This window comes from Pseudomonas sp. ATCC 43928, from assembly GCF_005938665.2.
Taxonomy (GTDB): Bacteria; Pseudomonadota; Gammaproteobacteria; order Pseudomonadales; family Pseudomonadaceae; genus Aquipseudomonas.
In genome coordinates this window covers 4,038,903-4,955,486 of sequence record NZ_CP041753.1, presented here as the reverse complement: position 1 = coordinate 4,955,486, position 916,584 = coordinate 4,038,903, and the positions used below count along the sequence as shown (strand labels likewise).

At 59.4% G+C, this 916,584-nt stretch carries 810 protein-coding genes, 10 tRNA genes, 1 other RNA gene, 14 pseudogenes and 1 riboswitch (2 of these 836 running past the window's edge); of the genes and pseudogenes, 438 read left to right on the top strand and 397 right to left on the bottom strand.

Annotated features, from left to right (window positions below; all coding sequences use genetic code 11):
- From FFH90_RS22605 to flhB, 11 genes are all read left to right on the top strand, one after another.
- Nucleotides 1-98, top strand: the end of a protein-coding gene (locus FFH90_RS22605) for a fused response regulator/phosphatase (protein WP_111454394.1). The gene continues 1,606 nt to the left of window position 1, outside the view; the window shows 98 of its 1,704 coding nt (coding positions 1,607-1,704); its start codon lies beyond the left edge, outside the window; it ends in the stop codon at nt 96-98.
- 32 nt (nt 99-130) lie between these two features.
- The gene (locus FFH90_RS22600) at nt 131-478 is read left to right on the top strand and encodes an Hpt domain-containing protein (protein WP_018925049.1); all 348 of its coding nucleotides are present in this window, start codon (nt 131-133) and stop codon (nt 476-478) included.
- A gap of 105 nt (nt 479-583) precedes the next feature.
- A complete protein-coding gene (locus FFH90_RS22595; RefSeq protein ID WP_111454393.1) occupies nt 584-1,951 on the top strand; it encodes a flagellar hook-length control protein FliK in 1,368 nt (455 codons plus the stop codon).
- Between the two features lie 215 nt (nt 1,952-2,166).
- Complete coding sequence (fliL, locus tag FFH90_RS22590) at nt 2,167-2,667, top strand: flagellar basal body-associated protein FliL (RefSeq protein WP_064619464.1); 501 nt, start codon at nt 2,167-2,169, stop codon at nt 2,665-2,667.
- Between the two features lie 9 nt (nt 2,668-2,676).
- A complete protein-coding gene (fliM, locus tag FFH90_RS22585; RefSeq protein ID WP_007938639.1) occupies nt 2,677-3,645 on the top strand; it encodes a flagellar motor switch protein FliM in 969 nt (322 codons plus the stop codon).
- Nucleotides 3,646-3,703: 58 nt separating this feature from the next.
- Entirely contained in the window at nt 3,704-4,162 is a 459-nt protein-coding gene (gene fliN, locus FFH90_RS22580) for a flagellar motor switch protein FliN (RefSeq protein ID WP_007938642.1), read from the top strand.
- A complete protein-coding gene (gene fliO / locus FFH90_RS22575; protein WP_138866118.1) occupies nt 4,163-4,612 on the top strand; it encodes a flagellar biosynthetic protein FliO in 450 nt (149 codons plus the stop codon).
- Nucleotides 4,612-5,370 carry a flagellar type III secretion system pore protein FliP gene (gene fliP, locus FFH90_RS22570; protein ID WP_007938646.1) on the top strand — a complete coding sequence of 253 codons (759 nt, stop codon included), beginning with the start codon at nt 4,612-4,614 and terminating at the stop codon, nt 5,368-5,370. The genes fliO and fliP overlap by 1 nt, the downstream gene beginning before the upstream one ends.
- Nucleotides 5,367-5,636, top strand: coding sequence for a flagellar biosynthesis protein FliQ (gene fliQ, locus FFH90_RS22565; RefSeq protein WP_007938648.1), 270 nt, complete (start codon nt 5,367-5,369; stop codon nt 5,634-5,636). Before fliP ends, fliQ begins: the two co-directional genes overlap by 4 nt.
- Nucleotides 5,637-5,639: 3 nt before the next feature.
- Nucleotides 5,640-6,422 carry a flagellar biosynthetic protein FliR gene (fliR, locus tag FFH90_RS22560; protein ID WP_018925054.1) on the top strand — a complete coding sequence of 261 codons (783 nt, stop codon included), beginning with the start codon at nt 5,640-5,642 and terminating at the stop codon, nt 6,420-6,422.
- A 3-nt stretch (nt 6,423-6,425) separates the two neighbouring features.
- On the top strand, nt 6,426-7,565 hold the full coding sequence (gene flhB / locus FFH90_RS22555; protein ID WP_018925055.1) for a flagellar biosynthesis protein FlhB: 1,140 nt from the start codon (nt 6,426-6,428) through the stop codon (nt 7,563-7,565).
- A gap of 48 nt (nt 7,566-7,613) precedes the next feature.
- Here the strand turns inward: flhB and FFH90_RS30050 are convergent, their stop codons facing one another.
- Nucleotides 7,614-7,763: a hypothetical protein gene (locus tag FFH90_RS30050; RefSeq protein WP_018925056.1), complete on the bottom strand. Its 150-nt coding sequence runs from the start codon at nt 7,761-7,763 to the stop codon at nt 7,614-7,616.
- Between the two features lie 393 nt (nt 7,764-8,156).
- Here FFH90_RS30050 and flhA point away from each other — a divergent pair, with 393 nt between their 5' ends.
- The 14 genes from flhA to FFH90_RS22480 all read left to right on the top strand — a co-directional run bounded on the left by flhA (nt 8,157) and on the right by FFH90_RS22480 (nt 22,472).
- Nucleotides 8,157-10,286, top strand: coding sequence for a flagellar biosynthesis protein FlhA (flhA, locus tag FFH90_RS22545; RefSeq protein WP_007938653.1), 2,130 nt, complete (start codon nt 8,157-8,159; stop codon nt 10,284-10,286).
- Nucleotides 10,287-10,297: 11 nt separating this feature from the next.
- Nucleotides 10,298-11,623, top strand: a complete 1,326-nt coding sequence (flhF, locus tag FFH90_RS22540) for a flagellar biosynthesis protein FlhF (RefSeq protein ID WP_018925058.1) — start codon at nt 10,298-10,300, stop codon at nt 11,621-11,623.
- 116 nt (nt 11,624-11,739) lie between these two features.
- Nucleotides 11,740-12,570: a flagellar synthesis regulator FleN gene (gene fleN / locus FFH90_RS22535; RefSeq protein WP_003222917.1), complete on the top strand. Its 831-nt coding sequence runs from the start codon at nt 11,740-11,742 to the stop codon at nt 12,568-12,570.
- Nucleotides 12,567-13,307: an RNA polymerase sigma factor FliA gene (fliA, locus tag FFH90_RS22530; RefSeq protein ID WP_018925059.1), complete on the top strand. Its 741-nt coding sequence runs from the start codon at nt 12,567-12,569 to the stop codon at nt 13,305-13,307. Before fleN ends, fliA begins: the two co-directional genes overlap by 4 nt.
- Before the next feature lie 167 nt (nt 13,308-13,474).
- A complete protein-coding gene (locus FFH90_RS22525) occupies nt 13,475-13,846 on the top strand; it encodes a chemotaxis response regulator CheY (RefSeq protein WP_167331167.1) in 372 nt (123 codons plus the stop codon).
- A 21-nt stretch (nt 13,847-13,867) separates the two neighbouring features.
- On the top strand, nt 13,868-14,656 hold the full coding sequence (locus tag FFH90_RS22520) for a protein phosphatase CheZ (protein ID WP_018925061.1): 789 nt from the start codon (nt 13,868-13,870) through the stop codon (nt 14,654-14,656).
- A 37-nt stretch (nt 14,657-14,693) separates the two neighbouring features.
- A complete protein-coding gene (locus tag FFH90_RS22515) occupies nt 14,694-16,961 on the top strand; it encodes a chemotaxis protein CheA (RefSeq protein WP_111454392.1) in 2,268 nt (755 codons plus the stop codon).
- Nucleotides 16,962-17,010: 49 nt separating this feature from the next.
- The gene (locus FFH90_RS22510) at nt 17,011-18,141 is read left to right on the top strand and encodes a chemotaxis response regulator protein-glutamate methylesterase (RefSeq protein WP_018925063.1); all 1,131 of its coding nucleotides are present in this window, start codon (nt 17,011-17,013) and stop codon (nt 18,139-18,141) included.
- Entirely contained in the window at nt 18,141-18,881 is a 741-nt protein-coding gene (locus FFH90_RS22505) for a flagellar motor protein (protein WP_018925064.1), read from the top strand. Before FFH90_RS22510 ends, FFH90_RS22505 begins: the two co-directional genes overlap by 1 nt.
- A gap of 15 nt (nt 18,882-18,896) precedes the next feature.
- Nucleotides 18,897-19,790, top strand: coding sequence for a flagellar motor protein MotD (gene motD, locus FFH90_RS22500; RefSeq protein WP_018925065.1), 894 nt, complete (start codon nt 18,897-18,899; stop codon nt 19,788-19,790).
- Between the two features lie 43 nt (nt 19,791-19,833).
- Nucleotides 19,834-20,622 carry a ParA family protein gene (locus FFH90_RS22495; RefSeq protein ID WP_018925066.1) on the top strand — a complete coding sequence of 263 codons (789 nt, stop codon included), beginning with the start codon at nt 19,834-19,836 and terminating at the stop codon, nt 20,620-20,622.
- 30 nt (nt 20,623-20,652) lie between these two features.
- Complete coding sequence (locus FFH90_RS22490; RefSeq protein WP_064619453.1) at nt 20,653-21,519, top strand: CheW domain-containing protein; 867 nt, start codon at nt 20,653-20,655, stop codon at nt 21,517-21,519.
- 74 nt (nt 21,520-21,593) lie between these two features.
- Entirely contained in the window at nt 21,594-22,079 is a 486-nt protein-coding gene (locus FFH90_RS22485) for a chemotaxis protein CheW (protein WP_007938663.1), read from the top strand.
- Nucleotides 22,080-22,472: a DUF2802 domain-containing protein gene (locus FFH90_RS22480; RefSeq protein ID WP_018925068.1), complete on the top strand. Its 393-nt coding sequence runs from the start codon at nt 22,080-22,082 to the stop codon at nt 22,470-22,472.
- A 117-nt stretch (nt 22,473-22,589) separates the two neighbouring features.
- Here FFH90_RS22480 and FFH90_RS22475 read toward each other — a convergent pair whose 3' ends face one another.
- Complete coding sequence (locus FFH90_RS22475) at nt 22,590-22,919, bottom strand: EscU/YscU/HrcU family type III secretion system export apparatus switch protein (RefSeq protein WP_018925069.1); 330 nt, start codon at nt 22,917-22,919, stop codon at nt 22,590-22,592.
- On the bottom strand, nt 22,916-24,490 hold the full coding sequence (locus FFH90_RS22470) for a flagellar hook-length control protein FliK (RefSeq protein WP_138866117.1): 1,575 nt from the start codon (nt 24,488-24,490) through the stop codon (nt 22,916-22,918). The genes FFH90_RS22475 and FFH90_RS22470 overlap by 4 nt, the downstream gene beginning before the upstream one ends.
- 197 nt (nt 24,491-24,687) lie before the next feature.
- Between FFH90_RS22470 and ccmA the strand changes: the two genes are divergently transcribed.
- The 10 genes from ccmA (at nt 24,688) to FFH90_RS22420 (ending at nt 32,073) form a co-directional block, all read left to right on the top strand.
- Nucleotides 24,688-25,323, top strand: coding sequence for a cytochrome c biogenesis heme-transporting ATPase CcmA (ccmA, locus tag FFH90_RS22465; protein WP_064619447.1), 636 nt, complete (start codon nt 24,688-24,690; stop codon nt 25,321-25,323).
- Nucleotides 25,320-25,988 (top strand): heme exporter protein CcmB, encoded by a 669-nt coding sequence (gene ccmB, locus FFH90_RS22460; RefSeq protein WP_007939195.1) that lies wholly within the window; start codon nt 25,320-25,322, stop codon nt 25,986-25,988. Before ccmA ends, ccmB begins: the two co-directional genes overlap by 4 nt.
- Before the next feature lie 80 nt (nt 25,989-26,068).
- Nucleotides 26,069-26,824, top strand: a complete 756-nt coding sequence (locus tag FFH90_RS22455) for a heme ABC transporter permease (protein ID WP_007939194.1) — start codon at nt 26,069-26,071, stop codon at nt 26,822-26,824.
- Complete coding sequence (gene ccmD, locus FFH90_RS22450) at nt 26,821-26,997, top strand: heme exporter protein CcmD (RefSeq protein WP_007939192.1); 177 nt, start codon at nt 26,821-26,823, stop codon at nt 26,995-26,997. The genes FFH90_RS22455 and ccmD overlap by 4 nt, the downstream gene beginning before the upstream one ends.
- Nucleotides 26,994-27,449 (top strand): cytochrome c maturation protein CcmE, encoded by a 456-nt coding sequence (gene ccmE, locus FFH90_RS22445; protein ID WP_007939191.1) that lies wholly within the window; start codon nt 26,994-26,996, stop codon nt 27,447-27,449. The genes ccmD and ccmE overlap by 4 nt, the downstream gene beginning before the upstream one ends.
- A 3-nt stretch (nt 27,450-27,452) precedes the next feature.
- Nucleotides 27,453-29,456, top strand: coding sequence for a heme lyase CcmF/NrfE family subunit (locus tag FFH90_RS22440; protein WP_018925072.1), 2,004 nt, complete (start codon nt 27,453-27,455; stop codon nt 29,454-29,456).
- The gene (locus FFH90_RS22435) at nt 29,453-29,989 is read left to right on the top strand and encodes a DsbE family thiol:disulfide interchange protein (protein ID WP_019648124.1); all 537 of its coding nucleotides are present in this window, start codon (nt 29,453-29,455) and stop codon (nt 29,987-29,989) included. The genes FFH90_RS22440 and FFH90_RS22435 overlap by 4 nt, the downstream gene beginning before the upstream one ends.
- Nucleotides 29,986-30,459: a cytochrome c-type biogenesis protein gene (locus FFH90_RS22430; RefSeq protein WP_018925074.1), complete on the top strand. Its 474-nt coding sequence runs from the start codon at nt 29,986-29,988 to the stop codon at nt 30,457-30,459. The genes FFH90_RS22435 and FFH90_RS22430 overlap by 4 nt, the downstream gene beginning before the upstream one ends.
- Complete coding sequence (gene ccmI, locus FFH90_RS22425) at nt 30,452-31,660, top strand: c-type cytochrome biogenesis protein CcmI (protein WP_018925075.1); 1,209 nt, start codon at nt 30,452-30,454, stop codon at nt 31,658-31,660. The genes FFH90_RS22430 and ccmI overlap by 8 nt, the downstream gene beginning before the upstream one ends.
- 14 nt (nt 31,661-31,674) lie before the next feature.
- Nucleotides 31,675-32,073 carry a hypothetical protein gene (locus FFH90_RS22420; protein ID WP_111454389.1) on the top strand — a complete coding sequence of 133 codons (399 nt, stop codon included), beginning with the start codon at nt 31,675-31,677 and terminating at the stop codon, nt 32,071-32,073.
- A gap of 56 nt (nt 32,074-32,129) precedes the next feature.
- On the opposite strand, the gene FFH90_RS22415 is transcribed toward FFH90_RS22420, so the two are convergent.
- The 3 genes from FFH90_RS22415 to FFH90_RS22405 all read right to left on the bottom strand — a co-directional run bounded on the left by FFH90_RS22415 (nt 32,130) and on the right by FFH90_RS22405 (nt 34,557).
- On the bottom strand, nt 32,130-32,705 hold the full coding sequence (locus FFH90_RS22415; protein WP_138866116.1) for a PIN domain-containing protein: 576 nt from the start codon (nt 32,703-32,705) through the stop codon (nt 32,130-32,132).
- On the bottom strand, nt 32,702-33,169 hold the full coding sequence (locus tag FFH90_RS22410) for a helix-turn-helix domain-containing protein (RefSeq protein WP_018925078.1): 468 nt from the start codon (nt 33,167-33,169) through the stop codon (nt 32,702-32,704). Before FFH90_RS22410 ends, FFH90_RS22415 begins: the two co-directional genes overlap by 4 nt.
- Before the next feature lie 182 nt (nt 33,170-33,351).
- Entirely contained in the window at nt 33,352-34,557 is a 1,206-nt protein-coding gene (locus FFH90_RS22405) for an MFS transporter (protein WP_138866115.1), read from the bottom strand.
- 235 nt (nt 34,558-34,792) lie between these two features.
- On the opposite strand from FFH90_RS22405, the gene FFH90_RS22400 reads away from it, so the two are divergent.
- On the top strand, nt 34,793-35,425 hold the full coding sequence (locus FFH90_RS22400) for a hypothetical protein (RefSeq protein ID WP_138866114.1): 633 nt from the start codon (nt 34,793-34,795) through the stop codon (nt 35,423-35,425).
- 57 nt (nt 35,426-35,482) lie between these two features.
- On the opposite strand, the gene FFH90_RS22395 is transcribed toward FFH90_RS22400, so the two are convergent.
- The 8 genes from FFH90_RS22395 to gcl form a co-directional block, all read right to left on the bottom strand.
- Complete coding sequence (locus FFH90_RS22395; protein WP_019579599.1) at nt 35,483-36,481, bottom strand: sulfate ABC transporter substrate-binding protein; 999 nt, start codon at nt 36,479-36,481, stop codon at nt 35,483-35,485.
- Nucleotides 36,482-36,587: 106 nt separating this feature from the next.
- Nucleotides 36,588-37,412: an ion transporter gene (locus tag FFH90_RS22390; RefSeq protein WP_138866113.1), complete on the bottom strand. Its 825-nt coding sequence runs from the start codon at nt 37,410-37,412 to the stop codon at nt 36,588-36,590.
- A gap of 21 nt (nt 37,413-37,433) precedes the next feature.
- Entirely contained in the window at nt 37,434-38,348 is a 915-nt protein-coding gene (locus FFH90_RS22385) for an urea transporter (RefSeq protein WP_138866112.1), read from the bottom strand.
- A gap of 218 nt (nt 38,349-38,566) precedes the next feature.
- Nucleotides 38,567-39,982 carry a pyruvate kinase gene (gene pyk / locus FFH90_RS22380; protein WP_138866111.1) on the bottom strand — a complete coding sequence of 472 codons (1,416 nt, stop codon included), beginning with the start codon at nt 39,980-39,982 and terminating at the stop codon, nt 38,567-38,569.
- Nucleotides 39,972-41,252: a glycerate kinase gene (locus FFH90_RS22375; RefSeq protein WP_138866110.1), complete on the bottom strand. Its 1,281-nt coding sequence runs from the start codon at nt 41,250-41,252 to the stop codon at nt 39,972-39,974. The genes pyk and FFH90_RS22375 overlap by 11 nt, the downstream gene beginning before the upstream one ends.
- Before the next feature lie 216 nt (nt 41,253-41,468).
- Nucleotides 41,469-42,359, bottom strand: a complete 891-nt coding sequence (locus tag FFH90_RS22370) for a 2-hydroxy-3-oxopropionate reductase (RefSeq protein ID WP_138866109.1) — start codon at nt 42,357-42,359, stop codon at nt 41,469-41,471.
- Nucleotides 42,360-42,433: 74 nt separating this feature from the next.
- Entirely contained in the window at nt 42,434-43,216 is a 783-nt protein-coding gene (hyi, locus tag FFH90_RS22365; RefSeq protein ID WP_018925087.1) for a hydroxypyruvate isomerase, read from the bottom strand.
- A 135-nt stretch (nt 43,217-43,351) separates the two neighbouring features.
- Nucleotides 43,352-45,127 carry a glyoxylate carboligase gene (gcl, locus tag FFH90_RS22360; RefSeq protein WP_018925088.1) on the bottom strand — a complete coding sequence of 592 codons (1,776 nt, stop codon included), beginning with the start codon at nt 45,125-45,127 and terminating at the stop codon, nt 43,352-43,354.
- Nucleotides 45,128-45,393: 266 nt separating this feature from the next.
- Between gcl and FFH90_RS22355 the strand changes: the two genes are divergently transcribed.
- The 5 genes from FFH90_RS22355 to FFH90_RS22335 all read left to right on the top strand — a co-directional run bounded on the left by FFH90_RS22355 (nt 45,394) and on the right by FFH90_RS22335 (nt 50,112).
- Nucleotides 45,394-45,834, top strand: a complete 441-nt coding sequence (locus FFH90_RS22355) for a heme-binding protein (RefSeq protein ID WP_007939170.1) — start codon at nt 45,394-45,396, stop codon at nt 45,832-45,834.
- A 223-nt stretch (nt 45,835-46,057) separates the two neighbouring features.
- A complete protein-coding gene (kynB, locus tag FFH90_RS22350; protein WP_028940010.1) occupies nt 46,058-46,723 on the top strand; it encodes an arylformamidase in 666 nt (221 codons plus the stop codon).
- Nucleotides 46,720-47,574, top strand: coding sequence for a tryptophan 2,3-dioxygenase (kynA, locus tag FFH90_RS22345; RefSeq protein ID WP_138866108.1), 855 nt, complete (start codon nt 46,720-46,722; stop codon nt 47,572-47,574). The genes kynB and kynA overlap by 4 nt, the downstream gene beginning before the upstream one ends.
- A gap of 98 nt (nt 47,575-47,672) precedes the next feature.
- Entirely contained in the window at nt 47,673-49,076 is a 1,404-nt protein-coding gene (locus tag FFH90_RS22340) for an amino acid permease (protein ID WP_019579611.1), read from the top strand.
- Nucleotides 49,077-49,098: 22 nt separating this feature from the next.
- A complete protein-coding gene (locus FFH90_RS22335; protein ID WP_096479729.1) occupies nt 49,099-50,112 on the top strand; it encodes a helix-turn-helix domain-containing protein in 1,014 nt (337 codons plus the stop codon).
- 13 nt (nt 50,113-50,125) lie between these two features.
- Here the strand turns inward: FFH90_RS22335 and FFH90_RS22330 are convergent, their stop codons facing one another.
- Nucleotides 50,126-50,599, bottom strand: coding sequence for an Lrp/AsnC family transcriptional regulator (locus tag FFH90_RS22330; RefSeq protein WP_007939165.1), 474 nt, complete (start codon nt 50,597-50,599; stop codon nt 50,126-50,128).
- A gap of 209 nt (nt 50,600-50,808) precedes the next feature.
- Between FFH90_RS22330 and kynU the strand changes: the two genes are divergently transcribed.
- From kynU to FFH90_RS22315, 3 genes are all read left to right on the top strand, one after another.
- Nucleotides 50,809-52,059: a kynureninase gene (gene kynU, locus FFH90_RS22325; protein WP_138866107.1), complete on the top strand. Its 1,251-nt coding sequence runs from the start codon at nt 50,809-50,811 to the stop codon at nt 52,057-52,059.
- A 106-nt stretch (nt 52,060-52,165) separates the two neighbouring features.
- Nucleotides 52,166-53,479, top strand: a complete 1,314-nt coding sequence (locus FFH90_RS22320; RefSeq protein WP_138866106.1) for an OprD family porin — start codon at nt 52,166-52,168, stop codon at nt 53,477-53,479.
- A gap of 74 nt (nt 53,480-53,553) precedes the next feature.
- Nucleotides 53,554-54,963: an amino acid permease gene (locus FFH90_RS22315; RefSeq protein ID WP_064619401.1), complete on the top strand. Its 1,410-nt coding sequence runs from the start codon at nt 53,554-53,556 to the stop codon at nt 54,961-54,963.
- Between the two features lie 71 nt (nt 54,964-55,034).
- Here FFH90_RS22315 and FFH90_RS22310 read toward each other — a convergent pair whose 3' ends face one another.
- Nucleotides 55,035-55,640 carry a TetR/AcrR family transcriptional regulator gene (locus FFH90_RS22310; RefSeq protein ID WP_007939160.1) on the bottom strand — a complete coding sequence of 202 codons (606 nt, stop codon included), beginning with the start codon at nt 55,638-55,640 and terminating at the stop codon, nt 55,035-55,037.
- A 134-nt stretch (nt 55,641-55,774) separates the two neighbouring features.
- On the opposite strand from FFH90_RS22310, the gene FFH90_RS22305 reads away from it, so the two are divergent.
- A complete protein-coding gene (locus FFH90_RS22305) occupies nt 55,775-56,689 on the top strand; it encodes a DUF808 domain-containing protein (protein ID WP_138866105.1) in 915 nt (304 codons plus the stop codon).
- Nucleotides 56,690-56,775: 86 nt separating this feature from the next.
- Here the strand turns inward: FFH90_RS22305 and FFH90_RS22300 are convergent, their stop codons facing one another.
- Together FFH90_RS22300 and FFH90_RS22295 are read right to left on the bottom strand one after the other, a co-directional pair.
- A complete protein-coding gene (locus FFH90_RS22300) occupies nt 56,776-57,564 on the bottom strand; it encodes a VacJ family lipoprotein (RefSeq protein ID WP_086945842.1) in 789 nt (262 codons plus the stop codon).
- Nucleotides 57,557-58,855 (bottom strand): serine protein kinase PrkA, encoded by a 1,299-nt coding sequence (locus tag FFH90_RS22295; protein ID WP_018925099.1) that lies wholly within the window; start codon nt 58,853-58,855, stop codon nt 57,557-57,559. The genes FFH90_RS22300 and FFH90_RS22295 overlap by 8 nt, the downstream gene beginning before the upstream one ends.
- 221 nt (nt 58,856-59,076) lie before the next feature.
- Between FFH90_RS22295 and FFH90_RS22290 the strand changes: the two genes are divergently transcribed.
- Complete coding sequence (locus FFH90_RS22290; protein WP_019648145.1) at nt 59,077-59,433, top strand: hypothetical protein; 357 nt, start codon at nt 59,077-59,079, stop codon at nt 59,431-59,433.
- A gap of 91 nt (nt 59,434-59,524) precedes the next feature.
- Here FFH90_RS22290 and FFH90_RS22285 read toward each other — a convergent pair whose 3' ends face one another.
- Complete coding sequence (locus FFH90_RS22285; protein WP_138866104.1) at nt 59,525-61,120, bottom strand: beta (1-6) glucans synthase; 1,596 nt, start codon at nt 61,118-61,120, stop codon at nt 59,525-59,527.
- Between the two features lie 285 nt (nt 61,121-61,405).
- Between FFH90_RS22285 and FFH90_RS22275 the strand changes: the two genes are divergently transcribed.
- The 3 genes from FFH90_RS22275 (at nt 61,406) to FFH90_RS22265 (ending at nt 64,420) form a co-directional block, all read left to right on the top strand.
- Nucleotides 61,406-62,257 (top strand): glycine betaine ABC transporter substrate-binding protein, encoded by an 852-nt coding sequence (locus FFH90_RS22275; RefSeq protein ID WP_111454377.1) that lies wholly within the window; start codon nt 61,406-61,408, stop codon nt 62,255-62,257.
- A 196-nt stretch (nt 62,258-62,453) separates the two neighbouring features.
- Entirely contained in the window at nt 62,454-62,765 is a 312-nt protein-coding gene (locus tag FFH90_RS22270; RefSeq protein WP_007939152.1) for a DUF485 domain-containing protein, read from the top strand.
- On the top strand, nt 62,762-64,420 hold the full coding sequence (locus FFH90_RS22265) for a cation acetate symporter (RefSeq protein ID WP_018925104.1): 1,659 nt from the start codon (nt 62,762-62,764) through the stop codon (nt 64,418-64,420). The genes FFH90_RS22270 and FFH90_RS22265 overlap by 4 nt, the downstream gene beginning before the upstream one ends.
- 385 nt (nt 64,421-64,805) lie before the next feature.
- On the opposite strand, the gene gltA is transcribed toward FFH90_RS22265, so the two are convergent.
- Nucleotides 64,806-66,095: a citrate synthase gene (gltA, locus tag FFH90_RS22260; RefSeq protein WP_018925105.1), complete on the bottom strand. Its 1,290-nt coding sequence runs from the start codon at nt 66,093-66,095 to the stop codon at nt 64,806-64,808.
- Nucleotides 66,096-66,458: 363 nt separating this feature from the next.
- Here gltA and sdhC point away from each other — a divergent pair, with 363 nt between their 5' ends.
- The 12 genes from sdhC to FFH90_RS22195 all read left to right on the top strand — a co-directional run bounded on the left by sdhC (nt 66,459) and on the right by FFH90_RS22195 (nt 80,927).
- Entirely contained in the window at nt 66,459-66,833 is a 375-nt protein-coding gene (gene sdhC, locus FFH90_RS22255; protein WP_015096190.1) for a succinate dehydrogenase, cytochrome b556 subunit, read from the top strand.
- Nucleotides 66,827-67,195, top strand: a complete 369-nt coding sequence (gene sdhD / locus FFH90_RS22250) for a succinate dehydrogenase, hydrophobic membrane anchor protein (RefSeq protein WP_003210573.1) — start codon at nt 66,827-66,829, stop codon at nt 67,193-67,195. The genes sdhC and sdhD overlap by 7 nt, the downstream gene beginning before the upstream one ends.
- A 3-nt stretch (nt 67,196-67,198) precedes the next feature.
- Nucleotides 67,199-68,971 carry a succinate dehydrogenase flavoprotein subunit gene (gene sdhA / locus FFH90_RS22245; protein WP_018925106.1) on the top strand — a complete coding sequence of 591 codons (1,773 nt, stop codon included), beginning with the start codon at nt 67,199-67,201 and terminating at the stop codon, nt 68,969-68,971.
- An 11-nt stretch (nt 68,972-68,982) separates the two neighbouring features.
- A complete protein-coding gene (locus FFH90_RS22240; protein ID WP_018925107.1) occupies nt 68,983-69,687 on the top strand; it encodes a succinate dehydrogenase iron-sulfur subunit in 705 nt (234 codons plus the stop codon).
- 262 nt (nt 69,688-69,949) lie between these two features.
- Complete coding sequence (locus tag FFH90_RS22235; RefSeq protein ID WP_018925108.1) at nt 69,950-72,781, top strand: 2-oxoglutarate dehydrogenase E1 component; 2,832 nt, start codon at nt 69,950-69,952, stop codon at nt 72,779-72,781.
- A gap of 42 nt (nt 72,782-72,823) precedes the next feature.
- Nucleotides 72,824-74,038, top strand: a complete 1,215-nt coding sequence (gene odhB / locus FFH90_RS22230) for a 2-oxoglutarate dehydrogenase complex dihydrolipoyllysine-residue succinyltransferase (RefSeq protein WP_018925109.1) — start codon at nt 72,824-72,826, stop codon at nt 74,036-74,038.
- Between the two features lie 110 nt (nt 74,039-74,148).
- Nucleotides 74,149-75,585 (top strand): dihydrolipoyl dehydrogenase, encoded by a 1,437-nt coding sequence (lpdA, locus tag FFH90_RS22225; RefSeq protein WP_018925110.1) that lies wholly within the window; start codon nt 74,149-74,151, stop codon nt 75,583-75,585.
- 199 nt (nt 75,586-75,784) lie between these two features.
- Nucleotides 75,785-76,951, top strand: coding sequence for an ADP-forming succinate--CoA ligase subunit beta (gene sucC / locus FFH90_RS22220; protein WP_007919879.1), 1,167 nt, complete (start codon nt 75,785-75,787; stop codon nt 76,949-76,951).
- Nucleotides 76,951-77,832 (top strand): succinate--CoA ligase subunit alpha, encoded by an 882-nt coding sequence (gene sucD, locus FFH90_RS22215; protein WP_007919877.1) that lies wholly within the window; start codon nt 76,951-76,953, stop codon nt 77,830-77,832. Before sucC ends, sucD begins: the two co-directional genes overlap by 1 nt.
- Before the next feature lie 475 nt (nt 77,833-78,307).
- Nucleotides 78,308-79,621: a branched-chain amino acid transport system II carrier protein gene (gene brnQ / locus FFH90_RS22205; protein WP_111454375.1), complete on the top strand. Its 1,314-nt coding sequence runs from the start codon at nt 78,308-78,310 to the stop codon at nt 79,619-79,621.
- A gap of 167 nt (nt 79,622-79,788) precedes the next feature.
- A complete protein-coding gene (locus FFH90_RS22200; protein ID WP_018925112.1) occupies nt 79,789-80,526 on the top strand; it encodes a DUF599 domain-containing protein in 738 nt (245 codons plus the stop codon).
- Complete coding sequence (locus FFH90_RS22195) at nt 80,526-80,927, top strand: MAPEG family protein (protein ID WP_138866102.1); 402 nt, start codon at nt 80,526-80,528, stop codon at nt 80,925-80,927. Before FFH90_RS22200 ends, FFH90_RS22195 begins: the two co-directional genes overlap by 1 nt.
- 78 nt (nt 80,928-81,005) lie before the next feature.
- Here the strand turns inward: FFH90_RS22195 and FFH90_RS22190 are convergent, their stop codons facing one another.
- Complete coding sequence (locus tag FFH90_RS22190) at nt 81,006-81,251, bottom strand: hypothetical protein (RefSeq protein WP_138866808.1); 246 nt, start codon at nt 81,249-81,251, stop codon at nt 81,006-81,008.
- Between the two features lie 157 nt (nt 81,252-81,408).
- Between FFH90_RS22190 and FFH90_RS22185 the strand changes: the two genes are divergently transcribed.
- The 4 genes from FFH90_RS22185 to FFH90_RS22170 all read left to right on the top strand — a co-directional run bounded on the left by FFH90_RS22185 (nt 81,409) and on the right by FFH90_RS22170 (nt 85,116).
- Nucleotides 81,409-81,885, top strand: a complete 477-nt coding sequence (locus FFH90_RS22185) for a PaaI family thioesterase (protein ID WP_138866101.1) — start codon at nt 81,409-81,411, stop codon at nt 81,883-81,885.
- Nucleotides 81,882-82,334, top strand: coding sequence for a PaaI family thioesterase (locus FFH90_RS22180; RefSeq protein WP_019579626.1), 453 nt, complete (start codon nt 81,882-81,884; stop codon nt 82,332-82,334). The genes FFH90_RS22185 and FFH90_RS22180 overlap by 4 nt, the downstream gene beginning before the upstream one ends.
- A gap of 81 nt (nt 82,335-82,415) precedes the next feature.
- A complete protein-coding gene (htpG, locus tag FFH90_RS22175; RefSeq protein WP_026331729.1) occupies nt 82,416-84,320 on the top strand; it encodes a molecular chaperone HtpG in 1,905 nt (634 codons plus the stop codon).
- Between the two features lie 67 nt (nt 84,321-84,387).
- Complete coding sequence (locus tag FFH90_RS22170; protein ID WP_138866100.1) at nt 84,388-85,116, top strand: dienelactone hydrolase family protein; 729 nt, start codon at nt 84,388-84,390, stop codon at nt 85,114-85,116.
- Between the two features lie 93 nt (nt 85,117-85,209).
- Here the strand turns inward: FFH90_RS22170 and FFH90_RS22165 are convergent, their stop codons facing one another.
- The 5 genes from FFH90_RS22165 to purM all read right to left on the bottom strand — a co-directional run bounded on the left by FFH90_RS22165 (nt 85,210) and on the right by purM (nt 89,205).
- On the bottom strand, nt 85,210-86,097 hold the full coding sequence (locus FFH90_RS22165; protein WP_138866099.1) for a pirin family protein: 888 nt from the start codon (nt 86,095-86,097) through the stop codon (nt 85,210-85,212).
- Between the two features lie 61 nt (nt 86,098-86,158).
- Nucleotides 86,159-86,575, bottom strand: coding sequence for an OsmC family protein (locus FFH90_RS22160; RefSeq protein WP_007936063.1), 417 nt, complete (start codon nt 86,573-86,575; stop codon nt 86,159-86,161).
- A gap of 199 nt (nt 86,576-86,774) precedes the next feature.
- On the bottom strand, nt 86,775-87,488 hold the full coding sequence (locus FFH90_RS22155) for a DUF3108 domain-containing protein (protein ID WP_064619375.1): 714 nt from the start codon (nt 87,486-87,488) through the stop codon (nt 86,775-86,777).
- 8 nt (nt 87,489-87,496) lie between these two features.
- A complete protein-coding gene (gene purN / locus FFH90_RS22150) occupies nt 87,497-88,147 on the bottom strand; it encodes a phosphoribosylglycinamide formyltransferase (protein ID WP_018925121.1) in 651 nt (216 codons plus the stop codon).
- Complete coding sequence (purM, locus tag FFH90_RS22145; RefSeq protein ID WP_138866098.1) at nt 88,147-89,205, bottom strand: phosphoribosylformylglycinamidine cyclo-ligase; 1,059 nt, start codon at nt 89,203-89,205, stop codon at nt 88,147-88,149. Before purM ends, purN begins: the two co-directional genes overlap by 1 nt.
- 384 nt (nt 89,206-89,589) lie before the next feature.
- Between purM and FFH90_RS22140 the strand changes: the two genes are divergently transcribed.
- The 5 genes from FFH90_RS22140 (at nt 89,590) to FFH90_RS22120 (ending at nt 94,233) form a co-directional block, all read left to right on the top strand.
- Complete coding sequence (locus FFH90_RS22140; protein ID WP_138866097.1) at nt 89,590-90,639, top strand: DUF2066 domain-containing protein; 1,050 nt, start codon at nt 89,590-89,592, stop codon at nt 90,637-90,639.
- Nucleotides 90,640-90,671: 32 nt separating this feature from the next.
- Complete coding sequence (locus tag FFH90_RS22135) at nt 90,672-91,745, top strand: AI-2E family transporter (protein WP_018925123.1); 1,074 nt, start codon at nt 90,672-90,674, stop codon at nt 91,743-91,745.
- Nucleotides 91,746-91,975: 230 nt separating this feature from the next.
- A complete protein-coding gene (gene hda, locus FFH90_RS22130; protein ID WP_007936072.1) occupies nt 91,976-92,680 on the top strand; it encodes a DnaA regulatory inactivator Hda in 705 nt (234 codons plus the stop codon).
- A 214-nt stretch (nt 92,681-92,894) separates the two neighbouring features.
- Nucleotides 92,895-93,530, top strand: a complete 636-nt coding sequence (locus FFH90_RS22125) for a C40 family peptidase (protein WP_064619369.1) — start codon at nt 92,895-92,897, stop codon at nt 93,528-93,530.
- A gap of 166 nt (nt 93,531-93,696) precedes the next feature.
- Nucleotides 93,697-94,233, top strand: coding sequence for a C40 family peptidase (locus FFH90_RS22120; RefSeq protein ID WP_064619367.1), 537 nt, complete (start codon nt 93,697-93,699; stop codon nt 94,231-94,233).
- 128 nt (nt 94,234-94,361) lie between these two features.
- Here the strand turns inward: FFH90_RS22120 and FFH90_RS22115 are convergent, their stop codons facing one another.
- Together FFH90_RS22115 and FFH90_RS22110 are read right to left on the bottom strand one after the other, a co-directional pair.
- Nucleotides 94,362-95,675: a sorbosone dehydrogenase family protein gene (locus tag FFH90_RS22115; RefSeq protein WP_138866096.1), complete on the bottom strand. Its 1,314-nt coding sequence runs from the start codon at nt 95,673-95,675 to the stop codon at nt 94,362-94,364.
- A 68-nt stretch (nt 95,676-95,743) separates the two neighbouring features.
- Nucleotides 95,744-96,328: pseudogene (locus tag FFH90_RS22110) on the bottom strand (hypothetical protein).
- A gap of 154 nt (nt 96,329-96,482) precedes the next feature.
- Nucleotides 96,483-96,717, top strand: a riboswitch (cobalamin riboswitch).
- Between the two features lie 80 nt (nt 96,718-96,797).
- Here FFH90_RS22110 and cobO point away from each other — a divergent pair.
- The 14 genes from cobO (at nt 96,798) to FFH90_RS22045 (ending at nt 108,152) form a co-directional block, all read left to right on the top strand.
- Nucleotides 96,798-97,409: a cob(I)yrinic acid a,c-diamide adenosyltransferase gene (gene cobO, locus FFH90_RS22105; RefSeq protein ID WP_007936078.1), complete on the top strand. Its 612-nt coding sequence runs from the start codon at nt 96,798-96,800 to the stop codon at nt 97,407-97,409.
- Nucleotides 97,406-98,731, top strand: coding sequence for a cobyrinate a,c-diamide synthase (locus FFH90_RS22100; RefSeq protein WP_138866095.1), 1,326 nt, complete (start codon nt 97,406-97,408; stop codon nt 98,729-98,731). Before cobO ends, FFH90_RS22100 begins: the two co-directional genes overlap by 4 nt.
- Complete coding sequence (gene bluB, locus FFH90_RS22095) at nt 98,728-99,378, top strand: 5,6-dimethylbenzimidazole synthase (RefSeq protein WP_138866094.1); 651 nt, start codon at nt 98,728-98,730, stop codon at nt 99,376-99,378. Before FFH90_RS22100 ends, bluB begins: the two co-directional genes overlap by 4 nt.
- Nucleotides 99,375-100,283, top strand: coding sequence for an adenosylcobinamide-phosphate synthase CbiB (gene cbiB, locus FFH90_RS22090; protein WP_018925130.1), 909 nt, complete (start codon nt 99,375-99,377; stop codon nt 100,281-100,283). Before bluB ends, cbiB begins: the two co-directional genes overlap by 4 nt.
- Nucleotides 100,276-101,268, top strand: a complete 993-nt coding sequence (cobD, locus tag FFH90_RS22085) for a threonine-phosphate decarboxylase CobD (RefSeq protein ID WP_019648164.1) — start codon at nt 100,276-100,278, stop codon at nt 101,266-101,268. The genes cbiB and cobD overlap by 8 nt, the downstream gene beginning before the upstream one ends.
- On the top strand, nt 101,265-102,716 hold the full coding sequence (locus FFH90_RS22080; RefSeq protein WP_138866093.1) for a cobyric acid synthase: 1,452 nt from the start codon (nt 101,265-101,267) through the stop codon (nt 102,714-102,716). Before cobD ends, FFH90_RS22080 begins: the two co-directional genes overlap by 4 nt.
- A gap of 42 nt (nt 102,717-102,758) precedes the next feature.
- Nucleotides 102,759-103,280 carry a bifunctional adenosylcobinamide kinase/adenosylcobinamide-phosphate guanylyltransferase gene (gene cobU / locus FFH90_RS22075; RefSeq protein WP_111454366.1) on the top strand — a complete coding sequence of 174 codons (522 nt, stop codon included), beginning with the start codon at nt 102,759-102,761 and terminating at the stop codon, nt 103,278-103,280.
- Complete coding sequence (cobT, locus tag FFH90_RS22070) at nt 103,277-104,332, top strand: nicotinate-nucleotide--dimethylbenzimidazole phosphoribosyltransferase (protein ID WP_018925134.1); 1,056 nt, start codon at nt 103,277-103,279, stop codon at nt 104,330-104,332. The genes cobU and cobT overlap by 4 nt, the downstream gene beginning before the upstream one ends.
- Nucleotides 104,329-104,904 (top strand): alpha-ribazole phosphatase family protein, encoded by a 576-nt coding sequence (gene cobC, locus FFH90_RS22065; RefSeq protein WP_111454365.1) that lies wholly within the window; start codon nt 104,329-104,331, stop codon nt 104,902-104,904. The genes cobT and cobC overlap by 4 nt, the downstream gene beginning before the upstream one ends.
- Nucleotides 104,905-104,906: 2 nt before the next feature.
- A complete protein-coding gene (locus FFH90_RS22060) occupies nt 104,907-105,638 on the top strand; it encodes an adenosylcobinamide-GDP ribazoletransferase (protein WP_138866092.1) in 732 nt (243 codons plus the stop codon).
- Nucleotides 105,639-105,744: 106 nt separating this feature from the next.
- Nucleotides 105,745-106,149: a MarR family winged helix-turn-helix transcriptional regulator gene (locus FFH90_RS22055; RefSeq protein WP_138866091.1), complete on the top strand. Its 405-nt coding sequence runs from the start codon at nt 105,745-105,747 to the stop codon at nt 106,147-106,149.
- A gap of 52 nt (nt 106,150-106,201) precedes the next feature.
- Nucleotides 106,202-107,410, top strand: coding sequence for an MFS transporter (locus FFH90_RS22050; RefSeq protein WP_138866090.1), 1,209 nt, complete (start codon nt 106,202-106,204; stop codon nt 107,408-107,410).
- Nucleotides 107,407-107,529: a hypothetical protein gene (locus FFH90_RS30445; RefSeq protein WP_007936107.1), complete on the top strand. Its 123-nt coding sequence runs from the start codon at nt 107,407-107,409 to the stop codon at nt 107,527-107,529. Before FFH90_RS22050 ends, FFH90_RS30445 begins: the two co-directional genes overlap by 4 nt.
- Before the next feature lie 71 nt (nt 107,530-107,600).
- Complete coding sequence (locus FFH90_RS22045; protein ID WP_018925139.1) at nt 107,601-108,152, top strand: glutathione peroxidase; 552 nt, start codon at nt 107,601-107,603, stop codon at nt 108,150-108,152.
- 89 nt (nt 108,153-108,241) lie between these two features.
- On the opposite strand, the gene FFH90_RS22040 is transcribed toward FFH90_RS22045, so the two are convergent.
- The 3 genes and pseudogenes from FFH90_RS22040 to FFH90_RS22030 form a co-directional block, all read right to left on the bottom strand.
- Nucleotides 108,242-109,510 carry an OmpP1/FadL family transporter gene (locus tag FFH90_RS22040; RefSeq protein ID WP_064619339.1) on the bottom strand — a complete coding sequence of 423 codons (1,269 nt, stop codon included), beginning with the start codon at nt 109,508-109,510 and terminating at the stop codon, nt 108,242-108,244.
- A gap of 146 nt (nt 109,511-109,656) precedes the next feature.
- On the bottom strand, nt 109,657-110,139 hold the full coding sequence (locus FFH90_RS22035; protein ID WP_007936111.1) for a hypothetical protein: 483 nt from the start codon (nt 110,137-110,139) through the stop codon (nt 109,657-109,659).
- A 408-nt stretch (nt 110,140-110,547) separates the two neighbouring features.
- Nucleotides 110,548-110,669: pseudogene (locus FFH90_RS22030) on the bottom strand (phosphatidylcholine/phosphatidylserine synthase); the annotation flags it as partial.
- Nucleotides 110,670-111,153: 484 nt separating this feature from the next.
- Between FFH90_RS22030 and FFH90_RS22025 the strand changes: the two are divergent.
- From FFH90_RS22025 to FFH90_RS21985, 9 genes and pseudogenes are all read left to right on the top strand, one after another.
- The gene (locus tag FFH90_RS22025; RefSeq protein ID WP_138866089.1) at nt 111,154-112,203 is read left to right on the top strand and encodes a hypothetical protein; all 1,050 of its coding nucleotides are present in this window, start codon (nt 111,154-111,156) and stop codon (nt 112,201-112,203) included.
- A 177-nt stretch (nt 112,204-112,380) separates the two neighbouring features.
- Nucleotides 112,381-114,426 carry an iron-containing redox enzyme family protein gene (locus FFH90_RS22020; RefSeq protein WP_064619333.1) on the top strand — a complete coding sequence of 682 codons (2,046 nt, stop codon included), beginning with the start codon at nt 112,381-112,383 and terminating at the stop codon, nt 114,424-114,426.
- Entirely contained in the window at nt 114,423-116,264 is a 1,842-nt protein-coding gene (locus tag FFH90_RS22015; protein ID WP_138866088.1) for a carbamoyltransferase, read from the top strand. The genes FFH90_RS22020 and FFH90_RS22015 overlap by 4 nt, the downstream gene beginning before the upstream one ends.
- A 141-nt stretch (nt 116,265-116,405) precedes the next feature.
- Nucleotides 116,406-117,362 carry a TauD/TfdA family dioxygenase gene (locus tag FFH90_RS22010; RefSeq protein ID WP_064619327.1) on the top strand — a complete coding sequence of 319 codons (957 nt, stop codon included), beginning with the start codon at nt 116,406-116,408 and terminating at the stop codon, nt 117,360-117,362.
- A gap of 57 nt (nt 117,363-117,419) precedes the next feature.
- Nucleotides 117,420-118,676, top strand: coding sequence for an ATP-grasp domain-containing protein (locus FFH90_RS22005; protein ID WP_111454359.1), 1,257 nt, complete (start codon nt 117,420-117,422; stop codon nt 118,674-118,676).
- Nucleotides 118,673-119,869 (top strand): acetyl-CoA carboxylase biotin carboxylase subunit family protein, encoded by a 1,197-nt coding sequence (locus FFH90_RS22000; RefSeq protein WP_111454358.1) that lies wholly within the window; start codon nt 118,673-118,675, stop codon nt 119,867-119,869. The genes FFH90_RS22005 and FFH90_RS22000 overlap by 4 nt, the downstream gene beginning before the upstream one ends.
- A complete protein-coding gene (locus FFH90_RS21995; RefSeq protein ID WP_018925149.1) occupies nt 119,866-120,651 on the top strand; it encodes an SDR family oxidoreductase in 786 nt (261 codons plus the stop codon). Before FFH90_RS22000 ends, FFH90_RS21995 begins: the two co-directional genes overlap by 4 nt.
- Nucleotides 120,648-121,283, top strand: a complete 636-nt coding sequence (locus tag FFH90_RS21990) for a LysE family translocator (RefSeq protein WP_018925150.1) — start codon at nt 120,648-120,650, stop codon at nt 121,281-121,283. The genes FFH90_RS21995 and FFH90_RS21990 overlap by 4 nt, the downstream gene beginning before the upstream one ends.
- 154 nt (nt 121,284-121,437) lie before the next feature.
- Nucleotides 121,438-121,635, top strand: a pseudogene (locus FFH90_RS21985) (IS4 family transposase); the annotation flags it as partial.
- Nucleotides 121,636-121,688: 53 nt separating this feature from the next.
- On the opposite strand, the gene FFH90_RS21980 reads toward FFH90_RS21985, so the two are convergent.
- On the bottom strand, nt 121,689-121,913 hold the full coding sequence (locus FFH90_RS21980) for a hypothetical protein (protein WP_007898912.1): 225 nt from the start codon (nt 121,911-121,913) through the stop codon (nt 121,689-121,691).
- Nucleotides 121,914-122,905: 992 nt separating this feature from the next.
- Here FFH90_RS21980 and FFH90_RS21970 point away from each other — a divergent pair.
- Both FFH90_RS21970 and rmuC read left to right on the top strand, forming a co-directional pair.
- On the top strand, nt 122,906-123,229 hold the full coding sequence (locus tag FFH90_RS21970; RefSeq protein ID WP_082920890.1) for a sel1 repeat family protein: 324 nt from the start codon (nt 122,906-122,908) through the stop codon (nt 123,227-123,229).
- A 175-nt stretch (nt 123,230-123,404) separates the two neighbouring features.
- A complete protein-coding gene (gene rmuC / locus FFH90_RS21965; protein WP_167331171.1) occupies nt 123,405-124,769 on the top strand; it encodes a DNA recombination protein RmuC in 1,365 nt (454 codons plus the stop codon).
- Between the two features lie 203 nt (nt 124,770-124,972).
- Here rmuC and FFH90_RS21960 read toward each other — a convergent pair whose 3' ends face one another.
- Nucleotides 124,973-128,443, bottom strand: coding sequence for a PAS domain-containing hybrid sensor histidine kinase/response regulator (locus FFH90_RS21960; protein ID WP_138866086.1), 3,471 nt, complete (start codon nt 128,441-128,443; stop codon nt 124,973-124,975).
- A 172-nt stretch (nt 128,444-128,615) separates the two neighbouring features.
- Nucleotides 128,616-129,155, bottom strand: a complete 540-nt coding sequence (locus FFH90_RS21955; protein WP_086945823.1) for a TetR/AcrR family transcriptional regulator — start codon at nt 129,153-129,155, stop codon at nt 128,616-128,618.
- Nucleotides 129,156-129,246: 91 nt separating this feature from the next.
- Here FFH90_RS21955 and FFH90_RS21950 point away from each other — a divergent pair, with 91 nt between their 5' ends.
- The 4 genes from FFH90_RS21950 to FFH90_RS21935 all read left to right on the top strand — a co-directional run bounded on the left by FFH90_RS21950 (nt 129,247) and on the right by FFH90_RS21935 (nt 134,029).
- Nucleotides 129,247-130,440 (top strand): MFS transporter, encoded by a 1,194-nt coding sequence (locus FFH90_RS21950; RefSeq protein WP_138866085.1) that lies wholly within the window; start codon nt 129,247-129,249, stop codon nt 130,438-130,440.
- Between the two features lie 42 nt (nt 130,441-130,482).
- Nucleotides 130,483-130,794 (top strand): cupin, encoded by a 312-nt coding sequence (locus FFH90_RS21945; protein ID WP_007936125.1) that lies wholly within the window; start codon nt 130,483-130,485, stop codon nt 130,792-130,794.
- Nucleotides 130,795-130,900: 106 nt separating this feature from the next.
- Entirely contained in the window at nt 130,901-132,052 is a 1,152-nt protein-coding gene (locus FFH90_RS21940) for a TDT family transporter (protein WP_138866084.1), read from the top strand.
- Nucleotides 132,053-132,154: 102 nt separating this feature from the next.
- On the top strand, nt 132,155-134,029 hold the full coding sequence (locus FFH90_RS21935) for an MFS transporter (RefSeq protein WP_018925157.1): 1,875 nt from the start codon (nt 132,155-132,157) through the stop codon (nt 134,027-134,029).
- A gap of 52 nt (nt 134,030-134,081) precedes the next feature.
- Here FFH90_RS21935 and sugE read toward each other — a convergent pair whose 3' ends face one another.
- The 3 genes from sugE to rdgC all read right to left on the bottom strand — a co-directional run bounded on the left by sugE (nt 134,082) and on the right by rdgC (nt 136,579).
- Nucleotides 134,082-134,396, bottom strand: a complete 315-nt coding sequence (gene sugE / locus FFH90_RS21930; protein WP_018925158.1) for a quaternary ammonium compound efflux SMR transporter SugE — start codon at nt 134,394-134,396, stop codon at nt 134,082-134,084.
- Between the two features lie 119 nt (nt 134,397-134,515).
- Entirely contained in the window at nt 134,516-135,481 is a 966-nt protein-coding gene (locus FFH90_RS21925) for a bile acid:sodium symporter family protein (protein ID WP_018925159.1), read from the bottom strand.
- A gap of 177 nt (nt 135,482-135,658) precedes the next feature.
- Nucleotides 135,659-136,579 (bottom strand): recombination-associated protein RdgC, encoded by a 921-nt coding sequence (gene rdgC, locus FFH90_RS21920; RefSeq protein ID WP_007936132.1) that lies wholly within the window; start codon nt 136,577-136,579, stop codon nt 135,659-135,661.
- A 159-nt stretch (nt 136,580-136,738) separates the two neighbouring features.
- Here rdgC and FFH90_RS21915 point away from each other — a divergent pair.
- The 4 genes from FFH90_RS21915 (at nt 136,739) to FFH90_RS21900 (ending at nt 137,280) form a co-directional block, all read left to right on the top strand.
- Nucleotides 136,739-136,814: transfer RNA gene (locus tag FFH90_RS21915), tRNA-Val, on the top strand.
- A 19-nt stretch (nt 136,815-136,833) separates the two neighbouring features.
- A tRNA-Asp gene (locus FFH90_RS21910) sits at nt 136,834-136,910 on the top strand.
- A gap of 198 nt (nt 136,911-137,108) precedes the next feature.
- Nucleotides 137,109-137,184 (top strand) — tRNA-Val (locus FFH90_RS21905).
- A gap of 19 nt (nt 137,185-137,203) precedes the next feature.
- A tRNA-Asp gene (locus tag FFH90_RS21900) sits at nt 137,204-137,280 on the top strand.
- A gap of 143 nt (nt 137,281-137,423) precedes the next feature.
- On the opposite strand, the gene FFH90_RS21895 is transcribed toward FFH90_RS21900, so the two are convergent.
- The gene (locus FFH90_RS21895) at nt 137,424-138,560 is read right to left on the bottom strand and encodes a catalase family protein (protein ID WP_138866083.1); all 1,137 of its coding nucleotides are present in this window, start codon (nt 138,558-138,560) and stop codon (nt 137,424-137,426) included.
- Nucleotides 138,561-138,563: 3 nt separating this feature from the next.
- Complete coding sequence (locus FFH90_RS21890; RefSeq protein WP_018925161.1) at nt 138,564-140,396, bottom strand: di-heme-cytochrome C peroxidase; 1,833 nt, start codon at nt 140,394-140,396, stop codon at nt 138,564-138,566.
- A 269-nt stretch (nt 140,397-140,665) separates the two neighbouring features.
- Here FFH90_RS21890 and FFH90_RS21885 point away from each other — a divergent pair, with 269 nt between their 5' ends.
- The 7 genes from FFH90_RS21885 to FFH90_RS21855 all read left to right on the top strand — a co-directional run bounded on the left by FFH90_RS21885 (nt 140,666) and on the right by FFH90_RS21855 (nt 144,854).
- Nucleotides 140,666-141,379 carry an FKBP-type peptidyl-prolyl cis-trans isomerase gene (locus FFH90_RS21885; RefSeq protein ID WP_018925162.1) on the top strand — a complete coding sequence of 238 codons (714 nt, stop codon included), beginning with the start codon at nt 140,666-140,668 and terminating at the stop codon, nt 141,377-141,379.
- Between the two features lie 295 nt (nt 141,380-141,674).
- On the top strand, nt 141,675-142,130 hold the full coding sequence (locus FFH90_RS21880) for a YkvA family protein (RefSeq protein WP_028940036.1): 456 nt from the start codon (nt 141,675-141,677) through the stop codon (nt 142,128-142,130).
- A 112-nt stretch (nt 142,131-142,242) separates the two neighbouring features.
- Entirely contained in the window at nt 142,243-142,584 is a 342-nt protein-coding gene (locus FFH90_RS21875) for a helix-turn-helix domain-containing protein (protein ID WP_111454691.1), read from the top strand.
- Entirely contained in the window at nt 142,581-142,952 is a 372-nt protein-coding gene (locus FFH90_RS21870; RefSeq protein ID WP_007898892.1) for a hypothetical protein, read from the top strand. Before FFH90_RS21875 ends, FFH90_RS21870 begins: the two co-directional genes overlap by 4 nt.
- A complete protein-coding gene (locus tag FFH90_RS21865; protein ID WP_138866082.1) occupies nt 142,953-143,360 on the top strand; it encodes a sel1 repeat family protein in 408 nt (135 codons plus the stop codon).
- 79 nt (nt 143,361-143,439) lie between these two features.
- Nucleotides 143,440-143,652, top strand: coding sequence for a hypothetical protein (locus FFH90_RS21860; protein WP_064619300.1), 213 nt, complete (start codon nt 143,440-143,442; stop codon nt 143,650-143,652).
- A 284-nt stretch (nt 143,653-143,936) separates the two neighbouring features.
- A complete protein-coding gene (locus FFH90_RS21855) occupies nt 143,937-144,854 on the top strand; it encodes a bifunctional oligoribonuclease/PAP phosphatase NrnA (protein ID WP_138866081.1) in 918 nt (305 codons plus the stop codon).
- Nucleotides 144,855-145,063: 209 nt separating this feature from the next.
- Here the strand turns inward: FFH90_RS21855 and FFH90_RS21850 are convergent, their stop codons facing one another.
- Complete coding sequence (locus FFH90_RS21850; RefSeq protein WP_138866080.1) at nt 145,064-145,483, bottom strand: hypothetical protein; 420 nt, start codon at nt 145,481-145,483, stop codon at nt 145,064-145,066.
- 324 nt (nt 145,484-145,807) lie between these two features.
- Here FFH90_RS21850 and FFH90_RS21845 point away from each other — a divergent pair, with 324 nt between their 5' ends.
- Both FFH90_RS21845 and FFH90_RS21835 read left to right on the top strand, forming a co-directional pair.
- Nucleotides 145,808-146,434: a DUF2971 domain-containing protein gene (locus tag FFH90_RS21845; protein WP_138866079.1), complete on the top strand. Its 627-nt coding sequence runs from the start codon at nt 145,808-145,810 to the stop codon at nt 146,432-146,434.
- A 409-nt stretch (nt 146,435-146,843) separates the two neighbouring features.
- Nucleotides 146,844-147,098, top strand: a pseudogene (locus FFH90_RS21835) (DHH family protein); the annotation flags it as partial.
- Nucleotides 147,099-147,421: 323 nt separating this feature from the next.
- On the opposite strand, the gene FFH90_RS21825 reads toward FFH90_RS21835, so the two are convergent.
- Nucleotides 147,422-147,859 (bottom strand): hypothetical protein, encoded by a 438-nt coding sequence (locus FFH90_RS21825; RefSeq protein WP_138866077.1) that lies wholly within the window; start codon nt 147,857-147,859, stop codon nt 147,422-147,424.
- Between the two features lie 202 nt (nt 147,860-148,061).
- On the opposite strand from FFH90_RS21825, the gene FFH90_RS21820 reads away from it, so the two are divergent.
- Nucleotides 148,062-148,280, top strand: coding sequence for a hypothetical protein (locus tag FFH90_RS21820; protein WP_218573878.1), 219 nt, complete (start codon nt 148,062-148,064; stop codon nt 148,278-148,280).
- A gap of 150 nt (nt 148,281-148,430) precedes the next feature.
- Here FFH90_RS21820 and FFH90_RS21815 read toward each other — a convergent pair whose 3' ends face one another.
- On the bottom strand, nt 148,431-149,897 hold the full coding sequence (locus FFH90_RS21815; protein ID WP_225602977.1) for a DUF4435 domain-containing protein: 1,467 nt from the start codon (nt 149,895-149,897) through the stop codon (nt 148,431-148,433).
- An 847-nt stretch (nt 149,898-150,744) separates the two neighbouring features.
- Here FFH90_RS21815 and FFH90_RS21810 point away from each other — a divergent pair.
- Complete coding sequence (locus FFH90_RS21810; protein WP_138866076.1) at nt 150,745-151,068, top strand: hypothetical protein; 324 nt, start codon at nt 150,745-150,747, stop codon at nt 151,066-151,068.
- Between the two features lie 293 nt (nt 151,069-151,361).
- On the opposite strand, the gene FFH90_RS21805 is transcribed toward FFH90_RS21810, so the two are convergent.
- Both FFH90_RS21805 and FFH90_RS21800 read right to left on the bottom strand, forming a co-directional pair.
- On the bottom strand, nt 151,362-153,152 hold the full coding sequence (locus tag FFH90_RS21805) for a bifunctional diguanylate cyclase/phosphodiesterase (protein ID WP_138866075.1): 1,791 nt from the start codon (nt 153,150-153,152) through the stop codon (nt 151,362-151,364).
- A 134-nt stretch (nt 153,153-153,286) separates the two neighbouring features.
- Nucleotides 153,287-155,368 (bottom strand): carboxy terminal-processing peptidase, encoded by a 2,082-nt coding sequence (locus tag FFH90_RS21800; protein ID WP_168206181.1) that lies wholly within the window; start codon nt 155,366-155,368, stop codon nt 153,287-153,289.
- A gap of 140 nt (nt 155,369-155,508) precedes the next feature.
- Here FFH90_RS21800 and FFH90_RS21795 point away from each other — a divergent pair, with 140 nt between their 5' ends.
- Nucleotides 155,509-156,471, top strand: a complete 963-nt coding sequence (locus tag FFH90_RS21795; protein ID WP_111454640.1) for a zinc-binding dehydrogenase — start codon at nt 155,509-155,511, stop codon at nt 156,469-156,471.
- A gap of 139 nt (nt 156,472-156,610) precedes the next feature.
- Here the strand turns inward: FFH90_RS21795 and FFH90_RS21790 are convergent, their stop codons facing one another.
- The 6 genes from FFH90_RS21790 to FFH90_RS21765 form a co-directional block, all read right to left on the bottom strand.
- Nucleotides 156,611-157,264 (bottom strand): HAD family phosphatase, encoded by a 654-nt coding sequence (locus FFH90_RS21790; RefSeq protein ID WP_138866073.1) that lies wholly within the window; start codon nt 157,262-157,264, stop codon nt 156,611-156,613.
- A gap of 34 nt (nt 157,265-157,298) precedes the next feature.
- Nucleotides 157,299-158,288, bottom strand: a complete 990-nt coding sequence (locus FFH90_RS21785; RefSeq protein ID WP_138866072.1) for an ABC transporter ATP-binding protein — start codon at nt 158,286-158,288, stop codon at nt 157,299-157,301.
- Complete coding sequence (locus FFH90_RS21780; protein ID WP_018925174.1) at nt 158,285-159,085, bottom strand: ABC transporter permease; 801 nt, start codon at nt 159,083-159,085, stop codon at nt 158,285-158,287. The genes FFH90_RS21785 and FFH90_RS21780 overlap by 4 nt, the downstream gene beginning before the upstream one ends.
- Nucleotides 159,072-159,908: an ABC transporter permease subunit gene (locus FFH90_RS21775; protein WP_167331172.1), complete on the bottom strand. Its 837-nt coding sequence runs from the start codon at nt 159,906-159,908 to the stop codon at nt 159,072-159,074. The genes FFH90_RS21780 and FFH90_RS21775 overlap by 14 nt, the downstream gene beginning before the upstream one ends.
- A gap of 5 nt (nt 159,909-159,913) precedes the next feature.
- Nucleotides 159,914-160,720: an alkaline phosphatase family protein gene (locus tag FFH90_RS21770; RefSeq protein WP_018925176.1), complete on the bottom strand. Its 807-nt coding sequence runs from the start codon at nt 160,718-160,720 to the stop codon at nt 159,914-159,916.
- 230 nt (nt 160,721-160,950) lie between these two features.
- On the bottom strand, nt 160,951-162,018 hold the full coding sequence (locus tag FFH90_RS21765; protein ID WP_018925177.1) for an ABC transporter substrate-binding protein: 1,068 nt from the start codon (nt 162,016-162,018) through the stop codon (nt 160,951-160,953).
- A gap of 351 nt (nt 162,019-162,369) precedes the next feature.
- Between FFH90_RS21765 and FFH90_RS21760 the strand changes: the two genes are divergently transcribed.
- Nucleotides 162,370-163,083, top strand: a complete 714-nt coding sequence (locus tag FFH90_RS21760; RefSeq protein WP_007940851.1) for a UTRA domain-containing protein — start codon at nt 162,370-162,372, stop codon at nt 163,081-163,083.
- A 35-nt stretch (nt 163,084-163,118) separates the two neighbouring features.
- On the opposite strand, the gene FFH90_RS21755 is transcribed toward FFH90_RS21760, so the two are convergent.
- From FFH90_RS21755 to minC, 7 genes are all read right to left on the bottom strand, one after another.
- Nucleotides 163,119-165,272 carry a mechanosensitive ion channel family protein gene (locus FFH90_RS21755; RefSeq protein WP_064619274.1) on the bottom strand — a complete coding sequence of 718 codons (2,154 nt, stop codon included), beginning with the start codon at nt 165,270-165,272 and terminating at the stop codon, nt 163,119-163,121.
- A gap of 77 nt (nt 165,273-165,349) precedes the next feature.
- A complete protein-coding gene (locus tag FFH90_RS30045; RefSeq protein ID WP_008005668.1) occupies nt 165,350-165,526 on the bottom strand; it encodes a hypothetical protein in 177 nt (58 codons plus the stop codon).
- 145 nt (nt 165,527-165,671) lie between these two features.
- Entirely contained in the window at nt 165,672-166,961 is a 1,290-nt protein-coding gene (locus FFH90_RS21750; protein WP_018925179.1) for a M18 family aminopeptidase, read from the bottom strand.
- 273 nt (nt 166,962-167,234) lie between these two features.
- Nucleotides 167,235-167,870 (bottom strand): RluA family pseudouridine synthase, encoded by a 636-nt coding sequence (locus FFH90_RS21745; RefSeq protein WP_018925180.1) that lies wholly within the window; start codon nt 167,868-167,870, stop codon nt 167,235-167,237.
- Nucleotides 167,871-167,961: 91 nt separating this feature from the next.
- A complete protein-coding gene (minE, locus tag FFH90_RS21740; RefSeq protein ID WP_007940845.1) occupies nt 167,962-168,216 on the bottom strand; it encodes a cell division topological specificity factor MinE in 255 nt (84 codons plus the stop codon).
- Nucleotides 168,216-169,028, bottom strand: a complete 813-nt coding sequence (gene minD / locus FFH90_RS21735; RefSeq protein WP_007940844.1) for a septum site-determining protein MinD — start codon at nt 169,026-169,028, stop codon at nt 168,216-168,218. The genes minE and minD overlap by 1 nt, the downstream gene beginning before the upstream one ends.
- Before the next feature lie 201 nt (nt 169,029-169,229).
- Entirely contained in the window at nt 169,230-169,967 is a 738-nt protein-coding gene (minC, locus tag FFH90_RS21730) for a septum site-determining protein MinC (RefSeq protein WP_026331736.1), read from the bottom strand.
- A 118-nt stretch (nt 169,968-170,085) separates the two neighbouring features.
- Between minC and FFH90_RS21725 the strand changes: the two genes are divergently transcribed.
- Together FFH90_RS21725 and FFH90_RS21720 are read left to right on the top strand one after the other, a co-directional pair.
- Nucleotides 170,086-171,018 carry a lipid A biosynthesis lauroyl acyltransferase gene (locus FFH90_RS21725; RefSeq protein ID WP_064619271.1) on the top strand — a complete coding sequence of 311 codons (933 nt, stop codon included), beginning with the start codon at nt 170,086-170,088 and terminating at the stop codon, nt 171,016-171,018.
- A gap of 35 nt (nt 171,019-171,053) precedes the next feature.
- Nucleotides 171,054-172,226 (top strand): patatin-like phospholipase family protein, encoded by a 1,173-nt coding sequence (locus tag FFH90_RS21720; protein ID WP_111454643.1) that lies wholly within the window; start codon nt 171,054-171,056, stop codon nt 172,224-172,226.
- Nucleotides 172,227-172,277: 51 nt separating this feature from the next.
- Here the strand turns inward: FFH90_RS21720 and FFH90_RS21715 are convergent, their stop codons facing one another.
- The 7 genes from FFH90_RS21715 to puuE form a co-directional block, all read right to left on the bottom strand.
- Nucleotides 172,278-173,063 carry an outer membrane protein OmpK gene (locus FFH90_RS21715; protein ID WP_018925184.1) on the bottom strand — a complete coding sequence of 262 codons (786 nt, stop codon included), beginning with the start codon at nt 173,061-173,063 and terminating at the stop codon, nt 172,278-172,280.
- 482 nt (nt 173,064-173,545) lie between these two features.
- Nucleotides 173,546-174,904 (bottom strand): nucleobase:cation symporter-2 family protein, encoded by a 1,359-nt coding sequence (locus tag FFH90_RS21710; RefSeq protein WP_018925185.1) that lies wholly within the window; start codon nt 174,902-174,904, stop codon nt 173,546-173,548.
- 107 nt (nt 174,905-175,011) lie between these two features.
- The gene (locus FFH90_RS21705; protein WP_019648213.1) at nt 175,012-176,313 is read right to left on the bottom strand and encodes a urate hydroxylase PuuD; all 1,302 of its coding nucleotides are present in this window, start codon (nt 176,311-176,313) and stop codon (nt 175,012-175,014) included.
- A gap of 51 nt (nt 176,314-176,364) precedes the next feature.
- Nucleotides 176,365-176,868, bottom strand: a complete 504-nt coding sequence (locus tag FFH90_RS21700) for an ureidoglycolate lyase (RefSeq protein WP_018925187.1) — start codon at nt 176,866-176,868, stop codon at nt 176,365-176,367.
- Nucleotides 176,869-176,983: 115 nt separating this feature from the next.
- On the bottom strand, nt 176,984-177,979 hold the full coding sequence (gene alc, locus FFH90_RS21695; RefSeq protein WP_007940834.1) for an allantoicase: 996 nt from the start codon (nt 177,977-177,979) through the stop codon (nt 176,984-176,986).
- Nucleotides 177,980-178,067: 88 nt separating this feature from the next.
- A complete protein-coding gene (gene uraD / locus FFH90_RS21690) occupies nt 178,068-178,583 on the bottom strand; it encodes a 2-oxo-4-hydroxy-4-carboxy-5-ureidoimidazoline decarboxylase (protein ID WP_018925188.1) in 516 nt (171 codons plus the stop codon).
- Nucleotides 178,580-179,506 carry an allantoinase PuuE gene (gene puuE, locus FFH90_RS21685; RefSeq protein WP_007940832.1) on the bottom strand — a complete coding sequence of 309 codons (927 nt, stop codon included), beginning with the start codon at nt 179,504-179,506 and terminating at the stop codon, nt 178,580-178,582. The genes uraD and puuE overlap by 4 nt, the downstream gene beginning before the upstream one ends.
- A 435-nt stretch (nt 179,507-179,941) precedes the next feature.
- Here puuE and uraH point away from each other — a divergent pair, with 435 nt between their 5' ends.
- A complete protein-coding gene (gene uraH / locus FFH90_RS21680; protein ID WP_138866071.1) occupies nt 179,942-180,295 on the top strand; it encodes a hydroxyisourate hydrolase in 354 nt (117 codons plus the stop codon).
- Between the two features lie 190 nt (nt 180,296-180,485).
- Here uraH and FFH90_RS21675 read toward each other — a convergent pair whose 3' ends face one another.
- The 3 genes from FFH90_RS21675 to FFH90_RS21665 all read right to left on the bottom strand — a co-directional run bounded on the left by FFH90_RS21675 (nt 180,486) and on the right by FFH90_RS21665 (nt 183,351).
- Nucleotides 180,486-181,112 carry a LysE family translocator gene (locus FFH90_RS21675; RefSeq protein ID WP_018925190.1) on the bottom strand — a complete coding sequence of 209 codons (627 nt, stop codon included), beginning with the start codon at nt 181,110-181,112 and terminating at the stop codon, nt 180,486-180,488.
- 72 nt (nt 181,113-181,184) lie between these two features.
- Nucleotides 181,185-182,534, bottom strand: coding sequence for an NCS2 family permease (locus FFH90_RS21670; RefSeq protein ID WP_064619262.1), 1,350 nt, complete (start codon nt 182,532-182,534; stop codon nt 181,185-181,187).
- A gap of 361 nt (nt 182,535-182,895) precedes the next feature.
- Nucleotides 182,896-183,351, bottom strand: coding sequence for a MarR family winged helix-turn-helix transcriptional regulator (locus FFH90_RS21665; protein ID WP_138866070.1), 456 nt, complete (start codon nt 183,349-183,351; stop codon nt 182,896-182,898).
- A gap of 82 nt (nt 183,352-183,433) precedes the next feature.
- Between FFH90_RS21665 and FFH90_RS21660 the strand changes: the two genes are divergently transcribed.
- Nucleotides 183,434-184,600: a PLP-dependent aminotransferase family protein gene (locus FFH90_RS21660; RefSeq protein ID WP_138866069.1), complete on the top strand. Its 1,167-nt coding sequence runs from the start codon at nt 183,434-183,436 to the stop codon at nt 184,598-184,600.
- A gap of 100 nt (nt 184,601-184,700) precedes the next feature.
- On the opposite strand, the gene FFH90_RS21655 is transcribed toward FFH90_RS21660, so the two are convergent.
- From FFH90_RS21655 to FFH90_RS21635, 5 genes are all read right to left on the bottom strand, one after another.
- Nucleotides 184,701-185,072: a glutathione S-transferase N-terminal domain-containing protein gene (locus tag FFH90_RS21655; protein WP_105339707.1), complete on the bottom strand. Its 372-nt coding sequence runs from the start codon at nt 185,070-185,072 to the stop codon at nt 184,701-184,703.
- A 101-nt stretch (nt 185,073-185,173) separates the two neighbouring features.
- On the bottom strand, nt 185,174-185,719 hold the full coding sequence (gene folE, locus FFH90_RS21650) for a GTP cyclohydrolase I FolE (protein WP_007988130.1): 546 nt from the start codon (nt 185,717-185,719) through the stop codon (nt 185,174-185,176).
- 77 nt (nt 185,720-185,796) lie between these two features.
- Entirely contained in the window at nt 185,797-186,354 is a 558-nt protein-coding gene (locus FFH90_RS21645; RefSeq protein ID WP_008005647.1) for a Smr/MutS family protein, read from the bottom strand.
- 87 nt (nt 186,355-186,441) lie between these two features.
- The gene (locus FFH90_RS21640) at nt 186,442-186,762 is read right to left on the bottom strand and encodes a hypothetical protein (protein WP_018925195.1); all 321 of its coding nucleotides are present in this window, start codon (nt 186,760-186,762) and stop codon (nt 186,442-186,444) included.
- Between the two features lie 131 nt (nt 186,763-186,893).
- The gene (locus FFH90_RS21635) at nt 186,894-187,484 is read right to left on the bottom strand and encodes a cysteine hydrolase family protein (RefSeq protein WP_018925196.1); all 591 of its coding nucleotides are present in this window, start codon (nt 187,482-187,484) and stop codon (nt 186,894-186,896) included.
- 238 nt (nt 187,485-187,722) lie between these two features.
- Between FFH90_RS21635 and prmB the strand changes: the two genes are divergently transcribed.
- A complete protein-coding gene (gene prmB, locus FFH90_RS21630; RefSeq protein ID WP_138866068.1) occupies nt 187,723-188,631 on the top strand; it encodes a 50S ribosomal protein L3 N(5)-glutamine methyltransferase in 909 nt (302 codons plus the stop codon).
- 57 nt (nt 188,632-188,688) lie between these two features.
- On the opposite strand, the gene FFH90_RS21625 is transcribed toward prmB, so the two are convergent.
- Both FFH90_RS21625 and FFH90_RS21620 read right to left on the bottom strand, forming a co-directional pair.
- Complete coding sequence (locus FFH90_RS21625; protein WP_019648220.1) at nt 188,689-189,480, bottom strand: hypothetical protein; 792 nt, start codon at nt 189,478-189,480, stop codon at nt 188,689-188,691.
- An 87-nt stretch (nt 189,481-189,567) separates the two neighbouring features.
- Entirely contained in the window at nt 189,568-190,566 is a 999-nt protein-coding gene (locus tag FFH90_RS21620) for an alpha/beta hydrolase (protein WP_019579707.1), read from the bottom strand.
- Nucleotides 190,567-190,651: 85 nt separating this feature from the next.
- On the opposite strand from FFH90_RS21620, the gene aroC reads away from it, so the two are divergent.
- Genes aroC through mtnC form a run of 5 tightly spaced genes read left to right on the top strand, consistent with a single transcriptional unit; the run spans nt 190,652 to nt 194,800 of the window.
- Nucleotides 190,652-191,743 (top strand): chorismate synthase, encoded by a 1,092-nt coding sequence (gene aroC / locus FFH90_RS21615; RefSeq protein WP_018925200.1) that lies wholly within the window; start codon nt 190,652-190,654, stop codon nt 191,741-191,743.
- Nucleotides 191,744-191,771: 28 nt separating this feature from the next.
- The gene (locus FFH90_RS21610) at nt 191,772-192,923 is read left to right on the top strand and encodes an MFS transporter (RefSeq protein ID WP_168206180.1); all 1,152 of its coding nucleotides are present in this window, start codon (nt 191,772-191,774) and stop codon (nt 192,921-192,923) included.
- Nucleotides 192,920-193,546: a methylthioribulose 1-phosphate dehydratase gene (locus FFH90_RS21605; protein WP_138866066.1), complete on the top strand. Its 627-nt coding sequence runs from the start codon at nt 192,920-192,922 to the stop codon at nt 193,544-193,546. The genes FFH90_RS21610 and FFH90_RS21605 overlap by 4 nt, the downstream gene beginning before the upstream one ends.
- Nucleotides 193,547-193,566: 20 nt before the next feature.
- On the top strand, nt 193,567-194,112 hold the full coding sequence (locus FFH90_RS21600; RefSeq protein ID WP_018925203.1) for an acireductone dioxygenase: 546 nt from the start codon (nt 193,567-193,569) through the stop codon (nt 194,110-194,112).
- 4 nt (nt 194,113-194,116) lie between these two features.
- Nucleotides 194,117-194,800 carry an acireductone synthase gene (mtnC, locus tag FFH90_RS21595; RefSeq protein ID WP_111454650.1) on the top strand — a complete coding sequence of 228 codons (684 nt, stop codon included), beginning with the start codon at nt 194,117-194,119 and terminating at the stop codon, nt 194,798-194,800.
- A gap of 75 nt (nt 194,801-194,875) precedes the next feature.
- Here mtnC and FFH90_RS21590 read toward each other — a convergent pair whose 3' ends face one another.
- Entirely contained in the window at nt 194,876-195,154 is a 279-nt protein-coding gene (locus FFH90_RS21590) for a DUF3509 domain-containing protein (protein ID WP_018925205.1), read from the bottom strand.
- Between the two features lie 343 nt (nt 195,155-195,497).
- Here FFH90_RS21590 and FFH90_RS21585 point away from each other — a divergent pair, with 343 nt between their 5' ends.
- The 10 genes from FFH90_RS21585 to FFH90_RS21540 all read left to right on the top strand — a co-directional run bounded on the left by FFH90_RS21585 (nt 195,498) and on the right by FFH90_RS21540 (nt 204,620).
- Nucleotides 195,498-197,336 (top strand): long-chain-acyl-CoA synthetase, encoded by a 1,839-nt coding sequence (locus FFH90_RS21585; RefSeq protein ID WP_111454651.1) that lies wholly within the window; start codon nt 195,498-195,500, stop codon nt 197,334-197,336.
- 111 nt (nt 197,337-197,447) lie between these two features.
- Nucleotides 197,448-197,966: an ankyrin repeat domain-containing protein gene (locus FFH90_RS21580; RefSeq protein WP_019648228.1), complete on the top strand. Its 519-nt coding sequence runs from the start codon at nt 197,448-197,450 to the stop codon at nt 197,964-197,966.
- 225 nt (nt 197,967-198,191) lie between these two features.
- The gene (locus FFH90_RS21575) at nt 198,192-198,722 is read left to right on the top strand and encodes a hypothetical protein (protein WP_007940803.1); all 531 of its coding nucleotides are present in this window, start codon (nt 198,192-198,194) and stop codon (nt 198,720-198,722) included.
- Nucleotides 198,723-198,805: 83 nt separating this feature from the next.
- The gene (locus FFH90_RS21570; protein ID WP_007940802.1) at nt 198,806-198,997 is read left to right on the top strand and encodes a PLDc N-terminal domain-containing protein; all 192 of its coding nucleotides are present in this window, start codon (nt 198,806-198,808) and stop codon (nt 198,995-198,997) included.
- 261 nt (nt 198,998-199,258) lie between these two features.
- Nucleotides 199,259-200,134 carry a polyamine aminopropyltransferase gene (gene speE / locus FFH90_RS21565; protein WP_019579716.1) on the top strand — a complete coding sequence of 292 codons (876 nt, stop codon included), beginning with the start codon at nt 199,259-199,261 and terminating at the stop codon, nt 200,132-200,134.
- A gap of 154 nt (nt 200,135-200,288) precedes the next feature.
- On the top strand, nt 200,289-200,522 hold the full coding sequence (locus FFH90_RS21560) for a hypothetical protein (RefSeq protein ID WP_018925209.1): 234 nt from the start codon (nt 200,289-200,291) through the stop codon (nt 200,520-200,522).
- Between the two features lie 198 nt (nt 200,523-200,720).
- Nucleotides 200,721-201,062 carry a ribonuclease E inhibitor RraB gene (locus FFH90_RS21555; RefSeq protein WP_018925210.1) on the top strand — a complete coding sequence of 114 codons (342 nt, stop codon included), beginning with the start codon at nt 200,721-200,723 and terminating at the stop codon, nt 201,060-201,062.
- 379 nt (nt 201,063-201,441) lie between these two features.
- Nucleotides 201,442-202,851, top strand: a complete 1,410-nt coding sequence (locus FFH90_RS21550) for a circularly permuted type 2 ATP-grasp protein (protein ID WP_018925211.1) — start codon at nt 201,442-201,444, stop codon at nt 202,849-202,851.
- A 12-nt stretch (nt 202,852-202,863) separates the two neighbouring features.
- Complete coding sequence (locus tag FFH90_RS21545) at nt 202,864-203,814, top strand: alpha-E domain-containing protein (RefSeq protein WP_138866065.1); 951 nt, start codon at nt 202,864-202,866, stop codon at nt 203,812-203,814.
- Complete coding sequence (locus tag FFH90_RS21540) at nt 203,811-204,620, top strand: transglutaminase family protein (protein ID WP_138866064.1); 810 nt, start codon at nt 203,811-203,813, stop codon at nt 204,618-204,620. Before FFH90_RS21545 ends, FFH90_RS21540 begins: the two co-directional genes overlap by 4 nt.
- Nucleotides 204,621-204,773: 153 nt before the next feature.
- Here the strand turns inward: FFH90_RS21540 and FFH90_RS21535 are convergent, their stop codons facing one another.
- Nucleotides 204,774-205,601, bottom strand: coding sequence for a cytochrome c (locus tag FFH90_RS21535; protein WP_138866805.1), 828 nt, complete (start codon nt 205,599-205,601; stop codon nt 204,774-204,776).
- A gap of 580 nt (nt 205,602-206,181) precedes the next feature.
- Between FFH90_RS21535 and FFH90_RS21530 the strand changes: the two genes are divergently transcribed.
- The 3 genes from FFH90_RS21530 (at nt 206,182) to FFH90_RS21520 (ending at nt 210,413) form a co-directional block, all read left to right on the top strand.
- Entirely contained in the window at nt 206,182-207,387 is a 1,206-nt protein-coding gene (locus tag FFH90_RS21530) for an acetyl-CoA C-acetyltransferase (RefSeq protein ID WP_019648234.1), read from the top strand.
- A gap of 38 nt (nt 207,388-207,425) precedes the next feature.
- Nucleotides 207,426-209,570: a 3-hydroxyacyl-CoA dehydrogenase NAD-binding domain-containing protein gene (locus FFH90_RS21525; protein WP_138866063.1), complete on the top strand. Its 2,145-nt coding sequence runs from the start codon at nt 207,426-207,428 to the stop codon at nt 209,568-209,570.
- Between the two features lie 108 nt (nt 209,571-209,678).
- A complete protein-coding gene (locus FFH90_RS21520) occupies nt 209,679-210,413 on the top strand; it encodes an amidotransferase (RefSeq protein ID WP_111454656.1) in 735 nt (244 codons plus the stop codon).
- 81 nt (nt 210,414-210,494) lie between these two features.
- Here FFH90_RS21520 and FFH90_RS21515 read toward each other — a convergent pair whose 3' ends face one another.
- From FFH90_RS21515 to FFH90_RS21505, 3 genes are all read right to left on the bottom strand, one after another.
- Entirely contained in the window at nt 210,495-211,466 is a 972-nt protein-coding gene (locus FFH90_RS21515) for a magnesium and cobalt transport protein CorA (RefSeq protein WP_019579723.1), read from the bottom strand.
- Between the two features lie 148 nt (nt 211,467-211,614).
- Complete coding sequence (locus FFH90_RS21510; protein ID WP_064619228.1) at nt 211,615-212,337, bottom strand: 1-acyl-sn-glycerol-3-phosphate acyltransferase; 723 nt, start codon at nt 212,335-212,337, stop codon at nt 211,615-211,617.
- A gap of 213 nt (nt 212,338-212,550) precedes the next feature.
- Nucleotides 212,551-213,240, bottom strand: coding sequence for a crotonase/enoyl-CoA hydratase family protein (locus FFH90_RS21505; RefSeq protein WP_064619225.1), 690 nt, complete (start codon nt 213,238-213,240; stop codon nt 212,551-212,553).
- A gap of 308 nt (nt 213,241-213,548) precedes the next feature.
- Here FFH90_RS21505 and FFH90_RS21500 point away from each other — a divergent pair.
- From FFH90_RS21500 to FFH90_RS21475, 7 genes are all read left to right on the top strand, one after another.
- A tRNA-Ser gene (locus tag FFH90_RS21500) sits at nt 213,549-213,638 on the top strand.
- 167 nt (nt 213,639-213,805) lie between these two features.
- Entirely contained in the window at nt 213,806-214,126 is a 321-nt protein-coding gene (locus FFH90_RS21495; protein WP_018925235.1) for a YbjQ family protein, read from the top strand.
- A 149-nt stretch (nt 214,127-214,275) separates the two neighbouring features.
- The gene (locus FFH90_RS30440) at nt 214,276-214,470 is read left to right on the top strand and encodes a hypothetical protein (protein WP_007940781.1); all 195 of its coding nucleotides are present in this window, start codon (nt 214,276-214,278) and stop codon (nt 214,468-214,470) included.
- A gap of 347 nt (nt 214,471-214,817) precedes the next feature.
- Nucleotides 214,818-215,183 carry a glycine zipper domain-containing protein gene (locus tag FFH90_RS21485; RefSeq protein WP_019648242.1) on the top strand — a complete coding sequence of 122 codons (366 nt, stop codon included), beginning with the start codon at nt 214,818-214,820 and terminating at the stop codon, nt 215,181-215,183.
- 193 nt (nt 215,184-215,376) lie between these two features.
- Nucleotides 215,377-215,802, top strand: a complete 426-nt coding sequence (locus tag FFH90_RS21480) for a glycine zipper domain-containing protein (protein WP_026286342.1) — start codon at nt 215,377-215,379, stop codon at nt 215,800-215,802.
- 122 nt (nt 215,803-215,924) lie between these two features.
- Nucleotides 215,925-216,101, top strand: coding sequence for a hypothetical protein (locus tag FFH90_RS30040; protein WP_168206145.1), 177 nt, complete (start codon nt 215,925-215,927; stop codon nt 216,099-216,101).
- Nucleotides 216,102-216,205: 104 nt separating this feature from the next.
- Nucleotides 216,206-216,421 carry a hypothetical protein gene (locus FFH90_RS21475; RefSeq protein WP_018925239.1) on the top strand — a complete coding sequence of 72 codons (216 nt, stop codon included), beginning with the start codon at nt 216,206-216,208 and terminating at the stop codon, nt 216,419-216,421.
- A 496-nt stretch (nt 216,422-216,917) separates the two neighbouring features.
- Here the strand turns inward: FFH90_RS21475 and FFH90_RS30430 are convergent, their stop codons facing one another.
- Nucleotides 216,918-217,313 (bottom strand): hypothetical protein, encoded by a 396-nt coding sequence (locus FFH90_RS30430; protein WP_138866062.1) that lies wholly within the window; start codon nt 217,311-217,313, stop codon nt 216,918-216,920.
- The gene (locus FFH90_RS21465) at nt 217,310-222,187 is read right to left on the bottom strand and encodes an RHS repeat-associated core domain-containing protein (RefSeq protein ID WP_138866061.1); all 4,878 of its coding nucleotides are present in this window, start codon (nt 222,185-222,187) and stop codon (nt 217,310-217,312) included. The genes FFH90_RS30430 and FFH90_RS21465 overlap by 4 nt, the downstream gene beginning before the upstream one ends.
- Before the next feature lie 262 nt (nt 222,188-222,449).
- Here FFH90_RS21465 and FFH90_RS21460 point away from each other — a divergent pair, with 262 nt between their 5' ends.
- Nucleotides 222,450-223,145, top strand: a complete 696-nt coding sequence (locus FFH90_RS21460) for an HAD-IA family hydrolase (RefSeq protein ID WP_064619198.1) — start codon at nt 222,450-222,452, stop codon at nt 223,143-223,145.
- A gap of 74 nt (nt 223,146-223,219) precedes the next feature.
- Here the strand turns inward: FFH90_RS21460 and FFH90_RS21455 are convergent, their stop codons facing one another.
- Nucleotides 223,220-223,966, bottom strand: a complete 747-nt coding sequence (locus tag FFH90_RS21455) for a 3-oxoacyl-ACP reductase family protein (protein ID WP_028941072.1) — start codon at nt 223,964-223,966, stop codon at nt 223,220-223,222.
- Nucleotides 223,967-224,090: 124 nt separating this feature from the next.
- Here FFH90_RS21455 and FFH90_RS21450 point away from each other — a divergent pair, with 124 nt between their 5' ends.
- Entirely contained in the window at nt 224,091-225,014 is a 924-nt protein-coding gene (locus tag FFH90_RS21450; protein WP_018925244.1) for a LysR family transcriptional regulator, read from the top strand.
- Between the two features lie 107 nt (nt 225,015-225,121).
- On the opposite strand, the gene FFH90_RS21445 is transcribed toward FFH90_RS21450, so the two are convergent.
- From FFH90_RS21445 to FFH90_RS21435, 3 genes are all read right to left on the bottom strand, one after another.
- Nucleotides 225,122-225,850, bottom strand: coding sequence for an aspartate/glutamate racemase family protein (locus FFH90_RS21445; protein ID WP_007942162.1), 729 nt, complete (start codon nt 225,848-225,850; stop codon nt 225,122-225,124).
- A gap of 56 nt (nt 225,851-225,906) precedes the next feature.
- A complete protein-coding gene (locus tag FFH90_RS21440; protein WP_138866060.1) occupies nt 225,907-227,448 on the bottom strand; it encodes an NCS1 family nucleobase:cation symporter-1 in 1,542 nt (513 codons plus the stop codon).
- A gap of 504 nt (nt 227,449-227,952) precedes the next feature.
- The gene (locus FFH90_RS21435) at nt 227,953-228,693 is read right to left on the bottom strand and encodes a phosphoadenylyl-sulfate reductase (protein WP_007942164.1); all 741 of its coding nucleotides are present in this window, start codon (nt 228,691-228,693) and stop codon (nt 227,953-227,955) included.
- Between the two features lie 171 nt (nt 228,694-228,864).
- Between FFH90_RS21435 and thrH the strand changes: the two genes are divergently transcribed.
- Nucleotides 228,865-229,482: a bifunctional phosphoserine phosphatase/homoserine phosphotransferase ThrH gene (thrH, locus tag FFH90_RS21430; RefSeq protein ID WP_038979889.1), complete on the top strand. Its 618-nt coding sequence runs from the start codon at nt 228,865-228,867 to the stop codon at nt 229,480-229,482.
- 100 nt (nt 229,483-229,582) lie between these two features.
- Here thrH and pabB read toward each other — a convergent pair whose 3' ends face one another.
- The 4 genes from pabB to FFH90_RS21410 all read right to left on the bottom strand — a co-directional run bounded on the left by pabB (nt 229,583) and on the right by FFH90_RS21410 (nt 234,241).
- On the bottom strand, nt 229,583-230,920 hold the full coding sequence (gene pabB, locus FFH90_RS21425; protein WP_138866059.1) for an aminodeoxychorismate synthase component I: 1,338 nt from the start codon (nt 230,918-230,920) through the stop codon (nt 229,583-229,585).
- A gap of 257 nt (nt 230,921-231,177) precedes the next feature.
- Nucleotides 231,178-232,164 (bottom strand): alpha-L-glutamate ligase-like protein, encoded by a 987-nt coding sequence (locus FFH90_RS21420; RefSeq protein WP_138866058.1) that lies wholly within the window; start codon nt 232,162-232,164, stop codon nt 231,178-231,180.
- The gene (locus FFH90_RS21415) at nt 232,164-233,699 is read right to left on the bottom strand and encodes an inactive transglutaminase family protein (RefSeq protein ID WP_018925249.1); all 1,536 of its coding nucleotides are present in this window, start codon (nt 233,697-233,699) and stop codon (nt 232,164-232,166) included. Before FFH90_RS21415 ends, FFH90_RS21420 begins: the two co-directional genes overlap by 1 nt.
- 5 nt (nt 233,700-233,704) lie before the next feature.
- Entirely contained in the window at nt 233,705-234,241 is a 537-nt protein-coding gene (locus FFH90_RS21410) for an ATP-dependent zinc protease (RefSeq protein ID WP_019579744.1), read from the bottom strand.
- A 297-nt stretch (nt 234,242-234,538) separates the two neighbouring features.
- Here FFH90_RS21410 and FFH90_RS21405 point away from each other — a divergent pair, with 297 nt between their 5' ends.
- The 6 genes from FFH90_RS21405 to prpD all read left to right on the top strand — a co-directional run bounded on the left by FFH90_RS21405 (nt 234,539) and on the right by prpD (nt 242,905).
- Nucleotides 234,539-235,261 (top strand): GntR family transcriptional regulator, encoded by a 723-nt coding sequence (locus FFH90_RS21405; protein ID WP_007902102.1) that lies wholly within the window; start codon nt 234,539-234,541, stop codon nt 235,259-235,261.
- Nucleotides 235,258-236,148, top strand: a complete 891-nt coding sequence (gene prpB, locus FFH90_RS21400) for a methylisocitrate lyase (RefSeq protein WP_018925250.1) — start codon at nt 235,258-235,260, stop codon at nt 236,146-236,148. Before FFH90_RS21405 ends, prpB begins: the two co-directional genes overlap by 4 nt.
- 56 nt (nt 236,149-236,204) lie before the next feature.
- A complete protein-coding gene (gene prpC, locus FFH90_RS21395; protein ID WP_018925251.1) occupies nt 236,205-237,332 on the top strand; it encodes a 2-methylcitrate synthase in 1,128 nt (375 codons plus the stop codon).
- Between the two features lie 111 nt (nt 237,333-237,443).
- A complete protein-coding gene (gene acnD / locus FFH90_RS21390; protein WP_111454666.1) occupies nt 237,444-240,038 on the top strand; it encodes a Fe/S-dependent 2-methylisocitrate dehydratase AcnD in 2,595 nt (864 codons plus the stop codon).
- Between the two features lie 52 nt (nt 240,039-240,090).
- Nucleotides 240,091-241,281 (top strand): 2-methylaconitate cis-trans isomerase PrpF, encoded by a 1,191-nt coding sequence (prpF, locus tag FFH90_RS21385; RefSeq protein WP_138866057.1) that lies wholly within the window; start codon nt 240,091-240,093, stop codon nt 241,279-241,281.
- 139 nt (nt 241,282-241,420) lie between these two features.
- Nucleotides 241,421-242,905 carry a 2-methylcitrate dehydratase gene (gene prpD / locus FFH90_RS21380; RefSeq protein ID WP_138866056.1) on the top strand — a complete coding sequence of 495 codons (1,485 nt, stop codon included), beginning with the start codon at nt 241,421-241,423 and terminating at the stop codon, nt 242,903-242,905.
- A gap of 35 nt (nt 242,906-242,940) precedes the next feature.
- Here the strand turns inward: prpD and FFH90_RS21375 are convergent, their stop codons facing one another.
- A complete protein-coding gene (locus FFH90_RS21375) occupies nt 242,941-243,759 on the bottom strand; it encodes a pyruvate, water dikinase regulatory protein (protein ID WP_018925255.1) in 819 nt (272 codons plus the stop codon).
- A gap of 174 nt (nt 243,760-243,933) precedes the next feature.
- Between FFH90_RS21375 and ppsA the strand changes: the two genes are divergently transcribed.
- The 8 genes from ppsA to FFH90_RS21335 all read left to right on the top strand — a co-directional run bounded on the left by ppsA (nt 243,934) and on the right by FFH90_RS21335 (nt 252,066).
- The gene (ppsA, locus tag FFH90_RS21370; protein WP_138866055.1) at nt 243,934-246,309 is read left to right on the top strand and encodes a phosphoenolpyruvate synthase; all 2,376 of its coding nucleotides are present in this window, start codon (nt 243,934-243,936) and stop codon (nt 246,307-246,309) included.
- A gap of 95 nt (nt 246,310-246,404) precedes the next feature.
- Complete coding sequence (locus FFH90_RS21365) at nt 246,405-247,394, top strand: alpha/beta fold hydrolase (RefSeq protein WP_018925258.1); 990 nt, start codon at nt 246,405-246,407, stop codon at nt 247,392-247,394.
- A gap of 192 nt (nt 247,395-247,586) precedes the next feature.
- Nucleotides 247,587-248,078, top strand: coding sequence for a ribonuclease E activity regulator RraA (rraA, locus tag FFH90_RS21360; RefSeq protein WP_019579751.1), 492 nt, complete (start codon nt 247,587-247,589; stop codon nt 248,076-248,078).
- A gap of 37 nt (nt 248,079-248,115) precedes the next feature.
- Nucleotides 248,116-249,111, top strand: a complete 996-nt coding sequence (locus FFH90_RS21355) for a zinc transporter ZntB (protein ID WP_018925260.1) — start codon at nt 248,116-248,118, stop codon at nt 249,109-249,111.
- A gap of 63 nt (nt 249,112-249,174) precedes the next feature.
- Entirely contained in the window at nt 249,175-249,423 is a 249-nt protein-coding gene (locus FFH90_RS21350; RefSeq protein WP_007940635.1) for a hypothetical protein, read from the top strand.
- Between the two features lie 2 nt (nt 249,424-249,425).
- Nucleotides 249,426-250,250 (top strand): mechanosensitive ion channel domain-containing protein, encoded by an 825-nt coding sequence (locus FFH90_RS21345; RefSeq protein WP_007940637.1) that lies wholly within the window; start codon nt 249,426-249,428, stop codon nt 250,248-250,250.
- Nucleotides 250,251-250,336: 86 nt separating this feature from the next.
- Nucleotides 250,337-250,927 (top strand): RNA polymerase sigma factor SigX, encoded by a 591-nt coding sequence (sigX, locus tag FFH90_RS21340; RefSeq protein ID WP_017337463.1) that lies wholly within the window; start codon nt 250,337-250,339, stop codon nt 250,925-250,927.
- Nucleotides 250,928-251,034: 107 nt separating this feature from the next.
- Complete coding sequence (locus FFH90_RS21335) at nt 251,035-252,066, top strand: OmpA family protein (protein ID WP_018925262.1); 1,032 nt, start codon at nt 251,035-251,037, stop codon at nt 252,064-252,066.
- Nucleotides 252,067-252,150: 84 nt separating this feature from the next.
- On the opposite strand, the gene cobA is transcribed toward FFH90_RS21335, so the two are convergent.
- From cobA to FFH90_RS21295, 8 genes are all read right to left on the bottom strand, one after another.
- On the bottom strand, nt 252,151-252,915 hold the full coding sequence (gene cobA / locus FFH90_RS21330) for a uroporphyrinogen-III C-methyltransferase (RefSeq protein WP_086945139.1): 765 nt from the start codon (nt 252,913-252,915) through the stop codon (nt 252,151-252,153).
- A gap of 10 nt (nt 252,916-252,925) precedes the next feature.
- Nucleotides 252,926-255,643, bottom strand: coding sequence for a nitrate reductase (locus FFH90_RS21325; protein WP_138866054.1), 2,718 nt, complete (start codon nt 255,641-255,643; stop codon nt 252,926-252,928).
- Entirely contained in the window at nt 255,643-255,960 is a 318-nt protein-coding gene (nirD, locus tag FFH90_RS21320) for a nitrite reductase small subunit NirD (RefSeq protein WP_018925265.1), read from the bottom strand. Before nirD ends, FFH90_RS21325 begins: the two co-directional genes overlap by 1 nt.
- Nucleotides 255,957-258,410, bottom strand: a complete 2,454-nt coding sequence (gene nirB, locus FFH90_RS21315; RefSeq protein WP_138866053.1) for a nitrite reductase large subunit NirB — start codon at nt 258,408-258,410, stop codon at nt 255,957-255,959. Before nirB ends, nirD begins: the two co-directional genes overlap by 4 nt.
- 334 nt (nt 258,411-258,744) lie before the next feature.
- Complete coding sequence (locus FFH90_RS21310; protein WP_064619175.1) at nt 258,745-260,415, bottom strand: bifunctional protein-serine/threonine kinase/phosphatase; 1,671 nt, start codon at nt 260,413-260,415, stop codon at nt 258,745-258,747.
- 7 nt (nt 260,416-260,422) lie between these two features.
- Nucleotides 260,423-261,634 (bottom strand): NarK/NasA family nitrate transporter, encoded by a 1,212-nt coding sequence (locus FFH90_RS21305; protein WP_018925267.1) that lies wholly within the window; start codon nt 261,632-261,634, stop codon nt 260,423-260,425.
- Nucleotides 261,635-261,889: 255 nt separating this feature from the next.
- Nucleotides 261,890-262,465 carry an ANTAR domain-containing response regulator gene (locus FFH90_RS21300; protein ID WP_018925269.1) on the bottom strand — a complete coding sequence of 192 codons (576 nt, stop codon included), beginning with the start codon at nt 262,463-262,465 and terminating at the stop codon, nt 261,890-261,892.
- Between the two features lie 15 nt (nt 262,466-262,480).
- Nucleotides 262,481-263,692 carry a CmpA/NrtA family ABC transporter substrate-binding protein gene (locus tag FFH90_RS21295; protein ID WP_111454670.1) on the bottom strand — a complete coding sequence of 404 codons (1,212 nt, stop codon included), beginning with the start codon at nt 263,690-263,692 and terminating at the stop codon, nt 262,481-262,483.
- Between the two features lie 226 nt (nt 263,693-263,918).
- Between FFH90_RS21295 and FFH90_RS21290 the strand changes: the two genes are divergently transcribed.
- Nucleotides 263,919-264,938, top strand: coding sequence for a quinone-dependent dihydroorotate dehydrogenase (locus FFH90_RS21290; protein ID WP_026286344.1), 1,020 nt, complete (start codon nt 263,919-263,921; stop codon nt 264,936-264,938).
- 307 nt (nt 264,939-265,245) lie between these two features.
- On the opposite strand, the gene rmf is transcribed toward FFH90_RS21290, so the two are convergent.
- Nucleotides 265,246-265,461 carry a ribosome modulation factor gene (gene rmf / locus FFH90_RS21280; protein ID WP_003223300.1) on the bottom strand — a complete coding sequence of 72 codons (216 nt, stop codon included), beginning with the start codon at nt 265,459-265,461 and terminating at the stop codon, nt 265,246-265,248.
- Between the two features lie 531 nt (nt 265,462-265,992).
- On the opposite strand from rmf, the gene rlmKL reads away from it, so the two are divergent.
- Entirely contained in the window at nt 265,993-268,263 is a 2,271-nt protein-coding gene (gene rlmKL, locus FFH90_RS21275; protein WP_018925272.1) for a bifunctional 23S rRNA (guanine(2069)-N(7))-methyltransferase RlmK/23S rRNA (guanine(2445)-N(2))-methyltransferase RlmL, read from the top strand.
- A gap of 143 nt (nt 268,264-268,406) precedes the next feature.
- Nucleotides 268,407-270,797 carry a diguanylate cyclase gene (locus tag FFH90_RS21270; protein WP_138866052.1) on the top strand — a complete coding sequence of 797 codons (2,391 nt, stop codon included), beginning with the start codon at nt 268,407-268,409 and terminating at the stop codon, nt 270,795-270,797.
- Nucleotides 270,798-270,892: 95 nt separating this feature from the next.
- Here the strand turns inward: FFH90_RS21270 and dacB are convergent, their stop codons facing one another.
- Nucleotides 270,893-272,353, bottom strand: a complete 1,461-nt coding sequence (gene dacB / locus FFH90_RS21265) for a D-alanyl-D-alanine carboxypeptidase/D-alanyl-D-alanine-endopeptidase (protein WP_018925274.1) — start codon at nt 272,351-272,353, stop codon at nt 270,893-270,895.
- Nucleotides 272,354-272,587: 234 nt separating this feature from the next.
- Between dacB and FFH90_RS21260 the strand changes: the two genes are divergently transcribed.
- Nucleotides 272,588-272,932 carry a YggL family protein gene (locus FFH90_RS21260; RefSeq protein WP_018925275.1) on the top strand — a complete coding sequence of 115 codons (345 nt, stop codon included), beginning with the start codon at nt 272,588-272,590 and terminating at the stop codon, nt 272,930-272,932.
- 39 nt (nt 272,933-272,971) lie between these two features.
- Here FFH90_RS21260 and FFH90_RS21255 read toward each other — a convergent pair whose 3' ends face one another.
- Nucleotides 272,972-274,162, bottom strand: a complete 1,191-nt coding sequence (locus tag FFH90_RS21255) for a benzoate/H(+) symporter BenE family transporter (RefSeq protein ID WP_138866051.1) — start codon at nt 274,160-274,162, stop codon at nt 272,972-272,974.
- A gap of 409 nt (nt 274,163-274,571) precedes the next feature.
- Between FFH90_RS21255 and FFH90_RS21250 the strand changes: the two genes are divergently transcribed.
- Nucleotides 274,572-275,336, top strand: coding sequence for a GntR family transcriptional regulator (locus FFH90_RS21250; RefSeq protein WP_007941070.1), 765 nt, complete (start codon nt 274,572-274,574; stop codon nt 275,334-275,336).
- A 91-nt stretch (nt 275,337-275,427) separates the two neighbouring features.
- On the opposite strand, the gene guaD is transcribed toward FFH90_RS21250, so the two are convergent.
- The 4 genes from guaD to xdhA all read right to left on the bottom strand — a co-directional run bounded on the left by guaD (nt 275,428) and on the right by xdhA (nt 281,601).
- A complete protein-coding gene (gene guaD, locus FFH90_RS21245; RefSeq protein ID WP_064619162.1) occupies nt 275,428-276,726 on the bottom strand; it encodes a guanine deaminase in 1,299 nt (432 codons plus the stop codon).
- A 61-nt stretch (nt 276,727-276,787) separates the two neighbouring features.
- Complete coding sequence (gene xdhC, locus FFH90_RS21240) at nt 276,788-277,633, bottom strand: xanthine dehydrogenase accessory protein XdhC (RefSeq protein ID WP_138866050.1); 846 nt, start codon at nt 277,631-277,633, stop codon at nt 276,788-276,790.
- 124 nt (nt 277,634-277,757) lie between these two features.
- Nucleotides 277,758-280,154: a xanthine dehydrogenase molybdopterin binding subunit gene (xdhB, locus tag FFH90_RS21235; protein WP_138866049.1), complete on the bottom strand. Its 2,397-nt coding sequence runs from the start codon at nt 280,152-280,154 to the stop codon at nt 277,758-277,760.
- The gene (gene xdhA, locus FFH90_RS21230; RefSeq protein WP_138866048.1) at nt 280,147-281,601 is read right to left on the bottom strand and encodes a xanthine dehydrogenase small subunit; all 1,455 of its coding nucleotides are present in this window, start codon (nt 281,599-281,601) and stop codon (nt 280,147-280,149) included. The genes xdhB and xdhA overlap by 8 nt, the downstream gene beginning before the upstream one ends.
- A gap of 266 nt (nt 281,602-281,867) precedes the next feature.
- On the opposite strand from xdhA, the gene FFH90_RS21225 reads away from it, so the two are divergent.
- The 6 genes from FFH90_RS21225 to ffs all read left to right on the top strand — a co-directional run bounded on the left by FFH90_RS21225 (nt 281,868) and on the right by ffs (nt 291,212).
- A complete protein-coding gene (locus FFH90_RS21225; protein ID WP_064619154.1) occupies nt 281,868-282,527 on the top strand; it encodes a GntR family transcriptional regulator in 660 nt (219 codons plus the stop codon).
- A 2-nt stretch (nt 282,528-282,529) separates the two neighbouring features.
- Nucleotides 282,530-286,018, top strand: coding sequence for a chromosome segregation protein SMC (gene smc / locus FFH90_RS21220; protein WP_018925282.1), 3,489 nt, complete (start codon nt 282,530-282,532; stop codon nt 286,016-286,018).
- Nucleotides 286,019-286,276: 258 nt separating this feature from the next.
- Nucleotides 286,277-287,128 (top strand): cell division protein ZipA, encoded by an 852-nt coding sequence (gene zipA, locus FFH90_RS21215; RefSeq protein ID WP_018925283.1) that lies wholly within the window; start codon nt 286,277-286,279, stop codon nt 287,126-287,128.
- A gap of 156 nt (nt 287,129-287,284) precedes the next feature.
- The gene (gene ligA / locus FFH90_RS21210) at nt 287,285-289,642 is read left to right on the top strand and encodes an NAD-dependent DNA ligase LigA (RefSeq protein ID WP_138866047.1); all 2,358 of its coding nucleotides are present in this window, start codon (nt 287,285-287,287) and stop codon (nt 289,640-289,642) included.
- A gap of 154 nt (nt 289,643-289,796) precedes the next feature.
- A complete protein-coding gene (locus FFH90_RS21205; protein ID WP_018925285.1) occupies nt 289,797-290,960 on the top strand; it encodes a putative zinc-binding metallopeptidase in 1,164 nt (387 codons plus the stop codon).
- Nucleotides 290,961-291,115: 155 nt separating this feature from the next.
- An RNA gene (ffs, locus tag FFH90_RS21200) (signal recognition particle sRNA small type) lies at nt 291,116-291,212 on the top strand.
- Nucleotides 291,213-291,397: 185 nt separating this feature from the next.
- Here ffs and FFH90_RS21195 read toward each other — a convergent pair.
- On the bottom strand, nt 291,398-291,712 hold the full coding sequence (locus tag FFH90_RS21195) for a helix-turn-helix domain-containing protein (RefSeq protein WP_018925286.1): 315 nt from the start codon (nt 291,710-291,712) through the stop codon (nt 291,398-291,400).
- Between the two features lie 408 nt (nt 291,713-292,120).
- Between FFH90_RS21195 and FFH90_RS21190 the strand changes: the two genes are divergently transcribed.
- Nucleotides 292,121-293,821, top strand: coding sequence for a bifunctional diguanylate cyclase/phosphodiesterase (locus tag FFH90_RS21190; RefSeq protein ID WP_138866046.1), 1,701 nt, complete (start codon nt 292,121-292,123; stop codon nt 293,819-293,821).
- A 30-nt stretch (nt 293,822-293,851) separates the two neighbouring features.
- Here FFH90_RS21190 and FFH90_RS21185 read toward each other — a convergent pair whose 3' ends face one another.
- Entirely contained in the window at nt 293,852-294,595 is a 744-nt protein-coding gene (locus FFH90_RS21185; RefSeq protein ID WP_064619133.1) for an ABC transporter substrate-binding protein, read from the bottom strand.
- A gap of 145 nt (nt 294,596-294,740) precedes the next feature.
- Here FFH90_RS21185 and dnaX point away from each other — a divergent pair, with 145 nt between their 5' ends.
- The 5 genes and pseudogenes from dnaX (at nt 294,741) to recR (ending at nt 299,225) form a co-directional block, all read left to right on the top strand.
- Entirely contained in the window at nt 294,741-296,828 is a 2,088-nt protein-coding gene (gene dnaX / locus FFH90_RS21180; protein ID WP_018925289.1) for a DNA polymerase III subunit gamma/tau, read from the top strand.
- Nucleotides 296,829-296,895: 67 nt separating this feature from the next.
- On the top strand, nt 296,896-297,234 hold the full coding sequence (locus FFH90_RS21175) for a YbaB/EbfC family nucleoid-associated protein (RefSeq protein ID WP_018925290.1): 339 nt from the start codon (nt 296,896-296,898) through the stop codon (nt 297,232-297,234).
- 250 nt (nt 297,235-297,484) lie between these two features.
- Nucleotides 297,485-297,574: pseudogene (locus FFH90_RS30780) on the top strand (hypothetical protein); the annotation flags it as partial.
- Nucleotides 297,549-298,547, top strand: coding sequence for an NADP-dependent oxidoreductase (locus FFH90_RS21165; RefSeq protein ID WP_363319508.1), 999 nt, complete (start codon nt 297,549-297,551; stop codon nt 298,545-298,547). The pseudogene FFH90_RS30780 and the gene FFH90_RS21165, both read left to right, overlap by 26 nt.
- A 75-nt stretch (nt 298,548-298,622) precedes the next feature.
- A complete protein-coding gene (gene recR, locus FFH90_RS21160; RefSeq protein WP_064619124.1) occupies nt 298,623-299,225 on the top strand; it encodes a recombination mediator RecR in 603 nt (200 codons plus the stop codon).
- Between the two features lie 77 nt (nt 299,226-299,302).
- Here the strand turns inward: recR and FFH90_RS21155 are convergent, their stop codons facing one another.
- The 8 genes and pseudogenes from FFH90_RS21155 to ccoG form a co-directional block, all read right to left on the bottom strand.
- Entirely contained in the window at nt 299,303-299,851 is a 549-nt protein-coding gene (locus tag FFH90_RS21155; RefSeq protein ID WP_086945126.1) for an adenine phosphoribosyltransferase, read from the bottom strand.
- A gap of 79 nt (nt 299,852-299,930) precedes the next feature.
- The gene (gene fnr, locus FFH90_RS21150) at nt 299,931-300,665 is read right to left on the bottom strand and encodes a fumarate/nitrate reduction transcriptional regulator Fnr (protein ID WP_018925294.1); all 735 of its coding nucleotides are present in this window, start codon (nt 300,663-300,665) and stop codon (nt 299,931-299,933) included.
- A gap of 95 nt (nt 300,666-300,760) precedes the next feature.
- Nucleotides 300,761-302,143, bottom strand: a pseudogene (hemN, locus tag FFH90_RS21145) (oxygen-independent coproporphyrinogen III oxidase).
- 117 nt (nt 302,144-302,260) lie between these two features.
- A complete protein-coding gene (locus FFH90_RS21140; protein WP_018925296.1) occupies nt 302,261-302,944 on the bottom strand; it encodes a sulfite exporter TauE/SafE family protein in 684 nt (227 codons plus the stop codon).
- Complete coding sequence (gene ccoS, locus FFH90_RS21135; protein WP_007933363.1) at nt 302,937-303,155, bottom strand: cbb3-type cytochrome oxidase assembly protein CcoS; 219 nt, start codon at nt 303,153-303,155, stop codon at nt 302,937-302,939. Before ccoS ends, FFH90_RS21140 begins: the two co-directional genes overlap by 8 nt.
- Nucleotides 303,156-303,177: 22 nt before the next feature.
- The gene (locus tag FFH90_RS21130; RefSeq protein ID WP_138866045.1) at nt 303,178-305,628 is read right to left on the bottom strand and encodes a heavy metal translocating P-type ATPase; all 2,451 of its coding nucleotides are present in this window, start codon (nt 305,626-305,628) and stop codon (nt 303,178-303,180) included.
- A 187-nt stretch (nt 305,629-305,815) separates the two neighbouring features.
- Nucleotides 305,816-306,355 (bottom strand): FixH family protein, encoded by a 540-nt coding sequence (locus tag FFH90_RS21125; RefSeq protein WP_111454683.1) that lies wholly within the window; start codon nt 306,353-306,355, stop codon nt 305,816-305,818.
- A gap of 11 nt (nt 306,356-306,366) precedes the next feature.
- Nucleotides 306,367-307,782, bottom strand: a complete 1,416-nt coding sequence (ccoG, locus tag FFH90_RS21120; protein WP_007933370.1) for a cytochrome c oxidase accessory protein CcoG — start codon at nt 307,780-307,782, stop codon at nt 306,367-306,369.
- A 486-nt stretch (nt 307,783-308,268) separates the two neighbouring features.
- On the opposite strand from ccoG, the gene FFH90_RS21115 reads away from it, so the two are divergent.
- Nucleotides 308,269-309,285: a metallophosphoesterase gene (locus FFH90_RS21115; RefSeq protein WP_138866044.1), complete on the top strand. Its 1,017-nt coding sequence runs from the start codon at nt 308,269-308,271 to the stop codon at nt 309,283-309,285.
- A gap of 19 nt (nt 309,286-309,304) precedes the next feature.
- Here FFH90_RS21115 and FFH90_RS21110 read toward each other — a convergent pair.
- The 9 genes from FFH90_RS21110 to ccoN (FFH90_RS21070) all read right to left on the bottom strand — a co-directional run bounded on the left by FFH90_RS21110 (nt 309,305) and on the right by ccoN (FFH90_RS21070) (nt 317,546).
- A protein-coding gene (locus tag FFH90_RS21110) for an IS3 family transposase (RefSeq protein ID WP_168206155.1) occupies nt 309,305-310,527 on the bottom strand; the annotation gives its coding sequence in 2 pieces (ribosomal slippage) (nt 309,305-310,176 and nt 310,176-310,527; 1,224 coding nt in all).
- 117 nt (nt 310,528-310,644) lie between these two features.
- Entirely contained in the window at nt 310,645-311,628 is a 984-nt protein-coding gene (gene ccoP / locus FFH90_RS21105) for a cytochrome-c oxidase, cbb3-type subunit III (RefSeq protein WP_064619113.1), read from the bottom strand.
- Complete coding sequence (locus tag FFH90_RS21100; RefSeq protein WP_003175465.1) at nt 311,625-311,810, bottom strand: CcoQ/FixQ family Cbb3-type cytochrome c oxidase assembly chaperone; 186 nt, start codon at nt 311,808-311,810, stop codon at nt 311,625-311,627. The genes ccoP (FFH90_RS21105) and FFH90_RS21100 overlap by 4 nt, the downstream gene beginning before the upstream one ends.
- 5 nt (nt 311,811-311,815) lie before the next feature.
- Nucleotides 311,816-312,424, bottom strand: a complete 609-nt coding sequence (ccoO, locus tag FFH90_RS21095) for a cytochrome-c oxidase, cbb3-type subunit II (RefSeq protein WP_018925301.1) — start codon at nt 312,422-312,424, stop codon at nt 311,816-311,818.
- On the bottom strand, nt 312,424-313,866 hold the full coding sequence (gene ccoN / locus FFH90_RS21090; RefSeq protein WP_007942208.1) for a cytochrome-c oxidase, cbb3-type subunit I: 1,443 nt from the start codon (nt 313,864-313,866) through the stop codon (nt 312,424-312,426). The genes ccoO (FFH90_RS21095) and ccoN (FFH90_RS21090) overlap by 1 nt, the downstream gene beginning before the upstream one ends.
- 482 nt (nt 313,867-314,348) lie before the next feature.
- Nucleotides 314,349-315,302 (bottom strand): cytochrome-c oxidase, cbb3-type subunit III, encoded by a 954-nt coding sequence (gene ccoP / locus FFH90_RS21085; RefSeq protein ID WP_138866043.1) that lies wholly within the window; start codon nt 315,300-315,302, stop codon nt 314,349-314,351.
- Nucleotides 315,299-315,499 (bottom strand): cbb3-type cytochrome c oxidase subunit 3, encoded by a 201-nt coding sequence (locus FFH90_RS21080; protein ID WP_018925303.1) that lies wholly within the window; start codon nt 315,497-315,499, stop codon nt 315,299-315,301. The genes ccoP (FFH90_RS21085) and FFH90_RS21080 overlap by 4 nt, the downstream gene beginning before the upstream one ends.
- Nucleotides 315,500-315,502: 3 nt before the next feature.
- Nucleotides 315,503-316,111 carry a cytochrome-c oxidase, cbb3-type subunit II gene (gene ccoO / locus FFH90_RS21075; RefSeq protein ID WP_007942211.1) on the bottom strand — a complete coding sequence of 203 codons (609 nt, stop codon included), beginning with the start codon at nt 316,109-316,111 and terminating at the stop codon, nt 315,503-315,505.
- Between the two features lie 10 nt (nt 316,112-316,121).
- Complete coding sequence (gene ccoN, locus FFH90_RS21070; protein WP_007942213.1) at nt 316,122-317,546, bottom strand: cytochrome-c oxidase, cbb3-type subunit I; 1,425 nt, start codon at nt 317,544-317,546, stop codon at nt 316,122-316,124.
- A 111-nt stretch (nt 317,547-317,657) separates the two neighbouring features.
- On the opposite strand from ccoN (FFH90_RS21070), the gene FFH90_RS21065 reads away from it, so the two are divergent.
- Nucleotides 317,658-318,332 (top strand): alpha/beta family hydrolase, encoded by a 675-nt coding sequence (locus tag FFH90_RS21065; RefSeq protein WP_138866042.1) that lies wholly within the window; start codon nt 317,658-317,660, stop codon nt 318,330-318,332.
- A 113-nt stretch (nt 318,333-318,445) separates the two neighbouring features.
- Here FFH90_RS21065 and FFH90_RS30775 read toward each other — a convergent pair.
- The 6 genes and pseudogenes from FFH90_RS30775 to acnA form a co-directional block, all read right to left on the bottom strand.
- Nucleotides 318,446-318,550, bottom strand: a pseudogene (locus FFH90_RS30775) (aerotaxis receptor Aer); the annotation flags it as partial.
- Nucleotides 318,551-318,558: 8 nt separating this feature from the next.
- A complete protein-coding gene (locus tag FFH90_RS21060; protein WP_111454687.1) occupies nt 318,559-318,978 on the bottom strand; it encodes a type II toxin-antitoxin system YafO family toxin in 420 nt (139 codons plus the stop codon).
- Between the two features lie 6 nt (nt 318,979-318,984).
- The gene (locus FFH90_RS30035) at nt 318,985-319,131 is read right to left on the bottom strand and encodes a hypothetical protein (protein WP_007942217.1); all 147 of its coding nucleotides are present in this window, start codon (nt 319,129-319,131) and stop codon (nt 318,985-318,987) included.
- Nucleotides 319,132-319,366: 235 nt separating this feature from the next.
- Nucleotides 319,367-320,932, bottom strand: coding sequence for a PAS domain-containing methyl-accepting chemotaxis protein (locus FFH90_RS21055; RefSeq protein WP_018925305.1), 1,566 nt, complete (start codon nt 320,930-320,932; stop codon nt 319,367-319,369).
- 107 nt (nt 320,933-321,039) lie between these two features.
- Nucleotides 321,040-321,831, bottom strand: a complete 792-nt coding sequence (locus tag FFH90_RS21050; protein ID WP_018925306.1) for a CPBP family intramembrane glutamic endopeptidase — start codon at nt 321,829-321,831, stop codon at nt 321,040-321,042.
- A 305-nt stretch (nt 321,832-322,136) separates the two neighbouring features.
- Nucleotides 322,137-324,878 (bottom strand): aconitate hydratase AcnA, encoded by a 2,742-nt coding sequence (acnA, locus tag FFH90_RS21040; protein WP_138866041.1) that lies wholly within the window; start codon nt 324,876-324,878, stop codon nt 322,137-322,139.
- A gap of 222 nt (nt 324,879-325,100) precedes the next feature.
- On the opposite strand from acnA, the gene rlmM reads away from it, so the two are divergent.
- Both rlmM and tusA read left to right on the top strand, forming a co-directional pair.
- The gene (gene rlmM / locus FFH90_RS21035) at nt 325,101-326,174 is read left to right on the top strand and encodes a 23S rRNA (cytidine(2498)-2'-O)-methyltransferase RlmM (protein ID WP_018925308.1); all 1,074 of its coding nucleotides are present in this window, start codon (nt 325,101-325,103) and stop codon (nt 326,172-326,174) included.
- A gap of 77 nt (nt 326,175-326,251) precedes the next feature.
- The gene (gene tusA / locus FFH90_RS21030; RefSeq protein WP_007907805.1) at nt 326,252-326,503 is read left to right on the top strand and encodes a sulfurtransferase TusA; all 252 of its coding nucleotides are present in this window, start codon (nt 326,252-326,254) and stop codon (nt 326,501-326,503) included.
- A gap of 39 nt (nt 326,504-326,542) precedes the next feature.
- On the opposite strand, the gene FFH90_RS21025 is transcribed toward tusA, so the two are convergent.
- Together FFH90_RS21025 and FFH90_RS21020 are read right to left on the bottom strand one after the other, a co-directional pair.
- Nucleotides 326,543-327,765, bottom strand: a protein-coding gene (locus FFH90_RS21025; RefSeq protein WP_168206155.1) for an IS3 family transposase whose coding sequence is annotated in 2 segments (ribosomal slippage) — nt 326,543-327,414 and nt 327,414-327,765 — 1,224 coding nt in all. Because the reading frame shifts where the segments join, the coding sequence is not laid out codon by codon here.
- Between the two features lie 101 nt (nt 327,766-327,866).
- Nucleotides 327,867-329,276 carry an MATE family efflux transporter gene (locus tag FFH90_RS21020; RefSeq protein ID WP_138866040.1) on the bottom strand — a complete coding sequence of 470 codons (1,410 nt, stop codon included), beginning with the start codon at nt 329,274-329,276 and terminating at the stop codon, nt 327,867-327,869.
- A gap of 214 nt (nt 329,277-329,490) precedes the next feature.
- On the opposite strand from FFH90_RS21020, the gene pdxB reads away from it, so the two are divergent.
- Nucleotides 329,491-330,633, top strand: coding sequence for a 4-phosphoerythronate dehydrogenase PdxB (gene pdxB / locus FFH90_RS21015; RefSeq protein WP_138866039.1), 1,143 nt, complete (start codon nt 329,491-329,493; stop codon nt 330,631-330,633).
- A gap of 91 nt (nt 330,634-330,724) precedes the next feature.
- Here the strand turns inward: pdxB and FFH90_RS21010 are convergent, their stop codons facing one another.
- Nucleotides 330,725-330,904, bottom strand: coding sequence for a PA1571 family protein (locus FFH90_RS21010; protein WP_018925311.1), 180 nt, complete (start codon nt 330,902-330,904; stop codon nt 330,725-330,727).
- Between the two features lie 267 nt (nt 330,905-331,171).
- Between FFH90_RS21010 and FFH90_RS21005 the strand changes: the two genes are divergently transcribed.
- Nucleotides 331,172-332,956: an ABC transporter transmembrane domain-containing protein gene (locus tag FFH90_RS21005; RefSeq protein ID WP_138866038.1), complete on the top strand. Its 1,785-nt coding sequence runs from the start codon at nt 331,172-331,174 to the stop codon at nt 332,954-332,956.
- A gap of 79 nt (nt 332,957-333,035) precedes the next feature.
- Here FFH90_RS21005 and FFH90_RS21000 read toward each other — a convergent pair whose 3' ends face one another.
- Nucleotides 333,036-334,964 carry a transglycosylase SLT domain-containing protein gene (locus FFH90_RS21000; RefSeq protein ID WP_018925313.1) on the bottom strand — a complete coding sequence of 643 codons (1,929 nt, stop codon included), beginning with the start codon at nt 334,962-334,964 and terminating at the stop codon, nt 333,036-333,038.
- 213 nt (nt 334,965-335,177) lie between these two features.
- Between FFH90_RS21000 and FFH90_RS20990 the strand changes: the two genes are divergently transcribed.
- A complete protein-coding gene (locus FFH90_RS20990; RefSeq protein ID WP_018925314.1) occupies nt 335,178-337,100 on the top strand; it encodes an ATP-binding cassette domain-containing protein in 1,923 nt (640 codons plus the stop codon).
- A 78-nt stretch (nt 337,101-337,178) separates the two neighbouring features.
- Here FFH90_RS20990 and FFH90_RS20985 read toward each other — a convergent pair whose 3' ends face one another.
- Complete coding sequence (locus FFH90_RS20985; protein ID WP_007933196.1) at nt 337,179-337,616, bottom strand: universal stress protein; 438 nt, start codon at nt 337,614-337,616, stop codon at nt 337,179-337,181.
- A gap of 104 nt (nt 337,617-337,720) precedes the next feature.
- Between FFH90_RS20985 and FFH90_RS20980 the strand changes: the two genes are divergently transcribed.
- The 7 genes from FFH90_RS20980 to FFH90_RS20945 all read left to right on the top strand — a co-directional run bounded on the left by FFH90_RS20980 (nt 337,721) and on the right by FFH90_RS20945 (nt 346,145).
- Nucleotides 337,721-338,158 carry a hypothetical protein gene (locus FFH90_RS20980; protein WP_007933194.1) on the top strand — a complete coding sequence of 146 codons (438 nt, stop codon included), beginning with the start codon at nt 337,721-337,723 and terminating at the stop codon, nt 338,156-338,158.
- 513 nt (nt 338,159-338,671) lie between these two features.
- Nucleotides 338,672-340,819 (top strand): fatty acid oxidation complex subunit alpha FadB, encoded by a 2,148-nt coding sequence (fadB, locus tag FFH90_RS20970; RefSeq protein ID WP_018925315.1) that lies wholly within the window; start codon nt 338,672-338,674, stop codon nt 340,817-340,819.
- Nucleotides 340,820-340,849: 30 nt separating this feature from the next.
- Complete coding sequence (fadA, locus tag FFH90_RS20965) at nt 340,850-342,025, top strand: acetyl-CoA C-acyltransferase FadA (protein ID WP_007933190.1); 1,176 nt, start codon at nt 340,850-340,852, stop codon at nt 342,023-342,025.
- Nucleotides 342,026-342,124: 99 nt separating this feature from the next.
- Nucleotides 342,125-342,361: a DUF1653 domain-containing protein gene (locus tag FFH90_RS20960; RefSeq protein ID WP_007933188.1), complete on the top strand. Its 237-nt coding sequence runs from the start codon at nt 342,125-342,127 to the stop codon at nt 342,359-342,361.
- A gap of 114 nt (nt 342,362-342,475) precedes the next feature.
- Nucleotides 342,476-345,103, top strand: a complete 2,628-nt coding sequence (gene topA / locus FFH90_RS20955) for a type I DNA topoisomerase (RefSeq protein WP_138866037.1) — start codon at nt 342,476-342,478, stop codon at nt 345,101-345,103.
- Nucleotides 345,104-345,245: 142 nt separating this feature from the next.
- Entirely contained in the window at nt 345,246-345,770 is a 525-nt protein-coding gene (locus tag FFH90_RS20950) for a DUF6586 family protein (protein WP_105339558.1), read from the top strand.
- 141 nt (nt 345,771-345,911) lie between these two features.
- A complete protein-coding gene (locus tag FFH90_RS20945) occupies nt 345,912-346,145 on the top strand; it encodes a hypothetical protein (protein ID WP_007933173.1) in 234 nt (77 codons plus the stop codon).
- Between the two features lie 94 nt (nt 346,146-346,239).
- On the opposite strand, the gene sulA is transcribed toward FFH90_RS20945, so the two are convergent.
- Both sulA and lexA read right to left on the bottom strand, forming a co-directional pair.
- Complete coding sequence (sulA, locus tag FFH90_RS20940; RefSeq protein ID WP_064619094.1) at nt 346,240-346,713, bottom strand: SOS-induced cell division inhibitor SulA; 474 nt, start codon at nt 346,711-346,713, stop codon at nt 346,240-346,242.
- A gap of 10 nt (nt 346,714-346,723) precedes the next feature.
- Nucleotides 346,724-347,332, bottom strand: coding sequence for a transcriptional repressor LexA (gene lexA / locus FFH90_RS20935; RefSeq protein ID WP_026286346.1), 609 nt, complete (start codon nt 347,330-347,332; stop codon nt 346,724-346,726).
- Between the two features lie 230 nt (nt 347,333-347,562).
- On the opposite strand from lexA, the gene FFH90_RS20930 reads away from it, so the two are divergent.
- From FFH90_RS20930 to FFH90_RS20910, 5 genes and pseudogenes are all read left to right on the top strand, one after another.
- The gene (locus FFH90_RS20930) at nt 347,563-348,270 is read left to right on the top strand and encodes a TetR/AcrR family transcriptional regulator (protein ID WP_018925321.1); all 708 of its coding nucleotides are present in this window, start codon (nt 347,563-347,565) and stop codon (nt 348,268-348,270) included.
- Nucleotides 348,271-348,425: 155 nt separating this feature from the next.
- On the top strand, nt 348,426-349,436 hold the full coding sequence (nagZ, locus tag FFH90_RS20925) for a beta-N-acetylhexosaminidase (RefSeq protein ID WP_019579917.1): 1,011 nt from the start codon (nt 348,426-348,428) through the stop codon (nt 349,434-349,436).
- A 12-nt stretch (nt 349,437-349,448) separates the two neighbouring features.
- Nucleotides 349,449-350,186: an S-methyl-5'-thioinosine phosphorylase gene (locus FFH90_RS20920; protein ID WP_019579918.1), complete on the top strand. Its 738-nt coding sequence runs from the start codon at nt 349,449-349,451 to the stop codon at nt 350,184-350,186.
- An 11-nt stretch (nt 350,187-350,197) separates the two neighbouring features.
- A pseudogene (locus tag FFH90_RS20915) lies at nt 350,198-350,422 on the top strand (sigma-54-dependent Fis family transcriptional regulator); the annotation flags it as partial.
- 370 nt (nt 350,423-350,792) lie between these two features.
- A complete protein-coding gene (locus FFH90_RS20910; RefSeq protein WP_018925324.1) occupies nt 350,793-351,047 on the top strand; it encodes a DUF1652 domain-containing protein in 255 nt (84 codons plus the stop codon).
- Nucleotides 351,048-351,095: 48 nt separating this feature from the next.
- On the opposite strand, the gene FFH90_RS20905 is transcribed toward FFH90_RS20910, so the two are convergent.
- From FFH90_RS20905 to FFH90_RS20895, 3 genes are all read right to left on the bottom strand, one after another.
- On the bottom strand, nt 351,096-351,452 hold the full coding sequence (locus tag FFH90_RS20905) for a hypothetical protein (RefSeq protein WP_019579919.1): 357 nt from the start codon (nt 351,450-351,452) through the stop codon (nt 351,096-351,098).
- A gap of 249 nt (nt 351,453-351,701) precedes the next feature.
- Nucleotides 351,702-352,103, bottom strand: coding sequence for a lysozyme inhibitor LprI family protein (locus tag FFH90_RS20900; protein WP_018925326.1), 402 nt, complete (start codon nt 352,101-352,103; stop codon nt 351,702-351,704).
- A 59-nt stretch (nt 352,104-352,162) separates the two neighbouring features.
- Nucleotides 352,163-353,083: an ADP-ribosylglycohydrolase family protein gene (locus tag FFH90_RS20895; protein WP_018925327.1), complete on the bottom strand. Its 921-nt coding sequence runs from the start codon at nt 353,081-353,083 to the stop codon at nt 352,163-352,165.
- 198 nt (nt 353,084-353,281) lie between these two features.
- Between FFH90_RS20895 and FFH90_RS20890 the strand changes: the two genes are divergently transcribed.
- Complete coding sequence (locus tag FFH90_RS20890; RefSeq protein WP_018925328.1) at nt 353,282-353,770, top strand: SRPBCC family protein; 489 nt, start codon at nt 353,282-353,284, stop codon at nt 353,768-353,770.
- Nucleotides 353,771-354,343: 573 nt separating this feature from the next.
- Here FFH90_RS20890 and FFH90_RS20885 read toward each other — a convergent pair.
- A complete protein-coding gene (locus tag FFH90_RS20885; RefSeq protein ID WP_138866035.1) occupies nt 354,344-355,669 on the bottom strand; it encodes a PLP-dependent aminotransferase family protein in 1,326 nt (441 codons plus the stop codon).
- 89 nt (nt 355,670-355,758) lie between these two features.
- Between FFH90_RS20885 and FFH90_RS20880 the strand changes: the two genes are divergently transcribed.
- Nucleotides 355,759-356,388 carry a LysE family translocator gene (locus FFH90_RS20880; RefSeq protein ID WP_018925330.1) on the top strand — a complete coding sequence of 210 codons (630 nt, stop codon included), beginning with the start codon at nt 355,759-355,761 and terminating at the stop codon, nt 356,386-356,388.
- A gap of 26 nt (nt 356,389-356,414) precedes the next feature.
- Entirely contained in the window at nt 356,415-356,744 is a 330-nt protein-coding gene (locus FFH90_RS20875) for an antibiotic biosynthesis monooxygenase (RefSeq protein ID WP_018925331.1), read from the top strand.
- Nucleotides 356,745-356,781: 37 nt separating this feature from the next.
- Here the strand turns inward: FFH90_RS20875 and inhA are convergent, their stop codons facing one another.
- Nucleotides 356,782-357,468, bottom strand: a complete 687-nt coding sequence (gene inhA / locus FFH90_RS20870) for an isonitrile hydratase (protein ID WP_064619088.1) — start codon at nt 357,466-357,468, stop codon at nt 356,782-356,784.
- 90 nt (nt 357,469-357,558) lie between these two features.
- Between inhA and FFH90_RS20865 the strand changes: the two genes are divergently transcribed.
- Nucleotides 357,559-358,551, top strand: coding sequence for a GlxA family transcriptional regulator (locus tag FFH90_RS20865; protein WP_111454159.1), 993 nt, complete (start codon nt 357,559-357,561; stop codon nt 358,549-358,551).
- On the opposite strand, the gene FFH90_RS20860 is transcribed toward FFH90_RS20865, so the two are convergent.
- The 3 genes from FFH90_RS20860 to FFH90_RS20850 all read right to left on the bottom strand — a co-directional run bounded on the left by FFH90_RS20860 (nt 358,520) and on the right by FFH90_RS20850 (nt 362,163).
- Nucleotides 358,520-359,410 (bottom strand): alpha/beta fold hydrolase, encoded by an 891-nt coding sequence (locus tag FFH90_RS20860; protein WP_138866034.1) that lies wholly within the window; start codon nt 359,408-359,410, stop codon nt 358,520-358,522. The genes FFH90_RS20865 and FFH90_RS20860 overlap by 32 nt on opposite strands.
- 57 nt (nt 359,411-359,467) lie before the next feature.
- Nucleotides 359,468-359,833 (bottom strand): hypothetical protein, encoded by a 366-nt coding sequence (locus tag FFH90_RS20855; protein WP_138866033.1) that lies wholly within the window; start codon nt 359,831-359,833, stop codon nt 359,468-359,470.
- A gap of 506 nt (nt 359,834-360,339) precedes the next feature.
- The gene (locus FFH90_RS20850; RefSeq protein ID WP_138866032.1) at nt 360,340-362,163 is read right to left on the bottom strand and encodes a glycoside hydrolase family 15 protein; all 1,824 of its coding nucleotides are present in this window, start codon (nt 362,161-362,163) and stop codon (nt 360,340-360,342) included.
- Nucleotides 362,164-362,356: 193 nt separating this feature from the next.
- Between FFH90_RS20850 and FFH90_RS20845 the strand changes: the two genes are divergently transcribed.
- The 6 genes from FFH90_RS20845 (at nt 362,357) to FFH90_RS20815 (ending at nt 396,671) form a co-directional block, all read left to right on the top strand.
- Entirely contained in the window at nt 362,357-363,094 is a 738-nt protein-coding gene (locus FFH90_RS20845; protein ID WP_064619070.1) for a thioesterase II family protein, read from the top strand.
- Between the two features lie 319 nt (nt 363,095-363,413).
- The gene (locus FFH90_RS20835; protein WP_138866031.1) at nt 363,414-375,785 is read left to right on the top strand and encodes a non-ribosomal peptide synthetase; all 12,372 of its coding nucleotides are present in this window, start codon (nt 363,414-363,416) and stop codon (nt 375,783-375,785) included.
- Complete coding sequence (locus FFH90_RS20830; RefSeq protein ID WP_138866030.1) at nt 375,785-389,302, top strand: non-ribosomal peptide synthase/polyketide synthase; 13,518 nt, start codon at nt 375,785-375,787, stop codon at nt 389,300-389,302. The genes FFH90_RS20835 and FFH90_RS20830 overlap by 1 nt, the downstream gene beginning before the upstream one ends.
- Nucleotides 389,299-392,532 carry an amino acid adenylation domain-containing protein gene (locus FFH90_RS20825; protein ID WP_138866029.1) on the top strand — a complete coding sequence of 1,078 codons (3,234 nt, stop codon included), beginning with the start codon at nt 389,299-389,301 and terminating at the stop codon, nt 392,530-392,532. Before FFH90_RS20830 ends, FFH90_RS20825 begins: the two co-directional genes overlap by 4 nt.
- A 104-nt stretch (nt 392,533-392,636) precedes the next feature.
- Nucleotides 392,637-393,859 (top strand): IS3 family transposase gene (locus FFH90_RS20820; RefSeq protein WP_168206155.1). Its coding sequence is split into 2 segments (ribosomal slippage): nt 392,637-392,988 and nt 392,988-393,859, totalling 1,224 coding nucleotides; the frame shifts between segments, so codons are not numbered across the junction.
- 331 nt (nt 393,860-394,190) lie between these two features.
- The gene (locus FFH90_RS20815; RefSeq protein ID WP_138866028.1) at nt 394,191-396,671 is read left to right on the top strand and encodes a TonB-dependent siderophore receptor; all 2,481 of its coding nucleotides are present in this window, start codon (nt 394,191-394,193) and stop codon (nt 396,669-396,671) included.
- A gap of 157 nt (nt 396,672-396,828) precedes the next feature.
- Here the strand turns inward: FFH90_RS20815 and FFH90_RS20810 are convergent, their stop codons facing one another.
- The 5 genes from FFH90_RS20810 to pvdM all read right to left on the bottom strand — a co-directional run bounded on the left by FFH90_RS20810 (nt 396,829) and on the right by pvdM (nt 406,602).
- Entirely contained in the window at nt 396,829-401,004 is a 4,176-nt protein-coding gene (locus FFH90_RS20810; RefSeq protein WP_138866027.1) for a non-ribosomal peptide synthetase, read from the bottom strand.
- A gap of 29 nt (nt 401,005-401,033) precedes the next feature.
- Complete coding sequence (locus FFH90_RS20805) at nt 401,034-402,692, bottom strand: cyclic peptide export ABC transporter (RefSeq protein WP_138866026.1); 1,659 nt, start codon at nt 402,690-402,692, stop codon at nt 401,034-401,036.
- A gap of 131 nt (nt 402,693-402,823) precedes the next feature.
- Complete coding sequence (locus FFH90_RS20800; protein ID WP_138866025.1) at nt 402,824-403,711, bottom strand: formylglycine-generating enzyme family protein; 888 nt, start codon at nt 403,709-403,711, stop codon at nt 402,824-402,826.
- A 243-nt stretch (nt 403,712-403,954) separates the two neighbouring features.
- A complete protein-coding gene (locus tag FFH90_RS20795; protein ID WP_138867978.1) occupies nt 403,955-405,235 on the bottom strand; it encodes an aminotransferase class V-fold PLP-dependent enzyme in 1,281 nt (426 codons plus the stop codon).
- Nucleotides 405,232-406,602, bottom strand: a complete 1,371-nt coding sequence (gene pvdM, locus FFH90_RS20790; protein WP_138867977.1) for a pyoverdine-tailoring dipeptidase-like protein PvdM — start codon at nt 406,600-406,602, stop codon at nt 405,232-405,234. The genes FFH90_RS20795 and pvdM overlap by 4 nt, the downstream gene beginning before the upstream one ends.
- Nucleotides 406,603-406,825: 223 nt before the next feature.
- Between pvdM and FFH90_RS20785 the strand changes: the two genes are divergently transcribed.
- Entirely contained in the window at nt 406,826-408,454 is a 1,629-nt protein-coding gene (locus FFH90_RS20785) for a PvdJ/PvdD/PvdP-like protein (RefSeq protein ID WP_138867976.1), read from the top strand.
- A 66-nt stretch (nt 408,455-408,520) separates the two neighbouring features.
- Here FFH90_RS20785 and FFH90_RS20780 read toward each other — a convergent pair whose 3' ends face one another.
- From FFH90_RS20780 to FFH90_RS20770, 3 genes are read right to left on the bottom strand one after another with little or no spacing between them, the layout of a single operon-like run.
- Nucleotides 408,521-409,915, bottom strand: coding sequence for an efflux transporter outer membrane subunit (locus tag FFH90_RS20780; RefSeq protein ID WP_138867975.1), 1,395 nt, complete (start codon nt 409,913-409,915; stop codon nt 408,521-408,523).
- Between the two features lie 7 nt (nt 409,916-409,922).
- Nucleotides 409,923-411,896, bottom strand: a complete 1,974-nt coding sequence (locus FFH90_RS20775; protein WP_018925351.1) for a MacB family efflux pump subunit — start codon at nt 411,894-411,896, stop codon at nt 409,923-409,925.
- On the bottom strand, nt 411,897-413,069 hold the full coding sequence (locus FFH90_RS20770; protein WP_138867974.1) for an efflux RND transporter periplasmic adaptor subunit: 1,173 nt from the start codon (nt 413,067-413,069) through the stop codon (nt 411,897-411,899). It lies immediately after the preceding gene.
- 333 nt (nt 413,070-413,402) lie between these two features.
- Between FFH90_RS20770 and FFH90_RS20765 the strand changes: the two genes are divergently transcribed.
- The 7 genes from FFH90_RS20765 (at nt 413,403) to FFH90_RS20740 (ending at nt 423,076) form a co-directional block, all read left to right on the top strand.
- Entirely contained in the window at nt 413,403-413,885 is a 483-nt protein-coding gene (locus tag FFH90_RS20765; RefSeq protein ID WP_018925353.1) for a sigma-70 family RNA polymerase sigma factor, read from the top strand.
- Nucleotides 413,886-414,016: 131 nt separating this feature from the next.
- On the top strand, nt 414,017-415,348 hold the full coding sequence (locus FFH90_RS20760) for a lysine N(6)-hydroxylase/L-ornithine N(5)-oxygenase family protein (RefSeq protein WP_064619031.1): 1,332 nt from the start codon (nt 414,017-414,019) through the stop codon (nt 415,346-415,348).
- 204 nt (nt 415,349-415,552) lie between these two features.
- Entirely contained in the window at nt 415,553-415,771 is a 219-nt protein-coding gene (locus FFH90_RS30030) for a hypothetical protein (RefSeq protein ID WP_156523298.1), read from the top strand.
- Between the two features lie 17 nt (nt 415,772-415,788).
- A complete protein-coding gene (gene mgtA / locus FFH90_RS20755) occupies nt 415,789-418,506 on the top strand; it encodes a magnesium-translocating P-type ATPase (protein ID WP_138867973.1) in 2,718 nt (905 codons plus the stop codon).
- Nucleotides 418,507-418,680: 174 nt separating this feature from the next.
- Nucleotides 418,681-419,058, top strand: coding sequence for a response regulator (locus FFH90_RS20750; protein ID WP_111454137.1), 378 nt, complete (start codon nt 418,681-418,683; stop codon nt 419,056-419,058).
- Between the two features lie 154 nt (nt 419,059-419,212).
- Nucleotides 419,213-419,833 carry a response regulator transcription factor gene (locus FFH90_RS20745; protein WP_111454136.1) on the top strand — a complete coding sequence of 207 codons (621 nt, stop codon included), beginning with the start codon at nt 419,213-419,215 and terminating at the stop codon, nt 419,831-419,833.
- 12 nt (nt 419,834-419,845) lie between these two features.
- Nucleotides 419,846-423,076, top strand: a complete 3,231-nt coding sequence (locus tag FFH90_RS20740; RefSeq protein WP_138867972.1) for a transporter substrate-binding domain-containing protein — start codon at nt 419,846-419,848, stop codon at nt 423,074-423,076.
- 3 nt (nt 423,077-423,079) lie between these two features.
- Here FFH90_RS20740 and dkgB read toward each other — a convergent pair whose 3' ends face one another.
- The gene (gene dkgB / locus FFH90_RS20735) at nt 423,080-423,883 is read right to left on the bottom strand and encodes a 2,5-didehydrogluconate reductase DkgB (protein ID WP_138867971.1); all 804 of its coding nucleotides are present in this window, start codon (nt 423,881-423,883) and stop codon (nt 423,080-423,082) included.
- 243 nt (nt 423,884-424,126) lie between these two features.
- On the opposite strand from dkgB, the gene FFH90_RS20730 reads away from it, so the two are divergent.
- The 3 genes from FFH90_RS20730 to FFH90_RS20720 all read left to right on the top strand — a co-directional run bounded on the left by FFH90_RS20730 (nt 424,127) and on the right by FFH90_RS20720 (nt 427,184).
- Complete coding sequence (locus FFH90_RS20730) at nt 424,127-424,993, top strand: pirin family protein (protein WP_138867970.1); 867 nt, start codon at nt 424,127-424,129, stop codon at nt 424,991-424,993.
- 136 nt (nt 424,994-425,129) lie between these two features.
- Nucleotides 425,130-426,578, top strand: a complete 1,449-nt coding sequence (locus FFH90_RS20725; protein WP_064619013.1) for a mechanosensitive ion channel family protein — start codon at nt 425,130-425,132, stop codon at nt 426,576-426,578.
- A gap of 165 nt (nt 426,579-426,743) precedes the next feature.
- Nucleotides 426,744-427,184, top strand: coding sequence for a carboxymuconolactone decarboxylase family protein (locus FFH90_RS20720; protein ID WP_018925362.1), 441 nt, complete (start codon nt 426,744-426,746; stop codon nt 427,182-427,184).
- Between the two features lie 9 nt (nt 427,185-427,193).
- Here FFH90_RS20720 and FFH90_RS20715 read toward each other — a convergent pair whose 3' ends face one another.
- Together FFH90_RS20715 and FFH90_RS20710 are read right to left on the bottom strand one after the other, a co-directional pair.
- The gene (locus FFH90_RS20715; RefSeq protein ID WP_138867969.1) at nt 427,194-428,786 is read right to left on the bottom strand and encodes a DHA2 family efflux MFS transporter permease subunit; all 1,593 of its coding nucleotides are present in this window, start codon (nt 428,784-428,786) and stop codon (nt 427,194-427,196) included.
- Nucleotides 428,783-429,910, bottom strand: coding sequence for an HlyD family secretion protein (locus FFH90_RS20710; RefSeq protein WP_138867968.1), 1,128 nt, complete (start codon nt 429,908-429,910; stop codon nt 428,783-428,785). Before FFH90_RS20710 ends, FFH90_RS20715 begins: the two co-directional genes overlap by 4 nt.
- 171 nt (nt 429,911-430,081) lie before the next feature.
- Here FFH90_RS20710 and FFH90_RS20705 point away from each other — a divergent pair, with 171 nt between their 5' ends.
- From FFH90_RS20705 to FFH90_RS20695, 3 genes are all read left to right on the top strand, one after another.
- Nucleotides 430,082-430,582, top strand: coding sequence for a sigma-70 family RNA polymerase sigma factor (locus tag FFH90_RS20705; protein ID WP_064619006.1), 501 nt, complete (start codon nt 430,082-430,084; stop codon nt 430,580-430,582).
- A gap of 58 nt (nt 430,583-430,640) precedes the next feature.
- Nucleotides 430,641-431,615 carry a FecR family protein gene (locus tag FFH90_RS20700; RefSeq protein ID WP_138867967.1) on the top strand — a complete coding sequence of 325 codons (975 nt, stop codon included), beginning with the start codon at nt 430,641-430,643 and terminating at the stop codon, nt 431,613-431,615.
- A gap of 97 nt (nt 431,616-431,712) precedes the next feature.
- Nucleotides 431,713-434,136 (top strand): TonB-dependent receptor, encoded by a 2,424-nt coding sequence (locus tag FFH90_RS20695; RefSeq protein ID WP_138867966.1) that lies wholly within the window; start codon nt 431,713-431,715, stop codon nt 434,134-434,136.
- A 60-nt stretch (nt 434,137-434,196) separates the two neighbouring features.
- Here the strand turns inward: FFH90_RS20695 and FFH90_RS20690 are convergent, their stop codons facing one another.
- Both FFH90_RS20690 and FFH90_RS20685 read right to left on the bottom strand, forming a co-directional pair.
- Entirely contained in the window at nt 434,197-435,723 is a 1,527-nt protein-coding gene (locus FFH90_RS20690) for a serine protease (RefSeq protein ID WP_138867965.1), read from the bottom strand.
- A 125-nt stretch (nt 435,724-435,848) separates the two neighbouring features.
- Nucleotides 435,849-437,000 (bottom strand): MFS transporter, encoded by a 1,152-nt coding sequence (locus FFH90_RS20685; protein ID WP_111454126.1) that lies wholly within the window; start codon nt 436,998-437,000, stop codon nt 435,849-435,851.
- A gap of 168 nt (nt 437,001-437,168) precedes the next feature.
- On the opposite strand from FFH90_RS20685, the gene FFH90_RS20680 reads away from it, so the two are divergent.
- The gene (locus tag FFH90_RS20680) at nt 437,169-438,161 is read left to right on the top strand and encodes a diaminopimelate epimerase (protein WP_138867964.1); all 993 of its coding nucleotides are present in this window, start codon (nt 437,169-437,171) and stop codon (nt 438,159-438,161) included.
- Nucleotides 438,162-438,218: 57 nt separating this feature from the next.
- Here the strand turns inward: FFH90_RS20680 and codA are convergent, their stop codons facing one another.
- From codA to FFH90_RS20655, 5 genes are all read right to left on the bottom strand, one after another.
- Nucleotides 438,219-439,463, bottom strand: a complete 1,245-nt coding sequence (codA, locus tag FFH90_RS20675; protein ID WP_138867963.1) for a cytosine deaminase — start codon at nt 439,461-439,463, stop codon at nt 438,219-438,221.
- A gap of 13 nt (nt 439,464-439,476) precedes the next feature.
- The gene (codB, locus tag FFH90_RS20670) at nt 439,477-440,748 is read right to left on the bottom strand and encodes a cytosine permease (protein ID WP_064618988.1); all 1,272 of its coding nucleotides are present in this window, start codon (nt 440,746-440,748) and stop codon (nt 439,477-439,479) included.
- Between the two features lie 192 nt (nt 440,749-440,940).
- Nucleotides 440,941-441,771, bottom strand: coding sequence for an alpha/beta fold hydrolase (locus FFH90_RS20665; protein WP_111454122.1), 831 nt, complete (start codon nt 441,769-441,771; stop codon nt 440,941-440,943).
- A gap of 112 nt (nt 441,772-441,883) precedes the next feature.
- On the bottom strand, nt 441,884-442,240 hold the full coding sequence (gene queD, locus FFH90_RS20660; RefSeq protein WP_007933061.1) for a 6-carboxytetrahydropterin synthase QueD: 357 nt from the start codon (nt 442,238-442,240) through the stop codon (nt 441,884-441,886).
- Nucleotides 442,241-442,325: 85 nt separating this feature from the next.
- Nucleotides 442,326-443,405 carry a patatin-like phospholipase family protein gene (locus tag FFH90_RS20655; protein ID WP_138867962.1) on the bottom strand — a complete coding sequence of 360 codons (1,080 nt, stop codon included), beginning with the start codon at nt 443,403-443,405 and terminating at the stop codon, nt 442,326-442,328.
- Nucleotides 443,406-443,673: 268 nt separating this feature from the next.
- Between FFH90_RS20655 and FFH90_RS20650 the strand changes: the two genes are divergently transcribed.
- The 8 genes and pseudogenes from FFH90_RS20650 (at nt 443,674) to FFH90_RS20620 (ending at nt 449,920) form a co-directional block, all read left to right on the top strand.
- Nucleotides 443,674-443,982 (top strand): PepSY domain-containing protein, encoded by a 309-nt coding sequence (locus tag FFH90_RS20650; protein ID WP_138867961.1) that lies wholly within the window; start codon nt 443,674-443,676, stop codon nt 443,980-443,982.
- Nucleotides 443,982-444,287 (top strand): PepSY domain-containing protein, encoded by a 306-nt coding sequence (locus tag FFH90_RS20645; protein ID WP_018925373.1) that lies wholly within the window; start codon nt 443,982-443,984, stop codon nt 444,285-444,287. The genes FFH90_RS20650 and FFH90_RS20645 overlap by 1 nt, the downstream gene beginning before the upstream one ends.
- Before the next feature lie 3 nt (nt 444,288-444,290).
- Nucleotides 444,291-444,959, top strand: a complete 669-nt coding sequence (locus tag FFH90_RS20640; protein ID WP_018925374.1) for a response regulator transcription factor — start codon at nt 444,291-444,293, stop codon at nt 444,957-444,959.
- A complete protein-coding gene (locus tag FFH90_RS20635; protein WP_018925375.1) occupies nt 444,956-446,269 on the top strand; it encodes a sensor histidine kinase in 1,314 nt (437 codons plus the stop codon). Before FFH90_RS20640 ends, FFH90_RS20635 begins: the two co-directional genes overlap by 4 nt.
- A gap of 193 nt (nt 446,270-446,462) precedes the next feature.
- On the top strand, nt 446,463-447,779 hold the full coding sequence (locus tag FFH90_RS20630; protein ID WP_168206204.1) for a Na+/H+ antiporter family protein: 1,317 nt from the start codon (nt 446,463-446,465) through the stop codon (nt 447,777-447,779).
- 91 nt (nt 447,780-447,870) lie between these two features.
- A pseudogene (locus FFH90_RS30770) lies at nt 447,871-448,695 on the top strand (cache domain-containing protein); the annotation flags it as partial.
- Between the two features lie 36 nt (nt 448,696-448,731).
- Complete coding sequence (locus FFH90_RS30765; protein ID WP_370695268.1) at nt 448,732-449,553, top strand: methyl-accepting chemotaxis protein; 822 nt, start codon at nt 448,732-448,734, stop codon at nt 449,551-449,553.
- 208 nt (nt 449,554-449,761) lie between these two features.
- Nucleotides 449,762-449,920 (top strand): metallothionein, encoded by a 159-nt coding sequence (locus tag FFH90_RS20620; protein ID WP_018925378.1) that lies wholly within the window; start codon nt 449,762-449,764, stop codon nt 449,918-449,920.
- Between the two features lie 72 nt (nt 449,921-449,992).
- On the opposite strand, the gene FFH90_RS20615 is transcribed toward FFH90_RS20620, so the two are convergent.
- Nucleotides 449,993-450,220 (bottom strand): DUF6555 family protein, encoded by a 228-nt coding sequence (locus tag FFH90_RS20615; RefSeq protein WP_086945082.1) that lies wholly within the window; start codon nt 450,218-450,220, stop codon nt 449,993-449,995.
- 145 nt (nt 450,221-450,365) lie between these two features.
- Between FFH90_RS20615 and FFH90_RS20610 the strand changes: the two genes are divergently transcribed.
- The 3 genes from FFH90_RS20610 to FFH90_RS20600 all read left to right on the top strand — a co-directional run bounded on the left by FFH90_RS20610 (nt 450,366) and on the right by FFH90_RS20600 (nt 452,410).
- A complete protein-coding gene (locus FFH90_RS20610) occupies nt 450,366-451,154 on the top strand; it encodes a helix-turn-helix domain-containing protein (RefSeq protein WP_018925380.1) in 789 nt (262 codons plus the stop codon).
- A gap of 96 nt (nt 451,155-451,250) precedes the next feature.
- On the top strand, nt 451,251-451,424 hold the full coding sequence (locus tag FFH90_RS20605; protein ID WP_007933035.1) for a DUF1427 family protein: 174 nt from the start codon (nt 451,251-451,253) through the stop codon (nt 451,422-451,424).
- A gap of 29 nt (nt 451,425-451,453) precedes the next feature.
- Nucleotides 451,454-452,410, top strand: a complete 957-nt coding sequence (locus FFH90_RS20600) for a zinc-binding alcohol dehydrogenase family protein (protein WP_138867959.1) — start codon at nt 451,454-451,456, stop codon at nt 452,408-452,410.
- 93 nt (nt 452,411-452,503) lie between these two features.
- On the opposite strand, the gene FFH90_RS20595 is transcribed toward FFH90_RS20600, so the two are convergent.
- A complete protein-coding gene (locus tag FFH90_RS20595) occupies nt 452,504-453,538 on the bottom strand; it encodes a purine nucleoside permease (RefSeq protein ID WP_138867958.1) in 1,035 nt (344 codons plus the stop codon).
- Nucleotides 453,539-453,562: 24 nt separating this feature from the next.
- Nucleotides 453,563-454,519: a nucleoside-specific channel-forming protein Tsx gene (locus tag FFH90_RS20590; protein ID WP_138867957.1), complete on the bottom strand. Its 957-nt coding sequence runs from the start codon at nt 454,517-454,519 to the stop codon at nt 453,563-453,565.
- A gap of 307 nt (nt 454,520-454,826) precedes the next feature.
- On the opposite strand from FFH90_RS20590, the gene selD reads away from it, so the two are divergent.
- Nucleotides 454,827-455,861: a selenide, water dikinase SelD gene (gene selD, locus FFH90_RS20585; protein WP_138867956.1), complete on the top strand. Its 1,035-nt coding sequence runs from the start codon at nt 454,827-454,829 to the stop codon at nt 455,859-455,861.
- A complete protein-coding gene (gene mnmH, locus FFH90_RS20580) occupies nt 455,861-456,964 on the top strand; it encodes a tRNA 2-selenouridine(34) synthase MnmH (protein WP_138867955.1) in 1,104 nt (367 codons plus the stop codon). Before selD ends, mnmH begins: the two co-directional genes overlap by 1 nt.
- 63 nt (nt 456,965-457,027) lie before the next feature.
- Here mnmH and FFH90_RS20575 read toward each other — a convergent pair whose 3' ends face one another.
- Entirely contained in the window at nt 457,028-457,702 is a 675-nt protein-coding gene (locus FFH90_RS20575) for a histidine phosphatase family protein (protein WP_138867954.1), read from the bottom strand.
- A 307-nt stretch (nt 457,703-458,009) separates the two neighbouring features.
- On the opposite strand from FFH90_RS20575, the gene FFH90_RS20570 reads away from it, so the two are divergent.
- From FFH90_RS20570 to hemB, 3 genes are all read left to right on the top strand, one after another.
- On the top strand, nt 458,010-458,717 hold the full coding sequence (locus tag FFH90_RS20570; protein ID WP_064618955.1) for a glutathione binding-like protein: 708 nt from the start codon (nt 458,010-458,012) through the stop codon (nt 458,715-458,717).
- A 23-nt stretch (nt 458,718-458,740) separates the two neighbouring features.
- Complete coding sequence (locus FFH90_RS20565) at nt 458,741-459,583, top strand: PhzF family phenazine biosynthesis protein (protein ID WP_138867953.1); 843 nt, start codon at nt 458,741-458,743, stop codon at nt 459,581-459,583.
- Between the two features lie 139 nt (nt 459,584-459,722).
- A complete protein-coding gene (gene hemB / locus FFH90_RS20560) occupies nt 459,723-460,697 on the top strand; it encodes a porphobilinogen synthase (RefSeq protein WP_111454113.1) in 975 nt (324 codons plus the stop codon).
- A 15-nt stretch (nt 460,698-460,712) separates the two neighbouring features.
- On the opposite strand, the gene FFH90_RS20555 is transcribed toward hemB, so the two are convergent.
- A complete protein-coding gene (locus tag FFH90_RS20555) occupies nt 460,713-462,242 on the bottom strand; it encodes an FAD-dependent monooxygenase (RefSeq protein ID WP_138867952.1) in 1,530 nt (509 codons plus the stop codon).
- A gap of 160 nt (nt 462,243-462,402) precedes the next feature.
- On the opposite strand from FFH90_RS20555, the gene FFH90_RS20550 reads away from it, so the two are divergent.
- Both FFH90_RS20550 and FFH90_RS20545 read left to right on the top strand, forming a co-directional pair.
- Complete coding sequence (locus FFH90_RS20550; RefSeq protein WP_111454112.1) at nt 462,403-463,497, top strand: DUF1615 domain-containing protein; 1,095 nt, start codon at nt 462,403-462,405, stop codon at nt 463,495-463,497.
- 81 nt (nt 463,498-463,578) lie between these two features.
- Entirely contained in the window at nt 463,579-464,199 is a 621-nt protein-coding gene (locus FFH90_RS20545; protein ID WP_018925392.1) for a glutathione S-transferase N-terminal domain-containing protein, read from the top strand.
- A gap of 112 nt (nt 464,200-464,311) precedes the next feature.
- Here the strand turns inward: FFH90_RS20545 and FFH90_RS20540 are convergent, their stop codons facing one another.
- Nucleotides 464,312-464,752 (bottom strand): CBS domain-containing protein, encoded by a 441-nt coding sequence (locus FFH90_RS20540; RefSeq protein ID WP_007939416.1) that lies wholly within the window; start codon nt 464,750-464,752, stop codon nt 464,312-464,314.
- 487 nt (nt 464,753-465,239) lie between these two features.
- On the opposite strand from FFH90_RS20540, the gene FFH90_RS20535 reads away from it, so the two are divergent.
- On the top strand, nt 465,240-470,024 hold the full coding sequence (locus FFH90_RS20535) for an NEL-type E3 ubiquitin ligase domain-containing protein (protein ID WP_168206178.1): 4,785 nt from the start codon (nt 465,240-465,242) through the stop codon (nt 470,022-470,024).
- A 100-nt stretch (nt 470,025-470,124) separates the two neighbouring features.
- Here the strand turns inward: FFH90_RS20535 and FFH90_RS20530 are convergent, their stop codons facing one another.
- Complete coding sequence (locus FFH90_RS20530) at nt 470,125-472,857, bottom strand: RHS repeat-associated core domain-containing protein (protein WP_168206177.1); 2,733 nt, start codon at nt 472,855-472,857, stop codon at nt 470,125-470,127.
- Between the two features lie 195 nt (nt 472,858-473,052).
- On the opposite strand from FFH90_RS20530, the gene FFH90_RS20525 reads away from it, so the two are divergent.
- Nucleotides 473,053-475,413: a DNA polymerase II gene (locus tag FFH90_RS20525; RefSeq protein ID WP_168206203.1), complete on the top strand. Its 2,361-nt coding sequence runs from the start codon at nt 473,053-473,055 to the stop codon at nt 475,411-475,413.
- Here the strand turns inward: FFH90_RS20525 and FFH90_RS20520 are convergent.
- The 3 genes from FFH90_RS20520 to FFH90_RS20510 all read right to left on the bottom strand — a co-directional run bounded on the left by FFH90_RS20520 (nt 475,378) and on the right by FFH90_RS20510 (nt 478,025).
- Nucleotides 475,378-475,848, bottom strand: coding sequence for a DUF1810 domain-containing protein (locus FFH90_RS20520; RefSeq protein WP_111454111.1), 471 nt, complete (start codon nt 475,846-475,848; stop codon nt 475,378-475,380). The genes FFH90_RS20525 and FFH90_RS20520 overlap by 36 nt on opposite strands.
- A gap of 30 nt (nt 475,849-475,878) precedes the next feature.
- The gene (locus tag FFH90_RS20515; RefSeq protein WP_111454110.1) at nt 475,879-476,700 is read right to left on the bottom strand and encodes an aldo/keto reductase; all 822 of its coding nucleotides are present in this window, start codon (nt 476,698-476,700) and stop codon (nt 475,879-475,881) included.
- Nucleotides 476,701-476,876: 176 nt separating this feature from the next.
- On the bottom strand, nt 476,877-478,025 hold the full coding sequence (locus FFH90_RS20510; protein ID WP_111454109.1) for an aldose epimerase family protein: 1,149 nt from the start codon (nt 478,023-478,025) through the stop codon (nt 476,877-476,879).
- A 248-nt stretch (nt 478,026-478,273) separates the two neighbouring features.
- On the opposite strand from FFH90_RS20510, the gene FFH90_RS20505 reads away from it, so the two are divergent.
- Together FFH90_RS20505 and FFH90_RS20500 are read left to right on the top strand one after the other, a co-directional pair.
- On the top strand, nt 478,274-479,023 hold the full coding sequence (locus FFH90_RS20505; protein ID WP_018925397.1) for a hypothetical protein: 750 nt from the start codon (nt 478,274-478,276) through the stop codon (nt 479,021-479,023).
- A gap of 164 nt (nt 479,024-479,187) precedes the next feature.
- Nucleotides 479,188-479,973 (top strand): sulfite exporter TauE/SafE family protein, encoded by a 786-nt coding sequence (locus FFH90_RS20500; protein WP_019648385.1) that lies wholly within the window; start codon nt 479,188-479,190, stop codon nt 479,971-479,973.
- Here the strand turns inward: FFH90_RS20500 and FFH90_RS20495 are convergent.
- Nucleotides 479,955-480,350 carry a VOC family protein gene (locus tag FFH90_RS20495; RefSeq protein WP_007939410.1) on the bottom strand — a complete coding sequence of 132 codons (396 nt, stop codon included), beginning with the start codon at nt 480,348-480,350 and terminating at the stop codon, nt 479,955-479,957. The genes FFH90_RS20500 and FFH90_RS20495 overlap by 19 nt on opposite strands.
- A 164-nt stretch (nt 480,351-480,514) precedes the next feature.
- Between FFH90_RS20495 and FFH90_RS20490 the strand changes: the two genes are divergently transcribed.
- Nucleotides 480,515-481,060 (top strand): DUF4174 domain-containing protein, encoded by a 546-nt coding sequence (locus FFH90_RS20490; RefSeq protein ID WP_019579989.1) that lies wholly within the window; start codon nt 480,515-480,517, stop codon nt 481,058-481,060.
- Between the two features lie 138 nt (nt 481,061-481,198).
- Here FFH90_RS20490 and ampC read toward each other — a convergent pair whose 3' ends face one another.
- Nucleotides 481,199-482,353 (bottom strand): class C beta-lactamase, encoded by a 1,155-nt coding sequence (gene ampC / locus FFH90_RS20485; protein ID WP_290371219.1) that lies wholly within the window; start codon nt 482,351-482,353, stop codon nt 481,199-481,201.
- A 160-nt stretch (nt 482,354-482,513) separates the two neighbouring features.
- On the opposite strand from ampC, the gene FFH90_RS20480 reads away from it, so the two are divergent.
- Nucleotides 482,514-483,392 (top strand): LysR family transcriptional regulator, encoded by an 879-nt coding sequence (locus FFH90_RS20480; RefSeq protein WP_018925401.1) that lies wholly within the window; start codon nt 482,514-482,516, stop codon nt 483,390-483,392.
- 40 nt (nt 483,393-483,432) lie between these two features.
- Here the strand turns inward: FFH90_RS20480 and gudD are convergent, their stop codons facing one another.
- Together gudD and FFH90_RS20470 are read right to left on the bottom strand one after the other, a co-directional pair.
- Nucleotides 483,433-484,776 carry a glucarate dehydratase gene (gudD, locus tag FFH90_RS20475; RefSeq protein WP_138867949.1) on the bottom strand — a complete coding sequence of 448 codons (1,344 nt, stop codon included), beginning with the start codon at nt 484,774-484,776 and terminating at the stop codon, nt 483,433-483,435.
- Nucleotides 484,777-484,799: 23 nt separating this feature from the next.
- Complete coding sequence (locus tag FFH90_RS20470; protein WP_026286354.1) at nt 484,800-486,146, bottom strand: MFS transporter; 1,347 nt, start codon at nt 486,144-486,146, stop codon at nt 484,800-484,802.
- Between the two features lie 283 nt (nt 486,147-486,429).
- On the opposite strand from FFH90_RS20470, the gene FFH90_RS20465 reads away from it, so the two are divergent.
- Entirely contained in the window at nt 486,430-487,146 is a 717-nt protein-coding gene (locus tag FFH90_RS20465; RefSeq protein ID WP_138867948.1) for a FadR/GntR family transcriptional regulator, read from the top strand.
- 110 nt (nt 487,147-487,256) lie between these two features.
- Here FFH90_RS20465 and yegQ read toward each other — a convergent pair whose 3' ends face one another.
- A complete protein-coding gene (gene yegQ, locus FFH90_RS20460) occupies nt 487,257-488,582 on the bottom strand; it encodes a tRNA 5-hydroxyuridine modification protein YegQ (protein ID WP_138867947.1) in 1,326 nt (441 codons plus the stop codon).
- A gap of 175 nt (nt 488,583-488,757) precedes the next feature.
- Here yegQ and FFH90_RS20455 point away from each other — a divergent pair, with 175 nt between their 5' ends.
- Entirely contained in the window at nt 488,758-489,819 is a 1,062-nt protein-coding gene (locus FFH90_RS20455) for an AI-2E family transporter (RefSeq protein WP_018925405.1), read from the top strand.
- Here FFH90_RS20455 and FFH90_RS20450 read toward each other — a convergent pair.
- The 3 genes from FFH90_RS20450 to FFH90_RS20440 all read right to left on the bottom strand — a co-directional run bounded on the left by FFH90_RS20450 (nt 489,816) and on the right by FFH90_RS20440 (nt 490,855).
- Nucleotides 489,816-489,998 carry a hypothetical protein gene (locus tag FFH90_RS20450; protein ID WP_018925406.1) on the bottom strand — a complete coding sequence of 61 codons (183 nt, stop codon included), beginning with the start codon at nt 489,996-489,998 and terminating at the stop codon, nt 489,816-489,818. The two genes, FFH90_RS20455 and FFH90_RS20450, sit on opposite strands and share 4 nt — an antisense overlap.
- Nucleotides 489,999-490,099: 101 nt before the next feature.
- Nucleotides 490,100-490,294: a hypothetical protein gene (locus tag FFH90_RS20445; protein ID WP_018925407.1), complete on the bottom strand. Its 195-nt coding sequence runs from the start codon at nt 490,292-490,294 to the stop codon at nt 490,100-490,102.
- Nucleotides 490,295-490,486: 192 nt separating this feature from the next.
- Entirely contained in the window at nt 490,487-490,855 is a 369-nt protein-coding gene (locus FFH90_RS20440) for a hypothetical protein (RefSeq protein WP_018925408.1), read from the bottom strand.
- Between the two features lie 238 nt (nt 490,856-491,093).
- Here FFH90_RS20440 and FFH90_RS20435 point away from each other — a divergent pair, with 238 nt between their 5' ends.
- Nucleotides 491,094-491,912, top strand: a complete 819-nt coding sequence (locus tag FFH90_RS20435; RefSeq protein WP_138867946.1) for a shikimate 5-dehydrogenase — start codon at nt 491,094-491,096, stop codon at nt 491,910-491,912.
- A 163-nt stretch (nt 491,913-492,075) separates the two neighbouring features.
- Here the strand turns inward: FFH90_RS20435 and FFH90_RS20430 are convergent, their stop codons facing one another.
- Entirely contained in the window at nt 492,076-492,723 is a 648-nt protein-coding gene (locus FFH90_RS20430) for a YceH family protein (RefSeq protein ID WP_018925410.1), read from the bottom strand.
- Nucleotides 492,724-492,850: 127 nt separating this feature from the next.
- Between FFH90_RS20430 and FFH90_RS20425 the strand changes: the two genes are divergently transcribed.
- The gene (locus FFH90_RS20425; RefSeq protein ID WP_019579999.1) at nt 492,851-493,360 is read left to right on the top strand and encodes a DUF1993 family protein; all 510 of its coding nucleotides are present in this window, start codon (nt 492,851-492,853) and stop codon (nt 493,358-493,360) included.
- Nucleotides 493,361-493,430: 70 nt separating this feature from the next.
- Here the strand turns inward: FFH90_RS20425 and sstT are convergent, their stop codons facing one another.
- Complete coding sequence (gene sstT / locus FFH90_RS20420; RefSeq protein WP_138867945.1) at nt 493,431-494,663, bottom strand: serine/threonine transporter SstT; 1,233 nt, start codon at nt 494,661-494,663, stop codon at nt 493,431-493,433.
- 334 nt (nt 494,664-494,997) lie between these two features.
- Between sstT and FFH90_RS20415 the strand changes: the two genes are divergently transcribed.
- Complete coding sequence (locus tag FFH90_RS20415; RefSeq protein WP_138867944.1) at nt 494,998-496,152, top strand: MFS transporter; 1,155 nt, start codon at nt 494,998-495,000, stop codon at nt 496,150-496,152.
- A 4-nt stretch (nt 496,153-496,156) separates the two neighbouring features.
- Here the strand turns inward: FFH90_RS20415 and nhaR are convergent, their stop codons facing one another.
- Nucleotides 496,157-497,056, bottom strand: a complete 900-nt coding sequence (gene nhaR, locus FFH90_RS20410; protein WP_138867943.1) for a transcriptional activator NhaR — start codon at nt 497,054-497,056, stop codon at nt 496,157-496,159.
- 156 nt (nt 497,057-497,212) lie between these two features.
- On the opposite strand from nhaR, the gene FFH90_RS20405 reads away from it, so the two are divergent.
- Nucleotides 497,213-497,455, top strand: a complete 243-nt coding sequence (locus tag FFH90_RS20405) for a hypothetical protein (RefSeq protein WP_007940414.1) — start codon at nt 497,213-497,215, stop codon at nt 497,453-497,455.
- Nucleotides 497,456-497,483: 28 nt separating this feature from the next.
- Nucleotides 497,484-498,233: a TerC family protein gene (locus FFH90_RS20400; protein WP_018925415.1), complete on the top strand. Its 750-nt coding sequence runs from the start codon at nt 497,484-497,486 to the stop codon at nt 498,231-498,233.
- A gap of 80 nt (nt 498,234-498,313) precedes the next feature.
- Here FFH90_RS20400 and FFH90_RS30025 read toward each other — a convergent pair whose 3' ends face one another.
- Entirely contained in the window at nt 498,314-498,484 is a 171-nt protein-coding gene (locus FFH90_RS30025) for a hypothetical protein (RefSeq protein WP_168206176.1), read from the bottom strand.
- A gap of 171 nt (nt 498,485-498,655) precedes the next feature.
- On the opposite strand from FFH90_RS30025, the gene FFH90_RS20395 reads away from it, so the two are divergent.
- From FFH90_RS20395 to FFH90_RS20385, 3 genes are all read left to right on the top strand, one after another.
- A complete protein-coding gene (locus tag FFH90_RS20395) occupies nt 498,656-499,384 on the top strand; it encodes a hypothetical protein (RefSeq protein ID WP_018925417.1) in 729 nt (242 codons plus the stop codon).
- Nucleotides 499,385-499,478: 94 nt separating this feature from the next.
- Nucleotides 499,479-499,694: a DUF6021 family protein gene (locus FFH90_RS20390; protein ID WP_086945071.1), complete on the top strand. Its 216-nt coding sequence runs from the start codon at nt 499,479-499,481 to the stop codon at nt 499,692-499,694.
- A 12-nt stretch (nt 499,695-499,706) separates the two neighbouring features.
- Nucleotides 499,707-499,931, top strand: a complete 225-nt coding sequence (locus tag FFH90_RS20385; RefSeq protein ID WP_018925419.1) for a hypothetical protein — start codon at nt 499,707-499,709, stop codon at nt 499,929-499,931.
- 58 nt (nt 499,932-499,989) lie between these two features.
- Here FFH90_RS20385 and pbpG read toward each other — a convergent pair whose 3' ends face one another.
- Together pbpG and folD are read right to left on the bottom strand one after the other, a co-directional pair.
- The gene (pbpG, locus tag FFH90_RS20380; protein ID WP_018925420.1) at nt 499,990-500,928 is read right to left on the bottom strand and encodes a D-alanyl-D-alanine endopeptidase; all 939 of its coding nucleotides are present in this window, start codon (nt 500,926-500,928) and stop codon (nt 499,990-499,992) included.
- Nucleotides 500,929-501,189: 261 nt separating this feature from the next.
- Nucleotides 501,190-502,044, bottom strand: a complete 855-nt coding sequence (folD, locus tag FFH90_RS20375; RefSeq protein ID WP_018925421.1) for a bifunctional methylenetetrahydrofolate dehydrogenase/methenyltetrahydrofolate cyclohydrolase FolD — start codon at nt 502,042-502,044, stop codon at nt 501,190-501,192.
- Between the two features lie 275 nt (nt 502,045-502,319).
- On the opposite strand from folD, the gene FFH90_RS20370 reads away from it, so the two are divergent.
- The 12 genes from FFH90_RS20370 to FFH90_RS20315 all read left to right on the top strand — a co-directional run bounded on the left by FFH90_RS20370 (nt 502,320) and on the right by FFH90_RS20315 (nt 512,935).
- A tRNA-Arg gene (locus tag FFH90_RS20370) sits at nt 502,320-502,396 on the top strand.
- 32 nt (nt 502,397-502,428) lie between these two features.
- Nucleotides 502,429-502,504: transfer RNA gene (locus tag FFH90_RS20365), tRNA-His, on the top strand.
- A 57-nt stretch (nt 502,505-502,561) separates the two neighbouring features.
- A tRNA-Leu gene (locus FFH90_RS20360) sits at nt 502,562-502,646 on the top strand.
- 78 nt (nt 502,647-502,724) lie between these two features.
- Nucleotides 502,725-502,800 (top strand) — tRNA-His (locus FFH90_RS20355).
- Between the two features lie 400 nt (nt 502,801-503,200).
- Entirely contained in the window at nt 503,201-504,511 is a 1,311-nt protein-coding gene (gene tig / locus FFH90_RS20350) for a trigger factor (protein WP_019580008.1), read from the top strand.
- Nucleotides 504,512-504,604: 93 nt separating this feature from the next.
- Complete coding sequence (gene clpP / locus FFH90_RS20345; protein WP_018925423.1) at nt 504,605-505,243, top strand: ATP-dependent Clp endopeptidase proteolytic subunit ClpP; 639 nt, start codon at nt 504,605-504,607, stop codon at nt 505,241-505,243.
- A gap of 106 nt (nt 505,244-505,349) precedes the next feature.
- The gene (gene clpX / locus FFH90_RS20340) at nt 505,350-506,633 is read left to right on the top strand and encodes an ATP-dependent Clp protease ATP-binding subunit ClpX (protein ID WP_018925424.1); all 1,284 of its coding nucleotides are present in this window, start codon (nt 505,350-505,352) and stop codon (nt 506,631-506,633) included.
- Between the two features lie 232 nt (nt 506,634-506,865).
- Nucleotides 506,866-509,262, top strand: a complete 2,397-nt coding sequence (lon, locus tag FFH90_RS20335) for an endopeptidase La (protein WP_007940400.1) — start codon at nt 506,866-506,868, stop codon at nt 509,260-509,262.
- Nucleotides 509,263-509,413: 151 nt separating this feature from the next.
- On the top strand, nt 509,414-509,686 hold the full coding sequence (locus FFH90_RS20330; RefSeq protein WP_002552737.1) for an HU family DNA-binding protein: 273 nt from the start codon (nt 509,414-509,416) through the stop codon (nt 509,684-509,686).
- A 53-nt stretch (nt 509,687-509,739) separates the two neighbouring features.
- Nucleotides 509,740-509,816: transfer RNA gene (locus FFH90_RS20325), tRNA-Asp, on the top strand.
- A gap of 102 nt (nt 509,817-509,918) precedes the next feature.
- Nucleotides 509,919-511,790, top strand: a complete 1,872-nt coding sequence (locus FFH90_RS20320; RefSeq protein ID WP_138867942.1) for a SurA N-terminal domain-containing protein — start codon at nt 509,919-509,921, stop codon at nt 511,788-511,790.
- Between the two features lie 281 nt (nt 511,791-512,071).
- Complete coding sequence (locus tag FFH90_RS20315; RefSeq protein ID WP_111454102.1) at nt 512,072-512,935, top strand: DUF2242 domain-containing protein; 864 nt, start codon at nt 512,072-512,074, stop codon at nt 512,933-512,935.
- Between the two features lie 291 nt (nt 512,936-513,226).
- On the opposite strand, the gene FFH90_RS20310 is transcribed toward FFH90_RS20315, so the two are convergent.
- Nucleotides 513,227-514,312, bottom strand: coding sequence for an AraC family transcriptional regulator (locus tag FFH90_RS20310; RefSeq protein ID WP_138867941.1), 1,086 nt, complete (start codon nt 514,310-514,312; stop codon nt 513,227-513,229).
- 3 nt (nt 514,313-514,315) lie between these two features.
- Nucleotides 514,316-515,446, bottom strand: a complete 1,131-nt coding sequence (locus FFH90_RS20305) for a carbon-nitrogen hydrolase family protein (RefSeq protein WP_018925428.1) — start codon at nt 515,444-515,446, stop codon at nt 514,316-514,318.
- Between the two features lie 208 nt (nt 515,447-515,654).
- Here FFH90_RS20305 and FFH90_RS20300 point away from each other — a divergent pair, with 208 nt between their 5' ends.
- Nucleotides 515,655-517,694, top strand: a complete 2,040-nt coding sequence (locus tag FFH90_RS20300) for an FAD-dependent oxidoreductase (protein WP_138867940.1) — start codon at nt 515,655-515,657, stop codon at nt 517,692-517,694.
- A 202-nt stretch (nt 517,695-517,896) separates the two neighbouring features.
- Complete coding sequence (locus tag FFH90_RS20295; protein ID WP_138867939.1) at nt 517,897-518,829, top strand: 1-aminocyclopropane-1-carboxylate deaminase/D-cysteine desulfhydrase; 933 nt, start codon at nt 517,897-517,899, stop codon at nt 518,827-518,829.
- On the opposite strand, the gene FFH90_RS20290 is transcribed toward FFH90_RS20295, so the two are convergent.
- From FFH90_RS20290 to FFH90_RS20280, 3 genes are all read right to left on the bottom strand, one after another.
- On the bottom strand, nt 518,826-519,374 hold the full coding sequence (locus FFH90_RS20290; protein WP_018925431.1) for a cytochrome b: 549 nt from the start codon (nt 519,372-519,374) through the stop codon (nt 518,826-518,828). The two genes, FFH90_RS20295 and FFH90_RS20290, sit on opposite strands and share 4 nt — an antisense overlap.
- A 193-nt stretch (nt 519,375-519,567) precedes the next feature.
- A complete protein-coding gene (gene phnX, locus FFH90_RS20285) occupies nt 519,568-520,395 on the bottom strand; it encodes a phosphonoacetaldehyde hydrolase (RefSeq protein ID WP_138867938.1) in 828 nt (275 codons plus the stop codon).
- A 118-nt stretch (nt 520,396-520,513) separates the two neighbouring features.
- Nucleotides 520,514-521,623 (bottom strand): 2-aminoethylphosphonate--pyruvate transaminase, encoded by a 1,110-nt coding sequence (locus tag FFH90_RS20280; RefSeq protein WP_138867937.1) that lies wholly within the window; start codon nt 521,621-521,623, stop codon nt 520,514-520,516.
- A gap of 113 nt (nt 521,624-521,736) precedes the next feature.
- On the opposite strand from FFH90_RS20280, the gene FFH90_RS20275 reads away from it, so the two are divergent.
- A complete protein-coding gene (locus tag FFH90_RS20275; RefSeq protein WP_138867936.1) occupies nt 521,737-522,600 on the top strand; it encodes a LysR substrate-binding domain-containing protein in 864 nt (287 codons plus the stop codon).
- A 102-nt stretch (nt 522,601-522,702) separates the two neighbouring features.
- Here the strand turns inward: FFH90_RS20275 and FFH90_RS20270 are convergent, their stop codons facing one another.
- Nucleotides 522,703-524,133: a type VI secretion system Vgr family protein gene (locus tag FFH90_RS20270; protein WP_138867992.1), complete on the bottom strand. Its 1,431-nt coding sequence runs from the start codon at nt 524,131-524,133 to the stop codon at nt 522,703-522,705.
- A gap of 232 nt (nt 524,134-524,365) precedes the next feature.
- On the opposite strand from FFH90_RS20270, the gene FFH90_RS20265 reads away from it, so the two are divergent.
- Nucleotides 524,366-525,070 (top strand): YebC/PmpR family DNA-binding transcriptional regulator, encoded by a 705-nt coding sequence (locus FFH90_RS20265; protein WP_007940960.1) that lies wholly within the window; start codon nt 524,366-524,368, stop codon nt 525,068-525,070.
- Nucleotides 525,071-525,138: 68 nt separating this feature from the next.
- Here the strand turns inward: FFH90_RS20265 and FFH90_RS20260 are convergent, their stop codons facing one another.
- From FFH90_RS20260 to FFH90_RS20215, 9 genes are all read right to left on the bottom strand, one after another.
- On the bottom strand, nt 525,139-526,443 hold the full coding sequence (locus FFH90_RS20260) for a leucine-rich repeat-containing protein kinase family protein (protein ID WP_138867935.1): 1,305 nt from the start codon (nt 526,441-526,443) through the stop codon (nt 525,139-525,141).
- 81 nt (nt 526,444-526,524) lie between these two features.
- Complete coding sequence (zapE, locus tag FFH90_RS20255) at nt 526,525-527,652, bottom strand: cell division protein ZapE (protein ID WP_064618881.1); 1,128 nt, start codon at nt 527,650-527,652, stop codon at nt 526,525-526,527.
- 256 nt (nt 527,653-527,908) lie between these two features.
- The gene (locus FFH90_RS20245; protein ID WP_018925438.1) at nt 527,909-528,955 is read right to left on the bottom strand and encodes an ABC transporter substrate-binding protein; all 1,047 of its coding nucleotides are present in this window, start codon (nt 528,953-528,955) and stop codon (nt 527,909-527,911) included.
- 18 nt (nt 528,956-528,973) lie between these two features.
- Nucleotides 528,974-530,089, bottom strand: coding sequence for an FAD-binding oxidoreductase (locus FFH90_RS20240; RefSeq protein ID WP_138867934.1), 1,116 nt, complete (start codon nt 530,087-530,089; stop codon nt 528,974-528,976).
- Entirely contained in the window at nt 530,086-531,441 is a 1,356-nt protein-coding gene (locus FFH90_RS20235; protein ID WP_138867933.1) for an NAD(P)/FAD-dependent oxidoreductase, read from the bottom strand. Before FFH90_RS20235 ends, FFH90_RS20240 begins: the two co-directional genes overlap by 4 nt.
- Nucleotides 531,438-531,728, bottom strand: a complete 291-nt coding sequence (locus tag FFH90_RS20230; protein ID WP_018925441.1) for a (2Fe-2S)-binding protein — start codon at nt 531,726-531,728, stop codon at nt 531,438-531,440. The genes FFH90_RS20235 and FFH90_RS20230 overlap by 4 nt, the downstream gene beginning before the upstream one ends.
- A 7-nt stretch (nt 531,729-531,735) precedes the next feature.
- A complete protein-coding gene (locus FFH90_RS20225; protein ID WP_019580025.1) occupies nt 531,736-532,530 on the bottom strand; it encodes an ABC transporter permease in 795 nt (264 codons plus the stop codon).
- A gap of 6 nt (nt 532,531-532,536) precedes the next feature.
- Nucleotides 532,537-533,406 carry an ABC transporter permease gene (locus FFH90_RS20220; RefSeq protein ID WP_019648426.1) on the bottom strand — a complete coding sequence of 290 codons (870 nt, stop codon included), beginning with the start codon at nt 533,404-533,406 and terminating at the stop codon, nt 532,537-532,539.
- A complete protein-coding gene (locus tag FFH90_RS20215; RefSeq protein ID WP_138867932.1) occupies nt 533,403-534,428 on the bottom strand; it encodes an ABC transporter ATP-binding protein in 1,026 nt (341 codons plus the stop codon). The genes FFH90_RS20220 and FFH90_RS20215 overlap by 4 nt, the downstream gene beginning before the upstream one ends.
- A gap of 243 nt (nt 534,429-534,671) precedes the next feature.
- On the opposite strand from FFH90_RS20215, the gene FFH90_RS20210 reads away from it, so the two are divergent.
- Complete coding sequence (locus FFH90_RS20210; RefSeq protein ID WP_018925445.1) at nt 534,672-535,508, top strand: IclR family transcriptional regulator; 837 nt, start codon at nt 534,672-534,674, stop codon at nt 535,506-535,508.
- 12 nt (nt 535,509-535,520) lie between these two features.
- On the opposite strand, the gene FFH90_RS20205 is transcribed toward FFH90_RS20210, so the two are convergent.
- Nucleotides 535,521-536,273: an anti-sigma factor gene (locus tag FFH90_RS20205; RefSeq protein ID WP_018925446.1), complete on the bottom strand. Its 753-nt coding sequence runs from the start codon at nt 536,271-536,273 to the stop codon at nt 535,521-535,523.
- On the bottom strand, nt 536,270-536,776 hold the full coding sequence (locus tag FFH90_RS20200; RefSeq protein ID WP_064618864.1) for an RNA polymerase sigma factor: 507 nt from the start codon (nt 536,774-536,776) through the stop codon (nt 536,270-536,272). Before FFH90_RS20200 ends, FFH90_RS20205 begins: the two co-directional genes overlap by 4 nt.
- A 294-nt stretch (nt 536,777-537,070) precedes the next feature.
- Here FFH90_RS20200 and FFH90_RS20195 point away from each other — a divergent pair, with 294 nt between their 5' ends.
- The 5 genes from FFH90_RS20195 (at nt 537,071) to FFH90_RS20175 (ending at nt 542,541) form a co-directional block, all read left to right on the top strand.
- Entirely contained in the window at nt 537,071-538,633 is a 1,563-nt protein-coding gene (locus tag FFH90_RS20195) for an amino acid adenylation domain-containing protein (protein ID WP_138867931.1), read from the top strand.
- A complete protein-coding gene (locus tag FFH90_RS20190; protein WP_138867930.1) occupies nt 538,630-539,964 on the top strand; it encodes a hypothetical protein in 1,335 nt (444 codons plus the stop codon). The genes FFH90_RS20195 and FFH90_RS20190 overlap by 4 nt, the downstream gene beginning before the upstream one ends.
- 56 nt (nt 539,965-540,020) lie before the next feature.
- The gene (locus tag FFH90_RS20185) at nt 540,021-540,785 is read left to right on the top strand and encodes an enoyl-CoA hydratase-related protein (RefSeq protein ID WP_138867929.1); all 765 of its coding nucleotides are present in this window, start codon (nt 540,021-540,023) and stop codon (nt 540,783-540,785) included.
- Between the two features lie 122 nt (nt 540,786-540,907).
- Nucleotides 540,908-541,999 (top strand): catalase family peroxidase, encoded by a 1,092-nt coding sequence (locus FFH90_RS20180; RefSeq protein WP_064618855.1) that lies wholly within the window; start codon nt 540,908-540,910, stop codon nt 541,997-541,999.
- On the top strand, nt 541,996-542,541 hold the full coding sequence (locus FFH90_RS20175) for a cytochrome b (RefSeq protein ID WP_018925452.1): 546 nt from the start codon (nt 541,996-541,998) through the stop codon (nt 542,539-542,541). Before FFH90_RS20180 ends, FFH90_RS20175 begins: the two co-directional genes overlap by 4 nt.
- Before the next feature lie 101 nt (nt 542,542-542,642).
- On the opposite strand, the gene FFH90_RS20170 is transcribed toward FFH90_RS20175, so the two are convergent.
- A complete protein-coding gene (locus tag FFH90_RS20170; protein WP_138867928.1) occupies nt 542,643-543,869 on the bottom strand; it encodes an MFS transporter in 1,227 nt (408 codons plus the stop codon).
- Between the two features lie 96 nt (nt 543,870-543,965).
- Here FFH90_RS20170 and FFH90_RS20165 point away from each other — a divergent pair, with 96 nt between their 5' ends.
- A complete protein-coding gene (locus FFH90_RS20165) occupies nt 543,966-544,412 on the top strand; it encodes a helix-turn-helix domain-containing protein (RefSeq protein WP_026286359.1) in 447 nt (148 codons plus the stop codon).
- A 62-nt stretch (nt 544,413-544,474) separates the two neighbouring features.
- On the opposite strand, the gene FFH90_RS20160 is transcribed toward FFH90_RS20165, so the two are convergent.
- Together FFH90_RS20160 and FFH90_RS20155 are read right to left on the bottom strand one after the other, a co-directional pair.
- Entirely contained in the window at nt 544,475-545,626 is a 1,152-nt protein-coding gene (locus tag FFH90_RS20160; RefSeq protein WP_028941233.1) for a M14-type cytosolic carboxypeptidase, read from the bottom strand.
- Between the two features lie 487 nt (nt 545,627-546,113).
- Nucleotides 546,114-546,455, bottom strand: coding sequence for a DUF6124 family protein (locus FFH90_RS20155; protein WP_018925456.1), 342 nt, complete (start codon nt 546,453-546,455; stop codon nt 546,114-546,116).
- Nucleotides 546,456-546,584: 129 nt separating this feature from the next.
- Here FFH90_RS20155 and FFH90_RS20150 point away from each other — a divergent pair, with 129 nt between their 5' ends.
- Nucleotides 546,585-547,250 (top strand): LexA family transcriptional regulator, encoded by a 666-nt coding sequence (locus FFH90_RS20150; protein ID WP_018925457.1) that lies wholly within the window; start codon nt 546,585-546,587, stop codon nt 547,248-547,250.
- Between the two features lie 39 nt (nt 547,251-547,289).
- On the opposite strand, the gene FFH90_RS20145 is transcribed toward FFH90_RS20150, so the two are convergent.
- Genes FFH90_RS20145 through FFH90_RS20130 form a run of 4 tightly spaced genes read right to left on the bottom strand, consistent with a single transcriptional unit; the run spans nt 547,290 to nt 552,857 of the window.
- Nucleotides 547,290-549,245, bottom strand: coding sequence for an acetyl/propionyl/methylcrotonyl-CoA carboxylase subunit alpha (locus FFH90_RS20145; RefSeq protein WP_138867927.1), 1,956 nt, complete (start codon nt 549,243-549,245; stop codon nt 547,290-547,292).
- Complete coding sequence (locus FFH90_RS20140; RefSeq protein WP_007940935.1) at nt 549,245-550,060, bottom strand: gamma-carboxygeranoyl-CoA hydratase; 816 nt, start codon at nt 550,058-550,060, stop codon at nt 549,245-549,247. The genes FFH90_RS20145 and FFH90_RS20140 overlap by 1 nt, the downstream gene beginning before the upstream one ends.
- 13 nt (nt 550,061-550,073) lie before the next feature.
- Nucleotides 550,074-551,681: a carboxyl transferase domain-containing protein gene (locus tag FFH90_RS20135; RefSeq protein WP_111454084.1), complete on the bottom strand. Its 1,608-nt coding sequence runs from the start codon at nt 551,679-551,681 to the stop codon at nt 550,074-550,076.
- Between the two features lie 12 nt (nt 551,682-551,693).
- A complete protein-coding gene (locus tag FFH90_RS20130) occupies nt 551,694-552,857 on the bottom strand; it encodes an isovaleryl-CoA dehydrogenase (RefSeq protein ID WP_007940933.1) in 1,164 nt (387 codons plus the stop codon).
- Between the two features lie 211 nt (nt 552,858-553,068).
- Between FFH90_RS20130 and FFH90_RS20125 the strand changes: the two genes are divergently transcribed.
- Both FFH90_RS20125 and FFH90_RS30020 read left to right on the top strand, forming a co-directional pair.
- The gene (locus FFH90_RS20125; protein WP_138867926.1) at nt 553,069-554,763 is read left to right on the top strand and encodes an AMP-binding protein; all 1,695 of its coding nucleotides are present in this window, start codon (nt 553,069-553,071) and stop codon (nt 554,761-554,763) included.
- A gap of 226 nt (nt 554,764-554,989) precedes the next feature.
- A complete protein-coding gene (locus tag FFH90_RS30020) occupies nt 554,990-555,313 on the top strand; it encodes a hypothetical protein (RefSeq protein WP_168206175.1) in 324 nt (107 codons plus the stop codon).
- A gap of 70 nt (nt 555,314-555,383) precedes the next feature.
- Here the strand turns inward: FFH90_RS30020 and FFH90_RS20115 are convergent, their stop codons facing one another.
- On the bottom strand, nt 555,384-555,665 hold the full coding sequence (locus FFH90_RS20115; protein ID WP_028941239.1) for a hypothetical protein: 282 nt from the start codon (nt 555,663-555,665) through the stop codon (nt 555,384-555,386).
- 80 nt (nt 555,666-555,745) lie between these two features.
- Here FFH90_RS20115 and FFH90_RS20110 point away from each other — a divergent pair.
- Nucleotides 555,746-555,892, top strand: a pseudogene (locus FFH90_RS20110) (transposase domain-containing protein); the annotation flags it as partial.
- 63 nt (nt 555,893-555,955) lie between these two features.
- Here FFH90_RS20110 and FFH90_RS20105 read toward each other — a convergent pair.
- Nucleotides 555,956-556,408, bottom strand: a complete 453-nt coding sequence (locus FFH90_RS20105) for an Lrp/AsnC family transcriptional regulator (protein WP_138867925.1) — start codon at nt 556,406-556,408, stop codon at nt 555,956-555,958.
- A gap of 98 nt (nt 556,409-556,506) precedes the next feature.
- Here FFH90_RS20105 and FFH90_RS20100 point away from each other — a divergent pair, with 98 nt between their 5' ends.
- Nucleotides 556,507-557,118, top strand: a complete 612-nt coding sequence (locus FFH90_RS20100) for a LysE family translocator (protein WP_138867924.1) — start codon at nt 556,507-556,509, stop codon at nt 557,116-557,118.
- 62 nt (nt 557,119-557,180) lie between these two features.
- On the opposite strand, the pseudogene FFH90_RS20095 reads toward FFH90_RS20100, so the two are convergent.
- Nucleotides 557,181-557,720 (bottom strand): annotated as a pseudogene (locus FFH90_RS20095) (IS66 family transposase); the annotation flags it as partial.
- A gap of 192 nt (nt 557,721-557,912) precedes the next feature.
- Nucleotides 557,913-558,041 carry a transposase gene (locus FFH90_RS20090; protein ID WP_138867923.1) on the bottom strand — a complete coding sequence of 43 codons (129 nt, stop codon included), beginning with the start codon at nt 558,039-558,041 and terminating at the stop codon, nt 557,913-557,915.
- A gap of 62 nt (nt 558,042-558,103) precedes the next feature.
- Here FFH90_RS20090 and FFH90_RS20085 point away from each other — a divergent pair, with 62 nt between their 5' ends.
- Nucleotides 558,104-558,643: an IS3 family transposase gene (locus FFH90_RS20085; protein ID WP_138867922.1), complete on the top strand. Its 540-nt coding sequence runs from the start codon at nt 558,104-558,106 to the stop codon at nt 558,641-558,643.
- 622 nt (nt 558,644-559,265) lie between these two features.
- Here the strand turns inward: FFH90_RS20085 and FFH90_RS20080 are convergent.
- From FFH90_RS20080 to FFH90_RS20070, 3 genes are all read right to left on the bottom strand, one after another.
- Nucleotides 559,266-560,165: a hydroxymethylglutaryl-CoA lyase gene (locus tag FFH90_RS20080; protein WP_138867921.1), complete on the bottom strand. Its 900-nt coding sequence runs from the start codon at nt 560,163-560,165 to the stop codon at nt 559,266-559,268.
- A 65-nt stretch (nt 560,166-560,230) separates the two neighbouring features.
- The gene (locus FFH90_RS20075) at nt 560,231-560,632 is read right to left on the bottom strand and encodes a MerR family DNA-binding transcriptional regulator (protein ID WP_038982455.1); all 402 of its coding nucleotides are present in this window, start codon (nt 560,630-560,632) and stop codon (nt 560,231-560,233) included.
- A 137-nt stretch (nt 560,633-560,769) separates the two neighbouring features.
- Complete coding sequence (locus FFH90_RS20070; protein ID WP_008068246.1) at nt 560,770-561,699, bottom strand: LysR family transcriptional regulator; 930 nt, start codon at nt 561,697-561,699, stop codon at nt 560,770-560,772.
- Between the two features lie 188 nt (nt 561,700-561,887).
- Here FFH90_RS20070 and FFH90_RS20065 point away from each other — a divergent pair, with 188 nt between their 5' ends.
- Nucleotides 561,888-563,117, top strand: coding sequence for an acyl-CoA dehydrogenase (locus FFH90_RS20065; protein WP_138867920.1), 1,230 nt, complete (start codon nt 561,888-561,890; stop codon nt 563,115-563,117).
- A 170-nt stretch (nt 563,118-563,287) separates the two neighbouring features.
- Here the strand turns inward: FFH90_RS20065 and FFH90_RS20060 are convergent, their stop codons facing one another.
- Both FFH90_RS20060 and xthA read right to left on the bottom strand, forming a co-directional pair.
- Nucleotides 563,288-564,625, bottom strand: coding sequence for a substrate-binding domain-containing protein (locus tag FFH90_RS20060; RefSeq protein ID WP_018925464.1), 1,338 nt, complete (start codon nt 564,623-564,625; stop codon nt 563,288-563,290).
- 112 nt (nt 564,626-564,737) lie between these two features.
- Entirely contained in the window at nt 564,738-565,550 is an 813-nt protein-coding gene (xthA, locus tag FFH90_RS20055) for an exodeoxyribonuclease III (protein ID WP_018925465.1), read from the bottom strand.
- 244 nt (nt 565,551-565,794) lie between these two features.
- On the opposite strand from xthA, the gene FFH90_RS20050 reads away from it, so the two are divergent.
- The 3 genes from FFH90_RS20050 (at nt 565,795) to FFH90_RS20040 (ending at nt 571,909) form a co-directional block, all read left to right on the top strand.
- Nucleotides 565,795-566,445 (top strand): N-acetyltransferase, encoded by a 651-nt coding sequence (locus tag FFH90_RS20050; protein WP_018925466.1) that lies wholly within the window; start codon nt 565,795-565,797, stop codon nt 566,443-566,445.
- A gap of 65 nt (nt 566,446-566,510) precedes the next feature.
- The gene (locus FFH90_RS20045; RefSeq protein ID WP_026286360.1) at nt 566,511-568,238 is read left to right on the top strand and encodes an autotransporter assembly complex family protein; all 1,728 of its coding nucleotides are present in this window, start codon (nt 566,511-566,513) and stop codon (nt 568,236-568,238) included.
- Entirely contained in the window at nt 568,235-571,909 is a 3,675-nt protein-coding gene (locus FFH90_RS20040; protein WP_138867919.1) for a translocation/assembly module TamB domain-containing protein, read from the top strand. The genes FFH90_RS20045 and FFH90_RS20040 overlap by 4 nt, the downstream gene beginning before the upstream one ends.
- Nucleotides 571,910-572,006: 97 nt before the next feature.
- Here the strand turns inward: FFH90_RS20040 and FFH90_RS30760 are convergent, their stop codons facing one another.
- Nucleotides 572,007-572,870 (bottom strand): methyl-accepting chemotaxis protein, encoded by an 864-nt coding sequence (locus tag FFH90_RS30760; RefSeq protein WP_371924316.1) that lies wholly within the window; start codon nt 572,868-572,870, stop codon nt 572,007-572,009.
- Nucleotides 572,865-573,647, bottom strand: a pseudogene (locus FFH90_RS30755) (MCP four helix bundle domain-containing protein); the annotation flags it as partial. The pseudogene FFH90_RS30755 and the gene FFH90_RS30760, both read right to left, overlap by 6 nt.
- A gap of 340 nt (nt 573,648-573,987) precedes the next feature.
- Between FFH90_RS30755 and FFH90_RS20030 the strand changes: the two are divergent.
- From FFH90_RS20030 to FFH90_RS19980, 11 genes are all read left to right on the top strand, one after another.
- Complete coding sequence (locus FFH90_RS20030) at nt 573,988-575,007, top strand: substrate-binding domain-containing protein (protein WP_138867917.1); 1,020 nt, start codon at nt 573,988-573,990, stop codon at nt 575,005-575,007.
- Nucleotides 574,991-575,995, top strand: a complete 1,005-nt coding sequence (locus FFH90_RS20025; RefSeq protein WP_138867916.1) for an ABC transporter substrate-binding protein — start codon at nt 574,991-574,993, stop codon at nt 575,993-575,995. Before FFH90_RS20030 ends, FFH90_RS20025 begins: the two co-directional genes overlap by 17 nt.
- The gene (locus FFH90_RS20020) at nt 575,996-576,865 is read left to right on the top strand and encodes an iron ABC transporter permease (protein WP_138867915.1); all 870 of its coding nucleotides are present in this window, start codon (nt 575,996-575,998) and stop codon (nt 576,863-576,865) included. It abuts the gene before it with no gap.
- Nucleotides 576,862-577,656, top strand: a complete 795-nt coding sequence (locus tag FFH90_RS20015) for an ABC transporter permease (RefSeq protein WP_018925473.1) — start codon at nt 576,862-576,864, stop codon at nt 577,654-577,656. The genes FFH90_RS20020 and FFH90_RS20015 overlap by 4 nt, the downstream gene beginning before the upstream one ends.
- Nucleotides 577,653-578,684: an ABC transporter ATP-binding protein gene (locus tag FFH90_RS20010; RefSeq protein WP_138867914.1), complete on the top strand. Its 1,032-nt coding sequence runs from the start codon at nt 577,653-577,655 to the stop codon at nt 578,682-578,684. Before FFH90_RS20015 ends, FFH90_RS20010 begins: the two co-directional genes overlap by 4 nt.
- 26 nt (nt 578,685-578,710) lie before the next feature.
- On the top strand, nt 578,711-579,544 hold the full coding sequence (locus tag FFH90_RS20005; protein WP_138867913.1) for a phosphodiesterase: 834 nt from the start codon (nt 578,711-578,713) through the stop codon (nt 579,542-579,544).
- Between the two features lie 191 nt (nt 579,545-579,735).
- Nucleotides 579,736-581,055: an OprD family porin gene (locus FFH90_RS20000; RefSeq protein WP_026286361.1), complete on the top strand. Its 1,320-nt coding sequence runs from the start codon at nt 579,736-579,738 to the stop codon at nt 581,053-581,055.
- Nucleotides 581,056-581,250: 195 nt separating this feature from the next.
- Nucleotides 581,251-581,730: a MarR family winged helix-turn-helix transcriptional regulator gene (locus tag FFH90_RS19995; protein ID WP_018925477.1), complete on the top strand. Its 480-nt coding sequence runs from the start codon at nt 581,251-581,253 to the stop codon at nt 581,728-581,730.
- Complete coding sequence (locus FFH90_RS19990; RefSeq protein ID WP_018925478.1) at nt 581,720-583,189, top strand: efflux transporter outer membrane subunit; 1,470 nt, start codon at nt 581,720-581,722, stop codon at nt 583,187-583,189. Before FFH90_RS19995 ends, FFH90_RS19990 begins: the two co-directional genes overlap by 11 nt.
- 15 nt (nt 583,190-583,204) lie before the next feature.
- Nucleotides 583,205-584,413 carry an HlyD family efflux transporter periplasmic adaptor subunit gene (locus FFH90_RS19985; protein ID WP_138867912.1) on the top strand — a complete coding sequence of 403 codons (1,209 nt, stop codon included), beginning with the start codon at nt 583,205-583,207 and terminating at the stop codon, nt 584,411-584,413.
- Between the two features lie 126 nt (nt 584,414-584,539).
- Nucleotides 584,540-586,069, top strand: coding sequence for a DHA2 family efflux MFS transporter permease subunit (locus tag FFH90_RS19980; protein WP_018925480.1), 1,530 nt, complete (start codon nt 584,540-584,542; stop codon nt 586,067-586,069).
- 37 nt (nt 586,070-586,106) lie between these two features.
- Here FFH90_RS19980 and lpxH read toward each other — a convergent pair whose 3' ends face one another.
- Both lpxH and FFH90_RS19970 read right to left on the bottom strand, forming a co-directional pair.
- Complete coding sequence (gene lpxH / locus FFH90_RS19975) at nt 586,107-586,859, bottom strand: UDP-2,3-diacylglucosamine diphosphatase (protein ID WP_018925481.1); 753 nt, start codon at nt 586,857-586,859, stop codon at nt 586,107-586,109.
- A complete protein-coding gene (locus tag FFH90_RS19970) occupies nt 586,856-587,359 on the bottom strand; it encodes a peptidylprolyl isomerase (protein WP_086944998.1) in 504 nt (167 codons plus the stop codon). The genes lpxH and FFH90_RS19970 overlap by 4 nt, the downstream gene beginning before the upstream one ends.
- A gap of 262 nt (nt 587,360-587,621) precedes the next feature.
- On the opposite strand from FFH90_RS19970, the gene FFH90_RS19965 reads away from it, so the two are divergent.
- Both FFH90_RS19965 and cysS read left to right on the top strand, forming a co-directional pair.
- Complete coding sequence (locus FFH90_RS19965) at nt 587,622-589,322, top strand: glutamine--tRNA ligase/YqeY domain fusion protein (protein ID WP_028941250.1); 1,701 nt, start codon at nt 587,622-587,624, stop codon at nt 589,320-589,322.
- A 20-nt stretch (nt 589,323-589,342) separates the two neighbouring features.
- Nucleotides 589,343-590,725: a cysteine--tRNA ligase gene (gene cysS, locus FFH90_RS19960; RefSeq protein WP_019580054.1), complete on the top strand. Its 1,383-nt coding sequence runs from the start codon at nt 589,343-589,345 to the stop codon at nt 590,723-590,725.
- 78 nt (nt 590,726-590,803) lie between these two features.
- Here the strand turns inward: cysS and FFH90_RS19955 are convergent, their stop codons facing one another.
- Entirely contained in the window at nt 590,804-592,684 is a 1,881-nt protein-coding gene (locus FFH90_RS19955; RefSeq protein ID WP_138867911.1) for a sigma-54-dependent Fis family transcriptional regulator, read from the bottom strand.
- Between the two features lie 280 nt (nt 592,685-592,964).
- Between FFH90_RS19955 and FFH90_RS19950 the strand changes: the two genes are divergently transcribed.
- From FFH90_RS19950 to FFH90_RS19925, 6 genes are read left to right on the top strand one after another with little or no spacing between them, the layout of a single operon-like run.
- A complete protein-coding gene (locus tag FFH90_RS19950; protein WP_018925486.1) occupies nt 592,965-594,059 on the top strand; it encodes an ABC transporter ATP-binding protein in 1,095 nt (364 codons plus the stop codon).
- Entirely contained in the window at nt 594,059-595,156 is a 1,098-nt protein-coding gene (locus FFH90_RS19945; RefSeq protein WP_111454073.1) for an ABC transporter ATP-binding protein, read from the top strand. Before FFH90_RS19950 ends, FFH90_RS19945 begins: the two co-directional genes overlap by 1 nt.
- Nucleotides 595,153-596,019: a carbohydrate ABC transporter permease gene (locus tag FFH90_RS19940; RefSeq protein WP_064618816.1), complete on the top strand. Its 867-nt coding sequence runs from the start codon at nt 595,153-595,155 to the stop codon at nt 596,017-596,019. Before FFH90_RS19945 ends, FFH90_RS19940 begins: the two co-directional genes overlap by 4 nt.
- A gap of 8 nt (nt 596,020-596,027) precedes the next feature.
- Complete coding sequence (locus FFH90_RS19935; RefSeq protein ID WP_018925489.1) at nt 596,028-596,828, top strand: carbohydrate ABC transporter permease; 801 nt, start codon at nt 596,028-596,030, stop codon at nt 596,826-596,828.
- 10 nt (nt 596,829-596,838) lie between these two features.
- Nucleotides 596,839-597,111 carry a DUF2160 domain-containing protein gene (locus FFH90_RS19930; protein WP_026345728.1) on the top strand — a complete coding sequence of 91 codons (273 nt, stop codon included), beginning with the start codon at nt 596,839-596,841 and terminating at the stop codon, nt 597,109-597,111.
- Between the two features lie 47 nt (nt 597,112-597,158).
- Entirely contained in the window at nt 597,159-598,901 is a 1,743-nt protein-coding gene (locus FFH90_RS19925) for an ABC transporter substrate-binding protein (protein WP_064618814.1), read from the top strand.
- A gap of 43 nt (nt 598,902-598,944) precedes the next feature.
- Here the strand turns inward: FFH90_RS19925 and FFH90_RS19920 are convergent, their stop codons facing one another.
- The 6 genes from FFH90_RS19920 to FFH90_RS19900 all read right to left on the bottom strand — a co-directional run bounded on the left by FFH90_RS19920 (nt 598,945) and on the right by FFH90_RS19900 (nt 604,631).
- A complete protein-coding gene (locus FFH90_RS19920) occupies nt 598,945-599,823 on the bottom strand; it encodes an alpha/beta fold hydrolase (protein ID WP_138867910.1) in 879 nt (292 codons plus the stop codon).
- Nucleotides 599,823-600,782, bottom strand: coding sequence for a trans-aconitate 2-methyltransferase (locus FFH90_RS19915; RefSeq protein ID WP_064618810.1), 960 nt, complete (start codon nt 600,780-600,782; stop codon nt 599,823-599,825). The genes FFH90_RS19920 and FFH90_RS19915 overlap by 1 nt, the downstream gene beginning before the upstream one ends.
- A complete protein-coding gene (locus FFH90_RS19910) occupies nt 600,779-602,011 on the bottom strand; it encodes a YcaO-like family protein (protein WP_138867909.1) in 1,233 nt (410 codons plus the stop codon). The genes FFH90_RS19915 and FFH90_RS19910 overlap by 4 nt, the downstream gene beginning before the upstream one ends.
- A 43-nt stretch (nt 602,012-602,054) precedes the next feature.
- On the bottom strand, nt 602,055-602,183 hold the full coding sequence (locus FFH90_RS30425; protein ID WP_256597110.1) for a hypothetical protein: 129 nt from the start codon (nt 602,181-602,183) through the stop codon (nt 602,055-602,057).
- Nucleotides 602,184-602,559: 376 nt separating this feature from the next.
- Nucleotides 602,560-603,960: a heavy metal sensor histidine kinase gene (locus FFH90_RS19905; RefSeq protein WP_086944992.1), complete on the bottom strand. Its 1,401-nt coding sequence runs from the start codon at nt 603,958-603,960 to the stop codon at nt 602,560-602,562.
- On the bottom strand, nt 603,957-604,631 hold the full coding sequence (locus tag FFH90_RS19900; RefSeq protein WP_007940896.1) for a heavy metal response regulator transcription factor: 675 nt from the start codon (nt 604,629-604,631) through the stop codon (nt 603,957-603,959). The genes FFH90_RS19905 and FFH90_RS19900 overlap by 4 nt, the downstream gene beginning before the upstream one ends.
- A gap of 467 nt (nt 604,632-605,098) precedes the next feature.
- Here FFH90_RS19900 and FFH90_RS19895 point away from each other — a divergent pair, with 467 nt between their 5' ends.
- From FFH90_RS19895 to FFH90_RS19875, 5 genes are all read left to right on the top strand, one after another.
- On the top strand, nt 605,099-606,358 hold the full coding sequence (locus tag FFH90_RS19895) for a TolC family protein (protein ID WP_138867908.1): 1,260 nt from the start codon (nt 605,099-605,101) through the stop codon (nt 606,356-606,358).
- 49 nt (nt 606,359-606,407) lie between these two features.
- Nucleotides 606,408-607,601 carry an efflux RND transporter periplasmic adaptor subunit gene (locus FFH90_RS19890; protein WP_138867907.1) on the top strand — a complete coding sequence of 398 codons (1,194 nt, stop codon included), beginning with the start codon at nt 606,408-606,410 and terminating at the stop codon, nt 607,599-607,601.
- Nucleotides 607,602-607,641: 40 nt separating this feature from the next.
- On the top strand, nt 607,642-610,794 hold the full coding sequence (locus FFH90_RS19885; RefSeq protein ID WP_138867906.1) for an efflux RND transporter permease subunit: 3,153 nt from the start codon (nt 607,642-607,644) through the stop codon (nt 610,792-610,794).
- A 236-nt stretch (nt 610,795-611,030) separates the two neighbouring features.
- Complete coding sequence (locus tag FFH90_RS19880; protein ID WP_018925500.1) at nt 611,031-611,231, top strand: co-regulatory protein PtrA N-terminal domain-containing protein; 201 nt, start codon at nt 611,031-611,033, stop codon at nt 611,229-611,231.
- A 79-nt stretch (nt 611,232-611,310) separates the two neighbouring features.
- A complete protein-coding gene (locus FFH90_RS19875) occupies nt 611,311-611,643 on the top strand; it encodes a DUF2790 domain-containing protein (RefSeq protein WP_086945151.1) in 333 nt (110 codons plus the stop codon).
- Between the two features lie 545 nt (nt 611,644-612,188).
- On the opposite strand, the gene FFH90_RS19870 is transcribed toward FFH90_RS19875, so the two are convergent.
- The 24 genes from FFH90_RS19870 to FFH90_RS19750 all read right to left on the bottom strand — a co-directional run bounded on the left by FFH90_RS19870 (nt 612,189) and on the right by FFH90_RS19750 (nt 640,224).
- Nucleotides 612,189-613,514 carry an OprD family porin gene (locus tag FFH90_RS19870; protein ID WP_138867905.1) on the bottom strand — a complete coding sequence of 442 codons (1,326 nt, stop codon included), beginning with the start codon at nt 613,512-613,514 and terminating at the stop codon, nt 612,189-612,191.
- Nucleotides 613,515-613,649: 135 nt separating this feature from the next.
- Nucleotides 613,650-613,844 carry a hypothetical protein gene (locus tag FFH90_RS19865; RefSeq protein ID WP_372240828.1) on the bottom strand — a complete coding sequence of 65 codons (195 nt, stop codon included), beginning with the start codon at nt 613,842-613,844 and terminating at the stop codon, nt 613,650-613,652.
- Nucleotides 613,845-614,120: 276 nt separating this feature from the next.
- Entirely contained in the window at nt 614,121-615,584 is a 1,464-nt protein-coding gene (gene nuoN, locus FFH90_RS19860) for an NADH-quinone oxidoreductase subunit NuoN (RefSeq protein WP_018925505.1), read from the bottom strand.
- A 7-nt stretch (nt 615,585-615,591) separates the two neighbouring features.
- A complete protein-coding gene (gene nuoM / locus FFH90_RS19855) occupies nt 615,592-617,124 on the bottom strand; it encodes an NADH-quinone oxidoreductase subunit M (RefSeq protein WP_018925506.1) in 1,533 nt (510 codons plus the stop codon).
- Nucleotides 617,125-617,164: 40 nt separating this feature from the next.
- Nucleotides 617,165-619,018 (bottom strand): NADH-quinone oxidoreductase subunit L, encoded by a 1,854-nt coding sequence (gene nuoL, locus FFH90_RS19850; protein ID WP_138867904.1) that lies wholly within the window; start codon nt 619,016-619,018, stop codon nt 617,165-617,167.
- Complete coding sequence (nuoK, locus tag FFH90_RS19845) at nt 619,015-619,323, bottom strand: NADH-quinone oxidoreductase subunit NuoK (RefSeq protein WP_007940879.1); 309 nt, start codon at nt 619,321-619,323, stop codon at nt 619,015-619,017. The genes nuoL and nuoK overlap by 4 nt, the downstream gene beginning before the upstream one ends.
- 2 nt (nt 619,324-619,325) lie before the next feature.
- On the bottom strand, nt 619,326-619,829 hold the full coding sequence (gene nuoJ, locus FFH90_RS19840; protein WP_018925508.1) for an NADH-quinone oxidoreductase subunit J: 504 nt from the start codon (nt 619,827-619,829) through the stop codon (nt 619,326-619,328).
- 9 nt (nt 619,830-619,838) lie between these two features.
- Nucleotides 619,839-620,384 (bottom strand): NADH-quinone oxidoreductase subunit NuoI, encoded by a 546-nt coding sequence (gene nuoI / locus FFH90_RS19835; protein WP_007940875.1) that lies wholly within the window; start codon nt 620,382-620,384, stop codon nt 619,839-619,841.
- Between the two features lie 12 nt (nt 620,385-620,396).
- Nucleotides 620,397-621,404: an NADH-quinone oxidoreductase subunit NuoH gene (gene nuoH / locus FFH90_RS19830; protein WP_018925509.1), complete on the bottom strand. Its 1,008-nt coding sequence runs from the start codon at nt 621,402-621,404 to the stop codon at nt 620,397-620,399.
- Nucleotides 621,401-624,115, bottom strand: a complete 2,715-nt coding sequence (gene nuoG / locus FFH90_RS19825) for an NADH-quinone oxidoreductase subunit NuoG (protein ID WP_018925510.1) — start codon at nt 624,113-624,115, stop codon at nt 621,401-621,403. Before nuoG ends, nuoH begins: the two co-directional genes overlap by 4 nt.
- A gap of 137 nt (nt 624,116-624,252) precedes the next feature.
- Nucleotides 624,253-625,608 (bottom strand): NADH-quinone oxidoreductase subunit NuoF, encoded by a 1,356-nt coding sequence (nuoF, locus tag FFH90_RS19820; protein WP_138867903.1) that lies wholly within the window; start codon nt 625,606-625,608, stop codon nt 624,253-624,255.
- Nucleotides 625,605-626,102, bottom strand: a complete 498-nt coding sequence (gene nuoE, locus FFH90_RS19815; RefSeq protein ID WP_007905058.1) for an NADH-quinone oxidoreductase subunit NuoE — start codon at nt 626,100-626,102, stop codon at nt 625,605-625,607. Before nuoE ends, nuoF begins: the two co-directional genes overlap by 4 nt.
- Nucleotides 626,103-626,104: 2 nt before the next feature.
- Nucleotides 626,105-627,889, bottom strand: coding sequence for an NADH-quinone oxidoreductase subunit C/D (nuoC, locus tag FFH90_RS19810; protein WP_018925512.1), 1,785 nt, complete (start codon nt 627,887-627,889; stop codon nt 626,105-626,107).
- A gap of 72 nt (nt 627,890-627,961) precedes the next feature.
- Nucleotides 627,962-628,636, bottom strand: a complete 675-nt coding sequence (locus tag FFH90_RS19805; RefSeq protein ID WP_007940869.1) for an NADH-quinone oxidoreductase subunit B family protein — start codon at nt 628,634-628,636, stop codon at nt 627,962-627,964.
- Between the two features lie 10 nt (nt 628,637-628,646).
- Entirely contained in the window at nt 628,647-629,060 is a 414-nt protein-coding gene (locus FFH90_RS19800; RefSeq protein ID WP_007940868.1) for an NADH-quinone oxidoreductase subunit A, read from the bottom strand.
- 545 nt (nt 629,061-629,605) lie between these two features.
- The gene (gene aceA / locus FFH90_RS19795; RefSeq protein ID WP_138867902.1) at nt 629,606-630,931 is read right to left on the bottom strand and encodes an isocitrate lyase; all 1,326 of its coding nucleotides are present in this window, start codon (nt 630,929-630,931) and stop codon (nt 629,606-629,608) included.
- A 514-nt stretch (nt 630,932-631,445) separates the two neighbouring features.
- Entirely contained in the window at nt 631,446-632,207 is a 762-nt protein-coding gene (locus FFH90_RS19790; protein ID WP_111454061.1) for a secretin N-terminal domain-containing protein, read from the bottom strand.
- Nucleotides 632,208-632,441: 234 nt separating this feature from the next.
- The gene (locus FFH90_RS19780) at nt 632,442-632,867 is read right to left on the bottom strand and encodes a GNAT family N-acetyltransferase (RefSeq protein WP_138867901.1); all 426 of its coding nucleotides are present in this window, start codon (nt 632,865-632,867) and stop codon (nt 632,442-632,444) included.
- On the bottom strand, nt 632,860-634,029 hold the full coding sequence (locus tag FFH90_RS19775) for a cupin domain-containing protein (RefSeq protein ID WP_138867900.1): 1,170 nt from the start codon (nt 634,027-634,029) through the stop codon (nt 632,860-632,862). The genes FFH90_RS19780 and FFH90_RS19775 overlap by 8 nt, the downstream gene beginning before the upstream one ends.
- An 86-nt stretch (nt 634,030-634,115) precedes the next feature.
- Nucleotides 634,116-635,486, bottom strand: a complete 1,371-nt coding sequence (gene purB, locus FFH90_RS19770; protein ID WP_111454060.1) for an adenylosuccinate lyase — start codon at nt 635,484-635,486, stop codon at nt 634,116-634,118.
- A gap of 128 nt (nt 635,487-635,614) precedes the next feature.
- The gene (gene hflD, locus FFH90_RS19765) at nt 635,615-636,238 is read right to left on the bottom strand and encodes a high frequency lysogenization protein HflD (RefSeq protein WP_007940860.1); all 624 of its coding nucleotides are present in this window, start codon (nt 636,236-636,238) and stop codon (nt 635,615-635,617) included.
- The gene (mnmA, locus tag FFH90_RS19760; RefSeq protein ID WP_026286365.1) at nt 636,235-637,365 is read right to left on the bottom strand and encodes a tRNA 2-thiouridine(34) synthase MnmA; all 1,131 of its coding nucleotides are present in this window, start codon (nt 637,363-637,365) and stop codon (nt 636,235-636,237) included. The genes hflD and mnmA overlap by 4 nt, the downstream gene beginning before the upstream one ends.
- 59 nt (nt 637,366-637,424) lie before the next feature.
- The gene (locus FFH90_RS19755) at nt 637,425-637,871 is read right to left on the bottom strand and encodes an NUDIX hydrolase (protein WP_018925520.1); all 447 of its coding nucleotides are present in this window, start codon (nt 637,869-637,871) and stop codon (nt 637,425-637,427) included.
- Nucleotides 637,872-637,998: 127 nt separating this feature from the next.
- Entirely contained in the window at nt 637,999-640,224 is a 2,226-nt protein-coding gene (locus FFH90_RS19750) for an NADP-dependent isocitrate dehydrogenase (RefSeq protein ID WP_138867899.1), read from the bottom strand.
- 506 nt (nt 640,225-640,730) lie between these two features.
- Here FFH90_RS19750 and icd point away from each other — a divergent pair.
- Nucleotides 640,731-641,987 (top strand): NADP-dependent isocitrate dehydrogenase, encoded by a 1,257-nt coding sequence (gene icd, locus FFH90_RS19740; RefSeq protein WP_018925522.1) that lies wholly within the window; start codon nt 640,731-640,733, stop codon nt 641,985-641,987.
- Nucleotides 641,988-642,060: 73 nt separating this feature from the next.
- Here icd and FFH90_RS19735 read toward each other — a convergent pair whose 3' ends face one another.
- Entirely contained in the window at nt 642,061-642,342 is a 282-nt protein-coding gene (locus FFH90_RS19735) for a cold shock domain-containing protein (protein ID WP_111454171.1), read from the bottom strand.
- Between the two features lie 224 nt (nt 642,343-642,566).
- Here FFH90_RS19735 and clpS point away from each other — a divergent pair, with 224 nt between their 5' ends.
- Together clpS and clpA are read left to right on the top strand one after the other, a co-directional pair.
- Nucleotides 642,567-642,929 carry an ATP-dependent Clp protease adapter ClpS gene (clpS, locus tag FFH90_RS19730; RefSeq protein WP_015094394.1) on the top strand — a complete coding sequence of 121 codons (363 nt, stop codon included), beginning with the start codon at nt 642,567-642,569 and terminating at the stop codon, nt 642,927-642,929.
- Nucleotides 642,930-642,959: 30 nt separating this feature from the next.
- Nucleotides 642,960-645,230: an ATP-dependent Clp protease ATP-binding subunit ClpA gene (gene clpA / locus FFH90_RS19725; protein ID WP_018925524.1), complete on the top strand. Its 2,271-nt coding sequence runs from the start codon at nt 642,960-642,962 to the stop codon at nt 645,228-645,230.
- A 211-nt stretch (nt 645,231-645,441) separates the two neighbouring features.
- Here the strand turns inward: clpA and infA are convergent, their stop codons facing one another.
- The 4 genes from infA to trxB form a co-directional block, all read right to left on the bottom strand.
- Complete coding sequence (gene infA, locus FFH90_RS19720; RefSeq protein WP_002553999.1) at nt 645,442-645,660, bottom strand: translation initiation factor IF-1; 219 nt, start codon at nt 645,658-645,660, stop codon at nt 645,442-645,444.
- Nucleotides 645,661-645,760: 100 nt separating this feature from the next.
- Nucleotides 645,761-646,468: an arginyltransferase gene (locus FFH90_RS19715; protein WP_018925525.1), complete on the bottom strand. Its 708-nt coding sequence runs from the start codon at nt 646,466-646,468 to the stop codon at nt 645,761-645,763.
- Nucleotides 646,469-646,555: 87 nt separating this feature from the next.
- Nucleotides 646,556-647,236, bottom strand: a complete 681-nt coding sequence (aat, locus tag FFH90_RS19710; RefSeq protein WP_018925526.1) for a leucyl/phenylalanyl-tRNA--protein transferase — start codon at nt 647,234-647,236, stop codon at nt 646,556-646,558.
- Nucleotides 647,237-647,304: 68 nt separating this feature from the next.
- The gene (gene trxB / locus FFH90_RS19705; RefSeq protein ID WP_018925527.1) at nt 647,305-648,264 is read right to left on the bottom strand and encodes a thioredoxin-disulfide reductase; all 960 of its coding nucleotides are present in this window, start codon (nt 648,262-648,264) and stop codon (nt 647,305-647,307) included.
- Between the two features lie 306 nt (nt 648,265-648,570).
- Between trxB and FFH90_RS19700 the strand changes: the two genes are divergently transcribed.
- From FFH90_RS19700 to cysG, 6 genes are all read left to right on the top strand, one after another.
- The gene (locus FFH90_RS19700; protein WP_019580089.1) at nt 648,571-650,976 is read left to right on the top strand and encodes a DNA translocase FtsK; all 2,406 of its coding nucleotides are present in this window, start codon (nt 648,571-648,573) and stop codon (nt 650,974-650,976) included.
- A 68-nt stretch (nt 650,977-651,044) separates the two neighbouring features.
- Nucleotides 651,045-651,668 (top strand): outer membrane lipoprotein chaperone LolA, encoded by a 624-nt coding sequence (gene lolA, locus FFH90_RS19695; RefSeq protein WP_018925528.1) that lies wholly within the window; start codon nt 651,045-651,047, stop codon nt 651,666-651,668.
- Nucleotides 651,669-651,762: 94 nt separating this feature from the next.
- The gene (locus FFH90_RS19690) at nt 651,763-653,085 is read left to right on the top strand and encodes a replication-associated recombination protein A (protein ID WP_138867898.1); all 1,323 of its coding nucleotides are present in this window, start codon (nt 651,763-651,765) and stop codon (nt 653,083-653,085) included.
- Complete coding sequence (gene crcB / locus FFH90_RS19685) at nt 653,085-653,459, top strand: fluoride efflux transporter CrcB (protein WP_007941127.1); 375 nt, start codon at nt 653,085-653,087, stop codon at nt 653,457-653,459. Before FFH90_RS19690 ends, crcB begins: the two co-directional genes overlap by 1 nt.
- Nucleotides 653,460-653,474: 15 nt before the next feature.
- On the top strand, nt 653,475-654,755 hold the full coding sequence (gene serS / locus FFH90_RS19680) for a serine--tRNA ligase (RefSeq protein WP_018925530.1): 1,281 nt from the start codon (nt 653,475-653,477) through the stop codon (nt 654,753-654,755).
- The gene (cysG, locus tag FFH90_RS19675; RefSeq protein WP_019580092.1) at nt 654,756-656,150 is read left to right on the top strand and encodes a siroheme synthase CysG; all 1,395 of its coding nucleotides are present in this window, start codon (nt 654,756-654,758) and stop codon (nt 656,148-656,150) included.
- A 64-nt stretch (nt 656,151-656,214) separates the two neighbouring features.
- Here the strand turns inward: cysG and FFH90_RS19670 are convergent, their stop codons facing one another.
- The 8 genes from FFH90_RS19670 to FFH90_RS19635 all read right to left on the bottom strand — a co-directional run bounded on the left by FFH90_RS19670 (nt 656,215) and on the right by FFH90_RS19635 (nt 660,381).
- Nucleotides 656,215-657,216 (bottom strand): glutathione S-transferase family protein, encoded by a 1,002-nt coding sequence (locus tag FFH90_RS19670; RefSeq protein WP_111454056.1) that lies wholly within the window; start codon nt 657,214-657,216, stop codon nt 656,215-656,217.
- Nucleotides 657,217-657,306: 90 nt separating this feature from the next.
- Entirely contained in the window at nt 657,307-658,308 is a 1,002-nt protein-coding gene (locus tag FFH90_RS19665; protein ID WP_138867897.1) for a glycosyl transferase family protein, read from the bottom strand.
- Complete coding sequence (locus tag FFH90_RS19660; protein ID WP_018925534.1) at nt 658,305-658,640, bottom strand: TusE/DsrC/DsvC family sulfur relay protein; 336 nt, start codon at nt 658,638-658,640, stop codon at nt 658,305-658,307. Before FFH90_RS19660 ends, FFH90_RS19665 begins: the two co-directional genes overlap by 4 nt.
- The gene (gene tusB / locus FFH90_RS19655; RefSeq protein WP_064618777.1) at nt 658,637-658,930 is read right to left on the bottom strand and encodes a sulfurtransferase complex subunit TusB; all 294 of its coding nucleotides are present in this window, start codon (nt 658,928-658,930) and stop codon (nt 658,637-658,639) included. The genes FFH90_RS19660 and tusB overlap by 4 nt, the downstream gene beginning before the upstream one ends.
- Nucleotides 658,930-659,292, bottom strand: a complete 363-nt coding sequence (gene tusC, locus FFH90_RS19650) for a sulfurtransferase complex subunit TusC (RefSeq protein ID WP_138867896.1) — start codon at nt 659,290-659,292, stop codon at nt 658,930-658,932. The genes tusB and tusC overlap by 1 nt, the downstream gene beginning before the upstream one ends.
- Nucleotide 659,293: 1 nt before the next feature.
- Nucleotides 659,294-659,686 (bottom strand): sulfurtransferase complex subunit TusD, encoded by a 393-nt coding sequence (gene tusD, locus FFH90_RS19645; RefSeq protein ID WP_026345734.1) that lies wholly within the window; start codon nt 659,684-659,686, stop codon nt 659,294-659,296.
- Between the two features lie 98 nt (nt 659,687-659,784).
- Nucleotides 659,785-660,114 (bottom strand): DUF6388 family protein, encoded by a 330-nt coding sequence (locus tag FFH90_RS19640; protein WP_019648485.1) that lies wholly within the window; start codon nt 660,112-660,114, stop codon nt 659,785-659,787.
- 18 nt (nt 660,115-660,132) lie between these two features.
- On the bottom strand, nt 660,133-660,381 hold the full coding sequence (locus FFH90_RS19635) for a hypothetical protein (protein WP_007941139.1): 249 nt from the start codon (nt 660,379-660,381) through the stop codon (nt 660,133-660,135).
- Between the two features lie 147 nt (nt 660,382-660,528).
- On the opposite strand from FFH90_RS19635, the gene FFH90_RS19625 reads away from it, so the two are divergent.
- The gene (locus tag FFH90_RS19625) at nt 660,529-660,879 is read left to right on the top strand and encodes a hypothetical protein (RefSeq protein WP_007941140.1); all 351 of its coding nucleotides are present in this window, start codon (nt 660,529-660,531) and stop codon (nt 660,877-660,879) included.
- 61 nt (nt 660,880-660,940) lie between these two features.
- On the opposite strand, the gene FFH90_RS19620 is transcribed toward FFH90_RS19625, so the two are convergent.
- Complete coding sequence (locus FFH90_RS19620) at nt 660,941-661,366, bottom strand: GNAT family N-acetyltransferase (RefSeq protein ID WP_064618773.1); 426 nt, start codon at nt 661,364-661,366, stop codon at nt 660,941-660,943.
- Nucleotides 661,367-661,487: 121 nt separating this feature from the next.
- On the opposite strand from FFH90_RS19620, the gene FFH90_RS19615 reads away from it, so the two are divergent.
- The 4 genes from FFH90_RS19615 to FFH90_RS19600 all read left to right on the top strand — a co-directional run bounded on the left by FFH90_RS19615 (nt 661,488) and on the right by FFH90_RS19600 (nt 664,188).
- The gene (locus FFH90_RS19615) at nt 661,488-661,925 is read left to right on the top strand and encodes a hemerythrin domain-containing protein (protein WP_018925540.1); all 438 of its coding nucleotides are present in this window, start codon (nt 661,488-661,490) and stop codon (nt 661,923-661,925) included.
- Nucleotides 661,926-662,108: 183 nt separating this feature from the next.
- Nucleotides 662,109-662,702: an NUDIX domain-containing protein gene (locus tag FFH90_RS19610; RefSeq protein ID WP_018925541.1), complete on the top strand. Its 594-nt coding sequence runs from the start codon at nt 662,109-662,111 to the stop codon at nt 662,700-662,702.
- Between the two features lie 122 nt (nt 662,703-662,824).
- The gene (locus FFH90_RS19605) at nt 662,825-663,364 is read left to right on the top strand and encodes a kinase inhibitor (protein WP_026331779.1); all 540 of its coding nucleotides are present in this window, start codon (nt 662,825-662,827) and stop codon (nt 663,362-663,364) included.
- A gap of 5 nt (nt 663,365-663,369) precedes the next feature.
- Nucleotides 663,370-664,188 (top strand): helix-turn-helix transcriptional regulator, encoded by an 819-nt coding sequence (locus FFH90_RS19600; protein ID WP_086944977.1) that lies wholly within the window; start codon nt 663,370-663,372, stop codon nt 664,186-664,188.
- Nucleotides 664,189-664,306: 118 nt separating this feature from the next.
- Here the strand turns inward: FFH90_RS19600 and FFH90_RS19595 are convergent, their stop codons facing one another.
- Nucleotides 664,307-665,029 (bottom strand): pirin family protein, encoded by a 723-nt coding sequence (locus FFH90_RS19595; RefSeq protein WP_111454054.1) that lies wholly within the window; start codon nt 665,027-665,029, stop codon nt 664,307-664,309.
- A gap of 226 nt (nt 665,030-665,255) precedes the next feature.
- Here FFH90_RS19595 and FFH90_RS19590 point away from each other — a divergent pair, with 226 nt between their 5' ends.
- Both FFH90_RS19590 and FFH90_RS19585 read left to right on the top strand, forming a co-directional pair.
- Nucleotides 665,256-666,206 carry a GlxA family transcriptional regulator gene (locus FFH90_RS19590; RefSeq protein WP_064618769.1) on the top strand — a complete coding sequence of 317 codons (951 nt, stop codon included), beginning with the start codon at nt 665,256-665,258 and terminating at the stop codon, nt 666,204-666,206.
- Between the two features lie 184 nt (nt 666,207-666,390).
- Nucleotides 666,391-667,869: a winged helix-turn-helix domain-containing protein gene (locus tag FFH90_RS19585; RefSeq protein ID WP_138867895.1), complete on the top strand. Its 1,479-nt coding sequence runs from the start codon at nt 666,391-666,393 to the stop codon at nt 667,867-667,869.
- Here the strand turns inward: FFH90_RS19585 and FFH90_RS19580 are convergent.
- Nucleotides 667,834-670,638 carry a winged helix-turn-helix domain-containing protein gene (locus FFH90_RS19580; RefSeq protein ID WP_138867894.1) on the bottom strand — a complete coding sequence of 935 codons (2,805 nt, stop codon included), beginning with the start codon at nt 670,636-670,638 and terminating at the stop codon, nt 667,834-667,836. The genes FFH90_RS19585 and FFH90_RS19580 overlap by 36 nt on opposite strands.
- 343 nt (nt 670,639-670,981) lie before the next feature.
- Between FFH90_RS19580 and FFH90_RS19575 the strand changes: the two genes are divergently transcribed.
- Together FFH90_RS19575 and FFH90_RS19570 are read left to right on the top strand one after the other, a co-directional pair.
- Nucleotides 670,982-671,557, top strand: a complete 576-nt coding sequence (locus tag FFH90_RS19575; protein WP_018925548.1) for a flavodoxin family protein — start codon at nt 670,982-670,984, stop codon at nt 671,555-671,557.
- Between the two features lie 32 nt (nt 671,558-671,589).
- Nucleotides 671,590-672,414, top strand: coding sequence for an alpha/beta fold hydrolase (locus FFH90_RS19570; RefSeq protein WP_138867893.1), 825 nt, complete (start codon nt 671,590-671,592; stop codon nt 672,412-672,414).
- Nucleotides 672,415-672,436: 22 nt separating this feature from the next.
- On the opposite strand, the gene FFH90_RS19565 is transcribed toward FFH90_RS19570, so the two are convergent.
- A complete protein-coding gene (locus FFH90_RS19565; RefSeq protein ID WP_086944974.1) occupies nt 672,437-672,901 on the bottom strand; it encodes a helix-turn-helix domain-containing protein in 465 nt (154 codons plus the stop codon).
- 279 nt (nt 672,902-673,180) lie between these two features.
- On the opposite strand from FFH90_RS19565, the gene FFH90_RS19560 reads away from it, so the two are divergent.
- From FFH90_RS19560 to ycaC, 8 genes are all read left to right on the top strand, one after another.
- The gene (locus FFH90_RS19560; RefSeq protein WP_018925551.1) at nt 673,181-674,176 is read left to right on the top strand and encodes an MBL fold metallo-hydrolase; all 996 of its coding nucleotides are present in this window, start codon (nt 673,181-673,183) and stop codon (nt 674,174-674,176) included.
- A 47-nt stretch (nt 674,177-674,223) separates the two neighbouring features.
- A complete protein-coding gene (locus FFH90_RS19555; protein WP_111454050.1) occupies nt 674,224-675,147 on the top strand; it encodes a LysR family transcriptional regulator in 924 nt (307 codons plus the stop codon).
- A 138-nt stretch (nt 675,148-675,285) separates the two neighbouring features.
- The gene (locus FFH90_RS30160) at nt 675,286-677,055 is read left to right on the top strand and encodes a hypothetical protein (protein WP_178114254.1); all 1,770 of its coding nucleotides are present in this window, start codon (nt 675,286-675,288) and stop codon (nt 677,053-677,055) included.
- 364 nt (nt 677,056-677,419) lie between these two features.
- Nucleotides 677,420-677,788: a DUF6124 family protein gene (locus tag FFH90_RS19545; protein WP_064618761.1), complete on the top strand. Its 369-nt coding sequence runs from the start codon at nt 677,420-677,422 to the stop codon at nt 677,786-677,788.
- A 246-nt stretch (nt 677,789-678,034) separates the two neighbouring features.
- Nucleotides 678,035-678,451 (top strand): DoxX family protein, encoded by a 417-nt coding sequence (locus FFH90_RS19540; RefSeq protein ID WP_064618759.1) that lies wholly within the window; start codon nt 678,035-678,037, stop codon nt 678,449-678,451.
- Nucleotides 678,444-679,070: an antibiotic biosynthesis monooxygenase gene (locus FFH90_RS19535; RefSeq protein ID WP_018925556.1), complete on the top strand. Its 627-nt coding sequence runs from the start codon at nt 678,444-678,446 to the stop codon at nt 679,068-679,070. The genes FFH90_RS19540 and FFH90_RS19535 overlap by 8 nt, the downstream gene beginning before the upstream one ends.
- Before the next feature lie 44 nt (nt 679,071-679,114).
- Nucleotides 679,115-680,953 (top strand): amidohydrolase, encoded by a 1,839-nt coding sequence (locus FFH90_RS19530; RefSeq protein WP_018925557.1) that lies wholly within the window; start codon nt 679,115-679,117, stop codon nt 680,951-680,953.
- A 67-nt stretch (nt 680,954-681,020) separates the two neighbouring features.
- Nucleotides 681,021-681,647 (top strand): isochorismate family cysteine hydrolase YcaC, encoded by a 627-nt coding sequence (gene ycaC / locus FFH90_RS19525; RefSeq protein WP_028941293.1) that lies wholly within the window; start codon nt 681,021-681,023, stop codon nt 681,645-681,647.
- Between the two features lie 64 nt (nt 681,648-681,711).
- On the opposite strand, the gene FFH90_RS19520 is transcribed toward ycaC, so the two are convergent.
- Together FFH90_RS19520 and FFH90_RS19515 are read right to left on the bottom strand one after the other, a co-directional pair.
- The gene (locus FFH90_RS19520) at nt 681,712-683,139 is read right to left on the bottom strand and encodes a mechanosensitive ion channel family protein (RefSeq protein ID WP_138867892.1); all 1,428 of its coding nucleotides are present in this window, start codon (nt 683,137-683,139) and stop codon (nt 681,712-681,714) included.
- Between the two features lie 63 nt (nt 683,140-683,202).
- Complete coding sequence (locus tag FFH90_RS19515) at nt 683,203-684,219, bottom strand: alpha/beta hydrolase (protein ID WP_138867891.1); 1,017 nt, start codon at nt 684,217-684,219, stop codon at nt 683,203-683,205.
- A gap of 160 nt (nt 684,220-684,379) precedes the next feature.
- Here FFH90_RS19515 and FFH90_RS19510 point away from each other — a divergent pair, with 160 nt between their 5' ends.
- Entirely contained in the window at nt 684,380-685,261 is an 882-nt protein-coding gene (locus FFH90_RS19510) for a LysR family transcriptional regulator (RefSeq protein ID WP_064618753.1), read from the top strand.
- A gap of 114 nt (nt 685,262-685,375) precedes the next feature.
- Entirely contained in the window at nt 685,376-686,188 is an 813-nt protein-coding gene (locus FFH90_RS19505) for a bifunctional 2-polyprenyl-6-hydroxyphenol methylase/3-demethylubiquinol 3-O-methyltransferase UbiG (protein ID WP_138867890.1), read from the top strand.
- 14 nt (nt 686,189-686,202) lie between these two features.
- Here the strand turns inward: FFH90_RS19505 and FFH90_RS19500 are convergent, their stop codons facing one another.
- The 17 genes from FFH90_RS19500 to FFH90_RS19420 all read right to left on the bottom strand — a co-directional run bounded on the left by FFH90_RS19500 (nt 686,203) and on the right by FFH90_RS19420 (nt 703,624).
- Nucleotides 686,203-686,511, bottom strand: a complete 309-nt coding sequence (locus FFH90_RS19500) for an addiction module antidote protein (protein ID WP_018925563.1) — start codon at nt 686,509-686,511, stop codon at nt 686,203-686,205.
- Nucleotides 686,512-686,513: 2 nt separating this feature from the next.
- Nucleotides 686,514-686,807 carry a type II toxin-antitoxin system RelE/ParE family toxin gene (locus FFH90_RS19495; protein WP_018925564.1) on the bottom strand — a complete coding sequence of 98 codons (294 nt, stop codon included), beginning with the start codon at nt 686,805-686,807 and terminating at the stop codon, nt 686,514-686,516.
- A 143-nt stretch (nt 686,808-686,950) separates the two neighbouring features.
- The gene (locus tag FFH90_RS19490; RefSeq protein ID WP_086944968.1) at nt 686,951-687,640 is read right to left on the bottom strand and encodes an N-acetyltransferase; all 690 of its coding nucleotides are present in this window, start codon (nt 687,638-687,640) and stop codon (nt 686,951-686,953) included.
- Nucleotides 687,641-687,696: 56 nt separating this feature from the next.
- Nucleotides 687,697-688,509 (bottom strand): ChbG/HpnK family deacetylase, encoded by an 813-nt coding sequence (locus FFH90_RS19485; RefSeq protein WP_138867889.1) that lies wholly within the window; start codon nt 688,507-688,509, stop codon nt 687,697-687,699.
- Complete coding sequence (locus FFH90_RS19480; protein WP_138867888.1) at nt 688,481-689,704, bottom strand: GNAT family N-acetyltransferase; 1,224 nt, start codon at nt 689,702-689,704, stop codon at nt 688,481-688,483. The genes FFH90_RS19485 and FFH90_RS19480 overlap by 29 nt, the downstream gene beginning before the upstream one ends.
- 31 nt (nt 689,705-689,735) lie before the next feature.
- Nucleotides 689,736-691,655 carry a hypothetical protein gene (locus FFH90_RS19475; protein WP_138867887.1) on the bottom strand — a complete coding sequence of 640 codons (1,920 nt, stop codon included), beginning with the start codon at nt 691,653-691,655 and terminating at the stop codon, nt 689,736-689,738.
- On the bottom strand, nt 691,652-692,956 hold the full coding sequence (locus tag FFH90_RS19470; protein WP_138867886.1) for an oligosaccharide flippase family protein: 1,305 nt from the start codon (nt 692,954-692,956) through the stop codon (nt 691,652-691,654). The genes FFH90_RS19475 and FFH90_RS19470 overlap by 4 nt, the downstream gene beginning before the upstream one ends.
- On the bottom strand, nt 692,953-693,954 hold the full coding sequence (locus tag FFH90_RS19465) for a polysaccharide deacetylase family protein (RefSeq protein WP_064618741.1): 1,002 nt from the start codon (nt 693,952-693,954) through the stop codon (nt 692,953-692,955). Before FFH90_RS19465 ends, FFH90_RS19470 begins: the two co-directional genes overlap by 4 nt.
- Nucleotides 693,955-693,966: 12 nt before the next feature.
- A complete protein-coding gene (locus tag FFH90_RS19460; RefSeq protein ID WP_064618739.1) occupies nt 693,967-695,103 on the bottom strand; it encodes a glycosyltransferase in 1,137 nt (378 codons plus the stop codon).
- Nucleotides 695,096-696,064, bottom strand: a complete 969-nt coding sequence (locus FFH90_RS19455; RefSeq protein ID WP_018925572.1) for a glycosyltransferase family 2 protein — start codon at nt 696,062-696,064, stop codon at nt 695,096-695,098. The genes FFH90_RS19460 and FFH90_RS19455 overlap by 8 nt, the downstream gene beginning before the upstream one ends.
- On the bottom strand, nt 696,061-697,428 hold the full coding sequence (locus tag FFH90_RS19450) for an O-antigen ligase (protein WP_138867885.1): 1,368 nt from the start codon (nt 697,426-697,428) through the stop codon (nt 696,061-696,063). Before FFH90_RS19450 ends, FFH90_RS19455 begins: the two co-directional genes overlap by 4 nt.
- Nucleotides 697,425-698,480: a glycosyltransferase family 4 protein gene (locus FFH90_RS19445; RefSeq protein WP_138867991.1), complete on the bottom strand. Its 1,056-nt coding sequence runs from the start codon at nt 698,478-698,480 to the stop codon at nt 697,425-697,427. Before FFH90_RS19445 ends, FFH90_RS19450 begins: the two co-directional genes overlap by 4 nt.
- Before the next feature lie 32 nt (nt 698,481-698,512).
- A complete protein-coding gene (locus FFH90_RS19440; protein WP_064618735.1) occupies nt 698,513-700,108 on the bottom strand; it encodes a Wzz/FepE/Etk N-terminal domain-containing protein in 1,596 nt (531 codons plus the stop codon).
- A 17-nt stretch (nt 700,109-700,125) separates the two neighbouring features.
- Nucleotides 700,126-701,154, bottom strand: a complete 1,029-nt coding sequence (locus FFH90_RS19435) for a polysaccharide biosynthesis/export family protein (RefSeq protein WP_064618733.1) — start codon at nt 701,152-701,154, stop codon at nt 700,126-700,128.
- Nucleotides 701,155-701,177: 23 nt separating this feature from the next.
- Nucleotides 701,178-701,822 (bottom strand): CpsD/CapB family tyrosine-protein kinase, encoded by a 645-nt coding sequence (locus tag FFH90_RS19430; protein WP_064618731.1) that lies wholly within the window; start codon nt 701,820-701,822, stop codon nt 701,178-701,180.
- Nucleotides 701,823-702,569, bottom strand: coding sequence for a sugar transferase (locus FFH90_RS19425; RefSeq protein ID WP_018925578.1), 747 nt, complete (start codon nt 702,567-702,569; stop codon nt 701,823-701,825).
- 11 nt (nt 702,570-702,580) lie between these two features.
- A complete protein-coding gene (locus tag FFH90_RS19420; RefSeq protein ID WP_018925579.1) occupies nt 702,581-703,624 on the bottom strand; it encodes an NAD-dependent epimerase in 1,044 nt (347 codons plus the stop codon).
- Nucleotides 703,625-704,092: 468 nt separating this feature from the next.
- Between FFH90_RS19420 and FFH90_RS19415 the strand changes: the two genes are divergently transcribed.
- The 6 genes from FFH90_RS19415 (at nt 704,093) to FFH90_RS19390 (ending at nt 712,354) form a co-directional block, all read left to right on the top strand.
- Nucleotides 704,093-705,790, top strand: a complete 1,698-nt coding sequence (locus FFH90_RS19415) for a sulfatase-like hydrolase/transferase (RefSeq protein ID WP_138867884.1) — start codon at nt 704,093-704,095, stop codon at nt 705,788-705,790.
- 111 nt (nt 705,791-705,901) lie between these two features.
- A complete protein-coding gene (locus tag FFH90_RS19410) occupies nt 705,902-706,570 on the top strand; it encodes an ABC transporter ATP-binding protein (RefSeq protein WP_138867883.1) in 669 nt (222 codons plus the stop codon).
- Nucleotide 706,571: 1 nt separating this feature from the next.
- Nucleotides 706,572-709,043, top strand: a complete 2,472-nt coding sequence (locus tag FFH90_RS19405; protein WP_138867990.1) for an FtsX-like permease family protein — start codon at nt 706,572-706,574, stop codon at nt 709,041-709,043.
- A complete protein-coding gene (locus FFH90_RS19400; RefSeq protein ID WP_138867882.1) occupies nt 709,033-710,103 on the top strand; it encodes a lipocalin-like domain-containing protein in 1,071 nt (356 codons plus the stop codon). Before FFH90_RS19405 ends, FFH90_RS19400 begins: the two co-directional genes overlap by 11 nt.
- Before the next feature lie 603 nt (nt 710,104-710,706).
- Nucleotides 710,707-711,381, top strand: a complete 675-nt coding sequence (locus FFH90_RS19395) for a hypothetical protein (protein ID WP_138867881.1) — start codon at nt 710,707-710,709, stop codon at nt 711,379-711,381.
- 154 nt (nt 711,382-711,535) lie between these two features.
- Nucleotides 711,536-712,354, top strand: a complete 819-nt coding sequence (locus FFH90_RS19390) for a cyclase family protein (RefSeq protein ID WP_138867880.1) — start codon at nt 711,536-711,538, stop codon at nt 712,352-712,354.
- Nucleotides 712,355-712,361: 7 nt separating this feature from the next.
- Here FFH90_RS19390 and FFH90_RS19385 read toward each other — a convergent pair whose 3' ends face one another.
- The 11 genes and pseudogenes from FFH90_RS19385 to FFH90_RS19325 form a co-directional block, all read right to left on the bottom strand.
- Nucleotides 712,362-714,248 carry an ATP-binding protein gene (locus FFH90_RS19385; protein ID WP_138867879.1) on the bottom strand — a complete coding sequence of 629 codons (1,887 nt, stop codon included), beginning with the start codon at nt 714,246-714,248 and terminating at the stop codon, nt 712,362-712,364.
- A gap of 493 nt (nt 714,249-714,741) precedes the next feature.
- Complete coding sequence (locus FFH90_RS19375) at nt 714,742-715,089, bottom strand: DUF6124 family protein (RefSeq protein ID WP_111454035.1); 348 nt, start codon at nt 715,087-715,089, stop codon at nt 714,742-714,744.
- A 377-nt stretch (nt 715,090-715,466) separates the two neighbouring features.
- Entirely contained in the window at nt 715,467-715,850 is a 384-nt protein-coding gene (locus FFH90_RS19370) for an SMI1/KNR4 family protein (protein WP_111454034.1), read from the bottom strand.
- Between the two features lie 145 nt (nt 715,851-715,995).
- A complete protein-coding gene (locus FFH90_RS19365) occupies nt 715,996-716,361 on the bottom strand; it encodes a hypothetical protein (RefSeq protein ID WP_111454033.1) in 366 nt (121 codons plus the stop codon).
- 11 nt (nt 716,362-716,372) lie between these two features.
- A pseudogene (locus tag FFH90_RS19360) lies at nt 716,373-717,041 on the bottom strand (RHS repeat-associated core domain-containing protein); the annotation flags it as partial.
- Between the two features lie 153 nt (nt 717,042-717,194).
- Nucleotides 717,195-717,500: a hypothetical protein gene (locus FFH90_RS19355; protein WP_111454032.1), complete on the bottom strand. Its 306-nt coding sequence runs from the start codon at nt 717,498-717,500 to the stop codon at nt 717,195-717,197.
- Nucleotides 717,501-722,159 (bottom strand): RHS repeat-associated core domain-containing protein, encoded by a 4,659-nt coding sequence (locus FFH90_RS19350; RefSeq protein WP_111454031.1) that lies wholly within the window; start codon nt 722,157-722,159, stop codon nt 717,501-717,503. It lies immediately after the preceding gene.
- On the bottom strand, nt 722,159-722,896 hold the full coding sequence (locus tag FFH90_RS19345) for a DUF4123 domain-containing protein (RefSeq protein WP_111454030.1): 738 nt from the start codon (nt 722,894-722,896) through the stop codon (nt 722,159-722,161). The genes FFH90_RS19350 and FFH90_RS19345 overlap by 1 nt, the downstream gene beginning before the upstream one ends.
- A gap of 24 nt (nt 722,897-722,920) precedes the next feature.
- A complete protein-coding gene (locus FFH90_RS19340; protein WP_230139371.1) occupies nt 722,921-723,283 on the bottom strand; it encodes a hypothetical protein in 363 nt (120 codons plus the stop codon).
- Between the two features lie 557 nt (nt 723,284-723,840).
- On the bottom strand, nt 723,841-726,126 hold the full coding sequence (tssI, locus tag FFH90_RS19330; RefSeq protein WP_138867878.1) for a type VI secretion system tip protein TssI/VgrG: 2,286 nt from the start codon (nt 726,124-726,126) through the stop codon (nt 723,841-723,843).
- 132 nt (nt 726,127-726,258) lie between these two features.
- Nucleotides 726,259-726,774 (bottom strand): Hcp family type VI secretion system effector, encoded by a 516-nt coding sequence (locus tag FFH90_RS19325; RefSeq protein WP_007900657.1) that lies wholly within the window; start codon nt 726,772-726,774, stop codon nt 726,259-726,261.
- Between the two features lie 433 nt (nt 726,775-727,207).
- Between FFH90_RS19325 and ligD the strand changes: the two genes are divergently transcribed.
- Nucleotides 727,208-729,745 carry a DNA ligase D gene (gene ligD, locus FFH90_RS19320; protein ID WP_138867877.1) on the top strand — a complete coding sequence of 846 codons (2,538 nt, stop codon included), beginning with the start codon at nt 727,208-727,210 and terminating at the stop codon, nt 729,743-729,745.
- Nucleotides 729,746-729,852: 107 nt separating this feature from the next.
- Here the strand turns inward: ligD and FFH90_RS19315 are convergent, their stop codons facing one another.
- The 3 genes from FFH90_RS19315 to FFH90_RS19305 form a co-directional block, all read right to left on the bottom strand.
- A complete protein-coding gene (locus FFH90_RS19315; protein WP_018925598.1) occupies nt 729,853-730,134 on the bottom strand; it encodes a DUF3303 domain-containing protein in 282 nt (93 codons plus the stop codon).
- Nucleotides 730,135-730,353: 219 nt separating this feature from the next.
- Nucleotides 730,354-730,755 (bottom strand): hypothetical protein, encoded by a 402-nt coding sequence (locus tag FFH90_RS19310; RefSeq protein ID WP_007937009.1) that lies wholly within the window; start codon nt 730,753-730,755, stop codon nt 730,354-730,356.
- A 132-nt stretch (nt 730,756-730,887) separates the two neighbouring features.
- Nucleotides 730,888-731,178, bottom strand: a complete 291-nt coding sequence (locus FFH90_RS19305) for a hypothetical protein (RefSeq protein WP_018925600.1) — start codon at nt 731,176-731,178, stop codon at nt 730,888-730,890.
- Nucleotides 731,179-731,433: 255 nt separating this feature from the next.
- Between FFH90_RS19305 and FFH90_RS19300 the strand changes: the two genes are divergently transcribed.
- Nucleotides 731,434-731,778 (top strand): cupin domain-containing protein, encoded by a 345-nt coding sequence (locus FFH90_RS19300; RefSeq protein WP_064618713.1) that lies wholly within the window; start codon nt 731,434-731,436, stop codon nt 731,776-731,778.
- A 49-nt stretch (nt 731,779-731,827) separates the two neighbouring features.
- Here FFH90_RS19300 and FFH90_RS19295 read toward each other — a convergent pair whose 3' ends face one another.
- The 6 genes from FFH90_RS19295 to FFH90_RS19270 form a co-directional block, all read right to left on the bottom strand.
- Nucleotides 731,828-732,868, bottom strand: coding sequence for a YncE family protein (locus FFH90_RS19295; protein WP_138867876.1), 1,041 nt, complete (start codon nt 732,866-732,868; stop codon nt 731,828-731,830).
- Between the two features lie 131 nt (nt 732,869-732,999).
- A complete protein-coding gene (locus tag FFH90_RS19290) occupies nt 733,000-733,452 on the bottom strand; it encodes a chromate resistance protein ChrB domain-containing protein (RefSeq protein ID WP_138867875.1) in 453 nt (150 codons plus the stop codon).
- Nucleotides 733,453-733,534: 82 nt separating this feature from the next.
- Complete coding sequence (chrA, locus tag FFH90_RS19285; RefSeq protein ID WP_018925604.1) at nt 733,535-734,893, bottom strand: chromate efflux transporter; 1,359 nt, start codon at nt 734,891-734,893, stop codon at nt 733,535-733,537.
- A complete protein-coding gene (locus FFH90_RS19280; RefSeq protein WP_026286370.1) occupies nt 734,886-735,830 on the bottom strand; it encodes a chromate resistance protein ChrB domain-containing protein in 945 nt (314 codons plus the stop codon). The genes chrA and FFH90_RS19280 overlap by 8 nt, the downstream gene beginning before the upstream one ends.
- A gap of 102 nt (nt 735,831-735,932) precedes the next feature.
- Nucleotides 735,933-737,972 carry a bifunctional DedA family/phosphatase PAP2 family protein gene (locus FFH90_RS19275; protein ID WP_138867874.1) on the bottom strand — a complete coding sequence of 680 codons (2,040 nt, stop codon included), beginning with the start codon at nt 737,970-737,972 and terminating at the stop codon, nt 735,933-735,935.
- A 208-nt stretch (nt 737,973-738,180) separates the two neighbouring features.
- Nucleotides 738,181-738,804, bottom strand: a complete 624-nt coding sequence (locus tag FFH90_RS19270) for a DUF4157 domain-containing protein (RefSeq protein WP_225602771.1) — start codon at nt 738,802-738,804, stop codon at nt 738,181-738,183.
- Between the two features lie 425 nt (nt 738,805-739,229).
- Between FFH90_RS19270 and FFH90_RS19265 the strand changes: the two genes are divergently transcribed.
- A complete protein-coding gene (locus tag FFH90_RS19265; RefSeq protein ID WP_064618699.1) occupies nt 739,230-739,703 on the top strand; it encodes a hypothetical protein in 474 nt (157 codons plus the stop codon).
- Nucleotides 739,704-739,814: 111 nt separating this feature from the next.
- Here FFH90_RS19265 and FFH90_RS19260 read toward each other — a convergent pair whose 3' ends face one another.
- The 7 genes from FFH90_RS19260 to FFH90_RS19230 form a co-directional block, all read right to left on the bottom strand.
- Entirely contained in the window at nt 739,815-740,597 is a 783-nt protein-coding gene (locus FFH90_RS19260; protein WP_225602777.1) for a hypothetical protein, read from the bottom strand.
- Between the two features lie 172 nt (nt 740,598-740,769).
- Nucleotides 740,770-743,316, bottom strand: coding sequence for a tetratricopeptide repeat protein (locus tag FFH90_RS19255; protein ID WP_138867872.1), 2,547 nt, complete (start codon nt 743,314-743,316; stop codon nt 740,770-740,772).
- Nucleotides 743,313-745,427: a glycosyl transferase family protein gene (locus tag FFH90_RS19250; RefSeq protein ID WP_138867871.1), complete on the bottom strand. Its 2,115-nt coding sequence runs from the start codon at nt 745,425-745,427 to the stop codon at nt 743,313-743,315. Before FFH90_RS19250 ends, FFH90_RS19255 begins: the two co-directional genes overlap by 4 nt.
- 12 nt (nt 745,428-745,439) lie before the next feature.
- Nucleotides 745,440-747,653, bottom strand: coding sequence for a hypothetical protein (locus FFH90_RS19245; RefSeq protein ID WP_138867870.1), 2,214 nt, complete (start codon nt 747,651-747,653; stop codon nt 745,440-745,442).
- A 41-nt stretch (nt 747,654-747,694) separates the two neighbouring features.
- The gene (wecB, locus tag FFH90_RS19240; RefSeq protein WP_256663706.1) at nt 747,695-748,933 is read right to left on the bottom strand and encodes a non-hydrolyzing UDP-N-acetylglucosamine 2-epimerase; all 1,239 of its coding nucleotides are present in this window, start codon (nt 748,931-748,933) and stop codon (nt 747,695-747,697) included.
- A 711-nt stretch (nt 748,934-749,644) separates the two neighbouring features.
- On the bottom strand, nt 749,645-749,965 hold the full coding sequence (locus FFH90_RS19235; RefSeq protein ID WP_064618687.1) for an isochorismate lyase: 321 nt from the start codon (nt 749,963-749,965) through the stop codon (nt 749,645-749,647).
- A 57-nt stretch (nt 749,966-750,022) separates the two neighbouring features.
- Nucleotides 750,023-750,922, bottom strand: a complete 900-nt coding sequence (locus FFH90_RS19230; protein WP_138867869.1) for a LysR family transcriptional regulator — start codon at nt 750,920-750,922, stop codon at nt 750,023-750,025.
- A 92-nt stretch (nt 750,923-751,014) separates the two neighbouring features.
- Between FFH90_RS19230 and FFH90_RS19225 the strand changes: the two genes are divergently transcribed.
- Nucleotides 751,015-752,022, top strand: a complete 1,008-nt coding sequence (locus FFH90_RS19225; RefSeq protein ID WP_086944943.1) for an aldo/keto reductase — start codon at nt 751,015-751,017, stop codon at nt 752,020-752,022.
- A gap of 24 nt (nt 752,023-752,046) precedes the next feature.
- On the opposite strand, the gene FFH90_RS19220 is transcribed toward FFH90_RS19225, so the two are convergent.
- From FFH90_RS19220 to FFH90_RS19210, 3 genes are all read right to left on the bottom strand, one after another.
- On the bottom strand, nt 752,047-752,250 hold the full coding sequence (locus FFH90_RS19220) for a hypothetical protein (RefSeq protein WP_111454017.1): 204 nt from the start codon (nt 752,248-752,250) through the stop codon (nt 752,047-752,049).
- A gap of 15 nt (nt 752,251-752,265) precedes the next feature.
- The gene (locus tag FFH90_RS30420; RefSeq protein WP_081626497.1) at nt 752,266-752,577 is read right to left on the bottom strand and encodes a hypothetical protein; all 312 of its coding nucleotides are present in this window, start codon (nt 752,575-752,577) and stop codon (nt 752,266-752,268) included.
- Between the two features lie 159 nt (nt 752,578-752,736).
- Entirely contained in the window at nt 752,737-753,801 is a 1,065-nt protein-coding gene (locus tag FFH90_RS19210; protein WP_138867868.1) for an alpha/beta fold hydrolase, read from the bottom strand.
- A 204-nt stretch (nt 753,802-754,005) separates the two neighbouring features.
- Here FFH90_RS19210 and FFH90_RS19205 point away from each other — a divergent pair, with 204 nt between their 5' ends.
- Nucleotides 754,006-754,470 carry a VOC family protein gene (locus FFH90_RS19205; RefSeq protein WP_111454166.1) on the top strand — a complete coding sequence of 155 codons (465 nt, stop codon included), beginning with the start codon at nt 754,006-754,008 and terminating at the stop codon, nt 754,468-754,470.
- 196 nt (nt 754,471-754,666) lie between these two features.
- On the opposite strand, the gene FFH90_RS19200 is transcribed toward FFH90_RS19205, so the two are convergent.
- The 4 genes from FFH90_RS19200 to FFH90_RS19185 all read right to left on the bottom strand — a co-directional run bounded on the left by FFH90_RS19200 (nt 754,667) and on the right by FFH90_RS19185 (nt 758,246).
- Nucleotides 754,667-754,921 carry a hypothetical protein gene (locus FFH90_RS19200; protein WP_138867867.1) on the bottom strand — a complete coding sequence of 85 codons (255 nt, stop codon included), beginning with the start codon at nt 754,919-754,921 and terminating at the stop codon, nt 754,667-754,669.
- A gap of 992 nt (nt 754,922-755,913) precedes the next feature.
- Entirely contained in the window at nt 755,914-756,153 is a 240-nt protein-coding gene (locus tag FFH90_RS19195; RefSeq protein WP_086944936.1) for a hypothetical protein, read from the bottom strand.
- 122 nt (nt 756,154-756,275) lie between these two features.
- A complete protein-coding gene (locus tag FFH90_RS19190) occupies nt 756,276-756,638 on the bottom strand; it encodes a hypothetical protein (protein ID WP_138867866.1) in 363 nt (120 codons plus the stop codon).
- A gap of 738 nt (nt 756,639-757,376) precedes the next feature.
- Nucleotides 757,377-758,246, bottom strand: coding sequence for a GyrI-like domain-containing protein (locus tag FFH90_RS19185; RefSeq protein ID WP_138867865.1), 870 nt, complete (start codon nt 758,244-758,246; stop codon nt 757,377-757,379).
- 294 nt (nt 758,247-758,540) lie between these two features.
- Here FFH90_RS19185 and FFH90_RS19180 point away from each other — a divergent pair, with 294 nt between their 5' ends.
- The 3 genes from FFH90_RS19180 (at nt 758,541) to FFH90_RS19170 (ending at nt 760,828) form a co-directional block, all read left to right on the top strand.
- Entirely contained in the window at nt 758,541-759,125 is a 585-nt protein-coding gene (locus tag FFH90_RS19180; protein ID WP_018925624.1) for a DUF4157 domain-containing protein, read from the top strand.
- 82 nt (nt 759,126-759,207) lie between these two features.
- Nucleotides 759,208-760,335 (top strand): saccharopine dehydrogenase family protein, encoded by a 1,128-nt coding sequence (locus FFH90_RS19175; RefSeq protein WP_138867864.1) that lies wholly within the window; start codon nt 759,208-759,210, stop codon nt 760,333-760,335.
- A gap of 1 nt (nt 760,336) precedes the next feature.
- Nucleotides 760,337-760,828: a DUF2269 domain-containing protein gene (locus FFH90_RS19170; RefSeq protein ID WP_138867863.1), complete on the top strand. Its 492-nt coding sequence runs from the start codon at nt 760,337-760,339 to the stop codon at nt 760,826-760,828.
- A 14-nt stretch (nt 760,829-760,842) separates the two neighbouring features.
- Here the strand turns inward: FFH90_RS19170 and FFH90_RS19165 are convergent, their stop codons facing one another.
- Together FFH90_RS19165 and FFH90_RS19160 are read right to left on the bottom strand one after the other, a co-directional pair.
- Complete coding sequence (locus FFH90_RS19165; RefSeq protein ID WP_138867862.1) at nt 760,843-761,211, bottom strand: DoxX-like family protein; 369 nt, start codon at nt 761,209-761,211, stop codon at nt 760,843-760,845.
- Complete coding sequence (locus FFH90_RS19160) at nt 761,208-761,660, bottom strand: thiol-disulfide oxidoreductase DCC family protein (RefSeq protein ID WP_064618657.1); 453 nt, start codon at nt 761,658-761,660, stop codon at nt 761,208-761,210. The genes FFH90_RS19165 and FFH90_RS19160 overlap by 4 nt, the downstream gene beginning before the upstream one ends.
- Before the next feature lie 141 nt (nt 761,661-761,801).
- Between FFH90_RS19160 and FFH90_RS19155 the strand changes: the two genes are divergently transcribed.
- Together FFH90_RS19155 and FFH90_RS19150 are read left to right on the top strand one after the other, a co-directional pair.
- The gene (locus tag FFH90_RS19155; RefSeq protein WP_111455136.1) at nt 761,802-762,158 is read left to right on the top strand and encodes a VOC family protein; all 357 of its coding nucleotides are present in this window, start codon (nt 761,802-761,804) and stop codon (nt 762,156-762,158) included.
- 181 nt (nt 762,159-762,339) lie between these two features.
- Complete coding sequence (locus FFH90_RS19150) at nt 762,340-763,035, top strand: class I SAM-dependent methyltransferase (RefSeq protein WP_290371236.1); 696 nt, start codon at nt 762,340-762,342, stop codon at nt 763,033-763,035.
- A gap of 67 nt (nt 763,036-763,102) precedes the next feature.
- On the opposite strand, the gene tssI (FFH90_RS19145) is transcribed toward FFH90_RS19150, so the two are convergent.
- On the bottom strand, nt 763,103-764,398 hold the full coding sequence (gene tssI / locus FFH90_RS19145) for a type VI secretion system tip protein TssI/VgrG (protein WP_138867860.1): 1,296 nt from the start codon (nt 764,396-764,398) through the stop codon (nt 763,103-763,105).
- Between the two features lie 242 nt (nt 764,399-764,640).
- Entirely contained in the window at nt 764,641-765,744 is a 1,104-nt protein-coding gene (locus tag FFH90_RS19140) for a polyamine ABC transporter substrate-binding protein (RefSeq protein ID WP_018925631.1), read from the bottom strand.
- Between the two features lie 138 nt (nt 765,745-765,882).
- On the opposite strand from FFH90_RS19140, the gene FFH90_RS19135 reads away from it, so the two are divergent.
- Nucleotides 765,883-766,674, top strand: coding sequence for a LuxR C-terminal-related transcriptional regulator (locus FFH90_RS19135; protein ID WP_018925632.1), 792 nt, complete (start codon nt 765,883-765,885; stop codon nt 766,672-766,674).
- A gap of 124 nt (nt 766,675-766,798) precedes the next feature.
- Here FFH90_RS19135 and argC read toward each other — a convergent pair whose 3' ends face one another.
- The gene (gene argC / locus FFH90_RS19130; protein WP_138867859.1) at nt 766,799-767,728 is read right to left on the bottom strand and encodes an N-acetyl-gamma-glutamyl-phosphate reductase; all 930 of its coding nucleotides are present in this window, start codon (nt 767,726-767,728) and stop codon (nt 766,799-766,801) included.
- 114 nt (nt 767,729-767,842) lie between these two features.
- Between argC and FFH90_RS19125 the strand changes: the two genes are divergently transcribed.
- Entirely contained in the window at nt 767,843-768,727 is an 885-nt protein-coding gene (locus FFH90_RS19125; protein ID WP_064618643.1) for a LysR family transcriptional regulator, read from the top strand.
- Nucleotides 768,728-768,820: 93 nt separating this feature from the next.
- Here FFH90_RS19125 and FFH90_RS19120 read toward each other — a convergent pair whose 3' ends face one another.
- The 10 genes from FFH90_RS19120 to FFH90_RS19075 form a co-directional block, all read right to left on the bottom strand.
- Entirely contained in the window at nt 768,821-769,561 is a 741-nt protein-coding gene (locus FFH90_RS19120) for a Mut7-C RNAse domain-containing protein (RefSeq protein WP_018925635.1), read from the bottom strand.
- 116 nt (nt 769,562-769,677) lie between these two features.
- Nucleotides 769,678-770,442 (bottom strand): ABC transporter ATP-binding protein, encoded by a 765-nt coding sequence (locus FFH90_RS19115; protein ID WP_018925636.1) that lies wholly within the window; start codon nt 770,440-770,442, stop codon nt 769,678-769,680.
- A gap of 16 nt (nt 770,443-770,458) precedes the next feature.
- Complete coding sequence (locus FFH90_RS19110) at nt 770,459-771,169, bottom strand: ABC transporter permease (protein WP_138867858.1); 711 nt, start codon at nt 771,167-771,169, stop codon at nt 770,459-770,461.
- Nucleotides 771,166-771,894 (bottom strand): ABC transporter permease, encoded by a 729-nt coding sequence (locus FFH90_RS19105; RefSeq protein WP_018925638.1) that lies wholly within the window; start codon nt 771,892-771,894, stop codon nt 771,166-771,168. The genes FFH90_RS19110 and FFH90_RS19105 overlap by 4 nt, the downstream gene beginning before the upstream one ends.
- A gap of 55 nt (nt 771,895-771,949) precedes the next feature.
- Nucleotides 771,950-772,732 (bottom strand): transporter substrate-binding domain-containing protein, encoded by a 783-nt coding sequence (locus FFH90_RS19100; protein ID WP_138867857.1) that lies wholly within the window; start codon nt 772,730-772,732, stop codon nt 771,950-771,952.
- A 291-nt stretch (nt 772,733-773,023) separates the two neighbouring features.
- Complete coding sequence (gene phnE, locus FFH90_RS19095; RefSeq protein WP_138867856.1) at nt 773,024-773,791, bottom strand: phosphonate ABC transporter, permease protein PhnE; 768 nt, start codon at nt 773,789-773,791, stop codon at nt 773,024-773,026.
- Entirely contained in the window at nt 773,788-774,615 is an 828-nt protein-coding gene (locus FFH90_RS19090) for an ABC transporter permease (protein ID WP_138867855.1), read from the bottom strand. Before FFH90_RS19090 ends, phnE begins: the two co-directional genes overlap by 4 nt.
- Nucleotides 774,609-775,406 (bottom strand): phosphonate ABC transporter ATP-binding protein, encoded by a 798-nt coding sequence (locus FFH90_RS19085; protein ID WP_138867854.1) that lies wholly within the window; start codon nt 775,404-775,406, stop codon nt 774,609-774,611. Before FFH90_RS19085 ends, FFH90_RS19090 begins: the two co-directional genes overlap by 7 nt.
- Nucleotides 775,403-776,254: a putative selenate ABC transporter substrate-binding protein gene (locus FFH90_RS19080; RefSeq protein ID WP_018925643.1), complete on the bottom strand. Its 852-nt coding sequence runs from the start codon at nt 776,252-776,254 to the stop codon at nt 775,403-775,405. The genes FFH90_RS19085 and FFH90_RS19080 overlap by 4 nt, the downstream gene beginning before the upstream one ends.
- 265 nt (nt 776,255-776,519) lie before the next feature.
- Complete coding sequence (locus FFH90_RS19075) at nt 776,520-777,461, bottom strand: LysR family transcriptional regulator (protein ID WP_138867987.1); 942 nt, start codon at nt 777,459-777,461, stop codon at nt 776,520-776,522.
- 131 nt (nt 777,462-777,592) lie between these two features.
- On the opposite strand from FFH90_RS19075, the gene FFH90_RS19070 reads away from it, so the two are divergent.
- Nucleotides 777,593-777,868 (top strand): DUF2798 domain-containing protein, encoded by a 276-nt coding sequence (locus FFH90_RS19070; RefSeq protein ID WP_018925645.1) that lies wholly within the window; start codon nt 777,593-777,595, stop codon nt 777,866-777,868.
- 151 nt (nt 777,869-778,019) lie between these two features.
- Here the strand turns inward: FFH90_RS19070 and FFH90_RS19065 are convergent, their stop codons facing one another.
- A complete protein-coding gene (locus FFH90_RS19065; RefSeq protein WP_111455147.1) occupies nt 778,020-778,682 on the bottom strand; it encodes an NADPH-dependent F420 reductase in 663 nt (220 codons plus the stop codon).
- A gap of 101 nt (nt 778,683-778,783) precedes the next feature.
- On the opposite strand from FFH90_RS19065, the gene FFH90_RS19060 reads away from it, so the two are divergent.
- Together FFH90_RS19060 and FFH90_RS19050 are read left to right on the top strand one after the other, a co-directional pair.
- Nucleotides 778,784-779,680: a LysR family transcriptional regulator gene (locus FFH90_RS19060; RefSeq protein WP_172901176.1), complete on the top strand. Its 897-nt coding sequence runs from the start codon at nt 778,784-778,786 to the stop codon at nt 779,678-779,680.
- A gap of 771 nt (nt 779,681-780,451) precedes the next feature.
- Entirely contained in the window at nt 780,452-780,787 is a 336-nt protein-coding gene (locus tag FFH90_RS19050) for a cytochrome c (protein ID WP_086944916.1), read from the top strand.
- A gap of 469 nt (nt 780,788-781,256) precedes the next feature.
- Here FFH90_RS19050 and FFH90_RS19045 read toward each other — a convergent pair whose 3' ends face one another.
- Nucleotides 781,257-782,027: a DeoR/GlpR family DNA-binding transcription regulator gene (locus FFH90_RS19045; RefSeq protein ID WP_085717995.1), complete on the bottom strand. Its 771-nt coding sequence runs from the start codon at nt 782,025-782,027 to the stop codon at nt 781,257-781,259.
- 264 nt (nt 782,028-782,291) lie between these two features.
- On the opposite strand from FFH90_RS19045, the gene FFH90_RS19040 reads away from it, so the two are divergent.
- Complete coding sequence (locus FFH90_RS19040; protein WP_018925648.1) at nt 782,292-783,572, top strand: HAD family hydrolase; 1,281 nt, start codon at nt 782,292-782,294, stop codon at nt 783,570-783,572.
- A gap of 332 nt (nt 783,573-783,904) precedes the next feature.
- Here the strand turns inward: FFH90_RS19040 and FFH90_RS19035 are convergent, their stop codons facing one another.
- Nucleotides 783,905-784,324: a hypothetical protein gene (locus FFH90_RS19035; RefSeq protein ID WP_138867853.1), complete on the bottom strand. Its 420-nt coding sequence runs from the start codon at nt 784,322-784,324 to the stop codon at nt 783,905-783,907.
- A 273-nt stretch (nt 784,325-784,597) separates the two neighbouring features.
- Here FFH90_RS19035 and FFH90_RS30415 point away from each other — a divergent pair, with 273 nt between their 5' ends.
- Both FFH90_RS30415 and FFH90_RS19030 read left to right on the top strand, forming a co-directional pair.
- On the top strand, nt 784,598-784,726 hold the full coding sequence (locus FFH90_RS30415) for a hypothetical protein (RefSeq protein WP_256663592.1): 129 nt from the start codon (nt 784,598-784,600) through the stop codon (nt 784,724-784,726).
- A gap of 469 nt (nt 784,727-785,195) precedes the next feature.
- On the top strand, nt 785,196-785,825 hold the full coding sequence (locus tag FFH90_RS19030) for a hypothetical protein (RefSeq protein WP_138867852.1): 630 nt from the start codon (nt 785,196-785,198) through the stop codon (nt 785,823-785,825).
- A 39-nt stretch (nt 785,826-785,864) separates the two neighbouring features.
- Here FFH90_RS19030 and FFH90_RS19025 read toward each other — a convergent pair whose 3' ends face one another.
- A complete protein-coding gene (locus tag FFH90_RS19025) occupies nt 785,865-786,305 on the bottom strand; it encodes a hypothetical protein (protein WP_064618583.1) in 441 nt (146 codons plus the stop codon).
- 144 nt (nt 786,306-786,449) lie between these two features.
- Here FFH90_RS19025 and FFH90_RS19020 point away from each other — a divergent pair, with 144 nt between their 5' ends.
- The gene (locus tag FFH90_RS19020; RefSeq protein ID WP_138867851.1) at nt 786,450-787,028 is read left to right on the top strand and encodes a hypothetical protein; all 579 of its coding nucleotides are present in this window, start codon (nt 786,450-786,452) and stop codon (nt 787,026-787,028) included.
- Here the strand turns inward: FFH90_RS19020 and FFH90_RS19015 are convergent.
- The 7 genes from FFH90_RS19015 to FFH90_RS18985 form a co-directional block, all read right to left on the bottom strand.
- The gene (locus tag FFH90_RS19015) at nt 787,017-787,328 is read right to left on the bottom strand and encodes a hypothetical protein (protein ID WP_138867850.1); all 312 of its coding nucleotides are present in this window, start codon (nt 787,326-787,328) and stop codon (nt 787,017-787,019) included. The two genes, FFH90_RS19020 and FFH90_RS19015, sit on opposite strands and share 12 nt — an antisense overlap.
- A 52-nt stretch (nt 787,329-787,380) precedes the next feature.
- Nucleotides 787,381-788,412: an HlyD family secretion protein gene (locus FFH90_RS19010; protein WP_018930039.1), complete on the bottom strand. Its 1,032-nt coding sequence runs from the start codon at nt 788,410-788,412 to the stop codon at nt 787,381-787,383.
- 6 nt (nt 788,413-788,418) lie between these two features.
- On the bottom strand, nt 788,419-789,915 hold the full coding sequence (locus tag FFH90_RS19005) for an MFS transporter (protein ID WP_138867849.1): 1,497 nt from the start codon (nt 789,913-789,915) through the stop codon (nt 788,419-788,421).
- Between the two features lie 71 nt (nt 789,916-789,986).
- Nucleotides 789,987-791,513, bottom strand: a complete 1,527-nt coding sequence (locus FFH90_RS19000) for an efflux transporter outer membrane subunit (RefSeq protein ID WP_138867848.1) — start codon at nt 791,511-791,513, stop codon at nt 789,987-789,989.
- Between the two features lie 113 nt (nt 791,514-791,626).
- Complete coding sequence (locus tag FFH90_RS18995; protein WP_018930042.1) at nt 791,627-792,028, bottom strand: cupin domain-containing protein; 402 nt, start codon at nt 792,026-792,028, stop codon at nt 791,627-791,629.
- 73 nt (nt 792,029-792,101) lie between these two features.
- On the bottom strand, nt 792,102-792,581 hold the full coding sequence (locus FFH90_RS18990; protein ID WP_019648590.1) for a carboxymuconolactone decarboxylase family protein: 480 nt from the start codon (nt 792,579-792,581) through the stop codon (nt 792,102-792,104).
- Between the two features lie 72 nt (nt 792,582-792,653).
- Nucleotides 792,654-793,403: an SDR family oxidoreductase gene (locus FFH90_RS18985; protein ID WP_026286720.1), complete on the bottom strand. Its 750-nt coding sequence runs from the start codon at nt 793,401-793,403 to the stop codon at nt 792,654-792,656.
- A 226-nt stretch (nt 793,404-793,629) separates the two neighbouring features.
- On the opposite strand from FFH90_RS18985, the gene FFH90_RS18980 reads away from it, so the two are divergent.
- Nucleotides 793,630-795,204: a winged helix-turn-helix domain-containing protein gene (locus FFH90_RS18980; protein ID WP_138867847.1), complete on the top strand. Its 1,575-nt coding sequence runs from the start codon at nt 793,630-793,632 to the stop codon at nt 795,202-795,204.
- 87 nt (nt 795,205-795,291) lie between these two features.
- On the opposite strand, the pseudogene FFH90_RS30410 reads toward FFH90_RS18980, so the two are convergent.
- From FFH90_RS30410 to FFH90_RS18970, 3 genes and pseudogenes are all read right to left on the bottom strand, one after another.
- Nucleotides 795,292-795,384: pseudogene (locus tag FFH90_RS30410) on the bottom strand (VOC family protein); the annotation flags it as partial.
- On the bottom strand, nt 795,345-795,488 hold the full coding sequence (locus FFH90_RS30015) for a hypothetical protein (RefSeq protein ID WP_156523295.1): 144 nt from the start codon (nt 795,486-795,488) through the stop codon (nt 795,345-795,347). The gene FFH90_RS30015 and the pseudogene FFH90_RS30410, both read right to left, overlap by 40 nt.
- Nucleotides 795,488-795,835 (bottom strand): darcynin family protein, encoded by a 348-nt coding sequence (locus FFH90_RS18970; protein WP_026286721.1) that lies wholly within the window; start codon nt 795,833-795,835, stop codon nt 795,488-795,490. The genes FFH90_RS30015 and FFH90_RS18970 overlap by 1 nt, the downstream gene beginning before the upstream one ends.
- Before the next feature lie 85 nt (nt 795,836-795,920).
- On the opposite strand from FFH90_RS18970, the gene FFH90_RS18965 reads away from it, so the two are divergent.
- The gene (locus tag FFH90_RS18965; protein ID WP_138867846.1) at nt 795,921-796,532 is read left to right on the top strand and encodes a TetR/AcrR family transcriptional regulator; all 612 of its coding nucleotides are present in this window, start codon (nt 795,921-795,923) and stop codon (nt 796,530-796,532) included.
- 283 nt (nt 796,533-796,815) lie between these two features.
- Here FFH90_RS18965 and FFH90_RS18960 read toward each other — a convergent pair whose 3' ends face one another.
- Nucleotides 796,816-797,205 carry a MerR family transcriptional regulator gene (locus tag FFH90_RS18960; RefSeq protein WP_018930049.1) on the bottom strand — a complete coding sequence of 130 codons (390 nt, stop codon included), beginning with the start codon at nt 797,203-797,205 and terminating at the stop codon, nt 796,816-796,818.
- A gap of 74 nt (nt 797,206-797,279) precedes the next feature.
- Here FFH90_RS18960 and FFH90_RS18955 point away from each other — a divergent pair, with 74 nt between their 5' ends.
- Entirely contained in the window at nt 797,280-798,359 is a 1,080-nt protein-coding gene (locus FFH90_RS18955; protein WP_138867845.1) for an SDR family oxidoreductase, read from the top strand.
- Between the two features lie 147 nt (nt 798,360-798,506).
- Nucleotides 798,507-799,406, top strand: coding sequence for a DMT family transporter (locus FFH90_RS18950; RefSeq protein WP_018930051.1), 900 nt, complete (start codon nt 798,507-798,509; stop codon nt 799,404-799,406).
- Between the two features lie 87 nt (nt 799,407-799,493).
- Here the strand turns inward: FFH90_RS18950 and FFH90_RS18945 are convergent, their stop codons facing one another.
- The 4 genes from FFH90_RS18945 to xylA form a co-directional block, all read right to left on the bottom strand.
- The gene (locus FFH90_RS18945) at nt 799,494-800,630 is read right to left on the bottom strand and encodes a sugar ABC transporter permease (protein WP_018930052.1); all 1,137 of its coding nucleotides are present in this window, start codon (nt 800,628-800,630) and stop codon (nt 799,494-799,496) included.
- On the bottom strand, nt 800,631-802,187 hold the full coding sequence (xylG, locus tag FFH90_RS18940; protein ID WP_019580219.1) for a D-xylose ABC transporter ATP-binding protein: 1,557 nt from the start codon (nt 802,185-802,187) through the stop codon (nt 800,631-800,633).
- Nucleotides 802,188-802,266: 79 nt separating this feature from the next.
- Complete coding sequence (gene xylF / locus FFH90_RS18935; protein ID WP_019580220.1) at nt 802,267-803,268, bottom strand: D-xylose ABC transporter substrate-binding protein; 1,002 nt, start codon at nt 803,266-803,268, stop codon at nt 802,267-802,269.
- A gap of 148 nt (nt 803,269-803,416) precedes the next feature.
- Complete coding sequence (gene xylA, locus FFH90_RS18930) at nt 803,417-804,733, bottom strand: xylose isomerase (RefSeq protein ID WP_138867844.1); 1,317 nt, start codon at nt 804,731-804,733, stop codon at nt 803,417-803,419.
- Between the two features lie 175 nt (nt 804,734-804,908).
- Between xylA and FFH90_RS18925 the strand changes: the two genes are divergently transcribed.
- Complete coding sequence (locus FFH90_RS18925) at nt 804,909-806,084, top strand: XylR family transcriptional regulator (protein ID WP_086944903.1); 1,176 nt, start codon at nt 804,909-804,911, stop codon at nt 806,082-806,084.
- Nucleotides 806,085-806,189: 105 nt separating this feature from the next.
- Here FFH90_RS18925 and FFH90_RS18920 read toward each other — a convergent pair whose 3' ends face one another.
- Entirely contained in the window at nt 806,190-806,966 is a 777-nt protein-coding gene (locus FFH90_RS18920; protein ID WP_138867843.1) for a nucleotidyltransferase domain-containing protein, read from the bottom strand.
- A 353-nt stretch (nt 806,967-807,319) separates the two neighbouring features.
- Between FFH90_RS18920 and FFH90_RS18915 the strand changes: the two genes are divergently transcribed.
- Nucleotides 807,320-808,303: a GlxA family transcriptional regulator gene (locus FFH90_RS18915; RefSeq protein WP_026331794.1), complete on the top strand. Its 984-nt coding sequence runs from the start codon at nt 807,320-807,322 to the stop codon at nt 808,301-808,303.
- Between the two features lie 84 nt (nt 808,304-808,387).
- Here FFH90_RS18915 and FFH90_RS18910 read toward each other — a convergent pair whose 3' ends face one another.
- The 3 genes from FFH90_RS18910 to FFH90_RS18900 all read right to left on the bottom strand — a co-directional run bounded on the left by FFH90_RS18910 (nt 808,388) and on the right by FFH90_RS18900 (nt 811,221).
- Nucleotides 808,388-809,314 carry a sugar ABC transporter substrate-binding protein gene (locus tag FFH90_RS18910; RefSeq protein ID WP_019648615.1) on the bottom strand — a complete coding sequence of 309 codons (927 nt, stop codon included), beginning with the start codon at nt 809,312-809,314 and terminating at the stop codon, nt 808,388-808,390.
- A gap of 99 nt (nt 809,315-809,413) precedes the next feature.
- Entirely contained in the window at nt 809,414-810,202 is a 789-nt protein-coding gene (locus FFH90_RS18905) for a TIM barrel protein (protein ID WP_064618542.1), read from the bottom strand.
- Entirely contained in the window at nt 810,199-811,221 is a 1,023-nt protein-coding gene (locus FFH90_RS18900; protein WP_111455109.1) for a Gfo/Idh/MocA family oxidoreductase, read from the bottom strand. The genes FFH90_RS18905 and FFH90_RS18900 overlap by 4 nt, the downstream gene beginning before the upstream one ends.
- 194 nt (nt 811,222-811,415) lie before the next feature.
- On the opposite strand from FFH90_RS18900, the gene FFH90_RS18895 reads away from it, so the two are divergent.
- Nucleotides 811,416-813,431 (top strand): sigma-54-dependent Fis family transcriptional regulator, encoded by a 2,016-nt coding sequence (locus FFH90_RS18895; RefSeq protein WP_168206174.1) that lies wholly within the window; start codon nt 811,416-811,418, stop codon nt 813,429-813,431.
- Nucleotides 813,432-813,616: 185 nt separating this feature from the next.
- On the opposite strand, the gene FFH90_RS18890 is transcribed toward FFH90_RS18895, so the two are convergent.
- Nucleotides 813,617-814,678: a substrate-binding domain-containing protein gene (locus FFH90_RS18890; RefSeq protein WP_138867842.1), complete on the bottom strand. Its 1,062-nt coding sequence runs from the start codon at nt 814,676-814,678 to the stop codon at nt 813,617-813,619.
- Nucleotides 814,679-814,860: 182 nt separating this feature from the next.
- Here FFH90_RS18890 and FFH90_RS18885 point away from each other — a divergent pair, with 182 nt between their 5' ends.
- Genes FFH90_RS18885 through FFH90_RS18870 form a run of 4 tightly spaced genes read left to right on the top strand, consistent with a single transcriptional unit; the run spans nt 814,861 to nt 818,431 of the window.
- Complete coding sequence (locus tag FFH90_RS18885) at nt 814,861-815,973, top strand: fatty acid desaturase family protein (RefSeq protein WP_138867841.1); 1,113 nt, start codon at nt 814,861-814,863, stop codon at nt 815,971-815,973.
- A 36-nt stretch (nt 815,974-816,009) separates the two neighbouring features.
- A complete protein-coding gene (locus tag FFH90_RS18880; RefSeq protein ID WP_019648621.1) occupies nt 816,010-816,330 on the top strand; it encodes a MocE family 2Fe-2S type ferredoxin in 321 nt (106 codons plus the stop codon).
- Nucleotides 816,331-816,348: 18 nt separating this feature from the next.
- Nucleotides 816,349-817,590, top strand: coding sequence for an NAD(P)/FAD-dependent oxidoreductase (locus FFH90_RS18875; RefSeq protein ID WP_138867840.1), 1,242 nt, complete (start codon nt 816,349-816,351; stop codon nt 817,588-817,590).
- 1 nt (nt 817,591) lies between these two features.
- A complete protein-coding gene (locus FFH90_RS18870) occupies nt 817,592-818,431 on the top strand; it encodes a sugar phosphate isomerase/epimerase (RefSeq protein ID WP_138867839.1) in 840 nt (279 codons plus the stop codon).
- 45 nt (nt 818,432-818,476) lie between these two features.
- Here FFH90_RS18870 and FFH90_RS18865 read toward each other — a convergent pair whose 3' ends face one another.
- Both FFH90_RS18865 and FFH90_RS18860 read right to left on the bottom strand, forming a co-directional pair.
- Entirely contained in the window at nt 818,477-820,018 is a 1,542-nt protein-coding gene (locus FFH90_RS18865; RefSeq protein ID WP_168206173.1) for a sensor domain-containing diguanylate cyclase, read from the bottom strand.
- A 125-nt stretch (nt 820,019-820,143) separates the two neighbouring features.
- Nucleotides 820,144-821,382: an SGNH/GDSL hydrolase family protein gene (locus FFH90_RS18860; protein WP_138867838.1), complete on the bottom strand. Its 1,239-nt coding sequence runs from the start codon at nt 821,380-821,382 to the stop codon at nt 820,144-820,146.
- Between the two features lie 108 nt (nt 821,383-821,490).
- Here FFH90_RS18860 and FFH90_RS18855 point away from each other — a divergent pair, with 108 nt between their 5' ends.
- On the top strand, nt 821,491-822,396 hold the full coding sequence (locus FFH90_RS18855) for a LysR family transcriptional regulator (protein WP_138867837.1): 906 nt from the start codon (nt 821,491-821,493) through the stop codon (nt 822,394-822,396).
- Between the two features lie 47 nt (nt 822,397-822,443).
- On the top strand, nt 822,444-823,475 hold the full coding sequence (locus FFH90_RS18850; RefSeq protein ID WP_086944893.1) for a helix-turn-helix domain-containing GNAT family N-acetyltransferase: 1,032 nt from the start codon (nt 822,444-822,446) through the stop codon (nt 823,473-823,475).
- Here the strand turns inward: FFH90_RS18850 and mug are convergent.
- Together mug and FFH90_RS18840 are read right to left on the bottom strand one after the other, a co-directional pair.
- Nucleotides 823,387-823,926 carry a G/U mismatch-specific DNA glycosylase gene (gene mug / locus FFH90_RS18845; RefSeq protein WP_138867836.1) on the bottom strand — a complete coding sequence of 180 codons (540 nt, stop codon included), beginning with the start codon at nt 823,924-823,926 and terminating at the stop codon, nt 823,387-823,389. The genes FFH90_RS18850 and mug overlap by 89 nt on opposite strands.
- An 8-nt stretch (nt 823,927-823,934) precedes the next feature.
- Entirely contained in the window at nt 823,935-824,561 is a 627-nt protein-coding gene (locus FFH90_RS18840; protein WP_019580237.1) for a TetR/AcrR family transcriptional regulator, read from the bottom strand.
- Between the two features lie 260 nt (nt 824,562-824,821).
- Between FFH90_RS18840 and FFH90_RS18835 the strand changes: the two genes are divergently transcribed.
- From FFH90_RS18835 to FFH90_RS18815, 5 genes are all read left to right on the top strand, one after another.
- A complete protein-coding gene (locus FFH90_RS18835; RefSeq protein ID WP_018930073.1) occupies nt 824,822-825,949 on the top strand; it encodes an HlyD family secretion protein in 1,128 nt (375 codons plus the stop codon).
- Nucleotides 825,949-827,433 (top strand): DHA2 family efflux MFS transporter permease subunit, encoded by a 1,485-nt coding sequence (locus tag FFH90_RS18830; RefSeq protein ID WP_138867835.1) that lies wholly within the window; start codon nt 825,949-825,951, stop codon nt 827,431-827,433. Before FFH90_RS18835 ends, FFH90_RS18830 begins: the two co-directional genes overlap by 1 nt.
- A gap of 19 nt (nt 827,434-827,452) precedes the next feature.
- Nucleotides 827,453-828,943, top strand: coding sequence for an efflux transporter outer membrane subunit (locus tag FFH90_RS18825; protein WP_138867834.1), 1,491 nt, complete (start codon nt 827,453-827,455; stop codon nt 828,941-828,943).
- Between the two features lie 31 nt (nt 828,944-828,974).
- Nucleotides 828,975-829,925: an aldo/keto reductase gene (locus FFH90_RS18820; RefSeq protein WP_138867833.1), complete on the top strand. Its 951-nt coding sequence runs from the start codon at nt 828,975-828,977 to the stop codon at nt 829,923-829,925.
- 66 nt (nt 829,926-829,991) lie between these two features.
- Nucleotides 829,992-830,936 (top strand): LysR family transcriptional regulator, encoded by a 945-nt coding sequence (locus tag FFH90_RS18815; protein ID WP_138867832.1) that lies wholly within the window; start codon nt 829,992-829,994, stop codon nt 830,934-830,936.
- 52 nt (nt 830,937-830,988) lie between these two features.
- Here the strand turns inward: FFH90_RS18815 and FFH90_RS18810 are convergent, their stop codons facing one another.
- From FFH90_RS18810 to FFH90_RS18755, 12 genes are all read right to left on the bottom strand, one after another.
- Entirely contained in the window at nt 830,989-831,261 is a 273-nt protein-coding gene (locus tag FFH90_RS18810; protein ID WP_086944886.1) for a DUF2790 domain-containing protein, read from the bottom strand.
- A 270-nt stretch (nt 831,262-831,531) separates the two neighbouring features.
- Complete coding sequence (locus FFH90_RS18805) at nt 831,532-833,247, bottom strand: amidase (protein ID WP_138867831.1); 1,716 nt, start codon at nt 833,245-833,247, stop codon at nt 831,532-831,534.
- Between the two features lie 212 nt (nt 833,248-833,459).
- Nucleotides 833,460-833,675, bottom strand: a complete 216-nt coding sequence (locus FFH90_RS18800) for a hypothetical protein (protein WP_138867830.1) — start codon at nt 833,673-833,675, stop codon at nt 833,460-833,462.
- A gap of 158 nt (nt 833,676-833,833) precedes the next feature.
- The gene (locus FFH90_RS18795) at nt 833,834-834,994 is read right to left on the bottom strand and encodes an iron-containing alcohol dehydrogenase (RefSeq protein WP_111455096.1); all 1,161 of its coding nucleotides are present in this window, start codon (nt 834,992-834,994) and stop codon (nt 833,834-833,836) included.
- 3 nt (nt 834,995-834,997) lie between these two features.
- On the bottom strand, nt 834,998-836,389 hold the full coding sequence (locus FFH90_RS18790; RefSeq protein WP_138867829.1) for an aldehyde dehydrogenase family protein: 1,392 nt from the start codon (nt 836,387-836,389) through the stop codon (nt 834,998-835,000).
- Between the two features lie 7 nt (nt 836,390-836,396).
- Nucleotides 836,397-837,770, bottom strand: coding sequence for a glutamine synthetase family protein (locus tag FFH90_RS18785; RefSeq protein ID WP_018930083.1), 1,374 nt, complete (start codon nt 837,768-837,770; stop codon nt 836,397-836,399).
- 243 nt (nt 837,771-838,013) lie between these two features.
- A complete protein-coding gene (locus tag FFH90_RS18780; protein WP_111455094.1) occupies nt 838,014-838,376 on the bottom strand; it encodes a DUF6124 family protein in 363 nt (120 codons plus the stop codon).
- Nucleotides 838,377-838,755: 379 nt separating this feature from the next.
- Entirely contained in the window at nt 838,756-840,432 is a 1,677-nt protein-coding gene (locus tag FFH90_RS18775; RefSeq protein ID WP_111455093.1) for an MFS transporter, read from the bottom strand.
- A 225-nt stretch (nt 840,433-840,657) separates the two neighbouring features.
- Entirely contained in the window at nt 840,658-841,038 is a 381-nt protein-coding gene (locus FFH90_RS18770) for a RidA family protein (RefSeq protein WP_019580252.1), read from the bottom strand.
- A gap of 171 nt (nt 841,039-841,209) precedes the next feature.
- Nucleotides 841,210-841,536 carry a hypothetical protein gene (locus FFH90_RS18765; protein WP_064618512.1) on the bottom strand — a complete coding sequence of 109 codons (327 nt, stop codon included), beginning with the start codon at nt 841,534-841,536 and terminating at the stop codon, nt 841,210-841,212.
- A 64-nt stretch (nt 841,537-841,600) separates the two neighbouring features.
- On the bottom strand, nt 841,601-841,900 hold the full coding sequence (locus tag FFH90_RS18760) for a hypothetical protein (RefSeq protein WP_138867828.1): 300 nt from the start codon (nt 841,898-841,900) through the stop codon (nt 841,601-841,603).
- Nucleotides 841,901-841,956: 56 nt separating this feature from the next.
- The gene (locus FFH90_RS18755) at nt 841,957-843,030 is read right to left on the bottom strand and encodes a LacI family DNA-binding transcriptional regulator (RefSeq protein WP_138867985.1); all 1,074 of its coding nucleotides are present in this window, start codon (nt 843,028-843,030) and stop codon (nt 841,957-841,959) included.
- 153 nt (nt 843,031-843,183) lie between these two features.
- Here FFH90_RS18755 and FFH90_RS18750 point away from each other — a divergent pair, with 153 nt between their 5' ends.
- From FFH90_RS18750 to FFH90_RS18735, 4 genes are all read left to right on the top strand, one after another.
- Nucleotides 843,184-844,107, top strand: coding sequence for a TIM barrel protein (locus FFH90_RS18750; RefSeq protein ID WP_064618506.1), 924 nt, complete (start codon nt 843,184-843,186; stop codon nt 844,105-844,107).
- Between the two features lie 25 nt (nt 844,108-844,132).
- The gene (locus FFH90_RS18745; RefSeq protein ID WP_138867827.1) at nt 844,133-845,302 is read left to right on the top strand and encodes a Gfo/Idh/MocA family protein; all 1,170 of its coding nucleotides are present in this window, start codon (nt 844,133-844,135) and stop codon (nt 845,300-845,302) included.
- 100 nt (nt 845,303-845,402) lie between these two features.
- Complete coding sequence (locus FFH90_RS18740; RefSeq protein WP_138867826.1) at nt 845,403-846,623, top strand: helix-turn-helix domain-containing protein; 1,221 nt, start codon at nt 845,403-845,405, stop codon at nt 846,621-846,623.
- Nucleotides 846,624-846,673: 50 nt separating this feature from the next.
- Nucleotides 846,674-847,306 carry a PQQ-binding-like beta-propeller repeat protein gene (locus tag FFH90_RS18735; RefSeq protein WP_064618500.1) on the top strand — a complete coding sequence of 211 codons (633 nt, stop codon included), beginning with the start codon at nt 846,674-846,676 and terminating at the stop codon, nt 847,304-847,306.
- A gap of 18 nt (nt 847,307-847,324) precedes the next feature.
- Here FFH90_RS18735 and FFH90_RS18730 read toward each other — a convergent pair whose 3' ends face one another.
- Nucleotides 847,325-847,594 (bottom strand): hypothetical protein, encoded by a 270-nt coding sequence (locus FFH90_RS18730; RefSeq protein WP_064618498.1) that lies wholly within the window; start codon nt 847,592-847,594, stop codon nt 847,325-847,327.
- A 370-nt stretch (nt 847,595-847,964) separates the two neighbouring features.
- Between FFH90_RS18730 and FFH90_RS18725 the strand changes: the two genes are divergently transcribed.
- Together FFH90_RS18725 and FFH90_RS18720 are read left to right on the top strand one after the other, a co-directional pair.
- Complete coding sequence (locus tag FFH90_RS18725) at nt 847,965-849,065, top strand: hypothetical protein (protein WP_018930097.1); 1,101 nt, start codon at nt 847,965-847,967, stop codon at nt 849,063-849,065.
- A gap of 16 nt (nt 849,066-849,081) precedes the next feature.
- Nucleotides 849,082-849,435: a DUF1428 domain-containing protein gene (locus FFH90_RS18720; RefSeq protein WP_018930098.1), complete on the top strand. Its 354-nt coding sequence runs from the start codon at nt 849,082-849,084 to the stop codon at nt 849,433-849,435.
- A 13-nt stretch (nt 849,436-849,448) separates the two neighbouring features.
- On the opposite strand, the gene FFH90_RS18715 is transcribed toward FFH90_RS18720, so the two are convergent.
- Nucleotides 849,449-849,643, bottom strand: a complete 195-nt coding sequence (locus tag FFH90_RS18715) for a hypothetical protein (protein ID WP_018930099.1) — start codon at nt 849,641-849,643, stop codon at nt 849,449-849,451.
- Nucleotides 849,644-849,768: 125 nt separating this feature from the next.
- On the opposite strand from FFH90_RS18715, the gene thpR reads away from it, so the two are divergent.
- Nucleotides 849,769-850,308 (top strand): RNA 2',3'-cyclic phosphodiesterase, encoded by a 540-nt coding sequence (thpR, locus tag FFH90_RS18710; RefSeq protein ID WP_064618495.1) that lies wholly within the window; start codon nt 849,769-849,771, stop codon nt 850,306-850,308.
- A gap of 175 nt (nt 850,309-850,483) precedes the next feature.
- Here the strand turns inward: thpR and FFH90_RS18705 are convergent, their stop codons facing one another.
- The 5 genes from FFH90_RS18705 to FFH90_RS18685 form a co-directional block, all read right to left on the bottom strand.
- Complete coding sequence (locus FFH90_RS18705) at nt 850,484-851,581, bottom strand: polyamine ABC transporter substrate-binding protein (RefSeq protein ID WP_138867825.1); 1,098 nt, start codon at nt 851,579-851,581, stop codon at nt 850,484-850,486.
- Nucleotides 851,582-851,799: 218 nt separating this feature from the next.
- Nucleotides 851,800-852,684, bottom strand: a complete 885-nt coding sequence (locus FFH90_RS18700) for an ABC transporter permease subunit (protein ID WP_018930102.1) — start codon at nt 852,682-852,684, stop codon at nt 851,800-851,802.
- Nucleotides 852,681-853,562 carry an ABC transporter permease subunit gene (locus FFH90_RS18695; RefSeq protein WP_167331203.1) on the bottom strand — a complete coding sequence of 294 codons (882 nt, stop codon included), beginning with the start codon at nt 853,560-853,562 and terminating at the stop codon, nt 852,681-852,683. The genes FFH90_RS18700 and FFH90_RS18695 overlap by 4 nt, the downstream gene beginning before the upstream one ends.
- Before the next feature lie 29 nt (nt 853,563-853,591).
- Entirely contained in the window at nt 853,592-854,734 is a 1,143-nt protein-coding gene (gene potA, locus FFH90_RS18690) for a polyamine ABC transporter ATP-binding protein (RefSeq protein ID WP_018930104.1), read from the bottom strand.
- Between the two features lie 244 nt (nt 854,735-854,978).
- The gene (locus FFH90_RS18685; RefSeq protein ID WP_138867824.1) at nt 854,979-855,740 is read right to left on the bottom strand and encodes a gamma-glutamyl-gamma-aminobutyrate hydrolase family protein; all 762 of its coding nucleotides are present in this window, start codon (nt 855,738-855,740) and stop codon (nt 854,979-854,981) included.
- A gap of 279 nt (nt 855,741-856,019) precedes the next feature.
- Here FFH90_RS18685 and FFH90_RS18675 point away from each other — a divergent pair, with 279 nt between their 5' ends.
- The 4 genes from FFH90_RS18675 (at nt 856,020) to FFH90_RS18660 (ending at nt 861,249) form a co-directional block, all read left to right on the top strand.
- Complete coding sequence (locus tag FFH90_RS18675) at nt 856,020-857,396, top strand: glutamine synthetase family protein (RefSeq protein WP_018930106.1); 1,377 nt, start codon at nt 856,020-856,022, stop codon at nt 857,394-857,396.
- Nucleotides 857,397-857,583: 187 nt separating this feature from the next.
- Nucleotides 857,584-859,074, top strand: a complete 1,491-nt coding sequence (locus tag FFH90_RS18670) for an aldehyde dehydrogenase (RefSeq protein ID WP_138867823.1) — start codon at nt 857,584-857,586, stop codon at nt 859,072-859,074.
- Nucleotides 859,075-859,126: 52 nt separating this feature from the next.
- On the top strand, nt 859,127-860,422 hold the full coding sequence (locus FFH90_RS18665) for an FAD-binding oxidoreductase (protein ID WP_138867822.1): 1,296 nt from the start codon (nt 859,127-859,129) through the stop codon (nt 860,420-860,422).
- A gap of 278 nt (nt 860,423-860,700) precedes the next feature.
- Nucleotides 860,701-861,249 carry a cupin domain-containing protein gene (locus tag FFH90_RS18660; protein WP_138867821.1) on the top strand — a complete coding sequence of 183 codons (549 nt, stop codon included), beginning with the start codon at nt 860,701-860,703 and terminating at the stop codon, nt 861,247-861,249.
- Between the two features lie 115 nt (nt 861,250-861,364).
- On the opposite strand, the gene FFH90_RS18655 is transcribed toward FFH90_RS18660, so the two are convergent.
- Entirely contained in the window at nt 861,365-863,185 is a 1,821-nt protein-coding gene (locus FFH90_RS18655; RefSeq protein WP_138867820.1) for a di-heme-cytochrome C peroxidase, read from the bottom strand.
- A gap of 387 nt (nt 863,186-863,572) precedes the next feature.
- Between FFH90_RS18655 and FFH90_RS18650 the strand changes: the two genes are divergently transcribed.
- The 19 genes from FFH90_RS18650 (at nt 863,573) to FFH90_RS18555 (ending at nt 887,538) form a co-directional block, all read left to right on the top strand.
- Nucleotides 863,573-865,279 (top strand): ShlB/FhaC/HecB family hemolysin secretion/activation protein, encoded by a 1,707-nt coding sequence (locus FFH90_RS18650; protein ID WP_138867819.1) that lies wholly within the window; start codon nt 863,573-863,575, stop codon nt 865,277-865,279.
- Between the two features lie 24 nt (nt 865,280-865,303).
- Nucleotides 865,304-874,342, top strand: a complete 9,039-nt coding sequence (locus FFH90_RS18645; RefSeq protein WP_256663591.1) for a DUF637 domain-containing protein — start codon at nt 865,304-865,306, stop codon at nt 874,340-874,342.
- A gap of 53 nt (nt 874,343-874,395) precedes the next feature.
- Nucleotides 874,396-874,854, top strand: coding sequence for a hypothetical protein (locus FFH90_RS18640; RefSeq protein WP_225603015.1), 459 nt, complete (start codon nt 874,396-874,398; stop codon nt 874,852-874,854).
- 211 nt (nt 874,855-875,065) lie between these two features.
- Nucleotides 875,066-875,713: a transposase gene (locus tag FFH90_RS18635; protein WP_225603014.1), complete on the top strand. Its 648-nt coding sequence runs from the start codon at nt 875,066-875,068 to the stop codon at nt 875,711-875,713.
- Between the two features lie 312 nt (nt 875,714-876,025).
- Complete coding sequence (locus FFH90_RS18630; protein WP_138867816.1) at nt 876,026-876,451, top strand: hypothetical protein; 426 nt, start codon at nt 876,026-876,028, stop codon at nt 876,449-876,451.
- Nucleotides 876,452-876,678: 227 nt separating this feature from the next.
- Nucleotides 876,679-876,927 carry a hypothetical protein gene (locus FFH90_RS18625; RefSeq protein ID WP_168206144.1) on the top strand — a complete coding sequence of 83 codons (249 nt, stop codon included), beginning with the start codon at nt 876,679-876,681 and terminating at the stop codon, nt 876,925-876,927.
- A gap of 448 nt (nt 876,928-877,375) precedes the next feature.
- Nucleotides 877,376-877,933 (top strand): hypothetical protein, encoded by a 558-nt coding sequence (locus FFH90_RS18620; protein WP_306108678.1) that lies wholly within the window; start codon nt 877,376-877,378, stop codon nt 877,931-877,933.
- A 292-nt stretch (nt 877,934-878,225) separates the two neighbouring features.
- Entirely contained in the window at nt 878,226-878,582 is a 357-nt protein-coding gene (locus FFH90_RS18615) for a hypothetical protein (RefSeq protein ID WP_111455431.1), read from the top strand.
- Nucleotides 878,583-879,082: 500 nt separating this feature from the next.
- Nucleotides 879,083-879,502 (top strand): hypothetical protein, encoded by a 420-nt coding sequence (locus FFH90_RS18610; RefSeq protein WP_138867814.1) that lies wholly within the window; start codon nt 879,083-879,085, stop codon nt 879,500-879,502.
- A 168-nt stretch (nt 879,503-879,670) separates the two neighbouring features.
- On the top strand, nt 879,671-879,901 hold the full coding sequence (locus FFH90_RS18605; RefSeq protein ID WP_225603013.1) for a hypothetical protein: 231 nt from the start codon (nt 879,671-879,673) through the stop codon (nt 879,899-879,901).
- A 135-nt stretch (nt 879,902-880,036) separates the two neighbouring features.
- Nucleotides 880,037-880,417 (top strand): hypothetical protein, encoded by a 381-nt coding sequence (locus FFH90_RS18600; protein ID WP_138867813.1) that lies wholly within the window; start codon nt 880,037-880,039, stop codon nt 880,415-880,417.
- A gap of 315 nt (nt 880,418-880,732) precedes the next feature.
- Nucleotides 880,733-881,317 (top strand): hypothetical protein, encoded by a 585-nt coding sequence (locus FFH90_RS18595; RefSeq protein ID WP_138867812.1) that lies wholly within the window; start codon nt 880,733-880,735, stop codon nt 881,315-881,317.
- Nucleotides 881,318-881,607: 290 nt separating this feature from the next.
- Nucleotides 881,608-881,772 (top strand): deaminase domain-containing protein, encoded by a 165-nt coding sequence (locus FFH90_RS30750; RefSeq protein ID WP_138867983.1) that lies wholly within the window; start codon nt 881,608-881,610, stop codon nt 881,770-881,772.
- 2 nt (nt 881,773-881,774) lie between these two features.
- Nucleotides 881,775-882,143 carry a hypothetical protein gene (locus FFH90_RS18585; protein WP_105345757.1) on the top strand — a complete coding sequence of 123 codons (369 nt, stop codon included), beginning with the start codon at nt 881,775-881,777 and terminating at the stop codon, nt 882,141-882,143.
- A 136-nt stretch (nt 882,144-882,279) separates the two neighbouring features.
- On the top strand, nt 882,280-882,966 hold the full coding sequence (locus tag FFH90_RS18580) for a transposase (protein WP_082920874.1): 687 nt from the start codon (nt 882,280-882,282) through the stop codon (nt 882,964-882,966).
- The gene (locus FFH90_RS18575; protein ID WP_172901179.1) at nt 882,939-883,361 is read left to right on the top strand and encodes a hypothetical protein; all 423 of its coding nucleotides are present in this window, start codon (nt 882,939-882,941) and stop codon (nt 883,359-883,361) included. Before FFH90_RS18580 ends, FFH90_RS18575 begins: the two co-directional genes overlap by 28 nt.
- Nucleotides 883,362-884,038: 677 nt before the next feature.
- Nucleotides 884,039-885,034 (top strand): isocyanide synthase family protein, encoded by a 996-nt coding sequence (locus FFH90_RS18565; RefSeq protein WP_064618466.1) that lies wholly within the window; start codon nt 884,039-884,041, stop codon nt 885,032-885,034.
- Nucleotides 885,034-885,750: an HAD family hydrolase gene (locus tag FFH90_RS18560; RefSeq protein ID WP_138867811.1), complete on the top strand. Its 717-nt coding sequence runs from the start codon at nt 885,034-885,036 to the stop codon at nt 885,748-885,750. The genes FFH90_RS18565 and FFH90_RS18560 overlap by 1 nt, the downstream gene beginning before the upstream one ends.
- A 27-nt stretch (nt 885,751-885,777) precedes the next feature.
- Nucleotides 885,778-887,538: an L-tyrosine/L-tryptophan isonitrile synthase family protein gene (locus FFH90_RS18555; protein ID WP_138867810.1), complete on the top strand. Its 1,761-nt coding sequence runs from the start codon at nt 885,778-885,780 to the stop codon at nt 887,536-887,538.
- 72 nt (nt 887,539-887,610) lie between these two features.
- On the opposite strand, the gene FFH90_RS18550 is transcribed toward FFH90_RS18555, so the two are convergent.
- A complete protein-coding gene (locus tag FFH90_RS18550) occupies nt 887,611-887,904 on the bottom strand; it encodes a fructose-bisphosphate aldolase (RefSeq protein ID WP_138867809.1) in 294 nt (97 codons plus the stop codon).
- 506 nt (nt 887,905-888,410) lie between these two features.
- Between FFH90_RS18550 and FFH90_RS18545 the strand changes: the two genes are divergently transcribed.
- From FFH90_RS18545 to FFH90_RS18530, 4 genes are all read left to right on the top strand, one after another.
- Complete coding sequence (locus tag FFH90_RS18545) at nt 888,411-888,833, top strand: HD domain-containing protein (protein WP_138867808.1); 423 nt, start codon at nt 888,411-888,413, stop codon at nt 888,831-888,833.
- A 365-nt stretch (nt 888,834-889,198) separates the two neighbouring features.
- Nucleotides 889,199-890,890, top strand: coding sequence for an Hsp70 family protein (locus FFH90_RS18540; RefSeq protein WP_086946171.1), 1,692 nt, complete (start codon nt 889,199-889,201; stop codon nt 890,888-890,890).
- Between the two features lie 6 nt (nt 890,891-890,896).
- Nucleotides 890,897-892,279 carry a J domain-containing protein gene (locus FFH90_RS18535; protein WP_138867807.1) on the top strand — a complete coding sequence of 461 codons (1,383 nt, stop codon included), beginning with the start codon at nt 890,897-890,899 and terminating at the stop codon, nt 892,277-892,279.
- 279 nt (nt 892,280-892,558) lie between these two features.
- Entirely contained in the window at nt 892,559-892,762 is a 204-nt protein-coding gene (locus FFH90_RS18530; protein ID WP_064618454.1) for a hypothetical protein, read from the top strand.
- 209 nt (nt 892,763-892,971) lie between these two features.
- Here FFH90_RS18530 and FFH90_RS18525 read toward each other — a convergent pair whose 3' ends face one another.
- On the bottom strand, nt 892,972-893,169 hold the full coding sequence (locus tag FFH90_RS18525; protein ID WP_064618452.1) for a PLDc N-terminal domain-containing protein: 198 nt from the start codon (nt 893,167-893,169) through the stop codon (nt 892,972-892,974).
- A 386-nt stretch (nt 893,170-893,555) separates the two neighbouring features.
- Here FFH90_RS18525 and FFH90_RS18520 point away from each other — a divergent pair, with 386 nt between their 5' ends.
- Nucleotides 893,556-894,467 (top strand): LysR family transcriptional regulator, encoded by a 912-nt coding sequence (locus tag FFH90_RS18520; RefSeq protein ID WP_018930232.1) that lies wholly within the window; start codon nt 893,556-893,558, stop codon nt 894,465-894,467.
- A gap of 15 nt (nt 894,468-894,482) precedes the next feature.
- On the opposite strand, the gene argE is transcribed toward FFH90_RS18520, so the two are convergent.
- The 4 genes from argE to FFH90_RS18500 all read right to left on the bottom strand — a co-directional run bounded on the left by argE (nt 894,483) and on the right by FFH90_RS18500 (nt 898,216).
- Nucleotides 894,483-895,634: an acetylornithine deacetylase gene (gene argE / locus FFH90_RS18515; RefSeq protein ID WP_138867806.1), complete on the bottom strand. Its 1,152-nt coding sequence runs from the start codon at nt 895,632-895,634 to the stop codon at nt 894,483-894,485.
- Nucleotides 895,631-896,308, bottom strand: a complete 678-nt coding sequence (locus FFH90_RS18510) for a DUF1028 domain-containing protein (RefSeq protein WP_138867805.1) — start codon at nt 896,306-896,308, stop codon at nt 895,631-895,633. The genes argE and FFH90_RS18510 overlap by 4 nt, the downstream gene beginning before the upstream one ends.
- 156 nt (nt 896,309-896,464) lie before the next feature.
- The gene (locus FFH90_RS18505) at nt 896,465-896,881 is read right to left on the bottom strand and encodes a RidA family protein (RefSeq protein WP_018930235.1); all 417 of its coding nucleotides are present in this window, start codon (nt 896,879-896,881) and stop codon (nt 896,465-896,467) included.
- A 24-nt stretch (nt 896,882-896,905) separates the two neighbouring features.
- Nucleotides 896,906-898,216 (bottom strand): NAD(P)/FAD-dependent oxidoreductase, encoded by a 1,311-nt coding sequence (locus FFH90_RS18500; protein WP_138867804.1) that lies wholly within the window; start codon nt 898,214-898,216, stop codon nt 896,906-896,908.
- 282 nt (nt 898,217-898,498) lie between these two features.
- Here FFH90_RS18500 and FFH90_RS18495 point away from each other — a divergent pair, with 282 nt between their 5' ends.
- From FFH90_RS18495 to FFH90_RS18450, 10 genes are all read left to right on the top strand, one after another.
- Entirely contained in the window at nt 898,499-899,410 is a 912-nt protein-coding gene (locus FFH90_RS18495) for a LysR family transcriptional regulator (RefSeq protein ID WP_111453420.1), read from the top strand.
- A 186-nt stretch (nt 899,411-899,596) separates the two neighbouring features.
- Entirely contained in the window at nt 899,597-900,442 is an 846-nt protein-coding gene (locus FFH90_RS18490) for a transporter substrate-binding domain-containing protein (RefSeq protein WP_111453421.1), read from the top strand.
- Nucleotides 900,443-900,495: 53 nt separating this feature from the next.
- On the top strand, nt 900,496-901,317 hold the full coding sequence (locus FFH90_RS18485) for an amino acid ABC transporter ATP-binding protein (protein WP_111453422.1): 822 nt from the start codon (nt 900,496-900,498) through the stop codon (nt 901,315-901,317).
- Nucleotides 901,318-901,328: 11 nt separating this feature from the next.
- On the top strand, nt 901,329-902,000 hold the full coding sequence (locus tag FFH90_RS18480) for an amino acid ABC transporter permease (protein WP_111453423.1): 672 nt from the start codon (nt 901,329-901,331) through the stop codon (nt 901,998-902,000).
- A gap of 10 nt (nt 902,001-902,010) precedes the next feature.
- The gene (locus FFH90_RS18475; protein WP_111453424.1) at nt 902,011-902,676 is read left to right on the top strand and encodes an amino acid ABC transporter permease; all 666 of its coding nucleotides are present in this window, start codon (nt 902,011-902,013) and stop codon (nt 902,674-902,676) included.
- 23 nt (nt 902,677-902,699) lie between these two features.
- On the top strand, nt 902,700-903,581 hold the full coding sequence (gene dapA, locus FFH90_RS18470) for a 4-hydroxy-tetrahydrodipicolinate synthase (protein ID WP_111453425.1): 882 nt from the start codon (nt 902,700-902,702) through the stop codon (nt 903,579-903,581).
- A 76-nt stretch (nt 903,582-903,657) separates the two neighbouring features.
- A complete protein-coding gene (locus tag FFH90_RS18465; protein WP_218281479.1) occupies nt 903,658-904,935 on the top strand; it encodes an FAD-binding oxidoreductase in 1,278 nt (425 codons plus the stop codon).
- A gap of 8 nt (nt 904,936-904,943) precedes the next feature.
- Complete coding sequence (locus FFH90_RS18460; protein ID WP_111453427.1) at nt 904,944-906,425, top strand: aldehyde dehydrogenase family protein; 1,482 nt, start codon at nt 904,944-904,946, stop codon at nt 906,423-906,425.
- Nucleotides 906,426-906,436: 11 nt separating this feature from the next.
- Nucleotides 906,437-907,459, top strand: coding sequence for a proline racemase family protein (locus FFH90_RS18455; protein WP_138867803.1), 1,023 nt, complete (start codon nt 906,437-906,439; stop codon nt 907,457-907,459).
- A 69-nt stretch (nt 907,460-907,528) separates the two neighbouring features.
- Nucleotides 907,529-908,239: a GntR family transcriptional regulator gene (locus FFH90_RS18450; protein WP_111453429.1), complete on the top strand. Its 711-nt coding sequence runs from the start codon at nt 907,529-907,531 to the stop codon at nt 908,237-908,239.
- Between the two features lie 441 nt (nt 908,240-908,680).
- Here the strand turns inward: FFH90_RS18450 and FFH90_RS18445 are convergent, their stop codons facing one another.
- Nucleotides 908,681-909,475 carry an NAD(P)H-dependent oxidoreductase gene (locus FFH90_RS18445; protein WP_111453430.1) on the bottom strand — a complete coding sequence of 265 codons (795 nt, stop codon included), beginning with the start codon at nt 909,473-909,475 and terminating at the stop codon, nt 908,681-908,683.
- A gap of 86 nt (nt 909,476-909,561) precedes the next feature.
- On the opposite strand from FFH90_RS18445, the gene FFH90_RS18440 reads away from it, so the two are divergent.
- The 5 genes from FFH90_RS18440 to FFH90_RS18420 all read left to right on the top strand — a co-directional run bounded on the left by FFH90_RS18440 (nt 909,562) and on the right by FFH90_RS18420 (nt 912,442).
- Nucleotides 909,562-910,455 carry a LysR family transcriptional regulator gene (locus FFH90_RS18440; protein WP_138867802.1) on the top strand — a complete coding sequence of 298 codons (894 nt, stop codon included), beginning with the start codon at nt 909,562-909,564 and terminating at the stop codon, nt 910,453-910,455.
- A 95-nt stretch (nt 910,456-910,550) separates the two neighbouring features.
- Nucleotides 910,551-911,339 (top strand): DeoR/GlpR family DNA-binding transcription regulator, encoded by a 789-nt coding sequence (locus FFH90_RS18435; protein ID WP_138867801.1) that lies wholly within the window; start codon nt 910,551-910,553, stop codon nt 911,337-911,339.
- A gap of 61 nt (nt 911,340-911,400) precedes the next feature.
- Nucleotides 911,401-911,637 (top strand): hypothetical protein, encoded by a 237-nt coding sequence (locus FFH90_RS18430; protein WP_007942075.1) that lies wholly within the window; start codon nt 911,401-911,403, stop codon nt 911,635-911,637.
- 123 nt (nt 911,638-911,760) lie between these two features.
- A complete protein-coding gene (locus FFH90_RS30745; RefSeq protein WP_081626573.1) occupies nt 911,761-911,985 on the top strand; it encodes a hypothetical protein in 225 nt (74 codons plus the stop codon).
- A gap of 58 nt (nt 911,986-912,043) precedes the next feature.
- A complete protein-coding gene (locus FFH90_RS18420) occupies nt 912,044-912,442 on the top strand; it encodes a DUF5329 domain-containing protein (RefSeq protein ID WP_064618435.1) in 399 nt (132 codons plus the stop codon).
- A gap of 43 nt (nt 912,443-912,485) precedes the next feature.
- On the opposite strand, the gene FFH90_RS18415 is transcribed toward FFH90_RS18420, so the two are convergent.
- Entirely contained in the window at nt 912,486-913,337 is an 852-nt protein-coding gene (locus tag FFH90_RS18415) for a CAP domain-containing protein (RefSeq protein ID WP_138867800.1), read from the bottom strand.
- 182 nt (nt 913,338-913,519) lie between these two features.
- On the opposite strand from FFH90_RS18415, the gene FFH90_RS18410 reads away from it, so the two are divergent.
- Nucleotides 913,520-914,140, top strand: coding sequence for a cell wall hydrolase (locus FFH90_RS18410; RefSeq protein ID WP_138867799.1), 621 nt, complete (start codon nt 913,520-913,522; stop codon nt 914,138-914,140).
- A gap of 35 nt (nt 914,141-914,175) precedes the next feature.
- On the opposite strand, the gene FFH90_RS18405 is transcribed toward FFH90_RS18410, so the two are convergent.
- Complete coding sequence (locus FFH90_RS18405; protein WP_178114253.1) at nt 914,176-915,522, bottom strand: PAS domain S-box protein; 1,347 nt, start codon at nt 915,520-915,522, stop codon at nt 914,176-914,178.
- A gap of 517 nt (nt 915,523-916,039) precedes the next feature.
- Between FFH90_RS18405 and FFH90_RS18400 the strand changes: the two genes are divergently transcribed.
- Nucleotides 916,040-916,584: the 5' end (the start) of a potassium transporter Kup gene (locus FFH90_RS18400; RefSeq protein WP_050563969.1), read on the top strand. Its footprint extends 1,357 nt past the window's final position; 545 of the gene's 1,902 nt are visible here — the first part of the coding sequence; its start codon is at nt 916,040-916,042; the stop codon falls past the right edge of the window.

Genomic DNA, 916,584 nt, shown 5'->3' with positions numbered 1-916,584 from the left:
GTGGAGTCAGTTTGATCCGACAGTTGAGTCATCATGCGAGCTGGTCCGATAATGGGCGCAGTGCTCGCGTGGAGTTTTTCTGGGAGGCTCAGGCATAATCCCAGGCATTCTTGATCAAAGGAGTGAACAAGTGGACAACACACATCTGGATCGTGACGTGCTGAGCGCGTTGCAGGAAGTTATGGAGGATGGGTATCCAGAATTGCTCGATACCTTTCTCAGCGATTCCGAAGAGCGATTGAGCTTGCTGCGCAAGGCTGACGATGCCGATCGGTTAGGTGCCACGGCGCACAGTTTCAAGGGCAGCAGCAGCAACATGGGCGCGACTCGGTTGGCTGAGCTGTGCCATGAGCTGGAGCAGCGAGCCAAAGAGAAAAAACTCGAAGGCATAGAAGCGCTGGTTGGAGAGATCGACGGCGAATTCGCGATTGTTCGACCGCTTTTTGAGGCAGAGCGCCAACGTTCCCTGGCTGAATAAGACAACCATCCAGCGCTTTTGGCGGCCAGCGAACAAAGCTGGCTCGACCCTTGCAGTCAACTCACTCAACTGTACCTACGATCCCAGTGCAGCGGAGACCGTTCCATGCCCGTTACCCCCAACATTCTTATTCAGGCCGCTGCTGCGGCCAAGACTCAAGCCGCGTCCGCCAATACACCGGCGTCGACGGTTGAGCCCGGGGACAAGGCGTCCAGCTTCGCTGAGGTCTACGCCAATCAAGCCCAGAACAAGCCTTCGGCTACGGCGGACGGATCGGCTAAACCTGTACGTGACAAAGCCTCGGACAACACTGGCAAAAAGGACGTGGGCAACGACTCGTCTGCCGCCCAGGAACCGACGGTTGCCGATAGCGGCAAATCCTTGCCCGCCGATAAACCGGCGCAGGCCGATGACAAGACCGCCAGCGATGACGCGCCGGATACCGCTGAGCCGACGACGCCGGTAGTCGATACCGCGCCTGTCGATCCAGCCCTCGATCCGGCGTTGATGCAAGTGGTGCAGCCGGTGCTGCCAGCCCCTGTGCCGGAAACCCCACCGGTTGTCGCCGCTGTGCAGTCAACCGTACAAGCACCCGTCGCGGCCGCCGTTACCGCAACAGCGACGCCGGCCGCTGCGACCACCGATCCTGATTTCGATCCCGAAGCCGATCCTCTTGATGCACTGCCGGCCGTGCGTATGGCGTTGGAGCAGAGCGGGCACGTTTCGGCCGCCAGCCAGGCTCAGCCAAAAGCGGCGCCGACTCAGGCTCACGTCGACGGCGAGCTGACCTCGGCACAGAACTTTGCTGCAGGCATGGCGAGCATGCTCGACGTGCAGGCCGATCAGGACAGCACCAGCCAGGGCGGCGAGAAGGCGTTCAGTGGCCTGATCGATGACGGCCTCAAGGATCTCAAGTCCGCCAGCAGCGACACCCGTGTCGATGACTTCGCCAATCGTCTGGCGGCTCTGACCCAAGCGGCAACACCCAAGACTGCCAATGCATTGCCGGTGAACCAACCGATCGCCATGCATCAGAGCGGTTGGACCGAAGAGGTGGTCAACCGGGTCATGTACCTGTCCAGCGCCAATCTCAAGGCGGCGGATATCCAGTTGCAACCGGCCGAACTGGGACGCCTCGATATTCGGGTGAACATGGTTCCGGATCAGCAGACCCAAGTGACCTTCATGAGCGCTCACCCAAGCGTTCGCGAAGCACTCGACGGGCAAATGCATCGCCTGCGAGACATGTTCGCGCAGCAGGGCATGGGCCAGGTCGACGTCAACGTTTCCGATCAGTCCCGTGGCTGGCAGGGCCAAGGGCAGGAACAGGCTCAACAGGGGCAGGGCGGGCGCACCAATGCCAGTGGCGGTCGCCTCGATTCCATCGATGAGGAGCTTCCTGCGACGGTCGCTGACGTGGCCGCTAACACCACCAGCGTGATCGGCACCAGCGCGGTCGATTATTACGCCTGATAAATCAGGACGCCCCCTCAAAAGATCGCAGCCTTCGGCAGCTCCTTGTATCTACGGGTGTACACCATCCAAATGCAGGAGCCGCCGAAGGCTGCGATCTTTTGATTTCCGTTGCCTGCCTGCCGCCTCCACATAGCCCCAGACACTTCTGGCATAACACTTGCTCTTGCCTTGCCGTGCGACTGTGAAAACCCGAATAGTGACGGATTATTGGCATGGCGAAGAGTGAAGCAGTAGTAAAAGACCCCGCAACCAAAGGCAAAATCAAGCTGATCATTGTGATCGTCGTGGCCCTGCTGCTGGCGATCGGCTTGTCCGTGGGGGCGACCTGGTTCTTCATGCACGGCGCCCAGAGCAAGCCTGCCGCCGCGACTGAAACCGCTGTGGTCGGCAAGCAGCCGGCGATCTTCGAGCCAATGGCTCCAGCCTTCGTAGCCAACTACACCCAGAACGGCCGTCAGCGCTACATGCAGGTGAGCATCACCATGCAGGGGCGTAATCAGGCTGATCTGGAGGCGCTCAAAGTCCACATGCCAGTGATCCGCAACAACCTGGTCATGCTGTTTTCCGGTCAGGATTTCGCCACGCTGGCGACCCCGGTCGGCCAGGAGATGTTGCGTCAGAAAGCCACGGCCAGCGTTCAGGAAGTGGCGCAGAAAGAGCTGGGCAAAGTGGTGATCGAACAGTTGCTTTTCACTAATTTCGTACTGCAGTAGGAACACGACATGGCCGTGCAGGACCTGCTGTCCCAGGATGAGATCGATGCGCTGTTGCATGGCGTCGACGATGGTCTGGTACAGACCGATAACGCTGCCGAACCCGGCAGTGTCAAAAGCTACGACCTGACCAGCCAGGATCGCATCGTCCGTGGACGCATGCCGACGCTGGAAATGATCAACGAGCGTTTCGCCCGCTACACCCGCATCAGCATGTTCAACATGCTGCGCCGCTCGGCGGACGTTGCCGTCGGTGGCGTGCAGGTGATGAAGTTCGGTGAATACGTGCACTCGCTGTACGTGCCGACCAGCCTCAACCTGGTCAAGATCAAGCCGCTGCGCGGCACCGCGCTGTTCATCCTCGACGCCAAACTGGTGTTCAAGCTGGTGGACAACTTCTTCGGCGGCGACGGCCGTCACGCGAAGATCGAAGGGCGTGAATTCACCCCCACCGAACTGCGTGTGGTGCGCATGGTGCTGGAACAGGCTTTCGTCGATTTGAAGGAAGCCTGGCAGGCGATCATGGAAGTGAACTTCGAGTACATCAACTCGGAAGTGAACCCGGCCATGGCCAACATCGTCGGGCCGAGCGAAGCCATTGTGGTGTCGACGTTCCACATCGAACTCGATGGCGGTGGCGGCGACCTGCACGTGACCATGCCGTACTCGATGATCGAGCCGGTGCGCGAGATGCTCGATGCCGGCTTCCAGTCGGACCTCGACGATCAGGACGAGCGCTGGATCAACGCCTTGCGCCAGGACGTGCTGGACGTCGACGTACCGATCGGTGCCACCGTTGCCCGCCGCCAGCTGCGCCTTCGCGACATCCTGCACATGCAGCCCGGCGACGTGATCCCGGTCGAGATGCCGGAAGAAATGATCATGCGCGCCAACGGCGTGCCGGCCTTCAAGGTCAAGATGGGCTCGCACAAAGGCAACCTCGCGTTGCAAGTGATCGAGCCGATCGAGCGCCGCTGACCGGCGCTCGTACTCCCCCTACGCATTTAACTGAATTGTTGCCCGCCGAGGACAAATGATGAACGACGATATGAACGCCCAGGACGACCAGGCACTGGCCGACGAATGGGCTGCGGCCCTGGAAGAGACCGGTGACGCCGGGCAGGCTGACATTGATGCGCTGCTGGCGGCCGATGCCGGTACGTCGGGCTCCAACCGTCTGCCGATGGAAGAGTTCGGCAGCGTGCCGAAGAACAACGATCCAGTGACGCTGGACGGTCCGAACCTGGACGTGATCCTTGATATCCCGGTGTCGATTTCCATGGAAGTCGGCAGCACCGACATCAACATCCGCAACCTGCTGCAACTCAACCAGGGTTCGGTGATCGAGCTCGATCGCCTGGCCGGCGAGCCGCTGGACGTGCTGGTCAACGGCACGCTCATCGCCCACGGCGAAGTGGTAGTGGTCAACGAAAAGTTCGGCATCCGCCTGACCGACGTGATCAGCCCAAGCGAACGCATCAAGAAGCTGCGCTGAGTGAACAAGGTTCTTGCGGTTCTGTTGGCCTTGCCATCCAGCGTGCTGGCGGCCGAGTCGATGACGACTGCTGCGACAGCGGCCGCCGCGCCAGCTGTCAGCAGTGGTGTGGCCGGGCAATTGACGCAATTGGTGTTCGGCTTGCTGCTGGTGCTGGGGTTGATCTTCTTCCTCGCCTGGCTGCTGCGCCGGGTTCAGCAGGCCGGCCCGGCGGGCAAGGGGCAAGTGATCGAGTTGATCGGTTCCCGAGCCCTCGGCCCCCGTGACCGCTTGATGCTGGTACAGGTCGGCAACGAACAGATTCTGCTCGGCCTGAGCCCCGGCACCATCACCGCGTTGCATGTGCTCAAGGAGCCGGTACAAGTGCCGGGCGCAACCGAGAAAGCGACTCCGGAGTTTGCCCAGCGTCTGTTGGAGATGCTTGGCAAGGATCAGAAGGATAAGAAGTAATGGGTGCGTTACGCATCGTCTTGACGCTGGCCCTGATGCTGGCTGCGCCACTGGCGTTCGCCGCCGATCCGTTGTCGATCCCGGCGATCACCCTGGGCACCAATGCCAATGGCGCCCAGGAATACTCGGTCAGCCTGCAAATCCTGCTGATCATGACGGCGCTGAGTTTCATCCCGGCGTTCGTCATGCTGATGACCAGTTTTACCCGGATCATCATCGTGTTCTCGATCCTGCGTCAGGCTCTGGGCTTGCAGCAGACACCGTCGAACCAGATCCTCACCGGCATGGCGCTGTTCCTCACCATGTTTATCATGGCGCCGGTGTTCGATCGGGTGAATCAGGATGCCTTGCAGCCGTATCTGGCGGAGAAACTCACCGCTCAGGATGCTGTCGCCAAGGCTCAGGTGCCGATCAAGGACTTCATGCTGGCCCAGACTCGCAGCAGCGATCTGGAGCTGTTCATGCGCCTGTCCAAGCGCACTGATATTGCTACGCCGGATCAGGCGCCGCTGACGATTCTGGTGCCGGCGTTCGTGACCTCGGAACTGAAAACCGCGTTCCAGATTGGCTTCATGATCTTCATTCCGTTCCTGATCATCGACTTGGTGGTGGCCAGTGTGCTGATGGCGATGGGTATGATGATGCTCTCGCCACTGATCATTTCTCTGCCGTTCAAAATCATGCTGTTCGTGCTGGTGGATGGCTGGGCGTTGATCATCGGCACGTTGGCCAGCAGCTTCGGCGGTGTTTCACCATGACGCCCGAAGTTGCCGTAGACATCTTTCGCGAAGCGCTGTGGCTGACCACCATGATGGTCGCCGTGCTGGTGATCCCGAGCTTGCTGGTGGGGCTGTTGGTGGCGATGTTCCAGGCGGCCACGCAGATCAACGAACAGACCCTGAGCTTCCTGCCGCGCCTGCTGGTGATGCTGGTGACGCTGATCGTTGCCGGCCCGTGGCTGGTGCAGACCTTCATGGAATACATTCTGCAGCTGTACCACAGCATTCCTCAGGTCATCGGTTAAGCCATGTCGCTGCTGCAGCTGACCGATACCCAGATCAGCACCTGGGTGGCGACGTTCATGTTGCCGCTGTTTCGCATCGGCTCGTTGCTGATGGTCATGCCGATTTTCGGCACGACGCTGGTGCCCAAGCGCGTGCGTTTGTACTTCGCGCTGGCGATCACTGTGGTCATCGCACCGGGTCTGCCGCCCATGCCCGCGGTCAACGCGCTGGACCTGAGCGCGATGCTGCTGATCGCCGAGCAAATCATCATCGGCGCGGTGTTGGGCTTTTCCTTGCAGCTGTTTTTCCAGGCATTCGTGGTCGCCGGGCAAATTGTCGCGATCCAGATGGGCATGGGCTTCGCTTCGATGGTCGACCCTACGAACGGCGTGTCAGTGGCGGTGATCGGGCAGTTTTTCACCATGCTGGTGACGCTGTTGTTCCTGTCGATGAACGGCCACTTGGTGGTGTTCGAAGTCCTCACTGAAAGCTTCACCACGCTGCCGGTCGGTGGCGGGTTGATGGTCAATCATTTCTGGGAACTGGCCGGCAAGCTCGGCTGGGTGCTTGGTGCGGCGCTGTTGCTGGTGCTGCCGGCGATCACCGCGTTGCTGGTGGTCAATATTGCATTTGGCGTGATGACCCGGGCGGCGCCGCAGCTGAACATCTTCTCGATCGGTTTCCCGCTGACCCTGGTACTTGGACTGTTCATCGTCTGGGTCGGCCTGGCGGACATTCTCAATCAGTATCAACCGCTGGCCGCCGAGGCCTTGCAGTTGTTACGCGAACTGGCACAGGCGCGCTGAGTCATGGCTGAGAGCGAAAGCGGTCAGGACAAAACAGAAGACCCCACGGAGAAACGCAAAAAGGACTCCCGTGAGAAGGGTGAGATTGCGCGCTCCAAGGAGCTCAACACTCTGGCGGTCATGCTCGCCGGCGCTGGTGGGCTGCTGATTTTTGGTGGCGCCCTGGCCCAGGATTTGATGGAGCTGATGCGCATGAACTTCTCGCTCTCGCGAGAGGTGATTCTGGATCAGCGCTCCATGGCGACTTATCTGCTGCATTCGGGACAGATCGCCTTGTTCGCGATTCAGCCGGTGATGATCACCTTGCTGCTGGCCGCGCTGATCGGCCCGATTTCCCTGGGGGGGTGGCTGTTTGCGGCTGGCTCCATGGCGCCCAAGTTCAGTCGCATGAATCCCGCCGCAGGGCTGAAACGAATGTTCTCGGCCAAGGCGCTGGTGGAGCTGCTCAAGGCTCTGGCGAAGTTTTTCATCGTGTTGTTCGTGGCGTTGGCGGTCTTGTCGTCGGACATCGACGATCTGCTGCGCATCGCTCATGAGCCGTTGGACATGGCGATCATTCACAGCCTGCAAGTGGTCGGCTGGAGCACCTTGTGGATGGCTTGCGGGCTGATCATCATTGCGGCGGTCGACGTGCCGGTGCAGCTCTGGGAAAGCCACAATAAGCTGCTGATGACCAAGCAGGAAGTGCGTGACGAGCACAAGGATCAGGAGGGGCGGCCGGAGGTCAAACAGCGCATTCGCCAGTTGCAGCGCGAGATGTCGCAGCGGCGAATGATGGCCGCGATCCCCGACGCCGACGTGGTCATCACCAACCCGACCCACTACGCCGTGGCGCTCAAGTACGATCCGGAGAAGGGTGGTGCGCCGATGCTGATCGCCAAGGGTAGCGACTTCCTGGCCTTGAAGATCCGCGAAATCGCCGTGGCCAACCAAGTGCAGTTACTCGAATCGCCCGCCCTGGCGCGTTCGATTTACTACTCCACGGAACTGGATCAGGAAATTCCAGGTGGGCTGTATCTGGCGGTGGCTCAGGTATTGGCGTACGTCTACCAGATCCGCCAGTACCGCGCGGGCAAGGGCAAACGTCCGGATCCGCTGAAAGATGATTTGCCGATTCCGCCGGATCTGCGACGCGATTCCTGATCGGGTCTACGGTTCTGAAATCAAAAAGATCGCCGCCTTCGACAGCGCCTACGGGCGCTGATGCCGCCTCTTGGCTTTTTCATTGCCGGGCTCTTTCGCGATACTGTTTTCCTGTTTCTTCCTGTCGTCCTGTTGCTTGGGCGCAACCAGATCGAAGCCTTTGGCATCGTTGAATGACTTGACCGCTTTCTTGGGCATGATCGCTGCTCCGGCGCTTGGTATTACCAACGCTGATGATCACCATCCAATACCCATAAGGCCGTTTTGGCTACTATCAAAACTTACGGCTGTGCAGGTCTTTGGACGAATGGTGGGGCAGTGAACTTGAGCGATGTCATGTCCCGCCTCTGATCCACCTTGTTCGTAGCAGCTGCCGAGCTTGCGAGGCTGCGTTCGAGGACGCAGTCCTCGCACAGGATTTGCGACTGCTGCGCAGTCGAACGCAGCCTCGCGCAGCTCGGCAGCTGCTACCCCGGGCTCAACAAATCTATCTATTTCCCTCCTTGGCAAAAGTTGGAAGGCTTCTTGCAATAGCCGCCCTGCGCCTGCTTCAGGCGTCAAAAGTTTGCTTTAAAGGAACGGGGAAAACCGGTGGATCGCTCTCAGTTAATCAACAGTGCCCGCACAAACGTCGCCGACCTCAGTCGGGGCAATCTGGGCGTGCCGCTGTTGCTGCTGGTCATGCTGGCCATGATGATGTTGCCGGTGCCGCCGTTCCTGCTGGACGTGTTTTTCACCTTCAACATTGCCTTGTCCATCGTCGTGTTGCTGGTTTGCGTGTACGCCTTGCGGCCGCTGGATTTTGCGGTGTTCCCGACCATTCTGCTGGTGGCGACATTGCTGCGACTGGCGCTGAACGTGGCCTCCACGCGGGTGGTGATGCTCCACGGTCAGGACGGCCATGCCGCCGCCGGTAAGGTGATCCAGGCCTTCGGTGAAGTGGTGATCGGCGGTAACTACGTGGTCGGTATCGTGGTCTTCGCGATTTTGATGATCATCAACTTCGTCGTGGTAACCAAGGGCGCCGGGCGGATTTCCGAGGTGAGCGCGCGTTTCACCCTCGACGCGATGCCCGGTAAACAGATGGCGATCGACGCCGACTTGAACGCCGGCCTGATCGATCAGAACCAGGCGAAACTGCGCCGGATGGAAGTCGCCCAGGAGGCCGAGTTCTACGGTTCCATGGACGGTGCCAGCAAATTCGTGCGCGGTGATGCCATCGCCGGTCTGCTGATTCTATTCATCAACCTGATCGGCGGCATGGCGGTGGGTATCTTCCAGCACGGCATGAGCTTTGGTGATGCCGGCAAGGTTTATGCGCTGTTGACCATCGGTGACGGTTTGGTGGCGCAATTGCCATCACTGCTGTTGTCGACCGCTGCCGCGATCATGGTGACCCGTGCTTCCGGCTCGGAAGACATGGGTAAACAAATCAATCGTCAGATGTTCGCCTCGCCGAAAGCCTTGGCGGTGGCCGCAGGCTTGATGGCGGTGATGGGCCTGGTGCCCGGCATGCCACACGTCTCCTTTCTGTCCATGGCAGCCCTGGCGGCCGGTGGCGCTTACCTGTTCTGGAAGAAGCAGAACGCGGTCAAGGTTCAGGCCCTGCAAGAGGTCAAGCGTCAGCAGGAGTTGCTGCCGTCACCGGCCCGGGCTCAGGAAACCAAGGAGCTTGGCTGGGATGACGTGACGCCGATCGACATGATTGGCCTGGAAGTGGGCTACCGCCTGATTCCGCTGGTGGATCGCAACCAGGGTGGGCAGTTGCTGGCGCGGATCAAGGGGGTGCGTAAAAAGCTCTCCCAGGACCTGGGCTTCCTGATGCCGACTGTGCATATCCGTGACAACCTCGACCTGGCGCCTAGCGCCTATCGCCTGACCCTGATGGGCGTGATCCTGGCTGAAGCGGAGATTTACCCGGAGCGCGAACTGGCGATCAACCCGGGTCAGGTCTACGGCACGCTCAATGGCATCACCGCCAAAGATCCGGCTTTTGGCCTGGAAGCGGTGTGGATCGAAATCAGCCAGCGTGCCCAGGCGCAATCCCTCGGTTACACCGTGGTCGATGCCAGTACGGTGGTGGCGACCCACTTGAACCAGATTCTGTACAAGCACTCCAGCGAGCTGATTGGCCACGAAGAAGTCCAGCAACTCATGCAATTGCTGGCCAAAAGCTCACCGAAACTGGCCGAAGAGTTGGTGCCGGGGGTGGTTTCGCTGTCGCAACTGCTCAAAGTCTTGCAGGCGTTGCTGGCCGAACAGGTGCCGGTGCGGGACATCCGCAGCATCGCCGAAGCCATCGCGAACAACGCCGCCAAGAGTCAAGATACCGCCGCTTTGGTGGCCGCAGTGCGCGTCGGCGTATCCCGTGCAATCGTGCAAAGCATTGTAGGCACTGAGTCGGAGCTGCCTGTGATCACCTTGGAACCAAGGTTGGAACAAATATTGCTCAATAGTCTTCAGAAGGCAGGACAAGGCTCGGAAGAGGGTGTTCTGCTGGAGCCAAGCATGGCGGAAAAACTGCAACGCTCGTTGATCGATGCGGCGCAGCGTCAGGAAATGCAAGGTCAGCCGGTGATTCTGCTGGTGGCCGGTCCGGTTCGCGCGATGCTCTCGCGATTCGGTCGGCTGGCAGTGCCGGGTTTGCACGTGTTGGCTTACCAGGAAATTCCTGACAACAAGCAAGTGACCATCGTTGCGACAGTAGGGCCCAACGGCTGAGGTAGTGGTTTATGCAAGTTAAGCGTTTTTTCGCCGCCGATATGCGTCAGGCCATGAAACTGGTTCGTGATGAGCTGGGCGCTGATGCCGCCATCATTGGCAATCGCCGGATCGCCGGCGGTGTCGAGCTGACGGCTGCCCTGGATTACAAATTGTCGGCGCTGGCCCCGCGTGTTCCGAACATGGAACTCGAGGATGAGCTGCGCAAGACCCAGTCGCGGATCGTCACCGCCCAGGCCGAACTGAGCCTGCGCGGCGATGGCGAGAGCGACAAGACCACCAATCGCCAGTTGTTCGCCGGCCTGCCGTTGACCGCTGCCGAACCGCTGATCGAGCCGGCGCTCGCCGAACCTCGGCGTCCGGCCCCCGCGCCTGCTGCGGCGACCGGTGTCGATCCGCGCGCATTCGATTCGATGCGTTTCGAGCTCAACAGCCTGCGTGAACTGATGGAAGTGCAGCTTGGCTCGCTGGCCTGGAATCAGCTGCAAGGCAGCCGTCCGGCCCAGGCCAACCTCTGGCGTCGCCTGCAACGCATCGGCCTGTCCGGCCCGTTGTCGCGCGATCTGCTGGCACTGATTACCGACATTGAAGAGCCTCGTCAGGCCTGGCGCATGTTGCTCGCGCACCTGGCGCGGATGATCGCCACCCCGGAAGTCGAGCCACTGGAAGAGGGCGGTGTGATTGCCATGGTCGGTCCGGCCGGCATGGGCAAGACCACCACGCTGGCCAAGCTCGCGGCCCGTTACGTGCTCAAGTACGGCGCGCAGAACATCGCGCTGGTGAGCATGGACAGCTATCGCATTGGTGCCCAGGAACAGCTCAAGACGCTGGGCCGGATCCTTAACGTGTCGGTGACCCACGTCGATCCGGGTCAATCCCTGGTGCAGGCGCTGGAGCCCTTGCTGCGCAAACGCGTGGTGCTGATCGATACCGCCGGCCTTCAGGCCAGCGATCCGGCACTGCGGATGCAGCTCGAAAGCCTGGCCGGGCGCGGCATCAAATCAAAAAATTATCTGGTCCTGGCAACCACCAGCCAGAAACAGGTTCTAACTGCCGCTTATCACAGTTACAAACGCTGCGGCCTCGCCGGCTGCATCCTGACTAAACTGGATGAAACGGCAAGTCTGGGCGAGGTGTTGAGCCTGGCGATCAGTCATGAGTTGCCGGTGGCTTACCTGACCGATGGTCCACGGATTCCGGATGATTTGCATCTGCCACGTCGTCATCAGTTGGTCAGCCGCGCCGTTAGCGTACAAATGCAGGAAGAACCCAGCGAAGAAGCCATGGCTGACATGTTCGCTGATATTTACCACAGCCCGACCAAGCAGGTTGGCTGAGGTGTTAATGAACATTTTTTGTACCTACATCGATGGTCTGCCATGCATTGTTCCGATGGTGAACGCGCAGCCAGTAATGTGGCCTCCGTCTAAGTAAGACAAGGTAAAGAAATAACATGGGCAGCATGCATCCCGTACAGGTGATCGCGGTGACCGGCGGCAAAGGTGGCGTCGGGAAGACTAACGTGTCAGTGAACTTGTCCCTGGCTCTAGCTGAGCTCGGCCGGCGCGTCATGCTGCTGGATGCCGATCTGGGGCTGGCGAACGTCGACGTTCTGTTGGGACTGACACCCAAACGCACGCTGGCCGACGTGATCGAAGGCCGCTGTGAGCTGCGCGACGTGCTGTTGCAAGGGCCTGGCGGTATCCGCATCGTCCCGGCCGCCTCCGGCACCCAGAGCATGGTTCATCTGAGCCCGGCCCAGCATGCCGGCCTGATCCAGGCGTTCAGTGATATCGGCGACAACCTCGACGTATTGGTGATCGACACCGCTGCGGGCATTGGTGACTCGGTAGTCAGCTTCGTGCGCGCCGCGCAGGAAGTCTTGCTGGTGGTGTGCGACGAACCGACCTCGATCACCGACGCCTACGCGCTGATCAAACTGCTTAACCGCGACTACGGCATGAACCGCTTCCGCGTCCTGGCCAACATGGCGCAGAGCCCGCAGGAAGGCCGCAACCTGTTCGCCAAGTTGACCAAGGTCACGGATCGCTTCCTCGACGTCGCCTTACAATACGTCGGCGCAGTGCCTTACGACGAAAGCGTACGCAAGGCCGTGCAGAAGCAACGCGCGGTGTATGAAGCCTTTCCGCGTTCCAAGTGCGCCCTGGCGTTCAAGGCCATTGCGCAGAAAGTCGATACCTGGCCACTGCCGGCCAACCCTCGTGGACATCTGGAGTTTTTCGTCGAGCGCCTCGTGCAACAAACGGCAGGACCCGTGCTATGACAGCCAGCGGTTACAACCTCTACAAGCAGTCGGCACGTGACGCGCAGTACGAGCTGATCGAGCGTTACGCGCCACTGGTCAAACGCATTGCCTACCACTTGCTGGCGCGTCTGCCGGCCAGTGTCCAGGTCGAAGACCTGATCCAGGCCGGGATGATCGGCCTGCTTGAAGTATCAACCAAATACGACGCCAGCAAAGGCGCGAGTTTCGAGACGTACGCGGGCATTCGAATCCGCGGCGCGATGCTCGATGAAGTGCGCAAGGGGGACTGGGCGCCACGTTCGGTCCACCGCAATACCCGCATGGTCAGCGACGCGATTCGCTCGATTGAAGCTAAAACCGGCCGTGACGCTAAAGATCACGAAGTTGCGGCCGAACTCCAATTGAGTCTCGACGATTATTACGGGATTTTGAACGACACCCTGGGCAGCCGGTTATTCAGTTTCGACGATCTGTTGCAGGACGGCGAACACGAAGGGCTGCATGAGGATGGCGCGAGTGCTCATCTCGAGCCGTCACGCGATCTGGAAGATGAACGCTTCCAGGCGGCGCTGGCGGACGCGATTGCCAATTTGCCGGAGCGTGAGCGACTGGTGTTGGCGCTGTACTACGACGAAGAGTTGAATCTCAAGGAAATCGGTGAGGTCCTGGGGGTCAGCGAGTCGCGGGTCAGCCAGTTACACAGCCAGTGCGCGGCCCGTTTGCGGGGGCGTTTGGGGGAGTGGCGAGCGCGCTGAAGGCAGTGTGGGGACACTGCGAATGGAGCTGGTGTGGTGTTGAACCGTACCGGTCTCGATCTGTTGTGCTCCAGACAGTCATTGAGTGCTTTGCCGGATTGATTGAAATGGCGCGTCCAGGTGCTGGGCGCGTTTAAGACTGCTTGGAGGTCGAATTGGACAAGAACATGAAAATCCTCATCGTTGATGACTTCTCAACGATGCGGCGGATCATAAAAAACCTGTTGCGTGACCTTGGGTTCACCAACACCGCCGAAGCCGATGACGGGCTGACCGGGTTGCCGATGCTGCAAAGCGGTAACTTCGATTTTCTGGTTACCGACTGGAACATGCCCGGTATGACCGGCATCGACCTGCTTCGTGCGGTGCGCGCCGATGAAAGGCTCAAGCACCTGCCGGTGCTGATGGTGACCGCCGAAGCCAAGCGCGAGCAAATCATCGAAGCGGCCCAGGCCGGTGTTAACGGCTATGTGGTCAAACCCTTCACAGCCCAGGCGTTGAAAGAAAAAATCGAGAAGATTTTCGAACGCATCGGCTGATGTACTGCGCACGGGGGAGCTATGGAGCATAACGAATCTTCACAGGGCGATTTTGAGTCGACCCTGAAAAAACACGCGGTCGAACTGGTCGACAGCCTTGAAAAAGGCAAGTTTGGCGACGCTGTGCAACTGATCCATGAGCTCAACCAGACCCGTGACCGCGGCCTGTATCAGGAAGTGGGCAAGCTCACCCGCGAGCTGCATAGCGCGATCGTCAATTTCCAGATTGACCCGCACATGCCGCAAGCCGAGGAAGTGTCTCAGATCACGGATGCCACCGAGCGCCTGTCCTATGTGGTCAAGCTGACCGAGGCCGCGGCCAACCGCACCATGGACCTGGTGGAAAACGCCACGCCGCTGATCAACAGCCTGAGCGATGAAGCCCAGGCGCTGAGCACGGATTGGGGACGGTTCATGCGTCGCGAAGTCGGGGCTGAAGAGTTCCGCGAACTGGCCCGGCGGGTCGATGGTTTCCTGACACGCAGCAGTGAAGACAACCGCGTCGTGTCGAGCAACCTCAACGACATTCTGCTGGCCCAGGATTACCAGGACCTCACCGGTCAGGTGATCAAGCGTGTGACCCAATTGGTCACCGAAGTTGAAAGCAATCTGCTCAAGCTCGTGCTCATGGCCAGTCACGTAGACCGCTTTGCGGGTATCGAACACGACCGTGAGGCGATGCTTGCTGAAAAAGATCCACAAAAACATCTCTCTCAGGGTGAAGGTCCGCAGATTCATGCCGATAAAAGAGAAGACGTTGTGTCCGGTCAGGACGATGTGGACGATTTGTTATCCAGTCTTGGATTTTAGTTTTCTGGGTTTTTAGACCTGTAGGAGCACCCCCTTAATGAGCTTCGGCGCCGATGAAGAGATCCTTCAGGATTTCCTGGTTGAGGCCGGCGAGATTCTAGAGCAACTGTCCGAGCAGCTGGTCGAGCTGGAAAGCCGACCTGATGATGCGGACTTGCTCAATGCAATTTTTCGCGGTTTTCACACTGTAAAAGGGGGCGCCGGCTTCCTCCAGCTCAACGAGCTGGTGGAGTGCTGTCACATCGCCGAGAACGTGTTCGACATCCTGCGCAAGGGTGAGCGTCGCGTCGACTCGGAACTGATGGACGTGGTTCTCGAAGCGCTGGACGCGGTGAACAGCATGTTCAGCGAAGTCCGCGAACGCAGCCCGATCACGGCTGCCACGCCTGAATTACTCGCGGCGCTGGCCCGTCTGGCCGAGCCGCAAATGGAAGCTGCACCGGCGCCGGTCGCTGAAGTGGTTGAAGCACCGGTCGCCGAAAGCGAATCGGGCGACATTACCGATAACGAATTCGAACAACTGCTGGACTCGCTGAACGCCGCCAAGGCCCAGGCCGAGGCGCCCGTAGCGGCTGCGCAGCCTGTTTCGCAGCCTGCCGCCGATGCAGCCGCCAGTGACGAAATCACCGATGCCGAGTTCGAGTCGTTGCTCGATCAATTGCACGGCAAAGGCCAGTTCGCCGCCGATGCAGTAGCCGCTGCGCCTGCTGCTCCGGCTGCTCCGAAAGCCGCCGGCGACAGCTCCGACATCACCGACGACGAGTTCGAAGCTCTGCTCGACCAGTTGCACGGCAAAGGCAACTTTGCGGTCGATGCGCTGGAATCGGCAATCGCTTCGGCGCCAGCCCCGGCTGCGCCAACCGCCGCTGCGGCCGGTAGCGATCTGATCTCCGATCATGAATTCGAATCGCTGCTCGACGAATTGCATGGCAAGGGCAAGTTCACTGAAGTGGGCACTGCGTCTGCTGTTGCTTCGGTAGCGACTCCGGTTGCCAAGGCACCAGCACCTGTGGCCAAGGCACCCGAGCCAAAAGCCCCCGAGCCCAAAGCAGAAGCACCGAAGCCTGCTGCCGCCGCAGCGCCGGCTCCTGCTCGTGCCCCGGCCGCGCCGCCCGCGGAAAAGCCAACCAGCGAAGCCGAGACCACCGTGCGGGTCGACACCGCGCGTCTCGACGAAATCATGAACATGGTCGGCGAGCTGGTACTGGTTCGTAACCGCCTGGTTCGTCTGGGCCTCAACAGCGGCGACGAAGCCATGTCCAAGGCCGTGTCGAACCTCGATGTGGTCACGGCTGACCTGCAAACCGCGGTCATGAAGACCCGGATGCAACCGATCAAGAAGGTCTTCGGGCGCTTCCCGCGTCTGGTTCGCGACCTGGCTCGCCAGCTCAAGAAAGAGATCAACCTGGAACTGGTCGGCGAAGAAACCGACCTCGACAAGAACCTCGTCGAGGCCCTGGCCGACCCGTTGGTCCACTTGGTGCGCAACTCGGTCGACCACGGTATCGAAGAGCCGGCTGATCGCGAAGCGATGGGCAAGCCTCGCAGCGGCAAAGTGATTCTGTCCGCTGAACAGGAAGGCGACCACATCCTGCTGTCCATCTCCGATGACGGCAAGGGCATGGACGCTGACGTTTTGCGCGGTATCGCCGTGAAAAAAGGTTTGATGGACAAGGATGCGGCGGACCGTCTCAGCGAGTCCGATTGCTTCAACCTGATCTTCGCGCCGGGCTTCTCGACCAAGACCGAGATCTCCGACGTGTCCGGTCGTGGCGTGGGCATGGACGTGGTGAAAACCAAGATCGCCCAACTTAACGGCACCATCAATATCTACTCGACCAAGGGCAAAGGCTCGAAGATCGTCATCAAGGTCCCGTTGACCCTGGCGATCATGCCGACGCTGATGGTCATGCTCGGCAACCAGGCGTTCGCGTTCCCGCTGGTGAACGTCAACGAGATCTTCCACCTCGACCTGTCGCGCACCAACGTGGTGGACGGGCAGGAAGTGGTGATCGTGCGGGACAAGGCGCTGCCCTTGTTCTACCTCAAGCGCTGGCTGGTCAGCTCCGCCGCTCACGAAGAGCAGCGCGAGGGCCATGTGGTGATCCTTTCGGTGGGCACTCAACGGATCGGCTTCGTCGTCGATCAGTTGGTGGGCCAGGAAGAAGTGGTCATCAAGCCATTGGGCAAAATGCTCCAGGGAACCCCGGGCATGTCCGGTGCCACCATCACCGGTGACGGCCGCATTGCTCTGATTCTCGATGTTCCGAGCATGCTCAAGCGTTACGCCGCACGGCGTATTTGATTCTGGGGGAGCGGGGCGCCAGAGCCTCGCCCCGTCTAACGGAGTGTTTATGGTAGTCAAAGTCCTGGTGGTGGACGATTCGGGGTTTTTCCGCCGCCGCGTCTCGGAAATTCTTGCAGCGGATTCAAACATCCAGGTCGTCGGTACGGCGACCAACGGAAAAGAGGCGATCGATCAGGCCCTGGCCCTCAAGCCAGACGTGATCACCATGGACTACGAGATGCCAATGATGGATGGCATCACGGCGGTGCGGCACATCATGCAGCGCTGCCCGACCCCGGTGTTGATGTTCTCCTCGCTGACCCACGAAGGCGCCCGGGTCACCCTCGATGCGCTGGACGCCGGCGCGGTGGACTTCCTGCCGAAGAATTTCGAAGACATCTCCCGTAACCCGGAGAAGGTCAAGCAACTGCTGTGCGAGAAGATTCTCAGCATCTCGCGCAGTAACCGTCGTGTCAGCGCCTACACCCCTCCGGCACCGGTCGCTGCGCCAGCCCCGACGCCTGCGCCTTCGAGCGTCGGCAGCTACGGCAGCAGCGCGCCTGCGCGTCCGGCACCGGCACCGATTGCGGCGCGCCCCCATGCAGCGGCTCCGTCATCTCCCGCGCCGAAACGCAAAGCTTACAAATTGGTCGCCATCGGTACCTCCACCGGTGGCCCGGTTGCGCTGCAACGGGTTCTGACACAGTTGCCGGCCAACTTCCCGGCACCCATCGTGTTGATCCAGCACATGCCGGCAGCCTTCACCAAGGCCTTCGCCGAGCGCCTGGACAAGCTGTGCCGCATCAGTGTCAAGGAAGCCGAGGATGGCGACATCCTGCGTCCGGGCCTGGCGCTGCTCGCACCCGGTGGCAAGCAGATGATGATCGACGGCCGTGGCGCGGTGAAAATCCTGCCGGGCGACGAGCGTCTGAACTACAAGCCGTGCGTGGACATTACCTTCGGTTCCGCGGCCAAGTCCTACGGCGACAAAGTTCTGGCGGTGGTACTGACCGGCATGGGCGCCGACGGTCGCGAAGGCGCGCGTCTGCTCAAGCAGGGTGGTAGTGCGATCTGGGCCCAGGATGAAGCCAGTTGTGTGATCTACGGCATGCCAATGGCCATCGTCAAAGCCGAACTCGCGGACGCGGTGTACAGCCTCGACGACATCGGTCGGCACCTGGTTGAGGCTTGCATCTGATGGATGTGCTCAGCCTTATCGGGATCATCATGGCGTTCGTCGCCATCATCGGCGGCAACTACCTTGAAGGCGGTCACCTCGGCGCACTGGCCAACGGCCCGGCGGCGTTGATCGTACTCGGTGGCACCATCGGTGCCGCGCTGCTGCAATCGCCGATGAGTGCCTTCAAGCGTGCCATCCAGATTCTCGCCTGGATTCTGTTTCCGCCTCGCGTGGACCTGGCCGGCGGCATTGATCGCGTGGTGAACTGGAGCCTGACCGCTCGCAAGGAAGGTTTGCTCGGGCTGGAAGGGGTGGCCGACGCCGAACCTGACAGCTACTCGCGTAAAGGCCTGCAATTGCTGGTCGACGGTGCCGAGCCGGAAGCGATCCGCAGCATTCTGGAAGTGGATTTCTACACCCAGGAAAGCCGCGACATCGAAGCCGCCAAAGTCTTTGAAAGCATGGGCGGCTACGCGCCGACCATCGGTATCATCGGTGCGGTGATGGGCCTGATCCACGTCATGGGCAACCTGGGCGACCCATCGCAACTGGGCAGTGGCATCGCCGTCGCCTTCGTCGCTACCATCTACGGCGTGGCCAGTGCCAACCTGGTGCTGTTGCCGATTGCCGCCAAGCTCAAGTCCATCGCGTTACGGCAGTCGCGCTATCGCGAAATGTTGCTGGAAGGGATCCTGTCGATCGCCGAAGGTGAAAACCCTCGCTCTATTGAGTTGAAGCTTCAGGGCTTCATGGATTGATGGGGGTAATGGATCATGGCTCGTCGCAGGCAACATGAAGAACATGTGAACCATGAACGTTGGCTGGTTTCCTACGCCGACTTCATCACCTTGCTGTTCGCGTTCTTCGTGGTGATGTACTCGATCTCGTCGATCAACGAAGGCAAGTACAAGATCATTTCCGAGGCGTTGATCGGGGTGTTTACCGACTCTGACCGCGCCCTCAAGCCGATTCCCATCGGCGAAGAGAGACCGAAGACCGTGACCCCGGCCAAACCGCTGGTCAAGGACAGCGAGCAGATCGACGCCGGCATCGCCCAGGCCGCCAACGATCCACTCAAAAGCATCGCCGATGACATCAGCGCGGCGTTCGGCGACTTGATCAGTTCCAACCAGATGACCGTGCGCGGCAACGAGTTGTGGGTCGAGATCGAACTCAACTCCAGCCTGTTGTTCGGCAGCGGCGACGCCATGCCCAGCGACATTGCGTTCAACATCATCGACAAGGTCGCTGCGATCCTCCGGCCGTTCGACAACCCGATCCACGTCGAAGGTTTCACCGACGATCAACCGATCCGCACCGCGCAATACCCAACCAACTGGGAACTGTCCTCGGCCCGTTCGGCGAGCATCGTGCGGATGCTGGCGATGCAGGGCGTGAACCCTGGTCGCCTGGCATCGGTGGGTTATGGCGAATTCCAGCCAGTGGCCAACAACGCCACCGCCGAAGGCCGTGCGCGCAACCGTCGGGTGGTGCTGGTGGTGTCACGCAATCTTGATGTACGGCGTAGCCTCACCGGTACCGGAACGGCTCATGCACAACCGGATGCCGCATTGAAGCGGGCTGGCACACAAACTGCACCGACCCCGGTCAAGTCGCCGGGACGCGAGAGTGCCGTCAATTCTCCGTCACCCGCATTAATACGTTGAGCTATTTCTCGGTCGACGTTTTCGACCGGGAGGAACAATCCGAATGAGAGTCTGGGCAGTTGCCAATCAAAAGGGTGGTGTCGGTAAAACCACTTCCTCCATTGCTTTAGCCGGTTTACTGGCGGAGGCGGGCAAGCGCGTGGTTGTGGTCGATCTCGACCCCCACGGCTCCATGACCAGCTACTTCGGTTACGACCCCGACAGCCTGGAGCACAGCAGCTACGACCTGTTTCTGCACAAGGGCAACGTGCCGCAAGGCTTGCCCGGTCAGTTGTTGATGCCCACCAGCGACGAACGCATTTCCCTGTTGCCATCGAGCACCGCGCTGGCCACCCTTGAGCGCCAGTCGCCGGGCCAGAGCGGTTTGGGCCTGGTGATCGCCAAGAGTCTGGCGCAGTTGTGGCAAGACTTCGATTACGCCGTGATCGACAGCCCGCCGTTGCTCGGCGTGCTGATGGTCAATGCCTTGGCGGCCAGCCAGCAGTTGGTGATTCCGGTGCAGACCGAGCACCTGGCGGTCAAAGGCCTGGAACGCATGGTCAACACGCTGGCGATGATCAACCGCTCGCGCAAACTGGCGTTGCCGTTCAACATCGTGCCGACCCTGTTCGACCGCCGCACCCAGGCTTCGCTTGGCACTCTGCGCGTGCTGCGCGACAAGTACCCGGAAGAAATCTGGCAAGGCTACATCCCGATCGACACCCGCTTGCGTGACGCGAGCCGGGCAGGGCTGACGCCGTCGCAATTCGATGGCAAGAGTCGCGGCGTTCTCGCCTACCGCGCACTGCTCAAGCATCTGTTGGCCCAGCAACTTGTTCCGCAGGTGGCTTGAGATGAGCCTGATTCCTACGATGGTATTCGCATGACCCGGCCGGTGAAGATCACCTCGCGCCCGCAATTGGCCCTTCAGTCTTATCTGGATGGCTTGCTGCAGGACGCGACCGAAGAGCTGTTGCCTGAAGTCGAGGCGCTGCCTGAGGTTGTCGAGGCTGAAGCTGCCCTGGACGAGTTCCAGGCGGCGGTGCTCGAAGAGCAGGCGCGCGATGCGCAGAAGCCGGCAGTGGTCGCGGCCCCCGTTGTTGCGCCAGTGGCGAAGGCACCGGTGGCCGTGATCGAAGCGCCGGCACCGATTCTGGCGTCCGTGTCGACGATTGCGCCGTTGCTGCAAGCGTTGGTGCCGCCGGTGGTGGAAGTTCATCTGCCGCCGAGCAACACGCCGCCTCCGGTGGAAAATGACGATCGTCCGGCCTGGGCGGCCGAGCCGTTCGAATGCCTGTTGTTCGATGTCGCCGGGTTGACCCTCGCGGTGCCGCTGGTGTGCCTGGGTTCGATTTATTCCCTGGCCGGCCACGAGCTGACGCCGTTGTTCGGTCAGCCGGAATGGTTCCTCGGGATCCTGCCAAGCCAGGCCGGCAACCTGAAGGTGCTGGATACCGCACGCTGGGTCATGCCGGACCGCTACCGCGACGATTTCCGCCAGGGCCTGCAATACGTTATTTCAGTTCAGGGCTATGAGTGGGGGCTAGCGGTGCATCAGGTCAGCCGCTCGTTGCGCCTGGACCCGAATGAAATCAAATGGAGAAGTCACCGGGGGCAGCGGCCATGGCTCGCCGGCACGGTGATTGAACACATGTGCGCTTTGCTCGATGTCGCCGCACTGGCCGAATTGATCGCCAGCGGCGGGGCGAAGCACATGGGCGGCAGTAAGCCGAACCACAAACCGACATAAAAAACACGCATCGGCATTCAAGTGCCGGTGCACTGAATACACACCGCTAGGGCGGTTTTTCGAGGGGTCAGGGTATGAATGACAAGGCGACGGCGGCAAAAGGTTCCGAAGATCCGATCCTGCAATGGGTCACCTTCAAGCTGGACAATGAAACCTACGGCATCAACGTGATGCGCGTTCAGGAAGTCCTGCGCTACACCGAAATCGCTCCGGTACCGGGTGCCCCGAGCTACGTGCTGGGTATCATCAACCTGCGCGGCAACGTGGTCACCGTGATCGACACCCGTCAGCGTTTCGGCCTGGGCACGGTCGACGTTAGCGACAACACCCGCATCGTCATCATCGAAGCCGACAAGCAAGTGGTCGGGATCATGGTCGACAGCGTGGCTGAAGTGGTTTATCTGCGTCAGTCGGAAATCGAGACCGCACCGAACGTCGGTAACGAAGAGTCCGCCAAGTTCATTCAAGGCGTGTGCAACAAGAACAATGAACTGCTGATCCTGGTCGAGCTGGACAAGATGATGAGCGAAGAAGAATGGTCGGAACTGGAGAGTATCTGATTGATTCTTGAGGTGGCTGTGATTGTCCTGTTCCTCTTGTGGGCAGGCACGCTGGCGATGTTCCTGGCGTACATCCGCGCTCAAAGGCAGGTCGCCGCACAACAGGCTCAGGGCGATGCGCTGCGCGATCAGCGCATCAAGGACCTGGCCAAGCGCGTCGACGACTACCAGAACGGCAACGTGCGCATGGGTGAAGACCTGCACGAACTGCGCGCGGTGGTCGGGCCGTTGCCGGACAAGCTGGCGCAGTTGGAGCAGCGTGATCCGTCGAGCCTTTCATTCGCCCAGGCCGCGCGCCTGGTGGGGATGGGGGCCAGCGTCGATGAGCTGACTCAGTCTTGCGGCTTGACCCAGGCTGAGGCGGAGTTGATGAGCAAGTTGCACAGAAACTGAGAAGAGCAAAAGATCGCAGCCTCGTTTCACTCGACAGCTCCTGCATTGGGATGGTGTAAGCCCTGTAGGAGCTGTCGAGTGAAACGGCGCTGCGATCTTTTTACATTCAACAAAGATTCAATAATCATCCCCGCGTTCGGTGACGTCCTTCTCCACCGTCACCGCATGCGGATCATGCCCCGCCGGAAACTTGCCTTTCAGATTCCAGGCAAACGCAATGATCTCGGCAATCGTGCGGTACAACTCCTCGGGAATACTCTCGCCCAATTCCATCCGCGCCAGCAGTTTCACCAGTTCGGCGTTCTCGTAAATCGGCACTTCGTAGTCACGGGCAATCCGTAGAATTTCTTCAGCCAGTTCTTCGTCACCTTTGGCCGTAAGGGTAGGGGCGTGGCTGCCGTCGTATTTGAGGGCGATGGCCTGGCGCGGTGCGGTGGATTCGTTCATGCGGTTTCGTCGACCCAGCGTTGTTCGAGACGGGTTTGAGGGCCTTGTGGCGGTGTGCCGAGGTGGCAATCCAGATCGCCGACGTTCAGCCCGGAATCCAGCAGGCGCTGGCGCAGCGCGGCCAGATTGCTTTCGATCAGGCTCGCGGTGTACGGCCGTTCGGCCCACAGCTGACTGGAGAGGCTGCCTTTGATCAGTTGGGCCTGAATCTGCAACGGCCCCAACGGTTCCATGTCGAATGCCAGCTCGACGCGCCATAGCGGTTGCTTGGGTTCGCGTTCGTCGCGGCGTTCGCGCGGTTGTTCTTTTTCGGGGGCTTCTTCGCGCTGGAATTTGACCTGCAACGGCACGATGTCCTGCAGGTTGCGCATGGGGATTTCCAGTTGCCAGGTGCTCATCAACCGCCCGTCACTGGTGACGCCAGTCTGCTCAAGGCTCGACAGCTGATGACTTTGCAAACGTGAAACCGCCGCCGCAGCCAGGCGCAGCAGGTGCTCGAGATCATCTTCGCCTTCCGCGCTTTGCAACAGGCGCTCGGGCAGTGGGAAGCTGGTTGGCGACGGTTTGGCACTGACTTGCCCGAGCATGCCGAGGGCATTGCGCACAAAACTCGGCATGGCCTGGGCCAGGGTGTTGGCGGCGATGATTGCGTTGAGATTGGTGTTGGCCGGCAGGCCCGGCGTCAGTTGGGCGATCAGCTTGAGCAGGTCGCCTTTCATGTCTGGCACCAGCGTCGGGTTTTGTCCGGTCAGCAATTTGGCTTCGAGGAACAGGCCACTGTTGGCCAGCGCCTGGGCCAGGCCTTTGGGCGTACTCAATTGTTGGACGTCCGGCAGGCCGGCGAGCAATTTGTCCACGGCAGCGCGCAGGTCGCTGGAGGTTTGATCCGACGGCGGCAGGTTTTGCAGGACCTTGATCAAGCCATCCAGAGAACCCTGGCGACTTTGCTGGCTGACCAATTGTTGCGTCACCGCCAACTGTTCCTGACGGCTGCTCAGCGGCACGAATTTGAGTGTCTGGGTGTCCTGCACCAAGGCGCTCAGCAAGCTGCCGATGCGCAGCGGCGTCGGGCTGTCGATGCTCAGCGTGCTGCCGCTCAGCGCGGTGTTGAGCAGGCTCACCATCGAGCGAAACACCGTCGGCTGGCCCGGCACCTGCGGCATCACCTGAGAGGTCAGCACTTTGCCTTGCAGCAGGGTGCCGACCGGCAGTTGCGCCGTGTCGATACGGGTAAGGGTGGCGACGCTGGAGGCGATGGCCTGTTGCACCGTGACTGCCAGATTGCCCGCCGACGGCTGGGTGATCGACAGGCTGGTACCCTGGGGCAATGGCTGAGTGCTGGTGGCCTGGACAGTGGTCTGGCGACCGCTGTCGAGGGTGACCTTGAGCAACAGTTGAAAGGTCTGATCCGCCTGCTTGAGCGACAGCACTTCAGCCTTGGCGGTCTGACCGGCCGTGATCAGGCCCTCCATCGGCGTCAGCAGCTTGAGCAACTCGCTGCTGATCACCAATGGACGCGCAGTCGCCGGGGTGGTTGGCGGGAGCGGGAGGATGTTCATTTCGCCTGTCATACGCGGACACAACCTGAGGAAATTGCACTCTTGAGAGTAGGGAACGCCATGTATAATGCCGCCCGTCTTTCGCTGAGTGGCGAAAACTTTGCAATTGATTGACGCAGCTCTCTAGAACAAGCCGTCATAGCATCTATGCTGCATCTCTTTAACGGCCGCGCCAGAGCCGACTTGAACCGCATAAGGCCCGTGAACCCTTGACCAGTCCTGTCCTGCAAACCGTTGCCCTTGCCTGTGAGCGAGACCTTCGGCTGCTTTTCGAAAATCTCGAATTGCGACTGGCCAGTGGCGAAATGTTACAGATCAGCGGCCCCAACGGCAGTGGCAAGACCAGCCTGCTACGTCTGCTTTGCGGTTTGATGCATCCGACCGCCGGTCAAGTGTTGCTCAACGGCCAGCCACTGAACGAACAACGCAGTGAACTGGCGCGCAACCTGCTGTGGATCGGCCATGCCGCCGGCATCAAGGACCTGCTGACCCCCGAAGAAAACCTCAGCTGGCTCTGCGCCTTGCATCAACCGGCCTCCCATGAGGCGATCTGGCAAGCACTGGCGTCGGTGGGGCTGCGCGGTTTCGAGGATGTTCCCTGTCACACCCTGTCTGCCGGCCAGCAACGTCGTGTGGCGTTGGCGCGGTTGTACCTGGACAGCCCGCCGCTGTGGATCCTCGACGAGCCATTCACCGCGCTCGACAAACAAGGCGTGGCGCAACTCGAAGAACACCTGGCCGCGCACTGCGAGCGCGGCGGCATGGTGGTGCTGACCACTCACCACACGCTGAGCCGGATGCCGGCCGGTTATCGCGACATTGATTTGGGGAATTGGGCCGTATGAGTGTTTTCGGCCTGTTGGTCGCCCGTGAGGCTCGTTTGCTGTTCCGCCGTCCCGCCGAATTGGCGAACCCGTTGGTATTTTTCGCCATCGTCGTCTCCTTGTTCCCGCTGGCGGTTGGTCCCGAGACTCAATTGTTGCAAACCTTGTCTCCGGGGCTGGTCTGGGTGGCGGCGCTTTTATCGGTTTTACTCTCGCTGGACGGGCTCTTCCGCAGTGATTTCGAAGATGGATCCCTTGAACAGTGGGTCCTTTCGTCGCACCCCCTGCCTCTTCTGGTGCTGGCCAAGGTGCTGGCACACTGGGCCTTTTCCGGCCTGGCACTGGTTTTGCTCGCGCCATTGCTGGCGCTGATGCTCGGTTTGCCTGCCGCTTGTCTGCCGGTGTTGCTGCTTTCTTTATTGCTCGGTACACCGGTGTTGAGCCTGCTCGGTGCGGTGGGCGCGGCGCTGACGGTAGGATTGAAGCGTGGTGGCCTGTTGCTGGCGCTGCTGATTCTGCCGCTGTATATCCCGGTGTTGATTCTCGGCAGTGGCGCCTTGCAGGCGGCATTGCAGGGCATGCCGGCGACCGGTTATCTCTTGTGGCTTGGTAGCCTGACCGCCCTGGCGATAACCCTGGCACCTTTTGCAATAGCTGCTGGCCTGAAGATCAGTGTCGGCGAATAATGAGGTCTGGTTAAAATTTAACCAGTAAAGACCCTTTGGCTGTTTCGTGATAACGAACAGCAACCGTGATGGAAACAGCAATGAACTGGACCTGGTTTCATAAGCTCGGCTCGCCCAAATGGTTTTACGGCATCAGTGGCAAATTGCTGCCCTGGCTGAGCGTCGCGGCGTTGCTGCTGATTAGCGTCGGCGTGGTCTGGGGCCTGGCCTTCGCACCGCCGGACTACCAGCAAGGCAACAGCTTTCGAATCATCTATATCCACGTTCCCGCCGCCATGCTGGCGCAGTCGATCTACGTGATGCTGGCCGTGTGCGGCGTTGTCGGGCTGGTGTGGAAAATGAAACTGGCCGACGTCGCCCTGCAATGCGCCGCCCCGATCGGTGCCTGGATGACCGCCGTGGCGCTGGTTACCGGAGCGATCTGGGGCAAACCGACCTGGGGTTCGTGGTGGGTCTGGGATGCGCGACTTACGTCCATGTTGATTCTGCTGTTTCTGTACTTCGGTCTTATTGCGCTGGGCAACGCCATCAGCAATCGTGACAGCGCGGCCAAGGCCTGCGCGGTGCTGGCGATTGTCGGCGTGATCAACATCCCGATCATCAAATACTCGGTGGAGTGGTGGAACACCCTGCACCAGGGCGCGACGTTCACCCTCACCGAAAAACCGGCGATGCCTGCCGAGATGTGGCTGCCACTGCTGCTGACGGTGCTGGGGTTCTACTGTTTCTTCGGCGCGGTGCTGTTGCTGCGCATGCGCCTTGAAGTGCTCAAGCGCGAAGCCCGGGCGAGCTGGGTGAAATCCGAAGTGCAGAACAGTCTGGAGGCCGCTCGATGAGTTTCGCTTCATTCGGCGACTTTCTCGCCATGGGCCATCACGGCCTGTATGTCTGGTCAGCCTATGGCATTTGCCTGGCGGTGCTGGCCCTCAACGTGGCGGCGCCGATCCTGGCCCGCAAGCGGTATCTGCAACAAGAGGCGCGTCGTTTGCGCCGGGAGAACGGCCAGTGAATCCGCTGCGTAAAAAGCGTCTTGTCATCATTCTCGCGATCCTGGTCGGTGTCGGCGCTGCCGTCGGCCTGGCCCTGAGCGCCCTGCAGCAGAACATCAATCTGTTTTACACCCCGACCCAGATCGCCAATGGCGAAGCGCCGCAAGACACGCGCATCCGTGCGGGCGGCATGGTCGAAAAAGGCTCGCTGCAACGTTCCGGCGATTCCCTGGACGTGAAATTCATCGTCACCGACTTCAACAAATCCGTGACCATCAGCTATCGCGGCATCCTCCCGGACCTGTTCCGCGAAGGGCAGGGCATCGTTGCCCTCGGCAAGCTCAACGCTGATGGCGTGGTGGTGGCCGACGAAGTGCTGGCCAAGCACGACGAGAAGTACATGCCGCCGGAAGTGACCAAGGCGTTGAAAGACAGTGGTCAATCGGCACCTACGCCAGCCAAGGAGGGCTAACGGATGACTTCCGCACTTTACAGCTCGGGGCTGTTCATCCCCGAACTCGGCCATCTGGCCATGATCCTGGCGTTGTGTTTTGCGTTGGTGCAGGCCGTGGTGCCGTTGCTCGGTGCCTGGCGCGGCGACCGTTTGTGGATGAGCCTGGCCCAGCCGGCCGCGTGGGGGCAGTTCGCGTTTTTGCTGTTCGCCTTCGGTTGCCTGACCTATGCGTTCATGACGGACGACTTCTCCGTCGCCTACGTGGCCAGCAACTCCAACAGCGCGCTGCCGTGGTACTACAAGTTCAGCGCCGTGTGGGGCGCTCACGAAGGGTCGTTGCTGCTGTGGGCGTTGATTCTCGGCGGCTGGACCTTCGCGGTGTCGGTGTTCTCCCGACAGTTGCCGCAAGTGATGCTGGCCCGGGTGCTGGCGGTGATGGGCATGATCAGCACGGGTTTCCTGCTGTTCCTGATCCTGACGTCCAACCCGTTCGCCCGGATCTTGCCGCAGATGCCGGCGGACGGGCGCGATCTTAATCCTCTGCTGCAAGACATCGGCCTGATTGTTCATCCGCCGATGCTGTACATGGGGTATGTCGGTTTCTCCGTGGCCTTCGCCTTCGCCATCGCCGCGCTGTTGGGCGGTCGTCTCGATGCGGCGTGGGCGCGCTGGTCCCGTCCGTGGACCATCGTCGCCTGGGCCTTCCTTGGCATCGGTATCACGTTGGGTTCCTGGTGGGCCTACTACGAACTCGGCTGGGGCGGCTGGTGGTTCTGGGACCCGGTGGAAAACGCGTCCTTCATGCCTTGGCTGGTGGGCACGGCGCTGATTCACTCGTTGGCGGTCACGGAAAAACGTGGTGTGTTCAAGAGCTGGACCGTGCTGTTGGCCATTGCCGCATTCTCGTTGAGTCTGCTCGGGACCTTCCTGGTGCGTTCCGGCGTGCTGACCTCGGTTCACGCCTTTGCCTCCGACCCTGAGCGTGGCGTGTTCATTCTGGTCTTCCTGCTGTTTGTGGTCGGTGGTTCATTGACGCTGTTCGCCCTGCGCGCGCCGGTGGTCAAGAGCCATGTCGGCTTCAACCTCTGGTCCCGGGAAACCCTGCTTCTGGGCAACAACCTGGTGCTGGTGGTGGCTGCTTCGATGATTCTGCTGGGCACCCTGTATCCGCTGATCCTTGACGCGATGACCGGTGCCAAGCTGTCGGTCGGCCCGCCGTACTTCAACGCGCTGTTCATTCCGTTGATGGCGATCCTGATGATAGTGATGGCGGTCGGCGTGGTGGTGCGCTGGAAAGACACCCCGGTCAAATGGCTGGTGAGCATGCTGACCCCGGTATTACTCGGCAGCGCCGCGCTGGCCGTCGTGGCGGGTGTTGCTTACGGCGATTTCAACTGGGCGGTGCTGGCAACCTTCATGTTGGCTGCGTGGGTGTTGCTGGCCGGTGTGCGGGACATTTTCGACAAGACTCGCCACAAAGGCTTGATCAAAGGACTGCCGACCCTGACCCGCAGTTATTGGGGCATGCAACTCGCGCATTTGGGTATCGCCGTGTGCGCGCTGGGTGTCGTGTTGTCGAGCCAGAACAGCGCCGAGCGTGATCTGCGCCTGGCACCGGGTGAGTCCATGAGCCTGGCCGGTTACCAGTTTGTGTTCGAAGGCGCCAAGCACTTCGAAGGCCCGAACTTCACGTCCGACAAGGGCACCGTACGGGTGATCCGCGACGGTAAGGAAGTCAGCGTGCTGCACCCGGAAAAACGCCTGTACACGGTGCAGAACTCGATGATGACCGAGGCCGGGATCGACGCCGGTTTCACCCGTGACCTGTACGTCGCACTGGGCGAGCCGTTGGGCGAGGGCGCCTGGGCGGTTCGCGTGCACGTCAAACCGTTCGTGCGCTGGATCTGGTTCGGTGGGCTGCTCACAGGTGTAGGCGGGTTGCTGGCGGCGCTGGATCGCCGTTATCGAGTCAAGGTAAAAAGCCGCGTGCGTGAAGCGCTCGGCATGACGGGAGCCACCGCATGAGACGTTGGTTGATGCTGTTGCCGCTGGCGATTTTTCTGGTGGTTGCTGTTTTTCTGTATCGGGGGCTGTACCTGAACCCGGCCGAGTTGCCCTCGGCGATGATCGGCAAGCCGTTCCCGGAGTTTTCCCTGCTCTCGGTGCAGGGCGACAAAACCCTGACCAAAGCGGACATTCTGGGTAAACCGGCGCTGGTTAACGTCTGGGGCACTTGGTGCATTTCCTGCCGGGTCGAGCACCCGGTGTTGAACAAACTGGCCGAGAAGGGCGTGGCGATCTACGGCATCAACTACAAGGACACCAATGCAGACGCCTTGAAGTGGCTGGCCGAGTTCCACAACCCGTATCAACTGGACGTCCGTGACGATGAAGGCACCCTGGGCCTGAACCTCGGTGTGTATGGCGCACCGGAAACCTTCTTCATCGACGCCAAGGGCATCATCCGCGACAAATTCGTCGGGGTGATCGACGAACAGGTCTGGCGCGAAAAACTGGCGGCCAAGTATCAGGCGCTGGTCGACGAGGCCAAGCCATGAAACGCTGGATTGCCGCCGCCGTTCTGGGGTTGAGCATGGCCGGCGTGGCCCATGCCGCCATCGATACCTATGAGTTCGCCAAAGAAGGCGATCGCGAGCGTTTTCGCGAGCTGACCAAAGAGCTGCGTTGCCCCAAGTGCCAGAATCAGGACATTGCCGATTCCAACGCACCGATCGCCGCCGACCTGCGCAAAGAGATTTTCCGCATGCTCGGCGAGGGCAAGGACAATCAGCAGATCATCGACTTCATGGTCGACCGCTATGGTGATTTCGTCCGTTATAAACCTGCTCTGAATGCCAAGACCGCATTGCTCTGGTTCGGCCCGGCCGGCCTGCTGCTGGGCGGTTTTGTGATCATCGCCGTGATCGTCCGCCGTCGTCGCGTGCAACGCGCTGACAGCCCGGACACGCTTTCTTTTGATGAGCGCGAGCGCCTCGACCACCTGTTGGATAAAACCAAGCATGATTGATTTCTGGCTCGCTGCAGGCCTGCTGCTTCTGGTAGCCCTGAGTTTTTTGCTGATCCCCGTTCTGCGCGGTCGTCGCGCCCAGCTTGAAGAGGATCGTACGGCGCTTAACGTCGCGCTGTATCAGGAGCGCGTGGCTGAGTTGCAGACTCAGCAAGAAGAAGGCGTACTCAACGCCGAACAAATGAATGCCGGCCGCGCCGAAGCCGCCCGTGAACTGCTTGCCGACACCGAAGGCGTCGAGGCACCGCGAGTGTCGCGCCTGGGCAAGCCATTGCCGTTGCTGGCGGCAATTCTGGTGCCTGTGCTGGGCCTTGGGCTGTACCTGCATTTCGGTGCCAGCGACAAAGTCGAGCTGACCCGCGAGTTCGCCCAGGCGCCGCAGTCGATGGAAGACATGACCCGTCGCCTGGAGCGTGCGGTTGCGGCCCAACCGGATTCGGCCGAAGGCCTGTACTTCCTCGGCCGCACTTACATGGCTCAGGACCGCCCTGGCGATGCGGCGAAGATCTTCGAGCGTACCGTGAACCTGGCCGGTCGCCAGCCGGAACTGCTCGGGCAGTGGGCTCAGGCCCAATACTTCGCCGATGGCAAGAAGTGGTCGGACAAGGTCCAGGCCCTGACTGACGAAGCACTGAAAGCCGATCCGAAGGAGGTCACCAGCCTAGGTCTGCTGGGCATCGCGGCCTTCGAAGGCGAGCGTTACCAGGAAGCCATCGACTATTGGAATAGGCTGTTGGTGCAACTGCCGCCGGATGATCAGTCCCGTGTCGCGCTGCAAGGCGGCATCGCCAAGGCCGCCGAGAAGCTTGAAGCCAGCGGTGGCAAGGTGGCTCAGGTTCAGGCTCCGGCAGTGAAGGTTGCAGCACTGCTCAAGGTGCGTGTCGATCTTGCACCGGACTTGAAAGCCAAGGTCCAGCCCGGCGACAGCGTGTTCATCTTCGCCCGCGCCACCGCAGGCCCGCCCGCACCATTGGCGGCCAAGCGTCTGACCGTTGCCGACCTGCCAGCGACCGTCGAGCTGGGCGATGCGGATGCAATGATGCCCCAGTTGAAACTGTCGAACTTCCCCGAAGTCCAACTGGTTGCGCGCATCTCCCGCGCCGGCCAACCGACTGCCGGCGAATGGATCGGTCGTAGCCAACCTTTGGCCACCAGCACCACCGCGCCACAAAAACTGACCATCGACAGCCCGGATAAATAACAGGAAACGCCACCATGACCGCCTTCGCTCGTATCACTCTCCTCAGCATGATGGTTTTGGGGCTAAGCGCTTGTGCGGTCCAGGAGCAGGAGCCCGAACGGCTGCCGCCGATTCCGCCCTCGCAGCCGAGCACCAAACCGACCACACCGAGCAAACCGGTCACGCCGAGCAAACCATCGAAGCCGGTGCCACGCACCTCCGCCAGCTTCGCCCCGCCACCGGGGGGCAACAGCCATTGGGATGCGAAACTCGGTGTTTACGTCCTCGACAATCAAACCAACACCTTCTACCGCCAGCGCACCTACTACCGCTGGGACAACGGCTGGAGCCGCTCGATCAGCCCTAACGGGCCGTGGGAAGAGACGGATATCCACGGTGTACCGGGTGGGCTGGGCAGACAATTCGGGCAGTGAATGGAAACGGCGATCTGAGGATCGCCGTTTTGCTTTTTGGCATTTATGAAAGGCGATTAAAGAATGGCCTGATAGTGGGTCAACGCCTTGCTCGACCGAGTCAGGCCTTGGCGCAACAGCAGTTCGAGATAAGTGCTGACATCCATCGGCGGCATCTTTAGCTGTTTGCGTTGCCGTTGTGCTGCCGCAACAACTGCTGCCGGGTCCAGATCGAAGAGGTTATCGACGAACTCGTCAGGATGCTGGGCCTCGATGCCAAAAGGTCCCAGTGTTTCGTCAGGAAAATCTTTCTGATTAAAGGTCACAATGACACTGGCATTGCAGCGTATAGCGGCAGCCAGAACATGTCGGTCATCGACATCAGGTAGGGTTAGCCCTTCGATCAGCCTTTCGTAACCGTAGACGCAAGCATCAGGTATGGCCTGATCCATCAAGTCGGACGTGCGATCCAACTGCTCTGTTGTCAGGTCCGGGCGGTTCTTCAGTAGATTGCGCTTCCATTCGTTATGTATCTCCAGTGACCATCGCGCCCTGAAACGCCCGGAGAGCGCGAGCCACATCAGAAAATCTCTCAAGGGCGCGGGGTACAAAACACATGCGTCATATACAGCGGTAAAAGGGGAGTGCCTCACTCGTATCCTGTCCTTAACGCTTGTGCCTGCTCGGCGAGAAGCGTCATTGCTTGCTCGCTGGCTATGTCGCGCTGGGTTTTATAGTCCATCAAATCGGTAAAGCGCACACGTCGGTGCTTGCCGGTTTTGTGGTAGGACAACTCACCGGACTCCAGCAGTTTGATCAGGTGCGGGCGTGAGACATTGAGCAAGTCCGCCGCTTCCTGGGTGGTCAGTTCAGCGTGTACCGGGACCACTTTGACGGCGTTGCCTGCAGCGAGCTCTGCCAGGATGTCGACAAGCAACCGAAGCGCTGAGGTGGGAAGTTCGACGCTGTGTGCTTCATTCTGCTCATCGAAAATCTGGATATGCTGAGTTTCGAATTGGGTGGCGAGGTAGGCAGCCAAGGCGCGCTGACCTTCGATAGCGGCCTGGACCTCACGCTCCATGGGCAGGTTAAGGGGGGGATGGATAACTGGTGACATGATGCTTTCCAATATTCTGAATAATCGATATTGGAAGGCTATTCGAATCAAACGAAAATCGCAATAAACGAAACGACCGGCTTTTCAGCTCCTTATGCAGTCGCGTTAGTGCTTCCTGACGCTTTCGCGGACAAGCCCGCTCACACAGGGACTTACGTTTGTTCACGATGTTTCTAACGTTGTTACGCCGTCGCCAGTGCCGGCTTCTCCGAAGCACTCAAAAACCGCAACAACGCCAGCAGCGGAAACACGCTGCCGACAAACACGATCCACAACCAGCCACCGTGTTCGTACACCGCACTGGCCACCGATGAGCCGAACGCGCCGCCGATGAAGATGCTGGTCATGTACAGCGCATTCAGACGGCCGCGGCTCTTGGCGTCGAGGGTGTAGACCGCACGCTGGCCGAGGACCATGTTCATTTGCACGCAGAAATCCAGTACCACGCCGGTCACGGCCAGGCCGATGACGCTGTAGGCCGGGTGGATGAAGGCCGGCAGGAAGCTCAGGCTGGCGAACAGCATCGCCAGCAGCGAGGCGAGGCGGGTGTGGCCGGCATCGGCCAGTCGACCAGCGATGGGTGCGGCAATCGCGCCGATGGCTCCGACCAGGGCGAAGATCGCGATCTGGGTTTGCGACAGACCGTGATTGCGCGCCAGTTCCAGCGGCACGGCGGTCCAGAACAGGCTGAACGTAGCGAACATGCAACCCTGATAAAACGCCCGTTGACGCAACACCGGTTGCTGGCGCAGCAGCGTCCAGAGCGAGCCCAGTAACTGGCCATAAGAGGCGCTGTGATCAGGCTGGCGCTTGGGCACCGTCAGGGCCAGGACGATGCTGATTGCAGCCATCAAAACTGCGGCAATGACGAACATAGCGCGCCAGCCGAAGTGGTCGGCCACTACGCTGGACACCGGCCGGGCCAGCAGAATCCCCAGCAGCAGACCGCCCATGATCCCGCCAACCACGCGGCCGCGCGACGCTTCCGGCGTCAGGTGGGCGGCCAGCGGAATCAGGATCTGTACCGACACCGAGCTGAAACCCACCAGCAACGAAATCAGCAGAAACACGTTCGGCTGATCGGTGAACGCCGCACCCAGCAAACTGGCAATCGCCACCACGGTGGTGATGATCATCAAGCGACGGTTCTCCAGCAGATCACCCAGCGGTACCAGGAAGAACAGGCCCAGCGCATAACCAATCTGCGTCAGCGAAACGATCAGGCTGGCCATGGTGTCGGTCAGGCCGATGTCCGGCGCGATCAGGCCGATGATCGGCTGGGCGTAGTAGATGTTGGCGACGATCGCGCCGCAGCAGAAGGCGAAAAGCAGCACCATGCCCCGGGTCATTGTCGCGGCACCGTGGGGCGCCTGAGTCGCTGGATTCATAACATGGCTCGCTGAACAAGAAGGAATGCGCAGAGGCTAATCGGCTGGCTAGAGCGGCGGAAGAGGGTTTGGATTGATAGTAATCATTCTTTTGCGGAATGAGTGACGCCGGTATGCGCTGTCTGCCGATGAACCATGCGTCCAAACAGTGGGATCCGATGATACATTCACTGACATCCTCTTCGATAGCGTGCTTATGTTGTCCTGCGCTCCATAAACCGGAAGGTACTTCGATATGAATGCGATGTTCCGTCACCTGATCCGTGGCGCCTGCGTTGTTACCTTGATCAGCTTGTTCACGACAGGTTTTGCCCAGGCTGCCGATGTGGCGCCGGGAATGCGCATTGGCGTGCGCGGTGAGATCACCGGCGTCAGCGCCGACGTCATGACGGTCCATGTCAACAGCGGCGAAAACGTGGTGATCAACCTGACCAAGGACACCAAAATCCGCGCTGTCACCCTGGCCAATATCGAAGACATCAAGCCCGGCAGCTACATCGGCTCGGCTGCCGTGCCGCAGGAGGATGGCACGCTCAAGGCGCTGGAAGTCCACGTCTTCCCGCCGGAACTGGCCGGCAGCGGCGACGGCCATCGGCCTTTTGATCTGGTCAAGGGCAGCAGCATGACCAATGGCAGCGTAGGCGATCTGGTGGTCAGCAACGGCCGGGTTCTGACCGTCAATTACAAGGGCGGCCAACAGACGATTCTGGTGCCGGAGGATGTGCCGATCGTCAATCTGGTGTCGGGGGATCGCAGCTTGCTGAAGGTGGGCGTGAAGATCGTGACGTTTGTGACCCAGAGTGCCGACGGGACGCTGACCGCTCAATCCATCTCGGCCGGCAAGGACGGTGTGACACCGCCGATGTAACGGTATCCCACAAAAAAGGCGACCTTCACAGGTCGCCTATTTCATTGAGCTCAGTGATTACTGGCCGTTGTAAATCTGGTCGAAAACCCCACCATCGTTGAAGTGAGTCTTCTGCACGGTGCGCCAGTCACCAAAGGTCTTCTCCACCGACAGGAAATCCACTTTCGGGAAGCGATCGGTGTATTTCGCCAACACCGCCGGGTCACGCGGACGCAGGTAGTTGGCAGCCGCAATTTCCTGACCTTCCGGCGACCACAGGTACTTCAGATATTCCTCGGCAACCGCGCGAGTGCCTTTCTTGTCGACGGTTTTGTCGACCACCGACACCGGCGGCTCGGCTTCGGCGGAAACACTCGGGTAAATCACTTCGAACTGATCACGACCAAACTCGCGAGCAATCATTTCCGCTTCGTTTTCGAAGGTCACCAGCACGTCGCCGATCTGGTTGGTCATGAACGTAGTCGTGGCCGCGCGGCCACCGGTATCCAGCACCGGCGCTTGTTTGAACAGTTTTCCGACAAAGGCTTTTGCCTTGTTTTCGTCACCGCCATTTTTCAGCACATAGCCCCAGGCCGAGAGGTAGGTGTAGCGGCCGTTGCCCGAGGTTTTCGGGTTGGGGACGATCACCTGCACGCCGTCCTTGAGCAGGTCCGGCCAGTCTTTCAGGGCTTTCGGGTTACCTTTGCGCACGATGAATACGGTGGCCGAAGTGAACGGCGCGCTGTTGTTCGGCAGGCGTGTGACCCAGTTGTCCGGGACCAGTTTGCCGTTGTCCGCCAGGGCGTTGATGTCGGTGGCCATGTTCATGGTGATGACGTCAGCCGGCAGGCCATCGATCACCGAGCGCGCCTGTTTGCTGGAGCCGCCGAAGGACATCTGCAGCGTGATGTTTTCGTTGTGCTCGGCTTGCCAGTGTTTCTGGAAGGCAGCGTTGTAGTCCTTGTAGAAATCTCGCATCACGTCGTAGGAAACGTTAAGCAGGGTCGGTGCGGCCTGAGCCATGCTGCTCAAGGCCAGGCCAGCGGCCAGAAGTGAGGCGCCAAAGAGTTTTTTCACTGCGCATTCCTTGTTTTATCAAACGTGTTCGATGGAGATTATTGGCAATTTGCCAGCGACTATAGCCGGACTCGCATAGTCGCTTAAAGATTAAAAAACACTTTGCTTATTCCATTTTCTTGAACAACGCATTGCCACAACGAGAGCAGAACGCCGCGCTATGCTCGTGGCTGTTTTTCTTGCAGACCGGGCAATCGTGCTGCAGTTGATCACCGCGCATGGCGTTGGCCAGTTCCGCGGTAAAGATCCCCGTCGGCACAGCGATGATCGAGTAACCGGTGATCATCACCAGGGATGAAATCACCTGGCCCAGCGGCGTCTTGGGCACGATGTCGCCAAAACCCACGGTGGTCAGCGTCACGATAGCCCAATAGATCCCTTTGGGGATGCTGGTGAAGCCGTGCTCCGGGCCTTCGATCACGTACATCAAGGTGCCGAACACCGTCACCAGGGTGCTGACGCTGAGCAGAAATACGACGATTTTCTGTTTGCTGCCGCGCAACGCCGACATCAAATAGTTGGCTTGTTTCAGATACGGGCTGAGCTTGAGCACGCGGAAAATCCGCAGCATTCGTATGATCCGGATGATCAGCAGGTACTGCGCATCGCTGTAATACAGCGCGAGAATGCCGGGCACGATCGCGAGCAAATCCACCAGTCCATAGAAGCTAAACGCGTAGCGCAGCGGCTTGGGCGAGCAATACAGGCGCAGGCCGTATTCGATGACGAAAATGACGGTGAAGCCCCATTCGATGTACGCCAGCACGTCGGCGTAGTTCTGGTGAACGCTGTCGATACTGTCCAGAACCACGATCACCAGGCTGGCGAGGATGATCAACAGCAAGATGCTGTCGAAGCGCCGACCGGCCTGGGTGTCGGTCTGGAAGATCATGACGTAAAGCTCTTCACGCCAGTTTTTGCTGCTGTCCATGGATAACGCCTGAATCGAGAATCAGCGCAGCCTAGGGTGATTCTCCCCGCTAGCGCAAGGTGCGCTGTCCATGGCGGACTGACGCAACACCCGAATGCCTGCGCGAATCAGCCAGCAGGCAAGAATGAACGGCGCGGTCAGCGTTGCCAGGCCCAGTGCGGCGAACCCCGGCGTGAGCAATACCGCGAGCAGAATGCCGAGCAGCGGCAGCCAGGGTTGGCGGCGTTGCGGGCTGAAGGCGAGGGCGGCGAGTACCGCGTTGTAACCGCTCAAACCCTGCAAGGCATTTGAAGTTTCGCCATGTAGAAGGGCAAATCCGAGGCCGGCGGCGGAGCCCAGCAGCGCCCACACAAAGGCGCGGCGATCGGCAATCAGTAATCCGGCGGCAATCAGCGCGCCGGCCAGGGGATGGCCGAGAAACATGACTTGCCCCAGGCCTTTCAATTCGGCGGCGAGCAGGTTGAGGGTGTTCAGTTCGATCAGCGGCGCGGGTTGCTGTGGTGCGGCAAAGCCGAGCAATAACCAGCTCAACCCAACGAAGGGTGCGGTGTACGCCGGTAGACATTGATGATCGCGAGCACCTTTGAGCCATTGCTGAGTGAGCATCGCACTCAGGCCGCCGCAGGCGATGATCAGCGGTGGCAACAGTGCTGACCATGGGAAATACAGGCTCAGCAGCAGGCCGAGCAAAATACCGTTGTAACTGAATAGTCCGGCCTGACGATCTGCCTTGGCATACCCGCGACGTTGCGCGGTAAGCAACCCGGCGACACCGCCCAGCAGCGCACCGCCGAGCAGAGCGGGCGCGGTGAAAAGAATCGCTAACAGACACAACAGCCCGCTCAGCGGATGGCGCTGGAGAAAGATCTGGCTGAAGCCGTTAAGCAGGGCGGTCGCCCAGTCGGGGCAGTGGGTGTTGAAGTGGTTGGCAGGCATGGGTGGGGTCTAGGGCAGAGGAAAATCCAGGGTCTTGCACAAACCTGTGGCGAGGGAGCTTGCTCCCGCTGGGCTGCGGAGCAGCCCTGAAATCAGCAATGCGGTCTTTCTGTTGAAACCGTCATGCCAAAGCGACGACTGCTTCGCAGCCGAGCGGGAGCGAGCTCCCTCGCCACAGGGGTAGTTCTTACCGGGGTAGCTCTTACAGGGGGAGTTCTTTAGAGCAATGTCTCGATGCGCAACGAATTGGTTGACCCCGGCTGCCCAAAGGGCACGCCCGCGGTAATCAGCAACGTATCCCCGCGCTGAGCCATCCCCTGTGCCTGAGCGATTTCCAGCGCCGTCGAGCACACTTCATCCACCTGTCGCAGCCGATCGTTGACCACCGAGTGCACGCCCCACGCCACCGTCAATCGCCGGGCGGTTTGCAGGTTTGGCGTCAGGTTGAGGATCGGCACCGTCGGCCGTTCCCGCGCCGCCCGCAGGCTCGAGGTGCCGGACTCGCTGTAGTTCACCAGCACCGCCACCGGCAGCACGTTGCTGATGCGGCGGATCGCGCAGCTGATCGCGTCCGACACCGTGGCCTCGGCTTTTGGCCGGCTCACGTCCAGTTGGGTTTGATAGTCCGGGCCGTTTTCCACCTGACGGATGATCTTGCTCATCATCTGCACGGCTTCCAGCGGGTACTCGCCAGACGCGGTTTCCGCCGACAGCATCACCGCATCCGCGCCTTCGGCCACCGCGTTGGCGACGTCGGTGACTTCGGCGCGGGTCGGGGCCGGGGAGAAGCGCATCGACTCCAGCATCTGCGTCGCCACCACCACCGGTTTGCCGAGTTGGCGGCAGGTGCCGATGATGTTTTTCTGAATCTGCGGCACGCTTTCGGCCGGCACTTCCACGCCCAGATCACCGCGAGCGACCATGATCGCATCGCTCAATTCAGCGATTTCCCGCAGCTGAGTCACGGCCGATGGCTTCTCGATCTTGGCCATCAAGAACGCTTTGTCGCCGATCAGCGCGCGGGCTTCGCGGATGTCTTCCGGGCGTTGCACGAACGACAGCGCGACCCAGTCGACCCCCAGCTCCAGACCGAAGCTCAAATCACGGCGGTCCTTGGCGGTCAGCGGGCTCAGGTCGAGCACCGCTTGCGGCACGTTGACGCCTTTGCGATCCGACAGTTCGCCACCATTGAGCACCGTGGTGTCGATGGCGTCGGCGTACTTGGTCACCACTCGCAGACGCAACTTACCGTCATCCAGCAGCAGGTCCATGCCGGGCTCCAGCGCGGCGATGATTTCCGGGTGGGGCAGGTTGACCCGGCGCTCGTCCCCCGGCGTTGCATCCAGATCCAGGCGCAGCGTCTGGCCGCGATACAGCTGCACTTTGCCCTGGGCGAATTTGCCGACCCGCAGTTTCGGGCCTTGCAGGTCCATCAGAATCCCCAGCGGATAATTCAGCTGGCGCTCGACTTCACGAATCCACTGATAGCGCTGCGCGTGGTCGGCGTGATCGCCGTGGCTGAAGTTCAGGCGAAAGATATTGACCCCGGCGCGCACCAGTTCACGGATATCGTCGATCCCGTCGGTGGCCGGGCCGAGGGTGGCGAGGATTTTGACCTTCTTGTCAGGCGTCATGATTAGGGCTCTCGAGAATCAGAATGGCGCGGAAGTCGTTGACGTTGGTACGGGTCGGCTCGGTGACGATCAGTGCATCGAGCGCCGCGAAGTAGCCATAGCCATTGTTATTGTCCAGCTCATCGCAGGCAGTGAGGCCGAGGGCGGCGGCACGGGCATAGCTGTCCGGAGTCATGATGGCGCCGGCGTTGTCTTCGGAGCCGTCGATGCCGTCGGTGTCACCGGCCAGGGCGTAGACGCCGGGCAGGCCTTTGAGGCTGTCGGTCAGGCTCAGCAGGAATTCGGCGTTACGCCCGCCACGGCCATTGCCGCGCACGGTGACGGTGGTTTCGCCGCCGGACAGAATCACGCACGGCGCCGCCAGCGGCTGGTCGTGCTGGACGATCTGCCGCGCAATGCCGGCGTGGACCTTCGCCACTTCCCGGGATTCACCTTCCAGGTCGCCGAGAATCAACGGGCTGAAACCCGCCTGACGGGCTTTCACCGCCGCCGCTTCCAGTGACTGCTGTGGGCGGGCGATCAATTGGAAATGACTGCGTGCCAGGCTCGGATCGCCAGGTTTAACCGTCTCCGACTCGGGACTTTGCAGCCAGGTGCGCACCGAGGCCGGGACTTCGATGGCATAACGCTTGAGGATCGCCAACGCTTCAGCCGAGGTGCTCGGGTCGGCCACGGTGGGGCCGGAGGCGATGACGGTGGCGAGATCGCCTGGCACATCGGAAATCGCATAGGTGTAAACCGTGGCGGGCCAGCAGGCTTTGCCCAGACGCCCACCCTTGATCGCCGAGAGGTGCTTGCGCACGCAGTTCATCTCGCCGATGGTCGCGCCGGATTTGAGCAGCGCTTTGTTGATCGATTGCTTGTCGGCGAGGGTGATGCCGGCGGCGGGCAAGGCGAGCAGGGCAGAGCCACCGCCCGAGAGCAGGAAGATCACACGGTCGTCTTCGCTCAGGTTGCTGACCAGTTCCAGAACCCGTTTCGCGACGGCCAGACCGGCAGCGTCCGGCACCGGGTGCGCGGCTTCGACCACTTCGATTTTTTCGCACGGGGCGCCGTGGCCGTAGCGGGTCACCACCAGGCCAGACACTTCACCCTGCCAGCAGCGTTCGACCACCTGGGCCATGGCTGCGGCGGCTTTACCGGCGCCGATGACGATCACCCGACCGCTGCGGTCGGTTGGCAAATGGGCTTCAAGGACATGCTGCGGATGGGCCGCGTCGATGGCTGTGGCAAACAGCTCGCGCAGCAATTGTTGCGGATTGACCGACATGGCGGGCTCCCGGAATTCTTGTTATTGGAGGGCGACTCGGTTCCCTGTGGGAGCGGCCTGTGGTGAGGGGGCTTGCCCCCGTTTGAGTGCGTAGCGCTCACAAGATCTTTGGTATATCAGAGATTTTGGGGCTGCTTCGCAACCCAACGGGGCGGTGCGGCGTTCCGACAAGCCCCCTCGCCACAGTTCCGCGCCCACAGGTTTTTGCGCAGGGCGTTATTTATCGCGAATCGAGAAATTCGCCATGTGTTCCAGGCCCTTGATCAGTGCCGAGTGATCCCAGTTACTGCCACCGATGGCCGCGCAGGTGCTGAACACTTGCTGGGCGTTGGCGGTGTTCGGCAGGTTGATGTTCAGCTCGCGCGCACCGGCCAGGGCCAGGTTCAGGTCCTTCTGGTGCAGGCTGATGCGGAAGCCCGGGTCGAAGGTGCCCTTGATCATGCGTTCGCCGTGAACTTCAAGGATCTTCGACGACGCGAAGCCACCCATCAGCGCTTCACGCACCTTCGCTGGGTCGGCACCGTTTTTCGAGGCGAACAGTAGCGCTTCGGCCACGGCCTGGATGTTCAGCGCGACGATGATCTGGTTTGCCACTTTCGCGGTTTGCCCATCACCGTTGCCACCGACCAGGGTGATGTTCTTGCCCATGGCCTGGAACAGCGGCAGGGCGCGTTCGAAGGCATCGGCTTCGCCACCGACCATGATGCTCAAAGTCGCGGCCTTGGCGCCGACTTCACCGCCGGAAACCGGGGCGTCGAGGTATTGCGCGCCTTTTTCGTTGATTTTGGCGGCGAAGGTTTTGGTGGCCGTCGGCGAGATCGAGCTCATGTCGATCACGACTTTGCCCTTGCTGACACCCGCCGCCACACCGTCGGCGCGGAACAGCACGTCATCGACCTGCGGGGTATCGGGAACCATGACGATGATGAATTCGGCTTCCTGGGCGACTTCTTTCGGGTTGGCCAGCGCAACGGCGCCAGCAGCCAGCAGATCGGCAGGGGCGGCGTCGTGGTGCGCCGACAGGAACAGGCTGTGACCGGCTTTCTGCAGGTTCAACGCCATTGGGTGGCCCATGATGCCGGTGCCGATAAATCCGATTTTAGCCATGAAAAAATCCTCTTGTTTTTGTGTGGCTCCCTGTAGGAGCCTTCGGCAGCTCCTACAGTGATGACCGTGTTCGGTCAGATCGCGTTATGAGTTTTCAACCAGCCCAGACCCGCTTCAGTCGTAGTCAGTGGTTTGTATTCACAGCCGACCCAACCCTGATAACCGATGCGGTCCAGATGTTCGAACAGGAAGCGGTAGTTGATTTCACCTGTGCCCGGTTCGTTGCGCCCTGGGTTGTCTGCCAATTGCACGTGGTTGATCTCGTCCAGGTGCGCGGCCATGGTGCGGGCCAGGTCGCCCTCCATGATTTGCATGTGATAGATGTCGTATTGCAGGAACAGGTTGGCGCTGCCGACCTGTTCGCGAATCGACAGGGCTTGCGCCGTGTTGTTCAGGTAGAAGCCCGGAATGTCGCGGGTGTTGATCGCTTCCATCACCAGTTTGATGCCCGCCGCTTGCAGCTTGTCGGCCGCGTACTTGAGGTTGGCGACGAAGGTTTTTTCCACGGTGGCCTCGTCGACGCCTTGTGGACGAATACCGGCCAGGCAGTTGACCTGGGTGTTGCCCAGCACTTGGGCGTAGGCAATGGCCAGATCGACACCGGCGCGGAACTCTTCGACCCGATCCGGCAGGCACGCGATACCGCGTTCGCCCTTGGCCCAGTCACCGGCCGGCAGGTTGAACAGCACCTGGGTCAGACCGTTGGCATCGAGCCTGGCCTTGATTTCGGCAGAGCTGAAGTCATAGGGGAACAGGTATTCGACACCACTGAAGCCGGCCTTGGCGGCAGCGTCGAAACGGGCAAGAAAATCCTGCTCGGTGAACAGCATGGACAGGTTGGCTGCGAAACGCGGCATGGTGGTCTCCCGTATATGTGTGAGGCCTCCTGTGGGAGCCGGCTTGCTGGCGATGGCGGTGTATCAATCGACATTGATGTGATTGACACATCGCCATCGCCAGCAAGCCGGCTCCCACAGGGGAACGATCAGCAGTTAATCGAGCAGCGAAATCGCCGTTGGCGCATCGTTGCCGACCAGCGCCAGGTCTTCGAATTCGTTGACGGCGTTGATCTCGGTGCCCATGGAAATGTTGGTCACGCGCTCCAGAATGATCTCGACGATTACCGGCACCTTGAACTCTTCGATCATCTCCTGAGCCTTGCGCAGGGCAGGCTGGATTTGACCCGGTTCGAATACCCGCAGCGCCTTGCAACCCAGGCCTTCGGCGACCGCGACGTGGTCGACACCGTAGCCGTTGAGTTCCGGAGCGTTGAGGTTGTCGAAGGACAGCTGCACGCAGTAGTCCATGTCGAAACCGCGCTGCGCCTGACGGATCAGCCCCAGGTACGAGTTGTTCACCACGACGTGGATGTACGGCAGCTTGAACTGCGCGCCCACCGCCAGTTCTTCGATCATGAACTGGAAGTCGTAGTCGCCCGAGAGCGCCACCACCTTGCGGGTCGGATCCGCCTTGACCACGCCGAGCGCGGCCGGAATGGTCCAGCCCAACGGGCCGGCCTGGCCGCAGTTGATCCAGTGACGCGGTTTGTAGACGTGCAGGAACTGCGCGCCGGCAATCTGCGACAGACCGATGGTGCTGACGTAGCAGGTGTCCTTGCCGAACACCTGGTTCATCTCTTCGTAAACGCGCTGCGGCTTGACCGGCACGTTGTCGAAGTGAGTCTTGCGCTGCAGGCTGGCTTTGCGCTGCTGACAGTCTTGCAGCCAGGCGCTGCGGTTTTTCAGCTTGCCAGCGGCTTGCCACTCGCGAGCGACTTCGATGAACACGGTCAACGCGGCAGCGGCGTCGGACACGATGCCCAGGTCCGGGGTGAACACGCGGCCGATCTGGGTCGGTTCGATGTCGACGTGGATGAATTTGCGGCCTTCGGTGTAAACGTCGACCGAACCGGTGTGACGGTTGGCCCAGCGGTTACCGACGCCCAGTACCACATCGGACTTCAGCATCGTGGCGTTGCCATAACGGTGCGAGGTTTGCAGGCCGACCATGCCGACCATCAGCGGGTGATCGTCCGGGATGGTGCCCCAGCCCATCAGGGTCGGGATGACCGGAATACCGGTCAGCTCGGCGAACTCCACCAGCAACTCGCTGGCGTCGGCATTGATGATGCCGCCACCGGCCACCAGCAATGGGCGTTCAGCCTGGTCGAGCATGGCCAGGGCTTTTTCCACCTGCACGCGGGTCGCGCTCGGCTTGGCCAATGGCAGCGGCTGGTAGGCGTCGATGTCGAATTCGATTTCGGCCATCTGCACGTCGAACGGCAGGTCGATCAGCACCGGGCCGGGGCGGCCGGAGCGCATCTCATAGAAGGCTTTCTGGAAGGCGTAAGGCACCTGGCCCGGCTCCAGAACCGTGGTCGCCCACTTGGTGACCGGCTTGACTATGCTGGTGATGTCGACGGCCTGGAAGTCTTCCTTGTGCATACGGGCCCGCGGTGCTTGCCCGGTGATGCACAGGATCGGGATCGAGTCGGCCGAGGCGCTGTAGAGCCCGGTGACCATGTCAGTACCGGCAGGTCCCGATGTGCCGATGCACACGCCAATGTTGCCGGCCTTGGTGCGGGTGTAACCCTCGGCCATGTGCGAGGCGCCTTCAACGTGGCGAGCGAGGACGTGATCGATACCACCGACCTTCTGCAAGGCGGAGTACAGCGGGTTGATCGCGGCGCCCGGGATGCCAAAAGCGGTATCGACCCCTTCGCGGCGCATCACCAGAACGGCGGCTTCGATTGCTCTCATTTTGCTCATGGTTTTGTGCCTCTTACGTTTTGTAATTGTATACAAGTGGCTTTGCGCAGAGTGTATTCACGGCGGACGGCGCAGGTCAATCCATTTTCTCAAGTGGCTGTTTCATTCGTCGGAAGCCCGAACAACTGTGGCTTTTCGTCGCATGTCGCGCTTTTCGAAAATTATTGTATACAAAAAAATAATTCATTGTGTTCTATTTGTTGCATCGGATTGCGCAACACAAAGCAATCCAACGGCTTTCCCTATAACAAAATGAGGACGGCACCATGAGCGCTTTAACCTTGAAAGTCGCAGTCAACCTGGCCGATCAGGCCATCACCGCGGGGCGGGCGATCTCTGCCGCGCCATTGACCGTTGCAGTACTGGATGCCGGCGGGCACCTGATAACGCTGCAACGTGAAGACGGCGCCAGCCTGCTGCGTCCGCAGATCGCCATCGGCAAGGCTTGGGGCGCGATTGCCCTGGGCAAGGGCTCACGCCTGCTGGCACAGGACGCCCAACAACGCCCGGCCTTCTTCGCCGCGCTGAATAGTCTGGGGCAGGGCAGCGTCGTCCCGGTACCCGGCGGCGTGTTGGTTCGGGATCAGGACGGGACTGTGTTGGGAGCGGTGGGCATCAGCGGTGATCTGTCAGATGTCGATGAGCAATGTGCGATCCGCGCGATCGAGGGGCAGGGGTTGAAGGCGGATGCGGGGGTGGCTGGTTGATCTTCGGCGCCTGATTTACCGCTTTCGCGAGCTTGCTCGCGAAAGTGCCTTGCGGACGAAAACAGCTTTTTAGCTGCCTGCTTTCTCCGTTGAAATTTCCATCCGGTAAATTCCGGATTTTTAGAATTTTGTGCGAAACATTTGGCTGTTGCCGAATATTTTCGCAAGAAAATTCATAGGTATCACTCGTATCATTCTCTCGGAACAGGCCGAGAGCTTTACAATGAAAACAACACTGTCGTGGTGGGATATCAGCCCGCCTCTGAGCACCGCTACACCTACCTGGCCGGGTGACACACCTTTCCAGGAAGAGCGCGTTTGGACGTTCGGACCCGAGTGTCCGGTAAATGTCGGGCGTATCACCCTGTCGCCTCACACGGGGGCCCATGTCGACGCGCCGCTGCATTACAGCGCTGATGGCGCGGCCATTGGCGATGTGTCACTCGATGTCTATATGGGGCCTTGCCGTGTGCTGCATTGCCTGAATAGCGGCCGGCTGGTACACCCCGAGCAGCTTGAAGGTCGCTTGCAAGACCTGCCTGAACGGGTGCTGCTGCGCACCTGGCAACAAGCGCCATTGAGCGCCTGGGATCCGGATTTCACCGCCGTCGCCAAAGAAACCGTCGACCTGCTGGCGAACCTCGGTGTGCGCTTGATCGGTATCGATACGCCTTCGCTGGACCCTCAGCAATCCAAAACCATGGATTCGCACAATGCCGTAGCCCGACATGGCATGGCCATCCTCGAGGGCATCGTGCTCGATGACGTCCCGGAAGGGGACTATGAATTGATCGCGCTGCCGCTGCGTTTTGCCCATCTGGACGCCAGTCCGGTCAGGGCAATTTTGCGTCCACTGAATAAACCGCAACTTGAGGAGCCGACTCAATGAGCCAATGCCCCTATTCAACTGCAAACCAGACGGAAGAATGGCATAACGCCGAGCTGAATTTTTCCGACTCCATGAGCTACGGCGACTACCTGGATCTGGGGCGCATTCTCAGCGCACAGCACCCGTTATCTCCGGACCATAACGAGATGCTGTTCATCATCCAGCATCAGACGTCAGAGCTGTGGATGAAGCTGATGCTGCACGAGCTCAAAGCCGCTCGTGAACACATTCGACAGGGAGAGTTGCCGCCCGCGTTCAAGATGCTGGCGCGGGTCTCGCGGATTTTTGATCAACTGGTGCATGCCTGGACGGTGCTGGCCACCATGACACCCACCGAGTACCACGCGATACGGCCGTTTCTGGGGCAGTCATCGGGCTTTCAGTCGTTCCAGTACCGCGAGATCGAATTCATTCTGGGCAACAAAAGCGCGACCCTGTTGCGCCCCCATGCGCATCGGCCGGAACTGTTGCAGGCGCTTGAAAAGGCGATCGCCACACCGTCGCTGTATGACGAGGCGATTCGCTTGATGGCCAGCGCAGGCTTGACCATCGACCCACAGCGTTTCGAGCGCGATCCGAGCAGTCCGACGACGCATGACGCGTCGGTCGAAGCCGCCTGGCGCGAGGTCTACACTGACCCTTCGCGTTATTGGGATCTCTATCAGCTGGCGGAGAAACTCATCGACCTTGAGGACTCGTTCCGTCAATGGCGCTTCCGGCATGTGACCACGGTCGAGCGGATCATCGGCTTTCAACCAGGGACCGGTGGCACAGAAGGTGTCGGTTATCTGCGCAAGATGCTCGATACCGTGTTGTTCCCGGAGTTGTGGCGAGTGCGCTCAACGCTTTAATTTACCGAGAATGATGTTTGAACGCTTAAACCGAGCGGCAATTGAGTAAATTGACGCATTCAAACCATGCCTGACCATAACAATTAAAAGGTAACCAGATGGCGGATGAAATCTTGAGGCAAGGCGAGCTCAAGCGAGGGCTGAAAAATCGTCATATTCAGCTGATCGCATTGGGCGGAGCGATAGGTACCGGGTTGTTTCTCGGCTCTGCCGGAGTACTCAAATCGGCCGGGCCGTCGATGATCCTCGGCTATGCGATTGCCGGCTTCATCGCCTTTCTGATCATGCGCCAGCTGGGCGAGATGATTGTCGAGGAACCGGTGGCCGGCTCCTTCAGTCATTTTGCCCACAAGTACTGGGGCGGCTATGCCGGCTTTCTGTCCGGCTGGAACTACTGGGTGCTGTATGTGCTGGTGGGCATGGCCGAGTTGACGGCTGTCGGCAAGTACGTGCAGTTCTGGTGGCCGGAAGTCCCCTCCTGGGTCAGCGCGGCGGTGTTCTTCGTCCTGGTTAATTTGATCAATATGATGAACGTCAAAGTCTTCGGCGAAATGGAGTTCTGGTTCGCAATCATCAAGGTCGTCGCGATCATTGGCATGATCGTCCTGGGCTGCTACATGTTGTTCAGCGGAACGGGCGGCCCGCAGGCCTCGGTCAGCAATCTGTGGAGTCACGGCGGCTTCTTTCCCAACGGCACCACTGGGTTGCTGATGTCCATGGCGTTCATCATGTTCTCCTTCGGCGGCCTGGAACTGGTCGGTATCACCGCCGCTGAAGCCAGCGAGCCGGGTAAGGTGATTCCCAAGGCGATCAACCAGGTGGTTTATCGCGTGCTGATCTTCTACGTCGGCGCACTCACCGTGTTGTTGTCGCTGTATCCGTGGGATCAACTGCTACAGACACTGGGCGCTTCGGGCGATGCCTATAGCGGCAGCCCGTTCGTGCAGATCTTCTCCTTGATCGGCAGCGACACCGCAGCGCACATCCTCAATTTCGTGGTGCTCACCGCAGCGCTCTCTGTCTATAACAGTGGCGTCTACTGCAACAGCCGCATGCTCTATGGCCTGGCCGAACAGGGCGACGCACCCAAGGCGCTGATGAAACTGAACAAGCAGGGTGTGCCTCTACTGGCGCTGGGCGTATCTGCGTTGATCACCATGCTGTCCGTGCTGGTTAACTACCTCGCCCCGCATGAAGCGCTTGAGTTGCTCTTTGCACTGGTGGTCGCATCGCTGATGATCAACTGGGCGATGATCAGCCTGACGCACCTGAAATTTCGCAAAATCATGGGCCAGCGAGGTATCGTGCCGGGCTTCAAGGCGTTCTGGTTCCCTTACAGCAATTACCTGTGCCTGGCCTTCATGGCCATGATCGTCTGCGTCATGTTGATGATTCCAGGGATACGCGCTTCAGTCTTCGCCATACCGGTGTGGGTGTTGATCATCTTTGGTTTTTACCGGATGCGTATGGCCAAGGATCGGGCCTTGCCGATAGTTCAATAGCCTTTGCCGTGGGTGCGCCGTGATGAGTAGCAACGCTGATCCGCAGTTTCGCGACATTCGTATCGATCACTATGACCTCGAGGGTGCGAGGAACTGGATGTCTGGTATCTGCGGACCGCACCGCCTCCAGACTTCGACGCCCGAGCGGATCCGCTTTCATCACAGCGCCAATGTGTTCAAGTCGATGGCCACGACCCTGGGCACGCTCTCGTACGGCACCGATGTCACCATCGATATCGAAGACGCCGAGCACTTCAGCAGTTACAGCCTGAGTTTGCCTTTGGTGGGCGAGCAGGAGCTGAGCAAGAACGGCAGCGTGTCGAAATCCAACCGCGATCAAGGGGTGATTATTTCCCCAAATGAGAACCAGATGCTGGCGATCTCCGGCGACTGCCGCAAAGTTCAGGTGGTGATCACCCGCGTCGCCATGAGCGAGTCGCTGGAGGGCATGCTGCAGCGACCGCTGGATACGCCGCTGCGTTTCGAGCCGGTGATGGATGCGGTGGACGGCGCGTCGGCCTCGTGGTGGCGCATGGCGCGTTATTTCATCGCGGAGCTGGAACGCAGCAATGAACTGTACGAACAGGTGGTCTTCACTCGGGACATCGAAAGCTCATTGATCAAAGGCTTGATCCTCGCCCAGCCGAACAACTACTCCGAAGAATTGCGCAACGTGCTCGGCGTGAAACTGCCGCACTACCTGATCAGGGCCAAGCAATACATTCACGACAATGCTCGCGAAGCCTTGCACCTGGAGGATATCGAGGTCGCGGCCGGGGTCTCGCGTTTCAAGCTGTGCGAGGCGTTCAAGAAGTACTTCGCCCTGTCGCCGATGGTCTACCTGAAAAAATACCGGTTGAACGCTGTGCGCCAGGAAATCCTCGAACACGGCTCGGCGCGCAATATTTCCGCGATCGCCATGGGCTGGGGCTTTACGCATCTGGGACGTTTTTCCGCCGAATACCGCAAGTTGTTCGACGAGTCCCCCAGCATGACCTTGCAGCGTAACGAAGCCCGGCGCATGCGCGGGGTCTGAATATCCCGGCGGCTCACTTACGCACCACCAAATCAAGCAACGTCTCCCGCTCCTTGATTTTCTGCAACACGATTTCCGAGCGGATATCAGTCACCCCCGCCGTGCGGTTCAGTTGGTTGACGATGAAGTCGGAGAAGTGTTTGACGTTGCGCGCCTGGACCCGCAGCACATAGTTGCTCGCCCCGGTAATCACGTAGGCGGTGACCACTTCCGGCCACAACTGGACCTTCTTGATGAAGGTCTCGTGCCAGTCCTCGACGTCCTGTCGCAATGACACATGGACGATGGCTTCCAGTTCGACTCCCAGCTTCTCTGCGTTCAGCATCGCGCGATAGCCAGTGATGATTCCTTCACTTTCCAGCAAGCGTAAACGGCGCAAACAGGCCGACGGCGACAGTGCGACTTTCTCTGCCATTTCGTGGTTGCTGATACGGCCGTCACGTTGCAAGAGATGCAGGATCCGCAGGTCTGTCGGGTCGAGAGTCATGGCTAGAATAAATCCTCGATATTTGGCGTTGGATTCGAATTTTCTACGAGATAGATACTAGATGGCTGCTTACTTTGCACGAAAATTCTCTAAAGCTTCGTTCATTATTTCCTCACCGTGAAGGCGCAAATAACGCCTGAAACACGACACTCACACCCGACTATTGCGATCTGCCCGGACGGCACTTCTTTCAAAAAGCAGGACACCCAATGACTACAAGAAACGATTGTCTGACGTTTGATGCGCAGGACGCTCTGGCCCCTCTGCGTCAGCAGTTTGCGCTCCCCGAAGGGGTGATCTATCTCGACGGCAACTCCCTCGGCGCGCGCCCGGTCGCAGCGCTGGCGCGTGCTCAGGCCGTGATCGCCGATGAATGGGGCAATGGCCTGATCCGCAGTTGGAACAGCGCCGGCTGGCGCGACCTGCCTGAACGTCTGGGCAATCGACTGGCGGGGCTGATTGGCGCCGGTGACGGCGAAGTGGTGGTGACCGACACCACCTCGATCAACCTGTTCAAGGTGCTCAGCGCCGCCCTGCGCGTGCAGGCCATGCGGGCGCCGACGCGGCGGGTGATCGTCAGCGAGACCAGCAACTTTCCGACTGACCTGTATATCGCCGAAGGTCTGGCGGACATGCTGCAGCAGGGCTACAGCCTGCGTCTGGTCGACAGCCCGCAAGAGCTGCCGCAAGCGATTGACCAGGACACCGCGGTGGTCATGCTCACCCACGTCAACTACAAGACCGGCTACATGCACGACATGCAGGCCCTGACCGCGCTGACCCATGAATGCGGCGCGCTGGCCATCTGGGACCTGGCGCATTCCGCCGGGGCGGTGCCGGTCGATCTGCATCAGGCGCGCGCCGACTACGCCATCGGTTGCACCTACAAGTACCTCAATGGCGGTCCGGGCTCGCAAGCTTTCGTCTGGGTTTCCCCTGAGTTGTGCGATCTGGTGGCGCAACCGCTGTCCGGCTGGTTCGGTCATTCGCGGCAGTTCGCCATGGAGTCGCATTACCAGCCGAGCAGCGGAATCGCCCGCTATTTGTGCGGCACCCAGCCCATCACTTCATTGGCGATGATCGAGTGCGGTCTGGATGTCTTCGCCCAGACCGACATGGCCAGCCTGCGCAGCAAGTCCCTGGCGCTGACGGACCTGTTCATCCAGTTGGTCGAGCAGCGCTGCGCCGCTCACGAGCTGACCCTGGTCACTCCACGCGAACACGCCAAGCGTGGCAGCCATGTCAGCTTCGAACATCCCCAGGGTTATGCGGTGATCCAGGCCTTGATCGCCCGTGGCGTGATCGGCGATTACCGCGAGCCGCGGATCATGCGGTTCGGCTTCACCCCGCTGTACACCAGCTTCACCGAGGTCTGGGATGCGGTGCAGATCCTCGGCGAAATACTTGATCAGAAAACCTGGTCGCAAGAGCAATTCCAGATCCGCCACAGCGTCACCTGATACCCCCCGACGCCTTTGTCTTGCTGCCGCGAATTTCCCGGCAGCAGGGCTTCGGTCGCCTCCGATAAGCACTTCTGTGAAAACACAATAATAAGGAACACGCAGAATGAAACTGTCCCTTTGGCCCGCCTTGCCGCTCGCCATTACCAGCTGTCTCGGCCAAGTGGCCCATGCCGCACCCGACAATGGATTCGTTGAAGACAGCAGCCTGACCCTGACCCATCGCAATTTCTATTTCTACCGCAACAACCTCAACAACCCGGGCGGCCAGAACTATCGGGAGGAGTGGGCGCACGGACTTATGCTCGATTACCGTTCAGGCTATACCCAGGGCACTGTGGGTTTCGGAGTCGACGCCTACGCGCAGTTGGGGCTCAAGCTCGACAGCGGCAGGGGGCGTACCGGCACCGGTTTGTTGCCGGTCGATTCCGATGGACGCGCCGAGGATGAGTATTCCGAAGCGGGTGGCGCGCTCAAGGCGCGGATCTCGAAGACCGAACTCAAATACGGCAATCTGACACCGCTCAACCCGGTGTTCGGCACCGGCTCGGCGCGCCTGTTCACCACCTACGCCAATGGTTTCCAGCTGACCAGCAACGAGTTGAAAGGACTGAAACTCGATGCCGGGCACTTCACCTCGGGCAATGACAGTGCGTCGACCAACGACGATGGCGCCCTCAAGGCACTGTATGCCGGGGTGGAAACCCGCAGCGTCGATTATCTGGGCGGCAGTTATGCCCTGAGCGATCAATTGAGCGTCAGCCTGTACGGTTCGCAGTTCGCTGATATCTGGCGGCAGTACTACGCCAACGCCAACTACAGCTATGCCCTGAGCGGAAACCAGTCGTTGAACCTGGATTTCAACCTCTATCGCACCAACGACTATGGCCAACGCCTGGCCGGCAAGATCGACAACACTACCTGGTCGCTGGCCGCCGCGTACAAGGTTGGCGCGCACCGCTTGACCCTGGCCTACCAACGGGTCGATGGCGATGAACCGTTCGATTATCTCGGCTTCGATCAGCAGCCGGGCACCTCGGTATTCCTTGCCAACTCGGTACAGATCCTCGACTTCAACGCGCCCAATGAGCGTTCCTGGCAGCTGCGTTATGACCTGGACATGGCGCCCTTTGGCGTGCCGGGCCTGAGCTTCATGTCGCGCTATGTGAGCGGTGACCATATCGACGACAGCCACTACGACGGCGGCCCCAATGGTGCCTATGGACGTTACGGCAGTGACGGCAAGCGCTGGGAACGCGACCTTGAAGCGCGCTACGTGGTGCAGGAGGGCAAGGCCAAGGACCTGTCGATACGTGTGCGTCAGGCCAGTGTGCGTTCCACCGCCCAGGTGGCCCGGGCGGACACCACCGACAACAACGAAGTCCGGGTGATCGTCGAGTATCCGCTGAATATTTTCTGATCCGTGGCTGATCCCCACCGGCAACCCAAACGATTTGCTCTCTTCAAGAAAGACAATATTCAGAGGAAAGAAAAATGACCGATAACGCCGGTTTTGAAAACATCTCCAAGCGTGAGCAGGGCCTCAGGCGCCAGCTCACCTCGGGTCAGATGAGCATGATCGCCATTGGCGGTGCGATTGGCACCGGGCTGTTCATGGGCAGTGCTTACGCCATTGGTTATGCCGGGCCGAGCGTGCTGCTCAGCTATGCGATTGGCGCGATCATCACCCTGCTGTTGATGGGCTGTCTGGCGGAAATGACGGTGGCCCATTCGACCTCCGGCTCGTTCGGCGCCTATGCCGAATTCTATGTCAGCCCATTGGCCGGGTTCCTGGTGCGCTATGCCTATTGGGCGGCGATTGTGCTGGCAGTGGGCACGGAAGTGACGGCGGTGGCGATGTACATGAAGTACTGGTTCGCCAACGTACCGGAATGGATCTGGATTGTTTCGTTCTCGAGCATGCTGATCGTGCTCAACGCCATCAGCGTGAAAACCTTCGGCACCTTCGAGTACTGGTTCTCGACCATCAAGATCGGTGCGATTGTCGGCTTCATCATCCTCGCGGTGTATGTGGTGTTCGGTTCCGGCAACGCGGATTACGGCGTGCACAATTACACCGCCCACGGCGGCTTCTTTCCCAATGGTCTGCAAGGCATGTGGATTGCGGTGATCGTCTCGATCTTCAGCTATCTGAGCGTGGAAATGATCGCAGTGGCCGCCGGCGAGGCGCAGGACCCGGAGCGGGCGGTGAAGAAGGCTTTTCGTGCGACCATCGTGCGGCTGGTGGTGTTCTACCTGCTGACCCTGGCCCTGATGCTGGCGATTGTGCCGTGGGTCCAGGCCGGTCAAGCGCAGAGCCCGTTCGTCACCGTCATGCAGACCATCGGCATTCCCGGCGCAACCGGCGTGATGAATTTCGTGATCCTGATTGCGGCGTTGTCGGCGATGAACAGTCAGCTCTACATCACCACCCGCATGATGTTCAGCCTGTCCCGCGGCGGTTATGCACCCAAGTCCATGGGGGTGTTGAGCAAGACCGGAATCCCGCTGAATGCCTTGTTGCTGTCGAGCTCCGGCATTGCCCTGGCAACGTTGCTCAATGTGCTGTACCCGGAAAGCTCCTTCACCTTGATGATGGCGATCTCGATGTTCGGCGCGATCTTCACCTGGTTCATGATCTTCCTGACCCACTACTGTTTCCGTCGCTACCACGAGCGCAACGGTGAACGGAAACTGTCCTTTCGCATGCGCCTGTTCCCGTACACCACGCTGTTGGGGCTGCTGCTGATGGGCGCGGTGATGATCACCACCTACTTCACCGATGCCTTCAAAATGACCTTGGTATTCGGTGTGCCTTTCCTGCTGATCCTCACGATCGTCTACTGGATCTTCTTCAGAAAGCCCAAGGCAGCCGTGGTGTTGAATCCGCTGCCGAAGGTTTAGAGGGCGCAAACACGCAATCCCGACCGGCAGTTTTCATGGACTGCCGAGTCGGCATTGATCCTGGGCCGCTATCAGTCCGGCTCACATCCCTTGAGCACCAACCGGATAATTGTCTGCGCCGCCGCTTCATAGTCGGCCTCATCCAGCTTGGCCTTGCCGGTCACTGCAGAAATCTGCCAGTCGAAATCGGCGTAGGTCTGGGTCGCGGCCCAAATGCTGAACATCAGGTGGTTGGGGTCGATCGGGGCGATCTGGCCGCGGTCGATCCAGGTCTGGATGCAGTCGATGTTGTGCCTGGCCTGGCCGTTGAGCTGCTCGACCAGGTCGGGGCTCAAATGCGGGGCGCCGTGCATGATTTCGCTGGCAAACACCTTGGAGGCGAAGGGCAGGTCGCGGGATATGCGGATTTTCGAGCGGATGTAGCCACTGAGCACTTCGCTGGGCACGCCGTCGGCGTTGAACGGCGTCGAGGCTTGCAGGATGGGCTCGATGATGCTTTCCAGGACCTCGCGGTAGAGGTTTTCCTTGGATTTGAAGTAGTAGTAGACGTTAGGCTTGGGCAGCCCGGCCTTGGCCGCGATGTCACTGGTTTTGGTCGCAGCGAAGCCCTTGTCGGCAAATTCTTCACTGGCGGCACGCAGGATCAGTTCTTTGTTGCGCTCGCGGATAGTGCTCATAAACCAAGGGGTTCCTTGCCTGTTCTGGCGGTTGCGCATGGTAGCACCGGCCTCGCGCGACGCTCAAGAATGCCCCGTGTGGCCTCGGGTCGCGTTATGCTGCGCACCATTCATTCAAGAAGGAAACCCGATTCATGGCAGGAAGCAGTTTGCTGGTGCTGATCGACGACATCGCCACCGTACTGGACGATGTAGCGTTGATGACCAAAATGGCCGCGAAGAAGACCGCCGGTGTCCTGGGCGACGATCTGGCGCTCAACGCCCAGCAGGTTTCCGGCGTGCGTGCCGAACGGGAAATCCCGGTGGTATGGGCGGTCGCCAAGGGCTCGTTTCTCAACAAGCTGATCCTGGTACCGTCGGCGTTGGCCATCAGTGCGTTCATTCCGTGGCTGGTCACACCGTTGCTGATGGTCGGTGGCGCTTACCTGTGCTTCGAAGGCTTCGAAAAACTCGCCCACAAATTCCTGCACAGCAAAGCCGAAGATCAGGCTGAACACGCAGAGCTGGTCGAGGCCGTGGCCAACCCGGCAGTCGATCTGGTGGCGTTCGAGAAGGACAAGATCAAAGGGGCGATTCGTACCGATTTCATTTTGTCGGCAGAAATCATCGCCATCACGTTAGGCACGGTGGCTGACGCTTCACTGACCCAGCAAGTGATCGTGCTCTCGGGCATCGCCATCGTCATGACTATCGGCGTCTATGGCCTGGTGGCCGGCATTGTCAAGCTCGACGACCTTGGCCTGTGGCTGACCCAGAAGCAGGGCCAGATGGCTAAAAGCATCGGCGACGGGATTCTGCGCGCGGCGCCGTACATGATGAAAAGTCTGTCGGTAATCGGCACGGCGGCGATGTTTCTGGTCGGCGGCGGGATTCTGACCCATGGTGTGCCGGTGGTTCATCACTGGATCGAGAGTGTCACCGCAGCGTCTGGTGGGGCCGGGTTTATCGTGCCGACGTTGCTCAATGCAGTGGCCGGGATTGTCGCGGGCGCGGCAGTGTTGGTGGGGGTGATGGCGGTAGGCAAGCTCTGGAAAACGGTGAAAGCCTGAAGCTCTGGGAGCTGGTGTTTGATACGCCGCGCATGAAAAAGGCCATTCGACGCAAATCGAATGGCCTTTTTTTGTTGCCGACGAAGTTACTCGGCGATCTGCAGCTTGCGCGCCTCGGTATACACGTAACGCACTTTTTCATACTCGAACGGTGTGTTCATCTGCCCGTAGCGGAAGCCGTTCTGATAGCGCTTGTCGATGCCGCGCAGTACCCAGATTTCCGGGTGGTTGGAACTGACTTCGGACACGTTCAGGAAATTGATCGCCGATTCGCCGGTGTAGTCGACCGCCAGGCCCGCGGTGTCGCGCAGGTTCGACGGGCCGAGGATTGGCAGCACCAGGTAGGCGCCGCCCGGTACGCCGTAGAAGCCCAGGGTCTGGCCGAAGTCTTCATTGCGGCGCGGCAGGCCCATGGCGGTGGCCGGATCCCACAGGCCGGCGACACCGATGGTGGTGTTGAGCAGCAGACGAGCGGTGGTGTCCAGCGAGCGTTGCCCCTTGAATTGCAGCAGGCTGTTCAAAAGGTTCGGCACATCACCGAGGTTGTTGAAGAAGTTGCTGACGCCGGTGCGCAGGAAACTTGGGGTGACGTAGCGATAGCCGTTGACCACGGGCAGGAACACCCATTCGTCGAACCGGTAGTTGAAGTGGTAGACGCGGCGGTTCCACTCTTCCAGCGGGTCATAGACGTTCAGTGCGTTGAGCGATGAGCGTTCGAATTCGCGCTGGTCCAGCCCCGGGTTGAATTTGAGTTTGCTCAGCGGTTCCTTGAAGCCATCTTTATCGATTACCACTGGGGCGTTGGCTTTGCTGTTGTCGGCATTGGCGACGCCTGCACAGAGTAACGCTGCGATCAGCAGGAAGTATTTAGCCACGGAAAAACTCCAGCATGGCGTCGCTGTTGACGCGATAGTTGAGGTTGCCGCAATGGCCGCCCAATGGATAAACAGTCAAACGGTCGCCAAAGGTGCGGCGCAGAAAGCCCAGGTCGCCAGGGCCGAGGATCACGTCGTCGGCGTTGTGCATGACGGCGATTTTCGGGCTGTCGTGCAGGTAGTCCTTCAGTGCATACAGGCTGACCTGATCGATCAGTTGCAGCAGGCTGCCACCATCGGTGCGGGCGCGCCACATCGGGATGACCTGCTCGGTGATGTAGCAGTCGAAGTCGCACTGCAGCGCGCGCTTAAGGAACGGCGTGAGGGTTGTGCCTTCGGTGATCGGGAATTTCGGTGGCGTGATCAGGCCGCGACGGTTGATCAGGTCCGAGGTAAAGGCGATGTCCGCCGCCGAGAAACGGAACGAAGTGCCGATCAGCATCGCCATCTGCTCGTTGCTCAGGTGTTGCTTGGACTGCTGGAAGTCGTAGAGCAGGGCGTCGTTGAGGTCGATGTAGCCCTTTTGCTGGAAGTAGCGGGTCAGTTTCCCCAGCACCAGCTCATAGAAAGTGGTGGTGTTGTTGATGCCCTTGACCTCCGTCTGTACCAGCTTGTCCAGGTTGGTGACCGAGGTGTAAAGGTTGACCGGCGGGTTGAGCAGCAAGACTTTTTTGAAGTTGAAGCTGCGACGGGTTTCATCCAGGTGTGCAACAAAAGCCGCATCCAGGGCGCCGAGGCTATAACCGGTCAGGAAATAATCGGTGACCGGCAGCTTCGGGTTTTGCGCCCGCACGGCCTGCATCACCCGATACATGTCTTCGGCATCTTCCTTGGTTACGCCCGGGGTGGCGAAGCGCGAGGCGGCGCTCATGAAGTCGAAGCTGGTGGGCGACGACAGCTGCACCACGTGATAGCCGGCCTTGTAATAGAGCTTTTTCAGGTATTCGTTGAGGGTGCTGTCATAGCGTGCACCGGTGCCGGAGATCAGGAAGATCAACGGTGCGGCATGATCCTGCGTGGCGATGCGATAGGTGAGTTTTTTCACCGGCCAGAAGTTGTCCGGCAGATTGAACTCACGCTCCGGGCGCATCGTGACACTGCGGTCCGACTGATTGATGTCTTCATCCAGCGGCAATTCCGGGCGCAAGTCGGGCGGTGTCGTGGCGATGGTCGCCTCGAACGGGTTGGTCAGGGGGTAGCCATAACTGGCGGCGTCAATATCGGCCGCCAGTACGGACGCACTTAAAAGCAAGCCGCCAAACAGGGCGACGAAGCGCAAGGAACGGAGCATGACTAGATCCCTTAGAGGAAGGTGCCAGATGAAGTTCGCAGGCTATGACCATCGGATTTGGGCCAAAGTGCCATGCATCGGCCGCAAACAGGCCTGATTTCGGAGCAACGGTAGCGGGACGATACACTTTGCAGTTATTTCATGAACAGTTAATTGATGTTATTTGCTTACCAAGGGCGGGGGATTAAGCTGGCGGCCGATTTCGTTTATTGGAGTGCTTCATGTCCCGCCGTCTGCCCGTGATTCTGCTGCTCGTTCTTCTGCCATTGTGGCTGGCCGCCAGTTATGGCGCGCGTTATGGCTTCATGGAGGATGCTCAATGGGTCGGCATCTGCGTTGACGAGGCCAGCCGCTGGGAGTGCCAGGTGCGCTCGAACCTGGGCTTGATGATTCACTTCAAGGTGCTGGGCTGGGCGGCAGTGGCGGCAGCCGTGACCGGTTTTGTGCTGTCGGGGCGGGCAGGGTGGTGGTTGGCGGTATTGGCGCTGGTGTTCGGGTTTCCGGCGCTGGCGTTGTACACCACCACGTTGGCGGTGTTTGCGGTGGTGATTGCTGCTTTGCGTCTGGTTCGGGCATAAAAAAGATCGCAGCCTGCGGCAGCTCCTACACGGGGATATGCGTTTCCCTGTAGCTGCCGCAGGCTGCGATCTTTTGATCGTGCTGTGTTGATTACCCTTTGCGAACCCGCAAGCTGCGCCACAACGCCGCGACCATCAACACACTCACCAGCGCCCAGCCCCAAGCCTGCTGATTCTGCAGACCTTCACGAAACAGCTGCGGCGCAATGCCGGCGCCGATGATGAAGGCCAGCACGGCGATTTCCCGACGAGGCACGCTCACCGGCCGGCACAGGTACACCAGCGCCGGCAGGATGAAGGCGACACTCGGGAAGCTGCGATAACGCGGGTCGAACACCAGTTCCAGCATCATCACCGCCGCGGCAAAACCTGTCGCTGCCAGCCACCAGCCGGCTCGACGTTCCAGTGCATTGAAGGCGCGCCCACGCCAACCGGTGTGGGTGCTCAAGGTCAGCGCGGCATGGGCCAGCACCAACAGGTTCAACCCCGTCAGCAACGCTACCCACAACCATTCACTGGCAAAACGGGTGGTGACGCGGGCCAGGTCGCCCCAGGCGCCAATCGAGCAGGCCGCCAGGGCACCGAGCAGTGGCAGCACCAACGCTGCGCGGGTGCTGCGAACCCGACCGCCGAGGATCAGCGTGCCGATGAAGATCAGGCCACCCACCGCCAGCCATTGCGACCAGTACGGCACGTTCGAGACCGGCCCGGCGAGCACGCCCTTGTCCTGGCGATCGGCATCGAACAGTCCCCAATAACCGCCCACCGCACCTTCGCTGGCGCGTTTCCAGGGCTGGTCGAACGCCTCGATCAGGTTGTAATGCCAGCCTTGCTGCTCGGCCATGATCACAAAGCTGCGGATGAACTTGGCTTCATTGACCCGGCTCGGCAGCGCCGTTTCGCGCTGACGACCTTCGCTCGGCCAGCCGGTTTCGCCAATCATCACGTCCTTGGGCGCGAACTTGTTGCCGAACACCTGGCGCACTTCTGCCACATGTTGCAGCGCAGCATCGATGTTCGACGGATCGTCTTCCCAGTACGGCAATAAATGGATGGTCAGGAAATCCACTGCCGGGGCGACTTCCGGGTGTTTGAGCCAGAACTCCCAGACGTCGGCGTAGGTCACTGGTTGCTTGATCCGGCTTTTGACTTTATTGATCAGCGTTGCCAGTTGCGCGCCGGTGACTTCCTTGCGCAGCAGGGCTTCGTTGCCGACGATGACCGAGGTCACCACATCCGGGTTGGCATTGGCCGAGGCGATCAGCAGGTCGACTTCCTTGGCGGTGTCCACCGGGTTGCTGTTGACCCAGGCGCCGATCATCAGCTTCAAGCCGTGCTTGCGCGCCAGGTCGGGCAGATCCTGGAGGCCGGTCATGGAATAGGTGCGGATGCATTCGAAACGGGTCGCCAGCAGCGCGAGGTCGGCGTCCATGCGCTCGGGGCGCAGTTTGAACGGCACGTCGAATGGCGATTGGTCCTTGTCGAACGGGGTGTAGGAGGCGCATTGCAGCTTGTGCGTTGCGCTGACCACGTCCGGCAGGATCACCGGTTTGCCGAGGCCGTACCAGAAGCCGCCGAGGGCAAACAGCCCCAGCAGGCAAGCGAAAAGATAAGCCAAAAAAGGAAAGCGTGATGTCGCGGGCATGTTCAGGCCGTCTGGGAGCAAAGCCGGGCATGTTACCTGCATTTGGCCTACGCTTGGTGGGCTGCTTGGTTTTGACATGCAAAGTTCAGGCGGGATGGCCTATGCATTTTTAGCGGTCGCGATTAATGGCCTTCTGATGTCGTTTCTCGATGCCTTGAGGTCGCTGGCAGAGCAGGTCACTGTTGGCGTCAGGTTGATGATCGACACGTCAGTACTCCACTGATAATCGAGCGAGTTTGCGGTCGGCGTGATGGGGGCGCTGTGCACCATAAAAATACGTTGAGCGACTCGGCATCCGTCGAGTGCAGCACTTTCGGGGAAGTAACGATGAAGATGCGACGACTCTTGGGCGCAGGTGCCGCTTTGGTGCTGGCAATCAGTTCTACCGTAGCCAGCGCTGAAGGCAAGGCAGTAACGATCGGTTATGTGGACGGCTGGTCGGACAGCGTCGCCACGACCAACGTGGCTGCTGAAGTGATCAAACAGAAACTCGGTTATGACGTGAAACTGCAAGCGGTTGCCACCGGGATCATGTGGCAAGGTGTGGCCACCGGCAAACTCGACGCCATGCTGTCGGCGTGGCTGCCTGTGACTCACGGCGAATACTGGGCGAAGAACAAGGATCAGGTCGTCGACTACGGCCCGAACTTCAAGGATGCGAAAATCGGTCTGATCGTGCCGGAGTACGTCAAGGCCAAGTCGATTGCGGACCTGAAAACCGACGACAGCTTCAAGGGCCGTATCGTCGGCATCGACGCCGGTTCAGGCGTGATGCTCAAGACCGATCAGGCCATCAAGGATTACGGTCTGGACAATTACACCCTCAAGGCCAGTTCCGGCGCCGGCATGATTGCCGAGCTGACCCGTGCCGAGAAGAAAAACGAATCCATTGCCGTCACCGGTTGGGTGCCGCACTGGATGTTCGCCAAGTGGAAACTGCGCTTCCTGGAAGACCCGAAAGGCGTTTACGGCGCAGCTGAAACCGTGAACAGCATCGGCAGCAAAGAACTGGCAACCAAAGCGCCTGAAGTCGCGAAGTTCCTGAAGAACTTCCAGTGGGCGTCGAAGGACGAAATCGGCCAGGTCATGTTGGCGATTCAGGACGGTGCCAAGCCTGAAGCGGCAGCGAAAGACTGGGTGGCTAAACACCCGGATCGCGTTGCCGAATGGACCAAATGATTTGAGCTGAAGCGTCTGGTCAGCACCTCTCAAAGCCCCTTGGCTTAAATGCCAAGGGGCTTTTTGCTTTCTGTGGGAATTCGGCGGGGGAGAAGCCGTCATGTCGTTCTAATACTAAGGTCGTCTGGAACCTCCCCGGCAGCCGCATAGAGTGGATAACGTTCCAACTTAAATCTGTGCTGCGAGGATAAAAACAATGAACGACAGCATTTACCTCTCGATTCAAAACAGCCCGCGCTTCAAGGAGCTGGTTAGCAAGAGAGAACGATTCGCCTGGATTCTTTCAGCGATCATGCTTGGGCTGTACTCAGGATTCATCCTTTTGATTGCTTACGGGCCGCATATTCTGGGCGCAAAAATCAGCCCCGAGTCTTCGATTACCTGGGGCATTCCGATCGGTGTCGGGCTGATTGTTTCGGCCTTTGTCCTGACTGGCATCTACGTACGACGCGCCAACGGCGAATTCGACGACTTGAACAATGCGATTCTCAAGGAGGCTCAGCAATGATCCGGCGTCTAATCGCTCTCTTGAGCATCGCAGCCTTTGCACCGGGCGCCTGGGCGGCTGAGGCCCTGACAGGTGCAGTGCAGAAACAACCGCTCAACGTATCCGCGATCATGATGTTCGTGGTATTCGTCGGGGCAACCTTGTGCATCACCTATTGGGCGTCCAAGCGCAACAAATCGGCCGCCGACTACTATGCGGCGGGTGGCAAGATCACCGGTTTCCAGAACGGTCTGGCGATTGCCGGTGACTACATGTCCGCGGCGTCCTTCCTGGGTATCTCCGCCCTGGTGTTCACCTCTGGCTACGACGGCCTGATCTACTCGATCGGCTTCCTGGTGGGCTGGCCGATCATTCTGTTCCTGATCGCCGAACGCCTGCGTAACCTGGGCAAGTACACCTTTGCCGACGTGGCGTCCTATCGCCTGGGGCAAACCCAGATTCGCTCGCTGTCGGCGTGCGGTTCGCTGGTGGTGGTGGCGTTCTACCTGATCGCGCAAATGGTCGGTGCCGGCAAGCTGATTCAGCTGCTGTTCGGCCTGGACTACCACGTTGCGGTGATCCTGGTCGGTATCCTGATGTGCCTGTACGTGCTGTTCGGCGGCATGCTGGCGACCACTTGGGTGCAGATCATCAAGGCAGTGCTGTTGCTGTCCGGTGCCTCGTTCATGGCGCTGATGGTGATGAAACACGTCAACTTCGACTTCAACACGCTGTTCTCCGAGGCGATCAAGGTTCACGCCAAAGGTGAAGCAATCATGAGCCCGGGCGGCCTGGTGAAAGACCCGATCTCGGCGTTCTCCCTCGGCCTGGCACTGATGTTCGGTACCGCTGGCCTGCCGCACATCCTGATGCGCTTCTTCACCGTGAGTGACGCGAAAGAAGCGCGTAAAAGCGTGCTGTATGCGACCGGCTTCATTGGTTACTTCTACATCCTGACCTTTATCATCGGCTTCGGCGCGATCCTGCTGGTCAGCACCAACCCGGCCTTTAAAGATGCGGCAGGCGCGCTGTTGGGCGGCAACAACATGGCGGCGGTGCATTTGGCCAACGCGGTGGGTGGCAGTGTGTTCCTGGGCTTCATCTCGGCGGTGGCGTTCGCGACCATTCTGGCGGTGGTGGCCGGCCTGACCCTGGCCGGTGCCTCGGCAGTGTCCCATGACCTGTATGCCAGCGTGATCAAGAAGGGCAAGGCCAACGAGAAGGACGAAATCCGCGTCTCGAAAATCACCACCATCGCCCTGGCGGTGCTGGCGATCGGCCTGGGCATTCTGTTCGAGAAGCAGAACATCGCGTTCATGGTGGGCCTGGCGTTCTCCATCGCGGCGAGCTGTAACTTCCCGGTGCTGCTGCTTTCCATGTACTGGAAGAAACTGACGACTCGCGGTGCGATGATCGGCGGTTGGTTGGGGCTGGTCAGTGCTGTTGGCTTGATGGTGCTGGGGCCAACCATCTGGGTGCAGATCATGGGTCACGAGAAGGCGATCTTCCCGTATGAATACCCTGCGCTGTTCTCGATGATCATTGCCTTTATCGGGATCTGGTTCTTCTCGATCACTGACAAATCTGCTGCGGCTGACAATGAGCGGGCGCTGTTCTTCCCGCAGTTTGTCCGTTCGCAGACGGGGTTGGGGGCGAGTGGGGCGGTTTCGCACTAAGGCTTCTTATATATAAGCTGCGCTGACACGAATGCCCCGGTCGAGAGATCGGGGCATTTTTATTGGGCTTTTATGGGCGGTTATCGCCCTTTGTAGGGGTGAGGCTTGCCCGCGAAGGCTATATGCAAAAGCCAAAGCGAGGCGGCCGACCGGCCGGCCTGATCGGACGTGGGGATATATTCCTCCCGTAGGAACTGCCGAAAGCTGCGATCTTTTGATCTTGCCGTTGCTTTGGCTTTTGATCTGTCTGCTCTTTTCCCGGAGTCCGAGCCGCCGTTACCGAAGAAACGGATATATACACAACCAAAGAGCACAAACAAAAACGGCCTCTATCTACATAGAGGCCGTTCTCGGTGCAACTTAAGACGTTATCGCAAGACAGGTCTTATTTGCGGTCTTCAAGCGGGGTGATGTCACGCGACTCGTAGCCGGTGTACAGCTGGCGCGGACGGCCGATCTTGTACGGGCTGGAGAGCATTTCTTTCCAGTGGGAGATCCAGCCGACAGTCCGCGCCAGGGCGAAGATCACGGTGAACATACTGGTTGGAATGCCGATCGCCTTGAGGATGATCCCCGAGTAGAAGTCGACGTTCGGGTACAGCGAGCGTTCGATGAAGTACGGGTCGGTCAGGGCGATCTCTTCCAGGCGCATGGCCAGTTCGAGTTGCGGATCGTTGGTGATGCCCAGTTCCTTCAATACTTCGTCGCAGGTCTGCTTCATGACGGTAGCGCGTGGGTCGCGGTTTTTGTAAACCCGGTGACCGAAGCCCATCAGTTTGAACGGATCGTTCTTGTCTTTGGCCTTGGCGATGTACTTGTCGATGTTCGAGACATCGCCAATTTCATCGAGCATGGTCAACACGGCTTCGTTCGCACCGCCGTGGGCAGGGCCCCACAGTGCAGCGATACCGGCGGCGATACAGGCGAACGGGTTGGCACCCGAGGAACCTGCCAGACGTACGGTGGAGGTCGATGCGTTCTGTTCGTGGTCGGCATGGAGGATGAAGATCCGGTCCATGGCCTTGGCGAGTACCGGGCTGATCGGTTTGATCTCGCACGGGGTGTTGAACATCATGTGCAGGAAGTTTTCCGCGTACGACAGGTCGTTGCGCGGGTACATCATGGGTTGGCCCATGGAGTACTTGTAAACCATTGCAGCCAGGGTCGGCATCTTGGCAACCAGGCGGATCGCGGAAATTTCGCGATGCTGCGGGTTATTGATGTCGAGGGAGTCGTGGTAGAACGCCGAGAGGGCGCCAACTACACCGCACATGACGGCCATCGGGTGGGCGTCGCGACGGAAGCCGTTGAAGAAGGTCTTCAACTGCTCGTGGACCATGGTGTGGTTCTTCACGGTGCCGACGAACTGGGCCTTCTGTTCTGCAGTCGGCAGCTCGCCGTTGAGCAGCAGGTAGCAGGTTTCCAGGTAGTCCGACTTTTCAGCCAGCTGTTCGATCGGGTAGCCGCGGTGCAGCAGAATACCGTTGTCGCCGTCGATGTAGGTGATCTTCGACTCGCAAGAGGCGGTCGACATGAAACCAGGGTCAAAGGTGAAACGGCCCGTGGCCGTCAGGCCCCGAACGTCGATAACATCGGGACCAACGGTGCCGGTTAAAATGGGCAGCTCGACGGGGGCTGCGCCCTCGATGATCAACTGCGCTTTTTTGTCAGCCATGTGGCCTCCTATTTATGCTTGAAATCATCAGACAGACCCCCCACGCAGGGCCCGCACCACTATAGTGAGATAAATTCGAATGTCAATTTGCCTAAAGTCTTGCTCCAGAAGGCTTTAACCGCACTTTTTTCTCGAAATTGTCTGCCGTTTACGCCTTTTATGTCACTTGTGCAATCCGCTATTAGGGGAAGGTGAACGCGTTGTCATTAGTAGCCTAACTGTCTATACTCGGCCACCGACCGCCAGGGGCTTTTGGGCCTGCTTTATTGGGGGTCGCATCCCTGGGTGGTGGTTACCTGACCAGTGCACTCCCCAACAACTTTGCCCTGATTGTTAGGGGCTCTTCAGTGTGAAAAAAAAGCCGTGAAAAGCCAACGACCTGTAAACCTAGACCTAAGGACCATCAAACTCCCCATCACCGGCGTTACGTCGTTTCTTCACCGTGTTTCCGGCATCATCCTCTTCCTGGGCCTTGGCTTCATGCTTTATGCATTGGGCAAGTCTCTGGGTTCCGAGGAAGGTTTTGCCGAGGTGAAGGCATGCTTGACCAGCCCGCTGGCCAAGTTCGTAGCATGGGGCCTCCTGTCCGCTCTTCTGTATCACCTGGTAGCCGGTGTGCGCCACTTGATCATGGACATGGGCATCGGTGAGACGCTGGAAGGCGGCCGCCTGGGCTCGAAAATTATCATCGCCGTTTCCGTGGTGTTGATCGTTCTGGCAGGAGTTTGGATATGGTAACCAGCGTTACGAACCTTTCGCGTTCGGGCCTCTATGACTGGATGGCGCAACGTGTGTCTGCGGTTGTTCTCGCGGCTTATTTCATTTTCCTGATCGGATACCTCGCTGCGAATCCTGGCATTGGCTACGCCCAATGGCATGGCCTGTTCGCCCACAACGGGATGCGTATCTTCAGTCTGCTGGCCCTTGTGGCCCTGGGCGCTCACGCCTGGGTCGGCATGTGGACCATCGCGACCGACTACCTGACGCCGATGGCGCTGGGCAAGTCCGCGACTGCAGTACGTTTCCTTTTCCAGGCGGTATGCGGCGTTGCGATGTTCGCTTACTTCGTCTGGGGTGTGCAGATTCTCTGGGGTATCTGATCCATGGCTAACATTCCAACGATTTCTTTCGACGCCATCATTATTGGTGGCGGCGGTGCTGGCATGCGCGCAGCGCTGCAACTGGCACAAGGCGGTCACAAGACTGCCGTGATCACCAAGGTTTTCCCGACTCGTTCGCACACCGTATCGGCCCAGGGCGGCATCACTTGCGCCATTGCGTCTGCGGATCCGAACGATGACTGGCGCTGGCACATGTACGATACCGTCAAGGGTTCCGACTACATCGGTGACCAGGACGCTATCGAATACATGTGTCAGGAAGGTCCGGCAGCAGTTTTCGAACTGGACCACATGGGCCTGCCGTTCTCCCGTACCGAAACCGGTCGCATCTACCAGCGTCCGTTCGGCGGTCAGTCCAAGGACTACGGCAAGGGCGGCCAGGCTGCGCGTACCTGCGCGGCGTCCGACCGTACCGGTCACGCGCTGCTGCACACCCTTTATCAGGGCAACCTGAAAGCCGGCACCACGTTCCTGAACGAATACTACGCTGTCGATCTGGTAAAGAACGGTCAAGGCGAGTTCGTCGGTGTGATCGCGATCTGCATCGAAACCGGTGAAACCACCTACATCCGTGCCAAGGCCACCGTACTGGCCACCGGCGGTGCAGGTCGTATCTACGCTTCGACCACCAACGCCCTGATCAACACCGGTGACGGCGTTGGCATGGCGCTGCGTGCCGGCGTACCGGTACAAGACATCGAAATGTGGCAGTTCCACCCGACCGGCATCGCCGGCGCCGGTGTACTGGTAACCGAAGGTTGCCGTGGTGAAGGTGGTTACCTGATCAACAAGCACGGCGAGCGTTTCATGGAGCGTTATGCTCCGAACGCTAAAGACCTTGCCGGTCGTGACGTGGTTGCCCGTTCGATGGTTAAGGAAATCATCGCCGGCAACGGTTGCGGTCCGAATGGCGACCACGTAATGCTCAAGCTCGACCACCTGGGCGAGGAAGTGCTGCACAGCCGTCTGCCAGGCATCTGCGAACTGTCCAAGACTTTCGCGCACGTTGATCCGGTCGTCGCTCCGGTTCCGGTTGTTCCGACTTGCCACTATATGATGGGCGGCGTTGCCACCAACATTCATGGCCAGGCGATCACTCAGGACGCCGAAGGCAAGGACACCATTATTCCTGGCCTGTTCGCGGTTGGTGAAGTGGCTTGCGTATCGGTTCACGGTGCCAACCGTCTGGGCGGCAACTCGTTGCTCGACCTGGTGGTTTTCGGTCGTGCGGCCGGTCTGCACCTGGAAAAAGCGCTGACCGACGGTATCGAATACGACGACGCCACCGACGCCGACATCAATGCGGCCCTGTCGCGTCTGTCCGCTCTGAACGAGCGTACCGATGGTGAAGACGTGGCAACCCTGCGTCGCGAGCTGCAAAGCTGCATGCAGAACTACTTCGGTGTATTCCGTACTGGCGAATACATGCAGAAGGGTATTGCTCAACTGGCTGATCTGCGTGGCCGTATCGCCAACGTCAAGATCAACGACAAGAGCCAGGCGTTCAACACCGCGCGTATCGAAGCGCTGGAGCTGCAGAACCTGCTGGAAGTGGCCGAAGCTACCGCCATCGCTGCAGAAGTACGTAAAGAGTCCCGCGGTGCTCACGCCCGTGAAGACTTTGAAGACCGTGACGACGAAAACTGGCTGTGCCACACCCTGTACTTCCCGGGTGAGAAGCGCGTTGCCAAGCGTGCAGTGAACTTCTCGCCGAAGACTGTTCCGACTTTTGAACCTAAGATTCGGACTTATTAAGGGTGGCCGCCATGTTGCAAGTCAGTGTTTATCGTTACAACCCTGATCAGGACGCTGCGCCGTTCATGCAGGAATTCCAGGTTGATACCGGTGGTAAAGACCTGATGGTGCTGGACGTGCTGGCCCTGATCAAAGAGCAGGACGAGGGTTTCTCCTATCGTCGCTCTTGCCGTGAAGGTGTTTGCGGTTCCGACGGCATGAACATCAACGGCAAAAACGGTCTGGCGTGCATCACGCCGCTGTCTGCCGTCGTAAAAGGTAACAAGCTGATCGTTCGTCCTCTGCCAGGTTTGCCGGTTATCCGTGACTTGGTCGTCGATATGAGCATCTTCTACAAGCAATACGAAAAGGTTAAGCCATACCTGCAGAACGACACGCCGGCTCCGGCCATCGAGCGTCTGCAGTCCCCTGAAGAGCGTGAAAAACTCGACGGTCTGTACGAGTGCATCCTGTGCGCTTGCTGCTCGACTTCGTGCCCGTCCTTCTGGTGGAACCCGGACAAGTTCCTGGGCCCGGCTGCCCTGCTGCAAGCGTACCGCTTCCTGGCAGACAGCCGCGACACCAAGACGTCCGAGCGTCTGGCTTCGCTGGATGACCCGTTCAGCGTATTCCGCTGCCGGGGCATCATGAACTGCGTCAACGTTTGTCCGAAAGGCCTGAACCCGACTAAGGCCATTGGTCACATCCGTAACATGCTGCTGCAAAGCGGCGTGTGATTCAGCTGCTGTACCCGTAGAACCGCTGTACCCGTAGATGCTACGGCGCAGGCTTCAACCGGCGCCGTAGTTTTAACCTGAGCAGCAGCCCATAAGGCTGCGGCTCTTATTTTGAAGAAATGAGACAAGCAGGGGCATCCGGGCTGGTACCCGGACTATCAGCGTGATCCTAAGTGGCTTGTTTTAGTCGCTGCATTCGGACTTCTGCAAGTTTGCTCGGTGTCGACGCCGGTGGTGTTCCCCTAACCGAGGGTGACCAAGCATGCAAGAAAGCGTGATGCAGCGCATGTGGAACAGCGCCTACCTTTCCGGTAGTAACGCTGCCTATGTGGAAGAGCTCTACGAGCTCTACCTGCACGACCCTAACGCTGTGCCAGAAGAGTGGCGCACCTACTTCCAGAAGTTGCCTGCTGATGGCAACACTGCCACCGATGTTTCGCACTCCACAATTCGCGATCATTTCGTCTTGCTGGCAAAGAACCAGCGCCGCGCCCAACCGGTTTCCGCCGGCAGCGTGAGCAGTGAGCACGAGAAGAAGCAAGTTGAAGTGCTGCGATTGATCCAGGCCTACCGTATGCGTGGCCACCAGGCAGCCCAGCTTGACCCGCTGGGGCTGTGGCAGCGTCCTGCACCTGCAGACCTGTCAATCAATCATTACGGCTTGACCAATGCCGATCTTGATACGACCTTCCGTGCCGGCGACCTGTTCATCGGCAAAGAGGAGGCGAGCCTACGCGAAATTCACGAAGCGTTGCAGCAGACATATTGCCGCACCATCGGCGCTGAATTTACGCACATCACCGATTCCGAGCAGCGCCAGTGGTTCCAGCAGCGTCTGGAAAGCGTGCGCGGCCGTCCGACGTACTCCGCCGACATCAAGAGTCACCTGCTCGAGCGCGTCACTGCCGGCGAAGGTCTTGAAAAATACCTTGGGACCAAGTATCCGGGTACCAAGCGTTTCGGTCTGGAAGGCGGCGAGAGCCTGATTCCGATGCTCGATGAACTGATCCAGCGTTCCGGCTCCTACGGCACCAAGGAAATCGTCATCGGCATGGCCCACCGTGGTCGTCTGAACGTGCTGGTCAACACCTTTGGCAAGAACCCGCGCGAGTTGTTCGACGAGTTCGAAGGCAAGAAGAAGGTCGAGCTGGGTTCCGGTGACGTTAAATATCACCAGGGCTTCTCGTCCAACGTCATGACCACCGGCGGTGAAGTTCACCTGGCCATGGCTTTCAACCCGTCTCACCTGGAAATCGTTTCTCCAGTGGTCGAGGGTTCGGTCCGTGCCCGTCAGGATCGTCGTAACGATCCTACCGGTGAAAAGGTTCTGCCGATCTCCATCCACGGTGACGCGGCATTCGCCGGTCAAGGCGTGGTCATGGAAACCTTCCAGATGTCGCAGACCCGCGGTTTCAAGACCGGCGGCACCGTGCACATCGTGATCAACAACCAGGTCGGCTTCACCATCAGCAACCCGCTGGACTCGCGCTCCACCGAGTACGCGACCGACGTTGCGAAGATGATCCAGGCGCCGATCCTCCATGTGAATGGTGATGATCCGGAAGCCGTGTTGTTCGTGACCCAGTTGGCCATCGACTACCGCATGCAGTTCAAGCGTGACGTGGTGATCGATCTGGTCTGCTACCGTCGTCGCGGCCACAACGAGGCTGACGAGCCAAGCGGTACCCAGCCTCTGATGTATCAGCAGATCACCAAGCAGCGCACCACCCGTGAGCTGTATGCCGATCGTCTGACCCAGAGTGGGGTGCTGGACGCTGAGCGTGTTCAGGCGAAAGTCGACGAATACCGCAACGCGCTGGACAACGGTCTGCACGTAGTAAAAAGCCTGGTCAAAGAGCCGAACAAAGAGTTGTTCGTGGACTGGCGTCCGTATCTGGGCCACGCCTGGACCGCGCGTCACGATACTCGCTTCGATCTGAAAACCTTGCAGGAACTGTCCGCCAAGCTGCTGGAGATTCCGGAAGGCTTCGTGGTTCAGCGCCAGGTCTCGAAAATCTACGAAGACCGTCAGAAGATGCAAGCCGGCGGCCTGCCGATCAACTGGGGTTACGCCGAAACCATGGCGTACGCGACCCTGGCGTTCGAAGGTCACCCGATTCGCATGACGGGTCAGGACATCGGTCGCGGTACGTTCTCGCACCGTCACGCTGTCTTGCACAACCAGAAAGACGCGGGTACCTATATCCCGCTGCAAAACCTGTACAAGGGTCAGCCACGTTTCGACCTGTACGATTCGTTCCTGTCCGAAGAAGCGGTTCTGGCGTTCGAATACGGTTATTCGACCACCGAGCCAAACGCTCTGGTTATCTGGGAAGCCCAGTTCGGCGACTTCGCCAACGGTGCCCAGGTGGTTATCGACCAGTTCATCACCAGTGGCGAACACAAGTGGGGCCGTCTCTGCGGTCTGACCATGCTGTTGCCGCACGGTTATGAAGGTCAGGGTCCGGAGCACTCTTCGGCTCGTCTGGAGCGTTACCTGCAGCTGTGCGCCGAGCACAACATTCAGGTAGCCGTGCCGACTACGCCGGCCCAGATCTACCACTTGCTGCGTCGTCAGGTGATTCGCCCGCTGCGCAAACCATTGGTAGTCCTGACTCCGAAGTCGTTGCTGCGTCACAAGCTGGCCATCTCGACCCTGGAAGATCTGGCCGAAGGTTCGTTCCAGACCGTGATCCCGGAAATCGATGCGCTTGACCCGAAAAAGGTCACTCGCATGATCCTGTGCAGCGGCAAGGTCTACTATGACCTGCTGGAAAAACGCCGTGCCGAAGGTCGTGAAGACATCGCCATCGTGCGTATCGAGCAGCTGTATCCGTTCCCTGAGGACGACCTGATGGAGGCGCTCGCCCCTTACACCAACCTCGAAAACGTGGTTTGGTGCCAGGAAGAGCCGATGAACCAGGGCGCCTGGTACAGCAGCCAGCATCACATGCGTCGCAGCCTGACCAACCATAAACAAGGCCTGGTCCTGGAATACGCTGGTCGTGAGGCGTCTGCCGCACCTGCTTGCGGTTACGCTTCGATGCACGCCGAGCAGCAGGAACAACTGCTGCAAGATGCTTTCACTGTTTAACGCCTTCGCGCACCTGAAACCGAATTTAAGGACCCACAGATAATGGCTATCGAAATCAAAGCCCCCACTTTCCCGGAATCGGTTGCCGATGGCACCGTTGCCACCTGGCACAAAAAACCGGGCGACGCCGTCAAGCGTGACGAACTGATCGTCGACATCGAAACCGACAAAGTCGTACTGGAAGTTCTGGCCACTGCTGATGGCGTGCTGGGCGCGATCGTCAAGAACGAAGGCGACACCGTTCTGTCCGACGAAGTTCTGGGCTCCATTGGTGAGGGCGGTGCTGCCGCCGCTCCAGCCGCTGCTGCACCTGCCGCTGCTGCCGCTGCTCCTGCCGAAGCGGGCGAAGACGATCCTGTTGCTGCACCGGCTGCTCGCAAGCTGGCTGAAGAAAACGGCATCAACATCGCTTCCGTTGCCGGTACTGGCAAAGGCGGTCGTGTGACCAAGGAAGACGTGGTAGCAGCTGTTGCCGCCAAGAAAGCCGCTCCGGCTGCTGCACCTGCCAAGGCTGCTGCACCGGCTGCTTCGGCTCCGGTATTCGCTGCTGGCGACCGCGTAGAAAAACGCGTTCCGATGACCCGTCTGCGTGCCAAGGTTGCCGAGCGTCTGGTTGAAGCTCAATCGAACATGGCCATGCTGACCACTTTCAACGAAGTCGACATGACCGAAGTCATGGCCCTGCGTTCGAAGTACAAGGACCTGTTCGAGAAGTCCCACAACGGCGTACGCCTGGGCTTCATGTCGTTCTTCGTGAAAGCGGCTACCGAAGCGCTGAAACGCTTCCCGGCTGTCAACGCGTCGATCGACGGTGCCGACATCGTTTACCACGGCTACGCCGACGTTGGTGTGGCTGTTTCCAGCGACCGCGGTCTGGTTGTACCGGTTCTGCGTAACGCCGAACTGATGAGCCTGGCTGAAATCGAAGGCGGCATCGCTACCTTCGGCAAGAAAGCCCGTGACGGCAAACTGTCGATGGAAGAAATGACCGGCGGCACGTTCACCATCACCAACGGCGGTACTTTCGGTTCGATGATGTCGACTCCGATCGTCAACCCGCCGCAGGCTGCGATTCTGGGTATGCACAACATCATCCAGCGTCCTATGGCGATCAACGGTCAGGTAGTTATCCGTCCGATGATGTACCTGGCGCTGTCCTACGATCACCGTCTGATCGATGGCAAAGAAGCTGTGACCTTCCTGGTGACCATCAAGAACCTGCTGGAAGACCCGGCTCGTTTGCTGCTGGATATCTGATTTCGTTGCACGGGCCGTTCAATGATGGACGGCCCTTCTGTAATGACCAGCTTCGTCCCACGACGGTCCTCAAAAGGGGCCGTCCGGTTTGATTCGAGAAGGAATGACACATGACTCAGAAATTCGACGTGGTAGTGATTGGCGCGGGTCCTGGCGGCTACGTGGCTGCCATTAAAGCAGCGCAACTGGGCCTCACCACTGCCTGCATCGAGAAATACACCGACAAGGAAGGCAAACTGGCCCTCGGCGGTACTTGCCTGAACGTCGGCTGCATTCCATCCAAGGCGCTGCTGGACAGCTCCTGGAAGTTTCACGAAGCGCAAGACGGCTTCGCGATCCACGGTATCAACCACGCTGGCGTGACCATGGACGTGCCAGCAATGGTCGGCCGTAAAGCCAACATCGTCAAAGGCCTGACCTCCGGCGTTGCAACGCTGTTCAAGGCTAACGGCGTCACTTCGATCCAGGGCCACGGCAAACTGCTGGCTGGCAAGAAAGTCGAAGTCACCAAGCCTGACGGTTCGGTTGAAGTCATCGAAGCCGAAAACGTCATCCTGGCTCCGGGCTCGCGTCCGATCGACATTCCACCGGCTCCGGTCGACCAGAATGTGATCGTCGATTCGACTGGCGCTCTGGAATTCCAATCCGTACCAAAACGCCTGGGTGTAATCGGCGCTGGTGTTATCGGTCTGGAACTGGGTTCGGTATGGTCCCGTCTGGGCGCTGAAGTCACCGTTCTCGAAGCACTGGATACCTTCCTGATGGCAGCGGACACCGCTGTTTCCAAGGAAGCGCTGAAAACCCTGACCAAACAGGGTCTGGACATCAAGCTGGGCGCTCGCGTGACCGGTTCCAAAGTGAACGGCGACGAAGTCGTTGTGAACTACACCGATGCCAACGGCGAACAGAACATCACTTTCGACAAGCTGATCGTAGCCGTTGGTCGCCGTCCGGTGACCACTGATCTGCTGGCTGCCGATTGCGGCGTGACCCTGGACGAGCGCGGTTTCGTGCACGTTGACGATCACTGCGCCACCACCGTACCGGGCGTTTACGCCATCGGTGACGTGGTTCGCGGCATGATGCTGGCTCACAAAGCCTCGGAAGAGGGCATCATGGTTGTCGAGCGCATCAAGGGCCATAAAGCCCAGATGAACTATGACCTGATCCCTTCGGTTATTTATACTCACCCGGAAATCGCGTGGGTCGGTAAAACCGAGCAGGCCTTGAAAGCTGAAGGCGTAGAAGTTAACGTCGGCACCTTCCCGTTCGCAGCCTCTGGCCGTGCCATGGCCGCCAACGATACCGGTGGTTTCGTCAAGGTCATCGCTGATGCCAAGACTGACCGCGTATTGGGCGTCCACGTGATTGGCCCGAGCGCCGCAGAACTGGTTCAGCAGGGCGCGATCGGCATGGAATTCGGCACCAGCGCTGAAGACCTGGGCATGATGGTTTTCTCCCATCCGACCCTGTCTGAAGCCTTGCACGAAGCAGCGTTGGCAGTGAATGGCGGCGCCATCCACATCGCCAACCGCAAGAAACGCTAAGCGGATAATAAGAAACCACGGCGGTACGGCCCGTCGTGAGCCTTGCGAGCAAGACTCACCGCGGAATGTCCGCTGGACGCAGTCTTGCGTAGCTGCACCGGGTACCCGGCAAGGTTACGCAAGCAGCAGTCACAGGTGGTGCGGCACTTGAATGAGTGCAGCACCGAATGCGCAGTACCTAACGAAGACGGTAATAAGCATGAATCTTCACGAGTATCAGGGTAAGCAGCTGTTCGCTGAGTACGGCCTGCCAGTATCCACCGGTTACGCGGTAGACACCCCGGAAGCAGCAGCAGAAGCTTGCGACAAAATCGGCGGCAGCGAATGGGTTGTCAAAGCCCAGGTTCACGCCGGTGGTCGCGGTAAAGCGGGCGGCGTAAAGCTGGTTCGCAGCAAAGAAGACGCTAAAGCATTCGCACAGCAGTGGCTGGGCAAGCGTCTGGTGACTTACCAGACTGACGCCAATGGTCAGCCAGTCACCAAAATCCTGGTTGAATCGTGCACTGATATCGCTAAAGAGCTGTACCTGGGCGCTGTCGTTGACCGTTCGAGCCGTCGCATCGTGTTCATGGCTTCCACCGAAGGTGGCGTGGACATCGAGAAAATTGCTCACGACACTCCAGAAAAAATTCTGAAAGCCACTATCGATCCACTGGTTGGCGCTCAGCCATTCCAGGGTCGCGAGCTGGCATTCCAGCTGGGTCTGGAAGGCAAGCAAGTTGCTCAGTTCGCCAAGATCTTCGTAGGTCTGGCCAAGCTGTTCAAGGATCACGACCTGGCTCTGCTGGAAGTGAACCCGCTGGTGATCAAGGCTGACGGCGATCTGCACTGCCTCGATGCCAAGATCAACATCGACGCCAACGCCATGTACCGTCAGCCTAAGCTGAAGACTTTCCACGATCCGTCGCAAGACGATCCGCGCGAAGCGCACGCTGCCAAGTTCGAACTGAACTACGTAGCACTGGAAGGCAACATCGGTTGCATGGTCAACGGTGCTGGCCTGGCCATGGGTACCATGGACATCGTTAACCTGCATGGCGGCAAACCAGCCAACTTCCTCGACGTGGGCGGCGGTGCTACCAAAGAACGCGTAACCGAAGCGTTCAAGATCATCCTGTCCGACACTAACGTCGCTGCAGTACTGGTCAACATCTTCGGCGGCATCGTTCGTTGCGACATGATTGCCGAAGGCATCATCGGCGCTGTGAAAGAAGTCGGCGTGAAAATCCCGGTTGTTGTTCGCCTTGAAGGCAACAACGCTGAGCTGGGCGCTAAAGTACTGGCAGAAAGCGGTTTGAACATCATCGCTGCTACCAGCCTGACCGACGCTGCTCAACAAGTTGTCAAAGCTGCGGAGGGCAAATAATGAGCGTCCTGATCAATAAAGACACCAAAGTTATCTGCCAGGGTATTACCGGTTCGCAAGGTAGTTTCCACACCCAGCAAGCCATCGAGTACGGCACCAAGATGGTTGGCGGCGTAACTCCAGGCAAAGGCGGCACCGAGCACCTGGGCCTGCCAGTGTTCAACACCGTGAAAGACGCTGTAGCTGCCACTGGCGCCACCGCCAGCGTGATCTACGTTCCAGCTCCTTTCTGCAAGGACTCCATCCTGGAAGCAGCCTTCGGCGGCATCAAGCTGATCGTTTGCATCACTGAAGGCATTCCTACCCTGGACATGCTGGATGCCAAGGTCAAGTGCGACGAGCTGGGCGTAGTCCTGATCGGTCCTAACTGCCCAGGCGTGATCACTCCAGGCGAATGCAAGATCGGCATCATGCCAGGTCACATTCACTTGCCAGGCAAGGTCGGTATCGTTTCCCGTTCCGGCACCCTGACCTACGAAGCTGTGAAGCAGACTACTGACGCCGGTTTCGGTCAGTCGACTTGCGTCGGCATCGGTGGTGACCCGATCCCGGGTTCGAACTTCATCGACATCCTGAAGCTGTTCCAGGAAGACCCGAAGACCGAAGCGATCGTGATGATCGGCGAGATCGGCGGTTCGGCTGAAGAAGAAGCGGCTGCCTACATCAAGGCACACGTGACCAAGCCGGTTGTTTCCTACATCGCTGGTGTGACTGCTCCTCCGGGCAAGCGCATGGGCCATGCTGGTGCAATCATCTCTGGCGGCAAAGGCACTGCAGACGAGAAATTCGCTGCTCTGCAAGACGCAGGCGTTAAAACCGTGCGTTCGCTGGCAGACATCGGCAAGGCCCTGGCCGAGCTGACCGGTTGGGCCGTCAAGTAAGCCTCGCGCTTAACTGACGCTCCACCAAACAAAGGCCACCTTCGGGTGGCCTTTGTCATTTCCGGGGTTTGAGATATTCGCAGCGCTTTTTGTGGCGAGGGAGCTTGCTCCCGCTGGGTTGCGAAGCGACCCCAAAACCTGCACTCGCGTTACATCAGGCAGTTTGTGTTTGTCTGTTTGCGTCTGCTGCGCAGCCGAGCGGGACGGTGCGGCGATCCGACAAGCTCCCTCGCCACAGGGCGGTTGTGAAAATTAGATATGTAAACACGACACTGAAATGTCGCGTATCGGATAGTTCGCCCTGTAATAGTGCGTTTGGTGGGCAAATTCGGTAGGCTAGCCGCCATTTTGCGTTTGCGGCCCACAAGGCTGCGGCGCGCTAAACGGGTCAGTCCTATACGGATCGACAGCATTTCCCTCACCCATAAGGGAAATCCCTCTCTAAATTCCGATTCAGTAGTGTGGTATTTCCTTAATGAAAGTGTTGAAAGGCCAGGACATCCTGGCACTGGGCTTCATGACATTTGCCCTGTTCGTCGGGGCTGGCAACATCATCTTCCCGCCTATCGTCGGTTTGCAGTCCGGGCCTAATGTCTGGATGGCGGCGCTGGGTTTTCTGATCACCGCAGTCGGTCTGCCGGTGATCACCGTGGTCGCCCTGGCCAAGGTCGGTGGTGCAATGGATGCCTTGAGCAGCCCGATCGGTAAAATCGCCGGGGGCCTGCTGGCAGCCGCGTGCTACCTCGCTGTCGGCCCGTTGTTCGCGACACCACGCACCGCGACCGTGTCGTTCGAAGTGGGTCTGGCGCCGCTGACCGGCGAGAGCCCGCTGGCGCTGTTTCTCTATAGCTCGGTGTACTTCCTGCTGGTGTTCTTCATCTCGCTCTATCCGGGCCGTCTGCTGGACACCGTAGGACGGTTCCTCGCACCGCTGAAGATCATCGCCCTGGCCGTTCTCGGCATCGCAGCGTTCGCGTTGCCGGCCGGTAACATTGGCGTGGCTACCCCTGAATATGTGGCGGCACCGTTCTCCCAGGGCTTCATCAATGGTTACCTGACCATGGATACCCTGGGTGCGCTGGTATTCGGCATTGTCATCGTCAATGCGATCCGCTCCCGTGGCGTGGAATCGCCGGTGTTGATCACCCGTTACGCGATCATTGCCGGGCTGATTGCCGGTGTAGGTCTGGCGCTGGTTTACGTCAGCCTGTTCCGTCTCGGCTCGGGCAGCCATGAAGTGGCCGCCGGTGCCACCAACGGCGCGGCGGTATTGCACGCCTACGTGCAGCACACCTTCGGTTCGCTGGGCAGTGGTTTCCTCGCGGTGCTGATCTCCCTGGCCTGCCTGGTGACTGCGGTCGGTTTGACCTGCGCCTGTGCCGAATACTTCAGCCGTGTGCTGCCACTGTCCTACAAGACGCTGGTGATCATCCTGGCCGCGTTCTCCCTGCTGGTGTCCAACCTGGGCCTCACCAAGCTGATTGCGTTCTCGATTCCGGTACTGACCGCCATCTACCCGCCGTGCATCGCCCTGGTGGCTCTGAGCTTCTGCAAGGACTTCTGGCATGAGCAGGGTCGCATCGTCGGTCCGGTGATGCTGGTGTCGTTCATTTTCGGCATGATCGACGCCCTCAAGGGCGCCGGTCTCGCCGACTGGATGCCGACTCAACTGGCTCACCTGCCTCTGAGCGAGCAGGGCCTGGCGTGGCTGGTGCCGTCGTTCATGACCCTGGTGGTTGCCGTGGTTTGCGACCGTCTGCTGGGCAAGCGCGAAGAAGCGCTGGCTTAAGCCGCTTCATGACCCGCCACAAGCGGGCTTGAGCTACAAATGGAAATGCCCCGTATCAATCGATACGGGGCATTTTTTATGCGCGTGATGCAGTGTCTTTTTCCTTGGGTTAACGTCGAAGCACTATCCGCAGGTTTCATCATCGTCTACACATCACAAGGAACTGCATGTCGTTCATCCACGCCAATCTGATCCACATCCTCGCCGCGCTCTGGTTTGTCGTCTGCTGGGGTGGCTACACCCGTTACGCGACATGGAAGGGCCGTGACACCGCATGCCTGGCCAGTGTGCTGCACCTGTACCGCGAAGACTGGATGCGCCGCATGCTGTTGCGCGACAACCGCATCGCCGATGCCAGCGTGATCGGTAACCTGGAGCGCAACGCCTCGTTCTTCGCTTCCAGCACGTTGATTATCCTGGCCGGTATCCTCACGGTGTTGGGTGCATCCGAAAGAGCCGTGTCGTTGCTTGCGGATATCCCGATGGTGCAACAGGCTTCCCAAGGCATGTCGGAGATCAAGTTGTTGTGCCTGGCGCTGGTGTTTGTCTATGCGTTCTTTACGTTCAGCTGGTGCATGCGTCAGTACAACTTTGCGGCCATTCTCGTGGGTTCGGCACCGATGATCGGTGAGCGACATGTGTCCGAGCAAGAGCGTAACGCCTTTGCTTCCCGAGCCGCCCGTGTCATCTCCATGGCGGCCAACCAGTTCAACTTCGGTCTGCGTTCCTATTACTTCGGCATGAGCATGCTGGCGTGGTTTGTCAGCCCCTGGTTGTTCATGTTGATGAGCGCCGGTGTCGTGTTGGTATTGTATCGCCGCGAGTTTCACTCCGACGTTCTTGACGTGATGGTCTATACACCTACAGAGGCGCCATTGCCTGAGCTGAACAAAGAGGCGGCTTGATGAGTATTCCGTTCTGGTGTGTGTTTATCAGTGCCTTGTTGATTTTCGTGGCGCGCATGCCGGTGGCCAAGGCGATGAAAGAGCAGGGCGGTTACAACAATCACCTACCGCGTCAACAACAGGCGCAACTCACAGGTTTCGGCGCCCGGGCATTGGCGGCCCACCAGAACAGTTTCGAGGCGTTCATTTTGTTTGCGGTCGGGGTGTTGATGGCGCACACCACGCAAACGGCGGGATGGCTGATCGATGCGCTGGCGATCATCTTCGTGATCGCGCGCGTTATCTACTTACTGTGTTATTGGGCTGATCTGGCCTGGCAGCGAAGTCTGGTGTGGTTCGTCGGATTAGTGTGTTCGTTGTTGCTGATGATTAGTCCGACTTTTAGGATAATTTTGCTCTAAGACTGCGTTGCGAACAAAAGCTGCAGATAAAAGAAAACCCGCACTTGGCGGGTTTTCTTTTATCACAAAAAAACGCTTTTAGTTTTTAGGTGCTTCCGGCGCGGCTTCTTTTGCCGCTGCTGCGTTCGATTCGGCCTGAGCTTTGGCAGCATCGGCGTTTTCTTTCGCTGCCTCGTTCACTTTATCCTGAGCTTCGCTCATTTTTTCCTGAGCTTGCTCACTGTGTTTGGCGGCATCTTGAGCTTTGTCCTCGGATTTTTTATCGCAGGCAGCGAGACCGAGGGAAGCGGTCAACATCAAGGCAATAGCTAAAGTCTTACGCATGGGGTGTTTCTCCTGATGGAAAATATCTACTGGCCTTTCGAGCACGGCAATCACGGTTAAGTTCCTCAAATCACTCAGATATATAAGTTTGTTTTGCCATGGAACTTTTACCCTTTAGCCTGCTACTTTGCCCGGACACTAAGGAGCGTTTTATCAGATGGCCGAAAACCCCGTTTTTGAGCGTGCGACGCGATTCCTGTCGGCGTTGCGCCATTGTCAGGTACTCGGCATGCGCGTTCACAGCGCCAGCGGCGAAGGGCTGACGGTAATTCTCCCGTACAGCCGGCAGATCGTCGGTAATCCGCAAACCGGGGTGATTCATGGCGGTGCGTTGACCTCGCTGATGGATACCGCCTGTGGCATGGCCACCCTCTGCGTGCTGCCTGAGTTCGAAGTCTGCCCGACGCTCGACCTGCGCATCGACTACATGCATGCCGCCGAGCCACACAAGGACGTTTACGGCTTCGCCCAATGCTACCGAGTGACTACCGATGTGATTTTTGCGCGTGGTTTTGCCTATCAGGACGACCCCGAACAGCCCATCGCTCATGTAGTGGGTACTTTCATGCGCATGGGCAAGGGCATCAAAGGTACTAAAAACTTTGGCGGCGCCATTGCCGGAGGTACGAAATGACCGACACGTTTAAGGAACAGCTTCAACAGGCTCATGCGCAGGGGGACTACGCCGCGCTGCTGCAGCTGATTCCTTACGCCGAGCTGATCGGCGTCGAATGTTCGCGGGTAGGAGATGAGCTGCTGTTTCGTCTGCCGGCCAACAAAGACAACATTGGTAACCCTTTACTGCCGGCGATTCATGGCGGGGTGATTGCCGGGTTCATGGAGCTCTCGGCGGCGTTGCACCTGTTGATTTTCACCGGCTCACCCGGTGTGCCGAAGATTATCGACTTCTCCCTCGACTACCTGCGCGCGGGGCAGTTTCGCGATACCTGGGCCCGATGCCAGGTTTGTCGCCAGGGGCGGCGGGTGGCGAACGTGGCGATTACCGCCTGGCAAAGCACTGAAGCCGAGCCCATTGCCACGGCCCGGGCCCACTTCAAAATCGAAGAGCCCTTGAAATCCTGATCTCAGCCCCCAACTCTGAGGACAACCCGCCGCCGACCCTCAAGGTCGCGGCCACTGCCATCTGATTGGAGTTTGATGACCATGAGTGTGGAAACTCAAAAGGAAACCCTGGGCTTCCAGACCGAGGTGAAGCAGCTGCTGCACCTCATGATCCATTCGCTGTATTCCAACAAGGAAATCTTCCTTCGCGAATTGATCTCGAACGCCTCTGACGCTGTCGATAAATTACGTTTTGAAGCGCTGGCCAAGCCTGAATTGCTGGAAGGCGGCGCTGAGCTGAAAATCCGTGTGAGCTTCGACAAGGACGCTAAAACCGTCACCCTCGAAGACAACGGCATCGGCATGAGCCGTGAAGATGCGGTCACTCACTTGGGCACCATCGCCAAGTCCGGTACCGCCGATTTCATGAAGCACCTGTCTGGTGATCAGAAAAAAGACTCGCACCTGATCGGTCAGTTCGGTGTTGGTTTCTACTCGGCGTTCATCGTCGCCGATAAAGTTGACGTATTCAGCCGCCGTGCCGGCCTCGCTGCCAGCGAAGGTGTGCACTGGTCGTCCAAGGGCGAAGGCGAATTTGAAATCGCCACCGTCGAAAAAGCTGATCGCGGCACCCGTATCGTTCTGCACCTGAAATCCGGCGAAGACGAGTTCGCCGATGGCTGGCGCCTGCGCAACATCATCAAGAAGTATTCCGACCACATCGCCTTGCCGATCGAGTTGCCGAAAGAAGTGGCAGCCGCCGAAGGCGAAGAGAAGCCTGCCGTTGAGTGGGAAACCGTCAACCGCGCCAGCGCCCTGTGGACTCGCCCTCGCACTGAAGTGAAGGACGAGGAATACCAGGAGTTCTACAAGCACGTCGCTCACGATTTCGAAAACCCGCTGAGCTGGAGCCACAACAAAGTCGAGGGCAAGCTCGAGTACACCTCGCTGCTTTATGTGCCGACCCGTGCTCCGTTCGATCTGTACCAGCGTGAAGCGCCGAAAGGCCTGAAACTGTACGTGCAGCGCGTGTTCGTCATGGATCAGGCTGAGTCGTTCCTGCCGCTGTACCTGCGCTTCATCAAAGGCGTGGTCGACTCCAACGACCTGTCGCTGAACGTGTCGCGGGAAATCCTGCAGAAAGACCCGATCATCGACTCCATGAAATCGGCGCTGACCAAGCGCGTTCTGGACATGCTGGAAAAACTGGCGAAGAACGAGCCTGAGCAATACAAAGGCTTCTGGAAGAACTTCGGTCAGGTCATGAAAGAAGGCCCGGCAGAAGACTTCGCCAACAAAGAAAAAATTGCCGGTCTGCTGCGTTTCGCGTCCACTCAGGGCGATGACGGCGAGCAGGTTGTAGGTCTGGCCGACTACCTGGCCCGTGCCAAGGAAGGTCAGGACAAGATCTACTACCTGACCGGTGAAACCTACGCGCAAGTCAAAAACAGCCCGCACCTGGAAGTTTTCCGCAAGAAAGGCATCGAAGTGCTGCTGCTGACCGACCGTATCGACGAGTGGCTGATGAGCTACCTCAGCGACTTCGACGGCAAGAGCTTTGTCGACGTGGCACGCGGTGACCTGGACCTCGGCAACCTGGATTCGGAAGAAGACAAGAAAGCCGCGGAAGAAGTCGCCAAGTCCAAAGAAGGCCTGGTTGAGCGTCTCAAGACCGCTTTGGGTGAGTCCGTTGCTGAAGTGCGGGTTTCCCATCGCCTGACCGATTCCCCGGCGATTCTGGCCATCGGCGAGCAGGACCTGGGCCTGCAAATGCGTCAGATCCTGGAAGCCAGCGGTCAGAAGGTTCCGGATTCGAAGCCGATCTTCGAATTCAACCCGGCTCACCCGCTGATCGAGAAGCTCGACAACGAGCAGAGCGACGAGCGCTTCGGCGACCTGTCGCACATTCTGTTCGATCAGGCGGCCCTGGCGGCCGGCGACAGCTTGAAAGACCCGGCCGCTTATGTGCGTCGTCTGAACAAGCTGCTGGTTGAACTGTCGGTTTAACCACGTTGTATAAAAACCCGCTTCGGCGGGTTTTTTCATTCTGGTGCTTTTTTACTGGGAGTCAGTCATGAGCCAAATCACTGTTCGATCCGTCGCCTATCAGATCGACGGCCAATCGTATGAAAGCCGTCTGGCCTTCGATGCCGACCATAAAGGCCCGCGTCCGGGTCTGTTGATGGCGCCGAACTGGATGGGCGTCAGCGTCGGCGCCGAGGAGATTGCCAAATCGGTGGCATCCAAGGGTTATGTGGTGCTGATCGCGGATCTGTACGGGCAATCGGTTCGTCCGCAGAACGGCGACGAGGCAGGCGCGGCGATGATGCCGCTGAAGAATGATCGCGCCTTACTGCGCAAACGCATGCAGGCAGCCTTCGAACAACTGCAAGGGCAGGGCGAGGCGGCGGTCGATACCTCGAAACTGGCGACTTTTGGTTTCTGCTTCGGTGGTTGCTGCGCGCTGGAGCTGGCGCGTAGCGGTGCGCCGGTGAAGGCTGCGGTGTCGTTCCATGGCACGCTCGATACGCCGAACGTGAACGATGCGAAAAACATCAAGGGTTCAGTGCTGGTGCTGCATGGCGCCGCCGATCCATTGGTGCCGAAAGACCAGCTGCCAGCGTTTGAAGCTGAGATGAATGCCGCCGGTGTGGATTGGCAATTGCTGAGCTATGGCGGCGCGGTGCATTCGTTCACCGACCCGCATGCCAACGTGCCGGGCATGATGATGTATGACGCGAAAACCGCGGCTCGCGCGTTCACGTCGATGCATAACTTGCTGGATGAAGTGTTCAAGGGTTGATTGCTGCTCTCGGTCCGGACGATGATCGTTCCCACGCTCTGCGTGGGAATGCCTCTAGGGATGCTCGCGGCGTGGGAACGATCAGCCGATCAGTTACAGGGGCGTTGGCGGGCTTCGGTGTTTCGGCAACTCAATCCGCTCACTTTCCCCCGGCACCGTCGGCCAATCCCCGGCCGCCCAGCGCCGACGTGCTTCATCAATCAACGCCGGATCACTGGCCACGAAGTTCCAGTTGATCCGTCGTGGCCCGTCCAGTGGCGCTCCGCCAAACAGTACGGCATGGCAGTCACTCTCGGCGAACAGCGTCATCTCTTCCCCGGCCGGCAGCACTACTAGCGTGTAGGGCTCCAGCAGCTCGCCATCAAGCTGCGCCTCGCCGCTCAACACATACAGCGCCCGTTCTTCATGCTCGGTGGGAATCAGCAGCGTGGTCGCCGTTTGCAGGTTCAATTCGGCATACAGCGTAGGCGAAAGCACCGGGACCGGTGATTCAAGGCAAAAGCCCTTCCCGGCGATCATTCGTATCTTCACGCCAAGGTTTTCGCTGACGGGCAGCGTGGCTGCTGGATGGTGGCTGTAGTGTCCTGGGCCGTGCTCACGGTCCTTGGGCGAAGCCAGCCAGATCTGTAAGCCGTGCATCGTACCGCCACTGTTCTTCAAGGCTTCGGGCGTGCGTTCGACGTGGGCAATCGCACTGCCGGCGGTCATCCAGCTGACATCGCCGGCATTCACCACCTGATCGGAACCGAGGCTGTCCTTGTGCTGGATTTGCCCTTCGAACAGGTAGGTGAGGGTGGACAGCCCGATGTGCGGATGCTGACGGATGTCCATGCCTTTGCCCGGTGGATAACGGGTTTCGAGCATGTGGTCGAAAAACACGAAGGGCCCGACGTTGCGGCACTTGGCTGATGGCAAAGGGCGAAGGATCGGCTGGCCTTCGACATCTTCGGCGCGGGGGCGGATCACGAGCGGAGTGTTCATGGTGCGTTCCAGGCTGAGCGGGTGACGCAGGGAGCATAACCCGCTTGCGCAGCCGTTGCCGCTATTGGCTGAAGGCGCCTTCGGACAGATGAGTCTCGATGCTGACTTCAGAGGTGGTCATCAGCTTATGTACCGGGCAGCGGTCGGCCACGCGGTGCAGCTCGTCGCGCTGGGCGTCGGTGAGTACGCCCTTGAGCGTGAGTTTGACGTGCAGGGCATATTTGCCTTTCTGCTCTTCACTGTTGTCGCGCTTGACCTCGACCCCGACGCCGGTCAGTGGGATGCCCTTCTTCTTCGCATACAGTTTCAGGGTCAGGGCCTTGCAGGCGCCGAGGGCCGCGTCGAAATAGTCATGGGGCTCTGGCGCGGTGCCTTCGCCACCGGACGACTTGGGAACATCGGCAAACAGTTCATGGTCATCGATCTGGACGCTGTGACGAAAACCTTCGGCGGAGACAGTATTGACGGTAACGGTCATGGGAAACCTCGCAGGGATCAGGAAAAGTCATTCGATCAAAAAAGACCCTGAATTTATAGAGTATTCCTTCACGTTCGCGTTCCTATTTCTTGCCGGACGATTTGGCCACAGCTCAAAGTTGTCATTGTCCTGTCCCCCCCCCGCTTAACGCCAGACGAAAAAAAGCCCCGCGTTTGCGGGGCTTTCATGTCGGTCCGGATCAGCTGCCTTTGACCGTCTTGCCGTTGACCGTACCGTCGAGGAGCATGATGTTGTACTCCTTGCCGTCGGTTTCGACCTGTTGCAGACGGACCAGCAGGTAATCCCAATCCTTGGCGAACCACAGCACGGTGATGCGCTTGCTTTGTGTCGGATCGCGCACGCGCTCGACCTTGACCGCATCGATCTGGCCTGCCTTGGTGTCGACTTTCTCCGAGCCCAGCACGCGGAAGTCATAGGTATCGACTTCGCCGGCATCGACGACCTGATAGCTCATGCTTTTCTTGCCGGAGGCCACGTCATGCTGCAGCGCCAGTTGATAGGTGGACTTGTCGACCATGCCGCGGTTGAGCGGGAGCTTGACGGCGTCACCGCGGTCGGTGCCGGTGACCATCTTGTTGGTCCAGTCGAAATCCAGATCAGCCTTCTTGGCTTTGCCCAGGCCACCGCGTTCGAAGTGGTAGGACTGCGGCAGCAGCGTGTCCTTGTCCAGGGTCAGGGTGCTTTCTTCGGTCAGGCTGGCGATCATCATCGATGCCTTGAAGCTGAGTTTCCAGACGCCGTTGGCTTCCTTGGTCAGGCTTCGTTCGGCGGTGCCGCTCATGGGCAGTTGCTTCCAGTCGGCGGTGTAGCTGGCGGAGAAGGGATGAAGGTCCGCGGCCTGCGCAAACGGCAGGGCGAGCAGGGCGCAAGCGAAGAGCAGGGCACGACGCATAAAATCTCCTAGGTTCGAATCAAGTGGCCGCTGGCCGCGAGTAACTGTCCGTCCAGTAAAGCACCTTGTTCGCCGAGTGATAAACGGCCTTCGGCAAACCAGCGTACGGCCATCGGGTAGATCAGGTGTTCCTGGGTGTGGACTCGCTGCGCCAGACTCTGCGGCGAATCGTGCAACTCTACCGGTATTACTGCCTGTACGACCAGTGGTCCGCCATCGAGTTCCTCGGTGACGAAGTGCACGGAGCAGCCGTGTTCCGTATCGCCGGCCTCCAGCGCGCGCTGATGAGTGTGTAACCCTTTGTATTTGGGCAGCAGCGAGGGATGGATATTGAGCAGGCGACCCTGGTAATGGCGCACGAAGTCAGCGCTGAGAATGCGCATGAAACCGGCCAGTACCACGAGTTTGGGGTTGAAGGCGTCGATCAGTTCGATCAGCGCGGCATCGAAGGCCTCGCGGCCCTCGAAAGCCTTGTGATCCAGGGTGCGGGTGTCGATACCCGCGTCCCTGGCGCGTTGCAGGCCGTAGGCGTCGGCGCGGTTGGAAATCACCGCAGCAATGCGGGCCGGGCTGTCGCCGGTCCGCGTGCTGTCGATCAAGGCCTGCAAGTTACTGCCGGTGCCGGACAGCAGCACCACCACATCACAGGTCTGGGACATTAATGAGCCTTGAGGTTCTTCAGTTCGACCTGAGCCGCGCCTTCGGCAGCGGTGGCGATCTGACCGATGACCCATGGCTGCTCGCCAGCTTCACGCAGGACGTTCAGCGCGGTTTCAACGTGCTCTTGAGCCACGCAGATGACCATGCCGACGCCGCAGTTCAGCACGCGGTGCATTTCGGTTTCGTCGACGTTGCCTTTCTCTTGCAGCCAGTCGAACACCGCAGGGCGGGTCCAGCTCGCGACGTCAACCACCGCTTGAGCGCCTTTTGGCAGTACGCGCGGGATGTTGTCCAGCAGGCCGCCACCGGTGATGTGGGCCATGGCTTTGACGGCGCCGGTGTCCTTGATCAGCTTGAGCAGCGGCTTCACGTAGATACGGGTCGGAGCCATCAGCAGGTCGGTCAGCGGTTTGCCGTCGAGCTGGATATTCTCGATGTCGGAACCCGATACTTCGATGATTTTGCGGATCAGCGAGTAGCCGTTGGAGTGCGGGCCGGAAGACGGCAGGGCGAGCAGGGCATCGCCGGCAGCGACTTTCGAACCGTCGATGATTTCGGATTTTTCCACGACGCCGACGCAGAAGCCGGCCAGGTCGTAGTCTTCACCTTCATACATGCCAGGCATTTCAGCGGTTTCGCCGCCGACCAGGGAGCAGCCGGACAGTTCACAGCCGGTGCCGATGCCGGTTACAACCTGAGCAGCGGTGTCGACGTTCAGTTTGCCGGTAGCGTAGTAGTCGAGGAAGAACAGCGGCTCAGCGCCGCAGACCACCAGGTCGTTCACGCACATGGCCACCAGGTCGATGCCGATGCTGTCGTGCTTGTTCAGGTTCAGCGCCAGGCGCAGCTTGGTGCCGACGCCGTCAGTGCCCGATACCAGCACCGGTTGTTTGTAACCGGCCGGGATTTCGCAGAGGGCGCCGAAACCGCCCAGGCCGCCCATGACTTCCGGGCGCGCAGTGCGCTTGGCGACGCTCTTGATGCGTTCGACCAATGCTTCACCGGCGTCGATGTCTACACCGGCGTCCTTGTAGCTCAGGGAGGGTTGCTTGCTCATGATCCAGGCCTTTAGGGGGGATTCAGGGGTAACGACCGAGTTCAGCGGGCCTGTCGAAATTGATGAGGCAATTGCCTCACGCGCTATTTCGACACCACCCGGCTGTAGCCGGTCTGCGAAGGCGCGCGATTTTATCAGGCTTGAGGGGCAGCGGCCATCCTCGTGCCGACGGGCAGGGGCATATCGCGTTAAAAAAACTGATATTGCCCGTGTTGGCGACGTCCCACATGGCTGTATAAGGTACGACGTTAACCGTCTATCGTTATGACAGTGCGAAAACTTACCGCGATCGTGTGAATGTTTTGCTTGGGCCTGCGGTCACAGCCCTGGCTCAATCGTCTTCATGCGGTCTGTTCCAGCCGCTCTTGTCGTCAGGAATCTTCCATGCGTTTTCTTAAATTCTTGTTCGTGGGCTGTTTATCCGTGGTCAGCCTGGCCAGCCATGCCGAAACCGTCAAAGGCCTCTATCAAGTGCGCCAACCGGTCAGCGGCCAGACACCGGAGGAGCGCGACCAGGCGACTCAGCAGGCGCTGGAAACGCTGGTGTTGCGCTTGACCGGCGATCCCAAGGCGGCGCAAAGCCCTGGCCTTGCGGCCGTGCGCAAAGACCCTCAGCAGATCATCAGTCAGTTCGGCTACGACGCCGGGCCACCGCAAGTGCTGAAAGTCGATTTCGACCCGGCCACCACCGAGCAGGCCTTGCGTCGTGCCGGGCTGGCCGTGTGGGGGGCCAATCGGCCGTCGATCCTCGGCTGGTGGTTGAACGATTCCACCGAAGGTTCGAGCCTGGTCGGCGATGGTCAGGCCAGTGCTGCGCCCTTGCGTCGGGCGGCTCAGCACCGAGGCCTGCCGCTGCGTTTGCCGCTGGCTGACCTGAATGAACAGATCGTCGCCACGGCACCGAATCTGGAAGGTGCCGACCCTGCGCCACTGCGCAGTGCCTCCGATCGTTACAATGCCGATGCCTTGCTGGCGGTGCATGCCCGTGAAGAAGGGGGGCAATGGCAAGCCAAGTGGCGACTGTGGCTGGGCGATCAGAAAGAGGCCGGCAGCGTGCAGGGCGCCGATACCGCCGCCGTGGCCGATGCGGTGATGCTGGCGGTCAGCGAGCGTCTGGCGTCGCGTTTCGTTGCCAAGCCAGGTGCGTCGGGTGAGCAATTGTTGGAAGTGCAGGGCATGAATCTGGAGCGTTATGCGACGCTTGGGCGTTTGTTGGAGCCTTTTGGCGCGCGTCTGCAAAGTGTCGATGGCGACCGCGTGCTTTATCGCGTCAACGGCAGCGCCGATCAGCTGCGAGCTCAGTTGTCCCTGGCGCAATTGCAGGAAGTTCCGGCCAGTCAGGCGCCGGCACCTGTTCAGCCGGTGACTGTGGGTTCTGCGCCGGCCGCAGCGCCAGCGCCTGCCCCGACGCCGCAGTTGCATTTCCGTTGGTGAGTTTTTTCTTTATATAGAAGCAGGAGTGGTACATGGCCGATACGCGGCGTTGGTTCTGGCTCGGTGGGGTGGCCCTGCTTTGCGCGTTTGTTTACCTGTTGCATCCGATCCTGACGCCGTTCCTGGTGGCGCTGTTGCTGGCCTATCTGTTCGACCCGCTGGTGGATCGGCTGGAGAAGCTCGGCTTGTCCCGGACATGGGGCGTGGTGGCGGTGTTCGCGTTGTTCACGATGGTCCTCACCACGCTGTTGTTGGTGTTGGTGCCGATGCTCGCCAAGCAGCTGTTTCGCTTGTATGAACTGGCGCCGCAGATGCTCGACTGGTTGCAGCACACCGCGTTGCCGTGGGCGCAATCGAAGTTGGGTTTGTCGGAGGGCTTCTGGAAGTTCGACAAGCTCAAGGCAGCGATCAGCGAGCATATGGGCCAGACCACCGACATTGTCGGCGTGGTGCTGAGTCAGGCGACGGCTTCAGGCCTTGCGCTGATCGGCTGGCTGGCCAATCTGGTGCTGATCCCGGTGGTGAGTTTTTATCTGCTGCGCGACTGGGACCTGATGATGGCCAAGATCCGCAGCTTGCTGCCGCGTGATCGTGAAGAGCGTGTCATGACCCTGGCTGGGGAATGCCATGAAGTGCTTGGGGCGTTCGTGCGCGGACAGTTGCTGGTGATGCTGGCGCTGGGTGTGATCTACGCCGCTGGCTTGATGATCGTCGGGCTGGAACTGGGGTTGTTGATCGGTCTGATTGCCGGCCTGGCGGCGATCGTGCCGTACATGGGGTTTGTCATCGGGATTGGCGCGGCGTTGATTGCCGGCCTGTTCCAGTTCGGTGGCGATCTGTATCCCATGATCGGTATCGTCGCGGTGTTCATGGTCGGCCAGGCGCTGGAAGGCATGGTTCTGACGCCGTTGTTGGTGGGTGACCGGATCGGCCTGCACCCGGTGGCGGTGATCTTTGCGATTCTGGCCGGCGGCGAGCTGTTTGGTTTTACCGGGGTGCTGCTGGCATTGCCGGTGGCGGCGGTGATCATGGTTCTGGTGCGCCATGTGCATGATTTGTATAAAGATTCGGATATCTACGGCGGTGTCGACGAGTCTGAGAAGTAAGGCTTCGAGATCGCTCGTCGCGGGCAGCCTGGTTTCACGCCGGGTTTGCCCGTATCCCTCCCGCGGCTGTCACATGCACCGCCAAAGAAACTGTCATAAAACCAGCACGTTAACGCAAACCTTTGATTTTGCTTGTGGTCTGTCGCATTGTGCCGTCAGCTTCACGGGTATAAACTTCGCAAACTTTACACAGAGGCCACTAACGGTTCCTTTGGAACTGTTCAGTCAGCATGAAACCGATTCAGCTGCCCCTAGGTGTGCGTCTGCGTGATGACGCCACCTTTATCAATTACTACCCAGGCGCCAATGCCGCTGCACTCGGCTATGTCGAGCGGCTGTGCGAAGCCGACGCCGGCTGGACGGAAAGCCTGATTTACCTCTGGGGCAAGCACGGGGTAGGGCGCACGCATTTGTTGCAGGCGGCTTGCCTGCGTTTCGAGCAGATGGGTGAACCGGCGGTGTATCTGCCGCTGGCCGAGTTGATGGACCGCGGCATCGAAATCCTCGACAACCTCGAACAATACGAACTGGTTTGCCTGGACGATTTGCAGGCGGTCGCCGGCAAGGCGGATTGGGAAGAGGCGTTGTTCCATCTGTTCAATCGTCTGCGTGACAGCGGTCGGCGTCTGCTGATCGCCGCCTCGACATCCCCGCGCGAACTACCGGTGAAGCTGGCGGACCTCAAGTCTCGGCTGACACTGGCGCTCATCTTCCAGATGCGTCCGCTCTCTGACGAAGACAAGTTGCGTGCCTTGCAGTTGCGCGCCTCCCGTCGTGGCCTGCACCTGACTGACGAAGTCGGTCATTTTATTTTGACTCGCGGTACTCGCAGCATGAGTGCGCTTTTCGAGCTGCTTGAGCGCCTCGATCAGGCCTCCCTTCAAGCTCAGCGCAAGCTGACAATCCCGTTCCTGAAAGAGACGTTGGGCTGGTAAAAGCCAGGTTTTTCGCGGGCTCCGGCATATTCCAGGCGTCAACAAATCCGCTTTCCTGCAGGGGAGCAGGCTGCGCAAAGGTTCAAAATGGGCTTAAGCGCTTAGATGGAAACGAGAAACCGATAAGTCACATAAAGATCGATTGAATTTGCAAATGAGATCGATAGCGGGCATAGTCTCGGCTTCTTTACAACTATCAGCCACGGTCGTGCCCATGCTAAATCGCTTCGCACCCCTCGTGCCTCTCGCACTCGTCACCCTGTTGTTCGGTTGCGCTGCTCACTCTCCAGTGTCCCAGCAAGAGCCACAGCATCAGGTTTCAAATTCAGTTACCGCACAGTCTTCTTCCGTTCTTTTCCAGGAAGAGCTAGCAACCAATAAAGAACTGGCAGACTTCGCCGGGGGCAAGTCGTACCAGCTTCCAGTTCTGGCTGACAGCATCCTCGAACGTGGCATGTCCCTGATCGGTACCCGTTACCGTTTCGGCGGCACCTCCGAGGCAGGCTTCGACTGCAGCGGCTTCATCGGTTATCTGTTTCGTGAAGAGGCTGGCATGAACCTGCCGCGCTCCACTCGCGAAATGATCAACGTTGACGCTCCGCTGGTGGCTCGCAGCGCCCTCAAGCCGGGTGACCTGCTGTTCTTCGCCACCAATGGCCGTCGCGGTCGTGTCAGTCACGCCGGGATCTACGTGGGTGACAACCAGTTCATCCACTCCAGCAGCCGTAAAAGCGGTGGTGTCCGGGTCGATAGCCTGGGCGACAGCTACTGGAGCAAGACCTTCATCGAAGCCAAGCGTGCGCTCGCAATGGCACCGGCTGCAGCGCCTATCGTCACTGCGCGCCAATAAGCGGACAGTTTACAAGGCGAACTTAAAGTCTTACTTGAAGTTTGCCGCGTAGCCGCTAGAATCCTGATCTATTATTGATGGCAAACCGCCTGCGTTCTGCGCAGGCGGTTTTCTTTTCTGTCTTTGTGGCAGAAAAAAGCCGCAGCCAGATCAGGATGTTCTGTTTATGACGATGTCGGCCCGCCTCGCACTCATGTTCTTCGCTGCGCTGCTCAGCGCCTGCGCCAGCCGCACACCGCCACCTGCGCCGGTGGTTCGCGCACCGATTGTTTTCGGTTCTCCCCAAGCCTTTTCCCCTGCGGCAGAAGACGTGCTGTTTCGCGCGCTCGGTCTGGTGGGGACGCCTTATCGTTGGGGCGGCAACACGCCGGATTCCGGGTTCGATTGCAGCGGTTTGATCGGTTACGTCTATCGCGATGTCGCAGGCATTTCCTTGCCGCGGTCCACACGCGAGATGATCGGCATGCAGGCTCCCGACGTCGGCAAGGAAGGCCTGCAAACCGGCGACCTGATTTTCTTTGCCACCAATGGTGGCTCCCAGGTCAGCCATGCCGGGATCTATGTCGGCGAAGGGCGCTTCGTCCATGCACCAGCCACGGGCGGCACGGTCAAGCTGGACAGCTTGTCCAAGGCTTACTGGCAGAAAGCCTACCTGAGCGCCAAGCGCGTCCTGCAGCCCGAGCACTTGGCACATAATCCCTAGGGGGTTGTCATGATCGCTCTGGCGGAGTTGTAGGAGCGAGGCTTGCCCGCGAAGGCGGCAGCACAGTCAACATTGATATCGACTGACACACCGCTTTCGCGGGCAAGCCTCGCTCCTACGGACAGACTTTACTTGGCCGCGGAAACGCGCCACACCTTGTTCCCCACATCATCCGCCACCAACAAGCCGCCCTGCTGATCGATCACCACGCCCACCGGCCGCCCCATGGCTTTTCCCTCGTCGTTGAGGAAGCCGGTAAGCACATCCAGCGGCTGTCCGCTCGGTTTGCCGGCGCTGAACGGCACGAAAATTACTTTGTAGCCGCTGTGCGGTTTACGGTTCCACGAGCCATGCTGGCCGATGAAGGCGCCTTGGGTGAACGGCGCGGGCAACTTGCTGCCTTCGGCGAACGTCAGGCCCAGCGACGCGGTATGGGGCCCCACCGCGTAGTCCGGTGCAATGGCCTTGGCGACCAGATCAGGGTTTTGTGGCTCGACGCGAACATCGACATGTTGCCCGTAATAGCTGTAAGGCCAGCCATAGAACCCGCCGTCCTTCACTGAAGTGATGTAGTCCGGCACCAGGTCGCTGCCGATTTCGTCACGCTCGTTGACTGCGGTCCACAGTGCGCCGCTTTGTGGCTCCCAGGCCAGGCCGTTCGGGTTGCGAATCCCCGAGGCGAAGATTCGATGGTTGCCGGTGGCGCGATCGACTTCCCAGATCGCCGCGCGACCTTCCTCCTGATCCATGCCGTTTTCACCAACGTTGCTGTTCGAGCCCACGGTGACGTACAGCTTGCTGCCGTCCTTGCTGGCGATGACGTTTTTGGTCCAGTGGTGATTTCGCGTGCCGCCCGGCAAATCGACCACTTTGATTGGCTGTGACTTGATCGCTGTCTCGCCGTTTTCATAGTGAAAACGCAGCAAGCGGTCGGTGTCGGCGACATACAGGTCTTTGCCAACCAGGGTCATGCCGAAAGGCGAGTTGAGGTTTTCCAGGAACACCGTGCGGGTTTCGGCGACGCCGTCGTGGTCCTTGTCCCGCAGCAGAGTGATGCGGTTCGGGCTGGGGACGCCAGCCCCGGCGCGGCCCATGACTTTGCCCATGATCCAGCCGCGAATGCCATTGCTGTCATCGGATTTGGACGGCGCGTTGGTTTCGGCCACCAGTACGTCGCCGTTGGGCAGCACGTAGAGCCAGCGCGGGTGTTCGAGGTTTTCGGCAAACGCTGCTACTTGAGTGCCTGCGGCGGCGACGGGTTTTTTACCCTGAGGCCAGCCGATCGCCGGGGCGATGTTCACCGTCGGGATCAGGGTTTTGTTCGGTTCCGGCAGCTTGGGCGACGGTCCGGTGCCGTCCGAGACTTGCAGGCTGGAGGTTTCACCACAGGCGGCGAGCCCTCCGGCGAGCGCGATGATGAGAATGAGCTGGGGTTTGCGCATTACTGATCTTCCCTATGAATGCATTGACGTAATCATAGAGAAGCGTAAACACCCGATGGTTCAACCGGTCAGCCGCGGGCCTCCTTGAACAGCACGGCGATCCCCGGATGGTAGTTGCCGGCTTCATTGCGCAACTTGCGGTAGGCGTAGGGGAAATACCAGGCCACGGCGCAGGTGTGCTCCTTTTGCAGGTCGTCGAGCATGTCCTGGAGTTCTTCCGGGGTGGCGCTGTGCTGGGCTTTTTGTGGGGCGACAAACAGGCAGCCGAGTTTCAGGTCGCTGGCGTAGCTGATGCGCTTCGCGTCGCTGGTGATGTCCGCCAGTGCCTGGGTCAGGTTCAGGTTGTTGACCCGCGGCCAGCGCTGGGTGGCCTACAGGTACGCGCGTTCTTCGCTGGTGGCGATAAACAGATCGGCGCGGGCGTTGCGTTCGCCTTCTTCGGTCTGTTTGCGCGACGGTGTTTGCTGCAGCGTGACCATTTCCGCCATCCAGGCTGCGGCAGAGAGCAGGCCGAGGTTGGCGTTTTCGTCGTACCAGTAAGGCGTATCGTTATCGCCGCGCACGGCGTTGTAGCGGTCGATACAGTCAAACCAGCGTTCCAGCACCGGGCGCAGGAATTCCAGCTTCGGATTGCTGATGATCATGCCTTGCATGTGGCTCACCCTTGTTATTGTGTTATGAGGTTGTGGCTCTTTGATATCACTGCTGGCAGTGTGGCACAAGATTGGCGTCAGATAATTGATCAGCGGCAGTTATTCGCCGGAAGGCGTCCCGTCTTTAATTGACGCTCCACCCCCAACCCTCTAACCTTCGCGGCTTGTTTCAGGTGCTCTGTGGCCTTGGTCGACAGAGTGAAACAGGGAAGCCGGTGAGTGGATTTCTTCCAGCGAAGAATGATCACGATCCCGGCGCTGCCCCCGCAACGGTAAATGAGTGAAGACTGCGCCTGATGCCACTGTGTCGATGAACGATGCGGGAAGGCGCGCAGTTGGCCCCGAGCCGCTCATGAGCCCGGAGACCGGCCTGATCCATTCAGCGGCATCACGGTGGGCGATGCCAGGCTTCTTGCCGTCTATTCTTGTGCCTGCCCGCCGTTATCCAGCCTCAACGGAGAGCTCCCCCATGACTGATACCCCCGATCGTGACGAACGCCATCTGGCGCGCATGCTGCGCAAAAAAGCCGTGATCGACGAACGCATCGCCAATTCGCCGAATGAATGCGGCCTGCTGCTGGTGCTGAGCGGCAACGGTAAAGGCAAAAGCAGTTCGGCGTTCGGCATGCTTGCGCGCTCCATGGGCCACGGCATGCAATGCGGCGTGGTGCAGTTCATCAAGGGGCGCAGCAGCACCGGCGAGGAGCTGTTCTTCCGGCGTTTCCCGGAGCAGGTGCGTTTTCATGTGATGGGCGAGGGCTTCACCTGGGAAACCCAGGATCGCCAGCGTGACATCGCCGCCGCCGAAGCTGCGTGGGCGGTGTCCCGCGAACTGCTGAGCGATCCGTCGATTGGCCTGGTGGTACTCGATGAATTGAACATCGCCCTCAAGCACGGTTACCTCGATCTCGATCAGGTGCTCAGCGACTTGCAGGCCCGTCCGCCGATGCAGCATGTGGTGGTCACTGGCCGTGGCGCCAAACCGGAGATGATCGAACTGGCTGACACCGTCACCGAAATGGGCATGATCAAGCACGCCTTCCAGGCCGGGATCAAGGCGCAAAAAGGCGTCGAGTTGTGAATCAACCACGTCAATGCCCGGCGGTACTGATTGCCGCGCCGGCCTCCGGTCAGGGCAAGACCACCGTCACCGCCGCGCTCGCCCGCTTGCACCGCAATCAGGGGCGCAAGGTGCGTGTGTTCAAATGCGGCCCGGACTTTCTCGACCCGATGATTCTCGAGCGCGCCAGCGGTGCGCCGGTCTATCAGCTGGACATGTGGATGGTCGGCGAGCAGGAAAGTCGTCGCCTGTTGTGGGAAGCCGCTGGCGAAGCTGACCTGATTCTCATCGAAGGCGTCATGGGGTTGTTCGACGGTACGCCGTCCAGTGCCGACCTGGCGCGGCATTTCGGTGTGCCGGTGCTCGGCGTGATTGACGGCACCGCGATGGCGCAGACGTTTGGTGCACTGGCCCTGGGGCTTGCGCGCTTTCAGCCGGATTTGCCGTTTGCCGGTGTGTTGGCCAACCGGGTTGGCACCCTGCGTCATGCGCAATTGCTCGAAGGCAGTCTGACAGAAGGCTTGCGTTGGTACGGCGCGTTATCCCGGGAGACCGGCATCGAATTGCCGAGTCGGCACCTCGGCCTGGTACAGGCCAGCGAATTGAATGATCTCGATCTGCGCCTCGATGCAGCAGCCGCCTCGCTGGCCAGCAGTTGCGACGTGGCTTTACCGCCTGCCGTGGAGTTCGCCGTGCCTGAAGTGATCGCCGCCGAACCATTGCTGGCCGGCGTGCGGATTGCCGTGGCCCGGGACGAAGCCTTTGCGTTTACCTACGGCGCGAGCCTGGATCTGCTGCGGGCGATGGGCGCCGAGTTGTCTTTCTTCTCGCCGATCCGCGACCGCGAGTTGCCGGCGGCAGACAGCCTTTATCTGCCGGGCGGTTACCCTGAATTGCACCATGTGGCGTTGTCACAAAACACGCCAATGCTGACCGCCATCCGCGCGCATCACTCGGCGGGCAAACCGTTGCTGGCCGAGTGTGGCGGCATGTTGTACCTGCTGGACTCGTTGACCGATGTCGAGGGTACTCGCGCTGAACTGGTTGGCTTGCTGACCGGTGATGCGGTGATGCAGAAGCGTTTGGCGGCGTTGGCCTTGCAGGCGGTGGAACTGCCCGAAGGTTTGCTGCGTGGGCACACCTATCACCACTCGCTGACCAGCACCGAGCTTGAGCCGATTGCGCGTGGCCTGAGCCCCAATGGCGGGCGAGGGGCGGAGGCGGTTTATCGTGAGGGGCGGATGACGGCCTCTTATGTGCACTTTTATTTTCCGTCCAATCCGGCGGCGATTGCTGCGTTGTTGGCGCCCGATCGTGAAGCCGTCATCGCGAGCAGGCCATGACAGAAAACGCCTTTTCCGAAGTCGAACGCGATGCGGTCTACCGGGCCATCGGCGAACGCCGTGACATGCGCCACTTCAGCGGCGGCACGGTCGAGCCCGAGTTACTGAGGCGCCTGCTCGAAGCCGCGCACCAGGCGCCGAGCGTCGGCCTGATGCAGCCCTGGCGGTTCATCCGCATCAGCGACCGGGCGCTGCGCGGCAAGATCCAGCAACTGGTGGAGGAGGAACGCGTCCGCACCGCCGAAGCCCTCGGCGAGCGCTCCGACGAATTCATGAAGCTCAAGGTCGAAGGCATCCAAGACTGCGCCGAAGTGCTGGTCGCTGCGCTGATGGACGATCGCGAACGGCATATTTTCGGCCGTCGTACGTTGCCGGAAATGGACATGGCCTCGCTGTCCTGTGCCATCCAGAACCTTTGGCTGGCATCCCGCGCCGAAGGCCTGGGCATGGGCTGGGTGTCGCTGTTCGAACCGCAAGCCTTGGCGAACCTGTTGGGTTTACCGGTCGGGGCCAAGCCTTTGGCCGTTCTTTGCCTGGGGCCGGTCAAGGAATTCTATCCAGCGCCGATGCTGGTACTCGAAGGCTGGGCGCAAGCGCGTCCGCTCAACGAGTTGCTGTATGAAAATTATTGGGGAGTGAGTCAATGAGTGTGGCGTTGTTGAGTGTCGCCGCGGTCGCGCTGGATGCGCTGCTGGGTGAACCTAAACGCTGGCATCCGCTGGTGGCGTTCGGTCGTTTTGCCGATCGCATCGAACAACGTTTCAACTCCGCTGGCCGCGGCTGGCGCAGTCACGGGGTGACGGCCTGGGTGATGGCGGTCGTGCCGCTGACCTTGCTGGTCACCGCGCTGTCCTGGGCACCTTATGTTGGCTGGATCGTCGAGATTCTCGCGCTCTATTGCGCGCTTGGCATGCGCAGCCTCGGCGAGCATGTCGAGCCGGTGGCCAAGGCCCTGCGCAGCGATGATCTGGTTGAGGCGCGTACACGTGTCGGTTATCTGGTCAGCCGCCAGACCAGCGAACTGGACAAAACCGAAGTCGCCCGCGCCGCCACCGAATCGGTGTTGGAGAACGGCAGCGATGCAGTGTTCGCCGCGCTGTTCTGGTTTGCCGTGGCGGGTGCGCCTGGTGTGGTGCTCTATCGTCTGAGCAACACCCTGGATGCGATGTGGGGTTATCGCAACGAACGCTTCGAGCGTTTCGGCTGGGCTGCCGCAAAGATCGACGATGTCCTCAACTACATTCCTGCACGCCTGGTGGCGTTGACCTACGCACTGTTGGGCAAAACCCGACTGGCGCTGAAATGCTGGCGCACCCAGGGGCCGACCTGGGACAGCCCGAATGCCGGGCCGGTGATGGCGGCTGGTGCCGGTGCGTTGGGTGTCGAGTTGGGCGGGGCGGCGATTTATCACGGCGAACTGCATCAGCGTCCGCAGTTGGGCGAAGGCGTGCCGGCGGATGCCGATTCCATCGACCGTGGCTGGCAATTGGTCCAGCGCGGGGTATGGTTATGGCTGCTGATTCTCTGCGTGGGGGCTGAATTCTATGCTTGAACACGGTGGCCGGTTGCGCAAGGCAGCACTTGAATACGGTATCGCCGAAGCCGATTGGCTCGACCTGTCCAGTGGTCTTGCGCCCTGGCCATTCCCGGTTCCGGATATCCCGCTGCGGGCCTGGGCACGTCTGCCGGAAACCGATGACGGTCTGGAGCAAGCCGCCTGCGACTATTACGGTGCGGCCCAGGTGTTGCCCGTGGCCGGTTCGCAAATGGCGATTCAGTTGCTGCCGCGTTTGCGCAGGGCCGGCAAGGTCGGCGTGCTGTCGCCGTGTTACGCCGAGCACGCCGAAGCCTGGCGTCGCAACGGTTATGTCGTGCGTGAAGTCCTGGAGTCGGAAGTCGATTTCTTTCTCGACAACCTGGACGTGCTGGTGGTGGTCAATCCGAACAATCCCACGGGTCTGAGCCTGACCCCGGCCCGCCTGCTGGATTGGCATGCGCGGCTGGCCCAGCGCGGTGGCTGGCTGGTGGTGGACGAGGCGTTCATGGACAACACACCGCATTTGAGTCTGGCGCCGTTCACCAACCAGATCGGCTTGATCGTGCTGCGTTCCTTCGGCAAGTTTTTCGGCTTGGCCGGTGTGCGGCTAGGGTTTGTGCTGGCCGAGCGCAAGTTGCTCAAACTGTTGGCCGAGCAGGTCGGGCCTTGGGCGGTCAGTGGGCCGACCCGCGTCCTGGGCCAGGCGTGCCTGACGGATACGGACGGGCACACCCGACAGCGCATTCGCACTGACGAAGCTGGCGAGCGTCTGGCGTTGCTGCTTGAGCAGTATGGTTTCAAACCTCAGGGCGGTTGCGCGTTGTTCCAGTGGCTGATCACCGAGCGCGCCCAAGCGCTGCATGAATTCATGGCCCGGCGTGGCATTCTGCTGCGGTTGTTCACCCACAACAGCAGCCTGCGTTTTGGTTTACCTGCGGATGAAGCGGACTGGTCGCGCCTCGAACAAGCCCTGCAAATCCATGCCAAGGAAAACCCATGACAACGTTGATGGTGCAAGGCACCACATCCGATGCCGGTAAAAGCACACTGGTGACGGCACTGTGTCGTTGGGTCACGCGCCAAGGCGTGAGCGTGGTGCCGTTCAAGCCGCAGAACATGGCCCTCAACAGTGCGGTGACCGCCGACGGTGGCGAGATAGGTCGCGCTCAGGCGGTGCAGGCCCAGGCTTCAAACCTTGAACCGCACACCGACATGAACCCGGTGCTGCTTAAACCCAACAGTGATACCGGCGCCCAAGTGATCATCCATGGCCGCGCCGTCACCACCATGAATGCGGTCGCCTATCACGACTACAAGGCCATCGCCATGCAGGCGGTGCTGGCCTCCCATGAACGGCTGAGCGCGGCGTATCCGCTGGTGATGGTTGAAGGGGCGGGCTCGCCGGCCGAGATCAACCTGCGCGCCGGCGACATCGCCAACATGGGGTTTGCCGAGGCGGTGGACTGCCCGGTGGTGCTGATTGCCGACATCAATCGCGGCGGGGTTTTCGCGCATTTGGTCGGTACGCTGGAGCTGCTGTCGCCCAGCGAACAGGCGCGGGTCAAAGGCTTCATCATCAACCGCTTTCGCGGCGACATCGCCTTGCTGCAACCGGGGCTGGACTGGCTGGAAGCGCGCACCGGCAAACCGGTGATCGGCGTGTTGCCTTATGTGATGGACCTGCATCTTGAGGCCGAGGACGGCCTCGATCAGCGTCAGGCCGACAAGGCCGATCAAGTGCTCAACGTGGTGGTGCCGGTACTGCCGCGCATCAGCAACCACACCGATTTCGATCCACTGCGCCTGCATCCGCAAGTGGACCTGCAATTCATCGGCCCTGGCCAGGCGATTCCACCGGCCGACCTGATGATTCTCCCGGGTTCGAAAAGCGTACGCAGCGACCTCGCGTACCTGCGGAGCAACGGCTGGGACTCTGCGATCACGCGGCACTTGCGCTACGGCGGCAAAGTGCTGGGAATCTGCGGCGGCCTGCAAATGCTCGGCGAGCAGGTGCATGACCCGCTGGGCCTCGAAGGCGCGCCGGGTTCCAGTGCCGGTTTGGGTTTGCTGGCGTTCGAAACGCAGCTCGAAGAAGAGAAGCAGTTGCGCAACGTACGTGGGCGTCTGGCGCTGGAAGATGCGCAGGTCAGCGGCTATGAAATTCATGCCGGCGTGACCACCGGGCCGGCGCTGGAAAACGCCGCCGTGCAGCTGGACGATGGTCGCAGCGATGGTGCGCAAAGTGCCGATGGGCAGATTTTCGGTACGTACCTGCATGGCCTGTTCGAATCACCGGCGGCGTGCAGTGCACTGTTGCGTTGGGCTGGTTTGCAGGAGGTGCAGGAGGTGGATTACCACGGGTTGCGCGAGCGCGATATCGAGCGGTTGGCGGATCTGGTGGAGAAGCATCTGGATACCTCGCTGTTGCGTGAACTCTGCGGTTTTTGAGGTGGCTGCACTGGCCTCATCGAAGATTTTAAGGAATGAACCATGCTGCAACTGATCCTCGGCGGCGCCCGCTCCGGCAAAAGTCGTCTGGCTGAAAAGCTGGCGACTGACAGTCAGCTCCACGTCACTTACATCGCCACCAGCCAACCCCTGGACGGTGAAATGAACGAGCGGGTGGCCCATCACCGTGCCCGTCGTCCGGCCGAATGGGCGTTGATCGAGGAACCGCTGGAGCTGGCCCGCGTACTGCGCGAAAGCGCCGGCGTCGACCGTTGCCTGCTGGTGGATTGCCTGACGCTGTGGCTGACCAATCTGCTGATGCTCGACGACGCCGAGCGCCTGTCGGCCGAGCGCGAGGCCCTGCTGGACTGCCTGGCATCGTTGCCGGGTGAAATCATTTTTGTCAGCAACGAGACCGGAATGGGTGTCGTGCCGCTGGGCGAATTGACTCGCCGCTATGTCGATGAAGCCGGTTGGCTGCATCAAGCCTTGGCCGAGCGCTGCCAACGTGTCGTCCTGACCGTCGCCGGCCTGCCCCTGACTTTGAAAGGAACTGCATTATGACTCACACCTGGTGGCTGAACCCGTGCAAGCCAATCGATGCACAAGTGGTCGAACAGGCGCAGGCGCGTCAACAGCAACTGACCAAGCCTGCCGGTTCCCTCGGCCAGCTCGAAGCGGTGGCGGTGCAACTGGCCGGGTTGCAGGGGCAGGTCAAGCCGACCCTCGATCAGCTGTGGATCGCGATTTTTGCCGGTGACCATGGCGTGGTCGCCGAAGGGGTGTCGGCGTTTCCGCAGGAAGTCACCGGACAGATGCTGCACAACTTCGTCAGCGGCGGCGCGGCGATCAGCGTGTTGGCGCGGCAGTTGGGCGCGTCCCTTGAAGTAGTCGACCTCGGCACCGTTACGCCGTCATTGAATCTGCCGGGTGTGCGTCACTTGAACGTCGGCCCGGGCACGGCGAATTTCGTCCAGGGCCCGGCGATGACTCAGGCCCAGGGCGAACTCGCCTTGCAGGCTGGTCGCGACAGTGTGCAGCGCGCCATTGCAGCAGGCGCGCAGTTGTTCATCGGCGGCGAAATGGGCATCGGCAACACCACGGCGGCCAGCGCCTTGGCTTGTGCTTTGCTCGATTGCCCGGTGGTGCACCTGGCCGGGCCGGGCACCGGCCTGAACGCTGCAGGTGTCAGCCATAAAGCCCAGGTCATCGAACGCGCCTTGGCGTTGCATGGTGCTCAGCGTGGCGATGCGCTGCAAACCTTGTTCAACCTCGGCGGTTTCGAAATCGCTGCGCTGGTTGGCGCGTACCTGGCTTGTGCTCAGGAAGGCGTCGCGGTGTTGGTCGACGGGTTTATTTGCAGCGTCGCCGCGCTGGTGGCGGTGCGTCTGAATCCGGCCTGTCGTGAGTGGTTGCTGTTCGGTCATCGTGGTGCCGAGCCAGGTCATCGCCATGTGCTGGAAACCCTGAACGCCGAACCGTTGCTGGACCTCGGCCTGCGGTTGGGCGAGGGCAGTGGTGCGGCGTTGGCCGTGCCATTGCTGCGCCTGGCCTGCGACCTGCACGGGCAGATGGCAACATTCGCCGAAGCCGCAGTGGCGGATCGCCCGGCATGACCTTGCGCCTGGACCTGTTGCGTCATGGCGAAACCGAACTCGGTGGCGGCCTGCGCGGCAGCCTCGATGACGCGCTGACCGGCAAGGGCTGGGAGCAGATGCGCGCTGCGGTGGTTGAGCAGGGCCCTTGGGATCGCTTGGTCAGCTCGCCGTTGCAGCGTTGCGCACGCTTTGCTGAAGAGCTTGGGGCGCAATTGGGGCTGCCAGTGCAGCTGGAAAAGGATCTGCAAGAGCTGCACTTCGGCGTCTGGGAAGGACAGAGCGCCGCGGCGCTGATGGAAACCAGTGCCGAGGCATTGGGCTTGTTCTGGGCCGATCCCTATTCGTTTACGCCGCCTGATGGTGAGCCGGTTGCCGACTTTTCGACGCGGGTGTTGGCGGCCATTGAGCGGTTGCACGCGGCCTATGCGGGTGAGCGGGTCCTGCTGATCAGCCATGGCGGCGTCATGCGATTGTTACTGGCGCAAGCGCGCGGATTGCCGCGTGAGCAGCTGCTCAACGTTGAGGTTGGCCATGGCGCGTTGTTCTCGTTGACGGTTGAATCCGGCGCTTTGTTAAGGGAAGCGATCTGATCATGTTGCCGTTCTGGATCGCCCTGCAATTTCTCAGCAGCCTGCCGATTCGCCTGCCGGGCATGCCAACGCCCGAGGAATTGGGCCGGTCGCTGCTGTTTTATCCGCTGGTCGGCGTGCTGTTCGGTGCCATTCTGTGGGCGCTGAATGGGCTGTTGCAGGGCGCGCCGTTGTTGCTTCATGCCGCACTGTTATTGACTGTGTGGGTGTTGCTCAGCGGAGCGTTGCACCTGGATGGCCTGGCCGATAGCGCCGATGCGTGGCTCGGTGGTTATGGCGACCGTGAGCGCACTCTCACGATCATGAAAGACCCGCGTAGCGGGCCGATCGCGGTGGTAACGCTGGTGCTGGTGTTGCTACTCAAGTTCGCCGCATTGCTGGCGTTGATCGAGCAGCAGCACAGCGTAGTGCTGATCATCGTTCCACTGATTGCTCGCAGCGCGCTGTTGGGATTATTCCTGACCACACCTTACGTGCGTCCCGGTGGATTGGGGCAGGCGCTGGCCGATCATCTGCCACGTTTGGCCGGGAAACAGGTGTTGGTGATCAGTGCGGTGGCCTGTGTGTTGATCGCGGGCCTCAGCGGTGTGTGGGCGCTTGCGCTGGCAGCTGTGGTGTTTGTCTGGTTGCGGCAAGTCATGATGCGGCGATTGGGCGGGACGACCGGCGACACTGCCGGGGCGTTGCTGGAGTTGCTGGAAGTGGCGGTGCTGGTGGGGTTGGCGCTGCTCTGAATTCCTGTGGGGGAGCGGGCAAGTCGGATCGCTGCACTGCTCGTTCTTACAGGTAAAATGTGTCGAAATATTTGCTTTCATTTAACCGCGGGTATATACACGCACCATGCTTCCTTCTCAATGTTTGTGCACTAACCTGCGTCGCGCCGCTCGTGGCGTCAGCAGGCATTACGACGGCGCGCTCGACGGCTTCGGGATCAACGTTGCCCAGTATTCTCTGCTGTGCAACCTGCAGCGTCTGGATCAGCCGAGCATCTCGACACTGGCCGAGGCCATGGGCCTGGATCGCAGCACCTTGGGGCGCAATCTACGGGTGCTGGAGGGTGAAGGTCTGGTGACGCTGATCGAGGGCGAAGACATGCGCAATCGCATCGTCCTGCTCACCGAGACGGGGCGCGAACGTCTGGCAGCGGCCTTGCCGGCCTGGGAAGCGGCGCAGCAGCGGTTGATCGACCGTCTGGGTGCCGAGAAGCGTGAAACCTTGCTGAAACTGCTGGACGAACTGGCTTGAGGCCAGTTTTTTCGATCTTAAGCGGGTATATACCCGCTACCGGAGAACAATAATGACATCGATGTGGCGTACGTGCGGTTGGGTGCTGTTGGGCAGTGCGCTGATTCTGGCGTTGTCCCTGGGGGTGCGACACGGCTTCGGGCTGTTTCTGGCGCCGATGAGTACCGAATTCGGCTGGGGCCGCGAAGTGTTTGCCTTCGCCATTGCCCTGCAGAACCTGATCTGGGGCCTGGCGCAGCCATTCACCGGCGCATTGGCCGACCGCTTTGGCGCCGCAAAGGTGGTGTTGATCGGTGGTGTTCTGTACGCCCTGGGCCTGATGTTCATGGGGTTGTCCGATTCGGCGGTGACCTTGTCCTTGAGCGCCGGGTTGTTGATCGGTATCGGCCTGTCCGGCACCTCGTTCTCGGTGATCCTCGGCGTGGTCGGCCGTGCCGTACCACCGGAAAAACGCAGCATGGGCATGGGGATCGCCAGTGCTGCCGGTTCCTTCGGTCAATTCGCCATGTTGCCCGGCACGCTGGGGCTGATCGGCTGGCTGGGCTGGTCTGCGGCATTGCTGGTGCTGGGCCTGCTGGTGGCGCTGATCGTGCCGCTGGTGAGCATGCTTAAAGACAAGCCGTTGCCGGTGCTCGGGCATGAGCAAACCCTCTCTGAAGCGCTACACGAAGCCTGCTCCCATTCAGGGTTTTGGTTGTTGGCGTTCGGCTTTTTTGTCTGCGGTTTTCAAGTGGTGTTCATCGGTGTGCACTTGCCGGCGTATCTGGTGGATCAACACCTGCCAGCCTCCGTCGGCACCACGGTGCTGGCGCTGATCGGGCTGTTCAATATCTTCGGTACCTATACCGCAGGCTGGCTCGGCGGACGGATGTCCAAACCACGCTTGCTCACCGGTCTGTATCTGTTGCGGGCGGTGGTGATTGCACTGTTCCTCTGGGCACCCGTCACTCAGATCACGGCCTATTTGTTTGGCATGGCCATGGGTTTCCTCTGGCTGTCGACGGTGCCCTTGACCAACGGCACGGTGGCAACCTTGTTTGGTGTCCGAAATCTGTCCATGCTCGGCGGGATTGTTTTCCTGTTCCACCAGCTGGGCTCGTTCCTCGGCGGCTGGTTGGGCGGGGTGGTGTATGACCGAACCGGGAGCTACGACTTGATCTGGCAGGTGGCGATTCTCTTGAGTCTGATGGCCGCAGCCCTGAACTGGCCAGTGCGCGAGCAGCCGGTGGCGCGCCTGCAAATCCAAGTGAGTGCCGCATGAACAGTCTTTGGCCGCGGATGGCAGCCATCGCCGTCGGCGTATTGCTGCTGGCCCTGGTTTGGTGGGGCTGGCATCAGGGTGGGCTGGCATTGATGCAGCTGGGCATGGGTGCTTGCTAGCGAGCTGCTTGCTAGCGAGCGGCGAAGGCGAGTAGTTTCGCGTTCTGACGATTGCTCAAGGATGCACCGACATGCCGATGCGCTGGCTTGCAGTTCCTGCGTTGCTGATGTTTTTTTCCGGGCTGGCTCAGGCAGCAGAATGCCCGGAGCTGTTGCAAGGCTCATTGCCGAAGCTGCGCGCCAAGGAATCCATCGATTTGTGCCAGCGCTTCGCCGGCAAACCGTTGGTGGTGGTCAATACCGCAAGCTTCTGTGGCTTCGCCCCGCAGTTCAAAGGTCTTGAGGCGCTGTATCAGCGCTACAAGGATCAAGGGCTTGAGGTGGTCGGTGTTCCATCCAATGACTTCAGGCAAGAGTCCAAGGATGGTGCAGAGACTGCCAAGGTCTGTTATGTGAATTACGGCGTGACCTTCACCATGACCGAACCGCAGAAAGTCCGCGGCGATGACGCCACGCATTTGTTCAAGGTCCTTGCCGAGCAAAGCAGTTCGCCGAAGTGGAATTTCTACAAATACGTGGTCGATCGCCAAGGCAACGTGATCGCCAATTTCTCCAGCCTGACCAAGCCCGACAATCCCGAGTTCATCGAGGCGGTGGAGAAAGCCCTGGCCTCGAAGCCCTGATCGACGCGCACTAAAAAGCCCCGCCTCTGTACAAGAGTGCGGGGCTTTTTCAATTCAGGCGGCGAGGTGTTCAGGTTCGCCGTGAATGATCAGAAACGGTAGGTCGCGCCTACACCGAAACCGTTTGCCCAGTTTTCATACTTGGCGTTGTAGCTCTGGCGGCCGTTGCTGTTGTTGACCTTGACCGACTCTTCGCGCAGGTACGAGTACGCTACGTCGATGGTCAGGTCGTCGGTCGGACTCCAGCCCGCGCCCAGGCTGAAAATCTTGCGATCGCCAGTCGGAATGCGCGGGGAGCGGTTTTCGTTGTTGGTTGGTGCCTGGTCGACGGACAGACCGGTACGCAGAACCCATTGTTTGTTCAACTGGTACGAAGCACCGATGGCGTGAGCCCAGGTGTCATGCCAGTTCTGTTCTTCGGTGATGGTACCAAACCGGCTGTTCAGGGCTGCAGGGACGCCGCTGTTTTCGACGCTGATTTCTTTCAGGCGGCTCCAGCGAGTCCAGGTGCTGCCCGCGTAGAGGGTCCACTTGTCATCCAGTTGATGAGTGAGCGAGATATCAACCGATTCAGGAGTCGTTATGTCCAGGGATGCATCGTACTTCTGGTTAGGGTTCTGACCCAGAGCCCCGAGGAGGCTGTAGTTGACCTTGGTGTCACCTTCGAGCTTGTACTTCACTTTCGAGTGGTAGGTCAGGCCAACGCGAGTGCTGTCGGTCGCTTGTACCAAGATGCCGATGTTGTACCCCAGCGCGGTGTCGTCACCTTTGATCTTGACGTTACCGTCCGCTGCGCGCGGGTTTAGTGACAGGTTCGATTCCAGGGTGCCGTCAATGCGGTTGATGGTCGGACCGAAACCGATCGACACCTTGTCGTTGAAGGCATAGCTGATGGTTGGCTGGAGAGTCACGATTTTGACTTCGCTTTTACTGCCGAAGTAACGGCCGGCGAAGCCGTTCTCGTAGTCGGTCACCAGACCGAATGGAGCATAGACGCCGAAACCGACTGCCCACTGGTCATCGAGTGGCTTTACGTAGTAGCCCATGGGCACGCCCATGAAAGGGACCATGTCACCTTTGTTGGTACCACCATTCGGGCTGGAGCTGGCATCACTGATGTCAGCGTGCGCGTCGATAAATGCAACACCGCCGGTCACTTGTTCGCGCTTGAGGCGAGACATGCCGGCAGGGTTACCAAAAACAGTGGATGCGTCGTCGGCAGAAGAAGATCGCCCGGCAAAACCTGTCCCCATCCCGCTGATGCTTTGTTCGTTGAGGGCAAAGCCACTGGCGAAGATCTGGGTGGATGCCAAGGCAACGGCGAGGCTAAGGGTGGTTTTGAGCATTACTTTTTTCATTATTAGAACTCCTGGTGATCACCGGAGCGAAAATTACCAACATTTTCGTCCGGGCGCCATAGCCTGTATTGCTTGATTTAGAGCGGTTTTGTAGGACAATCCGACCAAAATCGCGACCTGTTGGGCGATCTTCTGAAATGGGTGAATCAGCAGGCGACCTGATTCAACGATGAAACACAGGTTTGCCAGGCGTAGGTGAAGTCTCGCAAACGACCTTGGGGCTGGAAGGTCTGGCGCCAGATTCGGGCCATTCCCAGCAAGTCATCGGAGGCGGGGAGGGGAGTGTTCTGTTCTTCTACCAGCAGCCAGGCGATGGCTGTGGCGTAACGCAGGTTGACGGTCAATTCCAGGTGCGGCCCGCTGAGAAAAGCATGCTGGCTGGCCAGGCCGCGAACCAGGCTCGCCCGCTCCGGGTCCAGGGCCAGGTAGTGATCCCAGAGGGCCTGGTGGCGGGGCTCGGCGATCCGGTACAAGCCGTGTCCACGGCGGTCATGCAGGGCTGAACCAAGGGCTGACTGACTGGCGGCGATGCCCAGCAGCAGGGATTCGGCAGTCGCGCTATGGCGCCCGAGGTAGATCAATGTCGGACGGATCACATAACGGCACAGTTCGCTGGCAGCGATACCCATAAAGCCCTCGAAACATCAAGTGGTCGGCGATACCTGAAGAGGCCTTGGCAGCTGTGGATCGAATCAGGCTCGCCGTAAGCGGATCAAGCCGCTTGAGTTGAAGTGTAGTGTCATTATTTTGCTGTAAAGGACTGTTTTTAAAATATTTCCGGCTTCGAGTTATAACCGTTATATCGGTTGGTGCTTAGGCAATGGCGGCTAAAAGAAAAATATCGGGCGATAAAAACCCCGCTTTTCAGGGTGATGCTGTTCACCTAAGCGGAGCCGCCTTACCGTCCTTGGCCTGGAAGGCCTTGGACGGTGCAGACGCGACTCACTCTATGGGGGGGGTTGGAGGAAGGTGCTCAGGAGCCGCGTACGCGACGGCGACGGGTCGATGATGTAAAGGCACAGGGCAACCACGTTCTACGTGGCGGCGAAGCCCTGGAAGGAGTTGTCCTTGCTCTTCATGTTGACATTGCAAAAGCAAACAGCGACGACACCAGAATCAGCGACACGGTGAGCAGCAGGGTGTCGTCAGGCAACTTGAGCGGGCATTCATAGGGTTTGTTGATTTACGCGCCTTTTCATGAATATTTTTTTTCTTGGATAAAATGCAGGTGCTTCATTTGACATTTGGGATCCAATGTCTAGAATCGATCGCATGAGCCCCTCGGATGGGCCAAAAAGAATAAAAGTAAAAAGGAAGATACAATGCATGGAAGCTATCCGTATCAGCGTATTGCAGTCTGCAATACCTTCAAATTGCACCTCGCAAAAATCATCACTGAATTTCCCGCCTCGTCGCATTGTGCTGTGAATTATTTTGCTCGCGCACGGTTTTAATTAATTTCGACCTTCATGCATCTAACAGTTTGGATTGTTGATATCTCAAACTTATGGTGCCTGGCTTGCTGTGGGCCGTTATTGGCAGGTTCGAACTTTCGATATTGAATAATCGAAATAGACGTTCGTCCCAAAAAAAGTTGGCTGATCAAATGGAATTCCGATTCTCGCTAAAGGAGTGGCTTGGCCATGTTTAAAAGACGCAAGCGCATTGCGCTGGATGATCCCAGTCTGGAACGTGTGAAGTTAACACCCCAGATGCTCACCTACGATCAATTCGCCAGTCGCAGTCGTTCCCAGTACTTGCCTTATGTGATGGGTTTCAATGCCGCCGATTACCGTTCGGAAGCGATCAATACCGATCGGCTCGGATTTCGCCTGGCCTATGATGCGCAAGGTCGGCCGGTCAGTGTCGGCACCCTCGAGGCCAGCACGCTAGCAGAGGTGAATTTACTGGTCGGGGCCTCGTCAGCCTTGGGTTACGGGGCTTCCAGTGATGCCGCCTCGGTAGCGAGCCGCCTGTCCACGCATGATCCCGACGCTACGCCATGGCTGAATTTCGCGGGGCATACCTTTAATGCGACCCAGGAATTGATGCTGTTCGTGCTGCATGCTCATCGACTGCCCAAAGTGCGACGCATCGTGATCATGGGCGGCTTCAATACTTTGGTCATGGCGCGTCTTCCTGAGTTCATTCGAGGTGATCTGCCACCGTTCTACTTCTGCGGTGACTATTACGAAAAGTTTGATGAAATTGCTGAGGAAAATGGTGCAGAACTGCCGCCTGGAAAACTTCCAAAATGGCCGGCCGAAACGACTGAGGTTCCGCCTGTTTCGCAAACTCTGGTACGCGCTCTGCAAGACACCATGAATTGTCTGACTACCTGGAAACGCCTCGCGGATTCTTTGGGTGCAGAACTTACGTTTGTTCTCCAGCCCTTGGCGACTTGGGTAAGAACGCCGTGTGCCGAAGAACAGAAGCTGTTCAATGAGCTTGATCAGATTTCCCGGTTTGGTACCTGGCAGCATTTATATGGCGATATATCCGCCCCCACGGTCGCGGAATATTACGCCGATAGTCTGGCCAACAGTTGTCATGACTTGGGTGTTCGATTTGCCAGTTTGATCGATGATTTTAGAGAGCGTCCGGATGATGAATGGTTATACGTTGATCGCGCGCACTTTACCGACCTTGGCAGTGATGTCGTAGCACGCGCCATTCATCGATACCTGCAATGAAAATTTAGGGGGCTCTATGTTAAAGCGAATTCGCAAGGCACTTGGTTCTTTGTTCAAGAAAAAGAAAAAAGCCAAGAAGAAAAACAATTCCTCCATATATCCAATGCACTGATGAAGACTAATAGGCAAATCTTTTCCAGCTTCCTCGGGGCAGAGACCGGGGGAGAGGCCAGGCGCATGTTCACGCCGGTCAGCCTGCGCACTTGCCTGGGTGAGGTGCATGGGACGGACTTGGTAGACGTCGACTTCACCAGCCCGGCGGCTTTGGCGGGGCTGGCGAGTGTTGCATGCGAGCGGCTTGGGCCGTTGCGCGACGGATTCCGAAGGTTGGCACAGACAATCGAGGGGAACGAAGCGGATGCCCAGGCGTTGCGTGCCAAGGCGGCGTTGGAGTCGGCTCCCTTTCTGATCGGCAGTCAGCACCTGATTCATGGGGTGTGCGGCAGCTGGAATAATGAAGCACGCCATGCCATGGCAGCGCTGAGTATCCATGCGGCGGATGTGGGTGCCGGTCAGCCAGGGGCCAGTCGTATCCAGCGCTACCTGGAATTGCTGCGTCAGCACGCGCTGGCAGATGCTGGCGAAGATCTCTTGCGAGCAGTGGCCGACCCAAGGATCTCGGACGGAGCCTTCAACTTTGCCTCGACCCTGCTCGTATTGGGGCATTTTCCGGAGTCGCTGACGGCCCAGATCCTGGGGATCAACCTTTACCTGCGTCATTGCGGGCTGTTGCCCTCGTTTGAGTTCATCGCCCATAACGAGCCGTCCGCCCGCCAGTTTCTCGATCTGCGTCGCGACCCCGCTGGTAGTGCCGACGATCTTGCCGTGCTCGCCGAAACGGCAGTCCGGGAATTTCTCGTGCAAATGGGCGCTGCCGGAAACGATGGGGTACGCCAAGGCTACCTGTGGGCGCGCCGGCAGGCCGAGGAGATGAACGAAGCGCTGCTCGATGTGCTTGAGCGCTGGCTCGATCCGAGAGAGGCGGCGCGCCACCTGATCAGCCGACGTCGGCTGGATGCTTGTCAATACCATGACAAGACTCAGTTGAATAAGGTGCCGATGAAGCCCTTGCTCGCAGTCGACGACTCCTTGAAGTTTCTCGACCATCTTGCCGCCAGCGCTTACGTGCGGGCGGGCAGGCCGGAATCGAGTCCACTGCTCACCAGCCTGATTTCGCCGCGGGGCAAGATGTTCCGAATCTTCAGTCGCGACGATATTGCCATTCTTCACCGCTGGATCTGCGGCTTGCCTTACTCCGATGCGCCCAGGCAGACCCCGGCTTTCCAGGTATGGAAAGACGACGGCAAACTCGCCGGGGCTCTTCGCGAGGTCGCTGAAACCCAAGCGTTGGTCGCCAGATTCAGCCCGCGACAGGCCTACCCGCGCCTGTTGCGAATAGAGCTCACGCCGTCGGAGGAATCCTATGCCGGTCACTACGTGAAGAGCTGGCTGGCCAGGGCCGCCCGTGGCGTCACCAAGGGGTATTGCTCGTTGCCGGAGCGTTGGGCTCCCGGTGTCTTGCAGCAGTGGTTGCAGGGCCAGCATGAAGCTTCCAACCAGGCACTGGAGCAGGACGAAGAGCTGCCGTCTCGCGATGAGGTGGTCGCCGATATCCTGTCCCTGGCGCCGCTGACAATGATCGACGGGGCCTGGCTGGCCGGGTTCGCCCACCCGGCGGTAGCCTCCACGGCGTACGGCAGCAGACTGTTCGAAACGCTTTTCGATGAGTTGGGCAACGGAATCGAGGCGCAGAACCATCCCGTCATCTACCGCCATCTGCTCAAGGCAGTACATGGCGAGTTGCCGGCCACCGCCGACCCTGGATACGCCAACGCCGCTTGCTTCAACGACGAGAACTTCGAGCTGCCCGTGTTCTGGTTGTCTATCGGGCGATATCCCCAAACCTACTGCCCGGAGATTCTCGGGCTGAACCTGGCGATGGAGCTGTCCGGAGTAGGGGGCGGTTATCGGCGTACCCACAAGGCGTTGGTTGCCTACGGCTATCCGACGATGTTCGTCGATCTGCACAACTCCATCGACAACATCTCCACCGGGCATACGGCATGGGCTGCCGCGAGTCTGGATACCTACCTTTGTGCTTTTTCTCGTAGTGACCGTGATGAACTCTGGGCGCGCGTCCGTAATGGATTCGTCGCGCTCAATCCACCCAGGGAGCAAACAATGCTGGATAAGTTTCGCGAAAAAGTGAGGTCGCTGCTATGACGATTACGCTTGGCATCTCTGCCTTTTATCACGACAGCGCGGCCACTCTGGTAGTGGACGGCAAGATCGTTGCCGCGGCCCAGGAAGAGCGTTTCAGCCGGATACGGCATGACCCGGGTTTCCCACGCAAGGCCATCGAGTACGTCCTGAGGAACGCAGGTATAAACCTGGCCGATGTCGACCATGTCGCCTATTACGAAGACCCGGCACTGAAGTTCCGTCGGGTGCTCTCGACGGCCGCCGTGGCCGGGTTTTCGGCAGCGCGCACCTACGCACCGGTGCTTGGCGAATGGCTATCAACCAAGCGCCGGATGGACCGTGAGGTCGTGCGTCATCTCAGAGCGATGGGAGACCGGGACGGTCGCCGAATCGAAGTGCATGGTCACCACGAGTCCCACGCTGCATCGGCATTTTTCCCCAGTCCTTTCGAGAGCGCCGCGATCCTGTGTATCGACAGTGTCGGCGAGTGGGCGACGACCACCATCTGGCACGGCAGGCCAGAAGGTATCAAGCTGGTTGCCGAGTTGTCCTTTCCCCATTCGCTGGGCCTGCTCTATTCGGCCTTCACCTATTTCTGCGGCTTCAAGGTGGACTCCGGCGAATACAAACTCATGGGACTTGCGCCATATGGCAAGCCTCATTACGTCGACACGATCCTCTCGCATCTGATCGATGTGAAGCCCGATGGCAGCTTCAGGCTCGACTGGACCAAGTTTGAGTTCATCAAAGGCCAGGTCATGACGGGCGATGCCTTTGAGCAGCTGTTCGGTGGCCCCCGGCGCTTGCCCGAGGCCCCCCTTACCGATCGCGAGTTCGATTTGGCCGCATCGGTGCAGAAAGTCACGGAGATCGTCGTTTCGCGCCTGGCCAAGACCGCCCGTGAGCTCACTGGCGAGACCGCACTGTGCATGGCCGGGGGCGTTGCCCTTAACTGCGTAGCCAACGGCGTGATCTCGCGTGAGCGGATATTCGACCGTCTGTGGGTGCAACCGGCGGCTGGCGATGCGGGTGGCTCGCTGGGCGCCGCGCTGCTGACTGACCGCAAGTATCGCAGGGTAGCGAGCCGCGAACTGCCTGCTGGCGTGCGTGATGGCATGAGCGGAGCATTGCTTGGGCCGGAGTACAGCGAAGAGCAGATCAGGGACGAACTGGAAGCCTGCGGCGCTGTTTTTCACAGGCTTTCGCCGGAAGAGCTCGACCAGCGGGTGAGCACCAGCATCGAGGACGGCGGGGTCATCGGCTGGTTCCAGGGGCGAATGGAGTTCGGTCCGCGATCGCTTGGCAGCCGTTCGATCCTGGGTGATCCGCGCCGCTCGGACACCCAGTCAAACATGAACCTGCGCATCAAGTTCCGCGAGTCCTTCCGCCCCTTCGCTCCCGTGGTGCTTGAGGAAAAAGCGGCAGACTACTTCGACATCGTCGAGGAAAGCCCCTACATGCTGGTGGTCTCGCCAATTGCAATGGGCATTCGCAAGGCGATCCCGCAGGAGAGTGCGCGGCTTACCGGGATCGACTTGCTCAAGTTGGTGCGTAGCGATCTGCCGGCAATCACCCACGTGGACTTCTCGGCAAGGGTGCAGACCGTTGACCGGGAGCGCAACCCGCGGTTCCGGGCGCTGCTTGAACACTTCTATCAGCGTTCAGGGTGTCCTGTATTGGTCAACACCTCGTTCAACGTGCGTGGTGAGCCGATTGTGAACACGCCGTTCGAAGCTTATCGCTGCTTTATGCGTACCAACATGGATGTGCTGGCGATTGGCGACTTCTACCTCGATAAATCGGAGCAGCCTCAGTTCGAGGAGGCGGTCGACTGGCGCGAGACAGTACCGCTGGATTAACTCTTTCATACACTAGGGAAGGTGCACTATGGATTATGTTCTGCTCTACCTGATCCTGCCGTTGGGGATGTTTATCCGACGAACCAAGGCGTTCGCCCATCAGCCGGACCCCAAGGTCACCTCATACCTGAACCGCAAATCATGAGCGTCATGGCCATGGATGTTCAGGAGGCTTCATTGGTACAGGTGGTGGTCGTCAATGATCCCGACCTGACCGGGCTGGAGGGCTGTCGCGTGAGGCTGGCCGAAACGCCGCACTGCGCTGAGAGTGTGGGAGCAGTCGGCGGGGACTGGCTCGGCACAGTGTTGGGCCGGGACATCGTCGAGGCAATTCGCGCATTTCCTGACAGCCCGCACAAAGCGCTGCTCATCAGAGGCATTTCGCTCTCTACGGACGTCGCGACGCCGCGCAATGGTTTCCTGCCCAACGCCGAGTGTGTTCTTGACTTCGATCTGCTGCACTTTGGCATGTTGCGGCTGCTGGGTGTCAGGCCGCATGCAGTCGAGTATGAGAACTTCGGCAAGCTGGTCAGAAACGTCGTTCCGGTTCCGGAGGCCGCGGGCACCACCAGCTCTTGGGGCGCGGATGTGGAGTTTTTCTGGCACACCGACAATCCCAACTGGCCCTTCGCCGATCAAAGCCGAAATGTCGCGACCGCCGTGCCGAACTTCTTGGCCTTTACCGCCGTGCGCAACTTTGAAGGCGCCTCCACCGACATTGTTTGTGTGGATCATGTCCTTTCAAAGCTGCCCGGCTGGGCGATCGCCCAGTTGCAGAAGTCTGCCTACACCTTTGGTGCCCCTGCCTCCAACGAGGGCTTCGATGGCCAGCCGAGGGTGCTGCCGGTGCTGGAGCACGACGAGGGCGGTTATCGCCTGCGCTTTGACGATGGCATCGTGGCCGCCCTCGACCTGGACAGCGAAAAGGCACTTGGGCTCCTGCGCCAGTGCCTGCGCGATGCCCAGGGTATAGAGGTGGTGTTGCAACCAGGCGACTTCTTCATTTTCAAAAATGCCCGCGTGCTGCACCGGCGCAAGGCGTTCCAGCCTCTGCTCAACGGCAAGGCGCGCTGGCTGCGCCGGGTGTACGGCAGTTGAGCCTTTGCTTCAAGAACCATCACACAACAAACATCACAGTAGACAGGGAGTTCATGCATGAATAAGCGTATCGCAGTAGTCGGTGGTCGTCCCTCGCCCATTCACGGTGCCAAGGAGCTGGGCATCGACGTAGTGCTGGTGCATCAGGAGGGTGACTACGAGCAGGAAATCCTCGCCCATTGCGAACAGGTGGTGCATGCCAGGATTGACGACGCCGAGGCCATCATCAAGGTCCTCGAGCCCCTGCACCGCGACCGTCCGTTCGATCGCATCATGACCACTACCGAAGTGGCAGGCGAGTCAACGGGCAAAGTGGTCGATCACTTCGGCCTCACCGGGGTTTCCTATAAGACTGCGCGCCTGCTCAAGGACAAAGTGGCCATGCGCGAGTTGCTGGTCGAGCACAACCTGAGCCCGGTTGCCTATCGCCATGTCACCAGTGCGCAGGATGCTGTCGCGTTCGTCAAAGAGCATGGCAAGTCGGTTCTCAAACCCGCCGAAGGCGTGGCCAGCCTGCATATCCATCCCTGCGATGACGCAGCCTCTGCTTCCAAGGCCTGGCAGGCGCTTCAGGATGCCGACGTCAAGCACATTATCATCGAGGAGTACCTGGAGGGGCCGGTCGTCAGCGTCGACTCCTTCTCGTTCCAGGGGCGCCACCTTCCCATTGGTTACTCCCAGTACCGCATGAACGACAAATACGTTGAGTGGGAAGTCAGCACGCCGAGCACCGAGGCCAGGAAATGGCTGAGCGAGCTGAAGGAAATGACCTGCCGCCTGCTCGACGCCGTAGAACTGGAAGAGGGGCCCTCCCATAGCGAGTTCGTGCTGACCCCCAAGGGGCCTCGTGTACTCGAATCCCATGCTCGCCTGGCGGGCTCGGGTGCCCCTGAACTGGTGCGGCGTGCGTTCGGCCTGGACCTGAACCGCATGTTCCTGACTGTGCCGCTGGGTATCGACACTCTGCCGCAAGTGTCGCCCGAGCCGAAAGCGGGTGCCGCGATCCAGTTCTTCGTACCGACACCTGGCAAGGTCAGAAAGGTCGAGCTCGATCTCAAGCCTGACGTCGATGTGCGCCATACCAAGTCAGGCGAGACTCCACGGGTGTTCTTGCCGTTCCTGTTCGAACTGGGCGCAGCCGAGCGTGCCGTAGTCATCCAGAAGCATGAGGGCGATACGATTCCACCGCTCGACACCGTTGCCGACTGCGTTTCAGGGTATGTCCTGGCAACAGGCACCTCGCGCGAGGATGCCGTGCGTATCGGTGATGAACTGGTAGCGGCGGTCAACTTCATCGTGGATCCCACGGCATGAAATATGTCCTCTGCTTGCACCGTTGGGTCGGTAGCCAAGCGCTATACGACCGATACGAACTGCCGGCAGGAATGCAGATTCGGGCGATCTGTACGCCCGAATCCTGCGCGTCCCTGCCGAGCGAGCGCCTGGCGTCAAGCTCGGTGCTCGTCTCACTGGACGATGCTGAGGCGGTCATGGCTGAGGCCGAGCGTCTGGTCGAGCAACATGGGGTTCCAGCGCTGGTGGTTGCCCTCAATGAGGGCGACCTGCTCAATGCGGCTTCTATCCGTGAGCGATGGCAGGTACCGGGAGATCTTGTCGCGTGGACCGAGCGGTTCCGCGACAAGCTCACCATGCTGGAGGTCGCAGGCCGGCAATCGTCGATCGGCGTGTTGCCTGCTTCGCCTGCCGATTCCCGCGAAGCGGTAGAGCGACTGGCCGCTGAACACGGCTATCCGCTGGTGCTCAAGCCGCGCTACGGCACGGCGAGTCGCGGCGTAAAGTTTCTTCGCGGCCCAAGGGATCTTGATCAGATCGGGCAGGCCACGGAGCCGATGATGGTCCAGGCTTGCTGCGCGGCCCCCATCCTGCACGTTGACGGCTGGTGGGATGGGCAACGGATTGTGGTAGTCACGGCGTCGCGTTATGTGAACAGCTGTGCCGATTTCGGTCCGGATAGCCCGCTGGGCAGTATCGAACTCGAGGAGGGCGACGACGAACGGCGGATTGCGGGGCGCGTCGAACAACTGCTGGCGGTCTTCGCGCCTGAGCGAGAAATCGTCTTCCACCTCGAACTGTTCGACCTGGATGACAAATTGCTGTTCCTGGAAATCGGTGCCCGGGTCGGTGGCGCCGAAATCCCGTTCCTCTGGCGAGAGGTGAGGGATATCGACCTGCTGGGGATCGCTTGGGAAATCCAGACCGGGGCGTCTACCCGCTACAGGGACCTTGCGCGCAGCCTTAGCAAGGAGGGCAGGCCATTGCACCGCGAGCGGGGGGCATGGGTGATCGCCCGCCGCAACAGCTCGCCGCGTGAAGGCTTGGGTACCCTGTACTGGGCTCAACCGCAGAACCTGGATCGCTTCGCCAGCGGTGTTTATGAGGGCGCTGGCACGCGCCTTCGGCTGCGCAGCTTCGATCGTCCCGCGCTGGTACGTGACGTGGGGAAGATCTTCGAACAGTTATCCGAAGCATGGGGAGCTCAATCTTGAAAACAGCAGTTGTTACCGGTGCAAGCAGTGGCATTGGCGAGGCATGCGCTCGTACCTTGGCCAGTCGTGGTTGGCGGGTATTCCTTGTGGCGCGCAGGGGGGATCGGCTCGAGCAGATTGCCGGCGAAACCGGCGGACGCGCCATTGTGCTGGATGTGACACAGGCGCGAGAGGAGGACTTGGTGCAGGTTTTCGAGTGCGATCTTCTGGTGAACTGTGCGGGCGGGGCTATCGGCCTAGATGGGGTAGACGCGGCCAGTGCCGAGGACTGGACGAACATGTTCAACAGTAACGTCCTTGGGACTTTGCGGATGACCCAACTGCTATTGCCTCGGCTCATCGCGTCCCAAGGGTGCATCATCAATATCACCTCAACGGCTGCGCTAGCCGGATATGAGGGGGGAGGCGGCTATTGCGCGGCCAAGAGTGCCCAGCGCGCACTGACCCATTCCTTGCGACTGGAGATGAAGGGTATACCGGTGCGCATCACCGAAGTGCTCCCCGGCATGGTGCATACGCCAGAGTTTTCCTTGAATCGTTTTCGCGGCGACGCCGAACGGGTCAGTGCCCTCTACAAGGATGTCGACCGGCCTTTGAGCGCGGACGATGTCGCCCAGGTTGTGGCTTGGGTTGCCGATCAGCCTGCACATGTCAATGTCGATGAAATCGTGGTTCGGCCAGTGGCACAGCGTGCTCAGCATGCGCTGTTCCGCGGCAGCCTCGGCTGGTTCGAGCCGCAGCGGGCCGATACATCCCCTTTGAACGATGGAGCACGCCAATGATGGCGCTGGAAAGCCTGGCCGGTGTGGCCATCATCTCCTTGGGTATGGTGCTGACACCGGGTCCCAACATGGTCTACCTGACCTCGCGGGCGATTTCCCAGGGGCGGCTGGCCGGGATGATTTCGCTGGCGGGTGTGGCGCTAGGCTTCGTGTGCTACTTGTTGGCGGCGGGACTGGGACTGGCCGCTTTGTTCAAGGCAGTGCCAGTCGCCTACGATGTCGTCAGGATCGCAGGCGCATTTTATCTGGGCTATCTGGCCTGGAACATGCTGAAGCCCAGGGGGAGTTCCCCCTTCGAGGCGCGGGAGCTGCCACCTCACTCGCGGAGACGGCTGTTCACCATGGGGCTTGTGACGAACCTGCTGAATCCGAAGATTGCGCTGATGTATTCCGCGCTGATCCCGCAGTTCATCGACCCTTCCGCAGGATCTACCTTCCAGCAATTCATCCAGATGGGGCTGGTACAGATCACCATTGCCGTCACCGTGAACGGCATGATCGTTCTCGCCGCCTCCCGGGTCAGTGGATTCCTGGCCAAGCGACCTTCTGCCATGCGCACCCAACGCTGGGTGTCCGGGACTGTCCTGGGCGTCTTCGCGGTCGATATCCTGCTGCGCAAACCGCTCACCTGATAGGGAGCGAGTGTTTCGCCTGACCGTAATGCTGTTCACTTGAGTATTTGAGCCTCAGCCGGACTTCCTCGAAAATCCGATGCCAGACCTCTGGCATCGGATTTTTATGGTGCGCCCGGCATGGGCGTAATCTTGTGCGTAGATCCGGCGGTTGTGCGGGGACATTGCCGTGCAACTGATCGTGATGGCCGCGGACAACCCGATTTCAGGTACAGGCGGATGATTGGCAGGGTTAAGAACCGGTATCGGAGGGGTGTTTCTGAATCACCGTCCAAGGCCTTCAAGGCCAGGGACGGTGAAAATATCAAAGCCCCGGTTTCCAGGGGACCGTAAGGCTGCTCCGCTTAAGTGAGCAGCATTACGCTTTTCAGCAGGGCTTTTGAGGTTTTCAGCCTTTCTGGCGTCTCAGGCAACCAGTGCCTGGCGAGTACGCTCGATCACAGCCTGCAGCGGCTCGGCGCTGGAGTATTGATCGGGGTACAGGCGTTCGCTGTGACGAGCGATGCCGTGTTCGTTGACCAGAGTGAAGCTGAAGCAGCCTTTGCGAGCGGCCATGATCAGGCAGTTCATTGGAGCAAAAGCGTTGGTTAGGGTGCGAATGGCATCCTGAGTGTGGATTTGAGTAGACATAATCGGGTGTTCCTACAAGCGACACGGATAAGAACCGTGCAAAATTAAAACGTTCCAGTGACGACGACCACCATTGGTCGAACGAAGAACCCGACTGGAACAAAGCAGCCAGTTTGAAGCGCTGATAAGTTGGCGCGCTTGGGCTGGCAGGTAGGTACTTAGGAGGGCAGGCAACACATCAGGGGCAAAGGTTCTGGGCCCGGGGTGAAGATCCTGATCAATTTGCAGGTTGGTTCGGTCAGAGTAAGTGAACTTCGCAACACCCTTTGCTTTCGATTCAAAGGCTGTGTTGACGCAAGATTTACCTGGAAACCATCGAGGTGGTCGATCCCGCTTTGTCGGTGAAGGCTTCTCTCAGGGAAGGCTGACCGGGGGGATTTGTTCGACCAGAATTGACTTTCAGCTTGGTACTAACGCCGCGGATACTAACGGATTGAATGGCCGAAGGGAAGCCTGCTCGCAAAAAAACACTGAAGTGCCGGCCGACCACATCCGCAAGTGCTGTCGGAAAATGTCATCGGCCGACACGTGCCCCGCAATTGCCCAAAAAACGGCCGTTGATCCGAGAGGGCGATCGAGCCAGGATCAATCTGCGGCGCGGGTTGCCGGGTTTATCCCCAGGCGTCACCGTAAAAACGCGCCGAAAAAGCGCACCGATATAACCGCCTCGCAGGTACTTGTGCACATTAGTTGCGCGGACTGTCATCCCACTGTCATCCTCGCTTCACCGAGGGTGGGTGCCTGTAACGAAAATTTAAGTCAATGAAAAACATCGCTTTTTTTTACTGGTGAAAAAATCGTCAGTTTGACTGCGAGCCCCATTCCACACGGCTTTGCGCGACTTCAAGGGCGGTTGTCCACTGAGTTATCCACAGCTTCTGTGGATTGTCCCGAGCGCTTGCTCTAGGACGGGCGTGCAGGCTTTTCTCGACTTTACCTGTGCGAAAAAAAGAGTAGAGTGGCGCGCCTTCCGATCTGCCCCACAGTGCTTTATGAAGTTTCGCTCAGTACCAGTCTCTCCTGCCTCAGCACCCTCCAGCATTAACCCACCCAAGCGCTTTTCGATGCGTGTGGCCGAGTGGCTACTGGACAGCCCGCGCCTGGGCGAAAACCCCAACGTCAAACACTTCGCCGGACGTTTACTCAAGCAACCTGCCCGTGAAGGCGTAGTGGCCGCGCAAAGCCGCCTCGGCCAATTGATGTGCCGCGAATGCGGGAATGCCCGGGATCGCCGTATTGGCCAGGACCTGTTGCGCCAGGCTGCGCGCGCAGGGGACCGACGCGCCCAGCAGGAACTCGGCCTGATCGAAGACTGAGCTGTCCAAGACCTGACGCCTTGGTTAACCTTCACGCTTTATCTAATCGGCAGGAGTGGCTATGGCGATGGACTTGACCAGCGCATTGCTGGGGCTGGCGGGCGCTGCACTGCCGTTGCTGGTACTGGCCTGGCAACTTCAGCGTCGGGCGAGTACGGGGCTGGCCGAACTAGCATTGCTGGAAGAGCGCCTGGCCATGGCCCAGCTGACGCAGGATGGCTTGAACGCCCAGCTCGACACCTGCCGTGATGAGGTCGCTGACCTGAGCCAGGCCAACGCCGCCAAACAAGCCGATCTGGCCGCCCTGCGCCGTGAAGTCGAATTGCTGCAGATCGAACGCGACGATGCCCGCGACGCAGCCCACGCCTGGAACATCGAACGTGCCGGCAAAGAAGCTGAGTTGCGTCGCCTGGACGCTCATGCTGCTTCCCTCAACGCCGAGTTGCGTGAGCAGCAGGAAAGCCATCAGCAGCGCCTCAACGACCTGCAAGGCTCGCGAGACGAGCTGCGAGCGCAATTCGCCGAGCTGGCGGGCAAGATCTTCGACGAGCGCGAACAGCGTTTTGCCGAAACCAGTCAGCAGCGTCTGGGGCAATTGCTCGATCCGTTGAAGGAGCGCATCCAGTCGTTCGAAAAGCGCGTCGAGGAAAGTTATCAGGCCGAAGCCCGCGAGCGCTTTTCCCTGGCCAAGGAACTGGAGCGTCTGCAACAACTGAACCTGCGCCTGAGCGACGAAGCCACCAACCTCACCCGCGCCTTGAAAGGGCAGAAAACCCAAGGCAATTGGGGTGAACTGATTCTTGAACGGGTGCTTGAACACGCGGGGCTGGAGAAGGGGCGCGAGTACCAGACCCAGGTCAATCTGAAGGGGCCGGACGGTGAGCGATTCCAGCCGGACGTGATTATTTACCTGCCTGGCGACAAGCAGGTCGTGGTCGATTCCAAGGTCAGCCTCACGGCTTATCAGCAATATGTGGCCGCCGAAGACGACGGCATCGGCCAGATCGCCATCAAGCAGCACGTGCTGTCCCTGCGCAATCATGTCAAAGGCCTGGCCGGCAAGGACTACAAGCGGCTCGACGGGTTGCACAGCCTGGATTTCGTCCTGCTTTTCGTCCCGATCGAAGCGGCGTTTTCCGCGGCGTTACAGGCAGAGCCGACGTTGTTTCAGGAGGCCTTCGACCGCAACATCGTGATCGTCAGCCCGACCACGTTGCTGGCCACTTTGCGGGTCATCGACAGCCTGTGGAAGCAGGAGCGCCAGAGCCAGAACGCTCGGGAAATCGCCGAGCGCGCCGGGTGGCTGTACGACAAGTTCGTGTTGTTCATTCAGGATCTGGATGAGGTCGGCAATCGCTTGCAGCAGCTGGACAAGGCCTACAGCTCTGCCCGCAATAAGCTGACAGAAGGCCGTGGCAACCTGGTCAGTCGCAGCGAACAGCTCAAATTGCTTGGCGCGCGGGCCAGCAAGAGCTTGCCGGCGGACCTGCTGGAGCGGGCCATGACGGATGTCGATGGCTTGGCCGAGTTGCCCGAATAAGCCATCTTTTACGATGGCATCTGTGGCGAGGGGGCTTGCTGTGGCGAGGGAGCTTGCTGTGGCGAGGGAGCTTGCTCCCGTTGGGCTGCGCAGCAGCCCCCGTTTCCCGTAAAGCAATCCGCGTTGCGTGTTTTGCGACTGCTGCGCAGTCTAGCGGGAGCAAGCTCCCTCGCCACAGGTTCTGGGCTAGCCAGACGCATTTATTACAACGGCAAATGCCGACTCAACAACGCCCGCAACGCCGCCGGCTTCACCGGTTTGGCCAGGTAATCCAGGCCCGCTGCATGCACCTGGGCCACGGTCTCCGGCCGTCCATCGGCGCTGATCACCACCCCCGGCACCGGCTCGCCCAATTGCGTGCGCAACCACGCCATCAAGTCGGTTCCGGTCTCGCCATCGTCCAGGTGGTAATCCACCAGCGCCAACTGCGGGCGCATCCCGTCGTTGAGCAGCGTCGCGCATTCATCACGGTTGCGCGCGGTCCAGACCTGGCAACCCCAGCGCGTGAGCAGGCTGTTCATGCCGATCAGGATGCTGTCCTCGTTATCAATGCACAGCACCTGTGCGCCGCCGAGCAAATGGCCATTGAGTTCGGCAACCTTGGCCGGCACCGCGGCTTGTGCCCGAGCCAACGGCACGCTGACACTGAATACACTGCCGCGCCCCGGCCAGGAGCGTACGCGCAAAGTGTGACCGAGCACGCGGCACAGTCCATCGGCAATCGCCAGCCCCAGGCCCAGGCCTTTCTCGGCCCGGGTCTGGTGGCTGTCGAGGCGTTTGAACTCTTCGAAAATCACCTGTTGTTTGTCTTTCGGAATACCCGGTCCACGGTCCCAGACCTCCAGGCACAGCTCGCCGTTGCGCCGCCGAACGCCGAGCAGCACGGGGCCTCTGGCGTAGCGGAAGGCATTGGTCAGGAAGTTCTGCAAGATCCGTCGCAGCAGTTTGATGTCACTGTCGACCCGTAGCGTGCTGCCCCGGACGCGGAATTTCAGCCCCTGTTCCTGAGCCAGTGCCTTGAACTCGGCTCCCAGCGTGTCAAACAACTCATTGAGCACGAAGGGCCTGCGATCAGGGTTGATCTTGCCGCTTTCCAGACGGGAAATATCCAGCAGATCACTGATCAGGTCTTCGGCCGAACGCAGTGAGCTGTCCAGGTGATGAACCAGCTTCTGCGCTTCGCTGGACAAACCCTCTTCCTGATGGGAGAGGGCGGCGGAGAACAGCCGCGCGGCGTTCAGCGGTTGCATCAAGTCATGGCTGACGGCGGCCAGGAAACGCGTTTTCGACTGGTTGGCCGATTCGGCGGTGCCCTTGGCTTCGGTCAGGGCAAGGTTGAGTTGCGACAGTTCGTGGGTCCGTTCGGCGACCCGCCGCTCAAGGCCTTCATTGGCTTCGGTCAGCGCCTGCTCGGCTTCGCGGAACGCGGTAATGTCGGTGAAACTCATGACGAAACCGCCGCCGGGCATCGGGTTGCCGATCAGTTCGATCACTCGGCCGTTGGGGAACAGTCGCTCGGAGGTATGGGCGCGGCCCTGACGCATCCAGTGCAAGCGACGGGCGACATGCACTTCCGCTTCGCCGGGGCCACACAGGCCGCGTTCGGCGTTGTAGCGAATGATGTCGGCAATCGGTCGGCCGACGCTGATCAAACCGTCGGGGTAGTTGAACAGCTCCAGGTAGCGCCGGTTCCAGGCCACCAGTTTCAGCGACTGGTCGATCACGCTGATGCCCTGGGTGATGTTCTCGATGGCGCCTTGCAGCAGGGCGCGGTTGAATTGCAGCACTTCCGAGGTTTCGTCGGCGATCCGTACGACGTCCTCCAGTTGCATTTCCCGACCTTCGATGGCGGCTTTTACCACCGCCCGAGTCGAAGAGGCGCCGAGTACACCGGCCAGCAAGCGTTCGGTATGGGCGATCCATTCGCCGTCGGCGTTCTGGTTCGGGTTGAAGCCTTTGCCCTGGCGGTAGGCGAAACGGATGAAGCTCTGACGGGCCCGTTCTTCGCCGACAAACCGGGCAGCCAGTTGCAGCAAATCGTCGATCTGTACCGCCAGCATCGAGCGGGCGCTGGGGCGGGGGCTGATTTCCTGGCCGATGAAACGACCGGCCTGCCAGTGCTCCGAAACCCGTGTGCGTGACAGCACCGAGACCCAGGCGAACAAGGTGAAGTTACCCGCCAGGGACAACACCACGCCCTGAGTCAGCGGCGTGATCGGCAGGTTCAGCGGATTGCTTTGCAGCCAGGCCAGGCCCGGAAAACTGCTCAAGGGCAAGCCGAGGCTGTTGGCGGCAACCGGCAACACCAGGGTGTAGAACCAGAGGAATGTCCCGGTGGCCAGACCGGCAAACACGCCACGGCGGTTAGCCTGTTTCCAGTACAGCGCGCCGAGCATGGCCGGGGCCAGTTGGGTCACGGCGGCGAAGGCAATCTGGCCGATGGTCGCCAGGCTCGCGGTCGAGCCCAGCAGGCGATAGCTGACGTAGGCCAGCAGCAGAATGACCACAATGCTCACCCGGCGCACCGAAAGCATCCACTGGCGGAACACTTCGAATGGCCGTTCGGCGTTGTTGCGCCGCAGCAACCATGGCAGCAGCATGTCGTTGGAGAGCATGGTCGACAGCGCCACGCTGGCGACAATCACCATGCCGGTCGCCGCCGAAGCGCCGCCGATAAACGCCAGCATTGCCAGGGCAGGGTGAGATTGGGCCAGAGGCAGGCTGATAACAAATGAGTCCGGCAGCACCGAACTGGGTAGCAACATCTGACCGGCCAGTGCAATCGGCACCACAAACAGCGCGGCCAGCGCCAGATACGTCGGGAACACCCACTTGGCCAGGCGTAAATCCTGGGGGTCGATGTTTTCCACCACGGTCACGTGGAACTGCCGGGGCAGGCAGATGATCGCCATCATCGCCACACCGGTCTGCACCACCATGGACGGCCAGTTGATGGTTTCCTTCCAGTACTCTTCCAGGCGCGGGGCGAGCATGGCCTGGTCGAACAGGTCGTCGAAACCGTCGTACAGGCCGTAGGTCACGAACGCGCCGACCGCGAGAAAAGCGAACAGCTTGACCAGCGATTCAAAGGCAATCGCCAGCACCATGCCGCGGTGGTGTTCCGTGGCGTCGAGGTTGCGGGTACCGAAAACGATGGTGAACAGCGCCAGTACCAGGGAGACGATCAGCGCCGTGTCCTGCGCGCGCGTGCCCATGGCGTCGGCGCCGGCGCCGATCAACAGGTTTACACCCAGCACGATGCCCTTGAGTTGCAAGGCAATGTAGGGCAGCACGCCGACCAGGCAGATCAGCGCGACGACTACCGCCAGGGACTGGGATTTACCGTAACGGGCGGCGATGAAGTCGGCGATGGAGGTGATGTTCTCCTGCTTGCTGATCATCACCATTTTTTGCAGGACCCACGGCGCGCACACCAGCAGCAGGATCGGCCCGAGGTAGATCGGCAGGAAGGACCAGAGTTGTTCGGCTGCCTGGCCCACGGCGCCAAAGAACGTCCAGCTGGTGCAATAAACTGCCAGCGACAGGCTGTACACCCAGGCACGCACCCGTGGCGGCAGCGGCGTGCTGCGACGGTCGCCGTAAAAGGCGATGGCGAACAGGATGGCCATATAGGCCAGGGCGACAATGGCGATCAGCCCGGTGGACAGCGACATGGGAACTCCAGACAAAAGACATCCGGGACTGCGCCCGATCCAGACAGTCTCGCATGACCGCCTGAGTTAGTCAGTGTCGACCAAGGTCGTGGCGTGGCGGGGTGTCGCAGGTTGTGTATCCGTCAGATCCTGGTCGTCATTGCGGGAGCGAGGCTTGCCTGCGAAGGCGGCGTTACTGACTCAACGCAATATCGATCAGCCGATGCAACTCTTCAACCTCCAGCGCCTGCGCCGCAAACAGGATGCGAAACACCGTCGGTGCCACCACCATATTGATCAGCCGGTCGACACTTGGCCGCGATTGATCGGGATAGCGATCCAGAATCGTCTGCAACTGCCCGCCAATGATCGTCACGCAATAGCCCGGCGTGGCGCTGGATTGCACGTCGCGCATCATGTTGCGCCCGGGTTCGGAACTCATTTCATCCAGATACTGCTCGGCCCAAGCCCGCACGTCCCCGCGTAAGCTGCCGGTATTGGCCGGCTCACTGTCGGGGCGCATGCGGGCGAGGGCGACATCAGCGAGCAGTGCTGACAAATCCCCCCAGCGCCGATAAATGGTCGACGGCGTCACCCCGGCCCGGGCAGCAATCTGCGGCACAGTCACGCAGGCGCGGTCCTGCTCTTCGAGGAGCGCGCGGACAGCCGAATGAATCGACTCTTGAACCCTGGCACTTCTGCCACCAGGGCGTAAACCTTCTTTAATAGCCATGCGGCGGACCTTAACACAAAGAATTTGCTTTAAGCGCTGACCAGTAGCAGACTCCGCAAAAGCAAAAAATTAGCTTTTGCGGAGTGTGCTCATGTCTCTTCCAGCGACAAATCGTTCCAGCCTGTGGTTTCTGGCGATCACCTTACTCAGTTTTCTCGCCGCTTCCACCGCGCCGACCCCGTTGTATCACCTCTATCAGGAGCACCTGCAGTTCTCAGCCGCGACCCTGACCCTTATTTTCGGTGTCTACGCCCTCAGCTTGCTGGCGGCGCTGCTCACGGTCGGTTCGCTGTCGGATTATCTGGGGCGCAAACCGGTGATTTTTACCGCCGTGTTGCTGAATATGCTGGCGATGTTGCTGTTCATCAACGCCGACAGCGTCGCCTGGTTGATCGGTGCGCGAGTACTTCAGGGGTTTGCGACGGGAATGGCCACCGCCGTCTTGAGTGCGGCGTTGCTGGACACCGATCGCCAGCAAGGGCCGATGGTCAACAGTGTCGCGCCGTTGCTGGGCATGGCGCTGGGGGCCATGGGCTGCGGATTATTGGCCGAGTTTGCGCCCCTGCCGCTGCAATTGACCTATTGGGTGTTGTTCGCGCTGTTTGCGATGCAAGCGCTGTACGTCTGGCGTCTGCCGGAAAGCGTCAGTCGACAACCGGGTGCCTGGGCCTCGCTGCGCCCGACCCTGCATGTGCCGATTCAGGCGCGGCGAATGTTGTGGCGGGTGCTGCCGATTGACCTCGCGGTGTGGGCGCTTGGCGGCTTTTTCGCCTCCCTGGCGCCGTCTCTGGTGCGGACAGCCACCGGGTCGACGTCGAATCTGATTGGCGGTGCGACGGTGGCCGTGTTGACGGTGACCGGTGCCTCGATGATCTACACCTTGCGCAATCGGCCGGCCGACAAGGTCTTGCTGCTGGGCGCGAGCTTGCTGCCCGCAGGCGTTGCGCTGATTCTGCTGGCGGTCCACAGCGCCAGCCTGCCATTGTTTTTCTTCGGCACGCTGGTGGCGGGCAGCGGATTTGGCACGGGTTTCCTTGGCGCCTTGCGCAGCATCGTGCCGCTGGCCTTGCCTCATGAACGGGCCGGATTGATGTCGGCGTTTTATGTGCTCAGTTATCTGGCGTTCTGCTTGCCGTCGTTGCTGGCCGGTAATCTGACCCGCAGCTTTGGGCTGGTGGCGACCACTGACGGTTACGGCGCGGTACTGATCATCCTGTCGCTCGGTGCGCTGATCGGGTTGCTTCGTGAGCGGCCCGTCAAAGTCTGTGGCGTCGATGTCAGATGACCGTTAGCCTTGGCACCGCCATTCATTTCGACGGACCGACCCATGAAGATCATCCGCAGCAAATCCTTTACTGGTGACCGCGCCTGGGCGGCGCTGGACATCGCCAACATGAACGGTATCACCACCCGTTTGCACTGGACCGATCAGCCGTATAAATGGCACGTCAACGATGGCCAGGAAGTGTTCGTGGTGCTCGACGGTCAGGTGCAGATGCGTTATCGCGAAGCAGGCCTCGAAAAGGAAACCCTGCTGGAGGTCGGCGATATTTTCTATGCCTCGGTGGGCACCGAACATGTGGCTCATCCGCAGGGTGTGGCGAGGATATTGGTGATCGAGACTGAAGGCAGCGTCTGATGCTATATCTGCAAAACAGATAACAGTTAGAGATATTACCCGTTATATCGATATTCTATTCGGATCTATCATGAGCGCCTACCTCATTAGAGGACAGGAGTTCGCCATGACCTGCACCCGTAGCATTAAACCCGGTATCAAGCCGTTCAGTCATCTGCAGCACCCAAGAGAAGCCATCCGCCAATTCACCCCGAACTGGTTCGCGGCGACCATGGGCACTGGTGTATTGGCGCTTGCGCTTGCGCAACTGCCGGTGTCGACTCCCGGTCTGCATGCGTTGGCCGAAGGCTTGTGGCTATTAAATATTGGCCTGTTTGTGTTGTTCACGGCTATGTATGCCGCGCGTTGGGTCATGTTCTTCGACGAAGCGCGGCGGATTTTCGGCCACTCCACGGTTTCGATGTTTTTTGGCACCATTCCCATGGGCCTTGCGACCATCATCAATGGCGTTCTGTTGTTCGGCTTGCCGCGCTGGGGCGACGGTGTGATTCATGTCGCCGAAGTGCTGTGGTGGCTGGACGTGGCGATGTCGCTGGCCTGCGGCGTACTGATTCCCTACATGATGTTCACCCGTCAGGAGCACAGCATCGACCAGATGACCGCTGTCTGGCTGTTGCCGGTGGTGGCGGCGGAAGTGGCGGCTGCCAGTGGTGGCTTGCTGGCGCCGCACCTCGCCGATGCTCATTCGCAGTTAGTGGTGCTGGTGACCAGCTACGTGCTTTGGGCTTTTTCCCTGCCGGTGGCGTTCAGCATTCTGACCATCCTGTTGCTGCGCATGGCGTTGCATAAATTGCCCCACGAAAACATGGCCGCCTCGAGCTGGCTGGCGCTTGGGCCGATTGGCACGGGTGCGCTGGGCATGTTGCTGCTGGGCACCGACGCGGCGGCGATCTTTGCCGCCAACGGTCTGCCGGGGATCGGTGAAATAGCTGAGGGCCTTGGGCTGGTGGCCGGGATCACGCTGTGGGGCTTCGGGCTTTGGTGGATGCTGATGGCGCTGCTGATCACCGTGCGTTACTTGCGCGCCGGTATCCCGTTCAATCTCGGCTGGTGGGGTTTCACGTTCCCGCTGGGTGTCTATTCCCTGACTACGCTGAAACTGGCCAGCACCTTGAACCTGACGTTTTTCAGTGTCTTTGGTTGCGTGTTGGTGGCCATGCTGGCGGTGATGTGGCTGATTGTCGCCAAACGCACGGTGCAGGGCGCGTGGAAGGGCGAACTGTTTGTCTCACCGTGCATCGCAGGATTAAAGAAATAACCGGCAAAGATTAGGTAATGTGTGTGGCCTGGATCGACGTTCGACATTCCAATAACAGTATCCACGCCACCCTCTACCAAAAAAATCAGGGACACATGGAAGATGAGTCACCCCTCGCAGTTCACCTTGCTTCGCACTCGGCGCTTCCTGCCTTTTTTTGTCACGCAGTCCCTTGGGGCCTTTAACGACAACATCTTCAAGCAGTCGCTGATCCTCGCCATTCTTTACAAGCTGACCATCGAGGGTGACCGTTCGATCTGGGTCAACCTGTGTGCGCTGCTGTTTATCCTGCCGTTCTTCCTGTTCTCGGCGCTGGCCGGGCAGTTCGGGGAGAAGTTCGCCAAGGACGCGCTGATCCGTCTGATCAAACTCGGGGAAATCGTCATCATGACGGTGGGCGCGGTCGGTTTCATGTTCGATCACCTGTCGCTGATGCTGTTGGCGTTGTTTGCCATGGGCACCCACTCGGCGCTGTTCGGGCCGGTGAAGTACTCGATCCTGCCGCAGGCCTTGCGCGAAGAAGAGCTGGTGGGTGGCAACGGGTTGGTGGAAATGGGCACCTTCCTGGCAATTCTCGCCGGGACGATTGGCGCCGGCATCATGATGTCCGCCAGCAACTACGCGCCGGTGGTGTCCACGGCAATCATCGGCATTGCGGTGCTCGGTTATCTGGCCAGCCGCAACATTCCCCGAGCTGCGGCGGCATCGCCGCAAATGCGCCTGAACTGGAATATCTTCAGCCAGTCCTGGGCCACGTTGAAGCTGGGCCTGGGGCAAACCCCTGCGGTCTCGCGTTCGATCGTCGGCAACTCATGGTTCTGGTTTGTCGGGGCGATTTATCTGACGCAAATCCCGGCGTATGCCAAGGAATGGATGCACGGCGACGAGACCGTGGTGACGCTGATTCTTACCGTGTTCTCGGTCGGTATTGCACTGGGTTCGATGCTTTGCGAGAAACTCTCCGGGCGCAAAGTCGAGATCGGTCTGGTGCCGTTCGGCTCATTCGGCCTGACCGTATTTGGCCTGTTGCTGTGGTGGCATTCCGGTGGAATTCCGGACAGCGTTACCGGCCATGGCTGGATCGAAATCCTTGGCTTCGGTCACACCTGGCTGGTGTTGATCGACATCCTCGGGCTGGGAGTCTTCGGCGGTTTCTACATCGTGCCGCTGTATGCGCTGATCCAGTCCCGCACCGTCGAGAACGAACGGGCCCGAGTGATTGCCGCCAACAACATTCTCAACGCCCTGTTCATGGTGGTGTCGGCGATTGTGTCGATCGTCTTGCTGAGCATCGCCAAGCTGTCGATCCCGCAGCTGTTCCTGGTGGTGTCGCTGCTGAACATCGGCGTCAACGCCTACATCTTCAAAATCGTCCCGGAATTCAGCATGCGTTTCATGATCTGGCTGCTCGGCCATTCCATGTACCGCGTCGAGCATCGCAACCTCGAGCTGATTCCCGATGAGGGCCCTGCGCTGCTGGTTTGCAACCATGTGTCGTTCGTCGATGCGTTGCTGATTGGTGGAGCCGTGCGTCGGCCGATTCGCTTTGTGATGTATTACAAAATCTACAACCTGCCGGTGCTGAACTTCATCTTCCGCACGGCCGGGGCAATTCCGATTGCCGGGCGCCAGGAAGACATTCAAATCTACGAAAAAGCCTTCACCCGCATTGCCCAGTATCTGAAGGATGGCGAGCTGGTGTGTATTTTCCCTGAAGGCAAGTTGACCGCTGATGGCGAGATCAACGAGTTCAAGGGCGGGCTGACGCGGATTCTCGAAGAAACGCCGGTGCCGGTGATTCCGCTGGCGTTGCAAGGGTTGTGGGGGAGTTTCTTCAGCCGCGATCCGAACAAGGGCTTGTTCCGTCGGTTGTGGTCGCGGGTGACGTTGGTGGCGGGGCCGGCGGTGGCCGTTGAAGTGGCTGAGCCAGCGAAGTTGCAGGCGATGGTGGGGGATTTGCGTGGGGCCGTTAGATAGTTGGTGACTTTGCGGGCGTCATCGCGGGCTTGCCCGCGATGACGCCAGTGGCCTAAGCGCTGACCTTGAGCCCAACCAACCCGGTAATGATCAGTGCCACACTGGCCAGCCGAAACAGTGCCATGGATTCACCAAACAGAATGATCCCGGCGATCACCGTGCCCACCGCACCCACGCCGGTCCAGATCGCATAGGCCGTGCCCAGCGGCAATTCCTTCATGGCAAGGCCCAGCAGGCCAAGGCTGATGGCCATGGCGGCAACGGTCAATGCGGTGGGAAGAGGGCGGCTGAAGCCGTCGGTGTATTTCAGGCCAACGGCCCAGCCGACTTCGAACAGACCGGCGAAAAACAGAATGATCCAGGACATGGAAGACCTCCATCGATGGATGGGGTCGTCCCCGGATTAAGCACTCGATCGAGCCGCGAGGTCGTCCTCGCGTTGCGCAACAGAGTGCCCATCATTAACTCGAGGATCAAGTTTTCGGATCAGTCGGCCACCTGCTGAGCAGCGATTTTCCGATCCTCTTTCTCGCTCATGCGACGGAAATAGGTGGAGAGCAGCGCCCCCGAAATGTTGTGCCAGACGCTGAACAACGCGCTCGGCACCGCCGCCAGTGGCGAGAAGTGCGCACTGGCCAGTGCCGCACCCAGGCCGGAGTTCTGCATGCCGACTTCCAGTGCCAGGGATTTGCGTTGGGCCAGCGGCAGGTTGAACAGGCGCCCGGTGAAGTAACCCAGCAAGTAGCCGAAACTGTTGTGCAGCATCACCACGGCCATGATCAGCAGACCGGATTCGGCAATCTTCGCCTGGCTGGCAGCCACCACGGCCGTGACGATGATCACGATGCTCACCACCGACACCAGCGGCAACACTTCTACCGCGTGACGAACCCGATCACCGAGTACGCGTTGGGCAACCACGCCAAGTACGATCGGCAACAGCACGACTTGCAGGATCGACCAGAACAGCTCCATGAACGACACCGGCAACCAGGCCGAGGCCAGCAGCCAGATCAGCGCCGGTGTCAGCAATGGCGCGAGGAGGGTGGTGACGGCGGCGATGGCCACCGACAACGCCAGGTCGCCGCGAGCCAGCCAGGTCATCACGTTCGACGAGGTGCCGCTCGGGCAACAGCCGACCAGAATCACCCCGACGGCGATCTCTGGCGGCAGGTGGAATACCTGGCAGAGCAACCACGCCATACCGGGCATGATCACGAAATGGGCAACCACGCCCAGGGCCACGCGCCACGGATGGCGAGCGACTTCGGCGAAGTCTTCGAGCTTGAGGGTCAGGCCCATGCCGAACATCACCAGCCCCAGCAGCGGCACGATTGCGCCTTTCAAGCCGATGAACCAGGCCGGCTGCAGAAACGCCACGATGGCGAAAATCAGTACCCAGTAAGCGAAGGTGTTGCCGACAAAACGACTCAATGCAGCGAGTGCGCGCATGGCCTGATCCTTGTTATGTGTTTAAAAGCGGGTAGGGCTTGGAACTTGGGTTGCCTGCAAAAAGATCGCAGCCTTCGGCAGCTCCTACATTTGAAATGCGATCCTCTGTAGGAGCTGCTGAAGGCTGCGATCTTTTCTTACCAGGCGCCGCCGATCAAGGCCGGCGCCCTAAGGCAATCAGATACCCTGTGGGGTCTCTTCACCACCCAACGCTTCAACCAGTGCTGGCAGGAAGTCGCCGAAGGTCAGCATCATCAGGGTGAAGCTGGCGTCCAGTTGACCCAGTGCTTCGTCGCCACCGTCCTGCTCCGCCTGATCTTGCAGCAGGTCTTCGAACTTCAGGCGCTTGACCACCATTTTGTCGTCAAGCACGAACGACAGTTTGTCCTGCCAGGCCAGCGACAGTTGAGTGACCACTTTACCGGTGCTCAGGTGCAGCTGGATTTCTTCGCTGGTCAGGTCCTGACGCTTGCAGCGCACGATGCCGCCGTCTTCGTGGGTGTCGCGCAGTTCGCACTCATCCAGAACGAAGAAGTCATCCGCAGCTTTCTGAGTGGTAACCCACTCGGTCATGGTCGCGGTCGGGGACATCTTCACCGTCAGCGGACGTACCGGCAGCGAGCCGATCACTTCACGCAGGGTGGACAGCAGGTCTTCGGCGCGTTTCGGGCTGGCCGAGTTCACCAGGATCAGGCCTTGTTTCGGCGCGATGGCGGCGAAGGTCGACGAGCGACGGATAAAGGCGCGGGGCAGGAAGGCCTGGATGATTTCATCCTTGATCTGATCGCGTTCCTTTTTATAGACCTTGCGCATTTGTTCGGCTTCGATCTCTTCGACCTTTTCCTTCACTGCGTCACGCACGACGCTGCCCGGCAGAATGCGTTCTTCTTTACGGGCGGCGATCAGCAGGAAGTCTCCGCTGACGTGTACCAGCGGTGCATCTTCGCCTTTGCCGAAGGGCGCGACGAAACCGTAGGTGGTCAACTCCTGGCTTGCACATGGACGCGCCAGTTTGGTGGCCAGTGCAGTTTCCAACGCCTCGGCATCAAAAGGCAGATCTTGGGTCAGGCGATAGATAAGCAGGTTTTTGAACCACATGGGGTGAGTCTCTCCTTTATACAAAGGGGGGCATTATTGTCTTCGCCGGGTCATAGGCCAACCCTTCTCTAAGCCTTTGGAAGGCCTGAGAAAATTATTTAAAAAAGTGCTTGCCAGAGGTTGGGTCGCTCCGTAGAATGCGCGCCACACCGAAGCGAAGGGTGATTAGCTCAGCTGGGAGAGCGTCTGCCTTACAAGCAGAATGTCGGCGGTTCGATCCCGTCATCACCCACCATTCGTTTCAAGTGTTTAGCGCAGCGGTAGTTCAGTCGGTTAGAATACCGGCCTGTCACGCCGGGGGTCGCGGGTTCGAGTCCCGTCCGCTGCGCCATATTCGGTAACCTGGACCACTGAACGCCAGGTCACCACGGAAAAACCCGCTGAGGCGGGTTTTTTTCTGTCTCAAGTTTGTACCTTGTTCCATCGGGTTGTGTCGTTTCACCGGTTTTCGGATTTTTTTGAAAAAAACTTCAATTAAATCAACACTTTACGAAAACTTGTGGCATAATGCGTCCCGTAACGAAGCGAAGGGTGATTAGCTCAGCTGGGAGAGCGTCTGCCTTACAAGCAGAATGTCGGCGGTTCGATCCCGTCATCACCCACCATTCGTTTCAAGCGTTTCGCGCAGCGGTAGTTCAGTCGGTTAGAATACCGGCCTGTCACGCCGGGGGTCGCGGGTTCGAGTCCCGTCCGCTGCGCCATATTCGGTATCTGGAACACTGAACGCCAGATCACCACAGAAAGCCCGCTTAATGCGGGCTTTTTGCTGTCTGGGATTTGGCTTTTTGCCGGATTCACTGAAGAAAGCGACCTGTTCAGGTCGCTTTTTTCGTTTCTGCCTTACTTATTGTTCGCCGTTGCGGCTGTGTCGATAGTCGCTGATGGCCTCGTACACCGCTTTGCGCAACCGGTTGATCCCACCAATCGGCCGATGGGCTTCAAGGCCGAACCATGGATTGAACGACAGGTTGTCGCATTGCAGGTTCAGCGCCGGGGTGTCGAAATCCTGGGCAGGCAGCTTGATCCTGGCCACGGTTTCGAAGGGCGCGTCTCGTTCACGCCACTCGATGCTGGTGTCTTCGATCGGCATGTATTGGCCCGGATCCTGACGCTGGATCTGCAAAACGAAACAGGCCGGCACCCGATCAGTCGACAGCTGCTGGTTCAGCGCACTGCGCAGGAAGTTCGGCAGGTTTTGATTTTGCGTGGGCAGCGTGTAGGTCGGGCAGCTCTCCGGATCCGGGATTACCCGGAATTTGACGTTGGCCTCACCAAACTTGTACGGCGAAACCGAAAAGTAGGTGGTCTGGGTCGGGCTTGCCGGGGCAGGGGAGAGTGTCGCCAGCGCAATAAACAGATGACGAACCTGCCAGGTGCGCGGATCCCAAGCCGGGAAGAACGCCATTATCTTTTTGCCGTCAGCCTGAGCGGCCACATTCTGACGATACTCGGCGACATCACTGACAAAGAAGTTCGGATGGTTGAACATCACGAAATCCTGTTCGCTGCGCCCTTGTCGATCATTCAGCAACTGTTTACCCGGCACATCGAACAACTTGATCGCCATGCCCCGGGCATCGCGGATGCTGTCGAACTGCGGATAGGCATTGCCGTTGGACAGCCGCATCGTCGCTTGCCAGGTTTTGCCGGGTTCGCTGAACACGCCTTGGCGCAACGCCGTCGCCAGATCCGGCAGCACCTGAACCTCGGCCTTCACGCAACCATGGGCCTTGGCGTGAGCATCGCGCAGATAGCGAGTACTTTCGCGGTGTTGATCGACGATCCGCACCGCTGTCTGGATGATGTCCCGGGTCATCGCCGCTTCGCCGTCCGGAATCAGTTCTTCAGCCGATACCGGGCCGCGATGTTGCCAGGCGAGCCATGCCATGGTCAGCGCCCAGCCGAGGACCCCCAAACCCAACATCCACAGCAGGGTTTTACCAAGGAAGGCACCCAGACGTAGCCAGAGCGTGATCAGCATGGGTCAATCCTTTTGACTGATGAGGTGGTCTGGCAATTGCGACTCCAGCGGGCCGCCCAACACTTTCAGGTATTCCAGCAGCGCCCAGCGCTCCTGCGGTTGCAGCAGGCGACCGATCACGCCATTACCGCGCTCGCCGTCGCGGAATTCGTGGCCGCTGTTGTGATTGCCGGTAATACGCGTGTCGAACACAAAACCGTTGGTGAAGGCTTCGGTGCGATAGCCCAGGTGTTTGGGATCGTATTCGAAGGTGCCCTTATAGAACGTTGTTGCGCGTTCATCCTGGGGCGAGAGCAGTTGATAAATGCTCGGCACCGAACCGTTGTGCAAAAACGGCGGCGTGGCCCATACGCCCGCCAGCGGCCGGGCCTTATAGCTGCGTAATTCCTGGACGCCGATAGGCAAGCCGAAACCGTCCAGGTTTGGCCGCTCCGCCGGTGTCACATTGGCAGCGCGATAGGCCTGGTTCCCCACAAAAGCAGTGACGTAGGCCAGCCCCTTGGCCACTGACAACTGGCTCAAATCCAAGGGCTCCGTGGGTTTTGGATGCAATTGCACGTCCAGTTGCGCAAGCTCTGCCGGATCCCACTGCAGGGCTGTCAGATCGAAGCGATGGTCGGCAATATTGTTGGCGGCGCCGGGGTCTGTGCCAATCACCTCCACGGGCAGTAAGTTCAGGTGGTGCACCGGTCTGCCGTCGCTTTGGGTGACGCGGGGGACGTGGCACCCGGCGCAGTTTTCAGCGAATAGTGCGCGGCCTTTTGCGGCCAACGGTTTGTCGATGGAGCCCAGCAAGGCTTCCGGCCAGACGGGCGGCTTGAGTCGTTGCAGGGTTTGTTCGATCCGGTGCAGATCGCGCACCCGGACGCTGGACGGGTAGCGATCGTCGCCCTTGAGGGGCTGCCCGCTGGCGTCGAAAAAATTCAGCGTGGCGCCGACACCCAGGGCCTCGCCGATGTTACGGGCCATCGGTTGCTGCGCCGAACCGTTCCACTGCACCCAGTCGAAGGTCCACATGTCCCACAGTTGCGGGTAGTCCACCGGCGCGTTGGCCACGCGGTAGTTGGCCGGCGAAATGGCGTCGCCGAAGCTGGCGTTGGCAATGCGCCCGAAGGCGTCGGTACGGCCGGGGCCTTCTTCGGTGGGGTAGAGCCCGCGATGGGTATCGTTCCAGGCCACTTTCAAGAAGGTATCGAGTGAGCTTTTGAAGTCCTGGCGTAGCTGTTGATGCCGGGCGTCATAGTCCTGGCCCAGGACATTGCGCGCGAAACGTTCGAATTTCCACGGGTTGTAGTAAGTCGAGGCGAGGCTGGCCACCAGTGCCTGGCCGAAACTGCCGCCGCGCAGGGTCGGGACGCTGGATGGCAACACATGCTGGGCCGAGCCACCGTCGATGCGCACGGCCTGGCCGTTGAAACGCAATTCGCCGGTGTGGCAGGCGGAACAGGTGATGTCCAGAAACTCTTCCTGGCTGCCCGGATTCTGATGACGGGCGAAACCGACGGGCAGGTTGCCAGGGTTGTCTGGCGTGGCTTTCTGGCTCGGATCGATCAGAAAACCAAAGCGTGCGAGGTATTCGGGAGCGGCGAATCGTTTTTGCGAGAAGGGCAGTTCGAGGGCGTTGAACCAGTCATAGCGCAAGCCTTTGACTTGGGTGCCTTGAGGCGTGAAGTAGTAGGCTTGGCGGTCTGCGGCGCTCCATTGCTCCAGGTAATGCACCTGTTGCGCCGGTGACCAGGCCGGTAATTTCGGGTTGGCGACGTAGTACAGCACCACGGCGAGGCCCAGCCCCAGTAGTACTGCGATCAGAATCAGCAAGCGGATTATGAGGCGCACGATAAACATCCTTGTCAATTTGTAGCTCTCTTATGCCTCAGCTGATGAAGTGCGGCAAGAGGCCATTACGCCAAGGGCTGTGGGAACCGGCATCGGGGGCTGTGAGAGCCAGATGACAGAAGCTTCATCGTTCTAATCCCGAAATGCGTTTAAACACCTGAACTTATCGGAAGTTTCCTGCTCTCATGCCGGTAGCCATTGGTCGTGGCCGCCTGATAAGCTCGCGGCTTTACTCGATTGCCCTTTAGGCGCATGAACAAGGAAATAGCATGAAACAGCATCGGTTGGCGGCGGCGGTGGCCCTGGTTGGCCTGGTACTTGCGGGTTGTGATTCGCAGACCAGCGTAGAGCTGAAAACCCCGGCGCAAAAAGCTTCCTACGGCATTGGCCTGAACATGGGCAAAAGTCTGGCTCAGGAAGGCATGGATGATCTGGACTCCAAAGCCGTAGCCCAAGGCATCGAAGATGCCGTCGGCAAGAAAGAACAGAAACTGAAGGATGAGGAACTGGTTGAAGCCTTCGCGGCGCTGCAGAAGCGTGCCGAAGAGCGTTTGGCCAAGATGAGCGAAGAGTCGGCAGCCGCCGGCAAGAAATTCCTCGAAGAGAATGGCAAGAAAGCCGGTGTCGTCACCACGGCTTCCGGCCTGCAATACGAAGTGGTCAAGAAGGCCGATGGCGCACAGCCTAAGCCGACCGACGTAGTGACTGTTCACTACACCGGTAAACTGACCAACGGCACCGTTTTCGACAGCTCCGTCGAGCGCGGCAGCCCGATCGATCTGCCGGTCAGCGGTGTGATTCCGGGTTGGGTCGAAGGCCTGCAACTGATGCACGTTGGCGAGAAGTACAAACTGTACATCCCTAGCGACCTGGCTTACGGCGCCCAAAGCCCTAGCCCGGCGATTCCAGCCAACTCGGTGCTGGTATTCGACCTGGAGCTGCTGGGCATCAAGGATCCAGCCAAACAAGACGACGCCAAGTAATCCGCGTCTGCTCGAAAAAACAACGCCTCGCTTATGCGGGGCGTTGTTGCATCTGGGGTTTGGTGAAGGTAAACAAAGCGAACGGATGCGGTACGCTGCAGTCATAGCCAGTGAGAGTGCCCGAGCTAGACGTACCGGTGCGCCAAGTCAATGAAATCTTGGGTTTTTTTATGTGAGTAAAAAACGCCCGATCTGAGCAAGACCCTTGTGAAACGGGGCCTCCAGCGGTGAAATGCAGCTCTGTTCACAAGGTTATCCACAATTTGTGTGGATAACATTTCAGTGGGAGGAAAAGATGAAAATGCCCTGGAATTTCGCCCGCTTCCTGCCAATGGCCGGGCGCCTGCTCGCCCGTGGTCGTTTGCCAACCCTGCTGTTCGCGGTTGCCAGCAAAGGTGCGAGCCAAGGTAATCGTCTGGGCAAACTTAAGGACGATCTGCGCTTGTTGCAGGCACTCTGCCTGGCCTACTGGCGTGGCGAGTACCGGGCCATCAGCCCGAAAGCGATGGTTTCGGTAGTGGCCGGCCTGATGTATTTCCTGAGCCCGGTGGATGCGATCCCGGATTTCATCCCAGTGTTCGGCATGCTCGACGACATTGCCGTCCTGGCCTGGCTGATGAAAGTCCTCGATGACGAACTCAACGCCTTCCGCGCTTGGCGCAAGCGTCAGGCGCCGGAAAAACTCGCAGTGGTTGAACGCCTGCCCGATACCCCGGAACAGCTGCAACTTCAGGGCCCGAAAAAAAACTGAACCGATTCAGGATCATCCATATTCATACCCCCCGCGACCTTGGCCGCTGTTAGGATTACACTTCTAAGGAAAAGTGCCGACTCGCTACGTGTCGTTGTCCTACGGGGTAGTCATGGATATTCAGATAATTACACGCGAAGGCGAACCAGAATATGCGGTTCTGCCATGGGCTCAGTATCAGGCTCTACTGAAAGCAGCAGGCATCAACGAACAACCACCGCGCGAAGCCACAGTGCGTCCCGCGGCCACATCAGACCAGACTCTTCCGGGTCTGGATCAACTACGCAGTTTGCGCGAAGGGAAGGGCATCGCCATTGAGGCGCTTGCCCGCACGGTAGGCATCAGCCCGTCATATCTCACCTTGATCGAAAGCGGTGAGCGTCAACCTGACGCTGCTATTCGCCGCAGCCTCGCCTGGGAATTGACGGTGCCGGGATGGAGGGATGAATCGTGAGCGTACGCATCAGTCGTCAACATTGGGATGGATTGCTGGGGGAACTGGATCAGGCGCGCCGTCAGCGCCATCTTCTGACTTATCGGGCATTGCTGGAGCGATTGCAGCTACCCACGCCCGCCATGCAAACCCTGACCGCCGCCCTTGAGCACCTGGCCGCGCTGGACGCCAGGGCCGAGCAGCCACTGCGCAGCTCGCTGGTGATCAGCCAGGGCGCCAGTCGTTTGCCGCGCACCGGCTTCTTCGAATGTGTCGAGCGCCTCGGGCGCTTCTCCGGACCGTCCGATGGCGTGGCTGCCGCGTCCTGGCATGCCTCGGAAGTGGTGCGGGTGTTCGAATACGAGTACCCCGAGTCGGCAGAAGCCTGAGTGTTCCTACGACTCAAGGCGCGGGTCGGTTACTGGCTGGCCCGCCGGTTGTTCCACTGGTCGTGGTTTGTGCGCCAACCGCGCGGCTGGCGCTGGCTCGAGGGCCAGTTCGCGCGCATGGCGAACCTGGGCGATGTCGGCGCCCAGAGCTTCTACGGCCACATCCTGACCTTTCGCGGTGTCGGTCTTGGGGCTCGCGAGGAAGGCGTACGACTACTGCGCCTGGCCGCGTTGGCGGGGGATGGCAAGGCGGCGTATCAGGTGGGCATGATCTGCCTCGCGGGGACGCCGAGCAAGGCGCCGGATCCGGTGGAAGCGGCGCGGTTTTGGCGTATTGCCTTGAAGGCCGGGCATCCGTTGGCTGAGATTAAGTTGAAAGAGGTAGAGGGCGGCGATGCTGAGCAGTGATTCGATGTTCTTCGATTGCACAAGGGCTGCTTTCGGCTAGAACGCTCAAGAAAACCGACAAGGAGCCACGGGATCAGAAATGGATTTCATCTTTGATATCTTAATCAACCTGTTGGCTCATAGGATTGGCGTTTACGTGCTTGGCTTGCTGAGTGGCGGCCGTTTCAAGGGAGAAAGCGGTTTTGCCTGGGGCTGGGCAGTCGCCGTCGGCGGCTTGGTGCTGTTCGCTCCTTTCGTGGCTTTCATAGCGTTGCTCATCCATACCAGTGGTTCATACACCATTGCGCGCTGACATCCGCATGACTTCAAAATACCTCCATTCCGTCATGTTTTCGCAATGAAAGCATACGAGTCTTGTCGGCAGAAAATAGGGCATAAACAGAATGTTTCGGCACGCTAATGCGCTGTTTTAATTATGGAAAATGGATTTTAAGGACAGCCGATGTCGATGTTTTGTCAGAGCAGCCAGCAATGCTGTAAGCGATATCTTTGCTTCAGGCGGGAGTCCGCTTATTGCTCGATCATGGCGTTCGACCCGGAACTGGTTTCGGCAGCTCACGCTGTGGCCCACGTGTCATGAGGGTGGTGACCTCAGGCTCGGCGTATCTGGACATCGACGCGTATGCCTGTTGCATTGCGTACGCCGAGCTGTTGAATCACCAAGGCATTGATGCTCGGGCCGTCAGTAGCGCCCCGCTCAATGCCAGCATCTCCAGGACCGTGCTTGGATGGCAATCATCTCTGGACGATTATCTGCCGAGAGCGGGTGATGAGTTCGTGTTGGTGGATGTCTCCGACTACCACCATTTCGACCCGATAGTGGTTCTTGAACAGGTGGTGGAAGTCATTGACCATCACCCAGGCTTTGAAAACTATTGGGCGCAGAAGCTCGGACCTGCGGCAGACATCCTGCCGATCGGCGCAGCGGCAACGCTGATTTTTCAGCGTTGGGAAGCGGCAGGGCTGTTGCCGCTGATCAGCGAAAAAAGTGCTGCGTTGCTGGCCACGGCAATTCTGGACAATACCCTGAATTTCACAGGGCAGTTGACCACCCAATCGGATATCCGGGCTTATGAAGTCCTCGCACGGCGGGCGAAACTGGAAGCGGACTGGCCCGAGCGGTATTTCTCCGAGTGCCAAGCCACTATCGAGTCAGACCTGATTGGCGCGTTGGCGGTTGATATGAAGCGGCTGAAAGCCGATAGCAACCTGCCGCAGGTTTTCGCGCAGATGGCGGTGTGGGATGCCAGTGCGCTGATCCGAACGCATCGTTCAACGATCGGTCACTGGCTGGCGGCGCAGGGTGGAGACTGGCTGTTGAACGTCATCAGCATCCGCGAGTGCAAAAGCTACTTTCTGGCTGAGCCCTTGGTCAGCCAACAAAAGTTGAGCCATTTGCTGTCGATCGAATGGCAGGCCGGAATGGCTGTGCTTGAGCGCTCGCTGCTACGTAAGGAGTTGTTGAAGTTGGGGTTGGCCGCATCTCCGTTGTAAGTAAACCGGCTCTGGTTTTGTAGCCGCATCGAAGGGCTGCTTCTCGCCGGCCTATCGATAAATGGCTTATGGGCAATCGCCAGGCTTGCTTTGCATGATTTGTATTAGGTGAGGCATTGGTTTGGGATGGGGCAAGCTGTGCGGCAAACACTTACGTGCGGTGCCAATTATGCATTCGTAGGGTTATTTGAGTGCCCCTCACAATTTGCCTACACAGATACATCAACGCCCACACGAGCCAGCAGCCACTCCTGATAGACCGCAGCGCTGTTAATAGATAAGTCGCCATTGTTAGCGTCGATGGTTTTCTCCTCAAGGCCTCCGATCTCTATCAGATGCTGGAGGTCTTCCAGCCCATGCGAAGTGTCGCTTTTGCTGAGGGACTGCACATTGGGCGGTTCGATAGAGTTGCTTTTCGTGTCGCCCGTCGCCCGGTTTTGATCAGATTTATAGCGGGCTGTCAGCTGTTCCAGATTGCGTTCTGTGTCGCGAAAACTTTCATCGATCTGTGCCTGGATTTCCGCTGTCGCATTTGCGATCTGGATCTTGCCGGCGGTCACTTTGCCACTATCCAAAGACCTTCTGAGCCCATCAACATACTGCAGGGGAGGTAAGTTGCTTCCGATCATTTTGACACTCCTTGGTTGGTAGCCGAGTAGCAGAGCAAAAGTCAGGCCATTTGCTTAGTACCTTGTCCTTTAGGGCGTTGGCGGGTCACTGAGGTGAGTCGGTGGCACACTCTTGCCGAGAGCGGCGAAGCGTTGCCATAGCGTCGGGAAAAGGGGCCAAGTGGCATCGACCTGCTACGCTGAATCATTACTGCAGCTAAGCTTACCGCCATCCAGGCCACTCCCTTCATGCGAGGGCCAGCCTTGCAGCGTAACGGGGAAGCTTATACTACAATAATATATCGCTTGACATGTTTATGCACTAATAAGGAGTTTAGGTCCGTAATGGAGTCATCTCTTCGTCGATATACAGAGCTCCCCTACCTAATTGATTATTTACAATCAAAGGAGCTTGTCCTTCTGAGCCCGAAATCATGGGATGATAGAAATGACTCTTACTATATTGAGCGATTTGCCCTAGCTAGCGGCCTTTTAAGCACTTACGCTCTTTGCTTAGCTGAGGCTCCGGAAACCTATCATCATTGGAGGGTGTTTTCTCATGGTGGCGGTGGTGTCTGCATCGAATTTGATAAGGCTGAGATAGTTCGTGCAGCAAGCTTAATTCCCGGTATGCGAGCAGAGAACGTTACATACAAAACGATAAGTGAGCTCGGAAGATCTAAACCTTCAACGTTGGATTTACCATTCTTGAAGCGTCATGCATTCGCTGATGAGAAAGAGTTTAGGTTGTTTCATAGCTCAGTAGAAGAGGGGCCTCCAGTATTTCGCCTTTCGGTTCCGCTAAGAGCGGTCAAGCGCATTACATTGAGCCCGTGGCTGCCTAGCTCCGTTGTTATTCATATTGTAAACACTCTAAGATCAATTGAAGGCTGCACAGCGCTGAAAATATTCCAATCAACACTTGTGGAAAATGAAGACTGGAAAATACTTGCCTCGTTCAGTGCAAATTAATACATTTATCTTCGCTCGTTTTTTCCAATCCAGCTTCCTTAAGCACCATGTATCTCTTGGAGTGCTGCGCTGTGGGTTGTGTGGGAGTGCCCAGAGCCTCACGGACGCCGGTGATATTAATCATGCGCTCGGCTGTAAAGCGTGGAGCCTGAAAGCCCAGCACTCCAGTCGGGAACTACCTTCCATCCTGCATCAGAATATACAATCGTTGTGGTTATGATACGCGTCGGGATTCAAGAGCGGCGTGATCCGAAGGTATATTCCACGTTTTGAGTGTCTGCTATTGGCTGTGGATTCAACCGGTCGCTACCGACAGCTATAGGTCGAAATCGGCTAACCCACAAGGGGAAAAGGGGGCTGATTTATTTGATTTATTTTGAAGGAAATAAATCAGTCCCCTTTTTGCATTTTCTCCGAGTGCCAAGCCACTATCGAGTCAGACCTGATCGGCGCGTTGGCGGTTGATATGAAGCGGCTGAAAGCCGATAGCAACCTGCCGCAGGTTTTCGCGCAGATGGCGGTGTGGGATGCCAGTGCGCTGATCCGAACGCATCGTTCAACGATCGGTCACTGGCTGGCGGCGCAGGCTGGAATGGCTGTGCTTGAGCGCTCGCTGCTACGTAAGGAACTGTTGAAGTTGGGGTTGGACTGCACTCCGTTGTGAGTAAATAGCCTCTGGTTTTGTAGCCATATCGAAGGGGGGCTTTTGGCCGATTTTGTTGAAAAAGTCGGTTTGCCCAAAACGCTCGAATATTGATGGGTGAAAACACCTCTTTTGCACGCTGCTACGTGAAATCCGAGTCCTGAACCTTCTGCCAAAAAGACAGATTTCAATCTCAGGCGCGTACTTTTCTGCGTGGAATCCGAAGCCGACTTTTTCAACAGAATCGGCCGATTGTTGTCTGTTGCTAAGGGCTGCGATCGGCCAGAAGCAGTCCTTTTTTATCCTGTTTTTATGTCGCGTGGCTGATTGCAAGAAAACGCGGCTTAAAACGGTGCGGCCAGAACGTTTTTGAAGATATTGCAAAGCACAGTGTATCGATGTGCTAAGTCCTGCTCACCGTGTAGAAGTGATCCGTCCTGCTCGTAAAATGCTCCTCCAGTACCAATCAGGAAACGCGCGGCTTCAACAGCGGGCTCCCCGAAGACGCTATCGGCTTTCACAACAATTTGCCCAAACAAGTTCTCATTACGAAGACAAGGGGCGAAGTGAACCGAGAATCCTCTACCTGCTGCGTTTCCCTTCATATCAGTACAACCTGTTGTCTGGCATGGCGCAATCGAGTAGTTGGGCAGCAGTTTTTCCGCCATTGTCTCCCAATGTACGGCGACATCATCCAGCTCACGGCTGATTCGCTTCCAGTCCCTACCGTATGCTCCTAGTTGCTTGCCAAGGGCGTCTTGATCTTTGTTGTACTTTTCCATTTTTGCTCCTGGTGACTTGGGGGCGATTGCTCAATGGGATGCCCATAGAGCTTTTGGATTATGCGTTTGCTTTGCGGCAAAGCATTCCAATAGCCTGTCATTTCTAGGCATCAGTCAAGAAGTTCCTGCCGCCTAGAGTCTATGCCCTAAATACCGGTAAAATTGTTTTAAGATCCAAAAAATCTCAAGCGGAGCGGCAGGTATGCCAACGATCGACTTCACCAATATTCGCAGCGTGCCCAAAAGTAAAAATGACAGCTTTGAAGCGTTAGCCGTACAGCTTTTCCGCTTCAGTTGCGATGCTCCCGAGGGGTCAAGCTTCTACAGCTTGCGGGGTGATGACGGGGACGGTGGTGTCGAGGCCTATTTTCGGGCTCCAAATGGGGCCGTTTTGGGAAATCAAGCATTAAAAGGGGACTGATTTATTTTCAGAAAATAAATCAGTGGCGCCTTTTTTCTTAAGCCACCTCCGAGCAGATGCGGACACTCCTGAGCTTTTCAGCAATAAGCGCCTCGTATAAATACGAAACGGCTGACAGCTTAGCTGGCCCCCTGTGGCAATCTCTCATAGTCAGGCCACGAGGGTTGCAAAGGTACCGAGGTATGGCTTGATAGCGGCAACGACCGCGCTTCGCTCGTCAGTTCGCGCAAGGCGAACCACAAGTTCGACGAGTTCTCCCGCCTTCAGTCCTAGTGCATTTCCGATCTGGTTCGGAAGAGACTTGCGGTTGTAGAGGCGAAGCAAACCTCGGTAGTCTGTCGCATCGATCACAGCCTGAAACTCCCCATTGAACTGAACGTACAGGGAGGGAATGTCAATTCCCTGGGTCAGTTGTTGCAAAGCAGTCGAGAGCCCGGGCACTCCACGGGCCGACGCATCTAAGCAATTGAGCTTGAACTTCACCTCTGCGATGACTCGCAATGAGACTTGGGTGTCGAGCTCTGCTTTCAACTGCTTAAAGACTTGTGTGACGGACTGATTGAAATCGGTTCTTATATCGCGAGCTAAGCGGTTGCTGACAAGTGCTAAAACCTCCTGTGTGCAGAAAAGGTTCTCGACCTCCGCGACGTCCAGCGTGAAGATGTTGTCGGTCAGCAGCGCTGCGATTTCCGGCGACGTGCGCCGGTCACGATCGATAAGGCCGTAGACCTGCAGGTGGTGGAGTTGGGTGTTTGAACGCAAAGCGCGAACAACCTGGATGACCTGTTCACAACTACCGCGAGGAATTACCAAGAATCCTGTGAGTATCTCGCGGTAGAGCGAAACATCGTGACTGCCGTTCACGCCTTCGACAAAGACAACAGGCTTTCGACTGCCCAGAACTTCAATCAAAAGGTCATCCGGAAGGTCATCTTTGTCCTCGATGAGTTCCCAATCCCAAGATGTTCCATCAAAAGACTTGAGCCAGATTCGCTGCGCGCCCTCTTGGGCCACGGCGAAGTCTACATCGTGAGTCAGATAGACGAATAGGCAATCGGGACGCAATCTCTCAACCTCGGCCCAGAGAGGGGTTTGCACCGACTTATGCAGGTGCAACTCAGGCTCGTCGATGACGACGATGCCGTCCTTAGGCGCGGCAATACACTGCCCGATTAGGTAAAAAATAACGCGTTCGCCATCGCTCATCTCGGAAGAGTTATAGATTTTGCTCGCGTCACCCCGAACCTGGGTCTGAATGCGTAAACCACCGATCACGAGTTCGCGATGCGGAAGGATCCGCTCCCACGTCTGCTTCAGCTTGTCCATCCTAGTCAGCGGAGGCTCAACCCTCGTAGATGATTGCCGCTGAGCGACCTTGTATTTGGCGTTCTCCTCCGTCTCGTCCGAGAACAGAAAGATCATAAGTTTTTCGTAATCGTTCAGGGAAGCCGTGGCAGGCTTGTTTTGCCATCGGTAGTATTTGTTTGCCTCGGTTGGATGACCAAAAAAAAGGTTCCGCTCCGCTAACTCTATAGACATTGGCGTCGTCGTATCGGGCATAGACAGCGACTTCTGCGCGGAGATCCTGAACACGCGGGCATGATCAGGCGACTCCATTTCAAGCCAAGCTCCTAGGCGAGTTTTACCTGAACCGTTGGCGCCAACGAAAAGTAGACTCCGGCCTGTCGTAATCGTCTGATGAGCGCCGCCGTGGCGCGGTAGCGTGATGGATCGCGTAACTGGCATGGTTGACATCGAATGTGCTGTGCTCGGATTAATTGTCTGGGGCCGTCCTGCAAGCATCTAGACTGCAGAGCAGTTTGTAGGTCGCAGCGCGATGCGGTTCACAAGCGTAGCTCGCTCAAAGATCGAGTGGCCTCTGGCCGTTAGAGGATTGACCCCGGCCGCTAGGATAAAGCGACCAGCGGATACTTTCGGGCAGCATACTTCCTCCCGTGAATTGACACGAGCATTCAGCCTGAAGCGGTCACACGGCTCAAGTACCTGAAGGATCGATCCAGGCCAACTTCTGCCTGCCGCTACCGGCAGCTATAGGTCGAAACCGGCTAACCCACGGTGGAGAAATCAACCCAGGCTTCAGTGAAGCCTTCCGCCACGTTTGCTTTTTTGAGCGAAATTTCTGGGCGAGGTCTTCGGAAGTTTCCTTCAAGTTGTGGCGGTTTTCGTGAACTGGTGCGAAAGGAATTCAACCGATAGCCTTTGGTGGTCACTGCACATTCAGTGGCAGGGTGTAGGAACCCTCCAGACCATGAGAAACGCTTTGGCGTCGACACCTGATTTGCGGCTGTTACCATGCGCCCGTAATATCAGTAGCGGCGGCTGTGCGCGGGCACGCTTCGGTGTGGTCGAGTTCTCTGGTCTCGATATTCCTACCCCGCGTATAGCTGCCACCCAAGCCTGTAGGACGGCCGATGGTAGCTCCACTTCTACCAGAGGTTTAAAAATGAAAAATCTTCATCCTGATCCACCCTACGAAAAACCAATTCCCCACCCCAAAAAACGCTTCATGGCGTTGACCAGCAACTGCACCGACATGCCCACCCTATTCGTCGACACCCACGCGCCGCTGGACATTCTGACCGAAGCCGCCAGCTATCGAATCCGCGCCGTCACCCAAGTGCTTGAGAACCTGTCCATGCGCGGTTCAGTCGAGTGCGATTCGATGATTCTCAGTGATTTTGCGTTGCTCTGTGCCATTCCGCTGCGCGATGGCTGTGATGTGCTGGATGTGATTGGGCGGCGGTTGCGGGCTCGGTCTTCGGACTAGAGCCGAGTGGTTTTTGTGGCGAGGGGGCTTGCCCCCCGTTCGACTGCGAAGCGGTCGCCAAACCAAGCCCCGCGGTGTACCTGACAAATCCGGAATGCAGGTTTTGGGGCCGCTCCGCAGCCCAACGGGGGCAAGCCCCTCGCCACAGGGTGGGAGTTGTGGTGGTTGGGGCTGCTGCGCAGCCCAGCGGGAGCAAGCTCCCTCGCCACACAAGAGCAAGATCAAAAGATCGCAACCTTTGGCAGCTCCTGCGCGCCTGTGGGCGCTGCCGAAGGCTGCGATTTTTTTGGTGATCACCGCCGGCCTGAGATCAGTGTCTCTTCGGCGATTGGCACCACCAAACTATCAATCACATGCACGCTATACCCCGGCACATTCTTCGCGTGGTGTTTGGCCTGCGAGGCCATTTCCGCTAGCTGGCTCGCGTCGAGCTGTCCGCAGGCCTGTGGATGCAGGTGCACCACGCCGATGGACAGGGACAGCAGCGGAAACTCCTGTCTTACGCCCTGGCGGTTGGGGGCGATGAAGCAGCCGGCTTCCAGGTGTTCGCTGCGGTAGAAGCGCCGGCATTGGCTGTGGAAGTCGTCCAGCAGTTGGTTCAGGCGTTTGCGCCAGTCTTCGGGGCCGAGCACCAGCAGGAAGTCGTCGCCGCCGATATGGCCGACGAAGTCGCGGGATGGGTCGACGCGGTCGTTCAGGCATTGCGCCAGGCACAGTAGGACTTCATCCCCGCGACCGTAGCCGTAGATGTCGTTGAAGGGTTTGAAGCTGTCGATGTCCACGTAGCAGATCACCGATTCCCGTTCCTGTTGCAGCAGGCGTGTCAGGCATTGCTGGATGGGCACGTTACCTGGCAGCAGGGTCAGCGGGTTGGCGTAGCGGGCTTGCTGGATTTTCAGTTCGGTGATCAGTTTGAGTACGTCGATCACTCGGCCCAGGCCCAGGTAGCCGCCGTTGAGGGTGATGATGAAGTCTTCTTCGATGCGTTGGCGGGCGCGGCTGGTGATCAGGCGGCTGACCTGTTGCAGCGACTGGCTCAGTTCCACGGCGAGGAAGTCGTCGCTCATCAAGCGGCTGATGGGTTTGCGGGCGAACAGGTCGGTGGCAAACGGCTTGAGCAGGGCGTCCGAGAGTGAGTGACGGTGAACGATGCCGCACGGCCGGCCTTGCTTGTCGAGTACCGCCAGGGAGTTCAGGTTGGCCTGGCGGCGGAAGGCTTCCAGTACGGTGGCGGTCGGGGTGTCGCTGGCCATCGCCGGTTGGTCGTTGAGCAGGGCGCTGAGGTCACTGGCGTCCTCGTTCAGCATCGCTGCTGCGCTGGTTGGTTTGGGCATCAAGGTTCGGGCATCGCGGGGCGGATGCTCCTGGGGCCGGCAGAGCAGATAGCCTTGCACAAGATCGACGCCCATTTCGGTCAGCACGGCGAGTTCTTCTGGCAATTCGATGCCTTCGGCGATCACTTTTGCCCGGGACGCCTTGGCGATCTGCAGGATCGAGCCGACGAATTCACGCTTGAGCGCGTCCTGATGAATGCCGTCGATAAAGTGTCGATCGATCTTGACGTAATCCGGGCGCAATTCAGACCACAGCCGCAAGCTTGAATAACCCGCACCCAGATCATCCAGGGCAATGGAAAAGCCCATTGCCCGATAGTGATGCAGGGCGGTTTGCAGCAACTGGAAATCGTCGGTCGGGGTCTGTTCGGTGAGTTCGATCACCACCTGGCTCGGCGGTATGCCGAAATCCTGCAGCAGTTGCAGGGTGCGTCCGGGTTGGTGGGCGGCTTCGAGCAGGGATTCCGGGGATACATTGAGGAACAGTTTGCCGGGCAGTTGCTGTTCATTGAAGCGTCGGCAAGCGCTTTGGCGGCAAGCGATTTCCAGTTCGCTGAGGCGACCGGCCTGGCGGGCTACCGCGAACAAGGCAATGGGGGAGTGCAGCGGGCTGTTGGAGGGGCCACGGCTGAGGGCTTCGTAGCCGATGATACGTCGTTCAGAGAGGGAAATGATTGGCTGGAACAGGCTGTGCAAACCGCTTTGAGTCAGTATTGAGCTCAAGGCACTCAGCTGTTCGGTTGTGGTCATGGCGATCTCTGGCGATAAAAAAAGGACCGGGAGCGCAAAGCTCCCAGTCCTTTATTTCACGACAGAATGATGTCTATTTGATGACACTCCGGGGAGCGTCAGCACTAAATTGCCATCATCCTGATTGTAAGCACTTAGTGCTTGGCGACCGCAGTGTTGAGTTTCAAGTAATCCAGCAGAATCCGCCCGGTCTCGCTCAGGTAGGCGTCGTCTTCTGGCTTGGTCTTGTCTGGCTCGGCCGCGATGGCATCTTCGTCTTCTTTCTTCAGCTCTTTGAGCGGCTCTTCACCCTTGGCCTTGCGACGGATGTTTTCCATGGCCAGTTGCTTGGCTTCGATATCGGCGTGTTGTGCACGACGGTCGGCTTCATTGAGGCTGACGGTTTTTTCGGCCATCAGCTTCTGGGCCAGGGCCAGTTTGTCGCGGATGAACACGAACTCCGCGTCTTTGGCCGAGCGCACGTCATGCTCGGACTTGAGCTGCGTGATGTACGGTTTGAACGGGTCGACCGCCGGCTTGATGGCCGCACGGATGGTGTCCCACGGCATGGCTTCCGGCAGGGCGCTTTCGCCGATTTCCTTGGTGTCGATGATCGACGGGTAATCGATGTCCGGCAGTACGCCCTGATGCTGGGTGCTCTGACCGGAAACCCGGTAGAACTTGGCCAGGGTCAGTTTCAGTTCGCCATGGTTCAGCGGCTGAATGGTTTGCACGGTGCCTTTGCCGAAGGTCTGGCCGCCGATGATCAGTGCACGGTGGTAGTCCTGCATCGCACCGGCGAAGATCTCCGACGCCGAGGCGGACAAACGGTTGACCAGCAACGCCATCGGGCCTTTGTAGAACGCGCCCGGGTTTTCATCTTCCAGTACATCGACCCGGCCGTCGGCGTTACGCACCAGCACGGTCGGACCTTTGTCGATGAACAGGCTGGTCAGTTCGGTGGCTTCCTGCAGGGAACCGCCGCCGTTGTTGCGCAGGTCGATGACCACGCCGTCGACCTTGTCTTTCTGCAGTTCGGTCAGCAGCTTCTTGACGTCGCGGGTGGTGCTCTTGTAGTCCGGATCGCCGGCACGGAAGGCCTTGAAGTCCAGGTAGAAGGCCGGGATCTCGATGACGCCGAGCTTGTAGTCCTTGCCATCCTGCTTGAGGCTGAGGATCGACTTCTTCACCGCCTGATCTTCAAGCTTCACCGCTTCGCGGGTGATCGGCACGATCTTGCTGGTCTGGTCATTCGGCGCATTGCTGGCCGGAATCACTTCCAGGCGCACCACGGTGCCTTTCGGACCACGAATCAGTTTGACCACTTCGTCCAGGCGCCAGCCGACCACGTCGACCATCTCTTTGTTGCCCTGGGCCACGCCGATGATCTTGTCGGCCGGAGCGACCTGCTTGGTCTTGTCGGCCGGGCCGGCAGGCACCAGGCGCACGACTTTGACTTGATCGTTATCGCTCTGCAACACGGCGCCAATGCCCTCCAGGGACAGGCTCATGTTGATGTCGAAGTTCTCCGCGTTATCCGGCGACAGATAGTTGGTATGTGGGTCGTACGACATGGCGAAGGTGTTGATGTACGCCTGGAAGATATCTTCCGCGCGGGTCTGGTCCAGACGCACCAACTGATTCTTGTAACGCTTGGTCAGGGTTTCCTGAATCTGCTTTGGCTCTTTGCCGGAGATCTTCATCCGCAGCACTTCGTCCTTGACGCGTTTGCGCCACAGGTCGTCGAGCTCGGCGGTGGTCTTGAGCCAAGGGGCATCCTTGCGGTCGACCAGCAAGGTTTCCTTGGTGGTGAAGTCGATCTTGTCGACGCCCTTGTTCAGCTCGGCAAGGGCAAAGTCCAGACGCGCCTTGACGCGATCCAGATAGCGCTTGTAGATGGTGAACCCGGCGTTCAGGTCGCCGCTCTTGAGGAAGTCGTCGAACTGGGTTTTCCATTTGTCGAATTCGGCAATGTCACTGGCCATGAAGTAGCTGCGCGATGGATCCAGCAGCTTGAGGTAGCTGTCGTAGATGATCACCGAGCGCGCATCGTCGAGCGGCGGCTTGCTGTAATGGTGACGCTTGAGCAATTCGACGACGTTCAGACTGGCGATGACTTCGTCGCGATCGGGCTGAAGCTTGTCCCAGCTGTTGGCTGCGAACGAATTGCTCGACATCGGCAAGAGACCGAGACCAATGACAAGAGCGAGGGCGGTGCTGGGGAAAAAATGCTTCATGCTGATTCGACGCGGGGACAATTGATCACGCATATTAGGCCGTCTTTGAAGTCGCCGGTTCCCACAAGGGCCGGTCGCATAATGCAAGAAAGCCCGGCGCTATAGCTTCGGGCTCAGTCCAGACTCACTATGGAGGCACTGTGAAAGCATTGCAAGGCGTTGAGGGGCGAGTGGAGTGGGTTGAGGAGCCGAGTCCTACGTGCGATGTAGGACAAGTTCGTATCCGAGTGGCGGCAGCGGGACTCAATCGAGCCGATTTGTTGCAGAAAGCGGGCCTGTATCCGCCGCCGCCGGGAGCCAGTCAAGCACTGGGTCTTGAGTGTTCGGGGGTGATCAGCGAGGTCGGCCCGGGCTCGTCCTGGCAGGTCGGAGATCGGGTTTGCGCCTTGCTGGCCGGGGGTGGGATGGCCGAAGAGGTAGTTGTCGACGGACGGCATGTGTTGCCGGTTCCCGAAGGATTGTCCCTGGCCGAGGCCGCGGCGTTGCCGGAAGTGTATGCGACCGTTTGGCTGAATTTGTTTCAATTGGCTTCGCTCAAACCGGGTGAGAAAGTTCTTCTGCATGCCGGAGCAAGTGGAATCGGTTCAGCTGCCATTCAGCTGTGCAAGGCGTTTGGTAACCCGTGCTGGGTCAGCGTCGGCTCCGAGGATCGTCTGGCCTACTGTGAAGCGCTGGGTGCCCAGGGTGGCGTGGTGCGCAATAAGGATCTGGACCGCCTGAACGATCTGGGGCCGTTCGATGTGATCCTGGATCCGGTGGGCGGTAACTATGCGGCGCTGAACCTCAAGTTGCTGGCTCGCGATGGCCGTTGGGTGTTGATCGGTTTGATGGGCGGTCGTGAAGCGCAGCTGGATCTGGCGCAGGTGCTGGCCAAGCGCGTGCAACTGCTGGGTTCGACCTTGCGTAATCGCGATGAGCAGTTCAAGGCCGATTTGTTCAGCGATCTCAGCCAGCACGTCTGGCCGCTGTTTGCCGAAGGGCGTTTGAGCCCGCAACTGGCCAGGACGTTTGCGATCGAGGACGCCGAAGCGGCGTTTGCGGAGCTGGCGACCAATCAGGTGTCGGGCAAGCTGGTGTTGGTGATTGACGACAGCCTGACCTGAAACGTGCGGGCTTAATGATCGTTCCCACGCTCTGCGTGGGAATGCCTCAATGGACGCTCTGCGTCCGCTTCTGGGACGCGGAGCGTCCCGGGCTGCATTCCCACGCGGAGCGTGGGAACGATCAACACAAGGGATCTGGTTACTTCCAGATATGGATCGGCCAGCCGGCTTTTTCGGCGTGTTCGAGCAACACTGGATCCGGATTCACCACATGCGGGAAATCCACCTTCAGCAGCAGCGGCAAATCGTTGCGTGAGTCCGAGTAGAAACTCGCGCCTTCAAGGTTTTCCTCTTCGGCGTCCAGCCATTCCAGCAAGCGGGTGATCTTGCCTTCGCGGTAGGTCAGGGTGCCCACCGTGTTGCCGCTGTACACCCCGTGCGCCACTTCCAGTTCGATGCCAAGAATCTCGTCGATGCCCAAACGGTCGGCAATCGGCTTGACCAAATGCGTGCCCGAGGCCGAGATCACCAGAATCCGGTCGCCGGCCTTGCGGTGGGCGGCGATGGCTTTGGTGGCGTCGCTGAAGATGATCGGCTCGATAAAGTCTTCCACCCAGGGCGCTACCAAGTGCTCGATCTCTTCCGGCGTGCGACCGATCAACGGCTCCAGGCTGAAGGCCATGTAGTCTTCCATCGCCAAGTGGCCCCTGCCGTAGGCATCCATCAATTCCTTGTCACGACGCAGGAAGGATTCGCCATCGACCCAGCCGAGGCGGGCCATCTGTTCGCTCCATAGCGAGGCGCAGTCGCCGTGGATCAGGGTTTCGTCCAGATCAAAAATTGCCAGGGCCATTAGTACGGTTCTCTCTTCAACATCAGCAAGGTCATCAGGCTACCTCACACAGGGCTGTCGGATCGATGGAAAGTGCCAGGCGCTGACCATCGGGATGCAGATCGGACGCCGAGCGGTTCAGCACATCCACCACCAATTCCACCCCCCGAGCTTCGACCCGATAGCGAATCACGTTGCCCAACAGGCTGTGGCTGCGCACCTGCGCGTCGAGTTCGCCGTTCAGGCTCAGCTCGATGGCCTCCGGGCGGATCGCGATGCGGTGGGTGATCGGCCGTTGCAGCAGTTTGCTGGCGCTGTCGGCGTCCAGCAGGTTGTAGTTGCCGATGAAGCCTGCGGCGAACACGTCGACGGGCGCGGTGTAGAGGGTTTCGGCATCGCCACTCTGTACGATCTTTCCCTGATTCATCAGGAAGATACGGTCAGACATGGTCAGGGCTTCTTCCTGATCGTGCGTGACGAAGATCGTGGTCAGGCCGAGTTCGCGCTGGATCTGACGGATCTGTTCACGCAAGTGCTTGCGAATCCGCGCATCGAGCGCCGACAGCGGCTCATCCAGCAACAACAGCCGAGGTCGGGTCACCAACGAACGAGCGAGAGCGACACGCTGGCACTGGCCACCGGACAGCTGATGCGGGTAGCGGGCGGCGAAGTCATTGAGTTCTACCAGTCTCAGCACTTCGGCGACGCGTTTTTGGCTGTCGTCGGCGTTGACCTTCTGCATGCGTAAACCGAAGGCGACGTTCTGCTCCACGGTCATGTTCGGGAACAGCGCATAACTTTGGAACACCATGCCGATTCCGCGTTTCTGCGGGCTCAGTGGGACGAGGTCGTGACCTTCCAGCAGAATCTGGCCACCGTCCACCGAGGTCAGGCCGGCGATGCAACGCAGCAGCGTGGACTTGCCGCAACCGGACGGGCCGAGCAGGGTGACGAATTCGCCTTTCTTGATTTCGCAGTTGATGTCACTGAATACGGTGGTGCCTGAGTAATCTTTCTGAAGATGTTGGACGCTTACATAGCTCATTCGCTTTTGTCCTTGTTCAAGATATTGGCCACCCAGGTCAGAACCAGCACAAAGAAGAAGTAGGAAATCACCAGCGCGCTGGTGAAGTGGCCGCTGCTGTTGCGCATGTTGTTGAGGTAGACCTGCAGGGTTTCGTAGCGGGTGCCGACGAGGATGTTGGCGAACACGAACTCACCGAACAGGAACGAGAAGGACAGCAGTAACGCTACCATCAGCCCCTTGCGCAGGTTCGGCAACACCACCAGGAAGGCAGCTTGCCAAGTGCTGGCGCCGAGCAATTGCGCGGCGTCCATCAGGTCGCGCAGGTTGATCGCTTGCAGGTTGTTGGTGATCGCCCGGTACATGAACGGCAGCGCCACGGTGAAGTAGCAACCGATCAGAATCCACGGCGTACCCACCATCGCGAACGGCCCCGAACCGTAGAGCTGCAACAGCCCCACCGACGACACCACCGGCGGCACCGCGAAGGGCAGCAGGATCAGAATGTTCATCAGCGCGTCGAGCTTCGGGAAGTGGTAATGCACCACGAACAGCAGCGGCAGAATCAGCACCACCGACAGAATCAGCGAGCCGATACAAACCAGCAACGACTGACCGAATGCGTCGAGAAAGCGTGGATCGCTCCACAGCTGGATGTACCACTTGAAGGTAAAGCCGCTGGGCATAATCGTCGCCGACCAACTGCTGGCGATCGAGTAGATCAAGGTTCCGAGCAGCGGCAATAACAGAATGGCAAACAGCAAATACACGATGACCCGGTGGTAGACACCGACGGGCCCCAGTTCAGCGCGAGACATGGTAGCTCCTCTTCAACAGCAGCTGATGCACGATGGTCACCAGGGTCATCAACGCCACCAGCACCACGGCCAAGGCGCTGGCGAGGTTCGGGTCGAGGGAAATGTCGCCGGACACCATCGCCGCGATACGGATCGGCAACACGTTGAAGTTGCCGGTGGTCAGCGCGTAGACCGTGGCGTAGGCGCCGAGGGCGTTGGCCAGCAGAATCACGAATGTGCCCAGCAGTGCCGGGGTCAGCACCGGCAGACCGATGTGTCGCCAGAATTGCCAGCCGTTGGCCCCGAGCAAGGCGGCGGACTCACGCCAGTCTTCGCGCAGGGCATCGAAGGCCGGGTAGAGCAACAGCACGCCCAGGGGAATCTGGAAGTAGGTGTAGAGAATGATCAGCCCGGTTTTCGAGTACAGGTTGAAATCCTGAATGATTCCGGCCTGTTTCAGCATGATGGTGAAGGTGCCGTTGAACCCCAGCAAGATGATGAACGCGAAGGCCAGGGGCACACCGGCGAAGTTGCTGGTCATGTTGGCGAAGGCATTCACGAAGTTGCGCAGTTTCGAGTCGACCCGGCGCAGGGAGTAGGCGCCGAGCACGGCAATGACGATGCCGAATACGCTGGACCAGAAACTGATCTCGAGGCTGTACTGGATCGCCTGCAAATAGAACTTCGAGTTGAAGATTTTGCTGAAGTTGGCCAGGCCCCAACCGAACTCTTCCGATTGCAGGCTGTTGATCATCACCCAGAGCAGCGGGGCGATCTCGAACACGAAGAAGAAAATCGCGAAGGGCACCAGGCACAGAGCGGCCAGCCATTTACCGCGGGTCATGGCATTCACTTGAGCAGCTCCCGGCACACAGGTTTGTCGTGGGGCACGCCCAGCAGTTCGCAGACGGTGCCGCACAGTTCGGTTTGTTTCGGTGCAGCGCCTTGGTTGAAGCTGAAGGCGTCGCCGAGGACGAACAGCGGCACTTCGCGTTCTTCAGGCAGCAGGCCGTTGTGCGAGCGGTCGTTGTTCATGCCGTGGTCGGCAGTCACCAGCACTTGGTATCCGGCGTCGAGCCAGCCTTGCAGGTAGTCGGCGAGGATGACGTCCGCCGAGCGGGCGCTGTTGCGGTATTGCGGGGTGTCGAGGCCGTGCTTGTGCCCGGCGTCGTCGATGTTCATGGGGTGGACCAACAGAAAGTTCGGCGCATGGCGCAGGCGCAGGTTTTCCGCGTCGGCGAACAGGTGCGAATCCGGGTAGTGGTCGTTCCAGTAGAAGTGACCGTGCTGGATCGGCAGTTTCGGGTCGTCGGTGTGACGGTCCCGGGCAGCCACGAACGGCGAACGGTTATACAACTCGCTGACCCAGTGATAGGCCGCGGCGGCGGTTTTCAGGCCGGCGTCGGTGGCGTAATGGTAGATGCTGCGCTGGTTGGACAGGCGCGAGACGTTGTTGTGAACGATGCCGCTGTCGATCGGCGCAACGCCGGTCAGGATGCATTCGTAAAGCGGTCGGGACAGAGCCGGCAGTGCACATTCCAGTTTGTAGAGCGCCGCGCGTCCTGCGCCAACGTAAGCCTGCAGATGCCCCATGGCGTGGCGCGCGACTTCGTAATTGAGGCCGTCGAGCACGACAAGGATGACGTTGTGCTTCATGGGGGGTGGGACTCCGCAAAAAACAGATGATCAAATACGCAACCAATCCCCTGTGGGAGCGGGCTTGTGGCGAGGGGGCTTGTCGGACCGCCGCATCGCCCCGTTGGGCCGCGCAGCGGACCCAATATCTGCGAGCGCTGCGCACTCGAACGGGGGCAAGCCCCCTCGCCACACAAGCCCGCTCCCCCATTTGGATCTCCATCGGAGTTCCAAATGGGGGATCTACAGGTTTACGGCATATTGATGATGACTTCTTCCTGCCACTTCTGCGGCAGCGACTTGGAGGTCTTTTCCCACGCGTCGGCGTCTTTGATCGGCGTGACCTTTTTGTACTGTTCGTTAGGCAGCAGCTTGGCCTTGACCTCTTCCGGCAGAGTCAAATGCTCGGCGCGAATTGGACGGGCGTTGCCTTTTGCCAGGTTGATCTGGCCAGCGTCGCTGAAGATGTATTCGCGGGCCAGTTTGGCGGCGTTCGGGTGCTTGGCGTATTTGTTGATGATGGTGGTGTAGCCGGAAATCACCGAGCCATCGGATGGAATCAGCACGGTGTAGTCATCCGGATTCGCCATCTTGGCCTTGTAGCTCAGGCCGTTGAAGTCCCAGACCACGCCGACTTCGATTTCACCCTTTTCCATGGTGGCGATCGTCGGGTTGGCCATGGACAGGCGGCCTTGCTTGGCGATGTCTGCGAACAGCAACAGGGCTGGCTGAATGTTTTTCTCGTCACCGCCATTGGCGAGGGCGGCGGCCAGTACGCCGTTGGCGGCCTGGGCTGCGGTGCTTACGTCACCGATGGAGACTTTGTACTTGCCGCTCTTGAGGTCGGCCCATTTGGTCGGTGCTTCGGAACCGTGCAGCAGCTTTTTATTGATGATGAACGCGATGGAGCCGGTGTAAGCCAGCGCCCAGTTACCGTCCTTGTCCTTGGCCCAATCCGGAACCTGTGCCCAAGTACTCGGCTTGTAAGGTTGCACCACGCCCTGCTTGACCGCGATCGGGCCGAAGGCGGCACCGACGTCGCCGATGTCGGCTGTGGCGTTGTCTTTTTCGGCGGCGAACTTGGCGATTTCCTGGGCCGAGCTCATGTCGGTGTCGATGTGTTTCAGGCCGTATTTCTTGGCCAGGTCTTCCCAAGTGCCTTTCCAGTTGGCCCAGTCATCGGGCATGCCGACGCTGTTGACGGCGCCTTCCGCTTTCGCAGCGGCTTCGAGTGTTTTCAGATCGGTATCCGCCGCCATGGCGGCAGTGCACAGGGCAATGGTCGAGCCTAACAGTGATGCCAGGAAAAACTGTTTCATCCGAAGCTCCTTTGGGCGTTTTCAACGCTGCGATTGCGGTTGTGTTGGTCTAGGTCAGCAATACCTGAGCCAATTTAGGCGTCCTGGATGACATTTTGATGTCGACGACCGGTCGGCCTGAATTTCCTGCGCTCGGATACGCGGGGTGCGAGATAAGCGTAGACCATGGCTAAAGGGCTGATATGAAAGGGACTTGGCCATGAAATTGCAGGTGTCTGAAGCAACCGTTCGGCGGCTTTGTCATCTGTCAGTCATCTGCAGTGCCTAGGCTTGCAGGCAATTGATGGAGCCCGGTTTCAATCGCGGTTCTGCCCTGAATCAGTGCTGGTCTAGTCCAGATAGGTAACGTTGATGCGCATCGAGACAACCAAAGCGGTGACAGCGATCGGGCAGGTTCTGCAAGAACAGCTCGACCACGGGCTGTTGGCGCCCGGGAGCAAGTTGCCGGCCGAGCGCAAGCTCAGTGAGTTGTTCGGTACCACGCGGATCACCGTGCGTGAGGCGTTGTTGCAGTTGGAGGCCCAGGGCCAGATTTATCGCGAGGAGCGTCGCGGCTGGTTCGTGTCGCCACCGCGACTGGCTTATAACCTGATGCAGCGCAGCCACTTTCACGCGATGGTCAGCGCCCAGGGGCGGGTGCCGTCCACCGAGGTGATTTCCGCGCGTTTGCAACCGGCGTCAGCGGCGGTGTGTGCCTGGCTGCAGTTGCCGGCGCTGTCGAGCGTGATCCAGATCTGCCGTTCGCGACGGATTGACGGGCGATTGGTGCTGTATGTGGAGCACTACCTGAACCCGCAGTATTTTCCGGGGATCCTGGATTTCGATCTGAATCAGTCGATGACCGAACTGTATGCGCGGCATTACGACTTGCACTACGGGCGGGTGCGCTTCGAGATCGTACCGACCGCGCTGTCGGTGGACGCCGCGGCGGCTTTACGGGTGTCGGTGGGCAGCCCGGGGTTGCGGATTGCCCGGGTCAACTACGATCAGCATCAGCGGCTGATCGATTGTGACCTGGAGTTTTGGCGCCATGATGCGATTCATGTCGGGGTGGATGTGGTCTGAACCCCCGCTGCACCTGCCCACACGACATTTCCCGTCTACGCAGATTGTTCGCCACCGGGGGTGATCACCTGAATGCTCATGCGCGGTGTCGCCAGATCCAATCCGGCCTCATCCAGATGCCGCTTGAGCGACAGGTTGAACGCCCGGGACACTTCCCACTGCTTGATCGGCGCGGTCTTGAAGCGCGCGCGAAGAATCGCATTGCCTGACTCGAAACTTTCGACCCCCTGGATCTCCAGCGGCGACCAGATGTTGCGCCGTTGCAGCGGGTCGGTGCGCATTTTCTGGCCGACGTCGCGCATCAGCTTGATCGCCTCGTCGATGTCCATGTTCGAGGGCACCGCCACCCGGAAGATCGCGTAGCCGAACTCCCGGGAGTAGTTCTTGATGCTTTTGATTTCGCTGAACGGAATGGTGTGGACGATGCCGTCGATGTCCCGCAGGCGCACGGTGCGGATGGTCAGGCCTTCGACCGTGCCCAGGTGGCCGCCGACGTCCACGTAGTCGTCGATGGCCAGGGAGTCTTCGATGATGATGAACAGCCCGGTGATCAAGTCGGCCACCAGCGATTGCGCGCCGAAACCGATGGCCAGGCCGATGACGCCGGCACCGGCCAGCAGCGGCGTGACGTTCATGCCCATGTTCGCCAGGGCGACGATCAGCGCAATGATGAAAATCGCCACGAACAGCACGTTGCGGATCAGCGGCATCATCGTCTGCGCGCGGGCATTGGCTAGGCCTTTGCGCGAGCGGGTTAGGGCGTGGTGCACGGCGGTGTCGCTGAGAATCCAGATCAGCCAGGCAAAAATCAGCGTGCCGCCGAGGCTGAACAGTTTGACGCTGACTTCATGGCCTTCGCCTTCGGTGAAGCGAATCAGCGACATGCCCCAGACCCGCAGGCCGAGTTCGATGAACGCCAGCCATACCAGCAGATGGGCGAGGGTGTAGAAGAAGCTTTTCAGGCGATCCGAATACAGCGCATGGCGCTTGGGGCCGCGTTGTGGCTTGAGTGCATGACGGCGCACCAGCCCGTTGATGACCATGCACAACACCAGCAGCACGGTGCAGATCAGCGACTGACGCAGCGCGGTGCTGGTGTCGCCGGCAGAGACGAAGGTGGCGAACAGTGAGATGCCCACCAGCACCAGCGCCGGCAGATACCAGAACGTCCCGAGGATTTCGATCGTGTCGCTCAAGGCGCGGCGGGTCAGGCGCCGAGACAGCGGCTGGTTGCGGATCAGGTGCGCAATGGGCCGGCGGAAACGCAGAATGAAAAAACCTGTGAAGATCGCCGCCAGTACATTGGCGAACGTCGCCGCCGTATGGGCCAGATGTTCACCGAGGCTGGCGATCAGGCGCGGGTCGTTCAGGGCTTCACCGAAGGCGGCGAAACTGCCGATCAGCCACAACGGGCGGAAGGCCTGATGCCGCAGGATGTACAGGGCGCGATGACGATGCGGGCCATCGAGCAGGGAAAACGCGATGACGCAGATCGCCGAGAAACAGGTACCGACCACCAGCGCATAAGCCAGCACCATGGCCAGGCTTTTGCCCAGTGACGAGGGCAGGGCGTAGGTCATGTATACCGTCATGACCAGGGCGATCATCCACGGCCCGAGTTTGCGCAAGGCAAAGCGCAGCATGTCCAGGGCCTTGGGGTGTTGCGGCAGTTCTTCGGTGAGGCCGAAGCGCATGCGCACCCGGTGGCCGAGCCAGATCAGGGCGGCGGCCAGCAGGCTCCAGACCATCAGGATCATGGCGAAGGCAAAGATGATGGGCAGCCATTCATTGGCCGGCAGCATGAGTGCCACCAGTTCATCCTTGGCCAGGTTGACTTCTTCGGACCAGCGAGTGAGGGGGCTGTCGGCGCCGGAAAATTGCTTTTCGAAACTGGCCAGGGTGCCGCCGATCAGGCCCAGCACGCCTTCTTCTGTGGTGGGTTGGGCTTTTTTGCTGACGTCGCGCAGCTTTTTCAGGTCCGCCAGGAGTTTGGTCCGTTGCTGATCGTTTTCCAGCGACTTGATGACTTCGTCCAGCGACTGTCCCAGTGGAGCTTGCGCTTCGGGCTGGGTTTTTGCCGAGCCGCTGAGCAGCCCCGGCAAGCCGGCCGCCTGGGCAGGCGTCAGCGGCAGCAGCGTCATCAGGCAGACAAGGAACAAACAGGGCAGGGCAAAAAGACGAGCGAACACTAGGCGGTCAACCTCGGATGAGCGAATCGGCCGAGTGTACGAGCCCGTCAAAATCAATGCGAGCCGGGCGCGAGGATTTATTCGTTGAGTTTGGCGAGGATCTTGTAGATCACGGTGGCGAGGATCATCAGCATGCCGACCCACATCGCGAACACACCGGCGTTCTTGTCGCGAAAGTTGAAACCGATGGCCAACATGATCATCCCGGAAAGAATCGGGATCAGCATGGCGTGAAACGAAGACATCGAGATCATGGTGACAGCCTTGTCGGAGGGGTTACTGCAAGTCTAGGCGGCTTTCGGGCGGGCGTTGGTGATGTGTGGCAGGAATGGATCGCAAGATCATTGTGGCGAGGGAGCTTGCTCCCTCGCCACAAAAGTTGCCTTTTAATCACAAGGGTTATGGCAATTCGCGGCAGGCGTAAAACGCGCTCAGCACTTTGACCAGGTGTGCCAGGTCATGGCTGCCGCACAGCTCGCGGATCGAGTGCATGGCGAACGTCGGCAGGCCGATGTCCACGGTGCGCACGCCCAGGTGGCTGGCGGTGATCGGGCCGATGGTCGAGCCGCAGCCCATGTCGCTGCGCACCACGAAGCTTTGCACCGGTACTTCTTCGGCCATGCACAAATGACGGAAGAACCCGGCGGTTTCGCTGTTGGTGGCGTAGCGCTGGTTGCTGTTGACCTTGATTACCGGGCCGGCGTTGAGTTTCGGGCCGTGGTTGGCGTCGTGCTTGTCGGCGTAGTTCGGGTGCACGCCGTGGGCGTTGTCGGCCGAGACCAGCAGGGATTTCTGAATGGTCCGTACGAATTCATCCCCTTCGGGCAACAGGCGACGCAGGGTTTGCTCAAGCATCGGACCGTCGGCGCCACAGGCCGAGCAGGAACCGACTTCTTCGTGATCGTTGCAGACCAGCACGCAGGTTTCGTCTGTTTCGGTCGTCAGCAATGCTTGCAGGCCGGCGTAGCACGACAACAGGTTGTCCAGGCGAGCGCCCGCGATGAAATCGCCATGCAGGCCGATGACGGCAGCACTTTGGGTGTCGTAGAAGCTCAGCTCGTAATCGAGCACCACGTCGGCGTTCAGGCCATGTTCGCGGGCCAGCTGATCGGTGAGCACGGCGCGGAAGTCCACGCGTTCGTCACCGGCGAATTGCGCGAGAATCGGCGGCAGTTCGGTCTGGGCATTGATCGCCCAGCCCATGTTGGCTTCACGGTTGAGGTGAATGGCCAGGTTCGGAATGATTGCAACGGGAGCCTTGAAGTCGATCAACTGGCTCTCGACCTTGCCATCGCGACGGAAGGTCACGCGGCCGGCCAACGACAGATCGCGGTCGAACCACGGCGCCAGCAGCGCACCGCCATAGACTTCGACGCCCAATTGCCAGAAGCCCTGGCGTTGCAGTTCCGGCTGGGGTTTGACCCGCAGGCACGGGCTGTCGGTGTGCGCCCCAACCAGGCGAATGCCGCCATGCAGGGGCGAATGACGGCCCATTTTGAACGCGACGATCGAAGAGTCGTTACGGGTGACGTAGTAACGGCCATTGGCTTCGGTGGTCCATGGCTCGCGCTCGTCGAGGCGCACAAAACCGGCCGCTTCCAGGCGCTGGACAAGGCTGGCGGTGGCATGGAACGGGGTAGGGGAGGCCTTGAGGAAGTCGATCAGGCCTTGGTTCAACTCTTCGCGCATAAGAAGCTCCAGACAGCAGTGGCGCCAGTTTAACGTATTGAAAGCGCAAAGTGCGGCGGGCCTGATGTTGGCGGCGCGTGAGATTTAATGTGGCGAGGGAGCTTGCTCCCGCTCGGCGGCGCAGCGACCGCAAATCCTGCTTGCGCGGTGTGCCCGACAGAATACGGTCGCTGGTTTTGGGAGTGCTCCGCACTCCAGCGGGAGCAAGCTCCCTCGCCACAACAGCCTCCTCGCCACAACAGCTCCCTCGACACCGAAGCCTGGGCACCGCCGTTAGAACGGTGCCGGGCACTCGAAGCGCAGGCGTTCGCCGCTTTGCGGATGAGTGAAGCTCAGCATGCTCGCGTGCAGGCACAGGCGTGGCCAGGCAGCCAGGGCTTGCGGATGGGCATAGAGCCCGTCACCCAGCAGCGGGTGGCCGATGGAGAGCATGTGCACGCGCAACTGGTGAGAACGGCCGGTGATCGGCGTCAGCTCGACGCGGCACCAGTCGCCACAACGCTCCAGTACACGCCAGAAGGTCAGGGCGTGCTTGCCGAATTCGTGGTCCACCACATGCCGTGGCTTGGTCGGCGGATCGTAGCGCAGGGGCAAGTCGATGCTGCCACTGTCCAGTTCCGGTTGTCCCCAGCACAGGGCGGTGTAGGCCTTTTCGGTTTCGCGGTCGTGAAATTGCCGAGACAGTTCGCGATGAGTGTCCGGGTCACGGGCCAGCAGAATGATGCCGGAGGTTTCCCAGTCCAGCCGATGGACAATTCGCGCTTCCGGGTAGCCGTTTTCTTGCAGGCGCGTAATCAGGCAGTCCTTGTTGTCATCAGCCCGTCCGGGGACGGAGAGCAACAGGGTCGGTTTATCCACCACCAGTACGGCGGCGTCCTGATAGATGATGCGGATGTTGGACAACGGCATTAAAACAGCCTCGTAACAAACGCCAACGGCGACTCAGGCCCCCTCCAGTCATGGAAGGGCCCTGAGCCGCCGTGGCTCCCGCCGGATCGACTCAGCGATCGGGCAGGGTGATATTGAGTTCCAGAATCGAGCAGCTGCCCTGGTTTTCCAGAGCGACGTGCACGTCATCGGACCCGATATTGACGTACTTGCGGATCACTTCCACCAGTTCCTTCTGCAAGGCTGGCAAGTAGTCCGGCGTACTGCGTTGGCCGCGTTCATGCGCCACGATGATCTGTAGACGCTCTTTCGCTACCGAGGCGGTACTGGGCTTTTTGTTGGCACGAAAGAAGTCAAAAAGGTTCATTACCTACCTCCAAAAAGTCGCTCGAAGAATCCCTTCTTCTCGACATCGAGGAAACGATGGTCCACGGTCTTGCCCAACAGACGATCGACAGCATCGCTGTACGCCTGGCCGGCGTCGCTCTGGTCGTCGAGAATCACCGGCACGCCCTGGTTGGAGGCTTTGAGGACGGCTTGCGATTCCGGAATCACGCCCAGCAGGGTCACCGCGAGGATTTCCTTGACGTCTTCGACGCCGAGCATTTCGCCGTTGACGACGCGCGTAGGGTTGTAGCGGGTCAGCAACAGGTGTTCCTTGATCGGGTCTTCGCCGTTTTCGGCGCGACGGGACTTGCTGGCCAACAGGCCCAGCATGCGGTCCGAGTCACGTACGGAGGAGACTTCCGGGTTGGTCACGACGATCGCTTCGTCAGCGAAGTACATGGCCAGGTGGGCACCTTTCTCGATACCGGCCGGGGAGTCGCAGACCACGAATTCGAAGTCTTCTTTCAACTGCATCAGGACTTTTTCTACGCCTTCCTGGGTCAGCGCGTCTTTGTCGCGGGTCTGACTGGCGGCCAGCACGTAGAGGTTTTCCAGGCGCTTGTCTTTGATCAGGGCCTGTTGCAGGTTGGCTTCGCCGTTCACCACGTTGACGAAGTCATACACCACGCGGCGCTCGCAACCCATGATCAGGTCGAGGTTACGCAAGCCGACGTCGAAGTCGACGATAACTGTTTTGTGACCACGCAGAGCGAGGCCGGTACCGATAGCGGCGCTGGTGGTGGTCTTACCCACACCACCCTTGCCGGATGTAACCACGAGAATCTTGGCCAAGGTGTTTTACCCCTAAGGAAAAAGGACGTTTAGCCCCTGAAAAACATCTCTTGAAAAACTACTGCAGTCGGACAGCCTTGGCTGGAATCCGGTTTTGAGCGGTATCTACCCCCGGTAAACACTGCTTTTAGCCTTTTTCCTACTTCGTTTGAGCCGTTTTCGCTACGTTTTAGAGATGCTTGGAAAATGCGGCAGTATCCGTTAAAGCCGAATGATGTTCAACACGTCACCCGACAGGCTGACTTGTACTCCGGCGCCCCACAATGGATCGCGGCGCAGGTCCTCGGAAACCTTGTAGTGACCGGCGATGGAGACCAGTTCAGCGGTCATTTGCTGACAGAAAATCCTGGCTTTCGTATCACCTTTGACGCCGGCCAGCACACGACCGCGCATCGCGCCGTATACATGGATGTTGCCGTCGGCGAGAAGTTCCGCCCCCGGGCTGACCGACGAAATCACCACCAGATCGCTGCCCTGGGCATAAATCTGCTGGCCACCACGTACTGGCGACGTGATGATTTTTGTCGGTTTGATGGTCGGCTCCGGTGGTTTTTCCGGTTTTTTCGCTACGACGCCTTCGAGCGGGTCGAGCGGGCGTTCCCGCGCGCCGGACGGCGGCAGCACTGGCAGATCCACCGCAATGGCGGCGGCGATGTCTTCAATGCGGCTGGCACGGATCGCCAGGGTGCGCAGGCCATGCTGGCGGCAGATGCGCATCAATCCCGGCAGGTCGACCGAGCCTTCGCTGGCCGGGAGTTTGTCCAGGGCCAGTACCAGCGGCGCGTTACTGAAGAAGTTGGGCGCCTGGGCGACCTTGGCGGCCAGTTGCCGATCAAGGTTCTCGAGGTCGTTACGGGCCAGTTCCAGCACCGTAATGGCCAGCATGCTGCCCTTCAACTGGAACACGGGATCTTGGTCTAGCGGTTCGGTTTGGCTCATGGTCGGCATACAACGGCTTGTCACTAAAAGTGCCGAGACTTATAACGAGAACGCCCGCAGGCCGCAAGCCGGGTCGAACGATGTAGAATGCGCGGCCATTAACTTTCCGGAACCTTTAATGGAACGCCCGCGATTTCGAACAGCATTTCTTTCTCCGCGTTTCTGGCCGCTGTGGTGTGGCCTGGGGCTGTTGTGGCTGATTGTTCAGTTGCCGTATCCGGCGTTACTGGCGATCGGTCGCGCCCTGGGTGCATTGATGTACCGAGTGGCCGGCGACCGACGGCGCATTGCCAAGCGCAATCTTGAGCTGTGTTTCCCTGAAAAATCCGCTGCCGAGCGCAAACGCCTGCTCAAGGAAAACTTCGCGTCCACCGGCATCGCCTTCTTCGAGATGGCCATGAGCTGGTGGTGGTCGCGCAAGCGTCTGGCGAAACTGGCCCATGTCGAAGGCCTGGAGTATTTGAAACAGGCTCAGGCGCAAGGCAAGGGCGTGATTCTGATGGCTGTGCACTTCACCACGCTGGAGATCGGCGCAGCGTTGCTCGGTCAGCAACACACCATCGATGGCATGTACCGCGAACACAAGAATCCGCTGTTCGACTTCATCCAGCGCCGAGGCCGCGAGCGGCACAACCTTGACTCGCTGGCGGTGGAACGCGATGACGTGCGGGGCATGCTCAAACTGCTGCGCGCAGGGAGAGCGATCTGGTACGCACCGGATCAGGACTACGGCGCCAAGCAAAGTATCTTCGTGCCGCTGTTCGGGATTCAGGCGGCGACTGTCACCGCCACCAGCAAATTCGCACGCTTGGGCAAGGCGCTGGTGGTGCCGTTCACCCAGGAGCGCCTGGCTGACGGCAGCGGTTATCGACTGGTGATTCATGCCCCGCTCGAAGGCTTTCCCGGCGAGACGGAAGAGGCCGATTGCATTCGGATCAACCAATGGGTGGAAGGTGCGTTGCGCGAATGTCCGGAGCAATATCTCTGGGCGCATCGCCGCTTCAAGAGCCGCCCACCGGGCGAGCCGAAACTGTACGCCAAACGCGGTTGAGTCACCGATCCCTTTAAGCACCATGGAGTGTTGCAATGAGTCCTGCTGAACCGGTTACAGGGTTGATTCTTTCCGGCGGTGGGGCTCGTGCGGCCTATCAAGTAGGCGTGCTGGCAGCGATTGCCGAGCTGCTGCCGATGGGGGCGACGAATCCGTTTCCGGTGATCGTCGGCACCTCGGCCGGTGCGATCAATGCGGTCAGCCTGGCCAGTGGGGCGATGGATTTTCGGAGTGCGATCGAGCGTCTGACGGCCTTCTGGCAAGGTTTTCGCAGCCATCTGGTATTACGCAGCGATTGGCCGGGGGTGATTCATCAGGCCGCCCGTTTTGTCAGTCACAACCTGATGGGCATTGGCTCGCCGGTGCCGGTGGCCCTGCTTAACAGTTCGCCGCTGCGCCGCTTGCTTAATCACAAACTGCACATGCCCGGGATTGCCGAAGCGATTGCGCAAAAGCAATTGCGGGCCGTAGCGGTTACAGCGTTCGGCTACGAGTCCGGCCAGGCCGTCACGTTTTATCAGGGCGGCGGCACCATCGAATCCTGGTTGCGCCATCGGCGAGTCGGCGTGCCGACCCAACTGACTGTCGACCATCTGCTCGCCAGTTCCGCGATTCCGTTGCTGTTCGCACCGGTAAAAATCGGCGAAGAATATTTCGGCGATGGCGCGGTGCGTCAATCGGCACCGATCAGCCCGGCCCTGCACCTGGGCGCCAGTCGCGTGCTGGTGGTGGGCGTCAGCGGCAACCCGCGCGGGATCGATCCGCAACAGCCGCTGCAACGTGCCTACACCGGTCAGCAGCCGACCCTGGCGCAAGTCGGTGGGCACCTGCTCAACAGTACGTTCATTGACAGCCTGGAAAGTGACATCGAGTTGTTGCAGCGTCTGAACCAGTTCAGCCATCTGCTGCCCGATGGCATCTCGAGTCGTGCATTGGGAGCGGCGCCAGTGGATGTGTTGGTGATTTCACCGAGTCAGCCGATCGATGAAATTGCCGCGCGGCATCGCCAGGAACTGCCGGCAGCCTTGCGCCTGTTTTTACGCGGGCCGGGGGCGACCAAGACCAGCGGGGCAGGGGTGCTGAGTTATCTGCTGTTCGAGGCGGGGTATTGCAGCGAATTGATTGATCTGGGGCGGCGCGATGCGTTGGCCAAGCGCGATGAGCTGTGCCGGTTTCTGGGGTTGGTGGAGCCTGCGGTTCCGGCTTGAGGTTTGTGGTGTGGCAATCGCGGGCAAGCCTTGCCCGCGAAGCTTTTACGATCAGAAGTGGAACTTCACCAGCAAGCTCGTGTTGCTCTGATCGGTCTTGAAGTACTGACTGTCCCTGATCCCGTACTTGTCCGACCAATAGTCGTACTCGACACCCACATACAACTGCTTCTCGCCAATGTTCAGCGCTTTGCCCAAGTCGTATTTGATCTGCGGGTTGAAGTGCAGGTTGGCGTGGTAGGTGCCTTTGCTGTTCTTGTCGTTGTCGACCACCCAGTCCATGAAGCCATCGATCAGGATGTTCGAATCGCCCACCGGAATGGTGTAGGACCAGACCGGGGTGATCTGCCAGACGTTGTCACCAGGGCGGCTGCCTTCGGTGTGACGCTGGTAGAAGTTCAGCTGGAAGTAGTCGAAACCAGGAATCGCCAGGTCGAAACCCGGACCGATCAGGTAAGACTCGGTATCGCCTTCACCGAACTCGTACGTCATGGCCAGCAGCACGTCCTTGACCGGGCCGAACTCCAGTTTCTGGTCGAAGATTTTGCCAAACGACAAGCGCGGGCTGATTTCGCCGTAGTAGGTGTTCGAACCGACGCCGGGGTCGTCCTTGCCGTTGTAGAAAATCTTGTCGACGAACATGAAGTTGTCGCCGTATTTCCATGCATCGGCGTGCTCGAAAGTGACGGTTTGCTGAATGCGCGGGTTGACCTGGAAGTCCTTGCCATAGAGGTAGGTCAGGCTGTTGTTCTGCCATTGCAGCAAGTCGCCGGCCATGGCCTGGCCCCCGGCCAGCAAGGATCCCGCGAGCATCAGACTGGTGCACGTACGTTTCATTCGGTTGCTCCCAAAAAGTAGGTGGTTCCACGTTATTTTTCTAAGGTCGGCGCTCTGGTGTGGCGCCTTTTCTTGCTGCTGTAAAAAATCATCCATGCGGTCAGCTTTGGTGCTGTTAGCAAGAGCTGAGCCAAGGCTTTCAAAAAGCCAAAGAACGCCCGTTCGGCTGTTCGAAAACAGTCGATCGAGCGTTATTTTTGAATGCCTTGATACTGCCCAGAGCCGGGGTAAGTTGGCTTTCCGGTCAGGAATTAAATCCGGGCTTTTTTTTAGACCGGATTCGGGCGGCCGCGGAGAATACTGACTCCTTGGCCAGGTCTCAAGTGCCCCGCAACAGAGCACTGGCGACAGGTGTGGGGCATTGCTGAACGACAGACTTGTCTGGGTACGAATCATCTGTTGCTCCCTCTTGTTTTTATTGTTTGAGGTGCAGGCAGCCACCCCTGTGGGAACTCGCCACAGGGTGTGTGCTTTGTACTGTGTCAGTGCGTGTGGGCGTGGCAGTCGTTGACGGCTGCGCGTTCGTGACCGCCGAGGATGTTGAACAACAGGTTCAATGCCAGGGCGCTAAGCGTGGCCATGGCTATGCCGCTGTGGGTGATCGGGCTCATCCACATGGGCAGGTGGGCGAAGAATTCCGGGCGCACCACCGGGATCAGCCCCATGCCGATACTCACCGCCACCAGCAACTGGTTGCGCCGGTCACCGATGTCGGCCTCCTGGAGAATCTTGATCCCGGTGGCGGCGACCATGCCGAACATCGCAATCGCCGCGCCGCCGAGTACCGCCGGAGGTATCGATGCCACCAGGAACGCGGCTTTCGGCAGCAGGCTCAGCACGATCAGTAAGCCACCGGCGACGATGGTCACCGAGCGGCAACGTACGCCGGTCATTTGTACCAGGCCGATGTTCTGAGCGAATGAGGAGTGGGTGAAGGTGTTGAAGAAGCCGGCGAAAAACGAAGCACCGGCATCGCACAGCAAGCCGCGACGCAGCATCCGCGGCGTGACGTCCTGGCCGGTGATTTTGCCCAGCGCGAGGAACATCCCGGTGGACTCGACGAAGATGATTACCACCACCAGGCACATGGACAGAATCGGTGCGAGCTCGAATTTCGGCATGCCGAAATGCAGCGGGGTGACGATTTGCAGCCACGGCGCCTGGTCCATGCCGCTGAGGTCGACCATGCCGATCACGCCGCAAATCGCGTAACCCAGGCACATGCCGATCAGCACCGAGATGTTGACCCAGAATCCGCGCATGAAGCGGTGGACCAGCAGAATGGTGGCCAACACCAGTGCAGCAATGGCCAGGTAGACAGGTGAACCGAATTGAGCCGCGCCAGCGCCGCCACCGGCCCAGTTCACGGCTACAGGGAACAGCGATAAACCGATCGAGGTGATGACAGTGCCGGTCACCAGTGGCGGGAAGAAGCGCACGACCTTGGACATGAACGGTGCGATGAGCATGCCGAAGAAACCGGCGGCAATGGTCGCGCCGAAGATCCCTTGCAGGCCGATGCCGGGCATCCCGGCCATGGCCACCATGCTGCCGACCGCGGCGAAACTGGCGCCCATCATCACCGGCATGCGGATGCCCATCGGGCCGATGCCCAGCGACTGGACGATGGTGGCAATGCCAGCCACCAGCAGGTCGGCGTTGATCAGGAAGGCGATTTCTTCACGGTTCAGGCCGGCGGCCTGCCCGATGATCAGCGGCACTGCAATGGCGCCGCCGTACATCAGCAGAACGTGTTGCAGACCGACCAGAATCAGTTGCACAAGGGGTAAACGTTGAATGGCGGGTGCGTCGGGGATGCGCGCTTCGGATAGCTCGGACATGCAACACCTCGGATCTTTTTTATTCTTGTGATTTTTGTATCAGGCAGACCTATGGCGAGGGAGCTTGCTCCCTCGCCACACAAGCCCTGTCTCCATCAAGTTTTTACTTACTTGGTCGGAGCTCCCTGAACAATCCACGCGCCGATCAGGTCACGTTCCTGCTGGGTCATCTGGGTGATGTTGCCCAGTGGCATGATCTGGCTGGTGACCGCTTGAGCCTGGATGCGGGCAGCGTTTTGGCGGATCTGTTCTGGCGTATCGAACATCACGCCGGCCGGTGCGGCACTGAACAGCGGGCTGGTGGGTTTGGCCGAGTGACAGACCGCGCAACGTTCCTGAATCACGCTGTGAACCTTGTCGAACGTCGGGCCCTGATTCGAGGCTTGGGCCGGTGCAGCGGCAGGCGCATCAGGTTTCGCCGCTTCAGGTTTGGCACCACCGCCCAGGGCGGTTTCCGGCAGCGGCTGGTACTCGATGGTCCCAGGTGCCTTGGCCACTTCAGGTGCGCTGGACATCGGCGCCGGGCCGGTCACGTAGGCCAGGCAAATCATGCCGACCGCCGCAACGGGCAGGGTCCAGGCGAATTTGTGGCTGTCGTGACGGGTGTTGAAGTAGTGACGCACCAACACCGCCAGCACCGCGATCCCGGCCAGGATCAGCCAGTTGTACTGGCTGCCGTACGTGCTCGGGAAGTGGTTGCTGATCATGATGAACAGCACCGGCAAGGTGAAGTAGTTGTTGTGCCGCGAACGCAGCAAACCTTTGGCCGGCAGCGCCGGATCGGGCGTGCGGTTTTCGGCGATCGCCGCCACCAGTGCGCGCTGGGCTGGCATGATGATGCGGAACACGTTGCCAACCATGATGGTGCCGATGATCGCGCCGACGTGCAGGTACGCGCCACGACCGCTGAACACTTTGCTGAAGCCGTAGGCGGCGCCGATGATCAGCACGAACAGGATTGCGCCTAGCAGGGCAGGGCGTTTGCCCAGGGCCGAGTCGCAGAGGAAGGAGTAGATGAACCAGCTGATGAACAACGAGCCGAGGCCGATAGCCACGCCTTCAGGGCCGCTCAGGGTGCTGCCCGGAGCCAGCAGGTACAGCGTCGGGTTGGAGTAGAACACCACGCACAGCAGCGCGATCCCCGACAGCCAGGTGAAATAGGCTTCCCATTTGAACCAGTGCAGGTTGTCCGGCATGGTCGGTGGAGCCAGTTTGTATTTTTCCAGGTGGTAGATACCGCCGCCATGGATTGCCCACAAATCGCCCGCCAGCCCGTTTTTCGGGTTGACCCGATTGAGGTTGTTTTCCAGCCAGACGAAATAGAACGACGCGCCGATCCAGGCCACGCCAGTGATCATGTGAACCCAGCGCACGCTCAGGTTCAGCCATTCCAACAGATGTGCTTCCACAGTCTTTACCTCTCGCCTGTCACCCTTGTTGTCGAGTGATCAGACCTTCTCTTATTGGTGGGGGGCGAGGATCAAACACTCATCCTCTTGGAAAAAATGCTCATCGCAGTTGTTGCCTGTGCCACTGCGATCAACCACCAGGAAGTCATCCCGCTTTTCGATCGTCAGCACCGGGTGGTGCCAGACGCCGCGATGGTAATTAATGCCCTGCCTGCCGTTGGTGACGAAGGCGCGGACCAAGCCTGATACAGGTGCATCGCCAAGTGGCGCGACCACGATCAGAAAGGGGTTGCCGAGCAGCGGAATGAACGCCTGACTGCCCAGCGGATGGCGCTCCAGCATGCGCACGGTCAGCGGCATGTCCTGCGCGTCGGCGCGGAAGATGCTGATGATCGCCTTGTCCTCTGGCGTGGCGGTTTCCACCGTCGCCAGTTTGTGGAAGCGCATGGTCGAACCGTTGTTGATCATGAAGTGATCGCTGCCGTCGGTTTCGATCACGTCACCGAAAGGGGCGAAGGCTTCTTTGGTCAGCGGTTCAATCGTCAATGTGCGCATGCTGGTCTTCTTAATCTCGAATGTGTTGGGGTACTGCTTTTGTAGGAGCCGGCTTGCTGGCGATGGCGTCAGTGAGGGCGCTATCGCCAGCAAGCCGGCTCCTACAGGCTCGGCATTACTTCGCGACCTTGCCGAGAACGCGCAGGCGGCTCACACCACCATCCGGGAACACGTTCAGGCGGATGTGGGTGATCGGGCCCAGCGCCTTGATCTGTTCGGCGAAGGTGTGTTCGGCGTGCATTTCCAGCTTCTGGCTTGGCAGCAGTTCGCGCCAGAACAGCGATTGGGTTTCGATCTGGCTGTCGGTGCCGCCCTTCACGAAGGCGCCCTGGATCGAGCAACTGTCCGGGTAGTTGCCCTTGAAGTGCAGGGTGTCGACGATGACTTTCTCGACTTCACCCGCATGGCCCAGCGCGACGATCACCCAGTCATTGCCCGGGGTACGACGACGTGCGGTTTCCCAGCCATCGCCCATGTTGATGCCACGGCCCGGGTTGAGGATGTTGCTCATGCGGCCGAAGTGTTCATCGGAGCAGGCGAGGGCGCGACCGCCGTTCAGGGCTGCAGCCAGGTCGACTTGTTCGTTGTCGCCAACGGCCGACCAGTCGCGGAACGGAATGCCGTACACGCGCAGACGGGCCACGCCACCATCCGGATAGATGTTGAAGCGCAGGTGGCTGAACGCCTGGTCGTTATTGATTTCGTGGTAGTGATGGCTGTTGCCCTGCAGCTCGACGGCCGACAGCACTTCAGTCCACTGGGTGTTTTCGTCCGGCTCGCCCGAGGCCAGGAAGCAGGCTTCCAGGGAGGCCGATGGCGGGTAGTTGCCGGTGAAGAATGAAGTGTCGATGTCCACGCCTTTGATCGAACCCGGTACGCCCAGGCGGATCACCGCGCTGTCGTAGCCTTCGAAGCGCTTGCGGCGCGACTCCCAGCCGTCCATCCACTTGCCGTTGTCATCGAACACGCCCTCCTTCCACACGGCCGGGGTCGGCTGGAACAGACGGTTGGCGTCTGCGAACCAGTCATCGGTGACCGAGATGATTTTGGTGCCCAGACGGGCGTCGGCCAGGTTGACGAACTTCTCGAAAGGTACGGCGTAAGCTTTCATTCTTCTTGTCTGCCTTTAATAAGTTGGCTTGGGATGCTTGCAGTGCCCTGGGTGCTGTTTGCGTTTGAGAACACTCGGGCAAAGCTCGCTATAGGGTCAGTAATCGGAACAACGCGATCTTGTTGATCTGCGCCAGCGCGCATTTGAATTCGGTGTCGACCGAATTGTGAATGCGCGTTTCGAACGCCGCGAGGATCTGATGCCGGTCGCTGCCTTTTACCGCCATGATGAAGGGAAACTTGAACTTGGCCTTGTAGGCGTCGTTCAGCTCGGTGAAGCGCTCAAACTCTTCGGCCGTGCATTGGTGAATACCGGCGCCAGCCTGTTCATGGGTGCTGGCTTCGGTCAGTTGGCCCTGGACGGCAGCTTTGCCGGCCAGGTCCGGATGCGCGTTGATCAGGGCCAGTTGGCTGGCGTGATCGGCGCTCATCAGGATGTCGCTCATGCGCTGGTGCAGTGTTTCGATCTCGTCGATCGAGGTGTCCTGGCCCAGATCGAAGGCTTTTTCGGCCACCCATGGCGAGTGTTCGTAGATGTCGGCGAAGGCGGCGACAAACGCGTCGCGGCTCAGGGTCGAGGGTTTCAGTGTCTGGAAGTGGCTCATTTGGCAGCCCCTTGGTACGGATGGGTTTGCTGCCAGTGGCGAGCGATGTCGACGCGGCGGCTGAACCACACCTGTTCATGACTTTTAGCGTATTCGATAAAGCGCTTGAGTGAGGCCAGGCGCGCCGGGCGGCCGATCAGCCGGCAGTGCAGGCCGATCGACAACATTTTCGGTGCCTCGGCGCCTTCGGCATACAGCACGTCGAAGGCGTCTTTCAGGTATTCGAAGAAGTCGTCGCCCTTGTTGAAACCCTGGACCTGGGTGAAGCGCATGTCGTTGGTGTCCAGGGTGTACGGAATCACCAGGTGTGGCTTGCCGGTCGGGTTGTTCGGTTCCCAGTAGGGCAGGTCGTCGTCGTAGGTGTCGCAGTCGTAGAGGAAACCGCCTTCCTCCATCACCAGCCGACGAGTATTCGGACCGGTGCGGCCGGTGTACCAGCCCAGTGGGCGCTCGCCGGTGATTTCGGTGAGGATGCGGATCGCTTCGAGCATGTGCTCGCGTTCCTGCGCTTCGTCCATGTACTGGTAGTCGATCCAGCGATAGCCGTGGCTGCAGATCTCGTGGCCGGCCTCGACCATCGCGCGGATCACGTCCGGGTGACGCTGGGCGGCCATGGCCACGGCGAAGATGGTCAGCGGGATGTCGAATTCCTTGAACAGTTTCAGAATCCTCCAGACGCCGGCACGGCTGCCATACTCGTAAAGGGATTCCATGCTCATGTTGCGCTCGCCTTGCAGCGGCTGCGCCGAGACCATTTCCGAGAGGAAGGCTTCGGACTCTTTATCGCCGTGAAGGATATTGCGCTCGCCACCTTCCTCGTAGTTGAGCACGAAGGACAGGGCGATGCGGGCATTGCCCGGCCAGTGTGGGTGAGGAGGGTTACTGCCGTAACCGATCAGGTCGCGTGGGTAGTCAGCGCTCACTGCAGTCTTCCTTCTTGTTCGTGTCGACTTGTTCGAAGTCAGGGTGTGTGTGGCGGCCTGGCGATGAGAGGGCAGGCTGGCGTCACAGCGATGGAGTGATTGTATACAACTTTATATTCACTTTGTAAGCCTGATTTTTTGCATTTTTCACTGACTGCTCTCATTGGAGGGTACTGCAAGAAACCTGCCTGACTGGTCAGCTAATGGATAGAAGGTCCACTGATCTTATGGTTTGGCGCAAGATTCGCCCGCAAACCATGAATGCCGTTGGTGGTCGTAAAAATGTCGTTTTTATTGTGTACAATTTTTTTGAAAAATGTCTTAATCAGTCGCTCACCGCAACTTTTCGTGCTCCGGAACGGTGCGGTGTCCTTTTCAACTGACTTCGGGAGGTGCGAGGTCTGACTGCTCCACGCAGGCAGGCGCGCAGAACCAATGGGACGTTTGACTACACACGTTTTGGACGCTGCACACGGTTGCCCGGGCAGTTCGATCAAGGTCGAGCTGTACCGCGTCGAAGGCTCGCAGCTGGAGCTGGTCGCCACGGCGCTCACCAACAGCGACGGCCGGGTCGATGCGCCGTTGCTGCAAGGTGATGACTACCGTACCGGGGTCTATCAGCTGCAATTTCATGCGGGCGATTACTACCGCGCCCATGGCGTTCAGTTGCCTGAGCCTGCGTTCCTCGACGTGGTGGTGCTGCGGTTCGGCATTTCTGCCGAACAGGATCACTACCATGTGCCTTTGCTGATTTCGCCATACAGCTATTCCACGTATCGCGGCAGCTGATCCCCCAAGCAGCTGCCTCAACCTGGAAGCGACTGCGCATATAGCTTCTTTGGTCTTTTGCCCGCTCACACTGCGGGCTTTTTTTCGCCTGGTGGAAAGTCAAAAGATCGCAGCCTTCGGCAGCTCCTACATGGAAACGCATTCCCCCTGTAGGAGCTGTCGAGTGCAACGAGGCTGCGATCTTTTGCCCTTAGCGGCTCAACAATGAGGCCGCGCCCGCACCGCTGAACAACCCGGCACTGACCCGGTTAAACCAGCTTTGCCCCTTGCCGCTACGCAGATACCGCGCCGCGCCATGAGCCCCCAGCCCATAAGCCAGCTTGCACAGCAGATCCAGCACGGTCCAGGTGGCAATCATCACCAGCAACTGCGGCAGGAACGGTTGTTCGGCACTCAAAAACTGCGGCAGGAACGCGGCAAAGAACAAAATGTCTTTCGGGTTGCTGGCGCCGAGCATGAACGCGCGCCCGAACAGTGCACGAAAGCGTGGCACCGGCGCAGCCTGGGGCACTTCGGCGCCCAGGGAGGGTTGGCGCGATTGCTGCCAGCTCTGCCAGGCGAGGTAGAACAGGTACAGCGCGCCGACGATTTTCAGAGCGCTGAACAGCTGTTCCGACGCCAGCAGCAATGCGCCCAAGCCGAACGCCGAAGCGCTGAGCAGGCAGATCGAGGCAAACACGCCTCCGAGAAACGCCGGGTAAGAACGACGCAAACCGTAATTCAGACTGTTGCTGATCATCAGCAAAGACAGTGGCCCCGGTATCAGGATCACCACCAGCGCAGCGCCGCTGAACAGCAGCCAGGTTTCCAGACTCATCACTATCCTCCCTATGCACAAAAGCCCCACCCGACGGGGTGAGGCTGGTTTGAAACGCGTACCGCGTGACGCTTACAAGAAGATGAACTTGGCGATGAAGATCGCGCAGAGCACCCACAGGCTGACGGATATTTCCTTGTACTTACCGGTGCCGGCCTTCAGCACCACGTAAGTGATGAAGCCCAGCGCGATGCCGTCGGCGACCGAGAAGGTCAGCGGCATCATGATCGCGGTGACGATCGCCGGAATGCTGTCGGTCGCTTCTTCCCATTCGATGTGCGCCATGCCGCCCATCATCAGCATCGCTACATAAATCAGCGCACCGGCGGTTGCATAAGCGGGGATCATGCCAGCCAGCGGTGCGAAAAACATTGCGGCAATAAATAGCACACCTACGGTCACGGCGGTAAGACCAGTCCGACCACCCGCCGCTACGCCAGCGGCACTTTCCACGTAACTGGTGACCGGCGGAACACCCACCACCGCCCCGAAAACGCTGGAGGCGCTGTCGGCTTTCATGGCACGAGACAGGTTTTCGATCCGGCCGTCAGCGTTCACCAGGTTGGCGCGCTGGGCGACGCCCATCAAGGTGCCGGCGGTGTCGAACATGTGCACAAAGAGGAAGGCCAGCACCACACTGATCATGCTGACGTTGAACACGCCGGCGATGTTCATGGCCATCCAGGTCGGTGCCAGGCTCGGCGGGGCCGACATGATGCCCTCGTAGTGCACCAGGCCCAGGCCCCAGCCGGCGAGGGTCACGGTGATGATGCTGATGAGGATCGCGCCGAACACTTTGTGGTAGCTGAGCACGGCGATCATCAGGAAGCAGATGGCAGCCAGCAGCGGGCCGGGCTCGCGCAGGGAGCCGAGCTTGATCAGGGTGGCCGGGCTATCGACGACGATGCCCGAGGTTTTCAGGCCGATCAGCCCCAGAAACAGGCCCACACCCGCACCCATGGCGAAGCGCAGGCTCACCGGAATGCTATTGAGCAGCCATTCACGAATCCGGGAAAAGGTCAGGAACATGAACAACACGCCGGACACGAACACCGCGCCGAGAGCGGTTTCCCAGTTGTAGCCCATAGTGCCGACCACGGTGTAGGTGAAGAATGCGTTCAGGCCCATGCCCGGCGCCAGGCCCACCGGCCAGTTGGCGTACAGACCCATCAACAGGCAGCCCAGCGCGGCGGCGATGCAGGTGGCCACGAACGCGGCACCGTGATCGATCCCGGCGTCGGCCATGATGTTGGGGTTGACGAAGATGATGTAGGCCATGGTGATGAAGGTTGTCAGACCGGCGATCAGCTCGGTCTTCACCGTGGTGCCGTGCAAGCTGAGTTTGAAGATGCGCTCCAGCCAGCCATTGCGTAACGGCGGCGAGAGTTCCAGCGTCGAGGCTTCGGATTTGCGGCTTTCCACAGCGAGTACTCCTCAAGAGTTTTATTGTTATTTCCAGGGCCGGACCCATGAGGGTGGCAGCGACCCTTTGAGGTGCTTGCGAATTTGTTGACCCAATGGTCAGGAACTCGCACGAAGCGAATTATGCTTTTGTATACAAATAAAGCAAATAATGTTTTTGATTTTGTAGACGAAAAAAATGGCAGGCGGGGTATATAGATATGAAATGTGATGTGTAGCGAGCTGTTTGTGGCGAGGGAGCTTGCTCCCGCTGGGGCGCGCAGCGGCCCGACTCAGGCGGTGGCAATTTTTCAGGCATACCGGCGTTATCGTTCTTTGCGACTGCTGCGCAGCCGAACGGGAGCAAGCTCCCTCGCCACAGTCAGGTGTCGTCCCGATCAACTCTGGTTACTTCCCCCAATGCCTGATTCACCGCCAACCACCCATTCACCGCCGTTTCCCCAGCCTCGGCAAACACTCGCTCGAGCAATTTCACCTGCTCGCGCCGCAACGACTGCTCGAACCGCGCGCCTTCCACAGTCAGTTCCAGCAGCCGCTTACGCTTGTCGGTCAGGGACGCGACGCTGTTCACCAAATGCATTTCCACCAACTGCCGCAGCGGAATGTTCAGCGCCTGCTTGGTCACGCCGAGCAGCGCCAGTAACTCCTTGACGCTCAGGTTCGGATAACGCGCGATGAAAAACACGATGCGCTGATGCACCCGGCTCAAGCCGCGACGCTCGAGCATTTCATCAGCCTTGGCGGTGAAGGCCTGATAGCCGAAGAAGAACGCTTCCATGGCTTGTTGCTGGGTGGTGGGGTTTTTAAGGTCAAGCATGTTGACGTATCCGCTCGTTCTGTCGTAATTTCGGTCAATCAGTTTGACTCATTTTCCTCAGGCCCCGCTACCGGTGACCCCCATGGCTTTTTCCGAACGTGTCTCGCGCCTTAAAAGTTCTTTGATCCGTGAAATCCTCGCCGCCGCCCAGCGCCCGGAAGTGATGTCGTTCGCCGGCGGTTTGCCGGCCGAAGCCATGCTGCCGAAAGTCGAATGGGCGCAGATGCCGCTGTCCATGGGCCAATACGGGATGAGCGAAGGCGAGCCGGCACTGCGTGAAGCGTTGGCGGCCGAAGCCCGGGCGTTGGGCGTGCCGTGTGAGGCGAGTCAGGTGCTGGTGGTCAGCGGTTCGCAACAAACCCTCGATCTGGCGGCCAAGCTCCACATCGACAAAGGCACCCAAATCCTGCTTGAAGCGCCGACCTACCTGGCAGCGTTGCAGATTTTTCAGCTGTTTGGCGCCGACTGCATCACCGTCCCGCTGGAGGCTGATGGCCCGAACCTGGCGCAACTGCGCAGCCGTCTGGAACATCACAAGCCAGCGTTCATCTACTTGATCCCGACGTTTCAGAATCCGTCGGCGGTGCGCTACAGCGAAGCCAAGCGCGATGCGGTGGCAGCGTTGCTCGACGAGTTCGGCGTGACCCTGATCGAAGACGAACCCTATCGCGAACTGACCTTCGATGGCGGCAGCGCCACACCGATCGTCAGCCGCTTGACCAAGGCCAGTTGGATCTACACCGGCACCGTGTCGAAAACCCTGCTGCCGGGCCTGCGGGTTGGTTATTTGATTGCCAGTCCGGACCTGTTCCCGCATTTGCTGCGGCTCAAGCAATCGGCCGATCTGCACACCAACCGCATCGGGCAATGGCAAGCGCTGCAATGGATCGGTACTGCGAAATACCAGCAGCATTTAGGCGAGTTGCGGGACTTCTACCGGGTTCGTCGGGATGCGTTCCAGTTGGCACTGGAGAGGCATTTTTCCGATCTGGCGGATTGGAACGTGCCGCAGGGTGGGCTGTTTTTCTGGCTGACGCTCAAGCAGCCGCTGGATACCCGCTCGCTGCTCAAAGCGGCGCTGGCAGCAGATGTGGCGTTCATGCCGGGCGAACCGTTTTTCCCTGAGCCGGATAACAACCCCGGCCATCTGCGGCTGAATTTCAGCCACATTGACCCGGCACGGCTGGACGAAGGGCTCAAGCGATTGGCAGCGGTGGTGCGTCAGGCCCAGGCGGCGCAAGCAGCCTGAGGCTGTTGGTGGGGGAGGGTGTAGAAACGAATAAACCGGCCAATTGGCCGGTTTATTTTTGTTCGGGTTTTGCGGTGTTTATACCGGCGCCACAGAAGCGTCAGACCGCAGCAAACCGCTTATCCAGATAATCAATGATCACCTTGGACTCATACATCCAGGTGGTCTGGCCATTCTCTTCGATGCGCAGGCACGGCACCTTGATCTTGCCGCCTTGCTCCAGCAAGGCCTGGCGATCCTGTTCGCTGTTCTTGGCATCGCGCAAGGCCACCGGAACGTTCAGGCGACGCAGGGTGCGACGGGTTTTCACGCAGAACGGGCAGGCATGGAACTGATACAGGGTCAGGTCCTTGGCGGCCGCTTCGACCTGGGCCTGAGCGGCGGCGGGGCGCTGCTTCTTACCTGGACGGGTGATGAAATCGATGAAGATGATCAGTTGGCCGAGGCCGACACGAAGCGCTTTTACGAACACGGTATAAGTCTCTCAGGGCAAACAGAAGGCGCGCAGCTTACCTGATTTTTCGCAGGCGAAAAAAAACCGGCGATCAGTGCCGGTTTTCTTCGTGCTGCGAATTACTTGATCAGGCTGAGAAACTCGCTGCGGGTGGCGGCGTTTTCGCGGAACTCACCGAGCATCACCGAGGTGATCATCGTCGAATTCTGTTTCTCCACACCGCGCATCATCATGCACATGTGCTTGGCCTCGATCACCACCGCCACGCCCAGGGCGCCGGTGACTTGCTGGACCGCATCGGCGATCTGGCGGCTGAGGTTTTCCTGGATCTGCAGGCGGCGGGCGTACATATCGACGATCCGCGCGACTTTCGACAGTCCCAGTACCTTGCCGCTCGGAATATAGGCAACGTGCGCCTTGCCGATGAACGGCAGCAGGTGATGCTCGCACAACGAGTAGAGCTCGATGTCCTTGACCAGCACCATCTCGCTGTTGTCGGAGCTGAACAAGGCACCGTTGGTGACCTCTTCCAGCGTCTGTTCATAACCGCGGCAGAGGTACTGCATGGCTTTGGCGGCACGTTTTGGCGTGTCGAGCAGGCCCTCGCGGGACACGTCCTCGCCCAATTGGCCGAGAATCGCGGTGTAATTCTGTTCCAGGGACATGAAACTACCTGTGGGATTTTACGCAAAGGGCAAGGGTACGGTGGCAAACACGGCGCTGCAAGCGTGAAGCGACAGCTTTACTCGTCGCGACCTTCCATCATGGTTCGTTTGAGCATCACGTAAACCGCTCCGGCGCCGCCGTGTTTCGGCTGGCACGAGGTGAAGCCGAGCACCTGTGGATGCTGACGTAGCCAAGTGTTGACGTGACTCTTGATCATCGGCCGCTTGCCGTCCAGACGCACGGCTTTGCCGTGGGTGACGCGCACGCAGCGGATTTCGAATTTAGTTGCTTCGGCCAGAAACGCCCAGAGGGTTTCACGGGCCTTTTCCACGTTCATGCCATGCAGGTCAAGGCTGCCTTCGAACGGAATCTGTCCGATCTTGAGCTTGCGCATCTGGCTTTCCTGAACACCGTCACGCGCCCACATCAGCTCGTCTTCCGGGCCGACATCAATCACAAACTGATCGGACAGCCCGTCAACGGTGGTCGCATCGGTGCGCACAGTGGCGGCCTGGCGCAGCTTGGCGATTTGCGCGCGGTCGGCCTTGGGTTTGCCGGTTTCAGCGCGATCGTGCTTGATCGGCTTGACGCCTTGGATCGCGCTTTTGAACAGGGAAAAATCGTCGTCTTGCATGTCAGCCTCCGCGAAGGGGGGGCAGTTTACCCAAGTCGGAGCGCTATCCATAACAATTGAGGCCCGTCAAAACGCCAGGCCTTTGATTCAGTCGTGTTTTTTCATCAGGTGCGGGGCTATGTTCAGCTCTCGCGACTGGCGCGAACGGCGACGGCAGCGGCGCCATAGCGACACGCCGAGGTACAGCACGAACACGCCCACCGCCAGAATGATCGACGAGCCCAGCGGGCTGGCATTCAACTCGCCCAACGCCGGTGGCCGCCCGAGCAGGCTGGCCGCGCCGGCCATCGCCAGCAATACACCGCACATCGCCAGCAGGGCAGCGAACGCTGCGCCGAAACGAAATCGCCAGTTGCGTTGGCCCTTGGGCCGCAAGCGGCGTGCATCAAAACCATCGGATAACTTCATTCCGACCTTCCTCAATGGGTATCGGCCCTTCGACCGGGAGTTGACCGGGATGTTCCTGAGGCTAGGGCAATTACGGCAAATGAGAGGCTTTTGCGGATGAGCGGCGGTTTGGGCCGCTCATCGACGGTCGATCAGATCAGATCGCGGGTCAGGGCGAGGGTGGCGAAGTTGTCCGCCATGATCGCCATTTCGGTCTGCTGAACGTGTTCGGCGCTGAGGATCCCGCCCTTGCAAGGCAAATCCCGCGTCGCGCAGGCGTCTTCCACCAGAGTGCAGCGAAAGCCCAGGTTCTTCGCCGCACGCACGGTGGTGCTGACGCTGGAGTGACTCATGAAACCGCAAACGATCAGGTCGAGCGAGCCCAGTTGTTGCAGGCGATCGTACAGTTCGGTGCCGTGAAACGCGCTTGGCAGCAATTTGCCGATGACGGTTTCGTCGCCCTGTGGCTCCAGGCCCGGGATGAACTCACCGCGTTCGCCCTGGGGATCGAACAGCCCACCGACGGTGCCGAGGTGACGCACATGCACGATTGGCCGACCGGCTGCACGGGCAGCGGTCAGCAGGTGTTTGATGTTCGCGACGGCAGCATCCATGCCGCTCAGGGCCAGCGGACCACTGAGGTATTCTTTCTGGGCATCGATGATGACTAGGGTCGCATGACCCAGATTGGCCGCTGCGTAACCACGGCCGCTGAGTTGAAACATCGTTTTTGGAACGGACATTCTGGGGCTCCTTCGGGTGGGGCTTTTGCGGCATTGTCCTCTGGCTGAGCGCTTCTGTGAATCGCTTCCATCGCAGGCACCGCCGTTGCTGGCTCGCAGCCTTGTCAAGATACTCGTTCTGTTCAATAGCTCGCTGAAAAAATAGAAGAGTCCTACATCTGATCCGGTGTTTTTCCTGCGTCGTCGCGGCGCCTTTTGGCTGTTAGAATCGTCAGTCGTTTTTTCTGGAGTCTACCCCGTGATCACTTCCCGCCTTCGTACCCTGCGTGACCATATCCGTTGGGCCGTCAGCCGCTTCCATGGGGAGGATCTGTTTTTCGGCCATGGGACCGACAACGCCTGGGACGAAGCCCGTCAACTGGTATTGGGTGCGCTGCACTTGCCGTGGGAAATCGCCGACGGCTATCTGGACTGCCGTCTGGAGGACGATGAGCTGGTCAATCTGCAACGCTTGCTCAAGCGCCGCATCGAAGAACGCATTCCGACCGCTTACCTGCTGGGCGAAGCCTGGTTCTGCGGTTTGTCGTTCATTGTTGACGAACGCGTGCTGATCCCGCGTTCGCCGATTGGCGAGCTGATCGAAAAACGTTTCGAGCCGTGGCTGGGTGCCGAACCTGCGCGCATTCTCGACTTGTGCACCGGCTCCGGTTGCATCGGTATCGCCTGTGCCTATGAGTTCCAGAACGCCGAAGTGGTTTTGGCCGACCTGTCGTTCGAAGCACTGGAAGTGGCTAACCAGAACATCGAGCGCCACGGTGTCGACGAGCGCGTGTTCACCGTTCAGGGCGATGGTTTCGATGGTTTGCCAGGGCAACGTTTCGACCTGATCGTGTCGAACCCGCCTTACGTCGATGCGGAAGATTTCGCCGACATGCCGGACGAATATCAACACGAACCCGAGCTGGGCCTGGCCTGTGGCGACGACGGTTTGAACCTGGTGCGCCGCATGCTCGCCGAAGCGGCGGATCATCTGACCGAGAAAGGTTTATTGATCGTCGAGGTGGGTAACAGCCAGGTTCACGTCGAGGCGTTGTACCCGGAAGTCGATTTCGCCTGGCTGGAGTTCGAGCGCGGTGGGCATGGGGTGTTCATGCTGACCGCCGAGCAGTGCCGCGATCATCAGGCGCTGTTCGCTTCTCGCGTCTGACCCCGAATATTGTGGTGAGGGAGCAAGCTCCCTCACCACAATTGGGTTTGATGTCGGTTACCGATGCGTGGCAATCCAGATCAACAACCCCGCCTGAAACACCGCAAACGCCACCAGACAGGTAATGGTAAAGCGCAATCCAGCGTCTTCACGCTTGTACTTGCTGACCTTTTCTTCGTGTTTCTTCAGTTTGACTTCCTGTTCCGCCAGGTTCTGCTCGGCTTGCTGGAGCATCTGCGCGGCTTCGAGGATTTCCACCTGTTGCAGCTTTTCGCTGTTCCAGTCGCCCAGCAAATCACCGATCTGCACCTCTTTGACGCTGCCCTTCAAATGCTGGGCATCGGCGTAGGCCACGTCAAAACCGTGCACCCGCAGAAAGTGGTCGCGGCGCAGGCGCGTGTCTTCGTTCAACGCGTCCTTGTTGTTCAGGTCGGTGCCGTCGACGGTGTAGGCGGGCCATCGTTTCTTCGCCCAAGTGATGCCTTGAGCCGCCATATAGCGCCCGATGCCACGGTTCATCGGCTCTATCTGCAAGCCGCTATCCGGAGCGAAATGCACGCGTTTGGCGGCGTGATCGACCCACACATCCAGATGATTCTGTTCTTTGCGTACCCGTTGGCCTGGCAGCTTGATGGCCATGCGCAGCAGGCTGTGCTCCTTGCTGTTGCGTTCGGCGTAACCGAATTCGACAAAGCGCAGCGGTCGGCCGCCGGTGTTACGGTCGGTTTGCAACGGCGCCAGGCGGAGCATTTTGTGGTGCTCGACGTGGACGTCCGCCCACGGCAGCTCGACCGCTGGCGGTGTGTCTTTTTCAGCGGTGGAGTCGGGTGAAGTCTGGGTATCAGTCATAACGGCGAGATCCTGTCCAAGCCCTGTTGCCGCCAGTCATAGCGCTGGCGACAAAGGCTTATCGGCCGTTTTTTTCAGGACTGGAGCTTAACTGGGGCGAAGTCCGTCAATAAATCCGAGGATTCGTGCGCCGAGTTCCGCCGCCAGGGGCAATTGCGGATCTTTATAGGAGGCCAATTGCCGCTTCACGTCGTTGGGCACGATGCGCATGACGTGGTTCATGCCTTCGATCAGTGCCAGTTCGGCGTCCGGTTTGGCGGCTTTGAGCGCCCTGGCGTCACCCACGCCGACCTGGATGTCGTTGCTGCCCTGAATGATCAGTGCCGGCATCTTCAGTTTGGCGAAGGCGGCTGCCGGGTCCTGGCGGAACAGTGAAATCAGGTATGGCTGCACGCTGGGGCGGAAAATCACCTGCAACTGCGGCGGCACGTTGTCGTCAGTGTGGCCGGCCTTGAGGCTGTCGAGCAGTTCATTGCTGCGCAGCATCAAGGCCGGCGGCAAGCGATTGCTTAACTGCTGGCGCAGCACTTGATCGATCGGCCGCGCGCTGCCGGACAGGGAAATCACCGCCGCGGCGTCGACACTTGGCGCCGCCAGGCTGGCAATCAACGCACCTTCGCTGTGGCCCAGCAAAATCAGTTTGCCCAGACGCGGGTCGGCCTTGAGCTTCTGCCCCCAGGCCACGGCATCGGCCACATAGGCTTCCACCGACAGATTGCGTTCATCGGGCGTTGCCGCAAGGCTCGCCGCCACGCCGCGTTTGTCGTAACGCACACTGGCAATGTTGTGTTTGGCCAACACCCACGCCAGCCGTTTGAGGCTGTCATTGCGCCCGCCGTCGGGGTTGTTTCCGTCACGATCCGTAGGGCCGGAGCCGGAAATGATCAGGACAACCGGTACCGGCGTGTCGGACTTGGGCAGCAACAGCGAGCCGAAAAGCTCGCCACTGCCGGTGTCCAGGGTGATCGGGCGTTGCAGGACTGAGGCCTGTACAAAACCGGTAAACAGGGTAAGGCTCAAGGCTAGAACTCGCAGCATCATCACGCCATCATCAACAAGGTGCCGGTTGGACTCGCAGGCACCCATAAGGTTCGAGGATGAACTACTTGGGTAGCCTGCGTATACTGGCGCGCATTACGTATTTTAGGTTCGATTTCACGGAGCGTCCTGCATGTCCGGCAATACCTACGGCAAGCTGTTCACTGTCACCACCGCGGGCGAAAGCCATGGTCCGGCGTTGGTCGCCATTGTCGATGGCTGCCCGCCGGGCCTGGAGATCTCCCTTGAGGACCTGCAGCGCGACCTGGACCGCCGCAAGCCCGGCACCAGCCGCCACACCACCCAGCGCCAGGAAGCCGACGAAGTCGAAATCCTTTCCGGCGTGTTCGAAGGCCGCACCACCGGTTGCGCCATCGGCCTGTTGATCCGCAACACCGACCAGAAGTCCAAGGACTACTCGGCGATCAAGGATCTGTTCCGTCCGGCCCACGCCGACTACACCTACCATCACAAATACGGTGAGCGCGATTACCGCGGCGGCGGTCGCAGTTCGGCCCGTGAAACCGCCATGCGCGTAGCCGCCGGCGCGATTGCCAAGAAATACCTGGCCACCCAGGGCATCGTCATTCGTGGCTACATGAGCCAGCTCGGCCCGATCGAAATCCCGTTCAAGACCTGGGATTCGGTGGAAGATAACGCCTTCTTCAGCCCCGACCCGGACAAAGTGCCGGAGCTGGAAGCCTATATGGACCAGTTGCGTCGCGACCAGGATTCGGTCGGCGCGAAGATCACCGTGGTCGCCGAAGGCGTGATGCCGGGCCTCGGCGAGCCGATCTTCGACCGCCTCGACGCCGAACTGGCCCATGCGCTGATGAGCATCAACGCGGTCAAGGGCGTGGAAATCGGCGCCGGTTTTGCCAGCATCGCCCAGCGTGGCACTGAACACCGCGATGAAATGACCCCGGAAGGTTTCCTCAGCAACAACGCCGGCGGCATTCTCGGCGGCATTTCGTCGGGTCAGCCGATCGTTGCGCACCTGGCGCTCAAGCCTACATCGAGCATTACCACGCCGGGCCGTTCCATCGATATCCATGGCAACCCGGTGGAGGTCGTCACCAAGGGGCGTCACGACCCGTGCGTCGGCATCCGCGCCACGCCAATCGCCGAAGCGATGATGGCCATCGTGCTGATGGACCACTTGCTGCGTCACCGCGGGCAGAACGCCGATGTGCGCGTGAGCACTCCGGTGTTGGGGCAGCTTTAATGGCTGATCTGAAAGCCGCTACAGTCTGATGACGGTGGCGGCGCTCCCGTACTGGCGGCTTTCCAGCTTCTACTTGTTCTATTTCGCCTTGCTCGGTTCGACAGCGCCGTTTCTGGCGCTGTACTTCGATCATCTGGGCTTCAGCGCCGCACGCATTGGCGAACTGGTGGCGATCCCGATGCTGATGCGCTGTGTGGCGCCGAATATCTGGGGCTGGCTCGGTGACTACACCGGGCGACGCCTGGCGATCGTGCGTTTCGGCGCCGCCTGCACCTTGCTGACCTTCTCGCTGATTTTCGTCAGCAAAAGCTACGCCTGGCTGGCGATGGTCATGGCCTTGCACGCGTTTTTCTGGCATGCGGTGTTGCCGCAGTTCGAGGTCATCACCCTGGCTCATTTGCGGGGACAGACCTCGCGTTACAGTCAGATTCGCCTGTGGGGCTCCATCGGTTTCATCATCACTGTCGTGGCGCTGGGCCGATTGTTCGAATGGCTCAGCCTCGACATTTACCCGGTGGCACTGGTGCTGATCATGGCCGGGATCGTCGTCAGCAGTCTCTGGGTGCCCAACGCGCAACCGGTCCAGGGTGAACGGTTGACGGGGGAGGGATTCCTCCAGCAATTGCGCAACCCCGGAGTATTGGCGTTTTACGCGTGCGTGGCGCTGATGCAGATGAGTCACGGGCCGTATTACACCTTTCTGACCTTGCACCTTGAGCGACTCGGTTACAGTCGCGGGCTGATCGGCATGCTCTGGGCGGTCGGCGTGGTCGCCGAAGTCTTGATGTTTCTGTTCATGAGCAAGATTCTCGCGCGCTTCTCGGTACGCCGGGTGCTGCTGGCGAGTTTCCTGCTGGCGGCTTTGCGTTGGTTGTTGCTCGGCTCGTTTGCCGAGTTCCTTTGGGTGCTGTTGTTCGCCCAGGTGCTGCACGCCGCCACCTTCGGCAGCTTTCACGCCGCTGCCATCCAGTTCGTGCAACGTAGCTTCGGCGCGCGCCAGCAAGGCCAGGGCCAGGCGTTGTATGCCGCGCTGGCCGGCACCGGCGGTGCACTGGGCGCGTTGTATTCCGGCTACAGCTGGAATGCCCTCGGCGCCACATTGACCTTTAGTATTGCCAGCCTCGCAGCCTTTGCCGCTGCCGTTATCATTGCCACACGTATGCAAGAGGACAGGCCATGAGCCTTACCCGTGAACACCTCGCCCAGGAAATCATCGACGCCGGGCGCTTTCTGTATGGTCGCGGCTGGTCGCCGGCCACCAGCAGCAATTACTCGACCCGCCTGTCGCCGACCGAAGCCTTGCTGACGGTGTCCGGCAAGCACAAAGGTCAGCTGGGGCTTGATGATGTGTTGGCCACCGACCTGTCGGGCAACAGCCTGGAGCCTGGCAAGAAACCGTCCGCCGAAACCCTGTTGCACACCCAACTCTATAGCTGGCGTCCGGAGATCGGCGCGGTGCTGCACACCCATTCGGTGAACGCCACGGTGCTGTCGCGCCTGACGCCGGAAGATTTCATCGAGTTCGAAGACTACGAACTGCAAAAGGCCTTCAGCGGCGTGTCGACCCACGAGTCCCGGGTGCGCGTGCCGATTTTCGACAACGACCAGGACATTGCGCGGCTGGCCGCCAAGGTGCAGCCTTGGCTCGACACCCACCCTGATTGCGTCGGCTACCTGATTCGCGGTCATGGCCTCTACACGTGGGGCGCGCGCATGAGCGACGCACTGCGGCAGATCGAGGCTTTTGAATTTTTGTTCGAGTGCGAGTTGAAGACGCGCTCGCTCTTTAACCGTAATGCATGAACTGTTAAGGAGTTGCCCTGATGAGCAGCCTGTCCGTTTACCACGTCTCAAGCCCTGACATTCCGAACAAGGTGCTGACCCACTTTGAAGACATCGCCTCGACCCTGGCCGAGCAGGGCGTGCGTTTCGACCGTTGGCAAGCCGCAGCGAAAATCCAGCCCGGCGCCAGTCAGGAAGAAGTGATCGCCGCGTACCAGGAGCAAATCGACAAGCTGATGACCGAGCGCGGTTATATCACCGTCGATGTGGTCAGCTTGAACAGCGATCACCCGCAAAAAGCCGAGTTGCGTGCCAAGTTCCTCGATGAACACCGTCATGGCGAAGACGAAGTGCGATTTTTCGTCGCTGGCCGTGGCTTGTTCACCCTGCACATCGACGATTACGTGTACGCCGTGCTCTGCGAGAAGAACGACCTGATCTCGGTGCCAGCCGGCACAAAGCACTGGTTCGACATGGGTGAAAACCCGCATTTCGTCGCAATCCGCCTGTTCAACAACCCCGAAGGCTGGGTGGCCAACTTCACCGGCGATGACATCGCCAGCCACTTCCCGTGTCTTGAGGACTGAACCGATGCCGATCAAAGCGATTCTCACCGATATCGAAGGCACCACCAGCGCGGTGAGTTTTGTGTTCGACGTGTTGTTCCCGTACGCGGCCAAACACCTGCCGGACTTCGTTCGCGAAAATGCCGAACGTGTTGACGTCGCCGAACAGCTCGCCGCTGTTCGGCGTGACAGCGGTGAACCGCAAGCCGACGTCGAGCGGGTTATCGAAATCCTCTTGGGCTGGATCGCCGAAGACCGCAAGGCCACGCCGCTCAAGGCGTTGCAAGGCATGGTCTGGGAGCAGGGGTATCTGGCCGGGCAGTTGAAAGGCCACGTTTACCCGGACGCCGTTGAAGCGCTGAAACGCTGGCATCAGGAAGGCTATCAACTGTTTGTGTATTCCTCGGGATCGATTCAGGCGCAAAAACTGATTTTCGGTTGTTCGGAGGCGGGGGATCTGTCGCCACTGTTCAGTGGCTATTTCGACACCACTTCAGGGCCCAAGCGCGAAGCGCAGTCCTATGAGCGCATCACCCAGGCGATTGGTGTCGAGGCTTCGCAGATTCTGTTTTTGTCCGACATCGTTCAGGAACTCGACGCGGCGCGCACGGCCGGTATGGCCACCTGTGGCCTGGCCCGTGAAGGCGGGGAATTGGCAGGGCATGTGACGGTGGACAGTTTTGCGCGGATCAGTCCGTCTGCCTTTTAAACATCAGCCGTAGAAACAACTCAGGCCGTGAAGCGAAAGCTCTCACGGCCTGATCGTTTATAGCGCTGTGACGGTTTATGCCGAGTGATAGGTCGGCAGCGCGAACCGTTGCTGGCTTTGCAGCATGGAAATCTGCGGCAGTTCGCTGGCCTGTTCGGCGACGTCACGGCGAATCGCGCTGATGACCCATGACAGCTGATCGCCGGCATGCAATTGCTGGTAGGAAATCGAACGTTTGAAGACTTTACCGTCGTGGCTGCGCAGGGTCAGCAGAATGCCGCCATCCGGCCGGGGCTGGGTGGTCACTTCGAAGTTGGAGAACAGCGACGAAAATTTTTCCTGGATCAGGCTCATGTCTATCAGCTCCATTTTGTGCTTGAAGGGCAACATGGAGGGGTAGTTGCAGTGATTGTGCCAGCACCTATATTTTTAAAATTTCATATAAATCAGTAAGTTATATTTTTACGATTTTTTGGCTTTCGTGCAATTTGCATGAATGGCCATCGTGCATCCTGCATTTTGCGAGATCGTCGACAACTGGATGGAACCAATCGCAACGGCGGAGTTCCGCTTTGCGAAGGCATCGGTCGCGGATACAAAACATTGCAAAAACCGCGTGTACAGCTCAAGAAGCCCTGACGTATTTTCGGCCTCAATCAACGCCACCCGACAATAAAAAGATCGAACGGGAGCAACCATGAGCCGCACGCTGCACGACACGATTACCTGGGGCATGATGCTCCGCAAGCTGCCTTCCATTGCCAAAGCCATCCCCCGCGTGGTGAAGGGCATGAAAGTCGCCAACGTCAAGGACCCGACCCAACCGTGTGGTCTCGGCTGGAGCTTCGAGCAGGCGACGTTGCGCAATCCCGATGGCCCGGCATTGCTGCAGGGCGACGTGATGCTCACTTATGCACAGGCCAATCAGTGGGCCAACCGCATCGCCCATCACCTGATTGCCCAAGGCATCGGCAAGGGCGATGTGGTCGCGGTGTTTATCGAGAACCGTGTGGAACTGCTGGTGACGATATTGGCGGTGGCCAAGGTCGGTGCGATCAGCGCCTTGCTGAATACCTCCCAGACCCGCGATACCCTGGTTCATAGCCTGAATCTGGTGGCGCCTGTAGGGATTGTGGTCGGAGAAGAGCTGGTTCCGGCCTTCAATGCGGTCCGCGAGCGGGTGGCCATCGATGTGGCGCGCACCTGGTTTGTCGCCGATCAAGATACTGACCGTGATCCGGGCAAAACGCCCGATGGCTTCATTAACCTGATGGCGGCCAGCTGCGACGCGCCCAGTGACAATCCCGTCAGCAGCCGGCAGGTTTTTTTCGATGACCCTTGTTTCTATATCTACACCTCGGGCACTACCGGGTTGCCCAAGGCCGGGGTGTTCAAACACGGCCGCTGGATGCGCAGCTCCGCCAGCTTCGGGCTGATCGCCCTGGACATGCAGCCGCAGGACGTCGTCTATTGCACCTTGCCGCTGTACCACGCCACCGGGCTTTGCGTGTGCTGGGGCTCGGCGATCAGCGGGGCGTCGGGGTTTGCCATCCGCCGCAAGTTCAGCGCCAGCCAGTTCTGGAGCGACGTGCGCAAATACCGGGCGACCACCCTCGGGTACGTTGGCGAATTGTGTCGCTACCTGGTGGATCAACCGCGCAGCGTCGACGACAGTCGGCACAGCGTGAGGAAGATGATCGGCAATGGTCTGCGCCCCGGCGCGTGGAACGAGTTCAAGACGCGATTTGCCGTCGACCACATCTGCGAGCTGTACGCCGCCAGCGACGGCAATATTGGTTTCACCAACATCCTCAACTTCGACAACACCATTGGCTTTTCCCTGATGTCCTGGGAGCTGGTGGCGTACGACCACGACAGCGGTGCCCCCACGCGGGATGCCAAGGGCTTCATGCGCAAAGTGGCCAAGGGCGAGCAGGGGCTGTTGTTGGCGAGGATCGACGACAAGGCACCTCTGGACGGCTACACCGATCCGCAGAAGACCGCAAAAGTGGTGCTCCACGATGTGTTCGTGAAGGGCGACCGCTACTTCAATACCGGTGACCTGCTGCGCAACATCGGTTTCGGTCATGCGCAATTTGTCGATCGCCTGGGCGACACCTACCGCTGGAAGGGCGAAAACGTCTCCACTACCGAGGTCGAGAACATCCTGTTGCAACACCCGCACATCGCCGAAGCCGTGGCCTATGGCGTGGAAATCCACAACACCAACGGGCGGGCGGGGATGGCGGCCATCACCCCGGCCGAATCCCTGGCGACCCTGGATTTCAGTGAGTTGCTGGCGTTCGCCAGGCAACAAATGCCGGCCTATGCGGTGCCACTGTTCCTGCGGGTGAAAGTGAAAATGGAAACCACCGGGACCTTCAAGTACCAGAAGACCCGGCTCAAGGACGAAGCCTTCGATCCGAGCAAAACCGGCGATGACCCGATTTATGCCTGGCTGCCGGGCACCGAAACCTACGTGCGAGTCACCGAGCAGGTGCTGGCGGATATTTACGGAGGCAGGCATCGCTATTGAAAGGGTCGCTATTGAATATCGCTATGACTGTCCATGAGAAAAAACAAGTGACAGGTTCCGGGCTGCTCGGGAAACTATCGGCTTTCCGATTGACCGAATGTGGAGTCCCCAATGTCAGACAAAAGCCGCCAGATGACCCCCGAAGAGGCTGCTGAATTTGCCGAACAGGTGTTCAACAAAGCGCGCGAGGGCGATGCGGCCATGATGGCTGCGCTGCTGACCAAGGGCCTGCCGCCGAACCTGCGCAACCACAAGGGCGACACTTTACTGATGCTCGCCGCGTACCACGGCCATGTCGACACCGTAAAAGTTTTGCTCGAACACAAGGCCGATCCCGAGATTCGCAACGACAACGGCCAGAGCCCGATTGCCGGCGCGGCATTCAAGGGTGATCTGGCAGTGGTCAAGGCGTTGGTCGAGGGTGGCGCTGAAGTGGAAGGTTCGTCCTTCGACGGACGCACTGCGTTGATGATGGCGGCGATGTTCAACCGCGTCGAAATCATCGACTACCTGATCAGCAAAGGCGCCGATCCGAAAGCCAAGGACGCCAATGGCGTGTCTGCGCTGGACGCGGCCAAGACCATGGGCGCGGCGGATACCACGGCTCAGCTGCAAAAACTCCTGGCCTGATTCGGGCTTTTGTGGCGAGGGAGCTTGCTCCCGCTGGGCTGCGAAGCAGCCCCAAAATCAGCGATCGCGGTCATTCAGATAGACCACATTCACCGGATTTACGACTGCTTCGCAGCCGAACGGGGGCAAGCCCCCTCGCCACAGGTTCCTGCCAGGTCCCGCAATCCGTTTCCGAATGCGTTATCCTTCGCGCCCTCAAAATTCCCTCGCTACAGGATCCACCTCATGAAAGCCGCACTCGTCGAACTCATCAGCAAAATCAGCTCCGGGTGCATGGGCGAGGACGAAATCCTGAAAATCGCTGACGAAGCGGCTCAGGCCTACGCCGATCCCGAGGCTTTTCTGGCGGCCAATCCAGATATCAACTACGACGACACCTTTCCGATCCCGTTGGGCGAGTGGGTTGTCGTCGGCAGTCTGCCGGAAACCGTGTTGTTCCAGGCCGACACCTACATGGACCTGTTCGCGCAGATCGTCGCCTCGTTCGGCCCCGGCGTTGAGTTCAACATCAAGCCCAAGCAACTGGCCAAAACCGAAGCCCTGACGGCACTCAATCGCATTCAGGTGCAGATGAGCAGCCTGAACAAGGAAAACGGTGGCTACACCTTGATGAATTTCAGCCAGTTGCTCGACGACGAACTGCAAGTGGTGCTGGTCTATGGCAACGACGTGCCACGGGTGCTGGAGTTGTGCGCCGAAGTCGGCATCGCCGCCGCGCCCTCCCTGGAAGCCCTGAAAGTGGCCATCCACGTCTGAAGCCGTCTACAACGGTAATAAAACGGAACCCTCGCCAGGCCCGACTATCCTAAGAGTGCCTACCATTTTTTTGGAGCGACACCATGGGTTCCACGTTCAACACCCTGATCGGCCTGATTATTTTTGCCCTGGATATCTGGGCCATCATCAACGTGCTTAAAAGTGGCGCCGAAACCGGGATGAAAGTCCTTTGGGTGCTGTTGATCCTGCTGCTGCCGGTGCTGGGCCTGATCATCTGGGCCATCGCCGGGCCAAGAGGCGATGTGCGGATCTGACCGGTTTTGCACAAGCAACACCGGACTTGTGGGAGCGTGGCTTGCCCACGACACAGGCGCTAAGGTCTGTCAGCTACACCGCGGTGATCCTGTCGCGGGCAGCCTGCTCTCACAGGGATTGGGTCGAGTCATCACGTGAGGTTCGACCTGTCATGTTCCGCGACGTAGAATGCGCGCCTTTCCCGGTCAATCGAGGCGATCGATTGGCCATCATGGGCGGGTAACCGTCCGTTGCCACCCGCATTCATCGGAGCACTTCCCATGAGCAATACCCCAACCAGCGAGTACCTGGAAACCCTCTACGAAGGCTATGGCCAGCGTTTTCGCATGGAAAAACTGCTGCACGAAGTGCGCACCGAACACCAGCACCTGGTGATCTTCGAAAACCCGCGCATGGGCCGGGTGATGGCGCTGGATGGCGTAATCCAGACCACCGAAGCCGACGAATTCATCTACCACGAAATGCTCACCCACGTGCCGATCCTCGCCCATGGCACCGCCAAGCGCGTGCTGATCATCGGTGGTGGCGACGGCGGCATGCTGCGTGAAGTGGCCAAGCACCGCAGCGTCGAACACATCACCATGGTCGAAATCGACGGCACCGTGGTCGACATGTGCAAGGAATTCCTGCCGAACCACTCCAAGGGTGCGTTCGATGATCCACGCCTGAACCTGGTGATCGACGACGGCATGCGTTTCGTCGCCACCACCACCGAAAAGTTCGACGTGATCATTTCCGACTCCACCGACCCGATCGGTCCGGGCGAAGTGCTGTTCTCCGAAAACTTCTACCAGGCTTGCCACCGCTGCCTGAACGAAGGCGGCATTCTGGTGACCCAGAACGGCACCCCGTTCATGCAAATCGAAGAAGTCAAAACCACCGCCGGTCGCCTGCGCAGCCTGTTCCCGGACTGGCACTTCTATCAGGCGGCTGTGCCGACCTACATCGGCGGCGCAATGACCTTCGCCTGGGGCGCGACCGATACCGCTTATCGCAAATTGTCCCGCGAAATCCTGCAACAGCGCTTCGCCGGCAGCGGCATCATCACCCGCTACTACAACCCGGAAATCCATATTGGTGCCTTCGCGTTGCCGCAGTACGTGCTGCAAGCGGTGAACAAACCTAGCAACGACTGATGCTTCGTCGATAAGAAAGGCCGTCGCCGGTGTGTGAACACGCGGGTGACGGCCTTTTTTCATGTCTCGCTTTTGGGATCCCTTGGAACGATCGGCCAATGCACGAGTCGAGATAGATGTAAGCCCATCCATGGGTTTTACCGAGGAGGCACCGATGCAAAAGTGGAAAATCACTTTCGTGGATGAACACGGTGAATCAGTCGACGAACTCTTCGAGTGCGAGGAGTGCCCGAGCAACGAGCAAGCCGCCCAACTCATTCGCGACCGGCGACTGCCGGTGGCTGCGAAACTGGACCTCAATGATCTGGAGGGTCGTACCGATGATCCGACCGTCAAAAGTCTGAAATCCCAGCACAGCATTGAAATCCTCAGTATTACTCCTATTTGATACACCTCCTGTCACATTCACCACCAGGTCTTGGCAGCGGCTCTATCTTGAGGCTACTCTGCAACCGAGATCAGCGAGTGACTCGCTAAGGTCTGGTCTTGTCAGCTACATGCTTGTTTCCCGGCGGCAACCTCTGTTGCCGCATCGAAAGTGCAGGGAATACGGAAAGTCTATCCATCAGTCTGAGGGGGACGTTTCATGAGCACAGCCTATCAAGAAGACATCAGCAGCAGCGTGCTGCGCCGCATGAAAGAAGGCGGTTTCGATTTTTCACGATTCCATCCCATCGAGTTCTACGCCATTTTCCCGGACGAGGAGCGGGCACGCAGGGCGGCAGGTCATTTTTGTGGTGAATCCTTGAATGCCCAGATCAGCGCGCGTGACGACGGCGCGTGGTCGCTGGAACTGAGCAAAGTGATGTACGCCACCTACGACGGGATCGGCGACTTCGAGCAGGACTTCGAGGCGGTGGTCGAGCCTCTGGGTGGCATCATCGAGGGATGGGGCGTCAAACAGGAGATACGAGGGCTACTCGCATAAGCTTATGAACAGTGACACTTAGTAACGGCTGACCTTTGGGTTGGCCGTTTTTGTTTCGATCTTTTTATTTCGCCACATTTCAAACGGACAAAAAAAAGCCACCTGAACAGGCGGCTAAAGGGAAGAGCGATCAGTTTTCCAGCGAATGTACGGATTATCCGCATCTCCCTCCCGAGCAGTGAAATCAACTCTGACTATGCTGCTGATAGGCGACAGCATTGCTTCGCCATGAAGCGGGGGCGATCAGGGTGGGGCATTTACCGCACAGGATTGGTGCGGTGCGCGCAGCGACATTATCCAACTGATTGATATCAAAGCGTTTCTGCCTATGGCACGGGCCTTGCGAAGGCCTGGATGTCCGTGTGACAAGGAGTACGGCATGATCCGCACCTTTTTTGATGAAATGTACGATGCCGGCGGCCAGGTCCGTCCGCATTATCGGGAGTTTGCCCGTTGGCTGGCCGAAACGCCTGACGAGCTTTTGGCACAACGGCGACGCGAGGCCGATCTGTTATTTCATCGTGCCGGGATTACCTTCACGCTCTATGGTGATGAGCAGGGGACAGAGCGCCTGATTCCCTTCGACACCATTCCCCGCAGCATCCCCGCCAGTGAATGGCGGGTCGTCGAACGCGGCTGCATTCAGCGGGTCAAGGCATTGAACATGTTCCTTGCCGACCTCTATCACGAGCAGCGCATCATCAAGGCCGGCATCATCCCGGCCGAACAAGTGCTGGCCAACGAGCAATACCAGTTGGCGATGCAAGGGCTGGATCTGCACCGCGATATCTATTCGCACATTTCCGGCGTCGACCTGGTACGCGATGGCGACGGCACGTACTACGTGCTCGAAGACAACCTGCGTACCCCCAGCGGCGTGAGCTACATGCTCGAAGACCGCAAGATGATGATGCGCCTGTTCCCCGAGTTGTTCGCGGCCCAGCGCATCGCACCGATCGACCACTACCCGAACCTGCTGCTCGACACTCTGAAAAGCTCCAGCCCGATCGACAACCCGAGCGTGGTGGTGCTGACGCCGGGGCGTTTCAACAGTGCGTTTTTCGAGCATGCGTTCCTCGCTCGGGAAATGGGCGTTGAACTGGTGGAAGGCGCCGACCTGTTCGTGCGCGACGACAAGGTGTTCATGCGCACCACGGACGGGCCGAAAGCGGTCGACGTGATCTACCGTCGCCTCGACGATGCTTTCCTCGATCCGCTGGCGTTCAACCCCGATTCGATGCTTGGCGTTCCAGGGCTGCTGTCGTCCTACCGCTCCGGCAATGTGGTGCTGGCGAATGCCATCGGCACCGGGGTCGCGGACGACAAGTCGGTGTATCCCTTCGTCACGGACATGATTCGTTTCTACCTCGATGAAGAGCCGATCCTGAAGAACGTGCCGACGTGGCAGTGTCGTAATCCTTCTGAACTGTCCCACGTGCTGGCCAACCTTCCGGAGCTGGTGGTCAAGGAAACCCAAGGCTCCGGCGGTTACGGAATGCTGGTGGGGCCGGCGGCGACGGCAGCGGAGATCGAGTCTTTCCGTGAACGGATCAAAGCCAAGCCCCACGCGTACATCGCGCAACCGACGTTGTCGTTGTCGACCTGTCCGACCTTTGTCGAAAACGGCATCGCACCGCGCCACATCGACCTGCGTCCGTTTGTATTGTCTGGCCGCGAAACCCGGGTTGTGCCCGGCGGTTTGACCCGAGTCGCCTTGCGTGAAGGTTCCCTGGTGGTGAACTCGTCCCAGGGCGGCGGAACCAAGGACACCTGGGTGGTCGAGGATTGAAGGAAGCCTGCCATGTTAAGTAGAACTGCCTCGGATCTGTATTGGATGTCGCGTTACCTGGAGCGGGCGGAAAACCTCGCGCGGATGCTCGACGTCAGTTATTCGCTGTCGCTGATGCCCCAGGACGGTCGTGGTGACGGCTTGCACGAACTGGCCATGCCGTTGCTGATCACCGGCACCCTGGACGATTACCTCGCGCGCCACGGCGATCTGCATGCCGAACGGCTGCTGCATTTTTTCGCCCTGGACGCGGCCAACCCGGCGAGCATCTACAGCTGCCTCGGTGCCGCGCGAGCCAGCGCCCATGCGGTGCGTGGGCGAATCACCGCCGACATGTGGGAAAACATCAACGCCACCTGGCTGGAAATTCGCGGGATCGCCGAGCAGGGCTTGAGTCGCTACGGCATGAGCCGTTTCTGTGAGTGGATCAAGGAACGTTCCCACCTGTTCCGCGGCGCTTGCTACGGCACGATCATGCGTAACGACGCGTTCCGCTTCATTCGTCTGGGCACCTTTATCGAAAGGGCCGACAACACCTTGCGCCTGCTAGATGCCCGTTACGAAATGGCCGGCGATCAAGCCGAAGCAGTCAGTGACGGTACGGCCCACGCCTATTACCAATGGAGCGCCTTGTTGCGGGCCTTGTCATCGTTCGAGGCCTACACCGAAATCTACCGCGACGCCCCCGGCGCCCGGCATGTGGCCGAGCTATTATTGCTGCGCGCCGATGTGCCGCGATCCCTGCGAGCCTGCACCGAAGAGGTCGATCAGATTCTCGCTCAACTACCGGGGGCCAACGGCCGTCCCGCACAACGCCTGGCGGCGGAAATGGACGCGCGCCTGCGCTACACCGGTATCAACGAAATCCTCGACGAAGGCCTGCACACCTGGCTGACCGAGTTCATCCCGCTGGTGCGCCAGTTGGGCAATGCCATACACAGTTCCTATCTGGAGGCTGCATGAGACTTTCCATTAGCCACGAGACCGCCTATCACTACGAAGATCAGGTGCGGGCGAGCATCCAGTACCTGCGACTGACACCCCACGACAGCGAGCGCCAGCACGTGCTGAGCTGGCAACTCGACCTGCCGCGCCCGGTGCGCGCGCAACTCGATCCGTTCGGCAACATCCTGCATGTGTTGACCCTGGATGAGCCGCATGAAGCGATCATCATCGGCGCCCGTGGCCAGGTCGACATCGACGAGCTGCGCGAAGCCGAGCACGAGAGTCAGTCGGCGCTGCCGTTCCTGCGTTTCACCCGGCTGACCGAAGCCGACGAAGCCCTGCGCGCGTTTGCCGAGAAGGCGTGCAAGCAACGGCGGGATCGCACGGCGCTGATCGATTTGATGCATGGCCTGAACCAGCACATGACCTACACGCCAGGTGCCACCGAAGTGGAGACCAGCGCCGCGCAAGCTTTCGCCGGGCGTTCCGGGGTCTGCCAGGACCATACCCATGCGTTTCTCGCCTGCGCCCGCAGCCTGGGCATTCCCTCGCGTTATGTGTCGGGGTATCTGTACAGCGAGAACAGCGAACACTTGGCCAGTCACGCCTGGGCGGAAGCCTGGCTGAATGACGCCTGGTATAGCTTCGATGTAACCAACGAACTGGCCCGGCCTGAACGTCACTTGAAACTGGCCGTGGGCTTGGACTACCTCGACGCCTGCCCGGTGCGCGGTATGCGCCGTGGCGGTGGGTATGAGCAGATGCATGCCAAGGTGTTGGTCGCGCCGACGCCTGCGCCGGTGATCTCCGTCCAACAGCAGTAGCAGTCATTCATTGTGGCGAGGGAGCTTGCTCCCGCTCGGCTGCGCAGCAGTCGCAAACCCGGCGAATGCGGTTTGCCTGACGGATCGCGTCGCCTGATTTGAGGGCCGCTTCGCGCCCCAGCGGGAGCGAGCTCCCTCGCCACAGGTGGATGTTTACTTGGCCGAAGACACCTTGCGTCCCGCCATGTGTTTCAAATACCCCACCAACAACTCCAGATCCCCCTCCGGCAACACCGTCGGTGAGAACCCGGGCATCTTCGCCTGCGGCCACTGGCGCAAGGTCTGCGGGTCACGGATGTAACGCTTGAGGAAGTCTGCGCCGAAATACTCGGTCGGGTTGAACGGAATATTCAGGTCCGGCCCGAACTGCGCGTCCCCCGCGCCATTGAGTCGATGACAGGCCAGGCAGTTCTTCTGAAACAGCGCAAAGCCCTTGTTCACCGGATGGTCCGCCTTCAGCGCAGGATCGGGTAACAGGGCAGGGAAGCGCTCAGCCACCGGGGCCATGCGCTTGATGCTCGCCACTTCGAACGGCCATTGCTCGGGACTGATATTGCCCGCCTGTGGATCGGTCCAGACCAGATAGAACGGCCCGGCACTGGGCTTGCCCTCGGACAGCGGCGGCCACGGCTTGGCCGGGTCTTCAATCGCCAGCCAGGCCCGCGCGCCCTGGGTATTGAGCAACGGCGCGGCGGCCAGTTCGGCGGCAAAACCGTCCAGGGCCACGGCTTGCAAGTGGTCGTCAGGCTTGATGCCCGTCAACAACGCCGCCAACGGCACGGCGCGATAGCTCATGTCCCGTTTGTAGGAAACGTCGTTAGTGATCGTGATGGTCTGAGCCTGAGGATGCTTGAGCAATTCCTCGGTCTGCCAGGTGCGAGGGCTCGCGCCCAGCTCAAGATTCAGCTGCGCGGCAGACAGAGGCGTGCTGAGCAGCAAGGCCCCAAACAAAATGAGCGCTTTCAAGTGATCGTCGTCCATGTCGTGGAAGTGCCGCAAAGGTTGGCACAGCCACGCCGGCCCGGATAGCGAGCCAGTCACATTTTTATCAGGCGAAATGAAAACCCCCGCTGCTCGATCAGCCAAGCACCTTGGTCAGGTTCGGCAAAATCAACAACAGCGTAGTAGCAAATAGAATGAGCCCGGCTTGACGTACTTTCGAATGTTTGAACATGGCTTGACCGCCTTTTTTGTTATTTCCTGGTTGCCTGCCTGCATATCTCCATGACGGCAGAGCGCTGCACTTCCTGTAGGACGAGAGCCTCGGCAAAACCCGACGACAACTTCGTACAGGTTTACATTAGGGCCCGCGTCACGCTTGGCTTAGATCCATTTCGTATGGACTTAGCGCTGACCACTGCCAAAAAGACATGAGGCCTATGGCCATCTTCTTGGGCGCCCGTTGGCTAGACAGCTTGGTGACACGAATCGATTAATCCGATAGCTGACTACCGTTCGTCTGAGCGTGACCGTCAACGCCAATGAGCGCTGGGGTCATTGAATCCACGGCTGCTCGGCATAAGGTGAGGGTATAGAGATCACCCTCAGGTTCGAGAACGCCATGACCCAAGCTTTGATATTTGACGCGTTACGCACGCCCCGTGGCAAAGGCAAGGCCAATGGCGCCTTGCACAGCGTCAAGCCAGTGAACCTGGTGGCCGGGCTGTTGACGGCGTTGCAGCAGCGCACCTCCCTGGACACCAGTCAGGTCGACGACGTGGTGCTTGGCTGCGTGACGCCTATCGGTGATCAGGGCGCCGACATTGCCAAGACCGCCACACAAGTGGCCGATTGGGACGTCAGCGTGGCGGGTGTGCAACTCAATCGCTTCTGCGCGTCGGGGCTGGAAGCAGTGAACCTGGGCGCGATGAAAGTGCGTTCCGGCTTCGAAGATCTGGTGGTGGTCGGTGGCGTCGAGTCGATGTCCCGCGTGGCCATGGGCAGCGACGGCGGGGCCTGGGCGCTGGACCCGGAAACCAACTTGCACAGCCATTTCACACCCCAGGGCGTGGGTGCTGACCTGATCGCGACAATCGAAGGTTTCAGTCGTCAGGACGTCGATGCCTTCGCGTTGCACTCGCAGCAGAAAGCGGCGCGGGCGCGGGCGAATGGTTCCTTCAACAAGTCGCTGGTGCCGGTGCAGGACCAGAACGGCATCATCCTGCTTGATCACGATGAGTTCATTCGCGCCGATTCGACGATGGAAGGCCTGGGCAAGCTCAAGCCGAGTTTCGAAATGATCGGGCAAATGGGCTTCGACGCCACGGCATTGCGGGTGTACAGCCAGGTCGAGCGGATCAACCACGTTCACACGCCGGGCAACAGCTCCGGGATCGTCGATGGCGCGGCGCTGATGCTGATCGGCTCCGAAGCGAAGGGCCGGGCGCTGGGCTTGCAACCACGGGCGCGGGTCGTCGCCACGGCGGTCACCAGCACCGACCCGACCATCATGCTCACCGGCCCGGCGCCGGCCACCCGCAAGGCACTGGCCAAGGCCGGGCTGCGGGTCGAAGACATCGACTTGTTCGAAGTCAATGAAGCGTTCGCCTCGGTCGTGTTGAAGTTCATCAAGGACATGGCCATCGACCCGGACAAGGTCAACGTCAACGGCGGCTCCATCGCCATGGGCCATCCGCTCGGCGCCACCGGTTGCGCGATTCTCGGCACGCTGCTCGATGAACTGGAAACCCGGCGCCTGCGCTATGGCCTGGCGACATTGTGTGTCGGCGGCGGCATGGGCATTGCCACCATCATCGAACGCCTCTGAGCCTGTCTTTAAGAAAATCCGACTCAAGGAAAATTGCCATGACCCAAGCCATTCGTTACGAAAAGGGCCAGGACCGGATCGTCGTCCTGACCATCGATATGCCGGGCCAGAGCGCCAACACCATGAACGCGGTCTACCGCGAGGCCATGGCCACTTGTGTCGAGCGCCTGGTCGCCGACAAGGATGCGATTGCCGGCGTGATCATCACCTCGGCCAAGAAAACCTTCTTCGCCGGTGGCGACCTCAATGAACTGATCAAGGTCGGCAAGCCCGAAGCCCAAGCCTTTTACAACATGGTGCTGACCCTCAAGGGCCAGTTGCGCACCCTGGAAACCCTCGGTAAACCGGTGGTTGCCGCCATTAACGGTGCGGCGCTCGGCGGCGGTTGGGAAATCTGCCTGGCATGCCATCACCGTGTGGCGCTCGACAACCCGTCGGTGCTGCTTGGCCTGCCGGAAGTCACCCTCGGTCTGTTGCCGGGCGGTGGCGGGGTGGTGCGCATGGTGCGCATGCTGGGCATCGAAAAAGCTCTGCCGTATCTGCTGGAAGGCAAGAAAATCCGCCCGCAACAGGCGCTGCAAGCGAGGTTGATCGATGAGTTGGCTGTCGATCACGATGAGCTGATGGCCAAGGCGCGGGCGTGGATTGCTGCTCATCCGGTTGCTGTGCAGCGTTGGGATGTGAAGGGTTATCAGATCCCTGGCGGTACGCCGTCGGATCCGAAAGTCATGCAGATGCTGGCCATCACGCCGTCGATCCTACGTAGTAAAACCCAGGGGTGCCTGCCCGCGCCGGAGAAAATCCTCTGCGCCGCGGTGGAGGGCGCTCAGGTGGATTTCGACACCGCGCACCTGATCGAAACCCGCTATTTCACCGAACTGACTACGGGCCAGGTGTCGAAAAACCTCATCGGCACCTTTTGGTTCCAGCTCAATGAGATCAATGCCGGCGGTTCGCGACCTCAGGGCATAGCGCCTTACGTGACGAAGAAAGTCGGCGTGCTCGGCGCCGGGATGATGGGCGCGGGCATCGCGTTTGTCAGCGCCTCGGCCGGTATCGACGTGGTGCTCAAAGACATCAACCTCGCCGCGGCAGAGAAGGGCAAGGCCCACTCGGCAGCGTTGTTGGACAAGAAGGTCGCCCGTGGTCAGATGAGCCGGGAGCAGCGTGAGGCGATTCTGGCGCGGATCCATACCACCGAAAACGATGCGGATCTGGCCGGTTGCGATTTGATCATTGAAGCGGTGTTTGAAGATCGCGAGCTTAAAGCCAGGGTCTCATCGGCAGCGCAAACCGTCGTCGGCCCGGACGCGGTGATCGCCTCCAATACCTCGACGTTGCCGATCAGTGGCCTGGCCACCGCCGTGCCAGACCAGAGCAAATTCATCGGCCTGCATTTCTTCAGTCCCGTGGAGAAAATGCCGTTGGTGGAAATCATCAAAGGCGTCCATACCAGCGACGAAACCCTGGCTCGCGGTTTCGATTTCGTCCTGCAAATCAAGAAAACTCCGATTGTGGTGAACGACAGTCGTGGCTTTTTCACGTCGCGTGTGTTCGGCACCTTCACCAACGAAGGCATCGCGATGCTCGGCGAAGGGGTGAGCGCGCCGATGATCGAAACCGAAGCGCGCAAGGCCGGCATGCCTGTCGGGCCTCTGGCGATCTCCGACGAAGTTTCCCTCAGCCTCATGAGCCATATCCGCCAGCAAACCGCCAAAGACCTGCAAGCGGAAGGGAAACCACTGATTGAGCACCCGGCGTTCGCCGTGATTGACTTGTTGCTCAAGGAATTCAAGCGTCCGGGCAAGGCCGCTGGAGGTGGTTTCTACGATTACCCGGCCGCCGGGCAGAAACATTTGTGGCCGGAGCTGAAAACCCGCTTCGAGAAAGCCGACGGGCAGATTTCGCCGAAAGACGTGCGCGATCGCTTGCTGTTCATCCAGGCCATCGAAACCGTGCGTTGTGTAGAGGAGGGCGTGCTGACCTCGACGGCGGATGCCAACGTCGGCTCGATCTTCGGCATCGGCTTCGCGGCCTGGACCGGCGGTGCGCTGCAATTCATCAACCAGTACGGCGTGAAAGACTTCGTCGCCCGCGCCCAGTACCTGGCTGAGCAATATGGCGAACGCTTCACGCCGCCTGCGCTGTTGCTGGAGAAAGCCGCCAAGGACGCGCTGTTCTAAGGGGACGTTCCAAGGGACCGATGACGCCTTCCGGGGCTTGCCTTGCCACCGTGTTTCAAGGCAGGCTCTGGGGTGTGCATTATTCCCACCATGTGTCAGGTATTTTTTATGTCGTTACGCATCTGCATTCTGGAAACCGACATCCTGCGTCCGGAACTGGTCGATCAATATCAGGGTTACGGGCAGATGTTCCAGCGTCTGTTTTCGCAGCAACCCATCGCGGCCGAATTCAGCGTGTACAACGTGATGCAGGGCGAATATCCCAGCGATGATCAGACCTTCGATGCGTATCTGGTCACCGGCAGCAAGGCCGATTCCTTCGGCACCGACCCGTGGATTCAAACCCTCAAGACGTATCTGCTCAAGCGCTACGAACGTGGCGACAAACTGTTGGGCGTGTGCTTCGGTCATCAACTGTTGGCGCTGCTGTTGGGCGGCAAGAGCGAGCGGGCGACCCAGGGCTGGGGCGTCGGCACCCACAAATACAAACTCGCGGCCAAGGCGCCGTGGATGAGCCCGGTGAGGGAAGAGCTGACGTTGCTGATCAGTCACCAGGATCAGGTCACCGCGCTGCCGGAAAACGCTACAGTGATTGCCTCGAGCGACTTCTGTCCGTTCGCCGCGTACCACATCAACGATCAGGTGCTGTGCTTCCAGGGGCATCCGGAGTTCATTCACGATTACTCACGGGCGCTGCTGGATATCCGCCAGGAGGCGTTGGGCGAGCAGATTTATTCGCAAGGTATGGCGAGTCTTGAACACGAGCATCACGGCACTACCGTTGCAGAGTGGATGATGCGGTTTGTGGCGCACAAGCCTGAGACTGACTCGGTTAAGCCTTAAAAGCTTCGTGGACAAGCCTCGCTCCGGATAACCCTGTAGGAGCGAGGCTGTCCGCGAATTTTGCAGACGCCTCGGTTCCGACTACAACCACCCAGACTTTTTGAAGCTCGCCCACAAACCGACGCATCCAACGGTGATAAACCCCAGCACCGCGAAATACCCGTAATGCCAAGTCAACTCTGGCATGTCCTGGAAGTTCATCCCGTAAATCCCCGCTATCGCCGTCGGAAACGCCAGAATCGCCGCCCACGCCGCAAATTTGCGCTGCACCACGCTCTGGCGCGACGCCTCCAGCAACACCCCGACCTCGATGGTCTGGCTGGCAATGTCCGCCAGGGTCGTCAGGTCTTCCATCTGCCGCGTGACATGAATCTGCACATCGCGGAAATACGGGCGCATGTTTTTGTCGATAAATGGAAAACTCAGCTTTTGCAGTTCCTCACCGATCTCCACCATCGGCGCCGCAAACCGGCGCAAGCGCAATACATCACGACGCAGGCCGTGGAGTTTCTGGATATCGCGCTCGTTCAGCGAACCGCAGAGGACATTGCTTTCCAGCTCATCGATCTCGGCATGAATCGCTTCGCCCATCGGCTGGTAGTTTTCGATCACGAAATCGAGGATGGCATAGAGTACGAAATCTTCCCCATGCTCCAGCAACAGCGGACGTGCCTCACAGCGTTGTCGGACATGGGCGTAGGACGCCGAGTGACCATTGCGCGCGGTAATGATGTAACCCTTGCCGGCGAAGATATGCGTCTCGATGAACTGCAATTTGCCTTCATGGCGGATCGGTGAATACGTGACGATGAACAGCGCATCGCCGAAGGTTTCCAGCTTCGGTCGACTGTGTTTTTCCAGGGCGTCTTCGATGGCCAGTTCGTGCAGGTTGAACTGGCGTTGCAGGTTGAACAGCTCCTGCGCATTGGGCTCTTCGAGGCCGATCCACACAAAGTGGCCAGGCTTGGCAGCCCAGGCCGCACCTTCGTCAAGCGTGATATTGGTGACTTTCTTACCAGCGCTGTAAACCGCAGCAGCAACGACTCTACCCATGATGATTCACACTTCTTATCGGTCGCTTTCTATTGGTAAAGACTGGCGGTGCCAGGCAGGTTTCAGCTTAACCTTGTCTACTGCTTGAGAGTCAGCAAAATCGGTAGAGTTCGCAGGCAAAAGAAAACCCGCACAGGGCGGGTTTCATTCAGGCGGCTTGCAGTTGCCGATCCATCGAGTCGATGCACTCACGCATCTGTTCGCGGCACTGGGCGATCAACATCGGCATGTCATCCAGACTCAATCCAGCCGTAGGAATTGCCGGTAACGAACGGATCAGAATCTTCCCACTGCGCCAGCGGTTCAATCGCATGTGTTTGACGTAACTGCTGACACACACCGGCACGATTGGCACGCCGGCGGCAATCGCCATCTGGAACGCGCCTTTCTTGAACGGCAGCAGCTCTTCGCCCAAGTTGCGGGTGCCCTCGGGGAAGACCCAGATCGAGGTGTCTTCATTTTGCAAGGTGTGCGTGGTGGTCAGCATCGACTGGCGTGCCTTGTGCGCATTGCCGCGATCGATCAACACATTGCCCGCCAGCCAGAACAACTGCCCGAACAGCGGCACCCACTTCAGGCTCTTCTTGCCGATGCACACGGTGCGGCGGGGCACCACGTTGCCGAACACAAACAGATCGTAGTTGGACTGGTGGTTGGCGATGATCACACAGCTGTCGGGTTTATCCATCAGCGGCCCGACATCGGCCTTGACCCGTAAACGCAAAATACACATTGCCGGCCACGCATACAGACGGGCGCACAAACGGCTGTTGTCCGGATTGAACGGACGGCACAGCCCGAGAATCACTCCAAGCGCTCCGGCCAGAATAAAGTGCAGGCCCATCAATAACATACGAAACACAAACAGCATTTAAAGGCCCACCGGGACAAAAGGTGGCGCAGTGTACGGATGTGCACTGTTTTCGGCAATTGCCGCTATAGAAGTGGGAGATAGCCGATGTTTGAGCGCATGTTTCCGACTTGTGGGTCAGATGCGGCCTAGAGCGGTTGTAAGTTTTTAAACCAGACACCCAAGAAAAAGCCCGACACGACGGTCGGGCTTTTCGGTGCAACGCGTTCGGGCTTAGCCCATGTGCTCCTGATCCAGGATGATCGCGTTGTCCAGCGTCTCCAGCAGCGCCTTGCGCGTTTTCAACTTGGTGTTCTTGTGGGCGATCATGTTGAGCTTCTTCAACTGACGAGCCGCCGCCAGCGCCGCGTCTTGCAGCTCTTCGGCCGACACCACCTTATCGAGGAAGCCGGCGTCCACGGCGTTTTGTGGGTTGAACATCTCGGCGTTGATCACCGCGCGATGGAACGCCGACTTGCGCAGACGATCACGGGCCAGTTCGATACCGGCATGGTGCATGGTCATGCCGATCTGCACTTCGTTCAGGCCAATGCTGAACGGGCCATCGACACCGATGCGGTAGTCAGCCGACAACAGAAGAAACGCACCCTTGGCCACCGCATGCCCAGGACATGCCACGACCACCGGGAACGGATGCGACAACAGGCGACGAGCCAGGGTCGAACCCGCAGCCACCAGCGCCATGGCCTCGTTAGGGCCGGCCGTCATCACCTTCAAATCATAACCACCCGACAAAATCCCCGGCTGACCGGTAATGATCACCACCGCCCGATCCGCTACCGCCCGATCCAGCGCAGCGTTAAACGCGACAATCACGTCCGGAGAGATAGCATTGACCTTGCCATTGCTCAAGGTCAGGGTCGCGATACCGTCTTCGAGATGGTAGGAAATCAACTCACTCATGACGCCAATCCTTCTAATAAAGTAGGGCAGACGTTACCCACCGCTGTAGGCCAGGTAAAGCGCCGTGACTGACCCGCCAGTCACCCTTTTCCAGCCCTCCAGGCATTGTCCGCCCCGCCCATCGCGCATTGGCTTCTATATAGAAGGGGAGGCGAAGCCGGAGATTGGCAGGTTTGCCATGCCCTTGAACGCCCCCAAAGCGCTAATCGCGTTAAGCGCATGAAAATTCTGAAAAAAATGTTTGCCATCAGAAAAGCTTTCGACTACATTAGCGCGCCTCGACAGACTGAATAAGTTTGACGAGATACGGTGAAGTGTCCGAGTGGCTTAAGGAGCACGCCTGGAAAGTGTGTATACAGGAAACTGTATCGAGAGTTCGAATCTCTCCTTCACCGCCAAATTCGATATACACAAAACCCCTGGTTTCGAGAGAAGTCAGGGGTTTTGTGGTTTCTGGCGTCTGGATTTCATGCATTAGACTGCAAACTCCTCGAGCGGAATTCAGCCATCGTGTCAGTTACCGTCGTTTCACTTCATTGATGACAGCTCTGAACAAGGACATCCCATGATCACCACCACAACCCACACCATCGAAGGTCGGCAAATCACCGCTTACCTGGACATCGTCAGCGCCGAGTCGGTGCAGGGCGTTAACGTGATTCGCGACATGTTCGCCGGGATGCGGGATTTTTTCGGTGGGCGTTCTCAGACGTTGGAGCGGGCATTGAAGGAGGCGCGGGTTCAGGCGACCGAGGAGATCAAGGAGCGGGCGCGGGTGCTTCAGGCGGATGCGGTGGTGGGGCTCGATTATGAGATCAGCATGCCGGCCGGCAAGGGTGGGATGGTGGTGGTGTTTGTGACCGGGACGGCGGTCAAGCTGAGGTAGGTCGCTCGGTACTGGCCATTCGTCGGGCATGTAACGATCTGAATCACAAGTCTGGGAATGACCGGCTAGTCTCAAAAACCAGGGTGGTCGATATTTTTCAGGCAAAAAAGGGCTTGCCGGTATCGACCCGTTTTGAGAGGAGCGAAGATATGGCTGAGCCGTATATCGAAGACGACGGTGCAGAGTTTCCAATCAATGATTGCGTGCAGTGTGGTCAGACGGACTATGTGCCGAGCTTCGGCGAAGACCGTATCAAAATCAACAAAATCAAATCTGCAGTGCCTCGGACCCGAGGGCCGAAATCGAAATTTATGCCCAAGCTGGGGGCGCCCTCCAGGAAGTAAACCGATAACAGCACGAACCCCGCCATTGAGCGGGGTTTCTTGTTTCTGAAGGGCGGGAAACGTGGCTCGGTGGCAATGCCGAGAAATGTCCTACAACTTTGCGAGCACTGGTATTTTTTTCACAAACTTTTCACACCGGCCTCCGTAGGCTCAGCTCATCCGTTAGAAAGCAGTACCCTGGCCCGTCTCCCCAGCGGGCTTTTTTTTGCCTGTCATAAAACCTTTTGCATAAACGCTGTCCAACCGTCGCCATTGGCGAGGTTGTTCTGGTTTTGTGTCTGGACTTTCCCTCCGCTAAAGCATTCAATCTCCGGCCTTTCGGTTCCCCTTTTTTTGAGGTTCTTGTTATGCGTTTGACACTGCCTGCTCTGGTTCTGGGCCTTTTGGTTGCTCAAGGTGCGATGGCTGCCGGCGACGGCACGGCCGCGCTCGGTGGTGGTCTGGGTGGTGCGTTGGGTAACGTGGTTGGCCAAAAAATGGGCGGCAGCACTGGCGCAGCGATTGGTGCTGGCGTAGCGGGTGCAGCCGGCAGCGCTGTTGCCGCACGTAAAGGCAGCCGCACCAAAGCGGCCATCGGCGGCGGTGTTGGCGCGGCGGGCGGTTCGATAATCGGTAACAGCCTGGGTGGCAAGAACGGCTCCACCATCGGCGCAGGCCTGGGTGGCGCATTGGGCGGCGGCGTAGGCAGCAACCTGTCCAAAAAGCGTCATTGATCCTGAAGGTCAGCTGAAAAAGCCCGGCTTAATGCCGGGCTTTTTCGTTTTGGAACGTTTCTGCATCATGTGGCTCAAATCTCATACAGTCGGTATTGGTTTTCTGTATAACAGACCCAGATGCAGGCTGATGCCTATCCGCGGCACGTTCTTCCCCCCAATGCGGAAATTAGAGGTGCATATCATGCGTTTCATGCGTTTGACATTGTCCACGGTGTTTTTGGGGCTTTTGGTCGCTCAGGGCGCAATGGCGGGCGGCAACGGTGACGCCGCAGTCGGCGGTGGTCTTGGCGGTGTGTTGGGCAACGTAGTCGGCGGGCAGTTGGGCGGCAGCACCGGGGCCGCGGTGGGCGCTGGCGTCGGCGGTGCGGCAGGCAGTGCGGTCGGTGCGCGCAAGGGCAGTCGCACAGAAGCGGCCGTCGGCGGTGGTCTCGGCGCGGCGGGTGGTTCGGTGATCGGCAACAGCCTGGGTGGCTCCACGGGTTCGGCCATTGGCGCAGGCCTGGGCGGCGCAGCCGGTGGCGCGGTGGGCAGCAACATGGGTGATGACCGCGGCAGTTCGCATTCCGGTGGCGGCTACTACAAACACAAGCATAAAAATAAGTACAAGAATCACTAACTCGATATCGAGTTAAAGTAAAACCCGGCCGAGTGCCGGGTTTTTCGTTTCTATCGATAGGACGCTGGAACGATTTGCCGTAGGACCTCTCGAACTTTATATAACTCTGAACGTTGTGAGGCATGCCCATGAGTCCGGAAACCGAAGACAAGGAAGAAGAAGGCCCGATTAACGATCCTGGCAACGAAGATCCGGGGTCTCTGATGGACGACGCCACGGTACCGCTCAACGATGCCGATGACGCAGGCGATGTGGGCAACCTGGAGAATGATGAGTATGACGAGGAAGACGACGAGTGATTTAGCGGTCGGCCCGACCGATTAATCCCTCTGATCGAACCGTGTCTGTCGTGTTGGCCTCGAAAGGCAAGGATCTGCTTTTCAGGTCCATTGAGAGGTGCGTTATGAACGCTGATCCGAAAGACTCCGATATCGACGATACCCCCGAATATCCGCTGCCTTCGCCCACCAATTCGCTGCGCCGCGACCAGCGCCCGCCCGACGATGACGACACCGCTGTGGAACAGGTGCCCGCCGATGATGTGAGGCGCGGTAATGTGGAAGCCGACCCGGAAGACCCGGACATCGCCGGCGATGACGCCTCGGGCGAACCGAGCTGAAACCTGTGAGGTGGTGCATCGCAGATTGTCGATTGAGCGACACCTTTTAAAAGCGATCACCGCCAGAGATCAGGTAAAGCACTCTTAAAAGGAGATGCACCATGATCAGATCAAAATGGATGGCGCTTACGATGGTCGGCTTTTTGTCGATCAGTTCATTGACGGCGTTTGCTGAATCTACCGGTCGCGATGCGCCGGTCGATAAGGGGGGGATGCCGCCCTACTCGGAAATGAATGCGGGTACCTCGGATGGGAAGGCGCTGCCACCGGACACCCTTGGTGGTGGGAGTGGTGGTGATGCCAACGGGAGGAGCATCGACCCGGGGAAGGGCAGCGGGTCGGTGAGTGGTGGAAGTTCGATGGGGAGTGGTTCTGGAAGTGGGTCTGGAGGATCAGGTGGTTCTGGGAGTATTGGGACGGATAGGACAGATGATAGCGCGGGAGGTTAGAGTTCCTTAAGCTGATTTAGCCCGGACGTGAACCGGGCTTTTGATGGTTAGATCTTTTCTGATTCAATCCAGCATCTGTAGAAAGATCGCTGTTCATTTGGATCGTTTGTTAGATTGCTCTCATCATAATCAAAAATATAAACTACATCGGTGAGTGACGACGCTTTACCCAATGTCAATTCATATGCCTTCAACCCAAGAGACATTTGTGATGACATGCTGGAAGGATGTACGTTGATTTTTGATCCCTTGCAGAGAAATTGTATGTTGGGGTTGTCCTCTCTGACACGTGCGAAGCATCTATAAAAGTCACTGTCCGAATATTTTTTGTTAAAGCCATTTTTCATTGTGAGAATTATGGTTATTTCTTTGTTGTCGCATATAAGGTTGGCGACTTCCTTTATGCCGTCAATGCTTATGGTGATTTCAACCTTTGATATCATTTTTTTATTTTCCTGTACGGATTTGGTATGGAATAGCCGAGCTCTCGGCCGTCATCTATGATTAGCGTTGCGCCAAGTACGTCGACATTCTCTATACGGTTAGCTATGGCTATCTCTTTTTCTGGTCCGAAAAGATAAGCTTGTCCAAGCTCTTTTTGTAAGTCATACCCATCTATTTTTTGAAGGGTATAGAGGTAACCTACTTTTGTGTGATATCCAGTGGCGAAAAGCTTGCCAACATCTCGCGACGGTGATGTGCTGATAAAATTACTGGGTGGATTTTCACTGTCTATAGAGTGGAGCAATAAATCATTGCTTTTTCCTTTGCTTTTAAAACCATTTTGAAATACATCATCAGGCTCTCGCTCGTCCCCGCGATATAAGTAATCCTCTTCTCTTTTGGGGGAGGGAGTTTTTGGCTCCCCCTCATCAACCCCCGCCTTACCCGCCGGATCCTCATCCCCAAACGACGACTTCTTACACCAATCCCCCCCAGGGCATTCACTCAACCCCAACGGATCAACCCAACCCGCCGGATTGCGCGTGTACTGATAGCCGTTTAATCCGCCCGCCAACTTGCTCGGGTCCGGCGTCAGGTACCGGCCGATATCCGGATTGTAGTAGCGATGCCGGTTGTAATGCAGGCCGGTTTCCGCGTCGTAATACTGCCCTTGAAAGCGCAGCGGTTGATCGAAGACCTGGTGGGTGTCGCGGTTGAGGCGGGTGAGGCGGCCATAGGCGGTGTATCGGGCGGCCCAGATGATGTCGCCACTGTAGTCCGTGAGTTCTTGCGGGGTGCCGAGGTGGTCGAGCTGGTAGTAGAAGGGACAAGCCTTACGCGGGCCTTTGCCGTCGAGCATCGCCAGCGGGCGGAAGCTACCGGGTTCGTAGACGTAGCTGCGATGGTGGTCCTGGCTGTGTTCGGCGACGAGGTGGTCGCCTTGCCAGAAAAACTCGATGGTTTTGCCGTCGACGGTTTTGGTGATGCGGCGGCCGAAGGCGTCGTAGCGATAACTTGAACAACGACCATCCGGCGTAGTGACGCCGACCAGCCGATGCTGGCAGTCGTAGCGGTATTCGGTGACCAGTTTCTGCCCGGTGCCACGGCGCTCGCGGATCAGGTTGCCGAAGGTGTCGTAGTCGAAGTGGCGATCGCCCTGCATCAACAGGCGATTGCCTTTGACGGACGTCGGGCCGGGGCGGTCCTGCATCAGCAGGTTGCCGGCTGGGTCGTGGGCGTAGCTTTCCGGCTGTTGGTCGCGGGAGTGGCGCACGCGGATCAGGCGATTGAGCGGGTCGTACTGATAGCTGCGCTGGCCATGGCGGGTGTCGGCGATGCTGTCGAGGTTGCCATTGAGGCTGTAGGCATAGTCGCGGCGGTAGAGCGGATGTTGGTGCTGGCCGACAGCGTGGGCCTTCAGACGGCCCTGTTCGTCGTAGGCATATTCACTGAGCAGCAGGCCTTGTTGGCGGTGTTGTTCGCGACCGGCGAGAAACGTATGCGAGGTCAGTCGTGCGCCATTGAGGTCGATGGCCGTCAGCGCACCGCCCTTGGCGTGGCGGTAGTCGAGTTTGCTGCCGTCCGGCAGGCGCAGGCGGTTGAGCTGGCCGCAGGCGTCGTAGCCATAACGCAAGGTGCCCCAGCCCTGATGTTCGGTGATCAGCCGGTCCTGCTGGTCGTACTCGAACTCCAGCGGGTGATCGTGGCCGTCGTCGACGCGGGTCAGCCGGCCCAGCGAGTCGTAGCGGTATTCGACCTGGATGCCGTCGGGCAAGGTCTTGACCAGCAACCGTCCGGCCGAATCCCGTTGATAGCCCGTGACCAACTGCGAGCCGTCATCGCCGAACTCGGTTTTTTCCAGCAGATGGCCATTGAGGTCGTAGGCGTAGGCAGTGCGGCGACCGTCGAAGCCGGTTTCCTGTCGGATCAATCCGCTGGGCGTGTAGTCCAGCTGATATTTTTCGCCGGATTCGTTTTCGATTTCCGTCAGCAGCAGCTGCGCATTGTCGTAGCGGTACTGAAGCTGGGTGCCGTCGGGGTTGATCCGGCGGCTGACCAGGTGCAAATCGTCGGCGTATTCGTAGCGGGTGACGCGGCCCAGTTCATCGCGTTCGGCGGTGATCTTGCCGTAGGTGTTGTAGCTGAACCCGCGCACGGCCCCGGTGGGCAGCGTCGTCTGGATCAGTCGGCCGACGGCATCCCATTGGTACTGGGTAACGGCACCGTGTTCGTCCTGACGGGTAATCTGCCGCCCCAGCGCATCGTAGGAAAACCGCCGCTGCCCACCGTCCGGCAAGGTCTCTTCGAGCAACTGCCCCAAGGCATTCCAGACGAACACATGGCGACTGGTGTCCGGGTAGCGGACCGACAGCAGCCGGCCTTGTCCGTCGTAGCGATAGTGAGTGACCTGACTGTCGGGATCGGTCGCCTCGGTGACATCGCCCTGAGCATTGCGCTGGTATTTCCACACCGCCTGGCCGCGATAGCGCGCATGCAGGAAACCGTTGCGGTACTCGTAGGCCGTTGGCTCGTCCTCCGGTGGAATCAGCGCGACCAAGCGTCCGACGTCGTCGTAACGGTATTCGGTGACGGCACCGAGCGGATCCTGCTCGGCCACCAATCGGCCCTGCTCGTCGTAGGTTTTCAGCTGTTCGCCGCCGTCCAGCTCGACCCGGCGCACCAGCCGCGCCCGCTCGTCGTGGACGTAAACCTCTTCGCTGCCGTCGATGTTCCGGACGGTGACGCGGCCCTGGTCATCCCAGGCATACCGCGTGTCCATCTGCGCAAACGACGCCCAATGCCGCACGCAGCGCGCCGACTTGCCAGACCGTTCCCACTCCCAGAAGAAACTCGCGCCACCGGTCAGTTGTCGCTGCAAAATTACATGGTGGTCGTCGTAGTCGTAACGCTCGCTTTCCCCAGCAGCATTGATCGCTTCGATCAAGCGCTGGCGGGCGTCATAGCGGTAGAAAGCCAGTGTTTGCTCTGTACGCCAGGCTTCACCCAAGTCATCGCTGGGGTGAAACGACTGGTATTCGACGGCGATGAGGTGCCTGCGCTCGTAGCACAAAAGCAGCGAACGACCGGCACCGTTGTCGAGGCGTTGAATACGTTCCTGGCGGTCGCGAGTGATGCGCAATCGGTTGTCGTAGGCGTCGCTGATCGCCGTCAGTCGACCGTTGTGAAAGTGGTAGAACCGGCTCGTCTCGCCGGCCAGCGCGAGGATCAGTTCCTCGGGGTCATCACCGAGGTAAATCGCCGCGCGCGACAGGCTGTTGTGGATCGCCGGGCGTTCGTTGCTCGGCAGCGGGAACGTGGTGCGACGGTTTTCATGGTCGATCCAGACGACCTGTTCAACGCCCAGCTCCAACCGCTGCGCCAGCGAATGGCTCCAGCCCCAGCCCAGCCCGCAATCGATTTCCACCGCGCTGGTGCGGTACAACCGGGTGAAGGCAAACGGCAGCAGCCCGTCCAGCGCACCGTCGGTCAGGGTCAGCAGTTCTTCGCCGCTGACCATCGACACAGGGCAGCCGTTGGTGCAGGTCAGTGCCGAGCAATCGGCGCTGTCGCCATTGGGGTTTTTCGCTTGATTCGGTGCATCGTCGTGGGGTTCGTGACGACCCAGCCGGGTTTTGGCGGCAGACTTGTCGCGGGCAATGGCGATCGGATTGTTCACGTGCACAACCGGTGAGTTGCCGGCGCTGATCTGCAGTGGAACCGTCGGCGCAGGTCTCAGCGGTGCATTGCGCGCGCTGACCACGAGCGGTTTGAGGACACCAGCGTGGGCTGTCAGGTCGGATTTGGCCGTCAGTTCGGCCAGTCGCAAACTGGCAGTCGCCAACCATTGTCGAGCCCGATGGGACTTGATCTTGTCCAGCACTTTGGCGCTCATGCCGAGCTTCAGGCCCGTAGGACCTGTGAGACGCACCAGCAGGAAGCTGATTAATATTTCCGTACGAACTTGTGCCACGACTTCGGCGATGTACTGCGGCGGCAACATCCTCAGCCAACTGGTGAAGGCTGCGAGATGGATGAACATCAACGGCTCATCGCTCAACATCAGCAACACATTGGCAATGGTTTCAGCCGAAGCGTTCAGCAGCGTCTCAAGCTCGCCTTGTGTCAGGTACTCAAGGAGTTTTTCGCTGCTGCCTTGCAGGTCCGCCACCAGTGCGTAGACCTGCTTCACGTCATCCCACAAGCCGTGCAGCGAACGCTCGAAACTGTGCCAGTCAGCCTGTTGCAGCAGGCCGTAGCGTTGAGTGAAACCAGCTTTGGAAAAATCTGCCCATAAAGGCTCGTATTCGCTCCTCCATTCGTTGCGCAACCAGCCTTCCAGCTCGCCGATCACGCCCTGATAGGAGGCGTAGAGCGCTTTGACGTGTTCAGTGGTGACATTGGGAAAGAAGGTGATGCGATAGCGATGGCCGCGCCAGCATTCGGGGATTTCGAGAATACCGCTGGGGCCGATGGTTGCGTGGACAGGCTCACCGAACGTCAGCTCACCGTTGTGCTGGGAGATAACCGGCTCGAGCATCACCGGCGTATCGCCGATCGGCACGAAACGCGCGGCTTCAAACATATGCACCAGGGTCAACGGACCGCTGGCCGGGCACATGGCGAGTGTTGAACTGAAAGGCGCGGTGGAGTCCTTCGGTGCGCTGAGCCGGATTTCGTTGCCGACCTTGAACACTTGCTCGACGTTGAGCGCGCCACCGGTCCAGAAGCTTTCCGCCCAGGCCTCGTAGTCGTTGAGGCAGAGTCGGAAATCACCGAGCAGCGCTTTGATGTCCGGCTGTTTGGGGTTCATGGCGGCGACCACCAGCAGACCGATGGCGTTGTTCAAGGCCAGGACCTTGTCAGGTTCGAACATTCGCAGTCCCTCGCGCTGATCAATGTGGAGCGAGAGACTTTGCGGGGGATCAAAAAGGAAAGAAGTCGGGAAAGGAGGTGTTTGGTGTAGGGGAAATCGCTAAATCATCACGGCGCCCTCGGCAGAGGATTTTGTATCCGCCAGGCATTGCCCGTTGCTCTCGACCAATCGCGCTCGCTATGCTGCTGAACCCTTTAATCCATCACGGATCCGGCCGTACCTGAGCCGTCCTGGGATGTCATGAGAAAACGGATCAGATGCGATGAGTGCACCCTTGGATGAGTTCGGTCCGATCAAGGCCGTGATTTTCGATATGGACGGTTTGCTGCTGGACACCGAGGGCATTTACACCGAGGTCACGTCCATCATTGCCGAGCGCTATGGGCGGACCTTCGACTGGAGCGTCAAACAGAACATCATCGGCCGTGGTGCGGGTGATCTGGCGCGCTATGTGGTCGAGGCGCTGGACTTGCCGATCACCGCCGAAGAGTTTCTGGTGATCCGCGAGCCCTTGATGCGCGAGCGTTTTCCGACGGCGCTGGCGATGCCAGGAGCAGAGGAACTGGTTCGGCACTTGAAAGCCAACAACATTCCTATCGCGGTGGGCACCAGTTCTTCGCGTCAGTCGTTTGGTCAGAAAACCACTTTGCACCGCGACTGGTTCGCGCTGTTTGACTTCATTGTCACCGCTGACGACCCGGAAGTGGGGGCGGCGAAACCGGCGCCGGATATTTTCCTGACGGCGGCGCGACGCCTTGGGGTCGCGCCCCGGGATTGCCTGGTATTCGAGGATTCGCCGTTCGGCGTCACTGCAGCCAAAGCGGCAGGAATGACGGCGATTGCGGTCCCGGATGCGGCGATGGCCGACGAAAAGTACGCACACGCCGATGGCATTCTTCGTACGTTGAAGGCGTTCAAACCCGGTGCATGTGGCTTGCCGGCGCTTGAATGGAACTGACCATTCGATAATCCCTGACACAAAAGAACGCCGGCAATTGATTGCCGGCGTTTTTGTTTCAGTCGAGCGGTGTATCAGGCGCCGAAACCACCGTCGATGGTCAGGCTGGCACCGGTGATGTAGCCAGCTTCGGGACCTGCGAGGTAAGCGACGAAGCTGGCGATTTCTTCCACGTTGCCGTAACGACCCACCGCCATCAGCGGGATCAGGCTATCAGCGAAGTCGCCGCTGGCGGGGTTCATGTCAGTGTCCACCGGGCCTGGTTGTACGTTGTTGACGGTGATACCCCGCGGGCCGAGGTCGCGAGCCAGGCCTTTGGTCAGGCCGACCAGCGCCGATTTGCTCATGGCGTACGGGCCACCGCCGGCGAAAGGCATGCGATCGGCATTGGTGCTGCCGATGTTGATGATGCGACCGCCTTCGGTCATGTGGCGGGCGGCTTCCTGGGTGGCGATGAACACACTTCGTACGTTGATGGCCAGGGTCTGGTCGAAGTCTTCGAGTTTAAAGTCCTCCAGCGGTGCGACGGCCAGAACGCCTGCGTTGTTGACCAGGATGTCCAGGCGGCCGAAGGCCTCGACGGTGGCATTGACGGCATTGCGAATAGCAACGGCATCGGCGCTGTCGGCCTTGATGGCCAGGGCTTTGCCGCCGGCGGAGATGATGCTGTTTTGCAGGTCTTCGGCTTTGGCGGTAGAGCTGACATAGGTGAAGGCGACGGCTGCGCCTTCTGCGGCCAGGCGTTTGACGATGGCAGCACCGATACCGCGTGAACCGCCTTGAATCAGAGCTACTTTACCGCTGAGGTGTTGAGTGGTCATGTCGATCTCCAGAAGTTCAAGGCAGGCTGCCTTGTTGTCGGAGTCGAGTATCGGCTTCGCATTACCCGGCGGGTAGACCGTGATTGCTATAGTCTGTGTAAACCAGAAGTTTATAGTGGCGCTTATGGAAACCTTCAGCAGTATCGAATGCTTCGTGCGCAGCGCTGAGGTCGGCAGCTTCGCCGAGGCTGCGCGACGCTTGAGCCTGACGCCTGCTGCGGTGGGCAAGAGCGTCGCCAAGCTGGAGGCGCGGCTTGGTGTGCGGCTGTTCCAGCGCAGCACGCGTAGCCTGACGCTGACCGAGGCCGGTCAGCTGTTTCTCGGCGAAGTCAGCGCCAGCCTGCACACGATCCAGAATGCCGTGGCCAACCTGGCCAGCGCCGAAGGACGTCCGGCGGGAACGCTGAAGGTCAGCATGGGCACGGTGTTCGGGCGCTTGTACATCGTGCCGTTGCTCGGAGAGTTTTTGCGGCGCTTTCCGGCGATCAACCCGGACTGGCATTTCGATAACCGTCAGGTCGACCTGATCGGCCAGGGGTTCGATGCGGCGATTGGCGGTGGATTCGAACTGCCCCAGGGCGTGGTGGCGCGCAAGCTGACGCCCGCCCATCGAGTGTTGGTGGCTTCAGCCGGGTACCTGGCGGGGCACGAAGCGATCATCGAGCCCGATGACCTCCAGCGCCACGATGGCATCCTGATACGGTCGCCGCAGACGGGGCGCGTGCGTTCCTGGCAACTGACCTGTCGCAACCGGCAACACAGCCCGCTGACGCTCAAGGCGCGAATGACCATGAGCGATTCGGAAGCAGCCTGCGCGGCGGCGACCCAGGATTTGGGCATTGCATTGGTGAGCATGCCGTTCGCCGTTGGCTATCTGGACGCCGGGACCTTGCAGCGGGTGCTGCCCGACTGGTACGTCGACGATGGCAATATCTCCATCTATTACGCCGAGCACAAACTGCTGCCGGGCAAGACCCGGGCGTTTGTCGACTTCATCATTGAACAGTTTGCCGAGCAGGGGTTGGGGCAGCGGTTCAGTGCAGTTTGAGCCCGGCTTGGGACCGAGGGGAGGCCATCGCGGGCAAGCCACGCTCCCACAGAGTGATGCAAACCCCTGTAGGAGCGAGGCTTGCCCGCGAAGAACGATAACGCGGTCTAGCGCCCAAACCGCCCAGGCCAACCAATAATGGTCTTCGGCCGAGGCGTCGCATACGTCCGCACTTTCGACGTCGACAACCCCAACCGCACCAGTGATTCGGCAATGGTCACCGCCGCCGTCACGCCATCCACCACCGGTACGCCGGTGCGCTGACGAATCTGTTCATCCAGCCCGGCCATGCCGCCACAGCCCAGGCAAATCACCTCGGCCTTGTCCTCGCTCACTGCCAGTTCCGCCTGGCGGACGATCGCCTCCAGCGCACGCTCTGGATCGGACTCCAGCTCCAGCACCGCCAACCCACTGGCCCGCACCGACGCACAACGATCCCAGAGCCCGGAGAGTTTGAGGCGATCCTCGATCAGCGGCACGGTGCGGTCGAGGGTGGTGACCACCGAATAGGCATGGCCGAGGAACATCGCGGTGCTGGCGCCGGCATCGGTGATGTCCACCACCGGCACGTTGAGCAACTCCTGCAAACCTTCGCGGCCGTGCTCGCCGTAGCCGGCCTGGATTACCGCATCGAAGGGCTGATCGTAGGACATGACCCGGTCCATCACGGCGATGGCGGCCAGGTAGCTTTCGAAATTGCCTTCAATGGAGTCGGCGCCGAAATGCGGGGTCAGGCCAATGATTTCCGTGCCGGGCGCGGCCACGGACTGCGCTTGGCGGGCGATGGCCTGGGTAATGGATTCGGTGGTGTTGACGTTGACCACGAGAATTCGCATGGGAGGTCCTTATAGCGAGTGGTTTGCGGCCCGATGTCACCGGGCCGCCAAGAGGATTAATGGCTGACATTATCGACCGCGATGGCTTCACCGCTGACATCGGCGTAGTAAGGCTGCCGTTTGGCGATGATCAGGTAGAGCATCCCTGCAATCCCGGCGCCAATCAGCCAGGAGAATGGCGAGACACTGTCGAAACCTGGCACCAGGGCCAGGACAATGGCGATCAAGGCTGCCGGAATGAACGCCGCTACGGCGCGCAAATTAACCCCACGGCTGTAGTAATAATCGCCATCGGGATCTTCGCTGTACAACTGCGGCACGTTGATCCGGCCTTTTCGTACCTGCCAGTAGTCGACCATGATCACCCCGTACAACGGGCCGAGCAGGGCGCCGAGGCCAGACAGGAAGTACACGATCACCAGCGGGCTGTTGTAGAGGTTCCACGGCAGGATCAGCACCGCGATGGTCGCGCTGATCAGCCCGGCGCGGCGGAAGGTCAGGTATTTGGGCGCCAGATTGCTCAGGACAAAGGCCGGGGCGACGAAGTTGGCCATGATGTTCACTGCCACGGTGACAATCAGGAACGCCAGGCAACCGAGTACCAGAAAGAAGGTATTGGGAATCGACGCGATAATCTCGGTCGGGCTTTCGATGATCCGGCCGTTGATCTGAAATTGCGCACCGCACAGCAGGACGGTGATCCCGGCGAATACCAGAATGTTGACGGGCAGGCCCCAGAAATTTCCGACCCGGATGGTCTTGCGGCAGGGAGAAGAGCGGGCGAAGTCGCAGAAATTGAGGATTAGCGTGCCGTAGATCGACAGCCACAAGGCGCCGCCGGCAAAGATATTGCGCCACATCTCACCGCCACTCAGCGGTTCACGAATCGACCAGGCGATGGTGGCGTTGGCCTGGAAGTACATCCAGCCGGCGAGGGCGGCGACGGTCAACAAAATCACCGGGCCGGCAAACGCCTCGTAGCGTCGCACCATTTCCATGCCATAGGCCAGAATCGCCAACTGCACGAACCAGATCGCCACGAAACACACCCAGCCCAGGCTCGACAGTCCGAGTATCGAATTGTGGTCGTAATCGGCGAGTCCGGGATGCACCGCCGTCAGCAATACGCGAAAGACCACTGACGCCAGGTACGTCTGAATTCCGAACCAGGCAATGGCGATAACGGCGCGAATCAATGCAGGAATCTGCGCCCCATGGATGCCGAAACTGATCCGGCTGATCACCGGAAACGGCACCCCGGTTTTCTGGCCCATGTAACCGGAAAGGTTCATGAAGCAATGCACCAGCGCAGCACCGATTCCCAAGGACAGTAGAATCTGCCAGCCGCTCAGGCCCAGTGCATACAAGCCAATGGCAAAGGAGTAGTTGGCAATGTTGTGCACATCGTTTGTCCACAGGGCAAAGATGCTGTAACGGCCCCAGCGCCGACCTTCGGCCTTGGTCGGCGCGAGGTCCTTGTTATGCAGGCGGGGGCTGAGCACGACGGGTGGTTGAAACGTTTGATCGTGAATCACGGAGGTAGAAAGAGGAGAGGGCAGATCCAGCGCAATATTGTTATTGGGGAGGCTAGTACGCATTCCGGCAGGCTCCTGAAGCTCGTTGCCGCGATGACTGTGCATGAGCGTGGGCTCGACAAATCTTCGTCGCGGGTGGGAGAGCATCATTGGTTACGGGGCATCTGCAGCCTGTACGGGATAGGGCGCTTCAGGCTTGCGGATCTAAAGTGTGTGTATGTTTTGTATTTATTGTATACAAAACATGTGTTCACTTAAGCCAGATATGTGCCAGTCGGTGATCTATAAAATTTAAGGCTAATTTCGTTTTGTTATTGATTGAAGATAAGTAGTTGAAAAAAAGACGATATAAATTGACCGATTGAACAGGTATTTATTTTGGGCAGGGTTTTGTCGGAGTGTTCGACTGAGGAAGTCAGGACAGGGGAATGTAACTTTTTGGGGCGCTGAAACTAAAAGTGCACACAGATATGGCACTTATGGTGACATTTCTGTGTACACTTTTTTAAAGTAAAACCATCACAGGCTTCGCCAGCTCCTGCAGGAGCTGCTACGGGCTGCGATCTTTTAAGCTTTGGACTTGCTGATGATGTTCCCGGCATGCAGCCCGCATTCTTTCTGCGTGGCTTCTTCCCACCACCAACGACCTTCGCGCTCATGCTGGTTCGGCAGCACCGGACGGGTGCAAGGCTCGCAACCAATGCTGATGAATCCGCGTTCATGCAGGCTGTTGTACGGCAGCTCCAGCATGCGGATGTAACCCCAGATCTCTTCGCTGGTCATCTGTGCCAACGGGTTGAACTTGTACAGGGTACGTTCCGGGGTGGAAAACGCGGTGTCGATTTCCAGCACCGCGACGGCGCTGCGAGTGCCCGGGCTCTGGTCCCGACGCTGGCCGGTGGCCCAGGCGGTCACGCCAGACAGTTTGCGACGCAGCGGCTCGATCTTGCGAATGCCGCAGCACTCGCCATGGCCATCCTTGTAGAAACTGAACAGGCCTTTTTCCTTCACGAAAGGTTCGAGCTTGCTGTAGTCCGGCGACACCACTTCGATATCGATCTTGTAGTGCTCGCGCACCTGCTCGATGAAGCGGTAGGTCTCGGGATGCAAGCGGCCGGTGTCGAGGCTGAACACTTTGACGTTCTTGTTCAGCTTCCAGGCCATGTCCACCAGCACCACATCCTCGGCGCCGCTGAAAGATATCCACAGGTCATCGCCGAACTCGGCGAACGCGAGTTTCAGGATGTCCTGGGCGGATTTGTTGGCATAGGTCGTGGCGAGTTCCACGACGTCGAACGATGGGCTCATCAGGGCGGCTTCCTACAGGTCGGTGGCGCTGGGCGCTCTATATGCGTCGATGGTAACAAAATCCTGCGGTGGCTGGCGCGTCCTCTGCGTTGCACGGAGGGGGGCGAGTCGCTAGAGTTCGGCAGTCCTTTTGCTCGCTCGACTCATAAATAATACTAATGGGAGTGTCTTGTGGAAATTGCCTGTCTGGATCTTGAAGGTGTGCTGGTCCCGGAAATCTGGATCGCCTTTGCCGAAAAAACCGGGATCGAGTCCCTCCGGGCCACCACTCGGGACATTCCCGACTACGACGTGTTGATGAAGCAGCGCCTGCGGATTCTCGACGAGCATGGCCTGAAGCTCTCCGACATTCAGGAAGTGATCGCTACGCTCAAGCCTCTGGAAGGCGCCAGTGAATTTGTCGACTGGCTGCGTGAGCGCTTTCAGGTGGTGATTCTGTCGGACACCTTTTACGAATTTTCCCAACCGCTGATGCGTCAATTGGGCTTCCCGACGTTACTTTGCCATCGTCTGATTACTGACGATGCCGGTCGGGTCACGGGCTATCAGCTGCGTCAGAAAGATCCCAAGCGTCAGTCGGTTTTGGCGTTCAAGAGCCTCTACTACCGAGTGATTGCGGCGGGGGATTCCTACAACGACACCACGATGCTGGGCGAGGCGGATGCCGGGATTCTGTTCCACGCGCCGGACAACGTGATTCGCGAGTTCCCGCAGTTCCCGGCGGTGCACAGCTTTGCCGAGTTGAAGCAGGAGTTCATCAAGGCCTCGAATCGGGCTTTGAGTTTGTAGTCGTCTGCGAGGATGCCTTCGCGGGCAAGCCTCGCTCCTACAGGGCATGGTCGATTCCACGACCTGAATTCTGTAGGAGCGAGGCTTGCCCGCGAAGCTTTTAGAGGCCCTGCAACGTTTCGAGCAGCACCTTCACCTTGGTAATCGATTCCTGATACTCCGCCTGCCAATCCGAATCCGCGACGATCCCCCCGCCGCCCCAGCAGCACACCTGCCCATCCTTGACCAACAAACTGCGAATGGCGATGGAGCTGTCCATCTCCCCGCGCACGTCCAGATACAGCAATGAACCGCAATACAACCCGCGACGGGTCGGTTCCAGTTCATCGATGATCTGCATGGCGCGAATTTTTGGCGCGCCGGTAATCGAGCCGCCGGGGAAGCTGCCGGCGATCAAGTCCAGTGCGTCCTTGTCATCCGCCAGTTCGCCGGTAACGCTGCTCACCAGGTGATGCACGTTCGGATAGCTTTCCAGGCTGAACAGCTCCGGCACCCGTACCGAACCGATGCGGCAGGTACGACCCAGATCGTTGCGCAGCAAGTCGACGATCATCAGGTTTTCCGCGCGGTCCTTGGGGCTGGCCAGCAGTTCGGCGGCGTTCGCCGCATCTTCGGCAGCGGTCAGCCCGCGGGGGCGGGTGCCTTTGATCGGGCGGGTTTCGACGTGGCGCTCGCTGACTTTGACAAAGCGCTCCGGCGACAGGCTCAGCACCGCGTCGCCGTTGGGCAGGCTCTGGAAGCCGGAAAACGGTGTCGGGCAAGCCGCCCGCAGCGCGCAATAGGCCGCCCACGGATCGCCCTGGCATTGGGCGCGAAAGCGCTGGGCGAAGTTGACCTGATAGCAGTCGCCAGCCTGGATGTACTGCTGAATGCGTTCGAAGGCTTGCCGATAGTCGTCAGCGCTCAGGTCAGCACTCATCGGGCCGTCCAGTTTGAATGGCTGGATATTCTCGGTGGTGGGCTGAGTGAACAGTTCGATCAGCCGTTGTCGTTCACTGTCGATCAGCGTCGGGTGGAACACCAATTGACTGGTAGCCAGATGGTGATCGCTGATCAGCGCCCAGTCATACAGCCCGAAGCGTGCGTCGGGCAATTGCAGATCGTCCCGCGCCTGGCTCGGCAGGTTTTCCAGATGCCGGCCGAAGTCGTAGCTCAGGTAGCCGATCAGGCCGCCGGCGAAGGGCAAGTCGTCAGGGACGGTTGCTTCACCGAGCCGTGTAAGGTTCTTGCGAAGGCGTTGCAGGAAATGGCTGCCGCTTTCATCCGGCAACACGGCCAGTTGCTCCAGCGGCCAGGCGCTGAGCAGGTCAAAACGCCCGCGTTCGGCACTCGGCCGGCCGCTGTCGAGCAGCACGGCACCGGGGGCATGACGAATCGCCGTGAAGTACTCGGCAGGGTTGGCGCGATAGGGCAGCGGGTGTACGGAACAGGTCAACATGGGCGGGGCAGATCAGCCAACGAGGCGGGGGAGCGATTGTAGTCCTCTGCAGGATTTGCTCCTAGAGGGGATGTCGGCAAGAGATACATCTGCGGCGAGGGAAGTTTGCCTGTGGCGAGGGAGCTTGCTCCCGGCGGACTGCGAAGCAGGCCCAAAGAAATCAGCCCCTCGGTTTTCAGAGAAACCGAGGATGCCGTTTTATGACTGCTGCGCAGTCAAGCGGGAGCAAGCTCCCTCGCCACAAAGAGCCAGAGGGATCAGCCCTCAACCGCCGGAATATGCCCAAACAGTTCCTGAACGAACGCCACACGTTCCTGCGCCGTTTCGGTGATCCCGCGCGCCTTCAGCTCTTCGAGTCGCGCCTCGACCGCGTGGGTACGGGACGTCAGCCCGCAATCGTTGGCGATCTGAATGTTCAACCCAGGCCGGGCATTGAGCTCAAGAATCAGCGGCCCTTTCTCCTGGTCAAGCACCATGTCGACGCCGATGTAGCCCAGCCCGCACAACTCGTAACAGCCGGCGGCCAGTTTCATGAAACCGTCCCAGTAGGGCAGTTGCACGCCGTCTACCGCGTTGGTGGTGTCCGGGTGTTTGTTGATGATGTTGTTCAGCCAGGTGCCGCGCAATGTCAGGCCAGTGGCCAGGTCGACACCGACGCCGATGGCGCCCTGGTGCAGGTTGGCCTTGCCGCCGGACTGGCGGGTCGGCAGGCGCAGCATGGCCATCACCGGATAACCCATCAGCACGATGATGCGGATATCCGGCACACCTTCATAGCTGATGCTTTTGAAGATCTGGTCCGGGGTCACGCGGTATTCGATCAGCGCACGGTCGCGGTGCCCGCCCAGGGAATACAGGCCGGTGAGGATGCTCGAGATATGGTGCTCGAGTTCCTCATGGTCAATGATCTTGCCGGACACTGTGCGATAGCGCCCCTCGAACCGGTCGGCAACCACAATGATGCCGTCGCCGCCGGCGCCCTGGGCCGGTTTGATCACGAAGTCGGTGCGCCCGCCGATGATCTCCTTGAGGTTATCGATTTCCTTCTCGGTGGAGATCACGCCGTACAGCTCCGGCACGTGGATGCCGGCGGCGATGGCGCGTTCCTTGGTGATGATCTTGTCATCGACGATCGGGTACAGGCTGCGCTTGTTGTACTTGAGCACGTAGTCGGCGTTACGCCGATTGATCCCCATGATGCCCCGGGCCTCCAGGGCTTTCCAGGTCTTCCAGAGACCGAACATCAGGCGTCAGCCTCCTTCAGGAAAGCCTTGAAACGCACCAGTTCGGTCAGGCGGTAACCGCGATAGCGACCCATGGCCAGCATGAAAGCCACCAGAATCAGCAGGACCGCCGGGAAGGTGAACACGAAGTACACCAGCTCCGGCACGCTCATGATCAGGTGCGCCAGGGAGGCGGCGAACAGCGTGCCGATCGCCACTTTCATGGCATGGCCGCCGCCGCGCTCTTCCCAGGTGATCGACAGGCGTTCGATGGTCATGGTCAGAATCACCATCGGGAACAGCGCCACCGACAACCCGCGCTCCAGGCCGAGTTTGTGGCTGAACAGGCTGATCGCCGCGATCAGCACCACCACGAAGGTCAGCACCACCGACAATCTCGGCAGCATTTGCAGTTTCAAGTGCTCAAGGTAGGAACGCAGCGACAGCCCCAGCGCCGTGATGATGGTAAACAGCACGATGCCGAAGCCGAGCTGGGTTTCCCGGAAGGCCAGGGCGATCAGCACCGGGGTAAAGGTGCCGAGTGTCTGGATGCCGATCAGGTTGCGCAGGATCAGGATCACCAGCACGCCGATCGGGATCATCACCATGATCATGAAGGTCTGCTGGGTTTGCAGCGGCAGGCCGTACAGCGAGTAGTCGAGGAAATTGGCGTCGGAATTCTCGTCGGTCAGCTTGGCCAGGCGAATGGCGTTCATTTCGCTGTTGTTCAGGCTGAAGGTGACGTTGGCTTTCTTGCCGCCATCGACGGTGATCAGGTTTTCATCGCCGGTCCACCACAGCAAGCGGTCGGTGGGCAGGCCCTGTTCGCCGGTTTCCGGGTTGAAGTACAGCCAGTCGGTACCGTTGAAACTGCGCAACCAGAGTTCAGGCGTTTGCGGCTGATCGGCCACCAGGCGGATGGTGTGGACCTTTTCCACCGGCACGTGGGCGATGGACAGAACCAGCTCGACGATTTTGGCTTTGTTCGCGGTGGACGTATCGCCGGCCAGCAGCAGTTTCACGTTGTCGTCGTTGAGGTTGTTGACACGCTTGATGGCTTCGCCGATGAAAGTTTCGACGTCGGCCGAATGCTGGCGGATCGGCGCGAGCAAGGCTTCGGCGGCGATTTTTTCCGGACCTTCGACGGCGATGCTGTCGCGGAAGGTCGCCCCTTTGACCTTGGATTTTTCGCCGGTGTAGCGCTTGGTCAGCACCAGGCGGTAATAAAGGGTCTGGTTGCCCTTGGCCCGACGCGCCGACCAGGTGACCTTGCGGTTGCCGTCGACACGGTTCACTGCCACACCGTAGTTATTGGAAATGAAACTCTCGTTAAGGCTCACGTAGTCGCGGCTCAGCGGCGGCACGAACATCTGGATCTTGATCGGGTCTTTGGCGTTGGCGACGAACTCGACCTTGGCGTCGATGTTCCACAAGTCATCGGTGGCATCTTCAGTCACCGGAATACCGAGCACGAAAATCTGATAGGCCGTAACTGAAATGCCCAGCACCACCAGGATGGCGATCAGCAATTTCAGATGGAGGGTAAGAGAGCGCATTGGAATTACTCTGCGGTATGTGCGTCGGTGGCGCAGGCAGGTTTGCCAGCAGCGTATTTAAGACTTGGATCGACCAGCGCATCGAAACGCTTGAGTGCCTCGGAGCCGATCAAGAGCGGGTATTGGAAGGCGCTGCGGTCGGTCAGGTTCACTTCAATACTGCGTAAAGCCGACCCCATGCAGATATCCAGCTCGATGACCGGACGGGCGGTGTACTTCTTGCCTTCTTCCGGGTCGTAGTCACCGGCCCGGCGCTTGATCTTGCTGACACGGGCCAGCGGTCGTTCAATCGGGTGCGAATGCGCGGCGTCGATGGCCAGATAGAAGCGCACCCAGGATTCGCCATTGCGTTTGAAACGTTTGATGTCGCGGGCGCTCAGCGAGGCGGTTTTCGCCCCGGTGTCGAGTTTGGCGGCAACTTCCAGGTTGATGCCATCCAGCGACGCGTACTCATTGAGGCCGTACACAGTCTTTTCCCCTGCCGCGGCAAAACCTGACAGGCCAAGAAGACAAAGAAATGTGGTGAAGAGCTTGAGTCTCATAAATCCTGATGCGCAGCGGTCCGTTCTTCAATTCAAGGCCCTGGCATTGCTGCACAAGCTCCCTCGTATGCCTATCCTTTTTTTATGACAGGCAATGCAGATGACAAGCAAATGCGGGCGGCATTCTAGCACGGTGGTTTTATGGCGCCAGCGCTGGCAGACGGCTGTAACCGGGGGTGCTGCTTCTTTATGGTGCAAGCGGTTATTAGACGATTGTCGACAATGTCTATTTATCCTTTGACGTAACCGGCCTTATTCGCTAGTTTTTGCGGCATTGCTTTTAAAGGTGTCGACAATATGCTGGATCAACTCGATCCCCCGGTCACGGTTCAGGACGACTCGGAAACACTTTCCGAAAACGTCTTCCGACGCATTCAGGCGGCCATCGTCAAGGGTGAGATCGCCCCGGGCAGCAAGATCTCCGAGCCGGAGCTGGCGCGCACCTACGGCATCAGCCGCGGGCCGTTGCGTGAGGCGATCCACCGACTGGAAGGCCAGCGCCTGCTGGTTCGCGTGCCGCACGTCGGGGCGCGGGTGGTGTCGTTGAGTCACGCCGAATTGCTGGAACTCTACGAAATCCGCGAATCCCTGGAAGGCATGGCGTGCCGTCTGGCGGCTGAACGCATGACCGTTGAAGAAATCGACGAACTGCGCCGGGTGCTGGAAACCCACGAGCGCGATGCGGCGTTTCAGGCAGGCGTCGGCTATTACCAGCAGGAAGGCGATTTCGACTTTCATTACCGGATCATCCAGGGCAGCGGCAACCGCACCCTGACCCAGATGCTCTGCGGCGAGCTCTATCAACTGGTGCGCATGTACCGCATCCAGTTTTCCACCACGCCCAATCGGCCACGCCAGGCGTTTGCCGAGCACCACCGAATTCTCGATGCCATCGCCGACCGTGACGGTGAGCTGGCCGAGTTGTTGATGCGCCGTCACATCGGCGCCTCCAAACGCAATATCGCCCGTCACTACCAGGACGGCGCTAACCCGACAGCCACTGAACGAGGTGAGTCATGAGTTCCAACAAGAGCACTCCAGGCCAGCGTTTCCGCGATGCGGTCGCCAGCGAGCATCCGCTGCAAGTGGTCGGCACGATCAACGCCAACCACGCGCTGTTGGCCAAGCGCGCCGGTTTCAAGGCTATCTACCTGTCGGGGGGCGGGGTGGCTGCCGGCTCCCTCGGCGTGCCGGACCTGGGCATTACCGGCCTGGATGACGTGCTGACCGACGTGCGCCGCATCACCGACGTTTGCGACCTGCCGCTGCTGGTGGACGTGGACACCGGTTTCGGTTCCTCGGCGTTCAACGTCGCCCGTACCGTCAAGTCGATGATCAAGTTCGGCGCGGCGGCAATTCATATCGAAGACCAGGTCGGCGCCAAGCGCTGCGGTCACCGTCCCAATAAAGAGATCGTTTCGCAGCAGGAAATGGTCGACCGCATCAAAGCCGCTGTTGATGCGCGCACCGACGACAGCTTCGTGATCATGGCCCGCACCGATGCCCTGGCGGTGGAAGGTCTGGAGTCTGCACTGGATCGCGCCGCCGCGTGCATCGAGGCCGGCGCCGACATGATCTTTCCGGAGGCCATCACTGAACTTGAGATGTACAAACTGTTCGCCAGCCGCGTGAAAGCGCCGATCCTGGCCAACATCACCGAGTTCGGCGCGACACCGCTGTACACCACCGAGCAGCTCGCCGGTGCCGATGTGTCGCTGGTGTTGTACCCGCTGTCGGCGTTCCGCGCGATGAACAAGGCTGCGGAAAACGTCTACACCGCGATCCGCCGCGACGGCACGCAACAGAACGTCATCGACACCATGCAGACGCGCATGGAGCTTTACGATCGCATCGATTACCACACGTTCGAGCAGAAGCTCGATGCGTTGTTTGCGGCGAAGAAGTAAGGCGCAATCCCCCACAACTTGCCGATTCCCTAACAAATTCAAGATTGGAGACAGCAATGGCCGAAGCAAAAGTACTCAGTGGCGCCGGGCTCCGTGGCCAGGTTGCCGGGCAAACCGCACTGTCCACCGTGGGCCAGTCGGGCGCCGGTCTGACCTATCGCGGTTACGACGTGCGCGAACTGGCGGCGGACGCACAGTTCGAAGAAGTGGCTTACCTGCTGCTGTACGGCGAACTGCCGACCCAGTTACAACTGGCCGGCTATACCGAGAAACTAAGCAAGCTGCGCGACCTGCCGCAAGCGCTGAAAGAAGTGCTGGAGCGCATCCCCGCCGACGCCCATCCAATGGATGTGATGCGCACTGGCTGCTCGTTCCTGGGCAACATCGAGCCGGAGAAAGACTTCTCCGAGCAGCACGACAAAACCGACCGCCTGCTGGCCGCGTTCCCGGCGATCATGTGCTACTGGTATCGCTTCAGCCACGACGGCAAACGCATCAATTGCGTGACCGACGAAGCCTGCATCGGCGGCCATTTCCTGCACCTGTTGCACGACAAGAAACCGAGCGAATTGCACGTCAAGGTGATGAACGTTTCGCTGATCCTCTACGCGGAGCACGAATTCAACGCCTCGACCTTCACCGCCCGGGTGTGTGCCTCGACGCTGTCGGATCTGTATTCCTGCATCACGGCTGCCATCGGTTCCCTGCGCGGCCCGCTGCACGGCGGGGCCAACGAAGCGGCGATGGAAATGATCGAGCGCTTCAGCTCGCCGGAAGAGGCGGTTGAGGGCACCCTCGGTATGCTGGCACGCAAGGACAAGATCATGGGCTTCGGCCACGCGATCTATAAGGACAACGATCCGCGCAATGAGGTGATCAAGGGCTGGTCGAAAAAACTCGCCGACGAAGTGGGCGACACGGTGTTGTTCCCGGTTTCAGAAGCCATCGACGCAACCATGTGGGAACAGAAGAAACTGTTCCCGAACGCCGACTTCTACCACGCCTCGACGTACCACTTCATGGGCATCCCGACCAAGTTGTTCACACCGATCTTCGTCTGCTCGCGCCTGACCGGCTGGGCGGCTCACGTGTTCGAGCAACGTGCCAACAACCGCATCATCCGCCCGAGCGCCGAGTACGTCGGCGTCGAACAGCGCAAGTTCGTGCCAATCGAACAACGCTGACCGGGGAGGGCGCCGGTACTGGTTACTGAAGGAACCGGGAACCCTGCAGGTCAGGGTTCAGCCCGGTGCCAGGCGCCCACCTTTTGAAATTACCGCGACCGAGTCCTGACGATGAATACTGAATTCCGCAAACCGCTGCCCGGCAGCTCTCTGGATTATTTCGACGTCCGTGCGGCGGTCGATGCCATTGCGCCCGGCGCCTACGACACCCTGCCGTACACCTCCCGCGTGCTGGCGGAAAACCTCGTGCGTCGCTGTGACCCGGCCACGCTCACTGATTCCCTGAAACAACTGATCGAGCGCAAACGCGACCTCGACTTCCCATGGTTTCCGGCCCGCGTGGTGTGCCACGACATTCTCGGCCAGACCGCCCTGGTGGACCTTGCCGGCTTGCGCGATGCCATTGCCCTGCAAGGCGGCGACCCGGCGCAAGTGAACCCGGTGGTGCCGACGCAATTGATCGTCGACCATTCCCTGGCCGTCGAGCGTGGCGGCTTCGATCCCGAGGCCTTCGAAAAGAACCGCGCCATCGAAGACCGTCGCAACGAAGACCGTTTCCACTTCATCAACTGGACCAAGAAAGCCTTCAAGAACGTCGACGTGATCCCGCCGGGCAACGGGATCATGCACCAGATCAACCTGGAGAAAATGTCGCCGGTGATCCAGGTGCGCGACGGCGTGGCTTTCCCTGATACCTGCGTCGGCACCGACAGTCATACCCCGCATGTCGATGCACTGGGTGTGATCGCCATCGGCGTCGGCGGTCTGGAAGCGGAAAGCGTGATGCTCGGCCGCGCGTCGTGGATGCGTTTGCCGGAAAGCGTTGGCGTCGAGCTTACCGGCAAGCTGCAACCGGGCATCACCGCCACCGACATGGTGCTGGCGCTGACCGAATACCTGCGCAAACAAAAAGTTGTCGGCGCATGGCTGGAGTTCTTCGGTGAAGGCGCGTCAAACCTCACCCTCGGCGACCGCGCGACCATTTCCAACATGGCCCCGGAATACGGCGCCACTGCTGCAATGTTCTACATCGACCAGCAGACCATCGACTACCTGAAACTCACCGGCCGTGAAGACGAGCAAGTGCAACTGGTCGAGAGCTACGCCAAACAGACCGGCCTGTGGGCCGATAGCCTCAAAGGCGCGCAATACGAGCGCGGGTTGAGCTTCGACCTGTCCTCGGTGGTGCGCAACATGGCCGGCCCGAGCAACCCGCATGCGCGTGTTGCGACCTCGGATCTGGCTGCCAAAGGCATCTCCGGCCAGTGGGAAGACGTGCCCGGCCAGATGCCGGACGGTGCGGTGATCATCGCCGCCATCACCAGTTGCACCAACACCAGTAACCCGCGCAACGTCATTGCCGCCGGCCTGCTGGCGCGCAATGCCAACCAGCTTGGGCTGACCCGCAAGCCATGGGTCAAGTCGTCCCTGGCACCCGGTTCGAAAACCGTGGCGCTGTATCTGGATGAAGCCGGCCTGACCAAAGAGCTGGAGCAACTCGGCTTCGGCGTCGTGGCCTTCGCTTGCACTACCTGCAACGGCATGTCTGGTGCGCTGGATCCGGTGATCCAGCAAGAGATCATCGACCGCGACCTGTATGCCACCGCCGTACTCTCCGGCAACCGCAACTTCGACGGGCGGATTCACCCGTACGCCAAGCAGGCGTTCCTCGCATCGCCGCCATTGGTGGTGGCTTATGCCATCGCCGGCACCATCCGTTTCGACATCGAAAAAGATGTACTGGGCGTGGTCGATGGCAAGGAAATCCGGCTGAAAGACATCTGGCCGAGCGACGAAGAAATCGACGCGGTGGTCAAGGCCTCGGTCAAGCCGGAGCAGTTCCGCCAAGTGTACATTCCGATGTTCGCCATCCACGAAGACACTGGCCCGAAAGTCACGCCGCTGTACGACTGGCGCGAGATGAGCACCTACATCCGTCGTCCGCCGTACTGGGAAGGCGCGCTGGCCGGCGCGCGTCCGCTCAAGGGCATGCGCCCTCTGGCGGTGCTGCCGGACAACATCACCACCGATCACCTGTCGCCTTCGAACGCGATCATGCTCGACAGCGCAGCGGGTGAGTACCTGGCGAAAATGGGCCTGCCGGAAGAGGACTTCAACTCCTACGCCACGCACCGCGGCGACCACTTGACCGCGCAGCGCGCAACCTTCGCCAACCCGAAACTGTTCAATGAAATGGTGCAGGAAAACGGCAAGGTCAAGCAGGGTTCTCTTGCCCGCGTGGAGCCGGAAGGCAAAGTGATGCGCATGTGGGAAGCCATCGAAACCTACATGGAGCGCAAGCAGCCGCTGATCATCATTGCCGGCGCCGACTATGGCCAGGGTTCGTCCCGGGACTGGGCGGCCAAAGGCGTGCGTCTGGCGGGGGTGGAAGCGATTGCCGCCGAAGGTTTCGAGCGCATTCACCGCACCAACCTGGTGGGCATGGGCGTGTTGCCGCTGGAGTTCCTGCCGGGCACCAATCGTAAAACCTTAGGGATAGATGGCAGCGAAACCTATGACGTGATCGGCGATCGCACCCCGCGCGCGACGCTGACGCTGGTGATCAACCGCAAGAACGGTGAACGCGTCGAAGTGCCGGTGACCTGCCGCCTCGACACCGCCGAAGAAGTGTCGATCTACGAGGCCGGCGGCGTGTTGCAGCGTTTCGCTCAGGACTTCCTCGAAGAGTCGGCGGTTGCCGTTTAACACGACGAGCCGCGCGGGATTTCAAGTCCCGCGCTGGCCATACAGGATCAATATGGCTCACGCATCTCAGATAAAAATCCCTGCCACCTACATGCGCGGCGGCACCAGCAAAGGCGTGTTCTTCAGCCTCAAGGATTTGCCCGAAGCGGCGCAGATGCAAGGCATCGCCCGCGATGCCTTGTTGCTGCGCGTGATCGGCAGCCCCGATCCGTACGAGAAGCAAATCGACGGCATGGGCGGCGCGACGTCCAGCACCAGCAAAACCGTGATCCTGTCGAAAAGCATCAAGGCCGATCACGACGTCGATTACCTGTTCGGTCAGGTCGCCATCGACAAACCTTTCGTCGACTGGAGCGGCAACTGCGGCAACCTGTCGGCGGCGGTGGGTTCGTTCGCCATCAGCAATGGCCTGGTGGATGCCAGCCGCATTCCGCACAACGGTGTGGCGGTGGTGCGCGTGTGGCAGGCCAACATCGGCAAGACCATCATCGCCCATGTGCCGATCACCAATGGCGAGGTGCAGGAAACCGGTGATTTCGAACTCGACGGCGTGACCTTTCCGGCCGCCGAAGTGCAGCTCGAATTCATGGATCCGGCGGCGGAAGAAGAGGGGGGCGGTGGCTCGATGTTCCCCACCGGCAATCTGGTGGACGACCTTGAAGTGCCGGGTGTCGGCACGCTCAAGGCTACCCTGATCAACGCTGGCATCCCGACCATATTCATCAACGCCGAAGACATCGGCTACACCGGCACCGAGTTGCAGGGCGCGATCAACAGTGACCTGGAGGCTTTGGCAATGTTCGAAACCATCCGCGCTTACGGTGCGCTGCGCATGGGGCTGATTGAACACTTGGATGAAGCCGCCAAGCGCCAGCACACGCCGAAGGTCGCGTTCGTCGCCCCACCTGCGGATTACATTGCGTCCAGCGGCAAGAAAATCGCAGCCGCCGACATCGACCTGCTGGTGCGCGCGTTGTCCATGGGCAAGCTGCACCACGCCATGATGGGCACGGCAGCGGTGGCGATCGGCACGGCGGCGGCGATTTCCGGCACCTTGGTCAACCTGGCAGCGGGCGGTATCGAACGCAACGCCGTGCGCTTCGGCCATCCGTCCGGCACCTTGCGCGTGGGCGCCGAGGCTGCAAAGGTCAACGGTGAGTGGACGGTGAAAAAAGCCATCATGAGCCGCAGTGCGCGGGTGTTGATGGAAGGTTATGTCCGGGTGCCGGGGGATTGTTTCTAACCTCAATCCAGGCATACACAAATCCCTGTGGGAGCGCCGCTCCCATAGGTGATGCATTTCCAAAACAAGAGTGTTGTACCGACTGAGACTACCCTGAACCGAGGTCCCATCAACGAACCACTTCAAGAGTGAATCGAACATGAGCGCCAACGTCGACCTGAACACCCGCCCCGACTACGACACGGTTCTGCAGGACATCGCCGACTACGTCCTCAATTTCAACATCCAGTCGCCCGAGGCGCTTGATACTGCCCGCAATTGCCTGATGGACACCCTCGGCTGCGGCTTGCTGGCGCTGCGTTTCCCCGAATGCACCAAACACCTGGGTCCTATCGTCGAAGGCACTGTCGTCCCCTGCGGCGCCCGCGTGCCCGGCACCAGCTATCGTCTCGACCCGGTCAAGGCCGCTTGGGACATCGGTTGCATCGTCCGCTGGCTCGATTACAACGACACCTGGCTCGCCGCCGAATGGGGCCATCCGTCCGATAACCTCGGCGGTATTCTCGCGGTGGCCGACCACCTGTCGCAAAAGCGCCTGGCCAATGGCGACGCCCCGTTGACCATTCGCGCTGTGCTGGAAGCCATGATCATGGCGCACGAGATTCAGGGCGTGATCGCCCTGGAGAATTCGTTCAACCGCGTCGGTCTTGATCACGTGATTCTGGTGAAAGTCGCCTCGACCGCCGTCACTGCCAAACTCATGGGCGCCAATCGCGAGCAGCTGCTGTCGGCGTTGTCCCATGCCTTTGCCGACGGCCAGGCGCTGCGCACTTACCGGCATGCGCCGAACGCCGGATCGCGTAAATCCTGGGCGGCCGGAGACGCGACCAGTCGGGGCGTGCGTCTGGCGGACATTGCGATGCGTGGTGAGATGGGCATCCCCGGTGTACTGACCGCCAAGCAATGGGGTTTCTACGATGTACTGTTCAGCCACACCAACAACGACCTGGGGCTCAAGCCTGAAGGCAAGCGAGCTTTCAGTTTTTCCCGGCCGTTCGGCAGCTATGTGATGGAAAACGTGCTGTTCAAGATCAGCTTCCCCGCCGAGTTCCACGCGCAAACGGCCTGCGAGGCTGCCGTCACCCTGCATCCATTGGTCAGGAATCGCCTGCATGAAATCGACAGGATCGTTATCACCACCCACGAATCAGCGATCCGCATCATCTCCAAGGTCGGCCCGCTGGCCAACGCTGCGGACCGCGATCACTGCCTCCAGTACATGACCGCCGTACCCCTGGTATTCGGCAATCTGGTGGCCGAGCAGTACGAAGACGACTTCCACGCCGCGCACCCGATTATCGATGTGCTGCGCGACAAAATGGTCATTGTCGAAGACCCGCGCTTCACCCGCGAATACCTGGAGGCGGACAAACGCTCCATCGCCAACGCGGTACAGGTGTTCTTCAAGGACGGTTCCAGCACCGATAATGTGATGGTGGAGTACCCGATCGGTCATCGCCGGCGCCGTGCCGATGGCATTCCGTTGCTGGAAGACAAGTTCAAGGTCAACCTGACGACGCGCTTCACGGCTCAGCGAAGCGCCGAGATCCTTGCGCTGTGCAAGGACCCGGCAGCACTTGAAGCGACGCCGGTGAACCGGTTTGTGGATTTGTTTGTGATCTAGCTGGCCGCGAAGGCGGCATAACTGCCGCCGACTATCTACTTGAACCGCCGTTCCACACCTTTCTCCACCAGAATCTTCGCCGAGATCTCTTCCACGGAGAAATGCGTGGAATTGATGTGGGGAATGTTCTCGCGTCGGAACAGATTCTCCACCTCGCGCACTTCGAATTCGCACTGCGCGTAGCTCGAATAGCGGCTGTTGGGCTTGCGTTCGTTGCGGATCGCGGTGAGGCGGTCCGGGTCGATGGTCAGGCCGAACAGCTTGTGATGATGGGCGCGCAGGGCGGTCGGCAGTTGCAGGCGCTCCATGTCGTCTTCGGTCAGCGGATAGTTGGCTGCGCGGATGCCGAATTGCATGGCCATGTACAAACACGTCGGTGTTTTGCCGCATCGCGACACGCCTACTAGTATCAAGTCAGCTTTGTCGTAATAGTGCGTGCGGGCGCCATCGTCATTGTCGAGGGCGAAGTTCACCGCCTCGATACGCTCCATGTAATTGGAGTTATGGCCGATGGAGTGGGATTTGCCGACGGTGTAGGAAGAATGCTCGGTCAGCTCCTGTTCAAGGGGCGCCAGGAAGGTCGAGAAAATGTCGATCATGAAACCATTCGACGTTGCGAGAATCTCACGAATGTCCTGATTGACAATGGTGTCGAAAATAATCGGACGAAAACCATCGTTTTCGGCGGCTTTGTTGATTTGTTGTACCATGGCCCGCGCTTTATCAGCGTCGTCGATGTACGGTCGTATGATTTTGCTGAAGGTAATGTTTTCGAACTGCGCCAGCAGGCTTTGGCCGAGGGTTTCGGCGGTAATGCCGGTGCCATCGGAGATAAAGAAAGCAGATCGTTTCATTTGCACCTTGGGCCTTAAGCTAGTGACGATTCTTGGATATAGTAGGCGCGATTTGTCGGCCACCGATGGCCCGCATTCTCACTTATTTTCCAGGTCCAGGCCATACAGCCGGCAAAGGCTCCCCCGAGTCGCCGGCTTCTGAGCTTTTCCAACACAGTTAGTGGAGAGATCACCTTGGTAGAGTACGTAGTTTCCCTCGATAAGCTCGGCGTCCATGATGTAGAGCATGTGGGGGGCAAGAACGCATCCCTGGGCGAGATGATCAGTAACCTTGCAGGCGCCGGTGTATCGGTGCCAGGTGGCTTTGCCACGACAGCTCAGGCTTATCGTGATTTTCTGGAACTGAGCGGCCTGAACGATCAGATCCATGCCGCCCTCGACGCCCTGGACGTCGATGATGTAAACGCTTTGGCCAAGACCGGCGCCCAGATCCGTCAATGGATCATGGAAGCCGAGTTCCCCGAGAAGCTCAACGCCGAGATCCGCACCGCGTTCGCCACGCTGTCGGCCGGCAACCCTGACATGGCCGTGGCCGTGCGCTCTTCCGCTACCGCCGAAGACCTGCCGGACGCTTCCTTCGCCGGTCAGCAGGAAACCTTCCTGAACATCCGTGGTGTCGAAAACGTCATTCGCGCCGCCAAAGAGGTGTTCGCCTCCCTGTTCAACGACCGCGCCATTTCCTACCGCGTGCACCAGGGCTTCGACCACAAGCTGGTGGCCTTGTCGGCTGGCGTGCAGCGCATGGTCCGCTCTGAAACCGGCACCGCTGGCGTGATGTTCACCCTCGATACCGAGTCGGGCTTCCGTGACGTGGTGTTCATCACCGGCGCCTACGGCCTGGGTGAAACCGTCGTACAAGGCGCGGTGAACCCGGATGAGTTCTACGTCCACAAAGGCACGCTGGAAGCCGGTCGTCCGGCCATCCTGCGTCGCAACCTGGGCAGTAAAGCCATCAAGATGATCTACGGTGACGAAGCCAAGGCCGGTAAATCGGTCAAGACCATCGACGTGGACAAGGCCGATCGTGCGCGTTTCTGCCTGACCGACGCCGAAGTCAGCGAGCTGGCCAAGCAGGCGATGATCATCGAGAAGCACTACAAGTGCCCGATGGACATCGAATGGGCCAAAGACGGCGACGACGGCAAGCTCTACATCGTGCAGGCCCGTCCGGAAACCGTGAAGAGCCGTACCCAGGCCAACGTCATGGAACGTTACCTGTTGAAAGAAACCGGCACCGTGCTGGTGGAAGGTCGTGCCATCGGCCAGCGCATCGGCGCCGGCAAGGTGCGGATCATCAAGGACGTGTCCGAGATGGACAAAGTCCAGCCGGGCGACGTGCTGGTTTCCGACATGACCGACCCGGACTGGGAACCGGTCATGAAGCGCGCCAGCGCCATCGTCACCAACCGTGGCGGCCGTACCTGCCATGCGGCGATCATCGCTCGCGAGCTGGGCATCCCGGCCGTGGTCGGTTGCGGCAACGCCACCCAGCTGTTGAAAGACGGCCAGGGCGTGACCGTTTCCTGCGCTGAAGGCGACACCGGTTACATCTTCGAAGGCGAACTGGGCTTCGACATCAAGAAAAACTCCGTGGATGCCATGCCGGAGCTGCCGTTCAAGATCATGATGAACGTCGGCAACCCGGACCGCGCCTTCGACTTCGCGCAACTGCCGAACGCCGGTGTGGGCCTGGCCCGTCTGGAATTCATCATCAACCGCATGATCGGCGTGCACCCCAAGGCGCTGTTGAACTACGGCGGCCTGCCGCAGGAAATCAAGGACAGCGTCGACAAGCGCATTGCCGGTTACAACGACCCGGTTGGCTTCTATGTCGACAAACTGGTCGAAGGTATCAGCACCCTGGCGGCAGCGTTCTGGCCGAAAAAGGTCATCGTGCGTCTGTCGGACTTCAAGTCCAACGAATACGCGAACCTGATCGGCGGCAAACTCTACGAGCCGGAAGAAGAAAACCCGATGCTGGGTTTCCGTGGCGCTTCGCGTTACATCAGCGAATCGTTCCGTGACTGCTTCGAGCTCGAATGCCGCGCCCTCAAGCGCGTGCGTAACGAGATGGGCCTGACCAACGTTGAAATCATGGTGCCGTTCGTCCGTACCCTGGGCGAAGCGAGCCAGGTGGTCGATCTGCTGGCTGAAAACGGTCTGGCCCGTGGCGACAACGGTCTGCGCGTGATCATGATGTGCGAGCTGCCGTCCAACGCGATCCTGGCTGAAGAGTTCCTCGAGTTCTTCGACGGTTTCTCCATCGGCTCCAACGACCTGACCCAGCTCACCCTGGGCCTGGACCGTGACTCCGGGATCATCGCGCACCTGTTCGACGAGCGAAATCCTGCGGTCAAGAAACTGCTGGGCAACGCCATTGCCGCGTGTAACAAGGCCGGCAAGTACATCGGCATCTGCGGTCAGGGCCCTTCGGACCACCCGGACCTGGCCAAGTGGCTGATGGAGCAGGGCATCGAAAGCGTTTCGCTGAACCCCGATTCCGTACTGGAAACCTGGTTCTTCCTGGCTGAAGGTCAGGCTTCGGCCTGATGGTGTGAGTGAAAGGGCCGATCTGTGATCGGCCCTTTCAGAGATTCAAGTAGGGCGGGCTCCTCTGGATGCCGCCCTTTTTTGTGCAAGAGCATATGCAAAGTAGCAGCAACCTATTTCCTGTCGCCCTGATCAGCGCCGAGCGGCGCGGCGATCTGAGCGAAGACGTCTATCGTTTGAAACCCGGCAACAGCCCCGACGGCACCGTTGAGCTGGCTGTGACACGCCTGGGCCTGGCCGATGAGCCGGCGGTGCGTGGCGTGCCGGTGATTCTGCTGCACGGCAGCTTTTCCAATCGGCGGTTCTGGTTTTCTCCCAAAGGTTTGGGCCTGGGCGCTTACCTGACGCGTCTGGGATTCGATGTGTGGATTCCGGAAATGCGCGGTCACGGCCTGTCTCAGCGCAACCAGAACTATCGCCAGAACAGCGTCGCCGACTATGCGCGTTACGATTTGCCGGCCATTGGCGCGTTCGTGCGCGAGCAAAGCGGCCAGATCCCGCACTGGATCGGCCATTCGCTGGGCGGCATTACCCTCGCCGCGGCGTTGGGCGGCCAGTACCTGGGCGAGCCCGCCGTGGCTTCCGCGGCGTTTTTCGGCACGCAAGTCAGCCGTACTTACTGGCCGTTGAAGTTTCCACCGGTGGAGTGGAGCGGGCGCTTCATTCTCAAGCGTTTTGCCCAACTGTCGGGCTCTCGGCTCAAGCGCGGCCCGGAGGACGAGCCGATAGGCCTGGCCCTGGAAAGCATGCGTTGGTACGGGCTGTTCGGCCGCTTCGGCGATGCCGACAAAGACTGGTGGGCGGGTTTGGCCGAGGTGCAATTGCCGGTGCTGGCCGTGAGTGCCGCGGGCGATCATCAGGACCCGACCTGGGCCTGCCATAAGCTGTTCGATCAAGTCGGCTCCGAGCACAAGCAGTTCATCACCCTTGGCCGCGAGCAAGGCTTTGGCGATAATTTCGGTCACGTGGAAATGCTGGTCAGCAAGGCTGCGCAGGCTGAAGTCTGGCCGTTGGTGGCTCGCTGGCTGGCGGATCAACAGACGCCTTTACTGGGTGAAAAGCCGGATTTGGCCACAGCGATTTGAGCCTGATGCTCTAACAAGGGCATTTCTCTCTGGTCGGCTTGCGGCTAATATGTGACGCATTGAGTGGTTCTGGTCACTTTGAGTGATTGATGCGGTCGCTGTGTTCGTGCATATGGAGCGATTTGCAACCGTCCAGCCTTGGCCCGAGTATGCTGCATACTCGATTGTCTTCCTTGTTACAGGAGTTTCTCGATGAACCATTACCTCACGCCTGACCTGTGCGACGCCTATCCGGAGCTGGTGCAGGTGCTGGAACCGATGTTCAGCAATTTCGGCGGCCGTGATTCTTTCGGCGGCGAAATCGTGACCATCAAATGTTTCGAAGACAACTCGCGGGTCAAGGAGCAAGTCGAGCTCAAGGGCAACGGCAAGGTGCTGGTGGTCGACGGTGGCGGTTCCCTGCGCCGCGCGCTGTTGGGCGACATGCTGGCCGAGAAAGCCGCGAACAACGGTTGGGAAGGGCTGGTGATCTACGGTTGCATCCGCGACGTCGACGTCATCGCGCAAACTGATCTGGGGGTTCAGGCCCTGGCCAGTCACCCGATGAAAACCGACAGGCGCGGTGTTGGCGATCTCAACGTTGCCGTGACCTTCGCGGGCGTGACCTTTCACCCGGGCCACTACGTTTATGCGGACAACAACGGGGTGATCGTCTCGCCAAGCCCGCTGAAAATGCCTGAATAAGCGCTGCTGGCTTTTTGTTTCAAGAATAGGGGTGAGGATGTTCGAGGAAGAAAACGCGCAGTGGGGGCTGGTGCATGCCCTGGTGCTGGACGGTAAAGGCGGTGCGCGTTCGATAGCCCGGACTGAACTCGATGACTTGCAGTTGCAGGCCCACGAAAGCCTGTGGCTGCACTGGGATCGCAGCCACCCGCAAACCCAGACCTGGCTGCGAAAATCCAGCGGGCTGAGTGAATTTAGTTGCGATTTGTTGCTGGAAGAGAACACCCGACCGCGTCTTTTGCCGCTGCCGGACTCTGAACTGCTGCTGTTTCTGCGCGGGGTCAACCTGAATCCGGGCGCGGAGCCGGAAGACATGGTCTCGGTGCGGATCTTCGGTTCGGCCCAACGGGTGATTTCCCTGCGTTTGCGGCCGTTGCGTGCCACCGAAGAGTTGTTGGTGCAACTGGCCGACGGCAAAGGGCCGAGAAGCGCTTCCGAGCTGATCCTGTATATGGCGCAATACCTTACCCATAAAGTGCAGGATCTGGTCGGCGACCTCTCGGAAGTTGTCGATGAGGAAGAAGAAAAGCTGGATGCCGACGAACGGTATACACCTGAGCATGGGGCTGTTTTGCAGATCCGCCGCAGGGCCGCTGGGCTGAAGCGTTTTCTGGCGCCGCAGCGGGATATTTTCGGTCAGCTGACGCGGATAAAACTGCCGTGGTTCTGCGAAGACGATGGCGATTACTGGAACGAATTGAACAACAGCCTGACCCGGTATCTCGAGGAGCTGGAGTTGACCCGGGAGCGTGTGGGGCTGGTCCTGGAGGCTGAAGACCGGCGTTTGAGCGTGCGCATGAACCGCACGATGTATCGATTCGGGATCATCACCGGAATCTTTTTGCCGATGAGTTTTCTGACCGGTCTTTTGGGCATCAACGTCGGCGGTATTCCGTTCTCTGCCAACCCCTACGGCTTCCTGATCGCCTGCCTGTTGATGGTCTTGGTGGCGCTGGGGCAGTGGTGGTTATTCCGACGTTTACGCTGGGTCTGACGATGCGCCATGTGACCCGACCAAATCTAACCGCGTCTTTGACAGACATCACGAGAGGTGCGTATGCACGATCCGTTTGAACAGTCTTTGCGTGACATGCTCAAAGCATCGCCGTCCAGCCGTGACGACGATGCCTGTCTGGGGCGTGTACTGAAAACCGCCAACCGCCAGGTCGGTGCCGGCGATCTGTTCAGCCTTCTGGGCCGTTGGCTGCCCGCGCTGATGATCGCCCTGAATAACGGATCGGCCCATGTAGCGCCGGTTTCTCGTCTGCGTAAACCTACCGCCCGCACTGCTGATAAGGCTGATTGAATATGGAACTTGATCTCTGGACTCAGAGCCTCGTCACTGCAATGACTGCGTTGTGGACCAAAGTTGCGAACTTCATTCCGAACCTGTTTGGCGCACTGGTTGTACTGCTGCTGGGTTTTGTCGTGGCCAAACTGCTGGACACGCTGCTCTCAAAATTGCTCGCCAAATTGGGCCTTGATCGCCTGATGGGTGGCACCGGACTGACCAAATTGCTGTCCCGCGCCGGCCTCCAGGTGCCTATTTCGACGCTGATCGGCAAAATTGTTTACTGGTTCGTCCTGTTGATTTTTCTCGTTTCTGCCGCAGAATCCCTTGGACTTGAACGAGTTTCGGCTACGCTGGACATGCTGGCGCTGTATGTTCCGAAAGTATTCGGCGCGGCGCTGGTGCTGCTGGTGGGTGTCTTGCTGGCGCAACTGGCCAATGGGCTGGTGCGTGGCGCGGCAGAAGGCGTAGGGCTGGATTACGCAGCAGGACTGGGGCGGATTGCCCAGGGCCTGGTGATCATCATCAGTATTTCGGTTGCGATCAGCCAGTTGGAGGTCAAGACAGACCTGCTCAACCACGTGATTGTGATCGTCTTGATTACCGTTGGTCTGGCGGTTGCGCTGGCCATGGGGTTGGGAAGCCGGGAAATTGCCGGTCAGATTCTTGCGGGAATCTATGTGCGAGAGTTGTATCAGGTTGGGCAACAAGTGCGTGTTGGCGAGGTCGAAGGGCAGATCGAAGAGATCGGCACGGTGAAAACCACGGTGCTGACCGACGAGGGTGAGCTAGTCTCTCTCTCGAATCGGATTCTCCTGGAGCAGCATGTGAGTAGCCGCTAACCCGGCAAATCCTGCTAATGTATGCCGCCGCAAATTGCCCTGAAGGGCAGCGGCGGACATTGACCTGACTGTCGGCCCGACTTGTTTTGAATAAAGCTCAATCGCTCTCCACGCGCTACGACCCCCGCGAGCTCTCTGATGAGGAGTTGGTCGCGCGCTCGCATACCGAGCTGTTTCACGTAACGCGCGCCTATGAAGAACTGATGCGGCGTTACCAGCGAACATTATTTAACGTTTGTGCACGGTACCTGGGGAACGATCGTGATGCAGACGATGTCTGTCAGGAAGTGATGTTGAAGGTGCTGTACGGCCTGAAGAACTTCGAGGGGAAATCGAAGTTCAAGACGTGGCTCTACAGCATCACGTACAACGAGTGCATCACGCAGTATCGGAAGGAACGGCGTAAGCGTCGCTTGATGGACGCTTTGAGTCTGGACCCCCTCGAGGAAGCGTCTGAAGAAAAGGCGCCGAAACCCGAGGAGAAGGGCGGACTTGATCGCTGGCTGGTGTATGTGAACCCGATTGACCGTGAAATTCTGGTGCTACGTTTTGTCGCAGAGCTGGAGTTTCAGGAGATCGCAGACATCATGCACATGGGTTTGAGTGCAACAAAAATGCGGTACAAACGCGCTCTAGACAAATTGCGTGAGAAATTTGCAGGCATTGCCGAAACTTAGTTTGGCGCAAATATCTCTTACGTGTAGGCAAGTTCTGATAGACTTGCCGCCGAGTTGTCCCCCGGTTTGCGGGACTGCTTCACAATCACCAGATGGGGATTTAACGGATGAAACTGAAAAACACCTTGGGCTTGGCCATTGGTTCTCTTATTGCCGCTACTTCGTTCGGCGCGCTGGCACAAGGCCAAGGCGCAGTTGAAATCGAAGGCTTCGCCAAGAAAGAACAGTACGACAGCGATCGTAACTTCAAGAACAACGGCAACCTGTTCGGCGGCTCGGTTGGTTACTTCCTGACCGACGACGTAGAACTGCGTCTGGCCTACGACGAAGTACACAACGTACGTGCAGATGATGGTCGCAACGTAAAGGGCGCTGATACCGCTCTGGACGCTCTGTACCACTTCAACAACCCAGGCGACATGATCCGTCCATACGTTTCTGCCGGTTTCTCGGACCAGAGCATTGGCCAAAACGGTTCGGGTCGTAACCGCTCCACTTTCGCCAACGTTGGCGGCGGTGCCAAGCTGTACTTCACTGAAAACTTCTACGCCCGTGCTGGCGTTGAAGCTCAGTACAACATCGACCAGGGCGACACCGAGTGGGCTCCTAGCGTCGGTATCGGTGTGAACTTCGGTGGCGGCTCCAAGCCTGCTGCTGCTCCAGTTCCAGCACCGGCTGAAGTTTGCTCCGACAGCGACAACGATGGCGTTTGCGACAACGTTGACAAGTGCCCAGACACCCCAGCCAACGTAACTGTTGACGCTGATGGCTGCCCAGCAGTTGCTGAAGTTGTTCGTGTTGAGCTGGACGTGAAATTCGACTTCAACAAGTCGGTAGTCAAGCCTAACAGCTACGGCGACATCAAAAACCTGGCTGACTTCATGAAGCAGTACCCATCCACCACTACTGTTGTTGAAGGTCACACTGACTCCGTCGGTCCTGACGCTTACAACCAGAAACTGTCCGAGCGTCGTGCAAACGCCGTTAAGCAAGTTCTGACCAACCAGTACGGTGTTTCGCCGTCCCGCGTTCAGTCTGTTGGCTACGGCGAATCCCGCCCAGTTGCTGACAACGCCACTGAAGCTGGTCGCGCTGTAAACCGTCGCGTAGAAGCGAAGGTTGAAGCTCAAGCTAAGTAATTAGCTCGCAGCTCAAGAAAAGCCCGGCTTAGGCCGGGCTTTTCTTTGTCTGCGATTTGGTGAAGAGGGAGTAATAGGTAGGGTTCAGGCTGATTGATCGGCCACCATCGCGGGCAAGTCGCGCTCCCACAGAGATGAAGTTGCACAGGCTGCCACGGCACCGATCACCAGGATCGCCGGGCTCTTCAACTGAAAGCTGAGGGCATCCTCTTCCATTGCTGTCAGGTCGCTCCGGCATTCCCGTTGGTGCGGCAGCGAAGCGTTTTCGATCATCGCCACGGGCGTATCGGCGGCCATTCCACCGGCCAGCAGTTGCTCACGAATCTCGCTCAGTTTTGCGACACCCATATAGACCACCAACGTGGTGCCGCCTTGAGCCAGGGCCTGCCAGTTCAGGCTACTGTCATCCTGAGTGTGCGCCGTGACCAGTGTCACGCCACGGGCGACACCCCGAAGCGTCAGTGGAATATCACATTGGGTCGCGCCGGCAAGGCCAGCGGTGATGCCATTGACCAATTCAACCTCGACCCCTCGTTCACGTAACCACTGCGCCTCTTCACCGCCGCGTCCGAAGATGCACGGATCGCCACCCTTGAGCCGCACCACGCATTTGCCGTGGCGGGTATAACGCAGCATCAGGCGATGAATGAAGGCTTGAGGCGTGGAGCGACAGCCGCCGCGCTTGCCCACGGGAATAATTCGCGCATTCGGGCAATGCTCCAGTACCGCAGGATTGACCAGATCGTCGATCAACACCACGTCCGCTTCGCGCAACGCACGAACCGCCTTGAGGGTCAGCAATTCCGGATCGCCGGGACCCGCACCCACCAGCCAGACTTTTGCGCTCATAGTGTTTTCCTCACGAGGTGACGGCGACTGGCTGCGCAGTGGCGGCCAGTAAACGCTTGATTTCCGGGACGCAGGAGCCGCATTGCGTGCCGCAGCCCAATTCTTGTTTCAAACCTTGCAAGTCCAGGCCACGGCTGATTCCGGCACAGATTGCGTTCTGGCTGACGTTCATGCAGTTGCACAGGGTTTTGCTGCCGGATGCAGGGGCGCCAGCGTTGCCTGGTGGCGCACTCAACGGTGCCAGCAGCCAACGGCGCAGTTGTTCGTCGGCGCGACCTTCGAGCCACAGGCTTTGCAGCCAATGTTGGGCGAGTGTTTCACCGGCCAGGCGAATCGCGGTGATCCGGCCGTTCTCGATACGCACCCGTTTACCGATCGAACGCCGGGGATCGTCATAAGCCAATACCGGGCCGTCGTTGAGCCCCAGGCATTGATCGATATCGCGCAACAACTGCGGCTCTGGCGCGGTGGCGCTGGCGGCGCGTATCAGCAGCGCGGGACGCTCACGGCCGGCCAGGCTGAGGCTGGCGTAGGAAAACGCCTCGCAGAGTGGTCGCAACGTCTCCAGGTGCTGTTGAACATCACCTTCGATCAGGGCGAAAAGCTGCCAGGGCAAATTCACAGGCTCGAGTCGTACACCGCTGTGTTTGAGTTCAGGTTGCTTCGACAACGGATCGAAGGCGGGAAGGGTGAGGGTATTCACACCGCCCTTGAGAAAGCGGTCGCCCCAATGCATCGGCAGGAAAGCCTGGCCCGGACGTACGCTGTCGTCGCTGCTGACCGGCAGGATCACCGCGCCCCGGCGACTTTTCAGATTGATCAGGTCGCCAGGTTGCAGGCGATGCCGACGCAGTTCATCCGGGTGCAGGCTCAACACGGCTTCGCTGACATGGCCGAACAGCTGCGCGGCGGTGCCGGTGCGGCTCATGCCGTGCCATTGATCGCGCAGGCGGCCGGTGATCAAGGTCAGCGGGAAACGCGCATCGCGTTGTTCCTTGGCGGCGCGATAGGGGTCGGTCACGAACTGCGCACGCCCGCTGGCGGTCGGGAATACCCCGTCAAGGTACAACCGCGCGGTGCCTTCGCGGGCTCCGGCGGGGAAGGGCCATTGCTGCGGTCCGAGCTGGTCGATCAACTCATGACTGATCCCGGACAGGTCGAGGTCGCGGCCGCGAGTCAGTTGTTTGTATTCGTCGAAGACCTGTGCCGGGGTTTCAAAGGCAAACAGGCTGGAGGCTCCGGGACGCAGGTGTTTTTCCAGGCGCTGTGCGAAATCCACAGTGATCGCCCAATCGGGCCGTGCTTCACCGGGGGCGCCGATGGCTCGGCGGACGTGGGAAATGCGTCGCTCGGAGTTGGTAACCGTGCCGTCCTTTTCACCCCAACTGGCGGCGGGCAGCAACAGGTCGGCGAATGCGGCGGTTTCGGTGGTGTGGAAGGCTTCCTGCAACACCACGAACGGGCAGGCTTGCAGTGCCTCGCGCACAGTGGTCTGGTCCGGCAGCGACTGGGCAGGGTTGGTGCAGGCAATCCACAGGGCTTTGATCTTGCCGCTGCGCATCTGCTCGAACAGTTCGATGGCCGTGAGCCCGGTGTTTTCGGGCAGTTGATCGACGCCCCAGTAGGCGGCCACTTGCGCGCGGTGCTCGGCATTGGCCGCTTCGCGATGGCCTGGCAGCAGATTCGACAAGCTGCCGGTTTCCCGGCCGCCCATGGCATTGGGCTGACCGGTCAGCGAGAAAGGTCCTGCACCGGGCCGGCCGATTTGCCCGGTAGCCAAGTGCAGGTTGATCAGCGCGCTGTTCTTCGCGCTGCCGGCGGTGGACTGATTCAGCCCCATGCACCACAGCGACAGAAAGCTCGGTGACGTGCCGACCCATTCCGCGCATTGGTGCAGTTGCTCGACGCTGATGCCACAGAGTTGCGAAACCATTGTCGGGGTGTAGTCGCGCACCAGCTTTTTCAGCTCGGCCAGGCCTTCGGTGTGGGCCTTGATGAAGTCGCGGTCGATCCAGTCTTCCCACAGCAGCAAGTGCAAAATCCCATGGAACAACGCGACATCGGTACCGGGCAGAATCGCCAGGTGCAGGTCAGCCAGATCGCAGGTGTCAGTGCGCCGTGGGTCGATGACGATGACTTTCATCTGCGGACGATGGGATTTGGCTTCTTCCAGGCGACGAAACAGGATCGGGTGGGCGTAGGCCATGTTGCTGCCGACGATCATCACGCAGTCGCTCAGTTCCAGGTCTTCGTAGTTGCAGGGCGGAGCATCGGCGCCGAGGCTGCGCTTGTAGCCGACCACCGCTGAAGACATGCACAGCCGTGAATTGCTGTCGATGTTGTTGGTGCCCACCAGCGCCCGCGCCAGTTTGTTGAAGGCGTAGTAATCCTCGGTCAGCAATTGCCCGGAGATATAGAACGCGACGCTGTCCGGGCCGTGTTCGGCGATGGTCTTGGCGAAGACACTGGCGGCGTGATCGAGGGCGCTGTCCCAATCTGTGCGGCTGCGAGCCAGTCCTTTGCCCAGGCGCAGTTGCGGGTACAAGGCCCGCGCCGTCAGGTCGCCGGTCAGATGCAAGGTCGAACCTTTACTGCACAATTTGCCGAAGTTGGCCGGGTGCGCCGGATCGCCGCTGACGCCGAGAATGCGCTCGCCGTCGTGCTCGATCAGCACGCCGCAGCCGACCCCGCAGTAGCAGCAGGTGGAGGCGGTGATTTGGCGGTCCATCAGCTTGCTTCCCGCAGAGCCAGCAGCACCCGGCCATTTTCGACCCGTGCCGAATGATGGTGGGCGCAGCCGATATCGGGAGCCTGGGCTTCACCGGTTTCCAGGTCGATCTGCCAGTTGTGCAGCGGGCAGGCGACCCGTTTGCCGTAGATCAAACCCTGGGACAGCGGTCCGCCCTTGTGCGGGCAGCGGTCGTCGAGGGCGAAAACCTCATCGTCGCTCGTACGAAAAATCGCAATGTCGCCTTTCGGGCCGGCGACGATCCGCGAGCCAAGGGTGTTGATCTCTTCCAGTGCGCAGATATCCAGCCAGTTCATACCGACACCTCCAGGTTCTTCACGGGAATGACTTCGAATTCTTTTTTCAGCAGTGGTTGCTCGAGGCGTTCTTTCCACGGGTCCTGTTCGAACGACAGGGAGAATTGCAGGCGTTCGTTGAGTGCCTTGCGCCGTACCGGGTCTTCCAGCACGGCTTTCTTGATGTGTTCCATGCCGACCCGTTGCAGGTAATGCACGGTGCGCTCGAGGTAGAAGGCTTCTTCACGGTACAGCTGCAGGAAAGCGCCGTTGTATTCGCGCACCTCTTCAGCGGTTTTCAACTTGACGAAGAATTCAGCGACTTCGGTCTTGATCCCGCCGTTGCCACCGATGTACATCTCCCAGCCGGAATCCACGCCGATAATTCCGACGTCCTTGATCCCCGCTTCCGAGCAGTTGCGTGGGCAACCGGAGACAGCCAGTTTCACTTTGTGTGGCGACCACATGTTGAACAGGTCATGTTCGAGCTCGATGCCCAGTTGCGTGGAATTCTGGGTGCCGAAGCGGCAGAACTCACTGCCGACACAGGTTTTCACGGTGCGGATGGATTTGCCGTAGGCGTGGCCGGACGGCATGTCCAGGTCTTTCCAGACGCCCGGCAAGTCTTGCTTTTTGATCCCCAGCAAGTCGATGCGTTGGCCGCCGGTGACCTTGACCATCGGCACGTTGTACTTGTCGGCCACGTCGGCGATGCGCCGCAGTTCTGAAGGATTGGTCACACCGCCCCACATCCGCGGGACGACAGAGTAAGTGCCGTCTTTCTGAATGTTGGCGTGGGCGCGTTCGTTGATCAGGCGCGATTGCGGATCGTCCTTGGCTTCGCCGGGCCAGGTGGAAATCAGGTAGTAGTTGAGCGCCGGGCGGCAGGTGGCGCAGCCGTTCGGCGTGCGCCAGTTCAGGTAGCTCATGGTGCCGGCGATGGTCAGCAGATGCTGGTCGCGGATGGCCTGGCGGATTTGCCCGTGGTTGAGGTCGCTGCACCCGCAGATGGCTTTTTCGCTTTTCGGTTTGACGTCTGCCGCACCGCCCACGGTGTTGATCAGGATCTGTTCGACGAGGCCGGCACAAGAGCCGCAGGAGCTGGCGGCCTTGGTGTGTTTCTTCACGTCGTCGACGCTGAACAGCCCGTGTTCCTGAATGGCTTTGACGATGGTGCCTTTGCACACGCCGTTACAGCCGCAGACTTCGGCGGTGTCGGCCATGCTCATGGCTTTGTCCTGGCCTTGATGTCCTACATCGCCTAAAGCATTTTCGCCAAACATCAGGTGATCGCGGATCTCGCCGATGGCATGGTTCTCACGGATCTGCCGGAAATACCAGCCGCCGTCTGCCGTATCGCCGTACAGGCAGGCGCCGACCAGCACGTCATCCTTGATCACCAGTTTTTTGTACACCCCGCCGATCGGGTCGGAGAGGGTGATGGTCTCGGTGCCTTCGCCGCCCATGAAGTCGCCGGCGGAGAACAGGTCGATGCCGGTGACTTTCAATTTGGTCGACGTCACCGAGCCCTTGTAAGTGGCGAAGCCCAGTTGGGCGAGGTGGTTGGCGCACACCTTGGCTTGTTCGAACAGCGGTGCGACCAGGCCGTAGGCGGTGCCGCGGTGGCTGGCGCATTCACCGATGGCGTACACCCGAGGGTCGTAGGTTTGCATTGTGTCGTTGACCAGAATCCCGCGGCTGCAAGGGATGCCGGCTTTTTCCGTCAGTTCGGTGTTGGGGCGAATGCCGGCGGCCATCACCACCAGATCGGCGGGGATGATGTCGCCGTTCTTGAACTGCACCGAGCCGACCCGGCCATTGCCTGCGTCGTGCAGGGCCTGGGTCTGTTCGCACAGGCGGAAATGCAGGCCGCGGGCTTCCAGGGCGGTTTGCAGGAGTTGGCCGCTGGTTTTGTCCAGTTGGCGCTCCAGCAGCCATTCGCCGATGTGCACCACGGTGACGTGCATGCCCCGCAGCATCAGGCCATTGGCGGCTTCAAGGCCCAGCAGGCCGCCACCGATGACCACGGCGTGCTTGTGGGTCTTGGCGGTGTCGATCATCACTTGGGTGTCGGCAATGTCGCGGTAGCCGATCACGCCCTGCAAGGTATTGCCGGGGATTGGCAGGATGAACGGGGTCGAGCCGGTGGCAATCAGCAGGCGGTCGTATTCAGCCTCAGTGCCGTCTTCGGCGATGACCCGGCGTTTGACCCGGTCGATCTCCACCACTTTGCGGTTGAGCAGCAGCTTGATGTTGTTTTCCAGGTACCAGTCCAGATCGTTGAGCACGATCTCTTCGAACGTCTGTTCGCCAGCCAGTACGGGGGACAGCAGGATGCGGTTGTAGTTGGTATGCGGTTCGGCGCCGAAGACCGTGATGTCGTACAGCTCATTACTCAGCTTGAGCAGTTCTTCCAGGGTACGAACCCCGGCCATGCCGTTGCCGATCATCACCAGTTTTAGTTTTTTCATCAGGTTCTCCGGGGAGCTCGGGCCTGCCTCATCAGGGCATTCAGGCCTTGCTCGACAAAATTTTGCGCAAACAAAAAAAGGCGTCCCGCTAGCTAACTAGCGAGGACGCCTTTGTCCTTGTCCCGTTCTCTCGGGCAGCGCAGCCTTCTACGTTGAAGGCCGGGCTTTATGTCTGTTGGGAAAGGTAATGCAGTGGTTGTGCCAAGTTCTTCAGACGCCAGAATTTGCTGGGGTTGGTCGCGGTCTCGGTATTTGATTGGGATGTTTGTGCACCGAAACAATGCATGTTGCCCGCAATTGGCGCGGTCCCTGTAGATGCTACAAAGAATGGGTGTTAGCCATGAAACAACAAAAACAGCAGCACCAGATTCACCAGCAACGACACCAGTGCCAACGTCCGCCAAACCTTCAACGGCTCGCGCTCCAGCAACGGTCTGGGTCGCACGCTCAAACTGCGTCGTTCTCCCTGTTCCAGCAGCAACAACCATTCTTCGGCCGTTTCAAAGCGCTGATCCGGGGCTACCGCCACCGCGCGCTCCAGACTTTGCGCGATCCATTCCGGCAGGTCGGGCCGGTAGCGACTGGCGCTGACAGGCACGCCAAACCGTGGGCGCTGGAACGCTTCGATTTCGCCGTAGGGATAATGCCCGGTGAGCAGGTAGTACAAGGTCACGCCGACGGCATACAGATCCTGTTGTGGTGTCGGCAGGTCGCCGCGAAACGCTTCCGGCGCGATATAGCTGGGCGTTCCAGGCAGGGCGAAGGCTTGATCTTCGGACAGCCCTGGACAGTAGGCGAGGCCGAAATCCAGCAGGCGCAACTCGCCGTCGTCCCCCAGCAGCAGGTTCTCCGGTTTGATATCGCGGTGCAAAATCTGCCGTCGATGCAGGATGCCGACAGCCCGCAGCAAGCGTTCGGCCAGGTCCTGCCATTGCGCCAGTGGCAGCGTTGTGACGCGCTCATGCAACTCAGCCAGGGTCGACCCGGAATACTCACGCATCACGTAATACAAATGCTGACGCTGACTGGCGGCATGGACTTCAGGGAAATGCCGACCGGCTACACGCTTGAGAAACCATTCCTCCGACAACAATGCCTGCCCGGCCTGGTGATCGTCACGCAGAGCGCCGGGCAAGGTTTTCAGTAGCCAGCGCTGTTGTTGTGCATCGCGCACCCGGTAGAGCAGCGATTGCTGGCTCTGGCCGAGGATCCCTTCGACCTGCCAGCCTTCGAAGGTCTGGCCCGGTTTCAGTGCAGGCGGCAGAGGCCATTGCTGCAGGTGAATCAGTGCATCGCCAATGCTGGTTTCGCCAAGGGCATCGACCCGCACCAGCAGGGCGCTGGCATTGTCCTGGCTGCCGGCCAGGTGCGCGGCGCTGACCAGGGTCTGCGCGGCACTGTTGAGGTCAGGTTGATCGCGCAGAATCGCCGCGATGGCGGTGTCGCCCAGCACGGCCCAGATGCCGTCGCTGAGCAGCACGAAACTCTCGTTCAGGCGCAGTTCGCCATCCAGAAAGTCCAGCACCAGATGTTGATCCAGCCCCAGGGCCCGCTTGAGCACATGCTGCATGCCCGGCTGGTCCCAGACGTGATCCTCGCTCACCCGTTGCAAGGTGTCGGCGTGCCAGCGGTAAACCCGGCAATCGCCGACATGCGCCAGGGTGAAACGCCTGCCGCGCATCACCAGGGCACTGACCGTGGTCAGCAGCGGTTGCCCGCCGCCGTTGGCCTGCAGCCAGCGGTTTTGCGCCAGCAGCAGGCGATCGAGTGCCTGGGCGACACCCCAGGTTTCCGGTGTGGCGTAATAATCCAGCGCCAACGCCTGCAAGGTCGAACGGGCCGCGAGACCGCCATCGGCGCATTGGCTGACGCCGTCGGCGATGGCGAACAGGTAACCCTTGCTCGCCGCCAGTGCGGGGGCCGGAGTGACCAGGCGCAGAGCGTCCTGGTTCTCCTCGCGAGGCCCGATGGCGCTGGCTTCGGCAAAACTCAGTTGCAGGCTCATTCAATCCTCACACGCGAGCCGCGGTGACGGCTGCCGAACCCCAAGTGGTTCTCCAGCGACGTTTCACCCCGTGCAGACCGAACCAGGCGAGTACGCCGAGGCTGGCGAACAACCACAAGGCCATTTGATAGCTGCCGGTACTTTGCTTGATCGCGCCCATGCCGGCCGCCAGTGCGAAGCCACCGATGCCGCCGGCCATGCCGATCAAACCGGTCATCACACCGATCTCCCGACGAAAACGCTGTGGGACCAACTGGAATACGGCACCGTTACCTGCACCTAAACCGAGCATAGTGCAGACGAAAAGGGCCAACGCTGCGTAGGAACTCGGCAGATTGAAACCCACGGTCGCAATGCAGATCGCTGCCACGGTGTACATCGCCAACAGGGTGCGAATCCCGCCGAAGCGATCCGCCAGCGCGCCGCCCAGCGGACGCATCAGGCTGCCACCGAACACGCAAGCAGCGGTGTAGTAACCGGCAGTGACCGGGCTCAGGCCGTATTGGTCATTGAAGTAGCCGGGCAGGGCGCTGGCCAGGCCGATGAAGCCGCCGAAGGTCACGCTGTAGAAAAACATGAACCACCAGCTGTCGCGGTCACCCAGGGCCTTGAGGTAGTCGGCCATGGACTTGGCTTTCGGCCGCTCAGGGGCGTTCTTGGCCAGCCAGGCGAAGACGATCAGGGTCAGGATCAACGGGATCAGGGCGAAGCCGAACACGTTGCTCCAGCCATACGCGGCAGCCAGCACCGGGGCGATCAGGGCGGCCAGCACGGTGCCCGAGTTACCGGCACCGGCGATGCCCATGGCTTTGCCTTGGTGCTGCGGCGGATACCATTGCGAGGCCAGCGGCAGGGCGACGGCGAAGGACGCACCGGCCATGCCGAGGAACAGGCCCAGCAACAGCGCCTGCTCGTAACTGTGGATGCCGACTTTCCAGGCAACGAGCAGGGCGCTGATGACGATTATCTGGCCGATGATCCCGGCGGTTTTTGGCGACAGGCGATCAGCCAGCAGGCCCATCGCAAAGCGCAGTACGGCACCGGCCAGAATCGGCGTGGCCACCACCAGCCCGCGCTGTTGGGTGGTCAGGTGCAGGTCAGCGGCGATCTGCACCGCCAGGGGGCCGAGCAGGTACCAGACCATGAAGCTCAGATCGAAATAGAGGAAGGCTGCGAACAGTGTCGGGGTATGGCCGGATTTCCAGAAGCTTGAATTCATCGCGCACCTCAGCTGTCAGGCGTATCAAGAAGGAGTCATGAGCTTGCAGGTGGGGCGCCGCAACGGCCGCACCACCAGCCCCGGTCTCTGGGGCCAAAACGGAAAAACGCCGCTACCTGCTTCGCAAAAGGGGGCGAATGAGGTGAGCGACGTCTTTGTCGTAGGTGGGGCAACCGCCGTTGGTTACCTTGCAGGGATTACTTAGCGAGATCTGTGCCAACACGTGAGATCGAGGCTTGCCCGCGATAGCGTCCTTCAGCCAAGCAACTCACTCATGGCAATGATTTGCTCCGCCACCTGTATCAGCTTCTGCTGGCGGCTCATGGCCTGGCGGCGCATCAGGGTGTAGGCCTCTTCTTCATTGCAGTCCTTCATCTTCATCAGCAGCCCCTTGGCCAGCTCGATGCGCTTGCGCTCGGCCAGTTGCTGGTCGCGGGCGTGCAGTTGCGCGCGCAGGGCCTGATCGCTTTCAAAGCGAGCCATGGCCACGTCGAGAATCGGCTGCAAGCGTTGTGCGTGAATGCCTTCGACGATGTAGGCACTGACGCCGGACTTGATCGCCTGGCGCATCACGCCGGGATCGTGCTCGTCGGTGAACATCACGATTGGCCGTGGTTGGTCGCGAGTAACCAGCACCACTTGTTCCATCACATCGCGGCTCGGTGACTCGGTATCGATCAGAATCACGTCCGGACGCACCGTTTCGACGCGCGCGGGCAGGTCAATGGTCAGGCCGGACTCGTCGATGACTTCGAACCCGGCTTCGGTCAGGGCCGCTTTCAGACGCCCGACTTTTTTCGCGGTGTCATTGATCAGCAGGATACGCAACATATTCGCAGGCTCCTGTCAGCGGCTGGCGAGAAGGGGGGCGCTGTCGCTCATGGCGTGCAGCGTGAAGCTGCGGGCATAGCCGGCCGGGTCCGAACCGTCCCAGACTTTGCCGTCGATCAGTTGACTGCTGCGCATTTCCTGAACCTGGGCGGGCACGCCGACAGCGGTGGCGGCCTCTCGGTATAAGTCTAGTTGCTGAACCTCACGGGCTACGCCGAGGTAATCCGGGTCGTCACGCAATAAGCCCCAGCGACGGAACTGGGTCATGAACCACATGCCGTCGGACAAATACGGCAGATTGACCTCGCCGCCACTGTGGAAACGCATCGCGTGTGGGTCTTGCCAGTGATTGCCCAGGCCGTCGGTATAGTCACCGAGCAAGCGCGGTTCGATGCAATCGAGCGGGGCATCCAGGTATTCGGGTGCGCTCAACAGTTGTGCGGTGCTGCGGCGATTTTCGCGGCTGGCTTCAATGAAGCGGCTGGCCTCGAGGATCGCCATCACCAGGGCCCGGGCGGTATTGGGGTATTGATCGACGAAGGCGCGGGTGCAGCCGAGGACTTTTTCCGGGTGGTCGGGCCAGATGGTCTGAGTGGTGGCCATGGTGAAACCGAGATTCTGTCGCACCGCACTGGCAGCCCACGGTTCGCCGACACAGAACCCGTCGATGCGCCCGGCTTGCAGGTGCGCGACCATTTGTGGCGGCGGCACCACCACGCTGTCGACATCCTGCAACGGATGAATGCCCTGGCTCGCCAGCCAGTAATACAGCCACATGGCGTGGGTGCCTGTGGGAAATGTCTGGGCGAAGGTCAGTTTTGGGCGACTTTGGTGCACGTGATGGTCCAGTGCTTCAGGACTGGTCACGCCCAGGGCCTGCAAGCCGTGGGAGAGGTTGATGCTCTGGCCGTTCTGGTTCAGGCCCATGAGCACGGCCATGTCGGTGGAGGCTACGCCGCCGATGCCCAGATGCACGGCGTAAATCAGGCCGTACAGGCTGTGAGCGGCGTCGAGTTCGCCGCTGACCAGTTTGTCCCGCAGGTTGGCCCAGGACGACTGGCGCTTGAGGTTCAGGGTCAGACCGTAAGGCTGGGCGAAGCCCTGGGTGGCGGCGACCACCACTGAGGCGCAGTCGCTCAGAGCCATGAAGCCAAGGTTGATTTCGGTTTTTTCCGGGGCATCGCTGCCGTTGACCCAGGCCAGTGGGCCGGCTGATGGTTCATTCATCGATTTGCACCTTCCAAAAAAAACGTCGTCCCATGGCCTCTGCGCGAGCAGAGCCGGTGACGACGCCATTGTCCTTCCACTCATTCCGTCGTTGGCATGAGTGCTGATGATCATGTTGGTGCAAGGCATATGCCATCGCTGGCTGATTTTGTCGTGCGCCTCGCCTGTGGACTCGATGCGCGGCTATAATCGCCGCCTCTCATCGCCACCCGAGTCAAGCCTGCCCATGTACACCCTGGCCCGTCAGCTGCTGTTCAAACTTTCCCCGGAAACCTCCCACGATCTGTCCCTGGACCTGATCGGCGCGGGCGGGCGTTTGGGCCTCAACGGCTTGCTGTGCAAGGCACCGGCGAAAATGCCGGTGACGGTCATGGGCCTGGAATTCCCGAACCCGGTGGGTCTGGCGGCCGGTCTGGACAAGAACGGCGCGGCGATCGACGGGTTTGCCCAACTGGGTTTCGGTTTCGTCGAAATCGGTACCATTACCCCGCGTCCGCAACCGGGTAATCCGAAACCACGGATTTTCCGCTTGCCCCAAGCCGAGGCGATCATCAACCGCATGGGTTTCAACAACCTCGGCGTCGATCACTTGCTCGCTCGCGTGGCGGCGGCCAAGTACAAGGGCGTGCTGGGCATCAATATCGGCAAGAACTTTGATACGCCGGTTGAACGTGCGGTTGACGACTACCTGATCTGCCTGGACAAGGTCTACGCACACGCCAGCTACGTGACGGTCAATGTCAGCTCGCCGAACACACCGGGCCTGCGCAGCCTGCAATTCGGCGATTCGCTCAAGCAATTGCTCGCCGACCTGGCCACGCGCCGGGCGGAATTGGCCCTGCGCCACGGCAAACATGTGCCGCTGGCGATCAAGATCGCGCCGGACATGAGCGATGAAGAAACCGCTCAAGTCGCCCAGGCGTTGATCGAAACCGGGATGGATGCGGTGATCGCCACCAACACCACCCTGAGCCGCGTCGGCGTCGAAGGCCTGGAGCACGGTGACGAGGCGGGCGGATTGTCCGGCGCCCCGGTTCGCGACAAGAGCACCCACACCGTGAAGGTGCTGGCGGCGGAACTGGCCGGTCGCTTGCCGATCATCGCCGTGGGCGGTATCACCGAAGGCAAGCACGCGGCTGAGAAAATCGCCGCGGGTGCGAGCCTGGTGCAGATCTATTCGGGCTTTATCTATAAGGGCCCGGCACTGATTCGTGAATCGGTAGATGCCATCGCCGCGCTGCGCTGAAGGCAGTGTAGGGGCCTTGTGCTGAGGGCTTTTGTGGCGAAGGGGCTTGCCCCCGTTCGGCTGCGAAGCAGTCGTAAACCCTGTGTCCGTGTTCTCTCTGATTCACCGCGTTGCCTGGTTTTGGGGCCGCTTCGCAGCCCAACGGGGGCAAGCCCCCTCGCCACAATGGTTTCTTCGCTGAATTTGGAGCAGGCATAAAAAAGGGCTCCCCGAAGGAGCCCCTGGGCCGAAGCCCGCCGTCCGGATAGGACGTGCGTGGTTAAGTCGTAGCGTAATCAGATTGTCGTGTCGGAGTGTGTGCCCTGTATTAGCCGACGGCGTGAAGTTCGTTGAGTCTGTGGATTCCCGCAGTGCCGGTCATACCGTCCCAATTGTCGCCGCGTCCTTCTCGCCAGCCATTGATCCAGGCTTGGCGTACCGACGGTAGAGTAAAAGGGCAAAGCTCACGGGATTTACCACCAACGCCATATTGATATCCGCGCAAAAATGCTCTTTCCAACGGATCACGCTTAAGTCTTCTCATAGGGTGTTTCCCTCACTTGTTGACTGTATGTATCGCGTCGACCTCAATCGAGGTCAGGCAGAAAAATTCTGCCGTTGGTGGCTCGCTGCCGGCGTCGCGAGCCAAGGTGTTGACGCCGTTGCGACGTCAACCTGAGTGGAGTTCTAACCAATGCGTCACATCGAGGGAATGACCGTTTTGTCATAAGAACGTAACCATAAAGATGGTATGGCCATAAGTAACACGATATTTGTGCCGTGTTGATTGGCCAAAGCCCGGTATGATCGGCCCTTCGCTGGGATGCTGGGGGTTGCGCCTTAACGAGAATGACACCCGTTGCTCTTGGGTATTATTCGACGAAGGGTCGACTTATGACATTTTGTTTCATCAACTTTTTTATCTGCCCTGGCATCTAAGCTCTTTTAACCCGAGCAGTCAGGGTGGGACGGCACACCTTCGTGCCACGCGGGCGTTCTGTTAGAAAAACGCCTGATTGAAAACCGGATCGGCAACGCGTTGCCGGTTCACTTAGCTAAAGGCTCTGGAATTACCATGTCCGATCGTTTCGAACTCTTCCTCACTTGCCCCAAAGGCCTTGAAGGTCTGCTCATCGAGGAAGCCGTCGGGCTTGGCCTTGAGGAAGCACGCGAGCACACCTCGGCTGTGCGCGGCATGGCCACCATGGAAACCGCTTATCGCCTGTGCCTGTGGTCGCGTCTGGCGAACCGGGTGCTGTTGGTGCTCAAGCGCTTCCCGATGAAGGACGCCGAAGATCTCTATCACGGCGTGCTGGATATCGATTGGCAAGACCACATGCTCAACGACGGCACCCTGGCCGTCGAATTCAGCGGTCACGGCTCTGGCATCGACAACACGCACTTTGGCGCCTTGAAGGTCAAGGATGCCATCGTCGACAAACTGCGCACCCCGCAAGGCGATCGCCCGTCCATCGACAAGCTCAACCCCGACCTGCGCGTTCACCTGCGTCTGGACCGTGGCGAAGCCATCCTGTCCCTCGACCTGTCCGGGCACAGCCTGCACCAGCGCGGTTATCGCTTGCAGCAAGGCGCGGCGCCGCTGAAGGAAAACCTCGCGGCAGCGATTCTGATCCGTTCCGGCTGGCCGCGCATTGCCGCCGATGGTGGCGCGCTGGCTGACCCGATGTGCGGTGTCGGCACGTTCCTGGTGGAAGCCGCCATGATCGCCGCCGATATGGCGCCGAACCTGCGCCGCGAGCAGTGGGGCTTCACCGCCTGGCTCGGTCACGTGCCGGCGCTGTGGAAAAAACTCCACGAAGAAGCCACTGAACGCGCTGCGGCCGGCCTGGCCAAGCCACCGCTGTGGATTCGCGGTTACGAAGCCGACCCACGCCTGATTCAACCGGGCCGCAACAACGTCGAACGTGCCGGCCTGAGCGAGTGGATCAAGATTTACCAGGGCGAAGTGGCAACGTTCGAGCCGCGCCCGGACCAGAACCAGAAAGGCCTGGTGATCTGCAACCCTCCGTACGGCGAGCGTCTGGGCGATGAGGCGAGCCTGCTCTACCTCTACCAGAACCTCGGCGAGCGTCTGCGTCAGGCGTGCTTGAACTGGGAGGCGGCGGTGTTCACCGGCGCTCCGGACCTGGGCAAGCGCATGGGCATCCGCAGCCACAAACAGTATTCGTTCTGGAACGGCGCGTTGCCGTGCAAATTGCTGTTGATCAAGGTCACGCCAGACCAGTTCGTCACCGGCGAGCGTCGCACCCCGGAACAGCGTCAGGCCGAGCGTGAACAGGCGGCCTACGATGAAGCACCGAGTGAGCCGCAAGAGCGCAAGTACAACAAGAACGGCAATCCGATCAAACCGGCTCCGGCACCCGCCCCGGTGATCGAACAGCCGCGCCTGAGCGAAGGTGGGCAGATGTTTGCCAATCGTCTGCAAAAGAACGTCAAGGCGCTGGGCAAGTGGGTCAAGCGTGAAGGCATCGACTGCTACCGCGTCTACGATGCCGACATGCCGGAATATTCCATGGCCATCGACCTGTATCACGACTGGGTCCACGTTCAGGAATACGCCGCGCCGAAATCCATCGATCCGGAAAAAGCCTCGGCGCGGATGTTCGATGCCCTCGCGGCAATCCCGCAGGCGTTGAACATCGACAAGAGCCGCGTGGTGGTCAAGCGTCGCGAACGTCAGAGCGGCACCAAGCAGTACGAACGCCAGAGCGCCCAGGGCAAGTTCAACGAGGTCAACGAAGGCGGCGTGAAGCTGCTGGTGAACCTCACCGACTACCTCGACACCGGGTTGTTCCTCGACCACCGGCCGATGCGCATGCGGATTCAGAAAGAGGCGGCCGGCAAACGCTTCCTCAACCTGTATTGCTACACCGCGACGGCCAGTGTGCATGCGGCCAAGGGCGGTGCGCGCAGCACCACCAGCGTCGACCTGTCGAAAACCTACCTGGACTGGGCGCGGCGCAATCTGTCGCTGAACGGTTTCTCCGACAAGAACCGTCTGGAGCAGGGCGACGTGATGGCCTGGCTCGACGCCTGCCGTGACGAATACGACCTGATCTTCATCGACCCGCCGACCTTCTCCAACTCCAAGCGCATGGAAGGGATCTTCGACGTGCAGCGTGACCAGGTGCAGTTGATCGATCTGGCCATGGCGCGACTGGCACCGGGTGGGGTGTTGTACTTCTCCAACAACTTCCGCAAGTTCCAGCTCGAGGAAAACCTCACCGAGCGTTATGCCGTTGAAGAAATCACGGCCCAGACCATCGATCCGGATTTCGCCCGTAATGGCAAGATCCACCGTGCCTGGAAGATCACTGCTCGCTGACACTTGAGCCTGATTGGATCCACAGAGCCTTGATTTTTAAAGGCTCTTTGGTTCTTTCAGTGCTGGTCAAATTAGTGGCTAATAGCTATAACTCAACTCATGGCCAATGGGCTTTCCGGCACCTGGCGTTATGAGTTGCGTTTATGTCGTTACACGCCGTGCGCCCCAAGATCCTGGGTTTTATCAGCGAAGATGTCTCGGCCTGGCTGGTCGCGCTGCTGGTATTGCTCGTCGGCGGGATTCTTACGGGGTTGCTGGCCTGGGCCACGCTCAATCAGTTTCATCAGCAAATGCGGCAACGTTTCCAACTGCTCGCCAGTGAACGCTACAGCCGTATCGTAGAACGTTTCGAGGATCAGGAGCAGCGCCTTGATGGCCTGCGCCGGTTCTTCGCCAATTCCGAGTCGGTGTCCCGCGAGGAATTCGACGGTTACGCCAAACCTCTTTTGCGGCGCACCCAAGCCTATTCCTGGGCACCACGGGTTTCCCGCGCCGAACGCCCCTTGCTTGAACGCTTCGTGCATGACGAAGGCTTGAGCAATTTCACCTTTCGCGAACTCACCGCCGACGGCCAGTTGCAACCGGCTGCGGAACGGGACGAGTACGTGCCGGTGCTCTATACCCAAACCCAGAGCCGACTGCCCACGCCGCTGGGTTACGACCTGCTGGCCCAGCCCCTGCGCCGTTCGACCCTGGAGCGTGCCGATCGAACTGGCCGCATGGTTGTCTCGCAACCATTGCATCTGGTAGGCATTGAGCCTGCCTATTCACGGGGTGTGTTGCTGGTGGCACCGGTCAGCCGTCAGCAGCTGCCGGGCACCACGCCCGCCGGGTATGTGATGGCGGTGATCAGCATGCGCCAGCTGCTGGCGGACGGGCTGCCGGAAGAGAATCATGATTCTCTCTCGGTGCGCATTCTCGACTTGTCCACCGATGACCAACACGAAGTGCTGTACGAGTCGACCAACCCGGCGGGGGCCAGTGACTTATCCTCCACGCGCTTGCTGCGCCTGGCCGACCACGATTATCAAGTGGATATGCGCCCCAGTGCTGCGTTCCTGCAAGCCAACCATTCTTCAGTGACCAGCCAGGTGGTGCTGGGTGGTTTACTCAGCTTGTTGCTCAGTGTGTTTCTCTATGTGTTGGTCAGCCAGCGGCAACGGGCGCTGAAAATGGTCGAGCAACGGACCGAGGAACTGCACGCCCGTGAGCAAGAGCTGCGCGGCACGCATGGCCAATTGCGCGGCGTGCTGGATGCTGCGACTCAGGTGGCGATCATCGCCACCGACCTGCGGGGGATCGTCAGCACTTTCAATGCCGGTGCCGAGCACATGCTCGGTTACTCCAGTGCGCAGGCCGTGGGCCACATGACCCTGGAAAACCTGCACCTGCCCCGGGAGCTCGAGGCGCGGTCGGCGGAGTTGAGCGCGCGCTATGGCAAGCCGATTCCGACCTGTCAGGCCATGTTGGTCGAAGGCGGGGAAGAGGGCGGTCATGAAGCCCGGGAGTGGACGCTGGTGCGCCGCGATGGCAGCCATTTGACGGTGAACATGCTGGCGACTCCGGTCCTCGACGAACAAGGCTTGTGGGTCGGGTACTTGGCGATTTGCATCGACATCACCGAGCGCAAGCGCGTCCACGAGGCTCTGGCGGCGCGGGACCTGTTGTTGAAGAAGCTCAGTGCCCATGTGCCCGGCGGGATTTACCAGTTCAAGATGGAGTTCGATGGGCGCTTCAGCATTATCTACGCCAGCGACGGGATGCGCGAGATCTACGAACTCGAATTGGAGGTACTGCTGAGCAATGCCGAAGCGGTGTTCTCGCGGATTCATCCTCAGGACTCGCGCCGGGTCCGCGCGTCGATCCAGGTGTCGGCGGACAACCTCAGCCCCTGGCGCGAAGAGTATCGCGTGCAATTGCCCGAGCGTGGCCTGCGCTGGGTCCGCGGCGAAGCAACGCCGGAGGAACTGCCCGGTGGCGGTGTGCTGTGGCATGGCTACATTTCGGACATTTCCGACCTCAAGCGGGTGGAAGAGGAGTTGCGCGCACTGTCGGTGACCGACTCATTGACCGGGATCTATAACCGCCGCTACTTCCAGGAGCGCCTGACCACCGAAATGGCCCGGGTCGAGCGCGGCGGTGGCGAGTTGTCGGTGATCATGCTCGACATCGACCACTTCAAACGCATCAATGACCAGCACGGCCATGCCGTGGGCGATCGGGTATTGCAGGCGGTGTGTGAGCGTATTGGCCGTCGCCTGCGGCGCACCGATGTGTTCTGTCGCCTGGGGGGCGAAGAGTTCATGGTGCTCTGTCCGGACATCGACGGCGAGCAGGCTCATGTGCTGGCCTTGGAACTATGGCAAGGGTTGCGCAGTTCGCCGATCGACGAGGTGGGGATCGTTACCGCGAGTTTCGGGATTGCCAGCTGGCGGGTCGGGGAAGGCGCGGATGCGTTGCTGTTGCGGGCGGATTCGGGGGTTTACGCGGCGAAGCAGGCGGGAAGGGATCGGGTTGAAGGGCAGATGAGCTAGGTCTGCATACAGACCCTGTTGGAGATTCTATGTTGCAGGGTTGCCCTGCAACATAGAATCTCCGACATTGGATCTGAGGTGTTCTATGGATCCGGTTACAACACCGATGCCGTGGTCGGCAGTTTCGGCTGGCGATACAGGTCCAGCAGCACCTGATCCAGCACCGAAGACGCGCCAAACGGAGCCTTGTCGTTAAGGATCGCCACCACCGCCCAGGTATTGCCATTGACATCGCGGCTGAAGCCGGAGATGGCACGCACAGTGTTCAGGGTGCCGGTCTTGACGTGGGCTTCACCGGTCATGGCCGTGCGCTTCAGGCGTTTGCGCATGGTGCCGTCGGTGCCGGCAATCGGCATCGAGCTGATGAACTCGGCGGCGTACGGGCTGCGCCAGGCGGCTTGCAGCATCGCGGCCATTTCACGCGCGCTTACCCGTTCGGCGCGGGACAGGCCGGAGCCGTTCTCCATCACCAGGTGCGGTGCGGTGATGCCTTTCTGCGCCAGCCACTGACGCACCACGCGCTGGGCCGCTTTGGCGTCATCACTGTCGGCGTCGGTGCGGAACTTCTGGCCCAGGCTCAGGAACAACTGCTGAGCCATAGTGTTGTTACTGTATTTGTTGATGTCGCGAATGATTTCCGCCAGGTCTGGCGAGTAGGCCCGGGCCAGCACCTTGGCGCTGCTCGGCGTCGGTGCCAGACGATCCTGGCCCTGGATGCTGCCGCCCAGTTCCTTCCAGATCGCGCGCACGGCGCCGGCGGTGTAGGTCGCGTGGTCGAGTAGCGACAGGTAGGTCTGGGAGCTGCAACCTTCGCCCAGCTGGCCGCCGACGGTCACGGTGACGCTGCCATCCGCCTGGGTCACCGGGTTGTAGCGCACGCCCCCGGTGCATTGCTTGGAGTTGAGCGCCTTGACCTGATTGTCGATGCGGATGCTGGCAATCGGCGGCTCGACCGACACCAGGACCTTGCCCGAATCGTTGCGGGCCACGAAGCGCAGGGCCTTGAGGTTGACCAGCAGTGCGTCGGGCTTGACCAGGAACGGTTTGTTCTCGTCATTGCCGTCGTCGTTGAACTCGGGCAGTTGCGGCTGCACGAAGAAGCCGCGGTCCAGCACCAGGTCACCGGTGACCTGGGTCACGCCATTGGCGCGCAAGTCGCGCATCAGCAGCCAGAGTTTTTCCATGTTCAGCTTCGGATCGCCGCCACCCTTGAGGTAGAGGTTACCGTTGAGGATGCCACCGCTGAGGGTGCCGTCGGTGTAGAACTCGGTTTTCCACTGATGGTTCGGGCCAAGCATTTCCAGCGCCGCATAGGTGGTGACCAGTTTCATGGTCGAGGCCGGGTTGACCGAAACGTCAGCGTTATAAACGGTTGGGGTGCCCGGGCCATTAAGCGGGATCATCACCAGCGACAAGGCGCTGTCCGGCAATTTGCTGGCCTTGAGGGCCTTTTCAACGTTGGGCGACAGGGCGGTGTTGATCGGTGCGGCGGAAACGGGGAGGGCCAGGGGCAGAAGAAGGCTGGCCAGCAGCAATGGACGCAAAGATTTGATCATCTGAAATAAAACCCTACAGCCGAGGGGAAAAAAGACGAGGGCATGGTGATAAATTCCCTCAGCGGTCATGAAAGTGTCGGCATTATGCCCCAAGGTGCAAGGGCTTGTGCCGCACCTTGGTCGACTAATCCGCTATTTTTTTACCGACGGTAGACGTCGCGCCGTTCTGAGGCGGGTAATCGGCGCCTTAAACTGCTAAAGTGCCGCCCGTTATTACTTATGAGGATTGTTCCAATGGCGACTAACCGTTCCCAGCGTCTGCGCAAAAAACTGTGCGTCGATGAATTTCAAGAGCTGGGTTTCGAACTGAACCTGGATTTCAAAGAAGATTTGGCTGATGAAGCCATTGATGCTTTCCTCGACGCGTTCCTGAAAGAAGCCATGGAAGCCAACGGTCTGGGTTATGTGGGCGGCGATGACTTCGGTCTGGTTTGCCTGCAGAAGCGTGGCTCGGTGACCGAAGCACAGCGTGCCGCTGTTGAAGCCTGGCTCAAGGGCCGTAGTGAATTGACCAGCGCTGAAGTCAGCCCGCTGATCGACGTCTGGTACCCGGAAAAGCCGATCAATCCGGTAGCCTGATGTTCTAAAAAAACGGCGACCCAAGGGTCGCCGTTTTTTTCAGGCCTTGTGCCAATTCAGAATCACCAGCGTCAACACCCCCGCAACAATCCCCCAGAACGCCGAACCGATGGAAAACAGCGTCAGCCCCGATGCCGTCACCATAAAGGTAATCAGCGCCGCTTCGCGTTCCTGCACTTGCGCCATGGCAATGCTCAGACCGTTGATGATCGAGCCGAACAGCGCCAGCGCGGCAATCGACAGCACCAGTTCTTTAGGCAACGCGGCAAACAACGCCGCCAATGTTGCGCCGAACACCCCGGCAATCCCGTAGAAAATCCCGCACCAGACCGCTGCCGTGTAACGCTTGTTGCGATCCTCATGGGCGTGCGGCCCGGTGCAGATCGCTGCGCTGATGGCAGCCAGGTTGATGCCGTGGGAGCCGAACGGTGCCAACAGCAGCGAGGCGATGCCGGTGGTGGTGATCAGCGGCGAGGCCGGGACGTTGTAGCCGTCGGCGCGCAAAACGGCGATGCCCGGCATGTTCTGCGAGGTCATCGCCACCACGAACAGCGGGATGCCGATGCTGATGGTCGCGGCCAGGGAGAAATGCGGCGTGGTCCAGACCGGCGTCGCGACTTCCAGGTGAAAGCCACTGAAATCCAGCAACCCCATGAAACCGGCCAGCGCGGTGCCGATCAACAGTGCCGCAAGCACGGCGTAGCGTGGCGACAGGCGCTTGACCAGCAGATACGTGAAGAACATCCCCAGGACCAGCGCGGTGCGGTGCTGGGCGGCGACGAAAATCTCGCTGCCGATCTTGAACAGAATCCCCGCCAGCAACGCTGCCGCCAACGAGGCCGGAATCTTTTTCACCAGCCGTTCGAAACTGCCCGTCAGGCCGCACACGGTCACCAACACTGCACAAGTAATGTAGGCGCCGATGGCCTCGCCGTAGCTGACACCGCCCAGGCTGGTGATCAGCAACGCCGCGCCGGGGGTCGACCAGGCAATGGTAATCGGGGTGCGATAGCGCAAGGACAGGCCGATCGAGCACACCGCCATGCCGATGGAGATCGCCCAGATCCACGACGAAATCTGCCCGCTGCTCAGGCCCGCCGCTTGGCCTGCCTGGAACATCAGCACCAGCGAACTGGTGTAACCGGTCATCATGGCGATGAACCCGGCGACGATGGCCGAGGGCGACGTGTCGGTCAGGGGACGAAGCTGCGTGTGCGTGGCGTCGGTCATGACAGCGGTGTTCCTTGTTTTATAGAAATAATCAACTCCGGGGAGCTTTTGTGGCGAGGGAGCTTGCTCCCGCTGGGCTGCGAAGCGGCCCCCCAAACAATCCAATGCGCTCAGATAGATGAAGCGCGTTAGCAGCATCAACGACGGCTTCGCCGCCGAGCGGGAGCAAGCTCCCTCGCCACAATGGTCTCTTCACTTCAGTTCCCGCCCACAGGTTTGTGCGTTCAAGCCTAAACTGAAACGTAACCGGTCGTTGCAATACAGCAAAGGCGACAAACAGCCGTACAGTCGTGTTGCCACCCGCCATTGTGTACAATTGCAGTGTTTTTTACGCGATACTTGCCAGTGACCCACTGTGCCGTATTACAGTCACGGTCAATTCGCCGCAGTTCTCCCGACTCGAGTGCCCATGAACGAACAGTTGCAACCCCTCAAGAAACAACCGCGAGCAGGCAAAGCCGGCCGCAGCGGTACCCAGGACGATATTGTCTACGCGCATATCTTCGAGGCCATCCTCGAACAGCGTCTGGCGCCCGGCACCAAGTTGAGCGAAGAAGCGCTGGGGGAAATTTTCGGGGTCAGTCGCACCATCATTCGCCGCGCGCTGTCGCGTCTGGCCCATGAAGGCGTGGTGTTGCTGCGTCCGAATCGCGGCGCTGTCGTTGCCAGCCCGAGTGTCGAGGAGGCTCGCCAGGTGTTCATGGCGCGGCGGCTGGTGGAGCGGGCGATCACTGAGTTGGCGGTGCAGCACGCCACTGCCGAGCAGATTGCCGACTTGCGGCAGATGGTCAACGACGAGCGCGACAGCTTCTCCCGTGGCGATCGCGGTGCCGGTATTCGTCTGTCAGGCGAGTTTCACTTGAAACTGGCCGAGGCGGCGAAGAACGCGCCGCTGATCAGCTTCCAGCGCAGCCTGGTGTCCCAGACATCGCTGATCATCGCCCAGTATGAGAGCGGCAACCGTTCCCACTGTTCCTACGATGAACACACCCAGCTGATCGACGCCATCGAAGCGCGGGACGCGACGCTGGCAGTGGATTTGATGATGCATCACATGGACCACATCGACAGCAAACTCAACCTCGACGAAGAAAGCGCGTCGGATGATTTGCATGCAGTGTTCTCGCATCTGTTGCAGACCAAGAAACCGGGGCGCTCGACTGCCAAGCTATAAATCGGGCCGAGTCGCGATAGCGGTCTGACAGGCGACAAAAAAAATCCCCCGCAATCAATGAATGCGGGGGATTTTTTATGCCCGAAAAACCTTAACGCTGATGCACCAGATGCCCCGCCGCGTACGTCTGCAGCACAGTCCGATCATCCCCCAGCGTCATCAACACAAACAACGTCTCGGCAATGTTATTGGCCTGCTTCAGGCGATAGCTCAGCAGCGGCGTCGCGTTGTAGTCCAGCACCAGGAAGTCCGCGTCAGTGCCCGGTTGCAGGGTGCCGATCTTGTCTTCCAGGCGCAGCGCGCGGGCACCGCCGAGGGTGGCGAGGTAAAGCGACTTGAACGGGCTCAGCCGTGCGCCTTGCAGCTGCATGACCTTGTACGCTTCGTTCAGGGTTTGCAGCAGCGAGAAACTGGTGCCGCCGCCGACGTCTGTGCCCAGTCCGACATTCAGTTTGTGCTTCTCGGCCATCGGCAGGTTGAACAAGCCGCTGCCGAGGAAGAAGTTCGAGGTCGGGCAGAACGCAATCGCCGATCCGGTCTGCGCCAGGCGCGCGCATTCGTCGTCGCACAGGTGCACGCCGTGGGCGAACACCGAGCGCTCGCCGAGCAGTTGGTAGTGATCGTAGACGTCCAGGTAGCCCTTGCGCTCCGGGAACAGTTCCTTGACCCACTCGACTTCCTTGAGGTTTTCGCTGATGTGGGTCTGCATGTACAGATCCGGGTATTCGCTGAGCAACTGGCCGGCGAGGGTCAGTTGCTCCGGGGTGCTGGTCGGGGCGAAGCGCGGGGTGACGGCGTAATGCAGGCGGCCCTTGCCGTGCCAGCGTTCGATCAGCGCCTTGCTTTCGACGTAGCTCGATTCGGCAGTGTCAGTCAGGTAGTCCGGCGCGTTGCGATCCATCATCACCTTGCCGGCGATCATCCGCAGATCCAGTTGCTCGGCAGCCTCGAAAAACGAGTTCACCGATTGCGGATGCACGCTGCCGAAGACCAGGGCGGTGGTGGTGCCGTTGCGCAGCAGTTCCTTGATGAAAATATCCGCCACTTCGTCAGCGTGAGCCTTGTCGGCGAACTGGCTTTCGCACGGGAAAGTGTAGGTGTTCAGCCAGTCCAGCAGTTGCTCGCCGTAGGCGCCGACCATGCCGGTTTGCGGCAGGTGAATGTGGGTATCGATGAAGCCGGGGGTGATCAGTGCGTCCTGATAATGGGTGATCTCGATGTCGGCCGGCAGCGTTGGCAGCAATTCGCTGGCGTGGCCGATGGCGTTGATCTGGCCGTTCTCGACCACCAGCAGGCCGTCTTCGAAATACTCATACGAGGCTTCGATACCCACTTCGGCAGGGTCGGCGATGCTGTGCAAAATGGCGGCGCGGTAGGCTTTGCGAGTCATTGGCTTGGGTTCTCAATTAGTTCGAAGCTTTGCAATTCGAGGCTTTTCAGTTCGAAGCTCTTCAGTTAGAAGCTTGGCTGCGGCGCGAAGCAGGCAGCAGTTTGGCGATCGATGATCCGGTGCTGGCGGTGTGCTGGCCGAAATTCGCGTTATAGGTGGCGATGATTTCGCCGGCGATGGAGATGGCGATTTCCACAGGTAACTTGCCTTTGACTTCGCCCAGCCCCATCGGGCAGCGCATGCGTTGCAGCACGGCGCTGTCGAAACCACGATCACGCAGGCGGTGTTCGAACTTCACCCGTTTGGTCTTCGAACCGATCAGGCCGAAGTAGGCGAAGTCATTGCGCTTGAGGATCGCGGCGGTGAGTTCGAGGTCGAGCTGGTGGTTGTGAGTCATGACAATGCAGTAGCTGCCAGCGGGCAGGTCATCGACTTCATCCAGCGGTTCTTCGGTGACGATTTTGCGCACACCGTGGGGGATCTGTTCGGGGAATTCGGCTTCCCGCGAATCGATCCAGCGCACCCGGCAGGGCAGGCTGGCGAGCAGCGGCACCAGCGCCCGACCGACGTGTCCGGCGCCGAATACAGCAATCTGCGCTTGCACCTGGCCCATCGGTTCGAACAGCAGCACGGTCACGCCGCCGCAGCACTGGCCCAGGCTGGCGCCGAGGCTGAAGCGCTCCAGATGGGTGTCCTGCCGGCCGCTGGCAAGCATCTCGCGGCCGATCTGCATGGCCTTGTATTCCAGATGCCCGCCACCAATGGTGTCGAACGTTTGCGTGGCGCTGATGACCATCTTCGAGCCGGCATTGCGCGGCGTCGAGCCGAGCTCTTCGATGATGGTCACCAACACACAGGGTTCACCCCGGTTTTGCAGGTCGGCGAGGGCGTCGATCCAGTTATACATGTTCACCTCTCAAGATCGTTCCCACGCTCGGCGTGGGAATGCATCTCTGGACGCTCCGCGTCCGCTGTTCACAATGCGACGCAGAGCGTCGCGGGCTGTATTCCCACGCCGAGCGTGGGAACGATCAAACCACTACTTCCGACTCAGTTTCGACGGCCTTCACCGCCTTCAACTGACGCATCTGCTCACAGCCCCACAACACCCGCTCCGGCGTCGCCGGCGCGTCGATTTTCGGTTGATGCCGGTAGTCGCCCAAACTCGCCACGGCGTCCTTGATCGCGCACCAGACGGCGATGCCAAGCATGAACGGCGGCTCACCCACAGCCTTGGAATGGAACACCGTGTCTTCCGGGTTCTTGCGGTTTTCCACCAGCTTCACCCGCAGGTCCAACGGCATGTCCGCCACGGCCGGGATCTTGTAGCTGGCCGGGCCGTTGGTCATCAGTTTGCCTTTGTCGTTCCACACCAGTTCTTCCATGGTCAGCCAGCCCATGCCCTGGATGAAACCGCCCTCGACCTGACCGATGTCGATGGCCGGGTTCAACGAGGCGCCGACGTCGTGGAGGATGTCGGTGCGCAGCATCTTGTACTCGCCCGTCAGGGTGTCGACGATCACCTCGGCGCAGGCCGCGCCGAAGGCGTAGTAGTAGAATGGCCGACCGCGAGCCTGGCTGCGGTCGTAGTAGATTTTCGGAGTCTTGTAGAAGCCAGTGCTCGACAACGACACCTGGGCGAAATACGCCTGCTGGATCAGCGCTTCGAACGTCAGGATGTGATCGCGAACCCGCACATGACCGTTGTGGAATTCCACGTCTTCTTCGCTGACCTTGTATTGTCGCGCGGCAAATTCCACCAGGCGTTTCTTGATGATTTCCGCGGCATTCTGTGCGGCTTTACCGTTGAGGTCGGCGCCGCTGGAAGCGGCGGTCGGCGAGGTGTTCGGCACTTTGTCGGTGTTGGTCGCGGTGATCTGCACCCGGTCCATTTCCACCTGGAATACTTCAGCCACCACTTGTGCAACCTTGGTGTTGAGGCCCTGGCCCATCTCGGTGCCGCCGTGGTTCAGGTGGATGCTGCCGTCGGTGTAGACATGCACCAGCGCACCGGCCTGGTTGAGGAAACTGGCGGTGAAGGAAATACCGAATTTCACCGGGGTCAGCGCCAGGCCTTTTTTCAGGATCGGGCTGTTGGCGTTGTAACGGCGAATCGCTTCGCGGCGCTCGGCGTACTGGCTGCTGGCTTCCAGTTCGGCGGTCATTTCCTCGAGCATGTTGTGCTCGACGGTCTGGTAGTAATGGGTGACGTTGCGCTCGGTCTTGCCGTAGTAGTTGGCCTTGCGCACCGCCAGCGGATCGAGGCCCAGATGGCGGGCGATGGCGTCCATCACTTCTTCGATGGCGACCATGCCTTGCGGGCCACCGAAGCCACGGTAAGCGGTGTTCGACGCGGTGTTGGTCTTGCAGCGGTGACCATTGATGGTCGCATCGCCCAGGTAGTACGAGTTGTCGGCATGGAACATCGCGCGGTCGACAATCGACGCCGACAAATCCGGTGAGCAACCGCAGTTACCGGCCAGCTCCAGGGCGATGCCGTGCAGGCGGCCGGTGCTGTCGAAGCCCACGTCGTACTCGACGTAGAACGGGTGACGCTTGCCGGTCATCAGCATGTCTTCGACACGCGGCAGGCGCATTTTGGTGGGTTGACCGGTCAGGTGCGCGATCACCGCGCACAGGCACGCCGGGCTTGCCGCCTGGGTTTCCTTGCCGCCGAAACCACCGCCCATGCGGCGCATGTCGACGACGATTTTGTTCATCGACACGTCCAGCACTTCCGCCACCAGTTTCTGCACTTCGGTGGGGTTCTGGGTCGAGCAGTAAACGATCATCCCGCCGTCTTCAGTCGGCATCACCGAAGAGATCTGGGTTTCCAGATAAAAGTGTTCCTGGCCGCCGATGTGCAGCGTGCCCTGGATGCGATGCTCGGCAGTGGCCAAGGCATTGGCCGAATCGCCGCGCTGGTGGGTATGGCTGTCGAGCACGAAATGGCGTTTGCGCAGGGCTTCGACCACGTCCAGAACCGGTTCGAGGTCTTCGTATTCGATGATCGCCGCCATCGCGGCTTTGCGCGCGGTTTCCAGGTCTTTCGCGGCGACGGCGAGTACCGGTTGACCGACGAACTGCACATCATCGATGGCCAGCAGCGGATCGCCCGGCAACAGCGGGCCGATGTCTTTCAGGCCCGGCACGTCTTCGTGGGTGATGGCGATGCGCACGCCTTCGAAGGCGTAGCAGGGCTGGGTGTCGATGCTGATGATTTTCGCGTGGGCGCGATCCGACAGCCGTGCGTAAACGTGCAGCTGATTGGGGAATTCCAGCCGATCGTCGATGTACTGTGCTTCACCGGACACATGCTTGGCGGCGCTGTCGTGCTTGACGCTGCGGCCGACGCCGGTGGTCAGGTCCTTGGCGAACAATTCAGCCAGTTCGGCTTGGGTCTTCTCTACGGCGTGATGATTAGACATAAGCGGTCACCCGAGTCTCGATGTGCGGTGTTTGCAGTTCGATGAAGTATTTGCGCAGCAGGTTCTGCGCGCTGAGCAGGCGGTATTCCTTGCTGGCGCGGAAGTCCGAGAGCGGTGTGAAATCTTCGGCCAGTGCGGCGCAGGCGCGTTCAATGGTGGCGTTGTTGAACGGTGCGCCAACCAGCGCGGCTTCGCAGTTTTTCGCACGTTTGGGGATGGCCGCCATGCCGCCGAAAGCAATGCGGGCGTCGGCGACTACGCCATTGTCGATGCGCAGGTTGAATGCTGCGCAGACTGCGGAAATGTCGTCGTCCAGACGCTTTGACACCTTGTAGGCGCGGAACAGTTGTTCAGCGCTGGCGCGGGGCACGATGATCTTCTCGATGAACTCGCTTTCCTGGCGTGCGGTGACCCGGTAATCGATGAAGTAATCTTCCAGGGCCAGGGTGCGGTGAGTCTCGCCTTTGCACAGCACGATCTGCGCGCCAAGGGCGATCAGCAGCGGTGGCGAGTCACCGATCGGCGAGGCGTTGCCGATATTGCCGCCGAGGGTGCCCTGGTTGCGAATCTGCAACGAAGCGAAGCGCTGCAGCAATTCGCCGAAGTCCGGGTACTCGGCCTTCAAAGCGTCGTAACAGTCGGAGAGGGCGGTGGCGGCGCCGATTTCCAGGCGATCGTCGAAGCGTTCGATGCGCTTCATTTCGGCGACGTTGCCGACGTAGATCATCACCGGCAAGGTGCGGTGGAATTGCGTGACTTCCAGCGCCAGGTCGGTACCGCCGGCCAGCAGGCGGGCCTGTGGATAAGCGTCGTAGAGGTCGGCCAGATCGGCCACGGTCAAGGGCACCAGGCAACGTTTGTCGCCACTGTTGAGTTCACCGATGTCGGTGGGGGCGATGGCTTTCAGGCGAGCGATGGTTTGCGCTTCGCGAGCATCGAACTGGTCCGGTTGCTTGTCGCAGCAGGATTGCTCGGCGGCGGCCAGGATCGGCCGATAACCGGTACAGCGGCAGAGGTTGCCGGCCAGCGCTTCATGGGCCTTGTGGGAGTCCGGTTGATCGCTGTTCTTTTGCAGCGCGAACAACGACATGACAAAGCCCGGGGTGCAGAAGCCGCACTGCGAGCCGTGGCACTCGACCATGGCTTTTTGCACGCTGTGCAGTTGGCCTTGGTGCTTGAGGTCTTCGACGCTGATCAGTTGCTTGCCGTGCAGCGACGAAACAAAGGTCAGGCACGAGTTGAGGCTGCGATAGCGAATGTGTTCGCGGCCATCGTCATCCGTCTGCAGCTCGCCGACCACCACAGTGCACGCGCCACAGTCACCGCTGGCGCAGCCTTCTTTGGTGCCGGGTTTGCCCACATGTTCGCGCAAGTAATTGAGCACAGTCAGGTTCGGGTCCAGGGCGTGCTCGCTACGGAGTTCCTGGTTGAGTAAAAACTGGATCACGGATGGCCTCGCAAACTCATTATTGTTGTTAACCGACATGAGCCGAATTTATCAGGTCTGACTTTCCGGTCAATGATTTTCTGACTTAAAGGTCAGGAAATTGCATTTTGTCGATCAACGACTCGTTCCTTCATTATTGACCCTCACGGGATAGCCTGCTTTTTGCTTGAATCGTGCCAAAAACCGCTGGGTGGGCACTCCGCCATGACCCCTCAATTGCGCTACACTGCGCCGCTTGTGCAGATCGAAGAGTTTGAAGGACAACCATGACGTTCAAGGCGCCGGACAGCCTCGCCGAGCAAATCGCTCACCACCTCGCCGAACGTATCATTCGCGGCGAAATGAAGCCGGGGGAGCGCATCCAGGAACAGAAGGTCACGCTGGCCCTCAATGTCAGCCGCGGTTCAGTCCGTGAGGCCTTGCTGATCCTCGAGCGCCGCCACTTGATCGCGATTTTACCGCGACGTGGCGCCCACGTGACTGAACTGACGGCGCACAAGGTGCAGAGCCTGTGCACGCTGATGAGCGAGTTGTACATATTGCTCGGCAATGCCGTGGCCAGCGGTTGGCAAGTCCAGGCCGACATGGCGCCATTCCTGCAGATCCAGCAGCGCCTGACCGCCAGCTACGAACGCCAGGACATCCGCACGTTCGTCGACGACAGCTTCAGCGTGATGCGTGCCGCGTATCCGTTCGCCAACAACCCGTACTTGCAGGAAACCGTCGAGAATCTGCAGCCGGCCATGAGCCGTGCGTATTTCCTGGCGTTGGAGCAGCGCAAGGCCTCGATGAGCGAGTTCCTGGAACTGTTCGAACGCCTGCTGGCCGCCGTGCTGGCCCGTGACTTTGCGCAGATCCGCGTGGTGCTGACGGCGTATGCCCAGCGCAGTTGCGATCTGGTGGTTTCTGCCTTGACGGTCGCTTAAGCGTGCGGCTCAAGTGCATCAAACTGGCGGGGTTCAAATCCTTCGTCGACCCGACCACGGTGAACTTCCCCAGTAACATGGCGGCGGTGGTCGGTCCCAATGGCTGTGGCAAGTCGAACATCATCGACGCCGTGCGTTGGGTGATGGGCGAGAGCTCGGCCAAGAACTTGCGCGGCGAGTCGATGACCGACGTCATCTTCAACGGCTCCACCAGCCGTAAACCGGTGAGCCAGGCGAGCATCGAGCTGGTGTTCGATAACTCCGATGGCACCTTGATCGGCGAATACGCCGCCTACGCGGAAATTTCCATCCGCCGCAAAGTGACCCGCGACAGCCAGAACAGTTATTTCCTCAACGGCGCCAAATGCCGTCGTCGTGACATCACTGACATTTTCCTCGGCACCGGTCTCGGCCCGCGCAGCTATTCGATCATCGAGCAGGGGATGATCTCCAAGCTGATCGAAGCCAAGCCGGAAGACCTGCGCAACTTTATCGAAGAAGCGGCGGGCATCTCCAAGTACAAGGAGCGTCGACGCGAAACCGAAAACCGCATCCGCCGCACCCACGAAAACCTGGCCCGCCTGACCGACCTGCGCGAAGAGCTCGAGCGTCAGCTTGAACGCTTGCACCGCCAGGCCGAGGCCGCCAAGAAGTATCAGGAATACAAGGGCGAAGAGCGTCAGCTCAAGGCCCAGTTGTCGGCCCTGCGCTGGCAGGCGCTGAACGAGCAGGTCGGCCAGCGCGAAGCGATCATCGGCACCCAGGAAATCACCTTCGAAGCTCTGGTGGCCGAGCAGCGCAATGCCGACGCGGCCATTGAACGCCTGCGTGACGGGCATCACGACCTGTCCGAGCGCTTCAATCTGGTGCAGGGGCGCTTCTATTCGGTCGGCGGCGACATCGCTCGGGTCGAGCAGAGCATCCAGCACGGTCAGCAGCGCTTGCGTCAATTGCAGGACGATCTGAAAGAAGCCGAGCGCGCGCGGCTGGAAACCGAGTCTCACCTGGGCCACGATCGCACCTTGCTGCTGACCCTGGGCGAAGAGCTGGACATGCTCACGCCGGAACAGGAAGTCACCAGCGCCGCCGCCGAAGAGGCCGCCGCCGCACTGGAAGAATCCGAAACCACCATGCATGGCTGGCAGGAGCAGTGGGACACCTTCAACCTCACCGCCGCCGAGCCCCGTCGCCAGGCTGAAGTTCAGCAGTCGCGGATCCAGCAGCTGGAAACCAGCATGGAGCGATTGGCCGATCGTCAGAAGCGTCTGGCAGAAGAGCGCGCGTTGCTTTCGGCAGACCCGGAAGACGCGGCGATCATGGAACTCAGCGAGCAGTTGGCCGCGTCCGAGGCGACGCTGGAAGACTTGCAGGCCAGTGAAGAGGCGCAAGTCGAACGTCTCGAGCAACTGCGTCAGGAGTTGCAGCAAGCCCTTTCGGCGCAGCAGCAGGCCCAGGGTGATTTGCAGCGGCTCAACGGTCGGCTGGCCTCGCTGGAAGCCTTGCAGCAAGCCGCGCTCGATCCGGGCACCGGCACCGCCGAATGGCTGCGCGAACAGCACCTGGCGGATCGTCCGCGTCTGGCCGAAGGTCTGAAGGTTGAGGCCGGGTGGGAGCTGGCGGTGGAAACCGTACTCGGTGCCGACCTGCAAGCAGTGCTGGTGGACGACTTCGGTGATTTCGATCTGGCCGGGTTTGCCCAAGGCGATTTGCGCCTGCTCAGCCCGGCCAGCGATGGCGTGCGCATGCCCGGCAGTTTGCTCGACAAGGTCGAGGCGCAGATCGACCTGTCGCCTTGGCTGGGGCAGGTCAAACCGGTCGACAGCCTTGAACAGGCCTTGGCCTTGCGCGGGCAATTGGCTGCCGGCCAAAGCCTGATCAGCCGCGACGGCTACTGGGTTGGCAGGCACTTTTTACGCGTACGTCGGGCTAGCGAGGCAGAAAGCGGCGTGCTCGCCCGTGGCCAGGAAATCCAACGGCTGGGCCTGGAGCGTGAAGAACGCGAAGCCACGGTTGAAACTCTGGAAACCCAACTTCAGAATCTAAGGGCGCAACAGCGTCAGCAGGAAAACGGCCGCGAACATTTGCGCCGTCTGCTGCAAGACGAAGCGCGTCAGCAGGGCGAATTGAAAGCCCAGTTGTCGGCTGGTAAAGCCAAGGTCGAACAGTTGACCCTGCGCCGCAGCCGTCTCGATGAAGAACTCACCGAGCTCAGCGAACAGCGCGCCCTGGAACACGAAAACATCGGCGAAGCGCGCCTGCAATTGCAGGAAGCCCTCGACAGCATGGCGCTGGATACCGAGCAGCGCGAGTTGCTGCTGGCCCAGCGCGACAGCCTGCGCGAACGCCTCGACCGGGTGCGCCAGGAAGCCCGGCAGCACAAGGACCATGCGCATCAATTGGCGGTGCGCCTGGGGTCGTTGAAGGCGCAACACGATTCCACCCGTCAGGCCCTTGAGCGGCTGGAAATGCAGGCAGAGCGCCTGACCGAGAAGCGCGAACAGCTGAGCCTCAATCTGGAAGAGGGCGAGGCACCGCTGGAAGAGCTGCGGCTGAAGCTCGAAGAGTTGCTCGACAAACGCATGACCGTCGACGAAGAGCTCAAGACCGCGCAAATCGCCATGGAAGACGCCGACCGTGAACTGCGCGATGCTGAAAAGCGCCGGACTCAGGCCGAGCAGCAATCCCAGTTGATTCGCAGCCAGCTCGAACAGCAACGCATGGAATGGCAAGCGTTGACGGTGCGGCGCAAGACCTTGCAGGATCAATTGCTCGAAGATGGCTACGATCTCAATGGCGTGCTCGCCACCCTGGTGGCCGGGGCCAGCGAGAAAGACGCCGAAGAAGAACTCGAGCGTATTGCCGCGCGGATTCAGCGCCTCGGCGCGATCAACCTCGCGGCCATCGACGAATACCAGCAACAATCCGAGCGTAAACGTTATCTGGATGCCCAGAACGACGATCTGGTGGAAGCACTGGACACTCTCGAGAACGTGATTCGCAAGATCGACAAGGAAACCCGAAACCGCTTCAAAGATACCTTTGATCAGATCAATGGCGGTTTACAGGCCCTTTTCCCAAAAGTTTTCGGTGGAGGTAGCGCCTATTTGGAACTGACGGGCGAAGATCTACTCGATACAGGGGTAACGATCATGGCGCGGCCGCCAGGAAAGAAGAACAGCACCATCCATTTGCTCTCCGGTGGCGAAAAAGCCCTGACCGCATTGGCCCTGGTATTTGCCATCTTCAAGTTGAATCCGGCGCCGTTCTGCATGCTCGATGAAGTTGACGCGCCATTGGATGACGCTAACGTTGGACGCTACGCACGGCTGGTCAAAGAGATGTCGCAGACGGTGCAGTTCATCTATATCACCCACAACAAGATCGCCATGGAAATGGCCGATCAATTGATGGGGGTGACGATGCATGAACCGGGTTGCTCGCGTCTGGTGGCAGTGGATGTGGAGGAGGCGATGGCCATGGTGGACGCATGAGTCATTGCATGTAGGACAGGTAATTTTAAGCTGTAGGGCTTTTTTACCTGGCTTGACTTGCTGGCCAATCGACATATTCGCGCAAGCCATTGTGACAGACGGTGTAAAGTTATCTTTGGTCGTGCTAGTTTAATGTCAATTTTTCGTATACGTGGGCAAAACGCCTGTCAGAACATAGAGTTGGCGCCACGTTTTAAAGCGGTTTACACAATGTAAACCCCTTATTTTTCAGCATTTTTTATAGAGGCACGGGATTACATGGAAATCGGTCTGCGCGAGTGGCTGATCGTCATCGGCATTATTGTCATTGCCGGTATTCTTTTCGATGGCTGGCGTCGCATGCGCGGCGGCAAGGGAAAACTGAAATTCCGTCTTGACCGAAGTCTGTCCAACCTGCCGGACGAGGACACCAGCGCCGAGCTGTTGGGCCCGCCCCGCGTGCTGGATACCCAGAAAGAACCGCAACTGGACGAGCACGACCTGCCGTCGGTGAGCATGCCTGCCCGTGAACCGCGCGAATCGGGTTCCAAGCGCGGCAAGCGTGGCCATGGCGAGCCGTCGCAAGGCGATATGAACCTCAGCCTGGACCTGGACGGTGGCCCGAGCTTCAGCAGCCGTGACAACGATTTCCCGGATGACCGCAAGTCCGCCAGCTCACCTGAAAAAGATCAGCCACAAGCCGAAGAAGTGCTGGTGATCAGTGTGATCTGCCGCGACCCGGCCGGCTTCAAGGGCCCGGCGCTGTTGCAGAACATTCTGGAAAGCGGTCTGCGTTTCGGCGAGATGGACATTTTCCACCGCCACGAAAGCATGGCCGGTAACGGCGAAGTGCTGTTCTCGATGGCCAACGCGGTCAAGCCGGGCGTTTTCGATCTGGATGATATCGACCACTTCAGCACCCCGGCGGTGAGCTTCTTCCTCGGTCTGCCAGGCCCGCGTCATCCGAAGCAAGCCTTCGACGTGATGGTGGCGGCGGCACGCAAGCTGTCCCAGGAGCTGAACGGCGAACTGAAGGACGACCAGCGCAGCGTGCTGACCGCCCAGACGATTGAGCACTACCGTCAGCGCATCGTTGAGTTCGAACGCCGCGCATTGACCCAGAAGCGCTGAGGTCAAAGGATCGCAGCCTCGTTTCACTCGACAGCTCCTACAGGGTTCGCGATTTTCTGTAGGAGCTGTCGAGTGAAACGAGGCTGCGATCCCTTGATCTTGATGAAATGAGATTGAGCAGCCTCGGCTGCTCTTTTGCTTTATGAGAGAACACCCATGACTGCCGCCGAAACCCGCATTCTAGAGCTGCGCGCCGAGCTCGATCAGCACAACTATCGCTACCATGTGCTGGATGAGCCGAGCATTCCGGACGCCGAATACGATCGCTTGTTCCATGAACTCAAGGCGCTCGAAGCGGCCCATCCCGAACTGATCACCAGCGACTCGCCGACCCAGCGCGTCGGCAGTGCGGCGCTGTCGGCGTTCACTCAGGTGCGTCATGAAGTGCCGATGCTCAGCCTTGGCAACGCCTTCGAAGAAACCGACATGCGCGAATTCGATCGCCGGGTGACGGAAGGTCTGGACTTGCCGGTCGGCGACCTGTTCGGTGGCGGCGCAGCGGTGGAGTACAGCTGCGAACCCAAGCTCGATGGCCTGGCGGTCAGCCTGCTGTATCAGGACGGCATGCTGGTGCGCGGCGCCACTCGCGGCGATGGCACCACGGGCGAAGACATCAGCGTCAACGTGCGCACCGTGCGCAATATCCCGCTCAAGCTGCATGGCAGCGGCTGGCCGGCGACCCTGGAAGTGCGCGGCGAAGTGTTCATGTCCAAGGCCGGTTTCGAGCGGCTCAACGCCACGCAACTGGAAATGGGCGGCAAGACCTTCGCCAACCCGCGGAACGCGGCGGCGGGTAGCTTGCGGCAGCTGGATTCAAAGATCACCGCCAACCGTCCGCTGGAATTCTGCTGCTACGGCATCGGCCAGGTTTCCGCCGATATCGCCGACACGCACATTGGCAATCTGCAGCAACTCAAAGCCTGGGGTATGCCGATCAGTCATGAATTGAAATCGGCTCGTGGCATCGATGAGTGCCTGGATTACTACCGCGACATCGGCGAACGCCGCAATGCGCTGCCCTATGAAATCGACGGTGTGGTGTTCAAAGTCAACAGCATTGCCTCCCAGCGCGAGTTGGGTTTCCGTGCCCGCGAACCGCGTTGGGCCATCGCGCATAAATTCCCGGCGATGGAAGAGCTCACCGATTTGCTCGATGTGGAGTTTCAGGTCGGTCGCACCGGTGCCGTGACGCCGGTGGCACGCTTGAAACCGGTCAAGGTCGCCGGTGTTACCGTGGCCAATGCGACGTTGCACAACATGGATGAGGTCGCGCGATTGGGGCTGATGATCGGCGACACCGTGATCATCCGTCGCGCCGGTGACGTGATTCCGCAAGTGGTGCAAGTGGTCATCGAGCGTCGTCCTGAGGATGCACGGCCGGTACAGATTCCCGAGCATTGCCCGGTCTGCGGTTCGCATGTCGAGCGTACGCAACTGGTCAAGCGCAGCAAGGGTCGCGAGACTGTCAGCGAAGGTGCGGTGTATCGCTGCGTCGGCCGTCTGGCCTGCGGTGCGCAACTCAAGCAGGCGATCATTCACTTCGTTTCACGCCGCGCCATGGACATCGAAGGGCTGGGCGAGAAGAGTGTCGAGCAACTGGTGGACGAAGGTCTGGTGAATTCGCCAGCCGATTTGTACGCATTGACCTTCGAACAAATCGTCGACCTCGAAGGCTTTGCCGAGCTGTCGAGCAAGAACCTGCTCGGCGCCATCGAAGACAGCAAGCGCCCGAGCCTGGCGCGGTTCATCTATGCCTTGGGTATCCCTGATGTCGGCGAAGAGACGGCCAAGGTGCTTGCACGGTCTCTCGGCTCGCTGGAGCGTGTTCAGCAGGCGTTGCCGCAAGTGCTCACGTACCTGCCGGATGTCGGGCTGGAAGTGGCTCACGAGATTCACAGCTTCTTTGAAGACGCGCATAACCAGCAGGTGATTGCCAATCTGTTGAAGCACGGCCTACAGATTCAGGATCAGGGGGCGTTGGGGGCTGAATTCGCTGCAAGCACCACGCTTGGCGGTTTTCTCGACAAGCTGAACATTCCTTCGGTCGGGCCGGGTGGGGCGCAGAAGCTTGCCGACAAATTCGGCTCGCTTGAAACGGTGATGAATGCTGACTGGCTGGACATGCGCCAGGCGTTGCCGGAGAAGCAGGCGACCTCGGTGCGTGAGTTTTTTGCGGTCGCAGAAAACCGTCAGCTCGCCGAGTCCGCTGAAAAGCAGCTGCGCGATTTCGGCATGCATTGGCAGAGCGAGAAAAAAGTCGTCGAAGGATTGCCGCTGGCTGGGCAGACCTGGGTGCTGACCGGTTCGCTGGAACTGATGAGTCGCGACGTTGCCAAGGACAAACTTGAAAGCCTCGGGGCCAAGGTGGCCGGTTCGGTGTCGGCCAAGACCCATTGCGTGGTCGCCGGGCCGGGCGCAGGTTCGAAGCTGGCCAAGGCCAATGAGCTGGGGTTGAAAGTGTTGGATGAAGAGGCGTTTGTCGAGTTTCTTGGCAAGCACAATATTTCGGTTTAACTGATCGTTCCCACGCTCTGCGTGGTAACGCATCCCGTGACGCTCTGCGTCACAGCGGACGCGGAGCGTCCGGGGCGGCATTCCCACGCAGAGCGTGGGAACGATCATGTCTGAGCAATGATCTAGTCTTGGCAGTCCCCAAAGAGAGATCGCCATGTACCGCTTCTTCGAACAGCTCAGTTCACGCATCGCCGCGCCCTTCATGGGTGAGCGTTCGCGCAACAGCAAGGTCTGGCATTGTCGCTGCGGGCAGTCGCTGTTCTTTCGCAACAGCCAGTGCCTGGCCTGTTCGGCGGCACTGGGCTATCAGCCGCAGCAAAGTCGCTTGTCATCGCTGCAACCCGGCCCGCAAGCGGATACCTGGTTGCTCGATGCCGACCCTGACGCCGGTATTTTCCGCCGTTGCGCCAATCTCGATTCCCCGGCTGCGTGCAACTGGTTATTGCCGGCCAATCATCACGATGGGTTGTGCATCGCCTGTAGCCTGAATCGCACCATCCCCGACCTGTCGATTCCCGAGAATCACGAACGCTGGCGCAAAGTGGAAACCGCCAAGCGTCGTCTGGTGGCGCAGTTGCTCAGCCTGGGCTTGCAGGTCATTCCCAAAACGGTGGACGAAGGGGCTGGTCTGGCCTTCGATTTCATCGGTATCGACCTCGAAGGCAAGCCGCCGACCACCGGGCACGCCAACGGCCTGATCACCCTCGATATCAAAGAAGCCGACGACGCTCACCGCGAGCAGGTTCGCGTGCAGATGCACGAACCCTATCGCACGCTGCTCGGTCACTTTCGGCACGAGACAGGGCATTACTACTGGGACCGACTGATCGCCAACAGTGCCTGGCTGGAACCGTTCCGCGGCCTGTTCGGCGACGAGCGTGCCAGCTACGCCGAGGCCCTTGAACAGCATTATCAACAAGGTGCGCCGCTCGACTGGCAGCAACATTACGTCAGCGCCTACGCCACCATGCACCCTTGGGAAGACTGGGCGGAAACCTGGGCTCACTACCTGCACATGATGGATGCGGTGGACACCGCCCTGTGTTTTGGCATGAGTGCCCAGGAAATGGAGTTCGACTATCAGCCGTTTCCACCTAGCACGCTGTTTGATCCGCAGCATCCCGGCGGGCCGGCGTTCCTGTCGTTCGTCAACGCGTGGATCGAACTGGCCGGCATGCTCAACGAGTTGTCACGCAGTATGGGCCAGCCGGACTTCTATCCGTTCGTCTTGCCGCCGGCGGTGATCGCCAGGCTGCACTTCATTCACCTGGTGATCCAGCAAGAGGGCGGCCGGGCGGATGAAGTGTTGGTGCAATAGGATCAAAAGACCGCGGCCTGGTCGCGATCTTTTGAAGGTCGGCGCATGTCCTTGAAGCGGCTCATGTTTTTTAATCCGCCCGAACGGTTGTAACTTCGTCTCAGATAGGTACAATGGCGCGGCTCGCCGTCAGGTGAGCGTCGTTATGGTGACCCCATCGGTCCCCCCGCAACGATTACCCGTGAACCTGGTCAGATCCGGAAGGAAGCAGCCACAGCGGGAACATTGTGTGCCGGGGTGTGGCTGGTGGGGTTGCCTCCATAACGCAACACGAACCCTCTCTCGTGTTTTCTATCTAAAAATACTGTTTTTCTTTACCTGCCATGGAGTTCATCCAGGGCGGCTTTTCGTCGTTTCCGAATGAAACAGCGGGATATATAAAAGGAGGCCGATCTGTCGCGTTCGACAGGTCGGCCTCCTTTTTTTATTTGTTAGCATCAAGGCTTGGACAAGGCCTGGTCAACCGCTGCGATCAGCTTTCCCAGATCCTTCGGGGTGGCTTTGTGTATGACGTTGAACAGGTACGCTCGCTGTTCATCCTCGTCGCCTAGATCTGCGAAAAAGGCTTTCAGCTTCACACCCAGCACGTCGGCAAGCAGGAACAATGCTTCCACGCTGGGGGTATAGGTGCCAGTTTCGAAGCGGCTGATGGTTTTGGGGTCAAAACCGGTTTTTTCGCCGAGTTCAGCCTGAGTAAGCCCTGCGACCTTGCGGTAGCGTCGGATGGCTGGACCCAAACTTGAAATTTGCATCGCTCAATTCCCATTTAGAATCAAGAACTTAACGATAGATTTTTGCATTAGGCAACTGCATGATCCATCACCTTGCTTTGCAAAATGTGATGCATTTCGTAGAATCGCCGCTTCGGAGGGGGTTTTGGTGATCTGCTGTCTGAAGTTTAGGCGATATGAAACAGCCAGCATTGTCTTCCCTTGCCGGGTGTGCAGAGAAGTCGTTGGCGGTCTGAAACCCTCGCGAAATGTTACCAGAGTCGGTGTTGCTACCTTGCCCGAGACTAGTTGATCTTCGGCGGTCCAGGGGCCATCAAATGCTGTTCATGGAGTGATAACGTGTCTCTGCGCTGTACGTCTCAAAACATCTCTTCCGGGCATCCTGCACTGGTCGAGCGGTACCTCCGCTAGCGACAGTGAGCCTCACTCATGGATGAGAAATACCGCAGGGCCGTGGATGCCGCCGCAATTTTTTCCGAGACTGATCTCAACGGCCGGATTACTTACGTCAACGATCAATTCTGCGTCGTGTCCGGCTACAGCCGCGAGGAATTGCTGGGGCAAAACCATCGCCTGCTGAACTCCGGCCTGCATTCCGCCGATTTCTTCGCTGCCATGTGGCGCACCATTGCTCTGGGCAATGTCTGGAAGGGCGAAATCTGTAATCGCGCCAAGGATGGCAGGTTGTATTGGGTCGACAGCACAATGGTGCCGGTGCTCGACGACACCACCGGGCTCGTTGACCGATACCTGTCGATTCGTTTCGACATCAGCGAAAAACGCCAATTGCTGCAATCCCTGCAATGGCGGGTCGGGCATGACGTGCTGACCGGGCTGCCCAATCGCGCGTTCCTGTCGGATCTGCTGGATCAGGCGCTGGAGTTTTCCCGGCAGGAAAACATTCCGCTGGCAGTGTGCATGCTTGACCTCGACGGGTTCAAAGCGGTCAACGACGGCTACGGTCACGCCAGTGGCGATATGTTGCTGGTGGAAGTGGCCAAGCGTCTGCGTGACATTGTGCGCGGCGAAGATGTGGTGGCGCGATTGGCCGGTGACGAGTTCGTGCTGGTGTTGCGTTACGTGCGTGATCTGCCGGAATTGCGCGCGGCGTTGAGTCGCGTGCTGGGGGCGATCTCGGCGCCTTACACATTGCACGGCAAGGACATCAATGTGTTTGCCAGTATCGGCGTCACCCTGTTTCCCCACGACAACGAAGATGCCGAAACCCTGCTGCGCCACGCCGACCAGGCAATGTATGTGGCCAAGCAGCGCGGGCGAAACCGCTTTCATCTGTTCGATGTGTCCCTGGATCAAGAGGTCAAGGCCACGCACCAGACCGTCGAGCGGGTGCGTCAGGCGCTGGTCGCCGGTGAATTTCGCCTGCACTTTCAGCCCAAGGTGAACATGCGTCGTGGCGAGGTCGTCGGTTTCGAGGCCTTGTTGCGTTGGCAGCACCCGCAAAACGGCATGGTGCCGCCCCGGGAGTTTTTGCCGCTGGTAGAGGATACCGACCTGATCATCGATATCGGCGAATGGGTGATGGACCAGGTGCTGGCGCAGTTGCACCGCTGGCAGCAAGCGGGGCAGGGCTGGCCGATCAGTATCAACATCGCGGCGCGACATTTTCAGCGCGCGGATTTCGTCGACCGGCTCAGACAGGTACTCGCTCGGCATGCTCAGGTTGCCCCGCGGATGCTCGACCTGGAAATCGTCGAGTCGGTGGCGATCGAGAATATCCAGCATGTCAGCGCCTGTTTGCAGGCCTGTCAGGCGTTGGGGGTGCAGTTTTCCCTGGGTGATTTCGGCACCGGTTATTCGTCCCTGAGTTATCTCAAGCGTTTACGCACCCAGACTATCAAGATCGACAAGTCATTTGTACGTGACATTCTGAATGACCGGGATGACCTGGCCCTGACCACGGCGGTGATTGGCCTGGCCCGCGCATTCGGTCGGCAGGTGATTGCCGAGGGGCTGGAAAGCCTTGAGCACGGTGAGTTGTTGTTGCGGCTGGGGTGCGAAGTCGCTCAAGGCTATTTCATCGCCCGTCCGATGCCACCCTCCGAGGTGCCGGCCTGGGTGGCGGGGTTTGTCGCCCCGTCGCAATGGCAGGCACTCGATCAAATAGCCTGACTCGCTCTATATGGCAGCCTTCGGCAGCTGCTACGGGGTCTGGTTGCCGGTATAGAGCCGGATGATGTCATTGATCTCCCCCGACGTTTTCATTTGCTGCAACGTACGCAAAATGCGTTGTACCGGCACTTTGGGGTCATTGCGCACGTAACAACTGATAGGCTGTTCCTGCACCAGCGCTACGCTTTTCAGTTGCTGGTCGGGCAGCAGGCGCTGGTTGAACCAGTCCAGGGTCCATTGGTTGCTCACCGCGTAGCGATAGCGTCCAGCCAGCAGTTTTTCCAGCACCTGTTCCTGATTGCGTGCGTCCTCGCGGTGCAGCCGGTCGGCGTCGAACAGCGGTTGCAGGGTCGGGTAGCTATAGCCGAGCACGGTGCCGATCGACTGTCGTGGCAGGTCCGCTGGATTGACAGAGTCGGGTGGGCCTTGCCGGCCAATCAGCATGTCGCGCTGAACCAGCAGCGGAACGCTCCAGATATAGTCGCCGGACGGGGTCGACAACCAGTCTTGTGAGACGAAACAGCGCACATCGGCTTCGCCGTGCTCCATGGCGTTCTGTACTCGCGGCCGAGGCAACACGTGAAATTGCGCCGGCGCGCCGACCTGAGTCGCCAGGCTAAGCATGATGTCGTGCAGAATGCCCTGGGTCGGCCGGTCGCGCTCGATTTGCACCAAGGGCATGGCCCAGCTGTCCGGCACGACAAAGCGCAACGGCACTTCGGCGGCCGCGACGCTCAGGCTGACGAATAGCAGTGCCCCCAAGGCAAAGTGCATAAATGCTCCGGTACGGCTCAAGCCTGAGCTGATAAAAGCTCCTCAAAGTGCAGCTTAGCCAGAATAGACGAGCGCACCGGATGCAATTTTGGCCTTGCTCCGCTAGCATTAGCCGCTTCTGCTTCCTTCGCTGCGACGGTTTTCGATGAGTTATCAGGTTCTTGCACGTAAATGGCGTCCGCGCTCGTTCCGCGAAATGGTCGGCCAGACCCATGTGCTCAAGGCTCTGATCAATGCCTTGGACAGCCAGCGGCTGCACCACGCCTACCTGTTTACCGGTACCCGCGGGGTCGGCAAGACCACCATCGCGCGGATCATCGCCAAATGCCTGAATTGTGAAACAGGTATCACTTCGACGCCTTGTGGCGAGTGCTCGGTGTGCCGCGAAATCGATGAAGGCCGCTTCGTCGACCTGATCGAGATCGACGCCGCGAGCCGGACCAAGGTCGAAGACACCCGCGAACTGCTCGACAACGTGCAGTACGCGCCGAGCCGCGGGCGCTTCAAGGTCTACCTGATCGACGAAGTGCACATGCTTTCCAGCCATTCCTTCAATGCGCTGTTGAAAACCCTCGAAGAGCCGCCGCCCTACGTCAAGTTCATCCTGGCTACCACCGATCCGCAGAAACTTCCTGCAACGATTCTCTCGCGGTGCCTGCAGTTCTCCCTGAAGAACATGACCCCTGAGCGGGTGGTCGAGCATCTGAGCCATGTGCTGAGCGTCGAGAACGTGCCGTTCGAAGACGATGCGCTGTGGCTGCTGGGCCGCGCCGCCGACGGGTCGATGCGCGATGCCATGAGCCTGACCGACCAGGCCATCGCCTTCGGTGAAGGCAAGGTTCTGGCCGCCGACGTGCGGGCGATGCTCGGCACCCTCGATCACGGCCAGGTCTACGACGTCCTGCATGCGCTGATCGAAGGCGACGCCAAGGCATTGCTCGAAGCCGTGCGCCATCTGGCCGAGCAAGGCCCGGACTGGAACGGCGTGCTCTCGGAAATTCTCAACGTGTTGCACCGTGTTGCCATCGCCCAGGCCCTGCCTGAAGGTGTCGACAACGGCCATGGCGACCGTGATCGCGTATTGGCACTGGCCCAGGCACTGCCGGCCGAAGATGTGCAGTTCTATTACCAGATGGGCCTGATCGGTCGCCGGGATTTGCCGCTGGCACCGGATCCGCGCGGCGGCTTCGAAATGGTCCTGCTGCGAATGCTCGCATTCAGGCCAGCAGACACCGAGGACGCTCCGAGGCAACCGCTAAAGCCAGTGGGGATCAGCCAGGCCACAGTTGATTCCGCAAACTCAGTGGCTGCCGCGCCGATTGTTGCGCCGGTAGTCGCTGCGGCCGTGGTACCGGTTCCAGTGGCGCCCGTGGTTGCACCAGCACCTGTCCCGGCCGTTGCGCCTGAACCTGTTGCGCTGGTGGCGGTGCCTGAGCCCGAGCCCGTGGTCGAGCCTGTAGCGGTCGAAGAAGTCGTCGATCTGCCCTGGAACGATCCGGTAGAGCCCGAGGTTGTCCAGCAGCCCGCCGTCGAGCCAATGCTGGAGACGGCCGGCGAACAACCCGAATTACCACCGATGCCCATGCCGACGCCGGACAGCGTGGTGCCGGATGCGCCTGAGTGGGCCGCTGCGCCGATTCCGGAACCGTCCGTGGCCGAAGTCGATGCCGCCACGCCAGGCATCGACCTGGATGACGAGCCGCCGCTGGACGAGGATTACATCGAGCCGGACATGGATTCGGCCTACAGCTACCTCGACGATCTGGCCAGTGAGCACACCGCCGAACCTGCGGCGCAGCCCGAGCCTGAACCGGCCGCGATGCCGGCCACCGGCCTGGCCCTGCAATGGCTGGAGTTGTTCCCGAAATTGCCGGTGTCCGGCATGACCGGCAGCATCGCCGCCAACTGCACGCTGATCGCCGTCGATGGCGACAATTGGCTGTTGCATCTGGACCCGGCTCACAGCGCCCTGTTCAACGCGACGCAACAACGTCGCCTCAACGATGCGCTGAACCAGCATCACGGGCGCACGCTGACCCTGAGCATCGAGCTGATCAAGCCTGAGCAGGAAACCCCGGCCCAGGCAGCGTCCCGGCGTCGTGCCGACCGTCAGCGCGAGGCCGAGGAGTCGATCCATGGCGATCCGTTCATCCAGCAAATGATGCAGCAGTTCGGGGCGGTGGTCCGTCACGATACTATTGAACCTGTCGAAGCCCTGGTCAGTCAGGGCTAATAACTGAAGGCGCTTGGCCGCACTCGCCGGGCGCTGTTTTTATCCAAGTACTTTTGAGGTGATTCCCATGATGAAAGGTGGCATGGCCGGCCTGATGAAGCAGGCGCAGCAGATGCAGGAAAAAATGGCCAAGATGCAGGAAGAGCTGGCCAACGCCGAAGTCACCGGTAAGGCCGGTGGCGATATGGTCACCGTGGTAATGACCGGTCGTCACGACGTCAAGCGCGTGACCATCGACCCAAGCCTGGTCGAAGGCCTGAGCGAAGACGACAAAGAGATGCTGGAGGCTGTATTCGCCGCCGCCGTCAACGATGCTGTGCGCAAGATCGAAGCCAACAGCCAGGAAAAAATGGGCAGCATGACCGCTGGCATGCAACTGCCACCGGGTATGAAATTGCCATTCTGATTCGCCAGCGCGCGTCGGATGGGTTAAAAAATGCCAGGCATCGCGCCTGGCATTTTTGTTTCTGGCTGGTTTTTGCCCATCCCTGTGGCGAGGGAGCTTGCTCCCGTTGGACTGCGCAGCAGTCCCCCTCTTTTCAGGTAGAGAGGGGGGCCGCTACGCGCCCCAGCGGGAGCAAGCTCCTTCGCCACAGTGAAAAGTAGAAACATCGAACGCGCCATCCCCACAACGGTCTGCTACTTATACCGCCGAAATTCATCGATCAAGGAGACGCTCACATGCCACAAGCATTGACCCTCAACCAACGAATCGTCCTGGTGTCTCGCCCGGTGGGCGCGCCGACACCGGAGAATTTCCGCCTGGAACGGGTAGCGTTGCCGGATCTGGCCGACGGTCAGGTGCTGCTCAAGACGCTGTATCTGTCGCTGGATCCCTACATGCGCGGTCGTATGAGCGACGCGCCGTCCTACGCGGCACCGGTAGAAATCGGCGAGGTAATGACCGGTGGGGCTGTCAGTCGTGTCGAGCGTTCGCTGAATCCGAAATTCCAGGAGGGCGATCTGGTGGTCGGCGCCACGGGATGGCAGAGCCACAGCATCAGCGACGGGCGCAACATCATTCCGGTCCCGTCCGGGCTGCCAAGTCCATCGATGGCGCTGGGGGTGCTGGGCATGCCCGGCATGACCGCCTACATGGGGCTGATGGACATCGGCCAACCCAAAGAGGGCGAAACCCTGGTAGTGGCGGCCGCGTCCGGCGCGGTGGGTTCGGTGGTCGGCCAGGTGGCGAAGCTCAAAGGCCTGCGGGTGGTCGGCGTGGCCGGTGGTGCGGAAAAATGTCGCTACGTGGTCGAGGAGTTGGGCTTCGATGCCTGCATCGACCACAAGCGCCCGGACTTCGCCGACGAGTTGGCGCTGGCCTGCTTCAAAGGCGTCGACATCTACTTTGAAAACGTCGGTGGCAAGGTGTTCGATGCGGTGTTGCCGCTGCTCAACCCCAAGGCGCGGATTCCTCTTTGTGGTCTGATCGCTTCCTACAATGCCCATGAAGCCCCGAGCGGGCCGGATCGCTTGCCACAATTGCAGCGCACGCTGCTGACCAAGCGCGTGCGGATTCAGGGGTTTATTGTGTTCGACGACTACGGCGACCGTCAGCCAGAGTTCATCAGCGCCATGGCGCCTTGGGTGCGTGACGGCAAGGTGAAATTCCGTGAAGACGTGGTCGACGGCCTGGAGAACGCGCCCGAGGCATTTATTGGCCTGCTGGAAGGACGCAACTTTGGCAAACTGGTGGTGCGGGTGGCGCCGACTGAGTAATTGGCGCTGCTATTTGACGCTAAACAGAGGCGCGGGTATAAACCGCGTCTCGTTGTTATGTCGGACTTTTTCCCCATGAGCTTCAGCCCTTTGATTCGCCAACTGATCGATGCCCTGCGAATTTTGCCGGGTGTGGGTCAGAAAACTGCCCAGCGCATGGCGTTGCAACTGCTTGAGCGCGATCGCAGCGGCGGTTCGCGACTGGCCCAGGCGCTGAGCCAGGCTATGGAAGGGGTGGGCCACTGCCGTTTGTGCCGCACGCTGACCGAAGACGATCTGTGCCCGCAATGCGCCGATTCACGCCGCGACGACACCTTGCTGTGTGTGGTGGAAGGTCCGATGGACGTTTACGCCGTGGAGCAGACCGGTTTCCGCGGTCGCTACTTTGTGCTCAAGGGCCACCTGTCGCCTCTGGACGGGTTGGGGCCGGAAGCCATCGGCATTCCACAACTGATGGCGCGGATCGAAGAGGCGGGCACGTTTACCGAAGTCATCCTCGCCACCAACCCGACGGTGGAAGGCGAGGCCACGGCGCATTACATCGCCCAGTTGCTCAGCAACAAGGGCCTGATCGCCTCGCGCATTGCCCACGGCGTGCCGTTGGGTGGCGAGCTGGAACTGGTGGATGGCGGGACATTGGCGCATTCGTTTGCCGGGCGTAAGCCTATTTCGCTGTAACCGTATCAAAATCAAAAGATCTGCAAATCTTCTTTTGAAAACTTGGCGGCTCGCGAAGGCGTCCTTCCAGACGCCGCTTACTTATCGCTCAACGCAAACTGCGTCAGACAGAAAGTCGCAATCCCCATGTCTTCCAGCCGTTGCGAACCACCCAGCTCCGGCAAGTCAATGATCGCCGCCGCTTCATGCACCCGCGCGCCCATGCGCCGAACCAGGTTGGCCGCCGCAATCAGCGTGCCGCCGGTGGCGATCAGGTCATCGAACAGCACCACCGAATCCCCCTCGCACAGGCTGTCGGCGTGGACTTCAAGGAAGGCTTCGCCGTATTCGGTCGCGTAACCTTCGGCCAGCACGTCGGCAGGCAATTTGCCCTGCTTGCGGAACAACACCAATGGCTTGTTCAGCTGATACGCCAATATCGAACCGATCAGGAACCCGCGCGCGTCCATGGCGCCGATGTGGGTGAAGTCGGCCTCGACGTAGCGATGGGCGAAGCTGTCCATCACCAGGCGCAGGGCCGTGGGCGACTGGAACAGCGGGGTGATGTCGCGAAAGATCACGCCCGGCTTGGGGAAGTCGATCACGGGGCGGATCAGTGATTTGATGTCGAAGGAGTCGATGACCATCGTCGAAGTGTCCTGGCGGGCTGCAAACGTCGCAGTATAACGGTGGCTGAACCGTTTCGCTCAGCCACCGTCAACAGGGTCAGCCTTCGATCGAGCCACCGGCCAGGGCGCAGAGCTGGATCGGGTCGAGGATGTGCACTTCCTTACCCTCGGCGGCGATCAGTTCGTTTTGCTGGAAGCGCGTGAACACCCGAGACACGGTTTCCACCGCCAGGCCCAGGTAATTGCCGATTTCGTTGCGCGACATGCTCAGCCGGAACTGGTTGGCCGAGAAGCCTCGGGCGCGGAAACGGGCCGACAGGTTGACCAGGAAGGTGGCGATGCGCTCGTCGGCGGTTTTCTTCGACAGCAGCAACATCATTTGCTGATCGTCACGAATCTCGCGGCTCATCACGCGCATCAACTGACGGCGCAGTTGTGGCAGTTGCAGGGCCAGTTCATCGAGGCGCTCGAACGGGATCTCGCACACCGAAGTGGTTTCCAGGGCTTGCGCCGAGACTGGATGCTTTTCGGTGTCCATGCCCGACAGGCCGACCAATTCACTCGGCAAATGGAAACCGGTGAGTTGTTCTTCGCCGCCATCGCTCAGGCTGAAGGTCTTCAGGGCGCCGGAGCGTACTGCATAAACGGAATCGAATGTGTCGCCCTGGCGAAACAGGAATTCGCCTTTTTTCAGCGGGCGACCACGTTTGACGATATCGTCCAGCGCATCCATGTCTTCCAGATTCAGAGAAAGTGGCAGGCAGAGAGGGGCCAGGCTGCAATCCTTGCAATGGGCCTGGTTATGAGCGCGCAGTTTTACTGGCTCGGACATTTCTTTAATCCTTGTGGGAAAAAACACACATAAGCCGTAAGGGTACCCCACGGGAGGACATTCGGGCCAGCCTGCGACAATTTAACCGCAAGGCATTAGATCACTCGTGAAAAGCGCTGGCGATTGGTGTGTTCCAGGTATGCATCGAACACCATGCACACCGAGCGCACCAGCAGTCGGCCTGCGGGGAGTACGGTGATCCGTTCATTGTCGAGCTCGATCAACCCGTCCTTGGCCATGTCCTGCAGCTGTGGCCAGAGCTCGCCGAAGTAACCGCGAAAATCGATGTTGAAGGCCTGCTCGATTTCCACGAATTCCAGGTCGAAATGGCAAATCAGTTGCTGAATCACCGCCCTGCGCAAGCGATCGTCGGCATTGCACAGCAGGCCACGGGCGGTGGCCAGTTGTGCGGACGCCAAAGCGTTCTGGTACTGGGTCAGGTCGCTGCTGTTCTGGCAGTACAGGTCGCCGATCTGGCTGATGGCCGATACCCCCAGACCGATCAGATCGCAATGACCGTGGGTGGTGTAGCCCTGGAAGTTGCGTTGCAAGGTCGACTCTTCCTAGGCAATCGCCAGTTCATCATCGGGCAGGGCGAAGTGGTCCATGCCGATGTAGCGGTAACCGGCGGCCGTCAGTTGTTCGATGGTGCGCTGGAGCATTTCCAGCTTCTGCGCCGGTTCCGGTAGATCGTTGCTGTTGATCCGCCGTTGCGGCATGAAGCGCTCTGGCAGATGGGCGTAGTTGAACACCGAGAGCCGGTCCGGTTGCAGGTTGATGACTTCGTCGACGGTGCGGGCGAAGTTCTCGGGCGTCTGCTTGGGCAGGCCGTAGATCAGATCGATGTTGATCGAGCGATATTGTAGAGTCCGGGCGGCGTCGATCACCGCGCGGGTTTCTTCCAGGCTTTGCAGGCGATTGACCGCCCGCTGTACCGCCGGGTCAAGGTCTTGCAGGCCGATGCTGACCCGGTTGAAGCCCAGTTCCCGGAGCAGGCCCATGGTCGACCAGTCGGCCTCGCGCGGGTCGATCTCGATGCCGTAGTCGCCGGAATCGTCGTCCAGCAGATTGAAATGCTTGCGCAGCCGGGCCATCAGCTGACGCAGTTCATCGTGGCTGAGAAAGGTCGGTGTGCCGCCGCCGAAATGCAGTTGCTCGACTTTTTGCATGGGGTCGAGGTGGCAGGCGATCAGCTGGATTTCCTGTTCCAGGCGCTGCAAATAGGGCAGGGCGCGGCCTCGGTCCTTGGTGATGACTTTGTTGCAGGCGCAGTAGTAGCAGATGTTCGCGCAGAACGGCACGTGCACATACAGGGATAACGGCCGCAGCGCCTTGCGGCTGTCGCGCAGGGCATGAAACAGGTCGAAGGTGCCGACCTGGCTGTCGAATTGCACGGCCGTCGGATACGAGGTGTAGCGCGGCCCCGCCAGGTCGTAACGGCGGATCAGATCTGTGTCCCAACGAATGGCGTCGAGCATGCGGGCATTCCCCCGGATAGGCTGGCAGTGTCGGCGAGTCTAGGGGGGGCGGCGTTGCGGCATCTTGATTTGCATCAACGGTGATTGGCGATAGCGATAGTTTTTGTGGCGAGGGGGCTAATGCCCCATGAGCCAATGCTGATGCGGCCCCGGCAAGGTCCAGATGCCGAACACCATCACCAACAAGCCGCCGGTCATGCGCACGCTGCGTTTACGCAACAACGCCGTGACCCGCTCGGCGGCCAGGCCTGTGGCGAGCAGCACCGGCCAGGTGCCCAACCCGAACGCCAGCATCAGCAACGCACTGTCCAGCGCATTACCCTGACTCGCCGACCACAGCAATGTGCTGTAAACCAGCCCGCACGGCAGCCAGCCCCACAGCGCGCCGAGCAGCAAGGCGCGGGGCAGGTTCGACACTGGCAACAGTGTGTTGGCCACCGGCTGGATATGCCGCCACAGGCCGCGACCGAGGCTTTCGATGCGGGTCAAGCCGCTCCACCAGCCGGCCAGGTACAGCCCCATGGCGATCAGCAGCAATCCGGCGAGGATGCGCATGAACATCGCCGCCGGGCTATTGGCCACGGCCCAGCCAGCCAGGCCGATCAGCAGGCCGGCCGCGGCGTAGCTGAGAATCCGCCCCAGGTTGTAGGCCAGCAACAAGCGCAAGCGTCGGCTGCGCTGTTCCTTGGGGATCGCCAGGGTCAATGCGCCCATCAAACCGCCGCACATGCCCAGGCAATGACCGCCACCGAGCAGGCCGAGGATCAGCGCAGAGACCAGCAGTGGCGCCAACTCAAGCATGGGGTGGCGCCTTGTCGTCGGGTTTGGCCGGATGGCCGCTGGCCTCGTCGACCGCTGCCGTGTGCTTCGGGTCCTGGTCGTCGAACAGGATGCTGTGGGCCGGGCCGTCGAGGTCGTCGTACTGACCGCTGTCGACCGCCCAGAAGAAGATGTAGATAGCGATGGCCACGATCAGCAGCGCGGCCGGGATCATCACGTAGAGAGCTGGCATCTGGACTCCATGCCCGCGCGGCTCAGGCCGGCAGCGGGCGGGTTTCTGGCGTGGCGCTGGTGGCTGGCGCGCTCGGCAGGCGAGTCAGGCGCAAAGCATTCAACACCACGGTCAACGAACTGATGGACATGCCGACCGCGGCCCACACCGGAGTGATCCAGCCGAGGGCGGCGAATGGCAACATGAGGCCATTGTACAGCGCTGCCCACAGCAAGTTCTCGATGATGACCCGACGGGTGCGACGGGCCAGGCTGAAGGCTTGCACCAGCGCGTCGAGGCGGTTCGACAGCAACACCGCGTCGGCACTGGTTTTTGCCAGATCGGTGGCCGAGCCCATCGCCACGCTGATGTCGGCGGCGGCCAGCACCGGCACGTCGTTGACCCCGTCACCGAGCATCAACACCTTGCGGCCTTCCTGGTGCAGTTGTTTCAGCACCTGCAATTTATCGTCCGGACGCAAACCGCCACGGGCCTCGTCGATGCCCAGTTCGGCGGCGACGCTGGCGACCATCGGCGAGCTGTCGCCGGACAGCAGCAAGGTGCGCCAGCCGCGAGCCTTGCAGGCCGCCAGCAGAGCGGGGGCGTCGGCGCGCAAACGGTCGTCGAGGACGAACCACGCCAGTGGTCCCTGGCTGTCGCCGAGCAGCAGCCATTGGCCAGGTTCATCGGGCATCATCGGCACTTGAGCACCGCTGAGCTCGCAGACAAAACCCGGTTGGCCAATGCGCAGGCGTTGCGCGCCGACCAAGCCTTCAAGGCCCAGGCCCGGCGTGCTGTGGACCTCTTCGGCGGCCAGCGGCGCGCGGCCAAAAGCCCGGGCGATCGGGTGTTCGGAACGGTTTTCCAGGGCGGCGGCGAGGCTCAGGCATTGATCGCTCGCCAGTGCCCCAAGCGGCCGGATCGAACGCAAGGCCAGCCGACCTTCGGTGAGGGTGCCGGTTTTGTCGAAAATCACCGTGTCGATCTGGTTCAGGCCTTCCAGTACATGGCCGCGCGTCAGCAAAAGCCCCAGTTTGTGCAGCGTGCCGGTGGCGGCGGTGAGAGCGGTCGGCGTGGCCAGGGACAAGGCGCACGGGCAGGTCGCAACCAGCATCGCCAGGACAATCCAGAACGCTCGCGATGAATCCAGCTCCCACCAGAGCAGGCCGATGGCGGCCACTGCGATAAGCGTCAGCAGCAAGAACCATTGCGCGGCGCGGTCGGCGATTTCCGCCAGCCGTGGCTTTTCGGCCTGGGCGCGATCCAGCAGGCGGACGATGGCCGACAGGCGCGTGTCCTGACCCAGCGCCAGGACCTCCACGGTCAACGCACCCTCGACGTTCAAGGTGCCAGCGGTGACAACGTCGCCCAGGGTTCGTGGTTGCGGCAGGTATTCGCCGGTGAGCAGGGATTCGTCAATGCTCGACTGACCGTCGAGGATCTTGCCGTCGGCCGGCAGGATCGCGCCGGGGTGCACCAGCACCTGATCGCCCACGCGCAGCTCGCTGAGCAGAATCCGCTCGCTCTGGCCGTCGGCACTCAGCCGCAGGCAGGAGGCGGGCAACAGATTGACCAGTTGTGCGGTCGCGGCGGCGGTTCGTTCCCGGGCGCGGCGTTCCAGGTAGCGCCCAGCCAGCAGGAACAGCGCAAACATTCCCACCGCATCGAAATACAGCTCGCCGACCCCGGTGATCGAGGTCCAGATCCCGGCGATATAGGCACTGCCAATTGCCAGTGACACCGAGACGTCCATCGTCAGGTGCCGGGTGCGCAGATCGCGCATCGCCCCTTTGAAGAACGGCGCACAGCTGTAGAACACGATCGGCGTGGTGAGAAACAACGCGACCCAACGCAAGATGGTGTGCAGTTCGGGGCTGAGGTCAATGTTGAATTCCGGCCAGGTGGCCATGGTCGCCATCATCGCCTGGAACCACAGCAACCCGGCGACCCCGAGTTGGCGCAGGGCCAGACGGTTTTCGCTGGCCAGTTGTTCGCTGGCACGGTCGGCCTGATAAGGGTGAGCGGCGTAACCGATGTGGCGCAATTCGCTGAGCACCTGGCTCAACGGCAATTGCGCGTCGGCCCAGCGCACGTGCAGGCGATGGTTGGACAGGTTCAGGCGTGCTTCGGCCACCGCCGGCAGGCTGCGAAGATGCTTTTCGATCAGCCAGCCGCAGGCGGCGCAGCTGATGCCTTCCATCAACAGAGTGGCTTCGGCGAGTTCGCCTTCGTGACGGACAAAGGGTTGCTGCACGTCGGCGCGATCATACAGCGCCAACTCGTCGACCAACTGCACCGGCAAGGCTTCGGGGTTGGCCGAGGCTTCGCTGCGATGCTGGTAATAACTTTCCAGCCCACCGGCCACGATGGCCTCGGCCACCGCCTGGCAACCCGGGCAGCAGAATTCGCGGGTATCCCCGAGGACAGCGGCGGTGAAGCGGCTACCGGCCGGGACGGGCAGTGCGCAGTGGTAGCAGGGGGTTGGACTGGTCATGTTTGTTGCCATGAAAACCATTGTGGCAGGCCCAAAGGCCTCTGTGGCGAGGGGGCTTGCCCCCGTTGGACCGCGCAGCGGTCCCAAAGACAGTCAGCGCGAACTTCTCGATAGATCGAGTAGACAACTTGCGGCTGCTGCGCAACCGAACGCGGGCAAGCCCGCTCGCCACAGGAGATCGTTGTGACTATTTCTTCAGGTCTTCGGCACCTTGCAACGGCTCATCACCGAGCAGCAGATCCTTGGCATGGCTGACCTGTTCTTCTTCGAACATGCGCCAGGTCTTGTCATCCTGCATACCCAACAACTCAACGAAACGCCGGCCTTCAACCTTGTCGCTCAACTGGCCAATGTAGCGGCCCTGTTCAGTTTCACTGCGGGCCAGGGTGATCTTGCGATCCTTCTCCGGCTGGGTCGGCGAAATCAGATTCAGCTCAAGGGTTTTCGGTTGGCTGTTGCCGCTCAGGCGCAGGTCGACTTCGCCGGTCAGCTCATCCAGGTGCACGCTGGCTCGCAGTTGCAGGGTCTGGGCCAGCAGTTCACGGTCCAGGGAGCGGTTGATGCCTTTGCCGGCCTCGTAATAGTTGTCGTTGACCAGGTTGTCCGGGTTGTTCACCGCGATGGTCACCATCGACAGGGTCAAGGTCACCGAGCAGGCCAGGATGGCGATGATGATCCACGGCCAAAGGTGCTTGTACCAAGGACTTGCGGCAGTTGCTGCGGGCATGATCACTTCTCTCAACGAATTTGTGGGCCGATGAATCGGCTCTTGGCTTCAACGTGGACGCTGGCGTCATCGGCATCCTTGAGGATGAATTTCACCTCGTTGGTGCTCGACGGCAGTTGCTCCGGCGAGCTGGACAACTCGACCGGCTGGCTGAAAATTTCCCCGGCGGCGACTTTGATCTCGCGCTTGCCTTGCAGCTTGAGGTCCGGCAGGCCGGTGGCTTCGAGCACGTAGGTGTGGTCGCGCTGGTCCTTGTTCATGATCTTCAGGCTGTAGACGTTTTCGATCCGGCCTTCGGCGTTCTCACGGTACAGCACGCGGTCTTTGCTGACATCGAAACCGACCAGCGAGCGCATGAAGAACGCGGTCACCAGCAACGCGATCATGGTCAGCAACACCAGGGCGTAGCCGATCAGGCGAGGGCGCAGTTTATGGGTTTTTTGCCCCGACAGGTTGTGCTCAGTGGTGTAGCTGATCAGGCCGCGTGGGTAATCCATCTTGTCCATGATGCTATCGCAGGCGTCGATGCAGGCCGCACAGCCGATGCATTCGATTTGCAGGCCGTCGCGGATGTCGATGCCGGTGGGGCAGACCTGGACGCACATGGTGCAGTCGATGCAATCGCCCAGGCCCTGAGCCTTGTAGTCGATGCCTTTCTTGCGCGGGCCACGGCTTTCGCCACGGCGCGGGTCGTAGGAGACGATCAGCGTGTCCTTGTCGAACATCACGCTCTGGAAGCGGGCGTACGGGCACATGTAAATGCACACCTGTTCGCGTAGCCAGCCGGCGTTGCCGTAGGTGGCGAGGGTGAAGAAACCGACCCAGAAATACGACCAGCCATCGGCTTCACCGGTGAAGAAGTCGATCACCAGTTCACGAATCGGCGAGAAGTAGCCGACGAAGGTCATGCCGGTCACGAAGCCGATCAGCAGCCACATCGTGTGCTTGCTGAATTTGCGCAGGAATTTGTTGGCGCTCATCGGCGCCTTGTCGAGCTTGATGCGCTGGTTGCGGTCGCCTTCGGTGACCTTTTCGCACCACATGAAGATCCAGGTCCAGACGCTTTGCGGGCAGGTGTAGCCGCACCAGACCCGACCGGCATACACGGTAATGAAGAACAGGCCGAAGGCGCTGATGATCAGAATGCCCGAGAGCAGGATGAAGTCCTGGGGCCAGAAGGTCGCGCCAAAAATGAAGAACTTACGCTCCGGCAGGTTCCACCAGACGGCCTGATGACCGCCCCAACTCAGCCACACCGTGCCGAAATACAGCAGAAACAGTGCGGCACCACCCGTCATCCGCAGGTTGCGGAACAGGCCGGTGAAGGCGCGGGTGTAGATCTTTTCTCGAGAGGCGTAGAGGTCGACGCTGTTGTTCGCGTTCTTGGCAGGTGGAGTGACGTCGTGTACCGGAATCTGATTGCTCATCATTGCATCCCACGGCAGTGGAAAAATGCCTCGGTCAGTACGTGCCGACCGCGGTCAAAAAGAGGTGTTGCAGTGGCGCAATGATACGCCTGTAGCTCTAACTCAAGGGTGCGACCTTTGGTCACGTTGGTGGAAATCAACTGACAGTGTAATGACTTGAATCAATTGACTTGTGAATTATGGACGGTTTTGAGGGGGCGGTGAGCTCATTCGAGCGCTACGGTGGCATCGACCGGCAAAATCCTGGCATCGAAGGCGGTAGGACGCGGTGGCGCTTCAGCCAGGCGCGCATTACGTTTCCCTGTACGGGGGGGCTACGCTCCTGGCGAAAGCAACGCCGTCAGTTGTTATAAGTAAGTCGGAAATATATTAACTGAATTGCCCACTGTTTGATGTTTGCGGTTTTCTATTTTCTGGAATAAGTTGTTCTGGTATGCAGTTATTCAATAACGGCGTGTCTATCTAATATTACGGAAATGGAATTCTATGAACATTGTAAAAGGTGCGAAGTTATTCGCATGCATGTGGATCCTGTCGCTGGCATCTATCGCACATTCAAATGAAGGTACACCTATTCATATGGTCTTCGCGTCTGATCCGCAGTATCCGTGGACGGATAAAACGGACAGTGAGGAATATGAATCCGACAAAGAGTTTGAACAGCGTGCCAAATGGCTGGTGGAGACCCAGTTCGCGAGTATTGCGGATTTCAGAAGCAAAATGGGCGGTCAGTCGCAAGTGCCGTTGATGATCAACGGTGACATGACGGCGTTTGGTCATGGCTGGCAGCGCTCGTATATCCGTTCGACGCTGCAGAAATACTTTAATAAAGACTATCTGTACGGCTTGGGTAATCATGACTATCAGAACAATGTCGATGATTGTTTTACTAATAGTTGTGCGACGGGCAGTATTGTCGAATATCAAGAGCATCATGCCGACAAGGTAGATAACTTCGATTTGAAGGTTACGGGTTTTTTGTTCGATAAGACGTATTCGGGTAGTCTTGCCTATTCCAAAAACATAGGGGAGGTTCATCTGGTCCAGCTTAATAATGAGCCGACTTATGCAACCAAAATTTCCCATCCCCTGAATCCTACGACTTTTAATATTACCGCTGCACTGGATTGGCTTGAAAATGATTTGCGAACCGCCCGGGTCCAAGGTTATGCGATCATTATCAACATGCATAAACCCTATGACTGGCAGGGTGACTGGAGTCAGGAAAGTCGTTTCAGGGATATGATCGCAAAATATGAGGTGACGGCCATATTCGCCGGTCATCTTCATGAAAACGGCGGTTCCATGTCCTATAGGGGGAACGTGCCCGTTTTCCTCAGTGGCAGCGCTTCCCAGGAGACCTATCTGATTGCCAGTTTTTCCGCGGATCGCAAGCAACTGCAGGTCGATCTGGTCGAAAACAACCAGTGGCATAACCGCAAGCTTGTAGCGAAAGTGCCGGTGAAATCAATTTTCGCCAGTCGCTGTCTAGTCCTGAAATAGGTTTACACCTGTTTCACCCTCAAAACGCCCGATGCACCGCATCGGGCGTTTTGCATTTCAACGATAGGTGCGGACGTTTGCTGTTGTAGATGCTTATCGACTCGTCGACCATTCGAATCGCCTCGGCCAGATCTCTAGGTCGGTGAAGCAGAAACTCTGTCTTCAAGATCCCGTTCACACGCTCTGCCAAAGCGTTCTGATAACAGTCATACCCGTCGGTCATCGAGCACCTGATTCCATGTTTGGCGTGCAACTTCTGGTAGAGATCAGAGCAGTATTGCGAGCCGCGATCTGAGTGATGCACCAGCGTCTGATCCGTTCTTCTGCCCCGTAGAGCCTTACTCATCGCCTGGATGACCGATTCGGTGTGCAGGGTTTCATGCACGTGATGGCCGACGATTTTGCGAGAGTAGGCATCGGTCACCAAGCTCACATAGGCAACGCTTTGTTGGGTCGGCAAATAGGTGATGTCCGCCACCCAGACCTGCTCGGGTCCCGTGGCAGTCACTTGATCAGGGCCAGGTTTTAACCGGTTCGGATGTCGGCGGAAGCGATGATGGCTGTCAGTGGTCTTGTGATAGGCGCGCTTGCGAGGAACCAGTTGCCGATTGTCTCGCAAGATATCGAATAGCCGATCTCGACCTACCGTTTGCGTCAGCTCAGGCTCCGCCTGCATAAGGCCATGCAGCTTGCGAGTGCCCAGCCGGGGCATCTGAAGACGTGTTTCCAGGACAAAACCCAGCACTTTCTGAGCATGACTGGCTTGCGCGTCATAAGCCCGGTTTCGTTTGTAGTACGCCTGCCGGGATATGCCCAGAAACTGGCAAGCCCTCTGAATGCTCAGGCCTTGGACTTGCCCTTGGGTGAGGACTTGCCGGATCGCTTTTTTACGATAGAAACCCCGTAATCGTTCTTCAACACGTCAACCACCGCTTCGAAGAATTGGGCTTTCTGATTGGCAAGGGCCAGTTTTTCCTCCAGCTCCTTGATTCGCTGCTCAGGGGTCAGCGGCAAACTTTGTTCGTCCATCGGTCGGCTCCTCTGGGCGCGAATAGAGGCGCCTTGGCTCCAGTCCTGCCGCCCATGCTTGCGTAACCACACCAGCACAGTCGACCGCCCCTGAATCCCGTAGCGCCGTTGAGCCTCTTTATAACTCAACTCGCCTTTTTCGACCTGATCGACGACTGCCAATTTAAAGCCCAGCGTGTAATCTCGCTGGCTGCGCCTTTTCCCCGTATCCATTGGTTCCTCCTGAAGATAAGTCAGAAGGTGTAAACCTTATTCAGGACGAGACACGCCCATGAAAAAGGCCCCGCCAGATCACTGGCGGGGCCTTTTTTGTTGCATCGAGCGTTTGCCTTACTGGGTGTCTGCCACCGGCGCTTTCTCACCGTGAGAGAGGCTGTAGACGTAAGCGGCCAGCAGGTGAACCTTGTCGTTGCCTTGCAGCTGTTCTTGCGCAGGCATCTGGCCCTGACGGCCGTAACGGATGGTCTGCTGCAGTTGAGCGAAGCTCGAACCGTAGATGAACGCTGCCGGGTGAGTCAGGTTAGGGGCGCCCATGGCCGGGGTGCCTTTGCCTTCCGGACCGTGGCAAGCCACGCAGTTGGCAGCGAACAGCTTCTGGCCGGCAACCGGGTCAGCCTTGGCGCCTTCCGGCAGTTTGCGGCCATCGAGGCTGGTCAGCACGTAAGCGGCAACGTCACTGACGCCTTGTTCGCCGATCACTTCGGCCCAGGCCGGCATCACGGCGTGACGGCCGCCCATGATGGTGGTCTTGATGGTTGCCGCTTCACCGCCCCAGCGCCAGTCGGCGTCGGTCAGGTTAGGGAAGCCATAAGCGCCTTTGGCGTCGGAACCGTGGCAGACCGAGCAGTTGGAGGCGAACAGGCGGCCACCCATCTTCAGGGCTTGCGGGTCCTTGGCGACTTCTTCGATTGGCATGGAAGCGAACTTGGCGAAGATCGGGCCGAACTTGGCGTCCGACCTGGCCATTTCCTTTTCCCACTCGTGGACGCCGGTCCAGCCGGTCTGGCCGTTGGCGAACGCGGTCTGCTTCTCGTTATCCAGGTAGTTGTAACCTGGCAACAGGCCTTTCCAGTTACCCAGGCCCGGGTACAGGACCAGATAGCCAAGGGCGAAGATGATGGTGCCCACGAACAGCATGAACCACCATTTCGGCAGTGGGTTGTCGTACTCCTCGATCCCGTCGAAGGAGTGGCCGACCGTCTCGTCGGTCTGCTCGGCGCGCTGGCCCTTGCGGGTGGACAGCAGCAGCCAGGTCAGGGCGAAGATGGTGCCGAGACTGAGGACTGTGACGTACAGACTCCAGAACGTAGTCATTCTTTGTTACTCCTAGAAGCTTGCTCGACGTGCTTGATGGCTTCGGGATCATCCGCGAAAGGCAGCAAGGTCGCGTCTTCAAACTCCGACTTGCGCTTGGGGCTGAATACCCACAACGCCAGACCGATGAAGGCCACCATCACAACAACGGTGCCCAGGCCACGAATCATCCCGATATCCATCTAAATCACCGTTTGCTTTTGATGATGGTGCCCAGGCCTTGCAGATAGGCCACCAGCGCGTCCATTTCGGTTTTGCCCTTCACAGCATCCTTGGCGCCGGCGATGTCTTCGTCGGTGTAAGGGACGCCGAGCGTGCGCAAGACTTCCATTTTCTTGGCGGTGTCTTTGCCGTCGAGCTTGTTTTCCACGAGGAACGGGTAAGCCGGCATTTTCGACTCGGGCACCACGTTGCGCGGGTTGTACAAGTGCGCACGCTGCCAGTCATCGGAGTAACGACCGCCGACACGGGCCAGGTCCGGACCGGTACGCTTGGAACCCCACAGGAACGGGTGATCCCAGACGCTTTCACCGGCGACCGAGTAGTGGCCGTAGCGTTCGGTTTCAGCACGGAACGGGCGGATCATCTGCGAGTGGCAGCCGACACAACCGTTGGCGATGTAGATGTCGCGGCCTTCCAGTTCAAGGGCGGTACGAGGCTTCATGCCCTCGACCGGCTTGTTGGTAACGTCCTGGAAAAACAGCGGAACGATCTGGGTCAGGCCGCCGATGCTGACGGCGATAACCATGAAGAAGGCCAGCAGGCCAATATTCTTCTCGACTGCTTCATGCTTCATCAGTGAGCTCCAACTACAGCAATCTTGGCGGCGGCTTCAGCTTCAGCCGGGTCCGAGGCACGAACGGTACGGAACACGTTGTAGGCCATCAACAGCATGCCGCTGGCAAAGAACGCGCCGCCCAGGGCACGAACGATGAAACCAGGGTGGCTGGCTTGCAGCGCTTCCACGAACGAGTAGGTGAGGGTGCCGTCGTCGTTGATTGCACGCCACATCAGGCCCTGGGTGATGCCGTTGACCCACATCGAAGCGATGTACAACACGGTACCGATGGTCGCGAGCCAGAAGTGCGCGTTGATCAGACCGGTGCTGTGCATTTGTGCACGGCCGAACAGTTTCGGGATCATGTGGTAGATGGCGCCGATCGAGATCATCGCTACCCAGCCCAAGGCGCCGGCGTGTACGTGGCCGATGGTCCAGTCGGTGTAGTGCGAGAGCGAGTTGACGGTCTTGATGGCCATCATCGGGCCTTCGAAGGTCGACATGCCGTAGAACGCCAGCGACACGACCAGGAAACGCAGGATCGGGTCGGTGCGCAGCTTATGCCAGGCGCCCGACAGGGTCATCATGCCGTTGATCATGCCGCCCCAGCTCGGAGCCAGCAGGATGATCGACATCGCCATGCCCAGGGACTGAGCCCAGTCCGGCAGTGCGGTGTAGTGCAGGTGGTGCGGACCGGCCCAGATGTACAGGGTGATCAGCGCCCAGAAGTGCACGATCGACAGGCGATAGGAGTAGATCGGACGCTCGGCCTGTTTCGGCACGAAGTAGTACATCATCCCCAGGAAGCCAGTGGTCAGGAAGAAGCCCACGGCGTTGTGGCCGTACCACCACTGGATCATCGCGTCGGTCGCACCCGCGTAGGCCGAGTAGGACTTGAACAGGCTGACCGGCAGCGACATGTGGTTGACGATGTGCAGCATCGCGGTCACGACGATGAAGGCACCGTAGAACCAGTTACCGACATAGATGTGCTTGGTCTTGCGCTTGACGATGGTGCCGAAGAACACCAGACCGTAGGTGACCCAGACGATGGCCAGCAGAATAGCCAGGGGCCATTCCAGTTCCGCGTATTCCTTGGTGGTGGTGAAACCCATCGGCAAGGTCACGATCGCGCCGACGATCACCGCTTGCCAACCCCAGAAGGTGAAGGCCGCGAGGCTGTCGGAGATCAGTCGCGTTTGGCAGGTTCGCTGCACGACGTAATAAGAAGTGGCAAACAGAGCACAACCACCGAAGGCGAAAATCACCAGGTTGGTGTGCAACGGGCGTAAGCGTCCAAAAGTCGTCCACGGCAGACCGAAGTTCAATTCCGGCCATACGAGCTGTGAGGCGATGAAGACACCAAGCCCCATGCCAAGGATCCCCCAGACCACCGTCATGATGGCGAACTGGCGGACTACCTTATAGTTATAAGCAGTCGGACTGATTGCTGTGCTCATTCTAAGGTTCCACGGTTTGGGTGTTTTATTAGGAGTAAAAATCGGCCGCAAGTATGGAGAAAGCGGGGGGTCATTGCAACGCGCCATGACCTGGGTCAATGCTTTCAAAACCTGATTCTGCGGCCTTTCCATGCGCCGCGTAAGGACAAAATTGCCCTCTGACAAAATGTCGCAGCGGATGAAAAAGGCGAGGGGTTCAAGTCAGATGTAACGGGGTGTGTTCAAACGCAACGATCGAGGGACAGACGGCAATTTGCGCGACAGCCGGTATCTACCAGCCTTTGCGGCCTGTCATCGAACAGAATCGTCGAACACATCGGGTAAAATCGACCTGGAACCGGCTCATGCCAGTCCGCACCGAGGAAGCTTAGACCCGAATCTGGTGAACCGAAAGGAAGGGGAACGGCAGGGTGCGACAATGGGTCGCAAAGAGGCAGGGAACTGCCGCATTCCGCAGAATGCGGCAGCAGAGCGGTCAAAAATTATTCGTTTTTGCCTTGTGCCTGCAAACGCTCGGTGCCGACTCCGTGGGACAAGCTGTACACATAAGCGGCCAGCAATTGCACCTTGTCGTTGCCCAGCAGTTCGTTTTGCGCCGGCATATGGCCCTGGCGGCCATGGCGAATAGTCTGTTGCAGTTGCGCCAGGCTGGTACCGTAGATAAAACCGGCCGGGTGCGTCAGATTCGGCGCGCCCATGGCTTCAGTGCCCTGGCCGTTTGCCCCATGACAGGCTACGCAGGTGGTGCTGAACAGTTGCTGTCCGGCTTGCACGTTGGCACCACTGTCGGCTGGTAGCGGCAGACCGGCCAATTCGTGACGCACGTACGCGGCGACGTTCTTCACCCCGGTCTCACCCAACACTTCACCCCAGGCCGGCATGGCCGCCATCCGGCCACCCATGATGGTGGTCTTGATGGTCTCGGCACTGCCGCCCCAGCGCCAATCGCTGTCAGCCAGGTTGGGAAAACCGAACGCGCCCTTGGCATCCGAGCCGTGGCACACCGAGCAGTTGGAGGCGAACAGGCGGCCGCCCATTTTCAGCGCTTGCGGGTCTTTCGCTACTTCTTCGACCGGCATGGCGGCGAATTTGGCGAAGATCGGTCCGAACTTCGCGTCTGCCTTGCTCATCTCCTTTTCCCATTCATGGACACCAGTCCAGCCGTTTTCATAACCGGGCAGGATGCCTTTCCAGTTGCCCAGGCCCGGATAAAGAATCAGGTAGCCGACCGAGAACACCAGGGTGCCGGCGAACAGCATGAACCACCACTGCGGCAGCGGGTTGTCGTACTCCTCGATGCCGTCGAAGCTGTGGCCCATGGTCTGGTCGACGCTGCCCTTGGTTTCGCCCCGGCGGGTGCCGATCAGCAGCCAGGTCAGGCCGATCAGGCTGCCGATGGTCAGTACGCAGATCCACGCACTCCAGAAGGTGGTCATGGCCGGGCGCTCCTTGTTGTTGCAGATTCTTGGGTAGTTTCGGGTTGCGGCTCGTCAGCGAACGGCAGCAGGCGCGCTTCGGCGAATTGCGGATTGCGCTTGCTGTTGAACACCCACAGTGTCAGGCCGACGAAGGCCACGAACACCACGACTGTGCCGAGGCCACGGATCAGGCCTGTGCTCATATCAATGACCATGACTCACCTCTTGCTCTTGATGGCAGTGCCGAGCACTTGCAGGTAGGCAACCAGCGCGTCCATCTCGGTCTTGCCCTTGAGCGAAGCGACTGAGCCTGCGATGTCTTCGTCGGTGTACGGCACGCCGAGGGTGCGCATGGCGCGGATCTTGGTTTCGGTGTGGCTGCTGTCGAGCGGGTTGGCCACCAGCCATGGATACGCCGGCATCTTCGATTCCGGCACCACGTTGCGCGGGTTGTACAAGTGCGCGCGGTGCCAGTCTTCGGAGTAGCGCCCGCCGACTCGCGCCAGGTCCGGCCCGGTGCGCTTGGAGCCCCAGAGGAACGGGTGATCCCACACGCTTTCCCCGGCCACCGAGTAATGGCCGTAGCGTTCGGTTTCGGCGCGGAACGGGCGGATCATCTGCGAGTGGCAACCGACGCAGCCTTCGCGGATGTAAATGTCGCGACCTTCCAGTTGCAGCGCGGTGTAGGGCTTCATGCCTTCCACCGGTTTGTTGGTCACGTCCTGGAAGAACAGCGGGACGATCTGGGTCAGGCCGCCGATGCTCACGGCGAATACCATCAGCAACATCAGCAGGCCGACGTTTTTCTCGATTGTTTCGTGTTTCATGGCGGACTCCTCAGGCGATCTGCGCGGCAGCGACGGCTTCGGCAGGCTGCGAGGCCCGCACGGTGCGCCAGGTGTTGTAAGCCATCAGCAGCATGCCGCTGAGGAAGATCGCGCCGCCGACCAGTCGCACGATGAAGCCAGGATGGCTGGCCACCAGGGTTTCGACGAAGGAGTAGGTCAGCGTGCCGTCCTCGTTGACTGCGCGCCACATCAGGCCCTGGGCGATGCCGTTGACCCACATCGAGGCGATGTACAGCACGGTGCCGATGGTGGCGAGCCAGAAGTGCGCGTTGATCAGGCCGATGCTGTGCATCTGCTCGCGGCCGAAGACTTTCGGGATCATGTGGTACAGCGCACCGATGGAAATCATTGCCACCCAGCCGAGCGCGCCGGCGTGAACGTGGCCGATGGTCCAGTCGGTGTAGTGGGAGAGGGCGTTGACCGTCTTGATCGCCATCATCGGCCCTTCGAAGGTCGACATGCCGTAGAACGCCAGGGACACCACGAGGAAACGCAGGATCGGGTCGCTGCGCAACTTATGCCAGGCACCCGACAGGGTCATCATGCCGTTGATCATCCCGCCCCAGCTCGGCGCCAGCAGGATCAGCGACATCACCATGCCCAACGACTGTGCCCAGTCTGGCAGCGCGGTGTAGTGCAAGTGGTGGGGACCGGCCCAGATGTACAGGGTGATCAGCGCCCAGAAGTGCACGATCGACAAGCGATAGGAATACACCGGGCGTTCGGCCTGTTTCGGCACGAAGTAGTACATCATCCCGAGGAAACCGGCGGTGAGGAAAAAGCCTACGGCGTTGTGGCCGTACCACCACTGCACCATGGCATCGGTCGCACCGGAGTACAGCGAGTAGGACTTGGTCAGACTCACCGGCAATTCCAGGTTGTTGACGATGTGCAGGATTGCCACGGTGATGATGAATCCACCGAAGAACCAGTTACCGACATAGATGTGCTTGGTCTTGCGTTGCATGATCGTGCCGAAGAACACGATGGCGTAAGCCACCCAGACGATGGTGATCAGGATGTCGATCGGCCATTCCAGTTCGGCGTATTCCTTGGAGCTGGTGTAACCCAGCGGCAGGCTGATCGCCGCCAACAGGATCACCAGTTGCCAGCCCCAGAAGCAGAACGCGGCGATTTTCGGCGCAAACAATCGAGTCTGGCAGGTACGCTGTACCGAGTAGAACGAACTGGCGAACAACGCACAGCCGCCGAAGGCGAAGATCACCGCGTTGGTGTGCAGCGGGCGCAACCGGCCGAAACTGGTCCATGGCAGATTGAAGTTGAGTTCGGGCCAGACCAACTGGGCGGCGAGAAAAACCCCGAGCCCCATGCCGACGATGCCCCACACCACCGTCATAATGGCGAATTGGCGGACCACCTTGTAGTTGTAGGCGGTACTGATAGAAGTGTTCATGGTTCCCCATCCACGGTTCAGCCGAAGTGAGGGCCCGTCTTTGCGAGTAAGCCGCGCAAGGCAGACGCTCCCTTCGCCTGGAGTTATAGGCAGACTAAAAGCGAGGCAAGCATGGACAAACAGCACAAGGCCAGTATTGACGGGGATCAATGGGCGCAGTGCGTGCGGGATCACGGATGGCTGTGGAATGCCGCCTCGGTGCCGGCCTCGGCGACACTGATTCTCGCCCATGGCGCGGGTGCGCCGATGGACAGCGGCTGGATGAGCGACATGGCTGCGCGCCTTGCCGAGCAAGGCGTCAACGTGCTGCGCTTCGAGTTTCCGTACATGGCCCAACGGCGAGTGGACGGCGGCAAGCGCCCACCGAACCCGGTGCCGAAACTGCTGGAATGCTGGCGCGAGGTGTACGCCGTGGTGCGACGCCATGTCACTGGGCGTCTGGCCATTGGCGGCAAGTCCATGGGCGGGCGGATGGCCAGTCTTTTGGCCGATGAGCTGGAAGCGGATGCGCTGGTGTGCCTCGGTTATCCGTTTTATGCCGTCGGCAAACCGGAGAAACCTCGGGTTGAGCACTTGGCTGCGCTAAAGACACGGACGTTGATTGTGCAGGGTGAGCGCGATGCGCTGGGCAATCGTGAGGCCGTTGAGGCTTATACGTTGGCGCCGGGTATCGAGGTGTTCTGGCTGGCGGCGGGGGATCATGATTTGAAGCCGTTGAAGGCTTCAGGGTTTACGCATGAGCAGCATTTGGACGCGACAGCGAAGAAGGTCGCCGGGTTTTTGTGAGAAGCAAGATCAAAAGATCGTCCGAACGCGGCCCGAGCCTTCGTCAGCTCCTACAGGGTGTACGCCGTTCAAATGTAGGAGCTGGCGCAGCCTGCGATCTTTTGACTTTGTTGTCAGCGGTTAAACCGCTCCACCAACGAATACCGGGTATTCGCGGTCTTGGTTAGTTCCTCACTCAGCAGCGCCGAGTTTTGTGCCTGTTCCGAGGTCTGGTCCGTCATTTGAATCAACAGTCGTCCAGGTCGGGAAAGATGACTTTACCCACTACCCAAGGCCCAACGATTTCACAATGCACGGTGCGCAGGAATGAACCCCACTCACTTCGGTTATGGGCATCAGGGCCGGTGACAGTCAGCAAAAGGTATTCATCCCGAAAGGCGTCAAAGGCATAGATCAGCCAGAAGTCATTGTCAGGATCTTCAACCAGAGCGGTTCGATAATACTGGCGGTCGATTTTTGCCCATCGGGCTTGAATCGCTTGAGTGCTTGCCAGGTGGATGTGGTGCATATCGCTGAGGTCGAGCCGTTCGTCTCGCCCGAAAATAGTCGGCAGTTCGCCGCACACTTTGTAGTTGTAAAAGTGTGCGGCGAAGTTTTGCCAGTTGTTTATTTGTTCAAAAAGTGCAGAGATTTTGACAGCTGGCATCCATGGCTACTTTCTAATAGGTAGCTTGCCAGTGATCACAAATTTATCGAACGCTTTTTGCCCATCACGCGCGGCTTGCTGAACATCAAGGAACGTCAGTTCATCGCGAACGACCTTTTTGTCGGGCTTGCCGATCTTTCTAGTGGTGGCCATCGGAGCCTCCGAAGGAGATGTATTCATGCTGACCAGCTTAAGTGATTGAGTTTTTACCGGCAAACAATAGAGTCGGACTCTGAGGTGGACAAGTCGGGGGATTCTGGGCCGGTTGTAGGCAGGGGCGCATAGATGTGTAATCTGAGGCGGCGGTCTCGCGGCACCAGACCTTTCAGAATGACGATAAAAAACCCGGAAGCTTTCGCTGTCCGGGTTTTTTGTTTTTCGACCACGATCAGCGGTTAAACCGCTCCACCAACGAATACTGGGTATTCGCCGTCTTGGTCAGTTCTTCACTCAGTAGCGCCGAGTTCTGTGCCTGTTCCGAGGTCTGATCAGCCAGTTGCGAGATGTTGCTGATGTTGCGGCTGATTTCTTCGGCCACCGAACTTTGCTCTTCGGTCGCGGCAGCGATCTGGGTGGTCATGTCGGTGATGTGGGCTACCGCTTCGCTGATGCCCACCAGCGCCTGATCCGCTTCCAATACCCGCGCCACACCTTCTTCAGCCTGGCGATGGCCGGCCTCCATGGTTTGCACCGCCGTGCTGGCGGTTTGTTGCAGCTTGGCGATCAGGGCGTGGATCTGCCCGGTGGATTCGCTGGTGCGCTGCGCCAATTGGCGCACTTCGTCGGCCACCACCGCAAAACCACGGCCCATCTCACCAGCACGGGCGGCTTCGATCGCAGCGTTCAAGGCGAGCAGGTTGGTCTGGTCGGCAATGCCTTTGATCACATCGACCACGCCACCGATTTCGTCGCTGTCCTTGGCCAGTTGAGTGACCGTCAGACCGGTTTCACCGACCACCACCGACAGGCGTTGAATGGCTTCGCGGGTTTCACCTGCGATGTCGCGACCGCGACCGGTCAGGCGATTGGCTTCCTGAGTGGCGTCGGCGGTGCGCTGCACGTGACTGGCGACTTCCTGAGTGGTAGCGGCCATCTGATTGACGGCGGTCGCCACTTGCTCGGTCTCGACGCGCTGACGTTCCAGGCCGGTGGAGCTGTTGTGAGCCAGGGTGTCGGACTGTTTCGCTTGTTCGTTCAGATGCTCGGCGGTGTCTTGCAGGCGCGTCAGGCAGGTTTTCAGGCGAGCTTCCTGGCTGAGAATGGACATTTCCAAGCGTGCCTGGGCACCGCGGCTGTCGGTGTACATCTGCGCGATCAGCGGGTCGGACGTGGTCTGTTCGGCCAGGCGCAGCAAGCGCTTGATGCCGCGCTGTTGCCAGCTCAAGCCCATCAAGCCCAACGGCACCGAAAGACCGGCGGCGAGGGCGAAGCCCCATTGCGACGTCAGGGTGGCGCCGATCATGAAGCTCAACTGGCTGACCAGAATGAACGGCAGCCAGTCCTGAAGCACCGGCAACCACTTATCCCTTTGAGGAACGGCGGACTTGCCCTGATTGATGCGTTGGTAGAGCGCTTCGGCACGGCGGATCTGCTCGGCGGTGGGCTTGACCCGCACCGACTCGTAACCGATCACCTGATTGCCTTCGAACACCGGTGTGACATAGGCGTTAACCCAGTAGTGGTCACCGGTCTTGCAGCGATTCTTGACAATGCCCATCCATGGCAAGCCTTGTTTCAGTGTGCCCCACATGTGCGCGAACACCGCAGACGGGACGTCGGGATGACGAACCAGGTTATGCGGCGCACGGATCAGTTCTTCACGCGAAAACCCGCTGATTTCGACGAAAGCATCGTTGCAGTAGGTGATCATGCCCTTGGCATCGGTGGTGGAAATCAACCGTTGCTGCGCCGGGAAGGTCCGTTCGCGTTGTGTAATGGGCTGGTTGTTACGCATGGCTTTTTCAATCCGCAAGGCTTTGATGGTGTATCGGCATCGTTGGGCATTTATTGAAGTTTTTTTTCAATAAATCAGTAACGCGTCGCAAAACGACCGCTGCGTCATCATCCCGCGAGCATCGGATACGTGAACAAGCCGAAATGCAGCAGATTCAAACCAAAATGGGTGGCGATGGCCGCACCCAGCCCACCGAACCGGTAGGCCAGGCCATAGCCGACACCGGCCAGGCTGGCCAGCAACACCCATTGCCAGCCAGCGCCCAGATGAACGAGGCCAAATAGCAATGATGCGAGCACCAGCGCGAGGCTTTCGCCATAAGGCAGGTGTTTAAACTGCCGGCTCAGACCGCCCTGGATGTAGCCACGAAACAGCGCTTCTTCCACCAGCGTCACCAGCAACAGATTGTTCAGCATCCACAGCCAGGCCTGATCCGGCCATTTCGGTGCCCAACTGATCACCCCCAGCAATAGCGCACCACCCAGAGCCAGTACGGCACTCACGGTCAGGGCGAGGGCGGTGGCATACACCGACAGGCGCAGGGAGCGCCGGCCGACAATCCATGGGCAGACCAGTAACAGCCAGAAGCCGATCAGGGGTTTGTCCTGATTCAGGTACATGGCGAACCGCACGGCATCGTCGGTGAAACGCAGGGGATCGATAGCGCGACCGTTGTAGAAACCGGGAAGCCAGTGTGTCGCCAGCGCCACCGCCAGGACGATGAACAAGCCGTGGCCGAGGTAGCGGCCGAGGGGGATCTGTTGTTGGCGAACGGCGAAACCGGCGATCAGCAGTAACCCGAAAGAAATGGCAGCCAGCCAGCCGAGATGGCCGTAGATCAAAGCCAGGCTGTAGCCGAGCGAGAGAAGTGCCAGATAGATCCATGGCAGAGCGATCATTTGAAGTCCTTGTTTCAGAGATTCTGCAGGTTGCCCGGCCTATGTGGGAGCGACCTGTGGCGAGGGGGGTTGCCCCCGTTGGGTTGCGAAGCAGCCCCCAAATCTCAGATATACCAAAGATCTTGTGAGTGCTACGCACCTCAAACGGGGCGGTGCGGCGTTCCGACAAGCCCCCTCGCCATGGGTCGCCCCCACATTGGTCATGTGTCGTACACAACACCTATGCAATTGGAACGCGATTATAGAGACATACACCGCCCAAACAAAAACACCGCCCGAAGGCGGTGTCGTTGTCAGCGGAGGCGTTACGAGGCAATCAACTGCCGCAACACGTAATGCAAAATCCCTCCGGCCTTGAAGTACTCCACTTCGTTCAGGGTATCGATCCGGCACAATACCTCGACCTTCTCCTGGCTGCCGTCTTCACGGGTGATGACCAGCGTCAGGTTCATCCGCGGAGTCAGTTCGACGCCCGTCAGGCCAAGAATGTCCAGGGTTTCCTTGCCGGTGAGGTTCAGGCTCTTGCGGTTCTGATCCAGCTTGAACTGCAATGGCAACACGCCCATGCCCACCAGATTTGAACGGTGAATCCGCTCGAAGCTTTCAGCGATGACGGCTTTGACCCCCAGCAGGTTGGTGCCCTTGGCCGCCCAGTCACGGCTCGATCCGGTGCCGTATTCTTGCCCGGCGATCACCACCAGGGGCGTGCCCGCTGCCTGGTAACGCATGGCCGCGTCGTAGATCGGCAGTTTTTCCCCGGTCGGAATGTAAATCGTGTTGCCGCCTTCTTCACCACCGAGCATTTCGTTGCGAATGCGGATGTTGGCGAAGGTGCCGCGCATCATCACTTCGTGGTTACCGCGACGCGAGCCGTAGGAGTTGAAGTCCCGTGGTTCCACCCCTTGTTCGCGCAGGTAACGGCCGGCAGGGCTGTCGGTCTTGATGTTGCCGGCGGGGGAGATGTGGTCGGTGGTTACCGAATCGCCGAGCAGCGCGAGGACTTTCGCCCCTTCGACATTCTTGACCACCGGCGCAGGGCCGCCAATGTCATCGAAGAAGGGCGGGTGCTGGATATACGTCGAATCGTTGTTCCAGACATAAGTCGCTGCCTGCGGCACTTCGATGGCTTGCCACTGCTCGTCGCCGGCGAACACTTCGGCGTACTCCTTGTGGAACATTGCGGTGTTCACCTGAGTTACCGCGTCGGCGATTTCCTTGGTGCTCGGCCAGATGTCTCGCAGGTAAACCGGGTGGCCGTCCTTGTCGTTTCCCAAGGGCTCGCTGCTGATGTCGATGCGCACCGTGCCGGCCAGCGCGTAGGCGACGACCAGGGGCGGGGAGGCCAGCCAGTTGGTTTTCACCAGCGGATGCACGCGGCCTTCGAAGTTGCGGTTGCCCGACAGCACCGAGGCGACGGTCAGGTCGGCTTTCTGGATGGCTTTTTCAATCGGCTCCGGCAACGGCCCGGAGTTGCCGATGCAGGTGGTGCAGCCATAACCGACCAGGGCAAAACCGAGTTGGTCGAGGTATTGGGTCAGACCGGCTGCCTTGTAATAGTCGGTGACCACTTTCGAACCGGGGGCCAGGGAACTCTTGACCCAGGGTTTGCGCTTGAGGCCTTTTTCCACGGCTTTTTTCGCCACCAGTCCGGCTGCCATCATCACACTGGGATTGGAGGTGTTGGTGCAGGAGGTGATCGCGGCAATCACCACCGCACCGTTTTTCAGCCGATGCGTATGGCCTTCGTGGGCGTAGTCCGCTTCACCGATCAGATCGGCGTTGCCTACCGCGACGCCACCGCCGCCCTCACTTTCGAGGCGACCTTCTTCCTTGCTGGTCGGTTTGATTTGCAGGCCGAGAAAGTCAGTGAACGCTTGCGCCACATTCGGCAACGAGACGCGGTCTTGTGGGCGTTTCGGTCCGGCGAGGCTGGCCTCGACGCTGCCCATGTCCAGGGCCAGGCTGTCGGTGAACACCGGCTCTTTGCCGGGCAGGCGCCACAGGCCCTGGGTCTTGCTGTAGGCCTCCACCAGTTTCACGGTTTCCGAGGTACGGCCGGACAGGCGCAGGTACTCCAGGGTCACCTCGTCCACCGGGAAGAAGCCGCAGGTGGCGCCGTATTCCGGAGCCATGTTCGCAATGGTCGCGCGGTCGGCCAGCGGCAGGTCGGCGAGGCCGTCGCCGTAGAACTCGACGAATTTGCCGACCACGCCTTTCTTGCGCAGCATCTGGGTGACGGTCAGCACCAGGTCGGTGGCGGTGATGCCTTCCTTGAGCTTGCCAGTGAGTTTGAAGCCGATCACTTCCGGAATCAGCATCGACACCGGTTGACCCAGCATCGCCGCTTCCGCTTCGATCCCGCCGACGCCCCAGCCGAGTACGCCGAGGCCGTTGATCATGGTGGTGTGGGAGTCAGTGCCGACCAGGGTGTCGGGGAAAGCATAGGTGCGGCCGTCCTCATCCTTGGTCCAGACCGTGCGTCCTAGGTATTCAAGGTTGACCTGGTGACAGATACCGGTGCCCGGCGGCACCACGCTGAAGTTGGCGAAGGCGCTCTGACCCCAGCGCAGGAAGGCGTACCGCTCGTGGTTGCGCTGCATTTCGATGTCGACGTTCTGTTCGAAGGCGCTTGAGCTGGCGAACTTGTCGACCATCACCGAGTGGTCGATCACCAGGTCCACCGGCGACAGCGGATTGATGCGCTGTGGGTCGCCACCGGCCTTGGCCATGGCGGCGCGCATGGCGGCCAGGTCGACCACGGCCGGGACACCGGTAAAGTCCTGCATCAATACCCGCGCGGGGCGGTATTGGATTTCGCGGTCGGAGCGACGCTCCTTGAGCCAGGCGGCAATCGCCTTGAGGTCGGCGCCGGTGACGGTTTTCTCGTCCTCCCAGCGCAGCAGGTTTTCCAGCAACACTTTCAACGACATGGGCAGCTTGTCGAGATCACCCAGGCTCTTGGCGGCTTCGGGCAAGCTGAAGTAGTGATAGGTCTTGTCGTCGACTTGTAAGGTTTTAAGGGTTTTCAGGCTATCGAGGGACGGCATTGAAATGACTCCTTTAAGTCCGCACGGCTACGGACGGAGGGAAGGGCAGAGGTTTAAACCTAGTCCTGTTTGGTGCTTAAGGCTAATAACTGGACCCTAAGGGCAAGTCCAAGGTTCCGAACTCGGCTATCATGCGCCGGTTTTCGTGACAGGCTTTGCTTCAACGCAAGCCTGGGCATCGCGCAGTGGCGCAATTTTTCCGCCAACTGCCCAGGAGTAAGAATGAACACCCTCTTTATGCATTGCCGACCGGGCTTCGAAGGCGAAGTCTGTTCCGAGATTTCCGAACATGCCGCGCGGCTGAACGTGGCCGGTTATGCCAAGGCCAAAACCGCCAGCGCCTATGCCGAATTCATCTGCACCGAAGAAGACGGCGCCGAACGCCTGATGCGTGGCCAGCGTTTCGCCGACCTGATCTTCCCGCGCCAGTGGGCCCGTGGGATCTTTATTGATCTGCCGGAAACCGACCGCATCAGCGTGATCCTCGCCCACATGGCGGACTTCCCACTGTGCGGCAGCCTGTGGCTGGAAATGGTCGACACCAACGATGGCAAAGAGCTGTCGAACTTCTGCAAGAAGTTTGAAGTGCACCTGCGCAAGGCGTTGATGGCGGCCGGCAAACTGGTGGAAGACCCCAACAAGCCGCGTCTGCTGCTGACCTTCAAGAGCGGCCGCGAAGTGTTCATGGGGCTGGCGGAGTCGAACAACTCGGCGATGTGGCCGATGGGCATTCCGCGCCTGAAGTTCCCCCGTGAAGCGCCGAGCCGTTCGACGTTGAAGCTGGAAGAGGCCTGGCATCACTTCATTCCCCGCGACCAGTGGGATGAGCGTCTGCACAGCGACATGACCGGTGTCGACCTCGGCGCCGCCCCTGGCGGCTGGACCTGGCAACTGGTCAACCGCGGCATGCTGGTGACCGCCATCGACAACGGCCCGATGGCCGAAAGCCTGATGGATACCGGTCTGGTGCAGCACTTGATGGCCGACGGTTTCACCTTCAAGCCCAAACAGCCGGTGGACTGGATGGTCTGCGACATCGTCGAGAAGCCGGCGCGCAACGCGGCGATGCTGGAAGAATGGATTGGCGAGGGGCATTGCCGGGAAGCGGTGGTCAACCTCAAGCTGCCGATGAAACAGCGTTATGCCGAAGTGAAGCGCTTGCTGGAGCGTATTGCCGAGGGGTTCAAGGCGCGGGGCATTCGGGTTGAAATCGGCTGCAAGCAGCTGTATCACGACCGTGAAGAAGTGACCTGCCATTTGCGCCGGCTTGACGTGAAAAAACCGAAATCCCGCTGATTCATACGGTCCCGCTCCCATAGGTGACCGAACACCCGGCAATGCGCGACAATGGCGGCAAGTTTCAGGAGTAAACCATGAGTGAAATGATCGATACGCCGGTTGACGGCACCCTCGATGCCACCGGCCTCAATTGCCCGGAACCGGTGATGATGCTGCACCAGCACATCCGTGACCTGGTGCCTGGCGGCCTGCTGAAGGTGATCGCCACTGACCCGTCGACCCGTCGCGACATTCCCAAGTTCTGCGTGTTCCTCGACCACGAGTTGGTGGCGCAGCACGAAGAGGCAGGCACCTACCTGTACTGGATCCGCAAGAAGCTCGCTTAACGTGTCTAGTCCTGAAATAGGTTTACACCTGTTTCACCCTCAAAACGCCCGATGCACCGCATCGGGCGTTTTGCATTTCAACGATAGGTGCGGACGTTTGCTGTTGTAGATGCTTATCGACTCGTCGACCATTCGAATCGCCTCGGCCAGATCTCTAGGTCGGTGAAGCAGAAACTCTGTCTTCAAGATCCCGTTCACACGCTCTGCCAAAGCGTTCTGATAACAGTCATACCCGTCGGTCATCGAGCACCTGATTCCATGTTTGGCGTGCAACTTCTGGTAGAGATCAGAGCAGTATTGCGAGCCGCGATCTGAGTGATGCACCAGCGTCTGATCCGTTCTTCTGCCCCGTAGAGCCTTACTCATCGCCTGGATGACCGATTCGGTGTGCAGGGTTTCATGCACGTGATGGCCGACGATTTTGCGAGAGTAGGCATCGGTCACCAAGCTCACATAGGCAACGCTTTGTTGGGTCGGCAAATAGGTGATGTCCGCCACCCAGACCTGCTCGGGTCCCGTGGCAGTCACTTGATCAGGGCCAGGTTTTAACCGGTTCGGATGTCGGCGGAAGCGATGATGGCTGTCAGTGGTCTTGTGATAGGCGCGCTTGCGAGGAACCAGTTGCCGATTGTCTCGCAAGATATCGAATAGCCGATCTCGACCTACCGTTTGCGTCAGCTCAGGCTCCGCCTGCATAAGGCCATGCAGCTTGCGAGTGCCCAGCCGGGGCATCTGAAGACGTGTTTCCAGGACAAAACCCAGCACTTTCTGAGCATGACTGGCTTGCGCGTCATAAGCCCGGTTTCGTTTGTAGTACGCCTGCCGGGATATGCCCAGAAACTGGCAAGCCCTCTGAATGCTCAGGCCTTGGACTTGCCCTTGGGTGAGGACTTGCCGGATCGCTTTTTTACGATAGAAACCCCGTAATCGTTCTTCAACACGTCAACCACCGCTTCGAAGAATTGGGCTTTCTGATTGGCAAGGGCCAGTTTTTCCTCCAGCTCCTTGATTCGCTGCTCAGGGGTCAGCGGCAAACTTTGTTCGTCCATCGGTCGGCTCCTCTGGGCGCGAATAGAGGCGCCTTGGCTCCAGTCCTGCCGCCCATGCTTGCGTAACCACACCAGCACAGTCGACCGCCCCTGAATCCCGTAGCGCCGTTGAGCCTCTTTATAACTCAACTCGCCTTTTTCGACCTGATCGACGACTGCCAATTTAAAGCCCAGCGTGTAATCTCGCTGGCTGCGCCTTTTCCCCGTATCCATTGGTTCCTCCTGAAGATAAGTCAGAAGGTGTAAACCTTATTCAGGACGAGACAACGGGCACAAAAAAGGCCTGCATGTGCAGGCCCTTTTTTTGCGCTCGCTTAATCGGTCGAACGGCTGATGCGGATCCGCTTGCGTGCGCTGCGCGCCAGGCGGATCGACAGCATCAGCGCCGCGCAACTCAAGCCGACGATCAAACCCTGCCACAGCCCGCTCGGGCCGCTCGGCGCGCCGAACCAATCGGTCAGGCCCAAGGCGTAACCCACCGGCAAACCGATGCCCCAATAAGCGAACAGCGTCAGGATCATCGTCACTCGCGTGTCTTGATAGCCGCGCAGTGCACCGGCCGCCGTCACCTGGATCGCATCGGAAAACTGGAACAGCGCCGAGTACACAATCAGCATCGCGGCCACGTGAATCACCGTCGGGTCGGCGGTGTAGATCGCGGCGATGGGTTCACGCAGCAACAGCATCATGCTTGCGGAAATACACGCATAAGCCAGTGCCGTGCCCATGCCGACTCCGGCGGCGAAGCGTGCTTCGCGTGGTTCTTCGCGGCCCAGTGCCTGGCCGACCCGCACGGTCACGGCCATGCCCAGGGAGTAGGGGATCATGAACACCAGTGAGCTGAAATTCAGGGCGATCTGGTGCCCGGCGACCACAGTGGCGCCGAGGCTGCCGATCAGCAGGGCGATCACCGCAAAGATGCTCGACTCGGCGAAAACGGCGATGCCGATCGGCAGGCCGATGCCCAGCAAGCGTTTGATCACCGCCCACTGGGGCCAGTCGAAACGGCTGAACAACTGGCTCGACTGATAGGCCGGTGCCCAGCGTTCCCAGCCGGCCATCCCCAGCGCCATCACCCACATCACGATTGCCGTGGCCCAGCCGCAGCCGACACCGCCCATCGCCGGCACACCAAAGTGGCCATAGATGAAGATGTAATTGAGCGGAATGTTCAGCGCCAGCCCGCACAAACCAAGGACCATGGCCGGACGCGTGCGACCCAGGCCATCACTGAAACAGCGCAATACGTGATAGAACGCGACGGCGGGCAGGCCGCTGGCGATGCCGTGCAGGTACTGCATGCACGGGCCGATCAGCTCGGGATCGACCTTCATGAAATGCAGGATCGGTTCGGCGCTGAACAGCAGGCCGGTCGCCATCAAACCCACCACCAGCGCCAACCACAAGGCCTGACGCACGATCGGGCCAATCTCGCTGTGAGTGCCGGCACCGAAGCGCTGAGCGACTTTCGGGGTGGTGGCCAGCAGCGTACCGGTCATCAACAGAAACACCGGCACCCAGATCGAGTTGCCCAGCGCGACGGCCGCAAGATCGCGAGGCCCGACCCGTCCCGCCATCACCGCATCGACGAAGCCCATGGCGGTGGTCGCCAGTTGCGCGATCATGATCGGCAACGCCAGGCCGAGCAGGTTTTTCAGCTCCAGGCGAACCCGGGCCGGGCGGTTGAGGGAAATAGCGGCGGTGGGGTCAGTCACGGAATTCAAGGCGAAACGTCCAAAGGATTTTGATGCGCGAGGCGGCGCATTCTACGCCTTGACGCAATGGTCAGGAAAAATCCTGTGTTGCGGATTTGTAATCGGTTTTACAGGCATCCCCCACTCCCTCGCCACAGAGGGGGGGGCGACTAAGGTGCTTAATACCTGCTGGCCCATCACCTCCATCTGCGCCTAAACTGCCGGTCCGCCAAAGGAGCCTGCCATGTTGATTGTTGCCGACGAAAATATCCCGTTGCTCGATGCCTTCTTCGAAGGTTTCGGTGAAATCCGCCGAGTGCCGGGACGTTCCATCGACCGCGCCACCGTCGAGCAGGCCGATGTACTGCTGGTGCGCTCAGTGACCAACGTCAACCGTGCATTGCTCGAAGGCAGCAACGTGCGCTTTGTCGGCACGTGCACCATCGGCACCGATCATTTGGACCTGGACTACTTTCAGCAGGCCGGCATCACCTGGTCCAGTGCGCCAGGCTGCAATGCCCGGGGTGTAGTCGATTACGTGCTGGGCAGTCTGCTGACCCTGGCCGAAATCGAAGGGGTCGACCTGGCTCAGCGCACTTACGGCGTGGTCGGCGCCGGCGAGGTGGGCGGGCGGCTGGTCAAGGTTCTGCAAGGCCTGGGCTGGAATGTGCTGGTTTGCGATCCGCCACGGCAAGCCGCTGAAGGGGGCGATTACGTCAGTCTCGAGCAGATCATCGAGCAATGCGATGTCATCAGCCTGCATACGCCGCTGGACAAGCAAGGCCCTCAGGCAACCTGGCATCTGTTCGATAAAAACCGTTTGAACCAACTCAAACCCGGCACCTGGCTGATCAACGCAAGTCGTGGCCCGGTGATCGACAACGCCGCCCTGCGTCAGGTGCTGTTGCAACGTGAAGATCTGCAAGCGGTGCTGGATGTCTGGGAGGCTGAGCCTGAAGTCGATGTAGCGCTGGCGGAGTTGTGTGTCATCGCGACGCCGCACATTGCCGGCTACAGCCTCGACGGCAAACAGCGCGGGACGGCGCAGATCTATCAGGCGTTTTGCAAATTTCTTGGGCAACCGGAACAGGTCAGCCTGAACGATTTGCTGCCAGCGCCATGGCTGTCGGCTGTTACGTTGAATGCTGATACCGATCCGGCCTGGGCGCTGGCGATGTTGTGCCGTGGCGTGTACGACCCGCGCCGTGATGACGCGGATTTCCGTCGCAGCCTCGTAGGCAATGTGAGTGAACAGCGTGCGGCGTTCGATGGGCTGCGCAAGCATTACCCGCTGCGGCGTGAGATCGATGGGTTGAAAGTGCGAATTGAAGGGGATTCGCCGGCGTTGCAGCAGATCGTGGCGGCCTTAGGCGCAACCTCGGCCTAGCAAACTGACCGGATCCCTACAAAAGCCACACAAAACAGGCACCCATAAAAAACCCGGCCAACAGGGCCGGGTCAAGAAGACGGTGGCTATATCACTTTTGTTCGGCAGGCTTGACCAATCGCTTTTCCAGTTCGCGACAAGCGTCCTGGATCATGCTTTCAGTGATCGGTACTTCACGCCCATCCTCATCGATAATCGAGCAACCCAGAGACTGGTCTGGCTGTGTGCGGATCACTTGAATCTTGTCATCGCTGCTGTTTTGCAAGGACATGGCCTGTCTCCTCATCAGGTTGTGCGCTTACTGTAAAACCGCCAGGTGACCGGGCTGTGACAATTCCCTGCGATCTTTCAGGTCGGCATCTTCAGTCCATCAGAAATACCCTGATGTTTCCACCCGGACTTTAGACCAATAACCTCTAGCCACTAGTCTTGGTGGTCATAATTAACGTTACTCATTGTGATTTACAGCGTTCAATCCGATTGAGCAGTGTAGGCTTGATCGGGTCAAAACCATGGGTTACGCCTTCGGATGATCTTCATGCTTTCTGCCCGTCACCGCCGCGCCATTCGCCTGGCCAGCCGTTTCATCACGCCTTATCGCTGGCCAGCCTTCGGCGCCTTGCTGGCGTTGATTGTCACTGCCGGCATCACCTTGTCCATGGGGCAGGGGATTCGCCTGTTGGTGGATCAGGGTTTCATGACCCAGTCGACGCATTTGCTCAATCAATCCATCGGCCTGTTCATGTTGCTGGTGATCGGTCTGGCGATCGGCACCTTTGTGCGCTTTTACCTGGTGTCGTGGATTGGCGAGCGCGTTGTCGCGGACATTCGCCGTCGGGTGTTCAACCACCTGGTCTATCTGCATCCGGGTTTTTATGAGGACAACCGCAGCTCCGAGATCCAGTCACGACTGACTGCCGACACCACGCTGCTGCAATCGGTGATCGGCTCTTCGCTATCGCTGTTCCTGCGCAACGGGCTGATGGTGATCGGCGGGATTGTCTTGTTGTTTATCACCAACCCCAAGCTGACCAGCATCGTAGTGGTCGCATTGCCGTTGGTGGTCGCGCCGATCCTGATTTTTGGCCGCCGGGTACGCACCCTGTCGCGCCAGAGCCAGGATCGGGTTGCCGATATCGGCAGTTATGTGTCCGAAACCCTGAGTCAGATCAAAACCGTTCAGGCCTACAACCATCAGGTGCAGGACGAACAGCGTTTTGCCGCGACCGTGGAAGAGGCTTTCAGTACCGCCCGCAAACGCATTTTCCAGCGAGCCTGGTTGATCACCCTGGTGATCCTGCTGGTGTTGGGCGCGGTCGGGGTGATGCTCTGGGTCGGCGGAATGGACGTCATCGCCGGGCGGATTTCCGCGGGTGAGTTGGCAGCGTTCGTCTTTTACAGCCTGATCGTCGGTGGCGCCTTCGGCACATTGAGTGAAGTGATCGGCGAACTGCAGCGAGCAGCAGGGGCGGCGGAGCGGATTGCCGAGCTGTTGCGTTCGGAAAACATCATCCAGCCACCGACCCATGGGCTGGTGACCCTGCCTGAACGGGTGAAGGGCGATCTGGTGCTGCAAGATGTGCGCTTTTCCTACCCGTCGCGTCCTGAGAGCTATGCCGTCGATGGTTTGAGTCTGACGATCAATGCCGGCGAAACGCTCGCTCTGGTCGGGCCGTCAGGTGCCGGCAAATCGACGGTGTATGACCTGCTGTTGCGCTTTTACGACCCCGCTGAAGGACGCATCCTGCTGGACGGTGTGCCGCTGACCCAACTCGACCCTCTGGACCTGCGTCGCTGCTTCGCCCTCGTCTCGCAAACCCCGGCGCTGTTCTTCGGCAGCATCGAAGAGAACATTCGCTACGGCCACCCGACGGCGACTTTGGCCCAGGTCCAGGAAGCCGCCAAAATTGCCTACGCCCACGACTTCATCGAGCAAATGCCCAACGGCTACCAGACCCACCTCGGCGACGCGGGTCTCGGTTTGTCCGGCGGTCAACGCCAACGCCTGGCGATCGCCCGGGCGCTGCTGGTGGACGCGCCGATCCTGCTGCTCGACGAAGCCACCAGCGCCCTCGACGCCCAGAGCGAGCACCTGATCCAGCAAGCCCTGCCCAGCCTGATGAAAAACCGCACCACACTGGTCATCGCCCATCGACTGGCGACAGTGAAAAACGCTGACCGAATCGCGGTGATGGACCAAGGGAAACTGGTGGCGGTGGGGACGCATCAGGAGTTGATTGCGAGCAATGCGTTGTATGCGCGATTGGCTGCGTTGCAGTTTAGTGATGGGCTCCATGCCCCAACTGACCAAGTAACCGAATAAGTAACCGACCAAGTCGAGCACCATAAAAAAAGCCCGCATCAATCGATGCGGGCATTTTTGTCAGCGTTTCAAAGCAGGCTCATTGATCGTCAAAGTAACGTTCATGCCAATCCACCAGCGGCTGCGGTGAATTGAGCTTCTGGCCGTAGATCACCGAATACGACAGCACGTTCTGCACGTACTGGCGGGTTTCGTCGAACGGGATGCTTTCCACCCACACATCGAAGCTCAGGTGGTCGGCGCCGCGCAGCCATTGACGCACGCGGCCGGGGCCGGCGTTGTAGGCAGCGGAGGCGAGCACGCGGTTGCCGTTGAACTGGCTATGGACCTGGCTCAGATAAGCGGCGCCGAGCTGGATATTCTTGTCCGGATCGAGCACTTGCTGCGGCGAGGCCAGGGGAATGCTGAACTTGCGCGCGGTTTCCTTGGCGGTGCCGGGCATCAGTTGCATCAGGCCGCTGGCGCCAACGCCGGAACGGGCGTCGTCCATGAAGGCGCTTTCCTGACGAGTGATCGCGAACACCCAGCTCGAGTGCAGGCCACGGACCTTGGCTTCACGCACCAGGGTATCGCGGTGAGCCATCGGGAAGCGGATGTCCAGGTCGTCCCAGTACTGCGCCTGACTGATGGTGCGGATCGCCGGGAAATACCATTTCAGGTCGTAAGCCAGTTTCGCCTGGGCAACCATTTCATCACGGCTGAAGTGCCGGCTGACGTGGTACCACTCGCGTCGGCCGTCGACGATCTGCCCGCGTGCATGGAACTCCAGCGCGCGGCGCACACCGGGGGTATTGCGTACCTTGTTGATCAGCGCCTGGCTGAGCATCAGCGGTTTGTTGATCAGCGAATAGGGAGACTGCGAACGGTCGGCCGCCAGGAAACCGTAGAAGTCGCGTTCGCGAGCCAGGCCCTTGTAAAGCGTTTGCGCTTGCGGATTCTGTGGCTGCGCCAACTCCAGGGTGCGAGCCTGCCAGTAACGCCAACGGTTGGTGGTGGCCAGGTCCTGAGGCAGGCGGCGGGTCAACTGATAGGCATCGTCCCAGCGGGCCAGACGCAACAGCAGGCGCAAACGCCATTCCGAAACGGTGTTGTCCCGCAGCTCCGGGTCGTATTTGGTCATCACGTCCAGCGCGCGACTGTCGAAACGTCGAGCGAGGGTCAGCCCGATTTCCCGGGCGATCGCGACTTTTTCGTCCCGGGAGAAGTGCATGCTGCTGGCGTAGCCGTCGAGCAGGGCCATGGCCCTGTCCGGATCCTGACGGGCCAGGCGGCGCAGGCCAAGGCTGACGATGTCGGACATCGGCTCATCGGCCGGGGTAAAGCGCGACGGCTGATTCAGCAGTTCGGGTTTCTGCGCCACATCCACCAGCAGGCGACCGCGCGGGGCGAGGGTCGTCAGGCCATTGATCAGGCTGTTGGCCAGCGGGTAGTTGCCGGCCTGGGCGGCGAGCTTGGTGCGTTCCCAGCGTTTCTGTTCAGTCAGTTGACCATCGGCGGCCCACATGCCGAACACTGCATCGCATGCCTCGGGGCGGGTTTTGCCGCTCAGCCAGAGTTTGTCGGCGTTGGCGTAACCTTCGGTCTTACGGTTATGGCTGATCTGATACTGCGCGTTCAGGCAGTCCAGTTCGGTGAAATTGAGCTTGGGGTCATAATATTTGACGAACGTTTCCCAATCGCCGCGTTCGGCCAGCCAGCGCAACCAGCGCAATTTCATCCAGTTGGCTTGAGGCAGGTCACCATGTTCGGCGAGGAAGTTCTCGATTTCGGCATTGTTTGCGGTTTTCAGCCGCGCGGTCAGTTCGTCATAAGCCAGGTAGGGGGTCAGCGGATAATCGCTGAGCGCCTGGCTATAACGGAAATAGGGGCCGGAATCGCCCTTGGCCAAGGCACGCTTGGCTTCGTCGTAATACTGGCGTTGGGTAGACAGGTCTACCGCCTGGGCGGATTGAACGGCAGCGGCTGTAAGAAGCAAACACGAAAAAAGACTGAAAAGGCGACTGCGCATGAGACATCCGGGCAGAAAAATCATGACAAGTGCTGGTAAGACCGGCACCTAATTATATGTAGCTTAGCCTTTTGCCAGCAGCGGGTGAAAGCTTTGCCGACATGCCAGCATAAGTTCGCAACAATTGTTGTGCAGAGTGCTTCGACATTGAAATTGCCGGCCTTCTGTAGCCTCAAGTCAGGTAGAATGCGCGCCCGGTTTTTGGAGAAGCTCATGACCCTGCTCAAATTCAGCGATGTGTCCCTTGCTTTCGGCGCTATGCCGTTGTTGGACAAGGTGTCGTGGCAGATCGCCCGTGGTGAGCGGGTGTGCATCATCGGCCGCAACGGCACTGGCAAGTCCAGCATGATGAAGCTCGTCAAGGGCGACCAGAAGCCCGACGATGGCTCCGTTTGGCGCGCACCTGGCCTCAAGATTGGTGAATTGCCGCAAGAATTGCCGGTAGCCGACGAGCGGACCGTGTTCGACGTGGTCGCCGAAGGCCTCGACGGCGTTGGTGCGTTGCTTGCCGAATATCACCATCTGAGCCAGAACATCGTCACTGACGCCGATCTGGACAAGCTGATGCACGTCCAGCACGACCTCGAAGCCCGAGATGGCTGGCGCTTGCAGCAACTGGTCGACAGCACCTTGAGCCGTCTGCAGTTGCCTGCCGACAAGACCCTCGCCGAATTGTCCGGCGGCTGGCGTCGTCGCGTCCTGTTGGCTCAGGCGCTGGTTTCCGAACCGGACCTGCTGCTGCTCGACGAACCGACCAACCACCTGGACATCGGTGCCATCGCCTGGCTTGAAGAAGCGCTGAAGGATTTCCAGGGCGCCGTACTGTTCATCACGCACGACCGTTCATTCCTGCAGAACCTTGCAACCCGTATCCTGGAACTGGATCGCGGCGGCTTGATCGACTGGAACGGCGATTACGCCAGCTTCCTCGTGCACAAAGAGGCCACACTGGCCGCTGAAGAAACCGCCAACGCGCTGTTCGATAAAAAACTGGCCCAGGAAGAAGTCTGGATCCGCCAGGGCATCAAGGCGCGTCGCACCCGTAACGAAGGCCGTGTCCGTGCACTGAAAGCCCTGCGCGTCGAGCGTAGCGAGCGTCGCGAGCGTACCGGCAAGGCCAACATTCAGCTCGATACCGCCGACAAGTCCGGCAAGCAGGTGATGGTGCTCGAGAACGTGAGTTTCGCTCACCCGGGCGGCCCGTTCCTGATCAAGGATTTCTCGATGGTCCTGCAGCGCGGCGATCGCATCGGTCTGCTCGGCGCCAACGGTACCGGCAAGACCACGCTGTTGAAGCTGATGCTCAACGGTCTGCAACCGACCAGCGGCACAGTGGAAGAGGGGACGCGCATCGACGTGGCCTATTTCGACCAGTTGCGCCATCAGTTGGACCTGGAAAAGACCGTGATCGACAACGTCGCTGAAGGTCGCGACTTCATCGATATCGACGGCCAGAGCCGTCACGTGCTGAGCTACCTCGGCGACTTCCTGTTCAGCCCGCAGCGTGCCCGCACGCCGGTCAAGGCGTTGTCCGGTGGTGAGCGTGCGCGTCTGCTGCTGGCCAAACTGTTCAGCAAACCGGCGAACCTGCTGGTGCTCGACGAACCGACCAACGACCTCGACGTGGAAACCCTCGAACTGCTGGAAGAGGTCCTGCTGACCTTCAACGGCACTGTGCTGATGGTCAGCCACGACCGGGCATTCCTCGACAACGTGGTCACCAGCACCCTGGTCTTCGAAGGTGAAGGCAAGGTTCGCGAATACGTCGGTGGTTATCAGGACTGGCTGCGTCAGGGCGGCTCGCCGCGCCTGCTGGGTGTGACCGAGAGCAAGTCCGGCAAGGCCGACCTGAATTCGGCTGTCGTGACGGCCGAACCTGCGCCGGTTGCTGCAGTGGAAACGCCAGCGCCGGTGGCGAAAAAGAAACTCAGCTACAAGTTGCAGCGTGAGCTGGAAGCCTTGCCTGGCCAGATCGAAGCCATGGAGCAGCAGATCGCAGTGGTTGAAGCGCAGATGGCGGACGCCGGCTTCTATCAGCGTCCTCCTGCCGAGACGGCTGCAGTGATCGCTCAGCTTGAGCAGTTACAGGCTGAACTCGACGTGATGGTCGAGCGCTGGGCCGAACTGGATGCCTGATTGATCCGGCTATAAAAAAGCCCGGCTTCACTCGTGTGAATGCCGGGCTTTTCGTAAGGGGTTTATTGTTGCTTGTTGTCAGCTTTTTTGCAGGCGCACGGCAAGTACATCGCAAGGCGCGCCGTGCAGCACGTCATTGGCAGTGGAGCCGAGCAACAGTGCCAGGCCATGCCGGCCATGACTGCCCACCACGATCAGGTCGCACGTTTGCTCCTTGGCGAGATGGTGAATCTCCTGTCGCGGCTGGCCGTAGGTCAAGTGGCTGTATTCCTTGGAGAGCTCCGGGTATTTCAGGATCAATCGCTCAAGGCGCTCCTTGGCCTGATCGAACTGTTGCTGTTGCAACTGGGAAAGGTCCATCGGCACGTCGCCGCCAAAGGCCATGGCCATCGGCTCGACGATATGCACCAGGGACAGCTTTGCGCCATTGCTCACCGAAAGTTCGCGGGCGCGGTGGATTACAGGATCGCACTCTTCGGTTAGATCTACAGCGACCAGAATATGGTGGTAGGGCATGAGGTGCTCCTCCTGAGGATTGCAATATTGGTAAGTATGGCTGGTTTCAAGCGCATTGGTTTCAACGTGACCCAATGGGCTCATCAAGAATCGGGAGTACAGATATGACGGTCTGGATAGTGGTGTCAATCCTGCTGGTGGTGCTGAGCCCGCTGGCCTGGTTGCGACCGTCTCGTGTCCAGAGCGGTCGCATGGCCCTGCGCATGGAGGCACGGCGCATCGGCCTTGCCATGCAATTGGCGCCCCAGGAGTGGCCGCACTGGCTTAGCCAGGAGCCGCCAAGCCCTTGCGCCCAGTACCACCGACCGCGCCGTGGCACTCAGCCAGCGTGCTGGAGCTATTGGCAGAAGGCGCCGGGTGTGTGGGTCAATCAGTGGCAGGAAGTCTGCGAGGATGGAGTGCTTCTGAATCATTTCGAAAAACTGCCTGCCAACGTCTACAAGGTCGAGGCAGACAAGCAAATGATTGCCCTGTATTGGGGCGAGAAGGGCGAAGCCGAGGTTCTGCAACAGATCGACGCTACGCTTAAGGCACTCGCCTGAACCCCGATCTGTTACGGAAGGCAATAAAAAGCCCGACATCATCATCGGGCTGAGGTTGGCCAGGCAGGCCGGTAATTCTTTGTGGCACAGATCTTACGCTTGGCATTCGTCAAAAGCGTTCAATTTTTTCTTCAGGATCCCGCCAGCGTAGCCTGTTAAACACAGGTTGCCGCGAATTAGGGCGACTTTTCTAACTATTGATCCTATGAATGGCCTCACATGCATCCGCGTGTTGCAGGGCTTCGTGGTACGGAAGTGACCGGAAAGTCGCGTTTCAACCAGTATTTTGGGCGATTGACAATTGCCGGAAATTCCGTGAAGGTGACACACCCAAATCAAACGGGCGTATGAATTGAGCGTTTGTATTACAGACTGCTCCTACAGAATCCCGACTATCGCGTTGGCGGGTGTGCCGGGTGAGTTGGCGTTAGCATTGACGATAAACGTCCCTGCCGAGCCAGCCGCCTGCGTCCGACGTGTACTGTTCAGCTTCCATATCGTGGAGATCAGTTGATGATTTACGAAGGTAAAGCCATCACGGTTAAGGCTCTTGAAAGTGGCATCGTCGAACTGAAGTTCGACCTCAAGGGTGAGTCCGTCAACAAGTTCAACCGTCTTACCCTGAACGAGCTGCGTCAGGCTGTAGACACCATCAAGGCAGATGCTTCGATCAAGGGTGTGATCGTCAGCAGTGGCAAGGACGTATTCATCGTCGGCGCCGACATCACCGAATTCGTCGACAACTTCAAGCTGCCGGATGCCGAGCTTGTTGCTGGCAACCTCGAAGCCAACAAGATTTTCAGCGATTTCGAAGACCTCAACGTCCCGACTGTTGCGGCGATCAATGGCATCGCACTGGGTGGCGGTCTGGAAATGTGCCTGGCGGCGGATTTCCGCGTCATGGCCAGCACCGCCAAAATCGGTCTGCCGGAAGTCAAGCTGGGCATCTACCCAGGCTTCGGTGGTACCGTGCGCCTGCCGCGCATCATCGGTGCCGACAACGCCATCGAATGGATTGCCGCCGGTAAGGAAAACCGCGCTGAAGACGCACTGAAAGTCGGTGCCGTCGACGCGGTGGTCGACTCGCAGAAGTTGCACGAAGCGGCGCTGAACCTGATCAAAGGCGCCATCTCCGGTACGTTTGACTACAAGGCCAAGCGTCAGCCGAAGCTCGAAAAGCTCAAGCTCAACGCCATCGAACAAATGATGTCGTTCGAAACCGCCAAAGGTTTCGTGGCCGGCCAAGCGGGCCCGAACTACCCGGCGCCGGTCGAAGCGATCAAGACCATCCAGAAAGCTGCGAACTTCGGTCGCGACAAGGCCCTGGAAGTCGAAGCCGCCGGTTTCGTCAAACTGGCCAAGACATCTGCCGCACAGAGCTTGATCGGTCTGTTCCTGAACGATCAGGAGCTGAAGAAAAAGGCCAAGGCCTACGACGAAATCGCCAAGGAAGTGAAGCAGGCCGCCGTATTGGGCGCCGGCATCATGGGTGGCGGTATCGCTTATCAGTCGGCCTCCAAAGGCACGCCGATCCTGATGAAGGACATCAACGAGCACGGTATCGAGCAAGGTCTGGCCGAAGCCGCCAAGCTGCTGGTTGGCCGCGTTGATAAAGGTCGCATGACCCCGGCGAAGATGGCCGAAGTGCTCAACGGCATTCGTCCGACCCTGTCCTACGGCGATTTCGGTCACGTCGATCTGGTGGTCGAAGCCGTGGTCGAGAACCCGAAGGTCAAGCAAGCCGTTCTGGCCGAAGTCGAAGACAAGGTCAAAGAGGACACCATTCTGGCGTCCAACACCTCGACCATTTCCATCACCTTGCTGGCCAAAGCCCTCAAGCGTCCGGAAAACTTCGTCGGCATGCACTTCTTCAACCCGGTGCACATGATGCCGCTGGTTGAAGTGATCCGTGGCGAGAAGTCCAGCGAAGTGGCCGTTGCCACCACCGTTGCCTACGCCAAGAAAATGGGCAAGAACCCGATCGTCGTCAACGACTGCCCGGGCTTCCTGGTCAACCGTGTGCTGTTCCCGTACTTCGGCGGTTTCGCCAAGCTGGTCAGCGCCGGCGTGGACTTCGTCCGCATCGACAAGGTCATGGAGAAGTTCGGCTGGCCAATGGGCCCGGCATACCTGATGGACGTGGTCGGCATCGACACCGGCCACCATGGCCGTGACGTCATGGCTGAAGGCTTCCCGGATCGCATGAAGGACGATCGCCGTTCGGCCGTCGACGTGCTCTATGAAGCCAAGCGCCTGGGCCAGAAAAATGGCAAGGGTTTCTACGCCTACGAGACCGACAAGCGCGGCAAGCAGAAGAAAGTCGCCGATCCGTCGGTGCTGGAAGTGCTCAAGCCGATCGTTTTCCAACAGCTCGAAGTCACTGACGAAGACATCATCAACTGGATGATGATCCCGCTGTGCCTGGAAACCGTGCGCTGCCTGGAAGACGGCATCGTCGAAACCGCCGCCGAAGCCGACATGGGTCTGGTCTACGGTATTGGTTTCCCTCCATTCCGTGGCGGTGCGCTGCGCTACATCGATTCGATCGGTGTTGCAGAGTTCGTTGCCCTGGCTGACCAGTACGCTGATTTGGGCGCGCTGTACCACCCGACCGCGAAGCTGCGTGAAATGGCCAAGAACGGTCAGAGCTTCTTCGGTTAAGCGCCCACACTAGAGCGAGAGTGAAAGTATATGAGCTTGAATCCTAGAGACGTCGTGATTGTCGACTTCGGTCGTACGCCGATGGGCCGCTCCAAGGGCGGCATGCACCGCAACACCCGCGCCGAAGACATGTCGGCACACCTGATCAGCAAATTGCTGGAACGCAACGTCAAGGTCGACCCGAGCGAAGTCGAAGACGTGATCTGGGGCTGCGTTAACCAGACCTTGGAGCAGGGCTGGAACATCGCCCGCATGGCGTCCCTGATGACTCAGATTCCACACACCTCGGCCGGCCAGACCGTCAGCCGTCTGTGTGGCTCGTCGATGAGTGCGCTGCACACTGCCGCGCAAGCGATCATGACCGGCAACGGTGACGTGTTCGTCGTTGGCGGCGTCGAGCATATGGGTCATGTGAGCATGATGCACGGTGTCGATCCGAACCCGCACATGTCCCTGTACGCGGCGAAAGCCTCGGGCATGATGGGCCTGACCGCAGAAATGCTCGGCAAAATGCATGGCATTACTCGCGAACAGCAGGACGCCTTTGGCGTGCGCTCCCACCAACTCGCCCACAAGGCGACCGTGGAAGGCAAGTTCAAGGACGAAATCATCCCGATGCAGGGCTACGACGAGAACGGTTTCCTGAAACTGTTTGACTACGACGAAACCATTCGTCCGGAAACCACCCTGGAAAGCCTGGCGGCTCTGAAACCAGCGTTTAATCCGAAGGGCGGCACCGTGACCGCTGGTACTTCGTCGCAGATCACTGACGGTGCTTCGTGCATGATCGTGATGTCGGCACAGCGTGCCCAGGACCTGGGCATCCAGCCGCTGGCGGTGATTCGCTCGATGGCAGTGGCAGGTGTGGACCCGGCGATCATGGGCTATGGTCCAGTACCGGCAACGCAGAAAGCATTGAAGCGCGCGGGCCTTGGCATCAACGATATCGACTTCTTCGAGCTCAACGAAGCTTTCGCTGCACAGGCCCTGCCAGTGCTGAAAGATTTGAAAGTGCTCGACAAGATGAACGAGAAGGTTAACCTGCACGGCGGCGCGATCGCCCTGGGTCACCCGTTCGGTTGCTCCGGTGCACGTATTTCGGGCACCTTGCTGAACGTGATGAAGCAGAATGGCGGCACCTTTGGGGTGGCCACCATGTGCATTGGTCTCGGCCAAGGTATCTCCACCGTCTTCGAACGCGTTTAAGCGTTTCGTCGATGGAAGCCGGGGCCAAGTGCCCCGGTTTTTGTTTTTCCGGATTTATTTTTGTTTTTATTTTGAAAAAATTTGAGTGAGGGCCAAAGCATGCCGATACAACCTGGGCTCTACCAACATTACAAAGGTCCGCAGTACCGCGTATTCAGTGTTGCGCGGCATTCGGAGACCGAAGAAGAAGTGGTCTTCTACCAAGCCCTGTATGGCGATTACGGCTTTTGGGTGCGCCCCTTGAGCATGTTCCTGGAGTCGGTCGAGGTTGACGGCGAACAGGTGCCACGCTTTGCTTTGGTGCAAGCCGAACCGAGCATTTTTCCGCAGCCATAAGGGGAGTGCGCGCAGAACCCTGCGCTTGACCTCACCTTGTAGCCACTATATATAGCGGTGCCGCGTCAGGCGCCAACCGCCTTTCACTTCTAGAATTCAGGAATTTTCTGATCCATGGGCAAATCGCTGGTCATTGTGGAATCCCCGGCTAAGGCCAAGACCATCAACAAGTATCTGGGTAACCAATACGTGGTGAAGTCGAGTATCGGCCATATCCGAGACCTGCCCACCAGCGGTTCGGCTAGCGCCAGCAAAGAGCCTGCCGCCAAGCGTGGCAAGGCCGCCGCAGGCGAAGGTCCGGTGCTCACGCCGAAAGAGAAAGCGCGCAAGCAGCTGGTCTCGCGCATGGGTGTCGATCCCGATCATGGCTGGAAAGCCAAGTACGAGATCCTCCCGGGCAAGGAAAAGGTCATCGAAGAGCTGCGCCGGCTCGCCAAAGATGCTGACACCATCTATCTCGCAACCGACTTGGATCGCGAGGGGGAAGCCATTGCCTGGCACCTGCGCGAAGCCATCGGTGGTGACGACAGCCGCTACAAGCGCGTGGTGTTCAACGAAATCACCAAAAAAGCGATCCAGGAAGCTTTCTCCCAGCCGGGCGAGCTGGACATCGATCGCGTAAACGCTCAGCAGGCGCGTCGCTTCCTCGACCGCGTGGTGGGTTACATGGTTTCGCCACTTCTGTGGGCCAAGGTTGCTCGTGGCCTGTCCGCCGGTCGCGTGCAATCGGTTGCCGTGAAGCTGGTGGTTGAGCGTGAGCGTGAAATCCGCGCGTTCAACCCGGAAGAGTACTGGGAAGTTCACGCTGACCTCGGCACCGCCAAGGGCGCGACTGTGCGCTTCGACGTGGCTCGCGAGAAAGGCGAAGTCTTCAAGCCGCTCAACGAAGCCCAGGCCATGGCCGCGCTGGAGAAGCTCAAGGCTTCCAGTTACAGCATCGTCAAGCGCGAAGACAAACCGACCAGCAGCAAGCCGTCGGCACCGTTCATCACCTCCACCCTGCAGCAGGCCGCGAGCAATCGCCTGGGCTTCGGTGTGAAGAAAACCATGATGATGGCCCAGCGTCTGTACGAAGCCGGCTACATCACTTATATGCGTACCGACTCCACCAACCTCTCGGCCGATGCCGTGACGATGGCGCGTACTTATATTGAAGGCGAATTCGGCAAGAAGTACCTGCCGGAAACCCCGAACGTCTACAGCAGCAAGGAAGGCGCACAAGAGGCTCACGAAGCGATTCGTCCGTCCGACGCCAATACCGAGCCAAGCAAGCTGTCGGGCATGGAGCGTGATGCCGAGCGGCTTTACGAGCTGATCTGGCGCCAGTTCCTCGCCTGCCAGATGCTGCCGGCCCAATACCTGTCGACCACGGTCACCGTCGGTGCCGGTGACTTCGAGTTGCGCGCCAAGGGCCGCATCCTGAAGTTCGACGGTTACACCCGCGTCATGCCGCAAATCACCAAGCCTGGCGATGACGATGTGCTGCCGGACATGGCCCAGGGCGATGCGATGAAGCTGATCATGCTTGATCCGACCCAGCACTTCACCAAGCCGCCGGCGCGTTACTCGGAAGCGAGCCTGGTAAAGGAAATGGAAAAACGCGGCATCGGTCGTCCTTCGACCTACGCGGCGATCATTTCGACCATCCAGGACCGCGGCTACGTGGCGCTGCACAACCGTCGTTTCTATTCGGAAAAGATGGGCGATATCGTCACCGAGCGTCTGGCCGAGAGCTTCTCCAATCTCATGGACTACGGCTTCACCGCCGGCATGGAAGAGAATCTCGATGACGTGGCCCAGGGCGAGCGCGACTGGAAAAACGTGCTCGACGAGTTCTACGGCGACTTCAAGAAGAAACTCGAAGTGGCCGAAAGCGCCGAAGGCGGCATGCGCGCCAACCAGCCGGTAATGACTGATATTCCATGTGTGGTGTGCGGTCGTCCGATGCAGATTCGTACTGCATCGACCGGCGTGTTCCTCGGTTGCTCGGGCTACAGCCTGCCGCCAAAAGAGCGCTGCAAGGCCACCGTCAACCTGGTGCCGGGCGACGAAATCGCTGCGGACGACGAGGGCGAGTCGGAGTCGCTGGTTCTGCGCGGCAAGCACCGTTGCCCGATCTGCAGCACGGCGATGGACGCTTACCTGCTCGACGAGAAGCGCAAGCTGCACATCTGCGGTAACAACCCGGATTGCGCAGGCTACGAGATCGAAGAGGGCGCTTACCGCATCAAGGGCTACGAAGGTCCGAGCCTGGAATGCGACAAGTGCGGCAGCGAGATGCAGCTCAAGACCGGCCGTTTCGGCAAGTTCTTCGGTTGCACCAACGCAACCTGCAAGAACACCCGCAAGCTGCTGAAAAGCGGTGATGCGGCGCCGCCGAAGATGGATCCGGTGAAGATGCCTGAGCTCAAATGCGAAAAGGTCAACGACACCTATATCCTGCGTGACGGTGCTTCCGGCCTGTTCCTGGCGGCCAGCCAGTTCCCGAAAAACCGCGAGACCCGTGCGCCATTGGTCGTCGAGATCGTGCCGCACAAGGATGAGATCGATCCGAAGTACCACTTCCTCTGCGAAGCACCGAAGAAAGATCCTGACGGTCTGCCAGCAGTGATCCGTTACAGCCGCAAGACCAAAGAGCAATACGTGCAGACGGAAGTCGACGGTAAGCCGACTGGCTGGAAAGCGTATTACGATGGTGGCAAGTGGACGGTTGAAGACAAGCGTCCAGCAGCCAAGGCTTAAAAGCCGCTGCACATAAAAAGGCCGCATGACAACCCTCGGGTTTTCATGCGGCCTTTTTGTTTTGGGCTTGCGGTGAGCTTGGGTGATCCATGACACTGTCAGACCTGCGTGAAGCAATTATTTCGTTGTGGAGGCTGCCGTCATGGCCCACGAACTCTATACCCGTACCAACCAGAAAATTTATTTCGCCGGCTTGTCGCTGGAAGCGCTCGCCAAGGCCGAAGAGGGGCGGGCGATGAACTCCCTGGCGCTGATTCAGGCCGGTCGCGAATCGGCGTTGTTTCACCTGTACGGGGCGCTGTTGGGGCTGTGCCATGAAATCGCCGGTTTCTATCGCTTGCCTCAGGCCAATGCGCCGCGGGCAGAGATGCTGCTGACCCGCGAAGTACTCGAAACCATCGCTATTCCGGAAATGGCCGAGATGGTCGAGTTGGCGCAAAACCCTGAAACCTGGCTGGCCAAGCTGCTGTCGGCTTATGCCGCACTGTTTCAACCGCCTCGTGCTCCACACAAGCCCAAGGGTGATGTGACGCAGCCGCTTATTCTGGCCGTCAACCTGGACGAAGAAGAGGCGCCTGAAGAGCTGAGCCGGGAAGAACTGGAGAGCTGGCGCCAGAATCTGAAAAGCTTGGCGATCCGGTTTCGCGACGGGCTGAACGAGTGCTGAAAGATTGAGTGCTCGGTGAATGGTCCGCTCAAGGAAGCGTGATGTCAGAAATTTCTCTTCGTGATGGCATCTGGTCAAGATCCTGAGCGAAGCTTGGCCGATGCCTATATAATCCCTGCCTTTCGTGGAGAACAGTCCTTTATGCCAACGTCCTTTCTAGAAATTGTCGAGTTACCAGACGGCCGAATCGAGCTGCGTAGGGCCGAGGACGAGGGTTCTCTGGTTACTTTGGATTTCTCCGAGGATGCCAAGGCTTTCCTGCAAGGCCAGCACGTGGAAGTCGCCAAGGCGATGTTGAGCGTCGGTGTTCAGATGGCGGGACGCCTGGTTGAAGGCGAATTTGATAAGGAAGAGGGGCCACGGGTTCTTCATTGATCCCGCCCGTCGGATTTTGCGGATACCTCTACAGACCGGCTTCTCTATCCTTGGAGAAGCCCCGCGCTGTTCAGTGCAAACACTGTTTTGTCAGTTAACCCAACCGAATATTCAGACTTTGCGCATCCCCGGTACGGGCGGCGCTGATCAGCTGTTGCCGCGACGATGTGCTCAACGGGTTTAGCCAGCTGACGACCGTATGGCTGCGGCCAAGTCGTAAAGCTTCACAGGTCAGCTGCTGAGCGCTCTGTGTGCCGCGTGGTTGCAGCAGCAGAATGCGTTCACGGTTCAGGCCGGCGTCTCGTAGCCAGGACTGGGTCAGGCTGGCGGGCGGGGCGATCAGAGTCAGCCAGCGAGCGTCCTGATCCTGGCTCAGCTCCCTGAGGATTGGTGCCAGAAGGTTCAGGCAGTTCCCGGCCGCGCCACGCAATGACAGCTCGCTGAAGACTTCGGGCTCGGCGCTCCAGGGCGACTCGACCACTTCTTTCAGGATCGGCGCCAGCGGCTGCGCCATGAATGCCTCGAACAACGGCAGTTGGGCTTGCTGTGAAGTGTGTGGGAACTGCATAAAGCCTCCTTTAGCGGCGAATCACGCCGACGCTCAAGCCTTCGATCACCAGTTCCTGATCTTTCAGGTTGACTTCGATAGGGGCAAATTCAGGGTTTTCGGCAATCAGCCAGACTTTGCTGCCGTCGCGCTTGAAGCGCTTGACGGTCACTTCGTCGCCAATCCGCGCCACCACGATCTGACCGTTACGGGCTTCGCGGGTGGTATGGACGGCCAGTAGGTCTCCGTCGAAAATGCCGACGTCCTTCATGCTCATGCCATGGACCCGCAACAGATAGTCAGCGCGAGGGTGGAAGAACGAAGGGTTGATGTTGCAGGATTCTTCGATGTGCTGCTGGGCGAGGATCGGAGCGCCTGCTGCCACTCGGCCGATGATCGGCAGGGTAGAATCGTCGGCCTTGGCTTCGAAGCCGGGGATGCGAATGCCACGGGAGGCGCCCGGGGTCATCTCGATCGCGCCCTTGCGGGCCAGTGCCTTGAGGTGTTCTTCCGCCGCGTTGGGCGACTTGAAGCCCAGTTCCTGAGCGATTTCCGCGCGGGTTGGCGGGTAGCCGTTGTCTTCGAGGCAGCGTTTGATGAAGGCCAGAATCTCTGCTTGGCGTGGCGTCAGCTTTAGCATATTGATCGCTCTGTCTTTTTATACAGTGACTGGGATTATATACAGTGAACCGGTCTTGGCAATGCCCCTTTTTTTGCCGGCCGCTGGACGGTCATTCAGCTCGCCGATTGAAGCGCCAGTGTTGTATGGTTAAATAGCTGACCGACCATTCCCAAAACGAACCCGCCAGACTTGACAAGGCCTGAGCTGAAACGTATGTTTCAAACAAGTGTTTGTCAGGCGGAGTAGCCATGGCCCAGTCGGAAACCGTTGAACGCATTCTCGATGCTGCCGAGCAATTGTTCGCGGAAAAAGGTTTCGCTGAAACCTCGTTGCGTCTGATCACCAGCAAGGCCGGTGTCAATCTGGCGGCGGTGAACTATCACTTCGGATCGAAGAAGGCGCTGATTCAAGCGGTCTTCTCGCGTTTTCTCGGGCCGTTCTGCCTCAGTCTCGATAAAGAGCTGGAGCGCCGTCAGGCCAAACCCGAGAACAAACCGACCCTCGAAGAATTGCTGGAGATCCTCGTCGAGCAAGCCCTGGTGGTGCAACCACGCAGCGGCAACGACCTGTCCATCTTCATGCGTTTGCTGGGGCTGGCTTTCAGTCAGAGCCAAGGGCACTTGCGTCGTTATCTGGAAGATATGTACGGCAAGGTTTTCCGCCGCTACATGCTGCTGGTCAACGAAGCCGCGCCACGCATTCCTCCGATCGAACTGTTCTGGCGCGTGCACTTCATGCTCGGTGCAGCGGCATTCAGCATGTCGGGGATCAAGGCCTTGCGTGCGATTGCCGAGACCGATTTCGGCGTCAATACTTCCATCGAGCAAGTGATGCGTCTGATGGTGCCATTCCTGGCTGCGGGCATGCGTGCCGAAACCGGCGTCACCGACACCGCCATGGCCGCCGCGCAATTGCGTCCGCGCAGTAAATCGACTCCGGTAGCCGCCAAGGTTTAACCGCACACGGGTGGGCGCGGTGGCGGACATCCGCTAAGCTAGGCGCCCATGCTGACTCTCGTTTTGAACCCCCTCATTGATATCGCCGACCTGCCGGGCTCAGCCCATGGCGGCGAATTCGTGCGAGCCGGGTTTATCGTATTCAAGGAATTTCCATGACTGCTGGCCTGCAAGGCTCATTGATGGTGGACGTCGCCGGTACCTGGCTGACGTCTGAAGATCGCCAATTGTTGCGCCAGCCCGAAGTGGGCGGCCTGATCATTTTTGCCCGCAACATCGAACACCCGCGTCAGGTGCGCGAATTGAGCGCCGCGATCCGCGCCATTCGTCCCGATCTGCTGCTGGCGGTCGACCAGGAGGGCGGTCGGGTTCAGCGGCTGCGTCAGGGCTTCGTGCGACTGCCCGCCATGCGCGCCATCGCCGACAACCCGAATGCCGAATACCTGGCCGAACAGTGCGGCTGGATCATGGCGACCGAAGTGCTCGCGGTCGGTCTCGACCTGAGCTTCGCCCCGGTGCTGGATCTGGATTACCAGCGCAGTGCGGTGGTCGGTACCCGTTCGTTCGAAGGTGATCCCGAGCGCGCAGCATTGCTCGCCGGTGCATTCATCCGCGGCATGAACAGCGCCGGGATGGCTGCCACCGGCAAGCATTTCCCCGGTCATGGCTGGGCCGAGGCCGATTCCCACGTTGCGATTCCCAACGACGAGCGCAGCCTCGAAGAGATCCGCGCCAACGACCTGGTGCCATTCGCGCGATTGAGCAAGCAATTGGCCGCCGTCATGCCGGCCCACGTTATTTATCCACAAGTCGATTCCCAGCCTGCCGGCTTCTCCCGTCGCTGGTTGCAGGACATCCTGCGCGGCGAGCTGCAGTTTGATGGCGTGATCTTCAGTGACGACCTGTCGATGGCCGGTGCGCACGTGGTGGGCGATGCCGCCAGTCGCATCGAAGCGGCATTGACCGCCGGTTGCGACATGGGCCTGGTGTGCAACGACCGTGCGGCTGCCGAGTTGGCTTTGAGTGCCGCCCAGCGGTTGAAGGTCAAGCCTTCGGCGCGTATCGCGCGGATGCGTGGGCAGGCGTACGCCAGCACCGAATACCGTCAAGACCCGCGCTGGCTGACGGCCGTCGGCGCGCTCAAAGAAGCTCAATTGATTGATTAAGGACTTTTCGTTATGACGGTTTACGCGATTATCGGTGGCACCGGCCTGACTCAACTCGAAGGCTTGAGCATTCGTCAGTCATTGGCGGTGGACACCCCTTACGGTGCGCCTTCGGCCGAGGTGCAGATCGGTGAGTACGCCGGCAAGGAAGTGCTGTTTCTCGCACGTCACGGCCACCCGCACCGCTTCCCGCCGCATCAGGTGAACTACCGCGCCAATCTGTGGGCCTTGAAGCAGGCCGGAGCTGAAGCGATTCTCGCGGTCAACGCCGTGGGCGGGATTCATGCCGCGATGGGCACCGGGCATTTCTGCGTGCCGCATCAATTGATCGACTACACCAGCGGTCGCGAACACACCTATTTCGCCGATGACCTGGAACACGTTACACACATCGACTTCAGCTATCCCTACAGCGAACCCCTGCGTCAGCGATTAATCGCGGCGTTGGCGGCTGAAGGCGTCGGCTATAGCAGCCATGGCGTGTACGCCTGCACTCAAGGGCCACGTCTGGAAACAGTTGCTGAAATCGCGAGGCTGGAACGTGACGGTTGCGACATCGTCGGCATGACCGGTATGCCAGAAGCTGCATTGGCGCGTGAACTGGAACTGGACTATGCCTGTCTGGCGCTGGTGGTGAACCCCGCGGCGGGCAAATCGACGGCGGTCATTACCATGGCCGAGATTGAACAGGCACTGCATGATGGCATGGGCAAAGTGAAGTCGACGCTGGCGCGGGTATTGAAAGGCTAAGCTCGACACTCTCGAGCGCCAGTCTCGACGGGCTGCTGGCGAGCAATCGGTTGTTGATCGATGCGGCGATGGCGGCCATCGACTATCTGGCCGATCGCCAAGGCAAGGAAGGGCTGATCATCCTCGCCAATTCCGACGCCACCATCCTCGCCGTCGAAGGTCGCGCCGACCGTCTCAAGGGCAGCGGCCTGCAAGACATCACCCTTGGCGCAGGGGCATGGTCTGGCCGTCGGCGGCCTCGACCCAGTCACCGCCAATGAGCATGCGCGGTGCGCGCTGGATGAACGCCGAGGTGGCGGGAAGCAGATAAGGGAGGGGCATGGCAAGACCTCTTGTTGTGCGTGAAAACGGGGGCTTGCTCAATGTTTGGCAATGGCTGTGCCAAGTGCCGGGAAGGGGCTGATCGCCCAGTGTCGGCGGGGTTTTGAGTGATGCGAGGGGGCGGGCGACTCGCTTGGAGGTGTCGCAAATCGCGACAGCCCGATGAGACGACGAGCAACCTGTCACAGCCTTGAGACACCCGCTAATGAGGATTAGAATTTTCAGGCTAAAGGGTGAAATGACGGAGCATTTGCCCGGCATCCATCTGGCGTGAGGGAGGTAGCGATGTTCCTATCACCCCTGGAAATCCAAAACATCATCGAGCAAAGTTTTCTGCCCGCCGTGTGCACCTGTAGCATGGAGGCAGACCAGTTCCTGACGATTCGGGTCTGCGATTGCATGACCGGCAAAGTGGATCTGGTGGCCACTCACGTACCGGTATGGACACTGGACAGTCCCCATGCAATTGCATCGCTGGTGGCTGATATGCGGTTGGAAATCGAGGCTCACAAAGGCGTTCACCCGACGTTCTACAGCTGAACCGATGTCACGCCGCACCTGTCGATGGTGCGGCGTGCGTCTGTCATGTCAGGACGGGATTTTTCGGGAAATCTCATCGAACGTGTCGCTGTCTACAGCCGCCAGCAACCTTCTTCCATCCTTGAGTGTGGCCAGAAAGGTTACCTCGGTTTCCTTGCCAGCCAACATGAAGCCGGCAATTGCGCCGATAGGCCCCAGCAACATGGCCCCCGCCACGCCGAAGCCGATGACATCCTTGATGTTGTTGATCGAATCCTCGTTGGCCACTTCTACACTCTTGAACAATGAGAGCGGAAGGGTGATGCCGGGCCACGGGTGAAGCGACGTCCTGAGCGTGAAAACGCCGTCTGTGTACTCTCCATCACCCTGCAGAAAGTCCCCCGCCAGGACCGTTATGCTTGCCATGTTCTTACCCTCTGACTGGCAATCGGTGAACCCACATTTCGCGCCTGCACTGCAGCATCGTCAATCGCCGGGCGATGAAGTGTTCCAGCCGGGGGCCTCTATGCTTGTCTCACACTGCAACAGGTATCGCGATATTAGACGCGGGCGATCTCGTTCAGACGCGCCCATAAGCCAGTTATTTCAAGTAACTGATTGATTTTTATAGTGATCGTTAAGCTGGCACGCGGCGGCCTCAAGAACGCCGCAGCATCAAGCCTCAGGCACCGGGCAACTCAAATCCCCTTCCTTACACTTCAAGTAAGTCTTGAATGCTTCGACCCGCGCCTTGGTCAGCGCCGTGGTGCAGTTGCTATAGATCAGCGGGTAAACACTGCCTCCCTCCACTCCGGACGCCGAGAACTTGCACTCGGCATCGCGAAACGCAATCCATGAGCGCTGGGCACCGACCAACAGCTTCTTGGCGTCAGGGCTGTCCTTCAATCGCGTGGTGATCTGCTGGTAAAGCGCATTCAGCTCCTTGTCGGCCGCTTTGTTCTGCTGCGCCGCGCACTGATTCATCGTTGTCTGGTCGGTGGCGTTGTCGCAGTCGACGGCATGCGCAAGAGGGGTGAACAGCAGCGGCGTCAGTGCCAGGAGCAAGCGTGGGTGCATGGGAATTCTCGCTGTGACAATTGAAAAGAGGAGGTTGCAGTGTAGCGAAGACGCAGGCTTCAGCTTGTAGAAAGGGCGCCTGAAGCCGCGAGTAACTGGTCCGCACAAACCTGGATGTCAGCGCGCCTGTGCAACTTCGCCAGCCAGCCTTCAGGGATGGCCTGCGCACCATAGTGAGCCCCGGCCAACTGACCGACGATGGCGGCAGTGGTATCGGCGTCGTCACCCAGGTTCGCGGCTTCGAGGATGGCGGCTGCAAAACTGTCAGTGTGGTGAAAGCACCACAAGGCCGCTTCCAGTGATGCAACGCAGTAGCCGCTGCCCCGGATATCGTCTTTGGACTTGTCGAGGTAGTCGCCTCGGGCGATGGCCATGACTTTTGGTTCCAGGAATATTGTCTCTGGCAGGCGCTGCAAATCCGGCTTGGTGGCGCCTAGCAATGCCTTGCGGAGCAGTTCGGCAAGCAACTGACAGCATTCAAGTGCCTCCGGCGCGGCATGGGTAGTACGCGAACTGTCTACGGAAAACGTCCTGATCCGGTCGCGGTCGGGAAAGTAGTACAAGACTACCGGCGCCAGCCGCATCAGCGAACCGTTGCCCGCCGTGTCGGGATCGGAGGAGCCTGCGAATGGCTGACCGGTTTTCTGATAACGAGCCAGCGCGTCACGTACGGTCATGCCAATGTCGAAGCATTCGCCGGTCGAACTCTGGTAACCCCATTGCCACCAGTTGAGGTAACGGCCCATCTGGTCAGCCGCATCAAAACCTTTTTTGTTCAGCAGACTTTCAGCCAGGCAAAGTGCCATGGATGTGTCATCGGTCCATTGCCCCGGCTTCAGATTGAACGGGCCGCCGCCAACCATATCGGTCAGGGGCTCGAACGAGCCGCGTGGCTGGAATTCGACACTGGTGCCGATAGCATCTGCGCAAGCAAGCCCAAACAGGGTTGCGCGATAACGCTCCGTGAGTGAAGGCTGCATGAATCTTCCTTGTAAGGTTGCACGTCGTTGCAAACGTTAGCAGTTTCAATCCGTTGACTGTGCCTTTCAAACCAGAACTTATGGCCAAAATCGAGGCCGAATATTTCAGGTACGGTTGATTGCATCAGCCGTTTGATACAACTTTTAGGTTGGTCTTCTGGTCTTTACGGGCCTACTGTTCAATACAGGAGGTGACTTATGAACCCAGCATCAGATCGCATCGAAAGGAAGATCCTGCTCAAGGCGCCGCGCTCGCGGGTCTGGCGCATGCTGGCCAATGCCGAAATGTTCGGACAATGGTTCGGCGTGGCACTCGAAGGCAAGCGCTTTGTCGCCGGCGAGTGGACCCAGGGACAGATTACGTATCCTGGTTATGAGCACTTGTTGTGGAATGTACTGGTGGAGCGGGTCGAGCCGGAGCGGGTGTTTTCGTTTCGCTGGCACCCGTATGCGGTGGAGCCGGAAGTCGATTACTCTCAGGAGCCCACCACGCTGGTGAAATTCGAACTCCAGGACATGGACGAAGGCACGCTGTTGACGGTCGTCGAGTCCGGTTTCGATCACGTTCCCCAGTCGCGCAGGCTCAAGGCTTTCCGCATGGACAGCCGTGGCTGGGATGAGCAGATGAACAACATCGAACAGTTTCTGGCAGAAAACACCAAGGCCCACGAGCGTCAGGGAAGTTGATGGCTGCAAGCCGCGAAATTCGCGGCTTCGGCCCATGATGGTTGATACGTCCAAGGGTTTTCGGAAGGGTGGCTATAGCGAATGTCTTACACGCGGTAGTAGCTATATCGTCTATTGCTGATTGGATCCGAAGCGTAATCTAGCCCCATCAACTGAAGCACAGGAAGTGCTCAGGGTCACGGATGATCGACCATAAGCAAGGATTGCTGCCGACAGGGAGTCGATATGGTCTTGGGAAAACCCGCTTCGGCGGGTTTTTTTTCGTCTGCAGGAAACTGCGACCGATCTCCCGTACCTGTACCCGTACTAGTAGCAGCTGCCGAACGCAGCCTTCGGCAGCTGCTACGGGGGCTGCTTTCAGGTGCTGAGTGGTCAATGGCTTACACGCAGCCGCTGTTATGTCGTCTTTTGAAGCTTCGCCAATGTGTTTAATCTGGATCCATCAACTGAACACAGGACGTGTTCAGGATCACGGATGATCGACCATACGCCAGGATGGCTACCGACAGGATGTCGTAATGGTCTTGAGAAACCCGCTTAGGCGGGTTTTTTTATGGGTGTCAGAAAAGTCCGTCAGATGTCCACGACTTCACGCAGAGTCTCCAGGGCGCGCTTCAACACGTCGAGGCTGATCGATCCCATGGCCACCCGCAGTGCAGGAGGCACATAAGTGGTCGTGGCAAAGGGATCGGCGCTGGTCACCTGCACGCCTTTACGTTCCAGCTCGGCAACCACCGTTTCGGCCCGCAAGCCTTCGGGCAATCTGAGCCAGAGGTAGTAGGAAGCGGGATGCGCCACCAGTTCGCAGTTTTTCAGGATCTGCCGAGCAAGGTCCTGTCGCTGCCGGGCGTCCAGGCGCTTTTGCTCTTCGAGGTTGTCGACTTCGCCGCTATCGATCCAGCGGCAGGCCAGTGCGACGGTCAGCGACGGGGTGCTCCATGTCGACACTCGGATGGCTTGCTCCAGCGCCGGCATCATCTCTTTCGGTGCAACGATGAAACCGATGCGCAGGCCCGAGGCAACGCTTTTTGACAGGCCGCTGATGTACAGCGTGCGCTGCGGGGCCAGGGTAAACAGCGGTTTGGGGGCCGGTTCTGCGAGGAAGGCATAGGCGCCGTCTTCGATGATCAGAAAGTCGTATCGCTCGGCCAATTGCACCAGGCGTTCACGGTCGGCGATGGACATCACCGTCCCCAACGGATTGTGCATCGTCGGCATGCTGTAGAGCGCCCGCACGGGGCGCCGCTTGCACAGCGCTTCCAGGGCGTCGAGGTCGGTGTGCCCGGCGATTTGCGGGAGGGCTTCGAGGTCCAGCCGATGGGCCTGGGCCAAGGTTTTCAGGCCGGGGTAGGTGAGGGCGTCGAGGGCCAGAATATCTCCCGGCTTGAGCAGTGCCATCAGCGTCACGGCAAGGCCTTGCTGGGCGCCGTTGACGATCAGCACCTGATCGCCCCCCACCCGAATGTCCCGATTGCGTAAATGCCGGGCCGCCGTCTGCCGTTCATGCGGCCGCCCGCCCTGAGGCGCGGAATGCATTAGCGCATCGATATCCCCGGAGGCGGCAATCGCTCGCAAACCCTCGCGCAATAACTCGTCCTGACCGGGTACCGACGGGTAATTGAAGGTCAGGTCCACCGTGCCGATGCCCAGTGGTTGCTGTTCCAACCCCAGTCCGCGAGGCAAGGACGTGTCGCGCACAAAGGTGCCACGGCCGGTCTCGCCGACCACCAGGCCGATCGCCTCCAACTCGTGATAGACCCGCAAAGCCGTGGCCAGGGCGATCCGTTCGCTCTGCATCAACGCGCGAATGGTCGGCAGTTGCGTGGCGGGTGGCAGTTCACCGCTGCGAATCTTCCCGGCGAACTGATCCACCAGGCGTTTGTAGCGAATACGAGTCATGGGTGAGCGCTCTTTGTATCTGGATCAATTTTTTGTTTGTATCAGATTGGCGCTCTAATCTACAGGCTTTCCAGGACGGAGACTTCGCTGTGATTGACCCTGCGACCTTATCGATTTTCGTCGGCGCGGTGATGCTGTTGCTGCTGTCACCCGGACCGAACATGGCCTTCGTAATCAGCCATGGTGCCAGTTATGGCTGGCGCGGCGGTGTGGCGTCGGGATTGGGCATTGGTCTGGCCGATCTGATCCTGACGGCGCTGACCGCGATGGGGGTTACGGCACTGGTTGCCAGTTGGCCACCGGCCTTCGACCTGATCCGTTATGCCGGCGTTCTGTATCTGCTGTGGCTGGCGTTCAAGGCGTTGCAAAAGCCATCGGCCAGCGGCACGTCGGATGTTGCGCAGGTGCCGCTCAAGACCCTGCTGATCCGGGCGATGCTCAACAGCCTGCTGAACCCCAAGGCCTTGCTGTTTTTCATGGTGTTCCTGCCGCAATTCGTTAACGCGCAACGAGGCTCGATTGCCGTACAGCTGGTGCTGCTGGGCATGGTGCTGACCCTGGTCAGTGGCGTGTTTCACACCCTGCTCGGGGTTTTCGGCAGCACGGTCAGCCGGCGTATTTCCAGCACGTCGACATTCGCCACATGGCAGTCATTGGGGCTGGCCGCGGTATTGCTGTTGCTCGCCGTCCGGCTGGCCCTGATGACACGTCCGGCCTGACTCATTCACTGAAAAGGAACCTCTGCATGTACATCGCATCGTTTATCTACAAACCCGGGCAACGAGACGAGGAGTTCAACCTGTTGAGCACGTTGATCGACGAAGTCGCGATCAGCATCGAAGGGTTCGTCGGTACCCAGTCCTGGTGCTCGGCCGATGGCGAACTGGTCAACGCCAGTTACTACTGGCAGGACGAAACCTCTATCCGGGAATTCGCCAGCCACCCCAGGCACCTGGAGGCCAAGCGCCAGTACCGCAAGTGGTATGCGGGTTATCAAGTGGTGATCGCTAAAGTGGAGCGGGCTTATGGCGATGACTCGTTCGAGCTGTTTGTGCCGAATGGCCGGCGTGAGTGACTGGCTGCGGGGGGATAGCCCCCCGCGGCCATCTCTTTCACTGGAGGTCGAGTTTCGCCGCTGCACGTTCGGTGATTTCCGTACGTAATTTCAACGACCCGGCAGCACGTTTACGGGCTTCCTCCAGTACGCCGGCTGGCGCTGTCTCGGGGCTGCCCGAAGCAAACGGCGGTGCCGGGGCATATTCCAGCTGCAATTGCACCAATTGCGCGGTGTCCTTATCGAACAGTTCAGCGGCCAGGGTCAGGGCAAAATCGATTCCCGCGGTGATCCCGCCACCGGTCAGCAGATTGCCGTCGCGCACCACCCGATCCTTCACCGGGATCGCCCCCAACAGCCCGAGTAACTCGTGATACGCCCAGTGCGTGGTGGCGCGCTTGCCCTTGAGCAGCCCTGCCGCGCCAAGCACCAGGGCACCGGTGCAGACCGAGGTGACATACCGCGCCGTGGCGGCCTGAGTCTTGATGAAGGCCAGGGTTTGTTCATCCTCCATCAATGGGCCGACGCCGCCACCTCCGGGAATGCAGATCACATCCAGCGGCGGGCAATCGTCGAAGGTGATGGTCGGTTTCAACACCAGCCCGGTACTTGCGGTGACGGGCACCAGGTCCTTCCAGATCAGGTGCACCTTCACGTCCGGCAGCGAGGCCAGCACGTCATAAGGGCCGGTCAGGTCCAGTTGTTGAACCTGTGGAAACAACAGTAAACCGATCTGCAACGTCATGGCGTTTTTCTCCTGATTGGGGTGGACGGCTTCACTGTAGGCTCGTAGGATTTGGCGAATACGCCAATAACCCCACGAATTACGCCAATCATGCCAAACCACCCGAAAACCATTCATGTGCTGGCCTTCGCCAACGTGCAAGTGCTCGATGTCACCGGGCCGTTGCAGGTGTTTGCCTCGGCCAACGACATTGCCCGCCAGCAAGGTCTGCCGCCGCCCTATGCACCGTCAGTGATTGCCAGCGGTGGCGGGGCGGTGATGTCGTCGGCGGGGTTGGCACTGTTGGCAGAACCGCTGCCGGATCGGGGCAGCGACACCTTGATCATTGCCGGTGGCTGGGGCGTTTACGCGGCAGCGCAGGACGCGTCGCTGGTGGCGTGGGTGCGTGAGCATGCGCGAGATTGCCGGCGGGTATCGTCGGTGTGTACCGGGGCGTTTTTGCTGGCGGCCAGCGGCTGGCTTGATGGTCGACGGGTGGTGACGCACTGGACCCGCTGCGAGCAATTGGCGCAGCAGCATCCCAAACTGCAGGTCGAACCCAACCCGATCTTCATCAACGACGGTCCGGTCTGGACCTCGGCCGGGGTTACCGCGGGCATTGACCTGGCGCTGGCCATGGTCGAACAAGACCTCGGCCGAACCATGGCCCTCGAAGTCGCCCGGCAACTGGTGGTGTTTCTCAAGCGTCCGGGGGGCCAGTCGCAGTTCAGCGTGACCCTGTCTTTGCAGAAAGAAGGCAACCGATTCGACGAGCTTCACGCCTGGATCAGCGAAAACCTCACCAAAGACCTCGGCATTCCAACCTTGGCCTTGCAGGCCGGGATGAGCGAGCGCAGCTTCGTCCGTCACTACCGCGCCGACACCGGCCAGACCCCGGCGCGGGCCATAGAACTGATTCGGGTCGAGACCGCGCGACGACTGCTCAGCGACACCGGCGTACCGATCAAACGGGTCGCGATGCAATGCGGGTTTGGTAGCGAAGAGACCCTGCGCCGCAGTTTTCTGCGGGCCATGGGCGTGACACCGCAGGCTTATCGCGAGCGGTTTTCCGTCAGCCCTTCAGCAGATCCAGTATTGCCTTGAGCGTCGCCTCGGGCGCTTCCTCGGGAATGTTATGCCCGACGCCCGCCAGCACTCGGCGTTCGTAAGGGCCGGTAAAATGCCCGGCGTCTTCATCGACTTCAGGCGCGGGCCCCACACCGTCATCGGCACCGCACAGGGAAATTGTCGGCACGCTGATTGCCGGTTGTCGGGTCAGCGCTTCTTCCATCCATTCCAGCGCCGGGTCGCCAGGCGCATACATGAACCGGTGCCGGTACGAGTGAATTACTACGTCGACGAAATCCGGATTATCGAAGGCTGGCGCGCTCAAGGGATATCGTTCGGCATTTTGCGCCCAGGTCGGTGACCACAGGCGCCAGAGCAGTTCGCACAGGGCCCGGCGGTTTTGGGTCAAGCCTTCCACGCCGCGCGGGGTGTGGAAGTAATACTGATACCAGAGACGATGTTCAGTCTGCGGATCCAGAGGCTGGGTGGAGCGGGGGATGTTCTGCAGGTTGTAACCGTCCCCGGTCACCAGGCAGCGCACCCGCTCCGGCCTTAGCGCCGCGACAATGCACGCCGCCCGACCGCCCCAGTCATAACCGCACAGCGCGGCCTGTTTGATGGCGAGGGCGTCCATCAGGTCCAGCAAATCCTGGGCGAGGGCGGCCTGCTGGCCAGAGCGCAGGGTGGCGGGGGAGTTGAAACGGGTCGGGCCGTAGCCGCGCAGGTACGGAACGATCACGCGGTAGCCCTTTGCGGCGAGGGTTGGGGCGATGTCGTCGTAGGCGCGTGGGGAGTAGGGGAAACCGTGCAGAAGAATGATCGGGTCGCCGGTGCTGGGGCCGTGTGTTTCGCAGGCAATATCGAGGTTTGGCGTCAGGACATGTTGGGTCTGCATTCGATGCTCCATGGGCTGTCTATCAACGGCTGATTCAGATCGACCCGGGCTCTTTCCTCAGGCTTCCACGTCCATCTGATTGAAGTATGTCACGACCATTTTGGTCCTGGAACAGGTCAACGCCCGTTCTGCGCTCAGATCAATATCCAGATCTTCCCCGCGTAATCCTTGCCATTGGGCGAGGTATTTGAGGGATCCGTATTTTTCGAGTTTCTTCAGGCTGCGGCTGACGCCACCTTTCCAACCCAGCACCGGGAGTTCGCCGGTGAGGCATTGGTGGGCGAGGTCGGGGAAGCGGGCGGCGCGCTGACGGCCGATTTCCCAGCATTTGATCAAGCCTTTGTCGGGGCCTTCCCACAGTTCAGTCCGATTCAGGCCTGATCGGAGTGGGACGTTGATGCTGCGATGGATGCGCTGGGTCATTCTGGTTCCTTGAATTCGGGTTTTGTTGGACAGCTCCGCTGTGCCCGTTGAGCGTGGATGGTAGGGATGGATGTAGGTGCTGGCAACAAGGTATTTCCGGATGTAGGAATCAGTTACCAAGTGTTGATTGGGCAGTTTTGTTTAGTAAATGTAGGTGTTCGACCTACACGATCCTGTGGCGAGGGTGCCTGCCCCCGTTCGGCTGCGCAGCAGTCGCTGAGCCAGTAAATACGGTGCTTCTGGAGGAATGTGGTTGCAGATTTCAGGGCCGCTGCGCGCCCCAACGGGAGCAAGCTCCCTCGCCACAGGAGGTCAGTCCTGCCAGGCAGAGTGTGTTTAAGTTCATCGCGGGTAGGTCTTGATCCTACAAAAAGTGTCGTAAAAGTGGATATTTCTGACGAGTTTTGGCGGTAGTCACAACGGCGGTACCGAAGCCAGCGCCACCCACAGTTGAACGGTATACATCTGTAGGAGCGAGGCTTGCCCGCGAAGCAGTCACCTCAGTCTCAAGGCTGCCAGAAGTTCTTCTCCCCACTCAACTTCCGATCCAGAAAGCTCGCCGCGCTGATCAGCGCCAGGTGCGTCAGTGCTTGTGGTGTGTTGCCCAAGTGCCGCGCGTGGCTGTCTAGCTCTTCGGCGTACAGCCCCAACGGGTTGGCGTACCGCAGCAATTGCTCGAACTCCAGCTGCGCCTTTTCTACCTGGCCGGCGCGGGCCAGGCATTCGACGTACCAGAACGAACAGGCAGCGAAGGCGCCTTCGGTGCCGGGCAGGCCGTCGATCTGGCTGTCGTCGTTGCGGTAGCGGTAGACCATGCCCGCGCGCACCAGGTGTTTTTCGATGGCTTCGAGGGTCGCGATCCAGCGCGGATCCTTGGCGCTGACGAAGCGCACCAGCGGCATCAGCAGCATCGAGCCGTCGAGGCCGGTGCCGCCGATGTGCTGGACGAAATGCCCGCGTTCTTCGTTCCAGAAGTTGCTCCAGATGTCGGCGTAGATCGCTTGACGGGTCTGGTCCCAACGGGCAAAAGGGGCGGGCAGCGAGCGTTTGGAGGCCAGCCGGATGGCCCGATCCAGCGCCACCCAGCACATCAGTCGCGAGTGCAGGAAATGATGCTGCTCGCCGCGCATTTCCCAGATGCCAACGTCCTTTTGCTGCCAGGTTTCGCAGACCTGATCGACCACTTCCACGGTGTGTTTCCAGCCCTCATGGGAGATCGCTTCACCGTACTTGTTGACCAGGTACACCGCGTCCATCAGCTCGCCGAAGATGTCGAGCTGGATTTGTTCGTAGGCCTGATTGCCGATGCGCACCGGCGTCGCACCGCCATGGCCGGACAGGTGCGCAAGTTCGACTTCCGGCAACTCCTGGCGGCCATCGATGGCGTAGAGAATATTGAGTTTCATCGGTTTACCACGGCAATCACTGACCCTGCCGCGCAGCCAGCGCATGTAGGCGTTGGCTTCCTCGACGAAGCCCAGGCGCATGAAGGCGTAGACGGTGAACGAGGCGTCGCGGATCCAGGTGTAGCGGTAGTCCCAGTTACGTGTGCCGCCGGGTGTTTCCGGCAGGCCGAAGGTGGCGGCGGCGAGGATGGCGCCGTGTTTGCGCGAGGTCAGCAGCTTCAGCGCCAAGGCCGAGCGGCTGACCATTTCCCGCCAGCGCCCGCGGTAATTGGACTGGCCGATCCAGTCGCGCCAGAACTTCAGGGTGCGCTCCAGGCACAGATCGGCGGCGCCTTCCTTGAAGCGCGGATCGTCAACGCCGCCGAGCAAAAACTCGGCGCTCTGGCCCTGTTCGAGGGTGAATTCGGCAATCGCTGCGTTGCCCTCGACGCGCAAGGGCTGATCCGCACACAGCTGCATGGGCGGCTGACCGGTGGCCTCGAAATACACACTGCGGCCGCGCGCCCGCGCCTTGGTGTGAGCCCGCGCATAGTCATGACGCAGGTTGCACAACATATGAATCGTCGCTTGACCGCTGACCACGCGCACCCGGCGCATCAACATCGGCAAATCATCCTCGCTGTCGCCGATGGGCAGCAGGTCGGTGACTTCGACCACCGCATGATCGCTGAGCCAGCGGGTTTGCAAGACGTTGGTGTCGGGCAGGTAAATCTGCTCGCGGCGGGCGTCGGGCAAGTCCGGAGCCAATTGGAAGATGCCGGCTTCGGGGCTGTCCAGCAGCGAGCAGAAGATCGACGGGCTGTCGAATTCCGGCCAGCAGAAAAAGTCCACGCTGCCCTTGTCGTTGACCAGCGCCGCGCTGCGCATGTCGCCAATGATGCCGTGGGCGTCGATCGCGCTTTGTCGTTCGGAAGGATCAGCCATTGCCGTGGAACTCCGGGGACTGAAGGTCTAACCAGCTGACTGGTTTAAGCCACAGAGAGTTCATTTGGCGCCGAACCGGCCTTCACACTCAACCAATAATTCGACGCTTTCTCCCAGGCGGGATTTATCGGCGCCGACTAATTTGCGCCGCTTGCGGGTCGTCTTCCCCTACAGACGACTTTTCGAGGTAAACGTGGTGACCAAGCTGACCCTGCTGTGCCTGCCGTATTCTGGCGCCAGTGCCATGGTCTACAGCCGTTGGCGACGCAAGTTGCCGCAGTGGCTGCAGTTGCAACCGGTGGAGCTGCCGGGGCGGGGCGCACGGTTTGGCGAACCGCTGCACACCGACATGCGCGCGCTGGCGATGCAATTGGCCAGGGAGTTGCGTTCGACGCTCAAGGCGCCCTATGCGCTGTTTGGCCATAGCTTGGGCGCCTTGCTCGCGTGTGAGCTGGCCCACGCCTTTCGTGCGCTGGGTTGTCCGGAACCGGTGGCGCTGTTTGCCTCGGGGACGGCGGCGCCAACGATGCGCGCCGACTACGATCGGGGCTTTGCCGAGCCCAAAACCGATGCGCAGTTGATCGAGCAGCTACGCACGCTCAATGGCACCAGCGAAGAGGTGCTGGCCAATGAAGAGCTGATGAGCCTGACACTGCCGATTCTGCGTGCGGATTTTCTATTGTGTGGGCGTTTTCAGCCGGTGCAGCGGCCATTGCTCAAGTGCCCGGTGCATGTGCTGGGTGGCAAGGCCGACAAGGCCACCACCGAACAGTTGATCGGCTGGAGCAGGGAAACCCTCGGCAGCTTTTCGGTGGACATGTTGGCCGGTGGGCACTTCTTCATTCATGAGCACGAAGCCAAGGTGCTGCGGGTGATCAAGGATCAGCTGGAGGTTCACCATCGGCGGCATGCCTTGGCGGCTGTCGGTTAACACGATGCTTCAGTTTGGTGATCTCTGTGGCGAGGGAGCTTGCTCCCGCTGGGTTGCGAAGCGACCCTAAAACCTGCGACCTCGCTGTGTCAGGAATACCGCATTCGCCGGTTTACGACTGCTGCGCAGCCAAGCGGGAGCAAGCTCCCTCGCCACAGGTCTGTGTTCGGCCATCATTTCTTCGCCGCACCGCGGATTCCAGCCGCTTCGACCTTCCTTCCTGATACTTGTTCTCAAGCGCTAATTTTTCCGGTCTGCATTCGTTTCATAGGGACGACGTGCCTTTGTGCTTCCTGCCTACTGATCCGGATGCTAAGAAATGAATGCTGAAGACTCCTTGAAACTTGCTCGCCGGTTTATCGGGTTGCCCCTGGAAAAGCGCCAGATGTTCCTTGCGGCCTTGCACAAGGAGGGCGTGGACTTCGCCCGTTTTCCGATTCCGCAAGGGGTCGAGGCCGAGGACCGGCAAGCGCTGTCCTACGCCCAGCAGCGCATGTGGTTCCTCTGGCAACTGGACCCGCACAGCGGCGCCTACAACTTGCCGGGCGCAGTGCGCCTGACTGGGCAACTGAACCTGCCGGCCCTGGAGCAAGCATTCGCCAGCCTGGTGGCGCGTCATGAAACCCTGCGCACGGTGTTCCAGCGCCAGGCCGACGAGTCCCTGCAACAGGCACCTGCCAGTGCGCCGTTGGTGATCGAGCAGGTCGATTTCAGCGCGCTGCCAACCCTTGAGCGCGAACAGGCCGTGGCCGAGGCCGCCCAGCAGCAATCGTTGCTGCCGTTCGATTTGGCCGTCGGGCCGCTGCTGCGGGTCAAGCTGCTCAAGCTCGCCGAGCAGGAGCACGTGCTGCTGCTGACCCTGCACCACATCGTTTCTGATGGCTGGTCGATGAACGTGTTGATCGACGAGTTCATCCGCTGCTACGACGCCCATGATGCCGGCGCGCAACCGCAGCTCGCGCCATTACCGATTCAATACAGCGACTATGCCTTGTGGCAACGCCGCTGGCTGGAAGCCGGGGAGCAGGCGCGGCAGCTGGAATACTGGCAAGCCCAATTGGGCTTCGAGCATCCGGTGCTGGAGCTGCCCACCGATCACCCGCGCCCGGCGATGCCCAGCTATCGCGGCACGCGTTATGAATTCGGTGTCGACGGCCCACTGGCCGAGCAACTGCGAGCCACCGCGCAGAAGCACAACATCACCTTGTTCATGCTGTTGCTTGGTGCGTTCAACGCGTTGCTGCACCGTTACACCGGGCAGACCGACATCCGCGTCGGCGTGCCGATCGCCAACCGCAATCGCGGCGAAATCGAAGGCCTGATCGGTTTCTTCGTCAACACCCAAGTGCTGCGCACCCGGCTCGATGGCCAGACCCGCGTGGCGGATTTGCTCAGTGACATCAAGGAAACCGCCCTCGGCGCCCAGGCCCATCAGGACTTGCCATTCGAGCGGCTGGTGGAAGCGCTAAAGCTGGAGCGCAGCCTCAGCCATACGCCGTTGTTCCAGGTGATGTACAACCATCAGCCGCAGGTGGCGGACATTTCCACGGTGACCACCGCCTCAGGCCTGGAGCTGGGCGTGATCGAATGGGAAGGGCGCACCACCCAGTTCGACCTGACCCTGGACACCTATGAAAAGGCCGGCACACTGCATGCCGCGCTGACCTACGCCAATGACCTGTTCGATGCGCCGACCATCGAGCGCATGGCGCGGCACTGGACCCATTTGCTGCACGGGATGGTCAACGACAGCCAGCAGCGCATCAGCGATTTGCCGATGCTTGAAGCCGAGGAATACCAACGCATCGTCCATGACTGGAATCGCGCTGACGAAGGTTTCGCCGATGATCTGTGCATTCATGAGCTGATCGCCAGGCAGGTCGCGGCCATGCCGGACGCGCTTGCGGTGACCTTCGCGGCCAAGCAACTGACTTACGCCGAGCTCGACAGTTGCGCCAACCACCTCGCCCACAAGCTGATCGAGTTGGGTGTGGGTCCGGAAGTGCGGGTCGGCGTGGCGATGCAGCGTTCCGACAGTCTGCTGGTAGCGCTGCTGGCGGTGCTCAAGGCCGGTGGCGCTTATGTGCCATTGGACCCGGATTATCCAGCCGACCGCGTGGCCTACATGCTCGACGACAGCCGCGCGTTGGTGCTGCTGACCGAGCAGGCTGTTGCGGCAACATTGAACGTCACGGCGGGCACTCAAGTGCTGTTGATGGACAACTCCGAGCCATGGCTGGCCACTTACCCAAGCAGCGCACCGGTCACCCGCGTCACGCCGGATAACCTGGCCTACGTGATCTACACCTCCGGTTCCACCGGCAAGCCCAAAGGCGTGGCCATCACCCATCGCAACGTGCTGGCGCTGATCGACTGGTCGCAATTGGTGTACAGCCGCGACGACATTCAAGGTGTGCTGGCCTCGACCTCGGTGTGTTTCGACCTGTCGGTGTGGGAGCTGTTTGTCACCCTGGCCAACGGCGGCTCGGTAATCATCGCCCGCAACGCCCTGGAACTGCCGCAACTGTCGGCCCGCGATCAAGTGCGTCTGATCAACAGCGTGCCTTCGGCGATCAATGCGTTGCAGCGCGACGGGCAGATCCCGCCGAGCGTGCGCATCATCAATCTGGCCGGTGAACCGCTGAAGCAGAGCCTGGTGGAGGCGTTGTATCAGCAGCCGACCATCGAGCACGTCTACGACCTCTACGGCCCATCGGAAGACACCACCTATTCCACCTGGACTCGCCGCCAGTCCGGCGGCAGCGCCAACATCGGCCGACCGCTCAAACATACCGCCAGCTATTTGCTCGATGCCGATCTGCAACCGGTGCCACAGGGCGTATCGGCCGAGTTATACCTGGCCGGCGCGGGCATCACCCGGGGTTACCTGGCGCGACCGGGCATGACTGCCGAGAAGTACGTGCCGAACCCGTTCGCCAGCAACGGCGAGCGTCTGTATCGCACCGGTGACCTGACCCGCTATCAGGTCGACGGCGCGTTGCAATACGTCGGTCGCATCGACCACCAGGTCAAGGTTCGCGGTTTCCGCATCGAGCTGGGTGAGATCGAAGCGCGGCTGTTGCAGCAGGACGCGGTACGCGAACTGGCGGTGCTGGCTCAGGATGGCGCCAGTGGTCAGCAACTGGTCGCCTACATCGTGCCGACCGGTGCCGCGGTGTTGGCGGACGATGCCGATGCTCAAGCGAGCCTGCGCGAAACCCTGAAAGCCGCGCTGCGCCAACATTTACCGGACTACATGGTCCCGGCGTATCTGCTGTTCCTCGAACAATTGCCGTTGACCCCCAACGGCAAGCTCGACCGCAAGGCCTTGCCTGCGGTCGACGGCTCCCAGCAACAACGTGAACACGTGGCGCCGCACACGGCGCTGGAAAAGTCGCTGGCGGCGATCTGGCAAGACATCCTGGCCATCGACAACGTCGGCCTGGAAGACAATTTCTTCGAGCTGGGCGGCGACTCCATTGTGTCGATGCAAGTGGTCAGCCGCGCGCGTCAGGCGGGCATCCTGTTGAGCCCCAAAGACCTGTTCCAGCACCAGACTATCCGCAGCCTAGCGCAAGTGGCCCGCAGCGGCGAACAGAACCTGATCGATCAAGGTCCGGCTGTTGGCGCGGTGGCCTTGGCGCCGGTGCAGCACTGGTTCTTCGAGCAAGCCATCCCTGAGCGTCATCACTGGAACCAGTCGCTGCTGCTGGTGCCGCGCGAAGCGCTGGATGCCGGGGCGCTGGATCAGGCGTTGGCGCAGTTGCTCCAGCATCACGATGGGTTGCGTCTGCGTTATCAACAGACCGACGCCGGTTGGCAGCAGGCCTATGGCGCAGCGTCTGTTGAGTCGGTGCTGTGGCAACGCTCGGCGCAATCGCTCGAAGAGCTGAATGCATTGTGCGACGAAGCCCAGCGCAGTCTTGATCTGGGCAACGGCCCGTTGCTGCGAGCGTTGTCGGTGCAGATGGCCGATGGCACTCAGCGGCTGCTGCTGGTGATTCACCACTTGGCGGTGGATGGTGTGTCGTGGCGGGTATTGCTGGAAGATCTGCAGCAGTTCTATCGTCAGGCACGCGACGGCTCGACGCTGACAACGGCGGTGAAAACCAGTTCATACCAGCGCTGGGTGGCGCGTCTACAAAACCACCTGCCAACGTTCCACAACAGTGTCGATTATTGGCAGGCGCAACTGCGCGATGCGCCGCAAACCGACTTGCCGTGCGACCGCCCAGACGGTGCACTGCAAAACCGTTTCGAGCAGAAAGTCGAACTGACCTTCGATGCCGAACAAACCCGCAAACTGCTGCAACAGGCGCCGGCGGCTTATCGCACTCAGGTCAATGATTTGCTGCTGACCGCGCTGGTGCGGGCCGTGTGCCGCTGGACCGGGCAGGGCAGCACGCTGATCCAGCTCGAAGGGCATGGCCGCGAGGACCTGTTCGACGACATCGATTTGACCCGCACTGTCGGCTGGTTCACCAGTCTGTTCCCGGTCAACCTGAGCCCGGTCGGCGACCTCGGCGCATCGATCAAAACGGTCAAGGAGCAACTGCGCGCGGTGCCGGACAAAGGACTGGGCTACGGCGTGCTGCGCTATCTGGGCGACTCGCAGGTTGGCGCCGCACTGGCAGCCATGCCGCAACCGCGCATCACCTTCAACTACCTGGGGCAGTTCGACCGTCAGTTCGACGAAGCGGCGTTGTTTGTGCCGTCCAGCGAAGGCAGCGGTGTGGCCCAGGATCCGTCGGCGCCGTTGGCCAACTGGCTGACGGTCGAAGGCCAGGTGTACGGCGGCGAGCTGTCGATGAGCTGGGGCTTCAGCCGCGAGATGTTCGACACCACGACCATCCAGCAGCTGGTTGATCAATACGCTGTCGAGCTCAACGCATTGATCGAGCATTGCGGCACCCTTGAGGTGCCACAGGCCACGCCGTCGGACTTCCCGCTGGCGCGCATCACCCAGGCACAACTCGATGCATTGCCGGTGGCCGTCGGCCAACTCGACGACCTCTATCCGCTGTCGCCGATGCAGCAGGGGCTGTTGTTCCATACCCTGTACGAGCAGGCAGCGGGTGAGTACATCAATCAGTTGCGGGTGGATGTGCAAGGCCTCGAACCGGAGCGTTTCCGCGCCGCCTGGCAGGCCACGGTCGATGCACAAGACATCCTGCGTACCGGTTTTGTCTGGCAAGGCGAACTGGAACATCCGGTGCAGATCGTCCACAAGCAGGTGCAGTTGCCGTTCACCGTGCTCGACTGGCGTGAGCGTGACGATCAGCTTCAGGCCTTGAATGAACTGGCTGATGCCGAGCGCCAACAAGGATTCGATCTGAGCCAGGCGCCATTGCTGCGACTGGTGTTGGTGCAAACCGCAGCCGATAGCTGGCAGCTGATTTACACCCATCACCACATCCTGATGGACGGCTGGAGCAACTCGCAGCTGCTCGGCGAAGTCTTGCAGCGTTACAGCGGTCGCCCGCCGATAGCTACCGGCGGACGCTATCGCGATTACATCGGTTGGTTGCAGCGTCAGGATGGGCAACTGAGCCAGGACTTCTGGCGCGAGCCATTGGCGTCCTTGCAAGAGCCGACCCGACTGGCGCGGGTGCTGTCCGGCAATGAAACCCTGAGTGGGCACGGCGATCATTTCCAGACCCTGGACATCAGTCGCACCCAACACCTTGAAACTTTTGCCCGGCAACAGAAAGTCACCCTCAACACCCTGGTGCAAGCCGCGTGGCTGCTGTTGTTGCAACGCTACACCGGTCACCCAACCGTGGCGTTCGGCGCCACGGTGGCCGGGCGACCGGCAGACTTGTCCGGCATCGAGCAAGCGGTCGGCTTGTTCATCAATACCTTGCCGGTGATCGGCACGCCGCGTCCGGACCAAAGCGTCGGCCACTGGTTGCAAGCGGTACAGGCGCAAAACCTCAGCCTGCGCGAGTTCGAGCACACGCCGCTGGCGGACATTCAACGCTGGGCCGGGCAGGGCGGCGAAGCCCTGTTCGACAACATTCTGGTGTTTGAGAACTACCCGATTGCCCAGGCGCTGCAACAGGGCGCGGAGCAAGGTGTGGTGTTCGGCGATGTCGCCAACCTCGAGCAAACCCATTATCCGTTGAGCGTGGCCGTGACATTGGGCCAGACCCTGGCGCTGCATTACAGCTTCGACCGGGCGCATTTCTCAACGTCCGCGATCGAACGCATCGGTGCGCACCTGCTGCAACTGTTGGAGCAGTTCGCCGAGTCGGCCGAACGCAATCTTGGTGAAATTGCCCTGGCCAGCGCCGCCGAACGGGCGCAGCAACAGGCCGATAACCAGCCGCAGCCGTACCCGGTGAATGTCGCCGTGCACCAACGCATCGCCGAACTCGCCGCCCAACGCCCCGAGCGCACAGCGGTGATTTTCGCCGGTCAGCGGTTCAGCTATGGCGACATTGACCAACGCGCTAATCAGTTGGCCCATGCGCTGATCGCCCGGGGTGTCGGCCCGGAAACCCGGGTCGGCGTGGCCTTGCCACGCAGCGAAGGGGTGATCGTCGCGCTGCTGGCGGCGCTCAAGGCCGGCGGTGCCTACGTGCCGCTGGACACCAGTTACCCGCGCGAGCGTCTGGCTTATCTGATCGAGGATTCGGGGCTGGCGTTGTTGATCACCGATTCGTCGGTTTCTGCGCAGTTGCCGGTGGATGATGCGATCCCGGTGCTGGAGCTCGACCGTCTCGATCTGCGCAGCCAATCCCTTACCGCGCCCAAGGTGCCGCTCGATCCGCAGAACCTCGCTTACGTCATTTACACCTCCGGCTCCACCGGTAACCCCAAAGGCGTGAGCGTCGCCCATGGCCCGCTGGCGATGCATTGCCAGGCCATTGGCGAACGCTATGAAATGCGTGACAGCGACTGCGAATTCCACTTCATGTCCTTCGCCTTCGACGGCGCCCATGAGCGTTGGCTGACCAGCCTGACCCACGGCGCTTCGCTGCTGATTCGCGACGACAGCCTGTGGACCCCGGAACAGACCTACAACGTCATACGCGAACACGGCGTGACGGTGGTGGCGTTCCCGCCGGTCTACCTGCAACAACTGGCCGAACACGCCGAACGTGAAGGCCATCCGCCGAAGGTGCGGATCTACTGTTTCGGCGGCGATGCCGTGCCCAACGCCAGTTTCGAGCGGGTCAAGCGTGCGCTCGATCCGGACTACATCATTAACGGCTACGGCCCGACCGAAACAGTGGTCACGCCGCTGATCTGGAAGGCCGGGCGCGACGTGCAGTGCGGCGCGGCCTACGCGCCGATCGGCAGTCGCATCGGCGACCGCAGCGCTTACGTGCTGGACGCCGACCTGAACCTGCTGCCCCAAGGCATGGCCGGTGAGCTGTACCTGGGCGGCACCGGCCTGGCCCGGGGTTACCTGAACCGTCCCGGCCTGACGGCGGAACGCTTTGTCGCCGATCCGTTCAGCGCGGTCGGTGGCCTGCTGTACCGCACCGGCGACCTGGTGCGGCAGCGTGCCGATGGCACGTTCGATTACCTGGATCGCATCGACAACCAGGTGAAAATTCGCGGTTTCCGCATCGAACTGGGGGAAATCGAAGCGCGCCTGCAAGCCCTCGAAGGTGTGCGCGAAGCCGTGGTGGTTGCCCAGGAAGGCACCGCCGGCAGCGGCAAGCGCCTGGTGGCTTATGTGGTCGCCGATGCGCTCGATGCCGAACAGGCTGATTTCGCCGACAGCCTGCGCGAGCAACTTAAAGTCGCGCTGCCGGCGCACATGGTCCCGGCGTATTTGCTGCTGCTTGAGCGCCTCCCGCTGACCCCCAACGGCAAACTCGACCGCAAGAACCTGCCCAAGCCGGACGTCAGTCAATTGCAGCAAGCTTACGTGGCGCCGCAAAGCGCACTGGAGCAGCAACTGGCGACGATCTGGCAGGACGTGCTGAAACTCGATCAGGTCGGTTTGAGCGACAACTTCTTCGAACTGGGCGGCGATTCGATCATCTCGATCCAAGTGGTCAGCCGCGCCCGTCAGGCCGGCATCCGCTTCACGCCAAAAGACCTGTTCCAGCACCAGACCATCCAGGCACTGGCCACGGTGGCGCGGTTGGGTGAGCAGGCTCAGGTCATCGATCAAGGGCCGGTGACCGGCGAACTGGCGTTGTTGCCGGTGCAACAGGCGTTCTTCGAACAGACCATCCCCGAGCGTCAGCACTGGAACCAGGCGGTGATGCTCAAGCCGACGCAAATACTGAATGCCAATCTGCTTGAGCAGGCGTTTGGTGCGCTGGTTACTCACCACGATGGCTTGCGCTTGAGTTTCGTCGAACAGGCCGAGGGCTGGCAGGCGCAATACCGTGCGCCGGGCAGCCAGACCGAGGCGTTGCTCTGGGCGGTTGACGTCGCCGACGCCACGGCACTGGAAGCGGTGGCCAATGAGGCGCAACGCAGCTTGAACCTGCAACACGGGCCGCTGCTGCGCGCGGTGCTGGCGAACCTCGATGACGGCACTCAGCGCCTGTTGCTGGCGATCCACCATCTGGTGGTGGACGGCGTGTCGTGGCGGATTCTGTTTGACGATCTGCAAACCGCTTACCGTCTGCTGTTGAGCGGCGAGCCCCTGCAATTGCCGGCCAAAACCAGTGCGGCCAAGGTCTGGGCCGAGCACCTGCAAACCTACGCCCGCAGTGCTGAATTGCGCAGCGAACTGGCCTGGTGGCAACAGCAGTTACACGGCGCCGACGTGGCGTTTCCGGTGGACAATCCCGAGGGCGGGCAGCAGAACAAGCATGCACTGACGGTGCGCACGCAACTGAACAAGGAAATGACCCGGCAACTGCTGCAAGACGCCCCGGCGGCGTATCGCACGCAGGTCAACGACCTGCTGCTGACCGCTCTGGCCCGCGTCATGGTGCGCTGGACCGGGACCGACAGCGCGTTGATCCAGCTCGAAGGTCATGGCCGTGAAGAGTTGTTCGACGGCGTTGACCTGACCCGCACCGTCGGCTGGTTCACCAGCCTGTACCCGGCCAAACTGACGCCGGTCGCTGACCTCGGTGGCTCGCTGAAACAGATCAAGGAACAGCTGCGCGCGATCCCGAACAAGGGCCTCGGTTTTGGCGCGCTGGCCCATCTGGGTGACGACGCTGCACGTCAAATCCTCAGCCAATTGCCGGTGCCGTGCCTGACCTTCAATTACCTGGGCCAGTTCGACGGCAGCTTCACCGAAGCCGACGGCGCTTTGTTCGTACCGTGCAGTGACGCGGCCGGTGATGAACTGGATGCTCGTGCGCCATTGGCCAACCAGTTGGCCCTCAATGGTCAGGTGTATGGCGGTGAACTGAACCTGGGCTGGACCTTCAGCCGCGAACGGTTCAATGAAGCGACCATTCAAGCGCTGGCCGACGATTACGCCCAGGAACTGCAAGCGCTGATCGCCCATTGCTGCCGGGCCGGGCAGCACGGCGTCACCCCGTCGGACTTCCCGCTGGCGCGCTTGAGTCAGGCCCAACTGGACGGCTTGCTGCTGGCACCGCAATCGATCGAAGACCTGTATCCGCTGTCGCCGATGCAGCAGGGCATGTTGTTCCATGCCGTGTACCAGGAAACCACCGGTGATTACATCAACCAGATTCGCCTGGACGTCGACGGGCTCGACCCCGAGCGTTTCCATCAGGCCTGGCAAGCGGCGGTGGAGGCCCATGACATTCTGCGCACGCGCTTTGTCTGGCAGGGCGAACTGGAAAACCCGGTGCAGGTGGTCAGCAAGCACGCGCAGATGCCTTACAGCCTGCACGATTTACGCGCCCATCCGCAGCGCGATCAGGCCTTGCAGACGCTCGCCGACACGGAACGCCAAGCCCTCAACTTGAGCGCACCGACCTTGTTGCGGTTGGTGATTGCGCGCATCGACGACCACCGTCATCACCTGATCTACACCAACCATCACATCCTCATGGACGGCTGGAGCAATTCGCAGTTGCTCGGCGAAGTGCTGCAGCGTTACAGCGGCCAGTTCAACGGCGCTCACAGCGGACGTTACCGCGATTACATCGCCTGGCTGCAACGCCAGGACTCGGCCGCCAGCGAAGCGTTCTGGACCCCGGCGCTGCTGGCGCTGGAAGAGCCGACGCGCCTGGCCCAGACCGTCGCAATGCCGCAAGCGTCTACCGAAACCCAAGGTTACGGCGATCACTTCCAGGTGCTGGAGGCCGATCAAACCCTGCGTCTGAGCGAGTTCGCCCGGGCCGCGAAAGTCACGGTCAACACGCTGGTGCAGGCGGCCTGGTTGCTGCTGTTGCAACGCTACACCGGTAAGAACACCGTGGCCTTCGGCGCGACGGTCGCCGGTCGTCCGGCGGACTTGCCGGGTGTCGAGCAGCAGATCGGGCTGTTCATCAACACCTTGCCGGTGATCGCCAGCCCACGGGCCGAGCAATCGCTCACGAGCTGGCTGCAAGCGGTGCAGGCGCAAAACCTGGCCTTGCGCGAGTTCGAACACACCGCGCTGTTCGATATCCAGCGCTGGGCCGGGCAGGGCGGTGAAGCGCTGTTCGACAACATTCTGGTGTTCGAGAACTACCCGATTGCCCAGGCCCTGGAGCAGGGCGCCCCGCAAGGGCTGCGTTTTGGTCCGGTGGCCAGCCGCGAGCAGACCAACTATCCGCTGACTCTGCTGGTGAGCCTCGACGCGCAACTGTCGCTGCACTTCAGCTATCAACGCGGCAGTTTTGCGTCGGCGACAGTGACGCGATTGGCGGCTCATTTGCAGCACCTGTTGAGCCAAATGATCGACGCCGGTGAGCGCTGCCTCGGCGAGCTGGTGCTGCTGGATGAGAGCGAACAGCAGCAAGTGTTGCTGGACTGGAACCGGGCTGACGAAGGTTTCGCCGATGATCTGTGCGTCCATCAATTGATCGACCGCCAGGTCGCCGCCCAACCGGATGCGCTGGCGGTGACCTTCGCGGCCAAGCAACTGACTTACGCCGAGCTCGACGCCCGGGCCAACCGTCTGGCCCACAAGCTGATCGAGTTGGGCGTGGGCCCGGAAGTGCGGGTCGGCGTGGCGATGCAGCGTTCCGACAGTCTGCTGGTGGCGCTGCTGGCGGTGCTCAAGGCCGGTGGCGCTTATGTGCCATTGGACCCGGATTATCCAGCCGACCGCGTGGCCTACATGCTCGACGACAGCCGTGCGCTGGTGCTGCTGACCGAGCAGGCTGTTGCGGCAACATTGAACGTGACGGCGGGCACTCAAGTGCTGTTGATGGACAACGCCGAGTCGTGGCTGGCGGATTATCCGCGCATCGCCCCGGTCACCCGTGTCACGCCGGATAACCTGGCCTACGTGATCTACACCTCCGGCTCCACCGGCAAGCCCAAAGGCGTGGCCATCGCCCATCGCAACGTGCTGGCGCTGATCGACTGGTCGCAATCGGTGTACAGCCGCGACGATATTCAGGGGGTACTGGCCTCGACTTCGGTGTGTTTCGACCTGTCGGTATGGGAGCTGTTTGTCACCCTGGCCAACGGCGGCTCGCTGATCATCGCCCGCAACGCCCTGGAGTTACCGCAATTGCCGGTGCGGGATCAGGTGCGCCTGATCAACACCGTGCCGTCGGCGATCAATGCGCTGCACAGTGCCGGGCAGATCCCGCCGAGCGTGCGCATCATCAACCTCGCCGGTGAGCCGTTGAAGCAGTCGCTGGTCGACGCGCTTTATGGGCAGCCGACCGTTGAGCATGTCTACGACCTTTACGGCCCGTCGGAAGACACCACCTATTCCACCTGGACTCGCCGCCAGTCGGGCAGCAGCGCCAACATTGGTCGCCCGCTCAAACACACCGCCAGCTATTTGCTCGATGCCGATCTGCACCCGGTGCCGCAAGGCGTATCGGCCGAGTTGTACCTGGCCGGTGCCGGCATCACCCGGGGTTACCTGGGGCGGCCGGGCATGACCGCCGAGAAGTACGTGCCGAACCCGTTCGCCAGCAACGGCGAGCGCCTGTACCGCACCGGTGATTTGACCCGCTATCAGGCCGATGGCGTGCTCGAGTACCGAGGCCGAATCGACCATCAAGTGAAGATCCGCGGTTTCCGCATCGAGCTGGGGGAAATCGAAGCGCGCCTGCTGGAGCAGCCTGCGGTTCGCGAAGTGGCGGTGCTGGCACAGGAAGCCCTGGGCAATCAGCAACTGGTGGCCTACGTGGTCGCTTCACCACTGGAGCTCGATGATCAGCAGTCCCTGCGCGATGAACTCAAGGCACGGCTCAGGGAGTCTTTGCCGGAGTTCATGGTCCCGGCGCACCTGCTATTCCTCGAACAATTGCCGCTGACACCCAACGGCAAACTCGACCGCAAGGCGTTGCCGACGGTGGAGGGCGGTCATTTGCAGGTGCGTTATGTCGCCCCGCAGAGCGAGCGCGAGCAGCAGGTCGCGGCGATCTGGCAGCACGTACTGCAAGTCGAGCGTGTCGGCCTGCTGGATCACTTTTTTGAACTGGGCGGCCACTCGTTGCTGGCCGTCAATGTGGTTTCACGCCTGCAACTGGAACTGGGCCTGAAACTGACCCCGCAACTGATTTTTCAACACCCCGTACTCACGGATTTCGTCAGCAGTCTGGCAACCGCAGGTGAGCAGGTCGATACGTTGAAACTGAGCAAGCTGGACGCCCTGCTTGATGAAATGGAGGAAGCTTGATGGATACCAATGTCGCTTTGAAGATCGCCCGGCGCTTCATTACTTTGCCGCTCGACAAGCGCAGGGTCTATCTGCAGAAGATGCTCGAGGAGGGCGTTTCACCGGCGAACCTGCCGATTCCCGAAACCCAGTCGCAGTTCGATCCGGTGCCGCTGTCTTTTGCTCAGGAACGCCAGTGGTTCCTCTGGCAGATGGACCCCGACAGCGCCGCCTACAACATCCCCAGTGCCATGCAGTTGCAGGGCGAACTCGACATCGCGGCACTCGAACGGGGTTTCAACGCGCTGATTGCCCGTCATCAAAGCCTGCGCACCACGTTCCGGCAGCAGGATGAGCAAGCGGTGCAAGTGATTCATCCGCACATGAACCTGACCGTCGCCGTGCATGAACTGGATGAACGCCCCGATGCCCTGCCGCCAGAGGCGCAGATACAAGCGTTCGTCGCCGAACAGACCGGGCAGCCGTTCGACCTGGTCAACGGGCCGCTATTGCGCGTCAGCCTGCTGCGCCTTGGCGCGCAGGAGCACGTGCTGACCCTGACCCAGCACCACATCGCCTCGGATGGCGCGTCGATGCGGGTCATGGTCGATGAACTGCTGCAACTGTACGGCGCTTACCGCCAGGGCCAGGAACTCGCTTTGCCGCCACTGTCGATCCAGTACGCCGACTATGGCATCTGGCAACGGCACTGGATGGAAGCCGGGGAGCGCGAGCGGCAACTGGACTACTGGCAGGCGCACTTGGGCAGCGAACATCCGGTGCTGGAGTTGCCCACCGATTACCCGCGTCCGGTGGTGCAGAGCCTGCGTGGCGCCCGTCATGAGCTGGCATTGCCGCCGGCACTGGGCGAGCGCCTGAGGGCCTTGGCCAAAAGCGAAAACGTCACCCTGTTCATGCTGTTGCTGGCGTCGTTCCAGACCTTGTTGCATCGCTACAGTGGCCAGGCCGAGATTCGCGTCGGCGTGCCCACCGCTAACCGCAACCGGGTCGAGACCGAGCGGCTGATCGGCTTCTTCGTCAACACCCAGGTGCTCAAGACCGAGTTCGACGCTCAGGCCACGTTCAGCACGCTGCTGGCCCAGGTCAAACAGACGGCGATGGCTGCCCAGGCGCATCAGGACCTGCCTTTCGAGCAATTGGTCGAGGCTTTGCAGCCGGAACGCAGCCTGAGCTACAGCCCGCTGTTCCAGGTCATGTACAACCACCAGAGCACCGGCGCCAGCCAAAGCCGCCAGGGCACCGGCGAGTCGGCGCTGACGATCCGCCACTTGCATCAGCCATCGCGCACCGCGCAATTCGACCTGACCCTGGAAACCTTCGACGGCCCCGAAGGCCTCGGCGCACAGCTGACCTATGCCACCGACCTGTTTGACGGCGCGACCATCGAGCGTCTGGCACGGCATTGGCAAAACCTGTTGGGCAGCATCGTTGCCGATCCGCAGCAGCGTGTAGGCGAACTAGGCCTGCTCGACGAAACCGAACAACAGCGGGTGCTGGTCGACTGGAACCGCAGCGCCGCCGAATACCCGACCGACCGTTGCATCCATCAATTGATCGAAGCCCAGGTCCGGCGCACGCCAGAGGTCACGGCGTTGGTGTTCGACGGGCAATCCCTGAGTTATGCACAACTCAATCGCCAGGCCAACCAGTTGGCCCATCGGCTGATCGAACGGGGCGTCGGCCCGGATCAGTTGGTCGGTATCGCCATCGACCGCAGCCTGGAAATGCTGATCGGACTGTTGGCGATTCTCAAGGCGGGCGGTGCCTACGTTCCGCTGGACCCGCAATACCCTGAAGACCGTCTGGCGCACATGATCGAAGACAGTGGCTTGCAACTGCTGCTGACCCAGGCGCATTTGATCGGGCAACTGCCGATTCCGGCCGGCGTGCAGACCCTGTTGCTCGACCCGCAAGGCGAACACGCCCGTGGTTACAGCGAAGCTGATCCGCAGGTAGCGCTCAGCGGTGAACACCTGGCGTATGCGATTTACACCTCCGGCTCCACCGGCAAGCCCAAAGGGGTGATGGTGCGCCATCAGGCGCTGGTGAACTTCGTGGTGAGCATGGTCAAGGCGCCGGGCATCGAGGCCCAGGACCGCATGCTGTCGTTGACCACGTTTTCGTTCGATATTTTCGGCCTGGAGATCTACGGCCCGCTGCTCAGCGGTGCCCGTGTGGTGCTGGTGGACAAGCACACCGCCCAGGATCCGCAAGCGCTGCTGGAGATGATCCGGCAACAGCAAGTCACGGTGGTGCAAGCCACGCCGTCGACCTGGCGCATGTTGCTCGACCATGAACAGGCGCCCACGCTCCAGGGTTGTAAATTCCTCTGCGGTGGCGAAGCGCTGGCCGATGACCTGGCCCAACGCATGCTCGGTCTGGCGGGGCAGGTCTGGAACCTTTATGGCCCGACCGAAACCACCATCTGGTCGGCGGCCTGGCAGCTGACCCGCGAGCAGCGCCAGCCGTACCTCGGCAAACCGATTGCCAACACCACGCTGTACATTTTGGGTGATGACCTGGCACCGAACCCGGCGGGCTCGATTGGCGAACTGCTGATCGGCGGGGATGGCCTGGCCCGTGGGTATCACGACCGAGCGGCAATGACCGCCGAGCGCTTCCTGCCCGACCCGTTCGGCAACGGCGCGCGGCTGTACCGTACCGGCGATCTGGCACGCCATCGTCATGACGGCGTGCTCGAATACATGGGGCGTATCGACCATCAAGTGAAGATTCGCGGTTTCCGCATCGAACTGGGTGAAATCGAGGCGCGTTTGCTGGAGCAGCCAGCAGTCCGTGAAGTGGCGGTGCTGGCGCAGGAAGCCCTGGGCAGCCAGCAACTGGTGGCCTATGTGGTCGCGCCGCAACTGGACCTCGATGCCGCCGACGAGCAACTGCGTCTGCGCGATGAACTCAAGGCGCGGCTCAAGGAATGCCTGCCGGAATTCATGGTCCCGGCGCATCTGCTGTTCCTCGCCAACCTGCCGCTGACACCTAACGGCAAACTCAATCGCAAGGCGTTGCCAGCGGTGGACGCGAGCCAGTTACAGGCGCGTTATGTCGCCCCACAGAGCGAGCGGCAACAGCAAGTCGCCGCCATCTGGCAGGACGTACTGAAGCTGGACCGCGTGGGCCTGACCGACAACTTCTTCGAGCTGGGCGGGCACTCCCTGCTGGTGACCCAAGTGGTGTCGCGGGTGCGTCGGGTGCTGGGCATTCAGGTGCCGTTGCGCAGCCTGTTCGAGCACAGCACCCTGGAGGATTTCGTCCAGGCGCTGGGCGCCGAGCCGGGCGAACAGTCACCGCCGATGACCCGGGTCGACCGTGACCAACTGCTGGCGCTGTCCTTTGCCCAGGAGCGCCAATGGTTCCTGTGGAAAATGGACCCCGACAGCGCCGCCTACAACATCCCGACCGCGCTGCGGATGCGCGGCGCGCTGGACAAAAACGCCCTGCAATGCAGCTTCCAGGCATTGGTGGAGCGCCACGAAAGTTTGCGCACGGCATTCGTCGAGGAAGATGGCCACACCTGGCAGATGATCCGCCCGCAAGGTCGCGTGAGCTTTGTCGAGCAACGTCTGGCGGCCAGCGATGAGGCGAGCATCAAGGCCTTCGTCGAACAGGAGACGCAACGCCCGTTCGATGTGCTCGACGGCTCGTTGGTGCGCTTCGTTCTGCTGCAGGTGGGCGAGCAGGATCACGTGCTGATTCTGACCCTGCACCACATCGTCTCCGACGCCTGGTCGTTGCAGGTGATGATCGACGATTTGATGGCCCTGTATGCGGCGATCAGCCAGGGCCGGCCGGCCGAACTGCCGCCATTGCCGGTGCAGTACGCCGACTACGCGGTGTGGCAGCGTCAATGGATGGCCGCCGGCGAACGGGATCGGCAGTTGGCCTACTGGTGCGAAAAACTCGGCAGCGAACAGCCGCTGCTGGAGCTGCCACTGGATCATCCGCGTCCGGCGCAGCAAAGTTTCCGTGGCGCGCGTCTGCCGATCACCCTCGACGAATCCCTGAGCAATGCCCTGAAGGCCTTGGCCCGGCGCGAAAACGTCACGCTGTTCATGCTGTTGCTCGGTTCGTTCCAGACCTTGCTGCATCGCTACAGCGGCCAGGCCGATATCCGCGTCGGCGTGCCGATTGCCAACCGCAACCGGCTGGAAACCGAGCGTCTGATCGGTTTCTTCGTCAACACCCAGGTGCTGCGCGCCGAGTTCGATGGCCAGCTGACGGGCGCGCAATTGCTGCAACAGGTGAAGCAGACGGCCATGGCGGCGCAGATGCATCAGGACCTGCCGTTCGAGCAACTGGTCGATGCCTTGCAACCGCAACGCAACCTGAGCCACAGCCCGCTGTTCCAGGCGATGTTCAACCATCGCAGCGAATCGGCGTCGACGCTGGCCGAATCGTTGCCGGGCATTGAGCTGGAAAACCTCAGTTGGGAACACCGCACCGCGCAGTTCGACTTGACCCTGGACACCAGCGATAACCCGCAAGGCCTGCACGCGTCGCTGACCTACGCCACTGATTTGTTCGAGCCGTCGACCATCGAACGCATGGGCCGGCACTGGCTGAATCTGTTGCAGGGCCTGGTCGAGGACATCCACCGTCCGGTCGGGCAATTGGCGTTGCTCGATGACCGCGAGCGGCAAATGACGGTCGTCGACTGGAACGCCACCGCTGTCGACTACCCGTTGCATCACAGCGTGCAGGCGCTGATCGAAGAGCAGGTCGGTAAAACCCCGCAGGCGTGTGCGCTGGTGTTTGCCGAGCAACGCTTGAGCTACGCCGAACTCAATGGCCGCGCCAACCAACTGGCTCACGTGCTGATCGAGCAGGGCGTCGGCCCGGATGTGCTGGTGGGCATCGCGGTCGAGCGGTCGGTGGAAATGGTCGTGGGCCTGCTGGCGATTCTCAAGGCGGGCGGTGCCTATTTGCCGTTGGACCCGGAATACCCACAGGAACGTTTGGCCTACATGTTTGAAGACAGCGGCATCCAGTTGCTGCTGACCCAGAGCCATTTGCTTGAGCAATTGCCGATTCCGGCCGGCATTCGCAGCCTGGTGCTGGATCAGGACGGCGACTGGCTGGAAGGCCGCAGCGATGCCAACCCTGGCGTTGATCTCGACGGGGAAAACCTTGCCTATGTGATCTACACCTCGGGCTCCACCGGCAAACCCAAAGGCGCGGGCAACCGTCATTCGGCACTGGTCAATCGCCTGTGCTGGATGCAGCAGGCCTATCGGCTCGACGCCACGGACAGCGTGTTGCAAAAAACGCCGTTCAGTTTCGACGTGTCGGTCTGGGAGTTCTTCTGGCCGCTGTTGACCGGTTCGACCCTGGTGGTGGCCGCGCCAGGTATTCATCGCGATCCGGCGCAGCTGATCGAATTGATCACCGCGCAACGCATCACCACGCTGCACTTCGTACCGTCGATGTTGCAGGCGTTCCTGCAAGACCCTGCGGTGGGCCAGTGCCGCAGCCTGACCCGGATTGTCTGCAGCGGCGAAGCCCTGCCAGTGGACGCGCAGCAGCAAGTGTTTGCCAAGCTGCCGAATGCCGGGCTGTACAACCTCTACGGCCCGACCGAAGCGGCCATCGACGTCACGCACTGGACGTGCGTCGACGAAGGGCGCGACAGCGTGCCGATCGGCCAGCCGATCGCCAACCTGGGCACTTACATTCTCGATCACGAGTTGTCGCCGGTGCCGGTGGGCGTGATTGGTGAGTTGTACCTGGGCGGCGAAGGCCTGGCCCGGGGTTATCACCGTCGTCCATCGCTCACGGCGGATCGCTTCGCGACCAGCCCGTTCGGTGACGGCCAGCGTCTGTACCGCACCGGCGACCTGGCGCGTTATCGCGCCGACGGGGTGATCGAATACGCCGGGCGCATGGACCATCAGGTGAAAATCCGTGGCCTGCGCATCGAATTGGGCGAGATCGAAGCGCGCCTGGCCGAACGCGCCGAAGTCCGTGAAACCGTGGTGATCGCCCAGGACGGCACGCTGCTGGTGGCGTATGTGGTGCCGACCCGCGACGCGTTGCTGCACGCCGACGATGAAACTCGCAACGCCTTGCAGCGCAGCCTCAAGGAACACCTGAGCCAGACATTGCCGGACTACATGGTCCCGCAGCATTGGCTGTGGCTGGAAAAAATGCCGGTCAGCCCCAACGGCAAACTGGAACGCAAGGCGTTGCCCAAGGCCGACACCACGGCCAGCGGCAAGGCTTACACCGCCCCGACCAGCGCTATCGAACAAGCGCTGGTGGAGATCTGGCAAAGCGTGTTGGGGCGGCCGCAGGTAGGGATCAGCGACAACTTCTTCGAGCTGGGCGGCGATTCGATCATCTCGATCCAGGTGGTCAGCCGGGCGCGTCAGGCGGGGATTCATTTCAGCCCCAAAGACCTGTTCCTGCATCAGAACGTGCAAAGCCTCGCGGCGGTGGCGAAGGTCGGCGACAGTGGCTTGCGCATCGACCAGGGCCCGGTCACTGGCGATACGCCGTTGCTGCCATTCCAGCAGTTGTTCTTTGAACGCGAGATGGCCGAGCCGCACCACTGGAACCAGTCGGTGCTGCTCAAGTCCGCCAAACCGCTGCACGCCGAACACCTGGAGCGTGCGTTGCAGGCATTGGTCAGCCATCACGACGGGTTGCGTCTGGCGTTCAGTCGTCAGGGCGACAACTGGACCGCGCAACATCGTTCCTTGGCCGAGCAACAGGCGCTCTGGCAACAGTCGCCGCTGCTGTGGACCTCCGAGGTTGCCGATGCGGCGGCACTCGAACAGTTGGGCGAGCAGGCCCAGCGCAGCCTCGAACTGGCGAGCGGTAATCTGCTGCGCGCGGTGCTGGCGAACGTGGCCGATGGCAGCCAGCGCCTGTTGCTGGTGATCCATCACCTGGTGGTCGACGGCGTGTCCTGGCGCATTCTGCTCGAAGACCTGCAACAGGCCTGCGAGCAGTTGCAGGCCGGCCAAACGCTCAAATTGCCGGCCAAGACCAGTGCCACTCAGGCCTGGGCGCGACGCTTGCAACAACATGCCGACAGCCCGGCGATGCAGGCTCAGCTGAGGTTCTGGCAAGAGCAGTTGCAGGGTTCACGCAATGACTTGCCCTGCGATCGACCCCAGGGCGAGTTGCACAATCGCCACGCCTTGCATGTGCAGACCCGTCTGGACAAACAGCAGACCCGCCAGCTGTTGCAGGAGGCACCGGCGGCCTATCGCACGCAGGTCAACGACCTGTTGCTGACGGCGCTGGCGCGGGTGATTGCGGACTGGACGGGCGACGCCTCGACCCTGATCCAGCTCGAAGGCCACGGTCGCGAGGCGCTGTTCGACGAACTCGATTTGAGCCGCAGCGTGGGTTGGTTCACCAGTCTGTTCCCGGTTCGGCTGACCCCGGCGAGCACGCCGCAGGACTCGATCAAGACGATCAAGGAGCAACTGCGGGCGATCCCCGATAAAGGCCTGGGCTTTGGCGCGCTGCGCTACCTGGGCAATGACAGTACCCGGCAAATGCTGCAAGCCTTGCCCGTGCCGCGCATTACCTTCAACTACCTCGGCCAGTTCGATGCCGGGTTTGGCGACGAGGCGGGCGCACTGTTCACTCCGGCCAGCGAATCGGCGGGCGCGGAGCAAAGTCAGCTGGCACCGCTGGACAACTGGCTGACCCTCAATGGCCGTGTGTATGGCGGCGAATTGAGTATTGGCTGGACGTTCAGCGGGCAGATGTTCGATCCGTCGACCATCGAGCGATTGGCGCAGGCTTATGCGCAGGAACTGGGGCTGTTGATCGAGCACTGCTGTGAGGCTCGGCATCAGGGCCTGACGCCGTCGGACTTCCCGCTGGCCGGGTTGACGCAACGCCAGCTCGATGCGTTGCCGGTGACGCCACGCCAGGTCGAAGACATTTACCCGCTGTCACCGATGCAGCAAGGCATGCTGTTCCACACCCTCTACGAGCAGCAGGCCGGCGATTACATCAATCAGCTGTGCGTGGATGTCGAAGGCTTGAACGTCGAACGTTTCCGCGAGGCCTGGCAAGCGGCAATGGATGCGCACGATGTGCTGCGCAGCAGTTTTGTCTGGGACGGCGAGTTCAAGCGTCCGTTGCAGGTGATTCACAAGCAACTGGCCGTGCCGTTCACCTTCCATGACTGGCGCGACCAGAGCGATGTGGCCCTGGCGCTCAGCGAACTGGCGGCCGCGCAGCGCCAGCAGGGTTTTGACCTTGCCGCCGCACCGTTGCTGAACCTGACGGTGGTGCGTCTCGACACCGCGCGTTTTCACCTGATCTACACCAGTCATCACATCTTGATGGACGGCTGGAGCAATTCGCAGCTGCTCGGGGAAGTGCTGCAACGCTACAGCGGCCAGGTACCGGCGAACACAGCGGGGCGTTATCGCGACTATATCGAATGGCTGACGCAACGGGACGCGCAGGTCACCGAAGGTTTCTGGAAGGGCCAGTTGGCCGCGTTCGATGAGCCGACCCGGTTGGCCAAGGCGCTGGTGTGGACCGGAAGCGATGCGGCCAACACCGCTCAAGGCGAGCACTTCCTGACCCTGGACCAGGCGCAGACCACCGGGCTCAATGGCTTTGCGCGGGAACAGAAAGTCACCCTCAACACCCTGGTGCAGGCAGCCTGGCTGCTGCTGTTGCAACGCTATACCGGGCTGGACACGGTCAGCTTCGGCGCCACGGTGTCCGGACGTCCGGCGCAACTGACCGGGGTCGAGCAGCAGATCGGCCTGTTCATCAACACTTTGCCGGTGGTCGCCAGCCCACGGGCCGAACAGCCGTTGGCGCAGTGGCTGCAACAGGTGCAGGCGCAGAACCTGGCCTTGCGTGAGCAAGAACACACCGCGCTGTTCGACATCCATCGTTGGGCCGGGCAGGGCGGCGAAGCCCTGTTCGACAACATTCTGGTGTTCGAGAACTACCCGATCTCCGAAGCCCTGCAACAGGGCGCACCGCAAGATCTGCGCTTCGGCGAAGTGGGTAACTTCGAGCAAACCAATTACCCGTTGACCCTGTCGGTCAACCTCGGCGCCGAGTTGTCGTTTCAACTGAGTTTCGATCGTCAGCAGTTCGATGACGCCGCGATTGAACAACTGGCCGGGCATCTCGCGCACCTGCTGTTGCAGATGGTCGAGGCACCTGCCGCCAGTGCCGTGGGCGATCTGGCCCTGGCCTCGACCGCTGTGCGCGAGCCGCTGGCGCTGCCGGTCGATGAGGTGTGCGTGCAGCGTTTGTTTGAACGGCAAGCCGAGCGCACGCCGCAAGCGCTGGCGCTGATCTTCGACGAGCAACGCCTGAGTTATGCCCAGCTCAATGACCAGGCCAACCAATTGGCCCGCGTGCTGCTGCAACACGGCGTCGGCCCCGAAGTGCTGGTGGGCATTGCGGTCGAGCGTTCGACGCAGATGATCATCAGCCTGCTGGCGGTGCTCAAGGCCGGTGGCGCCTACGTGCCGCTGGACCCGGAGTACCCGGCCGAGCGACTGGGCGCGATGATCGAGGACAGCGGTCTGCGTGTGCTGTTGACCCAAAGCCACCTCGCGGCGGCGTTGCCAGAAGCTGCGGGTGTGACCGTCCTGCGCCTGGATCAACTGGATTACCCGACCCAGACCGACAATCTGCCGCAGCGCAGCGGCCCGCAAAACCTGGCGTATGTGATGTTCACCTCGGGCTCCACCGGGCGCCCGAAAGGCGTTGGCATCACCCACTCGGCGCTGACCCGTCATGCCCGGGTGGCCCTGGATTTCCTCGGCCTCACGCCGCAGGACCGCTCGCTGCAATTTGCCACGTTCAACTTCGATGCCTTTGTCGAGCAGCTTTACCCGGCGCTGATTTGCGGTGCCTCGGTGGTGCTGCGCGGGCCGGACATCTGGGACAGCGAGACCTGGTATCGCGAACTGCGCGACAAGCAGTTCAGCGTCAGCGACCTGACCACTGCCTACTGGAATATGTTGGCCAAGGACCTTGCGGCGGCGGGTCATCGTGACTATGGCGCGTTGCGCCAGGTGATCGTCGGTGGCGAAGCCATGCCGCCGGAAGGTGTTGCCGCCTGGGGCCAGGCCGGGCTGGGCCATGTGCGCCTGCTGAACACCTACGGCCCGACCGAAGCCACGGTCAGCGCCACGCTGCTCGATTGCAGCGACTACGTGTCCGGCCGCAACCCGTTGCCGGTGACCATGCCGATTGGCCGGGCGTTGGGCGGCCGGGCGATTCATGTACTCGACACCCAGGGCCAACCGGCGCCGGTCGGTGTGGTCGGTGAACTGGTGATTGGCGGTGAGCTGCTCGCACGGGGCTACTTCAAGCGACCTGAGCTCACGGCCGAGCGCTTCATTCCCGACCCGTTCGATCCACTGGGCGGTGGCCGCGTGTACCGCACCGGCGACCTCGCGCGTTATCGCGCCGACGGCGTGATTGAGTACGTCGGGCGGATCGATCATCAAGTGAAGATTCGTGGTTTGCGCATCGAGCTCGGTGAAATTGAAACCCATCTGCTGCGGGTTCCTGCGGTGCGTCAGGCACTGGTGGTGGCGCAACCGGGCGCCATCGGTCAGCAATTGGTGGCGTACGTGGTGTTCGACGATCCGGCGCAAGCCAGCGCCGATTCATCCAGGCTGGCGGCGTTGCGCGATGACATCAAGGCACGCCTGAAGGCCAGCCTGCCGGATTACATGGTTCCGGCCCATGTGCTGTTCCTCGAAGGCCTGCCCCTGAGCCCGAATGGCAAGATCGATCGCAAGGCCTTGCCCGGCGTCGATGCCCGTCTGGCGGCGTTGGACTTTGTCGCGCCTGAAGGTGCACTGGAACAGCAGATCGCTACGGTCTGGCAGGACGTGCTGGAACTGGATCAGGTCGGCCGCGACGATCACTTTTTCGAACTGGGCGGGCATTCCCTGCTCGCGACGCAAGCGGTCTCGCGCCTGCGCAAACTCACGGCTTGTACGTTGAGCCTGCGTGACTTGTTCGGCCATCCGCGACTCAAGGACCTGGCGGCGTGGATCGCGCAGCAGCAGGGCACACCTGAGCCGAACGGCCACGGTGTGGTTCTCAAGGCCCATGGCACCCGGCACAGCGCACCGTTGTCGCTGGTGCAGCGTCGCTTGTGGATCGCCGAGCAATTGTCCGGCGGCACCGCGGCCTATGGCATGCCGATGGCCTTGCGTTTGCGTGGTGAGTTGTCGGTGGAACGGCTGATCAGCAGTTTCGCCGAGGTGGTGCGCCGCCATGAAGTGCTGCGTACCGCGTATACCCAGGACGATGAAGGTGACCCGATTGCCGTGATCGCCGAGCAGGTTGAACTGGATTTCCCGGTGATCGATTTGTCCGCTCTGTCCCGCAGTGCCCAGGAAGAATGGGTGGCGCAAGCAGCACTGGAAAACGCGCGCACCCCGATTGATATGGAACACGCACCGCTGTTGCGTGGACGGATCCTGCACCTGGGGCCGACCGAGCATGTGATGCTTTATGCGATGCACCACATCATTTCCGATGGTTGGTCGATGGGCTTGCTGGTCAACGAACTGGTGGAGATTTATCACCGCACCAAGGCCGGTGACCTGACCCCGTTGCCGGCGCTGGAGGTGCAGTATTCCGACTTCGCGCTGTGGCAGCAGGCACTGGAGCAGCAAGGCGTGCTGGCGCGTCAGGCCGAGTACTGGAAAGCGCGGCTCGCAGGCTATAGCGGGCAACTGAAGTTGCCATCGGACAACCCCCGTGGTTTGACACCGTCCTATGCGGGTGACTCGGTGCAGTTCCAGCTCACCACGCCACTCAGCACGGCCTTGCGCCAGTTGTCGATGGACGCGGGCGTCACGCTGTACAGCACGCTGCTGGCCTCGTTCCAGGTGTTGTTGCACCGGGTCAGTGGCGTTGCGGATGTGTTGGTCGGTGCCGACGTGGCCGGGCGTGAACAGCCGGAGCTTGAACGGTTGATCGGCTTCTTCGTCAACGTCTTGCCGTTGCGTTCGCGGTTCGACGCCGCCACGCCGTTCGCCCGATTCCTGGGCCAGACCCAGGAATCCCTGCTCAGTGCCCTGGAGCATCAGGACCTGCCGTTCGACATGATCGTCGACGCCTCGGACGTGCCGCGGCACAAGGGCATGAACCCGCTGGTGCAAGTGTTGTTCGTGATGAACAACCTGCCGGGACGTACCCAGGCCCTGGGCGGTTTGAGCGTGGAATCGCTGCCGGCGCTGGAGACCCATTCTAAATTCGACATGGCGTTGTTCGTTGACGATGAAGCAGGGCAATTGCTGGGTAATTGGCAATTCGCCACAACCTTGTTCGGACACGAGCGCATCCAGCACCTGGTCAAGGCCTGGATAGCCCTGTTGGAGCAGATCGTCGCTGATCAGGACATTCTATTGGGAGCTATCAGCATGCCAGTCGACAATTTAGCGGTGGCCGCCAAGCCTGCCGTCCCCGGACCCAAGGCCGACAAACTCGGCAAGTTCCTCAAACGCGGCACCGCCCCGGCGGCCAAGGCCCGACCGGCACCGATCCGCGAATCGCTGATCGCCGCGCCACAGCCGTTCCCGCTGCTGCTGGAACCGAACGAGCCGCATCTGGACTTGATCGAGTGGATCAACAACAACCGGCCGCTGATCGAAGAAAAACTCGCCAGGCACGCCGGGATTCTGTTCCGTGGTTTCGAGCTGGATGGCATTCAGGGCTTCGAGGCGTTTGCCGAAGCGATCCAGCCAGGGCTTTACGGCCAGTACGGCGATCTGCCGAAGAAAGAGGGCGGCAAGAACACCTACCGCTCCACGCCGTACCCGGAACGCAAGATGATCCTGTTCCACAACGAGAGCTCCCACCAGGACCGTTGGCCGCGCAAGCAGATGTTCTATTGCGAGCAAGCCGCGCCCATTGGCGGTGCGACTCCAGTGGTGGATTGCCGGTTGATGTACGAAAAACTGCCGGTGGACCTGCGGGACAAGTTCGAGGAAAAAGGCCTGCTTTACGTGCGCACCTTCACCGACAACCTCGACGTGTCCTGGCAGCATTTCTTCAAGACTGAAGACCGTGCCGAAGTCGAGGCCCGCTGCCGGGCCGGCGGCATTGAATGGCGCTGGCTCGACAACAACGAACTGCAAACCCGCACCCCAGGCCCGGCCATCATTCGTCACCCGGTGACCGGCGCCAAATCGTTCTTCAACCAGGTGCAACTGCATCACATCTATTGGCTGGAGCCGGACGTGCGGGAAGACCTGTTGTCGATGTTCGGCCTGGACCGCTTGCCGCGCCACGTGTTCTACGGCGACGGCACGCCGATCGAAGACGAAGTGATGCAATGCATCGGTGACTTGTACGAAGAATGCGCGGTGCGTTTCGACTGGCAAAAAGGCGACGCCATCCTGCTCGACAACATGCTGGTGGCCCACGCCCGTGATCCGTTCGAAGGCCCGCGCAAGATTGTCGTGGCCATGGGCGATATGTTCGACCGCAGCGCCCTTGAACGCGTAATGAACACCGAGGAAACCGGAGCATGAACGAGGTATCGATGGACCAGCAGGACCTGGGTTACGCCTTGACGCCTGAACAGCAACGGTTGCTGGAGCAGTTGCCCAAGGCCCCGGCCTGTGGTGATGCGCTGCATTTCCTGGAGGTCGAGATCCGCGGCGCCCTCGATCCGCAGCGGGTGCAAAACGCACTGGATCGCTTGCTGGCGCAACAGCCAATGCTGGTCGCGCGGCTGGGCAAGGCGCCGGGATTCCATGGTGTCCGACAGTTCGTCGGGGGGGCGGAGCGCTTCCCGCTGAGCGTGCAGGCGCGGGTCGATACCCCGGCCGGTATTCAGGCTCAGCTCAGCGAATGGGCGGAGCGTGCTTTTGTCGTCGGTGAATCCGAGGGCGCGCAAGCGGTGCTCTATCGCCTGGCCGATGATCAATGGAAATTGGTGTTGGGCCTGGCCCGGCACAGCCTCGATCAAAGCGGCGTGCGGTTGCTGTATCAGCAATTGGTGCGGGCCTATGGGCAACAGTCGGCGGCGGACGACGAAGAGACCGGTGAATTCACCCAGTACCTGGAATGGCGCAGTGAAGTGGTGCTCGACGAAGACGCGGCCGGCGCACGTATTTACTGGCAGGAACACCTGCAAGGCGTCGATCCTGATCTGAGTACTCCGTGGCTGGCCTATCGCAACGCGAATCCTGGATTGTCGTCGGCCACTGAATCGCTGGCGCTCACGCTCGATCCGGCACTGCGCAGCGGTTTGCAGCAAGTGGCCGAGGCGTTGGAGCAATCGCCGAGTGTGGTGCTGCAAGCGGCCTGGTGGCTGTTGCTGGGTCGGCTCAGCGGGCATCAACAGGTGCTGGTCGGGGTGCGGCATGACAGTCGCGAAGATTACCAATACTTCAGTAATGCCGTGGGCGTGTTCGAGAAAACCCTGCCGCTGAACCTGCCACTGACGGCGAATGCTGGGTTCAGCACCTGGGTGGCAGAGTTGGCGGCGCGTCTGGATGAGCACCGTACATGGCAGGAGTACTGGGCGCCTGAACTGGCGCCTACGGCGGCTCGCCCGGCGTATGGTTTTGCCGTGTGCCGGGCCATGCAAGCCGCGACGTCCGCTGATCTGCAATGGACTCCGCGTTCGGCAGTGCGCGAAGCACGGTTTGAATTAATGCTTGAACTGGAAACGGACGAGGCGGGCAATGCCCACGCGTTCCACCTGCATTACAACGCGTCCCGTTACTCGGTTCAGGCGATGGAAGGGTTGCTGGAGCAGTTGCGCGTATTGCTCGAAAACATCGTTGCCAATCTTCACGCCGAACTCGGTCAACTGAACGTGTTGGGAGCCGCCGAACAACAGCGCTTGCTGTCGATCAACCCGCCAGCGCGAGCACGGGTCGATAGCCGGTTCTTGCCGCAGCGCATTGCCGACTGGGCCAGGACCACGCCGCAAGCTATCGCCCTGACTGACGGCGATCAACGCCTGAGTTACGGGCAGTTGCAGGCGAAGGTCGAGGTGTTGGCCCAGGCATTAAAAGCCCAGGGCATGGCGCCGGGGGCTATCGTCGCGCTGGCCTTGCCACGCTCGGCGGAGCTGGTGATCGCCATGCTCGCGGCGTGGCGCATCGGCGCCGCGTACCTGCCGCTGGACCCGCAATGGCCGCAAGCCCGTCAAGCCTTGATGCTGGAACAGGCCGGCGCTGCGTTGCTACTGGTCGACGCCGGGAACATCGCGCAATGGCACGATTATCCGTTGCCTCTGGCGACCGTGGATCGTGTGCTGCAATCGACCCCGGCGAGCACGTCGGCCATCACCCACGATACACAGGGTGATCAGGCGGCGTATGTGCTGTTCACCTCCGGCTCCACCGGTATGCCGAAAGGCGTGGTCATCGAGCATAGGCAATTACTTAATTACACCGCTCACGTCAGCCAGGCCCTGGGGCTGGATCAATGCCAGCAGTTCGGCTTCACCTCCACGGTGGCGGCGGACCTGGGCAACACGGCGCTGTTCGGCGCCTTGTTCAACGGCGCCGCGCTGCATGTGGCCAGCGATGAGCAAATGCAGGACGGCAATTTGTTTGCCGATTTCCTGCAACGGCAGTCCATCGATTGCCTGAAGATCGTTCCGTCGCACCTGGCCGCGCTGCTCGACAGCGAACGCGCGCAACTGCCGCGCACGCTGGTGCTGGGTGGCGAGCCGATTGCCCAGGCATTGGTGCAACGGATCGCCGGTTTGCGTAGTGGTTGCCGGGTGTTCAATCACTACGGCCCGACCGAGGCCACGGTCGGCGTGCTGGTTCATCCGCTGGATCTGGAGGCGGCGGTGCCTGACGCCGGCGTTCTGTCCCGGGTGTTGGGCAACAATCAGGTGTTTGTACTCGACGATAACCTGCAACTGGCGCCGGTCGGTGTGCTGGGCGAGTTGTACCTCGGCGGCGCGCAGTTGTGTCGCGGCTACGTGAATGTCGAGGCCGATTCGCAAGTGTTCATCCAGAGCCCGTTCAATCCGCAGGAGCGCCTGTACCGCACCGGCGACTTGGCCCGCTATCGCCCGGATCTGGCGATTGCGTTGCACGGTCGGCGCGATCAGCAAATCAAGGTACGGGGTTTTCGCATCGAACTGGCAGAGGTCGAAGCCGAGTTACTGCGTTTGCCGCAGGTCGCGCAAGCACTGGTGTTGCCGGGGCCGTCCGCGCAAGACGGGATGCTCGCGTTCATCGTGCCGCATCAGGCGCCTTCGGCGACGTTGCTCGATGCCGTTCGCGACGAACTGGCGCGGCGTCTGCCCAGTGTGATGCTGCCGCAGCACTTGCAGTTGATCGACAGCTTCCCGCGACTGGCCAACGGCAAGGTTGACCGCAAGGCCTTGCAACAACTCGCGTCCACCTCGGCTGACGATGAAGGCATGCAACCCCGCGATGCTCTTGAGCAATTGCTGGTGACGCGCATGGCGCAGTTGCTGGGGGTTGAGCGTCTGGGCATCGACCGGGACTTTTTCGCCGCCGGGGGCCATTCCTTGCTGGTGATCAAACTGGTGGCCGGCATTCGCAAGTTGTTGCAGTGCGAAATCCAGCCGGGCGTGGTGTTTGACCATCCGACTGTGGCGGGGCTGGCGGCGGCGTTGCGCTCCCGGGAAAGCAGTCCGGGTCAGTTGGAGAAAATCGCCCAGGCGCGGTTGCGTCTGGACAATATGAGCCCCGAAGAAAAAGCGTTGCTCACCGAAAAAGCCCGGCAACTGCAGAACGCCAAGGCTGCACAAAACGGTTGAAGTAGCAGAAAAAAAGGCCGACGCCCAATGCGTCGGCCTTTTTTTTGAATGTGTCTCGTCCTGAATAAGGTTTACACCTTCTGACTTATCTTCAGGAGGAACCAATGGATACGGGGAAAAGGCGCAGCCAGCGAGATTACACGCTGGGCTTTAAATTGGCAGTCGTCGATCAGGTCGAAAAAGGCGAGTTGAGTTATAAAGAGGCTCAACGGCGCTACGGGATTCAGGGGCGGTCGACTGTGCTGGTGTGGTTACGCAAGCATGGGCGGCAGGACTGGAGCCAAGGCGCCTCTATTCGCGCCCAGAGGAGCCGACCGATGGACGAACAAAGTTTGCCGCTGACCCCTGAGCAGCGAATCAAGGAGCTGGAGGAAAAACTGGCCCTTGCCAATCAGAAAGCCCAATTCTTCGAAGCGGTGGTTGACGTGTTGAAGAACGATTACGGGGTTTCTATCGTAAAAAAGCGATCCGGCAAGTCCTCACCCAAGGGCAAGTCCAAGGCCTGAGCATTCAGAGGGCTTGCCAGTTTCTGGGCATATCCCGGCAGGCGTACTACAAACGAAACCGGGCTTATGACGCGCAAGCCAGTCATGCTCAGAAAGTGCTGGGTTTTGTCCTGGAAACACGTCTTCAGATGCCCCGGCTGGGCACTCGCAAGCTGCATGGCCTTATGCAGGCGGAGCCTGAGCTGACGCAAACGGTAGGTCGAGATCGGCTATTCGATATCTTGCGAGACAATCGGCAACTGGTTCCTCGCAAGCGCGCCTATCACAAGACCACTGACAGCCATCATCGCTTCCGCCGACATCCGAACCGGTTAAAACCTGGCCCTGATCAAGTGACTGCCACGGGACCCGAGCAGGTCTGGGTGGCGGACATCACCTATTTGCCGACCCAACAAAGCGTTGCCTATGTGAGCTTGGTGACCGATGCCTACTCTCGCAAAATCGTCGGCCATCACGTGCATGAAACCCTGCACACCGAATCGGTCATCCAGGCGATGAGTAAGGCTCTACGGGGCAGAAGAACGGATCAGACGCTGGTGCATCACTCAGATCGCGGCTCGCAATACTGCTCTGATCTCTACCAGAAGTTGCACGCCAAACATGGAATCAGGTGCTCGATGACCGACGGGTATGACTGTTATCAGAACGCTTTGGCAGAGCGTGTGAACGGGATCTTGAAGACAGAGTTTCTGCTTCACCGACCTAGAGATCTGGCCGAGGCGATTCGAATGGTCGACGAGTCGATAAGCATCTACAACAGCAAACGTCCGCACCTATCGTTGAAATGCAAAACGCCCGATGCGGTGCATCGGGCGTTTTGAGGGTGAAACAGGTGTAAACCTATTTCAGGACTAGACAATGTTTGCGCAAATGATAAATAAACTCATTCCGGTTTTTGCGCGGTGCTGCGTCTTACTTACGTAAGCAGATAAATCGAGCCGGGCAGGGTAGCCACTGGGCTCAGGTTTTCCCAGCCGTACACATTTTTACCGCTGCCCGGACAAACGATCGTGCCCGGGGAGGGGCCGGTCATCGACTTGCGACACGTTGCCCGAGATGGCAGCCGATCCAGGTGGTTCACAGGTCCAGGCAGCGGCAGGGCACTCGATTGCCCATGGATCCTATCCATTTCAATTAAAAATAGAGAGCACGATGTCAGCAATTCATGAGTTGAAACCTCTGTTCAAGGCTTTGGTCATTGCCCGAACCCTGCGCTCGCGTCGCTCGTTGGCCGGTCTGGGCATGGCTTGCCTGCTGCCGCTCAGCGCGCAGGTCCACGCCGAAGACTTCACCCTCGACATTCCTGCCCAGCCTTTGCCCCAGGCGTTGCAGGCGTTTGGCACGCAGACCAATCAGCAGGTGATCTACAGCGCCGATGATATGACCGGCCTGCGCAGCACACGCGTCAGCGGCAAGTTGAGCAGCGAAGCGGCGATTGCCCAATTGCTCAAGGGCACGGGCGTGCACTACAGCTTTGAAGGCAACACGCTGATGCTGGTACGCGGCAGTTCGACCGAGGGTCTGGAACTGGGCGCCACCACCATCAACGCGCAACAGGTGGGCGCGACCACCGAAGGTTCGAATTCCTACACCTCGAATGCCGTGACCATCGGCAAGGGCACCCACACCCTCAAGGAAATCCCGCAGTCGGTCACGGTGATGACCCGCAAGCAAATGGATGATCAGGATATCGTCGATCTCAAGGACGCCGCCAACAAGACCACCGGACTGGTCGGTGCCCAAGGCGTCGGCAGAGGTTTGATCCTCTCTTCGCGCGGTTTCCAGATTGATGACTGGCAGTACGACGGTGTGCCGATCCCGCGCAACACTTACGCGCTGGGCAACTGGGCCACGCAGGACTTGATTTTCTTCGATCGCATGGAAGTGCTGCGTGGTGCGTCGGGCTTGCTGCAAGGCACCGGCAGCCCGGGTGGCGCGGTCAACCTGGTGCGCAAGCGCGGTCAGGCCACACCGACCGTGACCCTGACCGGCAAGGCCGGCTCCTGGGATCACTACGGTCTGCAACTGGACGCCGGTGGGCCGTTGAACCAGAACGGCACCATCCGTGGACGTTTCGTGGCCGACCAGGACGACACCCACACGTTCGTTGATTCCGAATGGTACAAGACCACCTCGCTGTACGGCGCGCTGGACTTCGATCTGAGCGAAGCCACCACCGTGGGGGTCGCGGTCAGCCAGTCCGACGGCGAATCGCGCTCGAATGTCCGCGGCTTCCCGCGTTACTCCGACAGTAAACCCATCGACCTGCCGCGCAGCACGTACACCGGGGCGAAGTGGAACCATTCGGATATCGACGTCACCACGCTCTACACCGATCTGGAACACCGTTTCAACGATGACTGGGCTTTCAAGATCGGCGCCGTGCGCATGACGGAAACCAACAAGGCGAAGAACCAGCGGGTGCAATCCACCGGCGATGGCATCAATCCCGATGGCAGCGGCGTGCAATACGCTGATTTCGTGACGGACATGGACTCCACCAAAGTCGCTCTGGACATGAACCTCACCGGCAAGTTCGAAGCCTTGTCCATGCCGCAGGAAATCATGGTGGGCGGCAACTATTCCAAATACACCTCGGACGACAAATACGCCCGAACCTTCAATGACAGCTCCGACAATATCTTCGACATTGATCACAACCGTCCGGAGATCAGCTACGAAGGCTTGATCAATAGCCCCGGTGGCCGTGGGACTCCCAGCCAATACGACATCCGCCAGAAAGGCCTGTACGGCAGCTGGCGGGTCAAGCCTGTTGAAGACCTGACCCTGGTGCTCGGCTCGCGGGTCAGTTGGTACGACTACAATTACAAGTCTTCGACCCAGACCGCGAGCGGCATTACAGAAGATCCAAAAAGCACCGCCACTGAAACCGGAGAAGTCACGCCCTATGCCGGTATCGTCTATGACCTGAGCCGCGAATGGGCGGTCTACGCCAGTTACACCGACGTATATACACCGCAGACCGAACGCGATACCGCCGGCGCGGTACTCAAACCGATTATCGGCAGTAACTACGAGATTGGTCTCAAGGGCGAGTTGATGGATGGCCGGATCAATACCTCCGTGGCCCTGTTCCGTTACGACCAGGAAAACCGTGCCGTTCTCGATACGCAGGGTGCGCAAACCTGCGACGGTTGGTTCTGCTCGACGGCATCGGGCAAAGTGCGCAGCCAGGGTCTGGACGCCGAAATCAGCGGCGAGGTGATCGACAATCTGCAACTGTTTGCCGGCTACACCTACAACACCACCAAATACCTCGACGACCCTGACAACGAAGGCAAAATCTTCAGCTGGTGGACGCCTAAACACATGCTGCGTGTGTGGGGCAATTATCAGTTGAGCGGCGACTGGAGCCGTGTGAGTACAGGCCTGGGCTTTACCGCACAAACCCACACGATAGGTTTCGACCACTCCGTCAACGTTCCGGGTTACACCGTGTGGAATGCCCGCGTCGGTTACCAGCTCACCCCGGAAATCGAGCTGGCGATGAATGCCAACAACCTGTTTGACAAGACCTACTTCGCAGCGGCCTACAACCAGATCAACGGCAACAACAACTACGGTGATCCACGCAACGTGATGTTCAGCGTGAAATACACACCGCAGTTCTGAGTCCTTTGCACTAGCGTCAATGTCCCGGCCCGCGCCCTTTTACCAGGGGCGCGGGCTAATCTTGTAGCAGCTGCCGAGCAGCTGCTACGGTATTGCCGGAAGTACAAACAAAAACGCAGAAGCCATGGCTTCTGCGTTTTTGTTTGCCGTCGCTCGGTCAGCTACATGACTCGCCCGCGCTGCCGAGAAACACTTCGGTAAACGACTCCAGTAGCGACTCGCTGTAGATCATGCTGCGGTGCGGCAGTGGTGAGTGGATCGAGGTGTGCAATTGGCCTGTCACATTGTGGGCCCTGAGCAGTTGTTCCGAATACAGCACTTGCTCCAGGGTTTTATGCGACAGCGACCACCAGCAACTGGCCTTGACCTTGAGCAGCGGCAGCGAGAAGGCATTGAACGCGTCCACCAGGCGATCGTGAATCGCATAGGCCTGGGCGTTCATGATTTCCTGCTTGATGCCTTCCAGGGTCGCGATCATCTCTTGCTCGCCGGTGGCCGTCTGTTCGCTGGCCCAGCGATAGAAGGTCTTGAGGTCGGCCGTCGGGTTCCGGGCGATGAAGCTCGCCGCCGCCGGTTCCAGATGCGCGAACATCAGGTTGAAGACTTCGAGTGCTGCCAGCAGTTCGTTTTCCGCGCTGAGGTGGTTCGGGTTGTCTTCTTCCAGAGGCTTGCGCGGCAGGTCGGCGGGCAAGGCATGTTCGGGCAATGTGCTGTCGACGAGGCCGAGGAAGGTCACTTCCTTGCCCTGGCGCTCCAGGTGGGCGGCGACGTCCATGGCAATCGCGCCCCCCAATGACCAGCCCATCAATCGGTAAGGGCCGTGTGGCTGCTTCTCGACGATCTGTGCGCTGTAGTCGGCAATCATCTCGGCCCATGTCTGAGCGTTCGAGTCTTTGTCGGCAAAGCCCTTGTGCATCACGCCGAAGGTCCGGGCATGGGCACTGAGTTTTTTCGCCAGCGGCTGATAACAGAACACGATACCGCCGCTGGGGTGCAGGCAGAATAGCGGCGGTGCCGACGCTGTCGAGGCATTGAGTTCGACCACGCATTGCACATTCTGCTGATGCTCCCGTGCGATGAATCTGGCCAGTGCCTGGACATTGGGGTGAGCCAGCATGTGTTGCAGCGCCAGTTTGATGCCCAGGCGCGCGTTAAGGGTCGAGATGAATTGAATGGCCAGAATCGAGTGGCCACCGAGTTCGAAAAAGTTGTCGTCCAGGCTGACACGCTCGACCTGCAACGCTTCTTGCCAGAGTTCGGCGAGCGCCTTTTCCAGGGGCGTTTCGGGGGCAATGAAGTGCCGCTGCGTCTGGCTGAGGTCGGGCTGCGGCAGGGCCTTGCGGTCGAGCTTGCCGTTGGGGCTCAACGGCATGGCGGCCAGTACCAGCAGATGGCTGGGCACCATGTAGTCCGGCAGATTGGCCTTGAGCTCAGCCTTGAGGGTTTCGCGCAGGTCGAGTTGTTGCTGCTCGCTCAGCGAGTCGCTTTGGGCCACGACATAGCCGACCAGTTGCAAACCCACCGCGCCTTCCCGGGCAACCACCAACGCCTCGCGGACCTGCGGCAATCGCAGCAGGCATGACTCGATTTCCCCGAGTTCGATGCGGAAGCCGCGAATCTTCACCTGGTGATCCAGCCGGCCTGCATACTCGATCACACCGTCGGCGCGATAGCGCGCCAGATCGCCGGTGCGGTAGAGACGACCGCCGCCCTGAACATCGAACGGGTTGGGGATGAAGCGCTCGGCCGTGAGCTCAGGTCGCTTGAAGTAGCCGCGTGCGAGCAGGTCGCCGGCAATCATCAGTTCACCGACGACGCCCACCGGCACTGGCTGGCCGCCGGCATCGAGCAGGTAAATCGCCCGTCCGGCCAGAGGCTGGCCGATCGGCATGCTTTTGGGCAGGGCGATTTGCCCTGTCACGTAGTCGCTGCAATCCAGCACTGTGGCGCTGACCGTCGTTTCCGTCGGCCCGTAGGTGTTCAGCAGCTTCACGTGCCCGAGCCCGGCCTTGCCCCAGGCCGCAACGCCCTCCGGTGGCATCGCTTCGCCACCGACGATCACTTGCCGCAGTGCACCGTAGTCGCGCTGACCGGCAGCGGCGAAGTCCTTGGCCAGCATGTTCCAGTAGGTGGTGGTCAGGTCGCTGACGCTGAACTGTTTATCGAGCAGTTCGCGGTACCAGGTTTCACTGTCCCAGATATCCGGCCCGCGCAGCACCACCGAGGCGCCGCAGATCAACGCCGGGTAAAGCTGCTCGACAAAGGCATCGAAGTTGAACGTGGCGAACTGCAGGGACCGGTCCTGTGCGCTCAGGCCGAGAAACTCCAGCGCCACCTGGGCGTGACGGGTCAACGCCGCCTGGGTGATGCCGACCCCTTTGGGGCGACCGGTAGAGCCGGACGTGAACATCACATAGGCGAGGTTTTGGCCGGTGGTGCGGCAGGGCGGGTCAAGTGCGGGCAGCGTCCCCCGGACATCGATGTCGTCGACGCAGCGTCGCTGGACGCCGGGCATCGATGGCAGCCGATCAAGCAGCGAACGCTGGCTCAGCAACACGCTCAGGCCACTGTCTTCAATCATCCAGGCCAAGCGTTCCTGCGGATAATCAGGGTCCAGTGGCACATAAGCGCCGCCGGCCTTGAGCACCGCCAGCAGGCTGACAATCATCTGCGCCGAACGCTCCACGGCAATGCCCACCAGCACTTCCGGTCCGACACCCTGTGCAATCAACGAGTGGGCCAGGCCATTGGCGGCGGCGTTGAGCTGGGCATAGCTGAGCTCAAGGTCGTTGAAGATCAGGGCTACCGAGTCGGGGGTTGCCAGCGCCTGGCGTTCGAACAATTGATGCACGCCTTCCTCGGGTTGGGCCGACACGGGCGGGTTCCACTGCTGCAACTGCACCTGTCGCTCATCCTCGCCCAGCAACGGCAGTTCGCCGAGCGCGCGATCAGGATCATCGACCAGTGCATGGAGCAGGTTCAGCCAGTGCCGGGCCAGGCGTTCGAGGGTGGCGGGGGCGTAGAGGTCCCGGCTGTATTCGAGACTCGCGTGGATGCCCTCGAGCGAATAGCCGACGTCCAGGGACAGATCGAATTTGGCCTGGCCGGGACCCGCGCCGAGGAACTCCAGCGCCAGCCCGTCCAGGTCGATCCGGTCCGGTTGCGCGGCTTCGGTGCGCCAGTTGAACAGCACCTGGAACAGCGGATTGGCGTGTTCGCTGGCGTGCAATTGCAACGCGTCGAAACTCAATTCCAACGGGTAATCGCCATGGTCCAGCGCCGCCAGCGATTCGCGCCGCAGCCGCTGGAGAAAGTCTGCGCAGGACAGCAGCGGATCAATGCGCGCCCGGTACACTTGGGCGCTGACGAAAAAGCCGACCAGGTCCTGGGTTTCGCTGCGATTGCGGGTGGCGTTGGGTACGCCGACGGTAAAGTCGTGTTGGCCACTGTAGCGGCTCAATAACAATTGCCAGGCCCCGAGTGCCACGACGAAAGGCGTCAGTTTTTGCTGCTGGCAGAAGCGGTTCAGGGTTTGCGCGAGGGGCGCGGGCACACTGAAGTCATACTGCCCGGCAGGGTGGCTGTGCCGGGCATTTCGTGGGAAGTCCACCGGTAGATCGAGGGCCGGCAATGTTTGCCCCAGATACTCTTGCCAGTATTCGGCGCTGCTGGCGCAGGTTGCACTGTGCAGGTATTCGCCGCGCTGCCAGGCGGCATAGTCGGCGTACTGGATGGCCGGGCGTGGCAAGGGTGATGTATCGCCGCTGCCGGCCTGGGCAAAGGCTCGTGTCAGGTCTTGCATCAGAATGGCATTGGACCAGGCATCGGAAACGATGTGGTGCATGTTCATCAGCAACAGATGCTCGTCGGCCGAAATCTGCAGCAGTGTCGCCCGCATCAGCGGTGCCTGACGCAGATCGAACGGCGTGCCGGCCTGGGCCTCGATACGTAGCGCGATCCGGTTGGCGCGGGCTTCGTCCGACAGACCCGACAGGTCTTCATGGCCGAGCACCAGTGTTGCCTGCGCATCGACCACCTGCATGGCGCAACCATCGATTTCGACGAAGGCACTGCGCAAGATATCGTGACGCTCAAGCACCTTGTTCAGGGCTGTTTCCAGCCGCCGGGGCGCCAGGGGGCCGGTGATGCGCATGACACGGGGCAGGTTGTAGGCGGCGTTGTCCGGTGACAGTTGCTGGAGAAACCACAGCCGCTGCTGGGCGAAAGACAGCGGCGCCGGGCGCTGGTTGACGCGGGCGGTTATCCCTTGGGGTTGATCACCGGCATCGGCCAGCAGCAGCGCCAGTACATCATCATCGATCAAGTCGTTCATCGGGGCTCTCGTAGTCGGCGGTGGATCGTTCAGGCGGTCGCCAACGGTTTTTTTTGCGCGACGAGCTTGCCGCCTTCCATTCGCACCAATTGGTCGGCGACATCGAAGTAACGGTCGTCGTGGGAAATGACGATGATGGTCTTGCCCAGGTATTTGAGTTCCGGCAACAGCTCGGTGTAGAAGATGCGCCGGAAGGCCGGGTCCTGGTCGGCCGCCCACTCGTCGAACACCAGCACCGGGCGTTCTTCCAGCCAGGCGTTCAACAGGGCCAGGCGTTTGCGCTGGCCGGTGGACAGGTCGGTGGTGCTGAAGGCGCCATCGCGGATGCTGACCTTGTGCGAGATTTCCAGGCGTTCCAGGTAACGGTTGGCGTCTTCGGGAACGTTCTGCTCACCTTGCACCAATTCGTCGAACAGGTAGTAGTCGGCGAAAATCGTGGTGAACAACTGGCGATAGTCGTCGCGGTTATGCGCCAGCACCGGCTTACCGTTAAGGATGATTTCCCCGCCCTGGGGCGCATACAACCCCAGCAACAACTTGATCAGCGTGGTCTTGCCACCGCCATTCTCGCCGACGATAAACACGATCTCGCCCTGGGCGATGGACAGGTTGACCGGCCCGAGGGCGAAGGGCTTGCTGCCGTCCACCGCCGGGAAGGCGAAATGCACGTCGCGCATTTCAAGGTGTTCGACCACCGGTTTCGGCGCGTCTTTGTCACTGAGCAGCAGGTGCGGTTCCGGCGAGGAAAACTGCTCCGCCAGGTCGGCGATGCGCTTGAACGCAATGTTGGCGCGGCTGACCACCGGCAGGGTGGTGACCAGGTATTCCATCGGGCCCTTCATGTACAGCAGCACCAGCACGAACCCGCTGAGCACCGCTTTATCGGTGCCCAGCCACAGCGATTGCAGGGCCAGCGCCAGGCCGATCACCACGAAAAACAGCATCGAGCCAAGGGTCTTGGCCACCACGAAGGTGTTGACCGCGCGGATGTGCGTGTTGCAGATGAAATCAGCGGTGCCTTCGATGCGTTGGCTGAACATGCGTTGGCGGCGCGGACGATGGATGCGCAGTTCCTTGGCACCGGCGGCAATCGCGCTGTAGTGCTTTTGCAGTTCGTCCTCGGCTTCGCGAGCCGCCTGGAAACCCTTGATGCCCTTGGTCCGGGCCACGTATTGCAGCGCGGTGCCGATCACCAGGGCCACCAGCAGCAAGGCAAACATCGGCAACGACAGGTAGGCCAGGTAGCTCAGGCAACCGAGGGTGACGGTGAACGCAATGGCCAGCGGCGCGAAGGAAAAGGCGAAATCACTGACGGTGTCGACGTCATGGGTCAGCACCGGAATCAGTCGATAACTGCGGAAGCGCTCGATCTGTTCGATCGGTGCCAACAGGACTTTTTCCCCCAGGGATTTACGCAGCCCGGCAATGATGTGTTGCCCGACATGGTTGGTGCCGATGTCCGACAGGATCGACGTCAGCAACGCCACCGCGCACAGGCCGATAAACGTTGCCAACACCCGGGTCGACGGGGTATCGGCGGCGTTCAGCGCGTCATTGATGGTCGCCAGTAACGCGGTGATGCTGAGGCCACCGAGCATGCCGAGCATGATCGACACCACAACGATGACCCGGAAAGGCCTGAGCAGGCCGAGGACTTCACTGAAGGCTCCGCGGGATTTTGAGGTCATGGAAGTTTCCGCTTCAAGTGCCGCTAAAGGGCAAAGGTTCAAGAGTTTGGCTGCTTGAAAGACGAAACCCGTGGGCGGCGATTTAGCCGCGCACGGGTTTGTTGCAGGTCATGCGACAGGAGGTGGGAGCCTCAAAGATCCCGCGCGACGCGAAAACCGAGCCAGTCGCCACGGGTGTCGGGGAAGGTGGCATTACGGTTGCCCGAACGCGAGAACACCGGTGCTTCACCCCAGTCATTGCCGCGAATGCGCCGGGCGGTGCATTCGCCGGTCAACCAGGCGCTGCCATCGCTCGGTGCGCCGACGTAGTTGTCGTTGTAGCAATCGGCGGTCCACTCATAGACGTTGCCGTGCATGTCGTACACGCCGAAGGCGTTGGCCGGGAAGCTGCCCGCCGGTGAGGTGAAGTTGTAGCCATCGGCGGCGCCGTAGGTGTTGGCGTGTTTGGCGATGCTGTATTCCTTGCCTTCATCGAACGGGAAGGGGAACGGGCCACTGCTGCCCGCGCGGGCGGCATACTCACGCAGCGATTCGCTGACCAGTCGATAGTGCTTGCCGGTCTTCTTCGAGAGCCAGGCCACATAGGCATTGACCTCGGGGAAGTTCATGCACACCGCCGGATGCCTGGCCGTGCGTTCATAGCGCGGCACGCCGGCCTTGCACTCGCGGCCCGGCCGGGTGTCGCCGTCGGGCATGAGGTAACCGCTGTCGCGCAGGTACGCGTCCCACTCGCCGGCCAGCACCTGAAAGCGGCTGATGGCCAGCGGTTTGGCGAAGGTCACCGGGTGCAACGGACCCTCGTCGGGCTCGCGGCCCACCTCATTGTCCGGGGTGCCCATGGTGAAAGTCCCGGTGGGCAGCACGACCATCTCCGGGCAGTGCTTGCAGTCCTTGAACACTTTGCCGGGCGGGGCGGGGGCGGCGGCCTGAGCGGCACCCGGCAGCAGGCCTGCAACCACGGCGGCGAAGGCCAGTGCGGGGAGCGTTTTCAGGGACAAGCTACGCAACTCACTGTTCATCATTGCTCTCGATAAAAAGTTAAAGGGAATCAGGGGGGGCAACTTCCGCCACGCCGCAATCTCTGTAGCAGCTGGCGAAGCCTGCGTTCGGCTGCGAAGCAGTCGTAAAACCAGAGATTACGGTGTGTCAGGCAGACCGCGTCAGTCGGATTCACGACTGCTTCGCAGCCGAACGCAGGCTTCGCCAGCTGCTACAGATCGCGTTACGACTTAACTGACTGACATTAATCATGGGGCTGGCGATCAGAGCTGTTTGCCGAGCAACGCGATGAAGCGGTCGACTTCAGCTTCGGTGTTGAGCAGCCCCGGCGCGGTGCGGATCACCGGGCCCACGTCGCGCTCCACGGCATCGGCAATCACGCGGTTTTGCATCAGCCAGGCGGCGATCTTGTCGCTGCTTTTGCCCTTGACCCGAAAGAAGCTGAAACCGGATGACAGCTCGGGACTCACGGGCGTGACCAGTTCGATCTGCGGGTGCGCTTGCAGGCGTTTTTTCATATGGCTGTTCAGGGCATGGATACGCGCCTGAACATCGGCCTTGCCCCATTGCAAATGCAGCTTGAAGGCTTCGTTCAGTGCCCAGCGGTGCTCGAACGAGTGGTAGCCGCCCGGCGTCATGGTGGTGGAGAAGGCCGTGGCTTCGGAGAAGGTCGGGATGATCGGCGTGACGTATTTGACCTCTTCACTGCGGCTGCAAACGATGCCAGTACCACGGGGGCCGAACAGCCATTTGTGGGTGCCGGCGATGAAGAAATCGCAGTTCATGGCGGGAAAACTCAAGTCCTCGACACCAAAGCCGTGCACGCCGTCGACCAGGTAAATAATGCGGTCCTGATCGGCGCGATTGCGGTTGTGCTTGTCCACCAGCGCGCCGATGTCGGCGATCGGCAGTTTCACGCCACTGCCGGAATGCACCCAGGTCATGCCGAGTACACGGGTTTCGGGTTTGATGTTCTGCTCGATCGAGGCCAGGATCTCCGCTTTGGACACCGTCTGCGGATCCTTGAACAACCTGATCTTGCGCACCCGAGTACCGTCCCGTTGGGTGCGCAGATCGAGAATGGTGTGGGTCGCGTAATGCTCGTGGGCGGTGGTGAGGATTTCCTGGTCCGGGCGTACATGAACGCCGCCGTAAATCATCGCCAGGCCTTCGGTGGTGCTGCCGGTCAAGGCGATCTGTCTGGCATTGGCTTGCAGGTAGCGACCGGCCCAGACACGTACCTCTTCTTCACGCTGCTCGATAACGCCGAGGTCCCAGTCCATCGCCAGCCCGGGGTTTTTATCGAGGGCGGCACGGTGCATCTCGATCGCTTCACGCACAGGCTTTGGGTGCGAGGTGATCAGGAAATTGGAGAAATGCAGGTAATCCGGATCCTGGTCGAACAGCTGCCGCAGCTGTGCCCATTTGTCCCCGGGCGGCGAGGGCACTGGCGTGGCGTTGGCGACGTTGTTCAGGCCGGCAGTCAACGGCAGGCCGGCGGCGAGGATCCCGGCCTGTTTCAGGAAAGTGCGACGATCGCTCATGGTGTGCTCGTGCCTTGTTGTGAAATCAGCGCCGGCTTGGCGGCTTTCTGCACCTGATCCCAGACCCGCAGGAAGTTGCCGCCCCAGAGCTTGGCGATGTCTGCTTCGGAGTAGCCGCGCGAGATCAGTTCCGCCGTGACATTGCGAATGTCACCGACGTTTTCCCAGCCTTTGACGCCGCCCCCTTCGTTGAAGTCGGAGCTGATGCCGACATGGTCAATGCCGATTTTGCGCACCGTGTAATCGATGGCGTCCCCGAGGTCCTTGAGGCTGGCTTTGGGTTCTTCTTCGAGAATCGCGTAGAGACGGCTGGCGTACTGGCCGAATTTTTTCTCGGGCCAGGCAGCGATGACCGGATCGCCCGGCATCAATGCCATGGCGAGGTTCGGCAGGGGCGGCAGGTCGAACGCTTTGCGCAGTTCGTTGAGTTTGTCCTGGGTGGTCTGGGTCAGCGGGCGCAGGTATTGGGAGAAACCGACCACCTGCACCACGCCACCGCTGTTCTTGATCAGCTGCATTTCCTTGTCGCTGAGGTTGCGCGGGATATCGACCATCGCCCGTGGCGCCGAGTGCGAGGCGACCATCGGCGTGCGGCTCAATTGCGCGACTTGCTCCAGGGCCTTGGTCGACATTTGCGACACGTCGATGATCACGCCCAGGTCATTCAAGCGATGTACCGCTTGCTTGCCCAGGTCCGAGAGGCCGTCGAGGGCATCCGGCGAATCGTTGAAAAACGGCAAGGGGCGCGAAGAGTCGGCCCAGTCGTTATTGCCGATGTAGCTGAAGCCGAACATGCGCATGCCGCGTGCCGTCCACAGGTCCAACAGGTTCAGATCGTGGCCCAGCGGGTAGGCGTTGAGCATGCTGATGAAAATCGCGAACTTGCCTTCGCCGTGCAAACGACGGAAATCGTCGGGGGTGTAGGCGATGGCAACCTGATTGGGAAAATCGCGGACCATCCCGGAAATAATCTTGTAGCGAATCTCCTGCTGGTTGCGCGCCTCTTCGACGAAGCCGGCGGTGGGCTTGTGCGGTGCGTTGGCGCCATTCCACAGTTCCGGCCAGCCGAAAATCGTCAGGGCCGCGCCGGACAGACGTCCGCGGTTGGCCTTGACCAGGTCGAACTGGCCCTCGCCATCCTTGTCGGCTTCGTTGCCCTGGGTGCCGAAGTTCTGCATCAGGCTGATGTGGCTATCGAAGGAGAGCATGCGCTCGTGTAACTCGTCGGCCTGTTGCATGACCTTGATCGGGTAACCGGGGTTGTCCTTGAACCCGTAATACCAGACCGCGAAGCTGGCGCCGGCGCTGATCGCCAGGGCCAGCGGCAGGCCGATGTAAAGAGCCTTTTTCGAACGTGGTTTTGTCATTGCCATCTCTGTCAGGTTCGCCGCCCCGGTGCAGGCGCAGGGGCCTTTGCTATCTGGGAGGAACGAGTGGCTGGCAGAAAAAATTAGGGCTTTGCGCGATACCTTGTGGTGAGGGGGCAAGCCCCCTCACCACAAGGCTTGTGTTTGGCACGCTTAAATTTCCCCGCACAACAAACGTTCTAGCTTGGATAAAGCCTGCTTCATGGCTGACACAGGTAGGGCAATGACGATTTCTCGACGATGGTTCATGGCAGGCCTGGCGCTGACTGGCGCTGCCGTGCCTGCGGCTTATTATGGGCATCGCGAATGGACGAAGCCGGACCCGACGATTACCCCCGGCGAGGCGACCGTCGACCTGGCGGACACTGCGGGTCAGCAGTTGGCCAACTCGCTGCGCGGCATCTGGGATATCCGCTTTGAAGGTTCGCAAGCGGGCCTCGACGGTTTACCGCAGCATGGGCTGGAGCTGTTTCTCGACATCGCTCAGCGCGGCCGTGGCCTGCGTGGCTGCCTCGATACCGCGCAGCAGTTACGCGGTGAAGCCGAGCCGCGTTACCGGGTGATCGGCGACCTGGTATCGCCTGACGCCAGCCAGCTGTACTGGCGCCTGATCGATCGGCAATCGGCCAACGGCGCGCCGGCTTATGAGCTGGCGGTCACGCTCGATGAGGTCTGGGCCGATTTCGGCAATGCCGGCAGTGGCACGCTCAGTGGGCGGATCCTGCGCCTGGATCGCCCGCTCGGTTTGCTGGAACTGGACAATCGTTTTGTCGCGCGCAAACGGCTGTTTCCCGAAGCCCGTGAGCGTGTGGGGTTGAATCCGCCGTTGCTGGCGTGGCTGATCTCCCCCGAACATCGCCTGTTCCATCAGCTCTGGCACGCCACGCGGGACAAATGGCACAAACTCTCAAAAGAGCAACAGGGTGCCTTGCGCGGCATCGGCTGGCAGCCGGGCCCGCGAGGCAATGAGCGCGATGCTCGGGGGCCGCGCAAAGACCGTAATGGCTCGGGGATCGACTTTTTCTTCATGCACCGGCACATGCTCGGCACGGCGCGTTCGATGCAGGACCTGCCGTCCTGGTCGAGCTTTCCGATGCCGCAGCCGGAGCTTGAACGCGACCGTCAGGGCTTTGCCCGCTATTTCGACAATCACGATGGCTCGGCGCTGCCGCCCACTTGGCTGGCCGCCGAAGACACCGAGTACACCCAGTGGGTCAGCGACATCAAGACTGCCGAGACCTACCACAGCAATTTTCAGGTATGGGAATCCCGTTACCGCGACCCGCGTTATCTGTCGAAGTTGACCCTGGGGCAGTTCGGTTCGGAAATCGAACTGGGCTTGCACGACTGGCTGCACATGCGCTGGGCCTCGGTGCCACGGGATCCCTCCAACGGTCAGCCGGTGCCTTTTGCCCGGGATCCGGCGGACTTTGCCGCGCGCTGGTATGCGCCGGAAAACGACTTCCTCGGTGACCCGTTTTCATCCCACGTGAACCCGGTGTTCTGGCACTTCCATGGCTGGATCGACGATCGCCTGGAAGACTGGTTCCGCGCCCACGAGCGTTTCCATCCGGGGGAACTCAGTCGGCTTGAGGTCAATGGCGTGCCCTGGTTCGCCCCGGGGCGCTGGGTTGAAGTCGATGATCCATGGCTCGGCCCGAGCACCCACGGTTGCAGCACCACGCCGGGATTGCAGGTCGGCAAGTCGGTGGAAATGGACCCGGAAACCATGAAGCTGGCGCTGCGCATCACCTTTGGCACTGATGAAAAGAAACTCGCGAATTTGTTCCGGCGAGTGCCGCAACGGCCATGGTATGCGCGGAATCTGAAGGTCAAGCCGCTGAGTTCGTAAGCCAGGCACTTGTGGCAAGGGAGCAAGCTCCCTCGCCACACAGTTTTTGGTGACGGATAACCTCGATCAAAGCACCTGCCACCCCCCACCCAACGCCTTGTACAACGCAATGCTCGCCTGCAACCGCGACAACCGCAGTTGCACATTCGAGTCCTGCGCCGCATACAGCGTGCGCTGCGTTTCCAGCACCGTCAGCCAATCCTCTGCCCCGGCCTGATAGCGGCTTTGCGCAATGTTGAACGCGGCCTGGGCCTGGTTCAGTTCTTCGCGTTGCCACTGCCGCTGCTCATCCAGGCCGCGAATGCTATTGAGGGCTTTTTCGACGTCGGCAAACGCATTGATGATCGCGCCTCGGTAGGCTTCCAGCAGTTCTTGTTGGCGGGCCGTGGCCTTGTCGCGCTCGGCACCGAGGCGGCCGTTGTTGAAGATCGGTGCGACCAGCCCGGCGGTGAGGTTGTAGAACGGGCTGCGCAGAATGTCGCTGGCCGTGTTGGCGCCCGAGCCGATGTCGGCGCTGAGGGTCACGGCGGGCAACATGGCTGCGCGTGCGACCGTGACGTTGGCCTGGGCGGCGGCCAGTTGCGCTTCGGCGCGGGCGATGTCCGGGCGGCGGCTGAGCAGTTCGCTGGGCAATCCGGCATCGATGGCAGGCCATTGCAGTTGATCAAAGGATTCGTGGCTGGGCGGAAGTTGCTGAACCGGCCGGCCGAGCAGGGCGGCGAGGCTGATCCGGGCGTCCTCGGCTTGCTGGCGAATCAGCGGCAGTTGCCGTTGTTGCGCCGCCACCAGGCTTTTTTGTTGGGCCAGTTCCAGCGCGGTGGCCGAGCCTGAGTCGAAACGGGTCTGCACCAGTTTCAAAACGTTCTGTGCATTGGCCAGGTTCAGCTCGGCAATGCGACTTTGTTCATCCAGCGACAAGGCTTGCGCGTAGCTGTTGGCCACGCCGCTGAGCAAGGTCAATTCAACCGTGGCCTGATCGAACTCGCTGGCGCGCAGCCCGAATTGCGCACTGTCCCGGGACGCACGTTTGCCGCCCCAGAAGTCGATTTCGTAACTGGCGCTGAGGTTGGCGTCAAAGTAGTCCACGGCCTTATTGCTGCTGTCGGCATCGAGTTGGCTGTAGCCGTTGCCGCGCAACAGTTTTTGGCGGTTGGCGTTCATGCCGGCCTTGATCTCCGGCAGCTGCGAGCCGCCGGCAATCACTGTGTCGGCCCGGGCCTGATGCACCCGAGCGATGGCGGCGGCGAGGTCATAACTGCCGACGCGGGCCTGTTCGATCAGGCGATCAAGCTGCGGGCTGCCGAACTGCGTCCACCATTGTCGACTCGTCCGGGAGGCACTTTCATCGTGTGGCGATTGCCAGGCCGACGGTGGTTGAATGCCGCTGTCCGGGCGCGCAGCCGGATGGCTGCAGGCGCCGAGCAGCAGGCAAAGGGTCAACAGGCTCAGTTGCGGTTTCATAGATCGATCATTCACTGGTAAGGGCCGTGACCGGGTCGAGTCGGGCAGCTTTGCGGGCCGGCATGAAGCCGAAGACAACGCCGGTGATCAGTGCGCAGGCGAAGGCGCCGATGACCGCCGCCAGGGAAAAGGCCACCGCGACTTTGCTGAGCACCAATGCGCCGCCGACGATCAGCGCCAGGGCGATGCCGGCGATCCCGCCGACCACCGAGAGCATCACGGCTTCAGTGAGGAACTGGCGCAATATGTCGCGCTGACGAGCGCCGGTGGCCATGCGGATACCGATCTCCCGGGTCCGTTCGCGCACGGTCATGAGCATGATGTTCATCACGCCGATGCCGCCCACCAGCAGCGAGATCGCCGCAATCGAACCGAGCATCAGCGACAGCGTATTTTGCGTGCGCGCCTCGGCCTGAATCATCGCGGCGTTGTTGGTCAGTTCGAAATCGTGTTTGCCGTCGTGCAGGCGCAGCATCAACTGCTCGATGGCCTTTTCGGTCTCTTTGACCTTGCGCGCATCGGCTGCGGCAATGGCCACGTATTCGGGGTTGTGGGTGCCGAACAGCCGGACACTGGCCGCCGAGTAGGGCACGGCAATCCGATTGTCGCTGTCGGAATCGCCGGAACTGGCGCCTTTTTCCGCGAGCACGCCGACGACCTGAAAGGGCACGTTTTCGATCAGGATGTATTGGCCGATGGGGTTGGTGACGTCCTTGAGCAATTTGCTGCGCACCTTGTGGCCGATCACCGCGACCGCCGCGGCGTTGCGTTCATCGGCCTCGGTGAAGTAACTGCCCTCGACCACCGGCCAGTTGAAGATCGCCGGAAAGTTGGTGTCGTTGCCGCCGACGTAGCTCAGGTGGTCGAGGTTGCCGAAGCGCACCCCGGCTTCGGCGCCGTTGACCGGCATGATTCGCATGACTTGCGGCAGGCTGGCCAGCGCGGCGACGTCATCCAGGGTCACGATGCCGGGCGGCGTGCGTGGATTGGGAGCGGAGCCGCTGAGGTAAATGATGTTCGAGCCGAACGCGCCCATCTGCGCCATGACCTGACGCTTGCTGCCTTCGCCGACCGCCAGCATCACCACCACCGAGGCGACGCCGATGATGATCCCCAGCAGCGTCAGGGCGGTGCGGAAGCGGTTGATCCACATCACCCGCCAGGCCGCGTGTATCGCATCCACCAATTCGCCTTTCCAGGCACCGGTAGCCTCGCTGCCTTCGCTCAGCCGCTTGCGCAAATCCACCGCTTGCAGCGCACCGGGATTGGCCGAGGCCTGCACGGCGGGGTTGTCGCGGGCGCTGTCGCTGATGATCAGGCCGTCGCGGATCTCGATCACGCGTTTGGCCCGGGCCGCCACGTCTCGGTCGTGGGTGATGAGGATCACCACATGGCCCTGGCTTGCCAGTTCGTCGAGCAGCGCCATGACCTCGGCGCCGCTGTGGCTGTCGAGGGCGCCGGTGGGTTCGTCGGCGAGGATGATGTGGCCGCCATTCATTAATGCGCGAGCGATGGACACCCGTTGCTGCTGGCCGCCGGAGAGCTGGTGCGGACGGTTGCCGGTGCGTGCTGCCAGGCCGAGACGGTCGAGCAGGGCGGCGGCGCGGGCGTGGCGTTCGGCCGCTGGGGTGCCGGCGTAGATCGCCGGCATCTCGACGTTTTCCTGGGCCGAACCGGACGGAATCAGGTGATACCCTTGAAACACGAAACCGAATGCCTCGCGGCGCAGCCAGGCCAGCTCATCGCTGTCGAGTGCCGCGACATTTTCGCCGGCGAACCGATACTCGCCGGACGTTGGCCGGTCGAGGCAGCCGAGGATGTTCATCAGCGTCGATTTGCCGGAGCCGGAAGCGCCGACGATCGCCACGAACTCCCCGGCGTGGATCGACAGGTCGATGCCGCGCAACACATGAACTTCAGGCGCGTCGCCGCCACCGTAGGATTTACGAATATCCTGCAGGTCGATCAGAGGCGTTTGCATTCAACCTCCACTGCCGTCGGCGGGGCCGATCAACAGGTGATCGCCTTCGGCCAGTCCGTCGAGGATCTGCACCTTCAGGCGGTCGCTGATGCCGGTGCGCACAGTCCGTTGCTCGATGCTGCCGTTCTGGGCGACCACCCGAGCCGTTTGACTGTCGGCCTGCGGGCCGCCCTGCAAGGCGGCGACCGGCGCGGTAAGGACGTTTTTTGCCTGGTTGGAAACGAAGAACACTTGGGCGGTCATTTCCGCCATCAGCGCGTTGTCGGCGTTGTCGACGTCCAGCAGCACCGTGTACAGCACCACGCGGGCCGTCCCGCTTTTACTGGAACTGGCCGGACTGCCGCCGCCCTGGCTGGTCTGATCCAGCGGTTTGGGCGGTATCGGCAAAATCTGCCGCACCGTGCTGCTCCAGCGCCGGTTACCGCCGCTGAGCGTGGTGAACCAGGCGCTCATGCCGGGTTTGACGTGGCCGATGTCAGCCTCCGAGACCTCGGCCCAGACCGTCATCGGCGACAGTTTGGCGATGCGCAGGATCAGCGGCGTTTGTTGCTGGGCGTTGAGGGTCTGGCCTTCGCGAGCATCGAGGGCCACGACCGTTCCGCTCATCGGCGCGTAAATGCGCGTATAGCCGAGTTCGGCCTGATCGCTGCGCAGGTTGGCCTGGGCCTGGCGGATCTGCGCCTCGAACATGTCGATGCGCGCCTGGGTGGTGCGCAGTTCGGCTTGGGCCGTTTGCACGTCTTCGTCCCGTGTTGCGCCGCCGGCGGCGAGGTTCTGTTGACGCTGATATTTCTGCCGGGCCAGGTCGTGTTGTGCCCGTTGCTCCTGCAGCTGCGCCTTGAGGTTGTCGATGGAAAAACGCCCGGCGTCGAGTTTGGCCTGTTGGGTGGAGGGATCGATTTCCACCAGCAACTGGCCTTCCTTGACCACGTCACCGACTTCCACATGGATCTTGTGGATCTGCCCGGAGGCCTGGGCGCCGACATCGACATACCGCCTCGGTTGCAGGGTTCCCAATGCCGTGACGCTGCTTTCAATGTCGCCGCGCGCGACCTGGACCGTGGCGAACCGGTCACGACCCGCAGGCAAAACCTGCCAGGCCGCGATGGCGATAACGGGGATCAGACAAAGGGCAACAAGCAGGGCGCGTCGGGTGTGACGGGGACGTTTCATGCAGGGTTCCGGCCAATGGGATTCGGCCCGTCATTCAGCAGGCGTACCAAACCTGGCGACAGCTGAACGCTGTCGGAGGACCGACAGCCACGGGGAGCTGTCCTGTAGACGAGGGAAGGGGCGGGGAATTTAAGCGTTGAGGCTTTGAGTGACAGACAAAGTCAAAGGTATAGGACAGCACTATTTAGCAGGCAAATGGAAACAGCGCTTTAAATCTATATGAGAATTACTATAAATTACACACTCGAAATCGCCATCATCGTGCCACTGCCTATTTGGGCGGTCGCGGATCTGGTTCAAGGATAGAAGCCGCACCCCGTGCGGCCGGGAGTCATGTTGGAAAACTACTATCGCGAGCTGGTGTGTTTCCTGAACGCCAGGCTAGGCAACCGCCAGGTGGCCGAAGATGTGGTGCATGACGCGTATCTGCGGGTACTGGAGCGTTCCAGCGACACGCCGATCGAACAACCCCGGGCGTTCCTTTATCGCACCGCGCTCAACCTGGTGATCGACGACCACCGACGCAATGCCTTGCGTCAGGTCGAGTCCCTGGACGTGCTCGACAGCGAAGAGCGCTACTTCATCCCTTCGCCTCACAACAGCCTCGATCACGGTCAGCGCCTGGACATGCTCCAGCGCGCACTGGCGGAGTTGCCACGGCTGTGTCGCGAGAGCTTTCTGCTGCGCAAGATCGAAGGCCTGTCACACCCGCAAATCGCCGAGCACCTGGGGATTTCCAAGGCGCTGGTGGAAAAACACATCGTCAATGCCATGAAGCATTGCCGGGTGCGTATGCGCCAGTGGGACGTCGCTTAAATCAGTCCTCGTTAAATTTTTTTTCATGGTCCTCGTTCCTATTCAACAGACGATCTGCTGCCGCCAAAGGCCGGTCAGGTCACCCAGGCTTTATCCCCGCAGCTGCGGGGTTTATCCAGAGGACACTGGAAATGACACAGGCAATTGCATCGCCCATCGTTCACGACCTGATCGGCGTTGGTTTCGGCCCTTCGAACCTGGCCCTGGCCATCGCCCTGCAAGAGCGCGGGCCGAGCCAGGGCGAGCTGGATGTGCTGTTTCTCGACAAGCAGGCGGACTACCGCTGGCACGGCAACACCCTGGTCACCCAGAGCGAACTGCAGATTTCTTTTCTCAAGGACCTGGTGACGCTGCGCAACCCGACCAGCCCGTATTCCTTCGTCAACTACCTCAAGCACCATGGTCGTCTGGTGGACTTCATCAACCTCGGCACCTTCTATCCGTGCCGCATGGAGTACAACGACTACCTGCGCTGGGTCGCCGGGCAATTCACCGGGCAGAGTCGCTACGGCGAGGAAGTGCTGACCATCGAGCCGGTGCTGCATAACCAGCAGGTCGAGGCGTTGCGAGTGATCTCGCGTGATACCCAGGGTTTGCAGCATGTGCGTACCACCCGTTCGGTGGTGGTCAGCGCCGGCGGTACACCGCGGATTCCCGAAGCGTTCAAGGCACTGAAGGATGACGGTCGGGTGTTCCACCATTCCCAGTACCTGGAGCGCATGGCCAGGCAACCGTGCGTGAACAACCAACCGATGAACATCGCGATCATCGGCGGCGGGCAGAGCGCGGCGGAGGCCTTCATCGACCTCAACGACAGCTTCCCGTCGGTGCAGGTGGACATGATCCTGCGCGGCTCGGCCCTGAAGCCGGCCGATGACAGCCCCTTCGTCAACGAAGTGTTCTCGCCGGAGTTCACCGACCTGGTGTTCCAGCAGGCCAGCAGTGAACGCGAGCGTCTGGTCAACGAGTACCACAACACCAACTATTCGGTGGTGGACATCGACCTGATAGAACGCATCTACGGGATCTTCTACCGGCAGAAAGTCTCGGGCATCGCGCGCCATGCGTTCCGTACCCTGACCACCGTCGAAAAAGCCACCGCGACCGAGCGCGGTATCGAGCTGGCGATGCGTAACAACGCCACCGGCGAAGTCACGGTTCACCGCTACGACGCCGTGGTGCTGGCCACCGGTTACGAGCGGCAGATGCACCGCAAACTGTTGGCGCCGCTGGAACAATACCTGGGCGATTTCGAAGTCGATCGCAATTACAGGCTGATCACCGACGAGCGTTGCAAGGCCGGCATCTACATGCAGGGTTTCTGCCAGGCCAGCCACGGCTTGAGCGACACCTTGCTGTCGATCCTGCCGATCCGCGCCGATGAAATTGCCGGCTCGTTGTATGACCATGGCAAATCCCGTGGCCGATCGGTGAGGGACGTGTTGTTGGCGACTGCCAGCTGAGATTTTGTGGCGAGGGGGCTTGTCGGAACGCCGCACCGCCCCCTCGCCACAGGTTTGCGATCAACCTGAACCCTTCCTGAAGAACCCCGAGATTCCCCCTGCAACACCCCTGCGCAGCGTTTACTCTCTAGATATCGCGGCGTAAGCTTCACGCGTTTTCATCAATTAGCGGAGACCCACAGTGGGTACTTGTTCGAGTGACAGTTGTCGGCCGGTCTCGGTAACCGGCATTTTCCCGGCAAGATAACGCGCAGCCTTTTTCTGCCGTTGTCTCGCCGTAAAGCGAGCAGCGGCATCCCGATCGTGGCCGGTTTTGGCCCGACTCCCGACGTCTCTCTCATCGACGCTGAACAGCGTGTGATGTTCGACCCCGTGTCGTCATCGCAGCGCCTCGACACGCCTGCTCGACGGTTTCCCGGCTGACCCTGGGGGGCACTGCCATGAACCTGACCTGGCTGAAAGAATTCTTCGCCGGATTCCTGCGAAACCGTCACATCGCCCGGCACTTCCGTCGACTGGCGCTGCTGGAAAGCTTCACCGACACCACGGTCAGCCGTGAAGTCCCGCCGACGCTCGCGCAAACCCTGGTCGCCGCTGCCAACAGCGGCACCGGCCAATTGCTGGAAAACCTCGGCAGCCACACCGACGGCCTGACTGAATCCGAAGCCGATGCCCTGCGCGAGCAACATGGCCTTAATGAAGTCGAGCACGAGCAACCGCTGCCGTGGTGGACGCACCTGTGGCACTGCTACAAAAACCCGTTCAACCTGCTGCTGACCTTGCTGGCGGTGATCTCCTGGCTGACCGAAGACATGAAAGCCGCCATCGTGATTTTCTCGATGGTGGTGCTCTCGACCTTGCTGCGTTTCTGGCAGGAAACCAAATCCAACCAGGCCGCCGACGCGCTCAAGGCGATGGTCAGCAACACCGCCACGGTGATGCGTCGGGAGGTGGCGAACAACGGTGCGCAACGCCTCGAATTGCCGATCAAGCAACTGGTGCCGGGTGACCTGATCGTGCTCTCGGCCGGTGACATGATTCCTGCCGATTGCCGAGTGCTCAACGCCAAGGACCTGTTCGTCAGCCAGGCCGCGATGACCGGTGAATCGATGCCGGTGGAAAAATTCCCACGTCAGCAGGACAACCACACCCACAACCCGCTGGACCTCGACAACATCCTGTTCATGGGCACCAACGTGGTGTCCGGCACGGCGATGGCGCTGATTCTCACCACTGGCAACAACACCTATTTCGGCGCGCTGGCGCAGCGGGTCGGTGCCACCGATCGTGCGCCGACTTCGTTTCAGACCGGGGTCAACAAAGTCAGCTGGTTGCTGATCCGCTTCATGTTCGTCATGGCGCCGCTGGTATTGTTCATCAACGGTTTCACCAAGGGTGACTGGACCGAAGCGTTGCTGTTCGCGCTGTCGATCGCCGTGGGCCTGACCCCTGAAATGTTGCCGATGATTGTCACCTCGACCCTGGCAAAAGGCGCGGTGTTCCTGTCGCGCAAAAAAGTCATCGTCAAGCGCCTCGATGCGATCCAGAACTTCGGCGCCATGGACGTGCTCTGCACCGACAAGACCGGCACCCTGACCCAGGACAAAATCTTCCTCGCGCGCAACGTCGATGTCTGGGGTAACGATTCCGATGACGTGCTGGAAATGGCCTACCTCAACAGCTACTACCAGACTGGCCTGAAAAACCTGCTGGACGTGGCAGTGCTGGAGCACGTGGAGATCCACCGTGAACTGAAAGTCGGCACGGCGTTTCGCAAGGTCGACGAGATTCCGTTCGACTTCACCCGTCGGCGCATGTCGGTGGTGGTGGCCGAGCGTGAGCAGCCGCATCTGCTGATCTGCAAAGGCGCGGTGGAAGAAGTGCTGGCGGTGTGCACCCGGGTGCGCCACGGCGATGCCGACGAGGCGCTGAGCGATGAATTGCTGGCACGGATTCGCCAGGTCACCGCCACCTTCAATGCCGAAGGCCTGCGGGTGGTGGCGGTGGCGGCGCGGCCGATGATCGAGGGCCGCGACACTTACAGCCTGGCCGATGAACAGGCGCTGACGCTGATCGGTTATGTGGCTTTCCTCGATCCACCGAAGGAAAGCACCGCGCCGGCACTCAAGGCCCTGGCCGCGCACGGTGTGGCGGTGAAAGTGCTGACTGGCGACAACGAACTGGTGACCGCGAAAATCTGCCGTGAAGTCGGGCTGGAGCAGCAAGGCCTGCTGATGGGCAACGACATCGAGCGCATGAGCGACGCCGAGCTGGCGGTGGCGGTGGAGACCACCAACGTCTTCGCCAAACTCACGCCGTCGCACAAGGAGCGCATCGTCCGCCTGCTCAAGGGCAACGGTCACGTGGTCGGCTTCATGGGCGACGGCATCAACGATGCGCCAGCCCTGCGCACTGCCGACATCGGTATTTCGGTGGACAGCGCGGTGGACATCGCCAAGGAAGCGGCGGACATCATCCTTCTGGAAAAGAGCCTGATGGTGCTGGAGGAGGGCGTGCTGGAAGGGCGGCGGACCTTCGCCAACATGCTCAAGTACATCAAAATGACCGCCAGCTCGAACTTCGGCAACGTGTTCTCGGTGCTGGTGGCCAGTGCGTTCATTCCGTTCCTGCCCATGCTGCCGATGCACCTGCTGGTGCAGAACCTGCTCTACGACATTTCGCAGATCGCCATCCCGTTCGATAACGTCGATGAAGACATGCTGAAACAACCCCAACGCTGGCAGCCAGCGGACGTCGGACGCTTCATGCTGTTTTTCGGCCCGATCAGTTCGATCTTCGACATCAGCACCTTTGCGTTGATGTGGTACGTGTTCGATGCCAACACCCCGGACCACCAGACCCTGTTCCAGTCCGGCTGGTTCGTGGTCGGGCTGCTGACCCAGACGCTGATCGTGCACATGATCCGTACGCCGAAGGTTCCGTTCCTGCAAAGCCGCGCCGCCATGCCGCTGTTGGTGATGACCGGCGTCATCATGGCCGTGGGGATTTTCCTGCCGATGGGGCCGCTGGCGCATTACTTCAAACTGCAGGCGCTGCCGTCGCTGTATTTTGTGTTCCTGCCGGTGATTCTGCTGGCGTACATGGCACTGACCCAGGCGGTGAAAGGCTTCTACATTCGGCGGTTTGGCTGGCAGTAATGCTGCCAAACGCAGGAGTTGCCGCAGGCTGCGCCAGCTCCTACACAGGCTGCGATCTCTTGATCTTCAAGTCGGACAGAGCGCCCTATTTTTAGGAAAAGTCCTACAGAACGCTTCCCGAGTCTTCCGTAGCCTTGCCGCCTCACTCATCAGCCATTGACCTGGAGGCCCGCGATGACCAATAAAGCCTTGCGCATCCTGATCGCCGACGAACAGCATTTTCACCGGCTGAAAACCGAGCGGTTGTTCAATCAGCTCGGTTATTACCGGGTGGCACCGGTGCACAGCCTTGTGCAGATGCTGACCTTGGTCGAGTACGGTTGCGAACCGTTCGACCTGGTGGTCATCAATGCCTCATTGGCGGATGGGGCGTTGGACCTGCCTGGGTTCTTCCTCGATAACTCTCAGGTTCATTACTCCTTGATCTACGATGGCCACGCGACGCTGCCGGATTTAGCGTCCATCCGACGGCTGATGGCGCTCATCGATCCGCCTGCGTGTGAAGCTGCACCGAGTCTGGATCACGAGCGGAATCGACAACGGATCGGTTGAGTCCCGGGTCACCGTTCGTCGGTACTATCATTTTTAACAGGTACATTCTTCCTGCCCACCATGCAAAAGTCGTCACGCAGGCATTGCGTCCGGTCCAGCGTTATCCGGAGTGCATGGGTTGCGTAATCGTCAGATCTTTGCACAGGGAATTGCCATGAAGTCAGTGCTGATTGTGGACGATCATCCGGTGGTACGCGCCGCAGTCAAAATCGTAGTGGAGCGGGAGGGTTTCAAACGGATTTACGAGGCCTCCAAAGGCAGTGAGGCCTTGTCGATGCTCCGTGACCACTCACCTGCTCTGGTGGTGCTGGATCTGGTCATGCCCGAAGGCGACGGGCTGGATGTGCTGGAACGGATCAAAGCCAGTGACTTGCCGTGCCGGGTGTTGGTGTTCACGTCGCTGGATCCGCAGAATTTTCAGGATCGTTGCATGCGCGCCGGGGCCATGGCGTATGTCGCCAAGACCCACGACTTGAGTCAATTGCAAAAAGCCGTGCACGCGGTCATGACCGGTTACACCTTTTTCGCCCGGCTGTCTTCGGGATCGCAAGACCCTCGGCAGTACAGCGAAAAACAGATGATCGACAATCTCTCCAACCGTGAGCTGACAATTTTGCAGTATTTGGCCAAGGGCATGTCCAATAAGGGCATCGCCGAGGTTATGCATTTGAGTGTCAAGACCACCAGCACCTACACAACCCGCGTCGTCGAAAAAACCGGGGTGACCTCGAAAGTGTTCCTGCGGGATTTCGCCAAGCGCAATCTACTGATCTGAGCGAACCCGACCGTGCGCATCTTTCTGTTGGCGTGTGTGCTGTGCCTTGTACAGCAAGTTCAAACGGCGCGAGCCGACGAGCCACAGCGCTTGCATCTGCTGGGGCGCTCAACAGCGGAAGGCTTCCAGGTCAAGCTGGATGAAAGGGACTGGCAATGGCTACGCGATAAACGGACCCTGCGCCTCGGAGTGACAGGCCCCGACTACCCGCCATTCGAGGTGATACGCCACAGCGATGAGTTGGAGGGCATCACGGCCGATTACGCCGAACTGTTGGGGCAACTGCTGCACGTCAGGATCGAGGTGCTGCGTTATGCCACCCGTGAAGCCGCCATGGATGCCCTCAAGCACCATGAACTGGATCTGCTCGGGACATCGAACAACTTCGAGGTGGCCGATCCGTCGCTGACCAGATCCCGAGCCTATGCCGAAGATCAGCCGATGCTGGCCACTCGGCTGGACGAGCGGATGCCTGTCGATCTTGCCGGCAAATGTATTGCCATGGTTGAAGACTATTTGCAGGCGCAGGCTGTTGAAGATTTTTATCCCGACGCACGCTTGCAGCGTTACCCCTCCACCCTCGACGCGCTCGGGGCGGTGGCGTTCGGACAGTGCGATGTTTACCTGGGCGATTTCATCAGCGCCAATTACCTGATCAACAATAATTACTTGAATAACGTTCATCTGGCGGGGCCTTCCGGTCTGGATGCCAATCCGTTCGGCTTCGCTTTGGCGGCGGACAACCCGCGTCTCAACGGTATCGTCGATAAGGCGCTGGCAGCGATTCCCATGGAGCAGCGCTTGGCCATTGAGGTGCGCTGGAGTGCCGGCAGGGCCAGTACGGCGGGTCAACAGCAGGTGCGTTTGAGCGCCAGCGAGCAACGATGGCTGGATCGGCATCCGACGGTCACTGTCGGGGTCATCGACAACTTTGCCCCGCTGACATTCTATGATGCCCAAGGTCGGCTGAGCGGGTTGACGGCACAGTTGCTGACGCTGATCAGCCAGCGCAGCGGTTTGACCTTTGAGGTGCAACGCGGCCACTCGCTGGACCGGCAAATCGAGCAACTTCGGGACGGCGAGATCGACCTGCTGCCGGTAGTCACGCCCAGTACCGAGCGTGAAGACGCGTTGCTCTTTACCCGCGCTTACCTTAGTAACCCTTTCGTGCTGGTCAGTAAAACGAAAGTGGACAGCCCCAGGACGCTGGACGATCTGGCCGGTAAGCGCCTGGCAATTTATCGCGGTCATCCGTTGTTCGGCTTCATCCAGGCCCGGGCGCCGCAGGTGCGCCTGGTCGAGGTGCAAAGTCCGGCGGAGGGGATGGAATGGGTGATCGGGGGGCGGGCTGACGCGACGCTCAGTTCATTGATCGTCGCCCGTTACCTGATCGCCCGGCAGTATCACGAGCAGCTGCGTGTCAGCAGCACCGTGGGCGATCAGCCCGCCCGTATCGCCCTGGCCACTGCCCGTGGCGCGCTGGAGTTGCACTCGATTCTGAACAAGGCATTGCTGAGCATCTCGCCCCAGGAGATGGACGATCTGGTGGCGCGCTGGAGACATGATGTGGTGGTGGATGACAGCTATTGGCTGCGTCATCGCCAGGGCATTCTTCAGGCCTTTACCGTGGCTGGCGCCTTGCTGTTGCTCGCCTTGGGCTGGATCGCCTGGCAGCGTCGGCAGATCCGCCAGCGCCAGCAATGGTTGCGGCAATTGCAGGACGCCAAGGCTGAGGCGGAGGATGCCAATGGCGCCAAAACCACTTTTCTGGCGACCATGAGTCACGAGCTACGCACACCGTTGTACGCCCTGATCGGCATGCTCGAACTGGCCTTGAAGCGTGCGGACGAGGGCGTCACCGACCGTAGCGCCATTGAGGTGGCGTCCAGTGCCGCACAACAATTGCTGGCGCTGATCGGCGACATTCTGGATATCGCGCGTATCGAGTCAGGGCATTTATCCCTGACCCCTGAGCGCGCCAATCTGCGGGGGCTGGTGGAATCGGTGTGTCGGGTTTTCGAAGGCCTGGCACGGCAGAAAGCGCTGGCGTGGCGAATCGATCTGGACGAACACAGTGACTGTGATGTGTTGATCGATCCCACACGCTTCAAACAGGTGCTGTCCAATCTGCTGAGCAACGCCATCAAGTTCACCCATGAGGGTGAGGTGAGTCTGACGCTACGAGTGGCGGCCGTCATGTCAGGACATCTGGCGGTCAGCGTGCAGATTGAAGACACCGGCATAGGCATCAGCACCGTCGACCGACAACGGTTGTTCAGCCCGTTCATCCAGGCCGATAACGGCCGACAGTCAGCCCGAAGCGGCTCTGGCCTGGGGTTGGTGATCAGCCGCACGCTGTGCGAAATGATGGGCGGGCGGTTGCAACTCGACAGCGTCCTTGGACAAGGCACGCAGGTCGACATCAATCTTGAGCTGATCGCATTGCCGTCGTTGCCTTCCATTGAGGCCGTGGAGAGCGGATTGCAGGCGCCAACGCGGCCACTGACGATTCTGGTGGTTGACGATCACCCGCCTAATCGACTGTTGCTTTCACGGCAACTGAGCCACCTTGGGCATCATGTTCTGGAGGCCGGAGAGGGCGCACGGGCGCTTAAGCTGTGGCGCAAACATGAGTTCGATCTGGTGGTTACCGACTGCAATATGCCCAGGCTCAGCGGTTATGAACTGGCGGGTGCAATCCGCGATGAAGAGTGTGCCAAGGGATTGCCACCTACATTGATTCTGGGCTGTACCGCCAATGCGCAGCCCGAGGAGAAGGCCCGCTGCCTGGAGGCGGGCATGGACGATTGCTTGTTCAAACCCATCCTGCTGGCGGATTTGCACGCTTGGCTGGCGTCCAGGTTTGCGAGCGAAGCGCCAGAGACGCTCGAAAAGCAACCAACGCCCGAGATGGACTTGAGTGGCCTGGAGCAATATGTCGGTGCGGACCGCACGTTGATTGATCGTCTGGTGCGCGAACTGACGGTGACCAACCGGGTGGATCGGGATGATCTGCTCCAGGCGCACGCCAGTGGCAATCACCGTGTACTGCGCGACCTGGCGCACCGCATCAAGGGCGGTGCGCGCATGGTCCGGGCACAGCGCTTGGTTGAGCATTGCGAGCAACTGGAGCGTGTCATCGATGTGGGGGATTCAGCGCTGCTCGACGAAGCCGTCGATCAATTGCAGCGCGCGATGTCATCGCTGGATGAACGCTTGAGCCTAGATTTAAGTCAGGGCTGAAACTCAATCCCACCGCGGCGCAATGCCGTTGGGGCTGGTCAGTCGCTGGCCGCGATCCAGGCCCGCGATCAGCGCCATGTCGGCGTCGCTCAGGGGCAGGGCGCAGGCGCGCAGGTTGCTTTGCAGGTTGGTGCGTTTGGTGGAAGAGGGGATCACCGCGTACCCCAGTTGCATGGCCCAGGCCAGGGTGACTTGGGCCGGTGTCGCCTGCAGGCGATCGGCGATCTGCTGGATGAGTGGATCTTTCAGCACTTCGCCGTAGGCCAGGGTCATGTAAGAGGTGATCTGGATGCCCTGGCTTTGCGCGAACTCGACGACCTTGCGGTTTTGCAGGTACGGGTGCAGTTCGATCTGGTTGGTGGCGATGTTCTCGGCGCCGACCGCAGCGATGGCTTGCTTCATCAGGTCGACCGTGAAGTTGGACACGCCGATCCGACGGGTCAGGCCCAGTCGTTTGGCCTCGAGCAGCGCTCCCATGAACTCTTCGACCGGCACCTGATCTTCCGGTGACGGCCAGTGGATCAGGGTCAGGTCCAGATAGTCGGTTTGCAGCTTATCCAGGCTTTCTTTGAGGCTGTCGATCAACCGGTCTTTGGCAAAGTTGGCGACCCAGATTTTGCTGGTGATGAACAACTCTTCACGGGCAATGCCGCTGGCGGCGATGGCCTGGCCGACTTCGGCTTCGTTTTCGTAGATTTGCGCGGTGTCGATGACCCGGTAGCCCAGTTCAAGACCGGTGCTCACCGAATCGATGACCACTTGGCCTTGCAGGCGAAACGTACCAAGACCGAATGCGGGAATAGACATCAAAGACTCCAGGGGTTGCAGTGGGAATGGGCGGGAGTATCCCCGGCTGCACCCTTGAGAAAAACCGCTGGTTTGGCAAAGCACTGTTTACCGCAAGTCATGAATGGGTTGTTGGAAGATCAAAAAATCTTCCTCCATCGTTCTCCAGATAGAACGATGAGGCTGATTTTTGCAGTCTAGTGCGCCAAAGGTCATGGTTTTAAGCTTTATCCATCGCGTCACACAACAGATTCAGAGGCCAAGATGAAAAACATCATCGGTATCTACACCAGTCCACGACCTCATTGGGTCGGCGACGGTTTTCCGGTTCGCACGCTGTTTTCCTACGACAATCTGGGCAAACACATCAGCCCGTTCCTGCTGCTGGATCACGCAGGTCCGGCCGAATTCACTACGACCACCGAGCGTCGTGGCGTGGGTCAGCATCCGCACCGCGGGTTCGAGACCGTGACGATCGTCTACCAGGGCGAACTGGAGCACCGTGACTCCACCGGCAGCGGCGGCAAGATCGGCCCCGGCGATGTGCAATGGATGACTGCGGCCTCGGGGATCATTCATGAGGAGTTTCACTCCGAAGGTTTCGCCAAAACCGGCGGCACCCTGGAAATGGTGCAGCTGTGGGTCAACTTGCCGGCCAGGGACAAGATGGCCGAGCCCGGTTACCAGACGATTCTCGACGGCGACATTGCGCGTATCCCGCTGAAAGACAATGCCGGCAGCCTGCGCTTGATCGCCGGTGAGTTCGACGGCCACAAAGGCCCGGCGCGGACCTTCACGCCGATCGACGTGTGGGATGTGCGCTTGAACGCCGGCAAGTTGCTGACCCTGGATCTGCATGAAGGACGCAACACCGCACTGGTGGTGCTGCGCGGTACGGTTCAGGTCAATGGTCAGGAACTGGTGCGTGACGGGCAGTTGGCGTTGTTCGAACGCGACGGTGATCAGCTCAGCCTCGAAGCCGACAACGATGCCGTCGTGCTGCTGCTCAGCGGCGAGCCGATCGACGAGCCCATCGTCGGCCACGGCCCATTTGTAATGAACACCGAGCAGGAAATCCATCAGGCCTTCAGCGACTTTCAGTCGGGCCGGTTCGGCCGGATGAGCGGTTGAATACGACGCAGTAGTGGGTTGCTCTGCAACCTGGTATCTCCCACATTGGTTTTGTGGTGTTTTGCAGATCGCAGGCTTCGCCAGCTCCTACAATCTGTGAGATCTTCACGCCATTGGCCTTTGTTGGAGTTGCTTGATGCTGTCACTGCTCACCAATCACCCGTTGCTTAGCGCGCTGATCCTGATCCTGATCGATCTGGTGTTGTGGCGTTTGATCACGGCCAGTAGCAGTAACTGGAAACTGGCCGCGCGAGTGGTGATTTTCGCGTTATTCAGCGTGCTGCTGTTCAACGAAGGCTTGAACCCCATGGCGCCGGCGCCCTGGGCCGACAATGTGCCGTTGCACCTGGCGGCAACCGGTTTGCAGATTGGCTGGTGGCTATACGCAGCGCGCACCCTGACGGTATTGCTCGGCGCGGTGATGATGCAACGGGTCGGGCACACCGGGCGCTTGTTGCAGGACTTGCTCGGCGCGGTAATTTTCCTGATCGCGGTCATTGCTGCCCTGGCGTACGTGCTCGAATTGCCGGTCAAGGGCGTGCTGGCGACATCCGGCGCGTTGGCGATCGTCGTCGGCCTGGCCTTGCAAAGTACCCTCAGCGACGTGTTTTCCGGGATCGTCCTGAACACCACCAAACCCTATCAACTGGGGGACTGGATTTCCATCGATGGCACCGAAGGTCGGGTCACCGACATCGATTGGCGCGCTACACGCCTGCAAACCTCCCAAGGCAGCATGGCGGTGATCCCCAACTCCCTGGCGGCCAAGGCCAAGATCATCAATTTCAGCCGGCCCAGTGATATTTTCGGCGTCTCGATCAGTTTGCAAGTGAGCCCCCACGCGCGTCCGCAAACGGTGATCGATGCCCTGGAGCGGGCCATGCAGGGGTGCCGCTTTCTGTTGGACAAACCGGCACCGTGCGTGGCGTTGAAAAGCTCCGGCAGCACCGGCGTGGAGTATGAAATCAGCGGCTTCGTGGTCTCCATGGATCAGAAACGCATGGTGCGCAATCTGCTGTTCGACCTGGCGTTCCGGCACTTGCAGGCGTCCGGCGTCATCCTGTTGTCGAACGTCGAGCCCAACGCTCCTGCTGCCTTGTCACGGCAGCGGGCGTTGCTGGACAGCTCGAACATCTTCTCGACCCTGCGTCAGGAAGAGAAAGAAACCTTCAGCCAGAACATGAAGCTGCAAACCTTCCGCGCCGGAGAAATGATTCTGCCGGCGGGGGAGGTCAGCGATCATCTGTTCATCATTGAATCCGGCGTCGTGTCGGTGGAGCTGAGCCGCGGCGGGGTCAAGATCGAAAGCGGGCGCATGGGGCCGGGAGAGGTGATCGGCGAGGGCGGGATTTTGTCCGATATGGCGATGCCGGCGGACTTTAAAGCCAAGACGACCTGCAGCTTGTACCGGATCGAAAGGGAATACCTCCAACCGTGCCTGGATGCGCGGCATGACATCGGTGAAGCGATGAAGACGTTGCTGGATTTCCGCTTGAACAAGGCTCAGGCGCTGAGTCAGGAAACACCCAAGGTGGTGGAGAAAAAAGGGTTTTTGCAGTGGTTGCGCAATCGTAGTCACCAATAGGTTGGTTGCCTGTTCCGGCGCCTTCGCGAGCAGGCGTCGGCGTCGGCACTGTCACTGAAATTCTTCTGGTCTATTGGCATCCTCAACTTCCCAATAATTGGCTATTTGTTCAACCTCAGGTCCGCATTAACGTAGCGCCAACACCCATTGTGATTGGAGCTCGCCATGCAAACCCGTATCGATTTCTACACTGCCTCCCCAGACGCCTTCAAAGCCATGATGGCCCTGGAAACCGCTGTCTCGAAACTGCCCCTGGAAAAGTCGCTGATCGAACTGGTCAAGCTGCGCGCCTCGCAGATCAACGGCTGCGCCTTCTGCATCGACATGCACACTGCCGATGCCATGAAGGACGGGGAAACGCCACGCCGGCTGTTCGCCGTGACCGCCTGGCGCGAGGCACCGTTTTTCACCAATCGCGAGCGCGCCGCACTGGCCTGGACCGAGTCCATGACCCAAGTGAGCCTGACCCACGCGCCGGACGAAGACTATGCGCTGCTCAGCGCCGAGTTCAGCCCCAAGGAAATGGTCGACCTGACGGTGGCGATTTCCACCATCAACAGCTGGAACCGCCTGGCTGTGGGTTTCCGCAAGATGCCTCAGGAGTAACAATCAGGCTCAATGAGCATCGGCACTCGGCGCGGCTGGTGGTTGTACCTTGCGCATCAGGGGCACCATCGCCGTGGCGAGAATGAAGCAGACCATGATCATCAGGAACGCGTCGCCGTAGGTTTGCGTCTGCGCTTCGCGATACGTCAGCAGCCACAGCTGACGCAGGCTGGCGGTGACGCCGATGTCACCACTCTGGCCGAGGGCGGCGAAGTTATGGCCGACCTGGGACAGCCACTGATTGAGTGCTTCGTTGGTGCTGTTGAGGTTCTCCGCCAACCGGGTGAAGTGCAGGTTGGTGCGGTCATTGAGGATGGTCGCGCACGCGGCGATCCCCATCGCGCCGCCAAGGTTACGCATCAGGTTAAATAACCCCGAAGCATGTTTGAGCCGCGCAGGTGCCAACCCGCCAAGGGTCAGGGTCACCGCCGGCGGCACCGCCAGTTGTTGCGCGATCCCGCGCAAGGCTTGCGGCAGTATCAATTCCCTGGCGCCCCAGTCGTGGGTGATCGGGCTGAAATCCCACATCGACAGGGCGAACAGCCCAAGGCCGGTCATCATGATCCAGCGCAGGTCGATGCGATTGGCCAGAAAGGCGTACAGCGGAATCGCCATAATCTGGAACACCCCGGTGGAAAAAACCGCCAGGCCAATGTCCAGCGCGCTGTAGCCGCGTACCCGGCCGAGAAACAGCGGCGTCAGGTAAATCGTCGCGAACAAGCCGATCCCGGTGACGAACGAAAAGAAACAACCGAGGGCGAAGTTGCGGTCTTTCAAGGCGCGCAGATCGACGATCGGGTTGGCCACGTACAAGGTTCGACCGATGAAGGCCAATCCGGCCAGGCCGCTGATCCACGCAGTGGTCAGAATCGTGCTGTCGCTGAACCAGTTCCAGCGCGGGCCTTCTTCGAGGGTGTATTCCAGGCAACCGAGAAACACCGCCATGAACAGCATGCTCAGGTAGTCGGCGCCTTTGAGCAGCGACAATTCCGGCTGGTCGATTTTCACCAGCATCGGCACTGCCACCGCGACGAAAATCCCCGGCACCAGGTTGATGTAGAACAGCCAGTGCCAGGACGAAATGTCAGTGATCCAGCCACCGATGACCGGCCCCAGCGTCGGCGCCAGCGAGGCCACTGCGCCGATGGTTGCGGCGGCGATCACCCGTTGCTTGCCGGTGAAGAAAAAGAAGGCGGTGGTGAACACCAGCGGAATCATCGAGCCACCGAGAAACCCTTGCAGGGCGCGGAAGGCGATCATGCTCTGGATGTTCCAGGCCACACCGCAGAGCAGGCTGGCCAGGGTGAAGCCAATCGCCGAGGCGCAGAACAGCCAACGGGTCGAGAACACCCGGGACAACCAGCCCGACAGCGGAATCACGATGATTTCGGCGATCAGGTAACTGGTCTGCACCCAGGCGGTTTCGTCGGTGCCCGCCGAGAGCCCGCCGCCGATGTCACGCAGCGACGCCGAGACGATCTGGATATCCAGCAGCGCAATGAACATGCCGATGCACATCGTGGCGAAGGCGAACACCTTGGTCGCCGTCGCCATGTTGGCGGCGTTGAACGGTTGCGCGGGGGCGGCGAGGGCGCGGCTCATGGCGCGCGGGCCACGGTTGGGGTTTGCGCTTCAGGCTCGGCGCGGGTGTCCACTTCGGCCGTCACCGACAGGCCTGGACGCAGATGACCGAGTACGCCATCCGCCGGGTCGAGCAGGATCCGCACCGGCACCCGCTGGACGATTTTGGTGAAGTTACCGGTGGCGTTTTCCGGTGGCAGCACGCTGAACTGCGAACCGCTGGCCGGCGCGAGGCTGTCCAGATGCCCGTGGAACTCACGTCCCTTGAGCACGTCGGCATGAACGATCACACGTTGGCCCGGCGTCATCCGCGCTAGCTGATCCTCCTTGAAATTGGCGTCGACCCACAATCCGCTGGCCGGCACCAACGACAACAGTTGCGAACCGGCCTGGGCGTAAGCGCCGACCCGCGCCCGACGATTGCCGATCACACCATCGACGGGGGCTTTCAACTCGGTGTAGCCGACGTTCAACTGCGCCAGATCACGCTCGGCCCGCGCCTGTACCAATGCGGCACGGGCTTGTTGTTTCTGGGTTTCGATCACGTTCAACTGGCGTTGCGCGGCCAGCAGTTCGGCCTGGGCCCGGGCACTCTGCGCCTGGGCCGTCTTGAAGGTGGCGTCGGCCCGTTGCGCGCTTTCCACCGAGACGGCATTGCTGCCCACCAGGCGTTTGTAGCGGGCATTGTCGTCCCGCGAGCGCGCGGTTTCAGCGCCCGCGGCATCGATACCGGCGCGGGCCTGGCCGATCACCGCGTGTTGCAGTTGTTCGGTGGCGTCGAGGTTGGCGAGCAACGCTTCTTCAGCGGCCACCGCGCCTTCGGCCTTGGCCAGGTTGGCGCGATAGTCACGGGCGTCGATCCGGATCAGCACATCGCCGGCCTTGACCTTCTGGTTGTCGGTCACCAGCACTTCTTCGATATAGCCGGCGACTTTCGGGCCGATCACCGTGACGTCGCCACCAATGTAGGCATCGTCGGTTTCTTCGATGAAGCGCCCGGCAGTCCACCAATGGTTCGCGTACAGCCCGATGAACACCAGGGCTGCGATGGCTGCCGTCAGCAGCACCAGCCGTTTCAGCAGGGGAGGCTTGGGTGGGGTCGCTGCGACGGCAAGGTCGGGTTCAAGGCTGGGCATGCTGGTCATGGAGAAATACCTGTGGGAAACGAGGCGTTATTATGGGTGTAATATGACGTAGGTAATATTTTGTGGCAACGGGTTTTGGCTACCGGTCGTCTGGTGCTCCCAAGTGGAATCCATTGCCTCTGGTTAATAGGAAGCATTACTATTCGCACCTCATCCCTACAGCACGCCGCAATGACCCCCAAGCTGCCCCGCAGACCTGGCTTTTTCGAGCATTACGAAGAGTTGATCGGCACCTGGACCCGTCGTCTGAGAAATCGTCAGCAGGCCGAGGACCTGGCCCATGACACCTTCGTGCGGGTGCTCGAGTCCGATTCGGCGGCGGTGCAGCAACCTCGGGCGTATTTGCACCAGACCGCGCGCAACATCGCGGTGGACGGTTATCGGCGTGAGGATCGGCGGGGCGCCATGGAGTCGGAGGCGATCGATCACAGTGTGTCGTCGTCCGGCGACCCGGAGCATTTCATGCACGCGATCCAGTTGGCGGATTCCATCGAGCGGGCGCTCACCGAGTTGCCGCTCAACTGCCGCAAGGTGTTCGTCTGGCAGAAGATCGAAGGCCTGACCCAGGCCGAAATCGCCGAGCGCCTGGGGCTGTCCAGGAACATGGTGGAAAAGTATATGATCCGCACCCTGCGGCATCTGCGTGATCGTCTGGACGGGGCACAGCCATGATGTTGCGTCGTCCCGAACAGATCGCCGGCTTCTCATCCCCAGCCAAGCAGGACTTTCCATGATGGATACTCGTGATTGTGCGTGCGGGCAAACAACGGTTCGCGACGACGCGGCGCGGTGGTTTGTGCGTTTGCAGGAACCTGCCGTCAGCGCCGAAGAGCAGCGCCGCTTCGAGATCTGGCTGGACGAACACCCTCAGCATCGCAACGAATATCAGATACTCCAGAACCTGTGGGTGGCGGCCGATCGGCTGCCGGCCAAGCGTCTGCACGCCTTGTGTGAAACCCCGGCGGTGCGCAGTAAACGTCGTCCGCTGGTGCGTTACGCGGTGGCCGCCAGCGTGTTGGCGGTGGCGCTCGGTCTGGGGCTGTTCAGCGGCTTGAACCCTCCGGCGACCTACACGGCTGAATATTCCACGGCCCTTGGCGAGCGTCGTCATGTGGCGTTGCCGGACGGTTCGGTGATTGATCTGAACAGCCGCAGCCGGGTACAGGTGCGCTATGAAAAGGACCGTCGCGGCATCGAGTTGATGCAAGGCGAGGCGATGTTCAGCGTCGAGCACGACAGCAGTCGACCGTTTGTGGTCGAGGCGGGCAGCGGCAAGGTCACGGTCACCGGCACCCGGTTCGATGTGCGCCGCGACAGCGCCGAAACCAGGGTCGCGGTGGAGCAGGGCACGGTCAGGGTTCAAGGGGGCGGCGATGATTTCGTCAGCCTCACCGCCGGCTTCGGCACTCGCATCAATGCCCAGGGCAAGGTGGCCACCGCCTATATGGTCAACCCTGCGGAACTGACCGCATGGCGCAGCGGCAAACTGGTGTTCAACAACGCCAGCCTCAGCGAAGTGGCCGAAGAAGTGTCGCGTTATCGGGAGAAACCGCTGACAGTCGGCAGCGCCAACGTGGGCAACCTGCGCCTGACCAGTGTGTTCAAATCCGACGACACTGATGCGCTGCTCAAGGCCTTGCCGAGCATTCTGCCGGTGGCCATCCGCCCCCTTGATGACGGCAGCCAGGAAATAATTTCCCGATAGATTCAGGTTTTTTTCGAGTTCTTCGTCTTCTTGTCCAACTGCAACTGGTTTGCATTAACAGACGCACACTCTTGCGATCCACAGGACAACGTTCGACGTGAAGAAAACCACCGCTAAAAATAACAAGTCATCCTGGCTGCCCCTCGCGCTCGCCCTGGCGGTCAGCTCGGCGCTGCCTCAGGCATTCGCCGCCGATGCCATTCATATTCAGGCGCAGCCATTGGGCCAGGCCTTGAGTCAGCTGGGCCAGCAAACCTCGCTGCAGGTTTTTTTCAGCCCGGAACTGGTGGCCGGCAAACAGGCTCCGGCAGTGGACGGCAACCTCTCGCCGGAACAGGCCTTGCGCCAATTGCTGCAAGGCAGCGGTCTGCAATACCAGATCGATGAGGGTTCGGTCACGCTGATGCCGGCACCGACTTCCGCCTCAAATGGCCCGCTGGAACTGGGCGTGACCGACATCAAGGTGGTGGGTGACTGGCTCGGTGACGCCGATGCCGCCGTGGTGCAAAACCATCCCGGCGCGCGCACGGTGATCCGCCGTGAAGCGATGGTCGAGCAGGGCGCCATGAATGTCGGCGACGTATTGCGGCGTGTTCCCGGCGTGCAAGTGCAGGACGCCAACGGCACTGGCGGCAGCGACATCTCCCTGAACGTCGGTGTGCGCGGCCTGACTTCGCGCCTGTCGCCACGCTCCACCGTACTGATCGACGGTGTGCCGGCTGCCTTCGCCCCTTACGGCCAGCCACAGCTGTCGATGGCGCCGATTTCCTCCGGCAACCTCGACAGCATCGACGTGGTGCGCGGCGCCGGTTCCGTGCGTTACGGGCCGCAGAACGTCGGTGGCGTGATCAACTTCGTCACCCGCGCGATCCCGGAGAAAGCCACCGGTGAAATCGGCACCACCCTGGAAACCACCCAGCGTGGTGGCTGGAAACACATCGACACCGCGTTTCTCGGCGGCACCGCCGATAACGGCATGGGCGTGGCGCTGTTGTATTCCGGGGTGAACGGCAACGGTTATCGCAAAAGCAACAACGGCAATGACATCGACGACGTGATCCTCAAGACTCACTGGGCGCCCACCGATCAGGACGATTTCAGCCTCAACTTCCATTACTACGACGCCACCGCCGACATGCCCGGCGGCCTGACGCAGAAGCAGTACGACGCCGATCCGTTCCAGTCCGACCGCGACCACGACAACTTCAGCGGCCGCCGCAAGGACGTGTCGTTCAAATGGGCGCGACAGATCGATGACCGGACCCAGGCCGAAGTGCTGACCTACTATTCCGACAGCTTCCGTGGCAGCACCATCGCCGCGCGTGACCAGAAAACCCTCAGCTCCTACCCGCGCACGTACTACACCTTCGGCATCGAACCGCGGGTGTCCCATGTGTTCGACCTGGGCCCGACCACGCAGGAAGCCAGCGTCGGTTATCGCTACCTGAAAGAAGGCATGCACGAAGAGTCGAGCCGTCTGGCGCTGGTGAACAATCAGCCGGTGGTTACCAAAACGTCCGATGGCCATGTGTTCCAGGACCGCACCGGTGGCACCGAGGCCCACGCCGTTTACATCGATGACAAGATTGACGTCGGCAACTGGACCGTGACCCCCGGCATCCGTTTTGAAAGCATCAGCACCGAATGGCACGACAGGCCGGTGCTCGACACCGCCGGCAAACGCGTGCAGGAAAAACGCCGCAGCATCGACAGCAACGAACCGCTGCCGGCCTTGAGCGTGATGTATCACTTGTCCGAGGCCTGGAAACTGTTCGCCAACTACGAAACCTCGTTCGGCAGCCTGCAATATTTCCAGCTCGGCCAGGGTGGCTCGGGTGACAACACCGCCAATGGCTTGAGCCCGGAAAAAGCCAAGACCTACGAGCTCGGTACGCGCTACAACGATGACGTGTGGGGCGGGGAAGTGACGCTGTTCTACATCGACTTCGATGACGAACTGCAATACATCAGCAACGACGTGGGCTGGACCAACCTCGGCGCGACCAAGCACCAGGGCCTTGAAGCGTCGGTGCATTACGACCTGTCGGCGCTCAACCCGATGCTCGATGGCCTGACCGCCAACGCCGGTTTCACCTACACCCGCGCCACGTATGAAGGCGAGATCCCGGGCTTCAAGGGCCGTGATCTGCCGTTCTACTCGCGTCAGGTGGCCACCGCCGGGCTGCGTTACGACATCAACCGCTGGACCTACAACCTCGATGCCTTTGCCCAGTCCAGGCAGCGTTCACCGGGGACCGGAGTGAATGCCGATGGCAGCTTCAGCGGCAACTACATCACCGAAGGTTCCGCAGACGGGCAGTACGGTGACATCCCGGGTTACGTGACCTGGAACGTGCGCGGTGGTTATGACTTCGGTTCGCAGTTGTCGAACCTGAAAGTCGGCGCCGGGGTGAAAAACATCTTCGACAAGCAGTATTTCACCCGTTCCAGCGACAACAACTCGGGGATGTACGTCGGCGCGCCACGCACGTTCTTTGTGCAGGCCAGCGTCGGATTCTGATGAGTGACTGGTCGGCAATTCGGGGTTGCCGATCAGCTTCTGATAGGTGTCGACACAGGCTTACGGGGCGGCGTCTGGCAGTCGGAAGTCGATGACAGGCGAAGGATTGCCTGCCATGTCCACGGTCTTGAGGCAGATTTTTTTCTCGCCGTCGCTCGTGTCCACTTCAAAATCCAGCAGTGGCGGCCTGACCTGCTTGTATCCCTCAGCTTGTTGGCAATCAATCGTGGCCGATGTACCGATCTTGTATTGATGCCCTGCTACATCCAGATCGGGCGTGACCTGAGAAGGCGCTACAGAATAGACGCCCTCTCCTCTATTCGTGATGTTGAATACTGGCGCCATTTGAGCGGGTTCTGCCAATACCCACCGCCAAAAAATCCTGGCGTTTCGCGCATCCCATTTTCCGGGTGGTCCCGCCTGATGGTTTTGCCCCATCACGCACAAGAAATACAGCCCTGGTCCTTGGCGCAGTTCATAGCGTAACTCGCTCTCGCCGCCTGAGTCAGTGGTACGCACCTCACTGTAATCTCTGATATCCGCACAATTTTCGGCAGTGCGCGTGTACTTGAAGCGAAAGAAGGGTTGGTTGCTCGAAAAACGATGCTCCCACAACAACGGCAGGTAGTTCCCTTGTTCATCTCGGGGCTGTTTGAGGAAGTGATCGCCATACTTCGAGCCGAATTCCGACACGGGCCCCAGTACACAGGGCTGGCGGTCCCCAACGAAGCGCCCCCCTCTAAAACAGGTATCCAGGCCATTGGCGGGCGTCGCGTAATTGGTGTCTTGCGCTTTATTGGGCATGCCTTCGATGACTTCGCAAGGTGCGCTGATACTGCATCGCGATCGCCCGCTGTCGCGCGTGGTGGTGCCAATCACCGCGACGATTTCGTTGGTGTAACGATTCAGGAGTGGAGAGCCAGAGATTCCATTGATGACCCCCAGGCATCGATTGCTGATTTGATCCACCCAAACCCACCCGGCTTCGAGAATTCCTGCGCGGTGTTCCTGCGGACATGCCGAACGCTGGATAAAATCATCGACAGCGGCGCCAACCACCAGCGTATCGGTGCCTTCGGTCAGGGCATGGCTCGCAACTTTCAAGGGCTGGATGCCATCGTTCATCACTTGGCCGAGGGTGCGATCGAGTACCAGCAGCGCAATGTCCTGGCCACGCAGGGTGCTCCAGGCGATTCTGGTGATGGGATAGTTTTTTTGTTGTGGCGTCGTGTCCCGGAAAAAATTGAAGGTAGCCTGTCCGGACGCAGGCTCGTTCACGATAAATCGACCGACATTACCTTTTGCACAATGACCTGAGGTGAGCAAATACGCTGGGCCGCTGCGATCATCGTTTGCTCCACGGGTATCGATCAGGCTGCCGCTGCAGATCCGGCCTTCATCAACCTTGACCCTGGCGATGGACTGCCAATGGTTGTATCGCCCGTCGGCATTGGACAAGAGACGTGCCGGTGCGAAATTTTCAATACCCTCGCCCCAGTCATGTTGGGCAAGCGGCGATTTGCTGCAACCGTTCGCGCCCATCAGCAGCAACAAAACCAGCAGAACCTTGAGGTTGAACGTGTTCATGAGGAGCTCACCCGCCTGGGATATTCAACTCATGGTCGATGCTCAGCCAAAACGTGTCTACTGTCAGAACTGATAGTAAAGCGGCGAAAAATACGACCTCCTGTCGTTTTTCGTGCTGCTGAGCGTTAGACCTTCAGCACTTTCCCACCAATCGCCACCGCCACCAGCAGCACCGCCATTAGACCGAACGCGAAGCTCAGGCTGCTGCCATGAGCCACAAAACCGATCACCGCCGGTCCCGCCAGAATCCCGGCATAACCCAGGGTCGTGATGGCCGGCACCGCGATGCTTTGCGGCATCACCGTCTGCTTGCCCACGGCGGTGTACAGCACTGGCACGATGTTCGAACAACCGGCACCGAGCAGCGCATAACCGAGCAGCGCGGCTTGCCATCCCGGTGCGAAGGTCGCCAGAAACAATCCTGCCGCAGCCATCAGTCCGCCGAACAGAATCACCCGCGTGGCGCCCAGGTGCCGGACAATCGCGTCACCGGTCAATCGCCCGGCGGTCATGGTCAGCGCAAATGCCGCATAACCCAGCCCGGCATACGCGGTGTCGATCCCGCGTTCCTGCGCCAGGAACACCGCGCTCCAGTCGAGTGCCGCGCCTTCAGCCAGGAATACGATGAAGCACATCCCGCCGATAAACAGCACGATGCCATGGGGCACGGCAAATGCCGGGCCGGAGCTTTCACTGCCGTAAGGCAACAGGTGCGGCGCGGCTTTAAGCAATGCCAGCACCAGCACCACGATCACCACGCACATCGCCCCCAGCGGCGAAAAACCCAGACCGAGCAGGCCGCTGACACCCGCCGCGCCGACGATCCCGCCGAGGCTGAACAGCCCATGAAAACCCGACATCATGGTCTTGCCGCTGGCCCGCTCGACGATCACCGCTTGCAGGTTCACCGTCGAATCCACCGTGCCCAGGCCGGCGCCGAACATGAACAATGCCGCGATCAACGCCGGAATCGAGGATACCGTCGCCAACAGCGGCAGCGCCGCGCAGATCAACAAGGTGCCGCCGCTCAACACCCGACGGCAGCCGAAACGCGTCGCCAGAATCCCGGCCATGGGCATCGCCAGAATCGAACCCACCCCCAGACACAACAGCAACAGCCCGAGGGTGCCTTCATCCAGTCCAGCCCGCGCCTTGGCATAAGGCACCAGCGGCGCCCAGGCCGCGATGCCGAAACCGGCGATGAAGAAGGCGATGCGCGTGGACATCTGTTCCAGACGTCCGGGGACGAAGGTGGCTTGGGTGTTGAGGTTGGTCATATCGATCCTTGGCAAAAAACGTCGCGTCCCAAAGGACAGTGAACAACCGCAAAGGGTTCGATCACCACGTTCAGGCGGGGGCAGCAGTCACGCAGAGTGACATCCTTGCACAGCCAGCCGTTGTTTCGCGATATTGTCGACGCATCAATTGTTCATAGGGGGGGCGCCATGACGCGGATGTACGATGCTCGAGGCAATATTTACGCGGTGGTGGCGCCTGACGCCCTGCGCGATAGCGGTATCGAGCTGCCTGAACAGGCCAGCCAGGCGGCGCAAACCCGTGAGGCCTGGGCGTTGTCGGCCATCGAGGCATTCTGCGGCTGGGCTCCCGGGACACAACCGCCCGGCAGCAAGGCGCATCGTTGCGATGGCTTGCTGGTGGGGCCGTTTCAATCTTCGCCGCCGTTTGACCTGCTGATCGTCAACACCGACGGCAGCCTGGCCGAGCGCAGTGGCAATGGCCTGACGATTTTTTCCCAGGCCCTGAGTGAACAAGGGCTGATGCCGAGGGAGGAGGCTTGCCTGCTCAGGGTTCATCACGACAAGCGCGATGCGCTCTCGCCAGTGGCGACTTCGGTGAGCCCCGCCGAAATCGATGGCGTGCAAGGGTTCTGGCTGGACTTGGGGCAGCCTTCGTTCGGGCCTGAAGCGGTGGGTGCGCAAGGGGTCGAAGCCGTCGTGTTGGACGGGCGTGATGTCAGTCACGTGCGGCCATTGTCGACGCTCGACCCTGCCTGGAACCGCAGCCAGTTCGTGCGCATCGGTAACCCCCATTGTGTGACGTTAGTGACAGGCGCCGATGCGTTGCCGAGCAACGCGCAAATGCGCGAGCCGGAGTTGTCTGGAGGGTTGACCCGCATCGCTTACGCCACGCCGACCGGGGCAGGGCAGCCGTGTGCGGCCGGGGTGAACCTGCAATGGGCGATGCTTGAATCCGAAGGGCGAATCGTTGCGCGGGTGTTCGAGCGTGGTGAAGGGCCGACGGCGTCGTCGGGCACCAGCGCCAGTGCGGTGGCGTGCGCGGCGTGGCGAGTGGGTTGGGTGGCGGCGGGGGAAGTGAAAGTGGTCATGCCCGGCGGCACGGCGCCGATTCTGCTGGAAGAACGGGAGGGCGAATTGAGTCGGGTCAGGTTGTTTGGGACGGCGCGGTTGATGGGGTGATTTTGAGACCGTCATCGCGAGCCTGCTCGCGATGACGCCCGAACGGTCAGCGAAGATTCAGAGCCGATCCGCCCACTCAACCACCGGCATCTGCCGCTTCATCAACACCTTGCCCCCGCGAATCGAATACAGCGGCAGACCCTGGCTGCGGATCACTTCGTAATCGCTGTCCGCCGACAGGATCAGCAGATTCGCCGGCCGGCCCCGTTCCAGACCATAGCGATCGCCCAGGTTCATCGCCTTGGCACTGTTGTCCGTGACCAGGTCCAGCGCACTCTGCAAATTGCGATAACCGAGCATGTGGCAGATGTGCAAACCGGCCTCGAGCACCCGCAGGATGTTGCCATTGCCCAGCGGATACCACGGGTCGACGATCGAGTCCTGACCGAAACACACGTTCATCCCCGCTTCGAGCAACTCATTCACGCGAGTCACGCCACGGCGTTTCGGGAAGTTGTCGAAGCGGCCTTGCAGGTGAATGCTTTCGGTGGGGCAAGAAACAAAACTGATCCCCGAGTGCCCGAGCAAGCGAAACAGTTTCGCGCAGTAAGCGTTGTCGTAGGAGCCCATCGCCGTGGTGTGGCTGGCGGTGACGCGCGAACCCATGTCGCGGCTGCGGGCCTCTTCGGCCAGCACTTCAAGGAAGCGTGAGTGCGGGTCGTCGGTTTCGTCGCAATGCACGTCCACCAGACAGCCCGTGCGTTCGGCCAGGTCCATCAGGAACTTCACCGAGCTTACGCCCTGGTCCCGGGTGTATTCGAAATGCGGAATGCCGCCGACCACATCGGCGCCCAGGCGGATCGCTTCTTCCATCAGCTCGCGCCCGTTGCGGTACGACTCGATGCCTTCCTGGGGGAACGCGACGATTTGCAAGTCGATCAGGTGGTGGCTTTCCTCGCGGACTTCGAGCATCGCCTTGAGCGCGATCAGTTCCGGGTCGGTGACATCGACGTGGGTGCGCACGTGCTGAATGCCGTGGGCGGCGAGGGTCTGGATGGTTTTTTTGGCGCGGGTCTTGGTGTCTTCCTGAGTGATGGTGGCCTTGCGCTCGCCCCAGCACTCGATACCTTCGAACAGCGTACCGCTCATGTTCCAGCGCGGTTCGCCGGCAGTCAGGGTGGCATCGAGGTGAATGTGCGGTTCGACGAAGGGCGGCACCACCAGATTACCGCCGGCGTCCAGGTCATTCGGCCCCAGTGACGGGGCTTCGGTTTGCCGGGCGATGCTGTGAATCAGGCCGTTTTCCAGGTGCAACTCATGCAGGCCTTCTTGGTTGCGCAGGCGGGCGTTGATGATGTGCATCAGGCGAGTCCTTTTAGAGATCTTGTAGTGGTGCTTCGGCGGTACGGGCACCCAGTACGCCGGTCAATAACACATACGTTAGCGCGGCAGTGGCAATCCCTACCAGCGGCGCGATCCACGGCGAGCTGAATGCTGCGACGGTGCCGACCGCATAAGCGCTCAGGCCAGGCCAGTTGAACGCCGGCAACCGGGCATCGGCCAGGCGTGGATATTGCCCACGGTAACGGAAGAAAAAGTCCGCCATGATCACCCCGCCAATCGGCGGAATCACCGTGCCCAGCAGAATCAGGTAAGGCACCAGCATGTCGTACATGCCCAGCAGCGCCAGCAGCGTGCCGATCACCGCGCCGGCCAGGGTCACGGTTTTGCGCCGGCCGGTGCGCAACAGATTGCAGCCGGCGACGGCGAAGTTGTAGATCGTGTTGTCCTGGGTGCTCCAGATGTTGAGCAGCAACATCGCCATCGCGGCCATGGCGAAGCCTTGCAGCAACAGCACTTCGACTACGTCCGGTTGCTGATAGACGATCGCGCCATAGGCACCGATCAACACCATCAGGCCGTTGCCGATGAAAAAGCCGATCAGGCTCGCCAGCACCGCGACTCGCGCCGAACGGGAGAAACGTGTCCAGTTGGTCGCCTGGGTCGCGCCACTGACGAAGGTGCCGAACACCAGGGTAATCGCGGTCGACCAGTCCAGTGTTGCCGTCGGCACCACGGCGAGCAAACCCTCGAGCCCGCCGACCTTCACCGTCGCGACCCACATCGACAGCGTCAGCAGCAACATCATGGCGGGTACGGCGATGTACGACAGAATCTCCAGCCCTCGATAGCCGATGTACGCCGTGGCGCAAAAGCCCAGGCCGAACAGCACCATCAGCCCCAGAACGGTGCTTTCATTCAGTTCGAAATATTTGCCGAGTACGACGGCTGCGGTCGCGGTGCCCCAGGCATACCAGCCGATCTGGGTGAAGCCGAGGATCAGGTCGCTGAGCTTGCTGCCCACTTCGCCGAAGCAGAAACGGCCCATCAACACCGAATTGAGGCCGCTTTTGAAGGCGATGTAGCCAAGCCCGGCTGCGTAGATTCCCAACAGCAGATTGCCGGCGATGATCACCGCCAGCATCTCGCTGAAACTGAACGCCACCCCCAGCTTGCCGCCGGCAAACATGGTCGCCGTGAAGAAGGTAAAACCCAGCAGCACCATGGCTGTGGAGGCGAGCCCCTTGCGGGCATGCATCGGGACTTCGCTTAAAGGGTAATCGTTGCCCGGATCGTTCTGCGTCATGTGGCATTCCTTGCTGGATGGAGGACGCGAGGGTGTTGCAGTGCTCGTGCCAATGGCGCGAGGGTGTTGTTCTTTATAGCCGAGCCGGCGGATTTAGCCTGAAGAGGGGCACGAAAGCAGTGCGGCAGTGGTTCAAATTGGAACGCAGCAATCAGGTAGTCACAAAGTCCTGTGGCGAGGGGGCTCCGTCGATCAGGCGTTCTGTGCCAACGGCAAAAACCGCAATATCGCCGCCATGATCGCCTCCGGTGCATCCTCCTGCACCAGATGCCCGGCATTCGCAACGGGATGAAACTGCGACCCCGCAATCATCTGATGCAACGCCCGCCCGCGTTCAATGGGAATCCACTGATCGTCTTCCCCCCAGAGAATCTGCACCGGGCAGCGAATCGTCGGGTACAGCGTTTCGATCTCGCGGGTATAACGCTCATCCATCTGCGCGATCTGCCGATAGAACGCCGCTTGCCCCGAATCACCCAGCCAGGGCTGCACGTAAGGCGCCAGCTCCTGATCGGAAATCTCGCGCTTGATCGCGCCACGAATATAGGTCGGCACAATCGCCCGTTGAATGTAATCAGGCAGCCCGCTGAACGCCGCTTCATGCTGACGCACATGCTGCACGAACGGCGAACCCCAGGGCGACAGCGCCACCGGGTCAATCAGCGTCAGGCTGCGGTAATCCTTGCCATTGAGCAGATGCGCGCGCAACACAGTGGCGCCGCCGAAATCGTGGGCTACCACGTCTGGCCGTTCCAGGCCCCAGTGCTCCAGCAATTGCGCCAACAGTTGGTTCTGTACGCCCAGCGACACATCGCCGTCCGGCTGTGCGGACTGCCCGTAACCCAGCAAATCGAAGTAATACACCCGGTGCGAGGTGATGAAGTGCGGCGCGATCCGGTGCCACACATGAGAAGAGAAGGGCGTGCCATGCACGAACACCAGCGGCGGGCCGTCGCCACGCACGGCGTAGCGAACGGAGTGCCCGTTGAAACGATAGGTCTGAGCCAGCGGCCAGTCAGTCATGGGTGCGTCCTCTTGGCGTGTGCGAGCCCAAAAGCATAGGCATAAAAAAACAGCCATTGAAGGCTGTTTTTCATATCACTGACGAAACGCATTCTCCTTGTGGGATTTACGTTTACTCGCCGCGATAGATGCAACCGCTGGTGCAGGTCTCGTGGATGCGGATCGCGCTGAGTTCCGGCAACAACGGCTTCAACTCATTCCAGATCCACTTGGCCAGCACTTCGCTGGTCGGGTTTTCCAGGCCGGGAATGTCGTTCAGGTAATTGTGATCGAGGCGCTCGTAGAGCGGCTTGAAGATCTCTTTGATTTCCGAGAAATCGCGGATCCAGCCGGTGTGCGGATCGAGGTCGCCGCTCAGGTGAATCGCCACTTTGAACGAATGACCGTGAAGGCGGCCGCACTTGTGGCCGTCCGGTACGTGGGGCAGGCGATGGGCGGATTCGAAGGTAAACTCTTTGAATATTTCCACAGTGATGTTCAGCTCTTTCAGGTGGCGATCGCCGCGGCGATGTGGGCAGGTGGCGAGTTTACCAGAGCTCCGGGCAAAACACTGACTAAAGGGTCAGCAAGCGCTCGCCGAGGCGACCGTTGGCGGTCAGTTCAAGGAATTCATCGCCCAGGCGACGGCTTTCATCCATCGTTGCGCGCCAATACTTCTGTCGGCTCGGGGCATCGCCCATGAAGCGCTTGAAGTCGTTGCGGTCCGGCAGCTTGCCGTAGGGCAGGCGTGCCAGGTATTCCTTCGACGGGGCCAGTAGCAGAACATCCTGCAAGCGCTCAGGGCAGGCGCGGCGCCATGGCAGCGTCTTGTCGAACCAGCCGGGGATCACCCGGTCGGTGAAGTGCGGATACAGCACGATGTCGTTGCCGCTGTAGGGCAGGTCGAGGTGATAGTCCAGCAGACCACCATCGCGGAACGTCCCCGCGCCGGCCCCCGGCAAGTCGCGTACGCCTTGCATGACCATCGGGATCGAACCCGAGGCCAGCAGGGCCTGGCGCAGGTTGCCGGCATTCAGTGAGATGAAGCGCGACGGGAAGTCGTTCAGCGTGTTGACCGGTGGCGCCAGGCGCGGGTCGTGGATGATCAGCCGCTCGAAATGCCGCGGCAGCCGTGCGCGACCGCGCAGGTTGTCGGCGATCACCGACGACAGGCCCAGCCCCAACCGGCCGCGATGATCGTCCGCCAACAGGCCGTGGCTTTTGACCACCATGATGTTCAGGCGGTAGTGGGCGTTATCCAGAATCGAAGCATCGCGGCCGTCGAGCAAGTCATCGAGCATGCGTCGGGAGCTCTGGCTGATCTGCGCCATGGTCACGCCTTTGGCGAAGTTCTGCTCGGTGTACAGATGACCAAGGCGGCGGATGCCTTCGGCGGCATCCGGCAGGCAGGCGCTGGCGAACCGCCAGGAACCCACCGAGGCGCCGATCAGCGAACGCTCCCGGGGCGCCGCCGGCAGCCATTCGCCAAACAGCGCCAGGTCCAGACCCTGAATCCCCAGCGCTTTCGGGCCACCGGCGGCGCCCGGCAACGTGCCCACATCGGCAGCGTTCAAGCCGTTGGCACGGATGCGCGCCAGAGCACGCGGGCCGGCCTTGAGGGTCAGGGAAGGGAACTTGATGTGGATAGCGGTCATACCGGTCTCGATGTCTGGCAAGCAGGGATTATAAGCACCTCTTGGGCTGCGATTGTCCCCGATCAATGCAGGAGCTGCCGAAGGCTGCGATGCTTTGATCTTTGGCTGCGTCATGCACGCAAAAAATCCAAATCAAAAGATCGCGGCCTTCGGCAGCTCCTACGGGTTATGCGTAAGCTATTCCCAATGATGGCAATTCAGTTTCAGTTAAGTTCGAATCGCTAAGGTCGCGCCGTCGGCAACACATAAGAAAATACGGAGCCACCCCATGAGAATCCTGACTGCCCTGTTCACCGCGTCCCTCATCTGCCTGACCGCCAGCCTCGCTCATGCCCGCGACCTGGGCCCCGACGAAACCCTGAGACTGCACGACGCTGATACCATTGTGTCTTTCGAGAAGCTCAACGCCACCGCTCTGGCCAAACACCCCGGCTCGACCATCACCGGCACCGAGCTCGAAGAAGAGTACGGCAAGTACAAATACCAGATGGAACTGCGCGACCCGCAAGGCATTGAGTGGGATATGGAATTGGATGCGGTCAGCGGGCAGGTTCTCAGGGATCATCAGGATACGTAATGAAGGTGCTTTCATTTTCAAGCATGGCGCTGGTGCTTCTGGCTTTTTGCTCGGTGGCCGTGGCCCGCGACCTGGATCAGGACGAAGCCCTGCGCCTGCGCCAACAGGGCGTGATCCTGCCGCTGGAGCAGCTCTTGCAGCAAGCGCTGGACCGCTATCCCGGGGCCAAGTTGCTGGAAGCCGAGCTTGAAGAAAAACACGACGTCTATGTTTATGAAGTCGAGCTGCTGACCGCCGAAGGCGTGGTGCGCGAGCTGGACGTCGATGCCACCACCGGCCACGTGCTGAAAGACAAGGAAGATTGATCGATGCGTTTGCTCCTGGTGGAAGACCATGTGCCGCTGGCCGACGAATTGATGGCCGGCCTCAACCGGCAGGGTTACGCCGTGGACTGGCTGGCCGACGGCCGCGATGCGGTGTATCAGGGCAGCAGCGAGCCTTATGACCTGATCATCCTCGACCTCGGCCTGCCGGGTTTGCCGGGGCTTGAGGTGCTGGCGCAGTGGCGGGCCGGTGGCCTGGCCACGCCGGTGCTGATTCTCACCGCACGCGGTTCCTGGGCCGAGCGGATCGAAGGCCTCAAGGCCGGCGCCGACGATTACCTGAGCAAACCCTTCCACCCGGAAGAACTGCACCTGCGCATTCAGGCCTTGTTGCGCCGCTCCCACGGCCAGGCCAATCAGCCGACACTCAAGGCCGCCGGGCTGCACCTGGATGAAGGTCGCCAGTGCGTGACCCGCGACGGCGCCGACATCCAGCTCACCGCCGCCGAATTTCGCCTGCTGCGCTATTTCATGCTGCACCCCGAACAGATCCTTTCCAAAAGCCATCTCGCCGAACACCTCTACGACGGTGAAACCGAGCGTGACTCCAACGTACTAGAAGTCCACGTCAACCACCTGCGCCGCAAGCTCGGCCGCAGCGTGATCGAAACCCGTCGCGGTCAGGGTTACCTGTTCGGCGGGCAAGCCCAGTGAGGTCGATCCAGCGTCGCTTGAGCCTGGGCCTGATCAGCGTGATGGTGATCGTCGGCCTGGTGCTGGCGCAAACCAGCCTGTGGCTGTTCGAAATGGGTTTGCAGCGCTACCTCGAAGCCGGGTTGCGCAACGACAGTGAAAACCTGCTGGTGGCGCTGGTGCGTGGCCCGCAGGGGTTGCAGCTGGATGAGCGCCATCTGTCGCCGGCCTATCAGCGCCCGTTTTCCGGGCACTATTTTCGTATCGACTTTGCCGACAGCCATTGGCGCTCCCGCTCGTTATGGGATCAGGACCTGCCGCGGCTCGAACACCCGGGCCTGAACAGCAACCTGCAACTGGGGCCGGAAGGGCAACAGTTGCTGGTGCTGCGTTCGGACTACCGGCGGCTGGGCCAGGCGATTTCCATCAGTGTCGCCCAGGACTACACGCCGGTGCGCGAGAGTTTCTGTCGCATGCAACAAGTCGGTCTCGGGTTGGGGCTGGCGGGGCTGTTGCTGATTTTGCTGTTGCAGCGGATCACCGTGCGCCGCGCCTTGCGCCCGCTGGAAAAGGCCCGCGAGCAAATCGCCCAGTTGCAGCAGGGCCAGCGTTCGCAACTCGACGAAGCCGTGCCGGTGGAGCTGGAACCGCTGGTGGCGCAGATCAACCATTTGCTGGCCCACACCGAAGATAGCCTCAAGCGCTCGCGCAATGCCTTGGGCAACTTGGGGCATGCGTTGAAAACCCCGTTGGCGGTGTTGTTGAGCCTGGCTTCCAGCGAGAAGCTCGATGCGCACCCGCAGCTGCGCAAGGTGATTCAAGCGCAACTGGAGCAGGTCCAGCAGCGACTCAATCGCGAACTCAACCGCGCCCGGTTGTCCGGCGATGCACTGCCGGGGGCGTTGTTTGATTGCGATGCCGAGCTGCCGGGGTTGCTGGCCACGCTGAACATGATTCACGGTGAACACCTCGACCTGAGCTACCGCGCACCGGCCGGTTTGCAACTGCCGTGGGATCGCGAAGATCTGCTGGAGTTGCTGGGCAACCTGCTGGACAACGCCTGCAAATGGGCGGATGCCGAGGTTCGGTTAAGCGTGGTTGAAACGGCTGAAAGTTTTCAGTTGAGCGTGGAAGACGATGGGCCGGGGATTCCCGAAGACCAGCGTGACCAGGTGTTCAGCCGCGGTACACGGCTTGATGAACAGACCGATGGGCATGGATTGGGATTGGGCATCGTGCGCGACATCGTCGACACGTGGGGCGGGGTGTTGAGGCTGGAGGAAAGCGAGTGGGGCGGCTTGAAAGTGATGATCGAACTGCCCAAACGCTGACACAGAGCGGAAGCCAACCCATAACCCTGTGGGAGCGCAATCCGTTAAATATCGGCAATAGCCGTTCGCTTTGACAAGGGGACGATGCTGCGGCACAGTGCGCGCCCTCTAATAAAACCCTCTCTTCAATCCGCTGGCGGCGCTTGTGCGCACTGCCGGACGGACTCTTTCCGCTTGCCTTGAGGTAACGATGATTAATGCAGTAATTGCCGCGGTCGGCATCATGCTGATACTCAGCCTGTCCCGCGTGCATGTGGTAATCGCGCTGATTGTGGGTGCGCTGGTCGGTGGTTTGACCGGTGGCCTGGGGATCGATGCGACCCTCAAAGCCTTCAACAGCGGCCTGGGCGGCGGGGCGACAGTGGCGTTGTCCTACGCCTTGCTCGGCGCGTTCGCCGTGGCCATCGCCAAGTCCGGCCTGGCCCACGCCCTGGCGGACAAAGCCCTGGCCATGGTCGATCGCCAGCACACCAACGGCGGCGGCAATGTCAAATGGCTGCTGATCGGCCTGCTCTGGGTGGTGGCCATCGCCTCGCAGAACATTTTGCCGATTCATATCGCGTTTATCCCGTTGCTGGTACCGCCTCTTTTATATGTGCTGACCAAACTGCAACTGGACCGGCGGTTGATCGCCTGCGTGATGACCTTCGGGCTGATCACGCCGTACATGTTCCTGCCGGTGGGCTTCGGCAACATCTTCCTCAATGAAATCCTGTTGGCCAACGTCGCCCGTAGCGGGGTGGACATCAGCGGCATCAACGTCACCCATGCCATGGGCATTCCGGCGCTGGGCATGGTGTTTGGCCTCGCGGCAGCCTTCATCAGCTACCGCAAGAAGCGCGTTTACGACCTGGAAAAGATCGAGCAAGTCGAACAGGTCGCGGTGCAGTACAACCCCTTGAGCCTGATGGTCGCCGGTCTGGCGATTGTCGTGGCGTTCATTATTCAGCTGTTGCTGGACTCGATGATTATCGGGGCGCTGGTGGGCTTCCTGATCTTTTCGGCGTCGGGCATCGTCAAGTGGCGTGAAACCGACGACCTGTTCACCGAAGGCATGAAGATGATGGCGATGATCGGCTTCATCATGATCGCCGCATCCGGTTTTGCTGAAGTGATGAAAGCCACCGGTCATGTGCAGACACTGGTGGAGTCCTCGGCCTCGTGGATCGACCACAGCAAAGGCATCGGGGCGCTGTTGATGCTGCTGGTGGGCCTGTTGGTGACCATGGGCATCGGCTCGTCGTTTTCCACCGTACCGATTCTGGCGGCGATTTTCGTGCCGTTGTGCGTGCAACTGGGCTTCAGCCCGATCGCCATCGTGTGCATCGTCGGCACTGCCGGCGCGCTGGGCGATGCCGGTTCACCGGCGTCGGACTCGACCCTGGGCCCGACCTCCGGTCTGAACATCGACGGCCAGCATCACCACATCTGGGACACCGTGGTCCCGACCTTCCTGCACTACAACCTGCCGTTGCTGGCGTTCGGTTGGGTGGCGGCGATGGTTCTGTAACCACTCTACCTTGTGGGACCGCGTTCAACTTTTGATCTGGCGTGCCGTTATAGCCTTTAACCACGCCAATAAAATCAAAAGAGTGAACGTCATGCGCATGAGCCTGAAGGCCAAAGTCCTGTCCCTTGCCGTCCTCCCGGTGTTGCTCTTTGCGCTGGTCATCAGCCTGACCACGCTGTTCATCCTGCAGGAACAGGCCCGCAAGGAAGTCGAGGAAACCCGTCAGCGCCTGCTCAGCGATGCCAAGGCAACCCTGCAAAGCTACGTTGCCGTAGCCATGACCGCGATCAAACCGCTCTACGACGCGGCCGCTCCCGGCGATGACGCGGCGCGGGCGCAGGTGATCAAGTTGCTGTCGAGTATCACCTACGGCAAGGACGGCTACTTCTTCGGCTACGACTCCAACACCGTGCGCCTGTTCAAGGCCAACAGCCCCGAAGGCGTGGGCCAGAGCTTCAAGGACAACCGCGACCCGAACGGCATCTACGTTAACCGCGACCTGGTGAAAGTCGCCAAGGACGGGACCCACTACCTGCAATACAGCTCGCCACTGCCTGGTAATACCCAAGTACAGGTGCCCAAGCTCGGCTACACCGAATATCTGTCGAAGTGGGACATGGCGGTCGGCACCTCGGTCAACCTCGACGGCATTGAAGCGCAAGTGGCGCTGGTCGAGATCAAGGTCCAGGAACGCATGCAAGGCGTGGTGCTGAGCATTGTCGGGATTGCCGTGCTGGTGCTGTTGGTGATCGCCGCAGCCGGGATGCTGCTGGCCAATACCATTCTGCGTCCGCTGAACCTGATGAAAGCCAACCTCGACGACATCGCGGCGGGCGAGGGCGACCTGACCCGGCGCCTGACCATCACCAGCCAGGATGAACTCGGCGAACTGGCCGGCTCGTTCAACCGTTTCGTCGACAAGATCCACGGCCTGGTGCGGCAGATCACCGAAATGACCTCGCAACTGACCGGGCTGGTGAATCAGGTCTCCGATCAGGCCCAACGCTCGGATCAGGCCATGGAGCGCCAGCGTCACGAGACCGATCAGGTGGCCACGGCGATCAACCAAATGTCGGCGGCGGCCCAGGAAGTGGCCAAGAGCGCGCAAAACGCCGCGGTCGCTGCCCAGCAGACCGACGAAGAAGGCCAGGCCGCCAAGCGCGTGGTGGCCGGCAGCATCGTGAAAATTCATGCACTGGTGAACGACATTCGCAGCAGCGGCGTGTCCCTCGACAGCCTGCAGAAAGACGTGTCGTCGATTGTCAGCGTGCTCGGGGTGATCCGTTCGATTGCTGAGCAGACCAACCTGCTGGCGCTCAACGCCGCCATTGAAGCGGCCCGCGCCGGTGAGGCCGGGCGTGGTTTTGCGGTGGTCGCCGACGAAGTGCGGGCGCTGGCCAGCCGCACGCAAATCAGCACCCAGGAAATCCAGGGCATGATCGACCGCTTGCAGGCCGGCACCCAATCGGCGGTCGAGTCCATGCGCCGCTCCAGCGAGGCCGGCGACGGCACGTCGGCCCAGGCCAACGAGGCCGGGGCGTCGCTGGACGCCATGGCCCAGTTGATCGGCACCATCAACTCGATGAACGCGCAGATTGCCAGCGCCGCCGAAGAGCAAACCGCCGTGGCCGAAGAGATCAACCGCAGCGTGCACCAGATCGCCGTGGCGGTAGACAGCGTCGCCGACGAGACCCAGCGCGGCGCACAAACCTCGCGCAGCCTGGCCGATCTCGGTCAGCGCCTGGGGCAATTGGTCGGGCAATTCCGTATTTGATTGATGTCGCTGAGAGAGTTTTGCGATCTGTAGCAGCTGCCGAGCCCGCGAGGCTGCTGCTACGGGGGAGCCACATCGCGACTACCCTCAATAGTAAGCAAACTCCGTCCAGGCATCTGTTTGAACCGGTTTCTGCAACGGGCGGTCATTTGCTTCAGGTGCCGCGCACCCGCGGCACCCGGACGACCCTAACCATGGAGTCAGACTCATGAACGACGGTACCTGCGACTGCCCGAAATGCTCCTGCAAACTGGGCGATCACCCCATCGTGCGTCACGGCAAGCACTATTGCTGTGAAGCCTGCGCCCACCATCACCAACACGGCGAAGAATGCTCCACCAAAGGCTGCAAGTGCGCTAAGCCCTGACCGCTCATCCAAAAAAAGTGGAGCCGCTGCGGCTCCACTTTCAGTTCGAATATTCACCCTCCCGTTCAACGTTCAACTCGTCGGCCGCCAGGTCACGTTCTCGACGCCGAATTTTTCCGCCACAGGTTTGCTGGTCTTTTGCACCCGCTCACGGCCAAAACGAGGGATCCGGCCTACGCCGGCATCGCAACTGGCCCAGTGCCAGGCTTCTGCGTTGTCCATTTTGTCCTGGCGGATGATGAAAGACTTAGGCTTGCCATGAAGTGTGTATTCAATGACGAAAAGCTTTGCGTTGTTCATAAAGCCTGTATTCCTCCCTGTTGTTATAGAAGGATCGTGAGGCGCGCGAAAAATTCCGTCGGATTGTCAGTCGGTTACAGCGACTGGCGACACGTCGCACGCCTCGCTACCATGGAGCCTTTCCGTCCCCTAATGATCCTAGCCTATGGCCAAGGCCGCCCCCCCTGATTTAAGCGATACCGATGTGCCCGTGCAACCGCTGGCACGTACTTACCCGCGTGGGTTGTATATCGAGCCTCACGAACATGTGTGGGGCCAGTTGCTGTACGCGATGAGCGGCGTGATGTGGGTCGAGACACCCCATGAAGCACTGGTGGTGCCGCCGCAACGGGCGGTCTGGCTGCCGCCGGGTGTGCCGCACGGGATTCGCGTGGTCTCTGACTTGCAGATGCGCAACATCTACCTGCGGCCGTCATTGGCGGCGACACTGGACGACAGTGTGCAAGTGATTGAAGTCGGCGGCTTGCTGCGCGAACTGATCGTCGGGTTGGTGGAGCAGGGCGACGACGGTGCCCCGGATTACTACGACGCGCTGGTCGGCCTGGCCTTGCTGGAGCTCAAGCGCGCCCGGCGCTCATTGCTGAAAATACCGCTACCGGACGATTCCGACCGGCGGCTGATGAACCTGTGCCAGGCGGTCATGGCCTCACCGTCGCTGGACATTCCCTTCGAGCAGCACGCCGAAAATGCCGGTGCCAGCGTGCGTACCCTGGCGCGGTTGTTCAAGGACGGTTTGGGCATGGGCTTCGCCGAATGGCGGCGGCAGGTGCAACTGGCGACCGCGGCGGCCGAATTGATTCAGGGCGTACCGGTCAGCGCGATAGCCCGGGAACTGGGTTATTCGCCGAGCAGCTTCAGCGACATGTTCCGCCGGGAACTGGGCGTCGCGCCTTCGCAGTTTTGCGTGAGCCAGCAACGGGGCGGCGCTGCGTAAAAAGCGCTTTGGCCGACATTCAGAAGTACTTGGCCGACGTCCGTGGCGACCTCTCTCTAGACTCTGCGCATACCCCCTTATGCCACGGAGTCTGTCATGAACTACCTTATCTCGTTGGGTATCGGTCTGGGCGTCGGCCTGCTCTATGGCGCGCTGGATTTTCGTTCCCCCGCACCGCCGGCCATCGCGCTGGTGGGCCTGCTGGGCATGCTTGCCGGTGAGCAGTTGTGGCCCTTGGGTCGGCAACTGGTGGCGGGCTGGATCTCCTGAAACCTCTTATCCATTTGGTGGAAATACCCATGAAAGCACTGCAATTCGACAAAACCGGCGACCTCTCGGCCCTGCGCTACGTTGAGGTGCCCACCCCCGTTCCCGGCGCTGACGAAGTGCTGGTCCAGATCAAGGCGGCGGGCCTCAATCCCAGCGATGTGAAAAACGTACTGGGGCGCTTTCCCTACACCACATTGCCGCGGATTCCCGGGCGTGATTTCGCCGGTATCGTCGTCGAAGGCCCGCAGGCGCTGATCGGCCAGGAAGTCTGGGGCACCGGCCGGGAGCTGGGCTTCTTTGCCGACGGTTCCCACGCGCAATTCGTCAAACTGCCAGCCAATGGCGTGGCGCTGAAGCCGACGCATCTGAGCTTTGCCCAGGCTGCCAGCCTCGGTGTGCCGTACACCACGGCGTGGGATGCGTTGGAACGCAGTCTTGTCACGACCGGAACGCGGTTGTTGGTGATCGGCGGCGGGGCGGTGGGCGGCGCAGCATTGGCGCTGGCCAAAGTCCGGGGCGCCCAAGTGCTGGCGGCGGCGCGGCGGCCGGAGCAGGTCAAGGATTTGCAGGCTCAGGGTTATCAGACGCTGCAACTGGATAAGCCTGAGGACCTGGGCGCACAGGTCAACGCCGTGTATGCCGGCGGCGCCGACGTGATCTTCGACACCACCGGTTTCTGGCTACCGGCCTCGGTCCCGGCGCTGGCCGCGTTCGGTCGCATCGCAATCATCGCCGCGCCGGCGGATGGGCATGTGCAATTGCCGGCCCTGGCGCTGTATCGCAAGGGCGGTTCGGTGGTGGGGATCAATTCGTTGCTGTACGGGGTTCAGGCGTGTGCGGCGATGCTCGAACAGTTCGGAAGCTTTTTCGATCAGGGCCTGTTGCCGTTGCCGGAAGGGCTAGTTGAATCGCCGTTGGCCGAGGGGCTGGAACGGTATGCCGAGGTGAATCAGGGCAGTGGCGACAAGGTGATTTTGTTGCCGTAAAGAGCTTCGCGGGCAAGCCTCGCTCCTACAGGTTGGTGTCGATTTCGAACCGTAGGAGCGAGGCTTGCCCGCGAAAGCGTCCTCAAGCCGAACTCAAACCTCAGGCACGCCTTTCTCCCAAGCCGACCAATTCTTTAAGATCTCCTGCACCAACGGATTCCCCGTGCGGTACAGGTTCTCCAGTGCCGGCACAAACCCGCCCTGATCGGCGTACTTGAGCAGGTTATACACTTCGCTCTGGCCCGGCGCCGGCCGGTCGAAGTCGGAACCGGCGCGTACCACCGCCAAACGGCGGACATCCACCAGACCTTCGCGACTGGCCCGCAACAGTGCCTCGTAGGTGGAGTTGTCTTCCTGCTGAGTGGTGCAGTAGACACCTTCATTGTTGGTCAGCAATTTTGTCCAGACTTCCGCCCGCTCACTCAAGCGCGTCCCGGAAAACCAGGTATTGCCCGCCAGCGTGTCGCACTGGGTCACCACCGGCGGCTGGTTGGCCGGGGCCGACGGATACTTCAAGCGCCAAGCCGCCGACTCCTTGCTCTCGCTCAGCTCGACCTTGTGGCTCAGGGCGAAAGCCTTGGCCTGCAGCTTTGGGTTGAGTTCGAAGACTTCGGTCTTGTAATCCAGCGGCGGTTTTTCGTTCGGGCCTTTGGTGTTAATGCCCAGGTAACCGGTCGGCCAGTCTTTCGGCGCGTCCCGGGAATCCAGTTCCCACTGGGTGCCAAACTCCACCAGGTAGTGCGCCCACGCGGTGGTGCCGAGGGTCCCGTGTTTTGGGTTGATGCCGGCAATCCCGGCGATCAGGAAGTAACTTTTGCGCAGGTCGAATTTCGGCGACAGCGCCAGGGCCAGGGTCGAGGCCGCCGCATTGGTCTGGCCCATGCCGGTGACCATCAGGCACACCTGTTCGGTGTTGCAGCGAATGTTCGGGTACTCGGCGGACAGGCCCGGTACTCGCACTTCCTGCTTGAGTTCCAGGCGATCGATCCAGTTCTGCGCTTCGGGAGCGAACATGGTGATCAGCATCACTTTCGGCTGGATCGGCGCTTCTACCGCCCAGGCAGAGGAAGAGAGCAGGGTGCTTGCCGCAAAACCGACAGACAGGGAAAGACGCGTCATTGCTTTCATAAAACCTCCTGATTCAAATGAGCCTTAAAACTGATAGCCGACACCGGCGTAGTAACCCCAGCCGTTGGAACGGGCGCGGAAGTCGCCGTCGCCGAAATTCAACTCACTGCCGTCCTCCCAGTTGCCGCCGTTGTGGAAGTAACGGCCGACCAGGGTGAAACGCAAGTGGGTGAAGGCGTAGAGCAACACGTTGGTGGCCACGGTGGCATTGGCGGTGCGGGCCGGGTTGTCCTTGTGCAGATCGGAGCCGAAGTCGAAGTTGGTGAAACCGATGTAGGTCAACGAAGCGCCGTTGCTGAAACTGCTGATGGGCACGATGTATTTGAGCTGGGCGCGGTAGCCGTCCCACGAATACTCGTTGCTGGCGCCGTAGTTTTCCCACTGGTAGCGACCGTAGAAGTTGGCCGACAGATTGACCCGCGAATGGGTGTCGATGTCGGTGCCGAGGCCGCTGTACAGCGTGTTGGCGCGGTTGGCACTGTTGCTGCCGTGGTCGTAGATCCAGTCGAACGCCACGTACCATTCCTTGAACGGCCCGACGGCCAGACTGCGGCCGGCGAGGTAGTCGATGGAAATCCGCGGTTCGTGCTCCATGAACACTGGCGAGCCGTGGTCCCATACGCCTTTGTCATGGCTGTTGCCGATGTCGAAGATCTTCGGAATGTCGATGTAGCCGTACAACTCGAACGGCCCCTTGCGGCCGAAGTACTCGTATTCCAAGTAGATGTCGTCGGCCGGTTGCGGGCCGAAACTGATGTCCTTGCTGCCGATGACGGTCAGGTCCTGATTGAACCAGTCCGACAGGTACGCGCCTTTTTTTGGTGGGTTGGCTTCAGGGCTGAGGGCTTCGCCCTGGGCGGATTCTTCGGTGGTGGTCGGTTGGGCCAACGCGGAGCTGCTGAGTAGTCCTGTAACGCTGGCCAACAGCAAGGAAACAGCAAACGTGCGCGAGCAAGTCACGCGACTGGAGGTGCAATGCATTAAAAGTCCCTTTTCGTGCGTATCGAAGCCCCGATGGTGCGGGCTTGTGCGGTTTAAGTGGCGAACAGGCCGGTATCGGCGACTCGCAAACGTTTGCACAAGCTATACCAATTTTCGCAATGCGCTGAAAAGCCGGAGGAATTGGCGGTTTTACTGTCCTTTTGGTCAAGGATTTCGAGGGGCGGGGGAAAGGCGGGGAGCTGAATGCACCAAAGTGAGTTTCGCTGCACAAAGATCGTTCTTACGCGGCTTCTGCCAAATGGGGTTGCTGTAGAATCCTCGCCATTGACTTCACAAGGTGCATCCCATGAGCGAGCCGATACGTCTGACCCAATACAGCCACGGCGCAGGTTGCGGCTGCAAGATTTCGCCCCAGGTGCTGGAGGTGATTCTGGCCGGCAGCGGGGCGCAGAACCTGGACCCGAAACTCTGGGTTGGCAACGCCTCGCGCGATGACGCGGCGGTGTATGCCATCGACGAAGAACGTGGCGTGGTGTCGACCACTGACTTCTTTATGCCGATCGTCGACGACCCGTTCGATTTCGGCCGTATCGCCGCCACCAACGCCATCAGCGACATTTACGCCATGGGCGGCGATCCGTTGATGGCGATTGCGATCCTCGGCTGGCCGGTCAATGTGCTGGCGCCGGAGATTGCCCGGGAAGTGATTCGCGGCGGGCGGTCGGTCTGCGATGAAGCGGGAATCCCCCTGGCCGGCGGCCATTCCATCGACGCACCTGAGCCGATCTTCGGCCTGGCCGTGACCGGACTGGTGGAAAAGCGTCACATGAAGCGCAACGACACCGCCACCGCCGGATGCCGGCTCTATCTCACCAAACCCTTGGGCATCGGCATCCTCACCACCGCCGAGAAAAAGGGCAAGTTGCGCAATGCCGACATCGGCCTGGCCCGCGACTGGATGTGCACCCTGAACAAACCCGGAAGCCGTTTTGGCAAGCTCGATGGCGTGACCGCAATGACTGACGTCACCGGTTTCGGCCTGCTCGGGCATCTGGTGGAAATGGCCGACGGCAGCAACGTGACCGCCCGCATCGGCTATGACCGTGTGCCGCGCCTGCCGGGCGTCGAGTATTACCTCGATCAGGGCTGCGTGCCCGGCGGCACACTGCGCAATTTCGACAGCTACGCCAGCAAGGTCGGCCGGCTCCAGGAGTTGCACAAACGCGTGCTCTGCGACCCGCAGACCAGCGGCGGTTTGCTGATTGCAGTCACGCCCGAAGGCGACGCAGCGTTCCTGGCGGTGGCGGCCGAACTTGGGCTGGCCCTTCAGCCGATCGGCGAACTGGTTGAGCGACAGACCCACGCGGTTGAGGTGGTTTGATGTCCAGAGACTTCACCGATTACCGCGACATCTTCCTCAACGACCGGCCGATGATGGATGTGCGCGCGCCGATCGAATTCCTCAAGGGCTCATTCCCCGGTGTGGTCAACCTGCCGCTGATGAATGACCACGAGCGGCAACGGGTCGGCACTTGCTACAAGCAACACGGTCAGCAAGCAGCCATCACGCTGGGGCATCAATTGGTGACCGGCGCGACCAAGGCCGAGCGTATCCAGGCCTGGGCCGATTTTGCCCGGGCGCATCCGGATGGCTATTTGTATTGTTTTCGCGGTGGGCTGCGTTCGCAGATCACCCAGCAGTGGCTCAAGGACGAAGCGGGCATCGACTATCCGCGGGTCGGTGGCGGCTACAAGGCCATGCGCACCTTCTTGCTCGACACGCTCGACCAGGCCGTTGCCCAGTGCGATTTCGTTTTGCTGGGCGGCATGACCGGCACCGGCAAGACCGAGGTGCTCACGCAATTGAGCAACGCGCTGGACCTTGAAGGTCATGCCCATCATCGCGGCTCCAGCTTCGGCAAACGCGCCACCGGCCAACCCTCCAACATCGACTTTGAAAACCGCCTGGCCGTGGACGTGCTGAAAAAGCGTGCCAGCGGTATCGAGCAGTTTGTGCTCGAAGACGAGAGCCGCGCGATCGGCAGTTGTGCGCTGCCGTTGCCGCTGTATCAGGGCATGCAGCAGTTTCCGATGGTCTGGCTGGAAGACAGCCTGGAAGGGCGCGTCGAGCGGATCCTGCGCGATTACGTGGTGGATTTATGCGCCGAGTTCACCGAGGTGTATGGCGATGAAGGCTTCGCGCTGTTTTCCGAGCGGATGTTGGCGAGCCTGAACAATGTCCAGAAACGCCTGGGCGGCGAACGTCATCGGCGGATGCTGACCTTGATGGAGGATGCGCTGGCGGAACAGGCCAATAGCGGCGCGGTGGATTTGCACCGGGGCTGGATCGAAGGGTTGCTGTGTGAGTATTACGACCCGATGTATGTGTTTCAGCGGGAGAAGAAGGGGGCGCGGATCGAGTTTGTCGGGGATCGGGGGGCGGTTCTCGAATATTTGCGGGAGCGGGGTAAGCAGCGGGGGTGATGTTGTTTTTACTGGCCCCTTCGCGAGCCTGCTCGCGATGAGGCCTGGCAGGTGCCCGACCGCTTACGTCGGACAAGTCTCCGGGCCGTTATTGAGCCCTTGCTTATAGAGGTGGCTCTGCAGGCTGGCCTTGCCGTTGTGCCAGGTCAGCGTGAGCACGTACAGCGAGTCATAGTCGCTGGATGCCCAGTCATCGGTGATGCGCTGTTCTGAGCCGACGGCTTCCCCGGCGACCTTGTTGATCAGCTCGGGCAGGTAGCCATGAGACCAGGCGGTATAGATGATCGAGTTGTGATACTTGTCGCGAAGCAGTTCCTCGGCCAGGTCGCTGGTGTCGTTGGCCGAAAATTCGATGTTCACCGGCAAGCCGAGCTTGATCGCGCTGGGGCTGATGGTCATCAGGGGGCGAATGTAACTGTAGGAATTATCCAGTTCGCCTTCCTCTACATTGCGCGTCGGGTTGGCGGCAAACACGTAGTTGGCCTTGCCGAATTTTTCCGGCAGCAAGGTGGCCAGGTCGATGGCGCGGTTCAGTCCCTGACAATTGAGCTGACCCAGGCCGCCGGCCGGTTTTTCCGCGTGACGCAAAAACACCAGCGTCTGTGTACCGTCCACCGGTTGGGCGCGGCTTACACTGGACTCCAGTGACAAAAACAACGCGCTGGCCGCCAACAGAGCGGGCAGGAAGATATAAGCGCGATGTTTGAAGCGGTTGGTGAGTTTCAAAGGATTCATCATCGAATAGGTAATCTTCAGCGCATTTGGTTAAGGCCGACAAACCTTGACACCTCAAGTGCCTAGCATAGGGTGTTTGCCATGTCGTTGACCCGGTCCATTTCTAACAGGGCAATGCTCAGAGTCCGCTGAAGCCCTTTTGGTTCGATTCGAGCTTCGATCCGGGCCAGGTGCCTGGCACTTTAGCGGCAACCTTGAACGGACTGGGGGGAAGGTTATCGACAGGATGTTTCGGATTGATGGGCACAGTACACATGTTAGCCCCGTCCCCCTTATGATCTTCACTCCGACTTTCCCGTGGAAGCTCCCGATGACCGATTTGTCTGCATTCCCCATCACTCGAAAATGGCCGGCCCAGTACCCGGAGTGGATCCAGCTCTATTCCTTGCCAACGCCCAATGGCGTCAAGGTTTCGATCATGCTCGAAGAGATCGGGCTGCCCTACGAGCCGCATCGTGTGGGCTTCGACACCCAGGATCAGCTGTCCCCTGAGTTTCTGTCGCTGAACCCCAACAACAAGATTCCGGCGATCCTCGACCCCCACGGCCCGGGCGACCAACCGCTGGCGCTGTTCGAGTCCGGGGCGATTCTGATTTACCTCGCCGACAAGAGCGGGCAACTGCTGGCCCAGGAGTCGGCAGCGCGTTACGAGACCCTTCAGTGGCTGATGTTTCAGATGGGCGGTATCGGGCCGATGTTCGGCCAGCTCGGCTTTTTCAACAAATTCGCCGGCAAGGACTACGAAGACAAGCGTCCCCGTGATCGTTACGTCGACGAAAGCAAGCGCTTGCTCAAGGTCCTCGATGGCCGTCTGCAAGGGCGCGACTGGATCATGGGCGAGCGCTACACCATTGCCGACATCGCGACTTTTCCGTGGGTGCGTAACCTGATCGGCTTCTACGAGGCCGGTGATCTGGTCGGCATCCAGAATTTCCCCAATGTCACTCGCGTGCTGGAGCGTTTCCTGGCAAGGCCGGCGGTGATTCGTGGGCTGGAAATCCCCAAGCAATCCCTTTGAATCCCTCATCACCAAGGCAGGCAATGAGCTCATTCGATTTCAAGCAAGTAGATGTCTTCAGCCACGTCGTGCTCAAGGGCAACGCGCTGGCGGTGGTGTTCGGCGCAGACAAGCTCAGCGATGAACGCATGGCGGCGTTCGCGAACTGGACCAACCTCAGCGAAACCACTTTCGTGCTCGAACCTCGAGACCCCCGGGCCGACTATCGGGTACGCATCTTCACCACCCTGCAAGAGTTGCCGTTCGCCGGTCATCCGACGCTGGGCACCTGCCATGCCTGGCTCGAGGCCGGTGGGGTGCCCAAAGGCGAGGAGATCATTCAGGAATGCGGTGCCGGGTTGGTGCGAGTGCGTCGGCAGGGGGCGGAGCTGGCGTTTCTCGCGCCACCGCTGCTCAGGTCCGGCCCGGTGGACGCCGAACTGGTCGAGCGTGTACGGCTGGGCCTCGGATTGGCGCCGGGAGCGATTGTGCGCACGCAATGGGTCGACAACGGTGCCGGTTGGCTTGCGGTGATGGTCGAGGACCGCCAGCAGATTCTGGACTTGCAGCCGGATCATGCACAGATGCTCGGCCTCGCCGTCGGTGTCATCGCGCCATGGCACCCCGAGCGCGATGGTGCTGAGGCGCAGTTCGAAGTGCGTGCATTCATCTCCGGCGACGGCATGCCGGAAGACCCGGCCACCGGCAGCCTGAACGCCGGAATCGCTCAATGGTTGCTCAGCGAAGGGCTGGCCCCGGCATCTTATGTCGTCAGTCAGGGCCTGACCATGGGCCGCGCCGGGCGGATTCGGGTGGAGCAGGTGGGAGATGAGATTTGGATTGGTGGTGCTGTCGTGACGTGCATTGCCGGAACGCTGACGATCTAACCTGTGAGAGCAGGCGGTATTCGATGCGGGCGATTGTTGCCGTCGCGGTAACGTTGTCTTGAGCGATCGAGGTTTGTGTCCCGCACCTTGCAGGGCATAAGCTTTGCGACCTACGAATTTCGTCTCTTCAGGAAGGTCCATGTCCAGTCAGTTCCCCGAAGCACGTCCACGCCGTCTGCGCCGCAATGCGAGCCTGCGCAGCCTGTTCCAGGAAACCGAGTTCAGCGTGAACGATCTGGTGCTGCCGATTTTCGTCGAGGAAGAGATCGACGATTTCGTGCCGATCAAGAGCATGCCCGGGGTGATGCGCATTCCCGAGTCGAAACTGGCCGGCGAGATCGAGCGTTACGCCCGGGCCGGGATCAAGTCGGTGATGACGTTCGGCGTGTCTCATCATCTGGACAGCAACGGCAGCGACACCTGGAACGATAACGGCCTGGTGTCGCGCATGTCGCGCATCGCCAAAAACGCCGTGCCGGAAATGATCGTGATGTCCGACACCTGTTTTTGTGAGTACACCGACCACGGCCATTGCGGCGTGTTGCACCAGCACGAAGTCGATAACGACCAGACCCTGATCAACCTCGGCAAACAAGCCGTGGCCGCCGCCCGGGCCGGCGCCGATGTGATCGCGCCGTCGGCGGCGATGGACGGGCAGGTCCAGGCGATTCGCCGGGCGCTCGATGCAGCGGGTTTCAGCCAGACCGCGATCATGGCCTATTCGACCAAATTCGCCTCGGCGCTTTATGGCCCGTTCCGCGAAGCCGGCGGCAGTGCGCTCAAGGGTGACCGCAAAAGCTATCAGATGAACCCGATGAACCGTCGTGAAGCGGTGCGTGAGTCGTTGCTGGACGAACAGGAAGGCGCCGACGCGCTGATGGTCAAGCCGGCCGGCGCGTACCTGGACATCATCCGCGACATCCGCGAAGCCTCGCGTCTGCCGTTGTCGGCGTATCAGGTGAGCGGTGAATACGCGATGATCAAATTCGCCGCCCAGGCTGGGGCGATCGATGAAGATCGCGTCGTGCGTGAGAGTCTGGGGGCGATCAAAAGGGCGGGGGCGGATTTGATCTTCACCTACTTCGCAATGGACCTGGCCCTGGCCGGGATCTAACAAATCAAAAGATCTTCAGGTGATATAAGGCCGTATCCCATGATCGCGGAAATACCGTTCGATCACCTTCGGATCGGCGCTGTAATCGGCGATCGCCACATAGGTATCGGGGCGCAGCAGGTAAAACCCGTTGCGCGCCAGGCCCACGGTTTCAAACACCGGTCGCCAGTCGAACACCTGCAACGGCAGGTGATGCGCGCTGCACCAGGCGATCATCGCGTCGCTGGTTTCGCCATACACATGCACCTGCCAGGTCAGGTATTTCAGCGATTCGAAGTTGTCCCCTTCATCGTCGTGGGCCCAGGGCAGGCGATCACCGCCGTGAATATGGCCGGTAACGCCCTCACTCAACGGCATGCCGCGATAGTTGAGGGTGGTCTGTGACACCGTGCGAAACAGGAACTCCCGGACGGCCTCGAACGAGATCATTTTCGGGATCAAAAAGGGCGCCACGCGCATGCGCATTACGTCGGCAATTGGCCCATCGGCCGTGACGAAATTGAACACCCGATCAGTGGTGGCCACCAGGCGCTGGGCAAAGGCGATGCGTTCGGTTTCATAACTGTCGAGCAGTTTGGCCGTGGCGCTGCCGCTTAACACCGCCGCGAGCTTCCAGGCCAGATTGATCGCGTCGCCAATCCCGGTGTTCATGCCCTGGCCACCCGCCGGGCTGTGGACATGGGCGGCGTCACCCAACAGAAACGCGCGTCCGGTACGAAAGTGATCCGCTACCCGGTGATGCACGCGGTAGGTCGAGAACCAGTTCACCTGATCGATCTGCACCTTCAAATTCTCGATGGCCCGCCTGCTAACGTCTGCAAACTGGAGGGTTTCGGCTCGCTCGGCGCGTTCGTCGCGAACCGTGCCGATCAGTCGGGCGCGACCTTCGCTGGACAAAGGAAAAATGGCGAGAAAGTCGGCTTCGTCGAGGTCCACATGCAATTCACCGTTGAACGTCGGGCCGCGGGCCTGCACATCCGCCACGTAAAAAATCTGCTGGTAGGTGCCCCCCGGAAAATCGGTGTCCAGGGATTTGCGCACGATCGAGCGGGCGCCGTCGCAGCCAGCGAGGTAGCAGGCCTGGCAGGTTTGCTGCTGGCCATCGGGCAAGCGCAGCGTTGCGGTGATGCCATCGCCAGTTTCCTCGAAACTGTGCAATTCGGTGTTGCGCTCCACCGTAATGCCAAAGGTCTCCAGGCGTTCGATCAGCAGTTGTTCATGCTCGTCTTGCGGATAGATTTCCAGGAACGCATAGGGCGTCAACCCCTCGCCGATGGCGCTCAGCGGCAGGTGTGCGACCGGTTCGCCCTTGACCCAGAAATTCGCGGCGCACACTTTATGGCCGTTCTGCACCACGGCGTCGCTGAGGTCGAGCTGGCGATACAGCTCCAGCGTTCGGGCCTGTACTGCCAACGCGCGTGAGGTAGTACCGGGGGCCGAGGTCTTGTCGATAATCCGCACCCCAATCCCCAGCTTGCTCAGCCACAGTGCCAGGACCAGCCCGGTCGGGCCGGCGCCGATGATCAGCACGTCGCTACGGTTCATGAGCCTGTCCTCCTCGGTGTGTGGATCAAGTATGGTTCAACCGGGACGCGCTCGCAGGCTCGACAGCGGCTACGGAACAGGGAGAGGGCGGGATAGTCATAGCCTGCGCCATGCCATTGATCGTATGGTTAACCCGGCTCAACGGATTTGATGGAGCACCATGCAAGCCAATCGATTGATCATGAGCGTGGCCGCGCTGTTGGTACTGGCCGGTTGCGGCACTCAGCGCCCTCAGGAACCGCCGGCCCGCAAGCCTGCCGAGGTCAAGGCCGAGATCGTCAGCCTGCTGCCGGCCAAGACGGTCGACCGCCAGGGCTGGGCCACGGACATCTATGCGGCGTTTGCCGCGCAAAAGATTTCGCCGACCACGCAAAACCTGTGTTCGGTACTCGCGGTCGCTGAGCAAGAGTCGACGTTTCAGGCTGATCCGCCGGTGCCGGGCCTGGGCAAGATCGCCCGGGATGAAATCGACCGCCGCGCCGATAAGGCCCACATTCCCAGCTTGCTGGTCAGCGGTGCCTTGCAGGTGCGTTCACCCAACGGCAAAAGCTACAGCGACCGACTGAATGCCGCGCGCAGCGAAAAAGAGCTCAGCGCGATTTTCGATGACTTCATCGGCATGGTGCCCATGGGCCGGACCTTGTTCGGCGGCTTCAACCCGGTACACACCGGCGGGCCGATGCAGGTCAGCATCGACTTTGCCGAGCAGCAGGCGCGGGATTATCCCTACCCGGTGAACGGCTCGATTCGTCACGAAGTGTTCACCCGTCGCGGTGGCCTGTATTTCGGTATCGCCCACTTGCTCGGCTATCCGGTGAGCTATCAGCAGCCGCTGTATCGCTTCGCCGATTTCAACGCCGGTTGGTACGCCAGCCGCAATGCGGCGTTTCAGAACGCGGTCAGTCGTGCGACGGGTATCCCGCTGGCGCTGGATGGCGACCTGGTGCGCTACGACTCGATCATGCCCGGCACCACGGAACTGGCGGTGCGCACCCTTGGCAAGCAATTGGACATGCGCAACCCGACCATTCGGGATCAACTGGAGGAGGGCAAAAATCTTCAGTTCGAGGACACCACGCTCTATCAACGCGTCTTCGCTTTGGCCGAACAGGCCGAAGGCCGGCCATTACCCCGGGCGGTGTTGCCGGGGATCGTGCTGCAAAGCCCGAAAATCACCCGAAAACTCACCACGGCGTGGTTTGCCAAGCGGGTCGACGAGCGTTATCAGCGCTGTATGAAGCGCGCGGGAGGGTAACCGGGCAAGTTCGCTCCCACATGGTTCGTGCGCAGTCTTTGGCATCTGCTACAAAGAGAGAGTCGCAGAGGAGATTTAGTCATGTACCAGCTCTATGGGCATCAGAATTCGGGGGCGGCCGCCATCGAAGCCGCGCTGGAACTGTGCGAGGTTCCTTATCGCTTCATCGACGTTTCATCGTCCCCGCAGGCGCTGCATGCGCTGGAGAAGCTCAACCCGCTGAAGCAGGTTCCCACTCTGCAACTGCCTGATGGCGGCGTTCTTACCGAGAGTGCGGCCATCCTGATTCACCTGGGCCTTACGTTTCCGGAGTCGAATCTGTTGCCGGAAAATCCGATCAAGCGCGATCAGGTGATTCATGGCCTGGTGTATATCGTCAGCAATTGTTACACCGCCATCGGCATCATCGATTACCCCGAACGCTGGCTGGCCGAGGCGGACGAGTCGTCCCGGCAAAACCTCATGGCCGGTGCCCGCCAACGCCTGCATTGGCATTGGGAGGTGTTTGCCGATCAGTTCGCCGGCAAGTTGTACCTGGACGATGGAAAACCGGGTGCGCTGGATATTCTGGCAGCGGTGGTAACGCGGTGGGCGGGTACCCGGGAACACTTGCGCATTGCGCGGCCGGGGTTCTTCGCCTGGCTCGAACGCTTCGACCGCCACCCTGCATTGGCGCCGGTCTTCTCTCGGCATTGGCCATAGGAACACCGCCAAACACATATTGTGGGGGGGCGGGCTTATCTGTGGCGAGGGAGCAAGCTCCCTCGCCACAGAAGCCCGGCTCCCACAGGGGGATTTGCGGTGTGTCGTGCAATCACTCGCCGCGAATGTACTGCTCCAGCTGCCGAATCAGTTCAGCCTGTTCGGCAATGGCTTCCTTGACCAGGTCGCCGATCGACAGCAAGCCCATCAGCTCACCGTCCTCCACCACCGGCAAGTGCCGCAGGCGTTTGTCGGACATGATGCCCATGCAGGTTTCGACGGTTTGATGGGTGTCCACGGTGATCACCGGCGACACCATGATGTCGCTGACCGGTGTGCCGACGGAGGAGCGCCCCTTGAGCACCAGTTTGCGCGCATAGTCCCGCTCACTGATGATGCCGACGACCTTTCCGTCTTTGAGGACCGGTAACGCGCCGACGTTTTTGGCGGCCATCACCATCAGCGCTTCCAGCACCATTTGATGAGGCGCAATGGTGTGGACTGCCTGATTCTGTTGGGCCTTTAACTTGAGCAACTGGGCGACGGTTTTCATGACGGCTTCTCGGGTGTTGTCGTTGTTCTTGAAGAATCGTAGAGACACGCTCACAGAGCAAGGGAGAAAGCGGCAGATAACACGCAAATAGCGTCATTCAGGCTTTTTTTTTCATAACTCCCCCCCGATTCATCGAGAGAATGTGTCGATCAGCAGGATAGGCTCAGGCCCGGAGGGCGTTCAGTTTTGTCGCGTGTCGACCGGGGAGACCGGGTAACGGGGATTATGGGTTTTTTGGTTAATACCTTGAAATAGAGGGAGGAAAATCGAATAAAGAAATTCGGGTAGGCTCATACCTCTAATAAGTCATGGATGACTCGTCATTATGTTTGATGCTCTAACGGCTGCTGAATCTACGCAGCGTTCACTTCCTGAGTCTATGACTCAGAGTCCGCACATACCTTTCATTGCCAAGTCTATTCCAGACTGGCTATTGAGCACCCGTGCAGAAAATCGCACCGCTTTAAAACAGAATGTTGGACCTGCCATGCCCTGGTATGACATGGCGTCGGCGCAATTACGTGGTGAGATGAAAAGGGCGTTTGAGGACAGTTGGGTATCACAAAACGAAACTGATAAAACCCTGAACAAAATTCAGGAAGTCGAAACGTTCGCAGAACAGCTTTTAATCACTGCGCTGAAAGATAAATACGGCATTACCCTGGATGTCAAAGCGACCTACCTGCGGCTTTACTGCCCCAAGGGCATTGTCGTCGGGTTTGATGTGCGGACGCTGTCACTGCTTGAGGCCTCGCTGCATAACTTCGAAGTTAAAGAAACCCGAGCGGGTTATTTCGACAGGGCGAGCGACTTCATTACGAAGCCTTCCGCTTCCGGGCAATTCGACGTCGTGCCGATCAAACATAAACTGTCTGTCGAGGCCTTTGCAGCGCTGTGTCGTGAACTGGATATCGGGGCTCGATACCAAGCTTACCTGAAGGCATTCATGGGGTTCACCAACCCGGTGGCAAGGGCGGTGTTACAACATAAAGTACAGGCCAGCCAACAGGATGCGTTGCGTGCGGCCAGTGTTTTGGCGCTCATGAAACAAGACATCGATCACGATACTCACCGGATGCTGTTGAATCTGGTTGCGGGGCATCAAGCACTGACTTTGCAGGGCCAACCCATGCACTGTTACGAGTTGAGGATGATGGATACGGCCCTGACAGGCATTGTTCTGATTGCGGCGGACCTCGATAGCAGCCGTCAGATTGAACAAGTCATCGCCTATGTCCCCCATGATCCGGAACATCCGGTCAAACAATACCCCTCCCTGGCCAGCTTCCATAGAGAACTGATCTCACAATTACGCTCGCCTGAGTATCAGCGCTTTTTCAGCCGGTTTGTCCCTCATCAACAGCGAGGCACCTTCTTTTTCCAGCTCAATAACCGGCTTTCAAGCATTCAATGGCATGCATCCTTGCCGTTTGAACAAAAGCCGGCGTGGCGTGAGGAGCCGAATATCAATCCTGATTTGCGGATGACCTATCTGCGAAACAGCGGTGACTTCTGGCCCCGTGACTTTCACCAGAAACTGAACAAGATCCTCAATGACGCTCGGGCGATGGCGGTTCCCACTGGCGATGAAGATGAAAAAACTCGTTGGGCGCGTTGGGATAGTTTTCAAAAGGTCGCCGCAGTCGTTCTTGAAGCGGCCACTTTTGTGGCGACGCTCTTTGTACCGTTACTTGGCGAGCTGATGCTGGCCTATACCGCCTATCAACTGCTTGATGAAACGTTCGAAGGGATTGTCGAGTGGTCAGAGGGACAGAGAAGCGAAGCTGCCGGGCATTTGATCGGTGTGGCTGAAAGTCTGATCCAGTTGGGTGCATTCGCGGCAGGAGGCAAAGTAGTGGGCACCCTGTTGCCGCTCAAGTCGTCGCCCTTTCTCGAGGGCATGAGGGTCGTAGAAAAGAGCGATGGCAGGTCGCGGTTATGGGACGCGGATCTGCAGCGCTACGCACAGTCGATTACCCTTGATGAGTCTGTCCGGCTGGATGAAAAGGGCATTTATCGACATTCCGGACAGGAGGTGCTGCCGCTCGATGGCACGCAGTTTGTGATTGAGCCTGATCCTGGATCGGATCAGTACCGCATCCAGCATCCCCGTCGGGGCGACGCCTATGCCCCCCGTCTTGTACACAATGGCGTTGGTGCGTGGGCGCATGAGGCTGAGCGCCCTCAGACCTGGCAGGGCGTCACCCTGATGCGACGCCTGGGACATCGCGTCGATTCGTTTTCCGATCAAACCCTGGAGCAGATCCGGATCGTCAGCGGTGTTGACGACGCGGTATTGCGCAAACTACATGTCGAGCATGAGCGGCCGCCGGCGTTGCTGGTGGCAACCATCAAGCGTTTTACCGCTGACCAGGAGGTTAAAACTTTCATCGAGCGAATAAGTAGCCGTGACCCGCAGGTGTATGGTCAGGCCGATGTGCAGACTCAACTGAAGCTGCTGACGGGTCATCGCAAATGGCCCAAGAACCGCACCGTGCAGTGGCTCGATGCGCAAGACAAGGTGCTCTGGCAATCTTCGCCAGACCTGGGCGAATCGATCATCAAGGTCAGATCCGGGCAGACCGGTTACCACGATCTGGCCGCAACGATGCTCTCCCAACTGCAGGAACAGGAGGTCAAGACGCTGCTGGATGAAGCGTTTGGCAATGGAATCATTGCCCAGGATGTGCGGGCGGCCAGACTGCGTGCGCTCATCGCCACGGCGGCCAGTGAGCAAGAAACGACGTTGGTGGATGCTCGTTTCAGCCTTGATGAAGCACCTGTCGGCCCCGACGTTGCGGCGCACGTTGGATGGTTGCGTAGTGAGTTTCCTCAATTGCCGGGTGCCATCATGGATGAGCTGCTGGTCGGTATCACCGAGGCGGAACAAAGACAGATGAGCGATCGACAGCATTTGCCGTTTCGTCTGCGGCAGGAGGTCCGCACGGCGATGCGCGAATGGCGGATTGTTCGGGCGTACGAGGGGCTGTATTTGCCCTCGAGCGCGAATCTGGATACCAGTCGGCTGGCGTTGCACAGCCTCGAGCGCCTGCCGGGCTGGTCGCCCGAGGTACGCATCGAAATTCGCAACCAGTCATTCGAGGGACCGCTGCTCGACAGTATCGGGCCGGAACACGCGTCCATTCGCAAAGTGCTGGTGCGAACCATGGAAAACACCTTTCAGTCCCATGACGAAGAGGGTAATACGCTGCATGGCGCCGACGATTTCTATACCGCCCTGTTACAAGCCTTGCCTGACGCCGCGCGCAGAAAACTGGGCCGCGAAATCGGCCAGGGCATCCAGTTGCGACAGACATTACAGAACGCACCGCTGACGCATGCGGCATTGCGCGAAATTCTCCCGGATCCCTCCATTCGACATGTAATGGACACCGCGGCCGCAACCCGTTTGCGCGGAGCCGTTCAGGGGTATGCACGGATCAATGAGCCTCTGCTCGGTACAGGGGGGACCTTGAGTCTGGAGGATCGGTTCAAGGTGCTGTACCCGCAGGCGAGTGCGGATACGTTTGCCGATTTTGTCCGCTCATCCGGCTCGCAGACTCAGGCGTTGCGGGGCATCGGCGAACGGGAATTGGAGTTCGAGGAACTGACCAAAGCCCTGGATAGCTGGGTGGCGATCGAGAGAGGCGAGCTTCTGCCCATGGATCAACGCTACCACAAGGGACGTTTTGCCAAGGCGATCAAGCAATGCTGGCAGGCTGCACTAACTTCGGGGCCGGACGGCTACGCCCTGGATCTGAATTTTCACTGGACGAGTGATTTTCTGGAGTATCTGCCAGCATTGAATGCTGATTTCCGGCATGTCAGTTCGCTACAGTTCCGCCATGTCGAACTGCGTACCGATATCACCGGTTTTCTTCGTTATTTTTCCAACTTGAGGGCGCTGGATTTGAGTGATAACGCGCTGGTCGCCGCCCCTCGCTTGCAAGAAAGTCTGCCGGTGCTCGAGCATCTGAACCTGTCCAATAACCAACTGACGCTGACCGCTGACAGTGTGGCGGATCTGGCTGGTCTGACTCGTCTGCAAACACTGAGACTGGCCGGCAACCCGGCGCTGTCGCAGCAGCCGGATGTCAGCCGGATGGCTGAACTCCACCTGTTGGATTTGCACGATACCGGTATCACGGAGTGGCCCACCGGCCTGCTCACGCTGCCGCGACCGCGCGCCTTTGAACTGGATCTGCAGGGCAATCCGATCGAACAGGTCCCCCAAGTGACACCCGGTTCGGAGCAGGCACGGCTTGTTGCCCGCACCCGCTTGAGCCGCGACCGGTTGTCTGATCAAGGTCGTGAACAATTTCAGAGCTATATGCGTTCTGTAGGGTATGACCCGGCACGCAGTTACCCGCCCAAAGGCGAGGAAACCAGTGTGTACTGGCTGGAAGGTTTGTCTGGCGCAGAACGACAAAGCAGGCAAACGTTGTGGGATGAGCTTGAAGGGGAGCCGAATGCCCAGGGGTTTTTCGAGGTGCTGGAGCAACTCGCCGACTCAGCCGATTACGTCGAAGAAGCCAGTCGCCCGGAGCTGACACAACGAGTGTGGCGCCTGCTCGATGCCGTTGCCCGGGATACCCCGCTGCGCGAAGAACTGTTTCGCATGGCGAGCAACCCTGATTCATGCGCCGACGCCGGTGCGCAGATTTTCAATGAAATGGGGTTCAAAGTACTGGTTCACGAAGCGTATCTGGCCGGCAGCCCTGAGCAGATCGAAACCAGCCTGATCAGGTTGGCGAAGGGCAAGTCCCGTCTGGATCAGGTCAATGAAATCGCGCGCGCCACTGTCCAGAGCCGATTGCAGGCCGGTGAAAGCTTTATGGCGGTCGATGAAGACGGGGACATCACCGGTACCATCGACGAAGTGGAAGTTTATCTGGCGTTTCAGACCGGTCTGGCGGATCGGCTTGATCTGCCATGGCAATCGCGGGGCATGTTGTTCCGGGAGATGGCCGAGGTCAGTGATGCGCAGATAGATCAGGCGTATGAATCGGTTTTGACGCTTGAGGCGGGTGAGGGGCTGGTGAACCGGATTATTGAGCAGCGGTTTTGGTGCAAGTACCTGAAGAGTCGCCATGCGCAAGCATTCGCGCAGAATTCGAAGGCGTTTAATGCTCGCTCAGAGGAGCTGCTCAATCGGCATTTGGCGGGCACCGTCTCACAGCAGGTATATGAGCGCGAACTTCTTGAGTTGGCCGAGGGGCGTAAGGGATTATTGAGGACGCTGACAGCGCAGGCGTGGAAAAAGGCCGCATAGCCTGCACGGTACCGCATCGCATCACGCGACCGGTCTGTCGTTGCGGACAGACCGGTTTTTTTGGGGCCGTTAGCGTGTTTGGCTCCAGAAGGATATTGCCCTACCGGTATTCCACTATCGCGCTGTTCCACTGGGACCGAGTCGTCGCCGTTCTCCCCGTCAAGACATCAAAGGCTGATGTATTGTCGTAGGACTCAAGCAAGATATGGGTGCAGTTGAAACAAGCGGGAAAGGCCTGCGCTGCTATCGCCCCTTGTAGTTTTTGCGTCACCACTTGAATGAGCGCCGGGTCGGTTGTCCCGGTCTGCGCTTTCTGGATATAAAGCGCCAGATTGGCCGCTTGAACTTCTGCATGGGCGGCAGGGAGTCCACTGGATTGGGGCAGGTCACCTTCGCTTGCCGCTATATGACCTTGAATACGGTTCTTTATCAGCGGGTGAAGTGGCGTTTGTTCATACTCTATGCCGGCCAGGTCAATCGTTTCAGATGTCGTCCCTCGGTAGATTTTTACAGGAAGCGCAGGATCTTTGATTCGCTCGATATACCGGTTGCTCAAATATTCCGTATATCGATCAGGGTCGGTGAATCTCAGGATGCCACCTGTGACCGGATTGTCTCTACCGAGGCTATCATCCGCCTGTCTGTGCATCTCTACGCCATGTTTGGCTTTAGTGAGCGTTACATTTCTTTCCAAAGGGATATTGAAAAAGTCGGTGATGTAAATGGCATCGTCAGGTGTTGAGCCTTCAATCGCTACTCCCGCATGTGCGACAGCGACCTCGGATCTAAACGTTTTTGAGAACCGCGCATCTGGATGTGTCTTAAAGTGTTCTTCGTTTGCAGCCAGTTGTTTTGTCGCGGAGCCTTTCACTTTAGGCACCGGATGAGTGCGCGGCACCTCAAGCATGGCGGTGGTTCGGGCACTTACCCTCTGGTTAAGCGCGGCTCCTTTGGTAAGCCCAAGCCTATCGACAAAACTCATCGGGTTGCTACCCACCATCTCATACAGATTCAACCCGTCCACTGTTCCCGCCGGGTCGGCACTGATCCAGCGTTGCAACCACGACGCGAAATAACGCCGTCCGTAGTAGTAAAGTCCGCTGTCATCCCGCTCCTTGCCCGAATAGCGGATGGTTTTATAACTGACTTCCCGCACCGAATCCGCTCTCAGCGAGGCCGTGCCGCCGAAGGGATAATAGTCCTCGTGACTGATCAGGCGGCCCGCTTGATCGAGCTCGATGAGGCTGGAACCCAGGCTGTCGTCGAGGCAGTAGCGCACCTGATTGGCATCAATGTCTTCCGGTTTACCCTGGAGCCAATGCAGGCAGCGTACGTTGCCTATTACGTTCGGCAAGGTGATGACGTGCAGCTCTTCACCCGTGTCGCGGCAGCGTATTTCCAATCCGGGAAGGTAGCGTACTTCGTGGAAATGACTGGTCGATGATGTATGGGTTTCGTGGCGTTTATAGACACGTACGCCATTGCTGTAGCGAAAGGTTTCCGTATCGTGGAGGCCATTTTCGCGCTCGATCAGCGTGATGGAGGCCAGCTCATCATGGCTGTTCCATTGCAACGCCTGGCCCGGTTGCAAGGCCTGGAGATTGCCATGGCGGTCAAACAGCTTTGAAAAATCGGGTTCAGGATCCCCTTCTTTCCAGCGCACGCCACGGTTGCTGGACGGATCAATGCGCATCCGATGGGTGTAACCGCGTACCACGCGGCTATGAGTAATCTTGATCAGGTTGTTGCCTGTATCGTACTCGAAGGTTTGTGTGTACTTCAGGAAGTTGTTGGGGTCGTTGGGCAGCGGCCTCCCCGGCATGCTGGACGGCGGGGGGCTATCATGACCGGTGGCGCTGACCAACCGGTACAGGGGGTCATATATGAATTCGCGGGCTCCATCAATGTACTGGTTGGCCAAGAACACCGGATTGAAGGTGTGATCCTTTATGCTCAGTACGTTACCGACCTTGTCATAGTCATATTCCAGATCTTGCCGCAGGTTCTGGCCAGGCACTCCAGCCTTCATGCGTGTCAGCCGACCATCCGCCTGGTCGTAGATCCAGGTTCTGGTCATGCCGTTGCCGAGTTGTTGCTCGATGACTTGGCCGGCGGCGTTGTACTGCGCGTTCTTGAGGATGTCCTGAGCGGAGTCGCTGGCATTGATTTGCAGTGTCACTTGCTTGAGTTGCCCGGCAACGTCGTAGCATGAATGCTGCTGATGGTTGCCGGCATCTGTCTGGCTCAGCGCCTTGCCGTCTGCACCGTAGCGCCATCGTGTGGTGTAGACGCAGCCATCGAATAACGTGCGGGTTTCTTCTAAAGGCAGGTAATGCAAACTAAAGGAATCGAATGCAATCGAACCCGAAGGATCGATTTTCTTGATCAGCTGACCCCGCAAGTTTTTCCCGGGATCCGCATCGCCCCGCCCATAGGTCAAGACTTCGACGTTCGGTTGCGCATTGGCGTCAACCGCCAACATGCGCAGGTGATCATCGTAGGTATTTCGCCATTGATTGCCGCGCTCATCCCAGCGGCAGAGGACTTCACCGGCCACCCCGAGCAAGCTCAGACGCCAGCCGGAATCGACGCTGTCGACCTTCAGCGGTTGGCCGGTCAGCCCATGGACCGTCGTCAGGTTGGGCCTGGAGCCATACAGACGCGGATCCCAGTGTTCCACCGGTCTGCCGGCGACGTCATGACGCTGTCGGGTGATGAGCGCTTGCAGAGGCTCGCCAGCGCTCTTGCGCAGGTAGGCCACATGGCGAACCGCCAGGCCGCGGCCATCATTGGCCGTAATCGAAGGGGTGTTCCGATGCACGGTGAGATCCATCTCTCTATCTCCTTCAATGCGTAGCATCGGTCATGGCAAGGGTTTTCTCCAAGGCTCGATGCTATCAACGTACGAGGGGTGTGTAACCTGTCAGATATGACAGGTGACAAGGGACGCACCTATCCCAACGCATCCACACGGTTGCCCAATGACGCGTAGAATCACCCCTTGAATCAAATCGTTGAGGTTGCAGTGGTGGATTTACAGCAGGGCTTCGTCCTGACCCGGCATTGGCGCGATACCCCGGCCGGCACCGAAGTCGAGTTCTGGCTGGCGACCGATGCCGGTCCCCGGCGCATCCGCCTGCCCCATCAACCGTCGGTCGCGTTCATTCCGGCAACCCAGCGCGAGCAAGCCGAAACGGTGTTGCGCGGCGAAAAGAACGTCGAACTGCGGCCGTTGGCGCTGCTGGACTTCGAGCACCGCCCGGTGCTGGGCCTGTACTGCCAGCAGCACGGCCAGCTGATGCGCCTGGAAACCGCACTGCGCAAATCAGGTGTCGAGGTGTTCGAAGCCGACATCCGCCCGCCGGAACGCTACATGATGGAGCGGTTCATCACCGCGCCGGTAGTGTTCGGCGGCACACCCGGTGCCGATGGCCTGTTGTTCGACGCGCAAATGAAACCCGCCCCGGGCTATCGGCCGAACCTGCGGCTGGTCTCGCTGGACATCGAAACCACCGCCCAGGGCGAGTTGTATTCCATCGCCCTGGAAGGCTGCGGCGAGCGTCAGGTGTACATGCTCGGGTCGCCCAATGGTGATGACAGCGGGGTGGATTTCCAGCTCGAATACTGCGATTCGCGAACCCTGCTGCTGAAAAAACTCAATGAGTGGTTCGCCCGGCATGACCCCGACGCCATCATCGGCTGGAACGTCGTGCAGTTCGACCTGCGCGTCCTGCACGAACATGCCCGGCGCCTGGCGGTGCCGTTGAAGCTGGGGCGTGGCGGCGAAGAAATGCAGTGGCGCGAGCACGGCAGCGGCAATCATTATTTCGCCTCGGCTGCCGGCCGGTTGATCATCGACGGCATCGAGTCACTGCGTTCGGCGACCTGGAGCTTCCCCTCGTTCAGCCTGGAAAACGTCGCGCAAACCCTGTTGGGTGAAGGCAAGTCGATCGACAACCCGTACCAGCGCATGGACGAAATCAATCGCATGTTCGCTGAGGACAAACCGGCCCTGGCCAAGTACAACCTCAAGGACTGCGAACTGGTGACGCGGATCTTCGCCAAGACCGAGTTGTTGACCTTCCTGCTGGAGCGCGCCAGCGTCACCGGATTGCCGGCGGACCGCAGCGGCGGCTCGGTAGCGGCGTTCACCCATTTGTACATGCCGTTGATGCACCGCCAGGGTTTCGTCGCGCCGAACCTTGGCAATAAACCACCGCAGGCCAGCCCCGGCGGTTTTGTCATGGACTCGCAGCCGGGGTTATACGAGTCGGTGCTGGTGCTCGACTACAAAAGCCTCTATCCGTCGATCATCCGCACCTTCCTGATCGACCCGGTGGGCTTGATCGAGGGGCTCAAGCATCCTGACGACAGCGAGTCGGTGCCAGGCTTTCGCGGCGCACGTTTCTCAAGGACCCGGCATTGCCTGCCGGCCATTGTCGCCCGAGTCGCCGAAGGCCGCGAAACCGCCAAGCGCGAACACAACGCGCCGCTGTCCCAGGCACTGAAAATCATCATGAATGCGTTTTACGGTGTACTGGGTTCCAGCGGTTGTCGCTTCTTCGATACCCGGCTGGCCTCGTCCATCACCTTGCGCGGGCACGAGATCATGTTGCGTACCCGCCAACTGATCGAAGCTCAGGGCCATGCGGTGATCTATGGCGACACCGACTCGACCTTCGTCTGGCTGCGCCGCCCCCATGGTCAGGCCGAAGCCGCGCAGATCGGTCACGCGCTGGTGGACCACGTCAACCAGTGGTGGCGCGAGCATGTGAAACAGGAATATGGGCTGGAAAGTGCCCTGGAGTTGCAGTTCGAAACCCACTACAAACGCTTTCTGATGCCGACCATTCGCGGTGCCGAGGAGGGCAGCAAGAAACGCTATGCCGGGTTGGTCACCCGCGCCGACGGCACCGACGAGATGGTCTACAAAGGCCTGGAAACCGTGCGCACCGACTGGTCGCCGTTGGCCCGGCAGTTCCAGCAGGAACTGTACCTGCGCATTTTCAACCGCAAGCCCTATCAGGATTACGTGCGTGACTATGTGTGCAAGACCCTGGCCGGTGAGTTCGACGAGCGCCTGATCTACCGCAAACGCCTGCGTCGTCCCCTCGATGACTATCAACGCAACGTGCCGCCCCATGTGCGGGCCGCGCGGATCGCCGATGACTACAACGACCAACAGGGGCGGCCGCGGCAGTATCACAACGGCGGCTGGATCAGCTACGTGATCACTGTCGCCGGCCCCGAGCCGCTGGAAATCCGCAGCGCGCCCATCGACTACGACCATTACGTCACCCGGCAGCTGCAACCGGTGGCGGATGCCATCCTGCCGTTCGTGGATGACGATTTCTCAACGCTGATTGGGGGGCAGCTGGGCCTGTTTTGAGTCCAGCAGCGACAGCGTCCAGTCATCCGGTATGCCGTGAAAGTACTGATCCAGCGCCTGATGGAACAGACTGCCTTTTGGCGAAACCTGGGCGAACAGCGTCATCGATGAATGAAACTTGAGGTTGTCGGGGTGCCCGAAAATCTTGGTGATCGAGCGTTGAGGAATGTCCAGCACCAATTGCGTGCAGGTGCGCAAGCGCGGACCCAGTAGCGGATGCTTCAGGTACGCCGCAGCTTCCTCGCTGGAGTGAATGGCAAAGTAGCGGGACATTTCGCTGTCACCCAACCCGGCAAACTGCGGAAAGATGAACCACATCCAGTGTCGGCGCTTCTGGCCGGCGCGCAGTTCATCCTGAACCCACTCGAACACAGGATCCTGCGCCTGGACGAAGCGTGGCAAATTGAAAGAGTCGAGCTGATCGGTACTTCTCATGCCGATGCCCTCTGATAGATCCGCGATGGCTCAGACCATGGCCAACCGCTGCTTGCGTTGTGGCGCGCGAAACGCTTGGTCCAGCGCCTCCAGATCCCCAGCCTCCAGACACAATTGCGCCGCTTGTGCGTTGAGTCGCACATGCTCGGGGTGGACCGCTTTGGGGATGGCGATCACCCCGTTCTGACGCAGAATCCATGCCAGCGCTACCTGCGCAGGTGTCGCCTCGTGACGGGCGGCAACTTGTTTGAGTATTGGATTGGCCAGCATGTGTCCGCCCTGGCCGATCGGACAGTAGGCCATCACCGGCATCTTTTGCCGTTGGCTCCAGGGCAGCAGATCGAATTCGATGCCGCGCTCTTCCAGGTTATACAGCACCTGATTGGTGGCGCAGGCCGGTGAGGCCAGCTCTTCCAGATCATCCAGGTCGAAATTGGACACGCCCCAACGGCCAATCTTGCCGTCTTCGCGCAGGCGTTCGAAGGCCTCGACGGTTTCCTCAAGGGGATACTCGCCGCGCCAGTGCAACAGGTAGAGATCGATGTAATCGGTATTCAGCCGACGCAGGCTGCGTTCACAAGCCTGGGGGATGCCTCTGCGGCTGGCGTTGTGAGGGTAGACCTTACTCACCAGGAAAACCTGGTCGCGCAGGCCTGTGATGGCTTCACCCACCACCTCTTCGGCGCCCCCTTCAGCGTACATCTCAGCGGTGTCGATCAGGGTCATGCCCAACTCGATACCCAGGCGCAGCGCTGCAACTTCCCTGGTGTGTCGGGAGCGTTCCTCTCCCATGTGCCAGGTGCCTTGGCCGATGACCGGCACAGGGCGGCCGGCCAGCTCAAGAGTCCGCATGAATCCTCCTTGTCGAAGTCCGATCGATACTACAGTTGGCAGCAAAATAGCAGGGTGGTTCCGTCGTCATCATGAAAGATCGCAGCCTGCGACAGCTCCTGCGAGGGCGGGGCACACCCGCGATATCACGGGTGTACCCAGCCCCCTGAAGCTGCCGAAAGCTGCGATCTTTTGATCTACCGGGCGGAGAACCTGAACACGGTGGTCTGGGCATAGGTCTTGCCCGGATCCAGCCGCGTGGACGGGAAGCTCGGCTGGTTCGGCGAGTCCGGATAATGCTGGGTTTCCAGAGTAAAGGCACCCCAATGCGGGTAAATCTTGCCGGCCTTGCCCTTGACCGAGCCGTCGAGGAAGTTGCTGGTGTAGAACTGTACGCCAGGTTCGGTGGTGTAGAGCTGCAAGCGACGGCCGGATTGCGGATCGCTGACATCGGCGGCGAGTTTGCCCAGGTCACCCTTGGCGTCCAGCACCCAGTTGAAGTCAAAACCGCCTTGTTTCGGTTCGGCGAATTTCAACTGTGGGTGATCGGCCTTGATGTGTTGACCGATGGCGGTCGGTTGAGTGAAGTCCATGGGCGTGCCGGCGACCGGGGCCAGTTCACCGGTGGGGATCAGTTTGCCGGTGACTGGCGTGTAACGGGCGGCGTGCAAGGTCGCCAACTGCTTCAACACATCGCCGTTACCCGCGCCGGCCAGGTTGAAATAGCTGTGGTTGGTCAGGTTCAGCACCGTGGGCTTATCGGTGCTGGCCTTGTAGTCGATGCGCAGCTCATTGTTCTCGGTGAGGCTGTAGGTGACCTCGGTTTTCAGGTTGCCGGGGAAACCCATTTCGCCATCCGACGACAGGTACGTCAGCGTCACGCCCACCGAATCCTTGCCCTTGCTCGGTTCGGCTTTCCACACCCGCTTGTCGAAACCTTGAGCCCCCCCGTGCAGCGAATTGCTGCCGTCGTTGAGCGGCACTTGAAAGCGCTTGCCATCCAGCTCGAAGGCGCCGTTGGCCAGGCGATTGCCGAAGCGGCCGATGGTCGCGCCGAAAAACGCCGTGCCACTTTGATAACCCTGCACGTCGTCGAAACCGAGCACCACATCGTCGAGCTTGCCGTTTTTATCCGGCACTTTCAGCGACTGGAGAATTCCGCCGTAAGTAATGACCGTGGCCTGCAGGCCGTGGCTGTTGCGCAAAATGTATTGCTCGACGGGCGTGCCGTCATTGGTTTTGCCGAAGGCTTTTTGTTCGCTGGACAAACCAGTGGCGTGAGCGGAGAGGGTGGCGATCATCAGGGACAGTCCGAGGCCGGAGAGCAGGTGTCGGGATTGAAGCATGGTTGACCTTCCTTTTTGTTGTTTTTAAGAAGTAGTCATACTAATGATCGTGTTTAAGCGCGATCAAGGAAGGATTTATAGCTTATGTCTCGAGCATTGCAATTAAAAGTATGACTAATAAGAGATCGCTTTCATGGTGACCAGAGCTTACGGACCACCGGCACTGCACTTTTTCAGCTTTCACGGTTCTATCCTTGGCCAGCCCGCGGCGATCCCCACTGCCGGCCCATGCCCAAGTTCAAGAACCCATGGCTCGAGTTTTACCCCGTTTTACCCTGCACATTCGCCGTCATTGCTTGCTGCTGATTAGCCTGTCGATGCTCCTCGCCAGTGGTTGCAGCCATCAGCCGGGCAACGATGTCATCAGCCAGTTTCGCGATGGCAAACCCCAGGAACTCCTCCAGACCAGCGTCGACCGCATGGCGACCCTGACGATGCGCGACAACCTCGAAAGCCTCTACCTGCTGATGAACAAGCTCTACCTGCGCAACCCACAGGAGCTTAAAAAATCTGGCTTCCTCGATGTCGGCACCGCAGAAAAACAGGTGCGCATGGCCATCGAACAGCAAGAGCCGCTGCCCACCCTCGGCGGCAAAAAAGACCTCGCGGCACTGAGCTTCGCCATGAGCCCGGAATTCCTCGGTGACCGGGTCGGCGCATTCATCTATGCGATTGGCAGCATGCTGGTGACGGCCCATGGCAATCGGCTGGAGTTCTACATGACGGATGCGCTCAACCCGACCTTCGTCAGCAATGCCGCGCGCAACATCGAAAAAGCCACCTGGATCTTGAGCCAGCGGCAAAACAGGCAAGGCGAGCCTTTGCTGTTCTCCAATGAAATTTCGGAGGAGGGCAGCAACCTGAGTTTTGCCGTGGAGTTCGGCAAAATCGTCGCGCGACTGGACCTGCTGACCCAGATGCTCGATGAGCGGTACCGGCGGATCGGCCTGAACTACGCCCAGAGTCTGCTGTTCCTGAATTTTTTGCCGGTGCAGTGAGATGTCGGATAAAGCGCAATTCTTGTGGGGTTGGTATTGAGTGGGGAGTCGCTGTTTCAAATCGGTGAATTGGCATAACGATAGACCGCATCGATATATGTGGTTATAAGAAAAATCGCTATGCTGCTGACCGGTTTGTTTCCTGCGAATTTCTGGGCGTATTAATGGATTTCGGTAATTTCGGGTTGGTCGTAGCGGGTCTGGTGGTCGGCTTTATTGTCGGCATGACCGGTGTTGGGGGCGGTTCGTTGATGACGCCAATCCTGCTGTGGTTCGGTGTTAACCCGGCCACGGCGGTGGGCACGGATTTGCTGTACGCGGCCATTACCAAATCCAGTGGTGTGCTGGTTCATCGCAAGAACAAGAACATCGACTGGGCGATCACCGGTTGGTTGACCCTCGGCAGTGTGCCGGCGGTAGCCCTGACACTGTGGTTCCTGAGCACTTTGCAAACCTCGCCCGAGGCGATGAACGCCGTCATCAAACAGGCGCTGGGCTTCGTATTGTTCGCCACGGCGCTGGCGATTTTCTTCAAGAAACGCTTGCTCGATTTCGCTCACAAACGGGCGGGCGGCCAATACAACCCCAGCGGTTCCCGGTTGAATGCACTGACCGTGATCACCGGTCTGGTGCTAGGCACCATGGTGGCCCTTACCTCCATCGGCGCCGGCGCCCTGGGCACCGTTGCGCTGTTCATCCTGTATCCGCTGCTGCCCACTCGTCGCCTGGTCGGCACCGAAATCGCCCACGCGGTGCCCCTGACCCTGGTCGCCGGCCTGGGCCACGCGAGCATGGGCAATATGGATTGGCACGTCCTGGGCTTCTTGCTGGTCGGTTCGCTGCCAGGGATTTACCTGGGCAGCCATTTGACCGGGCGCATCTCCGACGAACTGCTGCGTCCGTGCCTGGCCACGATGCTGGTGCTGATCGGCTATAAACTGGCGTTCTGATCCGATACCGCTTCCCGAGTAAAAATCTCCAGCAGATGCCCGTCCGGGTCATCGAAATACACCCGCCGGCCACCGGCGTAATCGTTGATCTCGTTGGGCCGCTGCTTACCGGGGTCGGCCCACCACGGCTGCTTGATCGCCTGCAGGCGAGCGAAGGCCGCATCGAAGTCGTCGTCTCCAATCAAGAACGCATAGTGCTGGGACGCGATGGGCGGGTCGTTGTTGTAGAAATCCAGCGACACCCCGTTATCAAACTTGACCACCAGCATCGGCCCGAACGGCTCGGGATCGGGCAGGCCGAGGAGGTCGGTCAGGTAGCGTGCCGAAACCTGTTTGTCACGGCACCAGACGATGGTGTGGTTCAGCTGAGCGCTCATGGATAAACCCTCACGATGAATCAGCTATGAGATTAGCTCAGGCTGTTGCGCAATGACCGCCCTGACCTAAGCTTGGGCAAGGCGGAACACAATCGCGGTGCATCGCCCGGAACGATCACCGCGATGCGCAATCATTAGAGCGTGGATATCAAAAGGAGATGCGCATGCTCATCAGGTCTTTGACCCTGGCTACCCTGTTGGCTTTCGTCGGTCCTTCATTTGCCGCCGATGACGATTCCCCTCTGGTTAAAGACGTGGGCCGGGCTCGTCCCCTGATAGTCATCGCGCCCAGTTCGGTGGACCCGGTTTGGCTCAACCTGAAAAAGTCACTGGACGACTCTGCCAACCGCAAGGGTTTCACCGATCGAAACATGGTGCTGTACACCGTGATCAATACGATGGGCCAACGGGACGGCAAAGACCTCGACCCGCAATCGACGATGGCGTTGATCCGCTCACTCAAGCTGGGCGCCGGGGCGAAGAGCAAAATCATCCTGATCGGCAAGGATGGCGAAAAGAAGCTTGAGCAGTCGGATGCGGTCGAGTTGAAAGAGATATTCAACACCGTCGACCAGCTGCCGACGGCCGAGAAGGAAGCAACAGTACCGGTGCCAGCGCCGGTGGCTGAAGTCGCACCGGTCAAAGGTGCTAAAGGCACCAAAGGCAAACCGGCGAAGCCTGCCAAACCAGCTGAGCAGCCGGATGATTGAATTGAGCTCAGTAGTGGTGAGAAGGCTTACCCCAATGGGCGACTCCGACAGGTCGCCCATTTTGTTTGCCAACGGAAATCCGAAACTTGGTGACCCATTGTGGTGAGGCACAAGTGAGTGGCTGTCGGGTTACTGGGATCAATCGGCCAGCGCACTCAATATTTTGTGAGCAATTTTGACTCGGTCCGGGTTCGGGTAGTTTTTGTTGGCCAGGATCACGATGCCGATGTCCTTCGCCGGGATAAAAGCGACGTAGGCGCCAAAGCCGCCGGTTGAGCCGGTTTTGTTGATCAGCACGGTGTCGCGTTGAGGTTGTGGCGGGGTCAGCCACCGGACTTCATGGGCCTCAAATGCCATCTGCGACGAGTTGCCGGCCAGTAGGGTGTCGAGCGTCACCGGGTAGTTGTAGAGCTCCCATCCCAACCCTTGAGTCATCTCGCCAACCCGGTAATACCCGGTGTGAGTGCTGGCGATGGCTTGCTGCAAAGGCTTTTCCAGCGACGCGGGATTCATGTTCGCCTCAACATAGCGAAGCAGGTCCGCGGCGCTGGTTTTCACGCCGTACGCTTCGGAATCCAGCGCACCCGGCTCGACCCGCACAGGCTTGTCATCCTTGCTGTAACCCTGGGCGTAAAGCGCCATCTGATCCTGCGGCACCTTGAGGTAGCTGTGCTTGAGGCCGAGTTTCGGCAACAAGGTTTTTGCCATCAGCTCATCGAACGGCACCCCCATGCTTTGGGCCGCCAGATAGCCGAACAACCCGAGGCTGGGGTTTGAATACTGGCGATGAGTGCCGGCGGCGTAGGTGGGTTTCCACTGCTTGAAATAGCCGAGCATCTTGTCCTGATGGTCTGCCTCGCTGGGGAATTGCAGGGGCAGACCGCCGGCGGTGTAGGTGCCGAGTTGCAGCACGCTGATGTTATCGAACGCGCTGCCGTGCAAGGCCGGGAGTACCTGGCTGGCGTTGTCCGACAAGGACAGTTTGCCGCTCGCCTGGGCATAGGCGGCGAGGGTGGCGGTGAAGGTTTTGCTCACCGAACCGATCTCGAACAGGGTGTTTTCGGTGACGGCTTTACCGTTTTCTTTCGAGGCCACGCCGTAGTTAAAGTAATGCGGCTGACCATGGACGGTGATTGCGACCGCGAGGCCAGGGATCTTCTGTTGCTGCATCACCGGTTCGACGGCGGCTTTAACGATGGTTTCGATGCGCTCGTCAGCAAAGCTGTGGCTGGCACCGAGGAAAAGTGCGAAAGCACTGTAGGATATGAGTTTCTTCTGATTTTTTTTACGCATGATTGAGACGCTGTCCATGATTGTTCGTGGTGTTAACCGCTACACTCCGAGCGGTCTTTCAAGGCGGTCCGCTGTTGGGCGAGCCAAATCTAGGCAGTTTGGCGAAGACCGGCAAACGACGATATTTCGGATGAGCCATTAGAAAATTTTGGGGGCTGGCATGATTCGACCTCATTTGCCGCTGAATGCGTTACGTGCTTTCGAGGCTTCGGCGCGCCATTTGAGTTTCACCCGGGCGGCCGTGGAGTTGTGCGTCACGCAGGCGGCGGTGAGCCATCAGGTCAAAAGTCTTGAAGCCCAGCTTAACGTGACTTTGTTCAAACGCCTGCCCCGCGGCCTGATGCTGACCAGCGAAGGTGAAACCCTGCTGCCGGTATTGCGCGAATCCTTCGACCGGATTGCCGAAACCCTGGAGCGTTTCGAGGGTGGGCATTTTCGTGAAGTGTTGACGGTGGGCGCCGTGGGGACGTTCGCGGTCGGTTGGCTGTTGCCGCGATTGGCGGATTTTCAGAAGAAACATCCGTACATAGATTTGCGCCTGTCGACCAATAACAACCGGGTGGATGTGGCCGCTGAAGGCCTGGATTACGCCATCCGCTTTGGCGCGGGGGCGTGGCATGGGATTGAAGCGGTGCGGTTGATCGAGGCACCACTGTCGGTGCTCTGTGTGCCGGAGATCGCCCGGCAATTGCAGGCGCCAGAGGATCTGTTGCAGCAAACGCTGTTGCGCTCCTATCGCACGGATGAGTGGCCGGAGTGGTTTCAGGCGACCGGTCTTTCGGCCCATGCCGTGCTGCCCCGAAGCATCGTCTTCGATTCCTCGCTGGCGATGATGGAGGCTGCGTTGCAAGGTGCAGGAGTGGCATTGGCGCCGCCGCTGATGTTTGCCCGGCAACTGGCGGCGGGCGCAATCGAGCAACCGTTCGCCATCGGGATCACCACCGGCAGCTACTGGCTGACCCGCTTGCAGTCGCGCCCCGAAACGTCGGCGATGGCGGCGTTCCGGGGTTGGCTGCTGCAAACGGCCCAGATGAAATAGTGGAAACACCACTCCTTGTGGGAGCGGTGTTTCCAGAGGTCTAGCGCACCAGGCACGGCCGCTTGTTATCGAACTTCCATCCCGGAATCAGAAACTGCATCGCCACGCTGTCATCCCGCGCGCCGAGCCCCATGCCTTGGTACAGCTCATGGGCCTTGGCCAGTTGATCCATGTCCAGCTCAACCCCCAGGCCAGGTTTTTTCGGTACTTGCACGCAGCCGTCGACGATTTGCAGCGGTAACTGGGTCAGGCGCTGGCCGTCCTGCCAGATCCAGTGGGTGTCGATGGCTGTGATGTCGCCCGGCGCGGCGGCCGCGACGTGGGTGAACATGGCCAGGGAAATATCGAAGTGGTTGTTGGAATGCGAGCCCCAGGTCAGGCCCCACTCGTGACACATCTGCGCTACCCGCACCGAGCCCTGCATGGTCCAGAAGTGCGGGTCCGCCAAAGGAATGTCCACCGACTGTAGCTGGATCGCGTGGCCCATTTCCCGCCAGTCGGTGGCGATCATGTTGGTCGCGGTTTTCAGGCCCGTGGCACGACGAAATTCAGCCATGACTTCGCGGCCCGAGTAACCGTTTTCCGCCCCGCACGGGTCTTCGGCATAAGCCAGAACATGATGCTGATCCCGGCACAGGCGGATCGCTTCCTTGAGCGACCAGGCGCCATTCGGATCGAGGGTAATGCGCGCATCGGGAAAGCGCTCGGCGAGGGCCGTGACCGCTTCGATTTCCTCGTCGCCGCTCAACACGCCGCCCTTGAGTTTGAAGTCCTTGAAGCCATAGCGGGCGTGAGCGGCGACCGCCAGGCGCACCACGGCGTCGGCGCTCATGGCTTTTTCGTGACGTACGCGGAACCAGTCATTGTCGGCGTCCGGTTCATCGCGATAAGCCAGATCGGTTTCGTTGCGATCACCGACGTAAAACAGGTAGCCGAGCATCTTCACTTCATCACGCTGCTGGCCTTCGCCGAGCAAAGCGGCGACCGGCACGTCCAGGTGCTGGCCAAGCAAGTCGAGCAGGGCCGCCTCCAGTCCGGTGACCGCGTGAATGGTGATGCGCAGGTCGAACGTTTGTAAACCGCGACCACCGGCATCACGATCGGCGAAGGTCTGGCGCACTTGATTGAGGATCTTCTGGTAGGTGCCGATCGGGCTGCCGACCACCAGTGCGCGCGCGTCTTCCAGGGTCTGGCGAATGCGCTCGCCACCGGGTACTTCGCCGACGCCGGTGTGACCGGCGTTGTCCTTGAGGATCACGATATTGCGGGTGAAGAACGGGCCATGGGCGCCGCTCAGGTTGAGCAGCATGCCATCGTGGCCGGCCACCGGCACAACCTGCATGCTGGTGATGATCGGGGCTTTTGCGGCTTCTTGTGGGTTCATTTTTTTGTCCTTTAAACCAGTGTTCAAGCGTGATTCGGCGCTGGTTTGCCCAGTGCAACGGCCGGTGCGGGTTTCGGTTTATTGCGCGCGGCGAAAACGATGATCGCGGCGATGATCGAGGTAGCGGCCAGGCCGTAGAGCCCGCCCTGGATTGAACCGGTGTGCTCTTCCAGCAAACCGAAGGTGGTCGGCGCCACGAAGCCGCCGAGGTTGCCCACCGAGTTGATCAGCGCGATCACGCCGGCAGCGATCCGCGCATCCAGGTACGCCTGGGGAATCGGCCAGAACAGCGACGAAGCCGATTTGAAACCCAATGCGGCGAAGCAGATCGCAACGAACGCGAAGATCGGCCCGCCGGTGGTGGACATGAACATCCCCGCCGCAGCGATCAGCAGGGCCGTGGCGACCCAGGCTTGCTGGTGCTTCCATTTGCCAGACAGCGAGGCAAAGGCGTACATGCCGACGATCGACAGCAACCACGGAATCGAGTTGAACAAGCCGACCTGGATGTCGCTCAGGTCGCCCATTTTCTTGATGATGCTCGGTAGCCAGAAGGTCGCGGCATAGATGGTCAATTGAATGAAGAAGTAGATCAGGCAGAACAGGATGATCTGGCGGTCCTTGAGCAGTGTGCCCAGCGACGGTTTGATCGGCGTCGCGGCTTCGCGGGCCAGTTGTTCGTCATCGATGGCTTTGACCAGCGCGTCCTGTTCGGCCAGGGTCAGCCATTTGGCGTCGTGGGGTTTGGAGTCCAGCCAGCACCAGACGAACACGCACAACCCGACCGAGAACATGCCCTCGATGAAGTACATCCACTGCCAGCCGTGCATGCCCCAACCGTTGATTTGCAGCAGCAGCCCCGACAGCGGGCCGGAGATCAGCGAAGCAATCGCCGAGCCGCTGAGGAAGATCGCAATCGCCTTGCCGCGTTCCACACCGGGCAACCAGCGGGTGAAGTAATAGATCACCCCGGGAAAGAACCCGGCTTCAGCCACGCCGAGCAGAAAACGCAGGATGTAGAAGTGGGTTTCGTTCTGGATGAACGCCATGCAGGCGGCCACCAGGCCCCAAGTCAGCATGATGCGGGTCAGCCAGATTCGCGCGCCGACTTTTTGCAGGAGGATGTTGGAGGGCACTTCGAACAGCGCGTAACCGATGAAGAACAGACCGGCACCGAGGCCGTAGGCGGCAGCGCCAATCCCTAAGTCATGTTCCATGTGGGCGCGGACGAAGCCGATGTTCACCCGGTCGATGTAGTTGACGATGAACATGATCACGAACAGCGGCAGGACGTGGCGTTTCACTTTTGAGATGGCGGACTTCAGGACCGAATCGGCGCCATCGTTCATCCCGGATATGGATGTATTCACTTGTTTTTCTCCCACTCGTTATTTTTATGCGGGGTGTAGCTGGGTGTGGCGTTGTTGATAGACATCATACAACTTGTTTTTTTGATTCGACAAGCACTGTGGTCCAATAAAAAGGCTATTTGTCGGGTGATTTCTATGCTTTTTTGGGTCGGGTGTGGGGTTGTGATGGTGTTCGTGTGGTCAATTCGTTGAGTGTTGTCATACAAGTTTGAGGCTGTTTTCTGGGGATTCCAATCGATTCCGGTGCTACGATCCGGATAGCCCTGCCTTACGGATAATCACCATGCAAGAAGACATCGACGCACCCGCCCGCAAGCGCGCTCACAACCTGGCCCATGATCTGGTGGCCAAGCTGACCCAGAGCATTTTGCTCGGCCAGATGCTGCCGGGGGACAAGCTGCCGTCGGAGAACTCGATTGTTCAGGAGCATGGGGTCAGCCGTACGGTGGTGCGCGAGGCGATTTCGAAATTGCAGGCTTCAGGGCTGGTGGAAACCCGTCACGGCATCGGCACCTTTGTCATCGAGCGTGCGCCGGAGCAGGGGTTGCGGCTGAATGTCGATACCGCGCTGGGGGTGCGCAGCATTCTGGAGTTGCGCATGGGCCTGGAAACCCAGGCCGCCGCGCTGGCAGCGGTGCGTCGTACCGATCAGCAATTGGCGCAGATGCGTGAAGCGCTGGATGACTATCAAAGTTTGCTGACCAACAACGACAGCTGCGTCGAGGCCGACAAACGTTTCCACCTGCTGATCGCCGAAGCCACCGGCAATGTATGCTTCACAGAGATCATGCAGCACTTGGGCAATGCGATGATTCCCCGCACCCGCGTCAATGCCGCAGAGCGCGGGTCAGCGGATTTGAGCAAGCTGGGGCAACTCGCCAACCTTGAACACGAGGCGATTCTCAACGCCATCAAGCGCCAGGATCCGGATGCGGCGCGGGCAGCCATGTGGTTGCACCTGACCAACAGCCGCGACCGCTTTTCGGCGGGCGGCAGCTGATTCGTCAGTGCGTAGGAGCGAGCAGTGCGGCGATCCGACTTGTCCGCGAAGAATACACCGCGTTTTTTCAGGTATTACGCGTCATCGTTCTTCGCGGGCAAGCCTCGCTCCTACAGGGGCGCTATATCGCGCATCAGCAATCCATAACGCAAATCCACCGCATCCGGAATCGGCAAATACACCGTGTGCCCATCCCCAGGCGCCACTTCAATCGCCTCGCCCCTGAGGTTCTGCAGTTGATGCAGGTCGAAGTGGAAGTTGCCCTTGGGCGTCATCAGTTCCATGTGATCGCCCAGGCCAAAACGATTCTTCACCCGTACCTCGGCCAGCCGGTCGCGGCGTTCGCCGGTCAACTCCCCAACGAACTGTTGGCGCTCTGAAATCGAGCTGCCGTTCTGGTAGTTCTGGTATTCGTCATGCACGTGCCGGCGCAGAAAACCTTCGGTGTAGCCGCGCTGAGCGAGGGACTCCAGATCAGTCATCAAGCTGCGATCGAACACTCGGCCAGCCACCGCATCGTCGATCGCGCGGCGGTAAACCTGGGTGGTGCGCGCGCAATAGAAATGCGATTTGGTCCGGCCTTCGATCTTCAGTGAATGCACACCCATCTGCGTCAGGCGCTCGACGTGCTGGACGGCGCGCAGGTCCTTGGCGTTCATGATGTAGGTGCCGTGTTCATCCTCGAACGCCGGCATCAGTTCGCCGGGGCGATTGGCTTCTTGCAACAGGAACACCTGATCGGTCGGCGTGCCGAGGCCCAGGGTCGGTTCGGGAGAGTAGTGCTGGACGATTTCGCCGAGCTGATTTTCGCTGGCCGGTGTCGCCGAGTATTTCCATCGACAGGCATTGGTGCAGCTGCCCTGATTGGCGTCACGCTTGTTCATGTAGCCCGACAACAGGCAGCGCCCCGAATAGGCCATGCACAATGCGCCGTGCACAAACACTTCCAGCTCCATCGCCGGGACGTGCTGGCGGATTTCGGCGATTTCTTCCAGCGACAGTTCGCGGGACAGGATGATCCGGCTCAAGCCCTGTTGCTGCCAGAACTCGACGCTGGCCCAGTTCACCGTGTTGGCTTGCACCGACAGGTGGATCGGCATCTGCGGGAAGTGCCGGCGCACGAGCATGATCAGGCCGGGATCGGACATGATCAGCGCGTCCGGCGCCATGCCGATCACCGGTTCCAGATCCTTGAGGAACGTTTTCAGCTTGGCGTTGTGCGGGGCGATATTGACCACCACATAAAAACGCTTGCCCTGAGCCTGGGCCTCGGCGATGCCGAGCGCGAGGTTGGCGTGATCGAATTCGTTATTGCGCACTCGCAGGCTGTAGCGCGGTTGGCCGGCGTATACCGCATCGGCACCGTAGGCGAAGGCATAACGCATGTTTTTCAGGGTGCCGGCAGGGGCGAGCAGTTCCGGGGGGATGAGTGGCATGGCGCAAGTCATGGCAGTGTCGATCGCAAAAGCCGGCAAGGGTAAGCGGCCTGCACGCGGGGTTTATTGATCTGGATCTATGCTTGACCAACAAACAGATGGCACTCGCGCCAACCGTGGCGGACTAAACATAAGGACGCGAATTTTCGCCTCTGCGCATTGGCATGGACCGGACATGAACGAAACGAAGCTCCAGAACACTTCGCTGATGGTCTTGCTGGCGGTGGTGACCGTTGCCTTCGTCTGGATTCTGCTGCCGTTCTACGGTGCGGTGTTCTGGGCGGCCATCCTCGGCATTCTGTTTGCGCCCTTGCAGCATCAGTTGCAGCTGAGATTCGGTTGGTCACGCAACCTGACGGCCCTGTGCACCTTGAGTCTATGTGTGCTGATTGCGATCCTGCCGGTAATCATCATCAGTACCTTGCTGGTTCAGGAGGGCGCGGCGCTTTATGGCCGAATCGAAAGCGGCGAACTGGACATTGCCGGGCATGTGTCGCAGTTCAAACACAGCTTGCCGCCGTACTTTCAGCACTTGCTCGATCGTTTCGGCATGGGTGAACTGAGTGGGCTTCGCGAGAAAATCATCAAGAGCATGATGCAAGGCAGTCAGTTTCTGGCGTCCCAGGCGTTCAGTTTTGGCCAGGGGACGTTCGATTTCGTGGTGGGTTTTTTCATCATGCTGTATCTGCTGTTTTTCTTTCTGCGGGACGGGTCTGAACTGGCGCGCAAAGTGCGCGCGGCGATACCGCTGGAAGATAACCAGAAGCGTCGCTTGCAACTCAAATTCAATCGGGTGGTGCGGGCCACGGTGAAGGGCAGTTTGCTGGTGTCGATCACGCAAGGGGCGTTGGGCGGGTTGATTTTCTGGTTTCTGGATATCCCGAGCGTGCTGCTCTGGGCGGTGTTGATGGCATTCCTGTCGCTGTTGCCGGCGGTGGGGGCGGGTATCGTCTGGGTGCCGGTGGCGGCGTATTTCCTGCTCAGCGGTGCGATTTGGCAGGGCACGGTGCTCGCGTTGTTCGGGGTGTTCGTGATCGGGTTGGTGGACAATATCCTGCGACCGATTCTGGTGGGCAAGGACACCAAAATGCCTGACTACCTGATTCTCATCTCGACCCTGGGCGGCCTGGCGATTTTCGGCCTGAACGGTTTTGTCATCGGCCCGTTGATTGCCGCGTTGTTTATGTCGAGCTGGGCGATTTTCGTCGATACCAAACAGCGGGTTCAGCTGCCTTAAGCGTTGAGCTGGCCTGAGCCGATACGTTGCGACAGGGCTTGGGCGTCGGGAAGCGAAGTGAGCGGGCCGCTGATCGGTTCGCCGTCCTGTACGAGATACCAGCAGGCAAGCAATCCCAGTGCTCTGAGCGGTGCGGGAACGGCGCTGCCGATAACGGACATAATCTGAACCTGAGCCATAAGTACCTCCATCAATCTGTGGGGTTACCTTACGGATCGGACGCTTGAGTGGAAAATCAACGCTTTCGATAGTCGTCATTGATGCCAGTGAGTGTTGGCGATCAGTCCACGACTTGATCGAGCATATGCACGACTTCCTGTTCATTGAGCAGGCCTTTGCGCACCAGGTTTTCCGCCAGCAGCGAGAGAAACTTGGCGCTGCGATGGCCTTCCAGGTGCTTGAGCTCGGTCAGTGCGTTGTACACCTTGCTGGATGTGCACAAGCCGACAATGCGGTGCGGGTTTTGTGTGGGCATGAGGTCGTCCTTGTTTTTATCAACCTGTTGTTTATGGACAGATCAAGCTTGCGGGCCTGTCATGACATAAATATGACCGACTTTACCTGCCGGTACTGTCCCGACAGCGACCTTGACGAGATTTATTCAGACTCCGTTCGCCTTGCGGCCACAAAAAAGGCCCCGCTGTTGAGGCGGGGCCTGATGAGTCTGTTACCAGCGGTCGTCACGGTAATAACCATGGGGATGGCCATAGTAGCCGCGCGGTGGGCCATAGTAGCCGCGTGGTGGACCGTAATAAATCGGTGCCGGGCGGTAGTACATCGGTTGTTGGACATAGACCGGCGCCGGTTGGTAGTAAACGGGCGGTGGCTGTACGTAAACCGGTTGAGGCTGAGCGTAAACCGGTTGCTCTACATACACCGGCCGGTCGCGGCCGATAATTGCCGAGCCGATGATTGCCGAGCCGACGATCGCACCAAACACAGCCGGACCTTCCCAGCCACGACCACCTGCTTCTGCCTGCCCTGCGATAGCGAGAGCACCGATCAGCAAGGCTACTGTGGGGATTTTACGGATCATGATAAGTCCTCGGTTCTTCGACCCGGCGCTTGGGTCTGCAATAGACACAAGTTGTCGCGGGGATACTTCTAAGACAGCAATTTTTTGAAAATCAGCACAGCCGTTGGGTAAATTTTGTGTAAGGTCTGTACCGGTTTCTTTACGGTGCTGTCTGGTACAGACATACCCTTATGATCGACCACAATCCGGTGGAATTGTTAATTCCGTCCATCTGAAAGTGCTACTGAAGGAGATTCGGATGCAGATGAACCCCAACAAAGACACCCAGTTGTGCATGTCACTCTCGGGGCGCCCCGGCAATTTCGGCCTGCGGTTTCACAATCATCTGTACGAACAACTGGGGCTGAATTTTTACTACAAAGCCTTCAGCAGCCAGGACCTGACGGGGGCTGTCAGCGGCATTCGTGCGTTGGGCATTCGCGGTTGCGGCGTGTCGATGCCGTTCAAGGAGGCTTGTATTGCGCTGGTCGATGAGCTGGATGCATCGGCTGAGGCTATTCAATCGATCAACACTATCGTCAACACTAACGGCCACCTCAAGGCCTACAACACTGATTACATCGCCGTCGCCCAGTTGCTCGAAACCCACCAGGTGCCCAAGGATTCGACCTTTGCCCTGCGCGGCAGCGGCGGCATGGCCAAGGCCGTGGCCAGTGCCTTGCGCGATGGCGGCTACAAAAACGGCCTGATCGTGGCCCGTAACGAACGCGCCGGGCGTGCCCTGGCCGAATCGCTGGGCTACCAATGGCAGGCGGAACTGGGCGCTGAACGCCCGCAGATGCTGATCAACGTCACGCCGATCGGCATGGCCGGTGGCCCGGAAGCCGATCAACTGGCGTTTCCCCCTGAAGCCATCGCTGCCGCTGAAACGGTCTTCGATGTGGTGGCGATTCCCTCGGAAACACCGCTGATCGTGCGTGCTCGTGCCGAAGGCAAACGGGTGATCACCGGGCTGGAAGTGATTGCCATCCAGGCGCTGGAGCAGTTCGTGTTGTACACCGGCGTGCGACCGACCGATGAGCAGTTTCAGAAAGCCGTGGCGTTTGCCCGGAGCTGAATTCCGATTATCGGTTGGACCTGTGGCGAGGGAGCTTGCTCCCGTTGGGTCGCGAAGCGGCCCCAAAGCAGTCAGCACACCGAGTTTGCCGGCCTTGCGACTGCTTCGCAGCCGAACGGGAGCAAGCTCCCTCGCCACAGGGAACTCGGTACATCGGGAAGGGTTATTCGAGGCGCGCCAGGCGTTCTTCCAGTGCCGCAATCCGCGCTTCAAGCTCTTCGATTCGCTCAACCGACACACCGCCACCGGTGCCACGTTCCACCGGATTCTGTCGGGCCGCGAGGATCGCTTCGATATCCGCCGGATCACCCAGCGCATGCATGTAACGATCTTCGCGCTGACCGGCCTGGCGCGGGATCAACAGCGCCAGGCCTCGGGCGATCAAACGCTCCAGTTGATGCACCACTTGTTCGGCATCTTCGAAGTCATGCATGCGGCCGCTGCGGGTCAGCAGTTCGTTGACCGTCTGCGGACCGCGCAGGAACAACAGCCCCGTCAGAATCACCTGCGCCGGCACCAGTTCCAGCGCCTTGTCGACCCGATGTTCCCAGCGGTCGGCACGGCTGCCCATCACCAGCCGGGTGAAGCCGCGACCTTCAAGGGCGCGCAGGCTCTGGCCAACCTGGCCCTGGCTGAGGTTCATCACCGGTTCGCGGCTGGTTTTCTGGTTGCAGGCAATCACCAGGGCATTGAGGGTCAGCGGATAGGTTTCCGGGCTGGTGGCCTGTTTTTCGATCAACGAGCCCAAAATGCGGATTTCCGTGCTGTTGAGCCGCGGTTCGTCGAAGGTCGTCTCTTGTTCAGTGCTCATCGCGCTTTTCCCTAGGCAGTCGAGCCGCCTAGCCTAATCCTTGCTGGATAAAAGACAAGTCGCAGGGCGCGCCGGCATGGCTATAATCGCTCCACGTTTTTTACTCCCGTCACCACACGAGACTGCCATGACTATTTCCCTGTACGCCGCATCCGTTCCGGTTTTCCAGCAAATGCTCAACGCCCTGAGCAACAACCTGAGCAAGGCCGAAGCCCACGCTACCGCGAAAAACATCGACCCGAACGCATTCCTGCAGGCCCGTCTGTACCCGGACATGTTCCCGCTGGTGCGTCAGGTGCAGATCGCCGTTGATTTCGCCAAGGGCGTTTCGGCGCGTCTGGCTGAAATCGAACTGCCGAAATACGACGACACCGAAACCACCTTCGCTGAACTGCAAGCGTTGATCGCCAAGGTCCTGGCCTTCATCGGCGAGATCAAGCCGGAGCAGATCAACGGCAAGGAAGGCATCGAAATCGTGACCCGTCCTGGCACCCCTAAAGAGAAGCGCTTCACTGGCCAGGCTTACCTGCTGAGCTACGGTCTGCCGCAGTTCTTCTTCCACGTCACCACCGCCTACGCGCTGCTGCGTCACAACGGTGTGGAAGTGGGCAAGCGCGATTACATGGGCGCGTTCTAAACCACCCAGGTACAAAAAAGCCCGCCAAGGTGTAAGCCTTGGCGGGCTTTTTCGTTTTTGTCGGTGCGTTCTACGCCAAACGCTGCGCCTTCAACTCTTCACCCTGGCAAGCCGCCGCGGTGAACAGCACGTCGGTGGAGGAGTTCAGCGCGGTTTCCGCCGAGTCCTGCAACACACCGATGATGAAGCCCACCGCCACCACTTGCATGGCGATTTCGCTCGGGATGCCGAACAGGCTGCACGCCAGCGGAATCAGCAACAACGAACCGCCCGCCACGCCCGAGGCGCCACAGGCACAAATTGCCGCGACGACGCTGAGCAGAATGGCCGTTGGAATATCCACGGCGATGCCCAGGGTGTGCACGGCGGCCAGGGTCAGTACAGTGATGGTGATCGCCGCGCCGGCCATGTTGATGGTCGCGCCGAGCGGGATCGATACCGAATAGGTGTCTTCATGCAGGCCCAGGCGTTTGCTCAATTCCAGGTTGACCGGAATGTTCGCCGCCGAGCTGCGGGTGAAGAAGGCGGTGATGCCGCTCTCGCGCAGGCAGGTGAGTACCAGCGGATACGGGTTGCGGCGCAGTTTCCAGAACACGATGACCGGGTTCATCACCAACGCGACGAACAGCATGCAGCCCAGCAGCACCGCCAGCAGGTGCATATAGCCGATCAATGCGCCGAAACCGGAAGTGGCGAGGGTCGAAGCCACCAGACCGAAGATCCCCAGCGGCGCAAAGCGAATCACCAGGCGCACGATCACGGTCACGCCATTGGACAGGTCGCCCAGCACTTCGCGCGTCGTCTCGCCAGCATGGCGGATCGCAATGCCCATGCCGATCGCCCACGCCAGAATGCCGATGAAGTTGGCGTTCATCAGTGCGCTGACCGGGTTATCGACCACGCTCAGCAACAGGCTTTGCAGCACTTCGCTGATGCCGCCCGGCGCGGTGACCGCAACGTCCTGGGTCGACAGCACCAGGCTCGACGGAAACAGCGTACTGGCGATCACTGCAACCACGGCTGCGGCGAAGGTGCCCAGCAGATACAGAAACAGGATCGGCCGGATATGGGTTTCCTGGCCGTGCTTATGATTGGCAATCGAGGCCATGACCAGCACGAACACCAGAGTCGGCGCGACAGCCTTGAGCGCCGACACGAATACTTTGCCAATGAAGGCGGTGGACTTCGCCACCTCAGGCGCGAACAGGGCCAGGGCAATCCCGGCGATCAGGCCGATGATGATTTGCGTGACCAGGCTGCTGCGTTTCAGGCGTTGCAAAAGAGAAGGGGATGAAGCGGTCATAACGGTATCTCTGATTTTATTAGGGTGCAGGGTTCCTTGGCTCATGCAGCAAAAAGCCGGGCAGGCTACATGGAAGGAACCGAAGGGGTCGCCACATCAATGCCAATCAATGGCCGATGAGCAAGGTGTCAATCTCGCGGGTCGCGGACTTTATCACAGCGTAGCCGCGATCCTTCAGACCTGTGACGATCTGCCACCCGATTGTTCAACGCGATTTGCAGGTTCGTGCAACTTCGTTTGGAAACACTCTGTTAAGCTTCGCCATCCTCATTTTCTAGTTCTGCCAGTGGGCCTTCGGGCTGTCGCTGGTGTCGTCGTTTTCCTGGAGTTCTGCATGCTGTTGCCCATTCTTCTGTTGTCCGCCGCCGGTTTCACGGTGCTGACCACGGAATTCATCATCGTCGGCCTGTTGCCGGCAATCGCCCGTGACCTGGACGTCAGCATCCCTCAAGCGGGTTTGCTGGTGACCCTGTTCGCGTTCACCGTGGCCGCGTTCGGGCCGTTCCTGACAGCGTATTTCGCAAGGTTTGAACGACGCAAACTGTTCATCAGCGTGTTGATCATGTTCGGCCTGGCCAACACGCTGGCGGCGTTTGCGCCGAACATTTGGGTGATGGCCATTGCCCGGTTGATTCCGGCGCTGGGGTTGCCGGTGTTCTGGGCGTTGGCCAGTGAAACCGCGGTGGACATCGTCGGACCGGACTACGCCGGGCGGGCGATTGCCAAGATTGGTTTCGGCATCGTCTGCGCCACCGTATTCGGCATTCCGGTCGGCACGTTGATTTCCGATGCGTTCGGTTGGCGCAGTGCTTTCGGCATTCTGGCGGTGATTGCGTTTGCCAAGGCGCTGCTGCTGTTTATCTATTTGCCGAAAACCAGCCTGCACCAGCATCAGGTGAGTTTTCGTTCGCAGTTCAAGATCCTGCGCAGCCCGCTGATGCTGGGTCATGTTCTGCTGTCGATCCTGGTGTTCAGCGGCATGTTCACCGCCTACACCTACCTGGCCGACATTCTTGAACGCCTCGCCGGTTTCAATGGCACCGTGGTCGGCTGGTGTCTGATGGGCTTCGGCGCGGTCGGGCTGATCGGCAACTCGCTGGGCGGTCGCGCGGTGGATCGTCACCCGCTGATCGCTTCTATGACGTTTTGCGCGTTCATGATTGCCGGCATGGTGACGCTGGTGCCGAACATTCACTCGCCGCTGGGGCTGGCGGCGGCGATGGGGATTTGGGGGGTGACCCAGGCGGCGTTGTTCCTGGTCAGTCATGTGCGGTTGATGAAGGCGGCGCCTGAAGCGCCGGCCTTCGCGGCGTCGTTGAACATTGCCGGGGCCAACCTCGGGATCGGCCTGGGCGCCATGGTTGGCGGCCGGGTGATCGACAGTGTGGGCCTGGGCGGACTGGGTTTCGCCGCAGCCGGTTTTATCCTGGTTTCGATTCTCCTGGCCATGGCGCTGATGACCTTCAAACCTCGCGAAATCTGCGCCTGAGGCTTCACATCTCGGTGAACAGCTCGCGTCGGGCACCTTCGGTAATGGCGACAATGCCGGGGTGCTTGACCTTGCGTTCCACCGAAATGGCATAGAACGACTCGCGCACCGCGTCGGTCTGGCCGATCAACTCCACGCCGCATTGGCGTTTCACCTCGTCGGCAATCACGCTCGGGCCGATGAAAATCCCGCTACCGGATTGGCCGAAAGCCTGCATCAAAGCGCTGTCGTCGAACTCGCCGACGATTCGCGGCTGGATCTGCTGTTCGGCAAACCAGCGTTGCAAGCGACTGCGCACCACGGTTTCCGGCCCGGGAATCAACAACGGGGCGCCGTGCAGGCTGTGGGGGAAATCCTGGCCGTATCGCGCCGTCAGTTCGGCGGTGGCGAAGAAGCTGATACCGCATTCGCCGAGCTTCTGGCTGTAGCCCTTGATGTCCAGATGCGAGGGCATCGGGCTGTCGGAAATCACCAGGTCGAGGCGTTGAATCGCCAGGTCGGCGAGCAATCGTTCCAGTTTGTCTTCGCGGCAGGTGATGCGTAGCGGCTCGCTCAACTCCATGGTCGGCGCGATCAGGCGATAGACGATGGATTTGGGCACCACATCGGCGACGCCCACCCGAAACAGAATCTGTTGCTCATTGGGCTGCGCCCGCAGCATCAGCTCCAGCTCGCCCCCGAGTTGAAACATCTGCTCGGCGTAGGGCAGGGTCTGACGTCCGGCTTCGGTGAGTTCCAGTTGCCGCCCGACCCGGCGAAACAATTCAATGCCATAGGTTTGTTCGAGCAGGGAAATCTGCCCGCTGATGGTCTGTGGCGTCAGGTTCAACTGCTCGCAGGCGCGCACGATGCTGCCGGTCTTGGCCACCACCCAGAAATAATGCAGCTGTCGATAATTCAGCATTCATGCTCCCCGTAGCGTGTGTTTTGCTATGGATTCGTAAAAACCGAAGTATAACCGCTGAAAATACGAATTTTCCTGAAGTATTTGCCTCTTTAGACTGCCTCGCTATCGACGGATCGCCTTTCGGGTTCTGTCTGTCCTATCGAGGAAAGCATCATGAAGCTTAAAACCACCGCGCTGCTGATCACCTCTTTACTGGTGTTGGCCGGTTGCGACCAGGCCGAGAAAAGTGCTCAGCAATTGATGGGCAAGGCCGCCGAAAGCGCCAAACAGGCAATCGACGATACCCACAAAGCCGCCGAACAAGCGTTGAGCGAGGCCACGAGTGGCCTGATCAGCAAGAAAGAACAACCGGCCAAAGAGACGGGCAAAACCGACTCTTCGTCCCAGGAAATCTAAACCGTCTACAACGAGTCAGGACTGACCCATGGAATACCTTTTAGAACTCGCTGCAAGCCCCACCGCCTGGGTCGCCCTGGCCACGTTGGTGGTGATGGAAATCGTGCTCGGCATCGATAACCTGATCTTCATCTCGATCCTCACCAATAAGCTGCCCGAGCAGCATCGCCAGAAGGCGCGGCGCATTGGTATCGGCATGGCGTTGATTCTGCGCCTGGCGCTGTTGAGCACCATCGCGTTTATCGTCCAGTTGACTGAACCGGTGATCGACATTCTCGGCCACGCGTTCTCCTGGAAGGACATGATCCTGATCGCCGGCGGCCTGTTCCTGTTGTGGAAGGCGACCACCGAGATTCATCACAGCATGGACCCGTCGCCGGAAGATCCGACGTCGGCCACCTCGACCGTGACCCTGGGCTTTGCCGCCGCCATCGGTCAGATCCTGATGCTCGACATGGTGTTCTCCATCGACAGCATCATTACCGCTGTCGGCATGACCGAGCATTTGCCGATCATGATCATTGCGGTGGTGGTGTCGGTCCTGGTGATGTTGCTGGCTGCTGACCCGTTGGCCAAGTTCATCAACGACAACCCGACGGTGGTGATGCTGGCGCTGGGCTTCCTGATCATGATCGGCATGACGCTGATCGCCGAAGGTTTCGGCGCCCACGTACCGAAAGGCTATGTCTACGCGGCCATGGCGTTCTCGGCGACGATCGAAGGCTTGAACATGCTGTCGCGGCGGGCCAAACAGAGGCGCGTTGCCGCAGAAGCTTAATCGCCGATAAACGAAACGGCCGCCTGAACTCGCGAGAGTCCAGGCGGCCGTTTTTTGTTTGTACGACTGAAAAGCGCCAGTCAGTGCGCGGTGATGGGGTGTGTAGCCGGTTTATCGGTTTTGGCCGCGGGCGCCGATTGAACCGGGTGGTGATGGTGCCGACGGGTAATGCGCAAAACGCCCCACAACATGGCGGCGGCCACTGCCAGCCAGCCGGAAATCAACATCACAATGGTCATTGTCAGGCTCATCAGTGCCTCCTCTTTGCCCTGCCGCGGGCGCACACTCTTCCTTGGTAAAGGACAGTCTAGCCGTTGCTGTGTTTCAGGCTATTGACCAAAGGTCGCCTGTCATCAACCCGTTCGCTCTATCAAATGCAAACAACTGCCGGTTAAGGCTATACCGCTGTCGCGCGGCATCCTATGATCGACGGCCAAGCCGGCTGCGTGATCGCCTGGCGTCTGAACAAGAGAGTGATGATGGTGCGGGTATTTTCTCGAATTCGATCTTTGGCACTGATCGTTGGCTGCGTTGCCGGCCTGGCTGGCTGCGCGGGGAGCGTAGCGCCTGAGATCAAGCGTCTGCCGGAGCGTGTCGAACTCAGCGGTACGTTCTACCGTGGGCAAAGTTATCAGAGCGGGCCTCAAGTGCTGGCCAGCCTGTTGTCCCAACAGGACATCGTGATAACTCCGGGGTTGCTCGAAAAGCCCCTGAATTTACCGGGCGCCGAAGACCGGTTGCAGCAGAACATGCAAAACCTCGCCCGCGAATACGGGATGGTGGTCTATCCCCTCGACAGCCAATTGCCGGCGCTGCTGACCCAGGTCGCAGCCGGTTATCCGGTGATGGTACGCATTACTGAAGGCTCGGCATTCTGGGCCGGGCCGCGATACGCCATTCTTGCCGGTTACAACCGTCAGAAGCAGACCGTGTTGCTGCGCACCGGGATGGATCGTCGGTTGCTGATGGGGTTCAGCGCCTTTGAGTCGGCGCTCGAGAATGCAGGCGGTTGGGCCGTTTTGATCCAGAAGCCGGACCAGATTCCGGCCAACGTCGATCAGCAGCGCTGGCTGAAGGCGGCGAACGATCTTGCCCAGTCAGGTCAGGAGCAGGCGGCAGCCAGGGCGAAGAAGGCGCTGACCGCGCAGTAGTTTCCGTTTGTCATCCGCCGGGCACTACTCGGCGTTGTTCGCCTCTGATGTAAAGGGCCCGGGTTTCTCGCCGGGCCGTGACCAGGAGGCGTCCATGGCTCAATCCAATACCCCCGTCGGCCCACACTCGTCCGAGCATTCGTCCGATAATGAGTTGGGGTTCGACCCCGACTCTCCGGACGTTGCTGATCCTCAGGTCGACCCCATCGGACCTGCCAGGGCACCCAAAGATATAAAACCGGGTGAAGAGGGCAAGAAGACACCGGCAAAGCCTTACGACCCGCTCGGTAATCTGAAACCCAAGTCTTAGTCAGAGGTGTATATGTCTACCGATTCGAGCTTCGACGACAAACATTCGGACCCTCCCGAAAACGTTCCAACAACCCCCGAGGCGGACCTGGACCCGGTGATGGATCCGGACAGCCCGCTAAGGGATCCCTTGGCCAGGCCGACCGTGGTGCCGACGAAGCATCCACAGGGCTGGCGAGACCCGAGTGCCGGGGATGGCATTCCGGATGACGATCAGATGCCGTTGCCCAATGATTGACCGCCGGACAAAAAAAGCCCCGAATATTCGGGGCTTTTTATTTACGGATGTTTCGACCTTATTTTGAGGCTTCAATCACACCGCTCTGGCGATGTTTGAGGTTCTTGTCTGACTTGTATTGCAGGGCGACGGACGGCACGTTGGTGCTCTTGCCGGTTTCAACCCAGCTGCGAATACGGGTTGCATCGGCAAAGTGCGTGTACTTGCCGAAGGCATCGAGAATCACCAGCGCAACCGGACGGTTGCCCATGCTGGTCACCAGCACCAGGCAGTGACCGGCCTGGTTGGTAAACCCGGTTTTCGTCAGCTTGATGTCCCAGTTCGGCTTGTTGATCAAGTGGTCGGTATTGTGGAAACCCAGGCTGTAGTTGGGTTTACGGAATGTAACGGTTTTTTCCTTGGTCGTGCTCAGCTCGGTCAAGAGTGGGTACTTGTGCGCGGCGATCAGCAGTTTGCTCAGGTCGCGGGCGGTGGACACGTTGCGCGGGGAGAGACCCGTCGGTTCGACGAAGTGGGTACTGGTCATGCCCAGCGCCTTGGCTTTGGCGTTCATGGCGGCAATGAACGCGACGTAACCGCCCGGATAGTGATGCGCCAAGGTTGCGGCGGCACGGTTTTCCGATGACATCAGGGCGATCAACAGCATCTCGCGGCGCGTCAATTCGCTTTGGAGTTTGACTCGGGAGAACACGCCTTTCATTTCCGGGGTGTCGCTGATGTTGACGGGAATATATTCGTCCATGTTCTGCCGCGCTTCTACGACCACCAGGCCGGTCATCAGTTTGCTGACGGAGGCGATGGGTACGACGACGTCAGGATTGCTGGCATAGATGACTTTGTTGGTTTGCAGATCCATCAGCAAAGCGCTGCCGGAAGCGATCTTCAGTTGTGCAGTGTCTCGTGGTGCCGCGGTGGTTTCACCGGCGTTGACCGTTGGCGTGATGAAAGTCCCTGTAACTGCAAAAACTAGGCTCAGGATGGAAAGACGGATTTTCACGCTGGCAGACTCATAAAGGGTGGATATGCCGTTCTGTAACGGGCTGTTTCTTAAAAACGACGCATTTTAGGAGTATGTGCCAGGAAAGCCATAGGCGCCTGTAAGACGGGGGGTAAAAGTGAAGAATATTTAATGCTGTAACTCTTTCTTTACTATTTGGCATTGCAGTTGTCCGACCTCTGTGATCGAGCTGTTTGCTACAGGCAAAAAGAACCCCGCGATGGGCGGGGTTCTTTTGGGTGCAGCAGGGTGAGAGTTAACTCAGCTGTGCAGTGTTTCGGCGGCGTACAACGTGTTTTCCAGCAGGCAGGCGCGGGTCATCGGGCCGACGCCACCCGGTACCGGAGTGATCCAGCCGGCACGGGCCAGGGCGGATTCGTAAGTCACGTCGCCGACCAGTTTGCCGTCTGCCTGACGGTTGATGCCGACGTCGATCACGATCGCGCCTTCCTTGATCCACTCACCTTTGACCAGGCCCGGCTTGCCGGCGGCAACCACTACCAGGTCGGCGCGACCGACGTGGCCGGCCAGATCCTTGGTGAAGCGGTGGGTGACAGTCACGGTGCAACCGGCCAGCAGCAGTTCCATCGCCATCGGACGACCAACAATGTTGGAAGCCCCGACAATGACCGCGTCCATCCCGTAAAGATTGACGCCGGTGCTTTCCAGTAGCGTCATGATGCCTTTGGGCGTGCACGGGCGCAGCAGCGGAATGCGCTGGGCCAGGCGACCGACGTTATAAGGGTGGAAACCGTCGACGTCCTTGTCGGGACGAATCCGCTCCAGCAATTTGGAGGCGTCCAGGTGTTCAGGTAGAGGCAGCTGAAGCAGGACGCCGTCGATTGCCGGGTCGTCGTTCAGGCGATCGATCAGATCGGTCAGCGCTGCTTGAGTGGTGTCGGCAGGCAGGTCATAGGCTTGGGATAGGAAGCCGACCTCTTCACAGTCTTTACGCTTGTGCGAGACATAAACCTGAGAGGCAGGATCGCTGCCGACCAGGATCACCGCGAGGCCGGGTGTGCGCAGGCCTTGCTGGCGACGCTCGGCAACTCGTTTGGCGATCTGCTGGCGCAGGCTGGCGGCGATCGATTTGCCGTCGATTAGTTGTGCAGTCATTGCGCGTGATTAACCATCGAGAGGGGAAAAAAAGAGAGCGCATTCTCGCATGTCACGAGGTGAGGGCAAAGGCGCTTGGTCTGCAAATTCCCCTAACTCCTTTAATTAAATGAATTTTTTTCAAAAAGGATTTGACGACCTTCAGGGGGCTCTATACTATTCGTCGCACTTGTCGGGCACAGCCTAGCACTGGTTGAGAAGGTTGAGCGGAGTTACGGTTCCGCAAGACTGAAAAGCACTTAGTTTGTAGTCCTTCAAGGGTACAGATTAACAAGGCGCCCGTAGCTCAGCTGGATAGAGCATCCGCCTTCTAAGCGGATGGTCGCAGGTTCGAGTCCTGCCGGGTGCGCCATTAGGCAGCATTGGCACAAGTAGCGCGATATGGTGGGCGTAGCTCAGTTGGTAGAGCACGGGATTGTGACTCCCGTTGTCGTGGGTTCGATCCCCATCGTCCACCCCATATTTCGAAAGGCGCCAGATTAATAGTCTGGCGCCTTTGCTTTAACAGCTTCAACCCGCGGATGTGGTGGAATTGGTAGACACACTGGATTTAGGTTCCAGCGCCGCGAGGCGTAAGAGTTCGAGTCTCTTCATCCGCACCAAATAAAGCTTCACTCATGCCGATTGGCATGATTGAGGTTCAACAAAGAAGTTGTTTGGCTTCTTTGTCACGCAATATGGTGGGCGTAGCTCAGTTGGTAGAGCACGGGATTGTGACTCCCGTTGTCGTGGGTTCGATCCCCATCGTCCACCCCATATTCCGAAAGGCGCCAGATTTAACAGTCTGGCGCCTTTTTTGTTTCAGTGGTTTGAGTGTTGGTGGCTGCAGGTTGTGGGCCGCAGGGGCAGGTCGCTTCGTCGTATTTATGTTTCTCGATGATGCCTGATTTGCCCGCCGATCCCCTCGCGGGGTTGGCTGTCAGGGGCGGATTGCCGATTCCTTCTATATATAGGAAGGTGGGTGCAGAGCCCTGGCTTGATTGGCTGTATTTGCTAACAGGGCGAGGCACAACCGTTTGTCCCCGCCTATAAATTGCCTGCTGTTTTTTTACCCGTTTTCAGTAGGGTGACTTCTTGAGTTTGACCCACTAGAATGCATGCCCTTGATTCTGGGGTCGGAAACGGCCGGCTAACGTCTGTGCAACGAGGAATATCCATGCAAGTTTCTGTTGAAAATACTTCTGCTCTTGAGCGCCGCATGAGCATCACCGTGCCGGCTGAGCGCATCGAGACTCAGGTCAACAAGCGTCTGCAGCAGACTGCCCAAAAGGCCAAGATCGCTGGCTTCCGTCCAGGCAAAGTGCCAATGAGCGTGATCCGTCAGCGTTTCGGGGCTGATGCACGTCAAGAAGCCGTGGGCGACGTGATCCAGTCTTCCTTCTACGAAGCTGTCGTCGAGCAGAAGCTGAACCCGGCTGGTTCGCCTTCGATCGAACCTAAAACCCTGGAAGCGGGCAAGGACCTGGAATACGTAGCTGTATTCGAAGTGTTCCCTGAGTTCACCGTTGCCGGTTTCGAAGGCATCACCGTCGAGCGCCTGAGCGCCGAAGTGGCTGACGCCGATCTGGATAAGATGCTGGAAGTCCTGCGCAAGCAGAACACCCGTTTTGAAGTGGCCGATCGCGCTGCCCAGAACGAAGACCAGCTGAACATCGATTTCGTCGGCAAGGTCGACGGTGAAGTGTTCGCAGGCGGTTCTGCCAAGGGTACTCAGCTGGTGCTGGGTTCCGGCCGCATGATCCCTGGTTTCGAAGACGGTCTGGTTGGCGCTAAAGCCGGCGAAGAGCGCGTTCTGAACCTGACCTTCCCAGAGGACTACCAGAACCTCGACCTGGCAGGCAAAACTGCTGAGTTCACCGTGACCGTGAACACCGTTTCCGAGCCTAAACTGCCAGAGCTGACCGAAGAGTTCTTCGCTCAATTCGGCATCAAGGAAACCGGTCTGGAAGGCTTCCGCACCGAAGTTCGCAAGAACATGGAGCGCGAACTGCGTCAGGCGATCAAATCCAAGGTCAAGAATCAGGTGATGGACGGTCTGCTGGCCACCAACCCGATCGAAGTGCCTAAGGCTCTGCTGTCCAACGAAGTCGACCGTCTGCGCGTGCAGGCTGTTCAGCAGTTCGGTGGCAACATCAAGCCTGACCAACTGCCGGCCGAGCTGTTCGAAGAGCAAGCCAAGCGCCGCGTCGTGCTGGGTCTGATCGTGGCTGAAGTAGTCAAGCAATTCGACCTCAAGCCTGACGAAGCCCGCGTTCGCGAGATGATTCAGGAAATGGCTTCGGCCTACCAAGAGCCTGAGCAGGTTGTGTCCTGGTACTACAAGAACGACCAGCAACTGAACGAAGTCCGTTCGGTTGTGCTGGAAGAGCAAGTTGTGGATACTGTTCTGCAGAAAGCTAGCGTGACCGACAAATCGGTCTCTTACGAAGAAGCGGTCAAGCCGGTAGAAGCTCCACAAGCCGACTGATTGGTTTTGCGGTAAGAAGTACACACCATAAGCCAGCCTTCGTGCTGGCTTATGCGTATTCAAGACATAACTATTTGGGAGTGACTGCGAGACATGTCCCGCAATTCTTATTATCAGAGCTCTGACATCCAGGCCGCAGGCGGTCTGGTCCCGATGGTTATCGAGCAGTCTGCCCGTGGCGAACGTGCCTATGACATCTACTCGCGCCTGTTGAAGGAGCGAGTGATCTTCCTGGTAGGTCCGGTAGAAGACTACATGGCCAACCTGGTTGCGGCGCAACTGCTGTTCCTTGAAGCGGAAAACCCGGACAAGGACATCCATCTTTACATCAACTCACCAGGCGGTTCGGTGACTGCGGGCATGTCGATCTACGACACCATGCAGTTCATCAAGCCAGACGTTTCCACCACCTGTATCGGTCAGGCCTGCAGCATGGGTGCCTTCCTGCTTGCCGGTGGTGCTGCCGGCAAGCGTTTCTGCCTGCCGAACTCGCGCATGATGATTCACCAGCCATTGGGCGGCTTCCAGGGTCAGGCGTCGGACATCGACATCCATGCCAAGGAAATCCTCCACATTCGTTCGCGTTTGAACCAGCTGTTGGCTCATCACACCGGTCAGAGCCTCGAAACCATCGAGCGCGATACCGAGCGCGACAACTTCATGAGCGCTGAGCGTGCGGCTGAATATGGCCTGATCGACTCCGTGATCGACAAGCGTAAAATGCCCGCCTAAGCAGCCCAAATGTAGGTGGTCGGGGTAACTGACCGCCTGCGGGCTTGAAAAAGCCTGCAATTGCCTTCATCTTGTGTTGCAAGCCTATCGGATTTGGATCGATCGAATGACTGACACCCGCAACGGCGAGGACAACGGCAAACTGCTCTATTGCTCCTTCTGTGGCAAAAGCCAGCATGAAGTACGCAAATTGATTGCCGGCCCCTCGGTCTTTATCTGCGACGAGTGCGTCGACCTGTGCAATGACATCATCCGTGAGGAGGTGCAGGAAGCCCAGGCCGAAAGCAGCGCGCATAAATTGCCTTCGCCTAAAGAAATCAGCGGCATCCTTGATCAGTACGTGATTGGTCAGGAACGTGCGAAAAAGGTTCTGGCCGTAGCGGTGTACAACCACTACAAGCGTCTGAACCAGCGCGACAAAAAGAATGACGACGTCGAACTCGGCAAAAGCAACATCTTGCTGATCGGCCCGACAGGCTCGGGTAAAACCCTGCTTGCCGAAACTCTGGCCCGCTTGCTGAACGTTCCGTTCACCATCGCCGACGCAACCACCCTCACCGAGGCGGGTTATGTGGGCGAAGATGTCGAGAACATCATTCAGAAGCTGCTGCAGAAGTGCGATTACGACGTAGAAAAGGCCCAGATGGGCATTGTCTACATCGATGAGATCGACAAGATCTCGCGCAAGTCTGACAACCCGTCGATCACCCGGGACGTTTCCGGTGAAGGCGTGCAGCAGGCCCTGCTCAAGTTGATCGAAGGCACGGTCGCTTCCGTTCCACCTCAAGGTGGTCGCAAGCATCCGCAGCAGGAATTCCTTCAGGTCGACACCCGTAACATCCTGTTCATCTGCGGTGGTGCGTTCTCCGGTCTGGAAAAGGTTATTCAAAACCGTTCCACCCGTGGCGGCATCGGCTTCAACGCAGAAGTGCGCAGCAAGGAAGAAGGCAAGAAAGTCGGTGAATCCCTGCGTGAAGTCGAGCCTGACGATCTGGTCAAGTTCGGTCTGATCCCGGAATTCGTCGGGCGTCTGCCGGTACTTGCCACGCTGGACGAGCTTGATGAGGCTGCGCTGATGCAGATTCTCACCGAGCCGAAGAATGCCCTGACCAAGCAGTATGCCAAGCTGTTCGAGATGGAAGGCGTGGACCTGGAATTCCGGGCCGACGCGCTGAAATCGGTCGCCAAACGTGCCCTGGAACGCAAAACCGGTGCCCGTGGCCTGCGCTCGATTCTCGAAGGTGTATTGCTCGACACTATGTATGAAATCCCCTCGCAGTCCGAGGTGAGTAAAGTAGTGATCGACGAAAGCGTTATAGAAGGCAAGTCCAAGCCTCTGTATCTCTATGAGAACAGTGAGCCAACTGCCAAGGCAGCGCCAGACGCTTAAGCGTCACACTGCTGGAATAAAGAAGGGGCCTTCGGGCCCCTTTGCTATTGTGGGAGACGGGGCAGCTAACCTGAATTTCTGGATGCGCCGGGATAAATGCAGGCGCTACCGTAAGCTCTGATTTTTTAAGTGATTCTTTTATCCGCTTGTTTTTTTTGAAAACAGCCCCCATCTTGGTTTCAAGCTTACTTCCATCTGTTTACGGCCTTATGGCCGCCGTAGAGGCGAAATCATGAAGACGACCATCGAATTGCCTCTCCTGCCATTGCGTGATGTCGTGGTTTATCCGCACATGGTTATCCCGCTGTTCGTGGGGCGCGAGAAATCCATCGAAGCTCTCGAGGCAGCGATGACGGGCGACAAGCAGATCCTTCTGCTGGCTCAGCGGAATCCTGCTGACGACGATCCCGGTGAAGAAGCACTTTATCGCGTAGGCACCATTGCTACCGTTCTGCAGCTGCTCAAACTGCCTGACGGCACCGTCAAGGTTCTTGTCGAAGGCGAGCAGCGGGGCGCCGTGGAGCGCTTCAGCGAAGTCGACGGCCACTGCCGTGCCGAAGTCTCGTTGATCGACGAAACCGAAGCGCCAGAGCGCGAATCGGAAGTGTTTGTCCGCAGCCTGCTGGCTCAATTCGAACAATATGTGCAGCTGGGCAAGAAAGTCCCCGCTGAAGTCCTGTCGTCGCTCAACAGCATCGACGAGCCGGGCCGCCTGGTCGACACCATGGCCGCGCACATGGCCCTGAAGATCGAGCAGAAGCAGGAAATCCTCGAAATCATCGATTTGTCGGCCCGGGTCGAGCACGTTCTGGCGTTGCTGGATGCCGAGATCGATCTGCTGCAAGTCGAAAAACGCATTCGCGGCCGCGTTAAGAAGCAAATGGAGCGCAGCCAGCGCGAGTACTACCTGAATGAGCAGATGAAGGCCATTCAGAAAGAGCTGGGTGACAGCGACGAAGGCCACAACGAAATCGAAGAGCTGAAAAAGCGCATCGATGCCGCCGGTCTGCCGAAAGATGCGTTGGCCAAGGCTCAGGCCGAACTGAACAAGCTGAAGCAAATGTCGCCAATGTCCGCGGAAGCGACCGTGGTGCGTTCGTACATCGACTGGCTGGTTCAAGTGCCATGGAAAGCCCAGAGCAAAGTGCGCCTGGACCTGGCCCGTGCCGAAGACATTCTCGACGCCGACCACTACGGTCTGGAAGAAGTCAAAGAGCGGATTCTCGAATACCTCGCCGTGCAGAAGCGCGTGAAGAAGATTCGCGGCCCGGTATTGTGCCTGGTCGGTCCTCCAGGGGTGGGTAAAACCTCTCTGGCGGAGTCGATTGCGCATGCAACCAACCGCAAATTCGTCCGCATGGCCCTCGGTGGCGTGCGCGATGAGGCGGAAATTCGTGGTCATCGCCGGACTTATATCGGTTCGATGCCAGGAAGATTGATTCAAAAGATGACAAAGGTGGGCGTCCGCAACCCGCTGTTCCTGCTCGATGAAATCGACAAAATGGGCAGCGACATGCGTGGCGATCCAGCGTCGGCGTTGCTGGAAGTGCTCGACCCCGAGCAAAACCACAACTTCAACGATCACTATCTGGAAGTCGACTACGACCTGTCCGATGTGATGTTCCTGTGCACCTCCAACTCGATGAATATTCCACCGGCACTGCTGGACCGGATGGAAGTGATTCGTCTGCCGGGTTACACCGAAGACGAGAAGATCAACATCGCCGTCAAATACCTTTCGCCCAAGCAGATTGCTGCCAACGGCCTGAAGAAAGGCGAGCTGGAATTCGACGCCGAAGCGATTCGCGACATCATTCGCTACTACACCCGCGAAGCCGGTGTACGTGGGCTGGAGCGCCAGATTGCCAAGGTTTGCCGCAAGGCGGTCAAAGAGCATGCTCTGGAAAAACGCTTCTCGGTGAAGGTGACAGCCGAGATGCTGGAACACTTCCTGGGCGTGCGTAAATTCCGTTACGGCCTGGCTGAACAGCAGGATCAGATCGGTCAGGTCACCGGCCTGGCGTGGACCCAGGTGGGCGGCGAATTGCTGACCATCGAAGCCGCAGTCGTGCCGGGTAAAGGCCAGCTGATCAAGACCGGTTCTCTGGGTGACGTGATGGTCGAATCGATCACCGCAGCCCTGACCGTTGTTCGCAGCCGTGCTAAGAGCCTGGGGATTCCCCTGGACTTCCACGAGAAGCGCGACACGCATATCCACATGCCTGAAGGGGCAACCCCGAAAGACGGCCCTAGCGCCGGTGTAGGCATGTGCACGGCCCTGGTGTCGGCATTGACTGGCATTCCTGTAAGAGCGGACGTCGCCATGACCGGCGAAATCACCTTGCGTGGGCAGGTGCTGGCGATCGGTGGCTTGAAGGAAAAACTGCTGGCTGCTCACCGTGGCGGAATCAAGACAGTGATCATTCCTGAAGAGAACGTACGCGATCTGAAGGAAATTCCTGACAACATCAAGCAAGATCTACAGATTAAACCCGTTAAATGGATTGACGAGGTCCTGCAAATTGCGCTGCAATACGCGCCGGAACCCTTGCCGGATGTGGTTCCGGAGATCGTTGCAAAGGATGACAAACGCGAGTCTGACTCTAAGGAAAGAATTAGCACGCATTAGTACGCATTTGCCTGGGGGGCTTCCTTGACAGTTTTTTAGAGCCCTTGTTATAAAGCGGCTCTTAAGTGTCTGTAGGCCATTCAGCACTCGTTTTTTTTGCTTTCACCAAAAAACTTAGAATCAAACTCAAATAGATATAAGGGGACTTAGAGTGAACAAGTCGGAACTGATTGATGCTATCGCTGCATCCGCTGATATCCCGAAAGCTGCTGCTGGCCGTGCGCTGGACGCTGTAATCGAATCCGTCACTGGCGCTCTCAAGGCTGGTGATTCTGTTGTTCTGGTTGGTTTCGGTACTTTCTCCGTGACTGATCGTCCAGCTCGCATCGGTCGTAACCCACAGACCGGTAAGACGCTGGAAATCGCAGCAGCCAAAAAACCAGGTTTCAAAGCCGGTAAAGCACTGAAAGAAGCTGTCAACTAAGTTCGATTCAGGTTTTTGCCTATCCGGGTCGGGGTCATTCCTGACTTGGCAGCGGAGCGGTAGTTCAGTCGGTTAGAATACCGGCCTGTCACGCCGGGGGTCGCGGGTTCGAGTCCCGTCCGCTCCGCCAGTTACGAGAAGGCGCATCCTCGGATGCGCCTTTCTTCTATCCGGATTCTACCCACGCTCCACGGTTGCCTAATTTTGAAGTTCAACCGTTTCTGGGGGACGCATGCTGCAGAATATCAGGGACAATTCACAAGGCTGGATTGCCAAGACCATTATCGGGGTCATCGTTGCACTGATGGCTTTGACCGGTTTCGACGCTATTTTCAAGGCCACGACGCACAAAAATGACGCGGCCAAGGTCAACGGCGAAGAAATCAGCCAGAACGAGCTGAGCCAGGCGGTCGATATGCAACGCCGTCAGCTCATGCAACAGCTGGGCAAGGATTTCGATGCTTCCTTGCTCGACGAAAAAATGCTGCGCGAATCGGCCCTCAAAGGCCTGATCGATCGCAAACTGCTGCTGCAAGGCGCAGAAAAATCGAAATTCGCTTTCTCCGAAGCCGCTTTGGATCAGGTGATCCTGCAAACGCCTGAGTTCCAGGTGAACGGCAAGTTCAGCCCTGAGCGTTTCGACCAAGTCATCCGTCAACTGGGCTACAGCCGTCTGCAATTCCGTCAGATGCTGGCTCAGGAAATGCTGATCGGTCAGCTGCGCGCTGGCCTGGCCGGTAGCGGTTTCGTCACCGATGCACAGGTATTGGCCTTCGCCCGTCTGGAAAAGCAGACCCGTGATTTCGCCACCGTGAACATCAAGGCAGACCCGGCGGCAGTGAAACTGACCGACGATGAGGTCAAGGCCTACTACGACGAACACGCCAAGGAGTTCATGACGCCGGATCAGGTGGTCATCGATTACCTTGAATTGAAGAAGGCATCCTTCTTCGATCAGGTCAGCGTCAAGGACGAAGACTTGCAAGCGGCGTATCAGAAAGAAACCGCGAACCTGTCCGAGCAACGCCGGGCTGCGCACATTCTGATCGAAGTGAACGACAAGGTGACCGAGGCGCAAGCCAAGGCCAAGATCGAAGAAGTTCAGGCGCGCCTGGCCAAGGGCGAGAGTTTCGAGGCCCTGGCCAAGGAGTTCTCCCAGGATCCAGGTTCGGCGAACAACGGCGGTGACCTCGGTTTTGCAGGTCCGGGCGTCTACGATCCAGCGTTTGAAAAAGCCCTGTATTCGTTGGCAAAGGATCAGGTCTCGGAGCCGGTTCGCACTGACTTCGGTTTCCACCTGATCAAGCTGTTGGGTGTCGAAGCGCCTGAAGTGCCAACGTTCGCCAGCCTGAAAGACAAGCTGACCCGCGAGTTGAAAACCCAGCAAGTCGAGCAGCGTTTCGTCGAAGCGACCAAGCAATTGGAAGACTCCTCGTTCGAGTCCTCTGATCTGGCCCAGCCGGCACAAGACCTGAAGCTGACCGTTCACACGTCCGCGCCATTCGGCCGTGAAGGTGGCGAAGGCGTTGCGGCCAATCGTGCCGTGGTGACCGCTGCATTCAGTCCTGAAGTGCTGGATGAGGGTGCCAACAGCACCGCCATCGAGCTGGATCCGGAAACCGTGATCGTGCTGCGCGCCAAGGAGCACCGCAAGCCTGAGCAACTGCCGCTGGAAAGCGTGGCTGCCAGCATCCGCGTGCAATTGACCAAGGAGCACGCCAGTGCCGCCGCCAAGACCAAGGCCGATCAACTGATCGCCAGCTTGCGTGATGGCAAGACTGCACTGGACAAGGCGATCGATGGTCAGAACTGGAAAGTTACCGCAACCGCGACTCGCGTTCAGGAAGGGGTCGACCCAACCGTGCTGCAAGCGTTGTTCCGCATGCCCAAGCCAGTCTCCAAGGACAAGCCGACCTTCAGCAGCGTGACTCTGGCCGATGGTAGCCTGGTGGTCGTGCGTCTGAACGGCGTGAATGAAGGCGCTGCGCCGACCGAAGAAGAGAAGGCTCAATACCGTCGCTTCCTCGCCTCGCGCATTGGCCAGCAAGACTTCGCGGCCTACCGCAAGCTGCTGGAGCGTGAGGCTGAGATCAAGCGTTTCTGATGCCTGACTGAGTTTTGCGCGACACAAAGGACCCCAGCCGAAAGGTTGGGGTTTTTTTATGGGGGAAACGAAAAGATCGCAGCCTGCGCTAGCGCTTTCAGGGAGGGGGCGCGGTCATCTTTAGGCGCTGCCACGGGCGGTGACCTTTTGATTTTTGCTCTGGCGGGACTTTCTCCCGAGATGATGGTCAATGAATCTGTAGCCGTTTTAGACAATCGTTGCTCCGCTAAGCATCGATCTGTTGCACAATACGCCTCGAACCGTTTTCCTCAGGATGTTCAATGTTTAAATCAATTCCCATGCGTGTTGTAGGGCTGGCCTTGGTGCTGGCCGCCGCTGCCGGTTGTTCGTCGAAGAAGGCCGCCATCTATGAGCATGAGAACTTCGACGACTCGGGAACGTTTTCGCGCAGCTACCCGGTGACCGATGCGCAAACCTGCGAAGCCGCCCGTCGGGCCTTGCTTAGCCAGGGTTACATCATCACCAGCAGCGATCCGAAACTGGTCAGTGGGCACAAGAGCTTCCAGCAGACCGGCGAAACCCATATGGAGATCAGCTTCAGTGTGGTTTGTGCCGATGACGGCAGCGAGGGGCACCATGCGACCATGTTTGCCAACGCCCTGCAGGACCGATATGCGCTGAAAAAGACCAACAACTCCGCCAGCCTCGGCGTCGGCGTATTGGGCTCGGTATCGATGCCGATCGGCTCGTCCGATGATTCGATGGTCAAGGTCGCCAGTGAAACCGTGTCCTCGGCCAAGTTCTACGAGCGTTTCTTTACCCTGGTCGAACTGTTCCTGCCGCCGGAAGCGAAGAAGGCCGCGCACATTATCGAGAAGCCGAAAACCGAACTGGGAATGCCTGAAGCCAAGGCTGCCCCCGCTCAGTTGGCGCCAACCCCGGCACCGGCGGCAGAACCTGCACCTGCACCTGCACCTGCACCAGCGCCGGCAGCCGAGCCCGCACCTGCCGCCGCGCCTGCCACTTCGGAGCCTGTTGTGCCGCCTGCTGAAACAGCGCCGATTACCCCGGCCAAGAGCACCGAGCCGACGTCGTCCACGGAAACGGTCACTCCAGTAGCGGACTCGAGCACGCTGCCGCCGCCGACCGAGCCGATTTCGGCGATACCTGTCTCCGGCCAGTAATGGGCTTGCTTGTTATGGGGGCGGGTCAGACGATACCGCTCCCGTAACGTCCTTCAAGACTGATCCACATCAAGTCGGGCTGTATTCCCACAGTCCGTGTCGAAAAATCCAGTGATAAATTCCTGACCACCTGCTACGTTTTATTCAGTAGCGACGTAGTGTCGTGCCCGCGTCATTTTTCTTTCATGCGGGCACTTTATGCTCAAGGCGTTGGTCATTTATTCAAGCGATTTTTTCAACAAGCGATGGGGGTTTAATAATGGACGATTATCAAGAAGAACTGCTCGAGTATCAGGCCTTTGAACTGGACCCGCTGGAACCGGCCGAAGACGCTACCGAGCTGTAATTACGCTGACTGCGGCGAAACTCGCCGGGCGTCTGGCCGTTCCAGCGTTTGAAAGCGCGCTGAAAGGCTTCGGCTGAGGCAAACCCCAGAAGATAGGCGATTTCGCCGAACGCCAGTTCAGTGTCGCGGATGTAGGTCATGGCCAGGTCACGACGTGTATCGTTGAGAATTGCACGAAATTGCGTGCCTTCCTCGGTGAGTTTGCGGCGCAAGGTCCAGGTTGGCAGCTTCAGGCGTGCCGCCACTTCTTCCAGGTCGGGTTCCCGGCCACCATTGAGCAACGGGCCCAGCAACTGAGTGATGCGTTCACGCAGGCTGCGGGTGCGTGTCAGTTGCTCAAGTTCCCGTTCACACAGTTGCAGCAGGTGCCGCCAGGTGCTCGGGCAGTGCTCCGGGTTGCGCTGGGCGAGGCTGTCCAGGCCCAGGCGCAGTTGATTCTGTTCGGCGCCAAACTGAATCGGACAGTCGCCGAGTACGGCATAGGCCTCACGGTAATCCGGTGCGTCAAATTCGATCTCGATTCGTTCGGCGCGCAGTGGGGCAGGGCTCACGCTGGACAATTGCTGCAACCAGCCAGCGATGATCGAATCCACCACGAAGCGGTTGTAGGCGTTGTAGGGGCTGATCGAATAGAACCGCAGCCAGGCGCCTTGGGCGTCTTCGTGAAAGCTCGACTGGCCGCGATAGTTGGAGCCGTACAGCGCTTCGAAACGAATCAGGCAGCGCGCCGCTTCGCGCACGGTGGGAGCCTGGGCGGCGGTGACGCCGGCCAAGCCGGCCTGGCTCAGGCGACTGAGCTGGCCCATGCGCAAACCCAGCGCCGGGTCGTCGGTCAGTTGAATAGCGCCGTGGCCCAGGCGCATGTAGCGCGGGATCGACAGGCGGGCGCCGGCTTCGGCCAGTCGCGCGGCGTCGAGGCCGTACTGTTCCAGCAACGGTTGTGGGTCCAGGCCATGGCTGCGCACGGCGTCGGCCAGGCTATGGACGAAGCCCACCGACAGATCCCCGAGGCGCATCGGCTGCGGTTTCATCGCTTACAACCAGAGGTTCAGCAATTGCGCGCCGCGGGCATCGCTGTCGGCGAAATGCTGCCCGTTGCTGCTGAGGAAGCTTTGACCGGCGCTGCTCTTGTCCCAGAACTGACCGCGCAGGAACACACTCATGCCGGCGATGCTCTGGCTGGCCGGTGGTTGGGCGGTCAGCGTCAGCCGCTGCCAGGCCTGACCTTCGCTGAGTTCGCCGGCCTTGAGGCTGACAGAGCCCGGCGCGGGCAGGCCTCTATAGCCGCGCCATGGTTGATCCCAGGACCCACGCCCGACGACGAACGCCGGGACCGCCACCAGTTGCGCGCCTTGGGCGTCAAGTTTGCGGTAGTTGTCGGGGTACCAGCTGTCGCTGCCGATCAGCACGCCGAGGCGTCCGGCCGGGGTGTCGACGACGTTGACCGGATGATCGGAATTGCCTTGGAGCGTGCCACGTCCAGCGAATGTCGGGTGCACTTGTCGCTGGGGCTGGCCGATTGGCAGGCCGTCGCGACCGAACACCACGCTGCTGTTGTACAGCGCGCCGCGACCGATGTGCAGGGTGCCGTCGCTGACGCTCGGCTCGGGCAGCACGATGGAACCGGCCACCAGGGTCACGTGGAATTCTTTCGCCAGGCCACCGAACAGCGCCTGGTAATCCTTGGCCATGCGTTTGGCTTTCATCCGCAAGTGCGCGTCGTCGAGACGGTTGCTGCCTTCGGCGCTGATCAGGGCGCGGATGAACTGCAGCGGGTTGCTCACCGCCAGCCAGTTCATGGCTTCCTTGAGGGTGGTGGCCTGGTACAGCTCGTCTTTCTCGCCGCTGACCATCAGCCAGGTGCCGACATGTTCAGGCAGTACGACGATGGTTTTTTCATTCAGCAGGCCCTGGTCCTGGGCCTTCTGCAAATAGGCCGCGAGCTTGCGGTGCAGGCGTTCAGGGCTTTGATAGTCGGTGGGGAACAGTTCGGGCTGGATGCCCAGCAGATTGCCACGATCGGCGGGCGTGCCCTGATCGACCGCAAGATTGATGCGCAGGTCCGACAGGTAATGACCCACCGGACGGTCCGCGGCCCACATCGCGTAGGTCGTCAGAACGGCGATCAACGCCATGGAGAGGGTCAGGTACAGAAGTTTGCGCATGGAAAACAGTCAGCGGCCGTGTGCAGGGTTCGCGACTAGGGTAGGGCCCATGCCAGCGCTTGCCAAGGGGCGCTGCGCATTTGGATCAATAAGTTGTCAGTTACGGTCATTGAGTGACAGCGGTGCGACTCTTAGTCTGTCGAACATGACTGACGGGGGCCGAAGAGCTTCTGCAAATTTTCCGTGATCGCTCGTTGTGGAGTTACCGATGGCCGCCGCTCATTACCCGCACCTGTTGGCCCCGCTGGACCTGGGTTTTACCACGTTGCGCAACCGTACCCTGATGGGTTCGATGCACACGGGCCTCGAGGAAAAACCCGGCGGTTTCGAGCGCATGGCCGCGTACTTTGCCGAACGTGCCCGTGGCGGCGTAGGCCTGATGGTCACTGGCGGTATCGGCCCGAACGATGAGGGTGGGGTTTACTCGGGCGCGGCCAAGCTGACCTCCGATGAAGAAGCGCTCAAACACCGGATCGTCACCCGCGCGGTGCACGAGGCGGGCGGCAAGATCTGCATGCAGATCCTGCATGCCGGGCGTTATGCCTACAGCCCGAAACAGGTGGCGCCGAGCGCGATCCAGGCGCCGATCAACCCGTTCAAGCCTAAAGAGCTGGACGAGGAAGGCATCGAGAAGCAGATCAGCGATTTCGTTACCTGCTCGACCCTGGCGCAAAAAGCCGAGTACGACGGCGTCGAGATCATGGGTTCCGAAGGTTATTTCATTAACCAGTTCCTCGTGGCCCACACCAACCATCGCACTGACCGCTGGGGAGGTGTCTACGAAAACCGCATGCGCCTGCCGGTGGAAATCGTCCGTCGGGTGCGCGAAGCGGTCGGCCCGAACTTCATCATTATCTTCCGCCTGTCGATGCTCGACCTGGTGGAAGGCGGCAGCACCTGGGAAGAAATCGTGCAGTTGGCCAAGGCCATCGAGCAGGCGGGCGCGACCATCATCAACACCGGCATCGGCTGGCACGAAGCGCGGATTCCGACCATTGCCACCAAGGTGCCGCGTGCAGCGTTCAGCAAGGTCACGGCGAAACTGCGTGGTTCGGTGAGTATTCCGCTGATCACCACTAACCGCATCAACACCCCGGAAGTCGCCGAGCAGATCCTGGCCGAAGGCGATGCCGACATGGTGTCGATGGCGCGGCCGTTCCTCGCCGACCCGGACTTCGTCAACAAGGCGGCGGCCGGCCGTGCCGATGAAATCAATACCTGCATCGGTTGCAACCAGGCTTGCCTGGATCACACGTTTGGCGGCAAGTTGACCAGTTGCCTGGTGAACCCGCGGGCCTGCCATGAAACCGAACTCAATTACCTGCCGGTGCAGCAGATCAAGAAAATCGCCGTGGTTGGCGCCGGTCCCGCGGGGCTGTCCGCCGCCACCGTGGCGGCCGAGCGCGGTCATCAGGTGACGCTGTTCGATTCGGCCAGCGAAATCGGCGGCCAGTTCAACATCGCCAAGCGCGTGCCGGGCAAGGAAGAGTTCTTCGAAACCCTGCGCTACTTCAACCGCAAGTTGCAGACCAGCAACGTCGAGCTGTGCCTGAACACCCGTGTGGACGTGGCGCAGCTGGTCGAGGGCGGTTACGACGAAATCATCCTCGCTACCGGCATCGCGCCGCGGGTGCCGGCGATTCCGGGTGTCGAGCACGCCAAGGTGCTGAGCTACCTGGACGTGATCCTCGAGCGTAAACCGGTGGGCAAACGCGTCGCGGTAATCGGCGCTGGCGGTATCGGTTTCGACGTGTCGGAATTCCTCGTGCACGAAGGCGTGGCCACCAGTCAGGACCGCGACGCGTTCTGGAAGGAGTGGGGTATCGATACGCACCTTGAAGCGCGTGGCGGTGTCGCGGGCATCAAGGCTGCGCCGCATGCGCCGGCCCGCGAAGTATTCCTGCTGCAACGCAAGACCTCCAAGGTCGGTGATGGCCTGGGCAAGACCACCGGCTGGATTCACCGCACCGGTCTGAAGAACAAAAAGGTGCAAATGCTCAACAGCGTCGAGTACCTGAAGATCGACGACGAAGGCCTGCACATCCGCATCGGCGAAAGCGGCGAACCGCAGGTGCTGCCGGTGGACAACATCGTGATCTGCGCCGGGCAGGATCCATTGCGTGAGTTGCACGACGGTCTGGTTGCGGCCGGGCAGAACGTGCACTTGATCGGCGGCGCGGACGTGGCGGCGGAGCTGGATGCCAAGCGTGCGATCAACCAGGGGTCGCGGTTGGCGGCTGAACTCTAACGTTCGCAGCTATCCCTTGTAGCAGCTGGCGCAGCCTGCGTTCGGCTGCGCAGCAGTCGCAAAATCAGCCATCGCGGTATTCCAGATAAACCGAAGTGTCAGGATTGACGACTGCTTCGCAGCCGAACGCAGCCTTCGGCAGCTGCTACAGGGTTCGTGCTGGCTGATAGACTCCTGTTTTTCGTCAGAACGTAACGCATCAATGCTTTCCCCTCCAACAGACTGGCTCCCCCAAGCCCCCCTCGAACCCCTTCACCTCGAATGGCTCGCCACCGCCGGCATCGACGTCGCCATCCTGCGTCTGGACCAGATCGACCCGCTGATCAGCGGCAACAAGTGGTTCAAACTCATCGAACACCTGAAAGCCACCGACCAGAACGGCGCCCAAGGCATCATCAGCCTGGGTGGTGCTCACTCCAACCATCTCCACGCATTGGCCGCCGCAGGCAAGCGCTTCGGGTTCATCACGGTCGGTTTGCTGCGCGGGCATCCGCAAGACACCCCGACAGTAAAGGACTTGCAGGCGTTCGGCATGCAGTTGCACTGGCTGGGTTATGGCGGTTATCGAGCGCGGCATGAGCCGGGTTTCTGGCAGCCGTGGCGGGCGCAGTATCCCGAGCTGCAACCGGTGCCGGAAGGTGGTGGTGGCTTGCGTGGGGCGAAGGGCTGCATGCAGCTGGTGACGCAGGCCCGCGAGCAACTGAGTGGTCTGGGCTGGAGCCATTACGACGGCTGGTGGCTGGCCTGCGGAACGGGCACGACCCTGGCCGGTCTGGTGCTGGCCGAGGCGGGTGAACACCCGGTGTATGGCGCGCTGGCGGTGCCCGATGATCATGGCGTGGCGCAGCAGGTCGAGATGATCGGGCGGGAAGCCGGTTGGGTCGATCCCTTGTATGAACTACTGGACGCCAGCCGTGGCGGTTTTGCCAAAGTCGATCCGCAGCTGCTTGCATTCATCGAGCAGACCGAACAGGCCAGCGGCATTCTTTTCGAGCCGCTGTACACCGGCAAAGCGCTCATGGCTCTCAAGCAACAAGTCGAAGCTGGTAAATTTCCCCAAGGCACGCGCCTGATCTTCATCCACACCGGCGGCCTGCAGGGCCGCCGGGGTTTCGAGCAAAGCGGTCGCGATTAACCGCGTTTGGGCATCATCCGCAGCAAGGTGTTATCGCGCACCACATAGTGGTGGTAAATCCCGGCCACCGCGTGCAACCCGATCAGCCAATAACCGATGGTGGCGCCGAGCTCATGCCAGCCTTGGAACTGCTTGGCCAGCGGTTTGTTTTCTTCGATCAGCAATGGCAAGTCGACGCCATAGAACATCACCCGATGCCCCTCGGCGCTGGTAGTCAGCCAACCCAGAACCGGCACGGTGATCATGAAAATATACAGTGCCCAATGCATCAGCCTGGCAACCACGGTTTGCCAGCGAGGGGAGGCGGGGAATATCTGCGGTGCCGGCCCCAGGCTGCGGGCGAACAGCCGCAACCAGACCAGCACGAACACGGTCAGGCCGAGCATGAAGTGCGCTTCCTTGATCAGCGTTCGGCCGCCACTGCCTTTGGGAAAGATCCCGCGAAATTCGATACAGGCGTAGACCAGTATTAACAGAACCAGCATCAACCAGTGCAGCGCGATCGATACGGTGCTGTAGCGTGATTCGGAATTCTTCCAGGGCATACGGTGTTTCCTCACAATTCTGGTCTGAAGTCACCGTTCTTGTTCGACGGCGTGCACTAACTGTAATCCTGTTTCGCAGGATTTGCCCGAGGCAAATGGGCCGCTCAATGCTCTAAATCAAGTGATCGACCACAAAAAAGCGCCAGTTCCATCCAAGGAACTGGCGCTTTTATTATGAGGCGAGGGGGTGCGATCAGTTGGCTTGCGGCATCTCGCCGTTGGCCAGGCGCTTGTTGATGTCGGCGATCACCTCGGGCAAATCGGTGATGGTGTCGATCATGTAGTGCGGTCGCGAGCCTTCGAACAGGGCATGAATGCGCTTGCGTTCGCTGGCCAGTTTATCGCTGCTTAGCGCGCGATAACCTTCGTAGTCCAGACCCAGCGCGTTACCGGAGCAGATCAACGCCACGGTCCACATGCCGGCACGGCGACCTTCGAGAATGCCCGGCACCGTGTCGTCGATCTTCACGCAGGCCGCGACGTCGTCGATGCCCAGCGCAATCACATTGGCCAGGGCCTGAGCGGGCCATGGGCGGCCGTTGGGCACTTCGTCAGTGGCGACCACGTGATCGGCGACGTAGCCGTTGGTGGCGGCCAGTTCCACCACTTTGTCCATGACTTGTTTCGGGTAGCCGGAGCACGAGCCGATCTTGATCCCTTGCTGACGCAGGTTGGTGATGGTGTCCAGGGCGCCCGGAATCAGTGCCGAGTGTTCGGCGATTTTTTCGATCTGCAGCGGCATGAAACGTTGGTAGATGGCGGTGACGTCGTCGTCGGTCGGCGTGCGGCCGAACACCTGGCGATAACGCTCGGCAACTGGTGGCTGATCGCACAGGGTGCGGATGTGGTCCCACTTGCCCATGCCCATCGGCCCACGGGCTTCTTCGATGGAAACCTGGACGTCGAACTCGGCGAAGGCTTCGACGAAAATCTGCGTCGGGGCGATGGAGCCGAAGTCGACCACGGTGCCGGCCCAGTCGAGGATGGCGGCTTGCAGTTTGGTTGGGTTTACATAGTTCATGTCTCTGATCTCTGTAGGAGCGAGGCTTGCCCGCGAAGAACGATTACAGGGTTTAACTGACGCACCGTGTCGTCTGCATTCGCGGGCAAGCCTCGCTCCTACAGGGAACAGTGGTGGTTTAGATTTCGATGACTTCCATCTCGCGCAGCACCTCGGCCACGGCCGCCACCGCTGCGTGCATTTCGGCCTGGTTGACGTGGCCGATGCAGCCGACCCGGAAGGTTTCGACCTGGGTCAGTTTGCCGGGGTAGAGGATGAAACCCTTGGCCTTGACCCGTTCGTAGAATTTCTTGAACTGATAGCGCGGGTCTTTCGGCGCGTGGAAGGTGACGATGATCGGCGCCTGGATCGCGGCGGGCAGGAAGCTGCGCAGGCCCAGTTTGGCCATGTCATTGAGCAGCACCTGGCAGTTGTTGGTGTAGCGTTGATGCCGCGCCGGCAAACCACCTTCTTCGTTGTATTGCAGCAAGGCTTCGTGCAGCGCCGCGACCACGTGGGTCGGCGGGGTGAAACGCCATTGACCGGTCTTGGCCATGTAGCTGTGCTGATCGAACAAGTCCATCGCCAGCGAGTGCGAGTTGCCGGCGGCGTTCGCCAGCGCTTCTTTGCGAGCGAAGACGAAACCCATCCCCGGCACGCCCTCCAGGCATTTGCCCGAGGCGGCGATCAGGGCGTCGAACGGCACCTGTTGCGCATCGATCGGCAGGGCGCCAAACGAGCTCATGGCGTCGATGATCAGGCGTTTGCCGTGCTGCTCGATGACGTGGGCGATTTCCGCCAGCGGGTTGAGGATGCCGGTGCTGGTTTCGCAGTGAATCAAGGCGACGTGGGTGATGCTGGCGTCGGCCTGCAGCAGGCGGTCGACGTCGGCGGTGGTGATCGGTTCGTCTTCGGCGGTTTCGAAGGTGCTGAACGAACGGCCAAGCACTTCGCAGATCTTCGCCAGGCGTTTGCCGTAGGCGCCGTTGATCAGCACCAGGACTTTGCCGTCCCGGGGCACCAGCGTGCCGATCGCCGCTTCGACCGCGAACGTGCCGCTGCCTTGCAGGGGCACGCAGTGGTGGCTGTCGCCGCCGTTGATGATCGCCAGCAATTGCTCGCACAGGCTGGCGGTCAATTGGTTGAAGCGGTCATCCCATGAACCCCAGTCGACCATCATCGCCTGACGGGTACGTTGCGATGTGGTCAATGGGCCGGGGGTGAGCAGGATGGGCTCGGCAGTACGCATTCTTGTGTCCTTGCAAAAGCTCAGTGGGATGAAACTACGGGGCATAAATTGCAATTCGGCGTGCTATCAATCAAATTGTTTGTTGTTATGCCAGCCATCAGTGAGAGTTATTCATGAATCTGTTCCAGCTGCGTGCCTTCGATGCCGTGGCCCGCGAGGGCAGTTTCACCCGTGCCGCAGCGCGCCTGTTCATCAGCCAACCGGCGGTCACCGGGCACATCAAGGCGCTGGAGGAGCACTACCAGATCACCTTGCTGCGCCGCACCGCGCGGCGGGTCGAGTTGACGGAAGAGGGCACCAGGCTCGCGGCGATCACCCGGGCAATGTTCGGCCTGGCCGAAGAAGCGCAGGCGATGCTGGAGGCCAACCGGCAGCTACTCACCGGGCGCCTGGAAGTGGCGGCGGATGGCCCGCACATGGTCATGCCGATGCTCGCCAGCCTGCGTGCGCGTTATCCGGGGATCACCGTGAACCTGCGGTTGGGCAATGCCCAGGAAACCCTCGCGGCGTTGCTGTCGGAGCATGCCGACGTGGCGGTGCTGACCGAAGTGGAGCCGCGCAAAGGGTTGCATCTGCAAGGGTTGAGCGAGTCGAGGATTTGCGCGTTGGTGCCCGCGGGCCATCCGTGGGCGCAGCAGTCGCAAGGGCTGCCGCTCAAGGCGCTGGATCAGGTGATCATGGTGCTGCGCGAGCCGAGTTCGATTACCCGGCGCACGTTCGACGAGGCGTGCGTTCAGGCCGGGGTCAATCCGCGGGTGTTGCTGGAACTGGACAGTCGCGAGGCCGTGACCGAGGCAGTGGCCGCCGAGTTGGGCGTGGGCGTGGTGTCGTCGGTGGAAGTCAGCCACGACCCACGGGTGGCGGCGGTGCCGATCATTGGCGAGGGGCTGGTCAATCGGCACATGATCGGTTGTATGGAACGGCGGCGGGATTTGCGCTTGATACAGGCGTTTTTTGGGTTGGCGCCCGTCGGGTAGACCGCGGCGCGGCTATCGCGGGCAAGCCACGCTCCCACAGGTTTTGCGTCGTACACAAGGTTGGCGGCCAGCATAAATTCCTGTGGGAGCGGCCCGGTAAAATCACGGCATGGGATCCGAGCGGTTGATCAGCCAGTCGAGCAGCAGATGCGCATCGCGGCGTGGTTCGGGAGCGGGCCGGGAAGGCTGGAGGTGGCTCATGCCGGCACACAACACCGGTCGGTCCGGGTCGCTGTCGAGAAAACTGACCAACACTTCGGTGCCGGCCAAGGGCAGCCTGGACGGATCGATCCGACCGTCCGGTGCTGCGAGGGCGACCGGTAGCCAGAGCCCAACGGACTCATCCGCCTCGAACCCCGGTTTCGGCCACAAGCAGACCTGTATTCGGCCTTGCTCGTCGAGCGCTGCCAGCTGCCCGACGGGGCCCAGCACCCGGGCGGTCTGATAGCCCGGGATGCTCGGCCTGACCTGTTTGAGCGCCGGCCTGAATACCGTTGACCAGGGAATGGCGGTGAAGCGATTGCTGTAGCGCCCGGCCATGTCATGGCCGGGCTTGTCCTCGGCGAGAATCGACGGCTGCTGCCCCTGGTGCTGGATGTTGGTGAGCAGCCACTGATCGTTGAAGCTCGAGAGCGGGTGCTGCGCCACTTGTACGATTCGTCCGCTGCGCAGCTCGTTCAGGGTGCTTTGGCCGTGGATCTGCCGGTGCTGGCAACGCAGGCGTTCCAGCGAGCGGCGGCCCAGCTGTTCGCGATGAAGCTGTTCGGGCGCAGGTCTTGCCGTAACCGGGCCCGTTCCGGTGAGCGGGTGGTTGGCCGCGCCGTCGCCGATCACGTGCGCGCCGCGGTTTCTGGCATCCCATTGTGCCGGGGCGGGGTCCGGGTCATGGCGCTGGAACAGTTCGCTGATCGCCGGCAAGAGCGGGTCGTTGAACACGTCGGCATGGAACGGCATCAGCAGCGGTTCCTGCGGGAAACTCAGGCTGTCATCGGCCAGGACCAGCACGTGCCCGTCGTGCTGATGTTCGAAGTGGAAGTGGATGCCTTCTTCTTCACACAGCCGCTGCATGAAGGCCAGATCGCTCTCATCGTACTGAATGCAAAAGGGCCGCAGCGGGTAGTGGCCGCAGGTCAGGTCGAAGCGATAGCTGTGCTCGGGCAGCTGATGCTTTTCCAGCAACTGACGCATGATTGCCGGCACGCTGAGACGATGAAAAACCCGACGCGAGCTGTGCAACTGAAGTCGTTGCAGATGGGGCGCCAGCACCAGTGAGTAGCCGACCCGATACGGGCCGCGATGTTCGCGGCTGACGCTGTGGATCACGCCGTGAATGCCCTGATCAGCCGACAGCCTCAGGAACGCCGGCTGTTGCAGCAACCGATCCAGGTTCATCGCCGGCGTGAGGCCGATCACCTCGATGTCGAATCGATAGGGCTGGTTGAGGCCCTCGCGGCCATTGAACTGCAACACCTGCAAACTCAGACCGCCGTCGAGGAGTGTCAGGGTGTAGGGGCTTTCCTTGTCGTTGTGCATCGAGCGCGCTTCTGCCTTGGAGAACGGGCGCAGAGGGTACGAAACCATAGCCCTGAAGCGTCACCGCAAATCGACTTTTCAGAATCGCCCTACAAACGCTGGTGAAGATGTCGACCCGTCGTGGGCTGAAGATGTTGGAATTTTTTGGTCGATTGGCATCTTTAGGCCGTATAAACTTGCGCTACGCGTCGGCCAATAGATGTCTCGGCGCCACAGATCAAGAGAGTGAGTAATGGGCGCACAGTGGAAGGTTAAACACAAAGAAGCGGCAGCCAACGCCAAGGGCAAGATCTTCGGCAAACTGGTGAAGGAAATCACCATTGCTGCGCGCAACGGTGCCGATACCGCCACCAACGCACACCTGCGTCTGGTGGTCGAACAGGCGAAAAAAGCCTCGATGCCTCGCGAAACCCTGGAACGCGCGATCAAGAAAGGCTCCGGCCAGCTCGGCGAAACCGTGCAATACCATCGCGTGACGTATGAAGGGTTCGCACCGCATCAGGTGCCGCTGATCGTTGAATGCGTGACTGACAACATCAACCGCACCGTCGCTGAAATCCGCGTGGCGTTCCGCAAGGGCCAGTTGGGCGCTTCCGGTTCGGTGGCCTGGGACTTCAACCACGTCGGCATGATCGAGGCGTCCCCGGACAGCCCTGACGCCGATCCGGAAATGGCCGCGATCGAAGCCGGCGCCCAGGATTTCGAGCCGGGCGAAGACGGCGCGACGCTGTTCCTGACCGACCCTGCGGACCTGGATGCGGTACAGAAAGCGCTGCCGGAGCAAGGCTTCACCGTGTTGTCGGCCAAGTTGGGTTATCAACCGAAGAACCCGGTGAGCGGCTTGAGCGACGAGCAGATGGCAGAAGTTGAAGCGTTCCTCGAAGGCCTCGATAACCACGATGACGTGCAGGACATGTTTGTCGGGTTGGCGGGTTAAGCGGTTCTGACCGTTGTGATTTAACCTGTGGTGAGGGAGCTCCCTCGCCACAGGTTCTATATTTGCTGCTAGTTGAACGCGGCCATCTCCCGCACCACCTCACTGAACCCCGGCCGCGCCAACACATCCGGCTGACAGCAGCGCTGCTGTAAATCCTCTAACGCGACCCGCTGTTCAGCGCTCAACCCTGAGTCGATCCGCTCCAGCAATTCTCCCAGCAAAATCCCGAACGCCCGTACCTCGATCCGTTGCAGCGCGCGGCTTTCAAGGCTGTCCGAGGTGGCATGGAAAGATGCCGCACCAAAATCCCCCAACAGACAATCGCCATGCTCGTTCCACAGAATGTTGTGGCCATAGAGGTCGCCGTGGGTGATGCCTTGACGGTGCAGGTGTTCGGCCACCGAGGCGATGCCACTGGCGATGCGCATTGCCACGCCGGCGCTGAACCGGGTGTCGTCGGCATAGATGTCGCGGGAGCAGGACGCCAGGCTCGGCAGGCTGGCCAGGTTGCGGTAGCTCGGATCGATCAGTTGCATCACCAGCCCGGCTTGCGCCTGTGGGTGCCCGACGATCCGCCCTTCGACCCGGATCAGGTTAGGGTGGATGCCGGCGGTGATGCAGGCGTTCATTTCGTGCAACGGCGAGCCGTCGCTGGTCATCTCGCCTTTGTAGAGTTTTACCGCGACCTGTTTTGTCTGCTCCCACAGCGCCTGATGAATGACCCCCGACGCGCCTTCGCCGAGTTTCTGCTCCAGGCTCAGCTCGGACCAGGGAATGCTCGTCGTGGCTTCAAGTGCGGCCGCATCGGCTTCGGTTTCCAATGGGTTACCGGCGTACGCCAGCCAGGTCAGGCCCGGCAGGGTCAGCAGCCATTCGGGAAGCTCGGTGAGCTGATTGGCGGCAATGCGGATCAGTTCAAGTCGATGACAGTGGCTCAGGCTCTCGGGCAAACGCTGTAAGCGGTTACCGGCGAGCATGAGTTTTTGCAGGTACGGGCGCTCGCCCAGTTCGGTTGGCAGATCCGTGATGCGGTTGTCGGTCAGGATCAGCCAGCGCAACAGCGGCGGCAGGGCGGCGGCCGGCACGTGTTCGATGGCGTTGGCCTTGAAACCGATCATTGTCAGCGCCGTACACTGGCCGAGGCAGGCGGGCAGTTCGGTGAACTGATTGTCCGAGCAGAACAGCACGCGCAAACGGGTCAGGCGGTGCAGATCGTCCGGCAGGCTGCGCAAGGCGTTGCCGCTGAGGTTGAGCACTTCCAGCGAGTCCGCCAGGTCGAAGATTTCCCGGGGGAATTCGGTCAGGCCACAGACCAGGTCCAGGCGGGTGATACCCGACAGTTGGCCGGCGCGCAGTTGTGCGAGGGTGTGCATAGGCAGGTTCGCTATTGATCTGAAGGAAGGCGCTGGGGCCTGGAAATGGGCGACATGATAGCGGGAAAGTGGTGGTGGCTGTCAGGCGAGTTCCCTGACTTCCAGTAACTGCCCCAGCCGGCTGCGCGTGCGCGCCAGGTCGATGGCATCGCCATCCAGGCATTCGCGCAATGACTGGTGGCCGAGCAGAATCAGGTGTTTGTCCTGGTCGTACAAGACGTCGATCAGGTTGATGAAGCGTTGCTGGGCGGCGATTGAACAGCCGGCGAGGCTGGGCAGTTTGTCGATGATCCAGCGGTCGAAGCGACGGCACAGTTCCAGGTAGTCCATGACGGCGGTGGGGTGTTCGCACAAGTCGGCGAAGGTGAAGCCAATGGTTCGCCCTTCGCAGTATCGGGCTTGAAGGTGTCGTGTCCCGACGGGCAGCCGAATGGGCGGTGCGTCGTGTTCGAGCAGGTGCAGCGCCTGACGCTGGCTCACCGTGGCCGGCCAGACGTACTGGCCCTGGGTAAACAGCTGCTGCGCACGGGGTCGCGCCTGACTGCGGTAATCATGGGGGCCGCCGACTTCCATCACCTGCATGCGCGTGTTGATCAGGTCGATCACCGGTTTGAAACGGGCATGGTAAAGCGGGTTGGGCAGTAAACCTTCCGGCGGGTAGTTTGAGGTCACCAGCAGCAGAATCCCCCGGCGAAACAGCGCCTTGAACAACCGCGTGATGAGCATCGCATCGCCGATGTCATGCACGTGGAATTCATCGAAACACAGCACCCGGCAGTCTTGCAGCAGTTCGTCGAGGGTGGTTGCCAGCGCATCGGGCTGATCGCGATGGCTGAACATGCCCTGGTGCAACTGCGCAAAAAACTCATGGAAGTGCAGGCGCTGTTTTGCCGTGGCGGGGATGGCCTGGAAAAAACCGTCGAGCAGCCAGCTCTTGCCGCGCCCGACCGCACCATGGAGGTAAAGTCCGGGGAGTGGCGCCGATGACCCCGGCAGCGCCGACGCGCGCTGCGCCATGCAGTCGATCACGCGCAACTGGCTGTGGCTGAGGGTGTAGCCCTGAACATGGGCCTTGTGGCGGAAGTAGTCGTGGATCACCCGGCCTTGCGCGCTGCCACTGGATGGCGCCGCGAATGCCTTGCCGAAAAAACGGCGTAGCGCGGACCAGCGTGGTGTGAGTTGCGGACGGTTGGGCGGTCGTACGGCCAATGTGATGTCACCCCGTAATCTTCAGGCCGGCTCCCCCTGAGCCGCAGCGGCGTAGTTTAACCAAGTGGGTAATTTCCCTTCCACTGCTGCCGACCAAGCTTTTGTGTCGAGAAGGCTTTTGTGGCGAGGGAGCTTGCTCCCGTTGGGCTGCGAAGCGGCCCCAAAAAAGGAACTGCTGCGCAGTTCAACGGGAGCAAGCTCCCTCGCCACAGGCAAGCTCCCGTGCCACAAAAGCCCTCTCACCTGATCTTCGAGGTTAGCGCTCGATACTGCGATTCCACCGGTCATTCCACGTCGGACGCTGTTCGTTGACCTGATCCCAATCGATGGCAATCGCCGTTTCCAGATAGTGTTTCATTGCCTCGACCTGACCGCGGGTCTTGTCGGTGGTTGGCGTATTCGGGTTCGACGGAATCTGATCGCCGTCTTCAAGCGCCGCAGCCTGTGCGGCAGGCGTCAGCAAGAAGGCCGCGAGTTTCTGCGCCAGTTCTGGCTGGGTGTTGTTGGCGATGGCGCATTCGGCCACGTTGAGCACCACCGAGCCTTCCTTCGGCTGCGCATATTCCACCGGCATACCCTTGAGTTTCAGTGCGGTGACCTGGGTCGGGGTCAGCGGGAACAGCGCCGCTTCATCGGTCTGGAGCATTTCGGAGATTTTCGCCGAGCTCGGAATGTACTCCAGCACGTTGCGCCCGACGGTGTTCGGCCAGGCCTTGAACCCCGGTTCGACGTTAGTCTCGCTGCCGCCCTGAATCCGGTTGAACATCAGGAAACCGTGCAGGCCGAAGGTCGAGGAGGCCATCGACTGGAACACCAGTTTGTCCTTGAAGCGCGGATCGGCCATGTCCATCCAGGAGGTCGGCGCGTTCCAGCCCTTTTCCTTGAACAGCCGCGTGTTGTACGCCAACCCGGTAACGCCGAGGCTGACCGCCACCGCTTGATCCTTGATGCGGCCCTTGGGCGGAATCTGCGCCAGGGTCGGGCTGTCTTCGAGTTTGTCGCACAGGCCCATGGCAATGGCGCGGTACATGATGCCGTCGTCGAGGAACATCACGTGCAATTGCGGGTTGCCTTTGCTGGCCTGGACCTTGGCCAGAATATCGGCCGAGGTCCCCGGCACAATCACCACTTTGACGTTATTGGCCTTCTCGAAAGCCGGCAGCACCTTGTCGGCGTAGAGCCGCTCCATGGTCCCGCCGTTCATGCCCAGGTAAAGCGTCGGTTCGGCGTGGGCCTGAGTGACCGTGAGCAGGGCGCTCATGCAGGACAAACCGAGCAGTGCAGTGCGTTTGAGATTATTCATTGGCGCGACCTTCCTCTATCAAGCTACGGAGATGGAGTGAAACCGGGTGATGGAAAACGCATCCAGCGGCGTCTTTGACGCGCCGCTACAGATGATCTCGGTGAGCGCCTGGCCCACCGCAGGCCCGATCTGAAAGCCCGCGCCGGCAAAGCCGAATGCGTGCAACAGACCGGGTTGCATGCTGCTGTGACCGATCACCGGTTGACGATCGGGCAGATAACCTTCGGTGCCGCTCCAGGTACGAATCGCCTGGGCGCCTTCAAGAAACGGGTAGAGCTCGACGGCCTGACGCAGGATCTCGATCACCGCGCTCTGGCCAGGTCGGGCGCGGGCACCATCAAGGGCAAAGCCCTGGCCGCCGCCCAACACACAATTGCCCCGCGCGACCTGACGGGCATAGATGCCGCCGCCTTCGACGCCGGTGCTGGCATTCATCACCAGCGGCAACGGCTCGGTGACCAGCATCGCCGGGTGCCCGGCATGCATCGGCACCGCTTCACCGAATTGCGCTGCAAGGTTGCCGGCCCAGGCGCCGGCGCAGTTCAGCAGCCAGGGTGCGCGCAGTTCGAGGCCGGATTGAGTGCTGACGCGAAAGCGCTGACCATTGTGTTCCACCGCCGTGACTGCGCATTGCTCATGCACCTGCGCGCCATGCCGACGTGCCGCTTGGGCAAACGCCGGAGACACCAGGCGCGGGTTGGCGTGGCCATCGTCCGGGCACAGCGAAGCACCGACCGCGACGTCTCCGACCCACGGAAAACGTGCGCGCAACTCATCGCGATCAAACAGCTGCAAATCAAGGCCGAACCCCTGGCTGCTGGCGGCGTAATCCTGCAACGCTCGTAAATCGTTGAGACTGCGGGCGAGTTTCAAGTGACCGCTGCGCTGGTACTCACCGTCGATGCCGATCAATTGCGGCAGCTGTCCCCAGATTTCGTGGGCCCGTTGCGACAACGGCAATTGCGACAGCGGCCGGCCCTGACGACGCACGCCGCCATAGTTCACGCCGCTGGAATGCGAACCACAAAAATCCCGTTCCAGCAGCGCCACGCGTCGGCCAGCCTTGCTCAGAAACAGGGCGGCGGAGGCCCCGACAATGCCGCCGCCAATGATGACTGCCTCGACTTCGATCATGGCTCGACCTCCAGACCGAACGGCAAGGGTTTGATCGGTGCCTGAGCCCGCAACCGACCGATGTCGGCTACTGAACGCTGACTTTCGCAGGCAATGATTTCCGCGGCGGCGGCCCCGCACATCCGGCCCTGACAGCGACCCATGCCGATCCGGCAGTGGGCCTTGACCCGGTTGATCTCCCAATGACCTTCGCGCACCACCTGGCGGATGTCGCCGGCGCGTACTTCTTCGCAGCGACAGATCATCAGGTCATCCGCAGCGTCGGTGGCCCAGCTTTCGGGGAAGGCAAAGGCACGCTCAAGGCCCTGGCGGAATCTGCCGATTGCTTTCAGCGACTGTTCCAGCTGGGTGGCACGTTGCGGCGGGAGCAGGTAACCGCTGTCTTCGAGCAGCGCCAGGGCTGCCCGTTCGCCAGCCATTTCCGCCGCGTCGGCGCCCATGATGCCGGCGCCGTCACCCGCCAGGTACACCTCGGCGACACTGCTGCGCCCGGCGCTATCGCGCTGTGGCAGCCAGGCGCGGTTGAGCGGGTTCCAGGTGAATTCGCAGCCCAGCAGGTCGGCGAGTTGGGTTTCGCTGCGCAGACCATGGGCGAAGGCGACGGCGTCGCAGTCGATTCGATGTTGGCCTTTTGCGTTGCGCCAGATCAGCGATTGCACACGCTGTTGGCCATCGATGCCTGACAGGCTGGCGCCCTGATGCACCGGGATGCCGTGGGCGGTCAGCCAGGTGCGGTAATAGAGGCCTTTGGCGAGGGTAGCCGGTTGTGACAACAGACCGGGCAGGGCGCGGGCCTGAGCGCTGAACGGCGAACTGTCGAGCACCGCGACCACGTTGGCACCGGCCTTGGCGTATTGATACGCCACCAGGTACAGCAACGGTCCGCTGCCGGCGAATACCACGCGTTCACCAATGGCGCAGCCCTGAAACTTCAAGGCGATCTGCGCCGCGCCGAGGCTGTACACCCCCGGCAACGTCCAGCCCGGCACCGGCAGAATCCGGTCGGTGGCACCCGTGGCGACAATCACCCGGGAGAACGCCACGCGTATGGCGCGGCCATCGTGCAAGGTGTCGAGTGCGTTGGCCTCGGCGTTCCATACCAGCGTGTCGGGGCGGTAATCGAGTTGTTCACGCAGTGCGTCGATGGTTTGATGCAGCGCGTTGGCCTTGGGGGCTTCGAAGCCATACAACTTGACGGGCGAGCGCTTGAAGTTCGCCGGTTGCCGCCGATAAATCTGCCCGCCACCGCGTGCGGCTTCGTCCAGCAGAACCGGGCGCACGCCATGCGCCACCAGCGTCTGCGCCGCACGAATCCCGGCGGGGCCGGCGCCGATGATCACCACCGCGTTCATACCGAGCGCCCCGGTTCGCGGCTGACCTGCTGGCCGGCTTCAAGCTGCGTCGAGCAGGCCCGCACCCGGCGGCCATCGCCCAGGCGTACCCAGCAGTCCTGGCAGGCGCCCATCAGGCAGAAGCCGGCGCGGGGTTCGGCGCTGAAGTCGCTGCCGCGCAGGTGTTCGCTGCAGGTCAGCACGGCGGTCAGCAGGGTGTCGCCGAGCAGGCCACTGGCAGGCACGCCGTCGAGGGTAAAGTCCAGGGCCGGGCGGTCGCCTTCGGCCAGTCGTTTCAGCAGAGCCATGGCGCCCTCATTGTTTACCCACCAGAACCCGATCCAGGCCGTAGACCCGATCGAGCAGAATCATCGTCAGCGCGGTCAGCGCGATCACCAGGGCCGACACCGCCGCCATCATCGGATCGATGGATTCGGTGGCGTACACGTACATGCGCACCGGCAAGGTTTGCGTGGCCGGCGAGGTGACGAAGATCGACAACGTGACCTCGTCAAAACTGTTGATGAACGCCAGCAGCCAGCCACCGGCGACCCCCGGCAGAATCATCGGCAAGGTGATTTGCCGGAACAGCGTGAAGCGTCCGGCACCCAAGGATTGCGCGGCGTGTTCGGCGCTGCGGTCCAGGCCGATGGCCGACGCCAATACCAGCCGCAACACATACGGTGTGATCACCAGCACATGGGCGAAGATCAGCCAGGCGAAGCTGCCGTTGACGCCCATCAGCGCAAACAGGCGCAGCAACGCCACCCCCAGCACCAGGTGCGGAATGATGATCGGCGACAGGAACAGGGCGTTGAAAAAGTCCCGTCCGGGGAACTCGAAGCGGGTGATCGCCAGCGCCGCCGGCACCGCAATCAGCGTCGCCAGACTGGCCGCGCTGAAGGCCAGGATCAGGCTGTTGTAGAACGCATCGACAAAGTCCGCACGTTCGAACACGGCGCGGAACCAGCGCAGGGAGAAATCCGTGGTCGGCAGGCTCAGGGTGTTTTCCGGGGTGAAGGCGACGAGGCACACCACCACCAGCGGCGCGAGCATGAACAGCACCACCAGGGCATGGAACAGCAGGGCGAAAGGACCGTTTCTGGACATGACGAATTATCCCAATGACTTCTTGTAGCGGCCTTCGATCATCCGGTTCCACGACAGCATGATCAGCAGGTTGAGCAACAGCAGGGCCACGGCAATCGCGGCGCCCATTGGCCAGTTCAGCTCCGACAGGTACTGGTCGTAGATCAGCGTGGCGACCATCTTCAGCCGGCGTCCGCCGAGCAGGCCGGGAATGGCGAAGGAACTGGCCGCGAGGCCGAACACGATCAAGGTGCCGGAGAGCACGCCGGGCATGACCTGCGGCAACACCACTTTGCGTATCACCGTGAAGTGGCTGGCGCCCAGTGACAGCGCAGCCTGCTCGGCGGCCGGGTCGAGTTTTTGCAGCGAGGTCCAGACCGGAATGATCATGAACGGCAGCATCACGTGGACCAGCGCGATCACCACTGCGAACGGCGTGTAGAGCAGCTTCATCGGCGAGCCACCGAAGGCTTGCAAGGTCTGGTTGACCAGCCCGTCGGCGCCCAGCAACAGGCTCCAGCCGAACGCCCGCACCACCACCGAAATCAGCAGCGGCGTGAGGATCAGAATCAGGAAAATCGAACGCCACGGTGCGCCCATGCGACTGAGGATGTAGGCCTCGGGCACGCCGATCAGCACGCAGAGCAGGGTGGTCAGGGCGCTGATCCACATCGTGCGCAGAAAGATCTCGTAGAAGTACGGATCGCCCAGCAGGCTGCTGTAATGGGCGAAGGTGTAGGCGTCGCTGTTGATCCCCGCGCTGTAGTCGAAGACGTTCAACGACAACACCAGCGTCAGCAGCAGCGGGATCGCCAGCAGGCCGACGTACAACGCCAGGGCCGGCGCCGACAACACATACCCTTGGCGTCCTTGACGGATGGCGGCGAGCGTATTCATGCCGACACCTCGTCGACACTCAGCACCCGCAGCAGTGCCGCGTCCCAGTCGAGACCGACCGCCGTGCCTTCGGCCAGTGGCGCCGAGCCGTCGTTACGACGCACCACGCAGAGTTCGCCCAGGGTTGTCGTTACGCCGTACAACCATTGGCTGCCGAGGAAGAAGCGGCTGGCGATCTTGCCTTGCAGACGACCATGGCCTTTTTCCCGCAGATCAATTTTCTCCGGGCGCAGGCTTAACGTCAGTTCGCCGCTGCCGGTGTTGCACACCTGAACCACACCGGCGCCATCTCGCTCACCGGGCAGCAGATTGGCTTTGCCGACGAACCCGGAAATGAACTCGGTGCGCGGGTGTTCGTAGAGGGTGTAAGGGGAGTCGATCTGGGTGATGCGCCCGGCCTGCATCACCACCACCCGATCGCTGATCGACAGCGCTTCGGACTGGTCGTGGGTGACCATCAGCGTGGTGATCCCGACTTCGCGCTGGATGCGGCGGATTTCGAACTGCATCTCTTCGCGCAAATTGGCGTCGAGGTTGGACAGCGGTTCGTCGAGCAGCAACACCGGCGGCTCGATCACCAACGCCCGGGCCAGTGCAACACGCTGGCGCTGGCCGCCGGAAAGCTCTCGCGGGTAACGCTCGGCGTGCTGGTGCAGGCGAACCAGTTTCAGCACTCGGTCCACCCGTTGCTGCAACTCACCGTTGGGCACTTTGCGCATGCGCAGGCCGAAGGCGACGTTGTCTTGCACGGTCATGTGCGGGAACAGCGCGTAACTCTGGAATACCACGCCCAGGCCACGGCTGGCGGGTTTGGCGTGGGTGATGTCGCGACCGTCCAGCACAATGCGTCCGCTGCTGACTTCGACGAAGCCGGCGATCATTTGCAGGGTGGTGGTTTTGCCGCAGCCGGAGGGGCCGAGCAGTGAGACGAACTCGCCTTTTTCCACCGACAGGTTGGTGGCGACGACTGCGTCGATCTCGCCATATCGTTTGCCGAGGTTTTCAAGCTGCACAAAGGCCATGACTGCGCTCCACCTGAGATTGTTATGCGTCGCCAACGGCGCGCTTTTTTGTATGGGCAGATACGAAAAGATATTGCGGGGGGTGTTGGCGCTCGACGTGTGTCGGCTGCCGTTGTTGTTCGAATCGCCCCTGTATGGACGCAGAGTAGGACGAAGAATAGGATGGGCTCAATAACCTATTTCACTGAAGCGATGACTATTTTCAGTTTTATTCAGTGAGTAAATTTATTGATGAGAAATCAAATGTCAGATTCCACTGATCGGAATGAAAACAAAAATGAAGTCGGTGTCGGTGCGGTCTCAAGACTGTTTGCGGTGCTGCGCAGCCTGGGTGACACCGTCGAGGGCGGCGAACGCGTGACGCAACTGGCGCAGCGCATCGGCTTGTCGCAACCGACTACCCACCGCTTGCTGCGCAGCTTGATGGACGAGGGCATGGTCGAGCAGGACGCCCGCAGCAAACGCTATCGCCTGAGCCTGGAGTTTTTTGCCTTGGCGGCCCGCGCCGGCAATACCAACAACCTGCGAGAACTGGCGCGGCCGGCATTGCTGCGGTTATCGGCATCGCTGGGCGATTCGCTGTTTTTGCTGGCGCGCAGTGGCTTTGATGCGATCTGTCTGGACCGCAGTGAAGGGCCGTTTCCGATCCGCACATTTACCGGTGACATCGGCGGGCGGGTGGCGCTCGGCGTGGGTCAGGGCAGCCTGGCGATTCTGGCATTCCTGCCGCAAGAGGAACGCGACACGGTGATTCACTACAACTTGCCGCGGCTCAAGGATTTTCACCTGTATGACGAAGTGTTCCTGCGCTCGGAAGTCGAGAATGTGCGCGCGCTCGGGTACGCCGGGCGCAACACCGGCGTGTTGCAGGGCATGGCCGGCGTGGCCGTGCCGATCCTCGATCGCGACGGCCGGGCAGTGGCGGCGTTGAGCGTGGCCACGATCAGTGATCGCCTGGGGCCGGATCGTTTGCCGACCGTGGTGGAAATGCTCAAGCGCGAAGCGGCGTTGATCGGGCCGCGGATCAACCCGTTCGACCCGCTGTTGCGCAGGCCTTCGCAGGTGTTTGGGCAGGGGTGACCACAACCCGGATCAGAACTTCAGTGTCTGCTTGAGCATCTGCGCCGCCGGTGTGTCACTCGGGCTGACCATCGCGTAGTTGTACCCGGCATCCGACCAATACTCGGCCTGCAGTTCGCCGTCGCTGCGGCTGCCGCGGGGCAGGAGGAAGTTTTTCGGTCCCGGCGGACGGACGTAAAAGCTGACTTTGTGGCCGCCCTGATCTTCGTAGACCACCATCGCTGCCGGCCCTTGTTCGGTACTGAGCAAACGGCCGCTGACCGGTTTGTAGCCTGCCCCCGCCAAGTTCGGCAGGCGATGGGCCTGGCTGAAATAGCGGTCGAGCCAGCCTTGCATATCGCCATCGTCGCTGACTTGGTAATCCGCCGGCAGCATGCCTTGCTGAGCAATCAGTCGGTAGGCCTGCATCGCATCGGCCATCGGCAGTGGGGGGCTGACCAGAGTCATCTCCCGCGCGTGCCAACCGCCCAATCCGCCGACGCTGACCGCAATCAACAACATCGCGGCACTGGCCAGATGACGGCGAGACTGGCGTTTGAGGCGCTGGCGAATCAGCGCCGGGTCAAGTTGCGGGTTGGCCGGTTGCTGCAAGGCGCCGCTCAGGGCTGCGCGCAATTGCTGGGCGTCTTGCTGCCAGGCGCGTACTTGTGCGGCCACTTCGGCGTTGCCGGCCAGATAAATTTCCACTTGATGTCGGTCGGCATCGCTGAGTTGGTGATCGACGTAGGCGTGCAGGTCACGCTCGTTGGGAGGCAGGCTGATCATTTGAGTCTCCGCAGGGAAGGGCGGGTGATTTCGCCGTCACTGAGCTGGCGCAAGGCCTGACGCGCGCGGGACAGGCGTGACATCACGGTGCCGATGGGGACGTCGAGAATCTCGGCGACCTCCTTGTAACTCATGCCTTCGACCGACACCCAGAGCAGCAGTGCGCGCTGTTCGGTGCTGAGCTGATCGAAGGCTTGCAGGGTCGATTGGGCGATTACCGTGCGTTCTACCGAAGGCTGCGCATCGTCGCGCCCGGTAAAGAATTCGAGCATCCGCGCATACCGCCGGGAGCGGCGGTGGGCGTCGAGAAACTGCCGATAAAGAATCGAAAACAGCCAGGCCCGCAGGTCGCCCTCCGGACGTTTAGCGCTCCAATTCGACAGCGCTCGTTCCAGGCTTGCCTGCACCAGATCGTCGGCGCTGCTGGGGTTGCGCGTCAGCGATACGGCGAAGCGCCGCAGCCTGGGAATGATTTCACGCAATTGTCCGTCGATGTTGTTCATGGAAATGGCGTGTTCTCTGGCTGTGATGAATGGCACTGACAAGAAGGACGCCGGCCACTGTGGTTTATTCCTTCGTCGGGGAAAACCATTACTTATTTGTGTAGGAGATTTCTGAGGGGTTTGTAATCCATGTAATGGCATCGAACTTCGCGGCTCAACCCATGCAGCAAGCTCAGGCAGTCAGCCCAGCCTCTCACCAGGCTGCGCAGAACCACCCGTGCTTGAACGTAAATATTGAGCCTGAAGAGAATTTTTAACATGCAAGAGTGCAAAATTTCCCTTGAGTCGGCATCGATGTGTTCGCTGCTTCCGGACAACAACACCCATGAGGTGTGGCCGCAGTTCGGTCGTGGGCCGACGGTTGAGCCTGAGTATCTTCTGATCCATCACGCCATCGAGGCGCAAGCCGCCGCCAGACCTCAGGACATTGCCGCCCATTGTGAGGGCGAAGCCATCACCTACGGTGAACTGAACCGGCAGGCCAACCGACTGGCCACGCTGTTGCGTCAGCAGGGCGTCGCCCCGGGCGATCACGTGGCCTTGTTTGTGGAGCGTTCGATCCCGATGCTGGCGGGAATGTTGGCCGCATTGAAAGTGGGTGCTGCCTACATCCCTCAGCACGTAGGGATTACTCCCACCGCGCAATTGCGCCACATCATGGACGTGGCCTCGACGCGGGTGGTGCTGACACTGTCGAGCCTCGAGTCGCGAATTCCCCTGACGTCGCAGCAACACTGCATTTGCCTCGATGAGTTCATGGAGGTTGCGTCAACACCCGCTGATGACCTGAATGTGGCCTGTTCGCTGTCATCGACCCCGGACCGGTTGTGTTTCGTGCTGTTTACCTCCGGCACCACCGGCCTGCCCAATGGGGTTCGGGTGACCCACCGCAATGTGTGCAATATTTTGCTGACAGCCCCTGGCAATCTCGGCATGCGGCCTGGGCTCAAGGTCGGACAGATACTTAACATCGCCTTTGACATGGCGGCCTGGGAAATACTCGGGTGTCTGGCTCATGGTGCGACCTTGATGATCCGTGGCAAGGACATCGCCCAGACGGCCGAACAATGCGACGTGCTGATCGCTACACCTTCGATACTCGGCACACTCGATCCATTGCGTTGTCAGCAAGTCAAGGTCGTGGCCCTTGCCGGGGAGCCTTGCCCTCAGCCCCTGGCTGATCGCTGGTCCTCGTTCTGCACTTTTTACAATGCCTGCGGCCCGACCGAAACCACGATCGTCAACACCATGCAGCATTACAGGGGCGCAGGTGCATTGACGATCGGCAAACCCACGCCCAACAACACGGTGTACGTGCTGGATGAGGCGGGCCAGCTCTGTCAGGTGGGTGAGCAAGGTGAGATGTGGGCTGGCGGCGACTGTGTGACCGCCGGTTATTTGAGTAACCCGACGCTGACCGCCGAACGCTATCGGCCCGATCCGTTTCTGGGGCAGGGCCGGATGATGTTTCGCACACGTGATCTGGGGCGCTGGACAGCAAACGGCGAACTTGAACACCTGGGGCGTGTCGATGATCAGGTCAAGGTCAGAGGGTTTCGGGTGGAGCTCGACTCTGTTTCTGCGGCTCTGGAGTCATCTGATCGCTGCGAGCGAGCGGTCACGTTGAAACTCGACAGTCGCCATCTGGTGGCCTTCGTCTATCCCGTTACCACGGACATCGATGATGCAAGACGGCGCTGTGAAGAGCGGCTTGCCTACTATTGCGTCCCTTCGCTGATCCTCGCTGTGGAGCACATTCCGCTGACCTCACGCGGCAAGGTCGACAAACGCTTGCTGCTGGAGTGGGCGATGACGCACCAGGCCGACGCGACGACCCGGCAAGGGGTGGGCGCATGAAGGGGGGGAATCCGGATACCGCGCTGCCGGTCAAGCGCGTGCTGTGGCGGCGATTGGGGACGTTGCCGATATTCTCGCATTACAACCGCCTAGTAGCGCTGGTGCTTGCACTCAATATCGCGGCACTGGCGCATGGGTTGACCGCCGGGCAGTGGTGGACATCCACGGGGATAGTCCTTGAGGCGCTGTCGGGATTGGTGGTGGCGAATCTGTCGCTGGCGATTTTGATTCGCCAGCAATACATCATCAATCTGCTGTTCTGGCTGGCAACCCGGGCGCCCACTTCCTGGCCGCTTGCGATACGCCGCTCACTGGCCAAGGTTTACCACTTTGGCGGCTTGCACAGTGGCGGGGCGCTGGCGGCGATTGGCTGGTTCGCGGTGTTGATCGGCTCCCTGGCCTGGCATTGGACTGAAAGCTTGGGCGGCGTTTCCCTGGCGCTGCTCGGGGTGAGCACCGGGTTGCTGGGGATCTTGCTGCTGGTGGCCGTCATGGCTCACCCGCGGATTCGCGGGCGTTTTCACAACGGCTTCGAGCGAATGCACCGCTTTGGTGGGTGGAGCGCACTTGCCCTGTTCTGGGTATGGAGCGTTCTGTTTACCCGGGACCAGAACCCGCAGGCCTCCGTGAGCGAGGCGCTGTCGACGTCGGTGGCATTCTGGATGCTGATTGTGCTGACGTTCAGCATCGCCTTGCCATGGTTTCGTCTGCGCAAAGTGCCGGTGCAACTGATCAGGCCTTCTTCTCATGCGGTAATAGCCCGTTTTGACCATGTCACGCCGTTTGCCGGCTCCTCCAACGCCATCAGTCTCAACCCTCTGATGGAGTGGCATTCCTTTGCCAATATTCCCGCACCGGGTGAAGCGGGTTTTCGCCTGATCATTTCCCGGGCAGGTGATTGGACCGGCGAGTTCATCGAGCAAATGCCGACGCATGTCTGGGTCAAAGGCATTACCACCGCTGGCGTGGCGCACATCGAAACCCTGTTCAAATCGGTGGTGTACATCGCCACGGGCAGCGGCATCGGCCCGGTGTTGCCCCATTTGTTGGCCAGGCAAGTACCGATACGGCTGGTCTGGTCGACCCGCAGCCCGCGAAAAACCTACGGTGACGAACTGGTGGAAGAGATCCTGCGGGCCAATCCTGATGCCTTGATCTGGGACACCGATGTGCTCGGCAAGCCAGACCTTGTGCAACTGGCTTATGACGCGGTTCGCTCGTTCGGTGCCGAGGCGGTGATCTGCATTTCGAACCAGACGCTCACCCAGCGAGTGGTTGAGGAAATGGAAGGGCGGGGCATTCCGGCGTATGGCGCAATCTGGGATTCCTGAAGTGTGCCAAGAGCGTTTTTCATTCAAACATTTCACATCTATTTAATGAGATCACCATGCACACATTGATCGAACGTCATGATCGAGTCGTATTGATTCGTCTTAATCGCCCGCAGGCCAGGAATGCTTTGAGTTCGGCCCTGATGCGCGAACTGCTGGACACCTTGCAACGGTTGGACCGTGACCCCGGAGTCGGCTGTTTCGTGATCACCGGGACAGCGGATTTTTTTGCGGCTGGCGCCGACATCAAGGAGATGTACGAAAAATCTTACCTGGACATGGTCCATGAGGATTATTTCGCCGATTGGGAAGCCTTTGCCGCGTTGCGTACGCCCAAGCTGGCCGCTGTTGCCGGTTATGCATACGGTGGCGGCTGTGAGTTGGCCATGATGTGCGATCTGATCTTTGCTGCCGATAACGCTCGTTTTGGACAACCGGAAATCAGGTTGGGGGTGATGCCTGGAATGGGCGGGACCCAACGTCTCACGCGCCTGATCGGCAAGTCGAAGGCAATGGACATGATTTTGACCGGACGCTCGATGTCGGCCGAAGAGGCCGAGCGGGCAGGATTGGTGTCGCGGGTCATCGTTGCCAGCGATCTGCTGGAGCAATCCTTGGCCGCAGCGCAGATCATTGCCGGTTTCGCCAAAACCGCCACACTCGCTGCGCGCGAGTCAGTGGACCGGGCGCTGGAGTCAGGGCTGCGTGAGGGCCTTCTTTTTGAGCGAAGAGTGTTTCATGGTTTGTTTGCCACGCAGGGGCAACAGGAAGGTATGCAGGCTTTTTTGCAGAAGCGTGAGCCGAGTTTTAACCCGGTTTGACCAACCTTGAGGATTCGTCGCTAGCGGTGCTTTGAAAGAAACTACAGTTCAGGGGGAATAATCCTACGTGACGTTCGTCTCATAGCTCTTTCCCCCTGTGGCCTATGGCCCCGGAGACTTTCATGGTTGATCGCTCATCTACAACAGGGCCGTCTCGGCCGCCCCTGAGCACCGCGAGCCTGACGTTGCGCCTGACCGGCATTGCCGTGGTGGTCGCCGCGCTGGCCGGGGCTTTTGCCTACGTCAACGGCACACTCGACCCACAGCGCCTGACGCCGAAAGCGTTGATCAATGTGCTGGAGAAAAACAACGGCGTGCACCCGGGGTTCCGTCGTAACCACGCCAAAGGGGTGTGCGTTATCGGGCATTTCGAGAGTAGCGGCCAGGTGCGCGAGTATTCCAGCGCCCAAGTGTTCAATGAAGCGCGGACCCCGGTGGTCGGGCGTTTCGCGCTGCCTGCCGGCAACCCTTACGCACCGGACAACAGCGTGCCGATCCGCAGCCTGGCGTTGCGCTTTACCCAGGCCAACGGTCAGCAGTGGCGCACCGGGATGAACAGCATGCCGGTGTTCCCGGTGGGCACGCCCGAGGCGTTCTATCAGCTGCAACAGGCGCAGTCACCGGACCCGGCCACCGGCAAACCGAATCCTGCGGCAGTGCCGGCGTTCTTCGGTTCTCACCCGGAAGCCGCGCCTTTTCTTGCCTGGATCAAGACTGCCAAACCTTCTGCCAGTTATGCGACCGAGACGTATAACAGCGTCAATGCGTTTTACCTGGTGAACGCAGCGGGGCAGCGGCAAGCGGTGCGTTGGAGCATGACCCCGGTTGCTCAGGATGCGGCGGGCGCGACGGCACCGGAGGGCGCTGACTTTCTGGAGAAGGATCTGGTTCAGCGTTTGTCCGCCGGACCGCTGCGTTGGCAGTTGAACATCACCCTGGCGAACCCGGGGGACCCGGTCAACGACGCGAGCAAGGCCTGGCCCGGCGACCGAAAAGTTGTGAACGCCGGCACTCTGGTGCTCGAAAGCACCCAGCCACAACTCAATGGCGAGTGCCGTGACATCAACTACGACCCACTGGTATTGCCCAGCGGTATCGAAGGCTCCGACGATCCGCTGCTCGCCGCTCGTTCAGCGGGCTATGCCAATTCCTATCTGCGTCGCACCAGCGAAGTGAATCAGTTGCCTAACGCCAAGCAGGAGGCTCATCAATGAGCGCTCAACCGAACCATTTCGCTCCCTTGGCGCGGCTACTGCATTGGCTGATGGCGCTGATGATCATCGCGATGCTATTCATCGGCGCCGGCATGGTGGCCTCGGTGTCCGAGCGTCACGAGTGGCTGATCCACCTGCACAAACCGTTGGGCATCGCCATTCTGCTGTTGGTGGTCGTGCGTCTGGCCGTGCGTTTTTCGACCCGGCAACCACCGCTGCCGGCGGACTTGCCGGGTTGGCAAGTGCTCGCGGCGAAGGCTTCGCATGTCTTGCTGTACGCCTTGATGCTGATTTTGCCGCTGCTGGGCTGGGCGATGATATCGGCGGCTGGCGATCCGGTGATGCTCAGCAGCTCGTTGCAACTGCCGTCGATCCTGCCGGCGAATGCGCAGGTGTTTGCCTTCCTGCGCAAGGCACATAGGTATCTGGCGTATCTATTGTTCCTGACCGTGCTGCTGCACCTGGCGGCGGCGTTGTTTCACGGTTGGGTGCGCCGCGATGAGGTGCTGGACAGCATGTTGCGGGGCAGGGACCGTGGGTGAGTCGGGGGACTGCCGATAACTGTGGCGAGGGGGGCTTGCCCCCGTGGGGCTGCAACGCAGCCCCAAATGCGGTTGGTCAGACGCTCCTGCGTCTGACCGATTTACGACTGCTGCGCAGCCGAGCGGGAGCAAGCTCCCTCGCCACAGGTGTTGGGTGTTTTGGTGGCCAGCGTCAGCCACCAATAGATCAACGCTACGGCGTTGATGCCCGCACCCAGCCAGCACACCGCAATCCAGCCGCCCCAGGCATACATCGCCGTCGAACCAATAGAGCCCAAGGCGCTGCCGATCGAATAGAACAGCATGTAGCCGGCGGTGAGTCGGCTTTGCGCTTCGGGGCGCACGCTGTAGATCATGCTCTGGCTGGTGACATGAACGGCCTGCAAACCCAGATCCAGCGTAATCACCCCGAGCAGCAGCGCCCACAGCGAGGATTGAGTGAGGGCGATGGGCAGCCATGAGGCGAGCATCAGCAACAACGACAGTCCGCTGGTCCATTGACCCAGGCCACGATCGGCCAGATGCCCGGCGCGAGCAGCGGCCAGTGCGCCGGCAGCCCCGGCCAGCCCGAACAGTCCGATTTCGGTGTGGGACAGTGAAAGCGGCGGGGCGCTCAACGGCAATACCAAAGGGGTCCACAGCACCATGGCGCTGGCGAACGTCAGCAGGGCAAGGATGGCCCGTTGACGCAACACCGGTTCTTCCTTGAACAACGTGAAGACTGAGCCGATCAACGCGCCGTAAGCGCTATCCGGTCGCGCGTCTTCGCGCCTGGGCAGCACACGAAACAACAGCAGCGCCATCACCAGGGTCAACCCGGCGGACAGCAGATAAATCGAACGCCAACCAGCCAGGTCGGCCATGCCGCCGGCCACCGTTCGTGCCAACAGAATGCCGACGACAATGCCGCTGGTGATCACGCCTACCACACGTCCACGTTGCGCCGGGATGGCCAGCGTCGCGGCGTAGGCCACCAGGACTTGCGTCACGACCGCCAGTAATCCGGTCAGCGCCATGCCGAGCAACAGCCAGGTGCTGCTCGGGGCTAACGCAATCATCAACAAGGCCAGTGCCGACAGCAGGGTTTGCAAGACGATCAATCGGCGGCGGTTGAGCAGATCCCCCAGAGGGACCAGCAACAACAGGCCCACGCCATAACCGATCTGAGTGAGGGTGATGACGATACCGATGGTTGCCGGGTCCATGGCGAAGGCTTCGGCCATGGCATCGAGCAATGGTTGTGCGTAATACACATTGCCGACGGCCAGGCCGCAGGCGACGGCAAACAGCAGCACCACGGCGCCGCTTAACGGGTGGTCAGGTTTCATCACAGGCTTCCTTGTGTGGTTGCAATATAAAACCAGTTGTACGGTAAGGAGTCTGGTTTTATATTGCAACCACATTGGTTGCCGGCGGACGCGGTCATGGTTAAACGTACAAGCATGGAAGGCGCCGAATGCCCGGTCGCCCGTTCACTGGATGCGATTGGGGATTGGTGGTCGCTATTGATCGTGCGCGATGCGTTCGATGGCCTGCGACGCTTCGGTGAGTTCCAGCGCAATCTGGGCATGGCCAAGAACATTCTTTCGGCACGCCTGCGCACATTAGTGGCCCACGGGATTTTCGATCTGGTGCCGGCGTCGGATGGCAGCGCGTATCAGGAATATGTGCTGACGGAGAAGGGCCAAGGCTTGTTCCCGTTAATCATCGGGTTGCGGCAGTGGGGCGAGGCATTTTTCTATGAGGCGGGGGAGGCGCATTCGCAGGTTGTCGATCGTGAGAACGGTCGACCGGTGCGACCGCTGGAATTGCGCGCCGAGGATGGGCGGCTGTTGGGGCCCCAGGATTGTGTGCGTATCCCGGCTGAGTAAAACATCAAAAAATCGCAGCCTTGCAGGAGCTGCGAAGGCTGCGATCTTTTGTCCAAGGGTGATCAGCGCAAGGTATCGACCATGTCGGCAATGGTCGTCAGCACATCCTTGCCCAACTGTTTCGAACGCTTGCCAGACCAGCCAGTCAGCGCATTCGGCGCGTCGTTGTTGTCCTTGAAGGGCATTTCAATGGTAAAGGACAGGCAGTCGAACTTCTGACCGACGCTGTTGCAGGCCAGGGTCATGTTGGCTTTGCCCGGTTCGTCGCGGGTGTAGCCGTGTTTGGTCTGAAAGTCCTTGGTCAGGTGCTTCAGATGGCTGCGGAAGCGCTCTTCGAGTTTTTCGATCCGCGGTGTATAGCCGGGGTTGCCTTCGCAACCGGCGGTGAACACGTAGGGAATTTCTTCATCGCCATGGATGTCGAGGAACAGGTCGACGCCGTATTTTTCCATTTGCTGCTGAACGAACAGCACTTCCGGGCTGATTTCCTGGCTGGCGTTCTGCCAGGCGCGATTCAGGTCCTGGCCCATGGCATTGGTGCGCAAATGACCGTGGAAGGCGCCGTCCGGGTTCATGTTCGGCACCAGGTACAGGTCGGCGCTGGCCAGGAGCTTATTCAGCACCGGGTCGTCGTGTTTTTCCAGGCGTTCGATCACGCCTTCCATGAACCATTCGGCCATGTGTTCGCCGGGGTGTTGCTGGGCGATGATCCAGACCTTTCGCTGACCTTCGGCGCCAGTCCCTTTGCGCAACAGCTGGATGTCACGACCCTCAACGCTCTTGCCGGTGGCCAACAGTTCGGTGCCGGCCTTGGTCAGTGCCTGTTCGATCAGCCAGTCGTGACGGCCACGGCTGTAGGGTTCGAAGTAGGCGAACCAGGCATGGGTGGCAGTGGCTTCAAGGCTGAAACGCAGGCAGTCGCCTTCGAAGATGGTCGGCACCCGGAACCAGTTGACGTGGTCGTAGGACGCCACCGCCTGATAACCATCCCAGGCCTTGTTGTATGAGGATTTGCTGGCGTTGTTCAGACGAAACCAATGCTCCTGACCCACATGCAGGCCGCTGGCCTTGAAATGGAACCACTGGAAATGCTGGCTGCGAGTGTCTGGCCTGATGGCCAGCAATGCTTGCAGAGGATTGCTGATGTCCAGCACATCAATGTTGCCGCTGTCGAAGTTAGCGCTGATGTCGAAAGAAGATTTAGCCCCGGCCATAATCATTTCCTGAATACGATTTTTATGGCTGCTACTTTACACGCAAGAGGGGGAGAAACCGGGGGGAAATTACGGGGGGGTAAAAGGGGGGGCGTCCTCCTTGACGCCGATGCAGCTTAGAGACTGCGCAATTGATTCTCAAGTGCTATTTTTCGTTAGTTTGGCCCAGTGCTGCCGGGCTTCTCTTGGCAGTAGATATTCTTTTGATATCATCCGCGCCAATCGAATTTTGCAGCACCTACAGACTTCATTAGCCTGAAGCCAAAGCCAGCCTGACTGGCAAAAAAAAGACCCGGCAAAAAGCCGGGTCAAAAACCGTGATTAGCCTGATGAGGAGATAGTCCAGGAGTCCGACCTAAGGTCTCTTGGCCTATCGACTGATCTCGCGACCAGTTGATGCAATAATAATCATTATCATTTGCAAGTCAAATGTTTCTACCTGCGCGATTGGAAAAATTTTCCTGTCCTCCTCCAATGCGCTCCCGCCTCAATTGTTCTGATTGCCCTCCAGGGCCCGTTCGACCATCGCCTTGGCCATGTCGATCATGTGCACCGTCGAAAACGCCAGATCCCGGCTTGCGCCCTGCAGTTGGTTGGCTGACTCATGCGCGGTGGCAACGGCGCACCGCAGCAGATCCGAAGCATGGACCAGCGCCTCTTCGCTGCTGATGTTACGGTTCACATCAAAGAAACGTTCTTCGCTGGCTACTTCTGACACAGCTGGTTTCAAGTAATAGTCCAGTGCGCGCTGCGCCGCGGCAGAGCCTTTTGGCGAGGTGAGGCTGGTGTCGATTTGCATATCGGGCAAGGTATTGCTGGGGATGGTCATGGCGATGGCGAGCTCCGTGAAAGAATCAAATCCGTGAGCCCAGCTTAGTACTTACTGTATTTGTTTCTTTAATTTAAATACTACAATTTGTGTTTTGATGGTCGGAGTACCCCACGTATCGTGCCGCACATGGATAAATGGATCGAATTGGTCAAGGCCAAAATGAGTGAACTCAAAGTCACTCAAGAAATACTCGCCGAGCGCATCGGGATGTCCCAGGGTGGCGTCGGCCACTGGCTCAATAAACGTCGTCAGCCCGGCATCGCAGAGATGAATCGCGTCTTGCGGGCGCTCGGCATGGACTATCTGGAAGTGGCGATGGTGATCAGGGAGCCGCTGCCCTCAGAGGATGAGGAGATCTCCCTGGCGCAAAAGTACAACCCGTACTTTCGCTACCCGGTCAGTGACTGGCGGGAAACCGGGGAGGTGCGCGACGGCGAGCTATCGACCTACGGTACTTCGCTGGCTGTCAGCAAGCCACGTTTCGAGCTGTCCGATTACCACGCACAGGGCGCGGCGTTCTGGCTGGTGGTGGTCGGCGATGCGATGACCGCCCCTACGGGAGCGAGCATTGCCGAGGGCATGCTGATTCTGGTCGACCCGGCGATCGTGCCGGAGCCTGGCAAACTGGTGATCGCCCAATGGCCCGGCAGCGCCGAGGCGGTCTTTCGCAAACTGATCGAAGAGGGCGGGCAGCGTTACCTGGTCCCGCTCAATCCAACGTATCCGAAAGCCCTTTACACCGAGGAATGCCGAATCATCGGCGTGGTGGTTCAGGCAACTGCCAAATTCTAATCGGATCGGTCCTCGCAACGCGTAGGACCGATCTTCATTTCACGCTTGCTCCAACTCCACCAACGCACTGCCTTCGCTGACCATTTCGCCTTCCTGGCAATACAACGCCTTGATTACCCCGGTGTGGGGCGCGCGAATGCTGTGCTCCATCTTCATCGCTTCCAGCACCACCAGTTGCGCCCCGGCTTCGACCGTTTGCCCGGCCTCCACCAACACCCGCACGATGCTGCCGTTCATGGGCGCGGTAAGCCCGCCTTGATGGCTGTGACTGGCTTCGACGGCGCCGATCGGGTCATACGACTCGATGCGGCGCAGCTCGCCGTCCCATTGCAGATACAGCGCATCGCCACGGCGGATGGCCCGGTGCTGGCGGCGCAAACCGCTGTGCTCGGTCAGCAGATATTCACCCTTGAGCCGTGCGGTATGCGCGTCGGCATCGCCCAGGGTCAGCGCCCGGTCTTGCCCTTCGCAACTCAAATGCAGGGTGATTTCTGTCGGCAACCCGGCACGGAAACCATTGTTGAAGGCCCACGGCGAACTCGGATCATCGGCGCGCAAAACAGCCGGCTGACTTTGCGCAAACGCCTGGGCCGCCGCTTGCCAGAACTCATCACTGAGCGGCGAAGGTGCTGGCAGCAGTTGTTCCTGATAACGCGGAATGAACCCGGTATCCAGTTCGGCGGCGGCAAACGCCGGGTGGCCGATGATCCGGTGCAGGAAGTTGATGTTGGTTTTCAGCCCGCCAATGGCAAACTCCTCGAGCATGCTCAGCAATCGCAGCCGCGCCTGTTCACGGTCTTCGCCCCAGGCAATCAGCTTGCCAAGCATCGGGTCGTAGAAGGGCGAAATCTCATCGCCTTCTTCGACGCCGCTGTCTACGCGACGCCCCGGCCCTTCGGCGGATTCGCGGTACAACGCCAGGCGCCCGGTGGCCGGCAGAAAATCGTTGCCCGGATCTTCGGCATACAACCGTACTTCGATCGCATGGCCGATCAGCGGCACCTGATCCTGTGTCATCGGTAGCGCTTCGCCGCGGGCTACACGAATCTGCCAGGCCACCAGGTCGAGGCCGGTAATGGCCTCGGTCACCGGGTGTTCGACTTGCAGGCGCGTGTTCATTTCCATGAAGAAGAACTCACCGCGCGCATCCAGCAAAAACTCCACGGTGCCGGCGCCCACATAGCCGATCGCTTGAGCCGAACGTACGGCGGCTTCGCCCATGGCCCGACGCAATTGCGGGGTCAGGCCTGGAGCGGGTGCTTCTTCGACGACTTTCTGATGCCGACGCTGAATCGAGCAGTCACGCTCGTTGAGGTACAGACAGTTGCCGTGCTGGTCGGCGAATACCTGGATTTCCACATGACGTGGCTTGAGCAGGTATTTCTCGACCAACATCCGCGAATCGCCGAACGACGATTGTGCTTCACGCTGCGCCGAGGCCAGGGCTTCGGCCAGTTGGTTGACGTCCTCGACCACTTTCATGCCTTTGCCGCCGCCGCCCGCCGTGGCCTTGAGTAACACCGGATAACCGATGCGTTCGCAGGCATCGCGGAAGGTGTCGAGGTCTTGGGCTTCGCCGTGATAGCCGGGCACCAGCGGCACACCGGCGGTTTCCATCAAGGCTTTGGCCGCGGACTTGCTGCCCATGGCGTCGATGGCCGAGGCGGGCGGGCCGAGGAAGATCAGGCCAGCCGCCTCGATCGCCCGGGCGAACCCGGCGTTTTCCGAGAGAAAACCATAACCGGGATGAATCGCCTGAGCACCGCTGGCTTTCGCGGCGGCGATCAGTTTGTCGATTTGCAGGTAACTGTCGGCGGCTTTGCTGCCGCCCAGGTCGACGCGGATATCCGCTTCGCGGCTGTGCCGGGCGTCACGGTCGGTGGCGCTGTGCACGGCCACAGTGGTCAGGCCCAGAGCCTTGGCGGTGCGCATCACCCGGCAGGCGATTTCGCCACGGTTGGCCACCAGCAGGGTGGTGAGAACAGGTGCGCTCATCAACGCGGCTCCTTGAGGGTGATTTCGGCTTGCCAGGTGGGCGAACGTTTTTGCAGGAAGGCGCGCAGGCCTTCCTGGCCTTCCGGGCTGACGCGAATTCGGGCGATGGCATTCTCGGTGTAGCGGCGCAGCGCCGGAGTCAGCGCGCCGTTGCCGACTTCACGCAGCAGATCCTTGCTGGCGCGCATGGCTGCCGGGCTGTTGAGCAGTAGATTGTCGATCCACTGATCGACTTTCTGCTCCAGCTCAGCCATCGGATAGCTCTCTGACAACAGGCCGATTTCCCGAGCCCGTTGCCCGCCGAAACGTTCGGCAGTCAAGGCATAACGCCGCGCCGCACGTTCGCCGATGGCTTGCACCACGAACGGGCTGATGACCGCTGGCGCCAGGCCGATGCGCACTTCCGACAGGCAGAACTGCGCGTCGTCGGCGCCAATCGCCATGTCGCAGCAACTGATCAGGCCCAGTGCGCCGCCAAACGCCGCGCCTTGCACCACGGCCAGCGTCGGGACTTTGAGTTTGGCGAGGTTGTACATCAACTCCGCCAGTTCCCGGGCGTCATCAAGGTTGGTGTGGTAATCGAGTTCGGCCGATTGCTGCATCCAGGCCAGATCGGCACCGGCGCTGAAATGCTTGCCGCGCCCACGGATCAGCAGAAAACGCAGGCTGGCATCGCTCGACACTTTATCCAGCGCGAGGATCAGTTCGCGGATCATTTCGGCGTTGAACGCGTTGTTCTTTTCTTCTCGGCTGAGCCACAGGGTGGCAAAACCACGGGGATCGGTCTGCAGCTCGAGGGTGTTGAAGTCGCTCATGGTTTTCTCCAGATCACATCCGGAACACGCCGAAGCGGCTCGGTTCGATGGGTGCGTTCAGCGACGCCGACAAGGCCAGGGCCAACACGTCGCGGGTCTGCGCCGGGTCAATGACGCCGTCGTCCCACAGCCGGGCGCTGGAGTAGTAGGGGTGCCCCTGTTCTTCGTACTGATCGAGGATCGGTTGCTTGATCTCGGCTTCCTGCTCGGCGCTGAAACGATGCCCGCTGCGCTCGGTTTGCTCGCGCTTGACCTGCACCAGCACACCCGCCGCCTGTTCGGCGCCCATCACGCCGATTCGCGCGTTCGGCCACATCCACAGGAAGCGTGGATCGTAGGCCCGGCCACACATGCCGTAGTTACCGGCGCCGAAGCTGCCGCCGATGATCACGGTGAATTTCGGCACCTTGGCACAAGCCACGGCGGTCACCAGTTTCGCGCCGTGCTTGGCGATGCCGCCGGCCTCGTATTTCTGGCCGACCATGAACCCGGTGATGTTCTGCAGGAACAGCAACGGAATGCCGCGCTGGCAGGCCAGTTCGATGAAATGCGCGCCTTTCTGTGCGGCCTCGGCGAAGAGGATGCCGTTGTTGGCGAGGATCGCGATCGGGTAGCCGTGCAGGTGGGCGAAGCCGCACACCAACGTCGTCCCGAACAGCGCCTTGAACTCATCGAACACCGAGCCGTCCACCAGTCGTGAGATCACTTCGCGCACATCGAATGGTTGCTTGGCGTCGGCCGAGACCACGCCGTACAACTCGTCGCTGCTATACAGCGGCGCGATCGGCGTACGTTGTTGCAGTTCGCCGAGCTTGCGCCAGTTGAGGTTGGCCACGCTGCGCCGGGCCAATGCCAGGGCATGTTCATCGCTTTCGGCGTAGTGGTCGGCGACCCCGGAAATCTTGCAGTGCACATCGGCCCCGCCGAGGTCTTCGGCGCTGACCACTTCACCGGTCGCGGCCTTCACCAGCGGTGGGCCAGCGAGGAAGATGGTGGCCTGCTGACGAACCATGATCGCCTCGTCGGCCATCGCCGGAACGTAGGCGCCCCCGGCGGTGCAAGAGCCCATGACCACCGCAATTTGCGGAATGCCCATGGCGCTCATGTTGGCCTGGTTGAAGAAGATCCGCCCGAAGTGTTCGCGGTCCGGGAACACTTCATCCTGACGCGGCAGGTTGGCGCCACCGGAGTCCACCAGATAAATGCACGGCAGGCGATTCTGCTGGGCGATGGTCTGTGCGCGTAGGTGTTTTTTAACGGTCAGCGGGTAGTACGAGCCACCTTTCACGGTGGCATCGTTGGCGACGATCATGCATTCGACGCCTTCCACCCGGCCGATCCCGGCAATCACGCCAGCGGCGGGAACGTCTTCGCCGTACACCGCGTAGGCCGCCAGTTGGCTGATCTCGAGAAACGGCGAACCCGGATCGAGCAGGCGATTGATCCGCTCACGGGGCAGCAGTTTGCCCCGCGAGGTGTGACGTTCTTGCGCCTTCGGGCCACCACCTTGCTGCACTTGCGCGAGCAGGCTGTGCAGGGCGTCGACCTGTTTGAGCATCGCCGCGCTGTTAGCCGCGAACTCCGCCGAACGGGGGTTGAGCTGGGTATGCAGGATAGCCATGGACAGCTCCGTTTAGCGGGTTTCGTTGAACAGTTCGCGACCGATCAGCATGCGACGGATCTCACTGGTGCCGGCGCCGATTTCATACAGCTTGGCGTCACGCAGCAGACGACCGGCCGGGAATTCGTTGATGTAGCCGTTACCGCCGAGAATCTGGATCGCGTCGAGGGCCATTTGCGTGGCGCGCTCGGCACTGTAGAGGATCACCCCGGCGGCGTCCTTGCGAGTGGTTTCGCCACGTTCGCAGGCCTGGGCCACGGCATACAGGTAAGCGCGGCTGGCATTGAGTTGGGTGTACATGTCGGCGACTTTGCCCTGGATCAGCTGGAATTCGCCGATGCTCTGGCCGAACTGTTTGCGGTCGTGGATGTACGGCACGATCAGGTCCATGCAGGCCTGCATGATCCCGGTCGGGCCACCGGAAAGCACCACGCGCTCGTAGTCGAGGCCGCTCATCAGCACTTTCACGCCGCCATTGAGTACGCCGAGGATGTTTTCTTCCGGCACTTCGACGTCATCGAAGAACAGCTCGCAGGTGTTCGAGCCACGCATGCCGAGCTTGTCGAATTTGTTGCTGCGGCTGAAACCTTTCCAGTCACGCTCGACGATGAACGCGGTGATGCCATGCGGGCCTTTTTCCAGGTCGGTCTTGGCGTAGATCACGTAGGTGTTGGCGTCAGGGCCGTTGGTGATCCAGGTCTTGCTGCCGTTGAGTACGTAGTGATCGCCGCGTTTGTCGGCGCGCAGCTTCATCGAGACCACGTCGGAACCGGCGTTCGGCTCGCTCATGGCCAGGGCACCGATGTGCTCGCCGCTGATCAGTTTCGGCAGGTATTTGCTTTTCTGTTCATGAGTGCCGTTGCGGTTGATCTGGTTGACGCAGAGGTTGGAGTGCGCGCCGTAGGACAGGGCGACCGACGCCGAACCGCGGCTGATTTCTTCCATGGCGACCACGTGCGCCAGATAACCCAGGCCCGCGCCGCCGTACTCTTCCGGCACGGTGATGCCCAGCAGGCCCATGTCGCCGAATTTACGCCACAGGTCGGCCGGGAACAGGTTGTCGATGTCGATCTGAGCGGCGCGCGGGGCGATCTCTTTGGCGACGAAGGACTGAACCTGATCGCGCAGCATGTCGATGGTTTCACCGAGGGCAAAGTTCAGGGATGGGTAGCTCATGGGGCACCTTTTGGCTTTTTTGTAGGGTGGGGAGGGCAGTGATTCAGCTCTCACCTTTACGTTAACGTAAGCCTGTGACGAATGGCTGTCAATCACCCTTTACGTTAACGTCAACTTGAGCGAGAGTAGAGCCAGTTCTGAAAGACCTGCGTCGCCTTATGTGGCTTGCCACACAAGCCTCGCTCCTACAATAAAGACAATAGGGGTCGTCATGGATCAACCCAGTGCAAGCCCGCAGCGCAGCTATACCCGTGGTTCCCAGGACAAAGCCTTGCTGGCGATGACCATCGGCCAGGCGTTTGATAACACCGTCGCGCAATACCCGAACGGGGAGGCGCTGGTCGTGCGCCACCAACAGCTGCGTTACACCTGGCAGCAGCTGTCGGATGCTGTTGATCTGCACGCCAGAGCATTCCTGGCGCTGGGTTTGCAAACCGGTGACCGGCTCGGCATCTGGGCCCCGAACTGCGCCCAGTGGTGCATCAGCCAGTTCGCCAGTGCGAAAATCGGCGTGATCCTGGTCAACATCAACCCGGCTTATCGCAGTTCGGAACTCGAATACGTATTGAAGCAATCCGGCTGCCAATGGCTGGTTTGCGCCGGGGCCTTCAAGACCTCCGACTATCACGGCATGCTGCAAGGGTTGGTACCGGAATTGGCGGAGCAATCCATCGGCCGCTTGCAGAGCGAACGCCTGCCGGAACTGCGTGGGGTCATCAGCCTGGACGCGCAGCCACCCTCGGGTTTCCTGCCGTGGTCGCAATTGGCCGATCTGGCAGCCAGTGTGTCGATCGAGCAATTGCACGAACGCCAGGACAGCCTGCATTTCGACCAGGCGGTGAACATCCAGTACACCTCCGGCACCACCGGTTTCCCCAAGGGCGCGACCCTCAGCCACTACAACATTCTCAACAACGGTTACATGGTCGGCGAAAGCCTCGGCCTGACCGCCGATGATCGGCTGGTGATTCCGGTGCCGCTGTATCACTGCTTCGGCATGGTCATGGGCAACCTCGGCTGCGTCACCCACGGCAGCACCATGATTTACCCCAACGATGCCTTCGATCCGCTGTTGACCCTGACCACCGTCGCCGAAGAAAAAGCCACCGCGCTTTATGGCGTGCCGACCATGTTCATCGCCATGCTCGATCAGCCCAAGCGCGCCGAATTTGATTTGTCGAGCCTGCGCACCGGGATCATGGCCGGGGCGACGTGTCCGATCGAGGTGATGCGTCGGGTTATCGGTGAAATGCACATGAGCGAAGTGCAGATTGCCTACGGCATGACGGAAACCAGCCCCGTGTCTTTGCAGACCGGTCCGTCGGACGACCTGGAATTACGCGTCACCACGGTCGGCCGCACCCAGCCGCAACTGGAAAGCAAGATCATCGACGAGGCGGGCAATCTGGTGCCACGCGGCACCATTGGCGAGCTGTGCACTCGGGGTTACAGCGTGATGCTCGGCTACTGGAAGAACCCGCAAGCCACCGCCGAGGCTATCGATGACGCTGGCTGGATGCACACCGGCGATCTGGCGAGCATGAACGACGAAGGCTACGTGTGCATCGCCGGGCGTAACAAGGACATGATCATTCGCGGCGGTGAGAATATTTACCCAAGGGAACTGGAAGAGTTCTTCTTCACCCACCCGGCGGTTGCCGATGTGCAGGTGATCGGCATTCCTTGCTCCCGGTATGGCGAAGAGATTGTCGCCTGGATCAAATTCCATCCCGGCCACAGCGCTACCGAGCAGGAACTGCAAGCCTGGTGCAAGGAGCGTATCGCGCACTTCAAGACGCCGCGTTACTTCAAGTTCGTCGAGGAGTTTCCGATGACCGTGACCGGCAAGATCCAGAAGTTTCGGATGCGCGAGATCAGCATCGAGGAGCTCAAAGCGATGCGTTGAAAATCAAAAGATCGCAGCCTTCGGCAGCTCCTACGGATGTGCACAAAACCATGTAGATACTCTGTTCATGGTCAAGCTTTTAGCAGATGTTTTTCGCTGAAAAGCTTGGCCGTATCGAAATCCTCTCCAGCGCGTATGCAGGCCCTACAGCCCTGCGTCGCTGGGTTTTACGCTGGCGTCGGGAACAGGACGGAATGTCCCAGCCTCCACGACTGCAGGATCAGCAATGTCGATTCAGCGTATGTGCGCCGTACTTGGCCTTGCCCGCAGCAGCTATTACACCAAGTGCAAACCCAAACCGCAGAAACCTGCCCTGCGTTGGCTGGGGTGCAAGCTTTGTGCGCTGCATAAAGAACATCGAGAGGCGCTAGGTACTCGTGGGCTATCCAAAGAGCTAAGAAAAGAGGGCATTTTCATCGGGCGCTATCGAATGCGCACTTTGATCAAAACCTTTGGCCTGCACCGACGCAGGCCACGTTATGCCCACTATCGCCGCGCCACGAAGCCGGCGATCGGTAAGCGTCCGCCCATCACACCTTGCTTCAAATGATGTGTCGCTCATTTCTGTGTTTCAGACAAAGTAGGAGCGAAAACAATATGGCGAACATACCAGCAGTCGCTCAGTGGCCCCCAGCGTCAAGTTTCGCCTTGTAGGCCCGAAGCCATATCTCAAGAGAAATATAGGCTGCGACCGGAAGCGAAAACCAAAAAAGGATCATCCCGAAAAACATGCCGGCACCGATCCATCCTTGCAAGTCGATGCCATTCCACATACACGGAAGCGGCAGGCCCTTGTCGCCATGACATTCAAGATACTGATAGGCGAATGTGCTTATCTTCAACCATATAAGAAACTGCGTAGTAGGCAGCCATGCAAGAACGTAGCGATATCCGATTTTCATTCTTTTTCCTACTCCCTCGATGATGCTCCATCCTCACAGAATGCACGGTGCCAGAACACGCCCACTAAGCGTCCACCTGTGCGGCTGCGATCATGAGCTTGATCCAGTCGGCACGGCTTAACGGCCATGATCCGTATGTCTATCTGAAGGACGTACTCACGCGCCTGCCGACGCAGCGGGCGAGTGAAATCGGTAACCTTTTGCCGCATCCATGTACGTCCGGGTAACCCACCTTTCGAACTCTGCATCAAGACCGGTGCTCTACGTGTGGCCGTCCGCGGTCTCTAAGCTTAGGCACGGTCGTTCTTTGGTGTGTCCATTACGATGTAGCTCGTAATCGAAGAAACATGCGGCTGCGTACCCAAGACATCATTGTGGAATGTCTTGTAAGCCTTCATGTCCGCCAGTTCAACACGCAGAAGATACTCAATAGTCCCGGTGACGGTGTGAAACTCAACCACATCCGGACATGCGCTGATCGCTTTTTCAAAAGCCCGCAGACTGTCCTTCGTGTGATTGGAGAGTCCTACGGTAACGTAGGCCACAAACCCTGCTCCTAGGCGAGATCTGTCGATGACCGCCCTATAACCTGTGATGACCCCAGATCGCTCTAGCTCTTGAACCCTTCTCAGACAGGCGGAGGGAGACAGCCCGACTCGTTCGGCCAGCTTCAAATTGGTCTGGCGGGCGTCTCGAGAAAGCTCATGCAATATTCTTCTGTCGATCTGGTCAAGCTCTGCCATTAGTTGCGTCAGTCCTTGGTTTTTACGTCATTATGCAGCCATTGTGCGTGCGTTGCGCTATAAAATTCACGCACTTCTCAACCAGGCTCACCCTTGTTATGACCGATCCCACGCACCTCATTCCATTTATGATTTTCGCCATAGTGATGACCGGTACACCGGGCCCTAATAACGCCATGGTGCTGGTCTCAGGTGCGAAGGTTGGCGTGATGCGAACGATGCCCTTGGTGAGTGGTATCGCCCTTGGCGTCAGCTTGCAATTCGTGCTGCTTGGGCTGGGGCTAGGTACCCTATTTGACGCGGCGCCAGGTTTTCATACAGCGCTAGGCGTCGTCGGCGCAGGCTATATCCTTTGGCTGGCCTGGAAAATTGCAACCAGCGGCCCGCTGGAAATCTGTCAGGACAGCCGGCCCCCAATGGGGCTAGTGGCGGGCGCGGCATTTCAGTGGATAAATCCGAAAGCGTGGGCGCTTTCAATTAGCGCATCTGCAACCTATATACCCATCGAAAACCATGTCCTAAACCTATGCCTAGCAGGTGCTCTATTGGCGGCTCTATCGATGCTATGCGTGGGGATCTGGGCAGTGGGTGGGGTTGCATTACGGCAGGTGCTAACGCGCCCCAGTTATTCGTTAGCCTTCAACATCTCTATGTCCATAATTTTGATACTGACTACGATGCCTGCGATTCTGCGGTTGGCCCTTTCATAGCCGTAGCAAGTCCTACCTACGACTATTGAATAGTTAGCGTCCGGCGGACATGCCTTGCGTGGTTAAACGGGCGCCCATTTATGCAGCAGGAACTCCGTAATATCACTCGCCTGCTGCGTCGGCAAACGAGTCAGAATGTCCTTCAGATAGGCATACGGATCATGTCCGTTCATGCGCGCCGACTGGATCAAACTCATGATCGCCGCCGCCCGCTTTCCGCTGCGTAGTGACCCGGCGAACAACCAATTCGAGCGTCCAAGTGCCCACGGCCGGATCTGGTTTTCGACCTGGTTGTTATCAATGGGCACAGCGCCGTCGTCGAGGTAGCGCGTCAGCGCTACCCAGCGTTTAAGGCTGTAATCCAAGGCTTTGGCCGTCGCCGATCCGTTCGGCACCAGATCTCGCTGGGCCAACATCCAGTCATGCAGCGTTTTGATTATCGGCGCTGCTTTTTCCTGGCGTATTCGCCAGCGATCCTCATCGCTCATGTCCCGCGCCTGGCGTTCAACTCCGTACAAGCCGCCAATCGAGTGCAGTGTCTGCTCGGCCAGCTGACTTTTATTTGCCACGTGCAGATCAAAAAACTTGCGTCGAGCGTGGGATGCGGATCATTGGGTGAGTTCACGGACAAAACGGGCACAGCCTTCGGGATCGGAAGTTGGCCATTTCACTACGATTGATTGCTCGCCAAGCGGCAGTTCGATAGTCGCCGACGCTTCCTCCGGCCGTTTGGGGCTGGCTCTTAACGGAACAAAAGCCGGCAACGCTGACGGCAGGTCTCGGTAAAGCGGCAGTCACTTGCGGATCACGTTGGCGTTGATGCCGTGGCGGATGGCAACGCTAGATAGGGTTGCGCCCGGTTGCAGGCATTCCTGAACAACCTGGGCCTTGAGGGGTTTCGGGTAAGAGCTTCGTTGGCGCATGGAAATCCTGACATTAAGGGCTATTGCGTCCGCTTAAAAATACGCGGACACCATCGCCCTTAATGCTGGAGTTCGGAAGGTGTATTGGCTGGACGCTTACGGCGATCGTTGCCCCGAACATACTTGATCGTCGATTTATTCCGTCCCGGCCAGACACGCTTTGGGCGGGCGATATTACCTACATCAGAGTGGGAAATAGCTGGCTTTATCTGGCTGTGGTGATGGATCTGTTTTCACGCAGGATTGTGGGCTGGGCTTGTTCACGAACCGCCGATGCTGAACTGTCTGCGAAAGCACCGAGACTGGCAGTGTTGCTACGACCGGTTGAATCCGCCCAGTACACCGCTGATCGATTTGCTCCATGCCTAGCGGAGAACCGGATCGTTCAAAGCATGAGTCGTCGAGGCAACTGTTGGGACAACGCGGTGGTTGAACGCTATTTCAGGACGTTAAAGCACGATTGGATTCCGGAGAACGGCTACCAAAATTATTTCGAGGCCGAGAAGGATGTGATGGGTTTCATCTCCCATTACAACCATCGCCGTTGTCACTCCGCCTCGAACCACTTGCCGCCTGCGCTGTTTGAGGAGCAGGCGGCTTAATACTCCTACGGTTAAAAAACTGAACCACTACACCGAAGGCTGCGATCTTTTGAGGAAAAAACCGGAAGACAAGAAAGCACAAAGGGGAGCCGAAGCTCCCCTTTAATTTTGTCGTTACGTGCTCTTTTTTTATTATTGAGGGGCGGTCTGTTGTTGTTTTTGGCAACCGTGGCCCTTTACCGCTGTTTTTGTCGATCCCCATCCGGGATCAAGAGCAAACGTATTTTTTTGAGCGCTGATCTACTTTTTCGCCAAGCGATCCAACCAGTTCGGGAGCTACCTGAAGGTAGTTTTATTGTTCTCTGCCCGGTTGCGGGTTACTCCGAAAAGCACCCTGAAAAGCACACCTTCTCCAAAAAAATCTGTTAGCTGCGTCTCTGCCGTGTTGTTCTTGTTATGTCAGAGTCGTTACGTCTTATTTTTATTGGTTTGCAGCTTTTTATTCTTGTTATGCCATAGAGATAGCAGAAGCCGTGCCAACTTTGAAAAATCCTTTAAAATCAATGATTTGATTTTTTGTGAGATTTTTTCAGCCATACCAAACCTGACAATTTGTTTCCGTGTTACTCGTTTCCGCCCCACGTGCCAGAACACGCGGTAACACCCGGACACATCCACGTTGTCACTGTGCGCTGCGAGCCTTGGCCACGCGAGAACCGGTAGGGCGCCCCAGCACCGCGCAAATCTGCTGGCCGGCGCGAATCAAGGCGTCCAGGTCGATCCCGGTCTCGATGCCCAGGCCGTTGAGCAGGTAAACCACGTCTTCGGTGGCGACGTTACCGCTGGCGCCCTTGGCGTACGGGCAGCCGCCAAGGCCGGCGATGGAACTGTCGAATACCGAAATGCCTTCCAGCAGGCTGGCGTAGATATTGGCCATGGCCTGGCCATAGGTGTCGTGGAAGTGCCCGGCCAGTTTTTCCCGTGGCACGTCGGCCGAAACCACTTCAAACATCTTGCGGGTCGCGCCAGCGGTGCCGGTGCCGATGGTGTCTCCCAGCGAAACCTCGTAGCAGCCCATCGCATAGAGCTCGCGAGCGACCCGGGCGACTTGTGCAGGCTTGACATCACCCTCATAAGGGCAGCCCAGCACACAGGACACGTAACCGCGCACGCTGACGCCGTGTTGTTTGGCGGCGTCCATGATCGGCACGAAGCGCTCCAGGCTCTCGCTGATCGAGCAATTGATATTGCGCTGGGAGAACGCTTCGGACGCTGCGGCGAACACCGCGACTTCCTTGACCCCGGCGGCGATAGCGTCTTCAAAGCCCCGCAGGTTGGGGGCGAGGGCGCCATAGGTCACCCCTGGTTTGCGCTGGATCTGCGCGAAGACCTCGGCGGAACCGGCCATTTGTGGCACCCATTTGGGCGAGACGAAACTGCCGACTTCTATATAGCCGAGGCCAGCGGCGGTGAGCGCATCGACCAGTTGCACCTTGTCCGCGACGCTGATGGGTTGGGCTTCGTTTTGCAGACCGTCGCGGGGGCCGACTTCGACCAGGCGTACGTGGATGGGGAGGGACATGGGAATCGACCTGTGCTGATTGTCTGAATGCTGGGAGAACCCTGTGGGAGTGGGCTTGTGTAGGTCTACTGGACTGATTCCTGGCTCTTGATCGTTTGCTCCAGCGCCTGGGTGCAGCGCTCCTCGGCTGTGTCGAGTTCCAGCTTCATCTGTTCGATGTCCAGCAGTTGCTGCTCGAGTTGTTCCCGACGTTCGGCAATTTTCGCCAGCATGCTGTGCAATTGCTTGGTGTTACCGCTGGAGGGGTCATAGAGCTCGATCAGCTCGCGGCATTCGGCCAGGGAAAAACCAATGCGCTTGCCCCGCAGGATCAGCTTCAGGCTGACCTTGTCACGGGGCGAATAAATGCGTTCCTGACCGCGACGCTCGGGGCTGAGCAGGCCTTGCTCTTCATAGAAGCGAATGGCCCGGGTGGTGATGTCGAGCTCGCGGGCGAGGTCGGAAATGCTATAGGTCTGGCTGCTCATGGAAGCGCTCGAAAAAGGTCATGGCGCTAAGCTAATGTCAGGTTGACGTTTACGTCAAGGGGCATGGATCTTCGTTGGTATCACCGGCCTCTTCATCGCGGGCTTGCCCGCGAAGAACAATGACACGGATTAACGTCCTACACCTTATCCAGCTTCTTCTCGTGCGCCGTGACCTGCTGGCACAACTCGATCATCTGCTCGCGCATCCAGCGGTTGGCCGGGTCCTGGTCGGTGCTTTCGTGCCAGTAGAGGTGGGTTTCCACCGGCGGAACTTCTTTGACCGGCAGGTTCACCGAGTACAAATCATGGCGACGGGCGAAGCGTTCCGGCACGGTCATGACCATGTCGGTCTGCTGTAACACCTGGGACGCCATCAGGTAATGCTGGGAGCGCAGGGCGATCTTGCGCTGGATGCCCATTTTGCCCAGGGCCAGGTCGACATAGCCCAGGCCGCTGCGGCGGCTGGAGATATGGATGTGGGTCAGGGACAGGTAATCGTCGAGGGTGAATTTCTCTTTGCCCGCCAGCGGATGGCCCTTGCGCATGGCGCACACATAACGGTCTTCCATCAACTTGACGTGGCGCACCTGCGGGTCGGTGTTGAGTGGTGCATCCACCGCGAAATCCAGGCGCCCGGCCGCCAGTTCCTTGGTGGTTTCGCGGCGTTTGGACAGGAAACTCTCGATGATCACCGTCGGCGCCAGGCGGCGCAGGCGCTGGAACAATGGCGGCAGGATCACCGCTTCGGTGAGGTCGGTCATGCTGATGCGGTAGGTCTTGACCGCCTGCAACGGGTTGAAGATGCGGCTTTCCTGCACCGACACCCGCAGCAGGGAGAGGGCGTTACGCACGGGGCCGATGATGTTCTGCGCCATCGGCGTCGGCACCATGCCCTGGGCGGTGCGCACGAAAAGCGGATCGTTGAAGGTCTCGCGCAGACGGGCCAGAGCGTTCGACACCGCCGGTTGAGTAATGCCGACGATCTGCCCGGCGCGGGTCAGGTTGGCTTCGGTGTAGATCGCGTCGAAGACGATGAAAAGGTTGAGGTCGACCTTGCTCAGATTCATGCGCTGCACTCTTGTTATCAGGGGCGTCTTGATCGGACCCGAGGGCCTTGGCAATCAGCCGATCATATATCGGTGATGAATGTTAATACACGCCGAGAATAGGTTAGGTAAATTTTCGTAGCTGTTCTAGCATCGATTGCATGACCTGAACAACTCCTCTGAACCCCTGATTAAAAGGTAGAGCTGCCATGGATTTCGCTTATTCGCCCAAGGTCCAGGAACTGCGTGAGCGCGTGACTGCGTTCATGGACACCTACGTTTACCCCGCCGAAGCGGTGTTCGAACGCCAGGTCGCCGAGGGCGATCGCTGGCAGCCGACGGCGATCATGGAAGAACTCAAACTCAAGGCCAAGGCCGAAGGCCTGTGGAATTTGTTTCTGCCTGAGTCTGAACTGGGTGCTGGCCTGACCAACCTCGAATACGCGCCATTGGCGGAAATCATGGGTCGCTCATTGCTGGGCCCAGAGCCGTTCAACTGTTCGGCGCCCGACACCGGCAACATGGAAGTGCTGGTGCGTTACGCCAACGAAGAGCAGAAGCAACGCTGGCTCGAACCGCTGTTGCGCGGCGAGATCCGCTCGGCGTTCGCCATGACCGAGCCGGACGTGGCCTCGTCCGACGCCACCAACATGGCTGCCCGTGCCGTGCGTGATGGCGATGAGTGGGTGATCAACGGCAAGAAATGGTGGACTTCAGGGGCCTGCGATCCGCGCTGCAAGATCCTGATCTTCATGGGCCTGAGCAATCCGGATGCACCACGCCACGCTCAGCACTCGATGATTCTGGTGCCGGTGGATACGCCGGGCGTGAAGATTGTGCGTCCGCTGCCGGTGTTCGGTTACGACGACGCGCCTCACGGCCACGCCGAAGTGCTATTCGAGAACGTCCGGGTGCCGTACGAAAACGTCCTGTTGGGCGAAGGACGCGGCTTCGAAATCGCCCAGGGTCGCCTCGGCCCGGGCCGGATTCACCACTGCATGCGTTCGATCGGCATGGCTGAACGTGCGCTGGAGCTGATGTGCAAACGGGCGGTCAACCGCACCGCGTTCGGTAAACCTCTGGCGAGTTTGGGCGGCAACATCGACAAAATCGCCGACTCGCGGATGGAGATCGACATGGCGCGACTGCTGACGTTGAAAGCGGCGTACATGATGGACACCGTCGGCAACAAAGTGGCGAAGAGCGAGATCGCGCAGATCAAAGTGGTTGCACCGAACGTGGCGTTGCGGGTGATCGACCGGGCGATCCAGATCCATGGCGGGGCAGGGGTGTCCAACGATTTCCCGCTGGCCTACATGTATGCCATGCAACGCACCCTGCGCCTGGCCGACGGCCCGGACGAAGTGCACCGCGCGGCGATTGGCAAGTTCGAGATCGGCAAGTACGTGCCTAAGGAAATGATGCGCAGCGGGCACTGAGACCTGTGGCGAGGGGGCTTGCCCCCGTTCGGCTGCGCAGCAGTCGTAAATTGTACACCGCGTCTTTCCAGGAAAAATGCGGTGGCCGGTTTGAGGCCCGCTTCGCAGTCCAACGGGGGCAAGCCCCCTCGCCACAGTAGGCCCCCAAGCCACAATGTTTGGTGCTTACTTCAATACACCCAAACCTCAACCCGCCGATTCTTGATCCGCCCTTCATCCCCGCTGTTGGCCGCCACCGGCATCTCGGCGCCAAAACCGCGAATCTCGCGAAACACCACGCCGCTTTTCACCAGTTCTCGCCGCACCGCCATGGCCCGCAGTTTCGACAGCAGGTCGGCCCGCGCGGGGTCGCTCTTGGCATCGCCAAACCCTACCAGCGTCACCTGCCGATTGGCTTTGTCGTGCTGCCTTATATAGTCGAGCACCCGCGACAGGTCCTGGCGGGCCTTGTTGTCCAGCGTCGCGCTGCCTTCTTCGAAACGAAAATTCACCGTCAGCCGCTGGGCATGCCGACTGAGTGCCTGATAACCCTCGGGCATCAGCGCATTCGGTGTGACGGCCATGGCCTGAACGGTTTGCGCGATAAAACCATTGGCCGCAACAATCGCCTGGCCATTGCTGCTCTGGGCGAACTTCACCAAGGCCTTGGCCCAGGGATTTTTCCCGTTCGGCGGCAGGTAAAAGAACAGCCGACGGGACAGCGGGTAATCTTCCGTCGCGATCAGGCTATTGAGCGGCAGCATGGCCTGGGAGTCACCATCGACAATGGCCACGGCTTTGGCCTGACGCACATAAGGCAAACCAATGAAGCCGATGGCTTGCGGGTCCAGACTCACCGCGTCGGACAATTGCTCACTGGATTCGAAGCGTTTCGCGTTGCCGCTCAGCATTTTCCCACGCGGGCTGAGGACCAGTTCCTTAAATGTGTCGTAGGTGCCCGATTGGTCATCCCGCGCGTAGAGATGAATTGTCCCACCGGTGCCGCCGAGTTCTTCCCAGGTTTTCGTTTCGCCGCTGAAAATTCGCGCCAGTTGCTCGGTGTTGAGCTGCTTCAGTGGATTGTGCGGATGAAGGATGATGGCCAGCCCGTCGATGGCGATGACTTGTTCGGCAACCGGGCTTTTCAGGTCGCCCAGCGGTTCGAGATCCAGTCGTTCGCTGTCCTTGATCGGCCGTGACGAGGCCGCAAGATCGGCGGAGGCGATTTTCAGGGCTTTGAACCCGGTGCTGGAACCGTGGGCCGCGACTTCCACCTCGACTCGGCGGCCCTGAGCGGTTTCGCCGACGATGCGTTGTTCGTTGGCTTTGTCCGGGGCTTCGCGGTGCACCTTGAGCAGGCCCTGTTCATGCATCAACCCCTCGACCAGCGCCGGCCCCAACGCCGCGCCAATGGTGTTGGAACCCTGGATGCGCAGCACCGGCCCGCGTTCGGGCGTCGGCAGATCACCGGCCGATACTGTCAACGGCAGCACGGCGCCGAGCAGCAGGAACAACACGCGCAGGGACATGCCGGCACCTTAATAAGCCAAAGAAAGTGCCGGGAGAATAAGTCAGTAAGGTTTCTGAACGATGACAGTGATTATTCCCACGCGGAGCGTGGGAACGATCAGCAAAACGTTATCAGCTCAACTCAAGCCAGATCGGCGCGTGATCGGACGGCTTTTCCATTGCGCGCAGTTCGTAATCCACGCCTGCGTCCTTGACCCGAGGCAACAACCCGTTGGACGCCATGATCAGGTCAATCCGCAGCCCACGCTTGGGCTCATCTTCAAAACCGCGGCTGCGGTAGTCGAACCAGCTGAAACGGTCGGCAACCTCCGGGTTCAGGTGACGGAAACTGTCCACCAGACCCCAGTTCTTCAGGCGTGCCATCCATTCGCGTTCTTCGGGCAGGAAGCTGCATTTGCCGGTTTTCAGCCAGCGTTTCATGTTATCCGGGCCAATGCCGATGTCGCAGTCTTCCGGGGAAATGTTCACATCGCCCATCACCACGATCGGCTGGTCGTTGCTGAACTGGCTTTCCAGCAATTGCTGCAAATCGCTGTAGAAACGTTCCTTGGCCGGGAACTTGGTGGGGTGATCGCGGCTTTCGCCCTGTGGGAAATAGCCGTTCATGATGGTCACCGGCACGCCATTGGCGTCGGCGAACGTGCCCCAGATAAAGCGCCGTTGAGCGTCTTCTTCATCAGTGGCGAAACCTTTGTGCAGCGCAATCGGCTCCTGGCGCGAGAGCAGGGCCACGCCGTAGTGACTCTTCTGGCCGTGGAAATACACGTGATACCCCAGCGCCTGCACCTCGGCCAGGGGAAACTGGTCGTCGTGGACCTTGGTTTCCTGCAACCCGATCACGTCCGGCTGATGCTTTTCGATCAGCGCCGCCAGCTGATGCGGGCGAGCGCGCAGCCCGTTGATGTTGAAGGAGACGATCTTCATGGTCGGCAGTCCTGGCAAAAGTGCGATGCTAGCTGACATGTAGGAATGGGGCCAGCTTTGGGGTGAGGGGATTCATTGTGTCCTGTCAGAGATGTGTTGGCAGATCCGGCCTCTTCGCGGGCAAGCCCAGTCGATGAAGCTCCTCGCTTGGTCTATACCTGTCTGGGGAACTGTGAAGCCACCCCAAGGCTCGTACCAAGAAGAGCGCAGCCATCTGAGCTGTGCCCCAGGGAGATCCGCCGTTATGCCCGAAACCTCGACCGCCATCGCCGATATTCACATGCTCGACAGCGGCTATTCCCGCGAAGCGCGTTCCCTGTTGTACCAGGCGTACCGGCACGAGCCGACGTTCGGCTACCTGTTCGAAGCCGAACGCCCCGGTTATGAACAGCGAGTCCGGGCGACGGTGCGCGAACTGATCAAACAGCACTTTCTGCAGGATTTGCCGGCCATCGGCCTGCTGGTGAATGACCGCTTGATCGGCATCGCCCTGATCGCGCCGCCGCAACGCCGCCTGGGCATCACCGAAAGCTGGGCCTGGCGCCTGCGGATGGTGCTCAGCACCGGGTTTCGCTGTACCCGACGCTACCTCGATTACCACGCCGCCGTGATGGCGTGCGTGCCGTCCGACTCGGTGCACGTCCTGCCATTGCTGGGGGTTCACCCGCAGTTCCAGGGCAAGCACTTTGGCGAACAGTTGCTGCAGGCGGTGCACAACTGGTGCGCGGTCGATGAGCACTCCCAAGGCGTGATCCTCGACACCGGGAATCCTCGCTATCTGGAGTTCTATAAGCGTCAGGGCTATGAGGAAATCGGCGAAGTGGCCGTAGGACCGATCCGTGAGCACGTGTTTTTCCACGCCAACCCGCAGGTGTTACAAACAGCAACAGCATAATCGCCGAACTTATGGGACAAGTCCGGCTCTATCAGGCTCCCAAGCTCGTGATAGCATCCGCGCCTATGAATGTTCCAGGAAGAATCACCAGCGGCCTGTTGATGCTGTTATCCAGCTGCGCGGCGCTGGCGCAAAGTGAATTGGATGTGCGGATCAAACCGTCCAACGATGAACTGAAGGCCAATATAGAGGGCTATATCGGTAGCCTCGGCGATCGCGATGAAGAAGCCTTGCTGCGCTTCAGTCGCGGCGCCGAAGAACAGGCGCGCAAGGCCGCCCAGGCCTTGGGGTATTACCAGCCGCAAATCGACAGCGACGTGAAGGGCGGCAAGACGCCGCGCCTGGTGCTGAACATCGATCCCGGCGAGCCGATCCATTTGCGTAACGTCACGATACGTGTCGACGGTCCTGCCGCCTCGCTCAAATCCTTTCGTGTGCCCAAAAGCGACCTGCTAATGCCAGGCGCGGTGCTTAACCATGGCCGTTACGAAGACGCCAAGCGGCTGATCCAGAACCAGGCCTCGCGTTTCGGCTTCTTCAGTGGGCGCTTCACTCGCCAGAAGCTGCTGGTGGACCCGCGCGCGGGCGTCGCCGATATCGAATTGATCTACGACAGCGGCCCGCGTTATGCGCTGGGCAAAGTCAGTTTTGAAGGCGACACGCCGTTCGACGAAGACCTGCTGCAACGCATGGTGCCGTTCAAGGCCGGTACGCCCTATGACTCGGAACTGATCGCCGAACTCAATCAGGCGCTGCAATCGAGCGGTTATTTCGAAGGCGTGCGCGTCGACGCGGCGCCAACGGCCTCCAAGGACGACGTGATCCCGGTGGCGGTCAAACTCGACACCCGCAAGCCTCGGACCATGGGCTTGGGTCTGGGGTTTTCCACCGACGTCGGCCCGCGAATCAAGGCCAACTGGACCCGGCACTGGGTCAACCCGCAAGGCGACAGCTATGGCTGGGAAGCCGAACTGTCGGCACCGCGGCAGAACGTCGGGGTGTTTTACGACATTCCCCTGGACCCACCGTTGACCGACAAACTGCGCTGGGCCGCTGGCTATCAATATGAAGATATCGCTGGCACCGACTCCCGCAGCAAATTGCTGACCCTCGGCCCCGAATGGCACAGCAAGTTGCCCAGCGGCTGGCAGCGGGTGGTGTCGCTTAAATGGCAACGTGAGGAATACACACTCGGTGACGACTCGGGGCTCAGTACCTTGCTAATGCCCGGCGTGAGCTATTCGTACCTGAAAAGCGACAACCGCATCGATCCGCATAATGGCTATCGCCTGCAATTCGAAACCAAGGTCGCCAAGGAAGGATTGGGTTCGGACACCAACCTGGTGTATGGCACGGCACTGGTCAAAGGCCTGACCACGGTCTTCGATAAACACCGCTTCCTCGGTCGGGTGCAGGTCGGCGGCAGCGCCACCAACGGTTACAAATCGGTGCCGCCGTCTCTGCGCTTCTTCGCCGGTGGCGATCAGAGCGTGCGCGGTTACGACTACCAGAGCCTGTCCCCGGAGAACTCCGAGGGCGACCGTATCGGTGGCCGTTACATGGTGGCCGGCAGCGTCGAGTATCAATACTCCATCGCCGAAAAGTGGCGGGTCGCAACCTTCATCGATCAGGGCAACTCCTTCAACACCCTCGAACTGCCGAACCTGAAGACCGGCGTCGGTATTGGCGTGCGCTGGGTTTCGCCGGTAGGGCCGATTCGCCTCGACCTGGCCCACGCGATGGACGACGACGGCGGCATTCGACTGCACTTTTCCATGGGGCCTGAGCTGTGAAGCGTGGTTTGAAAATAGCGCTGCTGGCGATCCCGGCGCTGCTGATGCTGGTCGTGCTGGCCTTGATCATCGTGCTGGGTACGGCGACGGGCAGTCGCTGGGCGCTCGGGTTTGTGCCGGGTTTGACCGTGGAGAATTTCCAGGGCCGTTTGGGTGGACAGTGGAGCGCCGACCATCTGCTGTGGCAGCAGGACAACAGCCGGGTTGAGCTGAACCAGGCGATTTTCGCCTGGTCGCCACTGTGCCTGACGCGCATGACGCTGTGCATCGAGCAATTGCAGGCCGAGCAGGTCAGCCTGCAATTTCCGCCAGGCGCAGAAGAGCAAAGCAGCGGGCCGATCAGCCTTCCAGACTTGAAATTGCCGCTGGCCATTGAGTTGGGTGACGTCAAGGTCGGCCGTCTGCTGTTCAATGGCAGTGAAGAGCTCAAAGGCCTGCAACTGGCGGCGCACTGGACCGAACAGGGTTTGCAGATCGACTCGGTGCACTTGCAGCGGGATGAACTGAGCCTGAACCTGTCTGGCCTGTTGCAACCGAGCGGCAACTGGCCGCTGACCGCCGAAGGCAAACTGACCTTGCCGGCGCCGGGCACCGAACCCTGGGCGCTGGTGTTGAAGGTCGACGGCGATCTGCTGAAAACCCTGAACCTGAAAGCCGACAGCAGCGGTTACCTGAACGGGCAGTTGACCGGCGAATTGCAGCCGCTGGTGGAAAACTTGCCGGCAAAAGTGCGTATCACCGCTGACGGCTTCAAGGCCCGCGCCGAGCTGCCGGACACCCTGCAACTCAATCAACTGGAGCTCACCGGCGACGGCGACCTGAAAAACGGCTACCAGTTGCTCGGCAAAGCCACGTTGCCCGCCGAACTTGGCCCGGTCGCGTTGTCGCTGCAAGGCAAGGTTGACGCCAAGGGCGCGCAAATCGCGGGTCTCGACCTGACCGCCAATGACAAACAAAGCCTCAAGCTCACCGGGCAACTGGACTGGAGCAAAGGCTTCAGTGCCGAAGCGAAAATCGACTGGCTGGATTTCCCCTGGCACCGCCTCTATCCGCTGATCGACGAACCGCAAGTGGCACTGCGCAGCTTCAACGGTGAAGTCTCCTACACCGACGGCAACTACATCGGTAACTTCAAGGCCGCACTGGATGGCCCGGCCGGGGCGTTCAGCCTGAACAGCCCTTTCAGCGGCGACCTGAGCCAAATCCATCTGCCGCAATTCAAGCTCGAAGCCGGGCAGGGCAAGGCCGAAGGGCACCTGAACCTGCAATTTGCCGACGGCATCGCCTGGGATACCGCGCTGGACCTCTCGGCGATCAACCCGGCGTACTGGCTCGCGGAGTTGCCGGGTACCTTGGCGGGTCCGTTACGCAGCAAAGGCGAGATGAAGAATGAAAGGCTCAGCCTGACCGCCGACCTGGACCTGAAAGGCAAACTGCGCGGGCAGCCGGCGGTGTTGCAAGCCAAGGCTGATGGCGGCGGCGAACAATGGAACCTCAGCGCGTTGCAGATTCGCCTGGGTGACAACAGCATCAATGGCCAAGGCAGCCTGCAACAGAAACTCGCCGGCCAGATCGACATCAAAATGCCGCGCCTGGCCCAACTCTGGCCGCAACTGCGCGGCCAGCTCAATGGTCGGGTCAATGTCGCCGGCACGCTCAAGGCACCGCAAGGCAAGCTCGCCCTGCAAGGCACGCAACTGGTTTTCGAAGACAACCGCCTGCAAAGCCTCAATCTGGATGCCACCCTCGACAGTGCCCAACGGGCGAAGATCGACCTCAAGGGCAGCGGCATCCAGACCGGCGACACGTCACTGGGCACCTTGACCGCCAGCGGCCAGGGCGACATCAAAAATCAGAAGCTGACCCTCGACCTGCAAGGACCGAAACTGAAACTGGCGCTCGGTCTCGACGGCGCGTTGGATAAAGGTAACTGGCGCGGGCGTCTGGCCAGTGGCGATATCCAGGCCGGTGGTCAGGACTGGAAGCTGCAAAACCCGGCCAGACTCGAACGGCTGGCGGACGGCAAAATCAACTTCGGTGCCCATTGCTGGATGTCCGGCCCGGCCAGCCTGTGTGGCGAAGACCAGCGCTTGATGCCCGAGCCAAAGCTGCGTTACCACCTCAAGCAGTTCCCGATCGACAGCCTGGCGCAATGGCTGCCGAAGGATTTTGCCTGGCAGGGCCGGCTCAACGCCGACCTGCAACTGGACTTGCCGGCCAGCGGCCCGAACGGCCAGATCAGCGTCGATGCCAGCGGCGGCACGTTGCGCATGAAGGAAAAGGATCAGTGGCTGGACTTCCCGTACCAGACCCTGAAACTCACCAGCAAACTCACGCCAAAACGCATCGACACCGACCTCAGCTTCGTCGGTGGCAAGCTTGGTGAGCTGATGCTGCAGGCGCAGATCAACCCGTTGCCGAAGAACAAACCGCTGACCGGCTCATTCCGCCTCAATGGCCTGGATTTGTCGGTGGCGCGGCCGTTTGTGCCGATGGTCGAGAAACTCACCGGGCATTTGAACGGCAGCGGCACGCTGTCTGGCGGGTTGCTGGCGCCGCAGGTCAACGGCAACCTTGAGCTGCGCGACGGTGAAATCTCCGGGCCGGAACTGCCGATGGCGCTCCAGGCCCTGCAACTGCAAGCGGTGATTGCCGGCGAAACCGTACAGTTGAACGGCGGCTGGAAAAGCGGCAAGGCCGGGCAGGGCAGCCTCAATGGCAACATCGCCTGGGGCCAGGCACTGGTGGTGGATCTGGCGCTCAAGGGCTCGCAGTTGCCGGTCACCGTCGAACCCTACGCCGCGCTGGAAGTCGCGCCGGACCTGAAAATTTCGATGAAGGACGACAAACTCGCAATCGTCGGCAAAGTGCTGGTGCCCAAGGGCGAAATCACCGTGCGTGAGCTGCCGCCGTCGACGGTCAAGGTCTCCGATGACACGGTGATCGTCGGCCAGCAGACCGAAGAGGGCAAGCCGCCGATGGCCATGGCGATGGACATCGACGTGGTGGTCGGGGAAGACAAACTAAGCTTTGCCGGATTTGGCCTGACCGCCAACCTGCAAGGTCATGTGCACATCGGCGACAACATGGACACACGCGGCGAGCTCTGGCTCAACGACGGGCGTTATCGCGCCTACGGCCAGCGCCTGACCGTGCGTCGGGCCCGATTGCTGTTTGCCGGTCCCATCGATCAGCCGTACCTGGACATCGAAGCGATTCGCCAGACCGACGACGTGATTGCCGGCATTCGCTTGAGCGGCAGTGCCGAACAGCCGACCACGCAGATTTTTTCCGAGCCGGCGATGAGTCAGGAGCAGGCGTTGTCCTACCTGGTGCTGGGGCGTCCGCTGAGTACCACCGGTGAAGACAACAACATGCTCGCCCAGGCCGCCCTCGGCTTGGGTTTGATGGGCAGCTCCGGGGTCACTAGCGGGTTGGCCAAGGATCTGGGCATTCAGGACTTCCAGCTCGATACCCAAGGCAGCGGCAACACCACCAGTGTGGTGGCCAGCGGCAACATCTCCGAAAAGCTCAGCCTGCGTTATGGCGTAGGCGTGTTTGAACCGGCCAATACCATCGCCTTGCGTTACAAGCTGAGCAAAAAAGTCTACCTCGAAGCCGCCAGCGGCGTGGCCAGTTCGCTGGACATCTTCTACAAGCGGGATTTCTAACACCTCGATCCTTTCAGATAGACCGGGTCGCTCCCGTCGTAAGCAGGTCCGCCCCACACGGTCCGGTGTGGTCCTTGCGGGAGTGGGGCGGCGGCGCTCAGAGTTTGAACTGGGCGACCAAGGTGCTGAACGAACCGGCCAGGCGAGACAGCTCCTGGCTAGCGGCCGCCGTCTGATTGGCCCCCGCGGTACTCTGGGTCGACAGGTCTTGGATGTTCGTCAGGTTACGGTCCACTTCCCGTGCGACCTGGGCCTGCTCTTCGGAGGCGGAGGCAATCACCAGATTGCGTTCGTTGATGATCGAAACGCCGTCCGTAATCTTCTGCAACGCCGAACCGGCGTCCTGCGCCAGGTCCTGGGTTTGAGTGGCCAGTGCCAGGCTCTTGCCCATGGCGTTCACGGCCCCGTCGGCCCCGCGTTGCACAGTGCTGATCATGCCTTCGATTTCCACGGTGGAGGCCTGGGTGCGATGGGCCAAGGCACGAACTTCGTCGGCCACCACGGCAAAACCACGACCTTGCTCTCCCGCACGGGCCGCTTCGATAGCGGCATTCAAGGCCAGCAGATTGGTCTGTTCGGCAATGCTGCGAATCACGTCCAGCACCTTGCTGATCTCCCGGACATTGCCGGCCAGTTCGGTCACTGCCTGGTTGGAATCGGTGATTTCGGCCACCATGTGGGTGATGCCTGTCACGGTCTGTTTGACTTGTGACTGACCGTTAATGGCGTCGCTACTGGCGCTGCTTGAGGCTTGTGAAGTAGTGACGGCGTTACGTGCTACTTCTTCAACCGCAGCGGTCATCTCGTTGACCGCCGTGGCAGCCTGCTGGATTTCATCATTCTGACGGGTTAACCCGCGTGTGCTTTCTTCGGTCACAGCTGACAGTTCTTCGGCGGCTGAGGCCAGTTGATCCGATGCGTTGGCGATTTGTGTGAGGGTACGCTTCAGGCCCCCTTGCATCGCAGAAATGGCATTGAGCAACTGGCCTGCTTCGTCGTGGCTGTTGCCGCTGATGGCTCGGGTGAGGTCCCCACCTGCAATCTCCTGTGCGTAAGACACGGCCAGCGCCAATGGACGTGTGATCATGCGGGTGATGAAGACGCCAAGGGCGATTGCCAGGACGAACGCAATGATGATCCCGGTCGTCAACGACAGTATGGCGGTGCGGTGCAACGCTTCCGCCTCAGCAGCGCCTTCGCCTATCTGTCGGTTGTTGGAATCAACCATCACCCGTATCAGGCTTCGCGCTTCACTGAACGCGATGTTATTGGTGCCGTTGAGGATGACGGCGGCCTGGTCCAGATTTTTGGCGTCTATCAGTTCGACAATCTTTTGTGATGTGCTGATGTAGGTCGGCCAGACCAGGTCCAGTTTGTCACCCGCCGCGCGCTCATCGTCCTGCAGTGGCGTCGCACGGTAGCTGGCGTAGGCATTTTTTGCAGTGTTCAAATCAGTCACCAGCGCTTCGTGCAGGCGGTGATTTTCGCTGTCCGGTAACACGCCTCTTTGCCCATCAAGCAGACGATACATCCCACGGTTGTGCGCGGTGAGGCTGCTCAGGGTTTCCCCGATTTTGCCCACTGACACGAGGTTGTCAGAAAAGGTCAACGCCAGCGCCGTGGACAACCGATTAATGCTCAGGATGCTACCGGCGCCTACGAGTAGAGTAATCAAGGCGCAGAAAACAAACGCTGTCAGCAGTTTGGTCGAGAATTCAGAGCGGCTCAGGATGTTCATTCAGTGAACTCGGTTGGAGTTTGTATGGGTTTGATCAGTGGGGATTAATCGCCACCATAATGGCATCGCAATAATTAACTAACTAGAACATTTATCATTTTTTCGCTCGTAGCCCAGAGCAAGACATCACGGACTCTGGACGTGGGGGGAGGAAACACACCCAGTCTATTTCTGCGGGATCGCTGAAGGTCTGACAGGTGCGCCTGTGCTCAAATCCGTTGAGCGGGTGGGGCGTAATCGGATGCCGCGATTGACATCAAAATGTCATCTTTTAATCGCATGAACGCCATGTTCGCTGAGTAATGTTCTCGCGAATGAGATCGATCTCAAGCGAGCGACAATGACTGATTTGAAACAAGTTGCACGACTGGCAGGTGTATCGCGGGCGACTGCCGCGCGGACCTTCGCCTCCCCTGAAGTGGTGCGTCCGGCGACCCGCGAGCAAGTGTTCGCCGCTGCCCGCGAACTGGGTTTTCGGCCCAATCGCCTCGGCCGTCAACTGCGTTTGCAAACCACCAACCTGATCGGGGTGGTGGTCCCCAATCTCCTCAATCCGGTGTTCGCCGAGCAATTCCAGGCAATGGAGCGGGCCGCGCGTTTGCGTGGCTACAATTTGTTGCTGGCGACCACCGATTACAACAGCGAGCGTGAAAGCGCGGTGGTCGAGGAGTTGTTGCGCCAGCGGGTTGACGGGCTGGTGCTGACCGTTACCGATGCCGAAAGCAACCGCGTGCTGCAAAGCCTCGCCAGCGAGGACACGCCGTTTGTGCTGGCTTATCACCAACCGAGCAATCCCGATTACAGCGCGGTGTCGGTCGACAACCGCGCCGGGATGGCACTGGCCACGCGCTATTTGCTGGACGCTGGGCATCGGCGCATTGGCATGGTCGCCGGCCCGGCCTTGCAGTCTGACCGTGCCCGTCTGCGTTACGCCGGTTATGGCGACGCGATGCGTGAGCACGGCCTCGACAGCTTGCCGGTGATCGAAATGCCCGCCCATACCCAAGCCGATTTCGCCGCCCTTGAACCTTTTTTGTCCGGACCACAGGCGCCCAGCGCGTTGGTTTGTTCCAACGATTTGCTGGCGATCAGCCTGATCGCCGAACTGCGCCGACACGGCTGGAATGTGCCTGGGCAGCTGTCAGTGATCGGTTTCGACGGTATCGCCCTGGGCACGCAAATGCACCCCACGCTGTGCAGCGTGGTGCAGCCAATTGCAACGCTGGCCAGCACGGTCATTGACCAATTGCTGGCACAAATTGCTGGCGCTGCCCCGGTTTCCCATTGCCTGCCTTGCCATGTCCGGCCAGGCGAAAGTACTCAACCCTACGAGGAGAAACTCGATGACCCGCTTCACTAAAACCCTGGCTGCGTTATGGCTGTGCGGTGTGGCCAGCCTGGCCCAGGCCGCTGAAACGGCGATTTGCTACAACTGTCCACCGGAATGGGCAGATTGGGGCACTCAACTCAAGGCCATTGCCGACACCACAGGTGTGCAGGTACCGCTGGACAATAAAAACTCTGGCCAGGCTCTGGCGCAGTTGGTTGCCGAGCACGCCGCGCCGGTGGCGGACGTGGTGTATTACGGCGTGACATTCGGTTTACAGGCACAAAAAGCCGGAGTCGTCGGGACTTATAAACCCAAAGGCTGGGAGCAGATTCCGACGGGGTTGAAAGACCCGCAGGGGCACTGGTTTGCAATTCATTCCGGCACGTTGGGAATCATGGTCAACGTCGATGCGCTGGGTGGCTTGCCGGTGCCGCAGAGCTGGGCTGATCTGCTCAAGCCTGAGTACAAAGGCATGGTCGGCTACCTCGATCCATCCAGTGCATTCGTCGGTTACGTGTCCGCGGTCGCCATTAATCAGGCGATGGGCGGGACCCTGGATAACTTCGCGCCGGCCATTGATTACTTCCAGAAACTGGCGAAAAACGCGCCCATCGTGCCGAAACAAACCGCGTATGCGCGGGTGCTTTCCGGTGAGCTGCCGATTCTGGTCGACTACGACTTCAACGCTTACCGTGCGCGCTACAAAGACAAGGCGAACGTCGCTTTCGTGATCCCCAGGGAAGGCAGCATCAGCGTGCCTTACGTGATGAGCGTGGTCGACAATGCACCGCATCGCACCAACGCCGAAAAGGTCCTGGATTTTGTGCTGTCCGACCAGGGGCAGGCGTTGTGGGCCAAGGCATATCTGCGTCCGGTTCGTGAGATGAAGATGCCGGCCGACGTCGCCGCGCAGTTCCTTCCGGACAGTGACTATGCCCGCGCCGGCGTGGTCGATTACGAAAAAATGGCGGCGGTGCAGGAAGCCTTTGCTGCGCGCTATCTGAGTGAGGTCAAGTAAGTGACGACTGTGCCGCTCAACGTGCAGGACGTCTCGTCCCGCCACGATGTTTTGCAGCGCTTGCGACCAACGGTTGCCTGGGCGCTGGCCCCGGCGGCAGCGGTTCTGCTCGCGTTCTGGCTGTTGCCGCTGGCGCATTTGATTGTGCTGGGTGGGCAGGGGCGCGAGGGCAGCGACAGTGGCTATTGGCAAGTGCTCAGTAGTGCGCAATACCTTGGCAGCCTGGTGCAGACCTGTCTCCTTGCGGCGTTGGTGACACTGGCGGCGTTGTTGGTCGGTGGCATCAGCGGGGTGTTTCTCGCTCGCCAGCAGTTCTTCGGTCGCTCGGCGTTAGTTGCGCTGCTGACGTTTCCGCTGGCGTTTCCCGGGGTGGTGGTCGGCTTTCTGGTGATTCTGCTGGCCGGTCGACAAGGCCTGTTCGCCTCGCTCGGTCTGGGGCTGGCGGGTGAGCGCTGGATTTTCGCTTACTCGCTGACGGGGCTGTTCATCGGTTATCTGTACTTCTCGATTCCGCGGGTGATTCTCACGGTGATGGCCGCGTGTGAAAGCCTGGATCGCAGCCTGGAAGAAGCCGCGCACTCACTCGGCGCCGGACATTGGCGGGTGGTGTGCGACGTGATCGTGCCGGGGTTGGCCCCCGCGCTGGTATCCTGCGGCGCCATTTGTTTCGCGACGTCGATGGGCGCTTTCGGCACTGCGTTCACCTTGGGCACGCGGCTGAACGTGACCCCCGTGGCCATCTATAACGTGTTCACCAACTACGCCAATTTCACCGTGGCCGCTGCGCTGTCGGTCATCCTCGGAGCAGTCACCTGGGCGGTGCTGTTGCTGGCACGGCGCGTGGCCAAACAGTCGGGGACGGTTTTGTGAAACGAACAACGCTGTTTATCGCACAGCTGGTTTTTACCCTGCTGGTCTGTGCCTTCATGTTGGTGCCGGTGCTGATGTCATTGCTGGCGGGGCTGACGCGCAATTACTTCGTCGGGGTGTCCAGTGGCCTGACGTTCGACTGGTTGATTCAGGTCTGGCAAAGCTACTCGCCGACGGTCTGGTTATCACTGCGGTTGGCGGTTGCCTGTGCCGTGTGTGTTTGCGTGATCGGCGTGCCGGCGGCTTATGCCCTGGTGCGGATGAACAACCGCTTCAGCCGTGCATTTGAAGAGCTGATGGTGTTGCCCGTGGCCATGCCGGGCTTGGCCAGTGCCTTGGCGTTGCTGCTGACCTACGGGCAATTCGGCGAGTTTCGCAGCAGTTGGCTGTTTATCCTGGTGGGTCATGTGCTGTTTACCTTGCCATTTCTGGTGCGCCCAGTAATGGCGGTGATGCAGCGCCAGCAATTGCCGACGCTCGAAGAGGCGGCGGCGAGCCTCGGTGCCGGGCCGATCAAGCGTTTCTTCAGTGTGGTGGTGCCCAATTGTCGGGCCGGGATACTGGCCGGAGTGTTGATGGTCGTCACCCTGTCGCTGGGTGAGTTCAACCTGACCTGGATGCTCCACACACCGATGACCAAGACCTTGCCGGTGGGCCTGGCCGACAGCTATGCCTCGGCGCGGCTGGAAGTGGCCAGCGCCTACACCCTCATATTTCTGTTGATGATCGTGCCGCTGCTGATTGCGTTGCAAGCCATCAGCGCCCGTCTTTCTCGTGGAGAGCGTCGATGACTGGAACCACTATTCGCCTGCAGGGTTGCCGCAAGGCGTTCTCTGACGGCACCGTTGCTGTAGATGATTTGAACCTGACTATCGAGGCCGGGGAAACCTTGGCGATCCTTGGCCCGTCCGGTTGCGGTAAAACCACCACGTTGCGCATGATCGCCGGCCTTGAACGCCCGGATGTCGGGCAGATTTTCTTTGCCGACAGTGACGTCACACGCCTGCCGATCGAGCGCCGCGACGTGGGCATGGTGTTTCAGAATTACGCGTTGTTTCCGAACCTGGACGTGGCCGGCAATATTGTTTACGGCCTGAAGATAAGAGGCCTGTCGCCCGCCGAACGCAACAAGCGTTGCGCCGAGTTACTGGAACTGGTCGGCCTGCAGGATCACGGCAAACGCCGCATTCACGAGTTGTCCGGCGGCCAGCGTCAGCGGGTGGCACTCGCCCGTGCGTTGGCCCCCCGGCCTCGGGTGTTGCTGCTTGATGAGCCGTTGGCAGCGCTGGATACGCAGTTGCGCGAACGGCTGCGCAGCGAGCTGGATCAACTGCTGCGCAGCTTGCGCATTACCTCGGTGTTTGTGACGCACGACCAGGGCGAGGCCATGGCGCTGGGGGACCGGATCCTGGTCATGGAGCGCGGACGCATCGCACAACTGGCCACGCCACGAGACATCTATCAGCAACCCGCCAACGCGTTTGTCGCCAGTTTCGTCGGCAACCTCAATGCGTTCCCGGTGATCGAACCGACCGCCCATGGCTTGAAGGTCAGCGGTGGCGAGTTGCCCTGGAAGGGGATCCCTGTGCCGACGACGGTGTACTGCCGTCCTGAGCATTTGCGGGTGATGGATGGTGCCGGGCATGTGCGCGGTCGTCTGGTCGGGCAGTTTTTCCAGGGGGCGCAAAGTCGCCTGTTGGTGGACGTCGGGGCCGGGCAGCCATTGCTGGTCGACAGCGCTGACGGCGTCATTCATGCCACTGGCGCTCTGATTGCCCTGGCCATCGAGCCACACGTGTTGTTCACCCTGCATTCGTGATGTTTTTTGTTTAAAGAGCACTTATTTTGAACAGTCCGTTTCTTATTGCGCAGATCAGCGATTTGCACCTTAAAGCCGATCAAAAGCTGACCTATGGCGTGGTCGATTGTCTGGGCGCGTTGCGGCGCGCGGTGGATCATTTGAATGCCAGCCAACCGCGCCCTGACATCGTGGTCATCAGCGGCGACCTGGTGGATTTCGGCCGTGCCGATGAATACGCGCTGCTCAAGCGCGAACTGGCGCGATTGCAGATGCCTGTCTATCTGGTTCCCGGCAATCACGATCATCGCGAGCAGCTACTGGCGGGATTTACCCATCACACTTATTTGCCGACTAACGCCAACGCGCCGCTCGACTGGGTGGTCGAGGAGCATCCGGTACGCCTGATCGGCTTGGACTCGACCCGGCCGGGCGCCCATGGCGGTCAATTGCTGGACAGCCAGTTGCGCTGGCTCGATGAGCAATTGTCCCGTCGCCCCCATGTACCGACGCTGTTGATTCTCCATCATCCGCCCTTTATCACGGGCATCGGCCACATGGACCACGAGCCGTTTATCAATACCGCTGCTTTGGAAGCGCTCGTCGCTCGCCATCCGCAGGTAGAGCGCTTACTTTGTGGGCATCTGCATCGGCCCATGCAGCGTCGCTTCGGCGGCTCGTTGAGTTGTGTGTGCCCCGGCACTTCCCACCAGATCGTGCTGGATCTGGAGGCATCCGCGCCCGCACATTTCAATCTGGAGCCGGCGGGGTACCTGGTACATCGCTGGCATCCGCAACAAGGTCTGGTGACCCACAACGCCGTGTTCGGTGAATACGCCGGGCCTTATCCGTTTTATGACGATCATGGATTGATCGACTGATAACGCCAGGACGATGACGGTGCTGTGCTTATTTAGCTTGGGGAGGTTTTAACGACGGCCACTTAGTACGGTTACATGACGTTTATCTCAATGATGACTTAATGCGCGGGCTTATCCATTGGTGGGCCCGTTGCTTCCTGCTGTCTTTTTACTGCGCACAGAACATGGTTTCTGCGCTGGAGTTCGCCCTGATGAAAGCCTCGTTTCAAGTATTAAGTTTTTTGACCGGCGGTTTGGGCATGGCCCTGAGTCCCTTGGCGTCTGCTGATTTTATTAATGACAGCAAAGCCAACTTGAACTTGCGTAACTTCTATTTCAATAACGATAACCGCGACGGTGCCGCCGCGCCGTCGAAAACTGAAGAATGGGGCCAAGGCTTCATGCTCAACTATCAGTCGGGGTTCACCGACGGTACGGTGGGTTTCGGTCTGGATGCGATCGGTTTGCTTGGGATCAAGCTCGACAGCGGTGAAGGACGGCATGTCGGCAGTTCAATGATTCCCAGTGATGGCGATAAGGCCGCGGATCAATGGGCGCGTGCCGGCGCGACGGCAAAGATGCGGTTCTCCAAGACCGAGTTGCGCTACGGCACCTTGCAGCCAAAGTTGCCGATTCTGGTGGCGAACGATGGTCGACTGCTGCCGCAAACCTTTGAAGGCGGTCAGGTCACCAGCAACGAACTCGATAATCTGACCTTTACCGCCGGCCAACTTGAGCATGCCACTGGCCGCGGTTCCAGCGACAGTGCCGGCCTGGCGGTAGCGGGTGCCAACCAGGAAAGCAACAAGTTCACCTTCGCCGGCGCTGATTACAAACTGACTAAAGACCTGACTGCCCAGTATTACTACGCCAACCTTGAAGACTATTACCAACAGCACTTCGCCGGTGTATTGCATGTACTGCCGTTGGGTGAGTACGGCTCGCTGAAAACCGACTTGCGATATTTCAAGACCACTTCCGATGGCAAGAACAGCAGTGCCGCCGGGCGTGCCAGTGGTTACAAGTTAGGTGGTTATACCAAAGGCGGGACGGGTGAAATCGACAACGATACCTGGAGTGCGGCATTCATTTACTCGTTAGGCGGCCATGCCATTACAGCGGGTTATCAAAGCGTTTCCGATGACAGCAACTTTGCTCAACTCAATCAAGGCGGGCTGGTCGACAAAGGCGAGGGCGGCGCCAGTCTTTATCTGTACACCGACCGCACCATTCAAACCTTCATCCAGGCCGGCGAACGGACCGCATTCGCGCAATATGCCTACGACTTCGCGGCCGTGGGAGTTCCGGGTCTGAAGGCGTCGGTCATGTATCTCAAGGGCAACAACATCCAGACGACAAGCGGCCAGGACGCGAGCGAATGGGAGCGAGATATCTCCCTGGATTATGTGATTCAAAGTGGCGCGTTGAAGAACGTCGGTTTCGGCTGGCGCAACGCAATGTCACGCAGCGATATCGCCCGCAATCAGGATCAGAATCGCCTGATCGTGAGCTATTCCATTCCCCTGATGTAAGCCCGCCTTCAAGCCCATCGGCGAACAGGTTCACGATCATGTGGGTGAACCTGTTCCTGCCGACGATTGACCACTCTATCCCCCCGCCGCCGATCAGCTAAATACAAAGCATCCTAACTATTGCGTTGACATTGGCTGCCTAAGCAGTAATATCTCGACATACATTCACTGCCTAGGCAGCTAATCGGTGGCCAGATGAAACATTTCTCCTCATACGATTTCCATAATTGCCATCTCGGCCTCTTGCTCGGACGCGCCGCGCTGCTCAAGGACCGGATCATCGACACTCACATGGAACCCCACGGCATCACCGCCGCGCAGTTCAAAGTGTTGATCATCATGGCCCAGTTCGGCGTCGATACCCCGGCCGAGCTGTGCCGCCACCTGTCGCTGGACAGTGGTTCGATGACCCGCATGCTCGATCGTCTGGAACAGAAAGGTTTCCTCGCCCGCCAACGCTCCGAAGCAGACCGCCGTCAGGTGCAACTGGTGCTGACCGAACAAGGTCAACAGTTGACTGACCGTCTGCCGGAAATCGGCGCCGATGCCATGAATGAACTGGCCGGGGCCATCACCCCGGAAGAATTGAAAGCCCTGGAACACATCCTGAAGAAAATCCTGGTAGCGGCGGGTGACTCGATCACCTTGCTGCGGGTAGGTGGCAATGAACAGTAAACGCCTGCGTACCGGACTGAGCCTGGTGCTGTTGGCCATGAGCGTCGCCGGTTGCGCCAGTTACAGTGGCCTGAGCACCGAAGGCGTCAGCCTCGATGCGAAGAACCTCAAGGCCGGGCAGTCGCTCAATGGCGTGACCCTGACACCCGCCGCATGGCCGAAAAGCGACTGGTGGAAAAGCCTCGGCGACCCGCAGCTCGACGGCCTGATCCGCGAAGCCCTGCACGACAGCCCCGACATGCAAATCGCCGACGCCCGCGCTCACCAGGCCAGTGCTGCCGCCTACGCCGCCGATGCTGCACGGATGCCCACCCTCGATGCCAATGCCGGTGTCAGCCGTTCGCGTCTGGCCCGCGACAAAGACCCGAGCGGGCAGGGTGGCACTTACTCCACTGTGCGTAATCTCGGCGCCAGCTTCAATTACACCTTCGACCTCTGGGGCGGCCAGCGCGATGCCTGGGAAGCCGCGTTGGGCCAGGCCCGCGCCGCCGAAGTCGATCAGCAGGCCGCGCAACTGACCTTGTCCGCCGACGTCGCCCGTGCCTACAGCGATCTGGGGCAGGCGCACATCATCCATGACCTGGCCAGCGAAGACCTCAAACGCACCAAACAAATGCTCGACCTCAGCCAGCGTCGCCTGAGCTCGGGGATCGACAGTCAGTACCAGTTCCAGCAAACCGAAAGCCTTGAAGCCAGCGCCGAAGCCAGCCTGATCGACGCCGAGAAACGCCTGCAAAGCGCGAAAATCGCCTTGGCGGTGCTGCTGGGCAAAGGCCCGGATCGCGGCAACGAAATCGCCCGGCCGAAAGTCCTTCAGGCCAGCGCCGTTGCATTGCCGTCGGTATTGCCGGCCGAACTGCTCGGTCGTCGTCCCGACCTCGTGGCCGCGCGCTGGCGGGTCGAGGCCGCGAGCAAGAACATCGCCGCTGGCAAAACACAGTTCTATCCCAACTTGAACTTGAGCGCGGCGGCGGGTGCCGAATCTTTACTGGGCGATGCGATGTTTGGATCGGCGAGCCGTTTCTTCAACATCGCTCCAACGATCTCGGTGCCGATTTTCGACGGCGGCCGCCTGCGTGCCGACCTCGATTCCCGCGACGCCGATTACGACCTCGCGGTGGCGCAGTACAACAAAAGCCTGGTGAAAGCCTTGGGCGATGTCAGCGACACCATCAACCAGTTGCACGATATCGGCCGGCAAATCGGTGCCCAGCAACACGCCACCGACATCGCCCGGGATTCTTACAACACCGTGGTCCAGCGCTACGGTTCCGGCATCGGCAACTACCTCGACGTGCTCAGCATCGAGCAGCAGTTGCTCCAGGCCCAGCGTCAGCTGGCCAACCTGAATGCCGAGCAAATCGACCTGTCGATCCAACTGATGCAAGCGCTGGGTGGCGGATTTCAGGGCGAAACCCTGACCGCCGCCAACGCAACCCCAGCCACGCAGCACAACTAATTCAAGGTACTTGTCATGGCCACTGCCGATACAACTCCAACCCCAACGCCTGACAACGGTCAAGACACGAGCAACCCGCGCAAGCGCAAAGTGATGCTGTTTGTCCTGACCATCATGGTGATCCTCGCCGGAGCCGGCGTCTGGGGTTATCACCAATTCTTCGGCCGCTGGAGCGAAAGCACCGACGACGCCTATGTGAACGGCAACGTGGTGGAAATCACGCCGCTGGTCATCGGCACCGTGGTCAGCATCGGCGCCGACGATGGCGATTTGGTCCATGAAGGCCAGGTGCTGATCAACTTCGATCCGAACGACGCCGAAGTCGGTCTGCAAAGCGCCCAGGCCAACCTGGCCCGCACTGTGCGCCAGGTGCGCGGTTTGTACAGTAACGTCGACGGCATGAAAGCCCAGGTCAATGCGCAGCAGGCCGAAGTGCAAAAGGCTCAGGAGAACTTCAATCGGCGGAAAAACCTCGCTGCCGGCGGGGCGATTTCCCAGGAAGAGCTGTCCCACGCCCGTGATGACCTGACCTCGGCGCAGAACGCCCTGGCCAACGCCCAACAACAGCTCAAGACCACCAGCGCGCTGGTCGATGACACAGTGGTGTCGTCGCACCCGGACGTGATGGCCGCCGCTGCGCAAGTGCGTCAGGCGTACCTGAACAATGCCCGCAGCACCTTGATCGCGCCGGTCACCGGTTATGTCGCCAAACGTACCGTGCAACTCGGTCAGCGTGTCCAGCCGGGCACCGCGCTGATGGCGGTGATTCCGCTGGATCAGCTGTGGATCGACGCGAATTTCAAGGAAACCCAACTGCGTGACATGCGCATCGGTCAGCCGGTGGACATTGAAGCCGATCTCTACGGTAGCAACGTCAAATACAGCGGCACCATCGACAGCCTCGGTGCCGGGACCGGCAGTGCGTTTGCCTTGCTGCCGGCGCAGAACGCCACCGGTAACTGGATCAAGATCGTGCAGCGGGTGCCGGTGCGGATTCACATCAATGCCGAAGAACTGGCCAAGCACCCGTTGCGGGTCGGCCTGTCGACTCAGGTCGAGGTGAACCTGCGTGACCAGAGCGGTCCGGTGTTGGCGCAACAGCCACCGCAAAAGGCTTCGTTCAGTACCAATGTGTATGACCGTCAGTTGGTCGAGGCCGACGCGATGATCACCCAATTGATCCACGATAACAGCGCCGCGGTCAGCAAAACCGCGCACCGCTGATTCGCCATCACACCGACCCTGTGGGAGTGAGCTCCCTCTCCACACTCACTCCCACAAGGTCAGCTGCGTCAGTAACAGGCGCTGTGCCAATCCCGCTCCAAAAAATTCAGCTCCAAAGGATTCGCGATGAGCCATAACGCCTCTTTCTCGCCGCCCAGCCTGGTGCTCAGCACCATCGGCCTGTCGCTGGCGACGTTCATGCAAGTGCTCGACACCACCATCGCCAACGTGGCTTTGCCGACGATTTCCGGCAACCTGGGCGTGAGTTCGGAGCAGGGCACCTGGGTGATCACCTCGTTTGCCGTGAGCAACGCCATCGCGCTGCCGCTGACGGGTTGGCTCAGCCGGCGCTTTGGTGAGGTGAAACTGTTTCTCTGGGCGACGATGCTGTTCGTGCTGGCGTCGTTTCTGTGCGGTATCTCGACTTCGATGCCGGAGCTGATCGGCTTTCGGGTACTGCAAGGCCTGGTGGCCGGGCCGTTGTACCCCATGACCCAGACGCTGTTGATCGCGGTCTATCCGCCCGCGAGGCGCGGCATGGCCCTGGCGTTGCTGGCGATGGTCACGGTGGTGGCGCCGATTGCAGGTCCCATCCTCGGTGGCTGGATCACCGACAGCTACAGCTGGCCGTGGATCTTCTTCATCAACGTGCCGATCGGGGTTTTCGCCGTGATGGTGGTGCGCCAGCAACTCAAGGCGCGCCCGGTGGAGACCAGTTACCAGCCGATGGATTACGTGGGTCTGATCACCTTGATCATTGGCGTTGGCGCGTTGCAGGTGATTCTCGACAAGGGCAATGACCTGGACTGGTTCGAGTCGAATTTCATCATCATCGGCGCAGCTATTTCGGTAATTGCGCTGGCGGTGTTCGTGATCTGGGAAATGACCGACAAACACCCGGTGGTCAACCTGCGGCTGTTCGCCTACCGCAACTTCCGCATCGGCACCATCGTGCTGGTGGGCGGATACGCCGGGTTCTTCGGCATCAACCTGATCCTGCCGCAATGGCTGCAAACCCAGATGGGCTACACCGCCACCTGGGCTGGCCTGGCGGTGGCACCGATCGGCATTCTGCCGGTGGTGTTGTCGCCGTTTGTCGGTAGGTACGCGCACAAATTCGACCTGCGATTGCTGGCCGGTGGCGCGTTCCTGTGCATCGGTTTGAGTTGTTTCATGCGCGCCGGGTTTACCAACGAAGTGGACTTCCAGCACATCGCCCTGGTGCAGCTGTTCATGGGCATTGGCGTGGCGCTGTTCTTCATGCCGACCTTGAGCATTTTGATGTCGGACCTGCCGCCGAGCCAGATTGCCGACGGCGCGGGGCTGGCGACCTTCCTGCGGACCCTGGGCGGCAGTTTTGCGGCGTCGTTGACCACCTGGATCTGGATTCGCCGGGCCGATCAGCACCATGCGTATCTGAGTGAAAGCATCACCACCTATGAGCCGGCAACCCGGGAGGCGTTGAACACGCTGGGCGGGGCGGGCAACCCGGCCTACGCGCAACTGGATCATGTACTGACCAGCCAGGCGTACATGCTCTCCACCGTGGATTACTTCACGTTGCTGGGGTGGGCGTTCATGGGCTTGATTCTGCTGGTATGGCTGGCGAAACCGCCGTTTGCGGCGAAGGCGGGGCCGGCTGCTTCCGGCCACTGAGGCAGGAAGATCGGTCCCACGCAGAGCGTGGGAACGATCAGGCTGAAGGTGCTGCCAATTGCGGCGGCGGGGTGAAATCAAACGGCGCCAACGCAAACCCTTGCTCATCCACCTGCAACGCCCAGCCTTGACGGTCCCAATCCCCCAGCACAATGCGCTTGGCCGCCTGCTCGCCAATCTGCAACTTGTGGATGGCGGGGCGATGGGTGTGGCCGTGGATCAAGGTTTTCACACCATAGGCCTGCATGACCCGCGGCACTTCTTCCGGCGTGACATCGACAATGTCATTGGCCTTCATCCGCGTTTGCGCACGGCTTTCACTGCGCAGCTTGCGCGCCAGTTTATGCCGTGTGCCCAAAGGCAGATGGCGCAGGATGAACAGGGTGATCGGGTTACGCAGGTAGCGCCGCAGCTTCATATAACCTACGTCGCGGGTGCAGAGGCTGTCGCCGTGCATCAACAGCACCGGCTCGCCGTAAAACTGCACGACACTCGGATCTTTGAGCAAGGTACAGCCGGCCGCTTTGCAGAAGGCCTTGCCGAGCATGAAGTCGCGATTGCCGTGCATCAGGAAAATGGCCGTGCCGCTGTCGCTCAAATTACGCAGGGCCTGGCAGATGGAACGCTGGAAGGCTGTCATGGCATCGTCGCCAATCCACGCCTCGAAAAAGTCGCCCAGAATGTACAACGCACTCGCCGAGCGGGCGCGTCCAGCGAGCAAATCCAGAAACGCCCGGGTAATGTCCGGGCGCTCCTCTTCCAGATGCAAGTCTGAAATCAGCAGTATCACTCAATGATCTCGGCTTTCTCGATGATCACGTCGTCTGCAGGTACGTCCTGGTGACCGGCCTTGGAGGTGGTGGCCACGCCTTTGATCTTGTCGACGACGTCGGTGCCTTCAACCACTTCGCCGAATACCGCGTAGCCCCAGCCCTGAACGGTCTTGGCGCTGTGGTTCAGGAAGCTGTTGTCAGCCACGTTGATGAAGAATTGCGCGGAAGCCGAATGCGGCTCCATGGTGCGGGCCATGGCAACGCTGTACTTCTTGTTCGGCAGGCCGTTGTCGGCTTCGTTCTGAATGCTTGGGCGCTTGTCTTTCTTTTCTTTCATGCCAGGCTCGAAACCGCCGCCCTGGATCATGAAGTTACCGATGACGCGGTGGAAAACAGTGTTTTCGTAGTGACCGGCCTTGACGTATTCGATGAAGTTGGCAACGGTCAGCGGTGCCTTTTCAGCGTTCAGTTGCAGGACGATGTCGCCGAAGTTGGTAGACAGTTTGACTTTGGTCATGATGGGTACTCATTCTAAGAATTCGTGGGTTTCGGGGCTCTACAGCCCTCAACCGGTCCGGCCAGTGTCGGCCAAGGTGCGCAGTTTAGCGTGCCGCACGCGAATTTCGAGGCTGTTTTTCATCGCCGGCCGATTAAATGCAACCGATTGCCGGCCTGCTCTGTCAGCCACTTGACAGCATCGGCTATGATAAGCCCCTTTGATTTATAACAGCCGCTTTGATTTGGCCAACTGGCCGCGCACTTGTACGTTCAAGGATCCTATGAGCAAGCCCACTGTCGACCCTACCTCGAATTCCAAGACCGGCCCTGCCGTGCCGGTCAATTTCCTGCGCCCGATCATCCAGGCGGACCTGGACTCGGGTAAGCACACGCAGATCGTTACCCGTTTTCCGCCTGAGCCCAACGGTTACCTGCACATCGGTCACGCCAAGTCGATCTGTGTGAACTTCGGCCTGGCCCAGGAATTCGGCGGCGTCACGCACCTGCGTTTCGACGACACCAACCCGGCCAAGGAAGACCAGGAATACATCGACGCGATCGAAAGCGACGTCAAATGGCTGGGCTTCGAATGGTCCGGTGAAGTGCGCTATGCCTCGCAGTATTTCGACCAGTTGCACGACTGGGCGGTAGAGCTGATCAAGGCCGGCAAGGCCTATGTCGACGACCTGACCCCCGAACAGGCCAAGGAATACCGTGGCAGCCTGACCGAGCCGGGCAAGAACAGCCCGTTCCGCGACCGCTCGGTTGAGGAAAACCTCGACCTGTTCGCTCGCATGAAGGCCGGCGAATTCAAGGACGGCGCACGTGTGCTGCGGGCCAAGATCGACATGGCCTCGCCGAACATGAACCTGCGCGACCCGATCATGTATCGCATCCGTCACGCGCATCACCACCAGACCGGCGACAAGTGGTGCATCTACCCGAACTACGACTTCACCCACGGTCAGTCGGACGCCATCGAAGGCATCACCCACTCGATCTGCACCCTGGAGTTCGAAAGCCATCGTCCGTTGTACGACTGGTTTCTCGACAACCTGCCGGTGCCGGCGCACCCGCGTCAGTACGAATTCAGCCGTCTGAACCTCAACTACACCATCACCAGCAAGCGCAAGCTCAAGCAGCTTGTGGACGAGAAACACGTCAACGGCTGGGACGATCCGCGCATGTCCACGCTGTCGGGCTTCCGCCGCCGCGGCTACACCCCGGCGTCGATCCGCAACTTCTGCGACATGATCGGCACTAACCGTTCCGATGGCGTGGTCGACTTCGGCATGCTCGAGTTCAGCATCCGTCAGGACCTGGACGCGAATGCCCCGCGCGCCATGTGCGTGCTGCGTCCGTTGAAAGTCGTGATCACCAACTACCCGGAAGACCAAGTCGAGAATCTCGAACTGCCACGTCATCCGCAGAAAGAAGAACTCGGCGTGCGCAAGCTGCCGTTCGCCCGTGAAATCTACATCGACCGCGATGACTTCATGGAAGAGCCGCCAAAAGGCTACAAGCGCCTGGAGCCGAACGGCGAAGTGCGTCTGCGCGGCAGCTACGTGATCCGTGCCGACGAAGCGATCAAGGATGCCGACGGCAACATCGTCGAACTGCGTTGCTCGTACGATCCGGACACCCTGGGCAAGAACCCTGAAGGCCGCAAGGTCAAAGGCGTGGTGCACTGGGTGCCGGCTGCGGCCAGCGTCGAGTGCGAAGTGCGTCTGTACGATCGTCTGTTCCGTTCTCCGAACCCGGAGAAGGCCGAAGACAGCGCCAGTTTCCTGGACAACATCAACCCTGACTCACTGCAAGTCCTCACCGGTTGTCGTGCTGAACCCTCGTTGGGCAACGCACAGCCGGAAGACCGTTTCCAGTTCGAGCGCGAAGGTTACTTCGTCGCGGATATCAAGGACTCGAAACCGGGCGCTCCGGTATTCAACCGTACCGTGACCCTGCGTGATTCGTGGGGCCAGTGATCAAGTCTTAAGGAACCGTCGTGCTTACGATCTACAACACGCTCACCAAGAGCAAAGAAGTCTTCAAGCCGCTGGATGGCAACAAGGTGCGCATGTACGTCTGCGGGATGACCGTGTACGACTACTGCCACCTGGGCCATGGCCGCAGCATGGTCGCGTTCGACCTGGTGACCCGCTGGTTGCGGTTCAGCGGTTACGACCTGACTTACGTGCGCAACATCACCGATATCGACGACAAGATCATCAATCGGGCCAACGAGAACGGCGAGTCGTTCGAGGCCTTGACCGAGCGCATGATCGCGGCGATGCACGAAGATGAAGCGCGCCTGAACATCAAAAAACCGGACATGGAGCCGCGTGCCACGGATCACATCCCGGGCATGCACGCGATGATCCAGACCCTGATCGACAAGGGTTACGCCTACGCACCGGGCAATGGCGATGTGTACTACCGCGTCGCCAAGTTCATGGGCTACGGCAAGCTGTCGCGCAAGAAGATCGAAGACCTGCGCATCGGCGCACGAATCGAAGTCGACGAGTCGAAACAGGACCCGCTGGACTTCGTGCTGTGGAAAGGCGCCAAGCCAGGCGAGCCGAGCTGGCCATCGCCGTGGGGCGACGGTCGTCCGGGCTGGCACATCGAGTGCTCGGTGATGTCCACCTGCTGCCTGGGCGAGACTTTCGACATTCATGGCGGCGGCAGCGACCTCGAGTTCCCGCACCACGAAAACGAAATCGCCCAGAGCGAAGCGGCCACCGGCAAGACCTACGCCAACGCGTGGATGCATTGCGGCATGATTCGCATCAATGGCGAGAAGATGTCCAAGTCCTTGAACAACTTCTTCACCATTCGCGACGTGCTCGACAAGTACCACCCGGAAGTCGTGCGTTACCTGCTGGTGTCGAGCCACTACCGCAGCGCGATCAACTATTCGGAAGACAACCTCAAGGACGCCAAGGGCGCCCTCGAGCGTTTCTACCATGCGTTGAAAGGCCTGCCGAAAGTGGCACCGGCGGGTGGCGAAGCCTTCGTCGAGCGTTTCACCCAGGTGATGAACGACGACTTCGGCACGCCGGAAGCCTGTGCGGTGCTGTTCGAGATGGTCCGCGAGATCAACCGTCTGCGCGAGAGCGATCTGGATGCGGCGGCCGGTCTGGCGGCACGCTTGAAGGAACTGGCCAGCGTGTTGGGCGTGTTGCAGCTTGAAGCCGATGACTTCCTGCAGGCCGGTGCCGAAGGGCGGGTCGACGCGGCTGAAGTCGATGCACTGATCCAGGCGCGCCTGACTGCCCGTGCCAACAAAGACTGGGCCGAATCCGACCGCATCCGCGACCAGCTCACCGCCATGGGCGTGGTGCTGGAAGACGGCAAGGGCGGCACGACCTGGCGTCTGGCTGACTGATCGCTGCGTTTGCTACAAACAAAACCCGCCTTGTGCGGGTTTTTGTTTGTTTGGTTGAAGATCAAAAGATCGCAGCCTTCAATCCCCCAATTGGCGCAACCGCTTGTAAAGGGTATTGCGACTAACCCCCAACCGCCGCGCCAAGTGCGAAATATTTCCCCCAGCCGCCTGCAATTGCCGATTCAATGCCTCGGCATCATTCAAATCAACGGCTATCGGCTCCGGCGTATCCACCGGCTCCATCTCCAGATCGACAAAAAAATCATCCGGCAAATGTTCCGGCCGTACGGGTTGCTCTTCGGCCATGGCCAACGCCACCTGCATCACGCTGCTGACCTGACGCAAATTCCCCGGCCACGGATGGCGGCTGAACAGTTCCAGCACCTCGGGACTCAACCCGGCCCATTGCGACGGTTCGCGGTGTTGTTCCCACAAGCGCTTGAACAGTGCCTGCTTGTCGCTGCGTTCCCTGAGCGGTGGCAGTTCCAGGGTCAAACCACCGATGCGGTAATACAAATCCTCACGAAACCGCCCCAACTGCACCTGCTCGCGCAATGAGCGGTTGGTCGCCGAGATGATCCGGATGTCCACCGGGAACAACTCGCTGCTGCCCACCGGTTGTACGCAACGTTCCTGCAATACCCGCAGCAGCCGGGCCTGGGTCGGTAGCGGCATGTCGCCGATTTCATCGAGGAACAGGGTGCCTTTGTCGGCCTTGCGGATCAGCCCGATGCTGCCTTTCTGGTTGGCGCCGGTGAACGCGCCTTTCTCGTAGCCAAACAGCTCGGACTCCACCAGTTCGGCGGGGATCGCTGCACAGTTGACGGCAATGAACGGTTGTTTGCTGCGTGAGCTGGCGTGGTGCAGGGCTTTGACGAAGACTTCCTTGCCGACCCCGGTTTCCCCGTGGATCAACAATGGAATGTCCTTCTCCAGCAAACGTTCGGCCTGGCGCACGGCTTTTTCCACGCGGCTGTCGCCAAAGTGCAGGGTGTTGAGGCTGATCGCGGCGGGCGCTGCCAGGGTGGGCTCAGTGCACTTTATTTCAGGGCTTTTCGTTTCAGTGCTCTTTTTTTCTGCAAACAGCCGCGCCTGAATCGACGCCTGTTTCGGTCGTTTCAGCACGCACTGGAAACGGTTGTTTCCTGAGGCTTGCAGGGAAAACGGCAGGCCGTCCGGCTGATTCAGCAGTTCCATCAACGAGACTTTGAACAGGCTTTCGACGCTGACCCGCGACAGGCTGATGCCCAGCAGATTGTCGGCCCGGCGGTTGGCCGACAGTACCTGACCGGTTTCATCGAAGATCAGCATCCCGGCCCATTGGCTGTCGAGGTTGTTCAACCCGGTGTTGAAGGTCAGTTGGAAATGCTGGCCGTGGAACAGGTTGAGGATCAGCCGGTTCTCCACGGTCTGGCTCATCATCTTGACCATGCCCAGGGTGTGGGAGGGCGGCAGGTAGCTGTCGCTGGACACGTCCAGCACCGCGATCACCTTGCGCTCGGCATCGAAAATCGGCGCGGCGGAACCGGTCATGAAGCGGTTGGCCTTGAGGAAATGTTCATCGTGCTCAATGTGCACGGCCTGCTCGCAGGCCAGCGCGGTGCCGATCGCATTGGTCCCGCTGCAATGCTCCATCCAGCTGGCGCCGACGCTGAAACCGCGGGTCAGGCTCGGCTCGATGAAACGCTGGGTACCCCACGACGTCAGCACCTGGCCGTGATTGTCGGCGAGCATGATCAGGCAATTGGAGTTGCTGAGGATGTTTTCGTAATACGGCAGGACTTCCTGATGGGTGGTTTGCACCAGGGAATGCTGACTTTCCAGCAAGTGGGCGATGCCGTCTGCCGGTAGCTGATCGAACGCTGGCGCGCTCTGATGATCGAGCCCGAACGCGCGGCAGCGGGACCAGGAGTCCTGGATGATGGCGTCGTGGGAGCGCTTTGAGACAGGTACGGCCATGGCGGTCGATCTCTGGGCAAGCTTTTATTGTTTTTATGGGTTTTACATCACGTGAGGGCCACGCAAAAAACATCCGTAGAGTGTTGTTCACATTTGTTCATTGTCAATCGTTGAATTGTTCAGTTGTTCATTCGTGGTTGTTCATTTCTGTTCATCAACGAATCCGATTTTTATCTTGTTTGATGGGATTTCCAGCCAAATCAAACGTTTGAGATTTTTGGCACGGATGTCGCTATGTAGCTCCGGTCGCTTGACTCAAAAAATAAAAAAAGGCCGAGCCATGTCACTAATCCTGGAACATGTCAGCCGCACCATCGAAGGCCAGACCTGGATCGACGATGCGTGCCTTAATTTCGAACCCGGATCGTTCAACGTTTTGCTCGGTCGCACGCTGTCCGGCAAAACCAGCCTCATGCGCCTGATGGCCGGTCTGGACAAACCCGACAGCGGCCGCATCCTGATGAACGGCGTCGACGTCACCCAGCGCCCGGTGCGTTTGCGCAATGTGTCGATGGTCTATCAGCAGTTCATCAATTACCCGACCATGACGGTGTTCGAGAACATCGCCTCGCCGCTGCGTCAGGGTGGCGTTGCCAATGAGTTGATCCAGAGCAAGGTGCTGGAAACCGCGAAGATGCTGCGCATCGAGAAGTTTCTCCAGCGCCATCCACTGGAGCTCTCCGGCGGCCAGCAACAGCGCACGGCCATGGCCCGGGCGCTGGTCAAGGACGCCGAGCTGATTCTGTTCGACGAGCCGCTAGTCAACCTCGACTACAAGCTGCGCGAAGAGCTGCGCCAGGAAATGCGCGAGCTGTTCAAGGCGCGCAATACCATCGCGATTTACGCCACCACCGAACCCAACGAAGCCCTGGCGCTGGGCGGCACCACGACGATTCTTCACGAAGGCCGGGTGATTCAGAGCGGCAAGTCCTCCGAGGTCTATCACCAGCCGCAAACCGTGCTGGCGGCGGAGTTGTTCTCCGAGCCACCGATCAACCTGATGCCGGGGCGCATTGCCGGCAACGAAGTGAGTTTCGCCAATTTCGTGCACTTCCCGTTGAACGTCGATCTGCGTCCGGTGGGCGAGGGCGAGTTCCGTTTCGGCGTGCGTCCCAGCCATATCTCGCTGGTGCCGAGCAACGATGACGATCTGGAACTGGCGGTGACCGTCGAGGTGGCCGAGATCAGCGGTTCGGAAACCTTCCTGCACGTGCGCAACGAGTATTTCCTGCTGGTGCTGCACTTGCCGGGGGTGCACGAATACGACGTCGATGCGCCGATTCGCATCTATATCCCGACTCATAAACTGTTTGTGTTCGATATGCAGGGGCGGCTGGTCCAGGCGCCCGGTCGCCGCATTGCGAGGGTTGCCTGATGGCCGAAATCCGTTTGCAGAGCCTTGCCCACAGCTACACCCGCACGCCAGCCGGCCCTGAGGATTACGCGATCCGCGAGATGGACCATGTCTGGGAGCAGGGCGGCGCCTATGCGCTGCTCGGGCCATCGGGGTGCGGCAAGTCGACCTTGCTCAACATCATTTCCGGGTTGCTCAGCCCGTCCCAGGGCCAGGTGATGTTCGACAGCAAAGTGGTCAACGAACTGACCCCGGAAAAGCGCAACATCGCCCAGGTTTTCCAGTTTCCGGTGGTCTACGACACCATGACGGTGTTCGACAACCTGGCTTTCCCGCTGCGCAATCAGGGCATGGTCGAAGCGAAGATTTTCAGCAAGGTGCATGAAATCGCCGAAGTCCTCGACCTTCAGGCATTGCTGCACAAGAAGGCGCGCAACCTCACCGCCGATGAAAAACAGAAAGTCTCCATGGGCCGTGGGCTGGTGCGCGATGACGTGTCGGCGATCCTCTTCGATGAACCGCTGACGGTGATCGACCCGCACCTGAAGTGGAAGCTGCGGCGCAAGCTCAAGCAGATCCACGAGCAGTTCAACATCACCATGGTCTACGTCACCCACGATCAGCTCGAAGCCTCGACCTTCGCCGACAAGATCGCGGTGATGTACGGCGGGCAGATCGTGCAGTTCGGTACGCCACGGGAATTGTTCGAACGGCCGAGCCACACCTTTGTCGGCTATTTCATCGGCAGCCCGGGGATGAACCTGATCGACGTCCAGCCGCAGGCCGGCGGTGTCGGTTTTGCCGGGACTCACTTGCCGTTGTCCCACGCGATGCAGCAACGGATCGCCGACAGCGAATGGAAAACCCTGAAGGTCGGCATCCGTCCGGAGTTCGTTCATGTGTGGGAGGAAGCCTTTGATGACGCGTTGCGGGCTAAGGTCGTACACGTCGAGGACCTGGGCACCTACAAAATCATGACCCTGAACCTCGACGGCGTGCTGCTGAAAGTACGCCTGGCCGAAGACAAACCGGTGCCCGAGGGCACGGCGTACATCAGTTTCCCGGGGCAATGGCTGATGGTCTACGCCGATGATTATTTGCTGGAGGTGCTGCCATGAACAAGGTGCAGAACAACAAGGCCTGGTGGCTGGTGCTGCCGGTGTTCCTGCTGGTGGCGTTCAGTGCGGTGATCCCGATGATGACCGTGGTCAACTATTCGGTGCAGGACATCTTCGACCAGTCCAGCCGCTATTTCGTCGGCGCCGATTGGTACAAGCAGGTGTTGCTCGACCCACGGCTGCATGACTCGCTGCTGCGCCAGTTCATCTATTCCGCCTGCGTGTTGTTGATCGAAATTCCGTTGGGCATCGCCATCGCCCTGACCATGCCGATCAAGGGCCGCTGGTCGTCGCTGGTGCTGATTATCCTGGCGATTCCGCTGCTGATCCCGTGGAACGTGGTCGGCACCATCTGGCAGATTTTCGGTCGGGCCGACATCGGCTTGCTTGGGTCCAGTCTCAACGGCATGGGCATCAGCTACAACTATGCGGCCAACACCATGGACGCCTGGGTCACGGTGTTGGTGATGGACGTGTGGCACTGGACGTCGCTGGTGGCGTTGTTGTGTTTCTCCGGTCTGCGGGCGATTCCGGACGTGTATTACCAGGCGGCGCGGATCGATCGGGCGTCGGCCTGGGCGGTGTTCCGGCACATCCAGTTGCCCAAGCTCAAGAGCGTGCTGCTGATCGCGGTGATGCTGCGGTTCATGGACAGTTTCATGATCTACACCGAACCGTTCGTGCTGACGGGTGGTGGTCCGGGCAATGCCACGACCTTCCTGAGTCAGACCTTGACCCAAATGGCCGTAGGGCAATTCGACCTCGGCCCGGCGGCGGCTTTCTCGCTGGTGTACTTCCTGATCATCCTGTTGGTGTCGTGGCTGTTCTACACCGCCATGACTCACTCTGACGCCAATCGGTGAGGCCTGCCATGAGCAAGAGAAAGCTGATTCCACTGCTGGTCTACATCCTGTTCCTGCTGGTGCCGATTTACTGGCTGTTGAACATGTCCTTCAAGAGCAACACCGAAATCCTCGGCGGCCTGACGCTGTTTCCCCAGGATTTCACTTTCGCCAACTACAAGGTGATCTTCACCGACCCGAGCTGGTACACCGGCTACCTCAACTCGGCGTACTACGTCAGCATGAACACAATCATTTCCCTGACCGTGGCGTTGCCGGCGGCCTATGCGTTTTCGCGCTATCGCTTCCTCGGTGACAAGCACCTGTTCTTCTGGCTGCTGACCAACCGCATGGCACCGCCGGCGGTGTTCCTGCTGCCGTTCTTCCAGCTGTATTCCTCGATCGGCTTGTTCGACACGCACATCGCGGTGGCGTTGGCTCACTGTCTGTTTAACGTGCCGCTGGCGGTGTGGATTCTTGAGGGCTTCATGTCTGGGGTTCCCAAGGAAATCGACGAAACCGCCTACATCGATGGCTACAGCTTTCCCAAGTTCTTCGTGAAGATTTTCGTTCCGCTGATCGGCTCCGGGATCGGTGTCACGGCGTTTTTCTGCTTCATGTTTTCCTGGGTCGAATTGTTGCTGGCGCGAACCCTGACATCGGTGAACGCCAAACCCATCGCCGCGGTGATGACCCGCACGGTCTCGGCGTCCGGCATCGACTGGGGCGTGCTGGCAGCGGCGGGGGTGTTGACTATCCTGCCGGGCATGCTGGTGATCTGGTTTGTTCGCAACCACGTGGCCAAGGGCTTTGCCCTGGGCCGGGTATGAGGAACTGATGATGGAATGGATGAGTTGGACCAGCCCGACGGCGGCGTTCTTCGGCGTCATAGCCTTGATCCTGGTGGGCATGACGACTTGGGAGTTGCGTTCGCCAAGCATTCTTCGAAAAGGTTTTCTGCCGATTACCACCACCCGTGGCGATCGGCTGTTTATCGGTCTTCTCGGCAGCGCCTACCTGCATTTGCTGGTAATCGGCGTCACCGACTGGAGCATCTGGATAGCGTTCGCGTTGTCCCTGGTGTGGCTGTTGGCTGTGATGCGTTGGGGCTAGTCGAATCGCTCGGCAATGTTGCTCCGAAACCCATAAAGGAGGTCTCTATGTTCGACAAAAACAATAAGCTGCGACATAGCATTTCACTGGCAGCCATGCTGGCACTCAGCGGATTGAGCGCATCGGCCTGGGCTGATGCCTACGAAGACGCTGCGAAAAAGTGGATCGGCGGCGAATTCAAACCGTCCACCTTGACGGCCGATCAGCAACTCGCGGAATTGAAGTGGTTCATCAAGGCGGCCGAGCCGTTTCGCGGGATGGACATCAAGGTTGTCTCGGAAACCCTGACCACCCATGAATACGAGTCCAAGGTGCTGGCCAAGGCCTTCACCGAGATCACCGGGATCAAAGTCACCCACGACCTGCTGCAAGAAGGCGATGTGGTGGAAAAGCTGCAGACCGTGATGCAGTCGGACAAGAGCATCTATGACGGCTGGGTCAACGACTCCGACCTGATCGGTACGCACTTTCGCTATGGCAAGACCGAGTCGATCACCGACCTGATGGCCAACGAAGGCAAGAACTTCACCTCGCCGACCCTCGACATCAAGGACTTCATCGGCATTTCCTTCACCACCGCGCCGGACGGCAAGATCTATCAGCTGCCCGACCAGCAGTTCGCCAATCTGTATTGGTTCCGCGCCGACTGGTTCGATCGGGCGGACCTGAAAGCAAAATTCAAGGAAAAGTACGGCTACGAATTGGGCGTGCCGGTGAACTGGTCGGCCTATGAAGACATCGCCAAATTCTTCAGCGAAGACGTCAAGGAAATCGACGGCAAACGCATCTACGGGCACATGGACTACGGCAAGAAGGATCCATCCCTGGGCTGGCGCTTCACCGATGCCTGGTTCTCCATGGCCGGCGGCGGCGACAAGGGGCTGCCCAACGGCTTGCCGGTGGACGAGTGGGGCATCCGTGTCGAGGACTGCCATCCGGTCGGTTCCAGCGTGACCCGTGGCGGCGATACCAACGGCCCGGCGGCGGTGTTCGCGACACAGAAATACGTCGACTGGATGAAGGCCTATGCGCCGCCGGAAGCAGCGGGCATGACCTTTTCCGAGTCTGGCCCGGTACCGTCTCAGGGCAACATCGCCCAACAGATCTTCTGGTACTCCGCCTTTACCGCCGACATGACCAAACCGGGCCTGCCGGTGGTGAACGCCGACGGTACGCCGAAGTGGCGCATGGCGCCGTCGCCGAGAGGGCCGTACTGGGAAGAGGGCATGAAGCTTGGGTATCAGGACGTGGGCTCCTGGACATTCATGAAGTCCACGCCTGAGAAACAGAAACTCGCGGCCTGGCTGTACGCGCAGTTCGTGACCTCGAAAACCGTGTCGCTGAAGAAAACCATCGTCGGCCTGACACCGATCCGCGAGTCGGACATCAACTCTCAAGCCATGACCGACCTGGCGCCGAAGCTCGGTGGCCTGGTCGAGTTCTATCGCAGCCCGGCGCGGGTGCAATGGACCCCGACCGGCACCAACGTGCCGGACTATCCGCGTCTGGCACAGTTGTGGTGGAGCCACATCGCCGAAGCCGCCAGCGGCGAGAAAACCCCGCAACAGGCGCTCGATGGTCTGGCCAAGGATCAGGACGCGATCATGACCCGTCTGGAACGCTCCAAGGCCCAGGCCACTTGCGCGCCGAAAATGAACCCGGAACGCGACGCGCAATACTGGTTCGACCAACCGGGCGCACCGAAGCCGAAACTGGCCAACGAGAAGCCCAAGGGTGAAACCGTGAGCTATGCCGAACTGCTGAAATCGTGGGAGGTGGCGCGTAAGTAACAGATCGGCCTGCGACGTCGAACGGCACCTTCGGGTGCCGTTTCTATTTATGCCCACTTTCTCGTTTCAGCGACTGGCGCACGGTTCTCATTACCGCGAGGTCGAAGGCGTTGTGCCCGGCGTGGAGCAGACGACAACGGATGTTCTGGCGCTGGCGAAGCCAACGTACGCTGGACATGCCGAAGGTGTCTTTGATGCCTTGTATCACCAGGGTATCGGCATCGACCCGGAGACGCTCGTCCGCCCGTGTGAAGAAATAGTGATTAACGTGGTAATGCAACTCCAGGCAGATGGCGCGCACCGCTTCTTCATCAACGAAGTCTTCGAGTGCGTGCGGGCACATCGATTGCCCGTTCAATTGCAAAATAGCCTGCAGCCAGTGGATGGCAGCCTGACGCTGTTGCACCTCGCAACCATTGCCCAGTAGCTGGTAGATACCCCGCGCACTGGCGTCGTGGGAGCCAATGGCGAATTGAGATAAACCCTCGCTCAAGGTTTTATCGTAGGCGCTTACGTTCGCAACAAACGGTATGAACACCGAGACCAACGTGGTTTTCAGAATGGCGTCGGGATAGAGCTGCTGGTATTGGATGGCCAACCAGCTTCCCCATGAAATGCCCAGCAAACTGATTTTTTCGAAACCAAAATGCCGCCGCAGGGCATCGATGTCTTCAACGGATAGCCCAGTGTTGTTGTGCTGGAGCTCGCCGAGGGGAAGGGAGCGCCCGCAGCCTCGCTGGTCGAACAAAATGATATCGAAACATCGCAGATCGAAGAACTCAAGATGATGGAGGGCGCTACGACCACCCGGCCCGCCATGCAGGAAAAATATCGGTTCGCTGCCGGGTGTGCCGTGCCGCTCCCAATAGAGATGGTGGCCATCACAAGTCGGGTAGTAGCCATTGATCGGGGAGACCACCATCAGATGGGAACCTTCAGCCTGTAGAACTGGAACAGCTCCGTGTGCCCGGGGCGGGCCGCTACACTGGAAATCACCTGCAGTTTCAGGATCTGGGCCATGTAGGGAACGGAAATCAGTACCGGCGTATGGCCGAAAACGATAATCGTGCCTCCCGGATTCACGCACGGTGCCATATCGTGCAATGTCTGCTGCGCATCGGCGCGAGTCATGACTTCGGCATTGAGGAAACGCAGTATCAGCACATCACATTTGATGCCGGCAGAGGCAATGTTTCGGGCATCGGCCAGATAAAATTCGGCAGATGAGGTGCCATGACGATTTTTTGCATGTTCGATCATCGACGCCGAACGATCGGAGCCCAGGCAATGTCGGTCGGGGAGTTCGCGGGCCAGGTGCGCAATGAATTCCCCAGTCGAGCACGCCGGATCATGGATCACCGCGCCGGGACTCGATATCGTCTTGAGTAACGTTGCGCAATGCTGGCGAAAGTGGCTTTCGTCGGCATCCAGTTGCTTGGCGAGCGATTCATTGCACTGCCAGTATTCGGGCGGGCAAACAAACTCCAGGCCCGTGTCATCAGTGACAGGAAGCGGGAAACACACCTCGCTGTCCGGTTTAGTCTGCGCAACGTGGAAAGCCGTTTCCTTTTCTTGTCGGGTAACTCCTCGAAAATAGATCTCTGCACCTTCATTGCCCCAATGCCACTCAGCGAGCGGTCCGAGCAACATCCAGGGCCTGAGCAGGCTGTTGATATGCCAGCCGTCAGTGTCAGTGTGTTGCAGGACTTTTCGGCCTACCCAGTCGCAGCCATTCACGCGCAGAACAAAGAGCTGATGGAGCCCCGGCCCCAAGGGCTCGACGTAACGATCGAGTTTGCCAGGGGAGGCCACATGACGGACGAAGGATTGAGCCAAGCGCTGTTCTCGATGGAGGGCAGTCGTTGCCGATCGAGCGTTCATGCCGGCGCTCCATGTCGCCCTTCCAAGCGCCGTCCCCGCGCCTGCGGGATAACCACATTGCCGCTGGAGACTACGAAAAATCGCTCCAGCCCCGGAATGACGACATTGACCAGCGTGGTGCCGAGGGCGGTCTGGTGAAGCGGTGCAATGCCCAGCGTGCGCCCATACCGATGCAGGTCTTCGGCCAGCAAGCCGATTTGCTCGGCCAATGGTCGTTCATCACGAGCATCGGGCAAGACTACCGTTTGTTGCTCGCACAGGTTCAACAGCGGATGCAGATCGAATCGCAGGCAGCGCAACAGGCGAGGAAAGGCCGTCAGATGCCGCTGAGCGTTGCTCAGATAGTCTCTCAGTTCAGGCTCCGAGGACCAAAGATGTAACTGAACCAGTTCGGTAAGTGCTCGCCATGCGCCATGCCTGGCATCGATCGAGCAACCGGTGCCGAAGACTCGTGGGTGAGTGCATGGCGCGGCTGAAAAGGCCAGAAAGGTTCGCGGCAGGAATTCGGTGCTGATGTCGACAAGGACGATCTCGGCGCCGATTTCCGCTTCGGCGTCCAGCCACAGCCGACCCAGCTCGTCGTGATCGGACATGCGTGCGACGCGGCGCAGGGGCGCGTGGTTTTCGTAGTAGAAATGCTCCAGCAAGAACAACGAAACCGCATCGCGCTCAATACATTCATTGGCAGCATGCAAAATCGCCTCGTTGTAAGTTGCGCCAATAGCGGTTCCGCTATTACTGGCATAACGTTGCAGTGCGCCATAGTTGGTTGTGTCTTGTATCAGTGTTCGTCGTGAATAACCGGGTGTGCATAAAGCGACCGGGTATGTAAATGAAGTGCGCTTTAGAACATCCGTATACTGTCGGCAGGCTGTTATGGCATTGGGTTGTTCGGCGATAAGTGCCAGGGCTGTGTCGTCGGTAAATAGTGATGTGTCGGAAAAATAGCGCGGGGCTACATAGTGAATGTCGGATGTATCCAAGTGGTCACTTAAATAGTGTTCCAGCATTTCGTAAAGTGCACCGACACGGGCGTGGCGCGGGTAGCCTTTACCTGATCCCCTGGCGGTGTGGTGGTGATCGCTGGAGCTGGCAGAGGCATGGACCGCGACAATCTGCTGGCCCAGTGTGCGGGTGTCGACACGCAGGCCCAAGCTATCAAGTTCAGCGTGAATCCGCTGTTCAGCTTGCTCCAGGGTGAGTTCTCGTTCGGCAAGTGTGAAACCCATTGTTCGCTCCCTCGAGAAACGGGGGGCGCCGGCCCCCCGTTTTTTATACGGCTTCCAGTTCGGACTGTTCAGCCTCAGTCAGTTGCAGTTCTTCAACCTGCTCTGGCGTAGGCGCTTCCTGTTGTTCAAGGTCGATCACTTTGTTGGCGTTCCAGTTACCCATATAACCCATGATTAAACTCTCTTTTTGTTAGACATTGGATGTGCTGTATCGAGCACGGAGCAAATGTATAAGGCAGGTATTGGCTCGGTCAAAAATGACAGGAAGTTTCAAAAACCATATTCAAGGGGTGTTGAAATACGTACACATCAATTGTCGGCTTGACGATTTTTTTCGTGACGCATCGGCGGGTGTTGAATGGGACGGTATTGCGGGACATACCCGCCCCAACGATTTCGACGCATGCACTTGTCGGAAATTTCAGCTGCATGGAGGTGCGAAATCGTGATGACTGACTTTTGTGGCTCTTCAGGGTTCTTCGCGCGACGATTTTTCCTATCGCGTATGAAGGCGTTTCAGAAAAAATGCAGGTTGAATGACTGGGCATCTATTCATCGGGGGTGGGAAATCCCAATCGAAACACCGTCAACGTCCCAGGCGAGCTTTTAACCTGTGCCACCCCCTGATGCAGGCTCATGATCGAGCGCACGATGGCCAGGCCCAGTCCGGTGCTGCCTTGTGAGCGGGAGCGGCTGCTGTCGACCCGGTAAAAGCGGTCGAACAGGTGCGGCAGATGCTGCGCTTCGATGCCCGCGCCGGGGTTGCTGACTTCCAGTGCAACCTGTGTCGCCTCTTGCTCAATGTGCAGCGAAACCGTTTGCCCGGCCGGACAGTGGCGCAGGGCGTTGGACAGCAGGTTCGAGATCGCCCGTTGAATCATCAGCCGGTCGCCCAGCACGCGCGCGCTGCCGGTCACGCTCAGGCTGATGCGCTTGTCTTGCGCCGACAAGGAAAACAAGTCGGCCACTTTTTCGACTTCTTCTTCCAGGGCGACCGACTCGAAAGATGTGAGCGCTGCGGGGTTACTGGCCTGCGCCAGAAACAGCATGTCCGAGACAATCCGCGCAACACGCTCCAGCTCTTCGGTGCAGGACACCAAGACGTTTTTGTACGCCTCGGCCGTGCGTTCCCGGGACAGCGTCACCTGTGCCTTGCCCATCAGATTGTTGATCGGCGTGCGCAGTTCATGGGCCAGGTCATCGGAGAACTGCGACAGCTGCTGCACACCATTGTCGAGGCGATCCAGCATGACGTTGATCCCCTGGGCCAGTTCACTGAGTTCCTGGGGCATGTCGAGCACCGACAGCCGATGGCCGAGGTCTTGCGTCGAGACCATCGCCGCCACTTTGCGAAACTCGCGCAACGGCATCAGCCCCCGCTGTACGGCGGCCCAGGCACTGAGGCCGATGAAGATCAGCAGCAACGGCAAAGCAATCAGCGTCGAGCGCAGATAGGCGCTGAGCAACGCCTGATTGTGGGCATCGTCCATCGACAGCAGCACCGGGACGCGGGTGCCGTCCTTGATGCGGACCAACCGAGAAGCGGTCAGGTAGCGCTTGCCTTGATCGTCGGTGCCGTCGGAGAACGCCAGTGGTTCGTCGGCGGCCAGCACTGCCTTGCGTTCAAGGCGCGGGTCGGCCATGCCGGAGCCGGATTTCAACAGCGGCGTGCGCAAGTTACTGCGGTCATAAATCGTCAGGGTGAGGTTGTCATGGCCCATGACCTGATCGAGCAGAATGTGCGGCGCCGAACGAATTTCTGCGGCATCGGCGTACAGCGACAGGCTGTGTTCCACCTGTTCCACCTTCTGGGCCAGGCTGTTTCTGGATAACGCGTTCAACTCATGGGTCAGGGCAAAGTAGGCAAGGATCGCCAGGAACACCACCAGTAGCGCGCCGAGAATACTCACCGTCAGGCCCAGGCGCATCGACAGGCTGGCCGGCTTCATTCCCGCGCCTCCAGCACATAGCCGACACCGCGCAGGGTGTGGATCAGTTTGCTGTCGAACGGGTCGTCGATCTTCGCCCGCAAACGCCGGATCGATACTTCGACCACATTGGTGTCGCAGTCGAAATTCATGTCCCACACCAGCGAAATGATCTGGGTGCGGGTCAGTACCTCCCCGGACTGGCGCATCAGCAGATGCAGCAGGGCGAACTCCTTGGTGGTCAGGTCGATGCGCTGCTCGCCGCGAAAGGCGCGGTGACGGCCCGGATCAAGTTCCAGATCGGCGACTTTGAGCACCTGCGGCACCGGGATGTTTTCGCTGCGGCGCATCAGCGTGCGCACCCGCGCCAGCAATTCCGGAAACTCGAATGGCTTGACCAGATAATCGTCGGCACCCAGATCCAGACCACGAATCTTGTCGGCCAGACGCCCGCGGGCGGTGAGCATCATCACCCGGGTGGAGTGGGTGCGACGCAATTGTTCCAGCACGCCCCAGCCATCGAGTTCCGGCAGGTTCACATCCAGGATCACCAGGTCGTATGCCTGTTGTTGCGCCAGATGCAGTCCATCGGCGCCAGTGGCCGCGTGGTCAACGATATAACCACTTTCCGTCAGTCCCTGATGCAAGTATTCGGCAGCTTTAAGCTCGTCCTCGACGACAAGGATTCGCATGATTTATCACCACTTTTATTTAATGGATATTTAATTAAGGTGGCCAGGAAAGTTGTTGTTTTTGTAGGGGCTTCCGGACGGATTTGAATAACGACTAGAGATTGTGAGTTGCTGGTTTCCTACGGCGGTTTCCCTGTGTGATGGCGTGCAAGGTAAAGGCTGTAGTGGCTACAGGGTCAACTGAAATGCTGAGTCTTGAGCCCTGAGTATGGTCATCTGCGACAGCCTGTCGCAGCGGGCAAGCCCGAATGCCCATGCGCTACATTCAGGCAAGTGCTGTTTGGCAGATAACTACCGTGTATTTGTTTCCATGTATTGCTATGTCGCCTTTTGCACTTCGCATCCTAGATCAAAACAACTTCCATAAGCCGTGGATGACGGATTTGTAATGTTCCAGTCACCTTGCCGATAAGTTCAAAACCCTACCGTGGCGGCATCAAAGATTCTTGAATAAAGGAAGTCTTCCATTGCCCGGTTTAAAAGAACGGACGGCGCGAGCACGCCTGAAAAAAACAGCGAGGACAGTGACGGCCAGCGTTGTGTGGCTGGCCGGCACGGGGCTTGTGCATGCATCGGCCCTGACCCTCGATCAAGCCCTGCAAACGGCATTCGCCGGTAACCCGGATCTGGCGGCTGCGCAGTGGGAAATCGGCATCGCCGAGGGTGAGCGCAAACAGGCCGGTCTGATCCCCAACCCCGAAGTGTCGTGGGAGGCCGAAGACACCCGGCGCGATTCGCGAACCACCACGGTGATGCTCAGCCAACCGATCGAACTGGGCGGCAAACGTGGTGCACGGATCGACGTCGCCAGCCTCGCGCAGGACGCCGCCGGGATCGAGTGGGAGCGCAAGCGCAATGCCTTGCGCGCCGATGTGATTCAGGCGTTCAACAGCGCCCGGACCGCGCAACAACGCTTGCAGTTGTCCCGCCAGTCGCTGCAACTGGCCGAACACGGTTTGCGCGTCGCCCAAGGACGCATCGAGGCCGGCAAATCATCGCCAGTCGAAGGCACCCGTGCGCACGTGCAACTCTCCGAAGTGCGCCTGGAACTGAGCCGCGCCGAACGCGATCGGGCCAACGCCTACCAGCAATTGGCGCAGGTCATGGGCGCACCGTTGCCAGCCTCGACCACCGTGCAAGCGGCCACGCAAAGCGTGCCCACCGTGCCACCGGCGAGCCGATTGCTGGAGCGCCTGAACGAGACCGCCGAACTGCGTCTGGCCAAATTGCAGATCGATCAGCGCGAAGCCTCATTGGGTCTGGAAAAGTCGCAACGCATTCCCGACCTGACCGTGAGCATTGGCAGCCAATACAGCGAAACCGAGCGCGAACGGGTCAACGTGGTCGGGTTATCGATGCCGATTCCGTTGTTCAACCGTAATCAGGGCAACGTGCTGGCGGCTGCCCGGCGCAGTGATCAGGCACGGGATCTGCGCAACGCCACCGAACTGCGTTTACGCACGGAAATCCAGACCGCCCTTGAGCAATGGCAGACCGCCAACGGCGAAGTCGAAGCGTTCAACCAGACCATCCTGCCCGCCGCGCAAAGTGCGGTCGACAGCGCCACACGCGGTTTCGAAATGGGCAAGTTCGGCTTCCTCGATGTGCTCGACGCCCAGCGCACCCTGATCAGCGCACGCAGCCAATACATCCAGGCCGTCAGCGAGGCGACGGACGCGCGAGTACGCATCGAACGCATCTTCGGCGACCTCACCGTCAGCCCTTGAATTTCATCTTTCAAATCACTGCGCGATGGCATGGCGCAGAGGAGTTTCCATGGAAAAAAAACTGATCGTGGTGGCTGCGGCGACGTTGGCGCTGGGCATTGGTATTGGCTCGATGTGGCCGGGCAATGCGTCCATCGACGCTCACGCCGATGAATCGGCGGAACACGCCGGTCACGCTGAAGAAGGCGCAGCAGCCAACGGTGAACATATAGAAGAAGGGCACCTGGAGCTGAGCACCGAACAGATCGCAGCGGCGGGCATTCAACTGGCCGAAGCGCGGGCGCAGAACATCAGCCTCGGCTTGCCGTTCCCCGGCGAAGTGCGCTTTGACGAAGACCGTACCGCGCACGTGGTGCCGCGCGTCCCTGGCGTGGTCGAGTCGGTGTCGGTCAATCTCGGGCAGTCGGTGAAGAAGGGCCAGTTGCTGGCGGTGATCGCCAGTCAGCAGATCTCTGATCAGCGCAGCGAACAGGCTGCCGCGCAGCGGCGCCTGACCTTGGCGCGCACCACCTACGAACGCGAGAAAAAACTGTGGCAGGACAAGATCTCCGCCGAGCAGGATTTCCTTCAGGCACGCCAGGCATTGGAAGAAGCCGAAATTGCCCTGACCAATGCCCGGCAAAAAATCAGTGTGCTCAGCGGCAGCGTGGTCGCCACCGGCGGCAATCGCTATGAACTGCGTGCGCCGTTCGACGGTGTGGTGGTGGAAAAACACCTGACGCCGGGGGAGGTGGTCGATGAAACCTCGGCGGCTTTTACCCTCTCCGACCTGTCGCGGGTGTGGGTGACGTTCGGCGTTTCGCCCAAGGATCTGACCAAGGTACAAGTGGGCAAACCGGTCACCGTCAGCGCCCCGGAACTCAATGCTGAAATCGCCGGCACCGTGGCCTACGTCGGCAGTTTGCTCGGTGAACAGACCCGCACTGCAACGGTCCGCGTGGCCCTGGAAAATCCGCAAGGCTCGTGGCGCCCCGGCCTGTTCGTCACCGCGCTGGTGGCGACCGACAGTCGCCAAGCCAGGGTCGCCGTACCTGAAACCTCGATCCAGACCGTCGAGGACAAACCCACGGTGTTCGTGCGCACCGATGACGGCTTCAAGGCGCAAGCGGTGGAGTTGGGCAGTCGCGCGGCCGGTCTGGTGGAAGTCACCCAAGGGCTGGAACCGGGCGTGCAAGTCGCCAGTGCCGGCAGCTTCATCCTCAAATCGGAATTGGGCAAAGCCTCAGCCGAGCATTCTCATTGAAGGCTCCCACTGATCCGTCAACCTCGACCGGAAGGTTCTCATGTTCGAACGCCTGATCCAGTTTGCCATCGAGCAGCGCATCATCGTGCTGCTCGCCGTTCTCCTCATGGCCGGCCTCGGCGTCGCCAGTTACCAAAAACTGCCGATCGACGCCGTGCCGGACATCACCAACGTCCAGGTGCAAATCAACACCGGCGCGGCCGGGTTCTCGCCGCTGGAAACCGAGCAGCGCATCACCTTCCCGATTGAAACCGCCATGGCCGGTTTGCCGGCGCTGGAGCAGACCCGTTCGCTGTCGCGTTCGGGGCTGTCGCAGGTCACGGTGATCTTCAAGGACGGCACCGATCTGTTCTTTGCCCGGCAATTGGTCAACGAGCGCTTGCAGATCGCCAGGGAGCAATTGCCCGAGGGCGCGGAAGCGCTGATGGGGCCGATTTCCACCGGGCTCGGGGAGATTTTCCTGTGGACGGTGGAGGCGCAGGACGGTGCGCTGAAGGACGACGGCACCGCCTACACGCCAACCGATTTGCGGGTGATTCAGGACTGGATCATCAAGCCGCAATTGCGCAACGTGCCCGGTGTGGCCGAGATCAACACCATCGGCGGATTCGCCAAGGAATACCAGATCGCCCCCGACCCGAAGCGGCTGGCGGCTTACAAACTGACCCTCACCGATCTGGTCACGGCGCTGGAGCGCAACAACGCCAACGTCGGCGCCGGTTACATCGAGCGCAGCGGCGAGCAGCTGCTGATTCGCGCGCCCGGGCAAGTGGCGAGCACTGACGACATCGCCAATATCGTGATGGCCAATGTCGACGGTACGCCGATCCGGATCAAGAACGTCGCGACGGTAGACATCGGCCGCGAACTGCGTACCGGTGCCGCCACCGAAAACGGTCGCGAAGTGGTACTGGGCACGGTGTTCATGCTGATCGGCGAAAACAGCCGGACGGTCTCCCAGGCAGTGGCGACCAGGCTTGAGCAGATCAATCGTTCCCTGCCCAAAGGCGTGATCGCGGTGCCGGTGTATGACCGCACGCACCTGGTGGACAAGGCCATCGCCACGGTGAAAAAGAACCTGGTGGAAGGGGCGATTCTGGTCATCGCGATTCTGTTCCTGTTCCTGGGCAACATCCGCGCGGCGTTGATCACCGCGATGGTCATTCCGCTGTCGATGCTGTTCACCTTCACCGGCATGTTCACCAACAAAGTCAGTGCCAACTTGATGAGCCTCGGCGCCCTCGACTTCGGCATCATCGTCGACGGCGCGGTGGTGATCGTCGAAAACACCCTGCGACGGCTGGCCCATGCGCAGCAGCATCACGGGCGTTTGCTGAGCCGTTCCGAGCGTTTCCACGAAGTATTCGCGGCGGCCAAAGAAGCGCGGCGGCCGCTGATTTTTGGCCAGTTGATCATCATGGTCGTGTACCTGCCGATCTTCGCCCTGAGCGGTGTCGAAGGGAAAATGTTCCACCCGATGGCCTTTACGGTGGTCATCGCGCTGTTGGGCGCCATGCTGTTGTCGGTGACGTTTGTGCCGGCGGCCATCGCGTTGTTTGTCACCGGCAAGGTCAAGGAAGAAGAGGGCGTGGTCATGCGCGGCGCGCGTCGCGGTTATGCGCCGGCGCTGGCGTGGGTGATGTCCCATCGCGCCATGGCGGTCGGGGCTGCGCTGGCTGTGATTGTGCTCAGCGGCGTGCTCACCAGCCGCATGGGCAGCGAGTTTGTGCCGAGCCTCAGTGAGGGCGATTTTGCCCTGCAAGCCTTGCGCGTGCCGGGCACCAGCCTCACACAATCGGTGGACATGCAGCAGCGTCTGGAGACCTTGATCCTCAACAAGGTGCCCGAAGTCGAGCGTGTGTTCGCCCGTACCGGTACCGCCGAAATCGCCTCCGACCCGATGCCGCCGAACATCTCCGACAGCTACGTGATGCTCAAGCCGAAGGCGCAGTGGCCGGATCCGGGCAAGTCCCGCGAAACGCTGATGGCCGAACTGCAACAAGCCGCCGCGACGCTGCCGGGCAGCAACTATGAACTGTCGCAGCCGATCCAGTTGCGCTTCAACGAACTGATCTCCGGCGTGCGCAGCGATGTGGCGGTCAAGGTGTTCGGGGATGACATGGACGTGCTCAACGCCACGGCGGTGAAGATCGCTGCCGCCATGCAGAAGGTCAACGGCGCGTCCGAGGTCAAGGTCGAGCAAACCACTGGCCTGCCGGTGCTGACCATCAACATCGACCGCGACAAGGCGGCGCGGTACGGGCTCAACGTCGGTGACGTGCAAGACACCATTGCGGTGGCGGTCGGCGGGCGTCAGGCCGGGACACTGTATGAAGGCGATCGGCGTTTCGACATGGTGGTGCGCCTGTCCGATGCCATGCGCAAGGACATCGAAGGTTTGTCGGCACTGTTGATTCCGGTGCCGGCGCCTTTGAATGGCGCGGCTGATCAGATTGGCTTCATCGCCCTCAAGGACGTCGCCAGCCTTGATCTGGTGCTCGGGCCGAATCAGGTCAGCCGCGAAAACGGCAAGCGGCTGGTGATCGTCAGCGCCAACGTGCGTGGGCGCGATATTGGCTCCTTCGTTAAAGAGGCCGGTGAGGTGATTGAGCGCGATGTACAGGTGCCGGCGGGTTACTGGACCGGCTGGGGCGGGCAGTTCGAGCAGTTGCAGTCGGCGGCCAAACGCTTGCAGATCGTGGTGCCGGTGGCCTTGCTGTTGGTGTTCGGCTTGCTGTTCATGATGTTCAACAACCTCAAGGACGGCTTGCTGGTGTTCACCGGGATTCCGTTTGCGTTGACCGGGGGCGTCATGGCGCTGTGGCTGCGGGACATTCCGCTGTCGATCTCGGCGGGCGTTGGTTTCATTGCGCTGTCGGGGGTGGCGGTGCTCAACGGTCTGGTGATGATCGCGTTTATCCGCAATTTGCGGGAGGAGGGGCGTTCGCTCGCTGATGCAATCAATGAGGGTGCGCTCACGCGTCTGCGCCCGGTGTTGATGACGGCGCTGGTCGCGTCCCTGGGCTTCATTCCCATGGCTTTGGCGACCGGCACGGGTGCCGAGGTGCAGCGACCGTTGGCGACGGTGGTGATCGGCGGGATTCTGTCTTCGACCATCCTGACGCTGCTGATTTTGCCGGCGCTGTATCAGCTCGCGCACCGAGGTGAAGAGGAGAGAAGTCCCACCTCATAAGCCAATGTTTCAGGCATACCACTATCTGTGGCGAGGGAGCTTGCTCCCGCTGGACTGCGTAGCAGGCCCCTTCTTTTTTTGTGAAGGAGGGGCCGCTTCGCGACCCAGCGGGAGCAAGCTCCCTCGCCACAGGTGCCTTTCAGGTTACATAACGGATATGTAATTTGCGCGCCACCGTCACGAAAGGTTCGGATTGTTACCTTGATCCCGTTAGTTAATTAAACGAGGAATCAAGCATGAAATTTGTACAACTGAGTGCGTTCGCAGCGGCGTTGGTGATGTCTTCTGTTGTTTTGGCTGAAGGTGGCGGCGACAGAGTCTTTGAGAAAATGATGGCGGCCAATGACCGTTCGGTGGAGGCGTTTGTCGCCAAGGAACAGGCGCGTAACCCCGTCGTGTTGAATGAAAAAAAGGACGACAAGACCAAAGACTTGTAAGCGTGTCGCACCTGAACTAGCCCGTCATCGAAGGCCGATGGTGGGCTTTTTTTTGAGCCTGGATTTGAAGGTACTGGATATGAAAGTTTTTAAGTTGATGGCGTTCGTCGGTGTGATGGCGATGTCGTTGAATGCGCTGGCAGAAGGCGGCGGTGACAGGACGTTTGAGAGGGCGTTCAGTGCCAACGCCCAAGCCATGCAGCAATACGCGGCCAACCAGGGCAAACCTGCGCCGGTGGTGAAAGATTACGAATACGGGATGAAGTTGGATGTGGTCAAAGTGGTGAGCGTTGTGCGACCGCAAGTTGCCTGCTCCGTGGTGCCGACTGCCATGACCTATGAAGATTCAAAGGGCCAACTCAATACCATCAAATACACCGTGGCAGGCGATTGCCGCCGACAGGGCGGGTGAGGGCACAGAGGGCCTCCAACCTACGTTGAGTATTTCAATTCGGGATGTTTAACAGATATGGCGAAGGTAGGGAGGCTTCCCACAATGTTTTCAGGTTGTCCGTCGGACGTCCGCTCTCTAGCCTGTGTTTGTCGCTGCCAATTCAGTGATCGGAATTGGAACCCCGCGGCTCCACTGAAAGCAAAAGCGCCTTTCATGACGTGCGCACCTTGATGTGTGCACTCCGTTATGGCGGCTGTGCGCGGGAGACTTCGAGTCTGTCGGGTTTTGCTCAGTGGCCCGGGTTCCAACCTGCGTACAGCTGCCTCCTTTTCGCGTGGAACCGAATGGGTCAGTTCTAACCATCACGCTGAATGCCGAAATCATGAAAAAGCCAACACCAAACCCTCCCGAAACAGAAGCCGACCCTGTAGGCGTCGCCGAAGGCTGCTTCTGCAGTGCTCAATTCACGGGCATAAAAAAGGCGCCCCGAAGGACGCCAAAAGATTCACCTCTTACCAAAGGAGCAAGGAGCTTCTAAAGGTGAATTTGCATTAGCCGTGAAGTCAGAGAATCGCCAGCGGATACTCGACAATCACCCGCACTTCATCCAGATCCGACTCAAACGCCGTGGCGCGGGTGGTGGCCTGGCGCAAACGAAGAGACATGTCTTTCAGCGAGCCGCTCTGCACCACGTATTTGACTTCGATGTCGCGCTCCCAGCGCTTCTGGTCAGTCAGTGGGTTGCCGTCGGCATCGCGGCGCATGTAAACGGCGTTGGCGTTGGAGTAATCGGCGTCGGTGCCGCGGGCGTAACGAGTCATGAACGACAAACCCGACACGCCATAGCTGCTCATATCGAGGTCGTAACGCACCATCCAGGAACGTTCCTTGGGCGAGTTGAAGTCGCTGTACTGGATGGAGTTGTCGAGGAAGATCGAGTCGGACTGGCGCAGGTAATCGAAGTCGTCGTTGCCATTGTTGCGCTGGTGCGACAAGGCAACGGAGTGGGCGCCGAGTTTCACCCCGACACGGCCGCTCCAGATGTTGTTGTCGAACTCGCCGAGCAGTTGTTTGCCTTCGTCGACCGCCTTGTAATAGTTCAAGCCACCGAACAGCGACAGGTCATCCGACAGCGGATAAGTCCATGCGGTGCCGGCGTAATACTGATTCCAGGCATCCTTGAGGCGACTGGAATACAGGCTGAAACTGAGGTTTTTGTTCAGTGCATAGTCGCCACCGAAATAGCCGATCCACGGTGAGTTGACTGGACCGGCGTAGAAGGTCGCGAAGTTTTCGCGCATGTCGCTGGACACCGGCTGGCTCATCGCATGCAGGCGACCGCCCTGTACCGACAGACCTTCGATGCTGGTGTTGGTGGCCGTGACACCCCGGAAGCTTTCCGGCAACAGTCGGGAGTCACCCGCCGCAACCACCGGGTTGGCGGGGAACACATCGCCGACCTTCACCACCGTATCGAAGGCGCGAACTTTGGCGGCGCCACCGACCTTGGTGTATTCATCCCGCGCCTGACCATCGCTGTCGACCGGCAACACGTCGAAAGAACTACGGCCACCGTTGCGCCCGTCACCGGTATCGAGTTTCAAGCCGATCATCGCAAACGCATCGACCCCGAATCCAACGGTGCCTTGGGTAAAGCCGGATTCGAACTTGCTGATGACCGCGTGAGCCCAGGCCTCGGAATAGCCATTGCCGGTGGGACTCGACTGGCCGTCACGGTGATCACGATTGAAGTATAAGTTGCGGTTGAGCACCGTCAGGCTGCTGCCCTCGATAAACCCCTCGGGTTTTTCTTCCGCCAACACCATGGACGGCCCGGAGCCGACAACCACCGCTAAAGCGGCTATCGACATTTTTGTATTGTTAACCATCAATCACTCCTTGGGTTCGGCAGAACGGGAACGTGCTTCGGCGTGGGTTTTATTGTTCGGCGGGCAAGGGCCCGCCGGCATGGTCGCCGGGTGACATCGTTGCAAGCTGCGGATAACGCCAAGGTGATGGGGGAATTACAATTTCGTCATGTGGGTGTGGCGGGAAACGATTGGCGGAGTTGTTGGTTCAGGGGCGGGTGCTTCCTCGGCAGTGATTGGTACCCGTTTTGGCAGTTTTAATGTGTGGGTCCGCAGCATGACCTTGCCTTGGCGCTTATCGGCCAGGGCTTCGAGGCCTTCCATCAGATCCGAAAAAATATTTCGCTTCATGGTTCGCGATCTCCCTTGATAGCTGATCTTCGAATTTAACGGTAAATGCCTCCCGCCGAATGTCAGCTATTGCCCAGCGTCTTGCAGGTAACTTCCTAAAAGAGAGGAGGGCGCTGAAAAGCAAAAGATCGCAGCCTTCGGCAGCTCCTACAGGGTGTATGCCATCCCAATGTAGGAGCTGCCGAAGGCTGCGATCTTTTGATGTTGAATCCCACAAACGCAAAAACGGCACCCGAAGGTGCCGTTTCTGTTTTCTACCGAGTATCGCTTAAGCGATCAACCCGCCAACCCCGACTGTTGAACCAGGTTCAGCAGCGGTTGTGGGTACAGGCCGAGGAAGAACGCCAGTACGGCGATCGCCAGCAGCATCACGCCGCCTGCACGTTGTTCCCAGTGCAGTTGCGCATCGTGGCGACGCAGGTTCGGTTCCATCAGGTACAGGGTGACCATCACACGCAGGTAGTAGAAGACGCCGATGGCGCTGCCCAGTACCAGGGAGCCGACCAGCCACCATTGGTGCGATTCGACGCCGGTGGCGATGATGTAGAACTTGCCGATGAAGCCCGCAGTCAGCGGGATACCGGCCAGGGACAGCATCATCACGGTCAGGACGGCGGTCAGGTACGGACGGCGCCAGAACAGGCCACGGTATTCGTACAGGGCATCCGCGTCACGGCCGCTGTACGGCGAGGACATCAGGGTGATCACACCGAACGCGCCGAGGCTGGTGATCACGTAGGTGACCAGGTACACGCCGATGGCTTCCACGGCCAGGCCCTTGCTCGCCACCAGGGCGATCAGCAGGTAACCGAAGTGTGCGATGGACGAGTAACCCAGCAGACGCTTGAGGTTGCTCTGGGTCAGTGCCAGCAGGTTACCGAACAGGATCGACGCGATGGCGATGACGGTCAGCACGTTGCTCAGCACGCCACTGCTCGCCGCTGGCGAGATCTGGAACAGACGCACCATCACCGCGAACACAGCCACTTTGGAGGCCGTGGCCAGGAACGCTGCCACCGGTGCCGGAGCCCCTTCGTAAACGTCCGGGGTCCAGAGGTGGAACGGTACCAGCGACAGTTTGAACGCCAGGCCGATCAGCATCATGCCCAGGCCCAGTTGCGCGATCGGGCTAGGCAGGCCGGTGGCCGCCAGGGCCTGACCGATGCCGTTGAAGCTCAGGCTGCCGGCTTCGGCGTAGAGCAGGGCCATGCCGAACAACAGGAACGCGGAACCGGCGGCCGACAGCACCATGTACTTGATGCCGGCTTCCAGCGAACGCTTGTTGAAGAAGGCGTAAGCCACCAGACCGTAGACCGGTACCGAGAGCAGTTCCAGACCGACGAACAAACCGGCCAGGTGCTGCGCGCTGACCAACACCAGGCCACCGGCGGCGGACATCAGGATCAGCAGGTAAAGTTCTTCACGGTTGCCCGGGTAGCCCGTACCACCATCGCCCAGGTAGGCGTGGGCGAGGGTCACACAGGCGAGGGTGGCGACCAGGATCAGCGCCATGTACAGGCAGGCGAAGGTGTCGATCTGCAGCAACGGGGTCACGGCCAATGGCGCGACTTTCAGGGCTGGCAGGATCGACAGCAAGGCCAGGTTAAGACCTGCCACCGACAGCAGGAAGGTTTGCGAGTGGTTGCGGCGCCACGCGATAGCCAGCATCACCACGATGATCGTGGCGCTGGTGATCAACAACGGCGCAAGCGCGATAAAGTGTTGAGTCGTGAATTCCATAGCGCTCTTACCGGGCCGAAGCGAGTTGAGTGAAGGCGGAGCCGAGCCACTGCTGCACGCCATGCATCGTCGCGGCAGAGGTATCGAGGAACGGTTGCGGGTACACGCCGATGTAAAGCAGCAGTGCCGCAAGCCCAACCACCATGATCAGTTCGCGACCGTCCATGCCATGCAGCACCGCGTCGGATTTCGACGGGCCGAAGTAGGCGCGGTGGATCATGATCAGCGAGTAGACCGAACCGAATACCAGGCCGGACGTGGCGATCACGGTGACCCATGGCGCGCTGGCGAAGGTGCCGATCAGGATCAGGAACTCACCGACGAAGTTACCGGTCGCCGGCAGGCCCAGCGACGCCGCTGCGAAGAACAGGCTGAGGGCTGGCAGGTAGGCAATCTTCGACCACAGGCCACCCATCTCGCGCATATCGCGGGTGTGGGTGCGCTCGTACAGCTGACCGGAGAGGATAAAGAGTGCCGCGGCCGACAGACCGTGAGCCAGCATCTGCATGACCGCGCCCTGCAGTGCCAGTTGGCTGCCGGAGTAGATGCCGATCAACACGAAGCCCATGTGGGAAACGGACGAGAAGGCAATCAGACGCTTGATGTCGGTTTGCGCAAAGGCCAGGAACGCACCGTAGAAGATTCCGATCAGACCCAGGGTCATGGCGAACGGCGCGAACTCGGCCGAGGCATTCGGGAACAGTGGCAGGGCGAAACGCAGCAGGCCGTACGCAGCAGTCTTCAGCAAGATACCGGCCAGGTCCACGGAGCCCGCGGTCGGTGCCTGGGCGTGAGCGTCAGGCAACCAGGAGTGGAACGGTACGACGGGCAGCTTGACCGCGAAGGCGATGAAGAAGCCGAGCATCAGGATGTACTCGGTGGTCTGCGACATCTTGGTTTTCAACAGATCGGCGTAGTTGAAGGTAATCACGCCGGTGTCGTTGAAGTTGACCAGTACCAGGCCCAGGATCGCCACCAACATGATCAGGCCGGAAGCCTGAGTGAAGATGAAGAACTTGGTCGCCGCGTAGATCCGGGTTTTCTTGCCGTCCGAAGAACTGTGACCCCAGAGCGCGATGAGGAAGTACATCGGCACCAGCATCATTTCCCAGAAGAAGAAGAACATGAACAGGTCGAGGGCGAGGAACACGCCAACGACACCGCCCAGGATCCACATCAGGTTCAGGTGGAAGAAGCCCACGTGACGCTGAATCTCTTTCCAGGAGCAGAGTACCGAGAGGACACCCAGCAGGCCGGTCAGCAGGATCATCAACAGCGACAGGCCGTCGAGGGCCAGGTGCACGTTGATGCCGAAGCGCTGGATCCAGACGTGTTTGAACTCAAGCGCCCAGGTCGGATCGGCGCCAGGTTTTGGTGCAAATGAATAGTCACCGTTGGCCCACAGCCAGAGGCCGAGGGAGAGCAGCAGGGACATGGTGATCAGCGCAATCCAGCGGGGGAGGGTGGCGCCGAAGCGCTCACCCATCCAGCACAGCAGGCCGCCGATGAAGGGGATCAGGATTAGCCATGGCAGAATCATGACGGGCTCGTTTCCTTTCGCAAGTTCGCAAGGTTCATAGTCAGACCGCTACCAGCACGACGGCGCCGATTACCAGCACGGCACCAGCAGCCATCGAGGCGGCATACCAACGCAATTGACCGGTCTCGGTGCGGCTCAGGGCGGTGTGACCGCCTTTGGCCATACGCGGGATCAGACCGATGGTCTGGTCGAGCGGGTCTTTGCGCAGAATGTGGCTGATCGCAAGGTATGGCTTGACGAACAGTTTGTCGTAGATCCAGTCGAAGCCCCAGGCAGCGAACCACCAGGCCGAAAGGAAGCGGCCGATGCCGCTGTTGGCGATGGCCGTGACGAAGCGACGCTTGCCCAGGAACAGCAGCGCGGCCAGCAGGATACCGGACAGGGCGATGGCGCCCGAAGCGATTTCCAGGCTGTGCTTGGCTTCGCCACCGGCATGGCCGACGCTTTCCGGCAACACACCGTGCAGCGGTGGAACGATCATCGCGCCGACGAACGTCGACAGTACGATCAGCACCGACAGCGGCAGCCAGTGAGCAACGCCGTGACCGGCATGGGCTTCGGTCTTCGCTTCACCGTGGAACGTGATGAAGATCAGGCGGAAGGTGTACAGCGAGGTCATGAAGGCACCGACCAGACCGGCATACAGCAGGCCTTCGTTACCGCTGGCGAACGCTTCCCAGAGGATTTCATCCTTGGAGTAGAAGCCCGCGGTCACCAGAGGCAGGGCCGCCAGGGCCGCGCCGCCGACGATGAAGCTGGTGTAGGCCAGTGGCAGTTTCTTCCACAGGCCGCCCATCTTGAAGATGTTCTGCTCGTGGTGGCAGGCAACGATCACCGCACCGGATGCAAGGAACAGCAGCGCCTTGAAGAAGGCGTGGGTCATCAGGTGGAAGATCGCGCCATCCCATGCACCGACGCCCAGGGCCAGGAACATGTAGCCGATCTGGCTCATGGTCGAGTAGGCGAGGATGCGTTTGATGTCGGTCTGAACCAGCGCGGCAAAACCTGCCAGCACCAGCGTCACGCCACCCACGACACCTACCAGGTGCAGGATATCCGGCGCCAGTGCGAACAGGCCGTGGGTACGGGCGATCAGGTAGACACCGGCGGTTACCATGGTCGCGGCGTGGATCAGTGCCGAAACCGGAGTAGGGCCGGCCATCGCATCCGCCAGCCAGGTTTGCAGCGGCAGTTGCGCGGATTTACCGACAGCGCCACCCAGCAGCATCAGGGTCGCCAGAACGATCCAGAAGTCGCCGGCCTTGAAGTGCTCAGGCGCCTTGACCAGCAGTTCCTGGATATTCAGCGTGCCCAGTTGCTGGAACAGGATGAACAGGCCGATGGCCATGAACACGTCACCGACGCGGGTCACGATGAAGGCTTTGAGTGCTGCGTTACCGTTGTTGCGGTTGCTGTAGTAGAAACCGATCAACAGGTACGAGCATAGGCCCACGCCTTCCCAGCCGAAGTACACGAACAACAGGTTATCGGCCAGGACCAGGAACAGCATGCTGGCGATAAACAGGTTGGTGTAGGCGAAGAAGCGCGAGTAACCGGCTTCACCGCGCATGTACCAGGACGCGAACAGGTGGATCAGGAAGCCCACGCCCACCACCACACCGAGCATGGTCACGGACAGACCATCCAGGTACAGGGCGAAGTTCGGCGTGAAGCCTTCCACCGCCATCCATTGCCACAGCACCAGGGTGTAGTGGCCACCCTCGGGCGGTGCAACGTTGAATTGCCAGATCACATAAGCCGCGACGATCGCCGACAAGCCGATGGAACCGACGCCGATCAGCGCCGAGAGGTTTTCCGAGAGGCGTCCCCGGGAGAACGCCAGCAGCACAAAACCGATCAGGGGGAACAGGAAAGTCAGATAGAGAAGGTTCATCCGCGCATCTCGCTGGCAGCGTCGATATCGAGAGTGTGGAAGCGGCGATACAGCTGCAACAGAATCGCCAGGCCGATACTGGCCTCGGCGGCTGCCAGGCTGATCACCAGGATGAACATGATCTGTCCATCCGGCTGCGCCCAGCGGCTACCGGCAACGATGAACGCCAGTGCGGAGGCATTCATCATGACCTCCAGGCTCATCAGCACGAAGAGAATGTTGCGCCGGACCATCAGGCCGACCAGACCGAGGCAGAACAGGATGCCGGCGACCGCCAGACCATGCTCCAAAGGGATAGCAGGCATCGTCATTGCTCCTTGGCTTCGTTGCGGCCCAAGTGGAACGCCGTGACGGCTGCGGCGAGCAGCAGCATCGAGGCGAGTTCGACCACCAGCAGGTAAGGACCGAACAGGCTGATGCCCACGGCCTTGGCGTCTACGGTGGTGTGGCCGAGGGCCTGGCCGCTGGAGTGGCTGAACAGCACATACAGCAGTTCAGCCAGCAGCAGGCCGCCGAGTACGACCGGGCCCAGCCAGATACCGGGCTTGAGCCAGACGCGCTCTTGCTGAACCGAGGCCGGGCCCAGGTTCAGCATCATCACCACGAACACGAACAGCACCATGATGGCGCCGGCGTAGGCGATCACTTCCAGTACACCGGCAAACGGTGCGCCAAGGGCGAAGAACGTCATGGCCACGGCGATCAGCGAAATGATCAGGTAGAGCAGGGCGTGCACGGGGTTGGTGTTGGTGATCACGCGAAGCGTGGACACAACAGCGATACCCGATGCGAAATAGAAAGCGAATTCCATCGTTCTTCCTTAAGGCAGCAAGCTCTTCACGTTGATCGGCTCGGCTTCATTCTGCGCGGCGCCTTTTGGCTTACCGGCAATCGCCATACCTGCAACACGATAGAAGTTGTAGTCAGGGTTTTTACCGGGACCGGAGATCAGCAGATCTTCTTTCTCGTAAACCAGGTCCTGCCGCTTGAACTCGGCCATTTCGAAATCCGGTGTCAGCTGGATCGCGGTGGTCGGGCAGGCTTCCTCGCAGAGGCCACAGAAAATGCAGCGCGAGAAGTTGATGCGGAAGAAGTCCGGGTACCAGCGACCGTCTTCGGTTTCAGCTTTCTGCAGCGAGATGCAACCCACCGGGCACGCCACGGCGCACAGGTTGCAGGCTACACAACGCTCTTCGCCGTCGGGGTCGCGGGTCAGGACGATACGGCCACGGAAACGCGGCGGCAGGTACACGGGTTCTTCCGGGTACTGCAGCGTGTCGCGCTTGCGGAAGGCGTGGCCGAAGATCATCACCAGGCTGCGAAGCTGGGTGAAGAAGCCATGCACGATGTCAAAAATGTACTTCATGATTCTCTATCCTCACTGAGCCGCGACGGCGGGCGTGTTGAGCAACACGATCGCAGCGGTCACCAGCATGTTGACGAGGGTCAGCGGCAGGCAGAACTTCCAGCTGAAGTCCATCACTTGGTCATACCGTGGGCGCGGAATCGAGGCGCGCAGCAGGATGAAGAACATGATGAAGAACGCGGTTTTCAGTGCGAACCAGATGAACGGGATCTGCGGCAGCAGGCCGAACGGGCCGTGCCAGCCACCGAAGAACAGCGTGACCAGCAGCGCCGAGATCAACACGATGCCGATGTACTCACCCACGAAGAACATGCCCCATTTCATGCCGGCGTATTCAATGTGGTAACCATCGGCCAGTTCCTGTTCCGCTTCCGGCTGGTCGAACGGGTGACGGTGAGTCACGGCGACGCCAGCGATGAAGAATGTCAGGAAACCGAAGATCTGCGGAATGATGAACCACATGTTCTGCGCTTGGTATTCAACGATGTCGCGCATGTTGAACGAGCCAACCTGGATCACGATGCCCATCAGCGACAGGCCCATGAACACTTCGTACGACACGGTTTGTGCCGAGGCCCGCAAGCTGCCCAACAGGGCGAACTTGTTGTTGCTCGACCAGCCGGCGAACAGCACCGCGTAGACCGAAAGACCCGCCATGGCGAAGAAGAACAGGATGCCGATGTTGATATCCGCCACGCCCCAGGTCGGGGTGATCGGGATGATCGCGAAGGCAATCAGCAAGGCGCTCATGGCCACGACCGGTGCCAGGGTGAAGATCACTTTGTCGGCGAACGGCGGAGTCCAGTCTTCCTTGAAGAACATCTTGATCATGTCGGCCGCAATCTGGAACGCGCCAAACGGGCCGACGCGGTTCGGACCGTAACGGTCCTGCCAGAGGGCGAGCAAACGACGCTCGACCCAGCTCAGCAGCGCGCCGCAAACCACTACGGCGAGCAGAATCACGATGGCCTTGAGGACCGCGATGATTACGTCGATCACTTCAGGAGTGAACCAGGTCATAGCGCTGCCTCCTGCAGACCGTCAACGGATTTGCCAAAGATGGCTGGTGGAATGCCGGCGATACCTGCAGGCAATGCGACCAGACCGGCACCCAGCTCTTCGTTGATGCGCAGCGGCAGACGCAAAGTCTGGCCGGCAACGTTCAAGCTCAGCAGGGCACCGTCATTGACACCCAGGCGATCGGCTTCGGACTTGGCCAGCGACACGTAGGCGGCCGGGATGCGTTCCTGCACCGGTGCGGCTTTGGAAGAGTTTTCTTCGCTGCCGAACAGGTGGAAGAACGGTACGACCTGCCAGGTGCCTGGCGCCGGGTTGAACGCACGCGGAACACTGGCGAACCAGTTCAGCGAATCACCGGTGCTTTCGATCAGGCGAGTGCCCGGGTCGCCAGCGCGCAGGTGACCACCGACTTCGTCCTGGAACTTGTTCCAGGCTTGCGGCGAGTTCCAGCCCGGAGACCAGGCGAAAGGTACTTGCTGGCGAGGTTCGGCGGAGCCCGAGTAACCTTCCATGGAGAACGAGAACGCGGTGTCGTTATCCTGGGAAGTACGCGGTTCGTGCACGCTGATGTCGGCGCGCATGGCGGTACGACCGGAGTAACGCAGCGGTTCGCGCGCCAGTTTCAGGCCTTTGATCCGGAATGCGGCGGACGGTGCGGCATCGACGATACGCGCCAGTTGCGGCGTGCTTGCAGCAACGGCAGCGGTGACGTGGTCCAGTTGGGTCCAGTCGATCGGCTGGTTCAGCAGGGTCGAACGCAGGGCGTGCAGCCAGCGCCAGCCTTCGTGAACCAGAATGCTCGCGTCGAGGTAAGTCGGGTCGAAGACCTGGAAGAAGCGCTGGGCGCGGCCTTCCTGGCTGACCAGCGTACCGTCGCCTTCAGCGAAGCTGGCCGCTGGCAGTACCAGGTGCGCGCGATCGCTGGTGGCGGTCTTCTGATGGTCCGCCACGATCACCACTTTCGCGGCGTTCAGGGCAGCATCGACCTTGGATTTGTCGGTGCGGGTGTACAGGTCGTTTTCCAGCACGACGATGGCGTCGGCACGGCCATCGATTACCGCTTGCAGCGCTTCGTCGACCGAGTTACCGCCGAGCATGGCCAGGCCGAGGCTGTTGGCCTCCGGCACGATCAGGCTGATGGAACCGTTCTTCTCGCGCAGCTTCAGGGCTTTGGCGATGTTTGCCGCCGCTTCGATCAGCGCCTTGGAACCCAGCGAGGTACCGGCAATGATCAGCGGACGCTTGGCGGCGAGCAGGGCGTCGGCAATGCGCTTGGCCAGCGCCAGAGCTTCAGCGTCCAGACCTTCAACGGCCGGTGCGCTGGCGTCGAGGGCGTGAGCCACGGCGAAACCGATGCGGGCCAGGTCGTCTGGTGCGGCGTGAACGCATTCTTCAGCGATGTCGTCGAGCTTGGTTTCAGCCAGGCTGGCGATGAACAGCGGGTTCAGCTCGTGCTGGCCGATGTTCTTCACCGCGGCGTCGAGCCATGGCTGAACGCGCATGGCGTCGGCCATGTCTTCGGCCTTGCCCTTGACCGATTGACGCAGGGCCAGGGCCATGCGCGCAGCGGTCTGGGTCAGGTCTTCGCCGAGGACGAAAATCGCATCGTGGTCTTCGACGTCGCGCATGTTCGGGATCGGCAGCGGGCTGTCTTTGAGCACCTGCATGACCAGACGAATGCGTTCCAGCTCCGAGGCTTCGATACCGGAGTAGAAGTGCTCGGCGCCGACCAGTTCGAGCAGCGCGTAGTTGCTTTCGAGGCTGGCGCGTGGCGAACCGATACCGACGATGTTGCGACCGCGCAGCAGGTCGGCGGCTTTATCCAGTGCTTCGTCCAGGCTCAGTTTCGCGCCGTTGGCCAGCAGTGGCTGACGTGGGCGATCCTTGCGGTTGACATAGCCATAGCCGAAACGGCCACGGTCGCACAGGAAGTACTGGTTCACCGAACCGTTGAAGCGGTTTTCGATGCGGCGCAGTTCGCCGTAACGCTCGCCCGGGGAGATGTTGCAACCGCTGGAGCAGCCATGGCATATGCTCGGCGAGAACTGCATGTCCCATTTGCGGTTGTAGCGCTCGGAGTGAGTCTTGTCGGTGAACACACCGGTCGGGCAGACCTCGGTGAGGTTGCCGGAGAACTCGCTTTCCAGGGTGCCGTCTTCAACGCGACCGAAGTACACGTTGTCGTGGGCGCCAAACACACCGAGATCGGTGCCACCGGCGTAGTCCTTATAGAAGCGCACGCAACGGTAGCAAGCGATGCAGCGGTTCATTTCGTGGGAAATGAACGGGCCCAGTTGCTGGTTCTGGTGGGTACGCTTGGTAAAGCGATAACGGCGCTCGTTGTGGCCGGTCATCACCGTCATGTCTTGCAGGTGGCAGTGACCGCCTTCCTCACAGACCGGGCAGTCGTGAGGGTGGTTGGTCATCAGCCATTCAACGACGCTGGCGCGAAACACTTTCGCTTCTTCGTCGTCGATGGAGATCCAGCTGCCGTCGGTGGCGGGGGTCATGCAGGACATGACAATCCGACCACGCTTGTCGTTCTCGTCGGTGTACTGCTTGACCGCGCACTGGCGGCAAGCGCCAACGCTGCCAAGGGCTGGGTGCCAGCAGAAATAAGGGATATCGAGGCCTAGCGACAGACATGCCTGTAACAGGTTGTCTGCCCCATCGACTTCGAGCTCTTTGCCGTCTACGTGGATAGTGGCCATGGTTCAAAGTTCTTCGTTGGCCCGGTGTCAGCGGGCGTGGCTAATGGAATCTTGTTATCCGTCCAAATCCAAACAGCCTCAAAAGGCGTCATCGGACGAAAGGCGAACGGCACGGACCGTTCGCCTTTTTTAAAGCGTTAAGCGCCGACTACGATCGGCTTTGCCAGAGGCGGGACGACGGCGCGGGTAGGCGCGATGCCGGCTTCGAACTCTGGACGGAAGTATTTGATGGCACTGCCCAACGGCTCCACGGCACCCGGTGCGTGAGCACAGAAGGTCTTGCCTGGGCCGAGGAAACCGACCAGACCCAGCAGGGTCTCGATATCGCCGGCTTGCCCTTCACCGTTCTCGATCGCGCGCAGCAGCTTGACGCTCCACGGCAGACCGTCACGGCATGGGGTGCAGAAACCACACGATTCACGGGCGAAGAACTCTTCCATGTTGCGCAGCAGGGACACCATGTTGACTCTGTCGTCCACCGCCATGGCCAGGCCGGTACCCATACGGGTGCCCACTTTGGCGATGCCGCCGGCGTACATTTGTGCGTCCAGGTGTTCCGGCAACAGGAAACCGGTACCGGCGCCGCCTGGCTGCCAGCACTTGAGCTTGTAACCGTCGCGCATGCCGCCGGCGTAGTCTTCGAACAGCTCGCGACCGGTAACGCCGAACGGCAATTCCCACAGGCCCGGGTTCTTGACCTTGCCGGAGAAGCCCATGAGCTTGGTGCCCATGTCTTCGCTGCCTTCACGGGCCAACGATTTGTACCAGTCCACGCCGTCGGCAATGATCGCCGGCACGTTGCACAGGGTTTCGACGTTGTTCACGCAAGTCGGCTTGCCCCACACGCCCACGGCGGCAGGGAAGGGCGGCTTGGAGCGCGGGTTGGCGCGGCGGCCTTCGAGGGAGTTGATCAGTGCGGTTTCTTCACCGCAGATGTAACGCCCGGCGCCGGTGTGGACGAACAGCTCGAAATCGAAGCCGCTGCCCAGGATGTTCTTGCCCAGCAGGCCTGCTGCCTTGGCTTCTTCCACGGCACGGTTCAGGTGCTTGGCGGCGGTGGTGTACTCGCCACGCAGGAAGATGTAGCCACGGTAGGTTTTCAGCGCGCGAGCACTGATCAGCATGCCTTCGATCAGCAGATGGGGCAGTTGCTCCATCAGCATGCGGTCTTTCCAGGTGTTCGGCTCCATTTCATCCGCGTTGCACAGCAGGTAGCGGATGTTGATGGATTCGTCCTTGGGCATCAGGCCCCACTTCACGCCCGTGGGGAAGCCTGCACCGCCGCGGCCCTTGAGGCCGGAGTCTTTCACGGTCTGGACGATGTCGTCCTGGGCCATGTCGGCGAAGGCCTTGCGTGCAGCGGCGTAACCGTTCTTGGCCTGGTACTCGTCGAGCCATACGGCTTCGCCGTCGTCACGCAGGCGCCAGGTGAGCGGGTGAGTCTCGGCCGAACGCTTGATGCGGTTGGCTGGACCAAAGGAAGTCAGGGTCATACGTAGCCCTCGAGCAATTTGGCAACGCCGGCAGGCTGTACATCACCGAATGTGTCGTCGTCGATCATCAACGCCGGCGCCTTGTCACAGTTACCGAGGCAGCAGACCGGCAGCAGGGTGAAGCGACCGTCGGCGGTGGTCTGGCCCAGGCCGATGCCCAGCTTGCTCTGGATTTCGCTGACCACCGACTCATGGCCGCCGATGTAGCAGACCATGCTGTCGCAGACGCGGATGATGTGACGGCCGACTGGCTGACGGAAGATCTGGCTGTAGAAAGTAGCCACCCCTTCAACGTCGCTTGCCGGGATGCCGAGGATTTCGCCGATGGCGTAGAGCGCGCCGTCAGGCACCCAGCCACGTTCCTTCTGAACGATCTTCAGGGCTTCGATCGACGCCGCGCGCGGGTCTTCGTAGTGATGCAGCTCGTGCTCGATGGCCGAGCGCTCGGTTTCGCTGAGGGCGAAACGGTCTGTCAGGATAAGCGTGCTGTTCATGCTTAACGGTCCACGTCGGCCATAACGAAATCGATACTACCCAGGTACGCGATCAAGTCCGCGACCATGCTGCCTTTGATCACCGAAGGGATCTGCTGCAAGTGCGGGAAGCTTGGGGTACGAATCCGGGTGCGGTAGCTCATGGTGCCGCCATCGCTCGTCAGGTAATAACTGTTGATGCCCTTGGTCGCTTCGATCATCTGGAAGGATTCGTTGGCCGGCATGACCGGGCCCCACGAAACTTGCAGGAAGTGCGTGATCAGGGTCTCGATGTGCTGCAGCGTGCGCTCTTTAGGCGGCGGCGTGGTCAGCGGGTGATCCGCCTTGTACGGGCCTTCCGGCATGTTGCGCAGGCACTGCTCGATGATCTTGATGCTCTGGCGCATTTCTTCGACGCGAACGATGCAACGGTCGTAGGCATCGCCATTGGCCGCCAGCGGGACTTCGAATTCGAAGTTTTCGTAGCCGGAGTAGGGGCGAGCTTTACGCAGGTCGAAATTGCAACCGGTCGAACGCAGGCCGGCACCGGTGACGCCCCATTCCAGGGCTTCCTTGGTGTTGTAGGCGGCGACGCCGATGGTCCGGCCACGCAGGATGCTGTTGTCCAGTGCGGCTTTCTGGTATTCGTCCAGACGCTTTGGCATCCACTCGACGAAATCCTTGACCAGTTTTTCCCAGCCGCGTGGCAGGTCGTGGGCGACGCCACCGATGCGGTACCAGGCCGGGTGCAGGCGGAAACCGGTAATGGCTTCGATCACCGTGTACGCCTTCTGGCGGTCGGTGAAGGTGAAGAACACCGGAGTCATCGCGCCGACGTCCTGGATGTAAGTCCCCAGGAACAGCAGGTGGCTGGTGATCCGGAAGAACTCGGCCATCATGATGCGGATGACATCGACCTTCTCGGGCACCTTGATGCCGGCCAGCTTCTCGACCGAGAGCACGTACGGCAGGTTGTTCATTACGCCGCCGAGGTAGTCGATACGGTCGGTGTACGGAATGAAGCTGTGCCAGGACTGACGCTCGGCCATCTTCTCGGCACCACGGTGGTGGTAGCCGACGTCTGGCACGCAGTCGACGATCTCTTCACCGTCCAGCTGCAGGATGATACGGAACGCACCGTGGGCCGAAGGGTGGTTCGGACCCAGGTTGAGGAACATGTAGTCCTCGTTCGGGCCGGAACGCTTCATGCCCCAGTCTTCAGGCTTGAAGCGCGCGGCTTCTTCCTCAAGCTGTTGCTTGGCCAGGGTCAGGCTGAACGGATCGAACTCGGTGGCACGGGCCGGGAAGTCCTTGCGCAGCGGGTGACCTTCCCAGGTCGGCGGCATCATGATGCGGCTCAGGTGCGGGTGGCCGGCAAAGTGAATGCCGTACATGTCCCACACTTCACGCTCGTACCAGTTGGCGTTCGGCCAGATGCTGGTGACGCTCGGCAGGTTGAGGTCGCTCTCGGACAAGGCAACCTTGATCATTACGTCACTATTACGTTCGATCGACATCAAGTGATAGAACACAGTGAAGTCGACGCCGTTTGGCAGCCCTTGACGCTTGGTGCGCAGACGCTCGTCCACGCCGTGCAGGTCATAGAGCATGACGTACGGCTTGGGCAGGTTGCGCAGGAAAGTCAGGACTTCGACGAGTTTGGCACGGGCAACCCAAAGCACCGGCATGCCGGTGCGGGTAGGCTGGGCGGTGAACGCCTCTGGGCCAAAACGGTTGTTCAGTTCGACGACCACATCCTGGTCGTCTGCCTTATAAGGCGGGATGTACAGAGCACTGCCTGCAGTCATGGTTATTTATCGCTTTCGGTCAACGTAAAGAATGAAGCCAGTTTCTCGTTCTATAAAAGAAGCAGATCTGGATCAGACTTCGTCGGGGCTGCGCAGGTTGGTTACCTGAATACGCTGTTCGCGGCGCTGTTCCTTTTGCGAAGGCATCTCGGCGCGGTAAACGCCTTGATCGCCAACGACCCAGGAAAGTGGGCGACGCTCCTGGCCAATCGACTCCTGCAACAGCATCAAGCCTTGCAGAAAAGCTTCAGGGCGGGGTGGGCAGCCAGGCACGTAGACGTCCACGGGCAGGAACTTGTCCACCCCTTGAACGACGGAGTAGATGTCGTACATGCCACCGGAGTTGGCGCACGAACCCATGGAAATGACCCATTTAGGTTCGAGCATCTGCTCGTAGAGACGCTGAATGATCGGCGCCATCTTGATGAAGCAGGTACCGGCGATAACCATGAAATCCGCCTGACGCGGCGATGCCCGGATTACCTCGGCGCCAAAGCGCGCGATGTCGTGGGGCGCCGTGAAGGCGGTGGTCATTTCCACGTAGCAGCACGAAAGACCGAAGTTATACGGCCACAGGGAGTTCTTGCGCCCCCAGTTGATCGTGCCGTTGAGCACGTCTTCGAGCTTGCCCATGAAAATGTTTTTGTGAACTTGATCTTCTAACGGATCGGAAACGGTTTCCCGTTGGCCAATCGGATACTGCTCGTTAGGAGCATCGGGGTCGATCCTGGTGAGATTGTATTGCATTGCCAAAGCCTCATTGTTTCAGCTTCGCTTGCCGCTTAAGACGAGCTGCCGGAGCCCAGTCAAGGGCGCCCACTCGAAATAGGTAGACAAGACCTGCCAACAGAATTGCTATGAAAACGAGAGCTTCGACGAATCCGGTCCAGCCGCTTTCGCGGACGGACACAGACCAGGCAAAGAGAAAGAGGGCTTCGATATCGAAGATCACGAAGAGCATCGCGACCAGATAGAATTTGGCTGAGAGCCGCAAGCGGGCGCCACCTGTAGGTAGCATGCCGGACTCGAACGGTTCGTTTTTGCTGCGGCCCCAGGCTTTTGACCCGAGGAGGCTGGAGACGCCGAGCATGAAGGCGCAAAGGCCGCCGACACCCAGAAGGAAAATGGCAAAGCCCCAGTTGTGGGCCATGAGTCCGGTCGCTTCGGGCATGCTGGTAATCCTTAACAGAGAGCAAAGGTCTCTGAGCTTGATAAAGAAATAAGGCAGTGACGATATGTCGCAGCAATCAATCCCGCTGATTTTATGGCTAAACACCCTGCAAGTAAAATTCCTATAGCGAAATTATTTATTGGAATAAGGACATGGCGCATCTCCAAAGCCCTGTAGCCCATACGGTTCGGGCATTAGCGGGGGTTTTGTCAAATATGTTTTGTAGGGAATGTAACGAACATAGTTGTCGCTAAATGATAATCAATGTTATTTGGTATGGTTTTCAAACTGTTTAGCGAGCAGCGGTACGGGAAGTTGTCTTATATGCGCGTTACTGCAAGTAGCGCGCGGGGTGGTTTTACCTTGTTTTCCTGATCGTGAAACTGCTCTGGATCAAGGTTTTTCCCTGCGCTCGATCCTGTAGGAGTGAGAGGAGGGGAATCCCAGGCAAAAAAACGCCCCGAACCAGTCGGGGCGTCAGATGAGCGGCTTTGCGGTTAGCTTTTTATTCGGTCCGCAAGGGCCGTTTGTTTAAGCGAAGCAGATCAGTGGAACTGTTCTTCTTCGGTCGAGCCGGTCAGTGCGGTTACCGAAGACGTGCCACCCTGGATCACGGTGGTCATGTCGTCGAAGTAGCCGGTGCCCACTTCCTGCTGGTGAGCCACGAAGGTGTAGCCCTTGGCGGCGTCAGCGAACTCTTGCTCTTGCAGCTTCACGTAGGCAGTCATGTCGTTGCGGGCGTAGTCGTGCGCCAGGTTGAACATGCTGTGCCACATGTTGTGAATGCCGGCCAGGGTGATGAACTGGTGCTTGTAGCCCATGGCGGACAGTTCGCGCTGGAACTTGGCGATGGTCGCGTCGTCCAGGTTTTTCTTCCAGTTGAAGGAAGGCGAGCAGTTGTACGACAGCAGTTGGTCCGGGTATTCCTTTTTGATCGCTTCGGCGAAGCGACGGGCTTCGTCCAGATCCGGCTTGGCGGTTTCGCACCAGATCAGGTCGGCGTACGGCGCGTAGGCCAGGCCGCGAGCGATGGCCTGGTCGAGACCGGCGCGAACCTTGTAGAAGCCTTCCGGGGTACGGGTGCCGGTCACGAATGGCTGGTCGTACGGGTCGCAGTCGGACGTCAGCAGGTCAGCAGCGTTGGCGTCGGTACGGGCCAGGATAATGGTCGGTACACCGGCGACGTCGGCTGCCAGGCGAGCAGCGGTCAGCTTCTGCACGGCTTCCTGGGTCGGAACCAGTACCTTGCCGCCCATGTGGCCGCATTTTTTCACGGAGGCCAGTTGGTCTTCGAAGTGAACGCCGGCGGCGCCTGCTTCGATCATGCTTTTCATCAGCTCGTAAGCGTTCAGCACGCCGCCGAAACCGGCTTCAGCGTCAGCCACGATCGGGGCGAAGTAGTCGATGTAGCCTTCGTCGCCCGGGTTCTTGCCGGCTTTCCACTGAATCTGGTCAGCGCGACGGAACGAGTTGTTGATGCGCTTGACCACGGTTGGAACCGAATCCACCGGGTACAGCGACTGGTCCGGGTACATCGATTCGGCGGAGTTGTTATCCGCAGCCACTTGCCAGCCCGACAGGTAGATCGCCTGGATGCCGGCCTTGACTTGCTGTACCGCCTGGCCACCGGTCAGGGCGCCCATGCAGTTGACGAAATCTTTCTCAGGACGGAAGGACGGCTTGGCGCCCTGGGTCACCAGGTTCCAGAGCTTCTCGGCGCCCATTTTTGCAAAGGTGTGCTCAGGTTGAACCGAGCCACGCAGACGGACGACGTCAGCAGCGGAGTAATTGCGCTTCACGCCTTTCCAGCGTGGGTTTTCAGCCCAGTCTTTTTCGAGGGCTGCAATTTGCTGTTCGCGTGTCAGTGCCATGGAGATAAACCTCGTCGCGTCTTTAATCGAAAATGGTTCTGGGTGAACAATTCCTGCGTGCCAAATACGCTCATTCAGTTGGGGGCGTACATGGCTGCTCGCTGACCAGAAGCTTAGGCGGTCAAGTCGGGTTCGGCGGGGATGGCGACGGGATGAACGATGGGCTCGAGGGGAAGTGAGCAGGTAAGGGCGAACTGGCGAGCGCATTCGGGCGTCGTGGGCCTTGGTGCGAACTTCAGTGTGGAGCCGGGTTACCTAATTACGCTTCCGTCCCTCGGGACAACTTCGTTCCAGTCGGCAACCTCGTCAAACACACCTTGTGGGCGGTACAGACACGAATCGGCTCGCGGGGTAGGGTGCGAACAGCGACTCGAAAGCCCTTGCCAGGGCCTCTGATTAGCGGGAGCGAGGCCATCATGCCTTTGCTTTTTTGGCTCGTCAAACGTTTTGTAGTGCTTTTTTTCAAGCACTACATCTTTGGTCTAATACGACTAATCAGTCAGTTTTTGGTGCTTTAGTCCAAGGTGTCGACTTTCACCCGCAAAGTCATGTCATCCCGGCCTTGAGTCGAGTAGCTGCGGATCAGGCCCTGTTTGTCGGCCTGAGTCTGACGATTCACGCCGGCCAGGGTGATCCACTCGCCCAGTCGGCCGCTGACAGTTGTGTCGGTACTTTGCACGTTCACTACATCGGGACGTTCCTGGCTCATCCGGTCACGGTTGGTACTGATAGCCAGGTGAACGATGTTGCCGGTGACGCTGGCGGTGACGTAGAAACCCTGGGTGACATTGCGGTATTCGGTCTGGCTGCGCAGGTCGCCATAGCCGTCAGTCTGAGTGCTGGTGAGCGGCACGCTTTGGCCGACCTGGATTAGCGCCGGTGCGCCTTCGCTGGCCTGAATCTGCTGGATACCGCCTTCACGGCTGTCGGTGCTGCGATTGATGATGCGGGTTTGATTCGGTGCGGCACCGTTGACCGAGTAGCCCTGATCGCCCTGAAAGTTGTTTTCGTTGGTGTCGACGGTGATCAGTAAGCGTTTGGGGGCGGTGTCGAGTTGCGCGAGGAAGGTCTTGAGTTCATCGATCTTGTCGGGCTCGGCGTTGACGATCAGCTGGTTGCCGTAGGCGCTGACCTTGCCGTCCTTGCCGATGAAGTTCTGCGCTACTGGCAGCAGGTCGGCGCTGGTGCGGTAATTCAGGGGCACGATCTCGGTGGCGGCCATGACCGAAAAACTGCAGGTCAGCAGCAGCGTGGTGAGCAGGGTGCGTAGGGACATGTCCGTTTCTCCGCAAATCAAAGGTTTGATATTGCCAGTTTGTCGGCCCGGCGTGGTGCGAGTTGAATCACAGACAGCAAAACGCCCCGGCATCCGAGAATGGCGGGGCGTTTTGTGGAGTTCTTGATGGCTTTTGTGGCGAGGGAGCTTGCTCCCGCTGGGGCGCGAAGCGGCCCCAAAATTATCAGGGCTGCTGCGCAGCCCAACGGGGGCAAGCCCCCTCGCCACAGGGAATCAAGTCGAGTGACGCACCATGTCCACATGCGGAATCCCGGCTTCCAGGAATTCCTCACTGACCATGTTGAAGCCCAGGCGCTCATAGAACGCCGTGGCTTGCACTTGCGCGCTCAGCATCTGCTGCTTCAGTCCGCGCTTCTCGGCTTCACCGATCACCGCTTGCATCAGCGCATCGCCAACCTTCATGCCGCGCCAGTCTTTGAGCACCGATACCCGGCCGATGTGGCCATCGGGCAACAGGCGGGCGGTGCCGATCGGAAAGTCGCCTTCGAAGGCCAGGAAATGCACCGCCGTGGCGTCATCGGCATCCCATTCCAGTTCAGGAGGAACGGATTGCTCGGCGACGAATACTGCCTCACGAATGCGCCGGATCTCGGCGTTGTCCTTTTGCCAGTCTGCGACACGTACGTGAATCTTATTCATCGGCAAACCCCAGGCTGCCCTGCTTGACCAGTTCACACAGCAGGCCACGGCCGTCTTCGTCGCTCAGCCATGGGCCGAGGTTATCGACATGTAGGGCGTCGGCGGCGCAGATCATTTTCAGCAGCTCGCGCAGCTTGCCCGGCAGGTAACGACTCTGGCCGCTGGCGAACAGCAGCAGGTCGTCGTCGACTTCCGACCAGGCCAGACGCGCACTCGGGTTGCGGATCAGCACGGCACCTTCTTCGAGAGCGCTGAGGAAGTCTTGCTCTTCGACTTCTTCCGGGCCGACCACCAGTTCCGGGTAGCGCGGCTCGGTCATGAACTGGCCGAACCAGGTCAGCAGCAGGCGCTCGTCGCTCATGTGCTCGGCCAGCAGGCTTTTGAGGCGATCAAGGGCATCGTGCTGGATCTGATGAGGATCGACCGCCGGCAGGGCGTCGGCGTCGGTGTAGCGCTCTTCGTCCGACAGGAACTGGCTGAGGAAGTCGGTGAAGTGGGTCAGCACTTCAGCGGCGCTCGGGGCGCGGAAACCGACCGAGTAGGTCATGCAGTCGTCGACAGCCACGCCACAGTGAGCCAGGCGCGGCGGCAGGTAGAGCATGTCGCCCGGTTCCAGTACCCACTCATCGGTGGCTTCGAATTCGGCGAGGATGCGCAGGTCCGCGTGCTGCAGCAGCGGGCTCTCGGTATCGCACATCTGGCCGATTTTCCAGTTGCGCTTGCCGTGGCCTTGCAGCAGGAACACGTCGTAGTTATCGAAGTGCGGGCCGACGCTGCCACCTGGGGCGGCGAAGCTGATCATCACGTCGTCGACGCGCCAGCTCGGCAGGAAGCGGAAGTTTTCCAGCAGTTCTGCGACTTCCGGCACGAATTGGTCGACGGCTTGCACCAGCAGGGTCCATTCGCGTTCCGGCAGTTTGCTGAATTCGTCTTCGGCGAACGGGCCGCGGCGCAATTCCCAAGGGCGCTCACCGTGCTCGATCACCAGGCGCGATTCGACTTCTTCTTCCAGCGCCAGGCCGGCGAGTTCGTCGGCGTCGATCGGGCTTTCGAAATCAGGAATCGCCTGACGGATCAGCAGGGGTTTTTTCTGCCAGTAGTCGCGCAGGAATTCCCGTGCCGTGATGCCGCCCAGAAGTTGAAGAGGAATGTCAGGATTCATGTGTAACCTATTGAAAAAATGCACTTTTCAGACGGGAATAAAAACGCCCGGCGGCGCCGGGCGTCTCAAGCGGGTAGAGCGGTCGATCAGATGCGTTTGGCTTGTGCTACAGCGTTGCCGATGTAGTTGGCCGGGGTGAGCAGTTTCAGCTCAGCCTTGGCGGCGGCTGGCATGTCCAGGCCGTCGATGAAAGTTTGCAGTGCTTCAGGGCTGATGCCCTTGCCGCGCGTCAGCTCTTTGAGCTTCTCGTACGGGTTTTCGATGTTGTAGCGACGCATCACGGTCTGGATCGGCTCGGCCAATACTTCCCAGCAAGCGTCCAGGTCGGCGGCAATCTTTTGCTCGTTGAGCTCCAGTTTGCTGATGCCTTTGAGGCTGGCTTCGTACGCGATCACGCTGTGGGCGAAGCCGACACCGAGGTTGCGCAGCACGGTGGAGTCGGTCAGGTCGCGCTGCCAGCGGGAAATTGGCAGTTTGCTCGCCAGGTGCTGGAACAGTGCGTTGGCGATGCCCAGGTTGCCCTCGGAGTTTTCGAAGTCGATCGGGTTGACCTTGTGCGGCATGGTCGACGAACCGATTTCGCCAGCGATGGTGCGCTGTTTGAAATAACCCAGGGAGATGTAGCCCCAGATGTCGCGGTCGAAGTCGATCAGGATGGTGTTGAAGCGCGCGATCGCGTCGAACAGCTCGGCGATGTAGTCGTGCGGTTCGATCTGCGTGGTGTACGGGTTGAAGCCCAGGCCCAGCTCGTCTTCGATGAAGGCGCGGGCGTTGGCTTCCCAGTCGATCTCAGGGTAGGCCGACAGGTGAGCGTTGTAGTTGCCGACGGCGCCGTTGATCTTGCCCAGCAGCGGAACGGCGGCGACTTGGGCGATTTGACGCTCCAGGCGGTAAACCACGTTCGCCAGCTCTTTGCCCAGGGTGGTCGGCGATGCCGGTTGACCGTGGGTGCGCGACAGCATCGGCACTTCAGCGAAACGGAGGGCCAGTTCGCGGATGGCGTTGGCGGTCTGGCGCATCAGCGGCAGTATCACGTCATCACGGCCTTCACGCAGCATCAGGGCGTGGGACAGGTTGTTGATGTCCTCGCTGGTGCAGGCAAAGTGGATGAACTCGCTGACCTTGGCCAGCTCCGGCAGCTTGGCCGCCTGCTCTTTGAGCAGGTATTCAATGGCTTTGACGTCGTGGTTGGTGGTGCGCTCGATCTCTTTGACACGCTCGGCGTGCTCCAGAGAGAAGTTTTCCGCCAGGGTGTTCAACACCGCGTTGGCTTCGGCGGAGAACGCCGGCACTTCGCTGATGGCAGGGTGAGCGGCCAGGCGCTGGAGCCAGCGCACTTCAACCAGAACGCGAGCACGGATCAGGCCGTATTCGCTGAAAATAGGGCGCAGGGCCTGGGTTTTGCCGGCGTAGCGGCCGTCAACAGGGGAAACCGCAGTGAGCGAAGAGAGCTGCATGGGGTGTTCTCGGACAGTCGGGCAACGAAATGGGGCGCGTATCATACATGAAAAAGATCCGCCGGTCCGTTGCCAACTGACCGGCGTATTACGCGTTACTGACTACAAAACGGTATTGCGGGCGCGGTTCAGCTGCTGCGCATCAGCGGGTAAAGCTCTTTAAGCAACTTGCGTCGGCTGATCACCAACTGCCAGCGATGACCGCCCAACTGCCGCCACAGGCGTGCCGAACGAATCCCGGCCAGCAACAGTGCGCGGATTTTCGAGGCATTGCTCGGTTGCTGCAGGTTGCGCATGTCGCCATGCACCTGAATCCGTTGGCGCAAGGTGCTCAGGGTGTCCTGGTACAGCGCACCGCAAGCGGCGATCACGTTTTCGTGGGCCGGGCCAAAGTGTTCGACCTGGGACTGAATCTGCGGCAGACGTTTGCCGATCACGTCCAGCATGTCATTGCGCTTGGCCAATTGGCGCTCCAGTCCCAGCATCGCCAGGGCGTAGCGCAGCGGTTCGCGCTGAAGGGTGCTGGGATCGCGTTCCAGGGCGCCGATCAATGCGCGATAGCCTTCGCGCAAATTGATGTCGTCGCCGCCATACACTTCCAGAGTGTCCTTGGGGTCGCGAATCAACAGGCTGCCGAGCATGCAAGTCAGGCCGGCTTCGTTGGTCTGCCCGGTCTTGGCTATCTTGTCGACCAGCACGGCGGCGAGAAACACGCCGCCCAGGGCCGTCAGTTGCTCCTGAGTCGGGCTCATGAATGGTCCTTGCTGGTCCAGGGTTCGGCCACTTCGATCACGCCGCCGCCGAGGCAGATTTCACCGTCGTAGAACACCACGGATTGGCCCGGAGTGACCGCGCGTTGCGGGTCATCAAAGGTGGCGCGGTAGCCGGTGGCGGTCTTCTCCAGGGTGCAAGGCTGGTCGCTCTGGCGATAACGCACTTTGGCGGTCAGCCTGCGCGGCTCGGTCAAGTCGATCGGGTTGACCCAATAGATGTCCGAGGCGAGCAGGGCGCGGGAGAACAGCTGCGGGTGGGCATTGCCCTGGCCAACGATCAGCTCGTTGTGTTCCAGGTCCTTGATCAATACGTACCACGGTTCTTCACCGGCGTCTTTCAGGCCGCCGATGCCCAGGCCCTGGCGCTGGCCGATGGTGTGATACATCAGGCCATGGTGGCGGCCGATGACTTCACCGTCGGTGGTCTTGATCTCGCCGGGTTGGGCCGGCAGGTATTGCTTGAGGAAATCGCTGAAGCGACGTTCGCCGATGAAGCAGATTCCGGTGGAGTCCTTTTTCTTCGCGGTGGCCAGGTCGTGTTTCTCGGCAATCGCGCGGACTTCGGGTTTTTCCAGCTCGCCGACCGGGAACAGGGTCTTGGCGATCTGTTCGCCGCCGACGGCGTGCAGGAAGTAGCTCTGGTCCTTGTTCGGATCCAGGCCCTTGAGCAATTCGGTGCGACCATCGATGTCGCGGCGACGCACGTAGTGGCCGGTGGCGATCAGGTCGGCGCCGAGCATCATGGCGTAGTCGAGGAACGCCTTGAACTTGATCTCGCGGTTGCACAGGATGTCCGGGTTCGGCGTGCGGCCGGCCTTGTATTCGGCCAGGAAGTGCTCGAACACGTTGTCCCAGTACTCGGCGGCGAAGTTGGCGGTGTGCAGCTTGATGCCAATCTTGTCGCAAACGGCCTGCGCGTCCGCCAGGTCATCCATGGCGGTGCAGTATTCCGTTCCGTCGTCTTCTTCCCAGTTCTTCATGAACAGGCCTTCCACCTCATAGCCTTGCTCGATCAGCAGGAGAGCGGAAACGGAAGAGTCCACGCCGCCGGACATACCGACAATGACGCGCTTCTTTTGTGTGGCAGAAGGGGCTGGATCACGCATAGGGATTTAATGAGTGTCTTGAAAAAGGACGCGATTCTAGCAGGCTCAAGCCTGCAAGGCTAAAGAGAAGGGCGGATCAGCTCGAGGCTGAAGTGTTTACCGTCCAGATAATCATCGATGCAGCGGATGATCAGCTCACTGCGCCAGTTTGCGCGCTGTTGCAGCAGTTCGTCACGCGTCAGCCATTTTGCGCCGACAATACCGTCGTCCAATTGATAGTCGGGATGGTGTTTCAGCGCTTTGGCGGTGAAGCAGACGCGTTGATAGGTCACCCCGTTGCTCGGGGCGGTGTAGAGGTAAATGCCTATTACGCCGGTTGGTTCGACGTCCCAGCCGGTTTCTTCGAGGGTTTCGCGTACGGCGGCCTCGATCAGGGTTTCGTCCGGGTCCAGATGACCGGCGGGCTGATTGAGCACCGTTCGTCCGTGTTTGGATTCTTCGACCATCAGGAAGCGACCGTTGTCTTCGACGATGGTGGCGACGGTGATGTGGGGTAGCCAATCCATGAAATGTCCTCGATGTTGAATTTGAAGCGCTTTCCCTGTGGGGGGCAGTGTTCACATTTGAATGCTGTCAACGCTGAAAGCACAAACCCCGGCGCATGGCCGGGGTTTGTGATGTTCCCTTACAACCTTAAACCAACGCAGCAATCGCAGCGTTGAAGGTTGCGCTCGGGCGCATGGTCTTGCTGATCAGCTCGGCATTGGCGTGGTAGTAACCGCCGATGTCCACTGGCTTGCCCTGAACGGCGTTGAGCTCGGCAACGATGGTTGCTTCGTTCGCGGTCAGGGTTTTGGCCAGTTCGCCAAACTGCGCTTGCAGTGCAGCGTCTTCGGTCTGGGCGGCCAGGGCTTGAGCCCAGTACAGTGCCAGGTAGAAGTGGCTGCCGCGGTTGTCGATGTTGCCGACTTTGCGCGATGGCGACTTGTTGTTGTCCAGGAACTGGCCAGTGGCCTGATCCAGGGTCTTGGCCAGCACCAGCGCTTTAGGGTTGTTGTACGTCACACCCAGATGCTCAAGGGAGGCGGCTAGGGCCAGGAACTCGCCCAGGGAATCCCAGCGCAGGAAGTTTTCTTCCAGCAGCTGTTGAACGTGCTTCGGTGCCGAACCGCCAGCGCCGGTTTCGAACAGACCGCCGCCATTCATCAGCGGAACGATCGACAGCATCTTGGCGCTGGTGCCCAGTTCCATGATCGGGAACAGGTCAGTCAGGTAGTCGCGCAATACGTTGCCGGTCACCGAAATGGTGTCGAGGCCGGAGCGAGTGCGCTCCAGGGTGAACTTCATCGCGTCGACTGGCGACATGATGCGGATGTCCAGGCCGGAAGTGTCGTGATCCTTCAGGTAGGCCTGAACTTTCTCGATCACTACGCCGTCGTGGGCGCGCATTGGGTCCAGCCAGAAAATCGCTGGAGTGCTGCTTGCGCGAGCACGGTTGACGGCCAGTTTGACCCAGTCCTGGATCGGCGCGTCTTTGGTCTGGCACATGCGGAAGATGTCGCCGGCTTCAACCGACTGTTCCAGCAGCAGGGTGCCTTTGCTGTCGGTGACACGAACAACGCCGTTGGCCTTGATCTGGAACGTCTTGTCGTGCGAGCCGTACTCTTCGGCTTTTTTCGCCATCAGGCCAACGTTCGGCACGCTGCCCATGGTGGTCGGATCGAAGGCGCCGTTTGCCTTGCAGTCTTCGATCACCGCCTGGTAGATGGTGGCGTAGCAGCGATCCGGGATCACCGCCTTGGTGTCGTGCAGCTGGCCGTCGGTGCCCCACATCTTGCCAGAGTCACGGATCATCGCCGGCATCGAGGCGTCGACGATGACGTCGCTCGGCACGTGCAGGTTGGTGATGCCTTTGTCGGAGTTGACCATGGCCAACGATGGACGAACGGCATAAACCGCCTGGATGTCCGCTTCGATTTGCGCTTGCTGCTCCGCAGGCAAGGCCTTGATGCGGGCGTACAGGTCGCCGATGCCGTTGTTCAGGTTGAAGCCGATCTGCGCCAGCACGTCAGCGTGCTTGGCCAGTGCGTCTTTATAGAACTCGGCAACGATCTGGCCGAACATGATCGGGTCGGAGACCTTCATCATGGTGGCTTTGAGGTGAACCGACAGCAGCACGCCTTTGGCCTTGGCGTCTTCGATCTCGGCTGCGATGAAGCTGCGCAGCGCGTTTTTGCTCATGACCGCGCAATCGAGGATCTCACCGGCTTGTACGGTGGTTTTTTCTTTCAGGACGGTGGTGGTGCCGTCTTGAGCGATCAGTTCGATTTTAACGGCGTCAGCGGCGTCGATCAGGGCAGCTTTTTCGCTGCCGTAGAAATCGCCGGTGCTCATGTGGGCTACGTGGGACTTGGAGTCCTTGGCCCAGGCGCCCATTTTGTGCGGGTGCTTGCGCGCATAGTTCTTGACCGACAGCGGTGCACGACGATCGGAGTTGCCTTCGCGCAGAACCGGGTTTACGGCGCTGCCCTTGATCTTGTCGTAGCGGGCCTTGGCTTCTTTGTCGGCGTCGCTGGTCACGGTTTCCGGGTAGTCCGGCAGTGCATAGCCCTGGGCTTGCAACTCTTTGATCGCGGCCTGCAGTTGCGGAACCGAAGCGCTGATGTTCGGCAGCTTGATGATGTTGGCTTCAGGTGTAACGGCCAGGTCGCCCAGTTCGGCGAGGTGGTCGGCTACTGCTTTGTCACCCAATTGCTCGGGGAAGCTGGCCAGGATGCGCCCTGCAAGAGAGATATCGCGGGTTTCAACGGCGATATCAGCGGAGGCGGTGAAGGCCTCTACGATAGGCAACAGTGAATAGGTGGCGAGGGCTGGGGCTTCGTCGGTGAAGGTATAGATGATCTTCGAGCGGGTGGGCATATTCGGATTAACTCTCTCTTCTTTGCTAAAGCGTGCATAGAAACTCGAGGGGCGCCGGGTAAGCGCGTTCGTTCAAAGTCATCCATGAGCCGAATGTCGAGGTTTCTTTGCGGTGATGTTGGGTGCATCGGTCGAGCGTCAAGCGGGTGGACTGCGGTAACAATCCTGCTTTTCCGGGCCCAGAGTCTCGGCTACATTTCCAGTGGCAGAGAGGTCGGCCGTCGTGACTCTGTGGTCAGCGGCGGCATTATACATAGGTAGCTGGCAATCTGCCGATGGTTCATATGCAACGATTCTCGTCCATTGGTCTAAAGGTCGCAGGCAGGCGTGGGGAGTAGCCTTGTATGGTGTGCTTGAGTTTGGCGCTTTTCCCTTTACTTTCAGGCTTGTACGTCACGAACTGTGCAGCTTCGCGGCAGATGGACGGAACATAGGGTTTGCGCGCCGATTCAACTGGGGTACGCTCGGACGAAGCCAGATGTTCAATCCAAACAATGGAGTTCAGCATGGGATACAAGAAGATTCAGGTTCCAGCCGTCGGCGAAAAAATTACCGTCAACGCGGACCATTCTCTCAATGTTCCTAACAACCCGATCATTCCCTTCATTGAAGGCGATGGTATTGGCGTTGATATCAGCCCGGTCATGATCAAGGTTGTCGATGCTGCTGTTAAGAAGGCTTACGGCGGCGAGCGCAAAATTTCCTGGATGGAAGTCTACGCCGGGGAGAAAGCAACTCAGGTTTACGATCAGGACACCTGGCTGCCTCAGGAAACCCTGGACGCGGTCAAGGATTACGTGGTTTCCATCAAGGGCCCTCTGACCACGCCGGTCGGCGGTGGCATCCGTTCCCTGAACGTGGCGCTGCGCCAGCAACTCGACCTGTATGTGTGCCTGCGTCCGGTGCGCTGGTTTGAAGGCGTGCCGAGTCCGGTCAAGAAGCCAGGCGACGTCGACATGACCATCTTCCGCGAAAACTCGGAAGACATTTATGCCGGTATCGAATGGAAGGCCGGTTCGCCGGAGGCGACCAAGGTCATCAAGTTCCTTAAAGAAGAAATGGGCGTCACCAAGATCCGTTTCGACCAGAATTGCGGTATCGGCGTCAAGCCGGTTTCCCTGGAAGGCACCAAGCGTCTGGCGCGCAAGGCCCTGCAGTATGTGGTCGACAATGACCGCGACTCGCTGACTATCGTGCACAAAGGCAACATCATGAAGTTCACCGAAGGTGCCTTCAAGGAATGGGCCTACGAAGTGGCTGCCGAAGAATTCGGCGCGACCCTGCTCGACGGCGGTCCGTGGATGCAGTTCAAAAACCCGAAAACCGGCAAGAACGTCATCGTCAAGGACGCCATCGCCGACGCCATGCTTCAGCAGATCCTGCTGCGTCCGGCCGAGTACGATGTGATCGCCACCCTGAACCTCAATGGTGACTACCTCTCCGATGCCCTGGCGGCAGAAGTGGGCGGTATCGGTATTGCGCCGGGTGCGAACCTGTCCGACACCGTGGCCATGTTCGAAGCCACCCACGGTACCGCGCCGAAGTACGCCGGCAAGGACCAGGTCAACCCGGGCTCGCTCATCCTGTCCGCAGAGATGATGCTGCGTCACATGGGCTGGACCGAAGCGGCCGACTTGATCATCAAGGGCACCAATGGCGCGATTTCCGCTAAAACCGTGACCTATGACTTCGAACGCCTGATGGATGGCGCGAAGCTGGTATCGTCTTCCGGGTTTGGCGATGCGCTCATCTCGCATATGTAAGCGGCACATGTAAGCGAATCAGCACAAAAAAACCGCCTTCGGGCGGTTTTTTATGACTGGATGGCAAGTTGTGTCAGCTCGACACTGTTTCTGGCTTGATGGCAGGTGCGGTCTGTCCGTTCAGGGAGGTCGCAGATGTGATCTTTACGGCATGCAACCCTTTGGGGCCCTGAACGATCTCGAAACTAACGATTTGCCCGGCCTTGAGGGTCTTGTATCCCTCCATCTCAATGGCTGAGTAGTGGGCAAAGAAATCGATATCTTTGCCATCCTCGTCGCGACCTTCTCTGGCGTCGGTGTTAATGAAACCGAACCCCTTGGCATTGTTGAACCATTTCACCTTACCGACAGCCATACTCATATCCCTCTGCAACAGACTCCATCACTGGAGTATCATCCAGTTAATCCGCAGTCTAATCTTGTAAATAGATTGACTCCGCGGACCTTTTTTACCCACTGTGGGCTCTATTGGTTGTAACACCGTTTTCCCGATAGTCAAGGTGACCGGGCAGTCGGAGTTGAAATCGCTGATGGCCGCCCCCACCACTGTATTTGCACAACTGACGAACCTTTCTTTCCATGCATGCAATCAGCCAGATTCGACTAACATTCAATCAGGATCGCCCTGATTTACACGACGACGATTCCGCAGGCATTGCTGTTCAGGAGGCTAAGCCTGCTTTACAGGCGCCGCCTATGTACAAGGTGGTTTTGTTCAACGATGACTACACACCGATGGATTTCGTCGTCGAAGTGCTCGAGGTGTTTTTTAACCTGAATCGCGAGCTGGCGACCAAGGTCATGCTGGCCGTTCATACAGAAGGACGGGCAGTATGTGGAGTGTTTACCCGCGACATCGCCGAGACCAAGGCCATGCAGGTCAACCAGTACGCCAGGGAAAGCCAGCATCCGCTACTCTGTGAAATCGAGAAGGACGGTTAATCGCCGACCACTTGGGTATGAGGTGAAGCTATGTTAAACCGCGAGCTCGAAGTCACCCTCAATCTAGCCTTCAAGGAGGCTCGTTCGAAGCGTCATGAATTCATGACCGTCGAACACCTGCTGCTGGCCCTATTGGATAATGAGGCTGCCGCTACCGTTTTGCGTGCCTGCGGCGCAAACCTCGACAAACTCAAGCATGACCTGCAGGAGTTCATCGACTCCACCACGCCATTGATCCCCTTGCATGACGAGGATCGTGAAACCCAGCCAACCCTGGGCTTCCAGCGTGTACTGCAACGTGCTGTCTTTCACGTACAGAGCTCGGGCAAACGCGAAGTGACTGGCGCCAACGTGCTGGTCGCGATCTTCAGTGAGCAAGAGAGTCAGGCAGTGTTTCTGCTGAAACAGCAGAGCGTTGCGCGCATCGATGTCGTCAACTACATCGCCCATGGCATTTCCAAAGTGCCGGGGCATGGCGATCACTCTGAAGGTGAACAAGATATGCAGGACGACGAGGGCGGTGAGTCTTCTTCTTCAGGCAATCCTCTGGATGCTTATGCCAGCAACCTCAACGAACTCGCGCGCCAGGGTCGTATCGATCCGTTGGTAGGCCGTGAGCTCGAAGTCGAGCGCGTCGCGCAGATCCTGGCGCGTCGTCGCAAAAACAATCCGCTGCTGGTGGGCGAGGCGGGCGTGGGTAAAACCGCGATTGCCGAAGGCCTGGCCAAACGCATTGTCGACAACCAGGTGCCGGACCTGCTGGCCAACAGCGTGGTGTATTCCCTCGATCTGGGGGCCTTGCTGGCCGGAACCAAATACCGCGGCGATTTCGAGAAGCGCTTCAAGGCGTTGCTCAATGAGCTGAAAAAACGTCCGCAGGCGATCCTGTTCATCGACGAGATCCACACCATCATCGGTGCGGGCGCTGCGTCCGGTGGCGTCATGGATGCCTCGAACCTGCTCAAGCCATTGTTGTCTTCGGGCGATATCCGTTGCATCGGTTCGACCACGTTCCAGGAATTCCGCGGGATCTTCGAGAAGGACCGTGCCTTGGCCCGGCGCTTCCAGAAGGTCGATGTGTCGGAGCCTTCGGTGGAAGACACCATCGGTATCCTGCGTGGCCTGAAAGGGCGTTTCGAGCTCCATCACAACATTGAATACAGTGATGAAGCCCTGCGCGCCGCTGCCGAACTGGCATCGCGTTACATCAATGACCGGCACATGCCGGACAAGGCCATCGACGTCATCGACGAGGCGGGCGCCTATCAGCGTCTGCAGCCAGTCGAGAAACGCGTGAAGCGCATCGAAGTGCCTCAGGTCGAGGACATCGTTGCGAAAATCGCGCGAATTCCGCCAAAGCACGTCACCAGCTCCGACAAAGAGCTGCTGCGTAACCTTGAGCGTGACCTGAAGCTCACGGTATTCGGCCAGGATGCGGCGATCGACTCACTGTCGACCGCGATCAAGCTGTCCCGTGCCGGCCTCAAGTCGCCTGACAAGCCTGTCGGTTCGTTCCTGTTCGCAGGCCCGACCGGCGTCGGTAAAACCGAAGCTGCGCGTCAGTTGGCCAAGGCGTTGGGGGTCGAGCTGGTTCGCTTCGACATGTCCGAGTACATGGAGCGCCACACCGTATCGCGTCTGATCGGTGCGCCTCCAGGCTATGTCGGGTTCGACCAGGGCGGTCTGCTGACCGAAGCCATCACCAAGCAGCCTCACTGTGTATTGTTGCTCGATGAAATCGAGAAGGCGCATCCGGAAGTCTTCAACCTGCTGTTGCAGGTCATGGACCACGGTACGCTGACCGATAACAACGGGCGCAAGGCAGATTTCCGTAACGTGATCGTCATCATGACGACCAACGCCGGTGCCGAGACTGCAGCGCGTGCTTCGATCGGCTTCACCTATCAGGACCACTCGTCCGATGCGATGGAAGTGATCAAGAAGAGCTTCACGCCGGAATTCCGCAACCGTCTGGACACCATTATCCAGTTTGGTCGCCTCAGCCATGAGGTTATCAAAAGCGTGGTGGACAAGTTCCTTACCGAGCTTCAGGCGCAGCTGGAAGACAAGCGTGTGCTGCTGGAAGTCACCGACGCTGCTCGCAGCTGGCTGGCGGCCGGTGGTTACGACGTGACCATGGGTGCTCGACCAATGGCGCGCTTGATTCAGGACAAGATCAAGCGTCCGCTGGCGGAGGAGATTCTCTTTGGCGAACTGGCCGAACATGGCGGTGTGGTGCACATCGACATCAAGGACGGCGAGCTGACCTTCGAGTTCGAGACCACGGCTGAAATGGCCTGACGTTAACCGCAACAAAGCAAAAGGCGCCGAAAGGCGCCTTTTTGCTGTCTGCCAGATCGTTCCCACTCTCCGCGTGGGAATGCAGTCCGGGGCGCTCCGCGTCCTTTCAAAGGCCGAACGCAGGGCGTCCGTTGAGGCATTCCCCGCAGAGCGTGGGAACGATCCGCACACAAAAACGCCCGGCATAGCCGGGCGTTTTGTATTGACTTGATTAGCGAGCGCGGTAGGTGATGCGCCCTTTGCTCAAGTCATAGGGCGTCAGCTCGACGCGCACTTTGTCGCCGGTAAGAATACGAATGTAGTTCTTGCGCATCTTGCCGGAGATATGCGCGGTTACGACGTGCCCATTTTCCAACTCCACACGAAACATGGTGTTGGGCAGGGTGTCGACGACAGTGCCTTCCATTTCGAAGCTGTCTTCTTTCGACATGCAGTAAAGCCCTCGGTGTCCAATGAATGGCCCGGTGCAACTGCGCCAGGCAAAAGCGGCGTGCATTGTGCCCGAAAAGTGGGGTTTAAGCCAAGGGGTTCTAGTTCAGGATGACCCAACGTTGATTAATCAGCAGTTCGATAGGGCGATATTGGGTCTTGTAGCTCATTTTTTTGCAGTTTTTGATCCAGTAGCCGAGATAGACCGCTTCCAGCCCCAGGCGCCCGGCTTCGGCAATCTGCCAGAGAATCGCGTAACGCCCAAGGCTGCGACGTTCCTCGCCAGGCTCGTAGAAGGTGTACACCGCTGACAGGCCATTGGGCAGCAAGTCGGTGACGGCCACCGCCACCAGTCGGCCTTCGAGACGAAATTCGTAGAAGCGGGAGAACGGCAGGTCACGCACCAGGAAGGTCGAGAACTGATCGCGACTCGGCGGATACATATCGCCGTCGGCGTGGCGCTGTTCGATGTAGCGCTGATAGAGGTCGAAATACTCCTCGCTGAACGTTGGTCGGGCCGGGCGTACCTGCAGGTCGGCATTGCGTTTGAGAATGCGTTTCTGCTGGCGGTTGGGGGTAAATTGCGCTACAGGAATGCGCGCCGGTACGCATGCATTGCAATTCTGGCAATGGGGCCGGTAGAGATGATCGCCACTGCGACGAAAGCCCATTTCCGACAGATCTGCGTAGACATGCACATCCATGGGCTGACTGGGATCGAGGAACAGCGTAGTGGCCTGCTCCTCGGGCAGATAACTGCAAGAGTGGGGCTGAGTGGCATAGAACTTCAAACGCGCCAACTCGGTCATGATCAACCCTCGGGATAAACTTTTGATAAGGGGACTTTTTCAATTCGTCTCCCCGCATTAAGTGTAAGCCACACGGGCCAATGTCGCTCAGCAAACCCAGGTGGCACGACCGGGTTGATCCAGGTGCCGGGCAAGGTAGCCGGCAAACTCGGTGCGGGGAATCGCTCGGGCGCCCAGGCTATGCAGATGATCGGTAGGCATCTGGCAATCGATCAGCACAAAACCTGAGTCTTTCAGATGTCGCACCAGCGTGGCAAAGCCATATTTGGAGGCGTTGTCGGCGCGGCTGAACATCGACTCACCGAAAAACAGCTGTCCCATGGCCAGGCCGTAGAGCCCGCCGACCAGCACGCCATCGTCCCAGACCTCCACCGAATGGGCGTAGCCGCGCCTGTGCAGTTCGACGTAGGCGTCCTGCATCGCTTGGGTGATCCAGGTGCCATCGGCGTACTCGCGCGGCGCGGCGCAGGCGCTGATGACCGCGGCAAAATCCCGATCGAAGGTCACTTGATAGCGTTGTTGGCGCAGCAGTTTATTCAGGCTGCGAGAGACATGCAGTTCGTCGGGAAACAGCACCGTGCGCGGATCCGGTGACCACCAGAGAATCGGTTGGCCTTCCGAGAACCACGGAAAGCAGCCATGGCGATACGCCTGAATCAGGCGGTCGGCGGACAGATCGCCGCCTGCGGCCAGCAGTCCGTTGGGGTCGCGCATGGCTTTTTCCAGCGGCGGAAAAGTCAGGGTATTGCGTTGTAACCAAGTCAGCATGGCATCCGGGCTTGCAGAAGGGGAGGGCGGTGGCGGGCCGATAAACCCGCCAGATAGAAGGTTAACCGTCAAACGCCGGGAATGTCATCGAGATACTTCTCGGCGTCCAGCGCAGCCATGCAACCGGCTCCGGCAGAGGTCACTGCCTGGCGGTAAACGTGGTCGGCCACGTCGCCGGCGGCGAATACACCCTGGATGGCGGTGGCGGTGGCGTCGCCTTCGCTGCCGCCCTTGACCAGCAGGTAGCCGTTGCGCATCTGCAGCTGGCCCTGGAACAGGTCGGTGTTGGGTTTGTGGCCGATGGCGATGAACACGCCGGCCAGCGACAGTTCAGCGGTTTCGCCGGTATGGCTGTGACGCAGGCGGGCGCCGGTCACGCCGCTGGCGTCACCGAGTATTTCGTCCAGGTTCTGGTTCCAGTGCAGGCGGATATTGCCGTTGGCGGCTTTTTCGAAGAGCTTGTCCTGCAGGATCTTCTCCGAACGCAGTTTGTCGCGACGGTGAATCAGATGAACCTCCTTGGCGATGTTCGACAGGTACAGGGCTTCTTCCACCGCGGTGTTGCCGCCGCCGACAACTGCGACCACCTGGTTGCGATAGAAGAAACCATCGCAGGTGGCGCAGGCCGAAACCCCTTTGCCGGCAAAGGCTTCTTCCGATGGCAGCCCCAGGTATTGGGCCGAAGCGCCGGTGGCGATAATCAGCGCATCGCAGGTGTAGGTGCCGCTGTCGCCGATGAGCTCGAACGGGCGCTGTTGCAACTTGGCGGTATGGATGTGGTCGTAAACGATCTCGGTGTCGAAGCGTTCGGCGTGTTTCTGCATGCGTTCCATCAGCACCGGGCCAGTCAGGCCTTCGACGTCGCCGGGCCAGTTGTCGACTTCGACGGTAGTGGTCAGCTGGCCACCGGCCTGTATGCCGGTAATGACAACGGGTTTGAGGTTGGCGCGAGCGGCATAAACGGCTGCGCTGTAACCGGCGGGGCCGGAACCCAGAATGATCAGGCGGGAATGCTTCGCTTCACTCATAAAAACACCTCATAAGCCTTTGTCACAAAAGAGAATGCATGCTCAAATTGGACTGCGCGTATTGTGCTGTTGGCTATGCTGGAGCCAAGGGTCTCAAGCATGGCATTGGGCGAACAAACCCGTACAATGCCCGCTTGTAACAGTGTTTGTATCAAAAAAGCGCTGCGTGCCGTATTTCGAAAAGCCGGGGCACAGTGTTAAAAGTAGTCCCGGTTGGGACTGTTAACTTTTTTACCTGCCTGGATTGGGCAGTTTTTATAGTCATTCAACAGATGGACGCGCCAAGGGCGCAGGAAAAGAAGCGTTTTGAAGAAATCCACCGCAGCACCTAAAACAGTCGTTCCGCTCTGGCGCCAGCAATTGCACTACCGGCTCAAGGAAGGTGCATTGATCGCCATCGGCGCCTTGTGCCTGTTCCTGATGATGGCCTTGTTGACCTATGGCAAGGACGATCCGGGCTGGAGCCATAACAGCAAGATCGACGATGTACAGAACTTCGGCGGGCCTGCCGGTTCTTACAGCGCCGACATCCTGTTCATGGTCCTGGGTTACTTCGCCTACATTTTCCCGCTATTGCTGGCGATCAAGGCCTATCAGATCTTCCGTCAGCGCCACGAGCCATGGCAGTGGAGCGGCTGGCTGTTTTCCTGGCGCCTGATCGGCCTGGTGTTTCTGGTGCTGTCGGGCGCGGCGCTGGCCCATATCCATTTCCATGCGGCGACCGGTCTGCCGGCCGGCGCCGGCGGCGCTTTGGGTGAAAGCCTCGGTGACCTGGCGAAGAATGCGCTGAACATTCAGGGCAGCACGCTGTTGTTCATTGCGCTGTTCCTGTTCGGCCTGACGGTATTCACCGATCTGTCGTGGTTCAAGGTGATGGACGTCACCGGCAAGATCACCCTCGATTTGTTCGAATTGTTTCAGGGCGCGGCCAATCGCTGGTGGGCAGCCCGTACCGAACGCAAGCAACTGGTCGCCCAGCTGCGTGAGGTCGACGATCGCGTGCATGACGTGGTTGCGCCGACGGTCACCGATAAACGTGAGCAGGCCAAGGTCAAGGAACGCCTGATCGAGCGCGAGCAGGCCCTGAGCAAGCACATGTCCGAGCGTGAAAAGCAGGTGCCGCCGGTGATTGCTCCCGCACCGCCGAAGCCGGCCGCTCCGAGCAAGCGCGTGGAAAAAGAGAAACAGGCGCCGTTGTTCGTCGACAGCGCCGTGGAAGGCACCTTGCCGCCGATTTCGATTCTCGACCCGGCGGAAAAGAAACAACTCAATTATTCGCCTGAATCCCTGGCGGCCGTCGGCCACTTGCTGGAAATCAAGCTCAAGGAATTCGGCGTCGAAGTCTCGGTGGATTCGATTCACCCGGGCCCGGTCATTACCCGTTACGAAATCCAGCCTGCCGCCGGGGTGAAAGTCAGCCGTATCGCCAACCTGGCGAAAGACCTGGCCCGTTCCCTGGCCGTGACCAGCGTGCGCGTGGTGGAAGTGATTCCGGGCAAGACCACGGTCGGTATCGAGATCCCTAACGAAGACCGGCAGATCGTGCGGTTCTCCGAAGTCTTGTCGACCCCCGAGTACGATAACTTCAAGTCCCCGGTCACCCTGGCCCTGGGTCATGACATCGGCGGCAAACCGGTCATCACTGACCTGGCGAAAATGCCCCACTTGCTGGTGGCCGGTACGACCGGTTCCGGTAAGTCGGTGGGTGTGAACGCGATGATCCTGTCGATTCTGTTCAAGTCGGGCCCTGAAGACGCCAAGCTGATCATGATCGACCCGAAAATGCTTGAGCTGTCGATCTACGAAGGCATCCCGCACCTGCTGTGCCCAGTGGTCACCGACATGAAGGACGCCGCCAACGCCTTGCGCTGGAGCGTCGCCGAAATGGAACGGCGCTACAAACTGATGGCGAAGATGGGCGTGCGTAACCTGTCGGGCTTCAACGCCAAGGTCAAGGAAGCCCAGGACGCCGGCGAGCCGTTGAGCGATCCGCTGTACAAGCGCGAAAGCATCCACGATGAGGCACCGCTGCTGCAGAAGCTGCCGACCATCGTCGTGGTGGTCGACGAATTCGCCGACATGATGATGATCGTCGGCAAGAAGGTTGAAGAGCTGATCGCGCGTATCGCGCAGAAGGCGCGTGCGGCGGGTATCCACTTGATCCTCGCGACCCAGCGTCCGTCGGTGGATGTGATCACCGGTCTGATCAAGGCGAACATCCCGACCCGTATGGCGTTCCAGGTATCGAGCAAGATCGATTCGCGGACCATCATCGACCAGGGCGGCGCCGAACAACTGCTGGGCCACGGTGATATGTTGTACATGCCGCCGGGCACCAGCCTGCCGATTCGTGTTCACGGCGCATTCGTGTCCGATGACGAGGTGCACCGGGTGGTTGAAGCCTGGAAGTTGCGCGGCGCGCCGGAATACAACGATGACATCCTCGCCGGTGTCGAAGAGGCTGGTAGCGGCTTTGAAAACGGCGGCGGTGGCGGTGAAGATGATGCCGAAACCGACGCGCTCTACGACGAAGCGGTGCAGTTCGTCCTGGAAAGCCGTCGCGCATCCATCTCCGCGGTTCAGCGCAAGCTGAAAATCGGCTACAACCGCGCGGCGCGCATGATCGAAGCCATGGAAATGGCCGGGGTCGTAACGTCCATGAACACCAACGGTTCGCGTGAAGTCCTGGCCCCTGGCCCGGTGCGCGACTGATCCGGTATTGAAAGGGGCGGCGTCTTGAGACGCCGCCCGCACTCCCACGAATGTTTATGAGGACTCCCATGCGTCTTATCCGCATGCTGTTGCTGCCGGTACTGGCTCTGACCACGCTCTCGGCCCACGCCGACGACAAGGACGTGGCGCGTCTGACTCAACTGCTGGAAAAATCCCAGACCCTGACCGCGCGCTTCTCCCAGCTGACCCTCGACGGCAGCGGCACCCAGTTACAAGAAACTGCGGGTGAAATGTCCTTGCAGCGCCCGGGCCTGTTCTACTGGCACACCAACGCGCCGGCCGAGCAAACCATGGTATCGGACGGTAAGAAAGTGACCCTGTGGGACCCGGATCTGGAACAGGCCACCATCAAGACTCTCGATCAGCGTCTGACCCAGACCCCGGCGTTGCTGCTGTCCGGTGACGTGTCCAAGATCAGCCAGAGCTTCGACATCAGCGCCAAGGAAGCCGGCGGCGTGATCGACTTCACCCTGAAGCCGAAAACCAAGGACACCCTGTTCGACAGCCTGCGCCTATCGTTCCGCAATGGTCTGGTCAATGATATGCAGATGATCGACAGCGTCGGCCAGCGCACCAATATCCTGTTCACCGGTGTGAAGGCCAACGAGCCGATCCCGGCCTCCAAGTTCAAGTTCGACATCCCCAAGGGTGCCGATGTGATCCAGGAGTAAACCTGTAGAAGCGGGCTTGTGTGGCGAGGGGGCTGCTCTTGTCACAGGGTGTTCGCCAAACTTGAGAATTGACTCGAGGTTTTAAAAGTACGTGATGGACCTGTTTCGCAGTGCCCCGATTGCTCAGCCCTTGGCCGCCCGTTTGCGTGCGGCCAATCTGGACGAGTACGTCGGTCAGGAACACGTGCTCGCTCGCGGCAAACCTTTGCGCGAAGCCCTGGAGCAGGGTGCCCTGCACTCGATGATTTTCTGGGGGCCACCGGGCGTGGGTAAAACCACCCTGGCGCGGCTGCTGGCGGAAGTCTCGGATGCGCACTTCGAAACGGTTTCGGCGGTGCTGGCCGGGGTCAAAGAGATTCGTCAGGCGGTGGAAGTCGCCAAGCAGCAGGCCGGGCAGTACGGTAAACGCACCATCCTGTTCGTCGACGAAGTGCATCGCTTCAACAAGTCCCAGCAGGATGCGTTCCTGCCGTACGTTGAAGACGGCACGCTGATTTTCATCGGCGCGACCACGGAAAACCCCTCGTTCGAACTCAACAACGCGCTGCTGTCCCGGGCGCGTGTCTATGTGCTCAAAAGCCTCGACGAAGCCGCCCTGCGCAAGCTGGTGCATCGCGCGCTGACCGAAGAACGCGGGCTGGGCAAGCGGCAACTGACCCTCAGCGACGAGGGCTTCCAGATGCTGCTGTCCGCCGCCGATGGCGATGGCCGGCGTCTGCTCAACCTGTTGGAAAATGCCTCGGACCTGGCCGAAGACCACAGCGAAATCGGCGTCGACCTGCTGCAAAGCCTGCTCGGTGATACCCGTCGACGTTTCGACAAGGGCGGCGAAGCCTTCTACGACCAGATATCCGCACTGCATAAATCGGTGCGCGGTTCCAACCCCGATGCTGCGCTGTACTGGTTCGCGCGAATGATCGACGGCGGCTGCGACCCGCTGTACCTGGCCCGGCGCGTGGTGCGCATGGCCAGCGAAGACATCGGCAACGCCGACCCTCGCGCCTTGAGCCTGTGCCTGGCGGCGTGGGAAGTGCAGGAGCGCCTCGGCAGCCCCGAAGGCGAATTGGCGGTGGCCCAGGCCATTACCTATCTGGCTTGCGCGCCGAAAAGCAACGCGGTGTACATGGGCTTCAAGGCCGCGATGCGCAGCGCTACCGAACACGGTTCGCTGGAGGTGCCGCTGCACCTGCGCAATGCGCCGACCAAGTTGATGAAGCAATTGGGCTATGGCGATGAATATCGTTACGCCCACGATGAACCGGATGCCTACGCCGCTGGCGAAGATTACTTCCCGGACGAGTTGGAGCCACAACGGTTCTATCAACCCGTGCCCCGCGGCCTGGAGCTGAAGATCGGCGAAAAGCTCAACCACCTCGCGCAGCTTGACCGTCTAAGCCCCCGACAGCGGAGAAAATAGTGATTCCCTTGATTGTTGCGGTTTCTGTCGGTGGTGTCGCCGGCACGCTGTTGCGCTTCGCCACCGGTAACTGGATCAACGCGAATTGGCCGCGGCACTTCTATACCGCGACGCTGGCCGTTAATATCGTGGGCTGTTTGCTGATCGGCGTTCTATACGGCCTGTTTTTGATTCGCCCGGAGGTATCGTTTGCGGTACGCGCCGGGTTGATCGTTGGCTTCCTCGGGGGGCTGACGACTTTTTCATCCTTTTCACTGGATACGGTGCGCCTGCTGGAAACCGGGCAAGTGCCGCTGGCCTTGGGCTATGCGGCCATCAGCGTATTCGGCGGGCTGCTCGCCACCTGGGCTGGCCTGTCCTTGACCAAACTTTGATAACGAGAAACCGACATGCTCGATTCCAAACTGTTACGTAGCAACCTTCAGGACGTAGCGGACCGCCTGGCATCCCGTGGCTTTGCCCTGGATGTTGCGCGCATCGAAGCGCTGGAAGAACAGCGCAAGACCGTCCAGACCCGCACCGAAGCTCTGCAGGCTGAACGTAACGCGCGCTCCAAATCCATCGGCCAGGCCAAGCAGCGCGGCGAAGACATCGCGCCGCTGATGGCGGATGTCGAGCGCATGGCGGGCGAGTTGAGCGCCGGTAAAGTCGAGCTGGACGCGATCCAGACCGAGCTGGATTCGATCCTGCTGGGCATTCCGAACCTGCCGCACGAATCGGTGCCGGTCGGCGATGATGAAGAAGGTAACGTTGAAGTGCGCCGTTGGGGCACGCCGAAGGCGTTCGACTTCCCGGTTCAGGACCACGTGGCCCTGGGTGAGAAGTTCGGCTGGCTGGATTTCGAAACCGCCGCCAAACTGTCCGGCGCCCGTTTCGCCCTGCTGCGCGGCCCGATTGCTCGCCTGCACCGTGCACTGGCGCAGTTCATGATCAACCTGCACATCAACGAACACGGTTACGAAGAGGCTTACACGCCTTATCTGGTACAAGCGCCGGCCCTGCAGGGCACCGGTCAGTTGCCGAAATTCGAAGAAGACCTGTTCAAGATCAGCCGCGACGGCGAAGCCGATCTGTACCTGATTCCGACCGCTGAGGTGTCGCTGACCAACATCGTGGCTGGCGAAATCGTCGATTCGAAATTGCTGCCGATCAAGTTCGTGGCACACACGCCGTGCTTCCGCAGCGAGGCTGGCGCGTCGGGTCGCGACACTCGCGGGATGATCCGTCAGCACCAGTTCGACAAGGTCGAGATGGTCCAGATCGTTGAGCCGTCGACCTCGATGCAAGCGCTGGAAAACCTGACCGCCAACGCCGAGAAAGTCCTGCAACTGCTGGAGCTGCCATACCGCACCCTGGCGCTGTGCACCGGCGACATGGGCTTCAGCGCGGTCAAGACCTACGACCTGGAAGTGTGGATTCCGAGCCAGGACAAGTATCGCGAGATTTCTTCGTGTTCCAACTGTGGCGACTTCCAGGCCCGCCGCATGCAAGCGCGTTTCCGCAACCCGGAAACCGGCAAGCCTGAGCTGGTGCACACCCTGAACGGTTCCGGCCTGGCGGTCGGTCGTACCCTGGTGGCGGTACTCGAGAACTATCAGCAGGCCGACGGTTCGATCCGTGTGCCTGAAGTGCTCAAGCCGTACATGGGTGGCCTTGAGGTCATCGGCTAAATGGACTATCTGCCGCTGTTCCATAACCTTCGCGGCAGTCGTGTGTTGGTCGTCGGCGGGGGGGAGATTGCCTTGCGCAAATCCCGCCTGCTGGCCGAAGCCGGTGCGCTGCTGCGGGTGGTCGCACCTGAAATCGAACCGCAGTTGCGTGAGCTGGTAGCCGGCAGCGGTGGCGAGTGCCTGGTGCGTGGCTACGTCGAGGCGGATCTGGATGGTTGCGGGCTGATCATCGCCGCCACCGACGATGAACCGCTGAACGCGCAAGTCTCCGCCGATGCACATCGGCGTTGCGTGCCGGTCAACGTGGTGGACGCGCCGGCCCTGTGCAGCGTGATCTTCCCGGCGATCGTCGACCGTTCGCCGCTGATCATTGCCGTGTCCAGTGGCGGTGATGCACCGGTGCTGGCGCGGTTGATTCGCGCCAAGCTGGAAACCTGGATTCCTTCCACTTACGGTCAACTGGCCGGTCTGGCGGCGCGTTTCCGCAACCAGGTCAAAGGCCTGTTTCCGGATGTGCAGCAGCGTCGGGCGTTCTGGGAGGATGTGTTCCAGGGACCGATTGCCGACCGACAACTGGCCGGGCAGGGCGCCGAGGCCGAGCGCTTGATGCTGGCCAAAATCAATGGCGAAGCCCCTGTGGCCACTGGCGAGGTTTATCTGGTGGGCGCCGGGCCGGGTGATCCCGACCTGTTGACCTTCCGCGCCTTGCGCCTGATGCAGCAAGCCGACGTGGTGCTGTATGACCGTCTGGTGGCGCCGGCGATTCTGGATTTGTGCCGTCGCGATGCCGAGCGGGTCTACGTCGGCAAGCGCCGCGCCGATCACGCCGTGCCTCAGGAACAGATCAACCAGCATTTGGTGGATCTGGCCAAGGCCGGCAAGCGCGTGGTGCGCTTGAAGGGTGGCGATCCGTTCATTTTCGGGCGTGGCGGCGAAGAGATCGAAGAACTGGCGGCCCATGGCATCCCGTTCCAGGTCGTGCCGGGCATTACCGCTGCCAGCGGTTGCGCGGCGTATGCCGGGATTCCGCTGACTCACCGCGATTACGCGCAGTCAGTGCGGTTTGTCACCGGGCACCTCAAGGACGGTTCCACCGATTTGCCGTGGGCCGACCTGGTCGCGCCGGCGCAAACCCTGGTGTTTTACATGGGGTTGGTGGGCTTGCCGATCATCTGCGAGCAGTTGATCAAGCACGGTCGCGCGGCCGATACCCCGGCAGCGTTGATCCAGCAGGGCACCACGGTCAATCAGCGGGTATTTACCGGCACCCTGGCCGACCTGCCACGGCTGGTGGCGGAGCATGAAGTGCATGCTCCGACACTGGTGATCGTTGGGGAAGTGGTGCAACTGCGCGAGAAACTGGCGTGGTTCGAAGGGGCTCAGGCGCAGGTCTGACCTGTGGCGAGGGGGCTTGCCCCCGTTGTGATCGTTCCCACGTAGAGCGTGGGAACGATCAACCTCAGGCCTTGCGCCAAACCTCTTTCCCACTCAATCGCCCCCGATCATGCGCCCCGGTGAAATCCTGCGCCGGTCCTTTCGGCACTATCCCGGTCGGATTGATGGTCTTGTGGCTGCCGTAGTAGTGGTTCTTGATGTGGGTGAAATCCACCGTCTCGGCAATCCCGGGCCACTGATAAATCTCCCGTAGCCAGTTCGACAGGTTCGGATAATCGGCAATCCGCCGCAGATTGCATTTGAAGTGGCCGTGATACACCGCATCAAAACGAATCAGCGTGGTGAACAGGCGAATATCCGCTTCGGTCAGGTATTCACCGGTCAGGTAACGGTTCGCGCCCAGCAGTTGCTCCAGCCGATCCAGCTCGGCAAACAACTCATCGAACGCTTCTTCGTAAGCCTGCTGCGAGGTGGCAAACCCGGCGCGATAGACGCCGTTGTTCACTGCTGGATAAATCCGCTCGTTCAGGGCGTCGATTTCGCTGCGCAGCGGTGCCGGGTAGAAATCCAGGTCATTGCCGGTCAAGTCATCGAACGCACTGTTGAACATGCGGATGATCTCCGCCGATTCATTGCTGACGATGCGGTTGGTCTGTTTATCCCACAACACCGGCACGGTGACGCGGCCGGTGTAGTCGGCGGTATCGGCGGTGTAGCGCTGGTGCATGAAATTGAAATGATCGAGCTTGTCGCCGGTCGATCCGAGGTTTTTATCGAAGGTCCAGCCGTTTTCCAGCATCAACCAGCTGACCACCGACACGTCGATCAGGCTTTCAAGGCCTTTGAGTTTGCGCAGGATCAGCGTGCGGTGGGCCCACGGGCAGGCGAGGGACACATAGAGATGATAGCGACCGGCCTCGGCGGCAAAACCACCGACGCCGCTCGGGCCTGGCTTGCCATCGGCAGTCAGCCAGTTGCGACGCTGCGCCTGTTCACGCTGGAACGCGCCATCCTTGCTGCTTTGGTACCACTGATCCTGCCAGCGACCTTCGACTAACAAACCCATGTGCCTGACTCCTCAACCTATAAGCGTTGGAGAGGAGTCTATGCGCATAGGTTCGAACAAAAAGCGCAAAGGTTGGGCTGTTATGATCGATTAAATCGATCGGTCCCGGGCGTCCCAATATTGCTGGGCGGTTTCGAAGGCTTGTTTGCGGGGCTGGCCGAGGCCGCGCAAGGCCAGGGCCATGGTCGAGATCAGCGCCATTTGCGGGTAGCTGTCGACCACGTCGCCACGCCATACGGCTTTCAAGTGCTCCGGGTCCAGGCTCGCCGGTTTGACGTGGCGCTGGCTCGACAGCTGCGGCCATTCTTCATCCCAGCTTTCGCCGCCGGTGGTGCCATACAGGTGACTGTCGGCGTCCGGGTTGATCTCAATCTCGCCGCCATCGCCCTTGACGACGATTGCCGTGTCCCCGAGCAGACCGCTGGCATCGCGATGCACCGCCTGGTAGCCGGGGTGGAAAATGCTTTGCAGGCCACAACGGGCGCCAAGCGGGTTGAGAATCCGCGCCAGGGAATGGATCGGCGAGCGCAGGCCCAGGGTGTTGCGCAGGTCGATCATTCGCTGAAGCTGGGGAGCCCAGTCCACCAATGGCATGAACGCCAGACCGCCCTGATCGAGGGCCGCACCGACCTGCTGCCAGTTGCGGCATAACGGTATGTTCAGCGTCTCGAGCAGTTGTTCACTGTAGAGCCGCCCCGCCGTGTGCGCGCCACCGCCGTGCATGAAGATGCGCACGCCGTTCTGCGCCAGGCACTTGGCCGCCAGCAGATACCACGGCAAATGCCGCTTCTTGCCTGCGTACGTCGGCCAGTCCAGATCGACCGCCAGTGCCGGTGGATTCAGGCGTTCACGCAAGGCTTCGGTGAACCCGGCCATTTCCTCGGCGCTCTCTTCCTTGTGCCGCAACAGCATCAGGAACGCGCCGAGCTGGGTGTCCTCGACCTTGTCGTCGAGCACCATGCCCATGGCTTGGCGGGCTTCTTCGCGGGTCAGATCGCGGGCGCCGCGTTTGCCTTTGCCAAGAATCCGCACGAACTGGGCGAACGGGTGCTCGGCGGGCGTTTCGAGGGTCAGCGCTGGATAGTCGGTCATAAGCAATTCGTCGGTTTGGGCAGGCCCGCCAGTTTCGCGGCGAGTTTGGCAGGGGTGCCTTTGAACAGTCGGTTCAGGTGCAGGCTGTTGCCCTTGTCGGGGCCGAGCTTCAATGCGGTGTACTTGATCAGCGGGCGGGTCGCCGGGGACAACTGGAATTCGTCGTAGAAACTGCGCAGCAGTTCGAGGATTTCCCAATGTTCCGGGCTCAACTCGATGTCTTCAGCGGCGGCGAGGGCGGTGGCCACCTCGGTAGACCAGTCGCTCAGTTCCACCAGGAAACCGTCCTTGTCCAGTTCAATGGCGCGGGCGCCAACGGTCAGGGATTTCATAGCCAACTGTTGACCTTGTCATAGTGAATCGACAGTTCGACGAAGGCGGGGTAGTCAATGGCACTGGCCCAGTCCGGAACTTGCAGAGCACGGGCCTGCGCGTCTTCGGCCAGTACGAACAGTTTCAGGTTGCGAGCATGCAAAGAGCTGAATGGCGCGGTGCCTGGCTGCAGGGCATAGGTCGCATCGCCACTCAGCAGCAGCGCATCGTTGGGGCCGATCACGCGCAGGCAACTGCTCAGGCGCTCGTCGCCGAAAGGGGAATGAGACAACACATGCAAAGTCGACATCAGAGGGTGATCACCTGGTCGTAACGGTCAATAAGGGCGGTGATGTCCTGGGCGCTCAGTACCCGGGCTTCTTCAAGCGACAGACCTTTGGGGGCCAGGCCTCGGGCCGCTACGCTGTCAGCGCACACGAACAGATCTTCGACGCCAAACATCGGCAAGGCTTGCAGGTTGGCGCTCAGGTCTTTCTGCTGCAATGCCTTGGCGTCCTGTTTCGCAGCGAGCTGGAACACGCCGTCATCAAGAAACAGCAGCCCGATCGGCAGATCGAAGGCGCCGCCGGCCAATACAATGTCTAGCGCTTCGCGCGCATTCGGCCCGGACCACGGCGCCTGACGGCTGATAATCAGCAAGGATTTAGCCATCTCACGCGCCTCCGAAACAGATCAGGCGGTCAGCGTCCTGCACCGCGTCATGCAACTGGCCAAGGCCGGACAATTCCCACGGCGCGCCCACGGCGACCGCTTCACGCTGATAGCGCTGGGCTTCTTCCTCGTTCAGCACGCCACGACGCAGGGCGGCGGCGATGCAGACCACGCCATCGAGTTGATGCTCGCTGACAAAGGTGCGCCATTGCTTGGGCAAGTCCTGCTCATCCTGAGGCGTGACCACACTGCCGGACGCGTTGTAGACGCCATCCTGATAGAAAAACAGCCGGACAATCTCATGCCCGCCGGCCAGCGCGGCCTGGGCGAACAGCAAGGCACGGCGCGAGGAGGGCGCATGGGCGGCGGAAAACAGCGCAATGGCGAATTTCATGACGGACTCGATCAGCAAAACTGCGGCCATGATAAAGCTTTATCGGCAGAGCGGCGAAGGGCGTTTACTCGCAGACCGAGTCGCTGCCATCGCGAGGATTATTTGGTCAGCCCGTACAACTCGCAATACTCAAGCCAGTTCATGCCGGCCATCTCTGCAACTTCCTTGTGCACTTCCATGCGTTGGGCCTGATATTCCTCGGGCGTGGCGGTGGTCAGTTGCAGTGTCAGCTCCCAGGCAAACAAACCCAGGCGCTCGGCCTCGGCTTCGAACGCTTCATGCAAGCGTTCGTCGCGGTACTGCGCCATCGTCTCGCCTTTGGCCTGGGCGAGCAGGGGATTGAGATTGTCGAGCTCAAGACGCAGCTCAGGGCGTTCATCGAGAAATTTCCTCAGCGCCTGTTCGTGTTGCTGTTCGGTTGCCGCCATGGTCACTCCTTGAGGGGATTACGAAGACTGCTTTTTGCTCGCCTTGGCAGCCGCAGCCAGACACTCAAGGGCAAACTGCTCGGTGTAGGTCATCTGGATCGGCGTGGTTTCGCCTTTGACGGTTCTTTCGCCGTCGAGAATGTAACGAATCCGCTTGTCGGTGACGCCAATTCGCTTGGCGATCCAGGCCGGCGTCTGGCCGATCTGGCTGATCAGTTTGTCGGCGTAGTCGGTGGAGGGTTTGTAGAACTCGGCATTGGGTGTCATGGCTTTCCTGAAAAATGGGCGATGCGAGGCTATCGGCGCGACAGGGTGCGCGAATCGTTGCGCGGTGTCGCGGTATAAATGAAGTAAAGCAGAACGATACGCCGCGCCGCGGTGGTACAGTCCGCTTTTTCCTGATGAGCGAACGCAATGCGAATTCTGATGGTGGCGCTGGCCGCAACCTTGCTGGCGGGCTGCGCCGGATCGGCGATGAACGACGCCCGCACCAAAACCCCGTACAAAACCCTGACCTCGGACAAACCGGAAAAAGTCGTCGCCCAGTGCGTGCAGTTTGCCTGGCAGGACGAGGCGGTGTTCGGCGTCGATGCCGGTGCGTATTTGCAGCCGGGCAAGAAGGGCGGCTCGACGGTCTACACCCGTTCGGCCGAATCTTTCGTGGACGTGACCAGCGATGCTTCAGGCACGGCCTTGAGCTACTACGCCCAGCATGATGATTTTGTTGCCAAGCGTCGTTTGGCGGCGTTGGCGACCTGCCTGTAAGAGGTTTATGAGGCAGTCCCCCTGTGGGAGCGAGCAGGCTCGCTCCCACAACGTTTGCGTTTTAATCAATCAAACGCTTCTGGAAAAAGAAACGCTTATGGCCTGGCGGATAATCGGCAATCTGCCCCAGTTCGCTGAAGCCGTGTTTTTTGTAGAACTCCGGCGCCTGGAAGTCGAAGGTGTCCAGCCAGATCCCGATGCACTCTTTCTCCCGCGCCAGGTCTTCGGCCATCTGCATCAGCTTCGAGCCCAGCCCTTGGCCCCGTGCCTGGTCCGGCACCGACAACAACTCAATGAAAAACCATTGGTAAAACACCCGGCCATAAAGCCCGCCGAGAATCTCGTCGTTGTCATCGCGCACCAGCAAGGCAATCTGCTCTGACACCGTGGGCCCGGCCTTTGAGGCGTTGTAGGCGCGCAGCGGTGTGAGGATTGCTTCGCGCTCTTCCTGAGTGGCGTTTGTCGACAGTTCAATTCGCAGGGTCATGGGCTACATCCATATGGCAAAGAGGGAGCCTATCGCGATCGCAGTTTGTTTGGAACTCCCGGGTGCGCCGGGAGGTCTAGCCTCAATAATGTCATTCGCAATGCACCCATGAGGACCGCCCGTGGATATCTTTGAAGCCTTGCGCGAAAGCCATGATCGCCAGCGTAGCTATGCCGTCGCCCTGATCAAGACCCACGGCGACACCCCAGAACGGCTAGAGGCTTACAAACAGCTCAAAGCCGAACTGCACGCCCACGCAACGGCCGAAGAACGCCATTTCTACATCCCGTTGATGGCATTCGACAATGGCATGGACCTGAGTCGCCACGCCATTTCCGAACACCATGAAATGGACGAAATGATGGAGGAACTGGACGAGACTGAGATGTCCAGCGCCGCTTGGCTGATCACTGCCAAAAAGCTCTCGGAAAAGGTCCATCACCACCTGAAAGAGGAAGAGCAGAAGTTCTTTCAAATGGCCGGCAAACTGCTCGACAACAAGCAAAAGGAATCACTCGCCGGGCAGTACCAGAAAGAATATAAGGCGCAGTTGCCCTGACCTGAAGCACGCAATCATTTGTTGCTTTGGCGTGTAGGCCAATTGGATTTCAAGTAACACCGACCCTCTGAATCCGTTCTGAAGGATTGGACAGTTAGAAAAAAAGAAGCCCGGCAACCATGCCGGGCTTTTCTGTTTTCGCCTAACATGGACGTCTTCTGACGAAAATAGGGATGGATTGTCATGTCGAACACAGCCGAGCGGGTCAACATCATCGAGTCTCAGGTGTTGTCCCACAACTGGTATCTGCTGAAGAAAATCACGTTCGATTACCTGCGCAACAACGGCGACTGGCAGCGCCAGAGCCGCGAGGTCTACGACCGTGGCAACGGCGCGGCGATTCTGCTGTTCAACCGCGAGAAGAAAACCGTCGTGCTGACTCGCCAGTTCCGGTTGCCGGTGTTCGTCAACGGCCATGATGGTTTGTTGATTGAAGTGGCGGCGGGGCTGCTGGAAGGCGCTGCGCCTGAAGAGCGCATTCGCGCTGAAGCTGAGGAAGAAACCGGCTATCGCGTCCACCATGTGCAGAAGGTGTTCGAGTCCTACATGAGCCCCGGTTCGGTCACGGAGAAACTGCATTTCTTTATTGCCGAGTACGACGCCTCTTCGAAAGTCAGCGAGGGCGGTGGGCTGGAAGACGAAACCGAAGAACTGGAAGTGCTGGAGTGGAAATTCGACGACGCCCTTGAGGCGTTTTATCGCGGGGAGATCTGCGATGCCAAGACCATCATGCTGCTGCAGTATGCGGCGATGAAGGACATTTTCGGACCGGTCTGAGTCGGCGGGGTGTGCCTGGATCGAGAGAGCGTTCAGGCACAATGGTCGAGCGTTTCGGCACAGTAATCAGCCTTTGCTCTCTCTAGACTCGTGCTTCACGCCAAGACACCGATGAGGTCACGATGAACATCCGAATTATCCTATCCGCTTTGTCCATGGGGGTCGTCCTCACTGGGCACGCAGCCGACTTCTCGCTGACAAGCCAGGATATTGCTGAAAATCGCCCGCTGACCAGTCGCGAGGTATTCCAGGGTTTCGGTTGTGAAGGGGGTAATACGTCTCCGCAACTGTCCTGGTCCAACGCCCCGGCGGAGACTAAAAGTTACGCGATCACGGTCTATGACCCTGATGCGCCGACCGGCAGCGGCTGGTGGCATTGGACAGTGGTCAACTTACCGGCTTCAACCAAAAGTTTGCCAAGCGGGGTCGGTTCGAACCTGCCTGCCGGTGCCGTACAAGGACGAACCGATTATGGCCAACCGGGATTTGGCGGAGCGTGCCCTCCTGTGGGGGATAAGCCCCATCGCTATCAATTCACCGTATGGGCGTTGAAAGTCGACAAGTTGCCACTCGACAGCCAGGCCAGCGGAGCCTTGGTGGGCTATATGCTCAATGCCAACGCCTTGGCCAAAGCGACCATCACTTCAACTTACGGACGTTAAGAACGATGCGCCCTTGTGACGGCATCCAGCACCGGGAAAACATTATCGATGCGTGTGTCATCCGGGCGCGGCAGCCTCATACCTTGCAACGGGTGCCGATATTCGCGACTGCCTTGTGTCGAGTGCGACAGGGGGAAAAACTGTTGCAATGGGATGACCGGGAGATGCGCGCTGGGCCGCAACATCTGATTCTGTTGCCGGCCGGGCGTGAGCTTGGTATCTCGAACTTCCCCGGTCTTCACGGTCACTACATCGCCGATGTCGTGACCTTTCCCGGTTCGACACTGCGCAACTTCAGCAGCCGATATGGCCGGCAGATCATGAATGGTCACCGTGCCCCGAAGACAGATCTGTGTGTTCCTCTGGACAGGCACACGACGCAGGCATGGGATCAATTACTGGCCGCCATCAATGCCAACGCGCCGGATGCATTACGCACCCACTATGGGGAAGCGGTTCTGCTCAGCCTGGGCCTCAATGGCCAGGCCGGACCGCTGCTGATGGATCGCAATGATCCACTGTGCGAGCGTGTGCAGCAGTTGCTGATGGGCAGCCCTGAGAGCGACTGGACGGTTGCGAGCGTCGCTCAACACCTGAATCTCGGTGAGTCGACTTTGCGTCGCCAACTGGCCAATGAGGGGAGCAGCTTCAGGAATATTCTGGAAAGCGTTCGACTGGCGACCGCGTTGCAATGGTTGCAAACCACTTCCCGGCCCATCGGTGAAATTGCCGGTGCCAGCGGCTACGCCTCGGCCTCACGTTTTGCCGTGCGCTTTCGCTCACATTACGGTCTGTCGCCACGGGAATTGCGCGCGGCGATTTAGGTATTCCTGTACTTGATTTGATTCGAGTGAAAACGGCCTGTCGGCCGTTTTTTTGTACCCGGCGAAAACCTTAACCGCCGGTCCCTGTGGCGAGGGAGCAAGCTCCCTCGCCACAAAGTCACGGCATTTCCGGCAATTCCTGCGGCCGCAAATCAAACACCAGTACCTCGGCATCCACGCCATTGCTCAAGGTCAGTACCTGTTCTTTGCGAACCCGTACGCCGTCGCCTTCCTGTAACGGCAGGCCGTTCAGCTCGACACTGCCCCGCGCCACATGCACATAGGCGTAGCGATCGGCAGCCAGTTCCAGCGTGGCGCTTTCCTTGCCGTCGATCAGGCCGGCATACACCCGCGCATCCTGCCGGACTTTCAACGAGCCCTTGGCCCCATCCGGGGAGATGATCAACTGCAAGCGGCCGCGTTTTTTCTGGGTGCTGAAATGCTCTTGCTGATAACGCGGTTTGGCGCCGCTGACGTCAGGCACGATCCAGATTTGCAGGAAGTGCACCGGGCGTGTCGATGAGTGGTTGTATTCACTGTGCGCCACGCCACTGCCGGCACTCATCAGTTGCACGTCACCAGGGCGGATCACCGAACCGGTGCCTAAAGTGTCCTTGTGTTCCAGCGCGCCTTCGAGCACGTAGGAGAAAATCTCCATGTCGCGATGAGGGTGCTGTCCAAAGCCTTTGCCTGCGGCTACGCGGTCGTCGTTGATCACCAACAGGTCGGAAAAGCCCTGTTCCCGTGGGTTGCGGTAGTTGGCAAAGGAAAAGGTATGGAACGACTTCAACCAACCGTGATTGGCCGCACCGCGATCCGAAGCTTTGCGAAGGGTCAGCATGATGAAATCTCCTGTCAGGACGTGAATTCGTCCGAGTGAGGAGAAGGTTAATGTTTACCTGAAAGTGCAGTAAGTAGATGAAAATTGAAATACTGTCTCGCACAGGTTGACAGTTGTGTGAACGGGTTCATGTATGCTTGTTGTTACATGTGGCCATAATGTCGGGCGCCAGACCCGTGGGCGGCGCAATGGTATTGAACAGTTCTCTATTAGTGACCTTGAACCCATGAAAACCGTGGCAATGGTGTTGTTCCCAGACTTTCTCCTGCTCGACATGGCCGGCCCCATGGAAGTGTTTTCCATCGCCAATCGTTATCTGCAACCGGCGGACCGATACGAGCTGTTGACCATCGGCACCGTGCAGGGCGCATTGCGGGCCTCCAACGGCGTCAGTGTCCAGGCTGATCTGCACATTGATCAGGCGAACGGGCGCTACGATGTGTTGCTGGTGCCGGGTGGGCCGGGGGCCTACAACGAAAAGTATCCGCCGCTGCTCGACTGGCTTCGGGGAGCCATCAGCCGTGCTGACCGATACGGGTCGATCTGCACCGGCGCGTTCGTGCTCGGGCATGCCGGATTGCTGGACGGCTTTCGCGTGACCACTCACTGGCATTACACCGAACGACTGATCAAAGGCTTCCCCAAGGCTGTCGTCGAGACCGATCAGATTTTCGTGCAGGACCGCAACCTCATCACTTCCGGCGGTGTCACCGCCGGTATCGACCTGGCGCTGGCGGTGGTTGCCCAGGACCACGGCAAGAAAGTCGCCCAGGACGTCGCCAAAGTGCTGCTGGTAGTGATGAAACGCCAGGGCGGGCAGGCGCAGTTCAGTCCATTGATGGCCGCGGTGGGCCCCCAGGAAACGCCGGTCACCCGGGTGCAGAACCATGTGCTCGAACACCTCGACGAAGCGTTCGGTATCGAGCGTATGGCCAGTCTGGTGAACATGAGTGCGCGGCACTTCGCCAGGGTTTTCACCCGGGAAGTGAATATGACGCCGATGGAGTTTCTGCAAAGCGCGCGCATCGATCACGCCAGGAATCTGTTGGAAACCAGCGAGCTGCCGCTCAAGACCGTGGCCTATAAAAGTGGCTTCGGCAGCGTGCGGCACATGCGTTTTCTATTCAGTGAAAAGCTCGGCCTGACCCCCACCCAGTACCGCGAGCAGTTCAGTTAACGCGCTGTTGTCCGTCGTGCGCACCGCGATGACCGTGACGCTCCTCCCATGGCCGTTGTACCGTCACCCATGCCTGCCAAGATACCCGTGAACTCTTTTTTGGGAGGTGCGGAGCCTGGATGGGCGGGATCGATGGAGCTTGCAGTTCCTTGAGCCGAGCCAGGTTTTCAGCATATGAACGTGCATGAACAACCTCAGAGAGATAAACAGTGACACGGTGCTGCGGTTCGGGCCCTACGCATTCCACTTGCATCAGCGGTTGATCCTGGACGGTGATCGGCCGCTGCGCATGGGCGGGCGAGCCCTGGACATTTTGCAGGTGCTGGTTGAGCACGCTGGTGCGGTGGTCAGCAAAGAGGCGCTGATTGCCCACGTATGGCCGACCTCGGTGGTCGAGGAAATCAACTTGCGCGTCCACATTGCCGCCCTGCGTCGAGCGCTCGGCGATGGGCCGAACGGGCAGCCTTATATCGTTAATATTCCCCAGCGCGGTTATAGCTTCATCGCCCCGGTGCAGCACGATCGGGCGGGCACGCCGGTGCTGGTCGAAACCGTGCACAAGCCTCAACACAACTTGCCTGCGCGGCTCACACCGGTGACCGGTCGCGACTCGATCGTCGGCAGCGTGGTCCGGCAGTTGCCGGTTCGACGCTTCATGACCCTGATCGGCCCTGCGGGCATCGGCAAGACCACCGTGGCGTTGCGCGTGGCCGAGTTGCTGTTGCAGCACTATCGGGATGGTGTCTGGATGGTTGACCTGTCGGCCATCGATGACCCATCGCAGCTTGTCGATCATCTGTCGCGCACCCTGGAACTAGACGTTGGCGCAAACGCGTTGGCGCAACGGCATGCCTTGGTGGTGCTCGACAACTGCGAACACCTGCTCGAACGTTGCAGGACAGTGGTGGACGATCTGTTGGCCTCGGCACCTCGACTGTCGATCCTCGCCACCAGTCGCTCACCGCTGCGAGCAGCGGGGGAAACGCTGCTGCGGTTACCGCCCCTGACGGTGCCGCCAGCCTCGGTGATTTATAGCGTGGACGAGGCCATGGGGTATTCAGCGGTGCAGCTGTTGGTCAGCCGCGCCCGAGCCCGTCAGCAAGGGTTTGCCTTGCGCCAACAGGATCTGAAGGCTGTGCGTGAAATCTGTCGTCGGCTGGATGGCTTGCCCCTGGCCATTGAGCTGGCGGCGGCGCAGATCGATGCATTGGCGCTGGTGGGGTTGCAAGCGCAACTGGGCAACTGTTTTCAGCTGTTGAGCCAAGGTCGACGCACCGCCGTGCCACGGCATCAGAATCTCAAAGCCGCACTGGACTGGAGCTATGAACGGCTGAGCCCGTTGGAACAGATCGTGTTGCAGCGGCTGGCGGTGTTCAAGATGGCGTTCACCCTGGACGCAGCGATTGGCGTGGTCAGTGGCGCGATGTTGCTGCCCGCAAGCCTGGTTAACGTGGTGGAGAGTCTGGCGAATAAATCGCTGCTGTCGGTGGAGCAGGGCAGCGGCGTGACGCGCTACCGTTTCCTCAATACCACGCGCACCTACGCCCTGGAGAAACTCGAAAACAGCGGTTACTTGCGTGCCTTCGAACTGCGTTATGAGCGCTACATCAGCCGGGCCCACGGGACATCAGTCGGGCAGGTCGCGCTGCAACTCGTCGAGTAACCGCCGGACTTTGATCAGGTCTGGTGTGGCGAAGCCTTCGGTGAAGCGCTGGTAAATCGGCGCCAGCAGCTCATGGGCTTGCCGGAAGTGGCCCTGACGCTGCCACAACTGGGCCAGCGATGTCGCACTGCGCAGTTCCCAGGCCAGCGCTCCCTGGTTTTTTGCCACGGCTAAAGCCTTGAGCAGCACCGCCTCGGCCGCGTCAGCACTGCTCGGGCAATCCTGCGCCAGTAACGCGTCGGCCCGAGCCCGCAGAATTTCTGCCGTGCTCCAGCCCGCCGCGCCGTTTTCGGCCCGCTCCAGCAACGCATCATCGATGAAACGGCTGCCCAGAGTGACCATGATTTCCTTGACCAACCCGGTGTCCGTTCGCGGGGATGAGGGCGCATCAGTTCCGTCGATCACCTGCGCGTAATGTTTGGCCCAGGTGTAGAACAGCAACACCGAGTGTTTCTTCGCCTGCTCAAGCAGCAAGGCCAGGAGCTCGCGGGCGACCGGCGTGTTGCCGTTGTAGTGGGCGATCAGGCAACCGGACAGCGCCAGGGTGTAGCAGATGGACGTGCCATGATTGATTTGCATCGCGATGTCGAGCGCCTGTCGTGCGGTATGCCAGGCTTTTTCCGGGAGCCCTTGCAGCCAGAGAATGCGCGCCAGAATCGTCAGGGCCGCCACGCTCTGGTCGTATTGCACGCCAAAGCCATGGGTGAAGCGGTTGAGCTGGCCGCTCTGGGCCAGACGTTGAATGACCTGTTCGGCATTCTCCCGCGCCAGTGCCTGATCCCCGGCAAAATGCAGGGCCAGGACCCGCAAGCGTTGGGTGCTGAGGGCCGTCATCGCGTCGTCGTGCGGCCTCAACCGCTCGAATTGTCGGCTCTGCTCCAGGGCCAGTTGGTAGTTGCCGCAACTGAGATCAACCGCCAGGTGCCCGGAAATCGCTTTGAGCTGACCGGCCATATCGTTGCAGTGTTCGGCCAGGTGTTTGGCGCTGACGAAGGCTTCGACGGCTTCGGTGCTATTGCCCTGGGTGTGGTAGCAGGAACTGCCGAGGGCAAGCTTGAGGTTCATGGTCAAACGCGGACAGGGCTGGTGCGTCGTTTCGAGCAACGCCAGGGCTTTGCGCACGTACGCGCCGTATTCCTTGAGCAGCGACAGCTCTTGCCAGAGCGGTGCCGAGGTCGCGGCGAGACGGATGGCCAAGGCCTGCGGCCCTTGAGCGTTCAAGCCCCAATCCAGGACTGCACGAATGTCGTCCAGGCTGCGGGCGTAACGCTCGGTCCAGCGCTCGCTCTGGGTGTGTTCCCATTCACTTTGCGCCTGCTGCATCAAGGCCAGGCAGCATTCGGCGTGGCGCTCTCGGGTGTCCGCCAGCTCTTGGGCCTGGTCGAGTTTTTCCAGCGCATAGCCACGTGTGGTGTCGAGCAGACGGTAGAACACTTCTTCATCGCCGACTTCCACGTTCAGCAATGACTTGGCCACCAATTGGGTAATCGAGGCAAACACCACATCGGGCTCGACGTACTGGCCGACAATCACGGCAGCCGCCGATTCCAGGGTAAAAGCGCCCCGGAATATCCCCAGTCGACGCAGGCACGTCTGCTCGCAGGCATTGAGCAGTTCGAAGCTCCAGTCCAGCGTGGCGCGCAGGGTCTGATGGCGGCCCATGGTGGTCGGGCAGCCTTGGGCGAGCAGGCGAAAGCTGTCTTGCAGTTGCGACAGCAAGCCGCTCAAACCCAGGTTGCCGACCTGCGCCGCTGCCAGTTCGATCGCCAACGGGATGCCGTCCAGACGTCGGCAGATTTCAATCGCCAGCGGCAGGTCGGCTTCGCTCAGTTCGAAGCTGTCGTGGCTGGCCATCGCCCGCTCGACAAAAAATTGCAGCGCCGAAAACGTCAGGGCCTGAGCGCGGTCGAGCACGGCGATGGGCGGCGGGCAGTCCAGTGATTCCAGGCGCTGCACGTATTCGCCTTCGGCCCGCAGGCTTTCGCGACTGGTAGCCAGAATGTGCACTTGGGGCGCCGCGCGCAGGATGCTTTCGCTGAGCAACGCAATGGCATCGATCAGGTGTTCGCAGTTGTCGATGACCAGCAGCATCTGCCGTTCGCGCAAGCATGTGGCGAGCCCGTTCATGGGGTCGGCGTCATGCAACGGCAAGCCCAGCGCTGTCGCCAGGTGCGCGCCGATCATCAAAGGGCAGTTGATCGGTGCCAGGTCCACCAGGCGAATGCCGTCTCGATAGCGACCGATCAGTTGCTCGGCGACGCGCAGCGCCACGGTCGTCTTGCCGATCCCACCGGGGCCCACGAGGGTGATGAAACGTTGCTGTGAGAGTTGCGCCAGCAGTCTGTCGACCAGGGCCTGACGGCCGATCATGCGAGTCCGGCGCACCGGCAGGTTATGGCCGCCCGGTTCATTGGCGTCGTTTTGGGGATGTTGTTCGATGGACTCCAGGGAAAACGGCGCGACAAAACTGTAGCCGCGCTGGGCGACGGTGACGATGTAACGCTGGCCGGCCTGACCGTCACCGAGGGCTTTGCGCAGTGCCGCCATGTGCACGCGCAGGTTGGTGTCTTCCACTACGCTTTTGGGCCAGACCCGCGCGATCAGTTGCTGCTTGCTCACCACCTGGCCTGCGTGCTCCAGCAACATCAACAGAATGTCCATGGCTTGCCTGCCCAAGCGCAGGGGCTGGTCGGCCTCCATTACCAGGCGTTGGCCAGGGTAGATCCGGTAGGGGCCGAAATGGATGGCCTGTTCGGGGGTAAGGGTCAACGGGTCACTCCTGCTTGCATCCGTCTATCGCGCGGTATCCAGGCATATTCCTAAGGTTTTTTCGGTAGCGCAACGTGGCGTCATACATCCCGGCAGCAGGTGCAACGGCTGCGGCCTTGCCGTCGGTGCCCGGCGGCCCCGTATTTATTGGACTCAGCGCTGGTGAACGGCACGCCGTGGCCATGGGTGTACGGCAGAAAATTAACAACGTTTAACTCGTACCGATCCGGTCTACGCTCAAAAATCCATTTCTTCAAGTAGCCGAAGGTATCGGCCTTTTTGCAACAGAAAGTGCAACAAAAAGCGTGCCGCAAAAAGGACGAACACTTCTGGAGGAGCCGGAATGAGCAACGTGGTGGTGGTCTATCACAGTGGTTACGGGCACACCCGGGTCATGGCCGAAGCCGTGGGCCTGGGGGTGGAACGACACTTGGGCAGCACCTGTCGGCTGATTCCGGTGGAGGAAGTGGACGATCACTGGGAGCGCTTGCACCGTGCCGATGCAATCATCTTCGGCGCCCCCACCTACATGGGCAGCGCCTCGGCAGCCTTCAAGGGTTTCATGGAGGCCACCGCCTCGTTCTACCTGGCCCAGCCCTGGCGCGACAAGCTCGCTGCCGGGTTTACCAACTCCGGATGCCTGTGTGGCGACAAGCTCAATACCTTGCTGCAGATGGCGGTGTTCGCCGCCCAGCACTCGATGATCTGGGTCGGCCTCGACCTGCTGCCGGCGCGCAGCAGCCTCGGCCTGTTCGACGGGCAGTTGAACCGGCTCGGCAGTTCGCTGGGGGCGATGGCCCAATCGAACGTCGAGCAATCCCCCGAATTTGCTCCGCCCCTGGAAGACCGCCGCACCGCCGCACATTTGGGCGAGCGGGTGGCGCGCCTGGCCGAACGCCTGGCTCAAACCTCTTGTTAATCGTCGTAAACCCATGCATCAGGAGAGTCGTAATGAGCACCTTTATTACCCGAGACGGCACCGAGATTTACTACAAGGACTGGGGCACCGGTCAGCCGATCGTCTTCAGCCACGGTTGGCCGTTGAACGCCGACAGTTGGGAGTCGCAGATGATCTTCCTGGCCTCCAAAGGCTACCGGGTCATCGCCCATGACCGCCGTGGTCACGGCCGTTCGAGCCAGCCATGGTTCGGCAATGACATGGACACCTACGCCGATGACCTGGCGCAGTTGATCGAGCATCTGGATCTGCAAAACGCTGTGTTGTTCGGTTTCTCCACTGGCGGTGGCGAAGTGGCGCGCTACATCGGTCGCTACGGTACTGGACGCGTGGCCAAGGCCGGGCTGATTTCATCGGTGCCGCCGCAGATGCTCAAGACCGAGGCCAACCCGGGCGGCCTGCCGATGGAAGTGTTCGACGGTATTCGTCAGGCGTCTTTGGTCGACCGTTCGCAGTTGTACAAGGATCTGGCCAGCGGTCCGTTCTTCGGTTTCAACCGGCCGGGTGCCAAACCTTCGCAAGGCATGATCGACTGGTTCTGGCTGCAGGGCATGGCTTCCGGCCACAAGAATGCGTACGACTGCATCAAGGCGTTCTCTGAAACCGACTTCACCGAAGACCTGAAGAAGTTCGACGTGCCGACCCTCGTGGTGCATGGCGACGACGATCAGGTGGTGCCGATTGAAGCCTCGGGCATCGCCTCGGCAAAACTGGTCAAGGGCTCCACATTGAAAGTCTATCCGGGAGCTCCACACGGCCTGACCGATACCCACAAGGATCAACTCAACGAAGATCTGCTGGCGTTCATCAAGGGCTGATCAAAATCAAAGGCGCCGGCGCCTACAGGGACATGTGAGCACCTGTAGGCGCTGGCGAAGGCTGCGATCTTTTGCTGTTGTGAGAGGGAAGAGTACGCATGGCACGGCAGCGCCAGGCAAACGGTGTGATGCCTTCGCTGCGGGTGAAGATATGGGAGAAATGCGCCTGGTCGCAGAAGCCACATTCCAGGCTGATTTGCGTCAGGGTCAGGTCGGTGTTCTGGATCAATTGTTTGGCTCGGGCAATGCGTTGCTGTCGGATCCAGTCCTGCGGCGAAACACCGGTGCTGCATTTGAACGCACGGGAAAAATGACTGCGCGACAGGGCACAGACCCGTGCCAGTTCGGTCACTTCCAGGGTGTCGTCGAGGTGGTCGAGGATCAGTTGCTTGACCAGAGTTTCGCGCCAGGGGCTAAGGCCCCCCGTGGTTTTCTTTTGCGTTTCAATGGCACACGCCTTGATCGCGTTTTGCTGAATGAGAGCCATGGCCAATGTCCGTGTCGATGGGCGCGCGCGGATGCACTGCACGGTGGGTCAGCACGTTCCCTTGTCTGAAAAACAAGTCTGCGCAGAAGGCTTCATTCTTGGCCGCGAGGACTTTGGCTTGCGAGTTAAACGTTGTTAATTCCGCAGTCAGGCTTAAGGGTGAAAATGCGCCAACTGAGCACATCACTGCAATTCGCACCGATGCACGGTCATGCAAGATGGGCGACGTGTAGCGGCCTGGACTGGGCCGCTTTTTCTGGCTCGATCAAGGGTGATCTCATGAAGCAATCCCGCGTTTGCACACTTGGCGGACTTGGCCTGGCATTGGCGCTGATGTCTGGCATCAGCCTGGCCCAGGCACCGGCTCAGGTGAACACTCAGGTGCCCGGTTATTACCGGCTCGCGGTGGGCGACTACGAGGTGACGGCGTTGTTCGATGGCTACAACGACCTGTCGCCCAAACTGCTCGAGGGGCTGACCCAAGACCAGATCCGCGCGTTGCTGGCTCGTCGTTCGATTGAAACGCCGGGGGTGCAAACCGCGTTCAATGCGTTTCTGGTGAATACCGGCAAACAATTGATTCTGGTGGATACCGGAGCAGGGCAGTGCATCGGTGCCACGGCGGGCCAACTGTCGGCGAACATGAAAGCCGCCGGTTACCAGCCGGAACAGGTCGATACCATCCTGCTCACTCACCTGCATCTGGATCATGTGTGCGGGTTGGTGGATGGGCAGCAAAAGCCCGTGTTCGCCAACGCAACGGTGTACGCGGCCAAGGCAGAAGCCGATTACTGGCTTGATCCCCAGGCCATGGCCAAGGCACCGGCCGGTGCCAGGGAATTCTTCAAGATCGCCCAGGACTCAACCGCGCCGTATATCGCGGCGGGCCGTTTCAAAACCTTTACTGCCGGGCAGTCGCCAGTGCCGGGCGTTGTCGATGCCGAGCTGGAGGCCGGGCACACACCGGGCAGTACCACGTATCGGTTCAACTCCCAAGGTCAGAGCATTCTGTTCATGGGCGATCTGGTGCATAACCTGGCGGTGCAGTTCGAGCATCCTGAGGTGTCAATTCGTTTCGACGTCGACAATCAGCAGGCGATCAAGAGCCGCGCCAAGGTGTTCAGCGATGCGGCGGCCAGCAAGATCTGGGTCACGGCGGCGCATTTGCCGTTTCCGGGTGTCGGCCATATCACCGCGGTGGACAAGCATTTCCAGTGGGTACCGATCGAGTACGGGCCTTACAAACGAGCGGCGAAAGTGCCGATGATCGAGTAAAGTCCGACACACTTGCGCCTGGCTGAACACAAAAGGGAACCGTGCCCATGAACCGTAACGATCTGCGCCGTGTCGACATGAACCTGCTGGTGATTTTCGAAGCGCTGATGTTCGAAAAGAACCTGACCCGAGTCGCCGAAAAACTGTTCATGGGCCAACCGGCGGTGAGCGCCGCGCTGGGCCGGTTGCGTGATTTGTTCGACGATCCGTTGTTGCTGCGCAACGGTCGTGGCATGGAACCGACGGCGCGGGCGCTGGCGATTCTCAAGGAGCTGCAACCAGCGATGGACACCATCTCGGGGGCGGTCAGCCGGGCCAAGGAATTCGACCCGGCCAGCAGCTGCGATGTGTTTCGTATCGGGCTGTCGGACGACGCCGAGTTCGGGCTGTTTCCACCGTTGCTGCGCCAGTTGCAGGAAGAGGCACCGGGGATCGTGGTTGTGGTACGCCGTGCCAATTATCTGTTGATGCCGACGTTGCTGGCGTCGGGGGAAATCTCGGTGGGGGTGAGTTACACCACGGATCTGCCGGCCAATGCCAAACGCAAAAAACTGCGCGACATTCCCTGCAAAGTCCTGCGCGGAGACAGCAGACCGGGGCCGCTGACGCTGGACGAATACTGCTCCCGCCCGCATGCCATGGTGTCGTTCTCCGGCGACTTGAGCGGCAACATCGACGTCGATTTGGCCAAGGTCGGCCGCACCCGCCGCGTGGTGCTCGGCGTACCGCAATTCAGTGGTTTGCGCGCGTTGCTCGCTGGCACGGAAATGATTGCCACTGTCCCGGACTATGCCGCGTGCGCGTTGGTGGAGGGCTGTGCCTTGCGCGCCGAAGATCCGCCGTTTCCCATTGATGCGGCGCAACTGTCGATGGCCTGGAGCGGGGTGCATGACAACGATCCCGCCGAGAAATGGCTGCGGTCGCGGATCAGCCAGTTCATGTCGGCCTCGCTGGATATTCCGGCTGTGTAAGGCGAAACCGCGCCGCGCCGTTCGTCCGAAACAGCCGCACACCTATAAGTTCTGACAGTAGCGCGTGCCCGCGCGTCGGTGTGTGATTCATTCAATGCTCTTTCGGGGGCCGGATCGATCATGCACAGGGACAGAACAATGAACATCGCTACCGCCACAGTGAACGCCGGCAGCCCACCGCCTCCTGTCATCCAGGAAAGCGCCAATCAGTCCCTCCTCAATCCGGTGGACGTGAGGAATACCCTCATGATCGAGGTGACCGATCCGACGTTGCAGCCCACCGACCAGGTGAGTGTGGCCTGGACAGGTGCACCGGGCTCCGGAGCAAACGGCTCTCTCACTACGGCTTTCATCAACGCCGGTAACACTCGGCCGCTGGTGATTCGAATCCCGGTTTCGCTAGTACTCTTCAATCTGAGCCAGACGGTGACGGTGACTTACACCATCATTCGCGGCACCGCTGCACCCGTGACTTCAGAGCCACAGGTCGTGTACGTGCTGCCTCTGGCGCAACGCGATTTGCCTCGTCCCTTCATCACTCAGGCAGAACAGTCCGGGGAAGGTCCGATACTGGACATCAATGGCCTGACCGACATTACCCTGCGTATCAACGCGTGGCCCTTGAGCGCTCGGGGTCAATTCCTTTGGTTGTGGCTTGAGGGCAAGAACGCCGACGGCAGCGATTTCCGTATGAGGTACTGGAGTGCGCCGAGCAATGTCATCACTGACGAATTCATCCGTTTCGGTTTTTACGAGCGAAGCCACTCCGCCAATGCCTTGCAAGGGCTCAAGGACCGCAGCGTACTGACCCTGAAGTTGATGGTGGGGCTGCAAGGGAGCCCGGATGAGTCCCTTGCCCAGCCGTTTGCCCATCGAAACTATATCGTCCTGACAAACGCAGCGACCCCGCCCGCGATCTTGTCGGTCACCGGTCCCGACGGCCAGGACATCGCCGATGGCGCAGACACCCCTCACACTAGCGTTACGTTAAGCGGCAGTGCCGGGGCTGGCGGTGAAGTGGAAATTTTTGATGGGCCAACCCCCCAAGGCACGGTCATAGCTGTTGGTAGCGCCTGGACGTATAAGGTGGCTGTATTGACGGGCGGCTTGCACGTTTTCACGGTTAAGCCGGCGGATGGCAGTGGAGGGGCGTCCAGCCCATGGACAATCAACGTTGTGCTGCAAAACCTGGAGCTGACGATTGCAGAGGCGCCTGATAACGGCAATCTGGATCCTATTGCGGCATTGACGAGGCTGACGGCTGTCCTGGATTACAACATGCAGGCCGATGACAGGATCAGGGTCATCTGGACTGCTGCGCCAGGAACACCCGCTGCGGGCTCACACACCACCAATACCGTTCAGGCCGGCACTACCATCCGACCCAGGATAATCCAGCTGCCCGTTTCGCTGTTGGCTTTCAGCTTGGGCAAACGGGTGACGGTGAGCTTCGAATATGATCGCGGAACAGCACTCCCGGTGGTTTCACGGCCGCTTGTCCTGAACATCGGGACTATTCCGGCAAACTGGTTCGTCCCTCCGGTAATCACCCAGGCGAACGGTACGACGGTGCTGAATCTGGCCAATGTGCAAGCCGGGGCAACGCTCCTGTTTGGCGGTTGGCCGCTTATTGCCTCCGGTCAGCCGATCTGGCTGGATTTTGAGGGCCAGAACGCCAGTGGGGGCAGCCACAATCTCACCATGTGGACGGGCCCCAACTTCGCAGTCCATCGAAGTTGGGTGTTGAACGGCCGCTACAGCGTTACCGTTTTGTACAGTTATTTGAAGGAACTGGCGGAAGGCAGCACGTTGTCCATTCACTTCAGGGTCAATATGGATCAGGTTCCGAATCCGGCGACGGCGGTGGTCTTCGCCGCACGTCAGTACACCATTCGGGCCATTCCTTGAAGAAGGGCTGGCGGGAGGTGTGTTTAACGGCGTTTATCGTTACTTGATGAAAGCTACAGATCCTTGCGCCGTTGCCTACGACTGCGCCAGAATCCGCCGGCTTGTGCGCTTTGGGCCTGGTCTTTATCGTTTCCGTATCGCTGCCAATCAGCGATCGGGTTTAGCGACTCGGACTATCAAAGTGCATCAGTGCTCCAGACTTTATTGCCGACTTTTGACGTCTGCATAACGTTATGGTGGCTGTATGCGGGAGACTCTCGGGTCTACCGGGTGCCTTTGACCGGTTCGCTAACCTGCATACAGTCGCCACTCTTATTTGTTTAGCGACAGGTTCTGGTGGTGCTATTTCCAAAGGAGATTCACCATGTTCAAAGCCACACCTAATCCGCCAGCAACCGATGACGTTTCCCCCTACGATCCCCTCGATCCCAAAAAACTCAACGAAGCCGCCGAACGCGCCCTCGATCACTACCTCAAACCGTCTGACACCAAGTCCCCACGCAAACCGAGCACGATTTACACCGTCGCCCCGGACATCAACATCGAAGAGCTGCTGACCAATGCTTGCGAGTCCTTTGCCTCGGCCAAGGTGATCGCCAGTGACTGCGCCGGATTTCTGGAGGGGCCGCAGCGCAATACGATACTGGGCGTCGCGCAGCTCATCATGTTCGGCGAGTTGGCGGTGAGTCGGGCGCTGGACAGTCTGGAGCTGAAGGCCAACCCGGTCCTATGACCTGAGGTCAAACGCTGACCCCTGTGGCGAGGGAGCTTTCTCCCGCTCGGCTGCGCAGCAGTCGTAAACCCTGTACATGCGGTCTACCTGATGCAATTGGGTCGAATGGTTTTGGGGCTGCTTCGCAGCCCAGCGGGAGCAAGCTCCCTCGCCACAATTCCCGCGGTACAAAGAGAGCACGTACATTCAATTTTTCCCTACCCCTTGGCGGCACTATTCAATCCAATGATTGAACAGGGGTGAGTCATGAACGCTTCGCAAAGGGATGAACAGGCGCGGGATGTCGGGCTGCTGTTTCTGCGGGTCAGCGGTGGTCTGTTTCTGCTGTGGGTGCACGGCTTGCCCAAGCTGCTGGACTTCAGTGCGCAACTGCAACTGATCGAAGACCCGTTCCACCTCGGTGCCCACCTCACCCTCAGCCTGGCGATTTTCGCCGAAGTGCTGTGCCCGCTGCTGATTGTCGCTGGTGTTCTGGCGCGTCTGGCGTGCTTGCCTATTCTGTTTGTGCTGCTGGTGGCGCTGCTGGTCGTGCACCCGCAATGGAGTGTGGCCGAAGGGCAGTTCGGCTGGCTGTTGTTGATCATCTTCACCTCTGTGTTTATCGCCGGGCCTGGACGGCTGGCGCTCAATGTTCGTTTGCCCGGAGTGCTCCGTTATGTCTGAAGCCCAAACTCAAAAAGCGCCGGGGTCCGATGAGATCGTGACGCTGATCGTCAAGCACCGGGTCAAGGCCGGTTTCGAAGCAGCCTATGAAGCCTGGCTGCGCAACATCGTCAGCGTAGCGGGGCGCACGGAAGGGCATCTGGGCGTGGACGTGATCCGCGGCAAGAACGCTGGCCTGGACATGTTCACCTGCGTGCTGCGCTTTTGCTCCACCGAGGCCATGCAGCACTGGCTCGATTCGCCGCAACGTCAGTCGTTGATCGATGAAGCCGCGCCGATGCTGGCCGACGGCGACCAGACCGAGGTCAACCCGGTCAACGAATTCTGGTTCGCGCCGCTGGCCGATGCTGCTTCGCCGCCACCGCGCTGGAAGCAGGCCGTGGTGTCGTTGCTGGTGATTCTGCCGCACACCTTGCTGGTGCCGTTGCTCTGGGGGCCGCTGCTCAAACTCAACGCTTTTCTCTCCAACTACCTGGTCGCCACGTTCCTGATCACCCTGACCATCGTGGTGTCGGTGGTGTACGTGTGCATGCCGGCCGCGACTCGCTTGTTTGCGCCGTGGCTGACGGCCAGTCAGCCACGGGAACACCTCGAATCCAACGCAAATTCGCCGCGCTGAGCGGGCGCTTTTTGCTTCATTTCACTGATGACGAAGGAACTGCGATGAACGCCGATCTGATTCTATTCAATGGCCAATTTCATACCGTAGACCGGGAAAAACCGCTGGCCAGCGCCGTGGCGATCAAGGGCGGCCGCTTCGTCGCGGTCGGCACCGACGCCGAAGCCATGGCCCTGCGCGGCTCGGGCACCCAGGTGATCGACCTCAAGGGTCGCTGTGTCATCCCTGGCCTCAACGACTCGCACCTGCACCTGATCCGTGGCGGTTTGAACTACAACCTCGAACTGCGCTGGGAAGGCGTGCCGTCCCTGGCTGATGCGTTGCGCATGCTCAAGGAGCAAGCCGACCGCACACCGACGCCGCAATGGGTACGGGTAGTCGGTGGCTGGAACGAATTCCAGTTTGCCGAGAAGCGCATGCCGACCCTGGAAGAGCTCAACCAGGCGGCACCAGACACCCCGGTGTTCGTGCTGCATTTGTACGACCGCGCCTTGCTCAACCGCGCTGCATTGCGGGTTGCCGGTTACACCCGCGATACGCCGAACCCGCCGGGTGGCGAAATCGTGCGTGATGCCAACGGCAATCCGACCGGCATGTTGGTCGCAAGGCCGAACGCGATGATCCTGTACTCGACCCTGGCCAAGGGGCCGAAGCTGCCGCTTGAGTATCAGGTCAACTCGACCCGCCAGTTCATGCGTGAGCTCAACCGCCTCGGCCTGACCAGCGCGATCGATGCCGGCGGTGGTTTCCAGAATTACCCGGACGATTACCAGGTGATCGAGCAGTTGGCGAAAGATGATCAACTGACCGTGCGTATCGCCTACAACCTGTTTACCCAGAAGCCGAAAGAAGAGCTGACCGATTTCCAGAACTGGACTGGCAGCGTCAAGTTGCACCAGGGCGACGACTACCTGCGGCACAACGGCGCCGGCGAGATGCTGGTGTTCTCGGCGGCGGACTTCGAGGACTTCCTCGAACCGCGTCCGGACCTGCCGCAGACCATGGAGCAGGAGCTGGAGCCGGTGGTTCGCCACCTGGTGGAACAGCGCTGGCCGTTCCGTTTGCACGCCACTTACAACGAATCGATCAGCCGCATGCTCGACGTGTTCGAGAAGGTCAACCGCGACATTCCGTTCAACGGCCTGCCATGGTTCTTCGACCACGCTGAAACCATCACCCCACAGAACATCGAGCGGGTAAGGGCGCTGGGCGGTGGCATTGCGATCCAGGACCGCATGGCGTTCCAGGGTGAATATTTTGTCGACCGCTACGGCAAGCAGGCCGCCGAATCTACGCCACCGATCAAGCGCATGCTGGCCGAGGGTGTACCGGTCGGCGCCGGCACCGATGCCACGCGAGTGTCCAGCTACAATCCATGGACCTCGCTGTACTGGATGGTCAGTGGCCGTACCGTCGGTGGTCTGGCGCTGTACGAGGAAGGTTTGCCGCGCACCACTGCACTGGAACTGTTCACCCATGGCAGCGCCTGGTTCTCGTCGGAACAAGGCAAGAAAGGCCAGATCAAGGTCGGGCAACTGGCGGACCTGGTAGCACTGAGCGCGGACTTCTTCAGCGTCGAGGAAGAAGCGATCAAGTGGATCGAGTCGGTATTGACCGTGGTCGGCGGCAAGGTGGTGTACGCCGCCGGCGACTTCGAAAAACTCGGGCCTGTCAGCCTGCCGGTGCTGCCGGACTGGTCGCCGGTGGCGAAGGTTCCGGGACACTGGCGGCCGAACGCGCCGATGCAGGCGCAGGTGCACCAGTGCAGCGGCCCGTGCGCCGTGCATACCCACAGCCATGAGAAGGCCCGTATGTCGAACGTGCCGGTGAGTGACTTCGCCGGTTTCTGGGGCGCCTTCGGCTGTTCCTGCTTCGCGTTCTGAGTCTTGCAACAAAAGCGTCGGCCATGTGTGGTCGACGCTTCACTCACCACCCTCCGAGGAGTTTCACATGAGCAACGTTCCTTACAAACGTCTGAACAAAGATGACGCCGTTGTGCTGCTGGTCGATCACCAGACCGGCCTGATCTCTCTGGTGCAGGATTTCTCGCCCAACGAATTCAAGAACAACGTGCTGGCCCTGGGCGACATCGCCAAATTCTTCAACCTGCCGACCATCCTCACCACCAGTTTCGACGCAGGCCCGAACGGCCCGATCGTGCCTGAACTGCGCGAGCAATTCCCGGACGCGCCGTTCATTCAGCGTCCAGGCCAGATCAACGCCTGGGACAACGAAGACTTCGTCAAAGCCATCAAGGCCACCGGTCGCAAGCAACTGATCATCGCTGGCGTGGTGACTGACGTCTGCGTGGCGTTCCCAACCCTGTCGGCCATTGCCGAAGGTTTTGAAGTGTTCGTGGTAACCGACTCTTCCGGCACCTTCAACACCACCGTGCAACAAGCGGCGTGGGCACGCATGTCGGCGGCGGGTGCACACCTGCTGAACTGGTTCGCCGTGGCCTGCGAGCTGCAAGGCGACTGGCGCAACGACATGGAAGGCCTGGCCAACCTGTTGTCCCAGCGTCTGCCGAACTACCGCAACCTGATCAACAGCTACACCAAGTTCACTGCCAAGTAAGGCGTTGAAGAAAAATGCCCGCGATGTGCGGGCATTTTTTTGTACTGCTCGAATGTCCTCTGCATCAGCGCTTCTGCAACCATCCCAGAAACCCACCTTTCCTGATCGGCACCGGTTTGGCCATCAACGCCAGCCGACTGTTTTGCTGGCGCACCGCCTGCAACTTGTTCAACGCCCGGCCCACTTCGCTGCGCTGTTCCATGCACTGGCGGGTCAGGTTCTTGTCCAGACGGTAGATGATCGAAGATGTCAGCGCGGTGAACGTTGCCTGCGACGGCGTATCGGCCAGGATGCTCTGTTCGCCCATGACTTCGCTCGGCCCCATGCGACCGGCCTCGGTGAAACCATTGCCGTCCGGCACGCTGGCGCTGACGACGCCAGTGGCGATCACGAACAGGCTGTCCGGCACTTCAGCCAGATCCAGCACCACCTCACCGGCGGCGTATTGTTGCGCGACCATCGATTCGGCGAGGCGGTCGCGTTCCTCATGGCTCAGCGAGCGGAAAATCTTCACTTCATCGAGCAGTGCGCGGGCGCGGGTCGAGGGCTCGATCACGCCGTCGGGGTGTCGCGAGATGCCGGCCGCTTCCAGATGGCGATGGGCGAGGTCGAACAATTGATTGCGCACGTCGCTCTTTTTGCCCAGTTCGGCGATGAACCCGCTGACCACGTATTCGGACATCTCTTCGCCAGCCTCTTTGAGCACCGCTTTTGGCGCGGGCGAGAGCAACAGACTGCTGCTGCCTTGCAGCGTGCGGTCGAGGGCGTCGAGCACCCGGCGTGGGCGGATGTGGTTCGCCACCTTGATGCTGATCGACACCCCGTGCAGGTTGTTCGGGCGGCTGAGGTTGACGATCTTGGCCTTGGCCGCCACCGAGTTCGGCACCACGGCCATCGTGCCGGCGCTGCTCAACAGGTGCGTGGCGCGCCAGTTAATGTCCAGCACTTTGCCTTCGACGCCATCGATCACCACAAAGTCGTCCACCTGATAGGGTTTGGTGGTGTTGAGCACAATGCCGGAGAACACGTCAGCCAACGTACTTTGCAGCGCCAGACCGACCACGATGGCGAACACGCCGGAAGTCGCCAGCAGACCCTTGACCGGCAGATCCAGCACATAACCGGCGGCCGCGACGATGGAGGCCAGAAACACCAGCGCACCGATCACGTCCTGCAGCAAACGGCCGCTGTGACCTATGCGACGCATCAGCACCAGACCGAACACCTCGGTGAGCACTCGTGCGGCGTACAACCACCAGATAATCCCCAGCGCCGTTGCACCGAGTTGCGCCACCGGGTCATCGGCAACCAACGGTGTCTGCAACGGGCTGACGCCAGCGTTGATAATCAGCGCGCTGAACGCCAGAAACAGCACCAGCCGCACACCGACCTTTGGCGCGCGATGCTTGAACGGGACGAGGTGCCAGAGCAGGGCGTCGAGCACCAGCAGCAAGGCGCTCCAAGGCAACAGGTGGGCAGAGAAAAGGCTCATGGATTGCACTCCAGCGGGCACAAAAAAACTCGCCACACCCTGAGGTGTGGCGAGAGGTTGGGCTTAGTTCAGATGCGTCTTGAGCTCAGCCGCGGCCTGACGTACCGCCGCTTTGACTTCCGGAATCTGATTCAGCGGATTGAGCAGGCCAAAGTCATGAATCATCCCGTTGTAGCGCACCGAGGTCACCGGCACACCGGCCGCATCGAGGTGGCGGGCGTAGCCTTCGCCTTCGTCACGCAGCACGTCGAATTCGGCGGTCTGCACCAGTGCCGCAGGCAGGCCCTTGAGTTGTTCGGCGCTGGCATTCAGCGGCGAGGCATGGATCTGCGCGCGCTCGGCCGGGTTGGTGGTGTAGTTGTCCCAGAACCACTGCATCATGCCTTTGGTGAGGAAGTGCCCCTCGGCGAATTGCTGGTACGAGGCGTCGTCGAACTGCGCGTTGGTCACCGGCCACATCAACAGCTGGAAGCGCAGGGCAGGGGTTTTCTGTTCCTTGGCCATCAGCGCCACGACCGCCGCCATGTTGCCGCCGACGCTGTTGCCGGCCACCGCCAGTCGCTTGCCATCGACACCGATCTCTTTGCCATGCTCGGCCACCCATTTGGTCGCGGTGTAGGCCTGGTTGATGGCAGTCGGGTAGTGCGCTTCGGGCGACGGCGTGTAGTCGACGTATACCGCGACTGCGCCGGAGCCCACCACCAGGTCACGGATCAGGCGTTGGTGAGTCGGGAAGTCGCCCAATACCCAGCCGCCACCGTGGAAGAACATGAACACCGGCAACTCGCCCTTGACCTTGGCCGGACGCACCACTTTCAGGTTGATGGTCTGGCCGTCGACCTTGATCGCCTTGTCGCTGACTTCAACACCCGACAGATCTACCTTCACCGAAGCCTGGGCACCGGTCAGCACCGCGCGGGCGTCTTTCGGGCTCAGTTGTTCCAGCGGTTTGCCACCGCCGGCGGCGAGGGCATCGAGGAAGGCCTGGGTGTTGTGTTCGACACCGGGGCCGCCGGCGGCGAATGCGTTGCCGATGGACAGGGCGAGGACGGAAGTGGCGAGGGTTTTCTTGATGTTCATGTGCAAATCCTTTTTAAATCGTTTGAGTTTTTATGCCTTGGGATCGGGCTGCTGTGGCGCTGGGGTTCAGGCCTCAGCAACACCGTGAGCACAGATTAATGAGATGCCGGAAAGCGAAAAAGCGGCTATAAAGCGATTAACTGTCAACCAGAGAGTGACAATGAACCCGTTCGAAGACATGCGTATTTTTTGCCAGGTCATGGACTCCGGCAGCTTCACGGCGGCGGCCGATCAGTTGGGCCTGTCCAAGCAGTTCGTCAGCCGTCGGCTGATGCAACTCGAAGAGCGCCTCGGTGTGCGCCTGCTCAATCGCTCCACCCGACGGCTGGACGTCACCCCGCTGGGGCAGAGTTATTACGAATCGGCCCTGCGCCTGCTCAGTGAAGTCGAGCAAGTGGAGCAGGGCATCGCCGGCCAGACCATCGAGCCTCGCGGGACCATTCGCCTGAGTGCACCGTTGTCGTTTGCCGTGGCGCATTTGGGCTGTTTGCTGCCAGTATTTTTGCAGCGTTATCGCGACGTCACCGTCGAGGTCGACCTGAGTGATCGTCCGGTGGACTTGCTCGGTGAGGGATACGATTTGGCTTTGCGCATCGGCGTGCTGGAAGACTCGACACTGATCGCCCGGCGCATCGCCGTCATCGAGCGGGTGTACTGCGCCAGCCCGGCGTATCTGGCCGAACGTGGCACGCCGCTTGAACCCGAGGAGTTGCACAGCCACGATTGCCTGCCGTACGGCCATGGCCGCCAGGTGCAATGGCGGTTCGAAGGGCGGGGCAAACCGCTGACCGTCAATGTCACCGGGCGGATGCGGGTCAACAACGGTGAACTGCTCAAGGACGCGGCCATCGCCGGCATGGGCATCACGTACTTGCCGACCTTCATCGTCGATTCGGCCCTGGAGGACGGCCGGCTGGTGCCAGTACTGGATGATTTCCGCCCCGAGCCGCTGACCTTATCGGCGGTCTACCCGCAGCACCGTCAGGCCTCGCGACCGGTGCAGGCGTTGATCGAGTTCTTGCGTGAGCGGTTGAACCAATAGGAGGGTGCACGCCATCGTTGATTACAAGATCGCAACAAACCCCTGATGTGGTTTTTCCTGACGCTGATCTAGACTCGTGCCGGTCAATCAATGGCCCGGAATCTGGAGCGTGCAATGGAAATGCCGACAAAAGAAAAAGCCATCGCCAGCAATCGCGATGCATGGAATGACTCCGCCCAACACCACAAAGACACCCCCGAATGGCAGGCCCGTTTGAGTGCGGTGAGCCATGGCGACTTTTCCTGCCTGGATGACACCCTCACCGGGTTGCTCCAACAGGTCGGTGTCGACGGCAAGGATGTGGTGCAACTGGGCTGTAACAATGGCCGGGAAAGCCTTTCACTGTTTGCGCTGGGGGCCCGCAGCGCAGTGGGCGTCGACCAGTCCGGAGCCTTTCTCGATCAGGCCCGGGAGCTGGCATCCCGTTCGCCTCATCAGCCCGAATTCATCGAGGCTGATATCCATCACCTGCCGACAGAGCTGCACCAACGCTTCGACGTGGCGCTGATCACCATCGGCGTATTGAACTGGATGCCGGACATCGGCGAGTTCTTGCGCCATGCCGCGCAAACCCTCAAGCCCGGCGGCAGCCTGGTGATTTACGAAACCCACCCGTTCCTGGAAATGTTCGACCCCGAGTCAGCCGATCCCTATCGCCCGGACAGCTCGTATTTTCGCAGTGAGCCTTTCGTCCAGGACCAACCGATCGTCTACGAAGGCAAAGTCGAACAGCAGGCCTCGGCATCCTACTGGTTCGTCCACACCCTGGGCGCGATCTTCACCGGTGCCGTCGAGGCGGGGTTGCAGATCAGCCACTTCAAGGAGTACCCGCATTCCAACCGCGAAGAACTCTACGATCAGTATCAGCAGCAAAAGGCGCAGTTGCCGTTGTGTTACACGTTGGTGGCGGTGAAGCGAGCGACGTAGTGCCTGGGGTATTTTCAGAGCGTTGAGTGATTTGCCGCGTGCCCTGGTTGCGCGCAGAGATCAATGCCCAAGGCATGAATGACCTTTAGAACCGTATCAAAACGTGGTTTCGCCCCGGGTGCGAAGGCCTTGTACAGGCTTTCGCGCCCCATTCCGGAATCTTTGGCAATTTGTGTCATGCCGCGAGCCTTTACCACGTAGCCGATAGCACGAAGAAACTCTTCGTTGTCGCCGTCTGCCAATACCTGAGAGAGGTATTCGCTGATGGCTTCGTCACTGTCGAGCAGTGCCGCCATGTCGAAAGCAGTCAAAGTCTGGCCCATGTTCAAACCTCCCTTGCCAATTTTTTCGCCCGTCGGATATCAGTGTTTTGCGAGGACTTGTCACCACCGGCCAGCAATACGATGACTACGCCATTTCGCAAAGTGAAGTAGACCCGATAGCCAGCGCCAACGTCCACGCGCATTTCGGAGACACCATCACCCACCGATTTGATATCGCCAAGATTACCCGTAGAGGCACGGTCAATGCGACGAGCAATAGCAACCTTCGCCCGCAAGTCGCGAATTGAGGCATGCCATGCCACGAAGATTGTGGTTTGTTGAATAAGATAATTCATTGCTCGACTGTATCCATATGAATACAGACGAGCAGTCAGGTCATTCTCTGCTCCAGCGTGTACTTTTCCCTAAACTGCGTAGGCAACATGACGCCTTCGCGGGCAAGCTCGCACACGGAAATATGATCAAATGTGGAAGCCAATCACGCCTGCGCCGCCGTCACCGGCCGTTGTTCCGGTTTGCGCAGTGCCGTCAGCCGCGAGCCGGTGTAGTAGGTTTCGCGGAAGAAGCGCCAGCGGCCGAACAGGTCGTAGACGTGGGTGATGCGCCCTTGCTCCTGGTAGTCCATGCGGATGTGCATTTTCATCGCCTGGATGTTGCGGGTATCGCAGACGTCGACGATCTTGTTGCACCCTTTGGCCCGCATCGCATCCCAGAGTTTGAACTGGGCGTCCATCGACAGGCTGGTGCCGAAGTATTGAGGGATCATTTCACCGCCGAACTCGAAAAACTCACCAGGGTTGATCCGGAACCAGCAGCCGTAATAGTGCCGGTCGAAGTAGTCCCTGGCGCTGCCCCAGATGAATCCGATGGCATCACCTTCCTCGTTCACGTACATGTGTCCGGTGTGACCCTCGGCGGCGATTTCGGCCATGGCCTTGACGCGATTGCCGTAGTACTTGGTGAACGCGGTGGCGTTTTCCGGGGTGATGATCACCAGGCGCAGGCCCGAATAGGGCCGCAGATTTTGCGGCGCCACCGGGGTCACCAGGTCGCGCCCCAGCCACAGCAGCTCCCTATGGAAATACACGTAGCGCTTCCAGAGCGACTGGAGCGTGTGGAGCAGGCCTTTTTGTTTGATGCGTTCGCGAATCTTGTCGATGGCGCTCATGAAGTCCTCCGAGGCTGAAGCCTGGGTGTGGTGGGTAACGTTTTCGATGGCGAAAATCAGGATTTCAACGGGTGCAGTTCGGTCGGGTAGTGCGGCTCCTCTTTGGATGCCCTTGGCACCACGGCATAGGACACCCTTGGAACACCCGCAAGACGCTGTTCCAGCACAAGGCTCAGCGACTCGCCCGGGTCCAGATAGGCATCGCCAAAATCGGCGCCGATATGGATCGGATGGACGACGATTTCCAGCAGGCCGTCGATTGGCATTGCCACGGTGCGCAGGTCGACCGGGGTGCAGACGTTCTGGGCGGTCGCTCCGGACAGGCTGTTCAGGCGATGGTTGAGCAACGTCTTGAACACTCGCTTGGGCACGCTCAGGTTACTTCCCAGATCGCGCGCCAGTCGCACGGGCACCCCTTGGCGGGCGGCAAACCGCGCGACGATTTCACCGATGGGCCAGATGTTGTGCACGTGCTGATGGGAATCGAGGTGGCTGGGGTGCAGGCCGTTGTCCAGGCAGCGTTGCCATTGGGCTTCGAGTTCCTCCAGCACCGCGTCGCGATCCAGGCGGTTGAGCCAGAGGCTGTGGCGGGGCAGGCTGAGGTCGAACTCACCCTGGCTGTCGCAAAATGTCGAGCGCGCGCGAATCGACAGGCTCAACGGCCGGCCGTATGTGAGGTTGAAGTGCAGCCCGATCCGCCCCTTGAGCAATGGCTGCCGGGCCAGGACGCAGGCCGCTTCGAAGGCCGGCATGTTGGCCATGGCGGTTGCGGAGCTGATGACTCCAGCGTGGAAGGCACCCAGTATCACCGCATTTTCGCTCGGGCTGAGGCCGAAATCGTCAGCGTTGACTATGACTTGGCGAGGCATGGCTGCCCTCTCTTTCTTGTTCGGTGGGTGCAGCGTCTTTGGCGATAATGGGTGCCTGTATAGGTGTAAGCGTAGGAGCAACCAGCGTTGCTGCACGCCTGGCCTGCCACTTTTTTAACCCGGGTTTGATGCGGTGCCAGAGTCGCAGGGCCAGTCCCAGGGCGAGGCCGCTGGGGCGCCAGGAGTAGAAACTCCAGCGCCAGTGCTCCAGTTGGCCGGTCATGCGCTCCAGGAGTTGATGACTGGAGTTTTCCAGGCTGATCCGCGAGGCGTCGACCCAGTGCCAGTTGTCGTCCAGCCCCCAGCGGATCCACTCTTCAAGCAGCACACGACCGCTGCCCAGGTCAGCGTGTTGCGGCAGGAACGCCAGGTTGTAGTCGTACAGCCGACCCTGTTCCAGCAAGCCGATGCGGTAGCTGATGCAACGCCCGTCCAGTTCCAGCACCACCACCCGCACCAGTCCTTCTTCGGCGAGGGCGGTGAAGGCTTGCTCGATCCATTGCCGGTAGCGGTCATTGGTGAAAATCCCAACGCCTTGAAGGCCTTTCCAGCTCAGCGCTTCGACTTTGCCGAGGGTCCGCAACAGTGGCCTGATGGTGGCGGCGTCGGGGGTTATCCGTCGGATCTCGGCACCGCAAGCCGCGATGCGTTTACGTGCACGGCGCAGTTTGTAGCGGGGGTCGCCGGACACTTCCTGATGGTCGGCCTCGCTGATCAGGTGCACCGGCACCCGACAACTGAGGCGGCGCTCGCCGGTCGAGCTGTGGGCCATCCAGGTGGTCAGCGCACTTTCTTCGCCGATGGGTTCGCACAATTCATTGAGTTGCAACATCGCATGGGGCACGCGACGGCGGATGATCACCAGCGCCTTGCGCATGCTCTCGGCATCGAGGCAACTGAGCAGGGCCAGGCGATCGGTGAGGGGGTAACCGAGGTGATGCAGGACGCGAAACGGTAGCCCGCCAAAGCGCTCCACGGACACCACCAACGGCAGGCACAAGGCCAATTCATCGCCGTGCCAGCCGAGCAGAACGTGCAAGCGCTCCCCGGCAACCAGTGCCTGTTCCGATGCGCGCAGCCAGGCGAGGGTGTTGAACGGTGTATGGTCCGTCACGCGCCAGCGCAACCCCTCATAGGCGGCTGTTGGAAAGTCCGGAGCGCACAACGACGTGCGCCATTCGAATCGAGCCATCATAGGTTCAGACCGCCGCATAACTCATGGACGTTCATGAGGCGCTCCAGCTCAGGGCGAACAGGGTTTGCCCTGGCAGGTCGAAGCTGACGCGACCGTCCTGACAGTTGAATTTGCCTTCGCGACTGCGGCTGTCGGCACCGAAATACACCAGCGCTCCCTTGGTCAGCGGGCAGGTCGCCCCGGCCAGATCGACACGCTGCAAGCGCGCGCCCTTATTGACGCCCAACAGGCTGCGTTGGTGTTCGGTGGCCATCGCCAGCACGTCGACTTCGAAGGCGTCGTTGTCCAGGCGCATGACGTTTTTCAGCCAGTGCTGCCGGATGAATTGTTGGGCCAGGCCCACCGGTTTGAGCTCGAAACGATCGCCGCCCAGCACCCGCACCATGCCTTTGGGGTAGTTCGGTTCGTCGGCGGCCTGGAACCAGTTGAGCATGTCCAGCAAGCCGTCCTGCGCCGAGTTGATGACCACCGAGGCCCACCACAGCGAAGCGAAATGGGTTTCCTGATCGTAGGGGCTCAGGCTTGAGCCGCTGGACAGGTTGGTCTGGTCCAGCAGCAAGGCCTTGCGTGGCCGGCCCTTGGCATCGAGGCCAACCAGCTCGGCGGCGCGGCGCACGCTGTCGCGGTAGACCCGGGTTGCCAGCAGGTCGCGAACCATCCATTCGTGCCAGGCGAGGGCGTCGATCTGCTCGCCGGACTCAGCCAGCAGGCGCCGTGCCCAGTCGATACCGCGCTTGTCGGCAGCATCGTCGGTGAACGGGCCGTTGACGAAGCGTGAACTGGCGGGCATGGCAATGCGAATGCCGGCCTTGGCGTTGGCCGGATCGCTGCGCACTTGCCGGGCCATGCTGTTGAAGATCGCCTGGTAGTTGGCGTAGCTCGAGTAGTTGAGATTCGGCTCGTCGGCGAACGCGATGTAGTGAGTGCCGCGGCCACCGAGGGCGCGGGTGGCGGTGAGCCAGGCGTCGAGGCCGGCGTTGCTCACGGTGTCGGCGCGCAGATCGGCCTGACGCTGGCTGCCGGCCAACAGCGTGATGTCCTGCGTAATGCCGAAGCGGTTCTGATAGAGCTGGCGGAACGCGTCTTCGTGGTGCGGATTTTGCGCCGTGACGTCGACGAAACTGTAGTAGGAACCCGCCTGAGGCTTGAGGGCGTCGAGCGCCGCGAAACTGGATTGCGGCGGCAGCACGTAGGGCAAATAAATGCCCAGGTTCGGGGTCGGGCCGAGCGTCTCTTTATGCAGGGTCAGCCGGGTCTGGCCTGCGTCCTCGCGCAGCGGCTTGAGTTGCTGCGGGTTCTGGGCGAACAGGTTTGCCGTGCCATCGAGCCAGAACGCGACCTTGCCGCTGCCTTGCAGGCGCAGGCGCCAGACTTGTTCGTCCTGGGTGACGGGCAGTTCGAGCTGATCGAATTGCCAATAGGCGCGATAGGGCTTGAGTATCAGCGACACTTGTTTGTTATCACCCACACGCTGCGCCTGCAGGGCGCCGACGCCACCGTGAAACTTGCCGGCCAGCACGGCGTGTTCCCCCGGTGCGACTTTGAAATACAGCTCATCGCCGCCACGGGTTTCGGCGCTGAAATGCACCTTGGCCGGGGCGAACAATGCCACGGTGCGTTCGTCGTGTTCGACGGTGTAGCGGCGGAAACTGTAGCCCGGAATTTCCAGTCGATAACTGGCGGCACCCGGCGCCAGCGGCCAGCTCTGCTTGCCGCGGGTTTCACTGGCGGCGATCAGGCGATCACCCTTCAGGTTGCCGTTGCCGTCGAGCAGGTACAGGTGTTCTTCGTTGGCATCGGCCTGCCATGCCGGGACCCACTGGATGGTCAACGTGTCGGGGCGATCCGCTTGCAGGTACAGGCTGCCGTCGCGAATGTCGGTCCAGCGCATGGGCGCCGCCTGAGCACTCAAACCAAGGCCCAGGCTCAACAGCAGCACCAGGGGTTTCATGCTGATTTCCGTTGCAGTATCTGAAGCATCGGTGCCACATCGCTGGGCAGGATGATCAGGGTTTGCCAGAAGGGTACGCCGCTCAACCGGCAGTACATCACCAGCAGCGCGACGGTCACCGCCAGGTAGGCGATGGACGATGCCGCCGCAGCACCGACGATGCCATACAGCGGGATCAGCAACAGGTTCAGGGCCAGGTTCAGCAGCGCGCCGAGGCCCACCAGCAGCGAAACCGTGCCGGGTCGATTTTTGCCCAGCAAGTCCAGGCGCAGGATGCTCGCATAGCAAAGACCGAGCAGCCCCGGCAGCAGCGCCAGCAAGGCAGGGTAGGCCGGTTGATAGGCAATGCCGAACAGGGTGACGATCAGCCATTGCCCGATCACGGCCATGGTCAGGCAGGCACCGAGCATCACCGTGGCGGTCAGGCGCAAGGCCAACGGCGTCAGGCGATCCATGCCTTCGTCCTGTTGCAGCAGGCGTTTCATCAGGGGTGTGGTCACCGCTTCCGGGACGATCAGCAGCAACTCGGCGGCAGCGCTGGCCATGGCGTAATGACCCAATGCCGTACTGCCGAGCAAGGCACCGATGAACAGGTAGTCGGAGCGCAGAATGACTTGCTGGAACAACAAATCGGGATGGCTACGGGCGCTGTAGCGCAACAGTTCTTTCTGGCTGGCGCGGTCCCATTGCAACGTCAAGGGTTGCGCACGGTTGAGCCAGACCCAGCCAGCCAGCACCACCAGGCTGATGCCGGCCAGCCAACTGATCAGCGCCGCTTCCAGCGCGGCGTCTTTCCACATCCAGAACAAGGCGATAAACAGCAGCAGTGGCGCCAGCGACTCCACCAGCCGCAAGGCATTGAACGCCACCACACCGCCCGACGCGTTGTGCAAGGTCAGCAGGCCGCTCTTGAGCACGGTCAACGGCACCGCCAGCAGCAACAGCCAGGCGAGCAATCCCAGTTGTGTGGTGATGTCGAGTTCGCTGCCGAACTCGCGGGTCAGCGCCACCACCAGCAACGTCAGCAAACCCGCCAGCAGGCAACCGAATACCAGCACCTGACTCAGCAGCAAACCCATGGGCCGTTGCTTGGCCGCCTGGTAACCCACCGCCGAATTCAGCCCGCCGCTGGTGGCTGCGCTGATCAAGTCGGGCAGGGTACTGAGCAGCGCAAACAGGCCGCGCTCGCTGGGCCCCAGAATCCGCGCCAGCAACACGTTACGCAGCAGGCGCAGGCCGATCATCGCCAGTTTGGTGCCCATGCTCAGGGCCAGGTGTTTGAGGTAGTGGCTGCGACTCATGGCCGGGCTCCGCGGTAGATGCGCCACGACAGCAACTCCGGGTTGCGTGCCGTGCGCTGGCTGATGCCGATCCGTGGTAAGGCCAATGGATCTTCGACGCCACGGTAAATCCCGCTGGCGGTGCCCAGGGCAAACGCAAAGTCGTGGTCGGCCACATGCTCGCGCACCCGCGCATCGTGGTCGCCATTGGGGTAGCAATAGACCGGCAGCGGCCGGATGCAGCCGTTCAACAGTGCATTGCGGCTGCGGCTCAATTCTTCATCCAGGTGTTGATCGTCAAGCTCGGTGAGTAGCGTGTGGCTGGCGCCGTGAGGGCCAAAGCGGATCAACCCGCTGGCTTCCAGCGCGCGCACTTGATGCCAGTCCAGGGCCTGGGGCAACGACTCTTCAGGGCATTGATTGGTGAGCCGGTTCAGTTCGCCCGGCGGCAGGTTTTTCAGGCTTTGCAGAAAATGCAAAAGCGCCAGGCTACGGCGCTGCACATCCAGGTCATCGAGCAGCACCGGTAACGGTCGCCCGATCTGTCGCAGGCATTCAATCAAGTGCGTCCGGGCTTTTTCACCATGGCTGTGCCACAGGGTTTCCCCCAGGCTTTCCCACCAGAAGCGTTGCCGGCTGCCGATGAAATCGGTGGAGAGAAAAATACTCGCCGGCATCTGATACCTTTTCAACAACGGAAAGGCATTCAGCGCGTTGTCGCGCCAGCCATCGTCGAAGGTCAGTGCGACTTTGGGGCGCTCCGACATGGCGGTGCCGGGTTGCAGAATTTCCATCAGCGGCACGCAGTCGAAGTGTTTTTTCAACCAGAGCAGCAGATGGGCAAAGGCCTTCGGCCCCACGCACAGTTCATTTCGATGAGGCAGGTCGGCGGCACGGTCATTGGGCAGCACCCGGTGCAGCATCAGGATCACCCCGGCACCGTGCAGTTGGTGGCGGCCTACCGGCGAGTTGAGATAGAGCCAGCCACTGGTGCGTTTTAATAATTGTCTGATCGCCATGGCGCGGTCCTGTCAACGATTTTGCTCGGGGTTCCACTGCGCGTACCGCTGTCCACGCAGGAACTGCCACAGACCGATACTCATCCCGGCAAGGGTCACCAGAAAGAAGCCGGCGAGGCGAAAGGGTTTGGGCAAACGGTGTTGCACATCCAGCAGGCCGGCGATGGCCACCGCATAACCGAGCAGTTGCGCGATCAGGCTCAGGCGATAGAAGCCATGGACGTTCCACAGCCAGAAGTTGCTCAGCAACAACGGCAGTAACAGGATCGGTGCCAGGCGTCGAATCAGTTTGTGGCTGATCAGCGCAATCGCATACAAGCCATGGCGCCATGGGTTCAACAGTTCCCGGCGCTGGGCCAGGCTCTGCAAACCACCGACGGTGACGCGCAGACGACGGCGCCATTGTTTGTCGATCTCATCGACGCCCTGGTCGATCACCCGGGCTGTGGGCACATAGACAATGCGTTTGTGCGCCACCGGCGCGCAGGTACTGATAAAGAAATCATCGTTGACCTCCGACGGCACGTTCTGGAACAACTCGCGACGCAGGGCGAGCAGGGCGCCGTCGGCGGAGACCATGCAGCCGGTACGATTTTCCACCATGCGCAGCCAACCTTCGTAGTGCCGATAAAGGCTGTCGCCCAGGCTCAGGCCCTGGCCCGCCACCGGGATCAACATGTGCCCGGCGCAGGCCCCGACCTGTGGATCGGCCAGGGGCGCGAGCAATTGGCCGAGGGTGTCGGTCGACCATTGGTTGTCGGCATCGGTGAACACCAGAATCTCGCCCGTGCTCAGGGCAACGGCGGCATTCAAGGTGGCTGCCTTGCCCTGACGGGGCAGGTCGAGCACGCTGATGCGCGGGTCGATGACCTTGCGGGCGCAGGCCACGGTGTCGTCGGTGGAGCCGTCGCTGGCCAGAATGATCTGTAGCGAGCGCGCCTGATAATCCTGGGCGAGCAGGATGCGCAACTTTTCTTCGATGTACTGGGCCTCGTTGTGCGCGGCGATGACGATGCTCACGTTCATCGGCTGTGCCGGCCCATGACGCCGCGCGGGAAATAACGGCGCGAGCAGCGTCAGCAGCAGCGGGTAGCCGAGCCAGGCGTACACCGGCAATAACAGGCACCACCAGAAAATGAATTCAGCCACGGGCGGGTCTCCTGGCATTCCAGCGACAAAGGCTCAGGATGAGCGCGGCACCCGCCAGGTGCAGACGCACCCAATGCAGGCCCCAGAGTTGCAGCATCAGGCGCAGGTCGCGGTGTATCAGGCTCTGGCGCAGACTTTGGGCGAGCGCTGGCAGGCTGGTGACGAACAGCATGAATAGCGCCAGTAGGGGGAAACCGTTGAGCAGGGCGGATAGCGCCATGAAATCCAACACCCAGGCGATGATCGACAGCATCGGGAAACGCAGTAAACGCAGATTCATGCCGTGGCTGCGCAGTAATTGCAGGTGACTGCCCTGACGCCAGAACTCCTTGCCCATCCATTCGCGCCAACTGCTCTCGTAACCCCAATGCAGGGCAACGCTCTGGTTGACGGCCAGCAGGCGTGCGCCAGAGTGGGAAAGGCGCATGGTGAAATCTTTGTCTTCGCCGGTGCGCAGGTTTTCGTTGAAGCCGCCGACCTTGTCGAACCATGGACGACGCATCAACAGGTTGGAACTGGGCAGCCATCGCACTGCTTTCATGGTTTCATCGTTCGGGCGCAACGTGCGGCGTTGCCAGGCATTGGCATACCACGGGGCTTCGGCCGGGGTGTGCAGGTCCAGTCCCAGGACGTCGACCTGAACCGCGTGTTGGATGCTCAACAACAGCGTGAGCCAGTCCTCGGGCATCTCGATATCGGCATCGATGAAGCCCAGCCATTCGCCTGTCGCCATCGCCGCCCCGCGATTGCGCAGGGCGCCGATCAGCAGCCCGGGCAGCACCAGCACCTGCGCCCCGAGCTGGCGAGCGATGTGCGGGCCCTGATCGTTGGAGCCGTTATCGACCACAATCAGCTCGCATTCCATCCCGGCAGCCTGCGCGGCTTTTTTCGCGGCAAGCAAGGTGCGGCCGATGTGTCTGGCCTCGTTGTACATCGGGATGGCAATGCTGATGCGGTTCATGCCCTGGCCTCCGTCGGCGGACGTTCTTCAGCCTTGAGGCGCAACACCCAGGTCAGGGCGAGCATGATCCACAGGTACTTGTGATTCGGTGCGCTGAGGAACATCAAAAACAGTGTCAACGACAGATAACTGATGCCCAGGTGGGTGATCAGGTCGGCCTGTTCCCAATCCCGTCGCAGCATCCAGGCTCGACGGGCGCGGACCAGGTTGTACATCCCAAGGCCGAGCATGCCGACGAACAACAACCCGGCGGGAATCCCCAGTTCACTGAAGATTTCCATGTAGGTGTTGTGAGCACGGCGGTACAAGTCGCCGGGTTTGCGGTTGGCGGAAAACACCTTGGCGTAACCGGAGGTGGCGTAGTGCAGCGGGAAGGTGCCGGGGCCGGAGCCGAGTAACGGGTGTTCACGAATGATCTGGCTGCCGACCACAAGGTATGACGTGCGGCGGCCGAGGGATTCGTCCTGGCTTTTGGCGCCTTCTTTCAAGACGCTCAAGGACTGGATGCGCTTGAGGTAACCGGCCGGCATCGAATAAATCCCCACCGGGATCACGAGCGCAAGGCTGAGCATGGCAAAACCCAAGTGGCGCGGCCGGATGCGTGGCAACTGCGCGCGGTAGTGCCAGGCGCCGATCATCAAGCTCAGGAACAGGACCACCAGCCCGGAACGGGAATCGGTTTTGGTCATGCCGCCCAGCAGCAAAATGCAGCAGCCGCCCCAGAACAATCGGTGCAACAGGTTCGGGCCGCGGATCACCAGCAGCAGGGCCAACGGCACGGCGAAGGCGATCAGCAGGGCAAACGAGTTCGCGTCTTCCAGCAGCCCGGCGGCGCGGCCCTGGTCCTGATACTTGGTGGAGAACATGGCCAGCACAGAGGTTGCGGCGACGCTGAGGGTCACCAGCCGGGCGAACAGATCGAGGTTCAAATCACGGCCAATCAGCAAGGTGATCACAAACAGCACCAGGCCGACGCTCAAATCCCGTAGATGACTTTGGGACATGTCCATGCTGTCGGTATTGATCATACTCAACCCGTACAACACCATGAATCCGATCAGGTAGCGCCAGATGTTGCTGCGCAGGCGCTCGGACGGAATCTGGTGAATGGCCAGTTGCAACATCAGGACCAGTGCCAGTGACGCACCGATGAATTTGGTGCCCGACAGCGCGTTGCCCTTGAAGAAACCTTCGAACGGCACCAGCGCCGCGATGCCCAATAACCCCCAGGCGGGTTTTCGGTAGAGCACACCGACAGCGACCATGCCCAGTACCGCGCCGGGCGCCAGATAGGGGTAAGGGCTGGCCAGCAAACCGAGGCAGACCAGGGCGAGCAGACTGACGATCGAGAGCGGAAAGATCACGCGCGTGCCTCCCGTGCAGTACGGATATAAAGCTGCGACCAGCGTTCGGCCAAGGCCTTCAGGTCGTAACGGTCCTGTTGCGTACGTCTTGCGTTGTCGATCAGTTCGCGAGCCAGTGCCGGCTCACTCAGTAGCGTGTCGAGCTGCCGGGCGAGGGCGACGCTGTCGGTGGGGGGCGCCAGCAGACCGTTGTGCCGATCCTCCAGCACATCGGGAATTCCGCCGACGCTGAACGCCACCACCGGCACTCCGGCCTGCATTGCTTCGAGCAAAATCATCGGCGTGCCCTCGGTGCGCGAGCTGATCACCAGCGCATCGAGTTGCGGCCACCAGCGGTTCATGTCGGTCTGGTAACCCGGCAGGGTGATGCGGTTGTGCAAGCCGGCGGCGGCAATTCGCGCCAGCAGGGTTTCCCGTTCCGGGCCATCGCCGAGCATCACCGCGTCCAGTTGCGGATGTCGCTGACACAGCGCAATCAGCGCATCGAGAAACAGGTCCGGGCCTTTTTCATGGGTCAGCCGACCGACGTAGCCCGCCAGCCAGCGTGGGTGTCTGGCGTTGTGGGGCAGCAAGCCGTTGGCGGTTGGCAGACCATTGGGAATCACTTGCAGCTTCTCCTTCCGAACACTGGCCTTGCGGTGCAGCGCTGCGATGCTTTCGGCCACGCACACCACCCGATTCACCGACGCGGTGCGGCACAGTTGCAGGCTCAGCCAGCCGTAGAAGCGTTGCTTGCGACTGCGCGGGGTGAAACCGTGCTGGGTAATCACCAAAGGCAAGTCGAACAATGTCGCGCCGACCCAGCCAAACACCAGGCCTTTGAAATTGTGCGTATTGATCAGCGGATGTTCAGCCCGCCGATAACGTAAATGACCCAGCAATTGCCCCAGTCCCGCGAAAGCACGGCAATCGACCCCGGCCTCGCGGAACCGGTCGATCAGGGCCGGCGGCGCATCCAGAAACAGCACCTGGTGGTGCCCTGGCGTCGCCAGGCAATGGTCCAGCAACATCCGCTCAGCGCCATAAAAGCCGCCGCTGCTGATCAAATGCATGATCGGCAGCGCGCTGGCGTTGAGCGGCCCGTTCAATGGCGCACCCAATACATGAAGCTAGGCACGGTCCAGTTCTTGTGCGGGTTGTTCGGCAGGACGTCCTGATCGTTGATCACCAACAGCACCGGCAAGCCCAGTTCATGGGTGATTTGCGCTGGATGTTTGAAGCTGTGATCGAAGAACTCACGCACGTAGACGAAGGCAATCGCCAGCAGCAGACCGGTCAGCATGCCGAACGGAATGATCAGCAGCGGTTTGGGAAACGCCACCTCGGTCGGTTCGAACGGCGGGCTGAGCACCCGGGCGTTGGACAAATCGCTGTCCAGCGCGCGGGCGGTGCTGCTTTCGGCAAAGCGCTGGGCGTAGGTGGAGAACGCCGCGTGCAAGGCATTGATCTCGGTATCCATCTGCTGCAACTTGCTCTGCGCCACTTGCAACTGGTGGATACGGTTCTTGAACTCGGCGATGCGCGCGGTTTTCTGGTTGATCACCGAGGTGACAATCGCCAGGTCGCTGGTGCGTTCCTGAATCCGGTTGCTGACGATTTTCAGGAACTGCTGACGGGTGCGGGTAATTTGCTCACGGGCCAGCAGCATCGGTTCGCTGCCCGGCTGGAACACCGCCAGGTCATTCATGTAGCGACTGACTTGAGTCGTCAGCTGCTCACCGATCTGCCGGATCTCCCGGTCTTCGAAGGCAATGTTGTCCACCGTGGTGGTGAAGGTGAAGGGGAAGGTGTAGTCGTTGAGCCGAGAGGTATTGTTGGCCGCCGCCAGCGCGGTTTTCAGGTAGTCGAGCCAGCGCTGGCTTTGCAGCAAGCGATCCTGATACTGGTTCAGGTTCTCTTCCTCGGTGTTGATGGCGTTGAGGCGGAAGGTGATTTCTTCCTTCGGATCGGACGCACCGATCTTTTCGAGCAGCGCCAGTCGAGTGCCTTCCAGGCCATCGAGCCGCACCTGATACTGCTTCTTCTTGGTTTCGTAGAAGCTCTGTGGCAGATCGATCGATTGCAGTTCCTGACGGCTGGCCAGGTAGTTTTGCAACATCGTTGCGACAAACCGGGTGCCTTGGGCCGGATCGCTTGAGCTGTAGATAATGGAGATCACGTTGGAGCCGGGCAGGGTGTCGATCTTCAGGTTATCGATGGCCTCCTGGGTGAAGGTATCCAGGGAGGTGTCCCGCACCGGATCGATTGCAAGCCCGAGCGCGCCGCGCACCGGGTTGATCACGTATTCACGCAAGGGGTTGGTCACGAAACGCTGGATCGGTACGGTCACCAGTTTGTTGAAGGCCCCGGGGTTGGGCGTGTATTCGCCTTTGGCCTGAAGGTCACTGATGGTCTGACGGATCAGGGCCGGCGAGCGCAGGATATTGCTCTCGGTTTCCATATCCGCCAGTGATGGCGGAATGAAAGAGGCGTCGCCTTGGGTCAGGGATGTGGTGGCGTCGCCCTGAGAGAGTTTTTTGGACTGCACGAGCACCTGCGCGGTGATATCGAAGCTCTGTTTGAGCACCAGCGGCAGGAGCAGGGCGATCACTGCAAAGATCAGGAAGATTCGCTTCACCAACCGCTTGTTGGCGAAGAAGATCCTGAAGAACTCATGCAGGTAGTTTTCCTTTGGGTTCATGATGGGTCACCTGAGAGTTAGTTACTGCCGTTGCTGCCTTTGTTGTCGACGCGGTAGGCGAAACTGAAGCCCACCCCCTGAAACAGCACCACGTCCGCCAGTTGCCGTGCGAGCTCACCGGCGCTGGCCAGTTTGGTCTTGGGCACGTAGAGCATGTCGTCCGGTTGCAGGTAAGCAATCTGCGACGCGTCACCGGACAAGGCTTTCTCCACGTCGTAGTGCACAGCCTGCACCTGGTTGCCGTTACGGCGCATGATCACCACCGAGTCGAGCCGGGCCTTGATGCTGGTGCCACGGGCCAGGGTCAACGCTTCGAGCACCGAGACCGGGCGGCGAATCGGGTAGGAGCCCGGCTGCCCGACTTCACCCAGCACATAGATTTCGTTGCCCGACGTGGATTTGAGCATGACGTCGACTGTCATCCGTCCCGGCAATTGCGCGTAGCGTTGATTGAGGAACGTTTCGAGCTGGTTGACGGTCATGCCTTGCAGCGGCACGGAGCCGATTTCCGGAAAACTCGCATAGCCGTCGTTGCCCACGGTGATCTCCCGGCTCATGCCGGTAGCGGGGTGGTTCAAGGCGCTCTTGAGGTTTTGCTCGTTGCTCAGCGGGCTGGTGACCTGCACGGTCAACTGGTTGCGATTGGGCTGGAACAGGGCTTTGCGGTTATAGGCGCGCTGGATTTCCTCCCGGGCCTGGACCGAGGTCATCCCGGCGATTTTCACTGAGGTGTTGGCCCCCGGCAGTTCGATGGTGCCATCGGGCAGCACCAGTTGCGTGCCGTTGAGCTGGCTGGCTGCGGTGAAGTTCAGCGCGACCTGGTCGCCGGACTGAATGCGGTAAGCCTCCGAGCCACTGGTGCTGACGTGGAAGATCACGTCCAGCACGTCCTTGGGCCGCAAGGTCTGTTCGACCTTGGGCATATCGGTGGCCTGGGCGTTGGCCGGCTCGGCCGTGAGGATCTGCACCGGCATGTTCTGGGTTTCACTGGTGCTGGAGCAACCTGCAAGCGGTAGCAACAGCAGGACAAGCACTTTGGCATTCATGACTTCATCCTTCAGGTGGGTGCTTACAGGTTTTTGTAGAGCCATTTGGGCATGTAGTACTTGCGCCGGTTGAAGACGCTGCCCACCAGTTTCGCGCCGGCCTGGGTCAGGCGCTGGGCCGCGGCCTGGGCCACTTCCCAGCGGGTGTCTTCCGCGCGCACCACCATGATCACGCCGTCCACCAAAGTGCTGATGACCAGAGTGTCGACGGCCTCATACACCGCATCGCCGTCGATCACTACGAAGCGATACCGATCGCCCAGTTGCTCGAGCAACGGGCTCAGTTGTTCGCGGGTCAGGTGCTCGGTGCCGCGGATGTGCCGCCCGTTCGGCAGGATGTGGAAGGGCAGGCTGGAGACGGTCACCAGGCAGTCCTGCAGCAGCGGCGGGGAGTCGTTGAACAGCAGATCGCGAAAGCCGCGCTCTTTGCTCAACCCCAGCTGATGCGTGAGGTTGCTCGCCGACTGGCTGGCGTCCACCAGCAGCACTTGGCCGCTGCTCATTGACGCCAATTGGGTGGCCAGCGCCAGGGCACTGGTGGTGGTGCCCGTGCCTGCGTTGGCAGCGGTCAGAAAAAGGATCCGCAGATCCAGGTCGAGCACGGTCGAGGTCAGGTTGGACTCGCTCGGGCTGGCGATGGTCAGGCTGTTATTCGATGAACCGTCCATTTAACTCGCTCCGTGGCCGTTGAACACGATGAAGGGGGTTTTCAACAGAATCTTCAGATCAAGCAACAGGCTCTGCTCGGCGATGTACGTGAGGTCCAACTCAACGCGCTGGTCGAAGTCGATATTGCTGCGCCCGGAGATCTGCCACAGACCGGTCATGCCGGGGTAGATGCTCAGGCGTGCAAGGTGGCTGTCCTTGTAACGACGGGCATTGAACGAGGTGGGTCGTGGACCTACCAGGCGCATGTCGCCGCTCACCACATTGATCAGGTTGGGTAATTCATCGAGGCTGCTGCGCCGCAGGAAGCTGCCGATGGGCGTAATCCGCGGGTCGTTGTCGATCTTGAAGTCGATGGCGTCGGCGCCGTGCTTGTTCAGATGCCGCAGGGACTCCTTGAGCTCCTCGGCGTTGGCCACCATGGTGCGGAACTTGTACATGCCGAACATGCGGCCGCGGTAGCCGGTGCGTTGTTGCACGAACATCACCGGCCCCGGGCTGCTGAACTTGATCGCCAGTGCCAGCCCCAGCAGTACCGGGGAAATCAACAGCAAGATCACCAGTGCACCGAGGCAGGCGAGCACCCGATTGGTGCGCGACAGGGTCCAGGGCCGACCGCCGTTGCGGCCGGTCACCCAGCCGTGACCCTGCACGTGGATCGCCTTGTCGAGGCGCATCCGGTGCTCGGGATCCAGGCGATTATCATGCTGCATGTGATCGAGCAACATGCCTTTTTCATGTCCAGTCATAGAGTCCTCCGCTAAAGCCCGGCCATGAATGGCGAGTGGGCGCTACGCAGTGGGTAGTAGTCACGGAACCAGGCGATGAATCGTCCGAGTCCTTCATCCAGCTCTATCCGTGGCTGGAAACCGGTGGCCAGTGCCAGATCGCTGGCATCGGCGCAGGTGTTGAGCACGTCGCCCGGTTGCAGGGGCAGCAACTCGACGAGGGCCTTTTGCCCCAGGTGCTTTTCCAGCAGTGCCAGGTAGTCCTTGAGCGCTACCGGCTGCTGTCCGCCAATGTTGTAAATGCGCCATGGCGCCATGCTGCTGGCCGGGTCCGGTTGCTCGCGGCTCCAGTCCGGTGCCGGCTGCGGCGCGCGCTCGACCAGGCGGGCGATGCTCTCGATGATGTCGTCGATGTAGGTGAAATCCCGCTGGTGCTGGCCGTAGTTGAACAGCTTCAACGGCTGCCCTTCGGCAATCGCCCGGGCGAACTGGATCGGCGACATGTCGGGCCGGCCCCAGGGGCCGTACACGGTGAAAAAACGCAAACCGGTGCAAGGAATGCCGAACAGATGGCTGTAGCTGTGGGCCATCGACTCGTTGGCTTTTTTGGTCGCGGCGTACAGCGACAACGGATGGTCGACGTTGTCTTTGACTGAATATGGCGTGTGCTGGTTGGCGCCGTACACCGAACTGGACGAGGCATAGATCAAGTGCCTGACCGGGTGGTGACGGCAGCTTTCGAGAATGTTGAGGAACCCGCTCAGATTGCTGTCGAGGTAGGCCCGAGGATTTTCCAGGGAGTAACGCACCCCGGCCTGCGCCGCGAGGTGAATCACCACTTGCGGTTGTTCACACTCAAACAGTGCGTCGAGGGCCTCGGCATCGGCCAGGTCGACTTTCGCGAGGGGGAAATCGCCGACCTGCTCGCGTACCCAATCCACGCGGTCATGTTTGAGTTGCGGGTCGTAGTAGTCATTGAAGTTGTCCAGCCCGCACACCTGATGCCCGTCGCTCAACAGCCGCAACACACAATGGGCACCAATGAAGCCGGCGGCTCCAGTGACGAGTATCTTCATGATCGTGGCGCCTCTGGAGCTGCCAATGCCGCAGCTTGGATGAGGCCGACGCAACACGTACCAAATACGTTCACGTCCATATTGGCGTGCCTCGTAAGACGGTGGATGTAACTGAAATGAGACTGTCAAAAGGGGTATAGCCCAGCCTTGGGAAAGCGTGTCAGCAAAATGACGGGTAGCGCGGGCTGGAAACCCTGATTTCATGGGCTATTTGGTATCAAGTGCTTGCCGTTGCTGGATTTGTCGCGGTTTTGAGGGGTTTCAAGAAAACGATAAACGGTCGAAAGGCTTGTATTACAAGGGTTACAGGCGTTTTGAAGCGTCAGATTTGAGTTAATGTTTTTTTGACGCTTTTGGCAAAAAACCGGCATTTCTTGCGCTTTCATGGCTCGGTGCTAGTGTCAGAAAATGGCTGATAATCATTGGTTTCCATTTGCCAATGGCAGCCATGGAGGTACTGCATCCACCATGATCCGATACTTCAAGGAACTGTTGCTGGTTCTGTATTTACTCAAAAGCTACGACTATTACCTCGATCGTCTCGAGGCATTGGGCATCGGTTTGCCGATGTTGCTGTATGGCGGGATGTTCGTTGTGCTGACGATCGCGCTGTTCATGACCGCCTATATTCGTCAGACACTGGTCCGTCATTTGTTTGCGTTGGCGCTGTTTGGCTCGGCGATTTTCTTTGACGTGTATACGCACGTGACCGCCAGTTACCTGACCTACAGCAGCTTTGTGTCGCTGGTGTATTCCGGTGGGTTCATTCAGGAAGCGGCTTACCAGTACCGCGATGCGATCATCAGTGCGACGGTCAGTGGCTTGTTGCTGCTGTTGGGTATCGGGCTCAAGCCGCGTCGACGGCTACCATTGCCGGGACCGCTGTTGGTGGCGGCACCGGTGCTCGGCGTGCTGCTGCTCAGTGTCGTGCTGTTCGTGCGGGCCGGCGAGGGCGCCCGTGGCTTGCCGATCATGTACACGCCGTTGGCCTATCTGAATCTGTTTACCTATGAAGCGTTGCACAACGTTGTCGGCCCGCGCGAGCCGGTGAGCCTGGCGCGCATCGATCGGCCGGTGGGTTACGACATCGTACTGATCATCGACGAGAGCATTTCCGGTAATTACCTGGACATCAACACGCCATTCGGTGTGCACAGCAACCTCAAGGAAGCACACCCGGGCGTGGACATCTTCAATTACGGCTACGCCGCGTCCATCGCCAATTGCAGCGCCGACACCAACGTCACGTTGCGCTATGGCGGCACCCGTGGCGATTACATGCGGATCAACACCACACTGCCGTCGATCTGGCAGTACGCGAAAAAAGCCGGGCTGCGCACGGTTTACATCGATGCCCAGCGCACGGGCGGCAACTTGCAGAACCTGATGAGCAATGCCGAGAAGCAGGACATCGACGAGTTCGTGCAATTCGACCAGACCAGCGTGCGTGAGCGAGACATGGCTGCCGCGGCCAAGCTGATCGATCTGCTCAACGACGGCATACCGGAGCTGGTGGTGATCAACAAGGTTGGCGCGCATTTCCCGGTACACGACAAATACCCGGACGCGTTTATGGCGTATCGCCCGACCTTGCCTCGGGGGCAGTTTGTCGAGGTGGCGGACACGGGCACGCGCGAGGGTTTCAATGGGCAGCCGAACGATTGGGTGTTGTACCGCAATGCCTACAAAAACACGGTGCTGTGGAATGTCGGCGAGTTCTTCTCACGGGTTTTCGCCCAGGCGGATATGCGTAATGCGCTGATGATCTACACCTCGGACCACGGGCAGGATCTGCATGAGCGCGGTAACCCGGGGCTCAACACCCACTGTGGCAGTGACCCGGTGGAGGAAGAAGGGTTGGTGCCGTTGGTGGTGATCTCGGGCAGCGATTTGAAGACGATGGACTGGCAGGCGCAGTTGCCGGCCAACAAGGACCGCTCCAGTCACTACAACATCTTCCCGACGTTGTTGCAGTTGATGGGCTATGACCTGGCGGGGATCGAGGCGGTGTATGGCAAACCGTTGAGCGTGTCGACGGCGGATGACTTCACTTTCAACTATCGCTTCAATGCGCGGCTCGGCGCTATGCCTGCGTGGAAGTACATCGATCTGAAGAGCATTGTGACGCCGGGGCCGGTGGTGCCGAGTGTGGCGGTGGGGCAGTGAGATTTTGATGAAATGGCCTGGCCTTATCGCGAGCAGGCTCGCGATAAACGATAACGCGGTCCTGCTGCCGTCCGCTATCCTAGGCCCACTGCCTTCAACGAGCCTCCTCTCATGCTTTCGGTCCAGGGCGTCTTCAAAAGCTACGTCACCCCTCAAGGCCCTTTGCCGGTATTACAAGGCGTCGACCTCACGTTGAAGCCCGGCAGCAGCCTGGCGTTGATGGGCGAGTCGGGCAGTGGCAAAAGCACCTTGCTGCACCTGATCGCCGGCCTGGACAAGGTCGATCGCGGCAGCATTCGCAGTGGCGAGCATCGGCTGGAACAGATGAACGAAGGCCAATTGGCCCACTGGCGGCGCACCGAAATCGGCCTGGTGTTTCAGCAGTTCAACCTGATCGGCAGTTTGCGGGTCGAGGACAATCTAGCGTTTCAGGCGCGTCTGGCCGGGCGCCACGATCCGCGCTGGCAAGCGCATCTGGTGCAGCGTCTTGGGTTGGTGGATCTGTTGCAGCGCTATCCGGAACAACTGTCTGGCGGGCAACAGCAACGAGTTGCGCTTGGCAGGGCGCTGGCCTCGCAACCGAAACTGCTGCTGGCCGACGAACCCACCGGCAGCCTCGATGAAGCCACCAGCGATGAGGTGTTGAAGTTGCTGCTGGAGCTGCTCGACGACAGCCCGACGACGTTGTTGATGGTCACCCACAGCCCCAGAGTCGCCGCGCGGCTGTCGGAAAAAGTGGTGCTGCACAATGGCCGTCTGGCTGGCGCGGACGAGCGCTGAAGTGCGGGTTTTTCGCGAGACATTGCGGGCGCTGCTCAGCCATTGGCGGCAACATCCGGTGCAATTTTTCAGTGTGCTGACCGGGCTCTGGCTCGCCACCAGCCTGCTGACCGGCGTGCAAGCGCTGAACAGTCAGGCACGGGAAAGCTACGCGCGGGCCAGTCAGTTGATCGGTGGCGAACCTCAAGCCAGCCTCAGCGCGCCCGGCGGCGGGGTGTTCCCTCAGCAATTGTTTATCGACTTGCGTCGCGCGGGTTGGCCGGTATCACCGGTGTTGCGAGGCCGGGTGACGCTCAAGGGCCATGAAGACCAGCGCTTGCAGTTGATGGGCATTGAACCGGTGTCGCTGCCGGCCGGTTCCGCAGTGGCCGGCCGATCGTTGCCGATCGAGCAGGTCGTCGAGTTCTTCACGGCGCCGGGCAGCACCTGGATTTCGCCGCAGACCTTGCAGGCGTTGGGCTTGCACGAAGGTGAAACACCGACGGCCGAGAGCGGCGTCGCCTTGCCGCCACTGCGTGCCCAACCCGACATGGCCCCCGGTGTGTTGCTGGTGGACATCGGCTTCGCCCAGCAGATTCTGCAATTGCCCGATCAACTGTCACGTCTGTTGCTGCCCAAGGATTTCACCGCGACCCTGCCTGATCAGTTCAAGGGACAACTCCAGCTCATCAGCAGCGGCGAAGAAAACAATCTTGCACGCCTGACCGAGAGCTTCCATCTGAACCTCGACGCCTTGGGCTTTCTGTCGTTCGTGGTTGGCCTGTTCATCGTCCACGCGGCGATCGGCCTGGCGTTGGAGCAACGTCGAGGCTTGCTCAGAACCCTGCGCGCCTGTGGCGTCAGTGCGCGAATGTTGATTGCCGGCCTCGCCGTCGAGCTGGGTGGTCTGGCGTTGATCGGTGGTGTCGCTGGCGTGGTCAGCGGCTACCTGCTGGCCGGCGTGCTGTTGCCGGACGTCGCCGCCAGTTTGCGCGGCTTGTACGGCGCCGAAGTGCCGGGACAGTTGAGCCTCAGCCCGCTATGGTGGTTCAGCGGCATCGGTCTGAGCCTGCTCGGCGCGTTGCTGGCCGGTGCCAACAGTTTGCTGCGAGCGGCGCGTTTGCCGTTGCTGGCGCTGGCCGATCCGCAAGCCTGGCATCAGGCCCACGCGCGCTGGTTGCGGCGCCAGGGTTGGGTCGCGGCGATGGCTGCGCTGATCGCGGTGTTGGCGTTGATGTTCGGCGACAGCCTGAGCAGTGGTTTCGTGCTGATGGCCGCGTTGTTGATCGGCGCCGCACTGGCCTTGCCGGTGGTGTTGAACAGTGTGCTCAACCGGGTGCTGCGGCGCAGTCGCTCGGTGCTCGGCCAATGGTTTGTCGCCGACTGCCGTCAGCAGTTGCCGGCCCTGAGCCTGGCCTTGATGGCGCTGTTATTGGCGCTGGCGGCGAACATCGGTGCCGGCAGCATGACCGCCGGTTTCCGCCAGACCTTCAACAACTGGCTCGAACAACGCCTGACCGCCGAGTTGTATGTCAATCCGCAAAATCCGGCCCAGGCCCGAGAGCTTTACACATGGCTCAAACAACAACCCCAAGTCAGCGCGGTGCTACCCAACTGGCAAGTGTCGATTCAGTTACAGGGCTGGCCGGCGGATGTCTTCGGCGTAATCGATCACCCGACCTATCGCCAGCACTGGCCGTTGCTGGAGGCCTTGGGCGACGACCCTTGGGAACGACTGGCCAAGGACGACGCGCTGATGCTCAGCGAACAGCTGGCCCGGCGGTTGAAGGTGCGCCTGGGTGATCACGTGACCATTGCCACGCCCAACGGTCCATGGTCGCCACGGATCGTCGGGATCTACGCCGACTACGGCAATCCCAAGGGCCATCTGCTGGTCAACATCAATCACCTGCTGCGCGGCTGGCCGCAGCTGACGCCCAGCCGTTTCAACCTGCGCATCGAGCCCGCGTCGATTCCCGTGTTCCTGAACGCGCTGCAAGCGCGCTTCGCCCTGGACGACAGCCGCATCGTCGATCAGGCCCGGCTCAAGGGGTGGTCCACGCAAGTGTTCGAGCGCACCTTCGCCGCCACCGCCGCACTCAACAGCCTGACCCTTTGTGTTGCGGGTGTGGCGCTGTTCATCAGCCTGCTGACCCAGAGCCAGAGTCGCCTCGGACAACTCGCACCGTTGTGGGCGCTGGGCGTGACGCGGCGACAGTTGATGCTGCTCAACCTCGGGCAGACCTGGTTACTCGCGGTGCTGACGTTGGTGCTGGCATTGCCGTTGGGCATCGCATTGGCGTGGTGCCTGGACACGGTGATCAACGTGCAGGCCTTCGGCTGGCGCTTGCCGCTACGGGTGTTTCCGCTGCAACTGTTGCAGTTGATGGGCCTGGCCTTGCTCGCCACGTTGCTCGCGTCGGCGTGGCCGTTGTACTCGCTGTATCGCACGCAACCGGCGGATCTGCTGCGGACGTTTGCTCATGAAGATTAAGATCTGCGTGTTGCTGCTGGCGTTGCTGAGCGGCTGCGACAACACGCCTGCGCCGGAAAAAGGCTTCGCCGGCCTCGGCCATCAGGCCTCCGCATTTACCCCGGTGGTGCCCGGGCGAGAATTCAGTTTCCCGGCGGACCACGGCGCCCACGATGGCTTTCGCATCGAATGGTGGTACGTCACCGCCAACCTCAAGGACGATCAGGGGCGCGAGTTCGGCGCGCAATGGACGCTGTTTCGCAGCGCCTTGAAAGCGACGCCCGAGCAACCTGGCTGGGCCAATCAGACTATCTGGCTGGGCCACGCGGCCGTGACATCCGCCACCGCACACCATGCCGCCGAACGCTATGCCCGAGGCGGTGTCGGCCAGGCCGGAGTGACCCTTAAGCCGTTCAATGCATGGATCGATGACTGGCGTTTCAGCAGTCAGGCCACCGACGAAAACCCGCTGGCAGACCTGCAACTCAGCGCCCGCGACAAGGCGTTCAGCTACCAGCTTCGACTGACGTCAAGCCGGCCATTGGTACTTCAGGGAGACAAAGGCTTCAGCCAGAAATCCGAACAAGGCCAGGCTTCGTACTACTACAGTCAGCCTTTTTTCCAGGCCAGCGGCACCCTCGAAATCGACGGCAAAACCTACACGGTCAACGGCCCGGCCTGGCTCGACCGCGAGTGGAGCAGCCAACCGCTGACCGCCAATCAGACCGGTTGGGACTGGTTCTCCCTGCACCTGGACAGCGGTGAGCAAGTGATGCTCTACCGCATGCGGCAAAAGGACGGCGCGCCATACCTCACCGGTACCTGGATCGACGCTCAGGGGCAGACGCAGTTGCTGCACGCCGACGATATCAGCCTCACACCGCAAGACACCGCCAAGGTCGCCGGGCGTTCGATGCCTGTGCGCTGGTCGATCAACATCCCGGGCAAGCACCTCGAAATCACCATCGATGCCCTTAATCCCAAGGCCTGGATGGACTTGCGCATTCCTTATTGGGAAGGGCCGGTGCGGCTGAGCGGCAGTCATGGGGGGCAGGGGTATCTGGAGATGACCGGGTATTGAGTTGGAGTTCTCGGCGCGACACTATTTGGTGAAATTGAAAGATCTGAAAGCAGGGCAGAGCGTTGTGCTGACCTGTAACGATGTGCTGAAAGTGACCAGCCGGCACCCAAGCTGATCATTACTTGTACGTATTGATTGTTCTTGTGCGGATAGCTGTATAAGAACAATCAATTTTAATGGTCGAACTGGTGATTTTAAGAAGTTTGTAGACGTTGTGTAAGCGGGGCCTTACGAAATATTACGTGCATAAATTTCATGTTTGTATACGAGGACATATCTGCCAAATTCTATTAAAATCCTTCCCGTTCGCCCGGTGTCAGGGCTCTTTACCGGTGCATGGATTGCCAAGGCCATTACACTGGGCGAACACCTTCTTTGGGAGGTGCTGTTTAAAAGTTTCGGATATAAAAATGGGCGACCTTGGGGTCGCCCATTTTTGTTACTTCGTCGAATCAACAAGTGACGGCCAGGATCCTATGTTAAAGGTCAGTTGACTGACAATTGCCTTTGGCTGGATCGAATCCGGTCCGTTTTCTGGATGGCATTTGAGTGATCGCTCGATTAGGGTGTTGCGGATTTCGAAACGGGTCAGGAGACCATTGCATGTCCTCAACAACCGATGCGATCGACACCGACGTTGCAGCCCTCGAACCCGAACTGCCCATGTGGTGGGAAAAAACCGTTGAATATGCGTTTGTTCGAAGGATCTTGCCGGCAACTTCCTGTGCAGCTCCGCTCGCGGGGAGCGCCGAGAAATTTTTTGGTGATCTGATGAATCTCGAGGGTGACGGGAAAGCGCGTCTGATCGAGTTCAAAAGAGAGGAAAGCAATATCAGCGATGAGGTGCTGAAGTATTACGCCAAAGGGAAGGCCAAGGGGAAGGAGTTCCACTCGACATGGCAGCGAGTGTTGGGGGCCGAAGATTGCCCAGGGGCTAAAGGACACTGGTTCGTTTATGGGAAACTTAACAAACAGGAGCCGTCTGAGCTGGATTTGTGGGGGAAACAGTATGGGCCTGAGGCCGCTGAACCTATCGAATTGAAAGCCGACGCTCAACTGGGTTATGTCCCCGCCCACGAATTGCATCGCTACATGCAGTTGTTGGGGAAGGGAAGGATTCGTGGCGGTGACTGGATGTCATCGATGGTTGTTGCAATGTTCAATGGCCGCAATACGGTCATGACCCCACAACAGTTCATCCACAAGTCCTTCGAACTGGACCATACGCTGGGACTCAATCCGCCACTGCATTCGTATGAGTCAGAGCTTGGCCGATAGCGCGGGGCCAATGATTAAATGTTTCGGGCATGAAGAAATGGGCACCCACCAAACGATCAATATTGATACTCTCCAATAAAAACCTGAATCGCAGGGCCCACAGCTGGACGCGAGGGCAGGAGTTCTCTATTGATCGACGGGGGAGTCAATCGTCATGGCGAAATCAAAGCAAAACAAGAGCTGTTTTAAACGGGTATCCATCGGCGTACTGGCCGCTTTGCTGTCGGTCGGCGTCGCTAAAAGTTTCGCAGAGGATAAGGAAGTCAAAGGAATGCAGAGTATTCAGTTTCGAAAGGTCATTGACCTCAGCCATGTCATTAGCACGACGATTCCACTGTGGCCTAACGACCCTCCAGTGACATTCGACGTGGTGGCTTCACAGGAAAAAGACGGTTATTACCTGCGGCGTTTCAGCATCGGCGAGCACAGCGCTACCCATATGAACGCGCCCAATAGTTTTCACCCCAATGCCATCGGGATTGATGCCTATAAACCAGAGTCCCTGGTGCGCCCGGCCGTTGTGATTGATATACGAACCCAGGCTCGGGATAACCCGGATTATGTGATTGGCGTCCAGGACATCGAAAAATGGGAACAGGCTAATGGGCGCATCGCCCAAGGCTCTGTTGTGCTGTTTTATACGGGATGGCAAGCCTTGTGGAACGATCCCAAGCGCTTTATCAATGAAGACGCGAAAGGCCCACACTTTCCCGGTGTGGGCGCTGCTACGACCCAGTTTCTGCTTGAAGAACGCCAAATCGCTGGTGTCGGTATCGATACACATGGCGCTGATCCAGGTCAGGATACGGTTTATGCCACCAACAGCCAGATTCTGGCCAAAGATGGCATTGTCCTGGAGTGCCTGACTAATCTCGATCAGCTACCTGCGAAAGGCACGACACTGGTCATTGGCGTGCTTCGACTCAAAGAGGGGTCGGGTTCTCCTGTTTCCGTAATGGCGTTTGTACCCTGAGCCCATTTCAACTTGAAATTGCATCCACTACCGGAGTACTGGCCTGGAGCTGTCGCCGGTAGTTGGCTGCACGCTGAAGTACTTGGGTCAAGGCCTGGAAGTTTGCCGGTTTGGTCAAAATGTCATTGGCACCGGCGGCCCTGAAACGTTCTATCTCGCTCGAAAAAGCGCTCGCGGTGAACGCAACGATGTAGCACGTATCGCCCAGTGGTAGTTCGCGGATGTTACGGATGGCCGCCAGCCCATCCATAACAGGCATATTGATATCCATGAAAATGATATCTGGAATCGACGTCATGCACTCGTTGATCGCCTCCAGACCATCTGACGCAAGGGCGGGTGTATAACCCAACGCCTGTAACATCGCCAAGGCAACTTTCTGACTAATGGGATGGTTCTCCACCAACAGGATATCGAGCGGGTAATCCCCGGCAAAAGATGAGTCGAAACCAACCGCTGCATGATCGTCCCCGAGGGGGATTTCCGAGACGGAAAAAGGCTCCATGGGGAGTGAGAAGGAAAACGTCGATCCGATACCAGGCTGACTGGTAAAGGATAAAGTCCCCTGTTGCGCCTCGACCAGATTCTTGCAAATTGAAAGACCTAGCCCACTTCCGGTAAAGCGTTGACTGGCTGGCCCTTTGAACTGAACAAAGGGCTTGAACAGGCTGTCTTGCCGCGCCAAAGGGATACCTATGCCGGTATCGCGTATGGAGAACTCGAGTCGGGCTCGAGGGCTGTCACCGCTCGTTTTGACCACGAGCGATACTGTTCCGGTTTCGGTGAACTTGACCGCATTACCCAACAAGTTGATCAGTATCTGGCGAAGGCAATCGGTATCGGTTTTGACCCAGTGCGGTACATCCGGTGATACCTGAGCCTCAATGATGATTGGTTTGCCCTGAGTGTTTTGCCGGATCATTTCAATACTGGATGAAACCAATGCTCTCACTTCGAATACACGAGGCCTCAATTCAAGTTTGCCCGCTTCGATCTTTGCCAGGTCGAGAATGTTGTCGATAAGCGACAGCAGGGTTCGTCCGCTGGTATGAATCGTATTGACCAGAGCGCTTTGCTCGGGATTCAGGGTGGAGCCGGCCAGTAACTCGGTCGCACCGATGACACCGTACATGGGGGTGCGGATTTCATGACTCATGGTGGCTAAAAAACGGGTCTTGGAACGATCCGCGTCTTCGGCGGCATCTTTTGCCTGACTCAATACCTGTTCGTTTATTTGCAGTTGCTGAAGATGAGCACGCATGCGCAATAAGTCGATCACGAACAAAAGACTGAAGGCGAGAAATACCAGAATGGCAAGGATGATATGGTGCAGAGAGTCCTGATTAAGTTGTTGGTTGTAGTTCGCCAACGTCATCTCCGCACCTGCCACATAAACCGTCCCGTCCTGGGATTTCATTGGGACGAAGACGGCGCGAAAGTCTCCCCAGTGATCCGAGTAATCGATCCAGGTGGGCTCGGTACGCTCAAAACTGTCGAGCAGGGCCTGACTGGCATCTGGATAAGGATCGAAAAAGCGTACGTAATTCTGCTCTTGAATCTCTTTTTTCGAGGCGCTGGAGCTGATCAGATAGGCTTCCCCATCGCGTTTGACCACGCTGTAGACAAAGGCGGTGCCCATGGACTCGTTGAATCTGGAAAGCCGCTGAATGGTATCCCAGTCTTGCGCTTCCGTTTTCGACTGTTTGTCGATCAGATTGTCATGGTAGCGGTCGCCGAGGATGGCTGACGCGCCCAGCGCGGCATGCAGCAGCTTGTTATTAATGTTGTCAGTGAGAATTCCCTGAGTCTCGACGTAGAGGTAGTAGATATAGCCACTGACACCTACGATGTAGACCAAAAGTAAAGCCCATGTTTTCCGTCTGAGTTTGAACATTCATCACAGCCTCCATACTGTCAGCCCAAGCATAGATTGAAGACTGGTTGAAAACCATTGTTTATCAGTGAGGAAGTTACTTGACCGAGTAGCCAGTTTTTCTGGGTTTTTGGGAAGGTCGCGATTTTGCGGAAGAGCCCACCATAGTGGAAGTTGGAAGAATTTTGCTCCTATATCAAGAAATTTGCGGGCGAAATTTTAGCAGCCTCTTGCCAAATGCTCTGTGTATAAAATTGAGGGATGATATTAAACGTCGGATATAAAAATGGGCGACCCTGGAGTCGCCCATTTTTATTGGCTGAATTAAGGCTGGGCCCGTAACCGTCGCCCGACCACATCCAGCACGTCGCCCGGAGACAGCTCTCTTCCAACAGTTGAGTGACACAACGAATGCGATATGCGGCCGTGTCCTGCAGCACATCGACAGGCGCTGCGGTGTCGATCGGGAGGGAAGGGATCGTGCAGTCGATGCCGGTAATCGACATGTATCGAGTCATGGTTGAACCTCCCGAGCGTCGGACGCCCCACCGGGTGGGTCGAGGTTGTCCAGCACCCGGTTTACCAACAACTTACCCGGTACAGCCAATTGCTGAATCGATAGCGCCAGGCTGCGGTGCGAGCCTTCGAGTTCACAGGCAAGGTCGGTGTTCAGGACGTTGAGCGAAGCGAGGGTTTCGCAGGCATGGCTTAGCAGGGTTTCGGTGCGGATGTTGGGGAGAAGGGTGAAAGCGTGGCTGATGGGGTCGGGATTTTTGGGGGTGCGGAGGCGGGCGCTGACGGCGCGTTGGGTTGCTTGGCTGAGTTCAATGGGATCGAGAGACTCGGGTGGAAACTTTTTCATCGTGAAGCTCCTAAATCAACGGAGCCGCAAAGCGGCATTTACATGCCTTGATCGTGTTCGGTCTGTCAAAACCGGTCGCTGAGGTTGCAACGACGGACGAAGGTTATCGGTAAGGGTGGGTGCGCGCAAGTTCGTAAAATCGCTGTGGTTTGCAGGAAATGTCCGACGCTCTTGTCAGGCTTATTCGTGTATACCGCAGAGGTATATTTTTTGATTTTTTCATGACTGTTAAGCAATTTTTGGGTCGGAGCAATGTAGTGCTTTGGTGCAATGTCCTTATCGGCAGTCACGTGTAGCTTCGGACGTTGTGCATCTGTGCTACTGGGTAGCAGAATGGGATGGATATATCTTTATGAGCGCTTAGAAAATAAAACTTTTTAATTTCCTGCTTCATCCTCCTCCCATTCTTGGTGGGTTTTAATTGCTTTGTTTAGCCATTCGTTAAAGTCATTGTAACTTCCGTGATATTCCCAGCCCTCTGACGCATATGCGTGGATGATCAACACTTTCGGATTGCCAGACTTATCATTTCCATCGAAGCAGGCTACGTCATCATTGGCGTTAAATTTTGCAAATGGTATTAGCTCTCTTTTTGGGTAGAGTTTTTTTAGGGTGTGATACCAGCTATTTACATCACCTTTCTCAAATGTAATGAACCACCAAGGTTCAATGTCAATAGGAGGGGACAGGCTTATAGTGTTTATAAATTTTTTTGGATATGAAAAATCCTGAGTGTTTTTTATGTCTATAAAAAAATCCATTCTTGTTCACTCAGTTTTTGCGGCTCATGGGATCATATGACGCTTTTTAAAGCGCTGGGGAGCTCTTAGCTCGATGGTTTACATCAAAAAGGGATGAATTTATCTTCATGAGCGCTTAGGAAATAAATTTGTCCCCTTTTGTAGTTTACTTTTTAAGATATTTTTCCTTAAGCTTTCTTGCTTTTTGAAGTACTTCTTCTCGGTTCTCTAGAACGTTTTTTTCGCACCAGTCTGAGATGTAGTTGATACCTTCCTCAGTTGGGAGTGTGACAAAATCGTCCATAAACTCAAAAGTAATGCCTTTGGTATTTTTCAAATTGTCTGGTAGCCCATCCTGATCCACGTCACAGTCAATGTAGACGGCAGACATTTCCATTCCGATACTTGTAGGGATCAGCAAGTCATCCAAAAGTGCAGGGAGAAAACTTGTGATTTCATATGTTTTTCGATCCCGGAAATCTGTTAGGCAATAATTTATTGTCTTCAGTTGTTTTTCAGTGACTGTTGTCATTTTAATAGGCTCTACATTGGGTGGAAGTTGGTTACCGTTGTTAGTGTGTCGTCTAAGTATATGACGAACGGTATTCCATCATGTGTGGCTTCGTAGATTCGCTGATTGTTTGCTCTTGCTGTGTTATACCCGCTGGCAGCAGCTTCCTTGCCTGCGTTATACATTCTCTCGGTAGATATGACGCTACTATCGTATACCGTCTTAGGTGAGCGGAACTCCTTCGTTCCGGTAATGTTCCCTGCATTGTCGAGCGTATTGCGTCCATACTTTATCTGAGATATTCCTGGGGTGGTCGGACTCTGAGTTTCAGAAATTACATGCAGGTTCTTGTCTGATACTGCTTGCAAAAACTCATCTCTGCTATGTGCTCCTTTGATACCCTTCGTTTTGTCATATCCATCAGCTTTTTCGAGGTGATGCTTTGCATTGTTGCTGATGGGTACTCCCTTATGGTCAGTGGTCCCAGGGGGGCAGTTATTCAGTCCCAAAGGATCCACCCACCCCGTAGGGTTAGGCGCGTACTGGTAGTTGTTCAACCCACCCGCAAGCTTGATCGGATCCGGCGTCAAAAACCGCCCAGCCCCCGGATTGTAGTAGCGATGCCGGTTGTAGTGTAAGCCCGTTTCCGCATCGAAATACTGACTCTGGAAGCGCAACGGGTTGTCGATTTCTGCAACGTCGGAGCAAAAAGGGGACAAATTTATTTTATGGCATGAAAAATAAATCTGTCCCCTTTTCTCTCGACTCTCCGGGGATTATGATTCTTTTATTTGCGTCTAGCATTTTCTTCTGAAAGGCCAAAATGAGGTGTTTTTTTTTGAGCGCTCGGGCGATCATTTTTCTAGTTTGTTTAAAGCATTGGAAATTGCCTTGTTTAATTCTGTCCAGCTTTTTGCTTTTTCGCTGAAAGCTGGGTGCTCCCAGTCATAGGCTTTAATTAAAGAAACTCTAAATGTGCCGTTCTCACAGAATTCAGGGTACCAACCTATGTCAATAAGTTGATCATGTGGGAAGACGGCTTGGAATAGATCCTCCTTTAAGTCATCAACGATCATCGAAGTGTCAATAAGCTGGTTGAGGTGGGAGATGTCATCAAATGTGATTGTTCCGCCAAGTTCTATAATTTTTTTAGTGTCCATTCAGTTTTTCTTCGCTTTTGTGAGTTTTTTAAATGCTTCTTCGGAAATAGGGTGGCCGTGGATAGTGTTTGCGCTTAGTTCAACCCTCATGAAGCGTGTTTCTTTACCATCGTTGGCGCCAATAGTCTTGCCCATATCAATAACTTTCCAAGGCTTTCCGTTGTTAACATCTTGGCCATTTTTAAATGCATGCCGCTCGAGTGCTTCGATGTCTGTCCCAGGTAAATACCTTGCCGCGCCTCCATTTGCCGTTGATTTAACAACATTTGGCCAGGGGGCCTTGGGGGCTACGTGCTTGTTACCGTGATTCGTCCATTGAACATCAGGTGCTCCTGATGTCCCCTCATTTACCTTGGCCTTACTCGCCGGATCTTCAACCGTTCCAGGCTTGCAACTCGCTCCCCCCGGACATTCGCTATTCAACCCCAACGGATCCACCCACCCCGTAGGGTTAGGCACGTACTGGTAGTTGTTCAACCCGCCCGCAAGCTTGATCGGATCCGGCGTCAAAAACCGTCCAGTCCCCGGATTGTAGTAGCGATGCCGGTTGTAATGTAAGCCTGTCTCCGCGTCGAAGTACTGACCCTGGAAGCGCAGCGGGTTGTCGACTTCTGCAACGTCGAGGGTGGCGAGGTTGCCGTAGGCCCGGTATTTCGCCGACCACATAATCTCGCCGCTGTAGTCGGTGAGTTCCTGTGGCGTGCCGAGATGATCGAGTTGGTAATAGAAAGGTGTAGCGTTCAGCGGGCCTTCGCCATCGAGCATCGCCAATGGGCGGAAGCTGCCGGGTTCATAAATGTAAGTGCGATAGCGATTGTCGGCGCTTTCAGCGATGAGGCGTTCGCCTTGCCACAAGAATTCGGTGGTTTGACCATCGACGGTTTTGGCGATGCGTCGGCCGAAGGCGTCGTACTTGTAGTTTGCGATGCTGCCGCCGGGCAGGCTGACGCCGATCAGGCGATGTTGGCAGTCGTAGCGATACTCGGTGACGAGTTTCTGCCCGGCGCCACGACGTTCGCGGATCAGGTTGCCGTGGGCGTCGTAGTCATAATGGCGGTCGCCTTGCATCAGCAGGCGGTTGCCTTTGACGTTGGCGAGGTTCGCGGTCGGTTGGTCGCCTTGGCCCAGGAGGTTGCCCGCCGGGTCGTGGGCGAAGCTTTCCGGTGTGGTGCCACGGACGTTGATCAGGCGATCGAGCGGATCGTAATGGTAGCTGCGGTTGCCTTTGCGGCTGTCATCGATACCCGCGAGGTTGCCGTTGGCATCGTAGGCGTAGCGGCGACGGAACAGGTTGCGGTCTTGCTGACTGACGGTGTGGGCTTGCAGTCGGCCTTGTTCGTCGTACTGGTATTGGCTGAGCAGCAGGCCTTGTTGGCGCTGTTGTTCGCGACCGGCGCTGAACTGGTGGGTGGTGAGGCGCGAGCCGTTGAGGTCGATGCTGCTCAGGCGTCCGCCGGGTTGGTAGCGGTAGTCGAGTTTACTGCCGTCGGGAAGGCGGCAATGACTCAACTGGCCCAGGTTGTCGTACTCGTAACGTAAAGTGCCCCAGCCTTGGTGTTCGGTGATCAGGCGATCCTGCAGGTCGTATTCGTAGGCGAGGGGCCAGTGGCCGTCGTCGACGTTGACGAGGCGGCCTAGGGCGTCATAGCTGTAGTGAATTTCCTCGCCATCGGCCAGGGTTTTCACCAGCAAGCGGCCGGCGGCATCGCGCTGGTATTCGGTGACCAACTCACTGCCGTCTTCGCCGAATTCGGTTTTCTTCAGCAGTTGGCTGTTGAGGTCGTATTCGTAGGCAGTCCGGCGACCGTCGAACCCTATTTCCTGCTGGATCAGGCCGTTGGGGTAGTAATCGAGGTGGTAGTGCTCGCCACGTTCGTTTTCGATGTCGCTGAGCAGCAGACGCGAGTTGTCGTAGCGGTAGCGAAGTTGGCTGCCATCAGGGTTGATACGACGGCTAACCAGATGCAGACCATCGGCGTATTCGTATCGGGTGATGCGGCCCAGTTCATCGCGCTCTGCTGTGACGCGGCCATAAGGGTTGTAGGTGAACGCACGGGTTGCGCCGCCGGGCAGGGTAATTTGTGCGAGGCGGTTGGCGGCGTCCCACTGGTACTGGGTGATGGCGCCGTTTTCTTCCTGACGGGTGATCTGGCGGCCTAAGGCGTCGTAGCGGTACTTGCGCTGACCGCCGTCGGGCAGTTGCTCTTCAAGCAATTGGCCGAGGTTGTTCCAGCCCAGCTTGTGGCGACTGCCGTCCGGATGGCGGATCTCCAGCAGGCGACCCTGGCGGTCATAGCTGTAATGTGTGGAGTTGCCATCCGGGTCGATCTGCTGAGTGATATCGCCCTGATCGTTGCGTTGATACTTCCAGGTCGCCTTGCCGCGACTTACTTTGCTTACGAATCCATTGCTGTATTCGTAGCCGGTAGGTTGGTCTTCCGGTGGAACAACCGCCACCATGTGACCGGTTTCGTTGTAGTGATACTCCGTGATTGCGCCAAGCGGATCCTGTTCTGCAATCAAGCGACCCTTGTCATCGTAGGCCTTGAGGTGCTCAGCACCATCCGGGTCAATTTTGGCGATCAGTCGAGCCTGATCGTCGTGGGTGTAGATCTCTTCGCTGCCGTCCGCATTGGTGACAGTAACGCTACCCTTGTCATCCCAGGCGTAGTGCGCGTCCATCTGCGAGAAGCTTGCCCAGTGATGGATGCAGCGTGCCGATTTGCCTTCTTTTTCCCATTCCCAGTAGAAACTGGCGCCACCGGCCAGTTGGCGCTCAAGAATGACGTTCTGCTCGTCGTAGGTGTAGCGCTCGGCTTCGCCCGCCGGGTTTTTGGCTTCGATCAGGCGGTGTTGAGTGTCATAGCTATAGGTGACCAGGGTCTGGACGGTGCCCCAGGCATCTTCCAGATTGTCTGCCGGACTGAACTGCTGGTAATCGACGGCGACGATGTGTTTGCGGTCATAACGCAGGAGCAGGGCGCGACCGGCGCCATTGTCGACACGTTTGATCCGGCCGTGAATGTCGCGGGTGATGTGCAGGTGGTTGTTGTAGGTGTCGCTAATGGCGATCAGCGTCGCGCCTTTGCTGTTGTAGCGAAAATGATAGAACTGGGAACGGTCGCCAGCTTGAGTGAGGATCAGCTCGGAAGGATTCTCACCGAGGAAAATCGCCGCTTCGGACAAACTGTTGGTAATCGCCGGTCGTTGAATACTCGGCAATGGGAAGGTCGTAATGCGGTTTTCGTGGTCAGTCCAGACTACCTCGTCGCCGTTGATGTCCACCCTTTGCGCCAGTGCGTGACTCCATCCGTAGCCGAGGCCGCAATCGACTTCCGCGGCGCTGGTGCGATAGAGGCGGGTCCAACTGAATGGCAGTAGCCCTCCGAGTTCACCATCGGTCAGGGTCAACAGTTCTTCACCCGTCACCATCGAAACCGGACAGCCATTGGTGCAGGTGCTTTTGGCGCAGTTAGCACTTTTTTCGTCGGGAGTCTTGGACTGAGCGGGTGCATCGTGGTGGACTTTCGGCGTTTCTACGGTAGTCACTCGCTTCCCGTCAAAACGAACCTGTGCAATCCCTTTCTTCACCTGAGCCGTCACACCACGAGCCGCTACCGCGGTGTACTTCGCGACGTATTCCATGAAGCCTTTGATGATCTTGAACACCGACTCCACAAAGCCGGTCACGGCCTTGATGACGATTTCGCCGTACTTTTTCAAGCGCGCGGCGAGGTAGATGACACCGGTACCCTCGGCAGCAACGGTCAGCACGATCGAAATCACGATGTCGATCGCGATGCCGACTACCGCTGCCGTGGTCATTTTTGCGGCGTCACCGGCCATCTTCATCGGTGGCAAACCGGCCAGCCAGATCACGGCACTGCGTACCATCAGGAACAGAGCGGCCTCGTCGCTGGCCAGCAACATGGCCTTCTTCATGACGTCTGGCGTTTCTTTTGCCAGTGCTATCAGTTTTTGGGTTCCGGCACCGAGGTCTTTGGCAAACTTGCTCGGGTCTTGCAGGATATCGAGCACCAGGCTGATACCGTCCCAAACCCCTTTGATCGCTTCCCAACCGCCTTCAAGGATGCCGTTGCCAATTGCCGAGGCCGTTCCCAAGGCGGATATGTTCGACCATTGCGGTTTGAAACCGGCCCATTCCTTGCGCAGGAAACCTTCCAGTTGACCGGTCAGGCCTTCATAGGATTTGAACAAGGTATCGATCTGAGCCGGCGTCACTTCGTGGTGAACACGGATCTTGTAGAACTTGCCGGGAACACCCTCCGTCCAGCTGGCTTTGCCCTGGGCGTCGAGTTTGACTTTGCTGACTGCGCCGCCTTCCACCGCAACGATTTCAACTTCGATGTCACCCAATGGGATGTCATACACCGATTCGAATTTGCTCTCGATCAGCAGTGGCCCCTTGAGCGGGCACTGGGCAACGTTCGAGGCGAAGTCGCCATCGGTCATGCTCACCGATTTGCTGGTGTTACCGACCTTTATCACGCGCTCCATGCCCAGCAGGGAGGGCAGGTCTGCGGCTCGACTGCCTTTGTCGGCGGCTTTCGCGTACCAGGTTTTGGTCTGTTCTTGATACAGCTTCAAGCTGTCCTTGAACGTGCTCAGTTGGTTGTCAACGTAGGCAACGCGATCCATCAGCCTTGCTCCAGAATCAGGTGGTTTAACAGTGCTTCATTCAGGTTTTTCGGAGCATCGGGCCGGCGCACGAAACGTGCGATTTTCAGCTTCAGATTGCTCTCGGGGTAAGCGGCGTAGATGTCTGGACGTTCCTCTTCCAGCCATTGCATCAGGTTGCCGATCAGGGTCGACGGGTTTTGCTTCGCCAGGCTGTCGAGCAGTTTCTGCGGCACCTCCCACCACGGCCAGTCTTTCGCCGGCGGCACCACCCTCGGCCCCACCTCCAGGCTCTTCCCATTAATCAGATACCGATCAAACACCGGCAGCACCTCACCGGCGGCATCGCCGAGGCCTTCCAGAATCGGGTAGATATGCCGCCCATCCCAGAACCGGAAAAACACTTCGGTCCCATTCGGCATGCGCACTTGAGTCAGGCTGCGCAGATGTTCGAACACCACATCCGGCGCACTGGTGGATACCGCCAGCCAGCCCCAGTCTTGAGCATCGGTTTCGGCAATCCACGGCAGAAAACTTGAGTTGGGTTTCAGCTCGATGAGGTAGGGCATCACCGGCTGCCAAGCCGCGTAAGGTGTGCCGCCCCAAATCGGGGTCGCCTGGGTTGTGGGTTCGTTTTGGTAAAGCGACTTGAGCGCTTCGGCATCACTGGCGGCGCTGATGATCAGGTAGAGGCGTTCACCCGGCAGTAGCGGGGTTTCGGATAACCAGACCTGTGGATTGGTGTTTTCAGATGTCACAACAGCCGTCCTTGATGAGTGAATCTAAAAACTCATATCAGCTTCAATATTTTCTTCGTAAGTCGAGAGCGATTTCATAATGCTTTCGTTTCCGGAGTATTTTTCTTTCAGCTGCTTCAGTTTTTGATCTGTGCCCTTGCAGTATTTATTGATGTCGCTGATGAGACGATTGAGGTTGTCCGGATCTGCGGGGTCCGGCTCAGGAATATCTCCGCGCAGAGAATCACAGTTGTCTCTACTTTTTATGTAGTCGGAGACGTCGGCGGGCACTGTGCCATTGCTTTCGGCTGCACAAGAAAGCAGCGGGAGGGCCAGCGCGATAAGCAAGAAATAACGTGTGATTGTGTACATTTTAATGCCCATCATTTGACCAGTGAGGTTTGTCACTATTGCCCCCAACAAATTTGATCACGCCATAAGTGGCCCCTACGGTATGAAGCTCACTGTTCATCCCGGTTTTGGGATCTGAGCTTATAGCGACCGCTGTCCCTGAGGCATTATTTATCGTTAAGGTCCCGGTCCAGCTGATATTCATGTCGATCGCGAGTTTTTGGGTGTGCCGTGAGTTAAGCGCCGGGGCGACGTTCAGTCCGCTGATTCCGTAGCCATTCACCATGGCCCTGGCTGCTTGTACAGAGGCCTGTTGATCAAACGCGCCAGACTCGGAAGTATGGGCCCATTGGATTTTTATAACGTCACCTGGATAGCTGGGAACCTGTTGCGGGTCGAACCCTGTCTTAACTATTTTCCACGACCAGTGCATTAAGTAAGCTCTTTCCGGTGGTCGGTATGTCGCGGAAATATGCACAGTCGCGCCGGCAGCCTTTACTACATCAAGGAACTTTGTCACTGCCTCGCGAAAGGGCGAGTTAAGTGAGGTGAGATTCGCGCTGCCTGGGAATCTTGCTACCCATTGAGCACCACTGGGTTCATCCGCTGAAACACTAACAGCCACAGGCGTCTGATCCGCAGTCGGAGTGAGTGTCGCTTGTACTGTCGCCATAATAGGGGGCCTCGAGAGTGGCTTTTTCTGGTTTGTTGGATGCAACCTTTTGGGTCATTCCTTTGCTGTCAGTAACGCCCTTAACAATACGTCCAGATTCAAGCTTTATTTGGTAGGGAATATTCGGCTTCGGTTTACCAGTGGTTTCATCATTTACGATGAAAACCAAATCATGGGTGGTCTTTTCTATGTCGCATACACCCGCCTTACACCTCTCGCACTCTTCACAGAACGGCGCATTGCGCTTCAGCGTATTAATCTGCGCCGGCGTCAGTACCGCGCCAGCCTTGTCCGCATCAGCCTGTTTCAGTGCGCCGGGCATCAGCGGTGCCGCCCCGGTTCCGCTGCCGGGGCTGCCGCCGGAGTTCATGTTGATCACCGGGCCGCTCAGCGTCACGCCGCTGGCGTCGATCTTGATGAAGCTGCCGCCGCCCTTGAGGGTGAGTTCGCTGCCGGCTTCGAGCACGACTTTCATGCCGCTGCTCAGGTGGATTTCCTGGCCGGCTTCGATGAATTGGCCGGTGCCGACCTTGATGTGCTGGTTGACGCCCACGGTGAGGTGGTCGTTGGCGCGGGCTTCGACTTTGCGATCGGCATAGACGGTGTGGTGTTCTTCGGCCTTGAATTCGCTGTAGCTGTTTTGCTCAACGGTGTCGTGGCGTTCGTTGCCGACGCGGATTTTCTGGTCGTGCTCGACGTTTTCGTCCCAGTCGCGCTGGGCGTGCAGGAAGATCTGCTCCTGGCCCTTTTTGTCTTCGATACGCAGCTCGTTAAATCCGCCGCCGCCCGGAGAGCTCAGGGTTTTGAAGGTGCTGCGGGTCTTGTTCGCCGGCAGGGCGTACGGGACGACGTTTTCCTTGTGGAACAGGCAGCCGCTGATCAGCGGTTGGTCGGGGTCGCCTTCGAGGAAGCTGACCAGCACTTCCATGCCAATGCGTGGAATGGCGATGCCGCCGTAATGGGCGCCGGCCCAGGCGGAGGAGACGCGCAGCCAGCAGCTGGTCTTGTCGTCGGCCTGGCCTTCGCGGTCCCAGTGGAATTGCACTTTGACGCGGCCGTATTGGTCGCAGTGGATCTCTTCACCTTTTGGCCCGGTGACCACGGCGCTCTGGCTGCCGAGGATCCGTGGCTTGGGGTGGTTCAGCGGCGGACGGTTCGGCACGTCCCAAGGGGTGGCCTGGAAGCGGTTGCGGTAGCCCTGGTGGAAATCGTCCTTGAGGTTGGTGGTGCTGCTGGTCACCGACTCTTCCAGCACTTGCGGCTGTTTGCCTTCGTGGAGGATTTCAGTCAGCAGCCACAGGTCGTTCCACTTGGCCTTGGGGTGTTGGGTCAGGGCCAGGAAGTGGCCGCTGACCAGCAACGGCTGATCGCTTCGGCCTTCGGCCAACTGGAAGTCGCTGCGGTGACGCTCGAGGGCGCGTTTGGCCAGGTGCTTGCCGCGTTCGCGGTCGATGAAGCGACCGGGGTAGTCGTAGTCTTCGAGGTCGGGCAGGGCGTCGCCACGGTTCTCGCTTTCCAGTTTCAGGCGCGGTTTTTCGAAGTCGTAATCGCGGCGGGTGGTGCGGCTGGTGCGGGTTTCCAGGCGCAGGTCGAAGCGCTTGATCACCGGGTCGTTGGCGACCATGCCGGAGTCTTGCTGATAGGCCACGGGCGCGAGTTTCGGGAACACCGTCTGGTCATCGCCGAACACCAGCTTGTGGGCCGTGGCGCTGTGCTGGAAGTGGTAATGGATACCTTCTTCCTCGCACAGGCGCTGAATGAATTGCAGGTCCGATTCATCGTATTGAACGCAGTAAATGCGCTCGGGATAAATCGCCCCGACTTTGAATTCGTAGGCATTGCCTTGGATGCCGTGCTCTTCGAGGACCATGCCGATGATTTTCGGCACGGTGAGGTTCTGGAAGATGCGTTGGTTGATGCGGTGCGCCAGGTAGGACAGCTGCGGGCGCAGGGTCACAGCGTAGCGGGTCAGGCGTTTGCCCGAATCGCCCTGGGCGGCGCGGTAGATCTGGCCATGAATGCCGCTGCCGTCAGGCGAGAGCTGCAAGAAGGCCGGTTTGTGCAATAGCGTTTCGAGGTCCAGGGATGGCTGCTCACTGACCAGCTCCACCTCAAACACAAAAGGTTGGCTGATGGCTTCCCGACCTTGCAGGGCAAGGACCTGGAGATCGTTTTCCAGACCTTCGACAGTCAGGGCAAAGTGAGTCTGATTGGCCGGCGCGAACATCCCTTGTTCCTCGTGCAGTGCTGCGGCGCGCGTTGACACCCGAGAGCCGGATCAACGGACGCGAAAATTCCTGGAAGGCGCAAATGACATCGACCAGCAGAGCTGGCCGATGTTTGGAACCGTCAGCCGCGATTAAGCGACTGGAACACGCCAGTCATCGGAACCCGAAGTACCGGATACTTCGTGGGTCCAGGTGATTTTGCGGTAGGTGAACTGCACTTCTTCCAGGTGCGTGAAGTGCGAGTTCGACGGATCCTGGCAGTTGTGCATTTTGTTGTTGATGGCAACGATGATCGCGTCTTCCAGTTTGGTGGTGTAGTAGTGCTCTTGGGTACCTTGAGCCGAAGTGCGGTACCACTGGATAACGATTTCGCTCATGCGCTCGCCGGAAGTCAGGGCGGCTTGCAGCAGTGGCGAAGACTTGTCGTAGACCTTGGTGATCACGACTGGCTTGTGTACACGCTGACCGGTCGGTTGGCCGGACTGTGGGTCACGCGGGATGATCACGTCGTGGCTGAAAGCCTGAACCATGACCTGGTCTTCGTGGCCTTCCTGGTAGGTGTTGCCAACGGAGTCGGCGGTGAATGCGCCGGCAGTGATCAGGCCTTGTTTTTCGCCGGTAACGGACATGTACGCTGGTGTAGCCATGGATGTGCTCCTTGCTAAAAGTTAGGGTGCCCGGGAGGCGGTATCGCCCGGTGGGTGCCTGACTGTTATCAAGGAGCGTGCCATAAATGTTTTTTGTCATATAAATCAGGTAGTTGAGGATATTTTTTAAACGTGGAGAGGTTGTTCGGCAGCGATCACCTGAAAAAGTGCGCAACTTCTTGCGCAGTGGTGCGCAAGAAGTTGCGCACTCGGCTGGAGGGCTTGATCCACCTGGCGTTCAGCGATGTTGAGGTGTATTTGGGACGAATAACTGCGCAAGAAGTTGCGCATCAAGGCTATGAGCGATCATCCCGATAGACCCAGCCGTCTGTCCGGGCAATTCCAGTGGCGATGGAATTTTTTTCCGGACCTGTCGCTCTGCTGATGTAGAGACGTGCCGATTCAACGTCCGCCAGCGAGCCCCCGGTAAGCCATGAGCAAGACCCTGGACGATTACAACCGCATGCGTGACTTTGTGGCGACTCCGGAACCGGCCGCCGCCAAGCGTTCGGGCAAAAAAGCGGTGAAGGATCATGCGCTGCAATTCTGCATTCAGAAACATGACGCCTCGCACCTGCACTATGACTTTCGCCTGGAGCTCGATGGCGCGCTGAAAAGTTGGGCCGTGCCGAAAGGCCCGTCGCTGGACCCCAAGGTCAAGCGCCTGGCAATTCACGTCGAAGACCATCCGCTCGATTACGCCACGTTCGAAGGCACCATTCCCGAAGGGCATTACGGCGCCGGCGAGGTGATCGTTTGGGACCGTGGGGTATGGATTCCCCAGGACGACCCGGCCAAGGCTTACGCCAAGGGCCGGCTGAAATTCGAGTTGCAAGGGGAGAAGCTCGGCGGCCTGTGGAACCTCGTGCGCACGCACATGCCGGGCAAGCAGGAGCAATGGTTTCTGATCAAGCATCAGGACGGCGCGGCCAGGCCCGAAAGCGATTACGACGTGGTCGCCGCCGAGCCCGACAGCGTACTCAGCGATCGCACCATTGTCGCGAAATCGAAACCCAGTCCCGTAAAAAAGCCAGCGGCGAGGGCGCGCAGAGAGCGTTCATCACAGCTGAAAGGCGCTCGTAAAGCCAGACTGCCGGAGCTGCTCAAACCCGAATTGGCGACACTGGTGGAGTCCGCGCCGGACGGCGAATGGAGCTATGAAATCAAGTTCGACGGCTACCGGGTCATGGCGCGCATCGACCACGATGAGGTCAAACTCTTCACCCGCAACGGTCACGACTGGACTCACAAATTGCCGGAGCAGGCTGCAGCGCTAGCGGCGTTGGGCTTGGAATCGGCCTGGCTCGACGGCGAAATGGTGGTGGCGGACGAGCAGGGTGTTCCGGATTTTCAGGCGCTGCAAAACGCCTTCGATGCCGGTCGTAGCGCCAGCATCGTTTACTACCTGTTCGATTTGCCTTACCTCAACGGCGTGGACCTGCGCGAAGTTCCTGTCGAAGCGCGCAGGGCGGCGCTGGCGACTGTGCTCAAGCCCAATGAAAACCCTCTGTTGCGGTTCTCCGACACGTTCAACGAGTCCCCGGAGGCGTTACTCGACAGCGTCTGCAAAATGCACATGGAAGGGTTGATTGGCAAACGCCTGGGCTCGCCTTACGTGTCCCGGCGCAGCAGTGACTGGATCAAACTAAAGTGCAAGCATCGGCAGGAATTCATCGTGGTCGGCCTCACCGATCCCAAAGGCTCGCGCAGTGCCTTTGGCGCGTTGCTGCTGGGGCTGCACGACCGTGACAGCGGGGAATTGCGCTATGCGGGCAAGGTCGGCACCGGATTCAGCGAGGCGAGCCTCAAGCGTCTTTACGAACAACTGAAACCGCTGCAGGCGAAAAAACCCTCGGTGGTGAACCCGCCCACCGGTGTTGAAGCCAAGGGTGTGCATTGGCTCAAACCCGTTTTGCTGGCGGAAGTGGCCTTCGCCGAGATGACGAAGGACGGCTCGGTGCGCCAGGCCGTGTTCCATGGGCTGCGCGAGGACAAGCCTGCCGTCGACATCACCGAGGAGCGTCCGACAACCGTGAAAACCTCAACCACTAAAACTAAAACCTCCCAAGCGACACCGTCACAAGTCGGCCTGGAGCAAGGCAAGGTGCGCATCACGCATCCGGATCGGGTGATCGATGCCAGCAGCGGCACCACCAAGATGCAATTGGCGGAGTATTACGCCAGCGTCGCCGAGTGGATTCTGCCGCAACTCAAGGACCGGCCGGTGGCGCTGGTGCGCGCACCGGACGGCATCACCGGCGAACTGTTCTTTCAGAAGAACGCCGAGAATCTGGCCATACCCGGCATTATCACTCTGGACAAGGCACTGACCGGCCAACCGATGATGGTTATCAACAATGCCGAGGCCCTGATTGGCGCAGTACAGATGAGTACCGTGGAGCTGCACACCTGGAACGCCACGTCGGTCGATCTGGACAAACCCGACCGCTTCGTCCTCGACCTCGACCCGGATCCGGCGTTGCCCTGGAAGAGCATGGTCGAAGCGACCCGGCTGATCCTCACAGTGCTGGATGAGCTGGGGCTCAAGGCGTTTCTCAAGACCAGCGGCGGCAAGGGGATTCACCTGGTCGTACCGCTGACCCGCAAACACGGTTGGGACGAGGTCAAGGACTTCAGCCATGCGATTGTCAGTCACATGGCCAAGCTGCTGCCGGAACGATTTTCCGCGGTGTCGGGGCCGAAAAACCGGGTTGGGCGCATCTTCATCGATTACCTGCGCAACGGCCTCGGCGCCACCACGATCTGCGCTTATGCCGTGCGCAGCCGCGAAGGGTTGCCAGTGTCGGTACCGATCTTTCGCGAAGAAGTGGCTGAGCTCAAGGGCGCCAATCAATGGAACCTGCACACCGTGCATGAGCGCCTGGCCGAGGTGGGCGATGAACCCTGGGCCGAGCTGAAGAAAACCCGGCAGACGATTACCGCCGAGATGCGGCGACGGATCGGGATGTAGGAGCCAGGCTTGCCGGCGAAGGCGTCCTTAAGAGCGCCTTCGCCGGCAAGCCTGGCTCCTACGAAAAGCTTGCATTGGGCGGCGAGGGGCACCCGCCGCCTCGACAACTATTGCTTGCCCACTGCGGCAGCGAGCAGCGGCGCCACCTGTTCATCGGTCAATGCGGCGTGGACTTCCATGTTCATGAGGTCGCTCCATTCCAGCACCCACTTCTGAATCGCCACTGGATCACTGGCCTCGGCAATGCCCACGCCGCTGGAGCCGCCGACGGCATGCCAGCGCCCCAGCATTTTGACGCCTGCGGGTGGGGCGCCACCGGTCTTGAGAAAACGTTCGATCGCGCTGTTACGTTGCTGCGGACTGATGGACCAACGGACCATGAATAACATCTGCCACCTCCTGCTACGGACTGGCACCTTTGATCTTCGCGTTCCTGGCTGGCGCCGGGGCCACGGTCACGCCTGAGTTTCCAGCTGCGTCCTGGCTGGCCTGAAACCTGTTCTCCCATGAGAAGGCATAGCAGCGGACCGTGTCGCGTGTACGACCGCTGATCCTGTTTCAGGGCATTCGAATGAACGTATCGGGATAACGGTGCAAGCCATCAGGTATCAGGCATCACGCAACAAGTCGTTGGCATTGAGCAGCTCGTAGGCAACTTCCGGGTGCTTCTCCAGCCCTCGGCGAATGGCCGCCGGGATCGACTGACGGGTTTTGCGGCACAGGCCCGGCAGTTCGCCCAAGGTGATATTGATACCGCGCATGGTGCGCACTTCATTGAAGCCCGGAGCGATCTCCACGCGCAGACCCAACTGCTCATACATTCGCCGTTGCAGACGCTCCAGGTCGCTCAGGCTCTGGAGGTTTTCCAGGCGTTCGATCAGGCGTTTCTCTTCCGACTGGGTCAGGCTCAGGATGCGCAGGTCCGTGCCGGGGGTTTCCAACAGCTGCTCACGCTCGCAGATGCAGGCACCGGGAGGGCAGGGTTGGCGGATCGGAAGAGAGGTCGTCATGGGGTTCAATCATAGAGCGCTATGATCGGGTTTGCCCATGGGGTTGTTGTGGCGTTGAGAGTGGTGTTTTCCGTCGATGCAACACGCCGCCTGTTTACACAGTGCCTAGTGTGTTGCATCGACCAGTTGAATCTATTTTATCTGCACAATCACCGGACCTTCCGTCACGATCGGCGGTTTCACTTGAATATGCGAAGCATTTTTCTGAATCCAGTCGCGCGCCACTTTCAAGCTTGCATCGGTGCCGGTCTTGTCTTTGCAAACCGTCACCGCCGTGCCGCCATCACCCGTGTTGAGCAGTGTGTAGCTTTCGATGCCAGGCACTGTCCGCAGGGCCGCTTCGACATCGGCATTGCGCTTTTCCAGAAACTCGAAAAGCTCCTTTGCGCCAGCACCCAGGTAGGTTCTTATAACTGCATACATAGTCGTCTCCTTCGGGAGTACCGTCTTGATGCCAATCCAGATCCGCTGATGGCCGCCATCACTCCGGTATCAGTTCACCCCCGATTTATTCAGCTTAGCCAAACGTCGGTGACAAGCGACATGCCACGACCACCGGCCACTTTTGGCAGGCTAGCGACGGTTGGTGGCGACCGTCGCTGGGCGGATTTACACCTCTGTCGGTTCTCAGGGGCTTTACTTCTAGTCAGGCCCTGTATGTACAGAGAGGAGAGCACAATGAGCAACGAACAGGCGGCACCCGAAACGCAAGGTGTTACGGTGAAGTTACTGGCAACGGTTGACCTTGGCCCCGAGATCGAAGGCATGGCAGGGCGCCAACTTAGAATGCGCATGGTGACCATCGAGCCTGGAGGCGTCTTTGGGCCGGTTCACAACCATAAAGACAGACCCGGCACCGTTTACATACTGCAAGGAACCATCACCGACCATCGAAATGGCGTCGCCACGGACTATGGGCCGGGCGTGGGTTGGCCCGAGGACAGGAACACCACGCACTGGCTTGAGAACCGGGGCACGATCGCTGCGGTGGAGATCTCGGTCGATATTGTCAGGCAGGAGTAAGTTCAGGTCCGACATCCAGCACGGTCGGAACTAGAGTCGATTCAATCCGCTAACGGGGCTCCATAATCCGTAGTACCGGGTGCCCGTCGATATCCTTGAGCGGAAAATACGAGCGGTGTGTCGCGGTATCCACGGCAACGACATGCGCACGCGGGCCTACGCTGCCATTGCCGATTTTCGTGACCACTGCCCCCTTGACGTGGAACATCGACACAATGCCAGCCTCTCCAGCGACATAAAGTGTGTTCAGCACTGGATCGAACGCAAGCACATCGGGGGCTCCCCCGGTATCGAACGCCTGGATAACCCGCATGGTGTGCATGTCCAGTACGAGGAGCTTGTCATTACCTTCGCACGCGATAAAGGCAAGCCGGTCACGCGGATTGATCAACAAACCATGATTGCCACGTGCCCCCGGCAGATCAATGCGCGCCACGATGTGGTCGGTCACGGGATCGATTTCGATAAGTTGCCGACGAGTCTGGATATTGACGAAGACGTGTCGTGATATGGGGTCATATTGTGTATTGCCGACTTCACCTCCCAGTGGAATTGTCGCAACACGAGTGTTCGTGTCCACGTCGATCACCGTTTCGGTCTCGCCGTTTTCGTTCGATACGTAAAGCTTGTGAAGGTCAGGCACATAAGCCATGCCGTCTGGATAGATGCCGCCTGGTATGCGACTGACAATTGCCAGGGTCGCTTCGTCTATCGCAACGATTTCGTTCGTACCCGTCGCCGAAGCGTAGACGCGTGACAACTCAGGAATAACGAGCACGCCGTGTACCGACGAGACGTTCGCAATGCGCCCGACAACGCGGGACTCGCGCATGTCAAAGGCGATAACTTCACCGTCACCAAGATGAGCGATGAACATCAGGTTGCGCTCTGGATCGTAGCTCTCGTAGTCGAGCCGAGTGGCGCCACCGGGCAATGGAATGTCGGCGACGTGCTTCAGAGGCAGGTCGTTAGCCGGCAACTCGTCGGCGGCCTGACAGTAGCGAAGGCTTGCGAAGTCCATGACGGCTAGCGCAGTCAGCAGGATCGCGAAGACTGGCAGAGTGAAACGTCGATTGTCTCGTATGTTCATGAGGTCTTCTTCTGCTCGGACAAGGCGGGTTCAACCGCCTCGCCCAAGTCTCAGCAATGCGCAGATCAGAATGTGCAGTGTTTCACTGATCATGAGCCCAGTTCCGGGCTGGACCGCCGTGTGGACGCCTCTCACATCTGAGGAGGCCAATTATGCGACTCGCCCTGACATTCCTTGCACCAGGCATACAGGGCGTCATACAGGATCAAACCATGTGCCAGCATTTCGTGGTCATCGGCATAACTATGCGATAGTCCCAGCGAAATCGCATAGAGCCCAGCCGATTGCGGTGTCAGATCCAGGCGGGAGGTATCGGCCCCACGCACGATCCTGGCCAGATACTGTAAGGCTGGATCAGTGAGGCGGTACTTCTTCAGAAACGCATCAAAGCTGCACAGCTCTCCTTCGTGGGTAAGCTCAACACCCGGAATGTCATAAGGCGTTGCGTCTTTCTCTGCGGCCACCGGCAAAACCTCTCTGCTGGGCACGTACAAGAACTCGGCCTCAGGGTCGATAAAACGGGTGATCAGCCAGGGACAGGCAATGCGATCAATTTTGGGTCGTTCACGGGTAATCCACCTCATGGAACACCTCCTGCCTAACTCAGTAGGCTGGGTGATCTGGCAGGCCCGGTGCCCGCCAGAAAATAGTTGATCATTGCGCGCTCTAGCGCAGTAAGTGCACAGTCAAACCAACGAGTGCGCAGGCCATCAATACTTGAATCACGCCGCGCTTGAAGCGGAACAAGGCAATCGCCGCCGCAATCGCGATCAGCGCGGAAGGCCAGTCCAGGTTGCCGCTGAACCCTTTGGGCCAAAGAACGTGATAGCCGAAGAAACACGCCAGATTGAGAATCACCCCAACCACGGCGGCAGTAATCCCGGTAAGCGGTGCGGTGAACTTGAGTTCATTGTGAGTCGACTCCACCAGCGGGCCACCTGCGAGGATGAACAGGAACGAAGGCAGGAAGGTGAACCAGGTCACCAGCGTGGCCGCGACGGCTCCGGCCAGAAACACCTGATCGGCGCCGAACACCTGCGAGACATAGGCGCCGACAAAGCCGACGAAAGCCACCACCATGATCAGCGGCCCCGGTGTGGTTTCCCCCAGCGCCAATCCGTCGATCATTTGTGTCGGTGTCAGCCAGCCATAATGACCGACCGCGCCTTGGTAGACGTAGGGAAGCACTGCATAGGCGCCGCCAAAGGTCAGCAATGCGGCCTTGGTAAAGAACCAGCCCATCTGAGTCAAGGTGCCTTCCCAGCCAAAGAGTACGGTCAAGACCCCCATCGGCAACGCCCACAACGCTGCGCCGATGAGTGCCAGCAGCGCCAGTTTCAACCAGCTGAACCGGGCATGCTCAGGGGACGGGGTGTCGTCATCGATCAATGCTGGGCCGAAGGACTTTTTGGCGGCGCTATGGCCCCCGGTCCTGAATTTCTCGGGCGCCAGGCGGCCTCCTGCATAACCGATTAACGCGGCTCCCAGCACGATCAGCGGGAACGGCACATTGAATGCGAAGATCGCGGTAAATGACGCCGCCGCCATAGCCCACAGCCAGTTGTTCTTCAGCGCGCGCGAGCCGATTCGATGGGCCGCCTGCACGACGATGGCCGTCACGGCGGGCTTGATGCCATAGAAAAGCCCGGCCACCACCGGGACTTCGCCGAAGGCGATATACATCCAGGACAGCGCGATCAGGATGAACAGTGAGGGCAACACAAACAGCCCCCCGGCGATCACCCCACCCCAGGTTCGATGCATCAACCAACCGATATAGGTTGCTAGCTGCTGAGCCTCCGGCCCTGGCAACAGCATGCAATAGTTGAGGGCATGCAGAAACCGCCGCTCGGAAATCCAACGCCGTCGCTCTACCAACTCCTGGTGCATGATCGAGATCTGTCCTGCGGGCCCGCCAAAGCTAATGAATCCCAACTTCAGCCAGAACCAGAACGCCTCACGCAAACTGATCGGTTCAGGCCTCGACAGATCCTCTTCTACAGCTGATGGGGAAGCCTTAATCATTGGGATGTTCCTCTTTCACGAACTCGGCGAGCAGGCCGTCAAAGATGGCGCTGGCAGCAGCCAACAAGTGGTCGTCATGGGCAATGGTTTCGCGTAGCCCTGCCAGCACCCGTTCGATGCCGGCAGCCTCCACCGGCTGAATGCCACCGATATCGAGGTAATGCACCAGTGCGGCGATGCGGCTCAGGCCCGGCTCTTGAAGTTCAAAGCTGGCTTGCAGGGTTTCAAAGGTCACGCGATTGCCGACATGACTGAAAGTTGCGTCATCGAAGTCGAAACCCAATGCATCGGCTGGGCACTCCTGTGGAGTGTTCAGCCAAAGGATCTGAGCCTGCGGATCAATGAAGCGTCGAATCAACCAGGCGCAAGCCAGGCGGTCGATCCATGGGCGTTTACGCGTTGCCCAGACACGACATTGATAATCGCCAAGGCTCAGCGCCGTGATTGGCTGGTCGTGGCTATGCGGCTCATCCGCAGACAGCGCTCTGCTGACCGCTGTCTCAAGCTCCTGCAACGCCAAGTCGACCTGCTGCTTCGGCTTGCCTGAAAAGTAATCGATGCTGGTCAGCTGATCGTAGGCTTTACGCAGTTTGCGAATTTGCTTGGTGGTGACCAGCGCATTCTCGGCATTGAGCTGTGCCCGGCATGCTTCGATCTCGGCGCCTAGCTTGCTGTAATCATCGCTACGGTCGAACAGCTCAATAAAGCGTTCACCGTCAGGATCAACGACAGGCAGGACGTAGGCGGTGCCGTTGATGGCCAGGATGTCGCGCTCGACAGACGTTAGCGCTTCTCGACAGGCAGCGGTATCCGGTAAAAGGTAGGCGCCATCGCGTAAGACCGCCGCTCCGGAGGCTTTTAGTGCGCGCCAGGCACGCATGCGTTCGGTGGCATTGGCGGTCGGCAGACCTAATATCAAAGCTAGCCAATTTTTCATGTAACGTTTTCTACGATTTATGTAGGTCTTGCTACTTTATTCCTGATTCAGGCCATGGGGAAGCGCTCCTTCAGAAGTAGGGCGGCAAACGACCCTGAACGGTCATTCATTTTTGTTTTTCACCGTGCGAGCTAACAGGACCTGCCCATCCCAATACGCATCCGCCATTCCTTCGGTCCGGGAAACGAGCCGCCCACCCTCAAGAACGGCCGCTAGCATTCTGCGCGGTGTATTCGCATCGGGTTGTGTTGACGTTAACGTGACGAGGGCCAGGGGATGATAGAAACGCTCCTCGACAACCGAGCCAATCCACAGCGGCATAGTTCGCCCGTTTGTGAGCTCGATATCGACGATCCACAATCGAAGCACCAGGCGCGAACCGGCAGATCCATCATCGTTATACGTTCGAATGAGCGTCAGACTGGGAAGGCGACCACTGGCGAAAAGAGGGATGACCGGAAGATCGGCAGGGTCAGCCTGGACGGTAAACCAGTTCAGGGAATTCAACAGTGTCCATGCCGCTGAGGTGCGCCATCCGTTGCGCTGCAGGACATCTTGCAACTCCGGCAGACCACCGGCCCACTGAAACGTCAGTGGCTCATTCGTCTCGCCAGTGAGGTCGATACGCCGCACCGGCAGTTGCTGCCAATCCGACGTCCACCAATCGGTGGCAGCTAAGGTCAACGTTCCCACCTTGACGGCATAACGACTGCTGTCCGTCGTATGGTTACGATAGATATTGAAGCCGCCGGCGAGCAGAAGTGTCACACATCCGAGGGCGAGCAGCCCCGCTGAGCCAATGTGCTCGGCCTGCCGCCGCAGGTAGAAGAGGCTGAGTAGCGCCAGCCAAGCGGATCCGAATGCCAGCCCCCCGAGCACGTCGGAAAGCCAATGTGCCCCGAGGTAGAGGTGCGAGAATGCAATCAGAAATATCAGGGTGGCTGCACCAGGAGCGACCACGAGGCGCCGTGCCGGGCGGGTATCACGCGCGATAAGGAAGGCGAGAAAACCGTATAGCACGACATTGATCGTGCTGTGGCCGCTGGGGAAGGAAAAGGCACTCCACCCGGAATAGAGAGGTTCCGCAGGGAGAGCTCGATACAGCGCTACCTTGATGACTATGGTGAGCCCCGAAGCGCCGGCGATTGCAATCAGCCAATAGGCAGCCGTACGCCAGGCGCGTTTCCACATGAGCCACAGCAAGACAACAATCGTGACCGCCAGCACGACCTTGGTGTCGCCGAGTTCCGTGATGGCGATCATCACCGCATCGCCCGGTGCAGTGCGAAGATCCTGGAGCGCGCGGTATATCGCGCTATCTGCAAGCAGCAACGGGTCACCGTTGATGATGTCCTCAAGGACACCGAAGAAAAGCCACGCGGCACCGACGAGCAGGACCGTCGACAGTGCGAGAGCCCGTGCTTCGGGCCGTGAAGGATCGAGGAAGTGAGTGAGGCTGCGGCTCAGCCAGGTGTCGTGGGCGCCGGTCCAGCCCCGCAACCGCTGCACTGCAACGATGAAGTAGGGGATGCCGCGATGCAGCGCCCAGCGCACGATATGCAGGACCACCCAGCCCACCGCGACTAGAACGGTCAGCAAGATCGCGAGCGGCTTTGCAGCTGCACCGAGAATGCTGAACGTCGCGCCGACGAGCACGCCGGGCAGGATATGCGACGGAGCCCAGGCGAGCGCCGACACGACATTGACGGCATAGAACCGACTGACCGCCATTCCCAGCGTGCCGGCGAGGAGCGGAACGAAGGCGCGGACGCCCGGTGTGAAGCGCGCGAAAAAGATACTTTTATCGCGATGACGGTTGAAAAAGGCTTCGCTGCGCTGAATCAGCTCAGGATGCCGGTTCAGTGGCCAGAGGCCAAGAATCTCGCGGCGGTATCGGTGCCCGAGCCAGAACGAAAGACCATCCCCCGCAATGGCGCCTGACGTGGCGGCGATCAGCAACGGCCAGAGCAATAACACGCCGCTCGGCACCAGGGTGCTGAGCGCAAGAATCACGGCGGTGCCGGGAACGACGACACCGATGATCGGGATTGACTCGGAAAGTGCCAAGAGAAACACGGCCAGATACACGATATGCGGGTGCGCCGTGAGTAACTCGATGATCGATGAGACCAAGGACGTCATGTTTCGCGGCTGCCTATGGAGGACCAGTGGGGCGGCGATCGACACGGGTGTCTGCAATTCCCGTCTGCACAATCAGTTTGCACAACAGACTAAGCATAGCTACTCATTAACTATCGCTTCGCCCACCGGCTGTTTTTGGTCCAGCGTCGAGACTCTCGGGGTCTGTGATGGAGAGCAGCAGACGGCAGGATTGCCTGGCCCTTTGAACTCAAGGAAGTCGAGGAGGTTCTGACTGGGCCACGCTGGCTCTCAGCGCTCTGGCTACCTTGGCTTGAATCTCGTAAGCAGGCGCCTCGACGGCTGTGTAATCACGGGTATAGCGAGTGGAAAACTCCCGAACTCCCCATTGCTGGTACTGCTGCACGTGCTTCAATTCATGGGCCCACAGCGCGACATTGTTAAGTGCATCATCGGCACTGCGAAAGACGATGATGTCTATCAGGGTGACCGCAGTGACATCGGGATTCTGCAGCATGGTGTTTGCGGCGTTCAGCTCCTCATCATCGCCTACCTTGTAGCGGGCCGAATCAAGCACTTGAATGTCATAGTAGGGTTCGAGTTGGGCTCGGATATTCAGCGGGATTGTCTGAATATCGCCATTTGCCGCGGTGTTGCGCGATTGCACAATCCAACTCTGTAATCCAGTGGAAGCCATTTTGTTCATGCTTTCAAAGATCGGCCCCATTTCCTCTTTGGAGCCTGGAGCACAAAAACAAGTGACCACGCAGGCTTCGTACTGCCCTGCTGGGCAGGCGTAAACAGAAAACGAAGTGCCAACGGAAAAGAGCAGTGCCGATAGCCGGAAAGCTTGACGTAAAAAGACAGCTGACAATTGGTTCTCCCAGAGGTAGTGGCGGTCGGCAGGTGATGCTTCTGGTAGCTCGCACCTGGTGTTCAACCGCGTGTTGGACCGTTGCGGCCACCGTTTGTTGCCTTCACAGCCCACAGCTTTTTCAGGCCAGCACCGACCAAGTGCTGGCTGCAAGTACCGCACGCGCCACATCGCTTGGATCGGCCACTTGACGATATCCTGCTACGGGCGGCGTTACCCGACTCTGTGCCGGCGCATTCAAACGCCAGTTCGGCACGTCACCCGGCACTTGGCGCAGACAATCAGCATGAGAAGATCCGGAGCCGATGGAGACTCACTCAGCTGCATTCGGCATGCCATGATCTATACTCGCTCGTCAGTTGTATTCCTCATGCCTAGAAGTTTGCCGTTGGGCGGATTGATCTCTTCCTTCAGGAGAGTTTCGTATGCCAGATGACGCCAATTTTGAAGCGCCCGTCGCGCCCGATGTAAGCGGTGTAACGGACTTGCCCCCGGAAATGATTCAACAGTTGAAGGTGCGATTGACAGACGCGGCCAAGTTGCATGATGTCTTGGCCGATCCGATCATGTTTAACGGCGGCACTATCCTGGTGTTGCTGTTGACGACACTGGCGACGCTGTTACCCGCTACAAACTTTACTTGGGTGGCACCTTTGTGTTCTGCGCTCGCCGGGTTGTTCGTCGCAATGGAGCGAGCCCTCGGATTCGGTGCCCGTTGGCGTTATCACCGTGAAATGCGTTTTGCCTATGAATCAATTATCGACATGCTGGATTTTCTTCCGGTAATTCCCGCCTCCGAGCGCCCGAAATATATCCGCGATATCTTTTCGGCATTGTATGCGGTTCGATCTCGGGAGTCGGCGATCCCGAATGCAGGGACTAATTCGGCACCTACTTGATTACGATTCCAGACTACCTGCTTCGCTGCGGCTCAACCGGGGGGGCTTCAGTCGGCTTCATATTTTTTAGGCGTCGGTTAGCCACGACGTTATAAATGGCTGCTTTGCGATTCACCGCACCAGTTGCTCCAGCAACTCAGGCGTCACGTAGTGCGGTCCGTCGAACAGGTAGAGCGGATAACCGTCATAGGCCGCGAGTTGCGGTTTGAGTTCGGCCGCGGTCGCGGAGCGGAATCCGCCGCCGAAGTTGGGGCGAAAGGCTTCGACGATGATTCGCACACGGTCCTTGCCCAGGCGCTGGCGCATGGCGTCGGCGTAGGTTCGGGCCACCGGTGCGGTGCGGGCGTAGACGCCGACGCCATCCTGGAAGAACACGCCGATGTCATCCGGCAGCCATTGCTTGAGCCAATCGGCGGTGGCGGCGGGGCCGATGTTGGCGCCGTCGTAAACACTGATCCATAACGGTCGCGGCAGCTTGGCCAGCAGGGCGGGCAGTTCTTTGGCGCGGGTCCAGCTGGGGTCGACTTCGGCCGGGAAATACCAGCCGGTGACGTGTAGCGGCGTAGGCAATTTGGCGATGCGTTCCGAGACAGCGGCCAGTTGCTCGATGTTGTCCCGTGAGCGGTTCTCGCTGAAGTAACCGGCCAGCCCGAGAATGACATCCTGCGCCCAGGGCGCCTTGGCGATACGGGGCCAGTCAGGCAACACCGGCACGGTGGGCAGGCCGGTACCGGGAACGAATGCCTGATCGTCGACGACGGTCCATTGCACCAGCAGCTCATGGGCGCCGAGTTTTTCCCAGTGGCCGTTGATGCCGACGGTCTTGTTGTCCGGCTGCCAGACGATGCCGACAATCCCCGGCTTAAGAGCCTTGGTGTGTGTCACGTAGAGCATGCTGGAACCTGCGCCGAGGGTAGCGATAAGCAACAGGGCGACAACGGTCGCGCGACTGGCGGTATAGCCAAAGATTTTCACAGGGCTGCCTTTTTCAGGGGCGGGGGATATGCCCACGTCGAGGGCAGGTTAAACCCCAGGCACAAATAAACTCGAACGTTCATACCAGTCCTCAATAGGAATACGTCAGGCGAGCGAACACGCCTTGAGCGCGGTCATCGCCCAGCACCTTCACGCGGTACTGCAGAGAAAAATCCACATAGGAGCGTGGGGCGTTGTAGGCATCTTCGCGGAACCAGTAACGGACGTTGTTGCCGACGCCGATGCCTGCGGCCTTGCCGGATGATGAGCTCGTGCTGCCGTCGGTATCGGTCTCGCTGTTCATCTTTGAGTCATAGTCGAATGCGGCCACGACATGGGGGAAGCTCACCCAGTGTGAACCTGCGCCGCCGATGGCGTAACTGCGGCCGACCTGCCATTCGCTGTTGAAATAGTCACGCGAGTCATTGATGTAATGACCGCCTTCAGCGAACAACTGCGAGGTCCACCAACTGGAGGTATCGACCCGCAAATCGGTCCCGATACTTGAGCTATAGCCCAGGCGCACCAGCCAGTCACCGTTGACGTCTGACGACCCCAAGGGGAACGTGCGCTCAACGGCGGCCATCACGTTCAACGCCGTGAACGGTTTGACCCGCACACCAACGGCGCCTTGCAGGGCATCGATACCGCTAGCCGAATCGCTGTTCTTGCTCCATAGCGTGTCGGTGACGCGACCGTAGAGTTCGACAAAACGTGCATTGCGATAGCCCAACGGGCGCCAGGACAGTTCGGTGCTGTTTTGCAGGCTGTCGTTGCTGTTACTGCCGCTGCTCGGCGCTGAACTCAGACCGCTGCTGGAACTGTTGCCGCGATAACTGGTAGTGCTGATCAAGCCCCAGGTACGCGACACATCGGCCACCGCGCGACGGGTGTCGAAGAGCTGCTGCGGGGACATGTCGAGTTCACCGGCATTTTTTGCGTCGATGACTCGCTTGAAATAGGTGACGGCTTGCTCATCGTCATTGACCCGCATGGCGTTGTAGGCGGCATCCTGCGTTGCCGTCGGTGAGAGCCGGCTGCCAGCATCGGCCTTGCGAAACGATTCACGGGCGCGGTCATCGTCGCCGGCCTGGACCGACAAGTAGGCGATCTGCAGGTCGCTCATCGCTTCCAGTTCGCCGGTGTCCCGCGCCTGTTGCAGCCGTTCGCGCGCAGTTCTTCTCTGGCCGATGGCGGCATACAGACTGGCCTCTTCGTAAGCCGGCAAGCTGCCCAGGGCCAAGGCCTGGGTAAAATCCTGGCGTGCCCCGGTATCGTCCCCCGATTGCTGACGCAAGTAGCCGCGCTGGCTCAGCAGCCGGGCGTCATCGCCATTGGCCTTGAGACCGGCGCTAGCCGCCGCGATGGCTTCGGGCACATGCTTCAGGTCGGTCAGGGCTCCGACCAACAGGCGTCGATACGCCGGGTTGTGCGGCGCGCGGCCGACGGCTTGGTTCGCCTGGGCAACCGCCGTTTCGAAGTCCTTGCGGGCCAGGGCCGCGTAGGCCTGGGCGGCGAGGTCGGTTCCGTCGTCGCGTTGGTTGCCAGGCCAGATATCACACACCAGGCCGAAGGCCGTTTCCTGACAGTTCAGGGCTGGAGCAGGGACGTGAGCGGCAGTGTTCAGATCCCCATTGTTTTTCTGCCGCAGCGCCACTCGTGCGGCGCTGCGTCGGCGGGCTATTTCGCCACCTTCATCGTCGACCAGTGGCTGCAAATCATCGAGCGCCTGCTGAGGCTCGCCATGGGCCAGTGCGGTGTCGGCGGCGAAGAAGCGAATGTTGCGGACTTGCGCTTGCGGCAGGCCATCGATGGCCAGGGCCTGCTTCAGGTCAGTTTGAGCGGCTTGAGTCTTACCCTGCCGATCAAGGGCGTAGCTGCGCAGAATCCACGGTGCGATTTCCCTGTCATCCTGTGCCAATGCAGCGGACGCGGCTTGCTCGGCCCCAGGGTAATCGTTGGCGGCGAGCAGGGCGCTGATCAGCAGTTGCTGGTTGGCGCCGATTTCCGGGGCCCAGGCGACGGCTTTTCTGGCCTGGTCCACAGCCAGCGGCACATGGCCTTGCTGCAGGGCGCGATAGCCCTGAACCGCCAGCGGCACCGCCAGTTGACGACGAATCGCTGTGCGCCGTATCAGCAACGCGTCGTCCTTCGGGAACACCGCAAGCGCCTGGGTGGTGGCTTGATCCGCTTCCTGCAGATGCGGTTGGCGCTGCAACGACTCGATCAGCAGCAGTCGATAGTCCATGCGTTTGGGCGCCTGAGCGATGGCCTTGCGTGCGGCCTGGGCAGCAGCGCCGAAGTCATCGCGGTCATAGGCTGCGAAGGCCTGGGCAGCGGCGCCGAAGCCCGGAGCCTGACGTGATTGCGGGTAGCGCCTGGGATGATCACGCAGGTCCTTGTCGCGCTGAGCCAGCACAATCAGCGTGTTCAAACGCTGGATATCGGCGCGCTGACGTAGGGCTTCGCGAGCCTTGGCGATGGCCAGGTCATAGTCTTTGCGCTCGTAAGCGCTGTACGCCTCGTTGGCGGTTACATAGGCCGGACCGGTCAATGGCAATGGCAGCGTCTGGGCATGAGCAAACGCAGGTATCAGGCTCAGCCCCGTGGCCATGAGGGTCAGTAAGGGGCGATTCATGCAGGAAGCTCCGCAGGGTAGTGGCTGTGCTGACGTGCCACGGCTTTTTCGATGGTGGCGCGAGGCAGAACGCCGCTGTCGACCAGATAGTCGCCAATGCGGCCATGATGCTGCGGGCGGTACTGCAACATCGCGCGGCTGAACACATCGCGATCCAGCAGGCCCATTTCGATCAACAGGTCGCCCAGCAATGGCGCTCGGGCATCCGGCACGGATTGGCCTTCGCGCACGTTCAGTTGACGCAATTGCGCGACGATTTCGCTCTCCCGGGCAATCAGCTGCACCGGTTCGCTGCCCAGTTCTTCGCTGACCTGTTGCAGGCCTTCGGCCGGCAGTGGGCTGGCCACGGCGACTTGCGCACAGCCGTCGGCATTCAAGCCAAGCGGCACCACGCGCCAGCGCAGGGCGAATTCATCGTCCAGCGTCTGGTTCGAATCCCGCGCCTTGGCGGCCACATCGAACACCCGCGGCAAGTCGTTCTGAAAGGCGATGGCTTCCGCGAGCGTTTCGTCGTCCAGCCAGCCGTTGCTGAGCAAAATCCGCCCCAATGGCATGTGCCGGGTTTTCTGTTCGACGAGAGCATTTTGCAGGTCGGTTTCGTTGATCGCCTGCCAGGACAGCAACACGCTGCCCAGTTTGCGCGGTGCGGCAGCGACCAGGTCGGTGGACGGGAAGTCGTGCATGGTCTTGTCCCACACCAGTTTGCGGTTCAGCGCCTTGCCAACCAGGAACATGCGCCAGGCCCGTGACGCGGCCATGAAGTTGACGAAGTTGCCCACCACCATGCGCGGGATCGACAGCAAACCATGCTGCCAGCCGTATAGCACGGTGGTGAAATAGCAGCGATGCGCGATGCGCCAGGCCAGCGCGAGACCGTTGGCCAGCAGCAGGTACTGGATAAAACCGTTGGTTTCAAACGGCGTCGGGAAACTCACGTCCCACAGTCCGCTCTGGCGCAAAACAATCAGGCCCAGCAACTGCACCAGAATCACGTAGGCGATGATGCTGACGAACGCCGTCACTACGCCTTTGCGGTCACGAAACAGTAGATAACGGTTGGCCAGCGAGCCGCTCCAGCCCATTTGTTCCCAGCCTTGCAGCCCGATGCCCAATGTCCAGCGGGCCTTCTGGCGGAACGCGGTGCGGAAGGTGTCGGGAAAGAATTCGCGCACGCACAACGGCATCCTCAGGGTCGATTCGTAAGGCTTGCGAAACCATGATTTGCGCAGCACGCGAAACTGCACCGGGAAGCGCACGAAGATCGCATTCATACCGACCTTGGCCAGGCGTGCGCCGACGTCGTAGTCCTCGGTGAGGCTGTCGGTGTTGAATGGCTGGTTCTGGGTTTCCCCGGCCAACACTTGCAAGGCACGATGTGAAAAACAGGTGCCGACCCCGGCAGATGGCACGGTATCGGTCATGCTTTCTCGCACCACCAGATCCTTGCCATGCCATTCGGCGAATTCGTCCATGTAGGTGCCCGCCACCCATTCGTACCAGTTGCGCTCCAGCGAAACCACGGGCAACTGGATCATGTCCTTGCGCGGCAGCAAGTAGTTGAACAGGCGCAATTCCAGCGGGTGCAGCACGTCTTCGCTGTCGTGCAGCACGACGCCGGCGAAGGTCATGCCGTGGGTTTTCTCGTGCAGGAAAATCGCCTGGATCACCCAGTTCAGGCAGTCGGCCTTGCAGGTCGGCCCGGCATGCGGGACTTCCACGCGATGCAGCTGCTTGTAGCGCCGACGCATGCGCTCCACTTCATCGATGGTGCGTTGGTCGTTGATGTAGGTGCCGACAAAGACCACATAGTTCTGGTAGTCCAGGGTCGACACCATGTTCTCGATCATCGGCGCGATGACGTCGTATTCCAGCCAGGCCGGAACCATGATTGCCAGCGGTTGTTCATCCCGGGCCATCAGTTGCTCGGCGGTCAGCGGCCGGTACTTGCGACCCACGGTGAATTTGCGGAACAGGCGACGAGACCAGTACCACAGGTCAATGAACAGATCGTCCAGGCTGGAAATCAGAATCAGCACCGCGACCACGATGGTCGAGGTCTCCAGGAAGCTGTAGTAGTGGGCCAGCCAATAGGGCCAATAAAGCGACGTCATCGAGGGTTACCGTTACTGGCGATTGCGACGGGCGTTACGGCCGGCCAGCAACAGGATGAGGACCAACAGGATGCCACCGGGAATCAGCCACAACAGCGACGGTGTGCGCCAGGCGTCCAGCCCCTTGGGTTCTTCGTGGTCGATCAATTGGCTGCCACTGGGGTCCTGGGTGTCGAAGGTGGTCAGCGTGCCGTTGTCACCGAGGATGGCGACGTCGCCGCGGCTCAGCAGAATCTGCCTGGCGAAGCGGGGGGCGTCGGCGCCCAGTGTGCGATAGACCAGACCGTGTTGGCCGCCGCTCTCCACGGCTTGCAACGAAGCCAGGTGGTTGAGGGGATGCACGTCGAGCAACACCTGATCCTTGTGATTGATGCGCAGGCGGCCCTGCTCGTCGACCTGCACCGACTCTTTGCTGTCCTTGATCGGCAACTCGAAGGCCAGGAAGGCTTTGTCTGGCGTGACTGAGACTTTCGGGTCTGCGCTGATATTCAATTGCGCACGCAGCGGCGAAACACCGGCGGCGTCAGCCACCGAAATCACCTGCGGCAAACTGCTTGCCGGGTGTTCGAGGTAGGCCTGCGGCACGAGGATCTGCGCGTTCACGGCAAAGCGTGCAGCCATGCCGGAGAAGTCATCATCCAGCGCAGTCTTTTCCAACACGATATGGCTGGTCGGCAGCACCGAGACCGGGAAGGCTTGTGGCGTTTCGAGGCAGCGATCACTGACCGGCTGGCGCTGGAACGACACACGCAGCACGTTGGTCGAGCCCACGGCGTAACGTGGTATCCGCGCTTCAATGCGTTGCTTTTCTCCGTTGGCCACGAGCTGTTGTGCGCCAATCAGATAATCGTTGAGAAACAGCGAGGCCACCGGCGCGGTGTCCGAGGCGCCGGGTGCGGCGGACACATCGATCACCGCCTTCACCGGCAGACGTCCGTCGTAGGCCACGCTGCCCAGAGGGAACGAGGTGCTCCAGTCGGATTTTGCCAGCACGTCGATCGCGCCGGTTTTGCCGCCCAGGCGCGACAAGGCCACACGGCCGTCGGCGCTCAATGGCAACTGTGCTTCGCTGACGGTCAATTGGCGGCTGCGTGCCAGTGTGTTCCAGGCCGAGCTGAACAAGGCCAAGGCCTTGCCGGTCGCTTGCGGCGCGATCGTCAGCACCGGGCGTGTCCCCAGCAATGCCAGTCGCACATTGTCCGTGCCGGTGGCGGCCAGGCCTGCATTGATATGCCGTACACGCCATTGCGCGAAGGCGCTGGCTGCGGTGGCGTCGAGACCTTGAATCTGACTTTGCAGCGCATCCAGAGACTCATTGACGGCCTTGAGCAGTTGCGGGTCGTTGATGGCCAGATCCGCCTGGACGTTCGGGGTTTGCCCCAACATCAGCAGCGCGCCGATTTGCGCCGGGTTCTCCAGGACGTGCGGGCCTTTGCCGCTGAGGCTGGCGAACGCTGGAATAGTTTGCAGCTCGGCCGGGATACGCAGGCCGGTCAGGTCAACGCTGTCCTGTACGGCAGGATAGGGCAGGATGTGGCTGTGCTTGCCGATCCGTTCCAGTGCCACGCCCAGACGCCAGGCGGCGTCGTAGCTTTCGGCGGTTAGGGTGCCCGGCGCGACCATGATCCCCGGTTTGCCGGGCAGTGCCGTCCAGGCTGCACCAACGTCCTGTAACTGGCTGGCGTCGTAGCTGTAGTTGAGGCGGGTGTCCGGTTCGATACGCAATACGTTGCCGATGGCGCGTTCGTCTTCGCACAACACGCGGGACACGATCGACGACCAGGCAATACCCAGGCGCACCGAACCGCTGTCACGCGCGGTCTTGTCCACGCCCAGCGTGGCGCTGGCGTCACCTTGAGCTTCGCTGAGCCCTTCGGCGTGCACCGGATAACCGTCCAGCGACAGCAGCAAGGTGTTGCGGCCGCCTTCGCCGTTGAGGTAGCTGGCGTCGAAATTCAGCGTGGCATCGGTCAGTGGTACACCCGCCGGCACGGGTAAATACAATTCGCGCCGGGCATCGGTGGAACCCAGGATGATGGGGGCGTCGATCCCCAGATCGCTCAAGCGGATCTCACGCTCTTGCCGAGTGTCGGCGTTGAGTCGGTTGATCGCCTGGGTGAGCGGGCTGTCCGCGGCCAAGGCGAAGGTCGGCATGAGCGCGAGCAGGCTCACGCCACAGGCAAGGGCGCTGAGCGCACCCGTATGGATGGCAACGGAAGGCTTCATTCAGGTAGATCTCGAGCTGATAAGGGGAGGAGCGGTTCGGTTTAGAGAGAGGTGAAAGCCGGGTAATTTTCCTCGGGCACAGGCACCGCTGTCGGGTAATGCAGGAACTTGGGCAATGACTGCCGAGCGACGACGAACTCATCGACCGGACGACCCATCAGCGCGTCGACGATGCGCGCACTGGCGCAGCCATCGCCGTATGGGTTGGCCGCCTGGGAGCATCGGCGCCATAGCAACTCGTCATCGAACAACGCGTTGACACCCGCGATGATCGAGTCCGGCGAGGTCCCGACCAGGCGCACAGTGCCCGCCGCGACCGCTTCGGGGCGCTCGGTAACGTCACGCATGACCAGCACGGGTTTACCCAGTGAGGGGGCTTCTTCCTGCACGCCACCGGAGTCGGTGAGGATCACGTGTGCCCGTTGCATCAGGCGCACGAAAGCCATGTAGTCCAGTGGCTTGATCAGGTGCACATTGGGCAGGTCGCCCAACTGCTCGGTGACCGGGCCCATGACATTGGGGTTCAAGTGCACCGGATAGACGATCTGGATGTCGGCACGCCGGGCCAAATGGCTCAGGGCCTTGCAGATGTCGAGGAAGCCTTCGCCGAAGTTTTCCCGACGATGCCCGGTGACCAGCAATACCTTGCGGCCGGGTTGCAGGAACGAGAATTGCTCATCCAGGCCTGCACGCAGGTCAGCGTCCTGTTCGATGCGCTGCGCGGTCATCTGCAAAGCGTCGATCACCGTGTTGCCGGTCACGAAAGAGCGCCCCTGCAAACGCTCGTCGAGCAGGTTTTTTTGCGACTCGTGGGTCGGCGCAAACAGCATGTCCGCACCCAGGTCGATGCAGCGACGATTCATTTCTTCCGGCCACGGGCTGTAGATGTCACCGGTGCGCAGGCCGGCTTCCACATGGCCGACCGGAATGCGTCGATGGAATGCAGCCATCGCGGCCACCATGGCCGAAGTGGTGTCGCCATGTACCAGCACCCGGTCCGGCTGGGCCACTTCCAGCACCGGATCAATCGCCTCGTAAAGCGCCGCGGTCAGCGAATTAAGCGTCTGGTGCGGCGTCATCACATCGAGGGTGTAATCGGCCTTGAGGTTGAACAGATCCAGCACCTGTTTAAGCATGCTTTGATGTTGGCCGGTGATGCATATCTGCGAATGAATGCCAGGTTCCGCAGCGAGGGCTTTGACTAAAGGCGCCATCTTGATGGCTTCAGGACGGGTACCGAAGATCGAAAGGACTTTAAGCCTTGAATGATGGCGGACGATGATGCCTTCCTCGCGCAGTTCTAGTGCGCAACACAAAAGCTGCCCCAAGTTATATTGAAACTTGAGCCACGCTAGCGTTATTTGAGTTTAGTAAAGGCCGGGATAGTCAGCGTGAGCGCTGATGTTCACTTCATGTGAGAGGGGACGTCGCCTGGAAACCCGGAAGCTGCCGGATTATTAGCATCAAAGGTGAATATTTTAAAGCGTTATGTGTGGGTTTTTATTTAATTATAAAGTTTGAAACTTTTATATTTGTGGTCGGTCACTTATGGTTTTTAATGATTTTATGAGGTTTTTATTTAAGTGTTGTTGAGGTTTTATATTGTTGATTTGTATGGCTATTTTATATTTTTACTCCGTTCGTCAGTGTGTATGAATTATTCATGGGTTGTAACGGTCGCGTCGGCGCTGTTAAGGGTCTGTTTCTCTGAAGAATGGTGGTTGTGGTGGTCACTTAAATGACGCCTGAATATTGTCGTGATGCAGTAGAGTAATAAGTTTTTGTGAAAGGGTAAATGACGTATTAATAGGAGTTGATGTTTAAAGAATGTGTTCGCCAGTGTAATTGGCCTGTGTTTCAACAGAATCAGCCGATAGCAGTTCCTTTGCCATCAGCGATTTCTGTGAGTCGAGCGCAAGTCCGCTCCAGGCCTATCGCAGCCTGTCATGGCTGACCAAAATAGACCTTGGCGGACAGTCAGGACACTAGCGTCAGGTTTCGGATTGATGAGCCGCCCAGTGTTTCATCTCTTCGGCAATGAAGTGGTTCACCAGGTCGCTGTACATCTTCTCGATGGCATCCGGGCTCAGGCCCTCGGCTTCGGCCCATTCGCGTCGAGTTGCCAGCATGGCCTTGAAACGCTCCGGAGCGCGCACCGAAGTCACCGAGGTCTTGAACTTCGAGGCGGCCAGCACGTAGTGAAAACGCTTGCCCAACAGCTTGATAACGGCCTGGTCCAGGGCGTCGATTTCGCGTCGGATATCTTCCATGCCTGCACACTCTGCGGGCTGCAACTGATTGATGACTTCCATGTAGGTGACTCCGTTTGTTGAAAAAATCGTGGGATTCAAGTGCCGATTTTACGACGGCTACGCAGCCTCGCGAGCGCTGATAAATTCGATGAGTGCTTTCAAGGCGGGTGGCACATGGCGCCGGCTTGAGTAGTAAAGAAAGAACCGGCTGGGCGGTGCTTTCCACTCCTGGAGTATTTCTCTGAGATGCCCGTGCCGGAGATCGTCGCGCACCAGCTCCTCGTAGACATAGGCAATACCAGCGCCATCTTTCGCTGCCTGGATCATCAGCGCATCGTCTTCCAGAATCAGCGGGCCGGTGACGGATAACCGTATCGGTTGACCGTCGGCTTGATACTCCCAGGCGTAAAGTTTGCCACTGGGAAAACGCCTGGCAATGCACGCATGGTCGAGCAAGTCGCGGGGGACGTGCGCGGTTCCCTTCGCGGCCAGATAAGCATCCGCGGCTACGGTCACGAACGATTGAGGTGCGCCGACAGGGACTGCGATCATGTCACCGGCCAGGCTTTCACCAAAGCGGACTCCAGCGTCAAATCCCTCATTGACGATATCGGTCAATCCATCATCGGTGATCAGGTCCAACTGTATACGTGGATACCTGGCCACGAAGGGCGCCAGCACTTTCGCAAACACGATGCGAGCCGCCGGACGTGCCACGTTGAGGCGAAGTTTGCCAGTGGGCACTTCCTGCATCGAGGTCAATTGCGCCAATGCATCGTTAACCTGGTGCAGGCTCGGGAGCAGCGTCGCCAATAGCTGCTGGCCGGCCTCGGTCGGGGTCACGCTACGAGTGGTTCGGTTCAGCAGTCTGATGCCCAAACGTGCTTCCAGCGCTCGCATTGCGTGACTCAACGCGGAAGCCGAAACGCCACGTTCGTCGGCGGCCTTGCGAAAGCTGCGATGGCGAGCGACGGCGGCAAAGGCGTCGAGTTCAGAGAGATCGGGGAGATGACTCATGAGTTTTGTTCAGCAGTTCAAATACGATTACCTATCTTATCGTCATGAGACCTCTGCCGGATACTTCCTCCATCATTCGTGGAGAGGTGGCTATGCAAAACAATCGTCTTGGATCATCGGATTTTCTGATTTCACCGATTGGCCTGGGAACCTGGGCAATCGCCGGCACCGGCTGGGAGTACAGTTGGGGAGCGCAGGATGACAAGGACAGCCTGGGCGCACTTGAATATGCCGTCGAACGCGGCGTGAACTGGATTGACACCGCTGCGGTTTATGGCTTGGGCCATGCAGAGCAATTGGTGGGGCAATTGCTGCGGCGGGTGCCGGCGTCACGGCGTCCTTTGGTGTTCACCAAAGGCAGTTTGGTCTGGGACCCGGTCACGAAGAAGATTTCGCATTCGCTGGCCCCTCAATCCTTGCTCGCCGAGATCGACGCAAGCTTGCGCCGGCTTCAAGTCGAGACCATCGATCTTTATCAGATCCACTGGCCTGCTTTTCCTGCTGATGCCAGCAGTGAAGGCATTGAAATGGCGCTTTCGGCTTTGGCTGCCGCGCGCGATCAAGGAAAGATTCGCGCGATCGGTGTATCGAATTTCGATGTCGCTCAACTCAAGCGGGCGCAGGCGGTGACGGAGATCGTTTCGCTCCAGCCGCCGTACTCGGCCTTGATGCGGGACATTGAGCAGGACGTTTTGCCATTCTGCGAGCAGGCCGGGATGGGTGTCCTTGCCTATTCCACGCTTCAATCAGGGCTGCTTTCCGGCAGCATGACGCGCGAACGCATCTCGCAACTGCCCGAAGACGATTGGCGCAAGGCTCGAAGTGCTGATTTCCAGGAGCCCCGTTTGAGTGCGAACCTGGCATTGGTTGACGTCATGGCACGTATTGGAGAAAGGCACGGGGTGAGCGCTGCGGCGGTCGCCATCGCCTGGGTACTTCGCAAACCGGTCGTGACGGGCGCCATTGTCGGAGCCCGCCATCGTGCGCAAGTAGACGGGCTGATTGCAGCCCTGGAGTTGCGCCTCAGCGCTGCGGAAATCGATGAAATTCGACCGTTCCTGCCGGCGGGCATGGGAACGAATGTCCCTGGTGCCGCCTGACACTATTGAGAAGAGGATGAGTGTTCAGTTTTGCATACTGAACGCAGGCGTTCGATGGGTAGCAGAGCGGTCGGTCAAGATCGCAATGCTACCCATCACAACACCGATCAAGCCCGGCAGCGCGGTCAGCACCACCATCCACATGCGAGAGAAGTTCTGCAGTTGCAGCATAAGTGACGGCAGTTTCGCTTCGATCTCCTTGAGCAACGGCTGGATCTGCTGCGTCACCGATACACCTTGCTATCAGTTTTTGCACTCCGCCATCACCACATGACAGGTAGTCGGCGTGCCACCGGATTGGCCGGCATAGCGTATGCAGTTATCCATGGACTTTTGGCGAGCCTTGTCCAGGGTGGAGCCCCAGGCCAGGCCGCCCTCGCCAGCAGTGGGTAGCGCTTTTGCATAGCAACTTGAGCCTGCGCTTGAGTCTGTACTTGAGGCCGAGTAGCGGGCCGTGGAAGTTTTGCCCGCACAGCCCGCGGTCAGGGCCAGGTTGATGACGAGCAGGGAAGGGAGGATCCATGACGAACATTGGCGTGCTGTTTTGCCGATCATCCCGTTTCCCCTGTATCAAGAGGTTGGAGGCGTGTTTGTGGTCGTGTTCTATTCAGATTAGACGGTGTTACGCCTGCCTTGGTTAAAACGGCTCGTTAAATAAACGAGCCGTTGTTGTGAAGGTGTTCAGCGGGGCAAGTGCATGGATGTCAGATCACCTCAAAGGTGATCCGCATCAATCACAGCCTTGGCGAACGCCTGCGGATCTTCCTGCGGCAGGTTGTGGCCGATGCCGCCGCTGATCAGCCGGAACTCGTATTTGCCGGTGAAGCGCTTGGCGTAATCCTCGGGGGCCGGGTGCGGCGCACCGTTGGCATCGCCTTCAAGGGTGATGGTCGGCACGCTGATGGAAGGCGCCGTGGCCAGTTTCTGCTCCAGCGCTTCGTATCGGCTCTCGCCCTGGACCAGGCCCAGGCGCCAGCGGTAGTTGAATACGGTGATGTCGACATGGTCGGGGTTGTCCAGCGCCTTGGCGCTGCGGTCGAAAGTGGCGTCGTCGAACGCCCATTTCGGCGAAGCCAGTTGCCATATCAACTTGGCGAAGTCGTGGGTGTTTTTCTCGTACCCGGCGCGACCGCGATCGGTGGCGAAGTAAAACTGATACCACCACTGCAATTCAGCCTTGGGTGGCAGCGGGTTCTTGCCGGCCGCCTGATTGCCGATCAGATACCCGCTGACCGAGACCAGCGCCTTGACCCGTTCTGGCCACAGCGCCGAGACGATGTCGGCCGAGCGTGCGCCCCAATCGTAACCACCGAGCACGGCTTGTTTGATCTTCAGCGCATCCATGAAGTCGATGACGTCACTGGCCAGCGCAGCCGGTTGGCCATTGCGAACGGTTTTATCGGACAGAAAATGCGTATCGCCATAGCCACGCGCATACGGCATCAGCACTCGATAGCCCTTCGCGGCAAGCAACGGGGCGACCTCGTCATAGCTGTGAATGTCGTACGGCCAGCCGTGCAGAAGAATCACCACTGGCCCATTAGCCGGGCCTGTTTCGGCGTATGCCACGTCCAACAGGCCGGCGTTGACATGCTTGAGCGGGCCGAACGGGGAGGGTGTTGCATGAGTGGCACCAGCATTGGCCGAGGTTGGCTGCGCCGCGGCGGTCGTTTGTGCGTGGGCCGCACCGAGAACGCCGAACAGGGTAAGCGCGAGGATCGACGAGCCGACCAGGCGGTGGCGGGTTTTGCCGGTTTTGTTCTGCAGTGCCATCTTCATGTGATGTCTCCGTTGCAAGTCGTTGGCCAGGGGATCTGGCTGAGCCCTTGAAACCTTGTTTGCATTTGAACGCGGCGACGTATCTGGCCTGTGTCGAATCGCAGGCCAAGTGAAAAGCCATGTATCGAGAGGCTAATCAGACACACTGTGATACATAAGGAGAGATCTCGGTATCAAATCGCATGTCTGAAAAAGGTGAGGCCATTGAAATTAAAGTTCAGCCACGTCGATGTTCTCGTCAAAGACCTCGAGGAAGCGTGCAAGTATTACGCCCGTGTCTTCAGCGCCAGAATTTCAAAGACACTTGATTGGCAGCGCGACGGTTTGCACGTGCGCTATGCGATCGTTATGTTCGGAACGGAGCGCCTTATGCTGGTGCAACCGTTTACCGGAAATCTCAAGGCTCTGATGGACGCCAACGGCGAAGGCACCATCTACCGGCACTGCTATTCCACACCGGATATCGAGGTAGCCTATGACGAATTGATCGACGCAGGCGTCCAGCCGGAAGATGAGAACGGCAAACCGCTGTCTCGCGATAACCTCCAGACGCCAAGTGGGACACGCATACTCTGGTTACCGAAACGCTTCGGGCATTTTTCTATTGAGTTGCTTGAAGAGAAAGAGCTGGAGGCATTTATCAAGGAGGCATTTGCCGAGGAGGGCTGAGGGAGGGCGCTCGGCATTGCCACGCTGACTAGCCGATTGGTCCAGGCTCTACGTGGTCACTGCGAGCGGATGTCGAGACTGCCCCCATAAACCGTGGCGCTATGGAAGAGCGTGGGCCATCGACTGTCGTAGAGTGAAATGTTGCTGGTTAGCGCCATGGTGCTTCTTCATTGTGTCCACTGGCAACAAACTATGGTCACTTGCTCCCGACAAAATAAAAAACAGCGCTGAGCAGGAAAAACACTATGCCAGCGATGATCAAACCGTACAAAAAGTAATGCTCATGGGACGTTAGGTATACAACCGAACCGTGCGTATCCAGCGGGTAGGTTTTTCCACTTTGAAGATCCGGCGTTCTCAGTCCGTGAGCATCAAAGTATTTCCAGGCAAAAAATGAAGAAAACCAAAAGCCTAAGGCCAGTACTCCCGCGACGCGTTTAAGTGCATTCATTCTCTCGCCTCCCAGATTTTGTATCGCCAGATTGCCTCTGATTACAGATTGATCTTGTGAGCCGCTATCGGTATATCCCTCTCCTTCGGTGGTTTCGTCTTTTAATTACAGTGTAGAAGATAAAGAAGATGGACGCAGCGTGCTCGATGGAGAATGCAATAAAGAAGAAGTTGTCAGTCATTGGGTGCGGCATAGAAGTGATTATTGTGTAAGCTTCCATTTGTCCGAATGTCACTGCGAAAATGGTCGCAATAGATACGGCTCCTCCTATTAATCTTTTCAGAAAATTGTCACGTAATCGCCGCAATGAACTCACATACCAAAGCAAAACGCCCCACTGAACAAAGGCAAATGGCAGGATTGCCAGTCTTCCGATAAATAAGTGTTCGCTTCCGTCGGTCATTTTTACACCCTGACTTTGATGGCTTACTTTCACCCGCTAGCACCGCACCAATTGCGGGCAAGCCAATGGCCGGGCCGGACATGCTTTCTGATCTGGAAGCTCGCCGGGGTGGGGTATTTCCATGCAGATACCATGAGTGATCTCCATATGTGTGTATATTTTTTATAAGTTATTTATCAGTCCCCATGTTAAGAAAAAAGACATTAGAAGAGCTAATGTGCCAACTGATCTAAGAATATATAGATAATTGCTTGACCTGATCAAGCTCTTGAATGGGTAATTTTTTGATGCGCCTGCCCGGTCAATTAACTTGATTATAATGCCTTGCGTTTTCTCAGAAAAAAACAAGCACATTATTCCCAGTAAGCACAGTATTATAATAAAAGCCAATAGCCCAATAGTCATAATTTCCACCATTCTGATCCAATCTTCCTTGCAGCCTGGAAGGAGTAGTTATAATTAGCACCTAGTTGTGGAGAAACGAATCCAAACCCTGATGCGGCCCCATTACCTAGTGACCACGAATCAGAAACGCCCCCCCCCAGCAGCCAGCGGTAGCGTTAATTCCATTTCCCGACAAGCGACGCCCTTACACACCACCACCAAAAAAAATAAAAACCGTAAAAATAGCGATGAATTGAATCGGTATAAAAACAATCAACAACCAGTTCGGCAGTTTTTTTGAGAAGGTCAGCATTAAAGCGCTAATAAGAACTGATGCGGCTGGAAATAATACATAAAGCTTAAGTTGGCCGGAATTGGGGTAGCCAACGGCTTTTTGTGGTGCAATTCCAGAATACAGCTCAATGCCAATAAAAAAACAATGCATGTCAATAACAAGACAATAGTTAATGCAATACGGACTCCTACTTTGCTCCTTTTTTCTAGTTTACTCATGGTCCAGTTCCTACGCTAGGATTAAGCGCGTTTCAAAGAGCAGTACATGGCCAGTTATGGCGATGCCCAATAAGCTTTCTTAACTACTCGGCCACCTTCATCCAGTTCTACCGACCATGCTTCTATATCAAAGGATAAACGGTTTTCAAACCATAGTCGCTCAACGCAAGGATGTTGGCAGTGGTGCGATGCGTAGCGGGTAAATAAAGTGCTTGGTTTTTCTACATGAGAAGGGATCCCGAGTCGGTTGATAACAACCCCTTGTGTATCGCCAATATTGATTGCTTCAAAAGCTATGCTTTTCTGTTTTGAAATAAATATGCATGATGTGACGTATGATGTTATGGCGAGTAGTAGCATCCAAAGCAGTATTTTTTTGATAGTGGTTTTTGGTGCGCTGCCTTTAATAGTATTCATCATTTTCTCTTCGCATCATTGCCCGCTGTACTTGGGGAGTGCATACAGTACAGGTCCATGAATCGGGCCACCTTGGGGGATGAAAAAGGTGGTTGTGCCTAGTATTGACTGTACATCTCGAGCAGTACCTCCGGGAAATGGAATGTCATCAGCCATAACCATGCCGGCAGGCAGGCAACAACACTAGGCACATGCTCAGGCAGTGCACTCTGCGCATGCTCAATTACTGGTACGTAGCGGGCTGAAATAGGGAGCCAGGATGCGAGGTGAGGTAGGGGAGAAAAGCAGAATGTTTTATATCAATACATTGGTGAATACTCAGCATTTGCTGCCGAAACTTTAGACCTGAAACTACCATAAGCACCTCCCTGTGAACCGGAGCCACATTGGGCTCGTCGTACACGTCGTATGCACAGCGGTTGGAACACTTGTGTGTTCACGATGGGGTCTTCATTCCATGACCTTGGGGGAGATCGAACGTCCGCGATCCCGAGCATCCAGCACGAGATGACAGTAGTACAGGGTTTGAAAACTTGCCAATGGGACTGGAAAGCGACCGGTCAGGATGGCTTTCTGCAGTCGAGGATTTCGCGGGTTTGCGCTTTCCCCTCGTTGACTTTGTCGCGAAGCGTTAACAGGCCCTGGGTTACGGGCAAAGAAGCTGTCGTCGTTGATGTGGATGCCAACCCTGAGCGGACACTCGTCAATGTCCGTCAGGGTCGAAAGCTGCTTGCTCCGCTATTGAAGCGGAACATACACGTCAGTTTGCCATTGATCCTGCGGTGTCTCGGGATAGACGCTCAGGTAATTGAAGAACAACGGGTGGTCACGGAGTTCCTCGCCACTGGCAGGAAGCCAATCACGGTATATCGGATAGATCGTTTCGCCGATGTGATCCGGTGACCCCGTATGTCGCACCACGACGCAGCGACCGCCAGGAATGACGATCTCGCGCACGCCGAACTCATTCGGCGTCACAGCCTCGTGAATCTCGCCGCAGATGGCGAAGCGGAATGCTTGTGCAGGTGTCGTGTCGGGGTTGCCATAGGGAATGCCAAAGGTGCGACTCGATGCCACCGGCGACTGTCCGCTCTGCATACGCCACTCGATGAACTTGCGCACGCTCTCATTGACGAGCCCGGGTGGTCCGCAGTGCTCAAGCGCTGCGACCCTGACTTCTGGGAATTCCACGATTCGTACTTGCATGATGATAGTCCTGGAAAAATGAGGGATTGCGAATACCGCATTCCAGACCTGCCAGTTCGGTTCCTTCCTGAACGCACTCGGGGTCATACCGAACGCCCGCCTGAACGCCCTGCAAAATGCCTCGGGGCTTTCAAAGCCGGCACCGAGTGCCGCGTCCAGTACCGAGTGATCAGCGAGGGAGGCCAGGCGATGTGCCGCGCGTCGTAGCCGCATCAGTTGCACATAACGTGAGACCGGCACACCTGCGAACGCGCTGAATTGTCGATGGAAGTGAAACACCGAAAAGTTCGCCACATGACTCAACGTCTTCACCGACAAGTCACCTTCAAGATTGGCATCGATGTAGGCGAGTACGGCGTTGAAGCGTTTTGTGTAGGCGAAGTTGCTCGGCATGTCAGACACTGGGAAAAGGCTCCTGGAAGTACGGTCGGCAATAGAATCGACTATAGCGGTGTAAACGCGCCTAGCCGCGTTTGCTCAAGGTATGTTTTGGGTTGGCCAATGCGATCTCTTCCACCATGAGACACCGTATACCCAGTCCGATCACTTCTGATCGACTGTTGCTGTCGTTGTGAGGGCAGCAATTACCCCCAGGCAATCATCGAGAAGAGACCCGACAAGGGTGCGCTAAAGTTATGCGGGTCATCGATCAATTGTGATTCGCTGTTCGCGCTGCTTCCGTCCCTGGAGGGCCCAATGCCGCCCATCATCACATGCCTGGTGGCGCTGTCTGTTCTTGGCCTGACTCCTGTAGTGCAAGCCCAGACTAACGCCTGCCCACCTGGCGAGAAACAAGTGTGCCTGAACGGCTGCATCTGCCTGCCAGATCTGGGGCAGGTGCCTGATGGCGTCTACCAGGTCGCGGCACCTGCCCTGGCGCTGTGGCTGACCCAAGCCCGCGCTGAAGCAGCCAGCGCCGAGATCCAACCCATTCCACCGCACATCCGGGAGCAACTGCTGCGCTGGTACGACCCCAGCGTCCTTGATGCCGCGCACTACAAAGTGAGCGACAACGGCCAATTCAGCGCCGCCACTTCCATGCTGCAAAACCCCGACGTCGGTGCCGTGACGCTGATCGACATCATCCTCTTCCGGGACACTCAAACCGCAGAACAGGACATCGCGCTCTGGGCTCACGAACTGAAGCACGTGCAGCAGTTTCGGGAATGGGGGGTAGAAGGATTTGCCCAGCGCTATACACAAGATTTCAATGCTGTGGAGGCGCCGGCTTATGCCATACAGGCTGAAGTTCGACGGTCGGTGCGGGGAGGGACTCAATGAAGGGTAGCGAAGCCGCCTGACATTACAGGCATAAAGCAGTCATTATTGGCTGAAAGCAGCCTGTCAGTTAGGGAAGAGTTGAATGGTGTTCAGGGTGATGGTGGTCGGTGGCTACGGAAACTTCGGTAGCATCGTTTGCAGGCATTTGGCGGTAATGCCAGATGTGGAACTGGTGATCTCGGGCCGCGATCCACACAAGTTGCAGCGCAAAGTCGATGAGTTGAAAAGCCAATCGGGCACTGTCGCCGAAAGTTGGTGCGGCAATGCCATGGGCACTGAGTTCAAATCCGTTTTGCGCTCGATGGACATCCAGTTGGTCATCCATACTGGCGGCCCGTTTCAGGGGCAATCCTATGCGGTCGCCGAGAGCTGCATCGAGGCTGGCGTGAACTACTGCGACCTGTCTGACTGCCGAACCTTCGTCAACGGCGTTGGCGTACTCGATGCCTTGGCGAAACAGGCAGGAGTGGCGATCCTCAGTGGCTGCAGTTCGGTGCCGACGCTATCGTCAGCCATCATCGATCAGCAGCGCTATCGCTTCAGTCGTATCGACTCGATCGAGCATGGCATTTCCTCTTCGGCGAAGATGCCGGGATTGTCGACCGTCGAAGGCGTACTCGCCTACGCAGGTAAACCGATCAGGCAACTCAAGAATGGCAAGGTGCATGAAGTGTCGGGTTGGCAGGATCTGACGCTGCGCAAGATGCCGCATCTGGGCACTCGCGTGCTGGCCAACGTCGATGTGCCGGACATGGATATTTTCGCCAGCCGCTATGGCGCGCAAACCCTGAGCTTCAAGGCCGGCGCGGGCTTGAAGCTGGGTGGTGTCGCCAACTATCTGCTGGCTCAGGCGTTGAAGATCGGGCTGGTTCGCGACCATGCCCTTTGGGCCGCCAGACTGCATCGGCTGGGGACCCGGTTTGAACGTTTCGGCGATGGCAAAAGCGCGATGTACATCGACGTTCAGGGCAAGGGAGTTGATGGGAAACCGCTGGCCATGACCGTGCAACTGACGGCCACCAATGACAAAGGTCCGCAAATCCCAAGCTGCGCATCTGTAGCCTTGGCCGCAAAAATGGCCCAGGGCTATGTGCCGTATCCCGGTGCCAGGGCTTGCGTGGGCGAAATTACCGTCGATGAATACATGGCAGCGATCAACGATCCGGACAATTTGAGCCTGTCTGTGCAGTTCTCTGGCGAGCTGCGCTGACATGCTCTATCTATGCCTGAAGTACCTCCACATCATTGCCGCGATTTTCCTGTTCGGATTCGGCATGGGGTCCTACCTCTACCTGATCGCTGCCAGCCGCACGGCCAACCCTCAAGTGATCGCGCATGTGGCCCGGATGGTCGTGCGCTTCGACACCTGGATTACCACGCCGGCAGGCTTTGTACAGATCATCACGGGCTACCTGCTGATAAGGCTCTCCGGACTACCCATGACCACGGAGTGGGTACTGACTTCGTTGATTATCTTCTTCTGCGTGGGTTCGCTTTGGCTGCCGGTGCTGGTGTTGCAGAAGCGGCTGTACCTGATGGCGTCGTGCGCAGTTGAGGCTGGCAACGGACTCGATGATGAATACCGATCCGTGTACAAAAAATGGTGGTGGATGGGGGTGGTCGGTTTTGTCGGGATGTTTGTGATTGTGCTGATGATGGTGACGAAGATGACGCCGGTGCAACTGGTTGGGCTATTGGGATAGCAGGATCGGCTGGCTCAAGTCTTGGTGTTCCAGGCCACTGCGCACAGGGTAAGTCCCGCCACATTCAACGAGACTGGATTGAAGGCCTCCTTGAGCATTGATGGATTGAAAATTGCTACATCCAGCAGCAGGCCAAACAGCGCCGCCGCGGCGACGGCAAGAGGCCAGGCACTGCGCGGTGCGATCAGTATCCATAAGGCCAGCGCAATTTCTGCGACCCCGGCAATATTGGCGAACAGCTCAACCTGAGTGATCCCGTGAGACTGGATCATTGTTCGCTCGCCAGGGCTTAGCCACAGCAACTTGGGAATCAGACCGTGGTAGCCAAACATGAACGCCAGCCCCCCACGGGCGATCCAGTTCATACGTGTGAGGGCGTTCATAGGGGCGCTTTCAAAAAGCGTTGTTCATGATCAGGATCCGGCAGCAGGCACGTGTCGTATTTCCCGAAAAGCCGATAACGATTAAGCGCAATGCGGTCGTATGCCCAATCTCGAAGCATGCGAGGGAAGATGCGCAACAGGTTCACTGGGCGCCAGAGAGCGGGCAACTGGGCGATGACTTCGAAAAATGCATCCGAACGCTCCCAGAAGTGTCGGTCGCGGATCACCGCCATGGTGTCGAATTGATCCACGGGCAAACCTGCCCACGCGAGCAGGACTTGCCCCTCGGGTGACTGAACCGCCGCCAACCGCACGCGCTGCTGGCGGTCATGGCGAATCAAGAACCTCGCCCAACCATTGCACAGCTTGCAGACACCGTCGAACAAGACCACCGTCTCTCCTGGTTTGAGCAGCGGCGCGGGTGAGGGGCGGATTTTCGAGGTGGGCATAAGCGTGGATCCAAGGGAACCTGATTATCCCGGATCATAACCGCGTGCCAGCGTTAAAGTCTGCATTTCGCCGAAGGGGGGCTGCTCCTTGCCGGCAGCTGCAATATCATTGTTCCTTTAATATCAGCCAAGGAGGCATCCATGAGTGTGCGTGGTAAAGACCGGCAGATCGACAATATTGAATTTAATGTCGACGACATTGCTCGCAGCAAAGCTTTCTACGGCAGTGCGTTCGGCTGGACATTCGTCGACTACGGCCCAACTTATACGGAATTCAGTGATGGCCGCCTTACCGGTGGCTTCACTACGGGAGAGCCGGTTCGACCTGGTGGCCCTTTGATCATTTTGTACTCGGATGATCTCGATGAGGCGCAGCAACGGCTCAAAGCCTTGGGCGCTGTTATCAGCCGCGAAGTATTCTCGTTCCCTGGTGGAAGCAGGTTCCACTTCATTGATCCGGATGGCTATGAACTGGCCGTTTGGACGGCTCGGCAGTAGGTCTCAGGTCGGCCCAAAGCGATCCATTAGCAGGGTTCGCTTTGGGCCGATACTCAAGCGGTAGGTGCGGGTCGAGCCATGACCCTGGTCGCATAAATTTGAAATGCACTGCGTTGCTCGCCAGAATCGCGGGCCGACCCGGTCAAAGGTGCCGGACGTTCGTGGTGAAAAGGGGCAGCAGTTGAACCAACAGACATTGTCCATGCGCCTGGAACGCGTGGCGGCACATGTGCCAGCAGGTGCGCGCCTGGCCGATATCGGCTCGGATCACGGCTACCTGCCTGTGGCATTGATGCGCCGTGGCGCCATCGTGGCGGCGGTGGCCGGAGAGGTGGCATTGACGCCATTTCGCTCGGCCGAACGCACCGTGCGCGAGAACGACCTGGACCAGTGGATCACCGTGCGCCTGGCCGATGGCCTGACGGCAATCGAGCCGGGAGACGGGATCACGGCAATCAGCATCTGCGGCATGGGCGGTGAGACGATCCGCGACATTCTCGACAGCGGCAAGGCACGTCTGAGCGGCCAGGAGCGCCTGATCCTTCAACCCAACGGCGGCGAGCAGCCACTGCGCCAATGGCTGATGGAAAATGGTTACTGCATCCTCTGCGAGGAAGTGCTGCGGGAAAACCGCTTCGACTACGAAATCATCGTCGCCGAGCGCACCGGGCCGGTGATGTACACCGCCGAGGAACTGTATTTTGGTCCGCTGCAGATGCGGGCACGCAGCTCGGCATTCCTGATCAAGTGGCAACGCCTGTTGCGCGAGAAACAGCGGACCCTGAGCAACTTCGCCAAGGCGCGGCAGGCCGTGCCCGAGGAGAAGGTGCAGGATGTCGCCCGGCAGGCCCGGTGGATCGCCGACCTGCTGGCTTGAGCCCTTGACTAAGTAATTGCAGGGGTAAATTTCAACCTGACTGTTGCTGCCCTTATAGGGTTTACGGTTAGCGGCAGCACAGGCAACCGCTGATCAGCGGTTGATCGGGGTCGTTTTCGAGAAATGTAACCATGACTTCCATACCCGTTCGGGGAGGCGTCATTTCGCAACTCCAATTGGAGGTCCCCCTCAGCCAACAACAACTCTTGTCGTCAAATCTACCTTCGCGGTCCCAGGGGAACTTGACCTTGGCCCTTCCGAGGCGCCTATCACCTTGGATCTCCTCGTCTTCCAGAGCGATGATCACAGCGGTGTGGTTACTTGGTACCTGAGGTTTCTTGTGAGCCAAAGGCGGACGATAGGACACGTCCCACGGAAGAACGATAAAGCGGTTGCGGTAACCCTGATGAAAGTCATCCTCGTTGTTTGTGTTGCCACTGGCGATGTTCTCGCTCAATACCTGTGGTTGCTTGCCTTCGTGGATGACCTGAGTCAGTAACCATCGGTCGTTCCATTCCTGGCGCGGGTGGCCAGAGATCTCCAGAACATGGCCACTGACTAACCGGGTCTGGTCACCTTGCCCTTCGGCTTGACGATAAGCCGCATGGCGGCGCTCCATAGCACGCAGACTTATCTGCTTGCCGTGCTCATGGCTTGTGAAAGGCTTCAGCTTGTCATCGTTTTCCATGCCTGGCTGTTGCTCGTTTCTCCCCAGACGTAGGTTGAAGCGCTTGATCAGTGGCTCGTTGGCCACTCTATCGCTCTCTTGTCCATAAGCAGTGGGTTGCCCAATCCTGGGAAAAGCCGCCTGGTCATCGCCAAAGACCAGTACGTGGCCTTGAGCGCTGTGTTGGAAGTGGAAGTGGATACCTTCTTCTTCGCACAAGCGCTGAATAAAGTGCAAATCCGTTTCATCGTACTGGGTACAGTAGTCACGCTCGGGGTAGGTCGACCCCAGATGAAACCGATAAGCCTCACCCACAATCCCGTGTTCTTCCAGTATCAAGGCGACGATTTTCGGCACCGAGAACTGTTGATAGATCCTCTGGTTGATGCGGTGGCGCAAGTAGGACAGGTGCGGTACGAGGGCCAGATTGTAGTGCGTCAAACGCTGATGATTACCGCTTTGGGCGATGTGATAGATCCGTCCATGGACGCCGTTGCCCTTCGCGTCGAAGGTCAGAAAAGCCTCTACGTCGAAGAGGCTTTCGAGATCCAGGTCAGACCGCTCGCTAACAAGCTCCACGTTGAAGAGGTAAGGCCTGCTGATCGCCTCATCTCCGGAGAATGCGAGTACTTGAAAATCGTGCGCAAAACCGTCGATGGTCAAACTGAAAGACGTCTGATTGGCTGGGCTGAACATCCACTGTTCTCTTCTTGCATAAAGTGTTGAATCGGGGCTGTCGCAGATGTCAATGTCAGGAAGCCGGGTAAGTCCAGCTCAGGGCAAGAGCCTATAACAGGCACTAATCCACTAATTTGGCGCTCTTGTATATTGGCGTTTGCGTCTTACTTTCCGGACATAAATAGCCTCAACCTGCTGCTCAAGCACGTCCGCGTAAAATAAAGACATGCATAGAGCAACAGGCGACAAATCAAGTCAGATCACACACCACTCTTCACTTTGGTCCAGATCCGCGTGCGGATTCGCTCCAGCTTCAATGGCAGTGGCTCAAGTGGGATAAGTGTGGCAATGGTCTTTTTGTCTGGATAAATCCAGGGGTTGTCTCGCAACTTCTGTTCGACAAACTCAGCGGCATCTTTGTTAGCGTTAGGGTAGAGAGTGTGGTTTGAGGTCTTGGCAATAACTTCTGGTCGCAACATGTAATTAATAAACGCCATACCTTCCTTTGGGTGGGGCGCGTCTTTTAGAAGAACCAGATTTTCCGACCAGACCAGCGCTCCTTCGCGAGGAAGGCTGTAGGTAATCTTGCGTCCAGTGTTGGTCTTCTCGTTGATGGCCTGCGCAGCAAGGGCACCATTAGCCCATCCCACGACTGCACAAATATTGCCGTCAGCCAGGTCAGCGTCAATTCGGGAGGAGTCGAAATAGAGGACGTAGGGGCGGATTTTTAACAGTAGGGCTTGAGCTTTCTGGTAATCATCCGGGTTCCTGCTGTTGCTGGGGAGCCCAAGGTAATGCAAGGCAATCGAAATGATCTCACTTGGAGAGTCAAGCATTGCCACGCCACACGACTGGAGCTTGCTGATGTTTTCTTCTTTGAAGATCAAATCCCAGCTATTCACCGGAGCATTATCACCCAATGCCGCTTTGACTTTGTCAACGTCATAGCCAATGCCGGTAGTACCCCATAGATAGGGCACAGCGTAGCGATTACCAGGATCATTGACCGCGACCTGGGACAAGATATCAGGATCGATATGGGACAAATTACTCAGTTGATTACGATCCAGCGGCTGAAGTACTCCCGCCTGGATCAGGCTTGGCAACACATTGGAGGTGGCCACAACCACGTCATACCCCGTGCGCCCAGCCATTACTTTGCTCTGCATGATTTCGGCGCTGTCGAAAGCATCCATATGCACTCTGGTGCCAGTTGCCTGCTCAAACTCCTTTGGGGTCTCCGGTGCGAGAAGCCCGAACCAGTTGTACAGATGCACCCCAGGCTCTACAGCTCCCACTGATGTGCTCATCCCAGCACAGAGAAGCGAGGCCGAAAAAATGGTTCGCAAACGTGATTTTCTCATGCAACATCCTTATCAAGACGATGTGCCCTCATGGCCATCGTAAGTCCTGCCAGCGAATATACCGGGCGTTACCGAATAGTAAATACCTACGAATACTTACCTCTGACCTACGAATCCCTAACCCTAAAGGGGTAGAAAATGCCGTTCGACCTTCATAGCCTGGCTTGGCACCGATCGATTGGGAAGCTGATCATGCAGTTGAACCGTCCAGAATTCTGGAGTTCGCTTGTTCGTATATTAAACGAATACGTGCAAATCGATAATTGGGTTGTATTGATCTTTAGCAATCAACAAGTGCAAGTCGTTAGTCTTCCTGAAGTCGCAGATGTTGAAGAGGTAGACGCGTTCATTCATCGCTATGTGAAGGGGCTTTACCTGCTGGATCCATTTTATATAGCTAATCGAGAAAACCCCCAGAGCGGTTTCTTTCATTTGCTGGATATTGCGCCGGAATACTTTCTTGAAACTGAGTATTATCATCAATATTTTGCACAATATATCTCCGTGGATGAGGCTCAGTACAATGTTCAGCTCGACGCCGATAGAACGTTATGTATTTCCGTTGGTAGCAAAGTCCGTTTTAATCAAGAACAAATAACAATGCTTGATATTATCAAGCCGTGGGTGACTGCATTAATGCATCAGCGCATGTGTTTTGAAATTGATGTAGAGAAAAATCTCGCTGAGCCACCTCTATGGCCAGAAACGATTACCCAGCTGGGCACGCAAATAACAGCGCGCGAAAGTGATGTGCTCAGATTGTTGCTCAGTGGCTTCTCTAATAAAGAGATAGCCGGAAAGCTTTCCCTCTCGGTGGAAACGATAAAGGTTCATCGGCGCAATATTTATGCCAAATTAAATATCAAGTCACAATCCGAGCTGTTTGCTCGATTTTTTATGCCCAAACAAGATGTTTTCTCTACAAGTTGAAGTCGGCGTTTTAGTCTGGATATTACCGTTAAATGGGTTCACGGCTTCAGGTGCGAACCTTGCCTGACCTCTAAATCCCGGTTCGGGACGAGGGCATCACGCTAATTCGCGCGGGTCATCGGAGTCATGTTCCTGCAAGCATCAAATCCAGATTCTGCACTGCAGCTCCAGCTGCTCCCTTCCCAAGATTGTCAAACACCGCAGCCAACAAAACCTGGCCCGTTTCGTCATTCTCAAACACAGACAGTCGCAGATCATCAGTCCCGTTAAGTGCCTGAGGATCAAGGGACGTCAGCCCTTTAGCCTCCAGCATCGACATCACCTGTACATGGCTCGTATCGGCGTAGTGCTGCATCAGACACGCATGTAACTGCACCGCACTCACACTTGGCGCCAACAACCGGGTTTGCAAGGGGATGGTCAGCACGATCCCCTGCCGAAAAGCGCCATAGGCCGGCACAAACATCGGCCGCTCCGTCAGACCGCTTTGTTGTTGAATCTCTGGAATATGTTTGTGTGCCAACCCCAGCCCATAGACCTGAAACGCCGACGCCTGTGCTGCGTCTTCTCCCTCATGCTCTTCCACCCCGACACGTCCTTTCCCGGAATAACCCGACACGGCATGAATGTTCATCGGGTAATCCCTGGGCAGTAATCCGGCCTCCAGTAAAGGGCGCAGCAACCCTATGGCCCCCGTTGGATAGCAACCGGGATTGCTGACCCGTCGTGCGGCGGCGATGCGTTGGCTCTGCTGCGGATTCATCTCCGCGAAACCATAGGTCCAGTCTGGATGGGTGCGGTGCGCCGAACTCGCATCGATCACCCGCACGGCGGGGTTTTCGATGGTCGCTACAGCGTCGCGCGCGGCTTGGTCGGGCAAGCACAGAATCGCGATGTCGCAGTTGTTGATGGCTTCGGCGCGACGTTGCGGATCCTTGCGATATTCGGGGCTGAGAGTGATAAGCCGCAGATCGCTGCGGTCGCGTAGGCGTTGATGGATTTGCAACCCGGTGGTGCCTTGGTCGCCATCGATGAATACAAGGGGACTTGCCATGGAATGCTCTCGGACGTTGGAAATCAGGAGTTCCAATCTTCAGTGAGGCGCTAAGATAGGAAAAGTTGAATTTATAAACGATGAAATTCAGTTTTTCTGAACGAGGGGTCACTCATGCGCGAAATCAGCCTGGACCGTCTGCGCACGTTGGTGGCGATTGCCGACCTGGGTTCATTTGCCGAGGCGGCCCGTGTGCTGCACTTGGCGCCACCCACGGTCAGTTTGCATATCGCCGACCTGGAGGCGCGCGTGGGCGGCAAGCTGTTGTCGCGCACGCGTGGGCGCGTTCAGCCTTCGGCGATTGGGAACACACTGGTGGAACGTGCGCGGCGTCTGTTGGCGGATGCGGAGCAGGCGCTTGAGGACGTGGAACGTCAGGTACAGGGATTGGCCGGGCGTGTGCGGCTAGGCGCCTCCACGGGGGCCATCGCACAGTTGATGCCGCACGCTTTGGAGACGTTGAGCCAGCGCCATCCCGCTATCGATGTGCAGGTCGCGGTGCTCACGTCGCAGGAAACTCTGAAGAAGCTTGCCGAGGGCTCGTTGGAAATCGGTTTGGTCGCGCTGCCGCAGTCCCCGGTGAAGGGCTTGCGGATCGAGCCATGGCGACGGGACCCGGTCATGGCCTTCTTGCCAGCTCGCTGGGAATCCCCGGAGGTTGTGACCCCCGACTGGCTGTCCACTCAGCCATTGATTCTGAATGACAACACCACTCGTCTTTCGCGTTTGACTGCGGAGTGGTTCGCCAGTGGTGGGCCGCAGCCTGCGCCGCGTATTCAACTGAACTACAACGATGCGATCAAAAGCCTGGTGGCGGCTGGCTATGGTGCGACGTTGTTGCCGCATGAAGCCTCCACGCCATTGCCCGATACCAGGATCGTCATGCGGCCATTAAAGCCCTTATTGTGGCGGCAACTGGGTATTGCCCACCGTAGTCGAGACATCGAACGGCCTACGCAACATGTGCTGGATGTGCTGTGGGAATTGAGTGCGGGGTAGGGGATTTTGTCAGAGGAGGGACAGCTTCTGGCCGTCATCTACCTGATGCAAAAGCCACTGATCCCTGGCAACGCACTGGTCCGATGCGCTCGACTATCGGTCCAGCAGAGGTGCCAACAGTGCACACATGCCGCGCCAGTGCGAACCCTCCCAGTAAATCCGTTGGCAGGCATCGCAGCGCAGGAAGTGCGAATAGAGGACGCCAACGCGTGGCGGCACTTGCGGCCGGGCCAGTTCCGGGCTGATCTCGTGTAGCGGCAGGTTGCAATGGAGGCACAGGCTGAAGGGGCGCGCGCTACGCGCCAGGTCGAGGCGCTCGTACAATTCGCGCAGCTGCAGCGACGGTTTCAGGGCATGCACGTAACAGCCGTGGCTGATGATCCGCCGCTTGAGCAGTTCGCGGTCGCGGGTTAGCACGATGCGTCCTTGCTGCGCGGCGATTTCGGCGATCTCGGCATCGTCGAAGCCATTGTCGTAGAGGGTGTCGAAGCCGCTCATGCGCAGCAGACTGGCCAATCCGCCAAGGTGCGCATCAGCGACGAAGCGCAGCACCCGTAAAGGTTGCGTACGAACCTTGAGCAACGGACTGATGTCCAGCGCTTCGAACTTGGGATACACCGCCAACCGGTCACCGTCGAAGATCACCCGCTCGAAGCCCACCGACTCGCCGTTGAGCAGCACCATCTCTACTTCGGTGTGCGGTATCCCGAGCGCCTCGATCATGTGCTTGACCGTCGCCCCTCGCGCGCACTCGCAAGTGAAGGACTGCCGCCGTCGCTCGGCCGGCAGGAAATCGTTGAGCTCCTCGTAGAAGCGGAAAGTTGCACGGGTCATGCTGAACAGTATGGCAGGGCTGCAGGAAGAATGAGTCCAGCGGCTCAGGGAGGGGTGGACTATCCGGTTGAGCCAGCGCCTTCGAGCAACCCTGCGGTCGCTCGAAGGCGCTCCGGTTACTTCAGGTTGCCGCTGAGGAATTGCTGCAGGCGCTCGCTTTTGGGGTTGCCCAATACGTCCTCGGGCGCACCTTGCTCTTCGACCCGCCCCTGGTGCAGGAACAGCACCTGGTTCGACACTTTTCGCGCAAAGCTCATTTCGTGGGTCACCATGATCATGGTGCGGCCTTCTTCGGCCAGCCCCTGGATCACCTTGAGCACTTCGCCCACCAATTCCGGGTCCAGGGCTGACGTCGGCTCGTCGAACAGCATGATCTCCGGTTCCATGCTCAGGGCACGGGCAATGGCGACCCGTTGCTGCTGACCACCGGAGAGAAACGCCGGGTATTGATCAGCAACCCGTGCCGGCAAACCGACCTTGTCCAGGTAGCGCCGGGCGCGATCCTCTGCGTCCTTCTTGCTGACACCCAGCACCCGGCGTGGAGCCATGGTGATGTTTTCCAGCACCGTCATGTGGCTCCACAGGTTGAAGTGCTGGAACACCATCGCCAGGCGAGTGCGGATGCGTTGCAGTTCGTTGGCATCGGCCACGCGCATGCCGTGGCGGTCATGGACCATTCGAATCGGCTGGTTGTCCAGACTCATGGCGCCGTCGTTGGGTGTTTCCAGGAAGTTGATGCAACGCAGAAAGGTGCTCTTGCCCGAACCACTGGCGCCGATCAGGCTGATCACATCGCCGGTCCTGGCGTTCAGCGAAACGCCCTTGAGGACTTCATGGTTGCCGTAACTTTTGTGCAGGTTTTCAACGGTCAGTTTGTACATGAACAAGCATCCTGAATTAGTGAGCCGGGCCGAGGAAAGACAACCAACGGCGTTCAGCCAGGCGGAACAGGCCGACCAGGGAGAACGTGACTGCCAGGTAGATCAACGCGGCGAGGCCGAACGATTGGAAGGTCAGGAAGGTCGCCGAGTTGGCGTCCCGCGCGACTTTCAGGATGTCCGGGATGGTCGCGGTGAAGGCTACGGTGGTCGAGTGCAGCATCAGAATCACTTCGTTGCTGTAGTAAGGCAGCGAGCGACGCAGGGCGGACGGCATGATCACGTAGGTGTACAGCTTCCAGCCGGTCAGCCCGTAGGCTTTGGCCGCTTCGACTTCACCGTGGTTCATGCTGCGAATCGCCCCGGCGAAGATCTCCGTGGTGTAGGCACAGGTGTTCAGGGCGAAGGCCAGGATGGTGCAGTTCATCGCATCGCGAAAGAACGCATCCAGTACTGGCTGAGCACGCACCGCGGCCAGGCTGTAAATGCCGGTGTAGCAAATCAGCAGCTGGATATACAGCGGCGTACCGCGAAACAGGTAGGTGTAGAACTGCACCGGCCAGCGCACCAAGACATTGCTCGAGACCCGGGCAATCGACAACGGGATCGACATCACGAAGCCGAAGAGGATCGAAGCACTGAGTAGCCAGAGGGTCATGGCCAGCCCGGTGATGTGATTGCCGTCCTGGAACAGGAAAGGTTTCCAGTATTCCTGCAGTAGCTCGATCATCGCACGGCCTCCCGGGTGCCTGCGGCGTAGAAGATTTCCATCCGGCGCAAGACGTAGTTCGAAACGGTGGTGATCACCAGATAGATCAAGGCGGCCAGAATCAGGAAGAAGAACAGCTGATAGGTGCTCTTGCCCGCGTCCTGGGCCACCTTGACCAGATCGGCCAGGCCGATGATCGACACCAGCGCGGTGGCCTTGAGGATCACCATCCAGTTATTACCGATGCCCGGTAGGGCAAAACGCATCATTTGCGGGAACACCACCAGGCGGAAGCGCTGGGCGCGGGTCAGGCCGTAGGCGGTAGCCGCTTCCATCTGCCCTCGCGGTACGGCAAGGATGGCGCCACGGAAGGTTTCGGTGAAATAAGCCCCGTAGATGAAGCCCAGGGTAATGACCCCGGCGCTGAACGGGTTGATCTCGACGTATTCCCATTCCATGAAGTCGGTAAACGAGGACAGCCAGGTTTGCAGGCTGTAGAAGATCAGCAGCATCAGCACCAGGTCCGGCACCCCGCGAATCAGCGTGGTGTAGGCCTGCGCAGGGACACGCAGCAGTGCCGATTTCGAAAGCTTGGCGCTGGCGCCGATCAGGCCCAGGCCAACGCTCACCAGCAAGCACAGAAAGGATAATTTGACCGTCATCCAGGAGCCTTGCAGCAACAGCGGGCCGAAACCCTTGAGGCTAAAGTCTGACAGCCCAAGAATCTGCAATAGGTTTTCTAACATTGAGCAGCCCTACGTCAATCAAAGAAGAGCCCATCCGGAAATGGGCGCAGGGTCATTATTTGTCGCTGTAGAGATTCAGATCGCCAAAGTGCTTCTGCTGGACGGCCGCATAGGTGCCATTGTCGTGCAGTGCCTTGATACCTTTGTTCAGCAAGGCCTGGAGCTCGACGTTGCCTTTGGCGAGACCCACGGCGGTCTTGGCTGGAAGGAGGGGATTTTCGACCGGCTCGCTGACTTGGAAGTCGGCGCCTGGTGGCGACTTCAGGAAGCCCAGTTCGGCTTGCAGCATGTCCTGGATCGAGGCATCGAGGCGTCCGGAGATCAAGTCGGCGTACACCTGGTCCTGGTTGGCGTAGGCCTGGGTCTCTACCCCGGCCTTGTCCAGCACGGCCTTGGCGTAGGCTTCCTGGATGGAGCCTTGCTCGTAGCCGATTTTCTTGCCCTTGAGGGAGGCCGGATCGATGCCGATGGCCGCGCCTTTCTTGAATACCAGCGCGGTCGGGCCAGAGAACAGCTCGTTCGAGAAATCGATGACTTTCTCACGCGCCGGCGTGACGGTCATGGAAGAGATCACGCCATCGAACTTGTTGGCCTTGAGGCCGGGAATCATGCCGTCGAAGTCGCTTTCAACCCACTTGCACTTGACCTTCAGCTCCGCGCAGATCGCGTTGCCCAGGTCGATATCGAAGCCCACCAGGCCGCCGTCGGCGGCCTTGGATTCGAACGGCGCATATGAGGGGTCGACGCCAAAGCGCAACTCCTTGTACTCCTTGGCCAGCGCAGAACCGGCAGCCATACACAAAGCCAATGCAGAAAGAGTGAGAAATGCTTTTTTCATTATTTTATTCCCAGGGACCATCGAAAGCGCTTGTGCTGCAAGAGCGCGTGTACTGCGCTGCGAAATGTCCTATGCACACGCAAGTACTTGTACAGACAAGCATATGCAATCACCCGGCCAATTCGCCGATTGGGCGCTTGAGAAAGCGCGTACAGCGCTCTGGGATGGGCTTGGCAGGCAGGTGAACGCTGGGGAGAGGTAGCCTGCGAGGCTGTTACCTAAGCAGGCTTTTACACTCGGCTGGGGTATGCGGTAACAAAGTGTGGGGTTAAGGGCGCTGACTTTCCTGGCTCAAGCCTTGACCCAACGCTGACGGCTCCAGCTACTCAATGTATCGACGGCCAAGACCAATAACAGCATCGCCAGAATAACCGTGCTGGCTTGAGCTTCCTGGAACAGGCTGAGGCTGACATAGAGCATTTGCCCCAAACCACCGGCGCCGACGAAGCCGAGCACGCTGGCCATGCGGATGTTGTTTTCCCAGCGGTACAGGATGTAGGCCAGAAGCTGTGGCAACAGATTGGGCAGGGTGCCGTAACAGAACGCCCATACGGCATTGGCGCCCTGCAAACGGATCGCGTCGGCCGGTTCCGGTGGGGTGTTTTCCAGTGCTTCGGCGAACAACCGGCCGAGCACACCGGTGGTGTGCAGGGCCAGGGCCAGGGTGCCGGCGTTGGGGCCGAGCCCGGCGGCCAGGACCATCAGTGCGGCCCATACCAGTTCCGGCACCGCGCGCAAGGCGTTGAGCACCAGGCGTGACGCGCTCTGCAAAGGCCAGCCGTAGCGCCCGGCTGCGGGCAATGCCAATAGCAGGCCGAACACCGCCGCGAGCAGGGTGCCAAGGGCCGACATGGCCAGGGTTTCCAGGGCGCCGTGGCCGATGGCTTGTAGATGGCTCGAGCTCAGGTCCGGGCTGAGAAAACGCTGGGCATAAGCGCCCATCTGCTTCAGGTTGCCGGCGCCGCCGAGCTCGCCGAGGTCGATGCCCAGGTAGTTGAACGAGGCGATGACCGCTGCGCCGATGCACAGGAGCAGTGTCAGGTTGAGCAGGCGATTCATGTCAGCCTCCAGCGCAGCAGGCGGCTGAGTTGATCGGCGAGCAGCACCAGGACGAGGAACGTCAGTAACAGACTGGCCACTTCACCACCGGCGAACATGCGCAACGACAAATCCATTTGCTGGCCCAGGCCGCCGGCTCCGACGAAGCCCATCACCACCGAGGCGCGGATTGCGCATTCCCAGCGGTACACCGTGTACGACAGCAGTTCCGCAGCGACATTGGGCAGGATTCCGTAGCAAAAGGCGGCGAGCCGACCACTGCCGGATTGCAGTAGCGCGTGTACCGGGCGCTGGTCGACCGACTCGAAAATTTCCGCATAGACCTTGCCCAACATGCCGCTGTAGGTGATGGCAATGGCCAGTACCCCGGCCGTCGGGCCGAGGCCGACGGCGCGCACGAACAGCAGGGCCCAGACAATTTCCGGCACGCTGCGCAGGAAGATCAGCAAGCCGCGTATGGGCCAACGCAACAGTTGGCCCCAATAGCTCGGGTGGCCAGCGCGGGAAGCAGCAGACAGCGACAGAGCACGACTGGCGAGCAGGCCGGCGGGAATAGCCAACAGCAACGCCAGGGCCATGCCGGCCGTGGCGATGGCCAGGGTCTGCAGGGTGGCTTGCAACAACAGCTGGATAAACTCGTCGCCATGGGCCGGTGGCCAGAAGGCGGACACGAACCGGCCCATCTCGCTCTGACTGTCACTCGCCACCAGCACACGGAGGTCCAACTCGCTGAAGCGGATGCCGGGCCACAGCAAGGCAAGGGCCAGCAGGGTGAGCAGCAGACGGGGCAGGGCGGCCGGATCGCGGGTGTCAGACGTCAGCATCGGGGGATCTGCACACTCAAGGGAGCCGAAGGAATCGGCGAGGATTGCAACTGCTCATTGGCGTAGAGCTTGTCGAGCAGCTCGCGATCGACGGCGCTGGCCGCAAGGTCGAACAGGATCTGTCCATCACGCAAGCCGATGATGCGCGAAAAGTGCGCCAGGGCCAGCTCCACCGCGTGCAGGCTGGCGACCAGGGTGACGTTCTGCTCCCGAGCATGGCGGCACAGCACCGAAAGCGTGTGCTGGGCCAACACCGGGTCCATGGCCGATACCGGCTCATCGGCCAGCAACACCTCGGGCGCTTGATATAACACGCGGGCAATGCCCACGCGCTGTAGCTGTCCGCCGGACAGTTGCTGGCAATGCGCGAACAACTTGTCACTCAGGTCCAGCCTGGCCAATGCCGCGCGTGCGCCCGGAACATCCAGCGGATGCAGCAGGTTCAGCAGGCTCTTGCCCAGACCCCACTGACCCAGCTTGCCGGCCAGCACCGCGGTGACCACGCGCTGGCGGGGGGGCAGGGGAGGCGCCTGATGAATCAGACCGATACGCGCGCGCAGCCGCTGACGCTGACGGGCAGAAAGCTGCCAGACACGCTCGCCGAGCACCTGCAGCTCGCCGTTGCCCGGTCGCAGGGCGGTGGCCAACAGGTTGAGCAGACTCGACTTACCCGCGCCGGACGGGCCGATGATCGCGACCTGTTCGCGTGCACCGATGTGCAGATCCACGCCACGCAGCGCCTGGACACCGTTGGCGTGGGTAAGGCTGACCTGGGTCAGATGCAATGTCATTTGAGCAGTTCGGCGGCGCGTGCGGCTTCCTCGATGCCCTTGTAGTTCTCAGGCTTGGTTTCGATGAAGCGGCTGGCGGCCTGCAGGTCCAGAATCTCCTTGTCCCTCGGGTTCGCCGGATCGAGCGCCAGGAACGCAGCCTTTATCTTGGCCGCCAGCGCCGGGTCGAGGGTTCCGCGCACCGTCCAGTTGTAGTCGAAGTACGCAGGGGTGGTCGAAAACACTTTGACCTTGGTGGTATCGACCTTGCCGGCGGCGACCAGTTTTTCCCACACGCTGGCGTTGAGCACCCCGGCGTCGACCTTGCCAGCCTGGACCCAGGCAACGGTGGCGTCATGGGCGCCGGAGTAGCCGACGCGACTGAAGTAGGTCTCCGGCTTGATGCCTTCCTTGAGCATGAAATAGCGCGGCATCAGACTGCCGGAAGTGGAGGACACCGAGCCGAAGGCAAAGGTCTTGCCCTTGAGATCGGCGAGGGACTTGACGGCAGGGTCGGCGGTGATGAATTTGCTGGTGAATTGGGCGTCCTGTTCACGCTGCACCAACGGAATGGCATTGCCGGTTTTCAGGCGTGCCTGCACGAACGTGAAGCCGCCCAGCCAGGCCAGATCGATGCGATCGGTAGCCAGTGCCTCGACCACCGCCGGATAGTCGCTTACAGGTACGAACTCGACCTTCATGCCCAATTGTTGTTCCAGATAGGCGCCAAGCGGCTTGAACTTGCGCAGCAGTTCGGTCGGGGCTTCATCAGGAATCGCGCTGACTTTCAGGGTCTCGGCGGCTTGCGCCAGCAGGGTGCAAAAAGACAAGGACAAGCCGACGGCCAGTGCCAGGGTACGCTTGAGCATGGAAGATCTCCGGTGCATTTACGGAAGAATGTCGAGGCGCCTGGCACAAGGTGATTGCTGCGTGGCGCTTTGTGAGGGTAGCCGAAATGGAGCGAAATTGACTGCTTTTGGGCTATTGCGGTTTATTGCGAAGGGCGGCATACGACCCGAAGCTGCCCGTTGAATCAGGCTGCAATCGGCCGCAGTCACCGGCAAGCAGCAGTTCGTAACTGTTATCCGATGCAAAGTTTGGCCATTGAATTTATAAAGGCGGCAAAGCACCGTATCAGGACGCCGTAAAGGTATTTTCCATCGGCCAGCGCATTTCCAGATGTTCAGTCAAATAATGCATAAAAGCTTTGACCTTGGGTGTGATGGCGGCGCGTTCCTGGACGCATACATAAATATCGAGCGGTTCAGCGTAGGCATAAGTTGAAGCGTGGCGATGTTCAAACAGAGGAACGAGTTGGCCACTTTCGATAAAGGGCGCCGCCACGAACTCCGCCAAACGGGTTATTCCCGCGCCACGGACGGCCATTTGGGCTAGAGCGTCAACATCGTCGCTGATTGCGGTCGCATTGAGAGTAGCGTCGTAACGTTGGCCATCCCGGATAAAACCCCAACGTAGAAAGCGTCCGTCTAGCGGGTAGCGAAACGGTAGACAGGCATGGTGCTGGAGTTCTTCAGGATCGCGTGGCCAGCCGGCTCGTTCCAAATAGATGGGTGACGCGCAGATGATAAAAGGGACTGAAACGATCTTGCGAGCGACGATCCCCTCTTCTAGTTGTGGTTTTATCCGCAGGCTCAGATCAATGCCTTCTTGAATATGATTAATTTTGCGATCTGTGGTTGAGAGTTCAAGTATCAGGCGTGGGTAACGTGCAGCGAAGCCGGCGATTAGTGGCGCCAACACATGCCGCCCGAAAGCGGAGGTAGAAGCGATGCACAGTCGCCCTTGGAGTTGAGTCTGCGCGCTGGTGATCGCGCTTTGCGCCGATTCGAGATCACGCGCTATACGTTTCACTTTTTCGTAGTACACCATGCCGCTTTCGGTTAACGCCATGCTACGCGTGGTGCGCTGGAGAAGGCGCGTACCCAGGTGGGTTTCCAAGCGATATAGGGTCTGGCTAATGGCTGCCGCACTGACGCCCAGGGTTTTGGCCGCGCCCACGATGGAGCCCGCTTCAACCACCTTGATAAAGCTAGCAATCGCCCCTAACAGGTTCATCTTTGTTCCAGCGAGAAGAGTCATTCATAAGATTTTGTTTATAAAGCAACCACTGCTAGCCGTCTAGTTGCTAATTTTTGATCTTGCTATGGTGTTCGTCACCTACCAATCGAAGATCAAAAAGGTCTGATATGAATCCAAAAACATCCTCTAAAGCTCTATTTTTCAACCAACGCAAGCTCTCGGTTCGCGCTACGCCTTATGTTTTCGCACTGTATATGGCCACCATCATGGCGCTCTTGATGTCATTCGTGATCACTGCGGCAAATTCCGGTATTGAGAATGATTACCTAAGTAATGCGCTGCACGCCTATAAATTGGCCATGCCAGTGGCATTCCTGTGCATACTCGTCGTTCGCCCCATTGTGCTCAAACTGGTGTCTTTGACTGTACACCCACATCGTTAAGGGCGGCCGCTTGCGGCCCAATTGATGGGGCGTTGTGGACAACCCTATTGGGTCGACTGTTGCCGGCCGCCATAGGTCGGAGTCGACCTAAAGCTGACACTGTCCGCAGTCAGCTTCGAGTCTTCTCTCGATCCAGCAGGTTGTGGGCTATTCAGCGACGCCACGATCCCTCGGGCAATTCGACCTGCCGATGGGCCGCAGCCAAGGCAACCTTCAGCCCCTCTTTATCCAGCGGTATGCAGTAGGCGGGTTTAGCCCGTTCGAATCGCCAGCTTTCATCAAGACTGCCCGCATCTACCGCGTCGAATCCAATCTCGTCCAGTAACTTGATCACCAGCGCTTTCGCCGCCGGATCATCCGCCGCGATCGGCAGTGCGCGTCGGTCGGGCGCTGCTTTCGGGCGCGTGTCCTGCACCAGGTCCTGGGCGAGGATTGCATTGAACACCTTGACCACGCTGGAGTGGGGCAGGTGCTCGGCGAGCAAGCGGCTGGTGGTGGTTTCGAATCGGTCGAGAGCGGCAATGTGACCGTCGCGCTCCGGGTAGTAATTATTGGCATCCAGCACGGTTTTGCCCTCTAGCCACTTGGCCGGCACGCTTCGGTAATGCTCAAGAGGAATTGCCACGAGTACAACTTCGCCAAATTGTGCTGCGTCCTCGATAGTGCCGACCTGACTGCCAGGAATGCCACTGCGCACGCTGCTCATGGTCTGTGGCCCACGTGAATTACTGAGCATCGCCTCGTGTCCCGCGGCGATGACCAATTGCGCCACTGCACGTCCGATGAAGCCTGCCCCAATAATGCCGATACGCATGTCCTTGCTCCGCTGGTTAAGTAAGAAGAAACCATGATGATTGCCAACCAATAGCAGATAAATAATCATCGGCTACTTAGTCTCGTTACCAGGAGTGTCGAATGATGGACCGTCTGACGAGCATGGGAGCGTTTGTGATGGCGGCGGAATCCGGCTCCTATGCCAGTGCTGCCGAGCGATTGGGCCTGTCGGCGCAGATGGTGGCCAAGCATGTTGCCGCGCTTGAGCAGAGGCTAGGTGCGCGGCTGCTGAACCGGACCACCCGACGCCAGAGCCTGACTGAGTTGGGCAGCGCTTACTACGAACGCTGTAAGCACATTTTGAGCGAAGCTCAGGCTGCCGACTCCCTGGCGCAGATCATGAACGACACCCCGCGCGGCAAACTGAAAATCAGCGCTCCCGTCACGTTCGGTTCCTATAGCCTCATGCCTTTTGTGACGGAGTTTTTGCGTCAACACCCGGAAGTCGAAATCGATCTGCATTTGACCGATCGCTTCGTCGATCTGGTGGAGGAGGGTTATGAAGTGACTTTCAGAATTGGCCCGTTGACCGCGTCCAGTTTGACCGCCAGGCCGTTGGCACCTTATCGGTTGGTAGCCTGTGCGGCACCGAGCTACTTGACCGACCGCGGAGTGCCGCAAATACCGGATGATCTGAAGAACCATGAGTGTCTGGGGTATGCCTATTGGTCCCGGCCGGCCGACCGCGAATGGGTATTCTGCAAAGGCTCCGCAGTTGAACGGGTACAAGTCGTCAGTCGATTGCAGGTCAACGAGAGCAAAGCACTGCTGTCGGCAGCGCTGGACGGGTTCGGGATTGTCCTTGGTCCCGAAGACTTTCTTGAGCCCGCGTTGCGCAGCGGTGAGTTGGTTCGACTGTTAGCTGATTACGAAGCACCGAGCCGACAAATGCATTTGCTCTACACGGCCAATCGTCAGAGAACTGCCAAACTCCGACGATTTATCGAGGCTGCGCTCGTCCGCTTTGGTGCTCCTTGAGCAAGCTTTTGAGTTGTCTCAGCGGCATTGAATTGTGATTGATAGCGGTCGCAGGCTACTGCTTCATTGACTGGCTGCTGTTGGGCCGATTGTTGCCTGTCGCCAAGGGCAGTAAACGACCGATTCTGTTGAAAAAGTCGGTCTGCCCAAACTGCCTGATCATTGACTGGTGAAAACACCTTTTTTGCACGCTGCTACGTGAAATCTGAGTCCGGAAGCCACTGCAAAAAGTAAAGATTTCAATCTCGGACGCGTACTTTTCTGATACGCAAACCATGGCCGACTTTTTCAACAGAATCGGCCAGAAGCAGTCAATCGCTAAAACTCCAGCGCCCCAAATGGGGCGCTTTTTCTGCATATCTGCACGACTGGATAGCTAAGCGGCGCGTACTCGCGCCGAATACCTAAAATCCTTTAATCGCCTCACATCATGAACAAGACACGGAGAGCCCTATGGAGCAGCGCAAACACATTTGCGGCACAGACGAGATCAGAGTTCACGTTAAGGACGGTAGCGAGCTTAAGTACTGGGCACAAAAAAATTGTGGATTCCAAGAATGAGATAAGATCAGCCGTCAAGGAGGCTGGCGAGTCGCTTACCGCAGTCCAGCGGCGGATCAAGCTGATCCAGCACGCATGAGAAAGCAGTCCGGCCCAGTGTCGGGATTCGCTACCTGAAGTCCTCTCGCCCATCGCCATTCGCCTCCTGCTACGCTCTCACTTAGCGCCCCTAAGCAGCTCACGGCATCGTTGGGTCGCCAGGAGCCTAAAATGAAATGCGCATTTCTGACGTTCATAACCCTACTCACCTGCTCATCGGCAATAGCATCACCGCCAGATGGAGAAACACTTTTTCAAGATAACTGCGTTGTTTGTCACGGGCCTCGAGGCACGGGAGGATCGGCACCTAAGCTGGCCGGAGATTCCAGTGAATGGAAATCAAAAGTATTTGAGCGAGCAGTGCTGAGCGGTATCGACGACCATGGGAAGCCTCTGAAGGCGCCAATGCCGCATTGGGCTAGCGCTAGCTTCAAATCTGACAGCGGTGTAAAGCCAAGCAAACTTGAAATTGATGCAATTCAGAAATACCTGCATCAGCAAAAGTAGTGTGTTTGCTTCGACCGAATGCTTTCGTTTCGGCGACATGCTTTTCACGCAGTGCTCACATAATGGAGCGCAGATTACCCCTGCTCCTTTGAAGAATTCCCATTTGGCCCGCCCGCATGCGGGCCATTTTTTTGGCTGCTACGCGTTCCTGATTCAAAGGAGAAGTGGCCATACCTGACGTCTATGTTTCGCGTCTTCGGCAGCTTCATAGACGCTGAGCAGAAAGAGTGGTTAGCATCCCACAAACCTAAACGCGCCAAAGGCATCTAGCAGTACGGATGGAGCTGGCGGCCAGATCTAGGCTGCGGGCTATCGTAAGAAGTCATTTAGCACTGTTAGCATTGGCGGCTACGTTAGGTCGGGAGGCTGTTATGGAGGGCTCCGGAGTCGCGTCGTGCAAGATCTACCCGGTTGCGCCGCACTGGAGCATCACGCTGCGTCAATGCCTGTTGCAACCGCCGAGCCACTGCTACACCAGGACAATACGTTTGAGCTTGGCGTTCAGTGCGGCGAACGCCGCTTCGGTACTGGCCTTGTGGTTGGTGATGAGCACGTCGATGCGTTCTGGCGGGCAGAAAGCGACGCGGCTCTCCACGCCGATCTTGCTGTAGTCGGCGAGGATGACCACGCCTTCGGCATTGTCGGCCATGGCGCGCGCCACTTCGGCTTCGCGGTGGTCGTAGTTGCTGGCACCGCGCTGGGCGTCGATGCCGACGGGCGATAACAGCGCGAGGTCGGCCCGATAGCGGCCAATTTCCGCCACCGTGGTGCCGCCAACCGTAGCGGGAGCACGGTCGCCGAGCGAACCGCCCAGTACGATCACCTCGTTGTGCTGGCCGCCTGGCACAGCGGGATTACGCAATTGCAACGCCACGTTGAACGAGTTGGTGATCACGGTCAGCCCTCCCAGCTTGGCCAGCTCTTCGGCGAGGATGACGGTGGTGGTGCCCGCGTCGATAAACACAGTCTGTCCGTGCGACAGCAGACTGACCGCTGCGCGCGCGAGGTCACGCTTGAATTTGACGTTGATGTTCGCCCGCTCGGCGATGGGCGCTTCGTCCTCAACGCGGATGGCGCCGCCGTGTATCCGCTTCAACTCTCCCTGTTCCTCCAGAGCGACCAGGTCGCGTCGCACCGTCTCGCGTGAAACGTTCAGCTCCGTGACGATGCGGTCGGTGGTGACGCGCTGCAAAGTCGATAGTAGTGCGCGGATCCGCTGGTAACGCTCTTCTTGCCACATACCGGGTGTCCCTGCTGTTCGAGTCGCTGTCCGAGCACGCATTGTGGAGAGGCGTCAGTCGCTGTCAAGTTTGGCGCGGCCTCGTGATCATTGGGTTGGCGCAGCCTGCGCGTCATGTTTGTGTGATATTGAGGCATTATTGTTTTTTTGTGTATTTGGAGCTAGCCTCGTGGCCGGACGGTTTCTTCCCCTCGTCCGCATTTCGAAACACGCTTTCGCCATCGCCTCGGTTGTAACCTCTCATTTAGAAGTAGGAGCTATGCCATGCAGCGTCGCCAGTTTCTGAACACCCTCGCCACCGTTTCCGTTGTCAGTCCGCTGTTGTTGTCGTCCCGCATAACGCAAGCCGCCACGCCCCCGGCCACACCAAGTGCGCTGGACCCGGCGCGCTGGTCGCCGCTCAACCAAAAGCGTCTGCAGGCGGTGATCGATGAGCACGGCGTCAAGAGCGCGTCCTACCGCCCTGACCAGCGCCCGTACGCGGTGTTCGACTGGGACAACACCTGCATCATGAACGACTGCGAAGAAGCGCTGCTGGTCTACCAGATCAATCATCTGCAGTACAAGCTGACGCCCGATGAGTTCGCTGAGGTGGTGCGTCAGGACGTGCCGAACGGCGCGTTCATGAAGGACTACACCACGGTGGACGGCAAGCCGGTCAAGATGGAAGACATCGCCAGCGACGTAGAAGCGGATTACCGCTGGTTGCACGCCAACTACAAGGGGCTCGCCGGCGACAAGAGCCTGGAAGAGATTCAGGCCAGCGAGCAGTACAAGGATTTTCTCGCCAAGCTCTACTTTATGTACGACGCGATCTGCGACAGTTACCCGGTGGAGATCGGCTATAAGTGGATTCTGTATTTCTACAAGAACATGACCACGGCTGAGTTGCAGGCGATGGCCGAGGCTTCCAACAACTACGCCATCGGCGACGCACTGCGCAAGGTCAAGTACGAGAGCTCACGCACGTTGCCGGGCAAGGCCGGGGTGGTGGCGGATACGCACTTCCATGGCATCCGCATCCATGAGGAAATCCGCGGCCTGATGCACACGCTGCGTGCCAACGGCATCGATGTCTATGTCAGCACCGCCTCGATCGACGATGTGGTACGCGTGTTCGCGGGCAATCCTCATTACGGATACGACGTTCCGCCTGAGAACGTGATCGGCCTGCGCATGGCGATGGAAGGCGGCAAGTACACCACTCGCTATCAGCCGGACTGGCACTTCAACTACGGGCCGGGCAAGACCGTTGGCATCAAGAACGTGCTGGTTAAACAGAAGGGCTATGGCCCGGTGTTGGTGGCTGGCGACAGCGATGGCGATGCCTGGATGCTGCGCGACTTCAACGATACGGCGGTGGGGGTGATCGTCAACCGCATGAAGAAGGGTGAGATCGGCGCCGACAGCCAGCAGGCCGCTACCCAGTTGGGCACCCCGAACGCCCGCTTCATCCTGCAGGGGCGCAACGAGCACACTGGCCTGATGATTCCAGACGAGAAATCGCTCAAGTACGGTAAAGACGAGCTTAAGCTGCTGGCTTGATGGCACTGGCTCGCGGGTGGCCGGCGGCCATCCGCGAGCCGCAGTGCAACTCGCCTTGTACCTGCGGGAATGATGATTCTGCGCCGGAAAGTCGTTACCGCTACCGGCCCGAATGAGTCAGTCGTATCGAGTCAAAATTGTGAGTGGCCCTGGAATTACGAGGCGCGCTCCACAGACCGCTTTTTGGCCGAATGCTGCCTGTCATGAATGATGACGATAACTGTACGCCTAAGAAAAAGGTGGAGAAACGGCCACGGAGAAGGGGCAGTTCCATTCAGCCCCCCCCTTTTGATCGTTTTGGGCCTATGTCAGATTGAGTTTAATCGCGGCGATTACTGGTCTATTTTGGCCAACGAATCTGCATCCTTTAAATTTCCGTACATCCGACATGCAGCCGGTAACGGCTCTACCACCATAATTTGGGCGACCGATTGCATGTAAATCATATTGAATTTTATACCCAAACAATCCTTGTCGGTTGACTTAAATTCTACAAGTTGACCAGGCTGGTTTATCCCCAGTCCATCCACCACGCCGTTGATCTCTACAACTTTTTTGGAGGATTTTACATAAATAGTCGTATTGTATTTTTCCTTCCCGGCTTTTTCGCGAAAAGCAAAATACTTGCCGTCCTTTAACAAGGAAATATCGATTTCTTTATTAGTGCCAAAATGCAGCAATGAATAAATGATAACGCCACCAAAAATTAGCGCCATCAAGTTGTAAGGCCAAGCTAAGATTGTGTTCTGCATAATTTCCGCATATGTAATTAATAAGTACTGGAAAAGCACTACAGTACCAGCCCCTGGCACAGCCTCGGATAAAGCCGTTGAGGCAGCAAGCAGTCGCGAACACTGTGGATCACGAAAAATTGTGCTGGAGGTCAGCTATGTCAGTACCTATTTTCGGCAGGCATGGGGGTTTCTTGAGAGTCAATGCTGTTCCGAGTGGCTTTTTCTGCCTGCCACGGAGGATAGAAAGTGCCCCAAGCCTGAAATGCAGTGTCGGGCACAATAACCCGCCGGATGAAACTACTCCCGGAATTGCACGCATTCGATAGCTTCAAGAAGCTGGCCGTCGAAGTACTCGGCTCCATCTCGTTCCTGTCCTTTCAGGCGGCGCTGTACCTCGATAAGCAGATCGCGATGTTCTGATTCGAAAAAATAGCGACCACAAGATCATTCAAACTCTGTAGATGAGTGTCCCAGGCCTCCATGCAACGCTGCATTAGCCCTGTATCGCCATTCCCATTCCATGCGCCTAGAAGATTCGAGAGAGTCAGGTGTCGGTCATGACATGCCTTTGATAGGAAATGAAGGACTGGTAATTTCTCACGCTCTGGAGATAGTTGAATAGCGAAGTGAAGGGCTGCTTTTGGCCGAGGCTGTGTAAAAACGTTTTTGAGCGCGACAGGTACTCAGAACCGGACTGAAAATCGCGCTTCTACGCAAAATCCACATCTGCTGACGTGCCGATAAATTTCAGATTTAACGTAGACGCGAGCACTTCAATTTTGGTGAAGCGTTTTTACACACTCTGGGCCGTTTGCAGCCGGTCGCGAAGGGCAGAAATTCATCGCGTTGACTAAGATCTGAGGTGTTGGTAGTCAAACGGAGGCGCGCAATGAATCGGTCATCGCTATTTTTCGGATCGTTCAGCATCGCCTGTAGCGCGACAGCCGCTGTTCCACCGCCCATGGGCCCATTCGATGTGATCGAATGGCCGGCCACTCTGAAGGAGGCCCCTTCGCAAGGCGCTACGCTTGGGGCGTTCGTCATTCAATTCGAGAAAACAACGCTAGCGCAGGTGATGAGCGAAGCTTCCGTTGGCACCCTCGCACATCGAGGCGATGCAGGTGCAAGTGTGTATTGGTTGTGCTTCAGCCAGCCAAGTGTCGGCGTGCGGATATGGATCATCTCGAATGCCGAGATGGGCGGGGACAGCCACTATGTGACCAGTGTTGTCGCCGAAAAACTCAAGACTGCACGGCCGAGCAGTGACTGTCCTGCGTTACCGGCACAGTTGCATCCTGTGTCATTTGCCAATCACCTATGGCCAGGTTCTACAGATATAGATATTCAAAGAGTGCTCGGGATACCTTCACATCAGAATGGCGCATGGCGGACTTTCGACTTCCAGGGCAGAAAGCAAGGCAAGTGCGAAGGCGGATACGACGTGTATAACTGGCTGTGGACACGGTCGGACAACGGGCGCGTCAACAGGATTGATGCGGGTCAAACAACCAGCTGCTAGCCGCACCGTTGATATCGCTTCTGGCCAATGCTTTGTTGGCTAGTGACCACCATATACCTCGCCCCGCTGCTGAAGGGCGACGAAAGCCGCTGCTGTTATCTGCTGATCTGTCCAGTTTCTGGTTAACCATATAGTCAGAGCCGCGCCGGACAGGTGCCACCACAGCATTCGCTGTGTTGAGTCCTGTTTGATCAAGTGTTCAGAGGCCGCCCACCAGGCGACCTGCATATTCCTATCGTTGTTACCTTTCAAAATGAAAAGGTCGTACAGATATGAGTACGGGCTCAACTGCACTATTACCGGCTCGCCTGAGCCTTTGGCCAGGCTCCATACCCACTCACGCTGCGCAGTGGATATAGCTTGAGAGGGGGGCGAAGGATACTGCGATATTCTGCTCAGACCGACCCAATAGGCAGCCCAAGGCAGGATCAGTGCCAGTCCGAGAGTCCCGATGAGCAATAAGCCGACACGACGCATCATGAGGCTGAGTCCCTTTGCCAGAAAGTAACCATCGCTGCCTTTTTCCTATTTTGGGGGACTTATGGAATAGTGCTTTGTAAAGGCGAGTCATGTGAGCCTCGTATGAGGCGGCTTTCAACCCAGAATGGATGCGACGGACACACAATGAACACTGCTCAACTATCGATTCGACAGTACATCAAAGCCAAGGACGGCAACCGTCCACATTTGTTAGACCAGGCCTTTGCGCCGGACGCGATCCTGGACATGGTCGTGCACACCGGATCCATCTCGTTTCCACCCCACGTCGAAGGCCTTGGGCCTATCGGTGATGTGCTGGTCAGGCGGTTCGGCCAGACCTTCGAAAACGTCTATACCTTCTGCCTGGGACACCCACCTGAACCGCAGGCCAAAACATTCCAGTGCAAATGGCTGGTCGGCATGTCCGACAAGCACTCCGGCGACGCCCGGGTCGGTTGCGGTCTGTATGAATGGCAGTTCAGCCCCGAGTCGGGACTTGTCCAGAGGCTCACTATCACCATCGAGCACATGAAAACCCTGCCAGCGGCTGATCTGCACTGCATCATGGAGTGGCTATCGCATCTGGATTACCCATGGTGCCGCCCGCAAGCGTTAGTGAGCAATGCTCCAGACATAGACACGCTTGAAGAGGTGATCCAGTACGTTACGGCCAATATTCCAACTCGCTCCTCGCCGGTGGACGGGTCGTCGCTATCTCAATAGTCGCTCAACCTGCGCCAACTCCCAGGTGCTCAGTAAACTGACCGGGTCAGTGCCGTAACGCCAGGCCTGGAGTGTTCCCTCGCGACCGTCCGGACTCCGGCAGTGTTGGCAGTGGTGCAAGCGGTTGCCGTCGAAGTCGAGGGTCAGACGCCAGCCTTCGATATCGACCTGTACCTGACCGGGTTCACACGGTTCGTGGAGGCGCCGCAACGGGAGGACTTCCAGGGCGGCGTCTCGCAGGCGTTGGCAGACTTCGCGGGCGGTGAGGGCGGGTATCGGGGTTAGGCTCTGCAAGGTCATTCTCATTCTTGGGAGTAGCTTTTGGAGCATTGTAAGACACACCGGCGTCATATCACCGGATACGGATTTTCGGTGTCACGGACATGCCGACTCGCAGCTTCGCCGCCGCGGGCTGATCGGGATCGATACGAATGCGTACAGGCAAGCGCTGGACGATCTTCGTGAAGTTGCCGGTGGCGTTGTGCGGCGCGACGGCGGAGTAGGTGACTCCGCTGGCCGGCCCCAGGCTGTCCACCGTTCCTTGCAGCGTCTCGCCCGGCAAGGCATCCACCTCGATATCCACTGCTTGACCCTTTTGTACGCGCGCCAGTTGCGTCTCCCTGTAGTTGGCCGTGACATAGACGGCATCGAGCGGAACAATCGCCAGCAAGGGTTTTCCGGCATTGACGAAAGCACCGATACGCACCGATTTCTGCCCGATCGTGCCGCCGATTGGCGCCGTGATGCGGGTATAGGAAAGTTTCAGCTCTGCGGTGGCTTGTGCGGCTTGCGCGTGAGCAAGAGCCGCCCTGGCTTTCTCCAGATCAGCTTTCAGGATATCCACTTGCTGCCGAGCGGCCTGTAAACCTGCCTGGCTCGTTTCCCCACGGGCCTGTTGAATGCTCAATTGCGCTTCGGCCTGTTGCCGCGCTTGCACCGTTCCCGAGCCGTCGGTGGCCAGGTTGCGATAACGGGTCTGATTGACGCTGGCCAGCTTGAGCGCAGCGTCGTCTGCGGCAACGGCCGCTTGGGCCTGGCGGATGGCGGTTTCCTGCTGAATCAGGTGCGCTTGCAGGCTGGCGATGCCGGCCCGGGCACTGGCGACCTCGGCCTTCGCCGCGTTCAGGGCCGCAACGAAATCACGGTCGTCAATGATCGCAAGCAGATCGCCTTTCTTGACCAGCTGGTTGTCTTCGACCATCACTGAGTCGACCGTTCCCGACACCTGCGGTGCGACCGTGGTGAAGTCGGCGTGGACGTAGGCATCATCCGTGGACTGGGTCGATGCGCTGGATTCGGGGCGATTGAGATAGAGAACACCGCCGATCGCCACTGCAAGCAGTAGCACCGCGCTGATGATCCTGGCTTTCTTTGGCAAGGCCATGATGGGTTATCCGTGTGAGGAAGATGAAGGAGAGGAAGAGGGCGAGGCCACACGCACGTCGGGTGCGGGGATGTAGGTCAGCCGCAGCACCAGAGGAATCAATACCAGCGCCAGAATGCCCAGCACGCGATAGGCGTCGGCGATCGACAGCACCAGCGACTGCTGCCCGATGAGGTCCATCAATTGGGACGGCTCAAGCGCCAGGGCGTTATCTGCCAGGGCCGCATGGTCCAGCAGCATTTCCCCATGGAAACGACCGCGCACGGTCATCAGCTGTCCGACCACTGCCGCACCGGCCAGTGAACCGAAGGCGCGCAGGGTGTTGATGGTGCCGGACACATAAGGTCCTTCGGGGGGCTGCACAACGCTGGTGACCAGAAACAGCATCGATACCACCGCCATTGGCTGGCCGAACGCTTGCAGCGTTTGCACCACGACGAACTGCTCGCGGTTCCAGTCGGAGGTCAATTGCGCGCCGTAAAAGCATGCCAGTGCGATCAACAACAACCCCAACGTGAACACGATGCGCGCATCGATCCACTTCTGATACAGCAGCAGCGCCACGACTGGCCCCAGGACCAATTGCGGCAAGGCGACGATCAAACCGATCGATGCCATTTGCAGGGGCCGGTAGTTCTGCAAAGGGCCGAGATAACTGGCCGGCAAGAGTGAGCTGGACATCAGCACCACCAACAGGCAGACGAACAGAATGCAGCCCAGCCCCAGGTTGCGGCGGCCGAGAATCTGCAATTTGATGAACGGTGAGGGGTGATACCACTCGGTCAGCAGGTAGACGGCCAGCAGGGCCAGCCCGGCCACCAGCGATAAGGTGATCAAGGGCGAATGAAACCAGTCCAGCCGTACGCCTTGATCCAGTGCAACGGTGATCAAGCCGAGCGCGGGCACACCGCAAGCCATGCCGGACCAATTGGCCTGCCCAAAGCGCGGGATCTGAATGGGCTCCCGAGGCAGTCCCCACCCGATCAACAATCCGGCGATGAGGGTCAGGGGAATGATCTGCCAGTACACCCAGCGCCAGTCGAACAGCCCATCCGTCCAGTACCCGGCCAGCCAGATCGAGAGATTGGGCGCGAAGGTCGCGGTCATCGCATACAACGCCAGCCCATACAGCCGGATGGGCGCTGGCAGGAATTTCAGCGCCGCCATCATCAGCAGCGGAATCGTCGTGCCGCAGGCAATGCCTTGCACAAACCGCAAGGTCAGCAGCAGGTTCAGATCGTGGATGAAGGGCAGGATCACCGCCAACAGCGCACAACTGCCGAGCATCCACAGTTCGAAGCGCCGCAGCGATAGCGTAATGGCGAACCACGCCGCAAAGGGCATGGCAATCAATTCCCCGGCACTGTACGCGGTGGTCAGCCAGGAGGCATCGTCGAGGCCAAAACCGAGTGCGCCGCGTACATCCGCCAACGCCAATGCGCCGACGCGGGTGTTCAAACCCGCCATCATGGCTGCGATGAAAATCCCGACGAGACCTGCCATTGGGCGTATCGAGGGCTTGGCCCCGGGCGTTGCGGTAGCAGGGACGTCCGCTGGCGACAATGCGACTCCGTTCATTGGTCGGCCTTCGAAGGTGAAACAACCGGAGACGCGAGGGCAACCGATGAAGGTGCCGTCGGATGATCGATACCAGCCTGCGGGTCCCAACCGCCACCCAGCGACTTGTAGAGGTTGACCACGGTGAGCGTGGCGTTGGTCGCGCTGTCGTTGAGACTGGTTTGGCTGGCAAGCACATTGAGCTGCGCGGTCAGTACGCTCAGATAGTCCGTAGCGCCTTGCTGATAGCCGCGTTCGGCAGACTGCAGTGCTTGCTTGTTCTGTTCATACGAATCCAGCAATTCAGCGTGCCGGCGTTGTTGGGCAGCCCAGGCATCCAGGGCGTTGTCCACTTCATGCCAGGCTCGCAATACCGTTTGCCGATAAGCCAGCGCGGCGGTTTTTTGCCGTGATTCGTTCAGGGCCAGACGCTGCGTTAACCGCCCTCCCTGGAAGATCGGAAGGTAAACCGTCGGGCCGACGGAAAAGAAGCGCGAGTCCCAACTCGCGAGATCGCCGCTTTCAAAAGCTTCCACGCCGACTTTTCCTTTCAAGCCGATACGCGGGTAGAAATCAGCCTTGGCCACACCGATGGCGGCTGTCGCGGCATGCAGCTGGGCTTCGGCGCGCAGGATGTCGGGTCGCCGGTGAGCCAATTCCGAAGGGACGCCGACCGGTACGCGGGTCGGCAGCGAAGGCAAGGGCATGGCTTGACGCAGTTGCGCATCGAGTGTGCGTGGCTGTTCTCCCATTAACAACGCCAGGGCATTCATCAGGGCATTGCGGCGCTGGGTCAGTTCGGGAACCAAGGCTTTGATCGTCGCCAATTGCGCGCGAGCGGACGAGGTTTCGAAGCGCGTCGCGACGCCGTTACGCTCGCGGCTTTCGGCCAGGCCGAGGGTGCGTTCGGCAATCCTCAGATTTTGCTGCGCGATGTCCAGTTGTGCCTGCGTTCCGCGCAACTGCAAATAGGTGCGCGCCACTTCGGCGGACAAAGCCACCCGTGCCGCTTCGCGGTCATACACCGTGGCCTCCAGGGTCGCTGCAGCACCTTCGCGCGTGCGTTGGGCACGGCCCCACAGATCGAGCTCCCAACTGGCATCGAATCCAAGCTGCCAGAAATTATCGGGGGCAGTAGGCGCTCCCAGGGCGGCGAACTTGCCATGTTCGCTGAGCCCCTCACGCGTGTAGCTGGCATTGGCCGCCACGCTGGGCAGCAACTGCGAGGAGGCGATGCCCAGTTGCGCCCGGCTTTGTTCAATGCGTTCGGAGGCTATGAGCAGATCAAGGTTGTCAGCCTGCGCACGTGATTGCAGCTCGGCGAGCACGGCGTCGTTGAACAACAACCACCACTGGGAGGGCACTGCGGCGTCGGAAGTCAGGGCGGCGCTTGGGTAGTCCTGTCTGGGCGCTAGCACCGTTTGGTGAAGACCGTTTTCAGGCTTCACGAAGTCGGGGCCGACCATGCAGCCGGCCAGCGAAACTGCCCCTAGGGTTGCGATTGCGCACTGCCGTAATTGTGAAAGCAGCCGTTGAGAAGTCATTGCAGCGTCCTGTCGAGGAAGGGAGCGCCCCAGGCCGATATCGTTGAACGGATGATGTCGGCCGAGTAGGGCGTCACCGAGCACGCAGCTGGCCGCGTGTGCGGGCGGTGCTGTCAGTGCACCGGAGTAAAAATGGGCTTGCTCTTGTCCTTCAACAGGACGACCAGAAACTTGGCGGGTTTGGTGAGGCTGGCGTTGCGCCCGACCGTGTGGACGTCGTCCGGGCCTTCGTAGAAGGTCTGGCCCGGTGTCAGCGTGACGGATTCGCCGCCGCGCACGCCCATCACAATCGAACCCTCCAGCACATAGATGAATCCGTGTGCATTGTGCCGATGCACGGGATCGCCTCCACCCGGTGGAAACTCCACCGTGATCATCACCGCCTCCTTATCGGGATAGTCCGCCAGTGCTTTGGTCATCAGCGGTGTTACCTGCGCCGGTGGCAATGCCTCCTGCGCGCCGGCGGTGCCGGTGGTCAACAGGAGTCCTATGGCGAAGGTTCTGAAAATGGACATGGCGTGTTCCTCGTTGTCGATTAGTAGATGGCGCAGCACCCTGGCGGGGCTGCGCCTGTGTGCCGATGCCTGATCAGGACAGGCCGGACTTGTCTACGCCGAATGCCTTGTCGTACGAGCCGGGCACGACCTGGAAGCCCACGTTGATGCGATTCCAGGCATTGATCGACATGATCAGGAAGGTCAGGTCCGATATCTCTTTCTCGGACAGTTGTATACGAACACGCTCATAGAGCTCATCAGGCACGCCATGGGCGGGAATCTGGGTGAGGATTTCGGTCCATGCCAAGGCCGCGCGTTCGCGTGGGCTGAACAGCGTTGACTCACGCCAGATGGCGACATGGTGGATCCTGAGCGGCCGCTCGCCATGGATCGTGGCTTCCTTCACGTGCATGTCCACGCAGAAGGCGCAGCCGTTGAGTTGCGATGCCCTGATATCCACGAGATCGCGCAGCGACTCCTCGATGGCGCATTGCTTGAAGGCAAGGCTGAACTCGACGAACTTCTTGAACAGCTCGGGGGATTGCTTCTGGTAATCGATGCGCTGGGTCATGGTGAATCCTCTGTGTGAGAAATACGTAGGTGGAGATTCGATAGCGTCCTGCCTGGCTGACTGGCGCGGTCTTTAAGCCGATGTGCGGCTGAGCCAGTTCAGGAAGCGTGTCGGACCGATGTGCGCGTCGTCGCCCGCGACCAGGGATCGATCATTCAACTCATCGCCGAAGTAGCGCGCATGCACGTCGGCGATGACCTGCCGTTTGTCGTGGTGCGCGGCAAGAAACTTGCGCGCCAGTTCATCGAGAGGGAAACGATCCGGTCCGCCCACTTCGACGATGCCATTGACCGGTGCCCCGACCGCAAGATCGGCCAGCACCGCCGAGACGTCATCCGATGCGATGGGCTGGATAAGGGCAGGCGAGAGGCGAATCGTGTCGCCGTCGGCACCCGAATTGACAATGCCTTCGATGAACTCGAAGAACTGCGTCGAACGCAAGATGGTGTAGGGAATCTTCGACGCCTTGATCAGCTCTTCCTGGGCGACTTTTGCCCGGAAGTAACCGCTTTGCGGAAGACGATCGGGGCCTACGACAGAGAGCGCGACATGGTGCTCCACCCCAGCGGCCGCTTCGGCTGCAAGCAGGTTTCGACCGGACGTTTGAAAGAACTCCATGACGGCCCGGTCTTCAAATGAGGGGGAGTTCGCCACATCGACGACGACCTGGGCACCGGCAAGCGCTTCGGCCAGCCCCTCGCCGGTGAGGGTGTTCACGCCCGTACGTGGCGAGGCCGCCACCGTCTCGTGTCCATAGAGACGTAGCCTGCTGACAATGTTTGACCCGATCAGTCCGCTACCGCCAATAACGACAATTTTCATGTCCCGCTCCTCGGTTGGGTGTCGATCAAATTCGTTGCAGTGATCGATGTAGGGAGCATGCTCGCCAGCCGGGCGCGATACTTTGTCGGAGCCTTGGGTTTCCATTGAATTTGGCTTGGCTATTTGTCCAGGAACCCGTGTTATAAATCACGTCACCCGGCCGCCAATCGTCGGCCGGTAACCACGGGCATGTGCCCGGCGCGTGAGTACGGGACAGGAGCCCTGAATGCTATTGGTGTTTGATGACTGCGTGCTCGACCTGGACCGGCGAGAACTCCTTCGGGCCTCCCAGGTCGTTGCCACTGCGCCCCAGGTTTTCGACCTGCTGGTTTACCTGGCGCAGAACCGCGAGCACGTCGTCAGCAGGGACGACCTGATCAATGCGATATGGGTCGGACGTATCGTCTCCGAGTCGACCCTGGCCAGTCATATCAATGCGGTGCGCAAGGCGGTCGGTGACAACGGTCAGCAGCAGCGTGTGATTCGAACGGTGGCCCGCAAGGGATTCCGGTTCGTCGCCGAGGTCAAGTCGCTGGATTGCGTTGGCCTTCCAGGCACCGAATCCGCCCCCTCGGTTCAAGCCTCTGCATCCGAGCCGGCGCTGCCGGCCAAACCGTCCATCGCCGTCTTGCCGTTCGTGAACTTGAGCGGGGACGAAGAGCAGGACTACCTGGCCGACGGCGTGGTAGGGGACATCATCGCGGCGCTGTCGCAGTATCGCTGGCTGTTTGTCGTCGCGCGCAACTCGAGCTTTACCTACAAGACCCGTACGGTGGACGTGAAACAAGTCGGTCGCGAACTGGGCGTTCGCTATGTGCTGGAGGGCAGTTGGCGCAAAGCCAACAATCGCGTGCGCATCACGGCCCAGCTGATCGATGCGACAACCGGGGCTCACCATTGGGCAGGCCGTTTCGAAGGTGTGCTGGGGGACATTTTCGAACTGCAGGACCAGATCACCGAAAGCGTGGTCGGCGCAATCGCACCACAGCTTGAGCGGGCAGAGATCGAACGTGCGAGGCACACGCCCACCGAAAGCCTCGACGCCTACGATTACTATCTGCGCGCAATGGCCAAGCTTCATCATGGCACCCGGGAGGCCATCGACCAGGCGCTGCCGCTCTTCCATAGGGCCATAGAGTGCGACCCGGATTTTGCATCGGCCTATGCGATGGCGGCCTGGTGTCATAGTTGGCGCAAAGCCAATCGCTGGATGACTGATCACCCGCGGGAGGTCGCGGAGGGTATCCGACTCGCTCGCCGGGCAGTGGAGTTGGACAAGGGCGATGCGGTCGCTCTCACCAGAAGCGGCCATACGCTTGGCTATCTTGCCGGTGACCTGCGGGGTGGCATTGCATTGCTGGACAAGGCACTCGTGCTGAATCCGAACCTCGCCGCCGCATGGTTCCTCGGCGCGTTCCTCAGGCTCTGGCACGGCGAAACCGATGCAGCCATCGAGTACTTTACGCACGCCATGCGGTTCAGCCCCCTCGACCCGGAGCTGTACAGAATGCAAGCCGGAATGGCAGTCGCGAATCTCTTCGTGGGGCGCTTTGATACGGCGTCGTCATGGGCGGAGAAAGCACTTCGGGATTTGCCCGATTTTCTGTTGGCTGTCGCCATCCTTGCAGCGAGCCATGCGCTTGCCGGACGGATGGCCGAAGCGCAGCGTGCGATGGACCATTTGCGCAAGCTCGATCCTACGTTGTGCCTCAGCAATATCTCTGATTGGCTACCGATCCACAGGCCGGAGAATCTCGCCACGCTGGTGGACGGTCTACGCAAAGCGGGACTGCCGGAATAAGGGGCACCGCCTGTTCACTGCGCGGGGAGAGGCGTCTGGAGCAGCCAGAATCGACATATCCAAACGCCCAGCCCCAAGCAGCGTTGGCTAACGCCCCAGCGCCGCTTCGATCGCTGCGATGTCGATCTTGCTCATCCCCATCATGGCGTCGAACGCGCGCTTGGCCGCCGCTCGATCAGGAACAACTCTTTACGGGTCTGCTTGCGTTTTCCGGCGTACTCGGCATCGGCGAAAGTCATTTGCTTCATCGGAAAACTTGGCGGGTAGAGTCGGGGTATTTTCATTACGCACTCAACAACGGTGCCTGATCATAATTCTTGGCATAGGCATTCTCCACCCCCGGCAAAATCTCGACGATGGTGAAATACCGATCCCAGAACGGCGTCTCCCGCAGATCCTCCACCAGCAGTTCATACGCATGATGACTGTCGGTTTCCCACAACCACAGATCGGTGACCCGCGCCGAATAGAACTCGATGTCGAAAAACCGCATCGAGACCTGCGCCGCATGCTTTTGCAAAATCGGCTCCATCTGCGTGCGCATCAGCTCAAAGCGATGCTCGACTGAAAACCCCAGCCATTCCTGGGTGGTCTTGACCAACATGAAAACACTCAGTGATGTCGTAGCCATGATAATGATTCCTGGTAGTTGAAGAGTGGGGAAAGCCAATCCAGAATACGAGTCATAACTCATATTTAAAACTCGCATCCCGATCATGACCAAACACCGCGAAATACCGCCCTTAAACCCCCGCAAACTCCCGAGCCAGCGCCGTTCGGCCAACACCGTCGACACCATTCTCGAAGCCGCTGCTCGCATTCTCGAAACCGACGGCCTCGCCGCCTGCTCCACCAACGCCGTGGCGCAGCGCGCCGGCGTAAGCATCGGCTCGCTGTACCAGTACTTCCCCAACCGCGACGCCCTGACCGTCGCCTTGATCGAACGCGAAACCACTCAGTTGCTCGATGACGTCCAGCACGTCCATCAACACGACGACGCCCTCGCACGCATCCGCGCACTGGTCCAGGCCTCCGTCGCCCACCAGCTACGGCGCCCGGAACTGGCCAGAATCATCGACTTCGAAGAGCGCCGCTTACCGCTGCAAGAGCGCCATGAGCGCGTGGCCAACGTCATTCTTACCGAACTGATAGCGGCGCTGACCCTTCCGTCAGCCCCGTGGGTCTGCGCCGATGTACTGCAGACCGCGCAAGACCTGCTGGCGATGGCCCACGGCATGATCGATGCGGCGGGGGAGCGGGGGGAGACGGATGCGGTGAGTTTGGAAGGACGGGTGATGCGAGCGTTGCTGGGGTTTTTGTGCGGGTAGTGGGCTGTCTGGGCCAGCTCTTGGCGGCCAGGAGACAAGACCGGATGGTGTAAGGGTGGTGATCGATTGTGCTCGGCGAACCTCTGACTGGAACGGTGGGCGAGAGGTAGCGCTATCGGAACTCTCTGGAAGCTCGGCGGGGGAAGTCCGGAAATTTTGCCAAAATCAGGAAGTCTTTTTCAGAATTTCCCTAGGGCCTGGCCACAAGGTTTTAGAACATGCGTAAGCGATGGGCTTGAAACGGTAAGCAGGCTGCAGCTTCCGTTTCCCAGAAGCTGACAGTTCAGTTGGAAGCGTTGTTTCGCTGCTGAAGCTCAAGTTGCTTGGCAGCACTGGCTTCGAGGTTTGCACGCTCTTCATCCAGATATCGATAAATGCTTTGGAAGCTGGCGATTTTCTGTTTGATTTCTGCCATCTTTTTTTCAATTAGCTTAGCGCCGTCAGCACAATCGATCAGCTTGTTCCGCTGCGCATCCAGAATCTCGCCTATTTCCCCCAGGGAAAACCCCATGCTTTGCGCGCGCTGGATAAAGTCCAGATCCTGCAGAGTTTGCGCTGTGTAAACGCGATAGTTGTTAGTTTGCCGCAGCGATGAGATCAGGCCGATTTGCTCGTAGTAACGCAGCGTATGGCGGCTGGCGCCGCTGCGGGTTTCGAGTTCACCGATTTTCATGAAAACACCTCTTGACTGTAGAGTTGGGTCGATAGTTTACGCTTGATTTCTCACCTTAAACAAGGAACAGGGAAATGAGCGTGGAGTGCTTTGTCACGGGGGGTACCGGCTTCATCGGTCAACATTTGGCGGCGTACCTGAGTGCAAAAGGTCACAACATTCGGGTGTTGATGCGTCGCCCGGAGCGACTAGCTGCACTGCGGGAGCAAGTCGATAATTTGGGAGGGTGCGCAACCCGGGTATTTGCCGTAGCTGGCGATCTGGAACGGGACAACCTCGGGCTGAGTCTTGCTGACCGAGAAGTGCTAAGGCGTGCCAGAGTCATATTCCACCTGGGCGCCCACTTCGCATGGGGGCTTTCAGTGGAGCATTCTCGTGCGGTGAATGTGGAAGGGGCAAAGCGCGTGGCGCTGTTGGCGGCTGAGCAAAAAAGCCGGTTAGTGATGATCGGCGGCTACATGCTGAAAAATCATGAACATCTGCAGCGCATCGGAATTGATCCTCGTTATCCGGAGCTGACGAATTGGCCTGCCGTCTACCGACATGTCGGTGGTTACGAGGGGAGCAAGCTGGAGGCGCATTTTGCGACCCTGGAGGTCATGTCCGCCAAGGGCGGGGAGATGACCGTTGTCCACCCCGCGACGGTTTGTGGCCACAGCCGCACGGGGCATATCCTTGAAGGTCAGCCGCTGGTGGAGCTGATACGCAACCTTGTGCAGGGAAAGCTGACTGCAGTGCCCGGTACCGCCGAGCACTGGCTGCCACTGGTCACCGTGGATTACCTGGTTGAGCTGGTGGCGGTTTGTGCTTTTGATCCTGCCATGGTGGGCCAGGAACTGCTGGCGCTGGATGACCAAACTCCCAACTTGCGAGAATTCCTGGTACAGGTGGCACAACCTTTGGGCTTAAAGTCTCCCAAGCATTACATTCCACTCCGTTTGCTGAAGTTGCTACTGAGTATTCCTCCCGTGGCGCGGTTTTTGAATACAAAACCCGAAGCCTTGGACTTTATCCAGACCACTCGTTTTGATACAGCAGCGGTCGAGCAATTTGCCAACAGACATGGAATAGCCAAACCGGATATACGTCAGTCTTTGCAGCACACTGCAACGTTCGTCAACTCATATTGCATAGCCAAAGGCGAGGCTCTCTGACTTCGCCCTTGGGGGCGACAAAATCGTTAGCCCCTTATGTCACAATAAATAGTGGGGTTGGGGGGATCTTCGTATCCTCAACCTTTGCGCCGTCGATGTAGGGCGGCATTCTATCGAACGACAATTCAGCGACAGGGATCGTCATCAATGCAATCTACTTTCAGCAAAGGCATCATATTTGCCCTCTCCGCCGCGGCACTGAACGCAACGATCGGTGTACTCAGCAAAGTACTCATGAGTAATGGCTTCACCGCCAGCAGTGTCGCTGTCATCAAGACCGTACTGGGTTGCATGCTTCTCTCGATCTTGCTGCTTTTCCTCAAGCGTCCGGCGTCGACGACCAAATGGACTCAGGCGGCAATCTGCGCATTCCTTGGCATCTTTGTGCTGTTCCACTTCGAAACGTCCGCCTATCGGCACTACGCTGCGGCAGGTGTGGTGGTTGTGCTGATGGCCAGTGCCTCAATTTCCTCGATCATTCTCGGGCGCATTTTCCTCAAGGATGCCATCACCGCGAACGCGACCGTGGGTGCCGCACTGGCTATCGCTGGGATTGCGGTGATCTTCGGCGCCGACCTGCAGCAGGGCTTTACCCTGCAAGGTGCTGCGCTAGCCTCCATGGCCGGCTGCGGCTATGGGGCCTTTTCGGTTGCCATGAAGCGGATGGGTGTGTCGGGGGGGCTGCACTTCACCCGGCAATTGTTGTTCTTTGGCAGCCTGTACCTGTTGATGCCGGCAGCGGCCGATGGTTTCGCGATCGGCGAGCTGTCGCCGCTGGCGATCGCCGCACTGCTGGCGCTGGCCGCGCTGCCGACAATCCTGGGCTTCTTCTGCACCACCAAGGCCATCGAGTATCTCAAGCCATCCCAAGTGCAGGCGCTGGAGCTGACCGAGCCGTTGTTCGCCGCGCTGCTGGCGTTTGTGGTGCTCAATGAAGTACCGCGCGAAAGCCTGTACGCAGGGGCAGTACTGATCATCGTCGGCTTGTGTTTTTCCAATGAGCTGATCCGCTTGGGCAGCAAAGCATCCGTCCCTTCGACCGAGTGAGCTATTCTCGGATCCCGATTGCTTTAGCAATCAGTGGCTTTTAAGTGTTTTGAGCGACTGACCGCTTCTGGCCTCATCCGCAACGGATCAGCGTCGTCCGGTCCGGGTGCTCACATCTACCCACACGGCCAACACCAGAATGCTGCCCTTGACGATCATCTGCCAATAACTGTCGACGTCGAGCATGGACATGCCGTTGTCCAGGCTGGTGATGACCAGCGCGCCGAGGAGGGCGCCGTAGACAGTGCCGGAGCCGCCGCGCATGGAGGTGCCGCCGATGAAGCAGGCGGCGATGGCGTCGAGTTCGCCCATGCTGCCGGCCGAGGGCGAACCGGCAGCCAGGCGCGCGGTGTTGACCACCCCGGCGAGGGCGCACATCACGCCCATGATCCCGAAAATCCAGAGCTTCACGGCCTGTACATTGATACCGGACAGGCGCGTCGCTTCCATGTTGCTGCCCACGGAATAGACGCGTCGGCCGAAGACGGTCTGACTGGTCACGTAGCTGAACCCGCCCAGCAGGATCAGCAGAAGCAGGACCGGCACGGGAATGCCGTCATAGCTGTTGAGGGTCTGGACGAAGCCGGCCAGTACCGCGCCGATCAACAGCACGCGTGCTACGTCGCGCACCAGTGAATGTGCCGCCAGGCCGTGAAGGGCGCGATTACGCCGTTGTTTCCAGGTCAGGAACAACGTCAGTGCGAACAGCAGAACGCCCAGGCCCGTGCCGATCGTGTGTGGCAAATAACCCTGGCCAATGTAGACGAGCTCCGGCGACACCGGGGCGATGGTCGTGCCGCCGGTAATCCCCAGCAAAATGCCCCGGAAAGCCAGCATGCCCCCCAGCCCCACGATGAAAGACGGAATGCGCAGGTAGGCGGCCATGTAGCCGTTGGCGAGGCCGATCAGCAGTCCGCACAGGACGACAAGGCTCAGGTTCGCCAGCAGCGGTATGTGGTAGATAACGTCGAGAATGGCCGCGACGCCACCGAGCAGGCCCAGCAATGAGCCGACCGACAAATCGATCTCGCCGCTGATGATGACCAGCACCATGCCGCAGGCGAGAATCCCGGTAATGGACATCTGGCGCAGCAGATTGGAGAGGTTGCGCGGTGTCAGGAATCCGCCCTCGGTCTGCCAGCTGAAGAACAGCCAGATAAACGCCACGGCAAACACCAGCGCGAGCATCTTGTAGCGGGTGAAGAGTTGTTTGACCTGATTCATTTACGCGGATTTCCGATCTTTATTGTTATGGCTGTCAGGCTGACTGAGTGCGGCGGCGAGCACCTGTTCCTGAGTGAGTTCATGGTTGATGAAGTCGCCCTGCAACCGGCCTTCGCCGATCACCAGTACGCGGTCGGAAACGCCGAGCACTTCGGCCAGCTCCGAAGACACCATGATGATCGACACGCCTTCGGCCGCCAGCGCCCCCATCAACTTGTAGATCTCGTACTTGGCGCCGACATCCACACCTCGGGTGGGCTCATCGAGAATCAGGACCCGGGGTTTGGTCAGCAGCATCTTCGCCAATACGGCTTTTTGTTGATTGCCGCCGGACAGACTGGTGATCGGCAGGAACGGGCTCGCGGTCTTGAGGTGCAGGCGCGAAATTTCTCGATCGATGCTGCCGAGTTCGGCTTCGGCATCGATGCGGGTCAGTCTCGAGTAACTGTCCAGCACGGCCAGGGTGATGTTCTGGCCGACTCCCAAGTCTGGAATGATGCCCTGGCGCTTGCGGTCCTCGGGCACCAGGCACAGGCCGGCGCGGATTGACTTGAGCGGCGTGCGGGTGTCGATGAGTTGGCCGTCCAGCCAGACTTCGCCTTCGTGACGACCGGGGTAGGCGCCGAACAGCGCGGTCACCAGTTCGGTGCGGCCTGCACCGACCAGCCCGGCGATGCCGAGGATTTCCCCGCGTTTGAGGGTGAACGAAATATCGTCGACCCGTTTGCGCCTGGGGTTGTCGACGTCGTAGCAGGTGATGTGGCGGGCTTCGAAAATCACCTCGCCGATGTCGTGTGGCTCGGTGGGGTAGAGGTTGCTCATTTCCCGTCCGACCATCTGAGTGATGATCTGTGGAATATCCATGTCCGCCATGGCGGTCGTGGCGATGTGTTTGCCGTCTCGGATTACCGAAATGGTGTCGCACACGGCGGCCACTTCATCGAGCTTGTGGGAGATGTAGACACAGGCAACACCCTTGGCCTTGAGGTCGCGGATGATGTCCAGCAACACCTCGATTTCCGAACGGGTCAGGGCCGATGAAGGCTCGTCGAGGATCAGCAGGCGTGCCTGCTTGTTCAGTGCCTTGGCGATTTCCACCAGTTGCTGATAGCCGCCGCCGTATTGCGAAACCGGCAGCGATACGTTCATGTCCGGCACTTTCAGTTCACGCATCAGGGCTTCGGCGCGGTGGATCATCGCCGGGTAATTCATCCGCCCACCAGGCAGCGTCAGTTCATGGCCCATGAAAATGTTCTCGGCCACCGACAGGTCGGGAACCAGCGTCAGTTCCTGGTGAATGATGACGATACCGGCGGCTTCCGTTTCGCTGATCGATTGCGCCTTGAGCGGTTGACCGTCCCAGAGGATCTCACCATCCCAGGTGCCATGGGGGTACACCGCGGAAAGGATCTTCATCAGCGTGGACTTGCCGGCGCCATTCTCGCCGCACAGCCCGACGCACTCACCTGGCTTGACCTTGATGTCGATGCCATTGAGCGCTTTGACACCGCCGAAGGTTTTGACGATACCGTTCATTTGCAGCAGATAGTCGGACATGGCAGAGACTCATAAGCGGCAGGTACGAGGCTGGTCCCGCAGGAGCGAGCTCCTGCAGGGGGGCATTACGGGGTGATGATCACTTTCCGGCAATCTGCGCCTTGGTGTAGAACCCGTCCTGTTCCAGCAGGTCGATGTTGTCCTTGGTCAACGGAGTCGGGGTGAGCAGGATGGTGTCGACTTTTTTGCTGCCGTTGTCGTACTGCGAGCTGTAGGCGGGTTTCTCGTTACGCGCCAGTTGCACCGAGAGCTTGGCGGCTTCGGAGGCGATGAGTTTCAGTGGCTTGTACACGGTCATGGTTTGAGTGCCGGCGATCACTCGCTTGACCGCTGCAAGGTCCGCATCCTGCCCCGAAATCGGCACCTTGCCGGCCAGTTGCTGAGCGGCCAGGGCCTGGATGGCGCCGCCTGCCGTGGCGTCGTTGGAGGCGACGATGCCGTCGATTTTGTTGGCGTTGCGGGTCAAGGCGTTTTCAACAATGCTCAGCGCTTCGGTAGGGTTCCACTCCTTCACCCATTGTTGGCCGACGATCTTGATATCACCCTTGTCGATGGCCGGTTGCAGCACTTTCATCTGACCTTCGCGCAGGACTTTTGCGTTGTTGTCGGTAGGCGCACCACCGAGCAGAAAGTAATTGCCCTTGGGCGCTGCGTGCAGCACGCCGCTGGCCTGCATCTCACCGACCTTTTCGTTATCGAAGGAAATGTAGGCGTCGATATCCGCGTTGAGTATCAGACGGTCATAGGACACGACCTTGATGCCGGCTTTCTTCGCTTCGGCCACTGCATTGGTCAGGACCGTGGCGTTGAACGGCACGATGACGATGACATCGACGCCACGGGAAATGAGGTTTTCGATTTGCGAAATCTGCTTTTGCTCGTTGGCATCGGCCGACTGTACGAAGACCTTGGCGTCCATTTTCTCCGCCGCCGCAACGAAGTAATCGCGGTCACGTGACCAGCGTTCCAGCCGCAGATCATCAATGGAGAAACCGATTTTCGGGTGGGCGGCATCGGCCATCACCGGCAGCGACAGCAGAGCCAGGGCGCTGGCCAATAGCGCGCGTTTTACGTTTTTCATGGTGGTGCGTCCTTTTATTTTTGTTTGAAAGACACGGCCTGACGATGAGTATCGGGCTGGTAGAACTGTAGAGAATCTGCAGACGCAGCGGACACAGATTTGTCGTGCGAATGTCACAGCGTTGTTGCGCCCGCAGACCCGTTGGCGATCAGCGATAGATAAACCGGTTGACGAGGTTTTCGAGCATCTCCTGCCTGCCGCTGACGGCCTGCGGATTCAGCTCGTTGGCGAATGCGTGTTCGGCCAATGACTGGAGGTTGAACTCGCCCGCCAGCACCGCCTGCCCGAACGGCTGCTGCCAGCTGGCGTAGCGTTGATCCTTGAGCAGCTGGAGCTGGTCGTTCTGCACCATGGTGGCTGCCCGCTCCAAGGACAGGGCGAGGACGTCCATTGCGCCGACGTGACCATGGAACAGATCGATCTCATCGAGGCTCTGGCGGCGAACCTTGGAGTCGAAGTTGAACCCGCCATTCTTGAACCCGCCGGCCTTGAGAATTTCGTAGGTGACCAGGGTCATTTCTTCGACGCTGTTGGGGAATTGATCGGTGTCCCAGCCGTTTTGCGGATCACCGCGGTTGGCGTCGATGCTGCCGAAAATCCCCAGCGAGACGGCCGTCGCAACCTCGTGATGAAAGCTATGACCGGCCAGGGTCGCGTGGTTGGCCTCGATGTTGACCTTGATTTCCTTTTCCAGGCCGAACTGCTGGAGAAAGCCAAACACGGTGGCGCTGTCGTAATCGTATTGGTGCTTGGTCGGCTCCTGCGGCTTGGGTTCGATCAGCAGGTCGCCTTTGAAACCGATCTTGTGCTTGTGCTCGACCACCATGCGCATGAAGCGGCCCAGTTGTTCGCGTTCGCGTTTCAAGTCGGTGTTGAGCAGGGTTTCGTAGCCTTCGCGACCGCCCCACAACACGTAGTTGGACCCTTTCAGGCGTTGGGTCGCGTTCATGGCGCTGAATACCTGGGCAGCAGCGCAGGCGAACACTTCGGGGTCAGGGTTGCTGGCGGCGCCTGCGGCAAAGCGCGGGTTGCTGAAGCAGTTGGCGGTTCCCCACAGCAGCTTGATCCCGCTTTCTTCCTGGTGTCGCTCCAGGTGATCAATCATTTGCGCGAAGTGGTTGCGGTACTCCTTCAGCGAATTGCCTTCCGGGGCGACATCCGTGTCGTGGAAGCAGTAATAGTCGATACCCAGTTTGGAGAAGAACTCGAACGCGGCTGCCGCCTTGCCAATGGCCAGCTCCATCGGGTCGCCGGCGTGTTGCCACGGGCGCTTGAAAGTACCTGCACCGAACACATCCGAACCCGGCCAGACGAAAGTGTGCCAATAACAGGCGGCCATGCGCAGGTGTTCGCGCATGGGTTTGCCGAGGATGATTTTGTCGGCGTCGTAGTGACGGAAGGCGAGGGGAGAATCACTGGCAGGGCCTTCGTAGCGGATCCGGTCGACATCGGGGAAGTACAGCATTGGCAATGTCCTTGTTGTTCTTGGGCGTGTCTCGATACTAACAACGGCCCCGTGCCTGCTGATTATGAAAATCACCAACAGCGGGTGCGATTTTGCGTATTGAGATTCGCCGTCTGCACGCCTAGTCTGTGCAAACCGCCTCCGTGACAAGGGGCCCGGAACAAGCCTGAAAACAATGAAAACCGTACCGCCTGTTCACCGCATCGCACTGTTGTTCAACGGGAGCAAGATCTATGACCGCGGCATCATCAGCGGCATCGGCAACTACCTGAGCAGCACCCGCGCGTCCTGGGACCTGTTCCTGGAAGAGGATTTTCTCTGCCGGTTGAAAGGGATCGAGCGCTGGCAAGGTGACGGAATCATTGCCGACTTCGACGATCCGCTGATTGGCGAGGCGCTGGCCGATATCAAGTTGCCCGTGGTGGCGGTGGGTGGTTCTTATCAGGATGAGCGGGCCTATCCGAAAGGGATCCCGTACGTCGCTACCGACAATAACGCACTGATCACACTGGCTTACACGCACTTGATCGAGGCAGGGCTGCAGCGTTTTGCCTGCTTCAGCCTGCCTGAAGCGCAGGCAAATCGTTGGGCTCAGGAGCGGGAAAAATCCTTTCGACGACTGATGCAACGTGACGGCTTGCACGCCGAGGTCTATCGCGGCATGGGTACCAGCGCACCGCTCTGGGACAGCGCCGTCGAACAACTGATCGCCTGGCTCCAGAGCCTGCCCAAGCCCATTGGCATCATCGCCGTCAGTGACGCCCGCGCCCGGCAGTTGCTGCAAGCCTGCCTGACCGCAGGAATCGCCGTACCGGAGCAGGTGGCGTTGATCGGCATCGACAACGACCCCCTGACACGCAGCCTGACCCGGGTCCCCCTGAGCTCGGTCATCCAGGGCACCGAAACCATGGGCCGCACCGCCGCGCAACTGCTGCACCAGATGCTGCACGGCAAGCCGTCCACGGGCACGCACATCCTGATCCCGCCTGATGCGATCAACGTGCAGGTGTCGAGTTTGCACCAACCTTTGGGCAACCCCTACGTCATGCAAGCGCTGCTGTTTATCCGCCAATATGCCTGCCAGGGCATCAAAACGGCGCAAGTGGCGGCTTATGTCGGCGTGTCGCGCTCATCGCTGGAGTCGCACTTTCGCACTGTGCGAGGCTGCAGCGTGCACGACGAGATTCTGCGCTTCAAACTGGCGGCCGCCACCAGCGGGCTGGAAAATACCGACACAGCGATTGCGGACGTTGCCCGTAATTGCGGTTTCAAATCCGCACAATATCTACACACGGTGTTTCGTCGCGAGTTTGGATGTACGCCCCGTGAATACCAGCAGGGCGCCAGATAGCGATGCGGGGTGCAATTGGTCGATTGTTGTGTGGTGCGAAGGGCTGGATTCAACTGGTCGATACAACACTCCTTCTACCTGTTGAATCCACAATCCAAAGCGGACCTAACCGGTTTTTGAAGTCATCCAGGTCAAAAAATTATTGAGCTGAGTCGTAAACTCTTTTGGCTTAGCGTACGGGTTCCTGGCCTGGGACAAGAAAAAAGATATCTGCATTCTCATACACGGGTAATGCTGAACAAACAGCTCGACATGCTCTTCCAGTGTTTGCGGCCACATCAGGTCCTGTTCAGAGCGAAGTACTTGAGTTGACCGGATGAGTTTGCGCGAAGCTTCGCGTTGCAAGCGTAGCGATTGCGTCGGTGTGGTCGCCTGATCGATAAGATCGGCATATCGGGTCAGTACGGATTCAAAGTCACCATTCACGGCAATGGCGATATCACGCGACGGCTTGAACCGGTCGAAGCGTTTGGTCAGATCATTCCCCCATAAGCAACGACAGTGATGCTTGAGCCAATACCCCCAGCTCAATCGATTGTCAGCCGCCAACACTTCAGAACGACTACCGATGTCGAAATCGATCTTGATGACTTCGGTATGCCGACTTTCCAGCATGCGCCTTTTCGACTCCAGCATTTCGAGACTCTGCGACGTAGGAGGGCTGTGCAGAACAAGGGTTAGGTCCAGGTCAGAAACCCCCGGGACAGCATCGCCCCTAGCGACGCTGCCATAAAGATAAACCCCGTCCAGCAGAGGTTCCGAGCGAGCGAGCGTCATGCAAACGTCCACCAGTAAATCCTGAAACTGTGGCTGCACCTCGACGTTGGGCACGGTGAGGATATAACCGTCTGCATCAATGCCACGAGGATGGAATCGTTCCATGAAGCCGTCCGTGAGTTGTGTTCAGAGAGGTACTTTAACAGCCAATAGTGACTGTTTTTGACCCCGAGTATGTCAAAACCCTTGTTAGCCGCTTTCCACTCCGGAATGTTTTGCTCTACTCAACCATCACCCGGGATCTGCCGTCTTTCCAGCAGCTTTATGATGAACGCCTCTCCACGCTGCCTAACGTCCAGCGCCTGGCAAAGACCCGCTTCGTCACGGCTTTCAACTGGTTTGATCGGTCGCATAATGGTGCTAGGGCTTTTTGCGCTTCTACAGTTAGCATTAGGCTTTATCTACGCAGTAACCGAGTGGGTCGAACATTGATCGAACGACGCCAATTCAGCGGAGGCATGAAGGGAAAAAATCTCCGCTATCTGAATGAAAACCCTGATGAGCCTGCTCGAATGACCCGGGCAGGCTTTGTGCTGCTCGAGCATTTTTCGCTGCCCGCGTTCACCCAGGCACTGGACACCATTGTCACCGCGAATCTTCTACGACCCAGGTTGTTCTCTTCGCGAACGTTCGGTTTGAACGACGGCGAGGTCATCAGCGATTTGGGGCTGGTCATTCGGCCGGATGCACGTCTGGATGCTTCAGCCATTCATGACCTGGATCTGCTGGTGATTTGTGGCGGCTACAGGACAGAGCTCAAGGCTGATGATGAGTTCATCAGCCTGTTGCGTATGGCGGCGAACCAGGGTGTCTGCCTGGCCGGGTTGTGGAATGGCGCATGGTTTCTGGGCAGCGCAGGTTTGCTCGATGGGTATCGTTGCGCCATTCACCCCGAGCATCGCCCCGCACTCGCGGAGATATCCAAGGCGACGCAAGTCACCAGTGAACCCTACGTCATTGATCGCGACCGCCTCACCGCGTCCAGCCCCTCGGGGGCATTTCATATGGCGCTGGACTGGATCAAGGGCCTGCACGATAAAGCCCTCGTCGAAGGGATCGAGGACATTCTGGCGTTCGAGGAGTCTCGTTATCGGCGCATCAAACCGGCTGAAAATATCTGTGTGAGCGCGCCCTTGCGCGAGGTGGTCAAGCTGATGGACGCCAACCTCGAAGAGCCTCTGGAACTGGAGCAACTGGCGGCCTATGCCGGCCGTTCCCGGCGGCAACTGGAACGCTTGTTCAAGGAGCAACTCGGTACAACGCCGCAGCGGTATTACATGGAACTGCGGATCACCGAAGCACGGCGACTGCTCCAGCACACCGAACTGTCCCAGGTCGACGTGTTGGTGGCCTGTGGCTTCGTGTCGCCCAGTCATTTCAGCAAGTGTTATAGCTCGTACTTCGGGTACAGACCTTCCAAGGAAAAGCGGCTCGTTAAATAAAGGCTTTCCTTCACCTCTGCGCACCTGACTTCCGGCCCGATTGCTGCCCCGTCCCGCAGGGCAGCCATCGATCGGCTTTTGACGCTATTTGTAATGCTGCTCAAACATCGCCACCTGATCCGGCGTGATCAGCTGAAAGGGTACCCAGACATCCGCTTCGACCGGCTCGCCCTTGATCATCTTGATGGCCGCTTGTACCGCGCTGATCGCCTGGGCCTTGGGGTCTTGAAAGACGGAGGCGACCAGCATCCCGCGCTTGATCGCCGCCAGGCCGTCGGGCAGGCCATCAATGCCGACAATCGCAATCTCGCCCTTGGCTTTGCCGGCTTGCTGCAGTGCCATGGCCGCGCCGATGGCCATCTCGTCGTTGTTGGCGACGATGGCATCGAAGCCAGTGCCAGCCAGCAGCCAATTGCTGGTCAAGTCCATCCCTTTGTTGCGCTGCCACTCGGCACTTTGCTGTTCGATGATTTTGATCCCGGGGTAGTCCTTGAGCACCTGTTTGACCCCTTCGGTGCGGTCGTGCGTGGAGTTCTGTGCCAGGTCGCCCATGATGATCGCGATGTTGCCTTTGCCCCCCAGCTTGTCGGCCAGGTAGCGCATTTGCAGTTGCCCGGCCTCGATGTCATTGGACGCCACCGTGACCACGCCTTTGGGCAGCACGCGTTCGTCCGGGTGGCGGTTGACGTAGACCAGCGGAATCTTTGCCTCGACGGCGGCGCGGGTCATGTTGGCGGTGGCGGCGGTATCCACGGGCAGGACGATGACGGCATCCACCTTCTGACCGAGAAAACCCTGAATCTGATTGAGCTGGCGAACCACATCACCTTGGGCATCCTCGAACTGGATCTGTACGTTCTCCTTCCTGGCAGCGTTTTCCAGGCCGCTGCGCACATAGGTCATGAAGTTGTCGTCAACCCTGGCAATGCTGACGCCGATGCGATAGCTGGCGGCGGCCCATTGGCTGGCGAGTAATAACAGCGTGGCAAATAGAAGTGTGCAGCGACGCATGATGGTTTTCCTTTTGTTGTTATGAGTCGAAATTCATCAAGATCAAACGTGAAGTTTCTGGCGCTCTCTGAATCAAACCCATCGAGAGCGCCAGCGTCCTCAATCCAGCGTGAAGGCTTGCCGAAAACGCTCAAGTGCCACTTCGCTGTCACCGCTGGCCCAGCCCTCGAGCCCGACGACCCCGGTGTATCCCATGCCGAACAAGGCCTTGGCAATGGCCGGATAATGGATTTCACCGGTGCCGGGCTCCATGCGGCCGGGGACATCGGCCACCTGGATTTCGCCGATGGCGCTGCCGGCGCGCTGGATCAGTTCGATCAGGTTTCCTTCGCCGATCTGCGCATGGTAAAGGTCCAGGTTCATCTTCAAATGCGGGCTGCCCACGGCTTCGATCAGCGCCAGGGTATCGTCGGCGCGGGCGAAGGGTGTGCCGGGGTGGTCCACTTCGGTATTGAGGTTTTCCAGCAGGAACACTCGGCCCGCGTCTTCGCCCAGGCGAGCGATTTTTTCCAGGGTCTTGCAGGCGCTCAACCACATGCGTCCGGTGGTGTGGGCCACGGGTTTGACCGGCAAGCCTTTATCGCCCAGGCCGGTGCCATGCAGGTTGAGGCTCGGGCAATTCAGTTGTGCGGCGACGGCCAGCGATTCCCGTGCGCTGTCGAGCAGATGCTGGATGCCTTCGGCGTCGGTCAGGTTGCCTGAGATGTAGCCGGTCATGGAGGTGAAGTCGGCACCGGTGGCGACCAGGGCCGGAATGTCTTTCTGGGTCCAGTCCCAAATTTCGGCGCTGAAACCCAGCGCGTGAATCCGTTTGACGCGTTCGGTGAACGGCAGGTCGAGGAATACCATCTCGGCGCTGATCGCCAGTTTGAACGGGATAAAACTCATGAACGGGCTCCTTGCACGCGCACTGCTTTGCCCTGTTGGACGGACTCGATACACGCGCGGGCAATGGCCAGTGCCGCTCGGGCATCTTCACCGCTGGCCAGTGGTTTTTCACCGGTGCGCAGGCAGTCGACAAAGTGATTGAGCTCGGCCACATAGGCATCCCGCAACAGGTCGGTGTCCATGCGTTGGGTGTCGGCCTGGATGCCATTGGCCAAGTAGCGCACCAGGTCTGAGTCACTGACGCTGCCCATGGTCAGCATGCCGGCGCTGCCGAACACTTCCCCTCGAACATCGTAGCCATAAACGGCCTGGAAATTGGCCTCGGCCGTGGCGATGGCGCCGTTGTCGAAACGGATCGTGACCACGGCGGTGTCCAGAAACCCTTTGCTCTTGTAGTCCGGTGCAATCAGCGCATCGGCCATGACATAGACTTCGACCGCTTCGGCACCGGGATTGAGGTAGCGCAGGGTATCGAAGTCATGGATCAGGGTTTCGAGAAAAATCACCCACTGCGGCGAAGCGGCCGGATTGTTCAGCGCCGGATCGCGGGTCAGTGAGCGCAGCAGTTGCGGCGTACCAATACGGCCGGCGACCACGTCCAGATGGGCGGCGCGGAAGCTTTTGGCAAAACGACGATTGAAGCCAACCTGCAGCGGCACGCGGGCATCGGCGGCTGCGGCGATCGCGCGGTCGGCCTCGTCGAGGGTAATGGCCATGGGTTTTTCACAAAACACACCTTTGCCGGACCGGGCCGCACTGATCACCAGTTCGGCATGGCTGCGGGCGGGGGCGGCGATCAGGACGCCGTCAATTTCCGGGTCATCGAGCAGTTGCTGTGGATCGGTATAGACCTTCTGCACCCCCAACTCTGCCGCCAACCGAGCGGCCTGGCCGGGGGTAGGGTCGGCGATGGCGGCCAGGCAGGCGCCGGGGATGTGCCGGGCGGCCGTCTGGCCGTGAAAACTGCCCATGCGGCCGGCGCCGATGAGGCCCAGGCGGATGATCTTGGACGTACTCATGAATTGACTCCCTTTTATTGTTGTTCAATGACTTGGCCGCAGGAATGTCCTCGGCTGGCATAACCCTTTGAGCAAGTGCTGTGCCAGTATTTAAGTCGTTGATATTCAAAGGGTTAATCAATATTTTCTGAAAGAAGTGTTCATTCTCAGGACATGTCTACACTGACATGTCTAAAACATGAACATGGAAGCGGATGTCGATGATGGTCAACCCACAGGTAACAGCCTTCAGCGCGCAAGACCTCGATTACATCACCGCTCTCGGCCCCGCGTCGTTGAACGAAGGCTCGATCGCCGCGCTGGAACAGGCCTGGCTGGCGTGTCTGAACGGGCGCACCGATCGACCTGCCGGGGTCAGGCAGGTGATTTGGGATTCCTGGCGGCGCAGCGTCGGCACCGGCCTCGATCCTGAGGATGGCGAATATCGATTTGTTGCTCCTGCCGTTCTGGCCGCGACGCTGGCGGCCAATCGCACGTTGATTGCAGCGGCGGCGCAGGTCATGGGGGGATTGCTGGCCTACAACCCCAGGGGCCATATCAACCTGACCGATGCTCAAGGCACGACCCTGTATTTCTGTGGTCTGGACCTCACACCGGTGGGCAGCCGATTGCTGGAGTCGGTGCAGGGCACCAACTGCACGGGGCTGGCGCTTGCCGAAGATCGCTTGGTGTATGTGCTGGCCGAGGAAAACTTCGCCAGCGGCTTGCGTCGACGGCGCATGCACTGCGCCGCCGCGCCGATCAGGGATGCGCAGGGCAGGACGCTCGCCATGCTGACCCTGACCGCTGAGCCGGGCTGGTTTCATTTTCATACGCTGGGCACCGTCCAGGCCGCGGCCGAAGCGGTCTCGCGGCAGATGGCGCTGCAGAGCCTGCTGGAAGAACAACAAACCGTGCTTGAAGTGCTCAACGAGGGACTGGTGGTGCTGGATGAGCAGGGCTGCATCAAGGCGCTCAACCGTTATGCCCGGCAATTGTTCCGCGTGGGCCAGGATCTGCTCGGCAGCCCATTCCGTCGTCTGGGGCAAAGCGAACTGACCGATAAGATTCTGCTGCATGGCGGGGAAGGGCTACGAGATCTGGATTGCACGTTTGAACTGCATGATCGCAGCCATTTGGCGTGTCTGGTGTCGGTGTGCCCGCTGGAGCAGGGTGGGCGGATTGTTTCGTTGCGTGAGAACCGGCGCATCCGCGAAATTACGCGCCGGGTCATCGGCACTCAAGCCAGCTACACCTTCGAGACCATTCAAGGTAATTCGCGAGCGATACAAGACGCCTTGCGCCTGGGACGGATCGCCAGTCGCAGTGAATCGACCACGCTGATTCTGGGTGAGAGCGGTACCGGCAAGGAGCTGTTCGCCCAGGCGATCCATAACGCCAGCGAGCGTTGCGACGGTCCTTTCGTGGCGGTCAATTGCGGAGCCATTCCGCGCGATCTGGTGCAAAGCGAACTGTTTGGTCATGTCGAGGGTGCCTTCACCGGGTCGGCCCGTGGCGGATCTGCCGGGAAGTTTGAGTTGGCCGATGGCGGAACGATCTTCCTCGACGAAATCGGTGACATGTCTTTCGATGCCCAGGTCAGTCTGCTACGGGTCTTGCAGGAAGGCGAGGTGACGCGCGTGGGGGCGAAAAAATCGCAGCAGGTGGATGTGCGCATCATCGCCGCCACCCACCGCAACCTGAGCCAGGCGGTGGCCGATGGCGCTTTCCGTGAGGATCTTTACTACCGGCTCAACGTCCTGAATCTGACGGTTCCGCCGCTGCGGATGCGCCGGGAAGATGTGCCCTTGCTGGCGCGACATTTTCTCGGTCGTTGCGCGCGATCATTGCGCAAATCGGTGCAGGGCATCTCGCCAGAGGCGCTGGATATTCTTTCGGCCTACAGCTGGCCGGGTAATGTTCGCGAACTTGAAAACACCATCGAGCGCGCAACGAATCTGGCGATGACCGAGATGATTCAGCCGGGTGATCTGCCACTTGAAATCAAGCAAAGGCTGCGGCCATCGGTGCCGGGAAGTGTGCCCGAACCCCGGGCTGCGCTGGACCTTGGCACCCATGAAATGAACGCGATCATCGCCGCCCTCAGGGATGCCCGAGGCAACATCCGCCTGGCCGCCCGGCAACTGAACGTTTCTCGTGGCGGGCTGTACAACAAGATGAATCGATTCGGGCTGAGTGCCGATGCTTTTCGTGCGAGCACCGATCTCTGATGGGTAATGTTGTTCACTTAAGCCGTAATGCGATCTGTAGCAGCTGCCGAGCTTGCGAGGCTGCGTTCGGCTGCGCAGCAGTCGTAAAACCAGAACTCGCGGTGTGTCAGGCATACCGCGTCAGCTGGATTCACGACTGCTGCGCAGCCGAACGCAGCCTCGCAGGCTCGCAGGCTCGACAGCTGCTACCAGCGAACGCAGCCTCGAGCGTTCTCTGAGGTAATGATCTGCAACGGAATATGCACCCGATGCCGGAGCGGATCGAAGTCCGGCGTGGTCTGCAACTCGACCAGCAAGTCGACCAGCGCGGCCGCCAGCAATCGCGGCTGGGAGTCGATGACCAGGTCGATCAACCCTTGATCCAGGGCTTGTCGAGACAGCTCGGTCGACTCCTGCAGGATGCAACACAGCGACGGCCGTTTCGGCAGCTGTGACAGGGCCCGGATGATGCCGTCGCCGCCACCGCCGACCACGCACAGCCCCCGCAAATCGGCATGGCGCGCGATGAGTTCCAGCGTCGCCTCTTCGGTGACATCGCAGTTGTCCAGGTTGATCACCGCTTCGAGTAGCCGCAACCCCGGTGCGCGCTCCGCCAGGTAACTGCGCAGCCCCTCGACCCGAGCCTGATGACCAAGAAAACGATGGCCGCCGAGCAATACGCCGACGCTGCCCTTGCGTGCGCCGCAGGTGTGAGCCAGCAGCCAACCCATGGTGCGCCCGACCTCATGATTATCCTGACCGATGTAAGGTTCTTCTGCCGCCTCATGGATGTCCGACAGCAGGGCGATCACCGGCACGCCTGCGGCTCTGATCTGCCCGATGGCGGCATTGATCAGCGGATGAGCGAAGCTGACCACCGCCAGGCCATCACACTGCACGGCCAGTTGTTCGATCTGGGCAATGATCGCGCTGGGTGTGCGATCGAAGACGTATTCGAACTGGCAGCTCAGATTGGCGCCGGCCTGACGCTGCGCTGCCTCGGTGATGGCGGAGGCAACGTTGGCATAGAACGCCTGGGCGGTACCGAGTAACAGGATGCCGAATCGATAGCTGGGACGACGTTCGCGAATGCGTTGGCCGATCAGCCGGGCGGCGAAATAACCGACGGCTTCGGCGGCCTGGAACACCTGCTCGGCGGTGGCTGGGCTGACCGGAGCCCGGGCGTTGAGCACCCGGTCCACGGTGGCGACACTCAAGCGAGCGTGCTCGGCAACGGTGGCGATGGTGGGGCGTTTTTTGTTGTTCATGCTGGGCCCTTGAGTCGCTTTGATAGAAAACTATCAAGCTGCAATGGGCCTGGATGATAGCTTGATAGGGAATGTATTCAAGGGATTGAGGGTGGTTTGTGCGCTCTCTATATTTTCTCCAGCGATGCCATCCCGCATCGAAAGCAAGTGCTTAAACCATCAAGCTTGCGGAGAACAATAAAATGCCCGAACACAACGCAGCCTTTGAAAAAACCGATAAACCCGTGCCAAGGGATTATCGATTGACCGGTCCCGAAGCCGCCCGAGCGGCGCAAAAAGGTTTGGTATCGGCAACGTGGTACCAATCGCCCATCTCCCGCAAACGCATGAAAGAATTGATGCAGCGTCGCGATGGCCCGGCCCTGCGTGATACCGCCATCTGGCTGTCGGCGATGGCTGTGACCGGCTTCGGTGGCTACTGGTTCTGGGGCTCCTGGGCCTGCGTTCCGTTCTTCTTCGTCTATGGGCTGCTCTATGGCACCGCGTCCAATGCCCGTTGGCACGAAACGGGTCACGGTACGGCATTCAAGACCCGCTGGATGAATGATGCGGTCTACCAGCTGTCGAGCTTCATGTTCATGTTTGAACCCCAGGTCTGGCGCTGGAGCCATGCGCGGCATCACACCGACACCATCATCGTTGGTCGCGATCCGGAAATCGTCGAGCCGCGTCCACCGAGTCTGATCATGATGGTGCTGAGTCTGTTCAGAATGCCTTACGCGTTGAAGACGATGGGGTCAGTTTGCCGGCATGCAGTCGGGCGGATGGGTGAAGAAGAGCAGACCTTCATCCCCGAATCCGAATGGCCCAAAGTGGCGCGAGACGCGCGCGTCTGGCTGGCTATCTATGGGCTTACCGTGGGCACGGCGCTTTTTCTGCAGAGCTGGTTGCCGCTGATGTTTATCGGTCTGCCGACCCTCTATGGCGGTTGGTTGTCCTACCTGTTCGGCCTTTCGCAGCACGTCGGCCTGGCGGAAGACGTACTCGATCACCGCAGCAACTGCCGCACGATTTACATGAACCGACTGCTGCGTTTCCTGTACCTCGACATGAACTATCACCTGGAACATCACATGTATCCGATGGTGCCTTTTCATGCGCTGGCGCAGCTTCACGAAGAGATCCGCCGCGACTGCCCGCCGCCTTACGGCAGCCTGTCCGAGGCCTTCAAGGAAATCATCCCGACTATCTGGAGGCAGCGCAAAGACCCGAGCCATTTCGTCTGTCGTCCTTTGCCACAACGCGCAGCATCGGCCGCCACCGTCCAGGCAGAGCCTGAAGTAACGCCGGCCTGACACCTTCCTGTCTGTACCACTACCAGAGAAAACGCCATGACCGATCAATGGATCGATGTATGTGCCGTGGGCGATATCAACGAAGAAGACGTCATTCGTTTCGACCATGGCCCGCACACCTATGCCGTCTACCGCTCCGCCGACAGCGAGTTTTTCGCCACGGCGGGCCTATGCACCCACGAGTCCATTCACCTCGCCGATGGCCTGGTGATGGAGCACGTCATCGAGTGCCCCAAACACAACGGGCGTTTCGACTACCGCTCCGGCAAAGCCCTCGGCGCACCGGTGTGCGTCAACCTCAAGACCTATGAAGTCCGGGTCGAGGCGGGGCGTGTGTTGCTCGCCATCACGGTTTAACTGCACGGAGTCTGTGCCATGAGTCCTGCCAATGCTCCACTGGTCATTGTTGGCGCCGGGCATGCCGGTGGCCGCGCGGCCCTGACCCTGCGCGACGAAGGTTATAGCGGTCGCCTGATCCTGATAGGCGACGAGTTTCACCCGCCTTATGAACGTCCGCCGCTGTCCAAAGGGTTGCTGCAGGGCACGGTCGATCTGGCGGGCTACAGCCTGTGCGATAGCGCTCGGCTCGCTGAACTGGGCATCGAACACCTGGCCGGTAACCCGGTAAAAGGCCTGGATCCGCAACGGCATCGTCTGCAATTGGCCGACGGCAGCTGGCTGCATTACGCCCGGCTGTTGCTGGCGACGGGAGGGTGCTCGCGCAAGCTTGCCTGTGTGCCCGAGCATCTGCGCAATGTGCTTTATCTGCGTAGCCATGACGAGGCACTGGCACTGCGCGCTTCGTTGCGGCCCGACACCCGACTGGTGATCATCGGCGGTGGCTTCATCGGCCTCGAAGTCGCAGCCACCGCCCGAGCCTTGGGTTGCGCGGTGACCTTGCTCGAAGCCGGGCCGCGCCTGGCGGGACGGGTGTTGCCGGGACGGTTGTCCAGCGTTCTGTTGGAATTGCATCGCAGCCAGGGCGTGGATGTCCGACTGAACGTGGCCATTGAAGCAGTGCAGGGCACTACTCATGTTGAATCCGTGCAACTGGTCGACGGCCAACTGCTGCCCTGTGATCTGGTGGTGGTAGGCATCGGCATGCAACCCAACACCGAGTTGGCCATGGCTGCCGGGCTTGAGGTCGGCCAAGGCATTCGCGTCGATGCCCAATTGCGCACCAGCGCGCCGGACATCTTTGCGGCGGGGGATGTCTGTGAATTTCGGCTGCACCCGCAAGGCGGTTTCCAGCGTCAGGAAACCTGGCGCAACGCCGAAACCCAGGGCCGCCACGCCGCCCTGAATCTGCTGGGCGGCGAGCTGCCTTTCGAAATCATTCCCGGTTTCTGGTCCGACCAGTACGACTGGGGATTGCAGACCGTGGGTGTGATCGCAAACACAGAACCCACGGCGAGCCGGACAACCCCGGGCGGCGGTTTCCTGCTGTTCTACCTCGATGCTGAGCAGCGTTTGCAAGGTGCTTGCGGCTGGGGCCGGGGCAATAGCGTCGCCAAGGACATCAAGTTGTGCGAACGACTGATCGCTTCGCATAACCCCCTCTCGGTAGAGGCTCTGGCCGACGCCGAAGTATCGCTCAAACAACTGCTGAGGAACTGACATGCGTGAATTCCTGGTCTTCCAGTCCCTTTGGGCCATGCAAGATCACCATGGCCAATGCGAACTTGCGTTGGAAGCGCAACTGGAGAAAATCGCTGCCGCCGGTTTCGACGGAATCACTGACCATTTCTGGGTGGCGAACCATGCCGCACGCTTGCATGCCGCCGCCAAGGCGCAGGGCCTGCAAATCGAAGGTCAGGTGTTCCCCCGCACCGTGGATGATCTGGCGGCAGCGATCGACGTCGCGTCCCGCTACGGCTGCCACCATCTCACGCTGCAAGCCGACGTTCGGCCACGCACGCTGGCGCAAGCCATCCAGTTGATCGAGGGGTGGCAGCGACTGGCCGAGCAGGTGGACTTTCCGATCCTGCTGGAAACCCACCGTTATCGCCTCACCAGTGACCTGTTGTTCACCCTCGACATTCTCGCGCAAATGCCCGATCTCAAACTGTTGGCCGACTTGTCCCACTATGTCGTGGGCCGCGAACTGCCGGAGCCGGCCGCGGCCGAAGACGACGAACTGATCCAGACCATTCTGCGCAATAGTTGGGGGTTTCACGGCCGTGTCGCCAACAGCGAACAGGTCCAGGTGCCTTTGAGTTTCGCCCAGCATCGACCTTGGCTGGAGCGTTTCCTGGGCTGGTGGCGCTATGGGATCGAGAACTGGCTGGCCCGACCGGACACGCCCAGCAGCCTGTCCTTCACCTGTGAACTCGGCCCGCCACCCTATGCCATCACCGGGGCCGACGGACGCGACATCACCGACCGCTGGGCCGAGGCGTTGATGCTTAAGGAATTGATGCGTGAGGTCTGGGATGAGTGTCGGGAGCGGTCTTGCTGAGCGACGAAAACCCTGTAGGAGGGAGCGGTGCTCGCTCCTACAGCCTTATCCGGCCTCGATCAAAGACAAGCAGGCAGTCTGATTCCGGCCTGAGCGTTTCGCCCGGTACAGTGCCGAGTCCGCCTGTGTCAGCAGCTGCTTATATTCGGCAGTCTCCGGTACGCAGGCATAAACCCCCAAGCTGACGGTCACCCGCCTGGCCAGGTTGCCATCGTGTGCAATAGCAAGGTTCAGCACCGCGAGCCTGATGTCTTCGGCAATGGAGTAGGCACCTTCGGCATCTGTATCGGGTAGTAATACCGCAAACTCTTCGCCACCGTACCGCGCGGCTAAATCCGATGGCCTGTGAATGCATTGTGCGATTGCCTGCGCTACGGAAGCGATGCAATGGTCGCCGGCAATGTGCCCGTATTGATCGTTGAAGCTTTTGAAATAATCAATGTCGAGCATTATCAAACTGATCGGAGAGTGATGTCTTACCGCGCGAAGCCATTCCTGTTGCAAGCTGTTTTCGAGGTGGCGTCGGTTTGCAAGTCCGGTGAGGGCATCTTGCAATACCAGTTTTTCCAGGGCAGCCCGGGTCTGCTTCAAATGATTCTCTACCGAGACGCCGTAACGTATTTTCTTGATGAGCAAGAGGCCGACAAGAAGGTTGACCAGCAGCACTGCGCCAATCATCAATGCCATCTTGATTGTTCCGGTTTTCCACTCGGCAAAAATGGCTTCCCGTGAATTGGCGGCAGCGACGACCAGCGGATATTTTTGAAGCAACCTGTAGCCGAAGAGTCGATCAACGCCGTCGATAATCGATTTGATCATGACGGTATCAGCCGGAGACTTGGGTAAATAGATGGAAAATATTTCCCCTTTGGCTAGCGACGCACCGATGAACTCTTCAGCAAATGGCCGCCTGGCGATTATCGTTCCGTCGGGAAGGGCCAGGAAAATGGCGCCTTTGCGGTCAATGGAGAACGTTGAGAAGAACTTGTCAAAGTAGGCCATTTTGATCGTGGCCAGCACGACACCCTTAAAATGGCCCTCGCTATCGTTGATTCGTCGGGAAAGAGGAATAATCCATTCGCCGGTCGTGCGGCTGCGGATGGCCCGGCCGATGCGAGGCGACAGGGTTACGTTGTTTTTGTGAAAGATGAAGTAATCACGATCGGCATTGTTGGGCGCTTCAGGTTTCGAATCGAACGAAGTCAGGATCCAGTTGCCGTTTTCATCATAGTAAAAAAGGCCGTGCAACTGTTCGGTGGTAAAGACTCTGCGCTTAAGCAGTTTTTGCGTTTTATCGAGCTGTTGGGCACTTGGGTTGTCTTTTATTCTGTCGATCAGTTCATCCAGGATCAGGTTGGCTTCATCAAACGTGTCAGTCGCTTGTTGGGCCATCGACCACGTCAAATTGCCTGATACCAGTTTTGCTTGTGAGAGTTCATAGGCTTTACTTTGGGCGGCTTGAAGCCAGTAAATACTCAGTATCGAGAGGGTGACTAAAGCCATGAACACGACGGAGATCGCTGTTGCCGGCAGTCTTCTCGGCTGCAAAGGGGAGTGGCGGGTATTGTCTTCGGAGCGGTTTTCCACAAAACCCCCTGGGATGAATTTCGACTACATTATCTGCTGATCTCCATCGGTGCCAACAGTTCATGTCATTCTCGAACTTGGGCAATTCAAGATCCATATGGTTTTTCGCGTTTTGTTTCAAACGACTAGATCAGCGTTTTCAGGTCGATATTCTCGGCCATCGCCTTGTTGCCGGTATCGCCGGGATGCAAGTGGTCGCCGGAGTCGATAGTCGGCAGTAAGCGACTTGGGTGTTCAGGGTCGCGGGTCATTAGATCGAAGTCGATCACGGAATCGAATGCGTGGCTGCTACGTATCCAGTCATTAATGGCCTGGCGCAGTTGTTCTTTCTCGGCGCTGTGATAGTTCTTCACGATCGTTCCATCCAGGGCGCCTTCGACCGGCATCAGGGTTGTTCCAATGATGCGAATGTTGTTCAGGCGCGCTTGATCGATCAGTTGCCGATAGCCCGCGATCAACTGTTCCTTGGCTGGCAGGCGTTCGTTCGGAGCGAAGGAGGAGCCCGGCCAACTGATGTCATTGATGCCGAGCATCACAATCACCGTTTTTACTCCGGGCTTGCCCAGCACATCGCGCTTGAAACGCGCCAGTGCACTGACACCCATGCCATCTTCGAGCAGGCGAGCCCCGGATATCCCAGCGTTGAGCACCGCGAGCCTCTGCGCGGCCAAGCGTTGAGCGAGGAAGTCCGGCCAGCGTCGATTGCTGTCCAGGGTCGAGCCATTGCCATCGGTAATCGAGTCGCCGAGCACCACAAGGGCACGGGTGTCGAGCGGTGCATCCACCAGGATGTCGCTGAGAAACAGCCGCGCCTCCACCTGCTCGCTGCCTTCCAGTCGCTGAGCATCGACATGTTTGCCAGGGGTGATAAATGCGGTTTGTTTGCCATCCCAGTGGAAGGTCGTCAACGGCGTGTGCTGCGGCAGATAAAGAGAGATCGCCAGCTCACTGAGCGCCGGCACTGCCAGTTCTATCGGATCACTGATCCGCGTTTCACCCGCGGCGAGGGTGACCTGTTCCTGATCACTGAACTTCAGCGTGTGCCCGGAGCCTGCGCGAATCTGATCGACGCCCTCAGCGAAGGCGATACGCGCGGCACCGATGACCAGCGGTCGCTTGCCATATTCGTTGGAAACCACCACCCGTACCCGGCTTCCGCCGCTGCTGATGCGCACCCTCTGGTGAAGGGTGCTATCGGTCAGCGCTTCCGGAATTCGCGTGGGCAGTGGCAGTTCGTTGCCCCAGGTGGGTTGAGGGCTGGCCATCCAGGTGGTGACCCAGTTTTCCGCCGCCATGACAGGGCTTGCGGCAAGCAGGGCAGTCAAGGCAAGAGGCAACGGTATTCTCGAGTGAAAGGCTTTCATCCAGGTATCTCCTTGGGGGGAATGGATCAAGAAGGCCAGATTGGTCTATTCAAAATGCGTGTGGTAGAAGGGGAAACTGCATACAGCCCATTCCAGAATCGAATGCCCATGGACAGTCTTAGAGCGATGCATTGTTTTGTCCGCGCCATTGAGCTCGGAAGCCTGTCATCTGCCGCGCGTGAGTTAGGCAGCACTCAGCCCACCGTCAGCAAACTGGTCGCGGCGCTGGAAAAGCAATTGGGAGCCCGTTTGTTGATTCGTGGCACCAGCGGATTGACACCTACCGAACAGGGAAAGCGTTTCTATGAGCGTGCCAAAGGCGTGCTGGAAGAGTACGGAGAGGCCGTTGCGGATGTGCGTGGTCTGACCGAACGCCCCGAAGGTTTTCTGCGCGTCAACGTTCCGGTCAGCCTCGGTGTGTTGCGGTTGAATGCGTTGCTGTTGTCGTTCATGGCGCAGTACCCGGCCATTGAAGTTGAACTGATCCTCAATGATCGTTTCGTCGATCTCACTGAGGAAAACGTCGACCTGGCCCTGCGCCTGGGGGGCAGCCTGCCGCCGAACGCCGTTGCCCGACGCATAGCGACTTCACCGCGCTATCTGGTGGCCGCACCGGAATACCTGCGCAACCATTCCCCATTGAACAGCCCGACGGACTTGAGCGAGCACAACTTCCTGCGTTTTGCGTGGTTGACCGCGGGCGACCGTCTGGAGCTCAACGGCCCCCATGGTGAGCAAATCAGTGTCACGACTCAGGGGCGCTATCGAACCAACAGCTCATTGGCCATTCGCGACGGTCTTCTGCAGGGTGCGGGGCTGTGTATCACGCCGGCCTGGCTGGTCAGCGACCTGCTTGAAAACGGGCAGTTGGTCCGGGTGCTGCCCGACTGGAGCGGCCCACCGAACGACGCTTTTCTGATCTATCCCGAACGCCGCTACCGCCCGCTGCGCACGCGTTTATTGATGCAGTATCTGGCCGAACGGGTAGGGCAGTTGCCTGGTTTCTTGCCTTGACGGAGCACCCTTGATTTGACGGGTATTTGGTTGTGTTATACAACTAAATGCACATTCTGTTCGAGGTGCTTGCCGTGACCCGTACCCAGTCAGACCTGATCAACCAAGTCCGTTCAGCATCGCGCCTCATGGTGCGCGAGTTGGGGTTCATGCAAACCACGCTGGCGGCGACGGACTATTCGCCTTCGTTTGTTCACACGATCGTGGAGATTGGAGATCGGGGGGCGCTGACAGCAGGGGAACTTGTGGAGCTGCTCGGCCTGGAAAAATCCACTGTGAGCCGGATGGTGCGCAAGCTCATTGAGGCCGGCGAGATCGAAGAAATTCCACACGAGGAGGATGCGCGCTCCAAGAAACTGCGACTCACGGCACAGGGCAAGAAAACCCTGCGAGCCATTGATTCGTTCGCCAGGCAACAGGTGGACGCTGCCTTGGTTTATCTGACGAATGAGCAACAACAAGCGGTGAGTGAGGGCATCGCCAACTATGCCGGCGCACTGCAAGCTCATCGACTCGGTACAGCGCCGCAGCCACCCGCGCAGCTGGAGATCGCTCGGGGCTACCGGCCCGGAATCATCGGCCGCATGGTGCAAATGCATGCCGACTACTACGCACGGCATTCGAATTTCGGCCAGCCGTTCGAAAGCCTGGTTGCATCGGACATGGCGGAGTTGATGGGGCGTTTGCACAATCCACGCAACGAAGTTTGGGTGGCGTTGGATGGCCAGCGAATTGTCGGTTCCATCGCCATAGACGGTGAAGGCGAGGGCGGCGAAGCGATTCTGCGCTGTTTCATTCTGGATGACTCGGCGCGAGGCAAAGGCGCAGGCAAACGCTTGTTGGCTGAAGCCATGAAATTCTGTGACGAACAGGGCTTTTGCGCGACGCGGTTGTGGACGTTCAAAGGCCTGGATGTGGCTCGTAAACTGTATGAAGACTTTGGCTTCAAGTTGGAACAGGAGCAAGAGGGCCAGCAGTGGGGGGCGACGGTTATCGAACAGTGTTTTGTGCGACCTGGCCCGGTTGCTGGGCCGCTAAATGGAGTTGGCGATACGCATCCACCAATTGATCTTGCGTGAACGCGCGATTTCGCCCGCTGGGATTGGGCAGGACCCAGACCGAGGCATCACCAAAAGTTTTTGACTGAAGCCCCCACGCGATGTCCCGTTGACCGGACAACGCGCTGTACGCAGCTTTGCCGAGAAACGCCACAAAGCGTGGCGCATAGTGTGCGATCTTTTGTTCAAAATCCGCAGCGGCAGCGGTGAATTCATGCACGGACAGCTGATCCGCTCGCGCCGTAGGCCGTTCAACCACTGCGGTTAATCCACATTGATACTGCAAGATCGTCTGGTCGTTTTCCGGGGGCACCTCTGTAGGCGTAAAACCGGCGAGATGGAGTGTGCGCCAGAAGCGATTGCCTCGACCCGCAAAATGATGGCCCAGGGCGGCGGCAGTCACGCCCGGATTAATGCCACAAAAAATCACCGCAAGCCGTTCGGTGAGAATGTCTTCGAGTCCTTCACCCACCCTACACCTCACACACCGCAAATCACGTTGACCGCATTGCGGGCAAGCTCCGTCAATTCCGCGCGGGATTTGCCCGCTCGCGCCCGTATCGAAATGCTATGCAACAGGGATGAGGCGAGTACGGCGAGGGCGGCTGGGTCGACATCGTCTTTCAACTCACCGGCGCTGACTGCCGCGCGCAGACGTGTTTCGAGATCGGCATCGAGCCGGCTGAGCCGGTCCGCAAGAACCTCTCGTATTGCAGAATCCTCGACGGCTTCGGTCGTCGCCGTGCCGATCGCAAAGCAGCCACGCGGTTGCCCCTCGCCCGAGAAGTAGATCGACAACTGTCCCTCATAGAAGCCCATTAGCGCCTGCTCCAAAGTCAGGTCTTTGTCCGTAAGCGCCTCCTGCATGGCAGCGGAGGCAGACTCCCAATACTGCTCAAGCGCCTTGATGTAGAGCGCGTGCTTGTCACCGAATGCCGCATAGAGGCTTGGGCGATTCATGCCGGCGGCGGTGGCGATGCTGTCCAGGGAAGCGCCGGAATATCCAGTGCTCCAGAAAACCCCAAGTGCCTGTTGCAGCGCTGTCTGCGGGTCATATGCGCGGGGGCGGCCTCGGCCTTTGCCCTCTGTAATCTTTTTTTGTGCCATGTCGTACAAAATCCTTGTGTGGGGATGGACTGCTCTATATTCTTACATCATCGCACAAAATTAAGGAACCAGAAGTTCCTGAACGTCAGGTTTGTTGTAGCTGAGCTCGAACTGGGTGTTGCGGCGACGAAACCGGTGCGGTGGAGCGATCCTCCCTGACCGTGCACGGGTTTGCTTTCTCACAGCAATTTTTGCCATCAGGGCCGCAGGCGATTCTCGCAGGTGCTGGCCCGATTTCCCGGTTAAAGGTGTATTCGATCATGACTAAACAGTTCGACATCCCGGCTACGCAGACCTTCGAGCACGCAAGGCCTGACGCGCCCATCAAAAAACCGTTCAAGCAGAAATTTCGGCCCTTGTTGATTGTCGGTTTGCCGGTGCTCTTCGCAGCGCTGGGCTATGCCCGCTATCAAGCAGGCGAGGCGTTCATTTCGACCGATAACGCCTACGCTCGAGTGGCGAAGGCGTCGATCAACGCGCGTATTTCCGGACAAGTCGTCGAAATCGCCGTCGAGGACAACCAACCGGTTCACAAAGGCCAGATGCTGTTTCGGATCGACCCGAAACCGTTCCAGATCGCGGTTGACCGTGCGCAAGCACAGCTGAGCGTGGCGCGGCTGCGCATCGATGGGCTCAAGGCCGGTTACCGCCAGCAGCAGGCTGAACTGCAATCGGCCAAAGAGTCGGCCGATTTCGATCAGCGCGAGTTTGCCCGCAAGAAAGCGCTGGTCGCTACCGAGTTCGTCTCGCGGGCGATTTACGAGCGCGCCGACACCGACCTCAAAGTTGCCCGGCAACGCATCGCGTCGATCGAACAACAGATCGCCAGCACGGTTGTCGCGTTGAACGGTAATCCAGACATCGAAGCCGATAACCACCCGACGGTTCGTGAAGCGAGGGCGCAGCTGGACGAGGCGCAACTCTACCTCTCGTACACGACGGTATATGCGCCGGACGATGGCATCGTGGCCAAGGTCGACGATCTGCAGGTTGGCAACTACGTCAGCAACGGTGCACCGGCCTTTGCGCTGCTGTCCGATCGGCAGATTTGGGTCGAGGCCAACTTCCGCGAGACGCAGGTGACCCACATGCGTCCAGGCCAGGAAGCAACCATCAGCATCGATACTTATCCCGATCACGTTTTCAAAGCCCACGTGACCAGCATGAGCCCCGGTGCCGGATCGGACTTCGCCTTGCTGCCGCCTGAAAATGCCACCGGCAACTGGGTCAAGGTTGTCCAGCGGGTACCGGTGCGCCTTGAACTCGACGAGGCCGACCCTGCGTTTCCGCTTTTTTCGGGCACCAGCGCCACGGTCAAGGTCGATACCGGGTATCACACGCCATGGTGGCATCCGCTCAAGGCGCTGTTAACCGCAGGTAACTTCTGATGAACGCCAATTCTATCGGGCCTCAAGGTGCGGGAACATTGAGGTTCGCCGCGCTGCTCGCGACCTATATGCAGTCGGCGAACCTGCCGTTGCCCAATGCAGTACTCAGGTTTATCCAAGGTGGCCTGTCGATGACTGACGACCAGGCAGGCTGGGTATTCACCTCGTACCTGGCGGCGAGCGCCATCACCATGCCGGTTGCGCAGTGGCTGGCCGGGCGTTATGGCTTGAAGCGGGTTTATCAGGCCGCGCTGGCCTTCTTCGTTCTTGGCTTGCTGCTCGCCACGGTTGCGACGACTCCGCTGGAGTTCGTCGGTGCGCGGATTATCCAGGGCCTGGCGAGTGGCGTGCTGGCGCCGCTGTCGATGGCGATTTCAATGGAGACGTTGCCACTGGAGAAGCGTGCGAAATTTGGCGCGACATGGACGGCAATCGTGCTCTTCGGAATCGTCAGCGGCCCGAGCATCGGTGGTTGGGTCAGCGAGCATTTTGGCTGGCGGCCGATCTTCTACATCAGCCTTCCGTTGTCGGCATTCATCTTCCTGGTGATGGCGCTTTTGCTTGCCGAGAAGAAGGCCGAGCAACGTCCGTCGTTCGATTTCTTCGGCTTCGGCAGCTTCACGCTGGCGTTGATCAGCCTGCAAATGTTGCTCGACCGCGGCGAACGCCTTGACTGGTTTGCCTCGACCGAAATCTGGCTGGAGGCGGCGGGCTGCGCGTTGGGGCTGTATCTGTTCGCCGTGCATCTGTTGAGCGAGAAGGTGCATTTCCTCAACAAGCGTCTGTTCAAGGACCGCAACTTCGTACTGTCGACGATTATCTTTTTCGCCGTGGGTTTCGTGCTGTTGTCGACCATGGCACTGACGTCGCCGATGCTGGACGAGATCCTCGGCTATCCGCCTGATACGACAGGTTCGCTGACGATACCGCGCGGTGTGGGGCTGGTAGGGGCGTTCCTGCTGATGGGGCGTGTTCCCGAGCGTTTCGACCGTCGGTGGTTCGTGGCGATTGGCGTGGCCGTGGTGATTTATGCCAACTGGCTGATGCTCGGTTATTCGCCGTTGATGGACTGGTCGCCGGTGGCGATTGCCGGGGCGATACAGGGGATTGGCATCGGCATCTTGATGCCGTCGCTCACCAAGATCGCGTTCAGCACGCTCGATCCCAAGTTACGCCCGGAAGGCACTGGTTTTTTCAATCTGTCGCGTGTTTACGGGAGCACCCTCGGCGTTGCGATCGTGCAGATTTTCTTCTTCAACAATACGCAAGCGATGCACCTGGCACTGGTCAGCCATCTGACGCCTTATCGCACCGCTGCGCATGCCGCGCCGATGTCCCTGCAAGCACTGGCGGGGCTCAATGAAATGATCACCGGCCAGGCGGCTTTTATCGCGGTGGTCGACCAATTCAAGCTGTTGATGGTGGCGATGCTGGTGGTCAGTCCACTGGTTGTCTTTCTTCGCAAGCCCGTTCCGACCAACTAGTTTTCGTGGAGTTTGCCCAATGAAATCCAATGCACGCTTCATCAACAGACAGACGTTAAAAACCACGTTCGGTGCGGTGTCGGTTCTTGCGTTCCTGACGGCCTGCACCGTCGGCCCCGACTATCAAATGCAGCCGCCGAGCCTGTCGCAGCACTACGACCGACAGGCCGAGCAGCGTCTCGGCCAGGGCGGCAACCAGCCTGGCGGGCAACACATCAACCTTGGCCAAAAGGTCAGCGGTGACTGGTGGACGGCCTTCCATTCGCAGAAGCTCGACCAGGTTGTGCGTCGCGCCATCGAGGGCAATCTTGAGCTCGTGGCGGCGGATGCAACGATCCGGCAAGCGGCGTCGTCCGTCGCGGCGGCGGAGGGGGCGCTTTATCCGCAGGTCGACTTTGGCGCCCAGGCGGGTCGTCAGCGGGTACACAACGCGAAAGAACCTTCGATCTCCAATTTCTACGCGATCGGGCCGCGGGTCGGTTTCGACCTTGATGCGTTCGGCGGTAACAAGCGGCGGGTCGAGCAGCAGCAAGCGTTTGCCGATCTTCAGAAGCATCGATACGAAGCGGCGTACCTGACCCTGACGGGGAATGTCGCCAGCCAGGCATTGTTGGTGGCGTCTGCCAACGCGCAGATGGCAGCCGTCGAAAAGCTGCTCGCCAATGACGCCAAGAACCTCGACCTGGTGCGCAGGGCACATGCCAGCGGCGTCACCACGCAGATCGACGTTTCGCTGGCCGAGACCCGGCTCGCCCAGGACCGCACACTGCTGCCGCCCCTCGCTCAGCAGCGTGATGCCGCGCGCCATGCGCTGTCGATTCTCACCGGCAAGGGCCCTGGCGACTGGATCGCGCCGGACTTCGATTTTGCCGAGTTCGTATTGCCGGCCAACGTGCCGGTGAGTGTGCCTTCGGAAATGGCACACGGCCGACCGGACGTCCTGCAAGCTGAGGCCGAGCTGCACATGGCCAGCGCGGCAGTCGGTGTCGCGACCGCGAACCTCTATCCCCATGTAACGCTGTCCGCCTCGTTGGTACAGGCCGCTTCCGGCAATGGCGGTGCCGCGCTCTGGGGTTTGGCTGCAGGGTTGGCGGGGCCGATCTTCGACGGCGGAACGCTCAAGGCTGAACGTCAGGCTGCCGTCGACGGCTACAAGGCGACGCTCGCCGGTTATCAGCAGACGGTCATTCAGTCGTTCGGTCAGGTCGCGGACTCGTTGCAGGCGATCAACCATGACGCCGAGCAAAACCTGGCGCAGGAAGACGCGTTACGCGCTGCAGAAACCAGTTTTCGGTTGAACCAGCAAGCCTATGCGCAAGGCGAGAACAGCATTCTCCAGGTACTGGAAGCGGAACGAGCCTATGAGCAAGCGTTGCTGGGGCAAATTCGGGTGAAGACCGCGCAGTATCTCGACACGGTGCAACTGTATGTAGCCCTCGGCGGTAATTCCGTCGGCGCGTTTGAGCAACGGATTGCCAGTCGCGAAGCACATAACCCTTCGTATCAATAACGGCTACGGCCCCGAACATTGGAGTCAAGAGATGTCTTACGAAGCTTTTCACGATGCACTTCGCGATACCCGGTTTGCGCTGAACCACGGCTCAGGTGAAATGCCGGCCGTTGGGTTTGGCACGCTGTTCAGTGATCTCAGCGTCACCACACAAGCGGTCAAGGACGCCTTGGAAGCGGGCTTTCGCCATTTCGATTGTGCAGAGCGCTATCGCAATGAGGAGAGTGTCGGCGCTGCGATAAAAGAGATGCTGGAGGCGGGCAAGATCCGCCGGGAGGACGTGTTCATTACCACTAAACTGTGGAACACCAACCATCGTCCCGAGCGAGTCAAACCTGCCTTCGAGGCCAGCTGCCGCCGCCTCCAAGTGGACTCTATCGACTGCTACCTGATCCATACGCCGTTTGCCTTTCAACCCGGTGAGAATCAGGACCCGAGAGACGAACAGGGTCGCGTCATCTACGACTCCGGCGTGACACTGATCGAGACCTGGAGAGCACTCGAACGCCTGGTGGATGAAGGCCGCTGCAAGTCCATCGGCTTGTCTGATATCACGTTGGAAGCGTTAAAAGAGATTGTGGCAGTGGCCCGGATCAAACCTGCCGTGGTGCAGGTCGAGTCCCACCCTTATCTGCCGGAATGGGAACTGCTTGAGTTCTGCAAACAGCATGGAATCGTCCTCCTGGCGTTCGCGCCACTGGGCCATGGCATGGAGCCGAAAGTGTTGGAAGATTCGGTGATTACAGGGATCGCCAAGCGCTTGCAGAAGACTCCGGCTCAAGTGGCATTGGCCTGGTCTGTACAACGGGGCGTTGCTTTTTTGACCACGTCCGCTACACCAAGTCATATCAAGGAAAACCTGGATATCTCCACCCTGCCGCACAGGGCGATGCTTGAGATCAAGGAAGATATTACGACCAGGGTACGATTCAACTCGGTCGTGGAAACCGGTGTGCCTGGATTTATTCCACGGAAAAAGTGACACGTGACGAGGAGGGCGGCCTGCTGTAAGGCCGCCCCTGTTATCCACGGCCTTGAGGTGAAAACGATGGACGTTTTCCAAACCATGCGGTTTTTCATGGCTGTTGCCCAGAGCGGCAGTTTTACCGCGGCAGCCGAGCTATTGGACACCACGACAACCAACGTCTCCAAAGCCGTTTCCAGTCTGGAGGCCCGGCTTCAAACCCGTCTGATTAACCGCACCACCCGACGCCTGGCGCTGACCGAAGCGGGTGCACGCTATTTGCAACGATGCGAGAGGATTCTTGACGAGGTACGTGAAGCCGAGGAGGAAGCAGGGACCGCTCACACCCAACCCGTGGGCAGGCTGAAAATTCACGCCATGTCAGCCATCGGTAATCATTACGTGATCGATGCCATTGCCAAATACAGAGAGACTCATCCCTCGGTCATGTTTGATTTGACGCTGACCAATCGGCTACCTGACTTGCTCGAGGAAGGGTATGACATGTCGATTGTTTTAGCGCGGGATCTGCCCGATTCAGGGTTTGTCGCTCAGCGGCTTGGCATCACTTACAGCATTCTCTGCGCTTCGCCTGCTTATCTGAAGAAACGCGGAATCCCGGATTCTCCGGGTTCTCTTGGTACACATGATTGCTTGAGGATTGTTAATACGGTAATGCCGGTTGAACACTGGGCATTTGAGGGGCCTGAAGGCGTGGAGTCAATCAACGTCCCATTGTCTCCCTTTCACATCAATACGGCTGATGGAATGACCGTTGCGATAACAAACGGGATGGGCATCGGTATTCAGCCGATTGCTTCTGCGGTCAATGGTCTCAGGGCCGGCACGTTAGTGCGCGTGCTGCCGGAGTATCGGCTTGAAGAGTTGAATCTATTTGCAATATACCCATCACGAAAATTCGTGGATGCGAAGACAAAGACTTGGGTGGAGTTTCTTAAACATCACATCCCGGGCATGTTGGCATCCGATGAAAAAATCGTAGGTTCGGGAAAAAATATCAGTTATTGAGTGGGTTGCACCACAGGCATGGAGTGTCGACCCTCCATCGTCCGCACGGTACTCAACCGTTTGAACATCCAGTGCCCATCACTTGATATTGCATGATATGCCGTTGATTGTGAGAGTCTTCATAGGTCATTTGCACCGGAACCGGTTTGCACTCGTCCGGAATCTCTGAGAGGTAAATGACTTTCTTAATGTCGAGCTTCGTTTCGTACGTGTAGATCTCAACAGGTGTTTTGCTGGTCGCGTTAATTGAATGGCCATCGTCTGCAAAGGCGTGTGCGCCTATACCGGCAAGTGCCAGAAGAACCGCAATTTTTAAAGTTTTCATTATCTTCACCGTATCGTCCAAGGTTTACTCTGGGGCCGAGATGATCGTAAAACTCATCTCGGTTTTTCGAGTGGCTACCTCGTGAGCTAATGGATACTGACGCTATTGGCTCACTGGGTAGAGACGATGTTAGGTGTTTGAACTTCTTTCAAATAGCAGCCGACTGGACAAACACTGTTGCCGGAATTCGCATGAATGGCCCAAAGATCGCAGGCTCCTACAGGGCATGGGTACGGGTGTACTCAACCTCTGCAGGAACCTGCGATCTTTCTATTTTTGGCTACCCGACAAGGGCGGGGTGCGCGGTGGGATCAAGCGTTTCGTCCCCGTCGACTCGAACGCCGAAGCCAGGCGAAGCAGCGTTGAATCGTCATAGGCGCGACCGGCAAATGTCAGCCCGACAGGCATGCCGATGTCCGGCATGACGCCCATCGGCACCGTGACTGTTGGAACGCCCAGGTGGCGGATGGCGAGATTGCCGTTGGCAACCCATACCCCGTTACTCCACGCGATGTCCGCAGACTTCGGATCGACATCGGCATTCGCCGGCCCAACGTCGGCTACCGTCGGAAAGATCACCGCGTCGAGCCCCAGCCGATCCATCCATTCCTCCAGATCGATTCGACGGGTCTGTTCCAGCCCCCGCAATCCATCCGGCAGCGTGTCGATCTGATCCCACGGCGTAATACCGCGTTCGGCCATCCGTACATACTCGTCCATGCCCGCGGCAAGATCGCCCTCGCGGTTGGGCAGCGTCCCCGGGTCGTGGGGGAAAATCAGCGGCCCGTTCACGTCGACCAGGCGATTGAGTTTTGGATCGCCGTTGGCTCGCAGAAAATCATCGAACGCCCAAGCCGTCAGATCCCACAACTCATGGTGCAGGAACTCTTTGGACACCAGGCCCCGGTTAAACACCGTCGGTGCGCCAGGACGATCGCCCTCGCAATTGGAAACCAGCGGGAAATCGACCTCGAGCACTTCAGCACCGGCCGCTTCGAGTGCCTTGCGCGCCTGCTCCCAGAGCCCGATCACGGAAGGGCGGGTGTTGATGCGCTGGCCCGTCGGCCCACCGATGCCAGGCGCATCGCTGGTGCCCGCGTCGGGATCGGCGTTGATGTACATACGAGGCACGCCGAAGCGCTTTCCTTTCAGCGCATCGCTTTTCGCGGCCAGCGATCCGTAGGAAGCGGGGCGCACCGAAGCGACACTCGGAATTGGCACCCAAGGTTGCATCCGCCATAGATCACCGCGTGTGTCGGGATCATCGGCCACCACCACATCGAGCACCTCGAGCAGGTCCGCCATCGTCCGGGCGAACGGCACGACCACGTCCATCGTCGGCGTCAACGGCCAGTTGCCGCGCACCGAGATCACCCCACGCGAAGGCGTATAGGCGCACAGGCCATTGTTCGAGGCAGGGCCACGTCCGCTCGACCAGGTTTCTTCCGCCAAGCCAAATGCCGAGAAACTGGCGGCGGTTGCGGTACCGGCGCCGTTCGAAGAGCCTGATGCGAAAGGGGCGGTGAGGTAGTCGGCGTTGTACGGACTCTCGGCACGGCCATACACCCCGCGCTGCATCCCGCCGTTGGCCATTGGCGGCATATTGGTCTTGCCCAGGCAGATCGCCCCGGCGGCGCGAAGCCGTTCGATGGTGAACGCATCGCGATGAGCGATCAGGTTGGCGAAGGCGGGACTTCCAGAAGCGGCGGTCAGCCCCTTCACCAGATAACTGTCCTTGGCCGTGTAGGGGATGCCATCGAGCGGCCCCAGCGTCTCGCCCCTGTCCCGACGAGCATCGGACGCCTGCGCTTCCTTGAGCGCATCGGGGTTGCGCACCACCACCGCGTTGAGGGCGGTGGGCGTGTCGGCGCCGTCGTAGGCGTCGATCCGGGCGAGATAGGCCTGCACAAGCTCAACCGCCGTGGTCCGGCCGGATTCGAGCGCAGCACGCAGCTCGGCAATGGAAACCTCGGTGACCTCGATCATGCTGTTACCACCGGCTGTTGATGGGGGGCGCTGTGAATCTTTCCATCGCGCTGGATTTTGGGCTCAGAGACATCATTTCTCTCAAAATGGGGGTTCATATCGGTTCTCGTTGCACTGCATTACGCGACAGTATCGGAGAACTCATGGCCCTCTGTCATTCGCCGAACACCTCTGCGCTCTGAAACCGATGAGGCTGCGTGAAGGGTATTTGCCTAGTTGCCATCCGCCACCTTGCGTTCTATCTCGGCTATTTTTCGACGGAGCTCTTCAGCTTCCTGCTTCTGGGTTCGAGTCGCAGTGGCATCTTCAACGTTGCTGTCCTCAAGCTCTGTGTCGACCACATCGATGGGTTCATCAGACGGATCGGTGGGTGGGGTGTTCGAGGTTGTTTCTGATTCGACGTCGTTGACACGGTCATCATTGTTCATTTCGCTTACCTCCGTTGGCCTACACATTGGATTCAGCGATACGGTCTGAGTTCGAGATTTTTCCGGTATGCCAGCCCAATGGATACCAGAAGCTTGATGGCGCTGATATCAAAATCACATAAGTGTGATGTGTACCCAAAAAGGCAGATTGCTGAGCTCTAAAGACGGCCGTGGTAAGCCGCTTCGAAAATTTCGGCCGCGCCATTTCGTGTCAATGGCAGCGGATTACCGCCAGCGCAGGGGTCGACAATCGCCATATCCGCGATCAGGTCGGCCTGCTGATCATCCACCCCCAGCTCCACCAGCGTATGCGGTACGCCGATGTCCTTGCGCAGTTTGAGGACGAAGGCCATAAAACTGTCGAAGCCCGGGGAGGGCAGGCGCAGATACGCCGCCAGACGGGTGATGCGCTCCTCGATGGCCGGGCGATTGAACTTCAGCACATAGGGCATGAACGTGGCATTGGTCATGCCGTGGTGGGTGTCATACAGGGCGCCCACCGGATGCGAGAGCGCGTGCATGCCTCCCAGACCTTTCTGGAATGCGGTGGCGCCCATCGCCGCCGCCGCCAGCATTTGCGCGCGCGCGTCGAGGTCGGAAGGCGTGTGCACTGCCCGCACCAGGGCATTGGCCACCAGGCGCATGCCTTCCACCGCAATGCCTTCGGCCATGGGATGAAAGCCGGGAGCGCAGTACGATTCCAGGCAATGGGAAAACGCGTCCATGCCGGTGCCGGCGGTGACCTTGGCCGGCATGCCGACGGTAAGGGCGGGGTCGCTGATGACCACCCGCGGCATCATCTTCGGATGGAAAATGATGCGTTTGGTGTGCGTGCGCTCGTCAATGATCACCGCCGCACGACCGACCTCGGAACCGGTGCCCGCCGTGGTCGGCACCGCGATGATCGGGGCAATACGGCTTTCGTCGGCGCGTGTCCAGTAGTCGCCGATGTCTTCGAAATCCCACACCGGTCGGGTCTGGCCGCTCATGAACGCAATGAGCTTGCCCATGTCCAGGCCGCTGCCACCGCCGAACGCCACCACGCCGTCATGGTTGCCGGCGCGCCAGGCATCGAGCCCACCGGCCAGGTTGGCTTCAACGGGGTTGGGCTTGAGGTCGCAGAACAACGCGACACCGAGGCCGGCGGCGCGCAAGGATTCCAGCGCCGCGGTGGTGATCGGGGCACGTGCCAGGCCGCTGTCGGTGACCAGCAACGGTCGCTGGATACCTTGGCTGCGGCAGACTTCCGCCAGTTCGGCGATACGGCCGACACCGAAGCGAATGCTCGTGGGGTAGTTCCAGTTCGCGGTCAGGCTCATGGCTCAAATCTCGTGGCGCAAGTGGAAGGATTTGGCTCGGGTCAGGTGTTCATAGCCCAGGCGCGACAACGTTACGCCGCGCCCACTGTTCTTCACCCCGGTCCAGGCCAGGGCCGGGTCCAGGTAATCGCAGCGGTTCATGAACACGGTGCCGGTAGCGATCTCGTTGCCGATGCGTTCGGCGGCGGCCAGGTCTTGCGTCCAGATCGAGGCGCTGAGCCCGAACTCGCTGTCGTTCATCAAGGCGATGGCTTCGTCGTCGCTGGCCACCGGCATGATGCCCACCACCGGGCCGAAGCTTTCCTCGCGCATCACCGCCATTTGATGGGTAACGTCCACCAACACCTGCGGCGCGAGGTAGGCGCTGCCCGGCGGGCCGGCAGCGAAGTCCTTTGGATCGATCAGCGCCCTGGCCCCTTGTGCCTGGGCATCGGCGATCTGCTTGCGAACGAACTCAGCGGCGCCCGGTGTGACCATTGGCCCGAGGGTGGTGGCTTCGTCCAGCGGGTTGCCCAGCACGTATTGGCGGGTCAGGGCAGCGAAGCGTTCGACAAAGGCCGGGTAGATTTTTTCATCGACATAAATCCGTTCGACGGCGCAGCAGCTCTGCCCGGAGTTGAAGAAGCTGCCGTCCACCAGGTTTTCCACCGCATGCTCAAGGTTGGCGTCTGCCCGGACGTAGGCCGGGTCTTTGCCGCCAAGCTCCAGCCCCACGCTGAGGAAACCTCCGACGGCCGCGTGCTCCATGGCCTCGCCGCCGCTGACAGAACCGGTGAAGTTCACCTGCTGCACCCGTCCGGAGGTAATGATCGCCGCCGCATAGACATGACTGAGCAGCAGGTTATGGAACAGGCCTTCGGGCAGATGGGCGCGGCGAAAGGCTTCAGCGAAACGCTCCCCGACCAGCAGCGTTTGAGTGGCGTGTTTGAGGATCACGCTGTTGCCCGCCATCAGCGCCGGGATGATCGTATTCACCGCCGTCAGATACGGATAATTCCACGGCGCGACGACCAGCACCGTACCCAGCGGCTCGCGTTTGATATAGCGCCGAAAACCCGCAACAGGCGTGGGCTCTATCGCTGCCAACGCTTCAGGCGCAATGGCGATCATATGCCGGGCACGTTCTTCGAAACCGCGCAGTTCGCCAGCGCCGAAGCGTATCGGGCGGCCCATCTGCCAGGCCAGTTCCGGCACGATCTCATCCTTCATCGCCAGCATCGCGTCCACGGCAGTGCTGCAAAACGCGGCGCGTTCGCTCAGTGGTCGGCGTTTCCATTGCGCCTGGGCGGTTTCGGCCGCCGTCAGGGCTTGCTCGATCTGTACCGCATCGGCACGGCGGCGTTCCGCATAGACCCGGCCATCGACCGGGGAGATAAGTTGAACGGTCTCAGTCATGGCGTGCTCAATAGCGCTCGAAGCCGCGCTGCAGTTCCCAGTCGGTTATCCGTCGGTCGTACTCTTTCTGTTCCCAGTCGGCGGTGTGCACGTAGTGGTCGATCACTTCATCACCGAACGCCTCGCGCAACATGCTCGACGCCTTGAGGGCGGCGCAGGCCTCGCGCAGGGTTTTCGACACTTCAGGCAAATGTTCATCGACATAGGCATCGCCCTCGAACGGTGCCGCGAGTTCGAGCTTCTCGTCGATCCCGGCCAGGCCTGCGGCGATCAACGCGGCGAAGGCCAGATAGGGGTTGAGGTCGGCACCGCCGATGCGGCATTCGATGCGGATGGATTTGCTGCCCTCGGCGCACAAACGAAAGCCGGCAGTGCGATTGTCCCGGCTCCAGACCGCCCGCGTTGGCGCGAAGGTGCCGGCCTGAAAGCGCTTGTACGAATTGATGTAGGGCGCCAGAAAACAGGTGATGTCGTTAGCGTATTTGAGCTGCCCGGCCACCCACGAGCGCATCAGTTTCGACATGCCGAACTCGGCCTTGGGGTCGAAGAACAGCGGCTTTTTCGCATGCTTGTCCCACAACGAATTATGGATGTGGCTGCTGGAACCGGCGGCGTCATAGCGCCACTTGGCCATGAAGGTGATCGCCTTGCCTTGTAGTTGCGCGATCTCTTTGCAGGCGTGCTTGATGATGACGTGGTGGTCGGCCATGGTCATGGCATCGGCATAACGGATGTTGATTTCTTCCTGCCCCGGCCCCCATTCGCCCTTGGAGTTTTCCACGGGAATGCCGGATGCCTGCAGGTGCTTGCGAATCGCCCGCAACACCGGTTCCTCGCGGGTGGTCTGCAGGATGTTGTAGTCCTCGATGTAATGGCCGGCGGTCTTCGGCTGGTGGTAATTGCGCTCGTGGATCGCCTCATAGCTCTCATCGAACAGATAGAACTCCAGCTCAGAGGCGAACATGCCGGTATAGCCGCGCTCGCGCAGGCGCTCGACCTGTTTTTTCAGGATCGCTCGCGGGCTGTGGGGCAGGTCTTTTCTATGGTGATGATCGAGCACATCGCAGAGCACCAGCGCCGTGCATTCCAGCCACGGCACACGCCGTAACGTGGACATGTCGGGTTTGAGCACAAAGTCGCCATAGCCTTTGCTCCAACTGGCAGCGGCGTAACCCGGCACCGGCTCCATGTCGATGTCGTCGGCCAGCAGGTAATTGCAGCAGTGGGTTTCTTCGTGGCCGCTGTCGATGAAAAACTCGACCTGGAAGCGCTTGCCGACCAGTCGCCCCTGCATATCGACCATGCACACCAGCACGGTATCGATCTCGCCGGCGGCAGCGGCGCGTTTAAGTGCTTCGAAACTGAGAAGGGGCTCGGTCATCGCGTCAGTCCTGCGTGAATGATCTGGACCTGTCTGAAATAGCTGTTGCAGACGCTCTCCAGAAAAAACCCAAACCTGCAGACGCGAGCATCGTGAGCAATAAGCTGTTGAAAGCTTAGCCTACAGTTGCTGTGCGCAAGTTTCGGTGAGCGGAGGCTGGTGAGGTTTGTCTGTTGCTGACGTCTTGGCGGGGGTGGTGTTGAATGTGGCGAGGCGCTACCGCCTCGCCAAAGAACCTGTCGATTATTCCTTCGGTTCCACGTGATCCAGTGCCTGGTTCACCGCCAGTTCACCGAGCATGACCACTTGCGCAATGCCCAGCAGGGTCTTGCGATGTGAGGTCTCCAGCAACGCTGCGAAATTGTTGAGCATGAGGGTGGCCGAGCCGAGTGTTTCGCTGGCGTTGGCCAGCAGGGCTTCGGTGTTGTACTTCGGGTTGGCGAAGTACATGGGCTCGGGTTCGTGGGTGGTGGCCATGATTTGGGCGGCGGGGTTGAGGTAGTGGTCGAGGGCGCGCTCGGCGGCTTCGTGGAGTTTTTTTGAATCGAGGGATTCGTAGGGGGATGTCGGGTCTGTGGCAGGCGGATTGGGTGTAGGTTTGAACATGGATGAAACTCCTGGAAAAACTATTTGAGGAGCCATCACCCTTTGCTACCAAACGAAGGGTGGCGGCCATGCACAGGTTGGTAGACCGGTCCAGGAACCCGGCGCGCCCGAAGGAGCCCTACGCATGGCCACCATAAAAACAGAGATGAAAAACAACCTCTGTAAAAGGTGGCGCTATGCGCCTGGAAACACCGGGCTACCAAACCCGATCACTGTTTTTCAGTGACCGGGAAACGATAAAACCCGAGCCCAAAGCGCACAAGCCGGCGGATTCTGGCGCAGTCGTAGGCAACGACGCAAGGCGCTGTAGCCTTGATGAAGTAACACCGGGTGTCTTTAAACACTCGGCTTAAACACCGTTGGTGTATGCCCTGAACGCTTACGTGTGATGAATCTCCCGATCCTTGGTTTCCGGCAGGAAGAAAGTACCAAGGATGGCCGTCATCACCGCGATCACGATCGGGTACCACAGCCCGTAGTAGATATCACCCGTGGCCGCGACCATGGCGAACGCCACCGTGGGCAGGAAGCCGCCGAACCAGCCATTGCCGATGTGGTAGGGCAGCGACATCGAGGTGTAGCGGATGCGCGCCGGGAAGAGCTCCACCAGCCAGGCAGCGATCGGGCCGTAGACCATGGTCACGTAGATCACCAGGATGGTCAGGAGCAGCAACACCATCGGGTAGTTGGTCTTGGCCGGGTCGGCCTTCTCGGGGTAGCCGGCGTCCTTGAGGGCGGTGCCGAGGGTGGCGACGAAGGCGTCGTTGCGGGTCTTGAAGTCAGCGGCCGGCATGCCGGTGCCTTCGAAACTCGGGATGACCTTGTCACCGATGCGCACCTGCGCGACGGCGCCAGGCGCGGCTTTCTCGTTTTTGTAGGGGATGGCCTTCTTCGCCAGCACAGTCTTGGCGAGGTCACAGGAACTGGTGAATTTGGCCTTGCCCACCGGGTCGAACTGGAACGAACACTGGGTGGGATCGGCGACCACCGTGACCGGATTCTTCGCCTGCGCGGCGAACACGTCGGGGTTACCGAACTCGGTCAACGCATGGAAGATCGGGAAGTAGGTCACGGCGGCGAGGATGCACCCGGCCATGATGATGCCCTTGCGGCCGATGCGGTCGGACAGGCTGCCGAACACGACGAAAAACGGCGTGCCGATCAGCAGCGAGCCGGCAATCAAAAAGTTGGCGGTCTGCGGGTCGATCTTCAGCGTCTGCAGCAGGAAGAACAGCGCATAGAACTGCCCGGTGTACCAGACCACGGCCTGGCCGGCGGTGCCGCCGAGCAAAGCCATGATCACTATCTTGAGGTTTTCCCAGCGGGCGAAGGATTCGGTCAGCGGCGCCTTGGAGGACTTGCCTTCTTCCTTCATCTTCAAGAACACCGGTGACTCGCTGAGTTGCAAGCGGATGTACACCGAGACAATCAGCAACAGGATCGACACCAGGAAGGGAATCCGCCAGCCCCAGGTCTCGAAGGCTTCGGTGCCGAGGAGGGTGCGGCAGGCGAGGATCACCAGCAGCGAAAGAAACAGACCGAGGGTCGCGGTGGTCTGAATCCACGAAGTGAAGTAGCCGCGCTTGCCTTTCGGCGCATGCTCGGCCACGTAGGTCGCCGCGCCGCCGTATTCACCGCCCAGGGCCAGACCTTGCAGCAGACGCAGGGTGATCAGGATGACCGGTGCCGCCACCCCGATGGTCGCGTAACCGGGTAGAAAACCCACGACAGCGGTGGAGACACCCATGATCACAATGGTGATGAGAAAGGTGTGCTTGCGCCCGATCATGTCGCCCAGTCGGCCGAACACGATGGCGCCGAAGGGGCGCACGGCGAAGCCTGCGGCGAACGCGAGCAGCGCAAAGATGAAGGAGGTTGTTTCATTGACGCCCGCGAAGAAGTGCTTGGCGATGATCGCCGCGAGGGAGCCGTAAAGATAGAAGTCATACCACTCGAACACGGTGCCCAGGGACGAGGCGAAAATAACCTTGCGTTCCTCCTTGGTGATCCCTCGGTTGGGCGTGCTGCCCGTGGCTGTAGTGTCAATCGCGGCCATGAGTCTTCTCCGTCTTGCTCTTGTTGAAGGCCGGAGTACCTCATCAATTTTGCCGCACCCAGGCCCTAGGGCTGATGTCGTCGGATTACCAATTGCGCGAAGCAGAGGAACAGGCTGACGGCCTCGCATTGCTGCATGGTTTCTTGAAGCATAATCGGCTTCGCGCAGATATCCACTCGCCAACGTGCCCGGCGATGGCCACTCCCTCCGGGCACGTTCGCGGATTTAGCCCTTGGCCGCCATCGCGGTGACTTCCACACGCATGCCTTCGACCGCCAAAGCGGCCACGCCAACGGCGGCGCGAACCGGCCAGGGCTTGGCGAAGAAGCGCTGGTAGACCTCGTTGAACGCGGCGCGGTCGGCCATGTCGGTGAGGTAGATGGTCAGATGCAGCACCCGGTCCATGGAACTGCCGGCGTTCTCCAGCGCTACCTTGAGCGCCTGCAGAGTGCACTCGCTTTGCAGGGTGATGTCGCCCAGCTCCAGGCTGCCGTCGGCGCGGGTAGGAATTTGAGTGGAGACCAGCAGGCCACCGAAACCGGCGACGTCGGAGGAGATGGATTCCGCGTCGGGATCGGGGAGGAACGTGATGTCGTGGTTTGCCATGGGGATCTCTTGTTTGTGGGGGTGAAGGGGCGCCGGGGTATTCAATGATGCAGCGCCTTTTTTTGCGCGGCCAGTTTACAGCCTCGTCGTCGGACCGTTCGTGAATCAGCTCGAAAACTCGGAAGGCAAGCAGGCGGGTGCTCCCCGCGGCATGGCAGCCGCCCAACGTAGTCAGCTGAGCGAGGTTATTTTCAATGTCGCAATAACGTCTTTTGGCTTGCGTTTATAACAACGAACCATGTGGTCACAATAATCGCCGACGGTGTAAATGGTCAGGTTGCCAGAGCTTATGGTCTTGTACGTCTCTCTGTCGCATACATCAAGAATGTCGCCTTCAATTGCATCATATTCATTTCTAGTGAATAGACCGGAAGAACGGGTGGCTTTCAAGTCTTCCCCAAATACGTCTTCTTCATTAAGAAGGTCCACGGAAATGTTGAAGAGGCTCGCAATTCTCTGTAAGGCAAATGTACGAACGATTTCATCTGGATCGCTCATGATGCACGCTCATCTTATTGCTTCAATAAACACGGTCGCCTGATAAATAGCGCATGGCTGCAAGTCATGCTCCACGAGTGTTTAAAATTATAAATAGTGAAAGTGCTAATACAAAAATAGCTGTGACTGTGGCATAGCAAAGACCAAAGCCGATTTTGATGAGGGGTATTTCATCTGCCAGGGCTTTATAGCCGATAAAACCTCCAAGCAATGCTGAGGTGGCGATTCCGATGACTAGAATGTAGTAGGTCTTATAGGTGGGTGCAAATGCCGGGATGACAACTGCATACGATCCGCTTATCAGGGTAGTGAATATGACAATAATTTTTATTGCCGAAATACTGCTGTTTTTTGTCATGCTCATTTTTTGTTTTTCTCCTGACAAAGCACCTCGGAATGTTCTAGGCCTGCTGCCGACCACTAAACACTTTCAGCCACATCAATCTGCAACGAAAGCATGAACTTCGCTGCGCTGTCCGACGCTGGATCTATCGCGGCATCCACCATGGCCCTGACCGCCATTTGCGCCAGCGCCTCGACAGGGTGTGACAGCACGGCTTGAACGATGCCGTCACGCAGGGCTGCCCGGGTGATGGGGGTCAGGTCGTGGCACACCACGACGGGTAGCGCGATGTGCTGGGCTTTCAGTTCGCGCAAGGCGTTGATGACCCCCTCGATACCGCCACCTGCCACATACAGGCCGACAAGGTCGGGTTGGCTGGTGAGCAGGTCGAGCGTGCCGGCATAGGCGAATTCCTCGTCCTCCAGAGTCAGGCGCGTAGCCAGCAATTCCCAGTCCTGGGGTTGTTCCGACAGGAAGGAGCGAAAACTCATTTCACACAGTTCCTGGCACTGAAAGCGCTGGGTGCCGACCATCACGGCCGCTGGCCCCGGTTGCGCTGCCAGGTGCTTGATGAACCAGCCGGCGGTGCGGCCCATGGCACGGTTGTCGACGCCGACATAACCGGCGCCGGCCGAGGCGCTCAGCTCGGACACCAGGGCGACCACAGGAATGCCGGCCGCTCGCAATTGCGCCATGGCCTCGCGCACAGCCGGATGGTCGGCGGCCACCACGCCCAGGGCATCGACTTCGCCCTGCAACTTGAGGATGCGTTCTGCGGTGGCGGCCGGGGCCAGATCGTCGATGTAGTGGATCATCACCCGAACCTGGGCCCGCACACTGGCCGTCGCCGCCTCGGCCAGGGCCTTGGCCAGCCCTTGATAAAACGCCACGCCACGCTTTTGCAGCAGAAACCCCAAGCGCACGGTCGGGCGCTGCTGCAGCACTCGTTGTTCGATCACATTACGCCCGTAGAAGCCCAGTCGGGCGGCGGCCTCGGCAATGCGTTGCGCGGTATCGGCGCGCACGTTGGCCCGCAGATTCATCACCCGGTCCACGGTGGACAGGCTCACCCCGGCGGCCAAGGCCACGTCTTCCATGGTTGCACGACGACCGAGCGGGTTGCCGGCTGCTGACGAAGAATGCTCTGACAAAGAATGTTCTGACATGAAATGAAAGCCTATCTGAAACTTTTGACGGGTTTTGACAGGTATCGCTCAGGGACTATAGCAGCCGTGCATCTGCCCACCTTAGGATTTCTACCAGCGAAACATCGCCACCCATAACAATAATCATCGGAGCCTGACATGACCCTCCACATCTCCACCGCGCCTTGTTGCTGGGGCGTCGACGACGTCAACAATCCTCATCTGCCGGCGTGGCAACAGGTTCTTGGCGAAGCGGCGCAAGCGGGGTATCGCGGCATCGAATTGGGGCCATACGGTTACCTGCCACTGGACGCCGATGCGGTGGGCTCGGTGCTGGTCAAACACGGCCTGCACGTGGTGGCCGGCACGGTGTTCGACAATCTGGTCGATCCCGCCAACCTGCCCAGCCTGCTGCATCAAACCCGTAATATCTGCGCATTGCTCAAGCAGTTGCCGGCAATTCCCCTGGAGCCGGGGCAACGTTTCGCCATGCCGTGTCTGGTGGTCATCGATTGGGGGCATGAGGAGCGTGACTACGCCGCTGGCCACTCTGACCGCGCGCCGCGCCTGGCGCCCGATGCCTGGCGGGGCATGATGGCCCATATCCGCGCCATCGCCGAGTTGGCGTGGACGGAATTCGGTGTGCGCACGGTGATTCATCCGCACGCCGGGGGCTACATCGAGTTCGCCGATGAGCTGGCCCGACTGGTCGAAGACATCCCCTACGAAGTGGCTGGCCTGTGTCTGGACACCGGCCATCTGTACTACGCCGGTATGGACCCGGTGCAGACCCTGCGCCAGTACGCGGACCGCGTGGATTACCTGCATTTCAAAGACATCGATCAGGCCGTGTTCGATCAAGTGCTGGGCGAACACATCACCTTCTTCGCCGCGTGCGCAAGAGGCGTGATGTGCCCGATCGGCCAGGGTGTCATCGACTACGGCGCCTTGCGCGAGCTGATCACCGAGATCGGTTACCAGGGTTACATCACGGTCGAGCAAGAACGTGATCCACGTAACGCCCACGGCAGTCTGCGCGACGTGGCTGCCAGCCGTGACTACCTGTCCCGGGCGGGTTTCTGATTTCTCTCATGCGAAGGACTTTTCGATGATCAATGGCAGCAAGCGAATTCCTCAACCAATCCGCTGGGCGATGGTGGGCGGCGGGTGTGACAGTCAGATCGGCTACATCCATCGTTCGGCGGCCCTGCGTGACCAGTCGTTTGCACTGGTGGCCGGTGCCTTCGACCTGGACCCGCAACGCGGTCGCGACTTCGGTGTGCAACTGGGGGTCGACCCCGAGCGTTGCTACGGCGACTATCGCAGCCTGATTGAGGGCGAAGCCGGGCGGGCGGATGGTATCCAGGCCATTTCCGTGGCGACGCCCAATGGCACTCACTTTGAAATCACCAAGGCCGCTCTGGAAGCGGGGCTGCATGTGGTCTGTGAAAAGCCGCTGTGCTTCACCCTCGAGGAGGCGCAAACCCTGCGCGAAATCGCGTTGTCGCGAAACCGGGTGGTGGGGGTGACCTACGGCTATGCCGGGCACCAGTTGATCGAGCAGGCGCGGGAAATGATCGCCCAGGGTGAGTTGGGTGAGGTGCGCATGGTGCACATGCAGTTTGCCCATGGCTTCCACTGTGAGGCGGTCGAGGCGCAGAGCGAGGCGACCAAATGGCGGGTCGATCCGCGCCTCGCTGGCCCCAGTTATGTGCTGGGAGACGTTGGCACTCATCCGCTGTACCTGTCGGAAGTCATGCTGCCCGAGCTCAAGATCAAACGGCTGTTGTGCACACGCCAGAGCTTTGTCAAAAGCCGCGCACCACTCGAGGACAACGCCTACACACTGATGGAATACGAAGGCGGGGCCATGGGCAGTGTGTGGTCGAGCGCGGTGAACGCCGGATCCATGCATGGCCAGAAAATTCGGGTGATCGGCTCCAGGGCCAGCCTTGAATGGTGGGATGAGCGGCCGAACCAGCTGTCATTCGAAGTCCAGGGTAAACCTGCCCAGGTGCTGGAGCGCGGGATGGGTTATCTGCATCCCCATGCGTTGCTTGATGACCGGATCGGTGCCGGGCACCCGGAAGGGCTGTTCGATGCCTGGGCCAACCTCTATTACCGTTTCGCCTTGGCCATGGACGCCGCCAACCGTGGTGATCATGAACAACTGGCAACGCTGCGTTATCCAGACATCAATGCCGGTGTCGAAGGCGTGCGCTGGGTCGAGCGCTGCGTCCATTCTGCGGACCTGGGTGGGGTGTGGGTCGATTACTGAGTCACGGGTGCCCCTGGCGGATCGGCGTGCGGCTGAGCAGTCGTGAGATAGACTGATCAGCGGACATCGGACGGTGGGGGTCACACGTGGCGCAATTCACATGGATTCGCTGATCACCGCAGCAGCGCGTGCGCTCGCGGCGGGTGATCCGCTCGGCGCGCTGAACCGCATCGCCTTGCGCAACGACGCGCCTGCACTCGCGCTTCGAGGCATCGCGATGGCGCAACTGGGTGACCTTGTGCGGGCGAAGGCGCTGGTGCGAAGTGCCGCGCGGGCGTTCGGTGCGAAGGAGGCCTTGGCCCGCGCGCGGTGTGTTGTTGCCGAGGCCGAGATCGCGCTCGCCTCGCGTGACCTGAACTGGCCGGTGAAGGCGCTCGACACCGCACGGACGACGCTTCAGACACACGGCGATTGGGTCAACGCCGCCCATGCGCGCTATCTCGAGATTCGCCGCCTGCTGCTGATCGGGCATCTCGACGAGGCCGAGGGCCGTCTCGCCGAACTCGACCCGACGCCATTACTGCCCGCGTCGAGGGCTGCTTACGAACTGGTTCTGGCGGGCATCGCCATGCGTCGTCTGCAAACGAAAGCGGCGCGCGCGGCACTTGAGCGGGCCGGGCATGCTGCGCAGCACGCGGGCATTGCGGCACTCACCGCCGAGGTCGAAAGCGCCAGGCATATTCTCGATACACCAGCGGCGCGGCTGATTATCGGTGGGCAGGAACAGCCGCTGCTGCTCGATGAGATTGAAGCGTTATTGGCATCCCCCACGCTGGTGGTGGACGCTTGCCGGTATGTGGTGCGCGACGCAGACGCGTCGGTTTCGCTCGCCCGGCGTCCGGTGTTGTTCGCGCTCGCCCGGGCGCTGGGCGAAGCGTGGCCGGCCGACGTGCCGAGGGAAACGTTGATTGCGCGAGCCTTTCGGATGAAGCACGCGGATGAGTCCCATCGCGCACGGTTGCGCGTCGAACTCGGGCGGCTGCGCGGGGCGCTGCACTTGATTGCCGACGTGATCGCGACCCCACGAGGGTTTGCACTGGTGCCACGGGTTGCGCCTGACGTCGTGGTGCTGGCGCGGCCTGTCGAAGAACAGCATGCGACGCTGCTCGCTTTTCTAGCCGACGGTGAGTCGTGGTCGAGTTCGGCCCTGGCGTTGGTGCTCGGCGCCAGTCAGCGCACCGTGCAACGAGCCCTCGACACACTGGCGGCGACCGGCAAGGTGCAGTCGTTCGGTCACGGTCGGGCTCGTCGCTGGATGCTCCCGCCGGTACCTGGATTCGCGACGGGATTGTTACTCACGGCGTTGCTGCCCAGTGATTAGCATCCTCTTCACTACCCCAGTGAACGCAGTCAGTAAACGAGGAGCAAGACATGAAACATTCAACGGCTGAAATCATCCGCGAATACGGGCCTTTTCCGGGCATCGACCATGTGCACGGCGTCACCCATGACGGCCAGCGTGTCTGGTTTGCCTCAGGCGATAAACTCAACGCCCTGGACCCGGCCAGCGGCAAAACCCTGAAATCGATCGATGTCGCCGCCCATGCCGGCACCGCCTTCGATGGCCAGCATCTGTTTCAGATCGCCGAGGATCGCATCCAGAAGATCGACCCGCAGACCGGCCGCGTGCTCTCCACCATCCCCGCGCCCGGTGGCGGTGGTGACTCGGGGCTGGCGTGGGCCGAAGGCACGCTCTGGGTCGGTGAGTATCGCGAGCGCAAGATCCATCAGGTCGACCCCCAGACCGGAGCGGTGCTGCGCACCCTGGAATCCAACCGCTTTGTTACCGGGGTGACCTGGGTCGAGGGTGATCTGTGGCATGGCACCTGGGAAGGTGACGAGAGCGAGCTGCGGCGAGTCGATCCGGCCACGGGCGAGGTGCTGGAGAGTGTCCAGATGCCGGCTGGCGTCGGCGTGTCGGGGCTTGAGTTCGATGGCCACGACCGGTTTTTCTGTGGCGGCGGCAACAGCGGGAAGGTGAGAGCCGTGCGCCGGCCAGAATGACAGGCTGCACCCAGCCTGTCAGAAGGTGAACGCTTGCGCCGAGCGTGAAGGACGCTGAGTCATCTCGATTTCCAGCAGATGCTCAACCAGCACATCATTCAAAAAGCGGAACTGATCGTTAAGCCCCACCACTTCGTTACTGAAGTGGTGGGTGGCCGCCGGCATCAGCAAGGTTTCGAATTGCTTGTCGAACACCAGCGCGACGGCTTTGCGAGAGACGACCTGTTGCGAATAGTAGTTGCTGCCGAACACCGGAAAGCTCACGGCGAGGTTGACGGAATAGATCATGATGTCGGCTCCTCGGTTTGACCGATATCCAGCACCAGGCGGGAAAACAGGGTCAGGGTGATGGCCGTCAGGGCCAGGCAGGTCAGAAGGTGGATCAACATGGTCTGCCCCTCCGATGCGGGGTTTGAGTGGCGATGAGTTGATCCTGCACCTGACGGTTTTTTTGCGGAAGGCATTCGCGGCGATGGTGAATATCGACGTGGATGATGGTGGCGTTCCTCGATGGACTTGCGGGTCTGCTCGCGCAGGTATTTTTGAGGGCGCTATCACACTTCCTGACGGACGGCCCCCAGCCCCGACCTATACTCAAATCAACATGCTTTTACGCGTCGAACGCTCCGTTCGACGCAGACTGTAGGACACTGCGATCTTGAACCTGCGTTCGCTGATCGTCGCTGTGTTGGTGGTACTGGCGGGATGCGTAACGACTGCGCGTGCCCCGGTAGTCGTGGCGCCGGTAGTGGTTTCCCAGAGCACCTGGCAGCAGGTTGACCAGGAAATTGTCGCGGCTTCGCAGCAGGCCACCGAACAGGCCAGGGTCTATGCCCGCGGATCCATGGAGCATTGGCGCACGCGGGTTTACGAACAGACCGAAGAAGTCTTCATTCCGTGGTTCAGCAGCTATTGGACCCAGGAATGGCTGTCGATGAAGGTCAGCTGGTACACCCTCAGTGCCGGGGGTGAGCAGGATGCCTCGGCCAAACGCCTGGCGGCCTATCTGTTGGAGCAATATCACCACAAAGTGCTGGACCCGGTAGCGGTGGAGATCGATCCCGACGAGATCCTCGGGCAGGCGACAGCGTATTACGTGCAAGCTCTCGGCCAGCAACTTCAGGTCATCTCCCAGCGTCATGGCGTGCCGATGGCGCAGCTCAACGACCGTATCCAGAAAATTCCGGCGATTTCGCTGGGACCGCCGCCCGCCCGTGACGCATCGCTGTATCAGGTGGTGCACAGTGAACCGCTGACTAAGTTGCCGGCCTACGCGGCGTTGATCGACAAGATCCACACGGCAGGCGGTGAGAAGGGCATTGCCTCGACGGACGCCGGCATGACGCCAGTGGCCAAGCGCGCGAGCAAACGAATGGAAGCCGAAATGGCCCCACGAGGCGCGGCTGGTGCCGTGGCGGCAGCGGCGGGGAAACTGGCCGGGGCGGTGATTTCCCTGGGAGTGGCGGGGGTGCGTGCGGTTATTCAAGCCAACGACCGACCCGATAGCGAGGCGCTGATCCGCAGCAGCCTGGGCGACTCATTCGACAAGGCGTGGCTGAAGCTGGTGCAAAACCCTACCACCGGTGTCATGGCCGGAACGCTGTACATGGCCGGGCAAATCGAAGGCGGCTTGGCCCAGTCCCTGGCCCAGCCTGTTGCACAACCTGTTGCTCAGCCCGTCGAACCGTCGGTCGGCTTGGGTGCGGGAACTGTCGATTGGAGCCACGCTGGATCGACTACCCAGCAGATCAACCCATAACCCGAGGAGAATGATCATGGCTTACGTTGATGGCTTCGTCGCAGCGGTGCCCAAGGCCAACCGCGAAAAGTTCAAGAAACACGCGGAGTCCGCCGCCGCGATTTTCAAGGAAAACGGCGCGCTCAGCCTCGCTGAATGCTGGGGCGATGACGTGCCTGATGGCAAAGTGACGTCGTTTCCCATGGCGGTCAAACTCAAGGAAGACGAGACCGTGGTGTTTTCCTGGATCGTCTGGCCGGACAAGGCCACCCGTGACGCTGGCATGGCGAAACTGATGAGCGATCCGCGGATGCAACCGGACGTCAATCCGATGCCGTTCGACGGCCAGCGGGCGATTTTTGGTGGTTTCGAAATGCTCGTCAAAGCCTGAAGAGGCGGCAGGATCACTCCGGCGTCGGGGTGATCCTGCAGCTTTTGCGATTGCGAATCTCGCTGTCCGACGGCCGCTCCTTGATGAACTCGAAGCGCGGCTCGCCTTCGTTGTAATGAACCAGCCAGCCCCATTCCAGCTCGGACTCATCCTGGCCGGGCTTCGGTGGCACGGCCCACCATGGCTCTTTGCTGATGACCTGACGCATGGCGTCCTCCCGTCGATTCGGTTGCTTCAACTATAACGCGCATGCCGGCAGGTGCCAGAAATGGGCTTGCTGGCGTGGTATCCCTTTGTAAAATCAAAGGGTCCCCGAGCATTGAGGTGCCAGACATGAGCGATGAAACCCGCGAGCCGTTCAAACGGCTGTTTTTCGCCCTGAACTGCGCCCCCGAACAACGCCGGGCTATCGCCCAATGGCGCAGCGCGCTGGGGCTCAACATCGGGCGCCCGGTGCCGGCGGAAAACTTTCATCTGACCCTGCTGTTTCTCGGCACGGTGGGCATGGCGCAAATAGCCGGTGTCTGCAAGGCCGCTGCCAATATCCGCACGTCCGGCGTGCCGTTGACGGTGGTGCTGGATCGGCTGGACGTCTGGCGTCGCTCCGGGGTGTTGCTGCTGGCGCCCGCGCAGGCGGCACCGGAGCTGCTGCGCCTGGTGTATGCGCTGGAGCAGGCCATGTTGCCGTTCGGTTTTGAAGACACCCATCGGGAATTTCGCCCGCATTTGACCCTGATGCGCGACTACCGGGCGCCGGTCCCCGAATCCGCGACGCCGCCGGAGTTTTACCTGCGCGCCGATCGCTTCAGCCTGTTCGAGTCCCATAAAGGCCGATACATAGCGCTGGCCGAGTGGCCGCTGGTCACTTCATAAGCCCACAAAAAAAGGCGCCCGAGGGCGCCTGAATTCACCTAAACCGAGGAAGCCAGGTGAAGCCGTTCTGCAGAGAGGAGTGCAGCGGTGGTAAGGCGCTGCGTGAACGGAAAAGGGAAAGCTGTAATGGATGATCGTTCCCACGCGGAGCATGGGGACGATCAGTGAGGCGGGATTACTTGCCCAGCTTCACCCGCGTCCAGCCCCGGGTCATGATCCGCTGGGTGGCAATCGGCATGTCAGGAATGGCATACAACGTCGCCATCACCGCTTGCGGCGGATACGATCCCGGGTCGTCACGAATCGCTTCGTCCACCAACGGCGTGGCCGCCGCGTTGGCATTGCTGTAGCCGATGCTGTTGGTGACTTCGGCGATGATGTCCGGGCGCATCAGGAAGTTCATGAACAGGTAGGCGTTGTCGACGTTGGCGGCGTCCCGGGGAATGGCGACCATGTCGTAAAAGCTACCGGCGCCTTCTTTCGGGATGCTGTACTCGATCTTGACCTTGTCGCCAGCTTCCTGGGCGCGGGCCTTGGCTTGCAGCACATCGCCGGAGTAACCGACGGCGACGCAGATGTTGCCGTTGGCCAGGTCGGAGATGTATTTCGACGAATGGAAGTAGGCCACCGACGGCCGGATCTTCATGAACAGCGCTTCGGCTTCGGCGATTTGCACCTTGTCCCGGGAGTTCACCGGATAGCCCAGATAGTGCAGGGCAGCCGGAAGCATTTCCGTCGGTGAATCAAGAAAGCTGATGCCACAGGCTTTGAGCTTGGCGGCGTTTTCCGGTTTGAACAGCAAGTCCCAGGAATTCACCGGGGCATCTGTGCCGAGCACTTCCTTGACCTTGGCCGGGTTGTAACCGATGCCGATCGAACCCCACATGTACGGGAAGGCGTGGCCGTTATCCGGGTCGCTGGCCGAGGCGTTTTTCAGCAGCACCGGGTTGAGATTCTTCCAGTTCGGCAGCTTCGATTTGTCCAGTTCCTGATAGACCCCGGCCTTGATCTGCTTGGCCAGGAAACTGTTGGACGGCACCACGATGTCATAGCCCGATTTTCCCGCCAGCAGCCGTGCCTCAAGGGTTTCGTTACTGTCGAACACATCGTAGGTCACGCGGATACCGGTCTCGTCTTCGAACTTCTTGACGGTGTCCGGGGCGATGTAATCCGACCAGTTGTAGACGCGCAGTACCTTGTCATTGGCCTGGGCGCCAGCGGTGATTGCGCCCAATAAGGACAGTGTCAGCAGAGTCCTGCCAAACATTTTCATCGGTACAACTCCATTCTTTTTATTCAAATCGCATAAAACAAAAATGCGGTGAACACGAAACCTGTGGCTAGCGGACTTACCTGTGGCGAGGGAGCTTGCTCCCGCTGGGCTGCGTAGCGGCCCCAAAATTCTGGCAACCCATACCTATTTGTGAGTGCTGCGCACTCAAGCGCGAGCAAGCTCGCTCGCCACAGGTCAGTGCTCACTTGACAGTGGCACTAGACCGTCGCTTCTACCATTTGCTTTTTCGGTTGTTGCCAGGACTCGCTGGCAGTCTGGTCCATCGCTTCCTGAATCGCTCGTTTGCGGGTGGCTTCGGCCCTGCGGCTGAAATACCAGACCATGAACGTGACGATCGACACCGCCAGCAGAATCAGGCTGGCCACGGCATTGATCTCAGGCTTAACGCCCAGGCGCACCGCCGAGAACACTTCCATCGGCAGGGTCGTGGAGCCTGGCCCCGACACAAAGCTCGCCAACACCAAATCATCCAGCGACAAGGCGAACGACATCATGCCGCCCGCCGCCAGTGATGGCGCGATCATTGGAATGGTGATCAGGAAGAACACCTTGAGCGGCCGTGCACCGAGGTCCATGGCGGCTTCTTCGATGGACAAATCCAGCTCTCGCAAGCGCGCCGACACCACCACCGCCACATAGGCTGCACAGAATGTGGTGTGAGCGATCCAGATGGTGACGATGCCGCGTTCCTGCGGCCAGCCGATCATCTGCGCCATGGCCACGAACAGCAGCAACAGCGACAGACCGGTGATCACTTCCGGCATCACCAGCGGCGCCGTCACCAAACCGCCGAACAGCGTACGGCCCTTGAAGCGCGTCACCCGGGTCAGCACAAACGCCGCCAACGTGCCGAGCGCCACCGCGGCAATCGCCGTGTAGCAGGCGATTTCCAGCGAGCGCACCACCGAGCCCATCAGTTGCGTGTTGTCGAGCAGGCCGACGTACCACTTCACCGACCAGCCGCCCCACACCGTCACCAGCTTCGAGGCGTTGAACGAGTAGATCACCAGAATCAGCATCGGCAGGTAGATAAACGACAGGCCGAGCACCAGCATCAATCGTGAAAATCCGAAACGGTTCATCCCCGTCCCTCCATCTCTTTGGCCTGGCTACGGTTGAACAGCAGAATCGGCACAATCAGGATCGCCAGCATCACCACCGCCAGGGCGGACGCCACCGGCCAGTCGCGGTTGTTGAAGAACTCCTGCCACAGCACGCGGCCGATCATCAGGGTTTCCGGGCCACCCAACAGTTCCGGAATCACGAACTCACCGACCACCGGAATGAACACCAGCATGCAGCCTGCGATGATCCCGTTCTTGGCCAGCGGCACCGTGATTTTCCAGAAGTTGTTGAAGTTGCTCGAGCCCAGGTCCGATGCGGCTTCCAGTAGGCTGCCATCGTGCTTCACCAGGTTGGCGTACAGCGGCAGGACCATGAACGGCAGGTAGGCGTAAACCACCCCGATGTACACGGCGGTGTTGGTGTTGAGGATCTCGATCGGCTGCGACGTGAGCCCGGTCCACATCAAAAACGCATTGAGCAATCCGTTGTTGCTGAGGATGCCCATCCACGCATACACGCGGATCAGGATCGCGGTCCAGGTCGGCATCATGATCAACAGCAGCAAGACGTTTTGCGCTTCCTTGCTGGCCTTGGTGATCGCATAAGCCATCGGGAAACCGATCACCAGGCACATCAGCGTGCTTAAGAATGCGACCTTCAACGAGCCAAAGTAAGCCGAGATGTACAACTCATCTTCGGTCAGCAGCGAGTAGTTGCCGAGGTTCAGCAGCAGCTGAAATTTCTGTTCGGCGAAGGTGTAAATCTCGGAGTAGGGCGGAATGGCCAGGGCTGCTTCCGAGAAGCTGATCTTCATTACCAGGAAGAACGGCAACAGGAAAAACAGGCACAGCCACAGGAATGGAATGCCGATGACCATTTTGCGGCCACTGGGCACCAGGCGCAGGAACTGCTGATTGAAGGTTCTCATGAGCGCAGTACCACGCCGCTGTCGTCTTCCCACCACACGTAGACCTGATCGTCCCAGGTCGGGCGTGCGCCACGGCGTTCGGCGTTGGCCATGAACGACTGGACGATCTTGCCGCCAGGCAGCTCCACATAAAACACCGAGTGGCCACCGAGGTAGGCGATGTCATGCACCTTGCCTTCGGACCAGTTGTAGCGGGTCTCGGGCTTGAGGGTGCTGACCAGCATTTTTTCCGGGCGGATAGCGTAGGTGATCGACTTGTCCTGCACCGAGGTACTCACGCCGTGGCCGACGTAAATCTTCTGCGCAAGGTCCGGGCTGTGGATGATCGCGTGACCTTCCAGGTCTTCCACAACGGTGCCGTCGAAGGCGTTCACGTTGCCGATGAACTCGCAGACCATGCGGCTGACCGGTGCTTCATAGATGTCGACCGGGCTGCCGATCTGGGCAATCCAGCCCAGGTGCATGATCGCGATGCGCTCGGCCATGGTCATGGCTTCTTCCTGGTCGTGGGTCACCATCACGCAGGTCACGCCGACGCGCTCGATGATTTCCACCAGCTCCAGTTGCATCTGCGAACGCAGCTTTTTATCCAGTGCGCCCATCGGTTCATCGAGCAGCAACAGCTTCGGTCGCTTGGCCAACGAACGCGCCAGTGCCACACGCTGACGCTGACCGCCGGACAACTGATGCGGCTTGCGTTTGGCGTATTGGGTCATGTGCACCAGGCGCAGCATTTCTTCGACACGGGCGTCGATTTCGCTGGCGGGCAAACGGTCCTGCTTGAGGCCGAAGGCGATGTTCTGCGCCACCGTCATGTGCGGGAACAGCGCATAGGACTGGAACATCATGTTGATCGGCCGTTCGTAGGGCGGCATGTCAGTGATGTCGACACCGTCGAGCAGAATCCGCCCTTCGGTCGGGCGCTCGAAGCCGGCGAGCATGCGCAGCAGCGTCGATTTGCCCGAGCCGGAGCCACCGAGCAAGGCGAAGATTTCGCCTTGATGGATTTCCAGGGACACATCGTCCACGGCGGTGGTTTCGTCGAATTTCTTGGTGACGCGGTCGACTTTCACCAGCACCTTTTTCGGTGCCTGGTGACCATCAAGAGCCTTCCTGTAGATGCTGGAGGCGTTTGCCATATGAAACTCCCAACAGGTTTCAGTCGTCGGGCCAACACGGCCTGACTTAAGAGTGGATTGCAAACCCGGGCCGGGCGATGCCATTGAATTCAACGCTTACCGCTCGGGCTTATTCGGCACCGCCGTCCTGGCTGCCTGGTCGTACTTGTTGTTATTGCGGTTCATCTATTACGCAAGCCACCGGCGCGCAAAGGCACGCCCGCCAGACTCACGGGGGCAGTCAATCGATTAGAAATGTTTGAAGTCAGCGCGTATTACGCAGCGCCGCCCGTTCTCGGCACGCCTCGCCAAACGCCTGGAAAATACTCAAGTAAGGAGGATTCGAAAGCACCTGCCATTCCGGGTGCCATTGCACGCCGACGGCGAAGGTCTTGCTGTGCTCGACGGAGATCGCCTCGATCAAACCATCCGGCGCGATCGCCTCGGCGCGCAGGCCCGGTGCGAGTCGGTCGATGCCCTGGCTGTGAATCGAATTGACCTGGAATACCTGCGGCAGGTCCAGTGCTTCGAACGCACCGCCCGGTTGCACAGTCACCGCATGGGCCGCTGCGTACTGCACGGCCAGATCGGGACTGTCCGCTTCCCGGTGATCGAGCATGCCGGGCAGTTCGTGCACCTTTTGATGCAGGCTGCCGCCGAACGCCACGTTCATTTCCTGAAAGCCCCGGCAGATGCCGAGCACCGGAACACCGGCGGCGATGGCTGCACGCAATAAGGGCAGGGTGGTGGCGTCCCGTTGCGGATCGTGATCCGTACCGGGAGCACTGGCCGGGCCTTGATAGTGGAAGGGCTCCACATTCGATGGCGAGCCGGTCAGCAACAGACCGTCGAGCTGCGCGAGCAGCGCATCGGTTTCGGTCAGGTCGCCTAAGGAAGGAATGACCACTGGCAGCCCCAATGCCGCGACGCTGACAGCACGCAAGTACTTGTCGCCGCTGACGTGGTAGGGGTGCAGGCCAATCTGTTTGACGCACGCAGTAACGCCGATCAATGGCTTGAATGCCATTTTTATCACCTCGAAGTTTCACACTTGAACGAGCTTTTCCGGAGCTTAGCCTTGTTGATTTTAATTAACAACTCTCATGTAAAAAATTCTAAACGCCGAACGTCCGATGCTGAGGGTCTGCGCGGTGTGCAAGCCTGATATGGCACTCTGGCGCCCAAAAAAGGCCAGAAAATAAAGGCTGAAAGGCCATGTGTTCGCTATTGACTTCACTTTGCCGTTCGGGTTGACTGGCTCTCGCAAGTGAAGTGAACATAATAATTAACAGCTAATAGGTGCATCATGTCGGTCCCTCTGCGTGCCGTTCAACTCAACGAAGCAAACGCATTCCTTAAGCAACATCCTGAGGTTTTGTACGTCGACCTTCTGATTGCGGATATGAACGGCGTGGTGCGCGGCAAGCGCATCGAGCGCACCAGTCTCCACAAGGTCTACGAAAAAGGCATCAACCTGCCGGCGTCGCTGTTTGCCCTGGACATCAACGGTTCCACGGTGGAAAGCACTGGCCTGGGTCTGGACATCGGCGACTCGGATCGCATCTGCTATCCCATCCCCGATACCCTCAGCATCGAACCCTGGCAGAAGCGCCCGACCGCGCAGTTGCTGATGACCATGCACGAGCTCGAAGGCCAGCCGTTCTTTGCTGACCCGCGCGAAGTGCTGCGTCAGGTGGTGAGCAAGTTCGATGACATGGGCCTGACCATTTGCGCGGCGTTCGAACTGGAGTTCTACCTGATCGACCAGGACAACGTGAACGGTCGTCCGCAGTCGCCACGCTCGCCGGTGTCGGGCAAGCGTCCGCACTCGACGCAGGTGTACCTGATCGACGATCTGGACGAATACGTCGACTGCCTGCAAGACATCCTCGAAGGCGCGAAAGAGCAGGGCATCCCGGCTGACGCGATCGTCAAGGAAAGCGCCCCGGCGCAATTCGAAGTCAACCTGCATCACGTCTCCGACCCTATAAAGGCCTGCGACTACGCGGTGCTGCTCAAGCGTCTGGTGAAGAACATCGCCTACGACCACGAGATGGACACCACGTTTATGGCCAAGCCATATCCGGGTCAGGCGGGCAACGGGTTGCACGTGCACATTTCGATTCTCGACAAGCAAGGCAACAACATCTTCGCCAGCGAGGATCCCGAGCAGAACGCCGCGCTGCGACATGCGATCGGCGGTGTGCTCGAGACCCTGCCCGCGCAGATGGCGTTCCTCTGCCCGAACGTCAACTCCTACCGACGTTTCGGCGCGCAGTTCTACGTACCGAACTCGCCAAGCTGGGGCATCGACAACCGTACCGTGGCGGTGCGCGTACCCACCGGTTCGGCGGATGCCGTGCGTATCGAGCATCGTGTCGCTGGCGCCGATGCCAACCCGTACCTGCTGATGGCCTCGGTACTGGCCGGCATTCACCACGGCCTGACCAACGAAATCGAGCCGGGCGCCCCGGTTGAAGGCAATAGCTACGAGCAGAACGAGCAAAGCCTGCCGAACAACCTGCGCGACGCATTGCGTGAACTGGACGACAGCGAAGTCATGGCGCGCTACATCGACCCGCTGTACATCGACGTGTTCGTGGCGTGCAAGGAAAGCGAGCTGGCCGAGTTCGAGAACTCCATTTCAGACCTTGAGTACAACTGGTACCTGCACACGGTTTAACGGGGGCTGACACTAAACCTGTGGCGAGGGAGCTTGCTCCCGCTAGGTCGCGAAGCGACCCCTCCTTCTACCTGAAAAGAAGGGGACTGCTGCGCAGTCCAGCGGGAGCAAGCTCCCTCGCCACAAGTTCTCATCGCTTGCCCATCGGTTAACACGATCACTTATTCCTCTGCGTAGAGTCACAACCATGACAAACACTCGCAGCGACTGGGAGCAACGCTTCCAGTCCTTGACACTAGAAGGCCGCGCATTCATCGACGGCCAATACTGCCCGGCACTCAGTGGCGACACCTTCGAATGCATCAGCCCGGTCGACGGCCGCTTTCTGGCGAACATCGCCAGCACTGACGAAGCCGACGCCAATGCGGCAGTCGCCGTCGCGCGTCGTGCATTTGAATCCGGCATCTGGGCGCGGTTGGCACCCGCGGAACGCAAGCGCATCTTGATTCGCTTCGCGGACTTGATCCTGGCCAACCAGGAAGAACTGGCGCTGCTGGAAACCCTCGACATGGGTAAACCGATCAGCGATTCCATGGCCATCGACATTCCAGCGGCCGCCAACGCGATCCGCTGGAGCGCCGAAGCCATCGACAAAATCTACGACGAAGTCGCCGCCACCCCGCACGACCAATTGGGCCTCGTCACTCGTGAGCCGGCAGGCGTGGTCGCCGCAATCGTGCCGTGGAACTTCCCGCTGATCATGGCCAGCTGGAAGTTCGCCCCAGCCCTGGCGGCAGGCAACTCGTTCATCCTCAAGCCCTCGGAAAAATCACCGCTGACGGCGATCCGCATCGCGCAACTGGCCCTCGACGCCGGCATTCCCAAAGGCGTGTTCAACGTGTTGCCGGGCTTCGGTCACACCGTCGGCAAGGCGCTGGCGTTGCACATGGACGTCGACGTGCTGGCCTTCACTGGCTCCACCGCGATTGCCAAGCAACTGATGATCTACGCCGGGCAAAGCAACATGAAGCGCGTGTGGCTGGAGGCGGGCGGCAAGAGCCCGAACGTGGTGTTCGCCGACGCGCCGGACTTGCGCGCAGCGGCTCGGGCAGCGGCCAGTGCGATTGCCTTCAACCAGGGCGAAGTCTGCACCGCCGGCTCGCGCCTGCTGGTGGAGCGCTCGATCCGCGAGCAGTTCATTCCGTTGCTGGTGGAAGCGCTGCAAGCCTGGAAACCGGGGCATGCGCTCGACCCTGAAACCACCGTCGGCGCCGTCGTCGATCAGCGCCAATTGGACAATGTGCTGCGCTACATCCAGGTCGGCAAAGACCAGGGCGCGCAACTGATTGCTGGCGGCAGTCGCACCCTCGAAGGCACCGGTGGCCTGTATGTGGAGCCAGCGATATTCGACGGCGTGACCAACGCCATGACCATCGCCCGGGAAGAAATCTTCGGCCCGGTGCTGTCGCTGATCACCTTTGACACCGCTGAAGAAGCGCTGCAGATCGCCAACGACAGCATCTTCGGCCTCGCCGCCGGAGTCTGGACCAGCAACCTTAGCAAGGCCCACACCTTCGCTCGCGGCTTGCGCGCCGGCAGCGTCTGGGTCAACCAGTACGACGGCGGCGACATGACCGCGCCGTTCGGCGGGTTCAAGCAGTCGGGTAACGGTCGGGACAAATCGCTGCACGCGTTCGACAAGTACACCGAACTCAAAGCGACCTGGATCAAGCTCTGACACTTTTGCAGCGGCGGTCGCCGGCGCGTGCCGGCGGCCCTCGGAGAAATCTATGAAACAATGCTCTACACAAAATCATGTAAACAGCTACTACGCCGCAACCCGCAACCAGACCGGCGATTACCCGGTGCTGGAAGAGCTGGTGGAATGCGACGTCTGCGTGATCGGCGCTGGCTACACCGGCCTGTCCTCGGCGTTGTTCCTCAGCGAAGCGGGCTACAGCGTCACCGTGCTGGAAGCCGCCAAAGTCGGCTTCGGCGCCAGCGGTCGCAACGGCGGCCAACTGGTCAACTCCTATAGTCGCGACGTCGATGTGATCGAAGAGCGCTACGGCGACAAGACCGCCGAAGTCCTTGGTAGCATGATCTTCGAAGGCGCCGACATCATCCGTTCGCGCATCAAGGAGTACGACATCAAATGCGATTACCGCCCCGGCGGCATCTTCGCAGCGCTGAACAAGAAGCAACTCAACGGCCTGGCCGAGCAGAAGCGTAACTGGGAACGCTACGGCAACAACAACCTGAAAATGCTCGACGCCTCGGACATCCAGCGCGAAGTCGGTTGCGACAACTACGTCGGCGGCTTGCTGGATATGCAGGGCGGCCACATCCACCCACTGAACCTGGCCCTCGGCGAAGCTGCCGCGATCATTCGCCAGGGCGGCAAAATCTACGAACAATCCGCCGCCGTGGACATCTCCTACGGCGAGCCAATCACTGTGCGCACCGCCAAAGGCGTGGTGCGGGCCAAGTACCTGCTGATCGCCGGCAACGCCTACCTGCCGCAAGACCTCGACAACCGCGTGACCCGCAAAAGCATGCCCTGCGGTTCGCAAATCGTCGTCACCGAGCCGTTGTCGGAGAAGATCGCCCGCAGCCTGATCACCAATAACTACTGTGTCGAAGACTGCAATTACCTGCTCGACTACTACCGCCTCACCGCCGACAACCGCCTGCTGTACGGCGGCGGCGTGGTCTACGGCGCCCGCGAGCCGGACGACATCGAACAACTGATCCGCCCGAAGATCCTCAAGACCTTCCCGCAACTCAAGGACGTGAAAATCGACTACCGCTGGACCGGCAACTTCCTGCTGACCATGTCCCGCATGCCGCAATTCGGCCGCATCGAGAAAAACGCCTACTACATGCAAGGCTACAGCGGCCACGGCGTCACTTGCTCGCACCTGGCTGGCAAACTGATCTCGGAAATGATTCGCGGCGACGCCGAACGCTTCGACGCCTTCGCCTCCCTGCCACACATGCCGATGCTCGGCGGCCGCACTTTCCAGGCCCCACTCACCGCCATGGGCGCGGCGTATTACGCCTTGCGAGACCGCTTCGGCATCTAGGTTGAACCTGCCGGCGGTCTCCGCCGGCCAAGGCTACGCATCACTCCCGTGGCGAGGGGGCAAGCCCCCTCGCCACAGTTTCTAAACCAGAACTGACTGACATCGGAAGCCGACAGCTTTTTTGCCAGCCGTTTATCGAACCTGCTGAGCAACACCCACAAACGTGATTTAATACCCGCCTTCCACGGTTCCGGGACGGGAAACGGCGTAATCCGCGGCCACCAGTCGCCCGCCACCCACCCCCATTACCCCTTAAGTAGTTCTCACATAAGGCTGTCATGGACACGGGCTCACGACTCAAATTAGTACGCGAAAGCTACAAACTGTCCCAGCGCGAGCTGGCCCGGCGTAGCGGCGTCACCAATGCCACCATCTCCCTGATCGAACAGAATCGCGTCAGTCCCTCCGTCAGCTCCCTCAAAAAACTGCTCGAAGGCATCCCCATGTCCTTGGCGGACTTCTTCACCTTCGACCAACCGCCACGCGAGCATCAGTACGTGTTTCGCGCCAATGAACAGCCGGATCTCGGGCGTCATGGGCTGCGGTTGTTGCTGATTGGCGCTTCGGTGCCGAGTCGGCAGATGCGGCTGTTGCGCGAGCAGTACGCGCCTGGAGCGAGTTCGGGGGAAGAGCCGATTGTGCATGCTGAGGGGGAGGAGTGTGGGCTGGTTACCCGTGGCACGGTTGAGTTGACGGTGGATGAGCAGATTAGTGTGTTGAATGCCGGGGATGGGTATTACTTCCCGACGACGCTGCCGCATCGGTTTCGCAATATTGGGGCGGATGAGGCAGAAATCATCAGCGCCAACACCCCGGCTAACTTCTGATACCTGAAGCAGACATTAAACCTGTAACTACCTCCGGCGGGGCGACCACTACTTTCGGTCGCCCCTACCAGCGATTACCACTCCATGCCTCAGGTGAGGGCGTCCGCGACGCCGTTCAAAGTGACTTCAAGTAGTCGAGAAGCTGTGACCGTTGGATGTCATTGAGCTTGCCCACGCCATAGTCATGGCCTGCGTTGCTATTGCCCTCAAGCTTGGTGTCGAAAAGAAACCAGTTCTTGTCCGATTTCTCGGTCTTGAATCCAACTTTTTTGTCATCGAACTCATTGGTCCCTGTATAAAAAGTCGAGGGGCGCTGGTGGGGTGGCAGGAGAAGGTCGTTGAGGGTCGGTACAGAGCCGTTATGCAAATAGGGAGCGGTGGCCCAGATGCCGGTCAGGGGTCTTGCTTTATAGGCGAGAAGAGGAACGGTAGAGCTGGCACGGTAGCAGTTGTATAGCCGTAGCGCTTTCTCATCCAAACGACTGAACAGGGCACGGTCCTTGAAGCCAGGGACTTTTTGAGGTTTGGTATCTATACCAAGCAATCCATCGAAAGCCAGTTCGGCGACATCGCGTCCTTTACCCAGTAATGTCTCCAGGACGGTCACACCCAGCATGTTGTAGAGCAGGTCATTTGACTTGATGGTTCCTGATTTATCGACTTTGGAATAACCCGTCAAGACTCCCGCATCCGCTTTAAATTGATAGGCATTGCACGCCATCCAGGGATCCGTGCCAATGGTCGAGTCTTGTGGGCTCTGGGCATTGAAATTGTCATTCGCAGAGATTGGAATCATGACCGCTGTGATGGCCGTGGTGAGATCGTCTCTACCAATATGGGTATGGCAGCCGGAACAATTGTCCTTAAACAATTTGGCGCCAAGCGCAAGGTCGTTTGGCAACTGCCCAGGCCACCGCGGAGGCTTCAGGCTATAAAGAGAACGCTCTAGAACATCCAGATTTTTCACATTCACACTGGAGACAAACCCTGCCTTGGCCGCAGATTCTTTAACCGGTCGAACGTCGGCGAACACACCGATGGCCTCTCCAGCATTACGCCCCAGACCTCCAGCATCCAGGCCGCCGTCATTTTTAATCGAAGGGAGTTGGTCTTTACTGACCATTCCGTTCCATTGGAGGACGTTGTGTTGATGCGTATTCCAGAGAAATGGATAACTCACCGGCGCATCAGAGGGGTTAGGGGTAGGCGGTTTCGCTTGGGTGACTTGACTGATTTTGTTGAGAATGTGGCCCACGGCATCAAGGCGACCTGGGCCATATTGCAGATCTGTGGCATTCAGTGTCTCGTTTTGGGCATAAAACGCATTCAAGCTATCCAGGGATTTTTTCAACCGTTGGCGATTCCCTTTCGACAGATCATCACCCAGGACACTCTTTGCAAAGCGTTCAAATTTTTCAGGGTCGGAAGCCGTTTTGCTTAACGCCTCTCTAAAATATTTAAAGAAATTTTGAAAGTCGGCGTTCGTTGGCCCGCCATTGATCACAAGATTCTGCTCTTCAAATTTGATCTGAGCCGTGTGACAAGCAGAACAGTTCATCCCCACCCACGGTTCTCTCGACCCTTGTCCAAAAAACCAGCGGAGTTTCGTGAAAGACAACTTGCTGTCGTGACTGTCATCCAAAACGAAACCCATCGGCAACGTAAAGCGCTTACCGTTATAAGACGGACGATAAGGCGTGTAACCGTAGGCGGAGATCGTTTTGTCACTCATGAACTTCTCCTCTGAACCAGGCTCTTCCAATGCAAGCGCCCAGGAGAGAGGGAGAATTCTCGATCCTTGTGAAAGTTCAAGCCAATTGGACTGGGTGGTGTCACTCCATCCCTGATCCAGAATGTCGGCAGCCTGAGCCATGGAATGAGCGCCGAAAAACAACAATGCAGCGCAGGCAAACGGGGGGGCTTTTAACGTGTTCATCAGATTCCCTTCTATTTGTAATTCCTGTTGAGACCCATCACGTTGGTAGCCAATAGCTACCAGCCATGAGTGTAGCCACAAAAAATACGGCTCTTTAATTTTGTTCCATGTCCCGTACCCGGACAGAGCCCGGGTTGTTCATTACGTAAAAAAGACCTTGCCGTTTGGCACTCGGCTTTTTCTCTGCGGACTACAGCGCCTTGGTGTTGTGAGCATTTTTCTACACCACATCAGGAAACGTCCTGCGCTCTCGTCGGAAGCGCCCGATTTAGCCATTACAAGTCATCCCTTAACCTCCTCGAATGAATCCATTTATTGACGTCAAAATAGTGGCCATCTAATATCGCGCCACTATTGTGCTATCAGTCTCCATTCGAGGGATCGAACATGTATCCACCCGCCCTCGTGGCGAGGTTGTGCCTGGCTTTGCTGTGCCTTTCTCCGCTGAATCTTGCTCACGCTGCCCCCACCCCCGGTGAAACCGATCTGATCCGCGAACGTCAGGATCGCTTGCTCGACGAGCAGCGTCGGCGTCTCGAGGAGCTCAAGGAATTACCCGGCAAGGCAGCCCAACCCGCGCCCGCGACGGCCCCGGCCGACGCCCGTTGTTTCCCCATCAAGGACATCGAGCTCAAAGGCGCCGACAGTCTTTCGGACGGCGAGAAAAATCGCCTGCTCAAGCCTTACATCGGCCAGTGCCTGGGCGTTACACAGCTCAACGAGTTGCTGAAAGTCATCACCGATCACTACATCGAAAAAGGCCTGGTCACCAGCCGTGCCTACTTGCCGCAGCAGGATTTGTCCGGCGGGCATCTGAAGGTGCTGGTGGTCGAGGGCCGGCTCGAAGGGTTGAAGGGCGCGGAGGGCAGCCAGCTGTCGGAGCGCGAACTGGGGATGGCTTTTCCCGGCAGGAGCGGGGAGCTGGTCAATCTGCGGGAAATCGAGCAGATGGTGGATCAGCTCAACCGCTTGCCGTCGAATCAGGCGCAGATGGAGTTGTCCCCGGGCAAGAACGTCGGTGGCAGCGAGGTGCTGGTCAAGAACACCCCGCAGAAGCCGTGGCGTGTCGGTTTGTCGCGCAGTAACGACGGCCAGCGCAGCACCGGCGAGCAGCAGTGGGGCACGACGTTTGACTGGGACAGCCCGCTGGGCCTGGCCGATCAGTTGATGCTGCGCGGCGGTCATGATGCGGTGAGCGATCACCTGCACACCTCCAACAACGCGCTGCTCAATTACAGCGTGCCGTGGGGCTGGTGGAACTTCAGTTACACCTACAGCCAGAGCGAGTACCGCTCGCAAGCCCAGGCCAACGGTTTCAATTTCAAGCAGACCGGCGACAGCGAAAACCATCAGTTGCGCGCCGAGCGGGTGATCCATCGCGACGCCCTGAGCAAGACCTCCCTCAGCACCGGTCTCTCGTACCTGCGCACCAACAACTTCATCGAAGACAGCAAGCTCAAGCTGAGCAGCAACCGCATCAGCGAAGCGCAGTTCGGCATCAACCACGGTCGGCGGGTCGGCAGTGCCTTCGTCAACCTCGACCTGGGCATGCAGCAAGGCATCGGCGCGTTCGACGCCCAGGGTAACGGTGATCCGGGCCCCGGCGAGCCGAACGCGCGTTACCGCAAATACACCGCCACCGCGAGCTATCTGCAGCCGTTCAAGCTGTGGGGCGAGTCCTTCAGTTTCAGCAGCCTGATGACCGGCCAGCGCAGTGAAGACGTGCTGTTCAGCCCGCAGCGCACCAGCCTCGGCGGGCAGTCGTCGATCCGTGGCTATAAGGACCAGTCGTTGTCCGGTGACAGCGGCGGCTACTGGCGCAACGAACTGCGCTGGAGCCATCCGATCACTTTGGAATGGCTGCGCCCGGTGTTCGCCGAGTACGGCACCAGCCTCGGTTACGACCAGGGCGTGATCCGTGGCGACCGCTATAACGGCGATCAGCACGGGCGCCTGTCCAGCGATTCCGTGGAGTTGTTCGCCCGAGGTCAGCACCTGGCCGCCAGCGTGACCTTTGCCCATTCCCTAGAACGTCCGGACACCCTGACCGAGCGCGAAGCGCCGATCTATTTCCGCCTGGATTTCTTCCTCTAATTTCGCTGCATCGGGACCTTTCACATGGACGTTCGCCACTACGCTTTTCTCGCTCGCCAACCTTCTGCCGCCGTGAAAACCCGCGAGCACTTCCTGGGCATGCCCAAGCGCGGACTGGCGTTCCTGTTGGCCAACGTCATGTTTTGGCAACCGATGTGGGCGCAGGCCGATGGCATCGTCGTGGCTACACCGGGCACCAGCCTCGGTCAGGCGGGCAATGGCGTGCCGATCGTCCAGATCGCCACGCCCAACGGCACGGGCCTGTCGCATAACCAGTTCCACGATTACAACGTCGGCACCCAAGGCGTCATCCTCAACAACGTCGCCGCGCAGACCGGCGCGACGCAACTGGGCGGGATCATTGTCGGCAACCCGAACCTGACCAACGGGATCGCGGCGCAAACCATCCTCAACGAAGTGGTCGGCGGCAGCCCCAGCCAGTTGCGCGGCTACACCGAAGTGGCGGGGCAGTCGGCGCGGGTCATCGTCGCCAACCCGTACGGCATCAGCTGCAACGGTTGCGGTTTCATCAACACGCCACGCGTGACGTTGACCACCGGCAAACCGGTGCTCGACAACGGTCGACTGGATCGCTTTCAGGTCGATCAGGGCAGCGTCACGATTGATGGCGTCGGGCTCAATGCCAACAACGTCGACAGCTTCGAAATCATCACCCGCAGCGCGAAGATCAACGCCGAGATTCAGGCGAAAAACCTGACCATCGTCGCCGGTCGCAACGACGTCAATGCCGACAACCTCAACGCCACCGCCCGCGCCGATGACGGCAGCGCCAAGCCGCAACTGGCCATCGACTCATCGGCCTTGGGCGGGATGTACGCCGGGGCGATCAAACTGGTCGGCACCGAGGCCGGGGTCGGGGTGAAACTCGATGGCAACCTCGCGGCCAGTGGTGGCGATATCCAGCTCGACGCCAATGGCCATCTCAGCCTGGCGCAGACTTCTGCTGCCGGTGCGGTGAATGTCAAAGCCGCCAGCCTTGATGCCCAAGGCCCGGTTTATGCCGGCACCTCCGTCAACGTACAAACCCAAGGCAACCTGACAAACCAGCAAACCCTTGCGGCGCGAGACAGCATCGTTCTGAGTGCCGGTGGTGTGCTGACCAACAACAGCATCATCGAAGCCGGGGTCAATGCTGACACCAGCCGTAACGCCACGGGCGATGTGAGCCTGAGCGCGCAGAATCTCAACAACAGCGGCAAAAGCGTGGTTGCCAGTCGCAATCTCACCGCGAATACCGCGCAGACCCTGACTAACCAGGGCGGTACGCTGAGCGCCGGGCAAACCGCCAACATCACCGCCGGGACCCTGGATAACCAGAACAAAGGTCGGGTGTCGAGTAACGGCAGTCTCAATCTCGCGGCCAATCAGGTCCTCAATGGCAATGGTCTGATTACCAGTACCGGTAATCTCAACGCCACCCTTGGTTATCTGAACAATCGCGCTGGCGAACTCTCGAGCCTGGCCGCCGCGACGTTGCGCATGGCGACTCTGGATAACGTGGCAGGGCTGGTGAACGCCGGTCAGGCCTTGAGCATCACCGCCACGGCGACGGTGAATAATCAGGGCGGCAAACTCACCAGCCTCGACGCCCTGAGCCTCAATGCCGGCAAGGTCGATAACAGCAGCGGGGGCCGGATTGCCAGCAACAAAGCGCTGACCGCCAGTGTCGTCAGTCTCGATCAGCATGATGGTGGGCAGCTCACCAGCGCTACGTCGTTGGCGCTGGATCTGAATCACGGCGAGCTGAACAACCAGAACGGTTTGATTAACGCCCCGTTGCTGGTGCTAAAAAACCTCGCGCAAGTGGACAACCGCAACGGCGAAATATCCAGTGCCCAAGCGTTCACGCTGGCGGCCGACAGCCTCGACAACAGCAACGGCAAACTGCTCGGCAACCAGGCCGTGACCCTGCGCGTGCAGCAGTCCCTGACCAACGTCAAAGGCGTGGTCGCGGCGCAAAGCGTCGATGTACAGGCCGGAAGCCTGAACAACAACGAGGGCACCCTTACCAGCCGCACCAACCTCGATCTTCGGGTTACCGGCCAGCTCGATAACCAGGACAAGGGGCTGATCAACGCCACCCAAAACCTGAACATCAACGCGGCGAGTTTGAACAATCAGAACGGTAGCTCGTTGCTCGGCAGCGCCATTACCATCGACTTCAGCGGCGTCATGGGCGACCTGAACAACGCCAACGGCCTGATCACCACCACCGGTCAACTGAGCATCCGCAACCTGCGGGACTTGAACAACCGCAGCGGTGAACTCTCCAGCAGCCAAAGCTACACGCTGACGGGCCGCAACCTGGACAACAGCGACGGCAAACTCATCAGCCGTCAGCAACTGGACCTCACCGCCGATACCACCACTAACCTCCATGGACTGATTTCCGGTTGGCAAAGCCTGAGCCTTCTAGGCGGCAGCCTCGACAACCGTAATGAGGGCACGTTGTCGAGCCGCGACGGTGACGTGCTGGTGGACCTCACCGGCGCTGTGCGTAACAGCAACGCAGGCGCTCTGGTCAGTAACGGCACGTTGAAGGTCACGGCGGCCAGCCTCGACAACAGCGACAACGGCATTCTTTCCAGTGCCGGTGCGCAAACTTTCGTCATTGCCGGAACACTGAATAACGCCCAGGGTGGTTTGATCGACAGCGGCGCCGCTCTGGATATCCAGGCCCAAACCCTCAGCAACGCCAATGCAACCATCAATGCCCAGCAGGACATCAGCTTCACCGGTACCGATCTGAACAACAGCACCGGTACCTTCGCGGGCAAGGGCGCGATCACCCTCGATCTGCTCGGCACCCTGACCAATACCAGCGGCAAACTGGCGAGCAACGGCCCGCTGGTGATTCAGCGCGCGCAGCAGGTCGACAACCAGGGCGGCCAGCTTGCAAGCCAGGGTTTGCTGAGCCTGTTGACCGGTGGCCTCGATAACCGCAATGGCGGCACTGTCGCGGCCAGTGAATTGTTGACGATCACGGCCAGTGGCGTCGTACAGAACAGCGCCAACGGTCAGATCTTCAGCAGCAACGCCGGCCTGACACTCAACGCCGCCAGCATCGACAACGCCAAGGGCACCCTGCAAAGCCAGGGCGACCTGACGGTGAAAACCGGCGGCGCCATCGATAACCAGAGCGGGCGCATCGTTGCCAAGGGCGGCAACCTCGACATCACCGCCGCCAGCCTCGACAGCCGTGGCGGTGTGCTCTCCAGCCTGCAAGGCGCCTTCAGCAGCCATATCTCTGGCGTACTGCGCAACGGCTATGACCTGAACAATAACCGTCAGGGCGGGGTCATTCAGGCCCAGAGCCTGAACCTCAAGGCACTGGCCGGCCTCGACAACTATGGCGGGCGTATCACCGCGCAAACCGGTGACGCCATCGTCGACACCGGCACCAACGGCAACTTCGACAACCGCAATGGCGGCCTCTACGCCAAGGGTCGGGTCAGCGTCACCGGCAATAACTTCGACAACAGCGGCGACAACGACGGGCAGATCGGCGGGCAACAGATCGACCTGAGCCTGCGCGGTGCATTGAACAACCGCCTGGGCATCATCGAAAGTGAAAGCACGCTGACCATCACCGCCGCCAGCCTCGACAACCAGACCGGTCAACTTCGCGCACTGGGCGACAATGGTAAAACCGCGTTCGCCATCGGGGGCCTGTTCGACAACCGCAATGGCACCGTGGAATCCGCCAACACCAACCTGACCCTCACTGCCGGTAGTTTGCTGAACGTCAGCGGCAACGTGCTGCACGTCGGTACCGGTATTTTCGATATCGCGACGGGTCAAATCGGCAGCGCCGGCGGCACCTTCGTCACCCGTGGCAGCCTGACGCTCAACGCCGACGGCTGGACCAACAGCAGTGTGATCCAGGCCGATCGCCTGACCGTCAACGTCAACAGCCTCAATCAGACATCCGGCGGCCAGTTGTTGGCCGGCAGCCAATTGACCGGCAATGGCGGCAATTGGAACAACGATGGCTTGATCGCCAGCGATGGCAAACTCGATCTGACCCTGAGGGGCAACTACAGCGGCAATGGTCGCCTCAGCAGCCTCGGTGATCTGACGCTCAAAGCCAATCAACTGACCCTCAACGCGGCGACCAGCATCGCCGGTGGTGGCAACACCACGGTTAACATCAATGGCGAGTTGAACAACCAGGGCCGTTTGACCTCCAGCGGCGACCTGATCATCAGCGCCGCCAACCTTAACAACTACGGCACGATCGGTTCCGGTAAAGACCTGACCCTCACCACCGGCGCACTGCTCAACAGCCGCGGTCTGATTTCCAGCGGCGGCGATATGCGTCTGCTGCTGTCCAGCTTCACCAACGCCTATGGCCAGGTCTATGGCCTGAGCAACGTGCACATTGGCCGGGACCGCGACAGCGGCAAGGCCGACTTGCTGGACAACCGTTCCGGCGATATCTACAGCGCGCAGGACCTGACCATCAATGCCCTGACGGTAAACAACGTACGGGACATTCTGGAATACACCGCGCATGAGAAAAGTTCGGTGGTGATCACTGAGCTGGACTGCAACCTGATCCCGATTGCGGGGTGCGACTTCCGCAGCGGTTCGCGTCGTAACGGCCATTGGGAGATTGCCGAGACCGACCGCCTGAAGGTCTCTGACAGCAGCGAGGCCGCGAGTCTGACCAGCGGCGGCGACATGACGATCAACGCTCAGGTGTTGAACAACACCAGCAGCACCATTGCGTCCACAGGCAACATCACTGTCACTGCCGACACGATCAATAACACCGGCCTGCAAGAGCAGGACATCATCACCAAGCGCACATTCTGGAACTACGTCGACCAAATCTTCGCCACGGTGCCCGCGGCGGCGGCTTTCAACGATAAAAACAGTCCGACACCCTCGGCCACTGTCGAGTCGGATCTGAGCTATTTCATCAGCCTGCTGGGCGGCGGCATGCTGACCGAAAGCACCACCACGGTAGCGGGCTCCGGCAGTTCCTATGATGCGGTGATCCAGGCCGGCGGCAACATTTCACTCAACGCGACGCAAACCATCGACAACAGTGTGGTGCGTCCTTATTACAGCTACGTCGCCGGTGGAAAGACCAACACTGACACGGGGGCCGGCAACGGCTACTCCACGCCGGTAACTATCAACGCGCAACTGTCGCCGGATCTGGCCCAGCAACAAGTCAACCCGCTCACGCTTCCCGGCTTCAACCTGCCCACCAGCCAGAACGGTCTGTTCCGTCTGAGCCAGGAAGGCAGCAGCGCCCCGACCTCGACCGGCCCGCAGAGCTGGACGCTTAGCGGCGGTAAAGTCACCGCCGGTGCATCGTCTACGCCGGTCACCCTCAACCGTGTCCAAGGTCTGCCAAGCAACGCCGGCAAATCCCAACCGCACAAATACCTGATCGAAACCAACCCGGTACTCACCGACCTCAAGCAATTCATGAGTTCGGACTACCTGCTGTCCGGCCTGGGCTACAACCCCGACCAGAGCGCCAAGCGCCTGGGCGACGGCCTCTACGAGCAGAAACTGATCCAGCAAGCCGTGGTCGCCCGCACCGGCCAGCGTTTCATCGACGGCCAGACCTCGGACGAGGCGGTTTTCAAGTACCTGATGAACAACGCCATCGCCAGCAAGAGCCAACTCAACCTGAGCCTCGGCGTAACCCTCACGTCACAGCAAGTCGCGGCCCTGACCCACGACATCGTCTGGCTCGAAGAACACGAAGTGAACGGCGAAAAAGTCCTGGTGCCGGTGCTGTACCTGGCCAACGCCAACAACCGCCTCGCCGCCAACGGCGCGTTGATCCAGGGCAGCGACGTGACCCTGATCGCCGGCAAGAACCTGAACAACGCCGGCACTCTGCGCGCCAGCCAGAACCTGGAGGCGACGGCCAAGAATGATCTGGTGAGCAGCGGGTTGGTGGAGGCCGGGGAACGGTTGAACTTGCTCGCCACCAATAACCTGACCAACAAGGCGGGGGGCATCATTGCCGGGCGAGACGTGACGCTCAAGGCCACGAACGGCGACGTCGTCAACGAACGCACGGTGACCTCCCACGACAGCAGCGTCGGCGACTACAGCCACGCGCGCGACTTCGTGGACAGCGCCGCCCGCATCGAGGCCGCCAACAAACTGGTGATCAACGCCGGGCGCGACGTCCTCAACACCGGCGGTGTGTTGAAAAGCGGTGGCGACATGACCATCGATGCCAAGCGCGATGTCAGCATCACCGCCGTAGAAGAGCGCCACTCCGACAGCCGTACCGACTTCCTCGACTCAACCCTCACCCAGCACGGCGCCAGCGTCAGCGCGGGCGGTGGCCTGACGGTCAATTCCGGCGGCGACGTGACCGTGGTGGCGAGCAAGCTCGACGCCAAAGGCGACGTGACGATGGACGCCAAGGGCGACCTGCTGTTCGCCACCGCCGCCGACGAACAACACAGCTACTTCAAGGACAAAAAGGAAACCCGCCAGGAAGACCACGTCAGCCAGATCGGCACCTCACTGGATGCGGGCGGCAAACTGACCCTCAAGTCCGGCAAGGACATGACGCTGGTTGCCAGCGACATCAGCGCCGGCAAAGAAGCCTACCTGCATGCCGACGGCGACCTGCAACTGCTGGCTGCACAGGACCGCGACTACACACTGTACGACATGAAAAAAAGCGGCAGCTGGGGCAGTAAAAAGACCCAGCACGATGAAGTGACGCAGATCACCCACATCGGTACGCAGATCAAGTCCGGTGGTGACCTGACGCTGTCCAGTGGTGGGGATCAGCGGTATCAGGTGGCGAAGCTCAATAGTGATCAGGACATCATTCTCGACAGTGGTGGAAACATCACGTTTGAAGGTGTGAAGGACCTTCACGACGAGAGCCATACCAAGAGCGATGGCGACGCCTTCTGGACCTCATCGAAAGGCAAGGGCAATACCGACGAGACACTGCGCCAGACCCAGATGATTGCCAAAGGCAACATCACGATCAAGGCGGTGGAAGGTCTGCGAATCGACCTCAAAGAGGTGAATCAGCAAAGCGTCAGTCAGACCATTGATGCAATGGTCCAGGCCGATCCGCAACTGGCCTGGCTGAAGCAAGCTGAAGCACGGGGCGATGTTGATTGGAAGCTGGTCAAGGAAATCCACGAGTCGTTCAAGTATGAAACCTCGGGGCTTGGGCCGGCTTCTCAGATGATCATTGCGATTGTCATGGCCGCTATTGTCGGCCCCGCCGCGCTGAGTGCTTTTGCCAGCATGGGGACCATCGGAGCCGCAGGCCTTGCCGCGGTGGCTACGGGTGCTGCGACGAATGCGACGACCAGTTTTATTAACAATGGTGGGAATCTTGGGGCGGTATTCAAGGATGTGACGTCCTCGGATGCGCTTAAAGGCTATGTGATATCAGGTGTGACGGCCGGATTAACGGCTGGTGTCTTTGACGGCATTTTGAAAACAACGACTAACCCGGTAACAGGGAAAGTAGTCACTGACCTCAGCAGCCTGGAGGGGATTGGTCGGTTTGCCGGTAATCAGATATTACAAGGCGAAACATCAGCGCTACTGAGTAAGGCTCTTGGGCAAGGTGGGAGTGCTAGTGACGCGCTGAAAACGGCGCTATTCAACACTTTGGCGGCAGCTAGCTTCAATGCGGTGGGTGACTACACGAAAGGTGTCTTTGACGACGGCTCTGTGCAAAAAATCGCCATACACGCAATGGTGGGCGGGTTGCTGGCTGAAGTGACCGGCGGGGACTTCAAGACTGGAGCCCTAGCGGCGGGGGCGAATGAAGCTCTAGTCGGTGTGCTGGATAATCTGGTCAAGGGTAATGACAACCTGCTGACGATGAGTTCTCAGATCGTTGGAGTCTTGGCCGCCACGGCGCAGAAAGACGTCGATGCGAGCACGCTGGAGAAGGCTGCATGGATTGCAAAGAATGCTTCGCAATACAACAGACAGTTGCATAGGGAAGATCACGAACTCGCCGAACAATTGGCTGCGCGCAGTGGTGGAAAGTACACCGTTGAACAGATCGAAGAACAGCTGAGGCTTTCTGGTGTTAGTGGTACTGACATTCAACCAGGCTCCGACATGGTTGCCACCAAGGATGGCATCTACGACCCTTCGGCAAAATGGGGGGACCTGGGTAACGGCCAATACGTCCAGCAGTTAGCAAAGCTCGACCTGGATCTCGTAGCCTATATCCGAGCGTCGACCAGCAACTACACTTGGGCGGCTTTCCCCGTTGCTCCTGATCATGACTGGAGCAAAACACCGAATGTCAGTGACGAGATTCGTGATCGTCTCTCGGGCCGGGTGCTTGATGCTCAAGGTGGTTTCCGCTCGCCTGTTCTGATCGATGGAGAGGCGTTCAACCCACACTTCCTGCCTTGTGGTGACGCTTCGTGTGTTGCAAACGGTGCCGGCATTGACCTGAAGGATCCAGAAACTCAGCGCTGGATCAGTGCGGGGAACGCGAAGGCGGCAAAAGATGCCCTGGCAGTCGGGTCGCTCGTGCCTTTGCCAATGGCGTGGGTTGGTAAGGTTCTGGGATCTGTTTTTGGAAAAGGGGTTGCGAGCGAGGCGATAGGTGGGGGAAGCTCGGCTGTAGCGAAAGGCTTGGGAGAAGTAGGGGGTGCAAAAGACGTTGTAAATGCCGTGGAGGGTGTTCCTGGTCGTGTACAGTCTCGTATAAACGTTGCTAACGGTCGTGCAGAAACCACGCCTCTGCGGGACAATGGCAATCCAGTATCTGCGGGGTTCGACCATGTTCTTGATGGCCATTTCGGTAGAGAAATCTCCAACTCGCGTTCAGTATTTACGATTGCTCCAAATGAACTGAAAGGGATTTTGCAGAGCAGTGATGTCGTGAAGTCTCCGGTTTTGGCACTGCCAGATGGTCAGTTTGTAAGAACAGTTGATGTGGGGCGAGTGATTGGCACTACTACGCTGAAGGATGGAGGAGCCCCCACTTCTGTGATAAAAGTGTTTACCGACAAAGCCGGTAACCTGATCACAACCTTTCCGGTTAAGGCGGGCAATTGATGCGATCTCTCTCTCCGAAAGTCTGGCACGAGCTGCAATCAGCTGTTACGCGCATGAGTGATAAGTCCTCACTGAGGAATATTCTTGACGTAATCCTTTTGTGGTTACGGCGCAATTATGAATGCTTTTCTGTTGAGCCGTTCTCGATCTATAATTTTTATGAACTTTCCCATATAGATGAGAAGTTGATGCCTGTAGAGTTTTCTACTTTTAAACTTAGCGAATTAGCTCACCTTAAAAAAGTAATTTTACGCTACAAGTCCAAAGACGTAGAAGCTATCGCGCGCTTTTTGCGCGATACAATAGAAGAGTTGGTTACTATTGAGATTGATGAACAATGTCCTAGGTGTGAGTCTCATGGTATGCGCATTTTTGTAGGAAAACAGAACGGATTATTGGCTTTTCAGTGTAATGTCTGTGGTCACGCCCATTACTCAGACGGATCTAAAGTCGAGGTAGGTGGATTGGACTTTGTACGCGAGGTTAGGTTGCGAGAGCTTGGCCTGATTTAAGGAAAAACGGGGACAGACCACGTTTATCCTGAGAATGGCGGAGAATGGGGGCAGACTACATTTTTCTGTGTCGCACTTTAGCGATCTGAAATAGTGTGAAATAGATAGGGAGATTGTTTTTCATAGAATTGACTAAACTATTGGCATCATTAATTGTGAACGGATTCACCATATGCCACGCAGAGCACGTCTCTTGATGCCAGGTGTCCCCTTGCATCTGATTCAACGAGGAAATAATAGATCAGTTTGCTTTTTTTCAGAGGATGATTACCTTTTTTATTTAGAGCTGCTTGCTGAACAGGCCAACAAAAATTCGTGTGAAATTCACGCATGGTGTCTTATGACTAATCATGTCCATTTGTTGATTAGCCCTCATGAGCACAGTAGTACCAGTTTGCTTATGAAAGGAATAGGGCAACGATATGTGCAATACATAAATCGTACATATGGACGTAGTGGGACTTTATGGGAAGGACGCTTCCGTTCGTGCCTTGTTCAAAGTGATAGTTATGTATTGGCCTGTTATCGCTACATTGAGATGAATCCTGTCAGAGCCAAAATGGTGACGTATCCTGCGGAATATCGTTGGTCGAGTTATCGTGCTAACGCACAATCAGAGTTTTCGCATCTCATTACCCCGCATGCTCAGTACCTATCGCTTGGGGATACAGATGTATCGACTGCTGAAGTCTATCGCGAGCTTTTTAGAAGCGAGTTGGAGATAGGATTGGTTGACCAGATTCGGGCTGCCACCAATGGCAACTATGTACTTGGTGGTTCGCGATTTGTAGCCGAAATTGAAGCTATGATTGGGCGACGAGCTCGGCGGGGATGCCCGGACAGACCGAAAAAGCACTAGATTTTTTAGATGGAAAACGTGGTCTGTCCCCGTTTATACGATTTCGGTGACGGAAACTCACAAAATCGCGGTCCACATTTTAACGATCAGCCAGGAAATAATCATGACTACTAGCGTTCGGGTTGTACGAGTGACTGATGTTTTTTCGGATAATGAAGTAATTAATGTTCATGGTGTGATACCGGATTTTGATATTGGTGTTTCAGCACGAAGTTGGTCGCTTGAGAGTCCTTCGTTGGAGTCGATGCTGAGGCTATTTAGGGATATATATATATATTGGTGGGTGCTGGGTTTTCTGGTTGGGAGGGGTGGTTGATTGTTAGAAACTCTGCTTGGCAACCGAATACCAAAGTTGTATGGCATAGAAGGTTGTGGGCTGCTTTGAAGTTTCGTGGTTTTGATGTTGTGGGTGGAAGTGACTTTCAAGAGAGCTCAATTGAGAGTGTATTAGGGGTTAAGTTTTCAGGAGCAGTACGTATCTCGAATGTTTCTGTTGAGTCTGTTGTTAAAATTCTACTGAGCGAGCAGTGCTCCTACATTGTTTTTTTGCCGGAAGCAAATATAGCTAAAGATATAATTAATGCAGAGTGGTCTGGTGATATCAGTAAAGATATTAAGTTGATCTGCTCTATTAGCGCGGTTAAGGGGATGCTTTTGGATTTGGTGGGTGAGTTTGATGATTGTGAAAAAGGGTATTCGATATTTGGTTCTCCGGATATGATAAGTCGACTTTCGTGAAAAGGAATAGAAAGGAGTAAGCGGGGGCAGACCACGTTTTTTTTGGGGCAGGGCGCTTTCGATTTGAACGTGGTCTGTCCCTGTATCCCTGTATCCCTGTATCCCTGTATCCCTGTGTCCCCACTAGATCGGTAAATTTGACGATGCTGTGAATAAATAAGGTGATAAGCGAGCTCCGATAAAAGCGGAGTTGGAATGGTTTAATAGTATTAAGTGGGACTGATGAGATGATTGACTCAAAAACGGGCGAGCGAATTTTGGTTCAATTGGATGAGGTTTATGGTCCTTATATTCGCGTGTCAACATTTCAAGATGGTGGCGCGCTGGAAGAGATTTTTGATGAGGTTTATTATGTGCTTTATTGGAAGGGGGCTCCTGAAGATCTAAAAGATTTTGGCGGTAATGAATATTACTTTGGGGGTGCCGCTGATCCGGTAAAGTTACAAGTTATTCTGGATGCCATTGAGTTTCACTGATGGTGATGGGAAAAGAGGGAAGGGGACAGGAAAGGGGGCGAATTTATTTGTTTGGTTTGTCCGTTGGTCAGAAATTAAATCTGTCCAATTTTTTAGGGGAGTAAATGTTAGTTATTTGGCATAGAGGAAACTTGTAAGGGTTGGAGTCTTCAAGAAAGCGGGGACAGACCACATTTATCGAGGGGCTGGATAATGCTCCTTCAATTTAATCGTGGTCTGTCCCCGTTTTCCCCTCGTCGACTGTTGATAGCGTAAATCAGTCGACTCATATTGGTGAGTACTACAAAATCACTTATGGAGATGGGAGTAAGATTAAAGTGGTTGATCCTGCGGCGTATAGGCCGAAATTTTATGAGGGTAAGCCTATTTATGATGTAAATACAGTTTGCTTGAATCCACAGGGTCAAAAGGTAATGTTTAACCCTGCTAGCAATACGTGGGTGCCAAAATGACCCTGTCTAAAGAGTTTTCAATATCGTGGGTGGCACCAATTGTGCCATCTGTGTCACTTGCAGGAATACCGTTGCATGTCGATGCGGATGTATTGAAGTGCGTGTTGTTAGGGTATTTGGTTGATGAGAGTAACTCTCTATACCAATTCGATGGCTCTCCAGTGCTTCGTTTAAAGTTTTATAGTTTGGACGAAAGCGGAAGTGGTGGCTATTCTTTTGCTCTGGCGGATGTAAGTGTTGTTAATGATTTAAATAAATTTATCCCTGCTTTATCAGTTGTGATTAAAAGTGGTGAGGTGTGCGCTGTTAAAGTTTATGATTTTAGCTTTTCTGGTGAGCAGGCTCAAAGTTTAATTTATAAGGGTGCCTTGCCGGAAAGTATTGGTTTGGGTGGTTTGGTTTCGGATTTATTGCCATTTACAACTTTGGAGTTTGACGAGGCTGAAGAGTGGTTTTATACCGACGAAAACTATGGTGGGCTTGAAGTTGCCGGCTGGGGAGTTTCTCTGGAAGATCATCCCAATCAAGTTATTACTGCTTTATGTGTGATATAGGAAAAAAGGAAAAACGGGAAAAACGGGGACAGACCACGTTTATCGAGGGTGGGATACTGCTCCTTCAATTTATTTGTGGTCTGTCCCCGATTTCGCCCAGTGGTTGTTCGGCTTTTTGACAAAAGCGGAGGCTCTGACTTCTCTCACTTTGTGGTGGTGGATGGAGTTACAACTAAAACGGTATTCTTGTTGTTGCTATTCGTGATCCTCATGGTACGCAGTATTTCAGTCCTGTTACTACCTTTGAGAGAAATTTCTCGGGTGAGGTTGTTGTTCCTCGGAGTGCTTTGGGATGAAATTAAATATTAATTTTCCTGATAACTTGATTACTGATGAATTGCTCAGGCAAGAGCGAATTCCTTGTTTGTGCAAGATATCAAAAGAGTTTGAAATTTCTTTTTCGGACACTATCCCGGAATCGTCTGGGATAGTGTCCGAGTGGGATCGTAAAGAATTGGAGTTAAGGGCTGTTGCGAGTGCAGGAGGTAAATACACGCACTATGCTTTTGGCCTGATCACCTTGAAAGAAATTGGGTTGGGTGTTTACAAAATTATTGATCTTGAGATGTTTTATAGGAATTTTGGTTGGTGCGTTATTTTGAAAGGTGGTGAATATGCTCCACCAGGTAATTTCTGGGACGAAGAGTGATAGCTGTTAGCCTCTACTGGTTAGTTGGTACAAAGAGTCCGATCCTATAGTAAAATTTGACAGTGTCCCGTCCTGAATAAGGTTTACACCTTCTGATCAATTTTCAGGCGAAAGCGGGGACAGACCACATTTATCGAGGGGCTGGATAATGCTCCTTCAATTTAATCGTGGTCTGTCCCCGTTTTCCCCAATGATGTAGGGACGCTTTATTCTCCTAAGGTGACGCTAAATTCAACAGAGATAATATTTAATGATTTTTCCGTTGGGACGTCGAAAGGTTTTATTGGTGTCGGTGCAGATGGGGCCGCCGAATTGGTGGGACCTTTGAAAAAACTGGTAGAGTACTCACAGGCGCAAGGAGCAAAAACAGTAACGTTTAAAGGTTATTATGCTACCGAAGAGGGAGCGTCCCTAGGTGGTGGCAAGGTCGGCGAGAAGTTCTCCCTCAGTTTTCCAGCTACGAATGACGAGCTTAAAGAGTTTCTTAGAGGCTTAAGGAAATGAGCATTAGTTCTTCAGTAAAAAAACGAATTGTAAGCTTGGTGTCTTGCGGTTTTGGGGGGGATTATGATGCAGTGGAGTCTGTTGGCAGTTATTTGTACTCAGTCAAGCTTCCGGAAGGTGTGTTTTACATTTCGGAAACTGGTGTTCATTTGAAAGGTGGTAGGGGGGGTGTTGATATTTTGTTTTTGGATATTTCTGAAATAAGAAGCCACCTTTCGGCAGAGCTCTGCTCTGAGGTATCTAATAAGCGAGATGTAGAGTTTTTTGTTCCTTTGGAGATTTTTAGTCAGAGGTTTGTAATGGCGTTGCATGTGCCTTTTTTGGCGTACTCTAGACTTTTAAATGTATTGACGGAGTTAAGGTCGGCGAATTTAACGAAAGCGGGGACAGACCACATTTATCGAGGGGGTGGATAATGCTCCTTCAATTTAATCGTGGTCTGTCCCCGTTTTCCCCGTTTTCCCTTCAGGTAGCTACAACGGTGTGGCGGGTAGGTTTGAATGGATTGTAGATCCGAAGTTGGGCGGTGTAACACACAGAATGTTTGTGCCAAATGGAACTGTTAACGGTATACCGGTGAAACCATGATTCAAGCAGTCTTTGAACGAATTTCCAAACATGGCTTGACTGACTGGGCCGTGGTGCTTCGGGGCGTCTGCGGTATTCCGAGCCTTTTGGGGCGCTTGCCAGCGTTTTGTGTGGAAAATTTTGCAAACGCTGAACTTGAAAAAATGGCTGGGAATAATCCCTTGCTCGATGTGATTGTTAGCTTGGCTAACGATAGTGACCTGCCTGTATCTGAGCTATGCTCGTAAGAAAGCGGGGGCAGACCACATTTATCGAGGGGCTGGATAATGCTCCTTCAATTTAATCGTGGTCTGTCCCCGTTTTCGATGTTTGATGAAAGGCGGGGAATTTAGAGTGATAGGGGCTGCGAAGTGACAATTACAATGAATCTTGAGATTGAAGTTGGAATTTCCTTTGAAGAAATTGCTTCAGTGCTCTCAGTGATGGGGGCTGAGCACGCAATTGAAAGTGGTTATCTAACAGGTAACTTTAAATATTCAGGTGTTTATTTTGTATTTCGTTGCTTTAGTACTCCTGAGGACGTTGCTGCTGAAGGGGTCAATGTTGATTGGAAAGCAGGTATGAGTGGAGCGTTTCATTGTCCTATAAAATATTTGCTGGAGAGTTCTGAGGATATTAAGTCTTTCCTTACGAAGCTGTCGATAGAGACGGATTTTAAATTTGTTCTTTCTTTTCAGTACGAAAGCTTGTATGTGATTCGTGATGAGCTTGGTATTAGTTTTCTGAAAAGCATGGTTGATTAGTTGGTGCAAAAAAACGAAAGCGGGGACAGACCACATTTATCGAGGGGCTGGATAATGCTCCTTCAATTTAATCGTGGTCTGTCCCCGTTTTCCCATTGACGTTGATGCCGGCCTTCATAAGGAAATTATGGATAGAGTGATACCTCAGAAGCCGGTTCCTGGCATTCCAAGAGATCCTGACGCACCAAAAAGAGTAGATCCGGGTCAGCCAGGTTACTCGTTGGAGTTACCTAAGGTTTGGGAATCGCTGCTCGAAAAAAACTCGAGTAACGCGCGCGTTTATACCCAAGATGAATTTCTCAAGGAGTTCGGGAAATGACATTGAATCAATCGGTTTTTGATGATCTCTGGAATGGCGAAAAAAGTGTCTGCTTTTTTGTTCATTCGGGGAGATGCTTTTGGGTTGTTGATGAAAAATACAATTTTTGTCTTGATGCGGAGAAAGATTATCGTGCCTACCTCGAGGGTGGAGATATTACCCAAGAGCAGTATGATCTTGCTTGTAAGGAATTTAGAGGGGGTATTCTGAGAATGACTGCGGATAATTTTCCGCAGTATTTACAGAGTTCAAATGAAAAAATCCTGTCTTCGTTTGAGCTTGAGAACTTTATTGGGGATGATGGCGATATATTTAAGAAAGTTGAGGTGTACTATTTAACGGGTGAGGCGTTAAGTATGGCTGACTTTAAGCGCGCCAATGTAATTTCTTCACGGTTTCCGAAGTTTTATATAAATTTTGATCGAAAAAAATATATGCATCTGGATTATGGGCGCGCTCATGAAGACCTTGCCTATTCAGATTGGATCTCCGAGTGTGCGGATTTTAGCTTTCTGATTCCTGATAACGAACGATACTGGGTAAAGGCAGGTAATGACTATTGGAAACTTCGGTTTTTGTAACGAAGGAAAGAAGAAGCGTAAAGGCGACACCCATTAGCCGGTCTCGAGTCAAGGCTAATGGGTGTCCCGTTTTTCAATCTGATCCCGATTGCCGGGTGTGACTTCCGCAGCGGTTCTCGCCGTAACGGTCACTGGGAAATCGCCGAGACCGACCGTCTCAAAATCCCAAAGCAGCGCCGCCGCCAGCCTGACCAGCGGAACGAAAGCGGGGACAGACCACATTTATCGAGGGGCTGGATAATGCTCCTTCAATTTAATCGTGGTCTGTCCCCGTTTTCCCAGAGTTCAAAATTCTTGAAACTGTCGCTCAGCGGCTAGGAGACAATCCGAGTGCTGTTGGGCAAATAAATCTAATATCGGAGAAGTCGGTTTGCCCTAGCTGTACTGATGTGATTAGACAGTTTCGCGATCGATACCCGAAAATTCAGTTGAACGTGTTTACAGTGGAGAATTAAACGTGAAGGCTGATCTTGATTTTTATGATGCGGTTTGTTTGGTAAAAAGACTTTATAGTGATGCTATTGAAGGGCGAAAGTTTCGGCCTGAACAGGCGTTTGCATATGTCCAAGATGAGACGGAAAGTTTGCTTCAGGATGGTTCGCCAGGAATAAATGCGGTTCTTCAAACTGCTATATATATGGAAGGAGCCCGTCGTGGGTTGGTGTTGTCAAAGGATAGCCTGTACGCTCAGGAGATGTTGGAGCTTTTAGCTGATATATATGGGAAGTGTGCTGTGCAAGAATTAATAAAAGCTGGGGTGGGTGGAGAGGATTTGGAGCGTATGAAATTAGAGATGGATTTTGTGAAAGAAAATTTTTTAAAGTGATCGAGAGAATGGGGGCAGACTACATTTTTCTGTGTCGCACTTTAGCGATCTGAAATAGTGTGAAATAGATAGGGAGATTGTTTTTCATAGAATTGACTAAGCTATTGGCATCATTAATTGTGAACGGGTTCACCATATGCCACGCAGAGCACGTCTCTTGATGCCAGGTGTCCCCTTGCATCTGATTCAACGAGGAAATAATAGATCAGTTTGCTTTTTTTCAGAGGATGATTACCTTTTTTATTTAGAGCTGCTTGCTGAACAGGCCAACAAAAATTCGTGTGAAATTCACGCATGGTGTCTTATGACTAATCATGTCCATTTGTTGATTAGCCCTCATGAGCACAGTAGTACCAGTTTGCTTATGAAAGGAATAGGGCAACGATATGTGCAATACATAAATCGTACATATGGACGTAGTGGGACTTTATGGGAAGGACGCTTCCGTTCGTGCCTTGTTCAAAGTGATAGTTATGTATTGGCCTGTTATCGCTACATTGAGATGAATCCTGTCAGAGCCAAAATGGTGACGCATCCTGCGGAATATCGTTGGTCGAGTTATCGTGCTAACGCACAATCAGAGTTTTCGCATCTCATTACCCCGCATGCTCAGTACCTATCGCTTGGGGACACAGATGTATCGACTGCTGAAGTCTATCGCGAGCTTTTTAGAAGCGAGTTGGAGATAGGATTGGTTGACCAGATTCGGGCTGCCACCAATGGCAACTATGTACTTGGTGATTCGCGATTTGCAGCCGAAATTGAAGCTATAATTGGGCGACGAGCTCGGCGGGGATGCCCGGGCAGACCGAAAAAGCACTAGATTTTTTAGATGGAAAACGTGGTCTGTCCCCGTTTATACCCGTTTATATACCCGTTTATACTCTTGGGATTGATTTAATGAAAGATTTCGGACTGATGGGTATTAAGCTGGAGCCGACCCTGCTCTGGGGGGGCACGCCTCTATTTAGCTTGGATGATGCGATTAAACTGTTGGGGTTTTGCGAGCAAAATGACGCCGCAGTGCTCGGAATTGAAGGCTTTAAAATAGCAGGAGGCAAAAGAGTTCCTGATATGGACTGTATTGCTGACTTTTCCACTCTGGTTGCTGTAGCCGGGAGAGAATTTCCGACAGCATCCAGAGAAGCAGCTAAATTGTTTATTGAATCGATCGCAGATAGCGATGTGTTTTTGGAGTTTGTTCTAGTCAAAGCTTAATAAAGCAAGAGAGGGCGGATCTAATTGTTTGTTATGTCCCATCTTCAATAAATATTGCGACAAGAAAGTGGGCGGATTTATTTATTTGGTTGTGGTGCGCGCCCCAGAAAATAGATCTGTCCCGGGGAATAAACGGGGGAATAAACGGGGACAGACCACGTTTTTTGGGAGCAGGGCAGTGCTCTTTCGATTAAACGTGGTCTGTCCCTGATTTCCCTTGTTTATCGGCCCGCCGCTGAGGGTAACGGACAGGCAATATGTGCGTTTAGTGTGTATGAGGTGGTCCCGTCCGGGAAATCTAGTCGTCCATTGTCGAACGTACTCAATTTTGAGCCTCCCGCTGATTCTAACTGTGGCCGGCACTGACCAGATTGTCAGGCTAACGAGAAAAGGGGACGGTGTCCCATCCTGAACAAGGTTCACACCTTCCGATCTATTTTTCAGGAAGAGCGCAATGGAATCAGAACCAGACACACTTGTGTGGCCGCAGTATGGCCTTGCCAGCCTGGACGTTGCATGAGCCTGTGTGAGGGTTTTTCGATGATTTCGGTGCCGTAATATTCCGGATTGCCACGATTGACAGCCCTCACAACTTGTAGGAATTTAGCCGCCCGCAGGTAAGGGATATCTGCTGATGGCCAAAAGATGGCCGTTGTTCACCACACAAGGGATTGTCTATGCAAGGTTCAAACACCGTTGCTCAACAGGTGTGCGGTCAGCTGGTGCACGAGCATCAGAACACCCCACACATGAACATTGCCGAGCAAATCCTTGAATGCCTGTTTCGCCGTCGTAGCCTCGCCCCGGGGCAGGATCACGAACTGTCGTCGCAGGTGCTGGAACCCCATCTGACCAAGGTCATGCAGGCGGTCGAGAGCGGTCGCAAGATTGAAATGGTCTTGCCAGCCTTTCCCGGCAAATCGCCCAGCCGCAAGAAAACCCTGAGTCATCTGCCCGATCTTGCTGAACATCATGCTATCGATGAGTTAAACCGCCTGTGCACAGAGATCCAGGAGATCTACGCACCGGGCGCGCTGATTCATATCTGCTCCGATGGCTATGTGTTCTCTGACTTGGTGCATGTTCCCGATGCGGACGTTAAGGCCTACACCGACGCTATCCAGGACTACGCCGAACAGCACTATCCCGGCACGTTCGCCCATTTCGACCTCCGGGATGCCTACCCTCAGCTGGATTGTCTGGACGCGATGCGTGAAGAGATGATGATTGAGCACGGTCAGTCATTGATCTTGTTGCAGCAGCGCTTCAAGGATGATCCGCACATGATGTTGATGTACTGCGGCATCCATCGCTTTCTTTCCGAGGATTACTCGGGACTGAAAGTATTCGCCGGCATGAGCCTCAACGCGGTGAAGAAGGTCGCCAAACCGGCCTCGCAGCGGGTGATCCAGCGCAGTGAAGCCTGGGGGGCGCTGTTGCAGGCGCGTTACCCGCATTGCCTGCGCCTGTCGATTCACCCGCAGCTGGCGGTGTCGACGAAGATCGGTATTCGACTGGTGCCAACCAGTGACCTGTGGCGTACGCCCTGGCATTCGGTGGCCATCAAGCGACGGGGTGTGGTCACCCTCGAAAAACGCAGCAATGTCGATGAGCGCTATCACCGCCTGGTGTTCCGCAAGGGGCGTCCTTGTCACTACGCCAGTGCTCAATGATGACGTCTCGGTTACGGGTCGAAGCCGTACTCTTCGATTTGGACGGGACTCTGGTCGACACCTTGCCCGACATCACCTGGTGCTTGAACCAAGTGCTGCTCGAACACGGTTGCCCGGCGCTGACCACGGAAATAGTGTGCGGGTATATCGGCGGCGGCACCACGGCGATGATCGAGCGAGTTGCCACGCAGTTTGGTGTCGCTGATGCGCTCGCCATGCACCAGCGCTATGTAGCGCTCTACCAAAACAACCTGGTTCAATTTTCCCGTCCATTCAGCGGTGTCTTGGAATTGCTCGAAGGCTGCCGACAGTTGCAGCTACCGTTGGCTATCGTGACCAACAAGGCCGAGGAAATGGCGTTGCAGGTTTCCAGAACGTTGCTGCCGCAGAATGCTTTCGGGCCAATTCTGGGGCATCGCGCAGGCAGGTCGCTCAAACCGCAACCGGAGGTGGCATGGGAAGCCGCCCGGCGGTTGTCGGTTGATCCGCAACGCTGCTTGTTCGTCGGTGACACGGAGATCGATCTGCAAACGGCCCGTGCTGCAGGCATGTATTCGGCGGCAGTCACTTGGGGCTATGGCCTGACACCTGACTTGCAGGCCCAGGCCCCGAACTTGTGCTGTGAACACCCGGCCGAATTGCTGCGCATTTTGCAGCAAGCCTGCGGGGCTGCGCATGCGTTCACCGAGCATGGCGACACCATCAAATCCTATTGATACGTACACCCTCAAGGAAGTTGTTCTATGGAACATAGAGACGCCTGGATCGCTGCCGTCAGCGATTTGCTGGCCGGTTATCTGCTCAAAGGCACGGATGATTGTTTCGACACACAAGGCAGGGCACACCTGGCGCTTCGATTGGGGCACTGCTTCGATCAGGGCCTGCCGGTGCGTCTGGTTTTGCCAGGCTTTCCCTGCAAGTCGCCAAACGCCAGCGACCAGACCTTCGGCGTGCTGCCGGACTACGGCGAGGTCATGGCCATCGAGCGCCTCGACCAACTCGGCCAAGCCATCGCCGCGTTGCACGCACCGGGCTGCGTGGTGTCGATCCTCAGCGACGGCACGACCTTCAATGACATCGTCGGCGTGGCCGACGACGTTCGCGCCGCTTACAACCGGGCGTTGCGTGAACTGTGCACCACCCACACGATTGAGTGGGTCAGCATGGAAGACCTGTTTCCCCAGGCCCAAAGTGCCGAGTCGGTTCGCGCCAGCCTGATCAAGCAGGCCCGTCTACCGTGGAAAAACCTTGGTGACCTGATCGAGCAGAGCCGCGACGATGAGTCCCTCAGCCGGGCGCATGACAACCTCTGCAGTCACCTCTACAACGACCTGCGTCTGTGCCGCGAAGAAGGGCAGAGCGAGGACGAGTACCTGCAACAAATCAACTTCAAAGCCTACCAAATGATGTATCGCGGGCACGCATTGAACGCGGCGGTGGACCGTTTCTTTGGCGATGACATTCGCTTGTCGGTCCATCAATACAACAATGCCGGCCCCAAATTCACCTTCGGCCTGGCCGAAGGGCTGACCCGCGCGGACAGCCCTTGGCATGCCGTGCCGGTGTGCAACTTGGATGGCGGCCAAACCCTTCGCGCCCGCGCCCAGGTCGACCTCGACCACCATGTGCTGGTCACCTATGAGGGGCGGCCATGGCTCTACCATCAAACAGAAAACCCGCAGGCCCAAGGCTTCGAGTACGAACTGCAAAAACTTCCGCTGTTTGGCCTGGTGGTGCGAGACCCGTTGGGGCTGGGGTTCGAACGACTGTCCACCGGCCTGCTGGAAGCCCTGGTGGAAACCTTCGGTTTCGTCTGTCTCAAGGGCTGCCGCTTCGACGACCAGGATAGCTTTGCTCGCAGCTGCGAACGCTTCGGCACGCTCTACGAATGGGCCTTCGGTGCCGTCCACGTGGTCAAGCCTGCGGACAAACCCCAAGGCGTGGTGCACTCGCTGGAAAAAACTCCGTTGCACTGGGACCTGAACATGCTGCCCGACAGCGATGCGCAAGTTCAACGCAACCCGAAATTCTGCGCCAGCAAATTCATGTTGTATTGCAAGACCGCGCCGCTGCCGGGCGAGGGCCAGACCACCATCGTCGACAGCCGCAACGTACTGCGCAAAGTCGGGCAGCAAGTCGCCCGACAATGGCAGGGTGTGAACATCACCTACTACACCAAAATGACCTATTTCGGCGGCTCGCCGCGCATGTACAGCCTGGTGGATCACCACCCCCGCAGCGGCGAGCTCATCCTGCGCTACCAAGAGGGCACCGACTCGACATTGCAGACCTTGAGCCAGTCGGTGCAGGACCATGACGAGCAGGCTCAGCAGGCGTTGCTGGAACAGGTCAATGCGCTGGTTTATGACCCGGAGTGTCTGATTGCTCATCAATGGAGTGAGGGGGATTTGGTGCTGATCGATAACTATCGGACGCTGCACGGGCGGCTGCCGATGTCGGCGGGTTCTTCGTCGCGGGAGTTGTGGCGGGTGCAGGTTTACTGATTGTTGTTGTCAGAGTCGGAGCAGGAAGCAGAAAAACCGCAGTAATGCGGTTTTTCTACGACTGAAATTAAGTCACTGACCCTTGGGCGTATCAAACCCACGCTGCTCAATCACCCGAAACACATCGCTCACATCCTGGACCAGGATCCGCGCGATGTTGGTGACGGTGTTGATGTCGTGTTCGGCATAGTCGGGGAGGCTGGTGCAGGCCATGAGGTTGAGGTATTTGAGGACGGCGTTGAGGCGTTCGCTGAGGCAACTGTGGAGTTCGCGTATCGGAGCGTCGGCGTCGATGAGGAGGACGGGGTGGTCGGTGGCGAAGTGGGACATTGGGCTGTAGTGGCGGAGCGGGTTTTGCGTCGTCATGGTGTTAATCCTAATAAAAGTAGAATTGCCACCGTTCTGCTGCGAAACAAAATGGGTGGCAGCTATGCGCGGGTTCGCAGACCGGAGGATTAACACCAGGACCCGGCAGACCCGAAGGTCTCCCACGCACAACCGCCATAAAATGATACGCAGCCGGGAGTCGGCCGTGCCTGACGGAACAAGGTGTCAATCTTAAGGGCTGCGAAACCCTATCGCCAACTGATGTCAGCGACAGCCCCACTCTAGGCAGCGATTTTGGTAGCCGCAACCGGAGTGTAGGACGCTCGGACGGTCATTTCGCAAAGTGGTTTTCCCCCACTCTATGGCGCAAACGCAGTAAAGCCGGGTGGTGTGGTGTGTCTGAGGAAACGGGCTATCAGGGTTTGGGGTTGCTTCGCAGCCCAGCGGGAGCAAGCTCCCTCGCCACAAAGGGCAGATTCCTACATATTTTGCAGACTTCAAAATCATGGCCGCGTCGTTACGGCATTTAACCCGAGGAGAATCCCATGAGTCAGTCACTGGAACGCGCCATTGCCATCGCCGCCGCGGCGCATGAAGGGCAGGTGGACAAGGGCGGGGCGCCTTACATCCTGCATCCGCTGAAAGTCATGCTGCGGGTGAACACGCTGGAAGAGCGCATCGTCGCGGTACTGCATGACGTGGTCGAGGACTGCGGCGTCAGCCTTGACGATCTGCGCAAGGAAGGCTTCAGTGAAGCGGTGCTGACGGCGATTGCGTCGGTGACCAAGGTGCCGGGCGAGTCCTACGAGGCGTTCGTCGAGCGCGCGGCGAAGAACCCGATCGGGCGGGTGGTGAAGCTGGCTGATCTGGAAGAGAACAGCGACTTGTCGCGGATTGCGCAGCCGTCCTGGGACGATCTGGAGCGCGTTGAGAAGTATCGGCGGGCGATAGGGGTGTTGCGTTCGTAGCGGGTGTTGCCAACGCGTCGCCGGCGCGAGTGCCGACCATTCCGGGATTTACGGAGGGTGTACCCGCCAGGAACAACAAAGCCCCGATTATTCGGGGCTTTGTTGCTTGGGTATGCACAGTTCTCAGATCGTTACCGCACGCCGTCCGGCGTTAATTAGTGATTTTATTGCTGAAACTTCCAGGATGAGCTCGAAAGGCGACTTAATGTCGGACCCGGCAAAGGCAAAGCGGGCGGGTTAAAGCCACCATCAGCACTGCCGATAACTCCGACTACGAATCCGCAAATCGCGCCTACATCAATAATGACTGAGCCTACGACCAAGGTCCTCTGCTGGCCGGCCGCCTCATTTAAGGAAAAGTGACTGTGATCATTGGTATCGACCTGGGCACCACCAACAGCCTTGTGGCTGCCTGGGATGGCGAACATGCCCGGCTACTCCCCAATGCGTTGGGCAACCTCCTTACACCCAGCGTCGTTGGCCTCGACGACCACGGCCAACTGATCGCCGGGGATATTGCCTGCGAACGGCTGCACACCCACCCCCACCTCACCACATCTCTGTTCAAGCGCTATATGGGGAGCGCCCGTGAAACGCAGCTGGGCGGGCGCGCCTATCGAGCGGAAGAACTCTCGGCGATGCTACTGCGTAGTCTCAAGGCCGACGCCGAGCGCGCCTTAGGCGGGCCCGTTCACGAAGCAGTGATCAGCGTGCCCGCGTATTTCAGTGATGCCCAGCGCAAGGCCACGCGTATTGCCGGCGAACTGGCCGGGCTGAAAATTGAAAGGCTGATCAACGAACCCACCGCTGCAGCCTTGGCCTATGGCCTGCAACAGCGAAACGAAGCGACCTTTCTGGTGTTCGACCTTGGGGGGGGCACCTTTGACGTGTCCATCCTCGAGCTGTTCGAAGGCGTCATGGAAGTGCGCGCCAGCGCGGGGGACAATTTCCTTGGGGGTGAAGATTTCGATGACCGGCTCGTGGAGCATTTCATCGCCAAAATCGGTGCCGCTGACCTGCCAGACACGGCCCACCCTGCCATAGCACAGCGGTTGCGGCGTGAGGCACAACGGGTTCGTCATGCCTTGGGGCAGGCGCAAGTCACGAGCTTTATCCTTCGCGAGCAAACGCGTGAATGGAGTCTTGAACTGACCCAGAGCGACCTGGCGGACATCGTCCGGCCTCTGCTGGACCGCCTGCGAGCCCCGATCGAGCGCGCGTTGCGCGACGCCCGGATCAAGGTGGCTGACCTGAACGAAATATTATTGGTGGGCGGCACCACGCGCATGCCGTTGGTGCGAAAGCTGGTCGCGGCCCTGTTCGGGCGAATCCCGGCGATGCAGCTCAACCCGGATGAGGTGGTGGCGCAGGGGGCGGCTATCCAGGCGGCGCTACAGGCGCGCCATGCCTCCCTCGAAGAAGTGGTACTTACCGACGTATGCCCCTATACCTTGGGAATCGAGACCTCGGTGCAGCTAGGCGCCGGTTACCAAAGCGGCCACTACTTGCCAATTATCGAGCGCAATACAGTGGTGCCGGTGAGCCGCTCCCGTAACGTGTCCACCCTCAGTGATAACCAGAAAGTAGTCAGGCTAGGTATCTACCAAGGCGAAAGCCGGTTGGTGGCCAACAATATTTTCCTGGGTGAACTGGAAATCCCCGTACCACCGCGCAAAGCCGGTGAGGTAACGCTGGACATACGCTTCACCTACGACAATAACGGTTTGCTCGAAGCCCAGGTGCATTTGCCAATCAATGACGAAACCCATCGGCTGGTCATCGAGAACAACCCCGGGGTATTGGCTCCTGAAGAAATCGCCCAACGGTTGGCGGCCCTCGAAGCACTGAAAGTGCACCCGCGCGACCAGCAGATCAATACCTTGCTGCTGGCCCGACTGGACCGCTTGTATCAGGAAAGCCTGGGCGATGGCCGGGAACGTATTGCCGGGCTGGCGAACCATTTTCAGCAAATGCTCGACACCCAGGATGAACGCCTGATACGCGAAGCCCGTGGCGACATTACCCAGCGTCTTGCCCATTTCGAGCGGGAGGGTTGAGTCACCATGAGCCATTGGAAAGTGCTGGACCTTACCCCGGACGCGGACGAACGCAGCATCAAACGCGCCTATGCGCGGCTGCTGAAAATCCACCGCCCAGACGAAAACCCCAATCAGTTCCAGCGCCTTCGGGAAGCCTATGAAGCTTCGCTGGCCGAGTCCCGCTGGCGCGCGCAGATTGATGAGGAAGACGTTTATTCCCCGTTAACCGCAAGCGCATCAACCCCGGAATACCATCCGCCCGCGCAAGCCCCTACGTGGGTAATCCCTCAGGATAGCGTCGACATTCCAACCGCCATCAGTCCTCCGGAACCGTCCCTGGAACAGATGCAGCAGTGGTTGGCCGAGGGTAAAGAGCGCCAAGTGCGGGAAGCGCTGTGCCTTTGGCTGGCGAGCGACTGGCTATTGCCCTTCGAGCGCCGCCAGCAGTTCGAGCAAAGCATATTGGATTGGCTCGAGTCCGCCGAAAAATGGTCGCCAGCCTTTTTCGATGGTGTGTGTCAGGTCATGGGTTGGAACGAAACCCAAGGCGATCTGCCGTGCGAGTACTGGCGCTGGGACAGACTGATCCGGCGGTGCGAGGCGCAAGCTTTTGCAGAGACCCTACGCGGTGATCTGGCCAGATTCGACGCCGATAAAATCCATGGGCAGGCAGCCGCCATGCTGTTCAAACCCATGACTGACCGCCGCCGGCGTGAAATGGCCGACTGCTTTAGCAACCTCGACTGGCAACGCTTTGCAGAGCTCGCCCAAGCCATTGAATATCAATACCCCGAAGTGCCCCAGCGTCTTGGGCTGCAACCACTCGACAACTGGCGGGATTGGTTGCCGGCCACAAACTATCGAGGGGTTTACCTTTTCCTATGGATGGCGCTGTGTGCTGTTCTTATGGCTTCGGTGCTTACCGGGCCTACGAAGAAAGAAGCGTTCGGCATGGTCATCATGCCACTGATAATGCCGGTATTGATCTGGATGGGCATGAAGGTTTACCACGTTTGGGCCATGGTAGCCGTGGTAGCGGGGCCGTTGGATGTGTTGCTTAGCCGATTGTTACTCCCGCGCCGTTGGTACCGACAAGGCGCTGGGCTCTTGTTGCTCCGCCACATACTCCCCAGTGCAGTGCCCGCAGCCCTGGCGTGCGCATGGTCCGGTGGTGTCCTGTGGCTGCGATGGGTAAGCCCGGTGGTGGTGTTCCTCGGTACGATTTACTTCACAAATGTGGCCCTGAGCGGCGGTAGGGTCTCGATGTGGGCTCGGGCACTACGAGCACTTAAACTGAAGGCCGGGCAACTGCCTTGGCACATGCTGCAACGCGAAGGCCTCGTTGTCGTGATTGCAGTGGCCGTGATGGCGGCTACAGTCTATTTCCGTATGAAAACTGTTGTTTAGCGGACAACACGCAATTTACTGGGCTGTGGATGAAGAGAAGGAAATGAGTGGGGACAGATCCCTCAGGGGCGGATTTATTTGTTTGGTTCGTGCGATGGTTGGAAAATAAATTCGTCCCCTTTTCCCTCTGGTGAAGGCCAGGGTTGGATAGTGGTTTCCGAGCGCAGGAGAGGAGCGCGCCAAGGCTGGCCGCCCCTTCACGGCTTCACACACTGGGCCGGCAAAAAAATAGCGCTTTTGCTCGCCTGTTACGTTCATAGTCAGGTCGAGGAGAACAGCATGAAATCCCGGATCATTGGATTGCGAGTGGCCGGTACCGTCTACGCACTGATGGCCTTGGCGCAACTGGGGCGCCTGATTATTCGCCCCGAGGTTCTCGTTAATGGGTATCCCATGCCCCTGTGGCCAAGCGTGCTCGCCTTGATATTGCTCGTGGTATTGAGCATCTGGATGTGGTCGCTCACACAGTCGCGAGCAGAGTGAGGCTGACTCATCCAGGCCAAACCGCTTCTTGGGCCACTTCGGAGTGATGCTGATGCAGTCATGCTGCGGGTGAACACTCTGGATGATGGATTGGGTATTCCAGGTAGAAACGACAAAGCCCCGATTATTCGGGGCTTTGTCGTTTGGGTATGCGCAGTTCTCAGATCGCTACCGCACGCTATCCGGCGTTATTGTCTGGCCTGCGGTGACTACGGGTTCTGCGCAATGTGTTTCGGTCCCGCCATGGCCCACCCTATCAGCCCGAACAGCGGCACAAACACGATCACCACGATCCACACCAGTTTGTTGCTCGATTTGCCCTCGGCTTTACGTACCCTGTTGATCGCCCACAACTCGATCAGCAAAAGCACTGCCGCGAGCACGATCCAGATCGTTTCGATTTGCATGAGTCACCTCCTGATAGTCATTCAGTTAGGTGAGTGGTGATGGGCGGGGTTCATTAAATTTCGGGGGGAGTGGGGGAATGGCCGCCGAGTGAGCCGAACTGGGCGCGGCTCTGGATCATTTGTGGAATGCCGATTTCGGGGATAGATAAATTAGTAAGTTTGTTGCTTTAGACCTTAAAAAATATATGCCCGTGGTTTGGGTGTGTCGGGTATGTTCAGCCTTGATCCTTAGCGTTCTCGGAGACTCCGTAATGCCTGGTTTTGCCGAGCCTGGCGAATAACCTGTGGTGAGGGGGCAAGCCCCCTCGCCACAGAGTTGTGCATTGACTGACTCCTGTAGGAGCCTGCGATCTTTTGATTTTGATGTGTTGTGTCTGGAGGTCCCCATGGCCGCTTACAACCTGCGACAGCTTCGATATTTCGTCACCACCGCCGACTGCGGCAGCGTAGCGGAGGCTTCGCGCAAGCTTTATATCGCGCAGCCGTCGGTGTCGACGGCGATCAAGCACCTTGAAGAAAGTTTTGGCGTGCAGCTGTTTATCCGGCATCACGCCCAGGGTGTTTCGCTGACGCCGAGCGGGTCGCGGTTTTATCGCAAGGCGCTGGAGCTGCTGCGGGTCGCCCATGAGTTTGAACAGAATGCGCTGGCGGACAACGACGTGGTCGCGGGGCAGATCGATATTGGCTGTTTTGAAACGGTGGCGCCGCTGTACCTGCCGCGTTTGATCGCTGGTTTCAAGGAGCGTTGGCCAGGTGTGGAGATCCGCATTCGCGATGGCGAACAGCAGGAGCTGGTGCAGGCACTGACCGCCGGCAGCATCGACCTGGCGATGCTGTTCGAACACGATCTGGACAGCACGATTGAGACAGTGCCGCTGATGCCGCCGCAACAGCCCTACGCCTTGTTGCCGGCGGATCACCGCTTCGCGCAACAGGCGAAAGTGTCGCTGAATGACCTGGTGCTGGAGCCGATGATATTGCTGGACGTGGTGCCGAGCCGGACCTACTTCGTGAGCATCTTTGAAGAGCGCGGACTGACGCCACACATCGTGTTCAGCTCACCTTCGATCGAGATGGTGCGAGGGATGGTCGGGCGCGGTTTTGGCTTTTCGATTCTGGTCACCAAACCGTTTTCCGAATACACCTATGACGGGCAGAAAGTCGTGTGCATACCGCTGGCCGAGACCGTGACCGGTTCGGGTCTGTCGGCGGCATGGTTGAGAAGGTCGCAGCTGACCAAACCGGTACAGCTGTTCGTGGATTACTGCCAGGAAGAACTGGCCCGACTGTATACCTGAGCGTCGGGCCAACCATCAGCGGCTGATTGATAACAGCATCCGTTGCAGCATTTCATCGCAGCCGTTCAATTGTTCGAGGCTGACAAATTCGTCCGGCTTATGACCCTGATCCATGCTGCCCGGACCGCACACCACTGTCGCAATTCCCGCCGTGTCAAACAGACCGCCCTCGGTGCCAAATGCCACCGTACCGAACTCCCCAGAACCGGAAAATGCCGCGATCAGCTCAGCGGCTTCGCTGTGCGCATCGGTCGCCAAACCGGGATAGGCCGACAACTCACTGAAGCGGATTTCACTCTGATCACTCACGGCGCGCATGCGCGGTAGCACTTGTTGCTCGGCGTAGGTCTGCAATTCCTGCGCAACGAGGCCAGGGTCTTGTGAGGGCAGGGCGCGGATTTCAAAGTCAAAGCGGCAATCGGCGGGGACGATGTTCAAGGCCTTGCCGCCGGAGATGACGCCGGTTTGCACAGTGCTGAACGGCGGATCGAAACGGGTGTCGTGATGCTCCGGTGCCTTGAGCCTGTGGCCAATCCGCCCCAGTTCGCCGATCAGTTCGGCGGCGTATTCAATCGCATTGACCCCGAGCGGCGCGTACGCCGAATGGCAGGCTTCGCCATGAATGTCGCAGCGCATCGCCAGCTTGCCCTTGTGGCCGAGCACCGGTTTGAGCTCGGTCGGTTCGCCAATGATGCAGAGCATCGGTTTGACCGGGCGCTGTTCGAGGGCTTTCAAAAGCGAACGAACGCCGAGACAGCCGACTTCCTCATCGTAGGACAGCGCGATGTGCACCGGCAGTCGCAGCGAGGCCTGTACCAGTGACGGCACCAGGGCGAGCACGCAGGCGATGTAGCCTTTCATGTCCGCGGTGCCACGGCCGTACAGTTTGCCGTCACGCTCGGTGAGCTTGAAGGGCGCAAACGTCCACGGCTGGCCGTCGACGGGCACCACATCGGTGTGCCCCGACAAAACGATGCCCGGCCGATCTGCCGGGCCAATGGTGGCGAACAGATTGGCCTTGCTGCGCTCGTCGTTGTAGATCAGTTCGCAAGGCACCTCGAAGCGGGCGAGGTAGTCGCGGACGAACTCGATCAGCTGCAGATTTGATTCGCGGCTGGTGGTGTCGAACGCCACCAAGGCTTCAAGCAAATCGCGGCTGCTGCTCATCGGTCGTCTCCGGCGACACCGTAGCCAGGGGATTTGTCGGGGGCGAGGGCGCGGTCGATGTAGTCCTTGACCTGTGGGCGATAGGCGTCCCACAACTGCTGCAATTTGCCTATCGGATCTTCATCAGCCCAATCGACCCGCAGGTTGATGATCGGCCAGGTCAGTTCGCCGACCACTACAACGGCAGCCGAATGCACCGGCCCGGCTTCACCGCCTGCGACCACCGCCGCTTTCATCGCGGTGAGCAAGCGGTCGGTCAGTTGGCCCTCGCCATGTTCGTATGCCTCGACCATGGCCTGGATCACGGCTCGGTCCGCGAGCATGTTGCCCGCGGCCACGCATTGCTCACCCGACACGGCATTGTGGTTGCCCAGGGTTTCTGAACCGCTGAAATGCGCGGTGCGGCCGAGGTGGTCAATCGCCGTGATTTGTCGGTATTGGCTGTAGCCGTTGCGGGTCAATGCCTTGTCCAGAGCCTCGGCAGGTGAGAGGCCTTGTTCCATGAGGGCGAGGGTTTCCGGGCCGAGGGATGGCAGGGTGATATTTTGTGTGGAGACCGCGCCGACACCGGGCAATAGCCAGGGGCAGCGGGCGCCGACGGCGATGCTTGAGGAACTGATTGCAATGCCGAACTGACCGGTTTCGGGGCAACGGGCGGCGATGGAGAAGGTCATGGTTTTGCTCCTTGGTTGGCCTTGGCAAAGTTGTTGTCTGTGCGGGCGTCTTCGCGAGCAAGCTTCGCTCCTACAGATGATCAGGGTCGTTCATGAAACAGCGATCTACTGTAGGAGCGAAGCTTGCTCGCGAAAGCCGCGACTCGGTCTACCTGCTTACTCAGGAATCACCGCAATCACATCAATCTCCATCAGCCACTGCGGCTGCCCCAGTGCCGACACCACCAACCCGGTGGAAATCGGAAACACCCCTTTGAGCCACTTGCCCACTTCCCGATAAACCGGCTCGCGGTAACGCGGGTCGATCAGGTAAGTGGTGGTTTTGACGATGTGGCTGAGGTCGCTGCCAGCTTCTTCCAGCAACTGTTTGACGTTGCGCATGGCTTGCTCGGTTTGCGCACGCGGGTCGCCGAGGCCCACCAGGTTGCCTTCGAAATCGGTGCCGACCTGGCCGCGAACATAAACGGTGTTGCCGGCCCGCACGGCCTGGCACAGGTCATTGTCCAGGCTCTGGTTCGGGTAGGTTTCCTTGGTGTTGAACATGCGAATACGGGTATGGGTTGGCGTGGACATCTGAGGCTCCTGAAGAACTATTCGTTAAGCGCTGACGGTGGTTTTATGCGCGACGGGGGCGGTTTCAGCTTCGCGTTGCAGGGCATCGCGGTAGTCGTGGTATGAGCGCTGAATGGCGATCTGATCAGCCACGTACTTGGCATCGTGCCAAACACCCCAGATGAACGAAGAGCCGCGACGCGATTGCCATGGCAGGCCGAGGAAATACACCCCAGGCTCGCTCGACACTCCGCGCTGATGCTGCGGCTTGCCGTTGTCGTCGAACGCGTTGACCTTCAGCCAGCTGTAATCCGTGGCAAACCCGGTGGCCCAGATGATCGACGTCACGCCAGCCTTGGCCAGGTCGAGTTCAAGAATCGGGTTAGTGACGCAATCCGGATCCGGGAAGGTATGCCGCGCCTCAGGTTCTTCCGGCAGGTCCAGGCCATTGCGCTCGATGTAGGCGTCGGCGGCATTGAGCAGCGCCAGATAGTTCTCATCGCCGCGTGCCAGGTTGTCGGCAAGGTTGGGCTGGAACGTCGCCACGCTGCCATTGAACGATTGGGTCAGACCCACCAGCGTCATTCCGCGATGGGCTAGCCCACGGAAGTCCACCGTACGGCCACCATGCGCGCCGCTCACCGCGATGGTCACGTGTTCCCGGCCGGGTTTCATCGCGGCCTGATCCCACTCGCCGAGCACGCCCAGCCACCAGCAGAAATCACGGTTGCGATAGGCGCGAGGAGGGCGATCGTGCGCACCCACCGAGAGGTAAACCTGCTTGCCGGCACTCTGTAATTCATCGGCGATCTGCACCCCGGACGAGCCGGCGCCCACCACCAGCACAGCGCCCTCTGGCAGTTGCTGCGGGTTGCGGTATTCGGCGGAGTGGATCTGGGTGAATGGCTGATCTTTCGGCGCGATCGGCGGAATAACCGGGCGCTGGAAAGGTCCGGTGGCGGCCACTACGCGGTTGGCCTCGATCACGCCTTCGGAGGTTTCAATGGTGAAGCCTGGACGACCGACATTGCGCTCGACTTTCTTCACGTCCACGCCGGTGCGGATGGGGGCGTTGAACTTCTTCGCGTAGGCTTCGAAGTAATCCGCTACCCGTTCTTTCGGGGCAAAGCTGTCGGGGCTGAGATCGTCGAACTCAAGACCCGGAAACCGATCGTGCCAGGCCGGGCCGTTGGCCACCAGCGAATCCCAACGACCGCTGCGCCAGCGCTCGGCGATGCGGCTGCGCTCCAGTACGAGGTGAGGCACGCCGAGTTTGCTCAGGTGTTCACTCATGGCCACGCCAGCCTGACCGGCGCCCACAATCAGCGTATCTATTTTTGTTTTTTCAGTGGTCATCTCTATACCCATCGAAGTTGGAATCAGGTCGGTTGTGGCCTGCCATTTCTTGGGTCAAGACTAGGGATCACCCCTGGATCGGTAAAATATTATAAAGCTGGCATTTGAATACAAATTACCGATGTAGCGCCTGCGAGTGTTTATGCCTTTGAGCTGCCACGACGCACTCCCGTAGCAGCTGCTACAAGAGCAATCGATGACCGGATTTAACAGAGCATGCCCTGAGCCAATGGGTGATATAAATCTGAATCGTTAAATGTTTACGTTCAGGAAAATTCACCTATGAGTCAGAAAATCCCCCTCAGCCAGGTCAGTGACTTTGACCTCAGATTGTTACGACTCTTCAAAACCGTGGTGCAGTGCGGGAGTTTCTCGGCGGCGGAAACCTCGCTCGGGATCAGCCGCTCTGCAATCAGCGTGCATATGGCCGATCTGGAAAAACGTCTGGGAGTCCGCTTGTGCCAGCGTGGACGTGCCGGCTTCGCGTTGACGGATGAGGGACGTGAGGTGCTTCGTTCCAGCGAGGCGGTGCTGGTGGCCATCGAGGGGTTTCGAACCGAGGTGAACCAGTTGCACAGCCAACTGCGGGGGGACTTGAATATCGGGATCATCAATAATTTGGTCACCCAGCCGAAGATGCGCATCACCCGGGCCTTGAAATCACTGCGCAGCCAAGGCGAGGGGGTGACGGTGAATTTGAGCATGAGCACGCCGGCCGAGATCGAACGCGGGGTATTGGACGGTCGTCTGCATGTCGGGGTAGTCCCTTTGATTACGCCGCTTTCAGGCCTTGAGTACAACCTGCTTTATGAAGAGCGGTCGTACTTGTATTGCAGCCATGAGCATCCGTTGTTCGCCTGCGCCGACACGGTGTCCACCGATGATTTGCGCCATGTGGATGCCGTGGTGCCGAGTTTTCGCATGACCGCCGAAGCCATCGGTTTGCACCACTTGCTCGATTGCGCCGCCACTGCCACCGACCGTGAAGGCATCGCTTTTTTGATCCTCACCGGGAGTTACATCGGCTTCCTCCCCGACCATTATGCGGCCGCGTGGGTGGAGAAGGGCATGATGAAAGCCATCGCGCCGCAACGGTTCCATTTCGATGCGCCCCTGGCCATTGTGACCGCCAAAAGCCGCCGCCAAAGCCTGATCCTCGATCACTTCCTGCAAGCCGTACAGCAAACCGCCTGACGGTTTCGACACTTCGAGCGGTCGTCCGACCGCTCAGTCACTTTCCTGAAAAAATCCGCGCAAGTCTGTTGACAGCTCAATTCGTTCAAAACTAATCTGCATACAGCGCTGCACACATGATGGCGCACATTGCTACACGCTTGTACCTTTCTGCCCAAGAACAACTACATAACGGTGAGGTTCAAAATGGCTCGGTTATTCTCTCGCTCCGCCCGCAACATGCTCCTCTGTGCCATCGCCATCGGTGCGCTATTGAGCCAGGCTCCAGCGCAGGCCGCTGATCCGTCACTTTGGCAAGGCGTGCAAAAGGCCGGCGTGCTGCGTTGCGGCGCTGCGGTGGCGGCGCCCTATGTGATGCGTGATGCCCGTTCCGGTCAGTACAGCGGCTACTTCGTGGATTTGTGTCGGGACTTCGGCGAGAAGGTGCTGAAGGTCAAGGTGGAGTTCGTTGACACCAACTGGGACAACCTGGTTGCGGGTCTGCAAGGTGGCAAATGGGATCTGGCGATGGCATTGAACCAGACCCCGGAACGGGCCATGGCCGTCAGCTTCTCGGTCCCGGCGACCGACTACCAGATCTCGTTGCTCACCCATAAAGACAATCCAAAACTGGCCACGGCGGGCAATGCCATCGCCGACTACGACAAGCCGGGCGTGTCGTTTGCAGTGATGTCCGGCACGGCCGCCGACAAGGCGATCAGTGCGGTGGTGAAGAATGGCTCGGTCATGCGTTTACCCGGGATGGACGAGACTCGACTGGCGGTGATGTCCCGCCGCGCCGACGTGCTGGTCGATGCCAGTGACACCAACCATTTGTTCGCCGTCGCCAACCCGGACTGGACCAAGGAAATAATGCCGGCCCCGGCCTTGGCCAAGCAGGGCGTCGCGTTCGGACTGAACCGTGACGCGTCGCAGTCAGACCTGCAAGTGCTGAACATCTACCTCACCCAGCGTCGCGAGACAGGCGAAATCGCCGCCCTGGTCGACAAGGCTTCCATCCTCGCGAACGCCGACGAAAAAACATCCAAGTAATTTCGCTGATTCCCGAGAGCGGCCGGTAACCGCCGCTCTCCTGGAGACCCCCTATGACAGCTCCTTTACTGGTGGCCGCCCAGCCACAGGCATCGTTCGTCCCCGATTCGGCTGGCGGCGACTTCATCCAGCTGCGCGATGTTTACAAATCCTATGGCGAAGGGTTGGTGGTCATGGACCATTTGAGCCTGGATATGCGCGCCGACGATCGGCTGGTAATCATCGGTCCCAGCGGCAGCGGCAAGAGTTCGTTGCTGCGGGTCATGATGGGGCTGGAAAGCATCCAGGGCGGGACGATCAACTTCCAGGGCCAGCCTTACATCGATGGCAACGCGAGAAACCAGGGCAAACCACTGGATGTGCGCTTGCAAACCCAGGTCGGCATGGTGTTCCAGCACTACACGCTGTTCCCGCATCTGTCGGTCTTGAGCAACCTGATTCTGGCGCCCATGAAAGTTCACGGGCTGTCCAAGGCCCAGGCTACCGAGAAAGCACGGATTTTCCTGGCGCGATTGGGTCTGGAAAGCAAGCTCAATGCGTATCCAAGCCAGCTCTCCGGCGGGCAAAAGCAGCGTGTCGCTATTGCCCGCGCCTTGATGCTTGAACCGAAGCTGATGCTGTTTGACGAGGTGACTTCGGCGCTCGACCCGGAAATGGTCACCGAAGTGCAGAACGTGATGATGCAATTGGCCGAGGAGAAGATGGCCATGATCATCGTCACCCACGACATGCATTTCGCCAAAAACATCGCCTCGCGGGTGGTGTTCTGCGCCAACGGAAAGGTTGTCGAACAGGGGCCTCCCGCGCAGATCTTCACTCAGCCGAAGGAGCCGCGCACCCGCGAATTCCTCGAAAAAGTCCTGCACCTGGGCTGAGGGGTACGACCATGAATTATCAATTTGATTTCCATTTTCTGACTGGAAACTTCGGTGCCCTGTGGGAGGGCCTCAAGGTCACCCTGCAGCTGGCGCTGGTGTCGAATGTGGAGGGGCTGATACTCGGTTTCGGCTTGTGCCTGCTGACCCTGAGCCGCTGGTTTTTCATCCGCTGGCCCGCCCAGTTGTTCATCGAGTTCTTCCGCTGCACGCCGGCGTTGTTGCAGATCGTCTGGTTCTTCTACTGCTTGCCGATGCTGTTCAACGTGTTCATCGACCCGATCACCATGGGCGTTTTGGCCCTGGGGCTGAACCTCACTGCGTTCAACGCCGAAGCCTATCGGGCCGGGGTGCAGGCAGTGCCGCGCGAACATCTGGATGCCTGTGTTGCGCTGGGCCTGCGCCCGTGGCAGCGCACGCTGTACGTGATTCTGCCGCAAGCCGTGCGCACCGCGCTGCCAGTACTGATGACCAACGGCATTTCGATTCTCCAGCAAAGCGCGTTGGTGGCCATCGTGGCGGTCGCAGACCTGATGTACGTCGGCAAAAGCATTGCCACCGAAGCGTATCGCCCACTCGAAACTTACTCGCTGATCGCCCTGATCTACTTCGCCCTCTCGCTGCCCATCGCGCAGCTGGTGCAGTGGCTCGAGCGGCGCCAGGACACTGCGCTCGCGCGCTGAGGAGAAGAAGATGCAGCTGGATTTCTGGGTGGTCCTTTCCTACTGGCAGGTGTTGGCCAAAGGCCTGGCGCTGACGCTGGCGTTCACCGTCAGTTGCGCGGTGCTGGGCAGCGTCTGCGGGTTTCTGTTGAGTCTGTTGCGGCTCTCGAAAAGCCCGTTGATCCGAATCCCTACCGGCCTGTACGTCGAGCTGTTCCGCGGCACGCCGTTGCTGATTCAACTGTTCTGGATCTTTTTCTGCCTGCCCGTCGTATTCGGCATCTCGGTGCCGCCTTACGTCTCGGTGGTGCTGGCGTTGACGCTGTACATGACTGCCATCACCAGCGAGACCTTTCGTGGCGCGCTCAAGTCGATTCCGAGCGAGCAACACGATGCCTGTACCGCCCTGGGCGTGGCGTCGTGGAACAAAGTGTTCTACGTGATTTTCCCCCAGGCATTGTTGCGTGCCGTCCCGCCGCTGCTGTCCAACGTGGTCAGCCTGTTCAAGGAAAGCGCACTCATTTCGTCGGTGGGGATCGCCGACCTCATGTTCGTCGGCCAGAACATTTCCAACAGCACCGCGCGCCCGGTCGAGTTCCTGTCGGCGGTGGCGGTGATTTATTTCCTGGTGGCGTTCCCCCTGACCCGACTGGTTGGCGTGATCGAAACCCGGATGCTCAGACGCTACGCGTACTAACTCAACCCACTGGAGACATTCCCATGCAGCAACTCAAAGGCATCCTGCCGGCCCTGGTGACCCCCTTCGATCAATCCGGTGCCATTGATTACGACGTCCTGACATCGATTATCGAATATCAACTCAAGCAGGGCGTAAGCGGGTTCGTGCCGCTGGGCTCAACGGGCGAATACTACGCGCTGACCAACGACGAACGTCGTCAGGTCATGGCGACCGTGCGCGAGGTGGTCGGCGATCGCGGCATGCTGATCGCCGGTGCCAACGGCTCATGTACCCGTGAGGTGATCGAGCAGGTCAAACAGGCCCGTGACATTGGTTATCGCAACCTGCTGATTGCGCCGCCGTACTACGCCATTCCAACCCAGGAAGAGCTGATCGGTCACTACGAAGCGATTCTCGATGCCGTGCCGGACGTGAACATCGTGCTCTACAACTACCCGATCCGCACTAATGTTGAAGTGGGTTATAGCGTGCTGGATGCGCTCAAGGATCATGAACGGGTAATCGGCATCAAGGAAAGTGCGGGCAACCTGCTGCGCGCCGTCGAGATCGGTGAAAACTACAAGGGCAAGATTCAGTTGTCCTGCGGTTCCGATGACCAGGCGCTGGACTTTTTCCTGTGGGGCGCTACCAGCTGGATCTGTGCGCCGGCGAATTTCCTGTCGCCGCACATCGTTTCGTTCTACAACAAGTACACCTCGGGTGACTTGGCCGGTGCGCAACAAATCGTGCGTTCGTTGTTCCCGTTGATGGCCAATCTGGAAAGCGGCAAGTTCATTCAGAAGGTCAAATACGGTTGCGAACTGGCTGGCTTTGAAGTGGGTGTGGCGCGCATGCCGTTGTTGCCGCTGACGGCTGAGGAAAAAACCGAATTCCGCAAGGAGTTCGAGAAGCTGCAAGGCTGATACGTTTCCCGCATCGGCCTCCACGTGGGACGGTGCGGGCTCAGCTTCCTAGAGAGAGACGGTGTATATGATCCCTATGCAATCACCCATCCAGCAGCAAGCCGAGCGCCAGACCGCGGTGGTCATCGGCGCGGGTATCGTCGGCGTCTGCTGCGCCCTGTATCTGCAGCGCGAGGGCTATCGCGTCACGATGATCGACCCCCAGGCGCCGGGCGACAGCACGGCCAAGTGGAGCTGCGGGCAAATGGCGGTGAGTGAAGTCATCCCGTTGTCCAAGCCGGGAATACTGAAAAAGATTCCGGCCTGGTTGCTGGATCAGAAAGGGCCACTGGCGTTGCGACCCAGCGCCTTGCCGGGAATCCTGCCGTGGTTTTTGCGGTTTGTGGCCTGTGCGCGGCATTCCAGGATCGTCGAGATTTCCAATGAAATGGCGACGCTCACGCATCATGTCTACGAAGACTATGCGCCGCTGCTGAATGCCTGTGCCGACAAGACCTTGATGGGCGAACGTCCGATCATCGAGGTGTTCGACACGGCTGAAGGGCTTGAGCAGGAAGAGCCACACATGGACCTGCGCAGGTCGCTGGGTTTCAAGTCGCAGGTTCTGGATCGGGGTGCCATTGCCGATCTTGAACCCGCATTGGCCGGCAAATTCAGCCACGGTTTGCTGTTTCCCGATTGGCGTGCGGTCAGTGATACCAAAGGATTTATTGCGGCTCTGACGCAAAGCTTCATCGATCAAGGCGGCGCCCGGGTGCGTGCTGAAGTGAAGAGCATTGATGAAGTCGCCGACCGTGCCAGCGGCGTGACCCTTACAAGCGGTGCGCGTTACGCTGCCGATCATGTGGTGATCGCAGCCGGAATCGGCTCACGACAATTCTTCGGGCAAATCGGCGGCAGCGTGCCTCTGGCGGGCATTGCCGGTTATCAAGTGCTGCTTCCTCATTCCGGTGTCGAGGTGCGTCATTCGGTGATTTATGCCGATGGCGGTTTTTGCTTCGCACCGATGACCCGAGGCTTGCAAATAGGCGGAACGATCGAGTTCGCCGGCCCCAATGCGGAACCCAACTACAAACGCGCGGACATCATTCTGGAGAAGGCCCGCAGGATCCTTCCTCAGTTGAACATCGACGGCCTTGAATATGGCGTCGGTTATCGCCCGTTTCTGCCGGACACCAAGCCGATCATCGATGGTTGCGATCGGCTCAAAAACGTATTCCTTGCGTTCGGTCACGGGCAACTGGGGCTGACCCTCGGGGCAACGACCGGGCGACTGATTGCCGATATGGTCGCCGGACGCAAACCTGCCCAGGACCTGAGCCCATTCAGTGCCAAACGTTTTGCTTTCAATTGAGGCCCTTCATGAATTTCTACGACCTGCTTTACATCGACGGCCAATGGGTCAGCCCCGTCAAAGGCGGCAGCTTCGAGACCATCGACCCGAGCAATGAGTGTGTAATCACCCGCGTAGCCGCTGCGACCGCGCCGGACATCGACCGGGCGGTAAACGCCGCACGCCGTGCGTTTGATGAGGGCCCGTGGCCGCAGATGAGCGGGGCTGAGCGTGCCATTGTGCTGCGCCGGATCGCCGCCGGAATCCGCGAGCGTCAGCAAGCCCTGGCCGAGCTTGAGGTGCGGGACAACGGCAAGCCTTTGCCCGAAGCGCTGTGGGACATCGGCGACACGGCCGGTTGTTTCGAATTCTATGCCGATCTGGCCGAAGACCTCGACGGACATCGGGAGCAAGCGATTTTCCTCGCGGATGAACGCTTCAGCTCAATCGCCCGTAAAGAGCCCATGGGGGTCGCGGGCGCGATCATTCCCTGGAACTTTCCGATGCTGATGGCGGCCTGGAAAGTCGCTCCGGCGTTGGCGGCGGGTTGCTGCATGGTGTTGAAGCCCTCCGAACTCACGCCGCTGACCGCATTGGAACTGGCCGACATTGCCCATCAAGCCGGGTTGCCCGCCGGTGTGTTGAACGTCGTGACCGGCCTGGGCAACGAGGCCGGCGCACCGTTGAGTGAGCATCCGGGCATCGACAAGCTGGCCTTCACCGGCAGTGTACCGACCGGGACGAAGATCATGCAGTCGGCGGCTCGCGACATCAAAAACATCAGCCTGGAATTGGGCGGCAAGTCACCGTTCATCATTTTCAATGACAGCGACATCGACGCGGCCGTCGAATGGATCATGTTCGGGATTTTCTGGAACCAGGGCGAAGTGTGCTCCGCGACGTCCCGCGTGCTGGTCCAGCGGGATCTGTACGAGCCGTTGCTCAAGCGCCTGGTCGAACAGAGCCGAAGCTTGAGCATCGGCAATGGTTTGAAAGAGGGGGTGTTGCTCGGGCCGCTGGTGAGCCGTGGCCAATACGACAAAGTGCTGCAAGCCATCGCCAAAGGCCAGGAGGAGGGTGCAACCTTGTTGTACGGCGGCACGCGTCCGGCCGACTGCGAAAAAGGCTACTTCCTGACGCCGGCGATTTTTGCCGATGTGCCCGAAGAGAGCTGGATCTGGAAAGAAGAAATCTTCGGCCCGGTAGTGTGCGTGCGTCCATTCGACGATGAGGCCGAGGCGCTGCGTAGCGCCAACGATTCACGCTTCGGCCTCGCGGCGGCGGTGATGTCTGCGGATATGCAACGGGCGGAGCGGGTCGCGCGCCGACTGCAGGCTGGTATTGTCTGGATCAACTGTTCGCAACCCACCTTCACCGAAGCACCCTGGGGTGGCTACAAACAAAGCGGGATCGGCCGTGAGCTGGGTGAGTGGGGCTTGAACAATTACCTGGAAACCAAGCAGATCACCCGTTATGACAGCCAGCAGCCTTGGGGCTGGTACATCAAATAGAGGAGGCCGAGATGCGCTGGAAGAAAACCCTGCAAATGGCCGACGTGCACTGCGAAGGCGAGATCGGCAAAGTCATTACCGGTGGTGTGCTCGACATCCCCGGCAAGACCATGCTCGACAAGATGAACTACATCAACGAAGTGGACGACAGCCTGCGTCGGCTGGTGGTGCTGGAGCCTCGCGGCTGCCTGCAAATGTCCGTCAACCTGCTGTTGCCATCCACCCGGCCGGAGGCGCAGGCCGGGTTCATCGTATTACAGGCAGACAAGGCTCACCCGATGTCCGGCAGCAATTGCATTTGCGTGGTCACCGCGTTGCTGGAACTGGGCATTTTGCCGATGCAGGAGCCGTCCACCACCGTGGTGCTCGACACGCCGGCCGGTCTGGTCACGGCGCGTGCCCAGTGTGCGGATGGGCGTTGTCTCAGCGTTTCGCTGGATATGGTGCCCTCGTTCGTCGAGCATTTGGGCGTGGTCATTGAAACCGCCGAGTATGGCCCGATCAAGGCTGACATCGCCTTTGGCGGGGTCTATTACGCGCTGGTGGATGTCGATCAGATCGGCTTGAGCATCGCTCCGGAAAACGCCCGTACGCTGGCCAGCGAAGGGGTGCGTTTGCGGCGGTTGATCAACGAGCAGGTGGTGGTCCGCCATCCGTTGATCAAAGAGCTGAATGAAGTCGCGTATGTGATGTTCCGCCATCGCCTCGACGACAAAGCCTGGCAAACCTGCACCACGTTGCCGCCCGGCCGGGTGGACCGCTCGCCGTGCGGAACTGGCAGCTCGGCGAACCTGGCGACCCTGAGCGCGCGCGGTCTGGTGCAGCCAGGCGACCAGCTCACTTCGCGCTCCACCATTGGCGGTGAATTCAAGGTCGAGTTGCTGGGCCTGACCGAGGTGGGGGATCGGCCTGCGGTGTTGCCGAGAATCACCGGGCGGGCCTGGGTGTATGGTCTGCATCAGATTGGTGTAGACCCGGACGACCCGCTCCGCGAAGGGTTCATGTTGAGCGACACCTGGGGCGAAGGTTTCTAACCGAGCCTTGGCTGATGCTAAAGTTGCGGGCCGGACAGACGTCCGGCCTGTATCGCTGAGAGCTGCCTGATGAGCAAAGACACCGCTGAAACCAACGCAAGCGTCAAGCGCCATGGTGGGCGCTACATTTACGAGGAGCTGCGCAAACAGATCCTGACGTTGAAGCTCAAGCCTGGCACGCCGCTGGATGAAGTGTCGTTGGCGGCGCAGTTCGGCTTGTCGCGTTCGCCTGTGCGCGACGCCCTGGCAAGGCTGATCAGCGAAGGGCTGGTGACGATTCTGCCCAATCGCACCACGTTGGTGACGCCGTTCGAGATCGAAGAGTTCCCTAACTACATCTCCGCCCTGGACCTGATTCAGCGTGCCGTCACAAGGCTTGCGGCGCTACAGCGTACTGACGAGGATCTGGCGCGTATCCGCGCCGCCGATGCCGCTTATCTGGAGGCCGTCAGTACCGGGGATTTCCAGGCGATGTCGGAAATGAACAAAGCTTTTCACATGACCATTGCCGAGGCCGGCAAGAACCCTTACTTCATCAGCTATTACGAGAAGCTTTTGGGAGAGGGGCAGCGACTGCTGCATCTGCATTTCGACTACATCATCAGCGCCGCCAGCACGAGTACGCGGTTGGGGCGTGACCATGACGAAATGATTGACGCCATCGCCGCGCGCAATCCGGATGAGGCCGAACAGGCCGCGCACGAGCACACCATGCTGTTTCAGCGGCGCTTCCTGGCCTACATGCAGCAGAACCTCACGGGAAGCATGTCGGTGAATTAGTTCGGGTGTTGGAGGCGGCATGGACGTCCGTCTTGCGGCGTTAGTATTTTTCCATTTACCCATCATTCCTCTTGAAAATAATCAGTCTAAAAACCCCGACCCAGGCTTCGAATGGTTTGCTATTCTGAGGTTGTAGGTGAAGACGCAGACTGATGCGCAAAGGGATAGCGAGGAGGCGTGGGGCGCGCTCCCAAGGGTACACGGTTAGAAAGATCTCCGCGCTGAGATCCAGCCCTTATGCCGTGTGAGGCAGAACAGCCCAAAGCTAAAAATCCTGTTCTGTGAGAGGCCCGATAAACCTTGTAAGCCAGAGACCAGCGCTGGCCACCTACTCGATTTCCAAAGCCCGCCTTGTGCGGGCTTTTTCGTGTTCGCTGTAGCAGCTGCCGAGCTGCCTCGCAAGCTCGACAGCTGCTACGGCGAACGCAGCCTCGCAAGCTGCTACAACGAGTGTGTTGCCTGTTTGATGTGAGCGGTAAAGCCCGACTGATCCGCAGCAATCTCATCACGCAACGTGAGTTGCGGAATGTCATACGCCCCTGAATTTTGCGGTCGGAACGCAATCGGCGCAGTTTCCCACAGGTCATCCAACCGTTGGCCGAGCGCCTCACAAGTTGCTGAAAATCTCGCCTCATCCATTCGGCTGGTCCGATAGATCACGAACGGTGGCAGCACGTCGAAGCCGGGGTAGAACAGTACGCCATGCTGGATCGGGAATAGCACATCGTCGATCGGCCCATTGATGCCCCGTGGGCTGTAATGAGATTCCCAGCCACCCGTGGTGACGATCAACATCGCCCGTTTGCCCGCCAGCGTGCCTTCCCCGTAACGGTCGCCCCAGCGCGCATCGGAATGCTCCCCTACGCCGTAGGCAAAACCATAGGCATAGACGCGTTCCACCCAGCCTTTGAGGATCGCCGGCATCGAGAACCACCACAGCGGAAACTGCAGGATGACGGTGTCGGCCCAGAGCAGTTTTTCTTGTTCGAGGACGATGTCCTGGCGTTGCCGGCCTTCTTTGAAGGCACGCTTGGAGTCTTGCGACGGATCGAACCGTGCGTCGGCAGGCCGGCCGAAACTGTCATCGGCGTCCAGCGAGGCTTTCCAGTCCATCGCATACAAGTCGGAAACCTGTACCTGATGGCCGGCAGCTTCCAGGCGTTTGACGGCAAAGTCCTTGAGCGAACCGTTTAACGATTTGGGTTCGGGATGGGCGTAAACGAGCAGAACATTCATGGGCTGAGTCTCCGTTGTCAGAAGCCAGCAGAATCAGGCCTTACCCGGTATATTGGAAATGAATAACCAATATGCCAGGTATTGTCATGAATAATCTGCGTCGTCTGGACATCAACCTGCTGCTGACCCTTGATGTCTTGCTCTCGGAACACAACGTGACCCGTGCGGCGCAACGCCTGAATTTGTCGCAACCGTCGGTGAGTGTTCATCTCGCCAAATTGAGGGATATTTTCAACGATCCGCTATTACTGCCAGGACCACGGGGCATGCGGCCCACGGCCCGGGCCGATGAGTTGCGCGAGCCGTTGCGCCAGGCCCTGGAAGCCCTGGAGCGCGCGGTGTCGCCCGCCAGCCCTTTCAACCCGGCCGAGGCACGGCAGACGTGGAATGTCATGGCGTCGGACTACGGCGAGTCGACCATCATCTTGCCCGCGTTGGCCGGGCTGCGTTCGGCGGCACCCGGCACGCGTTTGGCGGTGCTTGACCTGATGCCTTCACAACTGGCCAAACAAGCGGAGCAGGGGGCAATCGACCTGGCGTTTCATACCACCGAGGATGCTCCCCCAGGCTTGCGACGTCGTGCATTGTTTACCGAACGCTATGTGTTGGTGGGGCGTACTGGCCATCCGCTGTTGAGAAAGCGACCGACACTCGCGCAGTTCTGCGAACTCGACCACGTCATCGTATCCCGGGATGGCGGAGGCTTTCAGGGTGTCACCGATCAGGCGCTTTCCCAGCTGGGCATGACGCGCCGAGTGGTGCTTTCGCTCCCCCATTTTCTGTTTGTCCCGTCGGTGGTGGAGAGCACCGACATGGTCGCGATGCTGCCAGCTCGCCTGGTTCGCGATACGCACGCTTTGACCATGGTCGAGCCCCCGCTTGAAGTCCCGGGTTACGAGATGTCGATGCTCTGGCCCGAGCGCTGTCACCGCGACCCTGGGCATCAATGGTTGCGTGAGTTCATCGTGAGTGCCTTGTGATGGGTATCAATCAAACACAATCCCTTGTGGGAGCGCCTTGTGTTCATTGAGGTGTTTGGCTAATCTCGCACAAACACGCAAAAACAGGCATAACCATGCAAGCCGAGTATTCCTCCGCCGAACTCCCCCAACTGCGCCGCCAAAAAATCCTGCTGATCCTCGAACGTGACGGCAAGGTCATGGCTTCCGAGCTGAGTCAGCATTTCGCCGTGTCCGAGGACACCATTCGCCGAGACCTGTCGGAGCTGGCCAGTGCCGGGCTGGTGCAGCGGGTGCACGGCGGGGCGTTGCCGCGTCCCAAGGACACGGGCAAGGATTACTTCACTCGGGTCAGCGAAACCGACGAGGTGAAAACCCGGTTGGCGCAGCTCGCCGCGCGCCGGGTCAAGGACGGCCAGATCGTGATGTTCGATTCCGGGAGCACCACGCTGCAGATCGCACGCTCGCTGCCTTCCGACATTGTCATCACGGCCGTCACCGCGTCGCCGATGATTGCGATCACGCTGGCCGAATACAAAGGCATCACGGTGATCGTCGCCGGTGGTCAGCTCAACCCGGCGACGATGTCTTCCAGCGGGCATGAAACCCTGAGATTGATCGAGGGCATCAAGGCCGACCTGGTGTTCACCGGGGTCTGTGCCATTCATCCGGAAGTCGGCCTCAGCTCGCTGCATTTCGATGAAGTGCCGGTGAAGCAGGCGATGCTCGCCAGCGCCTCCCACGTGATTGCCGTGACCACCGCGGACAAACTGGGTGCCGTGGAGCCCTTTGTGGTTGCGCCTTGTGCCCGTGTGCACACGCTGATCACCGAACGTCATGTGGCCTCGGGCAATCTTGAGGACTATCAAAGACTGGGGATCGAGGTGGTGCAGGCAGACGCCTGAGCGTCATCGCGCCCGGCGCTGCATGGGTTACGCTGATAGCAACGACGGGAGGAATGCAGTCATGACTGAGCGTCATATAACCCACTCGGAAACGCTGTCGAACGGATGCACGATTGAGGTCAAAGCCGAGATATTGAGAGACGGTTCGCTGAAGATGTTCATGGGGGTCTATTGGCCGGACGGCTCGGCCATTGTCGAGGACAAGCACCCCTCGCCGCATCTGCTGGACATGGAAGCGGCGATGGAGTGGGCCATCGAAAAAGCCAAAACCATCGGTAACAGCCAGAGAACGCTGTAAGGCCCGGTGATAACGGAATCATTGACCGGCTTGAGGGTCGTAATTATGGGTTTGAACGCACTGCGATCGATTCGCCGCTAGCGTCACCTCATCCCCGTAGTTCTGACCTTTTAGGACGTTAAAATGAAGCGCACCGCGATAATGACCCTGGCCATTGCAAGTACTCTCCTGCTGGGAGGTTGCTTTCCTTACTGGGAAGAGGGAGACAGGTACGATCGGGATCACCGTGAATACCGTCGCGACCATGATCGTGGCTATTATTACCGTGATGATCGTGGGTATGACCGGGATTATGATCGTCGTGATGATCGCCGTCGGCACCGCGACCATGACGACCGAGACGATTGACCTGTCTGCGCCCAGCTCCAGAGCGGCCATCACCGCTCTGATCTCCTGAGGAATAATCATGCGAAGGCTGACTGGGCATATTGTTGCACCCCTCACTCAATGGCTGACGGCGGCAGGTATCGGCCTGACTGCCGTGGTGTTCAATGCACAGGCACAAATCCCACCTCAAGCCACTCAGGAAATAAACAGCTTGCTGGACTTTGTCGAGCACAGTGAATGCCGGTTTGTGCGCAACGGAAGCGAATACGGCGGCCCTCAAGCCCGGGCGCATCTGGAGAAGAAGCTGGAGTACCTTGAAGAACAGGACAGGGTGAACAGCGCCGAAGACTTTATTGAGCTGGCGGCCACCCAAAGCAGCATGAGTGGCCGCGCCTATGAAGTGCGCTGTCCGGCAGGCATACAACCGGCCAACCTCTGGTTGAAGACCGAGCTACAGCGGCAACGGCAACGTCATTGATGGTGTCTTGATGCGCTAGCGCAGCACAATCAAGCAGCCGCCTTTACGGCGTGCCAAACATCGCCGTCCAGTAAATACCCGCGTCACTCTTCGGGTCCACCGCATAGGCTGCACCCAATTCGCGAAATTGTGGGTTCATCAGGTTGGCGCAATGCCCCGGGCTGGCCAGCCAGCCATCGACCACCTTGCGCACTGTGTCCTGCCCGGCGGCGATGTTCTCGCCGACCTGCTGGCCGGCGTACCCCGCCAGTTCAGCCCGATCACCTGGCGTGCGGCCGTCGCGGTCCTTGTGATCGAAAAAGTTTTGGTTGGCCATGGCCCGGCTGTGGCCCTCGGCGGCTGATCCCAGCGTGGCGTTCCAGACCAGCGGCGTGGTGGCGGTGAAGGATTGGGTACCGCACTGGCGCGCTTGCGTGCGGGCGCTGTTCATCGCTTCAAGGAGTTTCTGTCCCTCCGCCTGCCAGTCGCCCAAGCGCCCCGTCAACAGCGGGCGCGCCAGCACGATGCGCCACTCGCGGCCCTCCCGGCTGACGCCTATATCGACAAATTGCGGGTCCAGCACCACCCGGCAGAAGCTCTCCTGAATCGCCTTCATCGCGGCGGGCGCATCACGCGGGCCGGACAAGCTGATTGCCTGCACATTAACCATCGGGTACGCCGCGCGGGCCAGTGCCTGCTGCAGGTCGCCGATGCTGTTGGCGGACAGCACCAGGCGCGGATCGCTGGCCAGCGGTGGTAACTCCGAAGACGCCTGTCCGGCACAGCGCTGTACCTGGCTGCGGTAAACGTTGATCGACTCTACCAGCTGTTGTTCATCGGCCGCCGACGCGATGACGCTGAACACCAACCCGAATGACAACACGCCAAGATGCAAAACGGATGACAGGCTGAGCATGTAAATCTCCCTTGAACGATCTGTGCCCATGATGCGCGATGTCCCCCCTCCCAATGCAATGCCTTTTCGCGCTCAAATGCAGTTTATTGCCTGCCTGTCGGTATGAATTCCGGCTACTACAATCAACCCAGGTCTGCGATCGTTTCGTTGCTCACGAAGGTTTCAATCAGAAGGGTCGGAACATGCGATTCAAAGGGGTAGCCACCTGCTTCGCAATCATCCTTCTGTGCGGCCAGGTGTGGGCAACCGACCAGGAGCAAAAAAAGGAAGTGGCCGAAGAAAAGGCGCAGGTTCTGGAGCAGAAAGCGGCAGAGAAGGGTAGCGAAGCTCCGGTGCCCAAATCCGAGGTCATCACCCCCTCCGAAGCGCAGGCGGTCGATCCGGCGGGCACCGCGCCGCTGGAGGATGCCATTACGTGCCTTGCACGCAGTATCTACTGGGAAGCCAAAGGGGTAACTGCTGCCGACATGGAAGGCGTCGCCAGCGTGGTCATGAACCGGCTGGGTCACGAAGGTTTTCCGGATACGGTGTGCGCTGTGGTCAAGCAAGGTTCCGAAAAGCATGCCTGCCAGTTTTCCTGGTGGTGCGACGGGCGTGCGGATCAGGTAAAGGAAGACGACGAATATGCCATCGCCAAGGAGATCGCGCGCAAGGCACTCAACAAGCAACTGACGGACCGCACCCACGGTGCCTTGTATTTCCACGACAGAACGGTGAAACCCGACTGGGCGAAGCAGTACATCAAGACGGGCGAGACCCGGAAGTTTCTGTTCTATAAACCTGGTGGCGGAACGGCAAAGTAGGTGCGAATCGCTTCGCACCACCTGGAGCCAACCCTCTACTGGCCGCTTATGCTACGGGAGGGAAACGCTACGGTGATGGTCAGCCCCTCGCGCTTCCAGTCACGGCGGATTTCGCCGTGAAGCTGGCCATGCACGGTCGCTTTGGCGAGAAGGGTGCCGAACCCGGTGCTGTCGGGCTCCCGGTCAATGAGCGGGCCATTCCTTTCGCTCCAGACCACGGTGAATACCTCCTCACTCTCGCTACAGGCAATATCCAAAAGCCCTTCAGGCAAAGAGAGCGCCCCATATTTCGCGGCGTTGGTTGCAAACTCATGCAACAGCAGAGCGAAGCTGGTGACTGATGCACCGTCAATCGTTATGTCAGGGCCGGTCACGACGGCGCGTGACTGGCTGGTATCCCCGCTATCGGCATAAGGCGCGAGAATGGTTTGAATGAGGGCATGCAATGTCGTTGGCTGCTCGTTACTCAAACCGTGCGGTATGGTCAGGGTATGGGCTCGCGCCAATGCGTTCAGCCGTGCGCAAACGGCGGAGGCGAGTTCACCGGGGGTCGTTGCCGAACGGGCGCTCAGTGAGACCACGCTGTTTGCCAGGGTGAACAGGTTTTTCACCCGGTGATCCATCTCTCTGATGAGCAGGCTCTTTTGTTCTTCCGCCTGTCGTCGCTCAGTGATATCGCGAGCGATTTTGGCCGCTCCGACAATACGGCCTTGCCGATTTCTGATAGGGGAGACGGCGAGAGAGATCTCGACCAGGCTGCCGTCTTTGCGCCGCCGGAGGGTTTCATAGTGTTCGATGCGCTCGCCTCGACGGATGCGCGCCAAAATGCCGGGTTCCTCATCCCGCCGATCCAGGGGGATGAGCATATCAATGGGTTGGCCGACCGCTTCCTCGGCCGTGTAACCGAAGAGTCGCTGGGCGCCAGCGTTCCAGTTGGTAATCGTGCCGTTCAGGTCTTTGGCGATGATCGCGTCGGCGGACGATTCGACCAGCGCGTCATGGATCAGCGCGGATTTGTCGGCGACGGTCTGGTCAGTCAGATCGATCAGCATGTTAACGGCGCCTATCAGGCTGCCTTCTGCATCGAAGATCGGCGAGGGGCACGCCAGAAAACGAACGCGTGTGCCATCCGGACGCTCGGCGATGGCTTCAATCCCTCTGACAGGACGTTGTTCCTTCAATGCCATGGACATGGGGCATTCATCGTGGGGCAGCGGCGTGCCGTCAGGCCAATAGAGCTTCCAGGAGCCGCAAAAGGCGCTCTCCCCAAGCGCCGGGGTCATTCCCCACAGCGCCACCGCTGCACGGTTGTAAAAGGTGATCAGACCCTTGGCATCGGTGGTGTAGATGGCCTCGGGCAGTGCCTCAAGGACATCGCTCAACCCCAGGTCGTGAAGGAACGGGGAGGTTTGCTCGCTACCTTCTGAGGGTGTACAGGTAGGTCCAATAGCGGTGTCGTCCTCATGGACAGGCCCTTGGCTCATTCGCAAACTCCATGCTGGTGGTGCCTTGGCACTCGATTCAGGTGATTCGGGTTGAAACACAGGATATAGCGATGTGGCGAGGTCCCGGAAAGAACCTTGCCTCTAATTAAGGACTATTTTTGGTCGCGCACAAGAAGCTTGATCGAAATTCGCTCGCTGCTGCCCGTACATTTTTACGCTTTCTTTACGGTAGGTGTTTTCCCTTGCGAGGATACTTGCCGCGTTTTTTTGAACGTCGACAGGCCTGCAAACTCTCCAGGTCACCTGAACGAACGGCATGACACCCATGGACTAATCTCATTATCAAGCCGTGGGGTTTCATGGCTGAGTTCCAATGTTTACCCGGTAGCCCCGCAAACCCTCTTGCTCGAAGGTGGCATGCCATTTATTTCCTTCAATCTCAGAGAAGCTACCCGTGAGCGAAACAGCGATCCCCGCCCATGAAAACTCCCACGCCAAAACATCAGGAGTGGGCTTGCTCGTCGCCGCGGTCGGCGTGGTTTATGGGGACATTGGTACCAGCCCGCTTTACACCCTCAAGGAAGTGTTCGCCGGCCACTATGGCGTCCAGGCCAATCAGGACGGTGTACTGGGCATTCTGTCGTTGATTTTCTGGTCGCTGATCTGGGTCGTCTCGATCAAGTACGTGCTGTTTATACTGCGCGCCAACAACCAGGGCGAGGGCGGCATCATGGCCTTGACGGCACTGGCACGCCGGGCCTCGGCGCCTTATCCGAAAATGAGCCGGAACCTGGTGTTGCTCGGGCTGTTTGGCGCGGCACTGTTTTACGGGGACAGTATGATCACCCCGGCCATTTCGGTGCTCTCCGCGGTTGAAGGTCTGCAACTTGCGTTCGAGGGCATCGGGCATTGGGTCGTTCCGCTGTCCGTTATCGTTCTGGTAGCACTTTTCCTGATCCAGAAACATGGCACGGCGCGTATCGGCATCCTGTTCGGCCC

What these genes read in the sequence shown, in the direction of transcription:
- FFH90_RS21880 (WP_028940036.1), top strand. Translation starts at nt 141,675, where the DNA reads ATGAAAATGCCCTGGAATTTCGCCCGCTTCCTGCCAATGGCCGGGCGC.
- FFH90_RS21845 (WP_138866079.1), top strand. Translation starts at nt 145,808, where the DNA reads ATGGAGTCATCTCTTCGTCGATATACAGAGCTCCCCTACCTAATTGAT.
- thpR (WP_064618495.1), top strand. Translation starts at nt 849,769, where the DNA reads ATGAGCGATGAAACCCGCGAGCCGTTCAAACGGCTGTTTTTCGCCCTG.
- FFH90_RS21325 (WP_138866054.1), bottom strand. Translation starts at nt 255,643, where the DNA reads ATGGACCGCCAAATCACCGCCTCCACCTGCTGCTACTGCGGGGTCGGC.
- FFH90_RS21140 (WP_018925296.1), bottom strand. Translation starts at nt 302,944, where the DNA reads ATGCTTGAGTTGGCGCCACTGCTGGTCTCTGCGCTGATCCTCGGCCTG.
- FFH90_RS19000 (WP_138867848.1), bottom strand. Translation starts at nt 791,513, where the DNA reads ATGACTTCTCAACGGCTGCTTTCACAATTACGGCAGTGCGCAATCGCA.
- FFH90_RS22410 (WP_018925078.1), bottom strand. Translation starts at nt 33,169, where the DNA reads ATGTCACCAGTTATCCATCCCCCCCTTAACCTGCCCATGGAGCGTGAG.
- FFH90_RS19610 (WP_018925541.1), top strand. Translation starts at nt 662,109, where the DNA reads ATGTCGAACACAGCCGAGCGGGTCAACATCATCGAGTCTCAGGTGTTG.
- phnE (WP_138867856.1), bottom strand. Translation starts at nt 773,791, where the DNA reads ATGAATCGCCTGCTCAACCTGACACTGCTCCTGTGCATCGGCGCAGCG.
- FFH90_RS18670 (WP_138867823.1), top strand. Translation starts at nt 857,584, where the DNA reads ATGACAAACACTCGCAGCGACTGGGAGCAACGCTTCCAGTCCTTGACA.
- FFH90_RS18575 (WP_172901179.1), top strand. Translation starts at nt 882,939, where the DNA reads ATGCCCGGGCAGACCGAAAAAGCACTAGATTTTTTAGATGGAAAACGT.
- FFH90_RS19275 (WP_138867874.1), bottom strand. Translation starts at nt 737,972, where the DNA reads ATGACGTCCTTGGTCTCATCGATCATCGAGTTACTCACGGCGCACCCG.
- FFH90_RS20800 (WP_138866025.1), bottom strand. Translation starts at nt 403,711, where the DNA reads ATGAACAGTGAGTTGCGTAGCTTGTCCCTGAAAACGCTCCCCGCACTG.
- FFH90_RS18480 (WP_111453423.1), top strand. Translation starts at nt 901,329, where the DNA reads ATGAATTATCAATTTGATTTCCATTTTCTGACTGGAAACTTCGGTGCC.
- hda (WP_007936072.1), top strand. Translation starts at nt 91,976, where the DNA reads ATGAAACCGATTCAGCTGCCCCTAGGTGTGCGTCTGCGTGATGACGCC.
- FFH90_RS22390 (WP_138866113.1), bottom strand. Translation starts at nt 37,412, where the DNA reads ATGGACAGCAGCAAAAACTGGCGTGAAGAGCTTTACGTCATGATCTTC.
- xylF (WP_019580220.1), bottom strand. Translation starts at nt 803,268, where the DNA reads ATGAAAAACGTAAAACGCGCGCTATTGGCCAGCGCCCTGGCTCTGCTG.
- FFH90_RS20320 (WP_138867942.1), top strand. Translation starts at nt 509,919, where the DNA reads ATGCTGCAGAATATCAGGGACAATTCACAAGGCTGGATTGCCAAGACC.
- FFH90_RS19455 (WP_018925572.1), bottom strand. Translation starts at nt 696,064, where the DNA reads ATGAACCGCATCAGCATTGCCATCCCGATGTACAACGAGGCCAGACAC.
- trxB (WP_018925527.1), bottom strand. Translation starts at nt 648,264, where the DNA reads ATGAGTGAAGCGAAGCATTCCCGCCTGATCATTCTGGGTTCCGGCCCC.
- FFH90_RS20865 (WP_111454159.1), top strand. Translation starts at nt 357,559, where the DNA reads ATGCCAAACCACCCGAAAACCATTCATGTGCTGGCCTTCGCCAACGTG.
- lpdA (WP_018925110.1), top strand. Translation starts at nt 74,149, where the DNA reads ATGACTCAGAAATTCGACGTGGTAGTGATTGGCGCGGGTCCTGGCGGC.
- FFH90_RS21455 (WP_028941072.1), bottom strand. Translation starts at nt 223,966, where the DNA reads ATGACCACTCAACACCTCAGCGGTAAAGTAGCTCTGATTCAAGGCGGT.
- FFH90_RS22370 (WP_138866109.1), bottom strand. Translation starts at nt 42,359, where the DNA reads ATGGCTAAAATCGGATTTATCGGCACCGGCATCATGGGCCACCCAATG.
- FFH90_RS20905 (WP_019579919.1), bottom strand. Translation starts at nt 351,452, where the DNA reads ATGGCAAGCATAACGGTCCTGGCGGGGGACTTTCTGCAGGGTGATGGA.
- FFH90_RS18745 (WP_138867827.1), top strand. Translation starts at nt 844,133, where the DNA reads ATGATCAATGGCAGCAAGCGAATTCCTCAACCAATCCGCTGGGCGATG.
- FFH90_RS20650 (WP_138867961.1), top strand. Translation starts at nt 443,674, where the DNA reads ATGAGAATCCTGACTGCCCTGTTCACCGCGTCCCTCATCTGCCTGACC.
- FFH90_RS21195 (WP_018925286.1), bottom strand. Translation starts at nt 291,712, where the DNA reads ATGCAAATTTCAAGTTTGGGTCCAGCCATCCGACGCTACCGCAAGGTC.
- FFH90_RS21580 (WP_019648228.1), top strand. Translation starts at nt 197,448, where the DNA reads ATGTCAGACAAAAGCCGCCAGATGACCCCCGAAGAGGCTGCTGAATTT.
- ligA (WP_138866047.1), top strand. Translation starts at nt 287,285, where the DNA reads ATGACTGCCGCCGAAACCCGCATTCTAGAGCTGCGCGCCGAGCTCGAT.
- FFH90_RS19435 (WP_064618733.1), bottom strand. Translation starts at nt 701,154, where the DNA reads ATGAATGCCAAAGTGCTTGTCCTGCTGTTGCTACCGCTTGCAGGTTGC.
- FFH90_RS19045 (WP_085717995.1), bottom strand. Translation starts at nt 782,027, where the DNA reads ATGTGGCAAGAAGAGCGTTACCAGCGGATCCGCGCACTACTATCGACT.
- flhB (WP_018925055.1), top strand. Translation starts at nt 6,426, where the DNA reads ATGGCTGAGAGCGAAAGCGGTCAGGACAAAACAGAAGACCCCACGGAG.
- FFH90_RS19625 (WP_007941140.1), top strand. Translation starts at nt 660,529, where the DNA reads ATGCGAATTCTGATGGTGGCGCTGGCCGCAACCTTGCTGGCGGGCTGC.
- FFH90_RS21980 (WP_007898912.1), bottom strand. Translation starts at nt 121,913, where the DNA reads ATGTCTACTCAAATCCACACTCAGGATGCCATTCGCACCCTAACCAAC.
- FFH90_RS20700 (WP_138867967.1), top strand. Translation starts at nt 430,641, where the DNA reads ATGATGGATACTCGTGATTGTGCGTGCGGGCAAACAACGGTTCGCGAC.
- FFH90_RS19965 (WP_028941250.1), top strand. Translation starts at nt 587,622, where the DNA reads ATGAGCAAGCCCACTGTCGACCCTACCTCGAATTCCAAGACCGGCCCT.
- FFH90_RS19755 (WP_018925520.1), bottom strand. Translation starts at nt 637,871, where the DNA reads ATGGATTGGCTACCCCACATCACCGTCGCCACCATCGTCGAAGACAAC.
- FFH90_RS18870 (WP_138867839.1), top strand. Translation starts at nt 817,592, where the DNA reads ATGCGTGAATTCCTGGTCTTCCAGTCCCTTTGGGCCATGCAAGATCAC.
- FFH90_RS19985 (WP_138867912.1), top strand. Translation starts at nt 583,205, where the DNA reads ATGGCCACTGCCGATACAACTCCAACCCCAACGCCTGACAACGGTCAA.
- FFH90_RS22475 (WP_018925069.1), bottom strand. Translation starts at nt 22,919, where the DNA reads ATGAACGAATCCACCGCACCGCGCCAGGCCATCGCCCTCAAATACGAC.
- sulA (WP_064619094.1), bottom strand. Translation starts at nt 346,713, where the DNA reads ATGCAGTTCCCACACACTTCACAGCAAGCCCAACTGCCGTTGTTCGAG.
- FFH90_RS19290 (WP_138867875.1), bottom strand. Translation starts at nt 733,452, where the DNA reads ATGAGGTGGATTACCCGTGAACGACCCAAAATTGATCGCATTGCCTGT.
- FFH90_RS21940 (WP_138866084.1), top strand. Translation starts at nt 130,901, where the DNA reads ATGACCTGCACCCGTAGCATTAAACCCGGTATCAAGCCGTTCAGTCAT.
- FFH90_RS22055 (WP_138866091.1), top strand. Translation starts at nt 105,745, where the DNA reads ATGCTTCCTTCTCAATGTTTGTGCACTAACCTGCGTCGCGCCGCTCGT.
- FFH90_RS21800 (WP_168206181.1), bottom strand. Translation starts at nt 155,368, where the DNA reads ATGAAGCATTTTTTCCCCAGCACCGCCCTCGCTCTTGTCATTGGTCTC.
- FFH90_RS19485 (WP_138867889.1), bottom strand. Translation starts at nt 688,509, where the DNA reads ATGCCTCGCCAAGTCATAGTCAACGCTGACGATTTCGGCCTCAGCCCG.
- FFH90_RS19750 (WP_138867899.1), bottom strand. Translation starts at nt 640,224, where the DNA reads ATGCCCACCCGCTCGAAGATCATCTATACCTTCACCGACGAAGCCCCA.
- FFH90_RS20295 (WP_138867939.1), top strand. Translation starts at nt 517,897, where the DNA reads ATGCTTTCCCCTCCAACAGACTGGCTCCCCCAAGCCCCCCTCGAACCC.
- FFH90_RS21515 (WP_019579723.1), bottom strand. Translation starts at nt 211,466, where the DNA reads ATGGGTAGAGTCGTTGCTGCTGCGGTTTACAGCGCTGGTAAGAAAGTC.
- FFH90_RS18790 (WP_138867829.1), bottom strand. Translation starts at nt 836,389, where the DNA reads ATGACTGAGACCGTTCAACTTATCTCCCCGGTCGATGGCCGGGTCTAT.
- FFH90_RS19905 (WP_086944992.1), bottom strand. Translation starts at nt 603,960, where the DNA reads ATGAAGCCGGCCAGCCTGTCGATGCGCCTGGGCCTGACGGTGAGTATT.
- FFH90_RS18545 (WP_138867808.1), top strand. Translation starts at nt 888,411, where the DNA reads ATGAGTCAGTCACTGGAACGCGCCATTGCCATCGCCGCCGCGGCGCAT.
- FFH90_RS30425 (WP_256597110.1), bottom strand. Translation starts at nt 602,183, where the DNA reads ATGGGTTATATGGGTAACTGGAACGCCAACAAAGTGATCGACCTTGAA.
- FFH90_RS18460 (WP_111453427.1), top strand. Translation starts at nt 904,944, where the DNA reads ATGAATTTCTACGACCTGCTTTACATCGACGGCCAATGGGTCAGCCCC.
- FFH90_RS20885 (WP_138866035.1), bottom strand. Translation starts at nt 355,669, where the DNA reads ATGACTCGTATTCGCTACAAACGCCTGGTGGATCAGTTCGCCGGGAAG.
- ycaC (WP_028941293.1), top strand. Translation starts at nt 681,021, where the DNA reads ATGAGCAACGTTCCTTACAAACGTCTGAACAAAGATGACGCCGTTGTG.
- FFH90_RS19025 (WP_064618583.1), bottom strand. Translation starts at nt 786,305, where the DNA reads ATGATGCGTCGTGTCGGCTTATTGCTCATCGGGACTCTCGGACTGGCA.
- FFH90_RS19955 (WP_138867911.1), bottom strand. Translation starts at nt 592,684, where the DNA reads ATGGCCGTACCTGTCTCAAAGCGCTCCCACGACGCCATCATCCAGGAC.
- FFH90_RS21005 (WP_138866038.1), top strand. Translation starts at nt 331,172, where the DNA reads ATGCTTTCTGCCCGTCACCGCCGCGCCATTCGCCTGGCCAGCCGTTTC.
- FFH90_RS18650 (WP_138867819.1), top strand. Translation starts at nt 863,573, where the DNA reads ATGTATCCACCCGCCCTCGTGGCGAGGTTGTGCCTGGCTTTGCTGTGC.
- FFH90_RS22005 (WP_111454359.1), top strand. Translation starts at nt 117,420, where the DNA reads ATGAATAAGCGTATCGCAGTAGTCGGTGGTCGTCCCTCGCCCATTCAC.
- FFH90_RS19100 (WP_138867857.1), bottom strand. Translation starts at nt 772,732, where the DNA reads ATGAAAAAAGCATTTCTCACTCTTTCTGCATTGGCTTTGTGTATGGCT.
- FFH90_RS30765 (WP_370695268.1), top strand. Translation starts at nt 448,732, where the DNA reads ATGACCTCGCAACTGACCGGGCTGGTGAATCAGGTCTCCGATCAGGCC.
- FFH90_RS20235 (WP_138867933.1), bottom strand. Translation starts at nt 531,441, where the DNA reads ATGAACGCGGTGGTGATCATCGGCGCCGGCCCCGCCGGGATTCGTGCG.
- FFH90_RS20240 (WP_138867934.1), bottom strand. Translation starts at nt 530,089, where the DNA reads ATGATCGAAGTCGAGGCAGTCATCATTGGCGGCGGCATTGTCGGGGCC.
- nuoK (WP_007940879.1), bottom strand. Translation starts at nt 619,323, where the DNA reads ATGCCTGCTATCCCTTTGGAGCATGGTCTGGCGGTCGCCGGCATCCTG.
- FFH90_RS18565 (WP_064618466.1), top strand. Translation starts at nt 884,039, where the DNA reads ATGCAAGGTTCAAACACCGTTGCTCAACAGGTGTGCGGTCAGCTGGTG.
- FFH90_RS22315 (WP_064619401.1), top strand. Translation starts at nt 53,554, where the DNA reads ATGACCGATAACGCCGGTTTTGAAAACATCTCCAAGCGTGAGCAGGGC.
- FFH90_RS19035 (WP_138867853.1), bottom strand. Translation starts at nt 784,324, where the DNA reads ATGCAGAACACAATCTTAGCTTGGCCTTACAACTTGATGGCGCTAATT.
- FFH90_RS20780 (WP_138867975.1), bottom strand. Translation starts at nt 409,915, where the DNA reads ATGAAACCGCAACTGAGCCTGTTGACCCTTTGCCTGCTGCTCGGCGCC.
- FFH90_RS19515 (WP_138867891.1), bottom strand. Translation starts at nt 684,219, where the DNA reads ATGAACATCAAGAAAACCCTCGCCACTTCCGTCCTCGCCCTGTCCATC.
- FFH90_RS21935 (WP_018925157.1), top strand. Translation starts at nt 132,155, where the DNA reads ATGAGTCACCCCTCGCAGTTCACCTTGCTTCGCACTCGGCGCTTCCTG.
- FFH90_RS21620 (WP_019579707.1), bottom strand. Translation starts at nt 190,566, where the DNA reads ATGGGTGCCTGCGAGTCCAACCGGCACCTTGTTGATGATGGCGTGATG.
- FFH90_RS20920 (WP_019579918.1), top strand. Translation starts at nt 349,449, where the DNA reads ATGACGGTTTACGCGATTATCGGTGGCACCGGCCTGACTCAACTCGAA.
- FFH90_RS19385 (WP_138867879.1), bottom strand. Translation starts at nt 714,248, where the DNA reads ATGTTCAAACTCAGACGGAAAACATGGGCTTTACTTTTGGTCTACATC.
- FFH90_RS18685 (WP_138867824.1), bottom strand. Translation starts at nt 855,740, where the DNA reads ATGGCATTCAAGCCATTGATCGGCGTTACTGCGTGCGTCAAACAGATT.
- FFH90_RS22060 (WP_138866092.1), top strand. Translation starts at nt 104,907, where the DNA reads ATGTTGCCGTTCTGGATCGCCCTGCAATTTCTCAGCAGCCTGCCGATT.
- FFH90_RS22270 (WP_007939152.1), top strand. Translation starts at nt 62,454, where the DNA reads ATGAACGACAGCATTTACCTCTCGATTCAAAACAGCCCGCGCTTCAAG.
- tssI (WP_138867878.1), bottom strand. Translation starts at nt 726,126, where the DNA reads ATGTTCGCGCCGGCCAATCAGACTCACTTTGCCCTGACTGTCGAAGGT.
- FFH90_RS18950 (WP_018930051.1), top strand. Translation starts at nt 798,507, where the DNA reads ATGCAATCTACTTTCAGCAAAGGCATCATATTTGCCCTCTCCGCCGCG.
- FFH90_RS21780 (WP_018925174.1), bottom strand. Translation starts at nt 159,085, where the DNA reads ATGTCTCGCGCTGAACTGGGGCCCGTCGGTGTCTACCACCGGGTCATC.
- FFH90_RS20980 (WP_007933194.1), top strand. Translation starts at nt 337,721, where the DNA reads ATGACGGTCTGGATAGTGGTGTCAATCCTGCTGGTGGTGCTGAGCCCG.
- nuoC (WP_018925512.1), bottom strand. Translation starts at nt 627,889, where the DNA reads ATGACTGCAGGCAGTGCTCTGTACATCCCGCCTTATAAGGCAGACGAC.
- FFH90_RS19125 (WP_064618643.1), top strand. Translation starts at nt 767,843, where the DNA reads ATGCGCGAAATCAGCCTGGACCGTCTGCGCACGTTGGTGGCGATTGCC.
- FFH90_RS20425 (WP_019579999.1), top strand. Translation starts at nt 492,851, where the DNA reads ATGACTATTTCCCTGTACGCCGCATCCGTTCCGGTTTTCCAGCAAATG.
- FFH90_RS20610 (WP_018925380.1), top strand. Translation starts at nt 450,366, where the DNA reads ATGGCCAAGGCCGCCCCCCCTGATTTAAGCGATACCGATGTGCCCGTG.
- FFH90_RS22185 (WP_138866101.1), top strand. Translation starts at nt 81,409, where the DNA reads ATGGCCGAAAACCCCGTTTTTGAGCGTGCGACGCGATTCCTGTCGGCG.
- FFH90_RS22235 (WP_018925108.1), top strand. Translation starts at nt 69,950, where the DNA reads ATGCAAGAAAGCGTGATGCAGCGCATGTGGAACAGCGCCTACCTTTCC.
- FFH90_RS21010 (WP_018925311.1), bottom strand. Translation starts at nt 330,904, where the DNA reads ATGTCCTTGCAAAACAGCAGCGATGACAAGATTCAAGTGATCCGCACA.
- FFH90_RS20520 (WP_111454111.1), bottom strand. Translation starts at nt 475,848, where the DNA reads ATGAGAAGTACCGATCAGCTCGACTCTTTCAATTTGCCACGCTTCGTC.
- FFH90_RS20455 (WP_018925405.1), top strand. Translation starts at nt 488,758, where the DNA reads ATGAACGAAACGAAGCTCCAGAACACTTCGCTGATGGTCTTGCTGGCG.
- FFH90_RS20765 (WP_018925353.1), top strand. Translation starts at nt 413,403, where the DNA reads ATGTTGGAAAACTACTATCGCGAGCTGGTGTGTTTCCTGAACGCCAGG.
- FFH90_RS22515 (WP_111454392.1), top strand. Translation starts at nt 14,694, where the DNA reads ATGAGCTTCGGCGCCGATGAAGAGATCCTTCAGGATTTCCTGGTTGAG.
- FFH90_RS19070 (WP_018925645.1), top strand. Translation starts at nt 777,593, where the DNA reads ATGAATCCAAAAACATCCTCTAAAGCTCTATTTTTCAACCAACGCAAG.
- FFH90_RS30020 (WP_168206175.1), top strand. Translation starts at nt 554,990, where the DNA reads ATGTCGATTCAGCGTATGTGCGCCGTACTTGGCCTTGCCCGCAGCAGC.
- FFH90_RS21625 (WP_019648220.1), bottom strand. Translation starts at nt 189,480, where the DNA reads ATGACTGATACCCAGACTTCACCCGACTCCACCGCTGAAAAAGACACA.
- FFH90_RS22295 (WP_018925099.1), bottom strand. Translation starts at nt 58,855, where the DNA reads ATGCTCCGTTCCTTGCGCTTCGTCGCCCTGTTTGGCGGCTTGCTTTTA.
- FFH90_RS20760 (WP_064619031.1), top strand. Translation starts at nt 414,017, where the DNA reads ATGACACAGGCAATTGCATCGCCCATCGTTCACGACCTGATCGGCGTT.
- FFH90_RS18640 (WP_225603015.1), top strand. Translation starts at nt 874,396, where the DNA reads ATGAGTGATAAGTCCTCACTGAGGAATATTCTTGACGTAATCCTTTTG.
- FFH90_RS20155 (WP_018925456.1), bottom strand. Translation starts at nt 546,455, where the DNA reads ATGACCATCCCCAGCAATACCTTGCCCGATATGCAAATCGACACCAGC.
- FFH90_RS18800 (WP_138867830.1), bottom strand. Translation starts at nt 833,675, where the DNA reads ATGAACAATGATGACCGTGTCAACGACGTCGAATCAGAAACAACCTCG.
- FFH90_RS22310 (WP_007939160.1), bottom strand. Translation starts at nt 55,640, where the DNA reads ATGAGCACTATCCGCGAGCGCAACAAAGAACTGATCCTGCGTGCCGCC.
- FFH90_RS30035 (WP_007942217.1), bottom strand. Translation starts at nt 319,131, where the DNA reads ATGGCCACCACTAGAAAGATCGGCAAGCCCGACAAAAAGGTCGTTCGC.
- FFH90_RS21775 (WP_167331172.1), bottom strand. Translation starts at nt 159,908, where the DNA reads ATGACCCGCGGTAAATGGCTGGCCGCTCTGTGCCTGGTGCCCTTCGCG.
- FFH90_RS18855 (WP_138867837.1), top strand. Translation starts at nt 821,491, where the DNA reads ATGGACAGTCTTAGAGCGATGCATTGTTTTGTCCGCGCCATTGAGCTC.
- fliM (WP_007938639.1), top strand. Translation starts at nt 2,677, where the DNA reads ATGGCCGTGCAGGACCTGCTGTCCCAGGATGAGATCGATGCGCTGTTG.
- FFH90_RS18595 (WP_138867812.1), top strand. Translation starts at nt 880,733, where the DNA reads ATGACATTGAATCAATCGGTTTTTGATGATCTCTGGAATGGCGAAAAA.
- pvdM (WP_138867977.1), bottom strand. Translation starts at nt 406,602, where the DNA reads ATGACAAAACCACGTTCGAAAAAGGCTCTTTACATCGGCCTGCCGCTG.
- FFH90_RS19510 (WP_064618753.1), top strand. Translation starts at nt 684,380, where the DNA reads ATGAACCCGTTCGAAGACATGCGTATTTTTTGCCAGGTCATGGACTCC.
- FFH90_RS21055 (WP_018925305.1), bottom strand. Translation starts at nt 320,932, where the DNA reads ATGCGTAACAACCAGCCCATTACACAACGCGAACGGACCTTCCCGGCG.
- FFH90_RS21640 (WP_018925195.1), bottom strand. Translation starts at nt 186,762, where the DNA reads ATGAAGTTATCCGATGGTTTTGATGCACGCCGCTTGCGGCCCAAGGGC.
- FFH90_RS19885 (WP_138867906.1), top strand. Translation starts at nt 607,642, where the DNA reads ATGTTCGAACGCCTGATCCAGTTTGCCATCGAGCAGCGCATCATCGTG.
- FFH90_RS21675 (WP_018925190.1), bottom strand. Translation starts at nt 181,112, where the DNA reads ATGAGTCTGGAAACCTGGCTGCTGTTCAGCGGCGCTGCGCTGGTGGTG.
- FFH90_RS18615 (WP_111455431.1), top strand. Translation starts at nt 878,226, where the DNA reads ATGAAATTAAATATTAATTTTCCTGATAACTTGATTACTGATGAATTG.
- FFH90_RS19495 (WP_018925564.1), bottom strand. Translation starts at nt 686,807, where the DNA reads ATGAATTATCTTATTCAACAAACCACAATCTTCGTGGCATGGCATGCC.
- FFH90_RS19295 (WP_138867876.1), bottom strand. Translation starts at nt 732,868, where the DNA reads ATGAACATACGAGACAATCGACGTTTCACTCTGCCAGTCTTCGCGATC.
- FFH90_RS18880 (WP_019648621.1), top strand. Translation starts at nt 816,010, where the DNA reads ATGACCGATCAATGGATCGATGTATGTGCCGTGGGCGATATCAACGAA.
- FFH90_RS18825 (WP_138867834.1), top strand. Translation starts at nt 827,453, where the DNA reads ATGAAATCCAATGCACGCTTCATCAACAGACAGACGTTAAAAACCACG.
- FFH90_RS18890 (WP_138867842.1), bottom strand. Translation starts at nt 814,678, where the DNA reads ATGAACAACAAAAAACGCCCCACCATCGCCACCGTTGCCGAGCACGCT.
- FFH90_RS19800 (WP_007940868.1), bottom strand. Translation starts at nt 629,060, where the DNA reads ATGCCCGAAGCGACCGGACTCATGGCCCACAACTGGGGCTTTGCCATT.
- FFH90_RS20805 (WP_138866026.1), bottom strand. Translation starts at nt 402,692, where the DNA reads ATGACCTCAAAATCCCGCGGAGCCTTCAGTGAAGTCCTCGGCCTGCTC.
- FFH90_RS21790 (WP_138866073.1), bottom strand. Translation starts at nt 157,264, where the DNA reads ATGGCCCTGGCAATTTTTGATCTGGACGAAACCCTGATCCACGGCGAC.
- fleN (WP_003222917.1), top strand. Translation starts at nt 11,740, where the DNA reads ATGGGCAGCATGCATCCCGTACAGGTGATCGCGGTGACCGGCGGCAAA.
- ccoG (WP_007933370.1), bottom strand. Translation starts at nt 307,782, where the DNA reads ATGAGCAATCAGATTCCGGTACACGACGTCACTCCACCTGCCAAGAAC.
- FFH90_RS20825 (WP_138866029.1), top strand. Translation starts at nt 389,299, where the DNA reads ATGAACGAGGTATCGATGGACCAGCAGGACCTGGGTTACGCCTTGACG.
- FFH90_RS21065 (WP_138866042.1), top strand. Translation starts at nt 317,658, where the DNA reads ATGGACAAACAGCACAAGGCCAGTATTGACGGGGATCAATGGGCGCAG.
- FFH90_RS22045 (WP_018925139.1), top strand. Translation starts at nt 107,601, where the DNA reads ATGCCGATGCGCTGGCTTGCAGTTCCTGCGTTGCTGATGTTTTTTTCC.
- FFH90_RS20090 (WP_138867923.1), bottom strand. Translation starts at nt 558,041, where the DNA reads ATGCGCCAACGAAGCTCTTACCCGAAACCCCTCAAGGCCCAGGTTGTT.
- FFH90_RS20890 (WP_018925328.1), top strand. Translation starts at nt 353,282, where the DNA reads ATGAACCCAGCATCAGATCGCATCGAAAGGAAGATCCTGCTCAAGGCG.
- FFH90_RS18830 (WP_138867835.1), top strand. Translation starts at nt 825,949, where the DNA reads ATGAACGCCAATTCTATCGGGCCTCAAGGTGCGGGAACATTGAGGTTC.
- FFH90_RS21205 (WP_018925285.1), top strand. Translation starts at nt 289,797, where the DNA reads ATGTACCGCTTCTTCGAACAGCTCAGTTCACGCATCGCCGCGCCCTTC.
- FFH90_RS19310 (WP_007937009.1), bottom strand. Translation starts at nt 730,755, where the DNA reads ATGACGACCTCTCTTCCGATCCGCCAACCCTGCCCTCCCGGTGCCTGC.
- FFH90_RS21645 (WP_008005647.1), bottom strand. Translation starts at nt 186,354, where the DNA reads ATGCAAGACGACGATTTTTCCCTGTTCAAAAGCGCGATCCAAGGCGTC.
- FFH90_RS21960 (WP_138866086.1), bottom strand. Translation starts at nt 128,443, where the DNA reads ATGTCGCTGTCCACCGGGCTGATCGCCATTGTCGCCCTGGCCTATATG.
- FFH90_RS19110 (WP_138867858.1), bottom strand. Translation starts at nt 771,169, where the DNA reads ATGATCGAGCTACTGCAGGAATACTGGAAACCTTTCCTGTTCCAGGAC.
- FFH90_RS18795 (WP_111455096.1), bottom strand. Translation starts at nt 834,994, where the DNA reads ATGAGCCTGACCGCGAACTGGAACTACCCCACGAGCATTCGCTTCGGT.
- FFH90_RS19410 (WP_138867883.1), top strand. Translation starts at nt 705,902, where the DNA reads ATGCTTTCGGTCCAGGGCGTCTTCAAAAGCTACGTCACCCCTCAAGGC.
- sucC (WP_007919879.1), top strand. Translation starts at nt 75,785, where the DNA reads ATGAATCTTCACGAGTATCAGGGTAAGCAGCTGTTCGCTGAGTACGGC.
- FFH90_RS21125 (WP_111454683.1), bottom strand. Translation starts at nt 306,355, where the DNA reads ATGCCCGCAGCAACTGCCGCAAGTCCTTGGTACAAGCACCTTTGGCCG.
- FFH90_RS18410 (WP_138867799.1), top strand. Translation starts at nt 913,520, where the DNA reads ATGCGATTCAAAGGGGTAGCCACCTGCTTCGCAATCATCCTTCTGTGC.
- FFH90_RS22195 (WP_138866102.1), top strand. Translation starts at nt 80,526, where the DNA reads ATGAGTATTCCGTTCTGGTGTGTGTTTATCAGTGCCTTGTTGATTTTC.
- FFH90_RS20165 (WP_026286359.1), top strand. Translation starts at nt 543,966, where the DNA reads ATGGTTAAACGTACAAGCATGGAAGGCGCCGAATGCCCGGTCGCCCGT.
- acnA (WP_138866041.1), bottom strand. Translation starts at nt 324,878, where the DNA reads ATGCCGTCCCTCGATAGCCTGAAAACCCTTAAAACCTTACAAGTCGAC.
- topA (WP_138866037.1), top strand. Translation starts at nt 342,476, where the DNA reads ATGGGCAAATCGCTGGTCATTGTGGAATCCCCGGCTAAGGCCAAGACC.
- FFH90_RS19180 (WP_018925624.1), top strand. Translation starts at nt 758,541, where the DNA reads ATGCCGCCCATCATCACATGCCTGGTGGCGCTGTCTGTTCTTGGCCTG.
- FFH90_RS22190 (WP_138866808.1), bottom strand. Translation starts at nt 81,251, where the DNA reads ATGCGTAAGACTTTAGCTATTGCCTTGATGTTGACCGCTTCCCTCGGT.
- mgtA (WP_138867973.1), top strand. Translation starts at nt 415,789, where the DNA reads ATGAACCTGACCTGGCTGAAAGAATTCTTCGCCGGATTCCTGCGAAAC.
- FFH90_RS20415 (WP_138867944.1), top strand. Translation starts at nt 494,998, where the DNA reads ATGCTGTTGCCCATTCTTCTGTTGTCCGCCGCCGGTTTCACGGTGCTG.
- FFH90_RS22080 (WP_138866093.1), top strand. Translation starts at nt 101,265, where the DNA reads ATGACAACGTTGATGGTGCAAGGCACCACATCCGATGCCGGTAAAAGC.
- FFH90_RS19910 (WP_138867909.1), bottom strand. Translation starts at nt 602,011, where the DNA reads ATGGGTTTCACACTTGCCGAACGAGAACTCACCCTGGAGCAAGCTGAA.
- FFH90_RS18505 (WP_018930235.1), bottom strand. Translation starts at nt 896,881, where the DNA reads ATGTCCACGCCAACCCATACCCGTATTCGCATGTTCAACACCAAGGAA.
- FFH90_RS20655 (WP_138867962.1), bottom strand. Translation starts at nt 443,405, where the DNA reads ATGACCGCTATCCACATCAAGTTCCCTTCCCTGACCCTCAAGGCCGGC.
- FFH90_RS18495 (WP_111453420.1), top strand. Translation starts at nt 898,499, where the DNA reads ATGAGTCAGAAAATCCCCCTCAGCCAGGTCAGTGACTTTGACCTCAGA.
- lon (WP_007940400.1), top strand. Translation starts at nt 506,866, where the DNA reads ATGAAGACGACCATCGAATTGCCTCTCCTGCCATTGCGTGATGTCGTG.
- FFH90_RS21260 (WP_018925275.1), top strand. Translation starts at nt 272,588, where the DNA reads ATGGCGACTAACCGTTCCCAGCGTCTGCGCAAAAAACTGTGCGTCGAT.
- FFH90_RS22165 (WP_138866099.1), bottom strand. Translation starts at nt 86,097, where the DNA reads ATGAACACTCCGCTCGTGATCCGCCCCCGCGCCGAAGATGTCGAAGGC.
- nuoE (WP_007905058.1), bottom strand. Translation starts at nt 626,102, where the DNA reads ATGAACAGCACGCTTATCCTGACAGACCGTTTCGCCCTCAGCGAAACC.
- FFH90_RS18665 (WP_138867822.1), top strand. Translation starts at nt 859,127, where the DNA reads ATGAAACAATGCTCTACACAAAATCATGTAAACAGCTACTACGCCGCA.
- tusB (WP_064618777.1), bottom strand. Translation starts at nt 658,930, where the DNA reads ATGTCGACTTTGCATGTGTTGTCTCATTCCCCTTTCGGCGACGAGCGC.
- FFH90_RS19635 (WP_007941139.1), bottom strand. Translation starts at nt 660,381, where the DNA reads ATGACACCCAATGCCGAGTTCTACAAACCCTCCACCGACTACGCCGAC.
- FFH90_RS19195 (WP_086944936.1), bottom strand. Translation starts at nt 756,153, where the DNA reads ATGCATTGTTTTTTTATTGGCATTGAGCTGTATTCTGGAATTGCACCA.
- FFH90_RS21700 (WP_018925187.1), bottom strand. Translation starts at nt 176,868, where the DNA reads ATGCGCACATTGACGATTGAACCGCTGACCAAAGAAGCCTTCGCCCCT.
- FFH90_RS21350 (WP_007940635.1), top strand. Translation starts at nt 249,175, where the DNA reads ATGCACGATCCGTTTGAACAGTCTTTGCGTGACATGCTCAAAGCATCG.
- nhaR (WP_138867943.1), bottom strand. Translation starts at nt 497,056, where the DNA reads ATGCTGAATTATCGACAGCTGCATTATTTCTGGGTGGTGGCCAAGACC.
- FFH90_RS18530 (WP_064618454.1), top strand. Translation starts at nt 892,559, where the DNA reads ATGAAATCCCGGATCATTGGATTGCGAGTGGCCGGTACCGTCTACGCA.
- nuoL (WP_138867904.1), bottom strand. Translation starts at nt 619,018, where the DNA reads ATGAACCTTCTCTATCTGACTTTCCTGTTCCCCCTGATCGGTTTTGTG.
- pabB (WP_138866059.1), bottom strand. Translation starts at nt 230,920, where the DNA reads ATGTTGACCTGTTCCGTACACCCGCTGCCCTATCGCGCCAACCCTGCC.
- FFH90_RS20540 (WP_007939416.1), bottom strand. Translation starts at nt 464,752, where the DNA reads ATGAAAACCGTCGCCCAGTTGCTCAAGTTAAAGGCCCAACAGAATCAG.
- FFH90_RS20220 (WP_019648426.1), bottom strand. Translation starts at nt 533,406, where the DNA reads ATGAATACGCTCGCCGCCATCCGTCAAGGACGCCAAGGGTATGTGTTG.
- FFH90_RS21560 (WP_018925209.1), top strand. Translation starts at nt 200,289, where the DNA reads ATGCAAAAGTGGAAAATCACTTTCGTGGATGAACACGGTGAATCAGTC.
- aceA (WP_138867902.1), bottom strand. Translation starts at nt 630,931, where the DNA reads ATGGCACTGACACGCGAACAGCAAATTGCAGCCCTCGAAAAAGACTGG.
- FFH90_RS18840 (WP_019580237.1), bottom strand. Translation starts at nt 824,561, where the DNA reads ATGGCACAAAAAAAGATTACAGAGGGCAAAGGCCGAGGCCGCCCCCGC.
- guaD (WP_064619162.1), bottom strand. Translation starts at nt 276,726, where the DNA reads ATGACTCGCAAAGCCTACCGCGCCGCCATTTTGCACAGCATCGCCGAC.
- FFH90_RS22125 (WP_064619369.1), top strand. Translation starts at nt 92,895, where the DNA reads ATGCTAAATCGCTTCGCACCCCTCGTGCCTCTCGCACTCGTCACCCTG.
- FFH90_RS21570 (WP_007940802.1), top strand. Translation starts at nt 198,806, where the DNA reads ATGGGTTCCACGTTCAACACCCTGATCGGCCTGATTATTTTTGCCCTG.
- FFH90_RS21345 (WP_007940637.1), top strand. Translation starts at nt 249,426, where the DNA reads ATGGAACTTGATCTCTGGACTCAGAGCCTCGTCACTGCAATGACTGCG.
- FFH90_RS22405 (WP_138866115.1), bottom strand. Translation starts at nt 34,557, where the DNA reads ATGAATCCAGCGACTCAGGCGCCCCACGGTGCCGCGACAATGACCCGG.
- FFH90_RS18625 (WP_168206144.1), top strand. Translation starts at nt 876,679, where the DNA reads ATGATTGACTCAAAAACGGGCGAGCGAATTTTGGTTCAATTGGATGAG.
- FFH90_RS20070 (WP_008068246.1), bottom strand. Translation starts at nt 561,699, where the DNA reads ATGAATCTGAGCAAGGTCGACCTCAACCTTTTCATCGTCTTCGACGCG.
- ccoO (WP_007942211.1), bottom strand. Translation starts at nt 316,111, where the DNA reads ATGAAACACGAAACAATCGAGAAAAACGTCGGCCTGCTGATGTTGCTG.
- FFH90_RS18720 (WP_018930098.1), top strand. Translation starts at nt 849,082, where the DNA reads ATGGCTTACGTTGATGGCTTCGTCGCAGCGGTGCCCAAGGCCAACCGC.
- FFH90_RS18655 (WP_138867820.1), bottom strand. Translation starts at nt 863,185, where the DNA reads ATGAACACGTTAAAAGCCCCCCCGTTTGCCTGCGCTGCATTGTTGTTT.
- FFH90_RS18835 (WP_018930073.1), top strand. Translation starts at nt 824,822, where the DNA reads ATGACTAAACAGTTCGACATCCCGGCTACGCAGACCTTCGAGCACGCA.
- FFH90_RS20595 (WP_138867958.1), bottom strand. Translation starts at nt 453,538, where the DNA reads ATGAAAGCAATGACGCGTCTTTCCCTGTCTGTCGGTTTTGCGGCAAGC.
- nagZ (WP_019579917.1), top strand. Translation starts at nt 348,426, where the DNA reads ATGACTGCTGGCCTGCAAGGCTCATTGATGGTGGACGTCGCCGGTACC.
- FFH90_RS19210 (WP_138867868.1), bottom strand. Translation starts at nt 753,801, where the DNA reads ATGAAGATGGCACTGCAGAACAAAACCGGCAAAACCCGCCACCGCCTG.
- FFH90_RS21770 (WP_018925176.1), bottom strand. Translation starts at nt 160,720, where the DNA reads ATGAAGCACAACGTCATCCTTGTCGTGCTCGACGGCCTCAATTACGAA.
- FFH90_RS21460 (WP_064619198.1), top strand. Translation starts at nt 222,450, where the DNA reads ATGAGTGCACCCTTGGATGAGTTCGGTCCGATCAAGGCCGTGATTTTC.
- FFH90_RS18805 (WP_138867831.1), bottom strand. Translation starts at nt 833,247, where the DNA reads ATGATCGAGGTCACCGAGGTTTCCATTGCCGAGCTGCGTGCTGCGCTC.
- FFH90_RS22290 (WP_019648145.1), top strand. Translation starts at nt 59,077, where the DNA reads ATGTCCCGCCGTCTGCCCGTGATTCTGCTGCTCGTTCTTCTGCCATTG.
- FFH90_RS19780 (WP_138867901.1), bottom strand. Translation starts at nt 632,867, where the DNA reads ATGAATAAGATTCACGTACGTGTCGCAGACTGGCAAAAGGACAACGCC.
- FFH90_RS18730 (WP_064618498.1), bottom strand. Translation starts at nt 847,594, where the DNA reads ATGATCTATTCCGTCAACCTCGCCGTGAGCTTTCCGGTGTTCGGCAGC.
- dapA (WP_111453425.1), top strand. Translation starts at nt 902,700, where the DNA reads ATGCAGCAACTCAAAGGCATCCTGCCGGCCCTGGTGACCCCCTTCGAT.
- FFH90_RS19565 (WP_086944974.1), bottom strand. Translation starts at nt 672,901, where the DNA reads ATGGCTCTCATTCAGCAAAACGCGATCAAGGCGTGTGCCATTGAAACG.
- FFH90_RS20185 (WP_138867929.1), top strand. Translation starts at nt 540,021, where the DNA reads ATGCACACATTGATCGAACGTCATGATCGAGTCGTATTGATTCGTCTT.
- FFH90_RS30760 (WP_371924316.1), bottom strand. Translation starts at nt 572,870, where the DNA reads ATGCAAGGGGGCCTGAAGCGTACCCTCACACAAATCGCCAACGCATCG.
- FFH90_RS21355 (WP_018925260.1), top strand. Translation starts at nt 248,116, where the DNA reads ATGTTCGAGGAAGAAAACGCGCAGTGGGGGCTGGTGCATGCCCTGGTG.
- FFH90_RS20730 (WP_138867970.1), top strand. Translation starts at nt 424,127, where the DNA reads ATGAAAAACATCATCGGTATCTACACCAGTCCACGACCTCATTGGGTC.
- FFH90_RS21365 (WP_018925258.1), top strand. Translation starts at nt 246,405, where the DNA reads ATGCAAAGTAGCAGCAACCTATTTCCTGTCGCCCTGATCAGCGCCGAG.
- FFH90_RS19020 (WP_138867851.1), top strand. Translation starts at nt 786,450, where the DNA reads ATGAACACTGCTCAACTATCGATTCGACAGTACATCAAAGCCAAGGAC.
- FFH90_RS19995 (WP_018925477.1), top strand. Translation starts at nt 581,251, where the DNA reads ATGAAACATTTCTCCTCATACGATTTCCATAATTGCCATCTCGGCCTC.
- FFH90_RS19925 (WP_064618814.1), top strand. Translation starts at nt 597,159, where the DNA reads ATGTTCGACAAAAACAATAAGCTGCGACATAGCATTTCACTGGCAGCC.
- FFH90_RS21720 (WP_111454643.1), top strand. Translation starts at nt 171,054, where the DNA reads ATGAGTCCTGCTGAACCGGTTACAGGGTTGATTCTTTCCGGCGGTGGG.
- FFH90_RS19980 (WP_018925480.1), top strand. Translation starts at nt 584,540, where the DNA reads ATGAGCCATAACGCCTCTTTCTCGCCGCCCAGCCTGGTGCTCAGCACC.
- FFH90_RS21225 (WP_064619154.1), top strand. Translation starts at nt 281,868, where the DNA reads ATGACGTTCAAGGCGCCGGACAGCCTCGCCGAGCAAATCGCTCACCAC.
- FFH90_RS20860 (WP_138866034.1), bottom strand. Translation starts at nt 359,410, where the DNA reads ATGCAGACCCAACATGTCCTGACGCCAAACCTCGATATTGCCTGCGAA.
- FFH90_RS19660 (WP_018925534.1), bottom strand. Translation starts at nt 658,640, where the DNA reads ATGAAATCCCTGACCGTTGGCGCCCGCGCCATTGAACTGGACAAGGAC.
- FFH90_RS30045 (WP_008005668.1), bottom strand. Translation starts at nt 165,526, where the DNA reads ATGATCTCGATGTCTTCGTTTCACGCCATGCTGATCCCGATTCTTTCC.
- FFH90_RS20195 (WP_138867931.1), top strand. Translation starts at nt 537,071, where the DNA reads ATGTGTTCGCTGCTTCCGGACAACAACACCCATGAGGTGTGGCCGCAG.
- FFH90_RS18715 (WP_018930099.1), bottom strand. Translation starts at nt 849,643, where the DNA reads ATGCGTCAGGTCATCAGCAAAGAGCCATGGTGGGCCGTGCCACCGAAG.
- FFH90_RS19170 (WP_138867863.1), top strand. Translation starts at nt 760,337, where the DNA reads ATGCTCTATCTATGCCTGAAGTACCTCCACATCATTGCCGCGATTTTC.
- FFH90_RS30445 (WP_007936107.1), top strand. Translation starts at nt 107,407, where the DNA reads ATGAACAGTCTTTGGCCGCGGATGGCAGCCATCGCCGTCGGCGTATTG.
- FFH90_RS20835 (WP_138866031.1), top strand. Translation starts at nt 363,414, where the DNA reads ATGAATGCTGAAGACTCCTTGAAACTTGCTCGCCGGTTTATCGGGTTG.
- nuoM (WP_018925506.1), bottom strand. Translation starts at nt 617,124, where the DNA reads ATGATTCTGCCATGGCTAATCCTGATCCCCTTCATCGGCGGCCTGCTG.
- FFH90_RS21820 (WP_218573878.1), top strand. Translation starts at nt 148,062, where the DNA reads ATGCCAACGATCGACTTCACCAATATTCGCAGCGTGCCCAAAAGTAAA.
- FFH90_RS21175 (WP_018925290.1), top strand. Translation starts at nt 296,896, where the DNA reads ATGATGAAAGGTGGCATGGCCGGCCTGATGAAGCAGGCGCAGCAGATG.
- clpX (WP_018925424.1), top strand. Translation starts at nt 505,350, where the DNA reads ATGACTGACACCCGCAACGGCGAGGACAACGGCAAACTGCTCTATTGC.
- FFH90_RS20435 (WP_138867946.1), top strand. Translation starts at nt 491,094, where the DNA reads ATGCAGATGAACCCCAACAAAGACACCCAGTTGTGCATGTCACTCTCG.
- FFH90_RS30440 (WP_007940781.1), top strand. Translation starts at nt 214,276, where the DNA reads ATGGCTGAGCCGTATATCGAAGACGACGGTGCAGAGTTTCCAATCAAT.
- lexA (WP_026286346.1), bottom strand. Translation starts at nt 347,332, where the DNA reads ATGCTAAAGCTGACGCCACGCCAAGCAGAGATTCTGGCCTTCATCAAA.
- FFH90_RS20175 (WP_018925452.1), top strand. Translation starts at nt 541,996, where the DNA reads ATGAGCGCTCAACCGAACCATTTCGCTCCCTTGGCGCGGCTACTGCAT.
- FFH90_RS19140 (WP_018925631.1), bottom strand. Translation starts at nt 765,744, where the DNA reads ATGAGAAAATCACGTTTGCGAACCATTTTTTCGGCCTCGCTTCTCTGT.
- FFH90_RS18510 (WP_138867805.1), bottom strand. Translation starts at nt 896,308, where the DNA reads ATGACCTTCTCCATCGCCGCCCGTTGCCCCGAAACCGGTCAGTTCGGC.
- FFH90_RS30015 (WP_156523295.1), bottom strand. Translation starts at nt 795,488, where the DNA reads ATGAAAATACCCCGACTCTACCCGCCAAGTTTTCCGATGAAGCAAATG.
- FFH90_RS19255 (WP_138867872.1), bottom strand. Translation starts at nt 743,316, where the DNA reads ATGAATCGCCCCTTACTGACCCTCATGGCCACGGGGCTGAGCCTGATA.
- FFH90_RS19590 (WP_064618769.1), top strand. Translation starts at nt 665,256, where the DNA reads ATGAAAACCGTGGCAATGGTGTTGTTCCCAGACTTTCTCCTGCTCGAC.
- FFH90_RS18455 (WP_138867803.1), top strand. Translation starts at nt 906,437, where the DNA reads ATGCGCTGGAAGAAAACCCTGCAAATGGCCGACGTGCACTGCGAAGGC.
- FFH90_RS21435 (WP_007942164.1), bottom strand. Translation starts at nt 228,693, where the DNA reads ATGAGCCCATCGTTCGACGTCGTGGAACTCGCCACGACCTATGCCAAC.
- FFH90_RS19930 (WP_026345728.1), top strand. Translation starts at nt 596,839, where the DNA reads ATGGAATGGATGAGTTGGACCAGCCCGACGGCGGCGTTCTTCGGCGTC.
- FFH90_RS18500 (WP_138867804.1), bottom strand. Translation starts at nt 898,216, where the DNA reads ATGACCACTGAAAAAACAAAAATAGATACGCTGATTGTGGGCGCCGGT.
- FFH90_RS19970 (WP_086944998.1), bottom strand. Translation starts at nt 587,359, where the DNA reads ATGACCAAAGTCAAACTGTCTACCAACTTCGGCGACATCGTCCTGCAA.
- FFH90_RS19305 (WP_018925600.1), bottom strand. Translation starts at nt 731,178, where the DNA reads ATGTATGCAGTTATAAGAACCTACCTGGGTGCTGGCGCAAAGGAGCTT.
- FFH90_RS21990 (WP_018925150.1), top strand. Translation starts at nt 120,648, where the DNA reads ATGATGGCGCTGGAAAGCCTGGCCGGTGTGGCCATCATCTCCTTGGGT.
- FFH90_RS22140 (WP_138866097.1), top strand. Translation starts at nt 89,590, where the DNA reads ATGCGTTTTCTTAAATTCTTGTTCGTGGGCTGTTTATCCGTGGTCAGC.
- FFH90_RS21810 (WP_138866076.1), top strand. Translation starts at nt 150,745, where the DNA reads ATGAAAAATCTTCATCCTGATCCACCCTACGAAAAACCAATTCCCCAC.
- hemB (WP_111454113.1), top strand. Translation starts at nt 459,723, where the DNA reads ATGTCCAGTCAGTTCCCCGAAGCACGTCCACGCCGTCTGCGCCGCAAT.
- FFH90_RS22595 (WP_111454393.1), top strand. Translation starts at nt 584, where the DNA reads ATGCCCGTTACCCCCAACATTCTTATTCAGGCCGCTGCTGCGGCCAAG.
- FFH90_RS18850 (WP_086944893.1), top strand. Translation starts at nt 822,444, where the DNA reads ATGCACATTCTGTTCGAGGTGCTTGCCGTGACCCGTACCCAGTCAGAC.
- codB (WP_064618988.1), bottom strand. Translation starts at nt 440,748, where the DNA reads ATGACGCAGAACGATCCGGGCAACGATTACCCTTTAAGCGAAGTCCCG.
- FFH90_RS19520 (WP_138867892.1), bottom strand. Translation starts at nt 683,139, where the DNA reads ATGAGCCTTTTCTCTGCCCACCTGTTGCCTTGGAGCGCCTTGCTGCTG.
- nirD (WP_018925265.1), bottom strand. Translation starts at nt 255,960, where the DNA reads ATGAACTGGCTGGATATCTGCGCACTGGAAGAGATCAACACCCTTGGC.
- FFH90_RS20990 (WP_018925314.1), top strand. Translation starts at nt 335,178, where the DNA reads ATGACCCTGCTCAAATTCAGCGATGTGTCCCTTGCTTTCGGCGCTATG.
- FFH90_RS21495 (WP_018925235.1), top strand. Translation starts at nt 213,806, where the DNA reads ATGATCACCACCACAACCCACACCATCGAAGGTCGGCAAATCACCGCT.
- fliQ (WP_007938648.1), top strand. Translation starts at nt 5,367, where the DNA reads ATGACGCCCGAAGTTGCCGTAGACATCTTTCGCGAAGCGCTGTGGCTG.
- FFH90_RS20260 (WP_138867935.1), bottom strand. Translation starts at nt 526,443, where the DNA reads ATGCACACCCTCGCACAACTGCGCGCCGGCCAACTGTCGGGTATCACC.
- bluB (WP_138866094.1), top strand. Translation starts at nt 98,728, where the DNA reads ATGACAGAAAACGCCTTTTCCGAAGTCGAACGCGATGCGGTCTACCGG.
- FFH90_RS20510 (WP_111454109.1), bottom strand. Translation starts at nt 478,025, where the DNA reads ATGCTTCAATCCCGACACCTGCTCTCCGGCCTCGGACTGTCCCTGATG.
- FFH90_RS20500 (WP_019648385.1), top strand. Translation starts at nt 479,188, where the DNA reads ATGGATTTCGGTAATTTCGGGTTGGTCGTAGCGGGTCTGGTGGTCGGC.
- FFH90_RS21825 (WP_138866077.1), bottom strand. Translation starts at nt 147,859, where the DNA reads ATGGAAAAGTACAACAAAGATCAAGACGCCCTTGGCAAGCAACTAGGA.
- FFH90_RS22485 (WP_007938663.1), top strand. Translation starts at nt 21,594, where the DNA reads ATGAATGACAAGGCGACGGCGGCAAAAGGTTCCGAAGATCCGATCCTG.
- FFH90_RS21785 (WP_138866072.1), bottom strand. Translation starts at nt 158,288, where the DNA reads ATGAGCTATGTAAGCGTCCAACATCTTCAGAAAGATTACTCAGGCACC.
- FFH90_RS20775 (WP_018925351.1), bottom strand. Translation starts at nt 411,896, where the DNA reads ATGCAAACGCCTCTGATCGACCTGCAGGATATTCGTAAATCCTACGGT.
- FFH90_RS19505 (WP_138867890.1), top strand. Translation starts at nt 685,376, where the DNA reads ATGGAAATGCCGACAAAAGAAAAAGCCATCGCCAGCAATCGCGATGCA.
- hyi (WP_018925087.1), bottom strand. Translation starts at nt 43,216, where the DNA reads ATGCCGCGTTTCGCAGCCAACCTGTCCATGCTGTTCACCGAGCAGGAT.
- FFH90_RS20705 (WP_064619006.1), top strand. Translation starts at nt 430,082, where the DNA reads ATGACCCCCAAGCTGCCCCGCAGACCTGGCTTTTTCGAGCATTACGAA.
- FFH90_RS22510 (WP_018925063.1), top strand. Translation starts at nt 17,011, where the DNA reads ATGGTAGTCAAAGTCCTGGTGGTGGACGATTCGGGGTTTTTCCGCCGC.
- FFH90_RS20960 (WP_007933188.1), top strand. Translation starts at nt 342,125, where the DNA reads ATGCCGATACAACCTGGGCTCTACCAACATTACAAAGGTCCGCAGTAC.
- FFH90_RS19230 (WP_138867869.1), bottom strand. Translation starts at nt 750,922, where the DNA reads ATGAGTCATCTCCCCGATCTCTCTGAACTCGACGCCTTTGCCGCCGTC.
- FFH90_RS19235 (WP_064618687.1), bottom strand. Translation starts at nt 749,965, where the DNA reads ATGGAAGTCATCAATCAGTTGCAGCCCGCAGAGTGTGCAGGCATGGAA.
- minC (WP_026331736.1), bottom strand. Translation starts at nt 169,967, where the DNA reads ATGAGCCAAACCGAACCGCTAGACCAAGATCCCGTGTTCCAGTTGAAG.
- FFH90_RS19540 (WP_064618759.1), top strand. Translation starts at nt 678,035, where the DNA reads ATGAACGCTTCGCAAAGGGATGAACAGGCGCGGGATGTCGGGCTGCTG.
- FFH90_RS22490 (WP_064619453.1), top strand. Translation starts at nt 20,653, where the DNA reads ATGACCCGGCCGGTGAAGATCACCTCGCGCCCGCAATTGGCCCTTCAG.
- FFH90_RS18560 (WP_138867811.1), top strand. Translation starts at nt 885,034, where the DNA reads ATGACGTCTCGGTTACGGGTCGAAGCCGTACTCTTCGATTTGGACGGG.
- FFH90_RS19545 (WP_064618761.1), top strand. Translation starts at nt 677,420, where the DNA reads ATGTTCAAAGCCACACCTAATCCGCCAGCAACCGATGACGTTTCCCCC.
- FFH90_RS21945 (WP_007936125.1), top strand. Translation starts at nt 130,483, where the DNA reads ATGAAGATCATCCGCAGCAAATCCTTTACTGGTGACCGCGCCTGGGCG.
- FFH90_RS21080 (WP_018925303.1), bottom strand. Translation starts at nt 315,499, where the DNA reads ATGGTCATTGATATGAGCACAGGCCTGATCCGTGGCCTCGGCACAGTC.
- FFH90_RS20535 (WP_168206178.1), top strand. Translation starts at nt 465,240, where the DNA reads ATGCCCTGGTATGACATGGCGTCGGCGCAATTACGTGGTGAGATGAAA.
- FFH90_RS21760 (WP_007940851.1), top strand. Translation starts at nt 162,370, where the DNA reads ATGCGCATCGAGACAACCAAAGCGGTGACAGCGATCGGGCAGGTTCTG.
- fliR (WP_018925054.1), top strand. Translation starts at nt 5,640, where the DNA reads ATGTCGCTGCTGCAGCTGACCGATACCCAGATCAGCACCTGGGTGGCG.
- FFH90_RS22200 (WP_018925112.1), top strand. Translation starts at nt 79,789, where the DNA reads ATGTCGTTCATCCACGCCAATCTGATCCACATCCTCGCCGCGCTCTGG.
- cysG (WP_019580092.1), top strand. Translation starts at nt 654,756, where the DNA reads ATGGACTATCTGCCGCTGTTCCATAACCTTCGCGGCAGTCGTGTGTTG.
- FFH90_RS19475 (WP_138867887.1), bottom strand. Translation starts at nt 691,655, where the DNA reads ATGAAACCCCTGGTGCTGCTGTTGAGCCTGGGCCTTGGTTTGAGTGCT.
- FFH90_RS19005 (WP_138867849.1), bottom strand. Translation starts at nt 789,915, where the DNA reads ATGGCAGGTCTCGTCGGGATTTTCATCGCAGCCATGATGGCGGGTTTG.
- FFH90_RS20075 (WP_038982455.1), bottom strand. Translation starts at nt 560,632, where the DNA reads ATGAGCAGCCAGACCTATAGCATTTCCGACCTCGCCCGCGAGCTCGAC.
- FFH90_RS18990 (WP_019648590.1), bottom strand. Translation starts at nt 792,581, where the DNA reads ATGACCCAGCGCATCGATTACCAGAAGCAATCCCCCGAGCTGTTCAAG.
- FFH90_RS19670 (WP_111454056.1), bottom strand. Translation starts at nt 657,216, where the DNA reads ATGGGTTTGTTAGTCGAAGGTCGCTGGCAGGATCAGTGGTACCAAAGC.
- FFH90_RS20815 (WP_138866028.1), top strand. Translation starts at nt 394,191, where the DNA reads ATGTCAGCAATTCATGAGTTGAAACCTCTGTTCAAGGCTTTGGTCATT.
- fliN (WP_007938642.1), top strand. Translation starts at nt 3,704, where the DNA reads ATGAACGACGATATGAACGCCCAGGACGACCAGGCACTGGCCGACGAA.
- FFH90_RS20130 (WP_007940933.1), bottom strand. Translation starts at nt 552,857, where the DNA reads ATGAGCTACCCATCCCTGAACTTTGCCCTCGGTGAAACCATCGACATG.
- FFH90_RS20315 (WP_111454102.1), top strand. Translation starts at nt 512,072, where the DNA reads ATGTTTAAATCAATTCCCATGCGTGTTGTAGGGCTGGCCTTGGTGCTG.
- FFH90_RS20225 (WP_019580025.1), bottom strand. Translation starts at nt 532,530, where the DNA reads ATGTCCAGAAACGGTCCTTTCGCCCTGCTGTTCCATGCCCTGGTGGTG.
- FFH90_RS20665 (WP_111454122.1), bottom strand. Translation starts at nt 441,771, where the DNA reads ATGACTGACTGGCCGCTGGCTCAGACCTATCGTTTCAACGGGCACTCC.
- FFH90_RS20450 (WP_018925406.1), bottom strand. Translation starts at nt 489,998, where the DNA reads ATGGCTCAGGTTCAGATTATGTCCGTTATCGGCAGCGCCGTTCCCGCA.
- FFH90_RS20750 (WP_111454137.1), top strand. Translation starts at nt 418,681, where the DNA reads ATGACCAATAAAGCCTTGCGCATCCTGATCGCCGACGAACAGCATTTT.
- FFH90_RS18610 (WP_138867814.1), top strand. Translation starts at nt 879,083, where the DNA reads ATGAGCATTAGTTCTTCAGTAAAAAAACGAATTGTAAGCTTGGTGTCT.
- FFH90_RS20200 (WP_064618864.1), bottom strand. Translation starts at nt 536,776, where the DNA reads ATGAACAACATCGACGGACAATTGCGTGAAATCATTCCCAGGCTGCGG.
- FFH90_RS18995 (WP_018930042.1), bottom strand. Translation starts at nt 792,028, where the DNA reads ATGTCCATTTTCAGAACCTTCGCCATAGGACTCCTGTTGACCACCGGC.
- FFH90_RS20490 (WP_019579989.1), top strand. Translation starts at nt 480,515, where the DNA reads ATGCTCATCAGGTCTTTGACCCTGGCTACCCTGTTGGCTTTCGTCGGT.
- uraD (WP_018925188.1), bottom strand. Translation starts at nt 178,583, where the DNA reads ATGAGCCACTTCCAGACACTGAAACCCTCGACCCTGAGCCGCGACGCG.
- FFH90_RS20850 (WP_138866032.1), bottom strand. Translation starts at nt 362,163, where the DNA reads ATGGCTGATCCTTCCGAACGACAAAGCGCGATCGACGCCCACGGCATC.
- FFH90_RS19400 (WP_138867882.1), top strand. Translation starts at nt 709,033, where the DNA reads ATGAAGATTAAGATCTGCGTGTTGCTGCTGGCGTTGCTGAGCGGCTGC.
- FFH90_RS20575 (WP_138867954.1), bottom strand. Translation starts at nt 457,702, where the DNA reads ATGATGAATCCTTTGAAACTCACCAACCGCTTCAAACATCGCGCTTAT.
- FFH90_RS19490 (WP_086944968.1), bottom strand. Translation starts at nt 687,640, where the DNA reads ATGAGCGCCATCGACAAGATTCGCGAACGCATCAAACAAAAAGGCCTG.
- FFH90_RS22340 (WP_019579611.1), top strand. Translation starts at nt 47,673, where the DNA reads ATGGCGGATGAAATCTTGAGGCAAGGCGAGCTCAAGCGAGGGCTGAAA.
- FFH90_RS22025 (WP_138866089.1), top strand. Translation starts at nt 111,154, where the DNA reads ATGTTTAAAAGACGCAAGCGCATTGCGCTGGATGATCCCAGTCTGGAA.
- FFH90_RS22035 (WP_007936111.1), bottom strand. Translation starts at nt 110,139, where the DNA reads ATGGGTATCGCTGCCAGCGAACTGTGCCGTTATGTGATCCGTCCGACA.
- FFH90_RS30430 (WP_138866062.1), bottom strand. Translation starts at nt 217,313, where the DNA reads ATGATATCAAAGGTTGAAATCACCATAAGCATTGACGGCATAAAGGAA.
- FFH90_RS21480 (WP_026286342.1), top strand. Translation starts at nt 215,377, where the DNA reads ATGCGTTTGACATTGTCCACGGTGTTTTTGGGGCTTTTGGTCGCTCAG.
- FFH90_RS20390 (WP_086945071.1), top strand. Translation starts at nt 499,479, where the DNA reads ATGGCTCAATCCAATACCCCCGTCGGCCCACACTCGTCCGAGCATTCG.
- FFH90_RS18810 (WP_086944886.1), bottom strand. Translation starts at nt 831,261, where the DNA reads ATGAAAACTTTAAAAATTGCGGTTCTTCTGGCACTTGCCGGTATAGGC.
- FFH90_RS22040 (WP_064619339.1), bottom strand. Translation starts at nt 109,510, where the DNA reads ATGAAAAAAGTAATGCTCAAAACCACCCTTAGCCTCGCCGTTGCCTTG.
- FFH90_RS19420 (WP_018925579.1), bottom strand. Translation starts at nt 703,624, where the DNA reads ATGAAGATACTCGTCACTGGAGCCGCCGGCTTCATTGGTGCCCATTGT.
- FFH90_RS21305 (WP_018925267.1), bottom strand. Translation starts at nt 261,634, where the DNA reads ATGAATTCAAGCTTCTGGAAATCCGGCCATACCCCGACACTGTTCGCA.
- FFH90_RS18895 (WP_168206174.1), top strand. Translation starts at nt 811,416, where the DNA reads ATGTCGATGATGGTCAACCCACAGGTAACAGCCTTCAGCGCGCAAGAC.
- inhA (WP_064619088.1), bottom strand. Translation starts at nt 357,468, where the DNA reads ATGACGTTGCAGATCGGTTTACTGTTGTTTCCACAGGTTCAACAACTG.
- FFH90_RS19165 (WP_138867862.1), bottom strand. Translation starts at nt 761,211, where the DNA reads ATGAACGCCCTCACACGTATGAACTGGATCGCCCGTGGGGGGCTGGCG.
- cobD (WP_019648164.1), top strand. Translation starts at nt 100,276, where the DNA reads ATGCTTGAACACGGTGGCCGGTTGCGCAAGGCAGCACTTGAATACGGT.
- FFH90_RS19555 (WP_111454050.1), top strand. Translation starts at nt 674,224, where the DNA reads ATGAACCGTAACGATCTGCGCCGTGTCGACATGAACCTGCTGGTGATT.
- FFH90_RS22285 (WP_138866104.1), bottom strand. Translation starts at nt 61,120, where the DNA reads ATGCAGGTAACATGCCCGGCTTTGCTCCCAGACGGCCTGAACATGCCC.
- FFH90_RS22435 (WP_019648124.1), top strand. Translation starts at nt 29,453, where the DNA reads ATGAGACGTTGGTTGATGCTGTTGCCGCTGGCGATTTTTCTGGTGGTT.
- ccoS (WP_007933363.1), bottom strand. Translation starts at nt 303,155, where the DNA reads ATGCCAGCTCTCTACGTGATGATCCCGGCCGCGCTGCTGATCGTGGCC.
- FFH90_RS20045 (WP_026286360.1), top strand. Translation starts at nt 566,511, where the DNA reads ATGAATGTTCCAGGAAGAATCACCAGCGGCCTGTTGATGCTGTTATCC.
- FFH90_RS20170 (WP_138867928.1), bottom strand. Translation starts at nt 543,869, where the DNA reads ATGAAACCTGACCACCCGTTAAGCGGCGCCGTGGTGCTGCTGTTTGCC.
- FFH90_RS22420 (WP_111454389.1), top strand. Translation starts at nt 31,675, where the DNA reads ATGACCGCCTTCGCTCGTATCACTCTCCTCAGCATGATGGTTTTGGGG.
- fliL (WP_064619464.1), top strand. Translation starts at nt 2,167, where the DNA reads ATGGCGAAGAGTGAAGCAGTAGTAAAAGACCCCGCAACCAAAGGCAAA.
- FFH90_RS22240 (WP_018925107.1), top strand. Translation starts at nt 68,983, where the DNA reads ATGTTGCAAGTCAGTGTTTATCGTTACAACCCTGATCAGGACGCTGCG.
- FFH90_RS20080 (WP_138867921.1), bottom strand. Translation starts at nt 560,165, where the DNA reads ATGTCCCTCCCCATCCACGTACGCCTGGTCGAAGTCGGCCCCCGCGAC.
- FFH90_RS21525 (WP_138866063.1), top strand. Translation starts at nt 207,426, where the DNA reads ATGACCCAAGCCATTCGTTACGAAAAGGGCCAGGACCGGATCGTCGTC.
- fliP (WP_007938646.1), top strand. Translation starts at nt 4,612, where the DNA reads ATGGGTGCGTTACGCATCGTCTTGACGCTGGCCCTGATGCTGGCTGCG.
- FFH90_RS22335 (WP_096479729.1), top strand. Translation starts at nt 49,099, where the DNA reads ATGAGTAGCAACGCTGATCCGCAGTTTCGCGACATTCGTATCGATCAC.
- FFH90_RS21440 (WP_138866060.1), bottom strand. Translation starts at nt 227,448, where the DNA reads ATGCGTACTAGCCTCCCCAATAACAATATTGCGCTGGATCTGCCCTCT.
- tusD (WP_026345734.1), bottom strand. Translation starts at nt 659,686, where the DNA reads ATGAAATTCGCCATTGCGCTGTTTTCCGCCGCCCATGCGCCCTCCTCG.
- FFH90_RS20545 (WP_018925392.1), top strand. Translation starts at nt 463,579, where the DNA reads ATGTACCAGCTCTATGGGCATCAGAATTCGGGGGCGGCCGCCATCGAA.
- FFH90_RS19350 (WP_111454031.1), bottom strand. Translation starts at nt 722,159, where the DNA reads ATGGATCGCGTTGCCTACGTTGACAACCAACTGAGCACGTTCAAGGAC.
- FFH90_RS22015 (WP_138866088.1), top strand. Translation starts at nt 114,423, where the DNA reads ATGACGATTACGCTTGGCATCTCTGCCTTTTATCACGACAGCGCGGCC.
- htpG (WP_026331729.1), top strand. Translation starts at nt 82,416, where the DNA reads ATGAGTGTGGAAACTCAAAAGGAAACCCTGGGCTTCCAGACCGAGGTG.
- FFH90_RS22170 (WP_138866100.1), top strand. Translation starts at nt 84,388, where the DNA reads ATGAGCCAAATCACTGTTCGATCCGTCGCCTATCAGATCGACGGCCAA.
- FFH90_RS20515 (WP_111454110.1), bottom strand. Translation starts at nt 476,700, where the DNA reads ATGCGGACTCTTGAGCTGGCCGGCCGCCCTGTGCCGGTCATCGGCCAA.
- FFH90_RS19090 (WP_138867855.1), bottom strand. Translation starts at nt 774,615, where the DNA reads ATGCTGACGTCTGACACCCGCGATCCGGCCGCCCTGCCCCGTCTGCTG.
- FFH90_RS21300 (WP_018925269.1), bottom strand. Translation starts at nt 262,465, where the DNA reads ATGTTGCGTATCCTGCTGATCAATGACACCGCGAAAAAAGTCGGGCGT.
- FFH90_RS18815 (WP_138867832.1), top strand. Translation starts at nt 829,992, where the DNA reads ATGGACGTTTTCCAAACCATGCGGTTTTTCATGGCTGTTGCCCAGAGC.
- cobC (WP_111454365.1), top strand. Translation starts at nt 104,329, where the DNA reads ATGACCTTGCGCCTGGACCTGTTGCGTCATGGCGAAACCGAACTCGGT.
- FFH90_RS20025 (WP_138867916.1), top strand. Translation starts at nt 574,991, where the DNA reads ATGACCCGCTTCACTAAAACCCTGGCTGCGTTATGGCTGTGCGGTGTG.
- FFH90_RS18945 (WP_018930052.1), bottom strand. Translation starts at nt 800,630, where the DNA reads ATGAATCAGGTCAAACAACTCTTCACCCGCTACAAGATGCTCGCGCTG.
- FFH90_RS21485 (WP_019648242.1), top strand. Translation starts at nt 214,818, where the DNA reads ATGCGTTTGACACTGCCTGCTCTGGTTCTGGGCCTTTTGGTTGCTCAA.
- FFH90_RS18785 (WP_018930083.1), bottom strand. Translation starts at nt 837,770, where the DNA reads ATGACCGAGCCCCTTCTCAGTTTCGAAGCACTTAAACGCGCCGCTGCC.
- FFH90_RS22440 (WP_018925072.1), top strand. Translation starts at nt 27,453, where the DNA reads ATGACTTCCGCACTTTACAGCTCGGGGCTGTTCATCCCCGAACTCGGC.
- argE (WP_138867806.1), bottom strand. Translation starts at nt 895,634, where the DNA reads ATGAGCAGCAGCCGCGATTTGCTTGAAGCCTTGGTGGCGTTCGACACC.
- FFH90_RS19445 (WP_138867991.1), bottom strand. Translation starts at nt 698,480, where the DNA reads ATGCATTTGATCAGCAGCGGCGGCTTTTATGGCGCTGAGCGGATGTTG.
- FFH90_RS19665 (WP_138867897.1), bottom strand. Translation starts at nt 658,308, where the DNA reads ATGACCGACTATCCAGCGCTGACCCTCGAAACGCCCGCCGAGCACCCG.
- FFH90_RS19945 (WP_111454073.1), top strand. Translation starts at nt 594,059, where the DNA reads ATGGCCGAAATCCGTTTGCAGAGCCTTGCCCACAGCTACACCCGCACG.
- FFH90_RS19365 (WP_111454033.1), bottom strand. Translation starts at nt 716,361, where the DNA reads ATGACAACAGTCACTGAAAAACAACTGAAGACAATAAATTATTGCCTA.
- FFH90_RS19900 (WP_007940896.1), bottom strand. Translation starts at nt 604,631, where the DNA reads ATGCGAATCCTTGTCGTCGAGGACGAGCTTAAAGCTGCCGAATACTTG.
- FFH90_RS18965 (WP_138867846.1), top strand. Translation starts at nt 795,921, where the DNA reads ATGACCAAACACCGCGAAATACCGCCCTTAAACCCCCGCAAACTCCCG.
- FFH90_RS19190 (WP_138867866.1), bottom strand. Translation starts at nt 756,638, where the DNA reads ATGAATACTATTAAAGGCAGCGCACCAAAAACCACTATCAAAAAAATA.
- ccoP (WP_138866043.1), bottom strand. Translation starts at nt 315,302, where the DNA reads ATGACCACCTTCTGGAGTGCGTGGATCTGCGTACTGACCATCGGCAGC.
- ccmD (WP_007939192.1), top strand. Translation starts at nt 26,821, where the DNA reads ATGAGTTTCGCTTCATTCGGCGACTTTCTCGCCATGGGCCATCACGGC.
- FFH90_RS18920 (WP_138867843.1), bottom strand. Translation starts at nt 806,966, where the DNA reads ATGGAACGATTCCATCCTCGTGGCATTGATGCAGACGGTTATATCCTC.
- FFH90_RS20060 (WP_018925464.1), bottom strand. Translation starts at nt 564,625, where the DNA reads ATGTCCCTGCGCGTGTTGTTCCTGCTGCTCGGCGCCGTGCTGCCGTTG.
- FFH90_RS18520 (WP_018930232.1), top strand. Translation starts at nt 893,556, where the DNA reads ATGGCCGCTTACAACCTGCGACAGCTTCGATATTTCGTCACCACCGCC.
- FFH90_RS20555 (WP_138867952.1), bottom strand. Translation starts at nt 462,242, where the DNA reads ATGAACCGTAGCGACGTGCTGATCATCGGCGCCGGCCCGACCGGGCTG.
- FFH90_RS21445 (WP_007942162.1), bottom strand. Translation starts at nt 225,850, where the DNA reads ATGCGAATTCTCGTGGTCAACGTCAACACCACCGAATCCATTACCCAG.
- nuoN (WP_018925505.1), bottom strand. Translation starts at nt 615,584, where the DNA reads ATGGAATTCACGACTCAACACTTTATCGCGCTTGCGCCGTTGTTGATC.
- FFH90_RS18440 (WP_138867802.1), top strand. Translation starts at nt 909,562, where the DNA reads ATGAATAATCTGCGTCGTCTGGACATCAACCTGCTGCTGACCCTTGAT.
- FFH90_RS19880 (WP_018925500.1), top strand. Translation starts at nt 611,031, where the DNA reads ATGAAATTTGTACAACTGAGTGCGTTCGCAGCGGCGTTGGTGATGTCT.
- nuoG (WP_018925510.1), bottom strand. Translation starts at nt 624,115, where the DNA reads ATGGCCACTATCCACGTAGACGGCAAAGAGCTCGAAGTCGATGGGGCA.
- FFH90_RS19250 (WP_138867871.1), bottom strand. Translation starts at nt 745,427, where the DNA reads ATGACGTCGCTTTATTGGCCCTATTGGCTGGCCCACTACTACAGCTTC.
- tusC (WP_138867896.1), bottom strand. Translation starts at nt 659,292, where the DNA reads ATGGCTAAATCCTTGCTGATTATCAGCCGTCAGGCGCCGTGGTCCGGG.
- FFH90_RS20215 (WP_138867932.1), bottom strand. Translation starts at nt 534,428, where the DNA reads ATGGCCTTTGTGCAGCTTGAAAACCTCGGCAAACGATATGGCGAGATC.
- tssI (WP_138867860.1), bottom strand. Translation starts at nt 764,398, where the DNA reads ATGTTCAGCCCAGCCAATCAGACGTCTTTCAGTTTGACCATCGACGGT.
- FFH90_RS19775 (WP_138867900.1), bottom strand. Translation starts at nt 634,029, where the DNA reads ATGAATCCTGACATTCCTCTTCAACTTCTGGGCGGCATCACGGCACGG.
- FFH90_RS22495 (WP_018925066.1), top strand. Translation starts at nt 19,834, where the DNA reads ATGAGAGTCTGGGCAGTTGCCAATCAAAAGGGTGGTGTCGGTAAAACC.
- FFH90_RS21715 (WP_018925184.1), bottom strand. Translation starts at nt 173,063, where the DNA reads ATGAAACGTACGTGCACCAGTCTGATGCTCGCGGGATCCTTGCTGGCC.
- FFH90_RS18705 (WP_138867825.1), bottom strand. Translation starts at nt 851,581, where the DNA reads ATGAAAATGTTTGGCAGGACTCTGCTGACACTGTCCTTATTGGGCGCA.
- fliA (WP_018925059.1), top strand. Translation starts at nt 12,567, where the DNA reads ATGACAGCCAGCGGTTACAACCTCTACAAGCAGTCGGCACGTGACGCG.
- FFH90_RS19715 (WP_018925525.1), bottom strand. Translation starts at nt 646,468, where the DNA reads ATGACCGAGTTGGCGCGTTTGAAGTTCTATGCCACTCAGCCCCACTCT.
- FFH90_RS20945 (WP_007933173.1), top strand. Translation starts at nt 345,912, where the DNA reads ATGCCAACGTCCTTTCTAGAAATTGTCGAGTTACCAGACGGCCGAATC.
- prpD (WP_138866056.1), top strand. Translation starts at nt 241,421, where the DNA reads ATGAGCGCCAACGTCGACCTGAACACCCGCCCCGACTACGACACGGTT.
- FFH90_RS19690 (WP_138867898.1), top strand. Translation starts at nt 651,763, where the DNA reads ATGGACCTGTTTCGCAGTGCCCCGATTGCTCAGCCCTTGGCCGCCCGT.
- FFH90_RS19990 (WP_018925478.1), top strand. Translation starts at nt 581,720, where the DNA reads ATGAACAGTAAACGCCTGCGTACCGGACTGAGCCTGGTGCTGTTGGCC.
- prpF (WP_138866057.1), top strand. Translation starts at nt 240,091, where the DNA reads ATGGCTCACGCATCTCAGATAAAAATCCCTGCCACCTACATGCGCGGC.
- FFH90_RS18770 (WP_019580252.1), bottom strand. Translation starts at nt 841,038, where the DNA reads ATGGCAAACCACGACATCACGTTCCTCCCCGATCCCGACGCGGAATCC.
- FFH90_RS21600 (WP_018925203.1), top strand. Translation starts at nt 193,567, where the DNA reads ATGAGCAGCCTGTCCGTTTACCACGTCTCAAGCCCTGACATTCCGAAC.
- FFH90_RS20115 (WP_028941239.1), bottom strand. Translation starts at nt 555,665, where the DNA reads ATGAAAATCGGATATCGCTACGTTCTTGCATGGCTGCCTACTACGCAG.
- FFH90_RS20300 (WP_138867940.1), top strand. Translation starts at nt 515,655, where the DNA reads ATGGCCGCCGCTCATTACCCGCACCTGTTGGCCCCGCTGGACCTGGGT.
- FFH90_RS22375 (WP_138866110.1), bottom strand. Translation starts at nt 41,252, where the DNA reads ATGTCGGTCAATCCGCAACAATTGCTGCGCGAGCTGTTTGCCACAGCC.
- FFH90_RS30160 (WP_178114254.1), top strand. Translation starts at nt 675,286, where the DNA reads ATGAACATCGCTACCGCCACAGTGAACGCCGGCAGCCCACCGCCTCCT.
- clpS (WP_015094394.1), top strand. Translation starts at nt 642,567, where the DNA reads ATGCATGCAATCAGCCAGATTCGACTAACATTCAATCAGGATCGCCCT.
- FFH90_RS20400 (WP_018925415.1), top strand. Translation starts at nt 497,484, where the DNA reads ATGGAATACCTTTTAGAACTCGCTGCAAGCCCCACCGCCTGGGTCGCC.
- FFH90_RS22160 (WP_007936063.1), bottom strand. Translation starts at nt 86,575, where the DNA reads ATGACCGTTACCGTCAATACTGTCTCCGCCGAAGGTTTTCGTCACAGC.
- FFH90_RS21765 (WP_018925177.1), bottom strand. Translation starts at nt 162,018, where the DNA reads ATGAAACAGTTTTTCCTGGCATCACTGTTAGGCTCGACCATTGCCCTG.
- nuoH (WP_018925509.1), bottom strand. Translation starts at nt 621,404, where the DNA reads ATGACCTGGTTCACTCCTGAAGTGATCGACGTAATCATCGCGGTCCTC.
- FFH90_RS18915 (WP_026331794.1), top strand. Translation starts at nt 807,320, where the DNA reads ATGAAGGGAAAAAATCTCCGCTATCTGAATGAAAACCCTGATGAGCCT.
- FFH90_RS20135 (WP_111454084.1), bottom strand. Translation starts at nt 551,681, where the DNA reads ATGGCTATCCTGCATACCCAGCTCAACCCCCGTTCGGCGGAGTTCGCG.
- FFH90_RS19535 (WP_018925556.1), top strand. Translation starts at nt 678,444, where the DNA reads ATGTCTGAAGCCCAAACTCAAAAAGCGCCGGGGTCCGATGAGATCGTG.
- FFH90_RS21540 (WP_138866064.1), top strand. Translation starts at nt 203,811, where the DNA reads ATGAGACTTTCCATTAGCCACGAGACCGCCTATCACTACGAAGATCAG.
- FFH90_RS19060 (WP_172901176.1), top strand. Translation starts at nt 778,784, where the DNA reads ATGATGGACCGTCTGACGAGCATGGGAGCGTTTGTGATGGCGGCGGAA.
- FFH90_RS20480 (WP_018925401.1), top strand. Translation starts at nt 482,514, where the DNA reads ATGATTCGACCTCATTTGCCGCTGAATGCGTTACGTGCTTTCGAGGCT.
- FFH90_RS21255 (WP_138866051.1), bottom strand. Translation starts at nt 274,162, where the DNA reads ATGACCGACGCCACGCACACGCAGCTTCGTCCCCTGACCGACACGTCG.
- FFH90_RS21665 (WP_138866070.1), bottom strand. Translation starts at nt 183,351, where the DNA reads ATGCTTGACCTTAAAAACCCCACCACCCAGCAACAAGCCATGGAAGCG.
- FFH90_RS18780 (WP_111455094.1), bottom strand. Translation starts at nt 838,376, where the DNA reads ATGTTCAAACCTACACCCAATCCGCCTGCCACAGACCCGACATCCCCC.
- FFH90_RS18675 (WP_018930106.1), top strand. Translation starts at nt 856,020, where the DNA reads ATGTCGGTCCCTCTGCGTGCCGTTCAACTCAACGAAGCAAACGCATTC.
- FFH90_RS20900 (WP_018925326.1), bottom strand. Translation starts at nt 352,103, where the DNA reads ATGCACCCACGCTTGCTCCTGGCACTGACGCCGCTGCTGTTCACCCCT.
- FFH90_RS19865 (WP_372240828.1), bottom strand. Translation starts at nt 613,844, where the DNA reads ATGAAGCGAAATATTTTTTCGGATCTGATGGAAGGCCTCGAAGCCCTG.
- FFH90_RS20720 (WP_018925362.1), top strand. Translation starts at nt 426,744, where the DNA reads ATGCAAACCCGTATCGATTTCTACACTGCCTCCCCAGACGCCTTCAAA.
- FFH90_RS19940 (WP_064618816.1), top strand. Translation starts at nt 595,153, where the DNA reads ATGAACAAGGTGCAGAACAACAAGGCCTGGTGGCTGGTGCTGCCGGTG.
- FFH90_RS19585 (WP_138867895.1), top strand. Translation starts at nt 666,391, where the DNA reads ATGAACAACCTCAGAGAGATAAACAGTGACACGGTGCTGCGGTTCGGG.
- FFH90_RS18860 (WP_138867838.1), bottom strand. Translation starts at nt 821,382, where the DNA reads ATGAAAGCCTTTCACTCGAGAATACCGTTGCCTCTTGCCTTGACTGCC.
- FFH90_RS20270 (WP_138867992.1), bottom strand. Translation starts at nt 524,133, where the DNA reads ATGCACAACGACAAGGAAAGCCCCTACACCCTGACACTCCTCGACGGC.
- FFH90_RS20190 (WP_138867930.1), top strand. Translation starts at nt 538,630, where the DNA reads ATGAAGGGGGGGAATCCGGATACCGCGCTGCCGGTCAAGCGCGTGCTG.
- FFH90_RS20895 (WP_018925327.1), bottom strand. Translation starts at nt 353,083, where the DNA reads ATGCAGCCTTCACTCACGGAGCGTTATCGCGCAACCCTGTTTGGGCTT.
- FFH90_RS21555 (WP_018925210.1), top strand. Translation starts at nt 200,721, where the DNA reads ATGAGCACAGCCTATCAAGAAGACATCAGCAGCAGCGTGCTGCGCCGC.
- FFH90_RS20395 (WP_018925417.1), top strand. Translation starts at nt 498,656, where the DNA reads ATGATCGACGGCCAAGCCGGCTGCGTGATCGCCTGGCGTCTGAACAAG.
- FFH90_RS18555 (WP_138867810.1), top strand. Translation starts at nt 885,778, where the DNA reads ATGGAACATAGAGACGCCTGGATCGCTGCCGTCAGCGATTTGCTGGCC.
- FFH90_RS21100 (WP_003175465.1), bottom strand. Translation starts at nt 311,810, where the DNA reads ATGGATATCGGGATGATTCGTGGCCTGGGCACCGTTGTTGTGATGGTG.
- FFH90_RS19135 (WP_018925632.1), top strand. Translation starts at nt 765,883, where the DNA reads ATGCCGTTCGACCTTCATAGCCTGGCTTGGCACCGATCGATTGGGAAG.
- FFH90_RS18485 (WP_111453422.1), top strand. Translation starts at nt 900,496, where the DNA reads ATGACAGCTCCTTTACTGGTGGCCGCCCAGCCACAGGCATCGTTCGTC.
- FFH90_RS19870 (WP_138867905.1), bottom strand. Translation starts at nt 613,514, where the DNA reads ATGGTTAACAATACAAAAATGTCGATAGCCGCTTTAGCGGTGGTTGTC.
- xdhB (WP_138866049.1), bottom strand. Translation starts at nt 280,154, where the DNA reads ATGTCTAATCATCACGCCGTAGAGAAGACCCAAGCCGAACTGGCTGAA.
- FFH90_RS19935 (WP_018925489.1), top strand. Translation starts at nt 596,028, where the DNA reads ATGAGCAAGAGAAAGCTGATTCCACTGCTGGTCTACATCCTGTTCCTG.
- FFH90_RS18420 (WP_064618435.1), top strand. Translation starts at nt 912,044, where the DNA reads ATGCGAAGGCTGACTGGGCATATTGTTGCACCCCTCACTCAATGGCTG.
- FFH90_RS20140 (WP_007940935.1), bottom strand. Translation starts at nt 550,060, where the DNA reads ATGAGCGACTTCAACACCCTCGAGCTGCAGACCGATCCCCGTGGTTTT.
- FFH90_RS19315 (WP_018925598.1), bottom strand. Translation starts at nt 730,134, where the DNA reads ATGTTATTCATGGTCCGTTGGTCCATCAGTCCGCAGCAACGTAACAGC.
- FFH90_RS19155 (WP_111455136.1), top strand. Translation starts at nt 761,802, where the DNA reads ATGAGTGTGCGTGGTAAAGACCGGCAGATCGACAATATTGAATTTAAT.
- FFH90_RS19600 (WP_086944977.1), top strand. Translation starts at nt 663,370, where the DNA reads ATGCGCCCTTGTGACGGCATCCAGCACCGGGAAAACATTATCGATGCG.
- FFH90_RS21660 (WP_138866069.1), top strand. Translation starts at nt 183,434, where the DNA reads ATGGCTTTTTCCGAACGTGTCTCGCGCCTTAAAAGTTCTTTGATCCGT.
- FFH90_RS21060 (WP_111454687.1), bottom strand. Translation starts at nt 318,978, where the DNA reads ATGCCAGCTGTCAAAATCTCTGCACTTTTTGAACAAATAAACAACTGG.
- FFH90_RS18430 (WP_007942075.1), top strand. Translation starts at nt 911,401, where the DNA reads ATGACTGAGCGTCATATAACCCACTCGGAAACGCTGTCGAACGGATGC.
- FFH90_RS19265 (WP_064618699.1), top strand. Translation starts at nt 739,230, where the DNA reads ATGCCAGATGACGCCAATTTTGAAGCGCCCGTCGCGCCCGATGTAAGC.
- FFH90_RS18960 (WP_018930049.1), bottom strand. Translation starts at nt 797,205, where the DNA reads ATGAAAATCGGTGAACTCGAAACCCGCAGCGGCGCCAGCCGCCATACG.
- ccoN (WP_007942213.1), bottom strand. Translation starts at nt 317,546, where the DNA reads ATGAACACTTCTATCAGTACCGCCTACAACTACAAGGTGGTCCGCCAA.
- infA (WP_002553999.1), bottom strand. Translation starts at nt 645,660, where the DNA reads ATGTCGAAAGAAGACAGCTTCGAAATGGAAGGCACTGTCGTCGACACC.
- uraH (WP_138866071.1), top strand. Translation starts at nt 179,942, where the DNA reads ATGGGACGTTTGACTACACACGTTTTGGACGCTGCACACGGTTGCCCG.
- kynU (WP_138866107.1), top strand. Translation starts at nt 50,809, where the DNA reads ATGACTACAAGAAACGATTGTCTGACGTTTGATGCGCAGGACGCTCTG.
- FFH90_RS22455 (WP_007939194.1), top strand. Translation starts at nt 26,069, where the DNA reads ATGAACTGGACCTGGTTTCATAAGCTCGGCTCGCCCAAATGGTTTTAC.
- FFH90_RS22275 (WP_111454377.1), top strand. Translation starts at nt 61,406, where the DNA reads ATGAAGATGCGACGACTCTTGGGCGCAGGTGCCGCTTTGGTGCTGGCA.
- FFH90_RS20230 (WP_018925441.1), bottom strand. Translation starts at nt 531,728, where the DNA reads ATGGCTCTGCTGAAACGACTGGCCGAAGGCGACCGCCCGGCCCTGGAC.
- FFH90_RS22525 (WP_167331167.1), top strand. Translation starts at nt 13,475, where the DNA reads ATGAAAATCCTCATCGTTGATGACTTCTCAACGATGCGGCGGATCATA.
- FFH90_RS20600 (WP_138867959.1), top strand. Translation starts at nt 451,454, where the DNA reads ATGAAAGCACTGCAATTCGACAAAACCGGCGACCTCTCGGCCCTGCGC.
- FFH90_RS20875 (WP_018925331.1), top strand. Translation starts at nt 356,415, where the DNA reads ATGTACATCGCATCGTTTATCTACAAACCCGGGCAACGAGACGAGGAG.
- sucD (WP_007919877.1), top strand. Translation starts at nt 76,951, where the DNA reads ATGAGCGTCCTGATCAATAAAGACACCAAAGTTATCTGCCAGGGTATT.
- fnr (WP_018925294.1), bottom strand. Translation starts at nt 300,665, where the DNA reads ATGTCCGAGCCAGTAAAACTGCGCGCTCATAACCAGGCCCATTGCAAG.
- FFH90_RS21970 (WP_082920890.1), top strand. Translation starts at nt 122,906, where the DNA reads ATGAAGTTTCGCTCAGTACCAGTCTCTCCTGCCTCAGCACCCTCCAGC.
- argC (WP_138867859.1), bottom strand. Translation starts at nt 767,728, where the DNA reads ATGGCAAGTCCCCTTGTATTCATCGATGGCGACCAAGGCACCACCGGG.
- FFH90_RS20615 (WP_086945082.1), bottom strand. Translation starts at nt 450,220, where the DNA reads ATGAACAACGCAAAGCTTTTCGTCATTGAATACACACTTCATGGCAAG.
- FFH90_RS21510 (WP_064619228.1), bottom strand. Translation starts at nt 212,337, where the DNA reads ATGCTGTTTGTGTTTCGTATGTTATTGATGGGCCTGCACTTTATTCTG.
- mnmH (WP_138867955.1), top strand. Translation starts at nt 455,861, where the DNA reads ATGTCCAGAGACTTCACCGATTACCGCGACATCTTCCTCAACGACCGG.
- rlmKL (WP_018925272.1), top strand. Translation starts at nt 265,993, where the DNA reads ATGTCCGATCGTTTCGAACTCTTCCTCACTTGCCCCAAAGGCCTTGAA.
- FFH90_RS22520 (WP_018925061.1), top strand. Translation starts at nt 13,868, where the DNA reads ATGGAGCATAACGAATCTTCACAGGGCGATTTTGAGTCGACCCTGAAA.
- FFH90_RS22355 (WP_007939170.1), top strand. Translation starts at nt 45,394, where the DNA reads ATGAGCGCTTTAACCTTGAAAGTCGCAGTCAACCTGGCCGATCAGGCC.
- FFH90_RS18740 (WP_138867826.1), top strand. Translation starts at nt 845,403, where the DNA reads ATGGATTCGCTGATCACCGCAGCAGCGCGTGCGCTCGCGGCGGGTGAT.
- serS (WP_018925530.1), top strand. Translation starts at nt 653,475, where the DNA reads ATGCTCGATTCCAAACTGTTACGTAGCAACCTTCAGGACGTAGCGGAC.
- FFH90_RS21805 (WP_138866075.1), bottom strand. Translation starts at nt 153,152, where the DNA reads ATGACCACAACCGAACAGCTGAGTGCCTTGAGCTCAATACTGACTCAA.
- FFH90_RS18820 (WP_138867833.1), top strand. Translation starts at nt 828,975, where the DNA reads ATGTCTTACGAAGCTTTTCACGATGCACTTCGCGATACCCGGTTTGCG.
- FFH90_RS19805 (WP_007940869.1), bottom strand. Translation starts at nt 628,636, where the DNA reads ATGCAATACAATCTCACCAGGATCGACCCCGATGCTCCTAACGAGCAG.
- FFH90_RS30040 (WP_168206145.1), top strand. Translation starts at nt 215,925, where the DNA reads ATGCCCATGAGTCCGGAAACCGAAGACAAGGAAGAAGAAGGCCCGATT.
- FFH90_RS21465 (WP_138866061.1), bottom strand. Translation starts at nt 222,187, where the DNA reads ATGTTCGAACCTGACAAGGTCCTGGCCTTGAACAACGCCATCGGTCTG.
- codA (WP_138867963.1), bottom strand. Translation starts at nt 439,463, where the DNA reads ATGCACATCATCAACGCCCGCCTGCGCAACCAAGAAGGCCTGCATGAG.
- gudD (WP_138867949.1), bottom strand. Translation starts at nt 484,776, where the DNA reads ATGAACCCACAAGAAGCCGCAAAAGCCCCGATCATCACCAGCATGCAG.
- nuoI (WP_007940875.1), bottom strand. Translation starts at nt 620,384, where the DNA reads ATGAAGTACATTTTTGACATCGTGCATGGCTTCTTCACCCAGCTTCGC.
- FFH90_RS20505 (WP_018925397.1), top strand. Translation starts at nt 478,274, where the DNA reads ATGGCTCGAGTTTTACCCCGTTTTACCCTGCACATTCGCCGTCATTGC.
- FFH90_RS21520 (WP_111454656.1), top strand. Translation starts at nt 209,679, where the DNA reads ATGTCGTTACGCATCTGCATTCTGGAAACCGACATCCTGCGTCCGGAA.
- FFH90_RS21535 (WP_138866805.1), bottom strand. Translation starts at nt 205,601, where the DNA reads ATGGACGACGATCACTTGAAAGCGCTCATTTTGTTTGGGGCCTTGCTG.
- ccoP (WP_064619113.1), bottom strand. Translation starts at nt 311,628, where the DNA reads ATGACTACGTTCTGGAGTCTGTACGTCACAGTCCTCAGTCTCGGCACC.
- FFH90_RS30745 (WP_081626573.1), top strand. Translation starts at nt 911,761, where the DNA reads ATGAAGCGCACCGCGATAATGACCCTGGCCATTGCAAGTACTCTCCTG.
- FFH90_RS20605 (WP_007933035.1), top strand. Translation starts at nt 451,251, where the DNA reads ATGAACTACCTTATCTCGTTGGGTATCGGTCTGGGCGTCGGCCTGCTC.
- FFH90_RS19010 (WP_018930039.1), bottom strand. Translation starts at nt 788,412, where the DNA reads ATGGCCTTGCCAAAGAAAGCCAGGATCATCAGCGCGGTGCTACTGCTT.
- FFH90_RS19370 (WP_111454034.1), bottom strand. Translation starts at nt 715,850, where the DNA reads ATGGATTTTTTTATAGACATAAAAAACACTCAGGATTTTTCATATCCA.
- FFH90_RS19175 (WP_138867864.1), top strand. Translation starts at nt 759,208, where the DNA reads ATGGTGTTCAGGGTGATGGTGGTCGGTGGCTACGGAAACTTCGGTAGC.
- FFH90_RS21475 (WP_018925239.1), top strand. Translation starts at nt 216,206, where the DNA reads ATGAACGCTGATCCGAAAGACTCCGATATCGACGATACCCCCGAATAT.
- FFH90_RS21610 (WP_168206180.1), top strand. Translation starts at nt 191,772, where the DNA reads ATGACGGTGGCGGCGCTCCCGTACTGGCGGCTTTCCAGCTTCTACTTG.
- pdxB (WP_138866039.1), top strand. Translation starts at nt 329,491, where the DNA reads ATGTTGATTGTTGCCGACGAAAATATCCCGTTGCTCGATGCCTTCTTC.
- FFH90_RS20550 (WP_111454112.1), top strand. Translation starts at nt 462,403, where the DNA reads ATGCAAGCCAATCGATTGATCATGAGCGTGGCCGCGCTGTTGGTACTG.
- FFH90_RS20785 (WP_138867976.1), top strand. Translation starts at nt 406,826, where the DNA reads ATGACGATTTCTCGACGATGGTTCATGGCAGGCCTGGCGCTGACTGGC.
- FFH90_RS21545 (WP_138866065.1), top strand. Translation starts at nt 202,864, where the DNA reads ATGTTAAGTAGAACTGCCTCGGATCTGTATTGGATGTCGCGTTACCTG.
- FFH90_RS20570 (WP_064618955.1), top strand. Translation starts at nt 458,010, where the DNA reads ATGACCGATTTGTCTGCATTCCCCATCACTCGAAAATGGCCGGCCCAG.
- tig (WP_019580008.1), top strand. Translation starts at nt 503,201, where the DNA reads ATGCAAGTTTCTGTTGAAAATACTTCTGCTCTTGAGCGCCGCATGAGC.
- FFH90_RS20680 (WP_138867964.1), top strand. Translation starts at nt 437,169, where the DNA reads ATGACGCGGATGTACGATGCTCGAGGCAATATTTACGCGGTGGTGGCG.
- FFH90_RS20565 (WP_138867953.1), top strand. Translation starts at nt 458,741, where the DNA reads ATGAGCTCATTCGATTTCAAGCAAGTAGATGTCTTCAGCCACGTCGTG.
- FFH90_RS21550 (WP_018925211.1), top strand. Translation starts at nt 201,442, where the DNA reads ATGATCCGCACCTTTTTTGATGAAATGTACGATGCCGGCGGCCAGGTC.
- FFH90_RS19920 (WP_138867910.1), bottom strand. Translation starts at nt 599,823, where the DNA reads ATGGTGGTCTCCCCGATCAATGGCTACTACCCGACTTGTGATGGCCAC.
- ccmI (WP_018925075.1), top strand. Translation starts at nt 30,452, where the DNA reads ATGATTGATTTCTGGCTCGCTGCAGGCCTGCTGCTTCTGGTAGCCCTG.
- alc (WP_007940834.1), bottom strand. Translation starts at nt 177,979, where the DNA reads ATGAAAGCTTACGCCGTACCTTTCGAGAAGTTCGTCAACCTGGCCGAC.
- nirB (WP_138866053.1), bottom strand. Translation starts at nt 258,410, where the DNA reads ATGAAAAAACTAAAACTGGTGATGATCGGCAACGGCATGGCCGGGGTT.
- fadA (WP_007933190.1), top strand. Translation starts at nt 340,850, where the DNA reads ATGAGCTTGAATCCTAGAGACGTCGTGATTGTCGACTTCGGTCGTACG.
- FFH90_RS19500 (WP_018925563.1), bottom strand. Translation starts at nt 686,511, where the DNA reads ATGGGCCAGACTTTGACTGCTTTCGACATGGCGGCACTGCTCGACAGT.
- FFH90_RS20150 (WP_018925457.1), top strand. Translation starts at nt 546,585, where the DNA reads ATGGATAAATGGATCGAATTGGTCAAGGCCAAAATGAGTGAACTCAAA.
- FFH90_RS20160 (WP_028941233.1), bottom strand. Translation starts at nt 545,626, where the DNA reads ATGGCCGGGGCTAAATCTTCTTTCGACATCAGCGCTAACTTCGACAGC.
- FFH90_RS18450 (WP_111453429.1), top strand. Translation starts at nt 907,529, where the DNA reads ATGAGCAAAGACACCGCTGAAACCAACGCAAGCGTCAAGCGCCATGGT.
- flhF (WP_018925058.1), top strand. Translation starts at nt 10,298, where the DNA reads ATGCAAGTTAAGCGTTTTTTCGCCGCCGATATGCGTCAGGCCATGAAA.
- FFH90_RS22135 (WP_018925123.1), top strand. Translation starts at nt 90,672, where the DNA reads ATGGCCGATACGCGGCGTTGGTTCTGGCTCGGTGGGGTGGCCCTGCTT.
- FFH90_RS30415 (WP_256663592.1), top strand. Translation starts at nt 784,598, where the DNA reads ATGAAACTACTCCCGGAATTGCACGCATTCGATAGCTTCAAGAAGCTG.
- pyk (WP_138866111.1), bottom strand. Translation starts at nt 39,982, where the DNA reads ATGACGCCTGACAAGAAGGTCAAAATCCTCGCCACCCTCGGCCCGGCC.
- FFH90_RS20830 (WP_138866030.1), top strand. Translation starts at nt 375,785, where the DNA reads ATGGATACCAATGTCGCTTTGAAGATCGCCCGGCGCTTCATTACTTTG.
- xthA (WP_018925465.1), bottom strand. Translation starts at nt 565,550, where the DNA reads ATGAAGATCGTCTCCTTCAACATCAACGGGCTGCGCGCTCGCCCGCAT.
- FFH90_RS19465 (WP_064618741.1), bottom strand. Translation starts at nt 693,954, where the DNA reads ATGGCGATCAGACAATTATTAAAACGCACCAGTGGCTGGCTCTATCTC.
- FFH90_RS18660 (WP_138867821.1), top strand. Translation starts at nt 860,701, where the DNA reads ATGGACACGGGCTCACGACTCAAATTAGTACGCGAAAGCTACAAACTG.
- cobO (WP_007936078.1), top strand. Translation starts at nt 96,798, where the DNA reads ATGACTGATACCCCCGATCGTGACGAACGCCATCTGGCGCGCATGCTG.
- zipA (WP_018925283.1), top strand. Translation starts at nt 286,277, where the DNA reads ATGGAAATCGGTCTGCGCGAGTGGCTGATCGTCATCGGCATTATTGTC.
- FFH90_RS20125 (WP_138867926.1), top strand. Translation starts at nt 553,069, where the DNA reads ATGGATCAACCCAGTGCAAGCCCGCAGCGCAGCTATACCCGTGGTTCC.
- FFH90_RS21860 (WP_064619300.1), top strand. Translation starts at nt 143,440, where the DNA reads ATGGATTTCATCTTTGATATCTTAATCAACCTGTTGGCTCATAGGATT.
- FFH90_RS19300 (WP_064618713.1), top strand. Translation starts at nt 731,434, where the DNA reads ATGAGCAACGAACAGGCGGCACCCGAAACGCAAGGTGTTACGGTGAAG.
- FFH90_RS20590 (WP_138867957.1), bottom strand. Translation starts at nt 454,519, where the DNA reads ATGCATTGCACCTCCAGTCGCGTGACTTGCTCGCGCACGTTTGCTGTT.
- FFH90_RS18750 (WP_064618506.1), top strand. Translation starts at nt 843,184, where the DNA reads ATGACCCTCCACATCTCCACCGCGCCTTGTTGCTGGGGCGTCGACGAC.
- FFH90_RS19595 (WP_111454054.1), bottom strand. Translation starts at nt 665,029, where the DNA reads ATGCTGACCCTTCGCAAAGCTTCGGATCGCGGTGCGGCCAATCACGGT.
- xdhC (WP_138866050.1), bottom strand. Translation starts at nt 277,633, where the DNA reads ATGTATAACTGGATCGACGCCCTCGCCGACCTGCAAAACCGGGGTGAA.
- FFH90_RS19030 (WP_138867852.1), top strand. Translation starts at nt 785,196, where the DNA reads ATGAATCGGTCATCGCTATTTTTCGGATCGTTCAGCATCGCCTGTAGC.
- FFH90_RS21635 (WP_018925196.1), bottom strand. Translation starts at nt 187,484, where the DNA reads ATGTCCGTTCCAAAAACGATGTTTCAACTCAGCGGCCGTGGTTACGCA.
- FFH90_RS21405 (WP_007902102.1), top strand. Translation starts at nt 234,539, where the DNA reads ATGCTGGATCAACTCGATCCCCCGGTCACGGTTCAGGACGACTCGGAA.
- FFH90_RS21605 (WP_138866066.1), top strand. Translation starts at nt 192,920, where the DNA reads ATGAGCCTTACCCGTGAACACCTCGCCCAGGAAATCATCGACGCCGGG.
- FFH90_RS18475 (WP_111453424.1), top strand. Translation starts at nt 902,011, where the DNA reads ATGCAGCTGGATTTCTGGGTGGTCCTTTCCTACTGGCAGGTGTTGGCC.
- FFH90_RS18980 (WP_138867847.1), top strand. Translation starts at nt 793,630, where the DNA reads ATGCTATTGGTGTTTGATGACTGCGTGCTCGACCTGGACCGGCGAGAA.
- kynB (WP_028940010.1), top strand. Translation starts at nt 46,058, where the DNA reads ATGAAAACAACACTGTCGTGGTGGGATATCAGCCCGCCTCTGAGCACC.
- FFH90_RS20810 (WP_138866027.1), bottom strand. Translation starts at nt 401,004, where the DNA reads ATGAACGACTTGATCGATGATGATGTACTGGCGCTGCTGCTGGCCGAT.
- FFH90_RS20710 (WP_138867968.1), bottom strand. Translation starts at nt 429,910, where the DNA reads ATGACCAGCATGCCCAGCCTTGAACCCGACCTTGCCGTCGCAGCGACC.
- acnD (WP_111454666.1), top strand. Translation starts at nt 237,444, where the DNA reads ATGAATACTGAATTCCGCAAACCGCTGCCCGGCAGCTCTCTGGATTAT.
- rmf (WP_003223300.1), bottom strand. Translation starts at nt 265,461, where the DNA reads ATGAGAAGACTTAAGCGTGATCCGTTGGAAAGAGCATTTTTGCGCGGA.
- FFH90_RS19065 (WP_111455147.1), bottom strand. Translation starts at nt 778,682, where the DNA reads ATGCGTATCGGCATTATTGGGGCAGGCTTCATCGGACGTGCAGTGGCG.
- FFH90_RS18700 (WP_018930102.1), bottom strand. Translation starts at nt 852,684, where the DNA reads ATGAACCGTTTCGGATTTTCACGATTGATGCTGGTGCTCGGCCTGTCG.
- FFH90_RS22265 (WP_018925104.1), top strand. Translation starts at nt 62,762, where the DNA reads ATGATCCGGCGTCTAATCGCTCTCTTGAGCATCGCAGCCTTTGCACCG.
- gcl (WP_018925088.1), bottom strand. Translation starts at nt 45,127, where the DNA reads ATGAGCAAAATGAGAGCAATCGAAGCCGCCGTTCTGGTGATGCGCCGC.
- FFH90_RS21290 (WP_026286344.1), top strand. Translation starts at nt 263,919, where the DNA reads ATGTACACCCTGGCCCGTCAGCTGCTGTTCAAACTTTCCCCGGAAACC.
- FFH90_RS19605 (WP_026331779.1), top strand. Translation starts at nt 662,825, where the DNA reads ATGAACATCCGAATTATCCTATCCGCTTTGTCCATGGGGGTCGTCCTC.
- potA (WP_018930104.1), bottom strand. Translation starts at nt 854,734, where the DNA reads ATGGCAAACGCCTCCAGCATCTACAGGAAGGCTCTTGATGGTCACCAG.
- FFH90_RS19425 (WP_018925578.1), bottom strand. Translation starts at nt 702,569, where the DNA reads ATGACTGGACATGAAAAAGGCATGTTGCTCGATCACATGCAGCATGAT.
- FFH90_RS21710 (WP_018925185.1), bottom strand. Translation starts at nt 174,904, where the DNA reads ATGTCCGAGCTATCCGAAGCGCGCATCCCCGACGCACCCGCCATTCAA.
- FFH90_RS21850 (WP_138866080.1), bottom strand. Translation starts at nt 145,483, where the DNA reads ATGATCGGAAGCAACTTACCTCCCCTGCAGTATGTTGATGGGCTCAGA.
- FFH90_RS20000 (WP_026286361.1), top strand. Translation starts at nt 579,736, where the DNA reads ATGAAAGCCTCGTTTCAAGTATTAAGTTTTTTGACCGGCGGTTTGGGC.
- FFH90_RS20440 (WP_018925408.1), bottom strand. Translation starts at nt 490,855, where the DNA reads ATGATCCGTAAAATCCCCACAGTAGCCTTGCTGATCGGTGCTCTCGCT.
- FFH90_RS20085 (WP_138867922.1), top strand. Translation starts at nt 558,104, where the DNA reads ATGCTGGAGTTCGGAAGGTGTATTGGCTGGACGCTTACGGCGATCGTT.
- FFH90_RS18760 (WP_138867828.1), bottom strand. Translation starts at nt 841,900, where the DNA reads ATGAGCATGACAAAAAACAGCAGTATTTCGGCAATAAAAATTATTGTC.
- FFH90_RS19390 (WP_138867880.1), top strand. Translation starts at nt 711,536, where the DNA reads ATGGCGAAATCAAAGCAAAACAAGAGCTGTTTTAAACGGGTATCCATC.
- FFH90_RS19950 (WP_018925486.1), top strand. Translation starts at nt 592,965, where the DNA reads ATGTCACTAATCCTGGAACATGTCAGCCGCACCATCGAAGGCCAGACC.
- FFH90_RS22505 (WP_018925064.1), top strand. Translation starts at nt 18,141, where the DNA reads ATGGATGTGCTCAGCCTTATCGGGATCATCATGGCGTTCGTCGCCATC.
- FFH90_RS20305 (WP_018925428.1), bottom strand. Translation starts at nt 515,446, where the DNA reads ATGCGCAAACTTCTGTACCTGACCCTCTCCATGGCGTTGATCGCCGTT.
- FFH90_RS19105 (WP_018925638.1), bottom strand. Translation starts at nt 771,894, where the DNA reads ATGTTAGAAAACCTATTGCAGATTCTTGGGCTGTCAGACTTTAGCCTC.
- rraA (WP_019579751.1), top strand. Translation starts at nt 247,587, where the DNA reads ATGAACCATTACCTCACGCCTGACCTGTGCGACGCCTATCCGGAGCTG.
- FFH90_RS18910 (WP_019648615.1), bottom strand. Translation starts at nt 809,314, where the DNA reads ATGCGTCGCTGCACACTTCTATTTGCCACGCTGTTATTACTCGCCAGC.
- FFH90_RS19575 (WP_018925548.1), top strand. Translation starts at nt 670,982, where the DNA reads ATGAGCAACGTGGTGGTGGTCTATCACAGTGGTTACGGGCACACCCGG.
- FFH90_RS20910 (WP_018925324.1), top strand. Translation starts at nt 350,793, where the DNA reads ATGTTCCTATCACCCCTGGAAATCCAAAACATCATCGAGCAAAGTTTT.
- clpA (WP_018925524.1), top strand. Translation starts at nt 642,960, where the DNA reads ATGTTAAACCGCGAGCTCGAAGTCACCCTCAATCTAGCCTTCAAGGAG.
- FFH90_RS19260 (WP_225602777.1), bottom strand. Translation starts at nt 740,597, where the DNA reads ATGCTCTACGTGACACACACCAAGGCTCTTAAGCCGGGGATTGTCGGC.
- FFH90_RS20620 (WP_018925378.1), top strand. Translation starts at nt 449,762, where the DNA reads ATGAACGACGGTACCTGCGACTGCCCGAAATGCTCCTGCAAACTGGGC.
- mnmA (WP_026286365.1), bottom strand. Translation starts at nt 637,365, where the DNA reads ATGCGTGATCCAGCCCCTTCTGCCACACAAAAGAAGCGCGTCATTGTC.
- FFH90_RS19530 (WP_018925557.1), top strand. Translation starts at nt 679,115, where the DNA reads ATGAACGCCGATCTGATTCTATTCAATGGCCAATTTCATACCGTAGAC.
- FFH90_RS19560 (WP_018925551.1), top strand. Translation starts at nt 673,181, where the DNA reads ATGAAGCAATCCCGCGTTTGCACACTTGGCGGACTTGGCCTGGCATTG.
- icd (WP_018925522.1), top strand. Translation starts at nt 640,731, where the DNA reads ATGGGATACAAGAAGATTCAGGTTCCAGCCGTCGGCGAAAAAATTACC.
- FFH90_RS19015 (WP_138867850.1), bottom strand. Translation starts at nt 787,328, where the DNA reads ATGACCTTGCAGAGCCTAACCCCGATACCCGCCCTCACCGCCCGCGAA.
- nuoJ (WP_018925508.1), bottom strand. Translation starts at nt 619,829, where the DNA reads ATGGAATTCGCTTTCTATTTCGCATCGGGTATCGCTGTTGTGTCCACG.
- FFH90_RS20265 (WP_007940960.1), top strand. Translation starts at nt 524,366, where the DNA reads ATGGGCGCACAGTGGAAGGTTAAACACAAAGAAGCGGCAGCCAACGCC.
- FFH90_RS21000 (WP_018925313.1), bottom strand. Translation starts at nt 334,964, where the DNA reads ATGCGCAGTCGCCTTTTCAGTCTTTTTTCGTGTTTGCTTCTTACAGCC.
- FFH90_RS21270 (WP_138866052.1), top strand. Translation starts at nt 268,407, where the DNA reads ATGTCGTTACACGCCGTGCGCCCCAAGATCCTGGGTTTTATCAGCGAA.
- FFH90_RS22000 (WP_111454358.1), top strand. Translation starts at nt 118,673, where the DNA reads ATGAAATATGTCCTCTGCTTGCACCGTTGGGTCGGTAGCCAAGCGCTA.
- FFH90_RS22470 (WP_138866117.1), bottom strand. Translation starts at nt 24,490, where the DNA reads ATGACAGGCGAAATGAACATCCTCCCGCTCCCGCCAACCACCCCGGCG.
- FFH90_RS20290 (WP_018925431.1), bottom strand. Translation starts at nt 519,374, where the DNA reads ATGCCCTGGAAGAATTCCGAATCACGCTACAGCACCGTATCGATCGCG.
- dacB (WP_018925274.1), bottom strand. Translation starts at nt 272,353, where the DNA reads ATGATCAAATCTTTGCGTCCATTGCTGCTGGCCAGCCTTCTTCTGCCC.
- FFH90_RS20180 (WP_064618855.1), top strand. Translation starts at nt 540,908, where the DNA reads ATGGTTGATCGCTCATCTACAACAGGGCCGTCTCGGCCGCCCCTGAGC.
- FFH90_RS21185 (WP_064619133.1), bottom strand. Translation starts at nt 294,595, where the DNA reads ATGCACTTTGCCTTGGGGGCACTGCTATTCGTCAGCCTGAGCGTCGCG.
- folE (WP_007988130.1), bottom strand. Translation starts at nt 185,719, where the DNA reads ATGTCCCTGGAACAGAATTACACCGCGATTCTCGGCCAATTGGGCGAG.
- sugE (WP_018925158.1), bottom strand. Translation starts at nt 134,396, where the DNA reads ATGTCCTGGATCATTCTGTTTTTCGCCGGTCTGTTCGAAGTCGGCTGG.
- purM (WP_138866098.1), bottom strand. Translation starts at nt 89,205, where the DNA reads ATGAGCAAGCAACCCTCCCTGAGCTACAAGGACGCCGGTGTAGACATC.
- FFH90_RS20405 (WP_007940414.1), top strand. Translation starts at nt 497,213, where the DNA reads ATGAAGCTTAAAACCACCGCGCTGCTGATCACCTCTTTACTGGTGTTG.
- FFH90_RS19050 (WP_086944916.1), top strand. Translation starts at nt 780,452, where the DNA reads ATGAAATGCGCATTTCTGACGTTCATAACCCTACTCACCTGCTCATCG.
- FFH90_RS20100 (WP_138867924.1), top strand. Translation starts at nt 556,507, where the DNA reads ATGACCGATCCCACGCACCTCATTCCATTTATGATTTTCGCCATAGTG.
- FFH90_RS19075 (WP_138867987.1), bottom strand. Translation starts at nt 777,461, where the DNA reads ATGAACCTGTTAGGGGCGATTGCTAGCTTTATCAAGGTGGTTGAAGCG.
- FFH90_RS21420 (WP_138866058.1), bottom strand. Translation starts at nt 232,164, where the DNA reads ATGTTCGGTCTCTGGAAGACCTGGAAAGCCCTGGAGGCCCGGGGCATC.
- FFH90_RS20210 (WP_018925445.1), top strand. Translation starts at nt 534,672, where the DNA reads ATGTCAGATTCCACTGATCGGAATGAAAACAAAAATGAAGTCGGTGTC.
- FFH90_RS18535 (WP_138867807.1), top strand. Translation starts at nt 890,897, where the DNA reads ATGAGCCATTGGAAAGTGCTGGACCTTACCCCGGACGCGGACGAACGC.
- FFH90_RS18465 (WP_218281479.1), top strand. Translation starts at nt 903,658, where the DNA reads ATGCAATCACCCATCCAGCAGCAAGCCGAGCGCCAGACCGCGGTGGTC.
- FFH90_RS19040 (WP_018925648.1), top strand. Translation starts at nt 782,292, where the DNA reads ATGCAGCGTCGCCAGTTTCTGAACACCCTCGCCACCGTTTCCGTTGTC.
- prpB (WP_018925250.1), top strand. Translation starts at nt 235,258, where the DNA reads ATGAGTTCCAACAAGAGCACTCCAGGCCAGCGTTTCCGCGATGCGGTC.
- chrA (WP_018925604.1), bottom strand. Translation starts at nt 734,893, where the DNA reads ATGATTAAGGCTTCCCCATCAGCTGTAGAAGAGGATCTGTCGAGGCCT.
- ccoO (WP_018925301.1), bottom strand. Translation starts at nt 312,424, where the DNA reads ATGAAGCATGAAGCAGTCGAGAAGAATATTGGCCTGCTGGCCTTCTTC.
- FFH90_RS21750 (WP_018925179.1), bottom strand. Translation starts at nt 166,961, where the DNA reads ATGCGCGAAGAGTTGAACCAAGGCCTGATCGACTTCCTCAAGGCCTCC.
- FFH90_RS20310 (WP_138867941.1), bottom strand. Translation starts at nt 514,312, where the DNA reads ATGAAACCGCAGCCGATGCGCCTCGGGGATCTGTCGGTGGGCTTCGTC.
- brnQ (WP_111454375.1), top strand. Translation starts at nt 78,308, where the DNA reads ATGAAAGTGTTGAAAGGCCAGGACATCCTGGCACTGGGCTTCATGACA.
- selD (WP_138867956.1), top strand. Translation starts at nt 454,827, where the DNA reads ATGAGCGAGCCGATACGTCTGACCCAATACAGCCACGGCGCAGGTTGC.
- FFH90_RS19470 (WP_138867886.1), bottom strand. Translation starts at nt 692,956, where the DNA reads ATGAGTCGCAGCCACTACCTCAAACACCTGGCCCTGAGCATGGGCACC.
- FFH90_RS21410 (WP_019579744.1), bottom strand. Translation starts at nt 234,241, where the DNA reads ATGAGACTCAAGCTCTTCACCACATTTCTTTGTCTTCTTGGCCTGTCA.
- FFH90_RS19790 (WP_111454061.1), bottom strand. Translation starts at nt 632,207, where the DNA reads ATGTCCCTACGCACCCTGCTCACCACGCTGCTGCTGACCTGCAGTTTT.
- FFH90_RS19570 (WP_138867893.1), top strand. Translation starts at nt 671,590, where the DNA reads ATGAGCACCTTTATTACCCGAGACGGCACCGAGATTTACTACAAGGAC.
- FFH90_RS19890 (WP_138867907.1), top strand. Translation starts at nt 606,408, where the DNA reads ATGGAAAAAAAACTGATCGTGGTGGCTGCGGCGACGTTGGCGCTGGGC.
- FFH90_RS20030 (WP_138867917.1), top strand. Translation starts at nt 573,988, where the DNA reads ATGACTGATTTGAAACAAGTTGCACGACTGGCAGGTGTATCGCGGGCG.
- FFH90_RS18970 (WP_026286721.1), bottom strand. Translation starts at nt 795,835, where the DNA reads ATGGCTACGACATCACTGAGTGTTTTCATGTTGGTCAAGACCACCCAG.
- FFH90_RS30420 (WP_081626497.1), bottom strand. Translation starts at nt 752,577, where the DNA reads ATGATCGGCAAAACAGCACGCCAATGTTCGTCATGGATCCTCCCTTCC.
- FFH90_RS21875 (WP_111454691.1), top strand. Translation starts at nt 142,243, where the DNA reads ATGGATATTCAGATAATTACACGCGAAGGCGAACCAGAATATGCGGTT.
- FFH90_RS20645 (WP_018925373.1), top strand. Translation starts at nt 443,982, where the DNA reads ATGAAGGTGCTTTCATTTTCAAGCATGGCGCTGGTGCTTCTGGCTTTT.
- ccmB (WP_007939195.1), top strand. Translation starts at nt 25,320, where the DNA reads ATGAGTGTTTTCGGCCTGTTGGTCGCCCGTGAGGCTCGTTTGCTGTTC.
- FFH90_RS18735 (WP_064618500.1), top strand. Translation starts at nt 846,674, where the DNA reads ATGAAACATTCAACGGCTGAAATCATCCGCGAATACGGGCCTTTTCCG.
- FFH90_RS21590 (WP_018925205.1), bottom strand. Translation starts at nt 195,154, where the DNA reads ATGAGCCTGATCCAGGAAAAATTTTCGTCGCTGTTCTCCAACTTCGAA.
- FFH90_RS19415 (WP_138867884.1), top strand. Translation starts at nt 704,093, where the DNA reads ATGATCCGATACTTCAAGGAACTGTTGCTGGTTCTGTATTTACTCAAA.
- folD (WP_018925421.1), bottom strand. Translation starts at nt 502,044, where the DNA reads ATGACTGCACAACTAATCGACGGCAAATCGATCGCCGCCAGCCTGCGC.
- FFH90_RS18580 (WP_082920874.1), top strand. Translation starts at nt 882,280, where the DNA reads ATGCCACGCAGAGCACGTCTCTTGATGCCAGGTGTCCCCTTGCATCTG.
- FFH90_RS21585 (WP_111454651.1), top strand. Translation starts at nt 195,498, where the DNA reads ATGAGCCGCACGCTGCACGACACGATTACCTGGGGCATGATGCTCCGC.
- tusA (WP_007907805.1), top strand. Translation starts at nt 326,252, where the DNA reads ATGAGTGAAATGATCGATACGCCGGTTGACGGCACCCTCGATGCCACC.
- FFH90_RS20050 (WP_018925466.1), top strand. Translation starts at nt 565,795, where the DNA reads ATGCCCGAAACCTCGACCGCCATCGCCGATATTCACATGCTCGACAGC.
- FFH90_RS21155 (WP_086945126.1), bottom strand. Translation starts at nt 299,851, where the DNA reads ATGGTCATCGACTCCTTCGACATCAAATCACTGATCCGCCCCGTGATC.
- FFH90_RS19735 (WP_111454171.1), bottom strand. Translation starts at nt 642,342, where the DNA reads ATGGCTGTCGGTAAGGTGAAATGGTTCAACAATGCCAAGGGGTTCGGT.
- FFH90_RS21745 (WP_018925180.1), bottom strand. Translation starts at nt 167,870, where the DNA reads ATGCCGTTGTCCAACATCCGCATCATCTATCAGGACGCCGCCGTACTG.
- xylA (WP_138867844.1), bottom strand. Translation starts at nt 804,733, where the DNA reads ATGCTGTACTTCCCCGATGTCGACCGGATCCGCTACGAAGGCCCTGCC.
- FFH90_RS30050 (WP_018925056.1), bottom strand. Translation starts at nt 7,763, where the DNA reads ATGCCCAAGAAAGCGGTCAAGTCATTCAACGATGCCAAAGGCTTCGAT.
- nuoF (WP_138867903.1), bottom strand. Translation starts at nt 625,608, where the DNA reads ATGACCCTGACTTCCTTTGGTCCAGCCAACCGCATCAAGCGTTCGGCC.
- FFH90_RS30025 (WP_168206176.1), bottom strand. Translation starts at nt 498,484, where the DNA reads ATGAGCCTGACAATGACCATTGTGATGTTGATTTCCGGCTGGCTGGCA.
- FFH90_RS22120 (WP_064619367.1), top strand. Translation starts at nt 93,697, where the DNA reads ATGACGATGTCGGCCCGCCTCGCACTCATGTTCTTCGCTGCGCTGCTC.
- FFH90_RS18955 (WP_138867845.1), top strand. Translation starts at nt 797,280, where the DNA reads ATGAGCGTGGAGTGCTTTGTCACGGGGGGTACCGGCTTCATCGGTCAA.
- FFH90_RS18550 (WP_138867809.1), bottom strand. Translation starts at nt 887,904, where the DNA reads ATGACGACGCAAAACCCGCTCCGCCACTACAGCCCAATGTCCCACTTC.
- FFH90_RS20725 (WP_064619013.1), top strand. Translation starts at nt 425,130, where the DNA reads ATGCTGTCACTGCTCACCAATCACCCGTTGCTTAGCGCGCTGATCCTG.
- FFH90_RS20245 (WP_018925438.1), bottom strand. Translation starts at nt 528,955, where the DNA reads ATGAATAATCTCAAACGCACTGCACTGCTCGGTTTGTCCTGCATGAGC.
- FFH90_RS21295 (WP_111454670.1), bottom strand. Translation starts at nt 263,692, where the DNA reads ATGAATGAACCATCAGCCGGCCCACTGGCCTGGGTCAACGGCAGCGAT.
- FFH90_RS21335 (WP_018925262.1), top strand. Translation starts at nt 251,035, where the DNA reads ATGAAACTGAAAAACACCTTGGGCTTGGCCATTGGTTCTCTTATTGCC.
- FFH90_RS21190 (WP_138866046.1), top strand. Translation starts at nt 292,121, where the DNA reads ATGGATGAGAAATACCGCAGGGCCGTGGATGCCGCCGCAATTTTTTCC.
- FFH90_RS21815 (WP_225602977.1), bottom strand. Translation starts at nt 149,897, where the DNA reads ATGGAGTCGCCTGATCATGCCCGCGTGTTCAGGATCTCCGCGCAGAAG.
- FFH90_RS20105 (WP_138867925.1), bottom strand. Translation starts at nt 556,408, where the DNA reads ATGGCAGAGCTTGACCAGATCGACAGAAGAATATTGCATGAGCTTTCT.
- dnaX (WP_018925289.1), top strand. Translation starts at nt 294,741, where the DNA reads ATGAGTTATCAGGTTCTTGCACGTAAATGGCGTCCGCGCTCGTTCCGC.
- dkgB (WP_138867971.1), bottom strand. Translation starts at nt 423,883, where the DNA reads ATGTCTATTCCCGCATTCGGTCTTGGTACGTTTCGCCTGCAAGGCCAA.
- FFH90_RS20275 (WP_138867936.1), top strand. Translation starts at nt 521,737, where the DNA reads ATGAATCTGTTCCAGCTGCGTGCCTTCGATGCCGTGGCCCGCGAGGGC.
- FFH90_RS22400 (WP_138866114.1), top strand. Translation starts at nt 34,793, where the DNA reads ATGAATGCGATGTTCCGTCACCTGATCCGTGGCGCCTGCGTTGTTACC.
- FFH90_RS19620 (WP_064618773.1), bottom strand. Translation starts at nt 661,366, where the DNA reads ATGACCCTGCGAATTGAACTGTCGACAAACGCCACTCAGGAAGAGCGC.
- sdhA (WP_018925106.1), top strand. Translation starts at nt 67,199, where the DNA reads ATGGCTAACATTCCAACGATTTCTTTCGACGCCATCATTATTGGTGGC.
- FFH90_RS18605 (WP_225603013.1), top strand. Translation starts at nt 879,671, where the DNA reads ATGATTCAAGCAGTCTTTGAACGAATTTCCAAACATGGCTTGACTGAC.
- FFH90_RS20715 (WP_138867969.1), bottom strand. Translation starts at nt 428,786, where the DNA reads ATGAGCCGCGCCCTCGCCGCCCCCGCGCAACCGTTCAACGCCGCCAAC.
- FFH90_RS20795 (WP_138867978.1), bottom strand. Translation starts at nt 405,235, where the DNA reads ATGAGCGATCGTCGCACTTTCCTGAAACAGGCCGGGATCCTCGCCGCC.
- FFH90_RS22010 (WP_064619327.1), top strand. Translation starts at nt 116,406, where the DNA reads ATGAGCGTCATGGCCATGGATGTTCAGGAGGCTTCATTGGTACAGGTG.
- prpC (WP_018925251.1), top strand. Translation starts at nt 236,205, where the DNA reads ATGGCCGAAGCAAAAGTACTCAGTGGCGCCGGGCTCCGTGGCCAGGTT.
- sdhD (WP_003210573.1), top strand. Translation starts at nt 66,827, where the DNA reads ATGGTAACCAGCGTTACGAACCTTTCGCGTTCGGGCCTCTATGACTGG.
- purN (WP_018925121.1), bottom strand. Translation starts at nt 88,147, where the DNA reads ATGTCCCAGACCTGTGATGTGGTGGTGCTGCTGTCCGGCACCGGCAGT.
- FFH90_RS21885 (WP_018925162.1), top strand. Translation starts at nt 140,666, where the DNA reads ATGAAACAGCATCGGTTGGCGGCGGCGGTGGCCCTGGTTGGCCTGGTA.
- FFH90_RS21310 (WP_064619175.1), bottom strand. Translation starts at nt 260,415, where the DNA reads ATGAGCCTGCAACTGAGTTTTGCCGAAGCCAGCGCCATCGGGCCTCGC.
- FFH90_RS20385 (WP_018925419.1), top strand. Translation starts at nt 499,707, where the DNA reads ATGTCTACCGATTCGAGCTTCGACGACAAACATTCGGACCCTCCCGAA.
- FFH90_RS22180 (WP_019579626.1), top strand. Translation starts at nt 81,882, where the DNA reads ATGACCGACACGTTTAAGGAACAGCTTCAACAGGCTCATGCGCAGGGG.
- FFH90_RS18435 (WP_138867801.1), top strand. Translation starts at nt 910,551, where the DNA reads ATGCAAGCCGAGTATTCCTCCGCCGAACTCCCCCAACTGCGCCGCCAA.
- FFH90_RS19375 (WP_111454035.1), bottom strand. Translation starts at nt 715,089, where the DNA reads ATGAAAAAGTTTCCACCCGAGTCTCTCGATCCCATTGAACTCAGCCAA.
- cbiB (WP_018925130.1), top strand. Translation starts at nt 99,375, where the DNA reads ATGAGTGTGGCGTTGTTGAGTGTCGCCGCGGTCGCGCTGGATGCGCTG.
- FFH90_RS21115 (WP_138866044.1), top strand. Translation starts at nt 308,269, where the DNA reads ATGAACATTGTAAAAGGTGCGAAGTTATTCGCATGCATGTGGATCCTG.
- FFH90_RS18900 (WP_111455109.1), bottom strand. Translation starts at nt 811,221, where the DNA reads ATGAGTACGTCCAAGATCATCCGCCTGGGCCTCATCGGCGCCGGCCGC.
- FFH90_RS21855 (WP_138866081.1), top strand. Translation starts at nt 143,937, where the DNA reads ATGAGGGTGGTGACCTCAGGCTCGGCGTATCTGGACATCGACGCGTAT.
- cobA (WP_086945139.1), bottom strand. Translation starts at nt 252,915, where the DNA reads ATGAGCGCAAAAGTCTGGCTGGTGGGTGCGGGTCCCGGCGATCCGGAA.
- FFH90_RS19225 (WP_086944943.1), top strand. Translation starts at nt 751,015, where the DNA reads ATGCAAAACAATCGTCTTGGATCATCGGATTTTCTGATTTCACCGATT.
- FFH90_RS18600 (WP_138867813.1), top strand. Translation starts at nt 880,037, where the DNA reads ATGAATCTTGAGATTGAAGTTGGAATTTCCTTTGAAGAAATTGCTTCA.
- FFH90_RS20495 (WP_007939410.1), bottom strand. Translation starts at nt 480,350, where the DNA reads ATGAGCGCTCAGCTGAACCACACCATCGTCTGGTGCCGTGACAAACAG.
- FFH90_RS20855 (WP_138866033.1), bottom strand. Translation starts at nt 359,833, where the DNA reads ATGACCCAGCGCATCCATCGCAGCATCAACGTCCCACTCCGATCAGGC.
- FFH90_RS22330 (WP_007939165.1), bottom strand. Translation starts at nt 50,599, where the DNA reads ATGACTCTCGACCCGACAGACCTGCGGATCCTGCATCTCTTGCAACGT.
- phnX (WP_138867938.1), bottom strand. Translation starts at nt 520,395, where the DNA reads ATGAACTATGTAAACCCAACCAAACTGCAAGCCGCCATCCTCGACTGG.
- FFH90_RS20770 (WP_138867974.1), bottom strand. Translation starts at nt 413,069, where the DNA reads ATGAAACGTCCCCGTCACACCCGACGCGCCCTGCTTGTTGCCCTTTGT.
- motD (WP_018925065.1), top strand. Translation starts at nt 18,897, where the DNA reads ATGGCTCGTCGCAGGCAACATGAAGAACATGTGAACCATGAACGTTGG.
- FFH90_RS20205 (WP_018925446.1), bottom strand. Translation starts at nt 536,273, where the DNA reads ATGATCAGCCTGCCTCCCAACGAGCGTGACCTGCACGCCTACGTCGAT.
- FFH90_RS20930 (WP_018925321.1), top strand. Translation starts at nt 347,563, where the DNA reads ATGGCCCAGTCGGAAACCGTTGAACGCATTCTCGATGCTGCCGAGCAA.
- FFH90_RS19915 (WP_064618810.1), bottom strand. Translation starts at nt 600,782, where the DNA reads ATGAACGCTCGATCGGCAACGACTGCCCTCCATCGAGAACAGCGCTTG.
- minE (WP_007940845.1), bottom strand. Translation starts at nt 168,216, where the DNA reads ATGAACCTTTTTGACTTCTTTCGTGCCAACAAAAAGCCCAGTACCGCC.
- FFH90_RS22020 (WP_064619333.1), top strand. Translation starts at nt 112,381, where the DNA reads ATGTTCACGCCGGTCAGCCTGCGCACTTGCCTGGGTGAGGTGCATGGG.
- FFH90_RS22320 (WP_138866106.1), top strand. Translation starts at nt 52,166, where the DNA reads ATGAAACTGTCCCTTTGGCCCGCCTTGCCGCTCGCCATTACCAGCTGT.
- FFH90_RS20950 (WP_105339558.1), top strand. Translation starts at nt 345,246, where the DNA reads ATGGCCCACGAACTCTATACCCGTACCAACCAGAAAATTTATTTCGCC.
- FFH90_RS18620 (WP_306108678.1), top strand. Translation starts at nt 877,376, where the DNA reads ATGACCCTGTCTAAAGAGTTTTCAATATCGTGGGTGGCACCAATTGTG.
- xylG (WP_019580219.1), bottom strand. Translation starts at nt 802,187, where the DNA reads ATGTCCGACTATCTGCTGCAAATGAACGGTATCGTCAAAACCTTCGGC.
- FFH90_RS21950 (WP_138866085.1), top strand. Translation starts at nt 129,247, where the DNA reads ATGTCTCTTCCAGCGACAAATCGTTCCAGCCTGTGGTTTCTGGCGATC.
- FFH90_RS19200 (WP_138867867.1), bottom strand. Translation starts at nt 754,921, where the DNA reads ATGAATGCACTTAAACGCGTCGCGGGAGTACTGGCCTTAGGCTTTTGG.
- gltA (WP_018925105.1), bottom strand. Translation starts at nt 66,095, where the DNA reads ATGGCTGACAAAAAAGCGCAGTTGATCATCGAGGGCGCAGCCCCCGTC.
- kynA (WP_138866108.1), top strand. Translation starts at nt 46,720, where the DNA reads ATGAGCCAATGCCCCTATTCAACTGCAAACCAGACGGAAGAATGGCAT.
- purB (WP_111454060.1), bottom strand. Translation starts at nt 635,486, where the DNA reads ATGCAGCTCTCTTCGCTCACTGCGGTTTCCCCTGTTGACGGCCGCTAC.
- FFH90_RS19355 (WP_111454032.1), bottom strand. Translation starts at nt 717,500, where the DNA reads ATGGACACTAAAAAAATTATAGAACTTGGCGGAACAATCACATTTGAT.
- FFH90_RS22430 (WP_018925074.1), top strand. Translation starts at nt 29,986, where the DNA reads ATGAAACGCTGGATTGCCGCCGCCGTTCTGGGGTTGAGCATGGCCGGC.
- FFH90_RS19280 (WP_026286370.1), bottom strand. Translation starts at nt 735,830, where the DNA reads ATGAAAAATTGGCTAGCTTTGATATTAGGTCTGCCGACCGCCAATGCC.
- FFH90_RS20530 (WP_168206177.1), bottom strand. Translation starts at nt 472,857, where the DNA reads ATGGATCTCACCGTGCATCGGAACACCCCTTCGATTACGGCCAATGAT.
- FFH90_RS19325 (WP_007900657.1), bottom strand. Translation starts at nt 726,774, where the DNA reads ATGGCTACACCAGCGTACATGTCCGTTACCGGCGAAAAACAAGGCCTG.
- FFH90_RS18885 (WP_138867841.1), top strand. Translation starts at nt 814,861, where the DNA reads ATGCCCGAACACAACGCAGCCTTTGAAAAAACCGATAAACCCGTGCCA.
- cobU (WP_111454366.1), top strand. Translation starts at nt 102,759, where the DNA reads ATGCTGCAACTGATCCTCGGCGGCGCCCGCTCCGGCAAAAGTCGTCTG.
- FFH90_RS19115 (WP_018925636.1), bottom strand. Translation starts at nt 770,442, where the DNA reads ATGTACAAACTGACCGTTGAAAACCTGCACAAAAGTTACGGCAACCAT.
- rdgC (WP_007936132.1), bottom strand. Translation starts at nt 136,579, where the DNA reads ATGTGGTTCAAAAACCTGCTTATCTATCGCCTGACCCAAGATCTGCCT.
- FFH90_RS19440 (WP_064618735.1), bottom strand. Translation starts at nt 700,108, where the DNA reads ATGAACCCAAAGGAAAACTACCTGCATGAGTTCTTCAGGATCTTCTTC.
- cobT (WP_018925134.1), top strand. Translation starts at nt 103,277, where the DNA reads ATGACTCACACCTGGTGGCTGAACCCGTGCAAGCCAATCGATGCACAA.
- FFH90_RS21130 (WP_138866045.1), bottom strand. Translation starts at nt 305,628, where the DNA reads ATGACCAGTCCAACCCCCTGCTACCACTGCGCACTGCCCGTCCCGGCC.
- FFH90_RS18645 (WP_256663591.1), top strand. Translation starts at nt 865,304, where the DNA reads ATGGACGTTCGCCACTACGCTTTTCTCGCTCGCCAACCTTCTGCCGCC.
- FFH90_RS20065 (WP_138867920.1), top strand. Translation starts at nt 561,888, where the DNA reads ATGGATTTCGCTTATTCGCCCAAGGTCCAGGAACTGCGTGAGCGCGTG.
- FFH90_RS19245 (WP_138867870.1), bottom strand. Translation starts at nt 747,653, where the DNA reads ATGAAGCCTTCCGTTGCCATCCATACGGGTGCGCTCAGCGCCCTTGCC.
- FFH90_RS19430 (WP_064618731.1), bottom strand. Translation starts at nt 701,822, where the DNA reads ATGGACGGTTCATCGAATAACAGCCTGACCATCGCCAGCCCGAGCGAG.
- FFH90_RS18525 (WP_064618452.1), bottom strand. Translation starts at nt 893,169, where the DNA reads ATGCAAATCGAAACGATCTGGATCGTGCTCGCGGCAGTGCTTTTGCTG.
- FFH90_RS19875 (WP_086945151.1), top strand. Translation starts at nt 611,311, where the DNA reads ATGAAAGTTTTTAAGTTGATGGCGTTCGTCGGTGTGATGGCGATGTCG.
- ampC (WP_290371219.1), bottom strand. Translation starts at nt 482,353, where the DNA reads ATGCGTAAAAAAAATCAGAAGAAACTCATATCCTACAGTGCTTTCGCA.
- sstT (WP_138867945.1), bottom strand. Translation starts at nt 494,663, where the DNA reads ATGACCGCTTCATCCCCTTCTCTTTTGCAACGCCTGAAACGCAGCAGC.
- FFH90_RS21050 (WP_018925306.1), bottom strand. Translation starts at nt 321,831, where the DNA reads ATGATCGCTCTGCCATGGATCTATCTGGCACTTCTCTCGCTCGGCTAC.
- FFH90_RS20465 (WP_138867948.1), top strand. Translation starts at nt 486,430, where the DNA reads ATGCAAGAAGACATCGACGCACCCGCCCGCAAGCGCGCTCACAACCTG.
- FFH90_RS18985 (WP_026286720.1), bottom strand. Translation starts at nt 793,403, where the DNA reads ATGAAAATTGTCGTTATTGGCGGTAGCGGACTGATCGGGTCAAACATT.
- FFH90_RS19085 (WP_138867854.1), bottom strand. Translation starts at nt 775,406, where the DNA reads ATGACATTGCATCTGACCCAGGTCAGCCTTACCCACGCCAACGGTGTC.
- FFH90_RS22155 (WP_064619375.1), bottom strand. Translation starts at nt 87,488, where the DNA reads ATGCGTCGTGCCCTGCTCTTCGCTTGCGCCCTGCTCGCCCTGCCGTTT.
- FFH90_RS18445 (WP_111453430.1), bottom strand. Translation starts at nt 909,475, where the DNA reads ATGAATGTTCTGCTCGTTTACGCCCATCCCGAACCCAAATCGTTAAAC.
- FFH90_RS18775 (WP_111455093.1), bottom strand. Translation starts at nt 840,432, where the DNA reads ATGGCCGCGATTGACACTACAGCCACGGGCAGCACGCCCAACCGAGGG.
- FFH90_RS21375 (WP_018925255.1), bottom strand. Translation starts at nt 243,759, where the DNA reads ATGAAACGATCTGCTTTCTTTATCTCCGATGGCACCGGCATTACCGCC.
- FFH90_RS20685 (WP_111454126.1), bottom strand. Translation starts at nt 437,000, where the DNA reads ATGACCAACCTCAACACCCAAGCCACCTTCGTCCCCGGACGTCTGGAA.
- FFH90_RS20430 (WP_018925410.1), bottom strand. Translation starts at nt 492,723, where the DNA reads ATGAGCACTGAACAAGAGACGACCTTCGACGAACCGCGGCTCAACAGC.
- FFH90_RS19640 (WP_019648485.1), bottom strand. Translation starts at nt 660,114, where the DNA reads ATGGCGGCAACCGAACAGCAACACGAACAGGCGCTGAGGAAATTTCTC.
- FFH90_RS19120 (WP_018925635.1), bottom strand. Translation starts at nt 769,561, where the DNA reads ATGACCCGTGCAACTTTCCGCTTCTACGAGGAGCTCAACGATTTCCTG.
- FFH90_RS18765 (WP_064618512.1), bottom strand. Translation starts at nt 841,536, where the DNA reads ATGAGCGATCCAGATGAAATCGTTCGTACATTTGCCTTACAGAGAATT.
- fadB (WP_018925315.1), top strand. Translation starts at nt 338,672, where the DNA reads ATGATTTACGAAGGTAAAGCCATCACGGTTAAGGCTCTTGAAAGTGGC.
- FFH90_RS20985 (WP_007933196.1), bottom strand. Translation starts at nt 337,616, where the DNA reads ATGCCCTACCACCATATTCTGGTCGCTGTAGATCTAACCGAAGAGTGC.
- ligD (WP_138867877.1), top strand. Translation starts at nt 727,208, where the DNA reads ATGAGCAAGACCCTGGACGATTACAACCGCATGCGTGACTTTGTGGCG.
- odhB (WP_018925109.1), top strand. Translation starts at nt 72,824, where the DNA reads ATGGCTATCGAAATCAAAGCCCCCACTTTCCCGGAATCGGTTGCCGAT.
- FFH90_RS22115 (WP_138866096.1), bottom strand. Translation starts at nt 95,675, where the DNA reads ATGCGCAAACCCCAGCTCATTCTCATCATCGCGCTCGCCGGAGGGCTC.
- mtnC (WP_111454650.1), top strand. Translation starts at nt 194,117, where the DNA reads ATGCCGATCAAAGCGATTCTCACCGATATCGAAGGCACCACCAGCGCG.
- FFH90_RS20145 (WP_138867927.1), bottom strand. Translation starts at nt 549,245, where the DNA reads ATGAGCGCACCTGTTCTCACCACCCTGCTGGTGGCCAACCGTGGCGAA.
- aat (WP_018925526.1), bottom strand. Translation starts at nt 647,236, where the DNA reads ATGCTGACTTGGTTACAACGCAATACCCTGACTTTTCCGCCGCTGGAA.
- hflD (WP_007940860.1), bottom strand. Translation starts at nt 636,238, where the DNA reads ATGAGCCCGACTCAGGAGCAACTGACGGCCCTGGGCGGCGTGTTTCTC.
- FFH90_RS18925 (WP_086944903.1), top strand. Translation starts at nt 804,909, where the DNA reads ATGAAAACCGTACCGCCTGTTCACCGCATCGCACTGTTGTTCAACGGG.
- FFH90_RS21250 (WP_007941070.1), top strand. Translation starts at nt 274,572, where the DNA reads ATGAACGAACAGTTGCAACCCCTCAAGAAACAACCGCGAGCAGGCAAA.
- FFH90_RS21725 (WP_064619271.1), top strand. Translation starts at nt 170,086, where the DNA reads ATGGAACGCCCGCGATTTCGAACAGCATTTCTTTCTCCGCGTTTCTGG.
- FFH90_RS20010 (WP_138867914.1), top strand. Translation starts at nt 577,653, where the DNA reads ATGACTGGAACCACTATTCGCCTGCAGGGTTGCCGCAAGGCGTTCTCT.
- FFH90_RS21895 (WP_138866083.1), bottom strand. Translation starts at nt 138,560, where the DNA reads ATGCTGATCACGCTCTGGCTACGTCTGGGTGCCTTCCTTGGTAAAACC.
- FFH90_RS18905 (WP_064618542.1), bottom strand. Translation starts at nt 810,202, where the DNA reads ATGAGTTTTATCCCGTTCAAACTGGCGATCAGCGCCGAGATGGTATTC.
- FFH90_RS19160 (WP_064618657.1), bottom strand. Translation starts at nt 761,660, where the DNA reads ATGCCCACCTCGAAAATCCGCCCCTCACCCGCGCCGCTGCTCAAACCA.
- recR (WP_064619124.1), top strand. Translation starts at nt 298,623, where the DNA reads ATGAGCTTCAGCCCTTTGATTCGCCAACTGATCGATGCCCTGCGAATT.
- lolA (WP_018925528.1), top strand. Translation starts at nt 651,045, where the DNA reads ATGCGTCTTATCCGCATGCTGTTGCTGCCGGTACTGGCTCTGACCACG.
- FFH90_RS19080 (WP_018925643.1), bottom strand. Translation starts at nt 776,254, where the DNA reads ATGCTCAAGCGTACCCTGGCACTGGCCGTCGGCTTGTCCTTGTCTTTT.
- FFH90_RS22305 (WP_138866105.1), top strand. Translation starts at nt 55,775, where the DNA reads ATGGCAGGAAGCAGTTTGCTGGTGCTGATCGACGACATCGCCACCGTA.
- FFH90_RS22385 (WP_138866112.1), bottom strand. Translation starts at nt 38,348, where the DNA reads ATGCCTGCCAACCACTTCAACACCCACTGCCCCGACTGGGCGACCGCC.
- FFH90_RS21575 (WP_007940803.1), top strand. Translation starts at nt 198,192, where the DNA reads ATGAAAGCCGCACTCGTCGAACTCATCAGCAAAATCAGCTCCGGGTGC.
- FFH90_RS20445 (WP_018925407.1), bottom strand. Translation starts at nt 490,294, where the DNA reads ATGCCCACACAAAACCCGCACCGCATTGTCGGCTTGTGCACATCCAGC.
- speE (WP_019579716.1), top strand. Translation starts at nt 199,259, where the DNA reads ATGAGCAATACCCCAACCAGCGAGTACCTGGAAACCCTCTACGAAGGC.
- FFH90_RS21505 (WP_064619225.1), bottom strand. Translation starts at nt 213,240, where the DNA reads ATGAGTGAGTTGATTTCCTACCATCTCGAAGACGGTATCGCGACCCTG.
- FFH90_RS18875 (WP_138867840.1), top strand. Translation starts at nt 816,349, where the DNA reads ATGAGTCCTGCCAATGCTCCACTGGTCATTGTTGGCGCCGGGCATGCC.
- ccoN (WP_007942208.1), bottom strand. Translation starts at nt 313,866, where the DNA reads ATGAGCACAGCAATCAGTCCGACTGCTTATAACTATAAGGTAGTCCGC.
- FFH90_RS20280 (WP_138867937.1), bottom strand. Translation starts at nt 521,623, where the DNA reads ATGCGTACTGCCGAGCCCATCCTGCTCACCCCCGGCCCATTGACCACA.
- FFH90_RS22050 (WP_138866090.1), top strand. Translation starts at nt 106,202, where the DNA reads ATGACATCGATGTGGCGTACGTGCGGTTGGGTGCTGTTGGGCAGTGCG.
- FFH90_RS20745 (WP_111454136.1), top strand. Translation starts at nt 419,213, where the DNA reads ATGAAGTCAGTGCTGATTGTGGACGATCATCCGGTGGTACGCGCCGCA.
- clpP (WP_018925423.1), top strand. Translation starts at nt 504,605, where the DNA reads ATGTCCCGCAATTCTTATTATCAGAGCTCTGACATCCAGGCCGCAGGC.
- FFH90_RS21450 (WP_018925244.1), top strand. Translation starts at nt 224,091, where the DNA reads ATGGAAACCTTCAGCAGTATCGAATGCTTCGTGCGCAGCGCTGAGGTC.
- rlmM (WP_018925308.1), top strand. Translation starts at nt 325,101, where the DNA reads ATGAACACCCTCTTTATGCATTGCCGACCGGGCTTCGAAGGCGAAGTC.
- FFH90_RS19480 (WP_138867888.1), bottom strand. Translation starts at nt 689,704, where the DNA reads ATGATGGCTCGATTCGAATGGCGCACGTCGTTGTGCGCTCCGGACTTT.
- aroC (WP_018925200.1), top strand. Translation starts at nt 190,652, where the DNA reads ATGTCCGGCAATACCTACGGCAAGCTGTTCACTGTCACCACCGCGGGC.
- FFH90_RS20690 (WP_138867965.1), bottom strand. Translation starts at nt 435,723, where the DNA reads ATGAACACGTTCAACCTCAAGGTTCTGCTGGTTTTGTTGCTGCTGATG.
- yegQ (WP_138867947.1), bottom strand. Translation starts at nt 488,582, where the DNA reads ATGCCACTCATCCCCCCGGAACTGCTCGCCCCTGCCGGCACCCTGAAA.
- FFH90_RS18490 (WP_111453421.1), top strand. Translation starts at nt 899,597, where the DNA reads ATGGCTCGGTTATTCTCTCGCTCCGCCCGCAACATGCTCCTCTGTGCC.
- FFH90_RS18415 (WP_138867800.1), bottom strand. Translation starts at nt 913,337, where the DNA reads ATGCTCAGCCTGTCATCCGTTTTGCATCTTGGCGTGTTGTCATTCGGG.
- FFH90_RS21925 (WP_018925159.1), bottom strand. Translation starts at nt 135,481, where the DNA reads ATGCGCGCACTCGCTGCATTGAGTCGTTTTGTCGGCAACACCTTCGCT.
- FFH90_RS21955 (WP_086945823.1), bottom strand. Translation starts at nt 129,155, where the DNA reads ATGGCTATTAAAGAAGGTTTACGCCCTGGTGGCAGAAGTGCCAGGGTT.
- FFH90_RS21415 (WP_018925249.1), bottom strand. Translation starts at nt 233,699, where the DNA reads ATGCGCTCTCTTACCCTCCATCTGAAATTGCTGATCGCCATCCTGGTG.
- FFH90_RS21530 (WP_019648234.1), top strand. Translation starts at nt 206,182, where the DNA reads ATGACCCAAGCTTTGATATTTGACGCGTTACGCACGCCCCGTGGCAAA.
- FFH90_RS19395 (WP_138867881.1), top strand. Translation starts at nt 710,707, where the DNA reads ATGTCCTCAACAACCGATGCGATCGACACCGACGTTGCAGCCCTCGAA.
- FFH90_RS20640 (WP_018925374.1), top strand. Translation starts at nt 444,291, where the DNA reads ATGCGTTTGCTCCTGGTGGAAGACCATGTGCCGCTGGCCGACGAATTG.